This is a genomic window from Rhodanobacter sp. B2A1Ga4, assembly GCF_018101315.1.
GTDB lineage: Bacteria > Pseudomonadota > Gammaproteobacteria > Xanthomonadales > Rhodanobacteraceae > Rhodanobacter > Rhodanobacter thiooxydans_A.
The window spans coordinates 397,664-1,303,429 of record NZ_JADBJR010000001.1 but is presented as its reverse complement, the minus strand read 5'-3'; the positions used below and the strand labels follow the sequence as shown (position 1 = coordinate 1,303,429).

Here is a 905,766-nt window from a genome sequence, read left to right as displayed (position 1 = left end):
TCGGCATCGCGTTCCTGTTCGGGCTGGTCCTGTGGCAGGGCTGGCGGGTGTTTCCGCAGAGGTTGCCGAACGTGGCCGCCGGCACGCACTGGATCGACGCCAAGCTGACCCTGGTCGCCGTGCTGCTGGCCTACTTCATCTGGGCCGGGCGCATGCTCAAGCGCAGCGAGAAGGGCGGCGCGCTGCCGTCCTCGCGCACGCTGCGCTGGCTCAACGAGTTGCCGGTGCTGCTGTTGCTAGGTGTGATTTTCCTGGTGATCGCCAAGCCGTTTTGAGGCGTCGCTCCCACGCAGCGATCATCGCTTGAAATAGTCCCGGTACCACGCCACGAACTTGGCCACGCCATCCTCGATCGAGGTATTCGGCGCGTAGCCCACGTCGCGGCGCAGCGCCGACACGTCGGCCCAGGTATCGGGCACGTCGCCGGGTTGCATCGGAAGCAGGCGCTTTTCCACGCTGCGGCCGAGGTTCTGTTCCAGCAGTTCGATGAAGCGCAGCAGCTGCACCGGCTGGTCGTTGCCGAGGTTGTAGACGCGGTACGGCGCATTCGAGCTGCCCGGGTTCGGCCGCTCCGCATCGTAGGCCGGGTCCGGTTCGGCCGGATGGTCGAGCGTGCGGATCACGCCCTCGACGATGTCGTCGATATAGGTGAAGTCGCGGCTGTGCTGGCCGAAGTTGAATACGTCGATCGGTTCACCGCGGCTGATCCGGTCGGCGAACAGCATTGGCGACATGTCCGGTCGACCCCACGGTCCGTACACGGTGAAGAAGCGCAGGCCGGTGGTGGACAGGCCATACAGGTGGCTGTAGGTGTGCGCCATCAACTCGTTCGCCTTCTTGCTGGCGGCATACAGGCTGACCGGGTGGTCGACGGCGTCCTCGACTGCGAACGGCAATTTTCGATTGGCACCGTAAACCGAACTGGACGAGGCATAGACCAGGTGCTCCACGTCGCCGTGGCGGCAGGCTTCGAGGATGTTGACGAAGCCGACCAGGTTGCTCGACACGTAGGCCTGCGGGTTCTGCAGCGAGTAGCGCACGCCGGCCTGCGCGGCAAGGTTCACCACTCGCTGTGGCCTGAATGTGGCGAACGCATGATTCAGCGCGCCTGCATCGGCCAGATCGGCGCGCTGGTGGGTGTAGTTCGGATGATCGGCGAAGCGCGCCAGGCGGGCTTCCTTCAGCGCCGGGTCGTAGTAGTCGTTGTGGTTGTCGTAGCCGTACACCACGTCGCCGCGTGCCAGCAGGCGTTGCGCCAGGGCGGCGCCGATGAAGCCGGCGGTACCGGTGACCAGGATGCGCATGGAGTGTCCTCGGAAGATCGGGGCATTCTACCGCCGTGCACAGCCGGCAAGGCCGCGTCGGGCGAGGATTGACAGGCAATCTGGGCTAAACTAGCGTTTCGATATCGCCCAAGACCCAAGGTGGCCCGCGCTTGCGCCGGCCGAGTGTGCGACATGGCAACTACCTGCTTCCACGACTGACCGCCACCACGCCTTCGTTTACAAAGAAAGGGCGTCACGCCCTTTTTTGCTTTTCCAGAGAAGCCCCATGATTGAAATCACGCTACCCGACGGCAGCAAGAAGCCGTTCGATCATCCCGTTACCGTGCAGGACGTGGCTGCCTCGATTGGCGCCGGCCTGGCCAAGGCAACGTTGGCCGGCAAGGTCGACGGCCAGCTGGTCGACGCCAGCTTCCCGATCGAGCACGACGTCAGCCTGCAGATCGTCACCGAGAAGAGCCCCGAGGCGCTGGAGATCCTGCGCCACTCCACCGCGCACTTGATGGGCCAGGCCGTGCAGCGGCTGTTCCCGGGTGCGCAGGTCACGATCGGCCCGGTGATCGAGAACGGCTTCTACTACGACTTCGCCTACGAACGGCCGTTCACCCCGGACGACCTGCCGAAGATCGAGGCGGAGATGCACAAGATCGTCGCCGAGCAGTTGCCGGTGACGCGCAGCGTGAAATCGCGCGACGAGGCGGTGGCGTTCTTCCGCGGCCTGGGCGAAAGCTACAAGGCTGAGATCATCGAAGGCATTCCGGTCGACCAGGATCTGTCGCTGTATTCGCAGGGCGAGTTCACCGACCTGTGTCGCGGCCCGCACGTGTCGAACACTGGCAAGCTGCACTCGTTCAAGCTGATGAAGGTGGCCGGCGCGTACTGGCGCGGCGATTCGAACAACGCGATGCTCAGCCGCATCTATGGCACCGCCTGGCTCAACGACAAGGACCTGAAGGCCTACCTGTTCCAGCTGGAAGAGGCCGAGAAGCGCGACCACCGCAAGATCGGCAAGCAGCTCGACCTGTTCCACCAGCAGGAAGAAAGCCCGGGCATGGTGTTCTGGCACCCGAACGGCTGGGCGATCTGGCAGCAGGTCGAGCAGTACATGCGCGGCGTGTACAAGAAGAGCGGCTACCAGGAAGTGCGCTGCCCGATGGTGCTGGACGTGTCGCTATGGAAAAAGTCCGGCCATTGGGACAACTACCAAGAGAACATGTTCTTCACCGAGTCGGAGAAGCACACCTTCGCGCTGAAGCCGATGAACTGCCCGGGTCACGTGCAGGTGTTCAACACCGGCCTGCACAGCTACCGCGAACTGCCGATCCGCTACGGCGAATTCGGTGGTTGCCATCGCAACGAGCCGTCCGGCGCGCTGCACGGCATCATGCGCGTGCGCGCGTTCACCCAGGACGATGGCCACATCTTCTGCACCCCGGAGCAGGTCGAGGCCGAGGTCACTGCGTTCCACCTGCAGGCGATGAAGGTGTATGCGGACTTCGGCTTCACCGACCTGGCGATCAAGCTGGCACTGCGCCCCGAAAAGCGTATCGGTTCGGACGAATTCTGGGATCGCACCGAGGAAATGCTGCGTCGCGCGCTGCGCGCCGCCGGCGTGGAGTGGGAGGAGTTGCCGGGTGAGGGCGCGTTCTACGCACCCAAGATCGAGTACCACCTGAAGGACTCGATCGGCCGCGCCTGGCAGGTCGGCACCATGCAGGTCGATTTCATGATGCCTGAGCGCCTGGACGCCGAATATGTCGACGAGCACTCGCAGAAGCAGCATCCGGTGATGCTGCACCGGGCCATCGTCGGCTCGATGGAGCGTTTCATCGGTATCCTGATCGAGCACCACGCCGGCCTGCTGCCGGCCTGGCTGGCCCCGGTGCAGGCGGTGGTGATCAATATCACCGACGCCCAGGCCGATTACGTCCGCGAGGTAACGCAAGCCCTTGTCGACAAAGGTTTCCGGGTACAATCGGATTTGCGCAACGAGAAAGTCGGCTATAAAATCCGCGAACATACGATGCAGAAAGTGCCTTATCTCCTCGTGGTCGGTGACCGCGAGAAAGAGACGGGTGCGGTTTCTGTACGTACCCGTTCCGGCGAGGACCTGGGCAGCATGCCGCTGGCCAGCTTCGTCGAACGACTGGAGACCGAAATCCGGCGCTGAGCGCCGGACGGTCTGACTCATTACTTCTTCTGGAGGATCGTGGTATCGCTACCACCGACAACAAGGGCAATCGTCGTAACCTGGAAATCCGCGTGCCGCGCGTGCGCGTGATTGGCGCTGACTCCGAGCAGCTGGGCATTCTCAGCCGCGACGAGGCGCTGAGCCTGGCGCAGGAAGCGGGCATGGATCTGGTCGAGATCCAGCCCAACGGCGACCCGCCGGTCTGCCGCATCATGGATTACGGCAAGTTCAAGTTCGAAGCCCAGAAGAAGGCGCAGGCCGCCAAGAAGAAGCAGAAGCAGGTCGAGATCAAGGAAGTGAAGTTCCGTCCGGTCACGGACGTGGGCGACTACCAGATCAAGCTGCGCAACATGCTCCGTTTTCTGGAAGAGGGCGACAAGGTCAAGGTCACCATCCGCTTCCGCGGCCGCGAGATGTCGCACCAGGACCTGGGCCAGAACCTGGCCAAGAAGATCCAGGAAGACGTCGGTGACAACGGCCAGGTCGAGTCCTTCCCGCGGCTGGAAGGGCGCCAGATGGTCATGATGATCGGCCCGAAGAAGAAATAAGCCGGCGTGCACCATCGGGTGCACTCCTACTGGCATCCGGGGATTGAACTCCGTATAATCGCCGGTTCGACCCGCCTGGATGGGTCGTGCACCGATCGTGGCAGGACGGAAAGCGTGGCCAGGCTCCTTCGGGACGCCGCCACCGCCAGATCAGTCAGAAACCGGGGCTGCCCGCGCAGGGCGAGTCCCATACCAAGGAGCATTCCCATGCCCAAGATCAAGACCAACCGGGCGGCTGCGAAGCGTTTTCGCAAGACCGCGTCGGGCAAGATCAAGTGCGGCCACGCGTTCAAGTCGCACATCCTGACCAAGAAGTCGACCAAGCAGAAGCGTGGTCTCCGTGCACCGAACCACCTCAAGGCGTGTGATGCGCCGGGCGTGGCTCGCATGCTGCCGTACTTGTGAGGAGATAGACCATGGCTCGTGTAAAGCGTGGCGTCACCGCCCGTCGTCGTCACAAGAAAATCATCGGTCGCGCCAAGGGTTACTACAACGCCCGCCGCAAGGTCTTCCGCGTTGCCAACCAGGCCGTCACCAAGGCCGGCCAGTACGCCTATATCGGCCGCAAGCAGCGCAAGCGTCAGTTCCGTGCGCTGTGGATCGTGCGCATCAACGCCGCCGCGCGCATGTTCGGGCTGTCCTACAGCCGCCTGATCAATGGCCTGAGCAAGGCCGGTATCACCGTCGACCGCAAGGTCCTCGCGGATATCGCCGTGCATGACATCAAGGCGTTTGGTGCGATCGCCGACAAGGCGAAGGCCGCCCTGGCTGCTTGATCGTCGATTGCGACGATAGAATGTGAATCAAGCGGGGAGGAGGCCAAAGCCTTCTCCCCGTTTTTGTTTCTGTGCACTTCATACGGAACCGCATCGATGGATGACCTGGACAGCCGCGCCGCGCAGGCGCTGGCCGACATCGACAAGGCCGATACGCTGGACGCGCTCGATGCGCTGCGCGTCGGCCTGCTGGGCAAGAGCGGCATCGTCACCGCCGCGCTGAAGACGCTGGGTGCGCTGGCGCCGGATGAGCGCAAGGCGCGCGGCGCCGAAGTGAACCGGGTCAAGGAACGTCTTGCCGACGCGCTGGCTGCGCGCAAGCAGCTGCTGGAGCAGGTCGAGCTCGATCGCCGCCTCGCCTCCGAGAGGCTGGACATCAGCCTGCCTGGTCGTGATGGCGAGCGCGGCGGCATTCATCCGGTCACCCGTGCGCTGGAACGCATCGCGTCGATCTTCGCGCGGCTCGGTTACCAGCGCGTCGACGGCCCGGAGATCGAGGACGACTGGCACAACTTCGAGGCGCTGAACTTCCCGCCGCACCACCCGGCGCGCGCCATGCACGACACCTTCTACATCGCCGATGAAGGCAGCGGCGGCCGCCGCCTGCTGCGCACGCACACCTCGCCGGTGCAGATTCGCGCAATGGCCGGCCGCCAGCCGCCGATCCGCATCATCGCCCCGGGCAAGGTCTACCGCAGCGATTCGGACCAGACCCATTCGCCGATGTTCCACCAGGTCGAGGGCCTGCTGGTCGACGAGACCTCCAGCTTCGCCGACTTGAAGGGCACGCTGGCCGAGTTCATCCGTGCATTCTTCGAGCGCGACTTCGAGATGCGCTTCCGTCCCAGCTACTTCCCGTTCACCGAGCCGTCGGCCGAGGTCGATATCCGCTGGGACGCCGAGGACGGTTCGACGCGCTGGCTGGAAGTGCTCGGTTGCGGCATGGTCCATCCGAACGTGCTGAAGAACTGCGGCATCGACCCGGAGCGTTACACCGGCTTCGCCTTCGGCCTCGGCGTGGAGCGCTTTGCGATGCTGCGCTACGGCGTTTCCGACCTGCGCGCGTTCTTCGAGAACGATCTGCGGTTCCTCAGGCAGTTTGCCTGAGAAGTGAATCGGGAACAGGGAATGGGGAGTAGCGAAAGGCTGCAGGCCTGCGCTCTTCCGATGCCCTATTCCCCACTCCCCATTCCCGGACTTCAACCATGAAATTCTCCGAAAACTGGCTGCGTGAACTGGTGGATGTGCAGGCCGGCCGTGCCGAGCTGGCCCACGCGTTGACCATGGCCGGGCTGGAAGTGGAAGAGCTCACGCCGCTGGGCGAGGGCCTGGACGGCGTGGTGGTGGCCGAGATCGTCGCTGCCGAAAAGCATCCGCAAGCCGACCGCCTGCAGGTGTGCAAGGTGGATGCCGGGCAGGGCGAGCCGCTCACGATCGTTTGCGGCGCACCGAACGCGCGCGTGGGCATCAAGGTGCCGCTGGCCACGGTCGGTGCGCAGCTTCCCGGCGGCATCTCGATCAAGGCCGCGAAACTGCGCGGGGTGGAATCGTCCGGCATGCTGTGCTCGGCGAAGGAGCTGGGCATTGACGCAGACGCGTCAGGCCTGCTGGAACTGCCGCTGGACGCGCCGGTCGGCCAGCCGCTTGCCGCCTATCTTGGCCTGCCTGACGCCAGCATCGAGCTGAAGCTCACCCCGAACCGACCCGACTGCCTGGGCCTCTACGGTCTCGCGCACGATGTAGCCGCATTGTTCGGCAGTGTGGTGAAGCTGCCGGCAACCGTGGCCGTGCCAGTGACTGGCAGCGCGCGTCGCGGCATCCGCCTCGAGGCAGGCAAGGACGCGCCGCGTTATCTCGGCCGCATCATCGAAGGCATCGATCCGGCGGCGCGCTCGCCACTGTGGCTGGCCGAGCGCCTGCGCCGCGCCGGTCTGCGCCCGATCAGTGCCGTGGTCGACGTCACCAACTACGTGATGCTGGAGCTGGGCCAGCCGCTGCACGCGTTCGACAACGGCACGCTGGAAGGCGACATCGTGGTGCGCCACGCACGCGCCGGCGAGACGCTGAAGCTGCTGGACGGCAACGCAGCGAAACTGGACGATGGCTTCGTGCTGATCGCTGACGAGAACAAGCCGTTGGCGGTGGCTGGCGTGATGGGCGGCTATGACTCGCGCGTCACCGATGCCACCAGCGCCATCTTCCTGGAGTCCGCACACTTCGCACCGGCCGCAATCATGGGCCGCGCGCGCAAGCTGGGCCTGCACACCGACGCCTCGCACCGCTTCGAGCGTGGCGTCGATCCGGCGCTGCCGCGTCGTGCGCTGGAGCGCGCCAGCGAACTGCTGCTGGCGATCGTCGGCGGCAAGGCCGGCCCAGTGCTGGTGGCGGAGAATCCGGCCGACCTGCCGCAGCCGGTTGCGGTTGCCTTGCGTCGCGCACGCCTGCGTCGCGTACTTGGCGTGGACGTGGCCGATGTCGAAGTGGCGCGCATCTTCACCGCGCTGGGCATGCGGGTGGAAACGACTGCCGACGGCTGGCAGGTCACCGCACCGAGCAGCCGTTTCGACATCGAGCGCGAAGAGGATCTGATCGAGGAAGTCGCACGCATCTTCGGCTACGACAACATTCCCACCGCGACCCCGGCCGGCGCGCTCGCCCTGGCGATCGAGCCGGAGGCTCGCATCAACGAACTGGCGCTGCGCGAGCAATTGGCCGCGCGCGGCTATTACGAGGCGGTCAACCTGTCGTTCGTGGCAGCCGAGCTGCTGGCCAGCTGGGGCTTCACCGAGCGCCTGGTACCGCTGGCCAATCCGCTGTCGGCCGACCTCGCGGTGATGCGCCCGTCGCTGCTGCCGGGACTGATCGAGGCACTGCGCCACAACCGTGCGCGCCAGCAGGAGCGGGTGCGCCTGTTCGAAGTGGCCAGGGTGTTTGCGGCCGGTGACCCGCCGGCCGAAACCCCAAGCCTGGCCATCGTGGCCTGTGGTGCTGCCCGTGCCGAGCAGTGGGGTGAGCCGTCGCGGGTGCTGGATTTCCACGACCTCAAGGGCGACCTCGATACCCTGATCGCCTGGGGCGGCGAGCCGTCGCGCTGGTCGGTGCATGCCGACGGCCTGCCGGGCTGGCTGCACCCGGGACGCGGTGCACGGGTGGCCCGTGATGGCGCGACGGTGGGCTACCTGGGCGCATTGCACCCGCAACTGGCCAGGGCGCTGGATCTGGGCCCCGACGTGCACGTGCTGGAACTGGCCCTGGAACCGTTGCTGGCGCGCCGCCTGCCGCAAGCGCAGGCCGTGGCCCGGTTCCCGGCCGTGCGCCGCGACATCGCGGTGGATGTGCCGGAAACGGTGGGCTGGTCACAGATCGAGCAGGAGGTACGCCGCACGCTGGGTGAACGGCTGAAGGAACTCCGGCTGTTTGACCGTTACAGCGGCAAGGGGGTCGAAGCCGGCCGAAAAAGTCTCGCTATGGGCTTGATTTTACAGGACGCTTCACGCACGCTTACCGACGACGACGCGGATCGTTGCGTACGAGAAGCGATAGCTGCGTTGGAGCAATCATGCAAGGCAAAACTGCGAGGATGAGATGGCGCTGACCAAGGCGGAAATGGCCGAGCGGCTTTTCCTCGACGTGGGCCTCAACAAGCGTGAGGCCAAGGAGTTCGTGGACGCCTATTTCGAGGTGGTTCGCGGAGCACTGGAAAACGGCGAACAGGTGAAGTTGTCCGGCTTCGGCAATTTCGACCTGCGGCTGAAGAACCAGCGACCTGGACGCAATCCGAAGACCGGCGAGGAGATCCCGATCTCCGCCCGGCGCGTGGTGACGTTCCGACCGGGACAGAAACTCAAGGTAAGAGTCGAGGGCTATGCTGGATCAAGGGAATAACACCGAACTGCCTGCCATCCCGGCCAAGCGCTACTTCACCATCGGTGAGGTCGGCGAGTTGTGCGGTGTGAAGCCCCATGTGCTGCGCTACTGGGAGCAGGAGTTTCCCGCGCTCAATCCGGTCAAGCGCCGCGGCAACCGCCGCTACTACCAGCGCCACGACGTGCTGATGATCCGCCAGATCCGCTCGCTGCTGTACGACGAGGGTTTCACCATCACCGGCGCGCGCGCGCGGCTGGAAGGCCCGCAGGCGCGGATGGAAGCGAGCATCTCCCACCAGATCGTGCGCCAGGTGCGCATGGAGCTGGAAGAAGTATTGACCCTGCTGCGCCGCTGAAGCGCGATTCGTGCTTCCGGCAGCGGGCATCAAGCTGCTAGAATCGTCGTTTGCCGTTTCGTCGGGGCGTAGCGCAGCCTGGTAGCGCATCTGCCTGGGGGGCAGAGGGTCGTCGGTTCAAATCCGGCCGCCCCGACCAATTCGGCAAGACTCGACAGAAACGGCGCCCCGGCGCCGTTTCCTGTTTTGGCCGGCGCCACCTGTGGCCGTCCAAGTGATGCATCCGAGGTGTGCCGTGGGGTAGGCTCCGGCTGGAGATTTCCACCTCCGGGAGATGCCGTCATGCCGTCGAACAGCTGTCATCCCTGCGCCCCGCACGTGAGATTGAAGGCCCCCGACTGGTACGTCTCGGCGTTGATGCTGGACCGTGCGCTGGACGCGATCCTGCGGCGGGTGAAGAAGCTCGATCGCGAGCACGACATTCCCTACCTCGCCGGTTACAGCAAGGATGGCAAGACCATCTACATCGACCGCCATTTGCCGGAGAGCTTCACGTTCCGCGGGCGCAGCATCGAGGTGGACCGCTTCCTGATCCTGCACGAGGAGGTGGAAAAGACCCTGATCGACCAGTTGGGCCTGCACTATCTGCACGCACACCAGATCGCGACCCGCGCCGAAGAGGCGGCGGTGAACGCCGAACGGATCACTTGGGCCGCCTACGATCGCTTCATGCAGAAGTACGTGAAGTCGATCGGCGACGAGCGCCTGGTCAAGGTGCCGGCGGATCTTGATCTCAAGCCCTACCGCGATTACCACGATTACGACCTGTTGCAGCGGATGCTGCGGGGCATCGACGAGGGTCGGCTTTCCGGGCCGGACACCAGTGCGAGGAAACGGAGCGAACTGAAGGCCTACATGGACGCGTTCCGCGAAGAGCATCGCCTCGAGCAGCGCCGCGCTTCCGGCAAGACCAGCGGATCGCGCAAGGGATCACCTCCTGCAGGTGCCGATGGCGCCGACGCGGCAAGCAAGGCGCCGGCAGGGAAGGCGGCCGTGGGCAAGCGCGGTGGAACCAGGCAGACACGCACAGCTGCCCGGTCCGGTTGACAGGAAAGCCCGCCGCGAATTCCTGCGTTTAGTCCGCGGGCAGGCATCTGAACCGCAGGTGCTGGCTCTGCTTGCGACCCACTGGTGGAGTGCCGGATCGGCTCCGTAGGATGCGTCTCGCGGGCGCCGGCAGCACCGGCGGCCGTCATTCCAACCGAGACCGACGGAGACCCATCCATGAAGATCCAGTCCATGCTGATTGCCACCCTGCTGGTTGCTGTCGCGGGCACGACGGTGTGCGCCGCAAAGGATGTCGATACGAAGTGGCAGAAGCACCACCCACGCCGCGAACAGGTCAACGACCGCCTGCACCACCAGAACGCGCGGATCCGCGACGAAGTGAAGGAAGGCGACATGAGCAAGGCCGATGCAGCCAAGTTGCATCAGGACGATCACCGGATCCGCCAGGAGGAGCGCGACATGGCCAGCCAGAACCACGGCCACGTCACCCGGCAAGAGCAGAAGACGCTGGACCAGCAGGAAAACCAGGTCAGCAAGGAAATCGGCCACTGAGCAAGGGCCGGCGGTGCTTTTTGCGTTGACACGAGGTGCGCGCTGGCGCCCCTCGTGCTGTCACCCACCGGCCTGCTTCAATACAGGACGCGGCTGCGCAAGGTGCCCGGGATCGCCGCCAGCTTCGCCTTGAGGTCATTCGCCTGGGCCTCGTCGGCACTCACGTCGATCACCACGTAGCCGACTTCGCTGTCGGTTTGCAGGAACTGCGCGTCGATGTTGATGTTGCCGGCCGAGAACAGTTCGTTGATGCGCGACAGCGTGCCAGGCACGTTGCGGTGGATGTGCAGCAGGCGGCGGCTGTGCGGGTGTTCGGGCAGGGTGACTTCCGGGAAGTTCACCGCCGACAGGGTCGAACCGTTGTCGCTGTAACGGATCAGCTTGCTGGCGACCTCGATGCCGATGTTGTCCTGCGCCTCCAGTGTGCTGCCGCCGATGTGCGGGGTCAGGATCACGTTGTCCATGCCGACCAGCGGCGAGACGAAGGGGTCGTCGTTGCCCTTGGGCTCGCTCGGGAACACGTCCACCGCAGCCCCGGCCAGGTGGCCTTCGCGCAGCGCCGCAGCCAGGGCGTCGATGTCCACCACGCTGCCGCGCGAGGCGTTGATCAGCATCGCGCCGGCGCGCATCTTCGCCAGTTGCTCGCGGCGGATCATCAGCTGGGTCGCAGGGGTTTCCGGCACGTGCAGGGTGACCACGTCGGAACGTTCCAGCAGTTCGTCCAGGCTGGACACCGCACGGGCGTTGCCCAGCGCCAGCTTGGTCTCGATGTCGTGGAAGATCACCCGCATGCCCAGGCTCTCGGCCAGCACGCCGACCTGGGTGCCGATGTGGCCGTAGCCGACGATGCCGAGCACTTTGTCGCGGGTCTCGTAGCTGCCGCTGGCCGACTTGGTCCAGCCGCCGCGATGGCACAGCGCGTTCTTCTGCGGGATGCCGCGCAGCAGCATGATCGCCTCGGCGATCACCAGCTCCGCCACGCTGCGGGTGTTGGAATAGGGTGCGTTGAACACCGGCACGCCGAGCTTGCGGGCGGCACCCAGATCCACCTGGTTGGTGCCGATGCAGAAGCAACCCACCGCGATCAGCCGCTTGGCCTGGGCCAGCACCTCGGCGGTGAGCTGGGTGCGCGAGCGGATGCCGACGATGTGCGCGTCGGCGATGCGCGCCTTCAGTTCGTCTTCCGGCAACGACTTCGCATGCAGCTCGACCTGGCTGTAGCCGGCGCGGCGGAAATTCTCGACCGCACTGGCACTGACGCCCTCCAGCAGCAATACCTTGATGTCCTGGCGGGGGTAGGAGGTCTGCATGGGTCGGTCCGGGTCGAGTGGAGGGTGGATCTTGCCAGAGTAGGCGAGGATATGTCGCACTGCAACACTGGACGCCATCCGGCGTCGCTGGCAGTCTGTGCAGATACCCAGGAGCCCCGCATGTCCGATGCCCGTCTCGCCGATCTCGTCCGCCGCCTGCCTGGCCTGCGTCTGCTGACCGCCGCCGGCGACCTCGAGCATTACGGCCGCGACTGGACCCGGCGCTGGATTCCCGCGCCGCTGGCGATTGCGTTGCCGACCAGTGCGGAAGAGGTGCAGGCGATCGTGCGCTGGGCGAACGAACAGCGCGTGGCGATCGTGCCGTCCGGCGGCCGCACCGGCCTGTCCGGCGGCGCGGTGGCGGCCAACGGCGAGCTGGTGCTGAGCCTGGAGCGTATGAACCGGGTGCTGGATTTCAATGCGGTCGACCGCACGCTCACCGTGCAGCCGGGGGTGATCCTGCAGCACGTGCACGAGGCGGCGCGCGAGCACGGCCTGTTCTACCCGGTCGATTTCGCCGCGCGCGGCTCGTGCTCCATCGGCGGCAACATTGCCACCGATGCCGGTGGCATCCGAGTGATCCGCCACGGCAACACGCGCGAATGGATCGCCGGGCTGAAAGTGGTGGCCGGCAACGGCGAGTTGCTTGAACTCAACCGCGGCCTGATCAAGAACTCCAGCGGCTACGATTTCCGCCAGTTGCTGGTCGGCTCGGAAGGCACGCTGGGCATCGTAGTGGAGGCGACGCTGAAGCTCACCGAGCCGCCGCCACCGTCGCAGGTGATGCTGCTGGCGCTGCCGGACATGGACGCGCTGATGCAGGTGTTCGCGCTGTTCCGCGCGCGGCTGGCGTTGCAGGCGTTCGAGTTCTTCACCGACCACGCGTTGCGGCACGTGCTGGCGCACGGCGCGCAGCGCGCCATCGACGGCGATTACCCGTACTACGTGGTGACCGAGTTCGATGCGGCCGACGAGCGGCAGCAGGAGGCGGCGCTCGCCGCGTTCGAGCAGGGCATGGCGGAAGGCTGGATCGGCGACGGCGTGATCGCGCAGAGCGAGGCGCAGGCCGCCGTGCTGTGGCGGCTGCGCGAGGGCATCACCGAAAGCCTGGCGCCGCGGCGGCCGTACAAGAACGACGTGTCGGTGCGGATCAGCGCGGTGCCGGCGTTCCTGCATGAGATGCAGGCGTTGCTGGCGCGCGAGTATCCGCAGGCCGAGGTGGTCTGGTTCGGCCATATCGGCGACGGCAACCTGCATATCAACGTGCTGCGCCCGGACGGCCTGGCGGAGGACGCGTTCATTGCCCAGTGCGAACACGTCACCAAACTGCTGGCAGTGACGCTGCAGCGCCACGGCGGCAGCATCTCGGCCGAGCACGGCATTGGCCTGGTCAAGCGGGCCTACCTGGAAAGCACCCGCAGCGCGGCGGAAATCGCGTTGATGCGCGGCGTGCGCAAGGTGTTCGATCCCAACGGCATCCTCAATCCCGGCAAGCTGTTCGCGGACGACTGAAGGCCCGGCAGGCCGCGCCCGTGCTAGTCTTGGCGGCTTGTCTGTCGACCTTGAGGAGCCGTCATGCCGTCGTCGCCGCTGCGTTCGCTGTATCCCGAAATCGAGCCATTCGACAGCGGCTTCCTGCCGGTCTCACCCCTGCACACGCTGTACTACGAGCAGAGCGGCAACCCGAACGGCAAGCCGGTGGTGTTCCTGCATGGCGGCCCGGGCGGCGGTACCAATGCGAAGTGCCGGCGCTTCTTCGATCCTGCGGTGTACCGCATCGTGCTGTTCGACCAGCGCGGCTGCGGCAAGTCCACGCCGCATGCGGAGCTGACCGACAACACCACCTGGGACCTGGTCGCCGACATCGAGCGCGTGCGCGAGCACCTGGGCATCGACCGCTGGCAGGTGTTCGGCGGCTCGTGGGGCTCCACGCTGGCGCTGGCGTATGCACAGGCGCACCCGGACAAGCTCACCGAGCTGGTGCTGCGCGGCATCTTCATGCTGCGGCGCTGGGAACTGGAATGGTTCTACCAGAAGGGTTGCGACGCGCTTTATCCGGATGCGTGGGAGACCTATCTCAACGCGATCCCCGAAGTCGAGCGCGGCGACCTGATGAGCGCTTATCACCGCCGCCTGACCAGCGCCGACGCGAAGACGCGCACCGATGCAGCGCGTGCCTGGTCGGTATGGGAGGGCGCCACCAGCTTCCTGTGGCAGGACGAGTCGCACATCGAGTCCAGCGGCGAGGACGAGTTTGCGCTGGCGTTCGCGCGCATCGAGTGCCACTACTTCGTCAACGGCGGCTTCTTCGAGCACGACGACCAGTTGCTGCGCAACGTCGAGCGCATCCGGAACATTCCGGCGGTGATCGTGCAGGGTCGCTACGACGTGGTGTGCCCGCTGCGCAGCGCGTGGGACCTGCATCGCGCGTGGCCCGAGGCGGACCTGCGGATCGTGCAGGACGCCGGTCATTCGGCGTTCGAGCCGGGCAACGTGCACGAGCTGGTGGAGGCGACCGACCGCTTCGGCCGCTGAGGCGGGCGGGCTCCTGCGCGGCTGGTATCGGTCAGCCGTTCGCCGGCAGCTGCTTGGTGCCGAAGATCTTGTCGCCGGCGTCGCCGAGGCCGGGCAGGATGTAGCCGTGTTCGTTGAGGCGCTGGTCGATCGCGGCGGTATAGATCTCGATGTCGGGATGGGCGGCGGTGATGCGCTCCAGGCCTTCCGGCGCGGCGACCAGGAACAGTCCCTTGATGCGTTTGCAGCCGGCCGCCTTGAGCATGTCGACGGTGGCGACCAGTGTGCCGGCAGTGGCCAGCATCGGGTCGACGATCAGCGCGATGCGCTCGTCCATGCGGCCGCTGAGTTTTTCGTAGTAGGTGGTCGGCTTCAGCGTCTGCTCGTCGCGCTGCAGGCCGACCACGCTGACCTTGGCGGCCGGGATCATGTCGAGCACGCCGGGCAGCATGCCCAGGCCGGCGCGCAGGATCGGCACGATGGTGATCTTCCTGCCCTTGATCCGGTGCACCTGCAGCGGGCCGGCCCAACCCTCGATCTCTTCCTCGACGGTTTCCAGGTCCTTGGTGGCCTCGTAGGTGAGCAGGGCGGCGACCTCGGAGGCCAGCTCGCGGAACTCCTTGGTGCTGATGCCGGCGCGGCGCATCAGGCCGAGCTTGTGCTGGATCAGCGGATGGCGGACTTCGACGATCTTCATGGGTGGCTGTCTTCCGGGCGTCGAGGGCGTGACAGTCGGGGAGCTTAACGAAGCGGCCCCGCCGGCGCACGCATGGACAGGCATACGTCGGCGGGGCCGGAGTTGCAGGAGGTCTTGAGGTCTTACGGCGTGGCGGCTGCGTCGCCCTTGAGACAGCTGCTCATGAAGGTCTTGCGCTCCGCGCCCTTGAGCGCCTTCGTCTTGGCGTCGGCGTTGCAGGCCTTCATCTTTTCCTGCTGGGTCTGTTTCGCCGTGGGCGCGGCGGCCGTTGCGGTGGCCGGTGCCGCGGCGGCAGTGCTGCCACCCTTCAGGCAGGTGCTCATGAAGGTCTTGCGCTCGGCCCCTTTCTTGCCGGTGGCTTGCTTGTTGCAATCGACCATGCGCTGCTGCTGCGCCGTGTGGACCTTGGTGGCCGGAGCGGTGGTGCTGGCTTGCGGTGCGGCCGCGAAGGCGGCACCAGCGAAAGCGAAGGCAGCACTGGCGACAAGCAGGCGAAGTGACATCGACATCGTTGAACCCTCCCTAGGTGACCGGCAAGCACCGGCCCGGACAGTCTATGCCGGACGGCCGCCATGGCGGGAGTGGGTGAAACCTGACATGCACGAAGTATTCAGCTGCGGCGACGTGTCAAGTGTCGCCGCAGCCGTCTCCGCTCAGGCCGCCTCGGCCTTGGCCTTGCGCGGCCCTTCCAGCAGCGCTTTGCGCACGTGCGACACGATCAGGTCGACCTCGGCGCTGGTGACGTTGAAGTGCGGGGTGAAACGCAGCGAATTGGTGCCGCCGTGGATCACGCCGACGCCGTGCTCGCGCATGTATTCCTCGGTGGAACCGGCGCCGTAGCACTTGTATTCCGGGGCCAGCTCGCAGGAGAACAGCAGGCCGGTGCCCTGCACCTTGGTGATCAGGCCGCCCAGCTCGCCCTTCAGCGCGTTGAGCTTGTCGACGAATTCCTTGCCACGCTCGCGGATGTTGCTGCGCACGGCGTCGCTGAGCTCGCCCAGCGTGGCCAGTGCCACGTCCAGCGCGCGCGGGTTGGCGGTCATGGTGTTGCCGTAGATGCCCTTGCGGTACAGCCCGGCGGCGTGTTCGCCGACAGCCAATACCGACAGCGGATACTGGCCGGCGTTGAGCGCCTTGGAGAAGGTTTCCATGTCCGGCGGCGGCAGGCCCTCGAAGCCGGGGTAGTCCACGAACGACAGCACGCCGTGGGCGCGCAGGCCGGCCTGGATCGAGTCGACCAGCAAGAGGGTACCGTGCGATTCAGTGAGCGCGCGGGCGGCCTTGTAGAACTCCGGCGTCACCGCGCGACCGGGGTCGCCTTCGCCCATCACTGGTTCCAGGAACATCGCCTCGATGAACCAGCCGTGCTTGTCGGCGTCGGCGAACGCGGCTTCCAGCTGCGCCACGTCGTAGGGCGCCACGGTGATCAGGGTGTCCTCGTGGCGGTAGCTGGCGAGGTTCTGCTGGTAGGTCTTGCGGCTGGAATCGGAGTACAGCGCCGGCGCCTCGGTGCGGCCGTGGAATGCACCCTTCACCGCCAGCCGCTTGATCGTGCGGCCGGCGTAGCGCGCGCCGGTGTCGGTCATCGCCTTGGCGTTGACATCGGCGATGCGGCAGGCCAGCGAGACCGACTCGGAGCCGGAGTTCAGGCACAGGTAGCGCGTGTACGGGCTGCCGCCGCGGCTGCGGCCCAGCTCCTTGTCCAGCGCCGCGGTGAAGCGCAGCTGCGCCACGCTGGGCGACATCACGTTCGCCATCACCTGCGGCCGGGCCAGCGCGGCCAGGATCGCCGGGTCGTTGTGGCCGAAGCCGAGCATGCCGTAGCCGCCGTTGTCGTGCACCACGGCGCCCTTCAGGGTGACGATCCACGGGCCGCGCGCGGCCGCCGGCAGGTACGGGTTGATCGCGTCGTCGGGATAGAAGTTGACGAAGCCGGCCTGCACCCGCACGAGCTGTTCGGCTTCATCGAGCTTGAGGAAATCGACCAGGTCGGCACGCAGCTCGCGATGGCGCGCCACCGCCTCGGCGATCGCCTGGCCCAGCAGGGGATCGTTCGCCGCCATGCGCTCGATGCTGGCGTCGTCCAGGCCGGTGGTCCGCGGCTTGCCGCCGAATTCGCGCAGTTCGCGCAGCTGGTTGATCACACCCATGGCTATCTCCTCAGGTCCGCCGGCGCCTCGCACCCAGCGCGAAGCAGGCCAACGTGTAGTGCGTGGGGGAGCCCGGCTCCCGCGGCGCGTGGCCCGGTTTGGCGGGTGGGCGCGCATCCACGAACGCCGAGGATAACCTGCGGCATGGCCTGCCCGGTACCCCCTGAGCCTGGCTGGCTGATCCATGGCCGCTGCGCTTTGCTTGCCTGATCAGGCGCTTGGGACGAAATTTGCCGTACGGATGACGCCTGTCACCCGCGATGGCTGACGGCGGCGACTGGGGCCGATGCGGCGCGCCGCCCAGACTGTGCGGCAGGAGGAGACACCCGCATGAACGACACTACCGTTGCCCGCCTTGCCGCCGCCGTGAAGCGTTACGGCCCACTCACCGCGCTGGATGGCGTGGACCTCGCCGTGCGGCGCGGCGAACTGCTCGCCCTGCTCGGCCCCAACGGTGCCGGCAAGAGCACCAGCATCAGCCTGCTGCTGGGATTGATCCGCCCGGACACGGGTCGCGCTGAACTGTTCGGGCTCGACCCACAGCGCATCGAGGTGCGCCGGCGCATCGGCGTGATGCTGCAGTCGGCCAATCTGCCGCCCACGCTGCGCGTGGGCGAACTGTTGCGCCTGACCATGAGCTATTACCCGAACCCGCGTGGCTACGACGAGACCGCCGTGCTGGCCGGCATCGCCGACCTGCTGCTGCGGCCCTACGGCAAGCTTTCCGGTGGCCAGCAGCGGCGCGTGCAGTTCGCGCTGGCGCTGTGCGCGCGTCCCGAGCTGCTGTTCCTCGACGAACCCACCGTGGGCATGGACATCGACGCACGGCAGAAGCTGTGGGCGGCCATGCGCGCGCTGGTCGCCGAAGGCTGCGCCGTGGTGCTCACCACGCATTACCTGGAGGAAGCCGAGGCGCTGGCGCAGCGCGTGGTGGTGCTCGGTCAGGGCCGCGTGCGCAGCGAGGGCAGCGTGGACGACTTGCGCAAGCGGGTGGCACTCACGCGCATCCGCTGTGTGAGCAACCTCGATGCGGAAGCGGTTGCGGCCTGGCCGAACGTGGCATCCGCCACGCGCGAGGACGGTCACCTGCGTATCGCCACCGCGCAGGCCGAGGCAGTGGTGCGCCGCCTGCTCGACGCCGACCCCGTCCTCGGCGAACTGGAAGTGCAGCGCGCCGGCCTGGCCGAGGCGTTCACCGAACTCACCCGCGATGCCGCGGACACCGACCAGCGCGAGGCTGCCTGACATGCAAACCGCCATTTCCGTCGCTGCATCGGCGCCTGCCGTCGACATGCCGCGCCGCCGCGTGCTCGGCGCCTATCTCGAAGAAGCGCGCAGCGAATGCCTGCGCTACCTGCGCGCGCCCGGCTTCATGCTGCCGGTCATGCTGTTTCCCGCGATGTTCTACCTGCTGTTCGGCGTGTTGACGGCGAAGTCGAACAGCGCAGACGCGGCACGCTACCTGCTGGCCAGCTACGGCGTGTTCGGCGTGATGAGTCCGGGCCTGTTCGGTTTCGGCGTGTCGCTGGCGCTGGAGCGCGACGGCGGCCTGCTGACCTTCAAGCGCGCCCTGCCAATGCCGCCCGGCGCCTACCTGCTGGGCAAGATGCTGATGGCGATGGCGGCGGCCGGAGCGGTGATCGCGCTGCTGATGGCGATGGCTTTGACGCTGGCCCACGTGACGCTGACCCCGGCGCAGGCCGGCGCCTTGTTGCTCATCGGCATGTTCGGCGTGCTGCCGTTCTGCGCGCTGGGCATGTTCGTCGGCACCCTGATCAAGGGGCAGGGGGCCCCCGGTATGCTGAACCTGATCTACCTGCCGATGTCGTTCCTGTCCGGCCTGTGGATGCCGCTGCCGCTGCTGCCGAAATCCCTGCAGCAGATCGCGCCGGTATGGCCGAGCTACCACCTGGACCAGCTGGCGCTGGCGGCGGTGGGCCTGAACCGCGGCCCCTTGCTGGTGCACGTGCTGGTGCTGGCCGGCTTTGCCGCGGGCTTCGCGCTGCTGGCCGCCAGGCGCCTGCGCCGGCACGGTTGAAGTAGCATGCCGCAGACCAGGCCCCCAGCGACCGACCACGTCATGATCCCCGCTTTCGCAGCCCGATGGTTCGTGCCGGCACCCGATTCCGCGGTGGCCGACGACCTGCGCCGGGGCAAGTCGCCATGGGCCGCCGGCGTGCACCTGCTGTGGTCCATGTGGATTTTCATCACGCCGCTGTTCGACCACGGCCTGCGTGGCTACACGCCGACCTGGCTGCTGTGCACGCTGGGCTCGTATCCGCTGTTCCTGCTGTTGTTCGCCAGGCTGCGACTGGCTTCGCGGCGAACGGCATATCTCTACGCGTGGGGCATGGCGGCGTTGTGTTTCGGCCTGCTGCGCTGGTATCCCAGTGGTCTCAGCTACTTCGTGTACGCCTGCGTGATGCTGAGCCATTGCGACCTGCGGCGCTTCCGCAGCTATGTGCTCCAGGTATTGCTGCTCAATGCGATCTACGTGGCGCTGGCCTGGTGGATTGGCTACCCGCAGTCACTGCTGGTGATCATGCCGGTCACGGTGTTCGTCATCTGCACCATCGTCACGGTCGAGCAGATCCACCAGGAGAAGGATGCCGCCCTCAGCCTTTCGCACGACGAGGTGCGCCGGCTCGCCGCCACGGCGGAGCGCGAACGGATCGGGCGCGACCTGCACGACCTGCTCGGGCATACCCTGTCGCTGATCACGCTGAAGCTGGAGCTGTCGCGCAAGCTGTTCGACCGTGACGTGGCGGCCGCCCGGCGCGAGGTCGAAGAGGCGGAGAAGGTCGCGCGCCACGCGTTGGCGGAAGTGCGCTGCGCCGTCACCGGCATACGTGCCACCGATCTCGCCGCCGAGCTGGCTTCGGCGCGGCTGTTGCTGGAATCCTCGCGGGTGCATCTGGATTACGGCGAGCTGCCCGCCGACTTGCCGGGCGACGTCGAGCGCGGCCTGTCGCTGGTGTTGCGCGAGGCGGTGACCAACATCGCGCGCCACGCCGACGCCAGTCAGGCGCGGGTCGAGCTGACGCGCGAGCGGGGCAGCGTCTGCCTGCAGATCAGCGACAACGGCCGCGGCGGCATCGAGAGCGACGGCAACGGCCTGAGCGGCATGCGCGAGCGCGTGCGCGCGCTCGGCGGCACGCTCGCGTTCGAGTCGCCGCGTGGCCAGGGATCGCGCCTGCGGGTGGTGGTGCCGCTGCCGATCCTGCGCCTGGTCGAATCGCCGCGATCGGCGCCGGAGCCATCGACGACCGGGCCGCTGACGCAGTTGTTTACGGATCGGCCCATCGCGTGAGTCCACCCATGTTTCCATACCCGCACAGACCATGACGCCTACCCTTCACTCCCGTCGACACCGGAGAGTCATCGCATGATCCGTGTGCTGCTGGCCGAGGACCAGGCGATGGTGCGCGGCGCGCTGTCGGCGCTGCTGAACCTGGAAAGCGACATCGAAGTGCTTGGTTCGTCGGCGGACGGCGAAGCGGCGTGGCGGGATATGCAACGGCTCAAGCCCGACGTGCTGGTCACCGATATCGAGATGCCCGGGTTGACCGGACTGGAACTGGCGCAGCGCATCCAGCGCCACGAACTGCCGATCAAGGTGGTCATCGTCACCACCTTCGCGCGCCCCGGCTTCCTGCGTCGCGCACTGGACGCCGGCGTGTCCGGTTACCTGCTGAAGGACGCGCCCGCCGAAAACCTGGCCGAGGCCTTGCGCACCGTGCATCGCGGTGGCCGCGCGATCGACCCGCAGCTGGCATTGGAGGCGTGGTCGGAAGCCGATCCGCTGAACGACCGCGAGCGCCAGGTTTTGCGCCTGGCCGGCGAAGGACAGTCGGCGGGCGACATCGCCGCACAGCTGAACCTGTCGCACGGCACCGTGCGCAATTACCTGTCCGAGGCGATCGGCAAACTCGGCGTCGCCAATCGCATCGAAGCGTATCGGCTGGCGCGGCAGAAAGGCTGGTTGTAGGAATTATTCGGGTATTCGACAAAATCGCTTGCGCTTCAAAAATAATCCGCGTATTGTTTGCGTCCTTCGCCGCTGTGGCGATAATCCGATGAAGAAACTTTCCATGTCATTCCGCCTCGCCCCCACGAATAAGCCAAGTATGTCGCGCGACTATCGCGACGCGGGTTTGTTTGCGCGCGATGAAAGGCACGACCTGGCAACCGCTTTCCGATAATCGACTGATCCCTTCGCGGAGATCGGTCACCCCGATCTCCCGAGGCAACGCGAACGCCCTCGGGTCGCCATACCCGGGGGCGTTTTGTTTTTGGCGTTCGCCGGATATGCGCATGCATCGAACCACCTTGCAGGAATCTGCTACGCCCTGAAGCATCCGGTTGCGTGCAGCCGAGGCAGGGGCACGGCTGCAGACCGGCGCATGTGCGCTGCGTCCCGATGCTTCGGCGCGGGCTGTGTGCGGATCGGATTCCATACGAACAGGGTCTTCACGGCCCATACGAATGCCCGGTTGACGACAGCCGGGCATACGGAACATCAGCCACAAAGGCTTTCAGCGGCGCGGGTTCCCAAGACCCGCCCGGTGCGCGCGGCTCTGCCGACAGCGTATGCCGGGCCTGCGGGGAGATGTTCCGCGATGACGTTGGCTCAGCGGTAGAGCGGCAGCGAAAGCTGCAGGTCGCCGGTTCGAATCCGGCACGTCAACCACGGATAGCTCAGACGGGTAGAGCATCGGTCTCATAAACCGAGTGTCGCGGGTTCGAATCCCGCTCCAGAACCATGACCTGTCACGTCATGACACTAGGAACGAAAGTTCCGACCAGGAAACGCCTCGTGTGGAACGCGGCACGCCCGTCAGGGATGAGGGCGGATCGAATGACGCAGCGAGGATCGAGCCGGGCCGGCCCCCTGAAGGCGGACGGTCGGTCGTCGAACGACATCGTGGCAAGGCATCGCCGTGATCAGCCGATGACCGACTCTCTTCCGAAGCGTTCGGGCTTCGCTGGATCAATCGTCGGGAGGCGTTTCCGCCTTTTTCAATAAAGCTTGCGGTTATTCAAGATAATCGCGTGTTTATCCCGAAAGGGAGGGGTGATTGCATCCCGAAGTAAATCACGGCCCGCATCGATCCGACGGCCCTGATTCATTCAATACGGATCGAAACAAGGAATATCGACAAGGAGTATCGCCATGTTCTGGCTCAAGCAAATCGTGATCGGCGACGGCGAGCGCGGTCTGCTGTATCGCAACCGTCGTTTCGAGCGCGTGCTGTCGCCGGGCGTCCATCGCCTGTTCGACCCGCGCAAGCGCATCGCCGTGACGGTGCACAACCTCACCCGCCCGGAATACGCCGGCAGCGATGCCGAGGTGTTGATGGCGCAGATGGACGGCCCGCTGGCCGAGTGCTTCCTGGTGGCCGACATCAGCACCGACCAGGTCGGTCTGGTGCTGAAGGACGGCAAGCTGGAAGACGTGCTGGCGCCGGGTACGCGCAAGCTGTACTGGAAGGGCATCGTGCCGGTCGAGGTGCAGGCGGTCTCGCTGGTGGAAACGCTGGAGATCGATGCGCGCGTGGCCAGTCGTCTGCGTCAGCTGGGCGGGCTCGGCAAGGTGGCGGTGATGGTGGACGTGCCGGTGGAATCGACGGGCCTGCTGTTCGTCGACAACAAGCTGGTGCGCACGCTGGCGCCGGGTGCCTGGGCGTTCTGGAATTTCCGGAAGAACGTGGCGGCGGAGGTGATCGAGCTGCGCGTGCAGTCGCTGGAAGTGTCGGGCCAGGAACTGCTGACCCGCGACAAGGTGAGCCTGCGGGTGAACCTGGCAGCCAGCCTGCGCGTGACCGATCCGGTCGCCGCGCGTACGAAGGTGGCCAAGTACGGCGACTACCTCTATCGCGAACTGCAGTACGGCTTGCGCAAGGCGGTCTCCGGCAAGACGCTGGACGAGCTGCTGGGCGACAAGGCCTCGCTGGATGCGGACATCTTCGCCTACGTGCGCGGCCGTGTCGTCGAGCTGGGCATCGAGGTGCTCGGCGTGGGCGTCAAGGACGTGATCCTGCCGGGCGAGATGAAGGACATCCTCAACAGCGTGGTGCAGGCGGAGAAGGCGGCCCAGGCCAACGTGATCCGCCGGCGCGAGGAGGCGAACGCCACCCGTTCGCTGCTCAACACCGCGCGTCTGATCGAGGAAAGTCCGGTGCTGATGCGTCTGAAGGAGCTGGAGGCCTTGGAAAAGGTCACCGAGAAGATCGACAAGCTGACCGTGTTCGGCGGCCTGGACGGCGTGCTGAACCAGTTGGTCAGCCTCAGGCAGTAACCTCGTGGCGCGCGCACGGATGCGCTCGCCACGATCCATTCAAGGAAAGATGTGATGAGCAACCAACAGTACGAACTGCTGCATGCCGAAGGCAGCGCCACGCCGATCAAGGGCTGGGTGCATGGCGTGTCGCTGGAAGATTCGGCGAAGCAGCAACTGCGCAACATCGCCACGCTGCCGTTCGTCGGCCCGTGGGTCGCGGTGATGCCGGACGTGCATCTGGGCAAGGGCGCCACCGTGGGTTCGGTGGTGCCGACCCGGGGCGCGATCATCCCGGCCGCGGTCGGCGTGGACATCGGCTGCGGCATGGCCGCGGTGCGGACCACGCTGCGTGCCAGCGACTTGCCGGACAACCTGGCCCAGCTGCGTTCCAGCATCGAGCGCGGCGTACCGGTCGGCAACGGCCGCGGCGGCGAACATGGCAAGCCGTCGGACAGCATTCACACGATGCTGGTCGAATCCCGGCTGGCCGAGCGGCTGGAGGCGATCAAGGCGAAGCACCGCAAGATCCGCACCGACAAGGTCGACCGGCAGCTCGGCACGCTCGGCGGCGGCAACCACTTCATCGAGGTCTGCCTCGACGAATCGGGCGCGGTGTGGGTGATGCTGCACTCCGGTTCGCGCGGCACCGGCAACCTGATCGGCAGCTACTTCATCCAGCGGGCGCGCGAAGAGCTGGCGCAGCGCGTGCTGGGCTTCGACCTGCCGGACAAGGACCTCGCGTTCTTCATGGAAGGTGAACCGCTGTTCGACGACTACGTCGAAGCGGTGTCCTGGGCACAGGATTACGCCCGGGCCAACCGCGAGGCGATGATGGCGCGGGTGCTGGCCGAGATGCGCCACCGGCTGCCGAAGTTCCAGCTGGAACAGATGGCGGTGAACTGCCACCACAACTACGTGCAGAAGGAGACGCACGGTGGCGAGGAACTGCTGGTGACCCGCAAGGGCGCGGTGAGCGCCCGCGCCGGCGAGCTCGGCATCATCCCGGGCAGCATGGGCACGTGCAGCTACATCGTGCGTGGCAAGGGCAGTCCGGACAGCTTCCGCAGCTGCAGCCACGGCGCGGGCCGGGTGATGAGCCGTACCGCGGCGCGCCAGCAGATCACCCTGGCGCAGCATCGGGCGGCCACCGCCCACGTCGAATGCCGCAAGGACGCGGCGGTGATCGACGAGTCGCCGGCGGCGTACAAGTCGATCGACGCGGTGATGGCCGCGCAGACCGACCTGGTCGAGGTGGTGCACACGCTGCGCCAGGTGCTGTGCGTGAAGGGATGAGCCTGGGCGCCGCTCCGCGAGGAGCGGCGTTTTTTTTGCAGGCGTGCCCCGGCGCGTCCGCTGCGGGATAATGCTCCGTTTCCCGATGCCGGCCACACCTGCCTTGAAGAAGTCCGATTTCGATTTTGAGCTGCCGCACGAGCTGATTGCGCAGGCGCCGTTGCCCGAGCGCTCGGCCAGTCGTTTGCTGCTGCTCGATGTGGCGGCGCAGTCGCGGCAGGACCGCCTGTTCCGCGAGCTGCCCGACTTCCTGCGCCCCGGCGACCTGCTGGTGTTCAACGACACCCGCGTGCTGCCGGCGCGGTTGTACGGGCGCAAGGACACCGGCGGCGCGGTGGAGATTTTGATCGAGCGGGTCACCGGCGCGCACGAGGCCACCGTGCAGCTGGGGGTGAGCAAGAAGCCGAAGGAAGGCGCACGGATCGAGCTGGCCGACGGCAGCCATGCGCTGGTGCTGGGCCGCGACGAGGGTTTCTTCCGGCTGCGTTTCGAGGCGTCGGAGCCGCTGGAGAAGCTGCTGCTGAAGCTGGGCGAGATGCCGCTGCCGCCGTACATCGATCGGCACGCCGACGCCAGTGACATGGAGCGCTACCAGACCGTGTTCGCGCGCGAGCCCGGCGCCGTCGCCGCGCCCACCGCCGGCCTGCATTTCGACGAGGCGACCCTGGACCGGCTGCGCGGGCGCGGCGTCGAGTTCGGCTACGTCACCCTGCATGTCGGCGCCGGCACCTTCCAGCCGGTGCGCGTGGATGATCTGAAGGACCACCACATGCACCGCGAGTGGCTCAACGTCGGCGCGCACCTGATCGGGCAGATCCGCCGCACCCGCGCGAACGGCGGACGCGTGATCGCGGTGGGCACCACCGTGGTGCGCGCGCTGGAAAGCGCCAGCAAGGACGGCGAACTGCACCCGTTCGCCGGCGAGACGCAGATCTTCATCTTCCCCGGCTACCGCTTCAGCAGCATCGACGGCCTGCTCACCAACTTCCACCTGCCGCAGTCGACCCTGCTGATGCTGGTGTCGGCGCTGGCCGGGCGCGAGTTCATCCTGGACAGTTACCGCCATGCCGTGGAGCAGCGCTACCGCTTCTTCTCGTATGGCGATGCCATGCTGATCCTGCCGCACGGCCTTTGATCGGCGGGTTGCCGAGCGGGGAGCGGTCGAACCCGCGATAATGCCCGGATGACTTCCCTCCAGTTCGACCTCCAAGCCACCGACGCCGCCGCCCGCCGCGGCCGCCTCACGTTTGCCCGCGGCACGGTGGAGACGCCGGCGTTCATGCCGGTGGGCACGTACGGTTCGGTCAAGGCGATGACCCCGCGCGACGTCACCGACACCGGCGCCGAGATCATCCTGGGCAACACCTTCCACCTGTTCCTGCGGCCGGGGCTGGAGGTCGTCGAGCAGTTCGGCGGGCTGCACCGCTTCATCGGCTGGGACAAGCCCATCCTCACCGACTCGGGCGGCTTCCAGGTGTTCTCGCTGGCGCACAAGCGCAAGATCACCGAGGAGGGCGTGACCTTCGCCTCGCCGGTGGACGGCTCGAAGGTGTTCCTGTCGCCGGAAGTGTCGATGCGGATCCAGAAGACGCTGGATTCGGACATCGCGATGATCTTCGACGAGTGCACGCCGTATCCGGCCACCGAGAAGGTGGCGGCCGATTCGATGGAACTGTCGCTGCGCTGGGCCGAGCGCTCGCGCCGGGCCTTCGATGACCTGAAGAATCCCAATTCGCTGTTCGGCATCGTGCAGGGCAGCGTCTACGAGAATCTGCGCCGGCGCTCGGCCGCGGGCCTGATCGACATCGGCTTCGACGGCTATGCGGTGGGCGGCCTCGCCGTGGGTGAGCCGGAGGCCGAGCGCAACCACGCGCTGGATTTCACCGTGCCGTTGCTGCCGGCGGACAGGCCGCGCTACCTGATGGGCGTGGGCCGGCCGGAGGACATCGTGGAAGCGGTACGCCGCGGCATCGACATGTTCGACTGCGTGATGCCTACCCGCAACGCGCGCAACGGCTTCCTGTTCACCGCCGCGGGCACGCTGCGCATCCGCAACGCGAAATACGCCAGCGACACCGCGGTGATCGAGGAAGGCTGCGACTGCTACGCCTGCAGCCACGGTTTCAGCCGCGCCTACCTGCGCCACCTCGACCGCTGCAACGAGATCCTCGGCAGCCAGCTCGCCACCATGCACAACCTGCGCTACTACCAGCGACTGATGGCTGGCCTGCGTGCGGCTATCGCCAGTCAAACCCTGGAAGCCTTTGTGGCGGAGTTCTACGCCCGCCGCCAGGGCACGCTGATTTCTTAGGGGCGCGGGCCCGCGGGGCGGCCTTGCAACGGGCGTTGGCCGCCCTCAGTAGTGATCAGCCGGCTGGCTGCGGCGGTGCCAGTGGCACCGTGCACGGCCCGGGGGTGCATGGCATAATCGAGAATCTTTTATCAGGCGTTCAGCCGAAATCCCCGGCGGCGCCATAACTTGCGAGACAAACAGATGATTCTTCCGATCTCTCCCGTGATCGCCCAGGCCGCGGCTCCGCAGCCGCAGGGTGGCGGCATGTCCATGATCATCATGATGGTGGTGCTGTTCGGCCTGATGTATTTCATGATGATCCGCCCGCAGATGAAGCGGCAGAAGGAGCATCGCGCGCTGGTCGCCGGGCTGGCCAAGGGCGACGAAGTGGTCACCAACGGCGGTATCGCCGGGCGCGTGGACGAGGTGGGCGAGACCTTCATCACGGTCGAGATCGCGGCCAGCGTGAAGGTCAAGGTGCAGAAAGGCGCAGTCCAGCAAGTGTTGCCCAAGGGCTCGCTGAAGTCCGGCTGAGACCTGGGATGTCCAGGGGCGAAGCTTTTTCGAATAGTGCGGCCAAGGATGGCCGCTTCTTGATGTTCGCGATCATGGACGATCGTAAAAATAAACTTCGGTCATGGATGGCCGCTTCTTGACGTTCGCGGTCATGGACGATCGCAAAGGACCCGATCATGAGTGATTTTCCTCGCTGGAAGTACGCGCTGGTCGCGTTGGTGATGTTGTTCGGCATCATCTACGCGCTGCCCAATGCATTCCCGCCGGTGCCGGCCGTGCAGGTCACGGCCAACCGCGACGCGCCGCCGATCAACCAGGCAGTGCAGCAGAAGGTGCAGGCGGCGCTGACCGCGAAGAAGATCGCGGTCACCAACGTGTTCGTGGAAGGCGACCACCTGCTGGCCACGTTCGCCAACTCCGACGTGCAGAAGAGCGGCGCCGACGAGATCAAGGCGGCGCTGGGCGACGGCTACACCGTGGCGTTCAAGCTGCAATCCAACGTGCCGGGCTGGCTGGGTGCGATCGGCGCCCGCTCGATGCCGCTGGGCCTGGACTTGCAGGGCGGCGTGCACTTCCTGATGCAGGTCGACCAGAAGGATGCGATAGAGAAGCAGGAAAACAGCTACGCGGATGACATCCGCGCGCTGCTGCGCAACAAGAACATCCGGTACGAATCGGTGACCCGCAATGCGGTGAGTGGCCAGGGCATCGCGGTGATCCTGCGTTCGGACGCCGACCGCTCCACCGCGGCTGACGCGATCGCCAACGAGTACACCGACCTCAACGTGGCGAGCGGCGCCAGCACCGGCGACCGTTTCGTGCTGAACGTGGTGATCAAGCCGGAAAAGCTGCGCGAGCTGTCACGCAGCGCGATCACGCAGAACCTGGGCACGCTGCGCAACCGCATCAACGCGCTGGGTGTGTCCGAGCCGCTGATCCAGCAGCAGGGCGACAGCCGCATCGTGGTCGAGCTGGCCGGCGTGCAGGACCCGACTGAGGCGAAGAAGCTGATCGGCGCGGTCGCCACCCTGCAGTACCGCCCCGGTATCGGCCAGCCCGGCGACGCGCGCGCGGTGGAAGCGGCGCGCACCGGCAACATCCCGCCGGACGCGAACCTGTACTACATGCGCGGCGACAACCGGCCGGTGCTGGTGAGCAAGCAGATCATCGTGACCGGCAACCAGCTGGTGGACGCCTCGTCGGGCATCGACCAGCAGAGTGGCACGCCGAAGGTCGACGTCACCCTGAACGCGGCCGGCGCCAAGAAGATGGGTGACTTCACCAACGCCAACGTCGGCAAGCCGATGGCGGTGCTGTACGTGGAGCAGGTCTACGAGACGAAGGTGATCGACGGCAAGGAGGTGCGCGTGCCGAAAGTCACCGAGACGGTGATCAACGACGCCACCATCCAGAGCCCCTTCAGCAAGCAGTTCCAGACCACCGGCCTGGGCAGCCCGAAGGAAGCCTCCGACCTGGCCCTGCTGCTCAAGGGCGGCGCACTGGCCGCGCCGATGGACATCGTCGAGGAAGGCGTGATCGGCGCCAGCCTTGGCCAGGACAACATCGACAAGGGCTTCAAGGCGGTGCTGCTGGGCCTGGCGCTGGTGCTGCTGGCGGCGGCGATCTATTACAAGCTGTTCGGTCTGGTCGCGGACATCGCGCTGTTCTTCAACCTGGTGATCCTGGTGGCGGTGATGTCGCTGATCGGCGTCACCCTGACCATGCCGGGTGTGGCCGGTATCGTGCTGACCCTGGGCATGGCGATCGATGCGAACGTGCTGATCTGCGAACGCGTGCGTGAGGAACTGCGCAACGGCTCCAGTCCGCACGCCTCGATCCGCGCCGGCTACGAGAAGGCCTGGTCGACCATTCTGGACGCCAACGTCACCCACCTGATCGCCGCGCTGGCGCTGACCACGATGGGTACCGGCGCGATCAAGGGCTTCGGCGTGACGCTGATGATCGGCATCCTGACTTCGCTGTTCACCTCGGTGACGCTGACCCATGCGTTCACCGCGGCGATCCACGGCCACCGCAAGCTCAAGACGCTGTCGGTCTAAGGAACCCCCATGGAAATTTTCAATCACGACAGCAACATCCACTTCCTGGGGATGCGCAAGTACACCATTGCCATCGCCATCTTCCTGATGGTCGCCTCGATCGGGCTGATCGCATTCAAGGGCCTCAACTACGGACTGGACTTCACCGGCGGCGTGTCGATGGTGGTCGACTACGGCCAGTCGGTGGAGATCTCCGAGGTGCGCGGCGCGCTGGAGAAGGGCGGCATCCACAACGCGATGGTGCAGAGCCTGGGTGGCACCCGCGAAGTGTCGATCCGGCTGCAGCCGAAGGACGACCCCGGTGCCGTCGATGCGGCCGGCAAGTTCAATCTCGACCGCATCGCCGCCGACGTCATCAAGGTGCTGCATGTGTCCCGTCCAGACGCAAAGCTGAAGAGCCGCGACTACGTCAGCGCCCAGGTGGGCCAGGAGTTGCGCAGCGACGGTACCGTGGCGGCGGTGTTCGTGATCCTGGGCATCATGGCCTACCTGTGGATCCGCTTCGAGCGCCGCTTCGCGATCGCCGCGGTGGCCACCGAAATCCATGACACGCTGGTGACGCTCGGCATCCTGGCGTTGGTGCAGCGCGAGTTCGACATGACCGTGCTGGCTTCGGTGCTGGCGGTGATCGGTTACTCGATCAACGACAAGGTGGTGGTGTTCGACCGCATCCGCGAGTTGTTCCGGCTGGCGCGCAAGGCCGAGCCGGAAGAGATCCTCAACCGCTCGATCAACAACACCCTGTCGCGGACCATCATCACCTCGCTGTTCACCGGCATCACCATGGGCGCGCTGTACTTCTACGGCGGCACCGCAGTGCACGGCTTCGCCGTCACCATGCTGATCGGCATCGTGGTCGGCACCTTGTCCTCGATCTTCGTGGCCAGCCCGATCCTGCTGTGGCTGGGCGTGTCGAAGAAGGACCTGATGCCGGTCACCAAGGAAAACCCGGAGCTGGCGCGGCGACCCTGAGCAAGCATCGCCCGCAAGGCGGGTGATGCTGCTGTTCTCTCCCCTGCTCGCAGGGGAGATGCCCGAAGGGCAGAGGAGTAGCTCCACGAAACGAAAAACGGCCCGGTCCCCACCGGGCCGTTTTGCTGTCCCGACCGTTCGCACGTTACCCGCGCAGTGCGGATTCCAGTTCGGCCAGCCGCTGCGGCGTACCGACATCGGTCCATGCGCCACGATGCTGCGAGCCATCGATCCTGCCGCTTGCCATCGCCGTCTCCAGCAGCGGACGCAGCTTGAAGCGCGGCGGTTTCGCCTCGGCGCCCGGCGCAGCGCCGACGGCCTCGCGCCAGCCGTCCAGCAATTCGCGGCGGAACACGCCGATGCCGCTGTAGGTGAGCCGGGGTTCGCCGTCGTCGTGCAGGCGGCCCTCGGTGTCCAGCCGGAAATCGCCGCGAGGGTGATGCGCGGGGTTGTCCACCATCAGCAGGTGCACGAGGCCCCGCGGCTCGGCGGGCAGCACGCTGAAATCCACGTCGCACCACACGTCGCCGCTCACCACGAGGAAGGGTTCATGACCGAGCAGCGGCAGCGCATTCAGCATGCCGCCGCCGGTTTCCAGTGGCGTCGGGCCTTCGTACGCATAGCGGATACGCAGGCCCCAGCGCGAGCCGTCGCTCAGCGCGGCAGGGAACTGCTCGGCCAGGTGCGAGGTGTTGATCACCACGTAATGCACGCCGGCTGCGGCGAGTTTTTCCAGGTGCCACACGATCAGTGGCTTGCCGGCCACCGGCAGCAGCGGCTTGGGCGTGCGGTCGGTCAGCGGACGCATGCGTTCACCGAGGCCGGCGGCGAAGATCAGCGCGTGCCTCACGCCGCCACCTGCGTGAGGTCGCGGCCGGCCGCATGCCGTTCCAGCAACGCGGCGAAGTTGGCCAGCTCGGGGTAACGGCCCGCCACCTCGATCACGTAGCGGTACACCTGCGGCACGTCCTTGAGGTAGCCCGGCTTGCCGTCGCGGTACCACAGCCGGTAGAACTGGCCCAGCACGCGCACGTGGCGGTGCAGGCCGGTGAGGTCGAACCAGCGCAGGAAGCGCGCGGTATCCACGCTGGCGTCGATCACGCCGGCGCCCAGCAGGCGCCGCCGATAGGACTCCACCCAGCCTTCGACGCGTTCGCGCGGCCACGCGATGTAGGCGTCGCGCAGCAGCGAGGCGAGGTCGTAGGTGAGCGGGCCGTGCAGCGCGCCCTGGAAGTCAATGATCCCCGGGTTGTTCTCGCCGACCACCAGCAAGTTGCGGCTGTGGAAATCGCGGTGCACGAAACAGCGCGGCTGCGCCAGCGCGTTGCGCACGATCACGTCGAATGCGGCTTCCAGCACGTCCCATTCCCCGCAGCTCGGCGGGTGGCCGAGGTGGCGCGTCAGGAACCATTCGGGCATCACTTCCAGCCCGCCGACCAGCACGGCGTGGTCGAACGGCGGCAGGTCGTCGCTGGCCACGCGCGTCTGCATCGCCAGCAGCGCATCCATCGCGTCGCCGTAGAGCCTGTCCGCGTTCGCGTCGTTCAATTCGGCCAGATACAGCCGTGAGCCGAGATCCTCGATCAGCAGGAAGCCCTGCTGCAGGTCGTGCGCCTGCACGGCCGGCACGTGCAGTCCGGCAGCGGCCAGCCGCGCGCCGATCGCCAGCCACGGCCGCGGGTCTTCGCGCTCCGGCGGCGAATCCATCACGATCCAGCTTTGTCCGCCGCGCCTGGTGCGCCAGTAGCTGCGGAAACTGGCGTCGGCCGAGGCGGATGCCAGGGTCAGGCTGGCGTCGTCCAGCACATGGCGGGTCCAGGCGAGGCGGGCGACGGCGCGGTCGGGAATCGGGGTCATGGCAACCATGGGCAACGGAATGGCGCCAGCTTAGCGATCCGCCGGCGTCGTGACGAGGCGTTGAGCAGCGTGGCATTGACCGCGCGGCATCGAATCAGTACCATTTTAGTCCCGATTCAAGCGACCCAGCCCGAGCCCATGCTCCGCGTCAGCCGACTCACCGATTACGCCACCGTGGTGATGACCTGCATCGCCGCGCACCCGGCCGAGGTGCTCAGCGCGGTGCAGATCGCCGATGAAGCGCGGCTGGAACTGCCCACGGTCAGCAAGCTGCTGAAGGCGCTCGGTCACGCCGCACTGGTCGAGTCGTTCCGCGGCGTCAACGGCGGCTACCGGCTGGCCCGGCCGGCCGGCGAGATCTCGCTGGCCGAGATTGTCGAAGCCATCGAAGGTCCGATCGGCATGACCGAATGCAGCGTCGCCGAAGGGCAGTGCGACCGCGAGTCGCAGTGCGGCGTGCGCGGCAGCTGGCAACTGATCAACAACGTGCTGGACCACGCGCTGCGTGCGGTCAGCCTGGCCGACATGCTCAAGCCGCAGCCGCCGCGGCCATCGCGCAGGGTAGCCGCCGTACCGCTGGGCGAGATCGCGATGCCGACGAAAGCCCGCCGGATCACCACCGAATGAACGAGATCATGAACAATCAGAGCAGCACCGCTGCCACGTTGCGCGACAACGCGGGCGTGGCCGAGGTCCTTGCCCGCAGCTATAGCGCCGGCTTCGTCACCGAGATCGAGATGACCGGCCTGCCGCCGGGCCTGGACGAAGGCACCATCCGCGCGCTGTCCGCGGTCAAGCGCGAGCCGGAGTGGATGACCGAGTGGCGGCTTGAGGCCTACCGCCACTGGCTGACCATGCCCAAGCCGGACTGGGCCAAGCTCAACATCGATCCGATCGACTACCAAGCGATCAGCTACTACGCCGCGCCGAAGAAGCAGCCAAAATCGCTGGACGAGGTCGATCCGGCGTTGCTGGAAACCTACGAGAAGCTCGGCGTGCCGCTGCACGAGCGCGCCGCGCTGGCCGGCGTGGCGGTGGACGCGGTATTCGACTCGGTCTCGGTCGGCACCACCTTCCGCAAACAGCTGGCCGAGGCCGGCGTGCTGTTCTGCTCGATGAGCGAGGCGATCCGCGAATATCCCGAGATCGTGCAGAAGTACCTGGGCAGCGTCGTCCCCACCGGCGACAACTTCTTCGCCGCGCTGAACTCGGCGGTGTTCTCCGACGGCAGCTTCGTGTTCATCCCCAAGGGCGTGCGCTGCCCGATGGAGCTTTCCACCTATTTCCGCATCAACGCGCAGAACACCGGCCAGTTCGAGCGCACCCTGATCGTGGCCGAGGAAGGCGCCCACGTCTCCTACCTCGAAGGCTGCACGGCGCCCAAGCGCGACGAGAACCAGCTGCACGCGGCGGTGGTCGAGCTGGTGGCACTGGAAGGGGCGCAGATCAAGTACTCCACCGTGCAGAACTGGTACCCCGGCGACGAGAACGGCGTGGGCGGCATCTACAACTTCGTGACCAAGCGCGGCGACTGCCGCGGCGACGATTCGAAGATCTGCTGGACCCAGGTGGAAACCGGCTCGGCGATCACCTGGAAGTACCCTTCCGTGGTGCTGCGCGGCGACCGCTCGGTGGGCGAGTTCTACTCGGTGGCGTTGACCCACCACTTCCAGCAGGCCGATACCGGCACCAAGATGATCCACCTCGGCAAGCACACCAAGTCGAAGATCGTCTCCAAGGGCATCAGCGCCGGCAAGAGTTCCAACAGCTACCGCGGCCTGGTGAAGATGGAGAAGGGCGCCGAGGGCGCGCGCAACTACACCCAGTGCGACAGCCTGCTGATCGGCAAGCAGTGCGGCGCGCACACCTTCCCGTACATGGAAGTGAAGAACCCCACCGCCATCGTCGAGCACGAGGCGACCACCTCGAAGATCTCCGACGAGCAGATGTTCTACTGCCGCAGCCGCGGCATCGCCGAGGAAGACGCCGTGTCGATGATCGTCGACGGCTTCTGCAAGCAGGTCTTCCGCGAACTGCCGATGGAGTTCGCGGTGGAGGCGAAGAAACTGCTTGAGGTAAGCCTCGAAGGCGCGGTGGGTTGATCGATTGCGATTTCCCCTCAAGGCCGTCATTCCCGCGCAAGCGGGAATCCATTGACGCTCTTGCGGCACTCCGACATTGGATTCCCGCTTGCGCGGGAATGACGACAGTAAAAGCTGCGAAGGCATAAAGAGCCATGCTCAAAATCGAAAACCTGCATGCCCGCGTCGAGGGCAAGGAAATCCTCAAGGGGCTCAGCCTCAGCGTGAACGCGGGCGAGGTGCACGCGATCATGGGGCCGAACGGCGCCGGCAAGTCGACGCTGGGCAACGTGCTGTCCGGCCGCGACGGTTACGAGGTGACCGCCGGCAGCGTGACCTACAACGGCATCGACCTGCTCGCGCTGGCGCCGGAAGCGCGTGCTGCTGCCGGCGTGTTCCTGGCGTTCCAGTACCCGGTGGAGATTCCCGGCGTCAACAACACCTACTTCCTGCGCGCCGCACTGAATGCGCAGCGCAAGCAGCGCGGCGAGAAGGAGCTGGATTCCATGCAGTTCCTCAAGCTGGTGCGCGAGAAGCTGAAGGTGATGCAGATCTCCGACGAGCTGCTGCACCGCGCGGTCAACGAGGGTTTCTCCGGCGGCGAGAAGAAGCGCAACGAGATCTTCCAGATGGCGGTGCTGGAGCCACAGCTGGCGATCCTCGACGAGACCGATTCGGGCCTGGACATCGATGCGCTGAAGCAGGTCGCGCAGGGTGTCAACACGCTGCGCTCGCCCGATCGCGCGTTCCTGATGATCACCCACTACCAGCGCCTGCTCGACTACGTGGTGCCGGATTTCGTGCACGTGTTGGCGAATGGCCGCATCGTGGAGAGCGGTGACAAGTCGCTGGCGCTGAAACTGGAACAGCACGGCTATGCCGGGCTTGGCGCGGGGGCGGCGGCATGAACCCGTCGGCTTCCACGCCGCTGGTCGCCTCACTGCTAGACGCGCCACTGCCGGCCAGCGGCATCGCCTGGCTGGATGAGGCGCGCCGCGACAACCGCGCCGCGTTCGCCGCCAGCGGCTTGCCTGATGCGCGGGTCGAGGCGTGGAAGTACACCGCATTGCGCGGACTCGGCCAGCGCCGCTTCGCCGGTGGCGATGTGGCCGCCGCGACGCGCGTCGTCGATGCGGCGACGTTCGCGTTGCCCGGCGTCGACGGGCCGCGGCTGGTCTTCGTCAACGGAGTGTTCCGTGCCGACCTGTCGGCGCTCGATGCGCTGCCCGACGGGCTTTCGCTGCAGCCGTTGTCGCAGGCGCTGCGCGGCGATGCGGAGCCGCTGCGCTTCGCGCTGGCGCGGCCGGCTCTGGTCGGGCACGTCCGCGAGGCTGGCGACGCGTTCGTGCGGATCAACGCCGCCAACGCCGGCGATGGCGTGGTGCTGCGAGTTGCTGCCCACGCGAAGATCAGCGCGCCGGTGCACCTGGTCTTCGTCGGTGCCGCCGCAGAAGCCGAACTGGCCTGGCATGCGCGCAACGTGATCGAGCTGGGCGAGGGCGCCTCGCTGAGCCTGGTCGAGCATTACGTGGGCAACAGTGAGCAGGCCCAGTTGACCACCCTGGTCAGCGACATCGAATTGCACGAAGGCGCACAGCTTCATCACGTCGTGCTGCAGAACGCCGCAGCCGGCACCAACCTGATCCGCCGCAGCGGCCTGCGCCTGCATGCGCGCGCCGAAGCACGGCTGCATGTGCTGGAACTGGGCGGCGCACTGGTGCGGCACGACCTGCAGGCCGAACTGGTCGGCGACGGAGCGCAGCTGCATACCCGCGGCGCGTTCATGCCGCACGGCCGCCAGCACATCGACACCCAGCTGGCGATCCGCCACCAGGCGCTGGACACCGCCTCCACCTCCACCTGGCGCGGCGTTGCCAACGACCGCGCGCGCGGGGTATTCCGCGGCGCGATCGTGGTGGCCCCCGGCGCCGACGGCAGCGATGCCAGCCTCAGCAACAAGAACCTGCTGCTGTCGCCGAGCGCCGAGATCGACACCAAGCCGGAACTGGAGATCTACGCCGATGAGGTGAAGGCCGCGCACGGCGCCACCGTGGGCCAACTCGACGAGCGCTCGCTGTTCTACCTGCGTTCGCGCGGCATCCCGCTGGCCGAGGCGCGCGCGCTGCTGACCGCCGCGTTCTGCCGCGCGGTGCTGGACGATCTGCCGAACCAGGCGCTGCGCGAGCATCTGTCGGTGTTGCTGATCGCGCAGTTGCCCGCCTGATGCCCTTGTCTCCTCCCCCTGCTGCGCAGGGGGAGGTTGGGAGGGGGTAAGGCTTTTGACTTGAAGATCAAGAGCAGACCCCACCCCGACCCTCCCCTGTCCACAGGGGAGGGGCCACCCTTGGAAATGTCGAAGATGACTTCATCACAAGCCAGCACGCCCACCGTCTTCGACGTCCAGCGCATCCGCGCGGATTTCCCGCTGCTGGCGCGCACGGTACACGACAAGCCGCTGGTGTACTTCGACAACGCCAACACCAGCCAGAAGCCGCTGTCGGTGATCGAGGCGGTGGATAACCACTACCGCGAACACAACGCGAACGTGGCGCGGGCGGTGCATCAGCTGGGCGAGGAAGCCACCACCGCCTACGAGGGCGCGCGCGACAAGCTGGCTCGCTTCATCAACGCGCCGTCACGCAACGAGGTGATCCTCACTTCCGGCACCACCCAGTCGATCAACCTGGTCGCCTACAGTTACGCACTGCCGCAGCTGAAGCCCGGCGACAGCATCCTCACCACGGTGATGGAACACCACGCCAACATCGTGCCGTGGCAGCTGGTGGCCGCGCGCAGCGGCGCCTCGGCCAAGGCCGCGCCGATCGACGAGCGCGGCGAGCTGATCGTGGAGAAGTACGTCGCCATGCTGACGCCGGAGGTGAAGCTGGCCTGCGTCACCCACGTCTCCAACGTGCTGGGCACGGTCAACCCGGTGCGCGAGATCGCGCGCGAATGCAAAAAGCGCGGCATTCCGCTGCTGGTCGACGGCTCGCAGGCGGTGCCGCACCGGCCGGTCGACGTGCAGGCGCTGGGCTGCGATTTCTACGCGCTCACCGGGCACAAGATGCTGGGCCCCACAGGCACTGGCGTGCTGTGGGCGAAGCGCGAACACCTGGAGGCGATGCCGCCGTTCTTCGGCGGTGGCGAGATGATCCGCGAGGTGTGCTTCAGCGGCACCACCTTCGCCGCGCCACCGCACAAGTTCGAGGCCGGCACGCCGAACATCGCCGGCTTCGTTGGACTATCGGCAGCGATCGACTACTACGAGTCGATCGGTTTCGCGGCGATCCATGCGTGGGAGCAGAACCTGCTGGCCTATGCCACCGAAAGGCTGCGCGAGATTCCCGGCCTGCGCATCATCGGCGAGGCGGCGCAGAAGGAGCCGGTGATCTCGTTCCTGCTGGAAGGCGCCCAGGCCACCGACATGGCCACCCTGCTCGACCTGCAGGGCGTCGCCGTGCGCTCCGGCCACCACTGCGCGCACCCGCTGATGCAGTTCTACGGTGTGCCGGCCACGCTGCGCGCCTCGCTGGCGTTCTACAACACGCGCGAGGAGATCGACGCGTTCGTGGTGGCACTGCTCAAGGTGCGCAAGCTGCTGATGTGAAGCAGCGCCGGCCGCATGGTCTGTCGCTGCCGTCGGCATTATGCTTCCCGTCCCACCCGCCACGACCGACCCCATGCTTGCCAAGCTCCCCGGCCCGATCCGCATCCTGCTGGCCATGCTGCTGCTCGCCATCAACATCCTGCTGCACGTGCTGCCGCTGTTCGCGCTCGCCCTGGTCAAGATGATCGTGCCGCTGCACGCGATCCGGCAGGCCTGTTCGCGCGCGCTGGTGGCGATCGCGGAGAGCTGGATCGGGGTCAACAACTTCCTGTTCGGCCTGTTCACCCGCATCCGCTGGCAGGTCGAGGGGCTGGCCGGCCTGCGCCGCGACGGCAACTACTTGGTGCTGTGCAACCACCAGAGCTGGGTGGACATCCCGGTATTGCAGAAGGTGTTCAACCGGCGCATCCCGTTCCTGCGTTTCTTCCTCAAGAGCCAGCTGATCTGGGTGCCGCTGCTGGGGCCGGCATGGTGGGCGCTGGATTTCCCGTTCATGAAGCGCTATTCGAGGGAAACCCTGCTGCGCCATCCCGAGCTGCAGGGCAAGGACCGGGAGGCCACTCGCCGTGCCTGCGCGAAGTTCCGGCATATGCCGGTGTCGGTGATGAATTTCGTCGAAGGCACCCGCTTCACGCCGGCCAAGCACGACGCGCAGTCCTCGCCGTACCGGCACCTGCTGCGGCCGAAGGCCGGCGGGCTGGCGTTCGTGCTGGACGCGATGGGCGACGCGTTGCATGCAGTCCTCGACGTCACCATCGTCTACCCGGAAGGCCGTGGCACGATGATGGACCTGATCGCCGGCCGCGTGCACGACATCCGCGTGCACGTGCGCGAGCTGCCGATCGACGCCACCCTGGTAGGCAGCTACGACGACGACGCGGCGTTCCGCGGGCGCGTCAAGCTGTGGGTGAATGCGCTGTGGAGCGAGAAGGACGCCCGGGCCACGCGCATGCTGACGGCGGCGGATGCCGCACCGACTGGAGAGTGAGATGCGTATTCTGATCGTGGGTGCGGGCGCTACTGGTGGCTACTTCGGCGGCCGGCTGCTGCAGCACGGGCGCGACGTGACGTTCCTGGTGCGCGAAAAGCGCGCGGCGCAACTGGCGCAGCACGGCCTGTCGATCAGGAGCGCCACCGGCGATGCCGAGCTGTCGTCGCCACCCACCGTGCTGGCCAGCGGCCTGCGCGGGCCGTACGACCTGATCCTGCTGAGCTGCAAGGCGTATGGCCTGGAGCAGGCGATGGCCGACATCGCGCCGGCGGTGGGGCCCGACACCGCGATCCTGCCGCTGCTCAACGGCATGCGTCAGCTCGACCTGCTGGACGCGCGCTTCGGTGCGCCGCACGTGCTTGGCGGGCAGTGCGTGATCGCCGCCACACTGGATGCAGATGGCACCGTGCGGCACCTCAACACCTCGCACAGCCTTACCTTCGGCGAGCGCGACGGCAGCGCGTCCGGGCGCATGCAGCAGATCACGCAGGCCCTTTCCGATGCGGGCTTCGACGCGCGTCCAAGCAGCACAGTCCTGCAGGAGATGTGGGACAAGTGGATCTTCCTGGCCACGCTGGCCGGGATCACCTGTCTGATGCGCGGTTCGGTCGGCGATATCGTGGCTGCGCCCGGCGGCACCGCCGCAGCGCTGGACCTGCTGGAGGACTGCCGCGCCGTGGCGGAACGGTCCGGCCACGCACCCAGCGAGAAGACCCTGCAACGCGCTCGCAGCGTGCTGACCGAGGCCGGTTCTACGCTGACCGCCTCTATGCTGCGCGACCTGCAGCACGGGCATCCGATCGAAGCCGATCATGTGGTTGGCGACATGCTGGCGCGCGCCGACCGGTCGCGTGACGAGCGCTCGCTGCTGGCTGTGGTCTACACCCATCTGAAGATCTACGAGGCAAGCCGGGTGTCGCCGTCGGCGTGATGCCGCAGGCATGAAAAAGCCGCGGCCTCGCGGCCGCGGCTTCGGGTGACTCAGGTGCACTGGCTTACCAGATCTTCACCTGCTTCGCGCCGTCGCGCACCATCGCGTCACCACTTTTGCACTGGAACGCCCTGGCGAATTCCGGCATGTTCGACGGCGCACCGATCGCGCGGAATTTTGCCGGTGCGTGCGGGTCGGTGTTGAGCAGGGTCAGCTGCGCTTCGGGACGGATGCTGCCACGCCAGACGCGGGCCCAGTTCAGGAAGAAGCGCTGGTCCTGGGTATAGCCGTCGATCTTGCGGCTCGCTTCGGCCGGGTTTTTCGACAGCGCCATCTGCAACGCGGTGTACGCCGCGTTCAGGCCGCCCAGGTCGCCGATGTTCTCGCCCATGGTGAGCTGGCCGTTGACGTGCTTGCCGGGCAGCGCCTCGTAACCGTCGAACTGCGCGCCGAGCTTCGCGGTACGCGCCTCGAACGCCGTGCGATCGGCGTCGGTCCACCAGTTGACGTTGTTGCCGCTGGCGTCGAACTTGCTGCCCTGGTCGTCGTAGCCGTGCCCCATCTCGTGACCGATCACCGCGCCGATGCCGCCGTAGTTGATCGCATCATCCGCGCTGGCGTCGAAGAACGGCGGCTGCAGGATCGCCGCCGGGAACACGATCTCGTTCTTCTGCGCGCTGTAGTAGGCGTTCACCGTCTGTGGGGTCATGCCCCACTCGGTGCGGTCGACCGGCTTGCCGATCTTGGCCACGCGGTATGCGTAGTTGAACTGGCGCGCCGCCTGCACGTTGGCGTAGTAGTTGTCTGGCGCGAGAGTGAGGCCGCTCCAGTCGCGCCACTTGTCCGGGTAGCCGATCTTCGGCACGAAGGTGGCCCATTTCTCCAGCGCCTTCTGCTTGGTCGCGTCGCTCATCCATTCCAGCTGTTCGATGCGCGTCCTGAACGCGGCGCTCAGATTCTTCACCAGCACCTCGGCGCGCTGCTTCGAGCTGGCCGGGAAGTTGTCCACCACGTACAACTGGCCGAGTGCCATGCCCATGCTGCCGTTGGTGGTTTCCAGCACGCGCTTCCAGCGTGGCTGCATTTCCTTCTGGCCGTTGAGCGTCTGCTGTTCGAACGCGAAGTCTTCGTGCTGGAACGGCGCAGACAGGTACGGCGCCGCATTCGAGATGGCGTGGTAGCGGAAATAGGCCTGCCAGGTGCTGACGGGTACATCACCGAGCATCTTCTGCATTTCGGCGAAGAACTTCGGCTGTGACAGCGAGAAGCCCTTCGTCACGTCGGCGCCCTGCGCCTTGAAGAACGCGGCCCAGTCGAAGCCCGGCGTGACCTTGTCAGCCTCGGCGATGCTGACGAAGTGGTAGCGGTTTTCCGGCTTGCGCATTTCCACGCGCGGCAGTGAGGCGGCGGCAAGGCGCGTTTCGAAGGCCAGTACGGCTGTCGCCTGCTTCTGCGCGTCGGCGGGGCTGATGCCGGTGAGTTCGAGCATTTTGGCGATGTGTGCCACGTAGGCGGTGCGGATCTTCGCGAAGTCCGGCTTGCTGTAGTAGTCGGTGGTCGGCAGCCCCAACCCGCCTTGGCCGGCGTACGCGATCTCCTGGTTGGAATCCTTGAAGTTCGCGTTGCCGCCGAAGCTGAAAAGTACCGGCTCGCCGCGGGCGTAGCTGTCACGGATGTAGGCGGCCACATCGGCGCCGTTCTTCAACGTGGCGATGCGCGCCAGCTGCGGCTTGATCGGGTCGAAGCCGGCCTTGTCGATGGCCGCCGTGTCCATGCCGGAGGCATACAGATAGCCGATCTTCTGCTCGATCGAACCCGGTGCGGCGGTGGCCGCTTCGCGCGCGGCCTTCTCGACGATCTCGCGCTGCACGTTGAGGCTGCCCTCGCGCAGCGCGTCGAACGACCCCCAGCGCGTGCGGTCGGCGGGGATCGGGTTGGCGGCCACCCATTTCGCGTTGACGAAGCCGTTGAAGTCGGTGCAGGCATTGATCGAGCCGTCCAGTTCGGCTACGTCGAAAGCGGTGGTGGAGGCGGCCAAGGCGCTGCCGCCCAGCGTCATCGCCAGGACAAATGCCAGCGGCTTCATGCAACGGTGCTTCATGGAGGGTTTCCTTCGGGTCGGGGGACGCAGGCGTCCGGTCGGTGCGGATGTCGCAATAAATTGCGATCCCCGCAGGCTAGGCAGGCGTCCGGTGAGCTGCCCAGTGTCGAAGGTCATGCCCGGTCCGCCTGTTTCAGGTCATGGTGGGCGCGCCGGGTGGCGCACTATCATCGCGGCGATGAGCACCCAGACCCTTCCCGTTTTCCGCGCGGCGACCACGGCCGATGTCGACGCCATCGTGGCGCTGGTCGAATCCGCCTATCGCGGCGAATCCGGCCTGCGCGGCTGGACCACCGAATCGCACCTGCTGGACGGCCAGCGCACGGATGCGGACGACGTACGCGCGTTGATCGAGCGTCCCGACAGCCGCGTGCTGTTGGCCGAATGCGATGGCCGGCTCATGGCCAGCTGCCATGTCGAGCGCCAGGGCGACAACGGCTATTTCGGCATGTTCGCGGTCGATCCCGGCGAGCAGGGCAGCGGCCTGGGCAAGCAGGTGCTGGCCGAGGCCGAACGGATCGCGCGCGAGGAGTGGCATTGCCGCGGGATGCGCATGACGGTGATCGTGCAGCGCGAGGAGCTGATTGCCTGGTATGGCCGCCGTGGTTACCGGCGCACCGGTGAATACCAGCCGTTCCCGTACGGCGACGAGCGTTTCGGCATCCCGCGCCGCGACGATCTGCGCTTCGAGGTATTGCGCAAGGACTTCGACGAGGTGACGGCATGACCGGCTGGGTACGGGTCGGCACCCGCAGCGATTTCCTGCCGGGCGAGTACAAGGTGGTGTGGGACGGCGACACGCCGATCGCGGTGTACAACATCGACGGCGCGCTGTACGCGGTGGAAGACACCTGCACCCACGACGGCGGCGACCTGGCCGGCGGCGAGGTGTTCGGCTTCGAGGTGGAATGCCCCCGCCATGGCGCCCGCTTCGACCTGCGCACCGGCGCGGTGACGAAACCGCCGGCGTACGAGCCGATCGCGAGTTTCCCGGTGCGCGAGGAAGACGACGCCATCTGGACCCGCGACGACCGCTGAGATCCACCGGGTTTTGCCGTAACACCGTGACGCCGTAACGCCGGCAGAAGCCCTTGTCAGCAGCGGGTGTATGCCGAAATCGCGTGTGGCCTCACAGGTGGTAGACGAACGCCAGCGATTCCGACAACTGCGTCTGCGAGCCGTAGCGGGTGACCAGCGGGCTGCCGGCGGCATCGCCGAGCAGGCGCCCGTAGACCAGTGCCAGCGCCACGCCGGTGTGCTGGCTGGTGGGCATGAACAGGTCGTACTCCAGCGAGGCGAGCTGACTGCCGGCGCCGGGTTGCCATGCCTGCACCGACAGCGCACGCGCGGCTTGCGGATCGATGCCGAAGAAGCGGTTCATCGCCGGCGCGTTCATTGCCTGCCAGCGCAGCTCGAAGGATTGCTGGAGCAGACCCAGCGACGGCAGATCCCATTCGGCATACAGGCCAAGATAGGCGCCGGCACCGTTGATGTCGTGGCTGAGGGTGGCGCCAACGTCGACCTGCCGGGTGAGCTGCCATTCCAGGTAGCCGCCCAGGTTGATCCGTGGCGACAGCGGCGCGATCTTGCCACGCAGGCTGCCGAGATCGTCGCGCGAACGCCCCCACTGGTAATCGCCATGAATGCCGCCGTGCCAGGTACTGCCGCGGATCAGGTCGACCTGCAGTCCGTCCAGCGTGGAGAAACTGCCGTGGCCGGGCAGTTCGATGTCGAAGTACGGTACCGGCTCGCTGTGCTGGCTCCTGGCGCCTGGCCAGCTGGGCATGCGCTGCATGCCGACGCCGACGGCAAACAGGGTGGAGTCGGTCGCCGCCATGCAACCCAGCGGCCACAGCAGGCACGCTGCCAGCAGCAGGCGAAGTCGCAGCAGATGGGAGTGGCGATCCGGCATGGGGCGGCAGCATACGGGTTGCCGGTGCGCTTCGGTGGACGACGCGATGCGCGCGCTCAGCATCCGTTCGGAAAGGGGAAAGGGCGCCGAAAGACAGCTTTCCTAGGCTGCACGGCATCATCCATGCGAGTGTGCCAACGATGCCCGTTTCCGGCTGGACCATCCTGTGCGACTTCGACGGCACCATCTCCGTCGAGGACGTGATCGACTCGCTGCTCGACCGTTTCGGTCGTCCCGGCTGGGAAGTGCTGGAACAGGACTGGCGCGCCGGCCGGATCGGTTCGCGCGAGTGCATGGCCGGGCAGGTCGACCTGTTGCAGATGAGCCGCGCCGAACTCGACGCACACCTGGCCGAGATGTGGATCGACCACGCGTTTCCGGGTTTCGTGGCGAAGGCGCGCGAACTGGGCGTGCCGATCCGCGTGGTCAGCGACGGTCTCGATTATGCGATCCACCGGATCCTCGCCCGCTACGGCCTGGACGACCTGCCGCTGGCGGCGAACCACCTGGCGCCGGCCACACCACCGAAACAGTGGCAGTTGACTTCGCCGTTCCAGGCCGACGGCTGCCGCAGTGGTACCTGCAAGTGCGCTTGCGTGGCCCAGGCCCGCGAAACGGGCGCGAAGACCTTGCTGATCGGCGACGGCGCCTCGGATTTCTGCGCCGCCGACCACGTCGACTTCGTATTCGCCAAGCACCGGCTGATTGAGCATTGCCGCGCCGCCGGCATTCCCTACGTGCCGATCACCGGCTTCGAGGACGCGCTCGAACTGTTGCCGCAACTGCTCGACGGCAGCCTGTTCGACCGCCCTGCCGTGCCGGCGCCGGTCGCGCTGGCCTGACCGCCACCAGCCCGCGTGCTTTTCCCATCCTGTTTACCGACTCCGGATTTCCGATGAATGTTTTCGACAAGAACGCCTCCGCGGTGATCGACGACGCCCAGCTGCTTGCCGACGAGGCGAAGTACAGCTCGTTCGGCGACACCGTGCATTACGTGGACCCGCCGAAGATCTTTCGCACCTGCGAAGGCAGTTACATGTACGACACCGCCGGCGTGCCGTTCCTCGACCTGCAGATGTGGTACTCGGCGGTCAACTTCGGCTACGGCAACAAGCGCCTCAATAACGTGCTGAAGAACCAGATCGACCTGCTGCCGCAGGTGGCCAGCCAGTACCTGCACCAGACTCGCATCGAGCTGGCCAAGACGGTGGCGCTGGACGCCAAGAAGAAGTTCGGCCTGGACGGCCGCGTGCACTTTAACGTGGGCGGCGCGCAGGCGATCGAGGATTCGCTCAAGCTGGTGCGCAACTACAAGAACGGCAAGAGCCTGATGTTCGCCTTCGAGGGCGGCTACCACGGCCGCACGCTGGGCGCCTCGTCGATCACCTCCAGCTACCGCTACCGCCGCCGCTTCGGCCATTTCGGCGAGCGTGCGATGTTCCTGCCGTTCCCGTACCCGTTCCGTCGCCCGAAGGGCATGACCGCCGAGGAGTATTCCGACAGCTGCGTGAACCAGTTCGCGCGCCTGTTCGAAACCGAATACAACGGCGTGTGGGATCCGAAGACGAACCAGTGCGAGTACGCCGCGTTCTACGTCGAGCCGATCCAGGGCACCGGCGGTTACGTGATCCCGCCGCCGGGCTTCTTCAAGGGCCTGAAGAAGGTGCTCGACCAGTACGGCATCCTGATGGTGTCCGATGAAATCCAGATGGGTTTCTGGCGCACCGGCAAGCTGTGGTCGATCGAACATTTCGGCGTGACGCCGGACGTGGTCGTGTTCGGCAAGGCGCTCACCAACGGCCTGAACCCGCTGTCCGGGCTGTGGGCACGCGAGGAGCTGATCAACCCGACCATCTTCCCGCCAGGCTCAACCCACAGCACGTTCAACTCCAACCCGCTGGGCACCTCGCTCGGCCTCGAAGTCATCAAGATGGGCTACGAGCTGGACTACGAGACCACCGTGCCGAAGAAGGGCGCGCACTTCCTCGAAGGCCTGCGCGGGCTGCAGAAGAAGCACAAGGAAATCGGCGACGTCGACGGCCTGGGCCTCGCCCTGCGCGCGGAGATCTGCACCGAGGACGGCTTCACCCCGAACAAGGCACTGCTCGACAAGATGGTCGACATCGGCCTCGCCGGCGACCTCGAGCACAATGGCAAGAAGATCGGCCTCGTGCTTGACGTGGGCGGCTGGTACAAGAACGTGATCACCTTCGCGCCGTCGCTGGACATCACCCACGAGGAGATCGATCTGGCGATGTCGCTGCTGGATCAGTTGCTGACGAAGGCCAAGAAGGGCTGATAGTCGCAATGTGGATCGAAGGCCCGGCAGGTGACTGCCGGGCCTTTTTCATACCCGCGGCTTTCTCCCTCTCCCCGTCATGTCTGCGAAGGCAGGCATCGCACCCTCACATCCGTCATGCCTGCGAAGGCAGGCATCGCACTTCGCCTGGCAATGAATACCTTTGCAGGAGCCCGCTCGCTTATGTGTGTTATTTGGGAGAGAGCGAGAGCTTCAAAAGCAAGAGACCACGATATTGGCTTTCGATGGTTCGCCCGCATGACTTGGCGAGGATTGCTTCCTCGCAGTACCGCCTCAAGGGTTGCTGAAAACGGTGCCGTGCGGAATGGCGCTCCCCTTCCAACCATCCGGCCACGCGCGCGTCAATTCGATCACATCTGACTCGAGTGTCAGTTTGCCGGTGCGGCGATCAATCGTGGCGAAGCGCACTTTGGTATCGAGCGCGCCATAACCCGTGATAACCAGACGGTTGCCGCCCGGTTCGAGGGATAGCCAATGCGGGTATTCATCCGGCGGTAGCAGAATGCGGCTGACTTCGCGAGGATGTTCCGGATCATGCATGTCGAGACTCGCGATGGCGTGCCCGCTCTGCATCGTTTCCACCAGAAAATTGCCCGCGACTACCGGCACCTCGCAGGTGCGGTAGCCGAAGTCATAGACATGTTGCAGCGATGGATTATCGCCCGCCAGGTTCTGAACCAGGAAAAGACCGCAGTTGAACGTCGGTACGACGACTGTTTTGCCGTCTGCCAGCAGGCGAGGCTCGGACGAATCCGCAGCCGTATCGTAAAACCAGTCGGGTTGCGGCGGCAGCGGCAGGGTTCTGATCAACTTCAGGTCGGAAAGCTGCCAGACCTGCGCCACGTGGCTGGGCTGCGCGCCCATCATGTCCGCGCTGCCGGTGACTACGCGGTTGAGCTTTTCATCAACTGCCAAGCTGTACGGGCGAATGTTGGGATGCCCTGGCACGATCGCCGACGCAGTTCTCACGACCCGTCCTTGCGGATCGAATTCCACCAGTCCGCCCGAGGCATGATTGAACCCGCCGGAATACTGGAAGGTCGCCAACATATTTCCGTTTGACAGATAGGCGAACGAGTGTGGATAGCCGAAAGTGCCGACGCTACCGAATTTCCGCGCCAACCGCGGATGCACGGGGTCACGAAGGTCAAAGACGTAAGTACTGTTCCCGAACCAGTCGTTGGCATACAGGACACCATTCGGGGGTTCCGCATAGTTCGTGTGATGCGCCATCACCGCCTCACCAACGGGCAGCATCGCCACGAGCTTTCCGAACGACGGTCCTTTACCGACATCGAACACGGCGAGGAAGTCGTTGCCCAGTCCGAGTCGAACACGCCTTGCGGCGATACCGGCCGGCGTCATTGCCGTATCAGCGGCGTGAGGATGACTGGCTTCCATGGCCCACACGAAAAGATACCGGCTGGAACCGGGCGCCGCTGCCGCGATCAGTGGAAACATCGGAATCAGCAGCATCAAGCAGCGGAACATTGCCCTTTTCATGGCTCGTTTCCTCGTTGATTGGTGGCAACGCTACTTCACGACGGAGATATGTGGAACGGGCTTTTTCTTGAATGCGTTTTACAGCATGTGTTCGCACAACCGCGTGGCGGCAACGAGCCTTCCCGAACACATGACGGTCGCGAACGCCTCTTTTGTCGGTCAGCGACCATCGGGCAAGTGCCGCCAACCGACCAGTCGGCGCCCTCCCGGCGTCCCCCCGATTCCCAAGTAGGAAAGCCAATCCAGCTTGGTACGGTATGCCCTTGCTCGGCGCTCAAAAATCTTTGCAGTTGCGAGGCAATCACACGCTCGATCCCAGCATTGCTGTGCCTGCTGATTGACGGCCATCCGTGTAGTTCCCCTAGCCGTTCTAACGCTGGAGTTAAGCGGCGGCGTAGCCGTCCGCCTTGAACGAATGGTTAGAGGCTGCGACCACCGGTGCCAGCGTAACGGAGCCGAAGCAGAAGCTTCGACGTAGCCCGAGAGCCAAAAACAAGAACAACACCGAGCAGGCACCGTAAAACACTTGATACCAGCGAGGCGACTATGGATAGCGAAGGCGTGCCAAACGCACGAATAGCCGTAGCGACCAACGCCGGAAACGCAAAGACGAAGATGAGCGTGCCTGCGGCGACGAATGTTGCGTTGACAACTGACTGGACGTTTACGTGGGCCACGGGTTCATCGCTGATGCCCCGCGCCGCCAGCCTCGCGAGGTGAGGTGCACACCACCAGATGACGATTGCCGCGAATGCCGGCCCGAACAACGAAATTATGGCGATGATTGAGAACGGCATGCCGACCTCATTTTGCATCGGCATAACCACGAAGGCGGCAGCGTCAGCTAGGTATTCAAAGGCCTGCGAAGCTACGAAAACGGCCAACACTCGTAGCGCAAGTGTCATGAGCTCTTGTGGCTTCATGTTTTCGACCTCTAACTACTGAATAGGCGGACCCGTGAGCCCGGTTATACATGCGCGATCGCGCCAAGAAATTCTGACGCAACCCCTTGTTCTGAAGGGAGCTTATCTTCGCCGAGTCCGGCTCACAACCAAGCGTATAGCCGGACGGCGAGCCGGGTCCGTGAACGTCCGCTTCGGGTCTTGGATTCAAGCGGTCGATCAGCAATTGGCTCTGTAACTCTTGCCCTTGTGAAGGGACATGACAGGCCGCGCGCGGTGCTTTGGCTTTGCTCCGGCTTTTTCTGAAAGTGCGGGCCAGGATGGCCCGCTGCTCTACCGGGGGCCCCTGTGCGGTGGTGAGTCGGGGTCGACACTCCGGGCATCCTGCCCTCCGCCCTTCGGGCCGGCTTCGCCGTTCACATGCGCTCCTGCGCATGCGTGGCCACGCAAAGAGAAAGTAACTCGGCTGCCGAAGGCAGACGAAAGCTCTTCGCTCTGAATGCCCCGAGAGCATCGCGCACAAGCGCGCTTCTACAAGGCATGCGTCGTCTTGCGCGACGGGTGAAGTGCGATTCCTGCCTTCGCAGGAATGACGGGTGAGAGGCGGGCTGCTTGAGGCGTTCCCGCTCAGGGCGCCCGCTTCAACGCCAGCACCGCGTTCAACCCGCCGAACGCGAACGAGTTGCTGAGCACCGCCCGCACCGGCATCTCGCGCGCGGTGTTCGGCACGTAGTCGAGGTCGCAGGCGGGGTCGATCTTGTCGAGGTTCGCGGTGGGCGGCACCACGTTGTCGCGCAGGGCACCGATCGCGGCGACCAGTTCCAGTGCGCCGGAGGCGCCCAGGGCGTGGCCGTGCATGGACTTGGTGGAGGACACCGCGAGGCGGTCGGCGTGCGCGCCGAAGGCGAGACGGATCGCCTTCGTCTCGGTGGCGTCGTTGGCCTGGGTACCGGTGCCGTGGGCGTTGATGTAGTCGACGTCCTGCGGCGCCAGGCCGGCGTCGTCCAGCGCCTGGCGCATCGCGGCGGACGAGCCTTCCGCGCTGGGCATCACGATGTCGGTGGCGTCGGCGGTCATGCCGCAGCCGGCCAGTTCGGCGAGGATGGTGGCGCCGCGCGCCTGCGCATGCTCCATGGATTCCAGCACGAAGATGGCCGCGCCTTCGCCGAGCACCAGGCCGCGCCGGTTGGCGCTGAACGGGCGACAGGTGTCGTCGGCCAGCACGCGCATCGCTTCCCACGCACGCAGCGCGCCGTAGGTGAGGCAGGCCTCGGTGCCGCCGGTGATGGCGGCGTCAGCCATGCCGTAGCGGATCATTTGTGCGGCCTGGATGATCGCGTGGTTGGCCGAGGCGCAGGCGCTGGCGACCGCGAAGGTGGGGCCGCGCAAACCGTACGCGATGCTGATCTGGCTGGCCGAGGCGTTGGTCATCAGCCGCACGATGGTGAGCGGATGCGCGCGGTTGGAATTCTCCGCGTACAGCCGCCGACTCTGCTCGTCCTGGGTGGTCTCGCCACCCACGCCGGTGCCGACGATCACCGCGGTGCGCAGTCCGAGTCCGTGGTTGGCGAAATCCACCCCGGATTGAGCGACCGCTTCACGCGCCGCGTGCAGCGCAAATTCCGAGGTGCGGTCGAGCATCGGCAGGGTGCGTTCGTCGATGTCCGCCGCCGGGTCGAAGCTGGCCGGCACCTGCGCGGCGACCTTTACGCGCAATCGTTCGGCGTCGGGGTGGCGCAGCGGGCCAATCGCGCTGCGCCCTTCGCACAGGCCTTGCCACAGCGCCGCGGCACCGACGCCGAGCGGGCTGATTGCGCCCATGCCGGTGATCACCACGCGGCGCAGCGGCAGGCTCTGCATCAGTTCGCTCCCTCGCCGGCGGCAGCCTTGTCGGCCAGCGCCTTGTCCACTGCGTCGACCAGGCTCTGCGCGGTGTCGCTGTCGAAGTTGGCGCCCTGCTGGTCGGGGAAGGTGATGTCGAAGTGCTCTTCGATGTCGAAGATCAGCTCGATCGCCTCCAGCGAAGCGATACCGAGGTCCTTCAGGGTGGATTCGGGCTTGATCGTCGCCGCGTCGATCTTGGCCTGCGTGGCGATGATCTCGAAGACTTGCTGCTGGGTCGTTGCGGTCATGACAGGGTCCTTGATGGCAGGCAACAATGGAAGGCTGGCGCAAGGTGCCTCACGCAGGCTAGCTGACACAAGTCTAGGCAAACTCGCTTACTCATGCCTTTCATTTCGCAACTGGAGCCGGACGCGCTGCTTGCGGCGTTCATGGTCGAGCCGCCGCTCGGTTTCGCGGTGGACCATTCGCCGCAGGGCATGCCGGCCTTCGTGGCGCCGTTCGACCTGCTGACCACGGCCGACGACGCGCTGCGCCGGCGGGTGGCCGCGCTGCCGCTGTATCGCCACTGGAGCCGGCTGCTGCGCTGGCGCACCCGCTTCGCCGGTACCACCGTGACCGAGTACGCGCCGCTGCCGCCGCAGGTAGCGCCGGTGGCGCTGGCGCATGGGCTGAAAACGGCTTTCGGCAGCGAGTGCCGGTTGCTGATCGTGAAGGACATCGCGCAGGATTCGCCGCTGCTGGACGACGCGGCGAACGCCCACGCGCGCGCCTTCGCCGCAGCCTGCGAAGCCGAGGGTTTCGTGCTGCTGGAAGGCCAGGCACTGGCCTGGGTGCCGATCGACTTCGGCTCGGACGACGAGTACCTGGCCCGGCTGTCGTCCGGCCGGCGCAAGAATATCCGGCGCAAGCTGCGCTCGCGCGCCGGGCTGGCGATCGAGACGCTGCGCACCGGCGACGCCTGCTTCGGCGACGAGACGACGCTGGCGGCGCTCTACGCGCTGTTCGACAACGTGTACGTACAAAGCACGATCCACTTCGACCGCCTGAGTCCGGCCTTCTTCCGCCTGTTGCTGCAGGACGCGGCCAGCGGCGGCGTGGTGTTCGTCTACCGCCACGAAGGGGAGATGATCGGCTGGAACCTCTGCTACGAGCACGGTGGCAAGCTGATCGACAAGTACATCGGCTTCGCCTACCCGGCGGCGCGCGAACACAACCTCTACTTCGTGAGCTGGATGCACAACCTCGGCTACGCGCGCGAGCGTGGCCTGAGCCACTACGTGGCCGGCTGGACCGACCCCGAGGTGAAATCCTTCCTCGGCGCCCGCATGACCTTCACCCGTCATGCGGTGTACGCCCGCAACCCCCTGCTGCGCGCGCTGCTGCGCCGTCTGGGCAGCCATTTCGAGAGCGACCGCCACTGGCAGACGGCCGCGGAAGCCGCCGATGAATGACCTCGCGAACCGTCCCGTGGTGCTCGACATCGACCGCTCGGTCGGGCCGCTGCCGGACCGCCTGGTGCTGCCGCTGGAGCACTGGCAGGAGTCGATCCGCTTCGGCTGCTCGCTGGCGACGATGCGGCGCTTCGGCACGATGCTGGACCAGCTGCTGCCGGAACGCCATGGCACCGTGTTCACCGGCAGCGGCGACTTCCACCACCTCAGCTGGCCGCTGATCGCGCGCCTGCGACCGGCCACGCCGTTCCAGGTGGTGGTGCTGGACAACCATCCGGACAACATGCGCTTCCCGTTCGGCGTGCATTGCGGCTCGTGGGTACGCAAGGTGGCGATGTTGCCGCAGGTCAGCCAGGTGCATGTGCTCGGCATCACCTCCGGCGACATCGGTGGTGGCCATGCGTGGGAGAACTACCTCACGCCGCTGCTCAGGCACAAGCTGACCTACTGGAGCATGGGCGTCGACACGCGCTGGGCGCGCCGGCTTGGCCTGGCGCGGGCGTTCCGTGGTTTCGACTCGGCCGAGGCGATGGTCGATGCGTTCATCGAATGCCAGCGCACGCAGACGGCGCCGAGCTACCTGTCGATCGACAAGGATGTGTTTGCCGCCGAAGTGGCACGGACGAACTGGGACCAGGGCCGCCTGCTGCTGCCGCACGCGCTGGCGCTGATCGACAGCCTGCGCCATGGCCTGGTCGGCAGCGACATCAACGGCGAGGTCTCGCACTACCGCTACCGCAGCTGGTGGAAACGGCGCCTGTCGGCGATGGATGCGCAGCCGGCAATCGATCCCGCGCAGCTCGCCGGCTGGCAGACGCAGCAGCACGCACTGAACCTGCAGCTGCTGGCGGCGATCGCAACGCGCGCGGCGTAGTCAGCGCAACACCGCTTCCAGCACGCCGCAGATCGCCTCGACATCCGCATCGGTCATCCACGGACTGTTGCCGATGGTGAGAGTGCGTGCGGCGAAGTCGCGGGCGTGCGGCACCTCGGCGGCGGGAACCACGCGGGCGAGGTAGGCGTAGTCGGGCAGGGCGTGGATGAACAGGCGGCTGACGCCGAGGCCGGACGACCACAGCTGCGCCAGCGCGGCATCGCGACGTTGCCGATCCGGCAGCAGCAACAGCAGAAACGGCCAGGTGCCGTGAGCACCGGCGGGATCGTCGAGCACCTCGATGCCGTCGATGCGGCGCAGTCGCGACAGGTGACGTTGCGCTTGCGTAGCCAGCTGGCCGAGAAATGCCGGCAGTCGCGGCACGGCATGGGCACCGACGGCCTGACGCCAGCGGCCGACGCGGTGCAGCGGGATCGCCAGCGGAAAGTCGTCGCCCACTGCGGCGACCGGGTCGCCGCGGCGCAAGGCGCGGCGCAGCGGACCGCCGTAGGCCAGGCGCAGGCCCCGTGGCCGGTACAGCGCGGCGTAGCCGAGCAGTTCGAGGCTGCGCCGCCATTCCCAGCCGGCGCGGCGCGGCACGAGGCGCGCGGCGGTGTGCGCCAGCCGTTCGCGCAGCGCCGGGTCGCGCGCCAGCAACAGGCCGCCTTCGTAGATCGACAGGCCCTTGCCGGCGGCCAGGCTGAAGAAACCCACGTCGCCGGCCAGCCCCACGCTGGCGTCGCCGCGGCGCGCCCCCAGCGCCTGCGCGGCATCCTCGATCACGTACGCGCCGAGCTGGCGTGCGACGGCGAGCGCGTCGTCGACGTCGGCGACGCGGCCGGCGAGGTGGGTGGGCACGATCGCCAGCGTGCGTTCGTCGCAGGCCGCGCGCAGCGCGACCGGATCCATGTCGTAATGGCCGGGCTTGAGGTCGCACAGCTGCAGTTCCAGCCCGGCCTGCTGCACGGCGATCGCCACCAGCGGGCAGGTATACGCCGGCACCACCACGCGGCGGCGCTGCGGCTGCAGCTCGTGCAGCGTGGTCAACGCGAGCAGCAGCGAGGCGGTGCCGGAACATTCCAGTTGCAGCGGCGGCGTGCCCAGCAGGGCGGCGACGTCGTCGGCCAGCGTTGCCGGGCCCGGGCGCAGATCGCCGAGCTGCAGCGGCAGGCCGGCGGTGGGCGGCAGTTCGTGGCGGCGGCGGGGCAACATGGGTGCAGCGTAGCGCGGGCGCCTAGCCGTGTGCCGGGTCGGCTTCTGGCGCGTGTTCGCGACTCTCGGCGAAGCCGAGGCAGACGATGCCGGCGATGATCGCGATGGCGCCGAGCGCGCGGGCGAGGGTGAGGTGTTCGTCGAACAGCCAGATCGACAGCAGCATCACCGACACCACCTCCAGGTGCGAGGCGGCGAAGGCGGGGCCGATCGGCGCGTGTTTCAGCAACGCCATCCAGGTGAAGAATGCGCCCACGTAGCCGATCACCGCGCCATAGACCCACGGCTGGCCGAACACGCGCAACAGCCACGCCAGGCTGGCTTCCACCGGCAGTGCCTGGGTGCCGGCGTACTTGAAGCTGATCTGCGCGAGGGTGTCGAAACCCATCAGCAGCAGGAAGCCGAGCAGGTAGAAGCGCTTCATGTGCCCAGCCCCACGATCGCTACGCCGAGCGTGACCAGCGCGATGCCGATGACCCGCAGCCGGGTGAGTTGTTCGCCGAACAGGAAGCGTCCGGCGATCATGATCACCACGATGTTGATCGAACCCAGCAGCACGCCTTCGGACAGCGGGATCAGCGACAGGAACGCGATCCACACCAGGAATTCGATCACATAGCTGGCAACGCCCAGCCACAGCCATGGCCGTGACGCCATGTGCTTCCAGCGCGCCAGGCCGTCGCCAGCCGTTTCGTCACCGGCCGCGGCCTTGAACGCCAGCTGGCCGCCGGTGTCGAGCACGATGTTGAGCAGCCACAGGCCCGCGACGAGGGTGGAGATGGATCCCTCCGCCGGCATCATCAGGCCGCGGCGCGCTGCGTGCCGTTCGACGCGGCGATGCTGTCGAAGAATGCGGCCGAGCGATCGATCAGCGTGCGCCGTTCCTTGTCGATGGTGATCATGTGGTAGCTGTCGTCGAGCAGCAGCAGTTCGGTCGGCGCGTTGACCCCGCGCATCACCAGCTCGGCGTTCTTCGGGCTGGCGACGTCGTCGTCGCTGGCGTGGGCGACCAGGCACGGCGCGGTCACCTGCGGCAGCTGGCGGCGCACGCTGGCGGCCAGGCCGTACATTTCGGCCAGCGAGTACCACGGGTTGCCGGGCAGGCCGGCGGCGGCGCTGTCGCCGCCGAGCATCGCCGAGCTGACCTGCGCGCGCAGGCGCTCGTCGCGGATGCCGTAGGGCGGCTGCTCCATGAAGCTGCGGTCGCGGCCGATGCCGAGTTTCTTCAGCAGCGGCAGCAGGAACGACAGTCGCGCCAGCTTCGGGATGCTCCAGCCGTCGTAGCGGAAAGTGGCACCATACACGCCCACGCCGGCGATCCGCCCGGGCCGGTCCGCGGCCAGTTTCAACGCCAGCAACGCACCCATCGAGAGGCCGCCGACGAACAGCTGGTCGACCTTGCCGAGCATCTCATCGGCGGCGCGCTCGACGCTGGCGTACCAGTCGCGCCAGCCGGTGGCGAGCAGGTCGTCGACGTTGCCGCAGTGGCCAGCCAGTTGCATGCCGTGCACGGTGAAGCCGGCGCGGTTCAGGCCCTTGCCGAGCAGCTTCATCTCCATCGGCGTGCCGGTGAGGCCATGGATCAGCAGCACGCCGCTGCGCCCGCCTTCGAAGAAAAAGTCAGTCTGCTGGATCACGCGGTTGCCTTGTGGGATGGATCGCGGCGGTTTTCACGCCCACGATATTCGCAGCCGGCGGTTTCCTCAGTCTTTCGATGCGGCGGCGGCCGGTGTCGCGGCATGGCCGAAGCGCACCATCACGCGCTGGCCGATGCGCAGCCCACGGGTCTGCCCGGCGTCGGGCTGGTCGAACGCCAGCACGCATTCCACCGTGCGCGCATTGGCGCGTATCTGCGGGTCGTTCTCCAGCGTGGCCGGTCCGTAGACCTGGCCGATACGCAGCACGTGTGCGCTCCAGCGGGCATGGTCGCCGCCGCTTTCGGCGACCACTTCGGCCGGCATGCCCGGGTGCACCGCCGCGGCGAAGCTGTCGTTGAGTTCGGCACGGACGATCCGCGGCTTCTGCGGCAGCAGCACGAACAACGGGCCGGAGGTTGGCGACACGCTGGCGCCGGGTTGGGCCGATACCCGCACCACGTCGGCGTCGAACGGGGCAAGCAGGCTGCGCTGCTTCAGCTCGTAGCGGGCCTCGTCCAGCTTCTGGCTGGCCATGCTCTGCGCCGCGCGAGCGGACTGCTGTTCGGCGTCGACTTGCGCCGCCGCCTCGCGCGCATCGTCGGCGCTCTGACCGTCGCCGGCGCCGGCGGCGGCCGCGGCGGCCAGTCGCTGGGCGCGCTGCTTCGCCGCGGCCTGTTTGATCCCGAGCAGCTTCAGCTGCGCCTGCGCCTGCTCCAGTTGCGCCTGGGCCGCCTCGACCGCCAGCCGGGCCGGCTCGGTGTCCAGCGCCGCCAGCAACTGGCCCTGCTTGACGTGGTCGCCTTCATGCACGGCGACCCTGGCGAGCGTGCCTTCGCGCGGCATCGTCAGGTTCAGCAGGCCGCCCTCGATGTCGACCTTGCCGCGTGCGACGGCGGCGTAGGCGGTTGCGGCTTGCGTGCCGGTGCCGGCCGGCGCCGGGCCGGAGGGCGAGCATGCCGGCAGCAGCGAGGCGACGGCCAGCGCGAGGCCGCCGCGGCGGAGCAGGCGCGCGGCGTGCGTGCGCCATGACGGGTGGAAGGCTGGCGGCTTCATGCGGGGTTTTCCTTGCTGTCGATGACCGCGGTGCGAATGTGCCGGTCGCTGAGGATACGGCCGTCCTCCATCGACAGCACGCGGTCGGCGTGGACGACCAGGCGCGGGTCGTGGCTGACGCACAGCACGGTGGTGCCATGGGTGTGGGCGATGCGGTGCAGGATGTCGATGATGATCTGGCCGTTGGCAGCGTCCAGCGCGCTGGTCGGCTCGTCGGCGAACAGCAGCTCCGGCCGCTTGGCCAGCGCGCGGGCGATCGCCACGCGCTGCTTCTCGCCGCCGGACAGCTCGGAAGGGCGCAGCCGCATGCGGTGCGCCAGGCCGACTTCCTCCAGCGACTGTTGCGTGCGCTGGTGCGCCTCGTCACGCGACAGGCCCATGTGGTTCAGTGGCAGCTCGACCTGCTCGAACGCGGACAGCGCGGGGAACAGGTTGAAGCCCTGGAACACGAAGCCGGTGTGCTGCAGGCGGAAGCGTTCCAGCGCGCGCAGGTCGAGCTGGCCCAGCTCGCTGCCCAGCGCCAGCACGCGGCCGGCATCGACCTTCTGCAGGCCACTCAGGATCGCCAGCAGGGTGCTCTTGCCGCAGCCGGACGGGCCGGAGATCAGGGTCAGTTCGCCGGCGTCGATGCTCAGCGAGAAGTGGTCCAGCACCTGCGTGCGCTGGTGGCCGGAGATGAACGCCTTGCTGACGTTCTCGGCCTGCAGCGCGGGCGCAGGCACTGGCTCGATGGCGGGGACAGGTGGCATCGCGGCTACCTCAGCAAGGTGGCGGGGTCGGCGCGGCGCAGGCTGCGCATCGCGGCCAGGCCGGAGACGGCTGCCAGGCCCATCACCAGGACGATGCAGGCCAGCGCCGCCGGGACATTCAGCACCACCGGCACGTCCTGGCTGCGTGCCAGCAGCATCAGCACGACGCCGAACACGCTGGCGCCGAGCAGGCCCAGCGCACCGACCCAGAACGCCTGCTCCAGCACCACCTTGCGCAACGCATTCACGCCCACGCCGAGCGCGTTGAGCGTGGCGTATTCGCGCACCGAGCCGTTGACCGCGGCGATCAGGGTCTGGCTGGTGATCGCCGCACCGACCAGGAACACGATGCCGGCCAGGAACAGCACGCCGGCGCCGGCGCCGGTGTCGAACAGCCAGTAGCGCACCGATAGCCTGGCGAAGTCGCCGGCGCTCCATGCCGTATACGGGCCGAAGGCGGTGTCGCCGCGCAGGCGCAGCGCCACCGCGTCGGCCTGGGCCGGGTCGCGTAGTCTGGCGACCAGGTAGGTCGGCCCGAGGTCGGCCGGGTCGTTGTCCAGCCGGCGTGCGGTGTCCAGCGAACACAGCACGTTGACGCCGCCGAGCGCGCGCAAGCCGGTGCTGATGCCGACCACGCGCACCCGCTGGCCGTTGATGGTGGCGGTCTGGCCGATGTCGATGCCGAGCTGGTCCTGCGCGGAACGGTCGATGACGATCGCGTCCGGTTCGGCCAGTTGCCTGCGCAGCGCGGGCGACAGGACCTTCGAGAACATCAGCCCGTCGGCGGCCGGGTCGATGCCGGAGACGAACACCGAGACGCCACCGGTCTCGTGCGGTCCGCGCCAGTCGCCGTCGACCCACAGGTACGGCTCGACCTGCTGCACCGCCGGGTCCATCAGCAGGCGCGACTCCACGTCGGCGTCGATCGTGCGGCCCAGGCTCACGCTCTGCGTACCGGGATAGCCGACCCACACGTCGGCCGACGAGCCGGTGATGTAGAGGCTGGTGCTGCCGAAGATGCCCAGTACCAGCGCGATCTGCAGCAACTGCAGCAGGCCGGCGAAACCGACCGCCAGCATCGCCGGCAGGAAGCGCCGCCACTCGTAGATCAGCGTCTTGCGCGCCAGGGCCACCATCAGCGCGATACTCCGCCGGCGCCGGCAGGCGCCGGCGAGGTGGCCTGTTCCGTTTCCGGTACGGGCAGCGGTGCGCCGCCCAGCGCCTTGAACAGCGCGACGTAGGCCAGGCTGTGCGCGGCGCGGGCATCGGCCAGTTCGAGCGCGGCCTGGTCGGCGGCGATCCCGCTTTCGGTGCGATCGAGCGGGCTGCCCAGCTGCAGCCCGGCGCGCACCTGCACGGCCTGGTCGGCGCGCTGCAGTGCCTGCCAGGCCAGTGTGTCCTGCTGCTCGCGCTGGCGCTGCTGTTGCAGGCTGCCCAGCGCGGTTTCCACTTCGGCCACGCCCTGCAGCACCGCCTGCCGGTAGGCCAGCACGCTGGCTTTCAGTTCATGTGCCTTGGCGTGCGTGGCGGCCAGCCGCATGCCCCAGTCGAACAGTGGAATGTCGATCACCGGGCCCAGCGACCCGATGCCGTTCGGGGTGGTGGAAACGCGGTGGTTGTTGTTGATGTCGGTGGCCCAGACCATCGAGGCGCCAAGGCCGATGCTGGGGAACAGCTCGGCGTGGGTCAGCGCCAGTTCGCCGGCGCTGCGCAGCACGTCCGCCTCGGCGCGGGCGATCTCCGGCCGCGTGCGCAGCAGCTCGGCCGGGGTGCCGTCGAGTTGCCAGGCGCCCAGTTCGGGCGGCGTGCCTGCCTGCAGCCAGGCCGGGTCGGGGTGGTTCTGCCCGAGCAGGACGGCCAGCCGCTGTGCGCTGGCGTCGGCGGCCTGGCGTGGCGCGGCCAGGGCGGCTTCGGCCTGCGCCCAGGCGGCCTGCGCCTGGTCCACCACGGCGGGTGCCGCCAGCTGCAGGTGCTGCCGCGTCTGCTGCAGTTCCCATGCGTGCCGGCGCTGCTGGCTGATCTGCTGCAGCAGCTGTTCCTGCTGCTGCGCGGTGCGCAGGTTGATCCACTCGCGTACCACTTCGGCGACCAGGCTGACCCGGGCGGCGTGCAGGTCGGCCACACCGGCATCCAGCGCGCCCTGCGATTCGCGCCGGGTGCCTTCGGCGCGGCCGAACAGGCCCAGCTCCCAGCTGGCATCGAAGCCGGCCACGAAGAAGCTGGCGCTGGCGTCCGGGTCGATCGCGTCATGGGTGCGCGCGTGCAGCTCCGGCAGATAGCGGGCGTGGGCACGTTCGTGCAGGCTGCGCACGGCCCGCAGCCGTTCGGCCGCCTGCGCCACGTCGAGGTTGTTGGCCAGCGCGCGGTCGACCAGCGCGTCGAGGTCGGGGTCGGCGAACGCATGCCACCAGCCATGCAGGTCGGTCGGCCGGGCCGGGTCCGAGGCGATCGCATGCTGCCATTGCGCGGGCACCGGCGGCTCCAGCCTGGGCAGCGGCGCGGCGCAGCCGGCCAGCCCGGAGAACACGACGCCGAGCAGGCATGTGTGCCAACGGTGTTTTGGAATGGCCTTGCTCAGTCGAAGTGGCACGGCGTGCGCTTTCCCGGAGTCATGATCGGACCGGATACCAGAGGGGGAGTGGAGGGAAGGTTGTCGCGCGCCATTGTCGTGGAAAAATCTTTCTTCGTCCTGATGTCTGTCGTGACGACGTGCCCGGACCGCAGCTGCGGAGCGGATCATGGCCAGTCGCTCTCATGCCGGCCGGGCGGCGATTGCCGGCGGCGCGGGAAAGTGCACTTCCACGCACAGGCCGCGCGGTTCGGCACTGCGGTAGGTCACGCTGGCGTGATGTCGCTCGGCGATGCGCTGGACGATCGCCAGTCCCAGCCCGCTGCCTTCCTCGTTGTTGCCGGCGGCGCGGAAGAAACGCTCGCTCAGGCGCGGAAGCAATTCGGGCGGCACGCCGGGCCCGTTGTCCTCGACGCTGAGGTTGACGCCGCCATCGGCGTGCGCCGCCAGCCTGACGGTGACGGTGCTGCCACGGCCGGCGTAGCGCACGGCGTTGTCGATCAGGTTATCCAGCAGATCGTGCAGGCTGGCGGCGTCGCCGAGCACGGGCAGTGCCTGCCCGCTGCCTTCGTAGCCCAGGTCCACGCCGGCCCGGATCGCCTCATGGATGCGCTCGGCGACCGCCTCGGGGATGAACCGGCCGAGGTCCAGCAGCGTGCGCTCCCCGGTCTCCGGTGATGGCGCCTGCGCGCGTGTCAGCGCCAGTAATTGCGCGGAAGTGCGTGCGGCACGCTGCACCAGCCGCTGGATGTGGAGCAGGGCGTCGGCCACCGTCTCCGGCCGCGGATCGGCCATGGCATGTTCGACGTGCAGGCTCAGCCCGGCCAGTGGCGTGCGCAACTGGTGCGCGGCGTCGGCGATGAAGCGGTCGTGCAGGGCCAGCATGCCGCGCAGGCGGCCGAACAGCGCGTCGATGGTCTGCGTCAGCGGCCGGATTTCCTGCGGTACATCGGGACCATCGATCGGCGTGAGTTCGTCGGTGCGGGCGGCAAGCCGCGCGGTCAGCGGGTCGAGCACGCGCAGGCCGCGACCGACGCCAAACCAGACCAGCGAGAGCACGCAGATGATCAACAGCGACTGCATCCCGATCGCCAGCAGCAGGATTTCCCGCGCCTGGCGGTGCCGGTCACGCAGGGTTTCGGCGACGGTGACGACCAAGCTGTCGCCAGGGTCGTGGCTCATGGCGATGTGTACCGTGGCGGCGCGCAAGGCGTGCTTCGCGAGCTGCGCGTCGTACAGCACCGGGCGGGCGCCGATGGCCGGCGCCTGCGCTGGCTGCGGCAGTTGCCCGTTGCTGGCCAGCAGGCCGTGCCGGGCACTGCTCACGGCGAAATAGCTGTGGCCGTCCGGGTCGTATTCGAGCAGGAAGCGTGCCTGCGGGGTCAGCTCGCCATCGAGCCGGTCGTTGCCGAGCATCGTTGCCAGGGTCACGGCGTCGTCGCTGAGGTCGCGGTCGTGCACCCGGTTGGCATAGGTCAGGGCCACGCCGTAAGTCAGCAGCGCGTCCAGCAGCAACAGCACGCCCACCGGGACCAGCAGGGCCAGCAGCAGGCGTCGACGCAGGCTGGGGCGCAGCGGACGCACGCGTGGCGGATTCATGCCTGGTCGTTCCCGGTTTCGTCCATTTCTTCCAGCAGGTAGCCCAGCCCACGGATCGTGCGCACGCCGGTGCTGCTGCCGTGCAGCTTGCGGCGCAGGCGATGGATCGCGATGTCCAGGCCGTTGTCGGTCAGCTCCTGGTCCCAGTCGCACAGCGCCGCGGTCAGCTGGGCGCGACTGGTGACGCGGTCCGCGCGCAGGGCCAGCGCTTCGAGCAGGCCGAACTCGCGCGCGGTCAGTTCCAGCGGTGCCTGGTCGATCCATGCACGATGGCCGGGCAGGTCCAGGCGCAACCGGCCCAGCTGCAGCTCCGGCTTGCCCTGGCTGCTGGCCCGGCGCAGCAGCGCCCGCACGCGTGCCTCGAACTCGGCCAGCGCGAAGGGTTTCACCAGGTAATCGTCGGCGCCCAGGTCGAGCACGCGGATACGTTCGGCCAGGCCTTCGCGGGCGGTCACCACCAGCACCGGCATGCCGGTGCCGCGACTGCGCAGGCGGCGCAGTACCTCGCTGCCGTCCAGCGCGGGCAGGCCCAGATCCAGCACCAGCAGGTCATAACTGTGGTCGCGCAGCGCCGTGTCGGCCAGGTTGCCCCTGGCGACATGATCCACCGCGTGGCCACCATGGCGCAGCGACGCACAGAGGCCTTCGGCGATGGATGGATCGTCCTCGGCCAACAGAATGCGCATCGCCTGCTCCTGGAGAATGACGGAATAGTGTAGTGGCCGCGGGGTCCGGCGACAGTTATTGTTGAGATTGATTCTTGTTTACTGTCTAATAAGGCAGTCGGGCAGGCGCATCTTCAGTACGCCGCGCCCCTCCAGACCGTTCATCCCTGCCGCAGTTCCCGCGGCGTGGCGTGGCGCATGAATCACGGACAACTATGGGTCAGCTACCAGCACCTGCGGAACCGCCTCGTCAACGGCACCACACCTCCCGAATGCGCCAGTTGCATCCGTGGTACCGGATCAGCTCGGCGCTGTGCCTGATTGGCCTGCTGCTGTTTGCGCTGGTCGGGATCGCCCTCGACCACGCGCGGCGGATCGGGGCCGCGCCGCAGTTGGCCGATCACCATGCCATGCTGCCGGGCGGGTTCGTGCTGCTCTCGGCGGCGCTGCTGCTGGGCGCGTGGCTGGATCTGTCCGGCTGGCTGCGCCATCGCCGCCAGTTGCCTGGATCAGGCAAGCCGCTGCCGGTGACGGACATGGCTGCCGGCCACGAGCCGGTCGCAGTGGTGGCCGGGGCACGGGACCACAGCGTGCGGGCCGAGGCCGGCGTGCGGGTGATCTATGCCAGCCAGACCGGCTTCGCCGAACAGCTGGCGCGGCAGACCCTGCAGAGCCTGCAGGCGGCCGGCTTGCCGGCGCAACTGGACGGTATCGACACGCTCGATGTCGCCGGACTGCAGCGCGCTGGTCGTGTGCTGTTCGTGGCCAGCACCACCGGCGATGGCGAGCCGCCGGACATGGCGAGGGCGTTCAGCCGCCTGGCGATGCAGCAAGCGGCGGCGCTGCACGGCCTGCGCTACGGGCTGCTGGCGCTGGGCGACAGCGACTACGAGGACTTCTGCGGCTTCGGCCGCCAGTTGCAGTGCTGGCTGCAGGCCAGCGGCGCGCAACCACTGTTCGATCCGGTGGAAGTGGACAGCGAGGATGAAGCCAGCCTGCGCCATTGGCAGCATCACCTGGCGATGCTCAGCGGCGTCAGCGACCTGCCGGACTGGCAGGCACCGAAGTACCAGCGCTGGCAACTGGTCGAGCGCCGGCTGCTCAACCCCGGCAGCGTGGGTGAACCGTGTTTCCATCTCGAGCTGCGGCCGCTGCAGGGCGGCGCGAACTGGCAGGCCGGCGACCTGGTCGAGATCGGCCCCCGCCATGCGCCGGACAAGGTGGCGACGTGGCTGGCGGCAAACGGACTGGACGGCCGCGTGCCGGTGGCGCACGGGAGGGCGCGGCTGCCGCTGGCCGAACTGCTGGCACGCTGCCGTCTGCCCGAGGCCGGCGAGGTCGATGGACTGGACGAAGCGGCATTGGCGGCGCGGCTGCCGTTGCTGCCGCACCGCGCGTATTCGATCGCCTCGTTGCCGGACGACGGCGCGCTCCACCTGCTGGTGCGCCAGATGCGCGGCCGCGGCGGCTACCTCGGCCTCGGTTCGGGCTGGCTTGTTGAGCATGCGCCGGTCGGCGCGGAGATCGCCCTGCGCGTGCGCAGCAACGTCAATTTCCATGTGCCGAAGGATGCACGGCCGCTGCTCCTGATCGGCAACGGTACCGGGCTGGCGGCGCTGCGTGCGCTGCTGAAGGCGCGCATCGCCGCCGGCCACCGGCGCAACTGGCTGCTGTTCGGCGAGCGGCAGGTGGCGCACGATTTTCTCTACCGCGACGAGATCGAACGCTGGCTGGCAGGCGGCTGGATCGAACGCGCCGACTTCGCCTGGTCGCGTGACCAGGCTGAGCGTATCCACGTGCAGCAGCGCTTGCGTGAGGCGGCCGGCGAACTGCTGGCGTGGATCGAGGCTGGCGCCGCCATCTACGTTTGCGGCAGCCTCGACGGGCTGGCGCCGGGCATCGATGCGGTGTTGCACGAGGTATTGGGCGCGGCGCGGGTCGAGCAGTTGCGCGAACAGGGGCGTTACCGGCGCGACGTCTACTGAGTACGCGGTCGGCCGGTTTGTCCGTGCAACGTCATCACCGCATGCATGACCAATGGCCTATGCCTTGCGGGTCGCGTGGGCGCACCCTGTGGGGCTTGTCCAGGGGAGTGACAAACATGCGGCTGATTGCACGCAAGTGGAGGTACCTGTGTGCCGTGACCTTGTCGGTTGCGGTATTGCCGGGAATGACATCGGCGCAGACGCCGACGTCGGCAAGTACGACGACCAACGTGCCGGCCGTCCAGGCCATGGCTCCGGCCAGCGCCAGTCCGGTGGTTGCCGACATTCCGCTGGCCGCGGCGAATGCGGCGAATTTCCAGGTGCCCAGTGCACCGGATGCGTGGGGTGGCCCGCGCGGCGATCATCCGGCCACGCTGTCCGACCAGGTGGTGAGCTACACCATCCAGGCCACGCTGGACCCGGCCACGCACACGGTCGACGGCAGGCAGACCATGACCTGGCGCAACCGCAGCAACCAGCCGGTCAGGAAAATCTACCTGCATCTTTACCTCAATGCGTTCGAAGGCCCGGGCAGCACGTTCTTCACCGAGCGGCGCCTGTTCTCCGGCAGCGGTCATTCGCGCGGCAACGCCAGCCTGAAGAAGGGCGAGTGGGGCTACATCGAGTTGAACAAGGTGCAGCAGGGCGGCCAGGACGTGCGCTGGCGCTTCGTGCAGCCCGATGGCGGCCCGAAGACCGACAAGACCGTGGTCGAGCTGGACCTGCCGCAGGCGGTGCCGGCGCAAGGCACGCTGAGCCTGGATATCGACTTCCACGACCAGTTGCCGCGCGTGGTCGAGCGCACCGGCTGGTTCGGCGATTTCCATCTGGTCGCGCAGTGGTTCCCGAAGATTGCCGTGCTGGAACTGCCCGGCGAGCGTGGTGCCACGGCGCCGCGCTGGAACGCGCACGAGTTCCACTTCCACAGCGAGTTCTATGCCGATTACGGCAATTACGACGTCAAGCTGACGGTGCCCAAGGGCTACACCGTGGGCGCGGTGGGCGAAGAGCAGGGCGCGCCGGTGCAGGACGGCGACAAGGTCACCCACCGTTTCGTGCAGACCGATGTGGAGGATTTCGCCTGGATCGCGGCGCCGGGCTACAAGGTGCAGCGCACCAGCTGGACCGGGCCGGGCAGCCCCACCGTCGTCGTGCAGGTGATCTACCCGCCCGAGTACGAGGCCAGCGCGCAGCCGGTGCTCAAGGCCACCACCGATTCGCTGACCTATTTCTCCGACACGCTGGGGCCGTATCCCTACCGCACGGTCACCGCCGTGGTGCCGCCCTACAACGCCAGTGAAGCGGGCGGCATGGAGTACCCGACCTTCTTCACGGCCGATGGCATGAACAAGGTCACGCCGGACACGATCAGCCAGTACATGATCGATTTCGTCACCATCCACGAGTTCGGCCATGGTTATTTCATGGGCATCCTCGGCTCGAACGAATTCGAGGAGCCGATGCTCGACGAGGGCATGAACGAGTACTGGGACGATCGCATGCTGGTCGATCGCAAGCAGGACATCTTTGCCACCACGCCGCTCTTGAAGCGGCTGGGCATCACGCCGAGCGTGAACCCGTTCGAGGCGGAACGGCTCAGTGGCGTGCTGGGCATCGGCACGCCGGCCGACTCGCTCGATGCCAATTCGTGGGATCGCATGTCCAGCAGCAGCTACGGCTCGGTCTACGCGCGCACGGCCGCGACCATGCGCACGCTGGAAAACCTGCTTGGGCACGAGGCGATGAGCAAGGCGATGAAGCTGTACTACGAACGCTGGAAGTTCCGCCACCCCGACGCCGCCGACCTGCGCGACGCACTGGCCGAGGGCTCCGGCAAGCCGGAGCTGGTGCATGCGATCTTCGCCTCGCAGGTCTATGGCACCGACAAGATCGATGCCAGCGTGGTTTCGATCGACAATGAGGAGCAGGTGCCGCGCACGGGTACCGAGGTGCGCGACGGCAAGCGCATCACGCTGACCGACAAGGACATCGACAAGCAGATCGACGACGCGCGCGCCGCCTGGAAGAAGGCGCACAAGGATGCCAAATACGGTGGCCCGTATCCGTGGCAGTCGACGATCACGGTGCGCCGCACCGGTGCCGCGGTGCCGCGCACCGTGCTGATCAAGTTTGCCGACGACAGCAGCGAGACGGTGCACTGGGATGACGCCAGTCGCTGGAAGCGTTTCACCTTCACCAGGCCGGTGAAGGCGGTGTCGGCCACGGTCGATCCCGGTCAGAAGATCTACCTGGATGCAAACAGCATCAACGACAGCCGGACCATCAAGGCCGATGGCAGCGCCTCGCGTCGGTGGAGCGCAGATCTGGCTTCCTTCTTTCAGACGTTCTATGCCCTGGTGGGGTCACTGTGATGAAGACTGGACGTATGTCCCGCCGCGTGGATTCCGCTGCCGTGATGCGTGCGCCTTTCGCCGCCATGCAATGGCGCCTGCTGTTGCTCTGGGTGCTGCTGCTGCTGTTGCCGACCGCCGTGGTCAGCCTGCCGATCTGGCGCGCACTGAGTGGCGCGCTTGACCACTCCATCCACGCGCAGGCGTGGGCCACGCGCTTCAGCGCAACGATGGTCGGCGACGTCATGTCGACGTTGCAGCTTTCCAGCTGGTTCAATGGCCTTGCCCTGCTGGGCATGTTGCTGACGCTGCTGCTGTTGCCGTTTCTCAACGGCATGGTGGTGGGGGCCGGCCGTGCCGGCCGTGCGCTGGGCTTCAGCCACCTGCTTCAGTGCGGCATCGTCGAGTACGGCCGCATGTTCCGCCTGATGCTGTGGTCGATCCTGCCGTACGCGGCAATGGGCGCCCTGATCGGCGTCGCGCTGCACATGGCCGATGGCGTCAGTGACAAGGCGGTACTGGAATCGGAAGCCGACCGTGCCTCGCACCTGGCCCTGTTCGTCGCGGGCGTGCTGTTCGTGCTGGCGCAGGCGATTGTCGAGTCGGGTCGGGCCGCGTTCATTGCCGATACGGGACTGCGTTCGGCCACGCGCGCCTTCGGTCGCGGCTTCATGCAGTTGCTGCGCCGCCCGTTCAGCACCTTGATCAGCTACGTGCTGATCAGCGTGGTCGGCTACACGATTGCACTGGCGCTGGGGATCGGGCGCGTGCACACCCCTGCCATCGGGTTTACCGGCCTGGTGCTGGCGGTGCTGCTGGCGCAGCTGGTGGTGCTGGTGATCGGCTGGGTTCGCGTGGCGCGGTTGTTCGCGCTGGCCGAGGTGGCGCGTTCGCTGTCGTCATCGCGGGCCGGCAGCGGCTTGCCGCTGGCCATCTGACGGGTTGTGGCAGAGGGCGCGTTGCGCCTTCTGCCATTCGCCGGGGTCGGGACGTGCCGAGCCTGGTCAGGCATGCCTAGCCGTAGGCGCGGCGGTGCTCGCGATGCGGCGGGTAGTAGGCGAACACGTGGCTGTGGCTGCCGTAGAAATCCATATCCTCGATGTGCTCGCCGCCGAGCCGCGCGGCGACCCGGTCGGAGGCCTCGTTGCCAATCCGCACCAGGCTGATCACGCGCTGGGCATGCAGCTGGTTCCAGGCGAATTCGAGCACGGCAGTGCCCGCCTCGGTGGCGTAGCCGTGGTGGCGGTGCTCGGGTTTGAGCATCCAGCCCATCTCCAGGTCCGGCCAGCCGTCGGGGTACATCAGGCCGGCGCGGCCGATGAACTCACCGCTGCCTTTCAGCTCCAGCGCCCACATGCCGAAGCCGCGCAGCTGCCAGTGACCCAGCAGCATCGCCAGCGAACGCCAGGCGTTGGTGCGGTCCAGCGGTTCACCGTCGCCGATCCAGCGCGTGCTGTCCGGGTCGGCCAGCATGGCGGCGTAGTCGTCGAAATGCCGCTCGGTGAGTGCGGTGAGGCGCAGGCGCGCCGTTTCAATGGTTGGAATATCGAACATCACGGTCAACGGTGGGCGGCAGCCAGCAGTTCAGCCAGTGCGTGGGTGCTGCTGGCAAGGCTCTCCTGCCAGGACAATCCGGCGATTGTCTCACCTGTGACCGAATCGACAAAATCCTCGGCCTGGCCGGGCGGCAGCAGGTGCCGGTAGTCCACGGTGATCTCGCTGCCGGCGGGCAGCTCGGCCAGGGCAAACACGAAACCCAGGTGCCACAGCCCGTTCGGCGTGAAACTGTGGTTGATGTAGCACTCGTCAGGCCAGTCCGGCGACAGCGTGTAGCGGTCCTCGAACCAGCGCGCGCTGGCGTGGAACTGCGCGCGAAGCTCCGATGAAGCCATGATGTCGGCGTAGCGGAAGGTCTGCTCGATGCCGTCCGGCGCGGTGATGATGCACCCCGCCGCCACGGCTTCGTCGAGGAACAGGCCGTTGCCGGCGCCACGGATGGCGGAGGCGGCGATGTGGTAGCGCGGCAGGATCATGGCGGCATGAGGGAGGAAGGGGCGCGCGAGTGTAGCGCAAGCGGCGCGGCCCGCCGTGGGCCACGCCGCCGGGTTCCCTGCCGACGGTAGCTCGCCCGCCGGTTATTCCTCGACGGCGGCTTCTGCCACGGCGGCCTTCTTGCTCTTGTGCGCCGTCCTGACGGGGGCGTCCGTAGCGGCGGCAGCATCGTCGCTGAGCAGGATGGCGGCCCGGTTGCGCTCGATCGTGGCCTTGCCGATGCCCTTGACGTGCTTGAGGTCGTCGGCCTTCTTGAACGGGCCGTGGGCTTCGCGCCAAGCCACGATCGCCTCGGCCCTGGCCGGGCCGATGCCGTCCAACGACTTGGCGATGGCGGCCGCGTCGGCCTGGTTGATGTTGACCGGCGTGGCAGCGAGCAGCAGCCCCGGCATGGCCAGGGCGAGTGCAAGGGCGACAGCGGCGAGTTTGTTGAACATGGCCTTTCTCCTTGGGCGATGGATGACGGCATCCAGGTGCCGCCGGCGCACTATGCCGCCGCGGCGAAGGGCCACGCAGTGGGAGACGCCGCAGGGTTGGTGTGCGCGCCGGGCGCTTTCGCCTGTGGGCGGCTTCCGGTCGCGTGTCGGTGCAGTGGAGGCGCGCTGTTACAATGCCGATCTTGTTCGCCTGATGGAGTGAGCCATGGATACTGCCCGCCTTTCCCGCTTCGTCGGTGGCCTGTGGGACGACGAGATCGTGCCGCAGCTGGTCGAATACATCCGTATCCCCAACAAGTCGCCGATGTTCGACAAGGACTGGGTGGCGCACGGCTACATGGATGCGGCGGTCAAGCTGATGGAAACCTGGGCGCGCTCCAAGCTCGCCCAGTTGCCCGGTGCCACGCTGGAAGTGGTGCGGCTGGAAGGACGTACGCCGCTGATCTACATCGAAGTGCCGGGCCAGGGAGACGACACCGTGATGCTTTACGGCCACCTCGACAAGCAGCCGGAGATGACCGGCTGGGCCGAGGGCCTCGGCCCGTGGACACCGGTGCTCAAGGGCGACAAGCTGTACGGCCGCGGTGGCGCCGACGACGGCTATGCGATCTTCGGCTCGCTGGCCGCGCTGCTGGCGCTGCACGAGCAGGGCATTCCGCACGCGCGCTGCGTGGTGATGATCGAGGCCTGCGAGGAATCGGGCAGCTACGATCTGCCGTTCTACGTCGACCACCTGGCCGACCGCATCGGCAGCCCGTCGCTGGTGGTGTGCCTGGATTCGGGCTGCGGCAACTACGACCAGCTGTGGTTGACCACGTCCCTGCGCGGCATGACCGGCGGCAACCTCACCGTGCAGGTGCTGGAAGAGGGCGTGCACTCGGGCGACGCCTCCGGCGTGGTGCCGTCGAGCTTCCGCATCCTGCGCGAGTTGCTGACGCGGCTGGAAGATCCGGCCACCGGCACGATCAAGCCGAAGGAGCTGTACGTCGACATTCCGCAACAGCGCGTCGAGCAAGCCAAGCTCTCGGCCGAGGTGCTGGGCGACGACATCTACAGCAAGTTCCCGTGGACCGAGGGCATGCAGCCGGTCACGAAAGACCTGGCCGAACTGGTGCTCAACCGCACCTGGCGCCCGCAGCTGGCGGTCACCGGCATCGGCGGCATCCCGCCGCTGGAAAGCGCCGGCAACGTGCTGCGCCCGTTCACCGCGGTGAAGCTGAGCCTGCGCGTGCCGCCCACGCTGAACGGCGCCAAGGCCGGCGAGTTCGTCAAGCAATTGCTGGAGAAGGACCCGCCGTACGGCGCCAAGGTCACTTTCACCCTGGAAAAGGACGGCTCGGGCTGGAACGCGCCGGCGCTGTCGCCATGGCTGGAGCAGGCGGTGGCCGACGCCTCGCAGCACTATTTCGGCGCGCCAGCCACCTACATGGGCGAGGGCGGCAGCATCCCGTTCATGGGCATGCTTGGCGAAAAATTCCCCAAGGCGCAGTTCCTGATCACCGGCGTGCTCGGCCCGCATTCCAACGCGCACGGCCCCAACGAGTTCCTGCACATCCCCACCGGCAAGAAGGTCAGCATGGTGGTGGCCGAGGTGGTGGCGCGCCATCACCAGCAGGGTGGCAAGGCCTGAGCGCGATCGTCGGGCCATGAGCACGGATACCGGCTGGCTGGCCGACAACTGGGCGCAGGTCCGCCGCCGCGTCGATGCGGCGTGCCGCGAGGCCGGCCGTGACCCGGCCGAGGTGGCCATCCTGCCGGTCAGCAAGACCTTCGGCCCGGAGCTGATCCGGGCCGCGGTGGCACTGGGCATGCGCCGCTTCGGCGAGAACAAGGTGCAGGAGATCCGCGACAAGGCGCCGGCGCTGGCCGACTGCGACATCGACTGGGTGATGATCGGCCACCTGCAGACCAACAAGGCGAAAGACGTGGCGCGGCTGGCCAGCGAGGTGCAGTCGCTGGACCGGCTGGAGCTGGCCGAGGCGCTGGATCGGCGGCTGCAGCACGAAGGCCGGGCGATCGACGTGCTGGTGCAGGTGAAGACTTCCGTCGAGCCCAGCAAATACGGTCTCCCGCCTGAACAGCTACCCGCTTTCCTGAATACGCTGCGCGGCTACGACACCATGCGCGTACGTGGCCTGATGACCCTGGCGATCCACTCCACCGACCCGGCCGAGGTACGTGGCTGCTTCCGCCTGCTGCGCGAACTGCGCCATCAGGCGGTGACACAAGGCCATGATCTGACAAGACTTTCCATGGGCATGAGTGGTGATTTCCCGCTCGCCATCGCCGAGGGCGCGACCGAGGTGCGGATCGGCACGGCGATCTTCGGCAGCCGGCCCTATCCGGACGCGTATTACTGGCCGGAGCCCCCGGTAGGGGTGTAAGCGAAGTAAAATCAAATAGTTGGATGAAATGTGCGCCCCGTCTCCGTTTTTTGAAACGATAGGGTTCAGTTAACCTCGATCCAACAACTACGCGCCCCCTTCTTGTTAAGTTCACTACTTCGTCACGTCGTCTGCTTCTGCTGGGCGGCTAATCCTGTGAACAACAAGGGATTTTTTCCAGCATGCCCATCAAGCAACTGACCGCTGCCGCCGCGCTCATCTCCGTGCTGCTGGTTTCCGGTCCGCTTCAAGCCAGGAACCTCCCTGCTTCCACCGCCATCGGCAGCTCACCGGTTGCCCACCTCGATTCGCCACTGCTGGGTCAGCTGCCCGTCTTCAACCCGGCGGCTGCACTGGCGCAGTCCGTGCTTCCCGACGCCGCGGCGGTGCTCGCCGTTGCCGCGACGGAACCGTCGGCCGACGTCGCCGCCGCAGACGAACAGGATGCCGCCACGGCCGCTGCCAGCGCGAACATCACCGACCTGCGCAAGTCGCTGATCGCGATGGCGATGAAGCTGCGCGACACACGCTATGTGCGTGGCGGCCGCGACCCTTCCACCGGTTTCGATTGCAGTGGTTTCGTCCGCTACGTGTTCGCCCATGCGGTCGGCATGCAGTTGCCAAGCAATTCCGCGTCGCAGTTCCTGGCAGGCCTCAAGGTCAAGCGCGCGGACATGCAGCCGGGCGACCTGGTGTTTTTCCACACCCACGGCAAGCGGGGCATCTCGCATGTGGGCATCTACATCTCGAACGGCCGCTTCATCCATTCGCCGTCCGCCGGCAAGTCGGTGGAGATTTCCAGCCTGAGCGAAGGTTACTGGGCCAAGCGTTTCGCCGGTGCCAAGCGTCCGGAGGCGATGGCGCAGGTGGCCAGCAAGGGCTGACCTGACCTCGCCGGTTGGTGCGCCAAGCCGCCGCAAGGCGGCTTTTTGCTGGCCGTAGCGGATGAACGATCGTCAGCGGGTGCGGTCAGCTGCGGGATGCGTCGTTATGCTGTCCTCGATTCCCTGGAAACTGCCTGATGCCTTTTGACCTGCCGCCCGTTACCCGCAACCTGCTGATCGCCAATGTGGCGGTGTTCCTGCTGCAGCAGGTGATGGGGCCGCCCCTGCTGCAATATTTCGCGCTGTGGCCGCTCGGCTCCGGCCTGTTCGGGGTGTGGCAGATCGTCACCAGCGCGTTCATGCATGGCGGCTTCACCCACATCATGTTCAACATGCTTGCGCTGTACATGTTCGGCGGCGCGATCGAGCGCACCTTCGGCGCGCGCGAGTTCACCATCTACTATTTCGTCTGCGCGATCGTCGCCTCGCTGCTGCAGCTGGCGGTGCTGTGGTTCTTCCCTCCGGCCGAGTACGGGCCCACGCTGGGCGCGTCCGGTGCAATCTTCGGCCTGCTGCTGGCGTTTGGCATGCTGTATCCGCACGAGAAGGTGATGCTGATCTTCCTGCCGATCCCGATGCCGGCGTGGCTGTTCGTGATCCTCTACGCCGCGGCGGAACTGACCATGGGCGTGACCGGGATCGAGCCGGGCGTGGCCCACTTCGCCCATCTCGGCGGCATGCTGGGTGGCCTGGTGCTGATCCAGTACTGGCGCGGGCGGCTGCCGTGGAAGCCAAAGCGGCGCCTGTTACGCTGAGCGCTTCCACGCCACGAACATACCCATGACCCAGGCCCTGCAGCGCCAGCTCACCCCGCGCCACATCACCTTCATGGCACTGGGCATGTGCATTGGTGCCGGCCTGTTCCTCGGCTCCGCCAGCACGATCCAGCTGGCCGGGCCGTCGCTGCTGTTCGCCTACCTGTTCGGCGGCACGATGATCTTCATCATCATGCGCGCGCTGGGCGAGATGGCCGCGCACGAGCCGATCGCCGGCTCGTTCAGCACCTACGCGCACAAGTACCTCGGCCCGTTCGCCGGCTACCTCACCGGCTGGAACTACTGGATCCTGATGATGGGCGTGGGCATTGCCGAGAGCACCGCGGTCGGCATCTACATGAAGGCGTGGTTTCCGGGGTCGCCGCAGTGGATCTGGGCGTTCGCCAGCGTGGCGATGATCGGCGGGCTGAACCTGATGGCGGTGAAGGTCTACGGCGAGCTGGAGTTCTGGTTCGCGCTGATCAAGGTGCTCACGGTGGTGGCGATGATCGCCGGCGGCTGCGCGATGATCTGGCTGGGCTGGGGCAACGGCGGCCAGCCGATCGGCCTCAGCAACCTGTGGTCGCATGGCGGCTGGTTCCCGAACGGCGTCACCGGCATGGTGCTGGCGCTGCCGGTGCTGGTGTTCTCGTTCGGCGGCATCGAGACGATCGGCGTGGCCGCCGCCGAGGCGGCGCAGCCGGAGCGCACCATCCCGCGCGCGGTGAACTCGGTGATCTGGCGCATCCTGATCTTCTACATCGGCTCGCTGTTCGTGATCATGGCGATCTACCCGTGGAACGAGCTGGGCACGCAGGGCAGTCCGTTCGTCACCACCTTCGCCAGGCTGGGCATTCCGCAGGCGGCCGGGCTGATCAACTTCGTGGTGATCACCGCGGCGTTGTCCAGCTTCAACTCAACGATGTTCAGCGGCAGCCGCATGCTGCACAGCCTGGCCACGAAGGGGCAGGCGCCGATGGCGATGGGGCGGCTGAGTGCGCAGGGCGTGCCGGTGCGCGGGGTGTTGGTGACGCTGGTGTTCCTGCTGTTCGGCGTGCTGATGAACTACCTGGTGCCCGGGCGCATCTTCGGCATGATGATGTCGATCCTCGCCTTCAACACGGTGTGGACCTGGGGCATGGTGCTGGTGGCGCACTGGCGCTTCCGCCGCCAGCAGCCGTCGCCGCTGGCTTTCCGCTTGCGCTGGTTTCCGCTGAGCAGCGTGGTCTGCCTGGCGTTTCTGGCGTTCGTGCTGGTGATGCTCGGCTACAGCGCGGACACCCGTGTGGCGCTGTATGTGGGCGTGATCTGGCTGGCGCTGCTGACGGTGGGCTACCGCGTGGGCGGCATCGAGCAGCGCATGCGCATGGCGTCGGCTTGAGCTGAGGGGCGCCGCAGACCTTCCCCGTACACGGGGAAGGGTGGGCTTCAGCGCAGCGCCAGGAAGTCCGCGCTGACCACGAAGCGCACCGCGTCCAGCCGCAGCCGCGACTGCGGCAGCGCGGCCAGCAGGGCGGTGCGCTCGGCGGCGATGGCGGCGATTTCCGCCGCGCTGACCGACGGGTTCACTGCACGCAGCGCCAGCAGGCGTGACAGCTCCGCATCCAGCGTCTGCGTGGCCAGCTCCACCGCCTCGTCGATGCGTGCCTGGCCGCGCGTGCCGGCCAGCGCCTCGGCGCGCTCCAGCATCGGCGGCACCAGCTTGGCGAGGAATTTGCGGTAGCGCGCCACTTCGATGTTGCGGTCGCCGGCCTTGCGCAGGGCGATCTCGCTGGGCGCGAAGTCGGCGCGCTCGGCCAGCCGGGTGTCGACGGTGACTGCGATCGGCAGCACCGGCAGGAAGCGTTCGGCGTCGAGTTTCCGGTCGGCCACGCATTCGAGCAGGAACACCGCCTGCAGCAGCGCGGTGCGCGGCGGCAGCACGTCGTCGACCATGAAGGCGGCATTGCCCTGTTCGCCGGACAGCGCCAGGTCCATGGCGCCGGCGACCAGCGGATGGTCCAGCCGCAGCAGCGGCAGCTCCTCGCGCGATAGTGCCACCTCGCGCGCGAAGGTCACCGACTGCGGGCCTTCGGCAAAGCCGGGCAGGGCGTCGGTGGACAGGTATTGCGGGTCGAGCAGCAGCACCTGGCCGCCGAGCTCCTCGGCATGGATGCCGAACGCCTCCAGCAGGCGTTGCACGAAGGCGTCGCGGCCCGGATCGTGGTCTTCGCGGGCGAACGCCTGCTGCAGCTCGTCGGCGTGCAGGTCGCGGCTGGCGGCCAGTTCCAGCAGGTGGTCGCGGCCGCCGCGGATCAGCTGCGCCATCTGCTCGTGGCTGGCGTGGGTCTCGGCCAGCAGCGCGTCCAGCTCCTGGTCGCGGTTGTCGTCGCCGCGGGCGTGTTCGTCGGCCAGCAGGGTCAGCGGCTCGCCGTAGCGGCGCAGCAGTTCACGGCCGTCGGCCGGGCTCATGCGGAACGCGTCGACGCCCTCGTCGTACCAGCGCGCCAGCACGTGCTGGGCGCTGTCGGCCACGGCGAGGATGTGGATCGCGATGTCGTGCTTCTGGCCGATCCGGTCGAGCCGGCCGATGCGCTGTTCCAGCAGGTCCGGGTCCAGCGGCAGGTCCCACAGCACCAGCCGGTGCGCGAACTGGAAGTTGCGGCCTTCCGAGCCGATCTCCGAGCACAGCAGCAAGCGCGCGCCGTCGGGCTGGGCGAAATACGCGGCGTTGCGGTCGCGCTGCACGATGCTGAGGCCTTCGTGGAAACGCGCCACGCCGACGCCGCTGCGCGTGCGCAGCGCTTCCTCCAGCGCCAGCACCTTGGCCTGGCTGCGGCAGATCAGCAGGAACTTGTCCTGCGGGTGCCGATCGAGCAGGGCGATCAGGGTGTCGATGCGCGGGTCGGCGGCGTAGTCGACCTCGATCAGCGGCGACGGCTGCTGGATGTCGGCGTGGAATTCGGCCAGCAGCGCCTGGCGCGTGCTGTCGTCGACCGTAGCCATCGGCAGCAGGTGCCATTCGGGCCGGCGCTGCGGGAAGCCGCCGACGCCGGCGCGGTTGTTGCGGAACATCGCGCGGCCGGTGCCGTGGCGGTCGATCAGCGCGGCCAGCAGCTCGCGTGCGTTGCCCGGTTTGGTCGGCTCGGCCAGCCGGGCGCTGAGTGCCTGGTCGCCGTGGAAGGCCGCGGTCAGGGCGGCGCGCTGCGTGTCGTCGAGTGGCTGGCCATCGAGCAGGCGGTCGGCGATCTTCGACAGCGCCAGGTAGCTGTCCGCCTCGGCCAGATAGCCGTCCAGATCATGGTAGCGCTGCGGATCGAGCAGGCGCAGGCGGGCGAAGTGGCCGCTGCGGCCGAGCTGTTCCGGGGTGGCGGTGAGCAGGATCACGCCGGGGATCGCCGCGGCCAGCTGCTCCACCATCGTGTAGCGCGGGCTGGCGGCTTCCGGCGACCACGCCAGATGATGCGCCTCGTCCACCACCAGCAGATCCCACGGCGCGTCCAGCAACTGCCGCGCGTACTTCGGCGAGCTTTCCAGGAAGCCGAAGTCGGCGATCACCAGTTGTTCGTCCTCGAACGGATTGCCGGCGTCGCCGGATTGCTCCAGCGCCTCGCAGCGTTCCTCATCGTAGATCGCGAAGCTCAGGTTGAAGCGGCGCAACATCTCCACGAACCACTGGTAGACCAGCGTGTCGGGCAACAGCAGCAGCACGCGCGAGGCGCGGCCGGTGGCGAGCTGGCGCGCGATGATCATGCCCGCCTCGATGGTCTTGCCCAGGCCCACCTCATCGGCCAGCAGCACCCGCGGCGGGCGCCGGGCGGCGGCGATGCCGGCCACGCGCAGCTGGTGCGGCACCAGTCCAATCCGTGCCGCGCCTAAGCCCCACATCGGCGAACGGCGTGCCTCGGCACGCCGCTTTAGCCCTTCCAGGCGCAGCTCGAACTGCGCCACGGCATCGGTGCGGCCGCCGACCAGGCGGTCGTCGGCCTGGCTCACGCTCTGCTCGTCGTCGAGCTGGCCTTCGTGCAGTTCGCGGCCTTCGCCGCGGTAGATCAGCAGGTCGTCGCGGATCTCCACCCGTTCCACCAGGAACGCGATGCCCTTGCCGGCGACGCGCTGGCCGGCGCGGAACTCGGCGCGCACCAGCGGCGCCGAGTCGACCGCGTACGGGCGCAGCACGCCAGCCCTGGCGAACAGCACCTGCACGCCGCGCCCTTCGACGCGCAGCACGGTACCGAGGCCCAGCTCGGGTTCGGCGGAGGAGATCCAGCGTTGACCAGGGACAAACATGTTTCGGCCGTCTTGCATCAAGGGCCGACGATTATCCGCCCCATGGCGCGCGCTGGGAACCGTTGCGCCGCCGCCGCGGAGGGCGGACGCTGGCACCGGTCTTGCTGCCGCCGTGGAATCCGTCGACGCCGAAACGGAAAACGCCGCGCACGGGCGCGGCGTTTCCGGGCTGGCAGGCTGACCGCCGCGGCCGAAGCCGCGACGGCCACGGACTTACCAGATCTTCACTTGCTTGTCGTCCGCACGCACCATCGCGTCGCCCGGCTTGCACCGGAACGCACTGGCGAAGGTCGGCATGTTCGACGGCGCGCCCATCGCGCGGAACTTCATCGGCGAATGCGGATCGGCGTTCAGATAGACCATCTGCGCCTTTTCGCGGATATCGCCGCGCCACACGCGGGCCCAGTTGAGGAAGAAGCGCTGGTCTTCGCTGTAGCCGTCGATCTTCTTGTCGGCTTCGGCCGGGTTCTTCTTCAGTGCGGTCTGCAGCGCGTCATAGGCGATGTTCAGGCCGCCCAGGTCGGCGATGTTCTCGCCCAGGGTCAGCGTGCCGTTGACATGCAGCTCGGGGTGGTCGGCCAACGGCGCGTAGTTGTTGAACTGGTCGACCAGCTTGCCGGTGCGCGCCTCGAACTTCTTCTTGTCCGCGTCGGTCCACCAGTTGACGTTGTTGCCGTCGCCGTCGAACTGGCTGCCCTGGTCGTCGAAGCCATGGCTGGCCTCGTGGCCGATCACCGCGCCGATGCCGCCGTAGTTGATCGCATCATCCGCCTTGGCATTGAAGAACGGCGGCTGCAGGATCGCGGCCGGGAAGTTGATCGTGTTGTCGGTCGGGTTGTAGTACGCATTGACCGTCTGCGGGGTCATGCCCCATTCCTGGCGGTCGGTCGGCTTGCCGATCTTGGCGATGTCGTACTCGTAGTTGAACTTGCTGGCCGCCTGCATGTTGGCGTAGTAGCCGTCCTTGCTGATGCTCAGGCCGTCCCAGCTGCGCCAGTGTTCCGGGTAGCCGATCTTGGGCAGGAACTTGGACCACTTGTCCAGCGCCTTGGCCTTGGTCTCCTCGCTCATCCAGTCGAGGTTCTGGATGCGCGTCTTCAGCGCGTCGCGCACGTTGGTGACCAGCTCTTCCGCGCGGGCCTTGGCCTCGGGGGTGAAGTACTTGGCTACGTAGAGCTGGCCCAGCGCCTGGCCCATCGCGCCGTTGACCGCAGTCAGCGAACGCTTCCACTGCGGCTGCTGTTCCGGCTGGCCGCGCAGGGTCTTGCCGTAGAAATCGAACTGCGCGTCCACGAACGGCTCGGACAGGGCGGTGGCGGCGTTGGAGATGGTGTGCGCCTTCAGGTAGGCCTTCCATTCGTCCATCGGCGCGCTGGCGACCAGCTTGTCGAACTCGGCGAAGAACTTCGGCTGCGACAGCGAGAAGCCCTTGTCGACGGTGACGCCTTGCGACTTGAAGAACGTGTTCCAGTCGAAGTGCGGGGTGACCTTGTTCGCCTCGGCGACGGTCGCGAAGTGGTACTGGTTTTCCGGCTTGCGCATTTCCACGCGCGGGATGGAGTGCTGCGCCAGGTCGGTCTCGAACTTCATCGCCAGCGCGGCCTGCTTGGCGGCGTCGTCGGCGCTGCTGCCAGTCATCTCGAACAGCTTGGCCAGGTACTTGACGTAGCTGTCGCGGATGTCCTTGTACTTGGCGTCGGTGTAGTAGTCGGTGGTGGGCAGGCCAAGCCCGCTCTGCTCGGTGTAGGCGATCTGTACCTTGGCGTCCTTGTAGTCGGCGCCCGAGCCGAAGGCGAACACCGCGCCGTCGCCCTTGGCGAAGGACTGGCCCAGCCATGCCGGCAGGTCCTTGTTCGACTTCAGCGCGTCGATGCCGGCGAGGTCGGCCTTGATCGGGTCGAAGCCGGCCTTGTTGCGCGCGTCCATGTCCATGCTGGAGTGGTACAGCCAGCCGATCTTCTGCTCGATCGAACCGGCCTTGGCCGCGTCGGCGTTCTTCACCGCGTCGTCCACCAGCTGGTGCTGGTCGGCCAGGCTCTTCTCGTGCAGCAGGCTGAAGGCGCCCCACACGGTCTGGTCGGCCGGGATCGGGTTGGCCTTGACCCACTTGGCATTGACGAAGCTGTTGAAGTCCTGGCACGCCTGCGCGCTGTCGCCCAGCTCGCTGACGTCGAAGATGCTCTTGCCGAGGTCGGCGGCGGCAGTGGTGCTGGCGGCGGCCGGTGCGGTGCTGGCCGGCGCCGGGGCGGTGCTGGCTGCCTCGTGCTTGCCGCAGGCGGTCAACGCCAGGCTGACGGCCAGCGCCAGCGCCAGTGGCTTCAGAAACTGCTTGGTCATGGATATCCCTCTGTGAATGATGGGTGGTGTCGTCTGGCCGCGCCGTCGGGTCCCCCCCGGAACGCGGGCATGGCCGTTCACGCTAGGCCAAACGTCATGGGTGGCACAGTGTCAAAGGTCAGGGTTGCGGCAGGTCGGGAGCGGGTGCCAAGGGTGCCAGTTGCCGCCACGCCGCCGCGTCCAGGCGCAGTACCGGGTAGGCGCCGACGCGCTGGGCGGCGTACCAGGGTGAGCGCTCGAAGAAGAACGCCAGCCGCGCGCGCGGGTTGGCGGCGAAGGCAGGATCGTCGTGCAGCTTCCGTTCGAACGCAGCCTTCAGCGCGGGGTCCTTCGCCAGCATCTCGCGCGCCAGCTGCTCGACCACACGCGGCTCGCCGTACTCCTTGGCCTCGAACACTGCGTCGAGATAGCCCCAGCGCAGCAGCGAGTCCGGCGCCTGCGGCTCCAGCAATTCGATCGCCACGTTGGCCGCGCGCTGGTCCAGCGGCACGATCGCCGAACCGGCCGGCAGGGTCACTTCACGCGGCACGGCGTGCAGGTTGAAGTCGCGCAGCATCAGGTGGCCCTCGAACGGCTGGCTGGCCCACTTCGGGTCGTCCAGCTGGTAGCCCTCGGCGCGGATCGTCAACGGGCGCTCGGTGCGGCGGTAGGCGATGCCGTGGGCATCAAGCCGGTCGATGACCGTCGTCCACTGCGCCGGCACCGCATAGGCAGCGGGCGGGGCGACCGACAGGTCCGGCAGCAGGCCGTTCCAGTTGTCGATGGTGTAGTTCTTCGGCGCGTGCGGGTCGTAATGGATCCACTCGCTGCCGGAAATGTCGCTGTGGCTCAGCGTGAAGGCGTAGCCCTTGAGTTCGAACTTCGTCGCTTGCGGATCGGGCTTGAAGTTCAGCGCCACCCGCGCGTTCGCCTCGCCGGCGCGGGCGATGGTGTCGGCGTCCGCCTTCGCGGTGGCCGCGAGCAGGGCGGCCGGCTGTGCGCCGATCTGTTCCAGCATCAGCTCGACCAGGTCGTACACGGCTCGCACGCGGTCGGCGTAGGGTTTGAGCATGTGCGTTTCGATCAGCAGCGCAGGGCGGTTCTGCAGTGCCGCGTAGCCGGTGGAGAAGCGCGGGCCGGAGCCGAAGTTCACGATGCCCTTGCGCGGGTCGCGGCCGTCCTTGAACTCCAGGTAGATCGAGGCGAGGTGGCCGCGCTTTTCATACGCGGGCAGCGCGTGATTGACGATCGCGTCGTGCTGCCACGTGCTTACCGCCGGGTCGAGCTTGTGCGGGTCCTCGGTGTACCAGGTGAGGTCGTACTGGTAGTCGGCGCCGTCGGTGGTGTGCACGTCGATCAGGAAATCCGGCAGCCACTTCTGCCACAGCTTCAGCCACGCGCGCATCTCCGGCGCATCGGCCTTGACGTAGTCGCGGTTGAGGTTGAGGTATTGCGACTGGCCGCGGAAGCCCATGCTGGCCGGGCCGTTCTGGTTGATGCGGTGGTACGGCGAGGAGTTCTCGTGGCCGTCCACGCTGAACACCGGGATGTACACCAGCACCACATGGTCGAGCAGGTGCGGGACCTTGCCGCTGACCGCGATATCGCGCAGCAGCATCAGCCCGGCGTCCTTGCCCTCGATCTCGCCGGGGTGGATGCCAGCCTGCAGCAGCACCACCGGCTTGTGCGCGGCGCGCGCGGCGGCCGGGTCGAACGTGCCGCCGGCGCTGGCGATCACCACCGTCATCGGCCGCCCCTGCGGCGTGGTGCCGAAGGTTTCCAGCCGGATCACGCCCGGCGCCGCGCGCTGCAGCCGCTCAAGGTAGGCCAGCGTGTCGGCGTAACTCGGCGTGGTGCGGAACTGCGCGGCCTCGGCCGGGGTGGTCCAGTCGGTGGTGGCGGGGCTGGTGGCGTGGACGCTCAGCGACACCACGCCGAGCAGGGCGGACCACAGGACGCAACGCAGATTCATGCCTGGTTTCCGCTTTCATCGCGGCGCAGCAGCGCCGGCGAAGCGGGCAACGTATCCGGTGCCACCGCGCCGCCGGAAATGATGAACGCCATCGCCTGGTCCATCGTCCAGTCGGTCGGCGTCAGCTCATCCACCGGCACCAGTTCCAGGTAGCCGCCCGTGGGATTCGGCGTAGTCGGGATATACACCGCCGCCATCTCGCGACCGCTGCCTTCCTCCACCATAACCCGGGTGACGAAGCCCACCACCTTCATGCCGCGGCGCGGAAAATCGATCAGCACCACGCGCTGCATGCCGCTGGGCTTGTTCTGCAGCACCGCCATCAGCTTCTTGGTGCCGCCGTAGATCGTCTGCACCAGCGGGATGCGCGCCAGCAGCGCGTCGAACGCGTCGAGGAAGCGCTGGCCGATCACCCGGTTGGCGATGAAACCGAGCAGGTACAGCGCCAGCAGCGTCACCAGCAGCGCCACGATGAAGGTCAGCCACTCCATCTTCAGCGACTCGGCCGCGTGCGGCGCCACCAGCGCCAGCCCGTTCAACAGCGCCTCCACCAGCGGCGCGCCGATCCCGGCCAGCAGGCCGAGCACGAACTTGAACACCAGCCAGGTCACCCACAGCGGGAGGAAGGTGAGCAGGCCGGTGAGCAGGTAGCGTTTGACGCGCAGGCGGGGCATGGGGTGATCCGGGTGCGGGGGATTCCGCATTGTAGGCGAGGGCGGTTTGCGCTGCGCCCTCCCACATCCGTCATGCCTGCGAAGGCAGGCATCGCACTTTGCCCTGCAACGAATACCTTTGCAGGAGCCCGCTCGCGGGCGATGCTCCTGCTTGGTGGACCATCAGAGCAAAAGCTTTCGTCTGCCTGCGGCAGCCGAGTTACTTTCTCTCGGGCAAGCGAGAGAAAGTGACTCGCCCTCCGAAGGAGGACGAAAGCTCTTGCTCTGAAAGCTCTTCGCCATGCATGCGGAAACAGCCAGGAGCATCGCGCCTGAAGTCGCTCCTGCAAGATGCGGATTGCATCGTCACCGCAACGGATGCCGCCGCCCGCCAACGCGAAAACCGCGATACCCGCGCAACAGCGCCCCGCCGGCCACCAACGCCCACACCAGCAGGCTGACATAGACGCCGACAGCCGGAATCACCCGCAGGAAATCCAGCTGCAGCGCCTGCGCCAGCGCGTAGGTGCCCACGGTGTACATGCCGATCGGGAACACGATGTCCCAGTCGTCCGTTTCGTAGCGCAGCGGCACGTGGCGCTGGCCATGGCGCCAGATTTCCAGCAACACCAGTAGTGGAATCCACCACGTTGCGGTGGCCCAGAAGAACAGAGTGAAGCCCTTCACGAACGGCAGCAGCGCGGCCAGCGCGCCGCTCGCCGGGGTGTGGATCACCAGCAGGCTGCCGGCCAGCGTGGTCACCGCCAGCGCGCCCATGTCGATCCAGTACGGCGGGGTGAACTCGCGCGCACGCAGCGGGAAGAACAGCATGCGGTAGACGACCAGGGTGATGATCAGCAGGTACAGCGCGGCACCGAGCAGGTACAGGCACAGCGCGCCGAACAGCCAGCTGGCACCGGCCGCGGGATCGTCGGCGAGCAGCAGGGTAATCAGCACCGCCAATGCCTGGGTCGCCACCACCGCGACCAGCCAGCCGCCGTTGATGCTGCGGGTGAAGCCGGGCTTGATCCGCGCGGTGATGGCGGCGGCGAGGAACAGATAGGTCAGCAGCGCCCAGGCCAGCGCTCCGGCCACCGCCAGCCCACGCGCCGCCCATGGCCAATGCACCACCAGCAGGCACTGGCTGCCCAGCACGCAGGTGGCGGCGGCGAAGGTGAGAAAGCCGGCGCCGTGGCCGGGGTGTACGAAATCGGCGACCAGTTCGTGGCGGAAGCGCGCCAGGCGCAGCAGGCTCAGTGCCAGCAGCCAGGCAAAGGCGAGCAGGTTGAGCGCAAGCAGCGCCCGCGCTACCCACGGCAGGTCGTGCTGACTAGCGTCGATGGAGACGATGCCGGTGGCCATCACCAGCGCGAAGCTGCCCGGGGCCAGATGCCGGGCGCGTTGCAGCAGGGTGTCGACCAGGGTCATGGTGCTGTCCGCAGGTTCGTTGCGGCGATTATGCGGACGGCCGGTGTAGGGGAGGGGTCAAGGGCGCCTTTCTCCCTCCCCTGCTTGTCCCAAAGGGACTTCCTTCGGTCGCAGGGGAGGGCTGGGGTGGGGTGCTCTTGCCGCGCATGGAGCGACCCCCTCACCTGAAGGACTCCCTGCGGTCGCCAACCTCCCCCTGCAAGCAGGGGGAGGAGCAAGGCGCCGGTGTCGGGGATGCTGTGATTTTTTCCGCGCTCGTGCGAATCAGGCGGGGCGCCTTGCGCGATTACCGGGCCTTCGGTTTCAGCCGCACGTAGAGCTGCTTGCGCACGACGGCGATGAGCTTGCCGCCGGCGGTGGTCACCTCGGTCTCGAACCAGCGCAGCACCTTGTCGCCGCCGGCTGCAGCGGCGCGCAGCTCGTCGACCACGCCGGCTTCGAGTTTGAAGTGTGCGTAAACATCCTCGTAGCCGGGCGCGACGAAGTCGATCGTGCCGGCCTTGTCCCACACGTAGTAGTCACGGCCGAGCTGGTGCATCGCCAGCAGCATCCAGAACGGGTCGACCATCGCGAACAGGCTGCCGCCGAACTGGCTCTTCACGTAGTTGCGGTTCCACGGGCGCAGCCGCAGCACCACCTTCGCCTCGGTGTAGTCGTCGCTGATCGACAGCACGCGGATGCCGCTGAACAGGTAGGGTGGCCACAGGTTGAGCAGGCGACGGAAAGTCGATGCGCGCATGCGGGGCTGGTCCAGGCGGGGGAGGGGCGATCATACCCGAACGTACGCGCCAGTATGGATACGCTTTTCGGCAGGGCGGACACTGTCCGCCGCTTTCGTGTTGCCGGAAAGCCGGGGACTGGCGGGCCGTGCCCGCCCTGTGCCACGTCGCGTTCCAGCGGACGGGTCAGAACAGCAGCGAGGCCATCCGTCGGCGGTAGCGGCCGACCAGTTCGGCGTCGTCCAGCGTGGCGAAGGCGGCGAGCAGGCGTTTCCTGGCCTGGCCGTCGTTCCAGTCGCGGGCTTTTTGCAGGATGACGAGGAATTGTTCCAGGCCCGCTTCGGCGTCGCCTTGCAGCAGCAGATGCACGCCGAGCTGGTCGCGGGCGGCCCAGTCGCTGGCGTCGGCCTGCACGCGCTGCTGCAGTTCGGCGATGCCGGGAGCGTCTTGCAGTGCGTGGGCCAGTTCCAGTTCACTGCGCAGGCGCATGGCGCGCGCGTCGGTGGCGAGGTTGGCTGGCAGCGCGGCCAGCTCGGCCTCGGCGGCGGCGACGTTGCCGGCGCGCATCAGTGCCAGCGCCAGGTCGAGTTTCAGTTCGGGCCGGTTCGGTTCAGTGGCGATCGCCTGCTGCAGGCGGCTGATCGCCAGCTCCGGGGTTTCCGCCACGGCCGCTACTTCGGCGGGTTCGGCGGGCGCTTCCAGCGGCTGCACGTGGCGCGACAGGAATTCACGCAGCTGGCCTTCGGGCAGCGCGCCGGTGAAGCCGTCGAGCACCTGGCCGTCCTTGACCAGCACCACGGTGGGAATGCTGCGGATGCCGAACATGCCGGCCAGCTCCTGCTGCGTGTCCACGTCGACCTTGCCCAGCCGGAACGCGCCGTGGTACTCGGCGGCGAGTTTTTCCAGCATCGGGCCGAGCGTCTTGCACGGCTCGCACCAGGTCGCCCAGAAATCCACCAGCACCGGCGTGGTCAGCGAGGCCTGCAGCACGTCGGCTTCGAAGGTCTGCTGGTCCACGTCGAAGACAGGGGAAACGGCGGCGGCATCGGTCACGGGAAACTCCAGCTCGGCAGGTGCCGGTTCAGATCAGGGTCGCGGCGCAGCATATCAAGCGGCGCGTTCACGATAGATTTGCGAGAATCCGCGGATCGTCACGCCGAAGCAAGGCACCGGCTGCATGCGCATGGGTTCACCTGAAACGCTGTTGATCTGCGAGCAATGCGATACGGTCTATCGCCGGCGCACGCTGGCGCGCGGCGACGTGGCGACGTGCGCGCGCTGCCAGGCGGAGCTGGAGCGCCATCACGCGCTGGGCGTGAACGCGATGCTGGCGCTGATCCTGACCGCGATGATCGTGTTCGTGCAGGCCAACATGTGGCCGATCGTGACGCTGGGCCTGAGCGGCCAGCAGAGCAGCACCACGTTGTGGGGCGTGATCATCGCGATGTGGCAGGAGCAGGCCAAGGTGGTGTCGGTGCTGGTGGCCGCCACGCTGTTCTTCTTTCCGCTGCTGAAGATGCTGCTGCTGGGCTGGCTGCTGTGGTTCGCCCGGGCCGGGCGGCGCGCGCCGGGCTTCGTGCGGCTGATGGTGGCGCTGTACCGGCTTGGACCGTGGACGATGAGCGAGGTGTTCGTGCTCGGTGCGCTGGTGGCGATCGTCAAGGCGCATACCTATTTCGACGTGACGCCGGACCCGGGCATCTACGCCTACGCGGCGCTGACCCTGCTGATCACCATCTTCGCCGGGGTGGACCTGCGCCAGCTGTGGGACGACGTGCCGGAGTCGACCGCGTGAGCGCCCTGCCGCGCGCCGCCGAGTTGGGCCTGATCGCCTGCACGGTGTGCGGGCTGGTGTGCCGCAACGTGCCCGGCGACCCGCAGCTGGACGGCGACGGCGTGGACGACGCGATGGCCTGCCCGCGCTGCGGCAGCACGTTGCGCCGGCGCAAGCCGGACAGCTACCGCCGCACCTGGGCGCTGCTGATCGCCGCGTTCCTCCTGTACATCCCGGCCAACGTGCTGCCGATCATGCGCACCGCCAGCCTCAACGACGTGGACGACAACACCATCATCAGCGGCGTGGTGGAATTGTGGGTGAAGGGCTCGCCGAACCTGGCGGTGATCGTGTTCACCGCCAGCATCGTGGTGCCGGTGCTGAAGTTCCTCGCGCTGGGCACCTTGCTGGTGAGCAGCCAGCAAGGCAGCGGCTGGGCGCGGCCGCAACGTGCAAGACTCTATCGACTGGTCGAGCTGATCGGCTACTGGTCGATGCTGGACGTGTTCGTGGTGGCGTTGCTGACCGCGCTGGTGCGTTTCAGCGTGCTGAGCCTGGTGGAGCCGTTGCCCGGCGTGATCTTCTTCGGCCTGACCGTGGTGCTGACCATGCTGGCCTCGATGAGTTTCGACCCCCGCCTGATCTGGGATGGCAAGGATTCTGATGACTGACGACAAGCCCATCGAACAAGGCCCGCCGGGCGGCGGCGAACTGCCGCGGCCGGTGGTGAAGCGGCGCCGCTTCAATGCCTCGCTGATCTGGCTGATCCCGGCGCTGGCGGCGCTGGTCGGGCTGTCGCTGGTGATCAACAACTGGCTGCAGGCCGGCCCGCAGATCACCATCAGCTTCCAGAGCGCCGAGGGCCTGGACGCCGGCAAGACCCCGGTGAAGTACAAGAACGTGGTGATCGGACGGGTCAACAAGATCCACCTGAGCGGCGACCGCAGCCACGTGCTGGTCAACGTGGCGCTGGAGAAGAGCGCCGAGGGCTTCGCCACCAAAGACACCCGCTTCTGGGTGGTGCGTCCGCGGATCGGGCTGGGCGGCGTGTCCGGCATCGACACCCTGTTGTCGGGCGCCTTCATCGGCGCCGACGTGGGCGATTCGAACGACTACGAGGATGAGTTCAAGGGGCTGGAGCTGCCGCCGGCGGTGAACCACGGAGCGCCGGGGCGCAGCTTCGTCCTGCACAGCGACGACCTCGGCTCGCTCGATATCGGCTCGCCGGTGTACTACCGGCGCATCCAGGTGGGCCGGGTGGCGTCCTACGAACTGGACAAGGACGGCAAGGGCGTGTCGCTGCATGTCTTCATCGACGGCCCGAACGACCGCTTCGTCACCCGCTCCTCGCGCTTCTGGAACGCCAGTGGCGTGGACGTGTCGCTCGGCGCCAACGGGCTGAAGCTCAACACGCAGTCGCTGGCCACCGTGCTGGCCGGCGGCGTGGCGTTCCAGGACCCGCCCGGGCCGCACGACAGCACGCCGGCACCGGAGGACAACGAGTACAAACTGTTCGGCGACCAGACCGCCGCGATGGCGCCGCCGGACGGCACGCCGCACTACATCCGCATGCGCTTCGAGCAGTCGGTGCGCGGGCTGGCAGTGGACGCGCCGGTGGAGTTCCTCGGCATCAACATCGGCAAGGTGGTGTCGGTGCGGCTGGACTACGACGAGCAGAAGCAGCGTTTCCCGGTGCTGGTCGGCGCGGTGGTTTATCCGCAGCGCCTGGGCGCCGCCTACGACAAGCTGGAGGCGCTGGCCAAGGCGCACGGCGAGAATCCCGACCTGTCGCAGATGATCGGGCGCCTGGTCGAGCACGGCCTGCGTGCGCAGGCGCGCACCGGCAACCTGCTCACCGGCCAGTTGTACGTGGCGCTGGACTTCATCCCGAAGACGCCGAAGGTGGCGTTCGACCCGGCCGCGAAACCGCTGACCATCCCGACCGTGACCGGCAGCTTCGACAAGCTGCAGGAGCAGATGGCCGGGATCGTCGACAAGCTCGACAAAGTCCCGTTCGACAGCATCGGGCGCAACCTGGACCAGAGCCTGGCCGGGCTCAGCCGCACGCTGAAGCAGGTCAACGGCCAGACCCTGCCGGCGCTCAACGACACCCTGCACGGCGTACAGCAGACCATGGGCACGGCGAACGAGGCACTGGCCGGCGACTCGCCGTTGCAGCAGAACCTGGGCGCCACGCTGGAACAGCTGCAGCGCATGGCGCGCTCGCTGCGCGTGCTGACCGATTACCTGGGCGGCCATCCGGAGGCGCTGATCCGCGGCCGCCGCCCGGACGCGAAGCCGGCCGACACGAAACCCGTCACCACGCCCACGACGACTCAGCCAGTGCAAGGGAGCAAGCCATGATCCGTAGCGGAAGGCATCTGGTAGGCGTGGCGGCCGGTCTGCTGCTGGCAGCCTGCGCTTCGGCGCCGTTGCACTACTACACGTTGGTGGCACCGGCTGACTCGTCAGCCAGCGGACTGGTGGCGCCGGCATCGACCGCGCCGTCGCTGCCGTTCGAACTGCTGCCGGTCGGCGTGCCGGCGCAGGTCGACCAGCCGCAACTGGTGGTGCGCGAAGGCGGGCAGGGCGTGGCCCTGCTTGGCAGCGAACGCTGGATCGCCCCACTCGGCGACGAGCTGCGCAGCGCGCTGTCGGCCGACCTGGCGCGCGAGCTGGGAAGCCAGGACGTCAGCGGCCTGCCTGGCAACGGCAAGCCGTTGCTGCGGATCAAGCTGGACCTGCGCCGGTTCGATTCCGCGCCCGGCAGCTACGCCTTGATCGAGGCGGCCTGGAGCGTGCGCCTGCTGCATGGCGCCCAGCCCGCCACGCTGGCCTGCACCAGCCGGGTCAGCGAAACGGTGGGGCCGGGTTATCCCGCCCTGGTGCAGGGCCACCAGCGTGCGATCGCCCGGCTGGCGGCACAGATCGCCACCGCGGCGCGCGCGCTGGGCGCTGGCCAGGCGCCGGCCTGCCCGTCGGGCTGACGGTTGCAGGCTTGGCGCCCGGCCTGCGCTGGGCTAGTCTGATCAGTTCACTGCAGCCGGCTTGGGCCAGCTCGCACCAACCGCAACAACGGCACCGGAATCATGCAGGACATTCAAGCCCCGACCTCCCCCGAACAGGATGACGCTGCCTATCGCCCGCAGGCCGTGGAAGCCGCCGCGCAGCAGTACTGGAACGCGCAGCGCGCCTATGAGGTGAAAGAGGACGCCGCGCGGCCGAAGTTCTATTGCCTGTCGATGCTGCCGTACCCGTCCGGCGCGCTGCACATGGGCCACGTGCGCAACTACACCATCGGCGACGTGATCAGCCGCTATCAGCGCATGAACGGCAAGAACGTGCTGCAGCCGATGGGCTGGGACGCGTTCGGCCTGCCGGCGGAGAACGCCGCGATCAAGAACCACACCGCGCCGGCGAAGTGGACCTACGCGAACATCGAGCACATGCGCAGCCAGCTGAAGTCGCTCGGCTACGCGATCGACTGGAGCCGCGAGTTCGCCACCTGCCGGCCGGACTACTACCGCTGGGAACAGCTGATGTTCACCCGGCTGCTGAAGAAGGGCCTGGCCTACCGCAAGAACGCGGTGGTGAACTGGGACCCGGTCGACCAGACCGTGCTGGCCAACGAGCAGGTCGTCGACGGCCGCGGCTGGCGTTCCGGTGCGGTGGTGGAGAAACGCGAGATCCCGCAGTGGTTCCTGAAGATCACCGACTACGCGCAGGAGCTGCTCGACGGGCTGGACACGCTGCCGGGCTGGCCCGACGCGGTGAAGACCATGCAGCGCAACTGGCTGGGCCGCAGCGAGGGCCTGGACATCCACTTCGCGGTGGAAGGCGAGGCTGAGCCGCTGACCGTGTTCACCACGCGCCCCGACACCTTGATGGGCGTCACCTTCGTCTCCATCGCCGGCGAGCATCAGCTGGCGCACAAGGCGGCGCAGGGTAACCCGCAACTGGCGGCGTTCCTCGACGAGCTGAAGCATGGCGGCGTCTCCGAGGCCGAGCTCGAGACCCAGGACAAGCGCGGCATGGCCACCGGCCTGTACGCGATCCACCCGGTCAGCGGCGACAAGGTGCCGGTGTGGGTGGCCAACTTCGTACTGATGGGCTACGGCACCGGCGCGGTGATGGCGGTGCCTGGCCATGACGAGCGCGATTTCGAGTTCGCGCACAAGTACGACCTGCCGATCAAACAGGTGATCGCCGCCGGCGACGAGAGTTACGACGCGGCCACCTGGCAGGATTGGTATTCGGACAAGACCCGTGCCGACATGCGCGTGGTGAACTCCGGCGCGATGGACGGCAAGGGCTACCGCGCCGCCTTCGACTACATCGCCGGCTTGCTCGAGGCGGCCGGTAACGGCCAGCGCCGCGTGAACTGGCGCCTGCGTGACTGGGGCGTCAGCCGCCAGCGCTACTGGGGTTGCCCGATCCCGGTGATCTACTGCCCGAAGTGCGAGGCGGTGCCGGTGCCGGAAGACCAGCTGCCGGTGGTGCTGCCCGAGGACGTGGCGTTCAGCGGCGTGCAGTCGCCGATCAAGGCCGACCCCGAGTGGCGCAAGACCACCTGCCCGCAGTGCGGCGGCCCGGCCGAGCGCGAGACCGACACCTTCGACACCTTCATGGAGTCGAGCTGGTACTACGCGCGCTACACCAGCCCCGGTGCAAACGTGCAGATCGACGAACGCGCGAACTACTGGCTGCCGGTCGATCAGTACATCGGCGGCATCGAACACGCGATCATGCACCTGCTGTATTTCCGCTTCTATCACAAGCTGCTGCGCGACGCGGGCATGGTGCATTCGGACGAGCCGGCGCGAAACCTGCTGTGCCAGGGCATGGTGATCGCCGAGACGTTCTACCGCGACAATGCCGACGGTTCGAAGGACTGGATCAACCCGGCCAGCGTGGAGATCCGGCGCGACGACAAGGCGCGCGTGATCGGCGCGCTGCTCAAGGCCGACGGCCAGCCGGTGAAGATCGGCGGCACCGAGAAGATGTCGAAGTCGAAGAACAACGGCATCGACCCGCAGACCATGGTGGACAAGTACGGCGCCGACACCGTGCGGCTGTTCTCGATGTTCGCCGCGCCGCCGGAGCAGTCGCTGGAATGGAGCGAGGCCGGCGTCGAGGGCATGGCGCGCTTCCTCAAGCGGCTGTGGCGAGAGGTGACCACGCACGCGGCGGGACCCGACCATCCGGTCACCGATCCCACCACGCTGGACGCGGGCCAGAAGGCCCTGCGCCGCCAGCTGCACGAAACGATCCAGAAGGTCAGCGATGATTTCGGCCGGCGCCACGCGTTCAACACCGCAATCGCCGCGCTGATGGAACTGCTGAACGCGCTGGGCAAGTTCAACGACCCGAGCGAGTCGGGCCGCGCCGTGCGCCACGAGGCGCTGGAGGCGATGGTGCTGCTGCTCAACCCGGTGGTGCCGCACGTCAGCCACGCCCTGTGGCAGGTACTCGGCCATGCCGAGAGCGTGCTGGAAGACCAGTCGTGGCCGCAGGTGGATCAATCCGCGCTGGTACGCGACACGCTGACCCTGGCGGTGCAGATCAACGGCAAGTTGCGCGCTACCATCGAGGTTGCCGCCAACGCCTCGAAGGAAGCGACCGAGGCGCTGGCGCTGGCCCAGCCGCAGGTGGCGCACTTCCTGGAAGGCATGACGGTGCGCAAGGTCATCGTGGTACCCGGCAAGATCGTCAACATCGTCGCAGGATGAAATCCATGAGCTTCTTGAAAGCGCGCCGCCTGTTCCAAGCCTCGCTGCTGCTGGCCACGGCGCTTGCACTAAGCGCCTGCGGTTTCCACCTGCGCGAGAACGCGACCCTGCCGCCCGAGATGCAGCGGGTGCACCTCACCGTCAATGGCGGCAGCGAGTTCGAGCGCCATCTGGCCCGTGCGCTGCAGACCTCCGGCGTCACCGTCGAGGACGACAGCGGTCCGGGCATCGCCGAGCTGCGCGTGCCGGTGGCGGCCTTCAGCACCGAGACGCTGAGCGCCGGCGGCTACGTGCGCATCACCGAGTATGCGGTGCGCTACCAGGTGCAGTTCGACGTGCTCGATCCCGCCGGGCAGGTGCTGGTGCCGCACCAGCGCATCGACATGTCGCGCGAGTACAGCTACGACGCGACCAACACGGTCGGCAACGCCTCACAGGTGGAGGAGATCCAGCGCAGCCTCAACGACGACATGGTGCAGGCGATCCTGTTCCGCCTGCAGGCCGCCGGCAAACATGAGCTGGCGGCACCGGCAAGCGCTGCCAGCACGCACTGATGCCGCTCAATCCCGGCCAATGGCAGAAGGCGCTGGCGGCGGACAGCCTGCAGCCGGTCTACTTGCTGGCCGGCGAGCAACTGCTGGTGCTGGAAGCTGCCGATGCGCTGCGCGCGCGGGCGCGCAAGCTGGGCTACAGCGAGCGTGAAGTGCTCGAGGTCGGCCAGCATTTCGACTGGAACGACCTGGCCCGTGCGGCGGCCGGCATGTCGCTGTTCGCCACCCGCCGGCTGATCGACCTGCGCCTGCCCACCGGCCGCCCCGGCATCGACGGCGCCAAGGCGATCGGCGCGTTCTGCGCTGATCCGCCGCCGGACGTCACCTTGCTGGTCACCGCGATGGAGTGGAGCAACAAGCACGACGGCGCCTGGAGCAGGAAGCTGGACGCCAGCGGCACCATGGTGGTGTTCAACTCGCCGCGGCCGGATCAGTGGGGCGCATGGCTCGGCGCACGGCTCGCCTCGCGTGGCCTGTCCGCCACGCCCGATGCGGTGGCGCTGCTGGCCGAGCGCGTGGAAGGCAACCTGCTGGCCGCGGCGCAGGAGGTCGACAAGCTCGTCGTGCTGCACGGTGAGGGCCGCATCGACGCCACCGAGATGGAGAACCTGGTCGCCGACAGCGCGCGCTACGACGTGTTCAAGCTCACCGATGCCGCCTTTGCCGGCGACGGCGCGCGTGCGCTGCGCGTCCTCGCCGGGCTGCGTTCCGAGGGCGACGAACTGCTGGCGCTGATGGGCTGGCTGGTCAATCAATTGCAGCTGGCGCTGCGCCTGGCCAATGCGCCGGATTTTACCGCGCAGGCCAAGGCCGAGCACCTGTGGGACAGCCGCGCGCAGCAGTTCCGCCAGGCGCTGCGCCGCGCGCCGCGCGAGCACTGGCTGCAATGCCTGGCCCGCGCCGCGCGCATCGACCGCATGGTCAAGGGCCGCGAGCAGGGCAACCCGTGGCAGGAAGCCGAACGGCTGATCGCCGCCATCGCCGAACCACGCGCCGCCCGCGCGCTCGCCTGATTGCGCCCTCCCCTGCGTGCAGGGGAGGGCTGGGGAGGGGTAGCTCTTGCCACACACTGCAAACAAACCACTGGCACTGTTCGGCGGCACCTTCGACCCGGTGCACCTGGGCCACCTCAGCGTGGCGTGGGAAGCGGCCGAACTGCTCGACGCCGAGGTGCGCCTGCTGCCGGCCAGCGTGCCGCCGCACCGTGCGCCGCCGATCGCATCGGCGGCGCAGCGGGTGGCGATCCTGCGTGCCGCGCTGCAGGGCCAGTCGCGGCTCACGCTCGACACGCGCGAACTGGATCGCGCCGGCCCGTCGTACACCATCGACACCCTATACGAGCTGCGCGCGGAGCAGGGCGGGCGCCCGCTGGTGCTGCTGCTCGGCGCCGATGCATTCGCCGGCCTCGCCAGCTGGCATCGCTGGCGCGAGCTGTTCGAGGCGGCGCACATCGGCGTGCTGAGCCGACCCGGGGTTGCCGCCAGCTTGCCGGATGAGCTGGAGCGCGAAGTGGCCGGCCGCCGCATCGCCGACGCCGCGGAGCTGCGTGCATGGCCCGCCGGCAAGGTGATCGAGCTGGCGGTGACGCCGCTGGAAATCTCCGCCACCCGCATCCGTGAGCTGCTCGCCACCGGCCGCGACCCGCGCTACCTGCTGCCGGCGGGGTTGTTCGACGATCCGGCGCTGCTGGCGCCGTACCGGAACCCGGCCGCGTAGAAACCGCGCTCAGCCGCCGGCCAGCTGCGCGGAGACCTCGTTGATCGAATCGCGGATGCGCTTGGAGAACACCGAGTCGAGGTGATGGATCAGCAGCAGGTGTTCGGTGGCGCGGGTCATCGCCACGTAGAGCAGGCGCGCTTCGTCGGACTCGTTCTGGCCTTCCTTGGGCATGCCACCGATGCCGGGGATGATCACGAACGGGAATTCCAGCCCCTTGCTGGAGTGCATGGTGACCAGCTTGACGCTGTCCTCGACCACGAACAGGGTGTGCTTGCCGGTGTTGTCGGCGAGCCGGCTGGGGATGTCCAACTGCTTGAGTACCTCGTGCAGCTTTTCGCCTTCCCACTGGTTGCGGTAGATCACCGCCATCGCGGAATACGGACGGCCATGCGCGTGCTCGTCGCGCAGCCGTGCAATCAGCACGTCCATCTGCGCGCGCGCGGTGTCGGTGCGCACCAGCTCGGGCACGGCGCCGCGGCGGCCGGCGCTTTCCGGCGCGATCAGCGGCACGCCGTCGCCGTCGGCCTCGTCGAGGCGCGAGGCGAGCAGGTCCTGCGCGAAGGTGCGTGCGACCGAGAGGATTTCCAGCGTGTTGCGGTAGTTGAGCTTGAGGATGGTGGTGCGGCCCTGCGCCTGTACGCCGAGGCTCTTCCAGCTGATCTTGCGGCGGTTCGGGTTGCCGTAGATGTTCTGCGCGTCGTCGTACAGCACCAGCAGCGAATTGGTTTCCGGATCGATCATCTGCACGATCAGCTTGTACCAGTCCGGCTCGAAGTCGTGGCCTTCGTCGACCAGCACCGCGCCGTACTGGGCGCGCGGAATCTGGCCGCGGTCCACGCCGGCGATCACTGCCGGCGGCAGCGCGTCGGCAAAAGCCTTGCCGCTGCCGGGCGGCAGCGGCTCGTGGTACGCCACCAGCATCTTGCGGCACCACTTGTGGAAGTTGTAGACCTGCACTTTCTCGCCCAGGCCGCGTTCGCCGATGAGTTGCTCCAGCCGCGCGGCCAGCGTCTTGTTGTAGCAGAGCACCAGAATGGGTTTTCCCAGTTCACGTGCCAGCTGCATCGCGCGGAAGCCGAGGATCATCGTCTTGCCGGAGCCGGCGACGCCGTGGATGATCCGGTGCTCATCGCCGATCGAGCGCGCCAGCTGTTCCTGCTGCGAGTCCATCACCTTGACCAGGTCGGGAATCTCCAGCGGCCGCACCGCGGCGTCGCTGGGGCCGAACAGGCCGAATTGGCCGCTGCCGGCCTCGACCCGCAACTCGGGGAACAGGTGCCAGCGCACGCGGTCGATCTGCGGCAAGGTCAGCGCCACCGGAAACACCTGCGGGAACATCGCCCATAGCCGCTCCTGGAATGCTTCGGCGTCGACCGTCTCGTACAGCTCGTCGCGGCAGATCACCAGGTGCTCGGGCAGCACTTCACCCAGCGCGCCTTCGTCGAATTGCTTGCGCGTGATGTTGGCCAGCACCACGCCCCACGCCCACGGCATGATCAGTTTGCCGGCGTGGCGGGAGCCTTCCGGATGACGCAGTGCCGGATCGCGCTCCAGCACCACGCCGATCTCCAGCGCATACGCGCGCGCCTGCAGCAGCGGGCTGTTCTCCTTCACCAGGCCGCGCTCGGTGACCAGGGTGAACTGGGTACTGTCGGCGTGGCGGATGGTGTCGGCCTTCCAGTCCTTCACCTCCAGCACCAGCAGGCCGCGGCGCGGGTGGAACACCACGAAATCCGGATGGCGCTGCTTCAGCCCGACCGGCACGTCGTACCACAGCAGGTAGTCGTCTTCGAGCTTCTGTTCCAGCCGTTCGGAGACGCGTTTCTCGCCGCCGGTCATGCGCGGCAGGCAGCTGTTGCGGGTTGGGATGAGTGTTGCCACAGGCGCCCCCGGCTGACGTTACCGGGTGACGTTAGCCGATAGGGGGACGCTGTCAATGCTGGTTGACGGGGCGGAGCTACGCCCAGCGCGACAACTGCTCCGGCGCCACGTCCATGCGCCGGCAGGCACGGCTGGCGATGCCGTCCTTCAGGGCGACACGGAATACCGGCGCGATCGACCACAGCGCGTGCGCTGCCAGCCGCGCCTGGCGCCGTTGCCATGGCGTGTGGCCCAGCATCGCCACGGCCCAGTCCGGCAGCAGGGCGTGGCCGGCGAACAGGAACAGGTCGCGCGACAGCCCGGCCGCCGGCACCGGCAGGCGCACCTGCGCCAGCAAGCCGAGCACCACGCGCGAGCGTTCGGTGTACGCCAGTTCGGGCTGGATGCGCCGGAAGTAGTCGGCGACTTCGCATTCGGACGCGGGCACGTCGCGTGCCCCCAGCGCTTCGGCAATCCGCCGCACTTCGCCGTAGTAGCGGTCGGCCGCCCCGGGCGGCAGCGCGATGTGGCTGTAGCGGCGGTAGCCGTGCAGGAAGCAGTACGCCTCGCTGACGTGGACCCAGGTCAGCAGGTCGGGATCATTGGCGCTGTACGGGCGCCCGTCCTCGCCGTGGCCGGTGATGTGGTCATGGATCTGCCGCACGTGCGCGATCAGCGCCTCGGCCTGGGCGCGCGGCGCATAGGTGGTGCCGCCCACGAAGGCGGTGGTGCGGCGCAGCCGGCCGAGAAGGTCGCCGCGGAAGTTGGAGTGGTTCCACACCCCGGCCAGTGCCAGCGGGTGCAGCGTCTGCAGGGTCAGCGCGGCGAGGCCGCCGGCCAGCATGCCGGGGAAGTCCGAATGCACGCGCCAGGTCGCGCTGTGCGGCCCGAACAGGCCGGGATCGCCGTGCGGATGGTCGTAGTCGAGGCCGCCGGTATCAGGGCGCGGAAAGGCCTTGAGCACCCAGCGGCGGACCGGTTCGCGGGCGGGACGGGTCAGCAGGTCGAGGGGCGAAGGCATGCCGCCAGTCTAGCGTTTCGTTGGTCGAGAGTTTGATTTGGACGTCCATTGTGTTATCAATGGCGTCATGTATTCCGCCACCGCCCGCCTGTATTTCTGGTTTTACGGCTACCCGAAGCCAACGGCGGCGGCGCGGACGCGATCGTTTTGAACTGATCGAAAGAACCACACCGAACCGCCACCCCAGGGCGGTTTTTTTATGGCCGCCACCTGAAAATCCTCCAGGAGAGCCGCCATGCACGCCACCGACGACCTGCGCATCTGCGCCATCACCCGCCTCGGCACACCGGCCGAGGTCATGCGCGACTGCGCCGTCACCGACGCGGCGATGGCCACGGTCGATGCCTCGCGACGGGCGCTGCACGGCATCCTCGCCGGCAACGACGACCGTCTCGCGGTGGTGATCGGGCCGTGCTCGATCCACGACACCCGCGCCGCGCTGGAATACGCCGGCCGGCTGGCGCCGTTGCGCCGCGAGCTGGGCGACGCGCTGGAGATCGTGATGCGGGTGTACTTCGAGAAGCCGCGTACCACGGTGGGCTGGAAGGGGCTGATCAACGATCCCGACCTGGACGGCAGCTTCCAGATCGACAAGGGCCTGCGCATCGCCCGCGGCCTGCTGCGCGACATCAACGCATTGGGCGTGCCGGCCGGTTGCGAGTTCCTCGACATGATCACGCCGCAGTACATCGCCGACCTGGTGGCGTGGGGCGCGATCGGTGCGCGCACCACCGAAAGCCAGGTGCATCGCGAGCTGGCTTCGGGGCTGTCCTGCCCGGTCGGTTTCAAGAACGGCACCGACGGCAACGTGAAGATCGCGGTGGATGCGGTGCAGGCCGCGTCGCAGCCGCACCATTTCATGGCGGTGACCAAGGACGGCCAGGCCGCCATCGCCGCCACCAGCGGCAACGGTGACTGCCATGTGATCCTGCGCGGCGGCAAGCTGCCGAACTACGACGCGACCAGCGTCGACGCCGCCTGCGCCGCGATCGGCAAGGCCGGCCTGGCCGATCGGGTGATGATCGACGTCAGCCACGCCAACAGCGGCAAGAACCCGGAGAACCAGCCGCGGGTGGTCGAGGATATCGCCGCGCGGATCGCCGCCGGCGAGCGGCGCATCCTCGGCGTGATGGTGGAAAGCCACCTGCTCGGCGGCCGCCAGGAGCTGCAGCCCGGCCAGCCGCTGCGCTACGGCCAGAGCATCACCGACGGCTGCATCGACTGGGACAGCTCGGTGCAGGTGCTGCGGCGGCTGGCGCAGGCGGTGCAACAGCGGCGCCAGGCCGCTGCAACCATGCGCCGCACGGAGGTTGCTGCCTGAGTCAGCTTTCCAGCCGGGCGTCCAGCGTGATCGTGGCCTTCAGCACCTTGGACACCGGGCAGCCCAGCTTGGTCGCCTGCGCGATGTTGTCGAACGTAGCCGCGTCGATGCGCGGAACCCTGGCCCGGCAAGTCAGTGCGACCGCCGTGATGCTGAAACCGTCACCGTCCTTGAGCAGGGTCACCGTCGCGCTGGTATCGATGCCGTCGGCGGTGAAGCCGGCGTTGCCCAGCCCCAGCGACAGCGCCATCGAGTAGCAGCCGGCGTGCGCTGCCGCGATCAGTTCCTCCGGACTGGTGCCCGGGCCGTTCTCGAAGCGCGACTTGAAGCCGTACGGCGCCTCGCGCAGCACGCCGGTGTCGGTCGACATCGTGCCCCGGCCCTCCGTGATGCTGCCGGACCAATGCGCGGATGCGGATTTCTTCATGGGCTTCTCCCGATGGACAGCGACGGACAGGCGGTCACTATGCCGGGGCGTTCATGCAGGTGGCGCGAATGGATCGGATGCCGGGCTTCACGCGGGGTTGCCTTGCGCAGACCGTATGCTTGCAGTTTGCCTTCAACGTTCCGGAGTTCGCATGTCCTTGGTCATCGAGCATGATCGCGCGGCACATCGCTTCGAGACGCAGGTGGACGGCGTTCGCTGCAATCTTGACTACACCCTGGTGTCCGGCGTGATGACGATCACCCACACCGGGGTGCCGGCGGCCGTCGGCGGACGCGGTATCGCAGCGGCGCTGGTGCAGGCCGCGTTCACCGCGGCACGTGGCGAAGGCTGGAAGGTGGCGTCGGCCTGTTCGTATGCCAGCGTGTGGATACAGCGACACCCGGAGCAACGCGATCTGCTTGCCTGAAACTCCCGCTATGATCGCGGCGTTGCCGACGCCGATGGCCGCGTCGCAGGGAGGCTGGTGTGAGTAGCGACGAAGCAGGTGTGACGACCCAATCGAAGAAGCGCCGCTGGCGGCCGTTCCACTATGTGAGAGCACGCCCGCGGATGGTCGTCTCGCTGCTCATCTTCCTGGTGACCAGTGCGCTACTGGTGACCATGAAATTGCGGCTGGCCACGGCGATCCTGCTGGCATTCGACCTTGCCGCGGTGGTGTTCCTGAGCATCCTGGCGCGCCTGTTCAACAAGGCCTCGACCACCCACATGCGCAGCCAGGCGAAAGCGCAGGATACCGGGCGCTGGGGCATCCTGTGGAGCGGCATCGTGCTGTCGACCGTGGTGCTGGTGGCGCTGGGCAGCGAACTGCATGCAGCGAAGGTCGGCGGCGTGCTGGCTCTGGCGGTGGGTGCAACCAGCGTGGTGCTGAGCTGGCTGTTCCTCAACACCATGTTCGCGATGCACTACGCGCACGGTTTCTACGGCGACTTCGGCGACAAGCACACCGGGCTGGAGTTCCCCGGTACCGAACAGCCGGACTACTGGGACTTCGTCTATTTCGCGATCGTGATCGGCATGTGCTTCCAGGTGTCCGACGTGCAGATCACCAGCCGCTATCTGCGTCGTGTGGTGCTGCTGCACAGCGTGATCGCGTTCTTCTTCAACGTGTTCATCATCGCGATCACGGTGAACATCGTGGCCGGGCAGGGCGGCTGAACCACGCCGGGTAACCGCCGGCTGGCCGGCGGCTTTTGCCGCGTGCCACGGAGGTGGATACTTGGCCCGTTTCCGCTGCGGGTCGCCATGCCATGGACACGTCGTTCACCAGAGGGCTCGGCATCGAGCATCCGCTGATCCAGGCCCCGATGTCCGGTTCGACGCCGCCGGCATTGGTGGCGGCCGTGTCGAACGCGGGTGCCCTGGGCGCACTCGGCGCCGGTTACCTGGAGCCGCAGGCGATCCTCGACCAGGCAGCGCAGATCCGCGCGCTCGGCGATCGGCCGTATGCGATCGGCCTGTTCGTGCTGCCGGACGAATTCGCAGCCGACATGGCGGCGGTGGCGAAGGCGCGCGAGCAGCTCGACGCGCTGATGGCGCGCGAAGGCCTCGCCGTGCGCACCAGCCTGCCGTCGCGCTGGGCGCCGCGCTTCTCCGATCAGTTCGCCGCGCTGTGCGAGGCGCGCCCGGCGGTGGCGATCTTCGCGTTCGGGGTGATCAGCCCGGCGCAACTGCACGAGCTGCGCCGACGCGACATCCATGTGATCGGCACCGCCACCACGGTGGCCGAGGCGCGCGCCTGGGCCGAGGCCGGTGCCGATGCGGTGTCCATGCAGGGCGCCGAGGCCGGCGGCCATCGCGGCAGTTTCCTGCACGAGGCCGAGGACGCGATGATCGGCCTGTTCGCGCTGCTGCCGCTGGCCGCACGCGCGGTCGACATTCCGGTGATCGCCGCCGGCGGCATCATGGACGGTCGCGGCATGCTGGCGGCGGAAGTGCTCGGCGCGGCGGCCAGCCAGCTCGGCACCGCCTTCCTCACCTGCCCGGAGTGCTCGGCCGCCGAGGCATGGAAGCGGGACCTGCCACGGGTCGAGGAACACCAGGTAACCACCATCCGCGGCTTCTCCGGGCGCGCCGCCCGCGGCCTGCGCAACCGCTTCGTCGAGGCGATGCCCGAGGCGGCGCAGGGCCTGCCGTATCCGGTGCTGAATGCACTGACCGCACCGTTGCGGCGCGCCGCCGCCGAAGCCGGCCGCGGCGACCTGCTGTCCGAATGGTGCGGCCAGGCCGCCGCGCTGGTGCGCCCGCAGCCGGCCGCCGAGCTGGTGGCGCGGCTGATGCACGAATACCGGCTGGCCAGGCGCACGCTGGCGCATTGAACGACCGCGCCGGGGCCGCCTGGCGTCTTGACGTGCCGTTGCGCTGGGGCGGTTATACTGCGCCCGCGCCATTTTGCGCTGCGATCCCGCATCGAGGCCCGCCCTCTTGAGCACAGCCCGTAGCAACAAGGCCGTCACCACGGCCACCCTGCGCAAGTCGGTCATCGACGCGCTCGAAGAACTGAAGGCCAAGGACGTGCGCGAGATCGACGTCCGCGGCAAGACCTCCATCGCCGACCTGCTGGTGATCGCCTCCGGCACCTCGGCCCGCCACGTCAAATCCATTGCCGACGAAGTGGGCAAGTTCGCCAAGAAGGCGGGCGTGATGCCGCTGGGCGTGGAAGGCGAGACCGAAGGCGAGTGGGTGCTGGTCGACCTGGGCGACGTGATCGTCCACGTGATGCTGCCGCGCATTCGCGAGTTCTATGGCCTGGAGCGGCTGTGGACGGTGGGTGACCACGGGCAGGAAATCGACGCTGCGCAAGCTGGCTGAGCTTCTTGTACCAGCGATATCGCAAGCGTGGCCCTCACCTCAATCCTCTCCCGGCGGGAGAGGAAGCGAACGTGGCGCTTCGCGCGTTTTACCTGATACGAGCTGGGCATGCGCGCGCGCCTGATCGCGGTCGGTGAACGCATGCCCGGCTGGGTGGCGGAAGGCTTTGCCGAATACCGCAAGCGGCTGTCGCACGAGCTGCCGCTGGAACTGATAGAACTGAAACCCGGCAATCGCGGCAAGGGCCGCGACGATGCGCGGGCGATCCAGGACGAGGGCAGCGCGATTCTCGCGGCGTTGCCACCCGATACCCACGTGGTCGCACTCGATGGACGCGGCAGGAGCTGGTCCAGCGAGGAACTGGCCGAACAACTGACGAAGTGGCGCATGGCCGGGCGCGACCTGGCGTTCCTCATCGGTGGCCCCGACGGCCATGCGTCCGAGGTACTGGCGCGCGCCGACCAGCGTTGGTCGCTGGGTCCGCTGACCCTGCCGCACATGCTGGTGCGGCTGGTGCTGGCCGAGCAGCTGTACCGCGCCACCACGATCGTGGCTGGCCATCCGTATCATCGTGCCTGACCTCCAGCGGAGCCCACCATGCCCTTCCAGATCCGGCAAGCCACCATTCTCGATCTCGACACGCTGGCGCCGCTGTTCGACGGCTATCGCCAGTTCTACGGCCAGCCAGCGGATCTCGCGCGGGCGCGGGATTTCCTGGCGGAGCGTTTCCATCACCGCGAGTCGCTGATCCTGCTGGCGCTGGACGAGCACGGCGCGGGGCTGGGTTTCACCCAGCTATATCCGCTGTTCTCCTCGGTGCGCACCGTGCGCACCTGGCTGCTCAATGATCTGTTCGTGGCCGCGCCGGCGCGACGGCAAGGCGTGGCGGCGGCGCTGCTGCGGGCGGCGGCGGAGCATGCGCATGCACTGGGTGCGGCCAGCCTGTCGCTGTCCACCGCGCTGGACAATGCGCCGGCGCAGGCGCTGTACGAATCGCTGGGCTGGCAGCGCGACCGCCAGTTCTGCGAATACAGCCTGACGCTGTGACGCCAGTGCTTTACCTCGCTTCGCAATCGCCGCGTCGGCGCCAGTTGCTGGAACAGCTCGGCGTGGATTTCGCCGTGCTCGACGTCGACGTGCCCGAGCGGCGCGCGCCGGGCGAATCGCCGCGGGACTACGTGAGCCGGGTGGCGCGCGACAAGGCACGCGCCGGCCTCGCTGCGCTGGCGCACACGGGCGACGCGCGGGTGCTCGGCGCGGATACCGAAGTAGTGCTGGACGACGAGGTGTTTGGCAAGCCGCGCAATGCCGCCGACGCGGCGGCAATGTTGCGCCGGCTGTCGGGCCGCACGCATGCGGTGATCTCGGCGGTGTGGCTGGTCGGCGCGCTAGACGAGCAGTGCGAGGTGTGCGTGTCGCAGGTGCGTTTTGCCACACTGGACGAGCCGGCCATCGCTGCCTACGTCGCTACCGGCGAGCCGTTCGGCAAGGCTGGCGGGTATGCGATCCAGGGTCGCGGTGCGGCGATGGTCGCGCACCGCGACGGCAGCTATTCCGGGGTGATGGGTTTGCCGCTGTTCGAGACCGCGCGCTTGCTGCGGCATGGCGGGATCAGCCCGGCGGGTTGACCGCCACGAACCAGGCGGCGACGGCCAGCAGGTTGTTGACGCCGTGTGCCAGCACCGCCGGCCAGATCGAGCCCGAACGCAGCCGCAACCCGGCCAGCAACAGCGCCAGCAGGATCAGGTTCGGCAGCGCGTACCACTGGTATTGCAGCCCCGGCAGGTGGACCAGTGCGAACAGCAGCGAGCTGCCGGCCACTGCCCAGCCGACGTGCACGCGCTTCATCAGCGCCGACAACAACACGCCGCGGAACAGCAGTTCCTCCACCAGCGGCCCCACGCACACCACCACCAGAACCAGCGGCAGGCGCAAGCCCGGCGGAGTATTGCCACCGATCTGCCGGATGTCCTGGGTCACCGTGTGGCCGTGGGCCAGCCACTGGGTCAGCACGGCGCCCAGGAATGGCGCCGCCAGTCCGGCCGCCACCGCCAGCGCGAAGAACAGCAGCTGGCGCGGCGGCGCGAAGCCGAAACCCGGCGGCTGCGCCAGCGACCACAGCGCCGGCCAGGTGCGGCGTGCCAGCCACAGGGTCAGTGGCGCGGCCACGCCGAGCGAGAGGATCGCCAGCAGCGCCTGCATTGCGGGCTGCCCCAGCGTCGTGCGGATCGCCGTGTCGATGTCTGGCCCGGCGTGGCGGAAAGCGGCCATTGCACTGATGGTCGACGCGAACACGATGCTCACGGCGAACTGCAGCGCGAAGTAGGCGGCGATGATTCCCGCGCTGGCACGCAGGCCGGGCGCGGGGTTGCCTGGATTCGGTGGGGGCACCGTGTCTGGAGGCGACAGCGGAGGAACCTCGGTGCTGCTGACTTCCATGCGGTAACCATGCCTGTGGCGGAAGAACGGCGGAGTGTGCGCCTCCACGCTAGTGTCTCGCGGGCCGGCCGTGCAACCCTGCCGACCGGCAGGGCCGTGCCACAATCACTTGCAGCGCAAGGTCGTCCCGGTAACATCGCCTGCACGCGACCACGGGGGAGTGTCGATGGCCATCGATTTCGGCAGGACAGCCAGTGATTACGCGCGCCATCGAGCGGGGTTTCCGGACGCCTTCTTCGAACGTCTGATCGCCGACGGCAGCGTGCACCGGGGCGACGCGGTGCTCGACCTGGGCACCGGCACCGGCACGGTCGCCCGTGGCCTGGCCGTGCGTGGCTGCGAGGTGACCGGGCTGGACCATTCCGCGCCGCTGCTGGCGCAGGCCGCGGAGATGGACCGGGCCGCCGGCGTGCAGGTGACGCAAGTGCGCGCGCGGGTCGAGAACGCCGAGTTCGCCGCCGCCTCGTTCGACGCGATCACCGCCGGCCAGTGCTGGCACTGGTTCGACCGGCCGCGCACGGCGGCGCTGGTGCGCAAGTGGTTGCGCCCGGGTGGACGGCTGCTGATCGCGCATTTCGACTGGGTGCCGCTGGCCGGCAACATGGTGCAGGACACCGAGCGGCTGATCCTCGCCTATAACCCGGGCTGGACACTGCACAGCGGCAGCGGCCTGTACCCGGCGTGGCTGAAGGACGTGGCCGAGGTCGGCTTCATTGACCTGCGCACGTACTCGTTCGACCTGGACGTGCCGTACAGCCACGTGGACTGGCGCGGCCGCATCCGTGCCAGCGCCGGCATCGGCGCCACGCTGGACGAGGCGAAGGTGATGCGCTTCGACGCCGAGCTGGCCGACATGCTGGCGGCCCACCACGCGACCGAGCCGATGGCGGTGCCGCATCGCGTATGGGTAGTGAGCGCGATGGCTCCCGGCCTGCTGGCCTGAGAGCCTCGAACAGGCGCCGAACGCTCAGCCGGCCAGCAGGGCCCGGCCCACGCCGATGCAGGCCAGCACCAGCAGCGCGGCCCAGCCGAGCATGCCGACCATGTAGCCGGGGCCGCGTTTGGCGGGATCCCGCAGGTAGGCCAGCGCGTACCACACGCGGCCGACGATCCAGACCAGCCCCGCCACGCCGGCCCAGCCGCTGAAGCCGTAGCTCGCCGCCAGCCACAGCGTGGGCAGGAACATCACCGTGCTTTCCAGCGTATTCATCTGCACCCGGTAGGCGCGCTCGAACGCGGGGTGCCCACTGGCGGCCGGTGCCTTGATGGCGTACTTGCCGCGGGCGTGGCCGACGGCCCACATGGTGCCGAACAGCAGCAGCACGGTGAGCAGGGTGACCAGGGCGGGCAGGTGGGTCATGCTGGAATCCTCACAAAAGGTCACCCACTTTAGCGGCAGTGGGCGCCGTGGCGTGATCCCGGTCGACGCGTTATCTTCGCCACGCGCGCATTCGGGGCGTGTGCATCAGTCAACGAGGGGATTCCTATGGATTGGCGGAAAGGCGGCAGCAGCAGCAATGTCGAGGTCGACAGCGGTGGCGGCGGTGGTCCGCGTTTTGGTGGTGGCGGCCGCATGGGCCTGGGCGGCCTGATCGTGCTGGCGCTGCTGGGCTGGATCTTCTTCAAGAATCCGCTGGCGCTGCTGGACCAGAGCGGTGGCCTGCCGGGCACGCCGACACAAAGCGGGCAGCCTGCCCAGGTCGATCCCGAACAGCAGGCCTTCGTCAGTGCGGTCCTGCATTCGACCGAGCAGAGCTGGGGCGAGATCTTCCAGGCGCGCGGCGCGACCTATGTCGAGCCCAAGCTGCACCTGTTCAGCGGCGGCGTGGCCACGGCCTGCGGCGGCGCCACCACCGCGGTGGGGCCGTTCTATTGTCCGGGCGACCAGAAGGTGTACCTGGACCTGGCGTTCTTCCAGCAACTGCAGGACGAGCTGCACTCCTCCGGCGATTTCGCCCGTGCCTACGTGATCGCGCACGAAGTGGGCCACCACGTGCAGAAGCTCACCGGGGTGTTCGACAAGGTCCGCCAGCTGCAGCAGCGCGGCGTGCCGATGGACGGCGCCGATGGTCTGTCGGTGCGACAGGAACTGCAGGCGGATTGCTACGCCGGCATATGGGCCAACCACAGCCAGAAGGACCTGAACTGGTTGCAGCCGGGCGACATCGAGTCGGCGCTGAACGCAGCCAGCCACATCGGCGACGATGCCCTGCAACAGCAGGCGCAGGGCCGGGTGCGCCCGGACACGTTCACCCACGGCACCTCGGCGCAGCGGGTGAAGTGGTTCAAGGCCGGCTTCGACAGCGGCGACATGGCCCAGTGCGATACCTTCGCCGGCGAACCATGAGATCCCAGGCAGGCAGCTGCAAGGCGACTGCCTGCCTGCAAAGTCGCGCCCCTGCCTGCAGGGAAGGGTAGGCAGGGGCAGCTCCGGCTTTTCAAGCTGCGCTAGCGCTGCCCGCTGCTCTAGAATCTGCCTCCTGCGCGCCCTGGGGCGCCCCCGGTCGCTTCGATGGAACATCCCTGCCTGCGTTGCGGTGCCTGCTGCGCGTACTTTCGCGTGGCATTTCATTGGTCGGAAGCGGAAGCCTTCCTCGGCGGCAGCGTACCGCCCGAGTTGACCGAGAAGCTTGATCCGCACCGGCTGGCGATGCGCGGCACCAACGCCGCGCAGCCGCGCTGTGTGGCGCTGCAAGGCACGGTGGGTGTAGCGGCGCATTGCGGTATCTATCCGCAGCGGCCGTCGGTGTGCCGTGAGGTGCAGCCGTCGTGGGAGTTCGGCACGGTCAGTCCGCAGTGCGACAAGGCACGCCTCGCGCACGGCCTGCCGGTGCTGACGCCGGAGGACTGGCTCGACCCGTTCGACGCCGGCGAGCCGCCACTGCCGCAGAGCGCCTGAGCGCGCTGCCGCATCTGTAACTGCAGGAGAGGGATGCCCGCCACCGCGATCGGTGACGGGCATGCTGGATACCCGGGAACCTGTTTATAGGCAGCCCGGGAACTTGAACGACGCAATGCGCGTGTTCCAGTTGAACGAGCCGGTGTTCTTCAGGTATTCGGTGGTGTACCAGAACGTGCAGTCGTCGACCGGGTCAACCGTCATCGCGCTGTAATCGCCCCAGCGCGACAGGTTGTTGCCGCTCTGCGATCCGGTGCCTTCGATGATGCTGTTCTCGGCCTCCAGCGTGTTCAGTGGGTCGCCGACCAGGCGGCCGGTGTAGCGGATCGCCGGGTGGATGGAACTGTCCGAGACGCTGTAGCCGAGCGCCAGGTTGCCCTGCTTGTCCATCGCCACCGAGCCCATCCAGCGATAACTGGTGTCCGGCGAGAAAGTGGATTGCTGGTAGACCACCGGCGAACCGGCAGGATTGCGGATCTCGTACCAGCGCACGCCGGTATACGGGTTCTTGCGCGAGGTGCCGACCTGCACCGAATGGTTGACCACCAGTGACTCGTGATCGCCGAAGTTGCGGTAGGCCAGTCGGAACATCAGGCGATCGCCCAGCGAGTCCAGCTTTTGCCGCGTACCGTACTGCGGGATGCAGCTGCCGCCGCGGCAGGCAGTGGCGAAAGCAGCCACCGGAATGTTGAGCGGACCGCTCAGCGAGGTGTTGGCGCTGTTCGCCCAGTCCACATGGAATTTCCACAGGTTCAGCGCATTGCTGGTGAAGTTCAGCATGTAGTTCGGCGCGCCGGCCGGTGGCGCGGTGGCGCCATCGAGGTCCGCCGGCAGCACGCCGCCGTAGCTGGTGGACAACTGGAAGCACTGCTGGGTGGCCGCGGCGCCGCTCAGCATCGCGCTGCGGTCATAGGCGCACAGCTTCGCGCCAGCGAACGTGTTGCCGCTGAACATGTTGAACGTTTCGTAATAGCCATCCGGCCAGACGCCCATCTTCGGATAGTCGGGAAAGACGCTGCCGTAGGAGAAGGCATAGCGGTAGTACGCGCCGGTGGCGTCACTGGTGGCCGACACGGCCACGCACTGATAGTACGGCGTGGCGCTGACGGCGAACTGCGAGACGACCCAGCGGTTGGCGGCCTTGTCGTAGACCACCACGGCATCGCCGTCGTTGTCGGCCTCGCAGGGGCCGCCGAAGCCGGACCACAGGGTGTTGCTCTGCACCGGACCGTAGACCACCGCCTTGCTGGCCTTGTCGAACACCGCGAAGCCGGTGTTGACGATCTGCACGTACTGGGTGGCGCCTACCGCGCCGTTGGTGTCCGGCGGGGCACTGTTGACGCTGAAGGTGCCCTGCGGGCCGCTGAAGCCCTGGCCGACGCCTTCGAAACCGGCGCCCAGCGCGGGTGCAAACGCCCCGGTGACGCTGTGTTGCAAGGCGCCGTCGGTCTGGTTGCCCGGAGCCAGCGGCGGCAGCGGATGCAGCGGGTGAATGCGGGGACTCTTGGAGAAATCTTCCGGGCGCGGCATGGTGCCGCGCAGGGAGCGCAAGGTGTCGTGTTTCACGGCAGGCGTCACTTCCACTTTCGGCGCCGCGTTTTCGGCGAAGGCCTGGTTGCTTGTCGCCAGACCGAAAACGGCGCCCAGCGCGATGCTCAAGGCGGTCAAGTTTCGTGATGACATGGGTTCCCCTCCACGAGGTAACGGCATGGGAAAGGATCGGCGCGTGCGACTGGCGTTGCACAGCTTTGGTGGCCAGGCACGACAGGGATCCGATGACCGTTCCACCCTCACGCGACGTCGGCATCGCGAGCCCCTGGATTTCCAGGCGGAACGACGGAGTCATAGCGCTTTGAGGGGAATTTTTCGTGAAGAGGTCGTCCGACGCCGGTTATCCCGGATCGCGCACGGCCGCCTGCGGGTGCGACGGTGGCCGGTGCCGGCCCGTCGAGCCGCCCGGCTTCGCGGGAGGGGTGATGTTCGACCGCCGAGCTGCAGCTGGACATGCGGCGGGTTCGCGGCGGTGACGATCCCGCCCGCGTCATGTCATCGCGCCGTCGCTTGTCGGGCGACGCGACGCGGGGCGCTTACTTGCGCCGCGGCGGCTTGGCGCCGCCGGGCCGCGGCTTGAAGCTGCCAGGCTTCCTGAAACCGCCCGGCTTGTGCTCCGGCGCTGCGCTGCTGCCGGTGTCGCTGCCGTCCCACTCGTGGATGCGCAACTGCTGCTGCACTACCCATACCTTCTTCAGGTGCTCGAACACTTCCTTCGGCATACCGTCGGGCAGGTCGACCAGGCTGTAGTGGTCGCGAATGCTGAGGCGGCCGATGTACTGGCTGTCCAGCCCGGCTTCGTTGGCGATCGCACCGATGATGTTGCCCGGTTTCACGCCGTGCTCGTGGCCGACCTCGATGCGATACGTGCGCTTGCCTTCTTCGGTGGCATGCGCACGCAGCGGACGCTGGCCGAAGTCGCGCGGTGGTGCCTGCTCGTGTCCCGCACGCTCGTGCGCGGCGTGTTCGCGTGGCCGCTGTTCGTGCGACCTGGACTCGCGCGGCTGATGGCTGGCGGCGGTTGTTTCGCGCGCATGCGGCGGGCGCCGCTCGCTGCTCGTGCGTTCGCGCGGGGTCGCGCGTTCGACACGCTCGCGCGATGCGGGTTCGTACTTCTCGCGCTTCGGCGGCGGCGCCAGCAGCAGTGGCTGGTCGCCCTGGGCGATGCGCGCCAGCGCGGCGGCGATCTCGACCGCCGGCACGTTGTGCTCCTGCTCGTACTGCTCGATCAGCTGCTGGAACTGGCCGAGGTCGCCTTGCGCCAGCATGTCGCTGATGCGCTGCTTGAACTTGCCGATGCGCACGTCGTTGACCACCTCCACCGACGGCAGCTGCATCTGCTCGATCGGCTGCCGGGTGGCGCGCTCGATCGCGTGCAGCATGCCGCGCTCGCGCGGGCTGACGAACAGGATCGCCTCGCCGCTGCGCCCGGCGCGGCCGGTGCGGCCGATGCGATGCACATAGCTTTCGGTGTCGTACGGGATGTCATAGTTCAGCACGTGGCTGATGCGCTCCACGTCGAGGCCGCGTGCGGCCACGTCAGTGGCGACCAGGATGTCCAGCTTGCCGTCCTTCAGCTGCTGGATCACCCGCTCGCGCTGCGCCTGGGCGATGTCGCCGTTGATCGCGGCGGCGGCCAGGCCGCGCGCCTGCAGCTTCTCGGCCAGCTCCTCGGTGGCCTGCTTGGTGCGCGCGAAGATGATCATCGCGTCGAACGGCTCGGCCTCCAGGATGCGGGTCAGCGCGTCGAGCTTGTGCATGCCGCTGACGAACCAGTAGCGCTGGTGGATGTTCGCCGCGGTGGTGGTCGAGGACTTGATGGTGACTTCGACCGGATCCTTCAGGTGACGCTGTGCGATCTTGCGGATCTGCGTGGGCATGGTCGCGGAAAACAGCGCGACCTGGCGCTGCGGCGGGGTCGCCTGCAGCACCTTCTCGACGTCGTCGATGAAGCCCATGCGCAGCATCTCGTCGGCTTCGTCGAGCACCAGGTACTTCAGTTCGGACAGGTCCAGCGTGCCCTTGTCCAGGTGATCGATGACGCGGCCGGGCGTGCCGACCACGACGTGGACGCCGCGCTTGAGCGAATGCAGCTGCGGGCCGTAGCTCTGGCCGCCGTAGATCGGCAGCACCTGGAAGCCGGGCAGGTGCGCGGCGTAGGTCTGGAACGCCTCGGCCACCTGGATCGCCAGTTCGCGCGTGGGCGCCAGCACCAGCGCCTGCGGCTTGCCCGGCTTGCGCTCGATGCGCGACAGGATCGGCAGCGCGAACGCGGCGGTCTTGCCGGTGCCGGTCTGCGCCTGGCCCAGCACGTCGCGGCCTTCCAGCAGCGGCGGGATGGTGGCGGCCTGAATCGGCGAGGGCGATTCATAGCCGACGTCGGCCAGTACGCGCAAAACGTCGGGATGCAGCGCCAGCGCGCCAAAACCGGACGGAACCGGGGCGTGGTCGGAGACGGGGGATGGCATGGGAACCTCGGAACAGAAGGCAGCGCCGGGAATGCGACGCGCAGACCGTGCATTCTAACAGTCTCCACGCTTGCGCGTGGCGGTTCTTGCTGAACGCGAAAGTGACGGCCCGCAGTTATGCTCAACGCTGCCTTTGCCAGCGGATCGAAGACCACGATGGGCATGCTTGAAACAATCTCCGAACAGCGCCTGCACGGCGGCGTCCAGGGCGTTTACCGCCACCACTCGGATGCCTGCGCCGGCCCCATGCGCTTTGCCGTCTACCAGCCGCCGCAGGCCACCCGGCAGCTGTGCCCGGTGCTGTATTTCCTGGCCGGGCTGACCTGTACCGAGGAAACCGCCATGATCAAGGCGGGTGCGCAAAGACTGGCTGCCGAGCTGGGCCTGGTGCTGGTGATGCCTGACACCAGCCCGCGCGGCACCGGCATCGACGGCGCTACCGGCGACTGGGAGTTCGGCGAAGGTGCGGGCTTCTACGTCGATGCCACGGCGGCGCCGTGGTCAGCGCACTTCCGCATGCGCAGCTACGTGGCGGACGAACTGCCTGCGCTGATCGCCGCACGGTTTGCAGTGGACCCGGCGCTCAGCGGCATCTGCGGCCACTCGATGGGCGGCCATGGCGCGTTGACCCTCGCCCTGACATACCCGTCACGCTACCGCTCGGTGTCCGCGTTCGCGCCGATCGTGGCGCCCAGCGGGGTGCCATGGGGCAGGAAGGCGCTGCCGCGCTATCTCGGCGACGACCCGGCGGGCTGGGCCGACTACGATGCCTGCGAGCTGGTGCGACGGCAGACCTTCGGCGGCACGATCCTGATCGACCAGGGCGAGGCCGACCCCTTCCTCGAAGCGCAGCTGAAACCCGAACTGTTCGACCAGGCCTGCGCCGAGGCAGGGCAGCCGCTGCTGCTGCGCCGGCATGCCGGCTACGACCACAGCTACTGGTTCATCACCAGCTTCATCGACGACCACCTGCGCCATCACGCGGCGGCGCTGGGCCTGCGCTGAATTTCCGGGTGCCTGAAATGAACATGGCGGCCATCAGGCCGCCATGTTCGTCGTTACTCAAGCCGATTCTGCTCAGGCCTTGGCGGCAGGGCGATGGCTCGAACGGCGACGCTGGTTGCCGGCGGCATGCTCGCCGCGACCCTGTGGCGCATAGCCGTTCGGCCGCGCCGCGCCAGCGGGCTTGCCCTGACGCGGTGCCCGCTGCTGCTGGCGCTGGCCGCCGCCGCCCTGCTTCGGACGCGGTGCCCCGGCATCCAGCCGCAGCGGCGCGGACGGCTCGTAGCCGGCCACCGGAGTGATCGCGATGTCCTGCTTGAGCAGCTTGCGGATGTCGAACAACAGGCCGCTTTCGTCGTGGCTGACCAGCGACAGTGCGAGCCCTTCCATGCCGGCACGGCCGGTGCGGCCGATGCGGTGCACGTAATCCTCGGCGACCGACGGCAGGTCGAAGTTGATCACGATCGGCAGCTGCTCGATGTCGATGCCGCGGGCGGCGATGTCGGTGGCGACCAGCACGGTGACGCGGCCGGATTTGAAGTCGGCGAGGGCGCGGGTGCGCGCGTTCTGGCTCTTGTTGCCGTGGATCGCCGCGCTGCGCAGACCGGACGCATTCAGGAAGGTTACCAGTTTGTCGGCGCCGTGCTTGGTGCGGCTGAACACCAGGCTCTGGCGGCGGCTGTCGGCCGACAGCACGTGCAGCAGCAGGTCGCGCTTGCGCGAGGCGTCGACCGGATGCACCTGATGGCTGACCAAGGTGGTGACGGTGTTCGGCGCCGAGACCGAGATCTCGCGCGGGTTGTGCATGAAGTCCATCGCCAGCGTCTTGATCGCCGGCGCGAAGGTGGCCGAGAACAGCAGGGTCTGGCGGCGTTTCGGCACCGACTGCAGGATACGCTTCAGCGCCGGCAGGAAGCCCATGTCGAGCATGCGGTCGGCTTCGTCCAGCACCAGCGTCTCCACCGCGGACAGGTCCAGCGTGCGCTGCTGCATGTGGTCGATCAGGCGGCCGGGGGTGGCGATGACGATGTCCACGCCGCGGCGCAGTGCGTTGATCTGCGGGCCCATGCCGACGCCGCCGAAGATGGTGGTGGCGCTGACCTGGATGTGCTTGCCGTAGTCGCGCATGTTCTCGTGGATCTGCGCGGCCAGCTCACGGGTCGGGGTGAGGATCAGCGCGCGCGGGCGGCGGGTCATGGTCTGGCCGCTGGTCGACAGCTTCTGCAGCAGCGGCAGCGCGAATGCGGCGGTCTTGCCGGTGCCGGTCTGGGCGGCGGCGAGCAGGTCGTGGCCTTCCAGTGCGGGCGGGATCGCGGCGGCCTGGATCGGGGTGGGCTGGGTGTAGCCGTAATCGGCAAGCGCACGCAGCAACGCGGGCGCAAGGCCCAGCGAATCAAAAGACATGGAACACTCCTGAGCAACCCGGAGTGTTCATACCGTGTTGCAGACTAAGGGGAAGGGGCGACGGTGCGTCGCAGCACCCGTGGCAACGGGTGCGCTGTCGAGTATAGCCGATTCGTCATCGCCGCGTGCGATCAAGCTGAACGGCATGCCGTGGCCGCCTCAGCGATGCGGCCGCGCCACGATCAGGTAACTGTTGAACGGCGTGCGCCCGCGCAGTGGTTCGATGTGCACCTCGAGCCCGGCGTCTTCCAGTGGCGCGCGTACTTCGCCGGCGCCCGGATAGTGCTGCGCGCCGCCGGGAATCCAGCCGGAGGTGCGCAGGAAGAACTCCTCGACGCGGGTGGCATGGAAGCGCCAGTTCGGCTCGCGCAGCACGTTGCGGATGATCAGGCAGCCATCGGGCGCCAGGTGCCGGGCGGCCTCCCGCAGCAGGACGGGCTGGCGTTCGGCGGGCAGGTAGTGCAGCACGTCGAGCAGCGCGACGTGGCCGTGCGTCGTCGGCAGCTCGGCCACGTCGGCATGCCGCAGGCTCATCAGCGCACCAAGTCCGGCGCGCTGCACGGCCTGTTGGCCGGCGGCGATCTTGCGCCCGTCGTGATCCACGCCGAGGTAGGCTTGGGCCTGGCCGAGCGTGTGCAGATACAAGCCGAGCAGGCCGATGCCGCAGCCGATGTCGAGCAGGGGTAGCGTCGTGTCGGCAACCAGCGCGGCCGCAGCCGCATAGACCGGGTCGCGGGCCAGCTTGCACCTGACGTAGCCGCGCTGCAGGTGGTTGTCGTACAGGCGGGCGATGCGCTGGCGGCTGCGGCGGTCCATCCGGATCCCGGTTTTTCGGCAATGGTGGCAGCCTAGGCCATCGGGTGCTCGGGTACCATCGTCGCCGGCGCACCCTGTGCGCGACGTCCCGTTCGAGGAGAGGCCGATGTCGCTGCTTGCACCCTTGCGTGAACTCGATACCACCCAGCGGCACACGGTGCTGGCGAGTTTCCTGGGCTGGACACTGGATGCGTTCGATTATTTCCTGCTGACCTTCGTCATCGTCACGGTGGCGAAGGAGTTCGAGGTGGGTACGGCGCAGGTCACCTACGCGCTGTTCCTGACCCTGGCGGCGCGGCCGCTGGGTGCGCTGCTGTTCGGGCGGCTGGCCGATCGCTTCGGGCGGCGGCCGATCCTGATGCTCGACGTGGTCCTGTTCTCGCTGTTCGAGTTCGCCACGGCCTTCGCCTCGTCGCTGACCGCGTTGCTGGTGCTGCGTTTCCTGTTCGGCGTCGCGATGGGCGGCGAATGGGGCATCGGCGCGTCGCTGGCGATGGAGTCGATCCCGGCGAAGGCCCGTGGCGCGGTGTCGGGCCTGCTGCAGAGCGGCTATCCGTGCGGCTTTTTCCTCGCCGCGCTGGCCAACTGGCTGCTGGTCGACCACATCGGCTGGCGCGGCCTGTTCGTGGTCGGCGCGATCCCGGCGCTGCTGGTGCTGTACATCCGGCGCAAGGTGCCGGAGTCGGCGGTCTGGCAGGAAGGCGCGCAGGCAGCGCAGCGGCCCGGCCTGTTCGAGGCCATGCGCGGGCACTGGAAGCTGGCCATCTACCTGATGCTGCTGATGATGGCGTTCAACATGTTCAGCCACGGCTCGCAGGACATGTACCACACCTTCGAGGAGGTGAACCTGCACCTGCCCACCGGCTCGACCACGGCCTTCGTGCTGGTGGCGCTGCTCAATCTCGGCGCGCTGGCGGGCGGCCTGTATTTCGGCGCCTTGTCGGAGCGGATCGGCCGGCGCAAGGCGATGATGATCGCCGCAGTGCTGGCGATCCCGGTGATTCCGCTGTGGATGTACGGCGGCTCGCTGATCCTGCTGGGCCTGGGCGCCTTCCTGATCCAGGTGATGGTGCAGGGCGCCTGGGGCGTGGTGCCGAGCCATCTGAACGAGTTGTCGCCGGCCGCGGTGCGCGGCACCTTGCCCGGGTTCGCCTACCAGATGGGCAACCTGCTGGCGGCGGTCACCGCCACTGCGCAGACCTGGCTGGCGCAGCGGCATGGTGGCGATTTCGCCTTCGCGATGGCGCTGTGGATGGTGCTGGTGGCGCTGTTGCTGGCCTTGCTGCTGTGGCTGGGGCCGGAGGCGCGCGGCGTGGGCTTTGGCCATCGCGAGTCCTGACGCGTCGGGCTACTGCTAGAATCCGCCGTTTGATCCCATCGACGAGACAGGCAATGAAGGCTGGCAAGGACAAGGTCATCGCAATCCACTACACACTGACGGTGGATGGCGAAAAGGTTGAGAGCTCGCACGATCGCGACGAGCAGCTGTGGATCCTGCTCGGCCACGGCCAGCTGATCCCGGGTCTGGAAACGGCGCTGGAAGGCCACGAGGCCGGCGAGACGCTGAGCGTGGACGTGGCGCCGGCCGAGGGTTACGGCGAGCGCCAGGAAGGCCAGATCCAGCGCATGTCGAAGAAGTATTTCCCGCAGGCCAACCGGCTCAAGCCGGGCATGACCACCGTGCTGCAGCTGAAGCAGGGCGGCCAGCGCGCGGTGACCGTGCACAAGGTCGGCATGAGCGCGATCGACGTGGACCTGAACCACCCGATGGCGGGCAAGACGCTGCACTTCGACGTGGTCCTCGGCGAAGTGCGCGACGCCACCGAGGAAGAGATCGCCCACGGCCACGCTCACGCGCCGGGCAGTGCGGAGCACTGAGTGGGGCATTAAAGAGTCAAAGCAAGAACGGCGTCTTTGGGCGCCGTTTTTCGTTTGCCCTCTCCTCTTTCAGGGAGAGTTGTGACCGCCAGGAAATCCCTGTGGGAGAGAGGGGTGGCTCCGGCTTCCCTCAAGCCCGGCTCTCTACATCCACTCAATACGCTCAATCCAGTACCCGCTTCCCATAGGCGAAATGGTTGCCCCAGTACGGCCCGTCGATATCGTCCAGGCGCACCGTGCCGCCGCTGTTCGGCGCGTGCACGAAACGACCCTTGCCGACGTAGACGCCGACGTGGCTGATCGCGCCGCCAATGTCGAAGAACACCAGGTCGCCGCTGGCCAGCTGGGTCATCCTGCGCACCTTGCGGGCATCCATCGAGGCCATGTCGTGCGAGGTGCGCGGCAGCCTGATGCCGGCGGCGGTGCGGTAGATGTAGTCGACCAGGCCGCTGCAGTCGAAGCCGCCGGCGGGCGTGTTGCCGCCCCAGCGATACGGCGTGCCGACCAGGCCGATCGCACGGAACAGGATGTCGTTCGCCTCGCCGGCACTGGCCGCCGAGGGCGCGCGCGGCGGCAGATCGGCCAGGGCGGAGCGGGATGATTTGTAAGTGGACTGGGGACGGTGCGGATTGCCCGAGCAGGCGGCCAGCATGACCACCGCAAGCATTGGCAACATCAACCGGGCGCGATGCGGGAACGCGGTCGAGCTGGCGGATGGAGCGGCGGGCTGCAGACTCACGAGACAACCTCGACGGGCGATGCGGCGAGGTTACCAATTCAATAATTCACATGCAAATCAAATGATTCTTAAGCATTTTGAATTCGATTTCTGGGTTTGTCCGGATCGATCCTGCCGGGCAGGGAATTCAGGCTTGACCTGACCGGCACCGTCGAGTGGGCCGGTCAGTGGCCTCCGACCTGGATGGCGTGTTCGCTCACGGTCTGCCCATCGGCACCGATGCTGCGCAGCCGGTAGGCGCCCGGGCGCAGGTAGAGCACGTTCTTCGCGTCCTGCAGGAACAGATACCGATCGGCAGCAATGGCATCGGCGGACTCATTGGCGTAGTGCGCCTCGACCAGGCACGGAAATTTCTTCGCGCAGGCTTCGCTGTCGATGGGCACGGCGATACGCTGGCCATCGAGGGCGAGCCAGTCGGGTCGATGACCGCCGTTGGCGGGCGGCAGCACGGCGAGCCTCTTGCCGTTTGGGGACAGCCAGAGCGGGCCTTGCGTGTAGTCGGAAGGAGCCGGGTTGGCCGGCGGGAGGATGATGTTGAGGTCGTATACGCCGGGCCTGGCGCTCCATGGCGCGTGGTTGTCGATGCGCAGCAGCGCGATCGGTCCGCTGGGGTGGAACGTGGCGACGATCCGGGCATAGACATCGGTCACCGGGCGAGCAGGCAGGTCGCCGGGGCCTTTCGGATCCGGTCGTCGCCGAGCCATTTGCGTGAACGTCTCGAATTTCTGCAGGGCGTGACTGAAAGAGTGATACGCCAGGGCCTCGCTGCTGGGGTTTTCTTCACGGACGTCGGTCTGGTCGATCGACAGGGGATCGATGCCGCTGAGCTTGCTCAATTGCATCGCCATCGGTCTGGTCGAGCCAATCCGGCCACGCTGCTTGTCGACATGCGCGTAACCGGCATGCACGAAAAGCTTCGCCTTGGGATCCCGGGCGAAGACCTGCTCGTACAGGTTTCGGGCCTGGCCGTTCTCGCGCCCCTGCGGCGTGGCGTCCTCCGCTTCATAGGGCACGATGACGTAGCCCAGCCGGATGGCTTCGCGCACGATGTCGCCATACAGCGGCTCATGGAGATATTCGCTGCCACTGGTGGCTACCGGGTAGCCGCGTTTCGTGAGTGATACATCCCGCCTGTCGAGGGCTTCGGCGGCGAAGTACGTGAAGCCTTCCGCACGCAGGCGGGGGAGAAGTATCAGGGTCAGTTCGCGGGTATGTCCGTCGTGGTGAGCCTCGTTCACCATCACGATGCGCCGGTTGCGGGCCAGCGCGACGATGGCGTCGACTCCGTCCACCGCCTGCCAGGTGTCGGCTCGCGGGGGAGTCAGTTCTTCTGGCAGGTCGTTGCGCAGCGGGAAATCGCGAACCGCCTCGCTGTAGAGCCCCAGTTCGTTTTCGCAGAATGCCAGCAGCTGCTGGGCGAGCATCCGCTCGTTGCCGGTCAAGCGGGGCATTGCCGCGATGAGGTAGTTGTACCGGGCCAGTTCCCCGGTCAACGGCTGCAATTCATCAAACAGGTTCGACGGCGGCCTTTTCTGCGCGGCGTGGGCTGCGGCGCAAACGGCGGCGAGCGTCAGCAGGATCCATGTGGCGGCAGACAGGCGCTGAGGCATCATCTTTCCCATGCGATGCGTTACCCGTATCCAGACTAGATTTCCCCGGGGTTCCACGCAAGCCGTGCGATCGCGACGCGGGGCAGCCGGAGAGCATGCTCAGGCTCTAACGCGGGTTGACCGTGATGAGCTGCTCGGAGAGGGTTTTTCCGCGAATGTCCCATGCGCGCAAACGATAGCGGCCGGGCCGCAGATACAGCTTGCTCGTGGTGTCGCCTGTGTCGCCGTGGGGATGGTCATGTCCACGGCCACGTGGCTCTTCAACGGGAAGTCGCGCAGCGCCTCGTTGTAAAGGCCCAGTTCGTTCTCGACCGAGGCGAACATCTGCATCCCGAGCGGTCGGTCGGCGGCGGGAAGCTCCTGCACGGTCTTGACCAGGAAGACGTAGCGGGCCAGGTCGTTGGGCTGCTGCCGCAGCGCATGGAACATCTCGATGGCGGCAGGGCTGAAATCCTGCGCCAGCGCCGATGAGGCCAGGGGCGTGGCCATGCAAAGCGCCACGGAAATCACTCGGAAAAGCACTCTGGCCGGCATGCACAATCCCCTGGATGATTCGTGGCTAGCGTGCCTGCGCAGACCCCGGCAGGCAAGCTCCGCCCGCGCCCGACGAAAGGAGTGGGTCGATGGACTGGGTACAATGTGCCGATGACCACGTTCACCTTGCAGCGCGGCCGTGCACCGCTGTTGATCAGCCTGCCGCACGATGGCAGTTTCATCCCCGACGGCATCGCAGCACGGATGCATCCGGCCGCGCGCCGCGCGCCGGACACCGACTGGCACGTGGCCCGGCTGTACGAGCCGCTGGCCCGGGCGCTGGGCGCCAGCGTGCTGAAGCCGGTGGTGTCGCGCTATGTCATCGACCTTAACCGCCCCGCCGATGGCCATGCGCTGTATCCGGGGCAGCGCGAGACTGGCCTGGTGCCACTGATCGGCTTCGACGGGGAGCCCCTGTACCAGGATGGCCATGAGCCGGATGAAGCCGAAATCCAACGGCGGATAAACGATGACTGGCGGCCCTACCACCAGGCCATCGCGCAGGAACTTACGCGGCTATGTGCGGCGCATGGCCGGGCGGTGCTGTGGGAAGGGCATTCGATCCGCAGCCGGGTACCCATGCTGTTCGAGGGGCGGCTGCCGGATTTCAATCTCGGCACGGCGGCTGGGGCAAGCTGCACCCCCGCGCTGCAGGCCCGCTTGCAGGCTTGCCTGGAGTCGCAGTCGCGTTTCAGCTTTGCCGTCAACGGCCGCTTCAAGGGCGGCTACATCACGCGTCATTACGGCACGCCCGCGACCGGCGTGCAGGCTGTACAACTGGAACTGGCGCAGCTCAATTACATGGACGAGGAAAGCTTCGCGTACGACGAGGCGCAAGCACCTGCGGTACAGGAGCTGATCGGCCGTATGCTGCAGGTCTGTCTGGCCTGATCGCAAGTAAATGCGATTTCGATCGGATGCGGTGAAAGTCAAGATCCGCTGCGTGCATCGGGCAGGAAGCCGCGCGTTCCGTTCAGCTTTGGTATGCCTTCACCGTCGCATCGTCGGTTTGTCGCGCCACCCGAGTTGCCGGGTTCCGGCCGGGTTCGCGATACCTTAATCGTCCGAGGCTCGACATCATGATGCGTAAACTTCTGATCGCTTCCCTGCTTGTGGCTGGCGTTGTGCTTTCCGGTTCCGTGTTGGCCCAAGCTGCCCCTGCATCGCAGGCGGCCGCTCCTGCGGCGCAGGCAGCCCCGGCTGCGGCTCCCGCGGCGGCGGCGGACACTGCGCCGAAGACAACCATGCACCACAAGTCGCACCACAAGTCCCATCATCACAAGAGCCACAAGAAGGCGGCTGCTGCAGAGGCAGCGCCGGCGGCGGCGTCGACGGCGGGTTGATCGTGTCGTAGTGGATCGAGGCCCCGCTGGTGCACAGCCGGCGGGGTTTTTCATGTGCGCGTTCTGTCTGCGCGCCGTTCCAGGGGGACTCAGCGCGGCGACGTCGGCCACGCCGCGATGCACTTCAGCTCGATCGCGATCGGTGTAGGCAGCGCGCTGATGCCCAGCGTGGTGCGGCAGGCGTCGACGCCTGCGAAGTGTTCGGCGTAGAGGCGGTTGTAGGTGGCGAAGTCGCGCTGCATGTCGGTGAGGAACACGGTGACGTCGACCAGGTCCTCCCAGTGCGCGCCGCTGGCTTCGAGCACCGCGCGCACGTTGGCAAACACCTGCCGGCATTGCGCCTCGATGTCGTAGTCGACCAGTCGCCCATCCACGTCATGCACGTTGCCGGGGATCGTGTTGCTGCCGGGCTGGCGCGGGCCCACGCCGGACAGGAACAGCAGGTTGCCGACACGTCGCGCGTGCGGATAGGCGCCGACCGGCGCGGGGGCGGTGTCGGTGCGGATGCTGTCGCTGCTCACTCCGCGCCTTCCCAGCGACGGGTGAGCTGGGTTATCGCCTGGTGGTAGGCCTCGGGCAATTGCTCGCGGCTGCGCACGTCCAGGCCCAGGTCGTGGATGTGGCCATCGTCCAGCCCGTAGATCCATGCGTGCACGGCCAGCTGCTGGCCGCGCTCCCACGCCTCGCGCACCACCGTGGTGTGGCACACGTTGAGCGCCTGCTCCAGTGCGTTCAGTTCGCACAGGTGGGCGTGGCGCATCGCGAACGACTGCGCCGGATCGAGCTTGTCGGCGTGCTTCATGGCGATGTCGGTGATGTGCCGCAGCCAGTTGTCGATCAGGCCCAGGCGGCTTTCCTTCAGCACCGCGCCGACGCCGCCGCAGCCGTAATGGCCCACTACCAGGATGTGCTTCACCTGCAGCACGTCGACGGCGAACTGGATGGTGCTGAGCGCGTTGAGGTCGGTGTGCACCACCACGTTGGCGACGTTGCGATGCACGAAGATCTCGCCCGGCGGCAGGTCGACGATCTGGGTGGCAGGCACGCGCGAATCCGAGCAGCCGATCCACAGGTAGCGCGGCGCCTGCTGCTGCGAAAGTTGCTCGAAAAAGGTCGGGTCCTGCGCAGTGACTTGGGCAGCCCAGCGCCGGTTGTTGGCAAGCAGATCTTTCAGTGAGTTCATCGAAATTCCAGGTCCTCGGATGGGCAAGCGGCGCAGCGCGCTACGGTGCGGGAGCGTAGGCGATGCAGATGTTTTTTGGCTCGGTGAAGAAGTGCAGCGCCTCGTTGCCGCCTTCGCGGCCGAGCCCGGACTGCTTGACGCCGCCGAACGGCGTGCGCAGGTCGCGCAGCAGCCAGCAATTGATCCACACGATGCCGAATTCGAGCCGGCTTGCGAGCCGGTGCGCGCGGGCGAGGTCCTGCGTCCACAGCGAGGCGGCCAGTCCGTAGCGGCTGTCGTTGGCGATCGCCAGTGCCTCTGCTTCGTCCTCGAACGGAATCAGGCAGACTACCGGCCCGAAAATTTCCTGCTGGTTGGTCTGCGCCGCGGACGGCAACCCTTCGATCACGGTCGGCGCGATGAACCAGCCCTTGGCGCAGCGGCCGGTCAACTGGATCGCTTCGCCGCCGCACAGCACGTGGCCACCCTCGGCGCGGGCCTGTTCGATGCAGCCGAGCACCTTGGCGTAGTGCGTCTGCGAGACCATTGCGCCGAGATCGCTGCTGGCGTCGTGCGGGTCGCCCACGCGCAGCGCCTGCACGCGCGCCAGGTAGCGCTCGCGAAAGGTTTCGTAGATCGAGCGCTGCACCAGCAGGCGCGAACCGCACAGGCAGATTTCGCCCTGGTTGGCGAAGCCCGAGCGCACGATGGCGTCCAGGTTCGCGTCGGACAGATCGGCGTCGGCGAACACGATCGCCGGATTCTTGCCGCCCATCTCCAGCGAGACTTTCTTGAACTGCATGGCGGCCGCGCTGGCGATGCGTGCGCCGGTGGCCGTGCTGCCGGTAAAGGAGATCGCCTTCACCGCGGGATGTTCCACGATCGCCTGGCCCACGCTGGGACCCCGGCCCTGCACGATGTTCAGCACGCCGGGCGGAAAGCCTGCCTCGATGCTCAATTCGCCGAGCAGGGCGGCGGTGCACGGTGTCACTTCCGATGGCTTGGCCACCACCGTGTTGCCGGCGGCCAGGGCCGGCGCGATCTTCCAGGTGAACAGGTACAGCGGCAGGTTCCATGGGCTGATGCAGCCGACCACGCCGAGCGGCTGGCGCAAGGTGTAGTTGATCGCGCCGGTGCCGGTGGCGCCGGCTTCCATCGCGTGCGACTCGCTGCCCCAACCGAGGATCGCGGCGGCGAAGTAACGCAGGTTGCTGACTGCGCGCGGGATGTCAAGCCGGCGCGCGAGGCCCAGCGGCTTGCCGCTGTCGCGCGATTCCAGTGCCGCGAATTCCTCCAGTCGCGCCTCGACCAGGTCGGCCAGTCGCTGCAGCAGGCGTGCGCGTTGCTCGATCGGCGTGCCGGCCCAGCCGGGCGCGGCGCGGTGGGCGGCAGCGACTGCGGCGGCGACATCCGTTGCATCGGAGTCGGGGCAGTGGGTGAACACCGACCCGGTGGCCGGCTCGTGCACTTCCAGCCATGCATCGTGTTGCGGCGCCAGCAGGTGGCCGTCGATCAGGTTGGCTAGGCGCGGGGTAGGCATCCGTGCAAGCTTAAAACCAGCGTGCCGCAATTGCACCGGACGCCGGCGTATGCGGCAGGTGCGGGACGAGCGGCTCAGCTCAACGCGCGGGTGCGGCCGCCATCCACCGCGATGCTGACGCCGTTGACGTAGGCGGCGGCGGGCGTGCACAGGAACGCGATCACTGCGGCCACTTCACCGGCTTCGCCGAAGCGGCGGGCCGGCACCGAGGCGAGCATGGCCTGGGCGATTGCGTCCTCGCTGCGTCCGCTGGCGGCGGCCTGCGCGGCGAGCAACCCGTCGAGGCGCTGGGTGCGGGTGTAGCCCGGCAGCACGTTGTTGACCGTGATGCCGTCAGCGGCCAGTTCGGCGGACAGGGTCTTGGCCCAGCCGGCGACGGCGGCGCGCACGGTATTGGATACGCCCAAGCCGGCGATCGGCTCCTTCACCGAGGTGGAGATCACGTTGACGAGGCGACCGTAGCCGCTGGCGCGCATGCCGGGAAGCAGCGCCTGCAGCAGGACCTGGCCGGCCAGCAGATGCTGGCGGAACGCCGTTTCGTACGCTTCCGGTTCCGCGCTGTAGGCGGGGCCGCCCGGCGGGCCGCCGGTGTTGTTGATCAGGATGTGTACTGCGGCATCGGCGGTGATCCCGGCCGCGGTTGCCTGCAGGCCGGCGGTGTCCAGCATGTCGACGCAGCGCCAGTCGTGCCGCTGCCCGGAATGCATGCGTGGCAGGCTTTCGGCGACGTCCCTGAGCTTGTCGGCCGAGCGCGCCAGCAGGGTGACGCTGGCGCCAAGCTCGGCCAGCTCGATCGCGCAGGCGCGGCCGATGCCTTGCGAGGCGCCGCAGACCAGCGCGTGACGTCCACCCAGATCCAGTTGCATGCTTGTTCCCTCAGTGCAGCCACAGCCGCATCGCCAGCGCGGCGAGCCAGCACAGCCAGCCCAGCCACTGGCTGTAACGCCAGACCAGACGCCAGCGGTTGATCGCCGGATCGCCCAGTGCAGGTAGCGCTGGAGAGCGCAGCACCTGCTGCATGCTGGCCCAGATGCGGAACCCGGAAAGCCGGCCTTGCGCGGCCGTGGCGATGACCTGCCAGTGTTGCGGGTAGCGTGTGCGCAGCAGCGCGGCAGCCCGGAACGGCGCCACGTACGACAGCACGAACAGGCTGACGCCGCTCGCCAGCAGCGCAAGATAGAGGGCGATCATGGCGGGCTGTGGCCGGTCTTGCCGCCGTTACCGCCGCTCCAGGGCAGCGGCAGCGCGGTGCGTAGGGTATTCAGCACGCCATCGCCCTTCGCGGCCTTCTTGCAGATCGCGTTGCCGAGCGCCTTCTCGTAGGTCTTGTTCATCATGCCGACCCACAGCGTGCCGTCCGGGCCGTGCGGGATGCTGAAGCTGCCGGCGGAATTCATCTTCAGGGATGCGGCGCTGGAGCTGGAGAACGAGGCCGGTGACTGCTCCCAGTAGGTCTTGCCCGACTGTTGTTCGGCCGAGCTGTAGACCAGCAGGTAGTGCGCCTGTGCGCTGTCGATGCTCAGGCTGCCGAAGGCGCCAGTGGTCTCGTCGCCCCAGCCCATGTGCTCACACAGCCCGATATCCTCGGAACGGATCGGCTGGAAGCCCTCGTCCAGCAGCACGATGGTAGGTGCGAACAGGTAGCTGGCGTGCAGCCAGCGACCGTTCAATTCCGACTTCATGGCGACCTTGTACGGCAGTTTCACGCCGGTCGGCAGGCGGAAGGCGAGGAAGTAGCTTTGCGTGCCGTTGAGGTTGGCGACCATGCTGCCGCTGCCCAGTACGAACTTCTCCGGTTGCCACGGCAGCATGCTGCGATAGGAGAAGTCGGCGAAGCTGCTGCAGCACGGCGAGGCCTGCATCAGCTGCAACTGGGCGAGCTTCAGCGCGTCGCCGGTGTTTTCCGACGGCGGGCGCAGGTTCGGCGGCAGCAAGGCCTTGGCGTTATGGCAGCCGCCCAGCAGGGCGGCGAAGGCCAGTACGGCGGCGATGACAGGGAGTCGAAGCGACATGGCAGTTGGATTGCTCAGAATTCGGCCGTTCCGGCGGCACGGGGATAGGGGATGGCGTCGCGGATGTTGGACAGGCCACAGATATAGACCAGCAGCCGTTCGAAGCCGAGGCCGAAGCCGGCATGCGGCACCGTGCCATAACGGCGCAGGTCGCGGTACCAGCCGTAGGCGGCGGGGTCGAGGCCGAACTGGACCATGCGGCGGTCGAGGTATTCCAGCCGCTCCTCGCGCTGGCTGCCGCCGATGATCTCGCCGATGCCCGGTGCCAGCACGTCCATCGCCGCGACAGTCTTCTCATCATCGTTCAGACGCATGTAGAACGCCTTGATCGCCTCGGGGTAGTTCATCACGACCACTGGGCGGCCGATATGTTTCTCGGCCAGGTAGCGTTCGTGCTCGGTCTGCAGGTCGATGCCCCAGGCCACCGGGTATTCGAACTTCTCGCCGGACTTCTTCAGGATCTCGATCGCGTCGGTGTAGTCGATGCGTTCAAAGGGCTTGGCGATGAACGCCTCCATGCGGGTGATCGCGTCCGGTTGCACGCGTTCGGCAAAGAACGCCATGTCGTCGGGGCGTTCGTCCAGTACGGCCTTGAAGATCGCCTTGAGGAACGCCTCGGCGCAGTCGGCGTCGGCGGCCAGGTCGGCGAACGCGATCTCCGGCTCGACCATCCAGAACTCGGCCAGGTGGCGCGCGGTGTTGGAGTTCTCCGCGCGGAAGGTGGGGCCGAAGGTGTATACCTTGCTCATCGCCAGGCAGTACGCCTCGACGTTGAGCTGGCCGGACACGGTGAGGAACGCCTCGCGGCCGAAGAAATCCTTGCGGAAGTCGATCTTGCCGTCGGGCAGCCGTGGCAGGTTGGCCAGGTCCAGCGTGGACAGCCGGAACATGTCACCCGCGCCTTCGGCGTCCGAGGTGGTGATGATCGGCGTGTTGATCCAGAAGAAACCCTGTTCGGTGAGATGGCGGTGGATCGCCGTCATCATGGTGTGGCGCACACGGGTGATCGCGCCGAACAGATTGGTGCGCGGGCGCAGGTGGGCGACCTCGCGCAGGAATTCCATCGAATGCTGCTTGGGCTGGATCGGGTAGGTTTCCGGGTCGTCGACCAGGCCGGTGACGATCACCTCGTTCGCCTGGATCTCGAACGCCTGGCCCTTGCCCTGCGAGGCCACCAGGGTGCCGCTGACGACCACGCCGGCACCGGCGGTGAGGTGCTTCACTTCGCTTTCGTAGTTGCCCAGGGTGGCTGGTACCACGGCCTGGATCGGATCGAAGCAGGAGCCGTCGGTGACGTTGACGAAGGACAGGCCGGCCTTGGAATCGCGGCGCGTGCGCACCCAGCCACGTACCGTCACCGTGCTGCCGGCGTCGAGCTTGCCGGAAAGAGCCTGCTTCACGCTGCATAGCGTCGGACTGACCACGGCCATCGGTTGAAACTCCTGCTGCCACGCCGCATCTGGACGTGTAATGGATGAGTGTTCCCTGCGCGCCAGCGCATGGGAGCAAACCATCATGATAATGTAGCTGCCGCCCGTGCTGCGACTTTCCGGGTCATCTCCGAGGTTCGATCTGCCGTCATGAGCATCACCATCACTTCCGCCGCCAACGAGCGCATGCGCCACTTCCTGGCGTCCACCCCGACCGCCGCCGGCGTGCGCTTCGGCGTCAAGCGCACCGGCTGCTCCGGCTTCGCCTATGTGGTGGACCTGGCCGAGGTGATGGGTGAGGGCGATCGGGTGGTCGAGGTGGACGGTTTGCCATTGATCGTCGATGACAAGAGCCTCGCGCTGGTCGACGGCACCGTGATCGACTTCCAGCGGCAGGGCCTGAATGCCAGCTTCGTGTTCCACAACCCGAACGCCACCGGCGCCTGCGGCTGTGGCGAGAGTTTCACGGTCAGCTGAGCTGGGCCGGCAGGGCATTCGCTGGCAGGCGGGAAGGGCGATCCCGAGGCAGGCCCGGGAGGCCGTCGCCCGCCTTGCCGGGCCCCTGTTTCATCAATGACTTGCGCCGACCTTCGCCGGCGCCGTACAATTCCGCTTCTGTCCGCACCAACCGGGGCCGACAGGACACTTGCCTCACCGCATCGGCGGGAGGCTGCGAGGCCGCAAGGCCGCATCCACAAGGAGTCAACCCACAATGACCCTGCGTCATTACGAAGTTGTGTTCATGGTCCATCCGGACCAGAGCGAGCAGGTCCCCGCGATGCTCGAGCGCTACAAGGCGCTGATCGAGACCGACGGCGGCAAGATCCACCGTCTGGAAGACTGGGGCCGCCGTCAGCTGGCGTACCCGATCGTCAACCTGGCCAAGGCACACTACGTGCTGCTCAACATCGAAGTCAGCCAGAGTGCGCTGAACGAGCTGGAGTCGGGCTTTCGCTTCAACGACGCGGTGCTGCGCCATCTGGTGGTCCGTCGTGACGAAGCCGACACCGAGCCGTCCTTCATCCTGAAGTCGAAGGAAAAGGATGATGCCAAGTCCACCCGTCGTCGCGACGACGAGGGTGATGGCGAAGGCCGCGGCGGTCGTGACGACCGCGACAACGATCGCGACAGCGACGACTGATCAGGAGCACAGCCATGTCCAAGTTTTTCCGCCGCCGCAAGTTCTGCCGCTTCACTGCCGAAGACGTGAAGGAGATCGACTACAAGGATCTCAACACCCTGCGCCAGTACGTCACCGAGAACGGCAAGATCGTGCCGAGCCGCATCACTGGCACCAAGGCGCGCTACCAGCGCCAGTTGGCGACCGCGATCAAGCGCGCGCGCTTCCTGTCGCTGCTGCCGTACACCGACAACCACGACGTCTGATCGTGACTGGCCGCGGCCCCGTGCTGCGGTCAGTGTCTCGCCCGGCCAAGGCCGGGCTTGGCTTTTCAGCTAAAACCTTCGGACAACCGTCCTCTGGCTGCGTCGGGCCACACCGGCGCTAACGAAAAGGAAGCATCATGGAACTCATTCTTCTGCAGAAAGTCCGCGGTCTGGGCACGCTCGGCGACAAGGTCGTCGTGAAGCCCGGCTATGGCCGCAATTTCCTCCTGCCGCAGGGCAAGGCCGTGCGCGTCAACGCCGCCAATCTGGCTGCGTTCGAGCGGCGTCGCGCCGAGTACGAGGCGAAGGCCAACACGGCGCTGGCCGATGCCGAGGCACGCAAGGTCAAGCTGGCTGATGCGTCGGTCACCATCTCCGCGCACGCCAGTGCGGAAGGCAAGCTGTTCGGCTCGGTCGGCCCGCGCGATATCGCCGAAGCCCTGGCCGCTGTCGGTCACGCCGTGCACAAGGGCGAGGTGATCCTGGGCGAGGGTCCGCTGCGCAACACCGGCGAGTACGACGTGGCGCTGCACCTGCATGCCGACGTCCACACCACCGTCAAGGTGATCGTGGTCGGCGACAAGTAAGCTCCAGCTCATCGGAAACGTTCGGGCGCCGCAAGGCGCCCGTTTGTTTTTCGGGATTCGGGCAGTGGCCCGGTTTTATCCCCACCAACCCACAGCTTATCCACAGGTTTGTTGTCTCGACGGTTGAGACGCCGCCGCGCATCATGGTGTCCGTGTGGCTACCCGCGAAATGTCGGCGCATGACGTGCCGATTGTGGGGCAATTTTCCGAGGTAAGTCGATGTCCTTCGTGCCCGAACGCAAACCTTCCTCTCCCGCCATCGAGGCGTTGCGGATACCACCGCACTCCATCGATGCCGAGCAGGCGGTGCTGGGTGGCCTGATGCTGGCACCGGATGCGCTGGACAAGGTGGCCGACCGGCTCGCCGAGGATGACTTCTACCGCAAGGATCACCGGCTGATCTGGCGGGCGATCAACGAGCTGGCGAACAAGGGCATGCCGTGCGACGCGGTGACCCTGGGCGACTGGTTCGAGAGCAACGGCATGGCCGAGATGGTCGGTGGCGCCGGCTACCTGATCGAGCTGGCCAACAGCACGCCCAGTGCGGCCAACATCGCTGCCTACGCCGAGATCGTGCGCGAGAAATCGGTGCTGCGCCAGCTGATCGACGCCGGCACCTCGATCACCGAGGACGGCTACCGGCCCGAGGGCAAGAGCGTGCACGAAGTGCTGGAAAGCGCCGAGCAGCGCGTGTTCCACATCGCCGAATCCGGCGCGCGCGGCAAGAAAGATTCCGTCTCGATGCGCGAGGCGGTGAAGGACGCGTTCCGCCTGCTCACCGAGCGCTACGAGAACCGCGGCCAGCTCACCGGCGTCAGCACCGGCTTCACCGACCTGGATGCGCTCACCTCCGGCCTGCAACCGTCGGACCTGATCATCGTGGCGGCGCGCCCGTCGATGGGCAAGACCGCCTTTGCGCTGAACATTGCCGAGGCCGCCGCGCTGGGTGGCAAGAAGGCGGTGGTGGTGTTCTCGATGGAAATGTCCTCCTCGCAGCTGGCGTTCCGCCTGATCTCCTCGGTCGGCCGCATCCACCAGCAGCACCTGCGCAACGGCACCCTCGAAGAAGAGGACTGGCCGCGCGTCTCCAACGCGATCGCGCTGTTGTCCGAGGCGAAGATCTTCATCGACGACACGCCCAGCCTGTCGCCGGTGGAACTGCGTTCGCGCGCACGCCGGCTGCACCGCGAGCACGGCGGGCTGGGCCTGATCGTGATCGATTACCTGCAGCTGATGCAGGTGCCCGGCAACAAGGAAAACCGCGCCACCGAGATCTCGGAAATCTCGCGTTCGCTGAAGGGTCTGGCCAAGGAACTGAACGTGCCGGTGATCGCCCTGTCGCAGCTCAACCGCTCGCTGGAGCAGCGCGCCGACAAGCGCCCGATGATGTCCGACCTGCGCGAGTCCGGCGCCATCGAGCAGGACGCCGACGTGATCATGTTCATCTACCGCGACGAGTACTACAACAAGGAATCGCCGGACAAGGGCGTCGCCGAGATCATCATCGGCAAGCAGCGCAACGGTCCCACCGACACCTGCAAGCTCACCTTCCTCGGCCACTACACCCAGTTCGTGAACTACGCGTCGGATTCGTTCGTGGGGTCGTTCGACTGACCGCAGGGATCGCGCTGCCGACGGCGAAAGCTGACAGCTTCACGGGTCGATGCATCTCGCCGCCTGCGATGATCGCGGGCTAAGCTCGCATCTTCCACGTATCCAGCCGGACAACCCCGCATGGCCAAAGCCAAGACCGCCTATGTCTGCACCGATTGCGGTGCCGAACATCCGAAGTGGCAGGGTTCGTGCGCCGAGTGTGGCGCATGGAACACGCTCAGCGAGATCGTGCTGGCGCCGGCTTCGGCGGCGAAGCCGTCGGTGGGCGCGCAGCGTTCCAGCTACGCCGGCACGGCCGCCGGCGCGCCGCGCATCACGCCGCTGACCGCGGTGGCGCTGACCACCGAGGCGCGCACGCTGACCGGTATCGGCGAGCTGGACCGGGTACTCGGTGGTGGCCTGGTCGAGGGCTCGGTGGTGCTGATCGGCGGCGATCCGGGTATCGGCAAATCGACCCTGCTGCTGCAGATGCTGGGCACGCTGGGCGGGCAGTTGCCCAGTGTCTACGTCACCGGCGAAGAGTCGCTGGCGCAGGTGGCTTCACGGGCGCAGCGCCTGGGCCTGCCGTTGGAGCCGCTGCAGGCGTTGGCCGAGACCTGCATCGAGCGCATCCTCGAGCAGGCGATGGCGACGCGCCCGCGAGTGCTGGTGATCGACTCGATCCAGACCATCTGGACCGAACTGCTCACCGCCGCGCCGGGTTCGGTGTCGCAGGTGCGCGAGTCGGCGGCCAAGCTCACGCGCTTTGCCAAGGAGACCGGTACCTCGGTGTTCCTGGTCGGCCACGTCACCAAGGAAGGCGGCATCGCCGGCCCGCGTGTGCTCGAGCACATGGTCGACGCGGTGCTGTATTTCGAGGGTGAATCCGGTTCGCGTTTCCGTGTGCTGCGCGCGTTCAAGAACCGCTTCGGCGCGGTCAACGAGCTGGGCGTGTTTGCGATGTCGGACAAGGGCCTGCGCGAAGTGCCGAACCCGTCGGCGATCTTCCTGTCCACGCACGCGGGGCCAACGTCGGGCAGTGCGGTGATGGTCACCCGCGAAGGCACCCGCCCGCTGCTGGTGGAGGTGCAGGCGCTGGTGGACCAGTCCTCGCTGGGCAATCCGCGGCGGGTCACCCTGGGCCTGGAACAGAACCGGCTGGCGATGCTGCTGGCCGTGCTGCACCGGCACGGCGGCGTGGCGGCGTACGACCAGGACGTGTTCGTCAACGTGGTCGGCGGCATCCGCGTGCAGGAGACGGCAGCGGACTTGCCGGTGCTGCTGGCGGTGCTGTCGTCGCTGCGCGACCGGCCATTGCCGGAGCACATGGTGACCTTCGGCGAGGTCGGCCTGTCGGGCGAGATCCGCCCGGTGCCGAACGGCGAGGAGCGCCTGAAGGAGGCTGCTCACCACGGCTTCCGCCGCGCGATCGTGCCGAAGGCGAACGCACCGAAGAAGGGCAAGGTCGGCGAGATGGAGGTGGTCGGGGTGGAGCGCTTGAGCGAGGCGATCGACGCCTGCCGCTGAACGTGCGGCTACATGCCCCGGTGCAGGACCAGTTCCAGCACCGCCTTGCTGCCGAAGAACGCCAGCACCAGCACGGCCATGCCAATCAGGGTCAGGTTGACCGCGCGCACGCCGCGCCAGCCGTGCCGCCAGCGGCCGTACAGCAGCACGCCGAACACCAGCCAGGCCACGATTGACAGCACGGTCTTGTGCGCCAGGTGCTGGCCGAACAGGTTGTCGACGAACAGCACGCCGGTGAGCAGGGTCAGCGTGAGCAGCACGAAACCGGCGCTGATCAGGCGGAACAGTAGGGTCTCGGTCAGGGTCAGCGGGGGCAGCGCGCGCAGCCAGCGGCCGAACTGGCGATGGCGCAACGCCCGCTCCTGGAGCGCCAGCAGGATCGCCAGCGCGGCGGCGATCGACAGTACGCCGAACGCGAGCAGGGCCACCGTCACGTGCAGCTTGATCTGCCAGTCCATCGGCTGCGGCAGGGTGGGTGGCGCCAGGAAGCTGTCCACCGCGAGCAGCGCGGCGGTCAGCGGGAACACGATCACGCCGAGTGCGGCGACCGGACGCGAAGCGTTCACCAGCAGGGTCAGCGCCGAGACGACGAACGCGACCAGCGAGAGCGTCGCGAAGAAGTGCAGGTCCAGTGCGCCCCGATGCATGCCAAGCAGGATGCCGGCGTGGATCAGTACGGCGCTGCCGGCCAGCGCCAGCGCCAGCCGGTTCAGCGGTTGACCGCCGCTCAGCAGCGGGCGCGCCAGGCCGGCGGCGGCGGCAAGGTAGAGCACGATGGCGATCAGGGCCAGGACGTGGATGGTCATAGCCGCGCAGTGTCGCACAGGGCCATGCCGGCTTGCATGCGAAGCGGGGCGGTCCGTCCGCTATAATCGTGCACTTCCCTGTTTGCCGGTCCCGTCATGTTCGAGTCGCTCAGCCAACGTCTTTCCATCACCGTCAATCGCCTGCGCGGTCGCGGCCGGCTGACCGAGGAGAACATCCGCGAGGCCCTGCGCGAGGTGCGCATCGCGCTGCTGGAGGCAGATGTCGCGCTGCCGGTGGTGCAGGCGCTGATCCAGCGGATCAAGGTGCGCGCGGTCGGCCAGGACGTGATCAAGAGCCTGTCGCCGGGCCAGGCGCTGGTGAAGGTGGTCAGCGACGAGCTGACCGTGGTGATGGGCACCGCCAATACCGAACTGAATCTGGCCCAGCAGCCGCCGGCGGTAGTGCTGATGGCCGGCCTGCAGGGCGCCGGCAAGACCACCACGGTGGCCAAGCTGGCGCGGCTGTTGGCCGAGCGCAAGAAGAAAAAGGTGATGGTGGTCAGCTGCGACGTCTACCGTCCGGCCGCGATCGAGCAGCTGCGCACGCTGGCCGAGCAGGTCGGGGTGAAGTTCTTCCCGTCGGCGGCGGGCCAGGATCCGGTGCAGATCGCGAAGGATGCGATCGCCGCCGCGCGCCGCGAGGTGGTCGACGTGCTGATCGTCGATACCGCCGGTCGCCTGCACGTGGACGAGGCGATGATGGCCGAGATCAAGGCCCTGCACGCCGCGATCACGCCGATCGAGACCCTGTTCGTGGTCGACTCGATGACCGGCCAGGACGCGGCCAACACGGCCAAGGCGTTCAACGAGGCGCTGCCGCTGACCGGCGTGATCCTGACCAAGACCGATGGCGACGCCCGCGGCGGCGCGGCGCTGTCGGTGCGCTACGTCACCGGCAAGCCGATCAAGTTCCTCGGCGCCGGCGAGAAGAGCGATGCGCTGGAGCCGTTCCATCCCGACCGCCTGGCCCAGCGCATCCTCGGCATGGGCGACGTGCTGTCGCTGGTGGAGGAGGTCGAGCGCAAGGTCGACCAGGACAAGGCGCAGAAGCTGGCCCAGAAGGTGATGAAGGGCAAGCGCTTCGACCTCAACGACATGAAGGACCAGCTGGAGCAGATGGGCAACATGGGTGGCCTGGCCGGCCTGATGGACAAGCTGCCCGGCGTGTCCAGCCTGCCGGACAGCGTGAAATCCAAGGTCAACGATGGCGAGATGAACCGGATGATCGCGATCATCTGCTCGATGACGAAGAAAGAGCGCCGCCATCCGGATCTGCTGAATGGCTCGCGTCGCGCCCGCGTGGCGCGTGGTTCCGGCACCCAGCCGGCCGACGTCAATCGCCTGCTCAAGCAGTACATGCAGATGGAAAAGATGATGTCCAAGCTGTCCAAGGGCGGCACCAAGGGCCTGATGCGGCAGATGCGCGGCGCCATGAAGGGCATGGGTGGCATGGGTGGTTTGCCGCCGATGCGCTGAGGGCGGGGGGCGCGGCGCGAGGCTGCTTTTCCGATTCCCTATTCCCTTTTCCCGATTACGCCCCTAAAATACCCCGTTTACCGCGCACGGCTCTCGTGTGCCTGCCGCCGGTTCGGCAATTCTGGAGTTTTACCATGGTCAAGATTCGTCTTTCGCGCGGTGGCGCCAAGGGCCGTCCGTTCTACCACGTCGTCGTGACCGATCAGCGCAACAAGCGCGACGGCCGCAATATCGAGAACGTGGGCTTCTACAACCCGGTCGCGTCGGGCAAGGACAAGCGCCTTGAGCTGAACGTCGCCCGCGTGCAGGAGTGGGTCGGCAAGGGTGCCCAGCTGACCGACAAGGTCGCCGCCCTGGTCAAGGAAGCCGGCAAGCAGCAGGCTGCCTGAGTCATGGCTGCAGCCGGTCGGCGCGTCCCGATCGGGCGCATCGTCGGGCTGTACGGCGTGCAGGGCTGGCTCAAGATCGAATCCTGGGCCGAGCCGCGCATGCGGATCTTCGACTACCAGCCGTGGCTGCTCGGTGCAGCGCCCGGCATGGAGACGCAGGTCAGCGGGGTGAAGGGTCGTGCGCAGGGCAAGGGCATGGTGGCCCAATTGCCCGGGGTGAACGACCGGGAGCAGGCGGCAGCGCTGATCGGTACCGACATCCATGTCGCCCGCGAGCAACTGCCACCGCCGGCGGAAGGCGAGTATTACTGGGTCGATCTCGAAGGACTTGAGGTCGTCACCACGGAAGACGTGAAGCTGGGGCGGGTCAGTCACCTGTTCGCCACCGGTGCCAACGACGTGGTGGTGGTCAGGGACGGGGCGCGCGAGCGGCTGGTTCCCTTCATCCAGGGTTCGTATGTGCGTTCGGTGGACTTGTCCGCAGGGCGCATGGTGGTGGACTGGGATCCCGAATTCTGACGTCGCCGGCTTGTGGGCAGAGGATCAAGGATCATGCGCATCGATGTCGTCAGCCTGTTTCCCGACTTCGTGCGCCAGTGTGCCGCCGTCGGAGTCGTGGGACGCGCGCAGCAACGCGAGCTGCTGCAGGTGGAAACCTGGAACCCGCGCGACTACGCCACCGACAAGCACCGCAGCGTGGACAGCGGCACATATGGCGGCGGTCCGGGCATGGTGATGATGATCGAGCCGTTGCGCACGACCCTGGTGGCCATACGTGCGGCGGCACCGGAGCCGGTGCATCTGGTTTATCTCAGTCCGCAGGGAGCGCGGCTGACGCAGGGCAGGGTGGAAGCGCTGGCGAAGTTGCCGCGCATCGCCCTGCTTTGTGGGCGTTACGAAGGTGTGGACGAGCGCCTGCTGGCGCACGAGGTCGACGAGGAGCTCTCCATCGGCGACTATGTGCTGTCTGGCGGCGAACTCGCCGCCGCGGTGATCATCGACGCGGTGGGGCGTTTGCAGGACGGCGCGTTGAACGACGCGCAGTCGGCCGAGCAGGATTCATTCTCGGATGGCCTGCTGGATTGTCCGCATTATGGAAAACCGGTGCACGATGCGCTGGGTGATGTACCGGAAGTATTGCTGTCCGGTGACCACGCGGCGATTGCCCGCTGGCGCCTCAAGCAATCGCTGGGACGAACCTGGTTGCGCCGCCCGGACTTGTTGTCACAGCGTGGGCTGGATGCGGCATCCCGTGCACTGCTGGACGAATTCCGCCGCGAACATGTCTCGCAAGAGCAGACACGGCAAGACGGTGTGGCCGAGTGGCCGCAACATTGATATCGATTTACGTGAACCGACAGGTGCGCCATGAACAAGATCATTGAACAGTTCGAATCCGAGCAGATCACCCGCCAGCTGCCGGACTTCGGCCCCGGCGACACCGTGGTGGTCAACGTCAAGGTGAAGGAAGGCAACCGCGAGCGCGTTCAGGCGTTCGAGGGCATCGTCATCGCCAAGCGCAGCCGCGGCCTGCATTCGGCCTTCACCGTGCGCAAGATCTCGCATGGTACCGGCGTGGAGCGCGTGTTCCAGGCACACAGCCCGGCCATCGACTCGGTGACCGTGAAGCGCAAGGGCAAGGTGCGCGGCGCCAAGCTGTATTACCTGCGTGGCCTGGAAGGCAAGGCCGCCCGCATCAAGGAAGACATCGCCGCCGCTGCCGCCGCCAAGGCGAACGCGAAGGCCGCCGCGGCTGCTGCTGCCGAGTAATCCGCTCCGCAGTTGCTGCAGCATGAAAAACCCGCGGAGCGATCCGCGGGTTTTTTGTGGCCGGAACAAGGGCCGTGGCGCGATTTGCCGGAGAGACTTACTCCAGCCGCTGCGGCTGCTGCAGGAAGTTGCCCTGCACGAAATCCACACCGCAGGCGAACAGCAACGAGGTGCTGGTGGCATCCTCGACCCATTCGGCGATGGTCTGGCGCTTCAGCTCGTGGGCCTGCTGGCAGATCTCGGTGACCTTTTTCTGGCTTTCGGGGTGCTGCGGCAGGTCGGCCATGTAGCTGCGGTCGATCTTCAGGTAGTCCGCGTCGATGTGGTTGAGCAACTGGAACGAGTTCAGGCCCGAGCCGAACTGCTCCAGCGCGAAGCGGCCACCCAGCTTCTTCCAGCCGTTGACGAACTCCTGCGCCGGGCGCAGCAGGGTCATCACCTTGCTCTCGGTCATCTCCAGCACCAGCTGGCCGCGCTTCAGTCCAGCCTGCTTCAGCCGATCGCCCAGCCACGCCAGCAGGCTGTCGTCCTGCAGCGATGCGGCAGTGAGCTTGACGAAGAACGTGGTCTGCTGGCCCTGGCCTTCACGATCCTGCAGCGCCTTGATGGCTTGGCCGAATACCCAGCGGTCGATCGCGCCGGTGAGGCCGTGCTTTTCGGCGATCGGCATGAAGAAGCCGGGCAACACCTCGCCCTGCGGGCCATTCATGCGCAGCAGGATCTCCGAATAGTCGCCTTCGGCGTCCTGCAGGCTGATGGTCTGCTGGTGGTACAGCACCAGGCCTTCGCCGGTGAGCGCCTTGCGCAGCAGCTCCAGCCAGTAGCGCTCGCGTTCCTCGTCGGCCTTCTCGCGTGCGGCCGGGTCGTGCAGCTCGACCTGGCTGCCGCCCAGGCTTTGCGCCGTGCGCAGGGCCTGGCTGGCCTGGTTGAGCAGCAGTTCGGTGTTGGCGTTCTTCTCGCCGAGCAGGCTGCCGCCGATGCTGGCGGTGACCGTGATCGAGCGCGAACCGGCGTCGAAGATCTCGTTGCTGACGCTGTGCTGTAGCTTGGCGATCCACTCCTTGATGGCCTCGTCCGCGCGCGTGTCCAGCACCACGCCGAGGGTGTGCTCGGCGAGCATGCCGGCGACATCGTCGGCGCCGAGCAGCATGCGGATACGGTCGGCGAAGCCGGCCAGCAGTTCGTCGGCCTTGCCCAGGCCGATGCCGCCCACCAGCGAGGCCCAGTTGTCCGGTTCGATCAGCAGCAGCGACTGGCCTTTCTTGCCCTTGGCCGCCGCAGTGACGGCGTCGTCGATGGATTCCAGCATGCGGGCGCGATTGAACAGGCCGGTGACCGGGTCGCGCTGCAGTTGCTGCAGCATGGCCTGGTCGACCTGCTGCCGGCGGAACACGATCTGCAGGCAGGGTTCGCCCTCGAACGTGGCTGGTGCGAACTCCACCGTGGCGTCGAACTGGCTGCCGTCGGCGCGGCGCGCGTGCAGGGTGAGCTGGGACGGCGTTTTTTCCTGCCGTGCGTGGCCGCGCAGCAGGGTCTTGAACTCGTCGGCATGGGCCGAGTCGATCATGTCCAGCACCGGCAGCCCGAGCAGGTCGTCGAAGCTGTCGTAGCCGAAGGTCTCCAGGTAAGCCTGGTTGGCGCGCACGTGCATGCCCTCGTGCACGTAGGCGATCGCGTCGGTGGACGAGTCGAGCAGTGCGTCGCAGCGTCGCTCCGATTCGCGCAGCGAGGTCTCCAGACGGCGCACCTGGCGTCGTGTCTGCAGCGACTCGAATTCGCGCTGCAGCACCGCGATCAGCTGCTTCGGCTGGCTGCGCGAGGCGACGCCGCGGGCGCCGTGCACGAACAGGTCCGCCACGATCTGATTGTCGATCGCGTTGACCAGGCCCAGCAGCGAGTAATCGCGGCCGTACGCATCGAGCACCTTGACGGCGTCCTCCAGGCTGATGCTGGTGATCGCCGGGTCGAACATCACCACGTCCGGTTCCAGCTCGTTCACCGCGGCCTGCATCTGCTCCGCGTTGGTGGCACGGGCCGGGCGCACGGCGATGCCGGTATTGCGCAGCAGGCTGATGATCTGTTCGGCCTCTTCCAGCGAACTTTCGACAAAGAGGATCTTGATGACGAAATCTTTTTTCATGGGGCGTGGTGCTGTCCGTTGATCATCGCAGGCGACGCTGGGCGGGTGCCGCGGTCAGCCGCAGTCAGTGTTTGTAGCGGATTCCGTCCACAGCCGCCAGCGGGAAAATCATCCAATGATGACCGCTGCCCGGTTCACAGGGGGCGTTTGGATGCATCGCCGCCCACCTCGCGTACCAGCCGGGGCACCAGGTAGCCCGGCAGGCGGGCACGCAGCGCCTCCATCAGCGCCAGGGCACGACTGTCGCTGACCTCGAAATGCGCGGCCCCCTGCACGCGATCGAGCTGGTGCAGGTAGTACGGCAGCACGCCGGCGGCGAACAGCCGCTCGGACAGTTCGGCCAGTGCGTCGGCGTCGTCGTTGACCCCACGCAACAGCACGGACTGGTTGAGCATGGTGGCGCCGGCCGCGCGCAGGCGGGCGCAGGCGGCGTCGACACTGGCGTCGATCTCGTTGGCGTGGTTGGCGTGCAGCACCACCACCTTCTGCAGCGACAGGGCCGCCAGCCAGGCGATGAAGGCGTCGTCGATGCGCTCCGGCAGCACCACCGGTAGGCGGGTGTGGATGCGCAGCCGGATGACCTGCGGCAGTTCGGCCAGGCCCCGGGTCAGTTCGTCGAGCTTGTGCGTCGCCAGCGCCAGTGGGTCGCCGCCGGAGAGGATCAGCTCGCGGATTGAAGGATCCTCCTGCACGTGGGCCAGCGCCTCGCGCCATTGCCCGGCTGCGGCGATCTCCTCGCCGTAGGGGAAGTGCCGGCGGAAGCAGTAGCGGCAATTCACCGCACAGCTGCCGCTGGCGATCAGCAGCGCGCGTCCGTCGTACTTGTGCAGCAGGCCGTGCCCGGCGCGGGAGGCCATGTCGCCCACCGCGTCGGTCGTGAAGCCCTCGACGCGATCGTGCTCGGCCCGCTGCGGGAGCACCTGCAGCAGCAGGGGGTCGAAGGGGTCACCCTGGCGCATCCTGGCGACAAACCCGCGCGGGACGCGCAGGGCAAAGCCGGCATCGTCGGCAGGAATGAGGTCGGGGCGGTCGCCCAGGCCCACGGCCTGAAGCAGCTCGGCGGCGTCGGTGATGGCATCCCGCCACAGTTCGCGCCAGTCTGCGGCGGGTGAAGATAGGCGGGCGCTGGGGCTTGCGGTTATCATGTCGGGCCTTGAGCGGGCCATGATGCCCGCGGCAGATACCCATTTTAACCGCCCGACGGGCGGTTTTACCTCCGGAGCAGACAACGCATGGCGACCCTTGGCCTCAATGACGTCAAAACGGGCAAGAAGATCCTCCACAACGGTGATCCGTGGATCATCACCGAGGCCGACTTCGTCAAGCCGGGCAAGGGGCAGGCGTTCACCCGTATCCGCATCCGCAACCTGAAGGACGGCCGCACCACCGAGCAGACGCTGAAGTCCAGCGACTCGTTCGAGGAAGCCGATGTCACCGATACCGACATGCAGCTTTCCTTCATCGATGGCCTCGGCAAGGATCGGCTGTGGCACTTCATGAACATGGAAACCTTCGAGATGGTGCCGGCGACGCTGGCCGCGATGGGTGATGCATGGAAGTGGCTCAAGGGCGAGGAAGAGTGCGTGATCACGCTGTTCAACGGCGGCATCGTCGCCGTGCAGCCGCCGAAGTTCGTCGAGTTGAAGATCACCGAGACCGACCCGGGCGTACGCGGCGACACCTCGGGCGGCGGCGGCAAGCCGGCCACGCTGGAGACCGGCGCCGTGGTGCGCGTGCCGCTGTTCGTCAACCAGGACGAAGTCATCAAGGTCGATACCCGCACCGGTGAGTACGACAGTCGCGTGAAGTGAGGCGCCGGCGCGTGGGCGAACCTCACGTCCTTGCCGGCGTGCAGTCCCTGCTGAAGCGGGGATCGCGAACATGGGGCGGGCGCCGCAAGGCGTGCCGCCCCATCTCGTATCCATACCTTTGCAGAGTGAGTGAGCGATGAGCCAGATGCCCCCACAGCCCGTCGACCTGATGATCGAGGCACGCTGGGTCGTGCCGGTCGAGCCGCATGCGGTGGTGCTGGAGAACCATGCGGTGGTGGTGCAGGACGAGCGCGTCGTGGCCGTGCTGCCGATCGCCGACGCGCGGCTCGCCTACGCGCCGCGCGAGCGCGTCGAACTGGGCGAGCACGCGCTGATCCCCGGCCTGGTCAACAGCCACACGCACAACCCGATGACCCTGCTGCGCGGCCTCGCCGACGACCTGCCGCTGATGGTGTGGCTGCAGCAGCACATCTGGCCGGCCGAGGCGAAGGTGATGGGCACCGAGTTCGTGCGCGACGGCGTCGAGCTGGCGGTGGCCGAGATGCTGCGCGGCGGCACCACCTGCGCCAACGAGAACTACTTCTTCCCCGACGTGATCGGCGCCACCTACCGCAAGCTGGGTTTCCGCGCGGTGGTCGGTCTGCCGGTGATCGAGTTCCCCACCGCGTGGGCGAAGACCCAGGACGAATACTTCGAGCGTGCCGGCGCGGTGCACGACAGCTTCCGCGGCGACCACCTGATCAGCACCGCGTTTGCGCCGCATGCGCCGTATACCGTGTCGGACGAGAGCTTCGAGCGCATCCGCGTGCTGTCCGACCAGCTCGACATCCCGGTGCACCTGCATACGCACGAGACCGCGCACGAAGTCGAGGACGAGAAGGCCAGGAGCGGGCTGCGCCCGTTCCAGCGGCTGCAGAAGCTGGGCCTGGTCAACGACCGCCTGATCGCCGTGCACATGACCCAGCTGACCGACGGCGAGATCGCTGCCTGCGCCGCTGCCGGCGTGTCGGTGGTGCATTGCCCGGAGTCCAACCTGAAGCTGGCCTCCGGCTTCTGCCCGGCGGAGAAGCTGCGCCTGGCCGGCGTCAACGTGGCGCTGGGCACCGACGGCTGCGCCTCCAACAACGACCTGGACATGTTCGGCGAGATGCGCACCGCCGCGCTGCTGGCCAAGGCGGTGGCTGGCGATGCGGCCGCATTCGACGCGGCGTTTGCGCTGCGCGCGGCCACGCTCAACGGCGCGAAGGCGATCGGGTTGGAGGCGAGGATCGGCTCGATCGAGGTGGGCAAGCAGGCCGATTTCGCCGCCGTGCGCTTGAGCGACCTGGAGACCCAGCCGCTGTTCCACGTGATCTCGCAGCTGGTCTACGCCACCGGCCGCCACCAGGTCAGCGACGTGTGGATCGCCGGCAGGCGCAAACTGGCCGGGCGCGAGCTGGTCGGCATGGATACTGCCGCGATCCTCGAGCGCACGCGCGCCTGGCGTGAACGCATCGCCGCGGCCTGAACCGAAGTCCCCGATGAACCGTTACCTGATCCTGCTGATCCGCCGGCCACACCTCGACCCGGCCGTGGTGCCGCTGCACCTGGCGTTCCTGCAAGGCTTGCGTGCAGACGGCCGGGTGGAACTCTCCGGCGGCTTCAGCGACAAGTCCGGCGGCGCCTACCTGCTGCACGCGGCCGACCTCGCCGAGGCGACCGCGATCGTGCAGAACGACCCGGCCCACGTCAGCGGCGGCTGGGACATCACGGTGTACGAGTGGCAGACATGAACTTTTGCGCTCATCCGTGAGCGCTAGAGATCAAAAGACGGCCATCCTTGGCCGCACTCTTCAATCAAAGAGGCTTGTGCTCGTCAATAGAGTGCGAAAATCAGGCGGCGGCCATCCATGGCCGCACTTTCAATAAACTCATGTACTCACCGTGGACTCGAACATGATCGCCGCCAACGTCAACCCCGAGGAAATCGCCCGCTTCGACAGCCTGGCGGCGCGCTGGTGGGACCCCGACGGCGAGTCGCGTCCGCTGCACGACCTCAATCCGGTGCGCGTGGCCTATGTCGCGGCGCGCATCGAGCTGCGCGGGGCGAAGGTTGCCGACGTCGGTTGCGGCGGCGGCCTGCTCAGCGAGGCGCTGGCGCGTGCCGGCGCGAAGGTCACCGGCATCGACCTGGGTGACAAGGTGATCGAGGTCGCGAAACTGCACCTGCATGAATCCGACCTCAGTGTCGACTACCGCGTGCAGTCCTCCGCAGAGTTGGCGGCGACCGAGCCGGGAGTTTTCGACGCGGTGTGCTGCATGGAACTGATCGAGCACGTACCCGACCCGGCAGCGCTGGTGAACGACCTGGCTGCGATGCTGAAGCCGGGCGGGCGGCTGTTCATGTCCACCCTCAACCGCACGCCGGCCGCGTTCGGCGCGGCGATCGTGGGTGCGGAATACGTGATGCGCCTGCTGCCGCGCGGCACCCATCACTACGCGCAGTTCCTCAAGCCGTCTGAGCTGGGCCGCCTGCTGCGCCACGCCGGGCTGGAGCTGGAAGACGTCTCCGGGTTGGCCTACAACCCGCTCAACCGCAAGGCCCGGTTGAGTTCGATCACCGCGGTCAACTACGTGCTCAGCGCACACAAACCGACATGAAGCCCTTGCCCGGAAACATCCAGGGCGTGTTGTTCGACCTGGACGGCACCTTGCTCGACAGCGCGCCCGACCTGTACGCAGCCCTGCAGGCGCAGTGTGCGGAAGAGGGTGTGCCGCCGCCACCGTACGCACCGGTGCGCGAGGTAGTCTCGCGCGGTGCGCGTGCGGTGCTGCGCTGCGCGTTTGCCGATCGCGGCGAGCCTGCGCTGGAAGCGCTGGTGCCGCGCTACCTGCAGCTGTACCAGGACGTGATGGCACAGCAGACGCACGCGTTCGACGGCGTCGACGAGTTGCTGGCGCGGATCGAGGCGCACGGCCTGCGCTGGGGCATCGTCACCAACAAGGCGGGTTTCCTTACCGACGAACTGGTTGCCCGCATCGGCTGGGCCGGGCGCGCTGGCGCCGTGGTCTGCGGCGATACCCTGGCGGTGAAGAAGCCCGATCCGGCACCGGTGCTGCTGGCCTGCGAACGCGCCGGCGTGGCGCCCGCGCACAGCCTGTTCGTCGGCGACGACCGCCGCGACGTGCAGGCCGGGGCGGCCGCCGGCCTGTACACGGTGGCGGTGAGCTGGGGCTACCTCGATGGCGGCGATCCGCACACTTGGGGCGCCGATGCTGTGCTGGATCACCCGGCCGAGCTGGCCGAACTGCTGCAATTGCAACCGGTACCGGCATGATCGAACTGGTCGAACAGAACGCGGTGCTGCAGGGCTTCATCGACAAGTGGCTGGCGGTGCAGCCACAGCAGCGCGTGGCGCTGGCCTTCGTCGATGGCCGGCGTTACCCCGGCCACATCGCGCTGGCCGCGCTGGAGCAGGAACTGCTCGGCGCTGCCTATGGCATCCGCGAGCCGCAGGTGGCCACCGCCAAGCTCAACTGGTGGGCCGAGGAACTGGCCGGCGCGCCAGCCAGCGGCGGGCGCCATCCATTGAGCCAGGTGCTGTTCGACGACGAGCGCGCGCATGCCATCGCCAGCGAGCTGTGGCTGGCGCCGGTGCTGGCTGCGATGGCGCAACTGGAGCAGGGCACTGCCACCGACTTCCCCGCGCAGATCGAGGCAGCGTTGCCGCTGCACGGTGCGCTGGCCGCACTGGAAACCGCCTGGTGGTATGGCACTGATGCGTCGCCGGCACGGGCATCGCGGGTCGCCGTATTGAACCACCTGCTGTATGCGCTGCTGCGGCTGCAGCAGGATGTCGAGCGCGATCGCCTGCCGCTGCCGATGGCGCGGCTGGCGCGGCATGGCCTGAGCCGCGTGCAATTGCGCAGCCACGGCGCGGCGCGGCAGCAGGCGATCAAGGCGCAACTGGACGACCTGCTGGCCAGCTGGCAGGAGTCGGCCACGCTGGCCGGGCCGCTCAGCGTATTCCGCGCGCTGGAGTCGCGCCACGCCAGCAGCCTGGCGCGCCGTGCGGCGCGCGCCGCCGACGCGCTGGCGGTGCTGCAGGCCGGCCAGTCGCGTACCGCGCTGACCACCGCACTGCAGGCCTGGCAGGCCGCGCGTGCATGGCGCCGCCACGTGGCGTAAAACGGCCACGGACGCAGCGTTTCCATCGCGCCACTATTGCGCGGCCGCCTGCCTGCCCCAAGATTGTCTGCTTCACGGCGACCGCTCGCCGATGCCAGGATTCCCCGCCATGCCGAACCAGGAAAATACCGCCCGCCTGTTGCCCGATGTCGCCGTGCACGCGCAGCCGCATCTTGCCGGTGCGCTGGACTGGGTCGGCATGGCCGACATCCAGGTGCCGGTGTTGTTCGACGCCGGCGATGGCCAGCCGCAGCGTTCCAGCGCCCGGGTCGGCGCCTTCGTCAACCTCAACCGGCCGGACAAGCGCGGCATCCACATGTCGCGGCTGTACCTGCAGGTCGAACAGGCGCTGAGCACGCAGACGCTGAATGCGCCGATGCTGCATGCACTGCTGCGCGGTTTCCTCGAATCGCACAAGGATCTGTCCGACCGCGCCTGCCTCAGCATCCATTTCGAACACCTGGTGCGCCGCCCCGCGCTGAAAAGCGCCAACAGCGGCTGGCGCGCGTACCCGGTGTGCATCGAGGCCAGCCTCACCGGTGACGAGTTCCTGCTCGAGTTCGGCACCGAGGTGGTCTATTCCTCCACTTGCCCGGCTTCCGCCGCGTTGTCGCGCCAGCTGATCCAGGACCAGTTTGCCAGCGACTTCGACGCCGGCAAGCCGCTCGACCACGCGGCGGTGCTGGCCTGGCTCGGCAGCGAGAAAGGCATCGTCGCCACGCCGCATGCCCAGCGCAGCGTGGCGCGGCTGCGCATCCGCCCGGTGATCGGCGCGGGCTTCCACCTGATCGGCCTGGTCGACTGCGTCGAGCGTGCGCTCGGCACACCGGTGCAGACCGCGGTGAAGCGAGAGGACGAGCAGGCTTTCGCGCTGGCCAACGGCGGCAACCTGATGTTCTGCGAGGATGCCGCCCGGCGCATTCAGAAGGCGCTCGACGCCGATGCCGCGCTGGGTGACTTCCACATCCGCGTCGAGCACCAGGAAAGCCTGCACCCGCACGACGCGGTGGCATACGCGAGCAAGGGCGTGGAAGGCGGCTACGGCTCCACGCCGTGACCATCGCTACCCCTTGCGCCGGCCCGGCGTTGGCGACCATCCCGAGGTAACCGCGTTTCACGCGAGACAGGGGCGGCGGCCTTGTGGCGACGGGTCCGCATTCCAGAACGGTCAATGTGCCTCGGGGGAATCTCCGCGGTGGCGACAGCGGGAAAAATGAAAGTGTTCGGGCACCGGATCCTCGCCACCATCGCACAACGGCTGGCAGCGCAGCAGCCGCCAGCTGGTCAGCAGGCTGCCGCGCCACGGACCGAAGCGGGTGACCGCAATCCGTGCATAATCGGAGCAGGTAGGGTGGAAGCGGCAGTGTGGACCAAGCAGGGGACTGAGCCAGCGCTTGTACAAACGCAGCATCCACAGTATCAATCGGGTCAGGACATTCACGGTGCCGGAACGGCTTGCGGCGGGTAGTGGTACAAGTATTCCAGAAGCGAGCTTGCTGGTGTAGGACACATGGGCTATAACACCCGGCCGCCACGGCCAAAAACGGTGAAGGGATATGGCGAAAACGACGCGTAGTTCGACCGCTGCCAAGGCGCAGAAAGGCAAGTCTCCGGCAGGGATCAAGGCCGCCAAGGTGAAGGCGGCTGGCGGCAGGGGGCGGATCGTGAAGAGTGTCGGCAAGGCTGCGCCGAAAAAGGCTGTCGCCAAGCAGGCCGCTGCAAGGAGGCCAGTCGCCAGGCCCGCGGCCAAGAAAGTCGTCGCCAAGTCGCCCGTGAAGAAGCCCACCGTGAAGAAGGTAGTTGTGAAGAAAGCCGCCGTGAAAAAGGTGGCGTCCAGGAAAGTCGCCGCGAAGAAGCCCGTACCGAAGAAGGCCATCGTGAAGAAGGCTGCCGTCAAGAAGGCTGCCGTCAAGAACACCAAACCCAGGAGTGGTGCCGCCGCGAAACCGGCAGCGAAGCCAGTGACCAGGGTGGTCGCCAAAAAAGCAGCACCGGCCAAACACGTGGCGAAGCATGCCGCGAAGCCGACGGCCAGGCCGACCCCGCCGGCCGCCAAACCAGCAGCCAGGCTGGCGTCGAAACCCGTTGCCAAGCCGGCAGCGGTGGTCGTCAAAAGCGTATCCCCGGCACCCGCCAGCGCCCTGTTCAAGGGCAAGGTGGCGAGTGCCACCGCCATGGTGATACCGCGCGCAGCCCCAGCCGCCGCGGGCCATGCCTCTTCCCACAAAAATCAGAAAAACTCGTCGTCCTCAATGAATAAATCCGCTGCAAAGAAACTCGACAACGGCATCACCCGCGAAGACGGGCGATATGCGCTGCCGTCCACCAGCAACATCACGTTGCCCAAGGGTTATCACCCCTCGCCGAGCGAGGAGTACATGAACCCGATGCACCTGGCCTACTTCCGCAACAAGCTGCGTGACTGGCGCGACCAGCTGGTGGAAGAGTCGCGCCAGACCATGGACAACCTGCGCGAGGAAGTGCGCGACGTCGGCGACGAGGCCGAGCGCGCCACCCGCGAAACCGAGAATTCGCTGGAGCTGCGCACCCGTGACCGCTACCGCAAGCTGATCTCCAAGATCGACAAGGCGCTGCGCCGGATCGAGGAGGGCAGCTACGGCTTTTGCGAGGAGACCGACGAGGAAATCGGCGTCGACCGCCTCGACGCGCGCCCGATCGCCACGCTGTCGCTGGATGCGCAGGAGCGTCGCGAGCACCTGCAGAAGCAGATGGGCGACTGAGCGAAGCGCCATCCCTGCGGCCGGGGACGGCGTCGTTGTCCGCATCTACCATCAACAAAACCCCCGCGCCTCGTGGCTCGGGGGTTTTGTTTTTTTCGGGCGGGCTCGACGCTAGAACTGGTAGTGCAGGGTGAGGTTCGCGCCACGCGGTGCGCCCGGCAGGTTGAGGTTCGGGCTGGTGCCGTGGGCGGACACGATGTAGCGCGTGTCGAACAGGTTGGTCAGGTTGAGCTGCAGCGAGAGCGGCCCGGTGCGGTACTGCGCCATGAGGTCGGCGGTCACGTAGCCGGGCAGGGTCACCGTGTTGCCCGGGTTGGCCTGTCGCGCACCGACCAGGTTCAGGCCGCCGCCCAGCTGCCAGTGCTCCGCGAACGCGCGGGTGACCCACAGGTTGCCGCTGTTGCGGGGAGTGAGGGTGGCGCGCTTGCCCTGCACAGGGCGCCCGGCGTCCATCGCCACGGAACGGGTGACGCGTGCATCCAGCAAGGCGTAGCCGGCGAGCAGGCGCCAGCCATCCGTCAGGTCCGCGGCAGCGCTGAGCTCGACGCCACGCGTGCGTTGCGTGCCGATCGGCAGCACTTTCTGCGTGACCGGATCGGTGGCCTTGATGCCGCTGCGCTCCAGCTCGAAGATCGCGGCGTTGAAGGTGACGCGCCCGTCCAGCAGGTCGTATTTCGCCCCGACCTCGGTGTTGTGCGTGCGCTCGGGGGCGATGTCCGCATTGCTCGCCGCGAGAGCGAACGCCTCGCCGGACGGCTGGAACGAACGACTCCAGGACACGTAGTAGGACTGCATGGCCGAAGGCTGCCAGACCACGCCCACGCGCGGACTCAGTACCTTGTCGGTGCGCGCGAGGTTCCGCTGGCCCGGCAGATGGTTTTCCGTCCGTTGGCGGAAGCGGTCGTAGCGCACGCCCAGCAGGGCTTTCCACTGCGAGCCCAGGCTCAGCAGATCCTGCAGGTAGACGGCGCTGGTGTCGAAGATGCCGAGGTTGTCGGCAGCCGGCGCGCGAGCCACCTGCAGCGGCAGTACCGGCAGCACCGGATGGAACAGGTCGACCATGGCCACGCCACTGGCGCTGCGATTGAGCTGGGCCTTGTCCTGCCGCCCCAGCTCCAGGCCGTAGAGCAGCTCATGGCTGAGCGTGTCGCCGGCCAGATGCTGGCTGAGTTCGGTCTGGTTGAACCAGCCGTGCTCGTGTCGGTCCACGTTGGAGCGGTTGAGCGAAACGGTTCGCGCGTTCTCGTTGACGCTGCCCGGCAGCGTGTTGTTGCGGTCGAGCTTGTAGTCGTACCAGCGCGTGGCGTTGCGCAGCGTCAGGTCGTCGCTGAAGGTGTGGGTCAGGGTCGCGGTGGTCGAGCTCACGGTCGACTCGCTGGTGTCGACATCGCGCGCATTGGCCGCGCCGTAGTAGGTGCCCCTCGGCACGTCGACCGGGCGCCCGTGCCAGGCCGGTATGCCGAAATCGGTGACGCGGCGGTCCTTCAGGTAATCGGCCTGCAGCAGCAGCGTGGTGTTGCTGCCGGGATGCAGCAGCACCGAGGGAGCCACGGCGCGGCGCTTGAGGAACTGCGGGTCGCGATAGCCGTTGGCATCCTCGATCGCGCCGGTGAGTCGCCACGCGCTGCCGGCGTCGCCGAAACGCCGGCCGACGTCCAGCTCGCCGCGGCGATCGGCCCAGCTGCCATAGCTGAGCGCGACCTGGCCGCCGTCGGTGCCCGGCTGCCGGGTGATGCGATTGATCAGGCCGCCCGACGAGCCGCGTCCGTACAGCACCGACGCCGGCCCCTTCAGCACCTCGATGCGCTCGATGTTGGAGAGGTCGCGGAAGTACAACGCGTCGTCGCGCAGGCCGTCGACAAACTGGTCGGCGATCGCGGTGAAGCCGCGGATGGAAACCTGGTCGCGCTGGCCGTCACCGGTCGAGAAGCCGACGCCCGGCACGTTCTTCAGCGCGTCCTGGATCGACGTGGCGTGCTGGTCGCGCAGCACGCTGGCCGGCACCACGTTCACCGTTTGCGGCACGTCGCGCAGGGCGGCGTCGATCCTGGTGGCGCTGGTGGCGTCCGGCACGTGGTAATCGCCGGGATGCGTGGCCTGCACGTTGACGCCGGGCAGCAGTTTGGCCTCGTCGGCGGAAGCGTCGGCAAAGGCCCGGGGCGAACCCAGGATGGCGAGCATGGCGAGGGAGAGAGGCAGCAGGCGCATGGAGGAATCCTGGGCAGCAGTGGGCCACGCACATCCCTCGCGGGGGACGCGACGAGCACACAAGGGATGGCGCCGGGCCGGCGTGGCGCTGGCTGGCTCAGGCCGCGGCGAACGGATGGAGCGCTTTCATCGTTGCTGGCCGGGAATGGTCATCAACGATGTTGAGAATTATTCTCATTTGATCGCAAAGTGTCAACACTGCACTGAATTGACGCCGTGCGGTGCGCGGCGGGCACCGTTGCGGTTTGCAGGCAGCTGCGAAAGGCGCGTGGCGTCTCGGCTTCGTGCTGCGGCGGTCAGCCCCCGCCCGCCGCGGCGGCGTAGCCCTTCAGCTTGGCCAGCATCGCGGCCAAACCGTTCGAGCGGGTCGGCGAGAGATGCTTGGCCAGGCCGATCGTGCCGATGAAGGCCGGCTCGGTGGCGAGAATCTCTGCTGCGGGGCGGTCGGAATAGACACGCAACACCAGGGCGATCAGGCCGGACACGATCGCCGAATCGCTGATCGCCTCGAAGTGCATCTTCGACGCATCGCCACTGGGCACCAGCCAGACCATCGACTGGCAGCCGTGCACGCGGTACGCCTCAGTCTTGTACTCGTCCGGGAGCGGTGGCAGCTGCCGGCCGAGATCGATCAGGTACTGGTAGCGTTCAGTCCAGTCACCGAGGAAGGCGAATTCCTCGGCGATCTCCTGCTGCACCTGCTCGGCGCTGGTAGTGGCGGTGGCGTTCATACACTCATTATCGCGCGGGGCGGGGCGGGAAATGAAATGCGCAGGGTGCGCTCCTGCATTTGCGTCACGGCTTGGCGATGCTCCAGCGCGTGCCCTGGGCACCGTCCTCGATCGCGATGTGCATGGCCGCCAGTTCGTCGCGGATCGCATCGGCGCGGGCGAAATCGCGGGCGGCGCGGGCAGCCTGGCGCTGTTGCAGCAGATCCTCGACGTAAGCCGCGTCGACGGCGTCCTCGCCGCGCCGGAACCAGGCTTGCGGGTCCTGCTGAAGCAGGCCAAGCAGGGCGCCGCCGCCGAGCAGGTCGGCTTTCGCCTCGGCGCTGCCGGACTGGCGCGCCGCGTCCGCCAGCACGGACAGCTCGGCCAGCGCCTGCGGCGTGTTGAGGTCGTCGCACAGGGCTGCCTCGATGCGCTCCGGTACCGGCAGTTCGCCAGCCGGCAGCTCGACCGCGGCCAGGTCGCGCAGCACGCGATACCAGCCGTCCAGCGTGCTGCCTGCCTGGGTGATTGCGGCTTCCGACCAGTCCAGCGGCTGCCGGTAGTGGCCGCTCAGCAGGCGCAGGCGCAGTGCCTCGGGCGGGTACAGCTGCAGCAGCTCATGCACCAGCAGCACGTTACCCAGCGACTTGGACATCTTGCGGCCATCGAAGGTGAGCATGCCGTTGTGCATCCACCAGCGCGCGAACACCTTGCCGCCGTGCGCGCAGGTGGACTGGGCGATCTCGTTCTCGTGGTGCGGGAACAGCAGGTCGATGCCGCCGGCATGGATGTCGATGGTGTCGCCCAAGTGCGCCGCGCTCATCGCCGAACACTCGATGTGCCAGCCCGGACGGCCGCGGCCCCACGGGCTGTCCCAGCCGGGCAGTTCGGGCGTGGATGGTTTCCACAGCACGAAATCGCCGGCGTTGCGCTTGTACGGTGCCACCTCGACGCGGGCACCGGCGATCAGTTCCTCAGGGTCGCGACCGGACAGCTCGCCGTAGGCCGGGAACGAGCCGACGTCGAACAGCACGTGGCCTTCGGCGGTGTAGGCGTGCCCGCCGTCCAGCAGATTTTCGATCATGGTGATGATCGGGCCGATGTGGGTGGTGGCGTGCGGCTCGACATCCGGCGGCGCCACGCCGAGCCCGGCCATGTCCTCACGGTACGCCTGCGCGAAGCGTTCGGTGATCGCACCGATCGGCACACCCTGTTGCTGAGCGGCAGTGTTGATCTTGTCGTCGACGTCGGTGATGTTGCGGGCGTACCGCACCTGCGGGTAATGCCGGCGCAGCAGGCGCACCAGCACGTCGAACACCACCGGCCCGCGCGCGTTGCCGATATGCACGTAGTTGTAGACGGTGGGGCCACACAGGTACATCGTCACGCGCTCGGGGTCGAGCGGGGCGAACGGTTCGGTGCGGCGGGTCAGGCTGTTGTAGAGCGATATCGGCATCGATGGAATCCGCGGCTTGGGGCTGCGCAGGGCAGGGCGCAGCCAGCCCGGCATCTTAACAAGGTGTAAGTAGCCGAGTCCTGCAAGCCCTGCCAGGGCGGGTTCTAAGCGTGTATTCAGCGTTAATTTGCTGGAATGCTGCCAGTACGCGCGCAAGCGCGCCCGCAGTCCTGAATTTTTGGAGGTCGCCATGACCAAGCCATGGCTTTCCGCACTGGTACTCGCCGTGATGGCCACAGGCGCCTACGCCCAGGATGGGCGTTACGCCAATGCCAATGCCGATGACAACACCCACTACGGCTGGGCCGACGTGCTGCGGGCCGACCCGGTGCAAGGCGTTACCCGCACCGAAGTGCCACGGCAGGAATGCTACGAGCAGCCGGTGGTGCGTCGCGAGGGTGGCAACAGCACGGCCGGTACGGTGCTGGGTGCCGTGATCGGCGGCGTGCTGGGCAACACCGTGGGCAAGGGTGACGGGCGCAAGGCCGCCACCGTCGTTGGTGCCGTGGCTGGCGGCGCGGTGGGCAACCGGGTGTCCAGCCGTGGCAGCGAATACGAGAGCACCCAGACCGACTGCCGCCAGGTCAACTCGGTCAGCGAGCAGCGCCGGATCATCGGCTACGACGTGGAATACCGCTACCGCGGCGAGGTCTACACCTCGCGCCTGAGCTACGACCCGGGCGAGCGCCTGCGCGTACGCGTCAGGGTCGACCCGGCCGACTGAGGACGCCCTCGCCGCTCAGCAGTGCCGCCCACCGGTGGACGGCACTGTCGTTTCCGGATCTGATTTTTTTGTTGCATGGCAGCGAAATTGCCGCCATCATGTGCACTCGTCACCTGGAATCTGCATGTCTTCAGCCGTCTATACCGCCACCGTACTGACCAGCGCCCGCGCGGCTGCTGGCATGACGTCGCGTGCGCGCCGACCGCTGGATGGATATTCGGCCGGGTAGGCAGTCGCACGCGTTTCTTGTGCATCGACGAAAAACCCGGCCATCGCGCCGGGTTTTTTGTTGGTTTTTCACGCGGGTACATCCACTAAATTCCGGCATCCATGGCCGGATCCAGTCAAAGAAGAGCAAGGGCCTGACTCCATGACCATTCGCCACTTCATCACCACCCAGGATTACAGCCGCGCCGAGATCGACGCACTGCTGGAGCAGGCCGCCGCGTTCAAGCGCTCACCGCGCGGCCAGCAACTGGCTGGCAAATCCATCGCGCTGCTGTTCTTCAATCCGTCGATGCGCACCCGTACCAGCTTCGAGCTGGGCGCGTTCCACCTCGGCGGGCATGCGATCGTGCTGTCGCCGGGCAAGGACGCGTGGCCGATCGAGTTCGAGGTCGGCAGCGTGATGGACGGCGACACCGAGGAGCACATCGCCGAGGTGGCGCGGGTGCTTTCGCGCTACGTCGACCTGATCGCGGTGCGCGCGTTCCCGAAGTTCCAGGACTGGGCGGTGGACCGGCAGGACAAGGTGATCAAGGCCTTCGCGCAGTACGCCACGGTGCCGGTGATCAACATGGAGACGATCACCCACCCCTGCCAGGAGCTGGCCCACGCGCTGGCGCTGAAGGAGCACCTGGGTGACCTCACGAAGAAGAAATACGTGCTGACCTGGACCTATCATCCGAAGCCGCTGAACACCGCGGTGGCGAATTCCGCGTTGCTGATCGCCACCAAGATGGGCATGGACGTGACCCTGCTGTGCCCCACGCCGGACTACGTGCTGGACGAGCGCTACATGCAGTTCGGCTACCAGAACGCGAAGGAGAACGGCGGCTCGCTGAAGGTCAGCCACAACATCGAGGAAGCCTACGCCGGAGCCGACGTGGTCTACGCCAAGAGCTGGGGTGCGCTGCCGTTCTTCGGCAAGTGGGAGCAGGAGAAGCCCGTGCGCGAAGCCAGCAAGCATTTCATCGTCGACGAGGCGAAGATGGCGCTGACCAACCATGGCCTGTTCAGCCACTGCCTGCCACTGCGCCGCAACGTCAAGGCCACCGACGCGGTGATGGACGCGCCGTACTGCATCGCCGTCGACGAGGCAGAGAACCGCCTGCACGTGCAGAAGGCGGTGATGGCGTCGCTGATCGGGCAGGGCTGAGCCAGCCATGTACACGCCAAGGCATTTCGAGGAAACCCGGATTGATGCCCTGCATGGGCTGATGCATGACTATCCGTTCGCCACTGTGGTGGCGAATGCGGCGGGCGGCCTTGTTGCCAATCACCTGCCGTTCGAGTTGGTCGATGGCGCGCTGCATGGCCATGTCGCGCGCGGCAACGAACTGGCACGGATGGATGGTGCCGGGGTGCTCCTGATTTTCCAGGGGCCGGACGGTTACATCAGCCCGAACTGGTACCCAAGCAAGCACGAGACCGGGCGCGAGGTGCCGACCTGGAACTACGCGGTGGTGCATGTGCATGGCCGCCTGCGGGTGGTCGACGACGCGGCCTGGCTGCGTCGCCTGCTGGAAACCTTGACCGATCACCATGAGGCCGGCCAGCCGCAGCCGTGGAAGATCACCGATGCGCCGGACGACCATATCGAGAAGTCGCTGCGCGCGATCGTCGGCCTCGAAGTCGCGATCGAGCGCGTCGAGGGCAAGTTCAAGCTGAGCCAGAACCATCCCGCGCGCAACCGTGCCGGCGTGATCGCCGGCCTGCGCGAGCGCGACGGCGATGGCGACGCGGAACTTGCCACACTGATGTCCAGCCAGCAGGAGTCGGCACCGTGAACCATCAGCATCGTTATCGCGTCGACGTGGAGTGGACCGGCAACCTCGGCACGGGCACGGACGGCTATCGCAACTACAGCCGCGACCATGTGATCCGCATCGCGGGGAAAGCCGAGCTGGCCGGCTCGTCCGATCCGTCGTTCCGCGGCGACGCCACCCGGCACAATCCGGAGGACATGCTGGTGACCGCGCTGTCGACCTGTCACATGTTGTCCTACCTGCACATGGCCACCGTAGCCGGCGTGGTGGTGACGGCCTACACCGACGCCGCCGAAGGCACGATGGTCGCCGAAGGCGATGGCGGCCGCTTCGCCGAAGTGGTGCTGCACCCGGTGGTGACGATCAGCGCCGCCAGCGATCCGGCCAGGGCCGAGGCGGCGCACGAAACCGCGCACCACGCCTGCTTCATCGCCAATTCCGTAAATTTCCCGGTGCGCTGCGAGCCGCGCATCGTTGTCGAATCCGCCTGACCCAACTTCTTTCCAGGATCTGCAAGCCATGAGCAAAGACATCGTCCTCGCCTTCTCCGGCGGCCTCGACACCAGCTTCTGCGTGCCTTATCTGCAGGAGCGCGGCTGGGCCGTGCACACCGTGTTCGCCGACACCGGCGGTGTCGATGCCGAGGAGCGCGCCTTCATCGAGAACCGCGCGAAGGAACTGGGCGTGGCCAGCCATGTCACGGTCGACGGCGGCCCGGCGATCTGGGCGGGCTTCGTCAAGCCGTTCGTATGGGCCGGCGAAGGCTACCAGGGCCAGTACCCGTTGCTGGTGTCCGACCGCTACCTGATCGTCGAAGCCGCGCTGAAGCGCGCCGCCGAACTGGGCACGAAGGCGATCGCGCACGGCTGCACCGGCATGGGCAACGACCAGGTGCGCTTCGACCTGGCGGTGAAGGCGCTGGGCGACTACCAGATCGTGGCGCCGATCCGCGAGATCCAGAAGGAACACACGCAGACGCGCGCCTACGAGCAGAAGTACCTGGAGGACCGCGGCTTCGGCGTGCGCGCCAAGCAGCAGGCCTACACCATCAACGAGAACCTGCTCGGGCTGACCATGTCCGGCGGCGAGATCGACCAGTGGCAGGCGCCCGGCGCCGGCGCGGTGGGCTGGTGCAAGCCGCGCGCCGAATGGCCGTCCAAGCCGCTGCAGGTGAAGATCGGCTTCGTCAACGGCGAGGCGGTGACGCTGGACGGCGAAAAGATCGCCGGGCACACGATGCTGGCGAAGTTGAACGGCCTGTTCGCCGCCTATGGCGTGGGCCGCGGCCTCTACACCGGCGACACCACCATCGGACTGAAAGGCCGCATCATCTTCGAGGCGCCGGGCCTGACTGCGCTGCTCGCGGCGCATCGCGCGCTGGAAGAGGCGGTGCTCAGCAAGCAGCAGAACCGCTTCAAGCCGGAAGTGGCGCGCAAATGGGTGGAGCTGGTCTACGAAGGCTTCTTCCACGATCCGCTGAAGACCGACCTGGAAGCGTTCCTGGCCTCCAGCCAGTCCACCGTCAACGGCACGGTGACGCTGGAGACGAACGGCGGCAGCGTCGGCGCGGTGGCGGTGGAGTCCAAGCACATCCTCAACGCCAAGGGTGCCACCTACGCGCAGTCGGCCGACTGGGGCGTCGAGGAAGCCGAGGGCTTCATCAAGCTGTTCGGCATGAGCAGCACGCTGTGGGCCGAGGTCAACCGCGGATGAGCGCACTGCTCGATGCCACGTTGAAACACCTGGCGGCGCTGGTCGGTTTCGACACGCGCAACCCGCCGCGCGCGATCGACACCGGCGGCATCTTCGACTACCTGCGCGCGCAGCTGCCGGGTTTCACGGTGACGGTGACCGATTTCGGTGCCGGCGCGGTGGCGCTGCACGCCGTGCGCGGCGAACCGAAGTACCTGTTCAACGTGCATCTGGACACGGTGCCCGATTCGCCGGCCTGGACGGCCGATCCGCACACGCTGCGGATCACCGCCGATCGCGCGATCGGCCTGGGCGCCTGCGACATCAAGGGCGCGGCGGCCGCGCTGCTGGCAGTGGCGAAGGCCAGCGACGGCCCGCTGGCGCTGCTGTTCACGACCGACGAGGAGGCCAACGATGCGCGCTGCGTCGCCGGCTTCCTGCGCGCGCCGAAGCCCTATGAGGCGGTGATCGTGGCCGAGCCCACCCGGGGCGAGGCGGTGCTGGCGCATCGCGGCATCCAGTCGGTGCTGATGCGTTTTGCAGGGCGCGCCGGGCATGCGTCGGGCGAGCAGCAGCCCAGCGACAGCGCGCTGCACCAGGCCGTGCGCTGGGGCAACGCCGCGCTGGATTTCGTGGCGGCGCAGTCGCACGAACGTTTCGGCGGGCTCACCGGCCTGCGCTTCAACATCGGCCGCGTCGAGGGCGGCATCAAGGCGAACATGATCGCGCCCACGGCGGAAGTGCGCTTCGGCTTTCGCGCCTTGCCCACGATGAATCCGGATCACCTGCTGATCCGTTTGCGCAATCTGGTGGAACCGCAGCCGGTGGAGTTCGCCGAGACGTTTCGTGGCGCCTCGCTGCCGGCCGGCGATACCGCCAACGCGGAGGCGAACCGGCTGGTTGCGCGCGACCTCGCCGACGAGCTGGGCATCCCGGTCGGCAATGCGGTGGACTTCTGGACCGAGGCGGCGCTGTTCTCCGCCGCCGGCTACACCGCCTTCGTCTACGGCCCCGGCGACATCGCGCAGGCGCATAGCGCCGACGAGTGGGTCGCGCTGGAACAATTGCAGCATTACGCAGAAACGATATTCCGGATCATCAACAATGGACACGGCTAAGCACAACACCCGCAAGACCATCGTGCGCCTGCTTTCGAGCATGGGCAGCGCGAAGGAAATCCAGCAGTACCTGAAGCGCTTCTCCGAGGTGGACGCCAAGCGCTTCGCCGTGGTGAAGGTCGGTGGTGCCGTGCTGCGCGACGAGCTGGCCGACCTGGCCTCGTCGCTGACCTTCCTGCAGCAGGTGGGGTTGACCCCGATCGTGCTGCACGGCGCCGGCCCGCAACTCGACGAGGAGCTGGCTGCCGCCGGCATCGTGAAGCAGACGGTGGGCGGTCTGCGCGTGACCTCGCCGAAGGCGCTGGGCATCGTGCGGCGCGTATTCATGCAGCAGAACCTGAAGCTGGTCGAGGCGCTGCAGTCGATGGACACCCGCGCCACCGCGGTGCCGTCGGGCGTGTTCATGGCCAGCTACCTCGACCGCGAGACCCTGGGGCTGGTCGGCAAGGTGGAGAGCATCAACCTGGCGCCGATCGAGGCCAGCCTGCGCGCGAATTCGATCCCGGTGATCGCCAGCCTGGGCGAGACCGACGAGGGGCAGATCCTCAACGTCAACGCCGATATCGCCGCCAACGAACTGGTGCGCGCACTGCAACCGTACAAGATCGTGTTCCTCACCGGCACCGGCGGTCTGCTCGACGGCGAGGGCAAGGTGATCGACTCGATCAACCTCAGTACCGAGTTCGAGCACCTGATGGCGCAGCCGTGGATCAACGGCGGCATGCGCCTGAAGATCGAGCAGATCGCCGACCTGCTTTCCGACCTGCCGCTGACCTCGTCGGTGTCGATCACCCGGCCGTCCGAGCTGGCCAAGGAACTGTTCACCCACAAGGGTTCGGGCACTCTGGTGCGGCGTGGCGAGAAGGTGCTGCGCTTCGGCTCCTGGGAGGGCGTGGACCGCGAGCGCATGCGCGGGCTGATCGAATCCAGCTTCGGCCGCACCCTGGTGCCGGATTATTTCGAGCGCACGAAACCGTTCCGCATCTACGTCAGCGAGAACTACCGCGCCGCGATGATCCTCACCATGGAAGGCGGCCTGCCGTACCTGGACAAGTTCGCCGTGCTCGACGACGCGCAGGGCGAAGGCCTGGGCCGCGCGGTGTGGCAGGTGATGCGCGAGGAAAACCCGCAGTTGTTCTGGCGCTCGCGCCATGGCAACCAGGTCAACATTTTCTACTACGCCGAGTCGGACGGCTGCATCAAGCAGCCGCGCTGGAAAGTGTTCTGGTATGGCCTGGACGGCAACTTCGACACCATCGCCCGCTGCGTGGCGCATTGCGCGCAACGCCAGCCGACGCTGGTGGATTGAGCAAAACCAACTCCCTCCCCTGCGAAGCAGGGGAGGGTGGGGGAGGGGTCGCTTTTGATCTCGGTGGAAGATCAAAAGCCACCCCCTCCCGACCTCCCCCTGCTGTGCAGGGGGAGGAGCAAAAATATCGCAGGAGTGAATCGGTGACACACGACAAGAAGACCATCGGCATCGTCGGCGCACGCGGGCATACCGGCATGGAGCTGATCCGCCTGATCGCGGCACATCCTGCGCTGGAGCTGGCTTTCGTCTCCTCGCGTGAGCTGGATGGCCAGCGCGTGGCCGACCAGGTCGACGGCTTCGCCGGCGAACTGCACTACGAGAACCTCGATCCCGAGGCCGTGGCCGCCAAGCGCGCCGACGTAGTGATCCTGGCGCTGCCGAACGGCAAGGCGACGCCGTACGTGGCGACGATCGACGCGGTGAAGCCGGACACGCTGATCCTCGACCTTTCCGCCGACTACCGTTTCGATCCATCGTGGTACTACGGCCTGCCCGAACTCACCCGCGGGCAGTGGCGTGGTGGGAAAAGGATCAGCAACCCCGGCTGCTACGCCACCGCGATGCAGCTGTCGATCGCGCCGCTGAAGGACCTGTTGGCCGCACCGCCGGTGTGCTTCGGCGTCTCCGGCTACTCCGGCGCCGGCACCACGCCGTCGGACAAGAACGACCCGGACAAGCTGCGCGACAACCTGATGCCGTACGCGCTCACCGGCCACATGCACGAGAAGGAAGCCAGCTTCCGGCTCGGCATCCCGGTGGAATTCATGCCGCACGTGGCGCCACACTTTCGCGGGCTCACCGTCACCAGCAACCTCTACCTCGGTCGTCAGCTGAAGCGCGAGGAAGTGCTGCAGCGTTTCCGGCATGCCTACGGCAGCGAGAAGCTGGTGTCGGTGCTGGACGAGGCGCCGTGGGTCAGCCGCATCGCACACAAGCATCACACCGAGATCGGCGGCTTCGCGGTGTCGGCCGACGGCAAGCGCGTGGTGATCGTGGCCACCCTGGACAACCTGCTCAAGGGCGCCGCCACGCAAGCCATGCAGAACATCAACCGCGCGATCGGCGTGGACGAGTACACCGCCATCCCCTTGCCGCAGGAGCCCGCCAGCGGGCTCCTGCATGAAAGAACCAGGACACCACCATGACCCAACCCCTCTGGCAAAAATCCGGCATCCAGATCGACGCGAAGATCATGCGCTTCCTCGCCGGTGACGACGTGCTGCTGGACCGCGAGTTCTTCCTGCATGACATCACCGCCAGCAAGGCGCACGTGGAAGGGCTGGCCAACATCGGCGTGGTCGGCGCCGACGAAGCCGCCGCGTTGAAGCGCGAGCTGGATGCGCTGGCCGACGATTTCGCCAGCGGCGCGTTCGTGCTGGACGAGCACTTTGAGGACGGCCATTCGGCGATCGAGGCGCGGCTTACCGAGCGCCTCGGCGACGCCGGCCGCCGCGTGCACACCGGGCGCAGCCGCAACGACCAGATCCTGGTCGCCACCCGCTTGTGGCTGAAGGACAAGCTGGCTGCGCTGGAAGTGCATTGCCGCTCCATCGCCCACGTCTGCCTCGACCGCGCCGCGCAGCCGGCCGTGCCGCTGCCGGGCTACACCCACCTGCAGCGCGCGGTGGTGTCGTCCACAGCGATGTGGTTCGCCGGTTTCGCCGAGGGCTTCATCGACAACGCCTTGCGCGCCCGCCAGACGATGGCGCTGATCGACGCCAACCCGCTCGGCACGGCCGCCGGCTACGGCGTGAACCTGAAGCTGGACCGCGAACACACCACGCAGGCACTCGGCTTCGCACGCATGCAGCTCAGCCCGATCTACGCGCAGCTGTCGCGCGGCAAGTTCGAGATGGCCGTGCTGGAGGCGATCGGTGGCGCGCTGCTCGACCTGCGCCGGCTGGCCTGGGACCTGTCGCTGTTCACCACCGCCGAGTTCGACTTCGTCAAGCTGCCGGCCGAGTACACCACCGGCAGCTCGATCATGCCGAACAAGCGCAACCCCGACGTGATCGAACTGCTGCGCGCCAGCTATGCCAGCGTGGCCGCCGCGCGTACCGAGATCGAGCAGCTGCTGTCGCTGCCGTCCGGCTACCAGCGCGACCTGCAGTTCTCCAAGGGCTCGATCTTCCACGGCGTGCGCCACGGCCTGATGGCGCTGGAACTGGTGCCCGACCTGCTGGCGCGGTTCGGGTGGAACGAGGGCGCGATGCGCGCCGCGATCGAGCCGGCGATGTACGCCACCGACGTGGCGATCGAGCAGGCCGCCGCCGGCGTGCCGTTCCGCGACGCCTACCGCGCCGCGGCGGAAACCGCGGCGTCCGCGGGGCAGGGGCGCACGCCGGAAGGCAGCCTCGCCGCCCGCGTGTCGCCAGGCGCCGGCAACGACCTGCGGCTGGATGAACTGCACGCGCGATTGCGCGCACTCGACGACTGAAGCGGAGACACGGGCATGGCGGCGATCGACACCGGGAACACGCACACCGACCTGCCCGCACAGGCGCTGCCACCCTGGCGTCGCGCCGTGCTGAAAGTCGGCAGCAACCTGCTCGCCGCCGACGGCGGCGGCCTCACGCCGCGCTATGCCGAAACGCTGGCCGCCTTCATCGCCGCCAGCCATGCAGAGGGCCGCCAGGTCGTGCTGGTGTCTTCCGGCGCGGTGGCGGCGGGGCGCGCGCTGCTGCGCGAACATGCGCCAGCTGGCGGTGATCTTGCCGCGCGTCAGGCGCTGGCCGCGCTGGGCCAGGCGCCGATGATCGCGCTGTGGCAGTCGCTGTCCGCGCGGCCAGTGGCGCAGGTGCTGCTGACCCACGACGACCTGCGTAATCGCCGCCGCTATCTCAACGCACGCGCCACTCTGCGTGAGCTGCTGCAGCTCGGCGTGCTGCCGGTGGTCAACGAGAACGACACCGTCTCGGTGGACGAATTGAAACTCGGCGACAACGACAACCTCGCCGCCATCGTCGCCGCGCTGGTCGATGCTGACCTGCTGCTGATTGCCTCCGACGTCGATGCGCTGTACAGCGCCGATCCGCGGCACGATTCGACAGCGGTGCCGATCACGCACGTCGCCAAGCTGACGCCAGCGATTCTGGAGATGGCCGGCGACAGCAGTAGCACGATGGGTACCGGCGGCATGCGGACCAAGCTGCAGGCCGCGACCAAGGCGTTTGCCGCCGGTATTCCCACTGCCCTGTTCAGTGGTCGCGACACGGCGACGGTGCAGGCACTGGAGCAGGGCCGCCTGCGAGGCACCCTGGTCGATGCGTCCTCCAGTCGCATGCAGGCGCGCAAGTACTGGCTGCGGCATGTGCCTGCCGAACCGGGGCATATCCGCATCGATGCGGGGGCCGCGAAGGCGCTGGCCGGTGGTCGCGTTTCGCTGTTGCCGGGCGGAGTACTGGAAGCAAGTGGCGAATTTCGTCGTGGCGACCTGGTCGAGATCGTCGACACGGCCGGCAGCGTGATTGCACGTGGTCTCAGTCAGTACGGCGCGGACGAGATACGCCGGCTGGCCGGGCGGCACAGTCGCGAGATCGATGGCGTGCTCGGTTACAGCCATGGCGACGAGGTAGTGCATCGCGATGATCTCGCCACCATCGAATCGCCCGTCAATTCGTCCACGGAGATTTCCGCATGAGCGCCATTCGCCAGCAGGCGCTGGCCTGTCGCGATGCCGCGCTTGTCGTTGGCGCGTTGAGCAGCGATGCCAAGCGCGCACTCCTGCGTGACATGGCTGCAAGCCTGCAGGCACACGCCGATGCCGTACTCGCCGCCAACGCGATCGACATGCACCAGGCCGCGGCGAAAGGCGTGCAGGGCGCGATGCTCGACCGGCTGCGACTGGACGAGCCGCGCATCGCAGGGATCGCCGACGCGCTGCGCGAAGTGGCCGAGTTGCCCGATCCGGTCGGCGTGACGACCCGCCGCGAGACGCGCCCGAATGGCCTGTCGATCGAACGCGTGCGCATCCCGCTTGGCGTGATCGCGATGATCTACGAGGCGCGCCCCAACGTCACCGCCGACGCCGCGGCGCTGTGCCTGATGGCCGGCAATGCGGTGATCCTGCGCGGCGGCTCCGAGGCGATCCATTCCAACCTCGCCATCGCCGCCGCGCTGCACGCCGCGCTGCGCGCGCATGGCGTGCCCGAGGCCGCCGTCACCGTGCTCGACGACCTGAGCCGCGAGGCGATGGTCGAACTGCTGCAACTCGGCGACCTCATCGACCTGGCCATCCCGCGCGGCGGCGAAGGCTTGATCCGCTTCGTCACCGAACACGCACGCGTGCCGGTGATCAAGCACTACAAGGGCGTGTGCCACCTGTACGTGGACCGCGCCGCCGACCTCGATCTGGCGCTGGGCCTGCTGATCGACGGAAAGACCTCGCGCCCCGGCGTGTGCAACGCGCTGGAGACCCTGCTGGTGCATCGCGACGTGGCCGCTGCCTTCCTGCCCCGCGCGGCGCAGGCGCTGCGCGAACGCGGCGTCGAGCTGCGCGGCGACGAGCGCAGTCGCGCGCTGGTGCCCGCCATGCACGCGGCGACCGATGACGACTACGCCGCCGAATTCCTCGACCTGATCCTCGCCGTGCGCGTGGTCGATGACCTCGACGCAGCGATCGCCCATATCCGCTGCTACGGCTCCGACCACACCGAAGTCATCGCCACTGCCGACCAAGCCGCCGCGCAACGCTTCGTGCAGGCGATCCGCTCCGCCGTGGTGATGGTCAACGCCTCCTCTCGCTTCAGCGACGGTGGCGAACTCGGCCTCGGCGCCGAGATCGGCATCTCCACCACGCGCCTGCACGCCTATGGGCCGATGGGCGCCGAGGCGCTGACCATCGAGCGCTTCGTGGTGCGCGGGGAGGGGCAGGTGCGGCATCCGCAGAGCCGGGCGCAGGGTTGAATGTCCGCTTTGGGCTGCGGCTTGGCTGAACGCCTGCTGCCGCCAAATCCTGCAAACAAGCCAGAACGACTGTTTTTATCATCGCGAATTGTGGGCGATAAGACATAGCGCCGCGATTCATGAGATATACAACGCGGCAACGACGCAGCAGAACTGCTCTGCATCGGCAGCCATCGTCTTGAATCAACGTAAGTTCCACCGTCCTTGACGGCCGATGTTCGAAGGCTGAACATCGGGCGCATATACCCCGATCTGGGGTCTACTGAGGGTTAGATCTCACAGCCATGACTGCAGACGGGTTCGAACAGCACCGGGCAGAGCTTCGGGACATTTACGTTCAGTCCACGCCGCGCCAGCGCTTGGGCGTTGCGCTGCAGCGCATTAGCAACGCTGACCATGATCCAAACCTATTAGTCACGCGCGTTTCTGCGGTGGAAGCTTTAGCCAGATCGTTACTGGTACATCACCTAGCTTCAGTGCAGTCTGATTCGCTCAGTTTTTATGACCTTTTCCGCCAATCTGGCCCCACCGCGCTGGTGGAGGCTTACTTTCAGGTCAAATGCGCATCTACCCCGGAAATGGTTCTTGGGATTGGCGTCTGGGAGCTATTTGGCCACGCCGTCCACTATCGCAATCTGCTAGTCCACGAGTGCACATACCTTGGACAAGACAAAACACCCGCACTTCTTGATGCTTGCCGGGTAGTCTTGCGCAAACTTGCAGAGGTCTCCGGGCTACCTACCGGCGAAATCTAGCTGTTCGTTCAAGGCGGACGGCTTTGCCGCTGCTTAACTCCAGCGTTAGCCACTAGGGAGATAGCTGTGCCCGCCGATCCCGGTCTGAATGATGATTGCGTCGTATACCTTGATCTCGACTTCGTCTCCCGCAAGTATGAGGAGAAGTTCGGAACCGATCCGCAAGCGAAGATCACAAAGCAACGCGGCGGGAACGCAGGTATATCAGCCTATTTTGCAAACGCAGGCGTTTCGACACAGGAATCTCGGACGTACTCCATCACTTCCCGTCAGATGCTTCATGCGCTATGGAAGCAGCTGGAAGCTGATTATCCGAAGTTTGAAGGCTTCGAAAACTACAACGGGACGAAGCTGGTTTGGATGTCGGGCGACCTGACTCTGGGAGAATGGCGCAAAGCGGAAGCTCAAGAACCTGGGTATGAGTTCTTCCAGCTGAAGAAGGGCGAAGAAAGAACAGTCTTCTTGGCGAACGAGACCTACTTTTCCGCCGGCTTCGCGCGCATGCTCACGGCATCGGAGGTGCTGAAGGTGAACATCGGCATTCCTGTCGTCTGCTTGGCCCGCGTCATGTGGTACGCAGACCGAGCAAAGAATTTCGTCGCCTGCCCTTATGTCGTCATCGAGCGGAGTGAGGGCAGTCATGCGTAGCATCAAGTTTGAACTGCACGGCTGATCAGCCTTCATCGAAGCCCTCCTAGGGCGCTCGGTAGTTCAGTCTTTTTCTTGGTCTGGCGTTGAGCGCGTCGGCGGTCAGACTGCAGTCGAACAGGACGCGGCCGCGCTCGTGACCAGCGCTCACACGGATGAGCTGAAGAAGCTTTTCGCGCAGTTGCGCCATGCCGGCGCGGCGGAAGATCCGCAGCGCCATGCGCAGCGGCGCCAGTGCAGGAATCGGCGTGCTGGAGAGTCGCCGGCCGCGGTGGCTGCGCGAGATTTCTTGCGCGGCCCATGACTTCCGCGTTCATGGTCGAGGGCTACAATCCGGCCTTGATACTCCTGAAGGCGGCGGCCATCGATGACAGGCGCAGACCAGCAACCCGCCGTGCGCTGCCGCGGTCTGACCAAGCACTACGGTTCGGGCAACGAGCGCGTGGATGCGCTGCGCGGCGTCGATCTCGAGGTGCGCAGCGGGGAATTGCTGATGCTGGTGGGGCCGTCGGGTTGCGGCAAGACCACGCTGATCTCGATCATCACCACGATCCTCGACCAGGATGGCGGTAGCTGCGCGGTACTGGGCCGCGACATCGGCCGCATGACGGAGGACGAGCGCACGCGTTTTCGCGGCAAGTCCGTCGGTTTCGTCTTCCAGGCCTTCAACCTGCTGCCTGCGCTCACGGCGCTGGAGAACGTGTCGGTGCCGCTGCTGGTGTCCGGCGTGGCGCGGGAGGTGGCTGAGCAGCGTGCCAGGTCCGTGCTTGAGGAAGTCGGGCTGGGGGCGCGCGCCGATGCGCTGCCGCGCAAGCTCAGCGGCGGCCAGCAGCAGCGCGTCGCCATCGGGCGCGCGCTGGTGCACGATCCGAAACTGGTGGTGTGCGACGAGCCGACCAGCAACCTGGATGCGAAGACGGGGCACGAGATGATGGACATCCTGCGCGGCGTGGCCCGTGCGCCCGACCGGGCGCTCATCGTGGTCACGCACGACAACCGCACCTTCGATTACGCCGACCGCATGGCGCGCATGGAGGACGGGCGCATCGTCGAGGTCGGCGAGGGCGGGCGGCAGGGAGGGGCGACGTGATGGCGTCCTTCGAGAAACGGATCTACCTGCTGGTCGGCCTGGCGCTGATCGGCGTGGTCATCGCCGTGGCGGTGGTATTGCGCTCCGGCGAATCGTCGGTGACGACGACCTCGCCGGCACCGGTCGAGCAGGTGCCGTTCGCCGATTACGTGGTGGGCACCGGCATCACCGAAACCGGGCTGGGTAACGTGTCGGTCGGCACCGCCGTGGCGGGCGTGGTCAGCGCGATCGATGTGCGGCCGGGCGACGAGGTCGAGGCGGGCGCGCCACTCTTCAGCATCGACGACCGCGACCTGCAGGCGCGCCTCGGCGTGGCGAAGGCCAATGTCCGGCTGTCCCGGGCGGCGCTGGCCAAGCCCGCGCACCGGCTGGATTACCTCAGCCACCTGCGGCAGCTCGACAAGGCCGCGCTCAGCGTCGAGGCGCTGACCAACGCGAAGGACGACATGGAGGCGGCCGCCTCCGCGGTGGACACGGCTGCGGCGACCGAGCAGCAGATCGAGGTCGACATCGCCCGCGCGGTGGTGCATGCCCCCGTTGCCGGGCGCGTGCTGCAGGTCAACCTGCGGGTGGGTGAGTTTGCGCCGGCAGGCGAGGTGACCAAGCCACTGGTGCTGATCGGCCAGGACCAGCGCATGTACCTGCGCGTGAACATCGACGAGAACGACGCGTGGCGCGTGCGCCCGCGCACCCATGCGCGCGCGTTCGTGCGCGGCAACCCCCGCCTGTCCATCCCGCTGCGCTTCGAGTACATCGAGCCGTACATCACGCCCAAGACCTCGCTGACCGGGTTGAGCACGGAGCGCACCGACGTGCGCGTGCTGCAGGTGATCTACAGCTTCGAGCGCGGCACGCTGCCGGTGTATCTCGGCCAGCAGATGGACGCCTTCATCGAGGTGCCGCCCGCGCCGGGCCAGCCGGCGGGCGGAAAGCGCTGATGTTCCGCATCGCGCTGAAGATGCTGGCGGCGGATCGTGCAAAGTTCATCGGGCTGCTGTTCGGCATCGCCTTCACTTCCTTCCTGGTTACCTTCGCCGCCTCGTATTTCTGCGGCTTCATGACCAACGGCTTCGCGCTGATCTCCGAGAATGGCGCCACCGACGTGTGGGTGATGGACCCGGCGGTGGAGTCGGTGGAGCAGACCATCAACATGCCGGCCTCCGCGCTGGACCGGGTGCGCAGCGTCGAGGGCGTCAGCCGCGCGGTGCCGCTGGCGCTGGGCAACGCAGACGTGCGTTTTCCCAACGGACAGTTCCAGACCTTCCAGGTGATCGGCGTGGACGACGCCTCGCTGGCCGGCGCGCCAGCAGTGCCCGGGCACAAGCCGGAGGAGCTGCGCGCGCGCGATGCAGTGATCGTCGACGCCGGCGGCACCAGCGGCAAGCTGGAGACGCCGGCGCTGGCGCGGGACCAGTGGCCGCACGACGGCGCGCACCTGGATGCGCCGACGCGCGAGCTGCGCGGCGGCGACGAGCTGCTGGTCAATGAGCACCTGGTGCGCGTGCTGGGCCAGTCCTCGACCGTGCCGCGCTACCCGGCGCGGCCGCTGGTCTACACCACGCTGTCCAACGCGCTGCGCATCCTGCCGGTGGAGCCGCACACACTGACCTTCGTGATGGTGCGGACCGTGCCGGGTACCTCGCCGAGCGAGGTGGCCACGCGCATCGAGCAGCGCACCGGCTTGCGCGCGCGCACCACGGCGGATTTCAAGTCCGACACGGTGCGCTGGTTCCTGGTCAACTCCGAGGACGTCGGCGACATCGCGGCGATGCTCACGCTGGCGATGACCATGGGTTTCGGCGTCACCGGCGTCATGCTCTACATGTTCACCTACGAGCACCAGAGCCAGTACGCCGTGCTCAAGGCGCTGGGCACGCCGTCGGGAACGCTGACCGCGATGGTGCTGGCGCAGGCCGCGATGTGCGCCCTGCTGGGCACCGGCATGGGCTTGGGGCTGTGCGGCATCGCCGGCGAGGTCGTGCTGCGGCTGGGCTTCCCGTTCCGGATGATGTGGTTCACCCCGCTGGCGGGGCTGCTCGGCGTCGTGCTGGTGAGCGTGGCGGCCGCGCTGATCAGCGTGCGGCCGGTGGTGAAGCTGCAGCCAGCGGTGGTGTTTGCCGGGAGGTGAGCCGAAGGCGTGCGCCGCGCCGGCGGAAGTGGCTCCGGACTGTCTTGATCAGTGCCATGTGCGCTTGCCACCCGCAGCCGCCGGGTTCATCTCGACGCTCAGGGTGAAGGTGCGTTGTTCGTCCGGCTTCATGGCGCCGACGCCCACCAGCTTGCGCGCGATCTCCTCGCCGCGTTCGTTGCGGATGGTCAATACCATCGAGTATTCCCACGCACCGCTGTCGACCGGGTTGCGGAAGCTGCCTTCCACGCGCAGTGGTATGGACGCCGGCGTGGTGACCGCGCCGGTTGAATCGCTGAAGCGCAGCTTGTGGCGGCACGCGGGACACACTTCCGCACTTTCCAGGATCGTCTCGCGGCAGTGCGGACAGGTGCGGGTCGCCCCGGCCGTGCCCGAGGGTGCGGTGGTCACGAAGTTGTGCCGTTGCCCGGGTTGGCCTTGTGGGCGCTGTGGCCATCCCTGACCTCATCCCAGCCGAACTCGACCTGACCGCGCATGCGCGAACCGGCTGCCACGCTCAGCGATCCGGCCTTCAGGTCGCCGGTCAGCGCACCGGTTTGCAGCAGTTCCACATGCACCGCGGATTCGATGTTGCCGATCAGTTCGCCCGCGATGGTCACCTTCTCGGCGCGCATGCTGCCGGTCACCTTGGCATTGGGCTCGATGGTGACGTCGCCGCGCACATTGACGTCACCCTTGAAGCTGCCAGCGATGCGCACATGGCCCGCACCTTCGATCTTGCCCTCGATGGTGATGTCGGGCGCGATCAGGGATTCGGTCACGGCCTTGCCCGGCGCGGGCGTGGGACGAAATGCGGGCTGCACCGGCTTTTCCGCTTCTGGCCTGATCTCCGGCTTGTGCTCCGGAGTGCCGAGGTGCGCCAGCTCCGCCGCTTCGGGCGTTGAGGTGGCGGCGGTCTTGACGGGTTCTTTCCACAGGGCCATGGGGGACTCCACTTTGGTCAGAAGGAGGTCGAGGGTACCCCTCAAGCGACCGCGATGGGAACAGGCGCAAACCGGGAAGGTTCAGGTTGCGCTGGCCCGCCCCACCAGATCCACCAGCCCGGGTTGCGCCGGGTCCGGCAAGTCGCTGCAGGTTGGGCACAAATGGCGAAGGCGGCCGTGGCCGCCTTCGCATTGAAGCGGATGACGACGATCAGGCGGCGATCGCCGCATCCATGTCGGTCACGACGTCGTCGCCACACACATCACGCCACAGGTGATACATCACCCCGAACATCATCGAGAACAGCGCCAGGAGCAGGGCGATATAAAGCGGAACGATCACCACGAGCACCAGCCACGGGCTGATGAGTTTGGCGAGCAGGGCGAGCAGGGCGCCCGCGATCATCAGGGCAATGATCACGACGATCCAGGCAAGGAGGGCGCTCAGTGCAAACACGAGCAGCGGCAGCAGGTTCTTCAGCGCGCCGACCATGCCGTCGCCGATCGCGCCGAACACGTTGCGGCCGCGCAACGCGACCTGGCCAAGGCTGATTGCATAGAAGCCCATCATGAAAAGACCGACCAGCATCAACAGCGCCATGGTGATCCCGAAGCCATCGGGCAACGCCGTCGGCGGCGGCTGGTGGCTGGCCTGCGCCGCCAGTACTTGCGCGTACCAGCTGGCGACCCCGCGGCCAGTCGCTGCGATGACGACGCCGAGCAAGGCAACGTAGACCACGATCATCGCCAGCCCGTAGCCGATCAGGCGCAAGGCCTCGCCTTGTCGATAAGGCCTGAAGATGTCGAGTGCGCGGGCCGGCAGCCCGCGCTCGGCCGCGTCGACCACCTGCAGATAGCCCGCGTAGAGCGGCACGACCAGCAGGGCGAACAACAGGGAACCCGCCATGATCCAGCCGAAAGTGGCCGGGCTCGGCTGCACGCCCGCCAGCTGCATGCGGAATTGCATCGGCAGCGTGATCAGCGCCGGCAGGAAGGCCGCCAGCAACAGGAAGGCTGCTCCACCGAGCAGTGGCTTCGGGTGGCGGTAGCCCACGTTGATGCCGCGCATCAGCCAGCCAAAGCCGGCCAGCGGCCCCCTGGATCGTGTCGTCATGGTGTCACTCCCCTGATGATCGGCGCTCCCCGCGCCGTGAATGCCGAGCATAGCGGGTGGGGGAAGCCGACAGAACCGGTGCCGGAAAGGGAAGCTGACGGAGTCAGCGTGAGGTGGCCTCTTTTCCAGGCATCTTTCCCGGCCCCATGCCACGATGGATGAAGGCTGCCAGCCGTGCCCGATGCAACTGCCGCGCAGCCCGCGGCGCCGGGCGCGCGCGGTGGCGCGGTTTGTGGCTACCGGGCCAGGCCGCCGGGCGGGAGTTCTGCTATGTTGGCTGCGGGGAACGCGTTTGCCTATCCATTCGCATCTATCCGGCGGGAGGTCAGCCCCATGGGCCACGACAAGTCACGCTCGAGCGTTTCAGTCGGCGCCGTCGACTGGAGTGACCCGAACCTGGACGCACTGCTGCAGAAAGTCGACGGCTGGAAGCTCGACAACCGCAGTGGCCAGCCGTTGCAGGAAGTGCAGATCCAAGTCAGCTCCGGATGGACGGCCAATTCGGTCGTCAGCAAGCCGGCGCAGCTGATTTCGATGGATGAGCAGACCATGGTGCTGGTGACCCGGTTTCCGGTTGCGCAAGGCGATCACGTGCGCGTGGATAGCCAGCATGTGGAAGGCATGCGCAGCGTGTGGGGCTGGATCGTCGAGGGACGCGAGGGTTACCGAGTCGAGGATCGCGAGCACGGCCTGTTCCTGAACAAGTTGCGCATCGGCTGAAGGCAGGGCGGCACGCGCCGTGCGCGCTCACGGGCGGTACCCGGTCCCGGTCTGGCGCCATCGCGCGAGCAGCGCCAGCGGTCAGCACTCGTGCAGCCAGTAGATGCTCACGCCGTTGCTGCAGTCTTCCGCACGCCTGCCGGCGCGGCCTTCGACCAGCACCCCCCATACGCTGCGCATGCCGTCACCGTAGAAGCGGTCCACGCGTACGTATTCACCGGTGGGAATCGGGAAGCCGGCTTCCAGCACCATGACCTTGTCGCGCTTCCATACCAGCACTGCCGTCCGCCCGCCGCCCGCGCTCCAGCCGATCTGCACCTGTACTTCTTCCCGCGGGAAGTTCTCGCGGTTGTCCAGGTCCCAGTCCTCGATCTTGCTCAGCAGCTTCTGCAACTGGGGATCGCTCCAGTCGACGCGGTTGCTTGCACGGGTGGGGTTGCTGCGGTCGACCATCATTGCGGCCATCCGCCGGGGCGGGCACCGCTGGCGTGGCGGGATCCGCCACGTTCGCCCGGGTGCCGGCAATGCGCGCCCGGCGCGTCGGGTCGTGGCCGGCGGCCCCCGTTTCCCGCAGGTGGCGTCGTTGCGCTAGAGGGCATCTGGGCGTGGCGTGGCATCGATGGGTCCTTCAGGTTTGCTACGGTCATCGGCACGGCGCCGGTTTCCTGAAGGGGTGCGGGGTCGGAACGTGAGTGCCCCGCCTGGTGGCAGGCTTTCACGCACGTCGATGCCGCTGTTCCGGCGCGGGGTTTCAGGCTTCGGTCAGGTTGCCGGCGTCGGCGATGACCCGGTTGCGTCCGGCGCGCTTGGCGCGGTACAGCGCGACGTCTGCCTCCTTGCACAGCCGTTGCAGCCCGTAGCCGGAGCTGTCGGTGGAGGCCAGGCCGACGCTGGCGGAAATCGCTATGTGCTGCCCGTCTTTCTCGATCGGCGTCGTGCCGATCGCGATCCGGATGCGCTCGGCGATGTCCAGGCCCTGGTCGCGGGAGCACTCGTGCAGCAGGATGCCGAACTCCTCGCCGCCCAGCCGGCCGAACAGGTCGCTGGGGCGCAGGTGCTGCTGGCAGATCGCCACGGCCCGCTTCAGCACGGCATCGCCCATGGCGTGGCCATGGGTGTCGTTGACCTGCTTGAAGTGGTCCAGGTCGATGGAGATCAGGCAGGCGTGGCCGAGTTTCTTCTCCAGCAGGCGCAAGAAGCGATCGGCCTCGCTGATGAAGTGCTGGTGGTTCAGGATGCCGGTGAGTCCGTCGCGGCGCGACAACCGCATGAAGCGAAGCTGCGATCGCTTGAGCCGGTACAGCCACAGCACGATGGCGGCCAGCAGGGCGATCAGCAGCGCGATGTAGAGCCGGCTGGTCTCCGCCGCCTTGGTGTCCAGTGCCTGCTGCAGCTTGAGGACGCTGTTCTGCCTGCCGAGCTCTTCGGTTTCCAGCTTGCGGGTCAGGACTTGCTGCTGGACCGTTTGATAGGCCAATGCCTGTGCGGTGGCATCATCGAGCGAGCCCTTGTCCTGGGCGACATAGTGTTCGTAGTAGGCAAGCGCGGCGGCTGTGTTGCCGTGCCGCTTCGCAACCTGGTAGAGCACTTCATACGCATCTTTGAGGTAGTCGTTGACATCGTTCGGGCCGGCCATGGCCAAGGCGGCGAGCGCCGCCTTCCGGGCGTCATCATCTTTACCCAGCTGTGCGTACGCCTGGGCTCGTTGCACCTGCGCGGACAGCGTGTGCGGGTAGTAATGATTGATCCGGATGTCGGGTGCTATCCGGTCGAGCAGGGCCAATGTCTTGACTGGCTGGTGTTCTTCCAGGTGGAGCGTGCCGAGGATGAGCTGCATGGTTGTCGCCATGATCGGCTGTCCAGCTGCTTCGCATGTCTTGACGGCCTGCTCCAGCTCCGGGCTGGAAGAGGTCAGCCGCTTGGCACTCCAGAGCGCGGCAACCAGTCTGGAGCGCGGGTTGCACAAGGTCATGCCGGGGGGGACAGCGTTTTCCATCAGGTGGGCGTACTTGATCGCCAGATCCGTCTGCCCAGCCAGGTTCAACATCTGGGACAGGTAGCTGAGGACCTGGAAGCGGACTGCCTTGTCCTGGATCCTGGGCAGGTCGATCGTGAGCTGCTGGGCCAGCTGGAAGGCGTCTTTATAACGGCGACTGACGGCCAGGTTGTTCATCAGCAGCGCCGACGCCTTGGTGGCAAGTGTCGGATCGCCTGAATGACCGATCACATCGCGTAGCGGCTGCTCCGCAGCGGCGTAGTTGCCCTCAAGCGAAGACTCGAGCGCGTCGAGATAGCGCAGGCGCCATTGCTCGGCCGTGGTCAGTGCGGGTGACTCGCGATGGATCTGCGCCAGCCGTTCGGCGAACTGCCGGTGGTCCTTGATGCGCAGCTCCTCGGTCTGGTCGAGGAAGGCGCTTGCGTCGGTGATCCTGGGAGGGGCGGCGTGGCCTGCATGCATCAGGCCGCAGAGAAACAGGGCCGCCAAGGTGGCCCCCATTCCCCTGCCTTGCAAGCCGATGGGCATGGAGTGTGGAATTATTGTCTGCGTGGCTTGCGGTGGTCGGGTTCGGGCGGATGGTGCGGCTTGTCGTCACCGTCGTGATCCGGCTCGTCTTCCTCATGCCCTGGTGCATTGGTGATCTGCGGTGCTTTATTCGGCTGGTGCCCGAATTCCTTGAACAGAAGCGAGCTATCGCCGGCGGCAACGGCGGCCCGGAGAGCCCCGGACGCCATTGCCTGTTCGAGCACGGGCGCAAGCTCGTCGGCGGAGGCGTGGCGCAGTGCGGCGTTCTGGCCGATGGTTTCCAGAAGTTCGATCGTGTCCGACATGTTTTCCCCCTGTTTCCCTTGGTCCCCAAGCATCCGTTGTGCGAGTGCTGCCGATCACCGTTGACGTGTCAGGTGGTCGCGGTTTCCCTGTCCAGCGCCGCCAGCCGCTCACGCATGGCCTGATTCTGCTTCAACGGCACGGCGGGCGGTAGCACTACCGTTTCCTCGGCAGTCAGTTCGGCGCCGGGCAGGTCGCGCAGCGCCATACGGCAGACCCGCGGCTGCTGGATCGGCAAGGTGGCGCCGCGATAGACGATCACCTCGTGGTCGAGCGGGTAGTCCACGCTCAGCACGTCCACCAGCGCCTGCCGGTAGGCCGGCCCGGTGGAAAAGCGCTTCAGCGACAGATCGCCCACCAGTCCGACCTGCCACAGCACCAGATAGCCCGTGGGGTCGATGCGCCGCTCGTAGAACAGCAATTGGCTGGCCTCGAAGTGTTGGCAACCGTAGCGACCCGGGTCGATGCCCAGGTCGGCGTAGAGGCAATCTTCGGCGGAAATGCCCGGCTCCATGTGCGCCGTGAAGCCTTCCGCGCGGGCCACCTCGATGGCCTTGTGCGGTGACCAGGCGAAGATGCCGGGGTGGCCGTAGAACACGCCGCAGACGTGTTTGCCGGCACGCACCTCGGTCATCATCAGCTCGACCCACTGCCGGTAGGTGGCCATCCGTGACTTGCCCTCGGCGTAGTAGGGCTGCAAGCTGCGCACGTCCGGATGCATGCGCTGCAGCCACAATTCCACGATGCCGTCGGACAGCGCCGCGAACACCACGTCGGCCTGTTCGATGTGGCTGCGTGCCAGTGGCGTGAGATGGGAGCCCAGGGTCATGCCCATGCCGACGCAGGCCAGGCTGCCGCGTGGCGCGCCGCTGGGTGAGGGGGGCGTGGGTATTGCCATCGGCGGATAGTAGGGCAATTTTTCAGGGCCCGGGGTGGGCGGAGATGGCGGCACCCCGGCCGGCGCCGGTGATGCTAAGTTGTGCGAATCCCTTGGCCTGCCTGCTGGAGTCCCCCATGTCCGTTGCTTTTTTCGCCGGGTTGCCGGTTCGTACGCGATGCACTGCGGCGCGCATGCTGCTGGCCGTATCGCTCGCGCTCGCGACCGGTGCTGCTTGCGCACAGGCACTACCGGGCGCCAGCGTGCCGCCGCCGCAGGACGTGCCGTATCCCGGCACGATCGCCATCCATGTCGATGCCGACGACACTGCGCAAGGCATCTTCCGCGTGCACGAGACGATCCCGGTGCAGCCGGGCGCCTTGACCCTGCTGTACCCGCAATGGATTCCCGGCGACCACTCGCCGACCGGCCCGATCGCCATGCTTGCCGGACTCACGCTCAGCGCCGGCGGCAAGCCGCTGGCGTGGAAGCGCGACGAGTACAACGTGTACGCGTTCCATCTCGACGTACCCGCGGGGGTTGCCAGCATCGACGTGGAGTTCCAGTACCTGTCGCCCCGCGACGGTGGGTTCGAGATCACCGACCGCATGATGGACATGGAATGGAGCAAGGTGGCGTTGTATCCGGCCGGCCATTTCACCCGCGGCATCACCTTCGCGCCCAGCCTGACGCTGCCGCACGGCTGGCAGCTCGGCAGTGCGCTTGAACGTGCTGATCAAACCCGGGCCTCGCAGTCGGGCGATACCGTCACCTTCAAGCCGGTGACCTTCAACAACCTGGTCGACTCGCCGGTCTACGCCGGCCAGTATTTCAAGCGCGTCGATCTCACGCCGCCCGGCGGGGCACCGGTGCATATGGACATCGTCGCCGACGCACCGAAGTACCTGGAGATGACGCCCGCGCAGCTGCAGGCGCACCGCGCGCTGGCGGTGCAGGCGACAAGACTGTTCGGCTCGCACCATTACGACCACTACGACTTCCTGTTCTCGTTGTCGGACCAGCTGGGCGGCAACGGCACGGAGCACCACCAGTCCAGTGAGGACGGCCTGGGCGCCGACTACTTCACCGCCTGGGACGACAACGCGCCCGGCCGCGACCTGCTGGCGCACGAGTACACCCATTCGTGGAACGGCAAGTTCCGTCGTCCGGCCGACCTGTGGACGCCCAACTTCAACGTGCCGATGGGCGATTCGCTGCTGTGGGTGTACGAGGGGCAGACGCAGTACTGGGGTTTCGTGCTGACCGCGCGCGCCGGCCTGTGGACGCCCGAACAGTTCCGCGACGCGCTGGCGATGGTGGCGGCCAACTACGACCGCAACCGCGAAGGCTTCCAGTGGCGCACGCTGGAGGACACCACCAACGACCCGACCGCCGCACGCCGCTCGGGCCTGCCGTACCGCAGCTGGCAGATGAGTGAGGAGTATTACAGCGCCGGGCAGATGATGTGGCTGGAGGTGGATGCAAAGATCCGCACGCTGACCCACGACCGCAAGTCGCTGGACGATTTCGCGCGCACGTTCTTCGGCGTCGACAACGGCAGCTACGTGACGAAAACCTACACCTTCGACGACGTGGTGGCGGCGTTGAATGGCGTGGCGCCGTACGACTGGGCCGGTTTCCTGCACGCGCACGTGGATACGCGCAAGCCGCCACTGCTGGACGGCCTCAAGGGCACCGGCTGGAAGCTGGTCTACACCGACCAGCCCAGCGCCTACGAGAAGCAGTACAACAGCCGGCCGCAATCGTCGCGCCACCTGTTCAACTTCGCCTGGTCGATCGGCCTGACCATGGCCAAGGGTGGTCAGATCAACGACGTGCGCTGGGATGGGCCGGCGTTCAAGGCCGGCGTCAGCACCGGCGCCACCCTCGTCGCGGTGAACGGCCAGGACTACAGCGAGGACGTGCTGAAGAGCGCGATTACCGCGGCCCGGACGGACAAGGCGCCAATCAAGCTCCTGCTGAAATACCAGGGTAGCTATCGCACGGTGCCGGTGGATTACCACGACGGCCTGCAGTACCCGCACCTGGTGCGCATCGAGGGCACGCCGGATTACCTCGGCGAGATCATCGCGGCGCGGAAGTAGGCGAGGGCCGGAGCAGGGCGGGGCTGCTCCGGTAGCTGTCCGGACGCCGGCTCAGCGCCGCGTTGCCAGCACGCCGTCCAGCGCCAGCTGCGCCTTGAACCCGGCCTTCTCCAGCCGTTTCGCCACCTCGCGCGGCACGTCACGGCCGCTGGTGAGCTTGTTCGGGCTGCCGGTGTAATGGAACAGCCGGCCGCCCTTGCGCAGCACGCGCGCCAGCTGGTCGTAGAACGCCTGCGCGTACAGCTCGCCGGCGATGCCGAAGCGCGGCGGGTCGTGCAGCAGCGCGTCCACCGAAGCGTCGGCCATTTGCACGATCGCCTGCGACACATCGGCATGGCTGAGTTGCAGGCGGCCGCTGCTGGCGGGTGCCCCGGGATCGGGTGACCACGGGTTGAGCGTGCGCAGCCACAACACGTCGGCGTTCTTCTCGAACGAGAGGATGCGCGCCACGCCGGCCTCCAGGCAGCAGGCGGCGAAGTAGCCCAGGCCGCCGCAGGTATCCAGCACCACCTTGCCGCGCGGCTCGACCAGCGCGACCTTGCGGCGCGCGTCGTCCAGCGGCGACTCCTTCGAGGTGGGCAGCATCTTGATGCCGTCGATCTCGAAGGTAGGCGCGCCCCATTCGGTGGGCACCAGCTTGATCAGCGAGCCGGCATAGCGCGCCACCGGCGCGAACGCGTCGCCGTCCCAGTAATAGATCGTGCGGTCCTTCAGCGCGGATGGATACGGGTAGCGTCGGTCTCGCCACTGCCAGGTGTCCGCCTGCAGCGCGGCATGGCCGTTCGAGACTTCCAGGTCCAGCGAGCCGCTCCATTCGCCCGCGCCGGCATCGCGTGCAGCCAGCAACGAGGCGGCGACGGGGCGGGTGAGCAGGGGGCCGGAGTAGTGCGACACGACGTGTGAATCTCCTGGAACGGCGGCAACGCGCCGCGATGCGACGAGGGGACGGCATCGTAACCCGGCAGCCCGCCGGCGTGGCGGGCGGGATTTCCTGCGCCGGCCCGGCTTTGCGGGTCGTCGGGCCGCGCCCTTTGCCATGCGGTGCGCAGCGATTTTCGCGCTACCCTTGACGCTCCTGTCGCCGTCGCCGCCTGAGAGGTGGAACATGGCCATTCTGGTGGGGTTTTCCGGCAGCCTGCGCACGGGCTCGTTCAATACCGCGCTGCTGCATGCCGCGGTCGCGGCGATGCCAGCCGGCAGCCGGCTGCAGGTCATGTCGATCGCCGCGTTCCCGCTGTACAACGGCGACGACGAAGCCGCGCACGGCATTCCGGCCGAGGTGACGGCGCTGAAGGAGGCAATCGTCGCGGCCGACGGCCTGCTGATCGCCACGCCCGAATACAACAACAGCATCCCCGGCGTGACCAAGAACGCGCTGGACTGGCTGACCCGGCCGGCGGCCGACATCCCGCGCGTATTCGCCGGCAAGCCGGTGGCGCTGATCGGTGCCTCGCCCGGCGGCTTCGGCACCATCCTGTCGCAGAACGCCTGGCTGCCGGTGCTGCGCACGATCGGCGCGGAACTGTGGACCGGCGGCCGCCTGATGGTGTCGCACGCTGGCAGCGTGTTCGATGCCGACGGCGCCATCGCCGATGCGCGCACCAGCGACCAGCTGCGCAAGTTCGTGGAAGGCTTCGTTGCGTTCGCGCACGGCGGCTCGACGGGAAAGGCGTGAAAGCCGCGGTTGATGGAACGTAGGAGGGAGTGTCTTGTCTCGTGAAAATGACATGGCCGGCATGAATCCGGTGCCGCGGATCACCGGCCGCAGCAGTTCGCATTTCACCCGCCTGGTGCGTGTGTTCGCGCTGGAGCTGGGCGTGGCCTGCGAGTTCGCCCCGGTCTACGACCTGGCGTCGCTGGATGCGCGCGACTACGCCGGCAATCCCGCGCTCAAGCTGCCGGTGCTCACGAAGGATGGGACAACGGTATTCGGCGCCGAGAACATCTGCCGCGTGCTGGCGGAATTTGCGCCGGCGCAGCGGCGCATCGTCTGGCCCGAGGATGTGCGCGAGCTGCAGGCGCGCAATGCGCAGGAACTCATCTGGCACGCCATGCAGGCTCAGGTGCAGCTCGGCTTCGGCACGCAGGTCGCGCAACTTCCGGCGGACAGCATCTACTTCGCCAAGGCCGCCGCGGGATTGCGCAATGCGCTGCAGTGGCTCGACGAAAGGCTGCTGCCGGTCATCGCCACGCTGCCGCCGCGCGACCTCAGCCTGCTGGAGGCATCGCTGTTCTGCCTGGTCGAGCACCTGGCCTTCCGCGTCACCGTGCCGCTCGCGCCTTATGGCCACCTCGCAGCCTTCGCGCGCGAGTTCGGCGAGCGGGCATCGGCGCGCCACACGGCGTACTGCTTCGACGTGCCGCCCGCTGGCTGAGGGCGCAAGGCCACGTTGCTCCCCTTGGCAGCGGCTTCACGGAAATTTGTCGGGCCTGTCCGGTCGTTCGCGTTACAACAACCGCCTTCATGCAGGAGTGACGACATGGTTCTTCATGGCTATGGATTGACGGTGCGCGCTGCGCTGCAGTTCGCGGCTGCAGCGTTGTGAGCCGCCGTTTCGACGCGATCATCGTCGGCGCCGGCCAGGCCGGGCCACCGCTGGCGGGCCGGCTGACCGGCGCCGGCCGATCGGTGGCGCTGGTCGAGCGCAAGCTGTTCGGCGGCACCTGCGTCAATACCGGCTGCATGCCGACCAAGACCCTGGTCGCCAGCGCGCGTGCCGCGCACATGGCCCGTCGTGCGGCGGATTTCGGCGTGGTGCTGACCGGCGGCGTGGGTATCGACATGGCCAGGGTGAAGTCGCGCGCCGATACCGTCATCGCCAACGCGCGCCACGGCGTGCGCACGTGGCTGGACGGCATGGACGGCTGCACGGTGATCGAGGGCCATGCACGGTTCGAGGACGCGCAGACCCTGCGCGTCGGCGAGGAACGACTCACCGCACCACAGATTTTTCTGAACGTCGGCGCCCGCGCGGCGGTGCCGGACATGCCCGGCGTGCATGACGTTCCCTATCTCACCAACACCTCGATCCTCGGACTGGACCGCGTGCCGCCCCACCTGCTGATCGTCGGCGGCAGTTACATCGGGCTGGAATACGCGCAGATGTACCGCCGCTTCGGCGCGCGCGTCACCGTGGTGGAAAAGGGGCCGTACCTGATCGGGCACGAGGACGAGGACATCTCGACGACCGTGCGCGGAATCCTGCAAGGCGAGGGCATCGACATCCGCACCGGCATCGCCGACCTCGCGTTCGAGCGCGCCGGCGAGGGGATCCGGGTGACCGCCGATGGCGAGCGGATCGACTGCAGCCACCTGCTGCTGGCGGTGGGGCGTGTGCCCAATACCGGCGACCTCGGCCTGGACCAAGCCGGCGTGATGACGGATAAACGCGGCTACATCGGCGTCGACGACGAACTGCGTACGAATGTGCCGGGCATCTGGGCGCTGGGCGACTGCAACGGGCGCGGCGCGTTCACGCACACGTCCTACAACGACTTCGAGATCGTCGCGGCGAATCTGCTCGACGGCGAGCACCGTCGCCTCAGCGAGCGCGTCAGCGGCTACGCGTTGTACATCGACCCGCCGCTGGGGCGGGTCGGCATCGGCGAGGCGGCGGCGCGCAAGCGCGGCCGCCCGTTCCTGGTCGGCAAGCGGCCGATGAGTCGGGTCGGGCGTGCGGTGGAGAGGGACGAGACGCAGGGTTTCATGAAGGTGATCATCGATGCCGGAACGAAGGCGATCCTGGGTGCCGCAATCCTCGGCATCGAGGGCGACGAGGCGATCCACGGCATCATCGACATGATGACCGTGGGCGCCACCGCCACGCAGCTGCAACGCACGGTGCCGATCCATCCGACCGTGTCGGAGCTGATACCCACGCTGATCGCGGAAGCACGCGCTGCGGGCGGCTAGGGCGGCAGCCCGGATGCATCGCCATCGCCGTGCGGGATCGGCCTTGTCCAAATCGGGGAACCCCGCACGTCATGGGAATGGTGGAGCATGCTGCCCACCGATCACCCGGAACGGAGAATCACGATGCAATATCTACTGATGCTGTATGCGGAGGAAGGCGGCTGGTCGCGGATGTCGCCGGCCGAGCAGGAACAGGGCATTGCGGCCTACGGGGCCTATACGCAGGCGTTGAAGACGGCGGGCGCGCTGGCCGGGTCGAACCGCCTGCAGGGCACGACGACCGCGACCACCGTGCGCGTGGCGAACGGCAAGTCGCAGGTACTGGACGGCCCCTACGCGGACTCCAAGGAGCAACTGGGCGGCTACTACCTCATCGACGTCGCCGACCTGGATGCCGCACTCGCCTGGGCGGCGCGCTGCCCGGGTGCGAGTCACGGCATTATCGAAGTGCGGCCGGTCTGGAGCATGTAGCTTGGATCGCACCGCGCAGGCGCGCCGTGCGGCGGATGCGGTGGCCCGCCGCAGCTACGGCAAGCTCGTCGCCTTCCTCGCCGCTGCCCTGCATGACGTGGCAGCGGCCGAGGATGCCTTGTCCGAAGCCTTTGCCACGGCCCTGGCGGACTGGCCGCGCAACGGCTGCCCCGCGAATCCGGAAGCCTGGTTGTTGACCGTGGCCAGGCGCAAGGGGATCGACCGGTTCCGGCGCCACCGCCACGGCGAAGCGGCGGCCGTGCAACTGCGCATCCTCGCCGAGATCGAGGAGAGCGCGGTGGCGGAAGGGGATGACGCCGCCATCCCGGATCGGCGCCTCGCGCTGCTTTTCGCCTGCGCGCATCCGGCCATCGATGCCGGCATCCGTGCGCCGTTGATGCTGCAGGCGGTGCTCGGGCTGGACGCGAAGGCGATCGCCGCGGCCTTCCTCGCCTCGCCGGAGGCGATGGGCAAGCGGCTGGGGCGGGCCAAGCAGAAGATCCGGCAGGCCGGCATTCCCTTTGCCGTGCCTGCGCGCGACGAACTGGCCGGGCGGCTGGACGGGGTGCTGGAAGCCATCTACGCCGCCTTCGCGGAAGGCTGGAGCGATCCCGGCGGCACCGATGCGATCCGTCGCGACCTCACCGCGGAGGCGCTGTTCCTCGCCAGGCTGGTGGCTGGCATGCTGCCGCAGGAGCCGGAGGCGCTGGGCCTGCTGGCCTGCATGCTGCACGCGGAAGCGCGCCGTTCCGCGCGCCGCACGGCGGCGGGCGACTACGTGCCGCTGGCGGAACAGGATGTCGCGCGGTGGGATGCGGCGATGATCGACGAGGCCGAGGCGCTGCTGCTGCGCGCCAGCCGGCTGGGCCGTATCGGCCGCTATCAGCTCGAAGCCGCGCTGCAGTCGGCCCATGTCGAGCGTTGCCGCAGCGGGCGCACCGACTGGACGCCGGAGGTGCAGCTCTACGACGCCTTGCTGGCGCTCAGCGACTCGCCGGTGGTCGCGCTCAACCGCGCGCTGGCCATCGCGGAGCTGCAGGGTCCGCAGGCGGCGCTCGGGATCTTGGATGTGCTCGCCGCCGATGGCCGGCTTGTCGATTACCAGCCTTACTGGGCGGCGCGGGCGGCCTTGCTGGCCAGGACGCACGCCTGCCGCGACGCGCGACACGCCTTCGACATCGCGATCGGTCTTGCCGGCGATCCTGCCGTGCGCCGTTTCCTGCAGGGTCGCCAGGCCGCGCTGCCGGGCTGAGCCTGCGGCATGCCTCGCCGGCAGGCAGCACGCCGCCGGGGACGTGGGGAAGATGTACGCTGCATGGCTGAAAACGTGTCTGCTGCAGATGACGCGTCCATACATCGAGGAAGGAGATTTCCGATGACGCCGGAACCGGCCCCCGAGTGGCGCACCAGCGCCTGGCTGAATACCCCCGAGCCGCTGAGCCTCGGCCACTTCCGCGGGCGGGTGGTGCTGCTGCACGCCTTCCAGATGCTTTGTCCCGGCTGCGTGGCGCACGGCATCCCGCAGGCGCAGCGCGTGGCGAAGCTGTTCGAGGGCGCGCCGCTGGCGGTGGTCGGCCTGCATACGGTGTTCGAGCACCATGCGGCGATGGGGCCGGAGTCGCTGCGCGCGTTCCTGTACGAATACCGTGTGGCGTTCCCGGTCGGCATCGACGCGCCGGGCCCGGACGGCGACCCGATCCCGTGCACCATGCGCGCCTATGCCATGCAGGGCACGCCGACCACGATCCTGATCGACGCGCAGGGGCGGCTGCGCCGCCAGGTGTTCGGCCAGCATGACGACCTGCTGCTCGGCGCGGAGATCGGCACGCTGCTGGTCGAGGCGGGACAGCAGCGCCCCGACGCCATGGCCGAGGCGCCAGCGGCGGAACGTTGCGCGGACGGTCGCTGCGATGCGGATGCCGCGGCGATGGAGCGGCACCCGCTTTCGTAGCAGCGCGCAGGCAGCATGTGTCGATCCGGCCCGGACCCGTTCGTCGCCATGACAGGAGAGCGATGGGCGGGCCGGCATGGGGCCGGTCGCGCGGCTGCGCCATGACCTGCGGGAGCGACAACGATGCGATTTCTTTCGATGATCCGGATCAACGAGAACACCGGGCAGCGGCCCAGCCAGCAGCTGATGGACGACATGGGCAAGCTGATGGCGCAGATGATGGCCGACGGCACGTTGCTGGACACCGCAGGGCTGCGGCCGACCGCGGAAGGCACGCGCACACGGTTGTCGCACGGCAAACTGACGACGACGGACGGCCCGTTCACCGAGACGAAGGAAGTGATCGGCGGCTACGCGCTGCTGCAGGCCGATTCGATGCAGCAGGCGCTGGAGCTGACCCGGCGCTTCCTGCAGGTGCATGGCGACGATTGGGAGATCGAGTGCGAGCTGCGCCAGCTGGACGAGAGCTGCGTTCCACCGCGTCCGTGAATGGTCGGCGGCGGCTGCACGCCGCCGCCAGCATCAGTACTCGAGCTTGGGGTACCAGTCCGTGCCGCGGCCTTCCGGCGTGCAGTCCAGGATGGTCCACAACGGCATCAGGTCCGGTGCGCCGCGCGGGTCCTGGCCGGGGTCGGCGCTCTCGAAGCCCATCTCGCCGCTCCAGAAGTGGCGGATCGTGCCGTCACGGCGGGTGAACACGTTGAAGGCGGCCTGGTCGCCGTCGCCGCCGTCCGGGTCGACGGCGAAGTAGTCGCGGCTGTAGGCGCCGTCGACATCCGAGTACAACCGCAGGTCGCGCCAGCCGCGTTCGTTCTTGAACGCGACGAGGCGCTCGATCGGCGAACGCGCCACCACGGCCAGCGCCACCCGCTGGGCCACATCGCGCGCCTCGCCGTCCCACGCGCCCAGCAGCGAGGTGCACATCGGGCAGGGCCGCGCGCGCTGCGGGCCGAACATGTAGCTGTAGACCACCAGGGTCTGCCGGTCGCCGAACAGGCCGGCGAAATCGACCGGCCCGCGTTCGCCCCGGAAGCGGTAGTCGCCGGTCACCTCGCCGCCGGGCGGCAGCGCGCGGCGCAGTTCGGCGACACGCTCGATGTGCCGGCGCAGCTCGATCTCCTCGGCCAGCAACGCGGTGCGCGCGTGGCGGTAGCCATCGCTTTCGTTGGGAAAGCGCATGGGGTTGCGCGCAGCCAGCTCGGCAGCGGGCACCAGGGTGGGGGCACGGCTCATCGCGGTTCTCCTGGGCTCGGGATTATCTGGATGACGAACAGGCGCCGACGAAATCGACATCGACGCGGTGGACGCGTTGCCTGTCGAGCGTGTCGTGCGATGCGCTGTTCAGCCCGGTGCGGGCTGGTTCCGGCGCACCCGCCGCGCCACCGGCACCAGCGCGAGCAGCGCCAAGACTGCGAAACCGGCGCCGGCGAGGAAGGTGGCATGCGAGCCGAACGCATCCCACAACTCGCCGGCCACTACGCTGGCCGCCAGCAGGGTCAGCCCACTCACCAGATTGAACATGCCGTATGCGGTGCCGCGCAGGTCGGCCGGCGCGGCGTCGGCGACCAGCGCGGCCAGCAGGCCCTGGGTCATGCCCATGTGCAGGCCCCACAACACCACGCCCAACGCCAGCCCGGTCAGTCCGCCGACGAGGGCCAGCGCCAGGTTTGCCAGCACCAGTACCAGCACGCCCAGCCCGAGCAGGGTGCCGCGGTCGAAGCGGTCGGCCAGCACGCCGACCGGGTAGGACGACAGGGCGTACACCACGTTCATCACCACCAGCACCAGCGGGATCAGTACCAGCCCCAGCCCCAGTTCCTGCGCGCGCAGCACCAGGAAGGCCTCGCTGAAACGGGCCAGGGTGAACACCGCGGCGATCGCCACCACGCCCCAGTACAGCGGCGGCAGGCGGGCCAGCTCGGTGCGCGACAACGGCGAGCGTGCCCGCTTCTTTTCCCCGCTGTCCGGCACGTCGTGCACGCCGAACACCACCAGCGCGAACGCCGCAAAGCCCGGCAGCACCGCGAACCAGAACACCAGGCGGATGTTGTCGGCAGCCAGCCACATCAGCGCGATCGCCAGAGCCGGGCCGAGGAACGCGCCGACCGTGTCGAGCGACTGGCGCAGGCCGAACGAGGCGCCGCGCAGTTCGGCCGGCGCCAGGTCGGCGATCAGCGCATCGCGCGGCGCGCCACGGATGCCCTTGCCGATGCGGTCCACGAAGCGTGCGGTGACCACCCAGCCGAGCGTGCTCGCCAGCGGGAACACCGGCTTGGTGAACGCGGCGAGGCCGTAGCCGATCGCCACCAGCAGCTTGCGCCGGCCCAGCCAGTCCGACAGCACGCCGGAGAACACCTTGGTGATCGCTGCAGTGGCTTCGGCGATGCCCTCGATGAAGCCGACCGCGAGTGCCGAGGCGCCGAGCACGCTGACCAGGTATACCGGCAGCAGCGCGTGGATCATCTCCGAGGAGGTGTCCATCAGCAGCGAGACCATGCCGAGCGCCCAGATGCCGGCCGGAATCCGCCGCAGCACGGAAGGGGTTTTCGCCGTGGCGCTGCCGGATGCTTCCGTGGGCTGGCTCATCGTGGTGCTTCCCGGGGTTTCATGGGGCAGCCCGGGCCATTCAGTGGCCGGGCAGGGTGTAGCTCAGATCGTAACCGTGCTTGCCGTCGACGATGGTGATCGTCATCGCGCCGTCCAGCCCGGCCAGTTCGCCGGTGCCGGACTCGGGCACTACCGTGACGGTCCATTCCCGCGGCGTGCCGCCGACCATCAGCGCGCGGTGCACCAGCACGAAGCTGCCGCTGCGGCCATGCAGCTTGCCGCTGACTTTTTCCAGCGCCACGTAGGCGCCGGAAGTGGTGCCGTCGCCTGCCGCCAGCATCTCGCCCTGGCTGGTGGCATCGAGGTCGCCATGGAACTGCTTGTCCAGCGACAGGCGGCCGAAGCCGGAGGCCCTGGCCTGGGGGTTGTCGGGGGTCTGCGGCTGTATCTTGACGTCGAAGTTGCCGGTGGCGTGCATGGGGACGGGCTCCGTGGGGGTTCGTGCAAGGGCTGCCGCAGGCAGGGAAGCGGCGACGGTGAGCAGGAGCAGCATCGCAACCTTCATGGGAAACTCCTGCGTGGTGTCGCGTGCCGACATGAAAGCACGGCCGGAGCATCGATGATTGTAAAAACGCGACAGGCCGGCGCCATCTGCGGTGGGTGGCGCGCATGAACGCGGGCGTCGGCGAGGCTCGTGGCGTGCTGCGCCATGCGCCGGTGGCGGGCGTGTTCCACCATGCGCGTATCGCGCCGCCGCCTGTACTGGCCGGCGTGGTGCAGCACTACTGGATCGTGCGCTGGGACCTGCAGGGCGGCCCGCCGCAGCTGCGTGAAACGCTGCCGCACCCGAACGTACACCTGGTGTGCGAAGCCGGCGGCAGTCGCATCCACGGCATTCACAGCGGCCGTTTCAGCACCATGCTGGAAAGGTGCGGTGGCGTGTTCGGCGTGAAGTTCCGTCCCGGCGGGTTCCACGGCTTTCTGCGGCAGCCGGTGTCCGCCTTGCGCAACCGCTCGATCCCGCCGCAACAGGTGTTCGGCGACGATGCGGCGCAGCTGGAGGCGATCCTGCGCGCGCAGCCGCACGACGAACGCATGGTGGCGCTGGCCAGCGACTTCCTCGCCGCCCACCTGCCGCCGCCCGATGCGCAGGCGTTGCGCGTGGGCGAAGTGGTGGACGCCATCGCCACGGAGCGCAGCATCCGCACCCTCGACGACGTGGCCTCGCGCTGGTCCCTGACTCTGCGCACGCTGCAGCGGCTGTTCAACCAGTACGTGGGCATCGGCCCGAAGTGGGTGATCAACCGCTACCGCATGCACGAGGCGCTGCAGCGTGTCGATGCCGGTGACGCGGTGGACTGGTCGCAGCTGGCGCTGGAGCTGGGCTACTTCGACCAGGCACATTTCATCCGCGACTTCAGGGCGCTGGTGGGGTGTCCGCCGGCGGAATATGCCCGGCGGGAGCGGGCGGGCTGAGGCTGGCGCGGCGTGGTATTGGCCGGCGATGCCGGCGTCCTGCCGTGCTACCTTGCGGGGCGTGGCGGCCCGAAGGTCCCGCGTGCGCATGACGGAAGCGGCACGCCGGCCCTGGCTTTCGGCCCGCATACGGGAATGGGCATGCACTTCGACATCTATACGCTCGGCGTCATCGGCGCGGCCATCGGCATCGCCATCTCGATAAGTTTCACCCTGCTCGGGCTGGTGCTGCGTGGCCTGCCGGCGCTGCGCATCTGGGCTACCGCGTTCTGGGTCATAACCGCCGCCGCGCTCCTCCAGGGCCTGAACGAAAATGGCGGTCTGCTCTCCACGGTGGTGGGCGGCGGCCTGATCGCGCTGGCCAACGCGCTGATGCTGATGGGCATCGCCATCCACCTGCGCTATCCGCTGCGCTGGCGCTGGCCGATGGCGGTGGTGGGCCTGTTCGTCGCCTGCCAGGTCTACGTCTACCTGTGGCCGCCGACGCAGACGGTCTCGGCGCTGATGTTCGGCGGCTACAGCGTGGTGTGGGACGTGTGGATGGTCTGGGTGCTGCTGTGGCGCTCGCCGCGGGACATGCGCAACACCTGCAGCTTCACCGCGCTGATCTTCATCATCGACGCGCTGTTCTACCTGCTGCGTTCGGTGGTGGTGCTGTTTCCGGATCTGTTCGCACACACGCGGCTCGACGAACTGCTCACCACCTGGAATTACCTGTTCGGCATCCTGTCCTCGTTCCTGCTGAGCACCGGGTTCACCCTGATGCTGGCCGAGCGGCTGACCCTGGACCTGCGCCGGCTGGCGCGCACCGACGGGCTCACCGGCCTGCTCAATCGCAACGCGCTGATCGAGGCGGGCGAGCGCCTGGTCGATGCCTGTCGCGCACGCGGGCAGGCCTGCAGCGTGCTGATGTTCGACCTGGACCACTTCAAGTCGATCAACGACAACTGGGGCCATGCGGCGGGCGACGCGGTGCTCAACCATTTCGTCGGGGTGATCCGTGGCATGGGGCTGGCCCGCGAGGCCCTGTTCGCGCGTTATGGTGGCGAGGAGTTCATGCTGGTATTGCCTGCCATCAAGCCCGCGGCCGCCGGCGCACTTGCCGAGCGCATGCGCGCCGCCGTGGCGGCGGAACCGGCAGTGTTCGATGGCCGCAGCATCGACATCACCACCAGCGTGGGCGGAGCCACGGCCATTGGCGCGGACTTCGAGCAACTGGTCAATGCCGCCGATGTCGCGCTGTATCGGGCCAAGCACCAGGGTCGCAATCAGGTGGCGTGGAATCCGGGGGCGTAGAGAGAGCCAGGGCATGGGTGGGTCAGCTTTCTGTCCCGGGAACGCAAACCCGCCTCTTTATCTCCGACGTGCCTGCACCGACCCGGCAGCCACGGCATTTCCGCACCCGGTCATACCCGCACTTTTGCCTGTGTAACTCGTACACCCTCAAAAGGGTTGGATAACACCGCTGCCTGTATTCGTACCGATGCTGGTGCTAGCGCTGGTTTGCAAGGGCTTGATCGGCTTTAGGAATTGTCCGCTTGTGCGGTCAGGGGCGGAGCCGCATACTCGGTGCAATACCCCACTTTTGGGGTCTACTAAGCGTTAGTCTCCACCTATGAACTGGCACGATATCCAAGAGGGAACACGATGAGAAACATTTTTGTTGGGGCAGCACTTGCATTCGCCATAGTATCTCCTGCATTTGCGGCGGATCACTCTGCCACGCCAAAGCAACTGACGGTAGTCAAGAGCGCATTCTCTGAGGTGCAGACGCTGAAAGATCCAGATAGCGTGAAGCTCAAGAATGTTCGCATCTCGAAAGACAATGTCTGTGGCGAAGTCAATGCAAAGAATAGCTACGGCGCTTATGTTGGCTACACAACGTTCTATGGTATGTATTTCGCAAAAGACAAGGATGGTAATCCCGTGGCCATGATTATGCACATCGATTCGGACGACGGAGACACAATTGCACAACAAATGTGCGCCACAAATGGATTGTAGTTTTCAGCCAATCCGCAACTAACTGTTCGTCCAAGCGGACGCGCGAAAAAGCCGCGCGCCGCTTAACTCCAGCGTTAGGCCTCACAAGCAAAGACCATGACAGACCAGGTAGACGACACCTTTTACGACAGGGCCGATGCGCACATCGCCTTGGCCAATGAACACTTGAAGTCGGTCAGTCGCGGCAAGGTCAGCGCTTCGTTTCTCTACGGCGCAGCTAGATTCAACGCGTACGTGGCAGCAATCAACTCAGGCACCCGAGACGTCATGGCGTCCGAGAGAGAAAGCATCCTCAGCTACTACCTTGAGGAGTATCGCAAGATGCTCGGCGAGCACCTCGACGACTACCTCGAGAATTATGCTGGCTACATGGCCAAACCCGAAAGTGAGACGTAGCATCAAGTTTGAACTGCACAGCTGATCAGTCGTTCAAGGCGGGCGGGCTTCGCCGCCGCTTAACTCGTTCAAGGCGGACGACTTCACCGCCACTCAACTCAGGCGTTAGCTGGCAATGGATGAATCTCCAGAGTTTGCAGAGCAGTACAGCAGAGCCGAAAGAATTCGGATTGCGTTGCTTGGTACAGCGGCGGGAGGGTTGCTTGTAGCTTTTGAGAAGCTTTGGCTCTCTCCTTGGTTGCGTGAATTTTCAGCCTCGGCGCAATGTCGGACTGTCTTTGGTGTCAGCGGGACTACCGTGCTGTGGCAGGGTCTTTTTGTCGGCCTGCCGTTTCTCGCTGGGCTTGTCGTGGCCTTTGCATTCGGGCGGCGTGGCTTCAAGATCCTCAGAGACGGACAGGTCCCGCCCTTGCGCGAGAAATCGTTGCGCCTGATCAGAATTCGGCGGGGGGCCGGGGCAAAAATCATTGGTTACTTGCATTTGGTGGCGTTTGTGCCTTTCCTTGCTCTCGGGCTCTGGGGATATGCGCAGGCAGAAGGCTTGTCCAGACAGGCGCAGCACAAAGCTGTCGATTGCTCGGCAAACAATTCATTCAAGCCGAAGCCGCTTCACGGCTCGACTTGATTCAGGTGTCAGGCGCCGTCTGGAGATTCGTACAATAAAAGGGGGCGTGGCTAATTAACCCTCGCCCTTCGCGCTGGCGAGCCTTGGACGTGGGATTGGTTGGCCATGAGATGGCCCCGGAATTCCGATGGCGCGACGCCCGGTATCGCACTACTCTGCCTGCTTCCGCATCGGGGGATGGGGAGGGGCTATATGCGCAGGGTATGGAAGTGGCTCGGCCGCCTGCTGGCCGCTGTGCTGGTGCTGTTGCTGGCGGTGGTGCTCTCGGCCTATGTGCTGAGCGAGCGGCGCATGGCGAAGGTGTACCGGATCGACCCGCCGGTGCCGGTGGTGCCCACCGATGCGGCGGCAGTCGAACGGGGCAGCCACCTGGCTGCGATCCGCGGCTGCAAGGATTGCCACGGCGCCGACCTGGGCGGCGCCACCTTCATCGACAATCCGCTGTTCGCCCGGCTGTCGGGTAGCAACCTCACGCCGGGCGGGCCGGGCGGCAAGCTCACCGACGTGGACCGGGTGCGCGCGATCCGCCACGGCGTGGCGCCGGACGGGCGCTCGTTGCTGTTCATGCCGGCGCAGGAGTTCAGCCACCTCGGCGATGCGGACCTGGGCGACCTGCTGGCCTACCTGCACAGCGTGCCGGCGGTCGATCGCACGCCGCCGGCGAACCGGGTCGGCCCGTTGGGGCGCGTACTGTTCGTGGCCGGCAAGGTGCCGCTGTTGCCGGCGGAGATCGTCGACCACGCCGTGCAGCACAGCGAGCCGCCTGCAGCCGGCCCCACCGCCGCCTACGGCGCCTACCTCGCCACCGCCTGCGCCGGCTGCCACGGCAAGGGTTTCTCCGGCGGGCACATTCCGGGCACCCCGCCGGACTGGCCCGATGCCGCCAACCTCACGCCGGACCCGAGCGGCCTGGCGAGCTGGAGCGAGGTCGACCTGAAGAAGGCGTTGCGCGAGGGCGTGACGCCGGGCGGCCGTGCCTTGAAGACCGACTACATGCCGGTGCGGGTGACCCGCTTCCTCACCGACGATGAGGTCGGTGCGCTGTACGCCTACTTCCGCACCCTGCCGGCAAAGCCGCACGGGCAGCATTGAGCTGCGCTGTGGCATCCATGTGGCGCATGGATGCCGCGTGCGCTTTTCTGTATGTTGGCGGCTTCCCAACGCCAAGGCGCGCCGCATGACCGCATCGCTGGAACACCCCGAGCATCTGAGGCGCAGCCTTTCCAACCGGCACCTGCAGCTGATCGCCATCGGCGGCGCGATCGGCACCGGCCTGTTCATGGGCTCGGGCAAGACGATCAGCCTGGCCGGGCCGTCGATCCTGCTGGTCTACCTGATCATCGGCGTGATGCTGTTCTTCGTGATGCGGGCGATGGGCGAGCTGCTCTTGTCCAACCTCGAGTACAAATCCTTCATCGACTTCTCCACCGACCTGCTCGGGCCGTGGGCCGGTTTCTTCTGCGGCTGGACCTACTGGTTCTGCTGGGTGATCACCGCGATCGCCGACGTGATCGCGATCGCCGCCTACGCGCAGTTCTGGTTCCCCGGGCTGGCGCCGTGGATTCCGGCGGTGCTGTGCGTGCTGCTGCTGCTCAGCCTGAACCTGGTGACGGTGAAGTTGTTCGGCGAGATGGAATTCTGGTTCGCGCTGATCAAGATCATCGCGATCATCGCGCTGATCGTCACCGGCTTCGCGCTGGTTGCGTGGGGCTTTACCTCGCCGAGCGGACACAAGGCTTCGCTGGCCAATCTGTGGAATGACGGCGGGTTCTTCCCGAAGGGTATGAGCGGCTTCTTCGCCGGCTTCCAGATCGCGGTGTTCGCCTTCGTCGGCATCGAGCTGGTCGGCACCACCGCCGCCGAGACGGCCGACCCGAAGCGCAACCTGCCCAAGGCGATCAACTCGATCCCGGTGCGCATCATCATCTTCTACGTGCTGGCGCTGGTCGCGATCATGATGGTGACGCCGTGGCGCCTGGTGGAAGCTGGCAAGAGCCCGTTCGTGGAGCTGTTCGTGCTGGCCGGCATCCCGGCCGCGGCCAGCCTGATCAACTTCGTGGTGCTGACCTCGGCCACCTCCTCGGCCAACAGCGGGATCTTCTCCACCAGTCGCATGCTGTACGGCCTGGCCGAGGAGCAGCACGCGCCGAAGGCGTTCGCGCGGCTGTCGCGGGCGGCGGTGCCGTCGCTGGGCCTGTTGTTCTCCTGCTTCTGCCTGCTGCTGGGCGCGGCGATGATCTACCTGATCCCCGACCTGATCACCGCGTTCACCCTGATCACCACGCTGTCGGCGGTGCTGTTCATGTTCGTGTGGTCGCTGATCCTGTTCGCCTACATGGCCTACCGGCGCAAGCGGCCGCAGCTGCACGAAGCGTCGACATACAAGATGCCCGGCGGCGTGTTCATGTGCTGGGTGTGCCTGGCGTTCTTCGTGTTCGTGCTGGTGCTGCTGAGCCTGCAGCCGGATACCCGCGAGGCGCTGATCGCCAGCCCCGTGTGGTTCGTGCTGCTGGGCATCGGCTACCTGTGGAAGGGGCGCCGGGCGCGTCGCGCGGCGGCCGTACCGGTGGAGTAAGCGGGCGGCATCGACGCGGTGGCAGCGGGCCGCTGCGCTACGTCGCCGGATCCGTGCCATGGGAAGGAAAGGCCACGCGGGCGTGGCCTTTCCGTGTCGCCCGCGCTGCGATGAAGGTCGCTGCGCGGCCCCGCACGATTCATTGCTTGTTCGAATCGAACGACGTCGTGCGGCCGGACTTGGGGTTGTGGTTGGATGTCTTCATGGTCCTGCCGTCGGCGGACACGCTCATGGTGCTGGTGAGCGTGGTCTTTCCATCCTTCTGGTAGGTCTCGCGAAGGGTCTGCTTGTCCAGTCGTTTCACCGACACGGTGCCGTCCTGCTTGCCGTGGTTCATCAGCGGCACGGCCTTGCCGTCGATCATGGCGGTGTAGGCGTTGCCGGATTCGTCGCTGTAGCTGATGTCATTGCCGGCGACCTTGTAGGTGTCGCTGGAGATGCCACCGCTGGCGCTGATGCCCTGGCTGAATTGCCATGAGCCGGCGACCGCGTGCGACCCCGCGGCGCCGTTGCTGGTCCGCTTGAACGTCGCCTTGGCGCCGCCGGTTGCGGCGCCGTCGTGGTACTGGGTGAACTCGCTGGTGGCGGTCTTGCCGTCCGCCGCCACGGTGAAATTGCCGCCGGACACGACCTTGCCATTCTGCTTGTCGGTTTCCTGGATGGTGTGCTCGTCGACGACCTTGATGGCCACCGTGTTGAAGTTCTCGTGCCCGCTGACCGGGTGATCCTCGCCGTCGGCCTTGACGCTGATCGCTGGCGTGCAGTTGCATTGGTACATGCCGTCCTTGAGCGACATCACCAGCGGTTTGCCGGTACGGTGTACCGAGGCCGGGTCCAGTTTCCAGGTACCGGTGAACGAGTCCTGCGCCCACACAAGCGCAGGGGCCAGCAACGCGAGCGCGAAGCCCGCGAGGAGCAGCCGTTTCATGATTGCCTCCAGATTGGGGCCCGGGTCGTACCGCCGGCGCGCTGGCCCTCGGGCGCCGCGCCTTCAAGCATTGTCGCGGCGACGTTACTGATACGTGAAGCCCGCGACCGGCAACGATGCATGACGGGCGGGCCAGCCGTGCCTGCCCGCGGGGCGGCGTGCCCTGGCAGGGTTATCCGGGGTATTGGTCGTGGATCTTCACCTGGCTCCAGGTGGGCTGCTGCGGCCAGCCTTCAGGCGAGTCCTCCCAGGCTTCCTGGCGGCCCCACGGGGTGGCGTCGAGCAGGCCGAAGGTGCTGATGGGCAGCTCGATGCCGCGGCCGGTGGTGAACCAGGTCTGGAAGATGCCTTCCTCCGTGCGCAGGAACACCGACAGGCCGAACGGGGCGCCTTCGGCGGCGACGAAGTCATCGTGGAAGCGGCTGCCGAAGCAGGAGTACCAGGGGAAGCGCCAGCCCAGCCGCGCCTTGACCGGCTCGATCTCGGCTACCCGGGCGCGCGAGACCACCGCGAAGGTGGCGCCGCGCGCGTTGAGGTGCGCCAGGTTGCCGATCTGGTCGCAGTAGAACGAGCAGCCGGGGCAGACATGGTCCGAATCCGGCGCCAGCATGTTGTGGTAGACGATCAGCTGTGGGCGGCCTTCGAACAGCTCGGCAAAGCTGTGCGTGCCGGCGGGCGAGGCGAACGTGTAGCCGTCGTCGACGCGGGTCATCGGCAGGCGCCGGCGCTTGGCGTTCACGGCGTCCTGCGCGCGGGTCAGTGCCTTTTCTTCCGCGAGCTGGGCGTGGCGCGCGGCCTGCCATTGTTCGCGGCTGACGATGGGTGGATGGTTCTTCATGGTGGTCTCCTGCGGGTTCGCTCAGTCGCGGTCGGGTGCGCCGAGCGGGAAGTACGAACGGTACGGGCGTGCCTCGTCCACCGCGCGGGCGAACGAGGGGCGCGCCAGCAGGCGTTGCCGGTAGGCCAGCACGTTGGCGCATCCCGGCGGGATCGGGTGGGTCCAGTCGGCGTAGAACAGCGCCGGCGCGGCGGCGCAGTCGGCGAGGCTGAAGTCGCCGCCGGTGGCCCAGTGGCGGTCGGCGAGTTTCCGGTCCAGCCAGGTGTAGGCGATGTCGAGCATGGCGCGCGCTTCCTTCACGCCGTAGGGATCGCGGTCGGCGGCGGGGCGCAGGCTGTCCCACACGATCTTCTGCTGCGGCGTGTGCACGTAGTTGTCGAAGAAGCGGTCCATCGCACGCGCCTCGAGCGCGGTGTCGGCGTCGACGGGAATCAGCGGTGCGCTGCCGGGGTAATGCCGGTCGAGGTACTCGATGATGATGCTCGATTCGACCACCGTGCGTTCGCCGTCGCGCAGCAGGGGAAAGCGGCGGATCGGCCACAGCGCGGTGAATTCGGCGTCGGTGACGGCATCGTCCGGCGTGAGTACGCGCCATTCGAACGCTGTACCGTTCTCGTACAGCGCGATCAGCACCTTCTGGCAGTAGGAGGAGAACGGATGGGCGTAGAACGCGAGGGACATGGCGGATCGCCTTGTGGTGTGGGTTGTCCATGCGACGAATGGCCGCCGGCCGGATCGACATGGCCGGGCCCGCGCTTGACCGGGGTCAAGGCGGCGGCCGGCGACGCTGCCGAATATCGGTGTCAACGACACCGTGACAGTGTCCATGAAACGAGGCAATCCGATGGAATTCCATATCGCCCTGACTGATGCGTCCCCCAGTCCTGCCGTCGTGCAGGATGCCCTGTTCGACATCGATCCGACCGCGGTGGCCGATCTCGACATGAGCGGCCTGGTGCTGCGGGTATCCGCCGTGATGACGTCGGCGGACCTGATCGAGGTGCTGCGGCAGGTTGGCTGGCCGGTGGCGCCGAAGCAGGTGGTGCAGCTGCCGTCGATCTGCTGTGGCGGTTGCGGTGGCTGACGCGGCGGCCAGCCGGCGGTTTTCCTGACCGGCGTCAACGCGGGCCGGCGCCGCGCCCCGCAGCTTGCCGGTGATCATTTTCTGGAGTGTCCCACCCATGTCCTTCGATATCGTGGTCATCGGTGCCGGCCCGGCCGGCTTGTGTTTCGCCCGTTCGCTGGCCGGCAGCGGCCTGCGCATCGCGCTGATCGAACGGCAGCAGGAGGCTGCGCTGATCGTACCCGCCGACGATGGTCGCGAGATCGCGATCACCCACCACTCGCAGCGGCTGCTGCACGAGCTGGGCCTGTGGGCGCGCCTGCGCGAGGAGGAGGTTGGCACCCTGCGCGACGCGCTGGTGCTCGACGGCGACGACCGCGATGGCCTGATGTTCCGCCACGACGAGGCGGGCAAGTCGCAGCTGGGCTGGCTGGTGAGCAACCACGCGATTCGCCGTGCCGCGTACGAGGAGGTGATGGCGTTGCCCGAGGTCGAGCGCATCACCGGCGCGCGGGTCGGCGCGGTGCGTACCGATGCCGACGGCGTCCGGGTCGAACTGGACGGTGGCGACACGCTGCATGCGCAACTGCTGGTCGCGGCCGACAGCCGCTACTCCGACACCCGCCGCGCGATGGGCATCGGTGCGCAGATGCGCGACTTCGGCAAGACCATGCTGGTGCTGCGCATGCGCCATGAGGTGCCGCACGAACAGGTGGCGTGGGAATGGTTCGGCCACGGCCAGACCCTGGCCCTGCTGCCGTTGCACGATGCGCACACGTCTTCGGTGGTGCTGACCCTGACCCCGCCGGTGATGCGCGAGCTGCTGGCGCTGGACGATGCGGCGCTGGAAGCCGCCATGGCCGCACGCTTCGGGCACCGGCTGGGCGCGATGAGCGTGGCCGGCCCGCGTTGCGCCTATCCGCTGGTGGGCGTGTATGCGAAGCGTTTCGTCGCCGAGCGCTTCGCGTTGATCGGCGACGCGGCGGTGGGCATGCATCCGGTCACCGCGCACGGTTTCAACTTCGGCCTGCTCGGGCAGGACATCCTGGCGCGCGAGCTGCGCGCCGCGCAGGCCGCCGGGCAGTCCATCGCCGCGCCCGCGCTGCTGGCGCGTTACGAACGCCGGTTGCGGCTGGCCACGCGGCCGCTGTACCTGGCTACCAACCTGCTGGCCGGCCTGTACACCGACGACCGCCGCCCGGCGCGCGCGCTGCGCAAGCTGGCGCTGGGTGCGGGCGCGCGGCTGGCGCCGTTCCGGCGGCTGGTGATGTCGGGGCTGACCGCCGAACACGGCGGCGTGCCGGCACCGCTGCGCCGTTTGCGCCCGCCGCGATGGGCCTGAGGGAACCGTGCGGGCGTCTGCTTACTATCGGTCGAAACGTCCCCACAGCAACTTGATGGCCACGCCGGCCAGCAGGAGGCTGCCGATCGCCAGCATGGCTTCGCCCGCGCGTTGCTGGTCGTCGAGCAGGTAGTTGTTGCACAGGCGTACCGGCGAGACCAGGTACAGCCAGCCCAGCCGGAAAAACGTGGCGATCAGTTCGAGCAGGAATACGCCGCGCACCACAAAACCCATGCGCGGCCAGCCCAGCCCCAACGGCAGGCCGATCAGCAGCGGCACGCTGGTGAATTTGGCGAACGCCATCCAGGCCTCGCTGACGGCAGCATCCAGCGAGCGTGGCAGCATCCAGAACATGCCGGCCAGACTGGCCAGCACCAGGCTGGTGATGCCGTGGTAATTCCAGCGCGCGATGCTGGCGTCGAGCCGCGGCGGCAGCGCGGCCGGCAGCAGGTAGCCGACGCCGATCAACAGCGGGATCTGCACCAGCATCTGCAGAACCATGCGGCTTTCCAGCAGTTGCCGCGACGGCGGCAGCAGCAAGGCCGCGAACAACAGCGCGGCGAAGGCCGGGGCCGGGCGCTGCAGGCCGGTGATCATCGTTCGAGCTTGCTGCGCACGGTCTGCGCGACCGCTTGCGGATTGCCCGCATCGAGGATCTGCACCAGCCGTCCTTGCGGATCGACGACCTGGATCGCGGCGTTGTGCACGTAGCCGCCCATCCCGTCCGGCACCACGGTGACGCCGAACGTGCGCAGCAGCTGCCGCAGCCCGTCATCGCTGACTGGTCGGGCGGCGATCCAGCCGGGGCCGCGGTCACGAAAGCGTTTCTGGTAGGCGGCAAGTTCGGCCGGCGTGTCGTGCGTCGGGTCGAAACTGATGCTGAGCAGCACCAGCCTGCCGTCGGCCAGCGGCGCGGCGAGCTGATCCTGCAATTGCGCAAATTCGCCGCCCAGCGCCAGGCACCAGCTGAGGCAGCGGGTGTAGACGAAGTCGACCAGCACCCAGCGCCCACGCAGCTCGGCCAGGTTGACGTGTGCGCCGGACTGGGTTTCCAGCGTCACGGCCGGCACCGGTGGCGGGTGTCGCCGCACCGCAAGGCGGCGCGCGGTTTCGCTGGTGAACGCGTGGAAACCGTCGGTGGCGACCGTCAGCACGGCGCCACCGAGCACCAGCAGCAGGGCGCTAGCCAGCAGGGTGCGCAGGATCGGCATCGACCGGCGCCTTGAGCAGGCCGACGATGATGCGCGTGGCGAACAGCAGCATGCCCAGGATCAGCACCATCGCGGCGATGGAACCGGCCCGGTCGTACGGCAGCCATTCCGGCAGGTGCGCCGCGAAGCGCCGCGCCACGCTCATGTGGCCGGCGTACAGGAACACCATGCAGAAGCTGATGCCGCCCACGACATACAGGAGCAGGCCGGCGCGGTCGGTTCCGCTGTTGACCGGCGCCTGCTGGCGACTGCCGACCACGTGGTAGAGCAGGGTGAGGATCATCGGCAGCACGCCGAGCAGCAGGTAGAAGTGGAAGTGTCCCGGCACCCATTGTGTGTTGTGCATCACCCGGTTGACGCTGATGGTGCCGTCGATGATCGCCGGCACGATGCCGGCGGCCCAGCCGAACAGCGCCAGCACGGCCAGCATCGAGGGCATCTTCCAGCGCAACCCGGAGCGGTGGATGTTGGTCAGTACACCGTAGGCGGTGACCAGGAACACCGGGAAGCCGGCCGCGTAGGAGATGATCTGGCCCATCACCAGCATCCAGCGCGGCTCGGCGTAATCCATCAGCAGATGGTGCGGGAACACGATGATCACGAATACGGTGCTCGCCGCCCACGACCACAGGAACGGCCGCGAGACCCCGTAGGGTTTGCCGGTGTAGCGCGGCAGCAATTCGTAGACGGCGATCACGCCCATGTAGATGGTGGCGTTGATGATCATGTGGCCGAACCAGTAGATCAGGTTCTTCACCACCAGCGCGTTCAGCGCCACCTCCGGGTCGTAGGCATTGATCAGGCACATCACCAGTACCACCGCGCCGGCCAGGATGCCGAGCGAGTTGGCGATGATCACCATGGTGCTGGCGACCACGGCCTTGGGATGGTTCGGATCGATCTCGCCGCCGAACAGCCATTGCAGCCCCAGTCCGCGACCCAGGTTGCCGAAGCGGCGGATGATCGCCGCGGCGGCATCCAGGTAGAACAGCAGCATGCCCACGCCGATCAGCAGGTAGCCGACCATGAACACGGCGGCGGCGCCGTTGCTCCACTGGCCCATCGAGTGCACCGGCAGCGGGTACAGGAAAGTCCACGCACTGGCGAAGTTGCCGATGAATACCGCCCCGATGATGCACAGCGCGCCCAGCATGAACAGCACGTAGTTGCTCACGAACGCCCACAGGTGCAACGACACGTACTTGCGCAGGAAGAACCACATCACCGCGGTGCTGGCCAGGCTCATGGTGCCAACCATGCCGGCGCCGTGCATGGTCATGACCTTGTAGAACATCGCGGCCTGGACCGGCGTCCAGTCAGCCTGGGTCATGCGCATGGTCAGGCCCAGCAGCATCATCAGCACGAACAGCAGCAACGCGGTGATCATGTACAGGTTGAACGCCACGTGTTCGCCGCGCGGCAGTCTTTCGTCCTGCGGGTAGAGTTCGAGCGAGCTCATGACTTGTGCCCCCGGGCGGCGACGTCGAGTTCGGCGGTCATCCCGTTGTGGGCGACGCCGCAGTATTCGAGGCACATGATCCGGTAGGTGCCCGGCGTGCGGAAGGTGTACAGGATCTTGTTGGTGAAGCCGGGCATCGCCTGGGTCTGGATGACGATACGGCCATCCGGCGCGTAGATCGCGAAGCCGTGGTTCACGTCGTCGCTGGTAACACGGAACTCGACGGGCTCGTCGACCGTGAGCCGGGTCTCGCTGACATCCCAGGTCCATTGATGGCCGACAACGTTGACGACCTGCGCGGCCTGCAGCGGTTCGTGTTGCAGCGGAATGGGAAAGGGTCGCAGGCTGGCCCAGGCGATCCCGATGCCAAGCAGCAGCAGCGCCAGGAACAGTCCGCGGCGCAAGGTGATGGAACTTCGGTGGGCGCGTGCGGCCTCGGCGGTCCCGGCCGGCCTGCCGGCCTGGACGATGGCATAGACGAAGCCCAGTGCCACCAGCCCCATCCCCGTCAGCGTGATGGCCCAGATCATGTTCTGGAAGATCATGGTCGTGCTCTCCCCGGAAAGCGCCACGTCCAAGCCCGTCTACGCCGTCTCGGCAGCAGTGTCAAGGAAAGATGGCGGGGAGGTCGTGATGGCGGCAGCGAGGCCTGTCACGGAATAGCCTTCCAGACGGCCGTGTTGCGGCGCGCATGACGCCGGCACGACAACCTGTCGAATGGCGGCCCGAACCGCGGTATCAGGGCGTCACGGGGAGTCGCCGAGTCGCGAGGCGATGCGCACCTCGCCGGTCAGCACCTTGTGGATTGGGCACTTGTTGGCGATCTGCAGCAGGCGCTCGCGCTGCGCGTCGTCCAGCTCGCCGCGCAAGGTGATCACGCGGGTGATGTCGTTGCCCGACTCGGGCGTGCCGTCGGGGTTGAAGGCGAGCTCGACGTCGACATGTTGCAGCGGCCAGCCCTTGCGCGCTGCGTACATCTGCAGCGTGATCGCGGTGCAGGCGCCCAGCGCGGACAGCAGCAGCCGGTGCGGCGCCGGGCCGGTGTTGGCACCGCCTTCCTCGACTGGTTCGTCGGCGTGCCAGGTGTTGCCCTGGTCGTCGGTGAACTCGACTGCGTACGGCGCGCCGCCGGTGCTGGCGCGGACGGTGGGGATGCTCATGGCGGGTACTCCTGCGTCGGGTTTCAGATCACGTCCCACATGTAGCCGTCGTGCGCGAGCACCGCGCCGGCCAGCTGTTCGATCGCCTCGTCCTCGTTGCGTTCCAGACCGCGCACGTTACGCGCCATGCGCCGGCGCGCCTGCCGGGCGAATACTTCGGCGATGCTTACGGCTTCGTCCGCAGCGGGATGCGCCTGCTTCAGCAGGCTGTCGGCGCGCGACAGCACGCACAGGCCCACGAACAGGTCGATCGCGATGTCGGCCAGGCGCTTCTGCGCGTGCTGCATGTCGGCCGCCTTCTTGCCGTAGCGGCGCAGCAGCGCGTCGGAGGATCTGGACAGTTCCACCGTGTATTTCTCGTAGGTGGCGGCGACCTTGCGCAGCCGCGGCGACAGCTCGTGTGCGATGCGGTCGATGCCGTAGCCGGTAGCCTCGCGCATGCGCCGGCCGGTGTAGCTGCCGAGCACGCCGAAGCCCTTGATCGGCTCGTTGAAAATGTCGCCCACGGCGGCCTTCAGCTCGGAGAGGCCCGCGCCCACGCCCTTCAGGCCGGACAGCGCGATGTACAGCCGCAGGATCTCGTTGGTGCCCTCGAAGATCGACAGGATGCGCGTGTCGCGGGTGATCTGCTCGTACGGAAACTCGCGCATGAAGCCGTTGCCGGCGGCGATCTGCAGCGCCTCGTAGGACGCGCGCTGCACCGCCTCGCTGGCGAACACCTTGCTCATCGCCGCCTCGACCGAGTAATCGCTGCCGCCGCCGTCGATCAGGTGCGCCACCATCCACACCGCGCTCTCGGCGGCGAAGCAGTCCACCGTCATCTGCGCGATCTTCTCGCGCACCAGGCCGAACTCGGCGATCGACTGGCCGAACTGCTTGCGCTCCTTCGCCTGCGCGCTGGCCAGGCGGATCAGCGTGCGCATGCCGCCGACTGCGCCGCCGCCCAGACCGGTGCGGCCGCTGTTCAAGATGCTCATCGCCACCTTGAAGCCCTTGCCGACCGGGCCCAGCACGTTTTCCGGCGGCACCCGCACGTCGGCGAATGCGACCGTGGTGGTGCTTGATGCGCGGATGCCCATCTTGTCTTCGTGCGGGCCGTGGCTCACGCCGGGCCACTTCGCCTCGACCAGGAACGCGGTGATCTTGCCCTCCGGCGTGTCGGTGCGCGCGAACACGGTGTAGAAGTCGGCGATGCCGCCGTTGGTGATCCAGATCTTCTCGCCCGAAAGCGTCCAGCTGCCGTCGTCGTTGCGCGTTGCCTTGGTGCGGATCGAGGCGGCGTCGGAGCCGGCGCCGGATTCGGTGAGGCAGAACGCAGCGATCATCTCGCCGCTGGCCAGCTTCGGCAGGTAGCGTTGTTTCTGCTCGTCGCTGCCGAACAGCAGCAGACCTTTCATGCCGATCGAGCTGTGCGCGCCGATGGTCAGCGAGACCGAGCTGTCGTGGCTGCTGGTCTGACCCAGCACGCGTGCGTAGGCGCCGTTGGACAGTTCCATGCCGCCGAACTGCTCGGGGATGATCAGGCCGAACAGGCCCATCTCGCGCAGCGCCTGGATGAACCCGGCTGGCTGCTCGGCGTCGCGGTCGTACTGCTTCAGTGCGGCGCCCTTGTCGGCGAGGAACTGGTCGATCGCGTCGGTCATGGCGCCCAGCATTTCCCTGTCGCGCGCGTTGATCTCGGGGTAGGGGAACAGGTTCTCCTCCAGGATGTTGCCCAGGAACAGCTGCTTGGCGGCGCTGTCGTCGCTGCGCAGTGCGGGCTGCTCATGGGTGGCGGGCGATGGCGTGTTCACGACGCATTCTCCTGGCGGGGTGGAAAGCGCATTCTGGCACCTGGGGCGCCGAAGGCGATGCCGCCAATCGCCGCAGGCCGGATCGCCCGGTGGCCGCGGTATGCTCGCCAGGCATTTCAACAGGGGAAGTCCATGCATCGTTTCGGCATCTTCGCGGCGCTGACGGCGCCGCTCCTGCTGGCGGGCTGCGCGTCGCACGCGCCGACCAGGCCGGCCAACACCATCACGCTGACCCTCGACGAAACGGGCGAGTCAGCGGCCGACGCCGACCTGCAGAAGGTGCACGACGCGCTGAAGATGATCGAAAGCGGCAGGATCCAGCTGGCGGTCGAGGGGCCGTTGACCGAGGTCGTCGACAAGTACGAAACGATGTATGCGGGCAAGCCCGGCAAGGTGTTCTGCGCCCGCGGCATGGTCGATGGACTGACCTACGCCGGGCTGGGCAGCAAGGCAGTCAATGGCAAGGCGGACGTGCCGGTGCAGGTAATCGGCCCGGCCTGGGCGATGGCGTACTGGGCTCGCGGCTACGCCTACAGCGAGATGGCCCGTTATGCGGATGCACGGGCCGAACTGGAAAAGGCCCTGGCCTTGTCGCCGATGGACAGCCAGTACAAGAGCGAACTCGCGTTCACCTATCAGCGCGACGGAGACTGGAAGAGGATGCTGGCTCTGTACCAGGAGGCCGAGGGCGATGCGGACATCAGCGGCGCCACGCCCGCGCAAGCCACCCGGTTGAAGTGCGTGGCACTGCGTGGTCAGGGTTACGCACTGGTCGAACTGCATCGGCTCGACGAGGCGGCCGGGGCCTACCAGGGCTGCTTGAAACTCGTTCCCGGCGAACCCAAGTCCTTGGGCGAACTGAACTATATCCAGGGCTTGCGGGCGAAGGCGCACTGAGCGCCGCCCACGATCCCGATTTGCGGAGGTAGGGCCATGGCAACCGGTTGGGCAGGCGACGGCGCGGTACAGGACCAGATCGACGCCACGGTCAGCGACGCGGTGCAGCGGGCGCGCCAGCAGCTGCGCCAGGGGCCGGGCCTGAAGCACTGCGAGGAATGCGATGCGCCGATTCCCGCGGCACGGCGCAAGGCCGTGCCTGGCGTGCGCCTGTGCGTGGCCTGCCAGGAAGCGCAGGATGCGGGGCAGCGCAGTGCCGGTCTGTACAATCGCCGCGGCAGCAAGGACAGCCAGCTGCGCTGAACGGGTGCGCGCAAACGACAACCGCCGCACGGAAGCGCGGGCGCGTGGGGGCGGGTGCTTGTGCGCTCCGTCGACAAGCGGCAAGCTCGGGCTCTATCGACCGGGCCGACCCGGGTCTCGCGGGGCGGTTGGCAACGGATTACTGGCGTGATTGCTTGGAGGCACAGGCCATTTCTACCGCATCGAACCCATCCGAACTCGCCGCTGGCATCAACTATTTCTTCGCGTTGCTGCCGGATGAGCAGGCACGCAATGCGATCGCCGGCGTGGGCGAGCGTTTCCGCAAATCGCACCGGGTCAGCGGATCGCCGGTCGGCATCGACAGCCTGCACCTGACGCTGTGCCCGATGGGCAAGCCCGAGTGGCGATTGCGGCAGCCGCTGGAGGAGGCGCTGCTGGCCGCGGCCGGCGAAGTGCGTGCGCCGGGGTTCGTGGCCACGCTGGATGCGGCGATGCGCTTCAGCGCCAGGGACGGGCAGTTTCCGTTCGTGTTGTGCGCGGACAGCGCCACTACCGAGGCGGCGCTGAGCCTGCGCAAGGCGATTGCCGCGGCGCAGCTTCGTGTGGGCCTGCAGGTCAGTGGCGTGTCCAGCTTCCTGCCGCACGTGAGCCTGCTGCATGGCCATGCGGTCGATGCGATCGAGGAATCGGTCGCGGCAATCCACTGGCGCGTGTCCGAGTTCGTGCTGATCCGCAGCTTCTTCGGCCAGTCGAAGTACGAAGTGGTTGGTCGCTGGCCGCTGGCGGCGGTAGCCGCGCCCGAGCCGCTCGACCTGCTGGCGGAGATGGCCAGCCTGCCGGACCTTGCGGAACTGCCGGACTGGTTCGACGGGGAGTGATCGGCACCGGACGCGGCTCGCGTCAGATCGACGGCTCGGCGTTCGCGGTGCACGCCTCGCGACGCCGCTGGCGCGCCAGGTTGTGTTCGCGGTGGGCGATGTACAGGCTGGCGCCGATGATGATGGCGGCGCCCGCCGCGGTGTAGTGGTCCACCTCTTCGCCGAAGATCCACCAGGCCAACACCGCCACGATCAGCAGCTGCAGGTAACTGAACGGCGCCAGCAACGAGGCGTCGGCCAGCCGCAGCGCGCGCGTCCAGCAGTAATGCCCACTGGTGCCGAGCGCGCCGGACAGCACCAGCCACGGCCAGATGCCGGCGTGCGGCCATTGCCATACGGGCAGCGCGGCGGGCAGCGACAGCGGCACCCACAGCAGGGTGGTCAGCAGCACGATGCGGTCGGCCGGCTCGCTGCCGGTCAGCGACTTGATGCTGATCGTCACCGCACCGGTCAATCCCGCCGCCAGCAGCGCGACCAGGCTGCCGGCGGTGAACGCGTCACTGCCGGGCCGCACGATCACCAGCACGCCGATGAAGCCGGCCACCACCGCGCTCCAGCGGCGCAGGCGCACCACCTCGCCGAGGAACAGCACTGCGCCGATGGTGACGAACAGCGGCGAGGAATACGACAGCGCCACCGCCTCGGCCAGCGGCAGGTTCACGATCGCCCAGAAGCCGGCCAGCATGCCGCCCATGCCGAGTACGCAGCGCATCACGTAGAAGCCGAAGCGTGGCGTGTGCAGCAGCTGCCAGCCGTGCACATACAGCAGCGGCAGCGCGAACAGTGCGCCGAAGGTGCTGCGGAAAAAGGTGATCTGGAACGGGTGCAACTGGGCGGAAGCGAGCCGGATCGACACCGCCATCAGCGCGAAGAAACCGGCGCTGCCCAGCATCAGCAGCACCGCGCGCAGCGGCAGCGGCGTGGAGGTGGGCGGCGATGCAGGGATCGGGTCCAGGACCGTGCCGTGGGAAGCTGGGGGAGGCGCGCATGGTACCCCACCCGCGCATCGGCTTTCGCCCGGCCGGTGGCGGTGTTGTTGCGCTGCCTGGCGAGGAACCTCAGTGCGCGGGCGGTGCTGCGGTGTCTGTTCCACCGCCCGACCACGCCTGCAGCCGCTCGCGCACGGCCGGTTCCAGGCCCTTCAGTCCCCAGCGCCGACCTTCCGCCAGCGCAGCCTCGGCCGGCAGGCCGTCGATCAGCGCGGCACGCAGGGCGATCATCGCACCCACCCGGTTGCCGCTGGCGCAATGCACCAGGGTCGGCTGGTCGCCGGCGTCGCGCAGCAGGCGGTCGAACTGCACGACCCGGGCGCGGGTCAGGTCGCCGGCGCCGCGGATCGGCAGGTTGTGGTAGCCGATGCCGGCTGCCCGCACGGCGGCGGCTTCGTCGAAGCCGGGCGTCTCGCTGTCCAGGCTGAGATCGATCACCTGGCGGATGCCGGCGCGTTTCAGCGTGGCGATGTCACCGGCCTGCAAACGCCCGGAGGCCACGCGGTGCGGCGCCGGGAACGCGACATGGGCAAGCCCGGCCATGGCGGCTTCTTCCGGCGCGGCGGCGACGGAAACGGAGACGAGCATGGCAAGTGCCAGCAACAGCAGCAGCGGACGGTACATCGGTGGATACCTGAGGGCGGGATGCGATCAGGATAGCCGGGCCGGAGACTTCGAACAGGCCCTCAGGCGGCGGCCGACTCCACGAAAGTCACCAGGTTGCCGTCCGGATCGCATACCGGGGCGAAGCGCACGTAGTGGGTCGCCAGTTGCGGCGACGGTACGTCGATCTGCCGTCCCTGCAGGCCGAGCAGGATCTCGTCGAGATCGTCCACGATGATGCCGAGCGATACCGAGCCGGCATGCGGGCTCGTCTCGTCCAACTCGCTCCTGGGCAACACCTGGATCCGCGTGCAGCGGGCGATCTGCCACTCGGCGCAGGAGTCGTTCGAACCGTTGTCCGGCATCCGTCCGAACAGGCGGGCGTACCAGTCGCTGGAAGCGGCGAAGTCGCTGGCGGCAACCGTGGCGAGAACCGGGTGGGGATGCATGGCAAGTCTCCGCGGCGGTGCACGCAAAGCTAGCGTCATGCCGATGTCGAGCGCGTGAAGGCATGCGACGTGCGCCCGTATAATCGCCAACCCCTTGATGGAATGACCAGGATCGACCGATGTCCGACATCCCCGCCTGCCCGCTGTGCGCGATGGAGAACACCTATCCGGACGGCGACAACTACGTCTGCGCCGACTGCGGCCACGAGTGGCCGATCGCGGCCGGTGCGCCTGCGGCCGATGCCACGCTGGTGGTGCGCGACGTCAACGGCAACGTGCTCAACAGCGGCGACACGGTGACGGTGATCAAGGACCTGAAGGTGAAGGGTTCGTCGATCCCGCTGAAGCAGGGCACGCTGATCCGCAACATCCGCCTGGTCGACGGCGACGACGAACACATCGAAGGCAACTCGGACAAGATCAAGGGACTGGTGCTGAAGGCGTGCTTCCTGAAGAAGGCTTGAGCTGAGCCTACTGGCGCGCCTCGATCCGCAGTCCGCGCGGCGTCAGCCGGCGCTCGACCAGCTCGAACAGGCTCTGCACCAGCAGCGCCAGCACGGCGGCCGGGATCGCGCCCTGCAGGATCAGGCCCACGTCGTCCAGCCGGATGCCGGTGAGGATCGGCTGGCCATAACCACCGGCGCCGATCAGCGCCGCCAGCGTGGCTGTGCCCACGTTGATCACCGCGGCGGTCTTGATGCCGGCCAGGATAGAGCGCATCGCCAGCGGCAGTTCCACCCGGCGCAGCCGCACGCCGGGCGGCAGGCCCAGCGCGGCGGCAGACTCGCGCAATTCCGGCGCGATGCCGACCAGGCCGGCGTGCGTGTTGCGCACGATCGGCAGCAGGCTGTACAGGAACAGCGCGGCGATCGCCGGCCAGGTGCCGATGCCGAGCAGCGGGATCATGAACACGAACATCGCCAGCGACGGTACCGTCTGCAGCACGCCGGTCAGGCCGATCACCCACTGGCCCAGCCGCCGTTGCCGGGCCGCCAGGATGCCCAGCGGGATCGCCAGCAGGATGGCCAGTCCCAGCGAGATCGCCACCAGCTTCACGTGTTCGGCGCTGCGCTGGAGCAGCTGCGACCACGGCCCGCCATCGTGGCCGCCCGCATGGATGCCGAGAAAATCCGCGGCCACCACGTTTTCGCCGATGCCGCGCAGTTTCACCCGCGCGTTCATCGCGCGCATCGCATCCTCGTCGATGCTGCCGGTGAGCTTGCGCAGCACGCCGACGAAGGCGGGCGAGCTTTGCTCCAGCGCCAGGCGGTACAGGTAGACCGCGTCGTAGCGCGGGAAGTAGTGGCGGTCGTCGCGCAGCGTGCGCAGGTGGTAGTAGGGAATCTCCGCGTCGGTGCTGTACAGGTCGATCGCGTCGACGGCGCCGCTGGCCACCGCGCGGTATGACAGCGCGTGGTCGAGGCCGCTCACCTTGGTCTGCGGCAAGCCGTAGCGTTGGCGCAGGCCGGGCCAGCCGTCGCCCCGGTCCATGAACTCGTTGGAGAAGCCGAAGCGCAGGGCGGGGTGCTGCAGTAGGTCGGAAATGTCGGCGATGCCCAGCCGCGCGGCGACGTCGGCACGCATGCCGATCGCATAGGTATCGCTGAAGCCGAGCGAGTCGGTGATGCCGATGCCCAGGGGTTTCAGTCGTGCGCGCAGAGTGGCGATGTCCGCGTTCGCCGGCACGCCTTTCAGCAGTTCCTGGGTGAGCGTGCCGGTGTATTCGGGATAGGCGTCGATCCCGCCTTCGAGCAGGGCGCGCCACAGGATGCTGGTGCCGCCCAGCTCGCGCCGGTGCACCGCATCGACGCCGGCCTCGCGCGCGCTGGCCAGCGCCACTTCACCCAGGATCACCGATTCGGTGAACTGCTTGGAACCGATGCGCACCGGCGTGGCCTGTGCCGGCGCGGGCAGCAGGCAGGCGCCCAGCAGCAAGATCAGCAGAGGCAGCGTGCCGCGCATCACGGTGCCTCCGGCAAGCGTCGCTGCGCCGCGACGAAGCGGCTGACGAACGCATCGGCGGGGCGGTCGCGCAGGTCGCGGAACGTCCCGTCCTGCAGCACGGCGCCCCGGCGCAGCAGCACCAGCCGTTCGGCGAACCAGGCCGCCTCGGCCAGGTCGTGGGTGACCACGATCACCGTCTTGCCGAGCTGGTCGAAGATCTGTTTCAGCTCGTCCTGCAGTTCGTGCCGCACCACCGGGTCGAGCGCGCCCAGCGGTTCGTCCAGCAGCAGCGCGTCGGGATCGGCCATCAGCGCGCGCATCAGCGCCACGCGCTGGCGCTGGCCGCCGGACAGTTCGGCCGGGTAGCGCTCCAGCACGCCAGCCGGCAGATGGGTCAGTGCGGCGAGTTGTTCCGCGCGCTGCCGGATGCGCTCGCGGTTCCAGCCCAGGTGGCGCGGCAGCAGGGCCAGGTTGCCCAGTGCGGTGAGGTGGGGAAACAGGCCGCCATCCTGGATCACGTAGCCGACCCGCCGGCGCAGCGACAGCACGTCGGCGCGCTGCAGGGGCCGACCGTCGACTTCAACATGGCCGTGGTCCGGCCATTCCAGCCCGAGCAGCAGCCGCAATACGGTGGACTTGCCCGAGCCGCTGCTGCCGATCAGTGCCGTGGTGGTGCCGGCGGCGAACGCCAGGCTGGTGCACTCGAGCGCGTGCAGTTTGCCGTAGCGCTTGCTGGCCTGCGCCAGCGCGAAGGCGATGCCGCCGGAGGACTCAGCCGTGGACATGGCGTGTCATGGCGTGTCGACCTTCAGTCCGGTGGCGGGGGAAGCGGGGCCGGTGGGCAATGCGACTGCGCCGGTGCCGCAGCGGCTGCGGTGCAGTCGTGAGCCTATCAGCAGAGCGGATTCAGGCGCCAATGGTGACTGCGCTGCGTTGACCGGGTACCTCGCGGACTGCTACGGCGCACCGTTCATCAGCGCACGGTTGCCGCCCTGCCGTTTGGCGTTGTACATCGCGTCGTCGGCGTGTCGCAGCAGCTGTTTGTCGTCCTCGCCGTGATCGGGATAGAGGGCGATGCCGATGCTCGCCGATACCTGCAACCGGCAGCCGGCCAGTTCGAACGGCCGCCCGAGGGCGGCACGGATCTTCGTGGCGACCACGACGGCGTGTTCGGGCAGGCCGATGTCGTTGAGCAGCACCACGAATTCGTCGCCGCCGATGCGCCCGACCGTGTCGGATTCGCGCACGCAGTGGTTGATGCGCGCGGCCACCTCGCGCAGCAGCAGGTCGCCGATGTCGTGGCCATGACGGTCGTTGACTGGCTTGAACTTGTCCAGGTCGAGGTACAGCACGGCCAGCCGCCGCTGCTCGCGCCGGGCCATGGCCAGTGCGCTGTGCAGGCGGTCGTGGAACAGCTCGCGGTTGGGCAGGTCGGTGAGCTGGTCGTGCCGGGCGAGGTGCTGCAGGCGGGTATGGGTCTGCTTGCGCTCGATCGCCGCGGCGATCTGGGTGGAGACGAACTGCAGCAGCGCCTTGTCCTGCTCGCCGTAGCGTGTTTCGCCGGAGTAACTCTGCACCACCAGCGCGCCGATCACGCCCGACTGCCCGTTGAGTGGCACGCCAAGCCATTCCAGCGAATCCCGGCCGCTGATCGGGCCCACCCGTGCGGGCAGTTCCACCCGGGTATCCGGCGTCAGCAGCAGCGCCTGGCCGCTGCGGATCACCTCGCTGCTGAGCGTGCCGGAATCCAGGCTCTGAGTCGGCGGCGGCTGCTCGCACTCGTCGACGAAGTAGGGGAAGCTCAGCTGGTCCTTGTTCGCGTCGTACAGGGCCACGAAGAAATTGTCGGCCGGCAGCAGCTTGCCGACGACCCGGTGGATGTGCCGGAACAGCGCCAGCAGGTCCTCCGCCAGGTGCGCCGCCTCGGAGATGGAGTGCAGCGCCATCTGCATCAGCTCGGCGCGCTTGAGTTCGGTGACATCGCGCGCCACCGCGATCCGCACCTGGTCCACCTCCGACCAGCGCGCCGACCACATGATGTGGATGACCCGGCCGTCCTTGCGCACGTAGCGGTTCTGGAAATGCGGCTTGGAATGGCCGGCCATGATCTCGTCCGCCGCCTGCAGGGTGCGCTCGCGGTCGTCGGGGTGGACCAGTTCGAGCATCGACCGGCCGATGACCTCTTCAGGCGTATAGCCGAAGATGCGCTCGAAAGCGGCACTGACGAAGACGTAGCGGCCCTGGACGTCGACCACGCAGATCGCGTCGAGCAGGAGGTCCATGACGTTGCTGAAGGGGAGGCCGGCGCCCGATTCCAGCGGAGGAGGCGGTTGGTTCATTCGTACCTGTTCGAGCGTGGAGCCTGGTGATGCGGTTATGCCGAGTTCGAAGCCTATCCGGAATCCGTGCGGGAAATGTCTACGCGCGCATCCCTGGCGCGAAACCCAATGGCGGGCTATTTTTCGTGGATGGCTTCCGGCACGGGCCGGCATCGCGCCGGGCGGCTTATGGTGGCGTTGCACACATCGGGCGAGGGACAGTGATGTTCAGGCGGATCCTGCTGGTTCTGGCGCTGGCCTCGGCCATGGCGTTGCCGCTACGGGCGGCGACGATCCCGCCGACCCAGGTGGCCGTGCTCGCCACGCTGCACCAGCTGCATGCCACCACGCCGGCCTATTCGTTCGAGGCACTTGGCCGCGCCATCGAGCGGTTGCAGCCCGACGTGCTGTGCGTCGAACTGCAGCCGGACGATTTGCAGCGGCGTCCGGCGGAGCCGACCAAGCAGGAATACACGGAGGTCGTCTATCCGCTGATCGACCGCCACCATTACCACGTCTACGCGATGGAGCCGGCTGATCCCGCGTACAGCGGCATCCTCACGCCGTACATCCAGGCCGGCCAGGATTTCAGCGTACGGGCACCGGAGCAGGCCGAGGCGTTCTCGCGCTACAGCGACGGCGCCTACATCGGACTGCAGGCGTACTGGACGTCGCCGACACGGGTCAACGACGCGGTGACCGATTCGGTGCTGCGCGCCAAGCACGAGCTGCAGCAGGCGATGGTCGGCAACGGCGAGCGCACCGGCTGGGAACGCTGGAACCAGCAGTTCCTCGGCATCATCCTGCAGGCGGCGAAAGAGAATCCGGGCAAGCGCATCGTGGTGGTCGTGGGCGCCGAACATGGCTACTGGCTGCGCGGGCACCTGGCCCAGGCGGCCGGCGTGCAGTTGCTCGATACGGCCGAGTTGCTGCGGGCGCCACCCGCGAAACCGGTGCCGCGAGCCGCTGGAGCCGGCGTGCCGACCACGTGATGGCGGCGACCGCCGACAACCACCAGTAGGCCCTGCATTAATTTCCGGATGACCACGCTTGCGACGCTGGGCGCCGCCGCACCCGTCATGCTGGCCGGCAGCAACGTACAGGCGCAAGACACCTGCAACGCACCCCGGCGTGAGGCGCCCGGCGCTCAATCCAGCGGTGCGGTCATCAGCAGCCGGTCGACCGGGTAGCCGCGCTGGCGCGAGTGCTGCCTGAGGGTCTGGAACAGCGCGCGATCCATCGTGGGGCGGCGCGAGAGTATCCACAGGTGCTCGTGCCCGGGGCTGCCGATCACGGCCCACTGGTAGTCGGCGTCCACCTCGACCACCCAGTAGTCGGCCCATGCCATCGGCAGCCAGGTCAGCCAGGCGGGCGCGAAGCGCACCTCCAGTGCCCCCGGCTGGTTGTCCTTCACCCGCGCCACGCCGTCGACCGACATCCGGCCCTTGCTGGTGCGGCAGGTGTTGTGGATGTGGATGCTGCCGTCGGGGTTCGGCGTGTAGGTGGCAACGACGGCGTCCAGGCATTTGCGCTCGAAGTACATCGGCAGCCGCGCGATCTCGTGCCACTGGCCGGCGTAGCGGTGAAGGTCGAGCGACGGCACCGGCTGGTTCGGCAAGGTGGCGGCTGCGGCAGGCCAGGCGATGACCAGGGCTGCCAGGATCAGCAGCCGGCGGAACGTGTGCATGGTCTGACTCCGTGGGTTGGGCATGGCGCGAATGAGGCAATAGCCATGGAACGATACTGCACTAGCGGTAGCGCGCTTCCTGCAGGTCGATCTCGCGCACCAGCCGGCGCGAGACTTCGTCGGAGATGTGGTGGTGGCGCGCCAGTTCGAAGATCGCCTCGCGTTGGCCCTGCAAGGCAGCCAGGCGCAGTTCGCGTTCGGCCACGTCGGCCTTGCGCAGGTGTTGCGCCTCGTCCCCGCTGGAGGCGTCCTCGTCCAGCCAGTGCTGGTACAGCGCGATCACCCGGGTACCCGCGCTGGTGTAGATGTCGACCTCGCTGGCCGGGGCTTTTTCCAGCAGTTCGTGCTGGGTCTTCTCGATGGCGGCGATCGCTGCGGTGGCGGCGGTCCGGCGGGCCAGGTTTTCTTCCCGCTGCACCGCCGGCTCCGGCGGCAATTCCAGCCCCTTCAGCAATGGCGGCAAGCCGATGCTGGCGGCCAGCAGCGACAGCAGGATCACCGCGGTGGCGAGGAAGATCGCCAGCTCGCGCGCGGGGAAGGGCGTGCCGTCGGGCAGCAGCAGCGGCAGCGTCATCACGCCGGCCAGGGTGATCGCGCCGCGCACGCCGGCCAGCGAGGTGGCCAGCAGCAAGCGCCAGTGCGGTTGGCTCGCGGAGTGGCCGCGGTGGTGTGCCTTGAGCACGTTGATCCGCAGCGAGATCCAGACCCAGGCCAGGCGCAGCAGCGCCAGGCCGATATTGATCGCCAGCGCGTACACCAGCAGCCACCACGGGTTGCGATGGCCGCTTTGTGCCACCGACGCCATCGCGCCCTGCAGGCTGGCGGGCAACTGCTCGCCCAGCAGCACGAACATGATGCCGTTCAGGGCGAACTGCACGGTGTTCCACACCGCCGTGCGCCGCACCCGCGTGGTGGCCAGCAGGCGGCCGCTGAGTTCGACGTAGCTCATGGTGATGCCGGCGGCGACCGCGGCGAGGATGCCCGAAGCATTCGCGTATTCGGCCAGCAGGTAGGCGCCAAACGGGATCAGCAGGCTGATCAGGATCGGCGAGCCGGCCTCCTGGCCGAAGTGCCGCGACAACCAGCGCTGTGCGAAGCTCACCGCCACGGTGAACCCCACGCCGATGCCGAGCCCGGCCAGCGCCACCCACAGGAAGGTCAGCGACGCGGACAGCAGCGAAAAGCCGCCGGTCACCGCCGCCGCCACGGCGAAGCGGAAGCAGACCAGGCCGGTGGCGTCGTTGAGCAACGACTCGCCTTCGAGGATGTGCATCAGCCGCTTCGGGATCGGCACCCGCGCGGTGATCGACGACACCGCCACCGGATCGGTCGGCGACACGATCGCGGCCAGCGCGAACGCCACCGCCAGCGGCATCGCCGGGATCAGCCAGTGGATCAGGAAGCCGGCGCCGATCACGGTGGCCACCACCAGGCCCAGCGCCAGCGCCAGGATCGCGCCGCGGTCGCGCAGCAAGCCGTCCTTGGGGATGCGCCAGCCATCGAGGAACAGCAGCGGCGGCAGGAACAGCAGGAAGAAGATCTCCGGATCCAGCGCCACGCCGTGCTTGAACACGCCGGCGATCACCGCACCCAGCCCGATCTGCACCAGCGGCAGCGGCAGCGAGAACGGCAGCATGCGCACGAGGTAGCCGCTGCCGACCACGGCCAGCAACATGGCCAACGCTACTTCGATCGAATTCATGCGTGTTCCGGCGACGAGTTTTGACCTTAGCAAGAGCACGGCCGCGCCGTCGAGTGGCGGCGCAGCGACATGCGCAAGGCGACATGGCATACCATCGACGCTCCCCGCGGCCGATCCGTTCCCCAGGAGATCGCATGCAGCCGGTCATCACCGTTCGCCAGCTCGGCAAGACCTACGCCTCCGGCTTCCAGGCACTGAAGCGGATCGACCTGGAGATCCGCCAGGGCGAGATCTTCGCCTTGCTGGGCCCCAACGGCGCCGGCAAGACCACCCTGATCAGCATCATCTGCGGCATCGTCAACCCCAGCGAGGGCACCGTGCTGGCCGACGGCCACGACGTGGTGCGCGACTACCGCGCGGCGCGCACGAAGATCGGCCTGGTGCCGCAGGAGCTGACCACCGACGCGTTCGAGACGGTGTGGAACACGGTCAGTTTCAGCCGCGGCCTGTTCGGCCGCGCCGCCAACCCGGCGCACATCGAGAAGGTGCTGAAGGACCTCTCGCTGTGGGACAAGCGCAACAACAAGATGATCACCCTGTCCGGCGGCATGAAGCGGCGCGTGATGATCGCCAAGGCGTTGTCGCACGAGCCGCAGATCCTGTTCCTGGACGAGCCCACCGCCGGCGTCGACGTGGAGCTACGCCGCGACATGTGGGCGATGGTGCGCGCGCTGCGCGCCTCCGGCGTCACCATCATCCTGACCACCCACTACATCGAGGAGGCCGAGGCGATGGCCGACCGCATCGGGGTGATCCACAAGGGCGAGCTGATCCTGGTCGAGGACAAGGCCGAGCTGATGAACAAGCTCGGCCGCAGGCAGCTCACCCTGCACCTGCAGGATCCGTTGCAAGCCATTCCGGCGGCGCTGGCCGATTACCCGCTGGAACTGTCGGCCGATCGCCGGCAGCTGGTCTACACCTTCGACACGCAGGGCGAGCACACCGGCATCGACGTGCTGCTGCGCCGGCTCGGCGAAGCGGGCATCGACTTCAAGGACCTGCAGACCCGGCAGAGTTCGCTGGAGGACATCTTCGTCGGCCTGCTGAGGGAGCGCGCATGAACATCCATGCGATCCGCGCGATCTACCGCTTCGAGATGGCGCGCACCTGGCGCACCCTGTTGCAGAGCATCGTCTCGCCGGTGATCTCCACCTCGCTGTACTTCGTGGTCTTCGGCGCGGCGATCGGCTCGCACATGAAAGGGATCGACGGGGTCAGCTACGGCGCCTTCATCGTGCCCGGCCTGATCATGCTGTCGCTGCTGACGCAGAGCATCTCCAACGCCTCGTTCGGCATCTACTTCCCGAAGTTCGTGGGCACCATTTACGAGATCCTGTCGGCGCCGGTGTCGCCGCTGGAGATCGTCGCCGGCTACGTGGGCGCGGCGGCGAGCAAGTCGATCATCCTGGGCCTGATCATCCTGGTCACCGCGCGGCTGTTCGTGTCGTTCCAGATCGAGCACCCGCTGTGGATGCTGGCTTTCCTGCTGCTTACCGCGGTCACCTTCAGCCTGTTCGGCTTCATCATCGGCATCTGGGCGGACAACTTCGAGAAGCTGCAACTGGTGCCGCTGCTGGTGGTGACGCCGCTGACCTTCCTCGGTGGCAGTTTCTATTCGATCCACATGCTGCCGCCGTTCTGGCAGAAGGTCACCCTGTTCAACCCGGTGGTGTACCTGATCAGCGGTTTCCGCTGGAGTTTCTACGGCGTCGCCGACGTCGGCGTGGGGGTCAGCCTGGGCATGACCCTGGTGTTCCTCGCGATCTGCCTTGCGGCCGTGTGGTGGATCTTCCGCAGCGGCTACCGGCTGAAAGCCTGAGCGGCTTGTCAGGTCAGCGCGGTGTGCGCGTGGAACGGCAGCGGCGTGGCGCCGGTGCGCGCGACAGCGGGCCCGGCCACGCCGAGCTGGTCCTTGCGGGCGTCGAGCACCACCAGGATGCGGCCGGCCGCAATCTCGTCCTTGAACTTGCGGCTGACTGCGTCCGGCACCTCGAAGCCGACCATCTCGCCGATGCAGGTGCCGAACGCGGCGCCGGCGATGGTCATCGCCGCGGCGCCGGCCAGCGTCACGCCCAGTGGCGGCACGGCGACCGCGATCAGTCCCAGCAACAGGCCGGTACCGCCGCCGCAGGCGCCGCCACGCACGGCGGCAGGATAGAAATCATTGCGCCCCTGCATCAGGTGGTCGGGGATCTTTTGCAGTTCGATGTCCTCGCGGGCGACCAGCGAGATGTCGCCGTCGTCGATGCCTGCCCCGCGTGCCGCGGCCATCGCAGCGCGTGCCGCGGCCAGGTCGGGGGTGCTGAATACGCATCGGGTTTTCATGGGGTGGCCCTCCACATCCGGCATGGCGCCCGCCGCGCGGATGGCGCCGGTCGGCCCGGATATCCGCACGGGCGAGGCAGGTTTGCGCAATTCACCGTTTAGCGGTTGTGACGTTGTTGCTGCGTGACCCGTTTGTTATCGGGAACCGGAACGGCGGTCGCATGGGCGATACCCGACGCGGATCGCAGCGGGCCTGGCCAGCAAGCTGGTACGGTGTGTCGCGCCGGCCCGGACCAGTGCGATGAACGAATCGCGCGCAGGCCAGTCCAAACCGGATACTCGACGCTAGGGAGCAATCGTGGGCAAGCAGACATCGACAGGCAGCTGGATCGTGGCGGTGGTCGTGGTGGCGGTCATCGTGGTGGCGGGGGTGTACCTGGCGCGCAAGGCCATGCATGCCGGCGCGCCGCCGCCGGTGGTGCCGGCGACTTCGGCATCGGCTGCCGCACCGCCTGGCGCGCCGCCGATCCAGCATCCGATCGAACAGGCGCAGGCCGGACCGGCGACGGCCTCGACCAGTGCGTTGCCGGCACTGGACGACAGTGACGCCAGCGTGGCCGCTGCACTCGCCGCGCTGGCCGGCGGCAACGACCTGTCCTCGCTGCTGGTGGGGCAACAGGTCATTGCGCGCCTCGTGGCGACCATCGACATGCTGCCGCGTCACGACGGGCTGGCCGTGTTCACGCTGCCGGCGCGCGTGCCGAAGGGTGCGTTCATCGTCGACGAAGCCAACGGCGGCACGGTGGCCAGCGAGCGGAACGTTGCCCGCTACGCGCCGTACATGCAGATCGTCGATGCCGTCGATCCGCAGGCGCTGGTGGCCTGGTACGTGCACGCCTATCCGCTGTTCCAGCAGGCGTACCGGCAACTGGGCTACCCGAAGGGCTATTTCAACGACCGCCTGATCGTGGCGATCGACGACATGCTGGCCGCGCCGGAGCTGGCCCAGCCGCCGGCCCTGGTGCGCTCGAAGGCGTACTACGTCTACGCCGATCCCGCGCTGGAATCGCGCTCGACCGGGCAGAAGCTGCTGTTGCGTGTGGGGCCTGCCAACGAGGCGAAGATCAAGGCCAGGCTGCGTGCAATCCGCACGCAGCTGACCGGGCAGGACCTGCATCCGGCGCCGGCGGGAACGGCCGGGTAGACTCGCGCGCCCAGCTTCCGATCCACAGCGATGGCCAATCGATCCACGCCTGCCGACCAGCCCCAGCTCGACCTGCTCGGAGCAGTCGAGCCTCGGCCTGCCGAAGTGCACCGATTGTTCTTCGCGCTGCTGCCGGACGCGGCGACGCGTACACGGCTGGCGCAGGCGGCGCAGGCACTCAAGGCCAGCCATCCCGGTCTGCGCGCGCGCTGGGTGGACCCGGCGCGCTATCACGCCACGCTGCATTTTCTCGGTGACCACGCGCTGCTGCGGCAGGATGTGGTTGCCGCAGCCATGGCAGCCGCAGGCAAGCTGCATGTGGCGCGGTTCGAATGGGTGCTGCACGAGGCGGCCGGCTTCCATGGCCGGCAACCGCCCTGCATCCTGCGCAGCTCGGGCGTACCCGAGCCGTTGCAACAGCTATGGCAGGAACTGCGCCGTGCGCTCGTGCTGGCCGGGCAGGGCCGCCATGTCGCGCGCAGTTTTACGCCGCATGTCACGGTCGCCTACAGCCATGCGGCGCAGCTGGACGTCATGCCGATCGAACCGGTGGCGTGGCGGGTCGAGCGCGTTGCGCTGCTCCACAGCGTGGTCGGCCAGCAGGATTATCAGCTGCTGGCGGAGTGGTCGCTGCAGTCGGTGAAGTAGACCGCCCCTGGTCAGGTGTAGGGCGTTCCATCCTTGTGCGAGTAATGATCGGCGCCGCGTTCCAGGTGCAGGTCGATGTCTGAATAGTGGCAGGTGTCGTCACCGCAGCGGGTACCGATGTCGAGATAGACGGCAGTTTCTCCGCCGCGGTTGATCATGTGGTGGCCATCAGGCACGTTTTTCGGAAAGGCCGCGCCATCGCCGGCGCGCAGCAACTGCTCGCCGGCTTCGCTTACCAAAGTCAGTTCGCCGGCCAGGACGTAGACGAATTCCTCCTCGTGGCTGTGCCAGTGGCGCTGGCTCGACCATGCTCCCGGCGGCAGGTGCACCAGGTTGACGCCGAAATCGGTCAGGCCGCCGGCACGGCCCAGCGCCTGCCGGATGCGTCCACTGACGGGTTCTCCGTAAGGTGCCGGATAGTCCGAGCCCTGGCGCTCGGAAATCTTGGCGGCGTCGACTTTCGGCATGAGCTTGTTCCTTGTAACGGTGGGGAGGCTTCTTTCGATGAATCATCGCGCATCGGCCGGACCTTGGTTGCGCTGGCCCGGTCGACGATCGGTTTTTGAACACCGACCGCGTTACAGTGGCGGCATCGTCGCTGATGTCATGCGGAGGTCGGTGAGATGATGCGTTGGCTGTGGCGGGTCTGTGTGGCGGTTCTTTGCACACTGCCGATGCAGGCGGTGCTTGCCGTCGAGCCCACGGTTGCCGGCCGCACCGCGGCCGATGGCATGGTGGCGCAGATCACGCTGGATGGCCCGATCGGCCCCGCCGCCGCGGAGTACTTCGACGACGCCTCGAAGCGTGCCGTCGCCGATGGTGCGGTGGCGATCGTGCTGCGGCTGGATACGCCCGGCGGGCTGGCCGATTCGATGCGGCAGATCATCGCCGGCATGCTGGCCTGCAAGGTGCCGGTGCTGGTGTATGTCGCCCCCGCTGGCGCCCGCGCGGCGTCGGCTGGAACGTACATCCTGTACGCCGGGCAGATCGCCGCGATGGCGCCGGCCACCCACCTTGGCGCGGCGACGCCGGTGCAGCTCGGGGGCGCCACGCCGCTGCCGAAAACCGGCAACTCGCCGGCGTCGGCAGGTTCTGCCGCGAAAGACGAGCCGGCAGCAGGCGACGATGCCGAGTCGCACAAGGTCATGAACGATGCGATCGCCTATATCCGCTCGCTGGCACAGTTGCGCGGGCGCAACGCGCAGTGGGCCGAACAGGCGGTGCGCGGCGCCGCCACGCTGACCGCCAGCGAGGCCGCGCAGCAGCACGTGATCGACTTCGTGGCCGCGGACGTGGCCGAGCTGTTGGCCAGGGCGGACGGACGCAAGGTGCAGGTGGGCGATCGCGACGTCACGCTGCAGCTCAAGGGTGTGTCCGTGCATGAATACGCGCCCGGCGCGCGCACGCGCTTCCTGGCGATCATCACCAATCCCACCATCGCCTATCTGTTGCTGCTGGCCGGCATCTTCGGGCTGCTGCTGGAAGCCCTCCATCCCGGCGCGATGCTGCCGGGCATCGCCGGAGGCATCTGCCTGCTGGTCGGCCTGTACGCGCTGCAACTGCTGCCGGTGAACTACGCCGGGCTGGCGCTGATGGCGCTGGGCGTCGGCCTGCTGGTGGCCGAGGCGGCCAATCCCAGCGTGGGCGCGTTCGGTGTCGGTGGGCTGGTGGCGTTCGTAGTGGGCTCGGTGATGCTGATGAATACCGGCGTGCCGGGCTATGGCGTCAATCTCGGCGTGATCGCCGGCATCGCCATGGGCACGGCTGCGCTGCTGGCGCTGATCGTGTGGCTGGTGTTCCGTTCGCGCCGCGCCCATCCGGTTACCGGCGATTCGGCGATGCTGGTGGACACCGGCGAACTGCTGGAGCCGGTGGAAGCCGGTGGCGAGGCGTGGATGCTGGTGCGCGGCGAGCGCTGGCGCGTACACAGCGATATCGCCTTGCCGGCCGGCGCGCGGGTGCGCGTGGTGTCGCGGCAGGGCTTGCTGTTGCAGGTCGAGCCGGCATGAGCCGGTGCGGCCATTTCATGAAAGGCAGGAGATGATCATGTTCGGATTCGTCGGTGTACTGGTAATTCTCGGCGCGCTGCTGCTGTTCTCCGCGGTGAAGATCCTGCCGGAGTACCAGCGCGGCGTCGTGCTGACGCTGGGCCGCTACACCGGCACCAAGGGGCCCGGACTGGTGCTGCTGGTGCCGTTCGTGCAGCGCATGATCCGCGTCGACCTGCGGGTGACCGTGATGGACGTGCCGCCGCAGGACGTGATCTCGCGCGACAACGTTTCGGTGCGGGTGAACGCGGTGGTCTATTTCCGCGTGGTGGAGCCCGACAAATCCGTGCTGCAGGTGGAGAACTTTCTGCAGGCGACCAGCCAGCTGGCGCAGACCCGGCTGCGCTCGGTACTGGGCCAGCACGAGCTGGACGAGATCCTGTCGCAGCGCGACTCGATCAACCACACCCTGCAGGCGATCCTGGACGAGGCCACCGACCCGTGGGGCATCAAGGTCGCCAACGTGGAGCTCAAGGATGTCGACCTCAACGAGACCATGGTGCGCGCGATCGCCCGCCAGGCCGAAGCCGAGCGCGAACGCCGCGCCAAGGTGATCCATGCCGAGGGCGAGCTGCAGGCCGCCGAGAAATTGCGCGACGCCGCCGCGATGCTGTCGCAGCAACCGCAGGCGCTGCAGCTGCGCTACCTGCAGACGCTGGCTGACATGTCCAACAGCGGCAAGTCCTCGACCATCGTGTTCCCGCTGCCGCTGGACCTGATCAAGCCGCTGATGGATGCGTTTCCGGCGAAGGCCGATCCGGCACCGAACCAGTGAACTGGCGCCGCCGTCCGGGGCGGGTGAATAATGCCGCTTCCATCAAGATGAGCGACCCACCATGGATGCAGCACCTTCACCCGGCAGCCTGGTCTGCGTGGGCCTGGGCATGACCCTGGGCTCGCACCTCGGCCCGCTGGCGCGCAGCTACATAGAGCAGGCCGACGTGGTGTTCGCCGGGCTCTCCGACGGCATCGTCGAGATGTGGCTGCACAAGATGCACCAGGACGTGCGCAGCCTGCAGCCGTACTACCGCGAAGGCAAGTCGCGCATGCAGACCTACCGCGAGATGGTCGAGGCCATCCTCACCGAGGTGCGCGCGGGCAAGCGGGTGTGCGGCGTGTTCTACGGCCACCCCGGCGTGTTCGCCTGGGCGCCGCACAAGTCGATCGAGGTCGCCCGCAGCGAAGGCTACGAGGCGCACATGGAACCGGGCATCTCGGCCGAGGACTGCCTGTACGCCGACCTCGGCATCGACCCGGGCCGTTACGGCTGCCAGCACTTCGAGGCCAGCCAGCTGCTGTTCTACAAGCGCAGGATCGACCCGACTGCCTACCTGGTGCTGTGGCAGGTGGGCCTGGTCGGCGACCAGTCGCTGGCGCGTTTCTCGACCGGGTCGGCCTACCGCGAACTGCTGGTCGAGGTGCTGGCGCGCGACTACCCGGCCGACCACGAGATCACCATCTACCGCGGCGCCACCTTGCCGATCCAGCAGCCGCGGATCCGCCGGATCCGGCTGGCCGACCTGCCGCAGGCCGAGGTCGGCATGGAAGACACCGTGGTGTTGCCGCCGACCGGTCCGCTGCAGCCCGACCTGGCGATGCGCGCGCGGCTGGACGCGCTGGACAAGGCGGAAATCAAGCGGGATGCCGGCGTTTTGTGAACAGGTAGGCAAGTTGCCGTTGGCGTCGTCCCTAGGATGAATCGGCGCGGTTTGATGCCTCGCTGCGGGGCAAACTATTCCACCCCCGCGAATCAGGCCAGTCCGCGCCATTCCAATCCATTGACTATCCGGGAGATATGCCATGTCGAATATCGTTGATTTTCTTGAGAACGTCGGTCAGAACGCCAGCTTGCGCTATGCTTCCGCCGGGGAGCTGCAGCGCATGCTTGCCGATATCCAGGTCGACCCCGAGGTGCGCGATGCCGTGCTGGCGAAGGATCAGGCTCGGCTGGCCGCATTGGCGGGTGCGAAGAACGTGTGTTGCATGCTGGTGCCTGCCATGGTCCAGTCTGACCGGGACTCGGGTAGGGACGAGGAGTATTACCACCAACGGCGTGCCTGAGAAGGGAAGGATTCGGCGGCGCACTGCGCATGAAGAATCTCGACTCTCCCGGGTGTGCTGTTTCTAGCCAACACCAAGTCTAGGGGGAGCTGCACATGTCAGATGTCGTCGGATTTCTTGATCAGGTCGGTCAGGATGCGCGGCTGGGCCGCGGAACAGGGCATGAGTTCGAGCTTGCACTGACTTCGGCGGGTTTCGATCCTCCGATCCAGGAAGCCATTCGTACAGGGAATCAGGCACGACTGGGGGCTTTGCTGGGCATGGCTCAGGCTGTCGGATTCCTGGCTCCCAGCGAGGAACAGGAGGATGGTGCCGAAGAAGCGCCCTCGCGCGATGGCGAGGAAGAGGCTCCTGAGCTCCGGAGTCGCTGAGTCGTTTGGTCAGGGCAATGCGCACATCCGGCAACCGACATGGAGTGGTGATCGCTGGACTTGTCCTGCTGGGACTTCTGCTTGCGACGGGTACGGCCCTGGCGGCCGTACCCGTCGCTGCGAGTGAGGTTCCGGCGCTGCTCAAGCGCGCGGACGGCATCAAGCTTTCCAATCCCGGGGAGTTCCAGCAGATTCTCGATCGGCTGGATGGCGACAGCGCCGCGTTGGCGCCGGATCAGGTTGATTACCTGCATTACCTCCAGGCGTGGCGCGCGGCCTATCGCGGTGATTACCCGACTTCCGACACCATGATCGGTGAGCTGCTGGAGAAGTCCCGCAACGCCGTTGTCCTGTTCCGGGCCAAGGTGCTGAAGGTCAATACCTTGGCGGAGCGATCGCGTTACGAGGAGGCGTTCCAGCTGGAGAGTCAGCTCCTCGCCCAGTTGCCAGAGATTACCGATCCGGACGCACGCGGGCAGGCCCTCGTCATTGCGGCTTACCTCTATGAAGAGGCCGGGCAATACGACTTGGCTTTCGAGTATGCCGATCAGGTATTCAAAGAAAGCCCCGGCCCCTACAGCTGCAAGGCCGAGCACGCCAAGCTGGCTGCGCTCTACAAGAGCGGCAGGCTGGAAGGCATCGATGAGCAGTTCCGCAAGGGCGTCGAAATCTGCACGGAAGCGAAGGATCCCGTCTATGGCAACGGCATCAGCTTTTACGTAGCCAGCCTGGCGCTCCAGCGTGGCCATGCCGATGAGGCCATTCGTGTGCTGGAGTCCAATTACCCCGCGGTCGCGCGCAGCAACTATCAGATACTGATTTCCGAATTCGACGCCTTGCTGGCCGAGGCGTACATGAGTACCGGTCAGCTGGCGAAGGCGAAACGGTTTGCTCTTGAGGTCGTCGAGCAGAGCAAGCGCAACGAGTACGCGGAGTCGCTCAGCATCGCCTATCGTGTTTTGTACCTGATCGAAAAGCAGCAGGGACACCTGGACAAAGCTCTCACGTATCACGAACAGTACATGCTGGCCAACAAGGGCTACCTGAACGCGGTGAATGCCCGTGCGCTCGCCTACCAGACTGTGCAGCAGCAGCTGGCTGCCAAGAAGCTGCAGATCGATACCCTCAGCAAGCAGAACGAGATCCTGCAACTGCAGCAGGCTCTGGACCGCAAAGCCGCCGAGACCAGCCGGCTGTACATCGTGCTGCTGCTCGGCGGGCTCGCGTTCATCGCTTTCTGGGCCTATCGCGTCAAGCGCTCGCAGCTGCGTTTCATGCGGCAGGCGCGGCGCGACGGGCTCACGGACATCTTCAACCGCCAGCATTTCGTCAATGAGGCCGAGCAGCAGTTGCAGTACTGCCGGAAGTCGGGGCGGGAGGCCTGCCTGGTGCTGATCGATTTGGACCACTTCAAGGCCGTCAACGACACCTACGGCCATGCGGTGGGCGATCGCGTGCTGAAGCGTGCCGTGGCCGCCTGCCAGGCGCATCTGCGTTCCACCGACATCTTCGGCCGCCTGGGTGGCGAGGAGTTCGGCATTGTGTTGCCGGAGTGCACGCTCGAACAGGTGCTTGCCCGAACCGAACGGATCCGGTTGGCGATCGTGGAGGTGGTCCGCGGCGATGCCACCGAGGAAATCTGCGTTTCGGCCAGCTTTGGTGTGGCGAGCACCAAGCATTCCGGGCATGACCTGCGCCAGCTGCTGGTCCACGCCGACGACGCGTTGTATCGGGCCAAACGCGAGGGCCGCAACCGGGTCAGCGTCAGCGACGGCCGGTCGAAAACGCAACTGGGCGTCGTTGCCGTGACGGCCGAAGGCGTGCAGTAAGCCGAGTCGGGTTCTACCCCGTTTTCGCGGACAGTTGGGTCAAGGCCGTAAAGGCCTGATCCCGGGCATCGATTCTGCGTTGCATTCGGGGATGCGCCCGGCATCCCGATCTCGGCCAGCTTCGGCGTGGCAGCCGCGGCCAGTTCCGGTTACGAGCTGCGGCAGCTGAGGAACGATGCCGACTGCGCCCGGCACCAGGCCAAGGACGAGGGGCGCAACCGGATCAGCCTTTTGACGCCGCCGTGTGCAGTTGAATGCCGTGCGGGCGCACCGGGCTGCCGCCACGGCGATGGCGGCAACATCATGGCGTCAGGGCGGCAGCTGCGTCCCACGTTTGCTGCCGCCACCGACGATCACCAGCGGGGCCTGTCGCATGGACAGCGGTGCAGGGGCGCGCTACAAAGGTGGCCGATTTCATCGGCGGGAGCGTTTTGATGCGAGTGAGGAATTTCACCCTGATGGTTGCGCTGGGCCTGGCCGCGTTGCCGCTGCAGGCGGCGACGACTGAACCGGACACGACACGAGCGCCGTCGATCAACGCCGCCGATTTCGCCCGCTTCGACCAGACGCTCAGCTCCGATGCGTTCGGCGGGCGCAAGCCCGGCACGATCGGCGCACAGCGCACCACTGATTTCCTGGTGGCCGAGTTCAAGCGGATGGGCCTGCAGCCGGGCAACCACGGCTCGTGGTTCCAGACCGTGCCGGCCGACTCCACCTTGCTGCTGAACACCGATGTCAGCCTGGACGTCACCGCGGGCGGCAAGTCGCTGAAGCTGGCGTATCGCACCGACATGGTGGTGCAGACCCTGCAGGCGAAAGCCGAGATCGCGCTGAAGGATTCGCCGGTGGTGTTCCTCGGCTACGGCGCGGATGCGCCGGCCTGGCACTGGAACGACTACCGGGGTGTCGACGTGAAGGGCAAGACGGTGATCGTGCTGGTCAACGACCCCGGCTTTGCCAGCCGCGACCCGAAGCTGTTCAACGGCCGCGCGATGACCTGGTACGGCCGCTGGCCGTACAAGTATGCGGAGGCGGCGCTGCAGGGCGCTGCCGCCTGCTTCATCGTGCACACCAGCGACGCCGCGGCCGGTTATCCGTGGAGCGTGCTGCAGAACGGCGCGGTCGGGCCGCAGCTGAGCCTGCCGAGCAGTGTCGATCCATCGCCGCGGTTGCCTGTGGCTGGCTGGCTGACACGCGATGCGGCGGTCCGGCTGTTCGCCGCCGCAGGCCTCGATTTCGCTGAACTCGAACGGTCCGCGGCGAAGCCGGGCTTCGAGCCGGTCCCCTTGCACGCGACCGCCTCGATCACCCTGCACAACAAGATCGGTCATATCGAATCGAAGAACGTGGTAGCGATGGTCGAAGGCCACGGCAAGCCCGACGAGGTGGTGATCTACACCGCGCACTGGGACCATCTGGGCACCGACCCGACCCGCCAGGGCCACCAGGTCTATGCCGGCGCGATCGACAACGGCACCGGCCTGAGCATGCTGCTGCAGATCGCCGATGCGTTCGCGCACCAGGCGCGGCCGCCCGAGCGCAGCGTGCTGTTCTTCATGCCGACGCTGGAGGAATCGGGCCTGCTCGGTTCGCAGTACTACGCGGCGAAGCCGATCTTTCCATTGAACCGCACGGTGGCCGACATCGCCGTCGACGCGTTGCCGGTCATCGGCCCGGCGCGCGACATGACGGTGATCGGCAAGGGCCAGTCCGAGCTGGAGGACATGCTTGCCGGCGTGTTGCATAAGCAGGGTCGGGTGATCTCGCCGGAGACCACGCCGGAGAACGGCTTCTACTTCCGCTCCGACCATTTCAACTTCGCCCGGGCCGGCGTGCCGGCGATGCTGGCCAGTTCGGGCCTCGACCTGCGCGATGGCGGCAGGGCCGCCGGCCAGAAGGCGGCCGACGACTATACGGCGCACCGCTACCACACCACGAACGACGTGTTCGATCCGCACTGGAACCTGGAAGGCATCCTTGAAGATACCCAGGCGCTGTACGAACTGGGCCGACACCTCAGCCAGGCGGGCGTGTGGCCGCAGTGGTATGCCGGCAATCCGTTCAAGGCCACGCGCGATGCCATGATGAAGCCGGCTGCGCCGCCGTCGAAATGATCAACAGGTTCGACACCGGCCTCAGGGTTTCGCCGGTGTCGTGTCCAGCCTGTCGAAGTTCACGATGGCGTTGAGCACCAGCGGGTAGCTGCCGATGGTTTCGCCGCGCCAGATCGGGTTGCTGGCGAACAGCAGCACGTGGCCCTTGCCGTAGCGGGCGTCGACCACGGCGGCGCGCTCGGCCATCTCGTCGCCGCCGTCGAGCAGGCCGGAGATCAAGAGGTTCTTCGCCTCGGCGTAGCGCAGGATCACCCGTGGGCGCTGCTCGGCGGGGATCACCCAGGGGTTGTTGCGCATCTGCTCGGCGTTCAGCGGCAGCGCTTGCCACGGCTTGACGTCGGGCAGGGCGGCCGGGGCGATCGAGGCGCGGCCTTCGGGGGTGTCCGTGTCGTGCGGGCCGCCGCGCCCGGTCGGGCGCTGGAACTCCTTCGCGTTCGGCAGTCCCTTGTCGCCGGTGACCAGGTTGGACACGGAGAACGACTGGCCTTCCGCGCTGTACAGCGCCAGGTCGTCGCTGCGATAGCCGGCGGCGACCGGGCTGCCGCGATCGACGAACTTCGCCTGCAGCACGCTGCCGACGACTTTCAGCTTGTCGGTTTTGGTGACGAAGACGCCCGGTGCCAGGCCCACGTCGATGGCGAACTGCGCGGTGTCCTCGGCGGTGATCAGCAGGCCGCCGGCCTGCACGAAGCGCTTGAGGTTGGCGACGCCGCTCTCGCCGAGGCCGGGGCGGATGTCGTCCGTCGAGTCGATGTGGCCGAGATTCGGTGTCAGTGCGGTGGTTTTCCACGGCAGCGGCTTGCCCCACATCGGCAGGCCGTCGACGATGCGCTGCGTGCTGGCGTCGCCGACCGGGCCGAACAGGATCACGTCGTACTTCGCGCGCAGGTTGCCGGCCTTGGCCACGTCCTGGGTGCTGATGTAGTCGTACGGCATCCCGAGCTTGTCCAGCGCCATGCGCCACCAGCCTTCGGTCTGGGTGCCCAGCCAGGTGTGCATCAGCGCGATGCGCGGCAGTTTTGCCGGTGGCATGTCGACCGCCGCCAGGCCTTGCGGTACGTCAACCGGTCCGTCAAGCAGGCGCATCGGCGCCTTGAGGATCGCGGTGTCGGTGACGCGCACCACCTGCACGTCGAACAGGTCACCCATCGACCAGCCGGTGTCGTCGTAGGGATGCTGCTGCGGGTCCTTCGGCGACCAGTACTGGCGGTCGAGCAGGGTGTCGACGATGCGCGAATACGGCTGGTCCATGCGCACCACGTAGCTGCCGGCGGGAAAGGTTTGCGTCCTGGTTTTCTTGCTGTCGTCGCCCTGTTTCGACAGGGTCACCGTGACCGGCGCGCTGGTGCGGCTGATCTCCGCGTGCTGCAGTTGCAGGATGCGCAGCAGCTGGGCGCGGGAACCGGTGCGCTTGTCGTCGGCCGGGAACACGTAGGCGGCCGGGCCGGCCTGCTGCGGCTTCTCGATCGAGCGCTTGGCCTTGAGGTAAAAATTCTTCAGGAACTGCTGGCCGTTGCCTGCGAAGTAGTTCAGCGCGGTGAGCAGGCCGGTCTGCTGGTAGTTGTTGTTGTTGCGCTGCGACCACGACACGGTAGGCAGCGGCGGATTGGGCCGGTACCAGGTGCGTTCGTACTCGGACGGTTCGAGGATGCGCTGCACGGTGTCGGCGCCGCCGTTGCCGAAGGTTTCGTAGAGCCGACTGATGCCGTTGTGCATGGCGGCGATGAACATCAGGTAGCCCGGGCTCCAGGTGTCGAAGTCGCCGTGGGCGAATACGCCGGGCATGCCGAGCCGGGTCATCTGCTGCACGTTGTCCCAGCCCAGCTGTTGCCACTCGCCGGTGAGGATCGGGTCGATCCACGCGTTGTACGGGCCGTCACCCACGGTGTTGTCGTACAGGAACGGCACCGATTCGTGCAGGTCATGCAGCACCTGCGCGTGCCAGCCGACGAAGGTGTCCGCCACGTTGCGGGTGAGGTTCAGCGTCATCGCCATCGCGTCGCGGTTGTTGTCGTGCGCCACGTAATGGCCCCAGTACAGCAGCCGCGGATAATTCTGGCCCGGGTGCGCGAGGTGCCAGTTGTACAGGTCGACCATGCGGTCGCGGCCGTCGACCTCGACCACCGGCGTGATCAGGGTGATCACGTGCGAGCGGATGTTGCGGATGTACGGCGCCTCGTCCACCGCCAGGCGGTAGGCCAGCTCCATCAGCGCGGTGGGCGAACCGGTTTCGGTGGAGTGGATGGCGCCGGTGACGTAGTAGACCGGCGTGGATTGCGCCACCAGCTGGTCGGCGACGGCGTCGTCCATGCCGATGCTGCGCGGGTCGGCCAGTTTCGCCAGGCGCGCCTTGTTCGCGTCGAGACCGGCCAGCAGGCTTTCGTCGGCGATCGCCACCGCGATCATCTCGCGGCCTTCCTCGCTCTTGCCGATGCTGAACACCTTCACCCGCGGGCTGGCCGCGGCCAGGGCGCGGAAGTAGCGATGGACGTCGGCCACGTGCGGCAGGTAGTCCGGCGCGCCGGAGATGTGGCCGAGCACCTTGTCTGGCGTGGGTACGCTGGCGGAGGCGGGCAGGTAGTCGGTCAGCGGCGAATTGAACGAGGGGTCGGTGGTGAATTTCAGGATCTGCGCCGTATACGCCGGGTCGACCGGCTGGGCCGGGTCGCGCGCGTACGGCTTTGAACTGTCGGCTCCGGCCGCCGCAAATGCACCGAAAGTGCCTGTCGCCAGCAGGACGGCGAGCAAGAGCCGGATGGGTGCGTGCATGATGAGTTTCCCCGGGGTCGTGTGGCAGCTGATCGCCGCACTCTGCCAGAACAGGTGTGGCTGCGCGTAGCCCATCAGTTGGGCAGGCAATCCGAACCGCCGGTCGCGCCGCCACGGCGACGGCTGCCACGTAACGGCGCGCTCCTGCCGGAATCGGGCAGGAGCGCGTCTTTCCCCGCAGAGGGTCAGTGGGCGGCGGCGGTATTGCTGCTCCCCGTCGCCGTGGCATCGGGGCCGATGCTGGAGTCGACGAACTGCACGAGCTTTGCATACATCTCGGCCTGGTTGGCTTCGTCGTAGAAGCCGTGCATTTCGTTGGACTTGTACAGCCATTCGTGCGCGATGTTCCGTTTCGCCAGCGCCTGGTGCAGGTTGGTGCCCTGGATCGGCGGCACGCGCTTGTCCTCGCCGCCAACCACCAGCATCACGCGTGCCTTGAGCCGGTCGAGCTGGTTGATCGGCGAATGACTGGCCAGCACGTCCATGTCGTCGCCCAGCTGGCGCTTCAGGTAGGCCTCGCCAGAGCTCGATTGCGGGATGTCGCCGCGGCGGTACATCAGGGGCAGGTCGTAGACGCCCACGTAGCCGACCGCACACTTGTACAGATCCGGCTCCTTCACCGCGCCCTCGAGTGCCGCATAACCACCGTAGCTGCCACCGTAGATGCAGATCCGCTGCGGATCGGCGATGCCTTGTGTGATCGCCCAGCGGGTCGCGTCGGTGACATCGTCCTGCATCTTGCCGCCCCACTCCTTCCAGCCGGCGCGTTCGTAGTCGTAGCCGTAGCCACCGGAACCGCGATAGTTCACCTGCAGCACGGCGTAGCCACGGGTTGCCAGCGCCTGCACGTCCGGCTGGTATTCCCAATGGTCGCGGACGCCGAACGGGCCGCCGTGTACCAGCACCACCATCGGCAGGTGCCTGACGCTTTCCTTGCCGGGCGGATAGCTCACGTAGCCGTGCAGTTGCATGCCGTCGCGTGCCGCGAAGTCGACCGGCTGCATGGTGGCCATCCGGGCGGGGTCGATCCACGAGGCCCGGGCCAGCAGCGGCGTGAGTTTCCGGGCCTTGGCGTCGTACAGCAGGAACGTGCCGGGATCGGCGTCCGCCTCGACCAGCACCACGCTCAGGCTGCCATCGCGCGTGCCGGAGACGAAGCGGACGCTCTCGCCGGGGAACTGCTTCATCAGGGTGAGCAGGGTCTGCGCATCGGGTGACTGCGCGTCGAACAACGCGGTGCCGGTACGGCCGTCCATGAAGCCCACGCCGAGGATGCTGTCGTCGGCCAGGCCCTGCAGTATCCGGGTCGCTTCGACGTGTGGATTGCTCCACACGACGCTGAGCGACTGCTTTGCCGGATCCCAGCTGCAAACGCCGAAGGCGGCGGGTGCCGAACAGGTGAAATACGCCTCGCTGTCATCGCGGTTGAATTCGATCGGCATCGAGCGGTTTTTGCTTGCTTCCGGCAGCAGCTGCCAGCCATCACCATCGATCGGGTGCTGGTAGACCTTGGCGTTGCCGTCATTGTCAAAACCAGCCGCGAAGCGGATCCGCCCCTGGTGGTCGGCGACGAAGCTTGCGCCACGCATGGGGGCAACGATGAGTTGTGTCTTGTTGCCGTTGCGCACGTCCATGCGGTAGGCCACGGGGATGGCGCCCTCAAGCCCGCCTCCCGACCACGAACTGATGGATACCAGCACATGGTTGGGATCGTCCGGGATGGTGGCAATCAGTTCGGCACTGCCGTATTCGGCTGTCGCCCGCTGGATGTGCGAGCCGGTGCTCATGCCACTGCGGCGGTAGCCGTACAGCATGTCCGCGCCATTGCCGCTGGCGTTGACCGCGAACAGTTCGCCGGTGGCAAACGGCGCGTCGTAACCGCCGACACGTTCGCCTACGGAATACAGCACGCGGGTAGCGGACGCCCACCAGAAATCGGTGACGTCGTCCTCCTGCCGCGGGCGAACCAGGTTGCCCTGGTGATCGGACACCCGGATCAGGGCCAGCACGGTCTGCCCGTTCACCACGGCGGTGGCGGCCAGGTATTTGCCGTCGGGCGAGATTTTCACGTCCTTGTACTGGGTATGCCGCGCCAGTTCGGCATAAGAGACCGGCTGTGCCTGCAGCACGGCAGTAAACAGCAAGAGCAGACCCGCAACGATCCAGCGTTGCATCCTCATCGTTGATTTCCCCTGTCGTGATGGAACGACCGTGCAACCTGCCGGTTGCCCCAGGGAGATATTTATAGCAGGGCGCCAACCGTATCGGGACGGGTGCAACGCTGGAGCGGATCGAGGGCGGCCGGTGGTCTGGCCGCCTCGCGATCGAGCGTGACGCGGCAGGCTAGGATCGCTGGTCCAGCAGCGCCGTCAACCGGTCGAGTTGCGCACGGTAGCGGTCGAGCACCTTGGCGGTGAGCGCGGCGTAATGGCTGGCCTCGTCCCAGCGTCGTGCCTCGATGGCCTCGCGCACGCCGGGCACGGTCTTGACGCCGTAGCCGGTGAGCATGCCCGGTGCGTAGATGAAGTGCTTGAACCAGTTGCGACCGGGCAGGCCGGCGGGATCGGTGAGGGTCTGCTCCATGCTCCCGATCAGCTGGTTCAGTTGCTGCTGCCGGGCTGCGGGCAGGTCGGAGCCGGCGGCGTGTCTGGTGTAGGCCGCCTGATACGCCTGGGCGCTCTGCCTGAGCCGTTTCGCGGCCTGGTCCAGCGGGGCCAGGTCGATCGCCGGCATGTCCGAGTCGCGCGCGGGAGGGGCGACCGGGCGGGTGGGGTCGGCGTCGAGCGCGAACGCGTGGCTGTCCAGCAGCTTGTGTTGCTGCTCGGTGGCCTTGCGGGTGTCGTCGACCAGCTTGTGCAGCTCGCCCACGTAGCGGTCGAGCGTGTCGCTGAAGTCGCCGAAGCGCAGCGGCAGCACGCCGGCATCGGCGGTGCGCAGCATGATGTGCCCGGCGACCTTGGCCAGCGCCACGCCGTAAGCGAAGTCCGGATCGCCGAAACGCACATAGTGGTCGAACGAGTCGTAGCGCGAGTGGTAGATGCCGGCGTCGTCGTCTTCGCCGCCGAAGCCGAGGTTCAGCGAGGCGATGCCGAGGTGTTCCAGGAAGGCGCTGTAGTCGGAGCCCGAACCCAGCGCCTGGATCGGCACGTCGCCGCCTTCGGCCGCCAGCTTGGCGATGGCCTTCGTTTCGGGTTTGGCATCCTTGCTGCTGCCGTCGACCAGCATGTGCGCGCGCAGGCGCTCGCGCACGCTGACATTGGTTTCCGGATCGGTCACGCCATCGGCCACCTGGTTGACCAGATGCTGCAGCGAATGGCTGCCGCCGGCATCGAGGAAGCCGCGAGCGTTGGTGTCGGAGTTGAGGTACAGCACGGCCTTCTGCTGCAGTTCTGCGGCATGCGCCTCGGCCCACTCGGTGGAACCGAGCAGGCCCGGTTCCTCGCCGTCCCAGCTGGCATAGACCAGCGTGCGCTGGGGCCGCCAGCCCTGCTTGACGAGGCCGCCGATGGCCTTGGCCTCGGCCATCAGGGTGACGTTGCCGGAGAGCGGGTCCCACGCGCCGAAGGTCCAGCCGTCGTGGTGGTTGCCGCGCACGACCCACTGGTCCGGCGCGGTGGCGCCCTTGAGCATGGCGATCACGTCGTAAACCGGTTTCTGGCTCCAGTCCGACAGCACGGTCAGGTGGACCTTGCTCGCGCTCGGGCCGACGCGGTAGGTCAGCGGCAGCGCACCACGCCAGTTGGCCGGCGCCATCGGGCCGCGCAGCGCCTGCAGCAGCGGCGTGGCGTCGGCGTAGGAGATCGGCAGCACCGGAATCTTCAGGATGGTCTTCGCGTCTTTCAGTGCCAGTCGCTTCGTGCCGGGCGTGGAGCCGATGCCCGGGGTCAACGGGTCGCCCGGATACAGCTGCATGTCGGCCACCGAGCCGCGCTGCACGCCCTGCGCCGGACGCCAGCCGCCTTGTGGATAGACGTCGCCCTCGGCGTAGCCGTCGTCGTGCGGGTCGGAATAGATCAGGCAGCCAATGGCGCCGTGCTCCTGCGCCAGCTTGGGCTTCAGCCCGCGCCAGCCGCCGCCGTAGCGGGTGATGACGATCTTGCCGCGCACGTCGACGCCGCGCCGCGCCAGCTCCTTGTAGTCGTCCGGCATGCCGTAATTGGCATAGACCACGGGCGCGCTGACGTCGCCGTCGGCGCCGTAGACGTTGTACGGCGGCAGAACGCCGGCGAGGTCGGAAGTGGCATCGCCGGCGACGGCCGGTTCATGCAGCGTAGCGGTGTAGGGCTTCGGCCCCAGCAGTTCCAGCGCGACCTTCTTCGGTGTGGGGTAGAGCACGCTGAACGTCTCGATGTGCGCGTCCCAGCCCCATTCGCGGAACTTCGCCAGCATGAATTCGGCGTTCGCCTTGTCGTGCGGCGAGCCGACCTGATTGGGTTGCGACGACATCTGCTTGAGCCAGCTGCGCAGTTCGGCGGGATCGAGCTGGGCGTCGAAGCGCCGCTCGAGGTCCTGCTGGGCGGTCGCCGCGCTGGTGCTGAAGCCGAACATGCTGCCGTCATCGGCGTGACCCGGTGCGTTGGCGGCGGCGACGGCGAAGGTCGCCAGCAGACAGCTCAGGGTCAGCACAGGTCGTATCGCGTATCGGGTCATATGGGTCATTTCCCCTGGGTGGTGGAGGCGGATTCTGCCGGCGGCGCCGGCGGAGGTGGATCGACGAGATCGGACGGCGGGGCGGCATCGCCGTCCCGGATGGTGACGTCGCGGGCGAACAGCTGGTGCGCATCCGCATCGGTGTAGGTCAGCCGGTACTTGCCGGGACGCAGGTAGAGCAGGCTGTGGGGTTCGATCAGCCCGTTGCTGATGCGGTCGCTGGTGACGGCGTTCAACGGCAGCGGGTCGAGCACCAGGCGGTCGGCGGGAATCGCGTCGCTGCCCTCGTCGGCATAACGCGCCTCGACCATGCACGGATAGGTGTGGTCGCAGCGTTCGCCGCCGACCAGGTACGGCTTGCGCATGCCACCGAGATCGAGCCAGCCGGGGCGGCCGCGCTTGAGCCGTTCGGGCGGGAAGAACACGCTGACGTCGTAGCCCGGGCGCAGCGACCACGGCTGGCCTTGCTTGTTCACGAACACGATCGGTGCCCCGGGCCGCAGTTGCTTCATCACCGGGGCGTAGTCGGGGTGGTCGTCGTTGGCTGACGGATGCGGGTACAGCATGGTCTGCTCGACCGTGAGCGGGTCGATGCCGCTGAGCTTGTGCAGGTGCTCGGCCATCGAGGAGCCGCCCAGATAGACGCCCGATTCCTGGATGTGCGCGTAGCCGGCGTTGATCACCAGCCGCGCCTGCGGGTCATTCTTGAACACCTCGCGGTAGAGGTTGCGCGCCTGCTCGGCTTCGCGGGCGTCGCCGGTGGCCGCGGAGAGCGCCTCGTAGGCGACCACCTTGAAGCCGAGTTTCAGGGCGGTGCGCACCATCTCGGCGTAGATCGGCTCCTCGGTATAGAAGCCGCTGCCGGCGACCGGGTAGCCGCGCGCCTGCAGCCCGCTGTCGGTCTGGTAAAGCGTCTCGGCGGCGAAATAGTTGAAGCCCTCCGCGCGCAGCTTGCCCAGCAACTGTACGGTCAGCGTGCGGGTGAGCGGTATGTTGTGCGCTTCGTTGAGGAACACCGCACGGTAGTTCCTGGCCAGCTCGGGAATCGCTTCCAGCGCGGGCCTGGCGCGGTAGCCGGGGTTGCCCAGCGGCGAAGGGCGGTCGTCCGGCAGCGCCGGCTGCCTGATCGAGAAGCTGGCGGCGGCGTCCGGATAGTCGCCGATGAAGCTCTGGTACCAGCTCAGGTACTGACCGAAGATGATGTGGAAGGCGGGGTCCGGGTTGGTGGCGTAGGGATAGCGCATCACCTGGTACTGGGCCAGCAGGCTCTTGTACTTGTCGGCCTCGTGCATGATCTGCTCGGATTTTTGCGACGCGGCGACCTGTTCCGCCTGCCATTGCGCGGCCGACTGCGCATGGCCCGGCAGCGCGGGCAGCAGCAGTCCAAGCGCAAGGCCGAGCATGGGGAAGGAGGTACGGCTTGGCATCGGGTTCTCCTGATACGGTGTTCGGGAGGTCGTCTGCCTGTGTTGCGGGCACGCGCAGGCTGTCGCGTGGCAGCACGCCGGGACGTGTGCGGATGACCGGCCCGGGTGGGCATGGTCGCGGTCGAGCATGGAGCATGAACCGGGGTGGTGCCCCGTGCCAAGCGGCACGGGGCCATTGCCGCGATTCGGGAGCACAATCGGCGAACCCTTGCCCACTGAGGAGTACGACCATGCGTCCCACTGTCCTTGCTGTGTTGCTTGCCGTCGCCTTTCCTGCCGTGGCCCTGGCCCAGCAGGCGGCGAAACCGCACGAAGCGGCGGTCTCCGCCGCGGTGCAGAAAGCGCTCGCTGACCCCGCCCGCCAGACCGACCGCGCCGACGACGCCCGCCGCAAGGTGGCCCAGGTGATGGCTTTCGCCGAGGTGAAGCCGGGCCAGAAGGTGCTGGAGCTGGTGCCGGGCAGCGGCTACTGGACGCGCGTGTTCAGCGCCATCGTCGGCCCGCAGGGACACGTCTACACGGTGTGGCCGGGCGAGATGGCGAAGTACGCCAGCAAGAGCCTTGCGCAGTGGCAGAAGCTGGCCGCCACGCCGCATTACGCCAACGTCACCCTGTTGCAGCAACCGGCGGCGCTGCTGAGCGCGCCGGAACCGGTCGACCTGGTGTTCACCGCGCAGAACTACCACGACTACCACGACCCGTTCATGGGCCCGGTGGACATGACCGGCTTCGACAAGCGGGTCTACGACGCGCTCAAGCCGGGCGGCCTGTTCGTGGTGATCGACCACGCGGCCCCGGCCGGCTCCGGCCTCGCCGACACCGACACCCTGCATCGCATCGATCCGGCGGTGGTGAAGCAGGAAGTGGAGGCGGCCGGCTTCGTGTTCGACGGCGAGAGCGACGCGCTGCGCAACCCGGCCGACCCGCTCGACATCAAGGTGTTCGACAAGTCGATACGCGGCCATACCGACCAGTTCATCTACCGCTTCCGCAAGCCGGCGAATTGAACCGCCCCGCCGCGGCCGCTTGAGTCGCGGCGGCGATCGGCGGCACCATCGGGTTCCGGGCAGGTTCGCCGCCCGGAACCCGATGCCGACCGGAACGCCGTGAATCCCGCCAGTCCCACCCCGCCAACCCCCGATCCGGACCCGCCGCCGCAACGCCCGCGCGAGCCGGACGCCGCCGATTGCTGCGGCGAGGGTTGCGTGCGCTGTGTCCACGACGTCCACGAAGAGGCGCTTGAACGCTACGAGCTGGCATTGGCGGCGTGGCGTGCGCGCCAGCCCTGAGCCGGCTGTTTTTTTGTGGGAGCAGCCATGACCATCCACTATCGTCTCGCCCGTCCGCAGGATGCGCTCGCGATCGGTGCGCTGGCGCGCCGGGTGACGCGGCGCTGGATCCTGCCGTGGCAGCCGGCCAGCGCGGCCGGGCCGCTGCTGCGTGGCATGGGTGCCGGGATGATCCGGAGCAAGATCCTGGCCGGCCAGCGCTTCCACCTGGCGTGGCAGGACGACGGGCGCCTGGTCGGTGTGGCGGCGATGCGCGACGACTCGCATCTGTTCCAGTTCTTCGTCAGCACCCGCATGCACGGGCGCGGCATCGCGCGCCGGCTGTGGCAGCGCACGATGCGCGACGCGGTACGTCGCGCCGGCACGCGGCGTTTCACGCTGAAAGCCTCGGCCATGGCGGTGCCGGTGTACCTGCACTTCGGTTTCGTGCCCAGCGGGCCGCTGCTGGTCAGCGACACCGGCTTGGTCACCCAGCCGATGCACCTGGAACTGTCAGAATGAGCCGGCAGCGGGCCAGGGGGGCCCACGCACGGCAGCGATCGGCGGGAGGATGAAGGCATGCACGGCAGCGATGAAACGACGGCGACGGGAGCACTGATCCGCTTTGCCCACCTGCGCTGGCTGGTGCGGATCATCCGGCACCCTTCGGCAATCCTGCTGCTGGTGCAGCTGGGCGGCCTGCTGCTGTATCCGTTCATCGAGCACACGCGCCCGGCGCGGGCGTTGTTCGGCGCGTTCGGCGTGCTGGTGCTGGGGCTGGCGATCTCGATGGTGCGGCGTACGCGCGGGCGCGCCTGGATCAGCGCCTGCATCGCACTGCCGGCGGTGCTGCTCAACGTGCTCGACCTGACCATGAACCTGCCGCCGCTGCGGCCGTGGTGGGCCGCGCTGGAGGCCACGTTCTATTTCTACGCGGCCGGGTGCCTGATCAGCTACATGCTGGCGGACCGCCGCGCCACCACCGACGAACTGTTTGCGGCGGGCGCCACATTCACCTTGCTGGTGTGGGCGTTTACCTATGTATTCGTGCTGTGCCAGACGCTGCAGCCGGGCTGCTTCTCCGCCGCGGTCAACCCGCATGAGGCGCGCAGCTGGACCGAGCTGCTGTTCCTCAGCTTCGCGCTGCTGTCCAGCACCGGTATCGGCGATGTCATCCCGATCACCGTGCACGCCCGCGCGGTGGCCAGCCTGGAGATGTTCGCGGGGGTGATGTACGTCGCGCTGGTGGTGTCGCGTCTGATCGGGCTGACCCTGCTGCGTCGGGGCGAGTGACGGGGCGGCGTGGCCGCGGGTTGCTCACGTCGCGGGAAAGTTGCGCTGCAGGTCCTGCCGGCAACGCGCCACCAGGTTCGGCGCAAAGACCGCGGGCCAGCCCTGGCTGAGATCCGGGTCGTCGTCGAGTCGTTCGTGCTCGGCCAGCAACTGGGCCATCGCCAGCAGGTCGGCCACCGACAGGGCGTTGCCCAGCGGCGAGGCTGCCGGCGTCGCCGGGGCCTGGCGTTCTGTCAACGCGTCGATCACGCGCGGGGGCAGTTCCCAGTGCTGCGCAAGCTGCAGCGAAAGCCGCGCGGCGAGCCCGGCGCAACCGGCGAGAAAGCCGGGCGAGGGCGGCTCGGCTTTCTCGCCGGCGGGTTTCATTTTGCCCAGCAGGCGGACCACGGCGCTGTCACCGGCGTGGCAGACGATTCCCGCCAGATAGGCTTCGAAGGCGTCGCAGCCGCTGTTCCTGCCGAGCCAGGCGCAGGCATGCGCACAACGCTCGGCGTGATGCCACAGGCGTTCGCCGGCGGCATGGCCGAACGCGCCGGCATGGGCCTGCAGGATGGGCTTCATCACGTGCTGGGTGAGTACCCGGCGCAGGCCGTCCTGGCCCAGCAGCACCACCGCCTGCTGCAGGCTGGTGATCGGCTGCGCGGCGCGGTAATGCACGCTGCCGGTGACGCGCATGATTTCGCCGACCATCAGGGGATCGCGGCCGATCAGCTTGGCCAGTTCGCCGCCGCCGGCCTTGTCGTTCCTCAGGGCGCGCAGCAGTTGCGGCAACACCGTCGGCAGGCGCGGCAGGCTGTGCATGTCGAAGCGGGCGCCGAGCAGTTCCAGCCGCCTGAGCGTGGCCAGCTCGGATGTGCTGGGCGCGCTCGCATCGCTGTCGGGAAGGTCGAGTACGAAGCGCTGGAAACGATCCTCGATTTCCGCCAGCGGCACGGCCGATCGAACGGCTGGCGTGATCGGGGGTGCGTGCGTGGTCGTCACGGCGGTTGGCCGCGTGCGGTGCGCTGGCGCTGGCTGTCGGCCACGAAAAAAGCGCCGCCACATATTCCCCATGTTCCGTGCCCTCATCCCCGCGTGCCGACTCCCGGGCAGCCCGCCTCAGGCTATCGGCAGCAGGCGGGGAAAGTTTAGCCAGGGCGGGCGAGGCGGCCGGCCAGCGCATCGCGGAGCGGGCCGCCGTGCCCCGGGGTGGCTGTCGCGCCGCGGCGCGCGAGGGTCCGGGCCTACTTGTTCTTCTTCTTTTCCTGCTTGGCGGCCTTCTTTTCCTTCATGGTCTTGGCCGGCTTTTTCTTCTCGTTCTTCTTCGAGTCCATACCCTTGCTCATGCTGTTCTCCGTGGTGTGGTTGGATGGCGGTGACGCACAGGCAAGTCTAAGCGGTTCCGCCGGCCAAGGCACAAGGCAGCCGGCGGCCCCGGGTCAGATGCGTTCGTGCGGAGCGAGGTAGCGCCATTGCCCCGGCGGCAGTTTCGCCAGCGGGATGCGGCCCACGCGCAGGCATTTCATCGCCAGCACCTTCAGGCCGACCGCGTTGCACATCGGCTCGATCCGACTCGGCTGCAATACCTTGAACGCGAAGCGCAGGCGTTGCTCACTCTGCCAGCTGACCTTGATCGGCGGCATCGCGTAGTGGTTGAAGTGCATGCCGTGGTTGAGCAGGGCCAGTCCGTTCGGGATCAATGCACCGCTGACCTCGACCACGTACTCCTGCTCGATCCGCTCGATGTCCTCGCCGAGCTTGCGGGTGACGCGCCAGTCCTGGGTGAAGACCAGCAGGCCGCTGGCCTGGGTCGGCAGCGCCAACGGCGTGGTGAGCCGCTGCAGGTGGCGTCTTAGTGGGCGCACGCCGGAATTGTCGTCGGGCCAGCGTGTCTGCGGAGTGACCAGTGCGCTGGCCGGGTTCGGGCCGTTGCCGGCGTCGTAGCCAGGCGGCTTGTGCAGGATCAGGGTGGCCGGTTCAGCGGGTGCCAGTTCGGCCTGCGGGTCGAGTTCGACGTGCTGCGTGTCGACCATGAACTGCGGTTCCTCCACCACGACGCCATCCACCCGCACCCAGCCGCCCTCGATGTACTGCTCGGCCTCGCGCCGCGAGCACCGGGTCAGCGCGACGACGCGTTTGGCGAGGCGGACGGGTTCGCTCATCGGGATGCCATGGGACAAGGGTGGGCCATTGTAGGCGCAGGCACCGGTGGCAATCCGCGCGGCAGCCCCCACATCGTGGCCATCCACTTGGCGAGAGCCCGACATGATCCCGTTTTCCATCCTCGACCTGGCGCCGGTCACCGAAGGCAGTGACGCCAGCCAGGCGTTCCGCAACACGCTGGACCTGGCCCGGCTCGCCGAGCGGCTGGGCTACCGTCGCTACTGGCTGGCCGAGCATCACAACATGCCCGGCATCGCCAGCGCGGCGACGGCGGTGCTGATCGGCCACGTGGCCGGCGGCACCTCGACCATCCGCGTCGGCGCTGGCGGCATCATGCTGCCGAACCACGCGCCGCTGCAGGTGGCCGAGGCGTTCGGCACGCTGGCCTCGCTGTATCCGGGGCGCATCGACCTGGGCCTGGGCCGCGCGCCCGGCACGGACCAGCCCACCGCGAAGGCGTTGCGCCGCTACTTCGACAGCGCCGATGCCTTCCCGCAGGACGTGCTGGAGCTGCTCGGCTATTTCGAGCCGGCCCGGCCCGGCCGGCCAGTGCGCGCCGTACCGGGCGCCGGTGTCGAGGTGCCGGTGTGGCTGCTCGGCTCCAGCCTGTTCAGCGCGAAGCTGTCGGCGCAACTCGGCCTGCCGTTCGCGTTCGCCTCGCATTTCGCGCCGGACGCGATGGACGAGGCGCTGGCGCTGTACCGGCGCGACTTCCGCCCGTCGGCGCGGCTGCAGCAGCCGTACGCGATGCTGGGCCTGAACGTGGTCGCGGCCGACAGCGATGCCGAGGCGCGGCGCCTGTTCACCACCCAGCAGCAGAGTTTCATCAACCTGCGCCGCGGCCGGCCGGGGCTGATCCCGCCGCCGATCGACGATATCGAGTCGTACTGGGCGCCGCCGGAGAAGCTGATGGTGGAGCGCGCGCTGGCCTGCGCGGTGGTCGGCGACGCCGGCACGGTGAAGGATGGCATCGAGGCGTTCATCGCCAGGCACCGGCCGGACGAGCTGCTGCTCACCGCCAACGTGTTCGAGCACGCCGCGCGGCGGTATTCGTTCGAGCTCGCGGCAGCCGCGCGCGATCGGCTTGGCGCCGGCCGCGAACCGGTCGCCGATCGGGGATAATGGCGTGTTCCCCATGAGCGAAGCCCCCCACGCATGAAAACCCCCAAGGGCCTGCAGGACCTGATCGACGAAGGCGTGATCGATCAGGTGCTGCGGCCGCTGAAAAGCGGCAAGGAAGCATCCGTCTACGTCGTGCGTTCGGGCGAGGACGTCCGCTGCGCCAAGGTCTACAAGGACATGGCGCAGCGCAGTTTCCAGGCGCGCGTGCAGTACCAGGAGGGCCGCAAGGTGCGCGGCAGCCGGCAGGCACGGGCGATGGGCAAGGCCACCAAGTTCGGCCGCAAGGAGGCCGAGGCGGCGTGGAAGAATGCCGAGGTCGACGCGCTGTACCAGCTCACCGCCGCTGGCGTGCGCGTGCCGAAACCCTACGGCTACTTCAGCGGCGTGCTGGTGATGGAGCTGGTCACCGATGCGGACGGCCATTCGGCACCGCGGCTGGGCGAGGTGGAGCTGTCGGCCGACACCGCGCGCGAGTATCACCGGTTCCTGATGCAGCAGGTCGCACGCATGCTGTGCGTGGGGCTGATCCACGGCGACCTGTCCGAATACAACGTGCTGGTCGGGCCGCACGGTCCGGTGATCATCGACTTGCCGCAGGCGGTCAGCGCCTCGGGCAACAACAATGCGCGCACCATGCTGCGTCGCGACGTGGGCAACATCACGATCAGCCTGTCGCGCTTCGCGCCGGAGCTGCTGGACACCCACTACGGCGAGGAGATGTGGGCGCTGTACGAACTGGGCGAACTGCACCCGGACAGCGAGCTCAGCGGCCGTTTCGAGTTCGACGAAAGCATCGTCGACGTGGACAGCGTGATGCAGTCGATCATCGACGCACGCGAGGAAGCGATCATCCGCCAGCAGGGGCGCGAGGCAGCGGCACAGGAAGACTGAGCGATTCCGGGGCAGGTCGGAGTTCGCTGCGCTCCCCCAACTTGCATACCCCCGGCCCGTGCAGGAGCCCGCGAGCGGGCTCCTGCACGCGGTACGGGAAGTGGCTCAATGCGTGCTGACGTCGACCAGTTCCACGTCGAACACCAGCGAGGCGTTCGGCGGGATGTCGGCGCCGGCGCCGCGGGCGCCGTAGCCGAGCGCGGCGGGGATCAGCAGCGTGCGCTTGCCGCCCACGCGCATGCCGGCCACGCCCTGGTCCCAGCCGTCGATCACCCGGCCCGCGCCCAGCGTGAAGTTGAACGGCGCGCCATGATCGAGCGAGCTGTCAAACTTGGCGCCGTGCTTGTCCTTCGCGTTTTCGTCGTACAGCCAGCCGGTATAGTGCACCAGCACGTCCATGCCGGCTTTCGCCTCGGCGCCGGTGCCGACCTTCTGGTCGATCACGGTGAGCTTCTCCACCTGTCCGCTGGCGTGCGCCGGCGGAGGCGTGCTGCAGGCGGCGAGGGCGAACACGGTGAGCAGGGGCAGCAACCAGCGCATGAGATGACTCCGTGGGAGTGATGTAGCCGAATCGGCGATTATCCGGTAAACCGGCCGCGGCGTCCCGCGCCATGAGCCGGCGAGGGTTCACGCGCGTGGGACGGCCGCCTCGCGATGTTCGCTGCGTGCGGTCTGCCAGACCTCGCGCGCCGCATCGGCGTTCATCAGCATGATGCCGGCGCCGACGACCATGTCGGGCCATGCGGCATGCGTCACCGCGGTGGCGGCGCCGGCGATGATGATGGCGATGTTCGCGAACACGTCGTTGCGTGCCGACAGGAAGGCAGCGCGGGTCAGGCTGCCGCTGTGGTGGCGGAACCGCACCAGCAGCATGGCGCAGCTGAAGTTGATGAGCATCGCGCCAAGGCCGGTGGCCGTCAGCGGCAGCGGTGCTGGCGGGGCGGGCAACTGGAACTTGCTCCACAGCGCCCAGAGCGTGGCAAGTGCGGGCACCAGCAGGATGGCGGCCAGCCCCATGCCCATGCGCGCCCTGGCCTTCAGGCTCCAGCCGAGTGCGATCAGGATGAGCAGGTTGACCGAGGCGTCTTCCAGGAAGTCGACGCTGTCGGCAAACAGCGAGACCGAGCCGATCGCCAGCGCCACCGCAAACTCGATGCCGAAGTAGCTCAGGTTGAGCAGCGCCACGATGGCCACGACGCGGCGCAGCGATTTATCCGTGGCGTTCGCCGGCATGATCGTTCAGCCCACGGTTTCGGTGGGCGCCATGCGCCGCAGCGGATCGACGGCGACCGCGTCGGCGTCGTTCATCAGCTGCAGCTGGCCGTCCTGCACCAGCGCCTGCAGGCGCATGCCACGCTGCAGCAGTGCAACCAGTTCGGTCACGGTGCGGGCAGGGATGTCGAGCACGGTGAGGTTCCTGTTGCGGCTGAGCGCGGCGCCGGTCTTGTTCCACCAGATCTCCGCGGTGTTGCCGCCGTAGCTGATCACCACCACCTGGCGCGAGCGGCCGCAGGCCTTGCGGATGCGCGTCTCGTCGGGCTGGCCGACTTCGATCCACAGCTCGATCTCGTCGGTGTACGCCTTGCGCCACAGCGCCGGTTCGTCCTCGTCGCTGATGCCCTTGCCGAACTCCAGTCGCTCGTCGGCATAAAGCGCGAACGCGAGCAGGCGCACCATCAGCCGCTCCTCGGTCTCGGACGGATGCCGCGCCAGGGTCAGCGCATGGGTGGCGTAGTAATGCCGGTCCATGTCGCTGACCTGCAGTTCGACCTTGTAGATGGTGGAGTTGAGTGCCATGGACCCGCCTTCAGACAACAAGCCGGCCATTCTACGCGCACGTGCCGCGCGGCTGCTCCGACCGAAGGGCGGCGGCTTGGCCGGACGCCGTACACTGGCCGCGTCATGAACCGAGCCACTGCAGCGTTCAGCCGCGATCCGCGCGCCAGCACCGTGCACCTGCCGCCAGGTGCCTGGGCCACCGTGCTCGACGGATTGTGCGCGCAGTTCGGCGCGATCGATCGCGCGCAATGGCTGGACCGCATCGCGCGCGGGCGTGTGCTGGACGGGCAGGGCGTCGCGATCACGCCGCAGACGCCGTATCGCCCGGGCATGCGTATCCATTATTACCGCGAGGTGGCGGACGAGCGGCCGATTCCGTTCGTCGAAACCGTGCTGCATGCGGACGCGCACCTGGTGGTGGCCGACAAGCCGCACTTCCTGCCGGTGACCCCGGCCGGCGGCTTCGTCGAGCAGACCTTGTTGCGGCGATTGATCCGCCGGCTCGACAACCCGCACCTGGTGCCGCTGCACCGGATCGATCGTGCCACCGCCGGGCTGGTGCTGTTCTCGGCGAACCCGGCCAGCCGCGCGACCTACCAGGCGCTGTTCCGCGAGCGCCGGATCGACAAGCGCTACGAGGCACTGGCGCCGGCGTTGCCCGGAATGGCGTTTCCGCTGCGACGCTGCTCGCGCATCGTCGCCGGCGATCCGTTCTTCCGCATGCGTGAAGTGGAGGGCGAGCCGAACAGCGAGACGCGGATCGAGGTGCTTGAGCACGGCGGCGAAGTCTGGCGCTATGCGCTGTTCCCGGTGACGGGAAAGAAGCATCAGCTGCGCCTGCACATGGCGGCACTGGGCGCGCCGATCATCGGCGACACCCTGTATCCGGTGCTGGCCGAACCGGCCGCCGATGACTACCTGCGCCCGCTGAAATTGCTGGCGCAGGGACTGGGGTTCGTCGATCCGCTGTCCGGGCAGCCACGGCACTTCGAGAGCCTGCTGGCGCTGTGATCCCGCGGCAACGCGTGGCGGGCAGCGTCCGCTCTGCGAAGCGGTGATCGCACGCGGGCGCGAGGGCATGGCCCGCCGGTTCTTTTCATGCGGCCGGGTAACCAAACATGGCCATTCCACGCTATCTTCCACCGCAGCATCCATCCGGGGGAGAGCCATTCGTGAGTGAAAAACCTTTGTCCAGCGCGACACCGCGCACCGAATTGACCGTACGCGGCCTGATCATCGGCATCGTGATCACCCTGGTGTTCACCGCGGCGAACGTGTTCTTCGGCCTCAAGGCCGGCCTGACCTTCGCCACCTCGATCCCGGCGGCGGTGATCTCGATGGCGATCCTGCGCGGGTTCAAGAACTCCACGATGCAGGAGAACAACATCGTGCAGACGGTCGCCTCGTCGGCCGGCACGCTGTCGGCGATCATCTTCGTGTTGCCCGGCCTGGTGATGGTCGGCTGGTGGACCGGCTTTCCGTTCTGGGTGACGTTCGGCATCTGCGCCACCGGCGGCATCCTCGGCGTGATGTACACGATCCCGCTGCGCCGTGCGCTGGTGACCGATTCCGACCTGCCGTATCCGGAAGGCGTGGCCTGCGCCGAGGTGCTGAAGGTCGGCGGCGGCGATGACGCCGCCGCGGCGTCGGAGGAAAGCAGCAAGTCCGGACTGCTGGCGGTCGCCGCCGGCACCATCGTTTCGGCGCTGTTCGCGATCGTGGTGGCGACCAAGGTGTTCGCCAGCGACGTGGCACAGTATTTCCACATCGGCGACCGCGGCGGTGCCAGCGGCTACGATTTCAGCCTGTCGTTCGCCTTGCTGGCGGTGGGCCACCTGGTCGGCCTGTGGGTGGGTCTGGCGATGCTGCTGGGCGCGTTGATCGCCTGGGGCTGGGCGGTACCGCACTACACGATGCTGGCGGCAGCGACCGGTGCGGCGGCCGACGTGGCGCAGGCGGCATGGAGCACCAAGGTGCGTTTCCTCGGCGCCGGTACGATCGGCGTGGCGGCGATCTGGACGCTGGCCAAGCTGGTCAAGCCGGTGATCAGCGGACTTTCCTCGGCGATGGCCTCGTCGCGGGCGCGCAAGGCAGGGCAGGGCGATGCGCTGCCGCGTACCGAGCACGACATGCCGATCGGTATCGTCGGCCTGATCAGCCTGCTCTGCCTGCTGCCGATCGGCTGGCTGCTGGGCGACTTCAGCATCACCACCGGGCTGGGTTCGGACCTGTGGCTGCTGGTGATCGGCGGCCTGGCTTTCGTGGTGATCATGGGCTTCCTGGTCTCCGCAGTGTGCGGCTACATGGCCGGCCTGATCGGCTCGTCCAACAGCCCGTTGTCGGGCGTGGGCATCCTGGTGGTGATCATCGCCGCGTTGCTGCTGCTGGTGGCCGGCGTGAAGTCGGAGCTGGCCGGCGACGCCGGCAAGGGGCTGGTGGCGTTCGCGCTGTTCGCCACCTCGGTGGTATTCGCGGTGGCGACCATCGCCAACAACAACCTGCAGGACCTGAAGACCGGCCAGCTGGTCGACGCCACGCCGTGGAAACAGCAGGTGGCGCTGGTGGTCGGCGTGCTGGTCGGCGCGGCGGTGATCCCGCCGGTGCTGGACCTGCTGAACGAGGCCTACGGTTTTGCCGGCATGCCCGGGGTCGACCCGGCGCGTGCACTGGCCGCGCCGCAGGCGGGGCTGATCTCGGCGCTGGCGCAGGGCGTGATCCAGGGCAATATCGACTGGAGCCTGATCATCCTGGGCGGCGCGATCGGCGTGGCGCTGATCGTGCTGGATGCCGTCCTTGGCCGCACCACCAAGTCGGCTGCGCTGCCGCCGCTGGCGGTGGGCCTGGGCATCTACCTGCCCACCTCGACCACGCTGATGATCGTGGTCGGCGCCGTCGTCGGCTGGTATTTCGACAGGCGCGCCGAGCGCGGTCCGAAGCCCGAGTCGACCAAGCAACTGGGTGTGCTGCTGGCCTCCGGCATGATCGTGGGCGAGAGCATCATCGGCGTTGTCATCGCGGCGATCGTGGTGTTCTCCGGCAAGAGTGCACCGCTGGCGCTGGTCGGTGGCGGCTTCGCTACTGCCGCGATCTGGATCGGCGGCATCGCCTTCGTCGCGGTCAACGTCGCGCTGTACCGCTGGGTGGCCCGGCTGGGGCGCACGCCAGCGACCGTTTGAGTGATTTGACGGAAATTTGCCCCCGCCGTGGCGCACCATCGCACCACGGCGGGGGCAGGTCGTCCAGCCGCCACGACAACGAGGTGACCACCATGTTGGGTTGGCTGCAATACCGCAAGGAACTGCTGGGCCGCATCGGCGAAGTCGGCAAGCTCAGCCCGGACACGCTGCGGGGCTACCAGGTCCTGACCGGAGCCGGCGAGAAAACCGGCCACCTGGACGCGAAGACCCGCGAGCTGATCGGGCTGGCGGTGGCGGTGACCACCCGCTGCGACGGCTGCATCACGGTGCACGTGGGCGAGGCGCTGAAACACGGCGCGACCCGCGAGGAGATCGCCGAAGCACTGGGCGTGGCGGTTGCGCTCAACGCCGGTGCGGCGCTGGTGTTTTCCGCCCGCGTGATGGATGCGGTGCACGAGCACAGCGGCAGCTGAACCCGTCGGCCAGCTCCGGCCCGCCGCCACGTACAATGCCGCCACTGTTCGAGGTGGAGGGGATGACGTGACTGCTGGCGGATTTTCCGCGGCCGCGCCGGATGCGGCGCTGGCCGCGCTGTTCGTGCCGTTCGAAGCGGGCGAGTTGCGTATGCCGGCGGACGGCCGCGTGTTGTTCCTGCGCGCCCGCGCCGGGCTGAGCCTGCGCCAGAGGGCGCAACCCGGCTGGTTGTGCGAGCAGGGTTTCCTGCCGTTCGCCGATGAACTGGGCCGCCACGGCCTGCGCGTGGGCGAAGCGGCGGCCGATGAAAAATTTCCGCTGGTGCTGCTGTTGCCGTCGCGCCAGCGCGACGAGGCACGCGCGCTGTTCGCCCGCGCGTTGCGGCAGCTGGCGCCGGGCGGCACGGTGCTGGCCGCGATGCCGAATGCCGAAGGCGCCAAGTCGGGCGAGGCGGACCTGGCGAAACTTTCCGGCGCCGTGCAGCACCTGTCCAAGCACAAGTGCCGCGCGTTCTGGAGCACGCCGCAGCCAGCCGACGTCGACCAGGACCTGCTGGCCGCATGGCTGGCACTGGATGAACCGCGTAGCATCGCCGACGGCTACCTCAGCCGCCCCGGCCTGTTCGCCTGGGATCGCATCGACCCCGCCTCGGCGCTGCTGGCGGAACACCTGCCGGCAGACCTGCACGGTCGCGTGGCCGACCTCGGTGCCGGCTACGGCTATCTGTCCACGCAGGTCGTCGCGCGTTGCCCGCGGGTCGAGGCGATCGACCTGTACGAAGCCGAGGCGCGCGCGCTGGAACCGGCACGGCTCAACCTGGCACGGGCGCAGCGCGAGTGCGCGCGCGAGCTGGCCGTGACGGTCTACTGGCACGACGTCACCCGTGGCCTGGCACAGCGCTACGACGCCATCGTCAGCAACCCGCCGTTCCACCAGGGGCGCGCCGACCTGCCGGAACTGGGCCGCGCGTTCATCGTCAGCGCGGCCGAGGCGCTGCTGCCGGATGGCCGGCTGCTGCTGGTGGCGAACCGGCACCTGCCATACGAGGCCGTGCTGGCCTCGCGTTTCCATGAAGTGCGCACGCTGGTCGTGCAGGAAGGATTCAAGGTGATCGAAGCAGTCGGGGTGCGCGGATGAAACTGGTCAAGCTCATTGCGAACCTGGGCTACGGCAGCCGCAAGGACGTGACCCAGCTGTTCCGCTCCGGGCGCATCACCGATGCGAACGGCGAAGTGCTGTACGCCGACGACGTGGTGCCGTACGAGACCATCCGCGTCGACGACGAGCCGCTCGATCCGCCGCCCGGGCTCACCCTGATGATGAACAAGCCGCTCGGCGTCACCTGCTCGCGCAAGGACCCGGGTCGCGTGGTGTATGACCTGTTGCCGCCGCGCTACAACGTGCGTTCGCCGGCCCTGTCCAGCGTGGGCCGGCTCGACCGCGACACCTCCGGCCTGCTGCTGTTCACCGACGACGGCGCACTGCTGCACCGGATCATCTCGCCAAAAGCGCAGGTGACCAAGGTCTACGAAGCCACCCTGGCGCAGGACCTGCGCGGCGACGAGGGCGAGCTGTTCGCCAGCGGCAGCCTGCTGCTGGAGTCGGAAACCGAGCCGCTGGCGCCGGCTGCGCTGGAGGTGCTGGGTCCGCGGCATGCCCGGCTCGGCGTCAGCGAAGGCCGTTACCACCAGGTACGCCGCATGTTCGCCGCCGTCGGCAATCATGTGGAGACGCTGCAGCGGGTGTCGGTCGGCGGGCTGGTGCTGGGGGACCTGCCGCCAGGCGAATGGCGTGCGCTCGATGCCGCCGAAGTCGCGCTGATCTTCGCCGTGTAAGCGCTACTACAGAACGTGCACTGCGGTGGGAATCGCGTTGCCGAACCACTTGTGCCGCTCGTCGCGGCAGCTCGGGCTGCCCATCGCGAACTTGCGGCAGATGGCGGGGCGGTCTTCGTAGATGGTGCAGCGGAAGGTGTTCGGGTCGACTGCGGCGCACCAGCCGTCCTCGCCCTTGGCCAGGGTTTCCATGCCGTATTCGTCGCGGGCGACCAGCCAGGCCGGCACGCGGTCTTCCGGCATCAGCACTACGGTGAGGCGGCAGCACACGGCTTCGCAGGTATTGCAGTGCACGCCGGGGTCGACGCTTTCTGCGTAGGGGTCGGGGATATTTTTCACTCGTCAGTGTGACAGCTTCGCCCGGCGCGAATGTGAACTTCCGGTGGGATTGCCGTGTTCAATCCGTGCCGTCGCGCCACAACGCCTGCCAGCCATCGACGCCCAGCCGTTGCAGCGTCTCGATGTTGCGCCGGTAGATGGCGTCGGTGTCGCTCATCTGTTCCATCGCACGCTCGATGCTGGATTCGCGCAACAGATGCAGCGTGGGGTACGGCGAGCGGTTGCTGAAGTTCTCGACATCGTCCGGTGCGGTGTCGGCGAACTGATAGCGGGGATGAAAGCCAGCCACCTGCCATTCGCCTTCCAGCCCCAGCGTCTGTACGGCGGCGTCGGCCACGTCGAGGAAGTCGTTGTAGTCGAGGAAGTCGTCGAGCACGAACGGGTGGATCAGCAGGCCGGTCTCGCATTCCTCCGGCGTCAGCGCGTTGAGCGACTGCAGCTCGCCGCAGAGGTCATCGAGCAGCGCGTCGGCATCGCGTGCATGGCTCACCCGCATGCGCAGCTTGCCCTGCACGTGCGGCGCGCGGGCGAACGGGCACAGGTTCAGCCCGATCACCGCGCGCTCCAGCCAGCGGGTGGTGGCGGCGAGGTAGGGGGCATCCTCGGGCAGCGCGTCGGCGTTGAGCTCGTTGGCGGGCGTCGGGTTCATGCGGTTTTCGCAGGTGGCGGCAGCCGACTATAGCGGCTGGCCGTCGCAGCGGCCCGGGCATGCCGTATCGATGGCCGTGCGGGACGCCTTGCCGCCGGATACGGCAACTGGCTCCGCAAACCTGATTTAATGGCGAACCCCGGCGCCGGAAACTGGCTGTGCCCGCGCCCTTGAACAGGATTCCCTCGTGGATGGTTCCACCCCGACGACCGCAGATACCTTGCACGGCGAGAGCCGCGGGTACGCCGGGGTCGATGGCGTGCATCCGCCGGCGGACCCCATGACGGTGCGCAACATCCCGCGCGATCCGGCCCGCGTATACCTGATGGCTCCGGCGTGCTGGAAATCCGGCGGTTCGTCGGCACGCCATCGCCCCGTCGCCCCGCTGGTCGTGATGCCGGCACCTGCCCGGTGGATTCGCTCACGGGCCGTGCCTGACCGGTTGTCGGCGCGGGCGCCGCGGCCGGCAGCGGAACGCTGGCTGCTGCCACCCACATGGCCGCTGGATGGATGGCAGGCGACCGCAGCCGCCCGCTTGCGCCGCCTCGTCGACGCGCGCATCGCACCGTGGACACGGTGGCCGGGATGGGCGAATACGTCTTGGCACCGGCTTGCGGCAGGCGTCGTCATGGGCGCCATCGCGAGTGCTGCCCTCGTGCTGTTGCGCCCTGGCGTGCCGCACTTCGGCGCGGGATCAACAACGGCCAGTGCCATGGCTGCCACGCCGGCATCGGCCACGTCTGCACTGCTCTCGGCGACCACACCGGTGCCGGTGCTGTCGATGGCCACCGCGGCTCCGGCAAGCGCGGCAACGGTGGCGTCGGCAATCCGCTCCGTGCAGGCCGAAACTCGTCGCCAGCTGCTGTCCGGGGCCAGCACGATGGACCTGATGATGCCGATCGACGAACCCGACCTGGACATCACGTCCCGGCACAGCCTGTGGTCGCAGGTCGGCAAGGCCGCCGGCGTCGATCCGCTGCTGCTCTACAGCGTCGCCCTGGTGGAGTCGAAGGCGTTGTACCCGGACGGCAAGGTCGCGCCCACGCCCTGGCTGTTCCGCGTCAACGATCATCTGGTGCGCGGCGAGCGCCATGACGTGCAACTGGCGATGGCGGCGGCGAGCCAGTTCGGTTCGGCGGTGCAGGACGTCGGCATCATGCAGGTCTACTACCCGATGCACCGCGACGCGGTGCGCGATCCGCTGACCCTGCTGAATCCGCGCACCAACATCACCGTGGCCGCGAAAATCCTGCGCGACGGCATGCACCAGACCCGCGACCGCGTGCTCGGCGTGGGCTACTACCACAGCCACACGCCGAGCCTGGCCAGGGATTACGGCACCGCCGTATTGACCGTCTACCAGCGGCTGCAGGCGATCCATCGCCCGGCGCACGGCGGGCAGGCCGTGGCGCGCTAGCCGCGGCGCGGCCTTGCATAGGGCCATCGGCGCCCGGATATAGGCTGCAGCCCCGAGGTGCCCTGATGTTTGATCTTCGTTTCGACAATGCGTTCGTGCGCGAGCTGCCCGGCGATGCGGAGCAGGGCGCGCGGCGGCGCCAGGTGGACGGCGCGCTGTACTCGCGGGTCGATCCCACGCCGGTGGCGGCGCCGCGCCTGCTGGCGCATTCGGCGGAGATGGCAGCGGCGCTGGGTTTCAGTGCAGCGGACGTCGCCGCACCCGCGTTCGCGCAGGTGTTCGGCGGCAATGCGCTGCTCGAGGGCATGCAGCCGTACGCGGCGAACTACGGCGGTCACCAGTTCGGCCACTGGGCCGGGCAGCTCGGCGACGGCCGCGCGATCTCGCTGGGCGAAGTCGTCAACGCCGCCGACGAGCGCTGGGAACTGCAATTGAAAGGTGCGGGGCTGACGCCGTATTCGCGCGGCGCAGACGGCCGCGCGGTGCTGCGTTCCTCGGTGCGCGAGTTCCTGTGCAGCGAGGCGATGCACCACCTGGGCGTGCCGACCACACGCGCGCTGAGCCTGGTCGGCACCGGCGAAACGGTGGTGCGCGACATGTTCTACGACGGCCACGCCGCGCCGGAACCCGGCGCGATCGTCTGCCGCGCGGCGCCCTCGTTCATCCGCTTCGGCAATTTCGAGCTGCCCACGTCGCGCGGCGATATCGTGCTGCTGCGGCAGCTGGTCGAGTTCACCATCCGCCGCGATTTTCCGGAACTGGAAGGCAGCGGCGAGGCGCTGTACGCGGCGTGGTTCCGGCAGGTGTGCGAGCGCACCGCCACGATGATGGCGCACTGGATGCGCGTGGGCTTCGTGCACGGGGTGATGAACACCGACAACATGTCGATCCTCGGCCTCACCATCGACTACGGCCCGTACGGCTGGGTCGACAACTACGATCCGGAGTGGACGCCGAACACCACCGATGCGCAGCGGCGCCGCTACCGCTACGGCCAGCAGCCGAACGTGGCGTGGTGGAACCTGAGCTGCCTGGCCGGTGCGCTGGCGCCGCTGTTTGACGGCGTCGAACGGCTGGAAGCCGGGCTGCAGCATTACGCCGCCACCTATGCCGCCGCCGACCGCGCGAACATTGCCGCCAAGCTGGGCGTGGCTGAATGCCGCGACGACGACGTGGCGCTGATGCAGTCGCTGCAGGGATTGATGCAGCAGGCCGAGATCGACATGACGCTGTGGTTCCGCGCGCTGGGTGAGTTCGGCATGCAGTCGCCCTCGCTGGCGCTGTTCGGCGAGGCGTTCTACGACGAGGCGAAACGGCGCGAGGCCGAGCCGGCGCTCGGCGACTGGCTGGCCCGCTACGCGGCGCGGCTGGCCGACGATCCGCTGTCGCCGGCGCAGCGCCGCGAGCGCATGCGCCTGGCCAACCCGCGCTACGTGCTGCGCAACTACCTGGCGCAACAGGCGATCGATCGTGCGGAGCAGGGCGATACCAGCGGTATCGCTGAATTGCTCGACGTGCTGCGCCATCCGTACGACGACCAGCCCGGCCGCGAGGCGTTCGCGCAGAAGCGTCCGGACTGGGCGCGGCACAAGGCTGGTTGCTCGATGCTGTCGTGCAGCTCCTGAGCCGGAAAGCACGAAGGCCGGCATGGCCGGCCCTCGCGTTGCGGAACTGGTGCCCTCGAGACGATTCGAACGTCCGACCTGCCCCTTAGGAGGGGGCCGCTCTATCCAACTGAGCTACGAGGGCAGCGGCGGGATTTTCGCATGGATCGCATGGCGGCGCGATCCGTCACTTCGCCGTCCGTCGGCAAGCAAGGGGCGAAACATCACTCCCTCCCCTGCTTGCAGGGGAGGGCTGGGGAGGGGTTGGCTCTTGATCTTTTCGCAAGCCCGGCGCTACCCCCTCCAACCTCCCCCTGCAAGCAGGGGGAGGAGCACAGCATCTGCCTCCTGTTCGCAGGGGAGGGAGCAAGGCGGCCAGCCTGTTAGAATGGGCAATTACCGATTTCACCCACGGCGCCCGCGGGCGCCGCACGTCCAGGAGACCTCCATGTCCCATGCAATCCTCAGCGCGCTCGGCCTCGACGGCGAGCAGTCCGGCAGCTACCTCGGCCAGGGCGAGTGGTCGAAGACCACCGACGCCGGCGCGCTGCAGCCGGTGAACCCGGCCTCCGGCGACGTGCTCGGCACCGTGCATGCGTCCAGCGCCGCCGATTACGAGGTGATCGTCCAGCGCGCGCAGGCCGCGTTCAAGGTATGGCGCAGCACCCCGGCGCCGCAGCGTGGCGAAGCGGTGCGCCTGTGCGGCGAGGCGTTGCGCAAGCACAAGGACGCGCTCGGTTCGCTGGTCGCGCTGGAGATGGGCAAGATCAAGCCCGAGGGCGACGGCGAAGTGCAGGAGATGATCGACATCGCCGACTTCGCGGTGGGCCAGAGCCGCATGATGTACGGCGCCACCATGCATTCGGAGCGCCCCGGCCACCGCATGTACGACCAGTACCACCCGCTGGGCCTGGTCGGCATCATCAGCGCGTTCAACTTCCCGGTCGCGGTGTGGGCGTGGAACGCCATGCTGGCCACCATTGCCGGCGACATCTGCATCTGGAAGCCGTCGCCGAAGACGCCGCTGTCGGCGATCGCCACCATGAAGATCTGCAACGAGGCGCTGAAGGCCGGCGGTTTCCCCGACCTGTTCTTCCTGTTCAACGACGCCGGCAGCGACCTGGCGCAGGCCTTCGTCGACGACAAGCGCATCGCGCTGATCAGCTTCACCGGCTCGACCAAGGTCGGCCGCATGGTCGGCGAGCGCGTGGCGCGGCGCATGGGCCGCTCGCTGCTGGAACTGGGCGGCAACAACGCGATCATCCTCGATGAAACCGCCGACCTGAAGCTGGCGATCCCGGGCATCGTGTTCGGCGCGGTCGGCACCGCCGGCCAGCGCTGCACCACCACGCGCCGGCTGTTCGTGCACGAGTCGATCTTCGACGGCGTGGTCGATACGCTGGTCAAGGCGTACCACCAGGTCGAGGGCAAGATCGGCGATCCCACCCTGGCCACCACGCTGATGGGCCCGCTCAACAGCCAGGAAGCGGTGCAGGGTTACCTGAAGGCCGTGGAGAACGCCAAGGCCGCTGGCGGCACCGTGCGCACCGGCGGCAAGGCGCTGACCGAGCGCAAGGGCAACTTCGTGCTGCCGACCATCGTCACCGGCGTGAAGAACTCCGACGACGTGGTGCAGACCGAAACGTTCGCGCCGATCCTCTACGTGATGCCGTTCAAGACGCTGGACGAAGCCATCGACATGCAGAACGACGTGCCGCAGGGCCTGTCCTCGTCGATCTTCACCAACAACCTGCGCGCGGGCGAGCAGTTCCTGTCGGCGGCGGGTTCGGATTGCGGCATCGCCAACGTCAACATCGGCACCTCGGGTGCGGAGATCGGCGGCGCGTTCGGCGGCGAGAAGGAAACCGGCGGCGGCCGCGAATCCGGTTCCGATGCATGGAAGGTCTACATGCGCCGGCAGACCAACACCATCAACTACTCCGACGCGCTGCCGCTGGCGCAGGGCATCAAGTTCACGGTGTAATCGCGTAACCGGTCGCGGGCGGTGCGCCGCCCGTGACCGTTCGATGCATGACGGCGCTGTTCCACTTCCTAGACGAGTGAGCGACCCGATGAGCTATCAACCGTCCTATCGACCGGGCACCACCACCAATTCGCTGGCGGTGGTGAGCCTGGTCTTCGGCATTCTGGCCTGGTGCGTGCTGCCGTTCATCGGCGCGATCGTGGCGATCATCTGCGGCCACCTGGCGCGTGGCGAGATCCGCCGCAGTCCGCCCGACAACCGCCTCGAAGGCGATGGCATGGCCGTGGCTGGTCTGGTGCTGGGCTACGCGCAGCTGGTGCTGTGTGTGCTGGGCGTGTTCGTGCTGATCGCGGTGCTGGTGTTCGGCTTCGCGTTCGCGGGCTGGCACTGATGCTCGCATGACGGCGGCCTTCGATTTCTCCGGGTATCGCGTCGTCGTCGCCGGCGGCAGCCGCGGTATCGGTCGCAGCATCGCGCTGGGCTTCGCCGAAGCCGGCGCGGCTGTCTCGATCTGCGCACGCGGCGCCACGGCGCTGGAGGAAACCCGCCAGGCGCTGGCGGCGCACGGCGTACCGGCACATGCGCAGAGCTGCGACCTGGCCGACGCCGACGCTATTACCAACTGGGTGGCGGACGCCGCCGCGGCGCTCGGCGGCATCGACGTGCTGGTCAACAATGCCAGCGGCTATGGCTTCGACGAACGCGACGAGAGCTGGCTGGCCGGCTTCAACGTGGACCTGATGGCCGCGGTGCGCGCCTCGCGCGCGGCGCTGCCGCATCTGGCCTCGTCGGCGCATGGCTGCATCCTGCACACCAGCTCGATCGCCGCGTTCCGTCCGCGTGCGAACGGCGCGGCGTATGCGGCGGTGAAGGCGGCGCTGAGCCAGTACACCACCTCGCAGGCGCTGGCGCTGGCGCCGCAGCGCATCCGCGTCAACGCGATCGCGCCCGGCTCGATCGCGTTTGCCGATGGCCTGTGGGATCGCCGCCGGCAGGAACAGCCGGAGCTCTACCGCGCCACCCTGGCGAAAATTCCGTTCGGTCGCTTCGGCAAGCCGGAAGAGATCGCGCACGCTGCGCTGTTCCTGGCCTCGCCGTGGGCCGGCTGGATCACCGGCCACACCCTGGTGGTCGATGGCGGGCAGATGCTCCATGGCTGAGCGGCACGCCACCCCCTGGCTCCACGCTGGCGCATTCGTGCGCCGTACCCGCAACGTGCGCCCGCGCCGGTGGCTCGACGGCGCTGGCAGAAGCGGTGTGGCACCCTTCGATCACCTCGCCCGCATCTGCGCGGGCCAACCGGTCTGATCCATGTACGACACCCTGCGCCCGCTGCTGTTCAAGCTCGATGCCGAGACCGCGCATCGCGCCACCCTGTACGCGCTGGGCGTGGCCCAGCGCAGCGGGTTTGCCCACTGGATCGCCAAGCCGCCGGCGGACCTGCCGACCAAGGCGTTCGGCATCACCTTCCCGAACCCGGTCGGGCTGGCCGCCGGCCTGGACAAGAACGCCGAACACCTGGACGCGCTCGATGCGCTGGGCTTCGGCTTCATCGAGGTCGGCACGGTGACGCCGAAGCCGCAGCCGGGCAACGACCGGCCGCGCCTGTTCCGGCTGCCGCGGCACGAGGCGATCATCAACCGCATGGGCTTCAACAACGACGGCGTCGATGCGCTGGTGCGCAACGTGCAGCAGTCCAGCTACCACGGCGTGCTCGGCATCAACATCGGCAAGAACAAGGACACGCCGAACGAGAAGGCGGTCAGCGACTACCTGCTGTGCCTCACCCGCGTGTACGAGCTGGCCAGCTACGTCACGGTGAACATCTCCTCGCCGAACACCCAGGGCCTGCGCGACCTGCAGCAGGAAGCCACGCTGCGCCGCTTCATCTCGGTGCTGCGCGAGGCGCAGGAGCGGCTCGGTTCGCAGCATGGCCGGCGCAAGCCGATGCTGCTGAAGATTGCGCCCGACCTTGCCGAGGCGGAACTGGATTCGATCGCCGAGGTGCTGCTGCGCACCGGCATCGACGGCGTGATCTGCACCAACACCACCATCGACCATGCAGCGGTGGCGGACGACCCGCGCGGCAGCGAAGCCGGTGGGCTGTCCGGCAAGCCGCTGTTCGACCGTTCCACCGCGGTGCTGGCCGGCATGCACCGGCGGCTGCAGGGCCGTATCCCACTGATCGGCGTGGGCGGCATCGTGGACGGCAGCGATGCCGCCGAGAAGATGGAGCTGGGCGCCTCGCTGGTGCAGTTGTACTCGGGCCTGATCTACCGCGGGCCAACCCTGGTCGCCGAATGCGTCGACGAGATCCGTCGCCAGCGCGGGAACGCCGATGTCGACTGAACGCGTGGACATGGGCGGCTACACGCTCATCGAGCATGCCCCGCTGGCGAACCGCAACACCCTGCGCGTCGATGCGCGGGCAACGCTGCTGGCAGAAATTCGCGACGCCAGCAAACTGCCCCAACTGCTCGACTTCCCCGCCGTGCGCCACAGCCGCCTGCTGGTGCTGGGCGAGGGTAGCAACCTGCTGTTCACCGGCGACTTCGACGGCACCGTGCTGGCGATGGAAACCCGCGGCGTGCAGGTGGAAAGTGACGGCGACAGCGCCCGTATCGCGGTGGCCGCCGGCGAGCGCTGGGACGACTTCGTGCGCTGGACCCTGGGCCAGGGCTACGCCGGCCTGGAGAATCTCATCCTGATCCCCGGCACGGTCGGCGCTGCGCCAATCCAGAACATCGGCGCCTACGGCAGCGAAGTAGCCGAGTTCGTCGAAAGCGTGGAAGCGTGGGATACCCGCGAGCACCGCGTGGTGACGCTGGACCACGCCACCTGTGCCTTCGCCTACCGCGACTCGCTGTTCAAGCACGAACCCGGCCGCTACATCGTCACCGCCGTGCGCTTCATGCTGCCGCGCAGCCGTCCGCTGCGCACCGACTACGCCGGCATCAGCGAGGAACTGGCGCGGATGGGCGTGGACAAACCCGCACCGTTCCACGTCGCCGAGGCGGTGGTACGCCTGCGCACGCGCAAGCTGCCCGACCCGGCGGTGATCGGCAACGCCGGCAGCTTCTTCAAGAACCCGATCGTCGACGCCGCGCTGGCCGACGCACTGAAGCGGGAGCATCCCGGCCTCGCTGCCTGGCCGCAACCCGACGGCCGCTGCAAGGTGTCCGCCGCGTGGATGATCGAGGCTGCCGGCTTCAAGGGCGTGCGCGAGGGCGATGCCGGCATTTCCAGCCGGCATGCACTGGTGCTGGTCAACCACGGCCACGCCACCGGCCCGCAGTTGTGGGCGCTGGCGCAGCGGGTGATGCACGGTGTGCGCGACAGGTTTGGCGTGCAGCTGGAGCCGGAGCCGGTGGTGATCGGCGCGCGCTGAGTTTTTGGGGCGCACTCCGTGCGCGATGCTCTTGCTTCACTCAGGGCCGAGAGTTTCGGAGGCAAGGGCTTTCGTCTGCCTGCGCACCCCCCGTCATGCCTGCGAAGGCCGTCATGCCCGCGAAGGCGGGTACCGCCCTCCCTCCACCTCGTCATGCCTGCGAAGGCAGGCATCGCACTTCGCCCGGCGATTAATACCCTTGTAGGAGCGCGCGCGATGCTTTCGCTTGTGCGCCGGCATTTCAGAGCAAGGGCTTTCGTCTGCCTTCGGCAGCCGAGTTACTTTCTCTTTGCGTGGCCAAAGAGAAAGTAACCAAAGAGAAAGGCCACCCCGCTTGGCGCTTGTTGGGCATCCTGCCCAACAAGTCCGTGAGTCGGGGCCGGGCTTTTCGAGCGGGCATCCTGCCCGCGCGAAAAGGCGAGTCCATCCATGGACTCGCCCGCTGCGCGGCCTGTCGACCCCGCCTCACCGCCGCGCAAGGGACCCCGGGTAGAGCAGCGGGCCATCGTGGCCCGCACTCGGTGATAAAGCTGAAAAGCAACGGCCGAAGCCACACCATAGCGTCGTTTTGCCGTGGCTGTGGTCTGGCTCTTCTAAAGAGTGCGCGCAGGATGCGCGCTGCTCTACCGGGGTCCCCTCTGCAGCGGCGGGCGGGCGAAGGAAAGCCCGCAGGGTGGTTCGCAGGGATGCGAACCAGTTTGTCGTCAGGGCAGGATGCCCTGTCGACAAACCCCGTAGCCCGGCCGCGAACTTTCCGGGCAGGATGCCCGGAAAGCGCGGAAGCGGGGTGCCCCTCTCTTTGGTTACTTTCTCTCGGGCAAGCGAGAGAAAGTGACTCGCCCTCCGAAGGAGGACGAAAGCTCTTGCTCTGATAGTGGCAAAGAAGCCAAAGCTACGCTACGCGCGAACCCGCTTCTCGATATCCGGCAAAAACACCGTAATCAACCCCATCAACGGCAGGTACGCGCACAACCGGTAGACATACTCGATGCCATGCGTGTCGGCCAGGCCGCCGAGCACGGCGGCGCCGATGCCGCCCATGCCGAAGGCGAAGCCGAAGAACAGGCCCGAGATCATGCCCACGCGGCCGGGGATCAGTTCCTGCGCGTAGACCAGGATCGCCGAGAACGCCGAGGCCAGGATCAGGCCGATCACCACGGTCAGCACGCCGGTCCACATCAGGTTCACGTGGGGCAGCAGCAGGGTGAACGGCGCGACGCCGAGAATGGAGACCCAGATCACCCACTTGCGCCCGATGCGGTCGCCGACCGGGCCGCCGATCAGCGAGCCGGCGGCCACCGCGAACAGGAACACGAACAGGTGCACCTGCGCGCTCTGCACCGACACGCCGAACTTGTGGATCAGGTAGAACGTGTAATAGCTGCTGAGGCTGGCCAGGTAGAAATACTTGGAGAAGATCAGCAGGCCGAGGATCGCCAGCGCCGCGATGATCTGCCGGCGCGACAGCGCGAGTATCTCGAAATGCCCGGCCATGGCCTTGCGACGGACGGCATGATGCCGGCTGTACCAGCGCCCCACCTGCAACAGCACCACGATCGCCAGCAGCGCCGCCAGCGAGAACCACGCCACGCTGCCGCGCCCGTGCGGCACGATGATCCACGCGGCCAGCAGCGGCCCCAGCGACGAGCCGGTATTGCCGCCGACCTGGAACAGCGACTGCGCCAGCCCATGCCGACCGCCGGAGGCCATCCGCGCCACGCGCGAGGACTCGGGATGGAACACCGACGAGCCGGTGCCGACCAGCGCCGCGGCGAGCAGCAGCACGGGAAAGCTCGGCGCGGTGGCCAGCAGCAACAGGCCGCACAGGGTGAAGCCCATGCCCACCGGCAACGAGTACGGCATCGGCCGCCGATCCGTCACCATGCCCACCACGGGTTGCAGCAGCGAGGCGGTGAGCTGGAAGGTCAGCGTGATCAGGCCGACCTGGGCGAAGCTGAGCTGGAAGTCGTTCTTCAGGATCGGGTAGATCGCCAGGATCAGCGACTGGATCATGTCGTTGAGCATGTGCGCGAAGCTGATCCCGCCGAGCACCGCAAACTGGGTGTGCTCCGCGGCCGGAGCGGTATCGGTGGACGGCGTGAGGGCGACAGGGGACAGCGGAGCGGTCTCGACGCGAGTCTGCATGGGTGTTTTGGCGGGGTAGGGCGGGGCGGGGAGCTCCCACGATAAGGCAAATGGTGGCAAGCCCGCATGTGCCAACGTATGCAGCGGAGCGGCGCAAGGAGCGGCGGGCAGTGCCCGCCCTACGAAGCCGGCTGTGGTAGGGCGGGCACTGCCCGCCGGGCTGCGCGGTACCCTGGACATCCCCCCCGCAGAGCCCGTCGTTGTCATCCCGTCGTCAACGGTGGATTGCACACTGAGCGGTGCATGACCGGCAAGGTTGCGGTCGCCTGGACTTGGCCCGCGACGCGCTACGATGTCCGGTGTTCCCTGCTTGAACCCACCCGGTGTACCCATGACCAGCCGCCTGATTCGCGAGACCTTGCCGACCGACGCCGCCGCGCCTGCCGCCAACGATGCCGCGCCGTCGACGCACGGGCCGGACCTTACCGACAGCCGCCTGTACATCCATCGCGAGTTGTCGCAGCTGAAGTTCAACATCCGTGTGCTGGACCAGGCGCTGGACGAGCGCACGCCGCTGCTGGAACGGTTGAAGTTCCTGCTGATCTTCTCGGCGAACATGGACGAGTTCTTCGAGATCCGCGTGGCCGGGCTGAAAGGGCAGATCGCGCTGGACCACGAGATCATCGGCGCCGATGGCGTGCCGCCCCGGCGCGCGCTGGCCGAGATCGCCGAGATCGCACACCGGCAGGTCGCGCGGCAGTACGCGATCCTCAACGAGCGCATCCTGCCGGAGCTGGCCACGCACGGCATCCGCATCGTGCGGCGCACGCAGTGGACGCACAAGCAGAAGCTGTGGGTGCGCCGCTACTTCCGCGAGGAGGTGGCGCCGCTGGTCACCCCGATCGGGCTGGACCCGACCCATCCGTTCCCGCTCTTGGTCAACAAGAGCCTCAACTTCATCGTGCGGCTGGACGGCGTGGATGCGTTCGGCCGCGACTCGGGCCTGGCCATCGTGCCGGCGCCGCGCGTGTTACCGCGCTTGATTCGCCTGCCGCTGGAGATCTGCGAGGGCGGCGACAACTACGTGTTGCTGTCCTCGATCATCCACGCCCATGCAGAGGAACTGTTCCCTGGCATGCAGGTGCTCGGCTGCTACCAGTTCCGGCTGACCCGCAACGCCGACCTCACGCTCGACCCGGAAGACGTCGAGGACCTGGCGCTGGCGCTGCGTGGCGAGCTGTACTCGCGCCGCTTCGGCGACGCGGTGCGGCTGGAGGTGGCCGACAACTGCCCCAAGGATCTGGCCGACCACCTGCTCAAGCAGTTCGGCCTGGCCGAGTCGGAACTGTATGAAGTGAACGGCCCGGTGAACCTGGCGCGGCTGTTCCGCATCGCCAACAACGTCAGCTACCCGAAGCTGCAGTACCCGCCGTTCACACCGGCGCTGCCCAAGGTGCTGCAGCACGCCGAGGACCTGTTCGAGGTGATCGGCAAGCAGGACGTGCTGCTGCTGCATCCGTACGAGTCGTTCGCGCCGGTGGTCGACCTGCTGCGCCAGGCCTCGAAGGACCCGCAGGTGCTGGCGATCAAGCAGACGCTGTACCGCACCAACGCGAACTCCGAGATCGTCGATGCGCTGGTCGACGCCGCCCGCGCCGGCAAGGAAGTGACCGCGGTGGTCGAGCTGCGCGCACGTTTCGACGAGGAATCCAACCTCAGCCTCGCCTCGCGCCTGCAGCAGGCCGGCGCGATGGTGATCTACGGCGTGGTCGGCATCAAGACGCACGCCAAGCTGATGCTGATCCAGCGCCGCGAGGGCAGCGAACTGGTGCGTTATGCGCACCTGGGCACCGGCAACTACCACACCGGCAACGCCCGCCTGTACACCGACTACAGCCTGCTCACCTCCGACGAGGCACTGTGCGAGGACGTGCACAAGCTGTTCAGCCAGCTCACCGGCATGGGCAAGATGCTGCACATGAAGAAACTGCTGCATGCGCCGTTCACGCTGAAGAAGGCCCTGCTGGAACTGATCGCGCGCGAGACCGCGCACGCGGCGGCGGGCAAGCCGGCGCAGATCATCCTCAAGGTCAACGCGCTGACCGAGCCGAAGGTCATCCGTGCGCTGTACAAGGCCAGTATCGCCGGCGTGCAGGTGGAGCTGATCGTGCGCGGCATCTGCTGCCTGCGCCCTGGCATCGAAGGCGTGTCGGACAACATCCGCGTGCGCTCGGTCATCGGCCGCTTCCTGGAACACAGCCGCGCCTACTGGTTCGCCAACGCCGGCGAGCCGCAGCTGTACCTGGCCAGCGCCGACCTGATGGAACGCAACCTCGACCGCCGCGTCGAAACCGCCTTCCCGATCGAAGGCAAGAAACTGCAGCAGCGCGTGCACCGAGCGCTGGAGCTGTACCTCACCGACAACGCCAGCGCCTCGCTGCTGCAGCCCGATGGCGAATACCTGCGCCTCTCACCGGCCGCCGGCGAACCCGTGCGCAACGTGCAGGCCGAGCTGATGGACAAGCTGTGCGGGGCAGGGGCCGGCAGCACGTACTGAGCCACACAGCGCAGGGTGGCACCACCCGCCACGCACCACGGAACGCCCTACGGCGCGGGTGGAGCGTGGGGCTTTTCGCTCGGAGCGCGGGGCTTTTTGCGCGGAGCGTGGGGCTTTTTGCGCGGAGCGCGGGGCTTTTTGCTCGGAGCGTCGGGCTCTTTTGCTCGGAGCGCCGGGCTTTTCGCTCGGAGCGTGGCGCTTTTTGTTCGGAGCGCGGGGCTTTTCGCTCGGAACTCCGAGCTTTTTGTTTGGAGCTTCAGGCTCTTTTGCCCGGAGCGCCGAGCTTTTCGCTCGGAGTGTGGGGCTTTTCGCTCGGAGCGCGAGGCTTTTTGCCCGGAGCGCAAGGCTCGGGGCCTACTGGCTGCTGTAGCGGCCGTCCTGTTCGCGGGCGCGGCCCAGCGCCACCAGCATGTCGAGCAATTGCGGCAGGCGTTTCTTCCACGGGCCGCGGGCGCTGAAGCGGGTGGCCAGTGCGTCCGCGTCCAGCGCGATCGGGCTGGCGGCGAGCGCGTCGGCCACGGCGCGCACCTGGGCCACCGCGTCCTTCGGCCACGGCAGCGGCTTGGCGGCGGCGGGCGCGGCGGTGTCGTCGCCGGCCTGCTCGGTGGCGATTTCGGCCTGCTCCGGCGCGGCCTGCGCGGTCGGGTGCTGGAACGCGGGGCGCAGCCAGCGGACCAGGCCGCGCGCTTCCTCGGCCGCGCGTTCCGCGTTGAGCGCCACCAGCCGTTCGAGGATCGCCTCGTCGAAGGCGCGCTTCGCGTCGTCGCGGCTGGTGCCGTCGGCGGGGGCGTCGTTGCCGTGGCTGATGCGCAGCAACGGCAACAGGTCGCCCCAGCCGTAGGCATCGAGCACCGCCGCGTCGATCTCGTCATGCAGCTGGCGCAGCACCGAGACCAGGCCATGCTCGTGGATCACCCGCTCCTTCGTCGTCAGCGGCTCGCCGCTGCGCAGCTTGTCCAGCACGTTGTACATGCCGGTGAGGGTGAGGTCCGGGTACGCGGCTTGCTGGTGTTTGCGGTGGGCGTCGAGTTGTTCGGCGAGGGCTCGAAGGTGGGTTTGTTGTTCGTCGCTCAAGACAGGAAACGGGAAGGGATCAAAGCAACGCGACTTGTTGTATCGCGGATCGTTGCCAACCCCGAGCCTGCCGCCTACTGCCAGCGACCAAACGACATGCGCACAAGACGAAAGCGCGCCTAGGAAGCTCGCATCGTCCAGCGCAATGCACACGAGCATGTTGTCTGGCGCGATGCTGGCGTCGAGAAACTGGAAGGTGCGGTGCTTGGCGGTTTCGACAGTGGCGATGTAGCGCGGCAATGCGGCAAGACTTTTGCGCAACTCCTGCCGCGGCTTGCCGTGAAGCCACCAGAGCCGTGCGTAAGCCGCGCCGTCTTTGCTATCTGCCTTGGCGTCGCGCTCCGGTTTTACGTGTTCAAGCACATGCTGATACACGGCTGGAAAACGTGCGCGCGCTTCCTCCGCACTCAAGCCGAACAGGTCGATCACCAGCACACCACGCGGTTTGTCGGTGAGGTCGCGACCGTTGCGATATGGCCGAATGTAATGCTCCAAGCCGGCGATGCTTCCAAGCCCCAGCGGCCTGGCTTGCTCGGAAGTGACGATGAATCCAGCGCCATGCAGCTTCAGGCCGGGACAGCTGATGCCGCTGTTCGCCAGCAATGATTTCGCCCTGGTGACGTTTGCGCCCGTGCTGAGGTCGGCATGGATCACGCCGCTGCGAGCGCGCAAGGCGATTGCCACTTCGTCCTGCTCGCCGTCGATTTCCGTTTCAACCACACGCAGTTGTCCGTCGGTTGCTCCCACGGCGCCAACGGTCATGGCAATGCGTACTGCCGCGCCATCGGTGGCGTCGACCCACGGGTGATCGGGAATCGCGAACACCAGCGACAGCGGCCGTGCTTTTGCTCCCTCCCCTGCTAGCAGGGGAGGGTTGGGGTGGGGTGCTTTTGACTTGGCGGCGACCCGGGGCAACCCCCTCCCAGCCTCCCCCTGCGGGCAGAGGGAGGAGCCGAGCGCGGCTTCGATGACGCGGCGGTTGAAGGTCTGGCGGATCGAGTTGGTGGTGATGAAGCCGAAGCGCTGCAGCGCGCCGCGTTGGGTCAGCACGGCGGCGTGGTGCCACCAGTACATGACGAAGTCGGCGGACTCGGGGACTTCCGTCCAGGTGGCGCGCAGCGCTTCGGCGTAGCCGTCGCCGAGGGCGCGACGAATGCTGGAAGCGCCAATAAACGGCGGATTCCCCACCACGAAATCCGCTTCCGGCCACGCCGCCTTGCGTGGGTTCACATACCTTTCCAGCGGCACGCGCTTGCTGTCGTCGGGCACGTCCTCGCCGGTGACCGGCGAGGTCTTCATGCTCACGCCGTCCCAGCGACTGACCGGCACGCCGCGCTCGTCGGTGACGTATTCCATGCGGTCGTAGGCCAGCACGGCGTCGCGGTTCTCGATGTTGCGGAAGTCGCGGATCACCGGCTGCGGCGGGTTGATGTCGCCGCGGGTGCGGTAGTGCCATTGCAGGTAGCCGATCCACAGCACCACTTCGGCGATGGCGGCGGCGCGCGGGTTCAGCTCGATGCCGAGCAACTGGTGCGGGTCGACGGTTTCGCCGCCCATCGCGTCGGCGCGTTCGCCGCCGAGCGCCAGGCCGGTCTGGCGGTAGCCGAGTTCGTCCAGTGCGTTGAGCACTTCGCCTTCGAGGCGCTTCAGGTGTTCCAGCGTGACGTAGAGGAAGTTGCCGCTGCCGCAGGCGGGGTCGAGCACCTTGACCGTGCACAGGCGATGGTGGAACGCGCGCAAGGTGTTCACCGCCTCGTCGGCCTTGCCTTCGGCGGCGAGGGTGAGCGCAGCGGCGTGGGCGTCGCTCCATTCGCCGCGCAGCGGCTCGATCACGGTGGGCAGCACCAGCCGTTCGACGTAGGCGCGCGGGGTGTAGTGCGCGCCGAGCTTGTGCCGCTCGCCGGGGTCGAGCGCGCGTTCGAGCAGGGTGCCGAAGATGGCCGGCTCGACGTGTTCCCACTTGGCCTTGGCCGCCTCGATCAGCAGCGCGATCTGCTCGCGGGTGAGCGGCAGAGTGTCGGGCTGCTTGAACAGCTTGCCATTGAAGCGCAGCACCTCGCTGGCGATGGCGCCGCTGAAGCCGCCGGTGTCCATGTCGTGCCAGAGCAGGCCGAGCATGCGCATGGCGGTGTCGGGCTGGTCGGCGTATTTCAGCAGCAGGTCGCGGAAACTGTCGGTGGGCAGCAACTTCACGTCTTCGGCGAACATGGTGAACAGGCAGCGCATCAGGAACTGCGCGACCGCTTCGGCGTGGCGGCCGGCGGCTTCCAGACTGCGGGCGAGGGTGGCGAGGCGTGCGGCGATCTCGCGGGTGACGCGGGCGGATTCGCGGCTGGGGTCGAGCGCGAGCGGGTCGGTCCAGATGGTGCGCAGGCGCGCGCGGATGGTTTCGTCACGCAGTTCGTCGAGCGCGATGCGGTGGCTGCGCGGGTCGGGGAACGGCGTGTAGGTGGCGCCGGAGCGGCTGAACTCCGCATACAGCTCGATGCGGTTGCCCACGTCCACCACCAGCAGGAACGGCGGGCGGCCCTCGCTGGCCGGCAGGGCGCGCGCGTACTGCTCGGCCTGGCTGCGCGCGCGCAGCATGGCGTCGTCGAAACCCTTGGTGTGGGTGGGCGCCTTGAGCTTCTTCGCTTCCAGCACGAAGCAGCCGCGCTTGTACAGGTCGATGCGCCCGGCCGAGCTGCTGCCGTCGCCGTGGCTGAAGGTGACCGGCCGCTCGAACATGTATTGCTGTTCGGCGTCCGCGTGCGGCAGGTCCACGCCGAGCAACTGGCACAAGTCCATGGCAAAGGTCTGCGCGGTGGACAGCTCTGAGGCGGTAACGCCGCGCCACTTGGCGATGAAGGCGTCAGCGTCGCCCTGGTTGATTCCGCTCATGGCCATTCCTTCGATCCACCCCCTGCGCAGGCTAGCCGATGGGGGCGGCCAGCGCACGCGCCCATCGACGCGGCGGTGGCATCATGCCCAACAAAACGCCCAACAAAAAAGCCCCCGGAGGCCGGGGGCTTTCGTGTGAATCCGTGGTGGAGCGGATGGGGATCGAACCCACGACCTCCACGATGCGAACGTGGCGCTCTCCCAGCTGAGCTACCGCCCCACGGAAGCCGCGAATATTAGCAGCGTGCGGGAGCTTCGCCAAGAGCTGAGCCGGACGAACTCAGCCGGGCAGCAGGTCGGGCAGGCGGTCGTGCAGCACCTCGCGGCGCCAGCCTTCGAGGAACTCGGGCCATTCGGCGGTGACCACGTATTCCTCCAGCACCTTGCGCGGGCACAGCAGGCCGGGCGGCAGGTCGAGTTCGCCGGCGCGGTGGTCGATCAGCTCCTTCATCGCCGCCAGCGCCTTCTTCGCCTCACCCTGCGGGTGGCCGGGGATGCGCGCGGTGGTGGCGATTTCCTCGTCGCTGACGGGCACGGCGAGCAGTTCGAACAACTCGCTGCGCTGGGCCGAGCGCAGGGCGCGCTGGCCGCGGCCGCGCTGTTCCAGATCGCCGAGGCTGCGCGGCGGCTGCTGCGCCAGGTTGAGCGCCAGCGTGTCGTCGAGCAGCCACGGGCGCGGCACGTCGAGGCGGCGCGCTCTGCGGTCACGCCATTGCAGCAGGCGACGCAGCAGGGCCTGCTGCGCGACCGGCCAGTCGGCGGCGCCTCGCAGTGCACGCTGCGGTTGCGGGTCGCCGTCACGATGGCTGGCGCGCTGCTTCAGGCGCGCGCAATCCTCGGCGTGCCAGGCGCTGCGGTCGCGGCGCTGCAGGCGTTCGGCCAGCTGTTCGTGGATGGTTTTCAGGTACACGACATCCAGCGCGGCGTAGCTGCGCTGCGCGTCGGTGAGCGGGCGCTGCAGCCAGTCCGAGCGGGTCTCGCCCTTGTCCAGATCCACGCCGGCGAGTTCGGCGACCAGCGCGCGGTAACTCAGGCCCAGGCCCATGCCGGCGAAGGCGGCGGCGACCTGGGTGTCGAACAGGGTGTGTGGGCCGTCCGGCAGCAGCGGCGCGAGGGTTTCCAGGTCTTCGCCGGCGCTGTGCATGATGGTCACCGCGGGGCCGGCGCCGAGCAGCGGCTGCAGCGCGGCGCCGATGGCGAACGCGAGCGGGTCGATCAGGGCGTAACGGCCGTTCCAGCCCAGCTGCAGCAGCGCCAGCTGCGGATAGAAGGTGTTGCGGCGCATGAACTCGGTGTCCAGGCCGACGGCGGCGTCGGCGGGTAGCGCGGCCAGCCATGCCTGCAGCGCGTCGGGACGGTCGATCCAGTCGGCAGCGGCGGGTTCGGGCGGTGACATCGGTACTCCTTGGAAAGGCGCGGGCGTGGATTGCCCTGTCGCCGGTTTGTGCCTATGGTGAGCAGCGCACGATAACAGGCCGCACCAAGGACGCCCATCTATGCCGAACAACGCAACCCTGCGCCGTCAGCGCGCGCTCGGCGGGGCGCTTGGGGTGATCGTGCTGGGGTTTGCGCTGCTGTACCACTTCTTCCCGGGGCTGTTCCACGTCAATCCGGCGCAGGCGCCGCGCCGTTCGATGTCGCTCGGTGCGGCCGCGCCGGGCAGCGGCCTGCAGCCGGAGCGGTTGTCGACGATCAACGAACTGAATGCCGGGCCGCCGCTGACGCTGGCGCCGGCGGCGGTGATCGCCGCGCGCGGCAGCAAGAACGCGAACCTGCCCGAGCAGCTCAGCGCGGACCCGCCCGCGGTACAGGCGCTGCTGGAGCGGGCGAACGTGGCGCTGCGTGCCGGCCGGCTGGTCGGCGCCAAGGACAGCGCCGCCGCCTTGTTCGAGCAGGCACTGAAGGACAAGCCGGACAGCCGCCACGCGGTGCAGGGCCTGTTCGACGTGCGCGCGCGGCTGGTGGCGGAGATCGACCAGGACATCGCGGTGGGCGACGCCGACGCGGCGCAGGACCTGCTTGGTGCGCTGCGCACGCTGCCGAATGCCGAGACGGAAGTGGCGCAACTGGAGGCGAGCCTGAAGATCCTGGAGCAGGTGCGGCCGATGCTGGCGAAGGCCGCCGGTTTGCTGCGGCAGGGCAAGGCGGACCAGCCGCGCGACGGCAGTGCGCTGGAGCTGTACCGCGAGGTGCAGAAGCTGGACCCGCAGAATGCGGTGGCCGAGCAGGGCATCTTCCAGGTGCAGCGGGCGGTGCTGGACCGTGCGCTGGCGGCGGTGGCGCAGAACGATTTTGTCGGGGCCGACCACGAACTGGCCGCGGCGCAGGCGATCCGCCCCGGTTCGCAGCAGATGATCGACGTGCACAAGCGCGTGGACGACATGCGCGAGCAGCGCGCGAACGGCATGCTGGCGCAGGCGCATTCGGCGCTGGACGCCGGCAATGTCGGACTGGCGACGAAGCTGGCGGCGCAGGTGCGGGCGATCGCCCCGGCGCTGCCGGCGCTGGCCGCGTTCGACGAACAGCTGACCAACGCGCGCCTGTACGCCAGCTACAAGCCCGGCCAGGTGTTCGCCGACCGCTACGTCGACCTGCCGGGCAAGACGCCGGCGATGGTGGTGATCCCCACCGGCAGCTTCCGCATGGGCGCACCGGCCGACGAGGAAGACCATACCGATGCCGAGACGCCGCAACACGCGGTCACCATCAGCAAGGGTTTTGCGATGGCGCGCAGCGCGGTGACGGTGGGCGAATTCCGCGAATTCGTGCGCGCCAGCGGTTACGTGCCCGACTCGATCAAGCTGGGTGGCGCCAGCGTGTATGACGAGCGCAGCGGCACGCTGCGCGACGATGCGGACGCCACCTGGCAGGACGACTACGCCGGCCGCAAGGCCGACGACAACCTGCCGGTGGTGAACGTTTCCTGGAACGACGCCAGGGCGTACGCCGAGTGGCTGAGCCAGCGTACCGGCAAGACCTACCGGCTGCCCAGCGAGGCGGAGTTCGAGTACGCGCTGCGCGGCGGCACCAGCAGCCGTTACTGGTGGGGCGACGACGCACCGAAGCGCGCGGTGGAAAACCTGACCGGCTCCGGCGACCGCTCGCGCAGCGGCCGCCGCTGGAGCCACGCCTTCCGCAACTACCGCGACGGCTACTGGGGGCCGGCGCCGGTGATGAGCTTCGCCGCCAACCCGTTCGGCCTGTACGACATCAACGGCAACGTCTCCGAGTGGGTGCTGGACTGCTGGCACGACAACTACATCCGCGCGCCGGACGACGGCAGCGCCTGGGTCAACCCCGGCTGCCGCTCCCACGTGGTGCGCGGCGGCTCGTGGGGCAGCTCGCCGGAGCAGGTGGACTCGGCCTACCGCCAGGGCAGCAGCGGCGACACGCGCAGCGGCCGGGTCGGCTTCCGGGTGGTGCGAGAGCTGTAAGAGGCTGTTCAAGATCTCCAGGCATGAAAAACCCCGCGCGAGGCGGGGTTCTTCGTGAGCTGGTACCGGCGAGAGGACTCGAACCTCCACTGTGTCACCACAAGCGGATTTTGAGTCCGCCGCGTCTACCATTCCGCCACGCCGGCATGTGCGAGCGGGTGATTATGCCGGGTTCAGTGCACGCGGTCGAGACCCAGCTGGCGCACGTCGCGGCCGTACCAGCGGTCTTCCGGCAGCGGCTGGAACACCGAGCAGCGGGTCATCGGGCCGGAGTAGATGTGCAGGCTGACGGTGACCGCGCTGTCGCTGGGGTTGCGGATGCTGTGGTATTCGTGCGGCGGGATCAGGCTGCCGGCCGAGCCGGCGCCGGCCTGGATCGAGCCGACCGGCTGGAAGCAGTAGCGCTGTGCGTCGTGCTCGATCAGTTCGTACTGCACGATCTCCAGCGCGCCGTTCCAGACACCTTCGACGCACCACATGCCGTCGTGGTCGTGGATCGGCGTGCCCTGGCCTGGCCCCCAGGTCATCGCCACCACGCAGTAGCCGTGGTCCTCGCTGCGGTACAGCTCGCGGCGGGCGTAGTGCTCGGCATTCGCCTCGAACACGCAGTCGGGCAGGGTGACGGCATTCTCGCGGATCAGCTTGCACAGGCTGTTGCGCAGGCTGTCGGTGAGTTCGTGGGTGGTCGGTTTGGCCACGGCGGCGTCGATCGCGTCGATCAGGGTGCGGCTGCCGGGGAAATCCAGGGTGAGCATGATGATCTCGGTGGGATGCGTGGTGCGGCTTATCTTAGCAGCGCGGCATTCACCCGGCCGCCAGCCTGTTCAGGAAGCCACCGATCGCGCGGCTGTAGTTGTCGATGTCGACCAGGAACGCGTCGTGGCCCTGCGGCGAATCCAGCGCCACGAATTCCACCTTCGCGCCGGCGGCTTCCAGGCCTTCGGCGATCTGTTCCTGCTGCTGTAGCGGGAACAGGATGTCGGTGCTGACGCCGATCACCATCGCCTGTTCGATGCGGATGCGTCTGAGGCCTTCCAGCACGCTGCCGTGGCCGTATTCGGCGATGTCGAACCAGTCGCTGGCGCGCGACAGGTAGAGATAGCTGTTCGGGTCGAAATGGCGTACGAAGCGCTGGGCGTGGCCTTCCAGGTAGGACTCGACCTGGAACTCGCGGCCGAATGGCTCGTCCTCGCGCTGCTCGGGATCGAGCCGGATGCGCGCGAAGCGGCCGTTCCATTCCATCGCGGAGCGATAGGTGATCACGCCGAGCTTGCGCGCGATGCTCATGCCGAGGTCGGGGTAGCGGCCACCTTGCTCCGCATGGATGTCGTAGTTGCCGTCGTTGAACTGCGGGTCGAGCCGGATCGCCTCGCGCTGCAGCGAGCGGATCGCGATGGCGAACGGCTGCGCCTGCGGCGCGGTGTCCACGCTGATGTGCGCGCGCGCGCTGTCGGGGTGCAGCAGCATGTAGGCCAGCGCGCTCATGCCGCCCATCGAGCAGCCGATCAGGCAGGCCAGCTGGCTGATGCCGAGGCTGCCGGCGACGCCATGCGCGGCGTTGGCGACGTCTTCCAGCGCCAGTTCGGGGAAGCTCAGGCGGTACGGCTCGCCGGTGGACGGATCGATCGAGGCGGGGCAGGTCGAACCCTTGTCGCTGCCCAGCGAGTTCACGCAGATCACGAACCAGCGGGTGGTGTCGATCGCCTTGCCGGGGCCGGCCATGCCTTCCCACCAGCCTGGTGACGGGTCCTCTTCGCACGAGGTCATGTGTGCGCTGGGCGACAGGCCGGTGAGCACCAGCACGGCGTTGTCGCGTGCGGCGTTCAGCGTGCCCCAGGTCTCGTAGGCGACATGTGCGCCGTGCAATTCGCCGCCACGCTTCATCGCGAATGGCGAGGGCAGGGCGTAATAACGGCGCGCGTCGCCCATCGTCAATGCACCTTGTCGATGCTGATCTTGATTGGCGTCTTGCTGTCCACCGCGACCACGCCGGCGTCGCCTTCCAGGTCGCCGGGCTGGGCGACCGGCTGGCCGCTGTGGCTGATGCGCGCGCCGACGAAGACGCGCTGGACCGAGGACAGCCGGTAGGCCGGCGTCATCGCCATGGCGTCGTTCAGCGTGACGGTGGTGGGCAACTGCGCCGGATCGAGTTTGGCCACGGCCAGCGGCATCGGCGGGCCGTTCTCGGCACGGGCGTAGACGAACAGTGCGTCACCGGGGGCGAGCTTGTCCTTCAGCGCCGGCGCCAGCGCCACCTGCACCTGCAGTGCGGCACCTTGCGGAGCAGCTGTGGCAGCGCTCGACGATGCGCCGGCCGGCGCGCCGCCAGAGCGGGCGTCGGCCACGGCAATCTGCTCGGCGACCGCCGTGGCCACCTTCGAGCCCGGCTCCAGCTGAGGCTGCAGCAGGCGCCAGGTGGCGGCGGCTTCGCGGTAGGCGCCGCGCTGGAAGTCGCTGATGCCGAGCAGCCACAGGCCGCGCTGGCTGTCCGGGTGCAGTTGCACGGCGCGCTTGAGCAGATCCAGCGCGCGGCCTTCGATCAGGTGGTCGTCGCGCGTCATCGAGTCGTTCTCGGCCCAGCCGATCATCGCCTCGGCGTTGTTCGGGGCGAGCTTGAGCGCGTGGTCGAACGCATCGCGCGCCTCGGCCGGCTGGCGCAGCATGCTGCTGGTCTGGGCCAGCAGCATCCAGCCCTGCAGGTCGTCTGGCTGCTGCTGCAGGTGCGTGCGCAGTTCGGTAAGCGCCTGCTGCATGCTGAGCGGCGCGGCGGCCGCGGCGGTCACCCCGTTCAACGCGGCCGGCGTACCCACCAGCAGGTACAGCGCGCCGGTGCCCAGTGGCAACGCGAGCGCGATCAGCAGGGCCAGCGCGAACACGCTGCGCGGGCGACCGGAGCGGCGACCCTGGCGCATCAGCGGCAGCAACAGCACGGCCAGCGCCACAACGATCATCGCGGCGGCGGCAATGAAAAAAACGGTCTTCACCAGTCGTCCCCGTTGTCGATCGGACCGTTGCCGGCCGGTGTTTCAGTAGTGGTACTGCCGAGCCGGCGGCGCCGGCGGATCGCCACCAGTACCACGCCGGCGCCGCCGAGCAGGATCAGCAGCGGACCGAACCAGAGCAGCCAGGTGCGCGAGGTCAGTGGCGGGTCATACAGCACGAAATCGGAATAGCGCGCGACCAGGTACTGCTTGATCTCCTCGTCGCTGCTGCCCTGCTGCATCATCCGGAAGATCTGGTTGCGCAGGTCGCGCGCGATCGGCGCGTTGGAATCGGCCAGCGTCTCGTTCTGGCACATCGGGCAGCGCAGCTGGTGGGTGAGGTGCTGGAAGCGCAGTTCCTGGGCGTGGTCCTTGAACGGCATCGGCTCGATCGCCTGGGCGTGGGCGACGCCGGCGAACGCGAGCAGCGCCACGAGCAGCATGCGTAGGGGCAGCCGCATCACGGCACCTCCTTCAGCATCGCCGCGATCGCCGGCTTCAGTTCCTTCGCCATCACGTCGGGGGTCAGCGGGCCGATGTGCTTGTAGCGGATCACGCCCTTGGCGTCGACCAGGAAGCTTTCCGGTGCGCCGTACACGCCGAAGTCGATCGCGGTCTGGCCCGGCTCGTCGGCGATCAGCAGGTCGTACGGGTTGCCGTGTTTGGCCAGCCAGGCTTTCGCGTCGGCCGGCGCGTCCTTGTAGTTGTAGCCGACCAGCTGCACGCCCAGGGTCGGGCCTTCGGCAGTCAGCACCGGGTGCTCCACGCCACATTCGATGCACCAGCTGGCAAACACGTTGAGCAGGTAGGGCTTGCCCAGCAGGTCGGCCTTGCTGACCGTCTGCGCGGGCTCGTACAGCTTGGGCAGGTTGAACGCGGGCGCCGGCTTGTTCAGCAGCGGCGTCGGGATCGCGTTCGGATCGTGCTGGGTGTTCCACCAGATGCCGAAGCCGAACAGCCCGACCAGCAGCATGAAACCGATGAACGGAAGCAGGCGACTCATGCGCGCGTTTCCTGTACCTGCAGGCCCTCGGCAGCGGTGGCGCCGGCTTCAGCGGTGACGCTGCGCTTGATGCGGAAGCGCTTGTCGGTGGCGCAGACCAGGCCACCCAGCATCATCAGCAGGCCGCCGGCCCAGATCCAGCGGATGAACGGCTTGTAGTACAGCCGCAACGCCCATGCACCCTCGATGTCGTTGGCATCCATCGGCTCACCCAGCGCCACGTAGAGATCGCGGGTGACGCCGGCGTCCACGGCGGACTCGGTCTGCACCTGGCCGCGCGGGTAGGTGCGTTTCTGCGGGTGCATCACGGCGATCTGTTTTTCGCCGCGGGTCACCGTGACCACGCCCTGGTCGGCGGTCCAGTTCGGGCCGGTGGTGTGGTGCACGCCGTCGAAGCGGAAGTCGTAGCTGCCGATGTGCTGCGTTTCACCCGGCGCCATGCGCACGTCGCGGGTCACGCTGAGCGATTCGGACAGCAGCACGCCGGCCACGAACACGCCCACGCCAAGATGCGCCAGCAGCATGCCGGCCAGCTCGCCGGGATAGCGCCGGCCGCGCGGCGCTTCACGCCAGCGCTTGTAGGCATAGAGCAGCACGCCGACCATGATCCACACGGCGGCGGCCACGCCGACGATCGTCTTCAGGTTTCCCTCGACCAGGAAGGCCGCGATGATGGCGCAGGCCAGCGCGGCGATGAATACGCGCAGCAGCAGGCTCTTGAGTACCGGTGCCTCGCCCTTGCCCCAGCGCAGGAACGGGCCGAACGGCAGCAGCAACACGATCGGCGCCATCAGCAGCGGGAACAGGAAGCCGAAGTAGGGCGGGCCCACCGAGATCCGGCCCAGGTTCAGCGCATCGCCGATCAGCGGGAACAGCGTGCCCAGCAGCACCATCGCCGCGGCCACCGCGAACATCAGGTTGCCGATCAGCAGCACCGTCTCGCGCGACACCACGTTGAACGCCTTGCCGCCGAGCACCTTCGGCGCACGCAGTGCGTACAGCAGCAGCGAGCCGCCGACCACGATGGTCAGGAAGGCCAGGATGAACACGCCGCGGCGCGGGTCGGAGGCGAACGCATGCACCGAGGTGAGCACGCCCGAGCGCACCAGGAAGGTGCCGAGCAGGGACAGCGAGAACGCGAAGATCGACAGCAGGATGGTCCATGCGCGCAGCGAGCCGCGCTTCTCGGTCACCGCCTGCGCGTGGATCAGCGCGGCGCCGACCAGCCACGGCATGAAGCTGGCGTTCTCCACCGGGTCCCAGAACCACCAGCCGCCCCAGCCCAGCTCGGCATAGGCCCACCAGCTGCCGGCGACGATGCCGCAGGTGAGGAAGGCCCAGGCGACGTTGGTCCACGGTCGTGCCCAGCGCACCCACGCCTGTTCCAGCTCGCCGCCGAGCAGCGCGGCGATCGAGAACGCGAACGCCACCGAGAAGCCGACGTAGCCCATGTACAGCATCGGCGGGTGGAAGGTCATGCCCGGGTCCTGCAGCACCGGGTTCAGGTCCGCGCCGTCGCCCGGCATCGGCAGCAGTCGGCCGAACGGGTTGGAAGTGAAGATGATGAAGGCGAGGAAGCCCACCGCGATCAGCCCCATCACGGCGAGCACGCGCGAGGCGAACACCTCGGGCAGCTTCTGGCTGAACGCGGCCAGCGCCACCGTCCATACATTGAGGATCAGGATCCACAGCAGCAGCGAACCCTCGTGCGCGCCCCATACCGCGGCTATGCGGTAGTACCACGGCAGCGCCAGGTTCGAGTTGTCGGCCACGTACTGCACCGAGAAGTCGAAGCGCAGGAACGCCCAGGCCAGGATGCCGAACGCCATCGCCACGAACACCGCCTGGCCGGCCGCGGCCGGGCGCGCCACCGCCATCAGTGCGCGGTTGCTGCGCCATGCGCCGATCAGCGGCAGGATGCTCTGCGCCAGCGCCAGCAACAGGGCGAGGATCAACGCGAGTTGGCCGAGTTCGGGGGTCATGGCTTGGGGTTCCCTTGCATGTTGTTCGGTGCCGCGGCACCTTCTTCGACCCGCTTCCCTTCGTGCGCCTTCGCCATGGCGTCCTTCAGTTCCTTCGGCATGTAGGTCTCGTCATGCTTGGCCAGCACTTCGGTGGCGACGAAGCGGGCGCCGTCCATGTGGCCGGTGGCGATCACCGACTGGTTGTCGCGGAACAGGTCGGGCAGGATGCCGGTGTATTCCACCGGCATCGCGCCGCCGGCGTCGACCACGGTGAAGGTGACCTTGAGCGAGTCGCTGGAGCGCTGGATCGAGCCGGCCTTGACCATGCCGCCGAGGCGGAACGTGTTGTAGCTGGCCGCCTCGCCCGACTGAACCTGGCTCGGGGTGAGCAGGTAGTTCATGTTGTTCTGCAACGCCAGCACGACCAGCACGGCCGCGACGGCTGCCGCGGCGAGGATGGCCAGCACGATGGTGAGCCGGCGCTTGCGGGTGGGATTCATGGGCATGGTGGTCGACCGCCCCGGTCAGGGGGATGCTGGCGTGGAAAGGGGTTTGCGTTCCTGTCGCGCGCTCTGACGCGCCAGGCGGGCACGAAGTTCCGCCAGCACGCGGCGGCGGCGCAGGCGCGGCGCGAGGGTATCGGCGATCAGCACGATGAAGAACAGCGCGTAGGCCGGCCATACATAGGCCGCGTAGCCGCCCATCGCCAGGAAGTGCTGCAGGGCGCTCATCGGCCAGCCTCGTCTTCGGCGATCTTGCGCACCCAGTCCTTGCCGCCTTCCAGCGCCAGCAGGTCGGTGCGTGCGCGACGGAACAGGCTGGCGAGGTAGTAGAACTTGGTCGCCAGGGTCATCGTCAGCAGCGGCCATAACATGTCCGCGGAAATCTTCGACTGGCCGAACACGTTGACTGTGCTGCCCTGGTGCAGGGTGTTCCACCAGTTCACCGAGAAATGCACGATCGGCACGTTGATGATGCCGATGATGGCGAGGAACGCCGCGGCGCGCGCGCCCTGGCGGCGATCCTCGAACGCGTGGTACAGGCCGATCACGCCCAGGAACAGGAACAGCAGCACCAGCTCGGAGGTGAGCCGCGCATCCCAGGTCCACCAGGTGCCCCACATCGGCTTGCCCCACAGCGAGCCGGTGACCAGGGTGATGAAGGTGAACGCCGCGCCGATCGGCGCCGACTCCATCGCCACCACCTCGGCCAGCTTGATCCGCCACACCAGCGCGATGAACGAGGCCACGCCCATCACTGCATAGATGAACATGCTCATCCACGCGCTGGGCACGTGGATGAAGATGATCCGGTAAGCGTCGCCCTGCTGGTAGTCGGCCGGCGCCAGCACCAGCCCGCCGTACAGCGCGACCGCGCCGAGCAGAAGCGCCAGCGCCATCGCCCACGGCTGCAGCGCGCCGGCGAAGCGGTAGAACGTCGGCGGCGAGCCGAGCTTGTGCAACCAGAGCGGAATCCAGCTAGCCATAACCGATCAAGCGTCCAGGGCAATACGAAGGGCCGCCGCGCAGGCCAGTGGCGCCAGCACCACGGCCAGCACCAGCGCGGCCGCGAGCCAGGCGACCGGCGCGAACCATGGCAAACCCTGCTGGGCAGCCGCCACGGCGCCGGCGGCGAAGATCACGGCTGGCACGCAAAGCGGCAGCAACATCAAGGCGAGCAGCATACCAGAGCGCCGGGTGCCGGCCGTCAGCGCGACCAGCACAGCGCCGAGCAGGCTGAGCAGTGGTGTGGCCAGCAGCAGCGCCAGCAGCAGCACCGGGATTACCGCGCCGGGCAGGTGCAGCATCGCGGCCATCAGCGGTGCGATCACGATCAGCGGCAGCGCGGTGGTGATCCAGTGCGCAAGAATTTTCATGCCCAGCATCAGCGCCAGCGGCTGCGGCGCCAGCACCAGTTGTTCCAGCGAACCGTCCTCGATGTCACTGGCGAACATCGCGTCCAGCGCCAGCAGCATCGCCAGCAGTACGGTGACCAGCACCACGCCGCCGGCGATCCGTTGCAGCAGAGTGTCCTCAGGTCCCAGCGCGAACGGGAACAGCATGGTCACGATCAGTGCATACAGCACCGGCATCGCGATGTCTCCGCGCCGGCGCCAGGCGAGGGTGAGATCGCGCCGAAGCATGGCGGCGCAGGCGGGGGCGAGGCCAGGGCGGTTCATCGCTGTGCTCCTTCCCCTGCTTGTCCCAAAGGGACTTCCTTCGGTCGCAGGGGGAGGCTGGGAGGGGGTTCGCTCTTGCACAAGGGCAAGAGCGTTACCCCTCCCCAACCCTCCCCTGCAAGCAGGGGAGGGAGTCCACGCATGGAATGCCCGACGTTAATCATGCATGCGGATCCGTCGCGGCTCGCCGCCATGGAAACTCACCGTGCCGTGGCTGGTGACCATCGCCGCGCCACCGGCGTCGGTGTGGTTTTCCAGCAAGTCGTTCACCAGCGCGATGCCGATGCGGTCAAGGTTCGCGTACGGCTCGTCGAGCAGCCACAAGGTCGCCGGCAGCAACAGCAGCCGGGCCAGCGCGGCGCGCTTTTTCTGGCCGGCGGACAGCCGGCGCACCGGCTCGTCCTCGTAGCCGCGCAGGCCGATCCGGGCCAGCACCGAGGCCACGCTGGCACCATCGCGCGCGCCGTGCAGACCGGCGGCGATGTGCAGGTTCTCGCGTGGGCTGAGATCGGCCTTGAGGCCGAGCTGGTGGCCCAGGAACAGGATCTCGCCGGCGCAGTGGTCGCGCTGCAGTGGTTCGCCGCGCCAGTGCAGTTCGCCGGCGCCGATGTGCAGCAGTCCGGCCAGCATACGCAGCAAGGTGGTCTTGCCGCTGCCGTTGTCGCCCTCGACCAGGGCCAGTTCGCCCGCACGCAGCTGGAAATCCAGCGGCGCGAACACCGGTTCGTCCTGGCGATGGAAACTCAGGGCCCGCGCTTCGAGCAGGGGCGCAGCGGTGCTGGCGGCAGTCATCCCCGTGATTGTCCGCAATGCCGATGGCGCTTGTCCATGCGGCGCGCTGCCGCTGAACCGGTCAATCCAGGGTCCGCAAGAGGGCGGCGCTGCCGGCTTCGCCGTGCACGTAGGCCAGTTGTCCGTGGGTCCTGGCCAGCTTGTCCAGCGCATGGGCGCTCGCGCCGACGACGAACAGGCTGGGCTCGCTCCAGCCGGAAGTTCCCACGCCGAGGGCCGGATGCACGGCGACGCCGGGCTGGTCCTGCAAGGCGGCCAGCAGTTCGCGTTGTGCGGCCAGGTTCTGTGCCGGCGGGCGTCGTCGCGCCTGCGGATTCCACGCCGTGATGAAAGCCCACGGGCGCGAACCGACCGCTTCGGCGAGCTGGGCCGGCAGGGGCAGGTCCACGCGGATCGTCGCCCAGGTCACGGTGTCCAGACAGACGTGGTAGGCCGTGGCGCGAAACGCTTCGAGCAGGGCCTCATCCATGACGCAGCGCCGGTAGCGGGGCCAGCGTGGCGACGAACAGCCGCGCGGCAGCATCGATGTCGATGGCGGCCACGTTCGGGTTTTCGCGCAACAGTTGCTCCAGCAGCTGATCCTGCGCCCGGCCGCGTTCCAGCGCGTAGGCGTAGGGAAGATGGGTGAAGGTGACCATGCGATAGCGCGCCATGTAATGGGTGGGAATGCGTGTGGCCAGCGACGCGCCCAGTTCGCGTTTGGCCAGGTAATGCGGATCGGCCACCGAGTCGCGCATCTCGACGTAGTTTTCCAGCGCCATCGCGGCGATCGCGTCGGCGTTCGGCTGGCGCACGCGCTGGAATTCGGCGAACACCTCGGCGCTGTCGTCCGGCGCCTCGGCCAGCAGGTTTGCCAGCACCACGGTGTCCTCGAAGCCGCAGTTCATGCCCTGGCCGTGGAACGGCACGATCGCGTGGGCGGCGTCGCCGATCAGCAGCGCGCTGCCTTCCAGGTGCCAACGCTCCAGGTACAGCGTGGACAGCGTGCCGACCGGATGGCTGTCGAAATCCGCGGCGAAGCGCGGGATCAGCGGCAGCAGGCCGGGGAACTGTTCGCGGAAGAACGCGGCCGCGGCCGTCGCGTCGGGCAGGCTGGCGAAGCTTGGCGCGGCGCCTTGTGCCGGCAGGAACAGGGTCACCGTGAAACTGCCTTCGGTGTTCGGCAGTGCGATGCACATGTAGCCGCCGCGCGGCCAGATGTGCAGCGCGTGCGGCTCCAGCGCGAACTGGTCGCGGCCGCCGCCGAGCTGCAGCACCGCGGCCGGCAGCTCGCCGGCTGGCGGGATCTCCAATTCCTTGTAGCCGTGGCCGAGCGACTCGATCCGCTCGCCCAGCGGCGCATGCGCGTTCATGGCCGCGCGTACCGCGGAGCCGGCGCCGTCCGCGCCGAGCAGCATGCCGATATCCCGTTCGCGTTCCACGCCGGCCTCGTCGGCGAGCCGGATGCGCTGCCGCCGGAAGTCGGCGCCGACCAGCGACTGGCCGAAGTGGAAGCGCACGCCAACCGCCTCGGCGGCATCCAGCAGCAGCATGTTCAGCGCACCGCGCGAGACCGACCAGATCACCTCGCTGTCGTCCACGCCGTAGCGCTGCAGGCCGCTGTTGCCGTCGCGGTCGTGCACCATGCGCCCGCGCATCATCACTGCGCGCTGCAGCACGTCGTCGGCCAGGCCGGCGCTGCGCAACGCCTGCAGGCCGCGCTCGGCCAGCGCCAGGTTGATCGAGCGACCGCCGGCGAAGCCAGCATGCCGCGGGTCCGCACGCTTCTCGAACACCTCGACGGCGAAACCGCGCTGGGCCAGCTGCTGCGCCAGCAAGGCGCCGACCAGGCCGCCGCCGATGAGGGTGATGGGTTGCTGCGCCATGCTGCGATCCGTGGAAGGAGTCCGCACACTGTTCCGCAAGCGCCGCAGGACTGCAATCCCGGGTAAACCACAGGTTGTGCCGAAGGAGCGCAGCCGGGGCAACGCGCCCGGCAACGAGAAGGGCCGGCCCTGGCGGGCCGGCCCTTCCTGGTCTTACTTGCCGGTTGCTTACTGGCAGGTCACGCCGACGGCGTTGAACGCCGCCGCCACGTCGCTACGGGTGTAGCCGTAGTCGACTGCAGCGGTTTGCACGCCGCAGGCGCCGGAGTTGAACGTGGAAGTGGCCGTCCAGTACATCGCATTGGCGCGTGCGAATACCTCGAAGGCCTTCTTCGTGTTCCAGTTGGCCGTCTTCGCCAGCATGCAGAACGCCTTGTTGTAGACGCCGCTGGAATAGTGCACGTCCATCGAGCTGGTGAAGTTGGCGGCGTTGTCGATCGAGCGGCCGTCCTGGGTCGGCGTGCACATCCAGCGCAGCGCGGTGCCGTTCTTGATGATGTCGGCGCCGACCAGCCAGTCGTTGCCGCCGCGGTCGAAGTACTCGGCCGCTTCGCCGGCCATGTCCGAGAACGCCTCGTTCATGCCGCCGGACTGGCCGGAGTACTGCAGGTTGGAGTGCTGCTCGGTGAAGCCGTGGCTGATTTCGTGGCTGGTCACGTCCAGCGAGGTCAGCGGGTAGAAGTAGCTGGCGCCGTCGCCGAAGTTCATCGACGTGCCGTTCCAGAACGCGTTCTCGTAGTTGCGGCCGTAGTGCACGTTCATCACCAGCGAGAAGCTCAGCGGCGGCGCGCCGAGCCAGGTGTTGTACATGTCATGCACGACGCTGCCGAAGTGGTGCGCGTCGTTGATCGGCGAATAGGCGCCGTTCGCGGCGTCGCCGCTGCTGTTCGGGCAGATGAAGCTCCACAGCGTACCTGTGCGCGTGCTGCCGGCCATGTTGTTGGTCTTCACGTCCGGGTTCTGCATGTAGCAGGTGGAGCCGGACTGGGTGACCGCGAGCGAGGCATAGTCGGTGCCGTAGAGATACTGGCCGGTCTTCAGGTTGCCGCCGGCGCCGGTGGCGAGGGCCGGCGTGCCGGTGCTGCCACCACCGCCGCCCGGCTTGCCCTTGGTGGTGAGGCCTTCCCAGAACTGGATCACTTCCCCGGTGTTGGCGTCGATGATCGCCATCGGGCGCGTCGGGCTGCCACTGCGGTCGACGAAGAACGAAGTGAGGTAGGCGAGGCGGGCGCGGTTGCCTTCGGCGTAGACGTACAGGTCGCTCTTCGCGTTCTGGATGTCGCCGTCCTGGATGCCGTTGACGCCGATGCCGAGCGGCAGCAGGCCGGCATGCGTGCGCAACAGGGCGGCGGCACGGGCGCCGCTGATGGCGGGAGCGACCGAGGCGATGTCGTGGCCGATACCGCGGGAAATTTCGCCGCTGACGCCGAGCACGTTGCCGCTGCCGTCATGTTCCACCACGACGCTGCGGCCGTACACGGGCACGCCGCGGAAGGTCTGTTGTTCGCGGGTCTTCAGGGTCCCCTGGGCAGTACGCATCTGCAAGCGTGGTGACAGCGCGGCGTCGGCTTCCAGGCCGATGCGATTGGCCAGGGCGGCCGGCGCGATCTGGCCCAGGGATTGGGCCTGGACGCGTGCGTGGGTGGCAGCGCCGGCATCGGACATGGCGGCCAGGCCGATGGCGCCCAACAGCGCCGCGGCAAGTGGTTTATGCATCATCTGTGGTTCCCCTCCTCATGATTGGAAAGACGCCCCGGCAGGGCGTCTTGCAGTCCGGTGTGCGCGATGTCCCCCCCAGGACAGATGGGCAACCGGATCGCAGGAAATTACGACCTCTTGCCAGCCTAGGTCAACGCCCGGCAGGTTCCGCGGCTGATATTTCCGGCGACTGGGTCACGCCACGACGCAGGAATCTTCGGCTAGGCCGACTCAGAAGCTCATGAAATAGCCACCGTTCACCGGCAGGTTGGCGCCGGTGATGTAGCTGGCGTCGTCGGCGGCGAGGAAGGCGACGGCGCGGGCGATGTCGGACGGCAGGCCGAGCCGGCCGACCGGGATGTCGGCGATGATCTGCGCGCGGATATCGGCCGGTACGGCGGCGACCATCGGGGTGTCGCAGTAGCCGGGCGAGACGGTGTTGACGGTGACGCCCTTGCGCGCGGTCTCGCGCGCCAGAGCCATGCTGAAGCCGTGCACGCCGGCCTTGGCCGCGGAGTAGTTGGTCTGCCCGAACTGGCCGGTCTGGCCGTTCACCGAGCTGATATTGACGATGCGGCCGAAGCCGCGCGCGGTCATGCCTTCGACCACGTGGCGGCACATGTTGAATACGCCATCGAGGTTCACCCGCATCAGCTCGTGCCATTGCTGCGGCGTCATCTTGCGCAGGCTGGCGTCGCGGGTGATACCGGCGGCGTTGACCAGGATGTCGACGCTGCCGTGCTGCTGTTCAAGGCGGGCGACCAGTTCCTGGCAACTGTCGAAATCGCTGACGTCAGCCGGTTCGAACGTGATGGCACCGTTGCAGTCGGCGACCTCGTCATGGAAAGCCGCCACGCGATCTTCGCGCGAAGCAAGGTCAAGCGCGATCACCCGGCAGCCGGCCCGGGCCAGCTGGCGGCAGATTTCCGTGCCAAGGCCACCGATGCCGCCAGTAACCAGGGCGACGCGCGAACGAGGGTCGGTTTGGCTCATGCCAGTGCATCCATCGGCGGGATCATGCCGCAGGACAGCACGTGCTGTGCTGCAGCGATCGGTGTCAGGGGAAACCAACGGACGGCGCGTCGATGCGCGCCGTCGACCGGGCTGGAATCAGCCGGATTTCTTGCCGCCGCGAGTGCCGGTGCCCGGGGTCGGGATCACCTGGGCGGCAGTATCCATCAGCCCGCGCTGCATGGCCTGGAACGCGGCCAGGTTGCGTTCGGTCAGGTCGTTCAGCGTGTTCCAGGGGGTCTGCCCCATCAGGCTGTTGAGCTGGCTGCGGAACTGCGTCTGCTGGTCGAGGAAGACCTGCAGGCTGCGCTCCAGGTAAGGACCCATGAAGCCCTGCAGCGAATCGCCATAGAAGCGGATGATCTGGCTGAGCAGTTGCGGCGACAGCATCGGCTGCCCCTTGTCCTCGTGCTCGGAGATGATCTGCAGCAGGACCGAACGGGTCAGGTCCTCGCCGCTCTTGGCGTCGCGTACCTCGAAGTCCTCGTTGTCCAGCACCAGCTGGCGGACCTCCTCCAGCGTGATGTAGCTGGAGATTTCCGTGTCGTAGAGACGCCGGTTCGGATACTTCTTGATGGTGCGTTTTGTTTGTGCCATGCGGCGAACGCTAGCAGAAGATATTGCGCCGCACCAGCCGGTGGCCGGTTTTCATGCTGCGGCCGGTGGCCGCAGCATTTCCAGGGGCAGACGCTTCAATGGCCGGCCGCGCCGCCGGCGCTGCCAAACGGCGGTTTGGCGAACCACAGCACCGGAATCAGCAGCACGAACAGGATCGCGCAGGCCCAGAACACGTCGTTCACCGCCAGCGTCAGCGCCTCGCGGGTCAGCAATTGGTCGATCAGGCCCAGGCTCTGTGTGTGCGACAGCCCGCCATGCGTCAGCTGCCCGACGAACCCGGTGGCAGCCGGGTGGCCGGGGCTGACGTACTCGGTCAGCGTCGCGTGGTGCGACTCGCCGCGGTGCTGCCACAAGGTCACCATGATTGCGGTGGATACGCTGGAGCCGATCGTGCGGCAGAAATTGGACAGCCCCGAGGCGCTGGCGATCTGGTCCACCGGCAGGCCGGACAGGTAGACCTGGTTCAGCGGGATGAAGAAGCAGGGGATCGCCAGGCCCATCACGAAGCGTGGCACCACCAGGGCAGAGAACGAGGCGGAGCTGTCGAAGGTGGAGAACCAGTACGCGGTGCCGGCGAACACCAGGAAGGCGAACGTCACCACCGCACGCAGGTCCAGCCGGTGCATGTTCTTGCCCAGCACCGGCGCGATCAGGAACGCCAGCACGCCGACCGGCGCGGTGGCCAGGCCGGCCCAGGTGGCGGTGTAGCCCAGGGTGATCTGCAGCCACAGCGGGAACACCACGTTGATGCCGAAGAACGCGAACATGCCCAGCGACAGGCTGACCACGCCGACGGTGAAGTTGCGTTGCCTGAACAGCGACAGATCCACCACCGGATGTTTCGCATGCAGCTCCCACACGATCAGGAAGGTGATGCAGACCAGCGCGGTGAGGCCCAGCACCAGGATCATCGGCGAGGCGAACCAGTCGTGGTCGTTGCCGTTGTCCAGCATGAATTGCAGCGCGCCCACGCCGACCACCAGCAACAGCAGGCCGATCATGTCGATCGGCGCCTTGTAGGTCTTCGTCTCGCGCTTGCGCAGCAAACCCCAGGTGATCACCGCTGCCGCCAGCCCGACCGGCAGGTTGATGAAGAAGATCCACGGCCACGAGAAGTTGTCGGTCAGCCAGCCGCCCAGGATCGGTCCGAAGATCGGCGCCACCACCACGGTCATCGCCCACAGCGCCAGCGCGATGCCCTGTTTTTCCTTTGGATAATTCGACAGCAGCAGGGTCAGCGACAGCGCCACCATCGGGCCGGAACCGGCGCCCTGCAGCAGGCGGCCGATCACCAGCATCGGCATGCTGGTGGCCAGGCCGCACAGCATCGAGAACACCACGAACAGCAGCACCGAGCCGACGAAGGTCTTCACCTCGCCGAAACGGCGCGCCAGCCAGCCGGTGAGCGGCTGCATGATCGCGCTGGCCAGCGCGTAGGAGCTGATCGTCCAGGTGCCTTCGCTGGGGCTCACGCCGAGGCTGCCGGCGATGTGCGGCACCGCGACGTTGACGATCGTCATGTCCAGCACCTCCATGAAGGTGCTGAACGCGACGGCGATGGTGAGCAGCGCCAGCGGGCCGCCATGCAGCGGCTTCAGCGGGGCGGCGTCGGAGGTGGCGTCGTTCGGCGTGGCGGCCATGGTGTGGTTCAGTTCGCGGCGGTGGCGTGGGGCAGGTTGGCGCGGATGATCCGCTCCGCTTCCGCGTCGGCCTTGCTGGCCATCTGTTCGTAGACGTCGGTCTGCGCCACCGGCTGCTGCGTCGGCGTGTTGGCCAGCACGCTGCCCTGGTCATGGCTGATGTCGACGGTGACGTCGGTGGACAGGCCGATGCGCAGCGGGTGCTTGTCCAGTTCCTGGTTGTCCAGCGCGATGCGCACCGGCACGCGCTGCACCACCTTGATCCAGTTGCCGGTGGCGTTCTGCGCCGGCAGCAGCGAGAACACGCTGCCGGTGCCGGCACCCAGGCCGACCACCTTGCCGTGGTACTCGGCGTCGCTGCCATACAGGTCGGAGACGATCTTCGCCGGCTGGCCGATGCGGATGTGGCGCAGCTGGCCTTCCTTGAAGTTCGCATCGATCCACAGGTCGTGCAGCGGCACCACGGTCATCAGCTGCTGGCCTGGTTGCACGCTGTTGCCCAGCTGCACGCTGCGCTCGGCCACGTAGCCGGACACCGGCGCGTAGATCGCGTTGCGCTGCGCGGCGACCCAGGCGGCGCGGAAGTTCGCGCGGGCCTGCAGCACCACCGGGTTCTGCGCCACGTCGGTGCCTTCGATCGCCGCGTGCGCGGCGGCGGCCTGCGCCTCGGCGGCGTTCACCGCGGCGCGCGCCTGCTCCACGCCGTCGCGCAGATGCTGCACGATCTCCGGCGATTCGGCCTGCGCGGCGATCAGCGGCAGGCGCCGCTGCAGGTCCGCTTCGGCCTTCTTCAGGTCGAGCTTCGCGGCGACCACCTGGGCATCGGCGCCGGTGGCCGAGCTGGTCTGCTGGCGCACGCCGCGCACGGCCTGCGCCAGCGCGCTGCGCGCTTGTGCCAGGCGGGTGTCGGCGTCGGTGCTGTCCAGCTTCACCAGCACCTGGCCGGCCTCGACGTGCTGCGTGTCGTCGGCGAGGATCGCCACCACCGTGCCCGGCACCTGGGCCGAGATCGCCACCTGGTTGCCGCCGACGTAGGCGTTGTCGGTCTTCACCCGGGTCGACAGCACGAAGAACCACAGCAGGAACCACAGCAGTCCGGCCAGGATGAAGATACCGGACACGATCAGCAGTGCGCGGCGGCGTTTGGCCGGGTTCTTCGCGGCCATGCCGCTGTCGCTGGCGTCGACGGAGGACTTGGCGGATTCAGTGGCGCTCATGCTGGGCGGCTCCGGCGGTAACAGAAGAGGAAGGGGAGGTGGCGGCGTCGGCGGTGGCGCGGTAGCCGCCGCCGAGTGCCTTGATCAGGGCCAGGTCGGTACTCACCGCCTGTGCCTGCAACTGGGCGGCGGCGTCGCGTTGCTGCAGCAGCGCGGCTTGCGCGCCCAGGCTTTCGCGCAGGTCGCGCACGCCCTGGCGAGCCCGCGCCTGCGCATTCGCCAGCAGGCGCTGGTCGGCGTCGAGCTGGGCCTGCTGCTCGCGCTGGCGGGCGGCGACCTGCTCGGCGCTCAAGGCTTGCGTCGCCACTTCGCGCGCGGCGGCCAGCACGGTGCTGTCGTACTGCGCCACGGCCGCGTCGAGCCGGGCCTTGCTGACGCCGTAGTTCGCCTCGAGCGCGCCGCCGTTGAAGATCGGCAGGTGCAGCGCCGGGGTCAGCGCGAAGGTGCGGCTGCCGGCGGTGAGCAGCTTGCCCATGTCGATGCTGGACAGGCCGGCCAGGGCGGTGAGGCTGATGTCGGGGAAGAACTCGGCGCGCGCGGCGTCGGTCTGCTTCAGCGCGGCTTCGACCTGCCAGCGGCTGGCGGCGATGTCGGGGCGGCGCGCGATCAGGTCCAGCCCGCCGTTCGCCGGCACGCCACGTTCGATCGTCGGCAGCGGCCGCGGCTGCAGACCGGCCAGGTCGGCCGGCGCCACGCCGAGCAGCGAGGCCAGCGCGGCACGGCGGATCTGCGCCGAGCCGTCGAGCGCCACGCGCATCTCGCGCACCGCGGCCAGCTGGGCGCGGGCCTTCTGCGCTTCATCGGGAAGGTCCACGCCCTGGCGCACGCGCAGCTCGGCGATATCGGCGAACTGCTGCTGCGTGGCCAGCAAGCGGTCGGCCAGCTGCAACCGCGCCTGGTCGGCCTGCCAGCCGAAGTAGGTATCGGCGACGGCGTACTGGATCGCCAGCGCGGCGGCGCTGCGCTGCGCCTCCGCGGCGTGCGCCTGGTCCAGCGCAGCTTCCATCGTCGCGCGCTGCTTGCCCCACCAGTCGAAGTCGTACTGCAACTGCACGCCGAGGTCGGCCTGGTTGTACCAGCTGAAGCCGAGGAACTGGCTGGGGATCAGGCCGTGGTCGCTCAGCCGCTGGCGCGACACCTGCGCGCTGCCGTTGACCGACAGCCCGAGCTGCGCCGCGGCGAGCTTCGCCGACTGCTCGGCGCTCTGCACGCGGCTCTGCGCCAGCGCCAGGTCCGGCGACTGCCGCATGGCGCGATCCATCAGATCGTCCAGTTGCGGGTCGCCGTACTGGCGCCACCATTGGGCGCTTGGCCAGCCGGCGCGAACGGGAGCCTGCAGGCCGGCCAGCGGCACATCTTCGCGCAGCGCCGGCGCGCCGAGCCTGGCCGGCACGGCGGCGCAGCCGGCCAGCGCCAGCACCATTGCGGCGACCAGCACCGTGCGACCGCGGAGCGGGGCATGTTTCATCAGGATGTCCTTCATGGGAGGCGGCTTTCGCCCAGCTGGTCGAGGTTGCCGGCCAGCTTGCGCAGCAGGCGGTCGAGCTGGCGTTTGTCGGTGTCGCTGAAGCCGGCGAACATGGTGGCGACGCGGGGGAACATCGGCGGCAGCATCTTCTGCACGAAGCGCCGCCCGGCCGGGGCGATGCGGATCAGCACGCGGCGGCGGTCCTGTTCGCTGCCGCCGCGGGTGATCAGCCCGCGCTTGACCAGCGTGTTGGCGATGCGGGTCATGTTGGTGGCGCCCTGCGAGGTGTACTCGCACAGCTCGCCCGGGGTCGAGCTGCCGTCCGGGCGGCTGTACAGGATCATCAGGGTCAGGAATTCGCTGTGGTTGAGCTTGTGCGCCTTCAGCTTGAATTCGAGCTCTTCCTCGATGTCGTCGCCCAGCATCAGCATCAGCCGGCACAGCCGTGCTTCGAGCGCAGGTACCTGCGGGATGATCTGGCTGACCCGACCGACGCCTTCGTCCATCATCGTGATGCAGTTTGCCAAGCGTGCCATTTCACTGACTCATAGTTCACCAGTGAAATAAAAATTAGCAGACCCCGATCACCGTTGGCAAGTGACGGATGGCGTGGGTGTCAGTCGAGCTGGAACAGCCGGCGGGCGTTGGCGCTGGTGGCGGCGGCAATCTCCGCTTCCGGCGCGTTGCGCAGCGCCGCGATGCAGCGCAGGACCTCGGTGACGTGGGCCGGTTCGTTGCGCTCGCCGCGGTGGGCGGCGCCGGGCTGGTCCGGGGCGTCGCTTTCCAGCAGCAGAAACTCGATCGGCATCTGCGCCACGATCCGGCGCAGGCGCTGCGCGCGTTCGTAGGTCACCGGGCCGCCGATGCCCAGGTGGAAGCCCAGATCCCACAACTGGCGTGCCTGCTGCTCGCTGCCGGAGAAGCTGTGCACCACGCCGCGCAGCTTGCTACTGCGGCGCAAGGTCAGCGTGACCTCCTCCAGTGCACCGCGGGCGTGCACGATCACCGGCAGGTCATGCTCCTGCGCCAGCTGCAGCTGGCGCGAGAAGTAGTGCCGCTGCAGCTCGCGGTCGAGCCCGTCCACGTGGAAATCCAGACCGATCTCGCCGACCGCCACCGGATGGTTTTCGTTCAGCCAGGAAGACAGCGCGTCGACATGTTCCGGCGCATGCTGCGACAGGAACATCGGGTGCAGCCCGTAGGCAGGGTGCAGCCCGACATGGCGGGCGCAGAGATCGCGGATCGTCGGCCAGCTGCCGGCATCGACGGCAGGAATGACCATCGTGCCAACCCCGGCCAGGCGGGCACGTGCGATGATCGCGTCACGATCGCTGCCGAAGGCGTCGTCATCGAGATGGACGTGACTGTCGACGAGATGAGACATGGTTCGCTTTTCGTGCACTGGCAGAGAGTTCCGCGGCTGCAACGTGAAGATAATGTAACGAGCGTGAGCTAGCTGCGATTCAGTTGAACAACGGTCCAATGGACACGCACGTTATTGCGCTGGTGCGGCAGGCGCCGGCGATGCCGCCAACAACAAACAGAGGAGAGGATTGTGATGAACAGGTTGACAGCCAATGTACTCAATGTCGCCATCGCGGCGGTACTCGCGACTGGCCTCTCGGCCTGCAACCGCAATGCGGACGCAGGCGCTTCCAACGCTTCCGCCGATGCGGGCACCAGTGCGGGCGCGGATGCCGGGGTCAAGTACGCCAAGGTCGTCAGCGTCGACCCGGTGCACTCGACGGTGAACCACCCGAAGCAGGTCTGTCATGACGAGACGGTCACGCATACCGAGCCGCCGAAGGACGAACACCGCATCGCCGGCACCGCGATCGGCGCGGTCGTTGGTGGCCTGGTCGGCAACCAGATCGGCGGCGGCAAGGGCAAGACGCTGGCCACGGTGGCCGGTGCGGTCGGCGGTGGTTATGCCGGCAACCGCATCCAGGCCAGCCGCCAGCACGCCCAGGTGGAATCGACGGTGGAGCGCAAGTGCGAAACCGTCAACGACACCAGCAGCAAGATCGTCGGTTACGACGTCCGCTACGAATACAACGGCGTCACCCGCACCGTGCGGATGGACCACGATCCGGGCGACCGCGTGCAGGTGCAGGAAGGCGTGACGGCCGTGTCCGACGCCCGTTGAAACGACCCAGAAAAGGAAGTGATCCCATGAATGCACTGACCAGCAAGTTCGCCCTGGCCGCTGCGATGAGTGCCGGTCTGGCCCTCGCCGGCTGCGCCTCCGCACCGTACGGCAACAATGGCAACTACAACCGTGGCTACCAGGGGCAGCAGGGCAGCTACGGCTATGGTGATCGCAGCGGCCGCTGCCAGGCTTGTGGCGTGGTGCAGGAGGTGCAGCAGGTCTACATCGATGGCAGCAGCGGCAACGGTGGCACGCTGGGCGCGATCATCGGTGCGGTGGCCGGCGGCGTGCTCGGCAACCAGGTCGGCAAGGGTGATGGCCGCAAGGCCGCCACCGTGGTCGGTGCGGTGGCCGGTGGCGTCGTCGGCAACCAGATCGGCAAGCGCAACAGCGGCAGCGACGTCGCCTGGCGCATCGTGGTGCGGCTGGACAACGGCCAGTACGCCACGGTGACCCAGCGCGAGAACCCCGGCGTGCGCAACGGCGACTATGTCGAGGTACGCGGCGATCAGGTCTATCCGCGTTAAGTAAATACGTCTGGACGTCTGGACGTCTGAATAAAAAGGCCCTCGAAAGAGGGCCTTTTTTATTTCTTTGCCGATGCGCGAATCAGTTCACGGCATAGAACGCATGTTCGCCGATCGTCACGCTGGGGCGGTTGCGCGACCAGGCAGGTGCGATCGCGGTCGTGGCGAAGTGATCGGCGCGCGGTACCAGCATGCGGCGTTGCGCGAGCGGCAGTTGCCAGTTCCGGATCGACGTGCCGGCTACCTGCCATGCCTTGTTGAAGGCTTCCAGGTTGGTGATCTCGAACGAGCCAGGCGTAGTCGTCGTGGCGAACTGGTGAGGCGAAGTCACCACCTTGCACACGGTGTCGCCCCAGCGCCCGCGGTCGCGTCGTCGCAGTGCCACTTCCGCCACGGCGAGCTGGCCGTTGGTCGGTTCGCTGCGTGCCTCGAGATAGACAGTGGTGGCCAGGCAGGCCTGGTCAGCGACGGGCTGGGGCATGAGTGTCGTCAGCCACAACAGCATGGAAAGTTTCATGGTTCTGCCTCCAGCGTGCTGTACGCACAAAGCAGACTGCAGCTTTGTGCGCCGTTGCGGTGGACGGGCGGGCAGGCCGTTCCACCTGGATCAATCACCATGGCCGAAACTTGTGGCCATGGCGCTTTGCCACGGGACTGTGGCGGGTCGAACGACGGGGTTGCGCCGATCGGGGGATTTTGATGTTGTCGGGCGTCGTGCGGCCGTTCGGCCGTGTTGCCTTCGACTACTGCGCACTCGTTGGCTGCGAGGCGTGTTCCATCCGGCGTTGCTGCTACCGGGTCGCGCCGATTCGGATTCTTCCGGTTCGTCGCGTGTATCGGCACCCCGTGTTCCGGATGCCGCGATATTCGATCGGCGGAGCCTAGTGGCGGAATCTGCCGCTGGCAAGTGCCGGGGTGGCGAAGTTTAACTGAGGCTCACGATTCATTGACAAGGTCCACACGCGAAATTCATCTGCGTCGACAGCTATCGCTCACGCTGGCCATGACGCAAGGATTTCGATCGCAAGATCGTCATCGAATGTTTGTGCATGTCCGGTGGTGGCCTGCGCAGCGACGTCATCGCTCAACACGACGAGCGCCTCGATGCCGTCGCCTGTCGTGACGACATCGAGCACGCAGCCGACATCGCGGCCATCACGTCGCAGTGTGTCGCCGGCACTCGCCGCTTGCGACAATCTGACGCAATGCAGGTGTCGTTTGTGCCCGCCGCGAAAATGTAGCCGCGCGACGATTTCCTGGCCCGGATAACAGCCCTTGTCAACGGCGACTGCATGCAGGCGCTGCAGCGACAAGGCCGATGGCAACAGTTCGCCCAGCAGTGGTGTCGGCAACCAGGGCCAGCCTGCGCGCAGTTGCGGCAAGCGCCATGCGTCGTCGCCCACAGCGGAGGCGATGATGCGCAGACTGTGCGTGTCGCAGCCGAGTGACACGGCTTCGCCATCGTCGACGACCGTGTGCAGCGGCAGTGCCGGACCGGTCGCGAGCATGCGCGGCGGCAATGCCGTCACGCCGAGTTTCGAGCGAAACACGAAGCGTCGCAGCGCATCGGCCAGCGTCGTGGCGATGCCTCCGCGCAGCAGCAGCAGGTAGCGCTCGTCGGCAAGCCGGGCCAACTGGAACAGCGCACGCACGCGTCCCTGCGGGTCGAGCCACGCACTGAATTGCCACTGGCCGGTGGCGAGTGAGCTGACTGCGCTGCTGAACTGCGCGTGCGCGAAAGCCGTCGCGTCGGGGCCTTCGATCAACAGGGTTTCGGCAGGATGGTGTGTCGGCATGAGTCAGCCAGAATTGGGGGCAGGTGGCATCGGGCACAAGTGCGATCCGCCAGTCGGGACTTCGCCGGACGTGTCGCATGGTTGTACTGCATTGCCGCAAGTATTAACCTTTGGCGGCTTACAAAAACCATGTCCGATACCTCCTCTCCCGCCGAGTCCACACCTGCCTCCGTTTCGACGGAGACGACTGCCGTGCCCGTCAGGCCGGTGGCGGACAAAGTGTCGGAGGAGAAGCCGGCCCCCGATCCCACGCGTTATGGCGATTGGGAAAAGAACGGGCGCTGTATCGACTTCTGAACGACCGCGCGGCGCTCGTTGTCGTCGCGCATCAGGACAGGGGAAGGTGCGGCATGGACATCAGCGATTCCACACAGGATGGCCGCCATGGCAGATACGCAACGACCGCTCTCCCCGCACCTGCAGGTCTACAGGTGGCAGATACAGATGGTGACCTCCATCCTGCATCGCGCCACCGGCATCGCGCTGGCCATCGGCACTCTGCTGGTGGTGTGGGGGATTCTGGCGCTGGCCTCCGGCGAGGCGGCTTTCGAGCAGTTCAAGACCTGCACCGGCAGTCCCATCGGCCTCATTCTCCTGGTGGGCTGGAGCTGGGCGCTCAGCTATCACCTGTGCAACGGCATCCGTCACCTGGTGCAGGACACCGGTGCCGGTTACGCGATTCCCCAGTTCGTGCGTTCGAGCTGGCTGTCGGTGATCGGTAGCTTCGTGCTCACGATACTCATCTGGGCCTGCGTGCTTGCTCAAGGAGGTGTGGCATGAACCTGCGCGTGGGTACCGACGACGTGCGCAGCCAGCTGCGCCATCCGATGAAGCATGCGCGTGGCCTGGGCTCGGCGCAGCACGGCGTGGATCACTGGTGGGTACAGCGCGTCACCGCCGCCGCGCTGATCGTGCTCGGCCTGTGGTTCCTGGTCACCGTGCTCTCCCTGCTGCACGCCGACTACGCCACGGCGAAGGCCATGGTGGCCAAGCCGTGGAATGCGCTGTTGCTGATACTGTTCGTGGTCACCGCGTTCTGGCATGCCGTGCTCGGCCTGCAGGTGGTGATCGAGGATTACGTGCACACCCGCTGGAAGGAAGTGGTGCTGCTGGTGGCGATCAAGTTCCTCGCGGTGCTGTGCGCGCTCGCGGGCGTGCTGGCCGTGCTGCGCATCGCATTGGGAGTCTGAGACCGTGGAAAGCTACAAGATCCAGCAGCACAAGTACGACGTGGTGGTGGTCGGCGCCGGCGGCGCGGGCCTCCGTGCCACCTTCGGTCTGGCCGAGAAGGGGCTGAAGGCCGCCTGCATCACCAAGGTGTTCCCGACCCGCTCGCATACCGTGGCGGCGCAGGGCGGCATCGCCGCCGCGCTGGGCAACATGGGCGAGGACGACTGGCGCTTCCACTTCTACGACACCGTGAAGGGCGGCGACTGGCTGGGCGACCAGGACGCGATCGAGTACATGTGCAAGAACGCGCCGCAGTCGGTGATCGAACTGGAGCACTACGGCGTGCCGTTCTCGCGTACCGAGGACGGCCACATCTACCAGCGCCCGTTCGGCGGCATGACCACGCATTACGGCAAGGGCACCGCGCAGCGCACCTGCGCCGCGGCCGACCGCACCGGTCACGCGATCCTGCACACGCTGTACCAGCAGGCGCTGGCGCACGACGCCACGTTCTTCGTCGAATACTTCGCCACCGACCTGATCTTCGACGAGGAAGGCGTCTGCGGCGGCGTGCTGGCGCTGGACATGAACGAGGGCACGCTGCACGTGTTCCGCGGCCAGGCCGTGGTGCTGGCCACCGGCGGCTATGGCCGCGCCTACTTCAGCGCCACCTCGGCGCACACCTGCACCGGCGACGGCGGCGGCATGGTGCTGCGTGCCGGCCTGGCGTTGCAGGATCTGGAGTTCGTGCAGTTCCACCCCACCGGCATCTACGGCGCCGGCTGCCTGATCACCGAGGGCGTGCGTGGCGAGGGTGGCTACCTCACCAATTCCAAGGGCGAGCGCTTCATGGAGCGCTACGCGCCCAGCGCGAAGGACCTGGCTTCGCGCGACGTGGTCAGCCGCGCCATCACCATCGAGATCCGCGAAGGCCGCGGCGTGGGCGAGCACAAGGACCACGCCTTCCTCAACCTGATGCACCTCGGCCCCGAGGTGATCCACGAGCGGCTGCCCGGCATCGCCGAGTCGGCGCGCATCTTCGCCGGCGTGGACGTGACCCGCGAGCCGATCCCGATCCTGCCCACCGTGCACTACAACATGGGCGGCATCCCCACCAATTACCACGGCGAAGTGGTGCAGAAGAAGGGTGACGACGTCGACGCCGTCGTGCCGGGCCTGTTTGCCATCGGCGAAGCGGCCTGCGTATCGGTGCATGGCGGCAACCGCCTGGGCTCCAACTCGCTGCTCGACCTGGTGGTGTTCGGCCGCGCGGTGGCGCATCGCTGCGCCGAACTCATCCAGCCCGGTGCCGCGCACAAGGATCTGCCGGCCAGCGCGCTGGACAAGGCGCTGGCCCGCTTCGACGGCCTGCGCCACGCCGATGGCGAACTATCCACTGCGCAGATCCGCCTCGACATGCAGCGCACCATGCAGGCCGACGCCGCGGTGTTCCGCACCGGCGAGACGCTGAAGGAAGGCTGCGCGAAGATCGACAAGGTGCACGCCTCGTTCCAGCAGGTGAAGGTCAGTGACCGTTCGCTGGTGTGGAACTCCGACCTGATCGAGACGCTGGAGCTGGCCAACCTGCTCGACCAGGCGGTGGGCACCATGCACTCGGCCGAGCAGCGTCCGGAGAGCCGCGGCGCCCATGCGCGCGAGGACTTCCCCGATCGCAACGACGCCGAGTGGATGAAACATACCCTGGTCAAGGTGGACGAGCACGGCAAGACCAGCTTCGACTACCGCCCGGTGCACATGTTCACCCTCTCCGACGAGGTCGAAGTGGTGCCGCCGAAGAAGCGCGTTTACTGATATCCGGACTGGAGAGCCACTGTGGCAGAGTTTTCGCTACCCAAGAATTCCAAGATCCAGCCGGGCAAGCACTACCCGGCGAAGGACGCGAAGAAGCCGCGTACCTTCCGCATCTATCGCTGGAGTCCGGACGACGACCAGAACCCGCGCATCGACACCTACGAGGTCGACCTGGCCGCGTGCGGGCCGATGGTTCTGGACGCGCTGCTGAAGATCAAGAACGAGATCGACCCCACGCTCACGCTGCGTCGCTCCTGTCGCGAAGGCATCTGCGGCTCGTGCGCCATGAACATCGACGGCACCAACACGCTGGCCTGCATCTGCGCGATCGACAAGGTGGCGTCGGGCGACGTGAAGATCTACCCGTTGCCGCACATGCCGGTGGTGAAGGATCTGGTGCCCGACCTCACCCATTTCTACGCCCAGTACGCCTCGATCAAGCCGTGGATCCGCACGCAGAGCGCGGTGCCCGACAAGGAACGCCTGCAGTCGCCGGAAGACCGCAAGAAGCTCGACGGCCTGTACGAATGCATCCTGTGCGCGTGCTGCTCCACCAGTTGCCCCAGCTACTGGTGGAACGGCGACAAGTACCTCGGCCCGGCGATCCTGCTGCAGGCCTACCGCTGGATCGTCGACTCACGCGACGAAACCACCGGCGACCGCCTGGACGACCTGGAAGACCCGTTCAAGCTGTATCGCTGCCACACCATCATGAACTGCACGCGCACCTGTCCCAAGGGCCTCAACCCGGCCAAGGCAATCGCGGAGATCAAGAAGCTGATGGTGGAGCGGCGCTCGGTCTGATCGGTCTTGCCAAGGTTCCATACGTGACAGGCCGCCATGCGCGGCCTGTCACGTTCTGGTGCAACGGCTACACTCCGCTTTCATGGACAACGACCGAGCCTCGTGATGGATGAAGCACGCATCAAGCGCCTGCGCTGGCGTACTCGCCGCGGCACGCGCGAACTGGACGCGCTGTTCGGCGGCTGGCTGGACGAATGCTTCGCCGATGCGGACGAAGCGCGGCGGCAGGCGTTCGACGAGCTGCTCGACGTGCAGGACCCGGACCTGTGGGACTGGGTGATGGGTCACGCGCGTCCGCAGCGGACGGACTGGCAGGCGATCATCGATGACATCCGCACCCGCCATCGGCTTTGAATACCGGCCGTCGCGGTGGCTGCGGCGGGCCCTGGTGCTGGTCGCCGCATTGGCTTTGCTCGCGGTAGCGCTGAGCGCGCTGCCGATGTGGCTGAAGCTGCTGCTGGCGGTGCTCGTGTCGCTGGCCACGTGGCATGCGCTTCGCCGCCTGGCCGCGGGTCCGGTGGTGGCGGCCGGTTGGGGTGCCGACGACGCCTGGACGCTGCGCATGCGCAACCATGACGACATGGTGGCCATGCTGTCCTCGTTCCGCGTGCTCGGCGCGTTCGTGTTGCTACGCCTGCGGACGGCGGAGCGTGGCATGCAGGTGCTGCTGCTGGCGCCGGACAACAGCGACGCGGACATCCGCCGGCGCCTGCGCATGCGCCTGGCCACGATCCAGCCGGGCGAGGCGCTGCCGCGGCTGTGACCGTCCGGCAACTTTGCCGCCGCAGCACGGTCCGAGCGAATGCCCGATAATGGGCGACCGGGCGGCCCGCCCTGCGATTCCCACCAGCGACCCGCCCATGTTCCGACCGCTCGAACTCTTCATCGGCCTGCGCTACACCCGCGCCAAACGGCGCAACCAGTTCATCTCCTTCATCTCCACCGTGTCGATCGTGTGCATCGCGATCAGCGTGATCGCGCTGATTACGGTGATGTCGGTGATGAACGGCTTCGACTACCAGATGCGCTCACGCATCCTCGGCGCGATCTCGCACGCCACCGTGTCCGGCATCGGCGAGAGCGTGCAGGACTGGCCGCGCGCACTCAAGATCGCCGAGGCCAACCCGCACGTGCTGGGCGCCGCGCCGTACGTGGAGAGCGAGGCGATGCTGCTGGCACGACGCTCCAGCGGCGCGCTGGTGCGCGGCATCGAGCCAGCGCAGGAGCCAAAGGTCGTCGACATCGACAAGCACATGCTCGACGGCAGGCTCGCCGACTTGACTCCCGGCAGCTGGAACATCGTGCTGGGCCGCGAACTGGCGATGACGCTGGGTGTCAGCGTCGGCGACCGCGTCACCATGGCGGTGCAGCAGTTGCGTGCCACGCCGATGGGCAGCGTGCCGCGTATGCGCGTCTTCCACGTGGTGGGCACCTTCGAGCTGGGCATGGAGCAGTTCGACTCCGGCCTGGCGCTGGTCAACATGAGCGATGCCGAAAAGCTCAACGACTTGAGCGGCCCCACCGGCATCCGCCTGAAGCTCGACGACCTGTTCAACGCCCGCCCGGTCGCGCGCGAACTGGCCGACCAGCTGGGCCAGGTCTACCGCGTGCAGACCTGGATGGACACCAACGCAAACCTGTTCGCCGCGCTGTCGATGGAAAAGATGGTGATGTTCATCATCCTGTCGCTGATCATCCTGGTCGCCGTGATCAACCTGATCTCGATGCTGATGATGCTGGTCACCGACAAGCAGGCCGACATCGCGATCCTGCGCACGCTGGGCGCCACCCCGCGCAGCATCATGGGCATGTTCATGGTGCAGGGCGTGCTGGTGGGTTTCGTCGGCATCGGTTTCGGCGTGGGCTTCGGCTCGCTGCTGTCGTGGAAGCTGCCGGGCATCATCAAGTGGATCGAGCACACCTTCCACGTCACCTTCCTGTCGCCGGACGTCTACTACATCAGCGAGGTGCCCAGCCGACTCGACTGGCACGACGTGGGCTGGACCGCGCTGCTGACTTTCGCGTTCTCGCTGCTGGCCACCCTCTATCCCGCGTGGCGCGCCTCGCGCACGCAGCCGGCGCAGGCGCTGCGTTATGAATAAGACCATCATGAAACCCGCCACCGAACACGTGCTGCGCGCCAGTGGCGTCGCCAAGACCTACGCCGAAGGCGGCCTGCGCACCGACGTGCTGAGTAACGTCAGCTTCACCCTGAAGCGCGGCGAGACGATGGCGATCGTCGGCGCCTCCGGCTCGGGCAAGAGCACCTTGCTGCACATCATCGGCGGGCTGGATACGCTGACCGCCGGCGAAGTGGAAGTGGATGGCCGCGTGCTGTCGAAGCTGTCCGACGCCGAGCGCGGCCGCGTGCGCAACCGCTCGCTCGGCTTCATCTACCAGTTCCATCACCTGCTGCCCGAGTTCACCGCGCTGGAGAACGTGTGCATGCCGCTGCTGATCCGCGGCACGGCGATCGCCGAGGCGCAGAAGCAGGCCGCGGCCTTGCTGGAACGTGTCGGGCTGGGCGGGCGCACGCATCATAAGCCGTCCGAACTGTCCGGCGGCGAACGCCAGCGCTGCGCGGTGGCGCGCGCGCTGGTGACGCGGCCGGCCTGCGTGCTCGGCGACGAGCCCACCGGCAACCTCGACGAGGGCAACGCCGCGCAGGTCTACGCGCTGATGCTGGAGCTCAACCGCGAGATCGGCACCAGCTTCGTGCTGGTCACCCACGACCCGCACCTGGCGGCGAAGATGGACCGCACCCTGGTGCTGCACAACGGCGTGCTGCAGGAAAGCGCGAACGCCTGACGCTCCGCTCCTCCCCCTGCATGCAGGGGGAGGTTGGGTGGGGGTAGTCCGAGCTTGCGGCAAGACGGCAAGATCAAGAGCCACCCCTCCCTGACCCTCCCCCGCTGCGCAGGGGAGGGGACCCGTCCTGACGGGTTCGGCAAGTCGTCTGGGCATCCGCCTACACATTTTTCATCTTCACCGCTGCGGCCGCCGCGCTAGGCTCGCACTCTTCCAGGATGGAATGGGGCGCGTGGCATGACGCGAATGACGGCAGTCACGGCAGCCCTGGCCTTGCTGGCTGGCGTGCTGCTGGTGCAGTGGCTGCCGCAACTGCCGCCGTACTGGTGCCTGGCCCTGTCGCTGTTGGTGGCCGGCGTGCTGGCCTGGTGCTGCCCATGCTGGCGCTGGCTGGCCTGGCTGCTGTTCGGCATGGTGTGGGCGGCCTGGCATGGCGGCCTCGCGATGGATGCGCGGTTGCCGCGGGCGCTGGAAGGGCGTGACCTGGTGGCCATCGGCACGATCGCCGACCTGCCGCTGGCGCACCCGGACGCCAGCCGCTTCACGCTGCAGGTGGAGCAGGCCACGCTGGATGGCCAGCCGGTTGCGCTGCGTGGACGCATCACGGTGGCCTGGTACGAGGATGCGCCGCCGCTGCAGCCGTGTTCGCGCTGGCGGCTGTCGTTGCGCCTGAAGCGGCCACGCGGGCTGCTCGATCCAGGCGGCGCCGACAGCGAACGTTCGGCGCTGGAGCGCGGCATTGTCGCCACCGGTTACGTGCGCGACGATCCGGACAATGCGGTGCTGGCCGGCGCGCGTTGGTGCATCGACGGGGTGCGTGACGCGGTGGCTCGTGGCATCGCGGCGCGGGTGCGCGACCGGCACGACGCGGCACTGCTGCAGGCATTCACGGTCGGCGACACACGCGCCTTGCAGCAGCGCGACTGGGCCGTGGCGCGCGCAAACGGGGTGTCGCACCTGATCGCGATTTCCGGTTTCCACGTCGGCGTGGCGGCGGTGTTCGGCGTGTGGCTGGCCTGGCTGGCCTACGCGCTGTGGCCACGGCTGGGTCTGTGGTGGCCGCGGCCGCAGGTGCAGGCTGCGGCGGCGCTGCTGGTGGCCGCGCTGTACAGCGCGCTGGCCGGCTTCGGCCTGCCCACGGTACGCACCTTGTTGATGATCGCGGTGGTGGCGCTGGCGCGCTGCAGCCGGCGCGGCAGCAGCGGCGCACAATCGCTGGCGCTGGCGCTGATCGCGATCCTGCTGGTCGATCCGCTGGCGGTGCTGGCCGCGGGGTTCTGGCTGTCGTTTGTCGGCGTGGCGTTCCTGATGCTGTGCCTGCAGTCGCGCGGGCGTGGCTTGCGCGCGTTCCTGCACGAACTGACCGCCGGGCAACTGTTGATGACGGTGGCCCTGCTGCCGCTGACCTTGTGGTTCTTCGGCCAGGCCTCGCTGGTGGGCGCGTTGTCGAACCTGGTCGCAGTGCCGGTGGTCAGCTTCGTGATCGTGCCGTGCGCCTTGCTCGGCATGCTGTTGCTGGGCCTGTGTCCACCACTGGCTGCGCCGGTGCTGTGGCTGGCCGCACGGATCGCGCATGCGCAATGGTGGCTGCTGGAGCAGATGGCGAGCTGGCCCGGTGCACAGTGGTATCTGCCCGCGGTGCAGGCGCACGCGCTGCTGCTGGCCGTGCTCGGCGCGTTGTGGTTGTTCCTGCCGCGCGGCGTGCCGCTGCGCTGGCTTGGCCTGGTGTTGTTCCTGCCATTGCTGTGGCCGCCGAATCCATCGCCGCCGGAGGGCGCGTTCAAGGTATGGGTGCTCGACGTGGGGCAGGGCCTGTCGGTGCTGCTGCGTACCCGCGGCCACGTGCTGGTGTATGACGCTGGTGCGCGTTACCCGTCCGGCTTCGACCTGGGCGAGGCGGTGGTGTTGCCGTCGATCCACGCGCTGGGCATCGGCAGGCTGGACATGCTGATGGTCAGCCACGGCGACAACGACCACGCCGGTGGCGCCGAAGCGGTGGCGAACGCCTTCCCGCAGGCGCAACGCTATGCGGGCGAGCCATCGCGAGTACGTGTACCGGTGCAGCAGTGCGTGGCGGGCCAGGCATGGCAATGGGATGGCGTGAGCTTTCGCATGCTGAACCCGGCCCGTGGCGCGGGCGACCGCGACAACGACAGTTCCTGTGTGTTGCTGGTCGAGGGCCGTGGCGGGCGCCTGTTGCTGCCCGGCGACATCAGCTCCGCGGTGGAACCGCAGGTGGCGGCGGCACTCGGCCCCGGCCCGGCACCGGTGCTGCTGGTGCCACACCATGGCAGTCGGACTTCGTCCAGCGCCGCCTTCATCGCCGCCGTGCGACCCCGGCTGGCGGTGGTGTCGGCGGGCTGGCGCAACCGCTTCGGCCACCCCAGGCCGGAGGTGATGGCGCGCTACGCCGATGCCCACGTGCCGGTGTTCGATACGGCCCGGGAAGGCGCTATCCCGCTGGATTTTCCCGCCGACGTGCCGCCGCGGCGCGAGCCGGGCTGGCGCCAGCGGCAGGCACGCTACTGGCGCGAGTGACCGGGCCGGCGGGGAATGCCACGCATGCCGCAGTACCGCGGGGCGAGACTGCTATCATGCGCGCTTCCTGTCGGGTCGCGCGTTGGGGTCGAAAAGTGCTGGAAATCCTGTTAGCTGGTGGTTGGGCGTTGGCACCCATCCTGATCTGCTCGGCGATTGCCCTGGCGATCGTGCTGGAGCGCTGCTGGACCCTGCGCCGCAAGTCGGTGCTGCCACCGGGCCTGGGCGACGAAGTGCGCCAGTGGGCGCGCTCCGGCCAGCTCGATCCGAAGCATGTCGAGGCGCTGGCAAACGGTTCGCCGCTGGGCGAACTGCTGGCCGCTGCGCTGACCGTGCGCAGGCAGTCGCGCGAGATCATCAAGGAGCGTATCGAGGATACCGGCCGGCATGTGGTGCACCGGATGGAGCGCTACCTCAACACACTGGGCACGATCGCGCTGATCGGCCCGCTGCTGGGCCTGTTCGGCACCGTGATTGGCCTGATCCGCATGTTCATGGACGTGATGGCCGGCGGTATCGGCGATCCGGCGAAGATGGCCGGCGGCATCGGCGAGGCGCTGATCTGCACCGCGGCAGGCCTGACCGTGGCGATTCCCGCCTACGTGCTGCACCGCTACTTCCGCTCGCGCGTGACCGGTTACCGCATAGAGATGGAAAAGCAGGCCACCGCGCTGCTCGACGACCTGACGCTGACCCCGAGCCCTGCCGCGGCGCCGGTGCGGCCGCGGCGCGCGCCGGTGCCGACTGCACCGAGCGCGGGCTGAGGCGCACCGATGCGTATCGGCAACGACCGCCGCGGTGACGAGTTCGAGATCAACGTGATCCCGTTGATCGACGTGCTGCTGACCCTGCTGATGTTCTTCGTGCTGACCAGTACCTTCATCCAGCACTCGCGCCTGCAGGTGACCCTGCCGCAGGCGAGCACGCAGGATCGGGACATGAACGCCCCGACGCTGACGGTGATGATCGACCGCGATGGCCGCTTCTACGTGGGCAGCGACGAGGTGATGGGCGAGGGCATCGAGGCGCTGAAGCAGACCATAGCGCGCAATGCGGGCGCCGAGCGCGAGCGCCAGGTGACGATCCGTGCCGACGCGAACACGCCGCACCAGGACGTGGTCACCGCGATGGACGCGCTGGGCCAGCTCGGCTTCACCCGGCTGTCGATCGCCACCACGCCGAGCAAGCCGGGCAGCGCTCGGTGAGCACCAGCAAGACCGGTGTGTGGGATGCCGAGAGTCGGCGCGTCTACAAGCGCCTGCTTGGCTACACCCGGCCTTACTGGGCGGTGGGCCTGATCGCACTGGTCGGCATGGCGGTGGACGGTGGCGGCCTGGCGGTTTTCACCAACCTGCTCAGGCCGATGTTCGACGAGCTGTTCCTGAACAAGGATCCATACCTGATTTTCTGGATGCCGATCTGGATCCTGGCCATCTTTGCGATTCGCGGCATCGGCACTTTCGTCAGCAGTTACGGCATCTCCTACATCGGGCGCAACATCGTGCAGGCCATACAGCACGACGTGTTTGCGTCCTACCTGCGCCTGCCGGCGACCTTCTTCGGCCGCGAGCCGTCTGGCCAGCAGATTTCCCGCATCACCTACACCAGCGAACAGGTCGCCTCGGCCTCGACTGATGCGGTGAAGATCGCGGTGACCGAAGGCGTCACCGTGATCGGCATGTTCTACGTGATGTTGCACAACAGTGCCTACCTCACGCTGGCGCTGCTGGTAATGATCCCGGCGATCATGCTGATCGCCACCGTGGTCAGCCGGCGTTACCGGCAGATCAGCCGGCGCATTCAGGGCATGATGGGGTCGGTCACCGGTACGGTGGAGGAATCGGTCGGTGCCCATCGCGAGGTGCGCATCTACGGCGGCCAGCAGCATGAAGCGGCCCGTTTCGACGAGGTCACCCATCGCGCGCGCCGACTCAACCTGAAGATCGCGGCAACCAATGCCAGCTCGAGCACCGCGATCCAGACGGTGGCGGCGTTTGCGCTCGCGGTGCTGGTGTTCCTGGGCACGCGACCGGGCGTCATCGACCAGATTTCTTCCGGCGTTTTCATCGCCGTGCTCACCGCGATGGGCGCCATGATGCCGTCGCTGAAGCGTCTGGCCACCGTGCAGGCGAACATCCAGCGCGGGATCTCCGCGGCGGAGGACCTGTTCGAGGTCATCGACTTGCCGCCGGAAACCGACCAGGGTTCGCGCGAGCTGGTGCGCACGCGTGGCGACCTGCGTTTCGAGGATGTACGCCTGACTTACCCGAGCAATGATTTCGAAGCCCTGCGCGGTGTCGACCTGGATTGCGCCCCCGGCACGGTGACCGCCTTGGTCGGCCGCTCCGGCAGCGGCAAGAGCAGCCTGGTCAGCCTGCTGCCGCGTTTCTACGCGCCCAGCGCCGGCCGCATCGTGCTTGATGGCGAGGACTATCAGGATTACACACTGGCCTCGCTGCGCCGCCAGATCGCCTGGGTCGGGCAAAGCGTGGTGCTGTTCGACGACACCGTGGCCAACAACATCGCCTACGGTGAGCTGGCCGGCGCCAGCGAGGCGGACATCGTGGCCGCCGCCGAGGCGGCCAATGCGATGGAGTTCATCGCGCGCCTGCCGCAAGGCATCCACACGCCGATCGGGCAGAGCGGCAACACGTTGTCCGGCGGCCAGCGCCAGCGCATCGCGATCGCCCGCGCGATCCTGAAGAACGCGCCGATCCTGGTGCTGGACGAGGCGACCAGCGCGCTCGACACCGAATCGGAACAGCTGATCCAGCAGGCACTGCAGCGCCTGATGCGCGACCGCACCACGCTGGTGATCGCACATCGCCTGTCCACCATCGAAGGCGCCGACCAGATCGCGGTGATGGAGCAGGGCCGCATCATCGAGCGCGGCACGCACGCCGAGCTGATCGCGCTGGACGGCCAGTACGCCGCATTGCACCGGATGCAGTTCCACGACCACGCCGCGAATCTCGGCAGCGACTGAGGGCCGCCCGTGGCGCTGATCGACACGCTCGAATCAGCCTGGTACGGCAACGGCCGGGTACCGTGGTGGGCGCCACCGCTGGCAGCGCTTTATGGCGTCGTGACCCGTCTGCGCGGTGGCCTCTACCGTAGCGGCATCCTGCGCAGCGTGCGCTTGCCTGCGCCAGTGGTGGTGATCGGTAACCTCAGCGTCGGCGGCACCGGCAAGACGCCGCTGACGATCGCGCTGGCCGGTGCCCTGCGTGCACGCGGTTACCGGCCTGGCGTGGTCAGCCGCGGCTACGGCGGTAGCCAGCGTGAACCGCTGTTGCTCGGCGACGCGCCGGACCCGGCACAGGTCGGCGACGAACCCTGTCTGATCCACGCCAGCGGCGTGCCGGTGGCGGTAGGGCACGACCGGCCGGCGGCGGCACGACTGCTGCTGGACGCCGGCTGCGATGTGCTGGTCGCCGACGACGGCCTGCAGCACTATCGCCTGGCGCGCGACGTGGAAATCTGCGTGATCGACGGCACCCGCCGCTTTGGCAACCGTCGGCTGCTGCCGGCCGGGCCATTGCGCGAACCGTTGAGCCGTTTGCAGCGCGTCGACCTGCGCGTCTGCAATGGCGGCGTGGCCGAGCCGGGCGAGTACCCGATGCAACTGCGCGGCGGCGACGTGATCGCGCTGGACGACGGCCGCACGCAGGCACTGGCCGGTTTCAGCGGACAGCGTGTCCATGCAGTGGCGGCGATCGGCAACCCGCGGCGTTTCTTCGACAGCCTGCGCGCCGCTGGCATCGAGGTGATCGAGCATGCCTTCGCCGATCATCATGGTTTCATGCCGACCGACCTGGATTTCGCCGATGGCCTGCCGTTGCTGATGACCGACAAGGACGCGGTCAAATGCCGGCGTTTCGCCCGGCCAGGCTGGTGGCGGGTGCCGGTGCAGGCGTACTTGCCGGCGGCGTTTTACGAGGCGCTGGGCGAGCGCCTGGACGGTTTGCGCCGCGAAACCGGTTCGCCCGCCACGTAGACCCTGCGGGCCAGGTTTCCACCGATCCAGTAGCACAGTTCGGCCGGCTGGCGCGCGTTCCACACCACCAGGTCGGCGCGCTGGCCAACCGCCAGCGTGCCGCGGTCGTCGAGGCCAAGCGCGCGCGCGGCGTTCACGGTCACTCCGCGCAGCGCTTCCTCCGGTGTCAGCCGGAACAAGGTGCAGGCCATTCCGGCAGCCAGCCGCAACGACAGCAGTGGCGAGGTGCCGGGATTGCAGTCGGTGGCGACGGCGATCGGCACGCGGTGTTCGCGCAGCGCCGCAATCGGCGGCAGCTGCGTTTCGCGCAGCGCGTAGAACGCGCCGGGCAGCAGTACCGCGACGGTGCCGACCGCGGCCATCGCCGCGATGCCGGCTTCGCTCAGGTGCTCCAGGTGGTCGGCGGAAAGGCCGCCGTACTCGGCGACCAGCGCGGCGCCGCCGAGGTCGGACAACTGCTCGGCGTGCAATTTCACCGGCAGGCCGAGCTGCCTTGCGCGTTCGAACACGCGGCGGGTTTCCTCGCGGCTGAAGCCGATGCCTTCGCAGAACGCATCGACCGCATCGACGAGTTTTTCGGCGGCCAGCGCGGGCAGCATGTCGTCGCAGACCAGCGCCACATAGTCGTCGCGCCGGTCGCAGTATTCCGGCGGCAGTGCATGCAGGCCGAGGAAGCTGGTGCGTACGCCGATGCCCAACTCGCGGCCGAGCCGTCGCGCCACCCGCAGCATGCGGCGTTCGCTGTCGAGATCCAGCCCGTAGCCGGACTTGATCTCCAGCGTGGTCACGCCGTCGGCCAGCAACGCCCGGGCGCGCGGCAGCGATTGCGCGAACAGCTGTTCCTCGCTGGCGGCGCGGGTGGCGTTGACGCTGGAGACGATGCCGCCGCCGGCGCGGGCGATCTCCTCGTAGCTGGCGCCGTTGAGGCGCAGCTCGAACTCGTGCGCGCGGTCGCCGCCGAACACCAGATGGGTGTGGCAGTCGACCAGCCCCGGCGTGACCAGGGCGCCGTCCAGCGACTCCACCGTGGCGGCGAGACTGGCCGGAGCCTCCGGCAGTTCGTCCTGCCGGCCGACCCAGGCGATGCGGCCGTGGTGCAGCGCGATCGCGCCGTGCGCGATCAGGCCATAGGGTTCGTCGCCGGCAAACGTGGCCAGCGTGGCGTTCAGCAGCAGGCGGTCCCAGCGGGGTTCGGTCATTGCTTCATTCTTCCGTCATGGCTGGCTGGAGCGTGCCCGGTCCGCCGGCGCGGCAGGTTCGGTGTAGGCGCTGGTTTCGCCGGCGGCGGGCAGCGCCTCGGCGGACGCCTGGTCGGCGGGCGTGGCCTGTTGCTGCTCGAAGTCGCGCACCATGCGCTCGGCGAAATCGCGATACACCGGCGTGGGGCAGAACAGCGACGACGCGGCACGCGCCAGCAGGCAGGCGGCCATGATCGGGATCACCATGTCCTGGTTGTCGGTCAGTTCCATCGCGATCACCGCCGAGGTCAGCGGCGCGCCGGTGACGCCGGCCAGGTAGGCGCTCATGCCCAGCAGGACCACCGCCGCGGCGGGTGCGCCGGGCAGGAAGTGCGCGATGTTCTGGCCCAGCCCGGCGCCGACCGCCAGCGCCGGCGAGAAGATGCCGCCGGGGATGCCGGCCCAGTACGAGACCACGTTGGCGACGAGCTTGGCGATGCCGAAACCCTGGTCCGGCATGCTGGCCGCCCCCTGCACGATCGCGCGGGCCTGGTCGTAGCCGGTGCCGTAGACGCTGCCGTGAGTGCACACGCCGAGCAGCGCCAGCGCCAGGCCGCAACCCACGGCGAACCACACCGGCCAGCGCGCACGCAGGCGGCCGACCTGCGCCAGCGGACCGTGCCGGCTGAGCAGGATCAGCCGCGCGAACAGCCCGCCGAGCAGGCCGCAGACCACGCCGGTCAGCAGCACCGCGAGCCAGGCGTGGCCCAGCGGCAGGCTGGCCTCGACTTCGCCGAAGTACGAGTAGTTGCCCATGATGCCCAGCGAGACCACGCCGCCGATGATCACCGCGGTCAGCAGCAGGCCGCTGAAGCGGTGCTCGAAGGTGCCGGCCAGTTCCTCGATCGCGAACACCACGCCGGCCAGCGGCGTGTTGAACGCCGCCGCGATGCCGGCGGCGCCGCCGGCCAGGATGAAGCGCGAGGCGGCCTTGGGATCGGTGAAGCCGAAGCGTCGGCCCAGCGCGTGGAACAGGCCCGCGCTGACGTGCACGGTCGGCCCCTCGCGGCCGATCGAGGCGCCCACCGCCAGCGCGAGCAGGGTCATCACCATCTTGCCGGCGGCGATCGGCAGCGCCAGCATGCGCGCGCGGAAACCGGCGTCCTCCACGTGCAGCGTGGCGATCACCTGCGGGATGCCGCTGCCGCGGGTGGCGCGCAGGCGTCCTTCGGTGGCCCAGGCGAGCAGGCCGAACACCAGTGGGGTGAGGATCAGCGGGATCCAGCTGCCGTGGCCGAGGACGCGCAGGAACAGGTGGTAGGACCAGGTGCTGGCCTTGGCGAACAGGATCGCCGCCAGCGCCACCAGCACCGCGCCGGACCACAGCACCAGCCGGCGTTTCCAGTGGTGCGGCGCGAAGAACTCGTGCCCGAGCAGCGCCTGCAGGCGCGGATTGGACGATTTCGATACGGGGTCGGGCGACTCGGGCATCGTGCGATTATCGCAGACTCGCTGCGGATGGTATCTGGCAGTGCCGGCCCTGCGAACCGGAGGCGTGCGTTCAGTGCGGCCGCCAGCGCGTCTCGTACAGGTCGAAGCGGCGATCCTTGAGGTTGGTCACCGCGCCGGCGTTGCGTGCCCGAGCCAGGCTTTCCAGGCGCAGATCGGCGAACAGCACGGTCTCGATGTTCGGGGTGGAGTCAGCGGCGATGCCGTCGCGCGCGAACGGGAAGTCGCTCGGCGTGAGGATGCAACTCTGGCCGTACTGGATGTCGAAGTTGTTCACGCCGGGCAAGTTGCCCACGTTGCCCGACATCACCACGTAGCACTGGTTCTCGATCGCCCGCGCCTGCGCGCAGTAGCGCACGCGCAGGTAGCCTTCGCGCACGTCGGTGCAGAACGGCACGAACAGGATCAGCGCGCCCTGGTCGGTGAGGTAGCGCGCTACCTCGGGAAACTCCGCGTCGTAGCAGATCATCACCCCGATCGGGCCGCAGTCGGTCTGCACGGTGGCCGCGCTGTCGCCGCCGGCGATGTTCCACACGTTGCGCTCGCTCGGCGTGGGGTGTAGCTTCTCGCGCTCGTGCAGCGAGCCGTCGCGCAGGCACACGTAGCAGACGTTGTGGATGTCGCCGTTGGCCTGCTCGGTCGGATGGGTGCCGGCGATGATGTTGATGTTGTAATGGACGGCCAGGCGGCTGAACAGCTCCTTCACCTGTGGCGTGTAGTGGCTGAGCTTGCGGATCGACTCCACCGGCGACAGCTCGGTGTTCTCGATCGACAGCAGCTGCAGCGTGATCAGTTCGGGGAAGGTGACGAAGTCGGCGCCGTAGTCGGCGGCGATGTCGGTGAAGTACTCGACCTGGGTGGCGAATTCCTCGAACGAGGCGATCCGCCGCTGCTGGTACTGCACCGAAGCCACCCGCACCGAATCGGGCAGCAGCCGCGCCGAGGTGATCGGCGGGATGTCGGGCTGGTCGAGCAGTTGCGGGTTGCGCCAGACCAGGTGCACGGCGTAGCCCAGCGATTCATGGTCGGAAGGCACGTAGGCGCGCAACACACCGATTACCTCGAAATCGTTGGCCAGCTGGAAGCTCAGCGTCTGGTCGCGGCGCTTGCCTTCCACCACCGCCTGCACGTAGGCCTCGGCGCTGCCATAGCGCTGGATGTTCCGCGCCAGCCCCGGAATGCGCCCGCCGAACACGATGCCGCGCAGCTTGAGATCCATGCACAGGCGCTTGCGTGCCCGGTACAGCCGCTGGCCGATGCGCATGCCGCGGTAGTCCGGGTGCACCACGACTTCCATGCCGTACAGCCAGTTGCCGTCCGGCTTGTGCCGCGAGCCCATGCCGCCGCCGGTGACCTGCATCCAGGTGTGGGCGCCGAGCGCGGTGGCCTCGTCGATGCGGAAGGTGGCGCAGTAGCCCGCGATCGCGCCTTCGTACTCGACCACGAACTGACCTTCCGGGAAGTGCGTCTGCTGCGAGCGCAGCATCTCGGCGGAGTGGCCCCACTCGGGCGTGTAGACGCGCGCGGTGAGTTCGACCAGGGCCGGCACGTCGGCCGGGGTGGCCTGGCGCAGCCGCAGTTTCGGGGTGTTTTCGCTGGTTTTTCGGGCCATCGGGCGATTATGCCCGGCCCGGCGGTGAGGGCAGGTGAAAGCGGTTTCACCGGGCCGGTTACACTGCGCGGCATCGCGCACGGGAGCCAGACCAATGAGTGACAGCACTGCCATTGCCCACTTCAAGGCCGATCAGCTGTGGCGGGCGGGTGGCTGGCAGGCCGGCGCGACGCTGGGCGTGGCTGCCGACGGGCGCCTGCTGGTGCCGGCGGACACGACCGCCGAGCCGCTTGGCCGCTGGGTGTTGCCGGGCATGCCGAACCTGCACTCGCACGCGTTCCAGCGTGCGATGGCCGGGCTGGCCGAGCGGCGGGGGAAGGCCGACGACAGCTTCTGGAGCTGGCGCGAGACGATGTACGCGTTCGCCGCCACGATCGGTCCGGACGAACTGCAGGCGATCGCCGCCCAGCTCTACGTGGAGATGCTCAAGGCCGGCTACACCAGCGTCTGCGAGTTCCACTACCTGCACCACCAGCCGGACGGCATGCCGTACGCGCAGCCCGAGGCGATGTCGCTGGCGCTGATCGAGGCGGCGCGCGAGGCCGGCATCGGCCTGACCCTGCTGCCGGTGCTGTACATCAGCGGTGGCTTCGACGGCCGTGCGCTGAGTGCGCGCCAGCGCCGCTTCGGCCATGCCGTGGAGGCCTGGCTGCGCCTGCTGGAGACGCTGCGCCGGCAGCAGAACGAAGACGTCAGCGTGGGCATCGCGCTGCATTCGCTGCGCGCGGTGCCGGAGCCGGCGTTGCGCGAGGTGCTGGCCAGCGAGCTGGCGGCCAGCGGGCCGATCCACCTGCACATCGCCGAGCAGGTCGGCGAGGTGCAGGACTGCCTGGCCACCCGCGGCGCGCGGCCGGTGGAATGGCTGTTCGAGCATGTTGCGGTCGACCCACGCTGGTGCCTGGTGCACGCCACCCACCTGACCGCGGCGGAGACCGCGCAGCTGGCGCGCAGCGGCGCCGTGGCCGGGCTGTGCCCGACCACCGAGGCGAACCTGGGCGACGGCCTGTTCCCGCTGGCCGACTACCTGGATGCCGGCGGCACGCTCGGCATCGGCTCGGACTCGCACATCTCGATCTCGCCGGTGGAGGAACTGCGCTGGCTGGAATACGGCCAGCGCCTTTCGACCCGCCACCGCAACATCGCCGCGCGGCACGAGGGCGACAGCGTGGGCGAGACGCTGTGGCGCGCCGCGCTGCGTGGCGGCGCCCAGGCTTTGGGCCGACCGGTCGGCGAACTGCGCGAGGGCGCGCGCGCCGATCTCATCGTGCTGGATGACAGCTCGCCGCTGCTCGCCGCGCGCGATGCGCGTTCGCTGCTGGACAGCTTCCTGTTCGCCGGCAACACGCCGCTGGTGCGCGACGTGATGGTCGGCGGGCGCTGGCAGGTGCGCGGTTTCCGCCATCGCGACGAGGAGCGCATCGCGGCGCGTTATCGCGGTGTAGTATCACGGCTGCGTTGATCCACGCCGGTTCATCTGCGGGAGCCTGCTGGTAGGTGACCCTTCCCGGTTTCCTGCCAGAGGCATCGCCCGCCAGTGGACTTCCACGGCGACAGTCAGCGTGTCGAAGGGGTGTCTGATTTTCTCAACGAGTCAGTCAAGGGGGAGTTGCCATGCAAGGTTCCACCGATCTGGGCAAGTTGGTGCTTCGCGTCGTACTGGGTGTGCTGATCCTGTTCCACGGGGTGTCCAAGCTGATGCACGGGCCTGGCTACATCATCGGCGTGGTGACCGGTGCCGGCCTGCCGTCGTTCATCGCCTATGGGGTGTACGTGGGCGAGGTGGTGGCGCCGCTGCTGCTGCTGGCCGGGTACTGGACGCGGGTAGGCGGGCTGATCATCGTGATCAACATGCTGGTGGCGATCGGGCTGGTGCATATGGGCCAGCTCGCCACGCTGGCCGATACCGGCGGCTGGGCGCTGGAACTGCAGGGCATGTTCCTCGGCACCGCATTGGCGATCATGCTGCTCGGCGCCGGCCGTTATAGCCTCGGCGGCAGCAACGGCCGCTGGAACTGAGCGGCTTTCCATCCGCCATCGCTTGACCGGGACGCCCGCCGGCAACGGCGGGCGTTCCGCATGCGCTCCCGCAGCCGCGACCGGATGCTTCGCAGGCGCGGTGCGATTTGCCACACTCGACCCTTTGCCCGATGGCGCGCATGCGTACGAATGCCCTTGCCGCGGTAGGACTGGCGCTGTGCTCGGCGCTGTTTTTCACGCTGACCTACGTGCTCAACCGCGGCATCGTTGCCGGCGGCGGGCATTGGGCGTGGGCGGTGATCCTGCGCTACCTGATCACCTTGCCGCTGCTGGCGATGGTGCTGCCGCTGCAGGGCGGGCTTGGTGAACTGCCGCGCGAGCTGCGCCGGCACGCCCGGCCCTGGCTGCTGTGGAGCAGCGTGGGTTTCGTTCTGTTTGGTGTGCCGCTGACCTGGGCGGCCAGTAGCGGGCCGTCGTGGCTGGTCGCCGGCAGCTTCCAGACCACCGTGCTGGCCGGGCCGCTGCTGGCACCGCTGATCTATCGCGACGAACGGCGCCGGCTGGCCTGGCGCACGCTGGCGCTCGGCGCGCTGATCGTGGCCGGCGTGTTCGCACTGCAATGGGGCCATGCGCAAGGCCGGTTGCGTGCGAGCGACTGGCTGGCGATCGGTGCGGTGGTGTTGTCCGCGTTCGCCTATCCGCTGGGCAACCGCAAGCTGCTGCTGCACCTGGAACATTGCGACAGCCGGCTCAACGCGGTGCAGCGGGTGTTCGGCATGACGCTGTGCAGCTGGCCGCTGTGGCTGGCGTTCGCGCTGCTCGCGTGGTTCACGGTCGGTCCGCCGACGTGGCGCGAGGCGCTGCTGGCTGGTGGCGTGGCGCTGTCCTCGGGCACCATCGCCACGATCCTGTTCTTCCGCGCCACCGACATGGTGCGCAGCGAACCTACCGCACTGGCCGCAGTGGAGGCGATGCAGGCAGCCGAGTTGCTGTTCGCCACGTTGCTCGGCGCATGGTTCCTCGGCGAGGCCTGGCCGCACGGCTACGCCGCGATCGGCGCGCTGGCGATCGTCGTCGGCATCGCGCTGTTCGGCTGGTCCAGCGGGCGCGGTGCGGCGGGGCACGACGAGGAAGTTCGCGCGCTGCGTGGCGACCGCAGCGCCTGAGCTGCGGGAGCGTCATCCATCGTTCGGCCGTCTCGCTCTATCCTTGCCGGGTTGAGCCACCAGGGTGAGCGAAATGAAGCATGACGCGGAGCCGGAAGCGGCGGGGCCATTGGAAGCCGAAGCGCCGGCGCCGTACATCCACCACGGCACGCCCGCGTTCCGGCAGACCAACCTGGCGCTGTTCGCCGCCGGCTTCGCCACGTTCGGGCTGCTGTACTGCGTGCAGCCGCTGATGCCGGAGTTCAGCCGGCACTATGGGGTCAGCGAGGCGGGTGCGGCGCTGTCGCTGTCGCTGACCACCGGCGTGCTCGCGTTCGCGATGCTGTTCGCCGGCGGTGTGTCCGACGCGTGGGGGCGCAAGCCGGTGATGGTGGCCTCGCTGCTGGCTTCGGCGTTGCTGGTGCTGGTCACCGCGGTGATGCCGGACTGGACCGCGCTGCTGGCCGTACGCACCTTGCTGGGACTGACCTTGAGTGGCCTGCCGGCGGTGGCGATGACCTATCTCGGCGAGGAAATGGACACCGAGTCGATCGGCCTGGGCATGGGCCTGTACATCAGCGGCAGCGCGGTCGGCGGCATGGGCGGGCGGTTGATCAGCGGCGTGCTGGCCGATTTCTTCGGCTGGCGCATCGGCGTGGCGGTGGTCGGCGTGATCGGCGTGCTGGCCGCACTGGTGTTCTGGCGCGCGCTGCCGCCGTCGCGGCATTTCATCGCGCAGCCGTTGCGCTGGCGCGCGCTGCTGGGGCGCTTCGCCGGCATGTTCCGCGACCGCGGTCTGCCGTGGCTGTTCGTCGAGGGTTTCCTGCTGCTCGGCGCGTTTGTCACCGTCTACAACTACCTGGGTTACCGGCTGATGGCGCCGCCGTACAAATTGAGCCAGGCAGTGGTCGGGCTGATCTTCGGCATCTATCTGATCGGCACGTTCAGCTCGGCGTGGATGGGCCACCTGGCCGGCCAGCTCGGGCGGCGCAAGGTGTTGTGGACCGCGTTCGCGCTGATGCTGGCCGGCGTGGCGCTGACCATGACGCGGCCGTTGCCACTGATCATGCTGGGCATCGTGGCGATCACGTTCGGCTTCTTCGGTGGCCACTCCATCGTCAGCAGCTGGGTCGGCCGGCGCGCCGGCGCGGCGAAGGCGCAGGCGGCGTCGGTGTACCTGTTCTGCTACTACATGGGTTCCAGCATCGCCGGCGCCAGCGGCGGGCTGTTCTACGCGTCGCATGGCTGGAACGGGGTGGCGCTGTTCGTCGGTCTGCTGGTGCTGGCCGGTCTGCTGGTCGCGCTGCGGCTGTTCCGCCTGCCGCCGCTGGTCAACGTGGCGACGCCGCCCACGCCGATGAGCCGGGGCGCGATGCCGTAGCGTCTGCACTACTCCTCCCCCTGCTCGCAGGGGGAGGTCGGCGACCGAAGGGAGTCCTTCAGGTGAGGGGGTAAAGCTCTTGATCTGAGGTCCGGGCAAGAAGCACCCCACCCCAACCCTCCCCTGCGCGCAGGGGAGGGAGAAAGGCTTAGCGCGCGGCGGGTTTCAGCGTGTCCTTCACCGCCTCGTAGTCGCCGTCGTTCGCGGCAGCGGGGATGCCGAGCAGGTGGGTCATCAGCGGATAGACGTCCACGTTCGGGAACGCCGACACCTTCGCGCCAACACGGAACGCCGGGCCATGCGCCACGAACAGTGCATGCATCAGCGGCTCGGCGTTGTCGTAGCCGTGCTCGCCCAGGCTCAACCGGCCCTTGCGCTTCGCTGCGTAGTCGCTGGTGGTGATGCGCCAGTGCACGTTCGCCAGGCACAGCAGCTGCGGCACGCGCGGGTTCCTGCCGTAGGCCAGCCGCGCCGGCACGCGGGTCTTGTCCCAGCACTGCATGTGCGGGTGCGGCTGCTCCAGGGTCTGCTCGACCTTCGCAAAATCGGCGCGTGCCTCCGCGCTGTCCGACGTCGGGTTGAAGCCGGCCAGGATGCCCATGCTCACCGTCTGCACGCGGTCGAGCGGGACCAGCTGGTCGATCATCACGCTGTTCGCCTCCGGCACGCTGGCCATGCCGTGGTCGGACAGCACGATCAGGTTGATGCGGTCGAACAGGCCGCGCTGCTTCAGTCCCGCGACCAGCCGCGCCAGCGCCGCGTCGGTCTCGCGCAGCGCAGCGTTCACCTGCGGCGCGTCCGGTCCGTAGAGATGGCCGGCGTGATCGACCGCATCGAAGTACAGGGTGAGGAAGCCGGGCCGTTCGGCCGCCGGCAGATCCAGCCACGCCAGCACCTGGTCCACCCGCTGGTCGGCCGTCACGCTGCCGTCGAACGGCTTCCAGTAATCCGGGTGATGGCCGTGGATGTCCGCCTCCGAGCCGGGCCAGAACATGGTGGCGGTGCGCAGGCCATGCCGGTCGGCGGTCTCCCAGATCGGCGTGCCCTCGGCCCACCAGCGGCCGTCGCTGACCGCCTTGCGGCTGCTCAGCGAGAACTTGCCCAGCTGCGGGTCGAACATCGTGTTGTTGACCACGCCGTGATGGTCCGGGGTGAGGCCGGTGACGATCGTGTAGTGGTTCGGGAACGTCAGCGACGGGAACGCCGGCTGCATCGACGCGGCTTGCACGCCGCCTTGCGCCAGCATCGCCAGGGTCGGGCTGAGCCCGCGCTGCAGGTAGTCGGGGCGGTAGCCGTCGATCGAGATCAGCAGCAGCGGTACGGGTCTGCCGGACGCAGCGGTGGTGGCTGCAGGTGTGGCCGGGTGTTGCGTGGCGCAGCCGAAGCAGAATGCTGCCAGCGAGCACAGCAGCAGGCGAAACAGGATTTTCATGCGGGGGACCTTACGATGTATTCAAACCATTCCTGCATGATCGCGCACCATGATGACCATTACACGCCACGCCTGGCATTCCCCGTTGCTGCGCACGCTGTTGACGGGTGTGCTGGCGCTTGTCCCGCTGGGCGCCGTCTGTGCCTGGCAACAGTCTGGCACGCAGCCGGCGACCCGGCCGGTGTCGCCGAGCGCGCGCTTCCAGCAGGATGCGCAACAGCAGCAGGTGCGCGACGAACTGCAAAAGAGCCAGCTGCAGCAGCAGTTGCATCAGGGTGTGTCGGACAACGCGAAACGTCCGGCGGCGAATGATGCCCGCGCCCAGCGCCAGCTCGACCAGGCCGACCAGGCACAACGCGAGCGCGATCGGGTCCGGCAGCAGGATCTGCTCGACCGCGAGCGCGACACGCCCGATCTGCCGCGGGTGGTGCCGCAGGCGTTGCCGGCGGCGTCGCGCAGCGGCAGCTGACGTTCAAACGGGCGGTCGCAGGCGGGCACTGCCCGCCGTACGGGAAGCGGCAAGAGTCGCGCGTCAGCCGAACAGATCGCCGTGCGCGATGCGACCTTCCATGTCCAGCAGGTAGCGCTTCGTCGGCAGGCCGCCACCGAAGCCGGTGAGGCTGCCGTTCGCGCCGATCACGCGGTGGCACGGCAGCACGATCGGCAGCGGGTTGCGTCCGTTCGCGGCGCCGACCGCGCGCACCGCCAGCGGCTTGTCGATGCGCCGGGCCAGTTCGCCGTAGCTGATCGTGACGCCGTACGGAATCCGCCCCAGCTCGTGCCACACCTCCAGCTGGAACGGCGTGCCGACGGGATGCAGCGGCAGTTCGAAGTGCTGGCGTTCGCCGGCGAAGTATTGCTCCAGCTGCACGCGCGCGAACTTCAACGGTGCGGCTGCGCGGATCCAGCCCGGGTGCGCCTGCTTCGGATGGCGTTCGCGCTCGAACCAGATCTGGCGCAGGCCGTGGCCGTCCGCGACCAGGCGCAGCGTGCCGACCGGGCTCTCTATCTCGTCGTAGTAAATGGTGTCAGGCAGGTTCGTCATGCAATCGCCTCGGTTTTTTTCCGGCGTGCCAGCGACGGCGCTTGCACTGCGCCGCGCCACAGATGGATGACGGCGTACGCGCGCCACGGGCGCCACGCGTCCGCGCGTGCGGTCAGCGCTTTCGTGCTGAGTGGTGTGGCATCCGCTGCCGTTTCGCGGCGCAGGATCAGGTCGGCCGCCGGGAACGCATCCGGTGCGCTCAACGCGCGCATCGCGATGTAGTGCGCCGTCCATTCGCCGATGCCGGGCAGTGCGACCCAGCGCGCCACGAACGCCTCCAGCGCTTGCCCTGCGCTGAAGTCCACACGGCCGTCCAGCAGCGCCTGCGCCATGCCGCTGATCGTGGCGGCGCGCGTCGTGGTCAGGCCGACCTCGCGCAGGTCCGCCTGCGCCAGCGCGGCCGGCGTCGGAAACAGCCGCTGCAGTCCCGGCAGCGGCGCCGCCGGCAACGGCTCGCCCCAGCGTTGCACGATGCGCGTCGCCAGCGTGCGCGCCGCCGCCACGCTGATCTGCTGGCCGAGCACCGCGCGTACCGCGATCTCGAAACCGTCCCAGCCGCCGGGCAGGCGCAGGCCGGGGTGGCGCGCGAGCCGCGGGCCGAGCACGGCGTCGTGGCGGAACGTGTCCGCGATCGCCTGCGGGTTCGCGTCCAGATCGAACATGCGCCGCAGCGTCGTCACCACGCCGAGCAGCCGCGTCGGCTGCGGGCAATGCAATTGCAGCTGCAACGCATGCTCGCCGCCCGGCCACGCACTGAGCCGCAGCCAGCCGGGAGCATCCGCCGGACCGAACACGCGCGCGTAGCTGCCTTCGTCGACGAGTTCCACGCCCGGCAACGCGCGCGTGCGCAGGAACGCGAGCAGCCCCGGAAAATCGTACGGCGGCCGGTAGCCGAGCCGCAGCAACAGCGGCGCATCGGCCGCCGCGCGCGGGTGCCGGCGCAGCTCGCGCGGCGCAATTCGGTTCGCCTGCGCAAACGCCGCGTTGAACCGGCGCAGGCTGCGGAAGCCGGAAGCGAGCGCGACCTCCGTCACTGGCAGCGCCGTCTCCGTCAGCAGCTGTTTCGCGAACAGCAGCCGGCGCGTCGTGTGCACGCTGACCGGCGGCGCGCCGATGCGCTCGACGAACAGCCGGCGCAGTTGCCGCGCACCGACGCCGACACGCAGCGCCAGTTCGTCCAGTGATTGCTCCGCCAGCGCGCCGGCCTCGATCAGCTTCAATGCGCGCGCCACCACATGATCGCCGCGCTGCCACTGCTCGTTGCCCGGTGCCAGCTCCGGCCGGCAACGCAGACACGGCCGGAAGCCGGCCGCTGCCGCGGCAGCCGCGTTCGCGTAGTAATGCACGTTCTCGCGCTTCGGCGCCGGCGCCGGGCACACCGGCCGGCAATAGATGCCGGTGCTGCGCACGGCGGTGAAGAACAACCCGTCGAAGCGCGCGTCGCGGCTGAGTCGGGCCTGTTCGCAGACATGCGGGGCGGGCAGGGTGGGTGGTACGTTCATGGCGGCAGGCTAGCACCACCTGCGCAGGCTGACTCGCCGTTTTCGGACATCCATGCTGCATGCAAACGGGCCGGTCGGGGCGGTACGTTCAACCGGTCCAGGACATCAGTTCGCGTGATCGATCCACGCAGTCATCGCGCGTGCCTTGCTTTGGCGCTTCACTTGATCGGCGCCATCAGGTGCTCGTACGGCGTGCCACCCCACATCACGTACGGTGCCGCCGTTTCCGGGTCCGCGCTTTTCGGATAGTTCGCGTAGAACGCCGGGTCCGCGCCGACGATCATGAAGTGCGGCCCGGTCCTGATCCAGTGGTTGCCACTGTCCGGCTTCTGCGCATACGGATCCGTGTTGCTCGCGTCCGTGCCGCCGGCCAGCATGTACATCATGCCGAGCTTGCCGGCCGGCGGTGTTTTCTTCGCCATGTACGCGTTGATCCACTCCAGCGCATTCTGGTCCATGCACATCGGGTCCGGCCCCGGCGTCGACGGGTTGTCCGGCATGCACGTGAACCCGTTCGTGCCCTTGCGCAGCGTGCGCATCGCGCCATCCGCGCCCATGGCCACGATCGTCGCATCCTTCGCGACGCGTGCCGGCGCCGCGTGCATCGCGCTCGCGATCAATTGCGCATCGCTCGGTGCGGGGTGTTCCGCCGCCAGCGCTCCGCCCCCGACGGCGAACAAGGCGGTGGCGACGATGGCTCCGTTCTTCCAGCTCCGCTTTTTCCAGCCTGTAGTACGCATGACAACCTCCTCACGGTGACTTGTGACGGTCACTCCGGGGTTCCCGCCGAACAGTCTGTGCTGCTGTCATGGCGCGGTCAATCGGCGCGATGGCCGGGGCGGGCGGTGGCTGCCGGCAGGCATGTGCACCGGTTCGCCGGCGTCGTCGCCGGCGAACACGACGCAGCCCCCGCTGCCGGATCAGCGCCGCCCGAGCATGCCCGACAGCACGCCGTCGCGACGGATCAGGCCGTGATACAGCGCCGCCGCCATGTGCGCCAGGAACGTCAGGAACAGCAGTAGCGCGAACGTGCCATGCAGGTGGCGCAGCACGGCGAACGCGGTCGCGTTGGCCGGGAGAATCGGCGGCAGCCGCAGCGACGTGCCGAGCATCACCGGATAGCCGCCGGCCGACAGCATCGCCCAGCCGATCAGCGGCATCGCCAGCATCAGGAAATACAGCAGCCAGTGCGACGCCAGCGCCGCCAGTTTCTGCAGCGCGGGCAGGTCCGCCGGCAACGGCGGTGGCGGATGGCGCAGACGCACCGCCAGCCGCACCACGGCCAGGATCAGGATCGCGATGCCGAGCGGCTTGTGGATCGCGAGCAGCCATTCGTGTCGCTCGGAGACGGACGCGACCATGCCGACGCCGATGAACAGCATCGCCAGGATCATCGCGGCCATCAGCCAGTGCAGCACGCGCGCGGCGAGCGTGAACGTGTTCGTGGCGGCCTTCATCGTTTTGTCTCCGCTGGGGGCGTGGCGCTGCCGGGCAGGTGGGCTTCCTCGCTGGTGCGGCGCAGGTACGAGTCCGCATACGCGGCCGAGCGCGCGGGCAACAGCGGGTCGTCGGACGCGGTGATGCCGGCCGGCAGCACCAGCGGGTCGTAGTTGATGTCGCGGCAGGGGCCGCTGTCCTGCGGCTCGGTGCGTTCCAGTACCAGGGTGCCGGCGTCGATCGTGCGGCGGTCGTCCGGCCACGTCTTCGTCGCGTCGTTCGTCGGGTCGCCCGGGTTCGCAAGCGTGACCTGCAACTGCCAGCGCAGCGGACCGTGCGCCAGGCGTTCGGCCAGGTCGGTGGCCAGATAGTTCGCGTTGCCGGCCTTGTTCGCCTCGCTGCCGGCAGCGGCTGCTTCCGGCGCCAAGCGCCAGCGCACCGGCTGGCGCTTGCCGTTCGCGTCGACGAACACGAACGCGTTGAGGCTCCAGTAGCTTTCGGTTGCGAAGCTGGCGGACGGTTCCGCCGTCTTCGCCCAGGCGCGGAACGCGGCGGTTTCCGGATGCGCGGCGAAGAACGCGGCCACCTTCGCCGGGTCCGCTTTGCCGGTGGCCGGATCAGGCTGCTGCGCCTGCAATTGCGCGAAGAACGCCTGCGGCGTGGCGACCGGGAATACCGGCATGCTGTTCATACCGGTACGCCATTGCTGCCCGTTCGCGAGTGCAAAGCGCAGCGCCATGCTGCGGATCGGCACGCTGCTGTCCGGCGCGTACGGATTGCTGCCGGGGAGCGCGAAGCGGCCGACCACCGGCGTGCGCCCGGGTGCGAACACCTGCGCCATGGAGTACGCCTGCGCCTGGCCGTTGCTGTCGAAATAACCCGTCACGCAGACGCCCTTCGCGTGGTTGCGACGGTAGCCGACGAACGTGCCGGCGTTGTGCTGGAACTGGTCCACCAGCTTTGACGGCGTGAGCCGTTGCGGCGCCAGCCAGCCGCCGACGTAGCCGAACGCGACGGCGGCGACCGCGACGGCCGCGGCGATCAGGGTCCATGATCCGAACCGGCGAGCTGGCGAATCGGGTGGGGCGGGATCGTGCATGCTCGACTCCTGGCCGCAGGGGCCTCGTGTGATCGGGGAAGGCGCGGCGGTGGGTTTCCTGGCCGTGCCGTCAGGTCTTCGCTCCGTGGCGGCACTTCGTTACATGCGGTTTGTCGGTTTGGCTCGACGCCTGCTTATAGCCCCGGGGCCATCGTTCGGGTGCGCCGGCCGCTGACCTATACTCGGTGGTCTGACTCACCGGAGCCCTTCGTGATGAACGCACCCACCCGCATCGACACCACCCGCACCATCCGCGCGCCGCGCGGCAGCGAGCTTTCCTGCAAGAGCTGGCTCAGCGAGGCGCCGTTCCGCATGCTGCAGAACAACCTCGATCCGGAAGTGGCGGAGAACCCGGCGGAGCTGGTGGTGTATGGCGGCATCGGTCGTGCCGCGCGCAACTGGGAGTGCTTCGATGCGATCTTGCGCAGCCTGCGCGAATTGAACGACGACGAGACGCTGCTGGTGCAGTCCGGCAAGCCGGTCGGCGTGTTCCGCACGCACAAGGATGCGCCGCGCGTGCTGATCGCGAACTCCAACCTGGTGCCGCACTGGGCCACTTGGGAGCACTTCAACGAGCTCGATAAGAAGGGCTTGATGATGTACGGCCAGATGACGGCCGGCTCGTGGATCTACATCGGCTCGCAGGGCATCGTGCAGGGCACCTACGAGACGTTCGTCGAGATGGGCCGCCAGCACTACCACGGCTCGCTCAAGGGACGCTGGATCCTCACCGCCGGCCTCGGCGGCATGGGCGGCGCGCAGCCACTGGCCGCCACGCTCGCCGGCGCCTGCAGCCTCAACATCGAATGTCAGCAGAAGAGCATCGACTTCCGCCTGAAGACCCGCTACGTCGACGAACAGGCGACCGACCTCGACGACGCGCTGGCGCGCATCGCGAAGTACACCGCCGCCGGCGAAGCGAAATCCATCGCGCTGCTCGGCAACGCCGCTGACGTGCTGCCGGAACTCGTGCGCCGCGGCGTGCGCCCCGACGCCGTCACCGACCAGACCAGCGCGCACGACCCGGTCAACGGCTACCTGCCGCAGGGCTGGACGGTGGAGCAGTGGTTCGAGCGGCGCAAGTCCGATCCGGTCGGCACCGCGCGCGCCGCCAAGCTGTCGATGAAAACCCACGTGGACGCGATGCTCGCGTTCCACGCGCAAGGCATCCCCACCTTCGACTATGGCAACAACATCCGCCAGATGGCCAAGGACGTGGGCTGCGAAAACGCCTTCGCGTTCCCTGGCTTCGTGCCTGCCTTCGTGCGCCCGCTGTTCTGCCGCGGCGTCGGCCCGTTCCGTTGGGTGGCGCTGTCCGGCGATCCGGAAGACATCTACAAGACCGACGCCAAGGTCAAGGAACTCATCCCCGACGACGAGCACCTGCACCGCTGGCTCGACATGGCGAAAGAGCGCATCAGCTTCCAGGGTTTGCCGGCGCGTATCTGCTGGGTCGGCCTGGGTCTGCGCGACAAGCTGGGCCTCGCGTTCAACGAGATGGTGCGCAACGGCGAACTGAAGGCGCCGGTGGTGATCGGACGCGATCATCTGGATTCGGGCTCGGTGGCGTCACCGAATCGGGAGACCGAGGCAATGAAGGACGGCAGCGACGCGGTGTCTGACTGGCCGTTGCTCAATGCGATGTTGAACGTGGCCGGTGGCGCGACGTGGGTATCGCTGCATCATGGCGGGGGGGTAGGGATGGGGTATTCGCAGCATTCGGGGGTGGTGATCGTCTGTGATGGCACCAAGGAAGCGGATGAGCGGATTGCGCGGGTGTTGTGGAATGATCCGGGCACTGGGGTGATGCGGCATGCGGATGCGGGGTATGAGATTGCTGCTGAGTGCGCGAAGGAACAAGGGCTGAAGTTGCCGATGATTTAACTGTCTGGGGCTATTTGCGAACTATACGGCACTGCCGTATAGTTCAAGCGTGCGGAAAGGAATCTGCCATGTACGAGTTCATCGAATCGTCCGTGTTCGCGAAATACGTGCATGACTACCTCACGGAGGAGGAGTACGCCGCCTTGCAGTGGTATCTGTCTAGTTATCCCGCTGCTGGCGACGTCATCCCTGCTTCCGGTGGCTGCCGCAAGCTTCGCTGGGGTGCCAGCGACAAGGGCAAGCGTGGCGGCGTACGCGTGATCTACTACGGCGTAACTGAGCAAGGCCACATCTGGTTGCTGGCGATCTACGCCAAATCACGGCAGACCAACCTTCCAGCAGACGTCATCCGATTGCTCAAGGAGCAGGTGGTGAAATCATGAAGAAGCTGAGCAAGGCAATCCTCGAACGGGATGCCAGGCGCGATATCGGTCTGGAAGTTTTGCAGGCTGTCCGCGAGATCAAGGCGGGCGGCGGGCGGCGCTTTACCGTGCAGGTGACGGAAGCCACCGAAGCTCGCCTCAAACTCGGATTGTCCCAGGCCGACTTCGCGGCGATGCTGGGCGTCTCCGCACGCACGTTGCAGGATTGGGAGCAGGGCAGGCGCGAACCGAGCGGTGCGGCAAAGGCGCTGTTGAAAGTGGCGGTGGCGGCGCCGAAGACGGTGCGGAAGGTATTGGCGGCGGCTTGATAAGTAAACCTGACCCCGTTTCGCGTTCTCTCGGGTAGGTGGACCGATTCTTTTAGTCGAAAAGGGAGCGGCACATGGTATGGGCTAGGCCGGAGTTTTCGCGAGGAGCGGTGCGGCGCGCGGGCCATCTTATCGCGACACCTTACTTACCAGATGAAAGCTATTTCAATGATCCAACTGCTTGGGCGGAGTATTGGGAACATTCGGAAGGTGCTTTTCGCGTATTTGAGAATTGGCGTGCTGCTCACGCGTATCCATTAAACACATTCCAGGTGACATTAAGAGGACGTGCGCAACGGATTGATGCGCAAGCGTTGACGGCACAGCGTCTAAAACGAGCTCCGTCGATTATTGCAAAATTGCAGCGATTCGAAAAAATGAAACTCGATCGGATGCAGGATATAGGTGGCTGTAGGGCAGTGATGAAGGATTTGGCTTCCGTCTATAAGCTCAGAAGGGCGTTTGACGAGGCACATGTCGAGCATGAGCAAGAGGCTCCCAAGGATTACATTGAGAACCCCAAGGATGACGGTTATCGAAGCATCCACTTGATATTTAGATATCACGGTAAAGGGGAAAAATCTGTTTACGACGGATTGCGTATTGAAGTGCAGCTGCGCACTCAAATACAGCATGCTTGGGCCACAGCCGTTGAAACGGTTGGCCTTTTTCGGAGAGAGGCTATAAAGTCTGGCGAAGGTGATCAGCGTTGGCGGGATTTTTTCCTGCGCGCTAGTCAGGCGTTTGCCATATTGGAAAAACACACTCGACTTCGGGGACTTGTTTTAAATCACGATCTATTTGACGCAGTTAGGGAGAGCGCTGATGAACTCGATGTTGTTAACAGACTTCGCGGCTATCAACAAGCACTCACTCTAGTGGGGCAGCGCCAAGATGCTACATCATATCTATTGGAGCTCGACTTGAGCGAACAACGCCTCACGGTGAGCGGATTTTCCCGGCACCAGGTTAGCCTTGCTCAATCAGAATACGCAAGAGCCGAAAAAAAGCTAGGTTCTTCGGGTGATGTTGTTCTCGTTGCCGCTGGAAGTGCTAAGGCCCTGAAAAAGGCTTATCCGAATTATTTTGCTGATACATCGCTTTTTTTAAAGACGTTAAATCGGATAATGGAAAGATATTAAATAAAAAACATAAAGTGGATAAGAAAAGGTGTCATGGACAATTTTCAAGGGCAAAAAACAGGGTCAGAGTGATGTGGCCCGGCTTTTTCGGGCACGTTAATTAAGGTCAGGGCAACGCATGCCCGATGAGGGCAACGGTGCCCGGTTCACTTCCTCCCGTCGGGAAGCGGCGGGAAGGTCTCCGGAACCCGTTCCGGATGACTGCGGAACTTGTCGATTTCTGAAAAGGTGTCAGGGACAATTTTCGACCGACAAAAACAGGGTCAGGTTCACTTAGTTGTCTGCGTAACTGAACCCGAAAACGTGGTCAAGTTCACTTATCCGGGAAAAGGTGTCAGGGACAATTTCTGATCGCAACTCGGGTCAGAGTGCACTTCAATTGGAGAAAAGGTGTCAGGGACAATTTTCTACCGAAGAAAAGGTGTCAGGGACAATTTTCTACCGGTTGCCACGTCGCTAGAATTGTCCCTAACACTTTTTTCGCATAGACATTTTATTCCTATCATTCAAATAGGATGATCTGTGAAATTTGTACATGAAGATAATGCTGATAAAGAAAAAAATTACCTTCATCTAAGAAGGTATGGGCTTACGCGGCCATTTAACTGGATCATTGATCGAGATCGTGACATTTTCTTGGCCGGTATTTCTTCCATGATGCCGGAGCGTGATGATGAATACCTTCTAAAATGGAAGAAAATGTACATTAAGGTCTTCACCAAGAGACGCTGGGACGCTTCTGATAGGGATGAATGCCAAATAACTGCTCTTGAGCTACCACGTAATCTGGGTGAGATATTTCCTGAGATGCTGACCGTTTTAAAAGTGGCATTTATTTCTTGGGGGTTTAAGAGGGTCACTCTCCTGGATGATGCGCAAATTTACGTTTGTGATCGCGACTAGGGTGATGTCCGCCTAGGAAACGTGCCAGGGACAATTTTCGGCCGGCTGCCACGTCGGCGCAGAACTCGGGAAAAGGTGCCAGGGACAATCTCTGATCGCAAAACCGGGTCAGAGTGCACTTCAATTGGGCGACGTGTAAGGAAATTCGACTCTACCCCCGGGCCCTCGATGAGCACACCATCCCCCACCAAGACCATCGGCCTGCTCGCCTACGACGACATGCAGGCGCTGGATCTTGCCGGCCCGCTGGATGTGTTCGGCGGCGCGAATTCGCTCGCGCACGGGACGCCGCCGTATGAGCTTTGCATCATCGGTCTGCAGGCGCGCGCGGTGCGTGCGGAGAACAGAAAAAGGTGTCAGGGACAATTTGGGAAAAGGTGTCAGGGACAATTTATGATCGCAACTCGGTCAAAGTGCACTTCAATTGGGCGACGTATACGGAAATTCGACTCTACCCCCGGACCCTTCCAGGAAAAGGTGTCAGGGACAATTTTCAAGGGTAAAAACAGGGTCAGGTTCACTTAGTTGTCTGCATAACTGAACCGAGAGCGAGAAAAGGTGTCAGGGACAATTTTTGGTTCTTAGCTATCCGTTTCCGAACACTCAGTGACAGGGGGCGAGATGAAGAGGTTACTTGTTGCTGCACTTTGCCTGGTGGGCTGCTTGTCGGTCCAGGCGGGTGGCAGGCCGATTCTTTCCTGTGACAAAGCGCCGTTGCTGCCCGACTTCGAGAAGCAACTGCCAAGCCACGTGCTGGGTAGTGCGGCGGACACGCCGCCCCACATTACCTCGCAGCTTCCCCGGTTCTATGGCGGAGCGCCCTTCAATCGCACCCACACGTCGCTCGTCTGTTTCGTAGTGGCGCTGGATGCCACGGGTAAAGCTGAAGCTGCTGCGATTTCCTACCCTGCCGGCGTCCAGCTCACACCCAAGGAGCGCGCTGCGCTGTTGGACACTACTTGGTCGCCTGCCTTGTCACATGGTCATCCTGTGCCCTCCCTGACCAGCATCAGCCTGAGCTCCTCGATCCGATGAATGAAGTGGCGGATTAGAGCCGGCTCTTAGCGATCAGGCAGGAGAAAAGGTGTCCGGGAAAAGGTGTCAGCGGGAAAAGGTGTCAGGGACAATTTTCAAGGGCAAAAAACAGGGTCAGGTTGAGGTGGCCCGGCTTTTTCGGGCACGTTAATCAAGGTCAGGGCAACGCATGCCCGATGAGGGCAACGGTGTCCGGTTCACTTCCTCCCGTCGGGAAGTGGCGGGAAGGTCTCCGGAACCCGTTCCGGATGACTGCGGAACTTGTCGATTTCCAGCCTCGCCGCTCGTTGCATGGGCATCTCAACCGAAAGGGAACCGCCATGAACCGCATGATCTTCGTCAACCTGCCGGTCGCCGACCTGGCTGCCTCGATGGCCTTCTACGAAGCGCTGGGCTTCACCAACAATCCGCGGTTCACCGACGACACAGCCACCTGCATGGTGTGGAGCGAGGCGATCTACGTGATGCTGCTGACGCATGGCAAGTGGCGCACGTTCACCGAGCGGCCGGTTTGCCCGGCGACGTCGAGCGAGGTGTCGCTGGCGCTGGCACTGGACAGCCGCGCGGCGGTCGATGCCATGAACGCGGCGGCGGCCGCCCACGGCGGCACCGCGGACATCAATCCGGTGCAGGACCTGGGCTTCATGTACGGCCGCGACCTGACCGATCCCGATGGGCATGTGTGGGGGCCGTTCTGGATGGACCCCGCAGCCATTCCTGCCAATTAAACGGGACGTGGCAAATTGAATCCCGGCGGTGACCCTTGCCGGCACGCCAGGTTGGCCGGCCTGACCGGGTACGTCCCCCTTTTCTCTGCGGGAAGGCGGATCAAGGCAGACGCGACGGCTCCCGGGGTTTGCGGGCCTCCCCGCTTCCGGTAAAGATGCACGAGGCATTCCTGCCCGCCACCGCCTTCGCGCCATGACCGACCGCCGTATCCGCCGCATCGTGATCGTTGGAGGAGGCACGGCTGGCTGGATGGCCGCCGCTGCGCTGGCGAGGGGGCTGCAGGGCAACTGCCGCATCGACGTGGTGGAGTCCGACGAGATCGGCACCATCGGCGTCGGCGAGGCGACGCTGCCGCCGATCAAGTTGTTCAACCAGATCCTCGGCATCGACGAGAACGCGTTCGTCGCCGCCACCCAGGGCACGTTCAAGCTCGGCATCGAGTTCGTCGACTGGAGCAGCCTGGGGCACCGCTATTTCCATCCCTTCGGGCAGATCGGCATGTCGTTCGACGCGGTGCCGCTGCACCAGTACTGGCTGCGCGAGCGCGCCCGCGGCGATACCACGCCACTGCAGGATTACGCCCTTGCCTGGGTGGCCGCGCGCAAGGGCCGGTTCGAGCGGCCGTCGGGCGGGCGCCAGCACGTGCAGGCCACGTTCGACTACGCCTACCACTTCGACGCCACCTTGTACGCGCGCTTCCTGCGCGGCTACGCCGAGCAACGCGGTGTGGTGCGCACGGAAGGCAAGGTGGTGGACGTCACGCTGCGCGGTGACGACGGCTTCATCGAATCGGTGACGCTCGCCGGTGGCGCGGTGCTGGAGGCCGACCTGTTCATCGACTGCTCCGGTTTCCGCGGCCTGCTGATCGAGGGCGCTCTGAAGACCGGCTACGAGAGCTGGGAGCAGTGGCTGCCGTGCGACCGCGCGGTGGCCGTGCCGAGTGCGCACGGCGAGGCGCCGGTGCCGTACACCCGCGCCACGGCGCATGCGGCGGGCTGGCAGTGGCGCATTCCGCTGCAGCATCGCATGGGCAACGGCATGGTCTACGGCAGCCGCTACATCGGCGACGACGAGGCGACGGCGCTGCTGCTGTCCAGGCTCGAAGGCGAGGCGCTGGCGGAACCGCGCCTGCTGCGCTTTGTCACCGGGCGGCGGCGGCTTGCCTGGAACCGCAACTGCGTGGCGCTGGGCCTGGCGGTCGGCTTCATGGAGCCGCTGGAGTCGACCAGCATCCACCTGGTGCAGTCGTCGCTGTCGCGCCTGCTGGCCTTGTTCCCCGACCGCGACTTCGATCCGCTGGCCGCGCGTGAATTCAACCGCATCACGCATGCCGAGCACGAGCGCATCCGCGACTTCCTGATCCTGCACTACCACGCCACGACGCGCGACGACGCCCCGCTGTGGCGCGACTGCCGCGCGATGGCGATTCCCGACACGCTGCAATACAAGCTCGACCAGTTCCGCAGTTGCGGCCGCACCGTGGCCGAGCCGCTGGAGCTGTTCCAGAACCCGAACTGGCTGGCGGTGATGATCGGCCAGGAAGTCTGGCCCGCACGCTACGACCCGCTGGTGGACCTGCGCACCACCATCGACGCACCGAGCCGGCTGGCCGAGCTGCGGCAGATGATGGAGCAGGTCGCGGCGACGATGCCGACCCAGGCCGAGTACATCGATCGCCATTGCCGCGCGCGCTAGGGTCTGCCGTCTGGGCCAAAGGGACGGAGTCCCGGTGTCGCGGACCCGTCGCATCCACGGCCCCGTGGCGCACCCTGTCAGCCGGTCGGCGGTTTGCCGGTGAACACCGCCAGTTGAGCGGCGAAGGCACGTTTGTATGCGGGTCTTGCTTCGCCACGGGCGACGTAGGCGGCGAGATTCGAGTAGTCGCCAAGCAGGCCTGAGGGCTTCAACCGCTGGAGGGTGTGCATCATCATCAGGTCGCCTGCGCTGAACGCGCCGTCGAGCCAGTCGGCGTCGCCGAGGCGAACCGCAAGCTCGTCCAGCCGGTGACGGATGCGCTGCTTGATGAGCGGCAGGCGTTCGGCGGTCCAGGGTTTGTCGCCCTCGGCGAATTTGGCGGTCTGCAGTTCGAGGATCGGCGGTTCCACCGTGTTGATCGCGGCGAACATCCACATCACGGCGCGCGCCTGGGCGTTCGCCTCGTCCGGCAGCAGGCCCGCGTGCTGCTGCGCGATGTGCAGCACGATGGCGCCGGACTCGAACAGGGCGAGCCCGTCTTCCTCGTAGGTAGGGATCTGCCCGAACGGGTGCAGCGCGCGATGCGCCGGTTCCTTCATCGCCTTGAACGAAACAAGACGAACGTTGTAAGGCTGGCCCACTTCCTCGAGCGCCCAGCGCACGCGCATGTCGCGCGCGAGGCCCTGGCCGCGATCGGGTGAACTTTCAAAAGCCGTGATGATGGGGGGCATCGGAAAACTCCGGGTGATAGCATGGCGTCATCGTTGCGCGGGCGGCGCCCGGCGCGAATGATCGGGGTGTGTCAGCCGCGCCGGGCAGCCTCGATCGCGGCGATGTCGATCTTCGTCATCGTCATCATCGCCTCGAACGCGCGCTTTGCCACGGCCGGGTCGGGGTCGGCGACCGCGGCCATCAGCGCACGTGGGGTGATCTGCCACGACAGACCCCACTGGTCCTTGCACCAGCCGCAGGCGCTGGCCTGGCCGCCGTGATCGATGATCGCGTTCCACAGGCGGTCGGTTTCGGCCTGGTCGTCGGTGGCCACCTGAAACGAGAACGACTCGTTGTGCGGCATGCCGGGGCCGCCATTCATGCCCAGGCACGGGATGCCCATGACCGTGAATTCGACCATCAGCACGTCGCCCTGCCTGCCCGCCGGATAATCGCCCGGCGCACGATGAGTGGCGCCCACGCGGCTGTCCGGGAACGTCGTGGCGTAGAACGTCGCCGCCTCCAGCGCGGCGCCGTCGTACCAGAGACAGATCGTGTTCTTGCTCATCATGCCGGTGCTCCTGGATCGGTCGGGGAAGCGGCTCTTCCTGCTACCGACGAACGGCGGGTGTGCGGATCGACATGATGCCGCCGCATTACGCCCATTGGCGGCCTGCTGCCACCTCGATGCACAGGCACGGGTCGAAATGCGGATTTTCGTTCACCCCGTCGGAGCCGTAGCCGCGCGGATTGCACACCACGCGGGTGCCGTTCACGGTGTAGTCGAAGCTGTCGTGGGTGTGGCCGTGGACCCACAGTGCGGCGCGGCCCATCAGTGCGCTGCAGTCGGACACGAAGGCGGCGCTGACTGGCGTATCGGCAAAGCGTGGATGCACGCTGCGTGGGGTCGGTGCGTGGTGGGTGACGACCACGGTCGGCCCGGCGAAGGGTTCATCCAGCGCGGTGGCAAGCCATGCGTATTGTTCGGCGAACAGCGCGCAGGCGTCGGCCGGGGTGAACACGCTGCCGTCGGCGTTGCGGATGACGGTGAAGTCACGCATGAACCTTGCCGATTGTGTCATTGCGAGGCTCTTGCTTTCGTTGCCGAACAGCGCGAAGTCCGTCCACAACGTCGCGCCCACGAAGCGCACGCCATCGATCACCTGCACGACCTGGTCCAGCAGCCGGACGCCGTGTTCGCGGGCGCTGCGGGCCAGTGCCTGGCGCACCTCCGGGATCGAGCCGCCGTAGAACTCGTGATTGCCGGGGACGTACAGCACCGGGCGCCCCAGGCCGGCCGCCCACTGCATCGCGTCGGATGCCGGGCGCCGGATGTCGCCGGCAAGGATCGTCACGTCCGCCACCACTTCGGGTGGTGGCATGCCGTGCACGCCCAGGTGCAGGTCTGACAGGATGTGCAGGCGCATGCGATGCTCCGTCAGCGGCGATGGCGATGGGCACGAAACCGGGCTGGCCCGGCTTTTCGGGCGCGCCAGTCAGGCATCCGCGGTTTCGGCGGCGAAGGCCTCGACCAGCGGCTGGTAGGCCTCCATCGGCGGGAAGCCGGCATAGCTGTGTTTCGCCGGGGTCGACGCCCAGGCGAGCCGGGCGTCGGTGCAGGTTTCGATGAACGGCACGAAGTCTTCGTGCGGGTCGAGCACCGAGGGGCGCAGGTTGAGCAGCCAGTCGAGCCCTGCCGGGCGGGTCATCACCCACGACTTGCAGAACGCGCAGTACAGGTGGCTGTGTTCCCCCTGCAGGCCGCCGCAGACCAGTTCGCCTTCGATCACCTCCACGCCGTCGGCGGGCATCGCCAGCGATAGCGAAAACGCACTGCCGGTCATCTTCTGGCAGCCGTGGCAGTGGCACGCCATGGTAAGCATGGCCGGCTTGCTGACGCGCAGACGCACGCGGCCACAGCGGCAGCTGCCGGTGGCGGGGAGTTGTCGTGGATAGATCATGGACGGGTTCCTCGCGTGGAAAGGTGTCGTGGGCAATGCCCGGCGGAGCATCCCCGGTTTTCCGCACGGCCCATCTAGCCACAGCAGCCCCGACATCTCCAGCGTACGCGGCCACGCCGGCAGATGGCTGCTGACGCGCCGGTCAGTCCGGGATGTCCGCTTCCACCAGTTTGCCCAGCAGCACCAGCGATTCCTGCCAGCCCAGGTAGCACGGTTCGAGTGGTATGACCGCGGGCAGGCCTTCCTGCACGATGTGCAGCTCGGTGCCACAGGAGACGGCCTTGAGGGTGACGGTGACGCTCATCTCGCCCGGCAGGTCGGGGTCGTCGAAACGGTCGGTGTAGCGGATGCGCTGGTGCGGCACCAGTTCGACGTAGGTGCCGCCGAAGCGGTGGCTCTGGCCGGTGGCGAAGTTGGTGAAGGACATCGCGTAGCTGCCGCCGACCCTGGCGTCGAGATGGTGCACCTTGCCGGTGAAGCCGTTCGGCGGCAGCCACTTGGCCTTGGCGTCGGCGTCGAGGAAGGCACGGTAGACACGTTCCGGCGGTGCGCGCAGCACGCGGTGCAGGCGGACGGTGTGGGTGGTCATGGTGATTCCCGTGGCAAGAGTGAGGGGTTCGCGCTCCGCCCGCCGGACGGGCGGGATGAAAGCGGTCGATGTGGCTACGCCGGCAGGTTCACGACCGGCATGAAGCCGCCGAAGATCATGCGCTTGCCGTCGAACGGCATGTCGCTGGCCGCGGGCATGCGCGGGTCATGCATGATTTTCTCCATGCCGGCGTCGCGGGTGGCCTTGTCCGGCCACTCGATCCAGGAGAACACCACCGATTCATCCGGCTGCGCCTGCACGGCGCGGTGGAAGTCGGTGAGCTTGCCCTCGGGCACGTCGTCGCCCCAGCACTCCAGCACTCCAGCACCCGGGTGGCGCCGTACTCCAGGAAAATGGGGTCGAAGGTCCTGGCGTGCTCGATGAACTTGTTGCGGTTGGCGTGGGGTACGGCGATCACGAAACCGTCGATGTAGGACATGGCTGTCTCCCTGGGAGCATGGCGGCCGCAACGGTCGCCTTCATGGTTGCGACGAACGGGCGTGGACCGGATCGACATGGAACCGGACGCGATTGCATTTCCGCGTGAAGGAGGCGACTCGCTCTTGTCGGCCCTTGCGGATCAAGGCAACCTTGCTCCGGAATGCCATCCGGCCATGACACGCAACGGAGTACGCGATGAACGGGCAAAGATTTTTCCTCCTGTGCGGGTTGCTCGTGGTGATGGCTGGTTGGGCGGTTGCCGTTCCGGCCCGGGCGGGCGGCGAAGAGGCCGCCGCGATCCGCCAGGTGATGGCGCAGCAGGCGGCGGCGTGGAACCGCGGCGATGTGGCGAACTACATGCGCGGCTACAAGGACGCGCCTGACACCACCTTCGTCGGCAGCAAGGTGCGCAAGGGCTATCGCACCATTCTCGACGGCTATCGCAAGCATTACGCCACGGCGCAGCAGATGGGCCGGCTCACGTTCTCCGAACTGGACGTGCGGCTGCTGCCTGGCACCGACGGCGAGGTGCGCTACGCCGCGGTGACCGGCCGCTTCCACCTCGATCGCGCGGCGCACGGCGAGGTGGCCCAGGACGATGGCGTGTTCTCGCTGCTGTGGGAGAAGACCGCCGACGGCTGGAAGATCATCCTGGACCACACCAGCTGAGCCGCCGGCTCATTCCTCCACGAACGCCTTCAGCCGCGCCAACGCGTTGTCCCACGGGCTTGACACGAGGTCGATGTAGTCGCGCAGCTCCCCGATCGGTTGCGGGTTGAGCGCGTACAGGCTTTCGCGGCCTGCGCGCTCGCTGCGCACGAGGCGGGCATCCTCGAGTACGCGCAGGTGCTTGCTGATCGCCTGCCGGGTCAGCGATTGGCCGTCGCAGAGCTGGGTGATCGACTGGCGCGAGCCGTCGCACAGCCGGACCACCAGCGCCAGCCGCGTGCAGTCGCCGAGCGCGGCGAACACGGTGGCAGCCCGCGGCGACCGCCGCGCCAGGCGTGCCTGTGCGCTAGCCGCCATGGCCGACTGCGGCGGCGGTGCCTTCGAGATGCTGGCGGATGTTCTCCATCTGGATGCCCCAGCCGTCGTCGTTCATGCGGAACGCCTCGGCGCGGCGACCGGCCGGGATGCCGGCGAAACCCGACTCGACCAGGGTCAGCAAGGTGCTGTCGCCGTGTGGTTCGAGGCGGAACTCGACCAGGGTCGGCGGCTCGGCGGAGTAGTCCACGCCCGGCTCGATGGCGTAGGGATGCCAGGTGAAGCTGAACAGCCGCTCCGGTTCCATCGCCTGTACCACGGCGTGCCAGACGATGTGCTCGTAACCGGGCCAGGTGATGTGGCCGACGGATTCCCGGCCGGGCTCGAACGGCCCGGACAGGGCAACGCGGAACCATGCGCCGAATTCGTGGTGGTCGGTCAGCGCACGCCACACGCGCGATACCGGTGCCTTCAGCTCGATGCGTTTCTCGATGCGGTCGTTCATATGCCACCTCCCGGTTGCGGGGGAGCCTGTGCCGGCAGCATGGGAAATGCAACTTTCTGGTTGCTTTGGAGAGTGGTTTCGATGCCGGGTGAATTCCGGCGAGGCCGCATGGTATCCGCGGCTTGCGGCCCCGGCTGAAGTGTTGCGCTACTCGCGCAGCGCGGTTTCCGGCCGCTTGTCCGTCTGCAGGAACGCCAGCGCCTCGTGGCAGGGCGCGTCGACCTTCAGCGTGAGCAGCGCGTCGGCACGGGTACGGCCCAGCGTCACCGCGGCGACCGGCTTGCCTGCACGCGCCGCGGCGTCAACGAAGCGGTAGCCGGAATAAACCATCAGCGAGGAGCCAACCACCAGCACCGCATCGGCGTCCTGCCAGGCGCGCGTGGCGGCTTCCACGCGCTCGCGCGGCACCGTCTCGCCGAAGAACACCACGTCGGGTTTCACGATGCCGCCGCAGTGCGGGCAGGGCGGCACGCCGAACGAGGCGAAGTCGTGGCCTTCCAGGTCGGCGTCGCCGTCCGGCGCATCGGCGGCATCGAGTTGCGCCCAGGCAGGGTTGCGCTCGACCAGCAGCCGCTGGAACGCGTGGCGGGCCAGCCGCCAGTCGCAGTTCATGCAGCGCACCTCGTCGAGGCGGCCGTGCAGGTCGAGCACGCGCTCGCTGCCGGCGCGCTGGTGCAGGCGGTCCACGTTCTGCGTCACCAGCAGTTCGATCCGGCCATGCCGTTCCAGTGCGACCAGCGCGTGATGCGCGATGTTCGGCAAGGCGTTGCCGAAGCGCCGCCAGCCGACCATGCTGCGCGCCCAGTAGCGCTGGCGCGTGGCCGGCTCGTGCATGAAGGCGGCGTAATTCACCGGCGGCGGGCGCTTCCACTGGCCGTCGCGGTCGCGATAGTCGGGAATGCCCGAGTCGGTGCTGCAGCCTGCGCCGGTGAGCACGAACAGGCGCGGATGGGCTTCGATGAATTGCTGCAACGGGGTCATGCGCGGAATATGGGTATGGGACCGCTGGAAAAACAGGGCCGGCGCAGGCGATGGAGCGGGGGCTTGCCCCACTTTCCCCGGGTGGCGGATGATGAGCGTCGACAGACATCTTCCACGCTTGCTCGGACTTCCAGTAGAAGGACATGCACATGGGCACAGGCAAGGCTGCAGGCACCGACGCAAACGGGCATGTTGCAGCGGGGACAGCGCTCGAAGATACCTACAAGCTCTGGCATGAAAAGCCGGTGGGGAAATTCTGCCTCGGCTTCGCCGTGTTCGTCACGGCGGAAATCCTGGTGTATGTGACCCTGCATTGGATCTTCCCGATCATCTGATCGCGGGCACCGCCATCGGCCGGTCCACGTGGCAAGCTGTGCGGCAGACCAGCCATGGCATGAACATGATCGCTGCGGAACTCGACAACCCGTTCTGGTTCGCCTTGCGCAGCCGGCACCAGGCCATCGCGCTGCGCCGCGGCGAGGCGGCGCGTTACCCGGCGGAGTTCGCTCCGTTCCTGGGCGTGGCGAGTGCGCAGGCCGACGTGGCCGCGGCGATCGCGTCGCTGGTCGGCGCGGGCGAATCCGTCTACCTGCTTGGCGTGGCACCCACTCTGCCGCACGGCTGGGCGCTCGATGCATTCGCGCCGCTGGCGCAGATGATCTGCCCGACGCCGACCGCGGTGATCGACGGGCCGCCGGTGATCGAGCTGACCGAGGTGCATCGCGCCGACGTGCTGGCGCTGACCGCGCTGGTGTATCCGCACTATTTCCGCCCGCGCACGATGGAGCTGGGCCGCTATTTCGGCATCTACCAGGACGGTCGGCTGGCGGCGATGATCGGCGAGCGGCTGGGCATGGACGCACAGCAGGAAATCAGCGCGGTCTGCACGCACCCCGACTTCAACGGCCGCGGCTACGCGCGCCGCCTGCTGGCGCTGCTGTCGAACGACAACCTCGAGCGCGGCCGCCTGCCGTTCCTGCACGTGAGCCACCAGAACCGGCGCGCGAAATCGCTGTATGAGCAGATGGGTTATGTCCACCGGCGCGACATCGGCTTCTGGTCGCTGCAGCGGGCGCCGGCGTGAGTCGTCGCCTGGCGGCATGGACTGCATGGCTGGCCGTGGCGCTGCTGGCCGGCTGCGCTGCCCAGCACACGCAAGCGCCGCGCAGTCCGGCGCAGGTGCGCGCGCAGATCGTGCGGCTGATGCCGGCCGACGCGGGCGATCGCGAAGGCTGGGCCACCGACATCCAGGTCGCGTTCGCGGCACAGGGCATCGCGCCGACCGGCTCGAACCTGTGCGCGGTACTGGCGGTGGCGCAACAGGAGTCGGGCTTCCAGGTCGATCCGGTGGTGCCGGGGCTGGCGCAGATCGCCCGGCGGGAGATCGACCGTCGCGCCGCGGCGAAACACGTGCCGGGATTCGTGGTGGATGCGGCGCTGTGGCTGAAGTCGCCGGACGGCAGGCGCTACAGCGAACGACTGACGGCCGCGCGCACCGAGAGGGACCTGAGCCGGATGTTCCAGGACTTCATCGGCATGGTGCCGCTGGGCCGGCGCTTGTTCGGCAACTTCAACCCGGTGCATACCGGCGGGCCGATGCAGGTCAGCATCGCGTTCGCCGAGGCGCATGCCCGGGACTACCCGTATCCGGTGCAGGGTTCGATCCGCGACGAGGTGTTCAGCCGGCGCGGCGGCATGTACTTCGGCATCGCGCACCTGCTCGGTTACCCGGTGGACTATGCGCAACCGATCTACCGCTACGCCGATTTCAACGCCGGCTGGTATGCCAGCCGCAATGCCGCGTTCCAGCGGGCGGTCAGCATCGCCTCGGGCATCCCGCTGGCGCTGGACGGCGACCTGCTGCCGCCGGATGCCGGCTTCGGCGATCCGCCCGGTGCGACCGAGCTGGCCGTGCGTTCGCTGGCCGCACGGCTGGACATGGGCGACCCGGCGATCCACCGTGCGCTGGAGCAGGGCACGCGCCAGGATTTCGCCGACAGCCAGCTCTACGCCCGGGTATTCGCGCTGGCCGAACGCAGCGAGGGCAGGCCGCTGCCGCGTGCGGTGCTGCCCGGCATCACGCTGGAGAGCCCGAAGATCACCCGCAAGCTGACCACCGCGTGGTTCGCGAAACGCGTCGACGAGCGCTGGCAGCGCTGCATGCGGCGGGCAGGCTGAACCGCGGCCCGTTCCCATCGGCATCACATCCCCGGTGCTAGCGTGAGTGGTACGGCACGCGGTCGCCCGGGCGCCGTATCACCGAGGAGATTCCGATGAAGAAGATTCCCACGGGTGCATGGGTCGTGGTGGCCGATGGCACCGGCGCGCGCCTCCTGCGCAACGTCGGCAAGGGCCTCAACGTATCGCTCGAACAGGTGAAGCTGGTCGGGCCGAAGGATCTCCTCAACGACGGCCCGGCCGGGCGCCAGCCGCCCGAGCGGAGCAGCGCCGAGATCGACGAGGCCACTTTCGCCAAGCAGCTGGCGCAACGCCTGAACGCCGCTGCGCTGAAGAACGAGTTTTCCCACCTGGTACTGGCGGCTGATCCGCAGACGCTGGGGCAGATGCGTCCCTTGCTGCACGAGGAAACCACCCGGCGGATGGTGGAGCAACTGAACAAGTCGCTGTTCCGTGCGCCGCTGGAAGAGATCGAGCGCGCACTGAAGGCGACCTGGTAAGGACGCCGGAAGCAGGAGGTCGGCGCGCCACCGGATGCTCCGCGGTTGAACCGGCCGGGGCAGGCACCCACCTTGCAGTGGTCCCCACACTGCAGGAGCACCACGTGACCCGGTTGTCCGACTTTCCCATCAGCGCGCGCTGGCCCGCGCAGCATCCCGACCGCATCCAGCTCTACTCGCTGAACACGCCGAACGGCGTGAAAGCATCGATCATGCTGGAGGAAACCGGCCTGCCGTACGAGCCGCACCTGATCGACATCATGCGGGACGAGACTCACACGGCGGAGTTTCTCGCGCTGAACCCGAACGGCAAGATCCCCGCGATCATCGACCCGCAGGGCCCCGGCGGTGAGCCGCTGGCACTGTTCGAGTCGGGCGCGATCCTGCTGTACCTGGCGGACAAGGCCGGCCAGTTCATCCCGGTCGATGCGGCGCGGCGCTGGGAGACGATCCAGTGGCTGTTCTTCCAGATGGCGTCGATCGGCCCGATGTTCGGCCAGGTTGGTTTCTTCAACAAGTTCGCCGGCAAGGCGTACGAGGACAAGCGTCCGCTGCAGCGCTACGTCGACGAATCAAAGCGCTTGCTGGGCGTGCTCGATGGCCGCCTCGACGGTCGTCGCTGGATCATGGGCGACGACTACACCATTGCCGACATCGCCACGCTGGGCTGGGTGAACAACCTGATCACGTTCTACGAGGCGCGCGAGCTGGTGGAGTTCGAGCGCTTCGCGAACGTCGCCGCGTGGCTCGAACGCGGCCTGGCGCGCCCGGCGGTACAGCGAGGGCTGAAGATCCCCGGCCGCGGCTGAATTTTCGCGATGGCTGGGGCACCGGCCGTGGCGGTGACGAGAAGCTTTTGCACGGGCCTGCGCAAACCTGCGCACAATGCCGCCATCCGACCTGCGAGATCGCCATGCCCCGACACCATCACGAACGACATCGCACCGACCGCATCGGCTGGCTGCGCGCGGCGGTGCTGGGCGCGAACGACGGCATCGTGTCGACCGCCAGCCTGGTGCTGGGCGTGGCGGCAGCGCACGCCAGCGGGCAGAACATCCTGGTCGCCGGTGTCGCCGGGCTGGTGGCCGGGGCGATGTCGATGGCCGCCGGCGAGTACGTGTCGGTGCATTCGCAGGCCGACAGCGAGCACGCCGAACTCGAGCGCGAGCACCAGGAACTGCAGGCCGACGTGGAAGCCGAGCATCGCGAGCTGGCGGCGATCTACGTCGGCCGTGGGCTCGACCCGCAGCTGGCGCGGCAGGTAGCCGACCAGCTGATGGCGCACGACGCGCTGGATGCCCACGCCCGCGACGAGCTGGGCATCACCGAAGCGCTGAAGGCACGACCGCTGCAGGCCGCCGGAGCCTCGGCGCTGAGCTTCGCGGTGGGCTCCGCGCTGCCGCTGCTGGTGGTGGCGCTGGCGCCGGCGACGGCGTTGCTGTGGCTGGTGTTCGCCACTTCGCTGGTATTCCTCGCCGTGCTCGGCGCGGTGGCGGCGTGGGCCGGCGGCGCGAAGATGGGCGTCGGCGCCATGCGCATCACGTTCTGGGGCGCGCTGGCGATGGCGGTCACCACCGGCGTGGGCATGCTGTTCGGCACCGCCGCGTAACGCGGCGGCCCGTAGCGCGATGGCTCATTCGCCGGGGTGGTAGACCCGCTCGGTGTGGCCCTTGAGCTGCTCGGGCCAGAAGTACACCGTGCGCAGGTTGCCGGTGGTGTAGCGCTCGGCCTCGTCGTTGAAGTGCTTCGAGCCCGGGTGGCCGCTCTCGCCGCCGGCAGTGATCGCACGCGCGCCGACCTTCGGGCCGAACTCCACCACCGCCACGAAGCTGTTGCCGCTGGTGCCGTAGTACTTCTTCGTGCCGGGCCAGCGGTGCGCGCCGAACGAGGCCAGCGAACCCCAGCGCGAGGAGACGAACGGCACCGGGATGCTCGGCCTGGCGTCGTCGAACTTCTGCACGATGGCACCGTCGTTGCGCTGGAAGCGGTTGACCTCGCCCCACGGCACGCCCCAACTGCCGAAATCCTTCGTCAATCGATCGGATGCCTCGACCAGCGCCTGCAGGCGCAGCTTCGCACCGGCCTTGTCGGCGATGTAGTCATAGATCGTCAGGCCTTCGGCGGTGTCGGCCTTGCTGGCCTGGTCCCATAGCGTGTCGCCCCAGAACACCGCCAGCGTGGTCGGCATCGAGGCGATGCCCCAGCGGTAATCCCAATCGCGCAACAGCGCGATCTGACCTTTCAGGCGTGACTTGAGCGGATCGCTGGCGGGCAGCGAGTCGTAGTCGGCGATCAGGATCGGCAACTGCCGCGCGAACGCCGGCAGGTACGAATCGAACGCCTTGGTGATCAGCGAGGCCATCGTGACGTCGTGCGCGCCGGTGAGCAGGCGGGTGGCGTGGATGCCGCGCGGGTTCTCGCCGAAGCTGTCCATGTAGCGCGGGTAGTCCGCCTGCTTCGGGCTGAACGCGCCGGCGGCGGAGTACGGCCAGTTGTTGGTATTCATGATCCAGCCGTTGGGCGGGTTGAGCAGGTGCGGCGCCTCGTCGAGCGCATGCAGGCCCTGCCAGTCGGTGGCCGGATCGCTGCCGTCGACCGGCTTTGTATAGTCGAAGCGGTTGTCGCGCCTGGGGATGAACTGCGGGTGCATGTATGCGATCTCGCCCTTGTCGTCGGCGAAGATGGTGTTGTTCGACGAGTTGGCCTTCAGCTCGGCCACCTTCAGGTAGCTGGCGTAGTCGCTGGCCTTGGTGCGCAGCCAGCTCTGCTCGAGCGCTTGCAGCGGCTTGTTCATCATCGCCACGGCGATCCACCTGCCGTCGGCCGCGCGCACGATCGGGCCGTGGTGGGTGAAGTGCGCGTCGAAGCTGCGCGTGGCCAGCGCGCCGTCCTTCGCCCGGTACGCCACGCGGATCGTGCGCGTGGTGACCGGCCGCAGCTCCTTGCCGTAGCGGTAGAACAGCTTGCCGCCCTGGTGCACGATGGTTTCGGCGAACTCGTCGACCACGTCGGCGCCGGTGGAGGTGTGCATCCAGCCGATGTGGTGATTGAAGCCCTGGTAGACGAAGAACTGGCCCCAGGTCACCGCGCCGTAGGCATCCAGCCCCGCGTCGCTGGTCATCTGCAGTTCGGAGCGGAAGAAGAACGAGGTGTGCGGGTTGATCCACAGCAGCGCGTGGCCGTCGGCAGTGAGCCTGGGCGCGATCGCGAAGCCGTTGGAACCGGTGGGCTCGACCCAACTGGACGGCGTGTCCGCGCGTGCCAGCGCGGCGGGGTTGCGGCCGTAGAACGCTTCGAGCTGCTTCAGCGACACCCGCTCGATGTCGCCGCCGATGCTGCCTTCGCTGAAGCTGAGTGCCATCCACGGCTCGAAATGTTTGATGACGCGCGGATGCACGTCCGGATGCGTGGCGAGGTAATAGTTGAGTCCGTCGGCCCAGCTGTTCATCAGCGCCTGCAGCCAGGCGGGGCTCTTCGCGTACAGGGCCTGCAACTCGACCGGGTCGATGAACAGCCGCTGCCGCAGGTCCTGCCATAGCGCGGATTCGCCCTCGGCCTCGGCGAGCCGGCCGAGTGAGGTGAGGTAGTTCGTCTCGACCCGGTTGAAGTCGTCCTCGGCCTGGGCGTAGGCCATGCCGAACACCGCGTCGGCGTCGGTGCGGCCGTGCACGTGCGCAATGCCCCAGTCGTCGCGGGTGATCGTCACGGCCTGCGCCTCGTGCTGCCAGCGCGCCTGTTCGGATGTCTCGGCGTGGGCACCGGTGGCGGTGCCGAAGGCGAGCAGGGCAAGCGGCAGCAGTCGCGCCAGCCGGCGCGGGAGTTTGGCGAAACCTGTCGGCATGAATTTCCCCTGCAATGGTGCGGATCCGTCGCAACACTAGAAGTCCGGGCGGCACCAGCGCAAGTGATCGCGGTTGCCCGGGAATTGCCCGAACTCCCGCCGCGGAGCGCCCGCGCCACCCTGCAGGATCGGCTTTCCCCGCTTGAAGGCCATGCCATGAATCGTCGAAGCCTGCTCAAGGGTGCCGTGATCGGCGCCGCATCGCTGCTGGTTCGTCCAACCCTTGCACTGGAAGTCCTGCGTGATGGCGACGCGAGCGCCCGCCTGGCCGCGCTGGAACGCCGGCATGGCGGTCGCCTCGGCGTGGCCGTTCTGGATACCGGCAGCGGGCGCCGTATCGGCCATCGCGTCGACGAGCGCTTCGCGATGTGCAGCACGTTCAAGCTGCTGGCGGCGGCCGCGGTGCTGGCGCGGGTGGATCGCGGCGTGGAAGCACTGGAGCGGCACGTCGTTTTCGACAAGGACGCGCTGGTGACGTATTCGCCGGTCACCAGCCATCGCGTCGGCGCGCCGGGCATGACGATGGCCGAGCTCTGCCATGCCGCGATCACCATGAGCGACAACACCGCGGGCAACCTGTTGCTGCACAGCCTGGGCGGGCCCGCGGGATGGACCGCGTATGCGCGCAGCCTCGGCGACGGCCTGAGCCGGCTCGATCGCATCGAGACCGAACTCAACGAGGCGCGCCCGGGCGATCCGCGCGACACCACGACGCCGGCGGCGATGCTGGCGAACCTGCACGCACTGCTGCTGGGGACGGCCTTGTCCGATGCGTCGCGCGGGCAACTGGCCGGATGGCTGCGTGCCAATACCACCGGTGACGCGCGCCTGCGCGCGGGGGTACCGGCCGGCTGGCGCGTGGGCGACAAGACCGGCAGCGGCAACCATGCCGCCACCAACGACGTCGCCATCATCTGGCCGCCGCAACGCAAGCCGTTGCTGGTGGCGGCGTACTACGCAGAGTCCACCGCCGATGCCAACGCACGCAACGTGGTACTGGCCGAAGTGGGGCGGATCGCCGTGTCGATCTGACTACGCAGCCGTTGCGCGGACTCGTGCTTGAGGAGTACCTGCGATGGGTGGCACGGGGAACCGGCGGCCACGGTGCGCCTCTGGTGGGCGTCGGTGCCGCCATGTCGCGCGGCGTTGACCATTATCACGCTGCGCTTGTAGAACCGCGGCGCGGCGACGCTTTGACGCATGCGCCGAAGGTCGCCTTGGCGGGCCGCATCTGCGCGTCCAGAATGGGTTCCTGGCACTGTCGCGATCTGGGTATCACGCCGGCGGCCGTTTCCTGTCCAAGCCTCTTTTGACGATTCGGAAAACCATGACGACACGCATTGCACATGCCGGCCTGGCCGCGCGCCGCATGTCGGCGGAGCAGGCGGCCGAACTGATCCTGCCGGGCATGACGGTGGGTATGAGCGGCTTCACCGGCGCCGGCTACCCCAAGGCCGTGCCGCTGGCGCTGGCCACGCGCATCGCCGCGGCGCACGAGCGCGGCGACAAGTTCGCGCTGCGCATCCTCACCGGGGCCTCCACCGCGCCGGAGCTGGACGGCGCGCTGGCGCGCGTGGGCGGCATCGACTTCCGCCTGCCATACCAGTCCGACCCCGAGCTGCGCGCGCGCATCAATGCCGGCCAGATCGAATACATGGACATCCACCTGGGCCAGGTGGCGCAGTACGCGTGGTGCGGTTTCCTCGGCAAGATCGACGTGGCACTGGTCGAGGTCGCCGGCATCCTGCCGGACGGCCGGCTGGTGCCGTCCACCTCGGTGGGCAACAACAAGACCTGGCTGGACCTGGCCGACAAGGTGATCCTGGAGGTGAACCGGCGCCAGCCCGAAGGGCTCGACGGCATGCACGACATCTACTATGGCACCGCGCTGCCGCCGCATCGCAGGCCGATTCCGCTGCTGCAGCCGGGCGACCGCATCGGCGAGCCGTACCTGCGCTGCGACCTGGACAAGGTGGTCGCGGTGGTGGAGAGTGATGCGCCCGACCGGCTGGGCCGCTTCGCGCCGCCGGACGAGGCATCGCGGCGCATCGCCGGGCACCTGGTGGAGTTCTTCCGCCACGAGATCGCCGCCGGACGACTGGGCGAACAGTTGCTGCCGCTGCAGTCGGGCGTGGGCAACATCGCCAATGCGGTGCTGGGTGGCCTGCGCGAGGGCGGCTTCCGCGGCCTGACCGCGTTCACCGAGGTGATCCAGGACGGCATGCTGGAGCTGCTCGGCGACGGCACCATCGCGATGGCCTCGGCCACCTCGCTGTCGCTGAGTCCCGAGGGGGTGGAGGAGTTCGTGCGCCGCATCGACTTCTACCGCCAGCACATTGTGCTGCGCCCACAGGAGATGTCCAACCACGCCGAGCTGGTGCGCCGGCTCGGCTGCATCGCGATGAACGGCATGGTCGAGGCCGACATCTACGGCAACGTCAATTCCACCCACGTCGCCGGCAGCCGCATCATCAACGGCATCGGCGGCTCCGGCGACTTCGCCCGCAACGGTTTCCTGTCCTGCTTCATGAGCCCGAGTACGGCCAAGAACGGCGCCATCTCGGCGCTCGTGCCGATGGTCAGCCACGTCGACCACACCGAGCACGACGTGGGACTGGTGGTGACCGAGCAGGGTCTGGCCGATCTGCGCGGACTGTCGCCGAAGCAGCGGGCGCGGGCGGTGATCGCGCAGTGCGCGCATCCGGACTACCGGCCGATGCTGCAGGACTACTTCGACCGCGCCTGCCGCGACAGCTACGGCAAGCACACGCCGCACCTGCTGAACGAGGCGTTGTCCTGGCACCAGCGCTACCTGGACAGCGGCAGCATGCGCTGAGCGCTGTCGATTTGCGTTCGGGCCATTCGTCATCCTTCCGAGCCGAGGTATCGGCTCGGCCAACCACGATGAGGATGCCCCCATGCAAGTCCAGCCCTACCTGTTCTTTGACGGCCGCTGCGAAGAGGCCATCACGTTCTACCGCCAGGCGATCGGCGCCGAGGTGGTCATGCTGATGCGCTATGCCGATGGCCCTGACGGCTCCGCCCAGTGCCCCGATGGCACGCAGCCGCCGGCGGACAAGGTGATGCACGCCTGCCTGCAGATCGGCGCCAGCCAGGTGCTGGTCTCGGACGGTTTCTGCGGCGGCCAGCCCAAGTTCGACGGCTTCTCGCTGGCGCTCACCGCCGATGACGATGTCGCGGCGCGGCGCCTGTTCGATGCGCTCGCCGATGGCGGCCAGGTGCAGCAGCCGCTGATGTCCACCTTCTTCGCCTCCAGCTTCGGCATGCTGGCCGATCGTTTTGGCGTGGCGTGGATGGTGCTGGTACCGAGCGCGCCGGCCGGCTGACGGCACGGCGACCACCGGATTGCCTGCTGCGGGCCTGCACGAGGAACCTGCCGCCACGGTGTGCGTCAGATGATCGGGTGCGCCGTAATATCAGTTCATGCAGGTGGCTGAGATGGCAGAGGCAGAACCGTTCGTCGGGAGTGCGCAGCGGCGTACCGCCTTCGTGCTGGCCGGTGGCGGCAGCCTCGGCGCGGTCGAGGTGGGCATGCTGCAGGCGCTGCTTGACTGGGGCGAGGTGCCGGCGTTCCTGGTCGGCGCCTCGGCCGGTGCGATCAACGCGGCGTATTTCGCCGGCGACCCGACTGCCGCCGGTGCCCGTGAGCTGGAGCGGATCTGGTGTGCGCTGACACGGCGCGAGGTGCTTCCGTTCAACCTGGGCAGCGTGTTCGGCCTGCTGCGCCGGCGCGACCATCTGGTGGATTCGTCCGGCCTGCGCCGCCTGCTCGAACGCCACCTGCCTTATCGGCAGCTGCAGGACGCGGCCCTGCCGGTCCACCTGGTGGCGTCGGACATGCTGAACGGACGGGAGGTGCTGCTGTCCACGGGACCAGTGGTTGACGCGGTGCTGGCCAGTGCCGCGATTCCGGGCGTGTATCCGCCGGTGCAGATCGACGGACGCTGGCTGGTCGACGGTGGTGTGGCCAACAACACGCCGATCTCGGTCGCGTTTGGCCTCGGTGCCACGCGCGTGATCGTGCTGCCCACCGGGTTTGCCTGTGCGCTCGAGCGGGCGCCGTCGGGTGCGGTCGCACGCGCGATGCATGCGCTCAGCCTGCTGGTGGCGCGCCAGTTGGTGCAGGACGCCGATCGCTTTGCAGCGGATGCCACGGTGGAGCTGCGCATCGTGCCGAGCCTGTGCCCGCTCGATGTCTCGCCGTACGACTACTCCGCGGCGGCCCGACTGATCACCCGTGCCAGGACGGAGACTGGCCGCTGGCTCGAAGGGGGTGGGCTGGATCGCGGCGGAACACCCCGGCAGCTGCGCGAGCACCACGACTGACCGGCCCGGTCCTTGGGCATGTCTGTGGGTCGGCTGGTGTCAGCCATCCATCCCGACTTGCCGCCACTGGTCACCGGGTCGGTGCCATTCGTCACTGGTGGCTGGCGTGCGCGGTGGGTTCGTTTCATCGTGGCGCCGCTCCCACGAACTTTCCGGAAGGACGATGCGATGAAACGAAGAGACCTGCTGAAGGCTGCGCTGGCGATCCCGCTGCTGCCGGGCCTGCTTTCCGGCGGCGTGGTGGCGGTGGCCCGGGCGGCAGCCGCGATGCCGGCGCGTTTTCGCTCGCGGGTACGCCCCGGCGACCCGATGTGGCCCTCCGCCGCCAGCTGGGAGCAGCTGAAGCACGACGTGGGCGGGCGATTGCTCAAGCTGGAGTCGCCATTTGCCGGCTGCGGCCCGGCACCGGCCAGCGCCGCCTGCAACGAGGCGCTGAAGCACCTGGACAATCCGTTCTACCTGGGCGACCAGCCGGCGCTGACCCAGACCAGCGGCTGGGTCGACGCGTGGACGTCGCAGCCGAGCGCGTATGCGGTGGCCGCCGAAAGCACGGCGGACGTGGTCGCGGCAGTGAATTTCGCACGTGAGCACCACCTGCGCCTGGTGGTGAAGGGCGGCGGGCACAGCTACCAGGGCACCTCCGACGCGCCGGATTCGCTGCTGGTGTGGACGCGGCACATGCGTGACATCCGCTTGCACGACGCCTTTACGGGGCAGGGCTGTGCCGGCACGCAGGCGCCGCAGCCGGCGGTGTCGATAGGTGCCGGCGCGATGTGGATCGACGCCTACGACGCGGTGACCACCCGCGGCGGCCGCTACGTGCAGGGCGGCGGCTGCACCACGGTGGGCGTGGCCGGGCTGGTGCAGAGCGGCGGGTTCGGCAGCTTCTCCAAGCGCTACGGCACCGCGGCAGCGGGCCTGATCGAGGCGGAGATCGTCACCGCCGACGGCCAGGTGCTTGTCGCCAATGCCTGCACGAACCCCGACCTGTTCTGGGGCATCAAGGGCGGCGGTGGCGGCAGCCTGGGCGTGGTCACCCGGCTGACCTTGCGCACGCGCGAGTTGCCGGAGTTCTTCGGCGCCGTGTCCGGCTCGATCAAGGCCGCCTCGGATGCGGCCTACCGCGCCCTGATCGCGAGGCTGATCGGCTTCTACCAGGAAGCGCTGTTCAACCCGCACTGGGGCGAGCAGATCAGTTTCGGCTCGGATAACACCGTGCACATCAACATGGTGTTCCAGGGCCTGGCCCAGCCGCAGGCGGAGCAGGTCTGGGCACCTTTGCTCGACTGGGTCCGGGCGCGCAAGGAATACAGCCTGGTGAAACCGGTTCAGGCACAGGCGTTGCCGGCGCGGCACATGTGGGACGCCGAGTTCTTCCGGCAGCACGCGCCCGGTGTCCAGGTCGGTGACGACCGCCCCGGCGCGCCGCGGAACCACGTGCTGTGGGCGGGCGACCAGGGTCAGGTCGGCTGGTTCATCCACGGCTACAAGTCGGCGTGGCTGCCGGCGTCACTGCTGCAGAAGGAGCGGCAGGCAAGGCTGGTCGACGCCCTGTTCGCCTGCACCTGCCACTGGGGCGTGGGCTTTCATTTCAACAAGGGCCTGGCCGGTGCGTCGGCGGCCGAGATTGCCGCCGCGCGCGATACCGCGACGAACCCACAGGTGCTGGACGCGTTCGCGCTGGCGATCATCGCCGGCGACGGGCCGCCGGCCTTCCCCGGCATGCCTGGACCGAAGCCGGACCTGGCGCGTGCCCGCGATCGCGCCGCCGCCATGGGCAAGGCGATCGACGCCTTGCGGCATGCGGCGCCCGGCGCCGGCTCGTATGTGTCGGAGAGCGACTATTTCGAACGCGACTGGCAACGCGCGTTCTGGGGCACGAATTACCCGCGGCTGGCGGCGGTGAAGCGCAACTACGATCCGGCCGGGCTGTTTTTCGTGCACCACGGCGTGGGCAGCGAGGCGTGGAGTGCGGACGGGTTCAGTCGACGGGAAGACGCCTGAGTATGCTGTTCCGGCATTACCGCGCTGCCCCGGCCATACCGGCGGCAGCGCGGCTGCCGCCATCGGTCGGTGGCGCCAAAGTCCGGCCTGCGCTCAGGCGGACGGTGGCGCTGCACGCACGCCCAGCCAGCCCTTGATCGCGGCGATGGTCAGCGGGATTGCGCCGAAGATGATGAGCACCAGGTCGCCGGGCAGGCGCATCCACTCGATCAGGTGCGAGCGCGGGCTGCCGATGTAGTCGAGCGAGCGGGCGTGCCAGTAGCCGTGCTGGATCACGTCCCACACCTGCAGCACGCCACTGGGGAACAGGCTGAACACCACCATCATGGCCAGGCCGATGTTGCTGCCCCAGAAGCCGGTCCGCACGTATTTCTCCATGCCGGCCCAGCGTTCGTCGCTGCTGGTCTGGCGCAGCACGAATACCATCAGCGCCAGCGCCAGCATGCCGAACACGCCCATCATCGCGGCGTGGCCGTGGTTCGGCGTGAGCTGGGTGCCGACTTCGTAGTAGCTGACGATCGGCAGGTTGATCAGGAAGCCGAAGATGCCGGCGCCGACGAAGTTCCACACACCCACCGCGATCAGGAAGTAGAACGTCCAGCGGTGCGGCACCGCCACCGACTTGCCGCAGACGTCGCACTGGCCGCGGGTGGTGCGCACGAAGTCCCAGGCGTCCAGCGTGAGCAGGGTCAGCGGCACCACCTCCAGCACGGAGATCATCGCCGGCATCGCCATGTTGACGCTGGTCTGCCCGCTGAAGTACCAGTGGTGGCCGGTGCCGATCAGGCCGCCGAGGAAGTACAGGATGCCGTCCAGGTAGATCACCCGTAGCGCCACGTTGCGGCGGGTCAGACCCAGTTGGTAGAAGGTCAGCGCCACCACCGTGGTGGCGAAGAACTCGAAGAAACCCTCGACCCACAGGTGGATGATCCAGAAGCGCCAGGTGTCGACCACGGTGTAGTTCGTCTTGGCGCCGAAGAACAGCGCGGGGATGTAGAACACCGGGATCGCCACCGCGGCGAACAGGAACATCTTCACCAGCGGCTTCGACTCCGGGTTGGCCAGCGAGCGTGGGCGCACCAGCAGCCACAGCAGGGCGAACCAGACCAGCAGGCCGACCACCAGCAGCAGCTGCCAGAGGCGGCCCAGCTCCAGGAACTCCCAGCCCTGGTTGCCCAGCCAGAACCACCACTTGCCGAGCATCTGCGCAATGCCCAGCCATTCGCCGAGCAGGCTGCCGCCGATCACCACCACGAATGCGCCGAACAGCAGGTGCACCCATGGCGCGAACCAGCGCGGCTCGTCGCTGCGCAGCGTGCGGCCCAGGAACAGCGCGGCCGCGACATAGGCGGTGGCGATCCAGAAGATCGCCGTCTGCAGGTGCCAGGTGCGCATCAGGTTGCTGGGGAAGATCGTTTCGAGCTGAAAGCCGTAGAAGCTGCCCGGATCGGCGCGGTAGTGCGCCACTGCGCCGCCGACCAGGGTCTGCGCCAGGAACAGCAGCGCCACCACCACGAAGAACTTCACCAGTGCGCGCTGGCCGGGGCTGGCCACGCCCGGCAGCAGGTGCGGGTGGATGTGCTGGCCGCGGCTGATCCAGCCGAGGTAGTCGAACTTGCCGAACATCAGCAGCACCACGGCGATGCCGGCCAGCAGCACGATCAGGCTGAGCGCGCTCCATAGCAGCGCCCCTGGCACCGGCGTGTTGCCGACGGCGGGGTCATAGGGGAAGTTGTTGGTGTAGGAGTAGTTCTCGCCGGGGCGGTTCGCCACCGAGGCCCAGGCTGCCCAGGTCACGAAGGCGCTGAACTGGTGCAGTTCGGCCGGGTCGGTGATCAGCCCGGCCTTGAGGCCGCCGTTGCGTTCGGGGTGCAGGAAGTAGTCGGTCCAGTGGGAAACCTGCTGACGATAGGCCGCGGCTTCCGGCGCGGTCAGCTGCAGCGTGTCGCTGGCCGGATCGTAGCGATTGGTCTTCAGTTCCACCGCGGTTTCCGCGCGCACTGCCGCCTGCCGGGCTGGCGCCAGTTCAGACAGCGGCTGGTGGTACTGCTGTTGCTCGATGGCATCGGCAGCGTCCTCGCCGATGCGGTGCAGCGCTGCGGCCGAGTAATCCGGCCCCAGGTAGGCGCCGTGGCCCCAGATGCTGCCGTTGTCCATCAGGCCATACTTCAGGAAAACCGCCTGGCCGCCGCGGATATCGTCACCGCTGAACAACGGGTTGCCTTGCGCGTCCACCACCCGGGCCGGGATGGATGGGGCGTTGCGGTAGGCCAGCGCGGTGATCGCGAGCAGGCCGGCGAAGCCCAGCACGATCAGCACCGTGCGCAGTTACCAGGGGGACAGTTCGGGGTCTTCGGGGGTCAGTGGCTGGGCGGCAATGCCCATGATGCTTCCTCTTCCACGACATGTGGGCGAGTATCGGGCGGTATCGCAAACACGTCCGCCCGCGGGTGCCGGAACCGGAGCGTGCCTTGTGCAGATTTCCCCCGAATTGTCGTGGCGAGCTTTTTCTTTTTTCCGTGAAGGACATGTGAACGACGGTTGGGTTGGCGATCCATATTCGGCCGAGGCGAATCGGATCGACAGTGGAACAGGCGGGTGCGCGCTCCGGATGGGTGCCTTGGAGCCTCGCGTCGCGCCAGCGGCAACGCCCGGTCACGACGGCGCGCGCAGGCAAGCGGCGCCACGGTGGTCGTGCATGAAGGATTTCGGCATCACCCGCGATGCCGGAAGGCGGCCGGCATCGGGATTTTTGTCTTCCGTACCGGCCATTGACGCTGCGGCTGGTCGCAGCACTCATTGATGACCGAGGAAAAACGCTATGCATACTCCTTTTGACCGTACCGGCCCGCTGACCGAACTGGGCAGCTATCCGCAGTGGGCGCAGGACATGGTGGCCGACTGCGAAAGCACCAGGCAGCGCGTGCTGGATCACGATATCTGGCAGATGATGATCGCCCTGCAGATGGATGCGGAGTCCACCGGCAACTTCATGATGGGCCTGTGGCCGTTCATCGAGCGGTTCCCGAGCTTCATGGCGCTGAATCTGCTGAAGACCCGTTACGGCCGCAGCCCTGGCGACGACAAGGCGCGTCGCTGGCTGGTGCGCAATATCCGGGTCGAGCAGAACCACGCCGAGTACTGGCTGAACTGGGCCGAAGGCGCCGGCGTGCCGCGCGACGACCTGTTGCACCGGGCGCCTCCGCATGGCACCGACGGGCTGGCCCGCTGGTGCGAGGAGATCAGTGCACGAGGCAGCCTGGCGGCCGGCATGGTGGCCACCAACTACGCGATCGAGGGGGTTACCGGCGATTGGTCGAAGCTGATCTACGACAGCGCGAAGTACCGCGACAGCTTCGACCCCGCGATCCGGGCATCCAGCCTGCGTTGGCTGCACCTTCACGCCGCCTATGATGACGTCCACCCGTGGGAAGCATTGGATATAGTGTGCACGCTGATGGGTGAGACTCCCTCGGCCGATGACGTGGCACACCTGGTCGAGTGCATCAAGCGGAGCTACATGAGCATGATCCTGCTTGGTGACCGATGCATCCGGTCGTGCCGCGACCTGTGGGTGGCAAGAGAAGCCGCAGCTTGAGGCAACGCCTGGAACAGACTGTATCCATGGAAGCAGGCTGCATCATCAACTGAATGGGCAGGCGATGCACTCCACCGGCAACAGTTTGCAGAAACCTCTGACACGGCGCCTGCTGCCGCTGGCCTATGCGCTGGCGGTGGTGATCGCGTTGATCATGGCGCTGACCTGGGGCGTGCTGCAGGTCCAGGTCACTCTCGCTGGTTTCCTCAACAGCGAGAGTGTCTGGTCCAAGGCGCAGAAGCAGGCCGTGATCGACCTGGACAACTACGCGCTCGGTGGCGACGCCGCGGACCTGGCCAGCTTCCTGGACCACCACGGGCTGCTTGAGTCCGACCGTTGGGGGCGCGACGCGATCATTGCCGGCGAATACAGCACGGAAGGCATCACCCGCATATTCAAGCGCGGCAACATCATGCCGGCGGCACAGCCGGGCATGACTTTCATGTTGCGGCATTTTTCCGGCATGCCGCATCTGCGCGAGGCGCTTGCGGCCTGGCGTTCCACCGATGCGTCGATCGCCGAGCTCGGCACCATCGCGGACGAGCTGCAGGCCGCCTACCATGCCGGCGGGCCGTCGCCGGCCGAGATCGCGCGGCAGCGTGGGCGCATCAAGGCGCTCAATCTCTACATGGAACCACGCACGGATCTGTTCTCGATCGAGGTCGTGAAGGGGGCCGTGTGGCTGGGTGAGCTGCTGTTCTGGGGGGTGCTGGGGGCGTTCCTGATCGCCGCGCTGCTGTGGTTGCGCATGGCGCGCCGCACCCTGGAAGGCATCCGCGGCAGCGAGGAGCGTTACCGCCTGCTGTTCGACAGCGCCGCCGACGCGATCGTGATGATCGACGAGGCCAGCGGGCGGATCCTGGACGTCAACCGCACCGCTTCGGCGTGGACCGGGCGCCGTGCGGGCGAACTGGTTGGTGACCGTTACGTGCACCTTTTCGCGCAATCCATGGTGGGCCAGCAGGCCGGACGGGCCGCCGCCAACGTGCTGCTGGGAGCCAAGGGCCAGACCCGCCCGGTGGAAACGCAGACCAGCCTGGTCAACTGGGGCAACCAGCCGGTGCGCCAGGCGATCATCCGCGACATCTCCGAGCGGGTGGTGATGGAGCGGGAGCGCCGGATCGCCGCCGAGGCACTGGCCAGCATCGCCGAAGGCGTGATCATCGCCGACGCCGGGCGGCAGGTGATCTCGACCAATGCGGCGCATGCCGCGCTGACCGGCTTCACCAGCCAGGCGCTGCAGGGCAAGCGCCTCGACGACACCCGCCGCCTGCCCAACGGCAAGCCGCTGCCGCAGTCGATCTGGGACAGCGTTGCCGCCGGCCACAACTGGATGGGCGAGGTATTGAGCACCCGCAGCGACGGCAGCAGCTATCCCGAGCACCTCAGCCTCAGCACGATCCGCGATGCCGACGACCAGGTGGTCTACTACGTCGCCGTGCTCACCGACATCCACGAGGCGAAGGCGAACCAGCATCGGCTGGAGCAGATGGCGCGGCACGACCCGCTGACCGGCCTGGCCAACCGGGCGGAATTCGAGCGGCACTGCGCCGAGGCGATCGCGGTGGCCGAGCGCGAGCGGCTGGCCGTGGTGGTGCTGTTCATCGACCTGGATGCATTCAAGATCGTCAACGACAGTTACAGCCATGCGATCGGCGACCGCCTGCTGGTCAAGGTGGCCGAGCGAATCCGCCGGCAGCTGTCCGAGGGCGACGTGGCCGGACGCATCGGCGGCGACGAGTTCACCGTGCTGATCCCGCGGCTGATCCTGCGCGAGGACGCGCGGGCGATCGTCGGCCGTCTGCTCACCAGTTTGTCCGAACCGCTGCTGGTGGACGACTACGAGATCGTGCTGAGCGCCAGCATCGGCGTGGCCGGCTATCCGCTGGACGGCGACAGCGCGCTGGCGCTCATCGCGAACGCCGACGCGGCGATGTACGCGGCGAAGATCGAGGAGCGCAACGCGTTCCGTTTCTACACGCCGATGATGCACGCCGACACCCGCCGGCGCCTGCAGCTGGCGGCCGAGTTGCGCCAGGCGCTGGCGCGCAACGAATTCCAGCTGGTGTTCCAGCCCAGTGTCGAGTTGCGCACCGGCCGCATCGTGGCGGTGGAGGCGCTGGTGCGCTGGCAGCATCCCGAGCGTGGCGAGGTGTTGCCGGCCGAATTCATTCCGGTGGCGGAGGGCCTGGGCCTGATCCGCCGCATCGACGAATGGGTGATGCAGGCCACCTGTGCCCAGATCCAGGCCTGGGACCTGGCTGGTGTGCCGCCGATCCGCGTGGCGGTGAACATTTCGGCGCGCTGGTTCGGCCATCCGGCTTTCGTCGACGGGGTCAGCCGGACCCTGCAGTCGCGACAGTTGTCAGCCGGCCGCCTGTTGCTGGAGATCACCGAGAGCGCGATGTTGCGCCTGGGCGACGACGTCGAGCGCACCATGCAGACCCTGCATACGCTCGGCATCGATGTGGCGATCGACGATTTCGGTACCGGTTATTCCTCGATGGCCTACCTGAAGCTGCCGGCAGTGGCCTACCTGAAGATCGACCGCTCCTTCGTCACCGGCCTGCCGGGCAACAGCAACGATGCGGCGATCACCGAGGCGATCCTGGTGATGGCCAGGAGCCTCGGCCTCACCACGATTGCCGAGGGCATCGAGACCGAGGCACAGCACGAGTTCCTGCAGCGCAGTGGCTGCGTCGAGGGGCAGGGCTATTTGTATTCCTACCCGTTGCGGCCCGGGGAAGTGCAGCACCTGCTGTGCCCGAACCAGCCGCCGGTACCGACACGATTGAGGCTGGTGCCGCCGAAGCGCCACTGATCCGGCGCGCCAGCCACGGAGCCATGCCCGGTGCCTTGATATGCATCAGGGCGTCCGGCGGGATGCCGCAGGAGACTGCATGGATTCCACGGATCGTGCCTCCCATGTCCAGCAGCGAACGCATTCCCGACGGCAGCAAATACGTCAGCCCGCAGGGCACCCGCGCGGTCAAGGGCGGCATCCGCCCGAACCAAGCCAGCGACGTGCCGGATGTCGAGCGCAAACCGCCGTGGCTGCGGGTCAAGCTGCCGGGCGGGGCGCAGTACGAGGCGGTGCACGAGATCGTGCGCAGCCACAAGTTGAACACCGTGTGCGCCGAGTCGAAGTGCCCCAACATCGCCGAGTGCTGGGGCCGCGGCACCGCCACGCTGATGCTGATGGGTTCGGTGTGCACGCGCGCGTGCAAGTTCTGCTCGGTCAGCACCGGCAACCCGCAGGGCTGGCTCGATCCGCTGGAGCCGCTGCAGGTAGCCGACGCGGTGGCATTGATGGGACTGAAGTACGTGGTGCTGACCTCGGTCGACCGCGACGACCTGGCCGACGGCGGTGCGGCGCACTACGCCGCCTGCGTGCGGGCGATCCACCAGCGCGCGCCGCAGGCCGCGGTGGAGGCGCTGACCCCGGACTTCGCCGGCAACCACGCCGCGGTGGCGACCGTGCTCGACGCCGGCCTGGTCACCTATGCGCAGAACATCGAGACAGTGGAGCGGCTGACCCATGCCGTGCGCGACCCGCGCGCCGGCTATGCACAGACGCTCGGCGTGCTGGCCTTCGCCAAGCGGCACGCGCCGCAGACGCTGACCAAGACCAGCCTGATGCTGGGCCTGGGTGAGACCGGCGCGGAGGTCGAGCGCACGCTGGGCGATATACGCGGCGCCGACGTCGACGTCGTTACGTTGGGCCAGTACATGCGGCCCAGCCCGCACCACCTGCCGGTGCAGCGTTTCGTCACGCCGGACGAGTTCCGCCACTACCGCGAACTGGCGCTCGGCATGGGTTTCCTGGAGGCAGTTGCCGGGCCGCTGGTGCGTTCGAGCTATCGCGCCGAGCGCGTGCTGGAGCACAACAATCTCGGACTGCAGCTGGGCGTCTAGGCAGCCTGCGGCCGGTCACCTGCTAAGGAGTGTCGCCATGGAACATCCGATGTATCCCTCATCCACCGCGGAGCTGGCGCACAAGCGCCGTGAACTGGCGCCGGAACCGCTGAAGGCGTTCAAGGCGTTCAGCGCCGCGGTGTTCGCCGATGGCGCGCTGCCGAACGTCACCAAGCAGTTGATCGCGGTGGCGGTGGCGCACGTCACCCAATGCCCGTACTGCATCAAGGGCCACACCGCCGAGGCGTTGAAGCAGGGCGCCAGCGAACAGCAGGTCATGGAAGCGATCTGGGTCGCCGCCGAGATGCGCGCGGGTGCAGCCTATGCGCACTCCACGCTGGCGCTGGACACGATGCAGCACGCGCACGAGGCCGGCTGAGATGACCACGCGCTTTGTCACGGTATCGGACAGCATCCTCGACGCGGTGGGCGACACGCCGCTGCTGGAGATCGAGGGCGTCTACGCGAAGATCGAGTTCCTCAACCCCTCCGGCTCGATCAAGGCGCGCATCGCCAAGTACATGATCGAACGAGCGGAGCAGGAGGGCCTGCTCAAGCCCGGCGACACCATCGTCGAGGCGACCAGCGGCAATACCGGCAACGCGCTGTCGATGGTGGCGGCGGTGAAGGGTTACCACATGCTGGTGGTGATGCCCGAGGGCCTGTCCAGCGAGCGCGTGGCGATCTCGCGGGCGTACGGCGCGGATGTGCTGTTCTGCGGCAACTTTCATGTCAACGAGGCGCTGGTTCGCGCGCAGCGGCTCGGCCAGCAGCCGGGCTATTTCGCGCCGAGTCAGTTCGAGTCGGAGTGGAACGTGGAGGAGAACCGGCTGATTCTCGGCCCGGAAATCCTCGCCCAGCTGCCATCGGGCCGCGTGCCGGATGCGCTGGTGCTGGGCGTGGGCACCGGTGGCACGCTGATCGGCGTGGGCCAGGCGTTCCGCGAGGTCAACCCGAATGTACGGCTGTTCGCGATGGAGCCGTCCGAATCGTGCACGATCCTGTGCGGCGAGATTGCCGCGCATACCATCGAGGGTATTTCGGACGGCTTCGTGCCGGGCATCTTCCAGCGCCACGCGGGACTGGTGAACGAGGTGCTGAGCGTGTCCAGCACCGATGCCGTGACCGAAATGAAACGGCTGGCGCGCACGTACGGATTGTTCTGCGGGCCGAGTTCCGGTGCGCACCTGCTGGCCGCCAAGCGCATCCGGCAGAACTTCCCGGAGCTGAAGACCGTGGTCACGGTGTTCTGCGACGAGGGCGAGAAATACCTGCACGAGTATTTCATGCAGGCTGCCGCCGCCGACGTGGGCGCGACGCACTTCCAGTGAAGTTGCTGCCTACAGCGGCGCGCAGTGGCGGTTCAGCCACTCCAGGTCGGCGTCGTCCAGCAGCGGGCTGAGCGCGGCGCGCACGCTGGCGTGGTAGTCGTCCAGCCACGCGCGCTCCTCCGGGTTGAGCAGGCCCGCTTCCAGCGCGCGGCGGTCGAACGGGCACATGGTCAGCGTCTCGAAGGCGAGGAATTCGCCGAACTCGGTGCGGTCGGCCTCGACCACCACCGCCAGGTTCTCGTGGCGGATGCCGTGCCGACCGGGCTTGTACAGGCCCGGTTCGATCGAGCTGATCATGCCCGGCTCCAGCGCCACCAGCGCGCCGCCGGCGACCGGCGGGCGGATCGACTGCGGGCCCTCGTGCACGTTGAGGAAGTAGCCCACGCCGTGGCCGGTGCCATGGCCGTAGTCCATGCCCGAAGCCCACAGCGGCGCGCGCGCCAGCGCATCCAGTTGCGGGCCGCTGGCGCCTTTCGGGAAGCGCGCGCGCGACAGCCCGATCATGCCCTTCAGCACCAGGGTGGCGTCGCGGCGCTGTTCCGGCGTGGTCTCGCCCAGCGCCAGCACGCGGGTGATGTCGGTGGTGCCGCCCAGGTACTGGCCGCCGGAGTCGATCAGCAGCAGGCCCTTCGCCTGCAGCGTGCTGTGCGATTCCGGCGTGGCGCGGTAATGCGGCAGCGCGCCGTTGGCCTGGTAGCCGGCGATGGTGGCGAAGCTCTCGCCGACCCAGCCGGGCTGCGCCGAGCGTTCCTCGTGCAGCAGGGTGTCGACGTCCAGCTCGGTCACCGTCATGCCGGCGGCGAGGCGCTGTTCCAGCCGGCGGAAGCCGCGCACCAGGGCGGCGCCGTCGCGGCGCATCACGTCGCGGATGTGTTCGAGTTCGGCGGCGCTCTTGACCGCCTTGAATGCGGTGCTGGGGTTCGCCGCCTCGACCCGCCTGACCGTCGGCGCGATGGCGGCGGCGACCGCACTGACCACCCGGCCGCTGTCCAGCAGCAGGCGATCGTCGGCACCCAGCTCGTTCAGGGTGGAGGTGACCGAGGCGTAGTCGGCGATACCGATGCCGTCGGCGGCCAGCCGGGCCACCAGCGCATCGCCGAGCTTGGCGCGGCCCACGAACAAGGTGGCGCGGTGATCCGCCTGCACCAGCAGATGGGCCAGGAATACCGGGTTGCACTCCACGTCGCTGCCGCGCAGGTTGGTCAGCCAGGCGATGTCGTCGAGGCTGGACAGCAGGTGGTGGGTGGCGCCGAGCTTGTGCATCGCCTTGCGCAGGCGGGCGAGCTTGTCGGCGCGGGGGATGCAGGCCCAGGCCAGTTCGTGTTCGACCACCGGTGCCTGCGGCAGGGCGGGACGATCCGTCCAGATCGCCCCGGGCAGGTCCAGGTCGGTGCGCACGGTGGCGTTGCCGTCAGCCAGACGGCGCTTGATCTGTTCCAGGGTGGTCACGGCCAGGCTGTCACCGGCCACCGCCAGCACGTCACCCTCGTGCAGGTGCTGCTGCAGCCATTCCAGATGCTCGGGCGTGTGCGGCACGCGCAGCTTCATCAGGCTGATGCCGCTGCCAGCCAGTTGCTGCTCGGCTTGCGCGAAATAGCGCGAATCGGTCCACAGCCCGGCCTGGTCGCGAGCCACGACCAGGGTGCCGGCCGAACCGGTGAAGCCGGACAGCCATTCGCGTGCGGCCCAGTGGGCGGGCAGGTATTCGGACAGGTGCGGGTCGGCGCTGGGAACGAGCACGGCGGCGACGCCGTGCTGCTGCATGGCCGCGCGCAGGGCGGCGAGACGGGCGGGGACGGGGTTGTTCATGTCCGAAATGCTAGCAGAGGGCGCCGGCGGCGTAGGGCGGGCACTGCCCGCCGCAGCCTGGTCAGCGCAGAGCTGGCGAGCAATGCCCGCCCTGCAGAGCGCTTCGCATCAGCCCGGAAATGAACCAAAGCCGGAGAATTCTTCGTTGCCATCTCGCAGTGCGGCGCTTCTGCAGCTAAAATGCCAATTTCCGCACGGCTGCTTTCCATGACCCCCCTGATTTTCGTCACCGGCGGTGTGGTGTCCTCGCTTGGCAAGGGCATTGCTGCGGCGTCGCTCGCTTCCATTCTCGAAGCGCGGGGCCTCTCGGTCACCATGATGAAGCTCGATCCCTACATCAATGTGGATCCGGGCACGATGAGTCCCTTCCAGCACGGCGAGGTCTACGTGACCGACGACGGCGCCGAGACCGACCTCGACCTTGGCCACTACGAGCGCTTCGTCCGCACCCGCCTGACCGGCAAGAACTCGATCACCACTGGCAAGATCTACGAGAGCGTGATCCGCAAGGAACGCCGCGGTGATTACCTGGGCGCCACCGTGCAGGTGATCCCGCACATCACCGACGAGATCAAACACTGCATCCACGAGGCCACCCGCGGTTTCGACGTGGCGCTGGTGGAGATCGGCGGCACCGTGGGCGACATCGAATCGCTGCCATTCCTGGAGGCGATCCGCCAGCTGCGCATCGAGCATGGCCCGGAGAAGGTGGTGTTCATGCACCTCACCCTGGTGCCGTACATCAAGGCCGCCGGCGAGATCAAGACCAAGCCGACCCAGCACTCGGTGAAGGAACTGCGCTCGATCGGCATCCAGCCGGACATCCTGCTGTGCCGCTGCGAGCAACCGCTGCCGGAGGGCGAACGGCGCAAGATTGCGTTGTTCACCAACGTGCCGGAAAACGCGGTGATCAGCGCCGCCGACGTGGACATCATCTACAAGCAGCCGCTGTACCTGCACCAGCAGGGCCTGGATGACATCGTGGTCAAGCGCCTCGGGCTGGACGCCAAGCCGGCGGACCTGTCCGCGTGGCAGCGCACGGTCGATGCGGTGGAGCATCCGAAGGACGAGATCACCGTCGCCATCGTCGGCAAGTACGTCGAGCACAAGGACGCCTACAAGTCGCTGGGCGAAGCACTGCGCCACGGCGGCATCAAGCAGCTGACGCGGGTGAACCTGGACTGGGTCGACTCCGAGCAGGTCGAGGCCGAAGGCGCCGCCAAGGTGCTCGGCAAGGCCGATGCGATCCTGGTGCCCGGCGGCTTCGGCAAGCGTGGCTTCGAGGGCAAGGTGCTGGCGGCGAAGTACGCGCGCGAGCACGGCGTGCCGTACTTCGGCATCTGCTACGGCATGCACGCGGCGGTAGTGGATTTCGCCCGCCACGTTGCCGGCCTGGAAGATGCCGACTCCAGCGAGAACGACCGCAACACGCCGAATCCGGTGATCGCGCTGATCACCGAATGGACCACCGCCAGCGGCGAAGTCGAGCAGCGCAGCGACCGTTCCGACTTCGGCGGCACCATGCGCCTGGGCGCGCAGGAGTGCCGCCTCAAGGCCGGCACGCTGGCGCGCGAGTTGTACGGCCAGGACGTGGTGCGTGAGCGCCATCGCCATCGCTACGAATTCAACAACCGCTACCGTCAGCCATTCGAGGACCTGGGGCTGGTGATCTCCGGCAAGTCGATGGACGACCTGCTGGTGGAGATCGTGGAGCTGCCGCAGCAACAGCATCCGTGGTTCCTCGGCTGCCAGGCGCACCCGGAGTTCACCTCGACCCCGCGCGACGGCCACCCGCTGTTCATCGGCTTCGTGCGCGCCGCGCGCGAGTTCAAGGCTGTGCGCGACGGCGAGAAGCTGGCGAAGGAGCATGTGGCATGAAGTTGTGCGGCTTCGAGGTCGGCCTGGACCGGCCGCTGTTCCTGATCGCCGGCCCCTGCGTGGTGGAGTCTGAGCAGCTGCAGCTGGACACCGCCGGCACGCTGAAGGAGATCGCCGCGCGGCTCGGCGTGAACTTCATCTTCAAGTCCAGCTTCGACAAGGCGAACCGCTCCTCCGGCGACAGCTTCCGCGGGCCGGGCATGGAAGAAGGGTTGCGCATCCTGGGCGAAGTGAGGCGCCAGATCGGCGTGCCGGTACTCACTGACGTGCATGAATACACGCCGTTTGACGAAGTGGCATCGGTGGTCGACGTGCTGCAGACGCCGGCGTTCCTGTGCCGGCAGACCGACTTCATCCAGAAGGTGGCACGCGCCGGCAAGCCGGTGAACATCAAGAAGGGCCAGTTCCTGGCGCCGTGGGACATGAAGCACGTGGTGGCCAAGGCGAAAGCCGTCGGCAACGACGACATCATGGTGTGCGAGCGCGGCGCCAGCTTCGGCTACAACAATCTGGTCTCGGACATGCGCTCGCTCAGCGTGATGCGCGAGACCGGCTGCCCGGTGGTGTTCGACGCCACCCACTCGGTGCAACTGCCTGGCGGCCAGGGTGCGACGTCGGGCGGCCAGCGCGAGTTCGTGCCGGTACTGGCGCGCGCGGCGGTCGCCGTGGGCGTGGCCGGCCTGTTCGCCGAGACGCATCCCGATCCCAGCAAGGCGCTGTCCGATGGCCCGAACGCCTGGCCGCTGGGCAAGATGGAGGCGCTGCTGGAAACCCTGATGGAACTGGATGCCGTGACCAAGCGGCACCGCTTCCTGGAGCAGGATGTTTCCTGAAACATCGGGCGCAGCGATGCGCCCGTTCCAACTCTTTCACCATCAGCTTACGGAAACCGCATGAGCACCCAGATCACCCGCATCCACGCCCGTGAAATCCTCGACTCGCGCGGCAACCCCACGCTGGAAGCCGAAGTCACCCTGGCCGATGGCGGCTTCGGCCGTGCCGCGGTACCGAGCGGCGCTTCCACCGGTTCGCGCGAGGCGGTCGAGCTGCGCGACGGCGACAAGTCGCGCTACGGCGGCAAGGGTGTGAAGAACGCGGTCGCGAACGTCAACGGTGTGATCGCCGGGGCGCTGAAGGGTTTCGATGCGGCCGACCAGAAGGGTCTGGACGCCAAACTCATTGCGCTGGACGGTACGCCGAACAAGGGCAAGCTGGGCGCGAACGCGCTGCTCGGTGTCTCCATGGCGGCGGCGCATGCCGTGGCAGCCTCGCGCGGCGAGCCGCTGTGGCAGTACCTGTCGCATGGCAAGCCCGGCGCGCTGCCGGTGCCGATGATGAACATCATCAACGGCGGCGCGCACGCCGACAACAACGTCGACGTGCAGGAGTTCATGATACTGCCGGTGGGCATGCCGAGCTTCGCCGAGGCGCTGCGCGCCGGTGCGGAAATCTTCCACGCGCTGAAGAGCGTGCTGCACGGCCGCGGCCTCAGCACGGCGGTGGGCGACGAGGGCGGCTTTGCGCCGAACCTGCGCTCCAACGTCGAGGCGATTGACACGATTCTCGAAGCCGTGAACAAGACCGGCTACAAGGTCGGCAGCGAGATCCTGCTCGGCCTGGATGCGGCCAGCTCGGAGTTCTACAAGAACGGCAAGTACGATCTGGCCGGCGAAGGCAAGCAGTACAGCTCGGCGCAGTTCGTCGACCTGCTCGCCGGCTGGGCGAAGCAGTACCCCATCGTCACCATCGAGGACGGCATGGCCGAAGGCGACTGGGACGGCTGGAAGCTGCTCACCGATGCGATCGGCGATCGCATCCAGGTGGTTGGCGACGACCTGTTCGTGACCAACCCGGCGATCTTCCGCGAAGGCATCGAGAAGAAGATCGCCAACGCGATCCTGATCAAGGTGAACCAGATCGGCACGCTGTCCGAGACGCTGGAAGCGATCGCCATGGCCGACGCGGCAAAGTACGCGGCGGTGATCTCGCACCGTTCCGGCGAGACCGAGGACACCACCATCGCCGACATCGCGGTGGCCACCACCGCCACCCAGATCAAGACCGGCTCGCTGTGCCGCAGCGATCGCGTGGCGAAGTACAACCAGCTGCTGCGCATCGAGGAAGCGCTGGGTTCGGCCGCGCGCTATGCCGGTCGCGATGCGTTTCCGAATCTGACCCGCCTGCCGGGCTGAACGGCCGCCCATGCTGCGCTGGATCGCCCTGGTTCTGATCCTGCTCCTGATCGGACTGCAGCTGAAGCTGTGGACCGGCAGCGGCAGCATGCACGAGGTAGACAGTTTGCGCGTGGCGGTGAAGAAACAGGCCGATGAGAACACCAGGCTGCTGCAGCGCAACCAGGCGGTCGGCGCCGACGTGCTGGACCTCAAGCATGGCGACCAGGCGGTCGAGGCGCGGGCGCGCACCGAACTGGGGCTGATCAAGCCGGGCGAAGTGTTCTACCAGGTGGTCGAACCACCGGCCCGCAGCAGTAGCTCGCTGCCGCCACCGCCACCCGCCACGCCTGCCGGATCGCCATGAGCGCGCCGACGCTGTGGTGCGTGGTGCCGGCCGCGGGGCGCGGCACCCGGGTTGGCGGCGACTGCCCGAAACAGTACCTGCCGCTGGCCGGGCGGCCGCTGATCGCGCACACGCTGGAACGGCTCGCCGCGCATCCGCGGATCGGCGGCCTGCTGGTGACGCTGGCGGCGGCCGATGCGCACTGGTCCGGCATCGGCACGCTCAACGGCAAGCCGGTGCTGACCGCGATCGGCGGGGCCGAGCGCAGCGATTCGGTGCTGGCCGGAATCGACGCGTTGCCCGCGTCGGTGGGTGCGGGCGATTTCGTGCTGGTGCACGACGCCGCGCGACCGTGCGTGCGGCTGGCTGATATCGGCAAGTTGATCGAACGGGCCGGCGCGGCCGACGGCGGCCTGCTCGGCGCGCCGCTGCGCGATACGCTGAAGCGGGCGAATACGGCCGGCCGCAGCGAGCTGACCGAGCCGCGCGACCTGCGCTGGCGCGCCTTCACGCCACAGATGTTCCGGCGTGCTCAACTGGCGACAGCGCTGCGCGAGGCGGCACGACGCGGCGTGAACGTCAGCGACGAGGCGATGGCGATGGAGCTGGCCGGCTTCGCGCCGTTGCTGGTCGAGGGCGCCGAGGACAACATCAAGGTGACGACGGCAGCGGATTTCGCGCTGGCCGAGTTCCTGCTTTCAAGGACAGCATGATGCGCATAGGCCAGGGTTTCGACGTGCATGCATTCGGCGAGGGCGACCACATCACCCTGGGCGGCGTGCGTGTGCCATATCGCCACGGCGTGGTGGCGCACTCGGACGGCGACGTGGTGATCCATGCGCTGTGCGACGCGATCTTTGGTGCGCTGGCGCTGGGTGACATCGGCCAGCACTTTCCGCCGTCGGACGAGCGCTGGCGCCATGCCGACAGCCGCCAGTTCCTGCGCCATGCGGCGATGCTGATGGCGCAGCACGGCTACACGCTGGGCAATGCCGACATCACCGTGATCGGTGAGGCGCCGAAGGTCGGCCCGCACGCGCAGGCGATGCGCCAGAACCTCGCCGCCGACCTGGACAGCGAAATCGGCCGCATCAGCGTCAAGGCCACCACCACTGAAAGGCTCGGTTTCTGCGGCCGTGGCGAGGGGATCGCCGCGCAGGCGTGCGTCCTGCTGGAACGCGTGTGACGGAAGTAGAGGCCCGCAGCGCCGCCAGCAGGCTGCACGACCAGCTCGAAGCCATCGTCGAGGTGCTGCGCCGGCACGACGACGAGAGCCCGCTACCGGCCGGGTCGCAGGCCGAATTGCGCCGGCAGCTGGACGAGCTGCATCCGGCCGACATCGCGTTCATCCTCGAATCGCTGCCACTGGACGATCGCCTGGCGGTCTGGCAGCTGGTCAAGGCCGATCGTGACGGCGAGATCCTGCTGGAAGTGTCCGATGCGGTGCGCGAATCGCTGATCGCTGACATGGATCGCCACGAGATCCTCGCCGCGGTCGAGCCGCTGGACGCGGACGAGCTGGCCGACCTGGTCGAGGATCTGCCGACCGCGATGCTGCCGGAGCTGATGGCGAGCCTGGACACGCAGCAGCGCGAGCAGGTGCAGTCGGCGCTGTCCTATGAGGACGACCAGGTCGGCGCGCTGATGGACTTCGAGATGGTCACCATCCGCGAGGACGTGAGCCTGGAAGTGGTGTTGCGCTACCTGCGCCGCTGGGACGAGCTGCCGGCGCAGACCGACAAGCTGTTCGTGATCAACCACGACAACCTGCTCACCGGCGTGCTGCCGCTGCACTGGCTGCTGGTGAACCCGCCGGAGAAGATGGTCAGCGCGGTGATGGCGCCGGACGTCAACACCTTCCATCCCACCGACGACGCGTACGACGTGGCGCAGGCCTTCGAGCGCTACGACCTGGTGACCGCGCCGGTGGTCGACGAGCGCGGCCACCTGATCGGTCGCATCACCATCGACGCGATGGTCGACGTGATCCGCGAGGAAGGCGAGAGCGAAGCGCTCAGCCGCGGCGGCCTGCGCGAGGAAGAAGACATCTTCGCCTCGGTGTGGGCCTCGCTGAAGAACCGCTGGTCGTGGCTGGCGATCAACCTGGTCACCGCCTTCATCGCCTCGCGCGTGATCGGCCTGTTCGAGGGCTCGATCGAGCGGCTGGTGGCGCTGGCCGCGCTGATGCCGATCGTGGCCGGCATCGGCGGCAACTCCGGCAACCAGACCATCACCATGATCGTGCGCGCGCTGGCGCTGAACCAGATCACCGCCGAAAGCGCGAAACGGTTGTGGCGCAAGGAACTGACCGTGTCGCTGCTGAACGGGCTGATCTGGGGCGGGGTGATCGGCGTCGTGGCGTGGGTGCTGTACGACAGCGTGTCGCTGGGCCTGGTGATGACCGCGGCGATGACGCTCAACCTGCTGCTGGCGGCGTTCGCCGGTGTCGGCATCCCGGTGCTGATGACGAAGTTCGGCCGTGACCCGGCGCTGGGCTCCAGCGTGCTGATCACCGCGATGACCGACAGTGGTGGCTTCTTCATCTTCCTTGGCCTGGCCACGATTTTCCTGATGTGAACCACCCGATCCGCACGCGCTGGATCATCCCTTGTCGTTGAGCATGCCATGTCCGAACTTCCGTACGCCTTCGGCGAACCGCCACTGACCGCCCGCCTGCGCGTCGCTCCCGAGGACTTCCAGGTCGAGGAGATCCTCGGCTACGACGCCGATGGCGCGGGCGAGCATGCCCTGCTGTGGGTGGAGAAGCGCGGGGCGAATACCGACTGGGTCGCGCGCGAGCTGGCGAAATTTGCCGGCGTGCCGCAGGTCGCGGTGGGCTATGCGGGCATGAAGGATCGCCATGCCGTGACCCGGCAGACCTTCTCGGTGCAACTGGCCGGCAAGCCCGACCCGGACTGGTCAGCGTTTCCGCATGCGGAAGTAAAGGTGCTGGCGGCGACACGGCATTCGCGCAAGCTCAAACGCGGCGCGCTGCGCGGCAACCGTTTCGTGCTGGTGTTGCGCGAGGTGCAGGGCGACCATGCGGCGGCCGAACAGGTGCTGACGCAGATCGCCGCGCGCGGGGTGCCGAATTACTACGGCGAGCAGCGTTTCGGCCGCGAGGGCGGCAACGTGGCGCAGGCGCGGGCGATGTTCGGCGGGCGCCGGGTGGATCGCGACAAGCGGTCGTTCCTGCTGTCGGCGGCGCGTTCGCACATCTTCAACAGCGTGCTGGCGGCACGGGTCGAGCGTGGCGTCTGGGACAGCCCGCTGGAAGGCGAGATCTGGTCGCTGGCCGGTTCGCGTTCCTGGTTCGGTCCGGAGCCGTTCACCGACGCGTTGGCCGAGCGGCTGGCGCGTGCCGACATCCATCCGTCCGGCCCGTTGTGGGGACAGGGCGAGCCACCCACGCAGGGCGAGGCGGGCGCGCTGGAGCGCGAGATCGGTGCCGCCAACGATGACCTGGCCGCCGGTCTGGCGGCCGCGCGAATGGACCAGGAACGCCGCCCGCTGCGGCTGCTGCCGAACGACCTGCGCTGGCGCTGGCTGGGTGACGATGCGCTGGAACTGTCGTTCGAGCTGCCGGCCGGCGCGTATGCCACGGTGGTCGTGCGCGAGCTGGCCTCATCGACTGCCGCTTGAACCGGCGACTGGCGCGATGCGCTGCATGACCTTGCCGTCGCTGTCCAGGAAAGTCAGGCTCGGCGCGCCTGTGTCGGGCACCTCCAGCAACAGTCGTTTGCGCCCGGCGCCGTCCATCAGGGCGAGCCTGGCGACACCGTCGTCGTCGCGTCCAACCCAGATGCGCCGATGTCCTTGTCCGCTCTCCTGGCTGTCCGATACGGCCAGGCCGGCCATGCGATCCTCGTGGTCGTCCACCCCGAGCAACTGGACGACCTGGTTGGCGTTGTAGCGGTCGAACGACAGGCTGCCGCCGGAATCCACCACCTCGCCCCTGGCGTTGCGATGCCCGCCGAAGATCAGGCCGCCGGTCTCCGAGCCTTCGTCGTTGTAGAACAGCATGCCCGCCTGCGGGCGGTCGAAGGCTTGTTCGTGACCTTTCACGATGATGCCTGGCAGACGGGCGTGGTTGGCGATCACCATGCGCAGCGTGCCGTCGGGCTCGACGATGTTGATGCGTTGCACGTCCAGCGTGTCGAACTTCGTCCGCGAGACGGCGGCGCCCAGGACCGTGGCGGCAAAGACGGCGGTAAGCACGCCGGAATAGATCATCAGGAAACGTTGGCCAGGTGGGCGCATGGGAGATCCTCGTTTGTGACGCGATGGTCCGGGTGTGTCGGGAAAGTCAGCTTGAACGCAGCAGCACGATCACCGCGCCGGTGCCGCCCAGCGCGGGCCGCGCCGAAGCGAACGCAACCACGTCGTCGCGCCGGCGCAGCAGGCGGTCGGTGAGGCCTTTCAGCACCGGTCCGGCGGCCTTCGAGCGCAGGCCCTTGCCGTGCACGATGCGCACGCAGCGCAGGCCGTGCTGCTTCGCCTCGGCCAGGAAAGCCACGATGCTGGCCTGCGCGGCGGCGGCGTTCATCTGGTGCAGGTCGAGATCGTCCTGCACGCTGAACTGGCCGCGCTTGAGTTGGCGCAGCAGCTTCGGCGGGTAACCGTCGCGCAGGTAGCCCAGTTCCTCGCCCACTTCGAGCAGGGCCGGGTCGAACGCCATGTCCAGCAATTCGCCAGGCACCGCGGCCTCGTCCGCTTCCAGCATGTGCGGGTGCGGCGCGGGTTTCGCAGCCGCTGGCGGCGCCGGCACCGGGGTCAGCGGACGCACATCGCCGATCGCCTCGCGGAACAGGCGGCTGTCGTCGTCATCGACCGGTGCGGGTGGGCGGCGCTTCATGCCTGCATGCTAAGTCAAAGCGGGTGCATGACGGGAAGGCGAAGATCGCGGCGCAGTGAAACCGGCGCCACGCTCCGGTAAACTCGGCGGGTGTGGCGCGCGCCGTGAGGTCATGGACAAGCGTGTCCGCAATCCGTTTTCGATGGAGCATCATGCGAGTTCTGGTCAGTAACGACGATGGCGTGGATGCACCTGGCATCCGCGTGCTTGCCGAACGTCTCGGCGAAGTGGCGCAGGTGACGGTGGTGGCGCCCGATCGCGATCGTTCCGGCGCCAGCAATTCGCTCACGCTCGATGCGCCGCTGCGCGTCCTGCCGATGGGCAACGGTTACTATCGCGTCGCCGGTACGCCGACCGATTGCGTGCATCTGGCGCTGGCCGGGCTGCTGGACGAAGAGCCCGACATGGTCGTGTCCGGCATCAACAATTCGGCGAACCTGGGCGACGACGTGATCTATTCCGGCACGGTGTCGGCGGCGATGGAAGGGCGTTTCCTGGGGCTGCCGGCGATCGCGGTGTCGCTGGTCAGCCGAGACCACAAGGGCGAGCATTACGACTCGGCGGCGAAGGCGGTGCTGCTGCTGATGCAGCGCCTGCTGGTCGATCCGCTGCCGGCCGATACCATCCTCAACGTCAACGTGCCGGACCGGCCGTGGGCGGAAATCGAAGGCTTCGAGGTGACCCGGCTCGGTCGCCGCCATCGTGCGGCGCCGTGCATCGCGCAGACCGATCCGCGCGGGCGGCCGATCTGGTGGATCGGTCCGGCCGGCGAGGTGGACGACGCCGGTCCCGGCACCGACTTCAATGCGGTGCGACGTGGTTTTGTTTCCGTCACGCCGATCCATGTCGACCTGACCCGCTTCCAGGCACTGGAGAAGGTCAGCAGCTGGATGCAGCCGTTGAGCGACGCGATGGCGGTGAGCCGCACCAGCAACGACGAGGCGGCCTGAGCCATGACCACGTATCCATTGCCTGCCGCGGACTTGAAAGGCGAGGGAATGACCTCGCAACGCGCGCGTGATCGCCTCGCGGCGACCCTGAAGGAGGGCGGTATCCGCGACGCGCGGGTGATCGAGGTGATCCGCGACCTGCCGCGCCATCACTTCATTGACCAGGCGCTGCATTCGCGCGCCTATGAAAACGACGCACTGCCGATCGGCCACGGCCAGACCATCTCGCAACCGTGGGTGGTGGCGCGCATGACCGAGGCGCTGCTGGAGTTCGGCATGCCGCAGAAGGTGCTGGAGATCGGCACCGGCTCCGGCTACCAGGCCGCGGTACTGGCGGCGCTAGTGCCGCAGGTGTTCACGGTGGAGCGGATCGAGGCCTTGCTGCGCCAGGCACGCCGGCGCTTCCGCCAGCTCGGCCTGACCAACCTGCGTTCGCGTTATGACGACGGCAAGCTCGGCTGGGCGGACGAGGCGCCGTTCGACGCGATCATCCTCACCGCCGCCGGCGACACCATCCCTACCCGCATCCTCGACCAGCTCAGCCCCACCGGCGTGCTGGTGGCGCCGGTCGGCTCGCCGAGCCGGCAGACGCTGATCCGCATGCGCGGCGATGGCCACGGCGATTTCATCCAGGAGGAACTGGGCGCGGTCAGTTTCGTGCCGCTGCTGGGCGGGATCGGCTGATGCGTCTGTTCGGGGCACTGTATGCGCGTGCGCTGAGCTGGGCACGCGAGCCGAGGGCGCTGTATTACCTGTCCGGGCTGAGTTTCGTCGAGTCGTTCATCTTCCCGATTCCACCGGAAGTGATGCTGGCGCCGATGATGCTGGGCAAGCGGCACAAGGCGTTCTTCTTCGCCAACATCAGCCTGCTGTTCTCGCTGCTGGGCGCACTGGTGGGCTACGTGCTGGGCCACTGGGCGTTCCATGCCCTGCGGCCGGTACTCGACGCGTTGCACCTGCTGGCGCCGATCGAGCAGGGCGTGGCGACCTTGAGCCGGCAGATGGTCGAGCATCACTGGGGCATGTACGGCGTGCTGATCCTGGCCGCGTTGCAGCCGGTGGTGCCGATGAAATTCGTCACCTGGGCGTGCGGCATCATCGGCGTGCCGATCCTGCCGTTCCTGGCCTGCATCGGGCTCGGTCGCGGCAAGCGCGTGTGGTTGCTGGCGTTGTTGATCCGCCTGTTCGGTGAACGCGCCGAGCGGATCCTGCACAAGTACGTCGAATGGATCGGCTGGGCCGCGCTGGCCATACTGGCCCTGCTGCTGGTGTGGTGGTTCTGGCTGCGTTGAGCGGCGTTGCCCCGCGGAGTGGCGTCGCATGAAAAAGACCGCCCGCCTCGGTATGCTGGTGCGCATGGATAGATATCTCCAGTGGCTGGCAACCCTCGCCGTGACCGTGCTGCTTGCCGCCTGCGGCACCATGCGCAGCTCGGTCGTGGTGGAGCCGGCGGCCGGCGGCTACGACGACCACCGCCCTGTCACCGCCACGACGGCGCCGGCCCGCACGCCGATTCCCGGCGGCAGCTATGCCGTGGTGCAGGGCGACACGTTGTACTCGATCGCGTTCCGCAAGGGCGTGGATTTCCGCGACCTGGCGCAGTGGAACGGCATCGCCGCGCCATACACGATCTGGCCGGGACAGCGACTGACGCTTTCCCCACCGGCAAAAACTGCCGCCGGGCCGGTGACTGCCACGCCTGGCCATGTCGGCGGTGCGTCGGTGGCGTCGGCACCCGCGTCGGCACCCGCGGCATCATCGGCGCCGGTATTCGAGCCGGTTGCCGCACCGGCCACGCTGCCGCCGGCGCATCCATCGGCGGCCGCGTCTGCGAGCGTGCCGGCCACATCTCCGACGAGCGTGCCACTACCGGCAAAGTCGGCTGCGCCCGCCGTCGCTGCGACAATGACGGCCGTGGTACCGGTGGCGGGCATGCCGGCCGCCGTGCCGGCGACCATGCCGGCGCCCTCGCCGCCGCCTGCGGGAGTCTCGCGTGTGGTCAGCAGCGTGCAATGGCGCTGGCCGGCCGATGGCAGCCTGGTGGGGCGTTTCCAGGGTGGCGACGCGATTCCCGGCATCGAGATCGCGGGCAAGTCCGGCGACCCGGTACGCGCTGCCGCCGATGGCGTGGTGGTGTACAGCGGCAACGGCCTGGTCGGCTACGGCGAGCTGGTGATCATCAAGCACAATGACAGCTTCCTGTCCGCCTACGGCCACAATCGCAAGCGCCTGGTCAAGGAAGGTCAGCGGGTCAGCATGGGCCAGCAGATCGCCGAGATGGGTTCGACCGGCGCCACCCGCAACGAACTGGAATTCCAGATCCGCAAGGACGGCAACCCGGTCGATCCGTTGGGCTATCTGCCGCCGCGTTGATCGCGGCGCCGGCCGATCAGGCCAGCGGCAGGATGAACCCGGCCACCACCCGCCGCCCTTCGCCGGCCAGCAGGTTGTAGGTGCGTGCGGCAGCGGCGTTGTCCATCACTTCGATGCCGATGCCCTTGCGCAGGAAACCGGCCATGAACGCGGCAGCCGGGAATGCCTGGCGCTCGCCGGTGCCCAGTATCACCAGTTCGGGTTGCAGTGCCAGCAGGGTTTCGACATGACTGGCGTCCAGCGTGTCGGCGGCGGTGACCGGCCAGTTCTCGATCGCCCGATCGGGTGCGAGCAGGAAACTGCTGGTGAGCTCGCGGTCGATCAGCGTGACCCCACGCGCGCCGACGCGGCGTACGTAGAGATAACCCTCGGGACGTTCGAGCGACAGGTCCATCAGCGTGGCAGGGCGATCTTCGGCTCGTCGGCGTTGCGGCGGAACAGCACGACGACATGGCCGATCTGGTGGATCTTTTCGGCCCCGGTGCCTCCGGTCAGCACGTCGATCTGGGCCTGCCGCTCGTCCTTGTCGCCGCCGGACAGCTTCACCTTGACCAGCTCGTGGATGTCCAGCGCCTGGCCCAGTTCCTTCACCACGGCTTCGCTGGCGCCCTTGTTGCCGAGCAGGACGACTGGGCTCAGGTCATGGGCAAGGCTGCGCAGGTAGCGGATCTGCGAGGAGGAAAGGGCCATGCGCGGGTGCTCGATTCGCGGTAAATGAACGGCAAAGGGTATCATGCGCCATCCCGTTCCCCAATCGGCGACTGTGACGACATGGCCCGCAGCAAGAGCAGCGCAGTCTGGCTGCGCGAACACTTCAATGACGAATATGTGAAGAAAGCCCAGGCCGAGGGCTTGCGTTCGCGTGCGGTGTACAAGCTGGAGGAACTGCTCGAGCGCGACCGCCTGCTGAAGCCGGGCATCAACGTGGTCGACCTTGGCGCGGCGCCGGGCAGCTGGTCGCAGCTGGTGCGCAACCGGATGGGCGACAGCGGCAAGGTGTTCGCGCTGGACATCCTGCCGATGCAGAGCATCGCCGGGGTGGATTTCCTGCAGGGCGACTTCCGTGAAGAGTCCGTGCTGCAGGAGCTGGAATCGCGCCTGGAAGGGCTCAAGGTGGATCTTGTACTGTGCGACATGGCCCCCAATATGAGTGGTGTGGCGCTGGCCGACCAGATCCGGGCGATGGCTCTGGCCGAACTGGCGCTGGATTTCAGTCGGCAGTGGCTCAAGCCGGGCGGCTCGTTCCTGATCAAGTTGTTTCAGGGAGTCGGCTTTGACGATTACTTGCGCAGCTTGCGCGCGGACTTCACCCGCGTAACCATGCGTAAACCTAAGGCCTCCCGCGCGCGTTCGCGTGAGGTGTACGCACTGGCGGTGGGCCGCAAGCCTGCCACGGTGTCACCGGGCGAGAACCGTGCATGAACGAAACAGCTAAAAATGTGTTGCTCTGGGTAATCATCGCGGTGGTCCTGTTCACCGTGTTCCAGAGCTTCAATCCGCATGGCGCGGCCTCGTCCGACCTGCCTTACAGCTCGTTCGTGCAGAGTGTCGACAACGGCAACGTCGCCAACGCCACGATCAGTGCCGACCAGCCGGCCACCATCAGCGGCAAGCTGAAGGACGGCAGCGCGTTCCGCACGGTCGCGCCGATGCTCGGCTTCTCCACCAATGCGGTGGTCAAGCAGATGCAGGACAAGGGTGTCGAGGTTCGCCAGGATCCGTCCGAGGGCTTCTCGTTGATCGGCCTGCTGATCAGCTGGCTGCCGGTGCTGCTGATCGTGGGCGTGTTCATCTGGTTCATGCGCCAGATGCAGTCCGGCGGCGGTGGTCGTGGCGCGATGAGCTTCGGCCGTTCGCGCGCCAAGCTGCAGGGCGAGGACCAGATCAAGGTCAATTTCAGCGACGTCGCCGGTTGCGACGAGGCGAAGGAGGAGGTCGGCGAGCTGGTCGAGTTCCTGCGCGATCCGGGCCGCTTCCAGAAACTCGGCGGCAAGATTCCACGCGGCGTGCTGATGGTCGGCCCGCCCGGCACCGGCAAGACCCTGCTGGCGAAAGCCATCGCGGGCGAGGCCAAGGTGCCGTTCTTCGCGATCTCCGGTTCCGACTTCGTCGAGATGTTCGTTGGCGTCGGCGCGAGCCGCGTGCGCGACATGTTCGAGCAGGCCAAGAAACACGCGCCGTGCATCATCTTCATCGACGAGATCGACGCGGTCGGCCGCCATCGCGGCGCCGGCCTGGGCGGTGGTCATGACGAGCGCGAGCAGACGCTGAACCAGCTGCTGGTCGAGATGGACGGCTTCGAGGGCACCGAAGGCATCATCGTGATCGCCGCGACCAACCGTCCCGACGTGCTGGATCCGGCGCTGCTGCGCCCGGGCCGCTTCGACCGCCAGGTGGTGGTGGGCCTGCCCGACGTGCGTGGTCGCGAGCAGATCCTCAAGGTGCACATGCGCAAGGTGCCGATCGCCAGCGACGTCGACGCGATGACCATTGCACGCGGCACGCCCGGTTTTTCCGGTGCCGACCTGGCCAACCTGGTCAACGAGGCGGCGCTGTTCGCCGCGCGCGAGAACGCGCGCGAAGTGCGCATGAGCCACCTGGACAAGGCGCGCGACAAGATCCTGATGGGTGCCGAGCGCCGCTCGATGGCGATGAGCGAGGACGAGAAGAAGCTCACCGCCTATCACGAGGCTGGCCATGCGATCGTCGGCCGGCTGGTGCCCGAGCACGACCCGGTCTACAAGGTCACCATCATCCCGCGCGGGCGTGCGCTGGGCGTCACCATGTACCTGCCTGAGGGCGACAAGTACAGCATCAACCGCGTGGCGATCCAGTCGCAGCTGTGCTCGCTGTACGGCGGGCGCGTGGCCGAGGAACTGATCTTCGGCAACGACAAGGTCACCACCGGTGCTTCCAACGACATCGAGCGGGCCACCAAGATGGCGCGCAACATGGCGACCAAGTGGGGCCTCTCCGACGAGTTGGGTCCGATCACCTACGGCGAGGACGAGGACGAGGTGTTCCTGGGCCGCTCGGTGACCCAGCACAAGAGCATCTCCAACGAGACCGCCAGCAAGATCGACGAGGTGGTGCGCGGCATCCTTGATCGTGCCTATGCGCGCAGCAAGGAATTGCTGACCGCGAACCTCGACAAGCTGCATGCCATGGCCGAGGCCTTGCTGCAGTACGAGACGATCGACGCACGGCAGATCGACGACATCATGGCTGGGCGTGTGCCTGGGCCTCCGGCTGACTGGACGAAAAACGCCTCGACCGGGGCCACGCCGCCGCCTCCGCCGCCGAAGGGTGGCGCCGACTCGACTGTCGGCAAGGTTGGCGATCCGGCACCGCAGAATCGGACCAGTCTCGACGGCTGACGCCGTTTGGACGGCCATTCGATGCAGTGTAAAGAGGGCGGCCGCTGGCCGCCCTCTTCGTGCAAGGGTGGATTTCCTGTGGTGCCCCCGCTGCGGGCGGCGCGTGAGGGAATGACGTTCGGCAGGCCGCCATCCGCAGGACATGAGAAATTCGGTGAAGAAATTTCACGAAAAGGGTTGACGCAAGCGGGCGGAGCCTGAATAATTCCGCTCCTTGCTTCAACAGCTTCGATGTGCAGACATCCTGCTTGCGAAGCAAAGATTTTTCAGTGCGCCCGTAGCTCAGTTGGATAGAGTACCTGGCTACGAACTAGGTGGTCGGGAGTTCGAATCTCTCCGGGCGCACCATTTTTATTCTGTGAGACGGGGTGCCTGCACCCCGTTTTGTTTTCAACGGGAGACCTGTACGGCTCCCCGCGAAAACGGTGATGAAGAAACACAAGGTGTGCTTCGATACGGATTGACTGAGCGAAGCGGCACCCGTAACATTTCAAGGCTCCGGTGATGGCATGGCCGGTGGTTCGAAAGCGGGGTATAGCTCAGTCTGGTAGAGCGTTGCGTTTGGGACGCAAAAGTCGGGGGTTCGAATCCCTCTACCCCGACCAGCGAGACGTTCTGCCTGCAGCGACTGCGCCTGTAGCTCAACCGGATAGAGCATCGGCCTTCTAAGCCGACGGTTGCAGGTTCGAGTCCTGTCTGGCGCACCAGTATCAGGTCGATGGTGGATGTAGCTCAGCTGGTTAGAGTCCCGGATTGTGATTCCGGTTGTCGTGGGTTCGAATCCCATCATCCACCCCAGTTTCAACCCAGGTTTCCTGGGCCGTTAGCTCAGTTGGTAGAGCAGTTGACTCTTAATCAATTGGTCGAAGGTTCGAATCCTTCACGGCCCACCAATTAAAACAGGCACTTAGGTTCCCTAAGTGCCTGTTGTTAATTGTTAGGGGACGATCATGTCTCCCCTATGTCTCCCCCCAAGGCCCCGCCATGGCTTCCCACATGGCTTCCCGTGGCTCTTCATGTCTCCCCCGGGATTTTCCCTGGCTTCCCCCTTCCCGAGCCCAAGCGCGCCCCTGGAGCTGCCAGGGACGCACGCGATGAGGGCCATGGCGATCTGCCCGACCACCTTTGGCTGCGGCGCGACGATCTGCTGGGTTTCCGCACGGTGTGGCCGCTCGAGCCGTGCTCGAGCCCTTCGCCTTCGTTGAAGCGGTGGTTCCAGCGTTGGAGACGGCAAGCAAGAACCGGTCTGCACTTGGACGGAGAGGCCGACCAGGGGCAAGACCCGCCTCGCCCTCACTGCGGCGCTGCCGGCCTTCGACATCAAGGGACGGCGGCGTGTCAGTGTGCCGGAGGATGTTCGAGGCCGTGTCACGCGTGCCATGGGCCCCAGCACCTACCGCTTCAACGGCATGATCCTGGCGCTCGCCCAATGGGCGCTGGATGACCTGCGGAAGTAACACAAGCGGCTGGTCATCCTGCCCGGGCCGCAGGGGTAGGGGCGGCCTAACCATCGGCCCAGCCGGTTGGACGAAGACAGAAGAGTAGGTGCGCCTGGCGGCTCACGCCCCATCTGGTGCTGTTGCTGTGTATGAGATGGAGCTACTCGGTAGGACTGGGCCAAGGTCCTCGATCGGGATTGCAGAAAACCGGAAATAACCTGCCGTCAGCCCTTGACGAGCCGCGGGTTTGGCCTAGGTTGGAGGCATGAACCGAGACCGAACGGTCTCTGTAAGCACCCAGCAGGGAGGAATCGTGTGGCGGCTGGGCATCAATACTGAACTATCGAGGACATCCATCATGACCATCCGCCCCATCTCGAAGGCCGCACGCTTGTTCCGCCACGTCCTTGGTAATTCCTGGTCTTTTGTTGGGCTGAAGAAAGGGTCTCCCTTCATGAGCCTGGCCACGACGCCAACCACCGGTGCGGCGAAGCCGTCTTCCTGGTTGCTCAACAACGAACCGGATCTCACACCAGATCAGGTGTGGATGGTCCTGGGAACCCCAGATCATGGACGATCCATACTCAACGGTGTGGCAATCGCAGATACCGCAGAACAGGCATCCGAAATCGTTGAAGAACAGTATCAATGGGAGCCACTTGTCGTCGTGAGTGAAACGGGGCTTGATGAGTGGATCGAGACTGCCGAAGCTGCGCCCGCCTATGTGGTGCGGAATGTTTTTGGTCATGCTGGCACGCGACGGTTTTCGTGCATGTTTGTCACACATGACGCTCAGCACCCCATTCGTCAGGCCTGGGTCATGGCTGCCAACGAGCGCGCGGCTCGCGATGCTTGGCGACAACTTGGCAAAACTGAGGAACCCGCAGCGGTATTCGACCTTTCAAGTCTCACCTCGTTGAGGGAGAAAGTGCGATCTGTTCGTTTGTATCGTGGCAATGGTGCGATGACAGACGGTCGCCAGTTTTCAGATCGGGATCAGCGATGGTATGAGTTGGAAGCCCAAAAGCGGCCAGGTGGACGTGCTGAACTAAATGCCAATGCGCAAAGACTTCATGCTATCCAGATGCGTGTTCATGCAAAGCAGCAGCTTGCTGCTAATGGTGGCAAGTGAGCATCGGGATGAGCGTTCTATCAGCTGATAGCCAGGGTAGCCCAACAGGCCTATGCAAGCAGGGCAATCGGCAAAGTTGCAGGTGCGTTCCCGGCGAGACCAAGCGTGGCGCGGCGTGCTGCGTCCAGCATGCGCAGTGAACGAGGCCAGGTATGGTATACATCACTCGGCTTAATTAATTATTTTCACGGGGCACGAATGGGTGCGCGTGGCCAGCTACTTAAACGGGGGTTGGTCCAATTGCTTCTTCAGCTGGACCAACACGAGGCAGTCTGATTTCGCTCGGGTGATCGCGTTGTAAAGCAGACGACGTTTGTGTTCGTCGTCACCGGCCACGGCCGCGGGCCAGAGCACCACCACATGCTCGAACTCCCTGTTTTTCGCCCCATGCACGGACATGGCTCGAAGACCTCGATCAAGCGGCCGTTGGAAGCGGCGGCGATTGGCGTAAATCATCTGGATGCGCTCAGCCAGCGCATCTCGGGTGATGATTGCCGGACCGCGCGTGCGACTTAATCGGTCGAGCCACGACGCCACCTCGCGAACCAATGCTTGATCGTGGAGAGCGTGCATGGCCGCGAACGCTTGCGCTAGGGTTGCCTCTTTGGTTAGAACGATGCCTTCCATGGCGATTTCGGCGGCCCTGGTTTCGCTCTTCTCCCACGCAATCGCGTAAGGCCCCAGTCCTCGCTTGTTTGATTTGGTGCTGGACCAAGTGACGACCCCCTCTGCGAATTGTTTGATGGTTGGCGTGATGACAGCGAGCCCGCCGCCCTTAAGGCCGGCAATGCGCGTGTTCAAATATCCGCCCGCCATGGGGGCTGTTGCTGTGTGGGAAACGGTGAATCCTTTGCCAGCCGGCACAGCGCGGCCACTTCTAACTGCCGCCGCGGCATCGAGCAAGGAAGCGACACGGGTGCGCATCGGTTGTTCGAGGGCGATGTGGTCTTTCTGCGCGCTCAACCACTCCCATGCGGGATTGGGTCTCAGCTCTTCATTCAGGCATTGAAATTCATCGGCCGCGATCAGTGCGGTCAGCTCCGTGACAAGGCATTGAACGATGCTCAACCTGGAACGAGAGAGATCTTGGGCTTCATCGATCACCAAGATGGGAAATGAGGCCTTGACCCAGCGCACGACCTCTGGGTGGGTGAGGACCAGAGCGGCAACGGCGCATATGTCGTCATATTCGGTCTCTTGGGGAATGCGGGCGCCAAGTTGCACGGCCAAGGACTGCCACCGTCGAACGATCCGTGAGGCAAAGCTGTCCAGCGTGGTGCACTCGTAACGCCTTCCAAGTCCTTGCACCGATGCCAGACGATCGTCGAGCCTTCGGCGGGCGCCGTGCATGAAGGTCAGGGCGAGCACTTTCTGGCCCTTCTTGGGCGGCTGGGCCTCGATGATTGCGGCCAGCCGTTGCATCAACTGATACGTTTTGCCGCAACCAGCTCCGCCTGAAAAGACGGTGACGCTCATGGCTGGAATACCCAGGCCTGGTGGCGTTGGACGAAGCGTGGGGTGGCTGTTCCAGCGCACGCTTGGGCGATGGCTTGGAAGAGTTCCGATGCTCGGGCACGGCACGCAGCGCTTTCACAGATGGCTTCGGCGATGGCCTCATACAACACCAGATCGCACTTTTTGTTTTTTATTTTCATGTGCGCGATCACGCCGGCAATGTCGGCCCCATCAAGCTCTGGCACGTCATTGGTCAAGCCGGCTAGGGAAGCCACGTCCGCTTCGAGGATCCAGCCGACGGCATCTTCAATCATTTGACCGTCAGGCCAGCGGATCACCACGGCTGGCGGCTGAGCCAGGCCAGCAAGATTGCGAACGTAGCGCTGTCCTTCATCATCGCCATCAACGAGGCAACACACCCGAGGATGGATCCGCGATAGGTCAACTGTCGTTTCCACGACCTTCGCGTCCTCAGTGGGAACTACGCCGACCTCAAGCCCGAACGCATGGGCATGCTCGCCACCCCACCCCTGATGGAGCATGAGGGGCCTGAGCACGGTCTTGAGAAGCAGGTGGTCCGAGCGGCCTTCCGGCACCAACACGGTGGCATGCATCAACGCATCGATCACCTCGGTGCGATTGTGCTGATAGAACCTGCGCTGCCAGTTGGCTGCATCTGGTCCCAACTTCTTGGCTAGGAACGGTTCCGCTGAAAGCCGCCCCGCGACGTTCCTCAACATCAGAACCGACGTGGGGTCCGCCATGGCGGCGATGGTCGGCGAGTGCGTGGTGATGAAGGTCTGGGATGAGAGGGCCTGCACGCGCAAGACAATTTGCTGCTGAGTTGCTGGCGGCAGGTGCAGTTCCGGTTCTTCCAGTGCCATCGTGAAGCCATCCCCGGCTTCGGCACGGAGGCGACCCAGTTCGAGCAAAAGAAAAAGGCCTTGCAGTGAGATGAGCCCGTTGCCTTGCCGCGCGGCAGGAACACTGGCGGCATCTCCCACCGCGTAGTGCGGCGATACCGCATCCAAGACCGAGCGACTGTCGGTGCTGGTCACCCGGAGCGTGAGCCGGGGTGACAGGGCGATGCATCGCGCGACCTCGTTGTTGATACTGTTGATCAGAGGGGCGATCTGGGGGTCTTCCTCGATGGCTCTTTCCGGCGTCCGAAGCTGATTGCGTTGGGCCAAGATCGCATCGGCTGGTTGCGCTGCGGCTGCTTGAAGGGTGCGCCGGAACAGTTCGCTCCCCCAGGACAGAACTCGCTCCCAGGTGCGGCTGGCCCGCACTAGGAAAAAGCCGAATTGCTGCACAAGTTTTGGCGGAACGCCAATCGGGGAGTCATCATCGAACGGGTCCATGACGCCATCGTGGTCATGGAAGTAGCGAACCACTTCAACCGTCAGAGATGGGCGGTCGAAGTAAGCCTGCACACCGATCTGACAACACAGTTTCCAGTTGGCATCCGTCCGGGCAGGATGGACCGCGCCCTCCGCGTCGTCCCACCACTTTGGGACGGCGCGCCCATCTCGGAACCAATCCGGGTGGTCAGCGGGGTCATCGCCCTCGAAGCCAATGATGGTGGTGACGAGTTGTATACGATCGGCGGGCTGGGGGTCGGAGCCAAAGAAGTCGTGTTCGGTTAGGTCCCGGATCAATCGATCACGACCCAGCAGGAGGGTCAGAGCCTCAATGACGGTGGTTTTGCCGGTGTTGTTGGCCCCCACCAAGACCACATGAGATTTGAACCGAAGGTATCCCTCACGGATGCCTCGATAGCTCCTAATCGAAAGATCGGCCACTCTCATGATCACCCTGTCCCTGAAAGCCTGTCCCCGCCTCAAACTATATCGAATCGGAGGAAGGGAGGCCGGGAAGGAGCGCGAAACGCGTATCTCGAACGCTGCTGTTTTGTGTCTCCGGTATGTCTCCCCCCAGTTGGACATCTTGCCACCTCTTGGCACTTTGAGCAGGTTGGCAGAATGGCGTGGTTGAGCCATTTGTGCCATTTGGGGCAGGGCGAGCGGACCCCCGCCGATGGGCTCTTTGTTCACTCTTAATCAATTGGTCGAAGGTTCGAATCCTTCACGGCCCACCAATCGACAGAACGCCGATCGCTTGCGATCGGCGTTCTGCTTTGCGCCGGCGGAACGAAGCTGCGGCATGCCGGCGCTGGCGCGGTTCGGCACTACTGTCAGCGCTTGTGCTGCATGGTCGTGCAACCGTAAAATGATCCGCTTTCGTATAAGGGAATCATCGACTTAGGCGGGCGTGGCTGCGGGGGGCGAGGCGAGTCGCAGGCGGAGTTGCTCCGGCAGGCGACAATCGTTTTCAGAATCCAGTGGTTACGTGTGTCTGGCGAGTGTGGCAAGGCGAGAGTGGCGGAATTGGTAGACGCACCAGATTTAGGTTCTGGCGGTTAACCCCGTGGGGGTTCGAGTCCCCCCTTTCGCACCATGCCCCGCTGGTTTCTTTGTTTTCAGGCGGCACGGCCGCCATGGCGCCGGTGACAGGCCCACAACATCAGGTAGTACCAGGAGACGTCATGCAGGTTTCGGTTGAGAACATCGGCACGCTCGAGCGCAAGCTCACGGTGAAATTTCCCGCAGAGCGGTTCGAGACGCAGGTGAGCGCACGCATTGCGGAAATGGGCCGTACGGTTCGCCTGAAGGGTTTTCGCCCGGGCAAGGTGCCAACGACGGTAATCAAGCAGCGTTTCGGCGACCAGGTGCGTGGCGAGGTGTTGTCCGACCTGATCGGCAGCACGCTACGCGAGGCGGTGGCGCAGGAGAAGCTGCAGCCGATCGCGAACCCCGCCATCGACACCACTGGTCGGCCGGAAAACGGTGAAATTGCCTATACCGCAACGTTCGAGATCATGCCGGAGTTCCCGCTAGTCGACGTGAACGCGCTTGAGATCAGCCGCCCGGTGGCGGTGGTGACCGACGCCGACATCGACAAGATGCTGGAGACCCTGCGCCAGCAGCGCCGCAGCTTCGACGAGGTGGGTCGTGCCTCGGCCGAGGGCGACTTCGTCATGTTCGAGTACTCGGCCGAAGCCGGCGACTACCGCTTCCCGGTCGATGGCCTGGAGCGTGCCGGCAGCGTGCTGGGCTCGGGCACCCTGTTCAAGGCGCTGGACGATGCGCTGGCCGGTCGCAAGGCCGGCGATGCTTTTGAAACCGAGATCGCCTTCCCGGAAGATTTCCGCAACGAGCAGCTGGCCGGCAAGAGCGCCCGGGTCAGCTTCAGCATCCTCAAGGTGCAGGAACCGAAGCTGCCCGAGATCGACACCGAGTTTGCGAAATTGTTCGGCATTGTGGACGGCGATCTGGAGACGTTCCGCAAAGAGGTGCGCGCGAATCTGGAGCGTGAATTGAAGGCGGCGCTGATGGCGCGCCTGAAGTCCGAGGTGGCGGAAAAGCTGTCGATCGCGCACGCCGGGCTGGACGTGCCGAAGCTGATGGTGCAGTCCGAGGCGCGCAACATGGCCGCCGGCAGCGTGCCGCAGGGCCAGCAGCCGCCACCGCAGCTGATCGAGGCGGCCATGCCGATCGCGCGTCAGCGCGTGATCGCCGGCCTGCTGATGGGCGAGATCGCGCGCAAGCAGGAGATCAAGATCGACCGCAAGCGCGTGGCCGAACAGCTGGCGGCGATCGCCTCGACCTACGAGGAACCGGAAAAGGTCATTGAACTCTACAACGGCGACCCCCAACTGATGTCCGGGCTGCAGAATCGCGTGATGGAAGATCAGGTGGCCGAGTGGGTGGCGGAACACGCCAGCACCACCCAGCTGGACCTGAGCTTCGACGACGTGATGCGCCCAGCCAACGCCTGAGCAATCGGGCCCATCGAGCGGAGAGCTGCAAACATGGCCATGGATCCGATCCAGAACCTCAATTTAGTACCGATGGTCGTCGAGCAGACCGCTCGCGGCGAGCGCTCCTACGACATCTATTCGCGCCTGCTGAAGGAGCGGGTGATCTTCCTGGTGGGTGAGGTCAACGACCAGGTCGCCAACCTGATCGTCGCGCAGATGCTGTTCCTGGAGTCGGAGAATCCGGACAAGGACATCAACTTCTATATCAACAGCCCGGGCGGTGCGGTCACCGCCGGCCTGGCGATCTACGACACCATGCAGTTCATCAAGCCGAACGTCAGCACGATGTGCATCGGCCAGGCCTGCAGCATGGGTTCGTTCCTGTTGATGGCTGGCGCCAAGGGCAAGCGTTTCGCCCTGCCGAACTCGCGCGTCATGATCCACCAGCCTTCCGGCGGCGCGCAGGGCCAGGCCACCGACATCGAGATCCAGGCACGTGAAATCCTTTACGTCCGCGAGCGACTGAACAAGCTGTATGTCCAGCACACCGGCCAGCCGCTGGAGAAGATTGAGGCGGACATGGAGCGCGACCGCTTCATGAGTGCGGCTGACGCCAAGGCCTATGGCTTGATCGACGAGGTGCTCGACAAGCGCGCCGGCGAGACGGTGAAATCGGCCTGATTTCGAGGTTTTACCCCAGGGTCGCGGGATGGGCTCTGCGTCTGCAGGCAGACGCGGAGCCCTGTGCTATTCTCGCGGCGCATCCAGATTTACCAGCGGGATCGAGAGTATGAGCGACGACCGTCAGGGGCGTTCCAGCGACAGCGGCAAGATTCTTTATTGCTCTTTCTGCGGCAAGAGCCAGCATGAAGTGCGCAAGCTGATCGCGGGTCCGTCCGTGTTCATCTGCGACGAATGCGTGGAGCTGTGCAACGACATCATCCGCGAGGAACTGGAAGAAAAGGCTGCTTCCGGCCGCACCCAGCTGCCCAAGCCCAAGGAGATCCGCGAGTCGCTGGATCAGTACGTGGTGGGCCAGACCCGCGCCAAGAAGGCGCTAGCGGTGGCGGTGTACAACCACTACAAGCGGATCGAGTCGCGCCAGAAGAGCGACGACATCGAGCTGGGCAAGTCCAACATCCTGCTAATCGGCCCGACCGGCTCGGGCAAGACGCTGCTGGCCGAGACGCTGGCGCGCCTGCTCAACGTGCCGTTCACGATCGCCGACGCCACCACGCTGACCGAAGCCGGTTACGTGGGCGAGGATGTCGAGAACATCATCCAGAAACTGCTGCAGAAGTGCGATTACGACGTCGAGAAGGCGCAGTCGGGCATCGTCTACATCGACGAGATCGACAAGATCTCGCGCAAGAGCGAGAACCCGTCGATCACCCGCGATGTGTCCGGCGAAGGCGTGCAGCAGGCGCTGCTGAAGCTGATCGAGGGCACGCTGGCCTCGGTACCGCCGCAGGGCGGGCGCAAGCATCCGCAGCAGGAGTTCCTGCAGGTCGATACCAAGAACATCCTGTTCATCTGCGGCGGGGCGTTCGCGGGCCTGGAAAAGGTCATCCAGCAGCGCTCCGAGAACACCAGCATCGGCTTCTCGGCCGAAGTGCGCAGCAAGGAGCGCACCGAGAACCTGGGCAAGGTGCTGGCCGACGTGGAGCCGGCCGACCTGGTGCGCTTCGGCCTGATCCCCGAATTCGTCGGGCGCCTGCCGGTGGTGGCCACGCTGGACGAGCTGGACGAAGCGGCGCTGGTGAAAATCCTCACCGAGCCGAAGAATGCCGTCACCAAGCAGTTCAAGCGCTTGTTCGAGATGGAGGAGGTGGAGCTGGAGTTCCGCCCCGAGGCGCTGCAGGCGATCGCTCGCAAGGCGCTCAAGCGCAAGACTGGCGCCCGCGGCTTGCGCACCATCCTGGAGCAGGTGCTGCTGGACACGATGTACGAATTGCCGTCGCTGGAGCATGTCAGCAAGGTGGTGGTGGATGACGCCGTCATCGAAGGCCAGGCCGAGCCCTATCTCATCTATCGCGGCAACCTGCAGCAACGGGTTGCAAGTGACGGCAACGACGCTGCCTGATCCTGGTGCGGCAATGATGATGACGGCTCCGGCGATTTCGCCGGGGCCGTTCTGTTTTTGGCGGCCCGCCTGCCTTGTGCAGGCCGCCGGCCGCCTCCACTTGACGAGTTGACAGGCCCGGCGCAGTGTCGGGACGAAACCAGATCCGAATTCGAGGGACCCCTCTTTCATGGCCAAGAACGCCCCCCTTCCTGTTGCGCTGGACGCTCTGCCGGTGTTGCCGTTGCGCGACGTGGTGGTCTATCCGCATATGGTCATTCCGTTGTTTGTCGGCCGCGACAAGTCCATGCGCGCGCTGGAGCGCGCGATGGAAGGCGAGCGGCAGATCCTGCTGGTGGCGCAGAAGAGTCCGGATATCGACGATCCGGAGATCACCGACCTGCACCAGGTCGGCACGCTGGCCGGCGTGCTGCAATTGCTGAAATTGCCCGATGGCACGGTCAAGGTGCTGGTCGAGGGCCAGTCGCGCGTGGCGGTCGAGGATTTCAAGGAAGCCGACGGCATGCTGACCGCGCGTTCGCGTGTGATCGAGCCGGTCTACAACGCCAAGGAGCGCGAGCTCGACGTGGTCTCGCGCACGCTGATCTCGCTGTTCGAGCAACTGGTCAAACAGAGCCGCAAGCTGCCACCGGAAGTGCTGGCCAGCCTGTCCGGCATCGACGACCCCTCGCGCGTGGCCGATTCCATCGCCGCGCACCTGTCCGTGCGCATGGCCGACAAGCAAAAAGTGCTGGAGACCGCTGACGTCGGCCAGCGGCTGGAGTTGCTGATCGGCCTGGTCGACGGCGAGATGGACCTGCAGCAGGTGGAGAAGCGCATCCGCGGTCGGGTCAAGTCGCAGATGGAGAAGAGCCAGCGCGAGTACTACCTCAACGAACAGATGAAGGCGATACAGAAGGAGCTCGGCGACAGCGAGGATGGTCCGAACGAGGTCGAGGAGCTGCAGAAGAAGATCGAAGGCGCCGGCATGCCCAAGGCCGTGCTGGCCAAGGCGCGGCAGGAATTCGGCAAGCTCAAGCAGATGTCGCCGATGTCGGCCGAGGCCACCGTGGTGCGCAACTACCTCGACTGGCTGGTCGGCGTGCCGTGGAAGAAGCGCAGCAAGGTGCGCAAGGACCTGCAGATGGCGCAGGAGGTGCTCGACGCCGATCACTTCGGCCTGGAGAAGGTCAAGGATCGCATCCTCGAATACCTTGCCGTGCAGCAGCGCGTATCGGTGATGAAGGGGCCGATCCTGTGCCTGGTTGGCCCGCCCGGCGTGGGCAAGACCTCGCTGGGACAGTCGATCGCCAAGGCGACCAACCGGAAATTCGTGCGCATGAGTCTTGGCGGTGTGCGCGACGAGGCCGAGATCCGCGGTCATCGGCGCACCTACATCGGCTCGATGCCAGGCCGCATCGTGCAGAACATCAACAAGGTAGGCACCAAGAATCCGCTGTTCGTGCTGGACGAGATCGACAAGATGTCGATGGACTTCCGTGGCGATCCGTCGTCGGCGCTGCTGGAGGTGCTCGATCCGGAGCAGAACCACGCGTTCAATGATCACTACCTCGAGGTCGACCTGGACCTGTCCGAGGTAATGTGGATCGCCACCGCCAATTCGCTGAACATCCCCGGTCCGCTGCTCGACCGCATGGAAGTCATCCGTATTCCCGGCTATACCGAGGACGAGAAGCTCGGCATCGCGCAGAAGTACCTGCTGTCCAAGCAGCTCAAGGCGAATGGCCTGAAGCCGGAGGAACTCAGCGTCAGCGAAGACGCCTTGCGTGACATCGTGCGCTATTACACGCGCGAGTCGGGCGTGCGCAACCTGGAGCGCGAAATCTCCAAGATCTGCCGCAAGGTGGTCAAGGAGCTGACCCTGGGACAGGTGAAGAAGGCCAAGGCGAAGGCGGCGCCCGCGAAGGCAGCCAAGGGCAGGGCGAAGGCCAGTCCCGGCAAGGTCAGGGTGGATTCGTCCAACCTCGATCAATACCTGGGCGTGCGCCGGTTCGACTTCGGTCGCAAGGAACTGCAGAACGAGGTGGGCCTGGTCACCGGGCTGGCCTGGACTCAGGTCGGCGGCGAACTGCTCAGCATCGAAGCCTCGGTGGTGGCAGGCAAGGGCCGGTTGGTGCATACCGGCCAGCTCGGCGACGTGATGAAGGAGTCGATCCAGGCGGCGCTGTCGGTGGTGCGCGCGCGCGCCGACCGGCTGGGTATCGATCCGGAGTTCCATCAGAAGTTCGACATCCACGTGCACGTGCCCGAGGGAGCCACGCCGAAGGACGGCCCCAGCGCCGGCATCGGCATGTGCACCGCGCTGGTGTCCGCGTTGACCAAGGTGCCGGTGCGCTCCGAGGTGGCGATGACCGGCGAGATCACGCTGCGCGGCCGCGTGCTGCCGATCGGCGGCCTCAAGGAGAAACTGCTGGCGGCACATCGCGGTGGAATCACCACGGTGATCATCCCGGAGGACAACAAGAAGGATCTTGCGGACATGCCGGCCAACATCACCTCGTCGCTGGAGATCCACCCGGTGCGCTGGATCGACGAGGTGCTGGATATCGCCCTGGAACGCCCGCTGCAGCCGATCCCGGCCAAGGAAGTGGCTCCCGCGGCGGTTGCCGGCGAGCCGACGGAAGGGCACTCACTGACGCACTGACCCGCCGGCTGGTTCTCGTCCAGCCGTGCTTCATCCGAAGTGCCCTGCCGTGCAGGGCACTTTTTTTGTTTTTCGCCGTTGGTCGGCGAAGTTTCCCCCTGGCCCTCTGGCGCAGGTTCTGCAAGCGGTTGCGCAACTCGCGAATCTTCCGGAAACGTTGCTGTGGCTTGTGTTGCGGAGTCCAGCAAGGCACTGGTATAAAGGCGACACCGTAGTCCCGGCGTTGAATGTCAGCGCAGCGATGCGGGGTTGCGTTACGGCCCAGACAAGAGCCAACCATCCATGCCGGTGCTGTCCGTCTCCAGACCGACCGTGCCGACGAAATCCGAACAAGGAGTTTTTCAATGAATAAAACCGATCTGATCAATGCCATCGCCGAAAAGGCCGAGCTGACCAAGGCCGACGCTGGTCGTGCCCTCGAAGCCTTCTTCGAGACCGTGCAGAAGTCGTTGAAGAAAGGCGAGGACGTCTCGGTGGTGGGCTTCGGTACGTTCACTGTGCGCAAGCGCGCTGCCCGTACCGGCCGTAACCCGCGCACCAACGAAGCGATCAAGATCAAGGCCTCGAAGGTGCCTGCCTTCAAGGCTGGCAAGACCCTCAAGGATGCCCTAAACTAAGCGGCTAACGCTTGGTTTCGGGTGCTTAGCTCAGCGGTAGAGCGTCGCCCTTACAAGGCGGTGGTCGTAGGTTCGATCCCTACAGCACCCACCAGAAAAATGCGGAGTGGTAGTTCAGTCGGTTAGAATGCTGGCCTGTCACGCCGGAGGTCGCGGGTTCGAGTCCCGTCCACTCCGCCACAGTTCGCAAGGGCGCCCGTGTGGCGCCCTTGTCATTTGGGTGGCGCGTCCGTGCTTCTGTTGAACGCACGCACGGCGGCACGGCGGTCTGTACCATTCGCGCGCCACGCGCTTTCACTACCTTGCGGGAAGATTTCAATGCTGCAGGCAATGCGTAACAAGATGCACGGATGGCCGTCCATCATTGTGCTTGGCCTCGCCGTCCTGGCGATGTCGCTGTTCGGCATGGAGAGCTACTTCATGTCGAACGACGATGCCTTCGTGGCAAAGGTCGGCAAGCACGAGATCGACCAGCGCGCATTCCAGGACCGCGTGAACCAGTTGCGACAGCAGGCCGTCGAACAGCAGGGCGAGCAGTTCGACGCCAGCACCTTCGAGAAGAACGAGACGAAGCTGCGCATCCTCGACGGGATGATCGACGAGCAATTGCTACTGCAGGCCAATACGGATTGGGGCCTGCGGGTTTCGGACCTGGCCATGCGCGACTACATCGCCTCGATCCCGGCGTTCCAGGTCAACGGAAAGTTCGACGGCACCAGTTACCGCGCGTGGCTCACCAGCCAGTACAAGACGCCGGAAATGTTCGAGAACGAAATCCGCTCGTCGCTGGCCATCCAGCTGCTGCCGACGGCGATCAATGCCAGCACCGGCATCAGTGACGTCCAGCTCGACCACTTCCTGAAGCTGCTGAGCCAGCGCCGCGATTTGCGCTACTTCCAGCTGCCGCGTCCCGCGCTGGACAACAGCACGGTCAGCGATGCCGAGATAGAAGCTTGGTACAAGGCGCACCAAGCCGACTACATGAACCCCGAGCAGGTCTCGGTGAAGTACGTCGAGGTCGTCGGTGCCGACCTGCCGCTGGCTGCCGAGCCGAGCGACGACGACCTGAGGAAGCGCTATGCGAGCGAGAAGCAGCGTTTCGCGCAGCCGGAACAGCGGCTCGTTTCGCACATCCTGATCAACGTGGCGGCCAATGCCTCGCCGGAACAGCAGAAGGCGGCCCTGGCCAGGGCCGAGAAGATTGCGGCGGAGGCCAACCCGAGCGACTTCGCCAAGCTGGCCGAACAGGATTCGCAGGACCTGGGTTCCCGTCGTCTGGGCGGCGACCTCGGCTGGCTGGAAAAAGGCGTGACCAACGAGGCCTTCGATTCGGCCCTGTTCGCGATGCAGAAAGGCCAGATTTCCAAGCCGGTGCTGTCGTCCGATGGCTACCACATCATCTGGCTGCGCGACATCCGCAGCGGGGAATCCAAGCCGTTCGAGGAAGTGCGCGAGCAACTGGTCAAGGAAGCGACCACGGCCGATCGAGACCGCACGTACAACGAAGTTGCGGGCAAGATGTCCGACAACACCTACCAGAATCCGACTTCGCTGGAGCCAGCCTCGGTCGCGCTGAAGCTGCCGATCAAGACCACGGCGCTGTTCACGCGCAAGGGTGGCGTGGGCGTGGCCGCCAACCCGAAGGTGGTCGCGGCGGCGTTCAGTGATGACGTGCTGGTCCAGGGCAACAATTCCAGCCTGATTGATCTGGGCAACAACCACTCGGTGGTGATCCATGTCGACCAGCACGTGCCCGCGGCAGCCAAGCCGCTGGCGGAAGTGCGGACCGATGTACGGCAGAAGATCCTCGACGCGCGCGCCGCCGCCGTCGAGAAGAAGCAGGCCGACGAGGCACTGACGCGCCTGCGCAAGGGCGAGTCGATGGACGACGTGGCGAAGTCGCTGGGCGCCAGCATCACCACAGCGAACGAGGTGGTCCGGCGCGCACAGATGCCGGCGCCGTTGCTGACGCAGGCGTTCCTGCTGCCGCATCCGGTGGCGGGCAAGCCGCAGTTCGCCGCCGTTGACATGCTGGACGGCAGCTATGTGCTGCTGGCCGTGGACAAGGTGCAGGACGGCGACCTGTCCAAGGTGCCGCCGGAGCAGCGCGAGTCGCTGCGCCAGCAGATGGCCCAGGCCTATGGCTACGAGGCGACGCGCGAACTTATCGACCAGCTCAAGGCGAAGACCAAGATCAAGATCAACCAGCAGCGACTGTAAGCGCTGGCGGCCCGCTGCGGCCGCCGTCATGCAGGAGGGGCGGCCATCCATCGGCCGCCCCTTTTCCGTTTGTGACAGATGAACCGCCAGATGATTCGATGAGGGCCGGCGATGCGGATGGATCGGTCGCCGCGTCGAGGTGGTCCTCGATTTTGCTGCGGTGTCAGTTCGGGGCGCTTACCGTCAGCTTCTGGCCGGGTTTCAGCGTGTGGTCGCTCAGGTGGTTCCAGCGCTGCAGTTGGCCGATGTCGACCGAATAGTCGCGGGCGATCTGCCACAGGTTGTCGCCGCGCTTCACGGTGTGGGTCTTCCGCGTCGTGTCCGCGCCAGGCGTCGGGCTGCTCGTGGTCCCGGTGTCCACATCAGCCAGAAGGTTGCCGCCGGCCCTGCTGGCCTGCTCCAGCAGGGCATCGCTGAACTGGCGGGCGTGCTTGGCAGGCAGGATCAGGTACGGGGCAGTGCCGGCATCGATCATGTCGTTGCGAAACGCCGGGTTGAGGTGCTTCAACGCCGCCACCGACATGCCGGCACGGTCGGCTGCCCGCGCGATCGGCATCGAGTGGGAAATCCCGGTCTGCACCAGATGCTGCTCGTCCGGCAGCGTGGGCAGGCTGACATTGAAGCGCCCCGGTTCGCGCACCACGCAAGCCATGCCGAGCAGCTTGGTCAGGTGCTCGCGTGTCACCTTGCGCACCGGCCAGGGGGGGATCGCCGGCTGCTGCGCCGGCATGCCGTGCGTGCGGATCATCTTGCGTATCGTGAACTCGCCGGCGTTGTAGGCGTAGTCGGCCACCCGCCAGTCGTGGAACTGCTCGTGATACTGCTCGAGCAGTTTCATCACGGCGTTGGCGGCGGCGGGCACGTCGAGTCGGCCGTCGTAGTGGCCGTCGACGCGTAGCCCCATCGCACCGGCCGTCACCGGCATGATCTGCCACATGCCGGCCGGTCGGCGCTTGCGGGCAGGCACTGGCTGGAAGTGGCTTTCCACCCAGGGCAACAGCACGAATTCGCCGGCGACGTCGTAGCGATCGGCTATTTGTTGCACATAGACCAGGCGCGGTAGAACGGCCTGCAGCTGGCTTTCGAACTGCTGCGGGTGGCGCGTGTAGCGCCTGGCCCAGGCCAGCACCGCCGGATCGGCATCGCAGCCGGGCATGGCAAAGCTGCTGCGCAGTCGATCCCATACGTCGGTTGCGGGTGGCGGCGCAGGTTGTTCGTCGGCCGGTGGTGTGATTTCGGGGGAAGCGGTCGTTGCCGGCAAGGTCCCGCCGGCTGGTGGTTGCCGGGTGTGCGATGGCACGCCGGCGCAGGCAGCGAGCAGGAGCGGCAGGAGCAGCGGCAGGAATCGAAGGTGTTGTCTCATGCGCGAAATCCGTCCTTGGCGCCGCGCACGGCGGCAAAGCGGGCGACCCGGTCGTCGCCGGCGTCCTGCTGCCGGCACCATGCGATGACGGCAGCGCTGTCGATACGCAGGAAGGGATTGGTCGCCAGTTCGCGGGCGAGCGGTACCGGCAACGTGGGCTGGAGGCGTTCGCGCAGTGCGGCGACTTCCTGCAGCCGTTGCAGCAAGTCGGGGTTTGTCGGTTCGATGGTGCGTGCAAAACGCCCGTTTGCTTCGGTGTACTCATGCCCGCCGCAAACCATGGTGGCTCCCGGCAGTTGCGACAGGCGGTCTAGCGAGGCGAGCATCTGCGCCGGCGTGCCTTCGAACAGGCGGCCGCAGCCGAGGCTGAACAAGGTATCGCCGCACAGCAGCAGGCCGGCGCCGACGTAGGCCACATGGCTGAGCGTGTGGCCGGGAATCGCGATCACCTCGAAGCACGCGGAAGGCGCAGTCAGTTCGAGCCGGTCACCATCGCGCACCCGTTCGGTGGCCTCGACGATGCGTGCATCGACGGGAGCATGCACCGGCACATCGTGGCGCGCACGCAGGGCCGACACGCCGCCAATGTGATCGTGGTGATGATGAGTCAGCAGGATCGCGCGCAACTGCAGGCGGTGTGCAGCCAGCGCCTGCTCGACGACCACGGCGTCACCCGGGTCAACCACGATGGCGTTGCCGTCGTCGTCGTGCAGCAGCCAGATGTAGTTGTCGGCCAGCGCCGGTAACGAGATGAGATGCAAGGCGGGCTCCGCTGCGTTTGAGGAACATCCGGCAGGCCGGGTGTTTTCCCTGTGGAACGACAGACGCAGCCGTCCGGGGCGCGCATGAGGCGGTCGAATATAAAGGGGTGTCGGTGTCAACTCGTTAGCAGAACGTTAACCAAGCGGGCGACTGTTCAGCAGCGTGCGGCAGTTCCATCCCGTTTGCGACCTGCTGCCCGATGCCGTCAGCCGCTACACTCTCGGACAGATGAAAGACCGGGTTGGCGGCATGCAGCAACGTGACGACGACATCTATGCCAGCGCGCCGCTGCGCCGCCTGCTGGATGCGCAGACGTGCGCGCTGAAGCCGGCGCTGCAGCGTTGCTTCGGCACTCACGCACTGTTGTTGGGCGCTCCTTGCGACGATGTGCCGCCGGCATTGCCGATGTTCGGCTGCTGGACCAGCTTGCACCTGGCGAGCGGCGGTTACCGGGGCGATCTGCGGGCGGCCGCGGATGAGCCGTTGCCCTTCGTCGACGACGCGTTCGAACTGGTGCTGTTGCGGCATGCGCTGGAAGTGGCGCCGCTGCCCGCAAGCCTGCTCGATGAAGCCATTCGCGTGCTGGCGCCGGGCGGCGTGCTGGCATTGACTGGCGTGCATCCGCTCAGCGGCTGGTCGCCGTGGTTCTACTGGCATGTGCGCGGCAAGCTGCCGGCATTACGGATGCCTTGGCGGCTTCGGCATCAACTCGAGCAGGCCGGACTGGCGATCGAGCAGGCGCAGCGGGTCGGCAGTGCAGCACCGGGGCTGAAGACGATGTGGCGGGCACTTGCCGGTGTTTTCGGTGGCGGCTACGTGCTGGTGGCGCGCAAGCGTCGACGCCTGGCCACGCCGCTGCGGCTCAAGCCGGCGCCGGTGCGCGTACCGGCGAATGGTCGGCTGTCGCCGGGTACCCGGCGCAGCTCGGCGCTGTGACTATCAATGGAATACGTGAGCAACGATGAGCGAAGTGGAAGCATTCACCGACGGGGCCTGCCTGGGCAACCCGGGCCCGGGCGGTTGGGCCGCGCTGTTGCGCGCGAAGGGCAGCGAACGCATGGTGGCGGGCGGTGAGCCGGCCACCACCAACAACCGGATGGAGCTGATGGCCGCGATCGGCGCGCTGGAAGCGTTGAAGCGGCCGTGCCAGGTTACCCTCATCACCGACTCGCGCTACGTGATGCAGGGTATCGAACAGTGGATGCCGAAGTGGCGTGCGAACGGCTGGCGCACTGCCGACAAGAAGCCGGTCAAGAACCAGGACCTGTGGCAGCGACTGTCCGACGCGGTCGGCGCCCATCAGGTGCGCTGGAAGTGGGTGAAAGGCCACAACGGCCACATCGAAAACGAGCGGGTCGACCAGGCCGCGCGTGAACAGGCCGAGCTGATGAAGGGCAGGGCATGAGGCAGATCGTTCTCGATACCGAAACCACCGGCCTCGAAGTACGCCAGGGCCATCGATTGGTGGAGATCGCCTGTGTCGAAATGGTCGAGCGCCGGCTGACCGGCCGGCACTACCAGACCTATCTGAACCCGGATCGGGCGATCGACGAAGGTGCCCGGCAAGTCACCGGCATCGAAGACGAGTTCCTGCTCGACAAGCCGCGCTTTGCCGAAGTGGTGGAGGAGTTCCTGGCCTTCATTGACGGCGCGGAACTGATCATCCACAACGCCAGTTTCGACATCGGCTTCCTCGATGCCGAGCTGGCGCGTCTGGGCAACGGCGCGGGCCGGATCGGCGATCGCTGCAGCGTGCTCGATACTCTGGCGATGGCGCGCGAGCGCTACCCTGGCCAGCGCAACAGCCTCGACGCCTTGTGCAAGCGGCTGGGCGTGGACAACTCGCGACGCGACCTGCACGGCGGACTGATCGACGCGCAGCTGCTGGCCGACGTGTACCTGGCGATGACTTCGGGGCAGGTAGCGTTCGACCTCGGCTTCGAGGGGACCGGCGAGCAGCACGATGTGGTGGTGACGGCACCGGTGGTGCTGCATGCGCGGCCGCGGGTGCTGCATGCCTCGGCAGGGGAGGTGTCGGCACACGAGCAGCGTCTGGATGCGCTGGACAAGGGCAGTGTGGATGGGCAGAGCGTGTGGCGGCGGTTGGGATGAGATGCGCAGGTGCGGCTCTTTTTTCGGCGTGGAGAGTAAAAGAGGGTGCCCTGGGGCGGCGGGTGGGATTGTTCGGCCCGTCCCTGGGCCGAACCCCTCCGCGCTGCGCGCTGCGGGGCCAGCCTGCGGCTGTCCAAATTCGTTCCAGACGAATTTGTCGAACGGTAGGTTCTCGTCCCCGCCGTCACCACCAGAAAAGCAAAACGCCCCACACGGGGGCGTTTTGCTTTTCTGGCGGAGAGGGTGGGATTCGAACCCACGGTACGCTTACACGTACGCCTGATTTCGAGTCAGGTACATTCGACCACTCTGCCACCTCTCCGGTGCGGTGCATGGTGGCGCATGCGAGCCAGGAATCATACGCGAGCGAACTTGCCGTGACAACAACCGGGTCTTGCGGCATGCTGCGAAGGCTCGCACCTACTGAAAGCCCATGATCGAATTCGGACACGGAACGCATGTCGGCCTGCGCCGCACGCGCAATGAGGACACTTATTACGCCGATGCTTCGCTCGGCCTGTTCCTGGTGGCTGATGGCATGGGCGGGCACCAGCATGGCGAGGTGGCGTCGGCGCTGGTGCGCGACGCTGTGGTCGAGCTGGTCGGCAAGGGGCAAGGCCTGATCGAAGCCGTGCATGGCGCCGCCGAACGGCTGCTGGCGCATGCCCGGCCCAGCTTCGACGTGCTGCCAATGGGCACTACCATCGCCGCGTTGCGGATCAGCGGTGAGGGTTACGAGGTCGCCTGGGTCGGTGACAGCCGGATCTACCTGTGGAAGAAGGCACTGCGGCAGATCAGCCACGACCATTCGCTGGTACAGGCATTGGTCGAGGCCGGCCAGCTCGATCCGGCACAGGCCGCCCGGCATCCACAGCGCAACGTCTTGACCCAGGCCCTGGGCGTGACTGCCATCGAGCAACTGCATATCGGCATGGCACGGGGACAGCTGGAGCCAGGCATGGTTTTCCTGCTGTGCAGCGACGGCCTGACCGAGGGCGTCGGCGATGCCTCGATCGCGTGCGTTGTGGCACGCACCGATCTGGCCGCCCAGGAGTGTGTGGATCAGTTGCTGCTGAGTGCCCTCGACAGTGGTGGCGACGACAACGTCACGGTGTTGATCGTGCGTTCCAGCTGAATCCAGCCCAGAACCGTCCATCACGGAAAGGGCCGGATGATTCCGGCCCTTTCGTCATTTGCGGCTTGAAGGTGCGTGACCAGTAGCGGCTCAGCCGGCCTTCTTTTTCGCCAGCCGCAGCCAGGTGTCGACCACCGTGTCCGGGTTGAGCGATACCGACTCGATGCCCTGTTCCATCAGCCATTCGGCCAGGTCTGGATGGTCGCTGGGGCCCTGGCCGCAGATGCCGATGTACTTGCCCTTGGCCCGCGCGGTCTTGATTGCCATGGCCAGCAGCTTCTTTACCGCCGGGTCGCGTTCGTCGAACAGGCCGGCGACGATGCTGGAGTCGCGGTCGAGACCCAGGGTGAGCTGGGTGAGGTCGTTGGAGCCGATCGAGAAACCGTCGAAGATGTCGAGGAACTCGTCGGCGAGCAGGGCATTGGACGGCACCTCGCACATCATGATCACTTTCAGATCGTGCTCGCCCTGCTTGAGGCCGTTCTTCGCCAGCACGTCGATGACCTTGCGGCCTTCGCCGAGCGTGCGCACGAACGGGATCATCACCCACACGTTGGTCAGCCCCATCACCTCACGCACGCGCTTGACTGCCTGGCACTCCAGTGCGAACGCCTCGGCAAAGCTGGGGTCGACGTAGCGGCTGGCGCCGCGGAAGCCGATCATCGGGTTCTCTTCGTGCGGTTCGTAGCGCGAGCCACCGAGCAGGCCGGCGTACTCGTTCGACTTGAAGTCGGACAGGCGCACGATCACCGGCTTCGGGTAGACCGAGGCGGCGATGGTGGCGATGCCTTCGGCGAGGCGGTCCACGTAGAACTCGACCGGGCCGGCATAGCCGGCGATGCGCTCGTCGATCTTCGCCTTCGTCTCGGCGTCCTGCTTGGCGTATTCCAGCAGCGCCTTCGGATGCACGCCGATGTGGCTGGCGATGATCATTTCCAGGCGGGCCAGGCCGATGCCGGCGTTCGGCAACTGGCCGAAGTCGAACGCGCGCTCGGGGTTGGCCACGTTCATCATGATCTTCAGCGGCGCCTCGGGCATGTCACCCAGGTCGGCGGTGATCCGCTCGAACTTCAGGATGCCCGCGTAGATCGTGCCGGTGTCGCCTTCGGCGCAGGACACGGTGACGTCGGCGCCATCGGGGATCAGCTCCAGCGCGTTGCCGGTGCCGACCACGGCCGGCACGCCCAGTTCGCGTGCGATGATCGCCGCGTGGCAGGTGCGGCCGCCGCGGTTGGTGACGATCGCCGAGGCGCGCTTCATCACCGGCTCCCAGTCGGGATCGGTCATGTCGGCGATCAGCACGTCGCCGACCTGCACCTTGTTCATGTCGGCCAGCGAGCGGATCACGCGCGCCTTGCCGGCGCCGATCTTCTGGCCGATCGAGCGGCCCTCGGCCAGCACCTTGCCTTTCTCGCTGAGGTGGAAGCGCTCGAGCTGGGTGGCGTGCGAGCGGGACTTCACCGTCTCCGGGCGCGCCTGCACGATGTACAGCTTGCCGGTGTGGCCGTCCTTCGCCCACTCGACGTCCATCGGGCGCTCGTAATGCTTTTCGATGATTAGCGCCTGGCGGGCGAGTTCCTGCACGTCGTCGTCGCTGATGCAGAACTTGTGACGCAGTTCGGCCGGGGTGTCTTCGGTCTTCACGCGCTCGCCCGGCGCACTGGAATAGACCATGCGCAACTGCTTGGCGCCCAGGTTGCGGCGAAGCACGGCCGGCTTGCCCGCGCGCAGGGTCGGCTTGAACACGTAGAACTCGTCGGGATTGACAGCGCCCTGCACGACCATCTCGCCAAGGCCATAGGAACCGGTGACGAACACCACGTCGCGGAAGCCTGACTCGGTGTCCAGCGTGAACAGCACGCCGGACGCGCCCACGTCCGAACGCACCATCAGCTGCACGCCGGCGGAGAGGAACACGTCCTCGTGCTTGAAGCCCTGGTGCACGCGGTAGGCGATGGCGCGGTCGTTGTACAGCGAGGCGAAGACTTCCTTCACCTTGTGCAGCACGTCGTCGATGCCGACCACGTTGAGGAAGGTTTCCTGCTGGCCGGCGAACGAAGCGTCGGGCAGGTCTTCGGCCGTCGCCGAGGAGCGCACCGCCACTGCGATGTCCTGCGCGCCGGCATCCTTGCACAACTTGATATAGGCCTCGCGGATCGCCTGCTCGAGCTCGGCGGGAAGGGCGGTGTCGACGATCCATCCGCGAATTTCCCTGCCCGCCGCGACCAGGGTGTCGACGTCGTCGACGTCGAGCGACGCCAGTCGATCCTGGATGCGCCTGGCCAGGCCGCTCTTTTCCAGGTACTGCTGGAACGCGTCGGCGGTGGTGGCGAAACCACCCGGCACGGAGACACCCAGTTTGGCGAGGTTGCCGATCATCTCGCCGAGCGAGGCGTTCTTGCCGCCGACCTTGCCCAGGTCGGTCATGCGCAGTTGGTCGAGCCAAAGCACCAGGTCGTTCAAGGGTGTCTCCTCAAGGAAAGCACTGCAGATAAGTGGAATGGGCGCGGCACGAAGGCCCGGAGCGGGTTGCAAAGAACTGGTATTGTCCGCTGTGGATGGTGCGCAGCACAAGAAGACCAATGCCGGCAGATGTCATTCCACCGGCATACCAGTCAGCTGGCGGTGGATTTCGTGCTTGCGCTAAGGTGCCGGCAAACGCTTCCCCGCGATCAGGACCCTGTATGCAGCGAACGGTTTTTTTCATCTCCGACTCCACCGGCATCACCGCGGAGACGATTGGCAACAGCATCCTGGCGCAGTTCGAGGGCGTGCAGTTCGACAAGCACCGGCTGCCTTTCACCGACAACGCGCACAAGGCGGAAACCGCTGCGCTGCGGATCAAGACCAAGTACGCGCAGAGCGGGCAACGACCGATCGTGGTCAACACCATGGCAGATCGCGCACTGTGCGAAATCGTGGCCGCCAGCGGCGCGCTGATGCTGGACGTGTTCGCGCCGTTCATCGGCCCGCTGGAGGAAGAACTGGGGACCAAGCGTACCGGCCTGGTGAACCGCTCGCACGGCATGGTCGACTTCGACAAGTACGAGGCGCGCATCAATGCGACCAACTATGCGCTCTCGCATGACGACGGCATCGACGTGAACTATGCCGAAGCCGACCTGATCCTGGTCGGCGTGTCGCGTTCCGGCAAGACGCCGACCTGCCTCTACATGGCCTTGCATTACGGCGTGCGTGCCGCCAACTATCCGCTGACCGACGAGGATCTTGAGAAGCTTGAACTGCCGGCGCGCCTGCGCCCCTACCGGGACCGGCTGTACGGACTGACCATCGATCCGCTGCGGCTGGCGCAGATCCGCGAACAGCGCCGGGCCGGCAGCCGCTACGCCACCTTGCAGCAGTGTCGCTGGGAGCTGGAGCAGGCTGACCGGCTGATGCGCCAGGCCGGCATTCCCAGCCTCAACACCACGCACGTGTCGATCGAGGAGATCGCCAGCAAGATCTTCGACCGCTTCGGTATCGAGCGGACCATGTTCTGACTGGAGCCTGCGCCCCGCCATGAGCGCCGTACTGGACAATCGCCACAGCCTGCTGCCCGGACGTTTCGAGTTCCTGATGGGGCTGTATGCGGAAAACTATCACCGGCTGACGCGGCTGTTCGCGCCACAGCAGCTGGCGCCTGGCCGGTATGTCTCCGCCGTGGGCGACGAGCTGGACGTGCACCTGCACGTGCAGGAGTGCCATCCGTACACGCTGGAGCTGGAGCTCACCTACGATTTCGTGGATGCCCATACCGGGCAGCGCGCGCCATCGGCGCAGTTGCGCATGTATACCGATGCGCACGTGGCCGAGGCCTTGCACTGCCATCCCGGGCGGCACCTGTGGCAGGTGCTGGGGCCGTTTTCGCCGGCACATACCGTGTTCCAGCATCGGCTGCGCATGAACGGCTTCCTGTCACGCTGGCTGGAGTACCTGGCGGAGCAGGGGCATTCCATCGGCACGCTGGAGCCGCAACGCGGATGGCTGGAAGACGGTGGCTCTGATTGAGCGTGCAGCCGGGGATGGCCGCCTTCTCACTTTCGCATTCGGGGACGAATGCACTGGTGTCACCACAGCAAAAAGCCCGCGCAAGGCGGGCTTTTTGCTTGAATAGTGGCGGAGTGGACGGGACTCGAACCCGCGACCTCCGGCGTGACAGGCCAGCATTCTAACCGACTGAACTACCACTCCGCATTTGCAACAGTTTCCAGCTTTCGCGAGCCAACTTGGCGTCCCCACGGGGATTCGAACCCCGGTCGCCACCGTGAAAGGGTGATGTCCTAGGCCTCTAGACGATGGGGACGGATTAAGTTGGTGGAGCCAGGCGGGATCGAACCGCCGACCTCCTGCATGCCATGCAGGCGCTCTCCCAGCTGAGCTATGGCCCCGCCGCTGGAAGCCGAGAAGAATAGGTGCGCTCCGGATATCCGTCAAGTTTTTTTTCACGTTTTCGATCGGGAAGTTGCTTCGTGCCCAATGAGGTGTCCAGCAAGCGGGCGAGTGTTGTCGGTCCTTCGTTTAAGCTGGAGCGACAGGCATCATTCCAGAAGAGTTGTTGAATGCACGAAATCGGCTTCATTCGTGATCTCGCTGTCGTGATGATTGTGGCGGGTGCCACCACCATCGTGTTCCAGCGGATGCGGCAGCCGGTGCTGCTGGGCTATATCCTGGCCGGCGTGCTGATCGGGCCGCACACGCCGGGTGTGCTGGTTGGCGATCCGCGCGCGATCGACGATATCTCCAATCTCGGCGTGGTGCTGCTGATGTTCACGCTGGGCCTGGAATTCAGCGTGCGCAAGCTGCGCGAAGTAGGCATCGGCGTGCTTGCGGTGGCGGTGGCCGAAGTGGGGCTGATGCTGTGGGTCGGCTACGGTATCGGTGGTCTGTTCGGCTGGTCCGGCAGGGACGCGCTCTTTCTTGGCGCGATCATCTCGCTCTCGTCCACGATGGTCGCCACCCGCACCCTGGCCGAGTCGGGCCAGCGCCAGCAGAAATTCGCGTACCTGGTGACGGGGCTGCTGGTGGCCGAGGACATGCTGGCCATCGTGATGCTCACCTTGCTCACGGCGGTGGCGATCGGGGGCTCCGTGCAGGCAGAGACGGCATTGACCCTGGTCGGCCACCTGGGCCTGTTCGTGATCGTCGGGATGATCCTGGGGCTGCTGCTGTTGCCGCGCCTGGTGGATTACGTGGCGAGCTTCGAGCGCGACGAAACACTGTTGGTCAGCGTGCTCGGCATCTGTTTCGGCGCCAGCCTGTTCGCGGCCTGGATGGGTTTCAGCGTCGCACTGGGCGCCTTCCTGGCAGGTGCGGTGGTGGCCGAGTCGCGCAGCGTGGGGCGCGTGCTGCAACTGGTGGAGCCGCTGCGCGACATGTTCGCCGCGCTGTTTTTCGTGGCGATCGGCCTGAAGATCGATCCGGCGATGTTGCTGCAGTACGCACTGCCGGCGCTGCTCATCGCGGTGGTCGTCATCGTCGGCAAGACGCTGGCGTGCAGCCTGGGTATCTTCGTGGTCGGGCACGATGCGCGTACGGCGCTGCGCTCCGGGCTGGGCATGGCGCAGATCGGCGAGTTCTCCTTCGTCATCGCCACGCTCGGGCTTTCGCTTGGCGTGATCAGTGACTTCATCTATCCGATTGCGGTGGCGGTCTCGATACTGTGCATGGCCGCGTCCCCGCACCTCAATCGTTCGGCCGACGGATTGGCGAATGGCCTGCGCCGGGTGGCGCCGCGCTCATTGCGGTTGCTGGCGACCAGTTACAGCGGCTGGCTGGAAAATCTCAAGCCGGTCAACGAAAACGCGGCGATCGCTGCCATGTTCCGCCGCCTGCTGTGGCATATCGGGATCAACGTGCTGTTGGTGGTAGCCCTGTTCGTCATCGGTGCTTACATCAATGCGCACAACTGGAGTTGGTTCTCGATGCTCGGCATCGACCGCGATCTGCGTCACACGCTGATCTGGGCCGGTGCGCTGTTCCTGTCGCTGCCCATGCTGATCGCGGTCTATCGCAAGGCCGAGGCGCTGGGCATGCTGCTGGCGGAGATCGGCATCCGCGAGCGGTTTGCCGGCGCCTATACCCAGGCCATCCGCAACGTGCTGGCCAGGGTCATCCCGCTGGCGACGCTGCTTGCGCTGGCGTTGCTGGTGAGCGCGCTCAGTTCGGCCATCCTGCCGCCTCGCGGCATCGCGCTGTCCCTGGTCGTGCTGGGCGTGGTGGTGGCCGTGGTGTTGTGGCGCAGCCTGGTAAGGATGCATGCGCGCCTGCAGGCGGCGCTGAAGGAGACCCTCGAAAAGCCCGGCCCCTCCGCGGGCGGTGCAGGCTGATGGGCGGGCCAGGCCCGGACAGGTGGAACCTTTATACCGACTGACGGTCTGAGCCCTGAATCGTTGCCAAGACCGGACAAGCACCGCACAATGCGGAGCCTGCCCCCATCGGGGGGGCCCGGCCGGCAATACCGGCATATCCATACATGAGGGAGTTACGAATGAAGCACTTTCTGCGTCCCACGCTGACGGCGGTCGCGATGGCCGTTGCGCTGGGCATGACGGCCGGCGTCGCCGCCCAGACGGCTGGCGCTGCCGGTACCGTCGACAAGGCGAAGGCCAGCTATGTTGTGGGTTGGGAGATTGCTTCCCAGGTTCCGCCGATCATGCGCGACGAACTGGATCCGAATGCGGTGGCGAATGCGGTGAAGGCGGCGCTGTCCGGCCAGAAGCCGACCATGAGCGATGCCGAAGCCAAGCAGGTGCACGAGGCCTTCATGGCCAAGATCCAGGCCAAGTACCAGGCCGAGATGACCAAGCTGGCGGCCAAGAACAAGGCCGAGGGCGATGCCTTCCTGGCCAAGAACAAGACCGCGCCGGGCGTGAAGACGACCGCGTCGGGCCTGCAGTACCAGGTGCTCAGCCAGGGCACGGGTGCCCGTCCGGGTCCGAACGATACCGTCGAGATCAACTACACCGGAACCTTTGTCGACGGCCAGGTGTTCGATGCCTCCGCCAAGCACAATCCGCCGGGTGCGGCCAAGATTCCGCTGGCCGGCGTGATCCCGGGCTTCCGCGAAGGCCTGCAGCTGATGCAGGTGGGCGGTCATTACAAGCTGTTCATCCCGGCCGCGCTGGCCTATGGCGCCGAGCCGCAGCCGCCGATGCCGCCAAACGCCACGCTGATCTTCGACGTGACGCTGGTCAAGACGGGCCCGACGCCGGCCGCCGCCCCGGGCGACAAGTAAGCGGGTTCGCTGCAAAAATCGGTAACCGGAAGGGCGCGAAGCGATTCGCGCCCTTCTGCTTTTGTGCCGGTGGCAGGCGCCGCGCGCCCCAGCGGTTAGAATAGGCGGCTCACGTTCAAGGGATTGCTGCAACGATGATGAAGGTCACTATTTTCGGTACCGGCTATGTCGGCCTGGTCACCGGTGCCTGCCTGGCCGAGATGGGCAACCACGTGGTCTGCGTCGACATCGACGCGGGCAAGGTCGAGCGGTTGAAGCAGGGCGAGATCCCGATCTACGAGCCGGGTCTGGAGTCGATCGTGCAGAGCAACCACGCCAGTGGCCGGCTCGGCTTCACCACCGAGGCGGCGCCGGCGATCGCGCATGCCGAATTGATCTTCATCGCCGTCGGCACGCCGCCGGACGAGGATGGCAGCGCCGACCTGCAGTACGTGCAGGCCGTGGCCCGCACCATCGGCCGCCACCTGGACCACTACGCAGTGGTGGTGAACAAGTCGACCGTGCCGGTGGGCACTGCCGACCGTGTGCGCACAGCCGTCGCGGCCGAGCTGGCGGCACGCCATGCCGCGGTGGAGTTCGACGTGGTGTCGAATCCGGAGTTCCTGAAGGAAGGCGCCGCGGTGGAAGACTGCCTGCGCCCCGACCGCATTGTGGTGGGTGCTTCCAGCGCGCGTGCAGTGGCGTTGCTGCGCAAGCTGTATGCACCGTTCAACCGCAACCACGATCGCATGGTGGTGATGGACGAGCGCTCGGCCGAACTGACCAAGTACGCCGCCAACGCGATGCTGGCGACCAAGATCAGCTTCATGAACGAGATCGCGAATATCGCCGAACGGGTGGGTGCCGACGTCGAGCTGGTGCGCCAGGGCATCGGCTCGGACCCGCGCATCGGCTACAGCTTCATCTATCCGGGCGCCGGGTACGGCGGCTCGTGCTTCCCCAAGGACGTGCAGGCGCTGGAGCGCACCGCGCACGCCCATGGCTACGAGGCGCACCTGCTCGGCGCAGTCGAGGCGGTCAACCGGCAGCAGAAGGGCAAGTTGTTCGAGCTGATTTCACGGCATTTCGACGGCCAGCTGGCCGGCCGGACAGTTGCCCTGTGGGGCCTGGCGTTCAAGCCGAATACCGACGACATGCGCGAGGCTTCCAGCCGGCGCCTGATGGAACAGCTGTGGGAAGCCGGCGCAAAAGTCCGCGCGTTCGATCCGGAGGCGCGCGAGGAAACGCAGCGGCTGTACGGCAACCGCGCCGACCTGGTGCTGTGCGAGCACGCCATGGATGCCCTGCAGGGTGCCGACGTGCTGGCGGTGGTCACCGAGTGGAAGGCGTTCCGCAGCCCCGATTTCGCGGCGATCCGTGCTGCACTGGCCGTGCCGGCGATCTTCGACGGGCGCAACCTGTACGACCCGGCCGTGGTGGAGGAGGCGGGCCTGGCCTATTACGGCATCGGCCGTGGCCGCAGCCTGCAAGTGCCGCGATGAACGACCCGAACGGCACGCTCGCCCGGCGACTCGACGAGATGGAGGTCAAACTGACCTTCATCGACGAGGCGGTGCAGGCGCTGACCACGGCGGACGCCGACCAGTCGCAGCGGATTGCCGCGCTGGAGCGCGCCCTGCGCGACCTGCGCGGCGAGATGGCGTCGATGCGCATTGCCCAGGGTGATGATCCGCACAACGAACCGCCACCGCCGCATTACTGACCCGAACCCATCCCGCCTACCGATCACGGAACACCCGCATGGCCGATTCCCTGCGCGATCAGCTGCTCAAGAGCGGCATCGTCAAACAGGTCCAGCAGGACCGGGCGCGCGAGCCGAAGCGTCCGCCGCCACCGTCGTCCGGCAAGCCCGCACGCAAGGGCGGCAAGCCGCCCGCCGCACGGCCAGCGGGGCAGAGCCAGCAGGACATCGACCTGGCCAAGGCGTACGCGTTGCGTGCACAAACCGAAGCCCTCGAACGCCAGCGGATCGAGCGGGAGGCCGCCGAGCTGGCCAGGTTGCGGCGTGAGCGCAAGCAGAAGATCCAGCAACTGCTCGAAGGCAAGGCGCTGAACAAGGCCGACGCCGACCAGCCGCGCAATTTCGAATACGGCGGCAAGATCCGCCGCGTGCACGTGGATGCCGCGCAACTGGCGGCGCTCAATGCCGGCGAACTGGGCGTGGTGCAGCAGGGTGGCCGCTACCTGCTGGTCAGCCGCGACATCGCCGTGCAGGTGCGCGACATTGACCCGCACCAGTTGGCGCTGCTGGTTGACCCGAATGCCGCCGGCGTGGGCGACGATGGCGTGCCCGACGACCTGATGTGGTGATGCCGATCTGTGTCAACGAAAACGCCCGGCCATGCCGGGCGTTTTCGTGTCGGTAATCGTGAATCGGTCAGTTCACGGACGTGGCCGGCAACTCGAAACCACGCTGTGCCAGCACCGGAAGATCCCAGCCGTTCTTCGGCTTGAACCGATCGCCGTAGCGCTGTGCCAGCTGTTCGAGCCTGGCCTTGAGCTTGTCGGCGCCTTCGCTGCGCGCGTACTGGATCGGGCCGCCGCGGAACGGAGCGAAGCCGGTGCCGAAGATCACCCCGGCGTCGAGCAGGTCGGCGTCGTCGACCACGCCGTCGGCAAGGCAGGCGATCGCCTCGTTGACCATCGGCAGGATCATCCGCTCCTGCACGTCCGGCGGGGTCACGTACTCCTTGTCGACCTCGGGCTTCTGCGGCCTGCCATCCTGCCACACGTACAGACCCTGGCCGTCCTTCTTGCCACGCTTGCCGGCCTCGAGTTTTTCGTCGAGTCCTGGCGGCAGTTCCAGTCCCAGGAACGGCGCCAGTTCCCTGCCGACCGAGGCGCAGACGTCCAGGCCCACCGTGTCGGCCAGCTCGATCGGCCCCATCGGCATGCCGAACTTCTTCGCCTCGCGATCCAGCACCGGGCCGGGCACGCCTTCGCTGTATAGCCGCATGGCCTCCAGCAAGTAGGGCATCAGGATGCGGTTGACCAGGAAGCCCGGAGTGCCCTTGACCGCCACCGGCAGCTTGCCGATGGCCTTGCAGAACGCCAGCGCGCGTTTTTCGATGGCCGGGTCGAGCTGGTCGTGGCGCACCACCTCGACCAGCGGCATCTGCGCCACCGGGTTGAAGAAGTGCAGGCCGAGGAAGCGCTGCGGCGCCTTCAGATCCTTGCGCAACTCGTCCAGCGGGATGCTGGAGGTATTGCTGGCGAGGATCTCGTCAGCCTGGAACTGCGGTTCGATGCCGGCGTACAGGGCTTCCTTCGCCCGCGCGTTCTCGTAGATCGCCTCGATCGCCAGGTCGGCCGCAGCCACGCCGGCGCCCTCAATGTCCGCACGCAGACGGCGCATGGCCGCCTCGACCTTTTCGGGTGTCTTCAGCTTCTTCTCGTACAGCGCCCGGGCGCGGTCCAGTGCCGGCTGGACGAATTTCATCTCGCGGTCCTGCAGGCTCACCTCAAAGCCCTTGAACGCCGCCCACGCGGCGATGTCGCCGCCCATCACGCCGGCGCCGACCACGTGCACGTGCTTGATGCCGTGCTCGATGCCGCCGCCCTGGCCTTTCAGCCGTTCCTGCAGGAAGAAGATGCGGATCAGGTTCTGCGCGGTCGGCGTCTGCGCCAGCTTCGCCACCGAGCGCGCCTCGACCTTCAGCCGCTGCTGGATGGCCGAGCCGCCGCGCTTCCATACGTCGATCATCGCAAACGGCGCGGGGTAGTGTTCCTTGCGCACCTTGGCGGCGGTCTGCTTGTACACCATCGGTGCCAGGATCTGCCGGGCCAGCCAGGTGTTGCTGGCCCAGGCCATGGCGCGTCGGGTGAACGGGCGCGCTGCAGGGTGGCGCAACAGCAGTTTCGCTTCGGCCAGCAACTCGTCGGGACGGGCCAGCCGGTCGACCACGCCCAACGCCAGCGCGCGTTTCGTCGACAGCGATTTGCCAGTCAGCATCAGCGGCAGCGCCTCGGTGGCGCCGATCAGGCGCGGCAGCCGCGCGGTGCCGCCCCAGCCGGGATGGATGCCCAGCATCACCTCGGGCAGGGCGATCCGGGTCCTGTCGTCATCGGCGGCGATACGCTGGCGGCAGGCCAGGGCCAGCTCGGTGCCGCCGCCCATGCAGGTGCCGTGCACGGCGGCCACCGTGGGACAGGGCAGCCGCGCCAGCGCCTCGTAGACGCGCTGGCCGTGCTCGATGTTCTCCAGCACGGTGTCCTGCTTCGCGTACTCGATGAATTCCTTGACGTCGGCGCCGACGGCAAACCCCGAGGGCTTGGCCGAATGAATGATGACGCCGGCCGGCTTCTCGATGGCCAGCCGCTCGACGATCTGCTCGAGTTCGTCCAGCACCGCGCGGGAGATTGCGTTGACGCTGCTGTTGGCGCGGTCCAGGGTCAGCGTGACGACGCCGTCGTCGGCTTCGCTGGTCTTCCAGTGGTTGAAGCGCAGTCCTTCGAACATGGGCGTACAGGCGTGGTGGTCGAGGCCTGAACCATACCGTTCCGCCGCCATGATTGCGAGATGTGACGTGCTTGCTTGACCCTGTGCCGGCGCCGGTGTGAAATCGGGCCTGTTCCGGGAAAACGGCCCGCCGTGGCTGGCCGGGCGGGCAGCGGGTCGGTCATCGGTGGCACGGCCCGGGATTGCTGGACAATAGGAACGATCCACCGTGGTTCAATGGGCCTCGCAACGGTCGGGTATCGCCCGGCCAGCCCTCCGGCCAGTCGCCGGCAGGCCGATTTCACCAGTGCACTATCGCCGACACGGCAGGACGGTGACGCAATGACTCCAGCACTGGCCTCTGTTCCACCGCAAGCCGGCGCCGAGATTTTCGAGCGGATCCTGGCGGCTGCGAGTGGCCTCGTGGTGCTGGACTGCAAGGACGTCCCGACCCTGATCGAGCAGTTCCGCGCGATCGCCCGGCATACCGGGCAGGCGGTGTACCTGTGGCAGCCCGATACCGGCCTGGGCAGTTTGCGCGATGCGCAGGTACGGGTGCCGGACTGCCAGCGACTTGGCAATGCGTTGCGCTACATGCAGCAGAGCATGCATTTCGGCGTGTACTTCCTGTTCGGGCTGGAGCTTCCCCTGTCGGCGATGGACGCCACCTTGCTGCGCCAGCTTGCCCGCGCGCCCAAGGGCCATTTGCGCCGTGTCGTGCTGATCGACGCGCCGGTGGCGCTGGTCGAGCACCTGGGCGAACTGGCAGTGCGCGTAGGCAGCGAAGACAGCCTGCCGCGTCGCCTGCGCCTGCGCGACGGCCGCTGGCTGGTTTAGGCAGGCATGCAGATGAATTCCGGCATTCTGGTAGTCGCCGCCCAGCGCGAATTGCGCCGCAGCCTGTTCGATGCGCTCGACCAGGCGGGTTATCCGCAGATCCACAGCGCCCGCGACATATCGCACGCCGCGATCCTGCTGGAGGGGCGTGAGTCGCTGCCACCGCTGCAGCTGATCGTGGCGGTACTGGCCGGCGACGAGCAGCAGGCGCGCAACAGTTGCGAGCAGTTGCGCCGCCTGCCAGGCGGTGCGGACACGCCGCTGATCGTGGTGCTGGGCGAGGACGCCACGCTGAATCCCGCCGAGCTGCCGGCCGGCATCGTCGACTGGCTTTCGACCGCGCAGATCAGCAGCGAGCTGGTACCGCGCTGGCGGCGCTCGCCGGCCGGCAACGCCCAGCGTCCGCGCCAGCTGGCCGCTGCGCCGGACGACGGTGCGCATGAGGATTACCGCTACGTGTTCGAGGAAGGCGACGGTGAGTGGCTGATCGCCGACGCACAGACCGGCCGTCTGCTTGAGGTCAGTCCCACGGTGGCACGGCACAGCCGCATGCATGCCAGCCAGTGGGAGGGCTTGCCGCTGGCCGAGGTACTGCGCTTCGAGGGCATCGCGATCGAGCAGGTGCTGGCCGAGGCCAACCGCGGCTGGTATCCCTGCCAGCGCAAGTCGGCAGTGGGTGTCGACACCGGCCAGGCCAGCGTGCGGCGCATCCAGCACGCCGGACGCGAGGCGCTGGCCCTGATGTTCCGTAGTGATCGCGCCGACCTGCGGGCAGAGGCCGCGCTGTCGCTGCTGTCGCGCATCTTCGCCTCGACCAGCGGGGTTGACGCGCAGACCGCCGCCGGCCGCCTGCTGTTCGACGAGCTGGGTCTGGATTACCTGGCTGTCTGGTCGGCGCGCCAGGATGGCGCCGACGCGCCGGTGCAGATGCTGCAACTGTGGAATGGCGACGCCCTGCAGTGGCCGTCGGCGCAACTGCAGAGTTCGCTGCAACTGGTGCTGGGCGGCAAGCCGATCCTGCACCGCACCGACGCGAAACGGCTGGCGTCGATGGACCCGTTGCTGCAGCAACTCGAACTGTCCGGGTTTGCCGGCCTGCCACTGTACGACGAACGGCATACCGTGCTCGGCGCGATGCTGGCCGGCAGCCGGCGCGGCTTCGGCGAGATGGGCATCATCGAGCCGGTGCTGCGCTGTGCCGCGGCGCGCTTCGCGCAGATGCTGGAACTGGGCCGCACCCGTGAACAGGGCCGCGCCGAGGGCCTGGTCGACGCCCTGACCGGCTTGCCGAACCGGCTGCTGTTCAACGACCGGCTGGACACGATCATCCGCGAGGCAACCCGCAACGGCGAATGCTTCGCCGTGCTGTTCGTCGACCTGGACCGTTTCAAGGCGATCAACGACACCTACGGCCATGCCGCCGGCGACCAGGTGCTGCGCACGGTCACCCAGCGCCTGTGCGGCAGCATTCGCGCTTCCGACACGGTGGCGCGTTATGCCGGCGACGAGTTCACCGTCGTGCTGCGCCACATCGTGAAGAACGACGACGTGCTGCGCGTGGCCGAGAAGATCGTGCAGGTGATGGAGACGCCGCTGTTCCTCGAGGATGGCACCGAGTTGCAGGTCACCGCGTCGATGGGCCTGAGCTTCTTCCCCGACGACGCCGGCGACGCGCAGACCCTGCTCAAGCATGCCGACGAGGCGATGTACGCGGCCAAGCACCAGGGTCGCAACACGTTCCAGATCTACGAGGTGAGTCCGGAGTACGCCCAGCAGCACGGCATGGCGCTGAAGACGCGCTTGCGCCATGCCGAGGGCAACGGCGAGCTGCGCGTGGTCTACCAGCCACAGGTCAACACCGAGACCGAAGACATCATGGGGATGGAGGCGCTGGTGCGCTGGGAGCATCCCGAACTGGGCATGATCAGCCCGGCGGTGTTCATTCCGCTGGCCGAGGAGACCGGCCTGATCGTCTCGATCGGCGAGTGGGTGATGCGCACGGCCTGTCACCAGGCGAAGGAGTGGGAGCAGCACTACGGCCTGCGCCTGCGCCTGGGTGTGAACCTGTCCGCGGTGCAGCTGATGGAGCCGCAACTGCTGGACACCGTGGCCACCGTGCTGCGCGAAACCGGGCTCGATCCCACCCTGCTGGAAATGGAGGTCACCGAGAGCATCAGCATCAAGGAAGCGCCGAACCTGGTCGAGAACCTGCACGCGCTGCACCGGCTGGGCTGCCACATCGCGATCGACGATTTCGGCACCGGCGCCGCCTCGCTGGACTACCTGCGCCGGCTGCCGGCCGACCGCATCAAGATCGACCAGAGCTTCGTGCGCAACATCGGGGTGGACCCCGACGACGAGGCGATCGTGCGTGCCACCATCGAAATGGCGCACCGGCTGAAACGGGCCGTCGTGGCGGAAGGCGTGGAGATCGAGCAGCACCTGCAGTTCCTGCGCCAGCACGGTTGCGACGAGTTGCAGGGCTACTTGTTCTGCCGCCCGCTGCCGCCGGCCAGTTTCGACAAGCTGCTGGCCGAGCGCCAGCGCCTGCTGGAGGCGCGGGTGGCCGAGCCGGCTTGAGCCGGCGGCGGGCGTCCCCATAACTGATCCGGCCCGTCACGGGTCCGGGGTGCCTGGCCAGGCATGACAACCTGCCAACAGGCTGTGCGTTATGGTGAAGACGATACCCAGGTGCATGCTGAACTCGGGCAACAGACTGTGGTCTGAGCGCCGCGTTCAGTTCAAAACAAGCTCCCGCAGCGGAAGACGGCATTGACGACGGATACGGCCCGTACGGGCGAAAACGAACTGGATCGCGCGCTGGTCGAGCGGGTCCAGCAGGGAGACAAGCGGGCCTTCGACCTGCTGGTGCGCAAATACCAGCACAAGGTGATCGGGCTGGTCTCGCGCTACGTGAGGAGCCACGCCGAGTGCGAGGACATCGCGCAGGAGTCGTTCATCCGGGCGTGGCGGGCGATCGGCTCGTTCCGCGGCGACAGCGCGTTCTACACCTGGCTGTACAAGATCGCGGTGAACACCGCCAAGAACCACCTGGTGGCGATGGGGCGGCGTCCGCCGTCCGGCGACATTGATGCCGACGACGCCGAGTTCATGGCCGGCGCCGAGCGCATGCACGACAGCGCCACGCCCGAGCGCGAGCTGATGCGCCAGGAAATTGAACAATCTGTGTTTTCCACTGTCCAAGCCCTGCCCGAAGAGCTGCGGACCGCCATTACGCTGCGCGAAGTGGATGGCCTCAGCTACGATGAAATCGCCGAAGCGATGGGCTGCCCGATCGGCACGGTGCGTTCGCGCATCTTCCGGGCGCGCGAGGCGATCGACGAGAAGCTGCGGCCCCTGTTGTCGGACCGCGAGGATCAGACATGAATCAGGCAGGCATGAATCAGGACACCCGGGAAAGCCTTTCCGCGGGCATCGATGGCGAGTTGTCGAAGGAGCAGCTGCGTTTCCTGCTGCGCCGGCTCGATCACGATGCCTCGCTGCAGCAGGCCTGGGGCCACTACCACATCGCCCGTGACAGCCTGCGCCAGCAGTTGCCGCCGCTGGCCGGAGCCGGTTTTTCCGCGCGGGTGATGCTGGCGATCGAGCAGGAGTCGAAGCCCGTCGCGGCATCGGCCCGGCGCAACCACTGGCTGCGCTGGTCCACCGGTGGCGCGATCGCTGCCAGCGTGGCTGCCGCTGCCCTGATGATCGGCCAACCGACCGGCGATGCCGAGCGCCTGACTGCATCGACCACCCGGCAGGCCAGTGCGGTCGCCGCTGCCACCGCACCGGCTAACAAGCCGGCCGCTCCCGCCACGGTGCCGCCATGGCTCAGTGGCAATTCCGCCGGACTGCTCAGCCAGCAGGCCTCGGCCACCTTCGGTGCGCCGTTCGGCCAGAGCCAGTCGGCCTATGCCCAGCGCCTGTCTGCTTACCCGTCGATGCCCCGTTACCGGACGCTCGACAACAACGACGGCAGCTACCTGCTGCTGCTCGACCCGGAGCAGCAGGTTGCGCCGGCTACCTCGCGCCGGGCTTCCGCCGTCGCGCAATAAGCACGGCCGCGCGTGATTACCCGCGGCTCGTCCTCACCAGTTTTCGCCTCCATCGACCCGTCGCACGGGTCGATCGGCGGCATGTGTCCCGAGCGGGCACGCCGCCACCCGTGTCATCCATCCACTTGAAGCCTGTTGGCTGAAATCAACCAAGGAGGAGCCATGAACCATTCCATCTTGCGCAGCCTGGCGTGCTGTGCACTGCTGGGCATCGCCGGTACCGGCACGCTGCAGGCGCAGGTGCCGACTGTGGCGGCGCTACCGGACTTCACCGGGATCGTGCAGAAGAACGCACCTGCCGTGGTGCATGTCGAAGCGCGCTACAACGGCGAGCGGCAGGGCGACAGTCGCACTGCGGGCGGACAGATGATGCCCGGCCAGGGCATGCCGGACGATCCGCAGGCGGAGATCCTGCGACGCTTCTTCGGCATGCCGATGATGCCGTCGCCGCAGGAACAGAAACACACCTCGCTGGGCTCGGGCTTCATCATCTCCAGTGACGGCTACATCCTCACCAACAACCACGTGGTCGATCACGCCGACAAGGTGACCGTGCGCCTGCAGGACCGGCGCACGCTGACTGCCCGGGTAATCGGCACCGATCCGACCTATGACATCGCCCTGCTCAAGGTGGATGCCGGCGGCGCGCTGCCGGCGGTGACCCTCGGCGATTCGCGCAGCCTGAAGCCCGGCCAGTGGGTGCTGGCGATCGGTTCGCCGTTCGGCTTCGACTACACGGTGACCCAGGGCATCGTCAGCGCGGTGGGCCGCAACCTGGGCCAGCGCGACCAGCCGTATACCTCGTTCATCCAGACCGACGTGCCGATCAACCGCGGCAATTCCGGTGGCCCGCTGTTCGACCTGCAGGGCCGCGTGGTCGGCATCAATTCGCAGATCTATTCCAACACCGGCGACTACCTCGGCGTGTCGTTCTCGATCCCGATCGACGTGGCGATGAATGCCGTGCAGCAGCTCAAGAGCAAGGGTTACGTCTCGCGCGGCATGCTTGGCGTGACCATGCAGCCGGTCGACGACGACATCGTCAAGGCCTTCCACCTGGAGAATGGCGCGGGCGCCGCCGTGGTCGACGTCAGCCCTGGCAGTGGTGCGGCGAAGGCCGGCATCCAGCCCGGCGACATCATCCTGGCCTACAACGGTCAGCCGCTGCAGCAGGCGGCGGACCTGCCGCCGCTGGTGGGCATGACCAAGCCGGGCAGCAAGGTGCCGGTGGAAATTCTGCGCAACGGCAAGAAGCAGACGCTGGATGTCACCATCAGCGAAGCCTCGCGCGACAAGACTGCAGTGAACAACCAGGGCGCCGTGCCCTCGTCGAGCCGCAGCGGTTCGGCCGCGCTGGGCCTGACCGTGCAGTCGATCGACAACGACACCCGCACGCAACTGGGACTGAAGCCGGGGCAGGGTGTGGTGATCGGCGACATCACGGGGCCGGTGGCGGCGCAGGCTGGCCTGCGCGCCGGTGACGTCATCCTGATGGTCAACCAGCAGAAGATCGGCAGCGTGGCCGAGTTCGAGGCGGCGACCAGGGGCGTGAAGGCCGGCAGCACGGTGCTGTTGCTGGTGCGTCGCGGCGAGCAGAGCAACTTCGTCGGCCTGACGGTACCGGAGGACAAGTGAGCGGGCGGCAGTGCGCGGCTGGGCAGGCGGTACCTTGGCCGCGCGAGTCCGTGCGTGGCGGCGGCGGGTTCCATGCGATAATGCCGGGTTAGCGTCGCTTTATGGTGATGCGCCGCCACGCATGGTGCGTGGCGGCAGGACCCAAGCCCGACGACAGGCCGCCAGCGCTCCATGGAATTGATCCGCAACTTCTCCATCATCGCCCACATCGACCACGGCAAGTCGACCCTGGCCGACCGCATCATCCAGCTTTGCGGCGGCCTGGCCGATCGCGAGATGGAGGCGCAGGTGCTGGACAACAATCCGATCGAGCGCGAGCGCGGCATCACCATCAAGGCGCAGTCGGTGTCGCTGCCGTACAAGGCGTGCGACGGCAAGACCTACCAGCTAAATTTCATCGACACGCCCGGCCACGTCGACTTCTCCTACGAAGTCAGCCGCTCGCTGGCCGCCTGCGAGGGCGCGCTGCTGGTGGTGGACGCTGCCCAGGGCGTGGAGGCGCAGTCCGTCGCCAACTGCTACACCGCGGTGGAGATGGGCCTGGAAGTGGTGCCGGTGTTGAACAAGATCGACCTGCCCACCGCCGACATCGAGAAGGTGAAGGGCGAGATCGAGGCGGTGATCGGCATCGACGCCACCGATGCGGTGGCAATCAGCGCCAAGACCGGGCTCAACGTGATCGAGGTGCTGGAGGCGATCGTGGCGCGCATCCCGCCGCCGAAGCCGCGTGACACCGACCGGCTGCAGGCGCTGATCATCGACTCGTGGTTCGACAACTACCTGGGCGTGGTGTCGCTGGTGCGCGTGATGCAGGGCGAGATCAAGCCCGGCGACAAGCTGCTGGTGATGTCCACCGGGCGCACCCACGAAGTGGACGACGTCGGCGTGTTCACGCCCAAGCGCAAGAAGCTGGACAAGCTCGGCGCCGGCGAGGTGGGCTGGATCAATGCCTCGATCAAGGACGTGCACGGCGCGCCGGTCGGTGACACGCTGACCCTGGCCGCGAAGCCGGCCGAGAAGGCGCTGCCCGGCTTCCAGACCATGCAGCCGCGCGTGTTCGCCGGCCTGTTCCCGGTGTCCTCGGACGACTTCCCGGCGATGCGCGAGGCGCTGGACAAGCTGCGCCTCAACGACGCCGCGCTGTTCTTCGAGCCGGAATCCTCCGAGGCGATGGGTTTCGGCTTCCGCTGCGGCTTCCTCGGCATGCTGCACATGGAAATCGTGCAGGAGCGGCTGGAGCGCGAATACGATCTGAACCTGATCACCACCGCGCCGACCGTGGTGTATGAGGTGCTCAAGACCGACGGTTCGATCCTGATGCTGGACAACCCGGCCAAGCTGCCGACGAATTCCAGCCTGGTGCAGGAAATCCGCGAGCCGATCATCGTCGCCAACATCCTCACGCCGCCGGACTACATCGGCAACGTGATCACCCTGTGCGAGGAGAAGCGCGGCGTGCAGCGCTCGATCCAGTACCTGGCGACCCAGGTGCAGATCAGCTACGAGATCCCGCTGGCCGAGGTGGTGCTGGATTTCTTCGACCGGTTGAAATCGGTCTCGCGCGGCTACGCTTCGATGGACTACCACTTCGACCGCTTCGAGGCTGGCCCGTTCGTGCGCGTGGACGTGCTGATCAACGGCGAGCGCGTGGATGCGCTGTCGCTGATCGTGCACCGCAGCCATGCCGACCGCCGCGGGCGCGACCTGGTCGAGCGGATGAAGGACCTGATCCCGCGCCAGCAGTTCGACGTGGCGATCCAGGCCGCGATCGGCGCGCAGGTCATCGCACGCTCCACGGTGAAAGCCCTGCGCAAGAATGTTCTGGCCAAGTGCTACGGCGGCGACGTCAGCCGCAAGAAGAAGCTTCTGGAAAAGCAGAAGGAAGGCAAGAAGCGCATGAAGCAGGTGGGTCGCGTGGAGATTCCGCAGGAAGCATTCCTGGCTGTACTGAAGGTCGACAAATAACAAGTGCGATCAGCGATGATCCGTCAGGCAACCTGGAGTTAAGGCATGGAATTCGATTTTTCGGCGATTCTGCTTGGCCTCACCGTGCTGTTCGGCGTGGTGTGGGGCCTGGATCGGCTGTTCCTGTACAAGAAGCGCAAGGCGCGGCTGGAGGCGGCCGGCGAGGAATACCGCGACCCGATGCCGGTGGACTGGTCGCGCTCGCTGTTCCCGGTGGTGCTGGTGGTGCTGCTGTTGCGCTCGTTCGTGGCCGAGCCCTTCCGCATCCCGTCCGGCTCGATGATGCCGACGCTGGATGTGGGCGACTTCATCCTGGTCAACAAGTTCGCCTACGGCCTGCGCATGCCGGCGTTCAACAACAAGCTGGTCGACCTCGGTGAGCCGCAGCGCGGCGACGTGGTGGTATTCCGCTTCCCCGGTTACCTGTGCCAGGACGGCGGCAAGCTGGTGCGCAGCGGCGACATGAGCTGCAACGACCCGCAGGCGCCGGTGCCGGCGCAGAACTGGATCAAGCGGGTGATCGGCCTGCCGGGCGACAGCATCGAGGTGCACGGCGCCGAGCTGTGGGTCAACGGCCAGCGCGTGACCGCCGACGAAATCGGCCCCTACGTGGGCAACCCGCAGCGCAGCGTGGACCAGATCATGCTGAACATGGGTGCGACGGTATGGACCGAGCACCTGGGCAAGGTCAACCACATGATCGCGCGGATGCCGGCCTACACCACGCCCAATTCGATACCGAACGACCGGGTGCCCTCGAAGGTGCCGCCGGGCTGCTACCTGGTGATGGGCGACAACCGCTACGACAGCCTGGACAGCCGTTGGTGGGGCTGCATGCCGGAGCAGAACCTGGCCGGCAAGGCCTTCCTGATCTGGATGAGCTGGAAGGGCTGGGGTACCGGTGGCGTGGATTTCTCGCGGATCGGCACGGTCATTCACTGAGGCCTGCCGCGGCAGGCCCGACGGGCGAAAGCGTGACGCGGTCGAAGCGTTGCGCACACGCGGCCGCCAACAGTGCGAGAATCCGCAGGCATAATCGGCATACCGGCACGTGCGGCGACGTCAGCCAGGCCCGGATCACCATCCACAGACAGGCACGCCGAACAGGCGGCATAGCGAGGGGACTATGAAATCGAAGCAGTCGGGCGTCACTCTGATCGGGTTCCTGATCATCATGGCCATCGTGGGCTTCCTGGCCTACATGGGCATGAAGCTGCTGCCGTCGTATTCGGAGTACATGGGCGTGGTCAAGGCGATGAACCAGGTCGCCACCGAGGGCACCAATGGCAGGTCGCTGGACGATATCCGTCGTGGCCTGATGTTCAAGATGGGCTTCCAGTACGTCGACGACGCCACCATCCAGCCGAAGGACATCACCATCGTGCGAGACAGCGGTGGCGCCAACAAGCTGCGCGTGGCCTACGACAAGCAGATTCCGTTCATGTACAACATCGACTTCCTGCTGCACTTCGACAAGAGCGTGCAGTTGCAGGGCAATGTGGGCCAGTAACTTTTGGAACTGAACTATCGTTTTCGCGATGCGGCACTGGCGCAGCTGGCACTGACCCACCGCAGCATTGGCAAACCGAACAACGAGCGGCTGGAGTTCCTCGGTGATGCACTGCTCGGTGCGATCGTCGCCGAGATGCTGTACGAAGCCCACCCCAAGGCCAGCGAAGGCGAGCTGTCGCGGCTGCGCGCGCAACTGGTCAACGGCCAGGCACTGGCCGTGGTGGCGCGCGAGCTGGCCCTGGGCGACGGGCTGAAGCTCGGCCCCGGCGAGTTGAAGAGTGGCGGCTTCCGGCGTGATTCGATCCTGGCCGACGCGTTCGAGGCGATGGTCGCCGCGGTGTACCTGGATGGTGGTTTCGATGCCTGCCGCGAGACCGTTCGCGGGCTGTTCGCCGAGCGCATCAGCGCCTTGCGCCGCTCCTCCAAGGACGCCAAGACGCGCTTGCAGGAATGGCTGCAGGCCAAGGGCCTGCCGCTGCCGCAGTACGAGCTGGTCGCCAGCCACGGCGAGGACCATGCCAAGACCTTCGACGTCAGCTGCACGGTCAGCGAGCCGATGGCGTTCACCGTCGAAGCGCATGCCGGCAACCGGCGCGCTGCCGAACAGGACGCGGCCGAAATCGTGCTGAACCAGCTGCTGGAACAGCAGCGCGACGCCTAACCCCGTCGCTTCCGTCTGCCGTACCCGCGTGCCGCCTCCGGCGAAGCACTACACTTGCCACCCGACCCGAGCGACCTGCGCCATGAACCACGAACTGGACCCCGCCGGCGGCAAGCTGCCGCATGAGAATTTCCGCTGCGGCACGGTCGCGCTGGCCGGACGCCCGAACGTGGGCAAGTCGACCCTGCTCAATGCGCTGATCGGTTTCCGCCTGTCGATCATCAGCCCGCGGCCGCAGACCACCCGCCACCGCATCCTCGGCATCAACACCAGCGAGGCCGGGCAGATCATGTACGTCGACACGCCGGGCCTGCACCGCGGCGCCAAGCGCGCGATGAACCGCAGCCTGAACCGTGCCGCGCGCTCGGCGATCAGCGACGTCGACCTGGTGGTGCAGGTGATCGAGGCCGGCCGCTTCACCGACGAGGACGAGGCGCTGTACGCCGCCCTGGTCGAACAGTCGTCGCCGCGCCTGCTGGTGATCAACAAGGTCGACCTCAGCAAGGACAAGACGGTGATGCTGCCGTTCGTGGCCGAGCTGGTGGCCAAGCACAGCTACGACGAGATCCACTACGTCAGCGCGCTCAAGGGGCAGGGCCTGAAGGAGCTGGAGCAGGCGATCCTCCAGCGCCTGCCGGTGCAGCCGCCGGTATTCGGCGAGGACGAGGTCACCGACCGCAGCGAGCGCTTCCTCGCCGCCGAGATGGTGCGTGAGCAGCTGATGCTGCGGCTCGACCAGGAGCTGCCGTACGCGACCACGGTGGAGATCGAGCAGTTCAACGACCGTCCCGATGGCATCGCCGAGATCCACGCGATCATCTGGGTCGAGCGTGCCGGCCAGAAGGCGATCGTGATCGGCAACGGCGGAGCCCAGCTCAAGGCGATCGGCACGAGTGCGCGGCGCCACATGGAGCGCATGTTCGAGCGCAAGGTATTCCTGAAGCTGTGGGTGAAGGTGCGCGAAGGCTGGGTCGACGACGAGAACATGCTGAAGAAGTTCGGCTATACGGATTGACGTGGGAATCGGGAATGGGGAATAGGGAATCGTTGGAGCGGGTCCCGGCTTTTCCGATTTCCGACTCCCCATTCCCGATTCCCTGCCAATGCGCATCGAACAGCAACCCGCCTACGTCCTGCACGCGCGTGCGTATCGCGAGACGTCGCTGCTGCTCGAATGCCTGACCCGCGAACATGGCCGGCTCGGCGTGGTGGCGCGCGGCGTGCGCGGCGAGCGGGCGCGTTTGCGGCGGGCCCAGCTGGAGCCGTTCCAGCCGTTGACGATGGACCTGCTGCTGCGCGGTGAGATGGCCACGCTGACCGCGGTCGAAGTGGTGGGTACGCCGGCGCGCCTGCCCGGTGACGCCGGCCTGGCAGGGCTGTATCTCAACGAACTGGTGGTGCGCCTGACCGGCCGGCAGGATCCCTACCCGCGACTGTTCGATGCCTACGCCCGGACCCTGGCGCGGCTGGGCGCCGACGAGTCGCTGGCGTGGAGCCTGCGCCGCTTCGAGCGCGACCTGCTGGAGGCGCTCGGCTACGGCCTGCAACTGCAATATGAGGCGGACTCCGGCGAACCGCTGGAGGCGCAGGCGTCCTACCGCTACCTGGTCGAGCAGGGCGCCGTGCGCTGCGCTGCCAACGGCCCGCGCGCGCTGCGCGGCAGCGACCTGCTGGCGCTGGGGCAGGACCGGACGCCCGACACCAGCGGCCTGAAGTCCCTGCGCGACATGATGCGCGAGGTGATCCGCTTCCATCTGGGTGGCGGCGAGCTGCGCGCCTGGCGGGTACTGGCGATGGCGGTTTCGGGCCGCCGCGGGATACCCGACTAACTGTCCAGCGCCTGCAGCGTCGCCAGCAGGGCCTTGTGGAAGCGCGCCAGTGCGATCGGCGTGGCGCCACGCAGCAGCAGTTGCCGCTGCAACAGCACGGTCTGGGTGGACAGCGCGGCCGCGCCGCAGAAGCCACAGGATGAGCGCAGCCGGTGCAGGCGCTCGCTGAAACCGGCACGGTCGCGGCTCAGCGCATCCAGTTCCTGATGCAGCAGGGCCAGCTCCTCGCGCAGCAGCAGCCGCAGGGCGCGCATGGTGGTGGCGTCACCGGTGGCAGTCAGCGCCGCCCGGTCGTCCAGCACGCGGACGTCGCGGCGATCCGGCTGCACCAGTGCCAGCACGTCCTGCAGCCTGGCCAGGCCGCAGGGCTTCAACAGGATCTCGCTGAAGCCGGCGTCGAGTAGCGATTGCCGGGTACCCGGTTCCAGTTCGGCCGTGGTGGCCACCGCGATGCTCTCCGCCGAGCACGCTTGTTCGTCTTCACGCAGTGCGGTCAGGATCTGCAGCGCGCCGGCGCCGGGCATGCGGCAATCCAGCAGCAGCAGGTCGAACGGCTCGGTGCGTGCCCGTTGCAGGGCCGTCATGCCGTCCATGCAGGCTTCCGCCCGGGCGCCCATGGAGTCCAGCCCGTCGCACAGGAAACGGCAGCTGCCGGGGTCGTCGTCGGCCACCAATACCCGGATACGGGTGGCGCTGGCAGGGTCGGAATCGGTGTTGGCGAGGAGGCTGCTCATGACGAAATCCATATCGTTCATCCTGATTTGGCAGAATGGCCCGACATGCGCCCGACTTCAAGCCATTTCCTGCTGTGCTGCTGCCTGTTGCTGGGGGTCGGCTGGGCGCTGCCTGTGCGGGCGCAGGTGCTGCTGACGGCGAAGTCGATCAGCGTTCCCGGCGTCCACCTGCAGGCGGTGACCCTGCGCCTCGGCGAGGATGCCGCCGGCGGACTCCGGCTGCAGCTGAGCGCGGAGCAGGCCGACGTTCCGGCGATGGGCTGGCGACGGCTGGGCCTGACCCTCGACGGCAACCTGCAACGGGACGCCCGCCTGAGCTGGATCCTCGACGGCAACGTGCGCCTTTCGGGTGCGCCGGGTGGCGCGCTCAGCGATGCCCACGTGAACATCCTGCTCAGCGAGGCGGCCAACACCGTGCAGGTCGATATCCTGCAGGGCAAGGCGCATGCCAACGCCGCGCTGCCGCTGGACCAGCCCACCCACGCGCAGATCAGCCTGGACAACCTCCCTGCCGGCTGGCTGCAGGGCCTGCTCGGCACGGTCTGGTCGGGGCGCCCCACCGGCGGCCGGCTGGATGCCGAACTGGCGCTGGACCTGCGCAATCAGGGCCTGCAGTCGTCCGGGCAGTTCACCCTGGCCGGCCTGGGCTTCGACACCCCCAGCGGTACCCTGGCCGGGCAGGGGCTGGGCGGCAGCGGGCGTTTCAACCTCGACACCACGACCGGCCCGGCCCGGATCGAGCTGGATGCCAGCCTGCATGGCGGCGAGCTGTTGCTGGGGCCGATCTATGCCAGGTTGCCGGATCATCCGGTGCAGCTGGGGCTGCATGCGGTTGCACAGAACGGCGCGTTCGAATTGAGCCGCCTGCGCGTGAACGATGCCGATGCACTGCAACTCGACGGCGCGCTGGCCTTCGATGCAAAAGGCACGCTGAAGAGCCTGCGGCTGGACCGCGTGCGCGCGAATTTCCCCGCCGCCTATCAGCGCTACGGCGAGGCCTGGCTGAGCACGCTGGGCCTGCGCAACATGCGCATCGCCGGCCAGCTGAGCGGCAGCCTGGACCTGCGCGCGGACGGCCCGCACGGCTTCGCGTTCAACACCGACGGGCTGAGCCTGGCCGACGCGGATGGCCGGCTGGCGGTCGATGGCCTGCAGGGCGGGCTGGACTGGGCAAGCGATGGCGAGCGGGCGGCCACGACACTGGGCTGGCGCAGCCTGCAGTTCTACCGCATAGCGAACGGCGCCGCGCAATCGCAGTGGCAGAGTCGCGCCGGCACACTCAGCCTGCAGCAGCCGCTGCAGGTGCCGATCCTGCAGGGCCAGTTGCGTATCGGCCAGCTGGACTGGCGTCCGGCAGCGGCCAGGGGGCAACGGCTGGCGGCCTCGCTGGCGCTGACCGGCGTCGACATGGCTGCGTTCAGCCGGGCGATGGGCTGGCCGGCATTTCCCGGCACGCTGGGCGGGGCGATCCCGTCGCTGCGCTGGGTCGACGATCGTTTCGAGCTGGACGGCGGCCTGTCGGCCAGCGTGTTCGGCGGTTTCGTCGACATCACCGATCTCTCGCTGCAACAGCCGTTCGGCGCTACGCCGGTGCTGAATGGCGATATCACGCTGAAGCAACTGGACCTGGCTGCGATCACCAGCGTGTTCGACTTCGGCAGCATTACCGGCCCGCTGGACGGCTCGATCCAGAACCTGCGCCTGGTCAACTGGAACCCGGTCGCGTTCAAGGCCAGCCTGCTGGCGGGTGCGGGCGGCCGGATCAGCCAGCGCGCGGTGAACAACCTCACCGCCGTCGGTGGCGGCGGCATTGCCGCGGGCCTGCAGGGCGCCGTGCTGAAATTGTTCAAGACCTTCGGCTACAAGCGCATCGGGCTCAACTGCACGCTGCAGGGCACGCTGTGCCGGATGAGCGGCCTGGAGGCCACCGACGACGGCTACACTATCGTCGAAGGCAGTGGCTTGCCGCGGCTGCAGGTGGTTGGTCACCAGACCCAGGTCGACTGGCCGACCCTGGTGCGGCGCCTGCAGGAAGCCATCCATGGAGCGGCACCGCAAATCCGCTGAACCGGGCACGGGCGTCAGCTCTTCCACCCCTTTCAACTGCTGGAGTTCGTCATGCGCAAGCTCGTCTACGTCATCCTGACCTCGCTGGCCGTGGCGCTGGTCGGCTGCGTCACCATCAACGTGTATTTCCCCGAGGCCGCCGCGCAGAAGGCCGCCGACCAGTTCATCGGCAACGTGCTGGACCAGGCGGCGCCCGCCACGCCGGCGCCGAAGGCGCCGCAGCCGGCGGCGAAGGATGCCGGCCAGCAGCCGTCGGCGATGCTGCTCGACCTGCTGGTGCCGGCCGCGCATGCCGCCGACACGCCGGACATCCGCATCCGGACCGCCGCCACCGATGCGATCAGCGACCGCATGCAGGGCCGCTTCCAGGGCGCACTGGGCGACCTGCTCGACAGCGGCGCGGTGGGCTTCACCCATGACGGCATGGTGGCCATGCGCGATGCCGCCAAGGTGCCGCTGAGCCAGCGCGCGCAGGCGAACGCCACGGTGGCCGACGAAAACCGCGACCGCACCGCGCTGTACCGCGAGATCGCCAACGCCAACAACCACCCGGAATGGGAAGCGCAGATCCGCGCCACTTTCGCCAAGAGCTGGATCGAGAAGGCACACGCGGGCTGGTATTACCAGAACGCAGCGGGCGCCTGGCAGAAGAAGTAGGTCGCAGGCGCCATCCGGGCCGATCTGGGATAATCGGGGGCCAGCCAGCATGGCCCCATCGTTTGCGCCCCATGTCCCGATCCAACTCCGTTCCGTCGACGCCTTTCGAAGCCCACATCACCGACCTCGGCCATGACGGCCGCGGCGTGGCACGGGTCGACGGCAAGACCGTGTTCGTCAGCGGCGCCTTGCTCGGCGAGCAGGTGACGGCGAAGCTGCGCAAGCGCCACCGCCACTTCGACGAGGCGGAAGTGGTCGAGGTGATCGTGGCCTCGCCGCACCGCGTGGAGCCGCGCTGCCGCCACTTCGCCGAGTGCAGCGGCTGCTCGCTGCAGCACCTGGACGCGGCCACGCAGATCGGGACCAAGCAGCGCGTGTTGGCGGAGAATTTCGAGCGCATCGGCAAGGTCACGCCACAGGCGTGGCTGCCGCCGCTCACCGCCGAACCGTGGGGCTACCGGCGCAAGGGCCGGCTGTCGGTGCGCAACGTGGCGAAGAAGGGCCGCGTGCTGGTCGGTTTCCGCGAGGAACAAAACCCGCGCTTCGTCACCGAGATCCAGCAGTGCGAGGTGATGCACCCGGCGCTTGGCCCCAAGGTCGGTTTGCTCGCCGACCTGCTCAGCACGATGGATGCGGTCAACGATATCCCGCAGATCGAGTTCGCCGCCGGCGACGAGCTGATGGCACTGGTGTTCCGCCACATGCAGCCGCTGAGTGAACGTGACCTGGCCACGCTGACCGCGTTCGGCCAGCAGCACGGTTTCGCGATCTACCTGCAGCCGGGCGGCACCAGCAGCGTACATCCGCTGTGGCCGGAAAACCCGCGGCTGGCCTTCCGCATCGCCAGCGGCGACGCACGCTTCGCCGACGTCGAGCTGGAGTTCCAGCCGCTCGACTTCGTGCAGGTCAACGCCGGCATGAACCAGCTGATGATGGCGCGCGCCATGGAACTGCTCGATCCGCAGCCGACCGACCGCGTGCTGGACCTGTTCTGCGGCCTCGGCAACTTCACCTTGCCGATCGCCCGTCGCGTGGCCGAAGTGGCGGGCGTGGAAGGCGAGCACGGGCTGGTCGAGCGGGCGGCGCAGAACGCCGCGCGCAACGGCATCGCCAACGCACGTTTCCACGTGGCCAACCTGTTCGAGGACCAGCGCGCCGCCGACTGGGCGAAGCAGCCGTGGGACAAGCTGCTGCTCGATCCGCCGCGCGCCGGCGCCGACAAGGTGCTGGAGTACCTGCCGCACAAGCAGACGCAGCGCATCGTCTACGTCTCCTGCCATCCCGCTTCGCTGGCGCGCGACGCCGGCATCCTGGTCAACCAGCACGGCTTCAGGCTGGCCTCGGCTGGCGTGATGGACATGTTCCCGCATACCTCGCACGTCGAGTCGATAGCTTTATTCGAGCGCCATCCATGAGCGCGAGAATCAAGAAGCGGCCATCCATGGCCGCACTCTTCAATAAAACCCGGTTCCATCCGGGTTTTGTCGCAGGCTGAGAGCAGCTACCCGTGCCCATCGAGATCGAACGAAAATTTCTGCTTGCCGACGACGGCTGGCGCGCGAGCGTCGAACGTAGCGAACCGATCGCGCAGGGCTATCTGGTGGGTGCGCAGGCGCTGCGGGCTGGGCAAGCGCGCGCTTCGGTGCGCGCCCGCCTCGCCGGCGACGTGGCGTGGCTCAACATCAAGGCGGCCAGCTCAGCCATCGCCCGTACCGAATTCGACTATCCGATACCGGTGGCCGACGCGCGGATACTGTTGGGCGAGTTGTGCGACGGCGTGCTTGAGAAGACCCGCCATTACGTGCGGGTCGACGGCGTGCTGTTCGAGGTCGACGAATTCGCCGGCGACAATGCGGGGTTGGTCGTGGCCGAAGTCGAGCTGCCGGCGGTCGATGCGCTGTTCCCGCGGCCGTCGTGGCTGGGCCGCGAGGTGAGCGCGCTGACGCGCTACTACAACGTGAACCTGATCGCGCATCCGTACCGGCAATGGTCACCGGCGGAGCGCGCCGCCGAGGATGCCGCATGTTGATGATCGGCGTGGCCACGCTGGAACTGGCCGAGCACGAGAAGCGCTGGCTCACCGCGCCGGGCGTCGCCGGCGTGCTGCTGTTCGCGCGCAATTATCAGTCGCGCGAGCAGCTGATCGCGCTGTGCGAGGCGATCCGCGAGGCCGGTGGCGACGACCTGCTGATCGCGGTCGACCAGGAGGGCGGCCCGGTGCAGCGCTTCCGCGACGGCTTCACCCGCCTGCCGCCGCTGGCCGCGATCGGCGCGGTCTACGACCGCGATCCGGCCGAGGCGGTTCGCCTGGCCGAGGAACATGCTTGGGTGATGGCCAGCGAGCTGCGCGCCAGCGGCGTCGATTTCAGCTTCGCGCCGGTGGTGGATCTGGCCCGTGGCAACGCGGCGATCGGCCTGCGCGCGTTCCACGCCAACCCGGCGGTGACCGCCGAACTGGCCCAGGCCTACGTGCGCGGCATGCACCTGGGCGGCATGGCGGCGGTGCTCAAGCACTTCCCGGGGCATGGCTCGGTCGCCGCCGACACGCACAAGGCGCAGGCGATCGACCCACGCAGCCTGGAGCAGATCCGCCGCGACGACCTTCTGCCGTTCGCCGAGTGCATCGAGGCGCGGGTCGAGGCGGTGATGATGGCGCACGTCACCTATCCGGCGGTGGACAGCCGCCCGGCGGGCTACTCGAAGGTGTGGATCGAGCAGATCCTGCGCGGCGAGCTGGGTTTTGCCGGCGCGGTGATCAGCGACGACATCAGCATGGCCGCCGCCGGTGCGGCTGGCAGCGTGGGCGAGCGGGTGCGCGCGCACCTGGACGCCGGCTGTGACCTGGTGCTGGCCTGCTTCCCCGAGGTGGTGGACGAGGCGATCGCGGCGATGCCTGAAGACGCTTCGCCGATGCCGCCGCAACTGGCCGCCATGCGCGGGTCGCTGGGCTCAAGCTGGGACGGCCTCACCAACAACCCGCAGCGCGAGCGTTTCGTCGCGCGCATCACGGCGCTCAACGCCGACCAAGGAACCGCATGAATACTCCGATCCCGCCCCTGGCCGATGCGCTGGCGCAGGCCGAGCTGCTGCATGACCGCGCCACCCTGGAAAGCGTGATCGCCGACATTGGCCGGCGCATCGACGCCGCGCTGGACGGTGAGCGCGCCGTGTTCCTCACCGTGATGAACGGCGCACTGATCTTCGCCGGGCAGCTCGCGCTGGCGATCCGCACCGACCTGGAATTCGACTACGTGCACGCCACCCGCTACCGCGGCGCCACCTCCGGCAGCGACCTGCACTGGTTGCGCGAGCCGGTGGTGTCGCTGGCCGGCCGCACGGTGCTGCTGGTCGACGACATCCTCGACGAGGGCCACACGCTGAAGGCGGTGCGCGAGGACTGCTACCGGCGCGGCGCCAAACGCGTGTTGATCGCCAGCCTGTGCACCAAGCGGCACGATCGCCTGGTCGAAGGCATCGCCTCCGATTTCAACGGTGTCGAACTGCCGGACCGTTACGTGTTCGGCTACGGCATGGATTATTACGAACAGGGCCGCAACCTGCCGGCGATCTATGCGCTGAAGGACGATAGCGCGGGATAGGGCTTTGCTCCTCCCCCTGCTCGCAGGGGGAGGTTGGAGGGGGTAAAGCTCTTGCCTTTGACTTTGAAGATCAAGAGCGACCCCTCCCCAACCCTCCCCTGCAAGCAGGGGAGGGAGTAAATGTGCCCTTCAACTCCAGACTGCAACGGACCACCACGATGCCTCACCCCAACCACGCCACCATCGACCTCGCCGTCATCGGCGGCAGCGGCCTGTACAACTTTCCGGGCCTCGAAAACGCCACGCGGCAGACGGTGGATACGCCCTACGGTGAGGCTTCGGGCGACGTGGTGCTCGGTGACTTCGCCGGCAAGCGCATCGCCTTCCTGGCCCGCCACGGCGAGGGCCACATGTTACCGCCGCACCGGGTGAACTACCGCGCCAACCTGTGGGCGCTGCACAGCCTGGGCGCGCGCCGGGTGATCGGCGTGAACGCGGTGGGCGGCATCCGTGGCGACATGGGGCCGCGGGTGATCGTGGTGCCCGACCAGCTGATCGACTACACCCACGGCCGCACCACCAGCTACTGCGACGTCGAGGGCGCCGAGGTGAAGCACATCGACTTCAGCGAGCCATACACCGAAGCGCTACGTCTGCAGCTGCTGGCGGCGGCGCGCGCGGTGAACGTGGAGGTGATCGGCGGCGGCTGCTACGGCGCGACGCAGGGGCCGCGGCTGGAAACCCGCGCCGAGATCGCACGGATGAAGCGCGATGGCTGCGACCTGGTCGGCATGACCGGCATGCCCGAAGCGGCGCTGGCACGCGAACTGCAACTGGAATACGCCTGCCTGGCGCTGGTGGCTAACTTCGCCGCCGGCTGCGGCGACGAGGCGGAGATCAGCATCGAGGAAATTTTCGCCCACCTGGCGGCAGCCACCGCCGAGGTGCCGCGCATCCTGGCGGCGATGCTGAAAAGTTGAGCACCGCGGCGAATTCGTGGACCGGCGGAACATATTCGTATTGCGTTCGGCCTTCACATATTGATACTTTCCTCCCGCCGGGGCGGCGAACCTAGGGGGCTAGTGGTTCAGCGCAGTTCCTGGCGCACCCATTCCATGGATCCAGAGGTTCGCTCAGATGAGTTTCGGTACGGTCAAATGGTTCAACGATGCCAAGGGTTTCGGCTTCATCGCACCCGAGGACGGCAGTGCGGACGTATTCGTCCATTTTTCGGCGATCACCAGCAAGGGCTTCCGTAGCCTGCAGGAAGGCCAGCGCGTCAAGTTCGAAGTGACCCAGGGTCCGAAGGGCGCCCAGGCATCGGCGGTCGAAGCCGCCTGATCAGCCAGACAAACGTTGCAAGGCAAAAGCGAAACCCCGCATCCTGTGCGGGGTTTTTTGTTTGCAGACACGGAGAAAGCCATGACTGACCGCAGGCGTTTCCTCAAGGCATCCCTGCTTGGCGCTTCGGCGCCGATGCTGGCGTGGGCAGGCGGGCTAGTCGCCGGGCCGGCGGCGCGCGGGGCGAAGGCGTCGACCGTGCGGGTCGTCTCGACCTGGGATTTCGGCGTTGCCGCGAACCGGGCGGCCTGGGCGATCCTGGGCCAGGGCGGCCACGCGCTGGATGCAGTCGAGACCGGCGTGCAGGTGCCCGAGTCGGACCTGAAGAACCACAGCGTGGGCAAGGGCGGCTATCCGGATCGCGACGGCCACGTCACCCTCGACGCCAGCATCATGGACGCCGACGGCAACTGCGGTGCGGTGGCCGCGCTCGAGCACATCGAGCACCCGATCTCGGTGGCGCGGCGCGTGATGGAGCGCACGCCGCACGTGCTGCTGGTCGGCGAGGGCGCCTTGCAGTTCGCGCTGGAGCAGGGCTTCCGTAAGCAAAACCTGCTTACGCCGGAAGCCGAGAAGGCCTGGCACGAATGGCAGAAGACGGCGCGCTACCAGCCGTCCATCAACAGCGAAGTGCACGACTACGGCCGTACCGGCATGCCCGGCGGCAAGGACAACCACGACACCATCGGCATGCTGGCGATCGACGCTCAGGGCCGCCTGGCCGGCGCCTGCACCACCAGCGGCATGGCATGGAAGATGCGCGGCCGCGTCGGCGACAGCCCGATCATCGGCGCCGGCCTGTACGTGGACGGCGAGGTCGGCGGCGCCACCTCCACCGGCGTCGGCGAAGAAGTGATCCGCAACGCCGGCAGCTTCCTCGTCGTCGAACTGATGCGCCAGGGCCGCTCGCCGCACGAGGCCTGCAAGGAGGCGGTGATGCGCATCGTCAACAAGCGCCGCGAGGCATCGAAGACCCTGCAGGTCGGTTTCCTGGCGATGAACCGCGCGGGCGAGGTCGGCGCCTATGCGATCCAGCACGGCTTCTCCTACGCCGTGTGCGATGCGCAGAAGCAGGACGCCCTGATCCCCTCGCAAAGCGTCTACACCACGAGCTATTCGTGATCCTGGAAATCGCCGCCAACTCGGTCGCCTCCGCGCTGGCCGCCCAGGAAGGCGGCGCGGGGCGGGTCGAACTGTGCACGGCGCTGGAGCTGGGCGGGCTGACGCCGTCGCACGCGCAGATCGCGCTGGCCCGCGAGCGCCTGCGCATTCCGCTGTACGTACTGATCCGCCCGCGCGCCGGCGACTTCCTCTACAGCGAGCTGGAATGTGAGGCGATGCAGCGCGACATCGAGACCTGCGTGGCGCTCGGCTGCGACGGCGTGGTGCTCGGCGTGCTCGATGCCGAGGGCGGCGTGGACATGGCGCGCTGCCGCGCCCTGATCGCTGCGGCGGGGACACTGGGCGTGACCTTCCACCGCGCTTTCGATCTCAGCCGCGACCCGGCGCGCGCGCTGGAAGACATCGTCGCGCTGGGTTGCGAGCGGGTGCTGACCTCGGGCGCGCAGGCCAGCGCGGTGGAGGGCGCCGCGCTGATCCGCGACCTGGTGGCGCAGGCCGCAGGACGTCTGGCGGTGATGCCCGGCGCCGGCGTCACAGCGCAGAACATCATGGCGCTGGCCGCCGCCACCGGCGCGCACGAATTCCATGCTTCCGCCAAGCACCAGCTGCCCTCGGGCATGCACCATCGGCGACCGCTGCTGGGCGACATGCAAGCCGGCGAACTGGGCAGCGATGCCGGGCAGGTGCGTGCGCTGGCCGCCGTGTTGAAGACGCTGGCGCGCCTGCCGACCGGAAGCTGAGCGCGTTTCAGTCGGAGACGGCCTCCACGAAGCATCTCGAAAAACCTCCCCCTCTCGTCATTCCCTCCCTCTATCGTCATTCCAGCGAAGGCTGGAATCGCTCTTCACCGACAGAGCTGGCCATCCCTTTGGCCTTTCGCAACAGCTGCATGCGATCCCGGCCTTCGCCGGGATGACCAGTAAACCGGGTCATTCGAAGTTCCCTACGGCAGCGCATGGCCGCCCGGCTTGGTTAATATGACGAATTGCCGATTACCAGCAGGAGCCATCGAGTGATCATCAAGCCCAAAGTCCGCGGTTTCATCTGTGTCACCGCCCATCCGCTCGGTTGCGAACACAACGTGCTCGACCAGATCGCGATCACCGAAGCCGCCGGCCACGCCCGGGGCAAGGGTCCAAAGCGCGTGCTGGTGATCGGCGCCTCCACCGGCTACGGCCTGGCCTCGCGCATCACCGCCGCCTTCGGCTACGGCGCCGCCACGCTCGGCGTGTTCTTCGAGAAACCCAGCAGCGACGACAAGACCGGCACCGCCGGCTGGTACAACGCCGCCGCGTTCGACAAGGCCGCCAAGCAGGCCGGCCTGTACAGCAAGTCGATCAACGGCGACGCGTTCGCCCACGAAACCCGCGCCAAGGCCATCGAGATCATCAAGAACGACATGGGCGGCCCGATCGACCTGGTGGTCTACTCGCTGGCCTCGCCCGTGCGCAAGCTGCCCGACACCGGCGAAGTGGTGCGCTCGGCGCTCAAGACCATCGGCGAGCCGTTCCACAACACCTCGGTCGACACCAACAAGGACACGGTGATCGAAGCCACCATCGAGCCGGCCACCGAGCAGGAGATCAAGGACACCGTCACCGTGATGGGCGGCGAGGACTGGGCGCTGTGGATCGACGCGCTGAGCAAGGCAGGTGTACTCGCCGAACACGCCAAGACGATTGCCTACAGCTACATCGGCACCGAGATCACCTGGCCGATGTACTGGCACGGCACCCTCGGCCAGGCCAAGCAGCACCTCGACAACACGGCCAAGCAATTGCGCAGCCGCCATCCCGGCCTCGAAGCCTATGTCGGTGTGATGAAGTCCGTGGTCACCCAGGCTAGCGCCGCCATCCCGGTGATCCCGCTGTACGTGTCCATCGCCTTCAAGATCATGAAAGAGCAGGGCATCCACGAAAACCCGATCGAACAAGCCAACCGCCTGTTCCACGATCGCCTCTATCGCGCCGATGGCAAGCCGGCACCGACCGACGACGAAGGCCGCATCCGCCTGGATGACTGGGAACTGCGCGACGTCGTGCAGGACGCTTGTAAGACTGTCTGGCCTACCGTCACCACCGAGAACCTGCGCCAGATCACCGACTACGACGGCTACAAGCACGAGTTCCTGAAGTTGTTCGGGTTTGATCGCGATGACGTGGATTACGACGCCGAGGTGGAGGCGGATCGGCGGTTTGATTGTTTGGAGGGGTGAGGGCGTTTGCAATCGAGCTTGATCGGCTGCAAACCTAACATCTCATTCGAGGCGGGCGGCTGCGCCGCCGCTCAATTCCAACGTTAGGGGGCAACCCAATGACCATGGAAGTGCTGACAGGTCTACTTGTTCTGATTACAGGCTTCTACGCTTGGGTCACTTTCAAGATGCTTCGCGCTAATGAGCGCGTTGTGGCTGCAATGTCTGAGCAAACTGAGGCAGCCTACCGGCCTTACGTCACAGTCACGCCCTTTCTGGAGCCAGACAATCCAATCTTTTATCTGCGTATTGCCAATGTCGGAAAGACTGCTGCGCTTGATCTGCGATTGACTCTTGACAAATCGTTCTTCAAATTCGGACAGCCCGCAAAGGACATTGCGAAGTTCAGCGTCTTTACTAATCAAATAGACGCGTTCCCGGCCGGCTCTGAGATTGTCTTTGCTCTGGCTCAGAGCTTTGTGGTTTTTGTCAACGACGGCAACAACCCTCAATGCCCCACTACCTTTTCTGTGGGTGCGCAGTATCGCCATGGCGCCAAGGCAGTTGATGAGACGCACCTGATAGATCTGCGGCCATATCTCAATGCAGACGTGCCTCAGGATCCTTATGTACGCAAGCTCAAAGACATCAACGAAACGCTTGCTAAAATTGCAGCCGCCCGCAATACCGCCTAACAATTCCTTAGGCGTGAAAAAATGGTGTCAGGAAAAAAAATGGTGTCAGGGATAATTTCCGGAGCGTCGCCCGTGGCATTGAATTGGGCGATCGTGCCGACCGAGCCAGACCAGTACCGATGACCTTCGCGGAAATATTCCTGGTCGGCGTGCTGGTGTCGTTGGTCTCGGCGGGACTGCTGCGCAACGGCCGGTTCCTGCCCGCGCGGTGGGCTTGAAGCGTCTTGTGAACAAGTGGGCGCGCTGGGGCTTCAAACCATGCAGCCTTCAATCTGCGAAAGACCGCTCCCGACTCCGGAATTAAAGGGACGGAGGTAATTAATTACCTCCGTCCCTTTATCCGGTCGTAGCAACCAAGTTGTCCTTGGCATCTTTATGTCATGGGCGTCTACTGTCGCACCCCATGCGACTGTCGTGGCGCACCGTCCGAATGCGCGCATGTGCGCGATAGAGGGGCATACCCATGATAAGCGTGAAGGTTGGTAACGACGAAAAACCTTTGGATGACGCTTCGTCTGACTGGATCGTTCAGCAGATCGAACGGCGCCGTCGTGACGGCATCGCCGTGTGCGTCGTGGTGAGCATCAGAACAGCCGATCTCGACATGCGTATGTCAACGCCTGAGTGTGCTGGCGGCGCTGGTGGTGGGCGCCCGCCCAACGCGAGAGAGCGCGTCGTTTTGGAGTTGTGGCAGAAGCATGGGTTGAACGAAGCAGGATTTGCACCTGGCCATGTCGTCGCATTTCTCGTACAGCTGAAACGCGTGCTGTAGCGTAAGAAAAATGCTGTCAGGGATAATTTCCGGAGCGTCGCCCGTGGCATTGAATTGGGCGATCGTGCCGACCGAGCCAGACCAGTACCGATGACTTTCGCGGAAATATTCCCGGTCGGCGTGCTGGTGTCGCTGGTCTCGGCGGGACTGCTGCGTAACAGCCGGTTCCTGCCCGCGCGGTGGGCTTGAAGCGTCTTGTGAACAAGTGGGCGCGCTGGGGCTTCAAACCATGCAGCCTTCAATCTGCGAAAGACCGCTCCCGACTCCAGGCGGAATGCCCGCCACAGCCGGAAGCCTTGGTGGCTTACCGCAAGACTTCCTCGTGGTAGCGCATGGCCACGTCGCACCTTTGATAGCGCGCACCATACCGGGCCATGATCTCGGCATCGTGTTGGAAGCCAAGCTTCTCGTACAGGTGAATGGCGGCGGCGCATTTGGCGTTGGTGAGCAGGTACAGGGGATCGGCTCCCAGCGATCTTGCCCGGTCGATGATCGCGGCGAGCAGGAACTCCCCGGCCTTCATGCCGCGTGCCGACTCGCGCACCCCCATCTTGGTGAGCTCATAGCTGGTGGCTCCCGTTTTCTGGAGGGCGCATGCACCAACTATCCCCAGTCCGCTTGCCTCGACAAACAGAATGACGCCACCCGCGTCGATGATCTTCGCTCGCGGGTTCTCCAGCACATCCCGATCGGTGGCTTCGAGGCGGAACATGGCGTTGATCCACTCCGCATTGATGTCGTGGAAGTGCACCGCGAGGTCATCGCGGAATTCATGGATGGTAAGGACGTTGCTCATGGCGCACCGGCTTGGCAGGGTTCTTTCGGAAGCGGGAGGTATCCTGACGGTCTGCCAGGGTGAGGTGATCGACGAGGCCGTGCTTCTGTCTCAAGGCGCCGGGGGAGAGCAGAGCATCCTGTTCCGGAAGGCGGTTTACAAGCGTTGCTTCGGGTCAGCTCCCCGGAACCCGTGCCCGGACCCTGTCGAAACGTGCTCCCGCCATTCGTCGTTACCCTGCAAAGAGGCCCGCATCGACAGGGGCGTCCCGGCTCGACAAACCATCGGCAAGACCAAGGAGGAATCATGGCTGGCTCAACGGCTGCAAAGAGAAAGCTGGTGTTGAAGATGTCCGTCTCGCTGGACGGCTTTGTCGCCGGACCAAACGGCGAGGCCGACTGGATCTTCCGCTCCTCTGGCGGGGCCGATTCCACGGCGTGGGTTCTCGATACGCTGCGCGGGGCCGGCGTGCACATCATGGGGAGCCGCAGCTATCACGACATGGCGGCGTTCTGGCCCTATTCGGAGATGCCGATCGCAGCGCCGATGAACGACATTCCCAAGATCATTTTCTCGCGGCAGGGGATCGAGCGCGGCCCGCAGGCGGACCAGACGACGGCCGCGCTCGCCGAAGCGAGGGCGCGCAATGCGGCGCGGCATGGCGCCACGCCGACCGCGGCGGCCCTCAAGTCCTGGGCCGAGCCCGCGGTGGCGCGCGGCGATCTGGTGGAGGAAGTTCTCCGGCTGAAGGAACAGCCGGGCAACTACATCCTGGCGCATGGCGGCGCCCGGTTTGCGCAAAGCCTGGTTGCCTGCGGCCTCATCGACGAATATCGACTGGCCATTCATCCGGTGGTACTGGGCCAGGGCCAGCCGCTGTTCTGCGCACTACGCAGTCCGGTCGATCTGCGCCTGATCAGCGCGATGCCCTTCGACTCGGGTGCCATGGCCGTCGTCTACCGGCCGGCATGAACCGTCGCGTGTGCCCCGGCAAAAAGGAAACCCGGCGCCACCACGGCGCCGGGTTTTCCGTGATCACTGCAAGCGGAGCGTGTCAATCGCGCGACCTGGCCACCACGCTGCCGTCGTCCGGATCGACCAGCAGGTCGACTTTGTTGCCGTGTTCGGTGCTGGCGTCAGCGCTCCACAGGCCGTCCTCGAACTCCACGTCGTGGACGTCCTGGTAGCCGGCCGCCACGAGCTTGGCCTTGACCTCGTCCTGGTTGAGTTTGGATGGTGCATCGGCAACGTACACCTTGCCGTTGACGGGGCCGACCACCAGTTTGACCCATTGCTTGTTGCCACCGCGGGCCTTGCTGCGCCACACGCCGTCCCTGAACCCAAGGCCCTTCACTTCCTTGTAGCCGGCGTTGGCGATCGCGGTCTTGATCGCGTCTTCGCTCAGCGCGCCGCTGGGCGGTTGCGTCGTCCACGTGGACACCGTGGTCGTGGTCTGCGTGGTCTTGGTCGCCGGCTGGCTGGTAGCCGGCATGGTCTGCGCGAGGGCAACACCGCAGACCGACAGTCCGATCAACAGGGGAAGCAGGCGCTTGATCATGGTGAGCTCCTTGGTGCGGTAACGAAGTGGTGTCGCCAGCTTGCGCAGGCGTGGTTCAACGCGTGCGGGTCGGCGGATGGCACGCACGCCGACCCGTACGCACAAGATGGGAGCATCGCGTTGCGGACGATGGCGTGAAAACGCGCGTGACTGTCGGGTGAAGACATGGGTGCGGTTCATGTACTTCGACGCGGCGTCACGGCTCGGTAAGATGGCGGTTCCGCCACTGCCCGACACATAGCGCCATGCGTTCAAACCCGTTTGCCTGCCTGCTTGCTGCCGCACTGTGCCTTGCTGTCCCGTTGCCATCGACAGCCGCCGAACAGGGCACCCCGACCATCGGCCAGCAACGCGAGACGGTGCTGTTCTGGCCGCAGGCGCAGCGCGAGGCGCAGTTCCGGAAGATGTACGAGCTGTTCCCGAGTGACCGCGCCGCGCATGGCACGCACGTCCATGCGTTGCCGCAGGGCAAGCCGCTGGTCGTTCCGGAGCAGAACGCCTCGGCGTGGCTGGCCGGCTACATGGACCAGCACCACCTCGCCGGCGTGATGGTGCTGCAGCATGGCCGCATCCGCCTGCAGCGCTATGCGCCGGGCTTCGGGCCGGAGCAGCGCTGGGAGTCGTTCTCGGTGGCCAAGTCGGTCACCTCCACCTTGCTGGGGATCGCCCTGCAGCAGGGTTATATCCACGGCATGGACGACACGCTGGGCACCTACATCCCGGAACTGCGCGACAGCGCCTACGCCAAGGTCACGGTGCAGCAGTTGCTGACGATGACCTCGGGTGTGCACTGGAACGAGGACTACGCCGACGCGAAATCGGACGTGGCGCAGATGTATCTGCACGCTTGCGTCGATGGCCGCGCGCACATCCTCACCTACCTGGCCAAGCAGCCGCGGCAATGGCCGGCCGGCACGCACTTCAACTACAACACCGCGGAAACCGACCTGCTCGGCATCCTGGTGCAGCGGGCCACGCACCGCTCGCTGGCCACCTACCTGTCGCAGGCGATCTGGAAACCGTATGGCATGGCCGCCGACGCGTACTGGATCAAGGACGAATGCGATGGCAGCGACACCGGCGGCAGCGGCCTGTCGGCCACGCTGGGCGATTACGCGCGGCTGGGGCAGTTCATGCTCGACGGCGGCCGCATCGCGGGCAAGCCGGTGATCGCCAAGGCCTGGCTCGATGGCGCGCTGCGCCGCCAGGAAAGCGTCGATGATCCCGACCGCGGCTACGGCTACCTGTGGTGGACCGATACCGACGGCAGCTACGCCGCGATCGGCATCTTCGGCCAGATGGTCTACGTCGATCCCGCGCGTGACCTGGTGATCGCCCAGGTCGGCGCGTGGCCGCACGCGACGTCCAGCGAACTGGTCGCCGCGCGGCGCGCGTTCGTGGCCGCGGTCAAGCGGGCGGTGGATGCGGAGTCCAGTCAACCGGTTCACTGACCCGCCGGACGTCGAGCGGCTTCTCGCTGAATTCTCACCGTTTCCTCATGACAACACGGTCGCGCCGGGTTCATAGTCAGCCCGGTGCCGCGGACAGCGCTGAATGCTGGCGGCGTGCCTTCCGATGTTGCATGGGGGTGGATGATGAGTGCCGAACCGGGTTGCCTGGACGCGAAGACATGGCAGCGATTGGCCGACGCCATGCGCGGCCCGCTGTTGCTCCCGGGCGAGGCGGACTACGAACAGCGCCGGCGCGTGTGGAACGGTGCCATCGATCGCCGGCCCGTGGCGATAGCGCGTTGCGCCGACGCCGAGGATGTCAGCGTCGCGGTCAAGTTCGCCGCCAGCGAACGCCTGCCGCTCTCGATACGTGGCGGTGGCCACAACGTGGCCGGTCTTGCCGTGCGTGATGGCGCGCTGATGTTGGACCTCGGCGCACTGAATCACGTCGAAGTCGACGTGCCGGCGGGCATCGTGCACGTCGAAGGCGGCGCGCTGTGGCGGGAGGTCGATGCGGCGACGCAAGCGCACGGGCTCGCCACCACCGGTGGTTTCGTATCGAGCACCGGCGTCGGCGGCCTCACGCTGGGTGGCGGCGTGGGGTGGTTGATGCGGCATTGCGGCCTGGCGATCGACAACATGATCTCGGCCGACGTGGTGTTGGCCGATGGCCGCTGTGTCGTCGCCAGCGCCGACCAGCATGCCGATCTGTTCTGGGCATTGCGCGGCGGCGCTGGCGGGCTTGGCGTGGTGACGCGGTTCGCCTTCCGCGTGCATCCGGTCAACGAGGTGCTTGCCGGCGTCGTGTTCCATCCGATCGAAGCCGCGCCTGCGCTGCTGCGTGCGTTCCGCCAGTTCACGCCGCGGGCGCCGGAGCAGGCCACTTTCATGCTGGTGTTCACGACGGCGCCGCCGGCGCCGTTCCTGCCGGCGCCAGTGCACGGTCAACGCGTCGTTGCACTGGCCTACTGCTGGAGTGGCGATCCCGCGCACGGCGAGCAGGCGCTCGCACCGCTCACCAGCTTCGGCGTGCCGCTGGGCAAGATCGGCGGCGTGATGCCCTACGCCGCCTGGCAGCAGTCGTTCGATGCGCAGGCGCCAGCCGGTGATTACTACTACTGGACGACCTCGACCCTCGACGCGCTCGATGACGCGCTGATCGACGTGCTGGTTGGCAGTGCGGCCGCGGTGCCCGATCCCCAGTGCGAAGTGCATGTGCATCACCTTGGCGGCGCGGTAGCCTCCGCGCCGGCTGATGCGGGCGCCTTCGTGCATCGCGATGCACCTTTTTTCATCAACGCGATCGGTCATGCCGGCGCGGCGGAAAAAATCCCGGAGATTCGCGGATGGGCCCGCGGCCTGCGCAGTTCGCTCGTGCTCTGGGCGCGCGCCGCCATGCAGGCGAACTTCGCCGGTGACGCCGGCGACTGGCAAGCGCAGACGCACGATGCCGCCACGCGCGCGCGCCTGCGGGACTTGCGCCGGCGGTACGATCCGGCGGGACTGTTTTTGCCCGTGCGCAACAACTAGGCGCTGAGCTCGGCCAGCCGCGCGCGGGTCAGCTCGACCACCTTTTCGATCCGCGTCGCGGTACCTTGTTGCTGGGCGGCCTTGAATGCCTCTCCGAGCAGGTCGCGTGCGCGGGTTTCGACCTGGGCGTGGGCGGCGTGCCATTGCGGGAACAGTGGCGCACCGGTCAGGTCGCGTGCGCGCGCCGCTGCAGCGAGCAGCCGCGCGGCGAAGTCGGCATCACCTTGCCCGAGCACGAGATACGCCGCACCCTCGATGCAGCCGGCAACGCTGCGCCAGTGCTGCAGACCGACGCTGAGGTCGAGCGTGCGCAGCCAGTCACGGGCCGCCCCGCGCGTATCGCCGAGATGGAACCGCTGCAGCGCCCGATTGATGAGCACGTAACCGTGCTGGAAGACGTCATGGTCGGGTGACGCCGTCAGCTCGGCGGCTTCGCTCATCCATGCCTCGGCTTCGCGATGTTGCCCACGCATCGCACAGGCGATACCGCGGCCCAGCAGCGCGAGCGAGCACAACCAGCCCGAACCCTGCGCTTGCGCGACCGCGAGCGCGGCTTCCACGCAGCGCTCCGAGCCGTCGAAGTCACCGTGGATCGCATGCTCGAATGCGAGCACCCCCTGGCCGGAGGCGGCGAGCGCATCGTCACCCAGCCGCGTGGCCAGCGCGATGCCTTCCTGAAGCAGCGCGGCGGCGGGGCTGGTGGTCTGTCGATGATGGTGGGCTATGCCGTTGGCGATCAGCGCGCGCGCGATGCAGATTCTGCGTATCGGATTGGCGCAGGGCCAGATCCATCCACTGGTTTGCCTGGCGATAGTCGCCCTGGATCCGGAAGTACCAGCACAGGTTGGAGCACAGCGTGATCGCCTCGTCGGCAAGATCCGCATGCGCCAGCGCGAACTCGAAGGCCGCCTGCAGGTTGGCCTTCTCGCGCAATACGCGACCGACCCATAACTGCTGGCGCTGGCCGCGCACTTGCGCATCCACGCGTGCGGTGAAGTCGATGCAATGCCTCAGGTGCGCGCGCCGGACGCGTGCCTCGTCTCCGCTCTTGCCCAGCTGCTCCAGCGCAAACAGCCGCACGCTGTCGAGCAAGCCGTACCGCGGCGGGTCGATCGTGGTGTCGACCGCGACGAGCGACTTGTCGACGAGTCCGCCCAGCAGATCCAGCGTCTGTTCGCCGCTGAGCTCGAACACGGTGCCTATGGTCGTGGCGCCATGCAAGGTCCAGCCGCCGGCGAATACGGCCAGGGCGCACAGCAGCGCCTGTTCCCGTTCCGACAGAAGCGCGAAGCTCCATGCGATCAGGGCGCTCAGTGTCTGGTGATGAAGCGTTCGGCCGGATGGCACATCCGCCAACCATCGGAAACGATCCTGCATGCGCAGCAGCAGTTGTTCGGGACTGAGCAGTCGCAGTCGCGCGGCAGCCAGTTCCAGGGCGAGCGGCAGGCCGTCCAGGTGTCGGCATAATTCGGCGACGGCAGCGGCATTCGCCGCCGTCAACGTGAAGCCCGAAGCCAGCGAACGCGAGCGCGTGATCAGTAGTTGCACCGCAGGCACGGTCATCAGTTGCGCGATTTCGTCGGCAGTGCTCCAGCTGCCGGACGCGGGCGTTTCCAGGGGAGGCAGGAAGCAAAGCGCTTCGCCCGGGCAATGCAGGCGCTGCTGGCTGGTGATCAGTATGCGAAGGTCTGCGCAAAGGGACAGCAGGGATTCGACAATCCGCCCCAGCGGCTCGGCCACCCGCTCGCAATTGTCGAGCACCAGCAATACCCGGCGCGGCCGCAGGACCTCGGCCAAGCGTTCCAGCGGGTTGTCCTCACCGTCCGAGCTGCGGATACCGAAGGCGTCCCCCAGTATCTGCGCCAGCCCTTCGTCCTTCGTGCAAGCCGTGAAGTCGAACCACCAGACGCCGTCGGGAAAGCCCGGCGCGCAGACCCGCGCTGTTTCCAGTGCAGCTTGCGTCTTGCCGATGCCGCCAGGGCCGGTGATGGTGACAAGCCTGGCGCTGTCGAGCAGGTTCCCCAGTTCGATGATCGCCTGCTCGCGGCCGATCAGGGCGCCGGTGCGTTCGGGCAGGCGCGCGTGTACCGGTGGTGCAAAACTCACGGCCACCGACGTGACGCCCGGTGTGCAGGTGAGCGGCGCGATGAAGCGGTAGCCCAGGCCGTGCACGGTCTGGATGCAGCGGGGCGACTTGATATCGTCGCCCAGTGCTCGTCGCAACTGCACGACCAGTCGATTCAGCGTTGTCTGGGTGACATAGACGTGGCCCCAGACGGCATCGAGCAGCTGATCGCGGCTGAGCAACTGGTCTGGATGGGCCAGGAATTCGAGCAGTACGGCGAACGCCTTGGGCTCGATGTCGATTTCGTTGCCGTCTCGGGTCAGGCGATGCGCGCCGACATCCACCTGCACGTCGGCAAAGCAGAAAAAACCCGCGGCTGGCGCGGATAGCTGGGGTTTGCCGGTGGCCATGGCCGCATTATCACGCCGGGTGGCACGGCGTGTTCAAGCGTTTAAGCCGCGATTTCTCATCATTTCCCTATCGCGTCCTCATGAATCCCGGATTGGCGCATAGCACGCTCCACGGTGACGTCCTCGCCGCCTCGGCGCGGCCAGTCACCGGTCCAATATCCAGCGAGGAGACCTGCCATGAATACCCGTCTGCACACCGCCATCGCCATTGCCATCCTGGGCACGGCCGCCGCCACGCTTTCCACCGGGGCGCACGCCTGCAACCTCACCGACTACCGCAGCATGAGCTCGCCCCACTGGTCGTTGCCGCACGCGCTACCCGACAGCGCGGCCGCGGCCGTCGAGGCGGCGGCAGCCCTGCAGGCTTCGCCAGCGGCCAATAGTGCCGCGGTCAGCGCCGACAACCTCCTGCAGCAACTCGATCCGATCACCGGCCTGTGGCAATTCACCTTCACCTCGAAGGGCAATGTCGGCATCCCGGACGGCGCCCAGCTGGATGCGGGTTTCGTGTCCTGGCACGCCGATGGCACCGAAATCATGAATTCCGGCCGGGCCCCGATGACCAGCAATTTCTGCCTGGGCGTTTTTCGGCACACCAGCGTCTACGGCTACAAGCTCAACCATTACGCGCTGTCATGGGACCCGACCGGGACCATCTTCATCGGGCCGACCAATATCCGCGAGCAGCTTCAGCTCGGGGCCGGCGGCGACACCTATGCGGGCAGCGTCTCGATTACCCAGTTCGCGCCGAATGGCACAACGGTGTTGGGGAGAGTCACCGGCACGGTGTCGGCGAAGCGGATTACACCCGACTCGAACTGATGGCGTGGATATCGACGCGGCAGGCTGGGGATGTCGCCTGCCGTTGAGATCGGTTCCGTGCGGGGCCTGTCGAAGTATTTCCATGCCGTGGGCACCCGCCGCCAGCGCTCCAGCAGACTCGGCACGAAGGAATGGTCGGGTTTCCTCTTTCGCTCATGCAGGCGTGGGGGTTGGAACTTCCCTTGCCCTGCGCAGCGTCTGGTCGATCGGCAGGGCCGCTCTGTCCTTGGCCGCTCTTCCGCCGGGACAGGTTTGTCGTTGCGCGACCAGCGCCGTTTTTGTCAGCTGCTTTTTCGCAGCGCTTTCACCAACAACGAGAACGCCGGCGAAGATTGCCGTCGGCTTGGGTAGTAGAGGTGGTAGCCGGGAAAGGGTGGACACCAGTCGGCGAGGAGGCGTTGCAATTTGCCGTCAGCAATGTCCGTCTCGACCATATCTTCGGGCACGCAGGCCAGGCCGAAGCCATCGAGTGTCGCTGCGAGGATGTGGCGAGTACTGTTGAAAGTCAGCCGTCCATCCACGCGCACGTTCAAGGCGTGGCCCTTCTTCTCGAACTCCCAGGCGTACAGGCCGCCGTGGGTGAGGAAGCGGATGTTGATGCAGTCGTGGCCGGTGAGGTCGCGCGGTGTTTTCACCGGCGGGCGTGAGGCCAGGTAGCCTGGTGAGCCGACCACCGCCATCCGCATTGGTGGACCGATGGGTACGGCGATCATGTCCCGGGCTACCTGCTCGCCCAGACGGATACCGGCATCGAAGCGTTCGGCCACGATGTCGGTCAGGCTGGAATCGCTGATCACCTCGACGCGGATGTCCGGGTAATCCGGCAGCAGCTTGCGCAGCACCGGCCACAGGATGGTGCTGGCGGCATGTTCGCCGGTGGTGATGCGCAGGGTGCCGCTGGGCTTGTCGCGCAGTTCGCTCAGGTTGGCGAGCGCCGCGTCGATGTCCTCGAAGTTCGGCGTCAGCTCCCTGGACAGTCGTTCGCCCGCTTCAGTGGGAGCAACGTTTCGCGTGGTGCGGGTGAGCAGGCGCAGACCAAGCCGGGCTTCCAGGGCGCGGATGGTATGACTGAGCGCCGAGGGCGACACGCCAAGCTGCGCGGCAGCCCGCGAGAAGCTGCGCTCGCGCGCCACGGCGAGGAAGGCCAGCAGATCGTTGTAGTTTTCGCGTGCCATGACCGGAGCTCATTGATGAGTGGAAATCATAAGTGCATTCTCATTGCACCGGCTAATCAAGTTAAATCGGGAGGTCCAGACTAGGCGCATCACCACTCCCTAGCGGAGCAATGCGATGCAAACGCGCACCCTTGGCCGTAGCGGCCTTGACGTCTCGGCCCTCGGCTTCGGCTGCATGGGCCTGAACTTCGGCTACGGCCCAGGCCCGGGCAAACAGGAGGCGATCGCGCTGATCCGTGATGCCTTTGCCAACGGCGTGACCTTCTTCGACACCGCCGAGGCCTATGGGCCGTTCACCAATGAGGAACTGGTCGGCGAGGCACTGGCGCCGATCCGCAACCAGGTGGTGATCGCCACCAAGTTCGGCTTCAAGGATGGCGATTCGAAGACCGGCACGGACAGTCGGCCGGAGCGCATCCGCGCCGTCGCTGACGCGTCGCTCAAGCGCTTGCGGACCGATCGCATCGATTTGTTCTACCAGCACCGCGTCGATCCCAACGTACCGATGGAAGACGTGGCCGGCACCGTCAGGGAGCTGATCACGGAAGGCAAGGTCAGGCACTTCGGCCTGTCCGAAGCGGGGGTGCAGTCGATCCGCCGTGCGCATGCGGTGCAGCCGGTCGCCGCGCTGCAAAGCGAATACTCGCTGTGGTGGCGCGAGCCCGAGCAAGACGTGCTGCCGACGTGTGAGGAACTGGGCATCGGCTTCGTGCCGTTCAGCCCGCTCGGCAAGGGTTTCCTCACCGGCAAGATCGATGCGGGCACGGCGTTCGCCAAGGACGACTTCCGCAACATCGTGCCGCGCTTCTCGCCGGAAGCACGCCAGGCCAACCAGACGCTGGTCGAGCTGCTTGGCAAGATCGCAGCCGGCAAGCAGGCGACACCGGCGCAAATTGCGCTGGCGTGGTTGCTCGCGCAGAGGCCGTGGATCGTGCCGATTCCGGGCACCACAAAGTTGCATCGCCTGAAGGAAAACATCGGCGCCGCCGCAATCACCTTGAACGCCAGTGAACTGCGCCAGATCGAGGATGCTCTCGCCCATATCCAGGTGCAGGGCGATCGCTATCCGGCCCACCTGGCTGCGCTCGTGGGCAAGTAACCAGGATCAATGAGGCAACACCATGGCAATTACCGAAGCCGCACTGCGCAATCACAAGCAACTGTTTCCCGGCCACGTCTCCACGTTGAAGGTCACCGACCCCGAGCTGATCGAGATCTTCGACAACTGGGCCTTCGACGAGGTGATTGAAGCCACCGAGATGCATATCCGCCTGCGCCTGATGGTGCAACTGGCGGCGCTGATCGCCTGCCAGGCGGTGAACGAATACTGCGTCATGCTTGGCGGCGCGCTCAACGTCGGCGTGACGCCGGTGCAGGCGAAAGAGATCCTGTATCAGGCTGTGCCTTACGTGGGCATGGCCAGGGCGTTCGACTTCCTGCACGCCACCAACGAGGTGTTCAAGGAACGTGGCATCGACCTGCCGCTGCCGGCGCAGGCGACCACCACGGCGCAGACGCGCTTCGACAAAGGGATGGAGACGCAGAGGCGGATCTTCGGCGACCGCAGCAAGACGTCGGCCGCGCAGTCACCCGCGGATCTCGAACACATCCCGCGCTTCCTCTCCGCGAACTGCTTCGGCGACTACTACACGCGCCACGGCCTGGATTTGCAGACACGTGAACTGCTGACGTTCGCCATCCTCGCCTCGCTCGGCGGCTGCGAGCCGCAGCTGACGGCTCACCTCGCGGGCAACCTGGCCATGGGCAACGACCGTCAGACGCTCATCGCAACCGTCACGCAGCTTTTGCCCTTCATCGGTTATCCACGTACGTTGAATGCCATAAAAGTGATCAACGAGGGTGCCCCGGCCTGAGCAAGACCGATCGATCAGGCATGAGCGGGGTCCCTCGAAGTATCGAATGGCCACGCGCTCTCATTCCGCATGTCTGGCACCTATTTCATTCATCAGAGCAACGACCATGGACATCATCCGCAACGGCTCGCAGCCCTCCGTCACCGGGCCGGCTGAGTACTTCACCGGCAAGGTGCGCATCGATTCACCATTCAAGGGTGCCGACGGCGCGAACATCTCCGGAGCCTTCGTGACCTTCGAGTCGGGTGCGCGCAGCGCCTGGCACACCCATCCGCTCGGACAGACCTTGATCGTCACCTCCGGCAAGGGCTGGACCCAGTGCGAAGGCGGCCCGATCGTCGAGATCAACGCCGGCGACATCATCAGCTGTCCACCGAACCACCGGCACTGGCACGGCGCCACGCCGACCACGGCGATGACCCATATCGCCATCCAGGAAGCGAAGGACGGCAAGGTGGTCGAATGGATGGAGAAGGTCACTGACAAGGAATACCTTGTGGGTCTGGCATCCTGACCCCATTCCTTCGTTCCCACTCCCGTTCCCCAGCCAGGAAAACCCCATGACGACCAAAGCCTACGGCGCCCACGCCGCCGACAAGCCGCTGCAGCCGATCGATATCGAGCGCCGCGCGCCTGGTCCGCAAGACGTGCAGATCGACATCGCCTATTGCGGCGTCTGCCATTCCGACCTGCATACGGTGCGCTCCGAATGGGGCGGCACGTTGTATCCCTGCGTGCCCGGCCACGAGATCGTCGGCCACGTCAGCGCCGTGGGCAGCGCGGTGACCGGCTTCAAGCTTGGCGACACGGTGGGCGTGGGCTGCCTGGTGGGCAGTTGCCAGCATTGCGCGTCCTGCGACGAAGGGCTGGAGCAGTACTGCGAGAACGGCTTCGTCGGCACCTACAACGGTCCGACTTCGGACGCACCCGGCCACACGCTGGGCGGCTACTCGCAGCGCATCGTGGTGGACCGGAAGTTCGTGCTGAAGATCCGCCATCCCGAGGAGCAGCTGGCGGCGGTCGCGCCGCTGCTGTGCGCGGGCATCACCACTTACTCGCCGTTGCGGCACTGGAACGCCGGCCCGGGCAAGAAGGTCGGCGTGGTCGGCATCGGCGGGCTGGGCCACATGGGCGTGAAGATCGCGCACGCGATGGGCGCGTACGTGGTGGCGTTCACCAGTTCGGAGAGCAAGCGCCAGGCGGCGCTGGACCTGGGTGCGGACGCGGTGGTGGTTTCGCGCAACGCCGACGAGATGAAGGCGCATGCGGGCAGTTTCGACCTGATCCTCAACACGGTGGCCGCCAGCCACTCGCTGGATGCATATACCTCGCTGCTCAAACGCGACGGCACCCTAGTGCTGGTCGGCGTGCCGGAGCATCCGCACCCGTCGCCGAGCATCGCCAACCTGATCTTCAAGCGCCGGGCCATCGCCGGCTCGCTGATCGGCGGCATCGCCGAAACCCAGGAGATGCTGGATTTCTGCGCGGACAAGGGCATCGTCGCCGACATCGAGATGATCACGGCACAGCAGATCGACGAGGCCTACGACCGCATGGTGAAGAGCGACGTGAAGTACCGTTTCGTGATCGACAACGCGACGCTGGCCGGCTGATTCCAGCCTTCTCCCTCCCCTGCGCAACAGGGGAGGGTTGGGCGACCGAAGGGAGTCCTTCAGGTGAGGGGTGCTCTTCGTCAGGCATGGGTGCAAAGTCAAAAGCTTGACCCCCTCCAACCTCCCCCTGCAGGCAGGGGGAAGCTACGGTCAGGCCACGAACTGCAGCCTTGCCAGCTCCGCGTACAGGCCGCCCTCGGCCAGCAAACTCTCGTGCGTGCCCTGCGCCACGATGCGGCCGCCGTCCATCACCACGATGCGGTCGGCGCGCTGCACGGTGGCGAGGCGGTGGGCGATCACCAGCGTGGTGCGGCCCTGTTCGAGCCGTGCCAGCGCCTGCTGGATCGCGGCTTCCGATTGCGCGTCCAGCGCCGAGGTGGCCTCGTCCAGCAACAGCAGCGGCGCGTCGCGCAGGATCGCGCGGGCGATCGCGATGCGCTGGCGCTGGCCACCGGACAGGCGCACGCCGCGTTCGCCCAGTTCGGCGTCGTAGCCGTGCTCCAGCGCGCTGATGAATTCGTGCGCCTCGGCGGCGCGGGCGGCCTCGCGCACTTCGTCGTCGCCGGCATCCTGGCGGCCGAAGCGGATGTTGTCGGCGGCGCTGCCGGCGAAGATCACGGTCTCCTGCGGCACCAGCGCGATCGCGCCACGCAGGCCAGCCAGGGTGGTTTCGCGCAGGTCGACGCCGTCGATGCGGATGCTGCCGCTCTGCGGGTCGTAGAAGCGCAACAGCAGGGCGAACACCGTGCTCTTGCCGGCGCCGGAGGGGCCGACCAAGGCCACCGTCTCGCCCGGGCGCACGGTCAAAGTGAAGTCGTGCAGCGCCGCCGTATCGGGGCGGGTGGGGTAGTGGAAGGTCACGCCGTCGAAGCGCAGCTCGCCGCGCATCGGTTGCGGCAGCGCGCGCGGCTGCGCCGGGTCGACGATGTCGGCGCGTTCGCCCAGCAGTTCGCCGATGCGCTCCATCGCGCCGGCCGCGCGCAGCACGTCGCCCCACACTTCGGACAGGCCCGCCACCGAGCCGGCGGCGAACGCCGCATACAGCACGAACTGGCCCAGCACACCGGCGCCCAGGGTGCCGGCCAGCACGTGGCGTGCGCCGGCCCACAGCACCAGCGTGATCGCGCCGAACACCAGCACGATCACCGCCATGGTCAGCAGCGCGCGCATGCCGATGCGCCGGCGCGCGGTGGCCAGCGCGCGGGCGATCGCGCTGCCGTAGCGGGTGCTCTCGATACGCTCGCGCGCATACGCCTTCACCGCGGTGGAGGCGTTGAGCGTTTCGTTGGCGATCGCGGCGGCGTCGGCGAGGCGGTCCTGGCTGGCCCGCGACAGCTTCTGCACGCGGCGGCCGAACACCAGGATCGGCAGCATCACCGCCGGGATCACCAGTGCGGTGAGGCCGGCCAGCGACGGTGCCGTCCACACCATCGCCACCGCCGCACCCACCAGCATCACCGCGCTGCGCAGCGCCACCGACACACCCGAGCCGATCAGCGCCTGCACCACCTCGGTGTCGGCACTGAGGCGCGACAGCAGCTCGCCCACGCGGCTCTTTTCGAAGAAGCCCACGTCGAGACGGATCACGTGCGCGTACAGCGTCTGCCGCAGCGAGGCGAGCGCCCGCTCGCTCAGCAGGGTGATGCAGAAGTAGCGCGCGGCGGTGGCGAAGGCCAGTACCAGCGCCACGCCGAACAGCGCGATGAAGGTCTGGTTGATGACGGTGTTGCTGGAGTGGCCGAAACCCTGGTCGATGATGTGGCGGAAGGCCAGCGGCAGCACCAGCGAGGCGCCGGAGGACAGGCCCAGGAACAGCAGCCAGCCGAGCGCGAGCGCGCGGTGCGGCTTCAGGAACGGCCAGAGTTCGCGCAGCGCGCCGATGCGGCGGGCAGGACGGGAGGTGTCGGTGGCGGCGTCGCTCATGGGCTCTCGCAGGCGGATCAAGGATGACGCGGGCCCGCGCACGGGCGATCCGTTCAAGGTGGGGCGGCTTGCCGCCGATTCAATCCGCGGCTGCGCGATGGAGGCTCAGTCCAGCCGCCGCGCCTCGCTGCGGCCACGACTGATGTCGCTGATGCGCAGGCATGCCTCGGCGACGCGGCTGTCCGGCAGGCGCAGTTGCAGTTCCACGCCGTCGGCGCCGAATGCCTCGTGCTCGACCTCGGCCTGCAGGTCTTTCAGGCGGGCCTTGAGCAGGGCCAGTTCGGCGAAGTCGCAGCGCAGGCCCAGCCGCGCCATCGCCACGATAGTCACGCGCCCGGCACGACGCAGGCATTCGGCGGCGGTGCCGCCATAGGCACGCGCCAGGCCACCGGCACCGAGCTTGATGCCGCCGTACCAGCGCGTTACCACGACCGCGACGCGGTCCATGCCCTGTCCCTCGATGGCCTGCAGGATCGGCCGACCGGCGGTGCCGCCGGGTTCGCCGTCGTCGTTGAAGCGGTAGTCCTGGCCGATGCGCCAGGCCCAGCAGTTGTGCGTGGCGGTGGGGTCACCCACCTCGCGCACGAAGGCCATTGCCTGTTCGGTGGACTCGACCGGAGCGGCCAGCGCGAGGAAGCGGCTTTTCCTGATCTCTTCCTGGTGGCGGCACGGCTGGGCCAGCGTGAACAGCGCTACGCTCATGGCTGGCGTAGTGTCGCCTGCAGTTCCGGCGGCAGCTTCCATTGCGGATGAGCCAGGCGGAACGCGGCCAGGCGCTGCAGTGCCTCATCGTCGTGGCCTTGCACGAACAGTTGCCGGATCTTGTCCAGTTCCTGCGCCGGCGTGTCGCTGGTGTTCGCCGTGGTGTCGGCTGCAGCGGCGGGTGGCGCCGGCACGGCGACCATCGTGGCCTGCATGGACTGCATACCGGCGGCGGCTTCCGCCGCCACGGGCTGGGCCGTCTTGGCGGCAATCCCGCTGTCGGCTGGTGCGTTCGCCTCGGCTGCGGCACGCTGCGTCGCGCCTGCCCGTTGCTCTTCGCGAGCGGCAGGCGCGGCCTGCTTCTCGGCCACGATCTGGCGTGGCCTGGCGGCCATGCGCGCGGGAGGCGCTGCGGCAAGGGTCAGGGAGGCAGCTTGCTCCGGCGGTGCAGCTGCCGGAGCGGGTGGCGCAGGTGCATTCGATGCCGCAGCGATGCCCTCGGCCTGCACCGGTGCAACGCTGCCGTTCGCGACCGGTGCGGATTCGATCCGGGGCGATTCGTGCATGCGCCAGGCGAGCCCGGCGGCGAGCACGAGGGCGGCTGCGCTGCTCAGGCCGACCAGCCAGCGTGGCCGGAATTTCCTGGTCGACCCGGCCGGCGCTGCGGGAGCGACGACAGCGGGCTGCGCGCCATTCGGTTCCAGCGCTTGCGCGGCGGCGCGCAGCACGGCTGCGTCCAGCGCCGGGCCGGGCTCGTTCTGCGGCAGCTGGCGATACAGTGCGGCCAGCTCGGCTTCGCCGGGAAGCCTCTCGTCCGGCGCGCCCGGACCCAGTGGTGGCAGTGGGGTGGTCATTCGGACAGCACTTCGCGTAGACGGTTCATGGCATAGCGCAGGCGCGACTTCACCGTTTCGCGGCCGGCGCCCGTTATCACGGCGATCTCCTCCAGGCTCAGTTCCTGTTCCAGCCGCAGCAGTACCGCGGTGCGCTGCTCGTCCGGCAACTGCTCGATCGCGCGCTGCAGGCTGCGCCGGCGCTCGAACTCGGACAGGGCGTGATCCGGCTGTTCCTGCTCCGGCATGGCGACGTTGGCCAGCGCGGTTTCGGCCTCGTCGCCGTCGGCCATCGGCCGCTGGCGGCGCATGCCGTCGATCATCAGGTTGTGCGCGATCTGCAGCAGCCAGGTGCTGAACTTCGCCTGCGGCTGGTAGCGCTCCCGCGCGCCGATCACCCGGCTCCAGGTTTCCTGGAACAGCTCGTCGGCGCGCTGCGGATCACGTATGCCGCGCAACAGGAAGCGGTAAAGCATGCCGCGATGACGTGCGTACAGTGCCTCGAACGCGGCGAGGTCGCCGCGTGCGTAGGCCAGCATCAGCATGGCATCGGGATCGACCGCAGCATCCATGGAGGGCGAGGGTAAGGCAAATTGCCGGGTGGCGGATAGGTTGTGGGGTGTTCTGCGCAAAGCCTCACCCCCTCCCGGCCTCCCCCTGCACGCAGGGGGAGGAGAAAAGCACGGCAGCACCGCGCCAGGCATAGACAGTCGGCTCCCGCGTACGGAGCGTGCCACTCCTGCTCCCTCCCCTGCGTGCAGGGGAGGGTTGGGGTGGGGTGCTTCTGCCTGCGCCGCCCGGCAAACAGCCTCAGCGCGCCGCGGTGTTGCCGGCGTCGTCATGGCCGTGCGTGGCCAGTCCGTCGGCCAGCTTCACCAGTTGCACGAAGCCGGCGCGGTAGCCGTCGGCATCGCTGCCACGCGCGCCGCCAGCGAGTTGCGCGATCTGCGCGTAGCCGTAGCCGTCCAGATACTTGCCGCCGCGCAGGGCATCGGCGAACGCGGCCACCGCGGCGGCGTAGCGCAGGCGCTCGCTTGCCTGTGCTTCGGCATGCGCGGCGATCGGCCGTTCGATCAGCTTGCTGGTCGACTGTCCCGGCAGCTTGTAGCGCAGGCGCAGGAAGGCCAGCTCATGACCGCCTTCAGTCGGCGTTGAGCGTGCGCCGTAGCGCAGTGGATCGATGCGCGCGGCAGCCGAGCCTTTCGGGGTGATCTCGTAGATCGCGGTGACGTTGGCGCCCGCGCCGATCTCGCCGGCGTCGACCTGGTCGTTGTTGAAATCCTCGCGCTTCAGCAGGCGCTTTTCGTAGCCGATCAGGCGGTATTCCTGCACCTGTGCGGGGTTGAACTCGAGCTGGATCTTCACGTCCTGCGCGATCGTCAGCAGGGTGGCGGACATCTCGTCGACCAGCACGCGGCGACCTTCCTGCAGGTTATCAATGTAGTGGTGGCTGCCGTTGCCCGCGTCGGCCAGCATCACCGCCATCGCGTCGTTGTAGTTGCCCTCGCCGAAGCCCAGCGTGGTCAGCGCCACGCCGCTCTTGCGATGGTCCTCGATGGTGGTCTTCAGCGCCTCCTCGCTCACCGTGCCCACATTGAAATCACCGTCGGTGGCCAGGATCACCCGGTTCACGCCGCCCTTGATGAAACCCTGTTCGGCCTGCGCATAGGCCAGCTCGATGCCGGCGCCGCCATTGGTGGAGCCGCCGGCGCCGAGACTGTCGATGGCGGCATCGATGGCGGCGTGCCGGTCGCCGGTGGTGGAGGGCAGGGCGATACCGGCGGCGCCGGCATAGGTGACGATGGCGACCCGGTCCTGCTTGCGCAGTTCGCGCACCAGCTGTTTCAGCGAGGCCTTGAGCAGCGGCAGCTTGTCCGCTTCGTCCATCGAGCCGGAGGTGTCGATCAGGAACACCATGTTCGAGGCGGGGATCTGCGCGGCCGGCACGCGGTAGCCCTGGATGCCGACCAGCAGCAGCTGCCGCTGCGCGTTCCACGGCGCCGGCGCCAGTTCGGTGGTGACGCTGAACGGTTGTTCGCGATCGGTGGGCGGCGTGTAGCCGTAGTCGAAGTAGTTGATGAATTCCTCGGCGCGCACCGCGTCGGCCGGCGGCAGCTGGCCCGCGTTCAACATGCGCCGCACGTTGGTGTACGAGCCGGTGTCGACGTCGATGCCGAAGGTGGACACCGGCTGCTCGCTGACCAGCTGCACCGGGTTGCTGTCGCGATGGGTGTAGTTCTCGGTGTTGATGTCGCTAGGCATCGGCAGCATCAGCATCGGGTGCGCCAGGTAGGCGTTGGCGGCCACGCCCTGGCCCGCCATCATGCGTTGCATCGCGGGGGCGGGCTGCTGCGGTGGCGCCGGCGGCAGGCTCGTCGGCATCGGCGTGGCAGCCGCATTCGCCATCTGATCGGTGGGTGCCACGGGTTTGACCGGTACCGGTTCGGCCGGTGTCGCGTCGTTCGTCACCGGCATGTTCGCGACGGGTTTCTTCGAGATGCCGCAGCCGGCCAGGGTCACCAGCAGGGCCAGCAGCAGGGTGCGCAACAGGGCTTTCGCGTTCATGGGGCGGTTTCTCCTCCGGTGGTGGAAGATGAAACGCGGGCGTGCAGTGAACGGGGTTAATCGCGACGGGCGTGGCGCGGTAGCATGGCGCCCTCAGTGACCCCATCGGAACGACATGATCAACAACGACGTACTGCGCGCCATCCGCTACATGCTCGATCTCAGCGACGGCAAGGTGGTGGAACTCATCCACCTGGCGGATGCGGGCTATCCGGTCGCGAAGGAGGACGTGCAGGCGTTCCTGAAGAAGGACGAGGAGCCCGGCTACGTCGAATGCAGCAACAAGGTGCTGGCGCTGTTCCTCGACGGCCTGGTGTTCCATCGCCGCGGCAAGGACGACAACCGCCCGCCGCGCCCGCCGGAGAAGCGCGTCACCAACAACGTGGTGCTGAAGAAACTGCGCGTGGCGTTCGAGCTGAAGGACGTCGACATGCACCAGATCCTCGAAAGCGCCGGCTTCCCGGTCTCCAAGCCCGAACTGAGCGCGCTGTTCCGCCAGACCGACCACAAGAACTTCAAGCTGTGCGGCGACCAGCTGCTGCGCAATTTCCTGAAGGGGCTGACCATGCGCGTGCGCGGCGCCGGCTGAGCCGGTCGCGACGCACATTGCCGCCAGGGGCCATCAGCAATCTGTGCAACGGCCCGCGCTGGCGGAGCCGCTGGCGAACCAGTGCCCGCCGGCGTCGCTCATGATTTCAATTCCTCGCTGGCATTCACCGTCGCCTTGCGCTCCTGCTTGCCCCAGCCTACCGACGGACCGCGGATGGCGGTCCAGACCGAGCGCACCACCACGTAGTACATCAGCTGGCGGTAGCCGAAGCGTTGCAGCACCAGCCACCACAGCAGGCTCCACTTTTCCTTCTTCTCCATCGCGAACGCCAGCGCCGAAGCGCCGAGGTCGACCGCCATGAAGGCGGCGTAGAACGCCAGCATCCTGAGCAGGTTGGTGTCGTCGAACTGGGCGCGGTGCTGCAGGTAGTCCATGCCGGTGCTGACGATTTGCCACACCAGCACCAGGTCGACCAGTGGCGACACCACCGAGAACAGGATCTGGAACAGCCACACCTGCGGCAGCGCCACCGTGCCGAGCGCGCCGTAGCGCGGGTTGAAGGTGGCGTCGCGGTGTTTCCACAGGCATTGCAGGGTGCCGTAGGCCCAGCGGAAGCGCTGGCGGGCGAGGCCGCGAGCGGTGTCGGGCGCTTCGGTCCAGGCGATCGCTTCGGCATCGAACAGGGTGTGGTAGCCGGCCTTCTGCACCGCGATGGTGAGGTCCTGGTCCTCCGCCAGCGTGTCGGCAGGAAAGCCACCCAGTTGTTCCAGCGCCTCGCGCCGCCACGCGCCGACGGCGCCCGGCACCACGGTGATCGCGCCCAGCGCGGCGAGCGCGCGGCGTTCCAGATTCTGCGCGGTGATGTATTCCAGCGCCTGCCACAAGGTGATCAGGTTGATCCGGTTGCCGACCTTGGCGTTGCCGGCCACGGCGCCGACCTTCGGGTCGGCGAACCAGCGCACCAGCCGCGAGATGGTGTGCGGCTCGAACTGGGTGTCGGCATCCAGTGCCACCACCACCGCGCCGTTCGACTCGCGCAGCGCGGTGTTGACCGCGTGTGCCTTGCCGCCGTTGGGGATGCTGATCAGCCGCACGCGTGGCTCGCTGGCGTAGTGCTCGCGCACTACTGCCGAGGTGGCATCGGTGGAGCCGTCGTCGACCACGATCACCTCGAGGTTGGTGTAACGACTCTTGAGAATGCGGCGGATCGAGCTGACGATCACCTTCTCCTCGTTGTAGGCGGGGATCAGCACCGAGACCAGCGGCGGGTCATCCGGCAGGGTCGGAATTACGCGCCGGCGCTCCTGCCAGCGGTTGAACAGGGCGAGGCCGCCGAGCAGCAGCAGCCGGGCCACGCCCAGGGTGATGGCGGTGGTCAGCAGCCAGCCGATCAGGTGGCCGAACCAGCCCAGCGCGAGGAAGACCGAGCGGTCGGCCCAGCGCGATAGCGAGCCGGGCGGCAGCGACGGCATGGTTTGCTCGCGGGTGAGCCCGGCCAGCGTCGACACGGTGACGAAGTCGTAGCCCTTCGCGCGCAGCCCGTCGATGATCCGCGGCAGCGCCGCCACCGTCTGCGAGCGTTCGCCGCCGGCGTCGTGCAGCAGCACCACCTGGCCGGTGCGCTCGGAATTGCTGGCGGCGACCTGGGTCAGCACGTTGTTGACGATCTGGTCCACGCCGGGGCGCTGCCAGTCTTCCGAGTCGACGTGCAGGCCGACCGAGATGTAGCCCATCTTCTGCGCGATGCCGATCGGCACCAGCTCGTCGGCGGTGGTCGGTTCGGCATCGCCGAAGTAGGGCGCGCGGAACAGCCGCATCGAGTGGCCGGTAAGCGCCTCGAACAGGCGCTGGGTGGCGTTGAGTTCCAGCGACACGATGCCGGGCGGCGTGTCGCCGAGGTTGGGGTGGGTGAAGGTGTGGTTGCCGACGTCGTGGCCTTCGGCCACCTCGCGCTGCACCAGTTTCGGCGACATCTCGGCGCTGGCACCGATGATGAAGAACGTCGCCGGCACGTGCTTGGCCTTGAGGATGTCGAGGATCTGCGGTGTCCACTGCGCGTCCGGGCCGTCGTCGAAGGTCAGCGCGATCTTGTGCGGCAGCGTGCCGGCGCGGCGGATCACGTAGGAACTGGGCAGCGCGCTGTAGCTCTCGTCGTCGATGCTGCCGTCGTCCTTGTCGACCTCGATGGTGCGTGCGCCGGGTGACGGCTGCGCGGCGATTTCCAGCACCTCGCCCTGGCCCTGGATGTCGATGTCCTCGCCCTGGCCGATGGTGCGCAGCGCATCCGGTGCGGCGGTGCCATAGGGGCGGCCCAGCACCGACCACACCGAGGGGTCTTCCGAGCCCAGCCGCCACAGCGCGTAGCCGTACGGCTGGTAGTCGTCGGCGGCGTGGATCTGGTTGTAGGCGGTGACGCCATCGAGGAACCAGACCCGGTGCGTGCTGCCGTCGTCCTCGCCGTAGGAGAAGGTCGGGTTCTGCGTATCCGGGTCGAACGCAATAGTTGCCTGTGCGTCGCTGGCGCGGTCCATCGCGTCCTGGAAGGTCAGCGCCTCGGCGTTCTTGCCATGCGACCAGTCGTAGCCGTAGCTGCCGATCGCCACGATCACCTGGTTCGGGTCGAGCACCTTCATGCGCTTGTCGAGCGTGTCCTCGAACCAACCCTGGCCGGCGATGCTGCCGGGGTCCTTGCCGGCCCAGTGCTGGTCGTAGGCCATCAGCAGCTCGAAGTTCACGATGTCGGCGTAGCCGGCGTAGTCCCAGTCGGCATCGTCGAACGGCACCGACAGCACGATGCCCCAGCCATGGGGATCGAACGCGTCCTTGAGCTCGCTGAGGAAGGCCTTCAGATCCTTCTGCGAGGCTGGGGGCACATCCTCGAAGTCGACGGTCACGCCCTGGAAGTGGTTGGCGTCAATGAAGGCGACGATCTGCGCGATGCGCTCCTGGCGTACCGCCGGGTCGGCCAGCATGCGCGCCAGGCCGGGGCCGTCCCAGGCCATGTTCACCATGTTCTGCAGCAGCGGCAGGATCGGCGTGGAGGGCTTCTGCGAGCGGATCAGCTTCAGTGCCTTGGCGTCGATCTCGGTGTGCAACGCCATGTCCGGGCCGGAAACGTACATCCACGAGGGGATGACCCAGTCCAGCGTGGGCAAGCCGCGCTTCAGCGACGGGTAGCTGCTTTCGTCCCAGTTGACGTAGAAGGCAACTGCCAGCGGCCGCCCGGCCGGCTTGTCCAGCGACAGCGGCGGCGCGTGCCCGGAAGCCTTGCCGGCATGCGTGCGCGGCGGGTGCAGCAGTTTCTGCCGGGCGCGCACCTCGGCGGCCAGCCGCGCCGCCGGCTTCAGCAGCTCCGGTTCGGCGGCCTTCACGTTGGCCAGCGCGTGCCGGGTCCGGCTGTGTTCGCCGATGTGCAGGCCGACCATGCTGGGCCACACGAACAGGCTGGCCGCGCACGCCACCACGAACAGCGTGCTGATCACCGCGGCGGCCAGCGCCAGCCGCGAGACGTGGCTGGCCCGCCGGCCGGTGGGGTCGAAGAAAATCGGTTTCTTTTGCATGCGAGGGTCGGGCCGGCGAACGCCACAGGCGTGGCTCTGCGTGGGTCCCGGAACCGCCCTGGGCTGGCGCGGGTCGGGGATGCACAGTATCGCCGATATGAGCCCCTCCACGCGGCGGGCCGGCAGGGTCGGTCAGTTTGCGTTGGCTATCCGCTGGGCAGGCGCGGGCTCGCTTGCGGCGAACGTGCCGATCCGCGCGCCTTGTCCCGTACGGACCCGGTCAGCCGATTACCGGTCCCGCCACCGGCTTGCTGAAATCCTGCGGCGTCAGCGTCTGGGTCAGCCGGAACACGCCTTCGTGGATCTTGCGTGGCAGCACCACGTCGAGCACGGTGGTCTGATGCGGGCCGAGCATGGCGAACAGATCGTCGCTGGCGGCGCTTGTCGCCAGTGCATGGTGCACCAGGCCACCGAGGTCGAGCGGCTGCACGCTGGCGCCGTAGGGGCGGTGGCTGGCCACGGCGGCGCGCAGCGTCTTGCGGCTGTTGCGCGGGTCGGCCACGCGATCGTCGCCGGCGAGCAGGCTGTGGTCGAGGAACAGCGAGATGGTGGTGCGCTGCTTCGAGTTGGCCTGGCGGTCGAGCAGGAAGCCGGCTGGCAGCAGGTCGGCGCTGGCCTGCGCGCCGGCGGTGAGCAGGAAACCGGCGCCGGTCAGCGGTTCGCCGGCCTCGTCGGTCAGGCGCACGATCAGCAGGCTGCGCGGGTCGTGGATGTGTACGCGCGGGGCGAACGGGCCGGCCGGCTCCAGTTCCACCTTGTCGGCATCGCGCGCGGCGTTTTCGCGCTCGAAGGCGTCGCACAGGCGCTCGTAGTCGTCGACGCTGCGCACCTGCAGGCAGCGCAGGATCGCCTGCACGGTGGCCGGCGCGGCGCTGGCCATGATGCCCAGCTCGTCGCCGGAGTGGGCCGCACCGGCCACCAGCTTGAACGCGCAGCGCGGGCCGCGGCTGAGGTTCAGCATCAGCGTGTCGCTGCCGGCCTGCGGCGACAGCACGGCGTGGTGGGCATTAAGGTTGGCCGCGGCGATGCGCACCACGCCGTCGGAGCCGTCCTCGCCGGTGTAGCTGTTGAGGTGGTCGTACAGCTGGCGGTCGGGGCGGTCGCCGGTCAGCACGAACGGGAACTGCCCGCGCTTCACCGGGTCGTCGCTGTGGATGTAGTCGAGGTTGAGCGACAGTGATTCGGCGCTGCCCAGCTCCAGCCAGTCGAGGATGCGCTGGCCCGGCTCCACGCCGCCGAACCAGGCCTTCAGCCGGCCGAGCAGGCCCTTGCCCAGTTGCGCCAGCGCGGAGCCGAAGTTCGGCGGCGCCAGCATCACCAGGTGGCTGAGCCGGATCGTGCTGTGCGTGGCCGGCTTGTCGCGCTGCGCGCGCAGCCACTCGCGTACCACCGGGCCGCCGGTGGAGTGGGTGATGCAGGCGAAGCTGGCATCGAGCAGGTGCAGGTCGCGCAAGGCATGGTCGAACGCGCGCACCAGGTCGGGCATGGTCACTGCGTCGTTGAAGCTCACGTATTCGGACAGCCACAGGTCGGCCAGGGTCAACGAGAGGCCAGCGGCGGACGCCTGTTGCTGCAGCTGCTGCGGCAGCTGGCCGTAGGTCGAGGTGCTGGTGACGCTCCAGCCGTGGACGAAGACGAGGGTGGTCATGGCTCAGCTCCCGTGCAGAGGTTCGGTCCGTCGAAGGCTTGTTGCTGCGGGTTTGTGGTGCATCGCGATCCGGCCGTGCGGCGCATCGGCATAATGGCACCGGTATTCCGCCATCTCCACCGGCCTGGTCATGACCTTGAATGTGCTGCTTGCCCTGATTGCGCTGGCCGTCGTGCTGGCCTGCCTGAAGTGGCGCCGCTGCAGCCGCGTGCTGCTGGGGTTGGCGCTGATCGTGCTGCTGGCGGTCGGTTGCGGGCCGGTACCGCGCTGGCTGCTGGCGCGGCTGCAATCGGGCCATGCGACGACCGCAGCGATCGACTGGGGCCAGCGCAACGTGATCGTGCTGCTGGGCGCCGGCACCGTGCGCGTGGCCGGCAGCGGCGAGGTCGAGCCCAGCCTGTTCGCCTACGGCCGCATCGGCAAGGCGGCGCAGCTGTATCGCACATGTCGGCAGGCCGGGCGCGAGTGCAAGGTCGAGCTAAGCGGCGGCGACGCGCGCGGACTGGGCCGGCCGGAGGCGGCGGTCTACGCCGGCGAGCTGCAGCGGCTCGGCGTGGATACCGCCGACCTGCTGCTGGAATCGCGCAGCATGAACACCTGGCAGAACGCGCAGTTCAGCGGCCCGCTGCTGAAAGCGTACGGTGCCGACCGCGTGCTGCTGGTGTCGTCCGGCTTCCACCTGCGCCGTGCCATGCTGTACTTCATGCACTTCGGCATTCATGCCGTGCTGGTGCCAGCCGATCACGTCGACGGCGTGCTGTCCTGGCTGCCGCTGTCGTACAACTTCGCCATGGCCGACCTGGCCCTGCACGAGTACGCCGGCATCGTGCGCTATCACGTCTACAACGCGATGGGCTGGAACGTCACGGCCACGAAACCCGGCGCGCTGTAATCATCAGACTTCCCGCATCACCATCAGGCGGATCTCGCTCATGTCCTCGATCGCGTAGCGCACGCCCTCGCGGCCCAGGCCGGACAGCTTCACGCCGCCGTACGGCATGTTGTCCACGCGGAAGCTGGGGATGTCGTTGACGATCACGCCGCCCTGTTCCAGTTCGTTCCACGCGCGCATCGCGTGGTCGAGGCTGTCGGTGAAGACGCCGGCCTGCAGGCCGTAGTCGGAGTCGTTGACCAGCGCGATGGCGTCGTCGAACTCGTTGAACGGAGCGAGCAGGGCGAACGGACCGAACGCCTCCATGCGGTTTGCCCTGGCGTCGGCGGGCACGTTTTCCATCAGGGTGGCGTCCAGCATGTTGCCGCTGCGCTTGCCACCGCAGAGGATCCTGCCGCCGGCCTTCTTCGCTTCGAGGATCCAGCCGTGCAGGCGCTCGGCAGCGGCTTCGTCGATCATCGGGCCGAGGAACACGCTCTTGTCTTTCGGATCGCCGGCCTTGAGTTTCTTCGTGGCGGCGACCAGCTTGCGCTTCAGCGCGTCGTAGATGTCGGCATGGGCGTAGATGCGCTGCACGCCGATGCAGCTCTGGCCGGACTGGTAGAACGCGCCGAAGATCAGCCGTGCGACCACCTTGTCCAGCTTCGGGCCCTGGTCGGCGTCGACGATGCAGGCGGCGTTGCCGCCAAGCTCCAGCGTCACCTTCTTGTGCCCGGCGCGTGCCTTCAGCTCCCAGCCGATCTGCCCGCCGGTGAACGAGAGCAGCTTGAGGCGCGGGTCCTCGACCAGCGGTGCGGCATGCGCGCCGTCCAGGGTGAGGATCGAGAACGCACCTTTCGGCAGGTCGGTCTCGGCCAGCACCTCGCCGATGATCAGTGCGCCGATCGGAGTTTTCTCCGATGGCTTGAGCACGAACGGACAACCGGCGGCGATCGCCGGCGCCACCTTGTGCGCGACCAGGTTCAGCGGAAAGTTGAACGGCGTGATGAACGACACCGGTCCCAGCGGCACGCGTTTGGTGTAGCCGTGATAGCCGTCCAGACGGCTGGCCAGTTCCAGGTTGATCGTCTCGCCGTTGATGCGCACGGCCTCCTCGGCGGCGATGCGGAAGGTCTCGATCAGCCGCGTCACTTCGCCCGCCGCATCCTTGATCGGCTTGCCCGCCTCGATGCACAGCGCCTCGGCCAGCTCGTCGCGGCGTTCGGCGAAGCGCTGCGCACAATGCTGCAGCACTGCCTGGCGCGCCCACGGCTTGTACTCGCGCATCGGCCTGGCCGCCTTCACCGCGGCGGCGATCGCCTTCTCGGTGGCTTTTGCGTCCGGCACGGCGACGCGCGTGGCGAGCTTGCCGCTGTACTTGTCGCGCACGTCGAGCATGTTCTTCGACGTTTGCGGCTGGTTGGCGAGGTAGTAGGGATAGGTCTTGTCCAGCATGGGGGTCTCCGGGTCAGACGGCCGCGCTCAGTCGACGGATTTCCTCGTCGAGGATGCGGTGGTTGTCGCTGTAGTCGATGGCAAGGTCGATCAGGTGCACGCCGCCTTGCGCGTAGGCGCGCTGCAGTGTCGGCAGGAACTCGTCAGCGCTGGCCGGGCGGTGGCCGTGCGCGCCATGCGCTTCGGCGAACAGCACGAAATCCGGATTGCCGAACTGCATGCCGTAGTCGGCGTAGCCCATCTCGGCCTGCTTCCAGCGGATCATGCCGTAGGCGTCGTCGCGCAGCAGCAGGATCACCAGGTCGAGCTTCAGCCGCACCGCGGTTTCCAGTTCCTGCGCGTTCATCATGAAGCCGCCGTCGCCGCAGATCGCCAGCACCTTGCGCTGCGGGTACACCATCTTCGCCGCCATCGCCGAGGGCAGGCCGGCGCCCATGGTGGCCAGCGCGTTGTCCAGCAGCACGGTGTTCGGCTGGCGCGCGCGGTAGTAGCGGGCGTACCACAGCTTGTACATGCCGTTGTCCAGGCACAGCACGCCGTCGTCGGGCATGCAGCGACGGGTGTCGGCGACGATGCGCACCGGGTGCATCGGGAAGCGTGCGTCGTCCGCGTGCTCCTTCAGCTGCGCGTGGAAGGCGTGGCGCACCTTGTCGAACCAGGCGAAGTCCCAGTGCGCTTGCGGCTCCAGCGCATCGGTGAGCCGCTCGACTGTATGCGCAATGTCGCCGACCACCTCGATCTGCGGGAAGTACACGGTGTCCACCTCGGCCGAGGCGAAGTTGATGTGGATCACCGTGCGCCGGCCTTTCTGCATGAAGAACGGCGGCTTCTCCACCACGTCGTGACCGACGTTGACGATCACGTCGGCGGCGTCGATCGCGCGGTGCACGAAGTCGCCGTCCGACAGCGCGGCGTTGCCCAGCCACAGCGGGTGGTCCTCGTCGACCACGCCCTTGCCCATCTGGGTGGTGAAGAACGGCAGGCCGAGCTTGTCGATGAACGCGCGCAACGCCACTGCGGTGCGTTGCCGGTTGGCGGCGGCGCCGATCATCAGGATCGGCTTCCCTGCATTGCCGATCGCTTCGGCCGCCTGCACCAGTGCGGCATCGTCGGGCGAGGGACGGCGCGCGTATCCGGTGGGCAGCAGGATCGCGTCTTCGACGTCGTCGCGTGCGATGTCCTCCGGCAGTTCCAGGTGCACCGCGCCGGGACGCTCCTCCTCGGCGCGGCGGAACGCCTCGCGCACCCGCGCCGGAATCGTCGGCGCGGACACCAGCTGGCGCGTGTACTTGGTCAGCGGCTGCATCATGTCGACCACGTCGACCAGCTGGAACAGGCCCTGCTTGTGCGTGCGGATCGGTTTCTGGCCGGTGATCATCAGCATCGGCATCGCGCCGAGCTGGGCGTAGGCCGCCGCGGTGACCAGATTGGTGGCGCCGGGTCCGAGCGTGGCCAGCGCCACGCCGGCCTCACCGGTCAGGCGGCCCCAGGTCGCGGCCATGAAGCCGGCGGCCTGTTCGTGGCGGGTCACGATCAACCGGATCGATGATTCGCGCAGCGCTTCCACCAGGTCGAGGTTTTCCTCGCCGGGCACGCCGAAGATGCAATGCACGCCCTCGGCCTCGAGGGCCTTCACGAACAACGCCGCCGCCTTCATGCATCGCCTCCGTGGGAGAGGCGTGAAGGATGCGGGCCGCGGCGTTCAGTTTGCGTGAGCGGGGCGGTCAGTCGTCGCTGACCCGCAGCGGCAACTCGCCGTCGGCGAGGCGTGCGCGCAACCGCGTATCCACGGCGACACCTCGGGCCGAGCGCAACACCTGGCCGTCCGCCTCGAACAGGATCGCGTAGCCGCGTTCGAGCGTGGCCAGCGGGCTGACCGCGTGCAGTGCATGGCCGGCGTGGCGCAGCGTCGTCTGCCGGCGTTCGAGGATGTGCGTGATCGCGCGGCGCAGGCGCTGATCCTGTTCGGCCAGCCGGCGTGCCAGCAGCGACAGGCGCGCACGCGGATGCTGCGCCAGCAGGCGCGCGTGCAGGCGCTCCAGTCGCGTGTGGCGCCGCTGGCCTTGTTCGCGCAGCACGGCAATCAGGCGGCGTTGCAGGTGCTGCAGCCGTTCGCGGTCGCGCTGCAAGCGCGCTTGTGGCCGCTGCGCCTGCAGTCGCGCCAGCAAGTGGTCGACGCGTTGCGAATGCGCCTGCAGCTGGCGTTGCTGCAAGGTGGCCAGGCGTTGCTGCAGCTGGCGCAGGTGGCGATCGACCGCCACCGCGTCGGGCACCAGCAATTCGGCGGCGGCCGAGGGCGTGGGTGCGCGCAGGTCGGCGACGAAGTCGGCGATGCTGAAGTCGATCTCGTGGCCGACCGCGGAGACCACCGGCACCGCGCTGGCGTGGATCGCCCGCGCCACCGCTTCCTCGTTGAACGCCCACAGGTCTTCCAGCGAACCGCCGCCGCGGGTCAGCAGCAGCACGTCGTAGCGTGCGCTGGCCGAGGCCTTGCGCAGCATCGCCACGATCGCCGGCGGCGCCTCGCGGCCCTGCACCGGCACCGGCAGCACTTCCACCTCGGCCAGCGGCCAGCGCCGGGCCAGCACGCTGAGCACGTCACGGATCGCCGCACCGGTGGCCGAGGTGATCACGCCGATGCGCCGCGCGTAGACGGGCAGGGCGCGCTTGCGCGCCGGGTCGAACAGGCCTTCGGCGTCGAGCCTGGCCTTGAGCTGCTCGAATTCGCGCTGCAGCGCACCTTCGCCGGCCGGCTCCATGTATTCGGCGACCAGCTGGAATTCGCCGCGCGGCTCGTACAGGCCAACCTTGGCGCGCAGCAAGACCTGCATGCCATCGACCGGGCGGAAGCGCAGCGCGGACGCCTTCATCTTGAACATGGCGCAGCGCACCTGGGCGCCGCTGTCCTTCAGGGTGAAGTACAGATGGCCCGACGCCGGCTTGGCCACGTTCGACAGCTCACCCTCGATCCATACCTGCGGCAGCGCGTCGCCCAGCAGGTCGCGCACCAGCCGATTGAGCGAGCTGGGGGTCAGTACATGGCGTGGCGTGGTGTCGTCGAACGGCGCGGACATAGGGGCGCGAGCCTAACATGCGCGTTGTATCAAGTTGTGAGAAAACATCCGCTTGACACGGGAAGCGCAGGGAAAGCCTGAAGAGGACGGGCCGGCCTCACTCGTCATCCGCGTCGCGCAGTTCGCGCCAGCGACGTTTGCGCGCGCGCCAGCTGCGGATGCCCAGGTTCAGCGCGAACCAGGCAGCGAGGGCGCCGAACGGCCAGCCGATCCACGCCGGCCACGCGAACGCGACCACCGCCAGCACGATGAGCACGATCGTGCCGATCACCAGTGAGCCGCTGCCGGTGTCGTCGAGCACGCGCCGGTTGGCCAGTGCGGCGCCGACGCTGTTGGCGATGCGCAGCGCGCCGGCGGCGGCGCGGCCGGAGCTGCCGCCGCCGTGGCGTACCCGCGGCGGCCGCGTTTCGCTGCTGCACACCTTTTCGCGGCTGCCGTTGCCGTGCCGGCGCCGGCGCGAGGCCAGCACGATCTCGGTGGCATTGCCCAGGTCCTGTTCGTATTGCGCGGCGAGCTGGCCGGCAAAGCCGGCGTCCTCGACCGCCACGTCAAGCTCGCGGTTGCCCAGCCAGCTGGCGATGTTGAGGTTGGACGAGCCGACCCGCGCCCATTGGCCGTCGGCCACCGCGGTCTTGGCGTGCAGCATCGAACCGTTCCATTCGAACACGCGGATGCCGGCCTTCAGTAGCGGCCGGTAGCCCGAGCGCGAGATGCCGGCCACCACCGGGATGTCGCTGCTGCCGGGTACCAGCAGGCGCACGTCCACGCCGTCGCGCGCGGCGGCGACCAGCGCCTGCACGTACGGCGCCAGGCCAACGAAGTAGGCGTCGGTGAGCCACAGCGTCTTGCGCGCCATCGCGGCGACCAGCTGGTCGAGCCGGTACATGCCGGCGGTGGCCGGCTGGGTGGCGATCAGCCGCAACGCCACGTCGCCAGCCGGCGCGGCCGGCTCCGCGACGGTCGGCAGCTGGCGCAGCGCCGCGCCGGTCTCGCCCCAGCTCTGCGCGAACGCGGCCTCCAGCTCGGCCACCGCCGGGCCGCGCAGCGCCACGCCGGTGTCGCGCCACGGTGGCACGCCGCGTGCCGGGTCGCCCAGCCATTTCGCACTGATGCACACGCCGGACAGGAAGCCGAGCACGCCGTCGACCACCAGCAGCTTGCGATGGTCGCGGCTGATCCAGCCCAGCGGTTCGCCCAGTTGCGGCGGGTTGAACACGCGTACCTCGCCGCCGGCCGCGCGCAGCGGCGCCCAGAACGCGCCGCGCGACTGGCCGAGGCAGCCGAGCCAGTCGGCGACCACCGCGACGAACACGCCCGCCCGGGCGCGTTCGACCAGCGCATCGCGGAAGGCGCGTCCCACCGCGTCGTCGCGGATGATGTAGTTCTCCAGCAGTACGCGCTGGCGCGCACCGCAGATGGCCGCCAGCCAGGCTTCGTAATGGGCGGCGGCATCGATCAGCAGATCCACCGCGTTGCCGCTGAGCAGCGGCGCGCCGGCGGCGCGACTGAGCGCCTGTTCGGCCAGCAGGCGGCTCCGGGTGGCAGGGATCAGTGGCGTGGGCATGGCCCGAGTGTAGGCGATGGCTTGTCGACGCGCCGACGTCGCGGGGCTTCTGGCATGATCGCGCGCATGCCGATCGAGCACCGTTACGCCGACACCGAGGCCTGCGCGCGCCATCTTGCGCACGCACTGGGTCCGCACCTGCGCATCGCCGCGCCGCTGGGCCTGGGCAAGCCGCATGGCTTGCTCAATGCGCTGTACCGGCTGGTCGCCGCCGACGCCGGGCGCTCGATGCGCCTGTACACCGCGCTGTCGCTGACCCGGCCGCATCCGGCGCCGGGGCTGGAGCAGCGTTTCCTCGGGCCGTTCGTCGAACGCCACTTCGGCGCCGACGCGATCGACCCGCAGTACGCGCTCGACCAGGCACGCAATGCGCTGCCCCCGAACGTCGAGGTGCACGAGTTCTACATGCAGTCCGGCGCGCTGCTGCATTCGGCCAGCGCCCAGCGCAACTACATCAGCCAGAACTACACCCACGTGGCGCGCGACCTGGCGGCGCAGGACATCAACCTGCTGGTGCAACTGGTGGCGCGGCGCGAAGGGCCGGACGGCGTGCATTACAGCCTGTCGTGCAACCCTGACCTGACCCTGGATTTCCTGCGCCAGGCGCAATCGAGCGGCCGGCGGCCGCTATGCGTGGCGGTGGTGCATCCGGAGCTGCCGTACCTGGGCGGCGATGCCGAGGTAGCGGAAGCGTATTTCGACGTGGAGCTGCGCCCGCAACATTCATCGCGGCTGTTTGCGTTGCCGCGGTCGCCGGTGGATCTCGTCGAATACGCGCTGGGCCTGCATGCCAGCGCGCTGGTCAGGGATGGCGGCTGCCTGCAGATCGGCATCGGCGCGTTGTCCGACGCGCTGGTCAAGGCGCTGCTGTTGCGCCAGCACGACAACACCCAATGGCGGCGCGCGCTGGTGGCGCTGGACCCGGGCGGCGCCACCCACGCACTGGCCGGCCAGCTGGGCGGCCTGGCGCCGTTCGGGGCCGGCCTGTACGGCGCCAGCGAGATGGTGATGGACGGCTTCATGCACCTGCAGCGCGCTGGCATCCTGAAACGGCGCAGCTGGGACGACCTGGCGCTGGAACGCGCCGCCGCGGACGGCCGCCTGGACCCGGCCACGCCGGGCGGACACTACCTGCGTGGCGCGTTCTTCCTCGGTTCGCGCGAGCTGTACGACTGGCTCGACGCCACCGAGGCGGCCGATCCGGACGCGATCGACATGTGCGCGGTGTCCAACGTCAACCAGCTGTACGGCGACCACCAGGCGCTGGCGATGCTGCAACGGCGCGGCGCGCGTTTCTTCAACACCTGCATGATGGCGACCCTGCTCGGCGCGGCGGTGTCCGACACACTGGAGGACGGCGCCGTGGTCAGCGGCGTTGGCGGCCAGTACAACTTCGTGGCGATGGCGCACGAATTGCCGGACGGTCGTTCGGCGCTGCTGCTGCGTGCCACCCGCGAGAGTCGAGGCGGGATCGAGAGCAACATCCGCTGGAACTACGCCCAGGCCACCATCCCGCGCCACCTGCGCGACATCGTCATCACCGAGTACGGTGTTGCCGACCTGCGCGGCAAGAGCGATGACGAGTGCGTCGAGGCGATGCTGTCGATCGCCGATGCGCGCTTCCTCGACGCGCTGTGCGCGCAGGCCAAGGCGCACCGCAAGCTGGCCGCGGATTTCGTGATACCGGAAGCCTGGCGCCGCCATCGCCCGGACCACCTGCATGAGGTGCTGGCACCGTTCCGGCAGAAAGGCCTGCTGCCGACGTTTCCGTTCGGCAGCGATTTCACCGGGGTCGAGCAGCGCCTGCTGCCGGCACTGGAATGGCTGAAATCCTGCAGCGGCAACTGGCGCGGCAGATGGCGATTGCTGGGCGCCGTCGTGCGTCCCGGCGAGGTGGCTGCTGGCGAGGGCGAGGCGCTGGCGCGGATGGGCCTGGACGCGCCGGCAAGCGTGTCCGAACGCGTGCAGCAACGCCTGCTGCAAGCCGCCTTGCGCCGCAAGCCGTAGGAGTCTGCTGGCGGGCAGTGCCCGCCCTTATGGTGGCGTGGCGGAATCGCTTTCGGAGGTTTCCGCCGGTGGCACCGGCTCGGGCTGGTCGTCCATCAGCGGCAGTTGCGCAGGGCTGTCCAGGTCGTCGAACTGCTGGTGGTTGACCGCCCAGAAGAACAGCCGCACGGCCACGATCAGGATGACCAGGGTTACCGGAATCAGTACCAGCAGGATGTTCATGCCGGCAACTCGCGTGCGCCGGTTGCCGGGCCGGAGCGTTCGTCCGAAGTCGCTTCCCGGCTGCCCACGCGCAGTGCGTTCAGCACCACCACCAGCGAACTGAGCGACATGCCGATGCCGGCCAGCCATGGCGGTACCAGGCCGAATGCCGCAAACGGCACCGCGCACAGGTTGTAGGCCAGCGCCCAGCGGCGGCTCTGCGCGGTGATCTGCTGCAGCTGGCAGGCGATCGCGCGTGCGTCGACCAGTCCGCTCAGCCGTCCATCCAGCAGCAACAGGTCGGCATGGGCCTGGGCCAGCTCGGTGCCGGAGGCCAGCGCCGCCGAGACATCGGCACCAGCCAGCAGCGGTGCGTCGTTGCTGCCGTCGCCGACGGCCAGCGTGGTATGTCCCTTGGCGTGCGCGGCCTGCAGGCGTTCGAGTTTGTCCGCGGGCGATTGCCGTGCATGCCAGTCGGCGATGCCGAGGCGATCAGCCACCGCCGCCACGCGACTGGCGGCATCGCCGCTGGCCATGCTGGTCGCGATGCCGTCGGCGCGCAGGAAGTCGAGCATGCGGCGGGCATCGGCGCGCGGCTGTTCGTCGAGATGGAAGGTAGCGATGGCACCCTCAGTATCGGCCAGCAGCAAGGCATCGCTGATGCCGGAGGGAATCGCCTGGCCACTCGGGGCCAGGGCAAAGTCAGCCCGCCCCAGCCACAACGGGCGACCCGCCACTTCGCCGCAGATGCCGGCAGCGGCAGCCACCTGTACCGATTGCGCCTGCAGTGGCAGCGCCTGCTGGCGTGCCGTGTCGGCCAGCGCACGGGCCAGCGGGTGCGAGCTTTCATGCGCCAGCGCGGCCGCCAGTTGCAGCACCTGCTCGACGCTGTCGCCACGCAAGGGCTCGACCGCGTGGCGGTCCAGTTGCGGCACGGTCAGCGTGCCGGTCTTGTCGAACATCGCGTAGTCGACCGCGGCCAACTGGCCGAGTGCCTCGCCGTGGGTGACCAGCACGCCGCGACCGGCCAGCACGCCCAGTGCCCGGGTCAGCGTGGCCGGGCGGGTGAGTGCGAACGCACAGGGGCAGGCGACGACCAGCACCGCCACTGCCGCGTCGAAAGCGCGCGCGGGATCGACCAGCGACCAGCCGAGTGCGGTGAGTACGGTTAGCCCCAGCACGCGGGCGACGAAGCGGCCGACCTCGCGATCGCTGGCGGCGCTAAGCACGCGTGCCTGCCGCGCGCGCGTGGCCAGTTCACCCAGTCGCGCCACGGTGGTGGAGTTGCCGCTGTGCTCCACGATCAGTTCGGCCGGGCCGGACAACAGCACGCTGCCGGCGATCAGCTGGTCGCCGCGCACGCGTCGCACCGGTCGCGACTCGCCCGACAGCAGCGCTTCATCCACCCGGACGTCCGCGCTCTGCAGCACGCCGTCGGCGGGCACCCGGGTGCCTTCGGCGATGTGCACGCGGTCGCCGGACAGCAGGGTCATCGCCGGCACCGTTTCCAGTTCGCCATCGGCACGACGGCGTTGCGCCAGCAGCGGCGCGGTGTCGATCACCGCATCGCCCATCGCGCCGCTGCGGTGGCGCGAGCGCAGTTCCAGGTAGCGCCCGCCCAGCAGCAGGAACACGAACATGGTCACCGAATCGAAATAGATCTCGCCGCTGCCGCGCAGGGTGTTGATCATGCTGGCCAGGAACACCAGGGCCACCGCCAGCGCGACCGGCAGGTTGATGCCGAGCCGGCGCTCGCGCAGTTCCTGCAGCGCACCGCGGAAGAACGGCATGGCCGAGTAGAACACCACCGGCACGCTGGTCAGCAGGCCGAGCCAGCGGAACAGGTTGCGCGTGCTGAAATCGACGAAGTCGACCACGCCGATATAGATGACGAACGCATAGGTCATCACCTGCATCGCGCACATGCCGGCCACCAGCAGGCGCTTCAGCGCGTCGTGCTGTTCCTGCGCGCGGGCATCGTCGATGCTGTCGTGCTGCAGCGGTTGCGCCGGGCAACCGGCGGCGGCGAAATTCGCCAGCAGGGTCGGCAAGGGCGTACGGCCGACATCCAGCACCACCCGCACCCGGCGCGCCGGGCGATCGATGGCAACGCGCTGCACGCCGGGCAGTGAGCGGATCAGTTGTTCCAGTTGCAGGACCTGGCGGGCATCGGTCAGCGCCTCGACCGAGAGTGCGATCTCGCTGCAACCGTCGCGGCGGGGGCGCAGTACCTGCGCGGCGAGTTGCGGATGGGCCCACGCCGCGTAGCTGTTCATGGCGGTGGGTCAGTCGACGGTCTGGGTGCCGGGCGGGCGCTGCTGTGTGCACTGACCGGCACGCCAAACACGGTGTGCGCGGTATCCAGTGGCGTGTCGGCGTAGCGGTTGCCGACCACGATCAGCCAGATGCAGCCGGCCATCGACGCCACGAAGACGAACACGCCCAGCCACGCGATCGGTTGCCGATACCACGCCGATCCGTGCCGGGCCGAAGGTTCATTGCCTGCTTTCATCGACCGGGTGCGACAGCTGGTAGACATAGGCGGCGACCACATGGATCTGGTCGTCGTTCAGACGCGGGCTCCATGCCGGCATGTGGCCCTGGCGTCCTTCGCCGATGGTCTTCTCGATGTCGGCCACGGTACCGCCGTGCAGCCAGATCTTGTCGGTGAGGTTGGGTGCACCGAGTGCCTGATTGCCCTTGCCTTCGGCACCATGGCACGCCGCGCAGGTAGCAAACAGCGGCTGGCCGGCGGCGGCCTTGGTCGCGTCGTGCGGCGAGCCGGACAGGCTCAGCACGTACTGCGCCAGATTCTTCACGTTGTCCGCGCCCAGGCTGGCCCACGGCGGCATGACGCCGCTGCGGCCGTCGTGGATCGAGGTGGTGATGTCGCTGCCGCTGCCGCCGTAGAGCCAGTCGTTGTCGGTGAGGTTGGGCGCACCGAGCAGCATGTTGCCCTTGCCGCTGCGCTGATGGCAGGCGGCGCAGTTGTCCTCGAACAACACCTTGCCCATCGCCAGCGCTTCCGGATCGCCGGCCAGCTTTTCCACCGGGTACAGGCGGAAGCGTTCCAGCAGTGGTTCGAGCCTGGCGTTGTTGGCGGCCTGGTCACGCTGCAGCTGGCCGTGCGAGGTCCAGTTCAGCGCACCCTTGTGGTTGCCGAAACCCGGGTACAGGTAGAGGTAGGCGAAGCCGGCCACGAACATGCTGGCAGAAAACACCACCCACCACGTCGGCAACCGGCGCACGCCTTCGCGCAGCACGCCGTGCGCCCACACATGGCCGCTGGTGCCGTCGGGCAGGGTCGGTATCTTCGCGCGCGGACCCCACAGGAACAGGAACAGCGTGATGCCCATGTTGAGCACCACCAGGAACATCACCCATAACGACCAGCCACTGCTCATGGGCGATTCTCCTTCGTGCGGCCATCGGTTTCCGGCTCATCTTCCAGTGGCAGGTGCGCCATGCGGTTGAAGGTCGGTTTGTGATATTTGCGCCAGGCCCAGATCCAGATGCCGATGAAACTGATCATCATCAGCACGATGAATACGCCGGCGACATGGCCCCAGATCGGGTTGATCGGTGTCATGGCGCGCCTCCGTCACTGGCCGCGGCATTGGCGGCCGCCGTCGAGACCGGTTCATTCTTGATGCCCAGCCCCTGCAGGTAGGCGATCAGCGCGTCCAGCTCGGTCTTGCCTTCCACGGCGGCGGGGGCGCCGGCGATCTCGGCGTCGGTGTACGGGTCGCCCAGCCGGCGCAGCGTGCGCATGCGCGCCTGCACGTCGGCCGCATCGATCTTGTTGTGCGCCAGCCACGGATAGCCGGGCATGTTGGATTGCGGCACCACCTGGCGCGGGTCCATCAGATGCATGCGCTGCCAGTCGTCGGAGTACTTGCCGCCCACTCGCGCCAGGTCCGGGCCGGTGCGCTTGGAGCCCCACTGGAACGGGCGGTCGTAGACCGATTCCGCCGCGGTGGAGTAATGGCCGTAGCGCTCGGTCTCGAAGCGCAGCGCACGGATCATCTGCGAATGGCACAGGTAGCAGCCCTCGCGCACGTAGACGTCCTTGCCGATCAGTCGCAGCGGGTCGTACGGCTGCACGCCCGGCGGCGCCTTCACCGAATGCGCCTCCATGAACAGCGGGGTGATTTCGGCCAGGCCGCCCAGCGAGACCATGATCGCGATCAGGACGCCGAGCAGGCCGACGTGTTTCTCGATTGCTTCGAAATGCTTGTAAGCCATGATGACGTGTTCCTCAGCCGACGGCCGGCAGTGGCGCGGGTACCTGGTGCGGTACCGGCTCGGGGATGGGAACCGGGATCGGCTTGATCAGCCGCGCGCGCGCGTCCGCCGCCGTGTGCCACAGGTTCCAGGCCATCACCCACATGCCCGACAGGATGCATACGCCACCCAGCCAGCGGATGAGGTACATCGGCTTGATCGCGATCAGGCTGTCCAGGAAGCCGTAGGTGAGCGCGCCATCCGGGTTGGTGGCGCGCCACATCAGGCCTTCGGTGACGCCGGCCGTCCACATCGAGCCGATGTAGAGCAGGGTGCCGATGATGTGCAGCCAGAAGTGCAGCTCCATGCTCTTGTGCGAATACATCTCCGGCCGGCCCAGCGCACGCGGCGCCATCGCGTACAGCGAGCCGATGGTGATCATCGCGACCCAGCCGAGCGAGCCGGAATGCACGTGGGCGATCGTCCAGTCGGTGTAGTGCGACAGCGAGTTGACCGTCTTGACCGCCATCATCGAGCCTTCGAACGTGGCGGCGCCGTAGAACACCAGCGACATCACCATGAACTTGGCCGCCGGGTCGGTCTTCAGCTTGTGCCACGAACCGTTGAAGGTGAGCAGCCCGTTCGCCGCCGAACCCAAACTCGGCATCAGCAGCACCAGCGAGAACGCCATGCCGACCGACTGCACCCAGTCCGGCAGCGCGGTGTACATCAGGTGGTGCGCGCCGGCCCACATGTAGACCGAGATCAGCGCCCAGAAATTGACGATCGAGAAGCGGTAGCTCCACAGCGGCTGCTGGGCCTGCCGCGGCACGAAGTAATACATCATGCCGAGGAAGCCGGCGGTCAGGAAGAACGCCACCGCGTTGTGGCCGTACCACCACTGCACCATCGCATCGACCACGCCCGAATAGATCGAGTACGACTTGGTCAGCGAGACCGGAATGGCGAGGTTGTTGACGATGTGCAGCAGGCCGACGGCGATGATGAAGGCGCCGTAGTACCAGTTCGCCACGTAGATGTGCTTGATGCGCCGGCGCGCCAGGCTGCCGAAGAACACCACGCCGAAACTGACCCAGACCACCGCGATCAGGATGTCGATGAACCATTCCGGCTCGGCGTATTCCTTGCTCTGGGTGAGCCCCAGCGGCATCGTGGTCATGGCCAGCACGCAGACCAGTTGCCAGCCCCAGAACGTGAACCCGGCCAGTTTGGTGAAGGCCAGCCGGGCGTGCCCGGTACGCTGCACCACGTAGTAGCAGGTGCCCATCAGCGCCGAACCGCCGAAGGCGAAGATCACGCCGAACGTATGATCGGGGCGCAGCCGGCTGAAGGTGATCCATGGCAAGTTGAAATTGAGCGCCGGCCACATCAGCTCGGCGGCGATGTACACGCCGACCGACATGCCGATGATGCCCCATACGGCGGCGGCCAACAGGAACTGGCGCACGACCCTGTCGTTGTAATACTCGGTGTTCGGCATGGGGTTTCCCGGCTGGATAACTGGCGAATTCTAAGGCAAGAATGCGACGCCACCTTGACCACGATCAAGTCGCTGCGGCAATCCGTCCACGTGCAAAAAAGACAGGAATGGGCTACCTCCGCCCCCGCAGGCACCAGCGTGCGCTGATTTGTCGCAAGAGGGCAAGCCTGATCGGTTATTCTTGTCGCCATCGCCGCGAGCTTTCGCGACCTGTATTCCGGTTGATTCCATGAGTGAGCTTGCTGCACAGAAACCGCGTCCGGCCGCGCCGGCGCTACGCCGGCCCAGCGTGGCCGTGCAGATCGGCAAGGTGATGGTGGGTGGCGGCGCGCCGGTGGTGGTGCAGTCGATGACCAACACCGACACCGAGGACCCGGCCAGCACCGCGAAACAGATTGCCGAGCTGGCCCGTGCCGGCTCCGAGCTGGTGCGCATCACGGTCAACACGCCGGCCGCCGCCGCCGCGGTGCCGCGCATCGCCGAGCGGCTGGCGATGATGGGGGTGGAGGTGCCGATCGTGGGCGACTTCCACTACAACGGCCACCAGCTGCTGGAGCGCGAGCCGGCCTGCGCCGAGGCGCTGGCGAAGTACCGCATCAACCCCGGCAACGTCGGCTTCGGCAAGAAGAAGGACAGCCAGTTCGGCGCGATCATCGAGAAGGCGATCCAGTACGGCAAGCCGGTGCGCATCGGTGCGAACTGGGGCTCGCTGGACCAGGGCATGCTGACCGCGCTGATGGACGAGAACGCGCGCCGCGCCGAGCCGTGGGACGCCTCGCACGTGGCCCGCGAGGCGCTGATCCGTTCGGCGCTGGATTCGGCCGTGCTGGCCGAGAAGATCGGCTTGCCGCGCGAGCGCATCATCTTGTCGTGCAAGGTCTCCGGCGTGCAGGAACTGATCGCGGTGTACCGCGACCTGGCCGCGCGCTGCGACTACGCGCTGCACCTGGGTCTGACCGAGGCCGGCATGGGTTCAAAGGGCATCACTGCATCCAGCGCCGCGCTCGCCGTGCTGCTGCAGGAAGGCATCGGCGACACCATCCGCATCTCGCTCACGCCGGAGCCGGGTGCCTCGCGCACCGGCGAGGTGATCGTGGCGCAGGAACTGCTGCAGACCATGGGCCTGCGCTCGTTCACGCCGCTGGTCACCGCCTGCCCGGGTTGCGGGCGCACCACCAGCGAGTTCTTCCAGGTACTCGCCAAGACCGTGCAGGAACATGTGCGCGAGCAGATGCCGGTGTGGCGGATCAAGTACGACGGCGTGGAGAACCTCACCCTGGCGGTGATGGGCTGCATCGTCAACGGCCCGGGCGAATCCAAGCACGCCAACATCGGCATCTCGCTGCCGGGCAACGGCGAGGCGCCGGCGGCACCGGTGTTCATCGACGGCGAGAAGGCGATGACCCTGCGCGGCGACAACATCGCGAACGAGTTCGTGGGCATCCTCGACGATTACGTGGCGCGCAAGTACACCGCGCGGGCCGGCTGACAGCTCAGCCGCCGGCGGCAGGCTGCAGCAGGCGCGGCGTGAAGGCGGCCCAGCTGCCGACCAGCCCGGGCATCTGGCCGAGCCGCGCAGCCTGCCGCAGGAACTCCACGCGCGGCATCTCGATCGCGCCCAGGCCCAGCGTATGCGAGTTGCTGACCTGGGCGTCGATCAGCGGAAAATCCATGTCGCGCAGCAGGTGCGCCAGCGCGGCCAGGGCGAGCTTGGAGCCGCCGCTTTCTGCACTGAACATCGATTCGCCGCAGAACAGCCGGCCGATGGCCACCCCGTAGATGCCGCCGACCAGGCGCTCGCCGTCCCAGACTTCGACGCTGTGCGCATGGCCGAGCCGGTGCAGTTGCCGATAGGCGTCGATCATCGCCGGCACCAGCCAGGTGCCGGAGTCGTTGGCGCGCGGCGCGGCGCAGGCGCAGATGACCTGCTCGAACGCGTGGTCCACGCTGAGTCGCCACGGCTTGCCCCTGAGCTGGCGGCGCAGGCTGCGGTTGATCCGCGGGGTTTCGGTACGGAACACGCAACGCGGATCGGGCGACCACCACAGGATCGGTTCATGCTCGCCGAACCACGGGAAGATGCCGAGGCTGTACGCGGCCAGCAGCCGCTGCGGCGACAGGTCGCCACCGACCGCGAGCAGGCCGTTCGGTTCGGCCAGCGCCTGGCGCGGATCGGGAAAGCGGTCCCAGGCTTCGGCATCCAGCAGCGGCAGCCGGTTCATCGTTCGACCTTGCCGTGTTCGGCATAGGGGCTGTGGTCTTGCAGCTCGTTGGCATAAGCGTCGACCGCTTCGGCCTCGCTGGCAAGCGCCGTGGCTACTGCGGCGCGGAAACCGGGGTTCGCCAGGTAGTGGCGCGAGTGCGTGCGCACCGGCAGGAAGCCGCGTGCCAGCTTGTGTTCGCCCTGCGCACCGGGTTCGAAGCGGTCGAGCCGGTGCGCGATCGCGTATTCGATGCCGCGGTAGTAACACAGCTCGAAATGCAGGCCGGACACGTCCGTCGACGCGCCCCAGTAGCGGCCGTACAGCACGTTGCCGCCCTGCACGAACAGCGCCATCGCCACGATGGCTGCGCCAGCACGGGCCAGTGCGAGCTGAACGGTCGACCCCAGCGTGCCGAGCCGCTGGAAGAACGCGGCGGTCAGCGCCGCGTGGTTGCCCTTCATGTCGAAGGTGGCTTCGTACAGCGCATGCACGCGCTGCCACTCATCGGGGCCGAGCGTGTCGCCGCTGCGCCACTCGATGGCCAGTCCGCTCGCCACCACCTGGCGGCGTTCGTGCAGGATGTTCTTGCGCTTCTTGTGGCTGAGCGCGGCGAGGAAGTCCGGGAAGTGGCGGTAACCGCGGTTGTGCCAGTGGAACTGCACGTCCGAGCGAGCCAGCCAGTCGTCGCCGAACGCGGCCAGTTCGGCGCCCTGCAGGAAGTTCGCGTGCACCGACGACAGGCCCAGCCGCTCGGCTTCGCCGCGCATCGCCTCGACCAGTTCGCGCTGCAGCGACGGCGTGCGCGCGTCATGGCCGGCCAGCAGGCGTGGCCCGGGCACGGGCGAGTAGGGCACGCCGTTGAGCAGCTTCGGATAGTACTCGCCACCGGCGCGCTCCCAGGCGCGCGCCCAGCTCCAGTCGAACACGAACTCGCCGTGCGAGTTACCCTTCAGGTACAGCGGCGCGGCGGCCAGCAGTCGGCCGTCTTCGTACAGTCCCAGGTGATGCGCCTGCCAGCCCCAGTCGGGACGGATGCAGCCACTGCGTTCCAGCGCGTGCAGGAACGCGTGCGACACGAACGGGTTCGCCTCGGCGCGCAGGGCGTCCCATTCCGCGGCAGGCAGTTCGGCGATCGCGTCGTGGAAGCGGATCTCGTGCATGGCCATGCAGTGTGGAACGAGCGGTACGGTTCATGCCACCGCTCATTCCTCACTCCTTTCCACTCAGTCCTGCTTCATCAGCCCGCCGGCGTCTGCTGGTCCAGCCAGCGTTCGGCGTCCAGCGCGGCCATGCAGCCGAAGCCGGCCGAGGTGACCGCCTGGCGGTAGATGTGGTCGGCCACGTCGCCGGCGGCGAACACGCCGGGCACCGAGGTCATCGTGGCCATGCCGTGCTGGCCGCTGTGGATCTTGATGTAGCCGTCGTGCATGTCGAGCTGCCCTTCGAAGATGCCGGTGTTCGGCGTGTGGCCGATCGCCACGAAGAAGCCGGTGGCGGCGATGTCGCGGGTGACGCCGGAGTTGACGTCCTTCACGCGCACGCCGGTGACGCCGGTGTGGTCGCCCAGCACCTCGTCGATGGTGTGGTTCCAGACCAGCTCGATCTTGCCGGCGGCGGCCTTCTCGAACAGCTTGTCCTGCATGATCTTCTCGGCGCGCAGCTTGTCGCGGCGGTGCACCAGGTAGACCTTGCGGCCGATGTTGGCCAGGTACAGCGCTTCCTCGACCGCGGTGTTGCCGCCGCCGATCACCACCACGTCCTGGTCGCGGAAGAAGAAGCCGTCGCAAGTGGCGCAGGCGGACACGCCCTTGCCCTTGAACTTCTCCTCGCTGGCGATGCCGAGGTATTTGGCGGTGGCGCCGGTGGCGATGATCATCGCGTCGGCGGTGTACTCGCCGGAGTCGCCCTTGAGCCGGAACGGGCGCTGCTTCAGGTCCACCGTGTGGATGTGGTCGAAGATCATCTCGGTGTGGAAGCGCTCGGCGTGCTCGGCCATGCGCTGCATCAGCGCCGGACCCTGCAGGCCCTCGACGTCGCCCGGCCAGTTGTCCACGTCGGTGGTGGTCATCAGCTGGCCGCCCTGCTGCAGGCCGGTGATCATGGTCGGCTTGAGGTTGGCGCGGGCGGCGTACACCGCGGCGGTGTAGCCGGCGGGGCCGGAGCCAAGGATCAGCAGGCGGCTGTGTTTGGGGGTGCTCATGGTGGTTATAATCCTTGGGTTTTCGGGTGACTTGAGTGGCTATTCGCTCCAGCTCCTGCGGCCGTTTCCTTTCGGGACGCAGCAGGTGATGACGATGGAGCACACGACCCCGGAAGAATGGGGAATACGCGGCACCGATTCAAGGCATCGGCTGATCGGCGGCACGACCGCGTCGGTGGCGCGATGGGTTCAACCTTTCACAGGACACCATATTCCATGCGCATCGGCATTCCCTCCGAAACCAAGACGATGGAAGGGCGTGTTGCCCTGATTCCCGCCGCCGCCGCCGACCTGGTGCGCCGCGGCCATGACGTATTCATCCAGTCCGGCGCCGGCCTGAAAAGCGGCTTTGCCGACGAAGCCTATGCCCGGGAAGGGATTACGGTGGTGGCGGATGCCGCCGCGCTGTACGCGGCTGGCGAGCTGATCGTCAAGGTGAAGGAGCCGGTCACCGGCGACCTGGCCCTGCTGCAGAAGCACCACCTGCTGTTCTGCTACCTGCACCTGGCCGCCGAACCCGCGCTGACCCGCCGCCTGCTCGACATCGGCCTCACCGCCGTGGCGTTCGAGTCGGTGACCGAGAACGGCATGCTGCCGCTGCTGCTGCCGATGTCGGTGATCGCCGGCCGCATCGCCACCCAGCTCGGCACCACGCTGCTGCATCGCCCGCAGGGCGGCAAGGGCAAGCTGCTCGGCGGCATGGCGTCCACCCCGCGTGGCAAGGTGGTGGTGCTCGGTGCCGGTGCCGCCGGTGGCAACGCCGCGGCGCTGGCCGCGGCTGCCGGCGCCAACGTGGTGGTGTTCGACAAGCGCCACGACCGCCTCGCCGAGATGATGGCGATGGGCAACAACGTCACCGCGCTGTACGCCTACGAGTCGTCGGTGGCCGAGGAAGTGCGCGATGCCGACATCGTGGTCGGCGCGGTGCTGATCCCCAGCGCCCGGGCGCCGCACGTGGTCACCGAGGCGATGGTGAAGACGATGGAGCCGGGCAGCGTGCTGGTGGATATCGCGATCGACCAGGGCGGCTGCTTCGAGACATCGCATCCGACCACCTGGGAGAAACCCACCTACGACGTGCACGGCGTCACCCATTTCTGCGTGACCAACATGCCGGGCGCGGTGCCGCAGACCTCGTCGCTGGCGATCTCCGCCGCGATCCTGCCGTACGTGCAGCGCCTGGCCGCGGGCAGCGAGTGGCGCCAGTTCGCCCCGCTGAATAGCGGCATCAACGTCGACGGCGGCAAGCTGGTGCACCCCGCGCTGCAAGGTATGCTCTGACCTTGGGCAGGAAAGGAATACCAGGCGTGGCGCGCAGCACGAATGTCAGACAATCACCGAAACAAGGCCTCAGCGAGGAGCTGAAGCGCCGGCTGCGCGAAGCCGGGGCCCTGCTGCTGCTGCCGCTGGCGCTGTACCTGCTGGTGTGCCTGTTCAGCTACAACCCGCACGACCCCAGCTGGACCAACGCCGGCCAGCTGGAACACGCGCGCAATTTCGGCGGCACCGTGGGTGCCTACATCGCCGACCTGCTGCGCTGGATCTTCGGCCTGGTCGCCTACTGTTTCCCGCTGTTGCTGCTGTTGCTGGGCGTGCAGGTGCTGCGCCAGCGCGGCGAGCAGGTGGTGCATCCGTGGGAACCGGCGTTGCGGCTGGTCGGCTTCGTGTTTTTCTTCATCACCGGCCCGGCGCTGCTGTACCTCAATTTCCACGACGAGCCGGTGCTGCCGCAGGGCGTGGGCGGCATCATCGGCGTGTGGGTCGGCGACGCTCTGCTCAGCGCGTTCGGCGCCAAGGGCGCGCCGCTGCTGTTGCTGGCGCTGTTCCTGATCGCGGTGACCCTGGCCACCGGCCTGTCCTGGTTCAAGGTGATGGACTGGACCGGGCATGGCGTGCTGAAGCTGGTCGACTGGCTCAAGGGCAAGCTGCGCGAGGCGCCGCAGGCACTGGCCGCGCGGCAGGCGCGTACCGAGCGCGAAGTGGTGAAGAAAGCCGACGCGGTGCGCCAGGCCAAGCGCGAGCCGGTGCGCATCGAGGCGCCGCCGGCGCCGGTGACCAAGAGCGAACGCGCGAAGCTCGAAACGCAGATTCCGCTGTTCGTCGGCGCAGCCGCGCCGGGCGAACTGCCGCCGTTGTCGCTGCTGGACGAGGCACCGCCGCAGGGTCCGGGTTATTCCGAGGAAACCCTCGAGGTGCTCTCGCGCCAGGTCGAGTTCAAGCTGAAGGACTTCAAGATCGACGTGAAGGTGGTCGGCGCCTATCCGGGCCCGGTGATCACCCGCTTCGAGATGGAGCCGGCGCCGGGCATCCGCGGTTCGCAGGTGTCCAGCCTGGACAAGGACATTGCGCGCGGCCTGTCGGTGGTCAGCGTGCGCGTGGTCGATGTGATCCCCGGCAAGAACGTGATCGGCCTGGAGATCCCCAACACCCACAAGCAGATCGTGTATCTCTCCGAGATCCTGCGTTCGGACAAGTACGACCAGCAGAAATCGCCGCTGGCGCTGGCGCTGGGCAAAGACATCGGCGGCAAACCCGTCGTGGTCGACCTCGGCAAGATGCCGCATCTGCTGGTGGCCGGCACCACCGGTTCGGGCAAGTCGGTGGCGGTCAACGCGATGGTGCTGAGCCTGCTGTACAAGGCCAGCCCGAAAGACGTGCGGATGATCATGATCGACCCGAAGATGCTGGAGCTCTCGGTGTACGAGGGCATCCCGCACCTGCTGGCGCCGGTGGTTACCGACATGAAGGAAGCCGCCAACGCACTGCGCTGGTGCGTGGCCGAGATGGAACGCCGCTACAAGCTGATGGCTGCGGTGGGCGTGCGCAACCTGGCCGGCTTCAACAAGAAGGTGAAGGACGCCGAGAACGCCGGCCAGCCGCTGCTGGACCCGCTGTTCCGGCCGAATCCGGAGATGCCGAACCTCGCCGCCGAGCCGCTGGAACCGCTGCCGTACATCGTGGTGTTCATCGACGAATTCGCCGACATGATGATGATCGTCGGCAAGAAGGTGGAAGAACTCATTGCCCGCCTGGCGCAGAAGGCGCGCGCTGCCGGCGTGCACCTGATCCTGGCGACCCAGCGCCCGTCGGTGGACGTGATCACCGGCCTGATCAAGGCGAACATTCCCACCCGCATCGCGTTCCAGGTGTCCAGCAAGATCGACTCGCGCACGATTCTTGATCAGTCCGGGGCGGAGACGCTGCTCGGCTACGGCGACATGCTGTACCTGCCGCCGGGCACCGCCACGCCGGAACGCGTGCACGGCGCCTTCGTCGACGACCACGAGGTGCACCATGTGGTGGCCTGGCTGAAATCGCAGGGTGCGCCGAACTACATCGAGGGCGTGCTGGAGGAAGTCCAGGCCACCAGCGACGGCAAGTTCATCAACGACTCGGGCCTGCCGCAGGAAGGCGAAGAGGGCGGCGACGCGGATACGCAGCTGTACGACAAGGCCGTGGCGGTTGTCACGCAGACCCGTCGCGCCTCGATCTCCGGCGTGCAGCGGCACCTGCGCATCGGCTACAACCGCGCCGCGCGGCTGGTCGAACAGATGGAGCTGGATGGCGTGGTCAGCGCGCCCCAGCACAACGGCAACCGCGAGGTGCTGGCGCCGCCGCCGCCGAAGAATTGAGCCTTTGGCAGGGCGGGCATCGCCCGTCGGCTTCTGCTCTCCTCTCCGATGGGGTAAAAGCGGATGGGGTAAAAGCGGCGAGCAGTGCCCGCCCTACAGATCCATTAAGCCGATACGCTCCACAATTCACCGTCATCTTCACCTTCCGGGAATCCGATGAAACGCTTCATGCTTGTCCTGCCCGCCATCATGCTGGCGCTGTCGCTGGGCACCGTGGCGCAGGCGGCCACCGGCCCGGCGCGTGCGCGGCTGGACGCCTTCGCCAACGGCCTGCATTCGCTGACCGGCCACTTCAGCCAGACCCTCACCGACGTCAATGGCCATGCCAGCAAGACCAGTTCCGGCACGCTGGCGCTGCAGGCGCCGCGCCAGTTCCGCTGGGACACGCTGGCGCCGTACAAGCAGACCATCGTGGCCGACGGCAGCCGCGTGTGGCTGTACGACCCGGAGCTAGAGCAGGTCACCGTGCGCATCCAGTCGAGCGAGGAGGCGCACAGCCCGCTCACCGTGCTGACCGACCTCAAGCAGATGGACAAGGATTTCAAGGTGGTCGAGCAGGGCGAGCACGACGGCCTGCTCTGGCTGCGGCTCAGTTCCACCGGCAAGGACCCGCAGTTCGACCACGCCGACCTCGGCTTTGACGCCAACGGCCTGGCCCGCATGACGTTCCGCGACCAGCTCGGCTCCACCACCGAGATCCGTTTCTCCGACTGGCGGCGCAACGCGCCGGTTCCGCCGGCCACCTTCAACTTCGTGCCGCCGAAGGGCGCCGACGTGATCGGCGACGCGCCGGTCATCGACGTGCAGCCGCTGAAGGACTGATGCCGCCATGACCGTGCTGCGCAGGCTGCCGCGCTGGGCGTGGATCGGCGGCGGCATACTCGCCTTCATCGCCGGCATGGTCAACGCCGCCGGCTACATGGGTTTTCGCCACCAGTCGATCACCAACCTCACCGGCTCCACCAGTCTGCTCGGTATCGCGGTGGGCACCGGCGATGGCGGCGAGGCGTGGCACTGGCTGCTGTCGCTCGGTGCCTTCCTGGTCGGCGCGGTGCTCAGCGGCCTGATCGTGCAGCAGAACACGCTGAAGCTCGGCCGGCGCTACGGCGTGGCGCTGGCGCTGGAGTCGCTGCTGCTGTTCGCCGCGGTGCCGCTGCTGGACCAGGGCAGCTCGTACGGCCTGGACCTGGCCGCGATGGCGGCCGGGTTGCAGAACGGCATGGCCAGCACCTACAGCGGCATGGTGTTCCGCACCACCCATGTCTCGGGCATGTTCACCGACCTGGGCATCTATGTCGGTCAGCGCCTGCGCGGCCTGGAGGTGGACACCTTGCGCATCCGCGTCTGCCTGCTGGTGATCGGCAGCTTCACCTTCGGCAGCGGGGTGGGCGCGGTGCTGTTCCGCCAGCTGGGCGAGCGCACCCTGCTGATTCCGGCCACGCTCACCGGCCTGTGCGGCGTGGGCTACGGCATCTACCGCCAATACACGATAACGGCGGGAATTCGCCCCGACGAGGTGTGACCATCGCGCGGCTCGCGGCCGTCGTCGCCGACCAGGCATGCGCCAGCGCCTGTCCGGATAGCTCGCCTGCCACGCCATGGGGCAGCGGCGGCATGACGTATCATGTGGGCATGCCCCGTCCCGTTCCCACACCCGGCGCCGGCCTGTTCGCCGAACCCGACGCGCTCAAGCCGCTGGCCGAGCGCATGCGCCCGCGCAGCCTCGACGAAATCGTCGGCCAGCAGCGCCTGGTCGGCCCGGACAAGGCGCTGCGCCGCGCGCTGGAGGCCGGCAAGATCCACTCGATGGTGCTGTGGGGGCCGCCCGGCTGCGGCAAGACCACCCTGGCGCTGCTGGTGGCGCGTTACGCCGATGCGGATTTCCGCGCGATCTCCGCCGTGCTGTCCGGCCTGCCGGACGTGCGCAAGGCGCTGGCCGAGGCCGAGGTGAACTTCGCCCAGGGTCGACGCACCGTGCTGTTTGTCGACGAGGTGCACCGCTTCAACAAGACCCAGCAGGATGCGTTCCTGCCGCACATCGAACGCGGCGTGATCATCTTCATCGGCGCTACCACCGAGAACCCCTCGTTCGAACTGAACTCCGCGCTGCTCTCGCGCTGCCGCGTGCACGTGCTGGAACCGGTCTCGACCGACGACATCATCGCCGCGCTGAAGCGCGCGCTGGTCGACAGCGAGCGCGGCCTGGGCGAATTGCAGCTGCAGGTGTCCGACGAATCGCTCGACTCGATCGCCCAGGCCGCCGACGGCGACGTGCGCCGCGCGCTGACCCTGCTGGAAATCGCCGCCGAGCTGGCCGACGACCGCACCATCGACGAAGCCACCCTGGCCCAGGTGTTGGCCGACCGCACCCGTCGCTTCGACAAGCAGGGCGAGCAGTTCTACGACCAGATCTCGGCGCTGCACAAATCCGTGCGTTCGTCCGACCCCGACGCCGCGGTGTACTGGCTGTGCCGCATGCTCGACGGTGGCGTCGACCCGCTGTACCTGGCCCGCCGCATGACCCGCATGGCGGTGGAAGACGTTGGCCTGGCCGAGCCGCGCGCCTGGCGCATGGCGCTGGACGCGTGGGATACCTACGAGCGCCTGGGCAGCCCCGAAGGCGAACTCGGCCTGGCCCAGCTGGCGATCTGGCTGGCCATCGCGCCCAAGAGCAACGCCGCCTACATGGCCTACAACAGGGCCCGCGCCGCGGTGCGCCAGGGCGGCACGCTGGAAGTGCCGATGCACCTGCGCAACGCGCCAACCAAGCTGATGAAAGGCCTCGGCTACGGCAAGGGCTACCAGTACGACCACGACGCCGAAGGCGGCATCGCGCTGGACCAGCAATGCCTGCCCGATGAGCTGGTCGGCAGCGTGTTCTACGAGCCGGTCGAGCGCGGCCTGGAACTGCAGCTGCGCGAAAAGCTGCTGGCCCTGCGCGCCGCCCGCGAGAAAGCCCGCGGCAGATAATTCCCGCATGCTGCAAGCATCCTTGCCGTTGCCGCGATACCCGACATAGATTTGCCGCATCAAGCGGGGAGGGAGAGTTATGCGCATACTCGTGGCGGGTCTGATCGGCGGCATCGTGATGTTCGTGTGGGGCGTGGCGGCGCACATGGCGCTGGGGCTGGGCGATACCGGCATCCGCCTGCCGGCCAACGAAAACGCCGTGTTGAGCAGCCTGCATGAAGGGCTCGGCACCCAGCCCGGCGTCTACATCCTGCCGTCGCTGGATCCGAAGCAGATGGGTGACAAGGCGGTACTCAAGGCGTACTCGGAAAAGGCGGTGACGTCGCCGTACGCCTTCGTGGTCTACCTGCCGCAAGGCGAGGACATGATGCAGATGGGTCCGCAGATCGGCCGGCAGTGGGCGTCCGACACACTCGCCGCACTGGCCCTCGCCTTCGTGCTGGGGCTGGCCGGACTGGGTTTCCGGCGGCGCGTGGCACTTGCCGCTGCAGCGGCGCTGTTCACCTGGCTGTGCACGATGGTGCCGTACTGGAACTGGTATCGCTTCCCGCTCGACTTCACGCTGGCGGCACTGGTCGAGCAGCTCGTCGGCTGGCTGCTCGCCGGCGCCGCGATGGCCTGGTGGCTGGGCCGCAGCGAACGCAAGCTGGCCAGCTAACCGGCTTCTGCCGACTTGTTACGGAGCCGCTTTGCTCCCTCCCCTGCGTGCAGCAGGGGAGGGCCGGGGAGGGGTGAAGCCCCTCACGCCACCTGAACTCACATTGCAGCCACTACCACCCCCCAGCGATAATTCGCGGTTCAAGCCTTCACCTGGACTTTGATCATGCTCGATCCCGCCCTGCTGCGTTCACGCCTCGCCGAAACCGCCGCGCGCCTCGCCGAAACCCGTGGCTATAAGCTGGACGTGAGCGTCGTCGAGTCGCTGGAGAACAGCCGCAAGCAACTGGCGATGGAAACGCAGGAACTGCAGAACCTGCGCAACACCCGCTCCAAGGCGATCGGCCAGGCCAAGGCCAAGGGCGAGGACACGGCAGCGTTGATGGCCGAAGTCGCCGGCATCGGCGACAAGCTCAAGGCCAACGAACAGGCGCTGGCCGAGGTGCAGGCGAAGCTGGCTGAGATCGCGCTGGGCATTCCGAACATCCCGCACGCCTCCGTGCCGATCGGCAAGGACGAGCACGACAACCTCGAAGTCGCCCGCTGGGGCGCGCCGCGCGAGTTCGATTTCACGGTGAAGGATCACGTCGAACTGGGCGAGCGCCATGGTTGGCTCGACGGCGACGCCGGCGCCAAGCTGTCCGGCGCGCGCTTCACCGTGCTGCGCGGCCAGCTCGCCCACCTGCACCGTGCGCTCGGCCAGTTCATGCTCGACCTGCACACCGGCGAGCACGGCTACCTCGAATGCAACGTGCCGGTGCTCGTCAACGCCGACAGCATGCAGGGCACCGGCCAGCTGCCGAAGTTCGAGGACGACCTGTTCGCCACCGAAGTCGGCGAAACGAAGCGCTACCTGATCCCCACCGCCGAAGTCTCGCTGACCAACCTGGTACGCGACACCATCCAGGACGCCGACGCGCTGCCGCTGCGCATGACCGCGCACACCCTGTGCTTCCGCGCCGAGGCCGGCAGCTACGGCCGCGACACCCGCGGCATGATCCGTCAGCACCAGTTCGAGAAGGTCGAGATGGTGCAGATCGCCCGCGCCGACCAGTCGCACGCGCAACTGGAAGAGATGGTCGGCCACGCCGAGAAGGTGCTGCAGAAACTTGGCCTGCCATACCGCAAGATGCTGTTGTGCAGCGGCGACATGGGCTTCACCGCGGTCAAGACCTACGACCTCGAAGTGTGGCTGCCCAGCCAGCAGACCTACCGCGAAATCTCCAGCTGCTCCAACTGCGAAGACTTCCAGGCGCGCCGCCTGCAGGCCCGCGTGCGCAACGCCGACAGCGGCAAGCCCGAACTGGTGCACACGCTCAACGGTTCCGGCCTCGCCATCGGCCGCACCCTGATCGCGGTGATGGAAAACAACCAGAACGCCGACGGCTCGATCACCGTGCCCGCCGCACTACGCCCGTACATGGCCGGCCTGGACCGCATCGCATGAACACCCTGGCGGTGCCCGGCGGCCGGTGGGACAAGGTCGAGTTCTACACCAGCTACTTCCTGATGCTGGTGCTGCTCTCGGTCCTCGGCATGCGTCTCGGCTTCGATAGCGTATGGCAAATGCCGATGATCGACCTGGCGCTGTCGATCATCGCGCTGCTGCTGGTCATCGGCAGCTTCTGGTTCGCCCGCCACAACCGCCGTTGGCGCCTGTGCATCATCGCCTTCGCCAGCGCCACCCAGCTGGTGCCGATGGTGATACGCGAGCCGGTACTGCTGTTCCCGCTGCTCGGTGCGCTGATTCCGGTGGCGATCCTGGTGGGGTGCCTGGTGGCACTGTCGAAAAAGGGCGGCAACGGTCGTCCGCCGTTGGGTTCCTGATAGACTCGCTGCGTCATTGGCAGCGCAAGGCTGCCATGCGTGGAAGGTTCTACGGAGAGATGGCCGAGTGGTTTAAGGCAGCAGTCTTGAAAACTGCCGTAGGTGCAAGCCTACCGTGGGTTCGAATCCCACTCTCTCCGCCACTTCCACGCAGTAAGTGAAAGTGGGTCTGGCTCCGTTCTTGAATATTAGCCTGCTTGGAGATCGAGACGATCTGCGTCTCGGTGAACTTCGACTTCTTCATGGAACCTCCTGGCGAGGGAGCGATGCCAGAAAGCTCTATTTCCCGGATGTCTACCTGGCGGGGGAGCTTACGTATGCGCAGGTAGAAAGTGAACCCGGCTCCGCTTTTGTTTGAAACGGTCAATCAAAAGAGCGCTCGGACTTGGGTTATTTACTTGCCAATTGGATCCATGTATTGAACAGGAGGAAGAAAGTCGGAATTTCGCACAAACTCAATTAGTACTCGATCCTGGGGGTCGTAGACTTCTTGGGCGTTGAGTAATTCAAATTCAAGTCCGCGATAATTCACTTTGTTACGTGCGCTAGCTACAGCGTGGTAGGTAAAGGGAGAGGCTGTATCCTGGCCATCCAGACGCCAAACACCGCCGGATGCTCTTAGTGGTACATAACTCAAATTGTTGCCGGTAAAGCTGTGGGGCCCCGGGAAGAAAACATACCCGTCGGTACGGCCGCCGATTATTGTGTTTGCGGCAGTAATTACCTTCATGGCGTAGAGATTTTTACTGAGTGAGTCAAATTTACTCCAGGTTGATTCTGGCGCTATCACCGCACTGACCAATTCATACCCTTTCGACTGTTGTACAAGCATTGCCTTCAACTGAACATCCTGAGTATTTGTCTTGGTGTCATAGACCATATGGTCTAATTGTCTAATTGTTGCTGACTTGAGTACTAGCGTCGATCCGTCACGTGTTCTTGTTCTCTTGTCATACACGTCAATTGTGGATAGGTCTTTTGCTGATCGGATAAATCCAATAGCGTAATTGTTGTCGTCTAGATTTATGGCGTCCTTGATGCAAAACGCATTTGGTGAGAATAGAACAATAGATTGCGATCCAATGGGCTTGGCTAGCCACAAAGCGTAGTTTCTGGCTGGAACCCATGTTGTTCCACTCGTGATATTCCAATTTTCTTCGCTTAAGGTGTGCCCGTGGACCTCGTGGCAGTGCCAGTTATATGAAAATGCGACAGGCTTTCCCTCTATCTCGAGATTGAGGTCGTATTGATAGTAACGGTCTGGTGTCATAGTCCTATATGAACAGCCAAACAAAAGAAGAGTGGCGCTTGTGATGGCGATATGCAATATTTTCATAGTCGCTCCGACGGGCTCTTTCGAATCAAAGTGGACTTGGTAGGAAATGACATCAAAAACAGGGGGCAGGTTTACTTTCACGAACCGGCCCTCGTTTCTAGTTCCGGATAGATGGTAGTGCGGTTCAAGGCAGCATCCTACTTGCGAGGCAGGATGCAGGAGCAAAAGCGGTCGTCGGATGTCCGCCTCCCATCGAGGGGCGGGCGCTACAGATCTGCGAGGAGACTGCGCAAATGAGAACACTGGGATTGATTGGCGGCATGAGTTGGGAGTCCACCGTCTCCTACTACCGGGAGATCAACGAGGCGGTCAAACGGCAGCTGGGCGGGTTGCACTCGGCCAGGCTGGTTCTCTTCAGCGTGGATTTCCACGAGATCGAGCAATTGCAGCGCAGCGGCGAGTGGGAAAAGGCTGGTGAGGTCCTGGCGCAAGCCGCATCCGCACTGGAACGGGCAGGAGCCGAAGGCCTGCTGATCTGCGCCAACACCATGCACAAGGTGGCTGCGCAAGTGCAGTCGGCCGTTTCCATTCCCTTGTTGCATATCGCCGATCCCGCCGCCGCAGCGATCAAGGCCGCCGGGTTGACCCGCATCGGCTTGCTGGGAACCCGCTTCACCATGGAGCAGGACTTCTATCGGGAGCGCCTGGAGAGCCATGGGCTCAAGGTGCTCATTCCCGGCGAAGAGGATCGCGCCGTGGTGCACGCGGTGATCTACGACGAACTTTGCCTGGGCGTCGTGCGTGAAGAGTCGCGCAAGGAATTCGTGGGCATCATTGACCGCCTGGTCGGCAACGGGGCACAGGCCATCGTCCTTGGTTGTACCGAGATCTCCCTGCTGGTTCGACCGACGGACGCCCATGTGCCGCTGTTCGACACGACGGCGCTCCACGCGGCTGATGCTGTGCGCTGGTCCCTCGAAGGTGGGGCAGTCTAGTCCGCTGTAGATGGTTGCGACGAGGGCCATCCCGGCCGGTTTCGGGAAGGTCTGACCGATCGGCTTCCTGCTCGTCATGCCTGCCCAAACGGGGTTGCCAAAAGCGGGGTCGGATTCACCATCCCCAGCTCACGAACATCCCCACCACCGCCACTCCCATCGCGGTGGTAGCCAGCCAGCCGAACAGTTTCAGCGGCCACGGCATGGTGAATTTGCCCATGACCTTGCGGCTGGAGCCCATCAGCATCATGGCGACCATCAGCGGCACGGCGGCGACGCCGTTGACCACGGCGCTCCAGTACAGCGCCTTGATCGGGTCGAGCGGGGTGAGGTTGAGGGCAATGCCGAGCAGGGCGGAGCCGATCAGCACGCCGTAGAAGAACCTGGCCTCGTGCGGCTTGTGTTCCAGCCCGCTGCGCTGGCCGAAGGTGCCGGCGGCGGCGTAGGCGGTGGCGCCGGCCAGCACCGGCACGGCGAGCAGGCCGGTGCCGATGATGCCAGCGGCGAACAGCGCGAAGGCCAGCTCACCGGCCAGCGGTCGCAGCGCTTCGGCGGCTTGGGCCGAGGACTGGATGTCGGTCTTGCCGTGCGCATGCAGCACCACGGCGGCGGTGAGGATGATGAAGAACGCGATCAGGTTGGAGAAGATCATGCCCACCGTGGTGTCGATGCCGATCCGGCGCAGCGCGCTCGGCGCCTGTTGCGGCGCGTCCTGCAACGGCTTGCGTCGCTTGCTCGTCTCGATCTCCTCCACTTCCTCGGAGGCCTGCCAGCAAAAAAGGTACGGGCTGATGGTGGTGCCGAGCAGGGCGACCAGGCCCACGGCGTAGGCGGCGTCCCAGCGGATCGGCGGCAGCACGATGCTCTTGAGCACCGCGCGCCAGGGCACGTCGATCACCAGCACGGTGGCCACGTAGGCGAACAGGCTCAGGGTGAGCACTTTGAGGATCGGCGCGTAGCGGGTGAACGGAATGAACACCTGCAGCAGCAGCGACAGCACGGCGAACAGCGCGGCGTAGAGCAGGGCCGGGCCGCCGATCAGCAGCTTCAGCGCCGCGCCCATGGCGCCGATGTCGGCCGCCAGGTTGATCACGTTGGCGATGACGATCAGCACCAGCAACGCATACACCAGCTTGCGCGGGTAGTGCAGGCGCATGCCGTCCATCAGGCCGTGGCCGGTGACGCGGCCGATGCCGGCGCTGATCGCCTGGATGGCGATCATCAGCGGCATGGTCAGGAACACGCACCACAGCATGCCGTAGCCGAACGCCGCGCCCACTTGCGAGTAGGTGGCGATGCCGCTGGGGTCGTCGTCGGCGGCGCCGGTGATCAGGCCGGCGCCGAGGTCTTTCCAGGGCGGGGCTTCCGGGCCGCCGTCTTCGGTGTTTTCGCGTACGGCCATGCTGCTGATTCCGCTGTGTGGCCCCGCCCGGTGCCGTGGCAAGGGTACCTATCCGGATGATGGAACAGTCGAACCCTGGGTGTGACGCGGTGTCGCAGCGAAATTCACAAGCCGCGGTGTACATAGTGCACCGAACCGGGTTCTTTGCCTTCGCGGGGTTGCCAGACCATGACTACCAATACTCTCGCCCGCCAGCCGCTCGACCCCGACCAGCTGCACGGCATCGACGCCTGGTGGCGTGCTGCGAACTATCTTTCGGTGGGGCAGATCTATCTGCGCGCCAATCCGCTGCTGAAGGAACCGCTGGCGCTGGCGCACGTCAAGCACATGCTGCTGGGCCACTGGGGCACCACGCCGGGGCAGAACTTCATCTACGCGCACCTGAACCGGGCGATCCGGCAGTACGACCTGGACATGTTCTACATCTCCGGCCCCGGCCACGGCGGCCCCGCGGTGGTGGCAAACGCGTACCTGGATGGCACCTACAGCGAGGTGTACCCGGACATCAGCCAGGACGAAGCGGGGCTGCAGCGGTTGTTCAAGCAGTTTTCGTTTCCGGGCGGGATACCCAGCCACGCCTCGCCGGAATGCCCCGGCTCGCTGCACGAAGGCGGCGAGCTCGGCTATTCGCTGAGCCACGCGTTCGGCGCGGTGCTCGACAACCCCGACCTGATCGCCGCCTGCGTGGTCGGCGACGGCGAGGCCGAGACCGGCCCGCTGGCCACCGCCTGGCATTCGAACAAGTTCCTCGACCCGGTGGGCGACGGGGCGGTACTGCCGATCCTGCACCTGAACGGCTACAAGATCGCCAACCCCACCGTGCTGGCGCGGATCGGCCACGACGAGCTGGATCAGTTGCTGCGCGGCTATGGCTGGACGCCGTACTTCGTGTCGGGCAGCGAACCGGCGGCGATGCACCAGGCGATGGCGGCGGCGCTGGACGCGGTGGTGGCGCAGATCCGGCAGATCCGGCGCGATGCCCGCGAACGCGGCGTCACTGCGCGGCCGCACTGGCCGATGATCGTGCTCGATTCGCCCAAGGGCTGGACCGGGCCGAAGCTGGTCGACGGCAAACCGAACGAGGGCACTTTCCGCGCGCACCAGGTGCCGCTGTCGGTCTCTGCCAGCAGCCCGCCGGAGCACCTGCAGCAGCTCGAGGCGTGGCTGCGCAGTTACCGGCCGGAGGAACTGTTCGACGCGCACGGCCGGCTGCGGCCGGAGCTGGCCGCGTTGGCGCCGGCTGGCACGCGCCGGATGAGTGCGAACCCCCACAGCAACGGTGGCCTGCTGCTGCGCGACCTGCGCCTGCCGGATTTCCGCGACTACGCGGTCGCGGTGCCGCAGCCCGGCGTGCGCGGCAGCGGCGACACGCGCGCACTGGGGCCGTTCCTGCGCGACGTGATCCGCTTGAACGAGCCGTCGCGCAACTTCCGCGTGTTCGGCCCGGACGAGACGATCTCGAACGGCCTTGGCGCGGTGTTCGAAACCACCGACCGGCAGTGGGAGGCTGCACGGAAACCGGAAGACGAATTCCTCGCGGCACAGGGGCGCGTGCTGGAGATGCTCAGCGAGCACCAGTGCGAAGGCTGGCTGGAAGGCTACCTGCTGACCGGGCGGCACGGCCTGTTCAACTGCTACGAGGCGTTCATCCACATCGTCGACTCGATGTTCAACCAGCATGCCAAGTGGCTGAAGATGACCGCGGCGATCCCGTGGCGGCGCCCGCTCGCCTCGCTGAACTACCTGTTGGCCTCGCACGTGTGGCGGCAGGACCACAACGGCTTCACCCACCAGGATCCCGGCTTCATCGACCACGTGGTCAACAAGAAGGCCAGCATCGTGCGGGTGTACCTGCCGCCGGACGCGAACTGCCTGCTGTCGGTGATCGACCACTGCCTGCGCAGCCGCCACTACGTCAACGTGGTGGTCGCCGGCAAGCACCCGGCGCCGCAATGGCTGGCGATGGACGCGGCGCAGCGGCACTGCAGCCAGGGCATCGGCCTGTGGCCGTGGGCCAGCAGCGACCAGCACGGCGAGCCCGACGTGGTGATGGCCTGCGCCGGCGACGTGCCCACGCTGGAGACGCTGGCGGCGGTGACGATCCTGCGGCGCTACCTGCCGGAGCTGAAGCTGCGCGTGGTCAACGTGGTCGACCTGATGAAGCTGCAATCGCGCCGCGAGCATCCGCACGGCCTGGACGACGACGACTTCGACCAGCTGTTCACCCGCGACAAGCCGGTGATCTTCGCCTACCACGGCTACCCGAGCCTGATCCATCGGCTCACCTACCGGCGTACCAACCACGACAACCTGCACGTGCACGGCTACCAGGAGGAGGGCACCATCACCACCGCGTTCGACATGACCGTGCTGAACGCGCTGGACCGCTTCCACCTGGTGATCGACGTGATCAACCGCGTGCCGCAGGCGGGCGAGCGGGGCATCTACCTCAAGCAGAAGCTGCTGGACAAGCTGCTCGAGCACAAGCAGTACATCGACGACAACGGCGAGGACCTGCCGGAGATCCGCAACTGGGCGTGGGGCGCGCAGGACGCCGGCATGCTGGCCTGAATGCTCAGGCGTGGACGAGCGCCGCGGCGGCCGTGGCGACCACCCATTCCTCGTTGGCGGCTTCCACCACCACCTTGACCCCGCTGGCGGCGCTGGAGATGACCGGCGCGTTGGCGGCATTCGCGGCCGGGTCGATCGCCACGCCGAGAAAACCCAGGCCGGCGCAGACGCGCTCGCGGATCACCGCCTGGTGCTCGCCGATGCCGGCGGTGAAGGCCAGCATGTCCAGTCCGTTCAGCGTGGCCGCCAGTGCGCCCACCTCGCGCACGATGCTGCGCACGTACAACGCCAGCGCCTCGCGCACCGGCGCCTCGGCTTCGCGCGGCAGCAGCTCGCGTGGGTCGGCGGACACCCCGGAAACGCCGAGCAGGCCGGACTCGTGGTACAGCATGCGGCCCACGCGTTCGAGCGACAGCTTGCCGATCTCCATCAGGTAGATCACCGCGCCGGGGTCCAGCGCGCCGCAGCGCGTGCCCATCATCAGCCCGTCCAGCGCCGAGAAACCCATGGTGGTGGCAACGCTTTGCAGGTTGCGCATGGCGCACAGGCTGGCGCCGCTGCCCAGGTGCGCCACGATGGTGCGGCCGCGCGCGGCGTCGCCGTAGCGCTCGCCCAGCACCTGCGACTGGTACGCGTAGGACAGACCGTGGAAACCGTAGCGGCGCAGGCCCTGATCCCACGCCGAGCGCGGCAGCGGCAGCATCTTCTCGACCGTCGGCATGCTCTGGTGGAAGGCGGTGTCGAAACAGGCCACCTGCGGCAGCTGCGGCAGTTCGGCCAGCAGCGCGGCGATTGCCTCCAGCGCGAACGGCTGGTGCAGCGGCGCCAGCGGGATATAACTCTTCAGGTCGGCCAGCACCGCGGCATCGACCCGCACCGGTTCGAAATACTTGCTGCCGCCGTGTACCACGCGGTGCGCGATCGCCACGATGCGGCGGCCGTGCAGCCGCGCCACGATGCGCTGGCGCAGGTAGGTCAGCGCGGCGTGGTAGGGGTGCTCGCAGTCCAGCGTCAGCGTCTCGGCCGCGGTGCCACTTTCGCTGAACAGCGGGGTATTGCCGGTAATGCCCTCGACCTTGCCGCCCCACGCCGGCGTGCGCGCCAGCGGCGTCGCGTTCGCGTCGAACAGCGCGAACTTGATGCTGGACGAACCGCAGTTCAACACCAGGATGAGTGAGCCTGTGCTGCTGTCGTTCATGGCGGGGTGAGCCGGTAGCGGTGGGCCACCAGTGCGGCGAGCGCGCACGAGGCGATGCGCGACTCGCGCGAGTCGGCGCGGCTGGTCAGCACGATCGGCACGCGCGCGCCCAGCACCACCGCCGCACTGCTGGCGCCGCCCAGGTATTCCAGCTGCTTGGCCAGCATGTTGCCGCTTTCCAGGTCGGGCACCAGCAGGATGTCGGCGAGGCCGGCCACCTCCGAGTCGATGCCCTTGATCCGCGCGGCCGCGGCGGAGATCGCGTTGTCGAACGCCAGTGGCCCGTCCAGCACGGCGCCGGTGATCTGGCCACGGTCGGCCATCTTGCACAGCGCAGCGGCGTCGAGCGTGGTCTGCATGCGCGGGTTGACCGTCTCCACCGCGGCGAGGATCGCCACCCGCGGCGTGGTCACGCCGAGGATGTGCGCCAGCTCGATCGCGTTGCGCACGATGTCGGCCTTTTCCTCCAGCGTGGGCGCGATGTTGACCGCACCGTCGGTGATGATGAATGGGCGCGGATACGCCGGGCTGTGCATCAGGTAGCAGTGCGAGATGCGCCGCGCCGTGCGCAGGCCGGCGGCGGAAGCGACCACGGCCGCCATCAGCTCGTCGGTGTGCAGGCTGCCCTTCATCAGCGCGTCGACGCGGCCGCCGGCGGCCAGCTCGACCGCGCGCGCGGCGGCGGCGTGGCTGTGCGGCACGTCCTCGATGGCGATGCCGGCCAGATCGAGCCCGGCCTGGCGCGCCACCTCGACGAGTTTCGCCCGCGGCGCCACCAGTACTGGTTCGATCAGGCCGGCCGCGTGTGCGTCCAGTGCGGCGGCCAGGCTGGTTTCATCGCAGGGATGCACCACCGCGACGCGGATCGCACCCAGCGCCAGCGCGCGGGCCAGCAGCGGGCGGCCGTCGCCGTCAGGCAGGCGCACTGCCGGCAGGCGTGTGGTGGCGTAGTCGATGTGCTCGGCGGGCGCGATCACCTCGACCGTGCCGTCGATTGCCAGCACGCCATGCTGGTTCACGCCGCGGCAGGCGAAACGGATCTGCCGGGTGGCGGCATCCCGCGCGATCGCCAGCACCTGCACCGCCAGCGTGTCGCCGATGCGTACCGGCACGTGGAAACGCAGCGACTGTTCCAGGCAGGTAGTACCGGCGCCGGGCAGACGCGTGCCCAGCGCGGCGGCAATCAGCGCCACGCCCCACATGCCATGGCCGATCGTGTCGTGGGCGTCGGGCGAAGTGGCGTGCGTCGGATCCAGTTGCTGCGGATCGCTGTCGCCGTAGAGGGTCGCCAGCAGTTGCACGTCGGCGGCAGTCAGCACGCGCTCGATCGTCGCGCTGTCGCCGATGGCGATCTCGTCGAAGGTGCGGTTGCGGATCAGCGGCGCGGCGGTGTCGGGCGTGGTCTGGTCCATGCTTCGGTTCCGGTCGGTGCCGGCGGCGCCGGTGCGGACAGCGTAGCGCCGCCGGACCCGGCGCGTCGAAGCGGCATGCAGCCGCGCACGTCGGGAACCCTGGCCGGGCGGGCACCGGTGCTGCGCTTCGGCGGCCACGCCAGTACCCGTGGCATCGCATGTGGTGGGCAACGACATCGCCACGATGATCGCGTGGATGCGAAGGACGGTTGATCGTCGCCGAACGCCTGGACTCGGCGAGCCATCGAATAGGGCCATCGCCCAGACAAAAAGCTGCGCATTCCGTCTCTCCGCCATGCCGCAAGTTTTCGCGTAACCACATCAAATTGCGGTTTGCTCAGCCCGCACCATGTCGCTTTTGCGGATGGCGATCGTCGAAACCGTGGTGAGTCTTTTCCGGCGGGTCGAGCAGGAGTAGGTTGCGATGCAGGGGCCAATGGGGTTAATTCAAGGGGAGGAACAGATGCCTAAACAAACGGGTGTCAACGTGGTGCTTTTGCGCGCGGTGCGCACGGCACTTGCCGCCGCTGCACTGGTGGCGTGGTCGGCGCAGGCGCAGGAACCGGGTGCGGTGGATGGGGGAGGGCAGTCCACCAGCGGCCAGGCAACCAAGGTGCAGGGGAAGAGCAACACTGCAAACAGCAAGACGACCACCAACCTGCAGGAGGTGGTGGTGACCGGCACGCATCGGGCTGGCCTGTCGCCGACCGCATCCATTTCGCCGATCGACGCGTTCAGCGGCAAGCAGATTGCGGAGCAGCCTTCGGCGGACCTGAGCGACACGTTGACCAACATCGTGCCGTCGCTGACCACCCAGCGCTTTCCCATCGCTGACGGCACGGCGTTCGTGCGGCCGGTGTCGCTGCGCAACCTGTCGCCCGACCAGACCCTGGTGCTGGTGGACGGCGTGCGCTTCCATCGTTCGGCGCTGGTCAACCTGCAGATCGATCCGCTCGGCACCTTCAACCAGGGCGCGCAAGCGGTCGACTTCTCGGTGTTCCCGTCCAATGCGATCGAACGTGTCGAGGTGCTGCGTGACGGCGCCTCAGTGCTGTACGGTTCGGACGCGATCGCCGGCGTGGTCAACGTGATCCTGAAGAAGGAACCCAAGGGCGTGACGCTCAGCGCCGAGCTGGGCAAGTACGGCAAGGGCGACGGCGACCTGCGACGCTACGACGCCGATGCGGGGTTCCGGCTCGGCACCGACGGCTTCGTGCATGTGAGTGCCGAGCGCGAAACCACCGACCCCACCTCGCGCGGCGCTCCGCAGCATGCCGCGGCGGCCGTGGCGGCGGTGGTGGGAGCGAACCTGGTGCCGTACAACGGCCTCGGCCAGCGCTGGGGCGACCCGCAGACCAAGTCGAACAAGCTGTTCGTCAACGCGGGCCTGCCGCTGGCCGACGACGTGCAGCTCTACGGCTACGGCAACTTCATGGACAAGAAGGTGCTGTCCAGCTTCTTCTACCGCACCCCAGTGCTGCCGCCGCAGGACGGCATCTCCGGCCGCTCCACCCTGGTCAGCTACGCCAACGGCACCCTGACGCCGGCGAACGCACCGCAGTCGCTGGTGGACAGCATCACCGCCGGCGGCGGCAACCCGGCGAACTACCTCACGGCCAATGCGGCCAGCCCGAGTGGTTGGGAGCTGCTCAACCCGATCTACAAGCTGTTCCCCGGCGGCTACAGCCCGATGTTCGGCGCCGACATCGCCGACCACCAGCTGGTTGGCGGCGTCCGTGGTGGCGCGCAGAGCAACTTCCAGTGGGATGCGCACTACCGCACCGGCAGCAACGAGGTCGACTACCGGTTGCAGGGCTCGATCAACCCGAGCTTGGGCAGCCTTTCGCCCACGAGTTTCCGTCCCGGCAAGCTGACCCAGCGCGAGCAGGAAGCCGGCGCGGATTTCGTCCGCTCGTTCGACGACTCGCCGCTCACGCTCGCCTTCGGTACGCAGTGGCGCCAGGAAACCTACATCATCCACCAGGGCGACCCCGGTTCGATCCAGGTGGGGCCGACCGCTTCGGTGTTCGGCGTGGGCTCGGACGCCTTCCAGGGCTTCCCAACCGATGCGGCCGGACGCTTCACACAGAACAGCGACTCCGCCTACTTCGACGCCGAGACCAACCTCACCGACAAGTGGTCGGGCGCCGCCGCAGTGCGCTACGAGCATGCGAACGGCTACGGCTCCAAGGTGGTGTACAAGGTGTCCAGCCGCTACGCGTTCACCGACACGTTCGCGCTGCGCGGCACGTTCAACACCGGCTTCCGCACCCCGACCCCGGGCCAGGCGAACACGCTGAACGTCACCACCACGGCGAACGCCCAGGGTGGCCTGATCCCCAGCGGCACTTATCCGGTGAACAATCCGGTGGCGCGCGCGCTCGGCTCGACACCGCTGCAGACCGAAACGTCGAAGAGCCTGTCCGTCGGTGCCGTCTGGACGCCGATCGACAACATCACCACGACCCTGGATTACTACCGGATCAGGATCGACAACCGCATCGGCCTGGTCAGCAAGACCATTACCCAGGCCACCGTCGACCAGCTCACCGCCGGCGGCTACCCGAACGCGCCGCTGCTGCTCGGCAGCGACGCCAGCTACTTCGGCAATGCGTTCGGCTCCCACGTCAGCGGCATCGACTTCGTGGTCGACACGCACCACCAGCTGGGCGACGGCACGCTCAACGTCGACTTCCGCTACAACCGCAACAAGCAGGACGTGGTCAAGGTCAAGCCGGACACGCTCAACAACGATTTCGTGTACGACCTCGAGCACCAGGTGCCGAAGACCCGCTCCGTGCTGACCTTCGACTACGGGCTGCACCAGTTCGACGCCATCGCGCGGATCAACCACTACGGCAGCTGGAGCACCACGGTCGGCCTGTTCGGCAGCAACAATCCGCCGGACGACGTGAACCATTACAGCGGCAAGACGCTGCTGGACCTGGAGGCACGCTACAAGTTCAACGACACCTTCACGGTGGCCGTCGGCGGCAACAACGTGTTCGACACCTACCCCGGCAAGGAGCAGAACGCCACGTTGCAGTACCTCGGCGTCAAGTACGCGCTCACCTCGCCGTTCGGTTTCAACGGTGCCTTCTGGTATGCGCGGGTGACAGTCAGCTTCTGAGCCGGCCGATCCGTCATGCGAAACGCCCCGCCCGGGGCGTTTCGTCTTTCCGGGCCAGAGCGGATCAGCGCGGTGTGTTTTCCGGCGTACGTCGCAGCAGCCATGCCAGCACCGGCGGCGTCACCATCGCGGTGAGCAGCGACATCGCCACGATGATCGCGTAGATGCGGTTGTCGAACACGCCGGCGGCCAGGCCCAGGGTGGCGACCACGATGCCGACTTCGCCGCGCGGCACCATGCCGAAGCCGATGATGGTGGCGCTGCGCCGGCCCAGGCCGAGTGAGCCGAGCCAGCCGCCGATGAACTTGGAGACGATCGCGATCGCGGTAACCGCGGCCAGCATCCACAGCGCCTCGCCGCTGGCCAGCTCGTGCAGGTCGACCTTGCTGCCGGTGACCACGAAGAAGAACGGCGTGAGCAAGGCCAGCAGCGGCTGGGTCTGCTTTTCCAGGCTGTGCTGCTGGCGCGTTTCCGAGGCGATCATGCCGGCCAGGAACGCGCCGATGATCGCGGCCAGGCCGAACCGGGTGGACAGCCAGGCCAGACCCAGGCACAGCGCCAGCACGATCATCAGCGGCGAATGCGGACCCAGCGGCTTGTCCAGCCAACTGGAATTCCAGCGCATCACCCGCGCGCCGCCCCAGCCGATCACCGCGATGAAACCGACCGCGCCGGCCAGCACCACCAGCAGGTGCACGGCGTCGATGCTGCCGCCGCCCTGCAGCGAGACCACCACGCCGAGCAGCAACATGGCCAGGATGTCGTCGATCACCGCGGCGCCCAGGATCACCTTGCTCTCGATGCGCTGCAGCGCGTTCAGCTCCTGCAGCACGCGGGCGGTGATGCCGGCCGAGGTGGCCACGAACGCAGCCGCGACGAACAGCGAGCGGTCCCAGTCGAAACCGTTGCTGTGGGCCCACACGCTGCCCATGCCGAACGGCACCAGCACGCCGACCACGCCGACCACGAAGGCCACCTTGCCGACTTTCTTCAGATCCTCCAGCCGCGTTTCCAGGCCCACCGCGAACAGCAGCAGGATCACGCCGATCTCGGCCAGCACGTCGAGCGGGGTGCCGGTGGCGATCTGCTCCGGGGTAATCCAGCCCAGTAGTGAAGGGCCGATCGCGCAGCCGGCGGCGATCTCGCCGACCACGCCGGGCAGCTTCAGCCGCTGCGCGATCTCGCCGCCGATCTGGGCGGCGACGAACACGACGAACAGGGTGAACAGGATCTCGCTGGCGTGATGCATGTGGCGTGCGCCCGGACTTTCGACAAAGACTGCATGCTACATGCAGCCTCCTGCGTCATGCAGCGCCGGACAACGGGCGATCGTGCCGCAGCCGGCTGAACACGCGGCTGGCTGCCGCGGTGATCGCCGCCAGCAGGATCATCGTCCAGCGGAACGCCACCACGTAGTCTTCATGGGCGTGGCCCTGCAGCATCGCTTCCATCAGCAGGGTGGACAGTGCGATGCCGAAGCTCATCGCCAGGTACTGCACGGTCGAGGCCATCGACGAGGCCATCGAGGCGTGCTGGATGTCCAGGTCGGTGTAGATCAGCGTGTTCATGGTGGTGTACTGCAGGCCGGCGAAGGCGCCGTAGGCGAACGTCAGCAACGCGATCATCCACACCGGCGAGCCCGGGCCGAGCAGGGCAAAGGTTGCCAGCAGCGCGGCCACGATCAGCGTGTTGCCGATCAGCAGGCGGCGGTAGCCGTAGTGCACCAGCGTGCGGTTGACCGCCCACTTCGCGATGATCGAGCCCAGTGCCTGCGGCACCATCATCAGGCCGGCCATCAGCGGCGACCAGCCGCAGCCGACCTGCAGGAACAGCACCAGCAGCAGGAACATGCCGGAGATGCCGAGCCGGGTGAACAGCCCACCGGCCAGCGACACCCACACGCTGCGCACCTTCAGCAGGGTCAGGTCCGCCACCGGGTGCGGGGTGCGCCGGCTGTGCCACACGTAGATCGCGCCCAGCAGCACGGCAACCAGGGCGCACAGGCCCATCCGCAGCCACGGTACCGGTGCACTGCCGGCCAGTTCCGAGGCGGTGAGCAGCAGCGCCGAGGCGGCGCCGAACAGCAGGAAACCGGCCGAGTCGAAGCGGTTCGCGTGGTCGAGCCGATACTCGGGCATGTCGCGCTGGTTCATCCACACGCCGGCGATCGCCACCGGCACGTTGATCAGGAAGATCAGCCGCCACGAGGTGAACTCCACGATCGCGCCGCCGAGCAACGGCCCCAGCACCGAGCCGAGCAGGCCGAAGGTGGCCACCGTGCTGATTGCGCGCACGAATTCGCGCTTGTCGATGCTGCGTACCAGCACGTAACGGCCCACCGGCATCAGCGCAGCGCCACCGATACCCTGCACCACGCGCGCAGCGACCAGCTGCGGCAGCGTCTGCGCGATGCCGCACAGCAGCGAGCCCAGGCCGAACACCACGATCGCCGCGCCGAACACCCGCCGCGTGCCGAAGCGGTCGCACAGCCACGGGCTGGCCGGGATCAGGATCGCCAGGGTCAGCACGTAGCTGGTCAGCGCGGTGCGCATGCCTAGTGGGGTCACCCCGAGCGCCTCGGCCATCGCCGGCACCGCGGTGTTGACCACGGTGGAATCCAGCGACTGCATGAAGAACGCGGCGGCCACCAGCCACAGCAGTCCGCGGAAGCGCTCGCGCGAGGAAATTTCGCGCAGATCAGCCGCCTCCATCGTTGGCACGGTGGCGTCGGCGGCGACGGCGTGGGGGTCCGCGGCGGTGTGGGGGGCCATTGCCGGCATGGTAACTGCTGCGGCAGCTTGATTTTCGTCGGCAGTATCCGCACAGTGAGTCTTGTTTTACTGCCAGTCATGCCCAGATAGGCATGACGGCCATTGATAACCACACGCGCCGGGGCGGCTTCGTTCCGGCGTGTGCTTTTGTGCGGCAGGAGCCGCGAGTACCAGGAATAGCCATGAGCAAGCCACCGATCACTGTTTCCCGCATCGACATGGAACGCATCGAAGCGTTGCTGGAACGCCTGCCGGCCGTCGAGGCCGCCAAGCTCGATGCGCTGCGCGCGGAACTGGACCGCGCCGACGTGGTCGAGCCGGCGGCGATGCCGCAGCACATCGTGACGATGAATTCCACCGTCACCTTCGAGGACGAGAGCAATCGCGAAAAGCTGACCCTGACCCTGGTCTATCCGGCAGCCACCGGTACGCCCGGCACGGTGTCGATCCTGGCGCCGGTGGGCAGCGCGCTGCTCGGGCTGGCACAGGGCCAGCAGATCGACTGGCCCACGCCGGATGGCCGCAAGCGCCGGCTGAAGGTGCTGGAGATCGCCTACCAGCCGGAGGCGGCGGGGCACTACCACCGCTGATCCGCATCGCGCGCCGGTGTCGTTAAACTGCGGGGAGATCCGAAGGAGACCTGCATGACGGAACGCCCGGCCCCGGCCGAGACTGTCGCCCACGCCGCCGCGCTGCGGGCGCAGATCGAGCAGGCCAATTACCGCTACCACGTGCTCGACGACCCGGACATCACCGACGCCGAGTACGACCGGCTGATGCGCGAACTGGAAGCGCTGGAGGCCGAATATTCCACGTTGGCCTCGCCCGACTCGCCCACGCGCAAGGTCGGCGCGCGCGCCAGCGGCGGCTTCGCCGAGGTGCGCCATGCGATCCCGATGCTGTCGCTGGGCAACGCGTTCGAGCAGGACGGCGACAACGAGCGTGAACGCTTCCGCGAGGTGGCCGAGTTCGAGCGGCGCATCGAGCAGACCACGAAACGGAGCGACCCCGTTTTCTCGGTGGAACCCAAGCTCGACGGCCTGGCGATCAGCCTGCGCTACGAGCACGGCGTGTTCGTGCAGGGCGCCACCCGCGGCGACGGTGAGACCGGCGAGGACGTGACCGCCAACCTGCGCACGGTGCGCGCCATTCCCTTGAAGCTGCGTGGCAAGAGCTGGCCCGACGTGCTCGAAGTGCGCGGCGAAGTGATCATGCTGCACAAGGATTTCGAGGCGTTCAACGAGTACGCCCGCAAGCACGGCGAGAAGCCGCTGGCGAACCCGCGCAACGGCGCGGCCGGCTCGCTGCGCCAGCTCGACCCGGCAATCACCGCGAAACGGCGCCTGAGTTTCTTCGCCTACGCGATCGGCGTGGTCGAGGGCGGTGAGCTGCCGCCGACCCATTCGGCCACGCTGCGGCAGCTGCGCGAGTGGGGCTTCCCGGTATCGCCGGAAGTGGACACGGCGCGCGGCTTCGACGGGTTGATCGCCTACTACCACCGCATCGGCGGCAAGCGCGACAGCCTGCCGTACGACATCGACGGCGTGGTCTACAAGCTGGACGACTACGCCGGCCAGCGCGAGATGGGCTTCGTCTCGCGCGCGCCGCGCTGGGCCATCGCGCACAAGTTTCCGGCGCAGGAGCAGACCACCACGGTCGAGGCGATCGAGATCCAGATCGGCCGCACCGGCGCTGCCACGCCGGTGGCGCGGCTGGCTCCGGTGCAGGTGGCCGGCGTCACCGTCACCAACGCCACCCTGCACAACGCCGACCAGGTGGCGCGGCTGGACGTGCGTGTGGGCGACACCGTGATCGTGCGCCGCGCCGGCGACGTGATCCCGGAAGTGGTGCGCGTGATGCCCGAGCTGCGGCCGCCGCACACGCATCCCTGGCACATGCCTGCGCACTGCCCGGTATGCGGCTCCGAGCTGCTGCGCGAGGAGGGCGCCGCCGCATGGCGCTGCTCTGGCGGATTGATCTGCGCCGCGCAGCGCAAGGAGGCGCTGATCCACTTCGCCTCGCGCCGTGCGATGGATATCGAAGGCCTGGGCGAACGCTTCGCCGAGGCGCTGGTGGAACTGGACATCGTGCGCTCGCCAGCCGACCTGTACGGCCTTGGCTTGGACGACTTCGTCGAGATGAAGCGCCGCATCGACGAGCGTGACGGCACCACGCCGGAAACCGTCAAGGCCGGCAAGGTGGCGACCAAGTGGGCGGAAAACCTGGTGGCCGGGATCGAGGCCAGCCGGCACACCACGCTGGCGCGCTTCTTGTATGCGCTGGGCATCATGCACATCGGCGAAAGCACGGCGAAGACGCTGGCGGCGTGGTTGGGTCGTCTGGAATTCGTGCGCAGCACGCCAGCGACGGTGCTGCGCGTGCTGCCGGATATCGGCAGTGAGGTGGCCACCTCGATCGCCGGCTTCTTCGCCCAGGCCGGCAACGAGCGGGTGGTTGACGCGCTGCTCAAGGCCGGCATCACCTTCAGCGACGAGGGCACGCCGTCGCCGCAGCTGCGCGAACGCCTCGACCTGGGCGTGCTGCTGGGCATGGCCAACATCAACAAGCTCGGCCCGAAGAGCTGCACGTTGCTGGCGCAACACTTCCCCACGCTCGACCAACTGCTGGCTGGTGGGCCGACGCACTGGATCACTGCCGGCGTGCCGCAGGCGGCGGCCATCAGCCTGGAAAACCGTCTCGCCGACCCGACCGCCCTTGCCGGGCTGCGCGAGGCCGAGGCGGCGATGCAGCGCCTGCTTGCAGCCATCCCGCACATAGCGAAAGCAGCGACGGCACCGCTGGAAGGACAGACCTTCGTACTCACCGGCACACTGGCCTCGCTCAGCCGCGACGAGGCGAAGGATCGACTCGAAGCGCTGGGCGCCAAGGTCTCCGGCTCGGTATCGAAGAAAACCAGCGCGGTGATCGCCGGCGAAGCCGCTGGCTCCAAGCTGGACAAGGCACAGGAACTGGGCGTGCCGGTATGGGACGAGGCGCAGCTGCTGGCGCTGCTCGGCGAGCACGAGGCCGGTTGATGGGCGTCGAACCACTCGCCGCCCTGCAACTGCGCGCGCGCCTGTACGCGCTGGTGCGCGCGTACTTCGCCGAGCGCCAGGTGCTGGAGGTGGAGACGCCGATCCTGTCGGCGGCCGGCAACACCGAGCCGAACATCGAGAGCTTCCGCACGACGTTCAGCGGCCACGTGGATGCAGGCGCGCGCGAGCGCTGGCTGCGCACCTCGCCGGAGTACCCGCTGAAGCGGCTGCTCGCCGCCGGCGTCGGCGACTGCTACGAGCTGGGCCGGGTGTTCCGCAACGGCGAGGCGGGCGGCCGGCACAATCCCGAGTTCACCATGCTGGAGTGGTACCGGGTCGGCTGGGACCATCGCCAGCTGATGCAGGAAACCATTGCCTTGGTCGAGGCCGCGCTGGCGCTGGTGGAGCGGCGTGCGGAAGTGCTGCTGACGAGCTACCGGCAGCTGTTCCTGGACGAGTTGGGGATTGACCCGGCACATGCCGGTATCGACGAACTGCGCACGCCGCTGGCCGAGTTCGGCATCGACCCGGCGGGTCTCGGCCACGACGACTGGCTCGACCTGCTGATCACGCACAAGCTGCAGCCGGCGTTCCCGCGCGACCGCATCACGGTGATCCATGACTACCCGGCCAGCCAGTGCGCGCTGGCGAGACTCCGCCCCGGCGAGCCGCCGCTGGCCGAGCGTTTCGAGCTGTACCTGGGCCGCTATGAGCTGGCCAACGGCTACCACGAACTCAACGATGCAACCGAACAACGCGGGCGTTTCGAGCGCGACAACGCGCGGCGACGCGAGCGCGGCCTGCGCGACATCCCCCTCGACGAAAACCTGCTCGGCGTGCTCGACGCGCTGCCCGATTGCGCCGGCGTGGCACTGGGCATGGAGCGCCTGCTGATGTGCCTGGCCGGTACCGACGCGATCGCCGACGTGCTGGCGTTTCCGTTTTCCAACGCCTGAAAAAGCCATGGCCGCGCTGATTGGCGCGCGGTGGTGGTCTGCCGTGCCGGATGCCGTCGTTGCCGCCGGACACGGGGCAATCTGCGCTAAGGTGCGAGCCTTCCACCACCGGGACTGTCCGTTGATGAATACGTCGCCCGCAGCCGACCGCGAACGCTTGCGTCCACGCGACGTGAAAACCCTGCTGCTGTCCGCGTTGGGCGGTGCGCTGGAGTTCTACGACTTCGTGGTGTTCGTGTTCTTCGCGATCCCCTTGAGTCACCTGTTCTTTCCGCCCGGCACTGCGCCGTGGCTGGCCCAGCTGCAGGTGTTCGGCATCTTCGCGGCGGGTTACCTGGCACGCCCGCTGGGTGGCATCGTGATGGCGCACTACGGCGACAAGCTGGGGCGCAAGCGGATGTTCACGCTCAGCGTGTTCCTGATGGCGGTGCCGACCCTGGCCATCGGCCTGCTGCCGGTGTACGCGCAGGTCGGCATGCTGGCGCCGCTGCTGCTGCTGTTGCTGCGGGTGGTGCAGGGCATCGCGGTGGGTGGCGAGGTGCCCGGCGCATGGGTGTTCGTAGCCGAGCACGTGCCGCCGCAGCGGATCGGCTTTGCCTGCGCCAGCCTCACCTCGGGGCTCACCGTGGGCATCCTGATCGGCTCGCTGCTGGCCGCGGCGATCAACAGCCGGATGACCCCGGCCGAGGTGCTCGACCATGGCTGGCGGCTGCCGTTCCTGGCCGGCGGCGTGTTCGGCTTCTTCGCGGTGTGGCTGCGCCGCTGGCTCAGCGAGACGCCGGTGTTCGAGGCGATGCATGCGCGCAGGGAACTGGCCAGCGGCCTGCCACTGCGCCAGGTGTTCGAGCGGCATCTGCCGGGGGTACTGCTGTCGGTGCTGGTGACCTGGATGCTCACCGCGGCGATCCTGGTGATCATCCTGATGACGCCGTCGATCGTGCAGTTGGCATTTCATGTCACGCCGGCGCGGGCGTTCCTCGGCAGCAACCTGGCCTCGTTTGCGCTGGCGCTGGGCTGTCTGGGCTACGGCTGGCTGGCCGACCGGATCGGCTACGCCCGCGCGTTGCTGTTCGGTGCGCTCGGACTGCTGCTGTGCAGCTATGCGCTGTACCTCGACCTGCGCTCCGGTGCCGCGCACTTCCTGCTGCTATACCCGCTGGCCGGGCTGGCAGTCGGCGTGACCGGCGTGGTGCCGGCGCTGATGGTGACGGCGTTTCCGCCGGCGGTGCGTTTCTCCGGGTTGTCGTTCTCGTACAACGTCGCCTATGCGCTGTTCGGCGGATTGACGCCGCCGCTGATCAGCCTGCTGGTGAAGCGGTTCGGCGTGCTGGCGCCCGCGCATTACGTGGCATTTGCCGCGGTGATCGGGATGGCCGTTGCCACGCGCTCGCTGGCTGCACGCAGCCGGATTCATCCCGCTACTGCATCAGTTGCCTAGAACTCCAGCTCCTGCGCGGCGCACAGGTAGTCGACCAGCGGTGCGACGCGCCTGAACGTGGCGACCGTCCACGGCAGCAGTTCATCCGAGCAGGCCAGCTCTTCGCTGAGCGTGGTGGTGGCGACGAAGTCCTTGCGTTTGAGGTCGTCGATCAGCTCATGCGCGGGGTCGTAACCGCGCGGCGGGCGGACCAGCGACTCGCCGCCCAGCTGCAGCTGCTCGCGGAACGCCTTGCCCTGGGTGGCGCGCTTCCACGCGGCCGGGTTGTCGACCAGGAACTCGCGGATGTGCTTCAGCGCATCCGGCTCCGGGTGCCACATGCCGCCGCCGGCGAAGCACTCGCCGGGTTCGATGTGCAGGTAGAACCCGGGCGCCTGGATCTCGTGCCGGCGCTCGTGGAAGAAGCGCGAACCCTGCCACGACTTGTACGGCAGCTTGTTGTTGGAGTAGCGGGTGTCGCGGTAGATGCGGTACAGCGAACCACCGTTCTTGCGCGGGTCGGCACGGTAGTGCGCGCTGATCTTCGCCAGCGGCGCCTGCAGGTCGGCGATCAGCCGCAGGAACGGCTCGCGCACGTGGCGCTCGTAGTCGTCCTTGTGCGCGTGGAACCATTCGCGGTTGTTGTTGCGCCCGACGGCGCGCAGGAAGCGGAAGGTGGCGGGGGTGAAATAGCTCTGGGGCATGGCGGGTCTTGAGGGCGAGGCGGATGGGGATCAGAGAGGTTCGACACTGGCGGCGAGCTGTTCGCCCCAGGCCTGCAACTGGTCGAGCAGGGGCAGTTTGTCTTGTGCTTGCGGATCGTGGCGCAGTTCGTCGAGGCGGGCGAAGTAGTCGTCGAGGGTGAGCCCGGTCAGCGGTGTGTGCCGGGTCAGGCGCGCCTGACGGAAGCTTTCCCAGCGCGTGCGTTCGTCGGCATCCAGCGTCTCCGGCCAGTTGCGCGCGCGGTAGCGGAACAGCAGCTCCGGGTAGCGCGGGTCGCGGAACGGGAACGCGCGGGTGCCCAGCTCCTGCGGCGGCGTGGCGCGCACCTGGGCCAGCAGGCGCTTGTCGGCATCGGGCAGGAAACCGCCGCCGTACAAGGCCAGCTCGGGATCTTCCGGCGGCGGCAGTTCGGCGGCGCGCTGGAATACGCGGCGCAGTTTTTCCGCCAGCCCGTCGACGGCATGCAGCACGTCGCGATGGGCCTGGCAGCGGGCCAGGTCCAGCTGCAGGCGATCCAGGTCCACGCCCTGCAGTACCGACAGCGGCGCCAGCGCCGGCGCATGGTTCGCGCGCACGGTGCGCAACGGGATGCGTTCGATGCCCTCGGGCAGGTCGGCGCGCGCGGTGAAGATGCGGTCGGCGATCTCGTCCTCGTCCAGCGCCAGCCATGCGGCCGGATCGGTGGCCAGGTCGTACACGATCACCTCGCCGGGGCGGCTGGGGTGCGCTGCCAGCGGTGCGATCACGGCCATGCAATGGCGGCTGGCCGGGTAGCGCGAGGAGACGTGCACCAGCGGCGTCATGTTCACCACGTCGAGCAACTCGAACACCTTCTGCTTGCGGCGCAGGGCGTAGTACCAGTCCCACAATCGTGGCTGGCGCACGCGGATCAGCCGGGCCAGCTCGATCAGCGCATGGACGTCCGACAGCGCATCGTGGGCGCGTTCCTGGCTGAGCTGGTTGGCACGGGCCAGGTGCTCCAGCTTGAAGCTGGGCGTGCCATCCTCGCGGGTGGGCCAGCTGATGCCCTCGGGCCGCAGCGCCTGGCACATGCGCACCAGGTCGATCAGGTCCCAGCGCGAGTTGCCGTTCTCCCACTCGCGGCCGTACGGCTCGTGGAAGTTGCGGTACAGCATCTGCCGGGTGAATTCGTCGTCAAAGCGCAGCGAGTTGTAGCCGACGCCGCAGGTGCCCGGTGCGGCCAGTTGTTCGTGCACGCGGGCAGCGAATTCGGCCTCGCTGACGCCTTCGCGTTCGGCTTGTTGCGGGGTGATCCCGGTGATCAGACAGGCATCGGGGTGCGGCGGCATCTCCAGCGACGGCTTGCCGTAGAACATCACGGGCTCACCGATTATTTCCAGTTCCGGGCTGGTGCGGATGCCGGCGAACTGCAGCGGGCGGTCGCGTCGCGGGTCGGCGCCGGAGGTTTCGTAGTCGTGCCAGAAGAAAGTCTGCATGGCGCGGATCATCGCATGCGGGCAAGGCTGATAAACTCCGGCGCACAAGGAGAGCCCATGAGCCAAGCCCACGAAGACAACCTGATCTGGATCGATCTGGAGATGACCGGCCTCGACACCGACAACGATTCGATCCTGGAGATCGCCACGGTGGTCACCGACAAGGAGCTGAACGTGCTGGCCGACGGGCCGGTGTTCGCGATACGCCACGAGATCGATCGGCTGGAGTCCATGGACAACTGGAATTCCAACCAGCACCACAAGTCGGGCCTGTGGCGGCAGGTGCTGATCTCCGAAACCGACCATGCGATGGCCGAGCAGGCTACGGTGGATTTCCTGCGCGCGTGGGTGCCGCCGGGCAAGTCGCCGATGTGCGGCAACTCGATCTGCCAGGATCGCCGCTTCCTGCACCGGCAGATGCCGCGGCTGGAACGCTATTTCCACTACCGCAACCTGGATGTCTCCACGCTCAAGGAACTGGCCCGGCGCTGGGCGCCGGAGATTGCCAAGAGCGTCGGCAAGGAATCGGCGCACACGGCGCTGTCGGATATCCGCGACTCGATCGCCGAGCTGCGCCACTATCGCCGCTACATGGGCGAGCTGGGCGGCAAGGCCGAAGCCTGAGCGCCGCTTGCGGACATTGACGAGGCCATGAGCATGTCGAACGAGCTGTTTGCCACGGTGCTGGATTGTGCCGGGCGCCCGTTGCGGCTCGACCGCGCGCGGGTGGTCGGCATCCTCAACGTCACCCCCGATTCGTTCTCCGATGGCGGCACGCACGACAGCGTCGACGCGGCGGTGGCGCACGGCCTGGCGCTGGCGGAGGAGGGCGCCGACATGATCGACGTCGGCGGCGAATCGACCCGTCCCGGCGCGGCCGACGTGCCGGTCGAGGAAGAACTGCGCCGGGTGCTGCCGGTGATCGAGCAGCTGATTGCGCGCACCATGTTGCCGATCGCGATCGACACCTCCAAGCCGGAAGTGATGCGTGCGGCAGTGGCGGCCGGCGCCGGCATGATCAACGATGTGTACGCGCTGCGCCGCGATGGCGCGATGGCCGCGGCGGCCGAGCTGGGCGTACCGGTATGCCTGATGCACATGCAGGGCGAGCCGCGCAGCATGCAGGCCGAGCCGCATTACGACGACGTGGTCGGCGAGGTGCACCGCTTCCTCACCGACCGGCTGTTCGCCTGCGAACTGGCCGGGATCGACCGGCGCAAGGTGCTGGTCGATCCCGGCTTCGGCTTTGGCAAGACGCTGCAGCACAACCTGGCGCTGCTGTGCGCGCTGGAGCGTTTCGCCGATCTCGGCAGTGGTGCCTACATCGGCCTGTCGCGCAAGACGATGATCGGCGAAATGACCCGCCGCAGCGTGCCGGCGGAACGCGCCGCCGGTTCCGTGGCGGCGGCGCTGATCGCGGCGCAGCGCGGCGCACGCATGGTGCGCGTGCACGACGTGGCCGCCACCGTCGATGCGCTGGCGGTGTGGCAGGCGGTGCACGCGGTTGACACCGTGCCGCGGCGTGCCGACAAACCGGCCATGCCGCGCTGGCCGGACGACGACTGAGCTGCGCCTTCATCTTTCCTTCCCCCTCATCATCGCCATCAGGCAGCCCATGACCCAGCGCAAATATTTCGGCACCGACGGCATCCGCGGACTGGTCGGCCAATGGCCGATCAGCGCGGACTTCATGCTGAAGCTTGGGCGCGCCGTCGGCAGCGTGCTGGCGCGTGACGGCAGCAAGCGACCGAACGTGCTGATCGGCAAGGACACCCGCATCTCCGGCTACATGTTCGAGGCCGCGCTGGAGGCAGGCCTGGTCGCGGCCGGCGCCGACGTGGGCCTGCTCGGCCCGATGCCGACGCCGGCGGTGGCCTACCTGATCCGCTCGATGCGCGCGCAGACCGGCATCGTGATCAGCGCCTCGCACAACCCGCATCACGACAACGGCATCAAGTTCTTCTCCGCCGATGGCGAGAAGCTGTCCGACGAAGTGGAGCTGGCGATCGAGCGGGAGGTCGACGCCGCGTTCACCACGGTGCCATCCGAACGGCTCGGCAAGGCGCGCCGGATCGACGATGCGGTGGCCCGTTACACGGAATACTGCAAGTCCACCGTCGCCGAGGATTTCAGCCTGCACGGGCTTCGGCTGGTGCTGGACTGCGCCCATGGCGCGACCTACCAGGTGGCGCCGAAGGTGTTTGCCGAACTGGGTGCCGAGGTGGTGGCGATCGGCGACAAGCCGGACGGCTTCAACATCAACCGCGAGGCTGGCTCGACTCATCCGCAGGCCTTGCAGCGCTCCGTGCTGGCACATGACGCCGACCTCGGCATCGCGTTCGATGGCGACGGCGACCGCGTGCAACTGGTCGACCGGAACGGCGTGCTGGCCGACGGCGACGACATTCTGTACATACTGGCGCGCAGCTGGCATGCACAGGGGAAGCTGCAGGGGCCGGTGGTCGGCACCCTGATGAGCAACTACGGCCTGCAACTGGCGCTGGCCCGGTTCGACGTGCCGCTGATCCGCGCCAACGTGGGCGATCGTTACGTGCTGCAGCAGCTGAAGGAACATCGCGGCCTGCTCGGCGGCGAGACCTCCGGCCACATCCTGTGCCTGGACCGCGCCACCACCGGCGATGGCATCATCGCCGCGCTGGCCGTGCTGGAGGCGCTGGTGCGCTCCGGCGAAGACCTGGCCGTGGCACGGCAAGGCCTGCAGAAGATGCCCCAGGTGATGCTCAACGTGCGTGCCGCCGGTGCCCGTGAGGCATTGTCCAGCAGCGAGGTGAAGCAGGCGCTGGCCGAGGTGGAGCAGATCCTGCACGGTCGCGGCCGGGTGGTCTTGCGCGCCTCCGGCACCGAGCCACTGGTGCGCGTCACCATCGAGGGTGCCGACGAAACGGAAGTGCAGCAGTTGGCGGAGAAGCTGGCGGGGATTGTAAAATCCGCAGCCGAACGCTCGTGAACCTGTAGCAGTATTGGGTCGCCATGGACTGGCCCGACGTGCCCCGCCCTTGCGGTGGCGGATGAATCGACCGCACGCCCAACCAATGGACTACAGCCATGAAGAACGTTCCCACCCTGGACATCCGCCGCTACGACACCGACCGCGACGCCTTCGTCGCCGAGATCGGCGCGGCCTACCGTGAATTCGGCTTCTGCTGCATCAGCGGCCATGGCATCGCGCGCGAGCTGATCGACGGCTCGTACGACGTGTTCCAGCGCTTCTTCGCGCTGCCGACCGCAATCAAGATGAAGTACCACATGCCCGGCGCCGGCGGTGCGCGCGGCTATACGCCGTTCAAGGTGGAGACCGCCAAGGACAGCCAGTACGCCGACCTCAAGGAATTCTGGCATGTCGGTCGCGAGATCCCGCGCGATTCGAAGTTCGCCGACGTGATGCCGCCGAACATCTGGCCCGCCGAGGTGCCGGAATTCCGGCAGTACGGCTACGGCCTGTACGAGGCGCTGGACCAGCTCGGCACGCGCGTGCTGCGCGCGCTGGCCCTGCACATCGGCGAGCCGGAAAACTTTTTCGAGGACAAGACCGACGTCGGCAACTCGATCCTGCGTCCGATCCACTATCCGCCGATCACGGAAGAGAACATCCCCAACGTGCGCGCCGGCGCGCATGAGGACATCAACTTCATCACCCTGCTGGTTGGCGCCAGCGCGGAAGGGCTGGAAGTGCTCACCCGCGAAGGCGAGTGGTTGCCGATCACCACCGAGGGCGACGCGATCGTGGTGAATATCGGCGACATGCTGCAGCGGCTCTCCAACCACGTGTTTCCGTCCACCACGCACCGCGTGGTTAACCCGCAGAACGAGAATGCACGCAAGCCGCGCTACTCGGTGCCGTTCTTCCTGCACCCGAATCCGGACGTGGTGCTGGACCCGCTCGATTCGTGCGTCACGGCGGACAATCCGCGCCGCTACGACACCTCGATCACCTCGCACGAATACCTGCTGCAGCGTTTGCGCGAGATCAAGCTGATTTGAAGCCGGGATTCGGGGCGCCCAGTGGGCGCCCCGTTGTTTCCACCAGCAGTCAAACGCAGCGACTCCGGAGATAGGAGCAAGCGCTGTTCGCTGTGGCTGCCCTGTGGCGTCGTGCTGGTTCTACTGGTTTTCCAGCGCGTGGGTGTTCTGCAGGTTGCGGCGGATATCCTGTTCCAGGTAGTCGATCCAGCCGTTGTAGTTGCGGTGGATGTTGCGCCGACCACCGCTCTCGCGGTAGTTCAGGTTGGTGCTACGCACGTAGGTGAGGTGCACCGCGGCGGCGTCATAGGTGATGTGGATGGTGGCGGTATGTTCGCGGAGGTGCAGCGTGCTGAGGATGTCGCCGTCGGCAAGATTGTCCAGCGTCCAGCCGCGACCTTCGAGTGCATTGACGATGCTGGTCTTGACCTGGGCCTGGCTGACGCCGACCGGAATCGTGATCGGCGCAGCAGGTTTCAGCGGCACCGAAGTGCAGGCAACGAGCGCCAGCGCGGCCAGAAATACGAGTACCGTCCTTTTCAACAGTCGATCCATGAGAATTCCATTGGTGTGGTGTGAGTGCGCAGATATGGCGCCGCCGGATCATAGCTGACGAACGCAAGCGGTCGGCGGCAACCTGATTCCCGAGGGTGCTCACGCCATCCAGAAGAACACGGCGGTCATGCGCTTGGCCGCCATTTCCAGCCCCCAGTAGGCGCTGGCACTGTGGATCAGGTTGGCCTTGTAGACCAGCAGGCGGTTGTGGCGATGCGCCACGCGCATGTCCTCGACGAAGGCGTTCGGCTGCACGAAGCGGTTGCCCAGTGCCTCGGCCAGATTGCGGTGCGGCGGCAGCACGATATTGCCGCCAAGCCGACCGCCAGGCATGCGCTGGCGGAAGAAGCTGGTGCCGCATTGGTCCGGCACCGCGGGGTTGAGATACAGCACGGCGGCGTAGCGGCACAGATGCGAGGAGTCGGTGTGCGGCTTCACCGTACCCTCGACTGCGCCGACCACCTGCACGCAGTTGTGGTTGAGCCGGATGCCGGCTTCGGTCTGCTCGACCCACAGCTTCTTCGCGCCGGTGAGGCGGCATACCGTCGCCTCCAGTGCGGACAGCTCGTCATCCAGCAGGGCGGGCGTGGCGCGCATGCCCGGCCATACCTCGCCGGTATACGGATAACCCATTTCCCAGTCGGTCTTGGCCAGGCAGCGGGCGCGCACCTCGTCGGCATTCGGCAGCACGTCGTCCACCACCCAGTAGTCGCGGCCCTCGACGGGCTTGCGGTAGGGCAGCGGACGCATCTGGGTCGGAAACAGGGACATGCAGTTGGCAGCCGGTGGCGAAGTCGATGGCAACAGTAGCGGATGCGTCAGTGCCGTCTAGACCTCGGTGTTCCGGTAGCGCTTCGATTCCCGCGCGGAAAGCCACATGGCCAGCCGGTCCGGTAGCAGTTGCACCACCGTCTTGATGGTGCGGTTGACCCGGCCCGGGATGTACACGGCGTCGCCGCGCTCGACCGCCGCGATGCCCTGGCGCACCACTTCGTCCGCGCTCAGCCACATGAAGCCAGGCAGCTTGTTCATCTTGTCGCGGGTGCGCGTGACGTCGTGGAATTCCGACCAGGTGAAGCCCGGGCACAGCGCGCAGACGTTCACGCCGACCGCGCGGTTCTCCAGTGCCAGTGACTGCGAAAACTTGATCAGGTAGGCCTTGCTGGCGGCGTACAGGGTGTGCCCGGCCGGGCCAGGCACGTGCCCGGCCAGCGAGGCAACGTTGATCACGCGGCCGAGGCCGCGCTGGCGCATGCCGGGCAGCAGTCGCCAGGCCAGTTCGGTCGGCGCGGTCAGCAGCACCTGCAGGAAGTCCGCATGGGTTGCCCAGTCGTTCGCGACAAAGGTGCCGGGCACGCCGTAGCCGGCGTTGTTGATCAGCCAGTCCACTTGCAGGCCGCGCCGGTCCAGTTCGTCGCACAGTGCCCGCGGCGTGGCCGGGTCGGCCAAGTCGTGCGGCAACACGGTGACCTGGGCGGCATGCCGTTCACGGAGTTCGGCGGCGAGCGCTTCCAGCCGATCGGCGCGGCGCGCAGTCAGCACCAGGTCGTGGCCGAGCGCGGCGAGCTGCCGGGCAAACGCGGCACCAATGCCTGAGGAGGCGCCGGTGATCAGGCTGAGCGGGCGGGAAGCGGTCATGCGGTGTTCCTCGGCAGGAGTCGCCATTCTTGACCGCGCCAGTGAACCGACGCCAGTCGTCCGCGGGTTTGCTCATCCCGGAGGCCCTCGCTAAGCTTGCCGTTTGACCGCAACGGAAGCAGCCCATGCGCAAGAAATTCGTCGCCGGCAACTGGAAAATGCACGGCAGCCGTTCGATGGCCAAGGCCCTGGTGAGCGATATCGCCGCCGGCCTGCCGGACGATATCGATGTGGCGGTATTTCCCCCGTTTCCGTACGTGGCCGAGCTGGCCTGGCAGCAAGCCGATTCCGGCCTGGGCATCGGCGCGCAGGATGTCAGCGCGCACGAGGGGCAGGGTGCGTATACCGGCGAAGTTTCCGCCGCCATGCTGGCAGACGTTGGCGCACGTTGGGTGCTGGTCGGCCATTCCGAGCGCCGCCAGTACCATGGCGAGAGCGACGAACTGGTGGCGCGCAAGTTTGCCGCGGCCCGCGCCGGCGGCCTGACGCCGATCCTGTGCCTGGGCGAAACGCTGGAACAGCGCAAGGCCGGCGAGACCGAGGCGGTCGTCGCGCGGCAGTTGCGCGCGGTGCTGGCGCTCAACGGCGTGGCAAGTTTCGATACGGCAGTAATCGCCTACGAGCCGGTCTGGGCGATCGGCACCGGTCATACCGCCAGCCCGGAGCAGGCGCAGCAGGTGCATGCCTTCGTTCGTAGCCAACTGGAAAAAGAAGATGTTATGATTGCCCGTCTGACCCGACTGCTTTACGGCGGTAGCGTCAAGGCGGCCAATGCCGCTGAATTGTTCGCGCAGGCGGACGTGGATGGAGGGCTGATCGGCGGGGCCTCCCTGACTGCATCCGACTTCCTTGGAATCTGCGCCGCGGCGCATCAGGCGCCACAGGCTCAATAGAAACCTTATGTTCGTCATTTTCAGCGTGTTCTACATCCTGATTGCTGCGGCGATGATCGTGCTGATCCTGCTGCAGAACGGTGCTGGCGCCGATGCCGGCTCGGGCTTTGGCGGCGGCGCTTCGGCCACGGTGTTCGGCGCGCGCGGTTCGTCCACGTTCCTCACCCGCGCCACCGGCGTGCTTGCGGGCCTGTTCTTCCTGCTCAGCCTGGGCATGGGCATCTACCTGCATGGCAACGGCGCGCCGCATACCAATACGCAAGACCTGGGCGTGATGGCCACGCTGGCCGACAAGCCCGCTGCCGGCAAGGCAACTCCGGCTGCCCCGGCGGCTGGTTCGGAAGTCCCGTCGGCGGTTCCCGCTGCAACCAACAATGCCGTCCCGGCAGCACAGCCGGCGGCAGCAACTCCCGCCCCGACCCAGAAGGGCGAAGTACCGGCAGCCACCGAGCCGCCGGCCAAGCACTGAGCAACACACCTGCCCAGGTGGCGGAACTGGTAGACGCACTACCTTGAGGTGGTAGCGACGCAAGTCGTAGGGGTTCGAGTCCCCTCTTGGGCACCATTAAGATGGCTTCGGTGAATGTCGCCGAAGTCGCTGCAGACAAGAGAACCGCCGATCGGCGGTTTTTTTGTCTGCAGTGGTTGGTGTGCAGGAAGGACATGCAAGCCGACAGTGCGCCGGTCGCATGGTGGGCACCGGGTGGTCTGTGTGGACGTCGCAGCATGCTTCCCGTACAGCGTATGTAGGTGCCGGCCGACATATCGGGCGTTACTGCCATGACACATTGTGCCCAGACGATGAGGGTGGCGAATGACCGGCCGGTCGTGCCGCCGCCGGATTTCCTCATGGCACGGGGAGTGGCTGTCCATGGTGACGATTTCGCTGAAGCAGGCGACTACGGGCGATTGGTGTATCTGTCGTGGCCGGATCACGTTGTTCAGCAACCTGCAGCTGGGGGTGGCGATCAAGCTTGCACGGGAGATGGCTCGTGACGAGCATCAGCGCCTCGGGCGCCAGGTCCTAGTGGAAATGCCCGGGCCGACTTCCGCGGTTGTGTTGGCGCGTTATGTCAACGACAGCGATGAAAGCAGGGACGATCCTGCCGATACGCAGGCGGCCTGAGCATCACTCGACCCGACGTCGATATCACGTCGAAGTGGTTGCCTGCGACCGGCATCGGGCCAAGTGCCGAATCGCTTGCAATGGGGCACCGTGCGGCCTAATTTCATGCAGCCCAACCAAGGAGGGCGTCAAGTGATCAATGTGGTCCTGGTGGACGATCACGAGCTGGTTCGCACTGGCTTCCGAATGATCTTGCAGCAACAGCCGGACATCCGCGTCGGCGGCGAAGCGGGCAGCGCCGAAGAAGGCCTGCAGCTGATCCGGACACTGGCGCCGGACATTGCCCTGGTCGACGTGCACATGCCCGGCATGAGCGGGATCGAACTCACCGAGCGCGTGTGCCGCTCGAAACTGTCCACGCACGTCGTTATCGTGACGGTGGTCGATGACGCACGTTTCCCCAAGCGCCTGCTCGACGCCGGCGCGCTCGGCTACCTGACCAAGGGCTGCAGTGCCGACGAGCTGGTGTCCGCCGTACGCCAGGTGGCCGGTGGCCGCCGTTATCTTGCCCCGGCAGTCGCGCAGCAGCTTGCGCTGGCCACCCTGGACGGTAGTGCCTCGCCGTTCGACGTACTGTCCAGCCGCGAGCTCGAAGTGGCAATGATGCTGGTGCGTGGCAAGCCGCTGACGATCATCGGCGAGCAGCTCAACCTGAGTCCCAAGACCGTGTCCACCTACAAGCAGCGCCTGATGGAAAAGCTGCACGTGGACCACGTGCTCAGCCTGGCTCATCTGATGACGGTGCATGGCCTGATCGATACGCCGAATCATCATGTCGGCAACTGATGCCGTGGCTCGGGCTGCTGCGTGACTGGAGGCGATAAAAAAACCGGACCATGAGTCCGGTTTTTTTATCGAGTGGCACGCTGTTGCAACGGTTCAGTCGTGCGAGTCGCCCTTGTGTGCGTCGGGCGCAGCGGGCTCGTCGTGCGACAGCGGCGATGCCGGCTGCTGTTCTTCGGTGGCTGATGGCAGCAGCGTTGCCGGATGGATCGGCTGGGCCAGCAAATCACCTTGCTTGGGCAGCGGCAGCGTGGCTACGGGAGCGGCTGTCGCCGGTGTTTCAGGCGGCGTGTCGGTGGTGACCGCGGGCGCCTCCTGCTGGGCAAGCGGTGTTGCCGTCGTCGAGACCGATGCTGCAGTCGGCGCGGGAGTCATGTGAGCGACAACCGTCGGGCTTACCGGCGTCACCGCGGTTGGCACTGGCTGCTTCATCGACGGAGTCATGACGGCCGAGGGTGCCGCGTCGACAGCCGGTCGGCTGATCGTCGTCGGCGTCGCGATGGCCGTGGTGACGACCACCGGGGTGGCATCGGCCTTTGCGGCGTGGGTCTCCACATCGGCCACCGTGACCGCGGCCGTCTGCGGCTTCAGTGCTGGAGTGGCGGTGGGGGTGATCCTGACGATGTCCTGATCATCGGGAGTGGCTGCTGCGGATTTCACCTGGTCGGGGATCGGCGGCAGGGTGGGCAGGTTGAATGCCGTGGCGGCGGACACCGCGGCACTGACCGCTGCGGCAACGGAGGTGACGGCGGGCTTCTCGACCGGCTGGGCAGGCACCGGTTGGCGAACCGCCGGGATAGCCGGTCCGGCGCTGGCCTGGCCATCATCCGTGGCGGCGGACACCGGCGACGATTCACGCGACGACTGCTCGTTACGTGCTGCCGGGGCATCTGTTGCGGCAGCTGCAGCGGCTTCGTCGCGGTCCTCGTCATCGAGCGCCTGTGCCTGCGCGCTGTCGATCTCGGTGCCATTCACGGCAGCTTCGTCGTGACGACGCCGGCGGCGGCCGCCACGACGACCGCGGCGGCGGCGCGACTGGCTGCCATCGGCGTCGGCTTCGTCGTCGGTGGTCTCGGGAGCCGTCGATGTGGCCAGCGGCACCAGCAAACGCTCGGCTTCCTTCGCCGCATCATCCAGCGGTGCAGCGGCGGGGCGCTCGTCAGTGGTGACACGGGGCGAGCGTTCGACCTTCGGCTGCTGCTGCGGATTCGGCTTGCGCTCCGCACGTGCCTGGTTGTTCTCGGCTGAGGCCGGCCTGGGCTGGCGTTCCGCCTTGGCGGTCTGGGCCTGCGGTTGCTGCGCCTGGCGCGGTTGCGCCTCGTTGCCGCGCTGGCGGTTGCCGCGAGCCTGCTGCTGGGAGGCGGGTTTTGCCTGGCCTTGCTGGGCTGCCTCGCGTCGCGGTTGGCGCGACGATGGCGCGTTCGTGTTGGTGCCAGTGCGATTGCCACGCTCCTCGCGGCGGTTGCGGTTGCTGCCGTCGTTGCCGTTGTCGGTACGCTTCGGCGCTGCTGCCGGTGCTGCCGTCTCCGCGCTGCGGAACCAGCCCAGCAGGCGCGAGATGATGCCGCCGGCGGGTGCGGCGGCATGGGCGGTCGGGACAGCGGTTGGCTGACGGCGTGCGGCCGGCTGCGCCATAGCGGCCGGGGTGGCGATTTCCTCGCGCACCGGCGCCGGGCTGGCGGGCACGATACCGCTCACCGCGGGCTGCTCGCCGCTGCCCAGGGCCTGGCCCATCTTCGGCAACTCGGTGGTTTCCACCGTAGTGAGGCGTTCGTAGCTGGGCTTGCTGTGCTCGCCCATGTCCGCTTCACGGATGCGCTGGATCTCGATGTGCGGGGTTTCCAGCTTTTCGTCGGCGACGATCACCACATGCGCCTTGTGGCGCAGTTCGATCTCGACCACGCTGGCGCGCTTTTCGTTGAGCAGGAAGTTGGCGACGCTGGTGGGCGCCTGCACCAGCACCTGGCCGGTGTTGTCCTTCATTGCGTGTTCTTCGATCAGGCGCAGAGTGGACAGCGACAGCGATTCCACGCCGCGGATGTGGCCGTGGCCTTCGCAGCGCGGGCAGGTGATCTGGGTGGCTTCGCCGAGGCTCGGACGCAAGCGCTGACGTGACATCTCGAGCAGGCCGAAGCGCGAGATGCGGCCGATCTGCACGCGGGCGCGATCCAGCTTCAGCGCATCCTTCAGGCGATCTTCCACTTCACGCTGGTGCCTGGGGCTGTCCATGTCGATGAAGTCGATCACCAGCAGGCCGCCGGCATCGCGGATGCGCGCCTGGCGGGCGATTTCCACCGCGGCCTCGCAATTGGTGTTGAACGCGGTTTCCTCGATGTCGCTGCCCTTGGTCGCCTTGGACGAGTTGACGTCGATCGCGGTCAGCGCCTCGGTCTGGTCGATCACAATCGAACCGCCCGACGGCAGGCGTACCTGGCGGTCGAACGCGCTCTCGATCTGCGTCTCGATCTGGTAGCGGGTGAACAGCGGGGTGTCGTCGCGGTACAGCTTGAGCTTGCGCAGGGCGTTGGGCATCACCTGCTGCATGAAGTCGCGGGCGTCGTTGTACAGCGGCTCGTCGTCGATCAGGATCTCGCCGATGTCGCTGCGCAGGTAGTCGCGCAGGGCACGGATGAACAGCTTCGATTCCTGGTAGATCAGGAACGGCGCCTTCTGCTTGCTGGCCGCTTCGGAGATCGACTTCCACAGGGTCAGCAGGTAGTCCAGATCCCACTGCAGTTCTTCGGCGTCGCGGCCGAGGCCGGCGGTGCGCACGATCAGGCCGACATCGTCGGGCACCGTGACGTGGTCCAGCGCTTCCTTCAGTGCCTGCCGGTCCTCGCCCTCGATCCGTCGCGAGACGCCGCCGGCCTTCGGGTTGTTCGGCATCAGCACCATGTAGCGGCCGGCCAGGCTGATGAACGTGGTCAGGGCAGCGCCCTTGTTGCCGCGCTCCTCCTTTTCCACCTGCACGACGACTTCCTGGCCTTCTTTGACCAGTTCGCGGATGTTCGCCTTGTGCGGGTCCAGGCCCGGGGTGAAGTACTCGCGGGAGATTTCCTTCAGCGGCAGGAAGCCGTGGCGCTCGGCGCCATACTCGACGAAGCAGGCTTCGAGTGAAGCCTCGACCCGGGTGATTCGACCCTTGTAAATATTGGACTTTTTCTGTTCCCGCGAAGGGATTTCGATGTCCAGGTCGTAGAGGTTCTGGCCATCGACAATGGCCACGCGCAACTCTTCACGCTGAGTCGCGTTGATCAACATGCGTTTCATGGTGGTAATCCTCGGCTTGGCCGCGCGTCGCGTGCCACGGTGGCGCCACAATGGCGGCCTGCCGGGGATCGCGCCGCTGCGGTTAAGCGGCAATAAAACGGCACCGTTTCCGGCGTCGGGATGATTCGGTCAGCTGCGCCTGCCGCCCCGACACCGCAATGGCATCGGACAAACGACGGCCCAAACCGTTACGATGAAAGGGAGTCGCGACCGGCCGCCCGAAGGCAATCGGAGCAATCCTCGCCGACGTTACGGGCGGGCATCCGGCCCGGTCCGGACTTCGGCGGGCAGAATGTAGCGCCCGCCGAGTATCCTATTTAAGCAGGTTTTTTTCAATGCAAACGGCAACTTCCCATGACGCACCTCACGGTGTACGTCAAGTCGAGATCGGCCCCGAGCGCGACGGCCAGCGCATCGACAACGCGCTGGTGACCCTGCTCAAGGGCGTGCCCAAGAGCATGATTTACCGGCTTTTGCGCACCGGCCAGGTGCGCGTGAACGGCAAGCGGGCCAAGCCGGATACCCGTCTCGCTGACGGTGATACGCTGCGCATTCCGCCGGTCCGGCTGGCGGAGCGGCCGGAGCAGCCGGGGCCGTCGGGCGGGCAGGTAGCCGAGGTGGCCGACGCGATCATCTTCGAGGACAAGCACTTCCTGGTGATCGACAAGCCCGCCGGCGTGGCCAGCCACGGCGGCAGCGGGATCAGCCACGGTGCGATCGAACTGTTACGCGCCGCGCGGCCACAGGAACATCTGGAGCTGGTGCACCGGCTCGACCGTGACACCAGCGGCGTGCTGGTATTTGCCCGTACCCGGGCGGGGCTGACCGGCCTGCAGGCGGCGATCCGCGCCGGCGAGGTCACCAAGCAGTACCTGTGCCTGATGCTTGGCCACCCGTCCAAGGCGAAGTTCGACGTGAATGCACCGCTGCTCAAATCCGTGCTGCAGGGCGGCGAGCGGATGGTGCGGGTGGCGGACAACGGCAAGCCGTCACTGACCTTCTTCCGCGAAATGGAGCAGTACCCCAGTGCCCGCCTGATGCAGGCCACGCTGGGTACCGGCCGCACCCACCAGATTCGCGTGCATGCGGCGCACATCGGCCACCCGCTGGCCGGCGACCCGAAGTACGGCGATCGGGAGATGAACAAGCGTTACCGCGAGATGGGCCTGAACCGGATGTTCCTGCATGCCTCGCACATGAGCTTCGACCTGGATGGGCGCGCCTACAGCTTTTCCGCGCCATTGCCCGACGACCTCAAGGATTTCCTCGACGTGCTGGCGGTGAAGGGCAAGCGGCTGGTGTGGATGCAGGAAAAGTCGCGCACCGATTTCTGATCAGCGCGCCAGCAGGGCTTCGACCCGTGCGGCGCAGATGAAATCGTTCAGCGACAGGCCGCCCACGTCATGGGTCGACCACAGCACCTGGCAATGGCCGTAACCGGCTTCCAGGTCCGGGTGATGGTCTTCCTGGTTGGCCATGAAGCCCACCGCGTTGATGAAGCCCAGCGTGTGGTGGAAGTCGGCGAAACGGAAATCCTTGGCGATGGCCGTGTCGTCGCCACGCAGCTGCCAGCCCGGCAGTTGCTGCAGCAGCTCGGCCACCCGTGCGGCATCCAGTGCGTGTTCCTTGCCCTTGCGCGGTTGGCAATGCCGGCTGGCCAGGTCGTTGGCGTTCATTGTTGTCTCCGTCGAGGTCGAGAGCTTCGGGGATGCGAAGCGTCGAAGTTGCGCACACAAATGTCAAAGCACGCATCGAACTCGAAACAGGACTAAAATGGTGCTGTTTCGCCGGTGAGGCCCACCGGCAACCATCTGGCGACCCTGGAGCAGGCATGATCGACATCTCGGAACGCGCGCAGCAGCATTTCCTGCGGCTTCTTTCGCAGCAAGGCATCGACGGGCTGGGCATCCGCCTGCGGGTGACCTCGCCGGGCACGCCGGCGGCCAACTGCGAGCTGGAATTCTGCGAGCCGGTGGACCTGGTCGGCGGGGAGTGGACGATCGAGTGCGCCGGCTTCGACTTCCATATCGACGGCGACAGCGCCAGCTGGCTGGACCAGGCCAGCATCGACTTCGAGCCGAATGCCACCGGCGGCCAGCTCAACATCCGTGCGCCGAAGATCAAGGGTCACGTGCCTGGTGTGGAAGCTGGCCTGATCGAGCGCGTGCGCTACGTGCTGGAGGCGGAAATCAACCCGAAGCTGGCCTCGCACGGCGGCCGGGTCAGCCTGCTGGAGATCGATGCCGGCGGTGCGGTGCTGCTGCAGTTCGGCGGTGGTTGTCATGGTTGCGGCATGGTCGATGTGACGCTGAAGCAGGGCGTGGAAAAGACTCTGCGCGAGCGGGTGCCGGAAGTGACCTCGGTGCGTGATGCCACCGACCATGCCAGCGGCGAGAAGCCCTACTACGGCAAGGCCGGGGGCAAATCGGCGATTGCCTGAATGGCGGCGCGAGCGCAAAAGCAAAGGGCCCGCATTGGCGGGCCCTTTGCGTTCCACATGACGACGCAGGCTTACTTGCTGCCGCCGATATGGCCCTTCAGCGTATCGAGCTTGCTTGGCAGGCTGGAGAAATAGGTGGCGACATCCTCGATGTCCTGGTCGGACAAGGTGGCCACCATGCCCTTCATGATCGGGTTGTCACGCTCGCCGACCTTGTATTCGTGCAGTGCCTTCTGCAGATAAAGGTTGTACTGGCCGGCGAGGCGCGGGTACTGCGGATCGACCGCATTGCCGTCGGTACCATGGCAGGCGAAGCAGGTGACTGCCTTCTGCTTGCCGTTCTCGGCGTTGCCGGCGGCAAGCAACTGGGTGGAAGCGAACGCCAGGATGGCGCCGAATGAAAGCAGGGTAATTGCACGTTTCATGCGGGAAATCCTTGGCAACTTACTTGGCGAGGCTGGAAAGATAGGCGGCAATGTTCTGGATATCCGTGGCGGACAGGCTCTGCGCCTGCGCATCCATGGTCGGGTGCTTGCGACCACCGGTTTGGTAACCCTGCAGGGCATTGATGATGTACTGCTCGTTCTGGCCGGCGATCTTCGGCACTGGATACTGCGGGTAGGCGTTGGTATAGCCGGGCACGCCATGGCAGCCAGCGCAGGTGTAGATCAGTTTGCGGCCGGCAGCCTTGTCGCCTTCAGCATGTGCGCTGGTGGCGGCGAAGAGGGTTGCGGTCACGGCCAGGCCAAGCAATTGCAATCGAGTCATCGAGATCATTCCCACGAGTGCGACGGGTACTAAGGGCATGTAAGTCGCCAAGTATAGACGTTGCGTTAACGGCCTAACAACACTCGACCTGACGTTGGTCAATGTTTGCGCAGCGCGAATCCGCTAGGCGCGTGTTCATCGCATGGCATTGTTGTCGCGATCCGTGCCCCATATACTGGCGAGGTCAGATCGTTTTCCCCGGGGGTGTCCTGGCTTCGACGGGGGTAGTGAGATGACTTGGTGCATGCCGAGGGGGCAGCTTTCCTCGTTAATCCAGCAGCAAACTCATAGTTGCCAACGACGACAACTACGCTCTCGCCGCTTAAGGCGTAAGCCCCGAACCCACTTGTGCTCATGCTCGTCGGTGTAGGGTCATTATCATGAGATCGCCGAACGCTGCCGCCTGGCGGTTCTAGGCTAAATCAATCAGGCTGGTTCCGCGGTGCGTTTTGCCCACCGTACTTGTCGCGGAACGAGATCGAACGGCGAGCTAAGCATGTAGATCCGGGCATTTAACGCCTTCGGACGCGGGTTCGACTCCCGCCACCTCCACCATTACAAGCTCCAACGCAGTCCAACGAAGGCCGGTAACCCTAGCAACAGCAAAGGTTCCGGCCTTTTTTGTGCCTGATGCAGTCCAGTCTCATCCATTGCCATCCGGGGGTAACAGGGGGTAACTTCAGGGGTAACAGGCTTACCCCCGAAAGGTGTTACCCCCATGCCGCTGTCAGACACCGCCATCCGCAATGCCAAGCCCGCAGACAAGCCGCAGAAGCTCGCGGACGGCGGCGGCCTGTATCTGCTGCTGAATCCGAACGGTTCGCGCTGGTGGCGTTTGAAGTACCGCGCTGGGGGTAAGGAAAAGCTGCTGTCACTGGGGACTTACCCCGACACCGGCCTGAAGGATGCCCGCGAAAAACGCGACGCGGCTCGAAAGCTGCTCGCCGCTGGCGTCGATCCGAGCGAGCAGCGCAAGGCCACGAAAGCTGCTGGCGACGAACGCGCGGCAAACAGTTTTGAAGTGGTGGCGCGCGAGTGGCACGCGAAGCAATCAGCAACATGGGTGGAACTGCATGCCAGCCGGATCATGCTGCGGCTTGAGAATGACGTGTTCCCGTGGCTAGGCAAGAGCCCGATTGCCGACGTCACGGCAAAGGAGCTACTGGCGACCGTCAACCGCATTGTTGACCGTGGCGCTGTCGAGTCCGCGCATCGCGTATTGCAAAACTGCGGACAGGTGTTGCGCTATGCCATCGCCACCGGCCGCGCCGAACGCAACCCCGCTGCTGATCTGCGCGGAGCATTGCCGCCGGTCAAGCAATCGCACCTTGCCGCCATCATCGAACCGAACGCCATCGGCGGACTGCTGCGCGCGATGGATGCCTATAACGGTTCACTGGTGACCAAGTGCGCCTTGAGGCTGGCCCCGATGGTATTCGTGCGACCGGGTGAGCTGCGTCAAGCCGAGTGGGCCGAGTTTGATCTGGACGGGGCGCAATGGAATATCCCCGCCGAGAAAATGAAAATGCGCGAGCCGCATCTGGTGCCACTGTCACCGCAAGCCGTGGCGATCCTGCGCGAACTGCACCCCCTGACCGGGCGAGGGCGCTATGTGTTCCCCAGTGCGCGTAGTCCGCAGCGACCGATGAGCAACAACGCGGTGTTGTCGGCACTGCGCCGCATGGGCTACGCCACCAATGAAATGAGCGGCCACGGCTTCCGGGCGATGGCCCGCACGGTGCTGGATGAGGTGTTGCACTTCCGGCCTGACTACATCGAGCACCAGCTGGCGCACGCGGTGAAAGACCCCAACGGCCGCGCGTACAACCGCACCGCGCACCTTGCAGAGCGCCGCAAGATGATGGCCGCGTGGGCGGACTATCTGGACACGTTGAAGGTAGGCGGCAACGTCGTGCCGATGCAGCGTAAGGTGGGTTGACCCCCGCACAACAGGCACGCAAGGTACAACCACTCAAAACAGGGGAAGAACATGAAGCGGTTTGCAGGAATGTTGTTGGTAGCAGTAGGCGTCGCCGGCTGTGTGTCAAATCCCGGCGTGGTCAAGACGGGACCATCCACCTACATGGTGTCGAGACAGGGCAAGACGGGTTTTGCTGGCATCGCCGGACTTAGGGCAAAAGCGATGGGCGATGCCAACACGTTCTGCGCTCAGCAAGGCAAGCAAGCTCAGATGACCAATACATCTCAGTCCAGCGGCATGCCGATTCTTGGCAACTTTCCGCGCGCAGATATCGAGTTCACTTGTGTGGCTATGGGCGCCGAATGATATCGGCCTGATCTTTTCACCGCCGCGCCTAGGCTGATCCCCGAACGCCGGGCACCTTCCCCGGCTGGCGCGGCACCTACTGAAGGGCGCAGAAGGACGCGCAGAATGGCACCTATCCTCACGAGGCCGACCGGCACCGGTAGCAACAAATCAATCGAAGATCTATTACGGCGGAGGTTCGGTACTCTCGCACCACCGCCGGTTCCAACGCTTCAAAACCCGCGATCCGTCGCAGCTCAAGAACGAAGCCACGAGATCGCGGTCGCGCGCGCTGAGTACGAGGCCATGACACTGGCGCAGCTCCAAGACGAAATAGAAAAAGCACGGCAAGAAGATATTGAGGCTATGAAGGCTAAGGCCGTCGAAGAAGAACGGAGCTTGTTTTTCAATCAGCCTCATGCAGTTGCAGACCTTAGCTACTGGGGCAAGATGGCCCTCTGGACGTTGGAGGAGGCTATTGCGTTATCGCTTGGAAAAAGTCCGAACGTGGTGAATTGGAGTGCTGTCAACGGTGACGGCGATAGCCACATCCGTGTGTCACTGCGAGATTCACCATTCAGAAGGGAATATGCACGGCGCCGTCAGCTCACTAGCCGCGCGGCAGCCGCATATGAGTTGAGCGATCCAATCAAGCCGGAGGCGTTCCTTTCATGGTCATTAAACACGTTCGATTCCGTACCGGCTGAATTAATCGAGCAGGTTCGTGCGATGGGCAAGCGCATTGCCGATTTGCATGTTTTGACCGAGCGGGTAGCAGAGCTAGAGGCGCAATTGAGCGCCACTGGTGCGGTAACACGCGACAGATGGCCATGGGGCTCGCATGAAACTGAATTGCTGCGAAAGCTAGAAAGTGCTGCAACGCGCTTTTGGGTGCGCTACGACCCAACACAGCCCAGCTCGGCGAATACAAATGCCACGGTGACTGATTGGTTAAAGGGAGAAGGCGTTTCATCACGCGTTGCGGAAATCATGGCGCAAATTCTGCGCGCTGATGGGCTACCTACTGGGCCGAGGGCGTAGAGTTGTCCGCGCCCCTTGGAAACTAACAGGAGCAACGATTCCGGGCACATTCGCAGGGTTATCCGCGCCTAGTTGGCGCGGTGGACTGCGCCTATTTTGACGATGTTTTGGTGCATACCTTTCTGTCCATCGAGCCACTAACGGCCAGCGAAGGACAGCACCATGCACACCAGCTCAACACTCCCCGAAACCGGTTATCTGCGCTTGTCGCAGATTGTCGGCAAGCCCGCCACAGACAACTCGCCAGCTATTCCCGCCATCTATCCGGTCTGTAAATCGACATGGTGGGCAGGCGTCAAAGCTGGGCGCTATCCGCAGCCGGTCAAGCTGGGCACCCGCATTACTGCATGGCGGGTGGAGCAAATACGTGAACTGATAGAGCGGGGCGCGGCATGATCCCGCGCACTGTTTGGCGTCGATTGCATCGCCTCGCGGAACATCTGGACGCATGCGGGGAATGTGCCCTCGCGGTTCTCTTTGGGGTGTTGTTCCTGCTGATCGTGCTGGGGGCATTCAAATGAACATGCCCGTTACCACCATCACCGCATCACCTTCCGCCCTGCTGTTGCCGCGTCTGGAAGGCCTCATCAAAACTCGCAGGGGCTGGCGATCACGCTGTCCGGCCCACGATGGCAAGTCGGCCTCGCTGGCGATCACCGATGGCGACAACGGCACCCTGCTGCTGCATTGCTTCGCAGGTTGCCAAGTTCATGATGTGCTGGCGGCGGTGGGCTTGCAGGTCGGTGACTTATTCCCCGAACGCATCCGCGACACAACTCCCGAAGGTCGACGCGCGGCACTACAGGCGTTCAAGCAAACGGCATGGAGTGCGGCGCTTGGCGTTGTAAGTCGGGAGGCCAAAGTTATCAGCATCGCCGCGCATGACCTTGCCGCCGGCCTCGTGTTGAACGATACCGATGCTGATCGGCTGGCACTCGCTATTGATCGTATCGACACCGCGCGGGAGGTGCTGGTATGACGACCGCCGCCGAACGACTGCCCGCCAGCGTTCGCAGTCTGGACGAACGTGCCGACCGTGACCTAGACATGGTCGAGAGTGTGGCGAACTCGGCTTGGTGCATTGGTGCAAATCCTAAGAATGCACCAACGCACCAAGAGGAAAGGCCGCCGCGTAAGGTGGTGGCGGTTGACGCTGCCGGGTTGCTGTCCGCAAGTTTTCCGCCGCGCGACAAGCTGTTGAAACCTTGGCTTACTACGCAATCGCTCGCGATGATCTACGCACCGCGCGGCATCGGTAAAACGCACATGGCGCTAGGCGTGGCTTACGCGCTCGCATCGGGTGGCGAGTTCCTGGGCTGGCAGGCGACTGCGCAAACGCCTGTGCTGTATCTGGATGGCGAGATGCCGGGCGCGGATCTGAAAGCCCGTGTTGCCACGGTTATCGCCAGCAATGAACGCGAGGCAGCGGACGGATACCTGCGGTTTGTCACACCCGACCTGCAAGAGGATGGCGTGATGCCGAACCTGTATCGGCCGGAAGGTCGGGAAGCCGTCAACGCGGCGCTAGGTAATGCCCGCGTGATTATCGTGGACAACTTGAGCTGTCTTGTACGTGGCGGCAAAGAGAACGAGGGGGAGAGCTGGCAGCCGGTGCAGGAGTGGGCGTTACAAATGCGCTCGCAAGGTCTTAGCGTGGTTTTCGTTCACCACGCCGGCAAGGGAGGCCAGCAACGCGGCACGTCTAAGCGCGAAGACGTTTTGGACACCGTCATTGCGTTACGCAAGCCCGCTGATTACGAACCCGACCAAGGCGCACGGTTCGAGGTTCACTTTGAGAAAGCACGCGCACTGTATGGGCAAGATGTATCTCCTTTCGAGGCCGCGCTTACCACGCTGCCGGACGGGAACCAGACATGGGCGACGCGCGCGGTATCCGATGCCAGCGAGGAACAGATGATCGAGCTGGCCGGGCTGGGTCTGAGCATGCGTGAGATAGGCGGCGAGCTGGGTGTGAATCATTCGACCGTAGTGCGCGCACTGAATAAGGCAAAAGACGCGGGCCGCTACACCCCGAAGCCAAAGCGGAAAACAAAGCCCACGCCGAAGAAGGGGGATAGTCATGACGACTGACCCAAAAGGTGCTTGGTGCGCTGGTGCATCGCTAGGGAATGCACCAATGCACCAAAGCCCTAAAACATCGCTCAAAGTCTTGGCAGACAACGCTTTGCAGGGAAATGGCCGCGCACCAAAAGAAGCTGCGCTTGGTGTGGGTGCAAGTGCCGTTTCTGGTGCGCTTGGTGCAGGCGGTGCGCGTGGTGCAACTGGTGCACTGAAACCGTTAGACGCATGCCAGCTTGCCGCACTTGAGTTGATGCAGAGTGACACCGACGACCGCCACGCCGGACGTGTGCCGGCTGGTGACACGGCGCGAATGTGGTGCAAAGGTTGCGGCCCGGTCTGGATACATCCGGACGTTGCGGAGGTGCTGCCCGTGGTCGACGGCTGGCCCCGTGCGCTGGGCTGCCCGTGGTGTTTCGTGCGCAAGGCTGGCGGCAACCTTCCGCGCCCGTCCGTGGCTTGTGAGGGCTGCCGACACTTCACCCCGGACACGATCAATCCAGCGGCCGGCATGGGCACCTGCGGCGCTGGCAAGGGCATGCACTGGCCGATGGCGCGGCATATCTGCGGCAATCACTCGACAAGGAATCCCCATGACCAAGCCTAAGCCGGCAGCGACGGCATCGAAGCCGCATAGCCTGACCATCGCAGCGGAGCCGGATAAGACACGCGAGGCGCAGATAGCCGGGCTGGCAACGGCCGCCAACGTGCCCGCTGCGCTGGTCATTGCCGACTTTTCCAAAGCACTTTTTGGCACGTTGCCGCTAAGCGACTTGTTGGGATCGTTGAAGGAGCATGCGGGCACGATCAAGGCGGGCGACCTGTCCCGCGTCGAGGCGATGCTGTGCGGGCAGGCCGCCGCGTTGAACACGATGTTTGCCGAGCTGGCGCGACGCGGAGCAGTGAATATGGGCGAGTACATCGGCGCGGCAGAAACCTATCTGAAGCTGGCCCTGAAGGCGCAAAGCCAATGCCGCGCCACGCTGGAAACGTTGGCGGCGATCAAGCAGCCGCCGGTGGTGTTCGCCAAACAGGCCAACATTGCGCACGGGCACCAGCAAGTAAACAACGATTCCGCAGCCATCGCGCGCGCGGAGCAAATCGAAAACAAGCCAGACGAACTATTGGAATCTCAGAGTACTGTTTGCGCGATCAGTGGCAAGGCCACGAGCGCTCGAATACGACCAAGACGAACGGAAAAGAGGGCGTATTAGCTAGCGTGGGGTAATCGTCCAAGGCCTTTATCAGAACCTTCGCGGCTTGTTCAGTGGTCAGGCCAGACGGTAGACAAAAGAGCGGCTTACCGCCTCGCGGTTTCACCATCGACGAGCCGCTCATGAGCCCCGAAAGGTAGCCGTCGCAGTAGGCCGCAAGCATTCCAACGCTAACGGCGGTCGTCGCGTGGGTCGGATAGACAGATTGGCTGTAGTTGGAGTTGACCATTTCCTTACATGAGTCCACCAGCCCGTCTGCGTCGTGGGGGCTCAAGAGCCGATCCTGCCCGTGTGCCGCTAGCGGAATCATCATGAGCGCTAGCATCGCCACATTCTTTAACATAGCTGCCTCCTTGGTCCGCAGTAACTTCTGGCATAACTACGATAGTACGCGCAGCCCATTCGGGGTGGTGCCGCGCAGTGCATGAGTTATCAATTGGAAAAAGTTGAGTGAATCCTATGGGCAACGGCTGGACACCCGAACGGCGGCAACGGCAAGCGGCGGCAATCAGCCAATGGAAACCATGGGAGCGATCCACCGGCCCGCGCACGGTCGAGGGCAAGGCCGTCGCCGGCCGTAACGGATGGAAGGGCGGCATGCGACCCATGTTGCGCGAACTCGCAAAGGCGCTGCGCGGACAGGAACAACTATTGGACGACGTGAACAAATCAGCGCAAGATCATGCGGTGGCCATGAGGCATGCGGCTGCGAAGGGGGAAATATGAAACGACTCGCTTTGGCGGCTGCTGTGCTGGCTCTTTTTATTGCCGGCCCGGTTTTCGCTTGGGACGGCACAGACGAGAACGGAAACTCCGTAACCATTGAAAGTGGCAATTTAGTCCGCGTGGGTCAAAGCATCACCTACCACAACGATGCTGATGCTAACGATCACGAGGCGACCATTGATGCAATCAACACCAGTGGCGGCGAAGTAGAAATCGAACTTACCGACGATGACACTGGCTATAGCCACACACTCACCATGGAGAACACCTGATGAAAACTAAAGGAATAATCGTTGTTGCAGTATTGGCCGTAGCTATGTGCGCGCCATCCTTCGCTGGTAGCCACGCCAAGTCCTCTGGATACTCTGCGCCCAGCTCCACTCCCGTGCACGTCAGCGGCCATGTAACCAAGAATGGCACGTACGTCGCGCCCAGCTATCGCACGGCGCCGAACGCGACCAAGACCGACAACTGGTCTAGCAAGCCGAACGTGAACCCCTACACCGGCAAGGCTGGAACAAAAGATCCGTATGCGGCACCGGCCAACGGTCACTGACATTGCTGGCGCGGTAATCAGCCCCTCTTGGGAGCTAGGAAGTTTAGGGTTTCGGGTTGGGGAAGATCTTGGCCCGCTGCATCGGCGCGTTATAAACCAACAAATAGGGGAATGTTATGAAGCTCATACATGGAGCCATCTTTATCGTCGGGCTGGCCATTTGCCCCATAGCCAATTCTCAGCAAGCCCCCCAAGTTTTTGGTGCGCCGGGGCAGACCTATCAACAAGTCGGGACCACCACCTACGGTTCTGACGGCACCACCATTCAGCAAGTCGGCAATACCAGCTACTACAGCAATGGAAACACGGCGCAGCAGGTCGGAAACAGCACTTACTATTCCAATGGCGCCACGTCTCAACAGGTTGGAAACACGACTTACAATAGCGACGGCACCACTATTCAGCAGGTCGGCAACACCGCTTATGGATCAGACGGGACTACCTGCCAGACCATTGGTAATCAGGTCTATTGTAATTAGATAGTGCCCACTGCACGGCGGAAGCAGGGGCAAGGATTGAGCGGCATGCGTGCACGATGGCCCAAGTTTCCCAACGCCTCGCGCACGCGCGCGAACACTGCGGATTAAGGCATCCGGTAGCTTGTGGGGGTAACTTTGGGGGTAACTAAGAATCGTTTAATTTTGAAATCGTTGCATCGCAAGGCTTGCGACGCCTAATTAAATAGACGCCACCCCACCAACATCAAACCCCCGGCTTGCCGGGGGTTTTTCTTGTGCTTCAGGCGCCGGTTTCACGCCGAGCGGTTGTGCGAACGCATGGTGCGCTGTTTCTCGATCTGCCAGTCGCGCTGTTTTTCGGTGTCACGCTTGTCGTGTTCCTGCTTGCCGCGGGCAAGGCCGATCTCGACCTTCACCTTGTTGCCTTTCCAGTACATCGCGGTGGGCACCAGGGTGTAGCCCTTGCGCTCGACTGCACCGATCAGCTGATCGATCTCCTTGCGATGCAGCAGCAGCTTGCGGGTGCGTCGATCCTCGGCGATGACGTGAGTGGAGGCGCTGATCAGTGGCGGAATCGAGGCGCCGACCAGGAAGATCTCGTTCTTCAACACGACCGCGTAGCTGTCGCCGAAGTTGATCCGGCCCGCGCGCAGGGCCTTCAGCTCCCAACCCTGCAAGGCGACGCCGGCCTCGAAGCGCTGGTCGATGTGGTACTCGAAGCGTGCGCGCTTGTTGAGCGCGATGGTGCCGCCGCCCTTGTTGTCCTTGTCCTTGCTCTTGGCCATGTCCGTTAAACTTCGGGCCTCTGGGCGGCCGCATTGCCCGTTGCCCCATCGGAGCGACGCTTTTGTTGAGAGTGCGTCCTGGGAAGGACGCTCAGTTGATCTTCGCATTCATGGATGAATGCACAAGCCCAAGAGGTTGCCGTGATCGAAATTCGTCGCAGTGCACTGGTGAAGTATTCGCCGGCGCAGATGTTCGACCTGGTCAATGAGGTTGAAGCATACCCAAAGCGCTTCTCCTGGTGTGCCGGTGCCGAGATCCTCGAGCGCAACGGCGATGTGCTGGTGGCACGGCTGGATCTCAAGTTTGCCGGGTTCCACCAGAGCTTCACCACGCGCAATACGGTCGACCCGCCGCGACGCCTGCGGATGGATCTGGTCGATGGCCCGTTCCGCAGCCTCGAAGGCGTGTGGGATTTCATCGCGCTGGGCGATGCCGGCTGCAAGGTCGCGTTCGCACTGGATTTCGACTACGCCGGCCGGCTCGGTGGCGGTGCACTGAAGCTGGGTTTCCAGGGACTGGCCGGGCGCATGGTGGACGATTTTTGCCGCGAGGCCGAGCGGGTCTATGGTTGAACGCACGATCCACGTCGAGGTGGTTTACGCCGGGTCGGGGCAACCGGTCCGGCGCCGGGTCGCGCTGGCCGATGGCAGCACGGTGATGCAGGCGATCGCAGCCTCGGGCATTGTTGTCATGCTTCCGGGCGATGCGATCGACCCGGCCCGCCTTGGCATCTTCGCGCAGAAGGTGGCACCGGACCGGCTCGTGCAGGAAGGCGACCGGATCGAGATCTACCGGCCGCTGACGCTCGATCCGATGGAGGCCCGCCGCCGGCGTGCCCGCGGAGGGGCGAGCCGACGGGGTCAATGACCGTCGTTGCTGCCCTGGTTGCCGCCCTGGCCGAAGCCGCCGTCGTTCTTCCTGTCGTCCGGCGACGTGCTCTTGTCGCCCTGGGTCTCGTTGACCGGGTAGCCGGCGTTGTATTTCTTGCTGTCCTTGATCAACTGCTGGGCGTCCTGCGCGAAGAAGTCGCCCTCGGTGCGCACCAGCGTGTCGTTGTTGAAGGTCAGGGTGAACGTGCGCACTTTCATCGCGCCGCCACGGTGCGACAGGGTCGATACGTAATCCCAGCGGCTCTGGTCGAACGGCGTGCTCACCGAGGGCGTACCCATCAGTACCAGCACCTGGCGCTTGGTCATGCCGGGCTTGAGCTGATCCACGGTTTTCTTGTCGAGCAGGCTGCCTTGCTGCACGTCGGGTTTGTAGACGATGTGGCAGCCGGCGACGGAGAGCGCCAGCATGGCGAAAACCAGCAGGGTGATCAGCTTTTGCATGCGTGTTGCGTCCGGATCGTGAAGGTGTCGGATGATACACTACCGGCTTGGAAACGCCGTGTGCGGGGGTGAGTGATGGAACAGGAAACCAAAGAGCTGCGCAGGGTTGGCCTCAAGGTGACCCACCCGCGGATGCGCATCCTGCAAATCTTCGACGAGGAGGGTACCCAGCATCTCACCGCCGAAGATGTCTACAAGAAATTGCTTGCGCACCAGGAGGACATCGGCCTGGCCACGGTGTACCGCGTGCTGACCCAGTTCGAGGCGGCAGGCATCATCGTCAAGCACAATTTCGAAGGCGGCCAGGCTGTCTACGAACTCGATCGCGGCAAGCATCACGACCACATGATCGATGTGGACAGCGGGAAAGTGATCGAGTTCGTCAGCGAGGAGATCGAACGGCTGCAGCACGAGATAGCCGCCAAGCACGGTTACGTGATCGAAGACCATAGTCTGGTGCTGTACGTGCGGCCGAAGCAGCGCGCGCACAAAGGCTGAGAAATCGACCAAGCCGGAGCGGAAGGCGGGCAGGCAGCCGGGCATAAAAAAGCCGCGGGGAGGACTCCTGTCCACCCGCGGCTGCTCCCCTACCTGTCGGTTGGCGACGCGAATGGCTCGCTGTCGCCTTTTGACTCTCGCCAGGTAGCGGCGAAACGGCATCCTGCCGTTGTTTCAGAGCCCCCGTCCCCACGGTGACTCTGATCCACCATCTTGCGATGGTGGCTCCCCCACATCGATGGAACGATCCTAACGAGGCCTTCACGTTTCGGGTATCGGAAAAATTCCTAGTTTTGCCGGCTGTTTTCGGCAGAATTGCTGTTGCTTCGCAGCAAAATTCGCAGGTGAACGCCGGCCGGTGCGGGACGCAGGCGAAACTGTCCACCCAGCGAGGTGACCCGATCGCGCATGCCCTGCAGGCCGCGACCGCCCCGGGGCAAGCGGCTGGGCAGGCCGGCACCGTCATCGCGCAGGTCGAGCAGAGCCACCGCGATGCCCTGGCGCTCGCCGATGCGCAGGCGCAGCCGGAATTCGCTGGCCTTGGCATGCTTGACGGCATTGGTCGCGCTTTCCTGCACCAGCCGGTAGATCGCGGTGCGGGTATCGTCGTCCAGCAGGCGCGGATCGCCGTGCAGTTCGGTGTGATAAGTCATCCCGGCGGCGTTCAGCAGGTCGCGGATCGGACCTTCATCGAGGGCGCGCAGCAACCCGAATTCGTCCAGTACGGCTGGGCGCAGGTCATCCAGCAGGCGGTGCAAGGCGCGCCGCATATGCGCCAGAATGGCATTGATCGAGGTGCTGATGTCCTCCATGCCGGCCTGGTACAGGCGCGTCTGGGCCAGTTTCACGTGGGTCTGGATCGCGGTGATGTTCTGGCCCAGTTCGTCGTGCAGCTCGGCGGCCAGATGCCGGCGCTGGTTCTCGTCCGCCTGCAGGTTGCCGCGGGCCGCGTCGCGCAGTTGACGGGCCAACTGGTCCAGCCGGCGGTTGACTGCACCCAGGTAGACGTTCTGTTCGGCGACCCGCTCGCTGCTTCGCCGCAATGCATCGGTGGCCGAGCCCAGCATCAGCGCGCCGGTCCCGGCCACGGCCAGGAACAGGTAGGTCGCGGCGTTCGAAGGGGCATGCCCCAGGTGCTGGTCAACCAGGGTCATGCCAAGGCTGGTGATGAGCATGGCCAGGCTGGCGCCGCGCCAGCCGTGACGAAACGCGAAGAACAGCACCGGCGCCAGCGACAGCACGCGGGCGAATTGCGGCTGGGGGGCGGCCTGTTCGGACAGTACCAGCAGGATCGTCATGGAAGGCAGCATCACCAGCAGCCCGTCCATGAACAGGCTGGCCAGCGCGCGTTGCTCGATCCGGGTACGCAGCAGCATGATCATCAACGGCACGATCAGCAGGATGCCCAGGTAGTGGCTGAGCAGTTCCTCGCCGAGTACGCGGATGATCAGTTCCGGCGAGCCCGGCGTGTGGACCAGCGCCAGCAAGGCCGCATCGACGGCGGTGGTCGCGGTCACCACCAGCACCACCGACAGCAGCAGGCGGGTCACCTCCTGCGGACTGTGCAGGCTGGGGTGCAGGTTGAAGCGCCGCAGCAGCCACAGGCCGGCGGCCATCACCAGCGGCTCCGGCAGTTCGTCGATGGCAAAGCCGACCCAGCCCAGCGGCAGGCCATGGGCCAGGCTGATGCCGGCGGTGGCGGCCAGTTCGGCCCCCAGCAGCCAGCCCCAGTAGCGGACCGGGGTGAGCAGCAGGGCACCGAAACGCAGGCCATAGGGCAGCATCCAGTACGGTTGTACCGTCAGCCACAGCAGCAGCCACAGCATCAGGTAGCCGGCGGCGAGCAGGGGGCCGGAATCGGGCAGGCGTAAGGGTTTCAGGCGCATGCGTGGATGTTACATGTGCACTGCGTCGCGGTGGCCGGCCTGGCCGCCGGCAAGCCGGATGTACATAACAGTGAAATCACTGTGTAAAGTAGCGGGATGTACAGCATCGTTCTGGTCGATGACCATGCCATCGTTCGCGAGGGTTTCAAGCGGCTGATCGAGATGGAGTCCGATCTCGATGTGGTGGCCGAATGCCGCAGCGCCGACGATGCGGTCGAGGCGGTAGGCCACTGGCGCCCTGACTTGGTGGCGCTGGACCTGTCCCTGCCCGATGGCAGTGGCTTGCCGCTGATCGAACACCTGCTCAGCGTCCATGCGCAAACCCGCGTCGTGGTGTTGAGCATGCATGATGGCGAACCGTACGTGTCCGAGGCACTGCGCCGCGGCGCCAGCGGTTACGTCAGCAAGGGTGTGGCGCCGGAGGAACTGGTGGCCGGCCTGCGTGCGGTGATGCAGGGCGAGTGTTTTCTCAGCTCGGACCTGCGCCAGCGCCGGGCCGAGCAGCCGGATGCGGCGCTGGATCCGATCAACCGGCTGACCGCACGTGAACGCGATGTGTTCCTGCTGCTGGCCGGTGGTCGCGCGCCGAAACAGGTGGCGGCGGAACTGGGGATCGGCCAGAAGACGGTCTATATCCATCGCGCGAGCCTGATGGGCAAGCTGGGTGCCGGCTCGGAACTGGACCTGTACCGGATGGCGAGCGAACGCGGGATGCTGTCGCCGGCCGGGTGACCGGATCGCCCGCGCATCAGGCAGTCTGCGCCCGCTCCAGCATCTGCTTCGCGTGGGCCCGCGTCTCGCGGGTGATCTCGACGCCGCCGAGCATGCGCGCCAGTTCATCGCGGCGACCGGCGGCATCTAGCCTTTCGATCTGCGTATGCGTGGCCTCGCCGTCGCTGTGCTTGCTGACCTTGAGGTGCGCGTGGCCCTGGGCGGCCACTTGCGGCAGGTGGGTGACGCACAGCACCTGGCGCTGGGTGCCCAGCGCACGCAGTTTCTGCCCGACCACTTCGGCGACCGCGCCGCCGATGCCGGTGTCGACCTCGTCGAAGATCATGCTGCCGATGGTGTCCTTGCCCAGGGTGGCCACCTCGATCGCCAGGCTGATGCGCGCCAGCTCGCCACCGGAGGCAACCTTGCGCAGCGGCCGCGGTGGCTGACCGGGATTGGCGCTGACCAGCAACTCGCAGCGCTCCCCGCCTTGCGGGTCCGGCTCGTCGCCACCGACCGGCTCCAGTTCGACGCGCAACAAGCCGCCAGCCATGCCCAGTTCCGTCATCAGCACACTGACCTCGTCGCCGAGCCGGATGGCGGCCGTCGCGCGTGCCTCGCTGAGCCTGCCCGCCGCGTTGGTGTAATCATCCTGGAGGCGCTGGCGCTGTGCCGCCAGTTGCTCCAGTGCGTCGCCGGCCCCTTCGAGCTCGGCCAGTTCGGCCTGCTGGGTGGCAAGCCGGTCGTGCAGTTCGGCCACCGGCAGCCGATGCCGGCGCGACAGCTCGTGCAGGCGGGCCAGGTGATTGTCGACCTCGGTGAAGCGCTCCGGGTCAAGGTCGACGTCCTGCGCGTAGCGCGCCAGGCCGTCGGCGGCTTCGCCGAGCTGGATGCCGGCATTGTCGAGCAGTTCCAGCAGCGGGTTCAGCTTGTCGTCGAGGGCGGCCAGCTTGCCAAGCTCGGCGTGCGCCCGGCCGAGTGCGCGGCGCAACGCGAATTCGCCGTCGCCGTCGAGCAGCTCGACCACGCCGGCGCTACCTTCGGCCAGCCGACCGGCGTTGGCGAGGCGCTTGTGGTTCGCTTCCAGTTCGGCCAGTTCGGCGGCGGGCAGCACCCATTTTTCCAGCTCGCCGATTTCATGGCGCAGCAGTTCGATGCGCTGGTCGCGGTCGTCGCCACCGCTGAGCTTGCGCATGCGCGCGCCCAGCTCGCGCCATTGCACGGCGCTGTCGCGCACCTGCGCCAGCAGCTCGTCGTGACCGGCGTAGGCATCGAGCAGGGTCAGCTGGTGCGAGCGCGACAACAGCGCCTGATGCTCGTGCTGGCCGTGGATCTCGACCAGCAGCGCGGCCAGTTCACCGAGCTGGCGGGCGTTCGCGGGGCGGCCGTTGATCCAGGCCCTGGAGCTGCCCTCGGCGCGGATCACCCGACGCAGCTGGCAGCCGCCGTCCTCGTCCAGCTCTTCGCGCTGCAGCCAGTCGCGCGCGGCGGGCAGCTCGGCCAGGTCGAACTCGGCCGCCAGTTCGGCGCGATCGCTGCCGGCGCGTACCATGCCGCTGTCGGCACGGGCGCCGGCCAGCAGCATCAGCGCATCGACCAGCAGCGATTTACCGGCGCCGGTTTCGCCGCTGACCACGGTCAGGCCCGGGCCGAAGACAACCTCGGCGGCTTCGACGACGGCAAAGTGGCGGACGTAGAGCGAAGTGAGCATGGGCAGGCTGCTGATGGAGTGACGGGATTGTAGCGGCAGCCCGGTAGCGCAAGACATCATTCCACTTGCAAGCTGCGCGCGCAGACCTTATTTCTGTCGAGTCTCAAGGACCGCTACAGACGCATGATCAACCCGCATGGCCACGACCTCGACGCACGCGCACGCCGCCTGCTGCGCACGCTGATCGCCCAGTACCTGGTCGACGGTGAGCCAGTCGGCTCGCGCACGCTGTCGCGTTCGTCCGGCCTGGACGTGAGCCCGGCGACGATCCGCAACATCATGGCCGACCTCGAGGATGCCGGCCTGGTCGCTTCGCCGCACACCTCGGCGGGGCGGGTGCCCACGCCGCGTGGCCTGCGCCTGTTCGTCGACAGCCTGATCGAACTGCAGCCGCTGCCGCACGCGGACATGGCCCGCCTGCAGCGCGAGCTGCCGCCGGGCCCGACCACCACGCGTGACCTGCTCGGCAATGTCTCCACCCTGCTGTCGGCGATGACCCATTTCGCCGGCGTGGTCACGGTGCCGCGCCAGGCCGATTTCCCGCTGCGGCACATCGACTTCGTGGCGTTGCCGGGTGCGCGGGTGCTGGTGATCCTGGTGTTCAGCGACAACCAGGTGCAGAACCGCATCGTGCAACTGGCCCGGCCGCTCGACGGCCGCGAGCTGGAGCAGGCGGCGAACTATCTGAATAGCCACTTCGCCGGTCTGCGCGTGGACGATATCCGCGCGCACCTGCTGGCCGAAGTGCGCAAGGCCGGCAGCGAGTTGAACCAGTTGCTGGCCAGCACGGTGGAACTGGCCACCGCCTCGTTCGCGCCGCCGGCAAGTGGCCCGAGCGGTCCGGATGTGCTGGTCAGTGGCCAGACCAACCTGATGGGCTATTCCGAACTGGCCGACATGCAACGCCTGCGCGAGCTGTTCGAGGCATTCCAGCAGAAGAACGAGTTGCTGCAGCTGATGGAAGTCTGCGCCCGGGCGCCGGGCGTACGGCTGTTCATCGGCGAGGAGTCGGGCTTCACTGCCCTCGACGGCTGCAGCGTGGTGACCGCCAGCTACGGCGCGCAGGGACGCGTGCTGGGCGCGGTCGGCGTGATCGGCCCGACCCGGATGGCCTACGAGCGGGTGATCCCGGTGGTGCAGGCCACCGCCGGATTGCTCAGCGACGCCTTGAATCGCGCCGCCACGACCCTATAACCGCAGCGGGAGCGGGTTTCTCGCGAATTTTTCCAGGGCGGCCGGCATGCATGCTGGCCATGACAACTGTTTTTGGAGTGAGCATGCAGAACAACGATCCGCAGTCGCCTGGCGATACGCCAGTCCAGGGCCAGCCGGGTGAATCGTCGACCACGGAGCTGGAAACCCTGCAGGCGCGCGTGGCCGGGCTGGAGGCAAGCAACGCCGAGTTGCGCGAGACCGTGCTGCGCGAAAAGGCCGAACTCGAAAACCAGCGTCGTCGGCTGCATCGCGACCTGGAACAGGCCCGCCGTTTCGCCAACGAAAAACTGCTGAGCGAACTGCTGCCGGTCTACGACGGCCTGGAAAGCGGCCTGGCCGTGGAGGGCGGCGACGTCGCCTCGATGCGCGAAGGCCTCGGCCTGACCCTGAAGGCGCTGCTGAAAGTGGCCGAGAACCACGGCATGGCGCAGGTCGATCCGCTGGGCCAGCCGCTCGATCCGGAACGTCACCACGCGGTGAGCATGGTCGAGGCGCCAGGCCAGGCGCCAGGCACCGTGGTCAGCGTGCTACAGAAGGGCTATGTACTGAACGATCGCCTGCTGCGCCCCGCGCTGGTCGCGGTGGCAAAGGATTGAGTGGCACCGATGCCGGCGCCCGCCTGAACGGCGCGACGGCGAACAGCACGAAATCGCATCCGGGGCCTTGCCGGCATTGAATCGCCAAGGCAGACCCCCATCTGGAAACCATCGCGGCCGCGGGGGCCGCAAGCAAAATTCGGAGAGCAATCACATGGGCAAGATCATCGGCATCGACCTGGGCACGACCAACTCCTGCGTGTCCGTGATGGACGGCAGCACGACCAAGGTCATCGAGAACTCGGAAGGCGATCGCACCACGCCCTCCATCGTCGCCTTCACCAAGGACGGCGAGGTGCTGGTGGGTGCCTCGGCCAAGCGCCAGAGCGTGACCAACCCGAAGAACACCTTCTACGCGGTGAAGCGCCTGATCGGCCGCAAGTTCACCGACAAGGAAGTGCAGAAAGACCTGCACATCGTGCCCTACGGCATCATTGCGCATGACAACGGCGACGCCTGGGTGCAGACCTCCGACGGCAAGAAGATGGCGCCGCAGGAAATCGCCGCGAAAGTGCTGATGAAGATGAAGAAGACTGCCGAGGATTATCTCGGCGAGACGATCACCGAGGCGGTGATCACCGTGCCGGCGTACTTCAACGACAGCCAGCGCCAGGCGACCAAGGACGCCGGCAAGATCGCCGGCCTCGACGTGAAGCGCATCATCAACGAACCGACCGCGGCCGCGCTGGCCTATGGCCTGGACAAGAAGGGCGGCGATCGCAAGATCGCGGTGTACGACCTTGGCGGCGGCACCTTCGACGTGTCGATCATCGAGATCGCCGAGGTCGACGGCGAGAAGCAGTTCGAAGTGCTGGCCACCAACGGCGACACCTTCCTCGGCGGCGAAGACTTCGACATGCGCGTCATCGACTACCTGGTCGAGGAATTCCAGAAGGAGCAGGGCATCGACCTGCGCAAGGACCCGCTCGCGCTGCAGCGCCTGAAGGACGCCGCCGAGCGCGCCAAGATCGAGCTGTCCTCCAACCACCAGACCGACGTGAACCTGCCGTACGTGACGGCCGACGCGTCCGGCCCGAAGCATCTGAACATCAAGCTGACCCGGGCCAAGCTCGAGGCGCTGGTGGAAGACCTGGTCAAGCGCACCATCGAGCCGTGCCGCACCGCGCTGAACGACGCCGGCCTGCGCGTGGCCGACATCGACGACGTGATCCTGGTCGGCGGCCAGACCCGCATGCCGAAGGTGCAGGAAGCGGTGAAGGACTTCTTCGGCAAGGAACCGCGCAAGGACGTCAACCCGGACGAGGCCGTCGCCGTGGGCGCGGCGATCCAGGGCGGCGTGCTGGGGGGTTCGGTCAAGGACGTGCTGCTGCTCGACGTCACCCCGCTGTCGCTGGGCATCGAGACGATGGGTGGCGTGATGACCAAGCTGATCGAGAAGAACACCACGGTGCCGACCAAGGCGTCGCAGACCTTCTCCACCGCCGACGACAACCAGACCGCAGTGACCGTGCACGTGCTGCAGGGTGAGCGCGAGCGAGCCAGCGCGAACAAGTCGCTGGGCAAGTTCGACCTGCAGGGCATCGACCCTGCGCCGCGTGGCATGCCGCAGATTGAGGTCACCTTCGACATCGACGCGAACGGCATCCTGCACGTGTCGGCCAAGGACAAGAAGACTGGCAAGGAACAGAAGATCGAGATCAAGGCCGGTTCGGGCCTGTCCGAGGAAGAGATCGCGCGGATGGTCGCCGACGCCGAGGCGAACAAGGAAGAGGACAAGAAGTTCCACGAACTGGTCGCCACCCGCAACAAGGCGGACCAGCTGGTGCACGCCACCCGCAGCGCGCTGAAGGAGCACGGCGGCAAGGTGCCGGCCGACCAGCTCAGCAGCATCGAGGGCGCGTTGTCCGACCTGGAGAAGGTCAAGGACGGTGACGACAAGGCCGCGATCGAGGCCAAGGTCGAGAAGCTGGAGCAGGTGGCGCAGGCGCTGCACGCCGCTGCGCAGGGTGGTGGCGCGGCCGATGCCGGTGCACAATCCGCACCGGGCGGCTCGGCCCAGCCCGACGACGTGGTCGACGCCGAGTTCACCGAAGTGAAGGACGACAAGAAGTAATCGGCAAGCATTGTCGGCACGGCCGATGAACCAGCCCGTGCCGGGAAACCCCGGCACGGGCTGTCTGTTGATTGGGCATGTGGAACCTACGACTTTGCCGGCCGGTGATGACAGCAGTGTGGATGGATGAATGAGCAAGCGTGACTACTACGAGGTGCTGGGCGTCGAGCGCAGCGTCAGCGAAGCCGAACTGAAGAAGGCCTTCCGCCGACTGGCGATGAAATACCATCCGGACCGCTGCCCGGACGATCCTTCCGCGCAGGACAAGTTCAAGGAGGCCAAGGAGGCCTATGAAATCCTGTCCGACACTTCGAAGCGCGCGATGTATGACCAGCACGGCCACGCTGCCTTCGAAAACGGCATGGGCGGTCGCGGTGGCGCCGGGTTCGGCGACATGGGCGACATCTTCGGCGACATCTTCGGTGACATCTTCGGCCGCAACGGCGGCGGGCGTGGCCGCCCGCGCCGCGGCGCCGACCTGCGCTACATCATCGAGCTGAACCTGGAAGAGGCTGTGTTCGGCATCAGCCGGCAGATCGAAGTGCCGACCCAGGTCAACTGCCAGCATTGCAACGGCAGCGGCTCGGAGGACGGCAAGGTCAGCAAGTGCAAGACCTGCAACGGCCATGGCCAGGTGCGCATGCAGAACGGCATCTTCTCGATCCAGCAGGCCTGCCCGCACTGTGGCGGCAGCGGCCAGGCGATCGAGAAGCCGTGCAGGAAATGCCATGGCGAAGGCCGCCTGGAAGAAACCCGCACGCTGTCAGTGCAGATCCCCGAGGGCGTCGACAATGGCGATCGCATTCGCCTGAGCGGGCAGGGCGAAGCCGGCCCGGCCGGTGCGCCGGCCGGCGACCTGTATGTGGAGGTGCGCGTGCGCGAACACGACATTTTCCAGCGCGACGGCAACGACCTGTATTGCGAACTGCCGATCCGTTTCTCACAGGCGGCGCTGGGCGCCGAATTGCCGGTGCCCACGCTGGAAGGCGAAGTGCCGGTCAGCATCCCACCGGAAACCCAGACCGGTACCCAGTTCCGCCTGCGCGGACGTGGTGTCAAGTCGGTGCGCAGCAGCCGTCACGGCGACCTGATCTGCCGCGTGGTGGTGGAGACGCCGGTGCGATTGACCAAGCAGCAGCGCGAGTTGCTGGAATCACTGGAAGCCACTTTCGACGGCAGTGACGCGGGCAAGCACACACCACGCGCCAAGGGCTGGGTCGACGGCGTGAAGAAATTCTGGTCCAAGGTCACCGCGTAAATCCCGTCACACGGTTAGCATGTACGGCCCGATCCTTGGAGTGCGCTGCTGATGACCCGCCCCCTTCGTGTTGCCCTTAGCGGCGCTTCCGGCCGCATGGGGCGTGCGCTGCTCGACCTGCTCGGTGAGGACGCCCGTTTCGAACTGGTGCACGCGGTGGTGTCGCCCGGTTCGATCCATGACAGCCAGCCCGTGCCGGGTTTCGCGGCGGCTGCCTTGCGATATGCGCATGACTGGACGCAGGCGCCGCCGATCGACGTCATCATTGACTTCAGCAGTCCGGCCGCGCTGGCGCTGGCGCTCGATCACTGCCTGGCACACGGCACGGCACTGGTCAGCGGCACCACCGGCGTCGACGCTGCGCTCGAAGCACGTCTGGCCGATGCATCCCGGCGCATCGCGATCCTGCGCGCCGCCAACTTCAGTCTCGGCGTGGCGGTGTTGACGCGCCTGCTGCGCGAGGCGGCAGCGGCGCTGCCGGACTGGGATCTGGAAATCGTCGAGGCGCATCACGGCCGCAAGCAGGACGCGCCGTCCGGCACCGCACTGGCGCTCGGCCAGGCGGCAGCGGTGGCACGTCACACTACGCTGGACGCGGCAGCGGTCTACAGCCGGGAAGGTCGCACCGGCGAACGGATCGAAGGCAGCATCGGCTTTGCCGTGGTGCGCGGCGGCGACATCGTGGGCGAGCACACCGCCATGCTGATCGGGCAGGGCGAGCGACTGGAGCTGGCGCATCGCGCCACCGACCGCCTGATCTTCGCGCGCGGCGCCCTGCACGCGGCGCATCGGCTGGCGGACCGGCCAGCTGGCCAGTGGCAGCTGGACGACGTGATCGCCACGTTGCCTTGAGCCATCCCTGTCAGGTCGCGCGCCGGCAGCGGCGCGTGGCGTGCAGCCGGTCGACCGACAAGTCCGGGTGCGACGAGACGGATCGGCAGAGGCACGAAGCCGGCGCGGCCGGCTTCACCAGCGGTCCGTCGCTTCAGTCGGGGTGCGAGGCGTTGCGGTCGCGCCCGGCGCCAAGTTGGGTATCCAGGCGGCCGAACAGTTTCTTGAACGCGCGCGAGAACTTGCCGCGCTTCGTCTTGCGCCGCTTCTCTTCTTCGCTGGTCAGCCAGGCCACCTGGATCACCCGCCGCTCGCCCTCGTAGGGCAGGTGGCCGTGAAAGGAGTTTTCGCAGCGCTTGAACACGGCGAACTCGCCGTAGAGCGGCGCCAGTTCCGGCACCACGACACTGTCGATGTCGTCGATCCTGTGCAGGAAACGCAGGCAGCCGTCGCTGGTGTCCGGCCACTGCGGATTCAGGTAGATCAGAGCGGTGACCACCTTGGACTTGCTGTCGGTATGGATGGTGCCGTGGCGCTTGTTGAGCAGGCGGCACAGCGTCACCAGGGTCGGGTACTGGTCGAGATGGTCGATTCCCAGACGCTGGCCGACGGCGCGGGCAAACGCCGGTGCGGTCATGTTCTCGATCAGCGCATTGACGCTTGGGCCGCAGTCGGCCGGATCGTAGGGAAAGAAGCCGGCGCTGGCGTAGCGCGGAAAGTCCCGATCCAGGTCGCCGCGCAGCTCGTCCGGCAACTGGCCATGCGCCATCATGAACGGAAAAGGCTGGTGCTGAACCGTGGTATCCGGGCGATCAAGGCGGGCGGGATCGAGCAGAACGGCAGCACTCATGGGGCATCGGACTCCGGCAAAATGTGGCCTAGTGTAGCGCCGACCGATCGGCACAAAAGTGCGGAAAATCGCCGGATTCATGTTTCGTAAGGTGGACAGAAACGGCCTTGCCGCTTATCATTTCCACCCGCCCGATTTTCTTTCCTACCAAACTCCACAAGCCAGCAATCGTGCGGCTTGCGGACTTTGCTGCATCCAAAAGGCGGTTACCCTGATGCCTATTCCTGCCCTGCTGGCCCTCGAAGATGGCAGCGTGTTTCACGGTCACGCCGTTGGCGCCCTTGGCGAAACCGTTGGCGAGGTGGTTTTCAACACCGCGATGACGGGCTACCAGGAGATCCTCACCGATCCTTCCTACGCTCGCCAGATCGTGACGCTGACCTATCCGCACATCGGCAACACCGGCATCAATGCCGAAGACGTCGAATCCACTGCGGTGCATGCCGCTGGCCTGATCGTGCGCGACGTGCCGCGCCGGGCCAGCAGCTGGCGCAGCACCGAAAGCCTGTCGGATTACCTGAAGCGCCACGGCACCGTGGCGATCGCCGGCATCGACACCCGCCGGCTGACCCGCATCCTGCGCGACAAGGGCGCGCTGGCTGGCTGCATCGTGGCGGGTGAGCAGGTCGACGCCGGGGCGGCGCTGGCCAGCGCGCGCGCGTTCCCCGGCCTGAACGGGATGGATCTGGCCAAGGTGGTCAGCACCACCCGGTCGTATGTGTGGAACCAGGGTGTGTATGACCTCGACCGCACCACGTTCAATCAGCCCGCGATGCGTTTCAAGGTGGTTGCCTACGACTTCGGCACCAAGCTCAACATCCTGCGCCTGCTCGCCGAGCAGGGCTGCGAGGTCACCGTGGTGCCGGCGCAGACGCCCGCTGCCGAGGTACTGGCGATGAAACCCGATGGCGTGTTCCTGTCCAACGGCCCCGGCGATCCGGCGGCTTGCGATTACGCCATTGCGGCGACCGGCCAGTTCCTCGAGGCGAAGATCCCGCTGTTCGGCATCTGTCTCGGCCACCAGCTGATGGGCCTGGCGCTGGGCGGCAAGACGCTGAAGATGAAGTTCGGCCATCACGGCGCAAACCATCCGGTAAAGGATCTGGACGACGGCCGCGTGCTGATCACCTCGCAAAACCATGGTTTCGCGGTCGATCCGGCCACGCTGCCGGCCAACGTGCGCGTCACGCACACCTCGCTGTTCGACGGTTCATTGCAGGGTTTCGCGCTGACCGATCGCCCGGCGTTCTGCTTCCAGGGACATCCGGAGGCGAGCCCGGGTCCGCTCGACATCGGCTATCTGTTCAAACGTTTCGCTGCACTGATGCAGGAGGCCCGCTGAAATGGCCAAGCGTACCGATATCAAGAGCATCCTCATCATCGGCGCCGGCCCGATCGTGATCGGCCAGGCCTGCGAGTTCGACTACTCCGGCGCGCAGGCATGCAAGGCGCTGAAGGAGGAGGGCTACCGGGTGATCCTGGTGAACTCCAACCCCGCCACGATCATGACCGACCCGGATACCGCCGACGCGGTCTACATCGAGCCGATCAACTGGCAGACGGTGGAGCGCATCATCGCCAAGGAGCGCCCGGACGCGGTGCTGCCCACGATGGGTGGCCAGACTGGCCTCAACTGCGCGCTCGACCTGGCCGACCATGGCGTGCTGGAGAAATACAACGTCGAGCTGATCGGTGCGAAGCGCGAAGCCATCCGCATGGCCGAGGACCGCGAGCTGTTCCGCGTGGCCATGGCCGAGATCGGGCTGGAATGCCCGAAGGCCGCCATCGCGCGCACCTTCGAGCAGGCGCTGGAAACCCAGGCCAAGGTCGGTTTCCCCACCGTGATCCGGCCCAGCTTCACCCTGGGCGGCTCCGGCGGCGGCATTGCCTACAACCGCGAAGAATTCGAGGAAATTGTCAAGCGCGGCCTTGAGCTTTCGCCGACGAGCGAGGTGCTGGTCGAGGAATCCGTGCTGGGCTGGAAGGAATTCGAGATGGAAGTGGTCCGCGACACCGCGGACAACTGCATCATCGTCTGCTCGATCGAGAACCTCGATCCGATGGGCGTGCACACCGGCGACTCGATCACCGTGGCGCCGGCGCAGACGCTGACCGACAAGGAATACCAGCGCCTGCGCGATGCCTCCATCGCCGTGCTGCGCAAGATCGGCGTGGACACCGGCGGCTCCAACGTGCAGTTCGGCATCAATGCCGAGAACGGCCGCGTGGTCGTGATCGAGATGAACCCGCGTGTGTCGCGTTCGTCTGCTCTCGCCTCGAAAGCGACCGGCTTCCCGATCGCCAAGATCGCTGCCAAGCTGGCAGTGGGCTACACGCTGGACGAATTGAAGAACGACATCACCGGCGGCCTGACCCCGGCGTCGTTCGAGCCGTCGATCGATTACGTGGTCACCAAGATTCCACGTTTTGCCTTCGAGAAATTCCCGACGGCCGATGCGCGCCTGACCACGCAGATGAAGTCGGTTGGCGAAGTGATGGCGATCGGGCGCAGCTTCCACGAGTCGCTGCAGAAGGCCTTGCGCGGCCTGGAGATCGGCAAGACCGGCCTCAATCCGACTGGCCTGGATATCGGCACCGATGACGGGCTGGCCGTGCTCAAGCGGGAATTGCGCGAACCGCGGCCCGATCGCGTGTTCCATCTGGCTGATGCGTTCCGCGCCGGGCTGTCGCTGGAAGAAGTGTTCAACCTCAGCCGGGTCGACCCGTGGTTCCTCGCCGCGTTCGAGGACATCGTGCTGACCGAGGCGGAGGTCACCCGGCAGGGCATCACCGCGCTCGACGCACCGCGCCTGCGCGAACTCAAGCGGCTCGGCTTCGCCGACGCACGCATTGCCGAGCTGCTGAGCACCGACGAGGCCGCGATACGCCATCTGCGCCACACGCTCGGCGTGCGCCCGGTGTACAAGCGGGTGGATTCCTGCGCGGCCGAGTTCGCCACCAGCACCGCCTACATGTACTCGACCTACGAGGAAGAGTGCGAGGCGCTGCCCACCGGTCGCGACAAGATCATCGTGCTCGGCGGCGGACCGAACCGGATCGGTCAGGGCATCGAGTTCGACTACTGCTGCGTGCATGCCTCGCTGGCGCTGCGCGAGGATGGTTATGAAACCATCATGGTCAACTGCAATCCGGAGACCGTGTCGACCGACTATGACACCTCCGACCGCCTGTACTTCGAGCCGCTGACGCTGGAGGACGTGCTGGAAATCGTCCACGTCGAGAAGCCGAAGGGCGTGATCGTGCAGTACGGCGGACAGACTCCGCTGAAACTGGCGCGCGCGCTGGAAGCGGCCGGCGTGCCGATCATCGGCACCAGTCCGGATTCGATCGACCTGGCCGAGGATCGCGAGCGCTTCCAGCACATGATCGAGAAGATCGGCCTGAAGCAGCCACCGAACCGCACCGCGCGCAACGCCGACGAGGCGCTGGCGCTGGCCCGCGAGATCGGCTACCCGCTGGTGGTGCGGCCGAGCTACGTACTTGGCGGCCGTGCGATGGAAGTGGTGCATGACGACGCCGACCTTTCGCGCTACATCCGCGATGCGGTGAAGGTGTCGAACGATTCACCGGTGCTGCTGGACCGCTTCCTCGACCACGCGGTCGAGGTCGACGTGGACGTGATCGCCGATGCCGAAGGCACCGTGCTGATCGGCGGCATCATGGAACACATCGAGGAGGCAGGCGTGCATTCGGGCGATTCGTCCTGCTCGCTGCCGCCGTATTCGTTGAGCGCGGAAATCCAGGACGAAATGCGCCGCCAGGTCAGCGCGATGGCGAAGGAGCTGAAGGTCATCGGCCTGATGAATACGCAGTTCGCGATCCAGGGCGATACGGTATTCATCCTGGAAGTGAACCCGCGCGCCTCGCGCACGGTGCCGTTCGTGTCCAAGGCCACTGGCGTGCCGCTGGCCAAGATCGCCGCCCGCGTGATGGCCGGGCGTTCGCTGGTCAGTCTGGGTGCGACGCGCGAGGTGATCCCGGCGTACTACTCGGTGAAGGAGGCGATCTTCCCGTTCCTGAAATTCCAGAATGTCGACCCGATCCTCGGGCCGGAGATGCGCTCGACCGGTGAAGTGATGGGCGTGGGCCGCAGTTTCGGCGCGGCGTTCGCGCGCGGGCACGAAGCGGCCGGGATCAAGGCACCGACGGTCGGCAAGGCGTTCCTCTCGGTGCGCGACGGCGACAAGGACCGCCTGCTGCCGGTAGCCAGGGAAATCGTGGCGCGGGGCTTCAGCGTGGTGGCTACTGCCGGTACCGCCAGCTACCTGGCCGAACATGGCGTGGCTTGCGAGCGGATCAACAAGGTGCTCGAGGGCCGCCCGCACATCGTCGATCTGATCAAGAATGGCGAGATCGTCTATATCGTCAACACCACCGAGGGCAAGCAGGCGATCGCCGACTCGTTCTCGATCCGGCGCGAGGCGCTGCAGCATCGCGTCACCTATTCCACCACGGTGGCAGGTGCCCGCGCACTCGTGCATTCGCTGGATTTCCACAGCGACGGTGAAGTACACAGCCTGCAGGAACTGCACAAGGAACTCGGCGCATGAGTCGTCCCCCCATCACCAAAGCCGGTGCCGAGCGCCTGCGTGCCGAAATGGAGCGGCTGAAGTCAGTCGACCGCCCGCGCATCATCGCGGCGATTGCCGAGGCCCGTGCCCACGGCGATCTCAAGGAGAACGCGGAGTATCACGCCGCGCGCGAGCTGCAGAGCTTTACCGAGGGTCGCATCGCCCAGCTGGAGGCCTTGCTGTCGACCGCCGAGGTCATCGATATTGCCCGGCTGAATCCGGGCAACCGCGTGGTATTCGGCGCCACGGTGGATCTGGAAGACGAGGACTCCGGCGCTACGGTGACCTACCAGATCGTCGGTGACCTGGAGGCGGACATCAAGCAGCGCCTGATCGCGGTGTCCTCGCCGATCGCCCGCGCGCTGATCGGCAAGAGCGCCGGCGACAGCTTCGAATTCACCGCCCCAAACGGCGTCAAGCACTACGAGATCATCGACGTCCGCTACGAGTGACCGCAGTTCTCCCGGCGCCGGTGGCATCGCCGCCGGAAGCTGGAAGGACGCCCATGAAAAAGGCCGCTCGCGCGGCCTTTTTCATGGCATCGACAGACTGGATTCAGCGCTGGCGAGCCTTGAAACGGGGGTTGCTCTTGCAGATCACGAACACCTTGCCGCGACGACGCACAACCTTGCAGTCGCGATGCCGCGTCTTGGCGGACTTCAACGAGTTAAGCACCTTCACGGCCAGCTCCTGACACTAGACTAAAAAATGTAAGCACGCGAGTATAGCGAGCCGTACGCTTTGTCACAAGTCCGATGCGACGACCGTTTGCGCCACCGTGCTCAGGAATTGCTGCAGGGCGGGGGAGGGGTCGCCGGCCCTGCAGGCCACGGCCAACAGCAGAAAGGCATCAGGATCCTCCAGCGGCACGTAGCAAACCCCGGCCAGGCGCACGGTGCGCATGCTGGCCGGCACCAGGGCCAGCCCCAGGCCGGCCGCCACCAGGGCCAGCAGGCCGTTGATCTGCTGGGCGTGCTGGGTGATTGACGGCTGGAAACCGGCCCGCGTCGCCAGTTTCACCAACCGGTCGTAGAGCGTGGCGGCGAGTTCGCGCGGTTGCGACACGAACGCGTCGCCGGCCACTTCGGCCAGGCGCAGGCTGCTGCGGCCGGCCAGCGGATGCCCGGCGGGCAGCGCCAGCAGCAAGGGCTCGCGATCGATCACACTTATGCGCAGATCGCGGGCGTCCTGCGCATGTACCGGTTCGTCGCGGACAAAGCCGACATCGATCTGGCCGGCGAGCAGGGCGGCGAACTGCGGCTCGGTGTACATCTCGCTGAGCTGCAGGCGCACGTTGGGGGCGATCTGGCCAAAGCGCAGCAGGGCTTGCGGCATGGCTGGATGGAACGAGACCGAGACGGTATAGGCCAGCCGCAACTGGCCGCTGTAGCCCGCGGCGGCAGCCACCACCTGGCTGCGCGCCTCGTCGACCTTGGCCAGGATCTGCCGCGCCTGCTCCAGGAAGACCCGGCCCGGCTCGGTCAGTGCCACGCTGCGTTTGGTGCGCTCCAGCAGGCGCACGCCCAGGTCCTGTTCCAGCGACTGGATCTGCTGCGACAGTGGCGGCTGGGAAAGATGCAGGCGCAGCGCGGCGCGGGTGAAGCTGAGCTCCTCGGCGACGGCCACGAAATAGCGCAACTGGCGAAGGTCAAACATATAGCTATTTCAAATTAATGCGGCGCTAAATATATATTAGATACTTTATTGGGTCGATCATAAAATCACTCTCGTCCCGCCACTTCCCCTCCCCCCTAGTGGCGGCGGCCCTCGCCCCGCAGCGACGCTAAATACGACATCTGGTTCAACTCCCCCCCTGAACCCATGTCGATGCGTCTTCCCTGCGGGGCGCTTTTCTTTCCATGACCGACAGCGCTGCCAGAAGGCGGCGCTGTCGGTGCACCAGCATGCTTGAACCTAGATTTCGCTGGCCACGCGGGTGCCCTGGGCGATGGCGCGCTTGGCGTCCAGCTCGGTGGCCACGTCGGCGCCGCCGATCACGTGCACCTTCATGCCGGCGGCGATCAGTTCGTCGGCCAGCCGGCGGTTCGGTTCCTGGCCGGCACACACCACCACGTGATCGACCGGCAGAGTCTGCGGTTTTCCGTCGACGGTGACGTGCAGGCCATCGTCGTCGAAACGTTCGTAGCCGACTTTGCCCAGCATGGTTACCTGTTTCGCCTTGAGCGTGGCCCGATGCACCCAGCCGGTGGTCTTGTTGAGCCGCGCACCGGGACGACCCTCGCTGCGCTGGAGCAGCCAGACCTGCCGCGCCGGTGCCTCCGGTTGGGGCGGTTGCAGGCCGCTGCGCTGTCGCAACTGCATGTCCACGCCCCATTCGCGGGTCCAGCGGGCGACGTCGGTGGTGGGCGAGGGCGCGTGTTCGACCAGGAACTCGGCCACGTCGAAGCCGATGCCGCCGGCGCCGATGATCGCCACCCTGGCACCTACCGGCCGGTGCCGGGCCAGCACGTCGAGATAGCCCAGCACGCGCGGATCGTCGCTGCCGGGAAAGCTCACCGGGCGCGGCGTGATGCCGGTGGCGATCACCACCTCGTCATAGCCGCCGGCACGCAGCGAGGCGGCATCCGCAACCTGGCCGAGGCGGACCTCGACGCCCGTGTCGTCCAACTGGTGGCGGAAATAGCGCAACGTCTCGTGGAACTCCTCCTTGCCCGGAATCTGCTTGGCGTAGTTGAACTGGCCGCCGATCTCGCTGGCCTGGTCGATCAGGGTCACCGTATGGCCGCGCTCGCCCAGCGTGGCGGCGCAGGCCATGCCGGCCGGACCCGCGCCGACCACGGCGATGCGCTTGCGCACGCTGGCTGGCTCGACCTTCAGCTCGTTCTCGTGGCAGGCGCGCGGGTTGACCAGGCAGCTGGCGCGCTTGTTCTGGAACACGTGGTCGAGGCAGGCCTGGTTGCAGGCGATGCAGGTGTTGATGCGCTCGCTGCGCCCGGCCTTGGCCTTGTTCGCCCAGGCCGGGTCGGCCAGCAGCGGACGCGCCATCGAGACCATGTCGGCCTCGCCTTCGGCGAGGATGCGTTCGGCGACGTCCGGCATGTTGATCCGGTTAGTGGCGACCAGCGGAATCGATACCTCGCCCTTGAGCTTCTGCGTGACCCAGGCGAAGCCGGCGCGCGGCACACTGGTGACGATGGTTGGCACGCGCGCCTCGTGCCAGCCTATGCCGGTGTTGATGATGCTGGCGCCGGCCGCCTCGATCGCCCTGGCCAAGGTGGCGATCTCGCTCCAGTCCTGGCCGCCCTCAACCAGGTCGAGCATCGACAGCCGGTAGATGATGATGAAGTCGCGGCCCACCACCTCGCGCGTGCGGCGCACGATCTCGACCGGAAAACGCATGCGCCGCGCCGCGTCGCCGCCCCAGGCGTCGTTGCGCCGGTTGGTACGCGCGGCGATGAACTCGTTGATCAGATAGCCTTCCGAGCCCATCACCTCCACGCCGTCGTAGCCGGCGTCCTGCGCCAGCCGCGCGCAATGCACGAAGTCGCCGATGGTGCGCTCCACGCCGCGCGCGGACAGCGCCCGCGGCGTGAACGGGGTGATCGGCGACTTGATCCTCGACGGCGCCACCGACAACGGGTGATAGCCATAGCGGCCGGCGTGCAGGATCTGCAGGCAGATGCGCCCGCCCTCGGCGTGCACGGCATGGGTGAGCTTGCGATGGCGCGGCTTGTGCCAGGGCATCGTCAGGCGCCCGCCGAACGGTTTCAGCCAGCCCTCGATGCTGGGCGAGATGCCACCGGTGACCATCAGGCCCACGCCGCCGCGGGCGCGTTCGGCGAAATACGCGGCCAGCTTGTCGTAGTCGCGGGCCTTGTCTTCCAGCCCGGTGTGCATCGATCCCATCAGGATGCGGTTGGGCAGGGTGACGTGGCCCAGAGCGAGCGGGGCGAACAGGTTCGGATAATTCATGCGATCCCCACGAGACTCAAACGATCGTATGAATGTGCCGGTGTTCGGCGTTTGAAAGCAAGCGCTGCGTGAGTAGGGCGGCCCGGATCAGGCCAGCAACTGGTAAACCAGCGCAATGTAGCGGCGCATGGCTTCTTCTTCGGGGACGCCGTTCAGCTGCGCCCAGGCCTCGTGCTTGGCGGTACCGACGAAGTCGAAGAAACCCGGCTGGGTACGCTTGAGGTCACCCTCCGAGCCCTGCTTGTAGAGCGCGTAGAGCTTCAGCAAGGTGTCGTTGTCGGGGCGCCTGGCCAATCGCTGGATGTCCTTGGCAGCCTGGTCGAACTCGCGGCGAAGGTCGGTCATAAGGCAGATCGGGCATGGCTTGCAGGCAAGTAGACGGGCTAGATAGCACGCGTCCCCGGTGGGGTCAACGCGGTAAACTGGCTGCTTTCGCCATCATTGTCAGGATCTTTCCATGAGCCATGCCCCCGCTGTCCCCGTACTCACGATCGACGGGCCGTCGGGGTCGGGCAAGGGCACCATCAGCGCGCTGGTGGCCGAGCGGCTGGGCTGGCGGCTGCTGGATTCCGGGGCGCTGTATCGTGCCGTGGGCTACGCCGCCGGCATGGCCGGGCTGGACCTGTCGGACGTGGAGGCGATAACCCGCTGCGCACAGGGCACCAAGATCCATTTTCGCGCGGCCAGCGACGGTGGTGAGACCCGGGTGATCGTCAATGGGCACGACGCCACTGACGAATTGCGCACCGAGACCGCCGGTGCGGCGGCCTCGGCGATCGCCTCGATGCCGCCGGTGCGCGAGGCCCTGGTGGCGCTGCAGCTCGGCTTCCGCAAGGCGCCCGGGCTGGTCGCCGACGGGCGCGACATGGGCACGGTGATCTTCCCGGATGCGGCGTACAAGGTTTTCCTCACCGCGAGCGCCGCCGAGCGGGCGAAAAGGCGCTATAAGCAGTTGAAGGAAAAGGGACTCAGCGTTACACTTGCCGGCCTGCAGCGAGAAATTGAAGCGCGTGACAGCCGCGATGCATCACGCACGGTTGCACCGCTCAAGCCTGCTGAAGATGCCGTGCTGGTGGATACCACCGGGATGGGTATCGACGAGGTCGTCGCGAAAGTATTGGCCGTCGTGCGGTCCTGACTGGATCGCGCGGCGGTTTCTGTGCCCCTGCCGTGGCAGGGGGTTTTGACCAACGGTGCTGACGGTCGGTTCGGAAGGAACCACCCGAAACACCCCCAACCGGTGGACCGGCAAGTTTGTGCGCGCACCCAACCACGTGCATGGCCCAAGGTCTTTTCCCACTATGGAATCAACATGACTGAAAGTTTTGCCGAACTGTTTGAACAGAGCCAGCAGGCCATCTCCAAGCTGAAGCCCGGCGCCATCGTCACCGGCATCGTCGTGGAAATCCGCAACGACGTCGTCGTGATCAATGCAGGCCTGAAGAGCGAAGGCATCGTCCCGATCGAGCAGTTCAAGAGCGAGGACGGCGTGCTGGAGGTGCAGGTTGGCGACGAGGTGAAGGTAGCCCTCGAAGCCCTGGAAGACGGTTTCGGCGAGACCAAGCTGTCGCGCGAGAAAGCCAAGCGCTCGATGGTGTGGGACGACCTGGAGCAGGCGTTCGACAAGGAAGAGACCATCAAGGGCATGATCTCCGGCAAGGTCAAGGGCGGCTTCACCGTCGACATCAAGGATGTCCGCGCGTTTCTGCCGGGCTCGCTGGTCGACGTGCGCCCGGTGCGCGAGCCGACCTACCTCGAGGGCAAGGAACTCGAGTTCAAGATCATCAAGCTCGACCGCAAGCGCAACAACGTGGTGGTCAGCCGCCGTGCCGTCGTCGAGACCGAGTTCTCCGAGGAGCGCGAGAAGCTGCTGGAGCGCCTGACCGAGGGCGCGGTGGTCAAGGGTACGGTCAAGAACCTCACCGACTACGGCGCGTTCGTGGATCTGGGCGGCATCGACGGCCTGCTGCACATCACCGACATGGCGTGGAAGCGCGTGCGCCATCCGTCCGAAGTCGTCAACGTCGGCGACGAGCTGGACGTGCGCGTGCTGAAGTACGACAAGGAGCGCAACCGCGTTTCGCTGGGCCTGAAGCAGCTGGGCGACGACCCGTGGGTCGCCATCGCCCGCCGCTACCCGGTCGGCAGCCGCCTGTTCGGCAAGGTCTCCAACGTCACCGACTACGGCTGCTTCGTCGAGATCGAGCCGGGCGTGGAAGGCCTGGTGCACGTGTCCGAGATGGACTGGACCAACAAGAACGTCAACCCGGCCAAGGTAGTGCAGGTCGGCGACGAGACCGAAGTGATGGTGCTGGACGTGGATGAAGAGCGTCGCCGCATCTCGCTGGGCATCAAGCAGACGCGTTCCAACCCGTGGGAAGCGTTCGCCGCCATGCACAAGAAGGGCGACAAGGTTTCCGGCCAGATCAAGTCGATCACCGACTTCGGCGTGTTCATCGGCCTGGACGGCGGCATCGACGGCCTGGTGCACCTGTCCGATATCTCCTGGCAGATGTCCGGCGAAGACCTCGTGCGCAACTTCAAGAAGGGCGACGAGATCGAGGCCGTGGTGCTGGCGGTGGACCCGGAGCGCGAGCGCATCAGCCTCGGCATCAAGCAGATGGAGCAGGATCCGTTCGGCCAATTCATGGCGGCGAATCCGCGCGGCAGCATCGTCAACGGCACCGTCAAGGAAGTCGATGCGAAGGGCGCCGTGATCGACCTGGGCGAGGGCGTGGAGGGTTACCTGCGCGCCAACGACATCGCCAAGGAGCGCATCGACGACGCCACCCAGCACCTGAAGGTGGGCGACAAGGTCGAGGCCAAGTTCACCGGCATGGATCGCAAGGGTCGCCAGCTGGCGCTCTCGATCCGCGCCAAGGACGAGGAAGACGCGCCCGATACGTCGGTGGATTACTCGTCCGCGGCCAGCGGCACGACCAAGCTTGGTGCGCTGCTCAAGGAGCAGTTCAACAAGGCCGACTGATCGTCGATACCAGCCTGACGCGGGGCGGCGGCCAACGCCGTCGCCCCGTTGTTTCATGTCACGGACATTGGGGCCCATGACTAAATCCGAATTGATCGAGGCGCTCGCCAGGCGCCAGACCCATCTTGCATTCGCGGATGTCGAGATGGCCGTCAAGAGTGTCATCGAGCAGATGAGCCATGCCCTGGCTCACGGCGAACGCATCGAAGTACGTGGTTTTGGCAGCTTCGCGCTGCATTTCCGGCCGCCGCGCATGGGGCGCAACCCCAAGACGGGCGAAGCCGTGGCGCTGCCCGGCAAGCACGTTCCGCACTTCAAGCCGGGCAAGGAATTGCGCGAGCGCGTCAACCAGGATCTGGAGCAGGAGACTGCCTGATATCCCGGCCACCACGCAGGAAAACTGATCGAAGGCAGGCGACGCGAGTCGGTCCTGCCTTTTTGTTGCGCGCGATCCGCAGCGGCCGCGGGCCCGCCATGAATCGTCGCCGCATGCATGATCCATGCAGCCTGTGCCTGTCACGAGCAATCGGGTAAAGTCTCGGCCATGCGACTGCTCGCCATCATCATCCTCGTGATCTTCATCGCCGCCGGCGTCGTGCTGGGCGCGCTCAATGCCGACCTGGTCGGCTACGACTTCGCGTTCGTCCGGCTGCAACTGCCCAAGGGAGCCGCCCTGCTCGGCGCACTGGTGATCGGCTGGCTGCTGGGCGGGCTCACCGCGTGGCTGGGCGTGAGCATGCGCCAGCGCCGCCGGCAACCGCGCGCGGACAAGAAGCTGTCGGCCAGGCCATGAATCTCCTGTATGTGCTGGTTCCGCTGGTGCCGGCTGCATTCGTGCTGGGATGGTGGGCCTCCCGCCAGGCCGGTGCGCGCCGCTCCGGCGCCGAAGTCAGTGAGCTGTCCTCGGACTACTTCCGCGGTCTGAACTACCTGCTCAACGAGGAGCAGGACAAGGCGATCGAGGTCTTCCTCAAGCTGGCCGAATACAACCGCGACACGGTCGAGACCCACCTGGCACTGGGCAACCTGTTCCGTCGCCGCGGCGAGGTGGACCGGGCGATCCGGCTGCACCAGCATCTGGTCTCGCGACCGGGCCTGACCGACGCGATGAAAACGGTAGCCCTGCTGGAGCTGGGCGAGGATTACATGCGCGCCGGCCTGCTGGATCGCGCCGAGGCGCTGTTCTCCGACTTGGTGGCGATGGACGCGCACGCACCGTCGGCGCTGCGCCACCTTATCGCGATCTACCAGCACGAGCGCGACTGGCACAAGGCGATCGAGCACGCGCGGCGGCTGGAGGTGATGACCGGCGAGGACGAGGCGCCGATGATCGCCCAGTTCTACTGCGAGCTGGCCGACCGCTCGCGCCAGCATGGTGCCCGCGCCGAGGCGCGCGACTACCTGCGCCAGGCGTTCGAGTGCCAGCCCGAATGCGTGCGTGCCTTCATGTTGACCGGTCGCCTGCTGTCCGAGGATGGCCAGCATGCCGAAGCAGTGACGGCCTACGAGGCGGCGATCAAGGCCGACATCGCGTTCACCCCGGATATCCTGCCGCCGCTGCTCAACAGCTATGCCCGCTCGCAACAGATGGAGCGTGCCGAGAATTTCCTGCACGACATGCTCGGACGCTACCACGGCGTCTCGCCGGTGCTGGCGCTGACCCACCTGTACCGGCAGCGCGACGGCGAGCGGGCGGCGATCGACTTTCTCACCGCGCAACTGCGCCAGCGGCCGTCAGTGCGTGGGCTGATGGCCCTGATCGACGCCACCATGGACAAGATCCAGGGCGAGGCGCGCGAGAACTTCCTGATCCTGCGCGACCTGACCCGCAAGTTGCTGGAAGGCCAGGCGATGTATCGCTGCAGCCGCTGCGGTTTCGGCGCCAAGGCACATCATTGGCAATGCCCCAGCTGCAAGAGCTGGAGTACGATCCGTCCGATCCACGGTGTCGCCAGCGAGTGAGTGGAGCATGTACCTGACCACGGGATGGTTGCTGGCCAGCTTGTCGATCACCTTGCTGCTGGTGCGTGGCGCGATCGGCTATGCGCACCGGCGCGGCATGCTCGACCAGCCCGGGCAGCGCCGTTCACATCATTTGCCGACCCCGCGTGGCGGTGGCATCGGCATCGTCGTGGCGATGCTGGCCTGTCTGTCCGGCGTGCTGTGGAACCCGCCGGCGGACTGGCCCCCAAGCGTGATCGCCGGTCTTCTCGCCGCGCTCGTTCTGGTGGCGCTGGCCGGCTGGTGGGATGACCACCGCTCGTTGCCGGTTTTGCCGCGGCTGGGTGCCCAGTTGCTGGCAGTCGGCCTGTTTTCGCTGGGCCTGCTGGCCACCGGCCTGTCGTGGTGGTGGCTGCCGGTGTTGCTGCTCGGTGGCGCGTGGAGCATCAACCTGCACAATTTCATGGACGGCATCGATGGCCTGCTGGCGCAGCAGGCGATCTTCGTCGGCACAGGCCTGGCCGTGCTGGCATGGGCGGCGGCGCAGCCTGCGCTGGCCATGGCGACGGCGGCTCTTGCGGCGTCGGCGCTGGGTTTCTGGTACTTCAACCGGCCACCGGCTCGAATCTTCATGGGCGATGTCGGCAGCGGCAGCGTCGGCCTGCTGATCTTTGCCTTCAGCGCGATGTTGTGGCGCGTCGAGCCCGCGTTGCTGTGGCCGGCACTGATCCTGTCGTCCGCCTTCGTGGCGGATGCCAGCCTTACCTTGCTGACCCGCATGTGGCACGGGCGGCGCTGGTACACTGCCCATCGCGAACACCTTTACCAGTGGCTGGTGCGCCGGGGGGAAACGCATGCACGGGCGGGCATCGCCTATATGGGCTGGAACCTGCTGGTCGCGGCACCAGCGGCCTGGTTGGCCTGGAGTCATCTGCACATGGCGCTGCCGATTACCATAGCCGTCTATCTTGGAGCGGCAGCCGCGTGGCTGGCGCTGAAACGTCGCTGCCTGCGACGCCATCTGCCCAAGGCATCCCATGTCGCTGCGTAAACTCGTCGGCTTCATCCATCCGCGTATTGCCGTCGTGCTGCACGACCTGGCCATGGCCGCAATCGCCTGGTGGATCGCCAAGCTGCTGCGGTATGCGCTGAAACCCGACGAGATCGTCCATTTCAGCGCGTTCGGATTACCCATCGTGTTGCTGGTTCAGGGGCTGGTCTTCCGCTGGACCGGGTTGTACCGCAGCGTCTGGCGTTTCGCCAGCCTGCCGGATCTGTGGAATATCGTGCGCGCCGTGGTGATTGGCTCGTTGCTCATCGGCGTGTCGCTGTTCCTCTACAACCGGCTGGAGGGCGTGCCGCGCTCGGTGTTGTTGCTCTATCCGCTGGTGCTCGCCGTGCTGCTCGGCGGCCCACGGCTGGCCTATCGCTACTGGAAGGACAGTCGCAACGACCTGCTGCACAACCAGGCCGCGAAGCGGGTACTGATCGTCGGCGCGGATCGCGCCGGCGAGATGCTTTCGCGTGACCTGCAGCGTGACAACCGCTACGCCGTAGTCGGTTTCATCGACGACAGGCCCAGCCTGCGCGGCGCCAGCATCAACGGCCACCCGGTGTTGGGGCGCTTCGAGCAGTTGCCCGAGGTTGCCCGTGAAGTGGCAGTCGACATGCTGTTGATTGCGCTGCCGGGTGCATCGACGAGCGAGATGCGCCAGGTGGTTGCGCTGTGCGACGCCACCGACCTGCCATACCGGACGGTGCCGCGGCTGGAGGACGTGGTGGCCGGCCGCGCCCAGTTCAACCAGATCAAGGAAGTGGCGATCGAGGACCTGCTCGGCCGCGACACGGTGGAACTGGACTGGACCGCGATCCGCGAAACATTGAGCGGCAAGCGCGTGCTGATTACCGGCGGCGGCGGCTCGATCGGCTCGGAACTGTGCCGCCAGGTCGCCCGACTGGGCGCGCAGTCGCTCGCCGTGGTCGAGCAGAGCGAGTACAACCTGTACCGGATCAGCCAGGAACTGCGCGCGCATTTCCCTGAGCTGATCCTCGATGGCATCCTCGCCAACTGCGGCGACCCGGCTGCCATGCGGAAGGCGTTCGCGGAACTCCAGCCGCAGGTGGTGTTCCATGCCGCCGCCTACAAGCATGTCCCGATGCTGCAGGGGCAGCTTCGCGCAGCGTTCCGCAACAATGCACTGGGCACGCGCACGGTGGCTGATGCGGCCTGCGAAACCGGGGTCGAGTGCTTCGTGCTGATCTCCACCGACAAGGCGGTCAACCCGACCAGCGTGATGGGCGCCAGCAAGCGCATCGCCGAGATCTATTGCCAGAACCTCGATGCGCACGCCGATACCCGCTTCATGACGGTGCGCTTCGGCAACGTGCTGGATTCGGCCGGCTCGGTGGTGCCGCTGTTCCGCCGGCAGATCCGTGACGGCGGCCCGGTCACCGTGACACACCCGGAAATATCGCGCTACTTCATGACCATTCCCGAGGCCTGCCAGCTGATCCTGCAGACCGCGAGCATCGGCAAGGGTGGCGAGATCTTCGCGCTCGACATGGGCGAGCCGGTGAAGATCCGCGACCTGGCCGAGCAGATGATCCGCCTGGCTGGCAAGAAACCGGGCAGCGAGATCCCGATCGTGTACACCGGCCTGCGCGCAGGTGAAAAACTGTTCGAAGAACTGTTCCACCCGCTGGAAAACTACAGCGCCACCGCGCACGCCAAGATCTTCCTGGCGCAGCACCGCGAAGTGTCGTGGGAACTGCTGCAGGCGCTGCTGCACAAGGCTGCCGAAGCAGCGAGCGTTTTTGATGAGGAAGAACTTCGCCGCTGCGTATCCAGCCTGCTGCCTTCGTTCCGCTGGAGCGAAACGGTACAGCCGGACAACGTGGTGTCGATCCGTCGCGCCAACCCGGAGATCAATGAGTGAGCAAGCCCCTGCGCAAAGTGGTGTTTCCCGTCGCCGGCCTCGGCACGCGTTTCCTGCCGGCAACCAAGGTGGTCGCCAAGGAAATGCTGCCGGTGCTCGACAAGCCGCTGATCCAGTACGCCGTCGATGAGGCTGTCGATGCCGGTGCCGACACGCTGATCTTCGTCACCAACCGCTACAAGCACGCGATCGCCGACTATTTCGACAAGGCCTACGAGCTGGAATCGAAGCTGCAGGAGAAAGGCAAGGCCGAACTGCTGGCGCTGGTGCAGGGCACCTTGCCACGGCACGTGCGGGCGATCTTCGTGACCCAGCCTGAGGCGCTTGGCCTGGGCCATGCCGTGTTGTGCGCCAAACCCGTGGTCGGTGACGAACCGTTCGGCGTGATCCTGCCGGATGACCTGATCTGGAATGCCGCCGGCAAGGGCGCGCTGCGGCAGATGGCTGACCTCGCCGAGGCGCAGCAGGCCGGCGTGATCGCGGTGGAGGAAGTTCCGCACAGTGACACCGACAAGTACGGCATCGTCGACGCCACGCCGGTCGACGAACGCAGCGCTCTGATCCGCAGCATGGTCGAGAAACCCAAGCCGGCCGACGCGCCGTCGAACCTGGCCGTGGTCGGGCGTTACGTGCTGCCCGGCCGTATCTTCCAGCTGCTGGAACAGACCACGCCGGGTGCCGGCGGCGAGATCCAGCTCACCGACGCAATCGACGCGTTGCTGAAGGAGCAGGGCAAGGTGCTGGCCTATCGCTTCGAAGGCATCCGCTTCGACTGCGGCAACAAGGCAGGGCTGGTACGCGCGACCATGCACATGGCGCTGCAGGATCCGAAACTCGCGCCCACCGTGCGAGAGTTCCTCGGCCGGCTTTGAACCGCTGCTGCGCCAGCCACGTCCGGGGATGAGGGCTATGCTTGTCCGGTCACGTACGTCGGTGTCGGCCATCCACGCAGCATGAAACCCTCCTCCCCCACGTCCTACTACCGCGCCACGGCAACACCGTACACGGCATGGGCGCCGCTGTCGGGCAGCGCGCACGCGCGGGTCGCCGTGATCGGCGGCGGCTTCGCCGGTCTGAACACCGCACTGGGGCTGGCCGAGCGCGGCGTGCGCGACGTGGTGCTGCTGGAACGCGAGCAGGTCGGCTTCGGCGCCTCCGGCCGCAACGGCGGCTTCGTCTTCGCCGGCTACTCGCTGGGCGAACAGTCGCTGCTCGACCAGTTGGGCGAGGCGCGCGCGCAGGCGCTGTTCAGGCTCACCACCGAAGCAGTCGGGCGGATCCGCCAGCGCGTCGCCGGCTACGCGATCGCCTGCGATATGGTCGACGAGGGCGTGATCTGGGCCAACTGGTTCCGCGACCCCGCCGTGCTGCGCCAGCGCCAGCGGTTGCTGGCCGACCATTACGGCGTGCAATGGCAATGGCTGCCCGAGACCGAACTGCGCGCGCGCATCCGCAGCGAGCGCTATCACGATGGTCTGTACGAACGCGACGCGCTGCACCTGCACCCGCTCAACTACGCGATCGGCCTGGCCGCGGCGGCGGCCGGGCAGGGCGTGCGCATCCACGAGCACAGCGGCGTGCGCAGCCTCGCGCGCGAGGGCCTGCAGTGGCGCCTGCGTACGGCGCAAGGCGAACTGCTGGTCGATCAGGTCGTGCTGGCCTGCGGCGGCTACCTGGCCGGCCTGCAGAAGCCGATCGACCGGGCGATCCTGCCGATCGCCACCTACGTGATGGTGACCGAACCGCTCGGCGTCCGGCTGGACGACTGCCTGCATACCCGCGCGGCGATCTACGACAGCCGCTTCGCGTTCGACTACTATCGCGCGCTGCCGGATACGCGGCTGCTGTGGGGTGGACGCATCTCGATCCTGGATCGTTCGCCGCGTGCCGTACAGGGACTGCTGATGAAGGACCTGTTGCGGGTATTCCCGCAGCTGAAGGGCGTGCGCATCGACCACGCCTGGTCGGGCCTGATGAGCTATGCGCGCCACCAGATGCCGCAGATCGGCGGCAACGGCAACGGTCTGTGGTGGGCCCAGGCCTTCGGCGGGCACGGTCTGGCGCCGACCTGTGCCGCCGGCGAACTGCTGGCGGCGGCGATCGCCGCGGGCGACGACCGCTGGCAGCAGTTCGCCGACTACGGCCTGGGCAGCACGCACCGCCCGTTCGGTTATCTTGCAGCGCAGGCCAGCTACTGGTGGCAACAAAGCCGCGACTGTCTGAAAACGAGGCTGGAAGGATGAGTGCAACGAATCACGCCGAAATCAGCTGGGCCGATTTCGAGAAGGTCCTGATCGTCGCCGGCACGGTGACCAGGGTCGAACCGTTCCCCGAGGCGCGCAAGCCGGCATGGAAGGTATGGGTGGATTTCGGGCCCTACGGCGAGAAGAAGACCAGCGCGCAGATCGCCGCGCTGTACCAGGCCGGTGACCTGCTGGGCCGGCAGGTCGTGGGCGTGATCAACTTCCCCGAAAAGCAGATCGGCCCGTTCCGCTCGCAGTTCCTGCTCACCGGCTTTCCCACCGACGAGGGCGTGGTGCTCACCGCGATCGAGCGGCCGGTACCGAACGGTACGCGACTGACGTGAGTCGTCAGCGGTCCAGCCACACCACCAGCCCCTGCGCATTCAGCTCGATGTCCATGCCCAGCAGTTGGCGCAGCGCGCTGCGCCCCTGCTGCCAGCCATGGGCCTCGGCGCGGGCTGCGTAAAGGTCGGTGAGCGACTCCATCAGCGCGACATGCCGGTCAGGCTTGCCATGCGCGGCGAGGGCGAGATCCACCATCGCGTCGATCTGCGCATGCAGGTCGGCGGCCAACCGTTCGACGCCCTCCACCCGGCCGTAGTGGGTGAGGTACATCGCCTCGGGTTTCAGGGCGAGCAGCCGCTCGATCGACGCATGCAACGCCGGCGGATCGAACTGCACCGGCGAGGTGGTAGGCAGGATGAATGGGCCGTTCGCGGTGTCGAAATCGCGATATGACAGACCGAACACGTCGCCGGTGAAGCAGGCGTTGGCGTGCTCGTCGTACACGGTAAGGTGGTGCTTTGCGTGGCCAGGCGTGTCGATGCAGCGCAGCGGCCGGCCGCCCAGATCCACCACATGCCCGTCCGGCGCCTCGATGACGCGCTCGGCGGGGATCGGGCGCAGCCGGCCGTAAGTCTGTTCCATCACCGACTCGCCGTACACCGCGCTGGCGCCGGCCCACAGCACCGAGGGATCGATCATGTGCCGCGCGCCGCGCGGATGCACCACCAGCTTCGCGTTCGGCAGCCGTGCGATCAATTCGCCAGCACCGCCGGCATGGTCCAGATGCACGTGGGTGAGGATCAGCCAGTCCACCGCGGTCGCGGTGATCCCCACCTCGTCCAGCGCCGCCAGCATGCGTGGCACGGCGAAGTTGGTGCCGCAGTCGACGAAGGCGCCGCGGCCTTGTTCGACGACAAGGTAGGCCGCGTCGAACTGCGGCCGCACGAAGCCGGTATCGATGGTGTGGATGCCGTGGGTATGTGTCATGCCTGCCTCGCGAACCGGACGATCCAGGGAGGGTAGCAAGCTGCGGCGGGATGGGCACTTGCACCATGGTCGAGCGCGGGCCGGGGTGCGGGAACCTTTGGGCGTGCCGCCGCATCCGATCGGCAGCCACTCACTTCATCAACGTGCCACTCGGGGGGGAACGACATGCTGCTCTATGCGATTCTGATTTTTGCGATTGCCGCCATCGGCGGTCTGGTGCTGGCTTCCAGCGTGCTGCGCGGCAGGCTGGCGCCGTGGGCGATCTCGGTACTGCATGCGCTGCTCGGTGCCAGCGGTCTGATCTTGTTGATTCTCGTGGTGCTGCAGGGTGCGGCGCCGGGACGGCTCACCGCGGCGCTGGCCCTGCTGGTGCTGGCGGCGCTGGGCGGCTTCTTCCTCGCCTCGTTCCACCTGCGCAAGCAGGTCGCGCCAAAGGCCGTGGTATTCGTGCACGCCGGCGTGGCGGTGGTCGGCTTCCTGACCCTGCTCAGCCTGCTGCTGGCCTGAGCTGACGCCATGCGCCACCCACTGCATCCGGCCCTGGTGCATTTCCCGATCGCCTGCTGGTCGCTGGCCACCGCGGCAGATCTGGCCAGCCTGCTCATGGGCGAACCGGCGTGGCGCTTCGCCGGCATCGTGTTGCTGGCGGGGATCGGTTTCTCGATTCCTGCCATGCTGGCCGGCTTGCTCGAACTGGCCAGGCTCGACGGGGACAACCCGGCGATCAGGGACGTCAACCGGCACATGCTCATGGTGATGGCTGCGCTCTGCTGCTACGTGGCCAGCCTGTTCCTGCGCCTGCACGGCACGCACTTCGTCGCGCCTGGCCTGTTGGCGATCGGGCTGAGCGTGCTGGGCTTCCTGTGCCTGGGCGTGGCCGGCTGGCTGGGCGGCAAGCTGGTGTATGGACACCGGCTTGGCGTCAGCCCGCTGCCGCCCGCCTAGCCTTCGCCTTCGGCGGCCGCGGTACGCGCCATAGAAACCAGGCGGCAGCGGTGCGATGCGGGCTCCAAGCGGCGCCGGTCGCCGCCAGCGCCTTCGGTGCGGGCGCCGTTTCCAGCGACTTCAGCAGGCGGTAACCCTCGCGCACGCCGAAGTCGTCCGCCGGCAGGATGTCGGGCCGGTCGAGGCTGTAGATCAGGAACATCTCCACGGTCCAGCGGCCGATCCCTTTCAGCGCGCTGAGCCGGGCGATCAGTTCTTCGTCCGGCAACGCCAGGGCCGCGGACAGGTCCGGCACCACACCCTCCAGCGCGGCCGCGGCAATGCCGCGGATCGTCTCGACCTTGCGCGCCGAAAAACCGCAGGCGCGCATGGCGTCGAAGTCGGCATCGCGCAATTGCGTCGGCGACGGAAATGCCCGCTTCGGATGCAAGGCCAGCAGCCGCGCCAGGATCGCGTCACCGGCCTTCACATGCAGTTGCTGGTAGGCCACCGCACGCACCAGCGCTTCGTACGGCTCGCGCGCCGGTTTCGGTTCGTGGCCGCAGGGGCCGACCTGCGCAACCAGGCGTGCCCAGTCGACGTCTACCGCAGCCAGGAAAGCCGCGGCGTCAGCCGGCACGACGAAACGTCAGGTTGATGCGGACATCGCCCAGCGACTCGTGGTGATTCGGCTTCAGCGGCAGCACGCCGTGATAGCGCAGCCGCGCCGGGCCGCCCCATACCACCACGTCGCCGTGCGCCAGCGGCACGCGCTGCGCACGATCGCAGCGTTGCAATCCACCGAACAGGAACACCGCCGGGATGCCCAGCGAGACCGACACGATCGGTTCGCCCAGGTCGCGCTCGTCGCGGTCCTGGTGCAGGCTCAGCCGGGTGCCGGCTTCGTAGCGGTTGACCAGGCAGGCATCCGGCACGAAACCGGCAAAGCCGGCGTGCGCGGCGGCGGCATCGGCCAGTTGCAGGAAAGCCGGCGGCATCGGCGGCCAGGGCCGCCCGCTGTCCGGATCGATCGGATCGTAGCGATAACCGCGGCGATCGCTGACCCAGCCCAGCGGCCCCGCATTAGTCATCGCCACCGACATGCGAAAGCCACCGGGCGTGACCAGATGGCGGAACGGTGCCTGCGCCACGATCGCATCGAGCGCTTGCAGCAACGCCGCCTCGCTGGCCAGGGCAAACCCGCGCAACACCATCGCACCCTCGCACAGCGGCTGGTCCTGGCGAACAGGGGCGGGTGTAGCAGCGAACAGATCGGCAGTGATCATGTGGCGTCGTGAAAGATGATGCCAAGCGTATGGCGCTGGCCGCTGCGCACCCGGCTGACGCCGTGGCGCATGTTCACCCGGTAGCTGCCGCGCGTACCTTGCACTGGCCGCTGGTGCACCGCGAACACCACCGCATCGCCCTGGCGCAGCGGCACCACTTCGGCGCGCGACTGCATGCGCGGTCGCTGCTCGGTCAGCACGAATTCGCCGCCGTTGAAGTCGCGCCGTGGCTCGGACAGCAGGATCGCCAGCTGCAGCGGAAACACGTGCTCGCCGTACAGATCCTGGTGCAGGCAGTTGTAGTCGCCGGCGCCGTACTGCAGCAGCAACGGGGTAGGGCGCCGCTGGCCGGCGGCGTGGCAGCGTTCGACGAATTCGTCGTGCGTGGCGGGGTAGCGAACGGCGCTGTCCAGCGCCGCGTTCCAGCGGTTCGCAATCGGCACGAGCTCCCGATAGACCGCGCCGCGCAGCTCGGCCACGAGCTCAGGCAACGGGTAGTCGAAGTAGCGGTATTCGCCACGGCCGAAACCATGACGGCTCATCACCACGCGGCTGCGGAACCAGCCATCGTCCGCGTACAGGCCAGCCAGCGCTACGCACTCCTGCGGTGACAACAGGGCTTCCAGCATCGCGCAGCCGTGTGCGTCGAGTTCATCGGCGATGCCGGTCCAGTCGTATGCCCGCAGCCGCGCATCGACTTTGGGGACGGGGCGCAACTGCGCATTCATGCCTGCGCCTCGCGATCCAGCAGCGCGCGCTTGCGTGGCACGCCCCAGCGGTAGCCGGACAGGCCGCCGTCGTTGCGCACCACGCGATGGCACGGGATCGCCACCGCCAGCATGTTGCTGGCGCAGGCCTGCGCCACCGCCCGCGACGCCGTAGGCGAACCGATGCGCCGTGCGATCTCGCTGTAGCTGGCGGTACTGCCGGCGGGTATCTCGCGCAGCGCCTGCCACACGCGCTGCTGGAACGCGGTGCCGCGCACGTCCAGCGGCAGGTCCAGGCCGATCGCCGGCGCCTCGACGAAGCCGACCACCTGCGCCACCAGTTGCTCGTAGTCGTGGTCGCCGCCGATCAGCCTGGCCTTGGGAAAGCGATCCTGCAGGTCGCGCGCCAGCGCGTCCGGATCGTCGCCGAGCAGGATCGCGCACACGCCGCGTTCGCTCTGCGCCACCAGGATCGCACCCAACGAGCATTCGCCGATGGCGAAGCGGATGGCGCTGTCGGCGCCGCCGGCGCGATAGCTGGAGGGCGTCATGCCCAGCACCTGGTCGGCGGTTTCATAGAAACGGCTGCTGGCATTGTAGCCGGCGTCGAAGATCGCCTCGGTCACCGAGGCGCTGCGCCCCAGCTCGCTGCGCACGCGACGGCTGCGGTGCGCCGTGGCGTACTGCTTCGGGGTCACGCCGGTGACGGCCTTGAACACGCGGTGGAAGTGGAACGGGCTGAGCCCGGCCGGCTTCGCCAGTTGTTCGAGGGTGGGCATCAACTCGGCCTGCTCGATCGAGCGGCAGGCGGCGGTGACCATCACCGCATGCTGCTGCGCCAGCGATGGCTGGTCGGGTTTGCAGCGCCGGCACGGGCGAAAGCCGGCGCGTTCCGCCTCGGCGGCGGTGGCGTGGAACGTCACGTTCTCGGGCCGGGCCGGGCGCGCAGCGCAGGACGGGCGGCAGTACACGCCGGTGGTCCGCACCGAATAGAAGAAGCTGCCGTCGGCACGCGCGTCGCGCGCCTGCACCGCGGCCCAGCGCGGGTCGGCGACGATGGTGGCGGCAAGCGCGGTCTGTTTGTCGGAGGTTTTCATGGCTGTTCCTTGCGGAAGATTATCTCGTGCAGCCAATCTACGGATCGGTCGGCCCCGCCACACCCCGGGTCTTGCGCTCGAATTCGAACCGGCTCACCACGCCAGCACGAGCTTGCCGATATGCGCACGGCTTTCCATCAGCGCATGCGCCCGGGCCGCTTCGGCGGCGGGAAAGACCTGGTGGATCACCGGCCGCACCGTGCCGGCTTCGAGCAGCGGCCAGACCTTTTCGTATAGCTGAACGGCAAGCGCGGCCTTGAAGGCCACGTCGCGCGCGCGCAGGGTGGAGCCGGTGAGGGTCAGTCGCCGGCGCATGATCGTACCCGCGTCGATGGTGGCCTTGCTGCCACCCAGGGTGGCGATGAAGACCAGCCGACCGCCTGTGGCCAGCGCGTCGATCTCACGCGGGATGTAGTCGCCGGCGACCATGTCAAGGATCACGTCTACACCGTGGCCATCGGTAGCCTGCTTCACCACGGCGACAAAATCCTCGTCGCGATAGTTGATCGCGCGTTCCGCACCGAGCCGTTCGCACGCTGCACATTTCTCCGCGCTGCCGGCAGTGGCGAACACCCGATGGCCGAACGCATGCGCGAGCTGGATCGCGGTGACCCCGATGCCGCTGGAGCCACCCTGCACCAGCAGGGTTTCCCGTGTGCCGCCTTCGCCGCGGCCGAGCTGGCCACGTTCGAACACGTTGCTCCACACCGTGAAGAAATTCTCCGGCAGTGCCGCCGCCTCGACCATCGAGAACCCTGCCGGTACCGGCAGGCATTGCGGCAGTGGCGCCACGGCGTATTCAGCGTAGCCGCCGCCGGCGAGCAGGGCGCAAACAGGGTCGCCCGGCCTGAGACCGAACGGGTTGTTGCCGCTGAAATCGCCTTCGACCAGAATGCCCGCCACTTCGAGGCCGGGCAGGTCGGAGGCACCCGGTGGCGGCGCGTAGTTGCCCTGGCGCTGGAACACGTCCGGCCGGTTCACCCCAGCCGCGGCCACCTTGATCAGCACCTCGCCCGACCCCGGTTGCGGGATCGGGCGTTCGACCAGACGCAGCACGTCGGGATTGCCGGGGCGAGTTATTTCGATGGCTTGCATGTGCTGGAGCGCCCTGTGTGCGAATGCCTGCAAGGCGGGCCACGCCCGCCGTTCGCGCACAGGGTGCGCTCCTGCGGCAGAGGGCTCAAGCAGCCACGTCGACCAGCACGAGTTCCGCATCTTCCAGCGCGGTCACTTTCAGCGTTGCCTCGTCGCGGATCGCCGCGCCGTCGCGGGCGTCCAGCTTCACGCCGTTGAGATCCACCTTGCCGGTGGCCGGCACCAGGTAGGCGTAGCGGCCGCGGGCCAGCGGGTACTCGGTGCTTTCGCCAGCCTTGAGCGTCGCGCCCAGCACGCGCGCGTCGGTGCGCAGCGGCAGCGCCTCAGTGTCTTCCTTGAAACCACTGGCCAGCGCCACGAAGCGGCCCGAACGATCGCCCTTGGGGAACGGCCGCGCACCCCACGATGGCGACTTGCCGTTCTCGTCGGGGATGATCCAGATCTGGAAAATGCGCGTGGTCACGTTCTCCTTGTTGTACTCGGCGTGGGTGATGCCGCTGCCCGCGCTCATCACCTGCACGTCGCCGGCCTCGGTGCGGCCTGCATTGCCCAGGCTGTCCTGGTGGCTGATCGCGCCCTCGCGCACGTAGGTGATGATCTCCATGTCCGCATGCGGATGCGGCGGGAAGCCGGTCTGTGGCGCGATGGTGTCGTCGTTCCACACGCGCAGCGCGCCCCAGCCCATGCGCTTCGCGTCGTGGTAGCCGGCGAACGAAAAATGATGCTTGGCCTTGAGCCAGCCGTGGTCGGCTCCGCCGAGACTGTCGAAGGGTCTGCGTTCAATCATGGCGTTCTCCTGAAGTCGTTTCGCGCCGTACTGGCGCCGGCACGAAACATGAGGCTGCGCGCCGCGACTTGAAATGTGCGTGCAGGAAACGGACTGTCGCTGGATCGTGTCGCTCCGTCCGGCCTGGCTTGCCGGTCGCTGAAGCGAGGTCCCCTGGGAACCGGCCTGCACGTGCCAACGGTCATGCCACCGTGGGCGCTGATTCGTGACCTTTGACCCTTCGACGAATGCCGCACGCCGGCATAGGCTGCATGCGCCAGCCGGCATCTGTGACATCTGCCATTTGCCGGATGGCTGTGGACGGAAACATGAAGCCTCGTGCACGGGTTCGCTACGCGCATGGCAGGTCGATGAAGCCGTCCGCTACTCCCCATGAGCCGATTGCCGGAAATGATTTCTGCAGGCTCGTATCCCCATGGTCGTTACAAGAAATAAGGATGTCACATGAACAACAGCATGCACATCGAGCACCCTCGCTCCGTGCACCGTCGCGGTTTCCGGGCATGGAGCCTGGCGTTGGCGGTCGTCATCGGCGCCGGGTCCGTGGCGGTCAACGCGCAGTCCACTACAGGGCATGTCTTTGGCATGGCCCCGGCAGGCCAGACCATCACCGCGAAGAGCACCACGAACGGGCTCAATCGTCACGTCAAGGTGGATGACAAAGGCCGCTACACCCTCGGTGCACTGCCGGTTGGCGTGTATACGGTGACGCTGGAGAAGGACGGGCACGCCGTCGAGCAGCGGTCGAACGTCAAGCTGGTGGTGGGTCGCGGCATCAATATCGACTTCACCTGCCCGCAGGGCGGTTGCGCGCAATCCACAGGCAACGAGTAAGCGGCGAACAGGCCCGGAGTGGCGTCGGTTTTCCTGGATCCACAGGGGAACCACGCAAATCCGGCCTGGTTGCGATCCTGCAGGCTGAAGTTCACGTCCGTGACAGGATGCCCGGTGCCGAAAGCATCGGGCATCCTGCTGTGCGGTCCGGCCGTTTCGGCAACGGCCGGCCTCACCAATCCGTCGGCCGGTAATCCTTCAGGAACTGGCCCCACACGTGCTCGCCGGTGTTGATGCCGTGGATGATCGGGTCGACGATGCGCGCGGCGCCGTCAACGATGTCCAGCGGCGGGTGGAAGCGTTCCTGCAGCACCTTTTTCGCGGCCAGTTCGGCGGGGTCCTCGTCGGTCACCCAGCCGGTGTCGACGCTGTTCATGTGGATGCCGTCGTTGTGGTAATCGGTGGCCGAGGTGCGCGTCATCATGTTCAACGCGGCCTTGGCCATGTTGGTGTGCGGGTGGCGGGTGGTCTTGAAGCTGCGGTAGAACTGGCCTTCCATCGCCGACACGTTGACGATGTGCTTGTCGCGCTCGCCCGTGCGCAGCATCAGCGGCTTCAGCCGCGCGTTGATGATGAACGGCGCGATCGCGTTGACCAGCTGCACCTCCAGCAATTCCACCGACGGCACTTCGGCCATCAGCAGCCGCCACGAGTTGCGCTGGCGCAGGTCGACCTGCTGCAGGTCCTGGTCGAGCCGGCCTTCGGGGAACAGGTGGCTCTGCGCCAGCAGTTCCTCCGGCAGCAGCGGCAGCTGTGACAGCTCGGCGGCGCGGGTCAGACCCGGCAGGTTCGCCGCGGTGCCGGCCTCGGGCAGGATGTTCGTGCCGCGCAGGCCTTCGTAATGGCCGACCAGCCGGCGCACGTGCTCGGGCAGCTCGTGCAGCGCGGCGGTCTCGCCTTCCATCATGTGCGCGTAGAACTCCGGCGGCCGGCGCACGGTCTGGCAGGCGTTGTTGATGATGAAATCCAGCCGCGGCCGGGTGGCCACCAGTTCCTGGCAGAACGCCTCCACGCTGGGCGTATGGCGCAGGTCCAGGCCGTAGACCTGCAGGCGGTCGCCCCATTCGGCAAAGTCGGGTTCCTCGGCGTAGCGCGCCGCCGAGTCGCGCGGGAAGCGGGTGGTGACGATCAGCTCGGCACCGGCGCGCAGCAGCTTCAGCCCGGCCTGGTAGCCGATCTTCACGCGGCCGCCGGTGAGCAGCGCCACGCGACCGCGCAGGTCCGCCAGTTCGCCGCGCTTGGCGTAGTTGAACACGGCGCAATCCGGGCACAGCTGGTCATAGAAGAAATGGATGGCCGTGTACTTCTGCTTGCACACGTAGCAGTGCTTTGGTTCGACCGACTCGCGCGGCTGTGCGGCGTCGTCCTCGGGCGCGACGTCGCGCGGCAGGAACCCCTTCGGCACGAACACGTTCGGCGTGGTGAACACCGGCCTGCGCCGCAGCGTACGGATGCCGGTCTGGTTCAGCACCGTTTCCTCGGCTTCGACCTTGCTGGCATGGCGTGCCTTCTCGGCCGCCTTCAGCTTGATCCGCCGCGCCACCGGGTCGGGGTGGTAGACCTGCGCCACCGCCTGGTGCAGGCGCTGGCGGTCGCCTGCCGGCAACCGGTCCAGCAGCTGGCGGTCGGCCGCCACCGATTCCAGCAGCTCCGCCGCCGCACGCAGGCGTTCCAGCAGGGCGGCGTCCGCGTCGTCGGGCAGGGGCGTGGGGGCAGGCGTGGTGGTCAAGTGAGTCATCCGTAGTCGAGCAAGGAGCGGGCAGGCGTGTCGCCAACCGCCTATTTTGCCTGCTTTCCGGCCTGGCCCGGGAAATGTCGCCCGGATGTGCCTGGCGCGCGGCCCGCTCCAAGCAGACCCGGAGTTCGATTATTGCGCGGCAGCGCACACTTTCATGGCACGGGTGATGCAAAAGTGGCGCCGTGGCCGTCCAGGCGGGACGGTGTGAGCGGTATCCGGGCAGGGCGAGCGCCGGCAGAGTCGGGCGCCGCAACTGTCCTCAAGCGAGTGAAGGTTGTTTTGTGAGTGTGTCGATAGCCGCAAGCATGCAAGTGAAAGAAGCCGCCCCGGCCAAGTCTGTCGCTGTTCCTGCTCCATCAGCCGATGCCCTGCTGGGCGACCTGCCCACGGCCCATCGCGCGTTGCCGATCGGCCACCGGATCGCCGGGCAGGGCTGTCATGGCGCGAAAGCCGCCATCCGGCCCGGCAACGCCGGCCACAGGACCCGCATCCGTTTCGTCTACTTCCCGCGAGCCGAGTACGACCGTCAGGCCGCCTACCACCAGCACCTGGTCGTCGCTGAAATCCTGCTTGGCCGGGTGTTGGCCGCCCGCGCCGCCGGCCTGCGGGCCATGGCCCCTTCGCTCGATTACACCGCTGAGGCGCGCGTCACGCTGCGGCCATCGCGAAACATGTTCCATCCGGCCACGCTGGAATACCGCCGCTGGTATCGCGCGGACGGCACGGCGCGGGTGCAGCCGCTGACCCGCGAGGCGCTCTCGCTGCGGCTGGCCGCCGACGATAACCTGTCGATGAAGGAAGCGCGGGCCCGCGTCGCGCGTCGCTCGCACGCACTGCCGGCCATCGACCAGGCATGGCTGATCGACCGCCGCCACACCCCGCTGGCACGACGCCCGCTCAACCAGGTGGAATGCCGTGCCCTGGCCGATGCCCTCGACGGCATCTGGCAGGCATCGACCGGCGCCTCGCACGTGGAACACGCAAACCGCCGGATCGCGCTGCGCGTGGTTGCCACGCTGGGCGGCCTGCTGGACGAATACGTCGCGTCGCCGTTCAAGTCCGCAGCCTTGAGCGAGGCCTTCAACGAACACCACCTCGCCCACCTGCGCCAGACCATCGAGAACTCGCGCCAGGCGGAGTCCACCTCGGGCACCTTGCTGGCCGGCCCGAAAGCCTGGTTCGCCGCCAAGACCGCACGAATGCGGGCCGAGCACCAGATCGGCCTCGCCATGTCGCCGACGGCGCTCCCCGCGATGCGCCTGTCGGGACGCCCGATGATTGCCGTGGTCGGCGGCCGCCTGCACACCTTCGTGGACGGCCAGCGCCCCGGTGTCCGCAGCACGCCGACGGTACCGGGCGGCGTGTTGTTCGGCTGAGCGGCAAACCGCCCGGTTCTCCTGCGGCCTCAATGCACGTAGTTGATCGCCAGCGCCGGCGTGATCGTGGTCGCAGTGTTGTGCCCGCCGGTGATCACGCGGGTGCCAAACAGCACACCAAGCCTGGGACTCCAGCTGTATTCAACCGCCGGGGCGAAGCCGAACGCCTCGCTGGAACGGCCGTCCAGACGCAGCGGAGATGACTGCGCATCGTCCACGCCATAGCCGCGCACGCGGGCGCCGTGGCTGCGCCGGTAGGTGACGTCCAGCGCCAGCACCCAGCGCTGGCTCAGGCTGTATTCCCACGCCGCATCGACGTAGAACGAACGGCCCGGCCGGGCATGCCCGCGAAAGCCATCCTGGGTGCCATAGACGCTGATGTCCTCGACCCGCGCCCGCGTGGAGAATGACTGTGCCACGTTGAAGCGCATGCGCAGGATGCGGCCGTTGGCCAGCCAGAAATACGTTTGCGTGTTGACCTGCAGCGTGGTGGTGGTCGCGCCGCTGCCCAGGCCGTTGCCGGGGCGCCGGCCCAGCCGGTCGTACTTGCCGCTCGGCAGGGTTTCCTGCAGCTGCAGCGAGATCGTCGGCCGCGAACTGCCGGCGGGTACGTCGGTGAGTCGGTATTGCGCCTGCACGCTGACATCGCCCAGCCCGATGCCGCCGCCGGGGCCGTCCACGCGGTTGTAGCCCAGCACCGGCACCAGGCCAAGGGTCAGCCGGTCGGTGATGCCATAGAGCATGTAGGTGAGCGAACCGTAGCCATCCGCATGGGGCGAGGAGACGTCGTAGACATACGGCTCGATCAACACATGGCCACGCGGCAGGGTGGCAGCGGAATTCGCCAGCATCGGGCCAGTCCACCAGGCGTCGTCCTGCGACTGGCGCGGCGGCGGCGTCAAGGACAGCGGCACGATGGCGCGGGACGGGACGTCCTGCGCCCGTGCAGCGAGCGGCAACAGCGCAGCGCAGGACAGGCTCCATGCCAGCCGCCGGCGCAGGCAGCGCTGGCGTGGAGTCGGAGTGGCTGCCGGGGGCGTCGTCATGGGCGGTCTCGCGTCATCGTCTGATTACGGTTTGGCACCGGTCATCGTCCGTGTTTTCCGCGGAGTTGCCAGCCGGCTGCACATCACACGCCATGGTGCCTTCCGGCGCCTGTGCCGGAAGGCACCATGGCAACGTCGTGGGGTCATCACGATCGGCTTTCTGCACCGGTCGTGCACCCCGCTTTTTGCGCCTTGACGACCACAATCTGTACGCCGCCGGCCAGCCATTGCGCGCATGCATCAGGTTTCCCGTGGCACGATCCCGCGTTCACCTGCAGGACATCCTGCGGCTTCGACACTTCATGGTCTGAACGGCGGGAGCAGTAGTGCGATACGGCAAATCCGAAAACACCGCGCGCGGGAGCAGATCGCTTTCGCACACCGCATTTTGTGGCTTGTGGCTGCTGGCTTGCGCCAGCACGGTCGGCATGGCGCATGCCAATGACGCCACGGTGCGCAGCGACGGGGACACCGTCCCGCCGCGCATGGCCATCCAGGTCAAGGACGACCGCATGACGGTGGCGATAGCCGGGGCGCCGCAGGTCCACCTGTACGGCGTGATCGACGCCGACGCGCCGCAGCGGTTCGAGGCGTTGCTGAAGTCGGGGAAGATTCCGCCCGGGTCCGATATCTATCTGAATTCCTCGCAGGGCGAGCCGGCTGCCGGCATGGCGCTGGGGCGGCTGTTCCGCGCCGGCTCGATGACGACGCACCTTGGTACGCCGTTGCGCAAGCGCCGGGGTGGGTATCGTGGCGTGAAAGCGGCCGTCTGCAGCGGTGCCTGTGCCTATGCCTACTTCGGCGGCCTTTATCGGTGGGCCCCCACTGGCAGCGACCGCATCGGCCTGGTCCGCCCCCAATCCGCAGACAACGCGCCGAGCCAGCCGGCGGGTGGCGAGGCGGACGCGTACCTGAAGGACATGGGCATCGACCTCGATGCGCTCGCGCCGCTGCCGCCGTCACCCGCCGACGCGCCGATCTGGCTGACCGCGGATCAGATGACCCGCGCCGGCCTCGCCAACAATGGCCGGCTTCCCTTGACGACGAAAAGCTGGCTGCTGCCGCCGGCGCCTTTCCTGGAACTCCATCAGGAAAATCGCCGTGGCAACCATCGGCTGGTCCTGCAATGCCGGCCGGGCAGCGTGACGCTGACTGCGTACGATCTGGTGGGGGCGACCCGCGCCAGGCAGATCGTGGCGCACGAAACGCGATCGTATTTCGAGGTCGACCGCCAGGAAGTGCTGGCCGCGCCGCGTGGTGCCGCGCGCGTCGTCGATGATGCCGTGGTGATCAGCCGGCCCTGGCCGCCCACCGAGCTGGGGCGACTGCTTTCGTCCATGTCCATCGGCGCCTGGGTCGGCGGCCGGCGCAGCGCCTTCCGCTACGGCACCACCTTCATGCTCTATCCCGCCCGGCACGCCATCAAGGATTTCTACAACGCCTGCTGGCGCGCCGCGCCGTGGCCGGCGAGACCGGTGCCGCAGAAGAAAGGGTGAACCGGCGTACGCCGGCTGGTGAGTGATGGCCGGCCGCTGGAGGGCGTCGGGCCATTTCGCTATGGTCATCACGCGAATCAGGGTATGGTTCGCGCCCCGCACCGATCGCCACTCCCACGGCTGGCCCGCATGACTGAACGAACAACCGGATCCGGCACGCTGGCCTTTCTTCCCGATGGCTCCGAACTGGCCGGACTGATCCGCGCCTTCGACTGGCGCGGCACGGGGCTGGGCGAGTTGCAGCAGTGGCCGGAACACCTGCGCGCGGTGGTGGCGCTGATGCTGCGTTCGGCGGTGCCGATGACGCTGCAGTGGGGGCGGGAAGGCTGGATGATCTACAACGATGCCTACGCCGTGCTGGCCGGATCACGCCATCCACAGTTGCTGGGCAGGACCATTCGCGACAGCTGGTCGGAGTTGGCCGAGTTCCGCCAGCATGCAGTGCAGCAGGTGCTCGATGGCCACACGCTCGCCTACCGCAATGAGCATCTGGTGCTGTGGCAGGCTGGCCTGCCGCAGGATCGCTGGGTCGATATCGACTACAGCCCGGTGGTCGATGCGGCCGGCCTTCCGGTCGGCGTGCTGGCCATCGTCAAGGACACCACCGAACGGTTCCAGTCCGCGCAACGGCTGTCGATCGCCCAGGAGGCCGGCGGCGTGGGCATTTTCGAGTTGTATCCGCAGAGCGGCCGGTTCGAGGTTTCCGGCGCTTTCCGCCGCATCTGGGGGCTGGACGACGAGGTGCCGGTCACGGCTGCGCTGATGAACAGCCTGGTCCACCCGGACGACCGGCACAGCTCGATCGCCAGTGAAATGGAATCCACCCATCGGCTGGCCTACCGGGAATACCGGCGGGTGGATCCGCGCAGCGGGGAGATCCGCTGGATCGCCGTGCGCGGCAAGGCGGTCACCGTGGCCGGGTCGGCGCCGCGCTTCGTCGGTATCGCCGCGGACGTGACCGAGCGCCGGCACACCGAACAGGCGCTGGTGGAAAGCGAGCGTCGCTGGCGCCGGCTGGTCGAGCAGATGGACATCAAGCAGGTGCGCCACCGCAACGTGCGCCTGCTGGTGGCGCAACTGGGCGAGGAGGCCGAGCGCCAGGGCCGGCGTTCCGGCGGCATGGTGGTGCTGGCCGAGATGCTGGGCAAGTCGAGCTCGCAGGTCAGCCGCTTCGCCGCCGAAAAACCGGTTACGCCCATCGGCGACCGCATCGCGCGCGAGATCGAGCAGGTGTTCGAGAAGGAACACGGCTGGATGGATCACGTGCAGTGGCCGGCGGAGTAGGGCGACCGGCGTTTTCCGACGCGGTCGAGGTTGAAGCCTCCGCCGTCGCAAGTCTGAGCCGGCCTGCAACGCGCTGATTTCGCGGCTTTGCGCTGCGATGGTCACGCGCAGGACAAAAACTTCCATCCATGGTCGGCGCCTCAAGAGTCGCTCCCTACCACCTGCACTGCGCTTTCCATCGCGCTATGCTCTGCGAGCATATTCCGGGGGGAATGGATGACCATGCAGCGCTGGCTGATCGCCGCCGCCGTAACCTGCGTCGCCGCTACAGGCTGTAGCGAAGCGTCAGACGGGAAAACGGCACAAACTGCACGCCAGCCACAGCAGGCAGGCCCGACGAATCCACTCGTCACCGCCGGGCATCTCGCCGCCGTCGAAGTAGCGGACCTGACCGGCGACCAGCACGCCATGCAAGGCCATGTCGACACGATGCACAAGGACATGATGCGCTCCATGCATCTGCCCGACCCCTCGCGCCCGATCGACCACGAAGCCGCCCGCGCCGCCTTGCGCCCCTTGCAAGGCGTGAGCTCCAGCGTGTGGATCGACCGCAGCAACCTGCTGGTGATGGTCGGTGGCGGCCAGTACCGCAGCATGGGCACCATCGACCGCGTCTGCCTCGCGCTGGAACCGCTGGGCGACACGCTGGGCGTGGTGGTCAACGTGCAGGACGTGACGGCCACGACGTCGGAAGGCGCGGATACGTTGTCGCGGAATTGCCAGTTGGCAGAAGGTGAGCGGGGATTGTTGCAGTCGAAGCGGGAGGTGGATGTGCTGGACCCGGAGTTGAGGCGGGTATTCCGGGCGCAGCAGGAAGCACGTTGATCCGCATTTTTCGATGAACGTGAGGAAGTAGGTGGCATGCACCATGTGTTGATGTTGTTGCGGTTCTTTTCAATCAGGCCAAGACAGGGGACAGGAAACTAATGAAGACATTGCTTGGGTTAGCTGCAGCTTTGCTGCTGTGCGGATGTTCGATCAGACACGATGTAGCAAAGGACTACCCGCAGTACCTGATAAACAACCAAGGTACGTCGCAGCTTCCTTCGACCACAGCGGCATCGGAGTACACGGTTTCGCCGACAACCGCCGCGAACCACTACGAGTTCCGCTCGGCGTTGGCTGGTTATGCCCACGTATGGGTGGTGCAGTTTGGCGAAATGCTGGATGACACACTGCAATCGCGCGACGTGCAGGCAGCATTCGGCAAACTGACGAAATCCGACGGAGGTGCCACCAATGATGGTGTGCTCGTTTTCGATCTGCAGAGCTACACCTATGCAGAGTTTGGAGCACATGTCTCACTCAAGGTGACCTATCGCCGCGGCGGCCAGGACGTGTTCAGCAAGGTTTACCAGGCAGATGGCACGACGCAGGGCGGCAAGATGTTCTGGGGAGGCGCGTTCGCCATGAAGAATGCTGTTCAGCAGTCGAGCAAGCTGGCCATCGACAACATCCTGCGCCAACTCATTGCGGATCTGAACACGCGTACGGCTCACGGCTGATGCCATAACAGACAAAAGCCGGGGACGGAGGATTAACGTGCGATAACTACCTCCGTCGCCTTTAATTCGCCAGTTGGGGACAGGGGAATGGGCGATGCTGCGGCAGAATCCGTAGGTGAGGCGACTGTTTTAGGGTGACAGATTATGTAGGTGGACAACATTGAGATTTATGTCTTATTTTTTAAGCCATACTTCCTTGCGAACCGCGCTATGACAACTTTCGTTGAAAAATGCACTAACGACCTATGGTCCGACCTTTCGGAGGTCGATCTGTTTCCTTTTAGTCGCCCGATGCTTGCGCACTATACATCGGTCGAGACGCTAGCAAAAATAATGGCAAATGATGAATTGTGGCTTTCTCATCCATTGCTCATGAACGACGACCAAGAGATGAAATGGGGGCTGGTCGAGGGCCAAACCCAGTTTCGGAATCACTCAGGTCTTCGGCAAGCATGTAACTGCATGTCTGGGGGCTATGACGTACTAGCCCAAGCTTTTGAAAGCAAGTTTGATGAGTTCGCAACCACTCATGCTTATGACACATATGTAGCCTGCTTCTGCAAACACGAGCCAGGTGACACTGATGGTCTTCTGTCGATGTGGCGAGGCTATGGAGCAAATGGCGGTGGTGCAGCTATTGTATTAGACACCGGAAAACTTGTAGCAGCCGACGGCTCTCCACTGGTGTTGGCGCCAGTCACCTATGAATCTACCGTGCAGCGTCAAAATTGGGTTGCCACCAAACTTGATAAGTTAGCGATCTCTATTCAAAGTGAAAAACCGTCGCATGATGAGCTTCGGGCAATTGCTGGAGCATTTGTCGATCGACTTAAAATGTTCGCGCTGTTTACCAAGCACACGGGCTTTTCCGAAGAGAGAGAATGGCGCTTGGTTTATATGAGAGATCGCGATCCAAAAGGTTTGTATGAATCCATGTTGAGTTATACAATTTCGCCTACCGGAATCAGTCCTAAATTCAAGCTTCCGCTAAAGCGAAACATGGTGGAAGAGCTTTTGGACCTTTCGATCACGTCTTTGGTTAGTTCAATACTTATTGGGCCGACAGCTGGGGACGCTTTGTCAGTCATGTCTATCAAGCGAATGCTATGTCAGACGGGAAAGCCCGAACTTGTTGGTCGAGTGAAAACATCATCTACGCCATTTCGCAAATAATCTTGGATTGAATCGAAGTCGCAAACCACCGAGACCGGGACGGTGGAAGGACCGGTGAATTGATTGCGGCCGAGGCCAACCATTCAAAAAGCAACGGCGCCGTATTACGCGCTGTATGCATGTCTTGTAGATCGTGGCCGGATCGGTCCGCTCATGGTCCGGCGCGGTGCTCGTGGGCGGTCCGCCGGCTGCCTAAAGTGACGACTCCCCAACGATGGAGTCGCCCCATGTCCGATACCCCCGCCTTGCTGGTCATCGACGTACAACAATCGTTCCTGCATGCGCCGTACTGGCGCGAGGACGATGTGCCGGTGTTCCAGGAGAACCTGTCGAAGCTGATCGACGCCGCGGCCGCGCGTGGCTGGCCGGTCGTGCGCATCCTGCACGAGGACGGCGATGCGCACTTCACCGCGGCGTCTGGCTTGGTGACGCCGATGGCGTGGGTGCCGGCCGCGCACGACGTGGTGTTTCGCAAGCAGGTGCACAACGCGTTTACCGGCACCAGCCTGGAGGCGTGGCTGCGCGAGCGCAGCATCGGGCGGGTGATCGTCAGCGGCATCCGCACCGAGCAGTGCTGCGAGACCACCGCGCGGGTGGCCTCGGATCTCGGCTTTGCGGTGGACTATGTGACCGAGGCGACGCTGACGTTTCCGATGATCCACGCCGGCAGCGGAAGCCACTACGATGCGAAGGACATCAAGCAGCGCACGGAACTGGTTCTGGATGGACGCTTTGCCCGCATCCGCACCGTCGATGACGTCCTCGCCGATCACTGAGGTGTGCTTCGTGCTGCCACCGGCGCTGATCCTGCTGGATCTCGCCGGCGCCGCCGACGCGTTCCGCATCGCCGCCTCGATGGGCTTGCCGGTGCGCTTGCGCCTGCTGGCGCCGATCGCGGACGGCGAGGCTGCCACGACGGCGCTGGGCGTGGGGCTCGCCGGCATCGAGCCGTTGCCGGCGCAACTGGACGATCACGCGATGATCGTCGTCTGCGGCGCCACCGGCAGCGGCGAACAGGTGTTGTCCTCGCCCGCCAGCAAGGCCCTGGTCGCCTGGCTGCAACGGCACGGCGGCCACGGCCGGCGGCTCGCCTGCGTATGCTCGGGCGCGTTGCTGGCCGCCGCCGCGGGGTTGCTGGACAGCCGCCGCTGCACCACGCACCACAGCCTGCTCGACACGCTGCGCGAACTCGCGCCGACGGCCGAGGTGCTGGACAGCCGCGTGTTCGTCGAGGATGGCGAGGTGTACACCAGCGCCGGCATTACCGCGGGCATCGACCTGGCGTTGCATCTCATCGCGGGCCTGGGCTCGTCGCGGCTGGCCGCCGCGGTGGCGCGCGAGATGGCCGTCTATATGCGGCGCGCCTCGGGCGATCCGGCGCTGTCGCCCTGGCTGGAAGGGCGCAACCACATGAACACGGCGATCCACCACGTGCAGGATGCGCTGGCCAGGGCGCCGGACCAGGAATGGCCGCTGGCGCGGTTGGCCGACATCGGCCACCTGAGCGTGCGCAGCCTGACGCGGCATTTTCGCGAAGCCAGCGGCATGTCGATCAACACTTATCACGCCCGCCTGCGCCTTGCGCTCGCCCGTCAGGCGCTGGCCACCGGGGACAGCGTGGAACGCGCTGCCGAACGTGCCGGGCTGGGCTCCGCACGCCAGCTGCGCCGGTTGTGGTCGACCCATGCGAGCGACAGCCCGGCGTCGGCGCGACGGCGCTGAGGGTGCGCTGGCCGCCTTGGCCGGAAACAGAAACGGCGCCGTATCGCTACGGCGCCGTTCGTTTTTCGGTCAGGCGATCAGAGCGCTTCGAACACGCCCGCCGCGCCCATGCCGGTGCCGATGCACATGGTCACCATGCCGTACTTCTGCTTGCGCCGGCGCATGCCGTGCACCAGCGTGGCGATACGCACCGCGCCGGTGGCGCCGAGCGGATGGCCGAGCGCAATCGCGCCGCCGAGCGGATTGACCTTGCTCGGGTCGAGCTTGAGGTCGCCCATCACGGCTAGCGCCTGGGCGGCGAAGGCTTCGTTGAGTTCGATCCAGTCGAGCTGATCCTGACGGATGCCGGTTTGCGCGAGGGCTTTCGGAATCGCCTCCTTCGGGCCGATGCCCATCACCTCGGGCGGCACGCCGGCGACGGAGAAGCCGACGAAGCGGGCCAGCGGCTGCAGGTTGTATTGCTTGATGGCCTTTTCGCTGGCCAGCAGCACGGCGCCGGCGCCGTCGGACATCTGGCTGGAGTTGCCGGCGGTGACGGTGCCGCCGAACTGGCCGTTGCGGAACACGGTCTTGAGCTTGGCCAGCACTTCCAGCGTGGTGCCCGCGCGCGGGCCCTCGTCGTTGCCGATCAGGCGGCTGTCGGTGACGATGCCGCGGGTGGCAAGGTCGGGGTAGTGGTCGGCAAGCTGGAACGGGGTGATCTCGTCCTTGAATTCGCCGGCGGCCTGGGCGGCCAGCGCGCGACGGTGGCTTTCCACCGAGAACGCGTCCTGCTGCTCGCGGCTGACCTTCCACTTTTTCGCCACGTTCTCGGCGGTGATGCCCATGCCGTAGGCGATGCCGATGTGCTCGTTGTCGAAGATGGCCGGATTCATCGCCACCTTGTGGCCCATCATCGGCACCATGCTCATGCTCTCGGTGCCGCCGGCCAGCATCAGGTCATCCAGGCCCAGGCGGATGCGGTCGGCGGCCATCGCCACGGCCTGCAGGCCGGAGGAGCAGAAGCGGTTGACGGTGACGCCGGGCACGGTGTCGGGCAGGCCGGCCAGCAGCAGGCCGATGCGCGCCACGTTCATGCCTTGCTCGGCCTCCGGCATGGCGCAGCCGATGATGACGTCGCCGATCTGGTGCGGGTCGATGCCGGGCGCCTGCGCCATCACGGCGCGGATCACGTGGGCGAGCATGTCGTCCGGGCGGGTGTTGCGGAACACGCCGCGCGGCGCCTTGCCGACCGGGGTGCGGGTGGCGGCGACGATGTAGGCGTCTTGCACTTGCTTGGTCATTTTGTTCTCCGTTGCCCTTCGCGCGGTGCGCGGATGCGGGCTGATGGTTTGGTCGCGGAGTGGAGGACAACCATCCCCACCCCAACCCTCCCCTTGAAGGGGAGGGAGCAGCTTCTGGTCAGTTCCGCAGCGGCTTGCCGGTGGTCATGGTGTGGGCGATGCGGGCCTGGGTTTTCTCGGTCTTGGCCAGTTCCACGAAGTGCTTGCGCTCCAGCGCCAGCAGCCATTCCTCGTCCACCGCGGAGCCACGTTCGATCACGCCGCCGCACAGGGTGTCGGCGATGCGCCGGGCGATTTCCACGTCGTGTTCGGAGGCGAAATAGCCGGCCTGCAGGTTGGCCAGTGAGGCGCGGAAGGTGGCGGTGCCCACGTCGCCGGCTACCGGAATCGCGCGCTGGTACAGCGGCGGGCGGTAGCCGGATTCGGCCAGTGCGTTGGCGACCTGCTTGGCCACGTAGAGCAGCTCGTAGGCGTTGAACACCACCACATCGCTGTCACGCAGCAAGCCCAGGTTCTTCGCCTCGAACGCGCTGGCGGAGACCTTGGCCATCGCCACGGTCTCGAACACTTTCTTCAGTTCCTCGAATGGATCGGCCGGGTTGGTCTTTGCCGCGCGCACGGCCAGCTCGTGCAGGCCGCCACCGGCGGGCAGCAGGCCCACGCCGGCCTCGACCAGGCCGATGTAGCTTTCCAGCGCCGCGACGGTACGCGCGGAGTGCATCTGGAATTCACAACCGCCGCCGAGCGCCAGGCCGCGTACCGCCGAGACCACCGGTACCAGCGAGTGCTTGATGCGCATGCTGGTGCGCTGGAAGTTGGCGACCATCTTCTCGAAGTCGTCGAACTTGCCGCCCTGCAGCAGGCCCAGCGCGCCCTTCAAGTCGGCGCCGGCGGAGAACGGCTCGGCGTCTTGCCAGATCACCGCCGCCTTGAGCTTCTCCTCGGCGATGCCGATGGCGTGCTGGATGCCGTCGAGCACCTGGTCGTTGACCGTGTGCATCTTGGTCTTGAACGAGATGATGCCGATGCCGTCGTCGCCGAGCGTCCACAGGCGGACGCCGTCGTTCTCCCACACGGTGTTGCCGGTGTCGAACTTCTCGCCCAGGATCGGGTCGGGGAACAGCTGGCGCCGGTAGACCGGGTGCTGCGAGCGCGGCTTGTCGGCGTTGGCGCTGGCTGAATACGAGCCAGCCTTGCCGTGCACGCCGCTGCGGCCGTCGGTGACCCAGGCGGGCAGCGGCGCCTTGCTCATCGCCTTGCCGGCGGCGATGTCCTCGGCGATCCAGCCGGTGACCTGCTGCCAGCCGGCGGCCTGCCAGGTCTCGAACGGGCCGAGCTTCCAGCCGTAGCCCCAGCGGATCGCGAAGTCCACGTCGCGTGCGGTGTCGGCGATGTCGGCCAGGTGGTAGGCGGTGTAGTGGAACAGGTCGCGGAAGGTGGCCCACAGGAACTGCGCCTGCTTGTCGCTGCTGGCGCGCAGCTTGGCGAACTTCTCGGCCGGATTCTTGATGGCGAGGATGGCGGCCACTTCGTCCGAGGGCTTCTGCTCGGAAACGCGGTAATCCTGCCTGGCCACGTCGAGCACGACGATGTCCTTGCCGGCCTTGCGGTAGAAGCCCGCACCCGTCTTCTGGCCCAGCGCACCTTTTTCGATCAGGCCGGCCAGCCACACCGGCGCCTTGAAATACTGGTGCCACGGATCGTCGGGCAAGGTGTCGGCCATGGTCTTGATGACGTGGGCCATGGTGTCCAGGCCGACCACGTCGGCGGTGCGGTAGGTGGCACTCTTCGGGCGGCCCACCGCCGGGCCGGTGAGCGCGTCGACCACGTCGAAGCCCAGCCCGAACTGTTCGGTGTGGTGCATGGTGGCCAGCATCGAGAACACGCCGATGCGGTTGCCGATGAAGTTGGGCGTGTCACGCGCGATCACCACGCCCTTGCCGACGGTGGTGACGAGGAAGGCTTCGAGGCCGTCGATCACGCTCGGGTCGATGAGCCGGGTCGGGATCAGCTCGACCAGGTGCATGTAACGCGGCGGGTTGAAGAAGTGCACGCCGGAGAAGCGATGGCGCATTTCTTCCGGCAGCGCCTCAGCCAGCGTGTTGATCGACAGGCCGGAGGTGTTGGAGGCGATGATCGCGCTCTTCGACAGGTGGCCGGCGATCTTCTTGTAGAGGTCGAGCTTCCAGTCCATCCGCTCGGCGATCGCCTCGATCACCAGGTCGACATCCTTCAGATGGTCGAGGTCGTCGTCGTAGTTGGCGGGGATGATCGCGGCGGCCAGCGCCTTGTCGGCCAACGGAGCCGGCGACAGCTTGGCCAGGTTGGCGATGGCTTTCAACGCGATGCCGCTCTTGGGACCTTCCTTCGCGGGCAGGTCGAACAGCACGGTTTCGACGCCGGCGTTGGTCAGGTGCGCGGCGATCTGCGCGCCCATGACACCGGCGCCCAGCACGGCGGCCTTGCGGATGCGCAGCGCTGATGTGGGTGAGGATGCAGCGGTCATTGGCTTCTCCGAGGGTGCAAAAGGGGTGGGGCAGGTAGATCAGGGATGGCTGAGGCCGGCGATGGCGAAGCGGATCAGGTGCTGCGCGGTCTGCTCGCGATGGGTGTGCTCGCTGACGTCGCTCTTGCGCTGGATCATGCCGAAGCCGGACATCGCGTGGGTCAGTGCGCCGGTGACCAGGTCGATGCGCCAGTACAACTCCTCCTTGCTCAGCTGCGGCAGCAGCCGTGCGAATTCGGCGGTGAACTGGCGCATCACATGGCCGTAGTTCGCGGACAGGAACTGGCGCAGGGTGTCGTCATGCTCGGCGAAGGCGCGGGCCAGCACGCGCATGAACAAGGCGCCGCTGTCGTCGTGCGAAAGATCCAGGGCCGGGCGGATGAAGGCTTCCAGCACGTCCTCCAGCGTGGCTTCCGGGGCGCCGGCAATCCTGGCCAGGGCGGCCAGTCGGCGTTCGTTCAATGCGTCCAGCCGGCGCCGGAACACCTCTTCGACCAGTTTGTCCTTGGAACCGAAGTGGTAATTGACCGCCGCCAGGTTGACCCCGGCGGCGGTCGTCAACTGGCGCAACGAGGCGCCGTCGAAGCCGCGCTGGGCGAACAGGACCTCGGCGGCGCCGAGTATCCGTTCCTTGGTTGAGCCGGAGCTGTTCACGGGCGGAACCATCCATCGGCCACGGGCCGGTTCAAACGATCGTTTGAGCATACGCGGACAGCTCGGCGGCCGTCAAACGGTCGTTTGTTGCAATAGCCCGCCGACTTGCGTATGGGTTAGAATCTGTCACACTTTCGTGGGCTAAATCCGCAATCCCTGTCGGGTTTAACCGCTTGCCGGCGGGGCCGGCCACATCCTTTTTCTTACCCAATCCGTTTTCCCGGAGCAGACCCGTATGGCGCTGGAGCGCACTCTTTCCATCATCAAGCCCGATGCCGTCGCCAAGAACGTCATCGGTGAAATCTACGCACGTTTCGAAAAGGCCGGCCTCAAGATCGTCGCCGCCCGCATGAAGCAGCTGTCGCGTGCCGAAGCCGAAGGCTTCTATGCCGTGCACCGCGAGCGCCCGTTCTTCAAGGCGCTGGTCGAGTTCATGATCTCCGGCCCGGTGATGATCAGCGCGCTGGAAGGCGAGAACGCCGTGCTGGCCCACCGCGACCTGATGGGCGCCACCAATCCGAAGGAAGCGGCCAAGGGCACGATTCGCGCCGACTTTGCCGACTCGATCGACGCGAATGCCGTGCATGGCTCCGACGCGGTCGAAACCGCCAAGGTGGAGATTGCCTATTTCTTTGCCTCCACGGATATTTGTTAGTGCGTTCATCCCTGAACGCGAAGATCAAAAAGCGGCCATCCGTGGCCGCACTCTTCAGAAGAGCCACTCCTTGAAACAAGTTGTCGCCAGTTCCACCAAGGTCAACCTGCTCGACTTCGATCGCCAGGGGCTGCGTGATTTCTTCACGCAGATCGGCGAGAAGCCGTATCGCGCCGAGCAGGTGATGAAGTGGATCTACCACGACCTGGAAGACGACTTCGAGAACATGACCGACGTGGGCAAGGCGCTGCGCGCCAAGCTCACCGAGGCCTGCTACATCGGTGCGCCGAAGACGCTGCTGGACAAGGTCGCCACCGACGGCACGCACAAGTGGCTGCTTGGCATGGACTCGGGCAACGCGATCGAGACGGTGTACATCCCCGAGCCGACCCGCGGCACCTTGTGCGTGTCCTCGCAGATCGGCTGCGCGCTGAACTGCAGCTTCTGCTCCACCGGTGCGCAGGGCTTCAACCGCAACCTGTCCACCGCCGAGATCATCGGCCAGGTGTGGGTGGCGGCAAAGTACCTGGGCAACGTCACCCACCAGAACCGCCGCATCACCAACGTGGTGATGATGGGCATGGGTGAGCCGCTGGCCAATTTCGACAACGTGCTGAAGGCGATGAAGCTGATGCGCGACGACCTGGGCTTCGGCCTGGCGGCGAAACGCGTCACGCTGTCCACCGCCGGGCTGGTGCCGCTGATCGACCAGTTGTCGGATGCGATCGACGTGTCGCTGGCGGTGTCGCTGCATGCGGCCAACGACGAGCTGCGCACCGAGCTGATGCCGATCAACAAGCGCTATCCGATCGCCGAGCTGCTGGCGGCCTGCCAGCGCTGGGTCGCGCGCAAGCCGCGCACCTCGATCACGTTCGAGTACACCCTGATGAAGGGGATCAACGACCAGCCCGAGCACGCCCGCCAGCTGATCAAGCTGATGCGCAAGCTGCCGACCTGCAAGGTCAACCTGATCCCGTTCAATCCTTTCCCGGGCACCCAGTTCAAGCGTTCGAACCCGGACGACATCCACCAGTTCCAGACGCAGCTGCTGAATGCCGGCGTGCTGACCATGCTGCGGCGCACCCGTGGCGACGACATCGACGCCGCCTGTGGCCAGCTGGCCGGGCAGGTCACCGACCGCACCCGGCGCAGCGCCGACATCCGCAAACGGCAGGACGAGGGGGCAACGCATGCGATTTGACCGGGTACTGATTTTCAGCCTGCTGTTGCCGCTGGCCGGCTGCATCACCACGCACACCGACAGCAGTTCGCTGGGCAAGAGCATGCCGCAGTCGAGCAAGGCGGAGCAGGCCGAGGATGCCGCCCGGATCCATACCGAGCTGGGCCAGCGCTACATGGCCAGCGGCGACTTGCAGACGGCGCTGGAGAAACTGACCAAGGCGCTGCAGTTCGATCCCAATTACGCGCCGGCGCACACCGTGATCGCGGTGCTGTACGAGCGCATCAACAAGCTGCCCGAAGCCGAGCTGCATTACCGCAAGGCGGTGGCGCTGGAACCGGCCAAGGGCGCACCGAACAATAACCTCGGCGTATTTCTTTGCCATACCGGGAAAATCGCCGAGGCTAACCAGTATTTCCAGAAAGCCGTTGCCGATCCGTTCTACCAGACCCCCGACGTGGCGCTGACCAATGCCGGCGTCTGCCAGCTGCGCGGCAACGATATCGCCGGGGCCAAAGCGAGTTTTCGTGACGCCATCGCAAGAAATCCCAATAATGCGGAGGCACTCTTCCAGCTTGCGAATACGCTTTATCTGAACAAGGATGCATTTCGCGCCAGGGCTTTTCTCCAGCGGTACGATGCGCTGGGCAAGCCGACTGCCGCGTCGCTCAAGCTAGGCCACGATATTGAAACCCGTCTGGGCAACCCGGAAGGTGCCCTTACCTACAGCAAGCGATTGCTCAGCCAGTTCCCGGACTCGGAGCAGGCGCGCACCCTAGACACCACTGCCAGCCAATGACTTCCATGCAGCCTCAACCGACCAAGCAGGGTTCAAGCGAGCCTGGGCAGTTCGGCATCAATTTGCTCAACATGGATGTGCCCTCGGCAAACCCTCACACGGTAAGTTTCGGCAGTCGCCTGCATGCAGCGCGTGAAGCCCAAGGCCTGGATCTGGAAGCCTGCGCACATACACTGAAGTTGCCTGCCCGGGTGCTGCGCCAGATCGAGCGCGACCAGTACGACGGCATCGATTCCAAGATTTACCTGGCCAGCTATATCCGCAAGTATGGCCGTCACCTGGGTATCAACGAGGTGTCGATCCAGGTCGAGCTCGATCGCATCAAGCAGATCGAACAGCCGCTGGTGGCCACCGGCGGCATCTCGCATTCGCGCTTCCTGCTCGACCGCTACGCCACCGCCGCCACCTACGTCGTGCTGACCGCGGTGATCGTGGTGCCGATGATCTGGCTTGGCGTGCGTGGCACGCTGGATCGCGACATCAGCCACCTCGCGCCGCTGGATGCCGCCCCGGTCGCCCAACTGGAAACAGCGGCCACCCACGCTGCAGCAACCGACGCGCCTGTCGGCGCCCCGACTCCACAGGCACCGGCCAAGGCAACGCCAGCACAGGAGCAGCCGCTGCTGGCGTCGATGGCGCCGTTCCCGAACCTGGAAAGTGCCAGCCTGTCGCCGGCCAAGTCGGCCGCATCCACCGCGGGCAGCGATGCCGGTGGCCACAGCCTGAGCCTCAGTCTCTCCATGGCCAGCTGGGTCGAAGTGACCCAGGCCGATGGCACACGACTGGAGTACGGCCTGCTTGCGGCCGGCAGCAGCAAGACCTGGCACAGCGACCAGCCACTGGATGTGCGCATCGGCAACGCCAGCGGTGCGCAGATCAGCATCGACGGCAAGTCAGTCGGCCTGGATGATTTCCGGCGTGCCAACGTGGCTCGTTTCCGCGTGCAGATGCAGGACGGCAAGGCTTCCGCAGCCAGCCTCTGATCGCCATCCGGGCCGCTGCAGGCGGCCCATTTCGGTTATGCTTGCCCACTCGATCCGCTCGGCAGCGAGCGGGCGTGATCGGCTATTCCCCTTGGTTACCGCACCGGCCTGTGCACGCGTCTGCGGGCGCGCGGCCTTTTGAATGGTGATTGCATGGCATTTGAAGAATACGACAAGTACGAACAGAGCGAGCTGGTTCAGAAGTGGCTGCGCGACAATGGCGTGTCGATCATTGTCGGCATCGCGATCGGCCTGGTCGGCATCTTCGGTTGGCAGCAGTGGCGCAACCATCAGGCTCGGAACGAGGGCCAGGCCTCGCAGCTCTATCAGCAGGTACAGATTGCGCAGGCGTCCGGCAAGCCGGATGCCGCCACGCAGCTGACCGACCAGCTGATGAAGGATTACGCGAAGTCGCCGTTCACCGTATTTGCCGTCAGCGAGCGCGCCAGGCAGCAGATGCAGGCCGGCCAGCTGGACAAAGCCGAAGCCTCACTGGCGTGGGCCGAGAGTCATGCCAGCGCCGCCCCGCTGAAAGCACTGACGCTGCTGCGCATCGCGCAGGTGGAACTGGCCCGCGACAACGGCAAGCAGGCGCTGGCCACGCTGGACCGCATCCCGGCCGACAGTTACCAAGGGCTGGCGCAGGAACTCCGCGGTGATGTGCTGGTCAAGCTTGGACGCCCCGACGAAGCACGCAAGGCCTATCAGACGGCCCTGACGGCACTGGGCGAGGAAGCGCCGCAGCGCGGCGCCTTGCAGATGAAACTCGATGATTTGGCCGTGGCCGGGAAGCAGGGTGCATGAAACCTGAAATGATGAAACGCGTCTTGCTGATCACGCTGGCTTCATTCGTATCACTTGCCGGGTGCCATTCGTTCAAGAAGGAAAATGTCCAGCCGCCGACTCCGCTGGCCAAGGACTTCAAGCCGACGTTGCAGGTCACCCGCCTGTGGCGCACCAGCGTGGGCGACGGCGCCGGCACCAGCGGCGCGCGCCTGCGCCCGACCGTGGTCGACGGCGTGCTCTATGCCGCCAGCACGGACGGCAAGCTGGTCGCGCTTGATGCCGCCAGCGGCAAGAGCCTGTGGTCGAAGAGTTCGCGCACCCATGGCTGGTTCGGCTGGGGTGACAAGAAGCGCAAGGACGCCCAGTACGCCGGCGGGCCGGCGGTCAATGGCGACCTGCTCGCCGTGGGCACGCTGGACGGCCACGTTTACGCCGTGAACGCAAAAGACGGCAATCCGCGTTGGGATGTCGAGGTGAGCAGCGAAGTGCTGGCGTCGCCGGTAATCGTCGGCGACATGGTCGTGGTGCGCACCGGCGACGGCCGCATCTACGCGCTGGACGCCGCGAGCGGCCAGCGCCGCTGGGTCTACGACCAGGGCACCGTGCCGCTGCTCAGCCTGCGCGGCAACGGCTCGCTGCTGGCAGCCAACGGCGTGCTGTTCTTCGGCAGCGACGACGGCAAGCTCGTCGCCCTGCGCCAGGACAACGGTGCAAAGCTGTGGGAACAGAAGTTGGCCAGCGGCGAAGGTCGTACCGAGATCGACCGCCTGAACGACGCCGACGGCGCGATCCTGCTGGATGGCAGCACGCTCTACGGCACCGCTTATCACGGCAACCTGGCGGCGGTCGACGGCCCCAGCGGTCGGCCGCTGTGGACGCGCCCGTTCTCCAGCTTCGAATCACCGGCGATCAACGACCACGCGGTCTTCGGCGTCAACGACGAATCCGTGGTGTGGGCCTTCGACAAGAATGGCGGCGCCGACATGTGGAAGAACGACGCGCTGAAATACCGCTGGCTCTCCGGCCCGGCCGTGCAGGGCAATTACGTGGTGGTCGGCGACCTGGAAGGTTACGTGCACTGGCTGCAGACCGGCGACGGCGCGCTGGCCGCGCGCGAGCGGTTGTCGAAGAAGCCGATTCGCGCGCAGCCGCTGGTGGTGGGCGACACCGTTTACGTCGAGGACGTCGAGGGCCGCATCGGCGCCTACCGTCTGTCCTCGCACTGACCGCTGGAACGAAGTACTCCTCATGTTGCCCGTCGTCGCACTGGTTGGTCGTCCGAATGTCGGTAAATCGACCCTTTTCAATGTGCTGACGCGCAGCCGTGACGCCCTGGTGGCCGACATGCCGGGCGTTACCCGCGATCGTCACTACGGCGTCTGCCGCAGTGGCGATCGCCCGTTCGTGGTGGTCGATACCGGCGGCCTGTCCGGCACCGAAGACGCCATGGACGTGCTGACGGCGAAGCAGGTGCGCCTGGCGATTGCCGAAGCGGATGTACTGGTGTTCGTGGTCGATGCCCGCGACGGCCTGCTGCCGCAGGACTACGTGATACTTGGCGAGCTGCGCCGCAGCGGCAAGCCAATCGTGGCTGTGGTCAACAAGACCGACGGCCTCGACGAACAGGCCGTGCTGGCCGAGTTCTTCGCCTTCGGCATCGGCGCCACCTTGCCGCTGTCGGCGGCGCACAACCGTGGCACCGACGACCTGATCCGGGTGCTGCTGCCGCTGCTGCCGGCCGACCGGGAAGTTGCAACGGAAGTCGAGGGCGAGGACGGCAGCATCCGCGTGGCCATCGTCGGCCGCCCGAACGCCGGCAAGTCGACCCTGATCAACCGCCTGCTGGGCGAGGAGCGGCTGATCGTCTCCGACGTCGCCGGCACCACCCGCGACCCGATCCGGGTGTCGCTGGAACGCGACGGCAAGCGTTACACGCTGATCGACACCGCCGGCATCCGACGCAAGGCGCGAGTCGAGGAAGCCGTCGAGAAATTCAGCGTCATCAAGACGCTGCAGTCGATCGCCGCCGCCCAGGTCGTGGTGGTGATGATCGACGCCCGCGAAAACCTGGCCGACCAGGACCTCACCCTGATCGGTTACGCGATGGACGAGGGCAGGGCGCTGGTGATCGCGATCAACAAGTGGGACGACATGGATCAGTACCAGCGCGACGAATGCCGCCGCGCGCTGGATCGCCGGCTGGTGTTCGCCGATTGGGCCAAGCAGGTGCAGATCTCCGCGCTGCACGGTTCCGGCCTGCGCGAATTGATGCGCGCGGTGGTGCGTGCGCATGCGTCGGCGACCAGGGAGCTGGTCTCCTCCGACCTCACCAAGACACTGGAAAAGGCTTACGAGAGCTACCAGCCGCCGCTGGTGAACGGCCACGCGCCGAAGCTGCGCTTCGCGCATCCGGGCGGCACCAATCCGCCGACCATCGTGATCCACGGCACTCGCACCAAGCACATTGCGCCGGCGTACCAGCGTTACCTCGAAAATTTCTTCCGCAAGCGCTACAAGCTGGAAGGCACGCCGGTCCGCATCGTGTTCCGCGAGGGCGAGAACCCGTACGCCGGGCGCAAAAAGGTGCTGACCAAGGAACAGCAGCACAAGGCCCGGCGCAGGGTCAGCGACCTGATCAAGCGCACGCGCTGAGTCGCCGGATTTCCTGCCGGCCACGCCGCGCGGGTCAGCCCAGGTCTGGCGAAATCAGGGCATACACCGCCGCGTCGCATGCCTGCTCGCGCACCCACAGGCGATGACGGGCGATGGCCTCGAACCGTGCCCCCAGCTTTTCGGCCGTGCGTCGGCTCGGCCGGTTGTCAGGCAGCGCGACGATCTCGATGCGGATCAGCCCCAGCCACCCAAAACCGAAACGCGCGACCATGGCCGCCGCAGCCGGTGCGATACCTTGCCCGTGACGTGACTGGCGCACCCAGTAACCCAGGTTTGCGCTTTGATGAACCCGATTGCGCTGGCCCAGGCCGACGCCGCCGAGCAGGTCGCCCGCGGCGGCATCGAAAACCGCAAAGGCAAAGTGTTCGCCCGAGCGCCAGCCTGCCTGGCAATGCGCCACCCAGGCCATGGCAGCCTGCAGGTCGTAATCGGCGTGGCACCACGGCAGCCAGCGGCCAACGCTTTCCACAGACTCGCGCGCGGCCTCAGCCAGGGCCGTCGCGTCGCGGTCCTGCCATGGGCGCAAATTCAATCGACCGTCGGTCAGTTCCAGCGCGGCTGGCATCGTCTCGTCTGCACCCATGCAGCGTTCCGTTTGTGCGCATCAGGCCAAGCCCGGATAATGACCGACTTTACACCCGGGTATTCCCATGAACGCACGCATCCTCGACGGCAAACGCATCGCACAGGAATTGCTGGAGCGTGTCGGCCTGCGCGTCGCCGCCAGGGTGGAGCAGGGACTTCCCGCACCGGGACTGGCGGTGGTACTGGTGGGCAACGATGCAGCTTCGGCGGTCTACGTGCGCAACAAGCGCAAGGCCTGCCAGCAGGTGGGTTTCCGCTCGTTCGGCTACGACCTGCCGCCCGACACCACCCAGGAAGAACTGTTCGCCCTGATCGACCGGCTCAATGCCGACCCGGACGTGCACGGCATCCTGGTGCAGTCGCCGCTGCCGGCACATATCGACGAGGACGCATTGGTCGACCGCATCGACCCGAACAAGGATGTCGACGGTTTCCAGGCGATCAACGTGGGGCGACTGGCCCTGCGCCGTTTCGGCCTGCGCCCGTGCACGCCCAAGGGCGTCATGACCCTGCTCGGGCACACCGACCGCCCGGTGCGCGGCCAGCACGCGGTGGTGATCGGCGTGTCCAACCACGTGGGTCGCCCGCTGGTGCTGGAGCTGCTGATCGCCGGTTGCACCACCACCTGTTGCCACAAGTTCACCCGTGACCTGGAAAGCCATGTGCGCCAGGCCGACATCATGATCGTCGCGGCGGGCAAGCCGGGGCTGGTGAAGGGCGAGTGGATCAAGCCCGGCGCGGTGGTGATCGACGTGGGCATCAACCGGCTCGACGACGGCCGTCTGGTCGGCGACGTGGAGTTCGCCCCGGCCGCCGAACGCGCCAGCTGGATCACCCCGGTGCCCGGCGGTGTCGGCCCGATGACGGTGGCCACGCTGATGGAGAACACGCTGGAAGCGGCCGAGGCGCACACCGCACCGTACCGGGTCGCCTGACCCGTCGGTTGCCACTGCATTCAGCCGCACGTCTGGCGAGCATCCCGGCAGGGCGCGTATAATTCCCTCTTTGCAGCGGGACTTTTCGCATGCGCATCCTCGCCGAGGCCCTGACCTACGACGACGTCTACCTTGTTCCGGGCCATTCCATCGTGTTGCCGCGCGATGTGAACACGTCAACGCGGTTCACCCGCGACCTGCGCCTGAACATCCCGATCGTGTCCGCCGCGATGGACACCGTGACCGAAGCCCGGCTCGCCATCACCATGGCGCAGAACGGCGGCATCGGCATCATCCACAAGAACATGACGGCCGAGCAGCAGGCGGCTGAAGTGCGCCTGGTGAAGAAGTTCGAGGCCGGCGTGATCCGCAGCCCGATCACCGTGGGTCCGAACACTTCGATCCGCGAAGTGCTGCGGCTGACCCACGCGCACAACATCTCCGGCGTGCCGGTGGTCGACGGCGAGCAGTTGATCGGCATCGTCACCAGCCGCGACCTGCGCTTCGAGCGCAAGCACGACGATCCGGTGCGCAACATCATGACCCGCCAGGACAAGCTGGTGACGGTGAAAGAGGGCGCCAGCCAGGACGAGGTGCTGCAGCTGCTGCACAAGTACCGCATCGAAAAGGTGCTGGTGGTCAACGACGCGTTCCAGTTGCGCGGGCTGATCACCGTCAAGGACATCCAGAAGGCGCGCGACAACCCGCATGCCGCGAAGGACCACCACGAAGCGCTGCTGGTCGGCGCCGCGGTCGGCGTCGGCGGCGATACCGAGCAGCGCGTTGCCGCGCTGGTCGATGCCGGCGTCGACGTGCTGGTGGTGGACACTGCGCACGGCCATTCGCAGGGCGTGATCGAACGCGCCGGCTGGGTCAAGAAACACTATCCGCAGGTGCAGGTGATCGCCGGCAACATCGTTACCGGCGAAGCGGCGCGCGCGCTGCTCGACGTGGGCGTGGACGCGGTCAAGGTCGGCGTGGGTCCCGGTTCGATCTGCACCACCCGCGTCGTTGCCGGCGTCGGCGTGCCGCAGATCACTGCGATCGACCTGGTCGCCACCGCGCTGAAGGACGAGATCCCGCTGATCGCCGATGGCGGCATCCGCTATTCCGGCGACATCCCCAAGGCGCTGGCTGCCGGTGCGTCCACCGTGATGCTCGGCTCGATGTTCGCCGGCACCGAGGAATCGCCGGGCGAGGTCGAATTGTTCCAGGGCCGTTCCTACAAGAGCTACCGTGGCATGGGCTCGATTGGCGCGATGCAGCTCGGTTCGAAGGATCGCTACTTCCAGGACGAGGCCGACGCCGACAAGCTGGTGCCCGAAGGCATCGAAGGCCGGGTGCCGTACCGTGGCCCGCTGCGCAACATCATCCACCAGCTGATCGGTGGCCTGCGCGCGTCGATGGGTTACCTGGGCGCGGCCACCATCGACGACGTGCGGCACAAGGCGCAATTCGTCAAGGTGACTTCCGCCGGCGTCACCGAAGCGCACCCGCACGACATCCAGATCACCAAGGAAGCGCCGAATTACCGGCTGAATTCCTGATTGCCGGGAATGGAGAATCGGGAATGGGAAATCGTCTGAAGCAGATCCCCCGATCCTGCGCGTCCCGCATGTGTCGGGTGCGGCGAGAGCTGGCTCCTCCATTCCCGACTCCCCATTTCCGATTCCTGGCCATGCAATGACCAACATCCACTCCGACAAGATCCTGATACTCGACTTCGGTGCGCAGTACACCCAGTTGATCGCGCGGCGAGTGCGCGAACTGGGCGTGTACTGCGAAATCTGGGCGTGGGACCACGATCCCGCCGAGATCGCCGCCTTCGGCGCGAAGGGTGTCATTCTCTCCGGTGGCCCGGAATCCACCACGCTGGAAGGCGCGCCGAAGGCGCCGCAGCAGGTGTTCGACGCCGGCTTGCCGATCCTCGGCATCTGCTACGGCATGCAGACCCTGGCCGCCCAGCTGGGTGGTGCCACTGAAGCGGCGGACGCCCGCGAATTCGGCCACGCCAGCGTGGACATCGTGACGCCCAGCCGCCTGTTCGACGGCCTCACCGATCATCCGGGCGAGCACAAGCTGGATGTCTGGATGAGCCACGGCGACCACGTGTCGAAAGCGCCGCCGGGCTTCGTCGTCACCGGCAGCACCGACCGCATCCCGGTCGCGGTAATGGAGAACGAGGCCAAGCGCTGGTACGGCGTGCAGTTCCACCCGGAAGTGACGCACACGAAGCAGGGCGGGGCGCTGCTGAAGCGTTTCATCACCGAGATCTGCGGCTGCAAGACGCTGTGGACCGCGGCCAACATCATCGACGACCAGATCGCCCGCGTGCGCGCCCAGGTCGGCGACGACCACGTACTGCTGGGTCTGTCCGGTGGCGTCGATTCCTCGGTGGTCGCCGCCTTGCTGCACAAGGCGATCGGCGACCGGCTGACCTGCGTGTTCGTCGATACCGGCCTGCTGCGCTGGCAGGAAGGCGACCAGGTGATGGCCACCATGGCGCAGCACATGGGCGTCAAGGTCATCCGTGTCAACGCCGCGGACCGCTACTTCAAGGCACTTGAAGGCGTGGATGACCCGGAAGCCAAGCGCAAGATCATCGGCGGCCTGTTCGTGGAGATCTTCGACGAGGAGTCGAGCAGGATCACTGCCGATGGCAGCAAGGTGAAATGGCTGGCGCAAGGCACGATCTACCCCGACGTGATCGAGTCGGCCGGCAGCAAGACCGGCAAGGCCCACGTCATCAAGAGCCATCACAACGTCGGCGGCCTGCCGGCGCACATGAAGCTCAAGCTGGTCGAGCCGCTGCGCGAACTGTTCAAGGACGAGGTGCGCCGGATCGGCGTGGAACTCGGCCTGCCGCGGGCGATGGTCTATCGCCATCCGTTCCCCGGCCCGGGCCTGGGCGTGCGCATCCTGGGCGAAGTGAAGCGCGAATACGCCGAACTGCTGGCCCAGGCCGATGCGATCTTCATCGACGAGTTGCGCAAGGCCGACCTGTACGACCGGACCAGCCAGGCGTTCGCGGTGTTCCTGCCAGTGAAATCAGTCGGCGTGGTCGGCGACGCGCGTGCCTACGAATGGGTGATCGCGCTGCGCGCGGTGGAGACCATCGACTTCATGACCGCGCACTGGGCACACCTGCCATACGAGTTTCTTGGCAAGGTTTCAAACCGTATTATCAATGAGTTGCGCGGTGTTTCTCGCGTCGTCTATGACATCAGCGGCAAGCCACCGGCCACGATCGAGTGGGAGTAGGGCAATCAACCACTTGTGCACACATGCGAAGGCCGGCAACTTGCCGGCTTTCTCACGTTCAAGCCACAATATATTGAAATGACTGATGAAATAACCGAAAGCTCAGGTAAATTCTCAACTGCCGACATGCAGTACATGCAGCGTGCACTGCAGTTGGCGGCGCACGCCCGCGACGCCGAGCATGAGGTGCCAGTGGGAGCCGTGCTGGTGCAGGGCGGGGACATCGTCGGGCTGGGCTGGAACCGCAACATCACCCTGCATGACCCGACCGCCCACGCCGAGATCATGGCCATGCGTGCCGCCGGCGAGAAACTGGCCAACCACCGCCTGTCCGGAGCCACGCTGTACGTCACGCTGGAGCCGTGCTCGATGTGCGCGATGGCGATGATCCACGCCCGCCTTGGCCGGGTGGTCTACGCCGCCGCCGATCCCAAGACCGGTGCCGCCGGCAGCGTGTTCGACACCCTCATCGACACCCGCCACAACCATCGCATCGAGGTGGCCGGAGGCCTGCTGGCCGAGGAATCCGCCGGCATGCTGCGCGAATTCTTCCGCTCGCGCCGCTGAGCATCAGTCGCCGTCGGACTGGGCATCGATTGTGGCCAGCGTGCTCCCGGCAGGTGCATGACGATGGCTGCCGATCAATTGCAGACGAAGCCCCCAAGGTGCCACGAAATCCAGCACCATGCGGCCGGCCAGCGGGCCGGATGCCATTCGGTGCGGCGTGCCGGTGACGCTGGCGCCGTCGTGCTGCAGCCATTGCCCGGCATGCAGCACGTCGTCCGAAACAAACTGCAACGGCCGAACAGCCGGGCGCGACACGGAAGAGGGTGAGCTGCCGCGATTGTCGAACAGCTCGATGACCGAGCCCGCATCACAGGACATCAGGCGGGACGCCGGCACTCCACCTGGCGAGGCCAGGGCAGTTGCGGAATCCGGGCCGATCAGGCGGCAATCCAGGGCGTTCTGGAAAAAAGCCACGGCTTGCGCCAGATCCGGCACGCCGATCCGGGCATAGTCGCCGCCGTACAGCGTCGCCGCGCGGGTGCTCGCGGGCACGATCCCGACCAGGCCGAAAGCCAGAAGCAGCAGCATGAATAGTGATTTGCCCATGGATCCGTGCAGCCGGATATGCGTTGGGCAGCTACATGGTCATCGGCCATTCCCTGCAAAACCCCTGACTGATGACCTGTCAGTTTCCCTGGGCGAACGATCATCCGGCACCGACTTCGTTCCCGTGCGGAAACGGTGCGATCGCCCGCATGCTGTTTATCTGCCGCGCCGCAACCCCGATTCTGTGGTCGCGCAAACAGAGGTTCGGCCGGGATTCTGGAAATTTTCGCAAAATGAGCAATAAGTCCTTGAGGCTACAAGGTAAATTTAATGTCTTTGGCCATGGCGCTTTGGTATCGCTCAAAGTCCAGTGAGTAGTGGCCTAGCCGATTGATATGCTCTCGCCGGTATGGCGACAGCCGATTCAGCAGCTCTTCGCTGAGCGGAACGCCCTGCTCTTGAAGAACTTTCAGCGTCCGCGACATCGTATGGACGTTGTGCAGGATGACCATGTTGGCCACGAGGTGGTTGTATTTCACGACTTTTCGCTGCTCGTGGCGAATGTTTTCCGCAATGATTCCGTCATTCGCGAAGTGCAACCATTGGGCGAAGTCGTTGAACTGCTCGCTCTTGTTCGTCGACTGGTGGATCACGCGGCGCAGCTCAACATCATTGATGTAGTTCAGGAGGAACCGGGTTCGAATCGCCCGACCGAGTTCGCGGAACGCGAAATACAGCTTGTTCTTGCGGCTGGCCACACCCAAGCGCCGAAGGATCATTGAGGGAGTGATCCGCCCTGCCTTGATCGAGATGGCCACGCGCAGCATGTCCGGGTAGTGCCGCTCGATGAGCTCCCAGTTGATCGCTTCGGTGAATAAGCTGTTGATGTGATCGTATTTGGCCTTCCGGTCGGGCTTGTAGAACACCAGCTGTTTGATGCCACGGATACGCGGCATGAGACGGATGCCCAAGAGGTGCGACAAGCCGAACACGGGTGCACTCTGAGCCTGCGTGTCACCGTGGATCGTGTCCGGCTGCACATCAGATTCATTCTTGATCAGGCCGTCGAGGATATAAACCGCCTCATGCACGCCACACGGAATGAAGTTGCTGAAGAGCGCGATGTACATATCCGAGACATGGTAATAGCCGATGCCACCGTAACCGCCATAGCGAACGTGGTACTCCGATAGTAGGTTCTGCTCGTAGATGCTCCACTTCGTGCCGTCGGCCGAAACGTGTTTGCCGGTGCCCCAGAATTTGGGCAAGGCGAAGGTGTTGAAGGCGTTGATCACCCGTACGATCGCCTTGTCCAAACGTTCCTCGGTGATATGGCGAAGGTTGAGCCACGCGACCTGCTTGCGACTCAGCCCCTGCACCGAGCGCGCTGTCTGCGTGGGGCCCAGGTTGCAGCCGTAGCAAAACAAGGTGGTGATGAAGCGTTTTCGTGGGTCGTCGATCTTGGTTTCAAAGCCGGACAATGGTCCGAACAATCGATGTAGGTCGAGCCACTGCTCGGACTCGGTCAGCAGGTCCAGTATGTTGACGGGAGGCATATCCTCCTTGAGTCGTGCCTCCAACAGAGCCAACTCCGGTGGATCCTGCTTGCGGTCGAGCCGCTGGATGACCAGACCGTTGTCACCGATCCGTACGAACTCGTTCTCGGGAAAGCTGTCGTCCACCTGCTTGGCCAGCGTCGACATCTCAGCCTTGAGTTGTGCAACAAAACCCGCGCCATCCTTGGGCAGCGAGGTGATATCGCAGTAGCGGCTCAGTTCCCCGCCGTACTCATCCCAAGACACCAGATGTTCCCGGTAGTCATCGAAGTCGTTGCTGTGCGCCGAGTACAGATCGCCGGACTGCAGGTCTTTCATGATCGACATGCAGATGAACAGTTCGAGGTATTTTCGATGGATACGTGGTTCGTCTTCTGGCGACACCACTGCGATCAGGCGATACCAGGCGTCGGGCAGCCAACGCTTCAGATCGATGCCCTTGGGCAACACCGCTAGATCGAGGTGTTCGCGGCGTGCCGTGCGCCACTCTCGGATCCAGGCGATGGCTCGTACCAGCGTATCGTCTTGTGAGCTGGACTGAAGTTCGAGCACGTCCAGGCATTGATACAGCAACGCACGTTTGTTCCCGTAGGGTTTCAACATGAAGGGAAGATAGTTGTTCCCCGCGAAGGCGGCGTGCTCATCGCATTGGATGATCCATTGTTCCGGATCATCGCCCAGCACCCGTTCCATATTTGCCACGCGCTTCTTGGCCGACTCGCCCTCTTGCATGGCGGCCAGCACCTCGCGAAATTGGCCAATCAGACGATCGGTTTGCTCGGCATGGTCCAAGCGATACTGGCGCAGCCGCTCCTCGGCCTGGTTGTCGATGCCATGCATGATCTTGATGAAAATGTTCGCTACGTCGTCAGTGGCTTTCTCCAACTGCGACTGGATCAGCAGCACGGCCAGGGTATGACGTTTGATCAGCTTGACGGTTCGGATGTCCTTCGCATCCAACGCCCGAGCTTCCAACATCAACTGATGGCGCTTGGTCACCGCCATCTCGCGGGTATCGGGTAATCCATGACCCAGGCTTTTGAGCCAGCGGATATGCTCAAGAAATTTTGCCACTTCACGCACGGCGGGCCTTTTCGGTTCACGCTTGAGCTGATCCCATAGGGTGACCCCACGCCGCTGCAGGATCAGGTCGTCCAGCATCTGGCGCTGTTCGGCCGACAACTGCTCCGTGACCGATTTGAAGATTGCGGTGTTGACAGCGTTACGCGCCGCCCGCGCGGCACGCACAAGCTGAGTGAACCCGGGTAGTTCGAATTTCTGCCGAACGAGTTCTTCAATGAGGACATTGATGATGTCCTCCAATTCCTGTTTGGTCGAGGCCGCCTCGCGGGCAACTTGATCCAGCCAGGACCAATCGGTTTCCACAAACCGCTGCACACCGATAAAGTCACGGATCTTCTGCAGATGTCGCGAGCGGCTTCCCGACGCGTCGTAAGCCTTCAATTCGCGCATGGTGGGAACACGCATCTGGGCACTGCTACATACGTGATCGACAATCACACGCGGCAACGTCGACAGCAACTCGAAGTAACCCAAGCGCTGAAGGATTTTTAGCTGGATCAACAGCAATGCCTGGGTGGGCTTACGTGCGGAAACTCCCATGGCAAACGCGCACTCATCGGCCGTGGGCGTGTATATGACCGCCAGTTCACGGGCGCTGAGATCCTTCTTCAATTGGGGATAGGCAGTGTCCTGAATCGTGCTCATGCGAATCCACGGTGCGACATGCTTGCCGCCGCCAAAAAAAGAAGAAGCTAAAGCAATTTGATCCCGAAGGGCTTGACGGCCAGCGCAAAAATGCCAAAGCACACCACCGTAATGACTGCGCTCAGTGCCAATGCAGGCCAGAAACCGAAGCGTGCAAACAGACGCGGAAAGATCAGGAACATCGGCAGCGTCGGCACGACATACCAGAACGTATACCAGGCGTGATTCGCGATCTTCTCCGCGGGCTGCTTGTCCAGATAGAGCCAGGTCAGCGCGAGCAGCGTCACCAGCGGAAGTGATGCAAGCAAGGCGCCTAACCGATCGCTGCGTTTGGCCAGTTCGGAGACGGCTACTACGACAGCTGCGGTGATGAGGTATTTGGTGATGCTCCACGGCATGGTGGTGGCTCGACAGGATGGTGTAGGAAGAAGTTTTCGCTAAGCGGCGAGGGCTGGAACGCGGTGTTTCCGCAGTGCAGTCGGCGCGCCGTTACACCTTGGCCAGGCGATCCTTGAAATCAGCGACCGCCCTTCAGCTTGTGAGCCCGTCGCGCAAGATCCGCCAAGATCTCCCGCCGCCGATAATCGGTGAGCTTCCGCCACTGACGAATCTCCGTTGTCGTGCGGAAGCAGCCAACGCACACGTCGGCTTTTCGATTGAACCGACAGACGTCGCCGCAAGGTGACGCAAGCGCCATGTCAGTGATGCTCTGCAACTAGCCGTACGGCACCGGGTTTCTCTTTGGACTCAACGGCCGGCAGCAATCGGGCCGAATTAAGGATGAAGGTCATCTCCGAAGCGACATGGATAAAAGCGGCAAGCAAAGGATTCAGCAAGCCGGCGGCGGCCAGCGCGATGCCGACGAGATCCACCGCCACCGTGCCGACGAAGTTGGCCCAGATGATGCGTCGCGTACGTCGTGCCAGCTGCAGTGTCTGCACGAACTTGACCAGATCGTTACCCAGCAGCACTACGTCCGCGCTCTCGCGGGCGACATCGGTGCCCGAGCCCATCGCCACGCCGACATGCGCCTTCATCAGGGCGGGCGCATCGTTGATGCCGTCGCCGACCATGGCCACCACGGCCTTGCCGGCGGTCAGCTGTTCGATGTAGGCGAGTTTGGCGTCCGGCAGCACGTCGGCCACGATGGTGTCGATACCCAGCTCGGCGCCCACGGCTTGGGCGACGGCCTTGGTATCGCCAGTCAACAGCACGGTGCGAAGACCCATGGCGTGCATTGCCTGCAGCGCGCTTCGCGATTCGCTGCGGATGGTATCGGCGACGATGGCCATGCCCAGCCACGCATCGCCACGGGCCAGCCATACCTTGGCGGCGGCCGGCTGCTGCGTCAGCAGCTCCTCGGGCAGCGCGATGCCACACTTGCGCAACAGCGCTTCATTGCCCACCAGGATGCGCTCGCCGTTGACGGTGGCGGAAATGCCGAGGCCCGGCGTGTACTGAAAAGCCTCCGGCTCGACGGGTGTCACGCCCTGCGCACGCACATAACGCACCAGCGTCTTGCCCAATGGGTGCTCCGAACGCAGCTCAGCGGATGCCATCAGCCGTAGGACATCGTCGACGACGGCACCAGGGGCGACCACCAGTGACTGCACTTCCGGCTCGCCATAAGTCAGCGTGCCGGTCTTGTCCAGCACAACGGTATCCACCCGGCCGAGCTGCTCCAGATACAGGCCGCCCTTGATGATGGCGCCGCCACGCGCCGCGCGACCAATGGCACCCAGGATCGCCAGCGGCGTACCGGCGGCGATGCCGCAGGCCCCGGCGACGATGATCACGGAAATGGTGGCGCGAATGTCCCGCGTGATCAGGTAGGTCAGCAGCGCTGCGGCCAGCGCGAAATAGACCAGGTAGCCGGCCATTCTGTCGGCTAGCCCTTGCACCGGAGCGCGCGAACGCTCCGCCTCTTCCACGGCATCGATGATCTTGCCGTAGCTGGTGTCGCGGCCGATCCGTTGCGCCAGAATTTCCAGCGCGCCGGATTGATTGATGGAGCCGGCATATACCTCGGTGCCGGCAGTCTTTTCCACCGGCATGGATTCGCCGGTAATCCGCGCCTGGTCGACAAACGAATGCCCATCGACGACGCGGCCGTCGACGGGAATGCGGCCGCCTGGATTGACCAGCACGGTATCGCCCACGGCGAGTGAGCCGCTGTCGACTTCGCGGATCGCGCCATCACGTCGAACCGAGACCTCGCGCGGCAGGAAATCCAGCAGATCGCGAATGGCGCGTCGCCCGCGCGATACCGTCATGCCCTCCAGCACCTCGGCCACCAGCACGAACACGGTGATCATCAGCGCGGTGAAGAATTCCGAGATGGCGGCCGCCGCAACGATCGCGATAGTCATCGACAATTCCATTGTCATGCGCCGCGCGAGCAGGTTCTCTATCGCCTCCTTGAAGATCGGCCAACCGCCGATCAGCAATCCAGCCACGCCGATCACGCTGAATCGGGGCCACGGTTCCCACCAGTGAAACCACACGGCGATCGCCGCCAGCGCCACGGCACCGATGCGCAGCGCCTCCGGGATGTCGAAAGCGTGTTCGTGATCATGCGGCTCGGCCGCCGGCGCGATCGTGCGCTGCTCTGCCTGCGCCGATAGATCCGTGTCAGCACGCGGCTGGGGGTCGGTCATGAGGAACTCCTGATTGCTGCAGACTGGGTTGCGGCGAAACTTGATTACTTCAGATACGTGCGGATCACGTCGATCAGTTCTTGCGCGCCTTGCTTGCGTTCCGCGGGATCGGTGATGTCCGGATGGGCCACGTGCATCTCGATATGGTCCTCGACGACCTTGGCCATCAGTCCATTGATCGCGCCGCGGATCGCGGCGATTTGTCGCAGGATCTCGGCACAGTCCTTTTCGCTGTTCAGTGCCCGTTCGACGCCTTCGATCTGGCCCTTGATACGGCGCACGCGGCCAAGCAACTTGCTGTTGTCCTTCGCCAGATGTCCCATGAACTTCTCCTTGCCGGCAACCGTCGTGATCGTAGACGGGCTATAATATACCCCCCTATGGTATTATAGCCATCGCCACCCGCTGCAATTTCTCGTGATGGCTTGCCTGTTTCGTCCGTACCCCGCATGCTGAGTTCCCATGTCTGCCCTTCGAACCATCCGCCGATTGCATCGACGCCATCTCACGATGGTGCGGTGGATGCTGTTGCTGGTGTTGGCCATCGTGATGTTGTCGACGATGCCGCGGTGGGTGGTCCATGCTCACGACGGCAACCAGGCGTCCGGGTTCCTGCTTACGGCTGATCAGACCCTCGAGCACCATGTGGCCAATGCCGATGTCGCTGACATGACGCCATCCGATGTTTCGCATACCCATGTGCATTACCTTGCCGGTGCAGCCTTCACGCTGCCCGCGCTGTTCGGCCAGCTTCATCAGCTCAACCCGGCGGGCAATCACTGCCCGCCGTGGCGCAATGCGCTGACGCCGCAAGGCTTGCTCGCCACGCTGCACCGCCCTCCTATCGCCTGATCGCCACGTTGACCGGCCGATAACGGCCTTTCGTTGACCCGATCCGATCGGAGCACGCTGGTGTCTTCTTTGCGTTGTCCTCGCCGGCTGCCGTGCGCAGCTGGGTCGGGCTTGTCCGTGGCTGCGGGCAACCCGATGGGATTTTTTCTTCCTCTTCCCCTGCTGGCGTCCGGGCTTTTGGCTCGATGCAAGGCCTCTCTGTGCCGCTTTCTTGCGGCACAAGCGCGCCTGATTCATTCCCTCTCTGGAGTCCTGTCCCATGAGTTATCGACTGTGGCGAACTGGCGCGCGCAGCGCGCTGGTTGGTGCCTTGCTTTTCCCGGTGGCTGCTGTCGCCGTCAACAACACGTTTCCGGTATCCGCCGCACAGATGCGCGCCCTGGGCATTACCGTGCAACGGCTGGACAAACCCGCCGCGATCCGTGGCCTGAGTTATCCGGCGCGGGTGATTCTGCCGCCCCAGCAGGATGTGGTGATCAGCGCGCCGGTCGCCGGTGTCGTCGAGCAATTGCTGGTGACCGAACATCAACGATTGACGATCGGCCAACCGTTGTTGCGATTGGCCAGCCCGGAATTCGGTGAGCTGCAGTTGGCCGCGCTGGAAGCGGCCAACAAGAACCGCCTGGCGCAGCAGACCTTGCAGCGCGAGAAGCAGCTGTTCGCCGAAGGCATCGTGCCGCAACGTCGCTTGCTCGAAGCCGAGGCCGCAGCCAGCGATGGCAAGGCAGGCTTGCGCCAGACCAGCGCCGCGCTGCGCCTGGCGGGCCTGGACGCGCCGGCCGTTGCTCGCCTGATCGGCTCCGGTGCCTTGCAGGAATCATTGACGCTGAAGGCGCGTAGCGCGGGGCTCGTGGTCGATCTGCAGGCCAAACCGGGCCAGCGGGTCGCTGCCGCCGACCCGCTGCTGCGCATTGCCGATCCCAGCCAACTGTGGCTGGACATCCAGATTCCGGCCAAGCGCGCCGATGCCTGGGCGAAGGACGGCGACATCACCGTCGTGGGACGCCCCGTCACGGCCCGACCGATGCAGGCTGGAGCCGTGGTGGGCGAAGGCCAGACCGTGAGCCTGCGTGCGCGAATCAGCGCCGGGGTCGATCGCGTACGACCGGGCGAGGCCGTGCAGGTGCAGGTGCCATTTGCCGATCGCGCGAATGCGTGGTCGCTGCCGTTGGCAGCCGTCGCCCGCCAGGGTGAGCAGGCCTACGTGTTTGTCCGGACCGCTCAGGGTTTCGACGCGCGCAAGGTCAACGTGGTCGCCAGCGCTGGGCAATCGGTAAGCGTGCTAGGCCCTCTCAAGAGCGCCGACCAGGTCGCCGTCAGCAGCGTGATCGCGCTGAAGGCCGCCTGGCTCGGCGAGAGCGGGGGCGAATGAGATGCTCAATCGCCTGATTCAATTCGCGCTCGCCCAACGGTTGTTCGTGCTGTTGGCTGCCGCCTTGCTGGCCGCCGCCGGCTGGTTCGCCTTCCAGCACCTGCCGATCGATGCCTTCCCCGACGTCTCCAGCACCCAGGTCAAGGTGATCATGAAAGCGCCGGGTATGACCCCGGAAGAGATCGAGACCCGGATTGCGATTCCGATCGAAGTGGAGATGCTGGGCATCCCCGATCAGCGCATGCTGCGTTCGGTGTCCAAGTACGGCCTGGTCGACGTGACCATCGACTTTCAGGATGGCACCGACATCTACTGGGCGCGTCAGCAGGTGGCCGAACGCTTGAACGGCATCCTCGCCGATTTGCCCGAAGGCATCAGCGGCGGTATGGCGCCGATCACCACGCCGCTGGGCGAGATGTTCATGTTCACCGTGGAAGCGGAAAACATGTCGATCACCGAACGTCGAAGCCTGCTTGATTGGGTGATCCGGCCGGCGCTGCGCGCCGTGCCGGGCGTAGCCGACGTCAACGCGCTCGGTGGCTTGGTGCGCAGTTACGAGGTGGTGCCCGACCCGGTGAAGCTGGCCGCGGTGGGTCTTTCGACCAACGACTTGCAAGCGGCGATCGGTGCCAACAACCGCAACGACGGCGCCGGCCGGCTCAGCGAGGGTGACGAGGTGCTGCTGGTTCGCACCGAGGGCAACATCCGCCATCTGGACGATCTGCGCGCCATCGTCGTCACCCGCAAGGATGGCGTGCCGGTGCGCATGGGTGATGTCGCCGAAGTGCGCATCGGTGCGCTGACGCGCTATGGCGTCGTCACCAAGGACGGTCGCGGCGAAGCCGTCGAAGGCCTGGTGCTCGGCCTGGCCGGCGCCAACGCCCGCGACGTGGTGAGCGGCGTGGAGAAAAAGCTCGCGGAGCTGGCACCGAGCCTTCCCGCGGGCGTGAAGCTGCAGGTGTTCTACAACCGCGCCGACCTGGTCAACAAGGCCGTGGGCACGGTCACGAAGGCGCTGATCGAAGGCACGCTGTTGGTGCTCGTGCTGTTGGGTGCGTTCCTGGGCAACGTACGGGCGGCGATCACGGTCGCCGTGGTCTTGCCACTGGCGGCGCTGGCCACCTTCATCCTGATGCGCGTGGGCGGGATGTCGGCCAACCTGATGAGCCTCGGCGGTCTGGCAATCGCCATCGGCATGCTGGTCGATGCGGCGGTCGTGGTGGTGGAAAACATCGTGCAGCACCTGGCCCATGACAAGGCCGGTGGCAAACTGCCGCGTCTGCACATCATCTTTCGCGCCGTACGCGAAGTGGCGGTGCCGGTCACGGCCGGCATCCTGATCATCATAACGGTGTTCCTGCCGCTGCTGACCTTGCAGGATCTGGAAGGCAAGATGTTCGTGCCGGTGGCATTGACCATCGCGTTTGCGCTGGCCAGCTCGCTGGTGCTGTCGCTGACGGTGATTCCGGTGCTGGCGTCGTTCCTGCTCAGGAAGGTTCCACGCGACGATCCGTGGCTGCCGCGCAAACTGCTGGCCGCCTACCGCCCGGCGCTGGCGTGGGCCATGCGGCGTCAACGCGTGGTGTTCATTGCCGCGGGCGTGATGTTGGCGGTCACGATCGGTGTCTACGTGATGGTCGGCAAGACGTTCATGCCGACCATGAATGAGGGCGACCTGATCGTCGGTATCGAGAAACTGCCCAGCGTGAGCCTGGAGGAAAGCGCCGCGCTCGATCTGAAGATCCAGCAGGCACTGATGTCGAAGGTCCCCGAGATCATCGGCGTGGTGGCCCGCGCCGGCTCTGACGAGATCGGCCTGGACCCGATGGGATTGAACCAGACCGACACGTTTCTGGTACTCAAGCCCACCAACGAATGGCAGGCCAAAGACAAAGGCGCGTTGATCACCAAAATTCGCGGCGTACTCGATGAACTGCCAGGCATCAAATACAGCTTCACCCAGCCGATCGACATGCGCGTGCAGGAAATGATCATCGGCGTGCGCGGCGACTTGGCGATCAAGGTGTTTGGCCCCGACCTCGCGATATTGGACGAGCTCGCGAGCCAGATCGAAGCGCAGGTGAAAACCGTTCCTGGAAACCAGGACGTCTACACCGTGCAGAACGACGGCGTGCAATACCTGCGGGTGATCGTGGATCGGCTGGCGGCCGGTCAGTTTGGTCTGTCGGTAGAAGACGTGCAGGACGCGCTGCGCGCCCAGATCGAAGGACAGCGCGCCGGCTTGGTGATCGAAGGCAACCAGCGCGTGCCGATCGTGCTGCGCGGACCGGAGCGCGTGAAGCTGTCGCCAGCGGAGTTCGCGATGCTGCGCATCACGGCCGCCGATGGCACCAGCGTGCCGTTGGAAAGCGTGGCCAGGCTGGTGCGCGATGGCGGCCCGGTGAAGATCGATCGCGAGATGGGCAGCCGCTACAGCGTGGTCATCGCCAACGTCAGCGGCCGCGATCTGGTGGGCTTCGTGGAAGAGGCCAAGGCAAAGATCGCCAAGGCGGTGAGCTTGCCGACCGGTTACCGGATCAGCTGGGGCGGACAGTTCGAGAACCAGCAGCGGGCGGCGGCGCGGCTGACACTGGTGGTGCCGCTCGCGCTCGGCGTGATCTTCCTGATCCTGTTCTCCACCTTCGGATCCGTACGCCAATCGCTGCTGGTGCTGAGCAATATCCCGTTCGCGCTGATGGGCGGCGTCATCGCCTTGTGGGTGACGGGGGAATACCTCTCGGTACCGGCATCGGTCGGCTTTATCGCGCTGCTCGGTATCGCAGTGCTCAACGGCGTGGTGCTGGTCAGCTACTTCAATCAGCTGCACGCCGAAGGATTGAGTCGACTGCAATGCGTCGTCGTCGGTGCCGAGCGCCGTCTGCGTCCGGTGATGATGACCGCCTCGATCACCGCCTTCGGCCTGATCCCGCTGCTGTTCGCCAGCGGTCCGGGCTCCGAAGTGCAGCGACCGCTGGCGATCGTGGTCATCGGTGGCCTGGTCACCGCCACTGCGCTGACCCTGATCCTGCTTCCCATCCTTTACCTGCGGTTCGCCCATGCAACCGCGGAGGTATGTCATGGATAAGTCCACGTTCGATAAATGCAGTTTTTCCCTGGTTTGTGCGACGGACATCGAAGAAAAACTCCTCGACACGTTGCTGCTCAATTTTGGCGACGAGGTCTTCTTCAGCCTGCCCACCTTCAGTCATGGAACCGCCGGCGGCCTGTTGAATCCGCTGGAACAAGTGCTCGGGCGCAGTCGCTCGGTCTACGTGCAAATTCTGCTGACCAAGGCCGAAAGCGAATCCCTGCAGCAGCTGCTGCACGCGGATTTCGCCGGTACCGGTATTCGTTATTGGGTGTCGCCGATTTCGCTGGAAGGAGAACTCGCATGAAGCGCTGGTGGAGTTTGCTTTTACTGGGCATGGCGTCCTGTTCGATCTCGGCGATGGACGTCGACATGCCCACGCCCACCGATCTGCCCTCCACCGAATCAGCGCAGGTTTGGCTGCGGCAGGACCCCGCGGTGCAGGAAGCGTTGGCGGACATGGCCGGTGCTGGTCACGTGGCCGGCATGTTGCGTGCTTCGCCGCATGAATGGACGGTCAAGGCGACCTCGCAACAACGTCGTTACGAAGCGGGTCCCACATCTCGTGAATGGGCAGCGCAACTGGAGCGCACGATCCGCTTGCCCGGCAAGAAGGCGATGGATCGCCAGCTGGGCGACGTGGAAGTCGACCTGGCACAGGCGCGTCTGGGTGAGGCGATCCATGAGGCGGCACGCAGCCTGCTGGATCTGTGGATGGCTTGGGCGCAAACCGAGCACGCGAAGAAGTTGATAGCCGAACAAACCACGTTTGCGCAGTCCAACCTGCAGGCGGCCAAGACGCGGCAGCGTGCGGGGGATGCATCGCGCCTGGAGGTGAATGTCGCCGCCGGCGATCTGGTTGAAATTCAGCAACGATTTGCGCAAGCCAGCGCCGAGGCGGCCAAGGCGCAAGCACGGCTGCGAATCCGTTTCCCGGACGTGCCGTCGGGTCTGCCTACGCTCAGCGAACCGCAACCCGTCGCCATGCCGGAACAGGCATGGCATGAGCTGGTGATGGCCAGCAGCGACCCGTTGCGCATTGCCGAGCTGGAAATGCGCAAAGCGGAACAGCAAGCTGACCGCGCGCGCGCCGACCGATTGCCTGATCCGACGGTCGGCGTATTCACCGCCTCCGAAGCGTTCAGTCGCGAACGCATCATCGGTGTCAGTGTGTCGATCCCGTTGCCGGGTGGCTATCGCCGTGAACGCCTCGGCCAGGCTCTGACCGCCGTGGACGCGGCGACCGCCGCCCGCGATCGCCAGCAAAGGGTCGTCGAGACCGAAATCGCCGAGGCCTATGCCGATGCCAGCGGCAACCACGCGCGCTGGCAACTGGCTACGAAAGGCGCGCGCCATGCGGCCGATACCGCGCGGCTGACCCAGCGCGCCTATACGCTGGGGGAAGCCGACGTGCAGACCTTGCTGCTGGCTCGCCGGCAATCGCTGCAAGCCTCGGAAGCGGCTCTTGACGCGCGCGTTACCGCCCTGCGTGCGTACTATCGCCTGCTCATCGACGCCCACCGAATCTGGGGGCTGGCCCACGAGTAAGCTGCACGACGGACCGATCCGGCGAATGAAGTTCCATCGGGTCGGCGGTTTTTGCTTGGCGAATTCCGACGGCGCCAAGCTTCCTTATCCACTGGAGCCATGCATGCTGTTTGAAGTCCTTACCGATCGCGTCTATCGGCACCTGTTTGCGGCACAGGCCACCTCGCTGATCGGCACCGGTTTGATGACCGTAGCGTTGGGTCTGCTGGCTTATGACCTCGCCGGTGACCGCGCCTCGGTGGTGCTCGGCACGGCGCTGGGCATCAAGATGGCGGTCTATGTGCTGGTCGCGCCGCTGGCCACCGCATACACCGCGCGGTGGCCGCGCAAACCCTTTCTGGTCAGCATGGATCTGATCCGGGCGGTTCTGGTCTTGTGCCTGCCATGGGTCACTGCTGTGTGGCAGATCTATGTGCTGGTCGCCGTCTTGCAGACTTGCTCGGCGGCCTTCACCCCGACCTTCCAGGCCACCATCCCCGAAGTGCTGACCGATGAGGCGCAGTACACCCGCGCGCTGTCGCTGTCGCGCCTGGCCTACGATCTGGAAAACCTGCTCAGCCCGCTGCTGGCGGCACTGCTGCTGGGGGTGATCAGTTTCCGTGGATTGTTCGGCTTCACCTTGCTCGGCTTCGTCAGTTCCGCGGCCTTGGTGGCGACCATTCCACTCCCGCGTCGGCTCGCGCTGGCGGCGGTACGGCCCAAAGTGTTGGCCGGCATGCGCCGCTACCTCGCCACGCCAAGGTTGCGCGGCATGCTGTGCCTGAGTTTCGCCGAGGCGGCCGCCGGTTCACTGGTCATCGTCAACACCGTCATCTATGTGCGCGACTGGCTGGGCGGCAACAATCGCGACGTGGCGTTGACCACCGCGGTATTCGGCGGCTTCTCGATGGTGGCGGCGCTCAGCCTGCCACGCTTGCTCAAACGCTGGCCCGATCGGAGCGTGATGCTGAGTGGTGCCGTGCTGGCCGGCTTGGGTCTGGTGCTCTTCGCGGCGCTCGCTTCACTGGTTCCGGTGGCGGAACGTCGATGGTTGATCGCCGCCGCATGGGGGCTGATCGGCGCTGGCTACGCCGCCATACTCACTCCGGGCGGCCGTTTGCTGAAGCGTTCGGGTAACGCCGAGGATCGACCGGCCTTGTTTGCCGCGCAATTTTCCCTGTCCCACGCCTGCTGGCTGTTGATGTATCCCCTGGCAGGCTGGCTGGGCACCTTGTCATCGCCAGCGTGGGGCGCCGCATCGATGGCAGTCATCGTGGTCATGGCGGTGGTCGCGGGTTTCCTGCTATGGCCGTCGCGCGATCCCGAGGTGCTCATCCATCATCACGACGATCTGCCGCTCGATCATTCCCACCTGACCTCAGGCGAAGTGGCCTCCGGGCATGTGCATGCCCATCCATATGTCATCGACGACATGCATCCGCATTGGCCCTCACCGAAATGAAGAAAGCGCCGCCAACAGGGAGAATGACCGCAAATGCCCTTGCAGAGTTCTGACAAACATCGAATCGGCCGCAGCGGGTGGCTGCGCGCGGCTGTCCTGGGTGCGGATGATGGAATTCTTTCGACCGCAAGCCTCGTGCTGGGTGTTGCCTCGGCACAAGCCACTCACACAGCGATCCTAGTTGCCGGTATGGCGGGATTGGTGGCCGGCTCGATGTCCATGGCCGCCGGTGAATACGTCTCCGTTCACTCACAAGCCGATACGGAAAAGGCTGAATTGAACCGCGAACGTCAACATTTGCGTAATGACGATGATGGTGAGCACAGGGAGCTGGCCGCGATCTATGCCAAGCGTGGACTTGATCCCAACTTGGCCAGCCAAGTCGCAGCTCAATTGATGAGTCACAACGCGTTGGATGCCCATGCGCGCGACGAGTTGGGTATCACCGAGACGCTCAAGGCACGCCCATTGCAAGCCGCGTTGGCCTCGGGGCTCAGCTTCTTTGCGGGCGCTGCATTGCCGTTGCTGGTGGTCGCCCTCGCGCCCACGGAAATGTTGATCGTACTGGTGGCGGCCACTTCGCTGATCTTGCTTACGCTACTAGGCGGTTTGGCAGCGTATGCCGGTGGGGCGAATATGGTCCGGGGTGCATGGCGCATTAGTTTTTGGGGGATGCTTGCGATGGGCGTTACCGCTGGCGTCGGCAAAATCGTCGGCTCGGTGTTCGGGGTTGGCGGATAACTGAAGCCAAGCGTACGCGCTGTCTCGGTACTGACGGTCGCATCACCTCGTTGGGTGAATACATCGCCGAGGAGTGTGCTGATCGCGATATCGTCTTCCACAATGACAAGACGCATCGCTCCATAGCGGCGCTCCCTCGGGTCTATCAGGCAAAGGCTGCGGAGCCCGTCAGCTGATATCGCCCCATCCAACATCAGCTTGCTTCCATGGTCATGTGTGACAGTGCCCGCAGCACGATTCGGAGGTCGACGGAGCCTGACTGCTGATCTCAGACGTTGCGTGATAGCCCGCCGCTTCCATCGCCGCGACGGCGGCCGCCGAAGTAAAACGACCTTCTGTCTGAACCCTTCCGCTCAGCAGATCAACATCGACCTTGGCGTGGGCATCGAGGTCTTGCAAGGCGGCGGTGATGGCTCGGACACAGTGTCCGCAGGTCATGTTGTCGACTGAAAATTGCATGGTGATCTCTCCATCGTCAGGCAGGCTGCCAGTGGGGAAAAGAATGAGGCTTGCCATGGTGGGAAGGTCAAGCCTCAGCGCTTTCAGCCGGCATGCTTGACCTTCCCATGATGGGAGACATCATGATGGCGCTCCCTCTCGGGAGTTCCTCCTCATGAACACTCACGCCACACCACTTTCCTCTCCAGACACGCCATCCATTGTCCGCTTCGGTATTGTCGGAATGACGTGCGCCTCTTGCGTCGGGCGCGTCGAGCGGGCCCTGAAGGCGGTGGCCGGGACGATCGATGCGACGGTGAACCTCTCCACCGAGCAGGCGACGGTGCGGACATCCACGCCGCAGGCGTTGCCGGCCCTCCACGCTGCCGTGGCAGCCGCCGGTTACGAGGCTGCCATCGACTCGGTGGCGCTGCGGATTGAAGGCATGACCTGCGCGTCCTGTGTGGGACGCGTCGAACGCGCCCTGCGTGCAGTGCCGGGGGTCATCGCGAGCAGCGTCAACCTGGCCACCGAACGGGCTGCCGTCATGATCAACGCGGGGACCGATGCCGCCTTGTTGATCAAGGCGATCGTGGACGCCGGTTACCAGGCCAACATCGCGGATGCGGAGTCATCTTCCGTACCGACTCCGACGAAGTCCGCCGGTGCCGCCAAAGAGCGTCGTCACCTGATCTGGGCCACGATGCTATCGCTGCCATTGATGGCACCGATGCTGGCCATGCCATTAGGTATTCACCTGATGCTGCCCGGCTGGCTGGAGTGGCTGTTGGCCACGCCCGTGCAATTTTGGTTGGGTGCCCGGTTTTACCGGGCGGCGTACAAGGCAGTGCGGGCACGCACTGGCAACATGGACCTGCTGGTGGCCATGGGCACGTCGGCTGCCTACGGTCTTAGCGTCTTTCATTTGCTACGCGATGGTATCGGCGTCAATCACGCGCCGCTGTATTTCGAGGCCTCCGCCGTACTGATTACCCTGATCCTGCTGGGCAAATGGCTGGAGGCGCGAGCCAAGCGACAGACCACCGAAGCGATTCGCGCCCTGCAGTCCTTGCGCCCCGAGCAGGCGCGTCGGCGCGAAGGCGATCAGGAAATCTGGGTACCGTTGGAGATGATTCGCGTGGACGATGTGGTCGTCGTGCTTCCCGGTGAACGCATTCCGGTCGACGGTCTTGTGCTCGAAGGCATCTCACAAGTCGACGAGTCACTCATTACCGGGGAAAGCATGCCGGTGGCCAAACACACGGGCGATGCCGTCATTGGTGGTGCGATCAACGGTGAAGGCCGGCTCGTGCTGGCTACGGAGGCAGTCGGCGCCCAGAGCCGACTGGCGCGGATCATTCGTGCCGTGGAGGACGCCCAGGCCAAGAAGGCGCCGATCCAGCGCATCGTGGATCGTGTGAGCGCAGTCTTCGTACCTGTCGTCATCGTCTTGGCACTCATCACCCTGCTCGCATGGGGTGTGAGTACCGGCGATTGGAGTCGCGCGATCCTCAATGCGGTGGCCGTGCTGGTCATCGCCTGTCCCTGTGCCTTGGGTCTGGCCACGCCCACCGCGATCATGACCGGTACCGGGGTGGCTGCTCGCGCAGGCATCCTGATCAAGGACGCCGAGGTGCTTGAGGTCGCGCGGTCGGTCACCGTGGTCGCCTTCGACAAGACCGGCACTCTGACCGAAGGTCGCCCGACGTTGGTGCAACGCCTCGCGATCCGTGGCGACGACAACGCGCTGTTGGACGATGCCGCCAGTCTGCAGGCCGGCAGCGAGCATCCGCTGTCAAAGGCCGTGCTGCAGGCAGCGACGGACGGTCAGCGCCGCATCGTGCCAGCGACGAAGGTGGCGGCCGTGGTCGGTCGTGGTGTGCGTGGTGACGTGGCAGGGCGCGAACTCGTTCTGGGTAGCGAACGCTGGATGGACGAGTTGGGTGTGGATCGCAGCGTGATGGAACGCATCGGCCTTGGGCTAGACGCCAGCGCGCAAACTACCGCGTGGCTGGCCGAGCGCAGTGCGACAGGCACCGTGGTGCGCGGCGTTCTCACCTTTCGCGATGCGCCGCGCACGACAGCGCGCGAGGCCGTCGACCAGCTGCATGCACTCGGCTTGCGCACGGTCATGATCTCCGGTGACCGCCGCGCCGCCGCCGAGGCCATCGCCACCGAACTGGGTATCGACACTGTGATTGCCGATACGCTGCCCGAACAGAAGGCGCAGGCTGTCACAGCGCTTACCGATGCCGGCGACCATGTCGCGATGGTCGGTGATGGCATCAACGATGCGCCGGCGCTTGCCGCAGCCGCCGTCGGCTTTGCGATGGGGTCCGGCACCGATGTGGCGATGGAAACCGCCGGGGTGACCCTGATGCGCAGCGACCCGCGCCTGATTGCTGATGCAATCGAGATTTCGAGGCGTACCACGCGCAAGATCCGTCAGAATCTATTCTGGGCCTTCATCTACAACGCAATCGGCATACCTTTGGCTGCCCTGGGCATGCTCAATCCGATGATCGCTGGGGCCGCGATGGCGCTGTCCAGCGTCAGTGTGGTGGGCAACACCTTGTTGCTGCGCCGCTGGCGTCCCCATACCCACGAGGAATGACTGGAGACACCGATGCCACGTCCTGCGCTACGCCCCGAAGCCGCCGATGCACGTGCTCTGGGACTGCACACCATTGGCGAAGCCGCGCTCGCCAGCGCGGTCACCGCCAAGATGATTCGTCACTACGAGTCGATCGGACTCATGCCGACCGCAGGTCGCACGTTCGCCGGCTATCGCCTGTACGCCGAGAGCGATCTGCATCGCCTGCGCTTCATCAAACGTGCGCGAACCTTGGGGTTCTCGATCAAGGAAATCGAGCAACTGCTAAGTCTGTGGGACGATCGACAACGGGCGAGCAGCGAGGTGAAGCAATTGGCGCTGCAACACGCCAGGGCACTGGAACAGAAGATCCGCGAAATGGAATCCATGCGCGCCACGCTCACGGATCTGGCCCGGCGCTGCCATGGCGATAATCATCCGGATTGTCCAATTCTGGAAGATTTGGCGGGGACGAGCCGGAAAGCAACGAATTAACCGTCAGGGTTGAGTTCGTTGCGACGCGAGGGGCACGTTTGGTAACGAGAACATTGTCTGGCGAGCAACTGCTGACGAACGATCGAAGGGCGAGTACCATGCATTAATGATAACGACTCTTATTCGCAGTGCCTTGCGCAAACTGTCCATAGCGGCGCTACTCCTGTGCGGTGTGACGACCTTTACGGTGATGGCTCAGGATGCCACTACGACCGTTCCACAAACGTGGCAGATGCTGGATTACCTGGCGACCGACTACGCTGGTGCGGTGAAGGATGGCGCGGTGATCAGCGCGTCCGAGTACGCCGAGATGCGGGAATTCACGGCGACGACTCGATCGCGCATCGACGCGTTGCCACCGACCGCGACCACGCCCGCACTCATGAAGCAGGCCGATACATTGGTGGCCTCGGTCGATGCCAAGGCGGCGCCAGCCCAAGTGGCGACGCAAGCGCACGCGCTGGCCGATGCGTTGCTGCAAGCGTATCCGGTGCCGACCGCTCCAGAACACGCCCCCGATCTGGCGCGTGGGGCGACGCTCTATCAGAACCGGTGCGCCGCCTGTCATGGAGCGACCGGCCATGGCGATGGTCCGGCCGGCCTGCAACTGTCGCCCCACCCGGTGAACTTCACCGACCAGACGCGGGCGGATCAGCGCAGCGCGTTGTCGTTGTACGAGGTGATCAGCCAAGGTGTGGAAGGCACGCCGATGGCGAGCTACGCGCAGCAGCTGTCGTCCGACGACCGCTGGGCACTGGCTTACTACGTGGGTTCGCTGGCTTACACCCAGGAATCCGCCACTGGCGCTGATACCTGGCAACACGACACCGCCGCCCGTGCACAGATCGCCGACTTGAAGGAATTGTCGCGTGTGCGCGTCGCGCAGCTGACACCTACCCTCGGTGCGGAGCGTGCCCGGGCGATCGTGGGCTATTTGCGGGCACACCCCGACGTCATTCATCAGCAGGCGTTGGCGGGCATCCCGTTGGCGCGCGCGCGACTGGCGGCGAGCCTGACGGCTTATCGTGCCGGAGCGAAGACGCAAGCCACCCAACTGGCACTGTCCGCCTACCTCGATGGCGTGGAGCCGGTCGAACCGCAACTCAACGCACGGGACGGCGCGCTGCGCGCTCAGCTTGAAACGGCGATGGGTGCCTATCGCACCGCACTGACGAGCAGCACCTCGGTGGCATCGGTGGCGAAACAGTCCGATGAGGTCGATGGCCTGCTGCTGCGTGCGCAAGAAGTCACTAGCGATGCTGCTGGCGATGCCGCCGCCACTTTCCTGGGGGCTTTCACCATCTTGGTACGAGAGGGTCTGGAAGCCCTGCTGGTCGTGGTCGCGTTACTCGCCTTCCTGCGCAAGGCTGCGCGACCCGAAGCACGGCGCTACGTGCATGCCGGCTGGAGCCTTGCGTTGGTCGCCGGCGGCGTTACCTGGGCCATTGCCAGCTATGCCATTTCCATCAGTGGCGCTGGCCGTGAGTTGACCGAGGGGCTGTCGTCGCTGTTTGCGGCGTTCGTGCTCCTTGGGGTCGGTCTGTGGATGCACCAGAAAAGTATCGGCGGTCGCTGGCAGGCGTATCTGAAGGAAAAGATGGCTGCCGCGCTCAACCGACGTTCCGCCTGGTTCTTGTTCGGGCTGGCCTTCATCTCGGTGTATCGCGAGGTGTTCGAGAGCATCCTGTTCTATGCCGCCCTTTGGAATGACGGCCAGGAAGTGTGGCTGCTCGGCGGTATCGCCGCCGGTGCGGCGGCGCTGGGGTTGATCGCCTGGGTGCTGTTGCGCACCAGTCATCGGCTGCCGATCGGTACGTTCTTCTCCGCCAGTTCCGTGCTGATCGCTGTGCTTGCTGTCGTACTGACCGGCAAGGGCGTCGCCGCCCTGCAGGAGGCCGGCTGGGTGGCGGTGAGCGTCGCCCCGGTGCCGCATATCGAACTGCTGGGCATCTATCCGACCTGGCAATCCTTGCTGGCCCAGTTGGCAATTCTGGTGCTACTGGCTGTCGGGTTCGTGTTCAACATCCGTCGTGGCCGCCAGCCCTTGCCGTCACCCCAGGGAGCCCAGGAAGTGGTTCCCGATGCAAAATGAAGGCGATAGGACATGAGTGAATGTGGTTGCCATGCTGAAGGCAGCAACGAAGCGGAGCGACGCATCCTGCGCTTCGCGCTGGTTCTCAACGCCACGATGTTTGTGGTCGGTGTGATCGCCGGTCTGATCGCGCAATCGATGGGGCTGGTCGCCGATTCGCTGGACATGCTCGCCGACGCGAGTGCGTACGGCATCGCGCTCGTCGCTTGGCAGCGCACCGCAAGCTTCAAGGCATCGGCCGCCACTCTGAGTGGCACGTTGCTGCTGATCCTGGGCGCGGGTGTCCTCGCCGGCGTAGTGTGGCGACTCGTCGCGGGCAGTCATCCCGAGGGTGGCTGGATGATGGGTATTGCCTTCATCGCCTTGATCGTGAATGCCACCGTGCTACGGTTGTTGGAGCGGTTCCGTCACGGCGAAGTGCATCTGCGCGCCACGTGGCTGTTCACGCGAGTCGACGTCATCGCCAACCTGGCGGTGATCGTCTCCGGTGTGCTGGTGCTGCTTCTACACAGTGCGGTCCCCGATCTGGTCATCGGTGCGGCCATCGCCTGCTATGTGCTGAAGGAGGCGTTCGGCATCCTGCGCGAAGCGAAGGAAGCACGGGCCGCTGCCCTTGCACCGATCGGCAAACCATGACATCGCCGATCTCGGGGTTCGGCACCTTGGCGTACGCCGTTGACCTGCGACTGTTCCACGCCATCCATCCGTCTACACCGCCATCGTCCGCGATGCTGCAGGTGGCGCGCGGCTTGGCCGATGGGCCATTGATCCTGACCGCCGCTTTTCTTGGGACGATGCTGATGGTTCCTCGGTGGTCGATGCGCTCTACCGCCCTGAAAGCATCGGTTGCCGCCGCAGCGACATTGCTCGCGAATCTGATCATTGGCTTGATTTGGGATCGCGCACGCCCCTTCGTGGCCGGTGCCGGTCAGGCGTGGGTATCTCATGCGGCGACCGGCAGTTTTCCCAGTGATCATCTGACCGCGCAGTGGGTCATCGCCGGCATGCTGTTGCTGGATCGACGTACCCGAGCCTGGAGCCTCGCGATTGCGCTGCTCGGCCTGCCCATGGCATGGGCACGCATCTACTTGGGAGTGCATTATCCCGGCGACATGCTCGGCGCTCTGGCGATGGGGGCTCTGGCTATGTGGATTGGCTGGGGGTGGCTTCGCCGCCCTGCGACGACGCCTGCCATCGTGTCCTCATCGTCACCGACGTGAGGTGCCGTTCATCGCCAGCACAGCGACGCCCTTAGTGCGCCCCGCCAGTTGAGGCAAAGCTGCAACCTGCGGCGCTGGCCGATTCGTCGGTGGCTCCATGATCGGTTTGCAATGTCGTGTGCGTGATCTTGAAACGATCGTGCAGCATCGCTTCGACCGCCCGGCGCACGTCGTGGCAGTCGATGTCGTGGTTCACATAGATGTGCCCCGACAGTGCCGGCATGCCCGAGGTCACTTCCCATACGTGCAGGTCGTCCAGTCGGGTCACGGCGGGCAAAGCACGGATCGCCTCGGCAATCGTGACTGGATCGAGGCCGCGCGGTGCTGCCTCCAGAAAGATACGTCCCGATTCGCGCACCAGCCCGATGCCGGCTTTCAGCATCAATCCGGCCACGACCAGCGCGGCGATCGAATCCACGCGATTCCAGCCGGTCCACCAAATGATGCCACCGGCAATCGCGGTAGCAATAAAGGCATACAGATCGGTGAGGATGTGCTGAAAGCTGCCTTCCACGTTGAGGCTCTGTCGGTTGGCCTTGCTCATCGCCCACACGGCGAGCAGGTTGACACCGATGCCGATCACCGCAATTACCGTGACCAGCAAGCCTTCCACCACCGGCGGATCGATCAGGCGACGAATCGCCTCGACGATGAACCACACCGACAGCAACAACAACGTCAGCCCGTTCGCCTGCGCACTCAGGATTTCCACGCGCTTGAGCCCGAACGTGTAGCTACCGCTGGCCGGTCGTTTGGCCAGGCGCATCGCCACCAGGGCGAGCCCGATCGAGCCGACGTCGGTAAGCATGTGGCCGGCGTCGGAAATCAAGGCCAGCGACTTGGCCAGCATGCCGACCACCACCTCGACCGCCATGAAACCGAGCAGCAACAGCAGCGCGATGGTCAGGTATTTCTTGTTCGCATCCGGTGCCACGCCGTGGCTGTGGTCGTGGTGATGATCGTGATCGTGTTTGTGTGGCTCTGACGTGCTCATCGAAGTCTCCCGTGCGGCGGTCACCTTACGCGACCGCTGCAGCGTTATGTAATGACACCCGGAAGGATGGGCGGGCGTAACCCGCCCATCGCCTTCAGTCCACGGCACCGTCGATGGGCCATGCCCGATCCACCGTGCTCTGATAGACCCAACCGGCCACGCTCTGACCGGTGCGTCCGTGCAGGCGAATCAGTTGTACCGCGCGATCAGCCTGATCGTCCTCGCAGAACACTTCGAGCTTGATCTGCCGGGTAACCCGTTCGCCCAGCTCCATTGAATAGATCTGTTCCTGGGCGCTGAGCGCGGTGAGCAGACCTTTGACGTCGCTGACGGACAGGTAACGAAATCCACCGTCCTCCAAGGCGTGGATGACGTCGACCACGCGACCGCGGTGGATGAATGCCTTCACTTCTTTCATGGGGTGTTTTCCTTGGCCAGGCGCCTTGCGGCGCGTTCTTCGATCCAGTCGTAGAGCACCGGCAGCAGTACCAGCGTCAGCAACGTCGAGGTGATCAGGCCGCCGACCACCACGGTAGCGAGCGGACGCTGGGTTTCCGCACCGACGCCGCTGGAGAGCAGCATCGGCACCAGGCCCAGGATCGCCACGCTGGCGGTCATCATCACCGGCCGCATGCGCAGCGCGGTGCCGCGGATCACCGCCTCCCGCACGGGCAAGCCTTTCTCACGTTGCTCGTTCAAAAAACTCACCAGCACGATGCCGTTCAACATCGCCACGCCGAACACCGCGATGAAGCCGATCGCCGAGGGCACCGACAGGTATTGCCCGGTGATCGCCAACCCGACGATGCCGCCAATAGTGGCGAACGGCACGTTGGCCAGGATCAGCGTGGCGTGCTTTACCGAGTTGAACGCGGTGTAGAGCAAGACGAAGATGAAGAAGATCGTCGCCGGCACGATCAGCGACAACCGCTTCAACGCCCGCTGCTGGTTCTCGAACGCGCCGCCCCACTCGCTGTAATAGCCAGTCGGCAGCCTCACCTGTTGCGCGATGGCCGCGTTGGCATCCTTGACGAAGCCGTCGATGTCACGACCGCGCACGTCCATCTGGATCACCGCATAGCGTTGCAACTGCTCGCGACGGATGAACGAATAGCCTTCCGCATCACTGACCTCGGCCACCTGCGACAGCTGCACCAGCGCACCGCTGGCGGTGCGGATCGGTATGCGCTGGATCGCCGGCAGGGACGCCTTGTCGGCATCGTCCAGCCGTACCGCGATGTCGAAGCGCTTCACGCCATCGAGCAGCGTCGTCACGGGTTCGCCGCCGATGCCGTTCTTCACCACGGTCAGCACGTCGTCGGCGTTGAGGCCGTAACGGGCCAGCGCATCGCGATCCACCTTGATGCGGATCTGCGGCTTGCCGATGTTCGCCTCCAGCGCGAGATCGGCCACGCCCGGCACGCCGGCCAGCACATTCTTGATGCGGCCGCTGAGACGATCGAGCTCGCCCAGATCATCGCCGTAAATCTTCAACGCCAACGTGGCCCGCACGCCGGAGATCAGTTCCTCGATGCGCATCTGGATCGGCTGGGTATAGCTCACCACGGCGGTGGGCAAGGCGGCCGACAACTCCTTCTGCATTGCCTCCTCGATGCTTTCCAGCGTCTCGCCCTTGCGCCATTGGTCCTTGGGCTTGAGCGGTGTGTAGACCTCCATGTAGTTCACGTCGGCGGTCTCGCCTTTTTCAGCGCGGCCAATCATCGCCAGGGTAGTGTCCACCTCCGGAAACTTCTGCTTGATCAGCGCCGACACCTGTCTGGAGATGTTGATCGATTCATCCAGCGAGGCCGACGGAATCGACGTGATGCGCCACATGATGGCACCCTCTTTCAGGTTGGGCATGAACTCCTTGCCCAGGAACGGGAACAACGCCAGGCTGCCGATCAAGGCACCGGCAGCGATGCCCAGCACCAGCTTGCGCCGCGCCAGCGCCCAGGCGAGCACCGTGGCGTAATGGCGTTTCAGGAACGCGACCAGCCAGGTGTCTTTCTCTTCCTTGGGCTTCAACACCAATGCGGCCAGCACCGGAATCAGCGTCAGCGCGAGGATCAGCGAGCCGGCCATCGCGAAGCTGATGTTGAACGCCATCGGCTTGAACATCTTGCCTTCCAGCCCCTGCAGGCTGAACAGCGGCAGGAACACCACGATGATGATCAGGATCGCGAACGCCATCGGGTTAGCCACCTCGCGGGCGGCTGCCAACACGGCAGCGGTACGATCCACCGGACCGCCGTGCGCCTTGCGTTCGGCCATGATGCGATAGGCGTTCTCCACCATCACCACCGCGCCATCCACCATCATGCCGATACCGATAGCCAGCCCCGCCAGCGACATCAAGTTGGCCGACAGCCCCACCTGGTTCATGCAGATGAAGGCGATCAGCATCGCCAACGGCAACGCCACAACCACCACCAACGCGCTGCGGAACTCGCCCAGGAACAGGAACAGCACCAGCGCCACCAGGATCGAACCTTCCACCAGCGCGCGCACGGCAGTACCCACCGCCGCGTTGACCAGTTCGGTACGCTCGTACACCGGTTTCACGACCACGCCCGGCGGCAAGGATTGCTTCACCGTATCGAGCTTGGCTTTGACCGCATCGACCACGCTCTTGGCGTTCTCACCAATACGCGCCAGCGCCATGCCCAGCACGACTTCCTTGCCGTCGCGCGTCACCGCCCCGGTGCGCGGTGCCCCGGCCTCGGTAATGGTGGCCACGTCCCGCACGTAGACCGGCGTGCCGTCTTCGGTCTTGAGCACGATGTTGCCCAGATCCTTGGCGTTCTGGATCAAGCCCAGTCCGCGCACGAGATACTGCTCGCGCCCCACGTCGACGAAGTTGCCGCCGACTTGCGCGTTGTTCGCCTGCAGCGCCTCAATCACGTTCTTGAAGCCGAGTTTGTGCGCGATCAATTTCATGGGATCGATGCGCACCTGGAACTGTTTTTCCTGCCCGCCCCATGAGCTGACGTCATCGACGCCCGGCGCGGTGCGCAGGATCAAACGGATGGTCCAGTCCTGCAGTGTGCGCAGATCCATGTCGTTCGGTGCCGTACCGGCTGTGGTGCCTCTCAGCGTGTCGTCGGCGCGTTCGACCGTGTACCAGAACACCTGGCCGAGACCGGAGGTGTTCGGTCCCATTTCCGGTTTGCCATAACCCGCCGGCAAACGATCGCCGACCTGTTGCAGCCGCTCGTTGACCAGCTGACGGGCGAAGTAGATGTCCATGCTGTCGTCGAAGTACACCGACACATACGACAAGCCGAACAGGCTCACCGAGCGGATCTGTTCCACCTTGGGCAAGCCGGCGAGTGCCGACTCCACCGGAGTGGTGAGCAATTGCTCCACATCCTCCGCTGCGAGTCCCGAGGCTTCGGTGTAGACGTTGACCTGTACCGGCGTCACGTCCGGGAAGGCATCGATGGGTAGCTGACGCACGGCCTGAAAGCCGAGAAAACCGATCACCACGAAGATGATCAGTACCAGCACCTTGTAGCGCAGAGAGAATTCAACCAGACGTTCCAGCATCATTCTTCTCCCAGCTGCGAGCGCAGCAAGCGGGCCTTTAAGGCGAACGCGCCCTTGCGCACGTAGGTGTCGCCGGATTTCAGGCCCTGCGTGATCACCGTCCAGCCATCACGCGTATCGCCAACCATGACTGATGCCGGCTCGAACGGGCCATTGCCTTTGGCGAGGAACACGGTCGGCTGGTTCTGCAGCAATACGATTGCTTCAGCCGGCACCGCGAGCTTCTGCACGGCGCTACCGGCGGCGATGCGCGCTTCGACCAGCTCACCCGGGTGCAACAGATCCTTGCGGTTGTCGACTTCGATGCGCACCGGCACCGTGCGGGTGCGCTCATCGGTCTGATGCGAGCGCTGGACGACCTTGCCGGGTATCTCGGTGTCATGCACGAGGATGCGGGCATCGGCATCGGGCTTGACCCGTTCGGCATCGGCCGGTGCCATCTGCGCGACGACCCAGACCGAATCTTCCTTGACCAGGGTGAACAAGGTGCGGCCGGGTTCCACCCGCTCACCGACCAAAAATTCATCGGTGGTGACGCGACCGGCGGCGGGCGCAAGCAGCTCGAAGCTGCCATCCGCACCGGCCGATCCCTTGCGCAGCAACCCACCGATCTGACCGTCGGACAAGCCGTAGGCGCGCAACTTGGCGCGTGCCTGGTCGCGTTGCACTTTCGCCTCGTTGTAGCGCCGGGCCGACACCGCCTGGGGCCCGAGCGACGCGATCCGTTGCCAGTCCTGTTCGGCTACGATCAACGCACCTTGCGTGGTGGCCACCTCGACGCTGGAGAGCACGACCAGCGCATCGCCGGCCTTCACGACGTCACCCAGCTTGGCTTTGCGGGCGAGCACCTGCGATTCCACGCGCGGCGACACCAGTACGGTGGAGTACGCGTCGGCTTTCACTTCACCAGGGGCTTTGAGTTCATCCGTCAGTGCACGGGGAGCAGCCTTGTCGAGGACAATACCGGCGTCCTTGATCGCCTTGGCGTCCAGTGCGAGCGGATTGGCGGGCGCCGGTTCCTGTGCCAGGACGGGGCCGGCCAGCGCAGCGAGCAGCGCCAATCCCAGCAGGCTGCGTTTCAAAAGAGAAATAGTCATCGGGTCATGTCCTGATTGTGGCCGTCCTGAGTACGGCCATCGAGCCAGTCGGTTAGACGGCCCGCAGCGGTGAGGTAGTCGAACCAGGTCTGCCAGGTTTGGCTTTCCAGTTCCTGGCCGGACAACGCGGTATCCAGGCTTTGCTTGAGTTGCACGAGGTAATCGGAGGTGCTGATTTCACCAGCACGCCAGAGCTTTTCCAGTAGCGTGGTGCGATCCTCGAACGCCGCGGCACGGCCGCTGCGGAACGCTTCAGTCGCACCGCGCAGAGCGGCGTAACGGGCTTGCGCTTCCTGTAATCCCGCGCGCAATACAAACTGGCGCGAACGCACGCCGGCCGCGGCTGCGTCGGCTTCCGCCCGGGCGGCATCCACTTCGGCGCGTCCGGTGTTGAGCACCGGCAACGGAATGGACACACTCACGCCGATCACCTGATCGGTGCGTGGCCCACTGCGCACCTGGCCACCGGTCAGGCTGAGTGTCGGATCGGGAATGCGCGCGCGACGTGCGACCTGCACGCCCGCCTCGGCGCTTGCTTGCTGAGCGCGGGCCTGACGCAGTTCAGGCAACTCGTCGACGGGCAATGGCATCACACTGTCCGTCGCTGGTGACAGCCCGTTGGGCAGTGGTGGCAGGGCCATGGGTTGATCGCCACTGATGGCCAGCAATGCCGCACGGGCTGCCGCTTCGTTACCGGCGAGCGTGGCTTGTTGCACCTGCGCCTCGCCGAGTGCCAGACCGGCCAGATCGCGTTCGGGGCTGCTGATGTCACCGACCTTGAGTCGCTGGGCGGCCAAATCGTCGAAGCGCTGCATCAACGCGAGACGACGGCGACCCAGTTCACTTTGTCGAGCCGCGAGCACCGCTGTCGACCACGCCGTCAACCAGCGGGCGGCGACGTCACGACGCCGCACGTTGTAGCTCGCCTCGGCGGCGAGCAGGTCGGCCTCACCCTGGCTGGTGCGAGCGCGACGCTTGCCGGACAGATCCAGTGGCAGACTGATGCCGGCCGTGCGCCGATTGACATCGGCGTTCTCCGCATCGAGCGACAGCGAGGGGTTGTACAGCGGTTGCGCGGCGGCACGCGCACGGGCCCGGGCGGCGTCGAGATCCGCACGAGCCGCCTGCACCTCGGGGCTGGCTTGCCAAATGCGGCGCATCGCCTCTTGCAGCGAGGACGATGCCAACGATGGCGCGGGGGCCACTACCGGTGGGGAAGGATGGGTTACGGGGGTGGCACTGAGTATTGCCGCGTACAGCAGACACACGGCGCCAAAGGGCACCGAACGTAAAACAGACATGAAGCTATCTCCTCAAAACGATCACGAAGCGAGGAACCGCACAGGCGGTTTCATCGCAGAACGGGATTGTTCTCAGGCGATGGGAGGGCGCAGCAGCGAGCCGGTCATGGCCGGCGTGAATCCCGAATGGATGGTGAGCGGCGCGAAGCGCGGCTCCATTCTGGCGATGGACATCGGCGCAGTGGCCGGCAACGTCACCGAGTGCGCACAGGCACAATGGCAACCGGCACCTTCACCCAGAAGACAGGTGTTCACATCGTCAGCCGATACCGTGCTGACGGCGGTATCCGCCAATAAGGTGGCCGGAGCAGCAGCAGTCGCCAAAACGAATTGCGCCCGCGGTCCATCGGCAACGCAGATTGATCCGCTGACCAGCTTGATCAGCAATACAGCCACAGCCAACACCCATAGGCCGCGATGGCGGCGCAGGTGACTCAGCAGTGATGATCGGGCGCATGGCATCTAGCCATGTTACCCAGCCTCGTAGGTGTTAGACAATTTCATTTGCTCTCCGAACGGTTTGACGACTCACGCAAAAACATCAACGCGGGTCAGCATCCGGGAAGATCGCCAAGGGCTCGCGGCCTACGACAACTTCCCCATCTTCCTTGGTGAACGGTTGGAGGTTTGGCGGAAGGATGTTCAGTACGACTTCGGAGGGACGACACAGACGTGTGCCACGTGGTGTCACCACAAAGGGGCGATTGATGAGGATCGGATGCTGCAACATGGCGTCGATGATGACGTCGTCGGTGATGCCGGCCTCGTCCAACCCCAGCTCGGCGAAGGGCGTTCCCTTTTCACGCAACGCCTCACGGGGCTTGAGCATGGCTTCGTCGATAAGCTTGGTTAGCTGTTTACGACTGGGCGGCGTTCTGAGATATTCGATCACCGTGGGCTCGATGCCAGCGTGGCGAATCAAGGCCAACGTATTGCGCGAGGTTCCGCAGTCCGGGTTGTGATAGATCGTGGCGGTCATCGGTGTCGTCGTATTCATCGTCAGCAGGCTCCACTGAAACAACAGCTGGTCTTGGCCGGTTCCACCACGACCGGAGCCGGCGCCGCTTCTTCGGTCACGCCGGCAGCCACCAACAAGGCATGTGCCTCAGCCGCACCTTTGCGCTCGCTATAGCGGTCCACCAGATAGTCGCTGCGATCGCGCACCATCAGGGTGAACTTGAACAGTTCCTCCATGACGTCCACAACGCGATCGTAGAACGGTGATGGCTTCATCCGACCCGCATCGTCGAACTCCTGCCAAGCCTTGGCGACCGATGATTGATTCGGTATGACCACCATGCGCATCCAGCGGCCCAGCACGCGCAGTGCATTGACGACGTTGAACGATTGCGAGCCACCGCTGACCTGCATGACCGCCAGGGTGCGCCCTTGGGTCGGTCGCACGCTGCCCTCTTCCAGTGGCAACCAGTCGATCTGATTCTTGAAGACGGCTGTCACCGAACCGTGGCGCTCGGGGCTGACCCAGACCTGGCCTTCCGACCACAAGGACAGCGCCCGCAACTCCTGCACTTTGGGATGCGTGTTGGGCACGCTGTCCAGAATGGGCAACTCATGTGGATCGAACACGCGGGTCTCGGCGCCGAACTGGCGCAAGATGCGCTCGGCTTCCAGGGCCAACTTGCGACTGAACGACTGCGGACGCAGTGATCCATAAAGGATCAGGATGCGCGGCGGATGGCTAGAGTCCGCCGGCAGCGCCAGTTTGGCCAGGGTTGGGGTATCCAGCACATCGGCGGCAATGTGGGGCAGATCCGGCATCGTCATGGGTATGTTTCCTGTTGCTTTGACTAAATGATTCTATCATTATGGAAATATAGAAGCCAATTCGAGACCGTCATGCATCCGTGCCGCGTTCTATTCATCTGCACGGGCAATTCCGCCCGCAGCATCCTGTCCGAAGCGACCCTCAACCATTTGGGCAAAGGCCGCTTCGAAGCCTTCAGCGCGGGCAGCCAGCCGACCGGCCGCGTCAACCCCTATGCGATCGGCGAGCTCAAGGCCCTCGGCATACCCACCGAAGGACTCAGCAGCAAGTCCTGGGATCGCTTCACGGGGGAGGGTGCGCCGCCGCTGGATATCGTCATCACGGTCTGCGACAACGCAGCGAATGAGACGTGCCCGGTGCTGTTCGGCGATTTTGTGAAAACCCACTGGGGTCAGCCCGATCCGGCGGCAGCCCACGGTGAAGGTGCCGTGATCGAAGCCTTCCGGCTTGCCCACACGCTCGTGCTTTATCGAGTCAACGCGTTGCTGAACCTGCCGGTGGAAACGATGAGCCGGGACGAGTTGAAGTTGGCCCTTGATCACATCGGCACCATCACCGACGCCGATGAGGAACACGCATGAACCAGTTGTCAGCTGAAGTGGTCGACGCCGATCCGGATACGGCCAGTGGCAGCCGCATCGGCTTCTTCGAGCGCTACCTCACAGTCTGGGTCTTGCTGTGTATCGTGGTGGGCACGCTTCTGGGTCACTGGCTGCCGGACACTTTTGAGGCCTTGGGGGGCATGCAGGTCGCGCAAGTCAATCTGCCAGTGGCCGTGCTCATCTGGTTGATGATCATCCCGATGCTGTTGAAGATTGATTTCAGCGCGCTTGGTGGCGTGCGCCGTCAGTGGAAAGGCATTGGCGTCACGCTTTTCATCAATTGGGCGGTGAAGCCGTTTTCGATGGCGCTGCTGGGTTGGATATTCATCCGCCACGTCTTCGCCGGCTACCTTCCTGCTGACCAGCTCGACTCCTACATTGCCGGCCTGATCCTGCTGGCCGCGGCACCGTGCACGGCGATGGTGTTCGTGTGGAGCAATCTCTGCCACGGCGAGCCGAACTTCACGCTGAGCCAGGTCGCCTTGAACGACACGATCATGGTCGTGGCGTTTGCGCCCATCGTGGCGCTGCTGCTGGGCATCTCTTCGATCACGGTGCCCTGGAACACGTTGCTGTTGTCGGTGCTGCTCTACATCGTTGTGCCGGTGGCTATCAGCGTGGTGCTTCGTCGTTGGGTGCTCTCGCGAGGCGGCGAGCCACAGCTGCAGAAACTGCTACAGCGCCTGGGACCGGCGTCCTTGTTCGCGCTGCTGGCCACCCTCGTGCTGCTGTTCGGTTTTCAGGGGCAGCAGATCCTGGCCCAGCCGGCGGTAATCGCGATGCTGGCCGTGCCGATCCTGATCCAGGTGTATTTCAACTCCGGACTGGCCTACGTGCTCAACCGTCGGTTCGGGGTGCCCCATTGCGTGGCCGGGCCCTCGGCGCTGATCGGGGCCAGCAACTTTTTCGAGCTAGCCGTCGCCACCGCGGTGGGTCTGTTCGGCGTGCACTCCGGCGCCGCGCTGGCCACCGTGGTTGGCGTGTTGATTGAAGTGCCGGTGATGTTGTCGGTGGTTCGCATCGTCAACGGCAGCAAGCGTTGGTACGAATTAAAGCAGGCTTGAGCGGAGCATCGTCATGCAGGGTCACTACAACGTGTTGTTCGTCTGCACCGGCAACTCGGCGCGTAGCATTTTGGCCGAAGCGACCGTGCATCACTTTGGCCGCGATCGTTTTCATGGCTACAGCGCCGGAAGCCAGCCCAAAGGTTTCATCTACCCCCAGACGCTGGAGGTGCTCAAGGCCGTGGATCTTCCCATCGATGGGCTTCGCAGCAAGAGCTGGGCGGAGTTCATGGCACCGGAAGCGCCGGTGATGGATTTCGTGATCACCGTGTGTGACCAGGTGGCCGGCGAGGTTTGCCCCGCGTGGCCCGGTGCGCCTATCACCGCGCACTGGGACATCCCTGATCCAGCGAAGGCGCAAGGCGATCAGGCCAGCGTTTACAAAGCCTTCGTGCTGGCCAGGAACCTTCTGCAGCAACGGATCAGCTTGCTGCTCAATTTAAACTTGACGGCCTTGGATCGGCTCGCGCTGTCCAGTCGGCTTGATACCATCGGTAAAGCGCCCAGTAACGGCGCAGCCGGTTGATCCGGTGGTGAGCGCAAGCACTACACTGCAAAAGCGGACAATACGCAGCGTTCTGAGACGGCTATTCGCACTATGCAGACCAAACAAGTCCTCACGATCCTTTCCGCGCTCGCTCAGGAGTCGCGGTTGGCGGTCTATCGGCTGTTGATCGAGCACGCGCCGGACGGTCTTGCCGCCAGTGCGATTGCCGAGAAGCTGGGACTGGCCAACGCCACGCTTTCGTTTCATTTGAAAGAGCTGTCGCACGCCGGCCTTGTGACCAGCCAGCAAAGTGGACGTTTCATCTATTACGCCCCCGTGATCGAGGCCATGAACGACCTCATCGGCTACCTCACAGATCATTGCTGCAGTCAGTCCGACGGCAGTTGCCAAGTTGGCGAGACTTCGTGCAAGCCGTCAACGGATAAATTGCGAAGCAAAATCCGAACAGCCTGATGAGTGAAATTCAGCGACCGCTTTCGCAGCACGGCTTCTGCTGCTGGATCGGCGGACACGGCACGCTGCCGTACGAGCAGAACACGCAGCAGTCGCCCGCCTTGGGCCGGAGCAATTCGCCGCACCCCTTGCAGTCGTAGAAGAACTGGCAGGCATCGGTCGGCATGGTCTCGTTGGCCTGGTGGCCGCAATGCGGACAGGTCAACGTGCTCTGCAAGATGGGCTCAACCGCCATGGGCTTTCGCCGTAGCCGGGAAACCGGCATCGGTGACCGTACGCGCCAACACCGGCACCGTGGTGCGATCCGCATCGAAAATCACCGTGACTGTCTCGGCTTTCAGATCGACCTTCGTGCTCGTCACCCCGGGTACGCGACTCAATGCCTTCTCGATCGTTACGTTGCAGGCGGGACAGGTCATGTTCGCGGCATGCAACACCGTTGTGGTGGGCGTCGCCGCATGTGCCAGGCCGAGCCAAAGGGTCGCCACCATTCCAGCTGTCTTGATGCACATCAATCAACTCCTACAGAAACCAGCCCACGACATAGGGAAACAGCAACAAAAGCATGATCAATGCCGTAGCCAGCCATAACCAGCGCCGGCGCCGGCGCAAGACCGGCGGATCAACGCAAACACCTTCCGTACGGCAGCGTGACGAGGGCCCATACAGCGTCCAGAACGCGAGCGCCAGGCAAAGCAAGGTGGCCGCGATGAACCACGGCCGCCAGGGATCGAGTGCGGTGAGATGGGCGATCCACGCGCCGCTGACGCCCAACAACACCAGCACCAGCGGCACCACGCAGCACACCGACGCGCCGATCGCCGCGAGCAACGCAACGATCACGGCGGGCAAGGACGACTTGGCAGGTATCGAGCTCATGCGTGCATACTAACTTCCGTACCCCACTACGGAGTCAAGCATGAATTCTGCTCTCACTATCGGTCGGTTGGCTTTGGCCGCTGACGTGCACGTCGAAACTGTGCGCTACTACCAGCGTGTGGGCCTGTTGCATGAGCCCGAGCGGCCCCTAGGCGGCGTGCGCCGCTATGAACATCATGATCTGGCGCGCCTGCAATTCATCCGCCGCGCCAAGACCATGGGCTTCACGCTGGAGGAGATCGCCGGACTGCTGCAGCTCAAAGGTAAACGGGCCTGTGCGCAGACACGCCGACTGATCGAGCACAAGCTTTTCGATGTGCGCCGCAAGTTGGAGGAACTGCGACGACTGGAGGCGGAACTCGTACAACTCGCCGGTGACTGCGCACAGACACCTCGTGACGGTCACTGTCCGACACTGGATTTCCTTCGGCAGGCATAGTCGCGCGTCTGCTCGCACAGGCACACGTGCATCCACTTACGGGCAGCACCGGCGTGTTCGCCATCACTGGGCCGGCCATCTCGGCCGCGGGGAGAACTGCACCTTGGCGTCGACTTTCACGTCCTTCAGCAACTCGGGCGACGCCACCTTGCATGGTCATGGACGGTCGGCCGGTCGCGGCAATCGCTTCATGCTGCAACGTAAGGGTCCCTTGGTCGCATCCATCGCCCATCTGTTGGGTGGTGATTGAAGTAGCGATCGGTGAGCCGGCTTCCGCATGTGCACGAAGATGACGCTGCGACAGAGCGGCAGCCAGTCGACCATGCCGTGCTTGGGCGGTGCAATGGATACGCGGGTCATCACACGAAGCGATCCCAGCTTCCGTAGTGGTCGTGGCTGCGCGTACCGCGTGGCAAGCTGAGGCCGATCACCAGCAGGCCGACCAGCACACCCAGCCAGGAAGCGAGCATGCTGCTACCGGCAATCCACCACGGCGCAGCGATCAGCCATAAGCCAAAAATGATATTGACGAAGCGCAACGCCCGGGCCACTTCGGCCATCGCAATCACCGCGACGGTGACGATCAACGCGCCCATCAGGTGATCGCTGTCGGCCAGTGGCGGATGTGTTCCCAGGCTCAACCGAGTGAACATCAGCCACAGACCCAGGGCGGCGCTGGCCAGCAAAGTCCACGGCATGCCGACGCCGCGCATGGCTGACCTCGTGGCCGCGGTCAGCGGTGCATCGAAACCGGGATGATGGTCGCAGGCACCATCGGGTTGTGCGCCGCCGCGGAAGAACGTGCGCCAGAACTTGCCGCCGCGCCGATGGTCCTGCACCAGGAACTGCCCGGTCGCGACGAGCTCGTCGAGGCTGTACGGAATCATCACCAGCATCGCCAGTCCGGCCAGCAGGCACAGGCTGCACCAGGTGCCGATGACGATCGGCTGGATGATGATGAAGTAGATGCTCACCACGCCTAGCGGCACCACCACGATGCCGAACATCGCCACCATCCACGGCATCGTGCGCCAACGCCGGCGGTCGCCCATCACGCCCATCAGGATCTCGGCCATGTAGCTGACCGCGCCCAGGCCGCCGTCGGCGATCGGCCACGCCTTGGACACCGTCGAGGTGATGATCGTTTCGGTGCCGTTGAGACCATGGCTGCCAGAGAAGAACGGCTCGATTGCCGTCGGAATGTGGCCCAGCTGGTACGCCGCCAGATGGCGCGAAATCAGCAGGCCCACCACGGCCAGCGCCACTATCGGCAGACGCTGCAGGTAGGTGGACGGACAATAGGTCCAGCCTGGCGGCAGGTCGGAGTTGTCCATCATGCCGGCCATGCTCATGCCTGGCATCATCGGCACCAGGATTGCGAACGCGATCACCAGTGCGCCGACCAGCGTGTCGTTGGCGTAAGCCGCCGCGCTGGTCGCCCAGAACACCAGCGGCGCGAGCAGCAGCCACGCGCCGGTCACCGCATTCGCCCATTGCGCCCAGGCAAATCGCGGCGACAACGACAGCGCGCCGAACAGCATCACCAGCAAGCCGCTGACCACGTCGCTGTAACCCAACATCGCGCTGCGCAGTGCCGGATCGGGCAAGCCGCGCGCGGCGGTGACGCGCATGACCGCATCGCTGAAGCCGGTGCTCTCGAAACTGCCGAACACGAAGGGCGAGAACGCCAGCCACGCGCCCAGCATCATCGCCACATAGTGCACCCACAGCATGTCGAAATGCATCGCGCGCATGTCCTCGACATGCTTGCGCATCATCGCGGCATGCTGCGCCATGTCGTCGTTGGTTGGCGGCGGCGCGGGCGGCGCGGGCTTCACCGCGAGCGTGGCGACCCGTGCGGCGTCCAGCTTGTTGCTGCGATACCAGCCGACAGGATCGGCTTTGAGCTTCGCGACGATACTCGGCAACGCATCGCGTAGTGCATGGCCCGGTCGCCAATCGAGCCAGTGCCGGGCGCGCGCCGTGTCGATCTCGTAATGGTCGTCGGCGCTATCGATCATCCAGTCGCGCACGAAGGTGTGCTCGTCCAGCACGTCGTTCTGCAACCAGGCGCCAGCCTTGGCCACCGGCTTGGGAATCTGGCGCGTCACCCAGTCCTCGCCGTGAAGCAGCCGGCCCAGGGTTTGCTGCATGTCGCCGGTGCCGATCGCCTCGGGTTCGGCCAGCAGCAGGGTCAGCTGGCCGGGCAGCTCCGCGCGACGCAACACGATCGCCAGCAGCGCGGCCACCAGATCGGCCAGGTGCAGGAACGGCTGTCCGGTTTCGAGCGCACCGGGATAGACGTGGCCGACTAGCTGCCGCTCGTAGATGCGCGCGATCTGCTGGGCGAGAAACGCCGAATGGCCGCCGTCGTCGTACACGCCGCCCGGGCGCACGATCACCACGGGCATGCCGTCGTGCTGTTCGCGGATCAACTGCTCGGTGCGGATCTTCGATTCGCGATACGGCAGCGGCTGCAGATCCAGCGGCGAGTCTTCATTAATTGGGTGCCCCGGTTGCGTGGGCGCATGCACCAGCATCGTGCTGAGAAACACGAACTGCTCGACCTCGAACGCCTGCAACGCGTGCAACAAGCGCGCGGTTCCCTGCACCGTGATCGCTTCGTATCGCGGATCGGGCTTGCCGGTCAGGTCGAAATAGGCGGCCAGATGGATGACCGAGGCAATGCGCGCGCCGTGCGCATGCCGCACGCGCTGGAGCGCGGTCGCCACGCTCTCATCCGAGGTCAGGTCGACGCACACGCATTCGGCATCGATAGGAGGATGCGGCGAGGTTTCGCGATCGAGCCCGACCAGATCGAAGTGCTCAGCGAAGGCACGCACTACCGCCGAGCCGATGTAGCCGCTGCTGCCGGTCACGATGACCATGGGTTTGGATGTTTCCATGACGTTGTCCTCGACCGTTTCCGACCCTCCGACGTACGTGACCGCCGCGCCGATCCTTCATCTTTTCGCATGGCGTGTCGAGTTCGCGTGTGTGCTGCTGTGCATTCAGTATCCGAGCGTCAGGTGCAGTCGTTTCGATCGCCGCCCGAGCGCGGGCGGGCTGCGCGGAAGCGCGAGACGGCGCGTCGGCATAGCCGTTCCACTCGGTCACGAACTTCCGACAGGCTATCGCCTACCTTGTTGCCGTTTCCTACGGAGATCCCCGATGAAGAATTCCTACGTGCGCTTCCTCGCCATGATTGCCACCGCCACGGTGGTCATGTTCGGCGTGATGTACCTCAACACTTACCGGCTGGATCACGTGTTCTGGAGCCAGACCCGCGCCTGGATGGCGCTGGTGATGGGCGCGACCATGGCGGTGATCATGCTTGGCTTCATGCTGCACATGTACGGCAGCCGCACGATGAACCTCGCCATCGTTGGCGGCGCCGTGGTGGTGTTTGCCGCGGCGCTCTATCTCGTGCGCAGCCAGGCCACCGTGGGCGATGTTTCCTACATGAAAGCGATGATTCCGCATCACTCGATCGCCATTCTCACCAGCGAACGCGCCCACATTTCGGATCCGCGTGTGCGCAAGCTCGCCGATGAAATTATCACGTCGCAAAAGCGCGAGATCGGCGAGATGAAGGGACTGATCAAGGATCTGGAATCGAAGCAGGCGCAGCCCTAAGAACCCGTTTGGCGGCCGTCACTGTGACGGCCGCTGGCTTATGGCGACAGATGCACGCGATCCGCTTACGGTTGCGCCGGCGCGATCGCCGTGACCGTGCTCGCGATGCCGGCCGGATGCAAGCTGAAACGCACTTTGTCGCCGACCTTGACGCCCTTGAGCAGATCCGGTGACGCCAGCTTGAAGGTCATCGTCATGGCCGGCCAGCCGATCGCGGCAATCGCCTCATGCTGCAGCGTGATGGTGCCCTTGGCGGTGTCGACCGCCTTGACCACGCCCACGCCCTGCACATCGGCAGGTGTGGCTTCGTGCATCCCGGCCATGCCCGGCATGTTGGGATCCATCTGCTGAGGGTTGGCAAACGCCGGAGCGGTGAACAGCGCAGCGGTAATTGCGAGGGTGATGCATGGCTTTTTCATGGGTCAGTTTCCTTGTGGGTTGGGATGAAGTGTGGCGTTTGCCTTGCTGGCTTTACGCAGCCGATGACGAACCAGCAGGCGGTACGCCGCGGGTATGACAAGCATGGATAGCAAGGGCGCAGTGACCATGCCGCCGATCATCGGGGCGGCGATACGTTGCATCACTTCCGAGCCAGCACCATGGCCGAGCAGGATCGGAAACAGACCGGCGAGAATGACCGCCACGGTCATCGCCTTCGGGCGCACGCGCTGCACGGCACCTTCGCGAATGGCTTCATCCAGTGCGTTGAGACCGGCCTGCGGATCGCGCACGAGCTGCCGGTCCCAGGCTTGGCGCAGATACAGCAGCATCACCACCCCGAACTCGGCGGCGACACCGGCCAGCGCGATGAAGCCGATGATCGTGGCGACCGATACCGCATGACCGAGCAGCCAGATCAGCCACAGCCCACCGACCAGGGCCAGCGGCACGCTGGCCATGATCAGTGCCGCTTCGCTCATGCGTCGGAACACGGCGTAAATCAGAAGGAAGATGATCACCAGCGCAATCGGCACTACCACCTTGAGTCTTTCCATGGCACTGGCTAGGTATTCGAACTGACCGGACCACGCCACGGTCGTACCCGGCGGCAAGGTGACCTGCTGCGCCACTGCGCGTTGCAGGTTGGCCACCACCGTGCCCAAATCGCTGCCGGCCGTATCGACGTAGACATACGTGGCCAACTGGCCGCCCTCGCTTTTCAGCATGGACGGTCCTGCAACCACGGCAATATCGGCCACCTGACTCAGCGCGAGTTGGGCGCCGTTGGCGGCGACGATCGGTAGCCGTCGCAAGGCCTCGACCGAGTCACGCTCAGCGCGCGGATAGCGCACCACGATGGGATAGCGTTCGCGCCCTTCGACGGTCTGACCGATCGGGTCGCCGCCGACCACGGTCGCAATCAGTTGCTGCACGCGCTCCTGGGTCAGCCCGTAACGTGCGGCGGCATCACGGCGGATGGCCACATCGACGTAGCGGCCACTGGTTGGACGCTCGGCAATCGCCGAACTGACACCGGGTACGGTCTTCGCCACCGTCTCGATCCGATCGGCCACGGTCTGCAGCGCGGCCAGATCGGTGCCCAGCACCTTGATGCCGATCGGGCTCTTGATGCCGGTGGAGAGCATGTCGATGCGATTGCGGATCGGCGGCACGAACAAGTTCGTCAGTCCCGGCACGTGCACGGCCTTGTCCAGCTCCGCCTTGATCTTGTCCATGGTCATGCCCGGCCGCCACTGGTCCTTCGGCTTGAAGGTGATCGTGGTCTCGAACATCTCCAGCGGCGCCGGATCGGTGGCCGTGTCGGCGCGCCCCGCCTTGCCGAACACATGATCGACCTCGGGCACGGTCTTGATCATGCGATCGGTCAATTGCAGCAACTGCGAGGCCTTGCCGGCGGACAGTCCCGGCAATGCGGTGGGCATGTACAACAACGTGCCTTCGTCCATCGCGGGCATGAACTCGCTGCCGAGCCTGGTCATCGGAATGATCGCGGTGAGCAGCAACACACCGGCCAGCACCAGGGTCGCTTTCGGATGGCGCAGCACGGCTTCGAGGAGGGGCCGATAGCCGCGGATCAATCCGCGGTTGAGCGGATTGTCGCGCTCGGCACGGATGCGCCCGCGGATCAGATAGCCCATCAGCACCGGCACCAGCGTCACCGCCAGCCCGGCCGCCGCCGCCATCGCGTAGGTCTTGGTGAAAGCCAGCGGCTTGAACAGTTTGCCTTCCTGGCCCTGCAGCGCAAACACCGGCACGAACGACAGCGCGATGATCAACAGGCTCACAAACAGTGCGGGCCCCACCTCGGCGGCGGCATCGGCGATCAACGACCATCGCTGCGCGCCTTGCGGTTCACGTCCGTCGTTCGCACTACGCCAATGTTCCAGATGCTTGTGCGTGTTCTCGATCATCACGATCGCCGCGTCGACCATCGCGCCGATCGCGATCGCGATGCCGCCCAGCGACATCAGATTCGCCGATACCCCTTGCAGATTCATCACGATAAACGCGGTCAGCACGCCCAGCGGCAAGGTGATCACCGCAACCAGCGCCGAGCGCAGATGGCCGAGAAACAGCACACAGACCAGCGCCACGATCAGGAACTCTTCCAGCAACTTGCCCCACAGGTTCTCCACCGCGGCGTCGATCAGCCGCGAGCGGTCATAGGTAGGCACGATCTCGACGCCGGCCGGCAGACTGCGCTGCAGTTCCGCCAATCGCGATTTCACGGCGGCGATGGTGGCCTTGGCGTTCTTGCCCGTGCGCATCACGATGATGCCGCCGACCACTTCGCCCTGGCCATCCAGCTCGGCGAGGCCGCGGCGGAACGTCGGACCCCGCCGCACCGTCGCCACATCGTGCAATAGCACCGGTACGCCGCCGGCGTTGGTCGTGATGGGGACGTTTTCGAAGTCCGTGCGGCTCTTCAGGTAGCCTTCGCTGCGCACCATCAGTTCCGCTTCGCCCTGTTCGATCACCGAGCCGCCGTTGGCACCGTTCGCGCTGCGCACCGCATCGACCAGCTGCGCCACCGTGATCCCGCGCGCCGCCAGCGCTTGCGGATCGGGCACGATCTGCCACGCGCGCTCCATGCCACCCAGGGTGGCCACCTCGGCGACATTCGGCACGGTCTTGAGCTGATAGCGCAGAAACCAATCCTGCAGCGCGCGTAGCTGGCCGAGGTCGTGCTGGCCGGTGCGGTCGATCAGGGCGTATTCGTAGATCCAGCCCAGTCCCGTGGCATCGGGGCCGAGGGCGGGCGTAACGCCCGCCGGCAGGCGATCGCGTGCCTGGCTCAGGTACTCCAGTACCCGTGAGCGCGCCCAGTACAGGTCGGTGCTGTCATCGAACAGCACGTCGACGTAGGAGTCACCGAAAAACGAAAACGCACGTACGGTCGTCGCGCCCGGCACCGACAGCATGGTGGTGGCCAGCGGATAGGTGACTTGATCCTCGACTACCTGCGGCGACTGCCCCGGATAGCTGGTGCGAATAATCACCTGGGTGTCGGACAGATCGGGCAATGCGTCGATCGAGGTGTGCAACGCGGAAAACACGCCGACCGCTGCCAGGGCCAGCGCGGCCAGCAATACGAACACGCGATGCGCGATGGCAGCACGGATCAGGGCGGCGATCATGGTTTGCCTCCCATCGGCATGCCCGGCATTGGCGCACTCGCCGCCGGTGCCGGAGGCGCCGAGGCGTCATTCAGGCGTTCCAGCGCACCGGACAGGCTTGCCTCCGAATCGATCAGGAACTGGCCGGAGACCACTACCTTCTCGCCACCGCTGAGGCCATCGAGAATTTCCGTATAGCCGCCGGCTGCGCGTCCCGTACGCACCGACACGGCACGGAAGTGGCCATCCCCCTCGGCGAGAATGACGCGTGTGTGGGTCCCCGTCGCGATCAGCGCGTCGTCCGGCACCACCGGCACCGCCGCGTCGGGAGTCGGGTCGAGTTGCACGGTGGCGAACATGCCCGGACTCAAGGCCTCGCCGGGATTGGCGAGTACGACGCGGGCGCGCTGGGTGCGCGTCATGGCATCGACGTCCGGCAACAAGGTTTCGACGATGCCGTGGAACGATCGACCTGGGAGTGCATCGACCGTGACGGTGACGGGCGTGCCGCTGTGCACTGCACCTGCCGCCGCCTGCGGCAGGGCGGCCTCGATCCACACGGTGGACAGGCCGTTCACGGTCATCAGGGTCTGGCCCGCACTGACGCGCTGACCTTCACGCACATCCAGTGTCGTGACGACGCCCGCCTGCGGGGCGTGCAGCGTGATCGCGGCCCCCGAACCATGACGAGCCGCCCGGATATCCTCGGGGGTCAGGCCCAACACCTGCAGGCGTTCCCGCGAAGCCGCGCGAAGGCCTTTTGCGTCGGCCGAGTGCGCCTGTTGAAGCGCAGCATATTCGGCCAGTGCGCTGCTCCATTGCGGCGCCAACAACTCCGCCAGCGGTTCGCCGGCTTTGACCGCGGTGTAGGGTGCGCGCACGTCCAGCTTGCTCACCACCGCATCGGTGCGTGCGCTGATGGTGGTGGCTTGGCGCAGATCCCAGGTGATGGTGCCCGGCACCCGGATCGCCGATGCCAGCACACGACGCTCGACCGAAGCGGTGCGCACACCCAAATTCTGCACCGTCGCCGGGTCGATCCTGACGACATCCTTGGCCACGCCTTCGTCGGCATACTTGGGCACCATCTGCATGCCCATCGGCGACAGGCCCGGCTTGTCGAAATGCTGCTGCGGCACCATCGTGTCGTACCAGTACAGGATTTTTTTGTCGCCGCCGTGGGCAGCAGGCATAGCGGACCCTGTCTGAGCGGACGACGCTGGCGGATGCCGACGACCGCCGAAGTACCCCACCAAAAGCAAAAGGGCTGCCAGCAAAACACTGGCTAGGATTATCGGTGCACGCTTCATGGCGTCGTCTCCGAGGTAGGCAACAGATAAGCCAGCGAGGCCCATAACCGGGCGCGGGCGGCAAGCGCATCGGCATAATTCAGACGCAACTCAATCTCGGCGCGACGGGCATCCAGCCACGGCTGCAACGAGCCGCCGCCGCGATAGCCGGCCAGCGCGGTTTGCGCGCGGTCACGCGCCAGCAGCAGCAGGGTGTCCTGATAGCGCTGGACTTGCTGATTCCATCCCTGCCACGTCGCTACGGCGCGTGTGACTGCCTCGCGCTGGGCGCGCCGCGCGTCCTCGTGATCGGCCTGCACCGCATCCCATTGCGCCTGCCGGGCGCTGATGCCGCGGTCCTGCCGGTTGCGCGTGAACAGCGGCAGGCTGACGCCCACCTCCAGCATCACCATGTCCGACAGGCCCGGGGCGCGCCGACCATAGCTGGCAGTCACGCTCCAGTCCGGGTGCTTGGCCGCACGCGCCTGCTCGAGCGCCGCCTGCGCAACTTGCTCGCGTGCCTGCCACGCCTGCATCGGCGCCTGTTGGTCGATGCGCTGCTCCAAGTGATCTGCGGTGACCGGCAGTCGACCAAAATCCGGGGCCTCGGCCAGATCGAAAACGCCCGGACCAAGCCAGCGCTGCAGGCCGGCTTGGGCGGCGACGAGATCCGCGCCAATCGCTTCCAGACGGTTATCCAGCGTGGCAGCCTCGGCTCGGACGGCCAGCACATCCGTCGCGTTGCCTTCGCCGCCGCGCAAGCGTGCCTGCGCTATCCGCACAGCCAACCCCGCCTCATCATGCAAGGCAGCCAGCAATGATCGCTGCTGCTCGGTCACCCATACGTCGATCCAGGCATCGGCGATGCGCTCGCGCACACTCTGCACGGTGGCCACGCGATCGGCCTGGGCCGCATCGATCCGGGCGCTGGCCAAGGCGCGCTCCGCGCGACGCGCCGTGCGTGATGGGATAGCCTGCATCACGCCGACGGTGCGCGCCGTCATCCCCTCCGAACGCAAGCTGAAAGCGCCCGGGCTGGTGACGGGAAAATTGGAAAGCCCGAACGTCAGGGTGGGATCCGGCAACTGCCCGGCCCGCGCGGCTTCCTCGCGGGCTGCCACCGTGTCGGCGGTACGCGCATCGAGTTGCGGCGCCCGCGCCAGGCCGTGCTGCACGGCCGCTTCCAGCGTCAGCGGCGGTTCGGCGGCCTGCGCCGCCGCAGCCACGGCCCCACACAGGAGCGTGGCCAAGCCCGCCACCATCAGGTGCCGAGCGAAATGAATGGACAACATGGATGAATACTCCGTCGATCTGCGGTTTGCGGCGCGCCACGCAGACGCGACGCCACGTACGTCAATGCCTCGACGTGTCAGATCAGATCAGGAGTGAGCAGAACAACAATATGGGCGGAGGTGGTGGCGCGCGCAAATGCCCGATCCGTTGGAGCGCGCGATTCGATGGCAGCGTAACGGCCGCGACCGATATCAGCATCGGCGGCATGGCCGGCAATGGGCTCAGCGGCACCGACGCCGTGTGCGCCTCAACCTGCGTGGCGTGCTCGGGCACGCAATGTTTCTGGCACAACGGGCTGGCGGGGGTATCCTGATGCTGCACACAGCCGTCGTCCATGCCCGGCATCGAGTTTACCAACGCGGTCGCCGTCGCCGCTTCGGGCACAGTCGGACAGATATAAGCAGCCAGTGCCGTCTGCTGCCAAAGCATCAGCAGCGTCACCAGCCAGAACAGGCGGCGACGTGTGGTGCGATGCATGCGGAAAGGACGGGCCATGGACACCACTTTATCTCGGATAATATCAAGGTTTCCTTGACTTGAATCAACTACGGATTGTCCGTCGACCGGCGAAGGCATTGCGCCGGGTTCGCTCCGCTCGCCGGCGTTGGTCATTTCAGCCATGCCGCTTTCGGCCCAGCCGCAATGCGTTGGCAACCACCGACACGGAGCTCAAACTCATCGCCAAAGCGGCGATCATGGGGCTGAGCAGCAGGCCAGTCAGGGGGTAGAGCACGCCGGCCGCGACCGGTACACCCAATGCGTTGTAGAGAAATGCGAAGCCCAGGTTTTGCTTCATGTTGGCGACGGTGTCGTTGGAAATCGACCGTGCCCGCACGATGCCACGCAAATCGCCTTTCACCAGTGTCACCTGCGCGCTCGACATCGCCACATCGGTACCGGTGCCCATCGCGATGCCGACATCGGCGCCGGCAAGCGCGGGTGCGTCGTTGATCCCGTCGCCCGCCATCGCGACCCGATGGCCCTTGGCTTGCAGCTGCTGCACGAGGTCGATCTTGTCCTTTGGGCGAACCTCGCCATGGACTTCGTCGATGCCCAAGGTGCGTGCAACCGCATGGGCCGTGGTGGCGCCGTCGCCGGTGGCCATCACGATTTTCAGGCCTGCATCGTGCAGCGATGCAATGGCATCAGCGGTGGTCGCCTTGATCGGGTCGGCGACCGCGAGCAGGCCAGCCAGGACACCATCGACCGCCAAATACATCACGCTGGCACCGGCTCTGCGCAGCTTCTCGGCCGGAACGGAAAGAACGGTGGCATCGACTCCGACCTCGTCCATCAGCGCGGTGTTGCCGATCGCCAGCGTGGCGCCTCCCACCTTGCCGCGCACCCCGATGCCGGTGGACGACTCGAAGCTCTCCGGCGTCTCCAGTGCCAGGCCACGATGGCGGGCTTCCGCGACGATCGCGTCGGCCAGCGGGTGCTCGCTGCCCTGGTCGAGGCTGGCCGCAAGGCGCAGCACCTCATGCTCAGTGAACCCTTTGGCCGCGAGTGCGGTATGGAATGCCGGACGTCCCTCGGTCAGGGTTCCGGTCTTGTCCACGATCAGGGTATCGATCTTGCGCAGGTTCTCGATCGCCTCGGCATCGCGGAACAACACGCCTTCCCCGGCGGCACGGCCGGTCGCCACCATGATCGACATCGGTGTGGCCAGTCCCAGCGCGCAGGGACAGGCGATGATCAAGACCGAGATCGCGTTGAGCACCGCGAACGTCCACGACGGTTCCGGTCCAAACAGCCCCCACACGACAAAGGTGGCGACGGCAATCGCCAGGACCGCCAGCACGAACCAGAAAGCCACCTTGTCAGCCATGCGCTGCATCGGTGCGCGTGAGCGTTGCGCCTGGGCGACCAGTTGCACGATTTGCGACAGCACCGTCGCCGAACCGACCTTCTCCGCCCGGATCACCAGGCTGCCAGTGCCGTTGAGGGTCGCGCCGATCACGCTGGAGCCGATGGACTTCTCGACCGGGACGGGTTCGCCGGTCAGCATCGACTCGTCGACAAGGGAGCGTCCCTCGATCACTTCGCCGTCCACCGGCACCTTTTCGCCCGGGCGTACCCGCAGGCGATCGCCGACGTGAACGTTGCCGAGTTCGACATCCTCCTCGCCGCCGTCGTCGCGCAGGCGGCGCGCAGTCTTTGGCGCCAGCCCCAGCAGGGCTTTCAGGGCAGTCGAGGTCTTGGAGCGGGCACGCAGTTCGAGCAACTGCCCAAGCAGAGTCAGCGAAACGATCACCGCGGCGGCTTCGAAATAGACACCCACGCGGCCATGTTCGTGAAACGACTCCGGGAACACGTCCGGTGCGAGGGTGGCAACGATGCTGTAGCCGAACGCCGCGCCAACGCCGATGCCGATCAGGGTCCACATGTTGGGGCTCAGGTTGCGGACCGACTGCACGCAGCGAACGAAGAACGGCCAGCCTGCCCACAACACGACTGGCATGGTCAGTACCAGTTCGATCCAGGTTCGGGTGTTCACCGGCAACCGGGGTAAGTAATGGCCGAACATCGCCAGCACGAGCACCACCAGCGTCGCCGGCAAGGTCCACCAGAAGCGACGGCTGAAATCACGCAGTTCGGGTTGGTCCTCGTCGTCCAGCCCCGGCATTTCCGGCTCCAGCGCCATGCCGCAAATGGGGCAAATGCCGGGATCTTCCTGGCGTACCTGCGGATGCATGGGGCAGATGTACATCGTTCCCGCCGGTGCCTCCGCGGAGGCGTCATCGGGCTGCCCGGACAGATATTTGGCCGGATCAGCCACGAAGCGCTCCCGGCAGCGCGCCGAACAAAAGTGGCGCGTTACTCCTTGATACTCGGCGTGGTAAGCCGTTTGATTCGGATCGACTCGCATGCCGCAGACCGGATCAAGCGCGGTTGTCGCCGAGCCGGGATGGGCGCCGTGTCCGTGTTTGTTGGCGCCCGTGTGGTGATGGCGAGTGTTCATGTAGCCTCCCATGACGATGGCAATGGATTGACGTCGATTGATGTGCAAGCACGTGTAAGCGGCGAGGTGGATGTGGTGTCAATCGTGGGCGGCTCGACGACATGGGGCGGAACGCGGTCACAGGCGGCGCCATTCCCGAGGGATGCGGCCGGCAGGCCCGGAACGAGGATCTCGTGCCTTCGGGCGTCACGGCCAAAAGTCGCTCTTACTGTGGCGGCATTGGCAACGAATGTCCGTTGGCGTCGAGCACATCGAGCACCATCATCAAGCCGCCGCCGCCTTGCTGCTCCTGGTTGTTGTTGGTCGTATGGTGCGGGATATGGCAGTGCACCAGCCAGCGTCCCGGTTTGCGCGCGGTCCAGATCACGTCGTAACGCTGTCCGGGGCCGACATTCACGGTGTCCGCCTGGAACTGCGCATCCTTGGGTAGGTCAACGCCATCGCGTGCGACCACGGTGAACGGCCCGCCGTGGATATGCATGGGATGCACGAAATTGGTGTTGCTGCCGATGAAGCGGATCTTGATCGTTTCGCCCACGCGCATTTTTACCGTATCGGTCGACGGGTAGGCCTTGCCGTTGATGGTGAAGTAGTTGGGTAGACCGCCTTCCATGTTCATCGCCGGATAGGTGATGCCGTCACGAGCCAGCCATTCCTGCAGCAGGAGGGTGTACTCGTGGTCGGCTTTCACTTCTTTCGCCGGATCGGCCGCCGCCGTTACCTCTTCCGGCGGCAGGTGCAGCGCCGCGAGGCGCTTGAGGTTCTCCAAGTTGTGCGTGGGACGCACGATGAGTGCGCCGTAGAGGCCCAGGCTTTGCTGGCGATCCGGATGATCGTGTGAGTGATAGAAGTAGGTGCCGACCTGTGGCACCACATAGTCGTAAGTGAACGTGGCGCCGGGCGCGATAGGCTTCTGCGTGACCATGGCCGGGCCGTCCATCGCGTTGGGCACGATCAATCCATGCCAATGTAGCGTGGTTGATTCCGGCAGATGGTTGGTGACCACGAAGCGCACGTGATCGCCTTGCTCCAGCTCGATGCGTGGGCCGGGCACCTGGCGATTGACCGCATAAGCGTTCACCGGTCGATCGGCGAGGATGCTCCACTGGATCACTTCGAGGTTGAAGTGAAACACCTTCACCCCCTCGACGATCTGCGGCTGCAGCAGTTGATCGCCTTGGGCAGCGACCGGTGCGGTGTACACGCTGGTACGCGGATCGATACCTGCCATGTCGCGCATGGTCGCGGCCGGGGTTTCCTGGGTGGTGATCATGCCCGGCGGCATGATCAGCTTGCCGACCTCGTGCGCGGACAACCGCATGTTGACGAAGGCGGAGGGTAGCGTCATGCCGGCGATCAGCATCAGGCTGGTGAAGGCAGTGACCGCGATGAGCTGCGCGCGGGTCGGCGTCTTGCCGCCGCCGTGCATGCCGTGGCCGGAGGACGCGTCGTGCATTCCATGCTTGCCGTCATCCTTTCCCGTGACCGCCGACATTACGTGATCGGCGGGCATCGACGCCATCGCGCCATGATCGTGCGACGCGCTCGTCGATGCCTGCGGCCGTTCATCGTGCTGGGGAGGGGCATCGTCGCGCACCGTCATCAGTCCGTGCTTCATGCCGCGCGACACCAGCCACACGTTGACTGGATAGGTCACCGCATAGCCGGCCGTAACGCCCAGCGACATCACGAACCAGAACAGCGGCTCACCCGGCCACATCGCGCGCATGTCGCGCCCCATCATCAACAGCACCATGACCGGCGCCATACCGGCCATCATCGCGTTCATCGAGATGAATTCGGGCATGAACGACTTGCGTACATTTTCCAGATACGACCCGCCCATCATCTTGCGCATGAACAGCGACTGGAAAATCAGCAGGCCAAACAGGAAGCCGGCGGCGTATTCGACGATCAGATCGGCCCACATCGGTAGGCCAATCAGCGAAACCACCACCGCGGCGAGAATGATGCCGGTCGCATCACCAGCGACACAGTGCACGGCCGAGCCTGCGCCCTGTTTCCACAGCGGCTGTACAAACGCTTCATGCGTACCCGGTGTCGGCTCCTTGTCCGCCATCACGTAGAGCAACAAGCCGATCGGCCCCATGTACAGCGTGATCAGTACGAAGCCCCACTTCATGACCGTGGGTTCGGGATTGCCGCGGAACTGATCCCACGCCACATAGATCGCCGAGAGCACCGCAATGGCAAGCCACGCGTAGACAAAAATATCGATCGGCTGCAGGAGCATCGTCACTCTCCGAACCGTACAGAGAGGTCAGGAATCGGTATGGCGCGATCGTGGCCGGCACACGAACGGGCGGTTCGTCCACCGGCCACGGCGATCACGCTTTCGGACCGTGGGTGGCAAAGACGCGGGACGATCCATCCCGGCCGATCAACACCACGTCATAGCGTTCCGGCGCACCCATCTCCATGCCAGGCGAGCCCATCGGCATACCCGGTGCCGCCAGGCCCCGGGCGTCAGGGCGCTCGGCGAGCAGGCGCTGAACATCTTCCACCGGCACGTGACCCTCGATCACATAACCATCGATCAGCGCGGTGTGACAGGAGACGACATCGGCCGGCACACCAAGCCGTGCCTTTACGCTCGCCATCGGCTGGTCCTGGTGCACGGTGACGGTGTAGCCCTGCGCGCGCATGTAATCGACCCACGCGTCGCAGCAGCCGCAGGACGGGTCGCTGTACACGTCCAACGCGTTCGCGGCCATCGCCGCCGGCGCGAACAGCACGGCAAACAGCAAACTGATGCCCATGCGGGAAAACCATCGCTTCATCGTCATTCTCCTGCTACCGGGGTGGTTTGCCACTGGATGGACACGATCTTCCAGCTGTCGCCATCTTTTCTGAGGTTGAGCATCTCGCGGCTGCGCAGCGTGGTCGATTTGCCCTTGACCGTGGCCTGGATGTCGCTCTCGCTACCGACCATGGCGGTGTCGCCCATCGGCATTGAACCCAGCGAGACCGGGGTGATCTTGGCACTATTCAGGAACGCGATGTCCTCGCCCAAGTGACCAGCCGCGTAGGCGTCACGCGTCTGGACATGGCCGCCTTCGCTGATGGTGACATTGGGAGCCAGCAAAGCGAGTACGGCCGCCCGATCGCCGTGCTGCAAGGCCGCCTGGAACGCCTGTGCCACGGCCTCGGCCTCGGGTGCCGCCTTCGGCTTCATGCCCTCCAGCGAAAGCGGGGCTTCAGCCGCGGGCGCGGCGGCCGCCGCATGACCGTGGTCATCTCCCGCAGCCGCGCCATGGCTGTGACCGGCCTCACCGGACATGTCCATGCCTTCCATGTCGGCAGCACCGTGGGCGTCCTCATCGGCGGCCTCACCGTGGCCATGGCCACCGTCCTCTCCCATATGCATGTCCTCATCCGGCGGGGCCTTGGCAACCATGGCTTTGTATTGCGCGGGCGTCATGCCCGGCAGTTTTTCGATGAACGCGACCATGCTCCAGATAGTGGGGTCGTCGTGACCGGGCACCATGCCCCAAGCCGGCATCCCGCTCATCTTGATGCCGTGCTTGATGATCCAGAACGCATCCTTCGGATCGACCCTTACCTGCGACAGGTTTGGCGGTAGCGGGTACAGGCCTTGGCGAAGCTCCGAGTCCTTCATCCCAGGCTTGAGATGACACTGGGTGCACATCGCCGCGTACAGGCCGGCCCCTTTCAAGATCAACTGCTCGTCATTGAGGTCGGGTACCACGATGTCTTTCGAGCGGGCATGGATGGATTGCTCTCGCAGGGTCTGCATTACCGCGAACACCGGCTTGGTGTGGTGGTCGTCAGCACCGATGTTGTAGAGGCCGGAATACACAAACGCACCGGCGCCGAGGGCAAGAACGCCCAGGACAACGGCAACGGTAATGCTGTGATGCTTGATGTGCTGTTTCATGGTATTTCCCCTTAGAACCAGAGTCGGACGCCGGCCACGATCTGCCGGTCGAGAATGGGTTGATGATCCTGGCGTGCGTAGTCGGCCGTGGTGCCGATGCGGCGCACCCAGTTCACCCCGATGTAGGGCGCGAACTGCCGGCGAATCTCATAGCGCAGCCGCAAGCCGAACTGGACGTCGGACACGCCGCTACCGATCCGGCGCTGCGGATCGTTCTTGCCGTAGAGGTTGATTTCCGCTTCCGGCTGCAGGATCAGGCGCTGGGTGAAGAGCATTTCGTAGTCGGCACGCAAGCGTGCCGCCGTGCGACCGGAAGCCCCGACGTAGCCCGTCGCCTCCACCTCGAACCAGTACGGTGCCAGGCCCTGTACGCCGAAGGCCGCCCACGTGCGTTTGGGGCCTTCACCCAGATCCTGCCTGGCACCCAGCTGGGTGCTCCAGTAGGTAGCGATGTTGTGGTTCCAGAACGCTTCAAGGTCGCCGTCTTCCAGCTTGCCGCGGCTACGCTCGCCTTCGGTACGTACCCACAACTTATTCTCGTCGTTGCCATACCAGCCTTCGGCTTCCCAGCTCTGGCCATTGGCATCGCGACCGTGGAACGCTTCGAGCTGATCGATCAACAGCATGCCCAACGACGCGTTGTCAGCCATGTCCATGCCCTTCATGGAACCGTAGCCGACGCCATCGGAGTAATCGGGGCTCCGTGCGTTAGGCGGCGGACTGCCGCCCTGCATGGGGCCCATCGTCATGCCAGGCATCGCGGCCATGCCAGTCATGTCGCCTTGTCCCTTTGGGGGCGTCGCGCTGTGATCCATCCCTTGCATCGCTCCCGGACTCATGCCGGGCATCGATGAATGATCCATCCCGGGCATGTCGCCGACGGGGGCTGCCGATGCGGCGGGCTTGGCCGGCATCGGCATGTCCGACATCGTGCTGTGGTCCATGTTTGGCATGGTGCTGTGATCCATGCCCTTCATGCCGTCCATAGCGTGGGAAGCCGGTGTCGGGGCAGCAGAGACGGGTTTCTTCTTGGCTTTCTTGGCGGGCGCTTTCGTGGCCGGTTTCGCGGCGCTACTGGCGGGAGCCGGCATCGTCATACCGGCCATGCTGCCGTGATCCATGCCCGGCATCGAACTCATGTCCATCGACGAGGTGCTGCTGGACGCGGGCGCGCTCTGCGCCGTAGCAGCCAGCGGCAACGCCAGCAGCACTGCAGCCAGCCATACCGAGCGGTGCGGAGCGGTTGAGGTGTTTCGACGATTCACTTTCATGACACCACCACCTCGCGGAACATGCCAGCTTCCATGTGGTACAGCAGGTGGCAGTGGTAGGCCCAGCGGCCGGGATTGTCCGCCGACACGGCATAGGTGATGCGCTGCGCCGGCTGCACGTTGATGGTGTGTTTGCGTACCTGGAACTGGCCTTGCGGATTTTCCATCTCGCTCCACATGCCATGGAGGTGTATCGGGTGGTTCATCATGGTGTCGTTGACCAGCACGATGCGCAGCCGCTCGCCGCTGTTGAAATGCACCGGCTTGGCATCGGAGAACTTCACGCCGTCGAACGACCAGATGAAGCGCTCCATGTTGCCGGTCAGGTGCAACTCGATCTCGCGAGTGGGCTCGCGTGCATCGATCGGGCCGCCGATCGTGTGCAGGTCGGCGTAGGTCAGCACCCGGCGACCGTTATCGCGCAGGCCGATGCCCGGATCGTCGAGGTTGGTCCGCGGCATATCCACGTGCATGTCGACACCGGGGCCGTATTCCGTGCGGGCGTGCCGCACCACGGGAGGCGCAGGGTCGGTCATGCCTGGCATCGCACCATGATCCATGCCGGCCATGCCCTGCATGCCACTCATGCCCGACATGCCTTGCATGCTGCCGTGACCGGAACCACCCATCGCCATCGCGCCCATCATGTCATCCATGGCGAGCCACTGAATGGGATCGGGCTTGGGCACCTCCGCTTCCATGCCAGCGCGTGGTGCCAGGGTGCCGCGGGCGTAGCCCGAGCGGTCGATTGACTGGGCGAACAGCGTATAGGCGCGTTCCTCCTGCGGCTCGACGATAACGTCATAGGTTTCGGCCACCGAGATGCGGAATTCGTCGACCGACACCGGCTCGATGTCCTGGCCGTCGGCCGAGATCACCGTCATTTTCAGGCCCGGAATGCGCACGTCGAAGATCGTCTGCGCCGAGCCGTTGATGAAACGCAGCCGAAGCTTCTCGCCGGGTTTGAAGATACCGGTCCAGTTGCCGGCCGGTGCCGCACCGTTCATCAGATAGGTGTAGGTGTAGCCGGAAACGTCGCCAAAATCGGTCGGATTCATGCGCATCTCGTTCCACATCTTGCGCATGGCCAGGGCTTGACTCAGGCCTTTCTCGCGCACATCGCGGAAGAAATCCGGCACGGTGGGCTGGGCGAAGTTGTAGTAGTCGCTCTGTTTCTTAAGCTTGGCGAAAATCCGTTCGGGATTTTCGTCGGTCCAGTCGTTGAGCATCACCACATAATCGCGATCGGTGGGATGGCGATCGGGGCCGGCGGGTTCAATCACCAGCGGGCCGTACAGACCCGTCTGTTCCTGGAAACCCGAATGCGAGTGATACCAGTAGGTGCCGGACTGACGCACCTTGAACTGATAGAGGAAGGTTTCGCCGGGCGCAATGCCATCGAAACTGATGCCGGGCACGCCATCTTCCTGAAACGGCAGGATGATGCCGTGCCAGTGGATCGAAGTCGGCACGCGCAGTCGGTTGGTCACGCGCAGGTTCACCGTGGTGCCTTCCTTCCAGCGCAGGATCGGGCCAGGGATGCCGCCATTGACCGTGGTGGCCAGACGCGTGGCACCGGTGTAGTTGACCGGTGTTTCGGCGATATCCAGCGCGAAGTCGGTGCCGCTCAGCACCGTGGGGTGACCGGGGTTGGTCAATGCCCAGACGTTCGAGGGACGCAGCAGGCCCAAACCGGCCACAGCGCCGCCGATGGCGACACCCTGGACGAAACGTCGCCGCGACAAATCTGCAGGGGGCGGGGAAAACAGGTTCATGGACTCTCTCCAGGGCAGGCGGTACCGATCATGCCGATACCGATCACAGCCGATTGCTGGCAATCATCGACACACGACGATCGCCAGCAAAGCTCATCAGAAACGAGGGAGAGTCAGACCGCCGGTGGTCGCAACGGAGGGGCGGTATTCAACGAGGGCGCGCTACGGGGCAGCGGCATGGCGTAACGGGCGGTGATCGCGGCCGAGACCAAAGCCACAGCCGGCTCGGGTGGCATGGTGGTGCTGCACATCGCTGCACAATTACAGGTGTGACCGGTCATGCCGCCGCAGCAACCTGCCTGATCGTCGCAACAGGGTCGGGCTGCCTTGTTGGCGGCTACGTGGTGATGACAGTGTTCACTGACCGCCGCAACCGTTGTGTGCATGGGATGGGAATGAGGCATTCCCGTCATGCCCATCGGTGCAGCGGCCAATGAGTTGATGACCAGCATCAGCCACGCCAGCATGCCCATCGCCCGGAGGCGACGTGAACGGGCGAGCTGACGCAGCGAGAAGGTCATATGGCGAGCATACCCGTGCGACCTGGCACCCTCAACTCTGGAGGTGGGTTCAGATGATTCACGGCTTGCTGAAGCCCATATGCAACGTGATCTTGTCTCCGGCTTTCAGGCTGGCCATGGCGGACGGTGGGAAATGCACCTTCAAAGCCATACCTTCGGTCGTCACATCGACCACACCGGTCTTTGCATCCGCCGCCGTCACGGTCGCTGGCATCTTGTGCATACCCATCATGTTGCCGTGCATACCCTTCATGTCCGAGTGCATGGCCCCCATTTTGTCCATGCCGCTTGCGGGCGTGCTGTCCTGAGCCACGGCGACACCACTTAGGGCCAAAGCGAGCACCAGAGAGCCAAACGTCGAAAGTAATGATTTGCGTGAAATAGTCATATCGCTGTCCCAACGATGAGTTGCCAGACGCAACGGTGAGATCGTGTGCCCATTCGTGTTAACGGAAGTTGAAATTCCTGGCGATAGTTCACTCTGCTTCGGGCCATCTGCTTACACCTTCAAATAATCCTCACAGGCCACGATGAGTTCGCGTACCTCGGGTGCGGCGGCATCAGGGCGGCTCAGAAGTATGGCGCGCAGCTGCGAAATCTGATCGTTATTAGGGATCAACTCCGACGGACTTTCCCACATCCAGTCGACCACGATGGGTAGAAGTTTGGCGGCAGAAAGAGTGGCTACTTCATGCCGGGACGGGACATACATACCTGCACGGAAAACCGGGCTATTCAAGCCATGGCTTTCCCGGGCGGACTTGAACGCACTGTCGGGCATGCCAAAGCGATCGTCGGGGTCAGTCATGGCACGTCTCCTGGGGGAGCGGATGTCTCGCTGCGTGTTTTCGTGGTGCTGGCATGCCGTGCATCTTCTTCCGCATGAATGTAGATCGACGTCGTGCCAATAGAGCTGTGGCGCAGGTTCTGTTGGATGTGGTGAATCGGTGTGCCGTCCTCGGCTTGGTGCGTGGCGGCTGTATGCCGCAGCCAGTGTGTTGATGCCCGCCGCAGACGCGTGGCTTTGGCACAATCCTCCTTTTGCAACGTATCGGCCACGCGTCGGAAGGCGTCCTTGACGATCTGGTAGACCGCGGTAGACGTCAACGGAGACGGCCTTCCGGCGATACCGAGAATGGCCGGTATCTTGCCCTCCATCGCAGGTATTGGTGGCAATCCATAAAAGCGTCGATAGCGTGCGAAATCCACCATGAGACCATCGCTCAGCGGAATCGTGCCCTCAACGCCGCCTTTGCCCACGGTGTGTAGCCACCACCGCCCACGGAGTTGTTGGAAATCACTTTCGCCGGTGGCCGCCGCTTCGGCGGCCCGCAGTGCGGTTTCATAGAGGAAACGAAGGATCCACCGAACGCGTTCGTAGCGTTGCCGCTCCCTCGAAGTGTCTTGCGGCCAGCCATCGACGATCCGCAGTACGTCCTCCCAGAGAGCGCGGTCCAGATAGCGCTCGATGGTGCGCCGGGTTCCGCGGCGCGCCCGTCGTCGCTGCAGCACAAACGGACTGCCAGCGAGATAGCCGGCGCGTACGAGATAATTAAACAGTCCCGCCAGAATGCCCAACGCTTGGCGGCGGCTGCGCTCGGCCAACGGACCGACGAAGAGTCGCCGATGCTCACCGCGACGCGCCAGGCCGTCGTCGCACCAGGTAGCAGGCGGATGCGCGAGGAAGGCTTCGTAGGCGATCACGTCCTCGCGGGTGAGGCTCGACACCGGCTTGCCCCGTACTTGCGTGGCCCAGAGCAACAGCCGCTCGGCTTCTTTGTGGTAACTGCGGAAGGTATGTGGCGAGTCGTGATATTCCGCCAACCACAAGCCGATCGCGGCCACGTCGTCGTTGGCCGCAATCTGCCGCGCCACGCTGGCCGGTGCGCGATTGGTGCCGACGCAACCGGACAGGGCGGGCGGCAAGGCTTGGGGCAACGCCAAAAGACTCACTATCAGCTCAGTCATGCTTTCCAATGTCCCACGCCACGGAATATGCAGGGTATCGTCAAAAGACTTTCGATTATAGGAGTTATCGTAAATTTCTAGGATTAATCGTTATATATATAATGTAATACTGTGATATACATCTATCGTCACTTCAAAAATTGACCCTCCGAGCGACTGGAAATGCCATGAGCCGCATCAGTGACACCCGCCAACGTACCCGCGAAGCCGCTGCGCAGCTCGTTGCCGACGGGAAGCGGCCCCACGAAATCACCGTCGATCAAATCTACGCCGCCATCCAGCAAGGCAGCCGTACGACGATCAATGACGAGCTAAAACTGTGGAAAGGCGATCGCACGAAGGTTGACGCCCTCGGTGCTGATCTCCCGGCCGCCGTGGCCGATGCCATGGAGGCTCTGTGGGTAGCCGCTGTCGAGCAGGGCCAAGCGGTGTTTGCCGAACAGAGTGGCGCCTTGGAAACTGCCTTGGCGGAGGCCGACCAGCAACGGAATGCAGCCGCGCAAGAGCGCAACATAGCACTGGCGACGGTGGCAGCACTGAGTGAACAATGTGAAACACTCCGGCATCAAGTCGCCGCGCAGCAAGCGCGAGCAGAGACTGAGATTGGCGCGAAGAACCAAGCTCTCCAGGATGGGCAGGAACTACAACAAAGACTCATGGCTTTGCAGGCTGAAACCGCTGAACAAATCGAACGTATCCGGCGAGCTCAAACCGAGCAGGCTGAGGAGTTCCAAGCCTTGATAGCGAGTCGGGATGCGGCTTTTCAGGCCGAACGCGATATAGCGAGCGGACGGCTGGAAGTCGCCCAAGCCCGAATGCTGCAGGAGATCGATGCAGCTCGCGAAGGTCAGCGCCGCGCAGAACAGCAGGCCGGCAAAACGCGAGAGCGGCTGGAGCAACAGCAGGCCAGTTTGGCGGAGCTGCGCTTGGAAGCAGGACATCACCGTCGTGAACTGGCCGAACGTGATACCCGCTTAGAGGCATTGGCCGCTACTGTCGCGGATCGCGATCGGATGGCGGTCGAACTGGCCGCGGCTCGCGGGCAATTGGATGGACTGGGAACGGCGATGCGATCGCTGGAAACTCGGGCGACCACGGCCGAATCGCGTATCAGTGCGCTACTGGCAGAACGGATGTCGCCAGCAATGCCTCGGAAAAAACAGGGCAAGCAGCGCGACGCGTAGGCCTCGTTTGAGGCCTACGCGTCGATTTTACCCATTTCCGGGCACGGTCCCTTCGTGAGCTGCAGCAAGTTCGATCAGCAAAAAGCCACTTCGACTGCGCGGCCGGAGCGGCCTCGGATCACTCCGTGTTGGGGCTCGCTTCAAATTAATGTCGCTGGCCGGATGCCGGCCGGCTGAGGATTAATCGTTGCCGTTGTCGATGGAGTTTTCCAAAATCTTGCCGTCTTTGGCGTCTACCCCGATCTCGTGAGTAACACCGGCTGCGGTGATGTCGAAGGAATAGCGCAGGCCGCTTCCGCCCGACTCTTTTTCAAGTTCTTCCTTGACAATCTTTCCGGGAGAAGCTTTCAGGGCGATGCTACGCGCCTCGGCCATCTTGACGTGGGCCTGTGCCGCCAGATCTGCAGGAGTAGCGGCGGCGATGGTTGAAAACGCCATGGCACACAGTGCAAGGGACGAGCTGACGAGCAGGGACTTGCGCATAATTGGTTCTCCAGAATTGAGGTTGTTGGTACCGAAACAGCTCCTCGCGAAGTGTTTGGCAGGCTCAGATTGCTTGTTTGCTCTTAGCTGAGCCTTACCTAGTTAGACGCCCCGTGAGATTTCGTTCAGGTGCATGCACGCTCCGGGAGTTGTTCAGCGTAAGCCGCCGGTTCCGTAACCCACATCGCCATGCTGATCGGGTGACAGCATGTTCGGCGTTTTCGATGTGCAGCCGCGATTCGCAGCAATTCTTCGATGTTGCTAATTTTAGCTGAGTTGAGCTAATTCAATGGAACAGAACCTTAGACGCTACAGTTACTTAGATGTGTTTCTGCGAAAATTTCCAGAATCCCGGCCATACCTCAGCCACGCCCTCCGGGAAGATCTGGTCCAACAGCGGGATCGCTTGCAGGCGATGGCTGATCGGCAAACGGGCGAGATCGAGGCCCTTCAGGCCGATAAGGCCGCTCGCCTCATCGCCGCGGATCAAGAACGGGAGCGCACCGCGGCGCACATTCGAACCGTCGAGGATCGCGCGCATCAGGAAGTCGACCGCGCCCGGCAAGAGGCCAAGCAGTGGCAGCAGCGCCTCGAAGCAGCCGAGCGAAGCTATCGCGAGGCGCTTCAAGGGCTTGAGGCACGATGCGAAGCGTCGCAGCAACAGTCGCAGAAGGCCGAGAAGGAAGTCGCGCGTCTCTTGGGGCAAGTCTCGGCACTCGAAACTTCCCTAGCCAAGGCCACCGCCAGCCTGAAGACGAAGCGAGCTCCTCGATCGGCCAAGTCTTCGAAGGCCGCCAAGGCCCAAACGAAGTAAGGGGATCAACCGAGGAAGCCCGCCGAGTAGGAGTTGAGGTACGCGAGGACGTCGTCTGTCCGGCCCGCTTCGATCAATTCCCACGCGGTCTTCTGGCGGAACACCGACAGCGGCTCGTTGAGGAGCCACGCGATGGGAAACTCGGCCTCGCCGAAGGCCTCCTTGGCGGCATTCAAGACGTCGACAGTGTCACGCAGAAGAGCCTGCACGCGCGGCGATTGCGGGTGCGCGGTGAGGAAGCTCCGGTGGACGCCTGCGGCAGATGCCAAGTCATCGAGCGAGAGCCCCAGTAATTGAGCGACTTTGCTTGGGGACACAATATGACTGCCGGGCGTGTCTTGGAAGTGGAAATCGGTCAGGGAGATCACCCTCAGGATTTGGTCAATAGCCTGTTGACCAATTGTGCAACAGCTTGTTGCACATTTTCCGTGGAGCTACTTGGTGGCGGTTTGTTGGCCCAAATATGCGGCAGCTTGTTGGTGGACCCATACTGGCTTTTGAAATACGGGCCGGCGAATTCGCGGCGGTTTGTCAGCGCGGACGGCAAGAATGAGGCACATCGTTGGTCGGTCAGCGACTATGCGGCAGCTAGTTGGCTGCTGGGAGGCGGTTTCTTAGTTGCTGTTCTGGGCAATAAAAGATCAATAACGGAAGTCATTGTTTTAATAGATGCTAAGCGTGATCTTTCTGCGAAGATCTTTCTTGGCCAGAACAACAAAGGTTTGGCAGCCAAGCAGGGCAGGCATATAAACTTCGGCAGCAAGGAAAGCCAGACATAGAAAGTTTCACAGTGGAAAATGCTGGGAAGAAAATCCTCTGCATTGAGGAATGTTGAGCACTAAAACCTACACAGCGGGGGACGTCGCCTGCTAGACGGGGCGTGTGGCTTTCGCCCAGATGACTCGTATTTCAGCCAGTCGTTTGTCTCTTGTCCGGATCAGGAGCCAGGGCTCTGTTAAATGAGGCCGATTCCTTGTCGAGTCGAATAGAGCGGAAACGTAGCGCGAAAGGATATTACGCACTCCTTCGGCGTAGGCGCGCTTAAGGATCTCGCCAGCCGCGAGCAAAAAGAGTCGTTGGCTCTCTTCGTCAGAGTTGCCGCCAAAGGGCTCAGTCTCATGTAGATGAGAGATGATGAGACGCGCGATCGTTCCCGTAGCCTGGGGGCTTAGCGAGCTGAGATGAACGATACGGCGTTCGCCCACCAGTAAGGGCGGGAGAAATTTAACGTCTGATAGCGGGGCCCGTTTTGCGGGCCTAAACGAGCGATCCGGTTGACGTTCGAGTCCATCGAAGAAAAGGTGAATCTCTGAATCAGTGAGGCTTTCGGGTGGGAGTTCCTCCGCAAGATCGCAGGCTATCTTTACAAAGCCTGACACGTAGGCTCTCGGCAGTTCTATCCCCAGAACCCTTTTCTGAAGCGCGGAGACCTTTGCGAACGAAGAGGGTACATCGGAAAGGTCCCCGGGTCTTTGGGGGCAGGTCATGAATGTTCTACTGCGAGCCACAATCGCATTTTCGGAATGCGTCCCGCAGCATTCACGCCATGATGGTGGCAGCTTGATGGCCGAAGCCAATGCCTGCACATTGGTGGTGCGTGCCTCAGGTGGTAGGAGTTTCCACTGAAGCTTCTCTTCCGCAGCCCAATCGAGATAGTGCTCCAGGAATACCGAAGCCATGCCGTCAGGGCAAAAAGTATTAATGCAAGTAGAAATTTCATCGAAATGGTCATGCCCATTTCGGCACACCAGCAAGGGCTTGTCCGACCCGCTGGTCAGCGAAAGAGGGGCATCGCAAATACTGCACGTCGTTCGAAGCCTGCACCGATGCCAAGGACATCGCGTTACCCACGGGAGCTGTTGAAGGTAAGAATGAAATCCGTGACGTAAACAAACCGGACAGAAGCGAAATGACCAATCCTGCTCAAAGACGTTCTCATCGCATTCGAACGGTAACCAATCCGAGAAGCGCAGCGAGGCCCCCGTGTTGACCCCGATAGATGTTGCGACAGAACGGCGACAGGAGCCAAACGTTAGTCGGAATGACAAATCAACGGCATGCCGATTTCGCAGCGAGAGTCCGGAAAAGAACCCCGATGACGGAATATGGTTAAGACGAACAATGCGAGCGAACGCACCAAATAGCGATATTCCAGGCACGTCTCGCATGTCTCCGCCGACCAAGTCAGTGCAACCCAAGTTGGTTGTGATCATGATTAACGCACCGGATAATAGGATTGTAGAAGTTCGAGTAATCCGCTCCAGACAAGAGCCGCCAGCACTTGTTCTTTGGTGAACTCTCGAAAGCCTAGATCTTGGCCAGCAATGCGCGCAAAGAGGTAGTACACAAATCTGTCAAAGGCCTGCATCGGCCATGGCTCATCAATTGGTAAAGCATGCTGGGTCAGAAGTTCTTCATGTACTTCTCGAATAAGACCTACCTGAGAAGTTACACGGTAGCCGCGTGCCCAAGCACTGGAGGCGAAATGCGCCAGGCACGGGCAGGCTGCTGTCTCGGGGACGAAGTTTCCATGCTGGTACTCATCCAAGGCCATTGTGACATCGCAGCTTTCGAAATCAGGTGCCATATTTTCTTTTGGCCCCCAGTGAAGCCCTGTGAAACCGTGCGCGGCGGAATAAAATCGGCCAACGTGTTGCGATCGAAGCCGATCTTCGATCGACTGTCCTTCCTTGGTTATGGCGTCACTTTGATAATTAAGGATGCAAAAGAGCCTTTTTCCTGCCCGTTCGACCTGATTGTCGATGGTCACCAGATGATCCAATTCGTCAGTCGTGAAACGATTGGCCTCATTAATCACGAACGCAACGATGATTTCCTTTCCGTGCTTGGTACGCTCCAGCAGCAAGTTTCCTGCACGCGCCATGCCCTCCACGCCAGTGGCTGCATGAATGATTCTTTGAGAGTCAGCGCTAAGAACAGAGGCAGAGAAGTAGGTTTCGGTGGCGTTGCCAGGTGTGCCGTAGTCCATTGTAAAGAAGGCCATGGGAAATGGTCGCCAGTCCTTAAGCGCGGCAAGGCAATTTAAAGCCCAGGTCTTTCCAGATCGACCAAGACCGTAGATGGGAAGTCCGCGATCTCCGCGCTCAACGGCATTTTTGCTGTCCTTGGCTATACGATTAATGGGCTCTGTCACGATCATGGGCCTGATTTCCCGCAGCAGGGGATGCCTATTGCTGTCACTCATGTGAGATTTCTCCACGATGTATATCTACCACTCAGGGAGAGGGCCATATACCGCGTCTTGCCCGTTCGGCCGCAACCATAAATATTAAAGGTTCCGTCACCGGATACGCTGGCAGTTCCAATGGCTTCTAATACGGGATAAGCCGTTGAATGGTTTGGCGCTAATTCGTTGGTCATAAGGATTTCCTGCGTGGTCTGAGGTCGACAACTCCCCCGAGGGGCTTCAAGTCGGCCAGACTGGTGAGATGCGAAAACGGAGTCGGCTTGACGGAAGGTGCAGCAGCGTGTGTTCCATGGAGGTTGTTACGCACATAGGCATCCGTCGCCCATTGGAGCTCAGCGGCTTTGGCGCGCACGTAGTCGTGATAGGCGAGCACAGCATTGTCTGTGCCCTCAATCGTAAGGAGGCCGTTTCGGACGCACTTGCAGATTTCCACACGCTGCTTCAAGGTGTGCGGCGTACGCCAAGGCCTCAGCCCGTGAAGGAGAACGAAAAGGTTTCCGTTCGTATCCCAAAGATGCATGTGATGCGCTTCGTCGGCGTAGATGGTTGCCGTGAAGGTTTTGCCAAGGAGGTCATAGCGCTTATTGAGGCTTTTGGCGCGATACTTGCCATAGTCCGACTTCACATACGGCAGAACCCCTTTGTCCTTATTGCCGCGGATGGTCACCTTCATATGGATGGCGAGGATCTCTCTCGCGTGCGCTTCTGTATGTGCCGATTGAGTCGTCCATAGGCCTGCTTTGAGATGGGCCTCAAAAACATCTTTCGGCGTCCTGTTCTGAAGCGAGGGATGAGGAGTGATGTTGTAAGCCGCAGTTTCCACATCGACGAGATCCCGCAATGCGTCAATGAATACGGGATAGTCGCCTCCTGATTTGTCGGAAACCTGAACCTTCTCGCCGCCTCGACTGTTTGCAGGCTTAGATCCCCCGGCAATGAAGTCCAGCACCGCACGTTTGATACGCTTGAAGTACGCTTCGATATTCGGCCGCCCTTCAGGCACACCCGGATAGCCAAGATTGACGACACCAAGCAAATGCTCGCCGAAATTTTTCGTGGTGATCTTCGCGTTGTGAGAAAAGGCATTATCGACTGCGAGGCCCGCCAACCGGAGTATTTTGTCGTAAGTGCCGACCATCGTCGGCATCCATGCGCCGGAAGGATATTTCAAATTTGGCACGATGAGGTCGCGCTTTTCCCAAGGCTTCAAGAGATTCGACAACGCCTCGAGTACGTCCACGAAATCGTAGGATTTGGAAACAATGACATGCGGCGGGAACGCGCATAGGGAGCTGACGTCAAGAGATGCCAGAATCCATATGGCGCTGAGCTTCTTAGCGAGCCATGTACCATCCGGAGTCGGGACGTATCCGTACGAATCGTTATCGATTTTGTGTCCATCAAACTCGACCCGATCCAGCGGAAGAAGCAAGAAGACCTGGTCGAGCCGGCTGATGGTGAAAGTGCCATCCTCATTGATAACCATTTCGCTGTCTTTGAGGGCTTTGCGATAGCGCTTTAACCAGTTGAGGAGAGCTCGCCGCCCTTCGTCTGGCGAATTCAAGGGATAGAAGAGCGCCAGATCTTTCTTTTTGAGATATTTCTTGAATTCTCGAAAGAGATTTTCAAATTTCGGGCTTGGCTCATTGTGAGTGGGAAGCCGCCCTACGTATTTGATGATCAGTGCGGACAATTCCGGGAGCGTTGCTAAGAGATGGTTGAATGCATTAGCTCGTGCGGAGGCTGGCATGGTATTCGTGTCGTGCTGAGGTTTTTGGACGCGAAGGTACGGAATGCACACGCGATATCCATACGGCTTTCCGTCAGGCGCTATCTGTGCTGCGATTTGTACCATCCTCGTGAGCGTGGTGCGATCCACCTCAAAATGCTCTGAAGTTTCTTGAATGCTTGCTCCACTGAAGACGGCGGCTAGTGCGAGCTCTCTTTTCTTGTACTTGGGGCGAATGCCCTCGGGTACGGACGCTTCCTGGAGCCTTTGATATGTTGAGGTCTCGCTGATAGGTGGCACGTTGGTAGTCATGACGGCACTACCTCGCAAATGGCGTTCCAAGAGAAAACCACCTGCTTGGAAATCCTGAGCGAACCGGCATGGATCAAATCGCCGATCACGCAGCCGACATCACCTTGCGGGTAACCTTCCAGTGCGCTGGCGATCTGAGAGGCGCGTACGCGGCCTAGACTCTTTGCGACGTCCATAACCCGTCGTCGCAGTTCGAAGCGGTGCGGCATCCGGACGGCAAGTTGAACGGACGGGAGTAGCCGGTGCCATGACGCCAATTCCGTAGCGCGTTGAAGGAGCTCCGTTTCAAATTCAAATTTTAAGGGTAGGTGCGCTTGTTCGGCGGCCGCTAGAAGGTTTTCCGCTTGGCGATGCCGTCGATGACCCAACGGGGCAGGGCCGATGGCACTGTTGGGGACGAGAAGCGGTAGGTATTCCCTTCCGGAGCGCTCGCGATACCAAAACGCGAACTCGTAGATATCGCCACCGCACTTCAGGATGCGCGGGCGCTCTACATAGCATTCGACGTTAGGATCAAACTCCAGAACCAGCGCGAGCATATAGGTGGCGATATACGCTACCCGAACCCGGCGCATAGCGTGTTTTGGCGAATGAAAGGTATAGACATCCTCGTCTCTAACCTCGCGGTAAGAGAGTTCGCGCGCGGTGTAGGGGTGCAGGGCCGGCGAAGTCACGTCAGCTCCCTTGCTTGTTTGGGAACAGGAACGCGTACACGTCCTTCCACTTCAATTCGGTGCGAGAAAACGCGCGTAGACAGTAAGAGACCAGGGGGGCGGATCGAGCGAGAGCGTCCGTATATCGATCTTCGCTAGAGCGTGATGTGTTCATGCGGGAATCTCCAGGCAAAGGGCGGCCTTGCTCTTTGCCTTCAGAGGCAAAAAGCACTTGACGCCGCCTGCGAACCGTGATTCCCTACATGCGCTTAGCCGCCAAACTAAGATGCAGTTGAGAGCCCCTGTTCGCAGGGGCTTTTATTTGGGCCCCGCTTGTGCATGCAAGCAGAAACCCGCACTTCTCAGCGTGTTTTTGCGGAGTCGATGTCCTCCTCGGGCGTCCGAATTCGTTGCTCGTCCTCGTCGACATGGCATCGGCTGTGTTCAAGCGCGCACAAAAGTTCTGCCACGGCTTCGGTGGTCGCAAACCATCCGCGCCGTGGCGGCATTTGTACGAGCGCCACGGGCAGCTGTCCGCGCTCCCTGGCTTTCCGGACCGCGCCGACCGACGGATACCTCAGGACGGCGGCAAGGTCGGACAGCGTCAGCACATCACCGAATCGCTTGCGGAGGTCCGTCTCGCGTTCTGCTTTCGTCACCATATGATTGGGATGTCTTCGAGTGTCGCCGCTTGTCGCGCGGTTTCGAAGGACGCTAACTCGTTCGAACGGCCCGCGGTAGGGCAATGATTCGCGCTGTGCCATGCACATTGAAACATTTTCTTGCTTAAAGTGCGTCAATGTGGTAGTGACGCAAAATCTATGCGAACCGCTGTACGCATTCTCGGAACCAGACTCTGGTATCGCCACGCATTGAACGTGTCGAGGGCGGTCACGCGGAACGAATTCATCCGCAAATTCGAATGCTTTGCATCACCCGATACGGGATATGGTTTGAATCCGAGCCTCATGCGCGCCTGGGAAACAGGAAAACGCTACGTTTCCGAAGGTATCGTCCACCGGGTCGACAGCCAGATCGCAGGGACAGGATACATATTCGCTATAGCGGCTCTGCTGGGACCAAAGACCATGAGCGCGCCTGCCGCCGGACGGGCAGTGCGGAGCCTCTACATCGCGCAACCGGACGGAGGGCGACTTTGGGTGCTCCCTCGTCTAAGTGGATCCGCGACGTCTAGAGGCGAGGCGATCTCGTATTCTTGGGACGATTCGGCGTCACTCGCATCGCGTGGAGATTTTCTTGGCTTGTTGGCGATCCTGACCTTGCTAAGGGAATCAGCGGCCAGTTCTGACTTTCATCGTGTCGGCCAGTACGCGCTTGATCTTTACGCGACGTTACCATCCGTATCCAGTCTTGGATGGGTGCGGCCTGATGTTGACCTGCTGCTGCAGTGCATCGAAGACATGATGGTCGGTATACGCTGGATTCTCGCCCATGTTTCGGTTGACTGGGACGCATTTCGTGCGCAAATGTCGAATCCTAGGCTTTGGCAAGGTACGCCACCTTGGATCATCGGCCGTTCTTTCAGCTCAGTTGAAAGAAGTTCCTGCCGGCCTTCTGCGCGTCCCGTGCCGCTGTTAGAAGACGTAGAACCCCTGTGGCCGTACATTCGCCAACCTGCGAAGGTTGGGGGAACAACACACCGGTCACACCCATTCCAGAGGATGCCGCCGCTACGTGTGCTTGGGAGTGTCGGGCCTCCTTGCAACCCTAAATCATAAGCATGCTAGCGGCGTGCGATCACCTTCGACCGAAGGCGTGGGCTCGGTCACGGCCATGCTTCGCGCTGTCAACAGCAATTAATTTTGTTTGCTTGAACAGCGCGTTTGGAATGCTGGAAGGTGATACTTGATGAAGTCCGACATGGAGCCACGGAACGCGTTGGCTTCCGTCGGAATATCGATTTCCAAGACCTTGCTGATTCGTGCCGCCTGCTGATGGACGTGGACTAACTGCGAGTCCATCCCCATGACAACGGTAACAACGCCGCAACTCCAGACATTACTGCAGGCCGCAAGGTCGCCGGCCAATCCGGGAGACGGGAAGCGCGTCGAAGAAGCCTTCTTCAAGGCACTCCTAGCCTGCACCATGTATGCGCATGTCCCGGCTGGCCCCGTGCCGGCGGATCGTATCCGGTTCATCCAGTTCGTCCGGCCCGACAACAGCCAGACAGTGCTGCCGTTTTTTAGTGATCGCGAACAGGCGGAAATGGCTTCGGCAGGGAAGGTGGGCATCGTGGCGATGAGTGGCCGTCGCCTCTTTGAGCTGACCCAGGGCGCTACTCTGATGCTGAATCCGAATGTCGATCAAGTGGCGCTCTATCCGCCCGAGATCAAAGCGCTCTTGGAATGGCGCCCCTTGGGATTCTTTACTCAGGACGCGTTGCAACAAGGTGAGCCGGTAGGTGTGTGTCCGCCTACCGTTCCAACGGATGCGCTGGTCTTGGCTCTGCGTGAACTGTTCATGCGTGAGCCGGCGGTACGCGCCGGTTATCTGCTCGAGGTACACCGCGGAACCGATGATGCAGACGTTTTCCTGTTGCTGACCTTGGTAGTGACGTCGGGAAACGAAGAACGCCTGGTGCAACTGACGACATTGGAGTTGAACTCCACAGTGCCGCCCGCAGCGCTTCCGGTCACCTTGACCTGTGTGCCTCCCGATGCCCCGCTGCCCGAGATCTGCCATCACGGCATTCAGTTCTACGGAACCTGAGAATGGGACTGCGCTGCTCCCGCCAGCGCGTCGGACACTTAAAGGGCGCGACCTCGCTGAGGGAGGCGCGTGGCGCCATCGCCTGCGTACCGAATAGGTCAGCAAACTGCTGACCTATTGACCCGATCATGCAGTGATACCGATTTTTTGCAACAGGTTGTTGCAAAATTTCGCTAGGGCCAAAGCCATCGTCAAAAGAGAGGCTCTTCTCAGGCCAACCGATCGATCAGCCGCCAGTCATGGTGATCGCTTCGCAGCAGGATTCTCCGCCAGTAGTCATCTCCAAACCGAACGTTGTAGACCGGACTGGATCGCACCATCCGCGTCATGACAACACCGATGCCAAAACTCTCGTGCCAGATGCTTTTGCCAAATAACGGATCTGAATTCTGATCTGGAACAGCTGTCACTGAAACGATGTGCGGAGTCGGGAAAAAGGGAGATGGAGCCGGCTGGGACACGAGCGACGAAATAGGGTCTGCCCGGCTCTTCGGCGGTTCGCAAATGGTCAGCCACCCCCGTCGATTCGGAGCTCGCGTCAGCACACCGCAACGCATCATCTTGCCCACGAACTCGTCGATGGGTTCGAAGAAATTGGGGATACGGTTGTTCTCCTCACGATTGAAAAACCACGCCCACGGCAGGCGCATGCGATGGCCCCGCTTCAGGGCCTCGTCCCGTGCAACCCACTGCGCGCGGAAAAGCGACCACAACGATTCGTCTGCACCGTAGGTGGCTCTGACCCAACGGCCGAGCACCGCTTGTTCAAATGTTTGACCCGGCAGCTTCCCCTCAATGAAGCGTAAGTATGCGCCGGCCTGCCAGAGGTATGGATGCGCGTCGTACACCCAACCCAAATCCGGTACGACATGTAGATACGACCGGGCTGCATCTTCGGTGACTAGACTGACAGCCACGTCAGCACTGGACCGGTCACGCCTCAGCAGTTCTAGGTACTTCGCCTCGATCACGCTCTTCGAGGTTTTCTTTTCCAATGTCGCCAGAGCTGCCAGGTGAGGCTGGCGACACTCTTGGCGATACCGCTCCTTGCGAGTAGTCATGGCTTGTCTTTGCGCATCATTTTCTTCGCGAAGCCTTTGGCGAGAGGCCCGGTCAACCGCGATGACCTTATTCTTGGCACCGATCATCGCTTTGAGCTCGTCGCGGGAGCGTCGCCATGCCTCCGAAGCCTGCGGATGGGAAATCCAGATTCGGTTGCTGGCCGTGTTCAGCACAAGGCGCTCAAATAGATCAGGATCTTCTGCCTGATCGGCTGTGATCCTCGATAGGTCAATTTCCACCATACGGTGACCATCGGACTGGACGTTACGGGTCTTCTGATCGCCGACGGCGTGCGTGACTCGTATCTCAATCAGCAGATCGCCTTCGGAATCCCTCGCCACGACATCGGGACGATAGCGCGGACTCCAGGAACTCTTTATATATGTATCGAACCGTGGCGACTTCGTCTTCGGGACCTGGCACGAGTACCACGCGATCGGTCTGCAGGCTCTTCTTTTCCCCGAGCCGAAGGTGCCCCTTTGGCATCCGGTTTTCATCCAGCAACATGCGCCGAAGACCATAACCCGCGGTGCCGCCCTGGCGAAAACCCAATTCGATCAGGCGGCATTGTCCCTGGAAGACCTTGTTCGACAATTCACGGCTGTACTCGCCCGCCATGGCGCGCTTGACGCTCTTCATGATGGTCGCCATCGGGCTGCCATCGTTCTCGAAGGGCTCAGCACAATAGAACACCTGGATGCCGGCGCGCCGGCACAGATACTCGTAGTAGGCGCTCTCGTCCGCGTCCTGGAAGCGTCCCCAGCGGCTGATGTCGTAGACGAGGATGCCACCAAATCCGGGGGAGCCGGATTCGACATCGTCGATCAGCTGCTTCAGCGCATTGCGCCCCTCCAGGCTCAGCCCGCTCTTACCCTCGTCGGCATAGGTCCGGACAATAGCCATCCCGTGCTGGGTCGCGTATTTGCTGATGGTGTCGCGCTGGTTCTCGGTGGAGTAGCGCTGATGATCTGTGGACATGCGGACGTACTGGGCGACCTGAGTGGGTCGCTCGTTGTCACCATGGTGCGATGCGTGTCCCCGCCAGCCCATATTCGCGCCTGGGACGAGTCCCAATGCCGTGGAGAATGGCAATCATTAGGCAAAATGTTGGATAAAGTCAAGAAATTCCAACACATGAGAAGAAAACTACTCTGTCATGGCTGTTTACGACGGGCGGGGCGGGCGACCGCCTCTGTATCTGTATTCAAGAACGCCAGCAGTCCATTTTTTTGAGTACTCGTTAGGCCGCGAAACCGCTCCAGCAGGCGTATCTCTGCGGGGGCTAGGGGTTCTGGCAGATCCTCGGCGACTAGCTCCCATGGATGGCAAGTGAGTGCTTTCGAAAGGCGAACCAACCAGTCTACCGTCAGCCGGCGCTTGCCACTTTCAAGAAGACTGATCTGCTGGTTTGTCGTCCCAGCTTCTATAGCCAGCGCTTCAAGTGATAGGCCCCGCGCTTGGCGGAGTACTCCAATACGGTTGGCCACGCTTCGAGGGAATCCTGATGATGTCTGCACTTGCTTACATAAGGTAGCAGAGGTGCGGAGCACGTCTATTTAGCGATTTGTCGATCATAGCTTATACGCTATGATCTGGAGGTCGACAGGAGGAATGCCTTGGGGGAATCCCGACTCAATACCGATGCGGGTTTGCGCGTCGTGGAGCTGTTGCTGCTCTGGGAGGGGCGGGTGCGCAATGCCCGGCTTCGCGCCATGTTGGGCATTCACTTCACCACCGCCAGCCGGCTGGTCGCCGCCTATCGGGAACTCAACCCCGGGGCGACCGAGTATGAGGCGTCCACGAAGAGCTATTTGGCCACGCCTTCCATCAAAGCTGTCCTCACAGATGGCACGGTAGAGGAGTACCTCGCCCTCGTTGATCGCACCCGTGCCGGCACCGAGCCCGTCGTCCGTGTGCATATGGATCTCGGTGACATCGAGTCGGCGCTGTTCTCGCTGCTGCACCGAGCGTGTGAGGACAACAGTGGCGTGAACATCACACATGGCTCCATGCGCAAACCCGGTCGAAACAGTCGCGAAATTTGGCCACATGCATTGGTACAAGCCGGTCGCCGCTGGCACGTGCGCGCCTGGTGCGCACAAGTTTTGGCGTTTCGAGATTTCAGTCTAGGTCGCATTCATGACGTGCGCCCGTTGGATGCGGAGAGGCCAGCACAAGCTGATCCCGCGCTGGATATCGCTTGGCAAACTTTCGTGGATCTTCGACTTGTCGCGCATCCTGAACTATCCAGGGAGCAGCAACGCCTCGTGCAGGATGAGTATTTCAAGGGAGCTTCCACGCGCGGTATTACCGAACGTGGAGCCTTGCTGCCTTACCTGATTCACGATTTGCGCGCGTCCCTGGATGTCTCCAAAGAGCAGCCACCATCATTTCAGCTGGCCGTAGCCGATCCATCAGCTTTGGCCCAATGGCTGTTGCCCGTCGAGCAGGCCTGCTGAAACCATGTTGATTGACTCATCCCATCCACAAACGCTCCCAATCGATTCTCACTGGACGCACGTTTTGAAGCAGTATCAAGCCGATTTATCCGCCGGATCATTGATGCTCCCTGAGAGCAGGGTCATCGCTGGGCTATTACTTCAACATCCCGACGATTCCGCCTGGGAGCAAGCGCTGCGCGTGGACAACGTGCTGCAGAAGTCATCGCCGGCCACTGCGATACGACAGGCAAGACTGATCCGTTTTCGATTGGAGTCCATCGACTCGTCCGTATGGAAGTCGATCAAAGATGGCGACAAGGAAATCGCCACCCAGCTGTTGTTCGCCGCCGCAGTCAAGCACAGCGAACTACTCAAGGACTTCCTGCGCGAGGTCGTGGCCGATCACGTCCGACGGTTGGAGCGTTCCCTTTCGGTCAACGCGTGGGAACCCTTCCTGCACGATTGCGCGGCGCGCGATCCCGCCGTTGGCACGTGGAGTACCTCGACACGAAAGAAGCTGTTGCAGGTAATCATTCGCATCCTGGCCGAGGCCAGGTATCTGGAAAGCACCCGGTCGCTTCGGCTGCTGCCTCCGCATATTCATCCCGATGTCCGGCAGGCCCTGGCGGCGGTTGGAGAAGGGCGGCTTGTGCAGATAATGGAGCTGTACGCATGAGCGACCATTTCCGCGAACGCCTCAATCGCATCCTGCCGAAGATCAGCTCGGCGGACTTCCTCACCAACAAGGGGCTGGGCAATGAGATCGGGTTCTGGGTCTTCGACTACCCAGCAGAGCAGGAAATGGTGGTGCGAGGCTTCATTGCCGACATCCTGATTCCCGGCCTCGCCAGGCAGCAACCGGTACTACGCCCCGCGGTTGTCAACCTCTTCGACCTTATCGTCGACCTGCTGGAAGACCGAAAGCTCTATGACCGCGTCCTGTCGATCCAGAACGACAAAGGCAATGACGCGGCCTTGGCCGCGCTTCGCCCGGTGCTGAAGGAAGACAAGCTCGCCCAACGCATCGCCAGTCAGATCGACTTTCAACAGGTGGAAATGCTGCTGCTGACCGGGGTAGGAGCGGCCTATCCGATGCTGCGCTCGCACACCTTGCTGACGGCCTTGCAGCCGATCATGAACCACACGCCCGTGGTGATGTTCTATCCCGGGCGCTACGACGGCTTCTCGCTGCGTCTGTTCAACACATTGGCCGATGACCACTACTACCGCGCCTTCCGGCTGGCGGAATGATTCACAGGGGATGACTGAAGACATGAAAATCAGGGAGCTTTTCCGCAAGCCGATTGACCGCCCAATCAATGGCGTGATCAAGGCTGACCAGCGCGATGCCGAAAGCATCTGGCAGGAACTGGACGAATACGTGGTCACCAAGCAGTTGGCCGACTACTTTCGCCGCTTCTTCGACGCCTATCTGGCGGCCGGTGACAATCCGACCAACTCGGTCATCACCGACCGCATGGGCGTGTGGGTGTCCGGCTTCTTCGGCTCCGGTAAATCGCACTTCATCAAAATCCTGTCGTACCTGCTCGAAAACCAGGAAGCGGTCGACCCGGTCTCCGGCAACACCAAGCGTGCGGCCGAGTTCTTCGACGAAACCAAGATCAAGGATCCGCTGTTGCTGGCGGACATCCAGCGTGCAACCCGCGGCAGCGCCGACGTCATCCTGTTCAATATCGATGCCAAGGCGGATAGCAAGTCCGATCGCGATGTGGTCTTGCAGGTGTTCCTGCGTGTGTTCAACGAAAAACTCGGTTTCTCAGGCGATGCGCCGCACATCGCCGAGATGGAGCGCCACCTCGTCAGCAAGGGCGCCTACGACACATTCCAGCAGGAGTTCGCGCGCATCCATGGCGGCTCGTGGACGGCGGAACGCGATGCGTTCGACTTCCTTCGCGACGAAATCGCCCAGGCTTTGGCGGTGGCGTTGAAGATGTCAGTGGAATCCGCCCAGCGCTGGTTCGACGAATCCCGCGACAGCTACAAGATCAACATCGAGAACTTCGCCAAGCTCTTGCGCGAGTACCTCGATACCAAGGGCAAGGACCATCGCATCATCTTCCTGGTCGATGAGGTCGGCCAGTTCATCGGCAACAACACCCAGCTGATGCTCAATCTGCAAACCATCGCCGAGCAGCTCGGCACCCAATGCAAGGGGCGCGCCTGGGTCATCGTCACCAGTCAGGAAGATATAGAGGCGGCCATCGGCGAAGCCAACAAGGCGCGCTCACAGGATTTCTCAAAAATCCAGGGCCGCTTCCACACCCGCCTGTCGTTGGCCAGTTCCAATACCGACGAAGTAATCGGCACACGCCTGCTGGCCAAGACCGAAGCCGCGCATGAGGCGCTGCGTAACGTGTTCGAGCAGCAGGGCGACATCATCAACAACCAGATATCGTTCAACGGCAACGCCGTGACCATGCGCGGCTACCTCGATTCTGTCAGCTACGTGGCCAACTATCCGTTCGCGCCATACCAGTTCGAGCTGCTGCAAAAAATCTTCGAGGCCATCCGAAAGGTCGGCGCCACCGGTCAGCACCTTTCACGCGGCGAGCGTTCCCTGCTGGATGCGTTCCAGTCCGCCGCCAAGATCAATGCCGATCGCAGCATCCAGTCGCTGGTGCCGCTGTACGACTTCTATCCCTCGATCGAGAGCTTCCTCGATACGACCGTAAAGCGCGCCATCGACCAGGCCGAACAAAACCCATCCCTCGAAAAGCAGGACATTCGCCTGCTGAAGGCGCTGTTCCTGATTCGCCATATCGCCGAGGTGATCAAGCCGTCCATCGACAACTTGGCGGCACTGTGCCTTGATCAGATCGATGCCGACAAGCTGCAGCTCAAGCGGCAGATCCAGCAGAGTCTGGAGCGGCTGGAGCAGCAGCGCTTGGTCAACCGTAACGGCGACCTGTGGTTCTTCCTCACCAATGAAGAGCGCGACATTGCTCGCGAGATCGGCCATGTCGACGTATCCGCCGCGGAGAAGTCCAAGCTGCTGGCGGAGATCGTCTTCGACGAAATCCTCGGCGGGCAAACCAAGGTGCGCCACCGCGATACCAAGGCTGACTACGAATTCAACCGGCTGCTTGATGGCGCGCCGTACCGCCAAGCCAATCATGCGCTGAGCCTGGATATCCGCTCGCCGCTGGGTGACGACTACGAAAGCCTCAAGCCGGATCGCTGCATCATGCTCAGTGCCGAAGGCAACGGCAAAGCGCTGATCCGCATGGGCGAGGGAACCCGTCTGGATATCGAGCTGACCCTCTATCGGCAGATCGAGAAGTACGTCGACAGCCCCAAGGCCAGCGCGGCACCGCCGTCCTTGCGCAAGATTCTGCTTGAGCGCAAAGACGAAAATCGCGAACGCCGGCAGCGCCTGGTCGCCCAGATCGGCGAGCTGATCGTGCAGGGTGACTGCTACGCCAAGGGTCAGCAGGTGCGCTCCAAGGCCGCCACGGCACCCACGCTGCTGGATGAGCTGATCAATTACCTGATCACCAATACCTACAACAAACTGCCGTACCTGAAGATCCGCAAGCCCGATCCCATTGCCGAGATTCGCGCGCTGCTCAGCGCCGACAATGTCGGACAGCAAGAGCTGGCGCTCGGCGGCGAGGACGGCAACCCACAGGCCATCGACGAGGTGCGCCAATACCTGCAGCTCGCCGCCTCGCAGAATCGCGTGTTGCTGTCCGACGTGGTCGATCGCTTCACCGACATTCCCTATGGCTGGAAGCCGGAGTGGGAAGTGGTGCTGCTGATCACCCGCCTGTTCATGGCGGGCGAAATAAAGCTCACCATGGGCGGCTCCGATCTGGATCCGCGTAGCGCGTTCGATCCTTTGACCAAGGCGGTGCAGCACAAACAGATCTCGATCCTCAAGCGCAAGACAGCCGATGCCGGCAGCATCGCGCGCGCGTCAGATCTGTATCGAAAGCTGCTTTTGGGGCAGCCCAGCAAAGAGGAAAGCGGCTTGGTCGCCGACTTCCGAGAGAAATTTAGTGACTGGAAAAGAGACCTGACACGCTGGCAGCTCACTGCCGGACAACCGCATTACCCCGGCAAAGATGTCATCGACGCCTTGCTGGCACGCTGCGAGCGGCAGCTTGCCATCCGCGATCCATTCGAGTTCATCGAGGCGCTCAACAAGTCACGCGACGAATGGCTGGATGCCGGTGAGGATCTCAACGACGTCCGCGGCTTCTACACCAACCAGTTGCCGACCTGGCAGCGCTTTCTGGCCACACTCAATCGTTTCGAGCCCAACCGGGATGTGCTGGCCACCGACCCCAAGGCCAGCGTCGCGCTGAAGGATCTGCAGCATATCCGCGAAGAGCCGGCGCCCTACGCCAGCATCAGCCGGATCGAGCCACTGCTGGCCACCCTGGAAGCCAGCAACCAGGCCTTGGTGCAGGCCCAGCGCGAAGCAGCGCTGCGCACCGTCGAGCAGCGGATCGATGAGGCCAACAAGGCCCTGGCGCAGGCATCAGCGACTGCCGATCTCAGCAATGCTGCGCTGCATCCGCTGCAACAGACGAAGCTGAAAATTGCCGACGCGGTCAGCATCCCGGAGATCCAGTTTCTGGCCAACGGTGCCGGCGACAAGCTCGAAGAGGCGATGGATCTGATCCGCGACACCTTGCTCAAGGCACACACCGTCGCGCAGGCTGCCAGCAAAGCGGCCACAGCTAGCGGTGCGGCCCAAGCGTCGACGAGTTCCGCCTCGGCTTCCGCATCGGCCGCTGCCGCAGCGGCCCCGAAAATCTCCCAGACCATCCGGCCGGCTGCACTAGCCACCAGCACCTATCTGGAAACCGAGGCCGAGGTCGACACCTACCTCGCCTATCTCAAAAACCACTTCACCGCCGTGCTCAAGTCCGGCAAACGCATTCGGATCCAGTAAGCAATGAACACAGGGAATCTCAAGAGCTACGCCCCGCAAGCGCGCAAGGACTTTATCGCGGCGGTGACGGCGCGTGCGAACCTGCTGGGCCTCAGCGAAGACAAGGGCGTGCTGCAGGTAGCCGAGGCCGAGGTCAAGAACGACATTGTGATGATCGCCGGCCGCCCGTGGCCGGTGAAGGTCAACGAGCAGCGCAACAAGCTGATCGCACGAATGAAGCTGCAGGGCTTCGGCCACACCGTCGAGGCCGTAGCCTACGCCTGGTTCAACCGGTTGGCCGCGCTGCGCTATATGGAGGTGCACGACTACCTCGGCCACGGCCGACGCATATTGTCGAATCCGCAGGGCGGCTTGCCCGAAGTGCTGGCGCACGCGCTGGATCTGGCCGAATCGAACGCGTTGCCGGGCTTGTCCGCCGACACCGTGCGCGAACTGAAACTCGCCAATCAGGATCCCGAGCTGTACCGCCTGATCCTGATAGCCCAGTGCAATGCGCTGCATCAGGCCATGCCGTTCCTGTTCGAGCAGTTGGGCGATGAGACCGAGCTGCTGTTGCCGGAGAACCTGCTGCTCACCGATTCGGTGGTAGCCAAGCTGGTGCAGTCCATCCCCGAGGAGGACTGGCAGCAGATCGAGATCATCGGCTGGCTCTATCAGTTCTACATCTCGGAGAAGAAAGACCAGGTTATCGGCAAGGTGGTGAAGTCGGAAGACATTCCGGCAGCCACCCAGCTGTTCACGCCGAACTGGATCGTGAAGTACATGGTGCAGAACTCGCTAGGCGCGCAGTGGCTGGCGACCTATCCGGACTCGCCGCTCAAGGCGCAGATGGAGTACTACATCGAGCCGGCTGAGCAGACCGATGAGGTCAACGCGCAGCTGGCGGCGACTACGCCGAGTTTGCTCAACCCCGAAGAGCTGACGCTGATCGATCCGGCGAGTGGCTCCGGGCACATCCTGGTCGAGGCGTACGACCTGTTCAAGGCAATCTACCTGGAACGAGGCTACCGTCAGCGAGATGTCGCAAAGCTGATCCTGGAGAAGAACCTTTTTGGTCTGGATATCGACGAGCGGGCGGCTCAGTTGACGGGTCTTGCGCTGATGATGAAGGGGCGCGCGGATGACCGGGGCCTATTTGAGCGAGGTGTGAAGCTCAATGTGATGGCGTTGATAGATAGCGCGGGGTTTGATGCGGAGCGGTTGGCCCAGGGCGTAAAGCTTGCGGACTACGGGCTGAGCCTCGGTGAACTTACGGAACTGAAAGATTTGTTCGAGTACGCGACGACGTTTGGTTCGCTGATTCAAGTGCCGGAGGAACTAGCCAAAAAACTGCCCTTGCTGAAGGAGTTGAGCGAGGCAACTAGTCACGACATATTCGTGTCGGAGGCGCTCAAGCGCTTGAGGCCGTGGGTTCAGCAAGCAGAGTTACTGGCGACGCAGTATGACGCAGTGGTGGCGAATCCGCCGTATATCGGTAGCAAGTACCACAGCCTCGCTCTCAAAAACTTCTTGAAGGACCATTACCGAGGCTACGAGAAGGACGTTTTCTCAGCGTTTATTGATCGTGATCTGGCGTTCAGTAAGGCGCATGGTCGTTCGGGATTCATGTCGCCATTTGTTTGGATGTTCATCTCTAGCTACGAACCGCTTCGTACACGCCTAATCACCAAAGAGACGATCGCGTCCTTGATCCAGCTTGAGTACTCGGGTTTCGAGGGAGCGACGGTACCTATCTGCACCTTTACGATTCGAAAGGGTCATCTGGACGAGCACAAGGGGTGCTACGTCCGGCTCTCAGATTTCCGCGGCTCGGAGAACCAAGGACCGAGGACTCTAGAGGCTATCCGGAATCGCAGCTGTGGTTGGTTCTTTGAATCTGACCAAGACAATTTCAATAAGGCTCCGGGCAAACCAATTGCCTATTGGGTGAGTGCTACGTTTCTCGCGATGTTTGAGAGCGACGGGAAGCTCTCGGATCGATTCGATTCAGGTGGTCGGTGCAAAACCCATAACGATGAGCGCTACGTGCGTTTTGTCTGGGAGGTTGACTGTGAGAAGCGTGATGGTAAATGGAAGGAGCTCTCTCATGGGGGCGAGTTTCGGAAGTGGTATGGCAATCGGTATCGAGTATTTGATTGGTCCGAAGGAGCCCTTGAGTTTTATAGATCGAAAGGTGGCTTGAGCAATCCGAAGTACTGGAAGCGCGAAGGCGTAACTTGTTCAAAAATTACTTCGGCATTGAACGCGTTTCGCATCAAGTCCTGTTACGAGGAGTTTAGTTCGCTTGCGCCGACGATCATCAATGCGGAGGACAGCCAGAGTGGGACTCGACTCGCGCTTCTTTTCTTGAACTCCAACGTGGTGGCTAGAGCTTTAAAGCTCGTCAATCCCACGTTGACGCTAAACGTGGGAGATTTTCTCTCATTCCCACTTCCATCGCTTCCTGTCGAACGGCCGGTTGGCCAAATTGTTGATGGCCTATTGGCTGTTGCTCGAAATGACTGGGACGCCTACGAGCGGTCATGGGACTTCCAGTCTCCGCCACTACTTACAGCTTCCACCGACTGCCCGCGTACCATCGAATCCACTTACGCCGCCTGGACCACCCAAAACCGCGAAACCATCGCCGAAATGAAGCGCCTCGAAGAGGAGAATAACCGCCTCTTCATCGACGCCTACGGCTTACAAGGCGAACTCACTCCCGACGTTCCCATAGAACAGATTACCCTCACGGTGAATCCCGCCTACCGCTACGGCGGCAAGCTCACCGAAGAGGAGCAGTGGACCCGTTTCCTTCAGGACACCATGGCGGAGCTCGTCTCCTACGCCATCGGCTGCATGATGGGCCGCTACAGCCTGGACGCACCGGGCCTGATCTACGCCAACAGCGGCAACGTCGGCTTCGACGCCTCGCGCTACACGAAGTTTCCCGCCGACGCCGACGGCATCGTGCCGGTCACCGATGAGCTGTGGTTCGAGGATGATGCCGCGTTGCGCGTGCGCGAATATCTGCTCGCCGTGTGGGGCAAGGATTCGCTGGAACAGAACCTGGCTTTCCTAGCGGACAACCTGGGCCGCAAGGCCAGCGAATCGCCGGAGCAGGCGATCCGCCGCTACCTAGCGGACAAGTTCTTTAAGGATCATCTGCAGACTTACAAGAAGCGACCGATCTATTGGCTGTTCTCCAGCGGCAAGCAGGGCGCGTTTCAGGCCTTGGTCTATCTGCACCGCTACAACGCGGGCACGCTGTCCCGCCTGCGCGCCGAATACGTGGTGCCGCTGACCGGCAAGATGCAGGCCAAGCTCGAAGAGCTGCAGCAGGATGTCGCCGCGTCTAGCTCGACCGCGCAACGCAACAAGCTCACCAAGCAGCTCGAAAAGCTGCGCAAGCAGCACCTGGAGCTGCTCGCCTACGACGAGCAGTTGCGCCACTACGCCGACCAGCGCATCACGCTGGATCTGGATGACGGGGTGAAGGTGAACTACGGCAAGTTCGGCGAGTTGCTGGCCGAGGTCAAGGCAGTGACCGGCGGGAAGGGCGATGACGAATAATCGGCGCCGCGCTTACTCCTACCATTGCGTGCTGGTTCAACGCGACGCAAGCGGAGGTGACGCATGGATGTAAATGAACGCCGCGTGGTCGAATCGCTGCGCGCCCTGTTTACGACTGAGCGCGTGGTGTTCTGGCACGACACGGATTCGCAGTTCGCCATCACGCTCGAATCGCTGGAGCTTGGCGACGACATCGAGATCGTGCGGCTGGATCAAACACCGGTGCTGGCGGTCAAACGGCAATTGGAGCGTCAGCCGGCTTCACAGTTCTTGTTGTACAGCAACAAGGTGGAGCCCGATCCCGCCGCTGATTGGCTGCTGGATGTGCGGCTGCGTTCCAAATCGTTCCGTGCCGACCTCACCACGCTGCTGATCGAGGACCTTGGCCTGACCTCGCTGACGCTGGTGCCATACATTAAATCGCGAGCCAAGTTTCTGTCGGCCGATTCGCGGCGCGCCGAAGCAAGACGCGCCAAACTGAAGCAGCTGGTCCAATCCGGTGACGGCGAGGCCGAGCTCGACCGCAAGATGATGGCCGTGCTGTTGCGCAGCGACGAGTCCGAGCCGCTGTCGATTGCGCACCAGCTGTTGCTGGGGCTCTGGGTAGAAGGTGAGTCCCGGATCGGTGAGCCGGCGAAGGCGTGGACTGAGTTGCAGGGTTACGGTCTGGAGCCTTCGTTCTGGGCGCTGATGCAGCGCACCTTTGGCTATCAAAGTGACGAGCCGACCCTCGCCGATTTGTGGCTGCGCATTCTGGTCACTGACTTCACCCGCACGATCAGTGCCGAGGTGCCGCAAGCCTTGCGCCATCTGCTGTTGGAGAATCCGCAGCTGGCCAACAACGCGACGATTCTTGCCGCGCGCTGGCGCAACGATCTGCACAGCCATGCTGCCTATGCGGATATGTCCGCGGCCGTGGCGCAGATGCTCAAGCTGGGCGAGCTGATTTCCGGCTGGCACGCGGAGGATCTGCTGGAGTGCATGACCTTCGCCGTGGTGGAGCGCCAGATCATCCATGACTTGAAGACCCGGGTGATGCAGCTGGGCGGTGCGGCGCTGGGTGACGTGCAAGCGATCACCGCCCGCCGTCGCGATGGTCATTGGAGCAATGCGCTGATCAGCGATGCCAGCGATGAGATCCGCGCCTTGTCTGCCTGCTACGACGCGATCGAGGCGGCGGCCGAGTTCCTGGCGCTGAAGGAACGCCACGCGGCCGGCTTCAGCTTTGCCGACGCGGCGACGGCCGTGCAGGCGTATCGAGGCGAGCTGTATCGCTTCGACCAGTGGTATCGCTGCTTCCATTTTGCCGCCGACAAGGTGGACCCGACGGGTTGGACCTTGTTGCACGAACTGCGCGGCGCGATCGAAGACGCGTACTCCGGTTGGTTCATTCCTGGCCTGTCATCGGCCTGGGCCGGGGTGTTGGCCGGCGAGCATGGCTTGCTCGCTACTTGGCGCGTGCCGGGTACAACACCGCAGCAGGATTTCTTCGACAATCATGTCGCCGCGGCACTCAGTGCGGGCACGACCAAGCGCGTGTTCGTGCTGATCTCCGATGCATTCCGTTACGAAGCCGGCGAGGCCCTGGTTCGCGAGATCAACGCCAAGAACCGCTTCACGGCCAAGCTCGATGCGATGCTGAGCGTGCTGCCCAGCTACACGGCGCTGGGCATGGCGGCGTTGCTGCCGCACCAGAGCATCGCCTACAAGGCAGGCGACAGCCTGGATGTGCTGGTCGACGGCCAATCGACCGCGACGCTAGAGAGTCGTAACGCGCAGCTGGGCCGCTATGACGGTATCGCGGTGAAGGCCGATGACTTGCTGGGTTTGGGCAAGACCAAGGGACGCGAGCTGGTCGGTCAGCACAAGGTGGTCTACCTCTATCACGATCTGATCGACATGCTGGGTGACAAGCAGGGTTCCGAGGGCCAGACATTCGACGCCGTGGCCAGGACGCTGAAAGAATTGAGCGGCGTCATTTCGCACATCATCAACAACCTCAACGGCTCGATGGTGCTGGTGACGGCCGATCACGGCTTTCTGTATCAAGATTCGGCCTTGGACGACGCGAGCCGATCACCACTGCCTGACAAGCCCGTGGGCACGCTCAAGGCCAAGAAGCGCTATTTGATCGGGCGTGATCTGCCGACCAACGACAAGATATGGCAGGGCAACACCGCACTGACGGCGGGAACCACGCCGGGGACTGGCAGCGTGGACTTCTGGCTGCCCAAGGGCGCCATGCGCTTCCACTTTGCCGGTGGCGCCCGCTTCGTGCACGGTTCGGCGATGCCGCAGGAGGTGATCGTTCCGCTGATCACCGTGCGTGAGTCCGAATCGGACAAGGCGCGCACCCGTCCGGTGGAGATCACTCTGATTGGTACCTCCAACAAAGTGGTGACCAATACCCAGCGCTTCGAGCTGATTCAGACCGAGCCCACCTCCAACCGCGTACTGCCGCGCACTGTGCGGATTTCGCTGCGCGATGGCGAGACGCCGGTGAGCGACGAGCAGGTGCTGACCTTCGACAGCACTTCCAGCGTGTTGGGAGAGCGCGTGAAGTCGATCATTCTGACGATCCGCTCCGGCAGCTACGATCGGCAGAAGGACTATTTCTTTATCGCGCGTGACGCGCAGACCAAGGTCGAGGTGCTGCGTATTCCCCTGAAGATCGATCTGGCGTTCTCCAATGACTTCTGACTCATCCGATAAGACCCCGCCCAACGCCGCCGAAACCGCCGCGCCGGATCTCGACCAGCTGCTCAACCGCCACTTCAGCGGCAAGGTGGTGCGCAAGGATCTGACCAAGCTGATCAAGGAAGGCGCGAACGTGCCGGTCTACGTGCTGGAGTACCTGCTCGGCATGTACTGCGCCTCGGACGACGAGGCGACGATCCAGGCGGGCCTTACCACGGTCAAGCGCATCCTGGCCGAGAACTACGTGCGGCCGGACGAGGCGGAGAAGGTCAAATCGAAAATCCGCGAAAGCGGCACCTACAAAGTCATCGACAAGCTGACCGTCAAGCTCAACGAGAAGCGCGATCAATACGAAGCGTTGCTCTCGAACCTCGGCGTCAAGAACGCCGAGATCTCCGACGCGATCGTGCGCCAGTACGAGAAGCTGCTGGCCGGTGGCATCTGGTGCATCGTGACGCTGAGGTACGTGTACGAGGAAGGCCAGAAGAGCTCGCCCTTCATCGTCGAAGATCTGAAGCCGATCCAGATGCCCAACATGGACATGCAGGCCTTGTTCGAAGGTCGCCGCGCGTTCACTGATGAGCAGTGGCTCGACGTGCTTCTGCGCTCCACCGGCATGGAGCCCACCGTGTTCGAGAAGCGCGCCAAGTGGCATCTGCTGGCGCGCATGATTCCGCTGGTCGAGAACAACTACAACTACTGTGAGCTGGGCCCGCGCAATACTGGCAAGAGCCATATCTTCAAAGAGATCAGTCCGAACAGCATCCTGGTCTCCGGCGGCCAGACCACCGTGGCCAACCTGTTCTACAACATGAGCGCCCGCAAGGTCGGCTTGGTGGGCTTGTGGGACGTGGTCGCCTTCGACGAAGTGGCCGGCATTACCTTCAAGGATCACGACGGCGTCCAGATCATGAAGGACTACATGGCCTCCGGCTCCTTCAGCCGCGGCCGCGAGGCGATCAACGCCAACGCCTCGATGGTGTTCATCGGTAACATCAACCAGAGCGTCGAGTCGTTGGTGAAGACCTCGCATCTGCTCGCGCCATTCCCCGAAGTGATGATCGACTCGGCGTTCTTCGATCGCTTCCACGCCTATGTGCCGGGCTGGGAGATCCCGAAGATGCGACCGGAGTTCTTCACCAACCAGTTCGGTCTCATCGTGGACTACTTGGCCGAGTACCTGCGCGAGATGCGCAAGTACAGCTTCTCCGACGCGATCGATCGCCATTTCAAGCTTGGCAACAACCTCAATCAGCGCGACGTCATCGCGGTGCGCCGCACTACGTCTGGTCTGCTGAAGCTGCTATGTCCGCATGGCGAGTACGACAAGGAGCAGGTGCGGCAATGCCTTGAGTACGCGCTGGAGACTCGTCGCCGGGTCAAGGAACAACTCAAGAAGATCGGCGGCATGGAGTTCTACGACGTCCACTTCTCCTACATCGACCTCGAGAATAGTGACGAGCGCTTCATCACCGTGCCGGAGCAGGGCGGTGGCGGCCTGATCCCCGAAGGCCGCATGGCGCCTGGCACGCTTTACACCATCGCCATGGGCCCAGGCAGCATGCCGGGCGTCTACCGTCTGGAAATCCAGACCATGGCCGGCAACGGAAAGCTCACCACCTCAGGCTCCGGTTCGCGCGAGTCTGTGCGAGTTGCCTTCGATTACTTCAAGGCCAACGCCAGCCGTGTTAGCGCCGGCATCAAGACAGCAGTGCAGGACTTCCACCTCCACTTGGTCGAACTCCAGCACAACGGCAGCCCCGAGACACTCACCTTGTCCAGCTTCGTCGCATTGTGCTCTGCCGCGCTAGGTCGCCCCATGCAAAGCCAGATGGTCGTGATGGGCGACATGTCCCTCGGCGGTACCACCACCCCCGCCCGCAACCTCGCCGAATCCCTGCAAGTCGCCTTCGACGCCGGTGCCAAACGCATCCTACTGCCCATGTGCAGCGTCACCGACATCCCCACCGTCCCTGGCGAACTCTTCGCGAAGTTCCAGACGAGCTTCTACTCGGATCCTGTTGATGCAGTGTTTAAGGCGTTGGGGGTGGATTGATGCCTGCCCAGCTGGGTCACTTAATGCCAGGAGAGAGTCGCAATCGACGAGACTCCCACAGTTCACCTTGTCGAGGCGACAAATGGTCGCTGATTTGAGGGGAGCGTCATGGTCAAGAGTGTCTTTGCTTTCATTGGTCTATGGGTGGTGGTGGACGCGGCTCAAGGATTTCTTCGAGTCGCTGTTCAAACGGCAGGCCATTCGTGCCTGAGAATGGGAAGAGTCCTGTGACTTTCGCACTCGATAGCTGCTGCGCTTTCGCAGCTGAAATGTTGAACTCAGCGAGGGGTTCACATGGCTGATCCAAGAATTCGTGCCGCGCTGCTTGACGTGCTAGAACAGAACCGCCCGCGACCGGGAAGCGAAGGAAACCTTCAGTCAAACCAGGTCTTGAGTGAGACCGCCAAAGCGCTGGGCATTCGTCGAGATCACCAGGCGGAACAGGCGCTTTTGACAGAGTGGAACGAGCTCTTCCGGACAGGCTATTTGGCTTGGGGCCATGACCTCAATAATCCCAATCCGCCCTTTTGCCATTTCACGGAGCGTGGGGTGGCGGTTCTCGAACACGCGCAGCGAGATCCGGCTAACCCACAGGGTTATCTCGCACACCTTGCACGGGTTGCGGAGATCAGTCCGATTGCCATGTCCTATCTGACCGAAGCTCTGGACTGCTACGTAGCTGGCCTTCACAAGGCCGGTGCAGTGCTCCTCGGCGGAGCGGCTGAACGACTTGCTGCCGATGTCAGAGACGCCGTCGTGCATAGAGCGCAACGCTTGAATGAAAAAGCACCAGAGGCGTTAAACGATTGGCGCATCAAGCGGGTGCTCGATGCTTTGAAGGCATTCTTCGATCAGCAGAAGCAACTGTTCGCGGGCGAGCTCAAAGAGCGCTACGAGGCCTACTGGCCTGCGTTTACTCAGCACATCCGGGCCATCCGCAATGATGCTGGTCACCCTTCCAGCATTGAGCCCATCACGGCGGATGCTGTGCACGCAGCTTTCTTGGTCTTCCCAGAGGTTGCCAATGTGGCAGGGGCATTGGTCAGGTGGGCGCGTGCCGTTGAGGACTGACCAATTGCTGCTTGGAGCGAGAGCTATTGCAGGCGTCCAGCATGCATTCGCGTTGCCCTGACAATTCGGGTAGTTTCGACGTAAAGCATCAGCAGATCGCCGTTGGTAATGTTCATCGGGCGCGCATGCATCGTATCCACGCGAAGGGGTAGGGCAGGGGCGTCACGGTGTTCGTGCTCGACGCTGCAAAGCGGTCGTCCTCAAAAGGTTCTTCCAGCGGCCTGCGATGGATATCGCCTACTTTTAGAGATGGTTTGAGAAACCGGCCAAGTCGTCCCGTGCGGAACGATCAAGCACTGGGTCCCACGCTGGAAGATGTTGTGCGAGCCCGGCTTCAAGCGCCTGACGTAGCAGGGGAGCACCGACTCCAAGACCCTGCGCACGCGCCGGCACAACAGCTTTGCGCGAGTAGCCGGCCTGGTGACCTTGCGCCAGCGCCCGCAGACGGCCAGTGGCGTCACGTTCCTGACAATGGAAGACGAGCACGGGCTGGTCAACGTTATCGTGTGGCGCGATGTGGCCGATCGACAACGCCGGGTGTTGCTTGAAGCCAAGCTGCTCGGTGTCGATGGCAAGTGGGAAATGCTTGATGGTGTGCAGCATCTGGTGGCCGCGCGACTGCTGGACATGACGTCCATGCTCGGCGAGCTGGACGTGCGATCGAGGGATTTTTACCGACGCCGCCGGGCACGCTCAGGCTCAATCAGCGGGTGAGCCTCACCGGCGTCGATCCACGGAAAAGACGTCGGCCGACGGCAATTGCACGCCGTCCGGCGAATATCAGCGCTTTCTCGCTGATCACAACATACTCAGCAGCATGAGTGTCGTCGGTCACTTCGCTGATAACGCGGCGGCCGAGGGCTTCTTTGGCATGATCAAACGCGAACGTGTCCGTCACCGCCGTTACCTGGAAACGTCATCGCATTCCTGCGGCAGGTCGATCATTGATGCAGGGACTGAGACGGCCTTTAGAAGCAGCCGTACCGCCCTTCTGACACTTGGGCGCGACTCAGCGCTACCAGCATATCGAGTAGTTGCGGAAGGCGTTTTTTCCAAGGACCGCGGGCAGTGAAGCGGGTGGCAATGTCCTCCACTCCCAGCGGCGTGGGGCTGGCGGCGAGGGTGTCGGCCACGGCGCGCACCTGGGCCACGGTGTCCTTGGGCCAAGGCTGCGGTTTGCTGGCGGCGGTCGCGACCATTACCGTGCCGCCGTCCGTGTCGGTGTCGAAGTCGGTGTGTTCCGGCAACACCTGCGCCGAAGGGTTCTGCGGGCAGGGTAGGCCGCACGCACCCCTTGTGGCACTGGCTGCGCGACTCCTGCAAAGCCGGCGAGGCAGAGATCGACTGGTTCGCCGAGAATCCCCGTCCGCCTGACCTCATCGGCGTCAACCACTACGTCACCAGCGATCGGTTTCTTGACGACAATCTCGAGAAATATCCCCCCGATCACCATGGCGGAAACGGTCAGCATGGCTACGTCGATCTCGAGGCCGCGCGAACCATCTCCGAACCGGTTGGCGACATTGCGCCCCTGCTGGGCGAGGTCTGGCAGCGCTACGGCTTGCCGATCGCGGTAACGGAAGCGCATATCGACGCCAAGCGTGAAGACCAGATGCGTCGGCTGGCCGCACTCTGGTGCGGTGCGCAGGAAGCCCGCCGTGCCGGGGCGGACGTCCGCGCCCTCACCGTCTGGGGAATGCTCGGATCCTATGACTGGAACTGCCTGCTCACCGAATGTCACGGGTACTACGAGGCGGGCGCTTTCGACGTAGGCGGCGGACAGGCACGGGCAACGGCGCTGACCGTGCTGATACGGAGCTTCGCCCGTGGTGCGCGAGCGGACCATCCGGCCCTCTGCGGCGCCGGCTGGTGGCAACGGCCGCAACGCTTCGAGGGTTCGCCAGTCGTCACACTGGAACGGCGCGTTCCCCCGCTCCGGACATCCTTGGCGACAATACCGCACCGATCCTGATCGTCGGCGCGACCGGTACGTTGGGCCGCTCTTTCGCACGCATCTGCGCCGAGCGCGATCTCAACCACCGCCTGTTGCACCGTGCCGAACTGGACATTGCCGATGGCGACTCGGTGCGTAGAGCCCTGGACAGTTTCGCCCCGTGGGCGGTGTCGAGCGCCCGCGGGCTACTTTTTCAGCTCGCGCTCAACGTCATCCGCCATCACGCCGACCTTGGCGACGGCATCACGGACGCGTTGCTCGGACACGCCCCACTTCTTCGCCCAATCGCGAAGCTCGTAGTCCTCGTTGACGTTGACTCGTTTGCGGTCGGGGCCACCGGTCTTCGATTTGTCGTCGCTCATGAGGCTTCTCCTAGTTGGAGCGGCCAGACTTAGCAGCGTGGCGGTGAAACACCCGTCAACCGCGTCCAGTTCTTTCGACCTGTCGCGATAGGGCGGAACATTTGGTCCGCGAGGCGGCAAGTCACCAGAACTTGCCGCGGTGGCCGTAGCTTGTTCCTTGCCCATAAAGGTCGCCATGGTTTACGTGCTTCGCAAGCTTGGCGTGGCCGCACCGGTCGTAATGCAGTACCGGGAACGCTTTGCCCCCGACTGACGATGACGGCCGATAACTTCGCCTCGTGGGTATGGGTCAGGGAGTAGTCGCATTAAGCGAGTGGGTGCAGGGGTCGGTGATTAGATGGGGTTATCGGGGGTAGAGTCCGGCACCTTCCCCTTATGTCGAGGCTCTTTGCTTCTAGTTTTTTTTCGGAGTGCGACCCATTCATTTCAGTCCTGACATAGGGCTTCTCCTACAGATTTTGGTAGTCTCTGGGCTCAAACTGTCCGAGCCCATGATTCTTTAACGAGTAGGGCAGCGACAACGAGTAGGGCAGCGACCGACTGCCAGCATGGGCGACACAACATCCTCGGGGGGGAGGACCGGATGGCGACGTTCACCATTTACCTGTTGCGCGAGAGCGTGGTGACCGCAGAGGATGCGGTCGTCACCGGGGCCAAGCCGTACATCATCGCCGATGGACCTTCCGACTACGGAAAGTTGTTCGTCAAGCCGACGCACCCCAAGCCGCCCAAGTGGGCCGACCTCTTTGAAAGTTATGTGGATAAGACGCTGCTGGGTACCGTCCAGTCGTCCGCAGCCGCATTTATTGTCCCTGTAAACGACCGCCTGTTCGCCCTCACCTTTGGGCAAGGGCGCTTCTTGCTTCATCCTGACGCCTATGAGGAACGGTTCGGCTTGGTCGTGACGCTGAACTCCATTGGTTCGGATGCTCTCCGCAGCATTGACAAAAGAACCTTTGTGGACGATCAGAACAGCCGCGTTCAAACCAGTCAGGCCTCGTCCGCGTTGAGCTTCGGTGTGGATATTGAACGCGACCTCATTCGCGGGATTGTGGGGCGGCCACTCAGCGAAAAGTTGGGGCGTCGCCTTGCCGGCGCAGATGCGTTGACGGTCACCATAGATGCTGCCGTGCCCGATCTCCGCCGGCTGTTGCGGCGCTATCTGAAAAAATTTCAGTCAAAGGATTATCAGGCGAACTTCCCATGGGTGGATCAGGTTTGCCAGTTAAATCCCAAAGGCCAGAAAGCCACACGACTGGATGCGCTTCTCGTTGAGAAGCTTAAAGATGCCTGGACCAAGAACGGCTTGATTGACGGTTGTTGGCTCGCCGTCCCGGACATTGTTGATTGGTCGCTCGTGGATGGCTTCAAGTTCACCCAATCGGCCGGGGAGGGGGTCTCCAATGACTTGCACCTTCCGGGGCTCGTGCAGGCTTTTCCAAATGAAGAACCGACTTTGGGGTTTCTTCGGAAGCGCTATGCAATGCCGGTGGACGACGAGGAAAAGGTGCTGGACCGGTGGCCCATCTACCGTTGCATCCATTGCGAGATCGATGAGGGCGACAAGTCCTTCATCCTCTCCGCAGGGCGCTGGTTCGAAATCGACAAAGACTTCGTGACCAACGTTGACACTGCGTTCAAGAGCATCCCCCGATACACCAAGCCGCTGCCCATCTATGAGCAGGCCCACACCGATGAGGATGGCTACAACAAGGCCGCGGTGACGGGAAGCCAAGGTCAGTGGTGTTTGATGGACAAAAAGTTGCTCCCCGTTGGCGGTGTCTACGACAAGGTTGAGTTCTGTGACATCTACGGTGGCGGGGAACTCATCCACATCAAGCACTATGGAAGTTCCAGTGTCCTGGGACACCTGTTCAATCAGGGATTAGTCTCAGGAGAGCTTCTGAAGTCCCACGCGGGCTATGTGGACCTGGCCAACGGGAAACTCACCCCGGCCCATCAGCTCACTCCCGACATCAAGGGTGCCAAGATGCCCCGCAATGTGTATGGATACATCATCGTCTTCGGCATCATCAGCCAATCGGATAAGCCGGATATCCATCTGCCATTCTTCGCCAAGGTGGTTTTAAAGAGCGTCTACACTAGGCTCTCCGAGCTTGGTTATGGAAGCATCATGCTCGCCAAAATCTCATGCGACCCGATGGTCAAACTAATGAAGTCCATTAAGCCCAAGAAGCAGAGAAAGAAGCGAACTAAGAAGTAGTGCTGGATGGCTTGTCTTGGCATAGATCGGATTTTGATAATACGTACTCAGCCACATAGGAGTCCCGCAGAGCGATTAGTCGGTGTTGGCAGCAAGGAGAATTATCAGCATATGAGACAGAAGCGCGGTTCACTTGGCTTCAAATCACGGAGTATCTACCCATGATCGACGGCATCTATCACGTTACCTTCTCATCCAATTCCAATGACTTTGGCGAGGGCATTGCGGTCTTTAAGGGCAATTCGGTGAACGGCGGCGATCATGGCTACCTATACAGCGGAACCATGAGCGGACAAGGCGACAACTTCAATTCCGCCCTGACAATCAAACAGTGGAATCCTTCAGTTCAGTCGATCTTCGGCCCCGCAAAGGAATTTGTTCTAGAACTCAGCGGAAGCTCCTCTGCCGATAACAGCTTCCTCGCTCATGGTCACGTGGCTGGGCAACCCCAAGCAAAGATCAGTATTCGCGGGCGACACCTATCAGATGCGGCTTAACACCTCATCCAAGCGGACGCGCGAACCGCGCGCTGCACAGCTCGAGCGTGAGGCCTCATGAAGCGAATTCTGCTCGTATTTGCGGCGGGCATTGCACTATTCGTTGCGGCTAGTGCGGCCTTCTATGCATATGTTGGCCATGGACATTCCCTGTCACACAATGCAACGGATTGCTAGCGCTCGGCGATAGCCGAGAGCGGGCACCCGTTAGTTCGGCAGGACGCGGTGGCCTGCTGCCTGTTTTTTGGTGGAAACCGGCCGGCCGCTTTCGCGACCAGATAAGATAGGCGGAAACCTCTAAGCGGCGCCGCTGGTGCAAATGTTCGCCTTGAGCCAATGTTCGTGATTTGATCGAGTGCCTATGATGATCGGAAGGGGGTGGCGTGGCAGCGGTTTTCATACACTTGTCGGACATCCACTTCGGCCAAGAGAAGGACGGTGGGCGCTTCACGATAAATAGTGACGCGAAGGAGCGGCTGCTTGAAGACGCCGCCGCTGAAATCGAAAAGCTCGGGACGAGTGCATCTGGCATAATTGTGACCGGAGACATCGCCTATGCTGCGAAGTATGAGGAGTATGCGAAGGCTGGCGAATGGCTGGACCGGTTGGCGGAGCATATCGGCTGCAGCCGCCTCGACATTCAGATGGTCCCCGGTAACCACGACATCGATCGCGACGCCATAACCCCGGTCACGAAGTTCCATCTCGACTCCGTCCGCGAGCATGGAGACAAGATGCTGGACATGCTCCTCGACGACGAGGTCCAGCGTGAGGTGCTCTACGAGCGTTTCGCCGCCTACCGGGACTTTTCTAGCGGCTACGGATGCGATCTAGACGTCGGCGGCGCGTACTCGGCCGACGTGGTTGTCACCGTGGCACCGGAGCGGACTGTCCGTTTCGTCCACCTGAACTCCGCGCTGATCTGCTCGCTAAAGGATGACGAGGGCAAGCTGATACTGGGCGCGCGGCAGCGCGTGTTCACGCCGATCGATGGCGAGGAAATGGTGGTGCTTGTCCACCACCCGCTCAACTGGCTCCAGGATTCGGACGAGGCGGCCCGCTATTTCAAGTCACGCGCCCGCGTCATCATTTCGGGGCACGAGCACTTCCCGTCGCTGGATATCACACCTGTCGAGGAGGAGTGCGATTTCCTGATGCTCGCCGCTGGCGCGACCGCGCCCGACGACATCGGCGAGAAGTACACGTATAAGTACAACATCCTGACGTTCGATTGGGACGACGGGTCCGACGCGCTGGCGGTGACCATCAATCCGCGGACTTGGAACTTCGAGATGAAGCGCATCGAGCGGGATACTCCCTTCCTCGAAGGCAGGTCAGAGCGCAATGTCCTCGGATCTCCCTACTTCCGTAGGGGAATTCCACCGGTCGCGCGGGTACAGGGCGTGGTGGACGAGCAGCCTCAGGCGCAGCCAGTCGCAAACCCAGTCACGGGGTCGAAGGAGGTGGACTTTTCGATGACCGAAGACGTTCGCTTGGTCCGTCTGCGTTTCTTCCGGGATCTGCCGGAGGACCGCCGCCGACGTATCCTTGTCGAGCTCAACGTGATACCCGCCGATCTGACGGACCGTCTCGATCACACGATCGAGCAGCGCTTTTTCGCGAAGCTGGTCGCGCAAGGGCGTATGGGCGAATTGTCGGCTGCGATAGACGCGGCAATACTGAAACCGAAATCGGGGAACGATGAATGAGCGTGATGGCGAAGTACGTCAGGATCTTCTGGCCTAACCCCAAGGACGAGGACGTCAGTCGTCGCAACGCAGCCGTCACGACGGTCCAGTCCTGGATCACGGCGTTCGACGATTCCTGGTCGGCGATCCAACTGGCCTCGGCGCTGGCCGATGGCGTTACCGACGGGAAGGCGCGCGACGAGTTCGCCTCGGAGGTTGAGCAGGCAATCGTCGACGCCGGAAGCGCCGCGTTCGTGCGCAAAGACCACGATCTCGAGATCATTATCGTGGCGCTCGTTTCGGCCCTCGACCTAGTCAAGCGCGAACCGGACGCTTCCGGCTGGACGCCGGTGGACGCCCTTGCGGTGGGCCTTTGGTCGGCGCTCTCGTTCCAGTCCTCCGTTTCGGAGGAACCCATCGAACTTCTCCGTCAGGAGGTGCTCGTCGCTTCGCGGACCAGAACGATGCTGATCGCCGAGCGGTCGCGCAAGCGGGCGCCGGTTCCGGAGATCGGACCACTCGCGTTGCCTGAGGCCCAGCCGACGGGCACGAAGGCGAACGCCGCCTACCGGAAGGCGACCGAACCGCTGGTCAAGGCCCTGCGGGAGAATGCGGAGCTAGACCGCGAGGAGCTCGAGTTCCTGTGGTGGACAATCGAGGACTGGAGCGAGGTACTGGACGGTCGCCGCGCGGACGCTGATCCGCTCGTCCGCGCGGTGGTCGCTGGCATCGATGGCGCCTCGAAGCTGCGCCGCCTGCCAGCGTCGGGCCACCGCAATGTGGTGTTGCGCGGCGTGCCGGCCGGAAGCTCCGCCACTTTGACTGCCCTGTTGGCAGCGCTCGGAGACCATCGCGCGATGCTGGCCAAGTCGATAGATTCGGATCGCATCCGCGAATCGGCCACGAGCTTTCCACTGCTCGCGGCAATTGCGAGCGGTGACGTCGACCGTGCCGGCGCGGGCATCGAGCGCGACGCACGCGAATGGGGCGCGCGGGCTCTTCTCGAGGGCGGCATCCTACAGGTCGCAACGCTGCGGGGCGGTTGATTATGATTGATGGCTCATGCCGGCTGAGCGAGTGCACGTTCAACGTGACGGGAGCCTGCGTGCTGAACCGTCCGGTTGAAACATGCTCGAACCGGAGGGATCAGGGAGAGGCAGCGGACGGCGTCGAGGAGAATGACGAAGCGGACGGCGGCGTCCGCGCGTCGGGTCCTTCGACCGAAGGACGGCCCTCCGTCGATCTGGGCGGCGTAGTGCTGGCGAGCCCGGTCGAGACTCCGAGACTACCTTCGAGCCTGACAATGGGTCTTGAGGAGGCGACGTCACATATGACGCGGCGCCACACGACGATGGTCGGCATCCTGGGTCTGCCCGATTCCGGTAAGACGGCATGCCTTGTAAGCGCCTACCTGCTCCTCGCAAAGGGCGGGTTCGAGGGATACGATTTCGCCAACAGCGCCACTCTGATGGCGTTCGAGCAGATCTCGCGCGGCAGTCGCTACTGGACAAAGGGCGACGAGCCAGGGCAGCTCACGATCCACACCGAGATGGCCGACGACCGGCAGGCCGGTTTCCTGCATTTCAGGCTGCGCCGCCAAGAGGACGGCCGCTTCTTTGACATGCTGATGCCAGATCTTCCGGGCGAATGGTCGAAGGCGCTGATCGACAAGACCGACTGCGACCGCTTCGCGTTCCTCGGATCAGCGTCGGTGATCTGGCTGATGGTCGACGGTCGCGCGTTCGCGGAGCCGAAGACGAAAAGGTATGCGACGTACCGGGCCGAGATGCTGGTCGAGCGCCTATCCACGATCCTGCCAACGCCCAGGCCACGGGTGATCCTCGTCCCCAGCTGGCGGGACATCGGCGAGTTCCCTGCGGATGCCTACGAGAACATATGCGAAGCGGGCCGCGGGCATGGGATGGAGATAGCTCTCGCGCCGATTGCCTCCTTCTCCTTCGGAGATGATGTCGCGCCCGGGTCGGGCATCGCGCCGCTGATCGACATGACGCTGAACCACGACCGGGCCGTGCCGGAATTCTGGCCGGACGACCAAAGCCCCGGTGCAAGGACGTTCAGCTGCTTCAGGAGTGCCGCATGACTCGGAGATCGATCGTGCTCTTGGGTGGCCCTGATTCGGGCAAGACCAATTACGTCGGCCGGCTCTGGCCGTCGTTCAAGAAGCGCAAGGGCGTGCTGCGGGCCGAGCGGCTGCCGGACAACATCGCTTATGTCGACGGGGCCGTCGAGCATCTTATGCAGGGCAACTTCGCGCCTCGCTCCGATAGGAACCTTGAGGTCGGCCGCGCGGACTTCTCGATCAGCGTCCGGGGCGCGAACGGCGAAGGCGCGCTGACCGAGCTGATGGTGCCGGACATCTCGGGCGAACTGTGGACGCGCACAGTGGCGACGTCCGAGATCTCCCAAGAGTGGCTTGATGTCCTGAACGAGGCGGCGGGCGCCGTCGTCTTCGTGCGGGCGCTCTCCGATCAGAATGTTAAGCCGCTCGACTGGGTCACCGCACGCAACATCCTTCGTCTGGATGATGACGACGCTGGGGCCGGTGCCGGTGACGATGCTGTGACGGAGCCCGTTGAACCCGAACACCCGCTTCCGGCCGAAGCAGCTCAGGACACCATCTCGCTGCCGTCCGAGCCGGACCTGCCGACGCAGGTGCTTCTGTGCGAGCTGCTCCGATATCTCGATCTGTGTCTGGCGGACCGTGCCGACGGTGGCCGCCCGCACGTCGCCGTCGTCGTAGCCGCCTATGACCTGCTCGATCCCCAGATCCGCGCCGGTGGGCCGATGGTCTATCTCAGAAGGGAATTCCCGTTGTTCGCCGGACGTCTGGCGGACACGGGCCGGCTGGACGTGAAGCTCTTTGGGCTGTCTGTGGTCGGCGGCGACCTAGAGGATGACGATGAGTTCCGGAGCCAGTTCCTCGAGCGTGACATCACGGAGCAGGGCTGGGTCGTTGTCGAAGATGGAGACCGCTTGAGGACCGACGAGGACGTGATGCTGCCCATCGCTTGGGCGCTGGGGGACTAGGGTGGCCGGATTCGATCAGCAACTGCATGGCTATCGGCAGGGGCATCAGCTCCTTTCGAGCACCATCCGGCTGCAGAAGCCCGATCAGGATTTGATCGATAGGCTGTCCGACGTCGCCGGTCCGCTTTCACCGGGCGAGCGCTTCGCGCCCTATCTGACCCTGTACCCGCTGCCGAGCGAGTCGCACTACGTCGTCGCCAGGACTTGGCAAGACTTCGAGGCGACGCGGGCGGGCTGCGTCCGCACCCGCAGCGTCCTGGTGCCGATGGCCGAATGGCAGGAGATGCAGGACGTGGCTGCCGTCGTCGCCGTTGCCACAGAGGCCGGAGCGGACCAGCCGGCCGAGCGCAGGTCGACCGCCGCCGTCCCGATCCTGCTTCCACCGGTCGATCCGCTTCAGGGCACGGAGCTCATCGAGGCGATGTTCCTCGAGGAGCGGGCCCCGATCGTCGTGTTCGACGCGGAGAAGCCGGAGCCGCTTGCGCTCCGATTGACGACCGCGCTCTGGCCGGGTTTTCGTCGCACCTTCAGTATGTCGACCTTCGCCCGCTCTCCCCGGACCATCGGCCGTCGCAGCTTCGATCTCGTGTTCGCTTCGAATGAATCCCGGTCCCGGTTCGGCGAATGGAAGGGACGCCGCATCGACGGGCGCAAGCGGGGGCTAGCCCGCCATCCATGGTCCGAGCCCATCATCGCTCGGGTGCTCAGCTCTCCTGTGCCGTCGCTCAAGAACCTCGATGTCCTCGGCGAGATGTCATCGGACGGCGTAGGCAGTGAGTCGGCTCTGCGCGTCTCGCTCCTTTGGGACGATCTTCGTCGCAAGCTGCCCAGTTCCCCCACCGCGGCGTTGGGCATGCTCGACATCGCCAACACGCGTAAGGTCAGACAAGTCGACCTGATCCGCGAGCTGGAGCCGGCGCTGGCCCGGTCGGCGGCGTTGGCGGCAACCACCATGCAGGCGGAGGACGCCTGGAGATACCTGGGCGCCCTTATCCAGAAGCTGGAAGGCCTTCGCCCATCGATGTCAGTGGCGAAATCCATACGGACTGCAGCCGTGGACTTGGCGGCCCGCCATCCGGCCGAGACTGTGGAAGTGCTCTCGTCGCTGAATGTCGAGCCTCAGAGGGAGCTGCTGGTGAGCGCGGCGGCCGACGGGCTCGCGCGATCGCTCGATCTCGACGTTGCGGAGCTGCTGAGCCGCCTCGATGGCGAGGATCTTCTCGACCTGCTGTTCGCCAGCGCAAAGCTGGCGGAAGGGACGGTCGGCAGGTTCCCGGTTTTTTCGTCCGCGCTGGCGACCGCGCTCCGTACCGCCGACGATGGGGTGCGAGCGGAGGCGAGACGCCGGCTGCTCGGCCTCCTAGTCGACGATCGCCACGTCGATCCCGCCCGACTGCTCATCGACGACCTCGACGTCGACGACCTGGTCAAGGAGGCCGCGCACGTTCATGCCGTCAACGGGCTGAGCTCGCCCGGGATCCGGAGCGTCCTCGTCGAACGGGCGCGGGTGCTTCAAGCCGAGGCCGTCCTCCGCGACGCGGTGAGCGGGATGAGCGCGAGCGCAGGACGCGACGCGCTCGTCGAGGCCACGTTGGGTCAAACCCCAGCGGATATGGACTGGCTGCTCACTAGCCCCGCGCTGAAGCAGGGCCGGCGGATCGAATTAATCCGGTCGCTACTTGCCGCGGCGAACTCGCTGCAGCTGCGAGGCATGCTCGCTGACCAAGGCACGCTGACCCGGGCCATCGCCTCACTGGACGCGGCGGACGGATCGGACGCCGAGCTGCTGTCCCGTATCGCCTACAACGTGACGATGCCGCATCACGATCACGTCGCCCTCGTACTCGCGCTGCTTCCAAACCTGAAGGAAGGCATCGGCACGGAGCTGGTCGGCAAGGCGATTGAACTCGCATTGCCCCAGGAACCAAACAAGGTCTCGTCTGCCGCACTCGATCGACTCCTGTCGGCGGCAGGATCCAAGCTAAATGGCGGCAGGGCGATGCGCGTGGGGTTGCAGCGGGGTGTGTCCCCGGCGGCAGCGTCCCGGAACCTCGTGGCATTCGGCCGCGCCCCCGTCGCCGCCCGCGGCTCCCTTCTCGCCGGCATTGAGGAGATGGCGGGGGCCATGACGGGGCGGCGTCAGCTGGACATGTCCACCGAGGCGGTCGAGGCCGCCGCGAAGATGCTGTGGGAATCCGGATCAGTGACTGCGAATGGTTTTGTCCGGGCTTCAGCCATACTTCTGCCGTTCGCGCTCGGCGATCGGCGCGAGGCCGCGTCGCCCCTGATCGCGGCGGCGTTTCCGCCTGTGTACCGGGAACTCGCCAAGGACAGCGCGATCGACCTGCTGAGCTACGTCTTCGTCTTCCTCGACTGGGACAAGTGCAAAAGCGCACGGCGGCGCCTGACCGACGCCTTCGTCCATTCAGAATGGCGGATCTCCGACATAGCTATCGCTGCTGTGCGGGCCGGTGATCCGGTCCGCATCCTAGGAAGGATCGCCCGGCAACGCGGCGGAGAAAAGGTGCTTCAGGGTCTGAGCGCCGACCTGAAGCAGGTCCCGGCGGAAGTGCGCAAGCCCATCCGGGCAGCCCTGAAGGAGCTTGGGCTGAGCTGAAGTCGATAGTTTTCCGGGCGCGATGGCGATGGTGCGGTTCTGCGTATTGCTAAGTACGCGCCGAGAACTACTTCAGTAACCGCGCCGCAGGATTGTCCTCGGCCGCGCCCGATTGAAAATACCCAATGACACTCGCCACCGAACGATGCTCGGTCATCGCCATGACGGCCGGCAGCGACACGCCTTGTTTGCCGGCCTCCGTCACGAACCCCGACCGCAGACTGTGCGCTCCGAAGTTTCCCTCAAGGCCAGCCAGCGCTGCCCGACGCTTCACGATCGTCGCGACCGAACCGGGCAACAGGGCCGGGCCGATGCGATCCTTCCAGATCCGACGAAAGATCGCCCCCTCGCGAATGCCTGACGCTTCGAGCCACGCCGCGAGCGCTTGGGCGCTAATCCCTAAGACCGGTTTGTCCGGCGTCGAGTCCACCGTCACCCCCGCCTGCTGCGTCTTCGAATACTCCAGCCGGTAGATGTAGCTCTCGTCACCGGTCTTCCGGAGATCGTGCAGGTCCGCCGCCGCAATCTCGCTGCGCCGGCGGCCGCCACTGGCGAAGCCGAAGCAGAGCAGGGCGCGATCACGCCGGCCTTCCAGTGTGTCATCGCAAGTCGCCAGCATGGCTTCCAGCTCCGGGCGTGTGATCGCGGTTTTCTTGGTCGGCCGCTCGCCGCGTTTGACCGCCGCGCGCCGGGCGCGACTGAGCAGGGTGCGGACGCTGGCCGACTCACACGGATTGGCGAGTCGCTTGAGCTTGTGCGCCGTCGACAGCACGGCCACGCGCTGGGTCACGGTCGACAGCTTGAGCGGTCCGAACTTCGTCTTGAGACCAGCGGCCACCAGCGCCTGGTCGACGGTCGGCGGCAGTTCACTGACCAGGCCGGTCTGGTTCTTGCGCTGAATGTGATCGACCAGAAACTGGATCACCACGGCCTCGCTCACCGGCAGCGTGAACTCAATCCCAACGCGGGCCTGGTGCCAGCCGGCCCAGTAGCGCAGGGCGGCGGCGTAGCTGCGCGTGGTGTTCGCCGCGGCCGCTTCGGCCAGCAGTTCGCGCACGGCGTCGGCCGCTTGCTGGGCCAACTGTTCCGGCAGCACCAAGCCGGCAGCGGGTGTGGTGAGGGCTGGTAAGGTGTGTTTATGCTTCATACTATGTAATGTACATTACGAAATGGGGCACGTACTAGCGATAATCATCACTTATCACCAGTACGTCAACCAGCGGGCAGGGCGCCGACAAGGGAGACCCCAGCGATGGCCAGAGGCATCACCCAAGAACAGGTCAACGCCGCGGCCGACGCGCTGGTGACCGCCGGCGAGCGGCCGACGGTCGAGAAGATCCGAGCACAGCTCGGTACGGGTTCGCCCAACACCGTGATCCGCATGTTGGACACCTGGCGCGGCGCGCTGGCCACGCGGCTGAGCCAGGTGCTCGCGTTGCCCGAGGTGCCGGCTGACGTGGGGCAAGCGTTTATCGAGGTCTGGCGTCTCGCCATGACCCATGCGACGTCCGTTGCTAATGCAGCACTCGCTCACGAACAGAACGCCCTCCTAGCCGCCCAAACGTCACTTACCCAAGAACGCAAGCTCTGGGAGATCGCAATCGCCGAAGCCCGAGCGCAAGCGCAGAGCGCGGGTCAAGCCGGAGAGATCGCCGAAACGCGGCTGGCGGACGTCCAACGTCTCGTGGAGCAACAGGCCAGCCAAGTGGCTGAGCTCCTGCAACAACGCGATGGATGGAAACGACGTGCGGAGCAACTGGATGAAACGTTCGAAGCGCATAAAAGCAGCGTGGCTGCCGAGCGTGACGCACAATCGCTGCATCTCCGAATCGTCGAAGATCGAGCGCACGCCGAAGTCGACCGAGCTCGGGAAGAAACCAAAAAGCTCCAAGCGGTGTTGCGCCAGAAGGAACGGGAGACCTCCGCTATCACCTCGCAACTGGAAGCGGCCATGGCGTCGGCGCGCGCCGCAGAGAACCTAGCCACCGAACACGGGGCTCGTGCCAAAACCCTCGAGCAGCAACTAGCCCGTATGGATGGACTTCCGGCGGCACTGCTGGCGGCTCAGCACGCGCTGCACGCGGCTACTCAGCGTGAAGTGGCGTTACGCGCCAAATTGGGTGACGCTCCTTCGGACGCGAAGATCAAACGTGCGGCCGGAAAAAGAAGGCCGCGAGGTGTGTCGGGGCTCAGTTAGGTTTCACGACCTGACAGAGACGCTATGGCTAGTGTCTGATCGGCCGCAGCTCTGGCTGCGGCTTGTATGCATGGTTATGGTTAGCAGCGTACGCCGTTTGCATGAAGAGGAAGTCAGGATGATTAGTGCCCGATGGCCATCTAACTGGAATTATCACGATTTCGATCTGCTTGCTAATTTTAGCAAGCTTCAGCTATGTCTTTAGATACAATCATTTGCGATGCGAGGGCGGTGGCCATGAAGAAGTTGGAATCGCTGATGAGCAACCCAAAGCAAACGAAAGTGCCCCGTAAACTTGGCACCCAAGCGCGTGTTCCCGAAGCGGTTCGTTCAGAGGACACATTAGGTCGAACCATTCGCCTCAGGGGCGTCAACGTTCTCCTGGACAAATATGCCGACAGCAAGACCGGCAATGTCGTTGTCGAACGGCTGATCGTCGGCACAGGGTTCACCAAGAAGAATCTAGCGGGCACGCTCGGCATCAGCATAGACACCTTGTACCGCCCAGATCGTGTCAACTCGCGCGCTACGCAGGCGCGTATACGAGAGATGCTCGAAATCCTTGGACTAATCACACAGTGGGCCGGCGGCGAGCCGCAGGCCATGGCTTGGTACCGCGGTCAGCCGATCCCGGCCTTCGGCGGTCGTACGGCAGAGTCCTTGGTCAAGAGCAATCAGGCCGGGCCGCTGCACGAATATCTCAATCACATGGCTGTGGGAGGTTTCGCCTAGGGATTTGGAAGACTGAGTGCGTTGAATTCAGCACTATGGATGTCTCTTGGGAGACGTCCATCACCACAGAGCTTTGTGGGCGAAGATTGCGAAAGGTTTCTGCGGTGGCTGCCTAGGTTTCAATGCGCTGAACATTTGCGCGTGTGCAGGCCATCGTTCGTTACGTACAACATCATCTACGCGCGCTCGGTAGCACTGGTGACCCCATCGGAATGACGAAGATTCCTCGATGCTCAGGTTTTGCTGTCTGCGTTCCTGGCTGTGCACGTTAGCATGCGCCAATTGCAGAGGATTTCTGCCGTGAGCGCTGAGGTTTCGCTGTGGAGAACAGTTGCTGCGGGGGCAGTTCGTCGTTGTTAGACAGCGGATCCACGGGTAATACGCAGTCGAACTGATCTTGCTGGAGTATCGATACCACCATCTATAATTTCGCATAATGTATATTATGTAAAATTACAAATAGATTGTGAAAGCGCCCAAATACAACCCCGTATGTCTCTGGTAAATCCCTCAGAGTGTCGCACGACTGTTATGGCGGCAGCATCGTCGCGATCTCGGCACGTTGCCGGATGAATGGCCGGCTGGACGAGCAATCGCCTGGGCCACGCCCTAGCCAGTCGAGCCTGCCGCTCACGCAACATGCGCTTGTGGTGACAAGGCTGCAAGCAGGCACGTCTGTCCTGCGCGAGGCGTACGACTGAGGATCCGCTGAGCTACCCTGCTCTACGTGCGTGCGGCGCCGGGCTTGATATCGACGCGGCGACAGCCATCTTCATCGCACTGGAAACGAACCGGAGGAGGCCCGCCATGCCACGCTACAGCAGGAATCCCGATGCATTGTCGCAGCTCAGCCCCGAGCAGTACCGGGTGACCCAGCAAAGCGGCACGGAGCGTCCCGGCACCGGCGAATACCTGCACAACCGGGAGCCGGGCATCTATGTGGATGTCGTGTCCGGTGAGCCGTTGTTCGCTTCGTCCGACAAATTCGAATCGGGCTGCGGCTGGCCGAGTTTCACCCGGCCGATCGAGCCTGCCCACGTCAACGAACTGCGCGACGCCTCGCACGGCATGATCCGCACCGAGGTGCGCTCGGTGCATGGCGACAGCCACCTCGGCCACGTTTTCCCCGATGGCCCGGCCGATCGCGGCGGCCTGCGCTACTGCATCAACTCGGCCTCGCTGCGCTTCGTCCATCGCGACGACATGGCAGCCGAAGGCTACGGCGATTACCTGGACCAGCTGGAGGACGTGCGATGAGTACCGAACGCGCGATCCTGGCCGGCGGCTGCTTCTGGGGCATGCAGGACCTGATCCGCCGCCAGGACGGCGTCGTCTCGACCCGGGTCGGCTACAGCGGCGGCGACGTGCCGAACGCCACCTATCGCAACCATGGCAGCCATGCCGAGGCGCTCGAAATCGTGTTCGATCCGGCACGGATCAGCTATCGCACGCTGCTGGAATTCTTCTTCCAGATCCACGACCCGTCCACGCCGAACCGCCAGGGCAACGACCGCGGCAGCTCGTACCGCTCGGCGATCTTCTACACGTCGGAGGAGCAGAAGCGGATCGCGGAGGACGCCATCGCTGACGTGGATGCCTCGGGCCTTTGGCCAGGCAAGGTGGTAACGGAGGTGGCGCCGGCCGGCGATTTCTGGGAAGCCGAGCCCGAGCATCAGGACTACCTGGAGCGCTATCCCGACGGCTATACCTGCCATTTCATCCGGCCGGGCTGGAAACTGCCGCGCCGCCACGCGGCTGGCTGACCCCGGATATCAACGCCCGAAGATGATTTCCTTGCCTTCGTGGTCGCGGTCCCAGCCGCGCAGCTGGTCGCGGATATGGGCGATGCGCTGGCGCCCGAGCGCGTTGCGCTCTTCGTCCAGCACCTGACCATCCAGCAACTCGGCCAGGCGCTGCGCGGTGGGCAGCATCGCGTCCCAGGCATCCAGCGCGGGCAGCGGCGCCGGCAGGGTCATGAAGAAGCTCACCCCGAGCGTGTGCAAGGTATCCAGCCGCGCCAGGTCGAAATTGCCCGGCTTGAGCATGTTGGCGACGCTGAAGATCGGCCCCAGCTCGCGCTTGCCGTCGACCAGGCGGTGGTAGATGCCCATGTCGCCGAATTCCAGGCCGGCCTTCTCGGCGGCCACGACCAGATCCGGGCCATGGAAGCGCGCTCCGTCGCGGGCCACCACGAACAGCGTGACGATGCGCTCCACCGGCAACTGGGGCGGACGCCGGCCAAGATCCGAGCGCGGTGGCGTAGCAGTGGTTGCAGCCGTCGCCGACATTGCCGGCGCAGGAATTTCCTCCGCAGCGGGCGGCACGTCCGGTGCTGTCGGCTCGCTGGAACTGGGCGCGCGCAAGGCGTCGATGATCGAGGCGACATGATCGGCCAGCTTGGGCTGCTGCCTGGGCTTGGCCCTGGGTGCAGCGGGCATGGAAGTCTTGGTACGTTCGCCGGACAACGTGGCACCGAGCCGTTCGAGTTCCTCGCGCAGGCCAACCTCCAGTTCGCCCTGCTGCGGGCCGGCATCACCGCCAATGAAGAGATCGTTCGAGACGGGATCGCCGCCCGGCTCGCCCAAGGTCGGTTCACGACGCTCGCCGGCATGCTGATCCGGCACGACCCGGCGCCTGCCCTGCTCCTTCTTCGGCTGGCCGAACAGCCAGATCAGCGCCAGCACGATCACCCCGACGATCAGCAGCGGAATGCCGACGGCGGGGTTCCAGGCAAAGGCAAGCACGGGTTGCAGCGTCATCATGGGTTCCTCAGGCAGCGCCTGCCAGTTTAGCCGCTTCGGCCAGGTCCACCTGCACCAGCCGCGACACGCCCGGCTCGCGCATGGTCACGCCGCACAGCTGGGTGGCTGCTTCCATGGTGGCCTTGTTGTGGCTGATGAAGATGAACTGCACCTTTTCGCTCATCTCGCGCACCATGTTCGAGAAGCGCCCCACGTTCGCCTCGTCCAGCGGCGCGTCCACCTCGTCGAGCAGGCAGAACGGCGCGGGATTGAGGCTGAAGATCGCGAACACCAGCGAGACCGCGGTCAGCGCCTTCTCGCCGCCGGACAGCAGGGTGATGTTGGACACGCGCTTGCCCGGCGGCCGCGCCATGATCGACACGCCGGTGTTGAGCAGGTCGTCGCCTGTCAGTTCCAGGTAGGCATGGCCGCCGCCGAACAGGCGCGGGAACAGTTCCTGCACGCCGGCGTTGACCTTGTCGAAGGTTTCCTTGAAGCGCTGGCGGGTCTCGCGGTCGATCTTCTTGATCGCGCCTTCCAGCGTCTCCATCGCACTGACCAGGTCGGCCAGCTGGTTGTCCAGGTAGGTCTTGCGCTCGCTCTGCTCGGCGTGTTCCTGGATCGCCGCCAGGTTCACCGGCTCCAGCCGCGCGATCTTCTGGCCGATGTCGTTGAGCTGTGACCGCCACTGGTTCGCGTCGATATCCTCGGCCAGTTCGGCCAGCAGGGTTTCCAGTGCCAGGCCGGACGCGGCGATCGCCGCCGCCAGTTGCTCGGCGCGCAGCTGCAGCGCCTGGGCGGCGAGGCGCTTCTCGGACAGGCTTTCGCGCAAGCTGGCCAGGCCCTGCTCCGCCAGATGCCGCTGCTGTTCGAGCTTGCGGAATTCGACGTCGCAGTCTTCCAGCGCGCGGCGCGCCTCGACCAGTTGCCTGTCGACCAGCAGGCGCTGATCCAGACAGGCCTGCCGTTCGGCCTCGAGTTCGGCGATCGGGTCGGAGCCGGCGGCGAGCTGTTCGGCGATTTCGTTGCGGCGTGCCTCGATCTGGCGCAACTGGACGTCCATGCGGCCAAGTGCCTGTTCCAGCGAGCTCAGCGAAGAGCGCTTTGACTCCAGCGCCAGGGCGAGCGAGTGCGACTGCTCGGCGGCCTCGCGTGCATTCATGCGCGCTTCTTCGCGTGCTTCAAGTAGCGCACGGCGCTCGTTTTCCAGCTCGCGACGCTGGTCTTCCTGGTCGCCCATCAGGCCGACCGACTCGTCCAGTCGGGCACGCGCCTCGCGGGTCTGCTTCTGCAGCTCGTCGATCTGCGTGGCCAGGTCGACCAGCTCGCCGCTGACCTTTTCGGCGCGGGCGCGGGCGGTTTCCAGCTTGCCGCGATGGCTCTGCAACTGGCCGGCCAGCTCCGACTGGCGACGATGCGCGTTGTACAGCTCGCGCTGCGCGTCGTCGCGCGCGCGCTCGGTCTCGAACTTGCTGGTGCGCAGCGCGTCGAGCCGTTCGCTGGCTTCCTCCAATTGCGCTTCCAGCGTGGCGACCTGCTCGATGAGCAGGCGCAGCTCGCGCTCGCGCGCCAGCACGCCGACCTGGCTGCCCTGCGCGCGGCGCACGCGCGCCCAGCCCGGGCCCAGCCATTCGCCGCTGCGGGTGATCACCGACTGGTACGGCGCCAGCGCGGACAGTGACGCCACGCGCTGATGCGCGTCGTCCAGCGATTCGGCGGTCAACACGTGGCCGAGGATCGCCAGCGCCGCGGCGGGCCCGCGCACATGGGCGGCCAGCGTGCCGGCGGTGTTGGCGCCGCCGTCGGCGGCGTCGAGCAGCGCCACATCGGCGTTTTCGAGGGCATTGAATTCGACGGCGAGTGCATGCGAGCCATCCACCAGCACGCTGTCGAGGAAACCGCTGAGCGCGGTTTCCACCGGGGTTTCCCAGCCCGCCTCGACCTGCAGCGATTCGCCGAGGCGACGCGAGCGGTCCAGACCCAACCGCGCCAGCCAGCCGCTGGCAGCGCTTTCTTCCTGGCCCAGTGCGGCGTGCTGCAATGCTTCCAGCGAAGCGTGCCGGCCGCGCGCCGCCTGCAGTTGCTGGCGCGCCTCGTTCAGCGCCGACTGCACCTGGCGCTCTTCCTCCAGTACTTTCTCGTGGCTGGACTTGTGCTGGTCGAGCAGGCTGCCGAGCGTTTCGACGCGCTCGCGCTGGGTGTCGTGTTCATCGACCAGCTGCTGGCCGGCGGCGTCCAGCGCGGCCACGTCGGTGGCCTTCTGTTCGGCTTCCAGCGCCTCGCGTCGGCGCGCCAGGTCGATCGCCTGGCGGTCGAGGTAGTTGAGCTTGGTGCGTTCCACCTCGGCTGCGCGGTTGGATTCGCCGGCGTTGCGGGTGTGGCTGTCCCAGCGCTGCTGCCAGTCGGCCAGCTTCGCCTCGGTGCTGCGCTGGGCCTCGGCGGTGTCGTCCTGCAACTGCTGGAGGGCTTCGAGTTTCGGTTCGCCTTCGGCCAGCGCCAGGCGCAGCGCCTCGCCCTGTTCCCGGTCGGTGGCGATGTGCGCGGCCAGTTCGGCATGCTCGCGCTCGGCGTCGCCGTGGGCGCGCTGCAGGCGGTCGGCGGTTTCCTTGTTGTAGCGAACCTGCTGCTCGACCCGGGCGATCTCGGCGCCGACCTTGTACACCTCGGCCTGCACGGCATTCAGGTGCTCGCTGGCGTCGGTGTGGCGCTCGCGCACGCTCTCCAGCTGCGCCTCGATCTGGCGCTGGCCGGCCAACTGCTTCTCGATCTCGATCTCGGCGGCGGACAGGCCTTCACCCTCGCCGTCGTGCTGGCTCTTCAGGCCGCGGTATTCCAGCGCGCGCAGTTCGGCTTCCTTGCGCGTCTGCTCTTCCTTCAATGCCTTCCAGCGCTCGGCCGCGCGGGCCTGGCGGTTCAGGTGTTCGAGCTGCTTGTCCACCTCGTCGCGCACGTCGCGTACGCGATCGAGGTTCTCGCGGGTGGCCTTGATGCGGCTCTCGGTTTCCTTGCGGCGCTCCTTGTACTTGGAGATGCCGGCAGCCTCTTCCAGGTGCGTGCGCAGCTCTTCCGGGTGCGCCTCGATGATCTGGCTGATCATGCCCTGCTCGATGATCGAGTAGCTGCGCGGGCCCAGGCCGGTGCCGAGGAACAGGTCAGTGATGTCGCGGCGGCGGCAGCGCGCGCCATTGAGGAAGTAGGCGGACTGGCCGTCGCGGGTGACCTGGCGCTTCACCGAGATTTCGGCGTACTGGCCGTACTCGCCCTGGATGGAACCGTCGGCGTTGTCGAAGATCAGCTCGACCGTGGCCTGCCCCACCGGCTTGCGCGTGTTGGAGCCGGAAAAGATCACGTCGGTCAGCGAATCGCCGCGCAGGCGGCTGGCCGCGCTCTCGCCCATCACCCAGCGGATCGCGTCGATGATGTTGGATTTGCCGCAACCGTTCGGACCGACCACGCCGATCATGTTGCTCGGCAGGTGCAGGGTGGTCGGGTCCACGAAGGACTTGAAACCGGCGAGTTTGATCGTGGTCAGGCGCATGCGGTCATCAATGGGTCATCGGTAGTGCCCGCACCGTCCGGGCGGCAAGTCACTGTGCCAAACGCGGGACGGCGCTGCAATGCGTTTCCGCACAAAGTAACGGTTGAAGAATTCGATATAACTTATTGTTTAAAATCTATTTGTTTTTTGCGTCGATCGACAATGCATGGATTCCGTTGTCCATCAGCCCGTCCAGCGCCGCATAAACCAGGCGGTGGCGGCGGATCGGCAACAACCCGGCAAACGCGGGGCTGACGATGCGCACATGGAAATGGCCCTTGCCCTCGCCGGCGTGCCCGGCATGCAGGTGGCCTTCGTCGACGATTTCCAGCTCGGTGGGTGCCAGGGCCTGGGTCAGGCGCTGGCGGATTTGTTCGATCATCGCCTCGCTCACGCCGGCAAGGCCTTGCGGAACGGCTTGATCTGCACCTCGGCGTAGACGCCGGCTGCCACATAGGGGTCGGCATCGGCCCAGGCGCGGGCCTCGGCCAGCGACGGGAACTCGGCCAGGATCAGGCTGCCGCTGAAACCGGCCGGACCCGGGTCTTCCGATTCGATCGCCGGGAACGCGCCGGCCACGAACAGCCGCCCCTCGTCCAGCAGCGCCTGCAAGCGCGCGATATGCGCCGGGCGCACGCCCTTGCGCTTCTCCAGCGAGTCGGCAACGTCCGTTCCGATGATGGCAAACCACATGATGCGGACTCCAGGCTTCGGCGAAACCGCAAGTTTAACCCACGCCGACGCTCAGGCGTTCCGCGCAGCCGCGGCCAGCTGCGCCGTGTCGACGCGCACGAAGACCGAATCGCCCAGCGCGGTGAGCACCTCGCCGGCATAAACCTCGCACAGCACGCGGGTCTTGCGCCCGACCTCGCCCTCGACGCGCGCCTTCAGCGTCAGCGGCACATCCATCGGCGTGGGCTTGAGGAACTTGATGCCGAGGCTGCCGGTGACGCAGTCGATGCGCGGCTTGCTGTCCGGCGCGCGATGCTCGGCGCGGTAGTGGCAGGCCATCGCCGTCCAGTTGGAATGGCAATCCACCAGCATCGCGATCAGGCCGCCGTAGACCAGCCCCGGCCAACCGTGGAAATCCGCCCCCGGCAGGTGTGTGCTGACCACGTGCACGCCGTCCTCGTGCCAGTGGCTCTTGATGTGCAGTCCGTGCGGATGGGCGCTGCCGCAGCCGTAACAGACGCCGTCGGGTGCGGCCAGGTCCTGCAGCGCGGGCGCGTCGAGGCTCACGCCTCCGGCCGCATGTACGGGAACAACAGCACGTCGCGAATCGAGGCCGAGCCGGTCAGCAGCATCACCAGGCGGTCGATGCCGATGCCGAGACCGCCGGTGGGCGGCAGGCCCACTTCCAGCGCGCGGATGTAGTCGGCATCGAAATGCATCGCCTCGTCGTCACCGGCGTCCTTGGCGTCGACCTGGGCCTGGAAACGTGCGGCCTGGTCTTCCGGATCGTTCAATTCGGAAAAACCATTCGCCAGTTCCCTGCCGTTGACGAACAGCTCGAAGCGGTCGGTGATGCCCTTGTTGGTATCGCTCTCGCGCGCCAGCGGCGACACCTCGACCGGATGGTCGGTGATGAAGGTGGGCTGGATCAGGGTGTGTTCGACGGTCTTCTCGAAGATCTCCAGCAGCAGCTTGCCCCAGCCGTAGCCGTCCTTGACCTGCACGCCGAGGCGCGTCGCGTGCGCGGCCAGCGCCTCGCGATTACGCAGTTCTTCGCGCTTGATCTCGGGGTTGTGTTCCAGCACCGCGTCTTCCATGCGCCAGCGGCGGAACGCCGGTCCGACGTCGATCGCGGCGCCGTCCCACTCCAGTTGTGTGGTGCCCAGCACGGCCTGCGCGGTATCGCGGATCACCGCCTCGGTGAGGTCCATGATCTCGTGGTAGGTGGCGTAGGCCTGGTACAGCTCCAGCATGGTGAATTCGGGGTTGTGCCGGGTCGACACGCCCTCGTTGCGGAAGTTGCGGTTGATCTCGTAGACGCGGTCGAAGCCACCCACCACCAGACGCTTGAGATAAAGCTCCGGCGCCACGCGCAGGTACAGGTCCAGGTCCAGCGCGTTGTGATGGGTGACGAACGGCTTGGCGGTGGCGCCACCGGGGATCACATGCATCATCGGCGTCTCCACTTCCATGAAGCGGCGCGACGGCGCCTCCAGCCACTGGCGCATGTAGCCGATGATCTTCGAGCGCAGCATGAAGGTGCGCCGTGCCTCCTCGGTCACGATCAGGTCGACGTAGCGCTGGCGGTAGCGCTGTTCCACGTCGGCCATGCCGTGGTGCTTGTCGGGCAGCGGACGCAGGCTCTTGGTCAGCAGGCGCAGCTGATCCACGCGCACCGAAAGCTCGCCGGTCTTGGTGCGCATCAGCACGCCTTCGGCGCCCACGATGTCGCCCATGTCCCAGCCCTTGAACGCCTCGTATACCTCGCCGAGCGTGCCCTGGTGAATGAACAGCTGGATGCGCCCGCTGAAATCCTGCAACTGCACGAAGCTGACCTTGCCCTGCACGCGCTTGAGCACGATGCGCCCGGCCATCTTCACCCGCCGCGCGGCCGCTTCGACGGCTTCGGCCGTATGCACGTCCTTGTCGGCGAATTCGGCCTGCAGGTCGCCGGCGAAGCTGTCGACCTTGAAGTCGTTCGGGAACGCGATGCCCTGCCCGCGCAGTGCCGTCAGTTTTTCGCGACGCTCGGCGATGAGTCGGTTTTCGTCCTGCGTCGGTTCGGAGGATGCTTCGGCGGGCGTGGAGTGGTCGCTGGTCATGCGTGTTCCGGAAACTGGCTTGCGTGGGTAGTTGCCGTCATTCCCGTTGGTGCGGGGATGACGCTATTGAAATGAAGAATGGGCGCTGCCCGTCAATCGTCCTTGCCGAACACGTGCTTGACGGCATGCTTGGTGGCGTCCCAGCCCTCACGTGCACCATGACCGACGGCGATGCCGGCCTTCTTTGCGCCGTGGCCGATGCCGGTGCCGGCTTCCTTCGCACCGTGGCCGACCTTCTTGGCGACATGCTTGGTGGCGTGACCGACATCGCGGGCACCGTCGGCGACGCCGTGGCCAACGGCCTTGGCATCCTGCTTGATACCCTGTCCGGCGCTGCCTTGCTGTGACTGCGCTGCGGCGCCGAATGCTGCCAGTGCGGCTGAAGCGATCAGGATTGCGCAGATCTTCTTGCTGTTCATGCGGGCCACCTCGTCAGTGAGCGGAAGGAATCAAGCGTTACGCATCGACGCGCTTGGCACCGGCCTCGAGGCCGGATTTCAGGCTCGCCTCGATGAACTCGTCGAGATCGCCGTCCAGCACCTTCTGGGTGTCCGAACGCTCGATGCCGGTGCGCAAGTCCTTGATGCGGCTCTGGTCCAGCACGTAATTGCGGATCTGGCTGCCCCAGCCGATGTCGGACTTGGTCGCTTCCAGCGCGTCCTTCTCCGCATTGCGCTTCTGGATTTCGAGTTCGTACAGCTTGGCGGCCAGCATCTTCATCGCGGTGTCGCGGTTCTGGTGCTGGCTGCGGCCGGTCTGGCAGGCCACCACGGTATTGGTCGGGATATGCGTGATGCGCACCGCCGACTCGGTCTTGTTGACGTGCTGGCCGCCGGCGCCGGATGAACGGTACACATCGGTGCGCAGGTCGGCCGGGTTGATGTCGATCTCGATGTCGTCATCGACTTCGGGCGACACGAACACCGAGGTGAAGCTGGTGTGGCGGCGGTTGTCCGAATCGAACGGGCTCTTGCGCACCAGCCGGTGCACGCCGATCTCGGTCTTCAGCCAGCCGTAGGCGTAGTCGCCTTCCACGCGGAAGGTGGCGGACTTGATGCCGGCCACGTCGCCGCCGGAGACCTCCATCAATTCGGTCTTCCAGCCGCGGTTCTCGCACCAGCGCAGGTACATGCGCAGCAGCATCTCGGCCCAGTCCTGCGCCTCGGTGCCGCCGGCGCCGGCCTGGATGTCGACGAACGCGTTCATCGCGTCCATCTTGCCGGAGAACATGCGCTGGAACTCCAGCTTGCCGACCTGCGATTCCAGCTTGGCCAGGTCGTCGGTCACCGATTGCGCGGTGTCGTCGTCGCCGTCGGCGATCGCCATTTCCAGCAGGTCGCCGGCGTCATTCAGCCCGGCGGTCAGCGTGTCGATGCCGTGGACGATGGTATGCAGGCGGGCGCGCTCGCGGCCCAGTTCCTGCGCGCGTGCCGGGTCGTCCCACACGGTGGGGCTCTCCAGCTCGCGGGTTACTTCTTCCAGACGTTCGCTCTTGGTAGCGTAGTCAAAGATACCCCCGAAGCGACTCGACCCGGCCACGAAGGTCGGCGATCTGCGCATGGATGGGATTGGTCTCGATCATGGTGATATCAGCGATGGATGCAAGCGCCATAGAATAACAGACGCACTGCAGCAAACGCCCCCGCTCTCGCAGGGTGGGCACCGCCCGCCAGCTTTTGGCCGCTTGCGGCGAAGAGTGGCGGGCCATGCCCGCCCCACGATCCATCGGATACGCGCATTCAGGCGAGCGCCTGGGCGTGGACGCCTCTCACGGCGCGTCCGGACGGGTCGGCCGCGTTCGCGAAGGCCGGGTCCCACGCCAGCGCAGCCGGCGAGGAACAGGCGATCGACTTGCCGCCGGGCACGGTCGCGGCACAGGCCTCACCGGGGAAGTGCTGCTCGAAGATGCGCCGGTAGAAGTACGCTTCCTTGGTCGCCGGCGTGTTGAACGGATAGCGCGCCGCCGCCGCGGCGAACTCGCGGTCGCTGACCGCCTGCTCCGCGTGCGCCTTCAGCCCGTCGATCCAGCCGTAACCCACGCCGTCGCTGAACTGCTCTTTCTGTCGCCACAGGATTTCCTTCGGCAAGGCGCCGTCGAACGCCTCGCGCAACACGTGCTTCTCGATCTTGCCGTGGCCGGCCATCTTGCGCGCGGCGTCCAGTCCCATCGCCACGTCGATGAATTCCAGATCGAGGAACGGCACGCGCGCCTCCACGCCCCAGGCCATCATCGCCTTGTTCGCGCGCAGGCAGTCGTAGCTGTGCAGCGCGTCGAGCTTGCGCACGGTCTCCTCGTGGAAAGCCTCCGCCGACGGCGCCTTGTGGAAATACAGGTAGCCACCGAAGATCTCGTCCGAGCCCTCGCCCGACAGCACCATCTTCACCCCCATCGCCTTGATCCGCCGTGCCAGCAGGTACATCGGCGTGGCGGCGCGGATGGTGGTGACGTCGTAGGTCTCGATGTGGCGGATCACCTCCGGCAGCGCATCCAGGCCCTCCCAGAAGGTGTAGACGAAGCCGTGGTGCACAGTGCCCAGCGCATCGGCGGCGACCTGGGCGGCGGCCAGGTCGGGCGAACCGTCCAGTCCGATCGCGAACGAATGCAGGCGCGGCCACCAGGCCTCGCTGCGGTCGTCGTCCTCGACCCGCTCGCGCGCGAACTGTGCGGCGCAGGCGGCGACCAGAGACGAATCCAGTCCGCCGGACAGCAGCACGCCATACGGCACATCGGTCATCAGCTGGCGATGCACGGCCTGTTCGAACGCCTGGCGCAAGGCCGGCGCCGCCACGTCATGGCCGCGGGTCGCTTCATAGTCGCGCCATGGCCTGGCGTAGTAACTGCGCAGTTCACCGCTGGCGCTGTCATACACGTGGCCGGGCGGGAACGGCGCCACGTCGGCGCACACGCCGATCAGCGCCTTCATCTCCGAGGCCACGCACAGGCGCCCTTGCGCATCGTGGCCCCAGTACAGCGGGCAGACACCGATCGGGTCGCGGGCGATCAGATAGCGCTGCGCCGCGCCGTCCCACAATGCGAACGCGAAGATGCCGTTGAGCCGGCCCACGAAGTCGCTGCCCTGCTCGCGATACAGCGCGTTGATCACCTCGCAGTCCGAGCCGGTGGTGAATTCGTAATCGCTGGCCGTGCGCAGCTCGCGGTGGTTGTAGATCTCGCCGTTCACCGCCAGCGCCAGTGCGCCGTCGCGCGAGCGCAGCGGCTGCGCGCCACTGGCCGGATCGACGATGGCCAGCCGCTCGTGCACCAGGATCACCCCGGCATCGACAAACACCCCACTCCAGTCCGGCCCGCGATGACGCTGCCGCTGCGACAACTCCAGCGCCTGCCGGCGCAACGCCGCCAGGTCGTCGCCCGGCTGCAGGTCGAATATTCCGAAAATCGAGCACATGGTGGAAGTTTCCTCGTTGCTTGTTGTGGACACCGCTCTTCTGAAAAGTCGGCCACGGATGGCCGGGTTTGCCTTGCGCGGATGGATCCGCGCAAAAGTGAATGCACAGCCATCGATGGCCGGGTTTGCTCCGCGCGGATGGACCCGCGCAAAAATCAAACACACAAAACGAAGAAGGCCCGCACTGGGCGGGCCTTCTTCGCGTATTCGATGAAACTTGCAGCTACGCGAGGGCCCGCCAACGGTTGGCGTTATTGTTCGCGCGATTATTGGTGTTGCCGGCAAGCACGAAGCCACGCGCGGAAGGCGCGGTGGAGTTCGGGTGGCTGGTGGCGAAGGAATGCATGGATCAACTTGAACAGATCGTCCGGCGCTTGGCAAGTGCTGGCACAGCAGTGACGCCAGCCGCCACTTGCCGCTACATTGCCACCAATGAGCCCTGACGCAGCACGGATGTCTGCCCGCTCCCGCACCGACCCGGCACCGATGCCCGCCGGAGGGCGGTCGCTGCGCTGGTGGATTCCACTGCTGGCCGGGTTGCTGCGCGGGTTCTATTTCGGCCGCATCCGCATTGTCGGTGCCCATCAGCAACCCGTGCCGCGACGCGGCGGCCGGCTGATCGTCAGCAGCCATCGCAACGGGGCGATCGACGGCTACACCGTGTTGCGGGTGTTCCCTGGGGTGCAGGGACTGGTCTCGGTCCAGTTGCTGCGGCATCCGCTGCTGCGCTGGATGTTCGACGGCATCACGGTGGTGCGCGACAAGGATCACGAACGCTACGGCACCCGGCGCGCTGCGTTCGCCCATCCCGTCGACGCCGGCTGCGCCCAATTGCGTACGGGCGGCGATCTGGTGATCTTTCCCGAAGGCAGCAGCGAATGGGGCTGGCGGCCACTGCCCTACCAGCGCGGCGCGGCGCGCATCGCGCGCACCTTGCTGGATGAGGGTGTGTCACTGGAGGTGGTGCCGCTGGGCCTGCACTACCAGGCGCCGGACCGCTTCCGTTCACGCGTCGAGGCGCTGGTCGGCGTACCGGTGGCCTTGCCCGCACGCGACGCCGATGAATCCGATCGCGACTGGGAACGGCGCATCCATCAGTCGATCGCCGCCGCGCTCGACGCGGTCTCGGTGAACTGTCCGAACCTGGAGGCCTTTGCGGCGGCGGAAGCCTGGGCGACGGTGCGGGCCGCAGCTGGCGAGTCCTACGCGCTGGCATTGATCGACGCCCAGCAACATCCGCAGGCGCCACCGCCACCACAACCTCGCACTCGTTCATGGCCCTGGGACTGGCTGGTGGTGGCTGGCTTCATACTGCTGGCGGCGCCGGTGCTGCTGGCCGGTCGGTTCGCGGGTGGCAAGGCGGATGCGCGCAATACGGTGAGTTTTTTCCGCATCGTGGGCGGACTGCTGGTAGCCGTGGTCTGGCTGCCCTGTCTGCTGCTGATGACCTGGTTCTGGCCGTGGCCACTGCTGTCACTGTGGCTGCTGGCCGCACTCGGCTGGTGGCGCTGGCCGCGCGTGATGCATCGGGGAAATCCATGAACACGTCGCGCATCGGGCGCTGGATCGGCCACGCCTTCGCCGCCGAACTACTGCTGATCCTGCTGCTCGGCAGCATCGGCGCGTGGCGGTTGGACGACGGTGACCTGCACGCCGCCAGTGTGCTTGGCGGCATCGCCTGGCTGCTGTTGCTGGCCGCCACGTGGGCTGCGCCCGGCAGTGGCTGGGCAAGCTGGAAAGGCACGCTGCAGTTCGTCGCCTGCTGGCTGATCTTTCCGCTGTTCAAGGCGATCCGCGAGGTGTTCATCCAGCACACCGCCGACGCGGCGTTGCTGGCGCTGGATCGTCACCTGTGGGGTGGCCGCAGCCTGCCGGAACACCTGCTGGGCTGGGAGCGGCCGTGGCTGTCGGAGCTGCTCAGCAGCGGCTATTTCCTGTTCTATTTCGTGGTGCTGCTGCCGGCGATGGTGTTCAGCGTGCGCCGCCGCAGCCCCAAGGCGAAGGCCTTCTTCCTCGGCCTGACCCTGATGTACCTGATCGGCTTTGCCGGCTATCTGCTGGTGCCCGCCGGCGGACCGTACATGGCGTTTCCCGAGGTGTTTCCCTATCCCGTGCACGGCGGCGCGATGACCGCCCTGCTGGCCGGCGTGGTCAAGGCCGGCATCACCGGCATGGATGTGTTCCCCAGCCTGCACAGCGGCATCGGCGTGTACGTGCTGGGCTTCTTCGCGCTGGGTGGTTATCGGCACATCGCGCTGCTGCTGGCGCCGATCATCCTCGCGCTGGTGCTGGCCACGTTGTACCTGCGCTATCACTACGGCATCGATGTGCTGTGCGGGATCGCCCTCGCCGCCGCGGTGCTTACCTTCGTCCAGCGTTACCGCAAGGAAAACCTCGCATGACCCAGCTCTTCGCGTTCACCGATCCGCAGGCCGCCGAGCATGCCGTCAGCGGCGGCAAGGGCGCCAACCTGGCGCGCGCCGCGCAGCACCTGCCGGTGCCGCCGGGCATCGTGATCGGCAGCGAGGTCTATCGCGAGTTCGTGGTGCTACTGCATGAGGCGATCCGCCACGTGCTGGACGATGCCGCGCTCGACCACGCCGCGCGCAGCGAGCACATCCAGGCGCTGCTGCTGGCGCAGCCGTTGCCGTCGTCGCTGCGCGGCGAATTGGTCGCGAAGATGGAAGCATTCGGACTGGTCGATACGCCGGTAGCGGTGCGTTCTTCCGGCACGCTGGAGGATCTGCCCGGCGCCGCGTTCGCCGGCCAGCACGACACCTTGCTGGGCATCCGCGGCACCGATGCCGTGCTCGACGCGATCCGCCGCTGCTATGCCTCACTGTGGAATGCCCACGTGCTGCCCTACCGGGAGCGGATGGGGCTGAACCATCTGGACGCGGCGATGGCCGTGGTGGTGCAGAAGATGGTGCAGGTGAACGAGCGCGAGGCCGCCGGCGTGGCGTTCTCGATCGACCCGGTGCGCGGCGCGCTGGACCAGGTGCTGATCAACGCCGCGTTCGGCCTCGGCGAAACCGTGGTCGGCGGCGAGGAGCCAGTCGACGAGTACCGGCTGCAACGCGCTGATCTTGGCGAAGTGGAGGCGGTGATCGCGGAGAAGCCGCAGGCGCTGGTGACGGATGCTGCGAGCGGCACGCGTCGGCTGGCCCTGTCCACCGAGCAGGCCAACGCCCCTGCCCTCGATCCCGGCCAGCGCCGCGCCGTGGCGCAGCTGGCGCTGGCCGCCGAACAGCACTTCGGTTTCCCGCAGGACATCGAATGGGCGTGGCAGGACGGCATGCTGTACCTGCTGCAGTCGCGCGCGGTGACCCGCATCCCGGCACGCTGGACCCGCGATGAATCGGCCGAGCGCTTTCCCACCCCGGTCACGCCGCTGACTTGGGACCTGTGCGAAGCCGGTTTCCACGCCTCGCTAAACCACAGCTTCAAGCTGATGGGCCTGCCGCCGTTCGGCGACAAGTGGTTCGCGATGCGCGACTACTACATCTACGGCAACCAGAACGCGGTTGAGCTGTACAGCGGGCGCACGCCGGCGAAGATGCTCAAGGACGTGGAAAGCATCCGCGCCGCGCTGCCGCAGATCGCCGCGCAGTTTGCCTGGGTACAGGAGCTGCCGGTGCGCTGGATGCGCGACCTGGACACTTACCTGATCGGCATCGGCGCGCTGATGCGCGAGCCGCTGGACGGTCGTTCGCTGGGTGAACTATGGGATTACGTGCTGCGCATCAACGCGCTGGGCGCCAGCTATTTCCTGCCGAACATCGCGATCTCGCTGACCCAGCGCACGCTGTACGTGGGCCTGCAGCAAATGCTGCAACTGGCGCTGCCGGCCGAGCAGGCGCAGCAGGTGTTCGACCAGTTGCTGGCGGTGACCGACACCAAGACCAGCCAGGTCAACGCCGAACTGTGGTCACTGTCGCGACTCCTGCGACTCGACCCCGCGCTGCACGCAAGGCTGCGCAGCGAGGCGAGCCTCGACCTGCTGGCATCGCTGCCGCAGCACCCCGCCTTCCACATCGAATTCCAGCGCTTCCTGGCCCGTCATGGCCATCGCGAACTGGATTTCGACGCCTACCATCCCACCTGGGTCGAGGCGCCGCAGATCGTGCTGGACCAGCTGAAGATGCTGGTCGATCGCCCCGACGAAGATCGTGCTTCCGCCGAGCGGCAGCAGAAGGCCGCACAGGCGATGATGGAGCACACCGTACTCGATCACGCGCCGGAGGAACTGCGCTACCTGGTGCATGAGGTGATCCGGCTGGCCCGTACCTACACCGCACTGGACGACCTGGAGCACTACCAGACCACCCGCCTGCATCTGCCGTTCCGCCGCGGGTTGAAGGCGATCGGCATGCAACTGGTCGAGCGCGGTGTGCTGACCGATCCGATGGACGTCTATTTCGTGCCGCTGGCGATCCTGGACAACGCACTGCGCAGCGACGAACTGGCCCCGATCACGCTCGCCGCGACCCGACACAAGGCCGGTTACCTGGCCGCCTGCGCGCGCACGCCGGACTGGATCTTCGGCGAGGCGGAACCGGTCGTGGTCGACGGCAGCAGCGTGCTCAAGGGCCTCGGCGGCAGCCCCGGCATCGTCGAAGGCGAAGTGTTCGTGGTGCGCGGCTCGGAAGACTTTCCGCACTTTCCGAAAGACGCAATCCTGGTCGCGCGCACCACCAACCCGGCATGGACGCCGCTGTTCTACCAGGCACGCGGGGTGATCACCGAAAGCGGCGGCCCGCTGTCGCACGGCGCGGTGACCGCACGCGAACTGGGCCTGCCGGCCGTGATGAGCGTGCGCCATGTGATGCGCCTGCTCGGCAACGGCCAGCGCGTGCGCATCGATGGTCGAAATGGCACCGTGGAGATCCTCAGCTGGCCGTGATCCAGCGTGTGGCTTCCTCGATGTCCACACCGTGGAACAGGCGGAACTGCGCCGGGATGGCGAAGCTGAAGGCGATGGCGGTGCCTCGCAGCCAGACCACGTCGGTGACCAGCGCCACGCGGTCCCAGCCGCTGAAGTGGCGCATGCCCAGCTTGGCGTCGTCCCACATCGCGCCGGGGTCGAAACCGGTGAAGTCGTCGGCGGTGACATACAACAGGCGCAGCTTGCGGTTCAGTGCGAACGCCGCCTCGATGTCCGGCACGATGATGCTTTCATAATCCGCCGCCGTGACCTGCCCGTGGGCGCGGAAGCCCAGTGTGCCGGGCGGCAATCCTTCGATCTGTGCGATCACGGGCGTTCTCCGTGGGTGGGGAAGGCCAGTCTGGATCCCGACACGTGAAAAGCGCGCAAGTCGGCGGCGACGGTACGACTTTTTTGCAGGGAACGTCGCTCATGCCGGCACCGCCACTCTCGCCTGATGTCGTCACCCCCGCGGCGTCATCATCCCGCCGTGTCGTCGTCCCGGCGAAGGCCGGAATCGCGCTTGGCCGTGGCGAAATCCGATGACTGACGAGTTCACCGGCTTGATGCGATTCCGGCCTTCGCCGGAATGACAAAGGGAGCGTGCGCCCGCGACTCCGGCATTGCTCAGGCCGCCGGCTCGATATGGCGCAGCAACAGACGCGGACTTTCGCGGCCCTGCCAGTCGTTGATGGTCAGCTCGTAAGCGGCGCGCAGCCGCGACGGTGGCGGCTGGCCGTGGTACACGTTGAACATCACCGCGTCGTGCACGGCGCCGTCGCGCGGGTCGCGCAGTTGCAGGCGCAGGTGGCATTCGCCCATCGGCTTCCAGCTGGCGCACTCGAACAGGTTGTCGAACAGCGGTTCGGGGAAGGCCTGGCCCCACGGGCCCGCTTCACGCAGTTGCCGCGCCAGTGCCAGCGTGGCGGTGCCGGGCGGCAGTTCGCCGTCGGTGTAGAGCACCGCCTGCAGGCGCTCGGGCTCGATCAGTTCGCGCGCCACCGCATCGAAGGCGGCGGCAAAACGTGGATAGTCGCTGGCTTTCAGGCTCAGCCCCGCCGCCATCGCATGACCGCCGAAACGCTCGATCAGGCCGGGCTGGCGCGCGTCGATCGCCGCCAGCGCGTCGCGGATGTGGAAGCCGGGAATCGAGCGCGCCGAGCCACGCAGGTGGTTGCTGTCGTCCTCGCTGGCGGGGGCGAACGCGATCACCGGGCGGTGCAGGCGTTCCTTCAGTTTCGAGGCGACCAGGCCGACCACCCCGGCGTGCCAGGATGGCTCGAACAGCGCCACGCCCACCGCATCGACATGCCCCAGGCCAGCCACCATCACCTCGGCCTCGGCCACCATCGACGCCTGCAGGTCGCGCCGTTCGCGGTTGATCGCGTCGAGCTGTCCGGCATAACGGTGCGCCTGCGCCACGTCGTCGGTGAGCAGGCAGGCCACGCCCAGGCGCATGTCTTCCAGCCGCCCCGCTGCATTCAGCCGCGGGCCGACGACGAAGCCGAGATCGCTGGCGCACAGCGTGGCCAGACTGCGCTTGCCGGCCTCGATCAGCGCGGTGATGCCGGCGCAGGCACGGCCGCTGCGCATGCGCTGCAGGCCGGCCTCGACCAGCACGCGATTGTTGAAATCCAGTGGCACCAGGTCGGCCACCGTGCCCAGCGCGACCAGGTCGAGCAACGGCGACAGGTCCGGCTTCGTCTCGCCGAACACGCCTTCTTCGTGCAACCGCGCGCGCAAGGCCAGTAGCAGGTAGAACATCACGCCCACGCCGGCCAGCACCTTGCTGGGGAACGGGTCGCCGGCCAGGTTCGGATTCACCATCGCGTCGCAGGCCGGCAACTGCTCGCCGGGCAGGTGGTGGTCGGTGACGATCACACGGATGCCGCGTGCCTTCGCCGCCGCCACGCCCGCCACGCTGGCCACGCCGTTGTCGACGGTGACGATCAGTTGCGGCGTCGGCTGCAGCGAGGCGACGAAGGCCGGACTCAGGCCGTAGCCGTGGGCGAAGCGGTTCGGGATCGCGTAATCGACCCGCTTTGCGCCGAGCAGGCGCAGCCCGCGCACCGCCACCGCGGTGCCGGTGGCGCCATCGCAGTCGTAGTCGCCGGCGATCAGGATCGACCAGTCGTCGCGGATTGCCTCGACCAGCAGCTCGACGGCCTGCGCCATGCCGCCCAGCAACTGCGGCGACAGCATCCGCGCCAGCCGGTGTTCGGCCTGGCCGGGTTCCAGCACGCCACGCGCGGCGTAGACCTGCTGCAGCACCGGATGCACCGAATCCGGCCAGCCGGTCGGAGCACCCCGGCTTTCGCGCCGGCGCAATTGCAGCGCGCTCAACGCCCTGCCCCGCGCCAGTAGCGCCAGCGATGCCAGGGCTTGCGCTGCCAGCGTTCGCCGCTGGCGAAATGCAGCCGTACGGCGCGGCGTTCGAGCAACGGCTGCAGCAGCGGCCACCAGCGCAAGGCCAGCTCGTGCGCCGGCAGATCCTGCAGGTCGATCAGCCAGCCAGCCGCGCCGGCGGCGATGGCCTCGGCTGTGCGCGACTGCCAGGCGACGCCGGCCCGCGCGGCCAGCGCGTGCAGCAGCAGGTCGTCGCTGACCACGCCGGCCAGTTCGCTCATCGATGGCGGCGGCAGGCGCCCGCCGCCCCACAGCCACAGGCTGTTGACTGGCGATTGTCCGTGTGCCCGCCGCCGGGTATTCAGCGGATGCTGGTGCAGCAGCACCTGGACATCGTTGAGCAGCACGCGCCAGCGGCGCCCTTGTGCACCCTGCGGCAGGTGCTGCGCCAGGTCTTCGCCCAGCGCCTGCTCGGGCGCGGCGAAATCCGGCAACGGCGTATCGGGCGGCAGGCGCAGGTGCCAGTGATCCGGGGTAGCGATTTCCAACTGCATGCCGGCCTCGTCGAACACCGGCCGCAGCGGTTCGGCCAGCGCCTGCGCCGCGTCCATGTCCAGGCCCATCCGGCCGCAGGCGAGCAGGCGCACGCCGTTCATGTCCGGCTCCACCCAGGCCGGGTCGGCCAACAGCCAGAGCTGGTCAGCCGCATCGCCGGCGAGGAGCTGGCGGGTGATCGCCGCCGCCGGCACGCCGGCGTCGACGCCGCGAAAATAATCGCCCAGACCGCCCAGGTAACCGGTGCTGCCATCCGGCAGGCGGTCGGCCCGGGCCAGCCATGCGCGCAGCGGATGCGCGGGTTCGAAATGTGCCAGCGCGGGCAGCCACAGTTGCAATGACGGATCCGGCACGGGCATCGCTACGCCTCCAGTTGTTCGGCCAGCTCCAGCCACTCGGTTTCGAGTGCTTCCTTCTCACGCTGCAGCTCGGTCTGGCGCTGACCCAGCCGCATCATCTCGCTAGTCGGACCGTTGTAGGTCGCCGGATCGGCCAGTCGGGTTTCCAGCGCGGCCAGCTCGGTGTCGATGGTGGCGGTGCGGGCCTCGATCTTCTTTACCCGCTGGCGCGCGGCTTTCTCGTCGTCGCGCTGGACCGCGGCCTGACGGCGGCGCTGCTCCGGCGAGACTTCCACCACCTTCACCACCGGTTTCGCTGCCGCGCCGGCCTTCGCGGCCTTCTTGCTGGCGGCGCCCCGATTTTTCAGCCAGCGGGCGTAATCGTCCAGGTCGCCGTCGAAGCTTTCCACCACACCGTCGGCGACGCGCCAGAAGCTGTCGCAGACCATGCCGAGCAGGTGGCGGTCGTGCGAGACCAGTACCAGGGCGCCGTCGAAATCGGCCAGCGCGTCGGCCAGCGCCTCGCGCATGTCCAGGTCGAGATGGTTGGTCGGCTCGTCGAGCAGCAGCAGGTTCGGCTTGTCCCAGGCGATCAGCGCCAGCGCGAGGCGTGCGCGCTCGCCACCGGAGAAACCATCGACGGATTCGAATGCGCGGTCGCCGGCGAAATTCCAGGTGCCGAGGAAATCGCGCATGATCTGGGTGGCCACGCCCGGCGCCTTGTCCAGCAGGTGGTCGAGCGGGCTCGCCCCTTCGCGCAGGCTTTCCACCGTGTGCTGGGCGAAGTAGCCGATCTTCAGGTCCTTGTGCACCTTGCGCTCGCCGCCGAACGGTTCGAGTTCCCCGACCAGGGTCTTCACCAGGGTGGACTTGCCGGCGCCGTTCGGGCCGAGCAGGCCGATCCGCTCGCCCGCTTCGATGCTGAAGCGCACGTCGGCCAGCACGATGTGCGCCGCCTCGCCGCTTCCTGCAGCCGGGTCAGCCATATAGCCCGCCGTGATGTCCTCCAGCTGCAGCATCGAATCGGGCAGCCGCCCCGGCGCCGGGAACTGGAAGCTGAAGGGGCGTTCGGCGCGCACCGCCTCGGTGCCGGCCAGCTTTTCCAGCCGCTTCATGCGCGACTGCGCCTGCTTGGCCTTGGTCGCCTTGGCCTTGAAGCGGTCAATGAAGGACTGCAGATGCGCCCGCTCAGCCTGCTCGCGCTCGTGCGAGATCTGCTGCTGGCGCAACTGCTCGGCGCGCAGACGCTCGAATGCGCTGTAGTTGCCGGTGTACAGCCTGGCCTTGCCGTCGTTGAGGTGCAGCGTGTGGGTGATCACGCCATCGAGGAATTCGCGGTCGTGCGAGATGATCAGCAAGGTGCCCTGGTAGCGGCGCAGCCATTCCTCCAGCCACAGCACGGCATCGAGGTCGAGATGGTTGGTTGGTTCGTCCAGCAGCAGCAGGTCGGATGGGCACATCAGCGCGCGCGCCAGGTTCAGCCGCCCGCGCCAGCCGCCGGAGAATTCCTGCACCGCGCGCTCGTGCGTTTCCGGCGGGAAACCCAGGCCATGCAGCAGACGGCCGGCACGGGCACGGCCGTCGTAGCCGTTCAGTTCCTCGATGCGGTGGTGCGCCTTCGCCATCGCCTCCATGTCGCCGCGATCGCCGGCCTCGGCCTCGGCGAGCATCGCGGCGGCCAGTTCCTCGTCGCCACCCAGCACGTAGTCGATCGCCGCGTCCGGCAGCGCCGGGGTTTCCTGTGCCACCGATGCCAGCCGCAGCTTGCCCGACATCTCCAGCTCGCCGGCGTCGCCCTCCAGCGTGCCCTGCAGCGCGGCGAACAGGCTGGACTTGCCGCAGCCGTTACGGCCGATCACGCCCAGGCGCCAGCCGCCCTGGATCACCAGGTCGATGTCGGAAAGCAGCAGACGGCTGCCGCGGCGCAAGGCGAAATGTCGGAAGGAAATCATGGAAAACCTGGATCGGAACCGGGTGGGTCGTTGCCCGCAGCCGCCCATGATAGCGGCGATGGCGCTATTCTCGACGCGTCGGCTGGTGCCGCCGTGCACAGGCGAATGCCGAACCCATCGCAATCGACGGCCATCGGCATGGCGCAGCACCGGCGGTTCTGCTACAACGACGCCGCATACAGCCTTGTATGGAGAGGGGAACCATGGTCAAGTTCACGAGCAGTTTGCCGATCGTCATCATGCTGGCCGCTGCCGCCGGCCTGGCTGTATCGCAGCCGGCCAGTGCGGCCCAGTCGCGCGGACACGGCGACAGCCTGCTGATCCACCGCGTGCAGCAGGAAAAGGACATGAACCTGCCCAAGCGTGGGCTGAGCATGGCCCAGGTCGAGAAGACCTGGGGCGCGCCGCAGCGCAAGCTCTCGCCGCGCGGCGGCGACAGCAAGAAGCACCCGCAGATCAACCGCTGGGAATACGCGAACTTCATCGTGTACTTCGAACACAGCCACGTGATCCACGCGGTGCTCAACACGCCGGCCGGCAACAATACCAACCCGGCGGACGTCAACTGAATCAATGACACGAACGACGCGGCCCGTGGTGACACGGGCCGCGTTCTCATGTGTGCGGTTCCCGCGTCGTACAATGTGCGGCCCTTCCCCGCATGAGGCCGCCAGCATGACCGACCACTCCCTGCGCCTGCCGGCGGAATGGGAACCGCAGGCCGCGGTGCTGATCGCGTGGCCGCACACCGGTACCGACTGGGCTGAACGGCTGGTCGCGGTGGAAACCACCTACGTGGCGCTGGCCGTCGCGGTGACCCGGTTCCAGCCGCTGATCATCGTGGTCGCGGATGTTGCACTGCGCGCGCACGTGCAGTCGCAATTGCGCGACGCCCGCGTGGATCTCGCCAGGATCCGCTTCGTCGAGCTGCCCTACGACGACACCTGGCTGCGCGACTCCGGCCCGATCACGCTGCGAGGTGGGGCAGAAGGCTTTCAGCTCACCGACTTCCGCTTCACCGGCTGGGGTGGCAAGTTCGGCGCCGCGCAGGACGACGCGCTGGTCGCCGGGCTGGTGCAGGCCGGCGTGTTCGGCCATGCCGCGCACAGGCGCATCGACTGGGCGCTGGAAGGCGGTGGCATCGAGAGCGACGGCAGCGGCACCATCCTCACCACCTGGCGCTGCCTGGTGCAGCGTCACCCGGAGCAGTCGCGCGAGGAAATGAGCGCGATCCTGCGCGACGGCCTGCACGCCGACCGCGTGCTGTGGCTAGACTACGGCTACCTCGAAGGCGACGACACCGACGCGCACATCGACACCCTCGCCCGCTTCGCCCCCGGCGAGCGCATCGTGTTCCAGGCCTGCGACGATCCCGGCGACCCGCACCACGACGAGCTGCAGCGCATGGCGGCCGAGCTGGCGGCGCTGCGCACAGCCGACGGCCGTCCGTACCAGTTGTATCCGCTGCCGTGGGCGCAGCCAATCGTCGACGAGGGCCGCCGGCTCGCCGCGTCCTACGCGAACTACCTGATCGTCAACGGCGCCGTGCTGGTGCCCGCCTATGGCGACGAGGCCGACGATGACGCCGCGCGCATCATCGGCGCCGCGCACCCGGGCCGGGTCGTGGTGCAGGTGCCATGCCGCCCGCTGATCTGGCAGAACGGCAGCCTGCACTGCATCACCATGCAGCTGCCGGCGGGTATCGCCTGAATCGCATCGGCTAGACTATCGGGCCTGGCCTGTGCCGAGGATTCACCCCGATGACCCGCAAGACCCTCAAGGTCGCGCTGCTGCAGGAAACCGACCGCGGCAGCCGCGACGCCAACCTCGACGCGATCGAGGCCGGCCTGCGCGAAGCCGCCGCGGCCGGTGCCGAACTGGTGTTGCTGCAGGAACTGCACAACGGCCCGTACTTCTGCCAGCACGAGTCGGTGGAGATCTTCGACCAGGCCGAGAGCATTCCCGGCCCGGGCACCTCGCGCATCGGCAAGCTGGCCGAGGAGTTGAAGCTGGTCGTGGTCGCCTCTCTGTTCGAGCGTCGCGCCGCCGGCCTGTACCACAACACCGCGGTGGTGTTCGACCGCTCGGCGGCGATCGCCGGCACCTATCGCAAGATGCACATCCCGGACGATCCGGCGTTCTACGAAAAGTTCTACTTCACCCCCGGCGACCTCGGTTTTGAACCGATCGACACCTCGGTCGGTCGCCTCGGCGTGCTGGTGTGCTGGGACCAGTGGTATCCGGAAGCGGCGCGCCTGATGGCGCTGGCCGGCGCCGAACTGCTGCTCTACCCCACCGCGATCGGCTGGGACCCGAACGACGTGCAGGCCGAGAAGGATCGCCAGCGCGACGCCTGGATCACCGTGCAGCGCGGCCACGCGGTAGCCAACGGCCTGCCGCTGCTGTCGTGCAACCGCACCGGCTTCGAGGCCGACCCGTCGGGCGTCGGCGCCGGCATCCAGTTCTGGGGTTCCAGCTTCGTCGCCGGCCCGCAGGGCGAGTTGCTGGCCCAGGCCGGCACCGACCAGCGCCAGCTGCTGCTGGCCGAGGTCGATCTGGCGCGCAGCGAGCACGTGCGGCGAATCTGGCCGTTCCTGCGCGACCGGCGCATCGACGCGTATGCCGACCTGCTCAAGCGCTTCCGTGACTGAAGCCCCGCCCCGTTGCTTGTTCTGCATGGCCGTCGTCCCCATGCTTGGACTCTCCACGACGACTGACCTGCTGATCGCATGAGTGTTCCCGAAACCGAAACCACCACGCTGCCTGCCGCCCTGCAGGGTCAGCCGATCGAGCGCGTGCAGCGCGACGGCGTGGAATACGTGGTGCTGGGTACTGCGCACGTCTCGCGCAGCAGCATGGAAGCGGTCGACGCCTTGCTGGCCAGCGAACACTTCGACGCCGTGGCGGTGGAGCTTTGCGACAGCCGCGCGCAGAGCATGCGCGACCCGGAAGCGTTCAAGCAGATGGACCTGTTCAAGGTGATCCGCCAGGGCAAGGCCGGCATGGTCGCCGCCAGCCTGGTGCTGTCCACGTTCCAGAAACGCCTGGCCGACCAGTCCGGCATCCAGCCCGGCGCCGAGATGAAGGCGGCGATGGACGGTGCCGAACAGCGTGGCCTGCCACTGTGGCTGATCGACCGCGAAGTCGGCACCACGCTCAAGCGCGCCTGGCGCAGCGTGGGTTTCTGGCAGCGCTTCGGCCTGCTCGGCGGGCTGCTGGCCAGCGTGTTCGACCGCGAGGACATCGAACAGGGCGAGATCGAGAAACTGAAACAGGGCGACCTGCTGGAAAGCGCGTTCAGCGAGTTCGCCAGCAGCTCGAAGCCGCTCTACGACAGCCTGATCGGCGAGCGTGATGCGTTCATGGCCGCGCGCCTGCGCGAGGAAGCCGCTCGCTCCGCTGGTGCGGAAAACCGCCGCGTACTGGTGGTGATCGGCGCCGGCCACCTCAAGGGCCTGTGCACCTTGCTGCGCGAACAGCAGGACGATCCTGCCGCCAAGGTCGCCGAGCTTGCCGTCTCGCCGCCGAAGGCACACTGGCCAAAATGGGTGGCCGCCGGGCTGGTACTGCTGGTGTTCGCCGCGATCGCCTGGGCGTTCCATCGCAATGCATCGCTGGGCACGCAGGCGCTGATGGCCTGGGTGTTGTTCACCGGCGGTTTCGCCGCACTGGGCGCACTGGTCGCCGGCGGCCATCCGCTAAGCGTCGTCGCTGCCTTCATTGCCGCACCGATCAAGCCGTTCCGCCCCGGCATCCCCGCCGGCGGCATCAGCGCGATGGCCGAAGCCTGGGCGCGCCGCCCGCGGGTGGTCGACTTCGACACCTTGCGCGACGACATCGTGCACTGGAGCGGCTGGTGGAAGAACCGCGTGGCGCGCACCCTGCTCAACTTCTTCCTGGTCAGCGTGGGCACCATCATCGGCGAGTACAGCGCCGGCATCCACATCTTCAAGAGCCTGTTCTGACCCGGCCACCGAGGCGGCGCATGCTACGATGCGCCCGCCCGCAGCTTGCCGCGGGCACTGCGCCCGGATGGCGAAACTGGTAGACGCAAGGGACTTAAAATCCCTCACCCTCACGGGTATCCCGGTTCGATCCCGGGTCCGGGCACGCCACCTCATCCATCAGATTGCGTCGCCCACAAAAAAAGTGCGGCGGACAAGCCGCCGCACCTTCGATAACGGGTGCCGGTGAACCGACGATATCAGGCCGCCGCGTCCTTCAGCTTCTTCAGCGGGCGGATCTTGACCTTGACCGACGCCGGCTTGGCCGCGAACCACTGCTCTTCCTTGGTGAACGGGTTGATACCCTTGCGCTTCGGCTTGGCCGGCACGCTCACCGCGGTGATCTTCAGCAGGCCAGGCAGCTGGAACGAGCCGGCGCCCTTCTTGTGCACCGAACCGGCCACCGCGCCTTCCAGCGCTGCCAGCACGGCACGCACGTCCTTGGCCACCACACCGCTGGCATCGGCGATGTGCGCCACCAGGCTGGACTTGTTCAGGACTTCCTTGATCGGCTTGGGTGCGGCGGGTGCGGCCTTGGATGCCGGCTTGCTTTTTGCAGCTGCTTTCTGCGTCTTTGCCATGGGTTTCCCCTCGTGGATATATGGTGATTGGTTCGTATGCCTCGCGGCACGCTGAATGTAGGGGAATTCGGCGATGACGCCAACGGGTCGAACGCCAAAAACCGCAAAAAAAGCGCTGCAGCGACGCGATCGACGGTCCAGCTGCCTGCCGCAAGTGCGAAATGGCCGCGCCGCCACGGCAAGTTGCCGCGAGCAGCGTTTGTCCACGAAGCACGGGCAAACGAAAACCCACCGTTCGTGGCGCCTGTCTTGCGGCACAAAAAAACCCGCCGAGGGCGGGTTTCCAGCGGTTGCATGACAACCGGTTGCGCAATGGAGGCCAAGGTCGGAATCGAACCGGCGTACGCGGATTTGCAGTCCGCTGCATGACCACTCTGCCACCTGGCCATTGCTTGGTGCATCGCGACCATGATGATCGCAGGTTGCCTCTAAAAAACAAAACCCCGGTGAGCCGAGGTTCTGCTTGAAAACTGGAGCGGGAAACGAGACTCGAACTCGCGACCCCGACCTTGGCAAGGTCGTGCTCTACCAACTGAGCTATTCCCGCATCGGAGCCGCGAATCATAGCAGAACGGAGTTGCTTGTGAATAGCCTCGACAGCGGTTTTCGGTACGGAATGCGGGAGAAGCGCCGATACGACGAAGCCCCGGACGGGCCGGGGCTTCGTGTGCAAACTGGAGCGGGAAACGAGACTCGAACTCGCGACCCCGACCTTGGCAAGGTCGTGCTCTACCAACTGAGCTATTCCCGCATTGGAGCCGCGCATTCTAATACGTGAATGCGGATCGTCAAGCCTACGTCGCCTCGTCGTGGCCACGCGCTCAGCTATGGCTTTTGCCCGATACCACGTCGGCGCTCAGGATCGGCCACGCCGCGCGCAGGTAATGCAGGCCCGACCAGATCGTGAGTACGCCGGCGATCACCAGCAACGCCTCGCCGATGTGGTACAGCCGCAGCGCCTCGGCGGCCTTCTCGTGCTGCACGATCAGCACCACCAGCGCGACCATCTGCATCACCGTCTTCAGCTTGCCGATGAAGGCCACCTTGACGGTGGCGCGCATGCCGATCTCGGCCATCCACTCACGCAGCGCCGACACGCTGATCTCGCGCCCCACGATCACTGCCGCGGTCACCGCCATCAGGATGCCCGGCCAGCCGCCGCGATGCGATTCGACCAGCAGGAACAGCGTCACCGCGACCATCAGCTTGTCGGCGACCGGGTCGAGGAACGCGCCGAAGGCCGAGGTGAGATTCATCCGCCGCGCCAGATAACCGTCGAGCCAGTCGGTGACCGCCGCCAGCACGAACACGATCGCCGCGGTGATGTTGTGCCCCGGGAACGGCAGGTAGAAAACCACCACCATGACCGGCAACAGCGCAACGCGAAAGAGGGTCAGCCAGGTCGGCAGGTTGATGTGCATGATTCGCCCCGATGATTTGTTGCAGTTTCGCATGCCCGCGCGCTACTGCCGAGTGAAGGCGTGCGCCGATGTTCAGCCATGCAGGCTGGCGTAGATGCGCTCGGCCAGGCCGCGATCGATGCCTTTCACCTGCATCAGTTCCTCGACACCGGCGCGTTCCAGGCCCTGCATGCCGCCGAACGCCTTCAGCAGGGCGGAACGCCGACGTGCGCCGATGCCCGGCACATCCTCCAGCACACTGCGTTCGCGCGCCTTCTCGCGCCGCTTGCGATGGCCGCTGATGGCGAAGCGGTGCGCCTCGTCACGCACCGCCGCGACCAGGTGCAAGGCCGGCGACGATGAGCCCGGGTGCAACTCGCGCCCGGGATGTCCTGCCTCGATCCGCGCCAGCACCAGGGTTTCCTCGCCGGCGCGCCGGCCCGGGCCTTTCGCCACGCCCACCACCTCGATGCCGTCGACGCCAAGTTCCCGCAGCACCTCCAGCGCCTGCGCCACCTGCCCGCCGCCGCCATCGATCAGCAGCACGTCCGGGCGTGCGCCCTCGCCTTCGGCGACCTTGCGGAAGCGCCGGGTCAGCGCCTGATGCATCGCCGCGTAGTCGTCGCCGGGGGTGATGCCGGTGATGTTGAAGCGGCGGTAGTGCGATTTCTCCGGCCCTTCCGGGCCGAACACCACGCACGAGGCCACGGTCAGTTCGCCCATGGTGTGGCTGATGTCGAAGCACTCGATGCGACGGGGCGACTCGTCCAGCCCCAGCACCTTCTGCAGGTCGTCGAAACGCGTGCCCAGGGTCTGCCGGCTGGCCAGTCGCGCGGTCAGCGAGGCCTGCGCATTGCGTTCGGCCATCTGCAGGAACTGCGCACGCTCGCCGCGCACACTGGATTTCAGCTCCACCGCGTGGCCGGCCTGCTGGGCCAGCAGTTCGGCCAGGATCTGCTGGTCGGCCAACGTCTCGCCCAGGATCAGCTCGCGCGGCACCGGCCGATCCAGGTAGTACTGCGCGATGAACTGCGCCAGCACATCGGCCGGCTCGGCATCCAGCGGCAGGCGCGGGAAGAAGTCGCGCGTGCCCAGGCTGATGCCGTCGCGGAAGAACAGCACGCTGACGCAGGCCATGCCCGCCTCGATGCGGCAGGCGAGCACGTCCATGTCGGCACTGGCCCCCTGCACGTGGTGCTGCGCCTGCAGCTGGCGCAGCGCGGCCACCTGGTCGCGCAGCTTCGCCGCGCGCTCGAATTGCAGTGACTTGCTGGCCTGTTCCATCGCCTCGGCCAGCTCGTCGATCACCGCGTTGCTGCGCCCTTCCAGGAACATCTCGGCATGGCGCACGTCGTTGCGGTAGTCCTCCACGCTGATCAGCCCCACGCACGGCGCGCTGCAGCGGCCGATCTGGTACAGCAGGCACGGCCGCGTGCGGTTGCGGAAGTAGCTGTCCTCGCACTGGCGCACCTTGAACAGCTTCTGCATCAGGTTGAGGCTCTCGCGCACCGCGTAGACGCTCGGGTACGGCCCGAAGTAGCGCCCGGGCAGGTTCTTCGCACCGCGGTGGAAGGCCAGCCGCGGGTAGTCTTCGCCGGTGGAAAGATAGATGTACGGGTAGCTCTTGTCGTCGCGCAGCAGGATGTTGTAGCGCGGCTTCAGCGACTTGATCAGCTGCGATTCCAGCAGCAGCGCCTCGCCCTCGGTGCGCGTCACGGTGATCTCGACGCGGGCGATCTGCGCCACCATCGCGGCGATGCGCGGCTCCATCCGCGGTTTCAGGAAATAGCTGCCGACGCGCTTTTTGAGGTTGCCCGCCTTGCCCACGTAGAGCAGCTCGCCGGCCGCGTCGAAATGGCGGTAGACGCCGGGCGAGGTGGTAAGCGTGCGGACGAAGGCCTTGCCGTCAAAGGGGAGCGGTTGCGTGGACTGCATGGGGTCATTCTAGCGGCGATGACCCATACAAATGGTGGCTCAGTGCTGCGTGCGCAACCACTGTTCCGCGCGCAGCAGGTCCGCTTCGGTGTCGATGCCAGGCGGGAACGGCTCCGGGGTCAGCCGCACCGCGATCGCATGGCCGTGCTCCAGCACGCGCAGTTGTTCCAGCGATTCGGTCTGCTCCAGCGGCGTGCGCGGCAGGCGGCTGTAGCGGTCGAGGAAACCGGCGCGGTAGGCGTAGATGCCGATATGCCGCAGGAACGGCGAGCCGGACGGCAGCGCGTGGCGGTCGATGGCGAACGCATCGCGCGCCCACGGCAGCGGCGCGCGGCTGAAGTACAGCGCGCGGCCATTGGCAGCGCGCACCAGCTTCACCACGTTCGGGTCGAACAGTTCCTCGGCGTCGATGATCGGCGTGGCCAGGGTCGCCATCGGCGCGTCGTCGCCGGCCAGCGCCTGCGCCACCGCACGGATGCCGGCGGCCGGCGCGAACGGTTCGTCGCCCTGCAGGTTCACCACGATGCTGTCGTCGGCCCAGCGATAGTGCCGTGCGCACTCGGCCAGGCGGTCGCTGCCCGAGGCGTGGTCGCTGCGGGTCATGCAGATGTCCACGCCGCGCTGGCCGGCCAGCGCGGCGGCAATGCGTTCATCGTCGACCGCCACCACCACCTGGCTGGCGCCGGCCTGCAGTGCACGTTGTGCCACCCGCACCACCATTGGCACGCCGTCGATCTCGCGCAGCGGCTTGGCCGGAAGCCGGGTCGAGCCGTAGCGGGCGGGAATGGCGACGATGAATGGAGGCACGATGTCGGACATGGTAGTCCCGGTCAGTGAGTGGGATGTCAGGCCACGGCCTGCAAGGCGAAACCGCAGCCGTTGGCCAGCTCCAGAAAGCCGGGGAAGGACGTGGCGACATGGCTGCAGTCATCGATGCGCACCGGTCCGGCAGCGACCAGGCCAGCCACCGCGAAACTCATCGCGATGCGATGGTCCAGATGGCTCTCCACCGTGCCGCCACCCAGCCGGCCACCGTGGATGATCGCACCGTCCGGCGTTTCCTCGATCGCCGCGCCGAGTACGCGCAGGCCAGTGGCCATGCTGGCGATGCGATCGGATTCCTTCACCCGCAACTCGGCCGCGCCGCGGATGACCGTGGTGCCGCTGGCCACCGCGGCGGCGATGAACAGCGCGGGAAATTCGTCGATCATGTCCGGCACCAGCGCCTCGGGCAGCTCGACGCCATGCAACGGCGCGTGGCGCACCACCAGGTCGCCGACCGGCTCGCCGCCGGCCTCGCGCTCCTGTTCGATCGTGATGTCCGCACCCATCAGACGCAACGCCTGCAACAGGCCGGTGCGGCGCGGATTGAGGCCCACCGCCGGCAGGTGCAGTTGCGAACCCGGCACGATGCTGGCGGCGACCAAGAAGAACGCCGCCGAGGAAAAGTCGGCCGGCACCTCGACGTCGGTGGCACGCAGCGCGTGATGGCCCGACAGTTTCGCCCGGCCCGGCGCGAACGCGATCGGCCAGCCGAACGCGGCCAGCATGCGCTCGGTGTAGTCGCGGGTCGGATGCGGCTCGATGATCTCGGTGTCGCCCGCCGCATACAGGCCAGCCAGCAGCAGCGCGGACTTCACCTGCGCGCTGGCCACCGGCAGTTGGTAGCGAATACCCTGCAACGGCTGGCCGCCGTGCACGTGCAACGGCGGCAGGCCATCATGTGTGTCGATATGCGCACCCATCAGCGCCAGCGGCCCGGTCACCCGGCGCATCGGCCGCTTCGACAGCGAGGCGTCGCCGACCAGGGTGCTGTCGAACGCCTGCCCGGCCAGCAAGCCGGTCAGCAGGCGCATGCCGGTACCGGCGTTGCCGCAATCCAGCGCTTGCGTCGTGCCGCGCAGGCCGTGCAGACCCGTGCCGTGCACCACGCGTTCGCCGGGCGACGGCGTGTCGATGCGCACGCCGAGCTGCGCCAGCACGGCGGCGGTGGCGCGGGTGTCCTCGCCTTCGAGGAAGCCGCGGATGCGCGAGTCGCCGTCGGCGATCGCCGCCAGCATCAGCGCGCGGTGCGACACCGACTTGTCACCGGGCACGCGCACGTTGCCATGCAGCGGGCCGTTCGACCGGCTGCTCCAGTCCAGGCGACCGCTCAAGGCAGGGCCACCGGGTAGGAACCGAGCACACGGACGGTCGCCGCCGATGCGCCGATGTCCTGCACCGCCGCCTGCAGCGCGGGGTCGTCGATGTGGCCGGAAACGTCGATGAAGAACGCGTACTGCCACTTGCCGGTATGCGCCGGCCGCGACTCGATGCGATTCAGGCTGATGCCGTGCCTGGCGAACGGACTGAGCACGTCGTACAGCGCGCCGGGCTTGTCGTTCACCGTGACCAGCAACGAGGTGCGGTCGTTGCCCGAGGGCGGGAACAGCGTGCGGCCGATCACCAGGAAGCGCGTGGTGTTGTCGGCGCGGTCCTCGATGCCCTGGGCCACGGTCTTCAGCCGGTAGACCTTGCCTGCGCTCTCGCCTGCGATCGCCGCGACATCGTCGGTATGCAGCGCCAGCCGTGCGGCCTCGGCATTGCTCGACACCGCGATGCATTCGACTTCGGGAAGGTTGATGCGCAGCCAGGTCTTGCACTGCTGCAGCGACTGCGCGTGAGCGTAGATGCGGCGCACGTCTTCCAGCCTGCCGCTGCGCGAATGCAGGCACTGGTGCACGCGCAACTCGACTTCGCCGCAGATGGTGGCCTCGGAGGTGAGGAACATGTCCAGGGTGACCTGGATCATGCCCTGGCCGGAATTCTCCACCGGCACCACGCCGAAATCGGCATGCCCGGCGGCGACCTCCTGGAACACCTCCTCGATGCTGCCCAGCGGCAGCCCGTAGGCGGCATGACCGAAATGCTTGCGCACGGCCTGTTCGCTGAAGGTGCCTTCCGGCCCCAGGAAGCCGATCTTCAACGGATCCTCCTGGGCGAGGCAGGACGACATGATCTCGCGAAACAGGCGCACCATCTCGACATCGGACAATGGCCCCTGGTTGCGGTCCACCACCATGCGCAGCACGTGAGCCTCGCGCTCGGGGCGGTAATAGTCGATCGCGGAGAGCCCCTCCCCTTTCACCTTCGCCACCGTTCGCGCATGGTTGGCGCGCTCGGAAATTAGCTGCTGGATCTTCCGGTCGATGCTGTCGATGCGTTCGCGCATCTCGCTCAACGGGGTCTTGGGGTCGGTCATGCGTTCAGCCGCCTGGATGGATGGAAGTCCAAATGATGAAGCGGCATCTTGCCTGAAAATTCCGCTTTGGTGCGCTCAACCATGACGCTGCATGAAATCCCGCATGAATGCGTTGAGCACCTCGACCGCCTCCAGCGGCACCGCGTTGTACAGCGAGGCGCGCATGCCGCCGAGCGCCTTGTGGCCCTTCAGCGCAAGCAGGCCGGCCGCCTCGGATTCCTGCAGGAAGGCTGCATCCAGCGCAGCGTCGTGCAGGGTGAAACGCACGTTCATGCGCGAGCGCGCGGACGGCTCGATCGGGTTGCGGTAGTAGCCGCCGGAGCCGTCGATGGCCCGGTACAGCAGTTCGGCCTTGGCCCGGTTGCACGCGGCCATCACGCCCAGCCCGCCCTGTTCCTTGAGCCACTGGAAGGTCAGCCCGGCCACGTACCAGCCCCAGGTGTTCGGCGTGTTGAGCATCGAATCGGCGGCGGCGTGCTCGGCGTAGCGGAAGATCCGTGCCATCGGTCGACCGACCCGCTGCAGCAGGTCACGGCGGATGATCATCAGCACCAGGCCGGACGGGCCGATGTTCTTCTGCGCGCCGGCATAGATCAGCCCGAAGCGGCTCACCTCCAGCGGTTCGGACAGGATGTTCGAGGACAGGTCCGCCACCAGCGGCACCGTGCCGCCGACGTCGGGAATGGCGTGGAACTCGACGCCATGGATGGTCTCGTTCGGCGTGTAATGCACGTAGGCGGCGTTCGGGTCGAGCTGCCAGCTGTCGCGCGGCGGCAGCTTCAGGTAATCGTCTGCTTCGCCGCTGGCCGCCACGTTCACCCGCACGTAGGGTTTGGCCTCGCTGACTGCCTTCGCACTCCAGTGGCCACTGACGACGTAGTCGGCGCTGTCGCCCTCGCCAGCCAGGTTCATCGGGATTTGCGCGAAGTGCTGGGTGGCGCCGCCCTGCAGGAACAGCACGGCGTAGTCGGCCGGGATCTGCATCAACTCGCGCAGGTCGGCCTCGGCCTGGGCGGCCATCGCGATGAAGCGCTTGCCGCGGTGGGACTGCTCCATCACCGAAGCGCCGCTGCCGTTCCAGTCCAGCATCTCGCGCTGGGCGCGTTCGAGTACCGCCAGCGGCAGCGCCGCCGGGCCGGCGCTGAAATTCCAGACTCTGCTCACGTGCGCCTGCGTCCTGTCGGGGGTGTCCCGCGCATTATGGCGCGGCGCAGCATGGCGCGGTCAACCCTCAGAACCGGATCAGCAGCACCAGTGCGATGCCCAGTGCCAGCACGGCCGCGGTGACGATCAGCCACCACACCTCGCCGCTCGGGCCGGCAGTGTCTTCCGGCAGCTGTTGCGGCAGCGGCTCGGCCATCACGATTTCCGGCTCCGGCTCCATCCCCGGGCCGTCGACCACGTAGCGGTGCATCGCCACGCCGATCTGGTCGCCAGGCTGCAATGCCAGCTTCTGCACCGCCACGCCGTTGACCCGCAGCGGGTGGCGTTCGCACGACTGGGTGGTTTCCAGCCACAGCTGGCCACCCTCCCAGAAGATCCGCAGCGCCACGATGTCGCCCTGCGGCAGTTCCAGCGGGCAGTCGCCGTGCGGGCCGAACGTCAGGCTGTCCTGCAACGGCAGTACCCGTCCGGACAGCGGGCCGGCCACGGCACGCAAGGCTACCGTGCAGCGACCCTGCTCGGGTACGTTCAGCGGCGGGCGCCGGGCCAGGTCCTCGTCGGCACGCAGCAACAAGCGGCAGTCGCCCACGCTGACCACGTCGCCGGCACGCAGCAAGGCACGTTCGCGCACCGGCCGCGCGTTGACGTGGATGCGCTCGGCCGACGGCAGCACCTGCAGCACCCAGCCACGGCGATCCTGCTGAATGCGCAGGTGCTGCGCCCCTGCCTGGTCGGCAGCCAGCACGAGGTCATTGTCGGACGCGCTGCCGATGCGCAACTGCGCCTGCGTCCAATGGAAATCCTCACGGGCCGCATGGGGGAATTCGATACGCATGGATCAACCGGTTGATGGACCACGAAACTCTAGCATGCGGCCGCAAGGCATTAAGATGCTGCCTTTGGCCTGGAACCCGTCATGCCCAGAATCGATATCCGTCGCCCGCATCAATTGTCGATCGCCGAGGCCCGCGCCGTGGTCGACCAGGTGGCCGCCCGCATGCACGAGAAATTCGGCATGGATGGACGCTGGCAGGACGACACCCTGCTGTTTTCCCGGTCCGGCGTCAGCGGCTCGATCGCCGTGGGTGGCGACGCGATCCAGGTCAAGGCCGAGCTGGGTCTGCTGCTGGCGCCGCTGAAGGGCATGATCGAACAGGAGATCCGGCGCAAACTGGACGAGCATTTCGCCTGATTCCCGCCGGCCCGGGCTGGCGTTGATGATTCTTTAACCATGCACGCATCCGTGGCATAATCGATGGCTTACGCAGCCATGACGGCTGTGCGTGAACCCCGGAACACATGGCCAAAGACGACGTCATCGAAATGGAAGGCACGGTCCAGGAGACCCTGCCGAACACCATGTTTCGTGTGCAATTGGAGAACGGGCACGTGATCATCGCCCACATTTCCGGCCGCATGCGCAAGCACTACATCCGCATCCTTACCGGCGACAAGGTCAAGATCGAAATGACCCCGTACGACCTGAGCAAGGGACGCATCACGTACCGTATGAAGTAAGCGCGGCGGCGGCGGCTTCCACTCCCACGCGGCGACGGTGCCAGACATGACAAAGGCGGCGCAATGCGCCGCCTTTGCTTTGCCCGGCGTTTGGCTTATTCGACCACGGCTGGCAGCTTCTCAGCCGCCTTGCAGTCGACCTTCAGCTGGCCATCGGCCACGCTCAGGTGAACCACGCCGCCCTCGGCCAGCTTGCCGAACAACAGTTCGTCGGCCAGCGCGCGCTTCACTTTTTCCTGGATCACCCGCGCCATCGGCCGTGCACCCATCTGCGGGTCGAAGCCGTGCTCGGCCAGCCAGCGGCGGGCATCCGCGTCCACGTCCAGGCTCACCCGCTTCTCGGTCAGCTGGCTTTCCAGCTCGATCAGGAACTTGTCGACCACGCGCAGGATGTGCTCGAAGTCGAGCGCGGCGAACTGGATGACCGCGTCCAGCCGGTTGCGGAACTCCGGCGTGAAGATGCGGCGGATCACTTCCATAGCGTCCGACTCGTGCTTCTGCTCGACGAAGCCCATGCTGCGCCGTGCGGCGATCGCCGCGCCCGCGTTGGTAGTCATCACCACCACCACATTCTTGAAGTTCGCCTCGCGGCCGTTGGTGTCGGTCAGTACGCCGCGGTCCATCACCTGCAGCAGGATATTGAACACGTCCGGGTGCGCCTTCTCGATCTCGTCCAGCAGCAGCACCGCATGCGGATGCTTGGTCACCGCCTCGGTCAGCAGGCCGCCCTGGTCGAAACCGACGTAGCCCGGGGGCGCACCGACCAGCCGCGACACGGAATGGCCTTCCATGTATTCGGACATGTCGAAGCGGATCATCTCGATGCCCAGCTGCATCGCCAGCTGCTTGGTCACTTCGGTCTTGCCCACGCCAGTGGGCCCGGCCAGCAGGAAGCAGCCGATCGGCTTGGACGGGTCAGCCAGACCCGAGCGGGCCATCTTGATCGACGCGGCCAGCGCCTCGATCGCCGGGTCCTGCCCGAACACCACCATCTTCAGGTTGCGCTCGAGGTTGCGCAGCACGTCGCGATCGGACGCGGACACCTGCTTGGCCGGGATGCGCGCCATCTTCGCCACGATGTACTCGACCTCGCCCACGTCGACCTTGCCGGTGCGCTGGTCCTCCGGCAGCAGTCGCTGGCGGGCGCCGGCCTCGTCGATCACGTCAATCGCCTTGTCCGGCAGCAGCCGGTCGGGAATGTGCTTGACCGACAGATCCACCGCCGCCTTCAGCGCTTCGTTGGTGTACGCCACGTGGTGGTGTTCCTCGAAGCGCGAGCGCAGGCCCTTGAGGATCTCGATGCTGTCGGCCACGGTCGGCTCGACCACGTCGATCTTCTGGAAGCGGCGCGCCAGCGCGCGGTCCTTCTCGAACACACCGCGGTATTCCTGGAACGTGGTCGAACCGATGCAGCGCAGCTCGCCGGAAGCGAGCATCGGCTTGATCAGGTTCGACGCGTCCATGGTGCCGCCCGACGCCGAACCGGCACCGATGATGGTGTGGATCTCGTCGATGAACAGGATCGCGCCGGGCTGCTTCTTCAGCTGCGCGATCACGCCCTTCAGGCGCTTCTCGAAGTCGCCACGGTACTTGGTGCCGGCCACCAGCGCACCCAGGTCGAGCGACCAGATGGTGGCGTCCTCCAGCACCTCGGGCACCTCGCCGTCGACGATGCGCTTGGCCAGGCCCTCGGCCAGCGCGGTCTTGCCCACGCCGGCCTCGCCCACGTACAGCGGGTTGTTCTTGCGTCGGCGGCACAGCACCTGGATGGTGCGCTCGATCTCGTCAGCGCGACCGATCAGCGGGTCGATCTTGCCTTCCAGCGCCAGCTCGTTGAGGTTGCTGGCGAACTCGTGCAGCGGGTTGCCCTTCGGCTCGCCGCCCTCCTCGCCCTCGCGCTCACCGCCGGACACGCCCGCGGCCGGCTCGTCGCCGATCTTGGCGATGCCGTGCGAGATGTAATTGACCACGTCGAGCCGGGTGATTTCCTGCTGGTGCATGAAATACACCGCGTGCGAATCCTTCTCGCCGAAGATCGCCACCAGCACGTTCGCCCCGGTGACCTCCTTGCGGCCGGAAGATTGCACGTGGTACACGGCGCGCTGCAGCACGCGTTGGAAACCCAGCGTGGGTTGTGTGTCGCGTTCGTCACCGGGCGGCAGCACCGGCACGGTCTCGTTGATGATGCGTTCCAGGTCGGTCGACAGCCGCGGCAGGTCCACCCCGCAGGCACGCAGGGCGCCCAGCGCCGACTGGTTCTCGGTCAGCGCCAGCAGCAGGTGCTCCACCGTCATGAATTCATGGCGCTGTTCGCGGGCCCGCTTGTAGCAATGGCCGATGGTGACTTCCAGATCCTTGCTGAACATTCGGATCGTCTCCGCTTTGCGTGGTGAGCGGCCTTCAACGCCGCAATGAGCACAAAATGGGGTCGCTCAAAGCTTTTCCATAGTGCACAGCAACGGGTGCTGATGGGAACGTGAATATTCGTTGACGTGGGTTACCTTGGTTTCGGCCACTTCGCGGGTAAATACACCGCACACGCCCCGCCCGCGCGTGTGGACGTGCAGCATCACCTGTACCGCCTGCTCCTGGTCCAGGTTGAAGAAAGTGCGCAGTACCTCGACCACGAAGTCCATCGGGGTGAAGTCGTCGTTCAGCAGCAGCACCTGGAACAACGGGGGCCGCGCCACTTCGGGCTTCGCGGTTTCCAGCGCCAGGCCGCGGCCGCTGTCGTGCTCATGTTCGGGTTCGTGGGCCATGGTTGCTTGGGTGTGATCTCTGGTTCGAAGTATACGCCGCAGTGCCGATTCCACCCCTGCGGCGGTGCGACAACGGAGGTGATGGCACAATGGCCGCTTTTCCAGTCCCCGCCCACCATGGCTGATTCCATCACCCCTGCCGAGATCTGGCGCCCGCACGTCACCGTCGCCTGCGTGGTGGCCGACGGCGAGCGCTACCTGATGGTCGAGGAAGAGGTTCACGGCCAGCTTGCCTGGAATCAGCCGGCCGGCCACCTGGAAGACGGTGAGAACCTCGTCGCGGCGGCCTTGCGCGAGACGCTGGAGGAAACCGGCTGGACGGTCGAGCTGCAGCACCTGATCGGCGTGCACCAGTGGCGCAGCACCGAGCACGGCGACGCCGTGATCCGCTTCAGCTTCGCCGCCCGCGCAGTGAGCCATGACCCGCAGCGTCCGCTGGACGCCGACATCTGCCGCGCCACGTGGCTGACCCGGGCCGAGATCGCCGCGCTGGGCGAGCGCCTGCGCAGTCCGATGATCCTGCACAGCATCGACCTGTGGCTGTCTGGCCAGCGGCTGCCGCTGGATGTGCTGAGCCACTTCCCCGAAGGTGGCGCGCCGTGAAGGTGATGCTGGGCATCTCCGGCGGCGTCGACTCCTCGGTGGCGGCGCTGCTGCTGCAACAGGCCGGCTACGAGGTCGAAGGCCTGTTCATGCAGAACTGGGAGGAGGACGACCGCAGCGGCCCCTGCACCACCGACGCCGACCGCAAGGACGCGGTGGCCGTATGCGGCCGGCTCGGCATCCCGTTCCACGCGCGCAACTTCGCGGCCGAGTACTGGGACGGCGTGTTCGAGCATTTCCTCGCCGAATACCGCGCCGGACGTACGCCGAACCCCGACGTGCTGTGCAATCGCGAGATCAAGTTCAAGACCTTCCTGGACGAAGCCCGTGCGCTCGGCGCCGGCAAGATCGCCACCGGCCACTACGCGCGCGTCGACTGCCGGGACGGCCGCTACCGGCTGTTGCGCGCGGCGGACGCGGCCAAGGACCAGACCTACTTCCTGCACGCGCTGGGCCAGCAGCAGCTGGCCGCCACGCTGTTCCCGCTGGGCGGGATCGAGAAGTCGCGCGTACGCGAGATGGCCCGCGCGGCGGCGCTGCCAACCCATGCGAAGAAGGACTCCACCGGCATCTGCTTCATCGGCGAACGCGATTTTCGCGGTTTCCTGTCGCAGTACATCCCGGCGCGCCCCGGCGAGATGCGCACTCCCGACGGCGAACGGGTTGGCGAACACCAGGGCGTGATGTACTACACCCTGGGCCAGCGCAACGGGCTGGGCATCGGCGGCCGCCACGGCGCCAGCGGCGAGGCATGGTACGTGGTCGGCAAGGACGTGGCGGCGAACGTGCTGTATGTCGCCCAGGGCGGTGAGAACCACTGGCTGTACTCGCAGCGGCTGCAATCGGAGACGCCCACCTGGGTCGACGGTGCCGCGCCCGCCGCGCAGTTCCGCTGCACCGCGCGCACCCGTTACCGCCAGGCCGACCAGGCCTGCACGGTCAGCGTGACCGACAGCGGCCTTGAGGTACGCTTCGACGAGCCCCAGCGCGCCGTCACCCCCGGACAGTCGGTGGTCCTCTACGATGGCGAAGTCTGTCTCGGCGGCGCAGTGATCGCCGCCACCGATGCACCTTACGGCGGCCTGCTGCCGGCATTCACTCCATCCTCCACATTCCCCGCAAGAGAATCGGCATCCCGTGTTTGAAACTTTTTCCATGACCGAAGAACGCGTGCTCGCCCTCGCCGGGCTGTTCCAGGCCTGCGCACTCGCCCAGCAGCTGGCCAACGAGGGGCGCTGCGACGAGGCCGCGATGGAAGCCAGCGTGGCCAGCGTGTTCCGCATCGATGCGCCTTCGGTGGTCGGCGTGTACGGCAATGTCTCGAACGTGCGGCTGGGCCTGCGCACGCTGATCGGACAGCTGGATGAAAGCACCCCGGACATGGCGGTAACGCGCATGACGGTGACCGTGATGCGGCTGGAACGCAGCCTGTCGGCGCGCGCGGACCTGCTCGACAAGCTGCAGCAGGGGATCATCGCCGCGCAGCGGCAGGTCGAGCACTTCGGCCAGGATTCCAGCCAGGTCAACAGCCGGCTGGCCGAGGTCTACGCCTCCACCTTGTCGATCCTCAAGCCGCGCGTGATGGTCAGCGGCAATCCACAACAATTGCAGCAGACCGCCGTGGTGGAGAAGGTGCGCACCAACCTGCTCGCCGCAGTGCGCTCGGCGGTGCTGTGGCGACAGATCGGTGGCCGTCAGTGGCAATTGCTGCTGTACCGGCGCCAGTGCAGCATGCTGGCGCGCGGCATGTTGACCGGGGCCACGCTGGACCACCACTGACGGCGGATTATCCGGCTGCAGAAAAGCAAACGGCGGGCAATGCCCGCCGTTTTCCGTCCATGGGTGGAACTCCCTTGCGATAGACCGTCGGTCATTCATCCCGTGCAGGCAGCATGCCGCCTGCACGTTGCATCAGAATGACACTTCGCCGAACACACCGATCTCGTTGGTCTTGGTGTTCTGCACGTGCGGCGGCACCGGGGTGGTGACCGACTTGTCGGCCTTCTCGTGCTTCCACACACCGGCCAGCTTGAAGCCCTTGGTCACCTGGAATTCGACGCCAGCGTTGTAGTAGACATCCTTGTTGGCGCTGTCCAGCGTCTTGCTGAGCTTGGCGTTGTCGTAACGGGCAAACAGGTTCACGCCATCGGCCACGGCCACGCTGCCCCACAGCGAGTAACCATCGGCCTTGTCCGTCGCTGTGGTGAGCACGTTGTTCCAGTTCTTCGCGGTGAAGTACTCGGCGCCGAGGCGGAAGTCCTTGCTGGCATAGGCCACCATGAAATCGCCACGCTGGGCGGTATTCGGTGCGTTGATGTTCTCGGTCTCCTGACCGCGATGGCCGCTGTAGCCGCCCACCGCCACGATCATGTTCTCGAACGGCACGAAGCCGACGCGGCCCTCGACATCCACGCCCTTGCTGCGGCCCGGGTTCTTGTAGCCGTTGCCGTTGACGACCGACACCGCGTAGTTGAGCGACTTGCTGGCACCGATGTCGCCGCCCAGGTGCAGGCCCCAGTCGGCCGAGTTGCCGTACTTCAGGCGGTCGGTCAGGGTGTTCTCGACGTAGCGGAAGCCGTAGTACTTCTCGGCAAACGGGATCCACGGCATGTCGGCCGAACCGACACGGAACACCGCAGCGTCGTCGAACTTGCCCTGCACATAGGCTTTCTTGACGAACAGGTTGGTCTGGCCATCGTTGCTGACATAGTTGAAATCGGTGGTCAGGTTGGCCGACCAGATGTCGTTGAACTTGTGGTCGATACCGAGGTAGAAGCGCTTCACGTCCAGGCCGAAGCCGGACTTGTCGCTCTTGCCCTTGTCGCTGTTCTTGTCGTTGATGTTGGTGAAGTCGAAGAACATCTTGCCGGACAGCGTGGTGTTGTTGATCGCCTTCTCCAGCGCGGCCAGCTTCTTGTCGCTGGTTGCGGTCACGTTGGTGGCCTTCTCCACTGCCTGGCCGGTGCTGACGTTGATGTCGGACTGGGCGTCGGTGCGCTGTTCCAGTTCATCCACCTTGGCCTGCAGCGTGGCGAGCTGTGCCTTCAGGAGCTCGACTTCGCTGTTGCTGACCACAGCCGTCTTCTGCGGCAGCTTCGCCGCGGCAGCCGCGAAGCTGCTGACGCCCAGGCCGGCAGCAATTGCTACCACAATCAGTTTGGAACGCATGTCTTTACTCCGAAAGTTGGTGGAAAACATCTCAATCGCCCCCTCGATTTGATGGCCGGCTAGCGATTCATTAACAAGTCTGCCCATGGATTTTTACGGTTGGATGCCGCTTTCATGACACATTCAAGACATTCGCGCGGCAAGCCCCCCCAAGCGCCACCCGATGCCACGCGCGGCGACTGATATGCTTCGCTGATGGATATTCTCAGCAATAGCGCCGCGCCACGCATGGCCGAGCGATTCCGCGGCTTCCTGCCGGTGGTGGTCGACGTGGAAACCGGCGGTTTCGACGCCGAACATGACGCCCTGCTGGAAATCGCCGCGGTGCCGCTGGTGATGGACGAAGCCGGCTACCTGCAGTTGCAGCCTGCCGTATCCACGCACGTGGAACCGTTCCCCGGGGCGAACCTGGACCCGCGTTCGCTGGAAATCACCGGCATCGACCCGACCAACCCGCTGCGCGGCGCACTGGCCGAGCGTCAGGCGCTGGACCATATCTTTCATGCGGTGCGCGAGGCGGTGCGCGAGGCCGGCTGCCAGCGGGCGATCCTGGTCGGCCACAATGCCGCGTTCGACCTCGGCTTTCTTAACCAGGCAGTGCGCCGTTGCGGCCACAAGCGCAATCCCTTCCATCCATTCAGCTGCTTCGATACGGTCAGCCTCGGTGGCCTCGCCTACGGCCAGACCGTGCTGAGCAAGGCGGTGCTGGCAGCCGGCCACGCGTTCGACAGCCGCGAGGCGCACTCGGCGGTTTATGACGCCGAACGTACCGCCGAGCTGTTCTGCAGCGTGGTCAACCGCTGGCGCCAGCTGGAGCTGCTGGAGCAGGCCCACAGCGGCCTGAGCGCGGCCTGATCCTGCGCCACGGGCGGGCCGGAACCGTCCGCCACGAAACGTCATGTGACAGATTGTCATACGACTGCAACATTCATTTCATTCAATGGCAACACGAAAAGCCTGAAATGGAGAGGTCGCATCCGACTTCCCTCAAAGGAGCTACCGTGTTGACCATCAGCAAATCCCCGCTTCGCTTCGCCGCCGTCGCCGCGCTTGCCGTGGCCTCGACCTTCGGCGTGGCCGCGCAGGCCACCGACATCACCGGCGCCGGCTCCAGCTTCGTCTACCCGGTCATGTCCAAGTGGTCGGCCGCGTACGCCGAAAAGACCGGCAACCACCTCAACTACCAGTCGGTCGGCTCCGGTGCCGGCATCGCGCAGATCAAGGAAGGCACCATCGACTTCGGCGCCTCCGACGCGCCGATGAAGGCCGAGGACCTGCAGAAGTTCGGCCTGGGTCAGTTCCCGATCGTGGTCGGCGGCATCGTGCCGGTGGTCAACATCACCGGCGTGCAGGCCGACCAGATCAAGCTGGACGGCGCCACCCTGGCCGACATCTTCCTGGGTAAGATCAAGAACTGGAACGACCCGAAGATCGCCGCGCTGAACGCCGGCCTGGCCCTGCCGGCCGGCAAGATCACCGTGGTGCATCGCTCGGACGGCTCGGGCACCTCGTTCAACTTCACCAACTACCTGTCCAAGGTCAGCCCGGAGTGGGCCAGCCAGGTCAAGTTCGGCACCGCCGTGGAATGGCCGACCGGCGTGGGTGGCAAGGGCAATGAAGGCGTGTCGCAGTATGTGCGCCAGATCAAGGGCTCGATCGGTTACGTCGAATACGCCTATGCGGTGAAAAACAAGCTCGCCTGGGTCGACCTGAAGAACGCCAGCGGCAACTTCATGAAGCCGAGCGCCGAAGCCTTCGCCGCCGCCGCCGCCACCGCCGACTGGGCCAGCGCCAAGGACTTCAACCTGATCATGACCAATGCACCGGGCAAGCAGGCGTGGCCGATCACCGCCACCACCTGGATGATCATGTACAAGTCGCCGAAGAACGCCGGCAACAGCAAGGTCGCCTTCGACTTCTTCAAGTCCGCCCTGGAACACGGCCAGCAGGCCGCCAGCGAACTGGATTACGTGCCGCTGCCGGCCTCGCTGGTCAGCCAGATCGAGGCGTACTGGGCGTCCGAGTTCAAGCACTGAGTTTGATGCTGTAAAAGGAAATCCTCCGTCGATCCTGTCGGCGGGGGATTTCGAGTTTCCATCCTGCACCACTGGACCACCATGCCAGCGACCGACACGGCCATCCAGGCCACCGACATCCTGGAACAGCGCAGCCGCCGCGATGCCCGCCACGAGCGGCTGTTCCGCTGGCTGTTGAAGGGCTGTGCGCTGATCGTGCTGGCCTCCCTGCTCGGTGCCGCCGGCGCCACGCTGTGGGGCGGCCGCGACGCGTTCGGTGCATTCGGCTGGCACTTCCTGGTCAGCTCGGAGTGGGATCCGGGCAACGACGTCTATGGCGCCATGGTGCCGGTCTACGGCACGGTCGTTACCTCGTTCATCGCCCTGCTGATCGCGGTGCCGATCAGCTTCGGCATCGCGGTCTACCTTTCCGAAGTCGCGCCGGCCTGGTTGCGCACGCCAGTCGCCTCGGCGATCGAACTGCTGGCCGGCATCCCTTCGATCATCTACGGCATGTGGGGCTTGTTCATCTTCGCCCCATTCTTTGCCGACCACATCAAGCCGTGGCTGACCAGCAACCTCGGCAACAAGCCCGACGACGGCAAGCTGTCGTGGGTGGCCGAACACGTGCCGTTCGTCGGCAAGCTGTTCGGCAGCGATTACCCGTTCGGCGCCAGCATCCTGGTCGCCGGCATCGTACTGGCGATAATGGTCATCCCGTTCATTTCCTCGGTGATGCGCGAGGTGTTCCAGACCGTGCCGACCCGGCTGAAGGAGTCGGCCTATGCGCTGGGCTCCAGTACCTGGGAGGTGTCGTGGGACATCGTGCTGCCGTATACCCGCTCGGCGGTGATCGGCGGCATCTTCCTGGGGCTCGGCCGCGCGCTGGGCGAGACCATGGCGGTGACCTTCGTGCTCGGCAACGCGATGCACCTGTCGGCCTCGCTGCTCGACCCGGGCGCCTCGATCGCCTCCACCATCGCCAACCAGTTCAGCGAGGCGGTGGGTCTGCAGAAATCCGCGCTGATGGCACTGGCCTTCCTGCTGTTCGTGGTCACCTTCATCGTGTTGCTGATCGCGCGGCTGATGCTGCGCCGGTTGGCCAGCAAGGAGGGCCGCTGATGAATTCGCCCTACCTGCGCCGCCGCCTCACCAACGCGCTGGCGATGGTGCTGAGCACGCTGGCCACCCTGGTTGGCCTGGCGTTCCTGGCCTGGATCCTGTGGGAAACCCTGCGCCAGGGCATCGGTGCGCTGGACCTGAAGCTGTTCACCAAGGTCACCGCCTACGGCGAGGATGGTGGCCTGCTGAACTCCATGGTCGGCAGCCTGATCATCAACTTCATCGGCATCGGCATCGCCACGCCGATCGGCGTGCTGGCCGGCACCTGGCTGGCCGAATACGCGAACCGCACCCGGCTGGGCGAGTCGATCCGCTTCCTCAACGACATCCTGCTGTCGGCGCCGTCGATCGTGATGGGCCTGTTCGTCTACACCATCATCGTGCTGCCGAGCACCGCCCTCACCCACGGTTCGACCACGTTCTCCGGTTTCGCCGGCGGCGTGGCACTGGCGCTGATCGCGCTGCCGGTGATCGTGCGCACCACCGACGAGATGCTGCGGCTGGTGCCGTCCACCCTGCGCGAGGCGGCGCTGTCGCTGGGCGTGCCGCAGTGGAAGCTGACCCTGCAGATCCTGATCCGCGCGGCGCGCTCGGGCATCATCACCGGCGTGCTGCTGGCGCTGGCGCGCATCAGCGGCGAGACCGCGCCGCTGCTGTTCACCGCGTTCGGCAACAACTACATGGCAGTCAACCCGATGGACAAGATGTCCAGCCTGCCGCAGATCATCTACCAGTACGCCAACGATCCGGGCGACGCGATGCATGCCCTGGCCTGGGCCGGCGCGTTCGTGGTCACCATGTTCGTGCTGCTGCTGAGCCTGGCCTCACGCCTGATCCTTTCCCGCAACAAGGTGTCCCATGACTGATTCCGCCCTCGCCACGAACCCGGCACCGGTGGCGGCAGCGGCGGCTGCCGCGCCCAAGCTCGTCGTGCGCGACCTGCACTTCTACTACAACGGCTTCCAGGCGCTGAAAGGCATCAGCATGGATATCCCGGAGAAGCAGGTCACCGCGATCATCGGCCCGTCCGGCTGCGGCAAGTCGACACTGCTGCGCATCTTCAACCGCATCTACGCGATCTACCCGAAGCTCGAGGCGAAGGGCTCGATCGAACTGGACGGCGACAACATCCTGGACCCCGGCTACTCGCTGAACCGCCTGCGCAGCAAGGTCGGCATGGTGTTCCAGAAGCCGGTACCGTTCCCGATGACGATCTTCGAGAACGTCGCCTACGGCATCCGCCACCACGAGAAGCTGTCGAAGGCGGACATGGAAGGCCGCGTGGAGCAGGCCCTGCGCAGCGCCGCGCTGTGGGACGAAGTGAAGGACAAGCTCAAGCAGAACGCGCTTGGCCTCTCCGGCGGCCAGCAGCAGCGCCTGTGCATCGCCCGCGCGATCGCGCTGAAACCCGAGGTGCTGCTGCTGGACGAACCGACCTCGGCACTCGACCCGATCGCCACCGGCCGCATCGAGCAGTTGGTCGAGGAGTTGAAAAGCCAGTTCACCATCGTCATCGTCACCCACAACATGCAGCAGGCGGCGCGTGTCTCCGACCTCACCGCCTTCATGTACCTGGGCGAGTTGATCGAGTTCGACCAGACCGAAAAGATCTTCACCAAGCCGGGTAAGAAGCAGACCGAGGATTACATCACCGGGCGCTTCGGCTGATCACACAGGACCCCACCATGAACACCGGCACCGACCACATCATCAAGAGTTATGACAGCGAACTGGCCCGGCTCACCGGCGAAATCGTGCGCATGGGCGAGCTGGCGGTGACCCAGCTGGAAGCCGCCATCGACGTGCTCGAACGCCGCGACGAGCGCGCCGCCCAGCGCGTGGTCGGCAACGACGACGCGATCGACCAGCTGGAACAGGAAATCGGCCACGACGTGGTGCGCCTGCTGGCGCTGCGCGCGCCGATGGCCAGCGACCTGCGCAACGTGTATGCCGCGCTGCGCATCGCCTCGGACATCGAACGCATCGGCGACTACGCCGCCAACGTGGCGAAGCGCTCGATCCCGCTGTCGATGGTGGCGCCGGTAGCGCCGGTCGGCGGTCTGCACCAGCTGGCCACGCTCGCCGCCGGCGAAGTGCGCGAAGTACTGGCAGCCTACCGCGACCGCGACGCCGAGCGTGCCTACCAGGTGTGGAAGGACGACGTGGTGCTGGACGAAGCCTATACCGGCTACTTCCGCCAGCTGCTCACCTACATGATGGAAGACCCGCGCAACATCACGCCGTGCACCCACCTGCTGTTCATGGCCAAAAACATCGAGCGCATCGGCGACCACGCGACTAACATCGCCGAAAACGTGTGGTTCCAGGTCACCGGCGAGCCGCTGGACAAGCAACGCAGCAAGCGCGACCTCACCTCGAGCCCGGAAACCACCAAGCTCGGCGAGTAACCCAAGCGTACGCCGCTCCGCAGGGCGGGCACCGCTTACCGGCTTTTGCAGTGGAATGATTTTCGCGAGAGCGGCGGGCGGTGCCCGCCCTGCTGTTCTTCTGCTAGCCGGCGGTGAGCTTGAGGCCGACGATGCCGACCAGGATCAGCGCGACGCACAGCAGCCGCGGCAGCGTGGCCGGATCGCCGAACAGCACGATGCCCAACGCGACCGCGCCGACCGCGCCGATGCCGGTCCAGATCGCATAGGCGGTGCCGATCGGCAGCGTTTTCACCGCCATCGCCAACAGCACGATGCTGACCGCCATCGCCGCCAGCGTGCCCACCGTGGGCCACGGCCGGGTAAAACCCTCGGTGTATTTCAGGCCGATCGCCCAGACCACTTCGAACAGGCCGGCCAGCAACAGATAGATCCACGCCATGGGGTGTTCCTCTGTGTGTGGCAGGGCCGTCCCCGCGATGGAAAAGTGCGCAGGGTCGTCCCTGCGCACGCCGCCGTTACGGCAGCCCGCGCGTCTCGCGGCGGCGCTTGATGCCGCGCACGATGCCGTAGCTGCCGATCAGCAGCCAGGCCACCTGCATGATGAACGCCGACAGGTTGAAGCTGCCGAAAGCCAGCGACAGCATCACCCCGATCGCGCCGAGAATGTTCATCAACTGGTACACCAGCCCGCTGCCCTGCAGCTTGCGCTCCTGCAGCAGGAAAAACGCCAGCAGCACCAGCGCCACGCCGAGGTAACCGGCCCAGTCGTACCAGAAGAAATTCATCGTTTTGCTCCGCGCTGACGCAACGCCTCGAACAGCACCACGCCGGTGGCGACGGAGACGTTGAGGCTCTCCATCGTGCCCGGCATCGGGATCTTCGCCACGAAATCGCACAGCTCGCGGGTGAGCCGGCGAATGCCTTCGCCCTCACCGCCCAGCACCAGCGCCACCGGCCCCTTGAAGTCGACGCCGTAGATGGTGGTATCGGTGTCGCCGGCCAGGCCGGTGATCCACACACCGGCGTCCTTCAGCTCGCGCAGCGTGCGTGCCAGGTTGGTCACCGCGATCAGCGGCACCCGATCGGCGCCGCCGGCCGAGGCGCGGCGCACCACCGGCGTGAGCCCCACCGCGCGGTCCTTCGGCACGATCACCGCGGTGACTTTCGCCGCCGCCGCGCTGCGCAGGCAGGCACCGAGGTTGTGCGGGTCGGTGACGCCGTCGAGCACCAGCACCAGCGCGTCGCCGCCATCGCGCTCCAGCAGGCCGGCCAGGTCGCTTTCGTGCGCCGCCGGGGCCGCTTCGTAACGCGCCACCACGCCCTGGTGGCGCGCTTCGCCGGCGAGCTTGTCCAGCTCGTCGCGCGGGCGGTGCTGCACCGGGATCTTCAGTTTCTTCGCGCGCTCGGCCAGCTCCAGCACGCGGGCATTGCGCTGGCCGTGCTCGACCAGCACTTCGCGCACGCGCTCAGCATCGTTGCTCAACGCACCTTCGACCGGGTTGATCCCGACGATCCAGCTCTCGCTCATGACTTGCCTTTCGGTTTCGGTTTGCGGCCGCCGTGCTTCTTCGGCGCCGACGGAGCGGCGGCGGGAGCCGGCCCGCGTTTGGCGGAACCGCCCTTGCGTGGACGACGGTCGGACGACGGCTCGGCCCTGCGGCCCTGCTGCTGCCCGCCACCAGCATGCTGGCGCGTCGCCGCCGCTGCACGCGGCGGCGGATTATTGCTCACCACCGCCTTGCGCGGTGCCGGCACCGGTGCCGGCGGCACGGCGACCTCGACCTCCTTGCGGCCGAATGCGCGGCCGATCGCCTTGGCGGCGCGGCCGAACATGCCCGGTGCCTTGCTCGTGGCGGCAGCCTTTTTCGGCAACGAATAACGCTCGCCCGCGGCGGCATAGTCATACGCCTTGCCGCTGCCCGTCGGCGCCGGGGCCGGCGTGCGCGGGGAAACCAGACGGAAGTCGATCTTGCGATCCTCCAGGCTTGCACGCAGCACCTGGATGCGCACATGGTCGCCGAGGCGGAACTGCGCGCCGGTGCGCTCGCCCTTCAGCAATTTCCGGGTGGCGTCGAAGTGGTAGTAGTCGTTCATCAGCTGGCTGATGTGCACCAGGCCGGACACCTTCGACTCGTCCAGTTCCACGAACAGGCCGAACGAGGTGACGCCGGTGACCACACCGTCGAATTCGCTGCCGATGTGCTTTTCCATCCATGCACACTTGAAGCGCTCATCCACGTCGCGCTCGGCTTCCTCGGCACGGCGCTCGCGCTGCGAGCAGTGGATCGCCATCGCCGCCATCTCGGCGGGCGTGTAGGCGTAGTCGGTCGGCTTGCGGCCAGTCAACGCAAAGCGGATCGCGCGGTGCACCAGCAGGTCGGGGTAGCGGCGGATCGGCGAGGTGAAGTGTGCGTAAGCCTGCAGGGCGAGGCCGAAATGGCCGCGGTTGTCCGGCTGGTACGCCGCCATGCTCTGCGAGCGCAGCAACACGTTCTGGATCAGTTCGCGCTCGGGGCGGTCCTTGACCATGCGCAGGATCTCGGAGAAATCCCCTGGCGTCACCTCATCCACCGGCGGCATGCGCAGCTTGAACTCGCGCAGGAACTGCTGCAGGTCCTCGTACTTCTCCGCCGGCGGCGGCTCGTGCGCGCGAAACAACGCGGGAATCTTCTTCTTCTCCAGGAACAGCGCCGCCTGTACGTTGGCGGCGATCATGCATTCCTCGATCAGCTTGTGCGCATCGTTGCGCTCGGTGGCGCCCATCGATTCGACCCCGCCGGTCTGGTCGAGGCGGAACTTCACCTCCGGCGTCTCGAAGTCGATCGCGCCGCGGCGCTTGCGCTGCGCCGCCATCGCCTGGTACAGCGCGTGCAGGTTCTCCAGCTGCGGCAGCACGTCAGCCACTTCGTGCCGTGCATCCTTCTCGCGCAGGCCCACCGCCTGCCACACCTTGTCGTAGGTGAGCCGCGCATGCGACAGCATCACCGCGTCGTAGAACTTCGACTTGGTGACGTTACCTTCGGCATCGACCAGCATGTCGCAAACCATGCACAGCCGCTCGACCTTCGGGTTCAGCGAGCAGATGCCGTTGGACAAGGTCTCCGGCAGCATCGGCACCACGAAACCGGGGAAGTAGGTCGAGGTGCTGCGCTCGTAGGCCTCGCGATCCAGCGCGTTGCCGACCTGCACGTAGTGCGAGACGTCGGCGATCGCCACGATCAGGCGCCAGCCGCCGCCACGCTTGGGTTCGGCATACACCGCATCGTCGAAGTCGCGCGCGTCGGCGCCGTCGATGGTCACCAGCGGCAGCTGGCGGATATCGGTGCGGCCCTCGCGCTCGGCGGCGGTCACCACCGACTCCACCTGCGCCGCGTCGCGCAGCACCTCCGGCGGCCACTCGTGCGGCAGGTCGTGGCTGGCGATCGCCATCTCCACCACCAGCGACGGCTGCAGGCGTTCGCCCAGCACCGCGCGGATCTCGCCGATCGGGCCACGCTGCAAGCTCGGCGGGTCGGTGATCTCGGCCACCACGATCTGGCCGGAACGTGCGCCCAGCTCGCGGCCGGGCTTGATCATCACGTCCTGGTTCAGGCGGCGGTCGTCCGGCGTCACCAGGGTCACGCCATCGTTGATCACCACCCGGCCGACCAGTCGCGGCGAACGACGCTGCAGCACTTCGGCGATCGCGCCCTGCCGGCGGCCGCGACGGTCGATGCCGACCACGCTGGCCAGCACGCGGTCGCCGTGCATCACCGCGCGCATCTGCTGCGGCGACAGGTACAGGTCGTCGCCGCCCTCGTCCGGGCGCAGGAAGCCGTAGCCTTCGGCATTGGCCAGCACCACGCCGGCGATCAGGTCGAGCTTCTGCGTCGGCGCGTAGCCACCGCGCCGGCCCAGCAGCAGCTGGCCATCGCGCACCATCGCGGCGAGCCGCTTGCGCAGCGCCTCGAGGTCGGTTTCATCGTGGATATCCAGCGCCTCGGCGATGCGCGCCTCGGTCAGTAATTCGCCACGCTGTTCGAGCAAAGCGAGGATCGCCTCGCGACTGGGGATCGGGCGCGCATAACGCTGCGCCTCGCGATCGGCATGGGGATCGCGCACGGCGCCTGCGGCAGCCTTGTTGCGCTTGTCGGGTGCAGTGGCGGCTCGCGGCGCCCGTTGGGCGGGCTTCTTTGCGGAACGCGAGTCCTGGGGATTGCCGGAATGGGGGGGAGTTTTTCTGGTCACTCAAGGTCCTTGTGATGTTTGCGCCGCGGAGAATGCCACGTCGCAGCGAATGGATGTGAAAAGTGTTGACAAGCCGCCGGCAGATGCCTAAATTACGCGGCTCACGCAGCTCACCGAGCGACGTGACACCTGCCCAGGTGGCGGAATTGGTAGACGCACTAGCTTCAGGTGCTAGCGGGGGCAACTCCGTGGAGGTTCGAGTCCTCTCCTGGGCACCAATTGTAAACGAAGCCCGCAGAAATGCGGGCTTTCGTCTTTTCAGGGGGTCGTTCGAGCGCCTGGTACACGCTTGGTACACAAGTTGGCCATCTTCAGCGCGCGCCACGCACCGGCAGGATGGCCCAGGCTCCAAGCGCAACGAGGGCCGCTGCCATGGCGAACAGAACCGTATAACTCCCGCCGCTCGCCAAAAGGATGCCCGGTGCAATTGCCGGCATCAGCGACTGCGGCATGACGTTGGCGATGTTGAAGATGCCGAGGTTCCTGGCTGCATGTGTTTCCCGTTCTGGCAACACATCGGTCACCAGCGCCAGATCCGCGGCCAGGTATCCCCCCTGCGCGATGCCGGTGATCGCCATGGCTACGAGGAAATAGGTGTACGAAGTGGCAAAGGCGATCATCAACAAGGCCAGCGCATAGATCAGTGCCGTACCGCAGACGAAAGCCTTGCGCCGCCCGCGGGCATCCGACAGCCCGCCGCCCACGACACTGGAGACTGCTACCGCACCGGATTGCACCAGGGTCGACAGAAAGATCCACCGCGGCACAGCAGCCGGGGCGCAGCCCAACTGATGGATCAGATAGAACTCCTGGTAGGTCATCAGCAGCGCGACACCGGCATAGAGCAGGAAACGGCTGCCCCACGCCCAGGCGAAATCCGGAAAGCGCAGCGGGTTGATCCAGAAGCTGCCCAGGAATTCGCGCCACCCGTAACGCGGTCGCGGCATTGCAACCAGACGATGATCGGGCAATACCCAAGCCAGGAGGAATGCGCCGGCCAAGGCAATCACCGCTGGCACCAGAAAGATGGCCAGCGTGGAATACGCAAGGAGCTCCACCAGATAGGTGCCTCCCACCATACCCACCGGCAGGCTGACACCCACGATGCCGGATACCATGCCGCGCTGTGACGCTGGAATCTGATCGGCAAGGATTGCAGTCAGTGCGGCCAATTGCGCGTTGTAGGCAAGCTGCGTGATGCACCAGCCCAGCAGCAGTTGCGGAACCGTCACGGCCATCGCGACGACCGCCAACCCGACCACTCCACCCGCGGCGCCGGCAATCAGCCAGGGCCGTCGCATGCCGAAGCGCGAGGTCGTGCGATCCGAGAGGCTGCCGAAGAACGGGTTGCCGAACAGCGCAATCAGCGCCCCCACGCCCACCACCAGCGACAGGCTGCCCGTAGCGTGCGCCGGGGCAATCTCGCTCACACGCATTGCCAGGCCCACCAGGATGGGCGGCAGCAACGCCATCCACAGGCCCATGTAGGCCATGCCGTAGATCGCGATGAACGGCCAGCCGACGCGGTGCACCGGTAGCGCTGCATCCGCGCATGCACCGACGGGCATGGGTAGCCCGCGCATCGCCACTCCGGCCTCGTCGTCGATCACCGCCCCTCCGCTCCGTTGGTCCGCGCGCCAGGCCCCCTGCGCCGGTGCTGGACGGATATTACGGTTTCCGGGGCGCGGCCGTGGATGCGCGCAAGTGCACCTCGTAGGGCACCCGCGCCTGCTGGGGGGCGGAGGCGTCGCGGATCGACTGCAGTACGCTTTGCACGGCAAGGCAGCCGAGCTCGCGGCATGGCTGGTGCACCGTGGTCAGGCCGGGCGAGATCAGCTGCGATACCGGCGTACCATCGAAGCCGCATACCGACAGGTCGTCGGGAATCGCCAGCCCGCGTTCGTAGGCCTCGCGCATCACGCCGCAGGCCATGTCGTCGTTCGCCGCGAAGATCGCCGTGGGCGGGCGCCGCTGGTCGAGCAGCGCCCGCGCGCCCGCCGCCCCCGACGCGAAGGCGAAATCCCCGTCCACCACCAGCGACTCGTCGAAAGCGATGTCGGCCCGGCGCAGCGCGTCGCGATAACCGGCGAGCCGCCAGCTGCGGGCGCCGTGCCCCTGCAGCCCGGCGACGTGGCCGATGCGCTGGTGCCCGAGCGAAATCAGGTGCTCGACGATCTCGGCCGCCGCCCTGCGCTCGTCGAAACCGACGTCGATGCGCGATTGGTGCAGCCTGGAGGAGATCGTCGCGTAGGGAATGTCCAGCTCGTCGAGGCGTTGCAGCAACTTGGCGTTGTTCGCGTGCGGCGGCACCAGCACCAGCGCGTCCGGCCGGTGCGTGGCCACGAAGCCGTCGATCCGCGCGGCCAGGTCATCCGCTGCGTCGAACGGATGCAGCACCGCGTTGTACGGTGTCCCCTTGCACGCTTGCAGCACGCCCACGATCAGCTCCATGGTGTAACTGGAACCGGCCATCGGGTTGTCGTACAGCAAGGCGACCAGGTACGAGCGGTTCCCCGCCAGGCTGCGCGCCGACGCATTCGGCACGTAGTTGAGTGCACTGATCGAGGCCTCGATCCGCGTGCGCAACCTGGCACGCACGCTCGGATTGCCGTTCAGCACGCGGGATACCGTCTTGGTGGATACGCCGGCATGCGCAGCGACGTCTTCGATTCTCGCAGGCATCTGCAGATCCCGCCCCCGTATGGTTTGCAGCGTTCCATGCTACCCCAAGTGGAACGCGCACAACCATCCGGATTTCAGCAATTACGCACGAAAGTACCAGCGCTAGTATTTTCTATTGACAGCGCTGGTACATTTGATTAGCTTGCGACGGGTGCAGGAGTTCGTCGTGCGGGGGCGCAACGCAGGGAGGGAGGGGAAGTCCGTCGACTGTGGTTCGCGAAGCGCCCTGCGGCGGCTCCGCCGCCAGCCGTCCATGCGACTGCAACTTCCACCCGCCGGCTGCGAAGGCATGCGGGGTTGCACCTGGCCGACGACGGCGGGCGATGGTCTGGGGTCTGGACGGCTGGCGGAACAAACCGAGGTCGAGGGGCGGAACTGCGTTGGTCGAGCATTCACTGAAAACCGGGGAGATATCGAAGTGAAGAAGCAATCCGTGCATCCGCTTGCAGGCGGCGCCAGTCAGCTGCGCCTGCTGCCCATCGCGATCGCGATGACGCTGTTCGTGGCCGGCCCGTCGCATGCGCAACCTGCACCGCAGGATGCGGACCAGACCGCGCAGGCTGCACCCGCGGCGAAGAAGGATTCGAAGGTCGTCGCAAAAAAGAAGAACGCTGCCACGACGGCGAACGAGAAGGAGGCGAAGCAGCTCACCGGCATGACCGTCAACGGCTACTCGTCCAGCCTGAACCGTGCGCAGAACATCAAGCGCTACGCCGACACCGTGGTCGACGCGATCTCGGCGCAGGACGCCGGCTCGCTGCCCGACCTGTCGGTGACCGAGGCCCTGCAACGCGTGCCAGGCGTGGCGGTCAGCGCCTTCGGCGTCGCCGCCGACCCGGACCATTTCTCGATCCAGGGTTCGGACATCAGCCTGCAGGGCCTGCCCTACACCAGCACGCTGTTCAACGGCCGCGAGGTGTTCTCCGCCGGCGGCGGCCAGGGACTCAACTTCTCGACGGTGTCGCCCGAGCTGATCGGCTCGGTGGTGGTAAGCAAGAACCAGACGGCGGACATGATCGAAGGCGGCATCGCCGGCTCGATCAACCTGAACACGCGCATGCCCTTCGACAGCAACAAGGATACCCAGGCCTCCGTCACCCTCGGCGACTACTGGGGTGACCTGGCCAAGAAGGGCACGCCGCAGATCGCCGGCCTGTTCAGCCACAACTGGAATACCGGGATCGGCCGCTTCGGTTTCCTCGCCAACGTGGCCTACGACCGCATCGACCAGACCGACAATGCGATTTCCGTGGTCGATTACCAGCGGCGCTGCAATGGCTGCAACCTGCCGGGCGGCAGAACCGACGCCTTTCCCGGCCTTGCGCCGGGCGAATATCGCTATGTGCCGGTCGGCGGCGATCTTCGCCACCAGGACGAGACCAGCACGCGCTTTGGCCATGCACTGGCCCTGCAATGGGAAAGCCCGGACAAGACCTGGCAGGCCGCGCTGACCTGGAATCGGGCATCGGATTCCGAAACTACCTTCGAGCACACCCTGCAGGCATCGACGGACGGTTGCAACGGCCAGACGCTGGCCGGTTGTGCCGTGCCGCTGGCGGGCACCACGCCGGTGTACGACGCCAACGGCGTATTCCAGTCCGGCACCATCTCGGGCGACCCGGCCGCATCGACCTTCCTGCCGTTCACCTATGGCGGCGTGCCGACGCAGCTCGATACCGCCGCTTTCAAGCGGCGTTATGTGACCAACGACTACGCCTTCAACCTGAAGTGGAACGTCAATGATCGGCTGCACCTCAGCCTGGACGCGCAGGACACCCACTCCGATTACTCGGATTCCTACTACTACATCCGCCAGATGACCCAGGCGAACTGGTACGTCGCCACGCACGGCGACAACGTACCCACGATCAGACTGTTGTCGCCCGATCCCAACGAAACGACGGCCCAGTATTTCGCCAACCCCAACAATACCTATTGGTCAGCGGCACAGGATCACCAGGAGAAATCCTGGGGCAACCAGCGCGCCTTCCGCCTGGACGGCAGCTTCGACGTGGACAAGGGCCCGCTGGACAACATCCAGTTCGGCTTCCGGCACAGCGACCAGAAAGAAACGCTGTATTCCTCGCCATACAGCTACTTCTGGGACATCAGCACGCCCTACGCTGGCGGGAACGGTCTGGCGGTCACGGCCGCAAACACACCCGCCTACGTTTCCCCGTACCACGTCAACCTGCCGGCCTTCGGCAACGGCGATTTCGGCGTGGTCGCGCCCTTCTTCAACCTGAATCCGCAGTCGCAATTCTGGCAATCCGTCGCCGCGATGAAGCAGATCAACCAGCAGTCGCTGGCCATCAATCCGGGCTGGAGCTGGTGGAGTCCCTATTACACCAACTACGAACGCGACCAGTACGGCTATACCTTCGTGCCGGGCACGCATTACCTGCCGCAGGAAATCTCCTCCAACGGGGAGAAGACCAACGCCACCTATCTCCGCCTGAACTTCAGCAACGGCAACCTGGATTTCCTGAGCGGCCTGCAAATCAGCGGCAACATCGGCGTGCGCTACGTGCATACCCAGGACGATGCCGCGGGCTACATGCTGCTGCCGGACATGAAGCAGGCTCTCGGCAACGCCACCGTCGCGCAGTATTGCCAGGGCGTAACGAAGAACGGCACCCAACCGGCCTCGCCGGGCACGTTCTGCGCGCTCACCTCGGCGCAGCAGCAGCAATACGTGACCTTTGCCAACGGCGGGTATAGCCCGATAAAGGCCAGCAACGGCTACGGCAACTGGCTGCCCAGCTTCAATCTGTCGATCGGCTGGACGGACGACCTCATCACCCGCTTCGCATTCTCCGAGTCGATCTTCCGGCCGGCGCTCAACCAGCTGGAGGCCGGCCAGTCGATCAGCGGACTGCTGCCTTACGGCACCAATGGCAGCACCGAGCCGACGGTGGGCAACGGCTACAACGGCACGAACCCGTACCTCAAGCCCATCACGGCGCACAATTTCGACCTGACCCAGGAGTGGTATTTCGGCAACGCCGGTTCGCTGACCGGCATGCTGTTCTGGAAGCAGTTGAACCACACCATCCAGTACATCACCAACGTGGTGGACACCACGGTGACGAACAACGGCGTGACCTATCCGGAGCAATACACGGCGGGCCTGGCCAACCTCGACCAGAAGGGCAGCGTGGGCGGGGCGGAACTGGCCTACCAGCAGAAATTCGATTTCCTTCCTGGCTGGCTGTCCGGCTTCGGCGTGCAGACCAACTACACCTATATCAAGCCGCATGGACTGGCCTTCGGCGTGGTCAACTACTGCCCCGCCACGTATCTGCCGGCCACGCAGTGCGTCAACCAGCTCAAGCTGCCGCCCGGCGAATTGTCCCGCGATACCTTCAACTTCACCGCGTATTACGAAAAGGGCCCGCTGTCGGCACGACTGGCGTGGAACTGGCGCTCGCAGTTCCTGATCACGGGCCAGGAGGCGGATTATCCGTTCCTGCCGGTCATGGCCGAGTCCCAAGGCAAACTGGACGGATCGCTGATCTATGCGATCAACCCGCACGTCAAGGTGGCACTGCAGGTATCCAACCTGCTGAACTCGACGTTCAAGAGCCGCGAGATCATCGACACCAACGGCACCACCGTGCCCAAGGGCTTCTTCCGCGACGACACCCGCTACAACCTCAGCCTGCGCGCAGACTTCTGACCGGGCCCGTGCAACAGGCTCCCGCCATGGCGCATGCCGGACCACGTGCCATGGCGGGATGGCGACACAACATGGCGAGTTCCCCAGTTGCCGCCATTCCCGCGAAAGCGGGAGTGGCGGCCTTGTTCGCCTGCCTGCTGCTCACCGCGTCCACGGCAACGCCGGCGCACGTGGCAACCACGATGCCCGCGACGTCCGGGATTGCAGCGCTCGAGCGTGCAGGCTGCGACGCCATCGCCGTGCGTGTCGATGCGCTGCCGGGCAACACTCCGGTACTACTACGCAGCTACGACAGCAGGCGCGGGCAAGACGCGCCCGCCCTGCTGCCACTGCATTCGGCGGCGTTTACTTACGACAACGCGCTCGCCGTCATCGCCCTGCTCGCCTGCGGCAGGCGGCCACAGGCGGAACGCATCGGCGAAGCGCTGCGCCTCGCGGCCATGCATGACACGCGCCTGCGCGATGCGTATCGCGCGGGTGCCGTCGCAGGCGACAAGCCCTTGCCGAACGGCTGGCAGGATGCGCGGCGCAAGCAATGGGTCGATGCCGCGCACCAGTACTCCGGCGCATACCAGGACGGCAGCTCCTGCGGGAACGTCGCGTGGACCGCGCTGGCGTTGCTGGCGCTGCACGACGCCACCGGCGAGACGCGCTGGCGCGATGCCGCCGTGCATCTCGCCGACTGGGTCGTCGCCCACGCGTCGGACGCGCACGGCGCGGCCGGCTTCCACGGCGGCATAGAGTCCTACCTGCAGGTGCCACGCAAGGCATCGTGGAAATCGACCGAGCACAACATCGACCTGGCCGCGATGTTCGCGTGGCTGGCCCGGATCTCCGCACCCGGCGACGACTGGAACGCGCAGGCGAAGCGCGCCCGTGATTTCGTCGCGCAGCAATGGGATGCCGCGAGCGGGCATTTCTGGACGGGCACCGAAGGCGACGGCGTGACGCCGCTGCGCTCGCCGTCCGCCCTCGATGTGCAGCTCTGGGCACAACTCCTGCCGGACACGCCGAAGGCATGGCGGCGCGCGCTGGGCTGGGTCGAACGCAGGCATGCGGTCAACGGCGGCTACGCTTTCACCGATGCCCGCGACGGGATGTGGACGGAAGGCACCGCGCAGGCCGCGCTCGCCTGGCGATGGGTCGGCGACGAAGCCAGGGCGGACACGCTGTTCAACGCGATCGCGCAGCAAGCCTCGCCGGGCGGCTTCCTCTACGCCACGCCCGAGCCACGCATCGTGGCGCTGTATGCCTGGTACTACCACCGGCCATGCCTTGCCGCGACGGCATGGGCCGTGATCGCCGCATCGAATCGCAACCCGTACCTGCCGAGTCACGCGTTTGCCACCCGGCACCCGCGATGAGCATGCATCCAATCTGTTCCGGAAAAACGAAGGGGACGTCATGGCACTTCACAAGACCCGCATTGCTTCCTTGATCGGCATCGCCCTGCTGGCCTTCGGCGGGACATGCGCCGCCGCGAACGCGAGCGGCGGCGCGCGCCCGTGGATGAACGCCGAACTGACGTCCGACCAGCGCGCCGACCTCGTGCTGAAGGCGATGACGCAGGACGAGAAATTCCGCCTGATCCGCGTCGACTTCGGCGACACCGAGAACGGCCACGTGATGGCGCCGGGCGCGCTGGGTTCGGCCGGCTACGGCCCTGCGATCGCGCGGCTGGGCCTGCCGGCCATCCAGGAAAGCGACGCCGGCCTCGGCGTGGCCAAGCCGCACAAGCTCGGCGCCACCGCCATGCCCTCGGGCCTGGCCACCGCAGCCAGCTTCGATCCGGCGATCGCCCGCGAAGGCGGCGCGATGATAGGTGGCGAGGCGCACCGCCGCGGCTTCAACGTGATGCTGGCCGGCGGCGTGGACCTGGTGCGTGACCCGCGCAACGGCCGCAATTTCGAATACGCGGGCGAGGACCCGCTGCTGGCCGGCGTGATCGCCGGCAACGCCATCGCCGGCATCCAGAGCCAGCACCTCGTCTCCACCATCAAGCACTACGCGCTCAACGACCTGGAAACCGACCGCACCACGCTGAGCGCGAACATCGACCGCGCCGCCGCGCGCGAGTCGGACCTGCTCGCCTTCGAGATCGCCATCGCGATCGGCCACCCGGGCTCGGTGATGTGCTCCTACAACCGCATCAACGCGGTCTACGCCTGCGAAGACGGCTGGCTGCTCAACGACGTGCTGAAGCACGACTGGCACTACCCCGGCTTCGTGATGTCGGACTGGGGTGCGGTGCACAGCGGCGCGAAATCCGCGCTGGCCGGACTGGACCAGGAATCGGCCGGCGAGACCTTCGACAAGGAGGTGTACTTCGACCAGCCGCTGCGTGCCGCGGTGGCTTCCGGCCAGGTGCCGCAGTCGCGCATCGACGACATGGCCCGGCGCATCCTGCGCAGCCTGTTCGCAGCCGGCGTGATCGATCATCTCGCCAAGCAATCGCCCATCGACTTCGCCGCCGACCGCAAGGTGGCGCAGCGCGCCGAGGAAGCCGGCGCGGTGCTGCTGCGCAACCAGGACGCGTTGCTGCCGCTGTCCACCGTGCAGTCCGTGGCCGTGATCGGCGGTCATGCCGACAAGGGCGTGCTGACCGGCGGCGGTTCCTCCGCAGTGCAGTCGCCGCAAGGCAATGCGGTGCCGGGCCTGCCACCATCCGAATGGCCGGGCCCGCGCATCTACCAGCCGTCAGCACCGCTGGCCGCGATCAGGCAACGTGCGCACGGCACGGTGAGCTATGCCAGCGGCGAGGACATCGCCGCCGCCGCGAAGCTGGCGGCACAATCGAAAGTGGCCGTGGTGTTCGTGGAGCAGTGGGCGGCGGAAAGCTTCGACACGCCGCACCTCGCCCTGCCGGGCAACCAGGATGCGCTGGTGGCCGCGGTGGCGAAGGCCAACCCGCACACCATCGTGGTGCTGGAAAACAACGGCCCGGTGGCGATGCCGTGGCTGGACAAGGTCGGCGCCGTGCTGGAAGCGTGGTACCCCGGCGCGGCTGGCGGCGAGGCGATCGCGCGGCTGCTGTACGGCGAGGTCGATCCCTCCGGCCGCCTGCCGCTGACCTGGCCGCGCGACGAATCGCAACTGCCGCGCCCGGCCATCCCAGGCGCCGGCCTGGCGTCGATCGGCCTGCCGTCGCAGGGCCGACCGGCGCAGGACGTGGACTACAACATCGAAGGCGCCGACGTGGGCTACCGCTGGTACCAGCGCCAGCACCTCGAACCCCTGTTCCCGTTCGGCTACGGCCTCACTTACACGCACTTCGACTACAGCGACTTCAAGCCGCATGTGGAAAACGGCAAGCTCACCGCCTCGTTCATCGTCACCAATCGCGGCGCACGAACCGGCGTGGACGTGCCGCAGCTCTACGTGACCCTGCCCGGTTCGAACAATGCGCGGCGACTGGCCGCCTGGTGCCGCGTCACCCTGAAGCCCGGCCAGTCCGCGCATCTCACGGCCACCACCGACCCACGCCTGCTGGCGAAGTTCGACGGCAAGAGCCAGCACTGGCAGCAGCCCGCCGGCGACTACCAGCTGCAACTGGGCCATTCAGCGACCTCGTTCCAGGGCGAAGGCAAGGCGACGCTCACTGCAGTCTCCTGGGGCGCCGACGCATCGCCCCCGGGTGCACCTCAACCCTGTGTGACGGATAACCGCTGAGCCGGCACACCATATCGGGATGTCAAACGAGAGCACGTTTCGCCAACTTGGGTAACTCTGCCCTACCCCAATAACACAGGCTATCCGTGTTGCACTTGTTGAGCCCGGGCTTACGCGCACATCGTTCGAAGAAAACCTGACGCGCGCGGACCAACCTCTTCCGGCGTATGCCAACGAACGGTTGCGCAGCGAAAGCCTAATGCGCAAGGGGGTCGAAGCAGGCGATCCGCCGCGGGTCGTCGCCGACACGGTGGTCAAGGCTGCGACCGTCCGGCAACCGAAGCTGCGCTATTCCGCAGCCAAGCAATCGCGCCAAGTCCGGTCCCTTCGCCGTTTCATGCCGGAACGTTTGGTCGACAGCATCCTCCGCAAGTGCAACGGACTTCCAGCGTAGTCACGCGAAGTCACTGTCAGTCGGAAGCGCGGTGTGACGACTCAACTAGCCAACCCGGCCAGGTTGGCATTCCCGTTGACCGCTACCAACCGCTGGGCCTTCTCGATCAAGCCCGATTGCTCGCCGCATAACGCGCGGGGGTATCGGCGCGAGGGTGCGTCTTCGCTTATCGAACGTCGCGCCGACCTGTCGAAGCTATGGTGTCGGATTCAGTCGGTCGATGTAACGCCGTTTTTGCTTCGCGCCACCTGCGACGCACGCGGGCCATGCGTCGATCACGGCACCGCACGCAAAAAACGGATAACCATGGTCAAATCAGTCACATGGTATCGATCAGTGAAAGGCCGGCCGAAGCGGATGACCGGGCTGTGCCAGGCCATTGGGAGGGTGACCTACTGTTCGGCGGCAGGAATACCCAGATCGCCGCACTGGTGGAACGCCAGACGCGCTACGTGATGCTAGTGAAGGTGTCGGGCAAGGACACCGAGACTGTCGTCGGTGCTGATCAAGCATACCCACCATCTACCGCGGGAACTCTATCGGTCGCTCACCTGGGATCGAGGCAAGGAATTGGCCGACCATCGCCGTTTCACATTGGCCACGGACATCCAGGTTTACTTCTGTGACCCGCAAAGCCCTTGGCAGCGCGGATCGAACGAGAACACCAACGGTCTCTTGAGGCAGTATTTCCCCAAGGGGCGGACCTGTCGGGACACAAGCAGGCTCAGCTCAACGCCGCAGCAAGGCGTTTGAACGAGTGGCCAAGGAAAACCCTAGACTACGAAACACCGGCGGAGCGATTTCATCGACTCGTTGCATCGGCCGGCTGAATCCGTAGTCGAAAGCAGACGCTGGCCCTACCCCGATAACTTCCCCTAATCACCCACTCTTCCGCCCATAAAAGAATTCGGGTTACGCAACATTCTGTACACGCTCGTCGCTCGCAGGCAGTTCGAACACCACACGCAAGCCCCCACCCTCTGCGCGCGGCTCCGCATAGATGCGCCCGTTGTGCAGCTGGATGATGCTGCGACAGATGGCCAGGCCCAAGCCGCTACCACGATCTTCCTCGCTGCTCTGGTGGAAGCGCACGAAGCGTTCGAAGGCACGCTCGCACTGATCACGGGTCAGGCCCGGCCCCTCATCCTCAATGCTGACGCGCCAGTAACGAGGTACAAATTCCGACCGCAGTGTGATCAAGCCGCCTGGCGGCGAGGCCCGCAGGGCGTTGGTAAGAATGTTGAGGACGACCTGCCGCAGCCAGCGTTCCTCGAACGCGACCCAACCTTCGCCGCGACACGTGCAGCGCAGGCGTCGTCCCTGGTGCTCAGCCAAGGCGCAGACATCCTGTTCGAAGCTCTGCAGAAAGCGGTGCGGATTCTGCACGACAAGATTCATGTGGATACCCTGAGCCTCGGCGCGCGAGAGAAACAGCAACTCATCCACCATCTGGTTGATGCGCGCCAGCTCTTCCAGCTGCACCTGCACGGCATCCTCCTGCGCCGAACTCAGGTTGCCGTCGACCAGCAGTTTTTCGGCATGCAGTCGCACCAGTGACAGGGGCGTCTTGAGCTCGTGGGACACCTCGGCGCTGAACTGGCGAACTTGATTGAAGGAGGACTCGAGCCGGTCGAACATCTGGTTCAACAGCCGGGCTAGATCGGAAATCTCATCGTCGATACCGGTGACGCTGATGCGTTCGGTAAGGTTGTCGGAGCGTATGCGGTTGGCTGTCTCGCCGATCAGTCGAACCGGACGCAGCATCATGCGGGAAAGTCCCAGTCCGATCACCATGCTGGCCAGGATCATGCCTAATAGCAGCGCCAGGCTGACTTCGGTATAGGCCACCATGGCGCGCTGCATCTGGCCCACCGGTGTACCGATGCTGACGTCGAACGGCGGCAGCAAGAACTCTGCGATGCGCAATTCGCCGACACCGGGCATCTTGCCATTGAAGACCCGTTTGTCCTTCACGTCAGGCAACGGGTTGCCGGCCAGGTTCTTGGAACGGAAAAGGTTGCCATGCCCTGGCGCATCAATGCTGATGTAGAAGAGCACCGATGCGTATTCCGTGGTCTGGCGGATCCGCTCGTCGATAGTCGCCGGGTTCAACGTCGCGTAGTCCGGCCCCAGACGTGCCTTTATCTGCCGGAATTCAGTGGCGTTCAGCAGATCCAGGTCATGAATCATGTAGCCCTGAAGCAGGTGATAGCCGGCAGTGAACAGGCAGGCCAGCGTGAGCGTGACGCTCAGCACGAACCAGAACGTGATGCGCGCCCCGATCGATTTCATACCAGCTGATAGCCGACGCCTCGCAGTGTCTTGAACAGCGGCTCGCCCAGGCCGGCTTCCAGCTTGTTGCGCAGCCGGCTCATGTAGACATCCAGCAAGTTGGTGTCGGCCAACCCGGGCCAGATACGCTCGGAAATGTACGAACGCGTAAGCGTGCGTCCCGCGTTCTGCATGAAGATCTCCAGCAGAGCGAATTCGCGACTGGTCAGATCCACCGGCTGCTCTTTCAGCTTGACGGTGTGGCCGAGCAGGTCGATTCGCACGCAACGGTGGGTGATGACCGTTTGCTTGACCGTCGACTGGCGGCGCAACAGGGAACGCACGTGGGCCAGCAGCTCATCGAAGCTGAAAGGCTTGGGCAAGTAATCGTCGGCGCCGATGTCCAGACCCTTGATACGGTCCTCCACCGTGTCGCGCGCGCTGAGGATCAGCACCGCTTCGTTGAAGCCCGAACGGCGCCACTCGGCGAGCAGATGCAGGCCATCGCCGTCAGGCAGGCTCAGGTCGAGGATGATCACGTCGTAGTTGGTATCGGCCAGCGCATCACGGGCCTCCCTGCAGGTGCCGACCCAGCACACCGTGTAGGCGCATTCGCTGAGCCCCTGCTTGAGAAACTGGCCAAGGCGCTGCTGGTCTTCGACGATGAGAATTTTCATGGCGCACCTGTCTGCCGACATCGCGCGATGAGTGTATGCCAGCCTTGAACGCAACTGGTGACGCGACGCACAAAGCATATGCGCGCCGGAGCGTCGCTCCATGCTCCAGAGCGCGAGGGGAATCCATGCCTATGTCGCGCCGCGGCGCGACAGGCGCTGCCTCTATGCTGATCTGAAAGAATTTTAAGAATCGTTACAGGTATCCGTCAGGTGGCTGCCCTAGTGTCCATGCCACGCAGCTCCGGGTCGTGCGGAAGGGGAAAAAGGGGCAATCGGTGGTGCTGCGTCCGTTGCTATCCACCCCGCCAGCGCCATCCCGTACGGCACGTCGACACCCGCTTCATTTCGCATCCATCGTCGAGGACGGAATCCATGGTTCGTTACGCAATGCTCCTGGCCACTACCCTGCTGGCGCCGCCGCTGCTGGCGCAGACGACCGCACCGAATTACGCCCAGCACCTGGTGGACGAAACGCTCGCCGCGCACCCGGACATCGCCATCATGGCGATGCACGTGACGCCGCCCAAGCAGACCGTCAACGTCATCATCGCCTCCAACATCGGCCGCATCGGCAAGCCGGCCGATTCCGACGACATGGGCGTGGTCAACACCGGCAAGCCGGTGCTGGAGGTGAACAAGGAGGGCGACCACTTCGAGGTCGAGGTGCCGCTGAAGGACGTCACCGATGACACGGTGGGCGCGCTGAGCATCGTCTATCCCTACGCCGCCGGCGACGACAAGGCCGCGCTGGCGAAGAAGGCCGAGGTGGTGCGCGATCAGCTGCGACGCCGCATCTCCAACGTCGCCAACCTGACTCAGCCCTACGCGTTCGACTCCAGCGTGCCTACCCACACCTATGCGCAACAACTGGTCGACCAGACCATGGCCGCGCATCCGAAGCTGCTGATCCTGATGCTGCACATCGTGCCGCCGGGCAAGAGCGTCAACATGGTGGTGGGTTCGAGCATCGGCCGCATCGGCAAGCAGGCCGACGACGACGACATGCGCGCCATCAACACCGGCATCCCCAACCTGGAGGTCAACGGCCACCGCTTCGAGGTGGAGGCGCGCCTGCTCGACGCCAGCGGCAAGACCATCGGTGCGATAGGCATCGTGTTCCCGTACAAGCCGGGCGACGACAAGGATGCGCTGAAGCGCGAAGGGTTCGCGATCCGCGACGAACTGCGCAAGAAGATTCCCTCGCTTGCCGGGCTGATGCAGCCGGTGCCGGCGGCCAAGGTGGCCGACCTCCACCCCACTGCCACGCTGATCGGGCGCAGCACCGGCTGGAAGCCCGGCTACTCGGGCGACTTCGACCACTTCGGCTATGACCTGAAGGGCAACCGCCTGTGGCTGGCGGCGGAGGACCACGGCACGCTGGAGCTGCTCAACCTGCGCACCGGCCGGCATGAGCGCACCCTCACCGGCGTCGAGACGCCGCACGCGATCATCTACCTGCCCAAGGCCAACCGCCTGATCGTCACCGACAGCGGCAAGGGCATGACCAAGGTGTTCGACGCCACCACCTACAAGGTGGTCAGCCACATCGCCCTGGAGCCGGGTGCGGATTCGGCCGAGCTCGATCCTTCCACCGGCCATCTGTACATCGTCACTGGCGGCAAGGACGTGGGCATGAAGGACTGCTTCCTCAACGAGGTCGATCCGCTCACCGGGCATGTGTACAACAAGCTGCGCTTCGACTCCGATCACACCGAGGCGGTGAAGGCCGAGCAGCACGGCAACCGCCTGTTCGTGAATGTCGCCGACCACGACGAAGTGGACGTGGTGGACAAGAAGACCTTCAAGGTGATCGCACGCTGGCCGCTGAGCGGCGCGAAGACCAACCTGAGCATGGCGCTGGACGAGGCCGACCACCGCCTGTTCGTGGGCACCCGCAGCCCCAGCAAGCTGTTCGTGCTGAACACCGATACGGGCGCCACCGTAGCGACGCTCGATGCCCCGGCAACCTCGGACGGACTGTTCTGGGACAGCGTCAGGAGGCGCGTGTATCTGCCCGGCGGCGACGGCGACCTTGGCGTGTACCAGCAGGTGACGCCGGACCTTTATGCCACGCGGCCGCGCATTCCCAGCGCCGTCGGTGCGAAGTCCGGCATCGTGGTGCCGGAGCTGAACCGCCTCTACCTGGCCGCCTCGCCCGGCGAGCACGGCAAGGGCGGCGAAGTGCTCTGGTTCGCGCTGGGCAAGTAGGGGCCGGCCGATGCCTTCGTCCACCCAGTTCAGCCGCCCACGACAGCGTGGACTCCAGGCTATGGCGACCGCGCTGCTGTGCCTGGCGGTGCTGCCGGTATCCGGCCACGCCGCCAGCTTCTATCGGCTGCAATCGGCCGTGACCTTGCCGGGCAAGGCCCCGGCGTGGGACTACCTCAGCTATGACGCCGCGCGCTCGTACCTGTTCATCGGCCGCCGCCACGACGGCGTCACCGTGTTCGACGTGGCGACGCACAAGGTGGTGGCCGCCATCGCCGACTCCGCCGGTGCAAACAAGGCGATCCTGGTGCCGTCGCTGGGGCTGGGCTACACCGTCAACGGTGACGGCTCGACCACCGAGTTCGAGCTCAAGTCGCTGAAGACGATGCGGCGCATCCACTTCGGCAACGACGCCGATGCCGGCAGTTTCGAGCCGGTGACCGGGCAGTTGATATTCACCATGGGCGACAGCGGGAAAGTCGCCTTCATGGACGCCCGCAGCGGCAAGCCGGTGGCGACGCTGCCGATGTCCAGCCATCACATTGAGGCATCGGCGCCAGACGGCCACGGCAACCTGTTCGTGGCCGAGCGCGATCGCGATGCGGTGGTGCGCATCGACGCCCGCACGCACGCGGTCACCGCCACCTGGCCGACCGCGCCGTGCCACCAGCCCACCGGACTGGACTACGACCCGGCGAGCCGGCGCATCTTTGTCGGCTGCCGCAGCGACCAGCCGCTGCTGGCCGTGCTGAACGCGGAAAGCGGCGCCGTGGTGGCCAGCCTGCCGATCGGCCGCGGCAACGACGGCGTGGCGTTCGATCCGGCCACGCACCGCATATACGCCGCCAACGGGCTGGACGCCGACCTGATGGTGATCGACCAGCAGAGCCCCGACCGCTACCGCCTGGAGCAGGCCGTAACCACCCGTCCGATGGCGCGCACGCTGGCGCTCGATCCGCAGCGCGGCCGCGTCTACCTGGTCGCCGCCGAGGGGGGCGTCGATCCGGCAAGGAAGGTAGATACCGCGGTGGCGCCGTTCTATCCGAACTTCTATTTCGACAATAGCTTCACCGTACTGACCTACCGAGAGAACTGAAACAGACATCGAATGGCAGTTGCCGCGTAGCGCCCGGGGGATGGAGATCAATGAATGAGGAATGGGGCTCGCTGCGCGAATTGCCGGGGACTGGACACGACATCACTGTTGGGGGAGACATCACATGCACGACTATCCACGCAAGGCGCTGTTCGGCGCGCTGATCATCGGCCTCGGCCTGACCGGCCACGCCATGGCCGCGACGCCCCAAAGCGCAGACGCGGGCACGCTTACCAAGCAAAAGCAGGCGACCACCACGGCCACCAAATCGCCCAAGGTCGCCAATCTGAACCAGGTCACAGTGACCGGCACCTTGCTGCCGATCGATCCGAACGCCGCGGCCGTTCCAGTTACGACGCTCGATGCCGGCGATCTTCGCCAGACCGGTGTCTCGACCAACATGCTCGACGCCTTGCGCAAGGCCATTCCCGCCTTCGCCGGCCGCAGCAACGCGGGCGCGAGCAACGCGCAGAACCGCAACCAGTTCACCGCCGGCGGCTCGCAGGTCGAACTGCGCAACCTGCCGACGCTGGTGCTGGTCAACGGCCGGCGTATGGCGCTGGATGGGGTCGCCGGCCTGAGCGGCAGCAAGAACTTCGTCGACATCAGCCAGATCCCGGCCGCCGCGCTGGAGCGGGTCGACGTGCTCACCGACGGCGCTTCCTCGCTCTACGGTGCCGACGCCGTCGGCGGCGTGGTGAACTTCATCCTCAAGCGCGACTACCACGGCGTGACGGTCGGCGCGCATTACGGCGCGGCGGACGGTGGCTACAAGGATCGCTCGGCCTACGTGACGTTCGGCGGCGACATCGGTCCGGTGAACATCACGGCCACCGTCAGCGATGCGAGGACCAGCCCACTTTTCCAGAGTGCACGCTCGTTCACCAGCCCGATGTACGGCGTCGTTCCAGGCACGGGCCTGCCGGGCGTCGTCGCTGGCGGCAACTACGTGCTGGCGCCCGGGCTGCTCACGCCGCCCGTGCCGACCGGCGCCGCCGCGACCGCCGGCAGCTACGCGGCCCTGTCGCCGAGCGTCTACACAACCACCAGCGCGGCACAGCTATCCAAGGGATTCGACTATTCCAAATACGCCATGCTCCTGCAGCGGCAGGAGCACAAGAACCTCGTCGTGAACATGACCTCGCAGCCTTTCACCGAGGACCAGATCGAGGCCTCCGGCGACCTGTTGATCTCGCAGAACAAGGTCCAATCAACCGCCTGGGCGGCTGCGGGCCAACCCTTCTCCCATGTCACGCTGACCGTTCCGGCCGGCACGCCCTACAACCCGCTGACCACCGCCGCGACGGGCGTGACCTTCGCCGACATGTCGCGACCCAAGCAGGTGTTCGACACCACCGATGCCTATCGCTTCTCCTTCGGACTCAAGGGCAACCTGCCCTACTCCTGGACCTGGCATACCAGCGTCGATTACAGCGAGAGCAAGCTGACGGAGCGCGACACCAACCTGATTTTTACGCCCAATCTGGCGCGGGCCGTCGCCGGCGGATACGACTCCAACGGCAACGCGGTGGCAGACGGCGCCTACGGCATGGTCTACGGCGGCTATTCGATCGACAACCCGCTCGTGCTGCAGCCGGCGCTCAATCCGTTCGCGGTGACCGGCAACCCGGCGGCCGCGCTGGCCAACGTGCTCGGCACGGAGATGCTGCACGGCGACAGCAAGCTCTACTCCTGGGATGCGCACGCCGTCGGCAAACTGTTCGAGCTGCCTGCGGGGCAGGTAAACCTCGCCGTCGGTGTCAGCTGGCGGCGTGAAGAGGTTTCCGGCCATGCCGACCCGAATGGTCGCGTCACCGATCCTGTCAGCGGCTCCACCGCCGGCAACGACCAGAACTGGAGCGGCGGCCTGTTCACCGATCCCTTCAGTCACGGCCGCAACGTGAGCGCGGTGTACGCCGAGACGTTGATCCCGATCACCTCGAGCAGCATGGGCATCCCCGGCCTGCACCAATTCGACCTCACCGCCGCCAGTCGCTTCGAGCACTACAGTGACGCCGGCAGCAAGAACTCGCCGAAGCTCGGCTTCCGCTGGGAGCCCTTCGACAACCAGCTCGTGCTTCATGGCACCTTTACGAAGTCCTTCGCCGCGCCACCGCTTTATCAGGCCTACGGGCCATTCGACACCCGCCCGGTGACCGACCGCCTCATCGGCATCGTGTTCGGGTCGCAATACGCCGTCGGAAACACCTTCAACGGCGAAGACGGCGTCAACCCGTCGCTCAAGCCATCCACCTCGATGTCGCGCTCCATCGGTTTCGAATTCCATCCGAACTTCATCAAGGGCCTGACGCTCACCGCGGACTATTCTTCGATCACCGTGCGCGGTTTCCCGGGTGGCGCGGACTTCACCACCATCATGCAATCGGTCAACGCGTTGGGTTCGGCGTCGCGCTACTTCGACAGCGTCAGCACGGGCAACTTCACCAACCTCGGCGGTACCGATCCCTTCGGGACCCCGGGCTCGCTGAAGGCGTTCCTCACCAATCCGGCCACCGGCCTGCCCGATCCGAGCAAGTATTCACAGCTCTACGTCATCGACAAATTCCGCAACCAGAGCGTGTTGATCGAGCACTCCTGGATGCTGGGACTGGATTACGATCTTCCCACGGCGCATTACGGAACCTGGGAGTTCTCCAGCAAGGGGATGCTGTTCAACTCGTACAAGTTCCAGCGCTTCGCAGGCAGCTCATACCAGCAGTACGCCAGCAACGCCAGCAACATCGGCGTGTTCGCCGGGACGCTGCCGAAGGCAAGCTTCTACTCGACGCTCGACTGGTCCTACGGAAACCTGGACCTCATGCTGGCGAATACCTACATCTCCTACGTCAATGACGCGGGCGCCGCCGGCACCCTCCCGGGTATCCGGGTGCCGAGCTATACCGTGTGGGATCTGCACGGTTCGTACACTTGGACGCCCGAGGGCTTGGCGAGCGACAAGAGCATCACGCTGTCGCTTGGCGTGAACAACCTCGACAACAAAATGCCACCGATCTTCCCGCGCGCCTTCACCAACCAGTTCACCACCAGCGATATCGGCACGTACTCGCCCATCGGCCGGCTGATCTATGGAGACGTGAAGGTGACCTTCTGAGGATGGCAGGCGACCCGGACGCTGCGTCCGCCCGGGTTCCATTCCGCCTCTCGCTCCGGTCGAATCCTGATGTCGAACTCCCCCGCGATCTCGCCGGTGCCGTGCACTGCCCGACCGGGATCAATCCCACCGCTGACAGGTGAACAACGTGTCTGAAATTGCCTCCGCCAGGATCGCCGCCCGCCTCGACCGGCTGCCGCCATCGCGCACGATATGGAAGATCGTTCTGTGGATCTCGCTGGGCGGCGTGTTCGAGTTCTACGACCTGTTCTTCACCGCCTACGTTGCTCCGGGCATGATGAAATCGGGTCTCTTCACATCGCAATCGTTGGGCTTTTTCGCAAGCCTGGACTCGATCAAGATCGCCGGTTTCGGAACCTTCGTCTTCAGCACCTTCGCGGGCCTGTGGGTGGGCGTGGTGCTGTTCGGCCATATGGCGGACCGCTACGGCCGGCGGCCGGTGTTCACCTGGTCGCTGGTGTGGTACGTGGCCTGCACCGCGATCATGGCGTTTCAGCACAGCGGCGAAATGCTGAACGTCTGGCGCTTCATCGCCGGCGTGGGTTTCGCGGTACAGCTGGTCACCATCGACACCTATATCTCCGAACTGATCCCCGGTGCGGAGCGTGGCCGCGCGTTCTCCGTCAACCAGTTCATCACGTTCGCCGTGGTGCCGCTGGTGGCGCTGCTGGCCTGGCTGCTGGTGCCCCTCAGCCCGCTGGGCATCGACGGCTGGCGCTGGGTGGTGCTGATCGGCTCGATGGGCGCCGTGCTGGTATGGCTGCTGGTGCAGGGGATTCCGGAGAGCCCGCGCTGGCTGGCCCTGCAGGGTCGCACCGACGAGGCGGAAGCCATCATGGCGGCGATCGAGCAGCGGGTGGTCGCGGAGACGGGCAAGCCGCTGCCGCCGCCTGCGCTGGCGCATGCTGAGGAGACCGGCCGCGGGCACTTCGGCGAGATCTTCTCGCCGCAATACCGCAAGCGCACTCTGATGCTGTCGGTATTCAACATGGCCCAAGTCATCGGCTTCTATGGCTTCGCGGCATGGGTACCGACCCTGCTGATAGCGCGCGGCATCACCATCACGCACAGCCTCGAATACTCCTTCATCATCGCCATCGCCAATCCCCTGGGGCCGCTACTCGGCGTGCTCTTTGCCGACCGCATCGAGCGCAAGCTGCAGATCATGCTGGGCCTGATGTTGATGGGCCTGAGCATGCTGGCCTTCGCCATGGCGGACAACCCGGTCGCGCTGATCGCGCTCGGTGTGGTGTTCACGCTGGCGGCCAACGTGATGTCGTATGCGTACCACAACTACCAGGCAGAGCTTTATCCGACTCGCATACGCTCCAGAGCGGTGGGCTTCGTCTATTCGTGGAGCCGCATTGCGGCCGCATTTGCCGGCTTGGCCGTCGGGTATCTGCTCCATGCAGGTGGCGTGCTGGCAGTGGCGATGTTCATCGCAATCGCCATGGTGGTCGGCATTGCAATGATCGGCATTTTTGGCCCGCAGACCAAGGGTGTGGCACTGGAAGAAATCAGCCACTGAAGTTTTAAGACTTTCCTGGGGAAGACGTCGGAGATGCACGCCTACGTACGGCGAGCCTAATGGAAGATGGGAAACCCGAAAACCTTCCCTCAACCCAACACATGGAAATGAGAAATCCCCGACTGGTGCCTTTCTTCGTGCCGATGGCTCGGCGGCCCTGCATAGGTAGCAGCTGTTCCTGAACAGGTTCGATCGAAAGCGCGACTGCCCTACCCCGATAACACAGGCTAATCGCCCTCCGCCACCCTTGTTGGTGCCGGCCTGTCAAAGATCATTTGCGAGTCTTGACGGCTACTTCCAGGCTGGTAGAACCACTCAAAAGCGGGGGAACATCGCAGGGAGTAGCGGGCCTGAAGTGCGCCGCGTCGTGGAATTCGGAGCGCGTGGGTTTCACGCGCTTTCGGTCGGGGCGATGAAGCAGCCTAGAGCCGGGGTTGCGTGATTCGCAGCCTGGATTTGCCCAGCATAGGCTTCAACGGGAAATAGGCCTGGTGCGTGCTGCCGTCCACGGCGACGACGTGGGCATTCGGGCCCAGCACCGCGGTAGCGATCGGTCGAACGGCCTGCCCAGTGACCTTGAAGATCGACACCTCGCCGGATTCACCGGCCACGTAGAGCCAGCCGAGCGAAGCATCGAAGGCCAGGACATCCGGATCATCGGCAACGTCGAAGCTGGCCCGCACCTTTCGACTGGTCAGATCCAGCACCAGCAACTTGCTGTTGTCCTCACAGGCGATGAAGGCCAGACGTGAGGCGCCATCGATGTAGAGGCCGTGATTGCCGACGGCACCGGGAAGGCTGATCCGGCTGATCACCTTGTCGGTAGCCGGATCGATTTCCACCAGCTGCCTGCGGGTCTGCACGTTCGCGAAAATGTGCCGGGTGACCGGATCGTACTGGGTGTTGCCCACCTCGCCGCCCAGCGGGATCGTGGCCACCCGGGCGTTCGACCGCACGTCGATCACGGTGTCGGTGCCACCGTGTTCATCGGAGACATACAGCTTGTGCACGTCCGGGGCATAGGCCATGCCGTCCGGATAATCCCCCGCGGGGGCGCGTGCGATGATCTTGAAGGTTTTCGCGTCGATCGCGACCACTTCATCGGCGCCGGTCGCCGACGCATACACCCGATCCAGCTCTGGCACGTACAGCACGCCGTGGACGGAGCTGACGTCGGGAATGGTCGCCACCACCTTGCGCTGGGCGGTGTCGAACACGACGACGGCGCTGTCGCCCAGGTGCGCCAGGAAAAGAAGATGGCTTCGTTGGTCGAGGCTGGCGTAGTCCCAGCGCGTGGCTCTGCCGGGCAACGGCACCTCCGCGAGCGTGGTCAGCGGCAACCGGCTGCCTGGGCCGCCCGGACCAGCCGCGCTACTGCATGCGGGGGTGGCCACGAACAAGACCGCAAAGGCCATCAGGGACGTCAAGCCCGGGCGGAGGGTGCGATCTGTCTCGATGTTCATGCGCCGGCACTCGTGTCCAAAGCACCCATGCTACGCGCCAGGTGCGTTGCCATGGGAACCACCGGTCACGCCTCCGCGACTGCCGTCGCGCCAGCGCGCCGTTCTGCTGCAGCCCTGTCCGCCGTTGCAAGCGAGCCTCCTAACGTTTTAGGAAAATCCCGCCTTCAGCTCGATCATGTTGCCCTGCGGGTCGTACAGGTAGATCGACGGGCCTTCGCCTCTCGCACCATAGCGCGAACCCAGCTCGCCGATGCGCACGCCATGCGCCTGCAGGTGCGCCACGATCGCCGCCTCGTCGTAATCCTCCACGCGCAGGCACAGGTGATCCATGTTGTGGCCTTCCCTGCCTGGCGCGGCGCCACCATGGCGGCCGAGCTTGCCGTCGATGGACACCAGGTCGATCAGCGAGGCGCCGGCGCGCAGCTGCACCAGGCCGATCTCGTCCTGCCGGCGTTCCTCGCGGCAGCCGAGTACCTCGCAGTAGAAGCGTTGCATGGCCGCGATGTCGATGGCGCGCAACACCACGTGGTCGATTTCGCCGATACGGATCATGGGAGCTCCGGTGGGCCGGGGAATGGGGCATCCGAGCATAACGCGGGAGCGTTCCTGAACCGCATCCAGGCAGGCAGCAACACGCGCCGCCCGCCTGTATAATCGCCGCGGTAAACGCATGGTGGGAGAAGCAGGCGGCCCCAGACCGGGGACGCCCGCTGCCGAAGACGCAACGCCCGTAATCGCTCAGGCTCCCATACCACCACGCGCAAACACTCTGGAGAGACCGGTTGAATCCGGCGCCGAAGGGGCACGAAGCGCAGCCAGCGCGCTTCCAAACTCTCAGGCAAAAGGACAGAGGGGCGCCCCGCGTGCGGCACGGCACGCGAGTCTTCGGATGCCCACTCATGAGCCACAACCCCACTCCTTCCCTGCGCGACCTCGAACACCACGGCGCGTTCATCGAACGCCACATCGGCCCGGACGACGCCGAGATCGCGCAGATGCTGCGCGTCATCGGCCACGATTCGCTGGAGTCGATGACCGACGCCATCGTCCCCGGCTCGATCAAGTCCGCCGCCCCGCTGGCGTTGCCGCAGGCGGTCACCGAAGAGGAGGCGCTGGCGAAGATCCGCGCCATCGCCGACCGGAACGAGGTGTTCCGCAGCTTCATCGGCCAGGGCTACTACGGCACCCTCACGCCGAACGTCATCCTGCGCAACATCCTGGAGAACCCGGCCTGGTACACCGCGTACACGCCGTACCAGGCGGAGATTTCGCAGGGCCGCATGGAGGCGCTGATCAACTTCCAGACGATGTGCGCCGACCTCACCGGGATGGAGATCGCCAACGCCTCGCTGCTGGACGAAGCCACTGCCGCGGCCGAGGCGATGACCCTGGCCAAGCGCTCGTGCAAGTCGAAGTCGAACGTGTTCTTCGTGTCGAACGGCGTGCACCCGCAGACGCTGGAAGTGGTGCGCACGCGCGCCGAACCGCTGGGCATCGAGCTGGTGGTCGGCGCCGATAGCGATGCGGCCGGCACCGAGGCGTTCGGCGTGCTGCTGCAGTACCCGGACACCTTCGGCAGCATCAACGATTATCGGGCGATTGCCGACGCCGTGCATGCGCGTGGCGGCCTGGTCGCGGTGGCCACCGACCTGCTGGCGTTGACCCTGATCGCGGCCCCCGGTGAATGGGGCGCGGACATCGTGGTCGGCAACTCGCAGCGCTTCGGCGTGCCGTTCGGCAACGGCGGCCCGCATGCCGCCTTCATGGCCTGCCGCGATGCGTACAAGCGCTCGATGCCGGGCCGCCTGATCGGCGTGTCGATCGACGCCGAAGGCAAGGCCGCCTACCGCCTCACCCTGCAGACCCGCGAGCAGCACATCCGTCGCGAGAAGGCCACTTCCAACATCTGCACCGCGCAGGTGCTGCTGGCAGTGATGGCCAGCATGTACGCGGTCTACCACGGCCCGGAAGGGCTGACCCGCATCGCCCGCCGCACGCATCGTCTCAGCGCGATCCTCGCGGCATCGCTGCGCCAGGCCGGCGTCAAGGTGGGCGCAAACTTCTTCGACACCCTGCACATCACCGACGTCGATGCCGACGCCGTGCACGCACGTGCCGAAACGCTGCATATCAACTTGCGCCAGATCCACGGTACCTGCATCGGCATCAGCCTCGACGAGACCACCACCCGTGCCGAAGTGATCGCACTGGCTGGCCTGTTCGGTGCCGAGATCGACAATATCGACGAGCTGGACGCTGCCACGGCCGACGCCCTGCCCGCCGCGCTGCTGCGTCAGACTGACTTCCTCACCCATCCGGTGTTCAACACGCACCACAGCGAGCACGAGTTGCTGCGCTACATGCGCGCGCTGGCCGACAAGGACCTGGCGATGGATCGCACGATGATCCCGCTGGGTTCGTGCACCATGAAGCTCAACGCCACCGCCGAGATGATCCCGATCACCTGGCCGGAGTTCGGCAACATCCACCCGCTGGCGCCGACCTCGCAGACCACCGGCTACAAGGAACTGATCGACGGCCTTGAGGCGATGCTGGTCGAATGCACCGGCTACGACGCAGTAAGCCTGCAGCCGAACTCCGGCGCACAGGGTGAGTACGCCGGCCTGCTGGCGATCCGTGCGTATCACCGTTCGCGCAACGAAGCCCATCGCGACATCTGCCTGATCCCCGAGTCCGCCCACGGCACCAACCCGGCTTCCGCCCACCTGTGCGGCATGAGCGTGGTGGTGACCAAGTGCGATGCCAATGGCAACGTCGACGTCGAGGACATCCGCCGCGCCGCGGAGAAATATTCCGACCGCCTCGCCGCGCTGATGATCACCTACCCGTCCACGCATGGCGTGTTCGAGGAAGATATCGTGGCGATCTGCGACATCGTCCACCAGCACGGCGGCCAGGTGTACACCGACGGCGCCAACATGAACGCGCTGGTCGGCGTGGCCAAGCCCGGCAAGTGGGGCTCGGACGTGTCGCACCTGAACCTGCACAAGACGTTCTGCATCCCGCACGGCGGCGGCGGCCCGGGCGTGGGTCCGTGCGCGGTGAAGTCGCATCTCGCGCCGTTCCTGCCGAGGAAGCTCGGTGAAGAAAGCGCAGTCGGCATGGTGAGCGCGGCCAGCTTCGGCTCGGCCAGCATCCTGCCGATCAGCTGGATGTACATCACCATGATGGGCCAGCAGGGCCTGCGCAAGGCGACCCAGGTCGCCCTGCTCAACGCCAACTACATCGCGAAGCGGCTGGCAGCGCACTACCCCACCCTGTACACCGGCCGCAACGGGCTGGTGGCGCATGAATGCATCCTCGACCTGCGTCCGCTCAAGGACGCCACCGGCATCGGTGCGGAGGACGTGGCGAAGCGGCTGATCGACTTCGGCTTCCACGCGCCGACGCTGAGCTTCCCGGTGTCCGGCACCTTGATGGTGGAACCGACCGAGAGCGAATCGCAGATCGAGCTGGACCGTTTCATCGACGCGATGATCCAGATCCGCGACGAGATCCGCGCGATCGAGGAAGGCAAGCTGGACCGCGAGGACAACCCGCTGAAGAACGCCCCGCACACCGCAACCATGGTCAGCGCCAGCGAGTGGACCCACGCCTACCCGCGCGAACTGGCCGCCTTCCCGCTGGCCAGCCTGAAGCTGCAGAAGTACTGGTCGCCGGTGGCTCGCGTCGACAACGTCTACGGCGACAAGAACATCATGTGCGCCTGCATCCCGGTGGATGCGTACAAGGAAGAAGCCGAGGCATAAGCCGCTTCGGCGGCTCGCCCAGGCAGGACGGAAAAGGCCCCGCATGCGGGGCCTTTTTATGTACGGGCGGCAACGCCGCGGCGACATCAATCCGGGGGCGACATGCTCATCTCGAACGAGGTGTAGAACGGCGCGTGCGGTGGAGCGAACAACGAGAGCACGCGCAGCCGCTTCTCGAAACAGACGGCAAAATCGGAGTCGCCCTCCCGCCATGTCGCGACCACCTTGCCGGCTGCGTCCAGTTCCACGACGACGACAAACGGAGGCATGCCCGCCGGTCCCATGGCCCGTGCACACGCCGGGGCGATCCGGTCGATGGCTGCACCCTGCGATTCGAGAAGGGCGTCCGACTGGGTTTTCGACACCGAAGCCTCGTCGCGATCGGCAAGCGCCTTGGCCTCGGCGTAGGACTGGGCCGCTGCAAAAACCGGGAACGCCGAAACGGCGAGCGCCGCGAAAAGAAGGATTCTGCGCACGTCGACCTCCACGCTTCCATCAAATACCGAGGCCGCCCGGCTACCCTGCCACGATGCGGTTGCGCCCCTGCTGCTTGGCCTGGTACAGCCGCTTGTCCACCGTGTCGATGAACGGCCGCAACTCGTCGTCGTGGCCCGGGATCATGGTGCACACACCAACGCTGATCGTCAGCAGCGAGTCGATCGGCGATGACTCGTGCGGGATCTGCTCGGCCAGGAGCAGCTCGCGGCAGCGTTCGGCCAGCTTGCCGGCAGAGGCCTCGTCGGTTTCAGGCAGCACCAGCACGAATTCCTCGCCGCCGAAGCGGGCCAGCAAATCGCGCGCACGCGTGCCCGCCGAATTCAGCACCCGTGCCACGTGCTTCAGGCAGGTGTCGCCTTCCAGGTGGCCGTAGCGGTCGTTGTACTGCTTGAAATAGTCGATGTCGATCATCAGCAGCGACAGCGGCTGGCGGTTGCGCCGCGCGTTGCTCCATTCGAGCTCGATGATCGCGTCGAAGCGCCGGCGATTGGCAACACCGGTCAGGCCATCGCGGAAGGAAAGCTCTTCCATCTCTTTCTGCAGGCTGATCAGCTGCTGCTCGGTGCGCTTGCGCTCGCTGATGTCGAACATGAAGCCGATCAGCGAGTCGACCGTGCCGTCGGGGTTGCGCACCACGTGCACCACGTCGCGGATCCACACGTAGTGGCCATCGCGGGTCAGCGCGCGGTAGTCGGCCTCGTGGTCCACCCCCGCCTGCGACTGCGCCACGCAGAAATCCACCACCCAGTCGCGGTCCTCCGGATGCATGCGGCTGGCCCAGTCAGCCACGCCCACCCAGCTCGACGGCGCCCAACCCAGCAACACCTCGATCTGCGGCCCGATATAGGCGAACTGCTTGCTGTCCCAGTCGATCTTCCACGGGATCGCCCGGGTCGATTCCAGCAGCGTCTTGTAGACGGCACTGCCGGGTCCTGCCTTGCTTTCAAAATCGACCATTGCCTTCGGACTCGAGCAGAACGGAAATATGCCGGGAGATGCCTGGGCCGCCTATCCATAACGCAGGCGCAAAATGCATTGTCCAGCCGCCGCAGCGTCAACCACCCGCCAAATATACCTCCCTGGCGACAGGGAAGAACCCCGGCATGCGAATGCCGAGTCCTCCTGCCCGGGCAGGCCGCGATCAGCCGCCGTTCTTCGCCAGCCACGCATCGATCGCCGGCAGGCGATCCTTGCGCACCATCTGGCGATACTCGATGTCGGCAATGACGGTGTCGGCAGCGCGACGCGAGCTGCTGGCGATGTGCGCGTCGGCATAGGCCTTGATCTTGCCGATCATCGCCGGGTCATTCGAGCTGGCGCCGATGCCCGGGTAATAGCGGCTGCTGGAGGTGGAGTCGACCAGCTTGTCGATCTGCGCACGGTGCGCCATGGCGAACGTCCAGGCCATATCCGGATGCTGATAACCGGCCGCGCGGATCATGCCGGCGCTGTTGGTCGCGCCCGGCTCGTCGGTCAGTGCCAGATCCAGCGCGCGCTGGGCCAGTGCGTCGTCCTCGGCGATCGACAGCAGCAGGTACAGGCGATCCTTGATCAGCGGCGTGGTCTCGGCCTTGGCCATCGCGTGCAGCTTGTCCCAGGTTGCGGCGTCCGCCTTGCGCGCCACCACCGCATAGATGGTCTTGCGCAGGGCCGCCGGTACCGCCTTCGGATCGGTCGCCTGCGCGGCGTAGCGACGCTGCACTTCGGTGACCACGTCGGTGTCGCCCAGGTCGGCCAGCACGCCGATCAGCTGCGTGCGCAGGATCGTGGTCGGGTCGCCCTCGTCCGCCTTCGCCTCCCAGCCCACACGGGCAAACACCGGCTTCAGCTGCCTGATCGCAAACGCGTCGAAACGTGCCTGCCGTGCCTTGTCGCCGCGGTAGTACTGGTGCAGGCCCGAGAAACTGCCGGCGATGTCGCCCCAGATCTGCGGGTCGGCATCGGCCGGGGTCGCCTGGGCCAGGTCGAGGTAGCTGGAGGCCGGCTGCAGGCCGGCCATGCCCAGTGCCCAGGTGTCGCCCATCAGGCCCATCTGGTCGATCGGCGCCAGCTTGGTGAAATCGGCCTTGATCGCTGCGAACTCGGCCGGCGTGTACAGCGTGCGGTAGTAGCCGCTCTGCCCCGCATTCACCAGCACCGGGCCGCAACCGGATACGTCCAGCGTGGCCTTGCCGTCCACCACCGTGCGCGCGGCCTCGGTGCCACCGATGGCCTGGGCGATCACGGGCACATGCCACTTCAACGCGGTCTTGTTCGGGCGGTCCTTGGTGAACTCGCCCTGGCTCAGGGTCAGCGTGGTCTTGCCGTAGCTGCACGCGGACGACGCCACGCGGATCAGCGGGATGCCCGGCTGCAGCGTGAAGTCGTGCGCGATCTGCGTCACCGGCTTGCCAGCCACGCCCTGCACCGCCTTCCACAGATCATCCGACACCGTGTTGCCGTAGGCGTGCGCCTTGATGTAGTTGCGCACGCCATTGCGCCAGGCATCGGGGCCGACATAAGCCTCCAGCATGTTGATCACCGCCTCGCCCTTCGAATAGGTGATCGAATCGAACGCCTGGCTGGCCTGCTCCACCGTTTCCACGTGCTGCACCACCGGGTGCGTGGTGGCCACGGCATCGCGCGACATCGCGCCCTCGCGGGTGCCGACGGCGTCGAGGTTGGTGTGCCATTCCGGGTGCAGCTTCTCGGTGGTGCGCGCGGCCATCCACGAGGCGAAGCCCTCGTTCAGCCACAGGTCGTCCCACCAGCGCATGGTCACCAGGTCGCCGAACCACTGGTGCGCCATTTCGTGCGCGGCGGTGTTGAACACGTTCTGCTTGTCCGACTGGGTCGAGAAGCTCGGGTCCAGCAGCAAGGCGTATTCGAAGGTGTAGATTGCGCCCCAGTTTTCCATCGCCGAGAAGAACTGGCTGCTGCCGGGCGAAGCGATGTTGTCCAGCTTGGGCAGCGGATACTTCACGCCGAAATAATCGTTGTATTCGCGCAGCACGTCGCTGGCCGACTTCAGCGTGAAACCGGCCTGCGACTTCTTGCCCATCTGCGTGATCACGCCGATCTCGGTGCCGTCGGCCATGGTGGTGGCGCGCTCGAACTCGCCCAGGCCGAAGAACAGCAGGTAGGTCGACATCTTCGGCGACTGCTGGAACGTCACCCGCGTCATGCCATTGCCCAGGTCCTTTTTTGACGCAACTGGCATGTTGCTCACTGCCATTTCGTTGCTCGGCACGGTCACTGCCAGATTGAACGTGGCCTTGTACGCCGGTTCGTCCCACGACGGGATGAAGCGGCGCGCGTCGGAGTTCTCGAACTGCGTGTACAGCGCGCGCTTCTTGCCGGCCTTGGTCGCGTAGTCGATCGCGAACAGGCCGTTGGCCTGGGTGCCGATCTTGCCGGTGTAGGCCATCGCCAGCTTGTATTCGCCGGCCGGGATCGGCTGGGCAAACGTGAAGGTGGCGGTCTGCGCCTTGGCATCCACCACCACCTTCGGTGCCGCGATCGCCAACATGCCCTTCAGCGGCTTCAGGCTCACCGATGAGAACGTCATGTCGATCGCATTGAGCGTGATGCTGCGGGTCGGCTGCAGCACGTCGACCGTCACCACCACCGCGCCGTCGAAACTCAGCTTGTCGGCATGCGGCACCACCGCCACGTCGTAGTGGCTGGGCCGCACCGTGCGCGGCAACTGGGTGGTGGCGAGGTCCGCCGTGGACGCGTGGACCGGCGTGGCCGCCATGCCCGTCATCGAAACGCCAGCGAGCGCCAGGGTGATCGCGGAAACCAGCAGGGTGCTACGCATGAGAATCTTCCATGTGGTGGGGCGGTTGGGGAGAGCCGCAGCGTGCCGGCGAAACCGGCGTGGCGCGGCTTGATCCACGTGATGGTCACCCGCCGCGCCTGTCGGCGGAAACCGCCGGAAGTCATGGGCTCCGCCACCACGTCGAGGGCAGTCAACGCCCCGTCGGGAGCAGCGTTCTCGTTGCGGCATGCCGCCGCTCGATCGGCACGGCATGGCACCACCAAAGGCGTCGCCGACGGCACCCTCACCGCCAGGCAGGCGACCAACGACGAGCGCCGCGACGCCAATATCATCCTGCGCGAAAGCACCGACGAGGCGAAGCACAACGGCCACCTGACGAGGGCTGAAACCCGCCGCCTCAACCACGCCGAGAACCGCAACAGCTGCGCGATCCACCGCCAGCGTCACTGATCGGCAGCAGCAGAAAGGCCCCGCTGCCGGGGCCTTTCTGCTGCGCCATCCAGTTCACGGCAGTCGCCACTCAGGCCTCGTCCTCCGGCTTCAGCTTTTCCTGCACCTCTTCCAGATCAGCGATCGCCTGTTCCAGCGCCTCGTGCAGCTGCGCCTGGCGATCCATCAGGCCGGCGATCTTTTCCGCCTGCTTCAGCTTCGACAGCTCGCCGTCAAACAGCAGCCACGCCGTGGTCAGCGCTTCCACGTTGTTCTTCGAGTAGTGCCGCATCTCCTTGAGCTGCACCAGCGTGTCGCCGACATGGTCGGCTGGCGTCTTGACATGTTCATCGGACATGAGACGGTTCCTCCTGGCGAGATGTGGCCCGGTTATCGGCAGGCGTAGCCCCGGTGCACCAAGGCCGTTTCACCCTGACGGTAGCGACGCGGATGCGAAGTGCGGGTCAACGTCCTGCTCAGGACTCGTTGTCCGTCGCGGCAGCAGGGCGACGCGTGACGATATGCCGCGCACTAACGCCAGCCGGCGTCGCGCGCCGCGCGCTCCTGCCGTGCATCGAAGACATTGCCGCGCAGACGCGCGTCGACTGCGGCCTGCACCGCGGGTGGCAACGCGCTCGCCGCCTGGCGCAGTTCACCGCCTTCCGGGGGAGCTGCCGCACCAAGCACGGGCAGCGCCCAGCCGGTGTCGCCGTGGCAGGCAAGGCCGGCCCGCGCCGGCGCAGGGCGCAACACGAAGGTGCGGCAGATGCGCCCGTCGGTACTGCGGAAACTCAGGCCGATCGCCACCGGGGCATTCGGCTCCGGTTCGCTCGCCAGCGCATGATCGAGCGCGCGCTCCAGCGCGCCCGCGGCAAACGACTGGCCGCCGTGCATGCGCACCAGCTCGTCACTGGCTCGCCATGACCACAACGCCACGGCGAGCAGCGCCACCGACGCGGCCAGCGCGGCACCCGGCACGAACCAGCGACGCGGTACACGGTGGCGCGTGGCAGCCGTGCGTTGCCCGCCCGCAGGTAGCGTGACCGGTATCGCGGCCCGCGCGGACGGCGGCTGCAGCAAGGCGGACAGCCGCGTCGGTACCGGTTCGTCGAGCACCGGATCGAACGCGGCGTGCAGCTGCGCACGCACGTCACGCGCCTGCCGCACGCGGCGGGCGAGCACGGCGTCGTGCGCCAGCGCGGCGTCGATACGCGCCGTGGCGGACGCGTCGAGTTCGCCATCCACGTAAGCCTGCAAGGTATCGTCGTCGATCGGGTTCATGCGTCTTTCCCAAGATGGGCCTGCAAGGTGGCGCGGGCGCGGGCCAGGCGACTGGTGACGGTACCCACCGGCACCTCCAGCAGTTCGGCGGCTTCGCCGTAGGACATGCCCTCGACCAGCACCAGGGCTACCACTTCACGATGATCCGGCGGCAACGCCGCCAGCGCCATCGCCAGTTCCAGCTGCTGCGCGGGCTGCGCGCTGGCGCGGTCGGCGGCCATCTCACCGGCCTCCTCGGGCGCGAACAAATGTTGCACACGGCCACGCGCACGCAGCTCGTCGCGCCAGGCGTTGCGCGCGATCGCGAACACCCACTTGTCCAGTGCGGCGTCCGGCCGCCACTGCGCGGCACGGGACAACGCACGTTCCAGCACGATCTGCACCAGGTCGTCGGCGTCGGCGACCTGCCCTGCCAGCGCCCGCGCCAGGCGGCGCAGGCGCGGCAACAGCGGGATCAGTCCTTCGCGCACGGCGTCGCTCGAATTCACGCATCACCTACCATTACGTCCGGAGGGGAGGATTCCTTCCCTCGTACGCGTCGGCGCAGTTCGAGGGCGTAAAGCAGGCCCATGCTAGCATCCGGCCCCGTCGCTCCCGAGGCCCCGGCCATGCCGCTGCACCGCCCGTTCGCCATGCTCGCCCCGTTGCTGGCCATCGCGCTTTCCCTGGTCGGCGCGACGCCTGCACGCGCGCAGGTACTCGGGCCGGTGCAGGGCCTGCCGAATATGCAGGTACCCGTGCGCCTGCCCGATATTGCTCCCGTCTCGCCCTTGCACAGTGTGGACGACCTGCTGCGCGGTCCGCTGGCCCTCACACGAAAATTGCAGATCGACGCACTTCGCCGCAGCGAGCCCCGGCGCGTCGACGTCGATCCTCACGGTGCGCCGATCCTGCGCGGCGAATTCCTCGCCACGGGCCTCTCGTCTGCGCAACGCGATGCGCTGCAGGCGCTGGGTTTCGCGGTGGATCGCGAGACGCCGGCGGACGCGACGCTGGGGTTGGACTTCGTGGTGCTGCACGACACCCGCGGACGCCGCACGGCCAGCGCCATGCGCGCCCTGCAACAGGCTGCGCCGGACGCGGCATTCACCTACCAGCACCTCTACCTGCCCGCGGGCAACGATGACGTTGCCGGTGCGACGACCTCGGCGGCCCCGTCGTCCAGCGCACCGTCGCAACGCGTGGGGCTGATCGATGGCGGTGTCGATGCGGCCGACCCCGCGCTGGTACGCGCGAGCATCGAGCGGCACGGTTGCAGCACGGCGAATCCGTCGAAGCACGGCACTGCGGTCGCCGCCCGCCTCGTCGCCGGCGACCCGGACACGCTCTATGCCGCCGACCTGTGGTGCGGCGATGCGGTCGGCGGCGCCACCTCGAATCTGGTGGACGCGCTGGCGTGGATGGCGCGCGAGCGCGTGGCAGTGATCAACATCAGCCTGGTCGGGCCCGACAACCCGGTGCTTGCGCGCGCGGTGCAGGCGATGATCGCGCGCGGCCACGTGCTAGTCAGCGCAGTCGGCAACGATGGGCCGGCAGCACCGCCGCTGTATCCCGCGGCGTACCCGAACGTGATCGGCGTCGGCGGCGTCGACGCGCGTGACCGTGTGCTGCCCGAATCCGGCAGCGGCGACCAGGTGGACTTCTGCGCGTCCGGCGTGGTCGGCAGCGGCCGCAACGCATTGCGCGGCACCTCGTTCGCGGCGCCAATCGTGGCGCGGAAAGCCAGCCAGTTGCTGGGCGCCCCCCGCGCTGGAGCCGCAGCACAAGTGCAGCAGCATCTGATCGGCGAAGCCCGGCGCCCCGGCGGCACGGGCCGCGACCCGCGCTGCGGCTACGGCCTGCTGTCACCCTGAATCTGAACAGCGCCCAACCGCAGCCCGTCGACAGGGAAGGATCGTTCCGGCACGAACGTACAGGACCTCGGAAGCCGCGGATCGGCCGCAGGCAGGAGGTCCTTCACATGCGCAACACGACTCTCAACCACAAGACCCTCAACAGCGCCCTGCTCGCCGGTGCGCTCGCCCTGGCCGCGATGGCCACGGCACACGCCCAGGTGCTGGGCGGTGGCGGACTCGCGGGCGGCATCGCCGGCGGGCTGCGCGGCCCTGTCAATGTCCCGATGGACCAGGTGGGCGGCCGGCTCGACGGTTCCGCCCGTGGCGCGGGCAACATCAACACTCCCGATCTCAACCGGCGGGCGGCCGAGCGACGTGCCGAGCGCCTGCGCCAGCGTGCCGCTGCAACCACCAGCTCGGCCACGGATAGCGCCACGCAAGCCGCCCGCCAGGTGAACGGCCAGGCCGTTGCCGGCGCTGCCGGCGGCCTCACCGGCGCGGCTGCCGCCAACGCCGGCAACGGCAACGGCAACAACGCCGCGCTGGATGGCGCAGGGGAACTGGGTTCGTCTGCGACCGGCGCCGTCGATACTTCGGCTACGCGCGATGCCATGGCTGGCACCGCAGGTCAGGCCGCCAGCCATGCGCGTTCAGCCGTCTCGACGGCCAAACGCGGAACCCGCAATGCAGTAAGCCGCGTGCAGGACGCACCCGCGAATGCCGAGGCTTCGGCCGCTGCCGGCCTGACCACGGCTGAGCAGGCGATCGCCAATGGTGCGCAGTCGTCACGCGCTGCCGGCTCGCTCGGCACGGATGCCGCCGGCAACGCGTCGCAGGCAAGCTCGGCCAGCGCGGGCACCCAGTCGGGCAACACCACCGTCGCGAAGCCCGGCCTGCTGTCGCACGCCTCCAACGCCGCGCGCAATGCCGGGGACAAATCGGTCGACGTATCCGGCTCGGGTGCAGCCCATGGCAACAGTGATGCAAACGCCGGTTCAGCCGCAGGCACCAGCGGCTCGGCCAACGCCAGCGGCCACGCCAGCGCGCACGGCTCGGCTCGCCGCGGTGTGTCCGCCTCGACGCAGACCGACGGCAACGCCAGTGCCAGCGCGAATGCGCAGCACTGAGTCAACCACAGCGTAGAACCAGGAGCCCCCGCTTGCGGGGGCTCCTTTCATCTGCCGGCCAGACCGTCGGCTATGGCGCAGTCGTCCCACCCTGCGACCTGGCCCGCAACGCTTCGTACAGCTGTGCCGGCCCCAGCAAAATATCCTTCAACCCGGTGCGCACGCGCTCGGAGCCCAGTGCCTGCGTACTCATGTTCGAATGCGCTTCCAGCGCATCCATGATCGCGTGCATCAGCGCATCCTTCAGGTCGGGCGAGTTGGCGAACTGTTCCTTGCTATTGTTGCCGGCCTGCTGCACCAGGGTTTCGTTTTCCAGCAGTTTGCCCTTGAGCACGCCGTTGACGTAGACCAGTTGGTCATCGTCGGTCAGCTGCCCTTCGAACAGGCCATTGACCTTCTCGATGATCTCGGCCAGATACGCCTGCTGCTTTTCCTGTACCGAGCCGCTACCCACTGCGTCCATTGGCGGTAGCTTGTAGCCACCGTCGCCGTTGAGGCCTAGCGGCTGACGGCCAGCACTGCGCAAGGTGTGATGCGTCAGCACCACCCTGGACAAGTCCACCGTGTCGCGCTCGCGACCGAACTCCAGCAACGGGATCAGCCGTTTGTAGAAGATGAAGCGCTTTTCGATATCCGTGTTGGCGTAGTCGAACACTTGCGACAGGAACGCATACAGGCGCACGTAGCCACCCATGTCGTTCTTGAACAGCAGCAAGGCATCCAGCAGGTCCTTGCTGGTTTCGGCCAGCTTGTCGTCGCCGTCTGCCAGCGCCGTTGCCCGAGTCTGCTGCGCCGCCTTATAGCGTTTGAGCAGGCGGTCGGCGACCGGAGCGATGGCACTGCTCAACTGCGCCTGGGTGCCGCGCGGATCGGTCTCCACCCTGGCCACGCGATCCACCTCGAAGTCATCGTAGTGACCGCTGGCATCGAGCTTGGCGCGCAGGTCGAACACCAGGTGTGGATCGGTCCTGGCCTCCAGCTCGGCCGTGGCGTAGTAGGTCTTGAACGTCTTGAGGATATCCACCGGCTCGTTGACGAAATCGAGGATGTAGGTGATGTCCTTGCCGGGGTACGCACGGTTCAGGCGCGACAGCGTCTGCACCGCCTGGATGCCGCCCAGCATCTTGTCCACGTACATGCCGCACAGCAACGGCTGGTCGAAGCCGGTCTGGAACTTGTTGGCGACCAGCAGCAACTGGTATTCCGGCTGGGCAAACGCATCGCGGGTGTCGCGACCCTTCAGGCCCGGATTCAGATCCGTGCTGGTCTCGCTTACCGGCGCGGGGAAACTCTCCGGGTCGTTCACCTCGCCCGAGAACGCCACCAGCACGCCGAGCGCGTAGTTCTGCCGCTGGATGTAGCCGCGGATCGCCTTCTGCCAGCGCACCGCTTCCTTGCGGCTGCCGACCACCACCATCGCCTTGGCCTTGCCGCCCAGCAGCGGCTGCACGTTCTCGCGGTAATGCTCCACCACGATCTGCACCTTCTGCGCGATGTTGTACGGATGCAGGCGCACCCACTGCATGATCCCCTTCATCGCCGCGCTGCGTTCCACCTGCGACTGGTCGTACTCCCTGCCCTCGTGAGCCAGCCTGAAGGCGAGCTTGTACGGCGTGTAGTTCTTCAACACGTCGAGGATGAAATCCTCCTCGATCGCCTGGCGCATCGAATACACATGGAACGGCTGCGGCAGGCCGTCTGCGCCGGGGCGACCGAACAGCTCCAGCGTCTTCTGCTTCGGCGTGGCGGTGAACGCCACGTAGGTCAGGCCCTTGCTGCCGCCAGCTCGCGCGGCCATGCCGGCAGCCAGCAGCGTCTCGGTATCGATCCCGCCACCGTCCTCCAGTTCGGCGCGTTCCTCGGCGCTCAGCAACTGCTTGAGCTTGGCCGCCGCCTCGCCGGTCTGCGAGCTGTGCGCCTCGTCGGCGATCACCGCAAAGCACTTGCCCTCGGTCGCCGCCAGTTCCTGCACCGCCTCCAGCGCAAACGGAAAAGTCTGGATGGTGCAGACGATGATCTTCTTGCCATCCTTCAGCGCCTGGCCCAACTGCGCGCTCTTGCTGCCATGCTCGCTGGTGATGGTTTCCACCACGCCGGTGGTGCGCTCGAAATCGAAGATCGCCTCCTGCAACTGTGCGTCCAGCACGTTGCGGTCGGACACCACCAGCACGCTGTCGAACAGCTTCCGGTTTTCGGTGTCGTGCAGGTCAGCCAGGAAATGCGCGCTCCAGGCAATCGAGTTCGTCTTGCCCGAGCCGGCCGAATGCTGGATCAGATAACGCTGGCCCGCGCCCTGCGCCAGCACGTCGGCAACCAGCTTGCGGGTGGCATCGAGCTGGTGGTAACGCGGGAAAATCACACCCACCAGTTTCTTCTTGTCGTCGCGCTTGCCGATCAAGTAGCGACCCAGGATCTCCAGCCAGCTGTCGCGCGCCCACACCTCTTCCCACAAATACGCGGTCGCAAAACCGTCCGGGTTCGGCGCATTGCCCGCCGCGCCGTGGTTGCCCCGGTTGAACGGCAGGAAGCCCGTCGCCGGCCCGGCCAGGCGCGTGGTCATCATCACCTCGGCCTGGCTCACTGCGAAATGCACCAGCGCGCCGCCAGGGAAACCGAGTATCGGCTCGGCCAGGCCACCCCTCGGCTGCGGGTGCCGATCGAAGCGGTACTGGTCCACCGCATCGCCCACGCTCTGGGTGAAGTCGGACTTCAGCTCCGCCGTGGCCACCGCAATGCCGTTGACGAACAGCACCAGGTCCAGCGCATCGTGCGGCTGGTTCGGCGAATGCCGCACCTGCCGCACGATGCGCAAGCGGTTCGCCGCGTAGCGCTGCTGGATCGCCGGATTGATCGCCAGCGCCGGCTTGAACTGCAGCAGCGACAGCGGCTCCTTCAACCCCAGCATCTCCACGCCCCGGCGCAACACTTCCAGCGTGCCGCGTTCGTCGAGGTTCTTGCGCACGCGCTCGGCGATGCGCTCGGCCGCCGCAGGGCCGTGGGTCTTGCCCAGCCGCTGCCAGCTGTCCGGCTGGGTTGCCTCGATCCATGCCAGCAGGTCGGGCAGATACAAGGCGTGCTTGCGATCGTAATTCGCGGCATCGCCTTCGGCGTACAGCCAGCCGTGGGCGGCGAGGTATTCGCAGATCGCCGCCTCGAAATGGATTTCCCTATGCAGATTCATGCGTTCCCCTGAGTACGTATCCGCACCGTCACCGCGGTGACGTCGTGCCGGCGTTTCCGCTCACTGCCCACGCAGCCATGCCCCGCAAGCGCTCCTGCACGATACCGGCGCGCTCGGCCTCGGCGATCAGTCCGGGCAGTACATTGGTGAAATCCGGATGCGCAAGCAGCGTCGCGAAGGCGGCTCCCACGGTTTGCTTCAACAGCGACGGCGCACGCGCCAGTTCGCCCGCCAGCTCCTCACGACCGTCAACGATATTCAGCACATCTTCCAGGTCATGGCTGGCTAGCATGTCGCCCGCGCCGCGATCGGCGAACGCCTCCAGCTTCGTCGCTACGAACCCCACGGCGCTGGCAAGGCGAATCGCAATGCCACCGCCCAGCTCGATCCGCTCGGAGGTATCCACCGTGTAGCGGTACCAGCGATTGGAGAAGCCCAGCACGCCTGCATCGACCGGCATCAGGTCGAACAGCACGCCGGATTCGCGATGAATCCAGCGACAGATCACCGGGCTGTCCATGTCGCGCGAAAAGCCACGTGCCGCAACCTGTTCCTCGATGCGATGGAAATTCGCCCGCGCCGCCTCGATCACGGCATCCACATCCCGGGTGGCACGCACGCCCTCGGCCATCGGGTCGGTAACGAGCAGCCCGGCGACCGCGCCACCCACAAACACCACCTGCTCGCACAAATCACCGAGCGCCTCGGCCACCAGGCGCAGATACGGCAGGTTGGGATCATCACGGCGCATCCGCCGCCCCCAGCTCCTTCGGCAATAGTTGCGCAGCCAACGCCCGCTCGCGGGCGCGACCGGAGCGCAGCGCATCCTGCAAGGCAAGCAGGCGGTGGAGTGCGGGGTCAGCCAGCGCCGCCAGCGGCGCCGTGCGATAGATCGGCGACAGGCTGGGCCCTTTGGCGCTGCCGCCGGCATGTGCCCATACCGGCGCCTCACCCGGCGCCGCGGTGATCTTGCCCGCCAGCGGCTCGGCACCAAACCCGGTCGGCACGCCCCGCTTGACCGGCCCGGGCATGGCCGGCCACACATAGCGCACGCCATGCAACGCAAACTCCACCAGCGCCGGCCGCACCGGCGACCAGTCGCCGCGACCGCGCACCACGGCAAGGCCAGCCGCAACCGCCCGCTTCACGCTGGCGTGCACTTCCGACGCGCTCATCGACAAGGCTTCGCCCAGCGCCGCATACGTCCAGCGCTGCTGCGGATGCGCCGCAACCTTGAACAACACAAGCAGATCCTGAGGCTTCAGTTCCATGGCGGGACTCGATATTCGCTATTCGCGAATTGCGAATATCGCGAGTATCGGGCGAAAAAGCAAGTTGAGAAATGACAGCTAAGAGGTCTTCCCGCTTGGAGCCGAAACATTGGGCCAACCTGACAGGAAGCGCTCAAATTTCCAGCTTCTGGATAGGCTCCCGTAATGCCGTGTCCAGCCGCGTAATGGCATCAATCAGCTTGTCCTGAAGTTGTGGCCACTGACCTTCCGGCAACCTCCAGCCACCTGGCATATCCGTGCAGATCCTTGATCCCGAGCGACCTGGCAACGACTGCCACTCCAATGCCCCACCGAAAGCGCCATCGATAGCGGCGCGTTGAGCCTGGAGTGCCTCAAATGCATGCAACGAGCGTTCGTCATCATTGGTGAAGCGGATATAGCATTCAGCGCGACTACGAACCTGAGTAACACTCACGCACAAGGAGAATCCGGCACGACCAATCCCGAGACTCATCCAATGGTCAGTCGTAGTGTTTCTATTGGCGAAAAGCTGGGTGTGCGCCAGCGAGCGTTCTATCAACTGTTTCCAAAATCGACGAAAAAGCTCCTGCCTGGCCCCGACCGGCCTTTGGCCATCGTCATCTGCCGATGAATCCATCCCTGCCGGCGTTCCCTCATCCCATTCCGCATAGGTCTGCCCGGTAGCTTTGAGCACCCAGCTTGTCCGTCCATTGTCGGGGCGACCGAAGATCACAGCAGACGCCGAGCTTGGACTGTTAAACGGCACGTCCTGTGGAAACTCGAAATTACCGCCCTGCGCCAGCCCCAAGCTACCCGCGTCAATCAGTTCCTGTCTTAACGCCTGATAGCCGTGAGGCTGACCGACCCACTCCAACCTCGCCGTTGATCCAGCCAGCACAATAAATTTCCCATCGACCTCTCGTGCGCGCGCGTGCAGATTCTGTTTCTCGCTGACGATCTCGAAAACCGGTGAGTCACCAGATGCTGCCTGCGCAGCGGCACTCGCCATCGCGCGCGATTGCGGGCTCTGACGATCCTGCAGCCGCCAGTGCGCTTCGAGAACAGCCAGCAACTGCGACTCACGCTCTTCCAGGACAGCGAGCGTCCATTTGCCATGCTGCAACACTTGGGTAGTCAGCACGAATGGTGATACGCCACCCTTGGTGAAGTACGCAGCCTTCTTCTTGTCGAAGTCATAATTGTTCGCTGCGCTGTTTTTCTTGCGCGTAAGCAACGCCAAGTTGCCCAGTCGATGCACCCACTGCAAACGATCCTTGGCGTCGGGCACCCATTCCATCCAGCAACTGTCTGGTCGCGGCTGTTGCGGCATCACATGCTCTACCGTGATGGTGTCGTATTCATAAGTTGCCCCGCCACCCGATACCAAGCCATCCAGTCGCAGCAAGATGACCGCCAGAGCGCGAGAGGAAAACACCTCATAGAGCGGCCCGGACAGTGCCTGGTACATGGCGTACTGCTCCACGCGGGATAGCTGCAACGGTGAATCAAGCGCAAACAGATCTGTCCCGGTCTCCACCGCCTTGGTCAATGAGGCAAAGCGGTCGATACGCTCGTTGACGCCTGAACGACGGATCAGCATCGAATACGCCAATCGCTCAAGATCAAGAAAGAAGCCAAGCATCGCTGTGGGATCGTTCCGATGCCGCGAGAAGAAGGCCAGCGCCGGCGGCAGCCAGTCCTTGAACTCGATGCGGTTCAACCAGCGCAGCGTCTGGTTGATGCTTTCCGCGTGTTTCTGGCTCGAATAGTCTGCATCCGTGATTTCGCGGAAGGCCTGCGCCATCGGCTCAAGCACCTGGTCGATGAAGGCGACCGGGTCGCTCGGTCCCACATGGTCACGAAACTCCTTGAGCAAGGTTCCTTTGGGCTTGGCCTTCCGGTACACCATGCGAATGTGACTGAACAAGTCGCCAAATGCATCGCGCCCGAGGTCCTCCTCCAGATCCTCCCACTTCACTGTGTAGGCATCCCGCTTGGCGATGGCGATACTGCCAACGATTTCCGCCTTCAGAATGTCCGTGGCACTCAAGTCCAGCCCGCGACTGTTGAGTACACCGAAGATACGGTAGGCCGAATCGAGATCCGGCGTGGCCACCGTCACCAGATAGCAACGGGTCACGATGAACTGCACCAGCCGTATCAAGGTTTCCTGGTCCAGCTTGGCCAGGGCCAACATGTACAGCTGCGCATTCTCCCGTAGCCGTTCCTGTGCATCGGGCAACTTGTCGTTGAGTCCGACCAGCTTCTCGATGCCGTCAGCGTGCTGCACGTATTGCCGGAAAAAGTCGCGGTCACGCTCGCGCAGGGAGAGGCGATAGCGGGCCTCGGTACCGAATACCACACTGCCCTGCTCGTAGATGCACTTGGTAATACCAGCGCGCACGTCGTCATCGGAGACGTTGGCGCGGATCGCCGACAGCAGCAGAGTCAGCGTCGTCAGACGTTGCTGCCCATCGACCACTGTCGTGTCGGAGACCGCCTCCCGCTTGATCAGCACAATGCTGCCGAGGAAGTAAGGTGACATCTCGTCAAGCTTGCCGCCAGCGGCTTTCATGTAGTCGAGCAAGTCCTCCAGAAGCTCGCGCGCTTGCTCGGCACCCCAGGAATAGGGTCGCTGGTAGCTGGGGATGGTGAATACATAGTCGTCGCTGAAGATCCTCGAAAGCGACTGTTCCTTCGCCGAAAGCGTGCTAGTCATCATCATCCCCTGTTGATCAGATCCAGCAGCGCTGAATCATCCGTTATTCAAACCCCAATGACCTTGCTGATCAAATTCACCAACACGCCTTGCCCCATGGATACAGCGCGTTTTCCCGCTCTGATCAACGGATGCGGCGGCTCACGCAGCTGCGGCAAATACACATCACAACCCGTCTTGAAGTGAAAGTGGCGGGCCATGAACCACAACTCGCCGGCGCTGGCTTCCTCGTCGTAGCCAGCGCCGTGCAAGCGGACGTAGCGTTCAAGAGCGACAGTAGCGAGCATGTCTCCGCGTGTTTCCTGCTCCCGGCTCGGGTCGCCTTGCCACTGCACGCGCACCCAGCCCTGCTCGTCATCACTGTCGGATTCATCGATCGGGAGAATCCGTGTGCCGTCGGTCAGCGAGCGAGCGCACCACAGGCCTTCGTAGCGCTCGCCATCGTAGAGCGGCAGCAGGTTGGCGATGAAGCCGACTACAGCCTCGCTTTTTCCGCTCATGCGGCACGCCTCACATCGATCTTGCCGGTCACGGCGGCGGCGATCAGGGCGCTGCGGCGTTCTTTGAGCAAGGTAATTGCACTCTCGACGGTACCAGCCAGCCTATTGAAGGCTGCGATTTCACTGGTAACGGCAGAAAGGATTTCGTCCTGCTCTGCCACCTGAGGTAAGGCGATACGAAGATTCTTGAATTCTTCCCAATACAGGCGAAGACGGAATTCCGTGATGCCACGTGAATAGCGACGAACTTGCTCGATTGCCTGCGGCGTACGCAACAACTGCTCGACAAACATTGTGCGAACGTCGCCAAGAGGCCTGGCAACTACATACGCTGGACTTACCTGCCCATGAACGATCACGGTTCCAAAGCCTCCCTGCCAAGCTCGCATCATGTTGTAGGTCAGATCGTTTGGCGCAACGCGCTTGTACTTTGATCTGTCGTCGCTTCGCGTCACCTTCCGATCCATTTCGGCATCATCCAACTCCTTGTCGGAAACGCCGTCATGGATAGAAACACTGAGGATAGGAAGCTCATCATTTCCAAGCTCAGCAACCTCTTTGTAAACCGATCCCAACCGCACAACGTCCCAGCGCTCAGGCACTTCGCCCAGCCATGGCACGCCGGAATCTTTCATCGGGGCGTTGGGGTTGAGACCGCGGGTGACGGCGTGGGAGATGGTGGCCTGGCGCTTTTCGGCCAGTAGGGTCAGCAGCTTTTCCTGCTCGGCAATCAGCGCATCGATCTTGCCGGTCTCGCGGTCGAGGAAGGCGGCGATGGCGGATTGCTGGCGTGGAGGTGGCACGGGGATCATGAAAGCTGACAGGTCGGACATGTTCAGAACCCGCTGTGCACTCCCCACGCAAACAAGATCAACATACCTATTGAAGACGTCGGAGCGCAAAACCCAAGCCAAATAGAAGCGGTCAATGCGGGGCGCCACTTGAAGTCTGGCAATTGCTCTCGAAATGTTGACGCCAGCGAGGCTCTCATCGACCAGAACAACCTCGCCGATGGTCCCAACGACCGAGAGCAAAACATCTCCAGCTTGGACGATGGTTCTGCGGTACTGGTTCGAAAGCTCTTCAGAAATAGTGACAAGATCTGCTCTCGCCACGATGCCATTCTGAATGTCGGTAATTCGCATCATGGGGACACCATCCACCTGAAAATCGGGGACGAGTACGCCGTAGCAAGGAGGCTCTAACAGGCTGAGTCTCACCTTCATCGAAGCCCATTCGTCAGGCAGCTTGCCCAACCACTCCACGCCGCTCTCCTTGTAGCAGGCATACCCCGGCAAACTCATTCTGCCAACTCCCCCAGCATCGCCATGATCCGCCCCGACACCGCCTTCAACTCCTCGTCGATCTCGTGCAGCTCGCGCGGCGGCTCGAACACGTAGAAGTGGCGGTTGAACGGAATCTCGTAGCCGACCTTGCTCTTGGCCTCGTCGATCCAGGCATCCGGCGCATGCGGCAGCACTTCGCGTTCGAAGTAGGCCTGGATGTCTTCGCCCAGCGGCACGTTCTCGGTGTCGCGCAGGCTGCTGTCGGCTTGCGGCAGGCCTTTCTGCTTGCCTTTCTGGCCGAGCACGATCCGGCCCTGCTCGTCGCGCAGCGGACGCTCGACGGTGATGGTGGTGTAGCCGAAGTCTTCGTTCCTGAACACGCGCGCCAGCGGCGCGACTTTCACCTTGCCGCCGGCGGGCGGCGCGGGCGCGAACTCGGCGGCGGCGATGACCTGGCGGCCGGCTTCCTTGCCGTCGGCGTCGAATACGGTGGCCAGTTCGGCTTCGGCGAATTCGCCGAACAGGCGGGTGACGGTGGCGATGTGTTCGTCGCTCATTTCCTTGCGCTTGCTGCCCAGACTCTTGCGCATCTTCTGCCAGAAGCTGCCGGCGTCGATCAGCTGCACGTAGCCCTTGCGGTCGTCGGGCTTCTTGTTGGAGATGATCCACACGTAGGTGGCGATGCCGGTGTTGTAGAACATGTCGGTGGGCAGGCCGATGATGGCCTCCACCAGGTCGTTCTCCAACACGTAGCGGCGGATCTCGCTCTCGCCACTGCCTGCCCCGCCGGTGAACAGCGGCGAGCCGTTGAGTACGATGCCGAAACGGCTGCCGCCGTCGACGGCCGGACGCATCTTGGACACCAGGTGCAGCAGGAACAGCATGGAACCGTCGGACACGCGCGGCAGGCCGGGGCCGAAGCGACCATCGAAGCCTTTCTGTTCGTGTTCGCTGCGGATCGCCTTCTCGACCTTCTTCCACTCCACGCCAAACGGCGGATTGGACAGCATGTAGTCGAACTTGCGCCCGGCATGGCCATCCTCGCTGAGCGTGTTGCCGGCGACGACGTTGCTGACGTCCTGGCCGCGGATCAGCATGTCGGCCTTGCAGATGGCGTAGGACTCGTCGTTCAACTCCTGACCGAACAGGGTGAGCCGCGCGTCGGGGTTGTGTTGCAGCAAGTGCTCGGCGGCCACTGAAAGCATGCCGCCGGTGCCTGCCGTCGGATCGTAGATGGTGCGCACGGCATGGCCGGCGCCGAGCGCTTCGTCATCCTCGATGAAGATCAGATTGACCATCAGGCGGATCACTTCGCGCGGGGTGAAGTGCTCGCCGGCCGTTTCGTTGGACAGTTCGGCGAACTTGCGGATCAGTTCCTCGAACACCAGGCCCATCTGCGCGTTGTCGACTTCATCCGGATGCAGGTTGAAATTGGCGAACTTCTCGGTGACCAGGTACAGCAGGTCCGCCTTGGCCAGCCGCTCGACCTGCGCATGAAAATCGAAGCGCTCGAAGATGTCGCGCGCCGCCGGCGAGAAGCACTGGATGTAGCTGTAGATGTTCTGGCGGATATGGTCCTGGTCGCCCAGCAGCGTGGGCAGATCCAGTTCGGAGGTGTTGTAGAACTTCGCATCGCCGACCAGCCGCAGCAGGAACGGATCGGGGTTGACGCCCGCGGCGCTTTTCTTGTGGTACTCAGCCAGCACCTTTTGCTTGGTGGGCGCCAACACGCAATCCAGACGCCGCAGCACGGTGAACGGCAGGATCACCCGGCCGTATTCGGATTGCTTGTAGTCGCCACGCAGCAGGTCGGCGACGGACCAGATGAGGGCGGAAAGCGAGGTTTGGTTCATGCGGAGTGGAAATCCATGTCTGTTGCATTGGCCCTGCCGCGCGGCTGGCCGTCGACCCGATGAAGGCTCATGCCCGCCGGATGGCGGTATACGCAGCAAGATCAACACCAAGTATCGCCACTCGCGCCTCAAAGGGCGAGAGTTGTCGCCGCGCGATCCCGCGCGAGCGGGATCGCGCCTGAATGCGCGGGGGTTCCGCAGCGACTGCCTGCAAGCACGCCGATGCCGGCGACGCGTCGCATACGATCCGCCTTCTTTTAGTCGGCCTGCAGCGCCATGCGCGAACCAGCGCCCGCCAGCTCGTGCATCCAGTCCACCGTGCTGTCGAGCACCCGGGCCACCTTGACGCCGCGTGCCGAGAAGATTTCCGCCAGCGCCTGGTAGTAGCCGAGCGTGCCGTCGCGGCCGCCGGTGAAGCGTTCAAACACGTGGGTGCCGGTTTCGGGGTCTTCGAGGTCCTGCACGATGGCACGGGCGTTATGCAGTTTGTCGCAGGCGGAAACCAGCAGGGTCGCGTCCGGTGCTTGGCGCAGGTGCGCGAGGTAGCCGAGCTTGCGTTCGATCCAGTCGCGGCGTTTGGCTTCGGGGTCGGTGTGGCTGGTCTTGCCTTCGGCGGTGCCGTCGGTGCAGTCCATGACGATGTTGGCGACGGCGTCGCCGAATTGCGCGCGTATCGCCACCTCGTGCGCAGCACCGCCGTCCTCGACGGCGTCGTGCAGCAGGCCGGCGATGGCCTGGTCCTCGTTGCCGCCGAACTCGATCACCAGGCTGGCCACGCCGAGCAGGTGGTAGAGGTACGGGATGTTCGAGCCCTTGCGCACCTGCGTGGCGTGGGCGATGCGGGCGTAGTCGACGGCGCGGCTGAAGCGCTCGGTAAGTGCGGTCATGGCGTTTCCCCTGGCTGGTTCCATCGCGCGATGGTGACAGCGGTGGGTCGCAGGGGGCGAGATCGGGGCTGGAGAGTAGAAGCTTTACCCCTCACCTGAAGGACTCCGTGCGGTCGCTGGCCTCACCCTGCACGCAGGGAGAGGAGCAGAGCATTCACGCGTCGACGTAACTGCGCGGTACGCGCTTCAGCCCGCACAGCAGCTGGTATGCGCTGCTTTCGCTGTGCCGCGCCAGTTCGCTGACCGGCACCTGCCTGCCCCACAGTTCGATGCGGCTGCCGAGGCCGGCGGCGGGGTGGTCGGTGAGGTCGACGGTGAGCATGTCCATCGACACGCGGCCGACCAGTTCGCCGGGGTGGCCGTCGATGGTGACCGGGGTGCCGTTGGGGGCGAACTGGGGGTAGCCGTCGGCGTAACCCATCGCGACGACGCCGATGCGGCTGGGGCGCTGGGTGACGAAGCGGGCGCCGTAGCCGATCGGTTCGCCTGCCGCCAATTCGCGCACGCCGATCACCTTCGACTCCACCATCATCACCGGGCGCAGGCGAGCGGCGACGGGGTGCGTGCCGGCGAACGGCGTGGCGCCGTACAGCATCAGGCCCGGCCGCGCCCACTCGCCCTGCGTCTCGGGCCAGCCGAGCAGCGCGGGGGAATTGCCGAGGCTGGTGGGCAGCTGCAGCTCGTCGCACACCTGGTGGAACAGCGCCTGCTGCTCGGTGGTGCGTTCGCAATCCAGCTCGTCGGCGCGGGCGAAGTGGGTCATCGCCACCACTTCGCGCACCTGCGGCATAGCCTGCAGGCGCTGCAGGCTGGCGCGGTAGTCCGCGGCGGCCAGGCCAAGCCGGTGCATGCCCGAATCGAGCTTCAGCCAGATCGTGAACGGCCTGGTCGGGCGCGAGCGCTCGATCGCGTCGATCTGCCACCCGGCCTGCACCACGCACCACAGGTCGTGGGCGTCGATCAACGCCAGCTCGTCGACCTCGAAGAAGCCTTCCAGCAGCAGGATCGGGGCGCGGATGCCGGCCTCGCGCAGTTCCAGTGCCTCCTCGATGCAGGCGACGCCGAAACCGTCGGCCTCGGCCTCCAGCGCCTGCGCACAGCGCACGGCGCCGTGACCATAAGCGTCGGCCTTGACCACGGCCAGCGCTTTGCGCCCGCCCAGCTCGCGCGCCAGGCGGTAGTTGTGGCGCAAGGCGGCCAGGTCGATCAGGGCACGTGCCGGACGCATCAGGCAGGGACTCCCGCGGAGGGGCGGCTACTGTAGCGCGAGATGTCCAGGCCCTCGCTGCTGATCTGCGGCTTGCGCCCCGCGATCAGATCGGCCAGGTAACGGCCGGAACCGCAGGCCATGGTCCAGCCCAGGGTGCCGTGGCCGGTGTTGAGGTAGAGGTTGTCCAGCCGGGTGGCGCCGACCACCGGCGTGCCGTCGGGAGTGGCCGGGCGCAGGCCGGTCCAGAACGTGGACTGGCTCAGGTCGCCGCCGTGCGGGTACAGGTCGCCGACCACTTTTTCCAGGGTGGCGCGGCGGCGCGGCGACAGCGACAGGTCGAAACCGGATACCTCGGCCATGCCGCCGACGCGGATGCGCTGGTCGAAGCGGGTCACCGCCACCTTGTAGGTTTCATCGAGGATGGTCGAAGTGGGCGCCATCGCTGGATCGGTGATCGGCAGGGTCAGCGAGTAACCCTTCAGCGGGTACACCGGCAGGCGGATGCCCAGCGGCGCCAGCAGTTGCGGCGTATAGCTGCCCAGCGCCAGCACGTAGCGGTCGGCGCGTTCGAGCTTGCCGTCGATGCGCACGCCAGTGAGGCGGCCGCCGTCGTGTTCGAGCTTTTCCACGGTGGCGCCGAAGCGGAACTCGACGCCGGCTGCCTGCGCCCGCTCGGCGAGCAGACGGGTGAACAGCTCGCAGTCGCCGGTCTGGTCGTTCGGCAGGCGCAGTGCGCCGCTGAGCTGGTCGACCACCCCGGCCAGCGCCGGCTCCACTCGCACGATGCCGGCGCGGTCGAGCAGTTCGTACGGCACGCCGTACTGCTTGAGCACGGCGATGTCCTTGGCCGCGTCGTCCAACTGCGCCTGGGTGCGGAACAGCTGCACGGTGCCGAGCTGGCGGCCCTCGTAGTCGAGCCCGGTCTCGGCGCGCAGTTCATCCATGCAGTCGCGGCTGTATTCGGACAGGCGCACCATGCGCGCCTTGTTGATGGCGTAGCGGCTCGCGGTGCAGTTGCGCAGCATCTGCAGCAGCCACAGGTATTGCTGCGGGTCGAGGCCGGGGCGGATCGCCAGCGGCGCGTGGCGCATGAACAGCCACTTCAAGGCCTTCAGCGGCACGCCGGGGGCAGCCCATGGTGAGGCGTAGCCGGGCGAGATCTGGCCGGCGTTGGCGAAACTGGTTTCGCGCGCCGGCGCGCTTTCGCGGTCGACCACAGTCACCTCGAAACCGGCGCGCGCCAGGTACCACGCGCTGCACGTTCCGATCACGCCACTACCCAGAATCAGTACCCGCATTACGTTCCCCCTTCCGACGATGGCCTGCGGGACGGCCGCAGGAGTGACAACCAGCGAGTATAGAAACGATCCATCAGACTTGTTTTCTGTCTTTTGCCATTATCGCAGTTAATATCACTGCCAAATTGGCAATCCATGGTGGACATATGGCAGCGAAGCGGCAGGAATTCGACAAAATCGACCGGAAAATCCTCCGCGTGCTGCAGGACGAGGGGCGCATCTCGTTCACCGAGCTGGGCGAGCGGGTCGGCCTGTCCACCACGCCGTGCACCGAGCGCGTGCGTCGGCTGGAGCGCGACGGCGTGATCACCGGCTACCACGCGCGACTCGACCCGCACCTGGTCGGCGCCGGCCTGCTGGTGTTCGTGGAGATCAGCCTGGCCTACAAGTCGGGCGACATCTTCGAGGAGTTCCGCAACGCCGCGCTGCGCCTGCCCAACGTGCTGGAGTGCCACCTCGTCTCGGGTGCGTTCGACTACCTGATCAAGGCGCGCATCTCGGGCATGGCCTCGTACCGCAAGCTGCTCGGCAATACCCTGCTCACCCTGCCAAACGTGCGCGATTCGAAAAGCTACATCGTGATGGAAGAGATCAAGGAAACGCTGAGCCTGCCGGTGGGCGAGCGTGGCGGGCGCAGCGAAGGCGACGCCGCGGGGTGAACCGTGCCGACGACGGAAACGAAAAAGCCCCGCATGGCGGGGCCTTTCGCGTGATGCGGTGGAGCGGTGGCGATCAGGCGAACGGATCGTCGAGGCTGATGGTGTCGTCGCGGTCGGCGCCGGTGGCGACCAGGGCCAGCTTGCAGCCGGACAGTTCCTCGACCGCGCGCAGGTAGGCGCGGGCGGCGGGCGGCAACTGGTTCCAGTCGCGGATTCCGGCGGTGGATTCCTGCCAGCCGGGGAATTCCAGGTAGACCGGCTTGCACTCGTCCCAGCCGTCCGCGTCGAGCGGCGCCAGTTCGCGGCGCTTGCCCCGGTATTCGTAGGCGATGCAGACCTTGACCGTGTCCAGGCCATCGAGCACGTCGAGCTTGGTGATGGCCAGACCGTTGATGCCGTTGATCTGGGTGGCGCGCTTCAGCGCGACCAGATCGATCCAGCCGCAGCGACGCGGGCGGCCGGTGCTGGCGCCGAATTCGTTGCCCTTCTTGCGCAGCAGCTCGCCCATCTCGTCGTGCAGCTCGGTCGGGAACGGGCCGCTGCCGACGCGGGTGGCGTAGGCCTTGCAGATGCCCAGCACATAGTCGATGTCGCCCACGCCCACGCCGGTACCGGCAAGCGCGCCGCCGATGGTGGTGTTGGACGAGGTGACGTACGGATAGGTGCCGTGGTCGATGTCGAGCAGCGCGCCCTGCGCACCTTCGTACAGGATGTTGCCGCCTTCCTTGCGCACGTCGTGCAGGATGGTGGCGACGTCGTCGACCAGCGGGCGGATGTACTCGCCCCAGGCCAGCGCGTCCTTCAGCACGGCGTCGTAATCGACCGGCTCGGCCTTCAGCCACTGGGTGAGGATGAAGTTGTGGTATTCGACGGCGGTCTTCAGCAGCGCCGGCAGCTCGTGCGGATACATCAGGTCGGCCACGCGGATGGAGCGACGGGCGACCTTGTCCTCGTAGGCTGGGCCGATGCCGCGGCCGGTGGTGCCGATGGCCTTGCCGCCGGCGGCGATCTCGCGCGCTTTGTCCACCGCGATGTGGTACGGCATGATCAGTGGCGTGGCCGGGCTGATCTTCACGCGCGAACGCACCTCGACGCCGTTCGCCTCGAGCTCGGCGATCTCGGTCATCAGCGCGGCCGGCGACAGCACCACGCCGTTGCCGATCAGGCACAGCGCATCATCGCGCAGGATGCCTGAGGGGATCAGGTGCAGCACGGTCTTCTTGCCCTTGATCACCAGCGTGTGGCCGGCGTTGTGGCCGCCCTGGAAGCGCGCCACCGCGCTGACCCGCTCGGTCAGCAGGTCGACGATCTTGCCCTTGCCCTCGTCGCCCCACTGCGCACCCAGAATGACTACTGACTTGCCCATGCTGCATTACTCCGAGATGTTCTCGATCAGGTTGGTGGCTTCCCGTCGACGGGAGCACACGTGAATCAATGGAAAAACTGCAACAGCATCAGCCCGGCCGCCATCGCACCGGCGCCGAACAGCCGCAAGGTGCGCGGCGGCAGTTTCAGCGCCTCGCGCACCATCGCCTGCCAGCCTTGCGGCGCCGCGAACAACAGCAGACCCTCGATCACCAGCATCAGGCACAACGCGACAGCCAGCTGGTGCATCGGGGCGACTCAGCGCTTCTGCGCGGGCTGGCCGAAGTAGCGCAGGAACTCGTCGTCGGGCTTCAGGATCAGCACGCCCTTGCCGTCCTCGAACGAGGTACGGTACGCGGCGAGGCTGCGATAGAACGTGAAGAACTCCGGGTCCTGGGTGTACGCCTGCGCGTAGATGGCGGCCGCTTCCGCGTCGCCCTCGCCCTTCACCTTGGCCGCGTCGCGCTGGGCGTCGGCGCGCAGCACCTGGCCCTGGCGATCGGCGTCGGCCTGGATCTTCTCGGCCGCTTCCTGGCCGGTGAAGCGCAGCTCGTTGGCCAGCTGCAGGCGCTCGGCGCGCATGCGCTTGTACACCGACTCGCTGACCTCGTTCGGCAGGTCGATGCGCTTGATGCGCACGTCGACCACGGCGATGCCGAGGTTCTTGCGCGCCGAGGCGTCGGTCTGCGCACGCACCCGTTCGGTGATGTCCTTGCGCCCGCCGGAGATCAGGTCGGGCAAGGTGCGCGCGTTGAACTCGAAGCGCAGCGCGTCCTTCACGATCGGGGTGAGCCGCTGCGCGGCCTGCAGCTGGTCGCCGCCGGTGGCGCGGTAGTACGCGGCGTTGTCGGCCACGCGCCACTTCACGTAGAAGTCGACGTTGACGCTCTTCTTCTCGGAGGTGAAGTAGCGCTCCGGCGGCGCGTCCAGCGACAGGATGCGCTTGTCGAAGTGCATCACCTGCTGGATCACCGGCAGCTTGAAGTGCAGGCCCGGCTGGTAGTCGGTACGCACGATGCGGCCGAACTGCAGCAGCAGCGCGCTGTGCCCTTCGCTGACCACGAACATGCTGTTCAGGCCAAGCAGGACGAGCAGGACCGCGATGATGATGGAACCGACCTTCATCATGGCTGCGTCCCCTTGCCGGCCGTGCTGCCGGTCGGCGGCGACACCACCGCACCGGTCGTGCCCGCGTCAGGCTGCGCCGCGGTCGGTGCGCCCTGCAGCGCCGGCAGGTTGATGATGTTGCGGCCGTTGGAGCCGTCGATCACCTTGGGGTTCTTCGCCATCACCTGTTCCATCGTTTCCAGCCACAGCCGCTTGCGGGTCACTTCCGGCGCGGCCTTGTACTGCTTCAGCAGCAGCTCGAAGCGGGCGGCGTCACCGGTGGCCCGGGCCACGCGCTCGGCCTTGTAGCCAGCGGCCTCGGCGGCGATGCGCGCGGCATCGCCGCGTGCTACCGGCACCACCTTGCTGGAATAGGCCAGGGCGGCGTTCTCGATGCTCTGCTTGTCCTCGCGGGCGTTGTTGACGTCATCGAACGCGTCCTTCACCTCGTTCGGCGGCGCCACGTTCTGGAAGCTGACCTCGGTGACGCGCAGGCCGGAGTCGTAGGTGTCCAGGGTTTTCTGCAGGGTTTCCTGCGCCTGGGTGACCAGGCTGGCGCCGGCGGCGGACAGGATCTGGTCCATGTCGCTGCTGCCGATCACCGAGCGCACCGCGGCTTCGGCGGCGGCGCCGATGGTCCCGTCCGGGTCGTTCAGCGAGAACAGGTACTTGCGCGAATCGTCCACCTGGTACTGCACGGTGAAGTCGATCGTGATGATGTTCTCGTCCTTGGTCAGCATCGCCACCTTGTCGGTGACCGAGCGGATGCGCGTGGCCTCGACCTTGGTGACCGACTCGATCGGCTGCGGCAGCTTCAGGTGGAAGCCCGGCGGCAAGGTGCGCGAGTACTCGCCGAAGCGCAGCACCACGCCGGCCTGGCGCGCGCCGATGATGGTGTAGCTGCTGAACAGCAGGCCGACGACGAGCACCACCACCACGCCGGTGAGCAGGCTGCCGGGCCCCTGCCCCAGTTTGCCCAGGCGCTTCCTGGCGTTGTTGAGCAGGTCGTCCAGCGGCGACTTGCCACCCTGGCGATTCCTGTTCCACGGATCACGTTGCCCGTTGTTGCCGGGTTCATTCCATGCCACGAGTCAGTCTCCTAGGGGCCGTCGGGAGGCCGGCAACCACGGCCGGAACACGCGCTGCACCGGGTTACACATGAGATTCAGCCAAAGCTGTCGGAGTACCGCGCCGGCCACCTTTCGGGACCGCGCAAACAGCGGGGATTCTAGCAGAGCGCGGCTCGCGCCGCGCGTGGTGCGCTGGCGTCATTCCGCCACGGCCAGCAACTGGCGCAGCAGCCGGGTCTCGGTGGGATCGCCGCCGCTGAGCGGGGCGATCACGCTGCGCGGCGCATCGATGCGCAGCTGCCAGCCGTGCTCGTCCACCGTCTCGCCGGTGATCGCACCGGCCGCCTTCAGCCGCGCATGCAGGCGCCCGGCCGACAGCGGCAGCTGCAACGCCGACTGCACGCGTTCGCCGCCGAGCAACTCACCCAGCGCCTGGCGCAACAGGTCCAGCCCGGCGCCGGTGGCGGCGGACAACCAGACCCGCACCGGCTTGCCGGTACCGTCACGCTCGAGCCGCGGCTCGGCGCCGGCCAGGTCGATCTTGTTCATCACATGCAACTGCGGTACGTCGCCGGCGTCGATCTCCTCCAGCACGTTGTCGACCACGCGGTGCAGGCGCTCGCGCTCCTCGTCGGCGGCGTCGCTGACGTGCAGCAGCAGGTCGGCGTCGCGCGCCTCGGCCAGGGTGGCGCGGAACGCGGCGACCAGGTCGTGCGGCAGCTCGCGGATGAAGCCGACGGTATCGGCCAGCACCGCCGGGCCGCAGCTGAGGTCCTCCAGCTTGCGCACGGTGGGATCCAGCGTGGCGAACAACTGGTCGGCGGCGTAGACGTCGCCGGTGGTCAGCGCATTGAACAGGGTCGACTTGCCGGCGTTGGTGTAACCGACCAGGGCGACGCGCGGCACCGTGTTGCGCAGCCGCGCGCGGCGTTGCTGGCCGCGCTGGGTCTGCACCTTTTCCAGCCGTTTGGTGAGCATCTTGACCCGCTCGCCGAGCAGGCGGCGGTCGGTTTCCAGCTGGGTTTCGCCGGGACCGCGGTTGCCGATGGCGCCGCCGCGCTGGGCATCCAGATGGGTCCAGCCGCGTACCAGCCGGGTGGCCAGATGCTTCAACTGGGCCAGCTCCACCTCCAGCTTGCCTTCGTGCGAACGGGCGCGCTGGGCGAAGATGTCCAGGATCAGGCCGGCACGATCGACCACGCGGATACCCAGGTGTTTTTCCAGGTTGCGTTCCTGCACCGGGGTCAGCAGGTGGTCGACCAGCACCAGGTCCGCCTCCAGTGCGCGCGCCGCCTCGGCCACTTCATTCGCCTTGCCACTGCCGATGTAATAGCGCGGGTTGGGATCTTCGACGCGCGCGCTGATCACGCCCAGCACCTCGGCCCCGGCGGATTTCACCAGTTCGGCGAATTCCGCCGCGCGCCGCACCGCGTCGCCTTCGCCGCGGGAATGCGGCAGGACCAGGACGGCGCGATCGCCTTTCTTTTGTCTATCGAACACTAGTGGGTGTGATCCTTCAGGAGCAGACCCACTTCATGCGGGCGGGCCGCCCCTCTATCAAGCGTCCGCGTCGGCGGACGTGGCCGGCGCGTCGGACGGATGGTCGTGGCCGTCATGGCCGTCGTGACCATTGCCGATACGTACGTTGCGGCTCGGCACCACGGTGGAGATGGCGTGCTTGTAGACCATCTGGCTCACCTGGTTGCGCAACAACACCACAAACTGGTCGAACGACTCGACCGTCCCCTGCAACTTGATGCCATTGACCAGATAGATGGCCACCGGCACGCGTTCGCGCCGCAACGCATTCAGAAACGGATCCTGCAACGACTGCCCCTTGGACATTTCTTGTTCTCCCCTTGCCACGGACAGACCGGAGAAAAAACGCCGATGGCGCCCCGGTCCAACATGACCGGGATGTTAACTGCTTTCAAATACTTGATGAAAGAAGATTTTTGCGCGGCGCAAGTGCACTGGGTCACGCTGGCGGCGCTGACCCGCCCGGCCCACCCAGAAACAGCTGTACGGCGGTGACGGCGCGGGCAGCCAGCCCAGGCTGGTCCGGGTCGAACAGGCGGGCGCCAAAGTCGCTGCGCAGCCAGGTGATCTGCCGCTTGGCCAGCTGGCGGGTGGCGTAGATGGCTCGGTCGCGGAATTCGGCCGGGTCGGTCAGGCCGTCCAGGTGTTCCCATGCCTGCCGGTAGCCGACCGCACGGATCGCCGGCAGGTCGGCATGCAGGTCGCCGCGGGCACGCAGCACGCGCACCTCGTCCAGGAAACCCTCCGCCAGCATCGCATCGAAACGCCGGGCGATGCGTTCGTGCAAAACCTGCCGGTCGACCGGCAGCAGTGCCAGCTTCAGCACGCGCCACGGGAAGCGCGCCGCCGCACCGCCACGCTGCAGTTCGGACAATGGCCGGCCGGTCAGTTCGATCACTTCCAGTGCGCGCTGCAGGCGCTGCACGTCGTTGCAGCCGATCCGGCTGGCGGCAGTCGGGTCGAGGCTGGCCAGCCGCGCATGCATGGCTGGCCAGCCCAGTTGCCGCGCCTCGGCGGCCAGTCGCGCGCGGGTCGCCGGGTCGGCTTCCGGCAAGTCGGACAGCCCCTGCTGCAACGCGCGGAAGTACAGCCCGGTGCCGCCGACCAGCAGCGGCACCCTGCCCTGTGCACTGATCCGCTGCATCACCGGCAGCGCATCAGCGCAAAAATCCGCCGCCGAATACGGCTGGGCCGGATCGCGGATATCGACCAGCGCATGCGGATGGCGCGCCAGCGTCGCCGGGTCGGGTTTCGCCGTGCCGATGTCCATGCCGCGGTAGACCAGCGCCGAATCGACGCTGACCAGATCCAGCGGAAACCGCTCGCTCAGCCCGCACGCCAGCGCGGTCTTGCCGGAGGCGGTGGGGCCCATCAGGAAGATGGCGAGGGGACGGGTGTCGATCGGCATCGCGCTAGTTTAGAGGCTGCCACAACGCAAGAGGCCCGCGTCGACGACGCGGGCCCCGGGACTTGCGCGAACGGACGGCTTACTTCGCCGGCACGCCCATTTCCTTCAGCAGGTTGTCGGCGTGGTCGAGGTGGTGCATCACCCACAGCATGTAGCGCACGTCGACCTGGATCGAACGGTTGAGCTGCGGGTTGAACAGCCAGTCGCCACTGACCGACTCCCAGTTGCCGTCGAACGCCAGGCCGACCAGCTGGCCGTTCGCGTCCATCGCCGGCGAGCCGGAGTTGCCGCCGGTGATGTCGAGGTCGGCGAGGAAGTTGACCGGCAGCGTGCCCAGCTTCGGCGAGGCATAACCGTCGAAGGCCTTCGCCTTGATCGCGGCCAGCTCGGCCTTGGGCGAGTTGAACGGCTCGATGCCAGTGTCCTTCTCAACGATGCCCTGCGCGGTGGTGAACGGCGCGTAGCTGACGCCGTCGCGCGGCGCCACGCCCTGCACGTTGCCGAAGGTGACGCGCAGCGAGCTGTTCGCATCAGGATAGACCGGTAGCTTCTGCGAGTCCTTCCAGGCGATCATCGCCTGCATGTAGCGTGGGCGCAGCTTGCTCAGCTCGCCGTCGCGGGCGTCGGCCTGGTCTTCCAGCGTCTTCAGCTGCGGCTGCACCGCACGGGCCAGCTTGAGCATGCTGTCCTGACTGGCGTCTATCGCCTTGCTGTCGGCGCCGAACCACTTCATGCGCTCGTCGACGTTGCCGAGTTTGCTGCCGGCATACAGCGAGGCAACCTTCGCCTTGATCGCGGCCTCGGTGTTCGCGCCACCCAACCATGCATCCAATGCGGGCAGGCGCTGCGCCTGCGGCAAGGCCACGTAGCGCTTGAGGCCATAGACCATGAACTGCTGGTCGACGCCCGGGTCGTAGCGGCGATCCATCTGCTTCAGGCCGCCTTCGATGCGCACCCAGTCGCGCTGCTGGTAGCCGGCATCGCGGTCGAGGTCGGCCTTGGGCCGTTCCTTGGCCAGGTGAGTCAGGCGGACCGCGGTGCTGAACAGCTGGGCGCGGCTGACCAGACTGATGGCCAGGTTGCGCTCGCGGTTGGCCTGGTCGGCGGCGATCTGCTGGCGCAGCTTGCCGATGTCGGCGGCCAGGGCGGCGTTTTCTGCCCCGCCCTGCTGCTTCAGCCAGCCCTCGAGTGCCGCTTCCTGTTCCCGCTTCACCGTGACCGCATCGGCGCGATGCAGGCCTTCGAGCTGGCCGCCGAAGTTCTTCAGGTAGTTGTTGAGGCCGGCGACCATGCTGGCGTACTTCACTGCCACCTTGGGGTCGGCCTTGCCGGCGGTGTTGATGATGTTGAGCGTGTCCTCGTACACCTTGATCTGGGTCGGATAGACCCAGTCGATCGAGCTCTGCACCTCGTCGGCGAGGCGGTAGCGGTTGGTGCGGCCCGGGTAGCCCACCACCATCACGTAGTCGCCCTGCTCCACGCCGTGCGGATTCACCTTGAGCACGTGCTTCGGCTGGTACGGCACGTTGTCCTTGGAGAACGCCGCGGACTTGCCGTCCTTCGAGACGTAGGCTCGCAGGTAACCGAAGTCGCCGGTGTGGCGCGGCCACATCCAGTTGTCGATGTCGCCGCCGAACTTGCCAATCGATTCCGGCGGTGCGTAGACCAGGCGCACGTCCTTGATCTCCAGCTGCCTGATCAGCTGGTAGCTGTAGCCGCCGTGGAAGGTGTAGACGTCGCAGCGGTAGCCTTCGCTCTCGCAGGCCTTGACCTGCTCCTTGATCGCCAGTTCGATCGCCTTGTAGCGCTCGGCGCCGCTCATGTCATTGGTGAGTTTCGCGGTGATCGCCTTGGTGACGTCGCGGATTTCCTCGGTGACGAAGATGCGCGAGGACGGGCCGGCGGAGAGTTCATCCGCCTGGGTCTTCGCCAGGAAGCCCTGCTCGATCAGGTTGTTCTCCGGCGTGGAGTTCAGCTGCAGCGCGCCGTAGACGCAGTGGTGGTTGCTCACCACCAGGCCCTCCGGCGAGACGAACGAGGCGGTGCAGCCGCCCAGGCTCACGATCGCGCCCATCGGATAGGCGGTGAGGTCGGTCAGCGTCTTCGGATCCAGCTTCAGGCCATGCTGTTGCAACGTGGCGGCGATGCCCGGCAACTGGGCGGGCTGCCACATGCCTTCGACGGCGTGGGCGGACGAGATGAGGCCGATGGATACGGCGGCAGCGAGCAATAGACGACGCACGGAAATCTCCTGATGAAAATCTGCCCGCGAAAGCGGGCAAAAGGGTGACGCAATAACTTACGACTTATGCCCGACCCGGACGGCCGTGGCATATGCCGCAAGTCATGCCTGCGACATTCAGCGCGCCGGCACGCCCAATTCCTTCAGCAGCTGCGGCGCCGGGTAGACCTTGTCCATCAACCAGCGCATGTAGCGCATGTCGACGTGGATCGCACGCTTGTAGCGCGGGTCGAACATCCAGCTGGCACTGACCGCCTCCCAGTTGCTGTCGAAGTTGAGTCCGACCAGTTCGCCCTTCGCGTTCAACACCGGTGAGCCGGAGTTGCCGCCGGTGGTGTCGAGGTTGCTGAGGAAGTTCACCGGCATGACGCCCGACTTCGGGTCCAGGTAGCCGGCGTAGTCCGCTTTGGCGATCGCGTCGAGCAGCGGCTTGGGTGCATCGAACGGCGCCACGCCGGTGTTCTTCTCGACGATACCGGCGGTGCTGGTCAGCGGTTCGTAGCCCACCGCGTCACGCGCCTTCAGCGGGGTGACCTTGCCGTAGCTCACGCGCAGGGTGGAGTTCGCATCCGGATAGACCGCGCGGCCCTGCTGTTCGCGATAGGCGATCAGCGCCTGCATGTAGGCCGGACGCAGGCGCAGCAGCTCGCCCTCACGCGCCTTGCGCTCGTCGTCGATGTGCAGCAGCGCCGGCTGCAGTTTCGCAGCCAGTTGCAGCAGGCTGTCGTCAGTCGCGGCCAGCATTGTCGCATTGGCATCCATCCAGCGCAGGCGCTGCGCTTCGTCGCCGAGTTTGGTGGTGGCGTAGACGCGATCCAGCGTGGTCGCCAGCTCGGCAGGAGTACGACCGAACGCGGTATCGAACTCGGCCACGTGCTGCGCAGCAGGCAGTTGCTGATAGCGGATCAGCAGCGCCGTCAGCAGGCGCTTCTCGACGGTCGGATCGTAGCGGCGCTGGACCTGGCGCAGGCCGCCGGCAATCAGTTCCTCGTCACGCTGCTGGTAGCCGTTCTCGCGCTCGGCATCGGGCTTGCCGCGCTCGTGCGCCAGCCGTTGCAGGCGCAGCGCCGAGCGCATCAGCTGGGTCTGCGACTGGAGCAGGCCGAGCAGAAGGTCGCGCTCGCGGGTGGCGTTGCCGTCGGCGATCGCCGCCATCGCGGCGTCGATCTGCGGGCGCAGCGCCTTCGCCGTGCCCTGCTTGTCCAGCCAGGCCAGCATCGCCGCTTCGTCCTGCTGCCGCACGGCGACCGCATCGCTGCGCTGCAGGCCTTCCAGCTCGCCGCTGTAGCGCTTGATGCCGTTCTTCAGCGACTGCAGTTGCGAGGCGTAGCGGATCTTCGCCTGCGCGTCCGCCGCGCCGGCGTCTTCGATCACCGTCTGCAGCTGCTTCATCGCCGCCACCGACGCAGGCAGGCGCCACTGCACCTGGTCGGCGAACTCGGCGGCGCTGCGGTGGCGGTAGGTGGTACCGGGGTAACCGGCCAGCATCACGTAGTCGCCAGCGTTGACGCCTTCGCGGGCGATCTGCAGGTGCGCGGGCGGCGTGTAGGGCTTGTTGTCCTTCGCATAATCCGCCGGCTTGCCATCCGGCCCGACGTAGGCGCGCAGCACGGTGAAATCGCCGCTGTGGCGCGGCCACATGAAGTTGTCCACTTCGTCGCCGTAGTTGCCGATCGCGCGCGGCGGCGTGTAGACCAGCCGCAGGTCGCGCAGCTCCAGCTGCTTCACCAGATAGAAGTCGCGGCCGTAGAACATGTTGGCGACGCTGCAACGCATGCCGGCCTCGCGTTCGCATGCGGCGACCAGCGCCTTGCTCGCCGCATCCACCGCGTCGTAGTAGGCGCGACCGGTCTTGCCGCGGGCGTTGGCCAGCACCTGCTCGGTAACCTGGTCGAAGCCGACCGTGACGCGCAGGCGGAAGTCCGGGTTGGCTGGCAGCTCCTCGCCGCGGCTGGCCGCCACGTAGCCCTCTTCGATCAGGTTGCGTTGCGCATTGCTGTTGTACTGGATCACGCCGAACGCAACGTGGTGGTTGGTCAGCACCAGGCCCTGGTCGCTGACGAAGGCGCCGGTGGCGCCGCCGACCTTGACCACCGCGCTGAGCGGCGGCCGGGTCAGGTCGGCCAGCGCGGCGGGGTCGCCCCGATAGCCGGCGGCCTTCAGCTGCTGGCCGATCGACGGCAGTTGCGACGGCATCCACATGCCCTCGTCCGCCTGCGCCAGCGGACTCAGCGACATCGCCACCGCGGTGGACCACAACATCCTCTTCAATCGCATCGAACCGGCCTCGTGAGCAATCGCATAAACTTGCGACCATAGTTTGCCGCGCAGCTCCCGGCAAGATGCCGGCCCGAAAGCCGCCGCCGGCGACCGCGCTCTATAATTGCCGTTTCCCCGCCCGCTCCGCGGGCCAACCGATGGATTCCCCATGCCGCAGACGATGAAAGCCCTGGTCAAGCGCAAGCCCGAACAGGGCATCTGGATGGAAGAAGTGCCGCTGCCGCAGGTCGGCCCGAACGAGGTGCTGATCAAGATCGAGAAGACCGCGATCTGCGGCACCGACCTGCACATCTACAAGTGGGACGAGTGGAGCCAGCGCACGATCAAGCCGGGCCTGACCATCGGCCACGAGTTCGTCGGGCGCATCGTGGAGATCGGCCCCGGCGTCACCGGCTACAAGGTCGGCGACCGCGTCTCGGCCGAGGGCCACATCGTCTGCGGACACTGCCGCAACTGCCGCGCGGGCCGCCAGCACCTGTGCCCGAACACGATCGGCATCGGCGTGAACCGCAACGGCGCGTTCGCCGAGTACATGGCCATGCCCGCTTCGAACCTGTGGCCGATCCCGGACCAGATCCCGTCCGAGCTGGCCGCGTTCTTCGACCCGTACGGCAACGCCGCGCACTGCGCTCTGGAATTCGACATGATCGGCGAGGACGTGCTGATCACCGGCGCCGGCCCCATCGGCATCATCGCCGCCGGCATCGCCAAGCACGTGGGCGCGCGCAACGTGGTGGTCACCGACGTCAACGACTATCGCCTGAAGCTGGCCGCCGACATGGGCGCCACCCGGGTGGTCAACGTGGCCAACCAGTCGCTCAAGGACGTGATGAAGGACCTGCACATGGAAGGCTTCGACGTGGGCCTGGAGATGAGCGGCAACCCGCGCGCGTTCAACGACATGCTCGACTGCATGTACCACGGCGGCAAGATCGCCCTGCTCGGCATCCAGCCCAAGGGCGCCGGCATCGACTGGGACAAGGTGATCTTCAAGGGCCTCACTCTGCAGGGCATCTACGGCCGGCGCATGTACGAGACCTGGTACAAGATGACCCAGATGGTGCTGACAGGCTTCCCGCTGCAGAAGGTGCTCACCCACCAGATCCACATCGACGACTTCCAGAAGGGCTTCGACCTGATGGACGCCGGCAAGTGCGGCAAGGTGGTCTGCTCCTGGAGCTGAACGAGGGAGGACGACAGTCGCCGTCTGTCATCGCCGGTTTCACGGCATCTGCGTAAACTTCCTGCGGCCGGTTGCTGCCGGCTGCAGGAAGTGCCCGGCGGGTGCCGCCGGCCCATGACGCCACCGGAAAGTCCGCATGAATGCCCTTCATCCCACGGCAGCCGCCCACCTGGCGGCGGCCCGCGACAAGGCCCGGCAGCTGTATCACTCACACCGCGCGCGCAAGTCCGCGCTGACCATCGCCATCGTGCTGGTGGTGTTCGGCCTGCTCGGCTTCTTCGCTGCACCACCGATCATCCGCAGCCAGATCGAGAAGCGCGCCAGCGCCGCCCTGTCGCGGCCGGTGACGCTGGGCGCGGCGCACTTCAATCCCTACACCCTGCGCCTGCAGCTGGACCGCCTGCACATCGCCGACCGCGACGGGCGCTCGCCGTTCGTGGACATCGACCAGGCGGTGATTAACGCTTCGTGGACCTCGCTGCTGCGCCGGGCGCCGGTACTGGACGAACTGCGCCTGCAGCACCCGCAGATCCGCATCGTGCGCAGCGCGGACGGGCGTTTCAACTTCAGCGACCTGCTGGAACGCTACGATTCGAAGCCCGCGGACCCGAAGGCGCCGCCGGCGCGTTTCTCGCTGTCCAACATCGCCGTGCACGCCGGCGACATCCAGTTCGACGACCAGCTGGGCAAGGCCAGCCACCACGTCGAGCAACTGGAACTGGGCATCCCGTTCATCGCCAACCTGCCCAGCGACACCGACGTGTTCGTGCAGCCGCTGCTGGCCATGAAGGTGGACGGCAGCCCGCTGCGCATCGACGGCCAGACCAGGCCGTTCACCGATACCCGCGAGGCGGTCGTGCATTTCCAGTTCGAGCAGCTGGACCTGCCGCGCTACCTGGCCTACGCCCCCACACCGTTGCCGCTGGCCATCACCAAGGGGCGGCTCGGCGGGAACCTGGACCTGCACTTCGTGCAGACCCGACCCACGCCGCAATTGCAGCTGACCGGCCACCTGCAACTGGACAACTTCGCGCTTGCCAGCAACCACGGCGAGCCCATCCTCGAAATCAGCCACGGCAGCGCCGAGCTGGCCGACGTGCAACCGCTGCTCTCGCGCTACCGGCTGGGCGCGCTGCAACTGGACCAGGCGCAGCTCCACTACACCCAGGGCGCAGGTGGCCACAGCAATTTCGACAGCCTGACAGCCGGCCCCGCACCGGCTGCGCCCGCCACCACGACGACACCGACCGACCTGCGCATCGCCTCGCTGGCACTGACCGGCAGCGCCATCCACTACACCGACGCCAGCCAGCACAGGCTGGACCTCACCGGTCTGCATGGCGCGCTGCAAGGCCTTAGCCTGCAGCCGGCGCCCGTCGGGCGAATGGACCTGACCGCCCAGCTGGGCGGCGGCATGTTGTCGGTCAAGGGCACGCTGGACCTGGCTGCCAGCCGGCTGTCGACCCATCTCGGCCTCCGCCAGGTGGATGTGGCCCCGCTGCAGGCGGCGGCGCCGATGGCCGCGCGAGTGACCCAGGGCAAGCTCGATGCCGACGGCCAGCTGCAGCTCGACTGGGGCAAGGCCGTCAACGTGCACCTCGCCGACGCGCATGCCTCGGTGAGCAACTTCGCACTCGCAGCGCCGTCCAGGGAACACGGCACCCCGCTGGCCTGGGGCAAGCTGCAGGCGGAGATCCGCCTGATCGACCTGGCCAGCCGCCAGGCGCAGCTGGGCACGGTCACCGCCAGCAAGCTCAACCTGCACCTGCAGCGCCAGCGCAACGGCACCCTCAGCCTGCTGGAACTGCTGGCACCACCAGGCAATCAGCGCAAGGCCGCAGCGGACCACAGCCCACCCTGGCGCTGGAGCATCGCCCACCTCGGCCTCGATGACGGTACACTCGACTTCACCGACCTGGCCGCCGGCGCCAGGCCCGTCAGCCTCCAGCTGAAATCGCTCAAGGGCAGCATCGACAACCTGGACGACAAACTGGACGCGGCGCGTCCGTTCAAGCTGGCTGGTGCCATCGACCGGGGTACGTTCGCTGCCTCCGGCAGACTGCGGCCCTCACCGCTGGGCGCCGACCTGCAACTGGAAACGAAGCAGCTGGACATCGCCCGCTTCGAGCCGTACATCAGCGTGCCGCTGAACGTCACCGTGGCCGGCGCCAGGCTCACCAGCAACGGCAAGCTGCACTACGATGGCCGCGGCAGCGTGCCGAAACTGCGCTACCGGGGCAACGTCGCACTCGAGCGCGTGCGCGTGCAGGACAAGCTCAGCGGCGACGATTTCCTGCGCTGGCGCACGCTCAGCGCCTCGAACCTCGATGCCGATGTCGGTCCGGGCACGCCGCGTGTACGCATCGGCGCGCTGACGCTGACCTCGTTCTACGCCCGCATGATCATCAACGCGGACGGCAAGCTGAACCTGTCCGACGTGGTCGCTTCGCCGGAAGCCGCACCGGTGTCGGTGACCCGCGCGGCCGGCACGCTGGCCACGCCGCCACCGAAGCCGGCAACGCCCGCACCGGCGGCGACCACCAGCACGTCGGTCGCGGCAGCCGCGACACCGGCGGCGCCCCCGGCCGACATCCATATCGGCGGCATCACCCTGGTCAACGGCCAGCTCAACTACACCGACAACTTCATCAAGCCCAACTACACCGCCAACCTCACCAAACTCACCGGCAGGATCGGCGCGTTCGGCACCACCCCGGGCGATCCACCGGCCGCGCTGTCAGTGCAGGCGGCACTGGACGACGATTCGCCGGTGGACATCGACGGCAGCATCAACCCGCTGCAGCCGGTGGCGTTCCTGGACATCAAGGGCAAGGCCAGCGAGGTGGAGCTCACCCGCCTCGCCGCCTACTCCACCAAGTACACCGGCTACCCGATCACCGCCGGCAAGCTCAACGTGGACGTCCACTACATGCTGGACCAGCGCAAGCTCAACGCGGACAACCACATCTTCATCACCCAGCTCACTTTCGGCGCACGCAACGAGAGTCCCGGCATCAGGCACCTGCCGGTGAAGCTGGCGGTGGCGCTGCTCAAGGACACCCAGGGCAACATCGACGTGAACGTGCCGGTGTCCGGCTCGCTGGACGATCCGCAGTTCAGCATGGGCGGCCTGATCTGGCGCGCCATCGGCAACCTGATCGCCAAGGCCGCCACCGCGCCGTTCCGCCTGCTGGCCGGCGCCTTCGGCGGCAGCCACGAGGATCTGGGCTACATCGAGTTCGCGCCGGGCTCGGTAGTGCTCGACGCCAAGGCGCAGGAACGCCTGGGCAAGATCGTGACCCTGCTGCAGCAGAAGCCATCGCTGAAGCTCGGCATCATCGGCCGGGTCGACCCGGGCAAGGACCAGGATGGCCTGCGCAAGGTCACGGTGGAGAACCTGGTGCGCCGCGAGAAGGTGCTGGACACCGAAGGCAAGGCCGCCGACACCTCGGATGCGGCACTGGCCGCGGTCAACGTCACCCCGGATGAATACGAAAAATACCTCAAGCGTGCCTACCGCCACGATGACCTCCAGGACAAGCCACGCAACTTCCTCGGCCTGAAGAAATCGCTCGAACCCGACGAGATGCGCAGCCTGATGGAGACCGGCGTGGCGGTCGACGCCAAGGCCATGCGCGCGCTGGCCGAGCGCCGCGCCGCAGCGGTGCAGGCGTGGCTGAAGGGCAAGCTGGACGCTGCACGCGTCGCGCTGCAGGAGCCGAAGCTCGACGCCCAGGGCATCGACGACAAGGGCAAGACCACGCGCGTGGATTTCGACCTGAAGCAGTAGCGCCGCGAATGCGATGCCCGAGCTTCCTTCCCAGCATCGCGCCAAGCGGTCAAAATAGAGCTTTGTCCACAGGCCGGAATTCCCCATGAGCTACTCAGCCAAGGCACGCTACGCCAGCGAACTCGACGCCATCCGCGAGCAGGGCCTGTTCAAGGCCGAGCGCATCATCACCTCGCCGCAGTCGGCCGAGATCGAGCTGGAAGGCGGCCGCAGGGTGCTGAACTTCTGCGCCAACAACTATCTGGGCCTGGCCGACCATCCCGCGGTGATCCAGGCCGCCAAGGATGCGCTGGATACGCACGGCTTCGGCATGGCCAGCGTGCGCTTCATCTGCGGCACGCAGGACCTGCACAAGCAGCTGGAAGCGAAGATTGCCGCGTTCTTCGGCACCGAGGACACCATCCTCTACGCTGCCTGCTTCGACGCCAACGGCGGTCTGTTCGAACCGCTGCTGGGCGAGGAAGACGCGGTGATCTCCGACGCGTTGAACCACGCCTCGATCATCGACGGCATCCGCCTGTGCAAGGCCAAGCGCTTCCGCTACGCCAACAGCGACATGGCCGACCTGGAGAAACAGCTGCAGGCAGCCGATGCGGCCGGCGCACGCACCAAGCTGATCAGCAGCGACGGTGCGTTCTCGATGGACGGCTTCATCGCCAAACTCGACCAGATCACCGCACTGGCGGCGAAATACGACGCGATGGTGCACATCGATGAGTGCCACTGCACCGGCTTCCTCGGCGACAGCGGCCGCGGCTCGGCCGAAGTCAACGGCGTGATGGACAAGATCGACATCTTCACCGGCACGCTGGGCAAGGCGCTCGGCGGTGCGCTCGGCGGGTTCACCACCGGCCGCAAGGAAGTGATCGAGCTGTTGCGTCAGCGTTCGCGCCCCTACCTGTTCTCCAACTCGCTGCCGCCGCACGTGGTCGCCGCCGCGATCAAGGTATTCGACATGCTGGCCAGCGCCGGCGACCTGCGCGACAAGCTCAAGGAAAACACGCGCTACTTCCGCGAGCGGATGACCGCCGCCGGCTTCGACATCAAGCCGGGCGTGCACCCGATCGTGCCGGTGATGATCTACGACGCGCCGAAGGCGCAGGCGATGGCTTCCGCCCTGCTGGAGGAAGGTATCTACGTCACCGGCTTCTTCTATCCCGTGGTGCCACAGGGCCAGGCGCGCATCCGCACGCAGATGAGCGCGGCGCATACCCGTGAGCATCTCGACCGGGCCATTGCCGCATTCACCAAGGTGGGCCGGAAGCTGGGCGTGATCGGCGACTGAAGGCACTCAGCCTTTGCGGGTGTCGAGCGCTTCCACTTCATACGCACTCAACTGTCGCCACTGCCCTTTCGCCAGTTCGCCCAGTGCAAGCGGTCCGATTGCCACCCGGATCAGCCGCAGCACGTCGAAACCCAGGGCCGCCAGCAACCGGCGGATATGCCGGTTGCGCCCCTCGTCCAGTACCACCTCAAGCCAGGCATTTTTCTCGCCCGCACGCAGCAGCATGGCGCGACGCGCCTTCAGCAGGTCGCCAGCATCATGGATACCCGTCAGCATCGCGGCCAGCACTGCGGCATCCGGCTGACCGGCTACCTGCACGTGATAGGTCTTCTCCAGATGCGTGGCCGGGTCGGTGATGCCGGCTGCCCAGACAGTGTCGTTGCTGAGCAGCAACAGGCCTTCGCTTGCTTTGTCCAGCCGCCCGACCGGCCCCAGCCACGGCAGGCCGGCGGCCGCCAGCGCGTCGTAGACGGTGGCGCGACCATGCTCGTCGGCGGCGCTGACCACGAGCCCGCGTGGTTTATTGAAGACCACATAGACACCTTCGGCCGGCTTCACCGGCCGGCCATCGACGGCGACCTGCTGCCGGTCGATCAAGGTCGGGTGATACGGATCGCGCACCACGCGCCCGTCCAGGCTGACGCGGCCGGCACGAACCCACTGCTCGGCCTGGCTGCGCGAGCAGGCGCCCAGCTTGGACAACACCCGGGCCAACCCGTGCCGCGGTGACTGCGCGGATACGACGGGGCGCGGGGGACGAGAACCAGGCGGGCGAGACATCACGCTAGCGTATCGGCCATGACCGCAGCACGACAAGGACACGCCACGGGCATCAGTGGCTGATGGGCGAAAAAAAACCCGGCCGAAGCCGGGTTTTTTTCATTGCCGTGTTGCTGCGGTGCGATTACTGCTGAACCTGCAGCTCCGTGCGACGGTTCTGCGCGCGACCGGCGTCGGTGGCGTTGTCACCGATCGGGTTGCTCTCGCCGTGGCCGATCGGGCCTTCCAGACGGCTGGCACTGATGCCATGGCTGGTCAGGTAGTTGTAGACGATCGAGGCGCGACGCTCGGACAGCGACTGGTTGTACGCGTCGGTGCCCTTCGAGTCGGTGTAACCGGCAACCGTCACCTTCACCTGCGGGTAACGCTGCAGGGTATCGATGGCCTGGTTCAGCACGGCGATCGAATCGGCGCTCGGCTCGGCCAGCGACTTCGAGATGTCGGTCTCGCCCTTCTTCGGGCGGTCGTACTTGAAGTTCACGCCGCGCAGGTCGATCACGACCTTCTGCGGGCAGCCGTCCGGACCGACGATCGTGCCGGCAGCCGTGCCCGGGCACTTGTCTTCGCAGTCGTTGACGCCATCGCCATCGCTGTCCTTCGTCGAGCAATCAGCCGGAGGCGGGGTAGCCGCAACCGGAGCCGGAGCGGCAGCCGGAGCGCCGAAGCGCGACACGATGCTGAAGCCCAGGAACCAGTCGCCATAACCGTCCTGCGCCGGCTGGGTCTTGTTGTCCCAGTCGTAACGGTAGCCGGCTTCGATGCGCACATCGGAGCTGTCGGTGACCGTCTTGGACAGGCCGCCGCCCAGCTCGGCCGCCGGCGACCAGCCGTGGTCGCCGTGCGACTGGTGGTTGCTGCCCATCACGCCGGCCAGCAGATACGGACGCCAGGCGTTCCAGTCACCTGCATAGAAACGCACCGCGGCACCGACAGTGTTATTGGACCACTTGCCACCTGCGTCAACTTTGCGCTTGGTACGATCCACGAACAGGTCGATCGATGCGTTCGACGAAATGAAACGACCCACGCCCAGGCCGTAATAGAACTGGCGGCTGTTGGTATTGCGATCGGTGTCGTTGTAATAACCACCCACGGTCGGCGCGATATACCAGCGACCGTCATAGGATGAGGCAGCCGACTCGGTGGTGGCGGGAGCAGCCGTGTCCTGCGCATGAACGGCACCTACGCCGCCCAGGGCCAGCGCAATCAGAAAATACAAGCCCTTACGTTTCATCAGGTGTCTCCTCATTTATTAGGTTTCGCGTCCGTTCAACCCCAACCGGAAGTCGCGTGTCAGAACTGAACTACGTCACTCAGAGCTTTTGATAGCCCCTGCTTGGCGTTTATGCGACAAGCGGCGGGGATTGTAGCAAAATCGTTAAGCAGGGGATGCTGCAACTACTAATGAAGTCATTTGCTGGTGAGGCTTCGTTCAGGAAAGTTCACACGGGTTTGCACACGCTTGAATCCTGTGAAATCCGTGCCGACCCAGTGTAGCTGCCTTCACGCCTGCTCCTCGGTTGAATGGCAAGCGACTGGCAGGGGCGTAACCTCCAAGTGGACTCCGCCCTTGCCTTAATCTTCCACTCACGTCGTCTTTACAATGTGAAGAGCCCCAGGAAGTGATGCAGCGGCATCGCATCCAGCCGTGCCGGATTCTCCGCAGCCGCCATGATCGCCTTGACCTGATGTGCCGGCAAATGGCCACGCATGGCTGCCTCGAACTTCCGCAGCAATACCGGAATGCCTTCGGCGCGACGCTTGCGATGGCCGATCGGATAATCGATCGAGACTTTTTCCGTGCTGCTGCCGTCCTTGAAGAACACCTGCACCGAATTGCCGATATAGCGCCTGGTGGGGTCGAAGTAGTCACGCGTGAATTGCGGATTCTCGATAACCGTCATCTTGTCGCGCAGTGCATCGATGCGGGGATCGGCAGCCACTTCGTCGTTGTAGTCGCTGGCCACCAGCCGGCCGAAGATCAGCGGCACCGCCACCATGTACTGGATGCAGTGGTCGCGGTCGGCGTAATTCGCCAGAGGGCCGGTCTTGTCGATGATGCGGCAGCCGGCTTCCTGCGTCTCGATGACGATCTTCTCGACCTGGTCGAGCCTGCCCGCCACTTCTCCGTGCAGCTTCATCGCGCACTCCACCGCGGTCTGCGCGTGGAACTCGGCCGGGTAGCTGATCTTGAACAGCACGTTCTCCATCACGTAGCTGCCGAACGGACGCTCGAATTCGAACGGCTTGCCCTTGAACGCCACGTCGTAGAAGCCCCAGGTCTTCGCCGACAGTGCCGAGGGATAACCGACCACGCCGCGGTACACCGCATTGATGGCATGGGTCACTGCGCGGCGGCAGGCATCGCCGGCGGCCCAGCTCTTGCGCGGGCCGGTGTTCGGCGCGTGGCGGTAGGTGCGCAGGGCGCCGTTGTCGATCCAGCTGTGCGACACCGCGGTGGTGATCTGCTCCTTGTCGCCGCCGAGCATCGCGGTGGCCACCGCGGTGGAGGCCAGCCGCACCAGGATCACGTGATCCTGGCCGACCCGGTTGAAGCTGTTCAGCAGCGCGTAGCAGCCCTGGATCTCGTGCGCCTTGATGGCGTAGCCGAGCACGTCGCGCACGGTCAGTGGCTGGCCGCCCTCGCGTTCCGCCTTGCGGCTGAGGTAGTCGCCCACCGCCAGGATGCTGCCGAGGTTGTCCGACGGGTGGCCCCACTCGGCCGCCAGCCAGGTGTCGTTGAAGTCGAGCCAGCGGATCTGCGTGCCGATGGCGAACGCGGCCTGCACCGGGTCCAGCTCGTGGCTGGTACCCGGCACGCGCGCACCGCCCGGCAGCGTGGCGCCCGGCACCAGCGGGCCGAGGTGCTTCACGCACTCGGGGAACTTCATCGCCAGCATCGCGGTGCCCAGCGAGTCCAGCAGCATGTAGCGCGCGGTGTCGTAGGCCTCCTTCGAGTCGATCTGGTAGTCGACCACGTAATCGGCGATGTCGACCAGCGGCTGGTCGGGATCGGGGCGGACGGCGGAGCGGATGTCGTGCGCACTCATGATGGAATCTCGCGGCAGGGAAAACCGTCATTTTAGCCGACTACGGAGGCGAGGATGTTCCGTGCGTCGCTTGACCGCGACCATGCCGCACCTCGACAATCCCCGCACACCCAGAAGGGAGTAGTTCCCGTGACGGTTCGTTTGTCACGGTGTGGTGATCGTCAACACGAGCGAAGCATCGCTCCGGTCACCCGGCAGTCGTCCTGCGAACGAGACTTTTGCGGTGGCTACGGGCCGCGCGTGTCCGTGCCCACTGCATCGTCCAACGCGCATGGAAACATCCATGGATTTTGCCGCCCACGACTTCTTCTCCGGCCTGCTGGCCATCATCCTGCTCGACCTCGTGCTGGCTGGCGACAACGCCATCGTCATCGCCATGGCCGCCAGCCGCCTGCCCAAGGACTTGCAGAAGAAGGCCGTGTTCTGGGGCACGTTCGGTGCCGTCGCGGTCCGTTTCGCACTTACCGCCGTCGTCGTCTACCTGCTGAAACTGCCGGGATTGATGCTGGCCGGTGGCGTGCTGCTGCTGCCGATTGCCTGGAAGCTGCTTAACCACGGCGACGACGAGGGCCCCAACATCAAGGCCGGCAACACGTTCTGGAGCGCGCTGCGCACGATCATCGCCGCCGACGCACTGATGGGCCTGGACAACGTGCTGGCGATCGCCGGCGCCTCGAAGGGACATCTGCTGCTGGTCATCCTGGGCCTGCTGATCAGCGTGCCGCTGGTGGTCTGGGGCTCCACCCTGATCCTGAAGCTGATCGACCGTTTCCCTTTCATCATGTACATCGGCGCCGCCGCGATCGCGATCACTGCCGGGCGCATGATCGCCCATGACCAGTTGCTCAGCGGCTGGTTCGACGCGCACGCCTGGGCGAGGTACGCCCTGGACGCACTGGCCGTGATCGCCATCTGCGGCGGCGGCTGGTTGCTGCAGCGGCGACGGCTGCGGCTGAAGTCGTCCACCGGCTGAAGCCTGCACGGCGGGCACACAGGCAACCGGCTCGACGCCGGTGCAACAAAAGAAAGGAGCCTTTCGGCTCCTTTCGTTCGGCCTGGAACATACGCTCAGCGCTTGTCGATCGGCACGTAGGCCTGGTCTTCCGGGCCGGTGTAGTTCGCGCTGGGGCGGATGATCTTGCCGTCCTGGCGCTGTTCGATCACGTGGGCGCTCCAGCCGGAGGTGCGCGCGATCACGAACAGCGGCGTGAACATCGCGGTGGGCACGCCCATCATGTGGTACGCGCTGGCCGAGAACCAGTCGAGGTTCGGGAACATCTTCTTGACCTCGCCCATCACCTTCTCGATCCGCTCGGAAACGTCGAACAGGGTCGGGTTGCCGCCGTCGGTGCACAGCTTGCGCGAGACTTCCTTGATGATCTCGTTGCGCGGATCGGACACCGTGTAGACCGGGTGGCCGAAGCCGATGATGATCTCCTTGCGCTCGACGCGGGCACGGATGTCGGCTTCCGCATCGTTCGCGCTGCGGTAGCGCGCGATGATCTCCATCGCCACCTCGTTCGCGCCGCCGTGCTTCGGGCCGCGCAGCGCGCCGATCGCGCCGGTGATCGCCGAGTACAGGTCCGAACCGGTGCCGGCGATGACGCGGGCAGCGAAGGTCGAGGCGTTGAACTCGTGCTCGGCGTACAGCACCAGCGACTTGTCCAGCGCCTGCGCGTGCAGGTCGCTGGGCTTCCTGCCATGCAGCAGGTGCAGGAAGTGGGCGGCGATCGAGTCGTCGTCGGTCTCGGTTTCGATGCGCTTGCCGTTGTGGCTGAAGTGGTACCAGTACAGCAGCATGGAGCCGAAGCTCGCCATCAGGCGGTCGGCGATGTCGCGCGCACCGGTGACGTTGTGGTCGTCCTTCTCCGGCAAGACGGTGCCCAGCACCGAGCAGCCGGTACGCAGCACGTCCATCGGATGAGTGGCGGCCGGCAGCAGTTCCATCGCCGCCTTGACCGGCGCCGGCAGGCCGCGCAGACGCTTCAGCCGCGCACGGTAGTTGTTCAGTTCGGTCCAGTTCGGCAGCACGCCATGCACCAGCAGGTAGGCCACTTCCTCGAAGCAGCCCTTGGCGGCCAGATCGTGGATGTCGTAACCGCGGTAATGCAGGTCGTTGCCGCTGCGGCCGACCGTGCACAGCGCGGTGTTGCCCGCGGCCACGCCGGACAAGGCGACGGATTTCTTGGCCTTGGGAAGGACTTGCTCGCTCATCGGAAATCTCCAGGGTGCAGGTTGGTGCTTTTCGGCGGAGGCCCGCCACGGGCCTCCCTACGGCAAGGGTCAGCTTTGCTTCGAGAACAGCGTGTCGAGCTTGTCCTCGTAGGCGTGGTAGCCGAGGAAGTCGTACAGCTCCTCGCGCGTCTGCAAAGTGTCGATGATGTTCTTCTGCGTGCCTTCGCGGCGCACGGTCTCGTAGAAATTCAGCGCCGCCTTGTTCATCGCGCGGTAGGCGCCGCAGCAGTACAGCGCGATGTCCACGCCGGCGTCGCGCAATTCGTCGGTGGTGAAGAACGGGGTGGAACCGAACTCGGTGAGGTTGGCCAGGATCGGTACTTTCACCGCGGCCTTGAACTTGCGGTAGTCGTCCAGCGTCTTCATCGCCTCGGGGAAGATCATGTCGGCGCCGGCTTCGACATAGGCGCAGGCGCGCTCGATCGCCGCATCGATGCCTTCGACGGCCGCCGCATCGGTGCGCGCCATGAGCACGAAGCCGGGGTCAGTGCGCGCGTCGACCGCCGCCTTCACCCGGTCGACCATCTCGTCCTTCGACACCACTTCCTTGCCGGGGCGGTGGCCGCAACGCTTCTGCCCCACCTGGTCTTCCATGTGCACCGCCGCCACGCCGATGCGCTCGAACGAGCGGATCGTGCGCGCGATGTTGAAGGCCCCGCCCCAGCCGGTGTCGATGTCCACCAGCAGCGGCAGACCGGTGGCGTCGACGATGCGGCGCGCGTCGGTGAGCACATCTTCCATCGTGCTGATGCCCAGGTCCGGCATGCCCAGCGAATTGGCAGCCACGCCGCCGCCGGACAGGTACAGCGCCTTGTAGCCGACGCGTTTGGCCATCAGGCCGGCGTAGGCAGTGATCGCGCCCATGACCTGCAGGGGCTGCTCGGCGGCGAGTGCGGCGCGAAAACGTGCGCCCGGGGATGCTGGCTGCGTCATGTGGCCTCCGTCAAAGCGGCCATTTTAGCCCATGCCCGTCCGCAACCGGGATTGGACTTTCCGCCACACCTGCGTGCCGCCAGGGCGTCGGCGTGGCCGGGGCCGCGGGCAGCGAAAATTCCTGCGTGACGAATCCGCCATGGCCCCGTACATTCAACCGGATGAGCACATCGACTCCTCTCGCAAAACGCATCCTCTGGGGCCTCGTGATCGGCGTGGTCGCCGCCGTGGCCACGCTGGGCATCGGCCAGTGGCATCCGCCCACGCTGGCGCTGATGCAGAAGATCTCCGCCGCGGTGTTCGACCCGTTCGGACAGATCTTCCTGCGCATGTTGTTCTTCGTGGTGATCCCGCTGGTATTCACCTCGCTGGCCTCCGGCGTGGCCCAGCTCGGCCGGCTCGACCGGCTCGGCCCGCTGGCCGGCCGTACCTTCCTGTTGTTCTTCCTCAACATGGGCATCGCCGTGGCGATCGGCCTGGTGATGATGAACACGGTGCAGCCGGGCCACCACCTGGACGAACAGGCGCGCAGCCAGCTGATGCAGGAATACGGCAGCAGCGCGCAGCAGTCGATCGAGCGGAAAGCAGCCCAGCCCGGCATGAGTTTCGGCACGCTGGTGGAGATGTTCATGCCGCGCAACCTGCTCGGCGCCGTGGCCGGCCCCAGCCGCGATGCGCTGGGCGACGTGCTGCCGCTGATCCTGTTCGCGATCCTGGTCGGCGCGGCGGCCACCCAGCTGCGCGAGAAGGAGCGCAAGCGGGTGCAGATGGCGCTGGACACGATCACCGACCTGATGACGAAGATCGTCGGCTTCGCGCTGGAACTGGCCCCCTATGCGGTGCCGGCGATGATCTACAGCGTGATCGTCAAGGTCGGCGTGGACGTGTTGCTGGCGCTGTCGGTGTTCGTGGTCGGCTGCAGCGTGGCACTGGCGCTGCACCTGTTCGGCACCATGTCGTTGTGGTTGCGCTTCCTGGCCGGACGCTCGCCGCTGGCCTATTTCCGACAGATCCGGCCGCTGCTGATCACCGCATTCTCGACCAGCTCCAGCAACGCCTGCCTGCCCGCCTCGCTGGCGGTGGCGCACGACGAGTTGAAGCTCGCGCCCAGCACGGCCGGCTTTGTGCTACCGCTGGGCGCCACCATGAACATGAGCGGCACCGCCCTGTTCGAGGGCTGCGTGGTGCTGTTCGTGGCGCAGGCGTTCGGCGTCGAGCTCACCCTGAGCCACCAGGCCATCCTGATGCTGCTGTCGGTGCTCAGCGCGGTGGCCGTGGCCGGCATTCCGGGCGGCTCGCTGCCGATGATCGCCGGCCTGCTGGCCACGTTCGGCATCCCGCCCGAGGGCATCGGCATCGTCATCGGCGTCGATCGCATCCTCGACATGATGCGCACCACGGTAAACGTGGGCAGCGACATCGTCACCGCCACGGTGGTCGACCACCAGTTGCGCGACCGCCTGATCGCAGCGCCGTAAGCTTCCGCGAGTGAGGTGATTGGCTGAGCCGGAGCTTGAAGCCGTCCCATCCGGCCTCACCTCTGGATCACCATGCGATAGTCAGAAGCAATCGAACCCATGTCAACAATCAATTAGATTTATTGAATTGCAGGCCGTAACATCTCTTCATTCTTCAACCACCACGGGAAGCAAGCAACGATGTCCCTGATCAATACCGAAGTGAAACCGTTCAAGGCCCAGGCCCTCAAGGCCGGCAACTTCATCGAAGTCACCGACGCCAACCTGAAGGGCAAATGGTCGGTGGTATTCTTCTACCCGGCCGACTTCACCTTCGTCTGCCCGACCGAACTCGAGGACCTGGCCGACAACTATGCCGAGTTCCAGAAGCTGGGCGTGGAGATCTACTCGGTGTCCACCGACACCCACTTCGCCCACAAGGCCTGGCACGACACCTCCGACGCGGTGAAGAAGATCCAGTACACCATGGTCGGCGATCCGACCCATCAGATCTCGAAGAATTTCGAAGTGCTGATCGAAGATGCCGGCATCGCCGATCGCGGCACCTTCGTGATCGATCCGGCGGGCAAGATCCAGATCGTCGAGATCACTGCCGGCGGCATCGGCCGTGACGCCAAGGAACTGCTGCGCAAGGTCAAGGCCGCGCAGTACGTCGCCAGCCACCCGGGCGAAGTCTGCCCGGCCAAGTGGAAGGAAGGCGAGAAGACCCTGGCGCCGTCGCTGGACCTGGTCGGCAAGATCTGATCATCCCGATCGGATCATCCCGATCCGATCCACCCTGCGCGAAAGCGCCACGGACCCGGAGTTCTTCCGGGTCCGGATTTCCGAAACAGGCTTGAAGCGACGCCCGGGTCCGCCCGGGTGCTCGCCGCACTCACCCTGAAGAAACCCACGGAGTTGCCATGTTGGATGCCAATCTCTCTACCCAGTTGAAGGCCTATCTGGAAAAGGTCACGCAGCCGATCGAGATCGTCGCGTCCCTTGACGACAGCGCCAAGTCCACCGAACTGAACGAGCTGCTCGAGCAGATCGCCTCGCTGTCCGACCGGATCAGTCTGGTGCGTCGCGACGACGATGCGCGCAAGCCCTCGTTTGCGATCAACCGCGTCGGCAGCGACATCGGCGTGCGTTTCGCCGGCATTCCGCTGGGCCATGAATTCACCTCGCTCGTGCTCGCCCTGCTGCAGGTCGGCGGACATCCGTCCAGGACCGCTGCGGACGTCATCGAGCAGGTACGCAATCTCGACGGCGATTACAAGTTCGAGACCTATTTCTCGCTGTCCTGCCAGAACTGCCCCGACGTGGTGCAGGCGCTGAACCTGATGAGCGTGCTCAACCCGAAGATCCAGCACGTGGCCATCGACGGCGCGCTGTACCAGGATGAGGTCGAGGCGCGCCAGGTGATGTCGGTGCCCACCGTCTACCTCAACGGCGAAGTGTTCGACCAGGGCCGCATGAGCCTGGAGCAGATCCTGGCCAAGCTCGACACCGGTGCCGCGCAGCGCGAGGCCGAGAAGATCAAGGCCAAGGACGCGTTCGACGTGCTCGTGGTCGGCGGCGGCCCGGCCGGCGCAGCCGCAGCCATCTACGCCGCACGCAAGGGCATCCGCACCGGCGTGGCGGCCGAGCGTTTCGGCGGCCAGGTGCTGGACACCATGGCGATCGAGAACTTCGTCTCGGTCTCCGCCACCGACGGACCGAAGATGGGCGCGGCGCTGGAACAGCACGTCAGGGAATACGACGTCGACATCATGAACCTGCAGCGCGCCGAGAAACTGCTGCCGGCCAGCGAACCGGGCGGGTTGATCGAGATCGGATTGGCCAATGGCGCCACGCTGAAGTCGAAAACCGTGATCCTGTCCACCGGCGCGCGCTGGCGGCAGATGGGCGTGCCCGGCGAAGACGAGTACCGCAACAAGGGCGTGGCCTATTGCCCGCACTGCGACGGCCCGCTGTTCAAGGGCAAGCGTGTGGCAGTGATCGGCGGCGGCAACTCCGGCGTGGAGGCGGCAATCGACCTGGCCGGCATCGTCAGCCACGTCACCCTGATCGAGTTCGACGGCAAGCTGCGTGCGGACGAAGTGCTGCAGCGCAAGCTGCGCAGCCTGCCCAATGTCGACGTCGTCGTCAGCGCGCAGAGCACCGAAGTGCTGGGCGACGGGCAGAGGGTCACCGGTCTGGTCTACAAGGACCGCACCGACGGCGTGATGCACAGCCTTGCACTGGAAGGCATCTTCGTGCAGATCGGCCTGCTGCCGAACACCGAATGGCTGAAGGGCACGCTGGAACTCAGCCCGCGCGGCGAGATCGTGATCGACGCACGCGGCCAGACCTCGCTGCCCGGCGTGTTCGCCGCCGGCGACGCCACCACCGTGCCGTACAAGCAGATCGTGATCGCGATGGGCGCCGGTTCCACCGCCGCGCTGAGCGCGTTCGACCACCTGATCCGCAGCCCGGTGGCGGCAGTGGAAAAGAAAGCGGTAGCGGCGTGAGCGCCGCTTTATACGAGGGCACTACCCACCGCTCTTGATCCACTGCCAATCACGGCACAAAGCAAACCGGCGGGCAGTGCCCGCCTGCGTCATCAACCCTGGTCGGGTCCACGTTCCAGCGCACGACGGATATCGTCGAGCGCGCCCGGGTCGTCCAGCGTGGACAAATCCCCCGGGTCGCGCTGCTCCGCCAGCGCCTGCAGCGAGCGGCGCAGCAGCTTGCCGGATCGCGTTTTCGGCAAGGCATTCACCACATACACGCGTGACGGTTTCGCCACGCCGCCGAGCTGGTCGACCACGCGCTGCTGCATCGCCTGCGCCACTGCATGGGCGCCGTCGCCGGCATCCTGCTTCAGCGTGGCGAACACGATCGGCACCTGCCCTTTCAATTCGTCCTTCACGCCGATCACCGCCGCCTCGGCCACCGCCGGATGGCTGGCCACCGACTCCTCGATCTCGCGCGTGCCCAGGCGGTGCCCGGCCACGTTGATCACGTCGTCGGTGCGGCCGAGCACGAAGGTGTAGCCGTCCTCGTCGCGAACCGCCCAGTCCAGCGAGCTGTACAACAGCTCCTTGAAGTGGCTGAAGTAACTGTGCACGTAGCGGTCGTCGTCGCGCCACACGGTGGTCAGGCAGCCCGGCGGCAACGGCAGCTGGAACACCAGCACACCCTTGCTGCCGGCCGGCACTTCCTTGCCGGTATTCTCGTCGATCACCTTCATCCGGTAGCCCGGCGCCGGCAGGCCGGGCGAGCCGAATTTCACCGTCTTCAGCTCCAGCCCCGGCATCAGGGTGATCGCCGGCCAGCCGGTCTCGGTCTGCCAGTAGTTGTCGATCACCGGCACGCCGAGCGCGTCGGTGATCCACTGCGCGGTCGGCTCGTCCAGCGGCTCGCCGGCGAGGAACAGCCACTTCAGCTTCGACAGGTCGTACTTCTTCAGCCAGCTCTCGTCCTGCTTCTTCAGCACGCGGATTGCGGTCGGCGAGGAGAACATGGTGCGCACGTTGTAGCGCTCGCACAGCTGCCACCAGATGCCGGCATCCGGTCTCGTCGGAAGGCCCTCGTACAGCAGCGAGGTGGCGCCGCCGATCAGCGGACCGTAGACGTTGTAGGAATGCCCCACCGCCCAGCCCACGTCCGAGGTGGCGAACATCACCTGCCCCGGCGCGATGTCGAACACGGTGCGGATCGACAGCGCCATCGCCACCGCGTAGCCGCCCACGTCGCGCTGCACGCCCTTCGGCTTGCCGGTGGTGCCGGAGGTGTACAGCAGGTAGCTCGGCTCGTTCGATTCCAGCCACACCACCGGCACCTCGGCATCCTCGTAGTGCGCGTGCAGCTCGGCGTAGTCGAGGTCGCGCCCGGCCACCCGGGTCATCTGCGGGTCCAGCTTGCGATCGACGATCAGCACGTGCGGCGGCGGCGCCGAGGCCTCGTCGAGCGCCGCGTCGACCAGCGGCTTGTACGGAATCACCTTGCCCGCGCGCATGCCGGCGTCGGCGCAGACCAGCAGCTTCGGCTGCGCGTCGTCGATGCGCAGCGCCAGGTTGTGTGCGGCAAAACCACCGAACACCACCGAATGGATCGCGCCGATGCGCGCGCAGGCCAGCATCGCGAACACCGCCTCGGCGATGTTCGGCAGGTAGATCACCACGCGGTCGCCCTTGCCCACGCCCAGCGACTGCAGCACCGCGGCAAACGTGTTCACCTCGCGATACAGCTGACGGTAGGTGAACTCGCGGGTGATCCCGGTTTCGCTGGAGACCGCCACCAGCGCCAGCTGTTCCGGCCGCTCGGCCAGGTGCCGGTCGATCGCGTTGTAGCAGAGGTTGGTGGTGCCGCCGACGAACCAGCGCCGGAACGGCGGATTCGACTGGTCAAGGATCTGTCGCGGCGGCGTATCCCAGTGGATCAGCCGCGCCTGCTCGGCCCAGAACTGCTCCGGCTGGTCGATCGACTGCCGGTAAAAATCCTCGTAACGCATGGGCGGCCTCCGGAGCTTGGTTGCCGCAAGCCTAGACCAGCCCGGCGGCTGCATCATCGCGACGATGGTCGTAGTCGCCGGCGACCAGGAGCAACCCAGGCAGAAACCAGGAGGGCGGCCCATGGCCGCCCTCCTTCGTCTGCGATGAACCTGCAAGCTCGCTTATTTCGCGAACAGGTGCTCGACGCCGGCGCGCTCCTCGCGCAGTTCCTTGTCGGTGGCGTCCATGCGGGTACGCGAGAAATCGCTGACTGCCAAGCCCTGCACGATTTCATACTTGCCGTTCTTCACAGTGACCGGGTAGCCGTAGATCACGCCCGGCTTGATGCCATACGAGCCGTCGGACGGGATGCCCATCGAAACCCAGTCACCCTCGGCCGTGCCCAGTGCCCAGCTGCGCATGTGGTCGATCGCGGCCGAAGCGGCGGAGGCCGCGGACGAGGCACCGCGCGCCTTGATGATCGCCGCGCCGCGCTGCTGCACGGTGGGGATGAAGTCGCTCTCGTACCAGGCCTGGTCGACCAGGCTTAGCGCCGGCTTGCCGTCGACGGTGGTCTGCGACAGGTCCGGATACTGGGTGGAGCTGTGGTTGCCCCAGATCGTCATCTTCTTCACGTCGGTGTTGTGCTTGCCGGTCTTCTCGGCCAGCTGCGCCTTGGCACGGTTGTGGTCCAGGCGGACCATCGCGGTGAAGCACTTCGGGTCCAGGTCCGGGGCGTTCTGCTGGGCGATCAGCGCATTGGTGTTGGCCGGGTTACCCACTACCAGCACCCGCACGTCGCGCTTGGCATGCGCGTTCAGCGCCTTGCCCTGCGGACCGAAGATCGCGCCGTTCGCCTCCAGCAGGTCCTTGCGCTCCATGCCAGGGCCGCGCGGGCGGGCACCGACCAGCAGCGCGTAGTCGACATCCTTGAACGCCACGTTCGCGTCATCGGTGGCGACCACGCCGGCCAGGGTCGGGAACGCGCAATCGTTCAATTCCATCACCACACCCTGCAGCGACGGCAGCGCGGGGGTGATTTCCAGCAGGTGCAGGATCACCGGCTGGTCGGGGCCAAGCATGTCGCCGGCAGCGATGCGGAACAGCAAGGCATAGCCGATCTGGCCAGCGGCGCCGGTGACGGCAACTCGAACGGGGGCTTTCATCATCTGATCTCCGTGAAGGGCGAATCGGGAAGGTGGAATCGGAAGAGCCGCATGGGGTGATTTCCCATGCCCGACTCCCGATCCATGTTTTTCAGGTCAGTTCGGCGAAGAACTGCTGGATGCGTTGCAAGCCCGACTGCAACTGTGCGATCGGGCAGGTGTACGAAATGCGCATCGCGCGCGGTTCACCAAAGGCGGAACCGGGCACGCAGGCCACGCCCTTGGCTTCCAGCAGTGCGGCGCAGAACTCCACATCGTTGCTGATCGCGACGCCGTTGTGGCGCTTGCCGAACGCCACCGAAATATCCGGGAACGCATAGAACGCACCCTGCGGCTGCGGGCAGACCACGCCGGGAATGGCGCCGAGTGCGGCGAACACTGTGTCGCGCCGGCCGGCGAACTCCTTGCACTTGGCTTGCGGAACGTCCTGCGGGCCGCTCAGTGCCGCCACGGCTGCCGCAGTGATCACTTCCGGCAGGCTGGTGATGTGGTTGGAGTTGAGCGTGGTGATCGCCTTGGCCACCGACTCCGGCCCGGCCAGCAGGCCCACGCGCCAACCCGGCATGCCGTAGGTCTTGGAGACCGAGTCGACGAAGACCACTCGCTCGCGCAATTCGGGCCTGGCGAACACGAAGTTGTGGTAGCCGATGCCGTCGAACACCATCGCGTTGTAGATGTCGTCGGTGATCACCCAGGTGTCCGGGTGCTTCACCAGCACCTCGGCCAGCGCGGCGATTTCCGTGTCGGTGTAGACCATGCCGGTGGGGTTTGACGGGTTGTTGAACAGGAAGACCTTCGGCTTGCGCGCCAGGGCGGCGTCGAGCTGTGCCGGGGTGAGCTTGTAGTTCTGCTCCGGCCCGCAATGCATCACGTTGATCTTCGCGCCCACGATATCGGCGATGTCGCGGTAACTGGTCCAGTAGGGTGCGGCGAAGCAGATCTCGTCGCCTTCGTTCAACAGCGCCTCGGCCAGGTTGTACAGCACCTGCTTGGCACCGATGCCGATCGACAGGTTCATCCGCGTATAGCCAGTGAAACCCAGCGCCTCGATGTGCTTCAGGAACGCATCCAGCAATGCGTCGGCGCCGCGGTTGCTGCCGTACTGGCCGGAATCGTGCGACAGCGACTCGCGCGCGGCGGCGTACACGTGCTCGCCCGGCAGGAAATTCGGTACGCCGATGGAGAAGCTGATGATGTCGCGGCCGGCAGCCTTGAGCTGCTTCGCCTTCTCGGCAATCACCATGATCGCGCTGGGTTTGGCGCGACCGACGCGCTGGGCGAGCTGGGGCATGGGTTCCTCGACGTCAGTGGATGAGGTCTGCAAACCGGGGAATTTTAGCATGCGGCACTGCGCCATCCAGCGATCCGCAAAATCGTGCGGGATCAGGCGCCTATGGTGCAATTCGGGCAACTCCATGCATGATGCGGACGCCGCCGCACCATCGTGCACACGGTCGCTGGTGGAATTGGTCGAATCAACAACAACCCGGGAGGTAGATGTCCATGCTCCACCTTATATGGTCCATCATCGTCGGCTTCTTCGTCGGTCTGATCGGCAAGTTTCTCCTCGTTCACATCTTCCATGCCGACATCCACCTCGGCTTCTGGCTGACGGCCATCGTCGGCATCGTGGGTTCGGTCATCGGTGGCCTGATCGGCAGGATGATCAGCGCGCCGCCGCCCGACTCCAAGTTCCATACCGCCGGCTTCCTGATGTCGATCGTGGGCGCCGTCATCCTGCTGCTGGTCGTGCACTTCGTGATGCACTGAGCTTCATCGGCGAACGGGGCGCAAGCGTCCGCCCCGGTTGGCTGCGCAAAAAGAAAAACGGCGGGAGTCATCCCGCCGTTTTTTTCTTTGGCGAACCACTCCGGTTTCAGGCCAGCCGCTTCAGGCCTTGCTGCCGAGCAGCTTGCCGGCGAGGCCTTCAAGCATGCCGAGGTCAAAACCACCGCCCTGCTGGCCGGCAGCCGGAGCCTGGCCGTCCGGCGTCAGGTGATCGACCGCATGCGGCAGCAACTGCGACAAACCATTGAGCACCACACTGGGATCAACGCCGAGTTTGCCGGCAGCTTCCTGCACCACCGAGCTCATGCCACCGCTCTGCAGCGCCTGGCCAAGCTGCTCGCCGGACACCGGCTGGTTGGCGCCGGTGCCGATCCACGACTGCACGGCATCGCCCAGCCCATGCTGCTGCAACATGCTGGCCAGGCCCTGCACCCCGCCGGCCTGCTGCAGCAACTGGCCGGCCACGCCGACCAGTGAAGCCGTACCGCCGGCCTGTTGCCCCTGTCCTCCGAGCAAACTGTCGAGAAATGACATGGTCGTTCTCCCTCTTCAAGTGAATGGATGCATAGCCAGCCGATCATAGGCACGCGAAACCGTATTTGTCATGACGTTTGCGCACAAAAAGAAACCGCCGGCTGGAACCGGCGGCTTCCTGCACATCCGTGACAAAAACTCAGCCGCGCCGGTCGAGCACCGCATTCCACTCCGCCACGCGCTCGGCCTGCGCCGCCAGCAACGCGTCGACGTCGCCCTCGACGGTGACCTTCTCGATCGTGTCGCCCTGCCGGATCGTGTTGACCACGTCCATGTCGGCCGCGTCGACCACCTCGCCGAACACGCTGTGCTTGCCGTCCAGCCACGGCGTCGGACCGTGGGTGATGAAGAACTGGCTGCCGTTGGTGCGCGGACCGGCGTTCGCCATCGACAGCACGCCCGGCTTGTCGTGGCGCAGCGAGGCATTGAACTCGTCCTCGAACTTGTAGCCGGGACCGCCGCGACCGCTGCCCTCGGGGCAACCGCCCTGGACCATGAAGTCGGCGATCACGCGATGGAACGACAAGCCGTCGTAATAGCCGCGGCGGGCCAGGTTGACGAAGCTGGCGACCGTGACCGGCGCCTTGTCTTCATGCAGGCGCAGGTGGATCGGGCCGCGGTTGGTGGTGAAGGTGACGTTGATGGTCATCGCAAATCCTTGGGTTCGAAAGCTGCACCGCGCGACGGCACGGGCACGAGGTTGCCAAGAATAACCCAGCGCTGCCGCTGGCGCTGGCAAAACCGTCGACCCGGGCCACCACATCCGGCTACGGCAGACCCAGCGTGCTGCGTGTCAGAGCACCGTTGCCACGCGGTCTCGCTGCCGGCGTCGGCAAGTCGTCCGGCCACGCCGCCCCCTCGTACAGATGCGCCCACAATCGGTCCAGCGCCGCGTAGCCGTAAGGCAGCAGCGGCACGTGCTGCTCGCCGAAGCCGGGCAAGGCCAGGAACGCGTCGAAGTGCTGCGCGTGCGGCACCTTCCAGTAGATCGGGCGGCGTCCTTCGTCGCGCAGCCATGCCACGTACGGCTCGGAAGTGAACGCGGTGGGCAGCAGGCCGTCGCTGGCGCCGTGCAGTACCCACAGCGGAAGATCGCTGCGCGGCAACTTCGCTGCGGTAGCCGCGACCGAGGCATGCAACGCCTGCGCCTCATGGCCGTCGCCGGTCCACAGTGCGCGCAGGCATTCGCTGCCGATCAGGGTGGGATCGGCCGAGACACTCACCCCACCAAACAGGCCGATGCCGTTGCCCGGCGGGATGCCCGCGCCGTCCGCCCACCAGCTGGCCCGCGCCACCGGATCGGCCACGCCCGGCAGCCCGCCTGCCCCGATCGCTGCGTAATGAAAGCCACACGGCATATCCGTGGCACCGCGGCGCAGGTAGGCCGAGGCGTAGCCCGCGGCAATCACCCGCCACAGGTCGAAGGCGGTCGTGCTGGCCGCCGTCTGCATCGCCTCGTCGGTCCAGCCGCGTGCACGCAGGTACTGTCGCGCCTGTTCCGCCTGCGCCATCACGGTGTTGCCGCCGAGCTTGCCCTGCGCGCGCAGGCTGGCGCAGCGGATCGGCCATGCCGGCAACGTCACGCCGCGCGGCCCGCGCGCCAGCGGCACCGCGGCAAAATCCTCCGCGCTCAGTGCGCACGGCAGCCAGATCGCCGCCTCGGTGGCGTAGTCGTACAGCGCGCGGCCGCGGTCCTGCACGTGCACGTTCGGTTCCAGCGCCACCACGCCGGCGAAAAAATGTTCCTGGTCCAGTCCCGCCGCCTGCAGCACGGCGCCACCGCCGTTGGAGATGCCGGTGGCGATGATCTTCGTGTTCTGCGGCGTGAACGGCGCCTCGGCGGGGAACGCGCGATCGAGCATGGCCAGGCCGAACTGCGCCGCCTGGATCACGTGGCGGCCCCAGTCGCCTTCCGGGTTGTCGCCCGAATGCACGTGCTTGATCGCGATGCCGGCAGTGCGTGCGGCCGGCGGCGGCTGGAACTCCAGTTCGGCCTCGCCGCGTTTCGCGCGACGGCCGTCCAGCGCCACGCCGCTGTCGTCGGCGTAATCGAAGTAGCCCGCGCCGGTGCCCTTGTCGGTGTACGCCACCGCGCAACCATGCGGCAGGCCCCAGGCGCCGGCCAGCGCAATCGCACCGTAGATGCCGCGCGAACCGGATGAAGCAGTGACCACCAGGCAGCGTTTGTGCCGGTCGAAATTGTCCGGCAGCTGCAGCAGCACGCGATGCGGCGAACGGGCGCCGGGAATCCGCGCGAACGCCTGGTATTCGCGCCCCGGCACGTCGGGCACGCCGCCGTAGACACTGCCGTAACCGCCCAACGGGCCGAGATCGGCGATGCCTTTCCAACTGGTCTGGATCGCCCGGCGACGCAATTCTTCCGCCGTTGGCTGCAATGGATCGATGAATGCCGTGGGCAACCCGGCCAGCCCGGCCAGGCCCAGGCCCGCGCTCAACAGATCGTCGTGGCTGCGATGTTCGGTCACCCGCACCTGGCTGTCATCGACTTCACGCATGGCGGATTCCTTCCTCGTTCCGTGGCTGGCGCAAGCCGACAGCATGACGGATGCCAGCGCAGACAAGAACAGCAGCGGCGAAATGCGGGAATATTTCTTCATGCAGTCACCATAACAAGCCCGGCGACCGCCGCCATCGTACGAAAGTCCGTGTGACAAACTCGACGCGGCCGGCACGTCCCGCTAACTTGAACCCCATGACGAACCTGCTGATTGCCGACGACCACCCGCTGTTCCGTGCCGCACTGCGGCTGGCGGCAAGCGAGAACCTCGATGGTTGCCGCGTGCAGGAAGCCGCCGACCTGTCCGGCGTGCTGGCCGCACTGGCCGCCGAGCCGGATATCGACCTGGTCCTGCTCGATCTGCACATGCCCGGCAGCCGTGGCCTGTCCGGGCTGGCCGCCCTGCGCGGCCAGCACCCCGGCGTGGCGGTGCTGGTGGTGTCCGCCCACGACGAACCACGCATCGTGCGCCGCGTGCTCGACCATGGCGCCGCCGGCTTCATCCCCAAGAGCGCCAGCCCGGCCGAGATCGGCGCGGCGATCCGCAGCGTGCTCGACTGCGGCAACTGGCTGCCGCCCGATCTGGCCGAGGCCGTCGCGGCCCTGCCCGCCGATCCGGCCGATGCCGACCTCGCCGGCCGCCTGGCCCGTCTCACCGAGCAGCAGTCCCGCGTACTCGCCCTGCTCGCCGAGGGGCTGCTCAACAAGCAGATCGCCGACCGGCTGGGCATCCAGGAACGCACCGTGAAGGCGCATGTCACGGCGATCTTCGAGAAGCTGCGGGTGAGGAACCGCACGCAGGCCGGGATGCTGCTGAAGTCGCTGGAGCTGGGCGAGCCGGCGCGGGCACTGTAGGCAGCTCCATCGACCGCAGACCCCGTCCTTCATCAACACGCTACGAGTGCGTCACGCCGGCCGCCACCCGCTGCAGCACCTGGCGCAGCGCCAGTGGCTTCAACGGCTTGTACAGAACGCCGATTCCCGCTTCCAGCAGGCGCTGGCGCAGCTCGCCGTCACGGTCCGCCGTCAGCATCACGGTCGGCACGTCGGCGTGGCGCCGGTTCAACCGCTGCCACACCTCCAGCCCGGTCTGCCCGCCATCGAGGTGGAAATCGAGGATGTGCAGGTCCGGCCGCCACGGTGCCGCCAGTGCCTGCGCGGGGTTGCGCGCCGCGTGCACTTGCCAGCCCCAACTGGTCAGCAGGCTGCCGAGCGCGGCCAGCGCGGCAGGTTCGTTGTCCAGCACCAGCGCACGGCCGACCGGCAGCGCGCGCGGTGTGTCGGCGATCGGCGGCAACCGGATGGCCGCGCGTGCCAGCGGCAGGTCGATGCAAAACACGCTGCCGCGGCCGGGCCATGACTGCAGCCCCAGCGGATGGCCGAGCAGGTCGGCCATCCGCTGCGCGATCGACAGCCCCAGCCCCAGCCCCTGCCCGCCCGCAGCGCTGCCGCGGCGGAACTCCTGGAAGATCAGCTGCTGTTCCTCCGGCGCGATGCCCGGACCGGTGTCCCACACCTCGATGCGCAACTGCGCGCCGCGCCGGCGCACACCAAGCAGCACGCGGCCGCCCTCGGCGTAGCGCAGCGCGTTGGAGAGGAAGTTCTGCAGCACCCGGCGCAACAGTTGGGGATCGGAGCGTACCCAGGCGCGCGTGCCGACTGCGTCCAGCCGCACGCCGCGATCCACCGCGATGGCACGGAATTCGGCGGCCAGTGGATCGAGCACCTCGGCCAGCGCGAACGCGCGCGGCTGCGGATGCAAGCGGCCGCCTTCGAGCCGGGCCACGTCGAGCAGGCCCGTAAGCAGGCCTTCGGTGGCGGCCAGCGCGCCGTTGAGGTGCTGCGCCGTGGCGGCATCGCCGCCGCGCTCGGTGAGCGAGTGGGCGAACAGCTGCGCTGCATGCAGCGGTTGCATCAGGTCGTGGGTGACTGCGGCGAGGAAGCGGCTCTTCGACGCGTTCGCCGCCTGCGCCTCGGCCGAGGCGGCGGCCAGTTCGCGGGTGCGCTCCTCCACGCGCAGTTCGAGTGTCTCGTTGACGCGCTTCAGCGCCGCCTCGGCCTGGCGGAAGGCGGTGACGTCGGTGAAGGTGGCGACGAAACCGCCGCCGGGCATCGGGTTGCCGCGAATTTCGACGATGCCGCCGCCGGGAAAGCGCCGCTCGGACAGATGCCGCGTGCCGGCCCGCATGTGCGCCAGCCGGCGCTGCACGCGCGCATCCACTTCGCCGGGACCGAGCATGCCAGCGTCAATGTTGTGGCGGGTCAGTTCGGCCACCGGGCGGCCTACCTGCAGCAGTTCGGGAGGATAGTCGAACAGCCGCGCGTACGGCGTGTTCCAGGCGACCAGGCGCAATTCGGCGTCGACCACGCAGATGCCCTGGCTCATGTTCTCCAGCGCCGCTTCCAGCACGCGCTGGTTGAAGCGCAGGTCCTGCGCCGCCTCGCCGACGATCGCCACCACGGTGTCCAGGTCGTCGCGACCCTGCCGATGCACCACTTCCAGCAGCAGTCGCGCCGAGGCGGCGCCGATCACCGCGGCCAGTTCGTGCTCGACCTCGGCCACGCGCGCACTGCCGGCAGGCCCTGCAGCGGGCGCGCTGGCGAACAGGTGATCGACCCGCTCCGACGGCAGGAAGCGCATCGCCAGCGCGCGCAGTTCGACCAGGCCGACATCGCCCACGCTGACCGCGCGCGCCGCCCTGCCGAAACGCGAACCGGCCACCGCCAGCATCACCACGGTATTGACCAGCAGGCTGACCGCCACGGCGCGGCCCAGCCGGTTCCAGTTGCCCAGCCCGAGCAGGCCGTCCGGTGCCAGCCAATGCAGGCCGAACGGTCCGGCATGCAACCATGCCGGCGCCGACGGCAGCAGCGCCGGCAACACCGCATACATCCACACCGCGGTGCCGGCAGCGAGCCCGGCCATCACCGCCCGCGGGCCCAGTTGCGGCCGATACATCGCCGCCAGGATCGCCGGCGTCAGCCCGGCCAGCGCGGAGAACGAAATCGCGCCGATGTCGGCCAGCGCCTCGTTGCGCGCCAGCAGGCGGCTGTACGCCCATGCCAGCAGGATCAGCACCAGGATCGCCACGCGCCGGTGGTTCAGCAGTTCGCCGCGCAAGTCGCCGTGCTCGTCGCGGCCCCAGCCGGCGCGCACGCGCAACGGCGCGATGAAGTGGTTGACCACCATCAGGCTCAACGCCAGCGTGGCGATCACCACCATGCTGGTGGCCGCGCTCAGGCCGCCGAGAAACGCGATCAGCGCCAGGCCATGCTCGCCGCGCGCCAGCGGCAACGCCAGCACGTACATGTCCGACGACACCCCGCTCGCTCCCAGCCACGCGTCGCCCAACCGCGCCAGCGGCAGGATCGGCAGCGAGATCAGCAGCAGGTACAGCGGGAACAGCCAGCGCGCGGTACGCAGCTGGCCATCGTCGCGGCACTCCACGATGCCCGCGTAGAACTGGTGCGGCATGGTGAACATCGCCAGCGCGCCGAGCAGGATCAGCGCCGGGAAACCGCCGCTGTCCGGCGGCGGCGGAATGTAGCTCGGCAAGCCTGTCGGCAAGGTGGCGAACAGCAACGTGCCCAGCGCCAGCATGGCACCGAGCTTGAACAGCGACTCGAACGCCATCGCCAGCACCAGCCCGCGGTTGTGCGCCATCGTCGACGCGCGCCGCGTGCCGAACAGCATCGCGAACAGCGCCATCAGCAACGCCACGTACAGTGCGCTGTCCTGCCACGGGTCGGATTCAGCCAGCTGGCCGTGGCTGAGGATGCCGTAGCTCATCGCCACCGCCTTCAGCTGCAGCGCGATGTACGGCACGATGCCGATCACCACTACCGCGGTGACCAGCGCCGCCAGCCCGGAATGCCGCCCCAGCCGCACCGCGATCAGGTCGGCCAGCGAACCGGCGTTGTACTCCCGCACCAGTTGCACCAGCCGGCCGAGGAATTTCAGCGCGAACAGGTACATCAGGATCGCCCCGACAAACGTCGGCGGCAGCCACCAGCCCGAACGGCTGGCCTGGGTCACCGTGCCGTAGAACGTCCACGAGGTGCAGTGGATCGCCAGCGACAGCGCGTACACGATCGCCCAGCGCTTCTCGAAAATGTGCGGGCGGCGCTCGCCGAGCAGCGCCACGCCGAACAGCAGGCCGAGCCAGCACAGCGCGGCGATGGCGATGACAGTAGCGCTCAGCATGTGGCGCGCGCCTGCACGAACAACTGTACGAACGACTTCAGTCGCGATGCCGGCGTCGCACTTTGGTGCTTCAAAGCGAAGAGCTTTCGTCCTCCTTCGGAGGGCGAGTTACTTTCTCTTTGCGTGGCCAAAGAGAAAGATAACCAAAGAGAAAGGCCACCCCGCTTGGCGCTTGTTGGGCATCCTGCCCAACAAGTCCGTGAGCCGTGACCGGGCTTTTCGAGCGGGCTCCTGCCCGCGCGAAAAGGCGTTGCCATCCCTGGCAACGCCCGCTGCGCGGCCTGTCGGCCCCGTCTCACCGCCGCACAGGGGCCCCGGGTAGAGCAGCGGGCCATCCTGGCCCGCACTCGGTGATGAAGCTCAGAAACAAAGCAGAGCGGCAGCCGGAGCAAGGCGTTGCCCTGCCGTTGATCTGCTTTTGATCCGGCTCTTCTGAAAAGTACGCGCAGGATGCGCGTCGCTCTACCCGGGGCCCCTCTGAAGCGGCGAGTCGGGGCCGACAGGCCGCGTAGCGGGAGCCGACAGGGATGTCGGCTCCTTTTCGCACGGACAGGATGTCCGTTCGAAAAGCCCGGCCCCGGCTCGCGGACTTTCCGGGCAGGACGCCCGGAAAGCGCGGAAGCGGGGTGGCCTTCTCTTTGGTTACTTTCTCTTGGCCACTCAAGAGAAAGTAACTCGCCCTCCGAAGGAGGACGAAAGCTCTTCGCTCTGAAGCTTCTGGCTTCGAATAAAGCAAGAGCATCACGCACAGGGTGCGCTCCTACAGTAACGTCGAGGCCATCGACATGCGGGGCCATCAATGGCCGGCGGGCAAGCCCAGCGCGCGTACCGCGTTCACCAGCCAGCGCAACTGCACGCCGTGGCGTGTGTCGTAGTCGGCTCCGGAGTATCCCCACCAGTCCCAGCATGCTTGCGGATTCAAGGGCGCGAAACTTGCGCGGGTCTGAGGATATAGCACCGCCACGTCGTAGACGTCGGCCCAGCGGTTGAAGCCCGCACCCTCGACGAAGGCCGTGCCGACCGCAGCGGCGTTCTGCTTGCAGCCGTGGAACGCCACCACCACGCCGCAAGGCTTGCCGGCAAGACAATCCGGCGGCAGATAGACGTAGCCGGTCTCGGCCATGAACGCATCGGCCCCGTCGGGGCGCAGCGCGTCCTGGTCGAAGGTGCGCAATTCACCCTTCGCTGCGCTCGCCGCATGCGCCGGCTTGCCGAACATCTGCGCGAAGATTTCGCCGGCGGCGTCGAAGCCGCAGTGGCCGAGATACGGCGTAACCGATTTGTCGCAGTCGTCGCCGGTGGCCACCACCGGCAGATTGTGCGCAAACGCGCGCTGGCCATCGTCATGCACCTGCATGCCCTTGAGACCGGGCGTGCCGGCGCGCAACTGCTCATAGAAATGGGCACCGGCTTCCGCCACGGCCGGTGCGACCAGGGCATCGTCCCTGCCGTGCAACAGGTAGACGCGGGCATGCGCCAGATCCTTCAACGCACCGATGTCACCCACGGCGGATCGCTTGCCGGCGCTGGCCACCAGCGCGGCAACGTCCGGTGCAGGTGTGCCCTTCATGCAACTGCCCAGCGCCACGTCCAGCTTGCCGCCGGCGCAACCGTACGGACCGCCGGCGACCAGCGTCGCGTTCGGGAACAGCTCCGGGTAGGCCATCTGCATCTGCCCGGCCATGTACGCGCCGGAGGAAAGGCCGATCACGGCGGTGCGCGCAGGGTCGATTTTCAGCGCAGGCAGTGGCGGCGCATCGGCCGCGTGAGCCAGCGACGCGACCAGCAGCAAAGTCAACAGGCCGGTGAGGTTGCGCATGCATTTTCTCCGTTGGCGGACCGACATCCATCCCGTGAAACCGGAAGCGTGGCGGCATCCATCCACCACATGCCTGCACGGGCGGAAAAACACCCGCGGGAGCGCACCGGCGCTCGCGCGGGGTGGGAGAAACAACGCCGTCAGAACCGGTACTTAGCGCTCAGCGTAACCATCCGCGGAGCGCCATAGAAGCCCGTGTAGATGCCCAGCGCGCCGACGTTGTAGCCGGTGGTGCGGTAGGACTTGTTGGCCAGGTTGGTACCCTGCAGACTGAGCGACCAGGGCTGGTTGACCTGCCAGATGACGCCGGCATTCCACAGACCGTACGCGGGCTGGGCGATCAGCGGCGACAGCGTGGTTTCCGGATACACCATGGACTGGTAGGTGTAGTTCACCCGCGCCGAGATGCTGCCGCCGTCGGACAGTGGCGTGGTGTTCTCCAGCGACAGCCCGCCGGACCACTTCGGCGCATTGGTGAACTTCTGCTTGTCGGCGACGTTGACGCCGCCGGTCATGTATTCGGTGTACTTCGTGTGCAGCCAGGCGACGTTGCCGCTCAGCGTCCAGTTCTCGGCCGGCTTCCAGGCAAACTCCTCCTCCAGGCCGTCGATGTGGCCCTTGCCGGCGTTGGTGAAATCGCCGAAGAAGCCCTGGCTGCCGTTGGGCAGCGTGTAGGAGCTGAACACCGACAGCTGGATGTTCGAGTAGACGTTGTGGAAGGCGGCCGTGTTCATCATCAGCGCGCCATCGAAGAAGGTCATCTTGCTGCCCAGCTCGAACGACTGCACCTTCTCGTCGTCGATCGGACGGCACGAACTGGGTACCGCCACGCAGTTGGCGCGGATGTTGTAGCCGCCGGAGTGGAAGCCCTCGGAGTAGCTGGCGTAGAGCTTGACCTGGTCGCTCACGCTCCAGTCCAGCGAGACCTTGGGCGAGATGTTGCTGGTCGCGTGCGAGCCGCTGAAGTCGGCCAGCGTGCTGATCGGCGTGGTGAAGGTGTCGTCCGAATAACCGTAGTTCTGGATCAGCGCGGTCTTGGTCTCGTGGGTGTAGCGCAAGCCCACGTCCAGGCTCCAGGCCGGACTCAAGTCCCAGGTGAAGTCGCCGTAGCCGGCCCAGCTCTTGGTGCCCATGCGCCCGCCGGTGCCGCCGTACTGCGACAGGCCCAGCGTGGAGTACGGCGGCGAACCGAGGAAGATGTTGTGGATGTGCCCGTCGGCGTGGCCGTCGAAGTAGTAGGCGCCAAACACGCCATGCACGGTGCCGCCGGCGTCGTAGTTGGCCTGGAATTCCTGGCTGAACTGGTGGTCGGTATAGACCGCGTTCACGTCCGCGATCTTCTCCGGCAGCGTGTCGAAGTCGATGTTGGTGTCGGTCGAGGAGCCACGCACGGCGGTCACGGATTTCAGCGACCAGTTCGGGCTGGCGATCCAGTTCATCGTCAGCGCGCTGCCGTAGAGGGTGGTGTGGTTGAGCTGGGCGAAGCCGCTGCGGGTGTCGAAGTCGCTGGAGAGCGGCTGGTAGCCCGGATCGAGCTTGTTCACCGTCAGCATCTTGGCGCCGCGCGGGTTGGAGTTGTCACGCACGCCATCGACCGACAGCTGCATGTTGAACTGTTCCGAGGGGAAGAAACCGACCGTCGCGCGCGCCGCATTGGTGTTCTTGTTGCCGTTGCGGCTGCCGCTGAGGATGTTCTTGCCGAAGCCGTCGTTGTGGCCGCTGGCGTAGGCGATGCGGCCGCGCCACATCTGGTCGGCACTGGCGCCACCGAGGCTGGCCTTGACGTCCTTTTCGCCGTGGGTGCCGACGGTCGCCTCCACCGAGCCCTCGGTCTTCACCGGCAACGGGTTGGAAACGTACTTGATCGCGCCGCCGATGGTGTTCTTGCCGTACAGCGTGCCCTGCGGACCACGCAGCACCTCGATGCGGCTGACGTCGAACACGTCCAGCACCGCGCCCTGCGGGCGGGCCAGGTAGACGTCGTCGAGGTAGATGCCCACGCCCGGGTCGAAGCCCCAGGTCGGATCGGCCTGGCCGACGCCGCGGATGTAGGCGGTGAGCGTGGTGTTGGAGCCGCGCGCGGCGTAGATCTGCAGCGAGGGCACCTTGCCCTGCAGGTCGGAAAGGTTCTGCACGTTCTGCTTTTCCAGCGCCTGCGCGGTGAAGGCGCTGACCGCGATCGGCACGTCCTGCAGGGTTTCTTCGCGCTTGCGCGCGGTCACCGTGATCTGATCGAGCTGCTTGACGCTAGTGGTCTTTGCCGGTTCGCCGCCGGTATCGGCAACTTGCTGCGCATACAACGGCGCCGCGGACAGCAGCCCGGTGGCCAGGCCGATCGCCAGACTCAGATACGTGCGCTTCATGGTTTCCCCTTTCCTGTGGTGTGACCGACAGTGGACGCCGCCATCGATGATGGATGCTGATGAAGCGAGCTTAGGCATCCGTCGAAGGACGGGCACTTGTACCTTCGTACAGTGCCGCCCCGGATCAGCGCTGCGGATACTCCGGGGCCATGGTCCTGGCCGTTGCCGCGGGCCGGGCTCATCTCAAGGAGATTCACGGATGGCTTTTCTGATCGTGCTGGCCGCGCTGTGCTTCCTGATGTTCGCGGCCTATCGCGGCTACAGCGTCATCCTGTTCGCGCCGATCGCCGCGCTGGGCGCGGTGCTGCTGACCGAACCGTCGCTGGTGGCGCCGATGTTCACCGGCCTGTTCATGGACAAGATGGTCGGCTTCCTCAAGCTGTACTTCCCGGTGTTCATGCTGGGCGCGGTGTTCGGCAAGCTGATCGAGCTGTCGGGTTTTTCCAAGGCGATCGTGGCGGCCACCATCGGCCTGGTCGGGCGCAGCCGGGCGATCCTGTCGATCGTGCTGGTCTGCGCGCTGCTGACCTACGGCGGCGTGTCGCTGTTCGTGGTGGTATTCGCGGTGTACCCGTTTGCCGCCGAACTCTTTCGCCAGTCCGACATTCCGAAGCGGCTGATCCCCGGCACCATCGCGCTGGGCGCGTTCACCTTCACCATGGATTCGCTGCCCGGCACGCCGCAGATCCAGAACATCATCCCCACATCGTTCTTCGGCACCAACACCTGGGCGGCGCCGTGGCTGGGCGTGATCGGCGCGGTGTTCATCCTGATCGCAGGCCTGGGCTATCTGGACTGGCGCCGGCGCAAGGCCGCCGCGGCGGGCGAAGGCTACGGCGACAACCTGGTCAACGAACCGGCCCCGTTCGAGGGCGGCAAGCTGGCCCATCCGCTGATCGCGCTGTTGCCGCTGGTGCTGGTCGGCGCGTGCAACAAGCTGTTCACCGACCTGATCCCGCGCCTCTACGGCGAAACGCAATCGTTCCTGCCCAGCGTGGTCGGCAGTGCTAAACCCGTCGTGCAGGAGGTATCGAAGGTCGCCGCGATCTGGGCAGTCGAAGGCGCGCTGCTGGTCGGCATCCTGTGCGTGCTGGTGTTTGCATGGCGTGCGGTGACCACGCATCTCGCTGCCGGCAGCCAGGCGGCGGTCGGCGGCGCGCTGCTGGCCTCGATGAATACCGCTTCGGAATACGGCTTCGGTGCGGTGATCGCCGCCCTGCCCGGCTTCAAGCTGGTCGCCGATGCGCTGCACACGATCCCGAACCCGCTGCTCAACGAGGCGGTCACCGTCACCGCGCTGGCCGGCATCACCGGCTCGGCCTCCGGCGGCATGAGCATCGCCCTGGGCGCGATGGCCGAGACCTTCATCGCCAACGCGAATGCGGCCGGCATCCCGATGGAAGTGCTGCACCGGGTCGCCGCGATGGCCTCCGGCGGCATGGACACGCTGCCGCACAACGGCGCCGTGATCACCCTGCTGGCGGTCACCGGACTGACCCACCGGCAGTCCTACAGGGACATCTTCGCGATCACCGTGATCAAGACCCTGGCGGTGCTGGTGGTGGTAGCGGCGTACTATTTCCTCGGCGTGGTGTAGCCGCGCCCACGGCATCCCGCAGACCGCGGCCGTGAGGCCGGATGAACGGGTGATCGAAATGACGGGCAAGTTGTCACGCAAGTCCGTATAATCGGTCAATTCGCCCTTCAAAAACCTGCGTGACGGCCACCGAGCCGCCCGAGTCGATCCCATGTCCATCGAAAAATTGCGCAACATCGCCATCGTCGCCCACGTCGATCACGGCAAGACCACCCTCGTCGATTGCCTGCTCAAGCAGTCCGGCACGCTCAACGAGCGCACCGTGCTGGCCGAGCGCGTGATGGACTCGAACGACCAGGAAAAGGAACGCGGCATCACCATCCTGGCCAAGAACACCGCCATCACCTGGCAGGGCAACCGCATCAACATCGTCGACACCCCGGGACACGCCGACTTCGGCGGCGAGGTGGAGCGCGTGCTGTCGATGGTCGACTCGGTGCTGATCCTGGTCGATGCGATGGATGGCCCGATGCCGCAGACCCGCTTCGTGACGCAGAAGGCGTTCGCGATGGGCTTCAAGCCGATCGTGGTGATCAACAAGGTCGACCGCCCGGGCGCCCGTCCGGAATGGGTCGTCGAGCAGGTCTGGGATCTGTTCGATCGCCTCGGCGCCACGCCCGAGCAGATGGATTTCCCGATCGTCTACGCCTCGGCGCTGAACGGCTACGCCGGCCTCAACGACGACGTCCGCGAAGGCGACATGACCCCGCTGTACGAAGCGATCATGCAGCACGTCAGCAAGCCCGAAGTGGATCCGGACGGTCCGTTCCAGATGCGCATCAGCCAGCTCGACTACAACAACTTCGTGGGCGTGATCGGCATCGGCCGCATCCAGCGCGGCACCCTGAAGAAGAACATGCCAGTCGCGGTGATCAACCGCGAAGGCAAGAAGCGCCAGGGCAAGGTGCTGCAGGTGCTGGGCTTCCTGGGCCTGGAGCGGATCGAGCAGGAAACTGCCGAGGCCGGCGACATCGTGGCCATCTCGGGCATCGCCGACCTGACCATCTCCGACACGATCTGCGCGCTGGACACGCCCGAGGCGCTGCCCGCGCTGACCGTGGACGAGCCGACGATCTCGATGACCTTCCAGGTCAACAACTCGCCGTTCGCCGGCAACAAGGATCTCTCTGGCGGCAAGTTCCTCACCAGCCGCCAGCTCAAGGATCGCCTGGAGCGCGAGCAGGTGCACAACGTGGCGCTGAAGGTCGAGCAGGGTTCCGACGCCGACAAGTTCCTGGTCTCCGGCCGCGGTGAGCTGCACTTGTCGGTGCTGATCGAGAACATGCGCCGCGAAGGCTACGAGTTGGCTGTGTCGCGCCCGGAAGTCATCATCAAGGAGATCGACGGCCAGAAGATGGAGCCGATCGAGCAGCTGGTGGTCGACGTGGAGGAAGTCCACCAGGGCGGCGTGATGGAAAGGCTCGGCGTGCGCAAGGGCCAGCTGAAGAACATGGAACCGGACGGCAAGGGTCGCGTGCGCCTGGATTACGAGATCCCGGCGCGCGGCCTGATCGGCTTCCAGAACCAGTTCAAGACGCTGACCCAGGGTTCGGGCCTGCTGTTCCACGTGTTCGACCACTACGGGCCGAAGGAAGAAGGCCAGATCGCCAAGCGCTTGAACGGCGTGATGATCGCCAACGCCGGCGGCACCACCCCGGCCTACTCGCTGGGGCCGCTGCAGGATCGCGGCAAGCTGTTCGCGGCCGAAGGCGACAACGTGTATGAAGGCCAACTGGTCGGCATCCATGCCAAGGACAACGACCTCACCGTCAACGTGATCAAGCCCAAACCGCTGACCAACATGCGCGCCTCGGGCAAGGACGACGCGATCCAGCTGACCCCGGCGATCAAGTTCACCCTGGAACAGGCGCTGGACTTCATCGACGACGACGAGCTGGTCGAGATCACTCCGAAGGAGATCCGCCTGCGCAAGAAGCACCTCACCGAGAACGACCGCAAGCGCGCATCGCGCGGCTGAGCTGTCGTCTCATGTGATGTTGAAGGAAGCCGCCGCAAGGCGGCTTTCTGCTTGAAGATGCCCGAAAATCAGGCGCAGGAACCCATCTGTGGGTGGTTCATGCCTTTACACCTCGAACCCGCAGACCGGGCCGCTGCCTGGCCAGCTTGCGCAGCAGCTCGGCGAAGGCTTGCAGGTCGTCGTGCCAGGGCGAGGCGTCGCGCCAGTACAGCGCGATCTCGCGGCCGCTCGCCTGCCCCTTGAGCTTCGCCAGCGTGATGTTCGGCATCGAGGCCAGCCGCTCGTGCGCCAGCGCCGGCACCAGCGCATAGCCACCGCGCAGACTGACTAGGGCAGCCAGGCTTTCCAGGCTGACGTCCTGCACGTGGCCGTGCTCGCTGCCGCCGCTGTCGAGGCCGTCGACGTGGCTTTCAGCCATCAGCGTGGCCTCGGCCGGATCGAGCTGGGCCAGCGCGATGCTGTCGTGGCCGGCCAGAGGGTGGTCGGCGCGCAGCATCAGCTCCCACGGCTCGAAGAACAGCGGGCGCGAGGCGATCCCGCTGGTCGCCACGGCCGGCGGCGCCAGCACCGCGTCGAGTTCGCCTTCGCTCAACCGCCGCAACAGGCCGCGCGGCTTGCCTTCGGAAATACCCAACCTTGCACCCGGAAAATGCTGCGGGAACGGCGCGATCAGGTGCGGCAGCAGGTACGGCCCCAGCGAAGCCGGCACGCCCAGCCGCAACTCGCCGCCGAAGGCGACCGCGCCGGCGCGGGCCACCTGTTGCAGGTGTTCGGCGGAAGCCAGCACCGCGTCGATCTGCTGCAGTAGCCGCTGGCCGCCTGCGGTCGGCACGATCTTCCGCCCGCCACGCTCGAACAACGGCGCGCCCAGCGCCTGCTCCACTTTCTGCACCTGGTGCGACAGTCCGGACGGGCTGATGTGCATCGCCCGCGCCGCACTGTTGAAACTGCCGTGGCGATGCACCGCCTGCACCAGCGCGAGGTCGCGCAGCGAAACGGCGGCCAGGCCCATCGAAATCATCGAATGCTGCATGTCATCAAAGGCGTTTGCGTGCGGTGGTCATCGGGCCCATCCTGTGCGGCGAAGCTCCGTCATGAGCGTCGGCGCAGTGTACCCGCCGGCGCAGCCCGACAGACGCCCCGCAAGCCATGCACGCCACTCTCACGATGTCGTGCCGGTTCGCGGCCGCGCGGGGTTTGCGCGATAATCGCGTTTTTTGCCGGGAAGGCGAACCCCACGCCATCCCGGCACGTCGTCGAGTCATCCCAGCCGCAGGATCCAGCCAGGAGCACGTCCCCATGAAAGACACCTTTTCCGCACGCGACACCCTCGAGGTCAATGGCAAGCAGTACGCCTTTGCCAGCCTGGCCAGGCTGGGCCAGCGCTTCGACCTGAAGCGGTTGCCGTACTCGATGAAGATCCTGCTGGAAAACCTGCTGCGCCACGAAGACGGCGTGGACGTGACCGCGAAGGAAATCGAGGCGGTCGCCAACTGGGATGCGAAGAAGGAGCCGGACACCGAAATCTCCTTCATGCCTGCGCGCGTGCTGCTGCAGGACTTCACCGGCGTGCCGTGCGTGGTCGACCTGGCGGCGATGCGCGACGCGATGAAGGCGCTGGGCGGTGACCCGACCCTGATCAACCCGCTGTCGCCGGCCGAGCTGGTCATCGACCACTCGGTACAGGTCGACGTGTTCGGCAGCGAAGACGCGCTGGAAAAGAACGTCGCCATCGAGTTCGAGCGCAACCAGGCCCGCTACAGCTTCCTGCGCTGGGGCCAGAAAGCGCTGGCCGATTTCAAGGTGGTGCCGCCGCGTACCGGCATCGTGCACCAGGTGAACCTAGAGCACCTGGCCCGCGTGGTGATGGCCAACGAGGTCGACGGCCAGCAGTGGGCCTACCCGGACACCGTGTTCGGCACCGACTCGCACACCACCATGGTCAACGGCCTGGGCGTGCTGGGCTGGGGCGTGGGCGGCATCGAGGCCGAGGCCGCGATGCTGGGCCAGCCCTCGTCGATGCTGATTCCGCAGGTGGTCGGCTTCAAGCTGTCCGGTCGCCTGCCCGAAGGCGCCACCGCCACCGATCTGGTGCTGACCGTGACGCAGATGTTGCGCAAGCAGGGCGTGGTCGGCAAGTTCGTCGAGTTCTTCGGCCCGGGCCTGCAGCATCTGGCGCTGGCCGATCGCGCCACCATCGGCAACATGGCGCCGGAATACGGCGCCACCTGCGGCATCTTCCCGGTCGACGCCGAATCGCTGCGCTACCTGCGTCTGTCCGGCCGCAGCGACGAGCAGGTCGCGCTGGTCGAGGCGTATGCGAAGGCCCAGGGCCTGTGGCACGACGAGAACAGCCCGCACGCCGAATTCACCACCACGCTGGAACTGGACCTGGCCGACGTCAAGCCGTCGATGGCCGGCCCGAAGCGCCCGCAGGATCGCGTGCTGCTGACCGACGTCAAGCAGAACTACAACGACAACCTCGGCGCCACCACGAGCAAGCGCAACGGTGCCGAAGCCCGCTTCGCCAATGAAGGCGGCGACACCGCGGTCGGCCACGACCAGAGCCAGAACGCGCCGGGCCAGCACGTGTCGATGAACGGCCAGGATTTCCGCGTCGGCGACGGCTCGGTGGTGATCGCCGCGATCACCTCGTGCACCAACACCTCCAACCCCGCCGTGATGCTGGCCGCGGGCCTGGTCGCCAAGAAGGCCGCCGCGCGGGGCCTGAAGGCCAAGCCGTGGGTGAAGACCTCGCTGGCGCCCGGCTCCAAGGTGGTCACCGACTATCTGGAAAAGACCGGCCTGCTGACCGAACTGGAGAAGACCGGCTTCTACCTGGTCGGCTACGGCTGCACCACCTGCATCGGCAACTCCGGCCCGCTACCGCAGGAGATCAGCAAGGCGATCAGCGCCGGCGACCTCACCGTGGGCGCCGTCATTTCCGGCAACCGCAACTTCGAAGGCCGCGTGCACGCCGAAGTGAAGATGAATTACCTGGCCTCGCCGCCGCTGGTGGTCGCCTACGCCCTGGCCGGTTCGCTCGACATCAACCTCACCACCGAACCGCTGGGCCAGGGTTCGGATGGCAAGGACGTGTTCCTCAAGGACGTCTGGCCCACCAACCGGGAAATCAGCGACCTGCTGACCAGCGCGGTCACCTCGGACATGTTCAAGAAGAACTACGCCGACGTGTTCAAGGGCGACGAACGCTGGAACGCGATCGCTTCGCCGGACGGTGCGCTGTACGCGTGGGACGAAGCGTCCACCTACATCAAGAACCCGCCCTACTTCGACGGCATGACCATGGAAGTGGGCAAGGTCGACGACATCCACGCCGCGCGCTGCCTGGGTCTGTTCGGCGACTCGATCACCACCGACCACATTTCGCCTGCCGGTTCGATCAAGAAGGATTCGCCCGCCGGCCGCTTCCTGATCTCGCGCGGCGTGCAGCCGATCGACTTCAACTCCTACGGCTCGCGTCGCGGCAACGATGACGTGATGGTGCGCGGCACGTTTGCCAACATCCGCATCAAGAACCAGATGCTGGATGGCGTCGAAGGCGGCTTCACCCGTCATGTGCCCAGCGGCGAACAGCTGGCGATCTACGACGCGGCGATGAAGTACAAGGATGCGGGCACCCCGCTGGTGGTCATCGCCGGCAAGGAATACGGCACCGGTTCATCGCGTGACTGGGCGGCCAAGGGCACCTTGCTGCTGGGCGTCAAGGCCGTGATCACCGAGAGCTTCGAGCGCATCCACCGTTCCAACCTGGTCGGCATGGGCGTGCTGCCGCTGCAGTTCAAGGATGGCGAAAGCGCCAGGTCGCTGGGCCTGACCGGCAACGAAAGCTTCGACATCACCGGCCTGGACAACGGCAATGCGAAGGAAGCCATGGTGGTGGCCACGGCCGCCGACGGCAGCAAGAAACAGTTCACCGTGCAGGTGATGCTGCTGACCCCGAAGGAGCGCGACTTCTTCCGTCACGGCGGCATCCTGCAGTACGTGCTGCGTCAGCTGGCCGGCAAGAAAGCCGCCTGAGCCCCAGCGTGACTTCATGACCGCCCCGGCCTCCGGGGCGGTCTTTTCATGTGTGCGGAAAGCACGGCAGCCCGCTCACCGGTGATGCTGCTTGCTCCGACTCCCGTCAAGGCATCGCCCGCGAGCGGACTCCTACATCGTGTGTTTCCAGCTCGCCGTGTAGCAGCGCCATTCACCATCTTCCCGGCGCCATGCCGATTCCACCTGGTACAGGCCCAACTGGTCGGGCAACAGGCCACCGCCGCTGGTCAGCGTGACCGTAAACGTTGCCAGCATCCGTTCGCCGCGGTGCTCGATCGACACCGGCCCCATCGTCACGCCGACATGCTCGCCACGCAGCGCGAGCAGCCGGACCATGCTGGCCAATCCGCGTCGATCCAGCATGCCGGCGTTGCCGTCGAAATCCTTGCTCAGCGGCGCCTCCACATCGCTGGCCGAACCCGCTTCGGCCGCCTGCGCAACAGCGGCAATCGCCTCGCGCACCTGCGCTTCATCAGGTGTGCGGTGACAGGCCGGCAAGGCCAGCGCGAGCAGTGCGACAACAGCCAGTTGGCGGACGGTTTTCATCAATCGAATCATCGACGGGGCTCGCTGCAGTGGGCTTGCCGCTATACGCGGGCGTATGCTCCAATCAGCCGGAGCATGGTCCATGATGGAAGCTGTCGCCATCTAGGGCCATCATCGATCCACCGTCGTCGACAAAACAGGGAACCCAAAGCATGAGCAATGAACGTCCGTGGCTGGAGAACTATCCAGCCGGCGTGCCGGAACAGATCGACGTCAGTCAATATGCTTCGGTACCGGCGGTGCTGGAAGAAGCGTTCACGCGCTTCCATGATCGCCCGGCGTTCGCCAGCTTCGGCCGCCAGCTCAGCTACGGCCAGATCGATGCGATGAGTCGCCAGTTCGCCGGCTACCTCACCGGCGTGCTCAAGCTTGGCAAGGGTGATCGCATCGCGATCATGATGCCGAACGTGCTGCAGTACCCGATCGCCCTGTTCGGCGCGCTGCGCGCCGGCCTGGTGGTGGTCAACACCAACCCGATGTACACCGCGCGCGAGCTCAAGCACCAGCTGGAAGACGCTGGCGTCAGGGCGATCGTGGTGCTGGACAACTTCGCCGCCACCCTGCAGCAGGTGGTCGCCGAAACCCACGTGCAGCACATCGTCACCACTGGCATCGGCGACCTGCTCGGCTTCCCCAAGGGCGCGCTGATCAACTTCGTGCTGAAGCACGTGAAGAAGATGGTGCCGGCGTTCGACCTGCCGCAGGCCGTGCGTTTCCGCGACGCGCTGGCGCGCGGCGCGGCGCATCCGCTGCAGCCGGTGACGCTGACCCACGACGACATCGCCTTCCTGCAGTACACCGGCGGCACCACCGGCGTGGCCAAGGGTGCCATGCTGACCCACGGCAACATGATCGCGAACATGCTGCAGGCCGGCGCCTGGATCGGCGGCAATGCCAAGCCTGGCGAAGAAGTGATCATCACCGCGCTGCCGCTGTACCACATCTTTTCGCTGACCGCGAACGGCCTGGTGTTCATGCGCCTGGGTGGCCTCAACTGGCTGATCACCAACCCGCGCGACATGCCCGGTTTCGTCAAGGAATTGCGCCAGTCCGGCTTCACTGCGCTGACCGGCGTCAACACGCTGTTCAACGGCCTGCTCAACACGCCCGGCTTCGCCGAGCTGGATTTCTCCAAGCTGCACCTGACCCTGGGCGGCGGCATGGCGGTGCAGCGCGCCGTGGCCGAACGCTGGAAAAAAGTCACCGGTTGCACCCTGGCCGAGGCCTACGGCCTGACCGAGACCTCGCCCGCCGTCTGCATCAATCCGCTGGACCTGAAGGAATACAACGGATCGATCGGCCTGCCGGTACCGTCCACCAATGTGGCGATCTGGTCGGAGGACGGCAAGCCGCTGCCGCTCGGCGAGGCGGGCGAACTGATGGTGCAGGGCCCGCAGGTGATGAAGGGCTACTGGAACCGTCCGGACGAAACCGCCAAGGTGCTCGGCGCCGACGGCTGGCTGCATACCGGCGACATCGCGAAGATGGACGCGAACGGCTACTTCTACATCGTCGACCGCAAGAAGGACATGATCCTGGTGTCCGGCTTCAACGTCTACCCGAACGAAGTCGAGGATGCCGTCATGCAGCACCCCGGCGTGCTCGAAGTGGCGGCGGTCGGCATGCCTGACGAGCATTCTGGCGAGGTGGTGAAGCTGTTCGTGGTGCGCAAGGATCCGAACCTCACCGAGGAAGCGCTCAAGCAGTTCTGCCGCGAGAACCTCACCGGCTACAAGCGGCCCAAGCTGATCGAGTTCCGCGACAGCCTGCCCAAGAGCAACGTGGGCAAGATCCTGCGCCGCGAATTGCGCGACGAGAATAAAGCCACGGCTTGATTTCCCGCCAGGTACCGGCAACCGAAAACGCCCGCAGATGCGGGCGTTTTTCATGCAGTGACTGCATTCGCTCAGCCGTCCTTCCAGTACTCCAGGATGTCGGCATAGCCACCCAGCAGGTTCCACAACGGCACCTGCTTGTCCTCGGGAATGCGACTGTACGAAAAGCCGACGTGATGATCGGAGATGCGCGCCACCACGGCCTCAAGATGGATATGCAGGTTGTTGCCGAAGATCATGTCGAGCACCCAGCTCTGCCCGACATGGCCCGACCAGCCCAATGGGCGGCGCAGCAGCGCGCCGGTAGCCGAAATATCGACCAGCTCGGTCGGATGCGACTCGCCGTTGCCGCTCATCAGCACCGTCGTCTCGATCTGCATGCGCGCCGGACGCAACTGCTCCGGTCCACCGCCATCCTGCCCGTTCTTGTCGATCGCCATCAGTTCCACCACCTGTTTTGCACTAGCACCCCGCCAAGGGCACCGGGTAAACATCATCCTGAAATCTTTCTGCCGCACCCTTTGCCGGCGATACCGCTGCACGATGGCAGGCCAGGGTTGTCAACCGTGTGAAAGCAATCAACGTGCCATCCGGGGTTTTATACTCTGCCCGACACCCACCGGCCCGCAGGCGTCGCACACGCCGCATGCCACGCTCCAGTCGACCAGGACCCGCACATGGCCGCAACGCCATCGTGACACGCACTGCTCCGGTTCACTGTCGCCAAACGCGGCGTTGACGCGAGCCTGACCCATTCCGACACATTAGGTCACATGCCGCCCCCTGCCGCGCTGCGGCGCACCGGTTTTCCCGGCGCAATCCACCTATTGTGCCTGCCGGGAGCGCCGCTGCAAAACCGGCAGACGCCCGCAAACGGTGCCTTGTGGACAACCGCGCCAGCAGGTGGCCTGCGCTGGACTTGGCACCGGCTAACCGCTACTCTTGGCCCACGCGTGGCTCCATGGAAATGTTTGCCGAGCACTCTCGGCGGCCCCTGGCATCCATTCGATTGCTCTCGAACCGACCTGTGAACAGCCGGTGGCGTCGTTTCCCGCCCTCCCTGGCTTGGCGTACCTGCCGTGGCTGACAACCCGCAGTCGACGCGATGGTCGCTGGCGATCTGCCTGACCGAACCACCACCGAGTGGCTTCGTCATGCCCGTCGTGACGATGGCGTCCGCCACGCCTCGAACGAACAAGTGTGAAGAACGCAGTATCCCGGGAATGCCGCCTCACCGCCGTGTTCCGAGTACGGACATCCGATGCCGTGTCGGCATGGAATGACTCCGATCATGTTGAACGCACTGCAGCCGCTGAAGACGGCCCCATGACATGCATTGATGAGCACTGAGCCCGTCGAGCCACAGAGCCCGGTCACCGCACCGCAGGACGCGTTTGCACCGGTACCTCAACAGCAGGAAATGCCGCTGGCCATCGTGCGCGGCCAACCGATGCTGCAGATGCCGCAGGACCTGTACATCCCGCCGGACGCGCTAGAGGTCATCCTGGAGGCGTTCGAAGGGCCGCTGGACTTGCTGCTGTACCTGATCCGCCGGCAGAACCTGGACATCCTGGACATCCCGGTCGCCGAGATCACCCGGCAGTACATGGCCTACATCGAGCTGATGCGGGACGTGATGCGGCTGGAGCTGGCCGCCGAATACCTGCTGATGGCCGCGATCCTGGCCGAGATCAAGTCGCGGCTGTTGCTGCCGCGGCCGCCCGCCGAGGAAGGGCTGGAAGAGGATCCCCGTGCCGAACTGGTACGGCGCTTGCAGGAGTACGAGCGGTTCAAGCGCGCCGCCGAGGACATCGAAGCGCTGCCGCGGCAGGAACGCGACAGCGTGGTGGTCCACGCCGACGTGGGCGAACGCAACGTGATCAGGTTGCCGCCGCCGCTGGAGCTGACCGAGCTGCTGCTGGCACTGAAGGATGTGATGCACCGGGCGGAGTTGTTCGGGCATCACGCGATCAAGCGCGAGGCGCTCAGCGTGCGCCAGCGCATGGGCGAACTGCTCAGCCGGCTCGACGACAGCAGCTTCCACCGCTTCGAGAGCCTGTTCGACATCAGCGAGGGGCGCCTCGGCATCGTGGTGACGTTCCTGGCGATGCTGGAGCTGGCCAAGGAAATGCTGGTCGAGATCGTCCAGGAAGAGCCACTGGCGCCGATCTACGTAAAGGCGAAGGTCAGCCATGCCGAGGAGCCCGTCGACGCACCGGCGGACGACGCACAAGCGGGCGAGTCGGCACTGATCGAATCGTCCGGCGAATGAACGACAACCACTGAGCGGTACCGATCAAACCGGCATCCGAATCCAAGGTCATGCAGATCGAGCAACTCAAACCCATCATCGAGGCCGCCCTGCTGGCCTCCACCCAGCCGTTGACCGTGCAGCAGCTGGGCGAGCTGTTCAACGAGGCCGACGAGGTCAACCGCGAGCAGATCGCCAGGACGCTTGAGGCGCTGGCCGGGGACTGCGCGGGCCGCGGCATCGAGCTGAAGGAAGTGGCTTCCGGCTTCCGCTACCAGGTGCGCCAGGACGTGCACCCGTGGATCTCGCGGATGTGGACCGAGCGCCCCAGTCGCTATTCGCGCGCACTGCTGGAGACACTGGCGCTGATCGCCTACCGCCAGCCGATCACCCGCCCGGAGATCGAGCAGATCCGCGGCGTGGTGGTGTCCTCCAACATCATCAAGACGATGGAGGAGCGCGAGTGGATCCGCGTGGTCGGCTATCGCGACGTTCCCGGCAAGCCGGCGCTGTTCGGCACCACCCGCGCCTTTCTCGATTATTTCAACCTGAAATCGCTGGACCAGTTGCCGCCGCTGTCGGAAATCCGCGACATGGAAGACCCGCAGATGCGCTTCGAGCCCGACCCCCTGCCCGCCCGCATCGTGCGTGACCTGCCGATCGACCCGGACGAGATGGCAGCCGAGGCCGGCGACGACACTGAACACCATCCATCTGCGGACATCGCAGATACCGAAGACAGCGACATCATGGTCGACGCCGATGCGCCGGCCAGTTCACCCGAGTCCGGCGAACCTGGCTCCGACACGAGCCTGCCCGCCGACAACCCGATTGCCACTGCCGACGAGGCAGCGAACCCCGCCGCGGACGTCGACACCGACACCGCCGAGCAAGATCCCGAGGAGTATCGCGCATGACTGCGCCGCAAAAATCCGTTTTATCCCTGAAGCGCGAACCGCGTATCGACACCGACGCACCCGCGCTGGAAGAGCGCCTGCACAAGGTGCTGGCCAATGCCGGCCTCGGCTCGCGCCGCATGCTCGAGCAGCGCATCCAGTCCGGCGAAGTCGAACTGAATGGCGCCCCTGCCGAAATCGGCATGGGCGTGAAGGCCGGCGACCGCGTGGTCATGGATGGCAAGCAGTTCGTCGTGGCCACCGACAGCCGCGACGACACCGAGGTGCTGATCTACCACAAGCCCGAGGGCGTGCTGACCACCCGCGACGACCCCGATGGCCGTCCCACCGTGTTCGAACAGCTGCCGCGCCTGAAAGGCGCGCGCTGGGTCGCCGTGGGCCGACTCGACATCAACACCACCGGCCTGCTGCTGCTGACCACCGATGGCGAACTGGCCAACGCGCTGATGCACCCCAGGAGCGGGCTCGAACGCGAATACCTGTGCCGCGTGCACGGCGAAGTGCCTGACGAGGTCATCGAGAAACTCAAGGCCGGCGTGGAGCTGGAAGACGGCCCGGCCCGCTTCGACGAGATCGCCGTGATCAGCCGCGGCGGCAGCCACAGCTGGTTTCGCGTGGTGATCCGCGAAGGCCGCAACCGCGAAGTTCGCCGACTGTGGGACTCGCAGGGTTTCCTGGTCAGCCGCCTGAAGCGCATCCGCTACGGCGGGATCGAGTTGCCGCGCAACCTGCGCCGTGGCGAATGCGAAGCGCTCGATGCCGAAGGCGTCAAGCAGCTGCGCCAGACCACCGGCCTCGGCATGCCGCAACCGGTGCTGACCCTGAGCCCGGTGCTGCATCAGCGCCGTGCCAATCGCAACGTCACCGAGTACCGCCCCGAACGCGGCGCCGGCACGGCCTGGACCGGCGGCCAGGACGAGGCACGTGAACTGCGCGCCTACGACCGCATCCGCGAGGAACCGACCCGCGGGCGCAAGCCGCCGCGCCGCGACGGCAAGGAAGTCAACGGCAACCTGGCCCGCCCCGAACGCAGCGGCGCCGGCAAGCACGGTGGCGGCAAGGGTCGACGCGTGGCGCCAGGCCAGGAGCTGCCGTCGGTGCGCACATGGTTCGCCGGCGAAAGCCGCGACGGCAGCACCCGTCCCGACGCCCCGCGCGGCAATGCCGCCGGTGCTGGCAATCGGCGCCCGGGTGGTGGCAAGCCCTTCGGCGCGCACGGCACGGGTGAAGGTCGGGCCGCCGGCAGTCCGTACAGCGGCTTCGGCGGTGAATCGCGTGGTCCTGGCCTGGGCGGCAACCGTGCACCAGGCAATCGCAGCCCGCGGGCGCAAGGCCAGGGGCAGGCCCAGGGCAATCGTGCGCACGGCAACCAGGCGGCCCGTCCACACGGCCAGGGCGGCAACCGGCCACATGGCAGCGGCCGCCCGCCAGGCCAGGGTGGCAACCGTCCGCAGGGCGGCGCCCGTCACGGCGGCCCGGCCGGCGGTCGCCCACCGGGTCGCGGCGGCAACCGTTCGGGCAATCGCTGAGGCCCTGACCACGGAGAGTGATGGACCGATGCTGCGCATCTACCACAACAACCGCTGTTCCAAGTCGCGCGCCACGCTGGCGTTGCTGGAACAGCACGGCGGCAAGGTCGAAGTGATCAACTATCTCGACACGCCGCCAAGCGCCGCCGAACTGGTCGTGCTGCTGCAACAGCTGGGCATGACCGCACGCGAACTGCTGCGTACCGGCGAGGAGGAGTACCGCTCGCTGGGGCTGGACGATCCTGCCCTCGACGACGGTGCACTGATCGCCGCGATGGTGGCGCACCCGAAGCTGATCGAACGCCCGATCGTGGTCGCCAACGGCAAGGCCGTCATCGGCCGTCCGCCGGAAGCGGTGCTGGCGATACTCTGAGCCGGCGTGAGTTCTCGACAAAAAGCCGCCCATGGGCGGCTTTTTGTTGTCCACGATGAGGTTGGGATCAGCCCGGATCGAGCGTGAACGCGTCGGCGTCCATCCACGCCGGGAAGCGTTCGCGGTGCGCCAGCAGCGGTGCCGAGTCCAGCGTGATCGTCACCACCTGTTCCTGCGCGCCCAGTTCCACCAGTGGCTCGCCGACCGGATCGAGCACCGCGCTGTCGCCGGCATACGGAATCTCGTTGCCGTCCACGCCGACCCGGTTCACCCCGACCACGTAGCTGAGGTTCTCGATCGCCCGCGCGCGCAGCAAGGTACGCCACGGTTGCCGGCGCGGCGCCGGCCAGTTCGCCACGAACACGGCCAGGTCGTAGTCCATGCCACCGGTGGCAGACGCCAGCCGGCGGTTGCGCAGCCACACCGGGAAACGCAGGTCGTAGCAGACCTGCGGCAGGATGCGCCAACCCTTCAGTTCCACCACCAGCCGCTGGTTGCCGCCGCCGTAGCGAGTGTGCTCGCCGGCCATGCGGAACAGGTGGCGCTTGTCATACTGCTCGAAGCTGCCGTCCGGGCGCACCCACAGCAGGCGGTTGTAGACCACGCCGTCCTCGCGGATCGCCAGGCTGCCGCAGATCACCGCGCCGACCTCGATCGCCAGCGCGCGCAGCCAGGCCACGCCCTCGCCGTCCATGGTGTCGGCGCTGGCCTGGATGTCGTTGCTGAAGCCGGACAGGAACGTCTCCGGCAGCACGATCAAGTCGCTGCCTTTGGCCTGGCGCACCAGCGCGCCGTAGTAGTCGCGGTTTGCCGGCGCATCGTGCCAGCGGGTGGCGCCCTGTACCAGCGACACGCGCAGCGGTTCGAGGCCCACGCCATCGCTGCTCACAGCCGGCACAGCCGCTCCGCGGCCGCCTCCATGGTGGCGTCGCTCTTGGCGAAACACAGCCGCAGCAATCGCGTGCCCGGCGCGCTTTCATAAAACGGCGTCAGCGGAATGGCGGCCACCCCACCCTGCTCCACCAGCCAGCGACTGAAGGCAAGGTCGTCCTCGTCGCGGATCGCCGAATAATCGACCAGCTGGAAATAGCCACCCGGCACGTCGAGCAGTTTGAAGCGCGACGGCGCCAGCAGCGCACGGAAACGATCGCGCTTGGCCTGATAGAACGCCGGCAGTTCCAGATAATGCTGCGGCGTGCTGGCCATGAACTCGGCGAACGCCACCTGTGCCGGGTGGAAGGTGCAGAAGGTGAGGTACTGGTGCACCTTGCGGAACTCGGCACTCAGCGCGGCCGGCGCCACCGCGTAGCCAACCTTCCAGCCGGTGCAGTGGTAGGTCTTGCCGAACGAGGAGACCACAATGCTCCGTTCGGCCAGTTCTGGATGGCGCAGCACGCTCTCGTGCCGCGCGCCGTCATAGACGATGTGTTCGTACACTTCGTCGGACAGCACCACGATATCGGTATCGCGCACGATCGCCGCCAGCTGCTCCAGGTCGGCCGCCGACAGCACCGCACCGGACGGGTTGTGCGGCGTGTTGATCATGATCATGCGCGTCTTCGGCGTCACCGCGTCGCGCACGCGTTGCCAGTCGATCGCGAACGCCGGCACGGTCAGCGGGATATGCACCGCCCGCGCGCCCTGCAGCTCGATCGCCGGTTCGTAGCAGTCGTAGGCCGGGTCGAACACGATCACCTCCTCGCCCGCGCGCACCGTCGCCGCGATCGCCGCGAAGATCGCCTCGGTGGCGCCGGAGGTGAGCGTGATGTCGGTATCGACGTCGAGCTTGCGGCCGTACAGCCGTTCGGTCTTCAACACGATCTGCTCGCGCAGGGCCGCGATGCCGTGCATCGGCGCGTACTGGTTGCGGCCTTCGTTCATCGCGCGGGTCAACGCGTCGCGCAGCCCCTGCGGCGGCTCGAAGTCGGGGAAACCCTGGCCCAGGTTGACCGCCTTGTGCTGCAGCGCGAGCTGGCTCATCACGCTGAAGATGGTGGTGCCGACTTTGGGAAGCTTGGTCGCGATCATCGTTTGGCCGTATAAATGTCCGTGAACCCGGCAGCGTACTGCATCGGGACCATCGTGCGCATCATGCCGCGGGGAGTTCGCCCTGCGGACGCTGCTTGCATTGCTCGTGCTTCTGCAAGGTGGTGGCCGGCAACCGCTCGGCCAGGAAATCCACCAGCGCACGCACGCCCGGCAGCATGCCGCGCCGGCTGGGATAGACGAAGTGCATGGTGCCCTCGGGTACGCTCCACTCCGGCAGCACCACTTCGAGCTCGCCTGCGGTGATCGCCGGCGCACAGACGAACTCCGGCAGCAGCGCCACACCCATGCCGCGGCGGGCAGCCTCCAGCAGCACCGCGAAATCGCCGGTGATCAGCCGCGCCTGCACTTCCACGCTGGTCTGCGCGCCGTTCGCGCCGATCAGCTCCCACAGCTGGGCGCCCTCGTGCTCGCTCATCGACAGCGCCGGCAGGCGGGCCAGGTCGTCCGGTTGCAGCGGGCGCCCCTGCGCCTTCAGCAGCGCCGGGCTGGCCACCAGCTTGGTGCGCGACAGGCCGAAGGTGCGGATCACCAGGTTCGCGTCGGTATCCAGCTTGGTGCGCACGCGGATCGCCAGGTCGTAACCCTCGCCAATCACGTCGACCCGGCGGTTGCCCGACAGCAGCCGCACCTGCATCTTCGGGTACTGCGCGAGGAAATCCGGCAGCACATGCGCCAGCACGGTCTGCGCCAGCGAGACCGGGCAGCTCAGGCGCACCACGCCGCGCGGCTCGGCGCGCAGTTCGTCCACGGCGTCCTGCGCCGCCTGCGCCTCTTCCAGCACGGCGCGGCAATGCGCGTAGAAGCGCTCGCCGACCTCGGTCACCACGAAGCGCCGCGTGGTCCGCTGCAGCAGGCGCACGCCGAGGCGTTCCTCCAGCTGGGCCACGCGCTTGCTCAGGCGCGACTTCGGTATGCCCAGCGCGCGGCCGGCCGCGGAAAAGCCGCCGTGCTCGACCACCGCGGCAAAAAAGTACAGGTCGTTGAGGTCCTGCAGGGCACCGCTCAATACCGTCATCGTCGTTTCCATTCAAGAACGATAAGTTCGATAACTGCCATCTTATCGCGATATTGTTCGGAATATATCCTGATTCCATCGCCAATCGTTGGCTCGACCAGGAACCTTTCCATGAAACTCTTGCATCTCGACTCCAGCGCGCTGGGTGGCTACTCGGTGTCGCGCCAGCTGACCGCCGACATCGTAGCCGAGCTGAAGCGCAGCACACCCGACGCCGTCATCCATTACCACGATCTGGCCGCCCAGCCGCTGCCGCACTGGACGCCGGTGGCCGACGCCAGCGACCCTGCCGCCGTGCTTGGCAACCAGTTGCTGGAGGAATTCCTCGCCGCCGACGTGGTGGTGATCGGCGCGCCGATGTACAACTTCGCCATTTCCAGCTCGCTCAAGGCGTGGCTCGACCGCATCCTGGTCGCCGGCAAGACCTTCCGCTATACCGCGAACGGCCCCGAAGGCCTGGCCGGCGGCAAGCGGGTGATCGTCGCCTCCAGCCGCGGCGGCATCTACAGCAAGGATGCAGCCGCCGCCGCGATGGATTTCCAGGAACCCTACCTGCGCGCCGCCTTCGCCTTCATCGGCATCAATGACGTCGAGTTCGTGCGGGCCGAAGGCGTTGCGATCGGCGACGAGCAGAAGGCCGCGGCGCTGAAGTCGGCGCACAACACGATCGGAACACTGGTCGCCAGGGCCGCCTGACGCCCCCCGGCTGCAGCGCCATCGCGAACGCCCTCTCCCGTGCGGAGGGGGCGTTTTGCGTTTTCGTGCCGGCAACCGGTAACCACCGCAGTGGAAAAACCGCGCGCATGCCGACACACTGCGGGTTCACCCACCCACCGGGATCCGCGCATGAAACGCTCGCTATGCCTGTCCATGCTCGCCCTGCTGGCATTGGCACCGGCGGTGCAGGCCGCCGACCTGCTGGTCGACAACGTCAACGGCTACACGCTGGACAGCCACGGCAAGCTGCAGCACTTCCAGGCGCTGCTGGTCGACCAGGGCAAGGTGGTCGCCACCGGCAGCCATGCCGAACTGGCCAATCGCGCCGGCGACGCCAGGGTGATCGACGGCCACGGCCGTACCCTGCTGCCCGGGCTGATCGATGCCCACGGCCATGTGCTGGACCTCGGCTACGCGCGCAACAGCGTCGACCTCACCGGCACGCAATCGCTGCAGGAAGCGCTGGCCAAGGTGAAGGCCTACGCCGCGGCGCATCCCGATGCGAAGTGGATACTCGGCGGCGGCTGGAACCAGGAAATCTGGAAGCTCGGCCGCTTCCCCACCGCGAAGGAACTGGACGCCGTCGTGTCCGACCGCCCGGTGTGGCTGAGCCGCGTCGACGGCCACGCCGCCTGGGCCAACTCCGCCGCCATCAGGCTGGCCGGCGTCAACGCGGCCACCAGGGACCCGTCCGGCGGGCGCATCGAACGCGACGCCAGCGGCAACCCGGCCGGCGTGTTCGTCGACGCCGCCACCGACCTGGTCAACGACAAGGTGCCGGCACCCACCGCACAGGAACGAGCCGCCGCACTCGACGCCGCGCTGGCCGAGATGGCCAGCGTGGGCCTCACCGGCGTCGGCGACGCCGGCATCGACCTGGACACCTACCGGCTCTACCGCGCCTACGCCGACGCGCACAAGCTGACCGCGCGCATCTACGCGATGATCCGCGACACCGGCGCGGCGTTCGACACCATCAGCCGGGACGGCCCGCTGATCGGCTACGGCGGTGACTTCCTCACCGTGCGCACGGTGAAGCTGTTCGCCGACGGCGCGCTGGGCAGCCGCGGTGCGGCGATGCTCAAGCCCTACAGCGACGACCCGCACAACCGCGGCCTGCTGTTCATGCCGCCCGCGGCGATGACCGCGAAGATCGACAAGGCCTTCGCCAGGGGCTACCAGGTGGCCATCCACGCCATCGGCGACAGCGCCAACCGCGAGGTGCTGGACAGCTTTGCCAGCGCCTACCAGACCCACCCGCAAGCGATCGCGCTGCGCAACCGGGTCGAGCACGCGCAGATCCTGTCGCTGCAGGACATTCCCCGCTTCGTGCCGCTCAAGCTGATCGCCTCGATGCAGCCCACCCACGCCACCTCCGACATGAACATGGCCGAGGACCGCATCGGCCACCAGCGGATCGCCGGCGCCTACGCATGGCAGCGCTTCCTCAAGCAGGGCACGGTGATCGCCGGCGGCTCGGACTTCCCGGTAGAGTCACCCAACCCGTTCTACGGCCTGTATTCGGCGGTGACCCGCGAGGACCACGACGGCCAGCCGCCCGGCGGCTGGTACCCGCAGCAGGACATGACGCTGGTGCAGGCGCTGCGCGCATTCACCCTCGACGCGGCCTACGCCGAGCACGCGGAACACACGCTGGGCACGCTGGAGCCGGGCAAGTGGGCCGATTTCATCCTGGTCGACCACGACGTGGTCAAGGACTCGCCCAGCAAGATCTGGAACACCAGGGTGCTGCAGACCTGGGTAGGCGGCAAGCAGGTCTACGCCGCCAGGGATTGATGTCGCAGGATGCGGGACGAAAAAGGCCGGTGTCCACGCCGGCCTTTTTCTTTGCAGCAACGCTCAGATCGTCGAGGTCCGGCCGCCGTCCATCGGGACGATCGCACCAGTGACGTAGCTGGCTCGTGCCGAGGCCAGGAACAGCGCCACGTCGGCGATTTCCGCCGGCTCGGCCAGGCGCCCCAGCGGGATGCCGGCCAACTGCCGCGCCAGCAGTTCCTCACGCGGCAGGCCGGTGGCGCGCACTTCGGCGTCCAGCCCCTCCTCCATGCGGCCGGTGCGGGTGATACCGGGGTTGATCGCGTTGACCCGCACGCCCTTGCCGGCGTAGGCGTTGGCGTAGCCCACCGTGGCCAGCATCAGCGCGGCGTTGGCCGAACCACCGGCGATGTGCAGTGGGCTGGCCTGCCGCCCGCCCTGCCCGATCACGTTGACGATGCTGCCGCGGCCACGCGCGCCCATGCGGCGGATCACCGGGTCGATCGCGTGCATGTAGCTGAGGTACTTCGCCTGCATCGCCGCCAGCACCGCGGCCGCATCCAGTTCGGCCGGCGGCGTGCGGCGCGCAGCGCCGGCGCAGTTCACCAGCACGTCGATCGGGCCGTGGTCGTGCTCGATGCGCTCGATCACCAGCCCGGCCGCCACGCTGTCCTTCAGGTCCGCCGCCTGCACCGCCAGCATCAGTCCGGCCGCAGCGAGCTGGCGTTGCGCCGCCTGCAGGTTGGCCGGGTCACGCGCGATGCCGACCACCGTCGCCCCCTCGCGGGCGAATGCGGCCGTGCAAGCCAGCCCGATGCCCCTGCTGGCGCCGGTGACCACCACCACGCGGCCGGTCAATTCGAGATCCATCGGGCGGCTCCGTCGAGGCTGAAGACTGCCCATTGAACCACGCCGGGATGGCCGGCACCGCGGTTCCGATGCTGCCGAACCGCGCCGCAGCGCGGTTTCGACGCATAGGCCATCAGTCATGTTGCGAAATAGCCACGCGCCTATTGACGGATCGAAACATTGTGTTATAGTTCACTACAACACCACTCAACGAGGTCACTAAGGAGGCCCGTCATGAAAGCGCAAAACCTGATCGCCAGCGCCGCCGCCGTCCTGTTCACCTTCGCCAGCCTGAGCGCCGTCAACTACAACGTCGACAGCCAGCCAGCCCCGGCCAGCAAGACCAGCACCATCCACGTCATCGACCTGGCCCCGGTCCAGGTTACCCCCAGCGCTGCCGAAATGCGCACCGCCGCCCTGCTGAACGACATCGGCGTCGCCGGCGTCGCCGCGATCCCGGCCATCGGTCACCTGGATGGCGCCAGCCACGCGGAGCAGTTCAGCCTGCTCGGGTCGCAGTTGGCCATGCCCTACTATTCGTTTGGCAACAAGTTCGGCCGCATCGGCAAGGAATAAAACATGACCATGATCTGGAACGACAGCGTCCCGATCTATCGCCAGCTGCAGCAACGCGTGGTGGCGATGATCCTGGACGGCGCCTTGAACGAGGGCGACCCGCTGCCGTCGGTACGCCAGGTGGCCGCGGATTTTCAGATCAATCCGCTGACCGTGTCGAAGGCGTACCAGGAACTGGTCGACGAACAACTGGTTGAGAAAAGGAGGGGTCTGGGCATGTTCGTCATCGAAGGCGCTCGCGAGGCGCTGCTGAAATCCGAACGCGAGCGGTTCCTGCGCGAGGAGTGGCCGGTCCTGTTTGCCCGGCTGCAGCGACTGGGGCTGGATCTGAAGACGCTTATGCGCGAAGCCCCAACCGAAAAGGGCAACGCCGACAAGGAGGACAAATCATGAGCGCGGTGATCACGGCCAGTGGCCTGACCAAGCGATACAAGTCGGCACTGGCGCTGGACAACGCCAGTTTCCGCATCGAACCCGGCCGCATCGTCGGCCTGATCGGCCCCAACGGCGCCGGCAAGACCACCGCGCTGAAGGCGATCCTGGGCCTCACCGATTTCAGCGGCGAACTGAACGTGCTGGGCTTCGACCCGCGCAAGCAGCGCGACAGGCTGATGGGCGAAGTGTGCTTCATCGCCGACGTGGCCGTGCTGCCGCGCTGGATCAAGGTACGCCAGGCGGTGGACTTCGTCGCCAACGTGCACCCGCGCTTCGACCGCGCCAAGTGCGAGGCGTTCCTGGCGCGCACCAAGCTGCAGCCCGAGCAGCGCGTGCGGCAGATGTCCAAGGGCATGATCGTGCAGCTGCACCTGGCGCTGGTGATGGCCATCGACGCCAGGCTGCTGATCCTGGACGAACCCACCCTGGGCCTGGACATCCTCTATCGCAAGCAGTTCTACCAGAACCTGCTGGAAGACTACTTCGACGAGAACAAGACCATCATCGTCACCACGCACCAGGTGGAAGAAGTCGAGCACATCCTCACCGACCTGATGTTCATCCGCGACGGCAGGATCGTGCTGGACGCCGACATGGACGCGGTCGGCGAGCGCTTCATCGAAGTGATGGTGGGCGCCGACAAGGCCGACGCGGCCCGCGCACTGAAGCCGCTGGACGAGCGCCAGGTGTTCGGCAAGAGCATTTTTCTTTTTGACGGTGCGAACCGCGCGACGCTGGAGCAACTGGGCGAAACCCGCCGGCCTTCCGTCAGCGACCTGTTCGTCGCCACCATGAAAGGGACCTACGCATGAACACCCCGATCTGGAAAGACACCTACTGGCTGGTGAAACGCGAGTTCTGGGAACATCGCGGCGGCTTTTTCTGGGCCCCCGTCATCACCGGCGGCATTTTTCTGCTGCTGAACATCATGGGCATCATCACCGCCGAGGTGCTGGGCGCCAGCCATGGCATCCATTTCGGAGCCAGCAGCGGCCTGCACGTTGTCATGTCCGACATGGATGCGGGCGACCTCAGCAAGGTGGGCTTTGCGCTGGACCTGGCGATGTATTCGGCGATGGGCCTGCTCACCGTGGTACTCGGCTTCGTGGTGTTCTTCTATTGCCTCGGCGCCTTGTATGACGACCGGCGTGACCGCAGCATCCTGTTCTGGAAGTCCCTGCCCATCTCCGACGCCAGCACCGTGTTGTCCAAGGTCATCAGCGGTACCGTGCTCGCCCCCGTGATCGCCGTGATCGTCGGTCTCGTGGTCGGCATCCTGCAGCTGCTGATCCTCGCCATCACCCTGTCGTTCCATGGCGTGAATGTGTGGCAGCTGCTGTTGCTGGCCCATCCCTTCCGCATCATGTCCAACCTGATCGGCTACATCCCGCTGTATGTGTTGTGGGCCCTGCCGTCGGTCGGCTGGCTGCTGCTCTGCTCGGCCTGGGCGCGCAACAAGCCGTTCCTCTGGGCCGTCGCGTTGCCAGTGGCCAGCGGCCTGGTGATCAGCTGGTTCGGCCTGATGGGCGTGTTCAACCTGCCGGCCACCTGGTTCTGGAAGAACATCGTGCAGCGCGGCCTGCTCAGCACCTTCCCCGGCACCGGCAGCATGTTCAACACCAACGGCGACTCCATCGTCCACGTCTCCGGCAACCCGAGCATGGACTTCATGGACCTCGCCAACACCTACCAGTTGCTGGCATCACCGGACCTGTGGATTGGCGTCGTGATCGGCCTGGGCCTGCTGGCCGGCGCCATCTGGTTCCGCCGCTGGCGCGACGACAGCTGACTTCCAGTCGAATTCGGATCAAGGAGAACATCCATGAAGCGCATCACGCTCAATACACTCGCACTGGTCCTGCTGCTGCCGCTGGCTGCCTGCAGCCAGTCCGGGCAGGACACCAGCCCATCGGGCGCCGCCGGCGACACCACGCAGGCCGCGAAGGAAGTCCGCGAGCAGACTTCTTCCTCGATGATCGCCACCGAGGTCCGCAAGGGCATCGAGCAGGCCAAGAAGGAGCTGGTCACCAAGGACATCGACGTGGGCGGCATCCACATCGGCGACGGTCCGCACCCGCACGACGGCTCCCTGCCCAAGGCGGTGATCACCCCGCAGGGCACGCTGGTCATCGCCGGCAAGCCGGTCGAGGCCACGCCGGAACAGCACACCCTGCTGGTGGGTTATCGCCAGCAGATCATCGGCATCGCCGAAGCCGGCATGGACATCGGCGCCAGCGGCGCGGACGTCGGCGTCACCGCGGCCAAGCAGGCGATCTGGGGCGCGTTCACCGGCAAGACCGACAAGGAGATCGAAGCCAGCATCAAGCCGCAGACCGATCAGATCCAGGCCGCCGCCATGCAACTGTGCAAGCGCCTGCCCGACCTCATGACCTCGCAGCAAAAGCTGGCCGCGGCGATGCCTGCGTTCAAGCCCTACGCCACGATGACGCAGCAGGACGTCGACGACTGCGGCAAGGACGTGAAGGACAAGGACGGCAAGAAGGGCTTTGCCGTGTTCTCGGACTGAGTCGGGTCGCGCCAATGCCCGTACTGCCCCGTGGCGTCCCGCGACGCCACGGGGCGTATCTCCCGCCCTCGCCGCCAGGCAGCCATCGCATGGAGCACACATGAGTCCCCAGGATCGAACCGCACGCCAAGCCGGCTTGCTATACCTGCTGGTGGTGCTGCTCGCGCCGTATCGACTGATCTACGTACCGAACGCCTTGTTCGTGAGCGGTGACGCGGCCGCGACCATCGCCCGCATCACCATGCACGAGACACTGTTCCGAATCGGCCTGGCCACCGATCTCGTCTGCGGGGCGCTGATGGCCTTCGTGGCGCTGGCGCTCTACCGCCTGCTGGGCGACGTGGATCGACGGCACGCCATCGCCATGCTGTTGCTTGGCGGCGCGCTGGTGCCGGCGCTGTACTTCTTCAACGTGATCAACGATGCCGCTGCCCTGCTGCTGGCGCACGGCGGGAATGCACTCGCCGCCTTCGATCCGCCGCAGCGCGCGGCGCTTGCCATGCTGTTCCTGCGCCTGCACGGCGAAGCTGTCGGCGCCGCCGAACTGCTGTGGGGGCTATGGCTGTTCCCGCTGGCGATGCTGGTGCTGCGTTCGGGCTTCCTGCCGCGCCTGTTCGGCTACGGATTGATCCTCAATGGCCTGGCCTACCTGATCCAGAGCATCGCCTGGGCCGTGCTGCCGGGTTGGCGGGACATGCTTTCCAGCGTGCTCGGCCCGCTGCAATTCGTGGAAGTGCTGTTCATGCTCTGGCTATTGCTGCTGGGCGCACGCCCCAGCTTCCGGCAAGCGCAAGCCGCATCCGTCACGCCCACGCGTGCGTGACTGCCCTTTCCCATCGCCTACAGGGAGTTTGCCTTGAACACGACCGCCAACCAGCCACTCGAACACTGGCGCGCACCCGTACAGCTGAAGCTGGCCGCGCTGTGGACGTCGGTGATGTTCTGCTACATCTACGGAGATTTCCTCGGGCTCTACCGGCCCGGGGATATCAAGGGAATATTGGCTGGGCAGGGCTTGCTGGGGCCGACCAGCCAGGGATCGCTGCTTGCCGTGGCCATCCTGATCGCCGTGCCGGCCGTGATGATCTTCCTGTCGCTGACGCTGCCACCGGCACTGGCCCGCTGGTTGAACATCCTGGTGGGCGTGCTGTTGACCATCATCGTGCTGATGACCATACCCGGGTCGTGGATGTTCTACATTTTCCTCAGCAGCATCGAGGTGGTACTGCAGTCGCTTGCGGCCTGGTACGCATGGCGGTGGCCACGCAGCGCAGCAGCCTCCTAAGCCAAAACACTGCGCCGTGCCGGTTCACGAACCTTCAGGCAACCCAAACCGACGCTCCGCCATCCAGCCACTGGATACATCCAGAACGCTGCGCGAAAGCATCCGCCGGCATCTTTCCGCACAGCCATCCACGACCAGGGAGTCAACGCATGTCCACCGTTACGGAAAGTGCTGCGCAAATGCGCTACGCGCGCATCGCCGGCTTCGTCTACCTGCTGCTCATCGTCTTGTTCATGGGTGGTCAGTTGCTGATCGGCCATGTCACCGGCAGCGGGACTTTCGCCGAGCGCACCGTGCGTATCGTTGCGGAACTGCCGCTCTATCGCGCCGCGCTCGTGCTGCAATTCCTGGCATCGGTGTTCACGGTATTGCTGGCGTATTCGCTGTACGTGGTACTCAAGTCCGTGGACGAACACATCGCGCGGCTGGCCCTGTATTTCCGGCTGGGCGAGGCCTTCGGCGGGTTGACCGCGATCGTCGCATTCGCCGCGCTTGCGCTGCGGACGGAGCCGGAATTTGCGCAATCCCTGGGCGCCACGCAGATGAAAGCGCTGGTGGACCTGGCCCAAGCCGCCGACTTCGCATCATTCAACATCGGGATCGTGTTCTTCAGCTTCGGCTCGACGCTGTTCTATCGGCTGTTCCTGCGCACGCCTTATTTGCCGCGAGTGCTCTCCGCATTCGGCATGTTCGCGTCGGCGCTCACCTTCGTGGTAGCGGTAACCAGCCTGGTGATGCCAGCGTGGGGAGACGCTTTGCAAGTCGGCTGGGTACCGATCTTCATCGCCGAAATCGTGACTGGCATCCTGCTGATGGTTCGTGGTGCACAGTCAGCGCAGGCCGCCGCGATCGCCAGGTAGCCGACACCTCTCATCTCCACCACTCTGAAGGGCCACATGGGCCCTACGATGCGGCAATCCGGAATCCATTTTCGGCTTCCCCACAACAAATGGATTCCGGATTCATCGTCAGAAAAGCCAGTGATATCCCGGAATGACAGCAGTCAGCGGGGCATTACCCGTGGATGCCGCCCTTGGTGAGCGTCATCGGATCGAGCAGTTTCCTCAGTTCGTCCTTAGACAGCCCGGTGGTTTCCAGCGCCACCTCCATGATCGGCCGGTGCTGCTTGTACGCCAGCTTGGCGGTGGCTGCGCCCTTCTCGTAGCCGATCACCGGGTTCAGCGCGGTGACCAGGATCGGGTTCATCGCCAGTGCTTGGTTCACCCGCGCCTTGTTGACCTTGAAGCCGGCGATGGATTTGTCGGCCAGCAGCATGCTGACGTTGGCCAGGATCCCGATCGACTGCAGCAGGTTGTGCGCGATCAGCGGCAACATCACGTTGAGCTGGAAGTTGCCGGACTGGCCGGCGATGGTGATGGAAGCGTCGTTGCCGATCACCTGCGCGGCGACCATCGCGGTGGCCTCGGGAATCACCGGATTGACCTTGCCCGGCATGATCGACGAACCCGGCTGCAGTGCCGGCAGCTCGATCTCGCCCAGGCCGGCCAGCGGGCCTGAATTCATCCAGCGCAGGTCGTTGGCGATCTTCATCAGTGCCACCGCCAGCGTCTTCAGTTGTCCAGACAGCTCCACCGCGGCGTCCTGCGCGGCCATGCCCTCGAAGTAGTTTTGCGCCGACTCGAACTTCACCCCGGTCAGCTTCTTCAGCTGGGCGGCCATCGCCGGGCCGAACTTCGGATCGGCATTGATGCCAGTGCCCACCGCGGTGCCACCCTGCGGCAGCCGGCGCATGCGTTTCAGCGCATCCCCGATGCGCTCGATGGCGGAACCGATCTGCGCCGACCAGCCAGACAATTCCTGGCCGAAGGTGATCGGCATCGCGTCCATCAGGTGGGTACGGCCGGTTTTCGGCGTGTTGCGCAATTCACGCGCGCGCCTGTCGATGGTTTGCTTCAGGTGCTTCAGCGCCGGCAGCAACTGCTCGCTGGCGGTGAGCGTGGCGCTAACGTGGATCGCCGTGGGGATCACGTCGTTCGAGCTCTGCCCGTAGTTGACGTGGTCGTTCGGATGCACCTTGGCGCCCGCCGCCACCGCCAGGTGCGCGATCACCTCGTTCGCATTCATGTTGGTGCTGGTACCCGAGCCGGTCTGGAAGATGTCGATCGGGAACTGCGCGTCATGCTGGCCATCGGCCACCGCCAGCGCCGCCTTGCGGATCGCCGCGGCCTGGTTCTTTTTGAGATGTCCCATCGCCAGGTTGACCTCGGCGGCCGCGGCCTTGATCAGCCCCAGCGCGCGGATGAACGGGCGCGGCAGGTGCAGGCCGGAGATCGGGAAGTTGTCGATCGCGCGCTGGGTCTGCGCGCCGTACAGCGCGTCGGCGGGGACCTTCAGCTCGCCCATGCTGTCGTGTTCGATGCGGAAGCCGCTCATGGTTCTGTCCTTGCAAGGGGGTGGGAAACCCGCCAACTATAGGCCGCAAGGCATCGCGCCGCTGTCAATGTAAAATGCCTGTTTCCCCTTGCCGGAACGCCCCGATGTCCAACCACGCCCTGACCGCCTTGTCGCCGCTGGACAGCCGCTACGCCAGCAAGGTCGAAGCGCTGCGCCCGATCTTCAGCGAGTTCGGCCTGATGCATCGCCGCGTGCAGGTGGAAATCGCCTGGCTGCTGGCGCTGGCAGCCGAGCCGAAGATCGCCGAGCTGCCGCCGTTCGACGCCGCCCAGGTCGCCACCCTGCAAGCCATCGCGGATGACTTCAGCGAAGCCGACGGCGAGCGGATCAAGGCGATCGAGGCCACCACCAACCACGACGTCAAGGCGGTGGAGTACTTCATCAAGGAGAAGATCGGCGCCGATGCCGGCCTGGCGCAAGCTAAGGAGTTCGTGCACTTCGCCTGCACCAGCGAGGACATCAACAACCTGTCCTACGCGCTGATGTTGCGCGACGCGCGCAGCCAGGTGCTGCTGCCGCAGCTGGACGCGGTGATCGCCAGGCTGCGCGAGATCGCGCACGCGAACGCCGCGCTGCCGCTGCTCTCGCGCACGCACGGCCAGACCGCCTCGCCCAGCACGCTGGGCAAGGAAATCGCCAACGTGGTGGCGCGGCTGGAGCGCCAGCACAGGCAGCTCGCCGCCGTGGAGATTTCCGGCAAGATCAACGGCGCAGTGGGCAACTACAACGCCCACGTCATTACCTACCCGGAGCTCGACTGGCGCGCGTTCTCGCAGCGCTTCGTGGAAAGCCTCGGCCTCGACTACAACGCCTACACCACCCAGATCGAGCCGCACGACAACGTGGCCGAATACTGCGACGCGGTGCGCCGCGCCAACACCATCCTGATCGACCTGGCCCGCGACATCTGGGGCTACATCTCGCTGGGCTACTTCAAGCAGACGCTGAAGGCCGGTGAGGTGGGTTCCTCCACCATGCCGCACAAGGTCAACCCGATCGACTTCGAGAACGCCGAGGGCAATTTCGGCCTCGCCAACGCCCTGCTCGGCCATTTCGCCGAGAAGCTGCCGATCAGCCGCTGGCAGCGCGACCTCACCGACTCCACCGTGCTGCGCGCGCTCGGCACCGCGTTCGGCCACGGCCTGGTCGCGCTGGAGTCACTGAAGAAAGGCCTGGGCAAACTCAACGTCAACGCCGACCGCATCGCCGCCGACCTCGACGCCAGCTGGGAAGTACTGGCCGAAGCCGTGCAGACCGTGATGCGCCGCTACGGCCTGCCGCAACCCTACGAACAGCTCAAGGCGCTGACCCGCGGCCACGGCATCACGAAGGAGTCGATGCGCGAATTCATCGCCGGCCTCGACCTGCCGGCGGAAGCGAAGCAGCGGTTGCTGGAGCTGACGCCGGGTGGCTACATCGGCTTGGCCGAAGGGCTGGCGAAAGACATCTGACCTGCATGAAGCCGGCCTTCCCCTCCCCTGCGCGCAGGGGAGGGGGGGTGTCGTTCCGGGCCGCGCATCACACGCGCAGCCCGATGTGTATCAGGCGAGAGCCTTCTTCACCAACCCTTCCGCCTCCAACGCCGCCTGCACCGCGGGGCGCGCAGCCACACGCTTCTGGAACGCCAGCAGTGACGGAAATGCGGACAGGTCCAGCTCCACGTGCTTGGCCCAGTTGGTCACGGTGAACAGGTAGGCGTCGGCCGCGGTGAACTTGTCGCCCAGCAGGAACGGCTGCTTGGCCAGTACGCCCTCGATGAACTGGTAACGCTTCGCCAGGTACTCCTTGCGCTCGGCACGGGTGGCCTCGGGCGTATCAGGCTTGAACAGCGGGCTGTAGCTCTTGTGGATCTCCGAATTGATGTAGCCCAGCATCTCCTGCAGGTGGTAGCGCGGCAGCGTGCCGTTGGCGGGCGCCAGGCCGCTCGCCGGCTTCTGGTCGGCCAGGTACTGCACGATCGCCGGGCCTTCGGTCAGCACTTCGCCGCTGTCCAGCACCAGCACCGGCACGTAGCCCTTGGGATTGATCTGCCAGAAATCCGCACCGTGCTCGGTGCGCTTGGCCTTGCCGTCGACCTTCTCCAGTTGCAGCGGAATACCAGCCTCGAGCGCCACGATGTGCGGGGAAAGCGAGCAGGCGCCGGGGGAGTAGTAGAGCTTCATGCGATGACTCCTGATGGGGACGGGGGAACGGACGCGCGCCGGTCAAAGCCGCGCATCCCTCCCTCGCATGCTACGCCACCATGGTTACCATTGGATACCACCTAACCGTCGGTTAGTCCTAGAATGCGGTAACTCCCCGGTTACCGAGCCACCCGCATGGGCCTCCCCGTCCGCAAGAGCAAAGTCATACCACCGCCCGCCTGCCCGCTCACCGAAAGCCTGGCGCTGCTGCGCGGCGCCTGGGCACCCAACGTGATCTGGTACCTGAGCGGCGAACCCCGCCGCTTCGGCGAACTGCGCCACGACATCCCGCGCATCTCCGCCCGCGTACTCAGCGCCCGCCTGCGTGAACTGGAATCGCGCGGCCTCGTCTCCCGCCGCCTGCTCGACACCTCCCCGCCTTCCGCCGAATACGCGCTCACCGAACTCGGCCGCGAACTGCTGCCGGCGATCAGCGCGCTGGCGCGGGTGGGACAGAAGTTGATTACGGAGTGGGATTCGCGGGCGTCGCTCGGAAAGAAGGCGCGCGTGGTGGGGTGAGGCGCGCTTGCTACGGGGCGGGAACGATGCCACGGTCGCTTCCGGCGTCGCCAAATACTTCTGGATTAGATTGCACAGTTCGGGCGCAGGGGGAAACACTATGGCGACTGAGAAAAAACTTGAGTGGCGTTTTTGGGTTGGCGTTGTGGCAACTATTCTATGGCTCGCCGCCGGTTTCTATTTTTGGCAGCACTACAAACACCCGGATGATCTAAATGGACTTGGCGGTTTTTTTCTGGCTTCTTTGCCCCTGTCGCGTTTCTCTGGTTGATCTTGGGCTACCTTCAGAATACTGACGCGCTCCAGCGTGAGATCAAAACCATCCAAGAAGATCGTGAGCTACGGAGACGCGCGGCTCTGCCAAAATTTGTCCTACACCACGCTGGCACGTCTGGCGGGCCATCCGGCATGACGTACAACGTTATTCTTACTAATGTCGGTAACACAGCCACTGCGCTCGTCGTATCCGCCACTCCACCGGTAAGCAACTTCACACGTGTATCGCTGCCACTACTGCAACGAAATCAAGAGGCATCGCTTTCGTTTAACTCCAGCGGAGCCTTCGATACTTCACTTACCTTCTCGTTCTTCGATGCGAATGGCGTACCTGGCGAGATAGAGGTGCCAATTTCTTGCAATGAATATAACCAAATGCAATTTGGTGCAGCACGTGAAGTCTCACACACTGCGCCCTAACAATTATTCATTCAAGCCGAAGCCGCTTCGCGGCTCGGCTTAACTCAGGCGCTAGATACCCCTCACTCCACCTCATCCGACCCCTCATTCACCCCCTCGAACAGGAACGTCGACAGATAGCGCTCACCGGTATCGGGCAGCATCGCCAGCAGCACCGAGCCTTCCGGCGCGCTCTTGGCCACCTCCAGTGCAGCGGCCAACGTGGCGCCGGAGGAGATGCCGGTGAAGATGCCTTCCTGATGGGCCAGCGCGCGCGAGGTGTCGCGGGCCAGCACGTCGTCGACCGGCACGATGCGGTCGACCACCTTGGGGTTGAGCACGGCCGGCACGAAGTCCGGGGTCCAGCCCTGGATCTTGTGCGGCTGCCATTCCTTGCCGGACAGCAACGCTGCGCCGGTCGGCTCGGTGGCGATCACCTTCACTTCTGGGCGCGCCACCTTGAGCACTTCGCCGACGCCGGTGAGCGTGCCGCCGGTGCCCCAGCCGCTGACGAAGTAGTCCAGCCGGCGGCCGGCGAAGTCGCGCAGGATCTCCGGCGCGGTGGTCTGCCGGTGGTAGGCCGGATTGGCGGGATTCTCGAACTGGCTGGCGAGGAACCAGCCGTGCTTGCGCGCCAGCTCTTCCGCCACCTTCACCATGCCGGTGCCACGCGCGGCGCCGGGCGTGAGCACCACCTTGCCGCCGTAGGCGCGGATCAGCTTGCGCCGCTCGATCGAGAACGTATCGGACATCACCGCCACGAACGGGTAGCCGCGCGCCGCGCAGATCGCCGCCAGCGCCACGCCGGTGTTGCCCGAGGTGGCCTCGATCACGGTCTGGCCGGGCTTGAGCGTGCCGCGCTGTTCGGCGTCGAGGATGATCGCCAGGGCGAGGCGATCCTTCACCGAACCGGCGGGGTTGAACGCCTCCACCTTCACGTACAACTCAACGTGCTTGGGGGCGAGGCGGTGAAGCCTGACGATCGGCGTGTTGCCGATGGTGTCGAGGATGCTGTCGTGGATCATGGGAAGGCTCCGTCTGGCAAGGTGAAAGGCGGTCGCGAGAGCATGCTCGCGCCCGGGTGAAACTACCGTCAGGCGCGGTGCACCGCCGCCAGTACGTCGGTGGCGGCCGGGCCGGCCGCGCGCGCGGGGCGGATGTCGTGCACCGCGGCGCCCAGCGGCGGCGCCCCGAACCAGGCCAGCGCGGTGGCCAGCGACGCCACTTCGCCCAGGATCAGCAACGCCGGCGAACGCACCCCATGGGCCGCGGCCCGCTCGGCCAGGTGGGCCAGGGTGCCGGTGACCACCCGCTGCTCCGGGCGCGAGCCGTTCTCGACCAGGGCGAACGGCGTCGACGGCGCGCGGCCATGCGCGACCAGCCGGGCCTGCAGCTCGGCCAGCTCGGCCACGCCCATGTACACGGCCAGGGTCTGCCGTTCCTGCGCCAGCGCGGCCCAGTCCAGGCTGTCGCGCGAGGACTGGCAATGCGCGGTGACGAAACGCACCGACTGCGCATGGTCGCGATGGGTCAGCGGCACGCCAGCGTAAGCCGCGCAGGCGACCGCCGCGGTGATGCCGGGCACCACTTCGTAGGGGATGCCATGCGCGCGCAGGAACTCCAGCTCCTCGCCGCCGCGGCCGAACACGAACGGGTCGCCGCCCTTCAGCCGCACCACCCGCCGCCCCGCCCGCGCGTGCTGCAGCAGCAGCGCGTGGATGCCGTCCTGGGTGGTGTGGTGGTGGCCGGCCTGCTTGCCCACTTCGATCCGCTCGGCGTCGCGCCTAGCCAGCTCCAGCACCTCGGCGCTGACCAGCCGGTCGTGCAGGATCACGTCGGCCTCATTCAGCGCACGCAGCGCGCGCAGGGTCAGCAGGCCCGGATCGCCGGGGCCGGCGCCGACCAGCACCACCGAGCCGGTCCGGGCAGGCGACGGCGCCGCCAGTGCCTGCCCGGCTGCCTGCCAGGCCTCGTCCGGCCGACCCTGGCGCAGCAGCGCGGCGACCGGACCGGCAAACAGTTCCTCGTAGAACCCGCGCCGCGCCGCCGGCTCCGGATAGCGCAGTCGGATGCGCCGGCGCAGGCGTGCCGCCAGCGTGGCCAGCGCGCCCAGCGAATGGTCGAGCAAGGTTTCCAGCCGCTCGCGCAGCAGCCGCGCCAGCATCGGCGCCTCGCCGCCACTGGAGATCGCGATGGTCAGCGGCGCGCGATCCACCACCGCCGGCACATGGAAACTCGACAGCGCGGCGTCGTCGACCACATTGACGAAGATCCGCCGCAGCCCGGCGAAGGTGGCGATCATCCGGTTCAGCTCGGCGTCGGAGGTGGCGGCCACCACCAGCCAGACCCGCTCCAGCCAGGCTTCGCGAAACGCATCGGGGCGGTGGGCGATGCGCCCTGCCGCCACCCAGCGCTGCAGCTGCGGGGTGAGCTCGGGTGCGTTCACCGTGACCTGCGCCTGCGCGCCGAGCAGCGCCGCCACCTTGCGCTCGGCCACCGCGCCACCGCCCACCACCAGCACGGCGCGGCGGGACAGGTCGGCGAACAGGGGATAGAGCTTCATTCGGGCGGAACCGCGGCGTGCAAGGGAGGGCAAAACCACGCTACGCAAGCGCCGTCGTCCCGGCAAATGATCTGCGCTTGTGTCCATATGTCGCTGCGTTATGAAGCGCGCCACACTTGACCATTCGGCAAAATGGCCGTATAGACGTCCAATCATGATCCGTCCAACCCACCACCACGAACCCGCCCGCGACCCCAGGTCGGCCGCCTGCACCCAGGCTCCATGCACGACGCCGGCCCGTGCCATGCGATGTATCCGTGTTCCGTCCGCGCCCCGATCGCACGATCCCGACCGCCCACGAGACCATCGCCATGACGCTGACCCAGTTACGCTACCTCGTTGCCATCGCCGACTCCGGCCTCAACATCACGCTGGCCGCCGAGCGCGTCCATGCCACCCAGCCCGGCCTGAGCAAGCGGCTCAAGCAGCTTGAGGACGAACTGGGCTTCCAGCTGTTCGTGCGCAAGGGCAAGAGCCTGGACGCGGTGACCCACGCCGGCCGGCACGTGCTGGAACGCGCCCGCACGATCCTCGCCGAGACGGCCAACATCCGTGCGATCGCCGCCAACCTGCGCAACGAGGCGCGCGGCGAGCTGCGCATCGCCACCACCCACACCCAGGCCCGCTTCGCCCTGCCCGCCGCGATCGGCGCGCTGAGCCGCAGCTACCCGCAGGTCAGCGTGCACCTGCAGCCGGGCCGCGATAGCGAAGTGCTGGCCCAGCTGGAGGCCGGCCGCGTCGACCTGGCGGTGATCAGCACCGCCGGCGCGCCCCCAGCCACGGGCATCGCGCTGCCGGCCTACCGCTGGCAGCGGGTGATCGTGGCGCCGCAGGGGCATCCGCTGGGCGCGGGCGGGAAACCGCCCACGCTCGACCAGCTGGCCGCGTTGCCGCTGGTCAGCTACGACTCCTCGCTGAAGCCCGACTCCTCGCTGCGCCGTGCGTTCGAGGCCGTCGACCTGCATCCGCAGATCACGATGACCGCCGGCGACGCCGACCTGATCAAGACCTACGTGCGCACCGGCCTGGGCATCGGCGTACTGGCCGAGATGGCGATGCTGGAAAGCGATACCGACCTGCGTGCGCTGCCGGCCGATCACCTGTTTCCCCAGTGCACGACCTGGATCGTGCTGCGCCGTGAAAGCGTGCTGCGCGAATACGTGCTGGAGTTCATCGCGCAGTTCGCGCCGCACCTGGACCGCCGCGACGTGGTGCGCGCGCTGGCTGCCGATGCTGCGACCATCGAGTGGCCAGCGGTGCCGCACTGGCGGGAGCGTCCGCCCACCGCGCTGCCCGACGCCGCCTGAAACCGTTTCGTAGGGCGGGCACCGCCCGCCGCTTTTCCGGCACCTCGCGATGAAATGTGGCAAGAGCGGCGGGCACCGCCCGCCCTACGAAGCTGCCAGATGTAGGCCCGACGAGCCAGCGCGGAAAGTCTACGCGATGCTGTGCAGTCCGCATTCGCGCTTGAGCCCGAAGAAACGGGTGTCCTCGGCGTCCATGCCCGGCTCCCAGCGATGGCTGGTGTGGCTGTCGCCGATCGAGACGTAGCCCTGCTGCCACAACGGGTGGTACGGCAGGCCGTGGCGCGCGAGGTACTGGCCGATGTCGCGATCGCTCCAGTCGGCCAGCGGATGAAACTTCCAGCGGCCGTTGCGGATCGCCGCGAACTCGATCGCCGCCCGGCTCCGCGACTGCCCGCGGCGCAGGCCGGCGAACCAGCCGACGGCGTGCAGGTCGGCCAGCGCACGCTGCATCGGCTCGACCTTGCGCAGCCGGTTGTAGTGGTCGAGCCCGGCCACGCCCTGCTCCCACAACCGCCCGTGGCGCGCTTCCATCCAGGCGGGACTGAGCGGCGAGCTGTACACCTTGAGGTTCAGCCCGAGTCGCTCGGTCAACTCGTCGACGAAGCGGTACGTCTCGGCAAACAGGTATCCGGTGTCGATCAGCACCACCGGCAGTGACGGCCGCTGCCGCGTCACCAGGTGCAGCGACACCGCCGACTGCGCGCCGAAGCTGGACGACAGCACGTGCTCGCCGGCGACGTTTTCCAGCGCCCACGCCACCCGGCGTTCGGCGTCGAGCCGGGACAGCATGGCGTTCAACGCGGCCAGCGCGCGCGGCTCGTGCGGAGCCTGCTCGAGGAGCACGGCACTCACGCGAGCAGTTCCGCCGGAATGCGCCGCGACGGCAGCGGCGCGAGGATACCGGCACGCAGCAGGAAATCGCCGAAGCCCTCGCCGTCCGCACGTTCGGCGGCGTAGCGCGCGAACAGCGGATCGAGCGCGGCGAGGATCGCCGCTTCGTCCACGTTCTCGCGATAGACCTGGTTCAGCCGCTGGCCGCTGAAGTCGGCGCCCAGACGCAGGTCGTAGCGCCCCGGCCCGCGACCGACCAGGGCGATCTCGCCCAGGTACGGCCGCGAGCAGCCGTTCGGGCAGCCGGACAAGCGCAGCAGGATCGGCGCGTCGGCCAGGCCATGTCGATCGAGCAACGCCTCCAGCTTCGGCAGCAGCGCCGGCAGGTAGCGCTCACTTTCGGCCATCGCCAGGCCGCAGGTGGGCAGCGCCACGCAGGCGATCGCATGGCGGCGGATCGCGCTCTGCTTGCGGTAGCCGTCAAGCCCGTGCTCGCGCACGATCGCGTCGATGCGCTCGCGCTCGCTCGCCGCGACGTTCGCCACGATCACGTTCTGGTTGCAGGTCAGGCGGAAGTCGCCGGCATGCACCTTCGCCAGCTCGCGCAGGCCGCTGAGCCAGCGCCGCTCGCCCACGTCGGCGAGCCGGCCGGATTCGATGTGCAGGGTGAGATGCCAGCGGCCGTCGTGGCCCTCGACCCAGCCGTAGCGGTCGCCGTTGTGCTCGAAGCGGTACGCACGCGGCGCGGCCAGCGCGTGGCCGAGGCGCGATTCCAGCTCGGCCTTGAAGGCGTCCAGACCGTGCCGGTCCAGCGTGTACTTCAACCTAGCGTGCTTGCGTTCGGCCCGGTCGCCCCAGTCGCGCTGCACGCCGATCGCCGCCTCGGCCACCGCGAACAACTGTTCCGGCGTGGCGAAACCGATCACGCTGGCCAGCCGCGGGTAGGTGCTGGCGTCGCCATGGGTCGCGCCCATGCCGCCGCCGACGGCAATGTTGAAGCCGCGCAGCCTGCCCTGCTCGACGATCGCGATCAGGCCCAGATCCTGCGCAAACACGTCGATGTCATTGAGCGGCGGGATCGCCAGGCCGATCTTGAACTTGCGAGGCAGGTAGGTGGCGCCGTACAGCGGCTCGCTCTCTTCCACGGGATCACCGTGCAGCTTCTCGCCGTCCAGCCAGATCTCATGATAGGCGCGCGTCTTCGGTGCCAGTTCGGTCGAGAGCCGCGTGGCCCAGGCATACGCCTCGGCATGCGCGGCCGACTCCACCGGGTTCGCCGTGCTGACCACGTTGCGCACCACGTCGCCGCAGGCGGCGATGGTGGTGGCCAGCGCCTCGTGGATCGCCGCGATAGTCGGCTTCAGCTTGCGCTTGATGATGCCGTGCCACTGGAAGGTCTGCCGCGTGGTGATGCGCAGCGTGCCGCTGGCGTATTCGCGGGCGATGCGGTCGAACACCAGCCACTGCGCCGGCGTCACCACGCCGCTGGGCAGGCGTGCGCGCAGCATGAACGAGTAGGCCGGTTCCAGCTTCTGCTTGCGGCGCTCCTCGCGCAGGTCGCGGTCATCCTGCTGGTAGCTGCCGTGGAACTTCAGCAGTTTGGTGTCGTCGTCGCTGATCGCGCCGGTGACCGCGTCGGCCAGACCCTCGGCGATGGTGCCGCGCAGGAAGCGGCTGGCCGCCTTGATGTGTTCGAGGTGCGAGAGTTTCGTGCTCATGTCAGTACACGTCGCGGGCGTAGCGGCCCTGTTGCAGGAGATCGCCGAGCCAGGCGTTCGCCTCGTCGGCTGACTGGTTGCCGTGGGCCACGATCACGTCGACCAGCGCGGCATGCACGTCGCGGGCCATGTGTTTCGCGTCGCCGCAGACATAGAGGTGTGCGCCGTTCTCCAGCCACTCATGCAGCTCGGCGCCGTGTTCGCGCAGGCGATCCTGGACATAGGTCTTATGCGAATCCCTCGCAACACCCCGCACATCCTTGTGCGGACTTTCAGAAAAAGCGTGGTCCCGCGAGAACGCCAGGTCGAGCCGGTGCAGCGAGCCGTCCTGCAGCGCCTGCTGCCACTCCACCTGGTAGAGGAAATCGCTGGCGAAGTGGCGGTTGCCGAAGAACAGCCAGTTGCGGCCCGTGGCGCCGCTTTCGCGCCGTTCCTGCACGAACGCGCGGAACGGCGCCACGCCGGTGCCCGGCCCGATCATGATGATGTCGCGCGAGCCATCGGCCGGCAGGCGGAAGCGCTCGTTCGGCTCGATGAATACCGGCAGCTTGCCGTCCTCGCCGGTCGCGGCGAGCAACGAGGAGGCGGCGCCCCAGTGCGCGCTGCCGTGCGCCTGGTAATCCACCACCGCCACGGTCAGGTGCACCTCCTCGCCCACCGCCTTTGTGCTGGAGGCGATCGAGTACAGCCGCGGCGCCAGTGGCCGCAACGCCGCCAGCAGCGTCTCGGCTTGCCATGTCGCCTGGTAGCGGCGCAGCAGGTCGATCGGCTGCTCGTCGGCCAGTACCGCCGCGAACTGCGCCGACTGCTCCGGCTGCAGCAGTCTGGCCAGTTCGTCGTGGCCGCCGGCGGTCGCCAGCGCACTGATGAAGCCGCGGTGCAGCCGGGTGATCTCGCGCTCGTGGCCCAGCCACTGCCGCAGCGGCAAGGTGCGCTGCTGGTGGGTCACTGGCTGCGCGCCGTCCAGTTGCAGGATTTCCAGCCATTGCTCGACCAGTGCCGGCGGATTGTGCGGCCACACGCCCAGCGCATCGCCCGGCTGGTAGTGCAGGCCGGAGCCTTCCAGCGACAACTCGACATGGCGCACGTCGCGCGCGCTGTCGCGCGCCACGATGCGCTGGTTGGCCAGCACGGTGGCGGCGAAGGGTTGTTCGCGCGACCAGGCGCTGCGGCTTGGCACCACGTGCAGCGGGGTCGCCCGCACCGGCGCGCCGGCCTGGCGCAGCCGCTCCCGCGCCTGCTCCAACGCCTGCTCCACCCACGGCGCAGCGACGGCCTCGACCTCCACGTCCGCTTCGCCGAAGGAAGCGAGGCGGCTGCCACCCAGCTCGGCCAGGCGAACGTCGAGCTGGCGGCCGATCGTGCAGAACTGCGGGTAGCTCGAATCGCCCAGCCCCAGCACCGCGAATTGCAGCGCCGGCAGCTTCGGCGCGCGCTTGCCGCTGATGAACTCGAACAGGCCGCGCGCGTCGTCCGGCGGCTCACCGTCGCCCTGGGTGCTGATCACCAGCAGCAGATGGCGTTCCTGTACCAGCTCGCGCTGCGGATAGGCATCGGCGCGCAGCAGCCGCACCGGCAGGCCGGCTGCTTCAGCACGACTGGCCAGCTGCTCGGCGATGCGCTTCGCGTTGCCGGTCTGGCTGCCGTAGACGATGCTCAGCCACCCGGCCGGCTGCCCCACCGGCACAACTGTCGTCCCGCCGCGTTGCACCTGCTCGGCCTGCGCCGCGCTCCATGCGGCAATCCAGTACAGCTGGGCCGCCGTCAGGCTCTCCAGTTCACGGGTCAGCCGGACCAGCTTGTCTGCATCGAGGCTTGGCGCAGGAAGGTTCGGTACGGCGACGGTATTCACGGCGACTCCATTTGGACGTCCATAATTCTTGACGTCCAAATTATTTTTTAACCGCATGCCCGGGAAAGGATATGTCGACATGTGCTTATGCCGAGGCCTTATTTCCGGGCGGCGGACCCGCTTCCGATACTTGCTACACTTCCGCATCGCGCACGGATGTCCCCGCCCATGCCTCCACTATCCGAATTTCTGACCTTCGCCGCCGTGGGCGTATTCGCCCAGCTGGTCGATGGTGCGCTGGGTATGGCTTACGGTGTCGTCTCGGCGGCGATGCTGCTGGGGCTGGGCCTGCCGCCGGCGGTGGCCAGCGCCAGCGTGCACTACGCGGAGACCTTCACCTGCGGTGCCTCCGGCCTCAGCCACCTGGCGGCCGGCAACGTGCGGCGGCAGCTGTTCTGGACGCTGGCCATTCCCGGCGCGATCGGTGCCGTGATCGGCGCCTACGTGGTCACTCATGCACCGGCAAACTGGATGCGACTGGCGCTCACCGTCTACATGCTGGGCATGGGTGTATTCCTGCTGCGACGGGCGATGCGGCGCGACCGTGGCCATGACGACGTGGTGCCGCGTGCCACCCGCCCGCTGGGACTGGTTGCCGGTTTCGCCGATGCCGTGGCCGGCGGCGGCTGGAGCGCGCTGACCGTGACCACCCTGGTTGCCCGTGGCGCCACGCCGCGCACGGTGATCGGTACCGTGCACCTGGCCAAGTGCGTGGTCAGCGCGGCCGCCAGCGTCAGTTTCCTGATGCATGTCGGCGCCACCAACGGCGTCGCCGTGCTCGGCCTGATCGCCGGCGGCATGCTTGCCGCCCCGTTTGGCGCCCTGCTGGCCCGGCGCATGCCGGCACGGGCCGCGACGCTGCTGGCCGCCACCGCGGTGCTGGCACTGGGTCTCAACAACGTGGTGAAGGCGCTGCACTGACATCACCCCCGCCGGTCGCCGCTACAATGCGCGCATGACCAAGCCAGCCTCCTTTCCGATCGAAGTCCGCGGCTCCGCGAAGCAGCCGCTGGGCATGCCGCCCGCCCGCTTCCTGCGCGACTACTGGCAGAAGCGTCCGCTGCTGGTCCGCCACGCCTTCCCCGACTTCCAGCCACCACTGCAGCCGGACGACCTGGCCGGCCTGGCCTGCGAACCGACTGCGCTGGCGCGGCTGATCGTGCACGACGAGAAGCGTGATCGCTGGCAGGTCAAATCGAGTCCGCTCGACGAGGCCGACTTCGCCAATACCCCCGACAGCGGCTGGACCCTGCTGGTGCAGGACGTCGACAAGTGGGACGCGGATGTAGCTCAGTTGCTGGAACACTTCCGCTTCCTGCCGAGCTGGCGCGTGGACGACGTGATGGTCTCCTACGCCGAGCCCGGCGGCGGCGTCGGCGCCCACATCGACCAGTACGACGTGTTCCTGATCCAGGGCCTGGGCCAGCGCCACTGGGCGATCAGCGACGACCCGCTGGCGCCGAAGGCGTTCCGCCCCGACGTGGAACTGAAGCAGCTGGTGCAGTTCGAACCGACCCACGAATGGCTGCTGGAACCGGGTGACATGCTGTACCTGCCGCCCGGCGTGCCGCACGACGGGGTGGCCTTCGGTGGCCCGTGCATGACCTTCTCCGTCGGCATGCGCGCACCGTCGCAGGCCGAGCTGACCGGCGACCTGGCCGACTTCATCGCCGAGCATCTGCCGGAAGAATTGCGCTACGCCGACCCGGACCTGAAGCCGGCCACCGCCACCGGCGAGATCGACCGCGCCGCGATCGAGCGTCTGAAGGACGCGCTGCCGTTCGCCGCCGCCCTGCGCGAGGATCTGCTGCGCGAATGGTTCGGTCGTTTTGTCACCCGCTACCGCAGTGCGCAAGTGCCGGTGCCGCCGGCCAGGCCGCTGACCGAGGCCATGCTGGCGAAACAGCTCGATGCCGGTGCGCAGTTGCTGCGCCACCCGTGGTCGCGGCTGGCGTGGAGCCGCGGCAAGTCCGGCTGCACGCTGTACGCCAGCGGCCAGCCGTACCCGGCCACGCCGGCGCTGGCGCAGCAGCTGTGCGAACAGCGCGCGTTCGAGGCCGGGCGCAAGCTCGATGCCAGCGAACGCGCCCTGCTGCTGGCGCTGGTCAACGACGGCCACCTGCAGCCGCACAAGCCACGCCGCCGCCGATGAAGCTGCAGGATTTCCACGTCGAGATTGCCGACTGGTCACGCGAGGACCAGCGTGCTGCCCTGCTCGACCTGCGCGAGGTGGTGTTCATCCTGGAACAGGGCGTGCCCGAGCAGCGCGAACGCGACGGGCTGGACACGGATTGCTGGCACGTGCTGGCCCGCGACGAGGCCGGCCGGCCGATCGGTTGCGGCCGGCTCACGCCGGCACACAAGATCGGCCGCATGGCCGTGCTGCAGGAGTGGCGCGGTCGCGGCGTGGGCGTGACGATGTTGCGCGAACTGGTCGTCCGCGCCCGCACGCAGGGCTGGCCGGACGTGGCGCTGGACGCCCAGGTCAGTGCGATCGGTTTCTACGAACGCGAGAATTTCGTGGCGTACGGCGAGGAGTTCGAGGACGCCGGCCTGGCGCACCGGGCGATGCGCCTGGACCTGTCCGCAGCGGCCGCCGATGCCGCGCCGCCGCGCGACGTCGCCACGCTGCCCGCCGGCACGCAAGGCGAGACAGCCGAAACTCGCCGGCAACTGCTGGCCGATGCGCGCCACCAGTTGTCGATCTACCTGCCGCTGCTGGGCAACGACAGCTACGCCAGTGCGGAAGAGCTGGCCGAACTGCGGCGCATCGCGATCTCCGGCCGCGGCGCGCAGATCCGCATCCTGCTGCACGACCCGGCCGCCGCCCTGCGCAACGACCATCGCCTGATTGCACTGGCCCAGCGCCTGCCCAGCGCGATCCGGATCCGCACGCCGATGGAGGAGGCCGACCGCGCCTACATCTCGGCTTACTTGCTCAACGACGCCGGCGGCTACCTGTTCCTGCCCGAGGCCGACCGCGCGCAAGGTCGCGCCGCGCGCCGCGACCGCGCCGCCCAGGCGCCGCTGCAGCAGCACTTCGACGAGGTGTGGGAACGTGCCGAACCGGCCAGCGAACTGCAGGCGCTGAGGCTTTAGCCCGGCACCGGCTGAACGGCGGCTGGCCCGGCGTTTCGTCCGGCAACGCTTCCGTGCGAGCACGGCAAATCGCATGGAAGCGCTGCCTGCGGCGAAAAGCGTGTTAGACCATCGTCGGACAGGCGGGCCAAATGGCCATTCCGGGCGGCCTGCGGGTTGCCGCGTCGCAGCAGCCAAAGGCTATAATCGTCGGGATTCTCCCCAGTCATCCGTACAAGCGGCCTGCCGGGCTTGAAAACCGGACGGAAGCCGCGACCTCAAAGGTCACGCGGATGGCCGCAAGCATCCCTTCCCTGCCGGTGGTGACGTGACTACAAACCTGATCCGCGAGTTCTTCGAATCCTCCCAACTCGCTGGCGGCAACGCCGATTACGTCGAATCGCTCTACGACGCCTGGCTGGCCGACGCTTCGTCGATACCGGCCGAATGGGCCAGTTACTTTGCAACCTTCAAGGGCCGCGAGTCGGGAGACGTCTCCCACGCCTCGGCCATCGCGCGCATCGAGGCGGCGCAGAAGCAGCGCCACAACGGCGCCACCGCCGCGCCGGTCAGCGACGAGCACGCACGCAAGCAGGCCGGCGTGTTGCGCCTGCTCACCGCCTACCGCTCGCGCGGCCACCTTGCCGCCGAGCTCGACCCACTCGGCTTGACCGAGAAGATGCCGGCGCCGGACCTCGGCCTCGCCTTCCACGGCCTTTCCGACGCCGATCTCGACACCGAATTCGACACCGGCAACTACGCCGGCGGCGGCCAGCGCCTGAAACTGCGCGAACTGCTGGCCCGCTTGCAGAAGACCTACGCCAGCACGATCGGCGCCGAGTTCATGCACATCAGCAACCACGAGCAACGCAACTGGATCTACAGCCGGCTCGAACAGGCGGCCGGCCAGAGCGGCCTGGACAAGGCGGGCAAGCAGCGCGTGCTGGACGGCCTCACCGCGGCCGAGGGGCTGGAGCGCTACCTGCACACGAAATACGTGGGCCAGAAGCGCTTCTCGCTGGAAGGCGGCGACAGCCTGATCCCGATGATCGACGACGTGGTGCGTGCCGCCGGCGACAATGGCATCAAGGAACTGGTGATCGGCATGGCCCACCGCGGCCGCCTCAACATGCTGGTCAACATCCTGGGCAAGCCGCCGAAGACGCTGTTCGACGAATTCGAGGGCAAGTTCGAGCACCCCGACGACCCGGCCCATTCCGGCGACGTGAAGTACCACATGGGCTTCTCCGCCGACGTCAAGACGCCCAAGGGCGGCGTGCACGTGGCGCTGGCGTTCAACCCGTCGCACCTGGAGATCGTCAACCCGGTGGTGACCGGCTCGGTGCACGCGCGCCAGACCCGCCGCCGCGACACCGCGCACACGCAGTCGATGGCCGTGCTGATCCACGGCGACGCCGCGCTGGCCGGCCAGGGCGTGAACATGGAGCTGTTCAACATGTCGCAGGCGCGCGGCTTCCGCATCGGCGGCAGCCTGCACATCGTGATCAACAATCAGGTCGGCTTCACCACCTCCAACCCGCAGGACGCGCGTTCCACCATGTACTGCACCGACCTGGCCAAGATGGTCAACGCGCCGGTGCTGCACGTGAACGGCGATGATCCCGAAGCTGTGATCCTGGTGACCCGGCTTGCCTATGAATTCCGCAAGACGTTCCGCAAGGACGTGGTGATCGACCTGGTCTGCTACCGCCGCCACGGCCACAACGAGGCCGACGAACCGGCCGCCACCCAGCCGGTGATGTACCAGATCATCCGCAAGCGCCCGACCGCGCGCGACCTGTACCAGCAGCAGCTGGTGAAGGAAGGCGTGCTGGCCGAGGGCGACGCGCAGAAACAGTTCGAGGCCTACCGCGACCGTCTGGAAGCCGGCGCGCCGATGACCGAGCTGGACAACGACGCGCCAACCCGCGACGGCCACGTCGACTGGGCCCGTTTCCTCGGCGGCAAGCTGTCCACGCCGACCGACACCACGGTGCCGAAGCAGCGGCTGCAGGAGCTCTCCAGCCAGATCCTCACCCTGCCGGCCGGCCTCACCCTGCAGGCCCGGGTGGCGAAGATCTACGACGACCGCCGCAAGATGGCCGCGGGCGAGCTGCCGGCCGACTGGGGCTTCGCCGAGAACCTGGCCTACGCCACCCTCGTCGACGCCGGCCACGACATGCGCCTGGTCGGCCAGGATTCCGGCCGCGGCACGTTCTTCCATCGCCATGCGGTACTGCACGACCAGAAGGACGGCCACACCTACATGCCGCTGGCCACGGTGCGCCCGGGCGCCGACGTCGAGGTGATCGACTCGCTGCTCAGCGAAGAGGCGGTGATGGCGTTCGAGTACGGCCACTCCACCACCGACCCGGACACGCTCAACATCTGGGAAGCCCAGTTCGGCGATTTCGCCAACGGCGCGCAGGTGGTGATCGACCAGTTCATCAGCTCCGGCGAGGCGAAGTGGAACCGCCTGTGCGGCCTGGTGCTGCTGCTGCCGCACGGCTATGAAGGCCAGGGCCCGGAGCACTCCTCCGCGCGCCTCGAGCGCTTCCTGCAGCTGTGCGCGATGGACAACATGCAGGTCTGCGTGCCGACCACGCCGGCGCAGGATTTCCACATGATCCGCCGGCAGATGCTGCGCGCCGCACGCAAGCCGCTGATCGTGATGACGCCGAAGTCGCTGCTGCGCCACAAGCTGGCGGTGTCCACGCTGGACGAGCTGGCCAACGGCAGCTTCCAGCTGGTGATCGGCGAGCACCGCCAGCTGGCCGCGAAGAAGGTCAAGCGCGTGGTGCTGTGCTCCGGCAAGGTCTACTACGACCTGCTGGAGGAAGCCGAGAAGCGTGCTCTGGCCGACGTCGCGATCGTGCGTGTCGAACAGTTGTATCCGTTCCCGCGTGTCGAAGTCGGCGCCGAACTGGACAAGTATCCTTCCGCCAAGGAAGTGATCTGGTGCCAGGAAGAGCCGATGAACCAGGGCGCCTGGTTCCAGATTCGCCACCACCTGCAGGCCTGCATCGGCAGCAAGCACAGTCTCTCGTACGCGGGACGCGCGCGCTCGCCGGCACCGGCTGCCGGTCACCACAACACCCACGTCGCCGAACAGGCAGCACTCGTCGAACAGGCGCTCGCCGCGCCGGTCGGCACTGACCACTCTGCAGAATAAAGACACCCAAGGATCGTTATGTCCATCGAACTCAAAGTCCCCGTCCTGCCCGAGTCCGTCTCCGACGCCACCATCGCCAGCTGGCACAAGCAGGCCGGCGACGCGGTGAAGCGCGACGAGAACCTGGTCGACCTCGAAACCGACAAGGTGGTGCTGGAAGTACCCTCGCCGGTCGACGGCGTGCTGAAGGAAATCCGCCACCAGGTCGGCGACACGGTGAACAGCGAGCAGATCATCGCGATCATCGAGGAAGGCGCCGTGGCCGCGGCTCCGGCTCCGGCTCCAGCTGCCGCCGCTCCGGCGTCCGCACCCGCGGCTGCAGCGCCCGCCCCCGCCGCGTCGAAGTCGGCCGCCGAGCTTTCTCCCGCCGCGCAGCGCGTCGCCACCGAAAACAAGGTCGACACCTCCGCCATCGCCGGTACCGGCCGCGACGGCCGCATCATCAAGGAAGACGTGGTCAACGCCGGCTCGCGTCCTGCCGCGGCTCCCGCCGCGCCGGCGGCGAAGCCGACCCCGGGTTCGCGTCCGGAAGAGCGCGTGCCGATGACCCGCATGCGCGCGCGCATCGCCGAGCGCCTGATGCAGTCGAAGAACTCGATCGCCATGCTCACCTCGTTCAACGAAGTGAACCTGGCCGAAGTGGTGAAGATGCGCAAAGCCCTTGGCGACGCGTTCCAGAAGGAACACGGCGTCAAGCTCGGCTTCATGAGCTTCTTCGTCAAGGCCGCTGCCGAGGCGCTGAAGCGCTACCCGTTCGTCAACGCCTCGGTCGACGGCAACGACGTGATCTATCACGGCTACCAGGACATCTCGATCGCCGTGTCCACCGACAAGGGCCTGGTCACGCCGGTGCTGCGCGACGTGCAGGACATGAGCTTCGCCGACGTCGAGAAGGGCATCGCCGACTACGCCACCAAGGCGCGCGCCAACAAGCTATCGCTGGACGACCTGCAGGGCGGCACGTTCACCATCACCAATGGCGGCACCTTCGGCTCGCTGCTGTCCACCCCGATCGTCAACCCGCCGCAGAGCGCGATCCTGGGCATGCACACGATCAAGGAACGCGCCATCGTCGAGAACGGCCAGATCATCGCCGCGCCGATGATGTACATCGCGATCAGCTACGACCACCGCATCATCGACGGCAAGGACGCGGTGCTGTTCCTGGTCGACATCAAGAACCAGCTGGAGAATCCGCAGCGCATGCTGTTGGGGCTGTAACCGCTTGAACCCCTCTCCCGCCGGGAGAGGGGTTGGGGTGAGGGTTCGGTGATACCGCAACATCTCGCTCCGCCCGTACCCTCATCCGGCGCTTCGCGCCACCTTCTCCCGGCGGGAGAAGGAAAGAGCAAAGAGGAAAACCATGAGCGACAAATACGATGTCATCATCATCGGTGCCGGCCCGGCCGGCTACGTGGCCGCGATCCGCGCCGCGCAGCTGGGCCTGAAGACGGCCTGCGTCGACGCGTTCACCGGCAAGGACGGCAAGCCGGCACTGGGCGGCACCTGCCTCAACGTGGGCTGCATCCCGTCCAAGGCGCTGCTGGATTCCTCGCGCCAGTTCTGGAACATCGCGCATAACCTGCCGGTGCACGGCATCAGCGTGGGCGACGCCAAGGTCGACATGGGCACGTTCATCGGCCGCAAGGACAAGATCGTCAAGCAGTTCACCGGCGGCATCGCCCAGCTGTTCAAGGCGAACAAGGTCACGCCGTTCTTCGGTACCGGCAAGCTGTTGAAGGGCAACTCGGTAGAGATCACCGCCACAGACGGCAGCAAGCAGACGATCAGCGCCACCAACGTGATCCTGGCCTCCGGCTCCATTCCGATCGAACTGCCGTTCGCCAAGTTCGACGGCAAGGCAATCGTCGACAACGCCGGCGCGCTGGACTTCACCGAGGTGCCGAAGCGCCTGGGCGTGATCGGCGCCGGCGTGATCGGCCTGGAACTGGGCAGCGTGTGGAAGCGCCTGGGTTCCGAAGTCACCATCATCGAGGCGCTGCCGGAATTCCTCGCTGTCGCCGACGCCGATGTGGCCAAGGTCGCCGCCAAGGAATTCGCCAAGCAGGGTCTGAACATCAAGCTCAACGCCAAGCTCAACAAGGCTGAGGTGAAGAAGGACGGCGTGCACCTCACCTATACCGACAAGGACGGCGAGCAGCAGCTCGTGGTCGACAAGTTGCTGGTCGCCGTGGGCCGCCGTGCCTACACCACCGGTCTGCTGGCCGACGACACCGGCGTGAAGCTGGACGAGCGCGGCCGCATCGTGGTCGACGAGCACAACCACACCGGCGTCGATGGCGTGTGGGCGATCGGCGACGCCGTGCGCGGCCCGATGCTGGCGCACAAGGGCTCCGAGGAAGGCGTGGCGGTGGCCGAGTGGATCGCCGGCAAGGCTGGCCACGTCAACTTCGACACGATTCCGTGGGTGATCTACACCGAACCGGAAATCGCCTGGGCCGGCAAGACCGAAAAGGAACTGAAGGACACCGGCATCCCGTACAGGGTCGGCAGCTTCCCGTTTGCCGCGATCGGCCGCGCCGTGGCGATGAACGAGGCCATCGGCCAGGTGAAGATGCTCGCCCACGCCGAGACCGATCGCATCCTCGGCGTGCACATGGTGGGCCCGGGCGTGTCCGAGCTGATCGCCGAGTGCGTGGTGGCGATGGAGTTCAAGGGCTCGTCCGAGGACCTGGCCCGCATCGTCCACGCCCACCCGACGCTGTCGGAAGCCGTGCACGAGGCCGCGCTGTCGGTTGACAAGCGCTCCATCCACAAGGGCAACTGATCGCCCGGTGCTCAGCCAACATGGCCCGCTCCTGGCGACATGGGCGGGCCACGTCGTTTTCGGCAAAACCGAAAAGCGACAAATTGACACGGTGCTCTCCTGTTTTTTTGCCCTGACCAAACCGACATCGCCATGCCCCAACCCACCGCCATCTGCGTCTACTGCGGCTCCAACAGCGGCCGGCATCCCGAGTACGCCGAACAGGCCCGCGCCTTCGGTACCGAAATGGCCCGGCGTGGCATCGCCCTGGTTTACGGCGGCGGCAATGTCGGCTTGATGGGCGTGGTGGCCGACGCCGTGCTCGCCGGCGGCGGCAAGGTGGTCGGGGTCATCCCGCGCCAGCTGGTGGAACTCGAGGTGGCCCACCCGGGCCTCACTGAACTGGTGGTGGTCGAGACCATGCACCAGCGCAAGACGCGCATGTACGAGTTGTCCGATGCCTTCGTCGCCCTGCCCGGTGGCTTCGGCACCATGGACGAGATGTTCGAGATGCTGACCTGGGCGCAACTGGGCCTGCATCGCTATCCCTGCGCCTTCCTCGACGTGCGCGGCTATTACCGCGATCTGCGCACGCTGATGGAGCACATGGTCGACGAGTCCTTCGTGAAGGCGGCGCAGCGCGACAGCATCTGGTTCGGCGACGACATCGCCGCGCTGTTCGGCTGGATGCAGGGCTATGAAGGCAGCTACACGCCCAAATGGATTTCCTCCCGCAGCGTCGACGCCTGAACTCGCAGGAGATCAAAATGCCCCGTTTCCGTGCTTTCCGCATCCACAACGACGACGCCGGCTACCGTACCGGTATCGAGACCATGGACACCGAGGCGCTGTCGCCGGGCGAAGTGCTGGTCAAGGCTGCGTATTCTTCGGTCAACTACAAGGACGCACTGGCCGGCACCGGCAAGGGCCGGATCCTGCGCACCTACCCGCTCAACGGCGGCATCGACGTGGCCGGCCATGTGGTCGCCTCGACCGATCCCGCCTTTCGGGAAGGCGACGCGGTGCTGTGCACCGGCAGCGGCCTGTCCGAGACGCGCGACGGCGGCTATGGCGAGTACGCCCGGCTCGACGCGCGCTGGACCATCCCGCTGCCGGCAGGCCTGAGCCTGCGCGAAAGCATGATCATCGGCACCGCCGGTTTCACCGCGGCACTCGCGCTGCTGCGCATGCAGGACAACCGGCAGACGCCTGCGCTGGGTCCGGTCGCGGTGACCGGCGCCAGCGGTGGCGTCGGCATGCTGGCGATCGACATCTTCAGTCGCGCCGGCTACGAAGTGCACGCGATCAGCGGCAAGGCCGATCACTTCGATTTCCTGCGCGGCCTCGGCGCCAGTGAATGCATCGACCGCCACCAGCTCGCCTTCAGCGGCAAGCCGATGGACTCGGCCCGATTCGGCGGCGCGCTGGACAACGTCGGCGGCAGCATGCTCAGCGGCCTGCTGCCGCTGATCAATCCGTACGGCAACGTGGCGATCTGCGGCAACGCCGGCGGCATCGCCTTCGACAGCACGGTGATGCCGTTCATCATCCGCGGCGCCAGCCTGCTCGGGATCGCTTCGGCCGGCACCGCGCGCGACCTGCGCGAGAGCATCTGGCAACACCTCGCCAGTGACTGGAAACCGCAACACCTGGAGCGCATCGCCACCCGCGAGGTGGGCCTCGATGAACTGCCCGGCGTGTTTGCGCGCATGCTCGCTGGTGACTCGTTCGGACGCACCCTGGTGCGCATCGAAAGCACGGTTTGACGAAACCGCGCTTGGAAGTAGCATCACCACGGCTTAGAATCAACGAAACTCGCAGGGGACTATCACCTTATGGCACGCATCCTGATCGTCGACGACTCCCCGTCACAACTGCTTGGCATCAAGCGGATCGTCGAAAAACTCGGGCATGAAACCCTTTCGGCCGAAGACGGCGCCGCGGGTGTGGAAGTGGCCAAGGCGGAAAAGCCCGACCTGATCCTGATGGACGTGGTCATGCCCAACCTCAACGGTTTCCAGGCTACCCGCACGATCAGCAAGAACGCCGAGACCGCGCACATCCCGATCATCCTGGTGACCACCAAGGACCAGGAGACAGACCGGGTCTGGGGCATGCGCCAGGGCGCCAAGGCCTACGTGACCAAGCCGATCAAGGAAGAGGAACTGCTCAAGGCGCTGCAGGAGTTCCTGCCGGGTTGATCTGATTCCCGTCTGTACTGGTTCACGAAAAAACGGCGCCCGCAGGCGCCGTTTTTGTTTGAGCGGGCCACATGACTCAGCGGCGCGGATCGAAATCCCCGAACTCCTTACGCAACGCTTCATAGGCAGCCCGCTGTTCGTCGTTTTCCGCCGCCGGTGCACGAATCGACAACTCCACCAGCTGATCGCCCGGATGCGCACCGGGCATGCCGCGCCCCTTCAGGCGCAGCTTGCGTCCCGACTGCGAGCCGGCCGGAATCCGCAGGTCCACCGTCCCGGCCAGCGTCGGCACCGGCACGGTGGCGCCCAGCGCCGCTTCCCACGGCGCGATCGGCAGCACGTGCACCACGTTGCGGCCATCCAGGCGGAAGCGCGCGTCGTCGCGGATGCCCACTTCCAGCAGCAGGTCACCGTTCGGCCCGCCGGCCATGCCACCCTGACCCTGGCCGGACAGGCGGATCACCTGGCCCGGCTGGATCCCGGCCGGGATCTTCACTTCCAGCACACGCTCGCCGCCGGCCGGGTCATGCATCGCCAGCCGCGTGCGGCCGCCGTCGAACGCGGTCTGCAGATCAATCTGCACCGAGGCCTGCACGTCGCGACCGCGACGCGGCCGCGGCTGGCCACGATGGCCCTGCGCTGCCCCACGGCCGAACAGGCTCTCGAAGAAATCGCTGAAGTCGCCATCGTCGCCACCGCCAAAGCCCTGCTGCCCCTGCCAGCCCGGTGGCGGGCGGAACTGCTCGCCTTCGCGGTAGCCGCCGGCACGCAACTGGTCGTATGAACGCCGCTTCTCGGCGTCCTTGAGCACTTCGTTGGCCTCGTTGACCGCCTTGAATTTCTCCTCGGCGCCGGCTTCCTTGTTCTTGTCCGGATGGTACTTGCGCGCCAGCTTGCGATACGCCGCCTTGATCTCGGCCTCGCTCGCCTCGGGCTTCACACCCAGGATCTCGTAATAATCTTTGAATTCCACACACCGCTCCCGCCGATTCAATTTCTTCCACACGCGACGACCTGCCGCGGATCATTGTCCGCGGCAGGTCGCCCGCGCAAGACTCGCGGAAATGTTTCAGTTGCCGGTATTGATGGTGATGCGGCGCGGCGTGGTCTCCGCCTTCTTCGGAATGACGATTTCCAGAACGCCATCCTTGCCATGCGCGGTGATGCCATCGGCATCGGCGCTGTCGGGCAGTGCGAAGCGGCGATAGAACAGGCCATGCGAACGCTCCAGCCGGGTGAACTTGCCGTTCTGCTCGCGATTCTCCACGGTGCGTTCACCCTTGATGGTGAGGATGCCCTTCTCCATGCTCACCTCGATCTTCCCCGGGTCCACGCCAGGAATGTCCGCGTAGATCACGAAACGCCGGTCCTCTTCCTTGATGTCCACGCGCGGCGCCCACTGGCTGGTCACCACGTTGGACTGGTCCGCCTCGGCCGGGTTGCCAAGCAGGCGATCGAACGCCTCGCGGATGTCACCGATGTTGGCCGGGTTGGCCGGATTCCAGGGGAAATTGTGACTCAGATTCATGCTCGTATCTCCTCGTCAGTGGGGGTTTGCGGCTCAACGCCGCCTGTCCGGGAAGTGGGTTTTCATGGCTCCCGATTCAAGGCGACAAGCTTCCTCCCGCAGCGTTAGCATGGCGGCATTATCTACCCGGGAAGTCGTCACCATGACCATTCAAATCGGCCAGTCGCTGCCGGATGTCGAGCTGTCGGCGGTCAGCGAGGAGATCCGCCCCTGCCGGACCGGCGAACTGTTTGCCGGAAGCCGCGTGGTGCTGTTCGCCGTCCCCGGCGCCTTCACGCCAACGTGTTCCAGCCGGCATCTTCCGGGCTACGTGCAACGCTACGCCGACTTCCACGAAGCCGGGGTGAAGGTGATGTGCCTGGCGGTCAACGATGCCTACGTGATGCAGGCCTGGGCCCGCACCCAGCAGGTTCCCCCGGGCCTGCTGATGCTGGCCGACGGCAACGCCAGCTTCACCCGCGCGCTGGGGCTGGAACTGGACGGCACGGCTTTCGGCATGGGCCTGCGTGCGCGGCGTTTTGCGCTGTACGCGGAAGACGGCGTGGTGCGCCTGCTGCAGGTGGAGGCCCCCGGCGAGCTGCGCGTTTCCAGCGCCGAGGCAATGCTGGCAGCCATCGCCCGCTGAGGCAGCCCGGGCCGGGGCCGGCAACGAAAACCCCGGCATCGCCGGGGTTTTCCGATTCAGGCGTGTGTCGAGCTCATTCGTCGCTGCCTGCCCCTGCCGGCTCCACATCACTGGAACCGCCGCCATCAGCGGGCGCATGGGCATTGACGACCTCGGCATCCTCGCCGTTGTCCTCTTCGGCCTCCAGCCGCATCACGCTGACCAGGGTTTCGTCGGCAGGCAGGCGGATCAGGGTGACGCCCTGGGTGTTGCGGCCGAGCTGCGAGACTTCCGCCACGCGCGTGCGCACCAGGGTGCCCTGGTCGGAGATCAGCATCAGCTCATGCGCTTCGGTGACCTGCACCGCGCCGACCAGCGCACCATTGCGCTCGGAGCACTGGATGCCGATCACGCCCTGCGTACCACGACCCTTCTTGGTGAACTCGGCCAGCTGGGTGCGCTTGCCGTAGCCACGTTCCGTCGCAGTGAGGATGTCGCCCTCCGCTGCCACGATCAGCGACACCACGTGGGCGCCTTCGGCCAGTCGCATGCCGCGCACGCCGGTGGCGGTGCGGCCCATCGAGCGCACGGTGTTCTCGTCGAAGCGGTTGACCTTGCCATTGGAGGCGAACAGCAGGATGTCGCTGTTGCCGTCGGTCAGTTCCACGTTGACCAGCGCGTCGCCGTCGCTGAGCTTGATGGCTAGTTTGCCCTTCTGCAGCTGGAACGCGAACTCGGTCAGCGGGGTCTTCTTGACCGTGCCGTGCTTCGTCGCGAAGAACACGAAGCGATCGTCGGTGTATTCGCGTACCGGCAACACCGCCTGCACCTTCTCGCCCTCGCCCAGCGGCAGCAGGTTGATGATTGGCTTGCCGCGCGCGCCGGGACCCGCTTCCGGCATCTGGTAGACCTTGAGCCAGTAGACGCGGCCGGTGCTGGTGAAGGTCAGCAGGGTATCGTGCGTGTTGACCA

Annotated in this window: 822 protein-coding genes, 24 tRNA genes, 1 other RNA gene, 4 pseudogenes and 1 riboswitch (2 of these 852 only partly in view); of the genes and pseudogenes, 485 read left to right on the top strand and 366 right to left on the bottom strand. The window is 66.2% G+C overall.

Translation table 11 applies throughout. The features are described from left to right. Positions 1–275 carry the 3' portion of a CopD family protein gene (locus IMW82_RS06115; RefSeq protein WP_108472393.1) on the top strand. 175 nt of this gene lie to the left of the window's left edge, so 275 of the gene's 450 nt are visible here — the last part of the coding sequence; its start codon lies beyond the left edge, outside the window; it ends in the stop codon at positions 273–275. Positions 276–296: 21 nt separating this feature from the next. Here IMW82_RS06115 and IMW82_RS06110 read toward each other — a convergent pair whose 3' ends face one another. Then, complete coding sequence (locus IMW82_RS06110; RefSeq protein WP_108472394.1) at positions 297–1,304, bottom strand: NAD-dependent epimerase; 1,008 nt, start codon at positions 1,302–1,304, stop codon at positions 297–299. Positions 1,305–1,551: 247 nt separating this feature from the next. On the opposite strand from IMW82_RS06110, the gene thrS reads away from it, so the two are divergent. The 11 genes from thrS (at position 1,552) to IMW82_RS06055 (ending at position 10,580) form a co-directional block, all read left to right on the top strand. Beyond that, on the top strand, positions 1,552–3,453 hold the full coding sequence (gene thrS, locus IMW82_RS06105) for a threonine--tRNA ligase (RefSeq protein ID WP_108472395.1): 1,902 nt from the start codon (positions 1,552–1,554) through the stop codon (positions 3,451–3,453). A 44-nt stretch (positions 3,454–3,497) separates the two neighbouring features. Continuing rightward, the gene (gene infC / locus IMW82_RS06100; RefSeq protein ID WP_304412458.1) at positions 3,498–4,022 is read left to right on the top strand and encodes a translation initiation factor IF-3; all 525 of its coding nucleotides are present in this window, start codon (positions 3,498–3,500) and stop codon (positions 4,020–4,022) included. Between the two features lie 207 nt (positions 4,023–4,229). Then, positions 4,230–4,427 carry a 50S ribosomal protein L35 gene (rpmI, locus tag IMW82_RS06095; protein ID WP_007512063.1) on the top strand — a complete coding sequence of 66 codons (198 nt, stop codon included), beginning with the start codon at positions 4,230–4,232 and terminating at the stop codon, positions 4,425–4,427. Positions 4,428–4,438: 11 nt separating this feature from the next. Further along, positions 4,439–4,798, top strand: coding sequence for a 50S ribosomal protein L20 (rplT, locus tag IMW82_RS06090; protein ID WP_108472396.1), 360 nt, complete (start codon positions 4,439–4,441; stop codon positions 4,796–4,798). Positions 4,799–4,894: 96 nt separating this feature from the next. Then, on the top strand, positions 4,895–5,905 hold the full coding sequence (pheS, locus tag IMW82_RS06085) for a phenylalanine--tRNA ligase subunit alpha (protein WP_108472397.1): 1,011 nt from the start codon (positions 4,895–4,897) through the stop codon (positions 5,903–5,905). 98 nt (positions 5,906–6,003) lie between these two features. Further along, positions 6,004–8,382: a phenylalanine--tRNA ligase subunit beta gene (pheT, locus tag IMW82_RS06080; protein ID WP_108472398.1), complete on the top strand. Its 2,379-nt coding sequence runs from the start codon at positions 6,004–6,006 to the stop codon at positions 8,380–8,382. 1 nt (position 8,383) lies between these two features. Then, positions 8,384–8,683 (top strand): integration host factor subunit alpha, encoded by a 300-nt coding sequence (gene ihfA, locus IMW82_RS06075; RefSeq protein WP_007804491.1) that lies wholly within the window; start codon positions 8,384–8,386, stop codon positions 8,681–8,683. Next, positions 8,664–9,020 (top strand): MerR family transcriptional regulator, encoded by a 357-nt coding sequence (locus tag IMW82_RS06070; protein WP_056386704.1) that lies wholly within the window; start codon positions 8,664–8,666, stop codon positions 9,018–9,020. Before ihfA ends, IMW82_RS06070 begins: the two co-directional genes overlap by 20 nt. Before the next feature lie 62 nt (positions 9,021–9,082). Beyond that, positions 9,083–9,159: transfer RNA gene (locus IMW82_RS06065), tRNA-Pro, on the top strand. Positions 9,160–9,302: 143 nt separating this feature from the next. Next, positions 9,303–10,067 (top strand): hypothetical protein, encoded by a 765-nt coding sequence (locus tag IMW82_RS06060; RefSeq protein ID WP_159082207.1) that lies wholly within the window; start codon positions 9,303–9,305, stop codon positions 10,065–10,067. Positions 10,068–10,244: 177 nt separating this feature from the next. Next, positions 10,245–10,580 carry a hypothetical protein gene (locus IMW82_RS06055; protein ID WP_108472400.1) on the top strand — a complete coding sequence of 112 codons (336 nt, stop codon included), beginning with the start codon at positions 10,245–10,247 and terminating at the stop codon, positions 10,578–10,580. A gap of 77 nt (positions 10,581–10,657) precedes the next feature. Here IMW82_RS06055 and serA read toward each other — a convergent pair whose 3' ends face one another. After that, entirely contained in the window at positions 10,658–11,890 is a 1,233-nt protein-coding gene (serA, locus tag IMW82_RS06050) for a phosphoglycerate dehydrogenase (RefSeq protein ID WP_108472401.1), read from the bottom strand. 120 nt (positions 11,891–12,010) lie between these two features. Between serA and IMW82_RS06045 the strand changes: the two genes are divergently transcribed. Further along, positions 12,011–13,402, top strand: coding sequence for an FAD-binding oxidoreductase (locus IMW82_RS06045; RefSeq protein WP_108472402.1), 1,392 nt, complete (start codon positions 12,011–12,013; stop codon positions 13,400–13,402). Between the two features lie 63 nt (positions 13,403–13,465). Further along, a complete protein-coding gene (gene pip, locus IMW82_RS06040; protein ID WP_108472403.1) occupies positions 13,466–14,425 on the top strand; it encodes a prolyl aminopeptidase in 960 nt (319 codons plus the stop codon). Between the two features lie 31 nt (positions 14,426–14,456). Here the strand turns inward: pip and upp are convergent, their stop codons facing one another. The 3 genes from upp to IMW82_RS06025 all read right to left on the bottom strand — a co-directional run bounded on the left by upp (position 14,457) and on the right by IMW82_RS06025 (position 17,251). Next, positions 14,457–15,101, bottom strand: coding sequence for a uracil phosphoribosyltransferase (upp, locus tag IMW82_RS06035; RefSeq protein ID WP_108472404.1), 645 nt, complete (start codon positions 15,099–15,101; stop codon positions 14,457–14,459). 122 nt (positions 15,102–15,223) lie between these two features. Then, positions 15,224–15,610 (bottom strand): PsiF family protein, encoded by a 387-nt coding sequence (locus IMW82_RS06030; protein WP_108472405.1) that lies wholly within the window; start codon positions 15,608–15,610, stop codon positions 15,224–15,226. A 144-nt stretch (positions 15,611–15,754) separates the two neighbouring features. Beyond that, positions 15,755–17,251 (bottom strand): aminotransferase class III-fold pyridoxal phosphate-dependent enzyme, encoded by a 1,497-nt coding sequence (locus IMW82_RS06025; protein ID WP_108472406.1) that lies wholly within the window; start codon positions 17,249–17,251, stop codon positions 15,755–15,757. 330 nt (positions 17,252–17,581) lie between these two features. On the opposite strand from IMW82_RS06025, the gene IMW82_RS06020 reads away from it, so the two are divergent. From IMW82_RS06020 to secF, 12 genes are all read left to right on the top strand, one after another. Beyond that, the gene (locus IMW82_RS06020) at positions 17,582–18,496 is read left to right on the top strand and encodes an ABC transporter ATP-binding protein (RefSeq protein ID WP_108472407.1); all 915 of its coding nucleotides are present in this window, start codon (positions 17,582–17,584) and stop codon (positions 18,494–18,496) included. Between the two features lies 1 nt (position 18,497). Then, the gene (locus tag IMW82_RS06015; protein WP_108472408.1) at positions 18,498–19,289 is read left to right on the top strand and encodes an ABC transporter permease; all 792 of its coding nucleotides are present in this window, start codon (positions 18,498–18,500) and stop codon (positions 19,287–19,289) included. A gap of 42 nt (positions 19,290–19,331) precedes the next feature. Further along, positions 19,332–20,561 (top strand): sensor histidine kinase, encoded by a 1,230-nt coding sequence (locus tag IMW82_RS06010; protein WP_108472409.1) that lies wholly within the window; start codon positions 19,332–19,334, stop codon positions 20,559–20,561. A 75-nt stretch (positions 20,562–20,636) separates the two neighbouring features. Continuing rightward, the gene (locus tag IMW82_RS06005) at positions 20,637–21,239 is read left to right on the top strand and encodes a response regulator transcription factor (RefSeq protein ID WP_108472410.1); all 603 of its coding nucleotides are present in this window, start codon (positions 20,637–20,639) and stop codon (positions 21,237–21,239) included. Positions 21,240–21,871: 632 nt separating this feature from the next. After that, positions 21,872–21,941 (top strand) — tRNA-OTHER (locus tag IMW82_RS06000). A gap of 483 nt (positions 21,942–22,424) precedes the next feature. Then, the gene (locus IMW82_RS05995; RefSeq protein WP_108472411.1) at positions 22,425–23,549 is read left to right on the top strand and encodes a slipin family protein; all 1,125 of its coding nucleotides are present in this window, start codon (positions 22,425–22,427) and stop codon (positions 23,547–23,549) included. Between the two features lie 51 nt (positions 23,550–23,600). Continuing rightward, a complete protein-coding gene (locus tag IMW82_RS05990; RefSeq protein WP_199909860.1) occupies positions 23,601–24,824 on the top strand; it encodes an RtcB family protein in 1,224 nt (407 codons plus the stop codon). Between the two features lie 103 nt (positions 24,825–24,927). Next, positions 24,928–25,959 carry a tRNA preQ1(34) S-adenosylmethionine ribosyltransferase-isomerase QueA gene (gene queA / locus IMW82_RS05985; RefSeq protein ID WP_108472413.1) on the top strand — a complete coding sequence of 344 codons (1,032 nt, stop codon included), beginning with the start codon at positions 24,928–24,930 and terminating at the stop codon, positions 25,957–25,959. A 48-nt stretch (positions 25,960–26,007) separates the two neighbouring features. Continuing rightward, complete coding sequence (gene tgt / locus IMW82_RS05980) at positions 26,008–27,135, top strand: tRNA guanosine(34) transglycosylase Tgt (RefSeq protein WP_108472414.1); 1,128 nt, start codon at positions 26,008–26,010, stop codon at positions 27,133–27,135. A 183-nt stretch (positions 27,136–27,318) separates the two neighbouring features. After that, entirely contained in the window at positions 27,319–27,651 is a 333-nt protein-coding gene (gene yajC, locus IMW82_RS05975) for a preprotein translocase subunit YajC (RefSeq protein ID WP_108472415.1), read from the top strand. 158 nt (positions 27,652–27,809) lie between these two features. Continuing rightward, positions 27,810–29,693, top strand: coding sequence for a protein translocase subunit SecD (gene secD / locus IMW82_RS05970; protein ID WP_108472416.1), 1,884 nt, complete (start codon positions 27,810–27,812; stop codon positions 29,691–29,693). Between the two features lie 9 nt (positions 29,694–29,702). Continuing rightward, positions 29,703–30,665 (top strand): protein translocase subunit SecF, encoded by a 963-nt coding sequence (gene secF / locus IMW82_RS05965; protein ID WP_108472417.1) that lies wholly within the window; start codon positions 29,703–29,705, stop codon positions 30,663–30,665. Between the two features lie 145 nt (positions 30,666–30,810). Here secF and murU read toward each other — a convergent pair whose 3' ends face one another. Both murU and IMW82_RS05955 read right to left on the bottom strand, forming a co-directional pair. Beyond that, positions 30,811–31,515, bottom strand: a complete 705-nt coding sequence (gene murU / locus IMW82_RS05960) for an N-acetylmuramate alpha-1-phosphate uridylyltransferase MurU (RefSeq protein WP_108472418.1) — start codon at positions 31,513–31,515, stop codon at positions 30,811–30,813. Beyond that, complete coding sequence (locus IMW82_RS05955) at positions 31,512–32,522, bottom strand: phosphotransferase (RefSeq protein WP_108472419.1); 1,011 nt, start codon at positions 32,520–32,522, stop codon at positions 31,512–31,514. Before IMW82_RS05955 ends, murU begins: the two co-directional genes overlap by 4 nt. Positions 32,523–32,660: 138 nt before the next feature. Between IMW82_RS05955 and IMW82_RS05950 the strand changes: the two genes are divergently transcribed. The 7 genes from IMW82_RS05950 to panE all read left to right on the top strand — a co-directional run bounded on the left by IMW82_RS05950 (position 32,661) and on the right by panE (position 40,132). Next, positions 32,661–33,149, top strand: coding sequence for an SUF system Fe-S cluster assembly regulator (locus IMW82_RS05950; protein WP_108472420.1), 489 nt, complete (start codon positions 32,661–32,663; stop codon positions 33,147–33,149). Positions 33,150–33,157: 8 nt separating this feature from the next. Further along, a complete protein-coding gene (sufB, locus tag IMW82_RS05945) occupies positions 33,158–34,624 on the top strand; it encodes a Fe-S cluster assembly protein SufB (protein WP_199909861.1) in 1,467 nt (488 codons plus the stop codon). Positions 34,625–34,758: 134 nt separating this feature from the next. After that, the gene (sufC, locus tag IMW82_RS05940) at positions 34,759–35,511 is read left to right on the top strand and encodes a Fe-S cluster assembly ATPase SufC (RefSeq protein ID WP_108472422.1); all 753 of its coding nucleotides are present in this window, start codon (positions 34,759–34,761) and stop codon (positions 35,509–35,511) included. Then, on the top strand, positions 35,508–36,827 hold the full coding sequence (sufD, locus tag IMW82_RS05935; protein WP_108472423.1) for a Fe-S cluster assembly protein SufD: 1,320 nt from the start codon (positions 35,508–35,510) through the stop codon (positions 36,825–36,827). Before sufC ends, sufD begins: the two co-directional genes overlap by 4 nt. A gap of 135 nt (positions 36,828–36,962) precedes the next feature. Beyond that, positions 36,963–38,210 (top strand): cysteine desulfurase, encoded by a 1,248-nt coding sequence (locus IMW82_RS05930; protein WP_108472633.1) that lies wholly within the window; start codon positions 36,963–36,965, stop codon positions 38,208–38,210. 73 nt (positions 38,211–38,283) lie between these two features. Then, positions 38,284–39,198, top strand: a complete 915-nt coding sequence (locus tag IMW82_RS05925) for an acyltransferase (RefSeq protein ID WP_108472424.1) — start codon at positions 38,284–38,286, stop codon at positions 39,196–39,198. Between the two features lies 1 nt (position 39,199). Further along, positions 39,200–40,132, top strand: a complete 933-nt coding sequence (panE, locus tag IMW82_RS05920) for a 2-dehydropantoate 2-reductase (RefSeq protein WP_108472425.1) — start codon at positions 39,200–39,202, stop codon at positions 40,130–40,132. A gap of 64 nt (positions 40,133–40,196) precedes the next feature. Here the strand turns inward: panE and IMW82_RS05915 are convergent, their stop codons facing one another. Continuing rightward, entirely contained in the window at positions 40,197–42,233 is a 2,037-nt protein-coding gene (locus IMW82_RS05915) for a M13 family metallopeptidase (protein WP_108472426.1), read from the bottom strand. A 178-nt stretch (positions 42,234–42,411) separates the two neighbouring features. Between IMW82_RS05915 and IMW82_RS05910 the strand changes: the two genes are divergently transcribed. Both IMW82_RS05910 and IMW82_RS05905 read left to right on the top strand, forming a co-directional pair. Then, on the top strand, positions 42,412–42,960 hold the full coding sequence (locus IMW82_RS05910) for a GNAT family N-acetyltransferase (RefSeq protein WP_108472427.1): 549 nt from the start codon (positions 42,412–42,414) through the stop codon (positions 42,958–42,960). Next, positions 42,957–43,271, top strand: a complete 315-nt coding sequence (locus tag IMW82_RS05905; protein WP_108472428.1) for a non-heme iron oxygenase ferredoxin subunit — start codon at positions 42,957–42,959, stop codon at positions 43,269–43,271. Before IMW82_RS05910 ends, IMW82_RS05905 begins: the two co-directional genes overlap by 4 nt. A 91-nt stretch (positions 43,272–43,362) precedes the next feature. Here the strand turns inward: IMW82_RS05905 and IMW82_RS05900 are convergent, their stop codons facing one another. Continuing rightward, positions 43,363–44,145, bottom strand: coding sequence for a MipA/OmpV family protein (locus IMW82_RS05900; protein WP_108472634.1), 783 nt, complete (start codon positions 44,143–44,145; stop codon positions 43,363–43,365). Positions 44,146–44,285: 140 nt separating this feature from the next. Here IMW82_RS05900 and IMW82_RS05895 point away from each other — a divergent pair, with 140 nt between their 5' ends. Further along, on the top strand, positions 44,286–44,987 hold the full coding sequence (locus IMW82_RS05895; RefSeq protein WP_108472429.1) for an MtnX-like HAD-IB family phosphatase: 702 nt from the start codon (positions 44,286–44,288) through the stop codon (positions 44,985–44,987). A 53-nt stretch (positions 44,988–45,040) separates the two neighbouring features. Continuing rightward, a complete protein-coding gene (locus IMW82_RS05890; RefSeq protein WP_108472430.1) occupies positions 45,041–46,444 on the top strand; it encodes an aspartate aminotransferase family protein in 1,404 nt (467 codons plus the stop codon). A gap of 294 nt (positions 46,445–46,738) precedes the next feature. On the opposite strand, the gene IMW82_RS05885 is transcribed toward IMW82_RS05890, so the two are convergent. The 4 genes from IMW82_RS05885 to IMW82_RS05870 all read right to left on the bottom strand — a co-directional run bounded on the left by IMW82_RS05885 (position 46,739) and on the right by IMW82_RS05870 (position 51,002). Next, positions 46,739–47,968: a hypothetical protein gene (locus tag IMW82_RS05885; protein ID WP_159082208.1), complete on the bottom strand. Its 1,230-nt coding sequence runs from the start codon at positions 47,966–47,968 to the stop codon at positions 46,739–46,741. A gap of 419 nt (positions 47,969–48,387) precedes the next feature. Beyond that, on the bottom strand, positions 48,388–48,891 hold the full coding sequence (locus tag IMW82_RS05880; protein WP_108472432.1) for a hypothetical protein: 504 nt from the start codon (positions 48,889–48,891) through the stop codon (positions 48,388–48,390). 606 nt (positions 48,892–49,497) lie between these two features. Continuing rightward, a complete protein-coding gene (locus IMW82_RS05875) occupies positions 49,498–50,730 on the bottom strand; it encodes a beta-ketoacyl-[acyl-carrier-protein] synthase family protein (protein WP_108472433.1) in 1,233 nt (410 codons plus the stop codon). Further along, entirely contained in the window at positions 50,730–51,002 is a 273-nt protein-coding gene (locus tag IMW82_RS05870; RefSeq protein WP_108472434.1) for a phosphopantetheine-binding protein, read from the bottom strand. Before IMW82_RS05870 ends, IMW82_RS05875 begins: the two co-directional genes overlap by 1 nt. 93 nt (positions 51,003–51,095) lie before the next feature. Here IMW82_RS05870 and IMW82_RS05865 point away from each other — a divergent pair, with 93 nt between their 5' ends. Both IMW82_RS05865 and IMW82_RS05860 read left to right on the top strand, forming a co-directional pair. Then, positions 51,096–52,166, top strand: a complete 1,071-nt coding sequence (locus IMW82_RS05865; protein WP_108472435.1) for a GNAT family N-acetyltransferase — start codon at positions 51,096–51,098, stop codon at positions 52,164–52,166. After that, a complete protein-coding gene (locus tag IMW82_RS05860) occupies positions 52,159–53,040 on the top strand; it encodes an arginase family protein (protein WP_108472436.1) in 882 nt (293 codons plus the stop codon). Before IMW82_RS05865 ends, IMW82_RS05860 begins: the two co-directional genes overlap by 8 nt. Here the strand turns inward: IMW82_RS05860 and IMW82_RS05855 are convergent, their stop codons facing one another. The 10 genes from IMW82_RS05855 to IMW82_RS05810 all read right to left on the bottom strand — a co-directional run bounded on the left by IMW82_RS05855 (position 53,041) and on the right by IMW82_RS05810 (position 62,545). Continuing rightward, a complete protein-coding gene (locus IMW82_RS05855) occupies positions 53,041–54,252 on the bottom strand; it encodes a DegT/DnrJ/EryC1/StrS family aminotransferase (protein WP_108472437.1) in 1,212 nt (403 codons plus the stop codon). Between the two features lie 22 nt (positions 54,253–54,274). After that, positions 54,275–54,676, bottom strand: coding sequence for an EamA family transporter (locus IMW82_RS05850; protein ID WP_108472438.1), 402 nt, complete (start codon positions 54,674–54,676; stop codon positions 54,275–54,277). Beyond that, a complete protein-coding gene (locus IMW82_RS05845) occupies positions 54,673–55,053 on the bottom strand; it encodes an EamA family transporter (protein ID WP_108472439.1) in 381 nt (126 codons plus the stop codon). Before IMW82_RS05845 ends, IMW82_RS05850 begins: the two co-directional genes overlap by 4 nt. Further along, complete coding sequence (locus tag IMW82_RS05840) at positions 55,053–55,889, bottom strand: alpha/beta fold hydrolase (RefSeq protein WP_108472440.1); 837 nt, start codon at positions 55,887–55,889, stop codon at positions 55,053–55,055. Before IMW82_RS05840 ends, IMW82_RS05845 begins: the two co-directional genes overlap by 1 nt. Before the next feature lie 66 nt (positions 55,890–55,955). Beyond that, entirely contained in the window at positions 55,956–56,942 is a 987-nt protein-coding gene (locus IMW82_RS05835) for a biotin/lipoyl-binding protein (RefSeq protein WP_108472441.1), read from the bottom strand. After that, positions 56,939–57,691 carry an ABC transporter ATP-binding protein gene (locus IMW82_RS05830; protein WP_108472442.1) on the bottom strand — a complete coding sequence of 251 codons (753 nt, stop codon included), beginning with the start codon at positions 57,689–57,691 and terminating at the stop codon, positions 56,939–56,941. Before IMW82_RS05830 ends, IMW82_RS05835 begins: the two co-directional genes overlap by 4 nt. 5 nt (positions 57,692–57,696) lie before the next feature. Continuing rightward, the gene (locus IMW82_RS05825; protein WP_108472443.1) at positions 57,697–58,827 is read right to left on the bottom strand and encodes an ABC transporter permease; all 1,131 of its coding nucleotides are present in this window, start codon (positions 58,825–58,827) and stop codon (positions 57,697–57,699) included. After that, entirely contained in the window at positions 58,827–60,281 is a 1,455-nt protein-coding gene (locus tag IMW82_RS05820; RefSeq protein WP_108472444.1) for a TolC family protein, read from the bottom strand. The genes IMW82_RS05825 and IMW82_RS05820 overlap by 1 nt, the downstream gene beginning before the upstream one ends. Before the next feature lie 162 nt (positions 60,282–60,443). Next, positions 60,444–61,859 carry a sensor histidine kinase gene (locus IMW82_RS05815; protein ID WP_108472445.1) on the bottom strand — a complete coding sequence of 472 codons (1,416 nt, stop codon included), beginning with the start codon at positions 61,857–61,859 and terminating at the stop codon, positions 60,444–60,446. Beyond that, the gene (locus IMW82_RS05810; RefSeq protein WP_108472446.1) at positions 61,856–62,545 is read right to left on the bottom strand and encodes a response regulator; all 690 of its coding nucleotides are present in this window, start codon (positions 62,543–62,545) and stop codon (positions 61,856–61,858) included. The genes IMW82_RS05815 and IMW82_RS05810 overlap by 4 nt, the downstream gene beginning before the upstream one ends. 251 nt (positions 62,546–62,796) lie before the next feature. Here IMW82_RS05810 and IMW82_RS05805 point away from each other — a divergent pair, with 251 nt between their 5' ends. The 3 genes from IMW82_RS05805 (at position 62,797) to IMW82_RS05795 (ending at position 67,798) form a co-directional block, all read left to right on the top strand. After that, positions 62,797–64,509 carry a sulfite reductase flavoprotein subunit alpha gene (locus IMW82_RS05805; RefSeq protein ID WP_108472447.1) on the top strand — a complete coding sequence of 571 codons (1,713 nt, stop codon included), beginning with the start codon at positions 62,797–62,799 and terminating at the stop codon, positions 64,507–64,509. Positions 64,510–64,625: 116 nt separating this feature from the next. Further along, entirely contained in the window at positions 64,626–66,881 is a 2,256-nt protein-coding gene (locus IMW82_RS05800) for a M1 family metallopeptidase (protein WP_159082209.1), read from the top strand. 44 nt (positions 66,882–66,925) lie between these two features. Further along, entirely contained in the window at positions 66,926–67,798 is an 873-nt protein-coding gene (locus tag IMW82_RS05795) for a hypothetical protein (RefSeq protein ID WP_325051470.1), read from the top strand. A gap of 76 nt (positions 67,799–67,874) precedes the next feature. Here IMW82_RS05795 and IMW82_RS05790 read toward each other — a convergent pair whose 3' ends face one another. From IMW82_RS05790 to IMW82_RS05780, 3 genes are all read right to left on the bottom strand, one after another. Beyond that, positions 67,875–68,414 carry a GNAT family N-acetyltransferase gene (locus IMW82_RS05790; RefSeq protein ID WP_108472450.1) on the bottom strand — a complete coding sequence of 180 codons (540 nt, stop codon included), beginning with the start codon at positions 68,412–68,414 and terminating at the stop codon, positions 67,875–67,877. A gap of 5 nt (positions 68,415–68,419) precedes the next feature. Then, positions 68,420–68,893: an SET domain-containing protein gene (locus tag IMW82_RS05785; protein WP_108472451.1), complete on the bottom strand. Its 474-nt coding sequence runs from the start codon at positions 68,891–68,893 to the stop codon at positions 68,420–68,422. A 102-nt stretch (positions 68,894–68,995) separates the two neighbouring features. Further along, the gene (locus IMW82_RS05780) at positions 68,996–69,349 is read right to left on the bottom strand and encodes a helix-hairpin-helix domain-containing protein (RefSeq protein WP_108472452.1); all 354 of its coding nucleotides are present in this window, start codon (positions 69,347–69,349) and stop codon (positions 68,996–68,998) included. Between the two features lie 205 nt (positions 69,350–69,554). On the opposite strand from IMW82_RS05780, the gene IMW82_RS05775 reads away from it, so the two are divergent. The 5 genes from IMW82_RS05775 (at position 69,555) to IMW82_RS05755 (ending at position 74,753) form a co-directional block, all read left to right on the top strand. Then, positions 69,555–70,979, top strand: a complete 1,425-nt coding sequence (locus IMW82_RS05775; RefSeq protein WP_108472453.1) for a M20 family metallopeptidase — start codon at positions 69,555–69,557, stop codon at positions 70,977–70,979. A 16-nt stretch (positions 70,980–70,995) separates the two neighbouring features. Next, on the top strand, positions 70,996–71,733 hold the full coding sequence (locus IMW82_RS05770; RefSeq protein WP_108472454.1) for a YggS family pyridoxal phosphate-dependent enzyme: 738 nt from the start codon (positions 70,996–70,998) through the stop codon (positions 71,731–71,733). 182 nt (positions 71,734–71,915) lie between these two features. Next, the gene (locus IMW82_RS05765) at positions 71,916–72,617 is read left to right on the top strand and encodes a C40 family peptidase (RefSeq protein WP_108472455.1); all 702 of its coding nucleotides are present in this window, start codon (positions 71,916–71,918) and stop codon (positions 72,615–72,617) included. Between the two features lie 137 nt (positions 72,618–72,754). Next, complete coding sequence (locus IMW82_RS05760; protein ID WP_108472456.1) at positions 72,755–73,372, top strand: rhomboid family intramembrane serine protease; 618 nt, start codon at positions 72,755–72,757, stop codon at positions 73,370–73,372. A gap of 25 nt (positions 73,373–73,397) precedes the next feature. Beyond that, a complete protein-coding gene (locus IMW82_RS05755; RefSeq protein WP_108472457.1) occupies positions 73,398–74,753 on the top strand; it encodes an amino acid permease in 1,356 nt (451 codons plus the stop codon). Positions 74,754–74,800: 47 nt separating this feature from the next. On the opposite strand, the gene rapA is transcribed toward IMW82_RS05755, so the two are convergent. From rapA to trxA, 7 genes are all read right to left on the bottom strand, one after another. Further along, positions 74,801–77,641, bottom strand: a complete 2,841-nt coding sequence (gene rapA, locus IMW82_RS05750; protein ID WP_211004051.1) for an RNA polymerase-associated protein RapA — start codon at positions 77,639–77,641, stop codon at positions 74,801–74,803. A 213-nt stretch (positions 77,642–77,854) separates the two neighbouring features. Next, on the bottom strand, positions 77,855–79,978 hold the full coding sequence (locus IMW82_RS05745) for a M13-type metalloendopeptidase (RefSeq protein ID WP_108472459.1): 2,124 nt from the start codon (positions 79,976–79,978) through the stop codon (positions 77,855–77,857). A 118-nt stretch (positions 79,979–80,096) separates the two neighbouring features. Further along, entirely contained in the window at positions 80,097–81,929 is a 1,833-nt protein-coding gene (locus IMW82_RS05740; protein WP_108472460.1) for a M14 family metallopeptidase, read from the bottom strand. Beyond that, positions 81,926–82,603: a DUF502 domain-containing protein gene (locus tag IMW82_RS05735; RefSeq protein WP_108472461.1), complete on the bottom strand. Its 678-nt coding sequence runs from the start codon at positions 82,601–82,603 to the stop codon at positions 81,926–81,928. Before IMW82_RS05735 ends, IMW82_RS05740 begins: the two co-directional genes overlap by 4 nt. Before the next feature lie 345 nt (positions 82,604–82,948). Then, a complete protein-coding gene (locus IMW82_RS05730; protein WP_211004050.1) occupies positions 82,949–84,010 on the bottom strand; it encodes a tellurite resistance/C4-dicarboxylate transporter family protein in 1,062 nt (353 codons plus the stop codon). Between the two features lie 286 nt (positions 84,011–84,296). Then, complete coding sequence (locus IMW82_RS05725; protein WP_108472463.1) at positions 84,297–84,749, bottom strand: DUF4442 domain-containing protein; 453 nt, start codon at positions 84,747–84,749, stop codon at positions 84,297–84,299. Positions 84,750–84,915: 166 nt separating this feature from the next. Next, complete coding sequence (gene trxA / locus IMW82_RS05720; protein WP_211004049.1) at positions 84,916–85,782, bottom strand: thioredoxin; 867 nt, start codon at positions 85,780–85,782, stop codon at positions 84,916–84,918. A gap of 124 nt (positions 85,783–85,906) precedes the next feature. Here trxA and IMW82_RS05715 point away from each other — a divergent pair, with 124 nt between their 5' ends. The 8 genes from IMW82_RS05715 to nadD all read left to right on the top strand — a co-directional run bounded on the left by IMW82_RS05715 (position 85,907) and on the right by nadD (position 94,499). Next, complete coding sequence (locus tag IMW82_RS05715) at positions 85,907–86,524, top strand: paraquat-inducible protein A (RefSeq protein WP_108472465.1); 618 nt, start codon at positions 85,907–85,909, stop codon at positions 86,522–86,524. After that, complete coding sequence (locus IMW82_RS05710) at positions 86,521–87,174, top strand: paraquat-inducible protein A (protein ID WP_108472466.1); 654 nt, start codon at positions 86,521–86,523, stop codon at positions 87,172–87,174. The genes IMW82_RS05715 and IMW82_RS05710 overlap by 4 nt, the downstream gene beginning before the upstream one ends. Then, complete coding sequence (locus IMW82_RS05705; protein WP_211004048.1) at positions 87,167–88,867, top strand: MlaD family protein; 1,701 nt, start codon at positions 87,167–87,169, stop codon at positions 88,865–88,867. Before IMW82_RS05710 ends, IMW82_RS05705 begins: the two co-directional genes overlap by 8 nt. Next, entirely contained in the window at positions 88,864–89,490 is a 627-nt protein-coding gene (locus IMW82_RS05700; protein ID WP_211004047.1) for a PqiC family protein, read from the top strand. The genes IMW82_RS05705 and IMW82_RS05700 overlap by 4 nt, the downstream gene beginning before the upstream one ends. Positions 89,491–89,592: 102 nt before the next feature. Continuing rightward, positions 89,593–92,232: a leucine--tRNA ligase gene (leuS, locus tag IMW82_RS05695; protein ID WP_211004046.1), complete on the top strand. Its 2,640-nt coding sequence runs from the start codon at positions 89,593–89,595 to the stop codon at positions 92,230–92,232. A 5-nt stretch (positions 92,233–92,237) separates the two neighbouring features. Continuing rightward, positions 92,238–92,786 carry an LPS assembly lipoprotein LptE gene (gene lptE, locus IMW82_RS05690; protein WP_211004045.1) on the top strand — a complete coding sequence of 183 codons (549 nt, stop codon included), beginning with the start codon at positions 92,238–92,240 and terminating at the stop codon, positions 92,784–92,786. Continuing rightward, positions 92,786–93,796, top strand: coding sequence for a DNA polymerase III subunit delta (gene holA, locus IMW82_RS05685; RefSeq protein WP_211004044.1), 1,011 nt, complete (start codon positions 92,786–92,788; stop codon positions 93,794–93,796). The genes lptE and holA overlap by 1 nt, the downstream gene beginning before the upstream one ends. 46 nt (positions 93,797–93,842) lie before the next feature. Beyond that, positions 93,843–94,499, top strand: coding sequence for a nicotinate-nucleotide adenylyltransferase (nadD, locus tag IMW82_RS05680; RefSeq protein WP_108472472.1), 657 nt, complete (start codon positions 93,843–93,845; stop codon positions 94,497–94,499). 9 nt (positions 94,500–94,508) lie between these two features. Here nadD and IMW82_RS05675 read toward each other — a convergent pair whose 3' ends face one another. After that, the gene (locus IMW82_RS05675; RefSeq protein ID WP_199909862.1) at positions 94,509–96,383 is read right to left on the bottom strand and encodes an NERD domain-containing protein/DEAD/DEAH box helicase; all 1,875 of its coding nucleotides are present in this window, start codon (positions 96,381–96,383) and stop codon (positions 94,509–94,511) included. A 76-nt stretch (positions 96,384–96,459) separates the two neighbouring features. Beyond that, the gene (locus IMW82_RS05670; protein ID WP_108472474.1) at positions 96,460–97,383 is read right to left on the bottom strand and encodes an oxygenase MpaB family protein; all 924 of its coding nucleotides are present in this window, start codon (positions 97,381–97,383) and stop codon (positions 96,460–96,462) included. Between the two features lie 235 nt (positions 97,384–97,618). Between IMW82_RS05670 and IMW82_RS05665 the strand changes: the two genes are divergently transcribed. Then, positions 97,619–98,704, top strand: a complete 1,086-nt coding sequence (locus IMW82_RS05665; RefSeq protein WP_211004043.1) for a 3-deoxy-7-phosphoheptulonate synthase — start codon at positions 97,619–97,621, stop codon at positions 98,702–98,704. 1 nt (position 98,705) lies between these two features. On the opposite strand, the gene IMW82_RS05660 is transcribed toward IMW82_RS05665, so the two are convergent. Next, positions 98,706–99,131 carry an OsmC family protein gene (locus tag IMW82_RS05660; RefSeq protein WP_108472476.1) on the bottom strand — a complete coding sequence of 142 codons (426 nt, stop codon included), beginning with the start codon at positions 99,129–99,131 and terminating at the stop codon, positions 98,706–98,708. A gap of 151 nt (positions 99,132–99,282) precedes the next feature. On the opposite strand from IMW82_RS05660, the gene IMW82_RS05655 reads away from it, so the two are divergent. The 7 genes from IMW82_RS05655 (at position 99,283) to IMW82_RS05625 (ending at position 103,588) form a co-directional block, all read left to right on the top strand. Beyond that, positions 99,283–99,558, top strand: a complete 276-nt coding sequence (locus IMW82_RS05655) for a GNAT family N-acetyltransferase (RefSeq protein ID WP_108472477.1) — start codon at positions 99,283–99,285, stop codon at positions 99,556–99,558. Positions 99,559–99,701: 143 nt separating this feature from the next. Further along, entirely contained in the window at positions 99,702–100,307 is a 606-nt protein-coding gene (locus IMW82_RS05650; protein WP_108472478.1) for a DUF1345 domain-containing protein, read from the top strand. A 92-nt stretch (positions 100,308–100,399) separates the two neighbouring features. Continuing rightward, positions 100,400–101,467, top strand: a complete 1,068-nt coding sequence (locus IMW82_RS05645; protein WP_108472479.1) for a nitronate monooxygenase family protein — start codon at positions 100,400–100,402, stop codon at positions 101,465–101,467. Positions 101,468–101,573: 106 nt separating this feature from the next. Beyond that, on the top strand, positions 101,574–101,960 hold the full coding sequence (rsfS, locus tag IMW82_RS05640) for a ribosome silencing factor (protein ID WP_108472480.1): 387 nt from the start codon (positions 101,574–101,576) through the stop codon (positions 101,958–101,960). 108 nt (positions 101,961–102,068) lie between these two features. Beyond that, complete coding sequence (gene rlmH / locus IMW82_RS05635; RefSeq protein WP_108472481.1) at positions 102,069–102,539, top strand: 23S rRNA (pseudouridine(1915)-N(3))-methyltransferase RlmH; 471 nt, start codon at positions 102,069–102,071, stop codon at positions 102,537–102,539. Between the two features lie 18 nt (positions 102,540–102,557). Beyond that, positions 102,558–103,007, top strand: a complete 450-nt coding sequence (locus IMW82_RS05630; RefSeq protein WP_108472482.1) for a GNAT family N-acetyltransferase — start codon at positions 102,558–102,560, stop codon at positions 103,005–103,007. A 5-nt stretch (positions 103,008–103,012) separates the two neighbouring features. Beyond that, entirely contained in the window at positions 103,013–103,588 is a 576-nt protein-coding gene (locus tag IMW82_RS05625; protein ID WP_108472483.1) for a Maf family protein, read from the top strand. Here IMW82_RS05625 and IMW82_RS05620 read toward each other — a convergent pair. Then, positions 103,572–104,399 (bottom strand): type II CAAX endopeptidase family protein, encoded by an 828-nt coding sequence (locus IMW82_RS05620; protein ID WP_108472484.1) that lies wholly within the window; start codon positions 104,397–104,399, stop codon positions 103,572–103,574. The two genes, IMW82_RS05625 and IMW82_RS05620, sit on opposite strands and share 17 nt — an antisense overlap. Positions 104,400–104,565: 166 nt before the next feature. On the opposite strand from IMW82_RS05620, the gene IMW82_RS05615 reads away from it, so the two are divergent. Beyond that, a complete protein-coding gene (locus tag IMW82_RS05615; protein ID WP_108472485.1) occupies positions 104,566–105,342 on the top strand; it encodes a class I SAM-dependent methyltransferase in 777 nt (258 codons plus the stop codon). Between the two features lie 24 nt (positions 105,343–105,366). Here IMW82_RS05615 and IMW82_RS05610 read toward each other — a convergent pair whose 3' ends face one another. Next, positions 105,367–105,759 (bottom strand): MAPEG family protein, encoded by a 393-nt coding sequence (locus tag IMW82_RS05610; protein ID WP_211004042.1) that lies wholly within the window; start codon positions 105,757–105,759, stop codon positions 105,367–105,369. Between the two features lie 126 nt (positions 105,760–105,885). Here IMW82_RS05610 and IMW82_RS05605 point away from each other — a divergent pair, with 126 nt between their 5' ends. Both IMW82_RS05605 and IMW82_RS05600 read left to right on the top strand, forming a co-directional pair. Next, entirely contained in the window at positions 105,886–106,746 is an 861-nt protein-coding gene (locus tag IMW82_RS05605) for a neutral zinc metallopeptidase (RefSeq protein WP_211004041.1), read from the top strand. A gap of 165 nt (positions 106,747–106,911) precedes the next feature. Further along, a complete protein-coding gene (locus tag IMW82_RS05600) occupies positions 106,912–107,298 on the top strand; it encodes a YkgJ family cysteine cluster protein (protein ID WP_108472488.1) in 387 nt (128 codons plus the stop codon). Positions 107,299–107,382: 84 nt separating this feature from the next. Here the strand turns inward: IMW82_RS05600 and IMW82_RS05595 are convergent, their stop codons facing one another. Both IMW82_RS05595 and IMW82_RS05590 read right to left on the bottom strand, forming a co-directional pair. Beyond that, entirely contained in the window at positions 107,383–108,981 is a 1,599-nt protein-coding gene (locus IMW82_RS05595; RefSeq protein ID WP_108472489.1) for a hypothetical protein, read from the bottom strand. A gap of 404 nt (positions 108,982–109,385) precedes the next feature. Next, entirely contained in the window at positions 109,386–111,317 is a 1,932-nt protein-coding gene (locus IMW82_RS05590) for a DEAD/DEAH box helicase (RefSeq protein ID WP_211004040.1), read from the bottom strand. A 156-nt stretch (positions 111,318–111,473) separates the two neighbouring features. Here IMW82_RS05590 and fghA point away from each other — a divergent pair, with 156 nt between their 5' ends. After that, positions 111,474–112,322, top strand: coding sequence for an S-formylglutathione hydrolase (gene fghA / locus IMW82_RS05585; RefSeq protein ID WP_211004039.1), 849 nt, complete (start codon positions 111,474–111,476; stop codon positions 112,320–112,322). A gap of 72 nt (positions 112,323–112,394) precedes the next feature. Here the strand turns inward: fghA and IMW82_RS05580 are convergent, their stop codons facing one another. Together IMW82_RS05580 and IMW82_RS05575 are read right to left on the bottom strand one after the other, a co-directional pair. Further along, positions 112,395–113,723 (bottom strand): DEAD/DEAH box helicase, encoded by a 1,329-nt coding sequence (locus tag IMW82_RS05580; RefSeq protein ID WP_211004038.1) that lies wholly within the window; start codon positions 113,721–113,723, stop codon positions 112,395–112,397. 159 nt (positions 113,724–113,882) lie between these two features. Continuing rightward, positions 113,883–114,539 carry a class I SAM-dependent methyltransferase gene (locus IMW82_RS05575; protein ID WP_211004037.1) on the bottom strand — a complete coding sequence of 219 codons (657 nt, stop codon included), beginning with the start codon at positions 114,537–114,539 and terminating at the stop codon, positions 113,883–113,885. Between the two features lie 106 nt (positions 114,540–114,645). On the opposite strand from IMW82_RS05575, the gene IMW82_RS05570 reads away from it, so the two are divergent. Together IMW82_RS05570 and IMW82_RS05565 are read left to right on the top strand one after the other, a co-directional pair. Further along, a complete protein-coding gene (locus IMW82_RS05570) occupies positions 114,646–115,878 on the top strand; it encodes an MFS transporter (RefSeq protein ID WP_211004036.1) in 1,233 nt (410 codons plus the stop codon). A gap of 53 nt (positions 115,879–115,931) precedes the next feature. Then, positions 115,932–116,417, top strand: coding sequence for a peptidylprolyl isomerase (locus IMW82_RS05565; RefSeq protein WP_108472494.1), 486 nt, complete (start codon positions 115,932–115,934; stop codon positions 116,415–116,417). A gap of 163 nt (positions 116,418–116,580) precedes the next feature. Here IMW82_RS05565 and IMW82_RS05560 read toward each other — a convergent pair whose 3' ends face one another. The 3 genes from IMW82_RS05560 to IMW82_RS05550 form a co-directional block, all read right to left on the bottom strand. After that, positions 116,581–117,084: a C40 family peptidase gene (locus IMW82_RS05560; protein WP_211004309.1), complete on the bottom strand. Its 504-nt coding sequence runs from the start codon at positions 117,082–117,084 to the stop codon at positions 116,581–116,583. Positions 117,085–117,320: 236 nt separating this feature from the next. Beyond that, the gene (locus tag IMW82_RS05555; protein WP_244754168.1) at positions 117,321–118,778 is read right to left on the bottom strand and encodes a hypothetical protein; all 1,458 of its coding nucleotides are present in this window, start codon (positions 118,776–118,778) and stop codon (positions 117,321–117,323) included. Between the two features lie 87 nt (positions 118,779–118,865). Next, positions 118,866–119,255, bottom strand: coding sequence for a hypothetical protein (locus IMW82_RS05550; protein ID WP_244754166.1), 390 nt, complete (start codon positions 119,253–119,255; stop codon positions 118,866–118,868). 156 nt (positions 119,256–119,411) lie between these two features. On the opposite strand from IMW82_RS05550, the gene hutG reads away from it, so the two are divergent. Beyond that, a complete protein-coding gene (hutG, locus tag IMW82_RS05545; RefSeq protein ID WP_211004035.1) occupies positions 119,412–120,191 on the top strand; it encodes an N-formylglutamate deformylase in 780 nt (259 codons plus the stop codon). A gap of 541 nt (positions 120,192–120,732) precedes the next feature. On the opposite strand, the gene IMW82_RS05540 is transcribed toward hutG, so the two are convergent. The 7 genes from IMW82_RS05540 to asnS all read right to left on the bottom strand — a co-directional run bounded on the left by IMW82_RS05540 (position 120,733) and on the right by asnS (position 126,787). Continuing rightward, on the bottom strand, positions 120,733–121,164 hold the full coding sequence (locus IMW82_RS05540) for a Rid family hydrolase (RefSeq protein ID WP_211004034.1): 432 nt from the start codon (positions 121,162–121,164) through the stop codon (positions 120,733–120,735). Beyond that, complete coding sequence (gene can, locus IMW82_RS05535; RefSeq protein WP_108472499.1) at positions 121,161–121,826, bottom strand: carbonate dehydratase; 666 nt, start codon at positions 121,824–121,826, stop codon at positions 121,161–121,163. Before can ends, IMW82_RS05540 begins: the two co-directional genes overlap by 4 nt. 40 nt (positions 121,827–121,866) lie before the next feature. Further along, complete coding sequence (locus IMW82_RS05530) at positions 121,867–123,345, bottom strand: aldehyde dehydrogenase (protein WP_211004033.1); 1,479 nt, start codon at positions 123,343–123,345, stop codon at positions 121,867–121,869. A 74-nt stretch (positions 123,346–123,419) separates the two neighbouring features. Then, positions 123,420–124,211, bottom strand: a complete 792-nt coding sequence (locus IMW82_RS05525) for an SDR family oxidoreductase (protein ID WP_211004032.1) — start codon at positions 124,209–124,211, stop codon at positions 123,420–123,422. Between the two features lie 10 nt (positions 124,212–124,221). Next, positions 124,222–124,536 carry a hypothetical protein gene (locus IMW82_RS05520; RefSeq protein ID WP_211004031.1) on the bottom strand — a complete coding sequence of 105 codons (315 nt, stop codon included), beginning with the start codon at positions 124,534–124,536 and terminating at the stop codon, positions 124,222–124,224. After that, positions 124,533–125,357 (bottom strand): MalM family protein, encoded by an 825-nt coding sequence (locus IMW82_RS05515; protein WP_211004030.1) that lies wholly within the window; start codon positions 125,355–125,357, stop codon positions 124,533–124,535. The genes IMW82_RS05520 and IMW82_RS05515 overlap by 4 nt, the downstream gene beginning before the upstream one ends. Positions 125,358–125,371: 14 nt before the next feature. Next, the gene (gene asnS, locus IMW82_RS05510; RefSeq protein WP_211004029.1) at positions 125,372–126,787 is read right to left on the bottom strand and encodes an asparagine--tRNA ligase; all 1,416 of its coding nucleotides are present in this window, start codon (positions 126,785–126,787) and stop codon (positions 125,372–125,374) included. Positions 126,788–126,937: 150 nt separating this feature from the next. Between asnS and IMW82_RS05505 the strand changes: the two genes are divergently transcribed. From IMW82_RS05505 to radA, 6 genes are all read left to right on the top strand, one after another. Then, positions 126,938–127,264 (top strand): iron-sulfur cluster assembly accessory protein, encoded by a 327-nt coding sequence (locus IMW82_RS05505; protein ID WP_108472504.1) that lies wholly within the window; start codon positions 126,938–126,940, stop codon positions 127,262–127,264. Positions 127,265–127,499: 235 nt separating this feature from the next. Continuing rightward, entirely contained in the window at positions 127,500–127,928 is a 429-nt protein-coding gene (gene rpsF, locus IMW82_RS05500; protein WP_108472505.1) for a 30S ribosomal protein S6, read from the top strand. Positions 127,929–127,942: 14 nt separating this feature from the next. Further along, positions 127,943–128,173, top strand: coding sequence for a 30S ribosomal protein S18 (gene rpsR, locus IMW82_RS05495; protein ID WP_007081973.1), 231 nt, complete (start codon positions 127,943–127,945; stop codon positions 128,171–128,173). Between the two features lie 137 nt (positions 128,174–128,310). Beyond that, positions 128,311–128,760 carry a 50S ribosomal protein L9 gene (gene rplI, locus IMW82_RS05490; protein ID WP_108472506.1) on the top strand — a complete coding sequence of 150 codons (450 nt, stop codon included), beginning with the start codon at positions 128,311–128,313 and terminating at the stop codon, positions 128,758–128,760. 219 nt (positions 128,761–128,979) lie between these two features. Further along, complete coding sequence (locus IMW82_RS05485; protein ID WP_108472507.1) at positions 128,980–130,374, top strand: replicative DNA helicase; 1,395 nt, start codon at positions 128,980–128,982, stop codon at positions 130,372–130,374. Positions 130,375–130,494: 120 nt separating this feature from the next. Then, entirely contained in the window at positions 130,495–131,880 is a 1,386-nt protein-coding gene (gene radA / locus IMW82_RS05480; protein WP_108472508.1) for a DNA repair protein RadA, read from the top strand. Between the two features lie 8 nt (positions 131,881–131,888). Here radA and ccsA read toward each other — a convergent pair whose 3' ends face one another. Then, a complete protein-coding gene (ccsA, locus tag IMW82_RS05475) occupies positions 131,889–132,686 on the bottom strand; it encodes a cytochrome c biogenesis protein CcsA (protein WP_108472509.1) in 798 nt (265 codons plus the stop codon). Between the two features lie 96 nt (positions 132,687–132,782). Here ccsA and ffh point away from each other — a divergent pair, with 96 nt between their 5' ends. The 5 genes from ffh to rplS all read left to right on the top strand — a co-directional run bounded on the left by ffh (position 132,783) and on the right by rplS (position 136,321). Further along, complete coding sequence (ffh, locus tag IMW82_RS05470; RefSeq protein ID WP_108472510.1) at positions 132,783–134,162, top strand: signal recognition particle protein; 1,380 nt, start codon at positions 132,783–132,785, stop codon at positions 134,160–134,162. A 134-nt stretch (positions 134,163–134,296) separates the two neighbouring features. Continuing rightward, on the top strand, positions 134,297–134,551 hold the full coding sequence (rpsP, locus tag IMW82_RS05465) for a 30S ribosomal protein S16 (protein ID WP_108472511.1): 255 nt from the start codon (positions 134,297–134,299) through the stop codon (positions 134,549–134,551). Between the two features lie 3 nt (positions 134,552–134,554). Next, the gene (rimM, locus tag IMW82_RS05460) at positions 134,555–135,070 is read left to right on the top strand and encodes a ribosome maturation factor RimM (RefSeq protein WP_108472512.1); all 516 of its coding nucleotides are present in this window, start codon (positions 134,555–134,557) and stop codon (positions 135,068–135,070) included. A 33-nt stretch (positions 135,071–135,103) separates the two neighbouring features. Further along, positions 135,104–135,889: a tRNA (guanosine(37)-N1)-methyltransferase TrmD gene (gene trmD, locus IMW82_RS05455; RefSeq protein ID WP_108472513.1), complete on the top strand. Its 786-nt coding sequence runs from the start codon at positions 135,104–135,106 to the stop codon at positions 135,887–135,889. A gap of 30 nt (positions 135,890–135,919) precedes the next feature. Beyond that, entirely contained in the window at positions 135,920–136,321 is a 402-nt protein-coding gene (gene rplS / locus IMW82_RS05450) for a 50S ribosomal protein L19 (RefSeq protein WP_056386474.1), read from the top strand. A 97-nt stretch (positions 136,322–136,418) separates the two neighbouring features. Here the strand turns inward: rplS and IMW82_RS05445 are convergent, their stop codons facing one another. Together IMW82_RS05445 and epmB are read right to left on the bottom strand one after the other, a co-directional pair. After that, complete coding sequence (locus IMW82_RS05445) at positions 136,419–138,461, bottom strand: GGDEF domain-containing phosphodiesterase (RefSeq protein ID WP_108472514.1); 2,043 nt, start codon at positions 138,459–138,461, stop codon at positions 136,419–136,421. Between the two features lie 134 nt (positions 138,462–138,595). Then, positions 138,596–139,606, bottom strand: a complete 1,011-nt coding sequence (gene epmB, locus IMW82_RS05440) for an EF-P beta-lysylation protein EpmB (RefSeq protein WP_108472515.1) — start codon at positions 139,604–139,606, stop codon at positions 138,596–138,598. Between the two features lie 87 nt (positions 139,607–139,693). On the opposite strand from epmB, the gene efp reads away from it, so the two are divergent. From efp to folE2, 7 genes are all read left to right on the top strand, one after another. Continuing rightward, positions 139,694–140,272, top strand: coding sequence for an elongation factor P (efp, locus tag IMW82_RS05435; protein ID WP_108472516.1), 579 nt, complete (start codon positions 139,694–139,696; stop codon positions 140,270–140,272). A gap of 136 nt (positions 140,273–140,408) precedes the next feature. Next, positions 140,409–141,740, top strand: coding sequence for a TRZ/ATZ family hydrolase (locus IMW82_RS05430; protein WP_108472517.1), 1,332 nt, complete (start codon positions 140,409–140,411; stop codon positions 141,738–141,740). Between the two features lie 13 nt (positions 141,741–141,753). Next, the gene (locus tag IMW82_RS05425) at positions 141,754–142,005 is read left to right on the top strand and encodes a YciI family protein (RefSeq protein WP_108472518.1); all 252 of its coding nucleotides are present in this window, start codon (positions 141,754–141,756) and stop codon (positions 142,003–142,005) included. 163 nt (positions 142,006–142,168) lie between these two features. Then, on the top strand, positions 142,169–142,873 hold the full coding sequence (gene ubiG, locus IMW82_RS05420; RefSeq protein WP_108472639.1) for a bifunctional 2-polyprenyl-6-hydroxyphenol methylase/3-demethylubiquinol 3-O-methyltransferase UbiG: 705 nt from the start codon (positions 142,169–142,171) through the stop codon (positions 142,871–142,873). Next, complete coding sequence (gph, locus tag IMW82_RS05415) at positions 142,870–143,550, top strand: phosphoglycolate phosphatase (protein ID WP_108472519.1); 681 nt, start codon at positions 142,870–142,872, stop codon at positions 143,548–143,550. The genes ubiG and gph overlap by 4 nt, the downstream gene beginning before the upstream one ends. Continuing rightward, entirely contained in the window at positions 143,547–144,401 is an 855-nt protein-coding gene (locus tag IMW82_RS05410) for a phytoene synthase (protein ID WP_108472520.1), read from the top strand. Before gph ends, IMW82_RS05410 begins: the two co-directional genes overlap by 4 nt. A gap of 109 nt (positions 144,402–144,510) precedes the next feature. Beyond that, positions 144,511–145,458 carry a GTP cyclohydrolase FolE2 gene (folE2, locus tag IMW82_RS05405; RefSeq protein ID WP_108472521.1) on the top strand — a complete coding sequence of 316 codons (948 nt, stop codon included), beginning with the start codon at positions 144,511–144,513 and terminating at the stop codon, positions 145,456–145,458. Positions 145,459–145,569: 111 nt separating this feature from the next. Here the strand turns inward: folE2 and yidD are convergent, their stop codons facing one another. Continuing rightward, entirely contained in the window at positions 145,570–145,812 is a 243-nt protein-coding gene (yidD, locus tag IMW82_RS05400; RefSeq protein ID WP_211004307.1) for a membrane protein insertion efficiency factor YidD, read from the bottom strand. An 841-nt stretch (positions 145,813–146,653) separates the two neighbouring features. Here yidD and dksA point away from each other — a divergent pair. After that, on the top strand, positions 146,654–147,142 hold the full coding sequence (gene dksA, locus IMW82_RS17960) for an RNA polymerase-binding protein DksA (RefSeq protein WP_108472522.1): 489 nt from the start codon (positions 146,654–146,656) through the stop codon (positions 147,140–147,142). Between the two features lie 111 nt (positions 147,143–147,253). On the opposite strand, the gene IMW82_RS05390 is transcribed toward dksA, so the two are convergent. From IMW82_RS05390 to cysS, 3 genes are all read right to left on the bottom strand, one after another. Continuing rightward, the gene (locus tag IMW82_RS05390) at positions 147,254–149,350 is read right to left on the bottom strand and encodes a TonB-dependent siderophore receptor (protein WP_211004028.1); all 2,097 of its coding nucleotides are present in this window, start codon (positions 149,348–149,350) and stop codon (positions 147,254–147,256) included. A gap of 296 nt (positions 149,351–149,646) precedes the next feature. Beyond that, a complete protein-coding gene (locus IMW82_RS05385; RefSeq protein ID WP_211004027.1) occupies positions 149,647–150,081 on the bottom strand; it encodes a SufE family protein in 435 nt (144 codons plus the stop codon). Positions 150,082–150,145: 64 nt separating this feature from the next. Continuing rightward, positions 150,146–151,516 carry a cysteine--tRNA ligase gene (cysS, locus tag IMW82_RS05380; protein WP_211004026.1) on the bottom strand — a complete coding sequence of 457 codons (1,371 nt, stop codon included), beginning with the start codon at positions 151,514–151,516 and terminating at the stop codon, positions 150,146–150,148. Positions 151,517–151,706: 190 nt separating this feature from the next. Here cysS and IMW82_RS05375 point away from each other — a divergent pair, with 190 nt between their 5' ends. The 12 genes from IMW82_RS05375 to IMW82_RS05320 all read left to right on the top strand — a co-directional run bounded on the left by IMW82_RS05375 (position 151,707) and on the right by IMW82_RS05320 (position 164,658). Then, positions 151,707–152,240 carry a glycine zipper 2TM domain-containing protein gene (locus tag IMW82_RS05375; protein WP_108472642.1) on the top strand — a complete coding sequence of 178 codons (534 nt, stop codon included), beginning with the start codon at positions 151,707–151,709 and terminating at the stop codon, positions 152,238–152,240. Between the two features lie 370 nt (positions 152,241–152,610). Continuing rightward, positions 152,611–153,618: an N-acetylornithine carbamoyltransferase gene (locus IMW82_RS05370; RefSeq protein ID WP_211004025.1), complete on the top strand. Its 1,008-nt coding sequence runs from the start codon at positions 152,611–152,613 to the stop codon at positions 153,616–153,618. Positions 153,619–153,625: 7 nt separating this feature from the next. Continuing rightward, a complete protein-coding gene (locus tag IMW82_RS05365) occupies positions 153,626–154,249 on the top strand; it encodes an FMN-binding negative transcriptional regulator (RefSeq protein WP_211004024.1) in 624 nt (207 codons plus the stop codon). Next, entirely contained in the window at positions 154,246–154,719 is a 474-nt protein-coding gene (locus IMW82_RS05360) for an OsmC family protein (protein ID WP_211004023.1), read from the top strand. Before IMW82_RS05365 ends, IMW82_RS05360 begins: the two co-directional genes overlap by 4 nt. Positions 154,720–154,747: 28 nt before the next feature. After that, positions 154,748–155,941, top strand: coding sequence for an argininosuccinate synthase (locus IMW82_RS05355; RefSeq protein WP_211004022.1), 1,194 nt, complete (start codon positions 154,748–154,750; stop codon positions 155,939–155,941). After that, the gene (locus IMW82_RS05350) at positions 155,938–157,038 is read left to right on the top strand and encodes an acetylornithine deacetylase (RefSeq protein ID WP_211004021.1); all 1,101 of its coding nucleotides are present in this window, start codon (positions 155,938–155,940) and stop codon (positions 157,036–157,038) included. Before IMW82_RS05355 ends, IMW82_RS05350 begins: the two co-directional genes overlap by 4 nt. Next, the gene (locus IMW82_RS05345) at positions 157,025–158,347 is read left to right on the top strand and encodes an acetylglutamate kinase (protein WP_211004020.1); all 1,323 of its coding nucleotides are present in this window, start codon (positions 157,025–157,027) and stop codon (positions 158,345–158,347) included. Before IMW82_RS05350 ends, IMW82_RS05345 begins: the two co-directional genes overlap by 14 nt. Positions 158,348–158,490: 143 nt before the next feature. Beyond that, positions 158,491–159,495, top strand: coding sequence for an N-acetyl-gamma-glutamyl-phosphate reductase (gene argC, locus IMW82_RS05340; RefSeq protein ID WP_211004019.1), 1,005 nt, complete (start codon positions 158,491–158,493; stop codon positions 159,493–159,495). Beyond that, positions 159,492–160,787 carry an argininosuccinate lyase gene (locus IMW82_RS05335; protein WP_211004018.1) on the top strand — a complete coding sequence of 432 codons (1,296 nt, stop codon included), beginning with the start codon at positions 159,492–159,494 and terminating at the stop codon, positions 160,785–160,787. Before argC ends, IMW82_RS05335 begins: the two co-directional genes overlap by 4 nt. A gap of 15 nt (positions 160,788–160,802) precedes the next feature. Next, positions 160,803–161,990: a glutamate 5-kinase gene (proB, locus tag IMW82_RS05330; protein ID WP_211004017.1), complete on the top strand. Its 1,188-nt coding sequence runs from the start codon at positions 160,803–160,805 to the stop codon at positions 161,988–161,990. Next, the gene (locus IMW82_RS05325; RefSeq protein ID WP_211004016.1) at positions 161,987–163,255 is read left to right on the top strand and encodes a glutamate-5-semialdehyde dehydrogenase; all 1,269 of its coding nucleotides are present in this window, start codon (positions 161,987–161,989) and stop codon (positions 163,253–163,255) included. The genes proB and IMW82_RS05325 overlap by 4 nt, the downstream gene beginning before the upstream one ends. A gap of 821 nt (positions 163,256–164,076) precedes the next feature. After that, the gene (locus IMW82_RS05320) at positions 164,077–164,658 is read left to right on the top strand and encodes a hypothetical protein (RefSeq protein ID WP_199909866.1); all 582 of its coding nucleotides are present in this window, start codon (positions 164,077–164,079) and stop codon (positions 164,656–164,658) included. 46 nt (positions 164,659–164,704) lie between these two features. Here the strand turns inward: IMW82_RS05320 and IMW82_RS17955 are convergent, their stop codons facing one another. Then, positions 164,705–164,878 (bottom strand): hypothetical protein, encoded by a 174-nt coding sequence (locus tag IMW82_RS17955; protein WP_199909867.1) that lies wholly within the window; start codon positions 164,876–164,878, stop codon positions 164,705–164,707. 147 nt (positions 164,879–165,025) lie between these two features. On the opposite strand from IMW82_RS17955, the gene IMW82_RS05310 reads away from it, so the two are divergent. From IMW82_RS05310 to IMW82_RS05300, 3 genes are read left to right on the top strand one after another with little or no spacing between them, the layout of a single operon-like run. Next, entirely contained in the window at positions 165,026–165,748 is a 723-nt protein-coding gene (locus IMW82_RS05310) for an ABC transporter ATP-binding protein (RefSeq protein WP_108472533.1), read from the top strand. After that, positions 165,748–166,686, top strand: a complete 939-nt coding sequence (locus tag IMW82_RS05305) for an efflux RND transporter periplasmic adaptor subunit (RefSeq protein ID WP_108472534.1) — start codon at positions 165,748–165,750, stop codon at positions 166,684–166,686. Before IMW82_RS05310 ends, IMW82_RS05305 begins: the two co-directional genes overlap by 1 nt. Continuing rightward, positions 166,686–167,876, top strand: coding sequence for an ABC transporter permease (locus IMW82_RS05300; RefSeq protein ID WP_108472535.1), 1,191 nt, complete (start codon positions 166,686–166,688; stop codon positions 167,874–167,876). Before IMW82_RS05305 ends, IMW82_RS05300 begins: the two co-directional genes overlap by 1 nt. A gap of 48 nt (positions 167,877–167,924) precedes the next feature. Here the strand turns inward: IMW82_RS05300 and IMW82_RS05295 are convergent, their stop codons facing one another. The 3 genes from IMW82_RS05295 to IMW82_RS05285 all read right to left on the bottom strand — a co-directional run bounded on the left by IMW82_RS05295 (position 167,925) and on the right by IMW82_RS05285 (position 169,985). After that, entirely contained in the window at positions 167,925–168,287 is a 363-nt protein-coding gene (locus tag IMW82_RS05295; RefSeq protein ID WP_108472536.1) for a hypothetical protein, read from the bottom strand. Beyond that, the gene (locus IMW82_RS17950; RefSeq protein ID WP_325051468.1) at positions 168,284–168,865 is read right to left on the bottom strand and encodes a polymer-forming cytoskeletal protein; all 582 of its coding nucleotides are present in this window, start codon (positions 168,863–168,865) and stop codon (positions 168,284–168,286) included. The genes IMW82_RS05295 and IMW82_RS17950 overlap by 4 nt, the downstream gene beginning before the upstream one ends. 166 nt (positions 168,866–169,031) lie before the next feature. Continuing rightward, positions 169,032–169,985 carry a hypothetical protein gene (locus IMW82_RS05285; protein WP_159082212.1) on the bottom strand — a complete coding sequence of 318 codons (954 nt, stop codon included), beginning with the start codon at positions 169,983–169,985 and terminating at the stop codon, positions 169,032–169,034. A gap of 282 nt (positions 169,986–170,267) precedes the next feature. Between IMW82_RS05285 and IMW82_RS05280 the strand changes: the two genes are divergently transcribed. Further along, positions 170,268–170,654 (top strand): hypothetical protein, encoded by a 387-nt coding sequence (locus tag IMW82_RS05280; RefSeq protein WP_108472539.1) that lies wholly within the window; start codon positions 170,268–170,270, stop codon positions 170,652–170,654. An 81-nt stretch (positions 170,655–170,735) separates the two neighbouring features. On the opposite strand, the gene IMW82_RS05275 is transcribed toward IMW82_RS05280, so the two are convergent. From IMW82_RS05275 to IMW82_RS05260, 4 genes are all read right to left on the bottom strand, one after another. After that, complete coding sequence (locus IMW82_RS05275) at positions 170,736–171,110, bottom strand: hypothetical protein (protein ID WP_234411369.1); 375 nt, start codon at positions 171,108–171,110, stop codon at positions 170,736–170,738. Between the two features lie 295 nt (positions 171,111–171,405). Then, a complete protein-coding gene (locus IMW82_RS05270) occupies positions 171,406–173,178 on the bottom strand; it encodes a GGDEF domain-containing protein (protein ID WP_108472541.1) in 1,773 nt (590 codons plus the stop codon). An 11-nt stretch (positions 173,179–173,189) separates the two neighbouring features. After that, entirely contained in the window at positions 173,190–173,483 is a 294-nt protein-coding gene (locus IMW82_RS05265; RefSeq protein WP_108472542.1) for a hypothetical protein, read from the bottom strand. A 68-nt stretch (positions 173,484–173,551) separates the two neighbouring features. Next, positions 173,552–174,379: an SAM-dependent methyltransferase gene (locus IMW82_RS05260; RefSeq protein ID WP_211004015.1), complete on the bottom strand. Its 828-nt coding sequence runs from the start codon at positions 174,377–174,379 to the stop codon at positions 173,552–173,554. A 116-nt stretch (positions 174,380–174,495) separates the two neighbouring features. Here IMW82_RS05260 and IMW82_RS05255 point away from each other — a divergent pair, with 116 nt between their 5' ends. Continuing rightward, positions 174,496–176,463 carry a M61 family metallopeptidase gene (locus IMW82_RS05255; RefSeq protein WP_211004014.1) on the top strand — a complete coding sequence of 656 codons (1,968 nt, stop codon included), beginning with the start codon at positions 174,496–174,498 and terminating at the stop codon, positions 176,461–176,463. A 51-nt stretch (positions 176,464–176,514) separates the two neighbouring features. Here the strand turns inward: IMW82_RS05255 and IMW82_RS05250 are convergent, their stop codons facing one another. Next, a complete protein-coding gene (locus IMW82_RS05250; protein ID WP_211004013.1) occupies positions 176,515–177,357 on the bottom strand; it encodes an SAM-dependent methyltransferase in 843 nt (280 codons plus the stop codon). Between the two features lie 211 nt (positions 177,358–177,568). Between IMW82_RS05250 and IMW82_RS05245 the strand changes: the two genes are divergently transcribed. From IMW82_RS05245 to IMW82_RS05215, 7 genes are all read left to right on the top strand, one after another. After that, the gene (locus tag IMW82_RS05245) at positions 177,569–178,138 is read left to right on the top strand and encodes an NADPH-dependent FMN reductase (RefSeq protein WP_211004012.1); all 570 of its coding nucleotides are present in this window, start codon (positions 177,569–177,571) and stop codon (positions 178,136–178,138) included. A gap of 34 nt (positions 178,139–178,172) precedes the next feature. Beyond that, a complete protein-coding gene (locus IMW82_RS05240; protein ID WP_244754162.1) occupies positions 178,173–178,838 on the top strand; it encodes a glutathione S-transferase family protein in 666 nt (221 codons plus the stop codon). A gap of 167 nt (positions 178,839–179,005) precedes the next feature. Further along, positions 179,006–180,376 carry an FAD-containing oxidoreductase gene (locus IMW82_RS05235; RefSeq protein WP_211004011.1) on the top strand — a complete coding sequence of 457 codons (1,371 nt, stop codon included), beginning with the start codon at positions 179,006–179,008 and terminating at the stop codon, positions 180,374–180,376. A gap of 123 nt (positions 180,377–180,499) precedes the next feature. Continuing rightward, the gene (locus IMW82_RS05230) at positions 180,500–180,847 is read left to right on the top strand and encodes a YciI family protein (RefSeq protein WP_108472546.1); all 348 of its coding nucleotides are present in this window, start codon (positions 180,500–180,502) and stop codon (positions 180,845–180,847) included. Position 180,848: 1 nt separating this feature from the next. Continuing rightward, on the top strand, positions 180,849–182,099 hold the full coding sequence (locus IMW82_RS05225; RefSeq protein WP_211004010.1) for a DUF6596 domain-containing protein: 1,251 nt from the start codon (positions 180,849–180,851) through the stop codon (positions 182,097–182,099). Positions 182,100–182,222: 123 nt separating this feature from the next. Then, positions 182,223–182,798: a TlpA disulfide reductase family protein gene (locus IMW82_RS05220; protein WP_211004009.1), complete on the top strand. Its 576-nt coding sequence runs from the start codon at positions 182,223–182,225 to the stop codon at positions 182,796–182,798. A 123-nt stretch (positions 182,799–182,921) separates the two neighbouring features. Then, positions 182,922–183,287: a YciI family protein gene (locus IMW82_RS05215; RefSeq protein WP_211004008.1), complete on the top strand. Its 366-nt coding sequence runs from the start codon at positions 182,922–182,924 to the stop codon at positions 183,285–183,287. A gap of 33 nt (positions 183,288–183,320) precedes the next feature. Here the strand turns inward: IMW82_RS05215 and IMW82_RS05210 are convergent, their stop codons facing one another. The 3 genes from IMW82_RS05210 to IMW82_RS05200 all read right to left on the bottom strand — a co-directional run bounded on the left by IMW82_RS05210 (position 183,321) and on the right by IMW82_RS05200 (position 185,823). Continuing rightward, complete coding sequence (locus IMW82_RS05210) at positions 183,321–184,031, bottom strand: DUF899 family protein (RefSeq protein ID WP_211004007.1); 711 nt, start codon at positions 184,029–184,031, stop codon at positions 183,321–183,323. Between the two features lie 108 nt (positions 184,032–184,139). Further along, the gene (locus IMW82_RS05205) at positions 184,140–185,384 is read right to left on the bottom strand and encodes an MFS transporter (protein WP_211004006.1); all 1,245 of its coding nucleotides are present in this window, start codon (positions 185,382–185,384) and stop codon (positions 184,140–184,142) included. A 40-nt stretch (positions 185,385–185,424) separates the two neighbouring features. Further along, positions 185,425–185,823: a DUF3224 domain-containing protein gene (locus tag IMW82_RS05200; protein WP_211004005.1), complete on the bottom strand. Its 399-nt coding sequence runs from the start codon at positions 185,821–185,823 to the stop codon at positions 185,425–185,427. Positions 185,824–186,014: 191 nt separating this feature from the next. On the opposite strand from IMW82_RS05200, the gene IMW82_RS05195 reads away from it, so the two are divergent. From IMW82_RS05195 to cycA, 7 genes are all read left to right on the top strand, one after another. After that, complete coding sequence (locus IMW82_RS05195) at positions 186,015–186,821, top strand: helix-turn-helix domain-containing protein (protein ID WP_211004004.1); 807 nt, start codon at positions 186,015–186,017, stop codon at positions 186,819–186,821. 141 nt (positions 186,822–186,962) lie between these two features. Then, the gene (locus IMW82_RS05190) at positions 186,963–188,117 is read left to right on the top strand and encodes a GGDEF domain-containing protein (protein WP_211004003.1); all 1,155 of its coding nucleotides are present in this window, start codon (positions 186,963–186,965) and stop codon (positions 188,115–188,117) included. 351 nt (positions 188,118–188,468) lie between these two features. Then, a complete protein-coding gene (locus IMW82_RS05185) occupies positions 188,469–188,825 on the top strand; it encodes a hypothetical protein (RefSeq protein ID WP_211004002.1) in 357 nt (118 codons plus the stop codon). A gap of 96 nt (positions 188,826–188,921) precedes the next feature. Next, entirely contained in the window at positions 188,922–189,221 is a 300-nt protein-coding gene (locus IMW82_RS05180; protein WP_211004001.1) for a DUF3144 domain-containing protein, read from the top strand. A gap of 115 nt (positions 189,222–189,336) precedes the next feature. After that, entirely contained in the window at positions 189,337–189,846 is a 510-nt protein-coding gene (locus IMW82_RS05175) for a hypothetical protein (RefSeq protein WP_211004000.1), read from the top strand. Positions 189,847–190,038: 192 nt separating this feature from the next. Then, a complete protein-coding gene (locus IMW82_RS05170; RefSeq protein WP_108472554.1) occupies positions 190,039–190,938 on the top strand; it encodes a cytochrome c in 900 nt (299 codons plus the stop codon). Positions 190,939–191,023: 85 nt separating this feature from the next. Next, on the top strand, positions 191,024–192,421 hold the full coding sequence (gene cycA / locus IMW82_RS05165; protein WP_108472555.1) for a D-serine/D-alanine/glycine transporter: 1,398 nt from the start codon (positions 191,024–191,026) through the stop codon (positions 192,419–192,421). Positions 192,422–192,560: 139 nt separating this feature from the next. On the opposite strand, the gene IMW82_RS05160 is transcribed toward cycA, so the two are convergent. The 3 genes from IMW82_RS05160 to IMW82_RS05150 all read right to left on the bottom strand — a co-directional run bounded on the left by IMW82_RS05160 (position 192,561) and on the right by IMW82_RS05150 (position 194,868). Further along, a complete protein-coding gene (locus IMW82_RS05160) occupies positions 192,561–193,349 on the bottom strand; it encodes a hypothetical protein (RefSeq protein WP_108472556.1) in 789 nt (262 codons plus the stop codon). A 172-nt stretch (positions 193,350–193,521) separates the two neighbouring features. Next, a complete protein-coding gene (locus IMW82_RS05155) occupies positions 193,522–194,187 on the bottom strand; it encodes a DUF899 domain-containing protein (RefSeq protein WP_108472557.1) in 666 nt (221 codons plus the stop codon). A 21-nt stretch (positions 194,188–194,208) separates the two neighbouring features. Continuing rightward, positions 194,209–194,868 (bottom strand): glutathione S-transferase family protein, encoded by a 660-nt coding sequence (locus IMW82_RS05150; RefSeq protein WP_108472558.1) that lies wholly within the window; start codon positions 194,866–194,868, stop codon positions 194,209–194,211. 163 nt (positions 194,869–195,031) lie between these two features. Here IMW82_RS05150 and IMW82_RS05145 point away from each other — a divergent pair, with 163 nt between their 5' ends. Together IMW82_RS05145 and ubiM are read left to right on the top strand one after the other, a co-directional pair. Further along, the gene (locus IMW82_RS05145) at positions 195,032–195,271 is read left to right on the top strand and encodes a hypothetical protein (RefSeq protein WP_108472559.1); all 240 of its coding nucleotides are present in this window, start codon (positions 195,032–195,034) and stop codon (positions 195,269–195,271) included. Positions 195,272–195,368: 97 nt separating this feature from the next. Next, positions 195,369–196,592 (top strand): 5-demethoxyubiquinol-8 5-hydroxylase UbiM, encoded by a 1,224-nt coding sequence (ubiM, locus tag IMW82_RS05140; RefSeq protein ID WP_108472560.1) that lies wholly within the window; start codon positions 195,369–195,371, stop codon positions 196,590–196,592. A 24-nt stretch (positions 196,593–196,616) separates the two neighbouring features. Here ubiM and IMW82_RS05135 read toward each other — a convergent pair whose 3' ends face one another. From IMW82_RS05135 to IMW82_RS05110, 6 genes are all read right to left on the bottom strand, one after another. Beyond that, positions 196,617–197,189, bottom strand: coding sequence for a hypothetical protein (locus tag IMW82_RS05135; protein ID WP_108472561.1), 573 nt, complete (start codon positions 197,187–197,189; stop codon positions 196,617–196,619). Then, positions 197,186–197,803 carry an SCO family protein gene (locus IMW82_RS05130; protein WP_108472562.1) on the bottom strand — a complete coding sequence of 206 codons (618 nt, stop codon included), beginning with the start codon at positions 197,801–197,803 and terminating at the stop codon, positions 197,186–197,188. Before IMW82_RS05130 ends, IMW82_RS05135 begins: the two co-directional genes overlap by 4 nt. Continuing rightward, complete coding sequence (locus IMW82_RS05125) at positions 197,775–199,262, bottom strand: cbb3-type cytochrome c oxidase subunit I (protein ID WP_108472563.1); 1,488 nt, start codon at positions 199,260–199,262, stop codon at positions 197,775–197,777. The genes IMW82_RS05130 and IMW82_RS05125 overlap by 29 nt, the downstream gene beginning before the upstream one ends. Further along, on the bottom strand, positions 199,259–199,807 hold the full coding sequence (locus IMW82_RS05120) for a cytochrome oxidase (protein WP_108472564.1): 549 nt from the start codon (positions 199,805–199,807) through the stop codon (positions 199,259–199,261). Before IMW82_RS05120 ends, IMW82_RS05125 begins: the two co-directional genes overlap by 4 nt. 201 nt (positions 199,808–200,008) lie before the next feature. Further along, positions 200,009–200,422: an OsmC family protein gene (locus IMW82_RS05115; protein WP_108472565.1), complete on the bottom strand. Its 414-nt coding sequence runs from the start codon at positions 200,420–200,422 to the stop codon at positions 200,009–200,011. Between the two features lie 23 nt (positions 200,423–200,445). Beyond that, complete coding sequence (locus IMW82_RS05110) at positions 200,446–202,215, bottom strand: acyl-CoA dehydrogenase family protein (RefSeq protein WP_108472566.1); 1,770 nt, start codon at positions 202,213–202,215, stop codon at positions 200,446–200,448. Positions 202,216–202,347: 132 nt separating this feature from the next. Between IMW82_RS05110 and IMW82_RS05105 the strand changes: the two genes are divergently transcribed. From IMW82_RS05105 to IMW82_RS05095, 3 genes are all read left to right on the top strand, one after another. Then, the gene (locus tag IMW82_RS05105; RefSeq protein WP_108472567.1) at positions 202,348–203,112 is read left to right on the top strand and encodes a hypothetical protein; all 765 of its coding nucleotides are present in this window, start codon (positions 202,348–202,350) and stop codon (positions 203,110–203,112) included. 36 nt (positions 203,113–203,148) lie between these two features. After that, a complete protein-coding gene (locus tag IMW82_RS05100; RefSeq protein ID WP_108472568.1) occupies positions 203,149–203,415 on the top strand; it encodes a DksA/TraR family C4-type zinc finger protein in 267 nt (88 codons plus the stop codon). 155 nt (positions 203,416–203,570) lie between these two features. Then, the gene (locus tag IMW82_RS05095) at positions 203,571–204,254 is read left to right on the top strand and encodes a 2'-5' RNA ligase family protein (RefSeq protein ID WP_108472569.1); all 684 of its coding nucleotides are present in this window, start codon (positions 203,571–203,573) and stop codon (positions 204,252–204,254) included. A gap of 22 nt (positions 204,255–204,276) precedes the next feature. On the opposite strand, the gene IMW82_RS05090 is transcribed toward IMW82_RS05095, so the two are convergent. From IMW82_RS05090 to IMW82_RS05080, 3 genes are all read right to left on the bottom strand, one after another. Then, positions 204,277–205,209: a DMT family transporter gene (locus IMW82_RS05090; RefSeq protein WP_108472651.1), complete on the bottom strand. Its 933-nt coding sequence runs from the start codon at positions 205,207–205,209 to the stop codon at positions 204,277–204,279. A gap of 103 nt (positions 205,210–205,312) precedes the next feature. After that, positions 205,313–205,867 carry a sulfur transferase domain-containing protein gene (locus tag IMW82_RS05085; RefSeq protein WP_108472570.1) on the bottom strand — a complete coding sequence of 185 codons (555 nt, stop codon included), beginning with the start codon at positions 205,865–205,867 and terminating at the stop codon, positions 205,313–205,315. A 62-nt stretch (positions 205,868–205,929) separates the two neighbouring features. Beyond that, the gene (locus tag IMW82_RS05080) at positions 205,930–206,295 is read right to left on the bottom strand and encodes a VOC family protein (RefSeq protein WP_108472571.1); all 366 of its coding nucleotides are present in this window, start codon (positions 206,293–206,295) and stop codon (positions 205,930–205,932) included. A gap of 119 nt (positions 206,296–206,414) precedes the next feature. Between IMW82_RS05080 and IMW82_RS05075 the strand changes: the two genes are divergently transcribed. After that, the gene (locus IMW82_RS05075) at positions 206,415–206,759 is read left to right on the top strand and encodes a zinc ribbon domain-containing protein YjdM (protein WP_108472572.1); all 345 of its coding nucleotides are present in this window, start codon (positions 206,415–206,417) and stop codon (positions 206,757–206,759) included. Between the two features lie 7 nt (positions 206,760–206,766). Here IMW82_RS05075 and IMW82_RS05070 read toward each other — a convergent pair whose 3' ends face one another. The 3 genes from IMW82_RS05070 to IMW82_RS05060 all read right to left on the bottom strand — a co-directional run bounded on the left by IMW82_RS05070 (position 206,767) and on the right by IMW82_RS05060 (position 210,578). Next, positions 206,767–208,257, bottom strand: coding sequence for a glycine betaine ABC transporter substrate-binding protein (locus IMW82_RS05070; protein WP_108472573.1), 1,491 nt, complete (start codon positions 208,255–208,257; stop codon positions 206,767–206,769). Continuing rightward, positions 208,257–209,024: an ATP-binding cassette domain-containing protein gene (locus tag IMW82_RS05065; RefSeq protein ID WP_108472574.1), complete on the bottom strand. Its 768-nt coding sequence runs from the start codon at positions 209,022–209,024 to the stop codon at positions 208,257–208,259. Before IMW82_RS05065 ends, IMW82_RS05070 begins: the two co-directional genes overlap by 1 nt. 171 nt (positions 209,025–209,195) lie before the next feature. Continuing rightward, complete coding sequence (locus tag IMW82_RS05060; RefSeq protein ID WP_108472575.1) at positions 209,196–210,578, bottom strand: GGDEF domain-containing protein; 1,383 nt, start codon at positions 210,576–210,578, stop codon at positions 209,196–209,198. Positions 210,579–210,781: 203 nt separating this feature from the next. On the opposite strand from IMW82_RS05060, the gene IMW82_RS05055 reads away from it, so the two are divergent. Beyond that, entirely contained in the window at positions 210,782–211,549 is a 768-nt protein-coding gene (locus IMW82_RS05055; protein ID WP_108472576.1) for a hypothetical protein, read from the top strand. Positions 211,550–211,704: 155 nt separating this feature from the next. On the opposite strand, the gene IMW82_RS05050 is transcribed toward IMW82_RS05055, so the two are convergent. Beyond that, positions 211,705–212,244, bottom strand: a complete 540-nt coding sequence (locus tag IMW82_RS05050) for a lipocalin family protein (RefSeq protein ID WP_108472577.1) — start codon at positions 212,242–212,244, stop codon at positions 211,705–211,707. A 61-nt stretch (positions 212,245–212,305) separates the two neighbouring features. Next, positions 212,306–213,946 carry a Na+/H+ antiporter gene (locus IMW82_RS05045; RefSeq protein WP_211003999.1) on the bottom strand — a complete coding sequence of 547 codons (1,641 nt, stop codon included), beginning with the start codon at positions 213,944–213,946 and terminating at the stop codon, positions 212,306–212,308. Positions 213,947–214,080: 134 nt separating this feature from the next. Here IMW82_RS05045 and IMW82_RS05040 point away from each other — a divergent pair, with 134 nt between their 5' ends. Together IMW82_RS05040 and IMW82_RS05035 are read left to right on the top strand one after the other, a co-directional pair. After that, positions 214,081–215,007 (top strand): ABC transporter ATP-binding protein, encoded by a 927-nt coding sequence (locus tag IMW82_RS05040; protein ID WP_108472579.1) that lies wholly within the window; start codon positions 214,081–214,083, stop codon positions 215,005–215,007. Further along, on the top strand, positions 215,004–215,765 hold the full coding sequence (locus tag IMW82_RS05035) for an ABC transporter permease (protein WP_108472580.1): 762 nt from the start codon (positions 215,004–215,006) through the stop codon (positions 215,763–215,765). Before IMW82_RS05040 ends, IMW82_RS05035 begins: the two co-directional genes overlap by 4 nt. A gap of 8 nt (positions 215,766–215,773) precedes the next feature. Here IMW82_RS05035 and IMW82_RS05030 read toward each other — a convergent pair whose 3' ends face one another. Beyond that, the gene (locus tag IMW82_RS05030; protein ID WP_108472581.1) at positions 215,774–216,271 is read right to left on the bottom strand and encodes a hypothetical protein; all 498 of its coding nucleotides are present in this window, start codon (positions 216,269–216,271) and stop codon (positions 215,774–215,776) included. A 298-nt stretch (positions 216,272–216,569) separates the two neighbouring features. Here IMW82_RS05030 and IMW82_RS05025 point away from each other — a divergent pair, with 298 nt between their 5' ends. Beyond that, on the top strand, positions 216,570–217,415 hold the full coding sequence (locus IMW82_RS05025) for a DUF3014 domain-containing protein (RefSeq protein ID WP_108472582.1): 846 nt from the start codon (positions 216,570–216,572) through the stop codon (positions 217,413–217,415). Positions 217,416–217,445: 30 nt separating this feature from the next. After that, positions 217,446–218,063, top strand: a complete 618-nt coding sequence (gene thpR, locus IMW82_RS05020) for an RNA 2',3'-cyclic phosphodiesterase (RefSeq protein ID WP_108472583.1) — start codon at positions 217,446–217,448, stop codon at positions 218,061–218,063. Positions 218,064–218,074: 11 nt separating this feature from the next. On the opposite strand, the gene IMW82_RS05015 is transcribed toward thpR, so the two are convergent. Beyond that, on the bottom strand, positions 218,075–218,530 hold the full coding sequence (locus IMW82_RS05015) for a cupin domain-containing protein (protein WP_108472584.1): 456 nt from the start codon (positions 218,528–218,530) through the stop codon (positions 218,075–218,077). A 207-nt stretch (positions 218,531–218,737) separates the two neighbouring features. Between IMW82_RS05015 and IMW82_RS05010 the strand changes: the two genes are divergently transcribed. The 7 genes from IMW82_RS05010 to IMW82_RS04980 all read left to right on the top strand — a co-directional run bounded on the left by IMW82_RS05010 (position 218,738) and on the right by IMW82_RS04980 (position 226,486). Then, a complete protein-coding gene (locus tag IMW82_RS05010; protein ID WP_234411378.1) occupies positions 218,738–220,072 on the top strand; it encodes a nodulation protein NfeD in 1,335 nt (444 codons plus the stop codon). 37 nt (positions 220,073–220,109) lie between these two features. Then, complete coding sequence (locus tag IMW82_RS05005) at positions 220,110–220,886, top strand: slipin family protein (protein WP_108472653.1); 777 nt, start codon at positions 220,110–220,112, stop codon at positions 220,884–220,886. Between the two features lie 61 nt (positions 220,887–220,947). Continuing rightward, the gene (locus IMW82_RS05000) at positions 220,948–221,769 is read left to right on the top strand and encodes an SAM-dependent methyltransferase (RefSeq protein WP_199909868.1); all 822 of its coding nucleotides are present in this window, start codon (positions 220,948–220,950) and stop codon (positions 221,767–221,769) included. Between the two features lie 142 nt (positions 221,770–221,911). Then, on the top strand, positions 221,912–222,172 hold the full coding sequence (locus tag IMW82_RS04995) for a hypothetical protein (RefSeq protein WP_211003998.1): 261 nt from the start codon (positions 221,912–221,914) through the stop codon (positions 222,170–222,172). 95 nt (positions 222,173–222,267) lie between these two features. Then, a complete protein-coding gene (locus tag IMW82_RS04990; protein ID WP_159082214.1) occupies positions 222,268–222,543 on the top strand; it encodes a hypothetical protein in 276 nt (91 codons plus the stop codon). Between the two features lie 17 nt (positions 222,544–222,560). Then, the gene (locus IMW82_RS04985; protein ID WP_211200093.1) at positions 222,561–224,372 is read left to right on the top strand and encodes a GGDEF domain-containing protein; all 1,812 of its coding nucleotides are present in this window, start codon (positions 222,561–222,563) and stop codon (positions 224,370–224,372) included. 434 nt (positions 224,373–224,806) lie between these two features. After that, on the top strand, positions 224,807–226,486 hold the full coding sequence (locus tag IMW82_RS04980; RefSeq protein ID WP_108472587.1) for a M28 family metallopeptidase: 1,680 nt from the start codon (positions 224,807–224,809) through the stop codon (positions 226,484–226,486). A gap of 21 nt (positions 226,487–226,507) precedes the next feature. Here IMW82_RS04980 and IMW82_RS04975 read toward each other — a convergent pair whose 3' ends face one another. From IMW82_RS04975 to IMW82_RS04960, 4 genes are all read right to left on the bottom strand, one after another. Continuing rightward, positions 226,508–229,255, bottom strand: a complete 2,748-nt coding sequence (locus IMW82_RS04975; RefSeq protein ID WP_211003997.1) for a M14 family zinc carboxypeptidase — start codon at positions 229,253–229,255, stop codon at positions 226,508–226,510. A gap of 185 nt (positions 229,256–229,440) precedes the next feature. Beyond that, the gene (locus IMW82_RS04970) at positions 229,441–231,435 is read right to left on the bottom strand and encodes an alpha/beta fold hydrolase (protein WP_108472588.1); all 1,995 of its coding nucleotides are present in this window, start codon (positions 231,433–231,435) and stop codon (positions 229,441–229,443) included. Positions 231,436–231,598: 163 nt separating this feature from the next. Next, positions 231,599–233,905 carry a transferrin receptor-like dimerization domain-containing protein gene (locus IMW82_RS04965; RefSeq protein WP_108472589.1) on the bottom strand — a complete coding sequence of 769 codons (2,307 nt, stop codon included), beginning with the start codon at positions 233,903–233,905 and terminating at the stop codon, positions 231,599–231,601. Between the two features lie 5 nt (positions 233,906–233,910). Beyond that, positions 233,911–235,332 (bottom strand): hypothetical protein, encoded by a 1,422-nt coding sequence (locus tag IMW82_RS04960; protein ID WP_108472590.1) that lies wholly within the window; start codon positions 235,330–235,332, stop codon positions 233,911–233,913. A 230-nt stretch (positions 235,333–235,562) separates the two neighbouring features. Between IMW82_RS04960 and IMW82_RS04955 the strand changes: the two genes are divergently transcribed. From IMW82_RS04955 to IMW82_RS04940, 4 genes are all read left to right on the top strand, one after another. Beyond that, positions 235,563–236,339, top strand: a complete 777-nt coding sequence (locus tag IMW82_RS04955; RefSeq protein ID WP_108472591.1) for a class I SAM-dependent methyltransferase — start codon at positions 235,563–235,565, stop codon at positions 236,337–236,339. Positions 236,340–236,438: 99 nt separating this feature from the next. Beyond that, complete coding sequence (locus IMW82_RS04950) at positions 236,439–236,621, top strand: oxidoreductase-like domain-containing protein (protein ID WP_108472592.1); 183 nt, start codon at positions 236,439–236,441, stop codon at positions 236,619–236,621. Between the two features lie 27 nt (positions 236,622–236,648). Continuing rightward, on the top strand, positions 236,649–237,122 hold the full coding sequence (locus IMW82_RS04945) for a GNAT family N-acetyltransferase (RefSeq protein ID WP_108472593.1): 474 nt from the start codon (positions 236,649–236,651) through the stop codon (positions 237,120–237,122). A 57-nt stretch (positions 237,123–237,179) separates the two neighbouring features. Beyond that, the gene (locus IMW82_RS04940) at positions 237,180–237,893 is read left to right on the top strand and encodes an ion channel (protein ID WP_108472594.1); all 714 of its coding nucleotides are present in this window, start codon (positions 237,180–237,182) and stop codon (positions 237,891–237,893) included. A gap of 24 nt (positions 237,894–237,917) precedes the next feature. Here the strand turns inward: IMW82_RS04940 and IMW82_RS04935 are convergent, their stop codons facing one another. Both IMW82_RS04935 and IMW82_RS04930 read right to left on the bottom strand, forming a co-directional pair. Beyond that, positions 237,918–238,826 (bottom strand): HDOD domain-containing protein, encoded by a 909-nt coding sequence (locus IMW82_RS04935; protein WP_234411372.1) that lies wholly within the window; start codon positions 238,824–238,826, stop codon positions 237,918–237,920. 485 nt (positions 238,827–239,311) lie between these two features. After that, entirely contained in the window at positions 239,312–240,034 is a 723-nt protein-coding gene (locus tag IMW82_RS04930; RefSeq protein WP_108472597.1) for an rRNA pseudouridine synthase, read from the bottom strand. Between the two features lie 103 nt (positions 240,035–240,137). On the opposite strand from IMW82_RS04930, the gene IMW82_RS04925 reads away from it, so the two are divergent. Together IMW82_RS04925 and IMW82_RS04920 are read left to right on the top strand one after the other, a co-directional pair. Continuing rightward, a complete protein-coding gene (locus IMW82_RS04925) occupies positions 240,138–241,157 on the top strand; it encodes an LLM class flavin-dependent oxidoreductase (RefSeq protein WP_108472598.1) in 1,020 nt (339 codons plus the stop codon). 33 nt (positions 241,158–241,190) lie between these two features. Beyond that, positions 241,191–242,048, top strand: coding sequence for a PA4780 family RIO1-like protein kinase (locus IMW82_RS04920; RefSeq protein WP_108472599.1), 858 nt, complete (start codon positions 241,191–241,193; stop codon positions 242,046–242,048). Positions 242,049–242,153: 105 nt separating this feature from the next. Here the strand turns inward: IMW82_RS04920 and IMW82_RS04915 are convergent, their stop codons facing one another. The 3 genes from IMW82_RS04915 to IMW82_RS04905 all read right to left on the bottom strand — a co-directional run bounded on the left by IMW82_RS04915 (position 242,154) and on the right by IMW82_RS04905 (position 243,845). Next, positions 242,154–242,588 (bottom strand): FKBP-type peptidyl-prolyl cis-trans isomerase, encoded by a 435-nt coding sequence (locus IMW82_RS04915; RefSeq protein WP_108472600.1) that lies wholly within the window; start codon positions 242,586–242,588, stop codon positions 242,154–242,156. Positions 242,589–242,675: 87 nt separating this feature from the next. Beyond that, positions 242,676–243,281, bottom strand: a complete 606-nt coding sequence (locus IMW82_RS04910; RefSeq protein ID WP_108472601.1) for a cation transporter — start codon at positions 243,279–243,281, stop codon at positions 242,676–242,678. Between the two features lie 6 nt (positions 243,282–243,287). Then, positions 243,288–243,845 (bottom strand): YaeQ family protein, encoded by a 558-nt coding sequence (locus IMW82_RS04905; protein ID WP_108472602.1) that lies wholly within the window; start codon positions 243,843–243,845, stop codon positions 243,288–243,290. A gap of 105 nt (positions 243,846–243,950) precedes the next feature. Here IMW82_RS04905 and IMW82_RS04900 point away from each other — a divergent pair, with 105 nt between their 5' ends. From IMW82_RS04900 to IMW82_RS04880, 5 genes are all read left to right on the top strand, one after another. After that, the gene (locus IMW82_RS04900) at positions 243,951–244,838 is read left to right on the top strand and encodes a pseudouridine synthase (RefSeq protein ID WP_108472603.1); all 888 of its coding nucleotides are present in this window, start codon (positions 243,951–243,953) and stop codon (positions 244,836–244,838) included. 161 nt (positions 244,839–244,999) lie between these two features. Next, positions 245,000–247,003: an oligopeptide transporter, OPT family gene (locus IMW82_RS04895; protein WP_108472604.1), complete on the top strand. Its 2,004-nt coding sequence runs from the start codon at positions 245,000–245,002 to the stop codon at positions 247,001–247,003. A 92-nt stretch (positions 247,004–247,095) separates the two neighbouring features. Continuing rightward, on the top strand, positions 247,096–247,437 hold the full coding sequence (locus tag IMW82_RS04890) for a carboxymuconolactone decarboxylase family protein (RefSeq protein ID WP_108472656.1): 342 nt from the start codon (positions 247,096–247,098) through the stop codon (positions 247,435–247,437). A gap of 67 nt (positions 247,438–247,504) precedes the next feature. Further along, positions 247,505–248,575 carry a class I SAM-dependent methyltransferase gene (locus IMW82_RS04885; RefSeq protein WP_108472605.1) on the top strand — a complete coding sequence of 357 codons (1,071 nt, stop codon included), beginning with the start codon at positions 247,505–247,507 and terminating at the stop codon, positions 248,573–248,575. After that, a complete protein-coding gene (locus IMW82_RS04880) occupies positions 248,572–249,273 on the top strand; it encodes a pseudouridine synthase (RefSeq protein WP_108472606.1) in 702 nt (233 codons plus the stop codon). The genes IMW82_RS04885 and IMW82_RS04880 overlap by 4 nt, the downstream gene beginning before the upstream one ends. A 6-nt stretch (positions 249,274–249,279) precedes the next feature. Here the strand turns inward: IMW82_RS04880 and IMW82_RS04875 are convergent, their stop codons facing one another. Together IMW82_RS04875 and IMW82_RS04870 are read right to left on the bottom strand one after the other, a co-directional pair. Next, the gene (locus tag IMW82_RS04875) at positions 249,280–249,612 is read right to left on the bottom strand and encodes a YkgJ family cysteine cluster protein (protein WP_108472607.1); all 333 of its coding nucleotides are present in this window, start codon (positions 249,610–249,612) and stop codon (positions 249,280–249,282) included. 58 nt (positions 249,613–249,670) lie between these two features. Next, a complete protein-coding gene (locus IMW82_RS04870) occupies positions 249,671–250,261 on the bottom strand; it encodes a DUF1415 domain-containing protein (protein ID WP_108472608.1) in 591 nt (196 codons plus the stop codon). 628 nt (positions 250,262–250,889) lie between these two features. Here IMW82_RS04870 and IMW82_RS04865 point away from each other — a divergent pair. Beyond that, positions 250,890–251,678, top strand: a complete 789-nt coding sequence (locus tag IMW82_RS04865) for a transglycosylase SLT domain-containing protein (RefSeq protein WP_234411373.1) — start codon at positions 250,890–250,892, stop codon at positions 251,676–251,678. Between the two features lie 65 nt (positions 251,679–251,743). Next, positions 251,744–253,303: a YdiU family protein gene (locus IMW82_RS04860; protein WP_108472610.1), complete on the top strand. Its 1,560-nt coding sequence runs from the start codon at positions 251,744–251,746 to the stop codon at positions 253,301–253,303. 47 nt (positions 253,304–253,350) lie between these two features. On the opposite strand, the gene IMW82_RS04855 is transcribed toward IMW82_RS04860, so the two are convergent. After that, positions 253,351–253,427: transfer RNA gene (locus tag IMW82_RS04855), tRNA-Arg, on the bottom strand. Between the two features lie 303 nt (positions 253,428–253,730). On the opposite strand from IMW82_RS04855, the gene IMW82_RS04850 reads away from it, so the two are divergent. From IMW82_RS04850 to murB, 5 genes are all read left to right on the top strand, one after another. Beyond that, positions 253,731–255,266: an aldehyde dehydrogenase family protein gene (locus IMW82_RS04850; RefSeq protein WP_108472657.1), complete on the top strand. Its 1,536-nt coding sequence runs from the start codon at positions 253,731–253,733 to the stop codon at positions 255,264–255,266. Between the two features lie 88 nt (positions 255,267–255,354). Beyond that, a complete protein-coding gene (locus IMW82_RS04845) occupies positions 255,355–255,657 on the top strand; it encodes a DUF4190 domain-containing protein (RefSeq protein ID WP_108472611.1) in 303 nt (100 codons plus the stop codon). 7 nt (positions 255,658–255,664) lie between these two features. Further along, positions 255,665–256,426 carry an SDR family oxidoreductase gene (locus IMW82_RS04840; RefSeq protein ID WP_108472612.1) on the top strand — a complete coding sequence of 254 codons (762 nt, stop codon included), beginning with the start codon at positions 255,665–255,667 and terminating at the stop codon, positions 256,424–256,426. 151 nt (positions 256,427–256,577) lie between these two features. Next, positions 256,578–257,615, top strand: a complete 1,038-nt coding sequence (locus tag IMW82_RS04835) for a quinone-dependent dihydroorotate dehydrogenase (protein ID WP_108472613.1) — start codon at positions 256,578–256,580, stop codon at positions 257,613–257,615. A 10-nt stretch (positions 257,616–257,625) separates the two neighbouring features. Then, positions 257,626–258,654, top strand: a complete 1,029-nt coding sequence (gene murB / locus IMW82_RS04830) for a UDP-N-acetylmuramate dehydrogenase (protein ID WP_108472614.1) — start codon at positions 257,626–257,628, stop codon at positions 258,652–258,654. An 897-nt stretch (positions 258,655–259,551) separates the two neighbouring features. On the opposite strand, the gene IMW82_RS04825 is transcribed toward murB, so the two are convergent. Further along, positions 259,552–260,799, bottom strand: coding sequence for an MFS transporter (locus IMW82_RS04825; protein ID WP_108472615.1), 1,248 nt, complete (start codon positions 260,797–260,799; stop codon positions 259,552–259,554). A gap of 331 nt (positions 260,800–261,130) precedes the next feature. Here IMW82_RS04825 and ppk1 point away from each other — a divergent pair, with 331 nt between their 5' ends. After that, positions 261,131–263,296, top strand: a complete 2,166-nt coding sequence (gene ppk1, locus IMW82_RS04820) for a polyphosphate kinase 1 (protein ID WP_108472616.1) — start codon at positions 261,131–261,133, stop codon at positions 263,294–263,296. Positions 263,297–263,650: 354 nt separating this feature from the next. Here the strand turns inward: ppk1 and IMW82_RS04815 are convergent, their stop codons facing one another. The 3 genes from IMW82_RS04815 to rnd all read right to left on the bottom strand — a co-directional run bounded on the left by IMW82_RS04815 (position 263,651) and on the right by rnd (position 268,646). After that, positions 263,651–267,250, bottom strand: a complete 3,600-nt coding sequence (locus tag IMW82_RS04815) for a DNA methyltransferase (protein ID WP_108472658.1) — start codon at positions 267,248–267,250, stop codon at positions 263,651–263,653. A 144-nt stretch (positions 267,251–267,394) separates the two neighbouring features. Next, positions 267,395–267,470: transfer RNA gene (locus tag IMW82_RS04810), tRNA-Ala, on the bottom strand. Positions 267,471–267,530: 60 nt separating this feature from the next. Then, the gene (gene rnd / locus IMW82_RS04805) at positions 267,531–268,646 is read right to left on the bottom strand and encodes a ribonuclease D (protein ID WP_108472617.1); all 1,116 of its coding nucleotides are present in this window, start codon (positions 268,644–268,646) and stop codon (positions 267,531–267,533) included. 100 nt (positions 268,647–268,746) lie between these two features. Here rnd and IMW82_RS04800 point away from each other — a divergent pair, with 100 nt between their 5' ends. Beyond that, positions 268,747–270,684 (top strand): formylglycine-generating enzyme family protein, encoded by a 1,938-nt coding sequence (locus IMW82_RS04800; protein WP_108472618.1) that lies wholly within the window; start codon positions 268,747–268,749, stop codon positions 270,682–270,684. Between the two features lie 60 nt (positions 270,685–270,744). Here the strand turns inward: IMW82_RS04800 and IMW82_RS04795 are convergent. The 22 genes from IMW82_RS04795 to IMW82_RS04690 all read right to left on the bottom strand — a co-directional run bounded on the left by IMW82_RS04795 (position 270,745) and on the right by IMW82_RS04690 (position 290,504). Continuing rightward, positions 270,745–270,830 (bottom strand) — tRNA-Leu (locus IMW82_RS04795). A gap of 27 nt (positions 270,831–270,857) precedes the next feature. Further along, positions 270,858–271,439, bottom strand: a complete 582-nt coding sequence (locus IMW82_RS04790; RefSeq protein WP_108472619.1) for a cysteine dioxygenase family protein — start codon at positions 271,437–271,439, stop codon at positions 270,858–270,860. Between the two features lie 49 nt (positions 271,440–271,488). Then, positions 271,489–272,613 (bottom strand): homoserine O-acetyltransferase, encoded by a 1,125-nt coding sequence (locus tag IMW82_RS04785; RefSeq protein WP_211003996.1) that lies wholly within the window; start codon positions 272,611–272,613, stop codon positions 271,489–271,491. Positions 272,614–272,615: 2 nt separating this feature from the next. Further along, a complete protein-coding gene (locus IMW82_RS04780; RefSeq protein ID WP_108472621.1) occupies positions 272,616–273,668 on the bottom strand; it encodes a tetratricopeptide repeat protein in 1,053 nt (350 codons plus the stop codon). After that, the gene (locus IMW82_RS04775) at positions 273,665–274,126 is read right to left on the bottom strand and encodes a cytochrome c-type biogenesis protein (RefSeq protein ID WP_234411374.1); all 462 of its coding nucleotides are present in this window, start codon (positions 274,124–274,126) and stop codon (positions 273,665–273,667) included. Before IMW82_RS04775 ends, IMW82_RS04780 begins: the two co-directional genes overlap by 4 nt. Continuing rightward, a complete protein-coding gene (locus tag IMW82_RS04770) occupies positions 274,126–274,668 on the bottom strand; it encodes a DsbE family thiol:disulfide interchange protein (RefSeq protein WP_108472623.1) in 543 nt (180 codons plus the stop codon). The genes IMW82_RS04775 and IMW82_RS04770 overlap by 1 nt, the downstream gene beginning before the upstream one ends. Further along, on the bottom strand, positions 274,665–276,650 hold the full coding sequence (locus IMW82_RS04765; protein WP_108472624.1) for a heme lyase CcmF/NrfE family subunit: 1,986 nt from the start codon (positions 276,648–276,650) through the stop codon (positions 274,665–274,667). The genes IMW82_RS04770 and IMW82_RS04765 overlap by 4 nt, the downstream gene beginning before the upstream one ends. Further along, the gene (ccmE, locus tag IMW82_RS04760; protein ID WP_108472625.1) at positions 276,647–277,132 is read right to left on the bottom strand and encodes a cytochrome c maturation protein CcmE; all 486 of its coding nucleotides are present in this window, start codon (positions 277,130–277,132) and stop codon (positions 276,647–276,649) included. The genes IMW82_RS04765 and ccmE overlap by 4 nt, the downstream gene beginning before the upstream one ends. Positions 277,133–277,156: 24 nt before the next feature. After that, positions 277,157–277,363 (bottom strand): heme exporter protein CcmD, encoded by a 207-nt coding sequence (ccmD, locus tag IMW82_RS04755; protein WP_108472626.1) that lies wholly within the window; start codon positions 277,361–277,363, stop codon positions 277,157–277,159. Beyond that, on the bottom strand, positions 277,360–278,118 hold the full coding sequence (locus tag IMW82_RS04750) for a heme ABC transporter permease (RefSeq protein WP_108472627.1): 759 nt from the start codon (positions 278,116–278,118) through the stop codon (positions 277,360–277,362). The genes ccmD and IMW82_RS04750 overlap by 4 nt, the downstream gene beginning before the upstream one ends. A gap of 6 nt (positions 278,119–278,124) precedes the next feature. Beyond that, positions 278,125–278,811, bottom strand: coding sequence for a heme exporter protein CcmB (gene ccmB / locus IMW82_RS04745; RefSeq protein WP_108472628.1), 687 nt, complete (start codon positions 278,809–278,811; stop codon positions 278,125–278,127). Positions 278,812–278,967: 156 nt separating this feature from the next. Next, positions 278,968–279,603 (bottom strand): cytochrome c biogenesis heme-transporting ATPase CcmA, encoded by a 636-nt coding sequence (ccmA, locus tag IMW82_RS04740; RefSeq protein ID WP_108473091.1) that lies wholly within the window; start codon positions 279,601–279,603, stop codon positions 278,968–278,970. Positions 279,604–279,664: 61 nt separating this feature from the next. Then, positions 279,665–280,072, bottom strand: coding sequence for a DUF3293 domain-containing protein (locus IMW82_RS04735; RefSeq protein ID WP_108473101.1), 408 nt, complete (start codon positions 280,070–280,072; stop codon positions 279,665–279,667). Further along, a complete protein-coding gene (locus IMW82_RS04730) occupies positions 280,065–281,468 on the bottom strand; it encodes an NAD(P)/FAD-dependent oxidoreductase (RefSeq protein WP_108473090.1) in 1,404 nt (467 codons plus the stop codon). Before IMW82_RS04730 ends, IMW82_RS04735 begins: the two co-directional genes overlap by 8 nt. A 168-nt stretch (positions 281,469–281,636) precedes the next feature. Beyond that, the gene (locus IMW82_RS04725; RefSeq protein ID WP_108473089.1) at positions 281,637–283,187 is read right to left on the bottom strand and encodes a M4 family metallopeptidase; all 1,551 of its coding nucleotides are present in this window, start codon (positions 283,185–283,187) and stop codon (positions 281,637–281,639) included. Positions 283,188–283,397: 210 nt separating this feature from the next. Further along, positions 283,398–284,159 carry an acetoacetyl-CoA reductase gene (phbB, locus tag IMW82_RS04720; RefSeq protein ID WP_108473088.1) on the bottom strand — a complete coding sequence of 254 codons (762 nt, stop codon included), beginning with the start codon at positions 284,157–284,159 and terminating at the stop codon, positions 283,398–283,400. A 117-nt stretch (positions 284,160–284,276) separates the two neighbouring features. After that, on the bottom strand, positions 284,277–284,774 hold the full coding sequence (gene phaR / locus IMW82_RS04715; protein WP_108473087.1) for a polyhydroxyalkanoate synthesis repressor PhaR: 498 nt from the start codon (positions 284,772–284,774) through the stop codon (positions 284,277–284,279). A gap of 95 nt (positions 284,775–284,869) precedes the next feature. Then, positions 284,870–286,435: a DHA2 family efflux MFS transporter permease subunit gene (locus tag IMW82_RS04710; RefSeq protein WP_108473086.1), complete on the bottom strand. Its 1,566-nt coding sequence runs from the start codon at positions 286,433–286,435 to the stop codon at positions 284,870–284,872. An 8-nt stretch (positions 286,436–286,443) separates the two neighbouring features. Beyond that, positions 286,444–287,652 carry an HlyD family efflux transporter periplasmic adaptor subunit gene (locus IMW82_RS04705; RefSeq protein WP_108473085.1) on the bottom strand — a complete coding sequence of 403 codons (1,209 nt, stop codon included), beginning with the start codon at positions 287,650–287,652 and terminating at the stop codon, positions 286,444–286,446. Beyond that, positions 287,639–289,120 (bottom strand): efflux transporter outer membrane subunit, encoded by a 1,482-nt coding sequence (locus IMW82_RS04700; RefSeq protein WP_211003995.1) that lies wholly within the window; start codon positions 289,118–289,120, stop codon positions 287,639–287,641. The genes IMW82_RS04705 and IMW82_RS04700 overlap by 14 nt, the downstream gene beginning before the upstream one ends. Before the next feature lie 11 nt (positions 289,121–289,131). Then, positions 289,132–289,656, bottom strand: coding sequence for a MarR family transcriptional regulator (locus IMW82_RS04695; protein ID WP_211003994.1), 525 nt, complete (start codon positions 289,654–289,656; stop codon positions 289,132–289,134). 80 nt (positions 289,657–289,736) lie between these two features. Beyond that, positions 289,737–290,504 (bottom strand): TatD family hydrolase, encoded by a 768-nt coding sequence (locus IMW82_RS04690; RefSeq protein WP_211003993.1) that lies wholly within the window; start codon positions 290,502–290,504, stop codon positions 289,737–289,739. A 174-nt stretch (positions 290,505–290,678) separates the two neighbouring features. On the opposite strand from IMW82_RS04690, the gene IMW82_RS04685 reads away from it, so the two are divergent. Further along, complete coding sequence (locus IMW82_RS04685) at positions 290,679–291,266, top strand: glycine zipper 2TM domain-containing protein (protein WP_211003992.1); 588 nt, start codon at positions 290,679–290,681, stop codon at positions 291,264–291,266. 26 nt (positions 291,267–291,292) lie between these two features. After that, positions 291,293–291,796: a glycine zipper 2TM domain-containing protein gene (locus IMW82_RS04680; protein WP_108473082.1), complete on the top strand. Its 504-nt coding sequence runs from the start codon at positions 291,293–291,295 to the stop codon at positions 291,794–291,796. Positions 291,797–291,878: 82 nt separating this feature from the next. Here the strand turns inward: IMW82_RS04680 and IMW82_RS04675 are convergent, their stop codons facing one another. Together IMW82_RS04675 and IMW82_RS04670 are read right to left on the bottom strand one after the other, a co-directional pair. Continuing rightward, complete coding sequence (locus IMW82_RS04675; RefSeq protein WP_234411398.1) at positions 291,879–292,313, bottom strand: cell wall hydrolase; 435 nt, start codon at positions 292,311–292,313, stop codon at positions 291,879–291,881. Positions 292,314–292,788: 475 nt separating this feature from the next. After that, positions 292,789–293,592, bottom strand: a complete 804-nt coding sequence (locus IMW82_RS04670) for a folate-binding protein YgfZ (protein WP_211003991.1) — start codon at positions 293,590–293,592, stop codon at positions 292,789–292,791. Here IMW82_RS04670 and IMW82_RS17945 point away from each other — a divergent pair. From IMW82_RS17945 to lpxK, 14 genes are all read left to right on the top strand, one after another. After that, positions 293,578–293,889: a DUF1674 domain-containing protein gene (locus IMW82_RS17945; protein ID WP_345777116.1), complete on the top strand. Its 312-nt coding sequence runs from the start codon at positions 293,578–293,580 to the stop codon at positions 293,887–293,889. The genes IMW82_RS04670 and IMW82_RS17945 overlap by 15 nt on opposite strands. Before the next feature lie 87 nt (positions 293,890–293,976). Then, positions 293,977–294,372, top strand: a complete 396-nt coding sequence (gene sdhC / locus IMW82_RS04660; RefSeq protein ID WP_211003989.1) for a succinate dehydrogenase, cytochrome b556 subunit — start codon at positions 293,977–293,979, stop codon at positions 294,370–294,372. Beyond that, positions 294,369–294,782, top strand: coding sequence for a succinate dehydrogenase, hydrophobic membrane anchor protein (gene sdhD / locus IMW82_RS04655; protein ID WP_108473078.1), 414 nt, complete (start codon positions 294,369–294,371; stop codon positions 294,780–294,782). The genes sdhC and sdhD overlap by 4 nt, the downstream gene beginning before the upstream one ends. 4 nt (positions 294,783–294,786) lie before the next feature. After that, a complete protein-coding gene (sdhA, locus tag IMW82_RS04650) occupies positions 294,787–296,574 on the top strand; it encodes a succinate dehydrogenase flavoprotein subunit (protein WP_211003988.1) in 1,788 nt (595 codons plus the stop codon). 21 nt (positions 296,575–296,595) lie between these two features. Continuing rightward, positions 296,596–297,378, top strand: coding sequence for a succinate dehydrogenase iron-sulfur subunit (locus tag IMW82_RS04645; protein WP_108473076.1), 783 nt, complete (start codon positions 296,596–296,598; stop codon positions 297,376–297,378). A gap of 105 nt (positions 297,379–297,483) precedes the next feature. Then, the gene (locus IMW82_RS04640; RefSeq protein WP_211003987.1) at positions 297,484–297,732 is read left to right on the top strand and encodes a succinate dehydrogenase assembly factor 2; all 249 of its coding nucleotides are present in this window, start codon (positions 297,484–297,486) and stop codon (positions 297,730–297,732) included. Continuing rightward, positions 297,704–298,141 carry a protein YgfX gene (locus IMW82_RS04635; RefSeq protein WP_211003986.1) on the top strand — a complete coding sequence of 146 codons (438 nt, stop codon included), beginning with the start codon at positions 297,704–297,706 and terminating at the stop codon, positions 298,139–298,141. The genes IMW82_RS04640 and IMW82_RS04635 overlap by 29 nt, the downstream gene beginning before the upstream one ends. A 97-nt stretch (positions 298,142–298,238) precedes the next feature. Further along, positions 298,239–299,480 (top strand): lipoprotein-releasing ABC transporter permease subunit, encoded by a 1,242-nt coding sequence (locus tag IMW82_RS04630; RefSeq protein WP_211003985.1) that lies wholly within the window; start codon positions 298,239–298,241, stop codon positions 299,478–299,480. Next, complete coding sequence (lolD, locus tag IMW82_RS04625) at positions 299,473–300,186, top strand: lipoprotein-releasing ABC transporter ATP-binding protein LolD (protein WP_234411396.1); 714 nt, start codon at positions 299,473–299,475, stop codon at positions 300,184–300,186. The genes IMW82_RS04630 and lolD overlap by 8 nt, the downstream gene beginning before the upstream one ends. A gap of 237 nt (positions 300,187–300,423) precedes the next feature. Then, the gene (locus IMW82_RS04620) at positions 300,424–302,724 is read left to right on the top strand and encodes a DNA internalization-related competence protein ComEC/Rec2 (protein ID WP_211003984.1); all 2,301 of its coding nucleotides are present in this window, start codon (positions 300,424–300,426) and stop codon (positions 302,722–302,724) included. Positions 302,725–302,780: 56 nt separating this feature from the next. Continuing rightward, positions 302,781–303,488, top strand: coding sequence for a MotA/TolQ/ExbB proton channel family protein (locus IMW82_RS04615; protein WP_211003983.1), 708 nt, complete (start codon positions 302,781–302,783; stop codon positions 303,486–303,488). A gap of 9 nt (positions 303,489–303,497) precedes the next feature. Next, positions 303,498–303,929: a biopolymer transporter ExbD gene (locus IMW82_RS04610; RefSeq protein ID WP_108473069.1), complete on the top strand. Its 432-nt coding sequence runs from the start codon at positions 303,498–303,500 to the stop codon at positions 303,927–303,929. Further along, positions 303,926–305,710, top strand: a complete 1,785-nt coding sequence (msbA, locus tag IMW82_RS04605) for a lipid A export permease/ATP-binding protein MsbA (RefSeq protein WP_108473068.1) — start codon at positions 303,926–303,928, stop codon at positions 305,708–305,710. Before IMW82_RS04610 ends, msbA begins: the two co-directional genes overlap by 4 nt. 9 nt (positions 305,711–305,719) lie before the next feature. Then, positions 305,720–306,721 carry a tetraacyldisaccharide 4'-kinase gene (gene lpxK, locus IMW82_RS04600; protein ID WP_108473067.1) on the top strand — a complete coding sequence of 334 codons (1,002 nt, stop codon included), beginning with the start codon at positions 305,720–305,722 and terminating at the stop codon, positions 306,719–306,721. Here lpxK and hutI read toward each other — a convergent pair. The 3 genes from hutI to IMW82_RS04585 form a co-directional block, all read right to left on the bottom strand. After that, positions 306,658–307,920, bottom strand: coding sequence for an imidazolonepropionase (hutI, locus tag IMW82_RS04595; protein WP_108473066.1), 1,263 nt, complete (start codon positions 307,918–307,920; stop codon positions 306,658–306,660). The genes lpxK and hutI overlap by 64 nt on opposite strands. A gap of 15 nt (positions 307,921–307,935) precedes the next feature. Continuing rightward, positions 307,936–309,390 carry a chloride channel protein gene (locus IMW82_RS04590; protein ID WP_108473065.1) on the bottom strand — a complete coding sequence of 485 codons (1,455 nt, stop codon included), beginning with the start codon at positions 309,388–309,390 and terminating at the stop codon, positions 307,936–307,938. Between the two features lie 70 nt (positions 309,391–309,460). After that, entirely contained in the window at positions 309,461–311,020 is a 1,560-nt protein-coding gene (locus IMW82_RS04585; protein WP_108473064.1) for a carbon-nitrogen hydrolase family protein, read from the bottom strand. A gap of 94 nt (positions 311,021–311,114) precedes the next feature. Between IMW82_RS04585 and IMW82_RS04580 the strand changes: the two genes are divergently transcribed. The 4 genes from IMW82_RS04580 to IMW82_RS04565 all read left to right on the top strand — a co-directional run bounded on the left by IMW82_RS04580 (position 311,115) and on the right by IMW82_RS04565 (position 315,523). Continuing rightward, positions 311,115–312,479: a formimidoylglutamate deiminase gene (locus IMW82_RS04580; protein WP_211003982.1), complete on the top strand. Its 1,365-nt coding sequence runs from the start codon at positions 311,115–311,117 to the stop codon at positions 312,477–312,479. A gap of 152 nt (positions 312,480–312,631) precedes the next feature. Continuing rightward, positions 312,632–313,036 carry a DoxX family protein gene (locus IMW82_RS04575; protein WP_108473062.1) on the top strand — a complete coding sequence of 135 codons (405 nt, stop codon included), beginning with the start codon at positions 312,632–312,634 and terminating at the stop codon, positions 313,034–313,036. A gap of 140 nt (positions 313,037–313,176) precedes the next feature. Beyond that, entirely contained in the window at positions 313,177–314,163 is a 987-nt protein-coding gene (locus tag IMW82_RS04570) for a multidrug resistance efflux transporter family protein (RefSeq protein ID WP_211003981.1), read from the top strand. Between the two features lie 73 nt (positions 314,164–314,236). Next, positions 314,237–315,523, top strand: coding sequence for an MFS transporter (locus tag IMW82_RS04565; RefSeq protein ID WP_244754160.1), 1,287 nt, complete (start codon positions 314,237–314,239; stop codon positions 315,521–315,523). 148 nt (positions 315,524–315,671) lie between these two features. On the opposite strand, the gene IMW82_RS04560 is transcribed toward IMW82_RS04565, so the two are convergent. After that, the gene (locus IMW82_RS04560) at positions 315,672–316,955 is read right to left on the bottom strand and encodes an ectonucleotide pyrophosphatase/phosphodiesterase (RefSeq protein WP_211003980.1); all 1,284 of its coding nucleotides are present in this window, start codon (positions 316,953–316,955) and stop codon (positions 315,672–315,674) included. Between the two features lie 49 nt (positions 316,956–317,004). Here IMW82_RS04560 and IMW82_RS04555 point away from each other — a divergent pair, with 49 nt between their 5' ends. After that, positions 317,005–317,424 (top strand): hypothetical protein, encoded by a 420-nt coding sequence (locus tag IMW82_RS04555; protein WP_244754159.1) that lies wholly within the window; start codon positions 317,005–317,007, stop codon positions 317,422–317,424. Positions 317,425–317,487: 63 nt separating this feature from the next. Here the strand turns inward: IMW82_RS04555 and IMW82_RS04550 are convergent, their stop codons facing one another. The 5 genes from IMW82_RS04550 to IMW82_RS04530 all read right to left on the bottom strand — a co-directional run bounded on the left by IMW82_RS04550 (position 317,488) and on the right by IMW82_RS04530 (position 322,038). Then, positions 317,488–318,000 (bottom strand): methylated-DNA--[protein]-cysteine S-methyltransferase, encoded by a 513-nt coding sequence (locus tag IMW82_RS04550; RefSeq protein ID WP_211003979.1) that lies wholly within the window; start codon positions 317,998–318,000, stop codon positions 317,488–317,490. Then, positions 317,997–319,502 carry an AlkA N-terminal domain-containing protein gene (locus tag IMW82_RS04545; RefSeq protein ID WP_211003978.1) on the bottom strand — a complete coding sequence of 502 codons (1,506 nt, stop codon included), beginning with the start codon at positions 319,500–319,502 and terminating at the stop codon, positions 317,997–317,999. The genes IMW82_RS04550 and IMW82_RS04545 overlap by 4 nt, the downstream gene beginning before the upstream one ends. Before the next feature lie 158 nt (positions 319,503–319,660). Beyond that, positions 319,661–320,242, bottom strand: coding sequence for a hypothetical protein (locus IMW82_RS04540; RefSeq protein ID WP_211003977.1), 582 nt, complete (start codon positions 320,240–320,242; stop codon positions 319,661–319,663). A 180-nt stretch (positions 320,243–320,422) separates the two neighbouring features. Continuing rightward, complete coding sequence (locus tag IMW82_RS04535) at positions 320,423–320,959, bottom strand: cytochrome b/b6 domain-containing protein (RefSeq protein WP_211003976.1); 537 nt, start codon at positions 320,957–320,959, stop codon at positions 320,423–320,425. Beyond that, entirely contained in the window at positions 320,956–322,038 is a 1,083-nt protein-coding gene (locus tag IMW82_RS04530) for a catalase family peroxidase (protein WP_211003975.1), read from the bottom strand. The genes IMW82_RS04535 and IMW82_RS04530 overlap by 4 nt, the downstream gene beginning before the upstream one ends. 213 nt (positions 322,039–322,251) lie before the next feature. Between IMW82_RS04530 and hutU the strand changes: the two genes are divergently transcribed. From hutU to IMW82_RS04485, 9 genes are all read left to right on the top strand, one after another. Further along, the gene (gene hutU / locus IMW82_RS04525) at positions 322,252–323,922 is read left to right on the top strand and encodes a urocanate hydratase (RefSeq protein WP_211003974.1); all 1,671 of its coding nucleotides are present in this window, start codon (positions 322,252–322,254) and stop codon (positions 323,920–323,922) included. Between the two features lie 68 nt (positions 323,923–323,990). Beyond that, positions 323,991–324,305, top strand: a complete 315-nt coding sequence (locus IMW82_RS04520) for a transcriptional regulator (RefSeq protein ID WP_244754158.1) — start codon at positions 323,991–323,993, stop codon at positions 324,303–324,305. Next, on the top strand, positions 324,302–324,613 hold the full coding sequence (locus IMW82_RS04515; protein ID WP_211003973.1) for a helix-turn-helix domain-containing protein: 312 nt from the start codon (positions 324,302–324,304) through the stop codon (positions 324,611–324,613). Before IMW82_RS04520 ends, IMW82_RS04515 begins: the two co-directional genes overlap by 4 nt. A 74-nt stretch (positions 324,614–324,687) precedes the next feature. Next, positions 324,688–325,755 carry a RelA/SpoT domain-containing protein gene (locus IMW82_RS04510; RefSeq protein WP_211003972.1) on the top strand — a complete coding sequence of 356 codons (1,068 nt, stop codon included), beginning with the start codon at positions 324,688–324,690 and terminating at the stop codon, positions 325,753–325,755. 522 nt (positions 325,756–326,277) lie between these two features. Next, positions 326,278–326,658 (top strand): hypothetical protein, encoded by a 381-nt coding sequence (locus tag IMW82_RS04505; RefSeq protein WP_211003971.1) that lies wholly within the window; start codon positions 326,278–326,280, stop codon positions 326,656–326,658. Positions 326,659–326,826: 168 nt separating this feature from the next. Further along, positions 326,827–327,183: a hypothetical protein gene (locus IMW82_RS04500; protein ID WP_211003970.1), complete on the top strand. Its 357-nt coding sequence runs from the start codon at positions 326,827–326,829 to the stop codon at positions 327,181–327,183. Positions 327,184–327,279: 96 nt separating this feature from the next. Then, complete coding sequence (locus tag IMW82_RS04495) at positions 327,280–327,693, top strand: hypothetical protein (protein WP_211003969.1); 414 nt, start codon at positions 327,280–327,282, stop codon at positions 327,691–327,693. Between the two features lie 320 nt (positions 327,694–328,013). After that, on the top strand, positions 328,014–328,421 hold the full coding sequence (locus IMW82_RS04490; protein WP_211003968.1) for a VOC family protein: 408 nt from the start codon (positions 328,014–328,016) through the stop codon (positions 328,419–328,421). Positions 328,422–328,614: 193 nt separating this feature from the next. Further along, positions 328,615–330,117, top strand: a complete 1,503-nt coding sequence (locus IMW82_RS04485) for a tryptophan halogenase family protein (RefSeq protein WP_211003967.1) — start codon at positions 328,615–328,617, stop codon at positions 330,115–330,117. Between the two features lie 77 nt (positions 330,118–330,194). Here IMW82_RS04485 and IMW82_RS04480 read toward each other — a convergent pair whose 3' ends face one another. From IMW82_RS04480 to IMW82_RS04455, 6 genes and pseudogenes are all read right to left on the bottom strand, one after another. Next, positions 330,195–330,848, bottom strand: a complete 654-nt coding sequence (locus IMW82_RS04480) for a glutathione S-transferase family protein (RefSeq protein ID WP_211003966.1) — start codon at positions 330,846–330,848, stop codon at positions 330,195–330,197. A 71-nt stretch (positions 330,849–330,919) separates the two neighbouring features. Beyond that, a complete protein-coding gene (locus tag IMW82_RS04475) occupies positions 330,920–331,399 on the bottom strand; it encodes a VOC family protein (RefSeq protein WP_211003965.1) in 480 nt (159 codons plus the stop codon). An 85-nt stretch (positions 331,400–331,484) separates the two neighbouring features. Next, complete coding sequence (locus tag IMW82_RS04470) at positions 331,485–332,255, bottom strand: metallophosphoesterase (RefSeq protein WP_211003964.1); 771 nt, start codon at positions 332,253–332,255, stop codon at positions 331,485–331,487. Between the two features lie 69 nt (positions 332,256–332,324). Continuing rightward, positions 332,325–332,789 carry a GFA family protein gene (locus tag IMW82_RS04465; protein WP_108473047.1) on the bottom strand — a complete coding sequence of 155 codons (465 nt, stop codon included), beginning with the start codon at positions 332,787–332,789 and terminating at the stop codon, positions 332,325–332,327. 142 nt (positions 332,790–332,931) lie between these two features. Continuing rightward, entirely contained in the window at positions 332,932–333,378 is a 447-nt protein-coding gene (locus tag IMW82_RS04460) for an SRPBCC family protein (protein WP_108473046.1), read from the bottom strand. A 74-nt stretch (positions 333,379–333,452) separates the two neighbouring features. Next, positions 333,453–333,817 (bottom strand): annotated as a pseudogene (locus IMW82_RS04455) (DUF1428 domain-containing protein). Positions 333,818–334,014: 197 nt separating this feature from the next. Between IMW82_RS04455 and IMW82_RS04450 the strand changes: the two are divergent. Then, on the top strand, positions 334,015–334,488 hold the full coding sequence (locus IMW82_RS04450; protein WP_211003963.1) for a nuclear transport factor 2 family protein: 474 nt from the start codon (positions 334,015–334,017) through the stop codon (positions 334,486–334,488). 9 nt (positions 334,489–334,497) lie between these two features. On the opposite strand, the gene IMW82_RS04445 is transcribed toward IMW82_RS04450, so the two are convergent. The 3 genes from IMW82_RS04445 to IMW82_RS04435 form a co-directional block, all read right to left on the bottom strand. After that, the gene (locus IMW82_RS04445; protein ID WP_211003962.1) at positions 334,498–334,845 is read right to left on the bottom strand and encodes a metalloregulator ArsR/SmtB family transcription factor; all 348 of its coding nucleotides are present in this window, start codon (positions 334,843–334,845) and stop codon (positions 334,498–334,500) included. Continuing rightward, the gene (locus IMW82_RS04440) at positions 334,835–335,308 is read right to left on the bottom strand and encodes an SRPBCC family protein (protein WP_211003961.1); all 474 of its coding nucleotides are present in this window, start codon (positions 335,306–335,308) and stop codon (positions 334,835–334,837) included. Before IMW82_RS04440 ends, IMW82_RS04445 begins: the two co-directional genes overlap by 11 nt. 147 nt (positions 335,309–335,455) lie before the next feature. Beyond that, a complete protein-coding gene (locus IMW82_RS04435) occupies positions 335,456–336,289 on the bottom strand; it encodes an NAD-dependent protein deacetylase (protein ID WP_211003960.1) in 834 nt (277 codons plus the stop codon). A gap of 149 nt (positions 336,290–336,438) precedes the next feature. Here IMW82_RS04435 and IMW82_RS04430 point away from each other — a divergent pair, with 149 nt between their 5' ends. The 6 genes from IMW82_RS04430 (at position 336,439) to IMW82_RS04405 (ending at position 340,576) form a co-directional block, all read left to right on the top strand. Next, a complete protein-coding gene (locus IMW82_RS04430; protein WP_159082230.1) occupies positions 336,439–336,624 on the top strand; it encodes a hypothetical protein in 186 nt (61 codons plus the stop codon). Positions 336,625–336,683: 59 nt separating this feature from the next. Beyond that, the gene (locus IMW82_RS04425; RefSeq protein ID WP_234411392.1) at positions 336,684–337,373 is read left to right on the top strand and encodes a GNAT family N-acetyltransferase; all 690 of its coding nucleotides are present in this window, start codon (positions 336,684–336,686) and stop codon (positions 337,371–337,373) included. Beyond that, positions 337,370–338,467, top strand: coding sequence for a DUF1615 domain-containing protein (locus tag IMW82_RS04420; protein ID WP_199909883.1), 1,098 nt, complete (start codon positions 337,370–337,372; stop codon positions 338,465–338,467). Before IMW82_RS04425 ends, IMW82_RS04420 begins: the two co-directional genes overlap by 4 nt. A 95-nt stretch (positions 338,468–338,562) precedes the next feature. Continuing rightward, positions 338,563–338,967 (top strand): host attachment family protein, encoded by a 405-nt coding sequence (locus IMW82_RS04415; RefSeq protein WP_108473038.1) that lies wholly within the window; start codon positions 338,563–338,565, stop codon positions 338,965–338,967. 104 nt (positions 338,968–339,071) lie between these two features. Next, positions 339,072–339,776: a glutathione S-transferase N-terminal domain-containing protein gene (locus tag IMW82_RS04410; RefSeq protein WP_211003959.1), complete on the top strand. Its 705-nt coding sequence runs from the start codon at positions 339,072–339,074 to the stop codon at positions 339,774–339,776. A gap of 104 nt (positions 339,777–339,880) precedes the next feature. Beyond that, a complete protein-coding gene (locus tag IMW82_RS04405) occupies positions 339,881–340,576 on the top strand; it encodes a VIT family protein (RefSeq protein WP_108473037.1) in 696 nt (231 codons plus the stop codon). A 24-nt stretch (positions 340,577–340,600) separates the two neighbouring features. Here the strand turns inward: IMW82_RS04405 and IMW82_RS04400 are convergent, their stop codons facing one another. Further along, a complete protein-coding gene (locus tag IMW82_RS04400; protein WP_211003958.1) occupies positions 340,601–342,808 on the bottom strand; it encodes a penicillin acylase family protein in 2,208 nt (735 codons plus the stop codon). Positions 342,809–342,964: 156 nt separating this feature from the next. Between IMW82_RS04400 and bla the strand changes: the two genes are divergently transcribed. The 5 genes from bla (at position 342,965) to IMW82_RS04375 (ending at position 349,159) form a co-directional block, all read left to right on the top strand. Next, a complete protein-coding gene (gene bla / locus IMW82_RS04395) occupies positions 342,965–343,840 on the top strand; it encodes a class A beta-lactamase (RefSeq protein ID WP_211003957.1) in 876 nt (291 codons plus the stop codon). 295 nt (positions 343,841–344,135) lie between these two features. Further along, positions 344,136–345,644 (top strand): acetyl-CoA hydrolase/transferase family protein, encoded by a 1,509-nt coding sequence (locus IMW82_RS04390; protein WP_211003956.1) that lies wholly within the window; start codon positions 344,136–344,138, stop codon positions 345,642–345,644. Positions 345,645–345,726: 82 nt separating this feature from the next. Further along, positions 345,727–346,155 (top strand): VOC family protein, encoded by a 429-nt coding sequence (locus tag IMW82_RS04385; RefSeq protein ID WP_211003955.1) that lies wholly within the window; start codon positions 345,727–345,729, stop codon positions 346,153–346,155. Between the two features lie 112 nt (positions 346,156–346,267). Beyond that, positions 346,268–347,155, top strand: coding sequence for a patatin-like phospholipase family protein (locus IMW82_RS04380; protein ID WP_211003954.1), 888 nt, complete (start codon positions 346,268–346,270; stop codon positions 347,153–347,155). Between the two features lie 168 nt (positions 347,156–347,323). Further along, on the top strand, positions 347,324–349,159 hold the full coding sequence (locus IMW82_RS04375; protein ID WP_211003953.1) for an FAD-binding oxidoreductase: 1,836 nt from the start codon (positions 347,324–347,326) through the stop codon (positions 349,157–349,159). Between the two features lie 93 nt (positions 349,160–349,252). Here IMW82_RS04375 and IMW82_RS04370 read toward each other — a convergent pair whose 3' ends face one another. Next, positions 349,253–351,478: a cbb3-type cytochrome c oxidase subunit I gene (locus tag IMW82_RS04370; RefSeq protein WP_345777115.1), complete on the bottom strand. Its 2,226-nt coding sequence runs from the start codon at positions 351,476–351,478 to the stop codon at positions 349,253–349,255. A gap of 502 nt (positions 351,479–351,980) precedes the next feature. Between IMW82_RS04370 and IMW82_RS04365 the strand changes: the two genes are divergently transcribed. From IMW82_RS04365 to IMW82_RS04345, 5 genes are all read left to right on the top strand, one after another. Continuing rightward, a complete protein-coding gene (locus IMW82_RS04365) occupies positions 351,981–352,757 on the top strand; it encodes an iron-containing redox enzyme family protein (RefSeq protein ID WP_211003952.1) in 777 nt (258 codons plus the stop codon). Between the two features lie 64 nt (positions 352,758–352,821). Beyond that, positions 352,822–355,578, top strand: a complete 2,757-nt coding sequence (locus IMW82_RS04360; RefSeq protein ID WP_211003951.1) for an EAL domain-containing protein — start codon at positions 352,822–352,824, stop codon at positions 355,576–355,578. Positions 355,579–355,682: 104 nt separating this feature from the next. Further along, positions 355,683–356,672 carry a lipoyl synthase gene (gene lipA, locus IMW82_RS04355; RefSeq protein ID WP_211003950.1) on the top strand — a complete coding sequence of 330 codons (990 nt, stop codon included), beginning with the start codon at positions 355,683–355,685 and terminating at the stop codon, positions 356,670–356,672. 37 nt (positions 356,673–356,709) lie between these two features. Next, entirely contained in the window at positions 356,710–357,051 is a 342-nt protein-coding gene (locus IMW82_RS04350) for a carboxymuconolactone decarboxylase family protein (RefSeq protein WP_108473028.1), read from the top strand. Position 357,052: 1 nt separating this feature from the next. Continuing rightward, entirely contained in the window at positions 357,053–358,003 is a 951-nt protein-coding gene (locus IMW82_RS04345; protein ID WP_211003949.1) for a cysteine synthase family protein, read from the top strand. A 9-nt stretch (positions 358,004–358,012) separates the two neighbouring features. Here IMW82_RS04345 and IMW82_RS04340 read toward each other — a convergent pair whose 3' ends face one another. Continuing rightward, positions 358,013–359,812 (bottom strand): aminopeptidase P family protein, encoded by a 1,800-nt coding sequence (locus IMW82_RS04340; RefSeq protein ID WP_211003948.1) that lies wholly within the window; start codon positions 359,810–359,812, stop codon positions 358,013–358,015. A gap of 207 nt (positions 359,813–360,019) precedes the next feature. Between IMW82_RS04340 and IMW82_RS04335 the strand changes: the two genes are divergently transcribed. The 8 genes from IMW82_RS04335 to truD are packed head-to-tail and all read left to right on the top strand — an operon-like array spanning position 360,020 to position 367,849. Beyond that, positions 360,020–361,690, top strand: a complete 1,671-nt coding sequence (locus tag IMW82_RS04335) for a CTP synthase (RefSeq protein WP_108473025.1) — start codon at positions 360,020–360,022, stop codon at positions 361,688–361,690. Then, positions 361,687–362,523, top strand: coding sequence for a 3-deoxy-8-phosphooctulonate synthase (gene kdsA, locus IMW82_RS04330; protein ID WP_211003947.1), 837 nt, complete (start codon positions 361,687–361,689; stop codon positions 362,521–362,523). Before IMW82_RS04335 ends, kdsA begins: the two co-directional genes overlap by 4 nt. Before the next feature lie 60 nt (positions 362,524–362,583). Beyond that, complete coding sequence (eno, locus tag IMW82_RS04325) at positions 362,584–363,882, top strand: phosphopyruvate hydratase (RefSeq protein WP_211003946.1); 1,299 nt, start codon at positions 362,584–362,586, stop codon at positions 363,880–363,882. A 10-nt stretch (positions 363,883–363,892) separates the two neighbouring features. Beyond that, positions 363,893–364,228, top strand: coding sequence for a cell division protein FtsB (gene ftsB, locus IMW82_RS04320; protein WP_108473022.1), 336 nt, complete (start codon positions 363,893–363,895; stop codon positions 364,226–364,228). Beyond that, positions 364,225–364,920: a 2-C-methyl-D-erythritol 4-phosphate cytidylyltransferase gene (gene ispD / locus IMW82_RS04315; protein ID WP_211003945.1), complete on the top strand. Its 696-nt coding sequence runs from the start codon at positions 364,225–364,227 to the stop codon at positions 364,918–364,920. The genes ftsB and ispD overlap by 4 nt, the downstream gene beginning before the upstream one ends. Beyond that, entirely contained in the window at positions 364,920–365,393 is a 474-nt protein-coding gene (gene ispF / locus IMW82_RS04310) for a 2-C-methyl-D-erythritol 2,4-cyclodiphosphate synthase (protein ID WP_211004302.1), read from the top strand. Before ispD ends, ispF begins: the two co-directional genes overlap by 1 nt. Beyond that, entirely contained in the window at positions 365,390–366,784 is a 1,395-nt protein-coding gene (gene mgtE / locus IMW82_RS04305; RefSeq protein ID WP_211003944.1) for a magnesium transporter, read from the top strand. The genes ispF and mgtE overlap by 4 nt, the downstream gene beginning before the upstream one ends. Before the next feature lie 48 nt (positions 366,785–366,832). Then, a complete protein-coding gene (gene truD / locus IMW82_RS04300) occupies positions 366,833–367,849 on the top strand; it encodes a tRNA pseudouridine(13) synthase TruD (RefSeq protein ID WP_211003943.1) in 1,017 nt (338 codons plus the stop codon). Here truD and IMW82_RS04295 read toward each other — a convergent pair. Both IMW82_RS04295 and IMW82_RS04290 read right to left on the bottom strand, forming a co-directional pair. Continuing rightward, positions 367,832–368,467: a hypothetical protein gene (locus IMW82_RS04295; protein WP_211003942.1), complete on the bottom strand. Its 636-nt coding sequence runs from the start codon at positions 368,465–368,467 to the stop codon at positions 367,832–367,834. The two genes, truD and IMW82_RS04295, sit on opposite strands and share 18 nt — an antisense overlap. Positions 368,468–368,513: 46 nt before the next feature. Further along, the gene (locus IMW82_RS04290) at positions 368,514–369,062 is read right to left on the bottom strand and encodes a Smr/MutS family protein (protein ID WP_211003941.1); all 549 of its coding nucleotides are present in this window, start codon (positions 369,060–369,062) and stop codon (positions 368,514–368,516) included. Between the two features lie 152 nt (positions 369,063–369,214). Between IMW82_RS04290 and surE the strand changes: the two genes are divergently transcribed. The 4 genes from surE to IMW82_RS04270 are packed head-to-tail and all read left to right on the top strand — an operon-like array spanning position 369,215 to position 372,385. Then, entirely contained in the window at positions 369,215–370,012 is a 798-nt protein-coding gene (gene surE, locus IMW82_RS04285) for a 5'/3'-nucleotidase SurE (protein ID WP_211003940.1), read from the top strand. A gap of 3 nt (positions 370,013–370,015) precedes the next feature. Beyond that, positions 370,016–370,696 (top strand): protein-L-isoaspartate(D-aspartate) O-methyltransferase, encoded by a 681-nt coding sequence (locus tag IMW82_RS04280; protein ID WP_108473014.1) that lies wholly within the window; start codon positions 370,016–370,018, stop codon positions 370,694–370,696. Beyond that, positions 370,696–371,304, top strand: a complete 609-nt coding sequence (locus IMW82_RS04275; RefSeq protein WP_211003939.1) for a VTT domain-containing protein — start codon at positions 370,696–370,698, stop codon at positions 371,302–371,304. Before IMW82_RS04280 ends, IMW82_RS04275 begins: the two co-directional genes overlap by 1 nt. Positions 371,305–371,356: 52 nt before the next feature. Continuing rightward, positions 371,357–372,385 carry a peptidoglycan DD-metalloendopeptidase family protein gene (locus IMW82_RS04270; protein WP_211004301.1) on the top strand — a complete coding sequence of 343 codons (1,029 nt, stop codon included), beginning with the start codon at positions 371,357–371,359 and terminating at the stop codon, positions 372,383–372,385. Positions 372,386–372,401: 16 nt separating this feature from the next. Here IMW82_RS04270 and IMW82_RS04265 read toward each other — a convergent pair whose 3' ends face one another. Both IMW82_RS04265 and yhbY read right to left on the bottom strand, forming a co-directional pair. Continuing rightward, on the bottom strand, positions 372,402–372,779 hold the full coding sequence (locus IMW82_RS04265) for an Mth938-like domain-containing protein (protein ID WP_211003938.1): 378 nt from the start codon (positions 372,777–372,779) through the stop codon (positions 372,402–372,404). Further along, entirely contained in the window at positions 372,779–373,075 is a 297-nt protein-coding gene (yhbY, locus tag IMW82_RS04260; RefSeq protein WP_108473010.1) for a ribosome assembly RNA-binding protein YhbY, read from the bottom strand. The genes IMW82_RS04265 and yhbY overlap by 1 nt, the downstream gene beginning before the upstream one ends. 81 nt (positions 373,076–373,156) lie before the next feature. On the opposite strand from yhbY, the gene rlmE reads away from it, so the two are divergent. The 8 genes from rlmE (at position 373,157) to IMW82_RS04220 (ending at position 378,333) form a co-directional block, all read left to right on the top strand. Continuing rightward, entirely contained in the window at positions 373,157–373,807 is a 651-nt protein-coding gene (rlmE, locus tag IMW82_RS04255; protein ID WP_211003937.1) for a 23S rRNA (uridine(2552)-2'-O)-methyltransferase RlmE, read from the top strand. Next, positions 373,804–375,762, top strand: coding sequence for an ATP-dependent zinc metalloprotease FtsH (gene ftsH, locus IMW82_RS04250; protein WP_211003936.1), 1,959 nt, complete (start codon positions 373,804–373,806; stop codon positions 375,760–375,762). The genes rlmE and ftsH overlap by 4 nt, the downstream gene beginning before the upstream one ends. A gap of 271 nt (positions 375,763–376,033) precedes the next feature. Further along, positions 376,034–376,110, top strand: a tRNA-Arg gene (locus IMW82_RS04245). A 180-nt stretch (positions 376,111–376,290) separates the two neighbouring features. Continuing rightward, positions 376,291–376,367: transfer RNA gene (locus tag IMW82_RS04240), tRNA-Pro, on the top strand. 25 nt (positions 376,368–376,392) lie between these two features. Further along, a tRNA-Arg gene (locus IMW82_RS04235) sits at positions 376,393–376,469 on the top strand. Positions 376,470–376,483: 14 nt separating this feature from the next. Then, positions 376,484–376,560, top strand: a tRNA-His gene (locus IMW82_RS04230). A gap of 19 nt (positions 376,561–376,579) precedes the next feature. Next, positions 376,580–376,655, top strand: a tRNA-Lys gene (locus tag IMW82_RS04225). 904 nt (positions 376,656–377,559) lie between these two features. Then, positions 377,560–378,333 (top strand): hypothetical protein, encoded by a 774-nt coding sequence (locus IMW82_RS04220; protein ID WP_211003935.1) that lies wholly within the window; start codon positions 377,560–377,562, stop codon positions 378,331–378,333. A gap of 216 nt (positions 378,334–378,549) precedes the next feature. Here IMW82_RS04220 and IMW82_RS04215 read toward each other — a convergent pair whose 3' ends face one another. Both IMW82_RS04215 and IMW82_RS04210 read right to left on the bottom strand, forming a co-directional pair. Then, positions 378,550–379,809 carry an ATP-dependent helicase gene (locus tag IMW82_RS04215; protein WP_211003934.1) on the bottom strand — a complete coding sequence of 420 codons (1,260 nt, stop codon included), beginning with the start codon at positions 379,807–379,809 and terminating at the stop codon, positions 378,550–378,552. Beyond that, the gene (locus IMW82_RS04210) at positions 379,806–381,596 is read right to left on the bottom strand and encodes an AAA family ATPase (RefSeq protein ID WP_211003933.1); all 1,791 of its coding nucleotides are present in this window, start codon (positions 381,594–381,596) and stop codon (positions 379,806–379,808) included. Before IMW82_RS04210 ends, IMW82_RS04215 begins: the two co-directional genes overlap by 4 nt. Before the next feature lie 564 nt (positions 381,597–382,160). Here IMW82_RS04210 and IMW82_RS04205 point away from each other — a divergent pair. From IMW82_RS04205 to IMW82_RS04165, 9 genes and pseudogenes are all read left to right on the top strand, one after another. Further along, positions 382,161–382,245 (top strand) — tRNA-Leu (locus IMW82_RS04205). A gap of 88 nt (positions 382,246–382,333) precedes the next feature. After that, a complete protein-coding gene (gene tig / locus IMW82_RS04200; RefSeq protein ID WP_211003932.1) occupies positions 382,334–383,626 on the top strand; it encodes a trigger factor in 1,293 nt (430 codons plus the stop codon). Between the two features lie 33 nt (positions 383,627–383,659). Next, positions 383,660–384,289, top strand: a complete 630-nt coding sequence (clpP, locus tag IMW82_RS04195; RefSeq protein ID WP_108473006.1) for an ATP-dependent Clp endopeptidase proteolytic subunit ClpP — start codon at positions 383,660–383,662, stop codon at positions 384,287–384,289. Between the two features lie 109 nt (positions 384,290–384,398). Beyond that, positions 384,399–385,691 (top strand): ATP-dependent Clp protease ATP-binding subunit ClpX, encoded by a 1,293-nt coding sequence (gene clpX, locus IMW82_RS04190; RefSeq protein WP_108473005.1) that lies wholly within the window; start codon positions 384,399–384,401, stop codon positions 385,689–385,691. Between the two features lie 169 nt (positions 385,692–385,860). Further along, positions 385,861–388,257 (top strand): annotated as a pseudogene (lon, locus tag IMW82_RS04185) (endopeptidase La); the annotation flags it as partial. A 422-nt stretch (positions 388,258–388,679) separates the two neighbouring features. Next, the gene (locus IMW82_RS04180; protein WP_007511239.1) at positions 388,680–388,952 is read left to right on the top strand and encodes an HU family DNA-binding protein; all 273 of its coding nucleotides are present in this window, start codon (positions 388,680–388,682) and stop codon (positions 388,950–388,952) included. Positions 388,953–388,971: 19 nt separating this feature from the next. Continuing rightward, a tRNA-Val gene (locus IMW82_RS04175) sits at positions 388,972–389,046 on the top strand. 9 nt (positions 389,047–389,055) lie between these two features. Next, positions 389,056–389,132, top strand: a tRNA-Asp gene (locus tag IMW82_RS04170). A gap of 138 nt (positions 389,133–389,270) precedes the next feature. Next, positions 389,271–391,172 (top strand): SurA N-terminal domain-containing protein, encoded by a 1,902-nt coding sequence (locus tag IMW82_RS04165; RefSeq protein ID WP_211003931.1) that lies wholly within the window; start codon positions 389,271–389,273, stop codon positions 391,170–391,172. Positions 391,173–391,335: 163 nt separating this feature from the next. Here the strand turns inward: IMW82_RS04165 and IMW82_RS04160 are convergent, their stop codons facing one another. Further along, positions 391,336–392,535, bottom strand: a complete 1,200-nt coding sequence (locus IMW82_RS04160) for a LysM peptidoglycan-binding domain-containing protein (protein ID WP_244754156.1) — start codon at positions 392,533–392,535, stop codon at positions 391,336–391,338. Next, the gene (gloB, locus tag IMW82_RS04155) at positions 392,532–393,296 is read right to left on the bottom strand and encodes a hydroxyacylglutathione hydrolase (protein ID WP_211003930.1); all 765 of its coding nucleotides are present in this window, start codon (positions 393,294–393,296) and stop codon (positions 392,532–392,534) included. Before gloB ends, IMW82_RS04160 begins: the two co-directional genes overlap by 4 nt. 250 nt (positions 393,297–393,546) lie before the next feature. On the opposite strand from gloB, the gene IMW82_RS04150 reads away from it, so the two are divergent. The 3 genes from IMW82_RS04150 to dnaQ are packed head-to-tail and all read left to right on the top strand — an operon-like array spanning position 393,547 to position 395,409. Further along, the gene (locus tag IMW82_RS04150; protein ID WP_244754154.1) at positions 393,547–394,233 is read left to right on the top strand and encodes a methyltransferase domain-containing protein; all 687 of its coding nucleotides are present in this window, start codon (positions 393,547–393,549) and stop codon (positions 394,231–394,233) included. A 25-nt stretch (positions 394,234–394,258) separates the two neighbouring features. After that, on the top strand, positions 394,259–394,702 hold the full coding sequence (gene rnhA, locus IMW82_RS04145) for a ribonuclease HI (protein ID WP_211003929.1): 444 nt from the start codon (positions 394,259–394,261) through the stop codon (positions 394,700–394,702). Further along, the gene (dnaQ, locus tag IMW82_RS04140) at positions 394,699–395,409 is read left to right on the top strand and encodes a DNA polymerase III subunit epsilon (protein WP_108472998.1); all 711 of its coding nucleotides are present in this window, start codon (positions 394,699–394,701) and stop codon (positions 395,407–395,409) included. Before rnhA ends, dnaQ begins: the two co-directional genes overlap by 4 nt. A gap of 232 nt (positions 395,410–395,641) precedes the next feature. Here dnaQ and IMW82_RS04135 read toward each other — a convergent pair. Next, positions 395,642–395,731, bottom strand: a tRNA-Ser gene (locus IMW82_RS04135). A 111-nt stretch (positions 395,732–395,842) separates the two neighbouring features. Between IMW82_RS04135 and IMW82_RS04130 the strand changes: the two genes are divergently transcribed. Further along, positions 395,843–396,544 (top strand): protein phosphatase 2C domain-containing protein, encoded by a 702-nt coding sequence (locus IMW82_RS04130; protein WP_108472993.1) that lies wholly within the window; start codon positions 395,843–395,845, stop codon positions 396,542–396,544. Between the two features lie 90 nt (positions 396,545–396,634). On the opposite strand, the gene ppsA is transcribed toward IMW82_RS04130, so the two are convergent. Beyond that, on the bottom strand, positions 396,635–399,007 hold the full coding sequence (gene ppsA / locus IMW82_RS04125; RefSeq protein WP_211003928.1) for a phosphoenolpyruvate synthase: 2,373 nt from the start codon (positions 399,005–399,007) through the stop codon (positions 396,635–396,637). Positions 399,008–399,228: 221 nt separating this feature from the next. On the opposite strand from ppsA, the gene IMW82_RS04120 reads away from it, so the two are divergent. Together IMW82_RS04120 and IMW82_RS04115 are read left to right on the top strand one after the other, a co-directional pair. Continuing rightward, positions 399,229–400,044, top strand: a complete 816-nt coding sequence (locus IMW82_RS04120) for a pyruvate, water dikinase regulatory protein (RefSeq protein ID WP_211003927.1) — start codon at positions 399,229–399,231, stop codon at positions 400,042–400,044. Positions 400,045–400,063: 19 nt separating this feature from the next. Further along, entirely contained in the window at positions 400,064–400,552 is a 489-nt protein-coding gene (locus IMW82_RS04115; RefSeq protein WP_108472990.1) for a DUF1249 domain-containing protein, read from the top strand. Positions 400,553–400,658: 106 nt separating this feature from the next. On the opposite strand, the gene IMW82_RS04110 is transcribed toward IMW82_RS04115, so the two are convergent. From IMW82_RS04110 to IMW82_RS04100, 3 genes are all read right to left on the bottom strand, one after another. Beyond that, a tRNA-Asp gene (locus IMW82_RS04110) sits at positions 400,659–400,735 on the bottom strand. Between the two features lie 36 nt (positions 400,736–400,771). Further along, positions 400,772–400,847 (bottom strand) — tRNA-Glu (locus IMW82_RS04105). 9 nt (positions 400,848–400,856) lie between these two features. Beyond that, positions 400,857–400,932, bottom strand: a tRNA-Ala gene (locus IMW82_RS04100). 171 nt (positions 400,933–401,103) lie between these two features. Here IMW82_RS04100 and IMW82_RS04095 point away from each other — a divergent pair. The 5 genes from IMW82_RS04095 to IMW82_RS04075 all read left to right on the top strand — a co-directional run bounded on the left by IMW82_RS04095 (position 401,104) and on the right by IMW82_RS04075 (position 406,088). Further along, positions 401,104–402,870, top strand: coding sequence for a cation:proton antiporter (locus IMW82_RS04095; protein ID WP_108472989.1), 1,767 nt, complete (start codon positions 401,104–401,106; stop codon positions 402,868–402,870). A gap of 161 nt (positions 402,871–403,031) precedes the next feature. Then, positions 403,032–403,778: an FKBP-type peptidyl-prolyl cis-trans isomerase gene (locus tag IMW82_RS04090; protein ID WP_108472988.1), complete on the top strand. Its 747-nt coding sequence runs from the start codon at positions 403,032–403,034 to the stop codon at positions 403,776–403,778. 137 nt (positions 403,779–403,915) lie between these two features. Continuing rightward, positions 403,916–405,259, top strand: a complete 1,344-nt coding sequence (locus tag IMW82_RS04085) for a UDP-glucose/GDP-mannose dehydrogenase family protein (protein WP_108472997.1) — start codon at positions 403,916–403,918, stop codon at positions 405,257–405,259. Beyond that, positions 405,256–405,480, top strand: a complete 225-nt coding sequence (locus IMW82_RS04080) for a SlyX family protein (RefSeq protein WP_108472987.1) — start codon at positions 405,256–405,258, stop codon at positions 405,478–405,480. Before IMW82_RS04085 ends, IMW82_RS04080 begins: the two co-directional genes overlap by 4 nt. 38 nt (positions 405,481–405,518) lie before the next feature. Further along, the gene (locus IMW82_RS04075; RefSeq protein WP_211003926.1) at positions 405,519–406,088 is read left to right on the top strand and encodes a DUF2058 family protein; all 570 of its coding nucleotides are present in this window, start codon (positions 405,519–405,521) and stop codon (positions 406,086–406,088) included. 67 nt (positions 406,089–406,155) lie between these two features. Here the strand turns inward: IMW82_RS04075 and IMW82_RS04070 are convergent, their stop codons facing one another. Next, on the bottom strand, positions 406,156–408,237 hold the full coding sequence (locus IMW82_RS04070; protein ID WP_211003925.1) for a 3-hydroxyacyl-CoA dehydrogenase NAD-binding domain-containing protein: 2,082 nt from the start codon (positions 408,235–408,237) through the stop codon (positions 406,156–406,158). Between the two features lie 321 nt (positions 408,238–408,558). Between IMW82_RS04070 and IMW82_RS04065 the strand changes: the two genes are divergently transcribed. The 11 genes from IMW82_RS04065 to recO all read left to right on the top strand — a co-directional run bounded on the left by IMW82_RS04065 (position 408,559) and on the right by recO (position 420,713). Then, entirely contained in the window at positions 408,559–409,053 is a 495-nt protein-coding gene (locus IMW82_RS04065) for a hypothetical protein (protein WP_108472984.1), read from the top strand. 12 nt (positions 409,054–409,065) lie between these two features. Further along, positions 409,066–411,633, top strand: coding sequence for a bifunctional diguanylate cyclase/phosphodiesterase (locus tag IMW82_RS04060; protein WP_211003924.1), 2,568 nt, complete (start codon positions 409,066–409,068; stop codon positions 411,631–411,633). Between the two features lie 192 nt (positions 411,634–411,825). Continuing rightward, on the top strand, positions 411,826–412,440 hold the full coding sequence (gene rpoE, locus IMW82_RS04055; protein WP_108472982.1) for an RNA polymerase sigma factor RpoE: 615 nt from the start codon (positions 411,826–411,828) through the stop codon (positions 412,438–412,440). After that, positions 412,437–413,111: a sigma-E factor negative regulatory protein gene (locus tag IMW82_RS04050; RefSeq protein ID WP_211003923.1), complete on the top strand. Its 675-nt coding sequence runs from the start codon at positions 412,437–412,439 to the stop codon at positions 413,109–413,111. Before rpoE ends, IMW82_RS04050 begins: the two co-directional genes overlap by 4 nt. 162 nt (positions 413,112–413,273) lie before the next feature. Continuing rightward, the gene (locus IMW82_RS04045; RefSeq protein ID WP_211003922.1) at positions 413,274–414,746 is read left to right on the top strand and encodes a Do family serine endopeptidase; all 1,473 of its coding nucleotides are present in this window, start codon (positions 413,274–413,276) and stop codon (positions 414,744–414,746) included. A 171-nt stretch (positions 414,747–414,917) separates the two neighbouring features. Beyond that, positions 414,918–416,711 (top strand): translation elongation factor 4, encoded by a 1,794-nt coding sequence (lepA, locus tag IMW82_RS04040; RefSeq protein ID WP_211003921.1) that lies wholly within the window; start codon positions 414,918–414,920, stop codon positions 416,709–416,711. A 45-nt stretch (positions 416,712–416,756) separates the two neighbouring features. Further along, on the top strand, positions 416,757–417,653 hold the full coding sequence (gene lepB / locus IMW82_RS04035; protein WP_108472978.1) for a signal peptidase I: 897 nt from the start codon (positions 416,757–416,759) through the stop codon (positions 417,651–417,653). Between the two features lie 184 nt (positions 417,654–417,837). Beyond that, entirely contained in the window at positions 417,838–418,221 is a 384-nt protein-coding gene (locus IMW82_RS04030; protein ID WP_108472977.1) for a DUF4845 domain-containing protein, read from the top strand. Positions 418,222–418,224: 3 nt separating this feature from the next. Beyond that, entirely contained in the window at positions 418,225–418,884 is a 660-nt protein-coding gene (gene rnc / locus IMW82_RS04025; protein ID WP_211003920.1) for a ribonuclease III, read from the top strand. Between the two features lie 82 nt (positions 418,885–418,966). After that, on the top strand, positions 418,967–419,899 hold the full coding sequence (era, locus tag IMW82_RS04020) for a GTPase Era (RefSeq protein ID WP_211003919.1): 933 nt from the start codon (positions 418,967–418,969) through the stop codon (positions 419,897–419,899). Between the two features lie 88 nt (positions 419,900–419,987). Continuing rightward, positions 419,988–420,713 (top strand): DNA repair protein RecO, encoded by a 726-nt coding sequence (gene recO, locus IMW82_RS04015; protein WP_211003918.1) that lies wholly within the window; start codon positions 419,988–419,990, stop codon positions 420,711–420,713. On the opposite strand, the gene IMW82_RS04010 is transcribed toward recO, so the two are convergent. Next, positions 420,710–421,447 carry a response regulator gene (locus IMW82_RS04010; protein WP_345777114.1) on the bottom strand — a complete coding sequence of 246 codons (738 nt, stop codon included), beginning with the start codon at positions 421,445–421,447 and terminating at the stop codon, positions 420,710–420,712. The two genes, recO and IMW82_RS04010, sit on opposite strands and share 4 nt — an antisense overlap. A 45-nt stretch (positions 421,448–421,492) precedes the next feature. On the opposite strand from IMW82_RS04010, the gene IMW82_RS04005 reads away from it, so the two are divergent. From IMW82_RS04005 to IMW82_RS03945, 13 genes are all read left to right on the top strand, one after another. Next, a complete protein-coding gene (locus IMW82_RS04005; RefSeq protein ID WP_211003916.1) occupies positions 421,493–423,514 on the top strand; it encodes a hypothetical protein in 2,022 nt (673 codons plus the stop codon). Positions 423,515–423,565: 51 nt separating this feature from the next. Continuing rightward, on the top strand, positions 423,566–424,171 hold the full coding sequence (locus IMW82_RS04000; RefSeq protein ID WP_211003915.1) for a YdbL family protein: 606 nt from the start codon (positions 423,566–423,568) through the stop codon (positions 424,169–424,171). Positions 424,172–424,242: 71 nt separating this feature from the next. Then, positions 424,243–425,586: a 23S rRNA (uracil(1939)-C(5))-methyltransferase RlmD gene (rlmD, locus tag IMW82_RS03995; RefSeq protein ID WP_211003914.1), complete on the top strand. Its 1,344-nt coding sequence runs from the start codon at positions 424,243–424,245 to the stop codon at positions 425,584–425,586. A gap of 92 nt (positions 425,587–425,678) precedes the next feature. Then, positions 425,679–426,200 carry a CYTH domain-containing protein gene (locus tag IMW82_RS03990; protein ID WP_211003913.1) on the top strand — a complete coding sequence of 174 codons (522 nt, stop codon included), beginning with the start codon at positions 425,679–425,681 and terminating at the stop codon, positions 426,198–426,200. After that, positions 426,194–427,210, top strand: a complete 1,017-nt coding sequence (gene nagZ, locus IMW82_RS03985; protein ID WP_108472968.1) for a beta-N-acetylhexosaminidase — start codon at positions 426,194–426,196, stop codon at positions 427,208–427,210. The genes IMW82_RS03990 and nagZ overlap by 7 nt, the downstream gene beginning before the upstream one ends. Further along, a complete protein-coding gene (locus IMW82_RS03980) occupies positions 427,207–427,770 on the top strand; it encodes a hypoxanthine-guanine phosphoribosyltransferase (RefSeq protein WP_211003912.1) in 564 nt (187 codons plus the stop codon). Before nagZ ends, IMW82_RS03980 begins: the two co-directional genes overlap by 4 nt. Positions 427,771–427,928: 158 nt before the next feature. After that, positions 427,929–428,690, top strand: a complete 762-nt coding sequence (locus IMW82_RS03975; protein WP_211003911.1) for an S-methyl-5'-thioinosine phosphorylase — start codon at positions 427,929–427,931, stop codon at positions 428,688–428,690. 157 nt (positions 428,691–428,847) lie between these two features. Continuing rightward, positions 428,848–429,051: a cold-shock protein gene (locus tag IMW82_RS03970; protein WP_108472965.1), complete on the top strand. Its 204-nt coding sequence runs from the start codon at positions 428,848–428,850 to the stop codon at positions 429,049–429,051. A gap of 81 nt (positions 429,052–429,132) precedes the next feature. Continuing rightward, on the top strand, positions 429,133–430,173 hold the full coding sequence (locus tag IMW82_RS03965; protein WP_211003910.1) for a N(4)-(beta-N-acetylglucosaminyl)-L-asparaginase: 1,041 nt from the start codon (positions 429,133–429,135) through the stop codon (positions 430,171–430,173). Next, positions 430,170–430,913 carry a copper homeostasis protein CutC gene (locus IMW82_RS03960; RefSeq protein WP_211003909.1) on the top strand — a complete coding sequence of 248 codons (744 nt, stop codon included), beginning with the start codon at positions 430,170–430,172 and terminating at the stop codon, positions 430,911–430,913. Before IMW82_RS03965 ends, IMW82_RS03960 begins: the two co-directional genes overlap by 4 nt. A gap of 272 nt (positions 430,914–431,185) precedes the next feature. After that, positions 431,186–432,388, top strand: coding sequence for an enoyl-ACP reductase FabV (fabV, locus tag IMW82_RS03955; protein WP_211003908.1), 1,203 nt, complete (start codon positions 431,186–431,188; stop codon positions 432,386–432,388). Positions 432,389–432,492: 104 nt separating this feature from the next. After that, positions 432,493–433,062: a hypothetical protein gene (locus IMW82_RS03950; protein WP_211003907.1), complete on the top strand. Its 570-nt coding sequence runs from the start codon at positions 432,493–432,495 to the stop codon at positions 433,060–433,062. A gap of 463 nt (positions 433,063–433,525) precedes the next feature. Next, positions 433,526–433,834, top strand: coding sequence for a hypothetical protein (locus tag IMW82_RS03945; RefSeq protein WP_211003906.1), 309 nt, complete (start codon positions 433,526–433,528; stop codon positions 433,832–433,834). A gap of 304 nt (positions 433,835–434,138) precedes the next feature. On the opposite strand, the gene IMW82_RS03940 is transcribed toward IMW82_RS03945, so the two are convergent. Then, the gene (locus IMW82_RS03940) at positions 434,139–434,630 is read right to left on the bottom strand and encodes a GNAT family N-acetyltransferase (RefSeq protein ID WP_211003905.1); all 492 of its coding nucleotides are present in this window, start codon (positions 434,628–434,630) and stop codon (positions 434,139–434,141) included. Positions 434,631–434,915: 285 nt separating this feature from the next. Between IMW82_RS03940 and IMW82_RS03935 the strand changes: the two genes are divergently transcribed. Further along, positions 434,916–435,581 (top strand): dihydrofolate reductase family protein, encoded by a 666-nt coding sequence (locus IMW82_RS03935; protein WP_108472959.1) that lies wholly within the window; start codon positions 434,916–434,918, stop codon positions 435,579–435,581. 82 nt (positions 435,582–435,663) lie between these two features. On the opposite strand, the gene IMW82_RS03930 is transcribed toward IMW82_RS03935, so the two are convergent. Continuing rightward, the gene (locus tag IMW82_RS03930; RefSeq protein WP_108472996.1) at positions 435,664–436,167 is read right to left on the bottom strand and encodes a PepSY domain-containing protein; all 504 of its coding nucleotides are present in this window, start codon (positions 436,165–436,167) and stop codon (positions 435,664–435,666) included. Positions 436,168–436,412: 245 nt separating this feature from the next. On the opposite strand from IMW82_RS03930, the gene IMW82_RS03925 reads away from it, so the two are divergent. Together IMW82_RS03925 and IMW82_RS03920 are read left to right on the top strand one after the other, a co-directional pair. Continuing rightward, positions 436,413–437,618 carry a serine hydrolase domain-containing protein gene (locus IMW82_RS03925; RefSeq protein WP_108472958.1) on the top strand — a complete coding sequence of 402 codons (1,206 nt, stop codon included), beginning with the start codon at positions 436,413–436,415 and terminating at the stop codon, positions 437,616–437,618. A 144-nt stretch (positions 437,619–437,762) separates the two neighbouring features. Next, complete coding sequence (locus IMW82_RS03920; RefSeq protein ID WP_211003904.1) at positions 437,763–439,148, top strand: FAD-binding oxidoreductase; 1,386 nt, start codon at positions 437,763–437,765, stop codon at positions 439,146–439,148. On the opposite strand, the gene IMW82_RS03915 is transcribed toward IMW82_RS03920, so the two are convergent. Both IMW82_RS03915 and IMW82_RS03910 read right to left on the bottom strand, forming a co-directional pair. After that, complete coding sequence (locus IMW82_RS03915) at positions 439,145–439,708, bottom strand: hypothetical protein (protein ID WP_211003903.1); 564 nt, start codon at positions 439,706–439,708, stop codon at positions 439,145–439,147. The two genes, IMW82_RS03920 and IMW82_RS03915, sit on opposite strands and share 4 nt — an antisense overlap. 82 nt (positions 439,709–439,790) lie before the next feature. Beyond that, entirely contained in the window at positions 439,791–441,623 is a 1,833-nt protein-coding gene (locus tag IMW82_RS03910; RefSeq protein ID WP_211003902.1) for a winged helix-turn-helix domain-containing protein, read from the bottom strand. Positions 441,624–441,800: 177 nt separating this feature from the next. On the opposite strand from IMW82_RS03910, the gene IMW82_RS03905 reads away from it, so the two are divergent. Then, complete coding sequence (locus tag IMW82_RS03905) at positions 441,801–442,445, top strand: hypothetical protein (RefSeq protein ID WP_108472955.1); 645 nt, start codon at positions 441,801–441,803, stop codon at positions 442,443–442,445. Between the two features lie 281 nt (positions 442,446–442,726). Here the strand turns inward: IMW82_RS03905 and IMW82_RS03900 are convergent, their stop codons facing one another. Then, the gene (locus tag IMW82_RS03900; RefSeq protein WP_108472954.1) at positions 442,727–443,620 is read right to left on the bottom strand and encodes a LysR family transcriptional regulator; all 894 of its coding nucleotides are present in this window, start codon (positions 443,618–443,620) and stop codon (positions 442,727–442,729) included. Positions 443,621–443,735: 115 nt separating this feature from the next. Here IMW82_RS03900 and IMW82_RS03895 point away from each other — a divergent pair, with 115 nt between their 5' ends. The 4 genes from IMW82_RS03895 (at position 443,736) to IMW82_RS03880 (ending at position 447,107) form a co-directional block, all read left to right on the top strand. Then, complete coding sequence (locus IMW82_RS03895; protein ID WP_108472953.1) at positions 443,736–444,719, top strand: aldo/keto reductase; 984 nt, start codon at positions 443,736–443,738, stop codon at positions 444,717–444,719. 22 nt (positions 444,720–444,741) lie between these two features. After that, a complete protein-coding gene (locus tag IMW82_RS03890; protein ID WP_108472952.1) occupies positions 444,742–445,494 on the top strand; it encodes a carboxymuconolactone decarboxylase family protein in 753 nt (250 codons plus the stop codon). Positions 445,495–445,600: 106 nt separating this feature from the next. Next, complete coding sequence (locus tag IMW82_RS03885) at positions 445,601–446,008, top strand: cupin domain-containing protein (RefSeq protein WP_108472951.1); 408 nt, start codon at positions 445,601–445,603, stop codon at positions 446,006–446,008. 46 nt (positions 446,009–446,054) lie between these two features. Further along, complete coding sequence (locus IMW82_RS03880; RefSeq protein WP_108472950.1) at positions 446,055–447,107, top strand: NAD(P)-dependent alcohol dehydrogenase; 1,053 nt, start codon at positions 446,055–446,057, stop codon at positions 447,105–447,107. A 150-nt stretch (positions 447,108–447,257) separates the two neighbouring features. Here IMW82_RS03880 and IMW82_RS03875 read toward each other — a convergent pair whose 3' ends face one another. The 5 genes from IMW82_RS03875 to IMW82_RS03855 all read right to left on the bottom strand — a co-directional run bounded on the left by IMW82_RS03875 (position 447,258) and on the right by IMW82_RS03855 (position 453,130). Continuing rightward, entirely contained in the window at positions 447,258–449,030 is a 1,773-nt protein-coding gene (locus IMW82_RS03875; protein WP_108472949.1) for an ABC transporter transmembrane domain-containing protein, read from the bottom strand. A 105-nt stretch (positions 449,031–449,135) separates the two neighbouring features. Then, a complete protein-coding gene (locus IMW82_RS03870; RefSeq protein WP_211003901.1) occupies positions 449,136–449,732 on the bottom strand; it encodes a YigZ family protein in 597 nt (198 codons plus the stop codon). Next, positions 449,729–450,586 carry a hypothetical protein gene (locus IMW82_RS03865; RefSeq protein WP_211003900.1) on the bottom strand — a complete coding sequence of 286 codons (858 nt, stop codon included), beginning with the start codon at positions 450,584–450,586 and terminating at the stop codon, positions 449,729–449,731. Before IMW82_RS03865 ends, IMW82_RS03870 begins: the two co-directional genes overlap by 4 nt. After that, complete coding sequence (locus IMW82_RS03860) at positions 450,583–451,137, bottom strand: RNA polymerase sigma factor (protein WP_211003899.1); 555 nt, start codon at positions 451,135–451,137, stop codon at positions 450,583–450,585. Before IMW82_RS03860 ends, IMW82_RS03865 begins: the two co-directional genes overlap by 4 nt. A 238-nt stretch (positions 451,138–451,375) precedes the next feature. Beyond that, positions 451,376–453,130, bottom strand: a complete 1,755-nt coding sequence (locus tag IMW82_RS03855) for a VWA domain-containing protein (RefSeq protein ID WP_211003898.1) — start codon at positions 453,128–453,130, stop codon at positions 451,376–451,378. A 115-nt stretch (positions 453,131–453,245) separates the two neighbouring features. On the opposite strand from IMW82_RS03855, the gene IMW82_RS03850 reads away from it, so the two are divergent. Next, positions 453,246–453,719, top strand: coding sequence for a DUF1456 family protein (locus IMW82_RS03850; RefSeq protein WP_108472944.1), 474 nt, complete (start codon positions 453,246–453,248; stop codon positions 453,717–453,719). A 98-nt stretch (positions 453,720–453,817) separates the two neighbouring features. Here the strand turns inward: IMW82_RS03850 and IMW82_RS03845 are convergent, their stop codons facing one another. Then, positions 453,818–457,240, bottom strand: coding sequence for a glycosyltransferase (locus tag IMW82_RS03845; protein ID WP_211003897.1), 3,423 nt, complete (start codon positions 457,238–457,240; stop codon positions 453,818–453,820). 220 nt (positions 457,241–457,460) lie between these two features. Further along, positions 457,461–458,888 (bottom strand): phospholipase, encoded by a 1,428-nt coding sequence (locus IMW82_RS03840; RefSeq protein WP_211003896.1) that lies wholly within the window; start codon positions 458,886–458,888, stop codon positions 457,461–457,463. Positions 458,889–459,018: 130 nt separating this feature from the next. Between IMW82_RS03840 and IMW82_RS03835 the strand changes: the two genes are divergently transcribed. Further along, positions 459,019–459,780: a YdcF family protein gene (locus tag IMW82_RS03835; RefSeq protein ID WP_211003895.1), complete on the top strand. Its 762-nt coding sequence runs from the start codon at positions 459,019–459,021 to the stop codon at positions 459,778–459,780. Between the two features lie 3 nt (positions 459,781–459,783). Here the strand turns inward: IMW82_RS03835 and IMW82_RS03830 are convergent, their stop codons facing one another. The 4 genes from IMW82_RS03830 to IMW82_RS03815 form a co-directional block, all read right to left on the bottom strand. Beyond that, on the bottom strand, positions 459,784–461,214 hold the full coding sequence (locus IMW82_RS03830; protein WP_211003894.1) for an aldehyde dehydrogenase family protein: 1,431 nt from the start codon (positions 461,212–461,214) through the stop codon (positions 459,784–459,786). A 13-nt stretch (positions 461,215–461,227) separates the two neighbouring features. After that, positions 461,228–462,871, bottom strand: a complete 1,644-nt coding sequence (locus IMW82_RS03825) for an acetolactate synthase large subunit (protein ID WP_211003893.1) — start codon at positions 462,869–462,871, stop codon at positions 461,228–461,230. 67 nt (positions 462,872–462,938) lie between these two features. Beyond that, a complete protein-coding gene (gene xseA, locus IMW82_RS03820) occupies positions 462,939–464,288 on the bottom strand; it encodes an exodeoxyribonuclease VII large subunit (protein ID WP_211003892.1) in 1,350 nt (449 codons plus the stop codon). A gap of 97 nt (positions 464,289–464,385) precedes the next feature. After that, on the bottom strand, positions 464,386–465,852 hold the full coding sequence (locus tag IMW82_RS03815) for a phospholipase D-like domain-containing protein (protein ID WP_211003891.1): 1,467 nt from the start codon (positions 465,850–465,852) through the stop codon (positions 464,386–464,388). A gap of 54 nt (positions 465,853–465,906) precedes the next feature. On the opposite strand from IMW82_RS03815, the gene IMW82_RS03810 reads away from it, so the two are divergent. After that, the gene (locus IMW82_RS03810; RefSeq protein WP_211003890.1) at positions 465,907–467,859 is read left to right on the top strand and encodes an acetyl-CoA hydrolase/transferase C-terminal domain-containing protein; all 1,953 of its coding nucleotides are present in this window, start codon (positions 465,907–465,909) and stop codon (positions 467,857–467,859) included. 27 nt (positions 467,860–467,886) lie between these two features. On the opposite strand, the gene ccoS is transcribed toward IMW82_RS03810, so the two are convergent. Genes ccoS through ccoN form a run of 7 tightly spaced genes read right to left on the bottom strand, consistent with a single transcriptional unit; the run spans position 467,887 to position 473,785 of the window. Beyond that, on the bottom strand, positions 467,887–468,081 hold the full coding sequence (gene ccoS, locus IMW82_RS03805; RefSeq protein WP_211003889.1) for a cbb3-type cytochrome oxidase assembly protein CcoS: 195 nt from the start codon (positions 468,079–468,081) through the stop codon (positions 467,887–467,889). Further along, positions 468,078–470,336, bottom strand: a complete 2,259-nt coding sequence (locus IMW82_RS03800; RefSeq protein WP_211003888.1) for a heavy metal translocating P-type ATPase — start codon at positions 470,334–470,336, stop codon at positions 468,078–468,080. The genes ccoS and IMW82_RS03800 overlap by 4 nt, the downstream gene beginning before the upstream one ends. Next, on the bottom strand, positions 470,333–470,572 hold the full coding sequence (locus tag IMW82_RS03795) for a hypothetical protein (protein ID WP_108472933.1): 240 nt from the start codon (positions 470,570–470,572) through the stop codon (positions 470,333–470,335). Before IMW82_RS03795 ends, IMW82_RS03800 begins: the two co-directional genes overlap by 4 nt. Continuing rightward, positions 470,556–471,464: a cytochrome-c oxidase, cbb3-type subunit III gene (gene ccoP / locus IMW82_RS03790; RefSeq protein ID WP_211003887.1), complete on the bottom strand. Its 909-nt coding sequence runs from the start codon at positions 471,462–471,464 to the stop codon at positions 470,556–470,558. The genes IMW82_RS03795 and ccoP overlap by 17 nt, the downstream gene beginning before the upstream one ends. Beyond that, the gene (locus IMW82_RS03785) at positions 471,461–471,649 is read right to left on the bottom strand and encodes a cbb3-type cytochrome c oxidase subunit 3 (RefSeq protein ID WP_108472931.1); all 189 of its coding nucleotides are present in this window, start codon (positions 471,647–471,649) and stop codon (positions 471,461–471,463) included. Before IMW82_RS03785 ends, ccoP begins: the two co-directional genes overlap by 4 nt. Continuing rightward, positions 471,646–472,305: a cytochrome-c oxidase, cbb3-type subunit II gene (ccoO, locus tag IMW82_RS03780; RefSeq protein ID WP_108472930.1), complete on the bottom strand. Its 660-nt coding sequence runs from the start codon at positions 472,303–472,305 to the stop codon at positions 471,646–471,648. Before ccoO ends, IMW82_RS03785 begins: the two co-directional genes overlap by 4 nt. Before the next feature lie 13 nt (positions 472,306–472,318). Beyond that, positions 472,319–473,785, bottom strand: a complete 1,467-nt coding sequence (gene ccoN / locus IMW82_RS03775) for a cytochrome-c oxidase, cbb3-type subunit I (RefSeq protein WP_108472929.1) — start codon at positions 473,783–473,785, stop codon at positions 472,319–472,321. Between the two features lie 229 nt (positions 473,786–474,014). On the opposite strand from ccoN, the gene ispG reads away from it, so the two are divergent. Next, positions 474,015–475,274 (top strand): flavodoxin-dependent (E)-4-hydroxy-3-methylbut-2-enyl-diphosphate synthase, encoded by a 1,260-nt coding sequence (gene ispG, locus IMW82_RS03770; protein WP_211003886.1) that lies wholly within the window; start codon positions 474,015–474,017, stop codon positions 475,272–475,274. 4 nt (positions 475,275–475,278) lie between these two features. On the opposite strand, the gene aat is transcribed toward ispG, so the two are convergent. The 3 genes from aat to trxB form a co-directional block, all read right to left on the bottom strand. Beyond that, a complete protein-coding gene (gene aat / locus IMW82_RS03765; protein WP_108472927.1) occupies positions 475,279–476,007 on the bottom strand; it encodes a leucyl/phenylalanyl-tRNA--protein transferase in 729 nt (242 codons plus the stop codon). After that, positions 476,004–477,149, bottom strand: coding sequence for a GNAT family N-acetyltransferase (locus IMW82_RS03760; protein WP_108472995.1), 1,146 nt, complete (start codon positions 477,147–477,149; stop codon positions 476,004–476,006). The genes aat and IMW82_RS03760 overlap by 4 nt, the downstream gene beginning before the upstream one ends. Before the next feature lie 77 nt (positions 477,150–477,226). Further along, complete coding sequence (trxB, locus tag IMW82_RS03755) at positions 477,227–478,189, bottom strand: thioredoxin-disulfide reductase (protein WP_108472926.1); 963 nt, start codon at positions 478,187–478,189, stop codon at positions 477,227–477,229. Positions 478,190–478,405: 216 nt separating this feature from the next. On the opposite strand from trxB, the gene ald reads away from it, so the two are divergent. From ald to IMW82_RS03710, 9 genes are all read left to right on the top strand, one after another. After that, positions 478,406–479,470 carry an alanine dehydrogenase gene (gene ald / locus IMW82_RS03750; RefSeq protein ID WP_108472925.1) on the top strand — a complete coding sequence of 355 codons (1,065 nt, stop codon included), beginning with the start codon at positions 478,406–478,408 and terminating at the stop codon, positions 479,468–479,470. A 26-nt stretch (positions 479,471–479,496) separates the two neighbouring features. After that, the gene (locus IMW82_RS03745; protein WP_108472924.1) at positions 479,497–481,821 is read left to right on the top strand and encodes a DNA translocase FtsK; all 2,325 of its coding nucleotides are present in this window, start codon (positions 479,497–479,499) and stop codon (positions 481,819–481,821) included. 156 nt (positions 481,822–481,977) lie between these two features. Continuing rightward, the gene (gene lolA / locus IMW82_RS03740) at positions 481,978–482,643 is read left to right on the top strand and encodes an outer membrane lipoprotein chaperone LolA (RefSeq protein WP_108472923.1); all 666 of its coding nucleotides are present in this window, start codon (positions 481,978–481,980) and stop codon (positions 482,641–482,643) included. A gap of 7 nt (positions 482,644–482,650) precedes the next feature. Then, positions 482,651–483,343: a YoaK family protein gene (locus tag IMW82_RS03735; protein WP_108472922.1), complete on the top strand. Its 693-nt coding sequence runs from the start codon at positions 482,651–482,653 to the stop codon at positions 483,341–483,343. Positions 483,344–483,453: 110 nt separating this feature from the next. Next, positions 483,454–484,791, top strand: a complete 1,338-nt coding sequence (locus IMW82_RS03730) for a replication-associated recombination protein A (RefSeq protein ID WP_108472921.1) — start codon at positions 483,454–483,456, stop codon at positions 484,789–484,791. Positions 484,792–484,870: 79 nt separating this feature from the next. Beyond that, positions 484,871–485,449 (top strand): hypothetical protein, encoded by a 579-nt coding sequence (locus tag IMW82_RS03725; protein WP_108472920.1) that lies wholly within the window; start codon positions 484,871–484,873, stop codon positions 485,447–485,449. Between the two features lie 165 nt (positions 485,450–485,614). After that, on the top strand, positions 485,615–486,895 hold the full coding sequence (gene serS, locus IMW82_RS03720; RefSeq protein ID WP_211003885.1) for a serine--tRNA ligase: 1,281 nt from the start codon (positions 485,615–485,617) through the stop codon (positions 486,893–486,895). Beyond that, positions 486,892–487,275, top strand: coding sequence for an LrgA (locus IMW82_RS03715; protein WP_211003884.1), 384 nt, complete (start codon positions 486,892–486,894; stop codon positions 487,273–487,275). The genes serS and IMW82_RS03715 overlap by 4 nt, the downstream gene beginning before the upstream one ends. 53 nt (positions 487,276–487,328) lie before the next feature. After that, positions 487,329–487,418 (top strand) — tRNA-Ser (locus tag IMW82_RS03710). A gap of 251 nt (positions 487,419–487,669) precedes the next feature. Here IMW82_RS03710 and IMW82_RS03705 read toward each other — a convergent pair. Then, positions 487,670–488,692 carry a hypothetical protein gene (locus IMW82_RS03705; RefSeq protein WP_211003883.1) on the bottom strand — a complete coding sequence of 341 codons (1,023 nt, stop codon included), beginning with the start codon at positions 488,690–488,692 and terminating at the stop codon, positions 487,670–487,672. A 152-nt stretch (positions 488,693–488,844) separates the two neighbouring features. On the opposite strand from IMW82_RS03705, the gene IMW82_RS03700 reads away from it, so the two are divergent. Further along, positions 488,845–489,546 (top strand): aspartate/glutamate racemase family protein, encoded by a 702-nt coding sequence (locus IMW82_RS03700; RefSeq protein ID WP_211003882.1) that lies wholly within the window; start codon positions 488,845–488,847, stop codon positions 489,544–489,546. Between the two features lie 115 nt (positions 489,547–489,661). Here the strand turns inward: IMW82_RS03700 and IMW82_RS03695 are convergent, their stop codons facing one another. Next, entirely contained in the window at positions 489,662–490,948 is a 1,287-nt protein-coding gene (locus IMW82_RS03695; RefSeq protein ID WP_211003881.1) for a divalent metal cation transporter, read from the bottom strand. A 168-nt stretch (positions 490,949–491,116) separates the two neighbouring features. Here IMW82_RS03695 and IMW82_RS03690 point away from each other — a divergent pair, with 168 nt between their 5' ends. Next, on the top strand, positions 491,117–493,519 hold the full coding sequence (locus IMW82_RS03690; protein WP_211003880.1) for a phosphoketolase family protein: 2,403 nt from the start codon (positions 491,117–491,119) through the stop codon (positions 493,517–493,519). A gap of 4 nt (positions 493,520–493,523) precedes the next feature. Here the strand turns inward: IMW82_RS03690 and IMW82_RS03685 are convergent, their stop codons facing one another. Both IMW82_RS03685 and IMW82_RS03680 read right to left on the bottom strand, forming a co-directional pair. Beyond that, complete coding sequence (locus tag IMW82_RS03685) at positions 493,524–494,717, bottom strand: acetate/propionate family kinase (RefSeq protein WP_211003879.1); 1,194 nt, start codon at positions 494,715–494,717, stop codon at positions 493,524–493,526. Continuing rightward, positions 494,714–496,129, bottom strand: coding sequence for a bifunctional enoyl-CoA hydratase/phosphate acetyltransferase (locus tag IMW82_RS03680; RefSeq protein WP_211003878.1), 1,416 nt, complete (start codon positions 496,127–496,129; stop codon positions 494,714–494,716). The genes IMW82_RS03685 and IMW82_RS03680 overlap by 4 nt, the downstream gene beginning before the upstream one ends. Positions 496,130–496,592: 463 nt before the next feature. On the opposite strand from IMW82_RS03680, the gene IMW82_RS03675 reads away from it, so the two are divergent. Next, positions 496,593–499,259, top strand: coding sequence for a TonB-dependent receptor (locus tag IMW82_RS03675; protein ID WP_108472890.1), 2,667 nt, complete (start codon positions 496,593–496,595; stop codon positions 499,257–499,259). A gap of 64 nt (positions 499,260–499,323) precedes the next feature. On the opposite strand, the gene IMW82_RS03670 is transcribed toward IMW82_RS03675, so the two are convergent. Both IMW82_RS03670 and IMW82_RS03665 read right to left on the bottom strand, forming a co-directional pair. Then, the gene (locus IMW82_RS03670) at positions 499,324–500,508 is read right to left on the bottom strand and encodes a cation:proton antiporter (protein ID WP_108472889.1); all 1,185 of its coding nucleotides are present in this window, start codon (positions 500,506–500,508) and stop codon (positions 499,324–499,326) included. Positions 500,509–500,563: 55 nt separating this feature from the next. After that, on the bottom strand, positions 500,564–502,039 hold the full coding sequence (locus IMW82_RS03665; protein WP_108472888.1) for an MFS transporter: 1,476 nt from the start codon (positions 502,037–502,039) through the stop codon (positions 500,564–500,566). A gap of 173 nt (positions 502,040–502,212) precedes the next feature. Here IMW82_RS03665 and rnk point away from each other — a divergent pair, with 173 nt between their 5' ends. The 4 genes from rnk to IMW82_RS03645 all read left to right on the top strand — a co-directional run bounded on the left by rnk (position 502,213) and on the right by IMW82_RS03645 (position 507,459). Beyond that, positions 502,213–502,620 carry a nucleoside diphosphate kinase regulator gene (gene rnk, locus IMW82_RS03660; protein WP_108472887.1) on the top strand — a complete coding sequence of 136 codons (408 nt, stop codon included), beginning with the start codon at positions 502,213–502,215 and terminating at the stop codon, positions 502,618–502,620. A gap of 54 nt (positions 502,621–502,674) precedes the next feature. Beyond that, positions 502,675–505,065 (top strand): NAD-dependent DNA ligase LigA, encoded by a 2,391-nt coding sequence (ligA, locus tag IMW82_RS03655; RefSeq protein ID WP_108472886.1) that lies wholly within the window; start codon positions 502,675–502,677, stop codon positions 505,063–505,065. Then, positions 505,065–506,021, top strand: a complete 957-nt coding sequence (gene epmA / locus IMW82_RS03650; RefSeq protein ID WP_108472885.1) for an EF-P lysine aminoacylase EpmA — start codon at positions 505,065–505,067, stop codon at positions 506,019–506,021. Before ligA ends, epmA begins: the two co-directional genes overlap by 1 nt. A gap of 124 nt (positions 506,022–506,145) precedes the next feature. Further along, positions 506,146–507,459 (top strand): MFS transporter, encoded by a 1,314-nt coding sequence (locus tag IMW82_RS03645; RefSeq protein ID WP_108472884.1) that lies wholly within the window; start codon positions 506,146–506,148, stop codon positions 507,457–507,459. Here IMW82_RS03645 and IMW82_RS03640 read toward each other — a convergent pair. After that, positions 507,456–508,142: a DUF2461 domain-containing protein gene (locus IMW82_RS03640; RefSeq protein ID WP_108472883.1), complete on the bottom strand. Its 687-nt coding sequence runs from the start codon at positions 508,140–508,142 to the stop codon at positions 507,456–507,458. The two genes, IMW82_RS03645 and IMW82_RS03640, sit on opposite strands and share 4 nt — an antisense overlap. Before the next feature lie 30 nt (positions 508,143–508,172). Next, entirely contained in the window at positions 508,173–509,618 is a 1,446-nt protein-coding gene (gene sbcB, locus IMW82_RS03635) for an exodeoxyribonuclease I (protein ID WP_211003877.1), read from the bottom strand. A gap of 57 nt (positions 509,619–509,675) precedes the next feature. Between sbcB and orn the strand changes: the two genes are divergently transcribed. The 4 genes from orn (at position 509,676) to IMW82_RS03615 (ending at position 513,620) form a co-directional block, all read left to right on the top strand. Then, a complete protein-coding gene (gene orn / locus IMW82_RS03630) occupies positions 509,676–510,242 on the top strand; it encodes an oligoribonuclease (protein WP_108472882.1) in 567 nt (188 codons plus the stop codon). Between the two features lie 27 nt (positions 510,243–510,269). Then, on the top strand, positions 510,270–511,184 hold the full coding sequence (gene folP, locus IMW82_RS03625; RefSeq protein WP_211003876.1) for a dihydropteroate synthase: 915 nt from the start codon (positions 510,270–510,272) through the stop codon (positions 511,182–511,184). 49 nt (positions 511,185–511,233) lie between these two features. Continuing rightward, a complete protein-coding gene (gene glmM, locus IMW82_RS03620) occupies positions 511,234–512,586 on the top strand; it encodes a phosphoglucosamine mutase (protein WP_211003875.1) in 1,353 nt (450 codons plus the stop codon). A 98-nt stretch (positions 512,587–512,684) separates the two neighbouring features. Continuing rightward, positions 512,685–513,620 carry a 2-oxoglutarate and iron-dependent oxygenase domain-containing protein gene (locus IMW82_RS03615; RefSeq protein WP_211003874.1) on the top strand — a complete coding sequence of 312 codons (936 nt, stop codon included), beginning with the start codon at positions 512,685–512,687 and terminating at the stop codon, positions 513,618–513,620. A 120-nt stretch (positions 513,621–513,740) separates the two neighbouring features. Here the strand turns inward: IMW82_RS03615 and IMW82_RS03610 are convergent, their stop codons facing one another. The 3 genes from IMW82_RS03610 to IMW82_RS03600 all read right to left on the bottom strand — a co-directional run bounded on the left by IMW82_RS03610 (position 513,741) and on the right by IMW82_RS03600 (position 515,792). Continuing rightward, the gene (locus IMW82_RS03610; RefSeq protein WP_211003873.1) at positions 513,741–514,154 is read right to left on the bottom strand and encodes a hypothetical protein; all 414 of its coding nucleotides are present in this window, start codon (positions 514,152–514,154) and stop codon (positions 513,741–513,743) included. A gap of 99 nt (positions 514,155–514,253) precedes the next feature. After that, positions 514,254–514,925 (bottom strand): DUF6445 family protein, encoded by a 672-nt coding sequence (locus IMW82_RS03605; protein WP_211003872.1) that lies wholly within the window; start codon positions 514,923–514,925, stop codon positions 514,254–514,256. 57 nt (positions 514,926–514,982) lie between these two features. After that, positions 514,983–515,792, bottom strand: coding sequence for an SDR family oxidoreductase (locus IMW82_RS03600; protein ID WP_211003871.1), 810 nt, complete (start codon positions 515,790–515,792; stop codon positions 514,983–514,985). Positions 515,793–515,917: 125 nt separating this feature from the next. Between IMW82_RS03600 and tpiA the strand changes: the two genes are divergently transcribed. From tpiA to IMW82_RS03575, 5 genes are all read left to right on the top strand, one after another. Beyond that, a complete protein-coding gene (tpiA, locus tag IMW82_RS03595) occupies positions 515,918–516,685 on the top strand; it encodes a triose-phosphate isomerase (RefSeq protein ID WP_211003870.1) in 768 nt (255 codons plus the stop codon). Between the two features lie 7 nt (positions 516,686–516,692). Beyond that, positions 516,693–517,154 carry a preprotein translocase subunit SecG gene (secG, locus tag IMW82_RS03590; protein ID WP_108472875.1) on the top strand — a complete coding sequence of 154 codons (462 nt, stop codon included), beginning with the start codon at positions 516,693–516,695 and terminating at the stop codon, positions 517,152–517,154. Between the two features lie 11 nt (positions 517,155–517,165). Further along, positions 517,166–517,250, top strand: a tRNA-Leu gene (locus IMW82_RS03585). 306 nt (positions 517,251–517,556) lie between these two features. Continuing rightward, entirely contained in the window at positions 517,557–517,811 is a 255-nt protein-coding gene (locus IMW82_RS03580) for a hypothetical protein (protein WP_108472874.1), read from the top strand. A gap of 132 nt (positions 517,812–517,943) precedes the next feature. Beyond that, a complete protein-coding gene (locus IMW82_RS03575; RefSeq protein ID WP_108472873.1) occupies positions 517,944–518,597 on the top strand; it encodes a response regulator in 654 nt (217 codons plus the stop codon). 93 nt (positions 518,598–518,690) lie between these two features. On the opposite strand, the gene IMW82_RS03570 is transcribed toward IMW82_RS03575, so the two are convergent. Continuing rightward, positions 518,691–521,864 carry an Rne/Rng family ribonuclease gene (locus IMW82_RS03570; RefSeq protein WP_211003869.1) on the bottom strand — a complete coding sequence of 1,058 codons (3,174 nt, stop codon included), beginning with the start codon at positions 521,862–521,864 and terminating at the stop codon, positions 518,691–518,693. Positions 521,865–522,199: 335 nt separating this feature from the next. Here IMW82_RS03570 and IMW82_RS03565 point away from each other — a divergent pair, with 335 nt between their 5' ends. Further along, on the top strand, positions 522,200–523,198 hold the full coding sequence (locus IMW82_RS03565; protein ID WP_199909880.1) for an RluA family pseudouridine synthase: 999 nt from the start codon (positions 522,200–522,202) through the stop codon (positions 523,196–523,198). On the opposite strand, the gene IMW82_RS03560 is transcribed toward IMW82_RS03565, so the two are convergent. Continuing rightward, entirely contained in the window at positions 523,199–523,540 is a 342-nt protein-coding gene (locus IMW82_RS03560; protein WP_108472871.1) for a 4a-hydroxytetrahydrobiopterin dehydratase, read from the bottom strand. 155 nt (positions 523,541–523,695) lie between these two features. On the opposite strand from IMW82_RS03560, the gene IMW82_RS03555 reads away from it, so the two are divergent. Further along, positions 523,696–524,304 (top strand): NfuA family Fe-S biogenesis protein, encoded by a 609-nt coding sequence (locus IMW82_RS03555; protein WP_108472870.1) that lies wholly within the window; start codon positions 523,696–523,698, stop codon positions 524,302–524,304. A 71-nt stretch (positions 524,305–524,375) separates the two neighbouring features. Here IMW82_RS03555 and IMW82_RS03550 read toward each other — a convergent pair whose 3' ends face one another. Both IMW82_RS03550 and IMW82_RS03545 read right to left on the bottom strand, forming a co-directional pair. After that, positions 524,376–524,729, bottom strand: a complete 354-nt coding sequence (locus tag IMW82_RS03550) for a cytochrome c (RefSeq protein ID WP_108472869.1) — start codon at positions 524,727–524,729, stop codon at positions 524,376–524,378. A gap of 19 nt (positions 524,730–524,748) precedes the next feature. After that, a complete protein-coding gene (locus IMW82_RS03545; protein ID WP_108472900.1) occupies positions 524,749–525,072 on the bottom strand; it encodes a cytochrome c in 324 nt (107 codons plus the stop codon). Between the two features lie 200 nt (positions 525,073–525,272). On the opposite strand from IMW82_RS03545, the gene ssrA reads away from it, so the two are divergent. The 13 genes from ssrA to IMW82_RS03480 all read left to right on the top strand — a co-directional run bounded on the left by ssrA (position 525,273) and on the right by IMW82_RS03480 (position 533,433). Continuing rightward, positions 525,273–525,627: a transfer-messenger RNA gene (gene ssrA / locus IMW82_RS03540) on the top strand. 163 nt (positions 525,628–525,790) lie between these two features. After that, positions 525,791–527,011: an integrase arm-type DNA-binding domain-containing protein gene (locus IMW82_RS03535; RefSeq protein ID WP_211003868.1), complete on the top strand. Its 1,221-nt coding sequence runs from the start codon at positions 525,791–525,793 to the stop codon at positions 527,009–527,011. Positions 527,012–527,062: 51 nt separating this feature from the next. Continuing rightward, positions 527,063–527,359: a hypothetical protein gene (locus tag IMW82_RS03530; protein ID WP_211003867.1), complete on the top strand. Its 297-nt coding sequence runs from the start codon at positions 527,063–527,065 to the stop codon at positions 527,357–527,359. 285 nt (positions 527,360–527,644) lie between these two features. After that, on the top strand, positions 527,645–528,379 hold the full coding sequence (locus IMW82_RS03525) for a hypothetical protein (protein WP_211003866.1): 735 nt from the start codon (positions 527,645–527,647) through the stop codon (positions 528,377–528,379). A gap of 162 nt (positions 528,380–528,541) precedes the next feature. After that, complete coding sequence (locus IMW82_RS03520; RefSeq protein WP_211003865.1) at positions 528,542–528,775, top strand: AlpA family phage regulatory protein; 234 nt, start codon at positions 528,542–528,544, stop codon at positions 528,773–528,775. A 121-nt stretch (positions 528,776–528,896) separates the two neighbouring features. Next, positions 528,897–529,358, top strand: coding sequence for a hypothetical protein (locus IMW82_RS03515; protein WP_211003864.1), 462 nt, complete (start codon positions 528,897–528,899; stop codon positions 529,356–529,358). Beyond that, entirely contained in the window at positions 529,355–530,470 is a 1,116-nt protein-coding gene (locus IMW82_RS03510) for an AAA family ATPase (protein ID WP_211003863.1), read from the top strand. The genes IMW82_RS03515 and IMW82_RS03510 overlap by 4 nt, the downstream gene beginning before the upstream one ends. 46 nt (positions 530,471–530,516) lie before the next feature. Then, positions 530,517–531,065, top strand: a complete 549-nt coding sequence (locus IMW82_RS03505) for a hypothetical protein (RefSeq protein WP_211003862.1) — start codon at positions 530,517–530,519, stop codon at positions 531,063–531,065. Next, positions 531,052–531,672 carry a hypothetical protein gene (locus tag IMW82_RS03500; protein ID WP_211003861.1) on the top strand — a complete coding sequence of 207 codons (621 nt, stop codon included), beginning with the start codon at positions 531,052–531,054 and terminating at the stop codon, positions 531,670–531,672. Before IMW82_RS03505 ends, IMW82_RS03500 begins: the two co-directional genes overlap by 14 nt. 459 nt (positions 531,673–532,131) lie before the next feature. Beyond that, positions 532,132–532,398 (top strand): hypothetical protein, encoded by a 267-nt coding sequence (locus IMW82_RS03495; RefSeq protein ID WP_211003860.1) that lies wholly within the window; start codon positions 532,132–532,134, stop codon positions 532,396–532,398. After that, entirely contained in the window at positions 532,395–532,670 is a 276-nt protein-coding gene (locus IMW82_RS03490) for a DUF5334 family protein (RefSeq protein ID WP_211003859.1), read from the top strand. The genes IMW82_RS03495 and IMW82_RS03490 overlap by 4 nt, the downstream gene beginning before the upstream one ends. After that, complete coding sequence (locus IMW82_RS03485) at positions 532,670–532,954, top strand: hypothetical protein (RefSeq protein ID WP_211003858.1); 285 nt, start codon at positions 532,670–532,672, stop codon at positions 532,952–532,954. The genes IMW82_RS03490 and IMW82_RS03485 overlap by 1 nt, the downstream gene beginning before the upstream one ends. A gap of 116 nt (positions 532,955–533,070) precedes the next feature. Beyond that, positions 533,071–533,433: a hypothetical protein gene (locus IMW82_RS03480; protein WP_211003857.1), complete on the top strand. Its 363-nt coding sequence runs from the start codon at positions 533,071–533,073 to the stop codon at positions 533,431–533,433. A gap of 272 nt (positions 533,434–533,705) precedes the next feature. Here IMW82_RS03480 and smpB read toward each other — a convergent pair whose 3' ends face one another. After that, positions 533,706–534,197, bottom strand: coding sequence for an SsrA-binding protein SmpB (smpB, locus tag IMW82_RS03475; protein ID WP_211003856.1), 492 nt, complete (start codon positions 534,195–534,197; stop codon positions 533,706–533,708). A 141-nt stretch (positions 534,198–534,338) separates the two neighbouring features. On the opposite strand from smpB, the gene IMW82_RS03470 reads away from it, so the two are divergent. After that, complete coding sequence (locus tag IMW82_RS03470) at positions 534,339–534,770, top strand: type II toxin-antitoxin system RatA family toxin (protein ID WP_108472899.1); 432 nt, start codon at positions 534,339–534,341, stop codon at positions 534,768–534,770. Then, a complete protein-coding gene (locus IMW82_RS03465; protein ID WP_211003855.1) occupies positions 534,763–535,065 on the top strand; it encodes an RnfH family protein in 303 nt (100 codons plus the stop codon). The genes IMW82_RS03470 and IMW82_RS03465 overlap by 8 nt, the downstream gene beginning before the upstream one ends. Here IMW82_RS03465 and bamE read toward each other — a convergent pair. After that, a complete protein-coding gene (gene bamE, locus IMW82_RS03460) occupies positions 535,059–535,529 on the bottom strand; it encodes an outer membrane protein assembly factor BamE (RefSeq protein WP_211003854.1) in 471 nt (156 codons plus the stop codon). The two genes, IMW82_RS03465 and bamE, sit on opposite strands and share 7 nt — an antisense overlap. 75 nt (positions 535,530–535,604) lie before the next feature. Between bamE and fur the strand changes: the two genes are divergently transcribed. Continuing rightward, complete coding sequence (gene fur, locus IMW82_RS03455; RefSeq protein WP_108472855.1) at positions 535,605–536,027, top strand: ferric iron uptake transcriptional regulator; 423 nt, start codon at positions 535,605–535,607, stop codon at positions 536,025–536,027. A gap of 287 nt (positions 536,028–536,314) precedes the next feature. On the opposite strand, the gene IMW82_RS03450 is transcribed toward fur, so the two are convergent. Next, complete coding sequence (locus tag IMW82_RS03450) at positions 536,315–537,913, bottom strand: MASE1 domain-containing protein (RefSeq protein ID WP_108472854.1); 1,599 nt, start codon at positions 537,911–537,913, stop codon at positions 536,315–536,317. 96 nt (positions 537,914–538,009) lie between these two features. On the opposite strand from IMW82_RS03450, the gene IMW82_RS03445 reads away from it, so the two are divergent. After that, positions 538,010–538,645 carry a response regulator transcription factor gene (locus IMW82_RS03445; protein ID WP_108472853.1) on the top strand — a complete coding sequence of 212 codons (636 nt, stop codon included), beginning with the start codon at positions 538,010–538,012 and terminating at the stop codon, positions 538,643–538,645. A gap of 16 nt (positions 538,646–538,661) precedes the next feature. On the opposite strand, the gene recN is transcribed toward IMW82_RS03445, so the two are convergent. Next, positions 538,662–540,335 carry a DNA repair protein RecN gene (gene recN / locus IMW82_RS03440; RefSeq protein WP_108472852.1) on the bottom strand — a complete coding sequence of 558 codons (1,674 nt, stop codon included), beginning with the start codon at positions 540,333–540,335 and terminating at the stop codon, positions 538,662–538,664. Between the two features lie 123 nt (positions 540,336–540,458). Between recN and hrcA the strand changes: the two genes are divergently transcribed. The 5 genes from hrcA to dapB all read left to right on the top strand — a co-directional run bounded on the left by hrcA (position 540,459) and on the right by dapB (position 546,330). Beyond that, entirely contained in the window at positions 540,459–541,529 is a 1,071-nt protein-coding gene (hrcA, locus tag IMW82_RS03435) for a heat-inducible transcriptional repressor HrcA (protein ID WP_108472851.1), read from the top strand. Between the two features lie 83 nt (positions 541,530–541,612). Then, positions 541,613–542,146: a nucleotide exchange factor GrpE gene (gene grpE, locus IMW82_RS03430; RefSeq protein WP_108472850.1), complete on the top strand. Its 534-nt coding sequence runs from the start codon at positions 541,613–541,615 to the stop codon at positions 542,144–542,146. Positions 542,147–542,300: 154 nt separating this feature from the next. Beyond that, positions 542,301–544,220: a molecular chaperone DnaK gene (gene dnaK / locus IMW82_RS03425; protein WP_108472849.1), complete on the top strand. Its 1,920-nt coding sequence runs from the start codon at positions 542,301–542,303 to the stop codon at positions 544,218–544,220. Positions 544,221–544,350: 130 nt separating this feature from the next. Further along, positions 544,351–545,478 carry a molecular chaperone DnaJ gene (gene dnaJ, locus IMW82_RS03420; protein WP_108472848.1) on the top strand — a complete coding sequence of 376 codons (1,128 nt, stop codon included), beginning with the start codon at positions 544,351–544,353 and terminating at the stop codon, positions 545,476–545,478. A 51-nt stretch (positions 545,479–545,529) separates the two neighbouring features. Beyond that, positions 545,530–546,330 carry a 4-hydroxy-tetrahydrodipicolinate reductase gene (dapB, locus tag IMW82_RS03415; RefSeq protein WP_108472847.1) on the top strand — a complete coding sequence of 267 codons (801 nt, stop codon included), beginning with the start codon at positions 545,530–545,532 and terminating at the stop codon, positions 546,328–546,330. Positions 546,331–546,463: 133 nt separating this feature from the next. On the opposite strand, the gene IMW82_RS03410 is transcribed toward dapB, so the two are convergent. Continuing rightward, on the bottom strand, positions 546,464–547,159 hold the full coding sequence (locus IMW82_RS03410; RefSeq protein ID WP_108472846.1) for a 2OG-Fe(II) oxygenase: 696 nt from the start codon (positions 547,157–547,159) through the stop codon (positions 546,464–546,466). Between the two features lie 214 nt (positions 547,160–547,373). Between IMW82_RS03410 and carA the strand changes: the two genes are divergently transcribed. From carA to greA, 3 genes are read left to right on the top strand one after another with little or no spacing between them, the layout of a single operon-like run. Beyond that, complete coding sequence (carA, locus tag IMW82_RS03405) at positions 547,374–548,501, top strand: glutamine-hydrolyzing carbamoyl-phosphate synthase small subunit (protein WP_108472845.1); 1,128 nt, start codon at positions 547,374–547,376, stop codon at positions 548,499–548,501. 1 nt (position 548,502) lies between these two features. Then, the gene (gene carB, locus IMW82_RS03400; protein WP_108472844.1) at positions 548,503–551,730 is read left to right on the top strand and encodes a carbamoyl-phosphate synthase large subunit; all 3,228 of its coding nucleotides are present in this window, start codon (positions 548,503–548,505) and stop codon (positions 551,728–551,730) included. Further along, entirely contained in the window at positions 551,727–552,203 is a 477-nt protein-coding gene (gene greA, locus IMW82_RS03395) for a transcription elongation factor GreA (protein WP_108472843.1), read from the top strand. Before carB ends, greA begins: the two co-directional genes overlap by 4 nt. A gap of 103 nt (positions 552,204–552,306) precedes the next feature. Here greA and ykgO read toward each other — a convergent pair whose 3' ends face one another. From ykgO to IMW82_RS03375, 4 genes are all read right to left on the bottom strand, one after another. Then, complete coding sequence (gene ykgO / locus IMW82_RS03390) at positions 552,307–552,432, bottom strand: type B 50S ribosomal protein L36 (RefSeq protein ID WP_091238229.1); 126 nt, start codon at positions 552,430–552,432, stop codon at positions 552,307–552,309. 63 nt (positions 552,433–552,495) lie between these two features. Beyond that, on the bottom strand, positions 552,496–553,407 hold the full coding sequence (locus tag IMW82_RS03385) for a LysR family transcriptional regulator (RefSeq protein ID WP_108472842.1): 912 nt from the start codon (positions 553,405–553,407) through the stop codon (positions 552,496–552,498). Positions 553,408–553,665: 258 nt separating this feature from the next. Further along, on the bottom strand, positions 553,666–555,684 hold the full coding sequence (locus tag IMW82_RS03380; RefSeq protein ID WP_108472841.1) for an NADPH-dependent 2,4-dienoyl-CoA reductase: 2,019 nt from the start codon (positions 555,682–555,684) through the stop codon (positions 553,666–553,668). A gap of 87 nt (positions 555,685–555,771) precedes the next feature. Then, on the bottom strand, positions 555,772–556,029 hold the full coding sequence (locus IMW82_RS03375) for an acyl-CoA-binding protein (protein ID WP_108472840.1): 258 nt from the start codon (positions 556,027–556,029) through the stop codon (positions 555,772–555,774). A gap of 112 nt (positions 556,030–556,141) precedes the next feature. On the opposite strand from IMW82_RS03375, the gene cmk reads away from it, so the two are divergent. The 10 genes from cmk to IMW82_RS03325 all read left to right on the top strand — a co-directional run bounded on the left by cmk (position 556,142) and on the right by IMW82_RS03325 (position 566,134). Beyond that, complete coding sequence (gene cmk / locus IMW82_RS03370; protein ID WP_199909879.1) at positions 556,142–556,822, top strand: (d)CMP kinase; 681 nt, start codon at positions 556,142–556,144, stop codon at positions 556,820–556,822. Between the two features lie 174 nt (positions 556,823–556,996). After that, on the top strand, positions 556,997–558,670 hold the full coding sequence (gene rpsA / locus IMW82_RS03365; protein WP_007508277.1) for a 30S ribosomal protein S1: 1,674 nt from the start codon (positions 556,997–556,999) through the stop codon (positions 558,668–558,670). 76 nt (positions 558,671–558,746) lie between these two features. Further along, positions 558,747–559,046 (top strand): integration host factor subunit beta, encoded by a 300-nt coding sequence (locus tag IMW82_RS03360; RefSeq protein ID WP_108472839.1) that lies wholly within the window; start codon positions 558,747–558,749, stop codon positions 559,044–559,046. 168 nt (positions 559,047–559,214) lie between these two features. Continuing rightward, positions 559,215–559,463 carry a LapA family protein gene (locus IMW82_RS03355; RefSeq protein ID WP_108472838.1) on the top strand — a complete coding sequence of 83 codons (249 nt, stop codon included), beginning with the start codon at positions 559,215–559,217 and terminating at the stop codon, positions 559,461–559,463. Beyond that, positions 559,460–560,632, top strand: coding sequence for a lipopolysaccharide assembly protein LapB (gene lapB, locus IMW82_RS03350; RefSeq protein WP_108472837.1), 1,173 nt, complete (start codon positions 559,460–559,462; stop codon positions 560,630–560,632). The genes IMW82_RS03355 and lapB overlap by 4 nt, the downstream gene beginning before the upstream one ends. Positions 560,633–560,639: 7 nt before the next feature. After that, positions 560,640–561,662, top strand: coding sequence for a glycosyltransferase family 4 protein (locus IMW82_RS03345; RefSeq protein WP_211003853.1), 1,023 nt, complete (start codon positions 560,640–560,642; stop codon positions 561,660–561,662). Beyond that, on the top strand, positions 561,649–563,547 hold the full coding sequence (locus IMW82_RS03340; protein ID WP_211003852.1) for a nucleoside-diphosphate sugar epimerase/dehydratase: 1,899 nt from the start codon (positions 561,649–561,651) through the stop codon (positions 563,545–563,547). The genes IMW82_RS03345 and IMW82_RS03340 overlap by 14 nt, the downstream gene beginning before the upstream one ends. Then, positions 563,544–564,419 carry a UTP--glucose-1-phosphate uridylyltransferase GalU gene (gene galU / locus IMW82_RS03335; RefSeq protein WP_211003851.1) on the top strand — a complete coding sequence of 292 codons (876 nt, stop codon included), beginning with the start codon at positions 563,544–563,546 and terminating at the stop codon, positions 564,417–564,419. The genes IMW82_RS03340 and galU overlap by 4 nt, the downstream gene beginning before the upstream one ends. Before the next feature lie 81 nt (positions 564,420–564,500). Beyond that, complete coding sequence (locus IMW82_RS03330; protein WP_211003850.1) at positions 564,501–565,790, top strand: FAD-binding oxidoreductase; 1,290 nt, start codon at positions 564,501–564,503, stop codon at positions 565,788–565,790. Then, the gene (locus IMW82_RS03325) at positions 565,787–566,134 is read left to right on the top strand and encodes a tRNA-binding protein (RefSeq protein WP_211003849.1); all 348 of its coding nucleotides are present in this window, start codon (positions 565,787–565,789) and stop codon (positions 566,132–566,134) included. The genes IMW82_RS03330 and IMW82_RS03325 overlap by 4 nt, the downstream gene beginning before the upstream one ends. Positions 566,135–566,138: 4 nt before the next feature. Here IMW82_RS03325 and IMW82_RS03320 read toward each other — a convergent pair whose 3' ends face one another. Further along, positions 566,139–567,062 (bottom strand): MBL fold metallo-hydrolase, encoded by a 924-nt coding sequence (locus IMW82_RS03320; RefSeq protein ID WP_211003848.1) that lies wholly within the window; start codon positions 567,060–567,062, stop codon positions 566,139–566,141. Between the two features lie 165 nt (positions 567,063–567,227). On the opposite strand from IMW82_RS03320, the gene IMW82_RS03315 reads away from it, so the two are divergent. Together IMW82_RS03315 and IMW82_RS03310 are read left to right on the top strand one after the other, a co-directional pair. Next, positions 567,228–567,569: a hypothetical protein gene (locus tag IMW82_RS03315; protein WP_211003847.1), complete on the top strand. Its 342-nt coding sequence runs from the start codon at positions 567,228–567,230 to the stop codon at positions 567,567–567,569. Positions 567,570–567,578: 9 nt separating this feature from the next. Then, on the top strand, positions 567,579–568,007 hold the full coding sequence (locus IMW82_RS03310; protein WP_211003846.1) for a DUF2231 domain-containing protein: 429 nt from the start codon (positions 567,579–567,581) through the stop codon (positions 568,005–568,007). On the opposite strand, the gene IMW82_RS03305 is transcribed toward IMW82_RS03310, so the two are convergent. From IMW82_RS03305 to IMW82_RS03280, 6 genes are all read right to left on the bottom strand, one after another. Then, positions 567,985–568,626, bottom strand: a complete 642-nt coding sequence (locus IMW82_RS03305) for a DNA-3-methyladenine glycosylase 2 family protein (RefSeq protein ID WP_211003845.1) — start codon at positions 568,624–568,626, stop codon at positions 567,985–567,987. The genes IMW82_RS03310 and IMW82_RS03305 overlap by 23 nt on opposite strands. Further along, positions 568,616–569,272 carry a DNA oxidative demethylase AlkB gene (gene alkB, locus IMW82_RS03300; RefSeq protein WP_211003844.1) on the bottom strand — a complete coding sequence of 219 codons (657 nt, stop codon included), beginning with the start codon at positions 569,270–569,272 and terminating at the stop codon, positions 568,616–568,618. Before alkB ends, IMW82_RS03305 begins: the two co-directional genes overlap by 11 nt. Next, positions 569,269–570,000 (bottom strand): 2OG-Fe(II) oxygenase, encoded by a 732-nt coding sequence (locus tag IMW82_RS03295; RefSeq protein ID WP_211003843.1) that lies wholly within the window; start codon positions 569,998–570,000, stop codon positions 569,269–569,271. The genes alkB and IMW82_RS03295 overlap by 4 nt, the downstream gene beginning before the upstream one ends. Continuing rightward, the gene (gene ada, locus IMW82_RS03290) at positions 569,997–571,076 is read right to left on the bottom strand and encodes a bifunctional DNA-binding transcriptional regulator/O6-methylguanine-DNA methyltransferase Ada (RefSeq protein ID WP_211003842.1); all 1,080 of its coding nucleotides are present in this window, start codon (positions 571,074–571,076) and stop codon (positions 569,997–569,999) included. The genes IMW82_RS03295 and ada overlap by 4 nt, the downstream gene beginning before the upstream one ends. Before the next feature lie 93 nt (positions 571,077–571,169). Continuing rightward, positions 571,170–572,171 carry an NAD(P)H-quinone oxidoreductase gene (locus tag IMW82_RS03285; RefSeq protein ID WP_211003841.1) on the bottom strand — a complete coding sequence of 334 codons (1,002 nt, stop codon included), beginning with the start codon at positions 572,169–572,171 and terminating at the stop codon, positions 571,170–571,172. Between the two features lie 85 nt (positions 572,172–572,256). Then, entirely contained in the window at positions 572,257–572,958 is a 702-nt protein-coding gene (locus IMW82_RS03280) for a pirin family protein (protein ID WP_211003840.1), read from the bottom strand. A 444-nt stretch (positions 572,959–573,402) separates the two neighbouring features. Between IMW82_RS03280 and IMW82_RS03275 the strand changes: the two genes are divergently transcribed. Next, a complete protein-coding gene (locus IMW82_RS03275; protein WP_211003839.1) occupies positions 573,403–573,792 on the top strand; it encodes a carboxypeptidase-like regulatory domain-containing protein in 390 nt (129 codons plus the stop codon). A 172-nt stretch (positions 573,793–573,964) separates the two neighbouring features. Here IMW82_RS03275 and IMW82_RS03270 read toward each other — a convergent pair whose 3' ends face one another. Then, positions 573,965–575,530 carry an SDR family oxidoreductase gene (locus IMW82_RS03270; protein ID WP_211003838.1) on the bottom strand — a complete coding sequence of 522 codons (1,566 nt, stop codon included), beginning with the start codon at positions 575,528–575,530 and terminating at the stop codon, positions 573,965–573,967. A gap of 305 nt (positions 575,531–575,835) precedes the next feature. Here IMW82_RS03270 and IMW82_RS03265 point away from each other — a divergent pair, with 305 nt between their 5' ends. Then, entirely contained in the window at positions 575,836–576,906 is a 1,071-nt protein-coding gene (locus IMW82_RS03265) for a hypothetical protein (RefSeq protein ID WP_244754153.1), read from the top strand. Positions 576,907–576,935: 29 nt separating this feature from the next. Here the strand turns inward: IMW82_RS03265 and IMW82_RS03260 are convergent, their stop codons facing one another. After that, positions 576,936–577,952 carry a transporter gene (locus tag IMW82_RS03260; RefSeq protein ID WP_244754152.1) on the bottom strand — a complete coding sequence of 339 codons (1,017 nt, stop codon included), beginning with the start codon at positions 577,950–577,952 and terminating at the stop codon, positions 576,936–576,938. A 395-nt stretch (positions 577,953–578,347) separates the two neighbouring features. Here IMW82_RS03260 and IMW82_RS03255 point away from each other — a divergent pair, with 395 nt between their 5' ends. The 7 genes from IMW82_RS03255 to IMW82_RS03225 all read left to right on the top strand — a co-directional run bounded on the left by IMW82_RS03255 (position 578,348) and on the right by IMW82_RS03225 (position 585,132). Further along, positions 578,348–579,448: a hypothetical protein gene (locus IMW82_RS03255; protein WP_244754151.1), complete on the top strand. Its 1,101-nt coding sequence runs from the start codon at positions 578,348–578,350 to the stop codon at positions 579,446–579,448. 129 nt (positions 579,449–579,577) lie between these two features. Then, positions 579,578–580,732, top strand: a complete 1,155-nt coding sequence (locus IMW82_RS03250) for a PAS domain S-box protein (RefSeq protein ID WP_211003837.1) — start codon at positions 579,578–579,580, stop codon at positions 580,730–580,732. Between the two features lie 222 nt (positions 580,733–580,954). Beyond that, positions 580,955–581,557: a hypothetical protein gene (locus tag IMW82_RS03245; protein ID WP_244754150.1), complete on the top strand. Its 603-nt coding sequence runs from the start codon at positions 580,955–580,957 to the stop codon at positions 581,555–581,557. 101 nt (positions 581,558–581,658) lie between these two features. Next, positions 581,659–582,237: a hypothetical protein gene (locus IMW82_RS03240; protein WP_211003835.1), complete on the top strand. Its 579-nt coding sequence runs from the start codon at positions 581,659–581,661 to the stop codon at positions 582,235–582,237. A gap of 150 nt (positions 582,238–582,387) precedes the next feature. After that, a complete protein-coding gene (locus IMW82_RS17940) occupies positions 582,388–583,410 on the top strand; it encodes a DUF2971 domain-containing protein (protein ID WP_211003834.1) in 1,023 nt (340 codons plus the stop codon). Positions 583,411–583,637: 227 nt separating this feature from the next. Next, positions 583,638–584,186 (top strand): isochorismatase family protein, encoded by a 549-nt coding sequence (locus tag IMW82_RS03230; RefSeq protein ID WP_211003833.1) that lies wholly within the window; start codon positions 583,638–583,640, stop codon positions 584,184–584,186. Then, entirely contained in the window at positions 584,134–585,132 is a 999-nt protein-coding gene (locus IMW82_RS03225; protein ID WP_244754148.1) for a helix-turn-helix domain-containing protein, read from the top strand. The genes IMW82_RS03230 and IMW82_RS03225 overlap by 53 nt, the downstream gene beginning before the upstream one ends. A 77-nt stretch (positions 585,133–585,209) precedes the next feature. On the opposite strand, the gene IMW82_RS03220 is transcribed toward IMW82_RS03225, so the two are convergent. The 3 genes from IMW82_RS03220 to IMW82_RS03210 form a co-directional block, all read right to left on the bottom strand. Beyond that, positions 585,210–586,415, bottom strand: a complete 1,206-nt coding sequence (locus IMW82_RS03220) for an acetyl-CoA C-acyltransferase (RefSeq protein WP_108473217.1) — start codon at positions 586,413–586,415, stop codon at positions 585,210–585,212. 118 nt (positions 586,416–586,533) lie between these two features. Further along, complete coding sequence (locus IMW82_RS03215; protein WP_211003832.1) at positions 586,534–588,921, bottom strand: 3-hydroxyacyl-CoA dehydrogenase/enoyl-CoA hydratase family protein; 2,388 nt, start codon at positions 588,919–588,921, stop codon at positions 586,534–586,536. Between the two features lie 39 nt (positions 588,922–588,960). Next, entirely contained in the window at positions 588,961–589,587 is a 627-nt protein-coding gene (locus tag IMW82_RS03210) for a TetR/AcrR family transcriptional regulator (RefSeq protein WP_211003831.1), read from the bottom strand. A 223-nt stretch (positions 589,588–589,810) separates the two neighbouring features. Here IMW82_RS03210 and ndk point away from each other — a divergent pair, with 223 nt between their 5' ends. The 7 genes from ndk to der all read left to right on the top strand — a co-directional run bounded on the left by ndk (position 589,811) and on the right by der (position 596,630). Next, positions 589,811–590,230 (top strand): nucleoside-diphosphate kinase, encoded by a 420-nt coding sequence (gene ndk, locus IMW82_RS03205; protein WP_108473214.1) that lies wholly within the window; start codon positions 589,811–589,813, stop codon positions 590,228–590,230. Between the two features lie 70 nt (positions 590,231–590,300). Then, complete coding sequence (rlmN, locus tag IMW82_RS03200; RefSeq protein WP_108473213.1) at positions 590,301–591,431, top strand: 23S rRNA (adenine(2503)-C(2))-methyltransferase RlmN; 1,131 nt, start codon at positions 590,301–590,303, stop codon at positions 591,429–591,431. Next, complete coding sequence (gene pilW / locus IMW82_RS03195; protein ID WP_108473212.1) at positions 591,421–592,209, top strand: type IV pilus biogenesis/stability protein PilW; 789 nt, start codon at positions 591,421–591,423, stop codon at positions 592,207–592,209. Before rlmN ends, pilW begins: the two co-directional genes overlap by 11 nt. Continuing rightward, the gene (locus IMW82_RS03190) at positions 592,206–593,192 is read left to right on the top strand and encodes a helix-turn-helix domain-containing protein (protein WP_211003830.1); all 987 of its coding nucleotides are present in this window, start codon (positions 592,206–592,208) and stop codon (positions 593,190–593,192) included. Before pilW ends, IMW82_RS03190 begins: the two co-directional genes overlap by 4 nt. Positions 593,193–593,345: 153 nt before the next feature. Continuing rightward, complete coding sequence (locus IMW82_RS03185; RefSeq protein WP_211003829.1) at positions 593,346–593,996, top strand: tetratricopeptide repeat protein; 651 nt, start codon at positions 593,346–593,348, stop codon at positions 593,994–593,996. 8 nt (positions 593,997–594,004) lie between these two features. Further along, positions 594,005–595,204: an outer membrane protein assembly factor BamB gene (bamB, locus tag IMW82_RS03180; protein ID WP_108473209.1), complete on the top strand. Its 1,200-nt coding sequence runs from the start codon at positions 594,005–594,007 to the stop codon at positions 595,202–595,204. Between the two features lie 22 nt (positions 595,205–595,226). Further along, positions 595,227–596,630, top strand: a complete 1,404-nt coding sequence (gene der / locus IMW82_RS03175; RefSeq protein WP_211003828.1) for a ribosome biogenesis GTPase Der — start codon at positions 595,227–595,229, stop codon at positions 596,628–596,630. 34 nt (positions 596,631–596,664) lie between these two features. On the opposite strand, the gene IMW82_RS03170 is transcribed toward der, so the two are convergent. Next, positions 596,665–597,234 (bottom strand): GNAT family protein, encoded by a 570-nt coding sequence (locus tag IMW82_RS03170; protein WP_211003827.1) that lies wholly within the window; start codon positions 597,232–597,234, stop codon positions 596,665–596,667. A gap of 67 nt (positions 597,235–597,301) precedes the next feature. Here IMW82_RS03170 and folD point away from each other — a divergent pair, with 67 nt between their 5' ends. From folD to tadA, 4 genes are all read left to right on the top strand, one after another. Beyond that, complete coding sequence (gene folD / locus IMW82_RS03165) at positions 597,302–598,171, top strand: bifunctional methylenetetrahydrofolate dehydrogenase/methenyltetrahydrofolate cyclohydrolase FolD (protein WP_211003826.1); 870 nt, start codon at positions 597,302–597,304, stop codon at positions 598,169–598,171. An 89-nt stretch (positions 598,172–598,260) separates the two neighbouring features. Then, positions 598,261–599,718, top strand: coding sequence for an IMP dehydrogenase (gene guaB, locus IMW82_RS03160; protein WP_108473205.1), 1,458 nt, complete (start codon positions 598,261–598,263; stop codon positions 599,716–599,718). 136 nt (positions 599,719–599,854) lie between these two features. Beyond that, a complete protein-coding gene (guaA, locus tag IMW82_RS03155) occupies positions 599,855–601,432 on the top strand; it encodes a glutamine-hydrolyzing GMP synthase (protein ID WP_211003825.1) in 1,578 nt (525 codons plus the stop codon). Between the two features lie 78 nt (positions 601,433–601,510). After that, positions 601,511–601,999 (top strand): tRNA adenosine(34) deaminase TadA, encoded by a 489-nt coding sequence (tadA, locus tag IMW82_RS03150; RefSeq protein ID WP_108473203.1) that lies wholly within the window; start codon positions 601,511–601,513, stop codon positions 601,997–601,999. Positions 602,000–602,002: 3 nt separating this feature from the next. On the opposite strand, the gene IMW82_RS03145 is transcribed toward tadA, so the two are convergent. The 5 genes from IMW82_RS03145 to IMW82_RS03120 form a co-directional block, all read right to left on the bottom strand. Beyond that, complete coding sequence (locus IMW82_RS03145) at positions 602,003–602,545, bottom strand: VOC family protein (RefSeq protein ID WP_244754146.1); 543 nt, start codon at positions 602,543–602,545, stop codon at positions 602,003–602,005. 254 nt (positions 602,546–602,799) lie between these two features. After that, a complete protein-coding gene (locus IMW82_RS03140; protein WP_015447640.1) occupies positions 602,800–605,769 on the bottom strand; it encodes a Tn3 family transposase in 2,970 nt (989 codons plus the stop codon). A 47-nt stretch (positions 605,770–605,816) separates the two neighbouring features. After that, positions 605,817–606,167 carry a DUF3147 family protein gene (locus tag IMW82_RS03135; RefSeq protein WP_015447639.1) on the bottom strand — a complete coding sequence of 117 codons (351 nt, stop codon included), beginning with the start codon at positions 606,165–606,167 and terminating at the stop codon, positions 605,817–605,819. A 300-nt stretch (positions 606,168–606,467) separates the two neighbouring features. Beyond that, positions 606,468–608,294, bottom strand: coding sequence for a cation-translocating P-type ATPase (locus IMW82_RS03125; RefSeq protein WP_345777113.1), 1,827 nt, complete (start codon positions 608,292–608,294; stop codon positions 606,468–606,470). A 176-nt stretch (positions 608,295–608,470) separates the two neighbouring features. Further along, on the bottom strand, positions 608,471–608,749 hold the full coding sequence (locus IMW82_RS03120; protein ID WP_015447636.1) for a metal/formaldehyde-sensitive transcriptional repressor: 279 nt from the start codon (positions 608,747–608,749) through the stop codon (positions 608,471–608,473). Between the two features lie 199 nt (positions 608,750–608,948). On the opposite strand from IMW82_RS03120, the gene IMW82_RS03115 reads away from it, so the two are divergent. From IMW82_RS03115 to IMW82_RS03085, 7 genes are all read left to right on the top strand, one after another. Continuing rightward, on the top strand, positions 608,949–609,278 hold the full coding sequence (locus tag IMW82_RS03115) for a hypothetical protein (RefSeq protein WP_157769709.1): 330 nt from the start codon (positions 608,949–608,951) through the stop codon (positions 609,276–609,278). A 259-nt stretch (positions 609,279–609,537) separates the two neighbouring features. Further along, positions 609,538–610,650: an efflux RND transporter periplasmic adaptor subunit gene (locus IMW82_RS03110; protein WP_015447634.1), complete on the top strand. Its 1,113-nt coding sequence runs from the start codon at positions 609,538–609,540 to the stop codon at positions 610,648–610,650. Position 610,651: 1 nt separating this feature from the next. Then, on the top strand, positions 610,652–613,735 hold the full coding sequence (locus tag IMW82_RS03105) for a CusA/CzcA family heavy metal efflux RND transporter (protein ID WP_211003824.1): 3,084 nt from the start codon (positions 610,652–610,654) through the stop codon (positions 613,733–613,735). Next, positions 613,728–614,045, top strand: a complete 318-nt coding sequence (locus tag IMW82_RS03100; protein WP_015447632.1) for a DUF3240 family protein — start codon at positions 613,728–613,730, stop codon at positions 614,043–614,045. The genes IMW82_RS03105 and IMW82_RS03100 overlap by 8 nt, the downstream gene beginning before the upstream one ends. Then, complete coding sequence (locus tag IMW82_RS03095; protein ID WP_211003823.1) at positions 614,006–615,286, top strand: TolC family protein; 1,281 nt, start codon at positions 614,006–614,008, stop codon at positions 615,284–615,286. Before IMW82_RS03100 ends, IMW82_RS03095 begins: the two co-directional genes overlap by 40 nt. A gap of 103 nt (positions 615,287–615,389) precedes the next feature. Further along, positions 615,390–616,727 (top strand): MFS transporter, encoded by a 1,338-nt coding sequence (locus IMW82_RS03090; protein WP_015447630.1) that lies wholly within the window; start codon positions 615,390–615,392, stop codon positions 616,725–616,727. Positions 616,728–616,760: 33 nt separating this feature from the next. After that, complete coding sequence (locus tag IMW82_RS03085; protein WP_015447629.1) at positions 616,761–617,468, top strand: VIT family protein; 708 nt, start codon at positions 616,761–616,763, stop codon at positions 617,466–617,468. 210 nt (positions 617,469–617,678) lie between these two features. On the opposite strand, the gene IMW82_RS03080 is transcribed toward IMW82_RS03085, so the two are convergent. Continuing rightward, the gene (locus IMW82_RS03080) at positions 617,679–617,927 is read right to left on the bottom strand and encodes a heavy-metal-associated domain-containing protein (RefSeq protein ID WP_015447628.1); all 249 of its coding nucleotides are present in this window, start codon (positions 617,925–617,927) and stop codon (positions 617,679–617,681) included. A 154-nt stretch (positions 617,928–618,081) separates the two neighbouring features. Here IMW82_RS03080 and IMW82_RS03075 point away from each other — a divergent pair, with 154 nt between their 5' ends. The 5 genes from IMW82_RS03075 (at position 618,082) to IMW82_RS03055 (ending at position 624,306) form a co-directional block, all read left to right on the top strand. Next, the gene (locus IMW82_RS03075; protein ID WP_015447627.1) at positions 618,082–620,520 is read left to right on the top strand and encodes a heavy metal translocating P-type ATPase; all 2,439 of its coding nucleotides are present in this window, start codon (positions 618,082–618,084) and stop codon (positions 620,518–620,520) included. Positions 620,521–620,532: 12 nt separating this feature from the next. Beyond that, the gene (gene cueR, locus IMW82_RS03070) at positions 620,533–620,994 is read left to right on the top strand and encodes a Cu(I)-responsive transcriptional regulator (RefSeq protein ID WP_015447626.1); all 462 of its coding nucleotides are present in this window, start codon (positions 620,533–620,535) and stop codon (positions 620,992–620,994) included. Positions 620,995–621,127: 133 nt separating this feature from the next. Then, positions 621,128–623,086 carry an FTR1 family protein gene (locus IMW82_RS03065; RefSeq protein WP_236127009.1) on the top strand — a complete coding sequence of 653 codons (1,959 nt, stop codon included), beginning with the start codon at positions 621,128–621,130 and terminating at the stop codon, positions 623,084–623,086. Positions 623,087–623,098: 12 nt separating this feature from the next. Further along, positions 623,099–623,722, top strand: a complete 624-nt coding sequence (locus IMW82_RS03060; protein ID WP_015447624.1) for a cation transporter — start codon at positions 623,099–623,101, stop codon at positions 623,720–623,722. Next, positions 623,719–624,306, top strand: coding sequence for a phosphatase PAP2 family protein (locus tag IMW82_RS03055; RefSeq protein ID WP_015447623.1), 588 nt, complete (start codon positions 623,719–623,721; stop codon positions 624,304–624,306). Before IMW82_RS03060 ends, IMW82_RS03055 begins: the two co-directional genes overlap by 4 nt. Positions 624,307–624,337: 31 nt before the next feature. Here the strand turns inward: IMW82_RS03055 and IMW82_RS03050 are convergent, their stop codons facing one another. From IMW82_RS03050 to IMW82_RS03030, 5 genes are all read right to left on the bottom strand, one after another. Then, positions 624,338–625,300 (bottom strand): cation diffusion facilitator family transporter, encoded by a 963-nt coding sequence (locus IMW82_RS03050; protein ID WP_015447622.1) that lies wholly within the window; start codon positions 625,298–625,300, stop codon positions 624,338–624,340. Between the two features lie 94 nt (positions 625,301–625,394). After that, a complete protein-coding gene (locus tag IMW82_RS03045; protein ID WP_015447621.1) occupies positions 625,395–625,718 on the bottom strand; it encodes a P-II family nitrogen regulator in 324 nt (107 codons plus the stop codon). Beyond that, entirely contained in the window at positions 625,715–628,849 is a 3,135-nt protein-coding gene (locus IMW82_RS03040; RefSeq protein ID WP_015447620.1) for a CusA/CzcA family heavy metal efflux RND transporter, read from the bottom strand. Before IMW82_RS03040 ends, IMW82_RS03045 begins: the two co-directional genes overlap by 4 nt. Continuing rightward, a complete protein-coding gene (locus IMW82_RS03035) occupies positions 628,849–629,946 on the bottom strand; it encodes an efflux RND transporter periplasmic adaptor subunit (RefSeq protein WP_015447619.1) in 1,098 nt (365 codons plus the stop codon). Before IMW82_RS03035 ends, IMW82_RS03040 begins: the two co-directional genes overlap by 1 nt. Beyond that, positions 629,943–631,106, bottom strand: a complete 1,164-nt coding sequence (locus IMW82_RS03030; RefSeq protein ID WP_041676707.1) for a TolC family protein — start codon at positions 631,104–631,106, stop codon at positions 629,943–629,945. Before IMW82_RS03030 ends, IMW82_RS03035 begins: the two co-directional genes overlap by 4 nt. Before the next feature lie 73 nt (positions 631,107–631,179). On the opposite strand from IMW82_RS03030, the gene IMW82_RS03025 reads away from it, so the two are divergent. Beyond that, positions 631,180–631,680: a hypothetical protein gene (locus tag IMW82_RS03025; protein ID WP_157769708.1), complete on the top strand. Its 501-nt coding sequence runs from the start codon at positions 631,180–631,182 to the stop codon at positions 631,678–631,680. 108 nt (positions 631,681–631,788) lie between these two features. On the opposite strand, the gene arsC (IMW82_RS03020) is transcribed toward IMW82_RS03025, so the two are convergent. Beyond that, entirely contained in the window at positions 631,789–632,226 is a 438-nt protein-coding gene (arsC, locus tag IMW82_RS03020; RefSeq protein ID WP_051061200.1) for an arsenate reductase (glutaredoxin), read from the bottom strand. Between the two features lie 20 nt (positions 632,227–632,246). Next, entirely contained in the window at positions 632,247–633,032 is a 786-nt protein-coding gene (gene arsH / locus IMW82_RS03015; protein WP_015447616.1) for an arsenical resistance protein ArsH, read from the bottom strand. 72 nt (positions 633,033–633,104) lie between these two features. On the opposite strand from arsH, the gene IMW82_RS03010 reads away from it, so the two are divergent. From IMW82_RS03010 to IMW82_RS02995, 4 genes are all read left to right on the top strand, one after another. After that, positions 633,105–633,614, top strand: coding sequence for an arsenate reductase ArsC (locus IMW82_RS03010; protein ID WP_015447615.1), 510 nt, complete (start codon positions 633,105–633,107; stop codon positions 633,612–633,614). Further along, a complete protein-coding gene (arsB, locus tag IMW82_RS03005; protein WP_015447614.1) occupies positions 633,611–634,699 on the top strand; it encodes an ACR3 family arsenite efflux transporter in 1,089 nt (362 codons plus the stop codon). The genes IMW82_RS03010 and arsB overlap by 4 nt, the downstream gene beginning before the upstream one ends. A gap of 13 nt (positions 634,700–634,712) precedes the next feature. Continuing rightward, complete coding sequence (locus IMW82_RS03000) at positions 634,713–635,225, top strand: arsenate reductase ArsC (RefSeq protein ID WP_015447613.1); 513 nt, start codon at positions 634,713–634,715, stop codon at positions 635,223–635,225. A 72-nt stretch (positions 635,226–635,297) separates the two neighbouring features. Beyond that, positions 635,298–635,660 carry a metalloregulator ArsR/SmtB family transcription factor gene (locus IMW82_RS02995; RefSeq protein ID WP_015447612.1) on the top strand — a complete coding sequence of 121 codons (363 nt, stop codon included), beginning with the start codon at positions 635,298–635,300 and terminating at the stop codon, positions 635,658–635,660. 10 nt (positions 635,661–635,670) lie between these two features. Here the strand turns inward: IMW82_RS02995 and IMW82_RS02990 are convergent, their stop codons facing one another. Genes IMW82_RS02990 through IMW82_RS02980 form a run of 3 tightly spaced genes read right to left on the bottom strand, consistent with a single transcriptional unit; the run spans position 635,671 to position 636,503 of the window. After that, positions 635,671–635,895 (bottom strand): GDCCVxC domain-containing (seleno)protein, encoded by a 225-nt coding sequence (locus tag IMW82_RS02990; RefSeq protein WP_015447611.1) that lies wholly within the window; start codon positions 635,893–635,895, stop codon positions 635,671–635,673. Continuing rightward, positions 635,885–636,172, bottom strand: coding sequence for a heavy metal-associated domain-containing protein (locus IMW82_RS02985; RefSeq protein ID WP_015447610.1), 288 nt, complete (start codon positions 636,170–636,172; stop codon positions 635,885–635,887). Before IMW82_RS02985 ends, IMW82_RS02990 begins: the two co-directional genes overlap by 11 nt. 10 nt (positions 636,173–636,182) lie before the next feature. Then, entirely contained in the window at positions 636,183–636,503 is a 321-nt protein-coding gene (locus tag IMW82_RS02980) for a mercuric transporter MerT family protein (RefSeq protein WP_235645411.1), read from the bottom strand. Between the two features lie 76 nt (positions 636,504–636,579). Between IMW82_RS02980 and IMW82_RS02975 the strand changes: the two genes are divergently transcribed. Beyond that, a complete protein-coding gene (locus IMW82_RS02975; RefSeq protein WP_015447608.1) occupies positions 636,580–636,978 on the top strand; it encodes a MerR family DNA-binding protein in 399 nt (132 codons plus the stop codon). 359 nt (positions 636,979–637,337) lie between these two features. On the opposite strand, the gene IMW82_RS02965 is transcribed toward IMW82_RS02975, so the two are convergent. Next, a complete protein-coding gene (locus IMW82_RS02965; RefSeq protein ID WP_015447607.1) occupies positions 637,338–639,884 on the bottom strand; it encodes an NAD-dependent epimerase/dehydratase family protein in 2,547 nt (848 codons plus the stop codon). A 280-nt stretch (positions 639,885–640,164) separates the two neighbouring features. Between IMW82_RS02965 and IMW82_RS02960 the strand changes: the two genes are divergently transcribed. Then, a complete protein-coding gene (locus IMW82_RS02960) occupies positions 640,165–640,614 on the top strand; it encodes a DUF305 domain-containing protein (protein WP_235645841.1) in 450 nt (149 codons plus the stop codon). Between the two features lie 65 nt (positions 640,615–640,679). On the opposite strand, the gene IMW82_RS02955 is transcribed toward IMW82_RS02960, so the two are convergent. The 15 genes from IMW82_RS02955 to IMW82_RS02885 form a co-directional block, all read right to left on the bottom strand. After that, complete coding sequence (locus IMW82_RS02955) at positions 640,680–641,033, bottom strand: copper-binding protein (protein WP_015447605.1); 354 nt, start codon at positions 641,031–641,033, stop codon at positions 640,680–640,682. A 3-nt stretch (positions 641,034–641,036) separates the two neighbouring features. Then, a complete protein-coding gene (locus tag IMW82_RS02950; RefSeq protein WP_015447604.1) occupies positions 641,037–644,213 on the bottom strand; it encodes an efflux RND transporter permease subunit in 3,177 nt (1,058 codons plus the stop codon). Next, positions 644,210–645,502 carry an efflux RND transporter periplasmic adaptor subunit gene (locus IMW82_RS02945; RefSeq protein WP_041676703.1) on the bottom strand — a complete coding sequence of 431 codons (1,293 nt, stop codon included), beginning with the start codon at positions 645,500–645,502 and terminating at the stop codon, positions 644,210–644,212. Before IMW82_RS02945 ends, IMW82_RS02950 begins: the two co-directional genes overlap by 4 nt. Continuing rightward, on the bottom strand, positions 645,499–646,773 hold the full coding sequence (locus IMW82_RS02940) for a TolC family protein (protein ID WP_015447602.1): 1,275 nt from the start codon (positions 646,771–646,773) through the stop codon (positions 645,499–645,501). The genes IMW82_RS02945 and IMW82_RS02940 overlap by 4 nt, the downstream gene beginning before the upstream one ends. A gap of 82 nt (positions 646,774–646,855) precedes the next feature. Next, the gene (locus tag IMW82_RS02935; protein ID WP_235645280.1) at positions 646,856–647,395 is read right to left on the bottom strand and encodes a hypothetical protein; all 540 of its coding nucleotides are present in this window, start codon (positions 647,393–647,395) and stop codon (positions 646,856–646,858) included. Continuing rightward, the gene (locus IMW82_RS02930; protein WP_015447600.1) at positions 647,388–649,736 is read right to left on the bottom strand and encodes a heavy metal translocating P-type ATPase; all 2,349 of its coding nucleotides are present in this window, start codon (positions 649,734–649,736) and stop codon (positions 647,388–647,390) included. The genes IMW82_RS02935 and IMW82_RS02930 overlap by 8 nt, the downstream gene beginning before the upstream one ends. A gap of 205 nt (positions 649,737–649,941) precedes the next feature. Beyond that, on the bottom strand, positions 649,942–651,990 hold the full coding sequence (locus tag IMW82_RS02925; RefSeq protein WP_015447599.1) for a DUF4396 domain-containing protein: 2,049 nt from the start codon (positions 651,988–651,990) through the stop codon (positions 649,942–649,944). A 94-nt stretch (positions 651,991–652,084) separates the two neighbouring features. Continuing rightward, on the bottom strand, positions 652,085–652,537 hold the full coding sequence (locus IMW82_RS02920; RefSeq protein WP_015447598.1) for a DUF411 domain-containing protein: 453 nt from the start codon (positions 652,535–652,537) through the stop codon (positions 652,085–652,087). 2 nt (positions 652,538–652,539) lie between these two features. Then, a complete protein-coding gene (locus tag IMW82_RS02915; protein WP_015447597.1) occupies positions 652,540–653,655 on the bottom strand; it encodes a c-type cytochrome in 1,116 nt (371 codons plus the stop codon). An 11-nt stretch (positions 653,656–653,666) separates the two neighbouring features. Beyond that, positions 653,667–654,926 (bottom strand): copper resistance protein B, encoded by a 1,260-nt coding sequence (locus tag IMW82_RS17790; RefSeq protein WP_015447596.1) that lies wholly within the window; start codon positions 654,924–654,926, stop codon positions 653,667–653,669. Further along, entirely contained in the window at positions 654,923–656,701 is a 1,779-nt protein-coding gene (locus IMW82_RS02905; protein WP_015447595.1) for a copper resistance system multicopper oxidase, read from the bottom strand. The genes IMW82_RS17790 and IMW82_RS02905 overlap by 4 nt, the downstream gene beginning before the upstream one ends. A 113-nt stretch (positions 656,702–656,814) precedes the next feature. Further along, entirely contained in the window at positions 656,815–657,222 is a 408-nt protein-coding gene (locus IMW82_RS02900; protein WP_157769707.1) for a hypothetical protein, read from the bottom strand. Between the two features lie 58 nt (positions 657,223–657,280). Further along, positions 657,281–657,610: a hypothetical protein gene (locus IMW82_RS02895; protein WP_015447594.1), complete on the bottom strand. Its 330-nt coding sequence runs from the start codon at positions 657,608–657,610 to the stop codon at positions 657,281–657,283. A gap of 111 nt (positions 657,611–657,721) precedes the next feature. Next, a complete protein-coding gene (locus IMW82_RS02890) occupies positions 657,722–658,030 on the bottom strand; it encodes a hypothetical protein (protein ID WP_015447593.1) in 309 nt (102 codons plus the stop codon). Further along, a complete protein-coding gene (locus IMW82_RS02885; protein ID WP_015447592.1) occupies positions 658,027–659,190 on the bottom strand; it encodes a site-specific integrase in 1,164 nt (387 codons plus the stop codon). The genes IMW82_RS02890 and IMW82_RS02885 overlap by 4 nt, the downstream gene beginning before the upstream one ends. Before the next feature lie 167 nt (positions 659,191–659,357). On the opposite strand from IMW82_RS02885, the gene IMW82_RS02880 reads away from it, so the two are divergent. Continuing rightward, complete coding sequence (locus IMW82_RS02880; protein ID WP_015447591.1) at positions 659,358–660,374, top strand: DNA-binding protein; 1,017 nt, start codon at positions 659,358–659,360, stop codon at positions 660,372–660,374. A 180-nt stretch (positions 660,375–660,554) separates the two neighbouring features. Here IMW82_RS02880 and IMW82_RS02875 read toward each other — a convergent pair whose 3' ends face one another. The 3 genes from IMW82_RS02875 to IMW82_RS02865 form a co-directional block, all read right to left on the bottom strand. Next, positions 660,555–660,857: a PepSY domain-containing protein gene (locus tag IMW82_RS02875; RefSeq protein WP_015447590.1), complete on the bottom strand. Its 303-nt coding sequence runs from the start codon at positions 660,855–660,857 to the stop codon at positions 660,555–660,557. A 319-nt stretch (positions 660,858–661,176) separates the two neighbouring features. Next, a complete protein-coding gene (locus IMW82_RS02870; protein ID WP_211003822.1) occupies positions 661,177–661,563 on the bottom strand; it encodes a hypothetical protein in 387 nt (128 codons plus the stop codon). A gap of 113 nt (positions 661,564–661,676) precedes the next feature. Further along, complete coding sequence (locus tag IMW82_RS02865; protein ID WP_211003821.1) at positions 661,677–661,988, bottom strand: DNA-binding protein; 312 nt, start codon at positions 661,986–661,988, stop codon at positions 661,677–661,679. A gap of 3 nt (positions 661,989–661,991) precedes the next feature. Between IMW82_RS02865 and IMW82_RS02860 the strand changes: the two genes are divergently transcribed. Then, the gene (locus IMW82_RS02860; RefSeq protein WP_211003820.1) at positions 661,992–662,450 is read left to right on the top strand and encodes a hypothetical protein; all 459 of its coding nucleotides are present in this window, start codon (positions 661,992–661,994) and stop codon (positions 662,448–662,450) included. Between the two features lie 1,436 nt (positions 662,451–663,886). Here IMW82_RS02860 and IMW82_RS02855 read toward each other — a convergent pair. The 4 genes from IMW82_RS02855 to IMW82_RS02840 form a co-directional block, all read right to left on the bottom strand. Beyond that, positions 663,887–664,876 (bottom strand): hypothetical protein, encoded by a 990-nt coding sequence (locus IMW82_RS02855; RefSeq protein WP_211003819.1) that lies wholly within the window; start codon positions 664,874–664,876, stop codon positions 663,887–663,889. A 172-nt stretch (positions 664,877–665,048) separates the two neighbouring features. Continuing rightward, positions 665,049–666,920 carry a hypothetical protein gene (locus tag IMW82_RS02850; protein WP_211003818.1) on the bottom strand — a complete coding sequence of 624 codons (1,872 nt, stop codon included), beginning with the start codon at positions 666,918–666,920 and terminating at the stop codon, positions 665,049–665,051. Beyond that, positions 666,917–667,594 (bottom strand): hypothetical protein, encoded by a 678-nt coding sequence (locus tag IMW82_RS02845; protein WP_211003817.1) that lies wholly within the window; start codon positions 667,592–667,594, stop codon positions 666,917–666,919. Before IMW82_RS02845 ends, IMW82_RS02850 begins: the two co-directional genes overlap by 4 nt. Positions 667,595–667,935: 341 nt before the next feature. Then, positions 667,936–668,337, bottom strand: coding sequence for a hypothetical protein (locus tag IMW82_RS02840; RefSeq protein ID WP_211003816.1), 402 nt, complete (start codon positions 668,335–668,337; stop codon positions 667,936–667,938). Positions 668,338–669,559: 1,222 nt separating this feature from the next. Here IMW82_RS02840 and IMW82_RS02835 point away from each other — a divergent pair. Beyond that, positions 669,560–670,303 carry an SseB family protein gene (locus tag IMW82_RS02835; protein WP_211003815.1) on the top strand — a complete coding sequence of 248 codons (744 nt, stop codon included), beginning with the start codon at positions 669,560–669,562 and terminating at the stop codon, positions 670,301–670,303. 209 nt (positions 670,304–670,512) lie between these two features. On the opposite strand, the gene IMW82_RS02830 is transcribed toward IMW82_RS02835, so the two are convergent. Continuing rightward, entirely contained in the window at positions 670,513–671,706 is a 1,194-nt protein-coding gene (locus IMW82_RS02830; protein ID WP_211003814.1) for a hypothetical protein, read from the bottom strand. Then, complete coding sequence (locus IMW82_RS02825) at positions 671,672–672,415, bottom strand: recombinase family protein (RefSeq protein WP_280518334.1); 744 nt, start codon at positions 672,413–672,415, stop codon at positions 671,672–671,674. Before IMW82_RS02825 ends, IMW82_RS02830 begins: the two co-directional genes overlap by 35 nt. Before the next feature lie 566 nt (positions 672,416–672,981). On the opposite strand from IMW82_RS02825, the gene IMW82_RS02815 reads away from it, so the two are divergent. The 10 genes and pseudogenes from IMW82_RS02815 to IMW82_RS17785 form a co-directional block, all read left to right on the top strand. Beyond that, the gene (locus IMW82_RS02815) at positions 672,982–673,824 is read left to right on the top strand and encodes a WYL domain-containing protein (RefSeq protein WP_211003811.1); all 843 of its coding nucleotides are present in this window, start codon (positions 672,982–672,984) and stop codon (positions 673,822–673,824) included. A 4-nt stretch (positions 673,825–673,828) separates the two neighbouring features. Beyond that, on the top strand, positions 673,829–674,482 hold the full coding sequence (locus IMW82_RS02810; protein WP_280518333.1) for a DUF1819 family protein: 654 nt from the start codon (positions 673,829–673,831) through the stop codon (positions 674,480–674,482). Then, positions 674,479–675,057: a DUF1788 domain-containing protein gene (locus IMW82_RS02805; protein WP_211003809.1), complete on the top strand. Its 579-nt coding sequence runs from the start codon at positions 674,479–674,481 to the stop codon at positions 675,055–675,057. Before IMW82_RS02810 ends, IMW82_RS02805 begins: the two co-directional genes overlap by 4 nt. Further along, positions 675,020–678,727, top strand: a complete 3,708-nt coding sequence (brxC, locus tag IMW82_RS02800) for a BREX system P-loop protein BrxC (RefSeq protein WP_345777112.1) — start codon at positions 675,020–675,022, stop codon at positions 678,725–678,727. Before IMW82_RS02805 ends, brxC begins: the two co-directional genes overlap by 38 nt. A gap of 3 nt (positions 678,728–678,730) precedes the next feature. Beyond that, positions 678,731–682,279, top strand: coding sequence for a BREX-1 system adenine-specific DNA-methyltransferase PglX (gene pglX, locus IMW82_RS02795; protein ID WP_211003807.1), 3,549 nt, complete (start codon positions 678,731–678,733; stop codon positions 682,277–682,279). A gap of 63 nt (positions 682,280–682,342) precedes the next feature. Further along, on the top strand, positions 682,343–684,979 hold the full coding sequence (gene pglZ, locus IMW82_RS02790; RefSeq protein WP_211003806.1) for a BREX-1 system phosphatase PglZ type A: 2,637 nt from the start codon (positions 682,343–682,345) through the stop codon (positions 684,977–684,979). Beyond that, the gene (brxL, locus tag IMW82_RS02785; RefSeq protein ID WP_211003805.1) at positions 684,969–687,032 is read left to right on the top strand and encodes a protease Lon-related BREX system protein BrxL; all 2,064 of its coding nucleotides are present in this window, start codon (positions 684,969–684,971) and stop codon (positions 687,030–687,032) included. Before pglZ ends, brxL begins: the two co-directional genes overlap by 11 nt. Before the next feature lie 294 nt (positions 687,033–687,326). Next, positions 687,327–688,103, top strand: a complete 777-nt coding sequence (locus tag IMW82_RS02780; protein ID WP_211003804.1) for a hypothetical protein — start codon at positions 687,327–687,329, stop codon at positions 688,101–688,103. Between the two features lie 420 nt (positions 688,104–688,523). Continuing rightward, positions 688,524–688,817, top strand: a complete 294-nt coding sequence (locus IMW82_RS02775) for an OB-fold nucleic acid binding domain-containing protein (protein ID WP_345777111.1) — start codon at positions 688,524–688,526, stop codon at positions 688,815–688,817. A gap of 55 nt (positions 688,818–688,872) precedes the next feature. Then, positions 688,873–688,995: pseudogene (locus tag IMW82_RS17785) on the top strand (IS3 family transposase); the annotation flags it as partial. A gap of 76 nt (positions 688,996–689,071) precedes the next feature. Here the strand turns inward: IMW82_RS17785 and IMW82_RS02765 are convergent. Next, on the bottom strand, positions 689,072–689,350 hold the full coding sequence (locus IMW82_RS02765) for a hypothetical protein (RefSeq protein WP_211003802.1): 279 nt from the start codon (positions 689,348–689,350) through the stop codon (positions 689,072–689,074). A 47-nt stretch (positions 689,351–689,397) separates the two neighbouring features. Here IMW82_RS02765 and IMW82_RS17780 point away from each other — a divergent pair, with 47 nt between their 5' ends. Further along, positions 689,398–690,075 carry a hypothetical protein gene (locus IMW82_RS17780; protein WP_244754142.1) on the top strand — a complete coding sequence of 226 codons (678 nt, stop codon included), beginning with the start codon at positions 689,398–689,400 and terminating at the stop codon, positions 690,073–690,075. Positions 690,076–690,242: 167 nt separating this feature from the next. On the opposite strand, the gene IMW82_RS02755 is transcribed toward IMW82_RS17780, so the two are convergent. After that, on the bottom strand, positions 690,243–690,419 hold the full coding sequence (locus tag IMW82_RS02755) for a DUF3606 domain-containing protein (protein WP_211003801.1): 177 nt from the start codon (positions 690,417–690,419) through the stop codon (positions 690,243–690,245). 583 nt (positions 690,420–691,002) lie between these two features. Between IMW82_RS02755 and IMW82_RS02750 the strand changes: the two genes are divergently transcribed. The 7 genes from IMW82_RS02750 (at position 691,003) to IMW82_RS02720 (ending at position 700,493) form a co-directional block, all read left to right on the top strand. Continuing rightward, the gene (locus tag IMW82_RS02750; RefSeq protein WP_211003800.1) at positions 691,003–692,643 is read left to right on the top strand and encodes a DUF6119 family protein; all 1,641 of its coding nucleotides are present in this window, start codon (positions 691,003–691,005) and stop codon (positions 692,641–692,643) included. Between the two features lie 161 nt (positions 692,644–692,804). Further along, positions 692,805–693,140 (top strand): GrlR family regulatory protein, encoded by a 336-nt coding sequence (locus tag IMW82_RS02745; RefSeq protein WP_211003799.1) that lies wholly within the window; start codon positions 692,805–692,807, stop codon positions 693,138–693,140. Between the two features lie 404 nt (positions 693,141–693,544). Then, positions 693,545–694,849 (top strand): metallophosphoesterase, encoded by a 1,305-nt coding sequence (locus IMW82_RS02740; protein WP_211003798.1) that lies wholly within the window; start codon positions 693,545–693,547, stop codon positions 694,847–694,849. Continuing rightward, positions 694,846–695,874 carry a GTPase-associated system all-helical protein GASH gene (locus IMW82_RS02735; RefSeq protein WP_211003797.1) on the top strand — a complete coding sequence of 343 codons (1,029 nt, stop codon included), beginning with the start codon at positions 694,846–694,848 and terminating at the stop codon, positions 695,872–695,874. Before IMW82_RS02740 ends, IMW82_RS02735 begins: the two co-directional genes overlap by 4 nt. A 59-nt stretch (positions 695,875–695,933) precedes the next feature. Next, a complete protein-coding gene (locus tag IMW82_RS02730) occupies positions 695,934–696,929 on the top strand; it encodes a hypothetical protein (RefSeq protein ID WP_211003796.1) in 996 nt (331 codons plus the stop codon). Further along, entirely contained in the window at positions 696,926–697,876 is a 951-nt protein-coding gene (locus IMW82_RS02725; protein WP_211003795.1) for a hypothetical protein, read from the top strand. Before IMW82_RS02730 ends, IMW82_RS02725 begins: the two co-directional genes overlap by 4 nt. A gap of 1 nt (position 697,877) precedes the next feature. Continuing rightward, complete coding sequence (locus tag IMW82_RS02720) at positions 697,878–700,493, top strand: hypothetical protein (protein WP_211003794.1); 2,616 nt, start codon at positions 697,878–697,880, stop codon at positions 700,491–700,493. A gap of 67 nt (positions 700,494–700,560) precedes the next feature. On the opposite strand, the gene IMW82_RS02715 is transcribed toward IMW82_RS02720, so the two are convergent. Continuing rightward, positions 700,561–701,640 (bottom strand): site-specific integrase, encoded by a 1,080-nt coding sequence (locus tag IMW82_RS02715; RefSeq protein WP_211003793.1) that lies wholly within the window; start codon positions 701,638–701,640, stop codon positions 700,561–700,563. A 105-nt stretch (positions 701,641–701,745) separates the two neighbouring features. On the opposite strand from IMW82_RS02715, the gene IMW82_RS02710 reads away from it, so the two are divergent. The 4 genes from IMW82_RS02710 to msrA all read left to right on the top strand — a co-directional run bounded on the left by IMW82_RS02710 (position 701,746) and on the right by msrA (position 705,185). After that, positions 701,746–702,690 carry a DNA-binding protein gene (locus IMW82_RS02710; RefSeq protein WP_211003792.1) on the top strand — a complete coding sequence of 315 codons (945 nt, stop codon included), beginning with the start codon at positions 701,746–701,748 and terminating at the stop codon, positions 702,688–702,690. Between the two features lie 237 nt (positions 702,691–702,927). Beyond that, positions 702,928–703,422: an antitoxin Xre/MbcA/ParS toxin-binding domain-containing protein gene (locus IMW82_RS02705; protein WP_211003791.1), complete on the top strand. Its 495-nt coding sequence runs from the start codon at positions 702,928–702,930 to the stop codon at positions 703,420–703,422. An 807-nt stretch (positions 703,423–704,229) separates the two neighbouring features. Continuing rightward, complete coding sequence (gene msrB, locus IMW82_RS02700; protein ID WP_211003790.1) at positions 704,230–704,679, top strand: peptide-methionine (R)-S-oxide reductase MsrB; 450 nt, start codon at positions 704,230–704,232, stop codon at positions 704,677–704,679. Further along, a complete protein-coding gene (msrA, locus tag IMW82_RS02695) occupies positions 704,676–705,185 on the top strand; it encodes a peptide-methionine (S)-S-oxide reductase MsrA (protein ID WP_211003789.1) in 510 nt (169 codons plus the stop codon). The genes msrB and msrA overlap by 4 nt, the downstream gene beginning before the upstream one ends. A 9-nt stretch (positions 705,186–705,194) precedes the next feature. On the opposite strand, the gene zipA is transcribed toward msrA, so the two are convergent. The 9 genes from zipA to asnB all read right to left on the bottom strand — a co-directional run bounded on the left by zipA (position 705,195) and on the right by asnB (position 715,882). After that, the gene (gene zipA, locus IMW82_RS02690) at positions 705,195–706,181 is read right to left on the bottom strand and encodes a cell division protein ZipA (RefSeq protein ID WP_108473234.1); all 987 of its coding nucleotides are present in this window, start codon (positions 706,179–706,181) and stop codon (positions 705,195–705,197) included. A 10-nt stretch (positions 706,182–706,191) separates the two neighbouring features. Then, the gene (smc, locus tag IMW82_RS02685) at positions 706,192–709,701 is read right to left on the bottom strand and encodes a chromosome segregation protein SMC (protein WP_211003788.1); all 3,510 of its coding nucleotides are present in this window, start codon (positions 709,699–709,701) and stop codon (positions 706,192–706,194) included. A gap of 136 nt (positions 709,702–709,837) precedes the next feature. Then, complete coding sequence (locus IMW82_RS02680; RefSeq protein ID WP_211003787.1) at positions 709,838–710,083, bottom strand: BolA family protein; 246 nt, start codon at positions 710,081–710,083, stop codon at positions 709,838–709,840. 8 nt (positions 710,084–710,091) lie between these two features. Then, on the bottom strand, positions 710,092–710,394 hold the full coding sequence (locus IMW82_RS02675) for a YciI family protein (RefSeq protein WP_108473198.1): 303 nt from the start codon (positions 710,392–710,394) through the stop codon (positions 710,092–710,094). 51 nt (positions 710,395–710,445) lie between these two features. Continuing rightward, the gene (locus IMW82_RS02670; protein ID WP_211003786.1) at positions 710,446–710,940 is read right to left on the bottom strand and encodes a PaaI family thioesterase; all 495 of its coding nucleotides are present in this window, start codon (positions 710,938–710,940) and stop codon (positions 710,446–710,448) included. Then, positions 710,937–712,475, bottom strand: coding sequence for a lysine--tRNA ligase (lysS, locus tag IMW82_RS02665; RefSeq protein ID WP_211003785.1), 1,539 nt, complete (start codon positions 712,473–712,475; stop codon positions 710,937–710,939). The genes IMW82_RS02670 and lysS overlap by 4 nt, the downstream gene beginning before the upstream one ends. A gap of 92 nt (positions 712,476–712,567) precedes the next feature. Next, on the bottom strand, positions 712,568–712,894 hold the full coding sequence (locus tag IMW82_RS02660; RefSeq protein ID WP_108473195.1) for a hypothetical protein: 327 nt from the start codon (positions 712,892–712,894) through the stop codon (positions 712,568–712,570). Positions 712,895–712,931: 37 nt separating this feature from the next. After that, a protein-coding gene (gene prfB, locus IMW82_RS02655; protein WP_108473194.1) for a peptide chain release factor 2 occupies positions 712,932–714,057 on the bottom strand; the annotation gives its coding sequence in 2 pieces (ribosomal slippage) (positions 712,932–713,981 and positions 713,983–714,057; 1,125 coding nt in all). A gap of 157 nt (positions 714,058–714,214) precedes the next feature. Continuing rightward, positions 714,215–715,882 carry an asparagine synthase B gene (gene asnB / locus IMW82_RS02650; RefSeq protein WP_211003784.1) on the bottom strand — a complete coding sequence of 556 codons (1,668 nt, stop codon included), beginning with the start codon at positions 715,880–715,882 and terminating at the stop codon, positions 714,215–714,217. 453 nt (positions 715,883–716,335) lie between these two features. Here asnB and IMW82_RS02645 point away from each other — a divergent pair, with 453 nt between their 5' ends. From IMW82_RS02645 to IMW82_RS02635, 3 genes are read left to right on the top strand one after another with little or no spacing between them, the layout of a single operon-like run. Next, positions 716,336–717,424: a 1-acyl-sn-glycerol-3-phosphate acyltransferase gene (locus tag IMW82_RS02645; protein ID WP_211003783.1), complete on the top strand. Its 1,089-nt coding sequence runs from the start codon at positions 716,336–716,338 to the stop codon at positions 717,422–717,424. Then, complete coding sequence (locus IMW82_RS02640) at positions 717,421–718,284, top strand: phosphatase PAP2 family protein (protein WP_211003782.1); 864 nt, start codon at positions 717,421–717,423, stop codon at positions 718,282–718,284. Before IMW82_RS02645 ends, IMW82_RS02640 begins: the two co-directional genes overlap by 4 nt. Continuing rightward, positions 718,281–720,785: a PEP/pyruvate-binding domain-containing protein gene (locus IMW82_RS02635; RefSeq protein WP_211003781.1), complete on the top strand. Its 2,505-nt coding sequence runs from the start codon at positions 718,281–718,283 to the stop codon at positions 720,783–720,785. The genes IMW82_RS02640 and IMW82_RS02635 overlap by 4 nt, the downstream gene beginning before the upstream one ends. Here the strand turns inward: IMW82_RS02635 and IMW82_RS02630 are convergent. The 4 genes from IMW82_RS02630 to IMW82_RS02615 form a co-directional block, all read right to left on the bottom strand. Further along, the gene (locus IMW82_RS02630) at positions 720,772–721,137 is read right to left on the bottom strand and encodes an STAS/SEC14 domain-containing protein (RefSeq protein ID WP_211003780.1); all 366 of its coding nucleotides are present in this window, start codon (positions 721,135–721,137) and stop codon (positions 720,772–720,774) included. The two genes, IMW82_RS02635 and IMW82_RS02630, sit on opposite strands and share 14 nt — an antisense overlap. A gap of 296 nt (positions 721,138–721,433) precedes the next feature. After that, on the bottom strand, positions 721,434–723,149 hold the full coding sequence (gene recJ, locus IMW82_RS02625) for a single-stranded-DNA-specific exonuclease RecJ (RefSeq protein ID WP_211003779.1): 1,716 nt from the start codon (positions 723,147–723,149) through the stop codon (positions 721,434–721,436). After that, positions 723,146–724,066 (bottom strand): phosphoglycerate mutase, encoded by a 921-nt coding sequence (locus IMW82_RS02620; RefSeq protein WP_211003778.1) that lies wholly within the window; start codon positions 724,064–724,066, stop codon positions 723,146–723,148. Before IMW82_RS02620 ends, recJ begins: the two co-directional genes overlap by 4 nt. Positions 724,067–724,068: 2 nt before the next feature. After that, complete coding sequence (locus IMW82_RS02615) at positions 724,069–725,997, bottom strand: ATP-binding cassette domain-containing protein (protein WP_211003777.1); 1,929 nt, start codon at positions 725,995–725,997, stop codon at positions 724,069–724,071. Between the two features lie 203 nt (positions 725,998–726,200). Here IMW82_RS02615 and IMW82_RS02610 point away from each other — a divergent pair, with 203 nt between their 5' ends. The 5 genes from IMW82_RS02610 to IMW82_RS02590 all read left to right on the top strand — a co-directional run bounded on the left by IMW82_RS02610 (position 726,201) and on the right by IMW82_RS02590 (position 730,107). Continuing rightward, a complete protein-coding gene (locus tag IMW82_RS02610; RefSeq protein WP_108473185.1) occupies positions 726,201–726,566 on the top strand; it encodes a hypothetical protein in 366 nt (121 codons plus the stop codon). A 106-nt stretch (positions 726,567–726,672) separates the two neighbouring features. Further along, entirely contained in the window at positions 726,673–727,707 is a 1,035-nt protein-coding gene (locus IMW82_RS02605) for an agmatine deiminase family protein (RefSeq protein ID WP_211003776.1), read from the top strand. Positions 727,708–727,757: 50 nt separating this feature from the next. Continuing rightward, on the top strand, positions 727,758–728,648 hold the full coding sequence (locus IMW82_RS02600) for a carbon-nitrogen hydrolase (protein ID WP_211003775.1): 891 nt from the start codon (positions 727,758–727,760) through the stop codon (positions 728,646–728,648). A 78-nt stretch (positions 728,649–728,726) separates the two neighbouring features. Beyond that, positions 728,727–729,962: a TraB/GumN family protein gene (locus tag IMW82_RS02595; protein WP_211003774.1), complete on the top strand. Its 1,236-nt coding sequence runs from the start codon at positions 728,727–728,729 to the stop codon at positions 729,960–729,962. Positions 729,963–730,023: 61 nt separating this feature from the next. Continuing rightward, positions 730,024–730,107: transfer RNA gene (locus IMW82_RS02590), tRNA-Leu, on the top strand. Positions 730,108–730,201: 94 nt separating this feature from the next. Here the strand turns inward: IMW82_RS02590 and IMW82_RS02585 are convergent. The 11 genes from IMW82_RS02585 to IMW82_RS02535 all read right to left on the bottom strand — a co-directional run bounded on the left by IMW82_RS02585 (position 730,202) and on the right by IMW82_RS02535 (position 739,157). Next, positions 730,202–730,582 (bottom strand): HU family DNA-binding protein, encoded by a 381-nt coding sequence (locus IMW82_RS02585; protein WP_108473170.1) that lies wholly within the window; start codon positions 730,580–730,582, stop codon positions 730,202–730,204. Between the two features lie 313 nt (positions 730,583–730,895). After that, positions 730,896–730,969, bottom strand: a tRNA-Cys gene (locus IMW82_RS02580). Positions 730,970–731,053: 84 nt separating this feature from the next. After that, positions 731,054–731,129, bottom strand: a tRNA-Gly gene (locus IMW82_RS02575). Positions 731,130–731,257: 128 nt separating this feature from the next. Further along, a tRNA-Gly gene (locus IMW82_RS02570) sits at positions 731,258–731,333 on the bottom strand. A 70-nt stretch (positions 731,334–731,403) separates the two neighbouring features. Further along, positions 731,404–732,003 carry a CDP-diacylglycerol--glycerol-3-phosphate 3-phosphatidyltransferase gene (pgsA, locus tag IMW82_RS02565; protein WP_108472276.1) on the bottom strand — a complete coding sequence of 200 codons (600 nt, stop codon included), beginning with the start codon at positions 732,001–732,003 and terminating at the stop codon, positions 731,404–731,406. A gap of 72 nt (positions 732,004–732,075) precedes the next feature. Next, entirely contained in the window at positions 732,076–733,917 is a 1,842-nt protein-coding gene (gene uvrC / locus IMW82_RS02560) for an excinuclease ABC subunit UvrC (RefSeq protein ID WP_108472277.1), read from the bottom strand. A gap of 39 nt (positions 733,918–733,956) precedes the next feature. Further along, the gene (gene kdsB / locus IMW82_RS02555) at positions 733,957–734,736 is read right to left on the bottom strand and encodes a 3-deoxy-manno-octulosonate cytidylyltransferase (RefSeq protein ID WP_108472278.1); all 780 of its coding nucleotides are present in this window, start codon (positions 734,734–734,736) and stop codon (positions 733,957–733,959) included. A gap of 26 nt (positions 734,737–734,762) precedes the next feature. Further along, positions 734,763–736,073: a 3-phosphoshikimate 1-carboxyvinyltransferase gene (gene aroA / locus IMW82_RS02550; RefSeq protein ID WP_108472279.1), complete on the bottom strand. Its 1,311-nt coding sequence runs from the start codon at positions 736,071–736,073 to the stop codon at positions 734,763–734,765. Continuing rightward, positions 736,070–737,158, bottom strand: a complete 1,089-nt coding sequence (gene pheA / locus IMW82_RS02545; protein WP_108472280.1) for a prephenate dehydratase — start codon at positions 737,156–737,158, stop codon at positions 736,070–736,072. The genes aroA and pheA overlap by 4 nt, the downstream gene beginning before the upstream one ends. Before the next feature lie 75 nt (positions 737,159–737,233). Continuing rightward, positions 737,234–738,322 carry a 3-phosphoserine/phosphohydroxythreonine transaminase gene (serC, locus tag IMW82_RS02540; protein ID WP_108472281.1) on the bottom strand — a complete coding sequence of 363 codons (1,089 nt, stop codon included), beginning with the start codon at positions 738,320–738,322 and terminating at the stop codon, positions 737,234–737,236. Between the two features lie 67 nt (positions 738,323–738,389). Continuing rightward, the gene (locus IMW82_RS02535) at positions 738,390–739,157 is read right to left on the bottom strand and encodes an FHA domain-containing protein (protein WP_108472282.1); all 768 of its coding nucleotides are present in this window, start codon (positions 739,155–739,157) and stop codon (positions 738,390–738,392) included. Positions 739,158–739,238: 81 nt separating this feature from the next. Here IMW82_RS02535 and IMW82_RS02530 point away from each other — a divergent pair, with 81 nt between their 5' ends. Further along, a complete protein-coding gene (locus IMW82_RS02530) occupies positions 739,239–739,514 on the top strand; it encodes a polyhydroxyalkanoic acid system family protein (protein ID WP_108472283.1) in 276 nt (91 codons plus the stop codon). Positions 739,515–739,621: 107 nt separating this feature from the next. Then, complete coding sequence (gene infA, locus IMW82_RS02525) at positions 739,622–739,840, top strand: translation initiation factor IF-1 (RefSeq protein WP_007508585.1); 219 nt, start codon at positions 739,622–739,624, stop codon at positions 739,838–739,840. Between the two features lie 95 nt (positions 739,841–739,935). Here the strand turns inward: infA and clpA are convergent, their stop codons facing one another. Both clpA and clpS read right to left on the bottom strand, forming a co-directional pair. After that, a complete protein-coding gene (clpA, locus tag IMW82_RS02520) occupies positions 739,936–742,206 on the bottom strand; it encodes an ATP-dependent Clp protease ATP-binding subunit ClpA (protein WP_211003773.1) in 2,271 nt (756 codons plus the stop codon). Positions 742,207–742,272: 66 nt separating this feature from the next. Continuing rightward, positions 742,273–742,599 (bottom strand): ATP-dependent Clp protease adapter ClpS, encoded by a 327-nt coding sequence (clpS, locus tag IMW82_RS02515; protein WP_027483968.1) that lies wholly within the window; start codon positions 742,597–742,599, stop codon positions 742,273–742,275. Positions 742,600–742,716: 117 nt separating this feature from the next. Here clpS and IMW82_RS02510 point away from each other — a divergent pair, with 117 nt between their 5' ends. From IMW82_RS02510 to hflD, 3 genes are read left to right on the top strand one after another with little or no spacing between them, the layout of a single operon-like run. Next, a complete protein-coding gene (locus IMW82_RS02510) occupies positions 742,717–743,202 on the top strand; it encodes an NUDIX hydrolase (protein WP_108472353.1) in 486 nt (161 codons plus the stop codon). Further along, entirely contained in the window at positions 743,199–744,347 is a 1,149-nt protein-coding gene (mnmA, locus tag IMW82_RS02505; RefSeq protein WP_108472285.1) for a tRNA 2-thiouridine(34) synthase MnmA, read from the top strand. Before IMW82_RS02510 ends, mnmA begins: the two co-directional genes overlap by 4 nt. A 10-nt stretch (positions 744,348–744,357) precedes the next feature. Continuing rightward, a complete protein-coding gene (gene hflD / locus IMW82_RS02500; protein WP_108472286.1) occupies positions 744,358–744,981 on the top strand; it encodes a high frequency lysogenization protein HflD in 624 nt (207 codons plus the stop codon). Positions 744,982–745,113: 132 nt separating this feature from the next. On the opposite strand, the gene IMW82_RS02495 is transcribed toward hflD, so the two are convergent. Continuing rightward, positions 745,114–746,370 carry a porin gene (locus tag IMW82_RS02495; protein ID WP_108472287.1) on the bottom strand — a complete coding sequence of 419 codons (1,257 nt, stop codon included), beginning with the start codon at positions 746,368–746,370 and terminating at the stop codon, positions 745,114–745,116. 195 nt (positions 746,371–746,565) lie between these two features. Here IMW82_RS02495 and rnt point away from each other — a divergent pair, with 195 nt between their 5' ends. From rnt to phoU, 6 genes are all read left to right on the top strand, one after another. After that, positions 746,566–747,225 carry a ribonuclease T gene (gene rnt, locus IMW82_RS02490; RefSeq protein WP_108472288.1) on the top strand — a complete coding sequence of 220 codons (660 nt, stop codon included), beginning with the start codon at positions 746,566–746,568 and terminating at the stop codon, positions 747,223–747,225. Between the two features lie 149 nt (positions 747,226–747,374). Then, entirely contained in the window at positions 747,375–748,406 is a 1,032-nt protein-coding gene (gene pstS / locus IMW82_RS02485; protein ID WP_199909858.1) for a phosphate ABC transporter substrate-binding protein PstS, read from the top strand. 81 nt (positions 748,407–748,487) lie between these two features. Next, positions 748,488–749,507, top strand: coding sequence for a phosphate ABC transporter permease subunit PstC (pstC, locus tag IMW82_RS02480; protein ID WP_108472290.1), 1,020 nt, complete (start codon positions 748,488–748,490; stop codon positions 749,505–749,507). After that, complete coding sequence (pstA, locus tag IMW82_RS02475) at positions 749,507–750,373, top strand: phosphate ABC transporter permease PstA (RefSeq protein WP_211003772.1); 867 nt, start codon at positions 749,507–749,509, stop codon at positions 750,371–750,373. Before pstC ends, pstA begins: the two co-directional genes overlap by 1 nt. Continuing rightward, a complete protein-coding gene (pstB, locus tag IMW82_RS02470; RefSeq protein ID WP_108472292.1) occupies positions 750,366–751,175 on the top strand; it encodes a phosphate ABC transporter ATP-binding protein PstB in 810 nt (269 codons plus the stop codon). Before pstA ends, pstB begins: the two co-directional genes overlap by 8 nt. Before the next feature lie 17 nt (positions 751,176–751,192). Next, complete coding sequence (phoU, locus tag IMW82_RS02465) at positions 751,193–751,915, top strand: phosphate signaling complex protein PhoU (protein ID WP_108472293.1); 723 nt, start codon at positions 751,193–751,195, stop codon at positions 751,913–751,915. 103 nt (positions 751,916–752,018) lie between these two features. Here the strand turns inward: phoU and sugE are convergent, their stop codons facing one another. The 4 genes from sugE to rnr all read right to left on the bottom strand — a co-directional run bounded on the left by sugE (position 752,019) and on the right by rnr (position 755,998). Beyond that, a complete protein-coding gene (gene sugE / locus IMW82_RS02460) occupies positions 752,019–752,336 on the bottom strand; it encodes a quaternary ammonium compound efflux SMR transporter SugE (RefSeq protein WP_211003771.1) in 318 nt (105 codons plus the stop codon). A gap of 76 nt (positions 752,337–752,412) precedes the next feature. Beyond that, the gene (locus IMW82_RS02455; RefSeq protein ID WP_211003770.1) at positions 752,413–752,682 is read right to left on the bottom strand and encodes a hypothetical protein; all 270 of its coding nucleotides are present in this window, start codon (positions 752,680–752,682) and stop codon (positions 752,413–752,415) included. Next, entirely contained in the window at positions 752,679–753,425 is a 747-nt protein-coding gene (gene rlmB, locus IMW82_RS02450; protein WP_211003769.1) for a 23S rRNA (guanosine(2251)-2'-O)-methyltransferase RlmB, read from the bottom strand. Before rlmB ends, IMW82_RS02455 begins: the two co-directional genes overlap by 4 nt. Beyond that, positions 753,422–755,998, bottom strand: coding sequence for a ribonuclease R (gene rnr / locus IMW82_RS02445; RefSeq protein ID WP_211003768.1), 2,577 nt, complete (start codon positions 755,996–755,998; stop codon positions 753,422–753,424). Before rnr ends, rlmB begins: the two co-directional genes overlap by 4 nt. Positions 755,999–756,255: 257 nt before the next feature. On the opposite strand from rnr, the gene IMW82_RS02440 reads away from it, so the two are divergent. Then, a tRNA-Leu gene (locus tag IMW82_RS02440) sits at positions 756,256–756,342 on the top strand. Between the two features lie 93 nt (positions 756,343–756,435). Here IMW82_RS02440 and IMW82_RS02435 read toward each other — a convergent pair. Together IMW82_RS02435 and IMW82_RS02430 are read right to left on the bottom strand one after the other, a co-directional pair. After that, on the bottom strand, positions 756,436–757,734 hold the full coding sequence (locus tag IMW82_RS02435) for an MFS transporter (RefSeq protein WP_211003767.1): 1,299 nt from the start codon (positions 757,732–757,734) through the stop codon (positions 756,436–756,438). Between the two features lie 58 nt (positions 757,735–757,792). Next, the gene (locus IMW82_RS02430; protein ID WP_211003766.1) at positions 757,793–758,806 is read right to left on the bottom strand and encodes a LacI family DNA-binding transcriptional regulator; all 1,014 of its coding nucleotides are present in this window, start codon (positions 758,804–758,806) and stop codon (positions 757,793–757,795) included. A 418-nt stretch (positions 758,807–759,224) separates the two neighbouring features. Between IMW82_RS02430 and IMW82_RS02425 the strand changes: the two genes are divergently transcribed. The 5 genes and pseudogenes from IMW82_RS02425 to IMW82_RS02405 all read left to right on the top strand — a co-directional run. Beyond that, complete coding sequence (locus tag IMW82_RS02425) at positions 759,225–762,485, top strand: TonB-dependent receptor (RefSeq protein WP_211003765.1); 3,261 nt, start codon at positions 759,225–759,227, stop codon at positions 762,483–762,485. A gap of 71 nt (positions 762,486–762,556) precedes the next feature. Beyond that, positions 762,557–763,849 (top strand): hypothetical protein, encoded by a 1,293-nt coding sequence (locus IMW82_RS02420; RefSeq protein ID WP_244754139.1) that lies wholly within the window; start codon positions 762,557–762,559, stop codon positions 763,847–763,849. 40 nt (positions 763,850–763,889) lie between these two features. Beyond that, positions 763,890–766,154 carry a glycoside hydrolase family 3 C-terminal domain-containing protein gene (locus tag IMW82_RS02415; protein ID WP_211003764.1) on the top strand — a complete coding sequence of 755 codons (2,265 nt, stop codon included), beginning with the start codon at positions 763,890–763,892 and terminating at the stop codon, positions 766,152–766,154. 199 nt (positions 766,155–766,353) lie between these two features. Further along, a complete protein-coding gene (locus tag IMW82_RS02410) occupies positions 766,354–766,548 on the top strand; it encodes a hypothetical protein (protein ID WP_211003763.1) in 195 nt (64 codons plus the stop codon). Positions 766,549–766,793: 245 nt separating this feature from the next. Then, positions 766,794–767,378 (top strand): annotated as a pseudogene (locus tag IMW82_RS02405) (IS30 family transposase); the annotation flags it as partial. A gap of 82 nt (positions 767,379–767,460) precedes the next feature. Here the strand turns inward: IMW82_RS02405 and IMW82_RS02400 are convergent. Continuing rightward, positions 767,461–768,840 (bottom strand): ATP-binding protein, encoded by a 1,380-nt coding sequence (locus IMW82_RS02400; protein WP_108472302.1) that lies wholly within the window; start codon positions 768,838–768,840, stop codon positions 767,461–767,463. Then, positions 768,837–769,496 (bottom strand): response regulator transcription factor, encoded by a 660-nt coding sequence (locus IMW82_RS02395; protein WP_108472303.1) that lies wholly within the window; start codon positions 769,494–769,496, stop codon positions 768,837–768,839. The genes IMW82_RS02400 and IMW82_RS02395 overlap by 4 nt, the downstream gene beginning before the upstream one ends. Before the next feature lie 387 nt (positions 769,497–769,883). Between IMW82_RS02395 and IMW82_RS02390 the strand changes: the two genes are divergently transcribed. From IMW82_RS02390 to IMW82_RS02375, 4 genes are all read left to right on the top strand, one after another. Further along, positions 769,884–771,704 carry a hypothetical protein gene (locus IMW82_RS02390; RefSeq protein WP_108472304.1) on the top strand — a complete coding sequence of 607 codons (1,821 nt, stop codon included), beginning with the start codon at positions 769,884–769,886 and terminating at the stop codon, positions 771,702–771,704. Between the two features lie 61 nt (positions 771,705–771,765). After that, entirely contained in the window at positions 771,766–772,800 is a 1,035-nt protein-coding gene (locus IMW82_RS02385; RefSeq protein WP_108472305.1) for a YncE family protein, read from the top strand. Between the two features lie 124 nt (positions 772,801–772,924). Next, a complete protein-coding gene (locus tag IMW82_RS02380; RefSeq protein WP_159082204.1) occupies positions 772,925–775,912 on the top strand; it encodes a TonB-dependent receptor plug domain-containing protein in 2,988 nt (995 codons plus the stop codon). A 148-nt stretch (positions 775,913–776,060) separates the two neighbouring features. Then, positions 776,061–777,461, top strand: a complete 1,401-nt coding sequence (locus tag IMW82_RS02375) for an MFS transporter (protein WP_108472355.1) — start codon at positions 776,061–776,063, stop codon at positions 777,459–777,461. Between the two features lie 422 nt (positions 777,462–777,883). Here the strand turns inward: IMW82_RS02375 and IMW82_RS02370 are convergent, their stop codons facing one another. Beyond that, positions 777,884–778,924, bottom strand: a complete 1,041-nt coding sequence (locus IMW82_RS02370; protein ID WP_234411363.1) for a hypothetical protein — start codon at positions 778,922–778,924, stop codon at positions 777,884–777,886. Positions 778,925–779,071: 147 nt separating this feature from the next. Then, positions 779,072–779,476 carry a VOC family protein gene (locus tag IMW82_RS02365; protein WP_211003762.1) on the bottom strand — a complete coding sequence of 135 codons (405 nt, stop codon included), beginning with the start codon at positions 779,474–779,476 and terminating at the stop codon, positions 779,072–779,074. A gap of 207 nt (positions 779,477–779,683) precedes the next feature. Then, a riboswitch (glycine riboswitch) is annotated at positions 779,684–779,784 on the top strand. 39 nt (positions 779,785–779,823) lie between these two features. Between IMW82_RS02365 and gcvP the strand changes: the two genes are divergently transcribed. Further along, complete coding sequence (gcvP, locus tag IMW82_RS02360) at positions 779,824–782,694, top strand: aminomethyl-transferring glycine dehydrogenase (RefSeq protein WP_108472308.1); 2,871 nt, start codon at positions 779,824–779,826, stop codon at positions 782,692–782,694. A gap of 86 nt (positions 782,695–782,780) precedes the next feature. Here gcvP and IMW82_RS02355 read toward each other — a convergent pair whose 3' ends face one another. The 3 genes from IMW82_RS02355 to IMW82_RS02345 form a co-directional block, all read right to left on the bottom strand. After that, positions 782,781–783,170, bottom strand: coding sequence for a hypothetical protein (locus IMW82_RS02355; protein ID WP_108472357.1), 390 nt, complete (start codon positions 783,168–783,170; stop codon positions 782,781–782,783). Positions 783,171–783,210: 40 nt separating this feature from the next. Beyond that, on the bottom strand, positions 783,211–784,149 hold the full coding sequence (locus tag IMW82_RS02350; protein WP_108472309.1) for a sensor domain-containing diguanylate cyclase: 939 nt from the start codon (positions 784,147–784,149) through the stop codon (positions 783,211–783,213). A 184-nt stretch (positions 784,150–784,333) separates the two neighbouring features. Continuing rightward, positions 784,334–786,991, bottom strand: a complete 2,658-nt coding sequence (locus tag IMW82_RS02345) for a M1 family metallopeptidase (protein ID WP_108472310.1) — start codon at positions 786,989–786,991, stop codon at positions 784,334–784,336. 123 nt (positions 786,992–787,114) lie between these two features. Here IMW82_RS02345 and IMW82_RS02340 point away from each other — a divergent pair, with 123 nt between their 5' ends. Next, the gene (locus IMW82_RS02340; protein WP_211003761.1) at positions 787,115–787,402 is read left to right on the top strand and encodes a hypothetical protein; all 288 of its coding nucleotides are present in this window, start codon (positions 787,115–787,117) and stop codon (positions 787,400–787,402) included. A 70-nt stretch (positions 787,403–787,472) separates the two neighbouring features. Here the strand turns inward: IMW82_RS02340 and IMW82_RS02335 are convergent, their stop codons facing one another. The 3 genes from IMW82_RS02335 to IMW82_RS02325 all read right to left on the bottom strand — a co-directional run bounded on the left by IMW82_RS02335 (position 787,473) and on the right by IMW82_RS02325 (position 789,150). After that, on the bottom strand, positions 787,473–787,739 hold the full coding sequence (locus IMW82_RS02335) for a hypothetical protein (protein ID WP_108472311.1): 267 nt from the start codon (positions 787,737–787,739) through the stop codon (positions 787,473–787,475). 173 nt (positions 787,740–787,912) lie between these two features. Then, entirely contained in the window at positions 787,913–788,662 is a 750-nt protein-coding gene (locus IMW82_RS02330; protein ID WP_108472312.1) for a hypothetical protein, read from the bottom strand. Further along, the gene (locus tag IMW82_RS02325; protein WP_108472313.1) at positions 788,659–789,150 is read right to left on the bottom strand and encodes an RNA polymerase sigma factor; all 492 of its coding nucleotides are present in this window, start codon (positions 789,148–789,150) and stop codon (positions 788,659–788,661) included. Before IMW82_RS02325 ends, IMW82_RS02330 begins: the two co-directional genes overlap by 4 nt. Before the next feature lie 120 nt (positions 789,151–789,270). Between IMW82_RS02325 and IMW82_RS02320 the strand changes: the two genes are divergently transcribed. Continuing rightward, on the top strand, positions 789,271–790,515 hold the full coding sequence (locus IMW82_RS02320) for a S8 family serine peptidase (protein ID WP_108472314.1): 1,245 nt from the start codon (positions 789,271–789,273) through the stop codon (positions 790,513–790,515). A 107-nt stretch (positions 790,516–790,622) separates the two neighbouring features. Further along, positions 790,623–791,624, top strand: a complete 1,002-nt coding sequence (locus IMW82_RS02315) for a hypothetical protein (protein WP_108472315.1) — start codon at positions 790,623–790,625, stop codon at positions 791,622–791,624. A 70-nt stretch (positions 791,625–791,694) separates the two neighbouring features. On the opposite strand, the gene IMW82_RS02310 is transcribed toward IMW82_RS02315, so the two are convergent. The 10 genes from IMW82_RS02310 to IMW82_RS02265 all read right to left on the bottom strand — a co-directional run bounded on the left by IMW82_RS02310 (position 791,695) and on the right by IMW82_RS02265 (position 805,811). Then, complete coding sequence (locus IMW82_RS02310; protein ID WP_108472316.1) at positions 791,695–794,805, bottom strand: DEAD/DEAH box helicase family protein; 3,111 nt, start codon at positions 794,803–794,805, stop codon at positions 791,695–791,697. Between the two features lie 28 nt (positions 794,806–794,833). Continuing rightward, positions 794,834–795,556, bottom strand: a complete 723-nt coding sequence (locus tag IMW82_RS02305; protein ID WP_108472317.1) for a nucleotidyl transferase AbiEii/AbiGii toxin family protein — start codon at positions 795,554–795,556, stop codon at positions 794,834–794,836. After that, positions 795,546–796,076, bottom strand: coding sequence for a hypothetical protein (locus tag IMW82_RS02300; RefSeq protein ID WP_108472318.1), 531 nt, complete (start codon positions 796,074–796,076; stop codon positions 795,546–795,548). Before IMW82_RS02300 ends, IMW82_RS02305 begins: the two co-directional genes overlap by 11 nt. 133 nt (positions 796,077–796,209) lie before the next feature. Continuing rightward, the gene (locus IMW82_RS02295; RefSeq protein WP_108472319.1) at positions 796,210–798,783 is read right to left on the bottom strand and encodes a DUF4268 domain-containing protein; all 2,574 of its coding nucleotides are present in this window, start codon (positions 798,781–798,783) and stop codon (positions 796,210–796,212) included. Between the two features lie 41 nt (positions 798,784–798,824). Then, positions 798,825–799,277: a hypothetical protein gene (locus IMW82_RS02290; RefSeq protein ID WP_108472320.1), complete on the bottom strand. Its 453-nt coding sequence runs from the start codon at positions 799,275–799,277 to the stop codon at positions 798,825–798,827. After that, positions 799,274–800,542, bottom strand: coding sequence for a restriction endonuclease subunit S (locus IMW82_RS02285; protein WP_159082206.1), 1,269 nt, complete (start codon positions 800,540–800,542; stop codon positions 799,274–799,276). Before IMW82_RS02285 ends, IMW82_RS02290 begins: the two co-directional genes overlap by 4 nt. Before the next feature lie 35 nt (positions 800,543–800,577). Then, the gene (locus tag IMW82_RS02280) at positions 800,578–802,416 is read right to left on the bottom strand and encodes a class I SAM-dependent DNA methyltransferase (protein WP_108472322.1); all 1,839 of its coding nucleotides are present in this window, start codon (positions 802,414–802,416) and stop codon (positions 800,578–800,580) included. Positions 802,417–802,673: 257 nt separating this feature from the next. Further along, positions 802,674–803,303 carry an HD domain-containing protein gene (locus IMW82_RS02275; RefSeq protein ID WP_108472323.1) on the bottom strand — a complete coding sequence of 210 codons (630 nt, stop codon included), beginning with the start codon at positions 803,301–803,303 and terminating at the stop codon, positions 802,674–802,676. Positions 803,304–803,457: 154 nt separating this feature from the next. Beyond that, entirely contained in the window at positions 803,458–804,531 is a 1,074-nt protein-coding gene (alr, locus tag IMW82_RS02270) for an alanine racemase (protein ID WP_108472324.1), read from the bottom strand. After that, entirely contained in the window at positions 804,531–805,811 is a 1,281-nt protein-coding gene (locus IMW82_RS02265) for a D-amino acid dehydrogenase (RefSeq protein WP_108472325.1), read from the bottom strand. The genes alr and IMW82_RS02265 overlap by 1 nt, the downstream gene beginning before the upstream one ends. Positions 805,812–805,957: 146 nt before the next feature. Between IMW82_RS02265 and IMW82_RS02260 the strand changes: the two genes are divergently transcribed. Then, positions 805,958–806,470 (top strand): winged helix-turn-helix transcriptional regulator, encoded by a 513-nt coding sequence (locus IMW82_RS02260; protein ID WP_108472326.1) that lies wholly within the window; start codon positions 805,958–805,960, stop codon positions 806,468–806,470. A gap of 73 nt (positions 806,471–806,543) precedes the next feature. Here the strand turns inward: IMW82_RS02260 and IMW82_RS02255 are convergent, their stop codons facing one another. The 9 genes from IMW82_RS02255 to IMW82_RS02215 form a co-directional block, all read right to left on the bottom strand. After that, complete coding sequence (locus IMW82_RS02255) at positions 806,544–807,836, bottom strand: adenylosuccinate synthase (protein ID WP_108472327.1); 1,293 nt, start codon at positions 807,834–807,836, stop codon at positions 806,544–806,546. Between the two features lie 65 nt (positions 807,837–807,901). Then, positions 807,902–808,084: a DUF2065 family protein gene (locus tag IMW82_RS02250; protein ID WP_108472328.1), complete on the bottom strand. Its 183-nt coding sequence runs from the start codon at positions 808,082–808,084 to the stop codon at positions 807,902–807,904. A 9-nt stretch (positions 808,085–808,093) separates the two neighbouring features. Beyond that, complete coding sequence (gene hflC / locus IMW82_RS02245) at positions 808,094–808,960, bottom strand: protease modulator HflC (protein ID WP_108472329.1); 867 nt, start codon at positions 808,958–808,960, stop codon at positions 808,094–808,096. Then, positions 808,960–810,030, bottom strand: a complete 1,071-nt coding sequence (gene hflK / locus IMW82_RS02240) for an FtsH protease activity modulator HflK (protein ID WP_108472330.1) — start codon at positions 810,028–810,030, stop codon at positions 808,960–808,962. The genes hflC and hflK overlap by 1 nt, the downstream gene beginning before the upstream one ends. Positions 810,031–810,210: 180 nt before the next feature. Then, positions 810,211–811,512 (bottom strand): ribosome rescue GTPase HflX, encoded by a 1,302-nt coding sequence (gene hflX / locus IMW82_RS02235; RefSeq protein WP_108472331.1) that lies wholly within the window; start codon positions 811,510–811,512, stop codon positions 810,211–810,213. Between the two features lie 57 nt (positions 811,513–811,569). Next, a complete protein-coding gene (hfq, locus tag IMW82_RS02230) occupies positions 811,570–811,857 on the bottom strand; it encodes an RNA chaperone Hfq (RefSeq protein WP_108472332.1) in 288 nt (95 codons plus the stop codon). A gap of 133 nt (positions 811,858–811,990) precedes the next feature. Then, positions 811,991–812,959, bottom strand: coding sequence for a tRNA (adenosine(37)-N6)-dimethylallyltransferase MiaA (gene miaA, locus IMW82_RS02225; protein WP_108472333.1), 969 nt, complete (start codon positions 812,957–812,959; stop codon positions 811,991–811,993). A 79-nt stretch (positions 812,960–813,038) separates the two neighbouring features. After that, on the bottom strand, positions 813,039–815,201 hold the full coding sequence (locus tag IMW82_RS02220; protein ID WP_234411365.1) for a S46 family peptidase: 2,163 nt from the start codon (positions 815,199–815,201) through the stop codon (positions 813,039–813,041). 117 nt (positions 815,202–815,318) lie between these two features. Next, positions 815,319–817,478 carry a S46 family peptidase gene (locus IMW82_RS02215; protein WP_108472335.1) on the bottom strand — a complete coding sequence of 720 codons (2,160 nt, stop codon included), beginning with the start codon at positions 817,476–817,478 and terminating at the stop codon, positions 815,319–815,321. A 151-nt stretch (positions 817,479–817,629) separates the two neighbouring features. On the opposite strand from IMW82_RS02215, the gene tdh reads away from it, so the two are divergent. The 3 genes from tdh (at position 817,630) to kbl (ending at position 823,739) form a co-directional block, all read left to right on the top strand. Then, positions 817,630–818,664, top strand: coding sequence for an L-threonine 3-dehydrogenase (gene tdh, locus IMW82_RS02210; RefSeq protein ID WP_199909855.1), 1,035 nt, complete (start codon positions 817,630–817,632; stop codon positions 818,662–818,664). Positions 818,665–818,800: 136 nt separating this feature from the next. Then, positions 818,801–822,454, top strand: a complete 3,654-nt coding sequence (locus IMW82_RS02205; RefSeq protein ID WP_108472336.1) for a DUF748 domain-containing protein — start codon at positions 818,801–818,803, stop codon at positions 822,452–822,454. 85 nt (positions 822,455–822,539) lie between these two features. Then, the gene (gene kbl, locus IMW82_RS02200) at positions 822,540–823,739 is read left to right on the top strand and encodes a glycine C-acetyltransferase (RefSeq protein ID WP_108472337.1); all 1,200 of its coding nucleotides are present in this window, start codon (positions 822,540–822,542) and stop codon (positions 823,737–823,739) included. 6 nt (positions 823,740–823,745) lie between these two features. On the opposite strand, the gene IMW82_RS02195 is transcribed toward kbl, so the two are convergent. The 3 genes from IMW82_RS02195 to IMW82_RS02185 all read right to left on the bottom strand — a co-directional run bounded on the left by IMW82_RS02195 (position 823,746) and on the right by IMW82_RS02185 (position 827,569). After that, positions 823,746–824,453 (bottom strand): pseudouridine synthase, encoded by a 708-nt coding sequence (locus IMW82_RS02195; protein WP_199909856.1) that lies wholly within the window; start codon positions 824,451–824,453, stop codon positions 823,746–823,748. Positions 824,454–824,643: 190 nt separating this feature from the next. Then, on the bottom strand, positions 824,644–825,753 hold the full coding sequence (locus IMW82_RS02190; protein WP_108472339.1) for an OmpA family protein: 1,110 nt from the start codon (positions 825,751–825,753) through the stop codon (positions 824,644–824,646). Between the two features lie 364 nt (positions 825,754–826,117). Next, a complete protein-coding gene (locus IMW82_RS02185; RefSeq protein WP_108472340.1) occupies positions 826,118–827,569 on the bottom strand; it encodes a bifunctional 2-methylcitrate dehydratase/aconitate hydratase in 1,452 nt (483 codons plus the stop codon). Between the two features lie 283 nt (positions 827,570–827,852). Between IMW82_RS02185 and IMW82_RS02180 the strand changes: the two genes are divergently transcribed. Continuing rightward, positions 827,853–828,542, top strand: a complete 690-nt coding sequence (locus IMW82_RS02180) for a TerC family protein (protein ID WP_108472341.1) — start codon at positions 827,853–827,855, stop codon at positions 828,540–828,542. Between the two features lie 95 nt (positions 828,543–828,637). Here the strand turns inward: IMW82_RS02180 and prpC are convergent, their stop codons facing one another. Both prpC and prpB read right to left on the bottom strand, forming a co-directional pair. Next, positions 828,638–829,783 carry a 2-methylcitrate synthase gene (gene prpC, locus IMW82_RS02175; RefSeq protein ID WP_108472342.1) on the bottom strand — a complete coding sequence of 382 codons (1,146 nt, stop codon included), beginning with the start codon at positions 829,781–829,783 and terminating at the stop codon, positions 828,638–828,640. A 69-nt stretch (positions 829,784–829,852) separates the two neighbouring features. Next, positions 829,853–830,737 (bottom strand): methylisocitrate lyase, encoded by an 885-nt coding sequence (gene prpB / locus IMW82_RS02170; protein WP_108472343.1) that lies wholly within the window; start codon positions 830,735–830,737, stop codon positions 829,853–829,855. 161 nt (positions 830,738–830,898) lie between these two features. On the opposite strand from prpB, the gene IMW82_RS02165 reads away from it, so the two are divergent. The 3 genes from IMW82_RS02165 to ahpF all read left to right on the top strand — a co-directional run bounded on the left by IMW82_RS02165 (position 830,899) and on the right by ahpF (position 834,707). Next, positions 830,899–832,215, top strand: a complete 1,317-nt coding sequence (locus IMW82_RS02165) for a dicarboxylate/amino acid:cation symporter (RefSeq protein WP_108472344.1) — start codon at positions 830,899–830,901, stop codon at positions 832,213–832,215. 180 nt (positions 832,216–832,395) lie between these two features. Beyond that, positions 832,396–832,959 carry an alkyl hydroperoxide reductase subunit C gene (ahpC, locus tag IMW82_RS02160; RefSeq protein WP_108472345.1) on the top strand — a complete coding sequence of 188 codons (564 nt, stop codon included), beginning with the start codon at positions 832,396–832,398 and terminating at the stop codon, positions 832,957–832,959. A 158-nt stretch (positions 832,960–833,117) separates the two neighbouring features. Then, entirely contained in the window at positions 833,118–834,707 is a 1,590-nt protein-coding gene (gene ahpF, locus IMW82_RS02155) for an alkyl hydroperoxide reductase subunit F (protein ID WP_108472346.1), read from the top strand. Between the two features lie 92 nt (positions 834,708–834,799). On the opposite strand, the gene prpE is transcribed toward ahpF, so the two are convergent. The 3 genes from prpE to IMW82_RS02140 all read right to left on the bottom strand — a co-directional run bounded on the left by prpE (position 834,800) and on the right by IMW82_RS02140 (position 839,129). After that, positions 834,800–836,692: a propionate--CoA ligase gene (gene prpE, locus IMW82_RS02150; protein WP_108472347.1), complete on the bottom strand. Its 1,893-nt coding sequence runs from the start codon at positions 836,690–836,692 to the stop codon at positions 834,800–834,802. A gap of 162 nt (positions 836,693–836,854) precedes the next feature. After that, a complete protein-coding gene (locus IMW82_RS02145) occupies positions 836,855–837,838 on the bottom strand; it encodes a malate dehydrogenase (RefSeq protein WP_108472359.1) in 984 nt (327 codons plus the stop codon). Positions 837,839–837,929: 91 nt separating this feature from the next. After that, positions 837,930–839,129 (bottom strand): pyridoxal phosphate-dependent aminotransferase, encoded by a 1,200-nt coding sequence (locus IMW82_RS02140; protein ID WP_108472348.1) that lies wholly within the window; start codon positions 839,127–839,129, stop codon positions 837,930–837,932. Between the two features lie 206 nt (positions 839,130–839,335). Between IMW82_RS02140 and IMW82_RS02135 the strand changes: the two genes are divergently transcribed. Next, positions 839,336–839,608: a GlsB/YeaQ/YmgE family stress response membrane protein gene (locus IMW82_RS02135; RefSeq protein WP_244754137.1), complete on the top strand. Its 273-nt coding sequence runs from the start codon at positions 839,336–839,338 to the stop codon at positions 839,606–839,608. A 120-nt stretch (positions 839,609–839,728) separates the two neighbouring features. Here IMW82_RS02135 and IMW82_RS02130 read toward each other — a convergent pair whose 3' ends face one another. The 3 genes from IMW82_RS02130 to IMW82_RS02120 form a co-directional block, all read right to left on the bottom strand. Continuing rightward, positions 839,729–840,160: a YidB family protein gene (locus IMW82_RS02130; RefSeq protein ID WP_108472349.1), complete on the bottom strand. Its 432-nt coding sequence runs from the start codon at positions 840,158–840,160 to the stop codon at positions 839,729–839,731. A 139-nt stretch (positions 840,161–840,299) separates the two neighbouring features. Next, the gene (locus IMW82_RS02125; protein WP_108472350.1) at positions 840,300–840,809 is read right to left on the bottom strand and encodes a peptidylprolyl isomerase; all 510 of its coding nucleotides are present in this window, start codon (positions 840,807–840,809) and stop codon (positions 840,300–840,302) included. Between the two features lie 118 nt (positions 840,810–840,927). Beyond that, the gene (locus tag IMW82_RS02120) at positions 840,928–842,676 is read right to left on the bottom strand and encodes a D-(-)-3-hydroxybutyrate oligomer hydrolase (RefSeq protein ID WP_234411366.1); all 1,749 of its coding nucleotides are present in this window, start codon (positions 842,674–842,676) and stop codon (positions 840,928–840,930) included. A 197-nt stretch (positions 842,677–842,873) separates the two neighbouring features. Here IMW82_RS02120 and IMW82_RS02115 point away from each other — a divergent pair, with 197 nt between their 5' ends. Then, positions 842,874–843,533 carry a response regulator transcription factor gene (locus IMW82_RS02115; protein ID WP_108472351.1) on the top strand — a complete coding sequence of 220 codons (660 nt, stop codon included), beginning with the start codon at positions 842,874–842,876 and terminating at the stop codon, positions 843,531–843,533. 40 nt (positions 843,534–843,573) lie between these two features. Here the strand turns inward: IMW82_RS02115 and IMW82_RS02110 are convergent, their stop codons facing one another. The 3 genes from IMW82_RS02110 to IMW82_RS02100 form a co-directional block, all read right to left on the bottom strand. Beyond that, on the bottom strand, positions 843,574–846,882 hold the full coding sequence (locus IMW82_RS02110; RefSeq protein ID WP_211003760.1) for a PAS-domain containing protein: 3,309 nt from the start codon (positions 846,880–846,882) through the stop codon (positions 843,574–843,576). Positions 846,883–847,678: 796 nt separating this feature from the next. Next, positions 847,679–848,701, bottom strand: coding sequence for a PHB depolymerase family esterase (locus IMW82_RS02105; protein WP_211003759.1), 1,023 nt, complete (start codon positions 848,699–848,701; stop codon positions 847,679–847,681). Positions 848,702–848,841: 140 nt separating this feature from the next. Then, the gene (locus IMW82_RS02100) at positions 848,842–851,064 is read right to left on the bottom strand and encodes a TonB-dependent receptor (protein WP_211003758.1); all 2,223 of its coding nucleotides are present in this window, start codon (positions 851,062–851,064) and stop codon (positions 848,842–848,844) included. A gap of 199 nt (positions 851,065–851,263) precedes the next feature. On the opposite strand from IMW82_RS02100, the gene IMW82_RS02095 reads away from it, so the two are divergent. Both IMW82_RS02095 and typA read left to right on the top strand, forming a co-directional pair. Next, a complete protein-coding gene (locus IMW82_RS02095; RefSeq protein ID WP_211003757.1) occupies positions 851,264–852,661 on the top strand; it encodes a GntP family permease in 1,398 nt (465 codons plus the stop codon). A gap of 151 nt (positions 852,662–852,812) precedes the next feature. Beyond that, positions 852,813–854,639, top strand: coding sequence for a translational GTPase TypA (typA, locus tag IMW82_RS02090; protein ID WP_211003756.1), 1,827 nt, complete (start codon positions 852,813–852,815; stop codon positions 854,637–854,639). A gap of 97 nt (positions 854,640–854,736) precedes the next feature. On the opposite strand, the gene IMW82_RS02085 is transcribed toward typA, so the two are convergent. Then, on the bottom strand, positions 854,737–855,672 hold the full coding sequence (locus tag IMW82_RS02085; RefSeq protein ID WP_211003755.1) for a LysR family transcriptional regulator: 936 nt from the start codon (positions 855,670–855,672) through the stop codon (positions 854,737–854,739). Between the two features lie 266 nt (positions 855,673–855,938). On the opposite strand from IMW82_RS02085, the gene acnA reads away from it, so the two are divergent. Next, on the top strand, positions 855,939–858,680 hold the full coding sequence (gene acnA, locus IMW82_RS02080; RefSeq protein ID WP_211003754.1) for an aconitate hydratase AcnA: 2,742 nt from the start codon (positions 855,939–855,941) through the stop codon (positions 858,678–858,680). Positions 858,681–858,812: 132 nt separating this feature from the next. On the opposite strand, the gene IMW82_RS02075 is transcribed toward acnA, so the two are convergent. Further along, positions 858,813–859,247 carry a hypothetical protein gene (locus tag IMW82_RS02075; RefSeq protein ID WP_244754135.1) on the bottom strand — a complete coding sequence of 145 codons (435 nt, stop codon included), beginning with the start codon at positions 859,245–859,247 and terminating at the stop codon, positions 858,813–858,815. A gap of 152 nt (positions 859,248–859,399) precedes the next feature. Here IMW82_RS02075 and IMW82_RS02070 point away from each other — a divergent pair, with 152 nt between their 5' ends. Then, positions 859,400–861,082 (top strand): long-chain-fatty-acid--CoA ligase, encoded by a 1,683-nt coding sequence (locus tag IMW82_RS02070; RefSeq protein ID WP_211003753.1) that lies wholly within the window; start codon positions 859,400–859,402, stop codon positions 861,080–861,082. A 71-nt stretch (positions 861,083–861,153) separates the two neighbouring features. On the opposite strand, the gene IMW82_RS02065 is transcribed toward IMW82_RS02070, so the two are convergent. Beyond that, on the bottom strand, positions 861,154–861,522 hold the full coding sequence (locus IMW82_RS02065) for a PilZ domain-containing protein (RefSeq protein ID WP_211003752.1): 369 nt from the start codon (positions 861,520–861,522) through the stop codon (positions 861,154–861,156). An 899-nt stretch (positions 861,523–862,421) separates the two neighbouring features. Here IMW82_RS02065 and IMW82_RS02060 point away from each other — a divergent pair. Genes IMW82_RS02060 through arsC (IMW82_RS02045) form a run of 4 tightly spaced genes read left to right on the top strand, consistent with a single transcriptional unit; the run spans position 862,422 to position 866,152 of the window. Next, positions 862,422–863,354, top strand: coding sequence for a ScpA family protein (locus IMW82_RS02060; RefSeq protein WP_211003751.1), 933 nt, complete (start codon positions 862,422–862,424; stop codon positions 863,352–863,354). 50 nt (positions 863,355–863,404) lie between these two features. Beyond that, positions 863,405–864,250, top strand: coding sequence for an SMC-Scp complex subunit ScpB (gene scpB / locus IMW82_RS02055; RefSeq protein WP_211003750.1), 846 nt, complete (start codon positions 863,405–863,407; stop codon positions 864,248–864,250). Then, the gene (locus IMW82_RS02050; RefSeq protein ID WP_211003749.1) at positions 864,247–865,779 is read left to right on the top strand and encodes a pseudouridine synthase; all 1,533 of its coding nucleotides are present in this window, start codon (positions 864,247–864,249) and stop codon (positions 865,777–865,779) included. The genes scpB and IMW82_RS02050 overlap by 4 nt, the downstream gene beginning before the upstream one ends. Positions 865,780–865,807: 28 nt before the next feature. Beyond that, on the top strand, positions 865,808–866,152 hold the full coding sequence (arsC, locus tag IMW82_RS02045; protein ID WP_108471301.1) for an arsenate reductase (glutaredoxin): 345 nt from the start codon (positions 865,808–865,810) through the stop codon (positions 866,150–866,152). Between the two features lie 67 nt (positions 866,153–866,219). On the opposite strand, the gene IMW82_RS02040 is transcribed toward arsC (IMW82_RS02045), so the two are convergent. The 3 genes from IMW82_RS02040 to IMW82_RS02030 all read right to left on the bottom strand — a co-directional run bounded on the left by IMW82_RS02040 (position 866,220) and on the right by IMW82_RS02030 (position 869,216). Continuing rightward, on the bottom strand, positions 866,220–867,041 hold the full coding sequence (locus IMW82_RS02040) for an amidohydrolase (RefSeq protein WP_108471302.1): 822 nt from the start codon (positions 867,039–867,041) through the stop codon (positions 866,220–866,222). Next, the gene (locus tag IMW82_RS02035) at positions 867,038–868,180 is read right to left on the bottom strand and encodes a pyridoxal phosphate-dependent aminotransferase (RefSeq protein WP_108471303.1); all 1,143 of its coding nucleotides are present in this window, start codon (positions 868,178–868,180) and stop codon (positions 867,038–867,040) included. The genes IMW82_RS02040 and IMW82_RS02035 overlap by 4 nt, the downstream gene beginning before the upstream one ends. Before the next feature lie 61 nt (positions 868,181–868,241). Next, complete coding sequence (locus IMW82_RS02030; RefSeq protein ID WP_108471624.1) at positions 868,242–869,216, bottom strand: LysR substrate-binding domain-containing protein; 975 nt, start codon at positions 869,214–869,216, stop codon at positions 868,242–868,244. A gap of 111 nt (positions 869,217–869,327) precedes the next feature. On the opposite strand from IMW82_RS02030, the gene IMW82_RS02025 reads away from it, so the two are divergent. Next, a complete protein-coding gene (locus IMW82_RS02025) occupies positions 869,328–869,912 on the top strand; it encodes an FMN-dependent NADH-azoreductase (protein ID WP_211003748.1) in 585 nt (194 codons plus the stop codon). 150 nt (positions 869,913–870,062) lie between these two features. After that, positions 870,063–871,730, top strand: coding sequence for an amidohydrolase (locus IMW82_RS02020; protein ID WP_211003747.1), 1,668 nt, complete (start codon positions 870,063–870,065; stop codon positions 871,728–871,730). Positions 871,731–871,793: 63 nt separating this feature from the next. Here IMW82_RS02020 and IMW82_RS02015 read toward each other — a convergent pair whose 3' ends face one another. Then, a complete protein-coding gene (locus tag IMW82_RS02015) occupies positions 871,794–872,579 on the bottom strand; it encodes an SDR family oxidoreductase (RefSeq protein ID WP_211003746.1) in 786 nt (261 codons plus the stop codon). Positions 872,580–872,792: 213 nt separating this feature from the next. Here IMW82_RS02015 and IMW82_RS02010 point away from each other — a divergent pair, with 213 nt between their 5' ends. The 8 genes from IMW82_RS02010 (at position 872,793) to IMW82_RS01975 (ending at position 878,241) form a co-directional block, all read left to right on the top strand. Continuing rightward, positions 872,793–873,134, top strand: a complete 342-nt coding sequence (locus IMW82_RS02010; protein WP_211003745.1) for a hypothetical protein — start codon at positions 872,793–872,795, stop codon at positions 873,132–873,134. Positions 873,135–873,137: 3 nt separating this feature from the next. Then, a complete protein-coding gene (locus tag IMW82_RS02005) occupies positions 873,138–873,527 on the top strand; it encodes a GntR family transcriptional regulator (protein WP_108471308.1) in 390 nt (129 codons plus the stop codon). Next, the gene (locus IMW82_RS02000; protein ID WP_211003744.1) at positions 873,524–874,381 is read left to right on the top strand and encodes an ABC transporter ATP-binding protein; all 858 of its coding nucleotides are present in this window, start codon (positions 873,524–873,526) and stop codon (positions 874,379–874,381) included. Before IMW82_RS02005 ends, IMW82_RS02000 begins: the two co-directional genes overlap by 4 nt. Next, positions 874,378–875,358, top strand: a complete 981-nt coding sequence (locus tag IMW82_RS01995; protein ID WP_108471310.1) for a hypothetical protein — start codon at positions 874,378–874,380, stop codon at positions 875,356–875,358. The genes IMW82_RS02000 and IMW82_RS01995 overlap by 4 nt, the downstream gene beginning before the upstream one ends. A 33-nt stretch (positions 875,359–875,391) precedes the next feature. Beyond that, a complete protein-coding gene (locus IMW82_RS01990) occupies positions 875,392–876,096 on the top strand; it encodes a hypothetical protein (protein ID WP_211003743.1) in 705 nt (234 codons plus the stop codon). 100 nt (positions 876,097–876,196) lie between these two features. Further along, positions 876,197–876,919 carry a DUF4386 domain-containing protein gene (locus tag IMW82_RS01985; protein ID WP_211003742.1) on the top strand — a complete coding sequence of 241 codons (723 nt, stop codon included), beginning with the start codon at positions 876,197–876,199 and terminating at the stop codon, positions 876,917–876,919. Between the two features lie 33 nt (positions 876,920–876,952). Beyond that, positions 876,953–877,381, top strand: a complete 429-nt coding sequence (locus IMW82_RS01980) for a DUF6326 family protein (RefSeq protein WP_211003741.1) — start codon at positions 876,953–876,955, stop codon at positions 877,379–877,381. Between the two features lie 149 nt (positions 877,382–877,530). Next, positions 877,531–878,241 carry a DUF4386 domain-containing protein gene (locus IMW82_RS01975; RefSeq protein WP_211003740.1) on the top strand — a complete coding sequence of 237 codons (711 nt, stop codon included), beginning with the start codon at positions 877,531–877,533 and terminating at the stop codon, positions 878,239–878,241. A 154-nt stretch (positions 878,242–878,395) separates the two neighbouring features. Here IMW82_RS01975 and IMW82_RS01970 read toward each other — a convergent pair whose 3' ends face one another. Then, positions 878,396–879,775: a class II fumarate hydratase gene (locus tag IMW82_RS01970; protein ID WP_211003739.1), complete on the bottom strand. Its 1,380-nt coding sequence runs from the start codon at positions 879,773–879,775 to the stop codon at positions 878,396–878,398. Between the two features lie 104 nt (positions 879,776–879,879). Between IMW82_RS01970 and purB the strand changes: the two genes are divergently transcribed. Further along, a complete protein-coding gene (gene purB, locus IMW82_RS01965) occupies positions 879,880–881,247 on the top strand; it encodes an adenylosuccinate lyase (protein WP_211003738.1) in 1,368 nt (455 codons plus the stop codon). A gap of 90 nt (positions 881,248–881,337) precedes the next feature. On the opposite strand, the gene gstA is transcribed toward purB, so the two are convergent. Then, positions 881,338–881,958 carry a glutathione transferase GstA gene (gstA, locus tag IMW82_RS01960; RefSeq protein ID WP_211003737.1) on the bottom strand — a complete coding sequence of 207 codons (621 nt, stop codon included), beginning with the start codon at positions 881,956–881,958 and terminating at the stop codon, positions 881,338–881,340. 156 nt (positions 881,959–882,114) lie between these two features. Between gstA and IMW82_RS01955 the strand changes: the two genes are divergently transcribed. Both IMW82_RS01955 and IMW82_RS01950 read left to right on the top strand, forming a co-directional pair. After that, the gene (locus tag IMW82_RS01955; protein ID WP_211003736.1) at positions 882,115–882,498 is read left to right on the top strand and encodes a helix-turn-helix domain-containing protein; all 384 of its coding nucleotides are present in this window, start codon (positions 882,115–882,117) and stop codon (positions 882,496–882,498) included. 100 nt (positions 882,499–882,598) lie between these two features. Continuing rightward, positions 882,599–882,769: a hypothetical protein gene (locus IMW82_RS01950; RefSeq protein ID WP_211003735.1), complete on the top strand. Its 171-nt coding sequence runs from the start codon at positions 882,599–882,601 to the stop codon at positions 882,767–882,769. Between the two features lie 487 nt (positions 882,770–883,256). On the opposite strand, the gene cysK is transcribed toward IMW82_RS01950, so the two are convergent. Next, positions 883,257–884,198, bottom strand: coding sequence for a cysteine synthase A (gene cysK / locus IMW82_RS01945; protein ID WP_211003734.1), 942 nt, complete (start codon positions 884,196–884,198; stop codon positions 883,257–883,259). 68 nt (positions 884,199–884,266) lie between these two features. Beyond that, positions 884,267–885,736, bottom strand: a complete 1,470-nt coding sequence (gene cysG, locus IMW82_RS01940) for a siroheme synthase CysG (RefSeq protein ID WP_211003733.1) — start codon at positions 885,734–885,736, stop codon at positions 884,267–884,269. Between the two features lie 311 nt (positions 885,737–886,047). On the opposite strand from cysG, the gene IMW82_RS01935 reads away from it, so the two are divergent. After that, positions 886,048–887,043: a LysR substrate-binding domain-containing protein gene (locus IMW82_RS01935; protein ID WP_108471320.1), complete on the top strand. Its 996-nt coding sequence runs from the start codon at positions 886,048–886,050 to the stop codon at positions 887,041–887,043. A 129-nt stretch (positions 887,044–887,172) separates the two neighbouring features. On the opposite strand, the gene IMW82_RS01930 is transcribed toward IMW82_RS01935, so the two are convergent. The 3 genes from IMW82_RS01930 to IMW82_RS01920 are packed head-to-tail and all read right to left on the bottom strand — an operon-like array spanning position 887,173 to position 891,444. Beyond that, entirely contained in the window at positions 887,173–887,895 is a 723-nt protein-coding gene (locus IMW82_RS01930; protein ID WP_108471321.1) for a phosphoadenylyl-sulfate reductase, read from the bottom strand. After that, positions 887,892–889,592, bottom strand: a complete 1,701-nt coding sequence (gene cysI / locus IMW82_RS01925) for an assimilatory sulfite reductase (NADPH) hemoprotein subunit (protein WP_108471322.1) — start codon at positions 889,590–889,592, stop codon at positions 887,892–887,894. Before cysI ends, IMW82_RS01930 begins: the two co-directional genes overlap by 4 nt. Position 889,593: 1 nt before the next feature. Next, a complete protein-coding gene (locus tag IMW82_RS01920; protein WP_211003732.1) occupies positions 889,594–891,444 on the bottom strand; it encodes an assimilatory sulfite reductase (NADPH) flavoprotein subunit in 1,851 nt (616 codons plus the stop codon). A 168-nt stretch (positions 891,445–891,612) separates the two neighbouring features. Here IMW82_RS01920 and IMW82_RS01915 point away from each other — a divergent pair, with 168 nt between their 5' ends. The 10 genes from IMW82_RS01915 (at position 891,613) to pilH (ending at position 902,662) form a co-directional block, all read left to right on the top strand. After that, entirely contained in the window at positions 891,613–892,365 is a 753-nt protein-coding gene (locus IMW82_RS01915; RefSeq protein ID WP_108471324.1) for a sulfite exporter TauE/SafE family protein, read from the top strand. 34 nt (positions 892,366–892,399) lie between these two features. Next, on the top strand, positions 892,400–893,596 hold the full coding sequence (locus IMW82_RS01910; RefSeq protein WP_108471325.1) for a cupin domain-containing protein: 1,197 nt from the start codon (positions 892,400–892,402) through the stop codon (positions 893,594–893,596). Beyond that, entirely contained in the window at positions 893,593–894,543 is a 951-nt protein-coding gene (locus IMW82_RS01905; RefSeq protein ID WP_108471326.1) for a GNAT family N-acetyltransferase, read from the top strand. The genes IMW82_RS01910 and IMW82_RS01905 overlap by 4 nt, the downstream gene beginning before the upstream one ends. A gap of 131 nt (positions 894,544–894,674) precedes the next feature. After that, complete coding sequence (locus IMW82_RS01900; protein WP_159082176.1) at positions 894,675–894,854, top strand: hypothetical protein; 180 nt, start codon at positions 894,675–894,677, stop codon at positions 894,852–894,854. After that, positions 894,851–897,694, top strand: a complete 2,844-nt coding sequence (locus tag IMW82_RS01895) for a 2-oxoglutarate dehydrogenase E1 component (protein WP_108471327.1) — start codon at positions 894,851–894,853, stop codon at positions 897,692–897,694. Before IMW82_RS01900 ends, IMW82_RS01895 begins: the two co-directional genes overlap by 4 nt. 18 nt (positions 897,695–897,712) lie before the next feature. Continuing rightward, the gene (odhB, locus tag IMW82_RS01890; RefSeq protein WP_108471328.1) at positions 897,713–898,915 is read left to right on the top strand and encodes a 2-oxoglutarate dehydrogenase complex dihydrolipoyllysine-residue succinyltransferase; all 1,203 of its coding nucleotides are present in this window, start codon (positions 897,713–897,715) and stop codon (positions 898,913–898,915) included. Between the two features lie 142 nt (positions 898,916–899,057). Next, positions 899,058–900,482 (top strand): dihydrolipoyl dehydrogenase, encoded by a 1,425-nt coding sequence (lpdA, locus tag IMW82_RS01885; protein ID WP_108471329.1) that lies wholly within the window; start codon positions 899,058–899,060, stop codon positions 900,480–900,482. Between the two features lie 132 nt (positions 900,483–900,614). Next, a complete protein-coding gene (locus tag IMW82_RS01880; RefSeq protein WP_108471330.1) occupies positions 900,615–901,211 on the top strand; it encodes a TIGR00730 family Rossman fold protein in 597 nt (198 codons plus the stop codon). 17 nt (positions 901,212–901,228) lie between these two features. Next, a complete protein-coding gene (locus IMW82_RS01875) occupies positions 901,229–902,227 on the top strand; it encodes an oxidoreductase (RefSeq protein ID WP_211003731.1) in 999 nt (332 codons plus the stop codon). A gap of 69 nt (positions 902,228–902,296) precedes the next feature. Next, complete coding sequence (gene pilH, locus IMW82_RS01870) at positions 902,297–902,662, top strand: twitching motility response regulator PilH (RefSeq protein WP_008435575.1); 366 nt, start codon at positions 902,297–902,299, stop codon at positions 902,660–902,662. A gap of 76 nt (positions 902,663–902,738) precedes the next feature. Here pilH and IMW82_RS01865 read toward each other — a convergent pair whose 3' ends face one another. Next, complete coding sequence (locus IMW82_RS01865) at positions 902,739–903,635, bottom strand: DnaJ C-terminal domain-containing protein (RefSeq protein WP_108471331.1); 897 nt, start codon at positions 903,633–903,635, stop codon at positions 902,739–902,741. 96 nt (positions 903,636–903,731) lie between these two features. Continuing rightward, complete coding sequence (locus tag IMW82_RS01860) at positions 903,732–904,190, bottom strand: Hsp20/alpha crystallin family protein (protein ID WP_211003730.1); 459 nt, start codon at positions 904,188–904,190, stop codon at positions 903,732–903,734. A 142-nt stretch (positions 904,191–904,332) separates the two neighbouring features. Here IMW82_RS01860 and IMW82_RS01855 point away from each other — a divergent pair, with 142 nt between their 5' ends. Then, the gene (locus IMW82_RS01855; protein WP_211003729.1) at positions 904,333–904,815 is read left to right on the top strand and encodes a peroxiredoxin; all 483 of its coding nucleotides are present in this window, start codon (positions 904,333–904,335) and stop codon (positions 904,813–904,815) included. A 73-nt stretch (positions 904,816–904,888) separates the two neighbouring features. Here the strand turns inward: IMW82_RS01855 and gyrA are convergent, their stop codons facing one another. Further along, on the bottom strand, positions 904,889–905,766 hold the end of the coding sequence (gene gyrA, locus IMW82_RS01850) for a DNA gyrase subunit A (protein WP_211003728.1). It continues 1,744 nt past the right edge of the window; 878 of the gene's 2,622 nt are visible here — the last part of the coding sequence; its start codon lies off the right edge, out of view — the gene reads right to left on this strand; the stop codon is at positions 904,889–904,891.

What these genes read in the sequence shown, in the direction of transcription:
- IMW82_RS05390 (WP_211004028.1), bottom strand. Translation starts at nt 149,350, where the DNA reads ATGCGCCTGCTGCCTCTCTCCCTCGCCATGCTCGCCATCCTGGGTTCG.
- carB (WP_108472844.1), top strand. Translation starts at nt 548,503, where the DNA reads ATGGCCAAGCGTACCGATATCAAGAGCATCCTCATCATCGGCGCCGGC.
- IMW82_RS03825 (WP_211003893.1), bottom strand. Translation starts at nt 462,871, where the DNA reads ATGAAGGCGGCGGCGTTGTTCGTGAAGGCCCTCGAGGCCGAGGGCGTG.
- IMW82_RS02015 (WP_211003746.1), bottom strand. Translation starts at nt 872,579, where the DNA reads ATGGATCTCGAATTGACCGGCCGCGTGGTGGTGGTCACCGGCGCCAGC.
- IMW82_RS02335 (WP_108472311.1), bottom strand. Translation starts at nt 787,739, where the DNA reads ATGTCCGATGAACATGTCAAGACGCCAGCCGACCATGTCGGCGACACG.
- IMW82_RS03280 (WP_211003840.1), bottom strand. Translation starts at nt 572,958, where the DNA reads ATGATTGAACGCAGACCCTTCGACAGTCTCGGCGGAGCCGACCACGGC.
- IMW82_RS04400 (WP_211003958.1), bottom strand. Translation starts at nt 342,808, where the DNA reads ATGCCGACAGGTTTCGCCAAACTCCCGCGCCGGCTGGCGCGACTGCTG.
- IMW82_RS05515 (WP_211004030.1), bottom strand. Translation starts at nt 125,357, where the DNA reads ATGTCGCTTCGACTCCCTGTCATCGCCGCCGTACTGGCCTTCGCCGCC.
- rnhA (WP_211003929.1), top strand. Translation starts at nt 394,259, where the DNA reads ATGAGCGAAGTGGAAGCATTCACCGACGGGGCCTGCCTGGGCAACCCG.
- pilH (WP_008435575.1), top strand. Translation starts at nt 902,297, where the DNA reads ATGGCACGCATCCTGATCGTCGACGACTCCCCGTCACAACTGCTTGGC.
- IMW82_RS06015 (WP_108472408.1), top strand. Translation starts at nt 18,498, where the DNA reads ATGCAAACCGCCATTTCCGTCGCTGCATCGGCGCCTGCCGTCGACATG.
- IMW82_RS05795 (WP_325051470.1), top strand. Translation starts at nt 66,926, where the DNA reads ATGCGTGCGCCTTTCGCCGCCATGCAATGGCGCCTGCTGTTGCTCTGG.
- IMW82_RS04865 (WP_234411373.1), top strand. Translation starts at nt 250,890, where the DNA reads ATGGGCGCCATCGCGAGTGCTGCCCTCGTGCTGTTGCGCCCTGGCGTG.
- IMW82_RS05120 (WP_108472564.1), bottom strand. Translation starts at nt 199,807, where the DNA reads ATGATCTTCCAGAACATGATCTGGGCCATCACGCTGACGGGGATGGGG.
- IMW82_RS05805 (WP_108472447.1), top strand. Translation starts at nt 62,797, where the DNA reads ATGCGCCAGTTGCATCCGTGGTACCGGATCAGCTCGGCGCTGTGCCTG.
- alr (WP_108472324.1), bottom strand. Translation starts at nt 804,531, where the DNA reads ATGCGTCCGGCACGTGCCCTGATCGACCTGGCCGCCTTGCGCCACAAC.
- IMW82_RS05665 (WP_211004043.1), top strand. Translation starts at nt 97,619, where the DNA reads ATGCACGCCACCGACGACCTGCGCATCTGCGCCATCACCCGCCTCGGC.
- IMW82_RS03925 (WP_108472958.1), top strand. Translation starts at nt 436,413, where the DNA reads ATGCGTTCAAACCCGTTTGCCTGCCTGCTTGCTGCCGCACTGTGCCTT.
- IMW82_RS03075 (WP_015447627.1), top strand. Translation starts at nt 618,082, where the DNA reads ATGAACACTCACGCCACACCACTTTCCTCTCCAGACACGCCATCCATT.
- ispD (WP_211003945.1), top strand. Translation starts at nt 364,225, where the DNA reads ATGAGCGCGCCGACGCTGTGGTGCGTGGTGCCGGCCGCGGGGCGCGGC.
- IMW82_RS04630 (WP_211003985.1), top strand. Translation starts at nt 298,239, where the DNA reads ATGTTCCGACCGCTCGAACTCTTCATCGGCCTGCGCTACACCCGCGCC.
- proB (WP_211004017.1), top strand. Translation starts at nt 160,803, where the DNA reads ATGGCGGCGATCGACACCGGGAACACGCACACCGACCTGCCCGCACAG.
- IMW82_RS02715 (WP_211003793.1), bottom strand. Translation starts at nt 701,640, where the DNA reads ATGAAGCATAAACACACCTTACCAGCCCTCACCACACCCGCTGCCGGC.
- IMW82_RS04425 (WP_234411392.1), top strand. Translation starts at nt 336,684, where the DNA reads ATGAACATGATCGCTGCGGAACTCGACAACCCGTTCTGGTTCGCCTTG.
- acnA (WP_211003754.1), top strand. Translation starts at nt 855,939, where the DNA reads ATGAAAGACACCTTTTCCGCACGCGACACCCTCGAGGTCAATGGCAAG.
- IMW82_RS04680 (WP_108473082.1), top strand. Translation starts at nt 291,293, where the DNA reads ATGAATGCACTGACCAGCAAGTTCGCCCTGGCCGCTGCGATGAGTGCC.
- IMW82_RS05100 (WP_108472568.1), top strand. Translation starts at nt 203,149, where the DNA reads ATGGCAACCGGTTGGGCAGGCGACGGCGCGGTACAGGACCAGATCGAC.
- kdsA (WP_211003947.1), top strand. Translation starts at nt 361,687, where the DNA reads ATGAAGTTGTGCGGCTTCGAGGTCGGCCTGGACCGGCCGCTGTTCCTG.
- IMW82_RS02585 (WP_108473170.1), bottom strand. Translation starts at nt 730,582, where the DNA reads ATGGCAAAGACGCAGAAAGCAGCTGCAAAAAGCAAGCCGGCATCCAAG.
- IMW82_RS04490 (WP_211003968.1), top strand. Translation starts at nt 328,014, where the DNA reads ATGAACCGCATGATCTTCGTCAACCTGCCGGTCGCCGACCTGGCTGCC.
- IMW82_RS01855 (WP_211003729.1), top strand. Translation starts at nt 904,333, where the DNA reads ATGACCATTCAAATCGGCCAGTCGCTGCCGGATGTCGAGCTGTCGGCG.
- msrA (WP_211003789.1), top strand. Translation starts at nt 704,676, where the DNA reads ATGAGTACCGAACGCGCGATCCTGGCCGGCGGCTGCTTCTGGGGCATG.
- IMW82_RS03645 (WP_108472884.1), top strand. Translation starts at nt 506,146, where the DNA reads ATGAATACGTCGCCCGCAGCCGACCGCGAACGCTTGCGTCCACGCGAC.
- IMW82_RS05825 (WP_108472443.1), bottom strand. Translation starts at nt 58,827, where the DNA reads ATGGTGGCCCTGGCGCGCAAGACGCTGATCTACGAGTGGCGGCGCTTC.
- IMW82_RS17955 (WP_199909867.1), bottom strand. Translation starts at nt 164,878, where the DNA reads ATGGCGCTGCGGATCTTCCGCCGCGCCGGCATGGCGCAACTGCGCGAA.
- IMW82_RS03505 (WP_211003862.1), top strand. Translation starts at nt 530,517, where the DNA reads ATGCACCAAAGCCCTAAAACATCGCTCAAAGTCTTGGCAGACAACGCT.
- recO (WP_211003918.1), top strand. Translation starts at nt 419,988, where the DNA reads ATGCGCATCGAACAGCAACCCGCCTACGTCCTGCACGCGCGTGCGTAT.
- IMW82_RS03730 (WP_108472921.1), top strand. Translation starts at nt 483,454, where the DNA reads ATGCCCCGTCCCGTTCCCACACCCGGCGCCGGCCTGTTCGCCGAACCC.
- IMW82_RS04390 (WP_211003956.1), top strand. Translation starts at nt 344,136, where the DNA reads ATGACGACACGCATTGCACATGCCGGCCTGGCCGCGCGCCGCATGTCG.
- IMW82_RS04265 (WP_211003938.1), bottom strand. Translation starts at nt 372,779, where the DNA reads ATGGACCTGTCGCTCGAACGTCCCGAGGGTTATCTCTACGTACGCCGC.
- IMW82_RS03535 (WP_211003868.1), top strand. Translation starts at nt 525,791, where the DNA reads ATGCCGCTGTCAGACACCGCCATCCGCAATGCCAAGCCCGCAGACAAG.
- IMW82_RS04385 (WP_211003955.1), top strand. Translation starts at nt 345,727, where the DNA reads ATGCAAGTCCAGCCCTACCTGTTCTTTGACGGCCGCTGCGAAGAGGCC.
- IMW82_RS04545 (WP_211003978.1), bottom strand. Translation starts at nt 319,502, where the DNA reads ATGAACGTACCACCCACCCTGCCCGCCCCGCATGTCTGCGAACAGGCC.
- IMW82_RS05105 (WP_108472567.1), top strand. Translation starts at nt 202,348, where the DNA reads ATGCATCGTTTCGGCATCTTCGCGGCGCTGACGGCGCCGCTCCTGCTG.
- IMW82_RS01970 (WP_211003739.1), bottom strand. Translation starts at nt 879,775, where the DNA reads ATGAGCGGCTTCCGCATCGAACACGACAGCATGGGCGAGCTGAAGGTC.
- rpmI (WP_007512063.1), top strand. Translation starts at nt 4,230, where the DNA reads ATGCCCAAGATCAAGACCAACCGGGCGGCTGCGAAGCGTTTTCGCAAG.
- yajC (WP_108472415.1), top strand. Translation starts at nt 27,319, where the DNA reads ATGATTCTTCCGATCTCTCCCGTGATCGCCCAGGCCGCGGCTCCGCAG.
- rlmB (WP_211003769.1), bottom strand. Translation starts at nt 753,425, where the DNA reads ATGAGCGAGAGCTGGATCGTCGGGATCAACCCGGTCGAAGGTGCGTTG.
- IMW82_RS04730 (WP_108473090.1), bottom strand. Translation starts at nt 281,468, where the DNA reads ATGGCGCAGCAACCCATCACCCTCATCGGCGGCGGCCTGGTCGGCGCC.
- IMW82_RS02005 (WP_108471308.1), top strand. Translation starts at nt 873,138, where the DNA reads ATGACCATGATCTGGAACGACAGCGTCCCGATCTATCGCCAGCTGCAG.
- arsC (WP_051061200.1), bottom strand. Translation starts at nt 632,226, where the DNA reads ATGACCGCCACGATCTATCACAACCCGGACTGCGGAACCTCGCGCAAT.
- IMW82_RS04770 (WP_108472623.1), bottom strand. Translation starts at nt 274,668, where the DNA reads ATGAGTCGCCTGCTTCCGTTCATCGGTTTCATGCTGCTGGTCGGGCTG.
- IMW82_RS02995 (WP_015447612.1), top strand. Translation starts at nt 635,298, where the DNA reads ATGCAGACCAAACAAGTCCTCACGATCCTTTCCGCGCTCGCTCAGGAG.
- IMW82_RS03490 (WP_211003859.1), top strand. Translation starts at nt 532,395, where the DNA reads ATGAAACGACTCGCTTTGGCGGCTGCTGTGCTGGCTCTTTTTATTGCC.
- IMW82_RS04275 (WP_211003939.1), top strand. Translation starts at nt 370,696, where the DNA reads ATGCGTCTGTTCGGGGCACTGTATGCGCGTGCGCTGAGCTGGGCACGC.
- IMW82_RS04510 (WP_211003972.1), top strand. Translation starts at nt 324,688, where the DNA reads ATGGTATGGGCTAGGCCGGAGTTTTCGCGAGGAGCGGTGCGGCGCGCG.
- IMW82_RS01950 (WP_211003735.1), top strand. Translation starts at nt 882,599, where the DNA reads ATGGCGACTGAGAAAAAACTTGAGTGGCGTTTTTGGGTTGGCGTTGTG.
- pip (WP_108472403.1), top strand. Translation starts at nt 13,466, where the DNA reads ATGCCGTCGTCGCCGCTGCGTTCGCTGTATCCCGAAATCGAGCCATTC.
- IMW82_RS02295 (WP_108472319.1), bottom strand. Translation starts at nt 798,783, where the DNA reads ATGATGATGACTAGCACGCTTTCGGCGAAGGAACAGTCGCTTTCGAGG.
- ftsH (WP_211003936.1), top strand. Translation starts at nt 373,804, where the DNA reads ATGAACGAAACAGCTAAAAATGTGTTGCTCTGGGTAATCATCGCGGTG.
- IMW82_RS05150 (WP_108472558.1), bottom strand. Translation starts at nt 194,868, where the DNA reads ATGTCCCTCGCGTTCTACGCCCATCCGTTCTCCTCCTACTGCCAGAAG.
- IMW82_RS02085 (WP_211003755.1), bottom strand. Translation starts at nt 855,672, where the DNA reads ATGCAGCATTCGATGATTTCGATGGGCCTGGCCGCCGTTTCGCTGCGC.
- prpC (WP_108472342.1), bottom strand. Translation starts at nt 829,783, where the DNA reads ATGAGCGAGCAAGTCCTTCCCAAGGCCAAGAAATCCGTCGCCTTGTCC.
- IMW82_RS03940 (WP_211003905.1), bottom strand. Translation starts at nt 434,630, where the DNA reads ATGAGCAACGTCCTTACCATCCATGAATTCCGCGATGACCTCGCGGTG.
- IMW82_RS04980 (WP_108472587.1), top strand. Translation starts at nt 224,807, where the DNA reads ATGCGAGTGAGGAATTTCACCCTGATGGTTGCGCTGGGCCTGGCCGCG.
- ahpF (WP_108472346.1), top strand. Translation starts at nt 833,118, where the DNA reads ATGTTGGATGCCAATCTCTCTACCCAGTTGAAGGCCTATCTGGAAAAG.
- IMW82_RS02265 (WP_108472325.1), bottom strand. Translation starts at nt 805,811, where the DNA reads ATGCGGGTACTGATTCTGGGTAGTGGCGTGATCGGAACGTGCAGCGCG.
- IMW82_RS05160 (WP_108472556.1), bottom strand. Translation starts at nt 193,349, where the DNA reads ATGAAACGGCTGCTCCTCGCGGGCTTCGCGCTCGCGTTGCTGGCCCCT.
- IMW82_RS02855 (WP_211003819.1), bottom strand. Translation starts at nt 664,876, where the DNA reads ATGAGTGACAGCAATAGGCATCCCCTGCTGCGGGAAATCAGGCCCATG.
- IMW82_RS02965 (WP_015447607.1), bottom strand. Translation starts at nt 639,884, where the DNA reads ATGGAAACATCCAAACCCATGGTCATCGTGACCGGCAGCAGCGGCTAC.
- IMW82_RS02530 (WP_108472283.1), top strand. Translation starts at nt 739,239, where the DNA reads ATGCCCAGAATCGATATCCGTCGCCCGCATCAATTGTCGATCGCCGAG.
- IMW82_RS04375 (WP_211003953.1), top strand. Translation starts at nt 347,324, where the DNA reads ATGAAACGAAGAGACCTGCTGAAGGCTGCGCTGGCGATCCCGCTGCTG.
- IMW82_RS05530 (WP_211004033.1), bottom strand. Translation starts at nt 123,345, where the DNA reads ATGCCTACCCCGCGCCTAGCCAACCTGATCGACGGCCACCTGCTGGCG.
- IMW82_RS02825 (WP_280518334.1), bottom strand. Translation starts at nt 672,415, where the DNA reads ATGGGCTGGCGGGGACACGCATCGCACCATGGTGACAACGAGCGACCC.
- IMW82_RS03265 (WP_244754153.1), top strand. Translation starts at nt 575,836, where the DNA reads ATGCAAGTGAAAGAAGCCGCCCCGGCCAAGTCTGTCGCTGTTCCTGCT.
- IMW82_RS04460 (WP_108473046.1), bottom strand. Translation starts at nt 333,378, where the DNA reads ATGACCACCCACACCGTCCGCCTGCACCGCGTGCTGCGCGCACCGCCG.
- IMW82_RS05005 (WP_108472653.1), top strand. Translation starts at nt 220,110, where the DNA reads ATGTTCGGATTCGTCGGTGTACTGGTAATTCTCGGCGCGCTGCTGCTG.
- IMW82_RS03190 (WP_211003830.1), top strand. Translation starts at nt 592,206, where the DNA reads ATGACTTCCATGCAGCCTCAACCGACCAAGCAGGGTTCAAGCGAGCCT.
- IMW82_RS04340 (WP_211003948.1), bottom strand. Translation starts at nt 359,812, where the DNA reads ATGAACAACCCCGTCCCCGCCCGTCTCGCCGCCCTGCGCGCGGCCATG.
- miaA (WP_108472333.1), bottom strand. Translation starts at nt 812,959, where the DNA reads ATGCCGATCGACACCCGTCCCCTCGCCATCTTCCTGATGGGCCCCACC.
- IMW82_RS03815 (WP_211003891.1), bottom strand. Translation starts at nt 465,852, where the DNA reads ATGCCCACGCCACTGATCCCTGCCACCCGGAGCCGCCTGCTGGCCGAA.
- IMW82_RS05180 (WP_211004001.1), top strand. Translation starts at nt 188,922, where the DNA reads ATGACAGACCAGGTAGACGACACCTTTTACGACAGGGCCGATGCGCAC.
- IMW82_RS02990 (WP_015447611.1), bottom strand. Translation starts at nt 635,895, where the DNA reads ATGGCGGTTGAGCCCATCTTGCAGAGCACGTTGACCTGTCCGCATTGC.
- IMW82_RS05035 (WP_108472580.1), top strand. Translation starts at nt 215,004, where the DNA reads ATGAACATCCATGCGATCCGCGCGATCTACCGCTTCGAGATGGCGCGC.
- IMW82_RS05280 (WP_108472539.1), top strand. Translation starts at nt 170,268, where the DNA reads ATGGGCCACGACAAGTCACGCTCGAGCGTTTCAGTCGGCGCCGTCGAC.
- IMW82_RS05955 (WP_108472419.1), bottom strand. Translation starts at nt 32,522, where the DNA reads ATGACCCCGATTCCCGACCGCGCCGTCGCCCGCCTCGCCTGGACCCGC.
- upp (WP_108472404.1), bottom strand. Translation starts at nt 15,101, where the DNA reads ATGAAGATCGTCGAAGTCCGCCATCCGCTGATCCAGCACAAGCTCGGC.
- ccoS (WP_211003889.1), bottom strand. Translation starts at nt 468,081, where the DNA reads ATGAACATCCTGCTGGTACTGATTCCGGTAACCCTGGTCATCCTGATC.
- sdhD (WP_108473078.1), top strand. Translation starts at nt 294,369, where the DNA reads ATGAACCTGCGCGTGGGTACCGACGACGTGCGCAGCCAGCTGCGCCAT.
- IMW82_RS02020 (WP_211003747.1), top strand. Translation starts at nt 870,063, where the DNA reads ATGAAACGCTCGCTATGCCTGTCCATGCTCGCCCTGCTGGCATTGGCA.
- IMW82_RS04270 (WP_211004301.1), top strand. Translation starts at nt 371,357, where the DNA reads ATGCTGGTGCGCATGGATAGATATCTCCAGTGGCTGGCAACCCTCGCC.
- yidD (WP_211004307.1), bottom strand. Translation starts at nt 145,812, where the DNA reads ATGCTGCGTTTGTACAAGCGCTGGCTCAGTCCCCTGCTTGGTCCACAC.
- IMW82_RS17945 (WP_345777116.1), top strand. Translation starts at nt 293,578, where the DNA reads ATGGTGTGTCGGCATGAGTCAGCCAGAATTGGGGGCAGGTGGCATCGG.
- IMW82_RS03785 (WP_108472931.1), bottom strand. Translation starts at nt 471,649, where the DNA reads ATGACACCGATCAACCCGATCTGGGGCCATGTCGCCGGCGTATTCATC.
- IMW82_RS02840 (WP_211003816.1), bottom strand. Translation starts at nt 668,337, where the DNA reads ATGGCACAGCGCGAATCATTGCCCTACCGCGGGCCGTTCGAACGAGTT.
- IMW82_RS03445 (WP_108472853.1), top strand. Translation starts at nt 538,010, where the DNA reads ATGTACAGCATCGTTCTGGTCGATGACCATGCCATCGTTCGCGAGGGT.
- IMW82_RS04900 (WP_108472603.1), top strand. Translation starts at nt 243,951, where the DNA reads ATGAACCGAGCCACTGCAGCGTTCAGCCGCGATCCGCGCGCCAGCACC.
- IMW82_RS04430 (WP_159082230.1), top strand. Translation starts at nt 336,439, where the DNA reads ATGGGCACAGGCAAGGCTGCAGGCACCGACGCAAACGGGCATGTTGCA.
- IMW82_RS04415 (WP_108473038.1), top strand. Translation starts at nt 338,563, where the DNA reads ATGAAGAAGATTCCCACGGGTGCATGGGTCGTGGTGGCCGATGGCACC.
- IMW82_RS04960 (WP_108472590.1), bottom strand. Translation starts at nt 235,332, where the DNA reads ATGCCAAGCCGTACCTCCTTCCCCATGCTCGGCCTTGCGCTTGGACTG.
- IMW82_RS02165 (WP_108472344.1), top strand. Translation starts at nt 830,899, where the DNA reads ATGAGCACATCGACTCCTCTCGCAAAACGCATCCTCTGGGGCCTCGTG.
- IMW82_RS03830 (WP_211003894.1), bottom strand. Translation starts at nt 461,214, where the DNA reads ATGCTGGACAAGACCTATCCCTACTACCTCGCCAACCAGCCGCAAACG.
- rplI (WP_108472506.1), top strand. Translation starts at nt 128,311, where the DNA reads ATGGAACTCATTCTTCTGCAGAAAGTCCGCGGTCTGGGCACGCTCGGC.
- IMW82_RS03700 (WP_211003882.1), top strand. Translation starts at nt 488,845, where the DNA reads ATGAGAACACTGGGATTGATTGGCGGCATGAGTTGGGAGTCCACCGTC.
- smc (WP_211003788.1), bottom strand. Translation starts at nt 709,701, where the DNA reads ATGCGCCTGACCACGATCAAACTCGCCGGTTTCAAGTCCTTCGTGGAC.
- IMW82_RS03310 (WP_211003846.1), top strand. Translation starts at nt 567,579, where the DNA reads ATGCGCCACCCACTGCATCCGGCCCTGGTGCATTTCCCGATCGCCTGC.
- IMW82_RS02100 (WP_211003758.1), bottom strand. Translation starts at nt 851,064, where the DNA reads ATGAAGCGCACGTATCTGAGTCTGGCGATCGGCCTGGCCACCGGGCTG.
- IMW82_RS02315 (WP_108472315.1), top strand. Translation starts at nt 790,623, where the DNA reads ATGCGCAACACGACTCTCAACCACAAGACCCTCAACAGCGCCCTGCTC.
- IMW82_RS03145 (WP_244754146.1), bottom strand. Translation starts at nt 602,545, where the DNA reads ATGGGCAAATCACTATTCATGCTGCTGCTTCTGGCTTTCGGCCTGGTC.
- IMW82_RS05765 (WP_108472455.1), top strand. Translation starts at nt 71,916, where the DNA reads ATGCCCATCAAGCAACTGACCGCTGCCGCCGCGCTCATCTCCGTGCTG.
- IMW82_RS04050 (WP_211003923.1), top strand. Translation starts at nt 412,437, where the DNA reads ATGAATCAGGCAGGCATGAATCAGGACACCCGGGAAAGCCTTTCCGCG.
- IMW82_RS05890 (WP_108472430.1), top strand. Translation starts at nt 45,041, where the DNA reads ATGAATGTTTTCGACAAGAACGCCTCCGCGGTGATCGACGACGCCCAG.
- IMW82_RS02635 (WP_211003781.1), top strand. Translation starts at nt 718,281, where the DNA reads ATGACCCAGCTCTTCGCGTTCACCGATCCGCAGGCCGCCGAGCATGCC.
- IMW82_RS05885 (WP_159082208.1), bottom strand. Translation starts at nt 47,968, where the DNA reads ATGAAAAGGGCAATGTTCCGCTGCTTGATGCTGCTGATTCCGATGTTT.
- IMW82_RS05050 (WP_108472577.1), bottom strand. Translation starts at nt 212,244, where the DNA reads ATGCACACGTTCCGCCGGCTGCTGATCCTGGCAGCCCTGGTCATCGCC.
- gph (WP_108472519.1), top strand. Translation starts at nt 142,870, where the DNA reads ATGAAGCCCTTGCCCGGAAACATCCAGGGCGTGTTGTTCGACCTGGAC.
- IMW82_RS01900 (WP_159082176.1), top strand. Translation starts at nt 894,675, where the DNA reads ATGGCCATTCCGGGCGGCCTGCGGGTTGCCGCGTCGCAGCAGCCAAAG.
- typA (WP_211003756.1), top strand. Translation starts at nt 852,813, where the DNA reads ATGTCCATCGAAAAATTGCGCAACATCGCCATCGTCGCCCACGTCGAT.
- IMW82_RS05015 (WP_108472584.1), bottom strand. Translation starts at nt 218,530, where the DNA reads ATGCCGAAAGTCGACGCCGCCAAGATTTCCGAGCGCCAGGGCTCGGAC.
- IMW82_RS04560 (WP_211003980.1), bottom strand. Translation starts at nt 316,955, where the DNA reads ATGAAAATCCTGTTTCGCCTGCTGCTGTGCTCGCTGGCAGCATTCTGC.
- IMW82_RS06030 (WP_108472405.1), bottom strand. Translation starts at nt 15,610, where the DNA reads ATGTCGATGTCACTTCGCCTGCTTGTCGCCAGTGCTGCCTTCGCTTTC.
- IMW82_RS05185 (WP_211004002.1), top strand. Translation starts at nt 188,469, where the DNA reads ATGAGAAACATTTTTGTTGGGGCAGCACTTGCATTCGCCATAGTATCT.
- rapA (WP_211004051.1), bottom strand. Translation starts at nt 77,641, where the DNA reads ATGTTTGTCCCTGGTCAACGCTGGATCTCCTCCGCCGAACCCGAGCTG.
- IMW82_RS05195 (WP_211004004.1), top strand. Translation starts at nt 186,015, where the DNA reads ATGAACGCGGGCGTCGGCGAGGCTCGTGGCGTGCTGCGCCATGCGCCG.
- IMW82_RS03965 (WP_211003910.1), top strand. Translation starts at nt 429,133, where the DNA reads ATGACTGACCGCAGGCGTTTCCTCAAGGCATCCCTGCTTGGCGCTTCG.
- IMW82_RS04995 (WP_211003998.1), top strand. Translation starts at nt 221,912, where the DNA reads ATGTCGAATATCGTTGATTTTCTTGAGAACGTCGGTCAGAACGCCAGC.
- dnaJ (WP_108472848.1), top strand. Translation starts at nt 544,351, where the DNA reads ATGAGCAAGCGTGACTACTACGAGGTGCTGGGCGTCGAGCGCAGCGTC.
- fghA (WP_211004039.1), top strand. Translation starts at nt 111,474, where the DNA reads ATGGGCATGCTTGAAACAATCTCCGAACAGCGCCTGCACGGCGGCGTC.
- clpP (WP_108473006.1), top strand. Translation starts at nt 383,660, where the DNA reads ATGGCCATGGATCCGATCCAGAACCTCAATTTAGTACCGATGGTCGTC.
- IMW82_RS05595 (WP_108472489.1), bottom strand. Translation starts at nt 108,981, where the DNA reads ATGTCATCACGAAACTTGACCGCCTTGAGCATCGCGCTGGGCGCCGTT.
- IMW82_RS05275 (WP_234411369.1), bottom strand. Translation starts at nt 171,110, where the DNA reads ATGATGGTCGACCGCAGCAACCCCACCCGTGCAAGCAACCGCGTCGAC.
- rpsF (WP_108472505.1), top strand. Translation starts at nt 127,500, where the DNA reads ATGACCCTGCGTCATTACGAAGTTGTGTTCATGGTCCATCCGGACCAG.
- cysS (WP_211004026.1), bottom strand. Translation starts at nt 151,516, where the DNA reads ATGCCGATATCGCTCTACAACAGCCTGACCCGCCGCACCGAACCGTTC.
- pglZ (WP_211003806.1), top strand. Translation starts at nt 682,343, where the DNA reads ATGGATGTAAATGAACGCCGCGTGGTCGAATCGCTGCGCGCCCTGTTT.
- IMW82_RS02615 (WP_211003777.1), bottom strand. Translation starts at nt 725,997, where the DNA reads ATGATTTCCTTCCGACATTTCGCCTTGCGCCGCGGCAGCCGTCTGCTG.
- IMW82_RS05205 (WP_211004006.1), bottom strand. Translation starts at nt 185,384, where the DNA reads ATGAGCCAGCCCACGGAAGCATCCGGCAGCGCCACGGCGAAAACCCCT.
- IMW82_RS05860 (WP_108472436.1), top strand. Translation starts at nt 52,159, where the DNA reads ATGAATGACCTCGCGAACCGTCCCGTGGTGCTCGACATCGACCGCTCG.
- folE2 (WP_108472521.1), top strand. Translation starts at nt 144,511, where the DNA reads ATGCCGAACCAGGAAAATACCGCCCGCCTGTTGCCCGATGTCGCCGTG.
- IMW82_RS05045 (WP_211003999.1), bottom strand. Translation starts at nt 213,946, where the DNA reads ATGAATTCGATCGAAGTAGCGTTGGCCATGTTGCTGGCCGTGGTCGGC.
- clpX (WP_108473005.1), top strand. Translation starts at nt 384,399, where the DNA reads ATGAGCGACGACCGTCAGGGGCGTTCCAGCGACAGCGGCAAGATTCTT.
- IMW82_RS04115 (WP_108472990.1), top strand. Translation starts at nt 400,064, where the DNA reads ATGAGCGCCGTACTGGACAATCGCCACAGCCTGCTGCCCGGACGTTTC.
- IMW82_RS01910 (WP_108471325.1), top strand. Translation starts at nt 892,400, where the DNA reads ATGACCAAGCCAGCCTCCTTTCCGATCGAAGTCCGCGGCTCCGCGAAG.
- IMW82_RS01875 (WP_211003731.1), top strand. Translation starts at nt 901,229, where the DNA reads ATGCCCCGTTTCCGTGCTTTCCGCATCCACAACGACGACGCCGGCTAC.
- IMW82_RS03510 (WP_211003863.1), top strand. Translation starts at nt 529,355, where the DNA reads ATGACGACCGCCGCCGAACGACTGCCCGCCAGCGTTCGCAGTCTGGAC.
- IMW82_RS04030 (WP_108472977.1), top strand. Translation starts at nt 417,838, where the DNA reads ATGAAATCGAAGCAGTCGGGCGTCACTCTGATCGGGTTCCTGATCATC.
- clpA (WP_211003773.1), bottom strand. Translation starts at nt 742,206, where the DNA reads ATGTTCAGCAAGGATCTGGAAGTCACCATCGGCCATTGCTACAAGCGG.
- IMW82_RS03565 (WP_199909880.1), top strand. Translation starts at nt 522,200, where the DNA reads ATGCAAACGGCAACTTCCCATGACGCACCTCACGGTGTACGTCAAGTC.
- IMW82_RS02875 (WP_015447590.1), bottom strand. Translation starts at nt 660,857, where the DNA reads ATGCGCAAGTCCCTGCTCGTCAGCTCGTCCCTTGCACTGTGTGCCATG.
- IMW82_RS05270 (WP_108472541.1), bottom strand. Translation starts at nt 173,178, where the DNA reads ATGCCCATCGGCTTGCAAGGCAGGGGAATGGGGGCCACCTTGGCGGCC.
- IMW82_RS03875 (WP_108472949.1), bottom strand. Translation starts at nt 449,030, where the DNA reads ATGAGCGACGCCGCCACCGACACCTCCCGTCCTGCCCGCCGCATCGGC.
- IMW82_RS04990 (WP_159082214.1), top strand. Translation starts at nt 222,268, where the DNA reads ATGTCAGATGTCGTCGGATTTCTTGATCAGGTCGGTCAGGATGCGCGG.
- IMW82_RS03060 (WP_015447624.1), top strand. Translation starts at nt 623,099, where the DNA reads ATGAGTGAATGTGGTTGCCATGCTGAAGGCAGCAACGAAGCGGAGCGA.
- IMW82_RS05995 (WP_108472411.1), top strand. Translation starts at nt 22,425, where the DNA reads ATGTTCTGGCTCAAGCAAATCGTGATCGGCGACGGCGAGCGCGGTCTG.
- IMW82_RS05745 (WP_108472459.1), bottom strand. Translation starts at nt 79,978, where the DNA reads ATGACCAAGCAGTTTCTGAAGCCACTGGCGCTGGCGCTGGCCGTCAGC.
- IMW82_RS02430 (WP_211003766.1), bottom strand. Translation starts at nt 758,806, where the DNA reads ATGCCTGCGAGAATCGAAGACGTCGCTGCGCATGCCGGCGTATCCACC.
- carA (WP_108472845.1), top strand. Translation starts at nt 547,374, where the DNA reads ATGCCTATTCCTGCCCTGCTGGCCCTCGAAGATGGCAGCGTGTTTCAC.
- IMW82_RS03285 (WP_211003841.1), bottom strand. Translation starts at nt 572,171, where the DNA reads ATGCAAGCCATCGAAATAACTCGCCCCGGCAATCCCGACGTGCTGCGT.
- brxC (WP_345777112.1), top strand. Translation starts at nt 675,020, where the DNA reads ATGACCACTACTACCGCGCCTTCCGGCTGGCGGAATGATTCACAGGGG.
- IMW82_RS05285 (WP_159082212.1), bottom strand. Translation starts at nt 169,985, where the DNA reads ATGCTCGGCATTCACGGCGCGGGGAGCGCCGATCATCAGGGGAGTGAC.
- kdsB (WP_108472278.1), bottom strand. Translation starts at nt 734,736, where the DNA reads ATGTCCGACATCGTGCCTCCATTCATCGTCGCCATTCCCGCCCGCTAC.
- IMW82_RS03245 (WP_244754150.1), top strand. Translation starts at nt 580,955, where the DNA reads ATGCAGCGCTGGCTGATCGCCGCCGCCGTAACCTGCGTCGCCGCTACA.
- IMW82_RS02050 (WP_211003749.1), top strand. Translation starts at nt 864,247, where the DNA reads ATGACTGCGCCGCAAAAATCCGTTTTATCCCTGAAGCGCGAACCGCGT.
- IMW82_RS03530 (WP_211003867.1), top strand. Translation starts at nt 527,063, where the DNA reads ATGAAGCGGTTTGCAGGAATGTTGTTGGTAGCAGTAGGCGTCGCCGGC.
- phbB (WP_108473088.1), bottom strand. Translation starts at nt 284,159, where the DNA reads ATGAGCCAAACCGACCCTCGTTCGCGCGTCGCCCTGGTTACTGGCGGC.
- IMW82_RS05135 (WP_108472561.1), bottom strand. Translation starts at nt 197,189, where the DNA reads ATGATCACCGGCCTGCAGCGCCCGGCCCCGGCCTTCGCCGCGCTGTTG.
- ligA (WP_108472886.1), top strand. Translation starts at nt 502,675, where the DNA reads ATGACGGAACGCCCGGCCCCGGCCGAGACTGTCGCCCACGCCGCCGCG.
- ndk (WP_108473214.1), top strand. Translation starts at nt 589,811, where the DNA reads ATGGCGCTGGAGCGCACTCTTTCCATCATCAAGCCCGATGCCGTCGCC.
- IMW82_RS05740 (WP_108472460.1), bottom strand. Translation starts at nt 81,929, where the DNA reads ATGAATCTGCGTTGCGTCCTGTGGTCCGCCCTGCTCGGCGTGGTGTCG.
- pheT (WP_108472398.1), top strand. Translation starts at nt 6,004, where the DNA reads ATGAAATTCTCCGAAAACTGGCTGCGTGAACTGGTGGATGTGCAGGCC.
- IMW82_RS05725 (WP_108472463.1), bottom strand. Translation starts at nt 84,749, where the DNA reads ATGCGCGCATCGACTTTCCGTCGCCTGCTCAACCTGTGGCCACCCTAC.
- IMW82_RS06070 (WP_056386704.1), top strand. Translation starts at nt 8,664, where the DNA reads ATGCTGGATCAAGGGAATAACACCGAACTGCCTGCCATCCCGGCCAAG.
- IMW82_RS04535 (WP_211003976.1), bottom strand. Translation starts at nt 320,959, where the DNA reads ATGAAGGCCGCCACGAACACGTTCACGCTCGCCGCGCGCGTGCTGCAC.
- IMW82_RS02305 (WP_108472317.1), bottom strand. Translation starts at nt 795,556, where the DNA reads ATGCGCCGTGATGATCCCAACCTGCCGTATCTGCGCCTGGTGGCCGAG.
- ccmB (WP_108472628.1), bottom strand. Translation starts at nt 278,811, where the DNA reads ATGAACCGCCCTGGCCTCGCCCCCGCCTGCGCCGCCATGCTTCGGCGC.
- hflD (WP_108472286.1), top strand. Translation starts at nt 744,358, where the DNA reads ATGACCGAAGAACGCGTGCTCGCCCTCGCCGGGCTGTTCCAGGCCTGC.
- IMW82_RS03715 (WP_211003884.1), top strand. Translation starts at nt 486,892, where the DNA reads ATGAACACCCTGGCGGTGCCCGGCGGCCGGTGGGACAAGGTCGAGTTC.
- IMW82_RS05365 (WP_211004024.1), top strand. Translation starts at nt 153,626, where the DNA reads ATGTACACGCCAAGGCATTTCGAGGAAACCCGGATTGATGCCCTGCAT.
- IMW82_RS04750 (WP_108472627.1), bottom strand. Translation starts at nt 278,118, where the DNA reads ATGGCTAGCTGGATTCCGCTCTGGTTGCACAAGCTCGGCTCGCCGCCG.
- IMW82_RS04615 (WP_211003983.1), top strand. Translation starts at nt 302,781, where the DNA reads ATGCGCGCTTCCTGTCGGGTCGCGCGTTGGGGTCGAAAAGTGCTGGAA.
- IMW82_RS01975 (WP_211003740.1), top strand. Translation starts at nt 877,531, where the DNA reads ATGTCCACCGTTACGGAAAGTGCTGCGCAAATGCGCTACGCGCGCATC.
- IMW82_RS03375 (WP_108472840.1), bottom strand. Translation starts at nt 556,029, where the DNA reads ATGACCGACCTTCGCCGCGAGTTCGACCAGGCTGCCAAGGACATCCAG.
- msrB (WP_211003790.1), top strand. Translation starts at nt 704,230, where the DNA reads ATGCCACGCTACAGCAGGAATCCCGATGCATTGTCGCAGCTCAGCCCC.
- IMW82_RS02010 (WP_211003745.1), top strand. Translation starts at nt 872,793, where the DNA reads ATGAAAGCGCAAAACCTGATCGCCAGCGCCGCCGCCGTCCTGTTCACC.
- folD (WP_211003826.1), top strand. Translation starts at nt 597,302, where the DNA reads ATGAACGCACGCATCCTCGACGGCAAACGCATCGCACAGGAATTGCTG.
- IMW82_RS05730 (WP_211004050.1), bottom strand. Translation starts at nt 84,010, where the DNA reads ATGACCCTGGTCGACACCCTGCTGCAACGCGCCCGGCATCTGGCCCCG.
- lpdA (WP_108471329.1), top strand. Translation starts at nt 899,058, where the DNA reads ATGAGCGACAAATACGATGTCATCATCATCGGTGCCGGCCCGGCCGGC.
- IMW82_RS04785 (WP_211003996.1), bottom strand. Translation starts at nt 272,613, where the DNA reads ATGGGCGACGCGCGCCGTTATTACGCCCTGCCCTCGCCATTCGCGATG.
- IMW82_RS04550 (WP_211003979.1), bottom strand. Translation starts at nt 318,000, where the DNA reads ATGACGAACCTGCCTGACACCATTTACTACGACGAGATAGAGAGCCCG.
- IMW82_RS04800 (WP_108472618.1), top strand. Translation starts at nt 268,747, where the DNA reads ATGCCGAACAACGCAACCCTGCGCCGTCAGCGCGCGCTCGGCGGGGCG.
- lolD (WP_234411396.1), top strand. Translation starts at nt 299,473, where the DNA reads ATGAATAAGACCATCATGAAACCCGCCACCGAACACGTGCTGCGCGCC.
- ccoO (WP_108472930.1), bottom strand. Translation starts at nt 472,305, where the DNA reads ATGGCTTACAAGCATTTCGAAGCAATCGAGAAACACGTCGGCCTGCTC.
- IMW82_RS04060 (WP_211003924.1), top strand. Translation starts at nt 409,066, where the DNA reads ATGAATTCCGGCATTCTGGTAGTCGCCGCCCAGCGCGAATTGCGCCGC.
- IMW82_RS03480 (WP_211003857.1), top strand. Translation starts at nt 533,071, where the DNA reads ATGAAGCTCATACATGGAGCCATCTTTATCGTCGGGCTGGCCATTTGC.
- asnB (WP_211003784.1), bottom strand. Translation starts at nt 715,882, where the DNA reads ATGTGCTCGATTTTCGGAATATTCGACCTGCAGCCGGGCGACGACCTG.
- IMW82_RS05815 (WP_108472445.1), bottom strand. Translation starts at nt 61,859, where the DNA reads ATGAATCCGCCACGCGTGCGTCCGCTGCGCCCCAGCCTGCGTCGACGC.
- sufB (WP_199909861.1), top strand. Translation starts at nt 33,158, where the DNA reads ATGAACAATCAGAGCAGCACCGCTGCCACGTTGCGCGACAACGCGGGC.
- IMW82_RS05040 (WP_108472579.1), top strand. Translation starts at nt 214,081, where the DNA reads ATGCAGCCGGTCATCACCGTTCGCCAGCTCGGCAAGACCTACGCCTCC.
- IMW82_RS04180 (WP_007511239.1), top strand. Translation starts at nt 388,680, where the DNA reads ATGAATAAAACCGATCTGATCAATGCCATCGCCGAAAAGGCCGAGCTG.
- IMW82_RS03340 (WP_211003852.1), top strand. Translation starts at nt 561,649, where the DNA reads ATGTCGCTGCGTAAACTCGTCGGCTTCATCCATCCGCGTATTGCCGTC.
- holA (WP_211004044.1), top strand. Translation starts at nt 92,786, where the DNA reads ATGCCGCTCAATCCCGGCCAATGGCAGAAGGCGCTGGCGGCGGACAGC.
- IMW82_RS05655 (WP_108472477.1), top strand. Translation starts at nt 99,283, where the DNA reads ATGTCCTTGGTCATCGAGCATGATCGCGCGGCACATCGCTTCGAGACG.
- IMW82_RS06045 (WP_108472402.1), top strand. Translation starts at nt 12,011, where the DNA reads ATGTCCGATGCCCGTCTCGCCGATCTCGTCCGCCGCCTGCCTGGCCTG.
- IMW82_RS02885 (WP_015447592.1), bottom strand. Translation starts at nt 659,190, where the DNA reads ATGACTGAGCTGATAGTGAGTCTTTTGGCGTTGCCCCAAGCCTTGCCG.
- thrS (WP_108472395.1), top strand. Translation starts at nt 1,552, where the DNA reads ATGATTGAAATCACGCTACCCGACGGCAGCAAGAAGCCGTTCGATCAT.
- IMW82_RS03860 (WP_211003899.1), bottom strand. Translation starts at nt 451,137, where the DNA reads ATGGATGCTGCGGTCGATCCCGATGCCATGCTGATGCTGGCCTACGCA.
- IMW82_RS03115 (WP_157769709.1), top strand. Translation starts at nt 608,949, where the DNA reads ATGCTGTTGCTGGTGTTGGCCATCGTGATGTTGTCGACGATGCCGCGG.
- purB (WP_211003738.1), top strand. Translation starts at nt 879,880, where the DNA reads ATGTCCAACCACGCCCTGACCGCCTTGTCGCCGCTGGACAGCCGCTAC.
- IMW82_RS03880 (WP_108472950.1), top strand. Translation starts at nt 446,055, where the DNA reads ATGACGACCAAAGCCTACGGCGCCCACGCCGCCGACAAGCCGCTGCAG.
- IMW82_RS05060 (WP_108472575.1), bottom strand. Translation starts at nt 210,578, where the DNA reads ATGAACCAACCGCCTCCTCCGCTGGAATCGGGCGCCGGCCTCCCCTTC.
- rnd (WP_108472617.1), bottom strand. Translation starts at nt 268,646, where the DNA reads ATGTCACCGCCCGAACCCGCCGCTGCCGACTGGATCGACCGTCCCGAC.
- secD (WP_108472416.1), top strand. Translation starts at nt 27,810, where the DNA reads ATGAGTGATTTTCCTCGCTGGAAGTACGCGCTGGTCGCGTTGGTGATG.
- IMW82_RS05755 (WP_108472457.1), top strand. Translation starts at nt 73,398, where the DNA reads ATGACCCAGGCCCTGCAGCGCCAGCTCACCCCGCGCCACATCACCTTC.
- IMW82_RS03665 (WP_108472888.1), bottom strand. Translation starts at nt 502,039, where the DNA reads ATGCCGGCAATGGCCCCCCACACCGCCGCGGACCCCCACGCCGTCGCC.
- IMW82_RS04500 (WP_211003970.1), top strand. Translation starts at nt 326,827, where the DNA reads ATGAGCACACCATCCCCCACCAAGACCATCGGCCTGCTCGCCTACGAC.
- IMW82_RS05010 (WP_234411378.1), top strand. Translation starts at nt 218,738, where the DNA reads ATGCAGGCGGTGCTTGCCGTCGAGCCCACGGTTGCCGGCCGCACCGCG.
- IMW82_RS04880 (WP_108472606.1), top strand. Translation starts at nt 248,572, where the DNA reads ATGAAACTGGTCAAGCTCATTGCGAACCTGGGCTACGGCAGCCGCAAG.
- IMW82_RS05615 (WP_108472485.1), top strand. Translation starts at nt 104,566, where the DNA reads ATGGCCATCGATTTCGGCAGGACAGCCAGTGATTACGCGCGCCATCGA.
- IMW82_RS03450 (WP_108472854.1), bottom strand. Translation starts at nt 537,913, where the DNA reads ATGCGCCTGAAACCCTTACGCCTGCCCGATTCCGGCCCCCTGCTCGCC.
- truD (WP_211003943.1), top strand. Translation starts at nt 366,833, where the DNA reads ATGTCCGAACTTCCGTACGCCTTCGGCGAACCGCCACTGACCGCCCGC.
- IMW82_RS02260 (WP_108472326.1), top strand. Translation starts at nt 805,958, where the DNA reads ATGGCAGCGAAGCGGCAGGAATTCGACAAAATCGACCGGAAAATCCTC.
- rnt (WP_108472288.1), top strand. Translation starts at nt 746,566, where the DNA reads ATGGATATTCTCAGCAATAGCGCCGCGCCACGCATGGCCGAGCGATTC.
- tgt (WP_108472414.1), top strand. Translation starts at nt 26,008, where the DNA reads ATGACTTCCCTCCAGTTCGACCTCCAAGCCACCGACGCCGCCGCCCGC.
- IMW82_RS04475 (WP_211003965.1), bottom strand. Translation starts at nt 331,399, where the DNA reads ATGATGAGCAAGAACACGATCTGTCTCTGGTACGACGGCGCCGCGCTG.
- IMW82_RS06010 (WP_108472409.1), top strand. Translation starts at nt 19,332, where the DNA reads ATGATCCCCGCTTTCGCAGCCCGATGGTTCGTGCCGGCACCCGATTCC.
- IMW82_RS03850 (WP_108472944.1), top strand. Translation starts at nt 453,246, where the DNA reads ATGATCAACAACGACGTACTGCGCGCCATCCGCTACATGCTCGATCTC.
- IMW82_RS02380 (WP_159082204.1), top strand. Translation starts at nt 772,925, where the DNA reads ATGCACGACTATCCACGCAAGGCGCTGTTCGGCGCGCTGATCATCGGC.
- IMW82_RS04495 (WP_211003969.1), top strand. Translation starts at nt 327,280, where the DNA reads ATGAAGAGGTTACTTGTTGCTGCACTTTGCCTGGTGGGCTGCTTGTCG.
- IMW82_RS03975 (WP_211003911.1), top strand. Translation starts at nt 427,929, where the DNA reads ATGCCTCACCCCAACCACGCCACCATCGACCTCGCCGTCATCGGCGGC.
- IMW82_RS01935 (WP_108471320.1), top strand. Translation starts at nt 886,048, where the DNA reads ATGACGCTGACCCAGTTACGCTACCTCGTTGCCATCGCCGACTCCGGC.
- IMW82_RS02385 (WP_108472305.1), top strand. Translation starts at nt 771,766, where the DNA reads ATGGCGACCGCGCTGCTGTGCCTGGCGGTGCTGCCGGTATCCGGCCAC.
- cysI (WP_108471322.1), bottom strand. Translation starts at nt 889,592, where the DNA reads ATGAGCACGAAACTCTCGCACCTCGAACACATCAAGGCGGCCAGCCGC.
- IMW82_RS02955 (WP_015447605.1), bottom strand. Translation starts at nt 641,033, where the DNA reads ATGAAAAAGCCATGCATCACCCTCGCAATTACCGCTGCGCTGTTCACC.
- clpS (WP_027483968.1), bottom strand. Translation starts at nt 742,599, where the DNA reads ATGGCCCACGAACCCGAACATGAGCACGACAGCGGCCGCGGCCTGGCG.
- IMW82_RS05800 (WP_159082209.1), top strand. Translation starts at nt 64,626, where the DNA reads ATGCGGCTGATTGCACGCAAGTGGAGGTACCTGTGTGCCGTGACCTTG.
- odhB (WP_108471328.1), top strand. Translation starts at nt 897,713, where the DNA reads ATGTCCATCGAACTCAAAGTCCCCGTCCTGCCCGAGTCCGTCTCCGAC.
- IMW82_RS03610 (WP_211003873.1), bottom strand. Translation starts at nt 514,154, where the DNA reads ATGGATCGACTGTTGAAAAGGACGGTACTCGTATTTCTGGCCGCGCTG.
- IMW82_RS05900 (WP_108472634.1), bottom strand. Translation starts at nt 44,145, where the DNA reads ATGCCGGATCGCCACTCCCATCTGCTGCGACTTCGCCTGCTGCTGGCA.
- ald (WP_108472925.1), top strand. Translation starts at nt 478,406, where the DNA reads ATGCGCATCGGCATTCCCTCCGAAACCAAGACGATGGAAGGGCGTGTT.
- folP (WP_211003876.1), top strand. Translation starts at nt 510,270, where the DNA reads ATGAGCATGTCGAACGAGCTGTTTGCCACGGTGCTGGATTGTGCCGGG.
- IMW82_RS04070 (WP_211003925.1), bottom strand. Translation starts at nt 408,237, where the DNA reads ATGTTCGAAGGACTGCGCTTCAACCACTGGAAGACCAGCGAAGCCGAC.
- hrcA (WP_108472851.1), top strand. Translation starts at nt 540,459, where the DNA reads ATGATCAACCCGCATGGCCACGACCTCGACGCACGCGCACGCCGCCTG.
- IMW82_RS04735 (WP_108473101.1), bottom strand. Translation starts at nt 280,072, where the DNA reads ATGGATGAGGCCCTGCTCGAAGCGTTTCGCGCCACGGCCTACCACGTC.
- IMW82_RS04765 (WP_108472624.1), bottom strand. Translation starts at nt 276,650, where the DNA reads ATGACCCCCGAACTCGGCCAACTCGCGTTGATCCTCGCCCTGTTGCTG.
- IMW82_RS04465 (WP_108473047.1), bottom strand. Translation starts at nt 332,789, where the DNA reads ATGATCTATCCACGACAACTCCCCGCCACCGGCAGCTGCCGCTGTGGC.
- IMW82_RS03865 (WP_211003900.1), bottom strand. Translation starts at nt 450,586, where the DNA reads ATGACCACCCCACTGCCACCACTGGGTCCGGGCGCGCCGGACGAGAGG.
- zipA (WP_108473234.1), bottom strand. Translation starts at nt 706,181, where the DNA reads ATGACGCTGCAACCCGTGCTTGCCTTTGCCTGGAACCCCGCCGTCGGC.
- cysG (WP_211003733.1), bottom strand. Translation starts at nt 885,736, where the DNA reads ATGAAGCTCTATCCCCTGTTCGCCGACCTGTCCCGCCGCGCCGTGCTG.
- IMW82_RS04570 (WP_211003981.1), top strand. Translation starts at nt 313,177, where the DNA reads ATGCGTACGAATGCCCTTGCCGCGGTAGGACTGGCGCTGTGCTCGGCG.
- cueR (WP_015447626.1), top strand. Translation starts at nt 620,533, where the DNA reads ATGCCACGTCCTGCGCTACGCCCCGAAGCCGCCGATGCACGTGCTCTG.
- IMW82_RS03345 (WP_211003853.1), top strand. Translation starts at nt 560,640, where the DNA reads ATGTACCTGACCACGGGATGGTTGCTGGCCAGCTTGTCGATCACCTTG.
- ffh (WP_108472510.1), top strand. Translation starts at nt 132,783, where the DNA reads ATGTTCGAGTCGCTCAGCCAACGTCTTTCCATCACCGTCAATCGCCTG.
- IMW82_RS02745 (WP_211003799.1), top strand. Translation starts at nt 692,805, where the DNA reads ATGATCGACGGCATCTATCACGTTACCTTCTCATCCAATTCCAATGAC.
- IMW82_RS04775 (WP_234411374.1), bottom strand. Translation starts at nt 274,126, where the DNA reads ATGCGGCTGCCCCTACGCATGCTGCTCGTGGCGCTGCTCGCGTTCGCC.
- IMW82_RS05375 (WP_108472642.1), top strand. Translation starts at nt 151,707, where the DNA reads ATGACCAAGCCATGGCTTTCCGCACTGGTACTCGCCGTGATGGCCACA.
- IMW82_RS03260 (WP_244754152.1), bottom strand. Translation starts at nt 577,952, where the DNA reads ATGACGACGCCCCCGGCAGCCACTCCGACTCCACGCCAGCGCTGCCTG.
- IMW82_RS04965 (WP_108472589.1), bottom strand. Translation starts at nt 233,905, where the DNA reads ATGACCCGATACGCGATACGACCTGTGCTGACCCTGAGCTGTCTGCTG.
- IMW82_RS01955 (WP_211003736.1), top strand. Translation starts at nt 882,115, where the DNA reads ATGGGCCTCCCCGTCCGCAAGAGCAAAGTCATACCACCGCCCGCCTGC.
- IMW82_RS03465 (WP_211003855.1), top strand. Translation starts at nt 534,763, where the DNA reads ATGGTTGAACGCACGATCCACGTCGAGGTGGTTTACGCCGGGTCGGGG.
- IMW82_RS03240 (WP_211003835.1), top strand. Translation starts at nt 581,659, where the DNA reads ATGAAGACATTGCTTGGGTTAGCTGCAGCTTTGCTGCTGTGCGGATGT.
- IMW82_RS02110 (WP_211003760.1), bottom strand. Translation starts at nt 846,882, where the DNA reads ATGCTGAGCGCTACTGTCATCGCCATCGCCGCGCTGTGCTGGCTCGGC.
- IMW82_RS03140 (WP_015447640.1), bottom strand. Translation starts at nt 605,769, where the DNA reads ATGAGCACGATTCAGGACACTGCCTATCCCCAATTGAAGAAGGATCTC.
- IMW82_RS03885 (WP_108472951.1), top strand. Translation starts at nt 445,601, where the DNA reads ATGGACATCATCCGCAACGGCTCGCAGCCCTCCGTCACCGGGCCGGCT.
- IMW82_RS03000 (WP_015447613.1), top strand. Translation starts at nt 634,713, where the DNA reads ATGCAGGGTCACTACAACGTGTTGTTCGTCTGCACCGGCAACTCGGCG.
- IMW82_RS05775 (WP_108472453.1), top strand. Translation starts at nt 69,555, where the DNA reads ATGGATACTGCCCGCCTTTCCCGCTTCGTCGGTGGCCTGTGGGACGAC.
- IMW82_RS02920 (WP_015447598.1), bottom strand. Translation starts at nt 652,537, where the DNA reads ATGAAGCGATGGTTTTCCCGCATGGGCATCAGTTTGCTGTTTGCCGTG.
- IMW82_RS02275 (WP_108472323.1), bottom strand. Translation starts at nt 803,303, where the DNA reads ATGACCGCACTTACCGAGCGCTTCAGCCGCGCCGTCGACTACGCCCGC.
- IMW82_RS05445 (WP_108472514.1), bottom strand. Translation starts at nt 138,461, where the DNA reads ATGAAAAAAGATTTCGTCATCAAGATCCTCTTTGTCGAAAGTTCGCTG.
- IMW82_RS02455 (WP_211003770.1), bottom strand. Translation starts at nt 752,682, where the DNA reads ATGAATTTCTTCTGGTACGACTGGGCCGGTTACCTCGGCGTGGCGCTG.
- IMW82_RS03760 (WP_108472995.1), bottom strand. Translation starts at nt 477,149, where the DNA reads ATGCACGAGATCCGCTTCCACGACGCGATCGCCGAACTGCCTGCCGCG.
- dnaK (WP_108472849.1), top strand. Translation starts at nt 542,301, where the DNA reads ATGGGCAAGATCATCGGCATCGACCTGGGCACGACCAACTCCTGCGTG.
- IMW82_RS02030 (WP_108471624.1), bottom strand. Translation starts at nt 869,216, where the DNA reads ATGACGGTATTGAGCGGTGCCCTGCAGGACCTCAACGACCTGTACTTT.
- IMW82_RS05790 (WP_108472450.1), bottom strand. Translation starts at nt 68,414, where the DNA reads ATGTTCGATATTCCAACCATTGAAACGGCGCGCCTGCGCCTCACCGCA.
- pstC (WP_108472290.1), top strand. Translation starts at nt 748,488, where the DNA reads ATGCCAGCGACCGACACGGCCATCCAGGCCACCGACATCCTGGAACAG.
- IMW82_RS01905 (WP_108471326.1), top strand. Translation starts at nt 893,593, where the DNA reads ATGAAGCTGCAGGATTTCCACGTCGAGATTGCCGACTGGTCACGCGAG.
- IMW82_RS05485 (WP_108472507.1), top strand. Translation starts at nt 128,980, where the DNA reads ATGTCCTTCGTGCCCGAACGCAAACCTTCCTCTCCCGCCATCGAGGCG.
- IMW82_RS02835 (WP_211003815.1), top strand. Translation starts at nt 669,560, where the DNA reads ATGACAACGGTAACAACGCCGCAACTCCAGACATTACTGCAGGCCGCA.
- IMW82_RS02145 (WP_108472359.1), bottom strand. Translation starts at nt 837,838, where the DNA reads ATGAAAGCCCCCGTTCGAGTTGCCGTCACCGGCGCCGCTGGCCAGATC.
- rimM (WP_108472512.1), top strand. Translation starts at nt 134,555, where the DNA reads ATGGCTGCAGCCGGTCGGCGCGTCCCGATCGGGCGCATCGTCGGGCTG.
- IMW82_RS04825 (WP_108472615.1), bottom strand. Translation starts at nt 260,799, where the DNA reads ATGCAGACTCGCGTCGAGACCGCTCCGCTGTCCCCTGTCGCCCTCACG.
- pglX (WP_211003807.1), top strand. Translation starts at nt 678,731, where the DNA reads ATGAACACAGGGAATCTCAAGAGCTACGCCCCGCAAGCGCGCAAGGAC.
- IMW82_RS04450 (WP_211003963.1), top strand. Translation starts at nt 334,015, where the DNA reads ATGAACGGGCAAAGATTTTTCCTCCTGTGCGGGTTGCTCGTGGTGATG.
- arsC (WP_108471301.1), top strand. Translation starts at nt 865,808, where the DNA reads ATGCTGCGCATCTACCACAACAACCGCTGTTCCAAGTCGCGCGCCACG.
- IMW82_RS05325 (WP_211004016.1), top strand. Translation starts at nt 161,987, where the DNA reads ATGAGCGCCATTCGCCAGCAGGCGCTGGCCTGTCGCGATGCCGCGCTT.
- IMW82_RS04480 (WP_211003966.1), bottom strand. Translation starts at nt 330,848, where the DNA reads ATGCCCCCCATCATCACGGCTTTTGAAAGTTCACCCGATCGCGGCCAG.
- IMW82_RS05175 (WP_211004000.1), top strand. Translation starts at nt 189,337, where the DNA reads ATGGATGAATCTCCAGAGTTTGCAGAGCAGTACAGCAGAGCCGAAAGA.
- rpsP (WP_108472511.1), top strand. Translation starts at nt 134,297, where the DNA reads ATGGTCAAGATTCGTCTTTCGCGCGGTGGCGCCAAGGGCCGTCCGTTC.
- brxL (WP_211003805.1), top strand. Translation starts at nt 684,969, where the DNA reads ATGACTTCTGACTCATCCGATAAGACCCCGCCCAACGCCGCCGAAACC.
- IMW82_RS02600 (WP_211003775.1), top strand. Translation starts at nt 727,758, where the DNA reads ATGACCCGCAAGACCCTCAAGGTCGCGCTGCTGCAGGAAACCGACCGC.
- ubiG (WP_108472639.1), top strand. Translation starts at nt 142,169, where the DNA reads ATGATCGCCGCCAACGTCAACCCCGAGGAAATCGCCCGCTTCGACAGC.
- lipA (WP_211003950.1), top strand. Translation starts at nt 355,683, where the DNA reads ATGTCCAGCAGCGAACGCATTCCCGACGGCAGCAAATACGTCAGCCCG.
- IMW82_RS03695 (WP_211003881.1), bottom strand. Translation starts at nt 490,948, where the DNA reads ATGGCCGTACGCGAAAACACCGAAGACGGCGGCCCGGAAGCCCCGCCC.
- IMW82_RS05075 (WP_108472572.1), top strand. Translation starts at nt 206,415, where the DNA reads ATGTCCGACATCCCCGCCTGCCCGCTGTGCGCGATGGAGAACACCTAT.
- IMW82_RS02640 (WP_211003782.1), top strand. Translation starts at nt 717,421, where the DNA reads ATGAACACGTCGCGCATCGGGCGCTGGATCGGCCACGCCTTCGCCGCC.
- IMW82_RS05785 (WP_108472451.1), bottom strand. Translation starts at nt 68,893, where the DNA reads ATGATCCTGCCGCGCTACCACATCGCCGCCTCCGCCATCCGTGGCGCC.
- IMW82_RS04590 (WP_108473065.1), bottom strand. Translation starts at nt 309,390, where the DNA reads ATGCCCGAGTCGCCCGACCCCGTATCGAAATCGTCCAATCCGCGCCTG.
- IMW82_RS03680 (WP_211003878.1), bottom strand. Translation starts at nt 496,129, where the DNA reads ATGGACCAGACCACGCCCGACACCGCCGCGCCGCTGATCCGCAACCGC.
- IMW82_RS02945 (WP_041676703.1), bottom strand. Translation starts at nt 645,502, where the DNA reads ATGAAGCGTGCACCGATAATCCTAGCCAGTGTTTTGCTGGCAGCCCTT.
- IMW82_RS02880 (WP_015447591.1), top strand. Translation starts at nt 659,358, where the DNA reads ATGAGCCGCATCAGTGACACCCGCCAACGTACCCGCGAAGCCGCTGCG.
- IMW82_RS04445 (WP_211003962.1), bottom strand. Translation starts at nt 334,845, where the DNA reads ATGGCGGCTAGCGCACAGGCACGCCTGGCGCGGCGGTCGCCGCGGGCT.
- IMW82_RS05850 (WP_108472438.1), bottom strand. Translation starts at nt 54,676, where the DNA reads ATGAAGCGCTTCTACCTGCTCGGCTTCCTGCTGCTGATGGGTTTCGAC.
- IMW82_RS03855 (WP_211003898.1), bottom strand. Translation starts at nt 453,130, where the DNA reads ATGAACGCGAAAGCCCTGTTGCGCACCCTGCTGCTGGCCCTGCTGGTG.
- IMW82_RS05055 (WP_108472576.1), top strand. Translation starts at nt 210,782, where the DNA reads ATGTTCAGGCGGATCCTGCTGGTTCTGGCGCTGGCCTCGGCCATGGCG.
- IMW82_RS03570 (WP_211003869.1), bottom strand. Translation starts at nt 521,864, where the DNA reads ATGAAACGCATGTTGATCAACGCGACTCAGCGTGAAGAGTTGCGCGTG.
- IMW82_RS02120 (WP_234411366.1), bottom strand. Translation starts at nt 842,676, where the DNA reads ATGCGTGAAGTCGATGACAGCCAGGTGCGGGTGACCGAACATCGCAGC.
- sugE (WP_211003771.1), bottom strand. Translation starts at nt 752,336, where the DNA reads ATGGCGTGGATCTATCTGTTGCTGGCCGGCCTGTTCGAAGTGGTCTGG.
- rnk (WP_108472887.1), top strand. Translation starts at nt 502,213, where the DNA reads ATGAGCAAGCCACCGATCACTGTTTCCCGCATCGACATGGAACGCATC.
- IMW82_RS04815 (WP_108472658.1), bottom strand. Translation starts at nt 267,250, where the DNA reads ATGAGCGGAATCAACCAGGGCGACGCTGACGCCTTCATCGCCAAGTGG.
- alkB (WP_211003844.1), bottom strand. Translation starts at nt 569,272, where the DNA reads ATGATCACTGCCGATCTGTTCGCTGCTACACCCGCCCCTGTTCGCCAG.
- dnaQ (WP_108472998.1), top strand. Translation starts at nt 394,699, where the DNA reads ATGAGGCAGATCGTTCTCGATACCGAAACCACCGGCCTCGAAGTACGC.
- IMW82_RS04130 (WP_108472993.1), top strand. Translation starts at nt 395,843, where the DNA reads ATGATCGAATTCGGACACGGAACGCATGTCGGCCTGCGCCGCACGCGC.
- IMW82_RS02620 (WP_211003778.1), bottom strand. Translation starts at nt 724,066, where the DNA reads ATGCCCGTGCCGGATCCGTCATTGCAACTGTGGCTGCCCGCGCTGGCA.
- IMW82_RS02410 (WP_211003763.1), top strand. Translation starts at nt 766,354, where the DNA reads ATGCGCAAGGGGGTCGAAGCAGGCGATCCGCCGCGGGTCGTCGCCGAC.
- IMW82_RS02680 (WP_211003787.1), bottom strand. Translation starts at nt 710,083, where the DNA reads ATGATCGAACAAATCCGCCAGCGCCTGACCCAGGCCCTGGCACCCACC.
- sdhC (WP_211003989.1), top strand. Translation starts at nt 293,977, where the DNA reads ATGGCAGATACGCAACGACCGCTCTCCCCGCACCTGCAGGTCTACAGG.
- IMW82_RS02310 (WP_108472316.1), bottom strand. Translation starts at nt 794,805, where the DNA reads ATGAATCTGCATAGGGAAATCCATTTCGAGGCGGCGATCTGCGAATAC.
- IMW82_RS04860 (WP_108472610.1), top strand. Translation starts at nt 251,744, where the DNA reads ATGTTTGATCTTCGTTTCGACAATGCGTTCGTGCGCGAGCTGCCCGGC.
- IMW82_RS04640 (WP_211003987.1), top strand. Translation starts at nt 297,484, where the DNA reads ATGGATGAAGCACGCATCAAGCGCCTGCGCTGGCGTACTCGCCGCGGC.
- IMW82_RS04670 (WP_211003991.1), bottom strand. Translation starts at nt 293,592, where the DNA reads ATGCCGACACACCATCCTGCCGAAACCCTGTTGATCGAAGGCCCCGAC.
- IMW82_RS05350 (WP_211004021.1), top strand. Translation starts at nt 155,938, where the DNA reads ATGAGCGCACTGCTCGATGCCACGTTGAAACACCTGGCGGCGCTGGTC.
- IMW82_RS05700 (WP_211004047.1), top strand. Translation starts at nt 88,864, where the DNA reads ATGATCCGTAGCGGAAGGCATCTGGTAGGCGTGGCGGCCGGTCTGCTG.
- IMW82_RS03080 (WP_015447628.1), bottom strand. Translation starts at nt 617,927, where the DNA reads ATGCAATTTTCAGTCGACAACATGACCTGCGGACACTGTGTCCGAGCC.
- IMW82_RS04440 (WP_211003961.1), bottom strand. Translation starts at nt 335,308, where the DNA reads ATGAACGACCGCATCGAGAAACGCATCGAGCTGAAGGCACCGGTATCG.
- bamE (WP_211003854.1), bottom strand. Translation starts at nt 535,529, where the DNA reads ATGCAAAAGCTGATCACCCTGCTGGTTTTCGCCATGCTGGCGCTCTCC.
- IMW82_RS04215 (WP_211003934.1), bottom strand. Translation starts at nt 379,809, where the DNA reads ATGAGCGTCACCGTCTTTTCAGGCGGAGCTGGTTGCGGCAAAACGTAT.
- IMW82_RS02290 (WP_108472320.1), bottom strand. Translation starts at nt 799,277, where the DNA reads ATGAGCGGAAAAAGCGAGGCTGTAGTCGGCTTCATCGCCAACCTGCTG.
- IMW82_RS05645 (WP_108472479.1), top strand. Translation starts at nt 100,400, where the DNA reads ATGGACACGTCGTTCACCAGAGGGCTCGGCATCGAGCATCCGCTGATC.
- IMW82_RS03930 (WP_108472996.1), bottom strand. Translation starts at nt 436,167, where the DNA reads ATGATCAAGCGCCTGCTTCCCCTGTTGATCGGACTGTCGGTCTGCGGT.
- IMW82_RS04530 (WP_211003975.1), bottom strand. Translation starts at nt 322,038, where the DNA reads ATGCACGATCCCGCCCCACCCGATTCGCCAGCTCGCCGGTTCGGATCA.
- IMW82_RS05505 (WP_108472504.1), top strand. Translation starts at nt 126,938, where the DNA reads ATGAGCATCACCATCACTTCCGCCGCCAACGAGCGCATGCGCCACTTC.
- IMW82_RS05760 (WP_108472456.1), top strand. Translation starts at nt 72,755, where the DNA reads ATGCCTTTTGACCTGCCGCCCGTTACCCGCAACCTGCTGATCGCCAAT.
- fur (WP_108472855.1), top strand. Translation starts at nt 535,605, where the DNA reads ATGGAACAGGAAACCAAAGAGCTGCGCAGGGTTGGCCTCAAGGTGACC.
- IMW82_RS04160 (WP_244754156.1), bottom strand. Translation starts at nt 392,535, where the DNA reads ATGAGACAACACCTTCGATTCCTGCCGCTGCTCCTGCCGCTCCTGCTC.
- IMW82_RS02985 (WP_015447610.1), bottom strand. Translation starts at nt 636,172, where the DNA reads ATGTGCATCAAGACAGCTGGAATGGTGGCGACCCTTTGGCTCGGCCTG.
- IMW82_RS03495 (WP_211003860.1), top strand. Translation starts at nt 532,132, where the DNA reads ATGGGCAACGGCTGGACACCCGAACGGCGGCAACGGCAAGCGGCGGCA.
- IMW82_RS03320 (WP_211003848.1), bottom strand. Translation starts at nt 567,062, where the DNA reads ATGACACATACCCACGGCATCCACACCATCGATACCGGCTTCGTGCGG.
- IMW82_RS02125 (WP_108472350.1), bottom strand. Translation starts at nt 840,809, where the DNA reads ATGACCATCAACGTCACCTTCACCACCAACCGCGGCCCGATCCACCTG.
- efp (WP_108472516.1), top strand. Translation starts at nt 139,694, where the DNA reads ATGGCGACCCTTGGCCTCAATGACGTCAAAACGGGCAAGAAGATCCTC.
- thpR (WP_108472583.1), top strand. Translation starts at nt 217,446, where the DNA reads ATGGCCAATCGATCCACGCCTGCCGACCAGCCCCAGCTCGACCTGCTC.
- IMW82_RS03840 (WP_211003896.1), bottom strand. Translation starts at nt 458,888, where the DNA reads ATGACCACCCTCGTCTTCGTCCACGGCTGGAGCGTCACCAGCACCTCG.
- IMW82_RS05715 (WP_108472465.1), top strand. Translation starts at nt 85,907, where the DNA reads ATGCGCATGGGTTCACCTGAAACGCTGTTGATCTGCGAGCAATGCGAT.
- IMW82_RS02705 (WP_211003791.1), top strand. Translation starts at nt 702,928, where the DNA reads ATGAAGAAGTTGGAATCGCTGATGAGCAACCCAAAGCAAACGAAAGTG.
- IMW82_RS03895 (WP_108472953.1), top strand. Translation starts at nt 443,736, where the DNA reads ATGCAAACGCGCACCCTTGGCCGTAGCGGCCTTGACGTCTCGGCCCTC.
- ccsA (WP_108472509.1), bottom strand. Translation starts at nt 132,686, where the DNA reads ATGACCATCCACGTCCTGGCCCTGATCGCCATCGTGCTCTACCTTGCC.
- IMW82_RS04095 (WP_108472989.1), top strand. Translation starts at nt 401,104, where the DNA reads ATGCACGAAATCGGCTTCATTCGTGATCTCGCTGTCGTGATGATTGTG.
- IMW82_RS02105 (WP_211003759.1), bottom strand. Translation starts at nt 848,701, where the DNA reads ATGCGCAACCTCACCGGCCTGTTGACTTTGCTGCTGGTCGCGTCGCTG.
- pstA (WP_211003772.1), top strand. Translation starts at nt 749,507, where the DNA reads ATGAATTCGCCCTACCTGCGCCGCCGCCTCACCAACGCGCTGGCGATG.
- IMW82_RS05430 (WP_108472517.1), top strand. Translation starts at nt 140,409, where the DNA reads ATGAGCCAGATGCCCCCACAGCCCGTCGACCTGATGATCGAGGCACGC.
- era (WP_211003919.1), top strand. Translation starts at nt 418,967, where the DNA reads ATGAACCACGAACTGGACCCCGCCGGCGGCAAGCTGCCGCATGAGAAT.
- IMW82_RS02930 (WP_015447600.1), bottom strand. Translation starts at nt 649,736, where the DNA reads ATGAACACTCGCCATCACCACACGGGCGCCAACAAACACGGACACGGC.
- lepA (WP_211003921.1), top strand. Translation starts at nt 414,918, where the DNA reads ATGGAATTGATCCGCAACTTCTCCATCATCGCCCACATCGACCACGGC.
- IMW82_RS04210 (WP_211003933.1), bottom strand. Translation starts at nt 381,596, where the DNA reads ATGAGAGTGGCCGATCTTTCGATTAGGAGCTATCGAGGCATCCGTGAG.
- IMW82_RS03905 (WP_108472955.1), top strand. Translation starts at nt 441,801, where the DNA reads ATGAATACCCGTCTGCACACCGCCATCGCCATTGCCATCCTGGGCACG.
- gcvP (WP_108472308.1), top strand. Translation starts at nt 779,824, where the DNA reads ATGAGCCACAACCCCACTCCTTCCCTGCGCGACCTCGAACACCACGGC.
- phoU (WP_108472293.1), top strand. Translation starts at nt 751,193, where the DNA reads ATGAACACCGGCACCGACCACATCATCAAGAGTTATGACAGCGAACTG.
- IMW82_RS02185 (WP_108472340.1), bottom strand. Translation starts at nt 827,569, where the DNA reads ATGAGTGCGCACGACATCCGCTCCGCCGTCCGCCCCGATCCCGACCAG.
- IMW82_RS05570 (WP_211004036.1), top strand. Translation starts at nt 114,646, where the DNA reads ATGTCGCTGCTTGCACCCTTGCGTGAACTCGATACCACCCAGCGGCAC.
- IMW82_RS05230 (WP_108472546.1), top strand. Translation starts at nt 180,500, where the DNA reads ATGCAATATCTACTGATGCTGTATGCGGAGGAAGGCGGCTGGTCGCGG.
- IMW82_RS05880 (WP_108472432.1), bottom strand. Translation starts at nt 48,891, where the DNA reads ATGAAGCCACAAGAGCTCATGACACTTGCGCTACGAGTGTTGGCCGTT.
- IMW82_RS05915 (WP_108472426.1), bottom strand. Translation starts at nt 42,233, where the DNA reads ATGAAGCACCGTTGCATGAAGCCGCTGGCATTTGTCCTGGCGATGACG.
- sbcB (WP_211003877.1), bottom strand. Translation starts at nt 509,618, where the DNA reads ATGCAGACTTTCTTCTGGCACGACTACGAAACCTCCGGCGCCGACCCG.
- IMW82_RS04165 (WP_211003931.1), top strand. Translation starts at nt 389,271, where the DNA reads ATGCTGCAGGCAATGCGTAACAAGATGCACGGATGGCCGTCCATCATT.
- smpB (WP_211003856.1), bottom strand. Translation starts at nt 534,197, where the DNA reads ATGGCCAAGAGCAAGGACAAGGACAACAAGGGCGGCGGCACCATCGCG.
- trmD (WP_108472513.1), top strand. Translation starts at nt 135,104, where the DNA reads ATGCGCATCGATGTCGTCAGCCTGTTTCCCGACTTCGTGCGCCAGTGT.
- IMW82_RS05145 (WP_108472559.1), top strand. Translation starts at nt 195,032, where the DNA reads ATGGAATTCCATATCGCCCTGACTGATGCGTCCCCCAGTCCTGCCGTC.
- IMW82_RS03615 (WP_211003874.1), top strand. Translation starts at nt 512,685, where the DNA reads ATGAAGAACGTTCCCACCCTGGACATCCGCCGCTACGACACCGACCGC.
- IMW82_RS03220 (WP_108473217.1), bottom strand. Translation starts at nt 586,415, where the DNA reads ATGACCAAGCAAGTGCAAGACGCCTACATCGTCGCCGCCACCCGCACC.
- IMW82_RS05930 (WP_108472633.1), top strand. Translation starts at nt 36,963, where the DNA reads ATGACTTCATCACAAGCCAGCACGCCCACCGTCTTCGACGTCCAGCGC.
- scpB (WP_211003750.1), top strand. Translation starts at nt 863,405, where the DNA reads ATGCAGATCGAGCAACTCAAACCCATCATCGAGGCCGCCCTGCTGGCC.
- IMW82_RS03525 (WP_211003866.1), top strand. Translation starts at nt 527,645, where the DNA reads ATGACACTGGCGCAGCTCCAAGACGAAATAGAAAAAGCACGGCAAGAA.
- IMW82_RS02950 (WP_015447604.1), bottom strand. Translation starts at nt 644,213, where the DNA reads ATGATCGCCGCCCTGATCCGTGCTGCCATCGCGCATCGCGTGTTCGTA.
- tadA (WP_108473203.1), top strand. Translation starts at nt 601,511, where the DNA reads ATGACTGATGAAATAACCGAAAGCTCAGGTAAATTCTCAACTGCCGAC.
- epmA (WP_108472885.1), top strand. Translation starts at nt 505,065, where the DNA reads ATGGGCGTCGAACCACTCGCCGCCCTGCAACTGCGCGCGCGCCTGTAC.
- IMW82_RS02595 (WP_211003774.1), top strand. Translation starts at nt 728,727, where the DNA reads ATGAGTGTTCCCGAAACCGAAACCACCACGCTGCCTGCCGCCCTGCAG.
- IMW82_RS05770 (WP_108472454.1), top strand. Translation starts at nt 70,996, where the DNA reads ATGAGCACGGATACCGGCTGGCTGGCCGACAACTGGGCGCAGGTCCGC.
- IMW82_RS01990 (WP_211003743.1), top strand. Translation starts at nt 875,392, where the DNA reads ATGAAGCGCATCACGCTCAATACACTCGCACTGGTCCTGCTGCTGCCG.
- IMW82_RS05000 (WP_199909868.1), top strand. Translation starts at nt 220,948, where the DNA reads ATGGATGCAGCACCTTCACCCGGCAGCCTGGTCTGCGTGGGCCTGGGC.
- IMW82_RS03795 (WP_108472933.1), bottom strand. Translation starts at nt 470,572, where the DNA reads ATGAAAGCAGGCAATGAACCTTCGGCCCGGCACGGATCGGCGTGGTAT.
- IMW82_RS02975 (WP_015447608.1), top strand. Translation starts at nt 636,580, where the DNA reads ATGAATTCTGCTCTCACTATCGGTCGGTTGGCTTTGGCCGCTGACGTG.
- IMW82_RS05855 (WP_108472437.1), bottom strand. Translation starts at nt 54,252, where the DNA reads ATGTTGCCCCGCCGCCGCCACGAACTGCCGCCCACCGCCGGCCTGCCG.
- IMW82_RS05520 (WP_211004031.1), bottom strand. Translation starts at nt 124,536, where the DNA reads ATGATCGCCCTCTATCTTGCGCTGCTGGCGAGCGGCGTCAGCCTGTTC.
- IMW82_RS04120 (WP_211003927.1), top strand. Translation starts at nt 399,229, where the DNA reads ATGCAGCGAACGGTTTTTTTCATCTCCGACTCCACCGGCATCACCGCG.
- ispG (WP_211003886.1), top strand. Translation starts at nt 474,015, where the DNA reads ATGAGTGAGCTTGCTGCACAGAAACCGCGTCCGGCCGCGCCGGCGCTA.
- IMW82_RS03500 (WP_211003861.1), top strand. Translation starts at nt 531,052, where the DNA reads ATGACCAAGCCTAAGCCGGCAGCGACGGCATCGAAGCCGCATAGCCTG.
- IMW82_RS05550 (WP_244754166.1), bottom strand. Translation starts at nt 119,255, where the DNA reads ATGGCCACGCCCCTGGCCTCATCGGCGCTGGCGCAGGATTTCAGCCCT.
- IMW82_RS05925 (WP_108472424.1), top strand. Translation starts at nt 38,284, where the DNA reads ATGCTTGCCAAGCTCCCCGGCCCGATCCGCATCCTGCTGGCCATGCTG.
- IMW82_RS05170 (WP_108472554.1), top strand. Translation starts at nt 190,039, where the DNA reads ATGCGCAGGGTATGGAAGTGGCTCGGCCGCCTGCTGGCCGCTGTGCTG.
- IMW82_RS03250 (WP_211003837.1), top strand. Translation starts at nt 579,578, where the DNA reads ATGACTGAACGAACAACCGGATCCGGCACGCTGGCCTTTCTTCCCGAT.
- rplT (WP_108472396.1), top strand. Translation starts at nt 4,439, where the DNA reads ATGGCTCGTGTAAAGCGTGGCGTCACCGCCCGTCGTCGTCACAAGAAA.
- IMW82_RS03580 (WP_108472874.1), top strand. Translation starts at nt 517,557, where the DNA reads ATGGTGACGATTTCGCTGAAGCAGGCGACTACGGGCGATTGGTGTATC.
- serA (WP_108472401.1), bottom strand. Translation starts at nt 11,890, where the DNA reads ATGCAGACCTCCTACCCCCGCCAGGACATCAAGGTATTGCTGCTGGAG.
- IMW82_RS05780 (WP_108472452.1), bottom strand. Translation starts at nt 69,349, where the DNA reads ATGTTCAACAAACTCGCCGCTGTCGCCCTTGCACTCGCCCTGGCCATG.
- IMW82_RS03120 (WP_015447636.1), bottom strand. Translation starts at nt 608,749, where the DNA reads ATGGGACATCTGGCGAAGGACAACAGCAAGTTGCTTGGCCGCGTGCGC.
- IMW82_RS05260 (WP_211004015.1), bottom strand. Translation starts at nt 174,379, where the DNA reads ATGGCAATACCCACGCCCCCCTCACCCAGCGGCGCGCCACGCGGCAGC.
- IMW82_RS06055 (WP_108472400.1), top strand. Translation starts at nt 10,245, where the DNA reads ATGAAGATCCAGTCCATGCTGATTGCCACCCTGCTGGTTGCTGTCGCG.
- IMW82_RS06110 (WP_108472394.1), bottom strand. Translation starts at nt 1,304, where the DNA reads ATGCGCATCCTGGTCACCGGTACCGCCGGCTTCATCGGCGCCGCCCTG.
- ftsB (WP_108473022.1), top strand. Translation starts at nt 363,893, where the DNA reads ATGCTGCGCTGGATCGCCCTGGTTCTGATCCTGCTCCTGATCGGACTG.
- IMW82_RS04005 (WP_211003916.1), top strand. Translation starts at nt 421,493, where the DNA reads ATGCGCCCGACTTCAAGCCATTTCCTGCTGTGCTGCTGCCTGTTGCTG.
- IMW82_RS05080 (WP_108472571.1), bottom strand. Translation starts at nt 206,295, where the DNA reads ATGCATCCCCACCCGGTTCTCGCCACGGTTGCCGCCAGCGACTTCGCC.
- IMW82_RS04920 (WP_108472599.1), top strand. Translation starts at nt 241,191, where the DNA reads ATGAAAACCCCCAAGGGCCTGCAGGACCTGATCGACGAAGGCGTGATC.
- orn (WP_108472882.1), top strand. Translation starts at nt 509,676, where the DNA reads ATGAGCCAAGCCCACGAAGACAACCTGATCTGGATCGATCTGGAGATG.
- murB (WP_108472614.1), top strand. Translation starts at nt 257,626, where the DNA reads ATGGGCGGCTACACGCTCATCGAGCATGCCCCGCTGGCGAACCGCAAC.
- tpiA (WP_211003870.1), top strand. Translation starts at nt 515,918, where the DNA reads ATGCGCAAGAAATTCGTCGCCGGCAACTGGAAAATGCACGGCAGCCGT.
- IMW82_RS05245 (WP_211004012.1), top strand. Translation starts at nt 177,569, where the DNA reads ATGGCCATTCTGGTGGGGTTTTCCGGCAGCCTGCGCACGGGCTCGTTC.
- gstA (WP_211003737.1), bottom strand. Translation starts at nt 881,958, where the DNA reads ATGAAGCTCTACTACTCCCCCGGCGCCTGCTCGCTTTCCCCGCACATC.
- IMW82_RS05385 (WP_211004027.1), bottom strand. Translation starts at nt 150,081, where the DNA reads ATGAACGCCACCGCCACTACCAGCGCCGAGCAGGTGCAGCAGGAGATC.
- IMW82_RS04690 (WP_211003993.1), bottom strand. Translation starts at nt 290,504, where the DNA reads ATGTCTCATCTCGTCGACAGTCACGTCCATCTCGATGACGACGCCTTC.
- IMW82_RS02205 (WP_108472336.1), top strand. Translation starts at nt 818,801, where the DNA reads ATGAATGCCCTTCATCCCACGGCAGCCGCCCACCTGGCGGCGGCCCGC.
- IMW82_RS02675 (WP_108473198.1), bottom strand. Translation starts at nt 710,394, where the DNA reads ATGTGGTTTGCCATCATCGGAACGGACGTTGCCGACTCGCTGGAGAAG.
- IMW82_RS03170 (WP_211003827.1), bottom strand. Translation starts at nt 597,234, where the DNA reads ATGGGTGCAGACGAGACGATGCCAGCCGCGCTGGAACTGACCGACGGT.
- IMW82_RS03980 (WP_211003912.1), top strand. Translation starts at nt 427,207, where the DNA reads ATGAATACTCCGATCCCGCCCCTGGCCGATGCGCTGGCGCAGGCCGAG.
- IMW82_RS05610 (WP_211004042.1), bottom strand. Translation starts at nt 105,759, where the DNA reads ATGACCCACCTGCCCGCCCTGGTCACCCTGCTCACCGTGCTGCTGCTG.
- IMW82_RS03605 (WP_211003872.1), bottom strand. Translation starts at nt 514,925, where the DNA reads ATGTCCCTGTTTCCGACCCAGATGCGTCCGCTGCCCTACCGCAAGCCC.
- IMW82_RS02215 (WP_108472335.1), bottom strand. Translation starts at nt 817,478, where the DNA reads ATGCGATTGAAGAGGATGTTGTGGTCCACCGCGGTGGCGATGTCGCTG.
- IMW82_RS05660 (WP_108472476.1), bottom strand. Translation starts at nt 99,131, where the DNA reads ATGAAGAAATCCGCATCCGCGCATTGGTCCGGCAGCATCACGGAGGGC.
- lolA (WP_108472923.1), top strand. Translation starts at nt 481,978, where the DNA reads ATGAAACGCTTCATGCTTGTCCTGCCCGCCATCATGCTGGCGCTGTCG.
- IMW82_RS03950 (WP_211003907.1), top strand. Translation starts at nt 432,493, where the DNA reads ATGGAAGTGCTGACAGGTCTACTTGTTCTGATTACAGGCTTCTACGCT.
- nagZ (WP_108472968.1), top strand. Translation starts at nt 426,194, where the DNA reads ATGTTGATGATCGGCGTGGCCACGCTGGAACTGGCCGAGCACGAGAAG.
- IMW82_RS06060 (WP_159082207.1), top strand. Translation starts at nt 9,303, where the DNA reads ATGCCGTCGAACAGCTGTCATCCCTGCGCCCCGCACGTGAGATTGAAG.
- IMW82_RS02780 (WP_211003804.1), top strand. Translation starts at nt 687,327, where the DNA reads ATGGCTGATCCAAGAATTCGTGCCGCGCTGCTTGACGTGCTAGAACAG.
- IMW82_RS03085 (WP_015447629.1), top strand. Translation starts at nt 616,761, where the DNA reads ATGCCCTTGCAGAGTTCTGACAAACATCGAATCGGCCGCAGCGGGTGG.
- IMW82_RS02140 (WP_108472348.1), bottom strand. Translation starts at nt 839,129, where the DNA reads ATGCCCCAGCTCGCCCAGCGCGTCGGTCGCGCCAAACCCAGCGCGATC.
- arsH (WP_015447616.1), bottom strand. Translation starts at nt 633,032, where the DNA reads ATGACGATGCCGGATCTGCCCCACATTGCCGCCGATGTGCTGGATACC.
- yhbY (WP_108473010.1), bottom strand. Translation starts at nt 373,075, where the DNA reads ATGGCCCTTTCCTCCTCGCAGATCCGCTACCTGCGCAGCCTTGCCCAT.
- IMW82_RS04835 (WP_108472613.1), top strand. Translation starts at nt 256,578, where the DNA reads ATGTACGACACCCTGCGCCCGCTGCTGTTCAAGCTCGATGCCGAGACC.
- IMW82_RS05735 (WP_108472461.1), bottom strand. Translation starts at nt 82,603, where the DNA reads ATGCCCCGCCTGCGCGTCAAACGCTACCTGCTCACCGGCCTGCTCACC.
- IMW82_RS02860 (WP_211003820.1), top strand. Translation starts at nt 661,992, where the DNA reads ATGACTGCCGGGCGTGTCTTGGAAGTGGAAATCGGTCAGGGAGATCAC.
- IMW82_RS05345 (WP_211004020.1), top strand. Translation starts at nt 157,025, where the DNA reads ATGGACACGGCTAAGCACAACACCCGCAAGACCATCGTGCGCCTGCTT.
- IMW82_RS04350 (WP_108473028.1), top strand. Translation starts at nt 356,710, where the DNA reads ATGGAACATCCGATGTATCCCTCATCCACCGCGGAGCTGGCGCACAAG.
- rpsA (WP_007508277.1), top strand. Translation starts at nt 556,997, where the DNA reads ATGACTGAAAGTTTTGCCGAACTGTTTGAACAGAGCCAGCAGGCCATC.
- recN (WP_108472852.1), bottom strand. Translation starts at nt 540,335, where the DNA reads ATGCTCACTTCGCTCTACGTCCGCCACTTTGCCGTCGTCGAAGCCGCC.
- IMW82_RS04945 (WP_108472593.1), top strand. Translation starts at nt 236,649, where the DNA reads ATGACCATCCACTATCGTCTCGCCCGTCCGCAGGATGCGCTCGCGATC.
- phaR (WP_108473087.1), bottom strand. Translation starts at nt 284,774, where the DNA reads ATGGCACAAACAAAACGCACCATCAAGAAGTATCCGAACCGGCGTCTC.
- IMW82_RS02180 (WP_108472341.1), top strand. Translation starts at nt 827,853, where the DNA reads ATGGATTTTGCCGCCCACGACTTCTTCTCCGGCCTGCTGGCCATCATC.
- IMW82_RS04010 (WP_345777114.1), bottom strand. Translation starts at nt 421,447, where the DNA reads ATGAGCAGCCTCCTCGCCAACACCGATTCCGACCCTGCCAGCGCCACC.
- IMW82_RS05705 (WP_211004048.1), top strand. Translation starts at nt 87,167, where the DNA reads ATGACTGACGACAAGCCCATCGAACAAGGCCCGCCGGGCGGCGGCGAA.
- can (WP_108472499.1), bottom strand. Translation starts at nt 121,826, where the DNA reads ATGAACTCACTGAAAGATCTGCTTGCCAACAACCGGCGCTGGGCTGCC.
- ccoN (WP_108472929.1), bottom strand. Translation starts at nt 473,785, where the DNA reads ATGCCGAACACCGAGTATTACAACGACAGGGTCGTGCGCCAGTTCCTG.
- IMW82_RS04075 (WP_211003926.1), top strand. Translation starts at nt 405,519, where the DNA reads ATGGCCGATTCCCTGCGCGATCAGCTGCTCAAGAGCGGCATCGTCAAA.
- guaB (WP_108473205.1), top strand. Translation starts at nt 598,261, where the DNA reads ATGCGCATCCTCGCCGAGGCCCTGACCTACGACGACGTCTACCTTGTT.
- IMW82_RS04710 (WP_108473086.1), bottom strand. Translation starts at nt 286,435, where the DNA reads ATGGCCGCCACGCCGAACGACGCCACCTCCGACGCCGCCCCGCTGAAG.
- IMW82_RS03520 (WP_211003865.1), top strand. Translation starts at nt 528,542, where the DNA reads ATGCACACCAGCTCAACACTCCCCGAAACCGGTTATCTGCGCTTGTCG.
- IMW82_RS05030 (WP_108472581.1), bottom strand. Translation starts at nt 216,271, where the DNA reads ATGAAAACCCGATGCGTATTCAGCACCCCCGACCTGGCCGCGGCACGC.
- cmk (WP_199909879.1), top strand. Translation starts at nt 556,142, where the DNA reads ATGAGCCATGCCCCCGCTGTCCCCGTACTCACGATCGACGGGCCGTCG.
- IMW82_RS02725 (WP_211003795.1), top strand. Translation starts at nt 696,926, where the DNA reads ATGACTCGGAGATCGATCGTGCTCTTGGGTGGCCCTGATTCGGGCAAG.
- IMW82_RS04610 (WP_108473069.1), top strand. Translation starts at nt 303,498, where the DNA reads ATGCGTATCGGCAACGACCGCCGCGGTGACGAGTTCGAGATCAACGTG.
- IMW82_RS03900 (WP_108472954.1), bottom strand. Translation starts at nt 443,620, where the DNA reads ATGGCACGCGAAAACTACAACGATCTGCTGGCCTTCCTCGCCGTGGCG.
- leuS (WP_211004046.1), top strand. Translation starts at nt 89,593, where the DNA reads ATGCAGGACATTCAAGCCCCGACCTCCCCCGAACAGGATGACGCTGCC.
- greA (WP_108472843.1), top strand. Translation starts at nt 551,727, where the DNA reads ATGAGTCGTCCCCCCATCACCAAAGCCGGTGCCGAGCGCCTGCGTGCC.
- IMW82_RS03030 (WP_041676707.1), bottom strand. Translation starts at nt 631,106, where the DNA reads ATGCGCCGCATTTGGCAAGCCAGCCCCGAGGTGCAGGCGGCTCGTGCG.
- IMW82_RS03315 (WP_211003847.1), top strand. Translation starts at nt 567,228, where the DNA reads ATGCTGCTCTATGCGATTCTGATTTTTGCGATTGCCGCCATCGGCGGT.
- IMW82_RS02065 (WP_211003752.1), bottom strand. Translation starts at nt 861,522, where the DNA reads ATGGCGATCGACAAGAACGGGCAGGATGGCGGTGGACCGGAGCAGTTG.
- panE (WP_108472425.1), top strand. Translation starts at nt 39,200, where the DNA reads ATGCGTATTCTGATCGTGGGTGCGGGCGCTACTGGTGGCTACTTCGGC.
- IMW82_RS04290 (WP_211003941.1), bottom strand. Translation starts at nt 369,062, where the DNA reads ATGAAGCGCCGCCCACCCGCACCGGTCGATGACGACGACAGCCGCCTG.
- IMW82_RS04220 (WP_211003935.1), top strand. Translation starts at nt 377,560, where the DNA reads ATGACCATCCGCCCCATCTCGAAGGCCGCACGCTTGTTCCGCCACGTC.
- IMW82_RS05600 (WP_108472488.1), top strand. Translation starts at nt 106,912, where the DNA reads ATGGAACATCCCTGCCTGCGTTGCGGTGCCTGCTGCGCGTACTTTCGC.
- IMW82_RS03690 (WP_211003880.1), top strand. Translation starts at nt 491,117, where the DNA reads ATGACTACCAATACTCTCGCCCGCCAGCCGCTCGACCCCGACCAGCTG.
- IMW82_RS03110 (WP_015447634.1), top strand. Translation starts at nt 609,538, where the DNA reads ATGAGTTATCGACTGTGGCGAACTGGCGCGCGCAGCGCGCTGGTTGGT.
- IMW82_RS05210 (WP_211004007.1), bottom strand. Translation starts at nt 184,031, where the DNA reads ATGAGCCGTGCCCCCACCCTGGTGCCCGCTGCCGAGCTGGCTGCGCGC.
- IMW82_RS04685 (WP_211003992.1), top strand. Translation starts at nt 290,679, where the DNA reads ATGAACAGGTTGACAGCCAATGTACTCAATGTCGCCATCGCGGCGGTA.
- IMW82_RS04080 (WP_108472987.1), top strand. Translation starts at nt 405,256, where the DNA reads ATGAACGACCCGAACGGCACGCTCGCCCGGCGACTCGACGAGATGGAG.
- tdh (WP_199909855.1), top strand. Translation starts at nt 817,630, where the DNA reads ATGCCGCAGACGATGAAAGCCCTGGTCAAGCGCAAGCCCGAACAGGGC.
- IMW82_RS04585 (WP_108473064.1), bottom strand. Translation starts at nt 311,020, where the DNA reads ATGGCCCGAAAAACCAGCGAAAACACCCCGAAACTGCGGCTGCGCCAG.
- IMW82_RS04090 (WP_108472988.1), top strand. Translation starts at nt 403,032, where the DNA reads ATGAAGCACTTTCTGCGTCCCACGCTGACGGCGGTCGCGATGGCCGTT.
- secG (WP_108472875.1), top strand. Translation starts at nt 516,693, where the DNA reads ATGTTCGTCATTTTCAGCGTGTTCTACATCCTGATTGCTGCGGCGATG.
- IMW82_RS03135 (WP_015447639.1), bottom strand. Translation starts at nt 606,167, where the DNA reads ATGCCGTGGAGCATCACCAAATACCTCATCACCGCAGCTGTCGTAGTA.
- IMW82_RS05580 (WP_211004038.1), bottom strand. Translation starts at nt 113,723, where the DNA reads ATGTCTTTTGATTCGCTGGGCCTTGCGCCCGCGTTGCTGCGTGCGCTT.
- IMW82_RS05115 (WP_108472565.1), bottom strand. Translation starts at nt 200,422, where the DNA reads ATGAGCATCCCCACCGTCCGCGCCAGCACCGGCGGCGCGCCGTACGCA.
- IMW82_RS04470 (WP_211003964.1), bottom strand. Translation starts at nt 332,255, where the DNA reads ATGCGCCTGCACATCCTGTCAGACCTGCACCTGGGCGTGCACGGCATG.
- aat (WP_108472927.1), bottom strand. Translation starts at nt 476,007, where the DNA reads ATGAACCGGCTGCCGCTGCTGGATGCCGAAGCCTGGGACCGCTTTCCC.
- IMW82_RS03845 (WP_211003897.1), bottom strand. Translation starts at nt 457,240, where the DNA reads ATGCAAAAGAAACCGATTTTCTTCGACCCCACCGGCCGGCGGGCCAGC.
- IMW82_RS03330 (WP_211003850.1), top strand. Translation starts at nt 564,501, where the DNA reads ATGAAACCCTCCTCCCCCACGTCCTACTACCGCGCCACGGCAACACCG.
- IMW82_RS04890 (WP_108472656.1), top strand. Translation starts at nt 247,096, where the DNA reads ATGTTGGGTTGGCTGCAATACCGCAAGGAACTGCTGGGCCGCATCGGC.
- IMW82_RS04910 (WP_108472601.1), bottom strand. Translation starts at nt 243,281, where the DNA reads ATGCCGGCGAACGCCACGGATAAATCGCTGCGCCGCGTCGTGGCCATC.
- IMW82_RS05125 (WP_108472563.1), bottom strand. Translation starts at nt 199,262, where the DNA reads ATGAGCTCGCTCGAACTCTACCCGCAGGACGAAAGACTGCCGCGCGGC.
- IMW82_RS04695 (WP_211003994.1), bottom strand. Translation starts at nt 289,656, where the DNA reads ATGGCACGCTTGGCAAACTGCATCACGATGATGGACGAAGGCGTCGGT.
- ispF (WP_211004302.1), top strand. Translation starts at nt 364,920, where the DNA reads ATGCGCATAGGCCAGGGTTTCGACGTGCATGCATTCGGCGAGGGCGAC.
- pstB (WP_108472292.1), top strand. Translation starts at nt 750,366, where the DNA reads ATGACTGATTCCGCCCTCGCCACGAACCCGGCACCGGTGGCGGCAGCG.
- IMW82_RS02710 (WP_211003792.1), top strand. Translation starts at nt 701,746, where the DNA reads ATGGCCAGAGGCATCACCCAAGAACAGGTCAACGCCGCGGCCGACGCG.
- IMW82_RS03970 (WP_108472965.1), top strand. Translation starts at nt 428,848, where the DNA reads ATGAGTTTCGGTACGGTCAAATGGTTCAACGATGCCAAGGGTTTCGGC.
- dksA (WP_108472522.1), top strand. Translation starts at nt 146,654, where the DNA reads ATGAATAAATCCGCTGCAAAGAAACTCGACAACGGCATCACCCGCGAA.
- cycA (WP_108472555.1), top strand. Translation starts at nt 191,024, where the DNA reads ATGACCGCATCGCTGGAACACCCCGAGCATCTGAGGCGCAGCCTTTCC.
- radA (WP_108472508.1), top strand. Translation starts at nt 130,495, where the DNA reads ATGGCCAAAGCCAAGACCGCCTATGTCTGCACCGATTGCGGTGCCGAA.
- IMW82_RS04540 (WP_211003977.1), bottom strand. Translation starts at nt 320,242, where the DNA reads ATGCGTACTACAGGCTGGAAAAAGCGGAGCTGGAAGAACGGAGCCATC.
- IMW82_RS05905 (WP_108472428.1), top strand. Translation starts at nt 42,957, where the DNA reads ATGACCGGCTGGGTACGGGTCGGCACCCGCAGCGATTTCCTGCCGGGC.
- IMW82_RS05065 (WP_108472574.1), bottom strand. Translation starts at nt 209,024, where the DNA reads ATGTCCACGGCTGAGTCCTCCGGCGGCATCGCCTTCGCGCTGGCGCAG.
- IMW82_RS03675 (WP_108472890.1), top strand. Translation starts at nt 496,593, where the DNA reads ATGCCTAAACAAACGGGTGTCAACGTGGTGCTTTTGCGCGCGGTGCGC.
- IMW82_RS01985 (WP_211003742.1), top strand. Translation starts at nt 876,197, where the DNA reads ATGAGTCCCCAGGATCGAACCGCACGCCAAGCCGGCTTGCTATACCTG.
- sufD (WP_108472423.1), top strand. Translation starts at nt 35,508, where the DNA reads ATGAACCCGTCGGCTTCCACGCCGCTGGTCGCCTCACTGCTAGACGCG.
- IMW82_RS04700 (WP_211003995.1), bottom strand. Translation starts at nt 289,120, where the DNA reads ATGAAACATGCCCCGCTCCGCGGTCGCACGGTGCTGGTCGCCGCAATG.
- ppk1 (WP_108472616.1), top strand. Translation starts at nt 261,131, where the DNA reads ATGACCAGCCGCCTGATTCGCGAGACCTTGCCGACCGACGCCGCCGCG.
- IMW82_RS03100 (WP_015447632.1), top strand. Translation starts at nt 613,728, where the DNA reads ATGGATAAGTCCACGTTCGATAAATGCAGTTTTTCCCTGGTTTGTGCG.
- IMW82_RS04705 (WP_108473085.1), bottom strand. Translation starts at nt 287,652, where the DNA reads ATGAGCGCCACTGAATCCGCCAAGTCCTCCGTCGACGCCAGCGACAGC.
- IMW82_RS02070 (WP_211003753.1), top strand. Translation starts at nt 859,400, where the DNA reads ATGAGCAATGAACGTCCGTGGCTGGAGAACTATCCAGCCGGCGTGCCG.
- IMW82_RS03870 (WP_211003901.1), bottom strand. Translation starts at nt 449,732, where the DNA reads ATGAGCGTAGCGCTGTTCACGCTGGCCCAGCCGTGCCGCCACCAGGAA.
- IMW82_RS05870 (WP_108472434.1), bottom strand. Translation starts at nt 51,002, where the DNA reads ATGACCGCAACGACCCAGCAGCAAGTCTTCGAGATCATCGCCACGCAG.
- IMW82_RS05255 (WP_211004014.1), top strand. Translation starts at nt 174,496, where the DNA reads ATGTCCGTTGCTTTTTTCGCCGGGTTGCCGGTTCGTACGCGATGCACT.
- pheA (WP_108472280.1), bottom strand. Translation starts at nt 737,158, where the DNA reads ATGACCGACCCCAAGACCCCGTTGAGCGAGATGCGCGAACGCATCGAC.
- ada (WP_211003842.1), bottom strand. Translation starts at nt 571,076, where the DNA reads ATGAAAACCTCCGACAAACAGACCGCGCTTGCCGCCACCATCGTCGCC.
- IMW82_RS04045 (WP_211003922.1), top strand. Translation starts at nt 413,274, where the DNA reads ATGAACCATTCCATCTTGCGCAGCCTGGCGTGCTGTGCACTGCTGGGC.
- lepB (WP_108472978.1), top strand. Translation starts at nt 416,757, where the DNA reads ATGGAATTCGATTTTTCGGCGATTCTGCTTGGCCTCACCGTGCTGTTC.
- IMW82_RS03270 (WP_211003838.1), bottom strand. Translation starts at nt 575,530, where the DNA reads ATGACTCACTTGACCACCACGCCTGCCCCCACGCCCCTGCCCGACGAC.
- IMW82_RS03210 (WP_211003831.1), bottom strand. Translation starts at nt 589,587, where the DNA reads ATGGTTCCGCCCGTGAACAGCTCCGGCTCAACCAAGGAACGGATACTC.
- grpE (WP_108472850.1), top strand. Translation starts at nt 541,613, where the DNA reads ATGCAGAACAACGATCCGCAGTCGCCTGGCGATACGCCAGTCCAGGGC.
- IMW82_RS02255 (WP_108472327.1), bottom strand. Translation starts at nt 807,836, where the DNA reads ATGGGCAAGTCAGTAGTCATTCTGGGTGCGCAGTGGGGCGACGAGGGC.
- rlmE (WP_211003937.1), top strand. Translation starts at nt 373,157, where the DNA reads ATGGCCCGCAGCAAGAGCAGCGCAGTCTGGCTGCGCGAACACTTCAAT.
- IMW82_RS02395 (WP_108472303.1), bottom strand. Translation starts at nt 769,496, where the DNA reads ATGAAAATTCTCATCGTCGAAGACCAGCAGCGCCTTGGCCAGTTTCTC.
- IMW82_RS03515 (WP_211003864.1), top strand. Translation starts at nt 528,897, where the DNA reads ATGAACATGCCCGTTACCACCATCACCGCATCACCTTCCGCCCTGCTG.
- IMW82_RS02810 (WP_280518333.1), top strand. Translation starts at nt 673,829, where the DNA reads ATGTTGATTGACTCATCCCATCCACAAACGCTCCCAATCGATTCTCAC.
- IMW82_RS05355 (WP_211004022.1), top strand. Translation starts at nt 154,748, where the DNA reads ATGAGCAAAGACATCGTCCTCGCCTTCTCCGGCGGCCTCGACACCAGC.
- IMW82_RS05845 (WP_108472439.1), bottom strand. Translation starts at nt 55,053, where the DNA reads ATGATGCCGGCGGAGGGATCCATCTCCACCCTCGTCGCGGGCCTGTGG.
- IMW82_RS02300 (WP_108472318.1), bottom strand. Translation starts at nt 796,076, where the DNA reads ATGGAACTGAAGCCTCAGGATCTGCTTGTGTTGTTCAAGGTTGCGGCG.
- IMW82_RS02025 (WP_211003748.1), top strand. Translation starts at nt 869,328, where the DNA reads ATGAAACTCTTGCATCTCGACTCCAGCGCGCTGGGTGGCTACTCGGTG.
- IMW82_RS02660 (WP_108473195.1), bottom strand. Translation starts at nt 712,894, where the DNA reads ATGAACAGCAAGAAGATCTGCGCAATCCTGATCGCTTCAGCCGCACTG.
- IMW82_RS03355 (WP_108472838.1), top strand. Translation starts at nt 559,215, where the DNA reads ATGCGACTGCTCGCCATCATCATCCTCGTGATCTTCATCGCCGCCGGC.
- IMW82_RS04930 (WP_108472597.1), bottom strand. Translation starts at nt 240,034, where the DNA reads ATGAGCGAACCCGTCCGCCTCGCCAAACGCGTCGTCGCGCTGACCCGG.
- hflC (WP_108472329.1), bottom strand. Translation starts at nt 808,960, where the DNA reads ATGAAGGTCGGTTCCATCATCATCGCGGTCCTGCTCGTCCTGCTTGGC.
- ccmE (WP_108472625.1), bottom strand. Translation starts at nt 277,132, where the DNA reads ATGAATCCCACCCGCAAGCGCCGGCTCACCATCGTGCTGGCCATCCTC.
- IMW82_RS04280 (WP_108473014.1), top strand. Translation starts at nt 370,016, where the DNA reads ATGACCACGTATCCATTGCCTGCCGCGGACTTGAAAGGCGAGGGAATG.
- IMW82_RS04565 (WP_244754160.1), top strand. Translation starts at nt 314,237, where the DNA reads ATGAAGCATGACGCGGAGCCGGAAGCGGCGGGGCCATTGGAAGCCGAA.
- IMW82_RS01915 (WP_108471324.1), top strand. Translation starts at nt 891,613, where the DNA reads ATGCCTCCACTATCCGAATTTCTGACCTTCGCCGCCGTGGGCGTATTC.
- IMW82_RS04870 (WP_108472608.1), bottom strand. Translation starts at nt 250,261, where the DNA reads ATGAACCCGACGCCCGCCAACGAGCTCAACGCCGACGCGCTGCCCGAG.
- IMW82_RS04620 (WP_211003984.1), top strand. Translation starts at nt 300,424, where the DNA reads ATGACGCGAATGACGGCAGTCACGGCAGCCCTGGCCTTGCTGGCTGGC.
- IMW82_RS05200 (WP_211004005.1), bottom strand. Translation starts at nt 185,823, where the DNA reads ATGCACGCCACCGGCAACTTCGACGTCAAGATACAGCCGCAGACCCCC.
- IMW82_RS03945 (WP_211003906.1), top strand. Translation starts at nt 433,526, where the DNA reads ATGATAAGCGTGAAGGTTGGTAACGACGAAAAACCTTTGGATGACGCT.
- IMW82_RS02390 (WP_108472304.1), top strand. Translation starts at nt 769,884, where the DNA reads ATGCTCCTGGCCACTACCCTGCTGGCGCCGCCGCTGCTGGCGCAGACG.
- IMW82_RS04675 (WP_234411398.1), bottom strand. Translation starts at nt 292,313, where the DNA reads ATGAAACTTTCCATGCTGTTGTGGCTGACGACACTCATGCCCCAGCCC.
- IMW82_RS02900 (WP_157769707.1), bottom strand. Translation starts at nt 657,222, where the DNA reads ATGACCTTCTCGCTGCGTCAGCTCGCCCGTTCACGTCGCCTCCGGGCG.
- IMW82_RS03725 (WP_108472920.1), top strand. Translation starts at nt 484,871, where the DNA reads ATGCGCATACTCGTGGCGGGTCTGATCGGCGGCATCGTGATGTTCGTG.
- IMW82_RS02345 (WP_108472310.1), bottom strand. Translation starts at nt 786,991, where the DNA reads ATGCGTAGCACCCTGCTGGTTTCCGCGATCACCCTGGCGCTCGCTGGC.
- IMW82_RS04555 (WP_244754159.1), top strand. Translation starts at nt 317,005, where the DNA reads ATGATGACCATTACACGCCACGCCTGGCATTCCCCGTTGCTGCGCACG.
- IMW82_RS03045 (WP_015447621.1), bottom strand. Translation starts at nt 625,718, where the DNA reads ATGAAAGAAGTGAAGGCATTCATCCACCGCGGTCGCGTGGTCGACGTC.
- IMW82_RS02755 (WP_211003801.1), bottom strand. Translation starts at nt 690,419, where the DNA reads ATGAGCGACGACAAATCGAAGACCGGTGGCCCCGACCGCAAACGAGTC.
- IMW82_RS02350 (WP_108472309.1), bottom strand. Translation starts at nt 784,149, where the DNA reads ATGGTCGATTTTGAAAGCAAGGCAGGACCCGGCAGTGCCGTCTACAAG.
- IMW82_RS05875 (WP_108472433.1), bottom strand. Translation starts at nt 50,730, where the DNA reads ATGCAGAGCCTGCCGCTGCGCCGCGTGGTGATCACCGGCATGGGCGCA.
- IMW82_RS05650 (WP_108472478.1), top strand. Translation starts at nt 99,702, where the DNA reads ATGGTCGTCTCGCTGCTCATCTTCCTGGTGACCAGTGCGCTACTGGTG.
- IMW82_RS03325 (WP_211003849.1), top strand. Translation starts at nt 565,787, where the DNA reads ATGAGTGCAACGAATCACGCCGAAATCAGCTGGGCCGATTTCGAGAAG.
- IMW82_RS02735 (WP_211003797.1), top strand. Translation starts at nt 694,846, where the DNA reads ATGAGCGTGATGGCGAAGTACGTCAGGATCTTCTGGCCTAACCCCAAG.
- IMW82_RS02060 (WP_211003751.1), top strand. Translation starts at nt 862,422, where the DNA reads ATGAGCACTGAGCCCGTCGAGCCACAGAGCCCGGTCACCGCACCGCAG.
- surE (WP_211003940.1), top strand. Translation starts at nt 369,215, where the DNA reads ATGCGAGTTCTGGTCAGTAACGACGATGGCGTGGATGCACCTGGCATC.
- IMW82_RS03640 (WP_108472883.1), bottom strand. Translation starts at nt 508,142, where the DNA reads ATGCCCCAGAGCTATTTCACCCCCGCCACCTTCCGCTTCCTGCGCGCC.
- IMW82_RS04405 (WP_108473037.1), top strand. Translation starts at nt 339,881, where the DNA reads ATGCCCCGACACCATCACGAACGACATCGCACCGACCGCATCGGCTGG.
- IMW82_RS05425 (WP_108472518.1), top strand. Translation starts at nt 141,754, where the DNA reads ATGAACCGTTACCTGATCCTGCTGATCCGCCGGCCACACCTCGACCCG.
- hutI (WP_108473066.1), bottom strand. Translation starts at nt 307,920, where the DNA reads ATGACCGAACCCCGCTGGGACCGCCTGCTGCTGAACGCCACGCTGGCC.
- IMW82_RS05310 (WP_108472533.1), top strand. Translation starts at nt 165,026, where the DNA reads ATGACAGGCGCAGACCAGCAACCCGCCGTGCGCTGCCGCGGTCTGACC.
- arsB (WP_015447614.1), top strand. Translation starts at nt 633,611, where the DNA reads ATGAACCAGTTGTCAGCTGAAGTGGTCGACGCCGATCCGGATACGGCC.
- IMW82_RS03010 (WP_015447615.1), top strand. Translation starts at nt 633,105, where the DNA reads ATGCATCCGTGCCGCGTTCTATTCATCTGCACGGGCAATTCCGCCCGC.
- IMW82_RS03545 (WP_108472900.1), bottom strand. Translation starts at nt 525,072, where the DNA reads ATGACTCGATTGCAATTGCTTGGCCTGGCCGTGACCGCAACCCTCTTC.
- IMW82_RS03555 (WP_108472870.1), top strand. Translation starts at nt 523,696, where the DNA reads ATGATCGACATCTCGGAACGCGCGCAGCAGCATTTCCTGCGGCTTCTT.
- IMW82_RS02510 (WP_108472353.1), top strand. Translation starts at nt 742,717, where the DNA reads ATGGCTGATTCCATCACCCCTGCCGAGATCTGGCGCCCGCACGTCACC.
- IMW82_RS02905 (WP_015447595.1), bottom strand. Translation starts at nt 656,701, where the DNA reads ATGAACCTGTTTTCCCCGCCCCCTGCAGATTTGTCGCGGCGACGTTTC.
- IMW82_RS03485 (WP_211003858.1), top strand. Translation starts at nt 532,670, where the DNA reads ATGAAAACTAAAGGAATAATCGTTGTTGCAGTATTGGCCGTAGCTATG.
- IMW82_RS04915 (WP_108472600.1), bottom strand. Translation starts at nt 242,588, where the DNA reads ATGCGCTGGTTGCTGCCCCTGCTCACCGTGTTCGCCCTCGCCGCCTGC.
- IMW82_RS03055 (WP_015447623.1), top strand. Translation starts at nt 623,719, where the DNA reads ATGACATCGCCGATCTCGGGGTTCGGCACCTTGGCGTACGCCGTTGAC.
- IMW82_RS03920 (WP_211003904.1), top strand. Translation starts at nt 437,763, where the DNA reads ATGAGTGCCGAACCGGGTTGCCTGGACGCGAAGACATGGCAGCGATTG.
- ubiM (WP_108472560.1), top strand. Translation starts at nt 195,369, where the DNA reads ATGTCCTTCGATATCGTGGTCATCGGTGCCGGCCCGGCCGGCTTGTGT.
- pheS (WP_108472397.1), top strand. Translation starts at nt 4,895, where the DNA reads ATGGATGACCTGGACAGCCGCGCCGCGCAGGCGCTGGCCGACATCGAC.
- IMW82_RS04065 (WP_108472984.1), top strand. Translation starts at nt 408,559, where the DNA reads ATGACTCCAGCACTGGCCTCTGTTCCACCGCAAGCCGGCGCCGAGATT.
- IMW82_RS03685 (WP_211003879.1), bottom strand. Translation starts at nt 494,717, where the DNA reads ATGAACGACAGCAGCACAGGCTCACTCATCCTGGTGTTGAACTGCGGT.
- IMW82_RS03295 (WP_211003843.1), bottom strand. Translation starts at nt 570,000, where the DNA reads ATGAATGCGCAGTTGCGCCCCGTCCCCAAAGTCGATGCGCGGCTGCGG.
- bamB (WP_108473209.1), top strand. Translation starts at nt 594,005, where the DNA reads ATGATGAAACGCGTCTTGCTGATCACGCTGGCTTCATTCGTATCACTT.
- IMW82_RS02035 (WP_108471303.1), bottom strand. Translation starts at nt 868,180, where the DNA reads ATGATCGCGACCAAGCTTCCCAAAGTCGGCACCACCATCTTCAGCGTG.
- IMW82_RS02190 (WP_108472339.1), bottom strand. Translation starts at nt 825,753, where the DNA reads ATGAAACGTAAGGGCTTGTATTTTCTGATTGCGCTGGCCCTGGGCGGC.
- IMW82_RS04435 (WP_211003960.1), bottom strand. Translation starts at nt 336,289, where the DNA reads ATGACCCCGTTGCAGCAATTCATCGAAGCCCATCCGCGCCTGTTCGTG.
- IMW82_RS03360 (WP_108472839.1), top strand. Translation starts at nt 558,747, where the DNA reads ATGACTAAATCCGAATTGATCGAGGCGCTCGCCAGGCGCCAGACCCAT.
- IMW82_RS05835 (WP_108472441.1), bottom strand. Translation starts at nt 56,942, where the DNA reads ATGAAGCCGCCAGCCTTCCACCCGTCATGGCGCACGCACGCCGCGCGC.
- IMW82_RS03810 (WP_211003890.1), top strand. Translation starts at nt 465,907, where the DNA reads ATGATCGCGCGCATGCCGATCGAGCACCGTTACGCCGACACCGAGGCC.
- IMW82_RS03050 (WP_015447622.1), bottom strand. Translation starts at nt 625,300, where the DNA reads ATGAGCACGTCAGAGCCACACAAACACGATCACGATCATCACCACGAC.
- IMW82_RS05620 (WP_108472484.1), bottom strand. Translation starts at nt 104,399, where the DNA reads ATGGAAGTCAGCAGCACCGAGGTTCCTCCGCTGTCGCCTCCAGACACG.
- IMW82_RS03090 (WP_015447630.1), top strand. Translation starts at nt 615,390, where the DNA reads ATGCTGTTTGAAGTCCTTACCGATCGCGTCTATCGGCACCTGTTTGCG.
- IMW82_RS03910 (WP_211003902.1), bottom strand. Translation starts at nt 441,623, where the DNA reads ATGGCCACCGGCAAACCCCAGCTATCCGCGCCAGCCGCGGGTTTTTTC.
- IMW82_RS04975 (WP_211003997.1), bottom strand. Translation starts at nt 229,255, where the DNA reads ATGCACGCACCCATCCGGCTCTTGCTCGCCGTCCTGCTGGCGACAGGC.
- IMW82_RS04985 (WP_211200093.1), top strand. Translation starts at nt 222,561, where the DNA reads ATGCGCACATCCGGCAACCGACATGGAGTGGTGATCGCTGGACTTGTC.
- rpsR (WP_007081973.1), top strand. Translation starts at nt 127,943, where the DNA reads ATGTCCAAGTTTTTCCGCCGCCGCAAGTTCTGCCGCTTCACTGCCGAA.
- IMW82_RS05190 (WP_211004003.1), top strand. Translation starts at nt 186,963, where the DNA reads ATGCACTTCGACATCTATACGCTCGGCGTCATCGGCGCGGCCATCGGC.
- IMW82_RS05865 (WP_108472435.1), top strand. Translation starts at nt 51,096, where the DNA reads ATGCCTTTCATTTCGCAACTGGAGCCGGACGCGCTGCTTGCGGCGTTC.
- IMW82_RS04520 (WP_244754158.1), top strand. Translation starts at nt 323,991, where the DNA reads ATGTACGAGTTCATCGAATCGTCCGTGTTCGCGAAATACGTGCATGAC.
- IMW82_RS04970 (WP_108472588.1), bottom strand. Translation starts at nt 231,435, where the DNA reads ATGAGGATGCAACGCTGGATCGTTGCGGGTCTGCTCTTGCTGTTTACT.
- IMW82_RS05565 (WP_108472494.1), top strand. Translation starts at nt 115,932, where the DNA reads ATGAAGGCTGGCAAGGACAAGGTCATCGCAATCCACTACACACTGACG.
- glmM (WP_211003875.1), top strand. Translation starts at nt 511,234, where the DNA reads ATGACCCAGCGCAAATATTTCGGCACCGACGGCATCCGCGGACTGGTC.
- pilW (WP_108473212.1), top strand. Translation starts at nt 591,421, where the DNA reads ATGCGATTTGACCGGGTACTGATTTTCAGCCTGCTGTTGCCGCTGGCC.
- IMW82_RS01860 (WP_211003730.1), bottom strand. Translation starts at nt 904,190, where the DNA reads ATGAATCTGAGTCACAATTTCCCCTGGAATCCGGCCAACCCGGCCAAC.
- IMW82_RS04295 (WP_211003942.1), bottom strand. Translation starts at nt 368,467, where the DNA reads ATGCGCCCACCTGGCCAACGTTTCCTGATGATCTATTCCGGCGTGCTT.
- prpE (WP_108472347.1), bottom strand. Translation starts at nt 836,692, where the DNA reads ATGCGTTACGAGGATTTTTACCGGCAGTCGATCGACCAGCCGGAGCAG.
- rlmD (WP_211003914.1), top strand. Translation starts at nt 424,243, where the DNA reads ATGTCCCGATCCAACTCCGTTCCGTCGACGCCTTTCGAAGCCCACATC.
- guaA (WP_211003825.1), top strand. Translation starts at nt 599,855, where the DNA reads ATGACCAACATCCACTCCGACAAGATCCTGATACTCGACTTCGGTGCG.
- IMW82_RS02415 (WP_211003764.1), top strand. Translation starts at nt 763,890, where the DNA reads ATGGCACTTCACAAGACCCGCATTGCTTCCTTGATCGGCATCGCCCTG.
- dapB (WP_108472847.1), top strand. Translation starts at nt 545,530, where the DNA reads ATGACCCGCCCCCTTCGTGTTGCCCTTAGCGGCGCTTCCGGCCGCATG.
- rplS (WP_056386474.1), top strand. Translation starts at nt 135,920, where the DNA reads ATGAACAAGATCATTGAACAGTTCGAATCCGAGCAGATCACCCGCCAG.
- IMW82_RS05950 (WP_108472420.1), top strand. Translation starts at nt 32,661, where the DNA reads ATGCTCCGCGTCAGCCGACTCACCGATTACGCCACCGTGGTGATGACC.
- IMW82_RS05810 (WP_108472446.1), bottom strand. Translation starts at nt 62,545, where the DNA reads ATGCGCATTCTGTTGGCCGAGGACGATCCATCCATCGCCGAAGGCCTC.
- sufC (WP_108472422.1), top strand. Translation starts at nt 34,759, where the DNA reads ATGCTCAAAATCGAAAACCTGCATGCCCGCGTCGAGGGCAAGGAAATC.
- serS (WP_211003885.1), top strand. Translation starts at nt 485,615, where the DNA reads ATGCTCGATCCCGCCCTGCTGCGTTCACGCCTCGCCGAAACCGCCGCG.
- IMW82_RS03185 (WP_211003829.1), top strand. Translation starts at nt 593,346, where the DNA reads ATGGCATTTGAAGAATACGACAAGTACGAACAGAGCGAGCTGGTTCAG.
- IMW82_RS05220 (WP_211004009.1), top strand. Translation starts at nt 182,223, where the DNA reads ATGACGCCGGAACCGGCCCCCGAGTGGCGCACCAGCGCCTGGCTGAAT.
- IMW82_RS03800 (WP_211003888.1), bottom strand. Translation starts at nt 470,336, where the DNA reads ATGAACAGCTACGCGGCGTGGGCCCATCCGCAACTCGCCGCGCAGGTA.
- asnS (WP_211004029.1), bottom strand. Translation starts at nt 126,787, where the DNA reads ATGGCCGTGGTCAGTCCGACGCTATGCAGCGTGAAGCAGGCTCTTTCC.
- IMW82_RS04575 (WP_108473062.1), top strand. Translation starts at nt 312,632, where the DNA reads ATGCAAGGTTCCACCGATCTGGGCAAGTTGGTGCTTCGCGTCGTACTG.
- IMW82_RS04840 (WP_108472612.1), top strand. Translation starts at nt 255,665, where the DNA reads ATGACGGCGGCCTTCGATTTCTCCGGGTATCGCGTCGTCGTCGCCGGC.
- IMW82_RS03230 (WP_211003833.1), top strand. Translation starts at nt 583,638, where the DNA reads ATGTCCGATACCCCCGCCTTGCTGGTCATCGACGTACAACAATCGTTC.
- IMW82_RS04485 (WP_211003967.1), top strand. Translation starts at nt 328,615, where the DNA reads ATGACCGACCGCCGTATCCGCCGCATCGTGATCGTTGGAGGAGGCACG.
- IMW82_RS02890 (WP_015447593.1), bottom strand. Translation starts at nt 658,030, where the DNA reads ATGACTGACCCCGACGATCGCTTTGGCATGCCCGACAGTGCGTTCAAG.
- IMW82_RS02535 (WP_108472282.1), bottom strand. Translation starts at nt 739,157, where the DNA reads ATGCGTATCGAATTCCCCCATGCGGCCCGTGAGGATTTCCATTGGACG.
- IMW82_RS03275 (WP_211003839.1), top strand. Translation starts at nt 573,403, where the DNA reads ATGAACAACAGCATGCACATCGAGCACCCTCGCTCCGTGCACCGTCGC.
- IMW82_RS06005 (WP_108472410.1), top strand. Translation starts at nt 20,637, where the DNA reads ATGATCCGTGTGCTGCTGGCCGAGGACCAGGCGATGGTGCGCGGCGCG.
- IMW82_RS03215 (WP_211003832.1), bottom strand. Translation starts at nt 588,921, where the DNA reads ATGACCGCTGCATCCTCACCCACATCAGCGCTGCGCATCCGCAAGGCC.
- IMW82_RS03560 (WP_108472871.1), bottom strand. Translation starts at nt 523,540, where the DNA reads ATGAACGCCAACGACCTGGCCAGCCGGCATTGCCAACCGCGCAAGGGC.
- IMW82_RS05910 (WP_108472427.1), top strand. Translation starts at nt 42,412, where the DNA reads ATGAGCACCCAGACCCTTCCCGTTTTCCGCGCGGCGACCACGGCCGAT.
- IMW82_RS03735 (WP_108472922.1), top strand. Translation starts at nt 482,651, where the DNA reads ATGACCGTGCTGCGCAGGCTGCCGCGCTGGGCGTGGATCGGCGGCGGC.
- hutU (WP_211003974.1), top strand. Translation starts at nt 322,252, where the DNA reads ATGAACGCACCCACCCGCATCGACACCACCCGCACCATCCGCGCGCCG.
- IMW82_RS04845 (WP_108472611.1), top strand. Translation starts at nt 255,355, where the DNA reads ATGAGCTATCAACCGTCCTATCGACCGGGCACCACCACCAATTCGCTG.
- IMW82_RS17790 (WP_015447596.1), bottom strand. Translation starts at nt 654,926, where the DNA reads ATGAAAGTGAATCGTCGAAACACCTCAACCGCTCCGCACCGCTCGGTA.
- IMW82_RS02130 (WP_108472349.1), bottom strand. Translation starts at nt 840,160, where the DNA reads ATGTCATTTCTCGACAGTTTGCTCGGAGGACAGGGGCAACAGGCCGGC.
- IMW82_RS06020 (WP_108472407.1), top strand. Translation starts at nt 17,582, where the DNA reads ATGAACGACACTACCGTTGCCCGCCTTGCCGCCGCCGTGAAGCGTTAC.
- IMW82_RS02420 (WP_244754139.1), top strand. Translation starts at nt 762,557, where the DNA reads ATGGCGAGTTCCCCAGTTGCCGCCATTCCCGCGAAAGCGGGAGTGGCG.
- IMW82_RS04635 (WP_211003986.1), top strand. Translation starts at nt 297,704, where the DNA reads ATGACATCCGCACCCGCCATCGGCTTTGAATACCGGCCGTCGCGGTGG.
- IMW82_RS03550 (WP_108472869.1), bottom strand. Translation starts at nt 524,729, where the DNA reads ATGAAACGTGCAATTACCCTGCTTTCATTCGGCGCCATCCTGGCGTTC.
- IMW82_RS02605 (WP_211003776.1), top strand. Translation starts at nt 726,673, where the DNA reads ATGACCGACCACTCCCTGCGCCTGCCGGCGGAATGGGAACCGCAGGCC.
- IMW82_RS02115 (WP_108472351.1), top strand. Translation starts at nt 842,874, where the DNA reads ATGACGAACCTGCTGATTGCCGACGACCACCCGCTGTTCCGTGCCGCA.
- IMW82_RS04790 (WP_108472619.1), bottom strand. Translation starts at nt 271,439, where the DNA reads ATGCTCACCCTGGATTTCCCCGGCAGCCGCACCCTGATCGACGCGATC.
- IMW82_RS04380 (WP_211003954.1), top strand. Translation starts at nt 346,268, where the DNA reads ATGGCAGAGGCAGAACCGTTCGTCGGGAGTGCGCAGCGGCGTACCGCC.
- IMW82_RS02495 (WP_108472287.1), bottom strand. Translation starts at nt 746,370, where the DNA reads ATGCGTTCCAAACTGATTGTGGTAGCAATTGCTGCCGGCCTGGGCGTC.
- IMW82_RS02925 (WP_015447599.1), bottom strand. Translation starts at nt 651,990, where the DNA reads ATGCTCCTGCAGCCGATCGATATTTTTGTCTACGCGTGGCTTGCCATT.
- IMW82_RS04925 (WP_108472598.1), top strand. Translation starts at nt 240,138, where the DNA reads ATGATCCCGTTTTCCATCCTCGACCTGGCGCCGGTCACCGAAGGCAGT.
- IMW82_RS05575 (WP_211004037.1), bottom strand. Translation starts at nt 114,539, where the DNA reads ATGGACCGCCGCAGCCGCCAGCGCATCGCCCGCCTGTACGACAACCAC.
- hfq (WP_108472332.1), bottom strand. Translation starts at nt 811,857, where the DNA reads ATGTCCAAGGGGCAGTCGTTGCAGGATCCGTTTCTGAATGCGTTGCGG.
- IMW82_RS04345 (WP_211003949.1), top strand. Translation starts at nt 357,053, where the DNA reads ATGACCACGCGCTTTGTCACGGTATCGGACAGCATCCTCGACGCGGTG.
- infA (WP_007508585.1), top strand. Translation starts at nt 739,622, where the DNA reads ATGGCCAAAGACGACGTCATCGAAATGGAAGGCACGGTCCAGGAGACC.
- IMW82_RS02940 (WP_015447602.1), bottom strand. Translation starts at nt 646,773, where the DNA reads ATGTTGTCCATTCATTTCGCTCGGCACCTGATGGTGGCGGGCTTGGCC.
- IMW82_RS03225 (WP_244754148.1), top strand. Translation starts at nt 584,134, where the DNA reads ATGGACGCTTTGCCCGCATCCGCACCGTCGATGACGTCCTCGCCGATC.
- IMW82_RS02250 (WP_108472328.1), bottom strand. Translation starts at nt 808,084, where the DNA reads ATGCACCAGCTGGCTGTCGCGTTGTGCCTGATGCTGGTGATCGAGGGT.
- IMW82_RS02365 (WP_211003762.1), bottom strand. Translation starts at nt 779,476, where the DNA reads ATGATCCGTATCGGCGAAATCGACCACGTGGTGTTGCGCGCCATCGAC.
- ahpC (WP_108472345.1), top strand. Translation starts at nt 832,396, where the DNA reads ATGTCCCTGATCAATACCGAAGTGAAACCGTTCAAGGCCCAGGCCCTC.
- IMW82_RS05265 (WP_108472542.1), bottom strand. Translation starts at nt 173,483, where the DNA reads ATGTCGGACACGATCGAACTTCTGGAAACCATCGGCCAGAACGCCGCA.
- IMW82_RS04580 (WP_211003982.1), top strand. Translation starts at nt 311,115, where the DNA reads ATGAGTGACAGCACTGCCATTGCCCACTTCAAGGCCGATCAGCTGTGG.
- cysK (WP_211003734.1), bottom strand. Translation starts at nt 884,198, where the DNA reads ATGATCCACGACAGCATCCTCGACACCATCGGCAACACGCCGATCGTC.
- IMW82_RS04000 (WP_211003915.1), top strand. Translation starts at nt 423,566, where the DNA reads ATGCGCAAGCTCGTCTACGTCATCCTGACCTCGCTGGCCGTGGCGCTG.
- IMW82_RS03835 (WP_211003895.1), top strand. Translation starts at nt 459,019, where the DNA reads ATGACCTTGAATGTGCTGCTTGCCCTGATTGCGCTGGCCGTCGTGCTG.
- IMW82_RS04905 (WP_108472602.1), bottom strand. Translation starts at nt 243,845, where the DNA reads ATGGCACTCAACTCCACCATCTACAAGGTCGAACTGCAGGTCAGCGAC.
- ccmA (WP_108473091.1), bottom strand. Translation starts at nt 279,603, where the DNA reads ATGACTGCCGCCAGCACCGCTGCGCCCCTGCTCGAAGCGCGGGCCCTG.
- uvrC (WP_108472277.1), bottom strand. Translation starts at nt 733,917, where the DNA reads ATGCAGTCCACGCAACCGCTCCCCTTTGACGGCAAGGCCTTCGTCCGC.
- IMW82_RS03035 (WP_015447619.1), bottom strand. Translation starts at nt 629,946, where the DNA reads ATGACTATTTCTCTTTTGAAACGCAGCCTGCTGGGATTGGCGCTGCTC.
- IMW82_RS02135 (WP_244754137.1), top strand. Translation starts at nt 839,336, where the DNA reads ATGTCCATGCTCCACCTTATATGGTCCATCATCGTCGGCTTCTTCGTC.
- trxB (WP_108472926.1), bottom strand. Translation starts at nt 478,189, where the DNA reads ATGAGCACCCCCAAACACAGCCGCCTGCTGATCCTTGGCTCCGGCCCC.
- ccmD (WP_108472626.1), bottom strand. Translation starts at nt 277,363, where the DNA reads ATGAGCGCCCTGCAGCACTTCCTGGCGATGGGCGGCTACGCGGCCTAT.
- kbl (WP_108472337.1), top strand. Translation starts at nt 822,540, where the DNA reads ATGAGCTACTCAGCCAAGGCACGCTACGCCAGCGAACTCGACGCCATC.
- hutG (WP_211004035.1), top strand. Translation starts at nt 119,412, where the DNA reads ATGACCACGTTCACCTTGCAGCGCGGCCGTGCACCGCTGTTGATCAGC.
- IMW82_RS02850 (WP_211003818.1), bottom strand. Translation starts at nt 666,920, where the DNA reads ATGACTACCAACGTGCCACCTATCAGCGAGACCTCAACATATCAAAGG.
- IMW82_RS06025 (WP_108472406.1), bottom strand. Translation starts at nt 17,251, where the DNA reads ATGGGTGTGATCAACCAGCTGCGCGAACTGCGCGAATTCGGCGGCAAG.
- IMW82_RS03410 (WP_108472846.1), bottom strand. Translation starts at nt 547,159, where the DNA reads ATGAGTGCTGCCGTTCTGCTCGATCCCGCCCGCCTTGATCGCCCGGAT.
- IMW82_RS05335 (WP_211004018.1), top strand. Translation starts at nt 159,492, where the DNA reads ATGACCCAACCCCTCTGGCAAAAATCCGGCATCCAGATCGACGCGAAG.
- lapB (WP_108472837.1), top strand. Translation starts at nt 559,460, where the DNA reads ATGAATCTCCTGTATGTGCTGGTTCCGCTGGTGCCGGCTGCATTCGTG.
- IMW82_RS02095 (WP_211003757.1), top strand. Translation starts at nt 851,264, where the DNA reads ATGGCTTTTCTGATCGTGCTGGCCGCGCTGTGCTTCCTGATGTTCGCG.
- lptE (WP_211004045.1), top strand. Translation starts at nt 92,238, where the DNA reads ATGAGCTTCTTGAAAGCGCGCCGCCTGTTCCAAGCCTCGCTGCTGCTG.
- IMW82_RS02935 (WP_235645280.1), bottom strand. Translation starts at nt 647,395, where the DNA reads ATGGCTGAAATGACCAACGCCGGCGAGCGGAGCGAACCCGGCGCAATG.
- ccoP (WP_211003887.1), bottom strand. Translation starts at nt 471,464, where the DNA reads ATGAGCAGTGGCTGGTCGTTATGGGTGATGTTCCTGGTGGTGCTCAAC.
- IMW82_RS01995 (WP_108471310.1), top strand. Translation starts at nt 874,378, where the DNA reads ATGAACACCCCGATCTGGAAAGACACCTACTGGCTGGTGAAACGCGAG.
- IMW82_RS02750 (WP_211003800.1), top strand. Translation starts at nt 691,003, where the DNA reads ATGGCGACGTTCACCATTTACCTGTTGCGCGAGAGCGTGGTGACCGCA.
- lysS (WP_211003785.1), bottom strand. Translation starts at nt 712,475, where the DNA reads ATGACCAGCGACCACTCCACGCCCGCCGAAGCATCCTCCGAACCGACG.
- prpB (WP_108472343.1), bottom strand. Translation starts at nt 830,737, where the DNA reads ATGACGCAGCCAGCATCCCCGGGCGCACGTTTTCGCGCCGCACTCGCC.
- IMW82_RS04940 (WP_108472594.1), top strand. Translation starts at nt 237,180, where the DNA reads ATGCACGGCAGCGATGAAACGACGGCGACGGGAGCACTGATCCGCTTT.
- IMW82_RS05670 (WP_108472474.1), bottom strand. Translation starts at nt 97,383, where the DNA reads ATGCCTTCGCCCCTCGACCTGCTGACCCGTCCCGCCCGCGAACCGGTC.
- IMW82_RS02895 (WP_015447594.1), bottom strand. Translation starts at nt 657,610, where the DNA reads ATGACTATTTCACGCAAATCATTACTTTCGACGTTTGGCTCTCTGGTG.
- IMW82_RS05525 (WP_211004032.1), bottom strand. Translation starts at nt 124,211, where the DNA reads ATGCAACTGGATCTGGGTGGACGTCACGCGCTGGTCTGCGGCGCCTCG.
- IMW82_RS02340 (WP_211003761.1), top strand. Translation starts at nt 787,115, where the DNA reads ATGGGCTCCGCCACCACGTCGAGGGCAGTCAACGCCCCGTCGGGAGCA.
- IMW82_RS03385 (WP_108472842.1), bottom strand. Translation starts at nt 553,407, where the DNA reads ATGTTTGACCTTCGCCAGTTGCGCTATTTCGTGGCCGTCGCCGAGGAG.
- xseA (WP_211003892.1), bottom strand. Translation starts at nt 464,288, where the DNA reads ATGTCCGCGCCGTTCGACGACACCACGCCACGCCATGTACTGACCCCC.
- IMW82_RS03105 (WP_211003824.1), top strand. Translation starts at nt 610,652, where the DNA reads ATGCTCAATCGCCTGATTCAATTCGCGCTCGCCCAACGGTTGTTCGTG.
- IMW82_RS02805 (WP_211003809.1), top strand. Translation starts at nt 674,479, where the DNA reads ATGAGCGACCATTTCCGCGAACGCCTCAATCGCATCCTGCCGAAGATC.
- IMW82_RS03380 (WP_108472841.1), bottom strand. Translation starts at nt 555,684, where the DNA reads ATGAATTATCCGAACCTGTTCGCCCCGCTCGCTCTGGGCCACGTCACC.
- IMW82_RS03670 (WP_108472889.1), bottom strand. Translation starts at nt 500,508, where the DNA reads ATGCATCACGCCAGCGAGATCCTGTTCACCCTGTTCGTCGTGTTCGTC.
- IMW82_RS05605 (WP_211004041.1), top strand. Translation starts at nt 105,886, where the DNA reads ATGGATTGGCGGAAAGGCGGCAGCAGCAGCAATGTCGAGGTCGACAGC.
- IMW82_RS04850 (WP_108472657.1), top strand. Translation starts at nt 253,731, where the DNA reads ATGTCCCATGCAATCCTCAGCGCGCTCGGCCTCGACGGCGAGCAGTCC.
- eno (WP_211003946.1), top strand. Translation starts at nt 362,584, where the DNA reads ATGAGCACCCAGATCACCCGCATCCACGCCCGTGAAATCCTCGACTCG.
- pgsA (WP_108472276.1), bottom strand. Translation starts at nt 732,003, where the DNA reads ATGCACATCAACCTGCCGACCTGGCTGACCCTCTTTCGCGTTGCGCTG.
- IMW82_RS02645 (WP_211003783.1), top strand. Translation starts at nt 716,336, where the DNA reads ATGTCTGCCCGCTCCCGCACCGACCCGGCACCGATGCCCGCCGGAGGG.
- IMW82_RS05560 (WP_211004309.1), bottom strand. Translation starts at nt 117,084, where the DNA reads ATGCTTGCGGTGGTCATGCTGGCCGCCTGCTCGGGCAATCCGCACCGT.
- IMW82_RS02280 (WP_108472322.1), bottom strand. Translation starts at nt 802,416, where the DNA reads ATGAACCAAACCTCGCTTTCCGCCCTCATCTGGTCCGTCGCCGACCTG.
- der (WP_211003828.1), top strand. Translation starts at nt 595,227, where the DNA reads ATGTTGCCCGTCGTCGCACTGGTTGGTCGTCCGAATGTCGGTAAATCG.
- IMW82_RS05830 (WP_108472442.1), bottom strand. Translation starts at nt 57,691, where the DNA reads ATGCCACCTGTCCCCGCCATCGAGCCAGTGCCTGCGCCCGCGCTGCAG.
- IMW82_RS04365 (WP_211003952.1), top strand. Translation starts at nt 351,981, where the DNA reads ATGCATACTCCTTTTGACCGTACCGGCCCGCTGACCGAACTGGGCAGC.
- IMW82_RS02330 (WP_108472312.1), bottom strand. Translation starts at nt 788,662, where the DNA reads ATGAACCCGATCGACGACGATACCTTGCAGGCTTACGTGGATGGCGAA.
- IMW82_RS04360 (WP_211003951.1), top strand. Translation starts at nt 352,822, where the DNA reads ATGCACTCCACCGGCAACAGTTTGCAGAAACCTCTGACACGGCGCCTG.
- IMW82_RS04515 (WP_211003973.1), top strand. Translation starts at nt 324,302, where the DNA reads ATGAAGAAGCTGAGCAAGGCAATCCTCGAACGGGATGCCAGGCGCGAT.
- IMW82_RS05130 (WP_108472562.1), bottom strand. Translation starts at nt 197,803, where the DNA reads ATGCCGATCCTGCGCACCCTGCTGGCTAGCGCCCTGCTGCTGGTGCTC.
- IMW82_RS04085 (WP_108472997.1), top strand. Translation starts at nt 403,916, where the DNA reads ATGAAGGTCACTATTTTCGGTACCGGCTATGTCGGCCTGGTCACCGGT.
- IMW82_RS02000 (WP_211003744.1), top strand. Translation starts at nt 873,524, where the DNA reads ATGAGCGCGGTGATCACGGCCAGTGGCCTGACCAAGCGATACAAGTCG.
- IMW82_RS05370 (WP_211004025.1), top strand. Translation starts at nt 152,611, where the DNA reads ATGACCATTCGCCACTTCATCACCACCCAGGATTACAGCCGCGCCGAG.
- IMW82_RS05215 (WP_211004008.1), top strand. Translation starts at nt 182,922, where the DNA reads ATGCGATTTCTTTCGATGATCCGGATCAACGAGAACACCGGGCAGCGG.
- IMW82_RS01880 (WP_108471330.1), top strand. Translation starts at nt 900,615, where the DNA reads ATGCCCCAACCCACCGCCATCTGCGTCTACTGCGGCTCCAACAGCGGC.
- IMW82_RS05155 (WP_108472557.1), bottom strand. Translation starts at nt 194,187, where the DNA reads ATGAAGAACCATCCACCCATCGTCAGCCGCGAACAATGGCAGGCCGCG.
- IMW82_RS05305 (WP_108472534.1), top strand. Translation starts at nt 165,748, where the DNA reads ATGGCGTCCTTCGAGAAACGGATCTACCTGCTGGTCGGCCTGGCGCTG.
- IMW82_RS05630 (WP_108472482.1), top strand. Translation starts at nt 102,558, where the DNA reads ATGCCCTTCCAGATCCGGCAAGCCACCATTCTCGATCTCGACACGCTG.
- IMW82_RS03890 (WP_108472952.1), top strand. Translation starts at nt 444,742, where the DNA reads ATGGCAATTACCGAAGCCGCACTGCGCAATCACAAGCAACTGTTTCCC.
- IMW82_RS02075 (WP_244754135.1), bottom strand. Translation starts at nt 859,247, where the DNA reads ATGAAAACCGTCCGCCAACTGGCTGTTGTCGCACTGCTCGCGCTGGCC.
- ihfA (WP_007804491.1), top strand. Translation starts at nt 8,384, where the DNA reads ATGGCGCTGACCAAGGCGGAAATGGCCGAGCGGCTTTTCCTCGACGTG.
- IMW82_RS04725 (WP_108473089.1), bottom strand. Translation starts at nt 283,187, where the DNA reads ATGATGCATAAACCACTTGCCGCGGCGCTGTTGGGCGCCATCGGCCTG.
- IMW82_RS02370 (WP_234411363.1), bottom strand. Translation starts at nt 778,924, where the DNA reads ATGAACATCGAGACAGATCGCACCCTCCGCCCGGGCTTGACGTCCCTG.
- IMW82_RS02320 (WP_108472314.1), top strand. Translation starts at nt 789,271, where the DNA reads ATGCCGCTGCACCGCCCGTTCGCCATGCTCGCCCCGTTGCTGGCCATC.
- IMW82_RS04955 (WP_108472591.1), top strand. Translation starts at nt 235,563, where the DNA reads ATGCGTCCCACTGTCCTTGCTGTGTTGCTTGCCGTCGCCTTTCCTGCC.
- IMW82_RS03935 (WP_108472959.1), top strand. Translation starts at nt 434,916, where the DNA reads ATGGCTGGCTCAACGGCTGCAAAGAGAAAGCTGGTGTTGAAGATGTCC.
- IMW82_RS03040 (WP_015447620.1), bottom strand. Translation starts at nt 628,849, where the DNA reads ATGCTGGAACGTCTGGTTGAATTCTCTCTGCGCTACAAGGTGCTGGTA.
- IMW82_RS03600 (WP_211003871.1), bottom strand. Translation starts at nt 515,792, where the DNA reads ATGACCGCTTCCCGCCCGCTCAGCCTGATCACCGGCGCCTCCTCAGGC.
- IMW82_RS04150 (WP_244754154.1), top strand. Translation starts at nt 393,547, where the DNA reads ATGCAGCAACGTGACGACGACATCTATGCCAGCGCGCCGCTGCGCCGC.
- IMW82_RS05410 (WP_108472520.1), top strand. Translation starts at nt 143,547, where the DNA reads ATGATCGAACTGGTCGAACAGAACGCGGTGCTGCAGGGCTTCATCGAC.
- IMW82_RS05590 (WP_211004040.1), bottom strand. Translation starts at nt 111,317, where the DNA reads ATGCCATCCCCCGTCTCCGACCACGCCCCGGTTCCGTCCGGTTTTGGC.
- IMW82_RS05300 (WP_108472535.1), top strand. Translation starts at nt 166,686, where the DNA reads ATGTTCCGCATCGCGCTGAAGATGCTGGCGGCGGATCGTGCAAAGTTC.
- bla (WP_211003957.1), top strand. Translation starts at nt 342,965, where the DNA reads ATGAATCGTCGAAGCCTGCTCAAGGGTGCCGTGATCGGCGCCGCATCG.
- epmB (WP_108472515.1), bottom strand. Translation starts at nt 139,606, where the DNA reads ATGATAACCGCAAGCCCCAGCGCCCGCCTATCTTCACCCGCCGCAGAC.
- IMW82_RS05895 (WP_108472429.1), top strand. Translation starts at nt 44,286, where the DNA reads ATGCCCGTTTCCGGCTGGACCATCCTGTGCGACTTCGACGGCACCATC.
- IMW82_RS02400 (WP_108472302.1), bottom strand. Translation starts at nt 768,840, where the DNA reads ATGAAATCGATCGGGGCGCGCATCACGTTCTGGTTCGTGCTGAGCGTC.
- IMW82_RS05555 (WP_244754168.1), bottom strand. Translation starts at nt 118,778, where the DNA reads ATGGGAAAGATGATGCCTCAGCGCCTGTCTGCCGCCACATGGATCCTG.
- tig (WP_211003932.1), top strand. Translation starts at nt 382,334, where the DNA reads ATGCAGGTTTCGGTTGAGAACATCGGCACGCTCGAGCGCAAGCTCACG.
- IMW82_RS02610 (WP_108473185.1), top strand. Translation starts at nt 726,201, where the DNA reads ATGGTCAAGTTCACGAGCAGTTTGCCGATCGTCATCATGCTGGCCGCT.
- IMW82_RS04335 (WP_108473025.1), top strand. Translation starts at nt 360,020, where the DNA reads ATGACCCCCCTGATTTTCGTCACCGGCGGTGTGGTGTCCTCGCTTGGC.
- secF (WP_108472417.1), top strand. Translation starts at nt 29,703, where the DNA reads ATGGAAATTTTCAATCACGACAGCAACATCCACTTCCTGGGGATGCGC.
- rlmH (WP_108472481.1), top strand. Translation starts at nt 102,069, where the DNA reads ATGCGCGCGCGCCTGATCGCGGTCGGTGAACGCATGCCCGGCTGGGTG.
- IMW82_RS02915 (WP_015447597.1), bottom strand. Translation starts at nt 653,655, where the DNA reads ATGAAACAGCACATCAAGCATCACAGCATTACCGTTGCCGTTGTCCTG.
- IMW82_RS05070 (WP_108472573.1), bottom strand. Translation starts at nt 208,257, where the DNA reads ATGCGCGGCACGCTGCCTCTGCTGATCTTGCTGCTGGGCGCCTGCCTG.
- IMW82_RS05085 (WP_108472570.1), bottom strand. Translation starts at nt 205,867, where the DNA reads ATGTACCGTCCGCTGCTGCTGTTGCTGGCACTTGCCATGCTCGTCTCC.